Origin of the sequence: Tsukamurella sp. TY48, from assembly GCF_019656655.1 — a bacterium.
Lineage (GTDB): Bacteria > Actinomycetota > Actinomycetes > Mycobacteriales > Mycobacteriaceae > Tsukamurella > Tsukamurella strandjordii.
The window spans coordinates 792,281-1,701,087 of record NZ_BPMV01000001.1 but is presented as its reverse complement, the minus strand read 5'-3'; the positions used below and the strand labels follow the sequence as shown (position 1 = coordinate 1,701,087).

Below are 908,807 nucleotides of genomic sequence, written 5' to 3'. Positions count from 1 at the left end.
GCCGGGGCGGCTGCGGACGCGGCGGGCCCTGCCGGTTCCCGACGGGGCGCCGGGTCACCGACGGCTCGCCCTCGGGTACCTGGGACCAGGCGAGCGGCCGCTCGTCGCCCCGGGATCGTTCGTCGTTCACGCATTCCGACTGTACGGGCAGTATCTGAGAGATCGGGTGACCCGAATGTCGGGTTTCGCGAGCGTACGAGCCGAATCCTGCCTCGTGAGGGCATGGAACCGGGCGTGCGCCGCGGGTGATCGCTAGCTGAGGAAACCGAGGTGTGATCTGAGCAGCGCGTAGCCGAGGTAGGCCACCACGTCGATCACGAAATGGGCGATCACCAGCGGCCACAGCGTGCGCCACCGGTCGTAGACCGCACCGAAGATCACACCCATCACCACGTTCCCCAGACCGGCACCGAACCCCTGGTACAGGTGGTAGCTGCCGCGCAGGAGGGCGGAGGCGGCGATCGTGCCGCCGCGCCCCACCCCGAGCTGCCGCAGCCGGGTCATGAAGTAGCCCACCACCACGACCTCCTCGGCGACGGCGTTACCGGCGGCGATGAGCACGTAGGTCACCATCCGCCAGCCGGGGTCGCCGCCCGCCGCGGGCAGCACGTTCGCGGTGACGCCCAGCGCACGTCCCGCCACGTAGAGGGCCAATCCGGGGAGGCCGATCAACGCCGCGAGCCCCGTCCCGAGCCCGATGTTCTTGAGCAGCTCGCGCCGGGAGCCGCGCAGCGCGAAGCCCAGATCGGCCACGCCGATGCCCGAGCGCCACAGCAGATAGAGGGCGAGGGAGGCCCAGGCGAACAGCTGCACCGCCGTGAGCGTCTGGAGCAGGAAATCGATGGGGATGTGCGGGCTGCGCGAGGGGTTGAGGCTCACCGTCGTGCCGCCCACACCGGGGCCGAGTTGATAGCCGATCAGCCGGATCAGCGAATACATCCCCGACCAGCCGAAAGTCACCAGCAGGACGATGGCGATCTCGGCGCGCAGCGGACCCTTCTCGCTCGCGGGCACGGCTTCGGGGGCGCTCACCGGCCCACTGTATCGGCGTGTCATACGATTGCGCGGTCCCGCTCACGATCGCCGAGGTGAACGCCGTGTCTGCACCTGTCGAACCCCGCCTGGGGCCTGTCGACCGCTACTTCCAGATCAGCGAGCGCGGCTCGACGATCTCGCGCGAGCTGCGCGGTGGCCTCGTCACCTTCTTCACGATGGCCTACATCGTGGTGCTCAACCCGATCATCATCGGCGGCATCGTGGGCAACAACAAGAACACCGACGTGCTCGGCAACGTGCTGCCCACCGCGCAGGTCGCCGCCGTCACCGCGCTCGCCGCGGGCCTGATGTGCATCGTCTTCGGTGCGATCGTCAACTACCCCTTCGGTATCGCCGCCGGCCTCGGCGTGAACAGCCTGCTCGCGGTGAGCGTCGCGCCGCAGGTCACCTGGCCCGAGGCCATGGGCCTGGTGGTGATCGACGGCATCATCATCGTGATCCTCGGCGTCACCGGTTTCCGCACCGCGGTCTTCCGCGCGATCCCCGCCGAGCTCAAGGCCGCGATCGCGGCAGGTATCGGCTGCTTCATCGCGTTCATCGGCTTCGTGGACTCCGGGTTCGTGCGGCGCGTCCCGGACGCCGCGGGCACGACGGTGCCGGTGACCCTGGGGATCGGCAACTCCGTGGCGTCGTGGCCGACGGCGGTGTTCGTCTTCGGCGTGCTGCTGATGGGCATCCTGGTGGTGCGCAAGGTGCCCGGCGCGATCCTGCTGGGCGTGGTGATCACCACGATCGTCGCCCTCGTCGTGCAGAAGCTGACGGGTCTCGGACCGTCGATCAAGGATCCGCACGGCTGGAGCCTGAACATCCCGGAGCTGCCCAGCTCGCTCGGCGGGCTGCCGGATCTGTCGCTGGTGGGCGAGGTGGACATCTTCGGCGCCTTCACCCGGATCGGCGTGCTCGCCGCGTCGGTCCTGGTGTTCGCGCTGGTGCTGTCGAACTTCTTCGACGCCATGGGCACCATCACCGGCATGACCAAGGAGGCCGGCCTGATGAAGGAGGACGGCAGCGTCCCCAACATCGGCAAGGCGCTGGCCGTCGAGGGCGCGGGCGCCATCGTGGGCGGCGGCGCCTCGGCGTCGTCGAACACCGTCTTCGTGGAGTCCGCCGCCGGCATCGCCGAGGGTGCCCGCACGGGCCTGGCGAACATCGTGACCGGCGTGCTGTTCCTGCTGGCGATGTTCTTCACCCCGCTGTACGAGGTGGTGCCGTCCGAGGCCGCCTCGCCTGCGCTGGTGATCGTGGGCGCCATGATGATCGGTCAGCTCAGGGACATCGACTGGACCCAGTTCGGCATCGCACTGCCCTCCTTCCTCACGGTGGTCACGATGCCCTTCACGTACTCCATCGCCAACGGCATCGGCATCGGGTTCATCACCTGGGTGGTGCTCGCCGTGGCGCAGGGCAAGGCGAAGACGGTGCACCCGCTGCTGTGGGTGGTGGCCGGCCTGTTCCTGGTGTACTTCGCCAAGTCGCCGATCGAGAGCCTGTTCGGGATCTGAGGCCTGAGCGGCGTGGAGTCCGCCGAGCGGGGCGATCGTGCGCGGTGAGTAGATGAGTGCCGACGCGATTTCTGTGACCGTGGCCCTCGTGATGGCCGTTGCCGTGTACGCCATCTGGGGCGAACCGGAAACGACGAATCCGCCACGAAGGACCTTCGCCTCGGTGGTGGCGGTCGGCGGATTGGCAGGCTTCGCGGGTCTCGGCGCGGGTGTGCTCCCCGCGGCGGGATTCCTCGTTGCGGCGGCGGTGCTGAAGCTGCGATTCGCGAGCCGGACCGAGATTCGCCAGCTGTTGACCGGCGATAGCAGGCGTGTTCAGCCGGCCGATTCGATCCCGCAGGCGGACGACGACGATCCCGGCCTTCCCGGCTGACGACATCGCTTCACGACATCGGTCGAGGCCAGGAGTGATCGCGGCGGAGCGAAAGCCGGGGTGGGTAGTCCTCGCGGACGCGGCTAGCTACTCGCGCCGCTGCCCGGTTGCGCGGGCTGATCGTCGTCGAGGCTGGACGCGGCGGGGGCGTGCCCGCTCTTGAGCGCCTTCTCGGCCGCCTTGGCGTCCTTCTCCGCCTGCTTGGCGGCTGCCTTGGCCTCCTTCTCGGCGGCCTTGATCTGCTTCTTCTTCGCGCGCTTCTTGCGCTGCACGGCGAGGAAGATCGCCAGAGCCACGGCGAAGAGAGCACCGACGATCACGCCGATCAGGGTGGCCCCGCGGAAACCGGGGGAGTCGACGTTCATCGTCTGGCGACCGGCGTTGGCGCCGCTGCCCACGCCGATCACCACCGACAGGGTCATCAGGTTCGGCACCGACGCGGCCACCGCGAGGACGCCCGCGATGGTGGCGATCGCGGGATGGCTCTTCACCCGCCGCGCGGCGAACACCAGGATGAGAAGTGGTACGGCCGTGCTGGCGAAGCCGATGCCCAGGCCGAAGAGGGTGCCGCTGGTCATGCTCGAATCCACCCAGCGGCCGACCTGTTGGGCCCACCAGCGCGGAATGAAGGCGGACAGGCCGAAGTACACCGCGATCAGTACGCCCACGAGCACGAAGGCCGCGATGGCCTTGCGCAGCCAGGACTTCGCCGTCTCGCTCACAGTCTCCTTGACGGAGTGCTTCGTCGAACCCTCTGTGGTGTTCATCGCACCAATCTAACCGGTTCGGGCTGCAAAAGAACACCGCGCGGGTGAAGAATCGACAACACCGCGCCTTGATGTACAGTTGTACATGTACAGACGTACATTAGGAGAATGAGTATGACCGACACACCGCGCCGCCGTGACCCCGAGCGTCGCCGCCGCGAGATCGTGGACGCCGCCGCGGCGCTCGTGCTGGAGGCCGGACCCGATGCGCTGACGCACCGCAAGGTGGCCACGCGTGCCGGCGTCCCGCTGGGATCGACCACGCAGTACTTCGCCACCCTCGACGATCTGCGCGCCGCGGCGCTGCAGAGTCTCATGGCCGAAGCGGAACAGTGGCTCGCCGAACTGGAGGCCGAGTTCGTCCGGGAGGGCGCCTCGTCGACGGCCTACACCGCCGCCCTGCACCGCTACCTCGAGGACCCGCAGCTCGTGCGCGGCGATTTCGCCGTCACCTGCGCCTCGCTGCTGAGCCCCGAATTGGAGGAGCTCGCCCGGCACTGGACCGCGCGACACATCGAGACCCTGTCGCGGTACATCCCGCCCGAGAACGCCCGCGCCGTGGCGATGCTCACCGACGGCGCGACCATGGACGCCGTCATCGCCGAGAAGCCCATGGACCGCGACCTGCTCGACAGCGCCATCGCGGCGCTCTGGACCGCGCCGCTCGGCGCGACGAAGGGAACCCAGTCATGACTCAACTCACGACCGATGGCCCCGCCACCATGTCGTTCGCGCGACGGTGGGCGGCGGCGGCCGTTCTCTCGGTGAGCCTGCTGGTGATCACCGTGGATCTGACGATCCTCAACATCGCCATCCCGGATCTCTCCGCGGATCTGCGCCCCACTGCGGCGCAACAACTCTGGATCATCGACGCCTACTCGCTGGTCTTGGCCGGGTTGCTGGTGTCGACCGCCTCGCTCGGAGACCGGTTCGGCCGCAAGCGGATGCTGCTGCTGGGCTACGGCGTCTTCGGCGTGGCATCGCTGCTGGTGCTGTGGGCGGAGACGCCCGGCCAGGTGATCGCGCTGCGTGCCCTGCTGGGTGTGGGCGGCGCGATGATCATGCCGACCACGCTGTCGCTGCTGCGGGTGATCTTCACCGACCCCGCCGAGCGCGCGAAGGCGCTGGGCCTGTGGGCGGCCGTGTCCGGCATCGGTGCCGCAGTCGGACCGATCGCGGGCGGCGTTCTGCTGGAGAACTTCTCGTGGCGCGCCGCGTTCCTGGTGAACGTGCCGTTCATGGCCGTGGTGCTCATCGCGGGCCTGCTCATCCTGCCCGAATCGACGGTGCCGAGCCCCGGCCGCTGGGACTACGTGGGCGCCCTCCTGTCGATCACCGGCATGGTGGCCCTGGTGTGGTCGATCAAGCGGTTCGCCAAGGACCACACCTTCGCCTCGGCGCCCGCGCTGCTGGCGCTGCTGCTCGCGGTGATCGCGCTGTCGCTGTTCGTGTACCGCTCACTGCATCGGCCGGACCCGCTGCTCGACGTGCGGCTGTTCGAGCGCCGCCAGTTCACCGCGGCCATCCTCGCCGCCCTCGGCGTGATGTTCGCGATGGCCGCCGCCCTGCTGCTGCTCGCGCAGTGGATGCAGCTGGTGGAGAACTACACGCCGATCGAGACGGGGGTGCGGCTGCTGCCGGTGGCCGCGGCCGCGACCATCGCGTCCATCGCCGCGCCGTGGATCACCCGACTGCTCACCGCGCGGACCGTCTTGGCGGGCGGTCTGGCCCTGGCGGGTATCGGCATGGTGCTGATCGACGCCTCGGGCGAGCTCACCTACGCGACGCTGATCGCCCCGCTGGTCCTGGTGGGCATGGGCATGGGGTCGATGACCGTTGCCTCGGCGATGATCATGTCCGGCACACCGGAGGACAAGGCGGGCAACGCCGCCGCGCTGGAGGAGACCTCCTACGACCTGGGCAACGTGCTCGGTGTGGCCGTCCTCGGCAGTGTGGCAGCGATGCTCTACACGGCCGATGCGGACTTCGCGGCGATCCCGGGAGTGGATGCCGCCACGGCGGATGCGGCGGGTGAATCCCTCGGCGCCGCAATGGCGATCGCTCGGGAAGCGCAGATCCCGGCGCTGGCGGAGCACGCGGCCACCGGGTTCACGGCCTCACTGCAGACCACCGGTCTGGTGGGTGGCGTGATCCTGCTGGCGGTGGCGGCGGGCGTGTACCTGCTCACCCCGAAGGGCACTGATATCACCGTGCAGGCGCACTAGCGCTTCAGGAATTCGGGTTCTGCGGGCGGACGAGGCCGAATCCGGCCGAGTGCCAACGCAGAACCCGAATTCGTGAGCGGATCTAGCTGGCGGCGCGCAGGCCGTTGAGGAACGGGCAGCCCAGCAGGATGCGGATGCCCCGCTGCAGGGCGGCCATATCGGTGGCGGGTTGCGCGAAGTTCAGGCGCACATCCACATCCGAGAGCTCGTGGTGCTCGGCACGCAGCCGGATACCGAAGCGATCGATGCCCAGCAGCCGGATGCGGTGGTTGCGCAGCTTGCCCGGAATGCGCCGGGACAGTTGGCCGACCATCTCCGGATGGTCGTTCTCCACGTGTGCCAGCCACGCGGATTCGTAGCCCGCGAACGGATCCGGCTCAGCCGCCGCGAGTTCATCGCCCGTCACCGACGAGGCGCCGGCGGTGTCGGCCAGCACGGCGGTCTCCACCGGCAGGGTCAGCAGGCGCGAGCCGTTGCCCACATCGAGCAGCGATTCCAGCGGATTCTCGATCGCCACCCGGGCGGCGAGGGCGGCACCGTCGGCCACCTCCGAGAGGGTGCCGGACAGCCACACCAGCGACCGGGTGCGTTCGCGCAGCGCGAGCGGCGAGATGTCGTTGATCTCCACCATGGCGCGCACGCCGTCGAGCCAGGGGACGTCGTCGGCGATGGCGATCACCAACCGGTCGCCGAGCACGTGGTGGAGCAGGACGGTGATCGGTTCCTGGCCGTCGGCCACCAGGACGGCCGCGTGCGGCACGACGGCGACGGTGCGGACGCGCTCTGCCGGGGTCGGCTCGGCGATCGTGGGGGCGCTCATGACGACTCCTCTCACTCGGTGGGTATGCCGTAGAAGGTAACCCTAACCTAATTGGGTCGGCAACCCGGGACAAGAGTTATCGTCATGGTGATGGCGATCGAACTGGAGCTGCTGGCACCCCCGCGCGAGCCGATGTCCCTGGTCGACGGCCTGGCGATCGCCGGACCGTCCGACCTCACGACCCATGGATTCGATCCGGACAAACCGCGCGAGCTCGTCGACTTCCTGATCTGGGGCGTCCACGAGACCGGTCCCGGATTCGCCATCGCGGTCGCCGGACCGGATCAGGCCGTGGCCGTGCTGTGCGGCACCGTCGCCGCGCTCACCGGCGACGACATCGAGGGCGCGCTCGCCGCACCCGACGAGACGCGATTGGCCGCGCTCAACCCCATGGCGCAGGACGCCGTGCGCGAGCGCCTGCGCCACCTGCTCACCCCGCAGCCGCAGGCCATCACCGACCGCCTGCACGCCCTCGGATTGCGGTAGGGCTCAGGACACCTCGTCCACGGGAACGGTCCACACCGCGCGGCACACCTCGGGCGTGGGGGACTGGCTGCCACGGTCGAACCAGCCGCGCGCGGTGGCCGCCGACACCGGACGATTGTCCGAACCCACCAGCGACCAGGTGCCCGCCTGCTCCGACGCCCGTGCCAGATCGCCCGCGGCCACCCCGCGACCCACCAGCCGGCCGACCGTGGTGCCCGCAAGGCACAGGCCCTGCATGTGCTCCCGCTTGGCGTAGTCGAAACCCTGCGGACCGGTGTCCCCGCCCGCGGAGCGGATCAGCGCCCGGGCATCGGCGCTCACCCCGCTGCGCACCTCCGCCTGGCCGGCCGCGGCGAGGCCGAGCCACTGCAGCGCACCGCCCGCCTGGCTTCCGATGCTGGACACCATGCGGTCGGCGTTGACGTACAGGACGTCGTTGCGGGCGCCGCACACGCCGAACGAGGTGATCTTCCAGTCCGCCGGACAGTCCGAGCCCGGCACCGCCCCGTCGGGGGAGGAGAAGAGCTCGACCCGCATCGTCGGGAGTGCCCACACCGATTCCAGGCAGGCGAGCGCGACCTCCGAGAACCGCTGCATCGCCGCACGTTCGGTGGACCACGGCGGCAGCGCGCACGACGCCGGTGTGACGAGCGCGGTGGTGAACACCGCGTTCGCGGCGATCTGGTCGACCGACGGCGGCACGGGCGCCGCCGCGGTGCCCGTGGGGGCGACCGCCGTGGGCCCGGTGGTGGCCGCGCCCTCCTTCGTGACCGCCGCCCATCCGACGGCGCCCGCGAGCAGCGCCACCGCGGCGATGAGGGCGAGCCACCCGGCGCGGCCCAGCCGGCGCCGGCGATGCACATCCCCGGTGCCGTAGAGACCGTTCGAGTAGGGACTGCCCGTGGGCAGCCGGTTCGCCCGCCACGGGCTCGGCCCCTGCGGCGCCGGTCCCGAACTGATCCGGTCCAGCGGGTTGTCGTCAGCCATGCGTGCCCCCATGCTCCAGCCCCACAATATCGAGATCACTATACTGAACAGTGCGGGTCGCGGGTTGTGTGTCCCTCGTCGCAGGGGTCGGCTCCGATAGGCTTTCGGGGTGACGCGCATCGCCTATTTCGGCCCCGAGGGGACCTTCACCGAGATGGCGCTGCTGCAGTGCCTGGACCTCGCCGCCCGGGGTGCGATGGAGGTGCCCGGGGTGAACCTGGTGGGCGCGGAACGGGTGAGCGCGCCCTCGCAGATCGCCGCCCTCGAGCTCGTGGCCGACGGTGCCGTCGACCTCGCGTGCGTGCCCATCGAATCGTCGGTCGAGGGCCCGGTCACGCCCACCGTCGACACCCTCGGATTCGGGCCCCCGCTGCAGATCTACGCCGAAACCGATCTCGCCGTCGCCTTCTCGATCGCCGGACACGTCCCCCTGGCGCAGGCGCGCACCGTCGGCGCGTATCCGGTCGCCTCCGCACAGGTGCGCGGGTGGCTGGCCGCGAACGCACCGCAGGCCGAACTCGTGCCCGCCGCCTCGAACGCCGCGGCCGCTGTGGACGCGGCGGAAGGGCGGATCGACCTCGCCGTCACCACCGCGCTCGCCGCGCAGATGCACGGCGTCCCCGAACAGGCCACCGGCGTCGCCGATGTCGCCGACGCCCGCACCCGGTTCGTGCTGTGCGGGCGGCCCGGTCCGGCGCCCGCGCGCACCGGTCAGGACTGCACCTCCGTGGTGCTCGATGTGCCCAGCAGGCCGGGTTCGCTCGCTCTCGCGATGGCCGAATTCGCGCTCCGTGGAGTCGATCTCACTCGCATCGAGTCCCGGCCCAAGCGCACTGTGCTGGGGCGTTACGTGTTCCACTTCGACTGCGTGGGCCACATCGACGATCCGGCCATCGGGGAGGCGCTGCGCGCGCTGCACCGCGTGTGCGACGACGTCCGCTTCCTCGGCTCCTGGCCGCGGCCCGGCGGCCCCGGGATCGCGCCCACCGATCCCGGCGACTCCGCCGACTGGTTCCAACGATTGCGCAGGGGAGAACGATGACGGGGCTGTTGCATCTGGTCCGGCACGGCCAGACCACCGCCAACGTGGCCAAGACCCTGGACACCCGTCCGCCCGGGGCGCCGCTCACCCCGGAGGGCTCGGACCAGGCCCGACGGTTCGCCGCCGACCGTCCCGGGGTGGTTCCGGCCGCGCTGCTGTGTTCGGTCGCGCGGCGCGCGCAGCAGACCGCGGAGCTGATCGGCGCCGGCTGGGAGGCACCCGTCACCGTGATCGACGGCGTGCACGAGGTGCAGGCGGGCGACCTGGAGGGCCGCAACGACGAGGCCTCCGTGAAGCAGTTCCAGGAGGTGGTGCGGCGCTGGCACTCCGGCGACCGCGCCGCGGCGCTGCCCGGCGGCGAATCGGCCGACGACCTGCTGGCCCGCTACCTGCCCGCAGTCGAGGCGGCGCGCGCGCAGTACCTCGACGGGGACGATCAGGGCGACGTGTACCTCGTGAGCCACGGCGCCGCGATCCGGCTGGTGGCCGCGCACCTGGGCCGGGTGGACGGCGAGTACGCGCACAAGCACCACCTGCCGAACACCGGGGAGATCGTGCTGCGCCCCGTGTCCGGCGGCTGGGAAGTGGTCAGCTGGGCCGACGCACCGTCGCCCGTCGATCCGATGGGCTGAGGCCGTCGGCCCGATGGGCTGAAGCTCAGGCCCAGCCCAACTCGTGGAGTCGGTGGTCGTCGATGCCGAAATGGTGGCCGATCTCGTGCAGCACCGTCACCCGGATCTCCTTGCGGAGTTGCTCCTCGGTATCGCACATCTCCATGAGCGGCTCGCGGTAGATGAAGATCCGGTCGGGCAGGGTGCCGAAGTAGGTGCTGGTGTCCCGCTCGGTGAGCGCGATGCCCTCGTACAGGCCGAGGATGGTGGGGTCCTCGTCGTTGCGGTCCCGCACCAGCACGACCACGTTGGTCATCGCCTCCGCGAGCTGCGGCGGCACATCGTCGAGCGCATCGGACACCCAGTCCTGGAAGGCGCGGCGCGAGACGTGCACGGGCTATCCGCCCGGCTTCGGCGCGGGCGCGCCGGGGAACGTGGGCATCACCGGTTTCTTCCCGTCGATCAGCAGGTTGGGCGATTTCGCCGAGCCGGTGATCGGGGTGAAGGTCTTGCCGTCCGAGGAGGCCACGAAGCACACCGCGGTGCGCGCTCCGGCGGTCCACGAGGGCTGCGAGATGGTGTTCCACTGCAACTGCAGGCCCGATTTTCGGAGGCCGTCCTGCGCGCCGAACCACGCCGTGGTCCGGTCGGGGCACACCCCGCCCAGGTAGTCCTCCTGCTGCGCCGCCGTGGGCCACGAGGCGTCGGGGAACTTCTGCCGCAGGTCGACGGTGGCGGTCACCTCGAAGGCGTGCGGGGCGCTGCAGTCCACCGGCACGGTGGGCTGGCGCCGGTCGTTGATCCCGATGCAGGTGCCTACGGGCCAGGACGTGGCCTTGTCCTGGTTGGCCACCTTGCCGGTGGTCTCGATCACGGTGCCGGTGCCGTCCACGGTCTGGATGCCGCAGCGCATGGTGCGGTCACCGCCCTCCCAGGCCTTCTCCCCGGCGGTCAGCAGCCCCAGCTGGTAGCGGCTCTTCGGGTCGAGGCGCTGGCCCAGGTATTCGGCCACCACGGGTGTGCACACCTGCTCGCGCAGCGCGGCCAGCTGCTGTTCCGACGGGTACTTCGCGTCCGCGGGGAGGGTGTTCGCGGGCTCGCCCGCCACCTCGAACTTGTGCGGTGCCGAGCAGTCCACGGGGGCCAGCGCGCCGGACTTGTCCCAGGTGATGCACGCGCCGGGCTTCGATCGGGCCAGCGTGGAGCCGTTCGCGGCCAGGCGCGGACCGCCGTTCTCCTCGGCGACCGGGTCGAAGTACCCGGCGGCGAAGAGTGTGGCGCCCAGCGCGACCGCGCCCACGATCACCGCGATCAACACGGCGCGCACGTTCGCGGCGCTCACGCGGCCGGCGGCCACGTCGGTCACATCCGTCTCGGCCGCGCCGGCGCGCGGGTCGGTTCGCGCCTGCTCATCGTGATCGGAAGCCGGACGGTCCGACCCGTCCGGGGGGAGGACGGGCTCGGGCTGGGTATCGGTGTCGTCGGCCATCGGATCCATCATGCCTGGCCCCGCGGGCGAATACCGTGTGGGGCACGGTACCGGCGGCGTAATAGGCTGGTCGGGTGATCGACGTCAAGCTGCTCCGCGAGAATCCGGATCGCGTGCGCGCCTCGCAGCGCGCCCGAGGGGAAGACCCTGCGCTGGTGGACGCACTGCTGTCCGCCGACGCGGACCGTCGGGCGGCCGTGCTGGCGGCCGACAACCTGCGAGCCGAGCACAAGGCCTCGTCGAAGTCGATCGGCAAGGCCTCGCCCGACGAGCGCCCGGCGCTCGTGGCCGCGGCCGGTGAACTGGCCGCGCGGGTCAAGGAGGCCGAGGCCGCGCAGGCCCGCGCCGACGAGGCCTTCGACGAGACCGCGCGCAAGATCGGCAACGTGATCGTCGACGGCGTGCCGGCCGGCGGCGAGGACGACTTCGAGGTGCTCGAACACGTGGGCACGATTCCCGAGATCGCCGAGCCCAAGGACCACCTGGAGCTGGCCGAGGGCCTGGGCCTGCTGGACATGGAGCGCGGCGCCAAGGTGTCGGGTTCGCGGTTCTACTTCATGACCGGCTACGGCGCGCTGTTCCAGATGGCGCTGCTGCAGCTGGCGGTGCAGAAGGCCGTGGCGAACGGCTTCACGCTGATGATCCCGCCCGTGCTGGTGAAGCCGGAAGTGATGGCCGGCACCGGATTCCTCGGCGCGCACGCCGACGAGATCTACCGCCTCGAGGCCGACGACCTGTACCTGGTGGGCACCTCCGAGGTGCCGCTGGCCGGATACCACATGGGCGAGATCGTGGACCTGGCCGACGGCCCGATCCGCTATGCGGCGCAGTCGAGTTGCTTCCGCCGGGAGGCCGGCTCGTACGGCAAGGACACGCGCGGCATCATCCGCGTGCACCAGTTCGACAAGATCGAGATGTTCGTCTACTGCAAGCCGGAGGACGCCGATGCCGAGCATCAGCGGCTGCTGGACTTCGAGAAGGAGATGCTGGCCGCCGTCGAGGTGCCCTACCGCGTGATCGACGTGGCCGCGGGCGATCTCGGCAGCTCGGCCGCGCGCAAGTTCGACTGCGAGGCGTGGGTGCCCTCGCAGGGCCGCTACCGCGAGCTCACCTCCACCTCGAACTGCACCACCTTCCAGGCGCGTCGCCTCGGCGTGCGGTACCGCGACGAGGACGGCCGCCCGCAGGTGGCCGCCACGCTCAACGGCACGCTGGCCACCACCCGCTGGCTCGTCGCGATCTGGGAGAACCACCAGCAGCCCGACGGTTCCGTCCGGGTCCCCGCCGCCCTGCAGCCCTTCATCGGCACCGACGTCCTGCGTCCGTAGCTACCGAAACCGGCGGTTTCCTGCGCTATCCGGAGCCATTGTGGGTATCACCGCGGATATCGCCGGTTTCCGTCATGCGCGGATGATGATCTCGCCGGTGTCGTCGACGAACGCGACGTACGGGGTGCCCAATGCCGGTGCCCGGCGGTGCCGCCGCCAGCCGTAGTAGCGGGAGGTGAACTCCCGCGCCGCCCCCGTCACCGGGTCGGCGCCCGACATCGTGGCGACGACGACCTTGTGGGTCTTGCCTTCGACATCGGTCGATTCGTCGTCGCGGAGATCCGTGACCGACAGCGGTATCCGGGTGCCGTTGATCGCGGTCAGCTCCCGCTGGCTCTGCTTGCGGCGCATCCAGCGTTGAACGGCACCGAAGAGGGCCGTCCAGAGCACTCCGAAGCCGATCGCCAAGGGGCCGATCCACTTCCGCAGGAAGGCATCGATCATCGCGTCCTGCGGATCGTCGGGGTTGTAGTACACGGTGACGGGATCGCCGATCGCCGGCTCGGAGGACGATGCGCCGGACTCGCGCTTGCGGTACTCGACACCGTCCACCGTGTACCCGACGATCCGCTGATAGCTGTAGCTGATCCGGCCGTCGTCCTCGCGGCTCTCGCTCTCCTCGTAGTCCACGACCCGCCCCTGGGCGGTGACGCTCGACGCCAGGAAAACCGTATCGACCACCGTGAAGTAGCAGCCCACGACCACGGTGATGATGCCGACGGCGATGAAGATCCGGGTCATCAGCGAGGACTCCCGCACCGAGCGCACGGCCGCCCGGCGCTGCGGATCGAGCGCGGAGTAGTCGGTCACGATCGGCCTTTCAGTCGAAGATCTCGTTGACGAGCCACCACTGACCGTCGAAGTGCTCGACGGTGTTGTACGTCGGTCGGCCCTGCGCGTGCACGGGACGATTCTCGGGCGAGTGGACGAGATAGGTGGAGTTGAGGAATCCGGCGTCGGTGATCCGGAACCAGACATTGCCGTCCTGGCGGTCGTGGAAGCTCAGCGCGTAGCTGCCGATGCGCAGATCCTCGGACTGAGCCACCTTCATGGCGCCGCTGCGGATCGCGGCCGAGGCCGATTCCATGCGCGGTTTCGCGTAGGCCCAGCGGGCCTCGCGCGGGAGGTCGAAGGCGGCGGCCGCCAGCCCCGTCAGGCAGATCACCGGGATCACCAGGTACCGCGCGTCCCACCGCGGACGGTGCGGGGTGGCCAGCGCGACACCCACGCGGATGACCCACACCAGCGCGAAGATCGCCGTCGGCCAGAAGGCCACCAGCAACAGCATGACGTTGCCGCCGGGCAGCGACACCGCCCAGGCGAGAACGAGGACCAGCGCGATGGCGGTGAAGGTCATCGGCCGCCCCGGGGGCCGCTGCCACCACTGGCGGTCCGGCGCATCGATGCTTTGCATGCGAAGTACGGTACGTCAAACTACGGATCGTCAGTACATATCGACTACGCGCCACCACGGCCCGTCGATATGCGTGACCTTGTCGCCCGCCGACGGTGGGCCGTAGGTGTGCGGCACGCCGTTCGCGGCGTACACGATGTAATGGGTATCGCCGATCGACCCGCGCCCGAAGCGGAAGCGCACCGTCCCGTCGATCACGGTCTGATCGACCTCGAAGGTCCCCAGCCGCATGTGCTGACGGATCGGGTGTCCCGTTCTCAGTGCGCTGTGCGCGGCATGCTCGAATGCGGGTTGCGCGTGTGCCCAGCGGGCCTTGAAAGGGGCGTCGACGTAGACCAGGCCGAAGGTGGTCAGGCCGATCAGGGGCACTGCCAGGTACCGCGCGCTCCAGCGCGGCCGGCCGGCGACCGCGATCATGGTGCGCCCGATCCAGGCGAGCGTGACCAGGCCGATCCCGCCGATGATCGCCACCCCGACCGTCGGGCTGCCGTCCTGCGGTGTGCTGGCCTCGAGGATCCAGGCTCCGCAGACGACGAGGCTCGCGATGGCGAGTGGCCATCCCGGCGGACGGTGCCACCACGCCGGCTTCTTCGGCGAGACGGACATGGTTGTGGTCATCAGGTCGATCGTACTGATTCCGAGAGAGATTCAGTCCGCATCGAAGGTCCACCATCGCGGTGCCCACGGCCGGTAGTAGCCCTGCGGATCGTCGGGCGACGGATCGGGCAGGCCCTCCGGGACGTACATCAGGCCCGTCCAGCTGTTGCCGAAGCGGAACTTCACCGCACCGTCGTCGCGCGTGAACACCCGCGCCCAGTAGGTGCCGATCCGCATGTCCCTGCCCTCGCCGCGCGGCGGCGGGTTCAACGCGATGGCCTGGAAGTCGTTCTTGGCCAGCGCGTACCGGGCGTCGGTGAGTGCGCTCGTCGCGGTGAGTCCGATGGTGATCGCCACGATCAGGGGCACCGCGACCGTCAGTCCGACCGGGACCCGGCGCCAGGTCGCGGCGGTCCGTATCACCCAGATCAGCAGCAGGAACGGAGCCACCAGGACGAAGACCAGCGGCCACCCGCCCGGTTCGGCGGGGCTGATCGACCACGCCAGAGTGCCGCAGACCGTGACCACGGCGACCATCAACCCGAGGTCGTAGGTGACCAGCGGCGCCGGCTTTCCGTGCGCGCCCCGCCGCCGTGCGAACCAGGAGCCGAGCGCACCGAACCCGGCCACCGCGAGGAGCTCCCACGGGTTCGCGAAGATGGTCGCGAACAGCACCACCGCGGCCGTCCCCGCGACGGCGGCGACCGCACCGAGGACGGCGCCGAGCCGCGTCCACTGCCGATCTGTCATCCCTCAATGGTAAATCGTCGATTCACCATCGGCGACGATCAGACCTCGATCTGCTCTTCCAGCTTGGTGAGGCGGAACCGGGCCATCGCCAGGTTCGCGCGCGAACGGTCGAGCACCAGGTACAGGAACAGTCCCTCGGCGCCCTGCTTGATGGGGCGCACGATCTGGTACTGCGAGCCCAGCGTGATCAGGATGTCCTCGATGTGATCGTCGAGGTCCAGGTCGCCCAGCGTGCGGCTCATCGCCTGCACCAGCGCCGAGTTGCCCGCGGCGGCCACCTCGAGGTTGAACTCCGTCGGGTCGCCCGCGGTGGCCAGCGCCATGCCGCTCTGCGAATCCACCAGGGCCACGCCGAGTGCGCCCTCGATGCTCATCGCTTCCTTCAGCGACTCGTTGAAGTCGGTCATGTCACCGGGCTCCTTCGGTTCGGGCAGGACCGCCGGGTCCACGTAGGACTCGTCGATCTGGGTGTACGGGAACGCGTCGATCGCCAGCGTCTCACGGACGGGCGGGGGTTCGTGGTCGACTTCGACGACGTCGACCACCTCCACATCGATGTAGCCGTCGGGGTGATCCGCGGGCGCCGGGGTGGGCTCGTCGGTCACCGTCGGATCGGGCGACGGTGCCTGCGCGCCGGCCGACTCCGACCACGCGCTCTCGGCGCGCGGTTCGAACCGCGGCGGCGCGAACTGGTCGTACCCGGCGTCGAATGTCGGTGTCTCCGCGGCGGGTTCGCTCTGCGGCGGCTGCGGTGCCCCGCCGTATCGGAACGCGCCGGTGACCGCGGCCTCGAAGGTGTCGGACTCCGGCTGCACACCGAGGAAGGTCTCCGAGGTCAGCGGATCGTTGAGCGGGTCGGGCTTGCTGCGCGGCTCGGGGGCCGGCGGCCGGGGCTCGACGCGGGGCGGGGCAGGCGGAGCCTGCGGCGGTGGCCCCTGCTGCGGAGGTCCCTGGGGTGCGGCGCCCGGCGGCGGTCCCTGGACCGGTCCGGCCGGCGGGACCTGGCGCTGCGGAGCCTGCTGCGGGCCCGGTGGCACCTGCGCGGGAGACGGTGCCGCGGGCCGCTGCGGCGGGGCCTGCGTAGCCATGCCGGTGTCGTGGACGCCGTAGTAGTCGTCCACTCGCTTGCGGTTGTTCCGCGGGAACCTCGGTGTGCTCACGTCAACCTCTTCGCACGCAGTTCGTGCCCGCTCGACGTGAGGCAGCGACCCGATTCCAGGTCCCACTGCCAGCCGTGCAGGTTGCAGGTGAGCTTGCCACCCTCGACCACGCCGAACTTCGACAGGTCGGCCTTGAGGTGCGGGCAGCGGCGCTGCACCTCCCAGCCCTCCAGATCGATCGACGCGGAATCGTCGTGCGCTTCGGAGAACCAGCCGTCCGCATAGGCGATCCGCTCGGGCGTGAGGCACTTGAAGAAGGTGTAGAGGAACTCGTTGTAGCCGCCGATCCGCCACGTGGTGAACCGGGTCGACAGGAAGATCGTGTTCACCCAGTCGGGCTCGTCGTCGCGCAGCACCGTGCGCACCAGCTCCGGCGCGATGCGGAAGCCGTACCGGTACTTGCCCTCGCCCTCCACGGGCTCGCGCACGGTGCGGTTCGGGAAGTCGAGAACCACCGTCTCGTCGCCCATCTCCAGGCCCACGGCGTACCCGATACCGTCGCTGATCAGGGCCGAAGCCTGCATGATCGGCTCGAATTTGGCCTTGAGCGCGCCCAGCAGCGGCACCCCGTCGTCCTGCGCCCAGGTGGCCTTCTCCGCGGCCAGCACCGGGGCCTGACGCTCGGCGAAGGCGTCGAGGTACGCCGTCTTGTTCTCGAAGATGTCCATCACCTCGGCCTCGGAGACCGGGTGCGACAGCGAGACCAGCTCCTTACCGCGGAAATCGCCGACGGTACCGGGGATGAACAGCAGGCCGCCGTCGTTGCCGTTGGTGCGCATCTCCTCCAGGAAGGTGATCTGGTCCGGGAAGATGTTCGACGGGTCGCCGAGCACCGTCTCCTCGCCCGTGCGGCCCTCGTCGTTGAGGTAGCGCAGCTCGGGATCGAGGAAGGCGGGCGGTCCGGCCGACGGGACCACCCAGGTGCCCGCCACCTGGTCGACGTAGCTGCGCGCGCGGTCCATGCCACGCTGACGCTTCTGCTCCGCGAAGCGGCGCTTGGAGCCCTTCGGCATGTCGTAGACCATCGGGTACCAGATGGCGCCCGAGTACTGCAGCAGGTGCACGTCGATGTCGCCGAAGTTGTCGCCGAGCACGTCCATGTCCACCGGGCGGGCGTCGTTCATGTTGAACAGCACCGTCTCGCCGTCGGAGACCACGATGCCGGAGTCGCCGATGGGGCCGTCGGCGGGCGCGCGCAGCGCGATGATCATGATGTCGAGATCGCCCTTGGGGCCGCTGACCTTGTGCTTGACCGAATCCTCGGTCTCGAAGAACTTGGTGAAGCCCAGCTTCTCCAGCTCGCGCCGCAGGTCCGGCACCGGGTAGTCCGGCAGCAGGACGGTGGCGTCCTTGCTCACGTTCTCGGCCAGGTTCTTGGCGTCGAAATGATCGCGGTGCAGGTGGGAGACGTACAGGTAGTCCACGTCGCCGAGGGTCTTCCAGTCCAGCTGGGTGTTATCGGGGAACGGGAACCAGGAGCCGAAATAGGCGGGGTTCACCCACGGATCGCACAGGATGGTGCCTGCATCGGTGGTGATGTGGAAACCCGCGTGCCCGACGCTGGTGACCTGCACGGTGGAGCCTTTCGCTGACATCAGTTACTGCTACAGGGTAATGGGCAACGCCCATGGACGACCTTGCACGGCTAGTCTTGCGGGCGTGGAACCCGTCTACGGCACGATCATCAAGGTGGCCCGCGGCATGTGGGCCTACCAAGGCATCAAGTTCACCGAGGTGGACTTCCAGAAGTTCCCCCGTGAGGGCGGCGCCGTCGTGGCGATCAACCACACCGGATACCTCGACTTCCCGTTCGCCGGTAAGCCCGCGGACGACGCCGGCCACCGCAAGGTCCGGTTCATGGCGAAGAAGGAGGTCTTCGACAATTCGAAGACCGGCCCGCTGATGCGCGGCTGCAAGCACATCCCCGTCGACCGCGAGGCCGGCGCCGACGCCTACCGCGCCGCCGTCGACGCCCTCAAGGCGGGCGAGCTGGTGGGCGTGTACCCCGAGGCCACGCACAGCCGCAGCTTCGAGCTCAAGGACTTCAAGTCCGGCGCCGCGCGGATGGCGATCGAGGCGAACGTGCCGATCGTTCCGGTCGTGGTGTGGGGCGCCCAGCAGATCTGGACCAAGGGGCTGCCCAAGCAGCTCGGCCGCAACAAGTTCCGCGTCATGATCGGCGTGTGCGATCCGCTCGATCCGGTGGGTCCGCCCGACGAGCTCACCGCGCGGCTCAAGACCGAGATGAACACCATGCTGCACCAGCTGCAGGACCTCTACGGTCCGCATCCGCAGGGCGAGGCCTGGGTGCCGCGCCGGCTGGGCGGATCGGCGCCCACGCTGGAGGAGGCCGATGCGATGGACGCCGCCGATATCGAGGAGCGGCGGCGTCTGCGGGAGGAGCGGCACGGCTCGGGTGAGAATGCCTGACGCTGCGCTGGGGGAGCGGCCCGTTCTGGTCGCGAGCGATGTCGACGGGACCTTGGTCGACGATGCCGAGCAGATCAGTGCGCGCACCCACGCCGCACTCAACGCCGTCCGTGATGCCGGCAGCCATTTCGTGCTGGCCACCGGTCGCCCGCCCCGCGCCGTGGACCCGATCGCCGCGCAGCTCGACTTCGCGCCGCTGGCCGTGTGCGCCAACGGTGCCGTGCTGTACGACACCGGCACCTCGAAGGTGGTCTCCGCCGCTCTGATGTCGCCGGAGCTGCTGGCGCACGTGGCCGAGCTGGTCTACCGCTACCTGCCGGGCGCCGGTTTCGCCGCCGAGCGGGTGGCGCAAGGCGAGCACGACGCCGCCACCCCGCGGTTCGCGGCGTCCACGGGCTACCAGCACGCCTGGCTGGAACCCGAGACGGTCTCTGCCGAGGATGCCGTGGTGCTCAGCCATCCCGCGGTGAAGCTGCTGGTCCGGCAGCCGGGGATGACCTCGGACGAGATGCACTCCCGCATCGCGCCGCACCTGGACGGCATCGCCGACGTCACCTACGCCACCAACAACGGGCTGATCGAGTTCCACGTACCCGGCGTCACCAAGGCGACGGGGATCCAGGCAGCTATGCGGCACCTCGGGCTCGACGCCGCCGCGCGCACCGCGGCCTTCGGTGACATGCCCAATGATGCGGAGATGCTGCGCTGGGCAGGTGTCGGCGTGGCCATGTCGAACGCGCATCCCGTGGCACTCGACGCCGCGAACCTGGTGACCGCCACCAACCTCGACGACGGCGTCGCACAGATCCTGGAGCGCTGGTTCTAGCCTTCGCCGATCACGCCGGTACTCGACACGGTGTACTGGGGCAGGTTCCGCAGGTGCCAGTTCGGTGGAACGGTGTCGTGCTCGTAGTAGAACTGGAAAATGGCGACAGCGTCCTTTGCGGTCAGGACTTCAGAGGGTAAGACGGATACCTGGTGATCGCCGAATTGAATGATCTCAGAAGTCTCTGATTCGGATTCCGCTGTTGGGCGTCCGAGTACGTACTGGCGATAAGATCCGTCGGCTTCAAGTCGCTTGTACTCAACAGTGAGGCGCTCGGCTGTTCCGGCGGTCTGGAGCCATGTGGAGGGGTCCAGTGTGTCTTCCTGCTTCGCGCCTTCTGGTATCGGGTAAATGCGGACGATCGTGTTGATGTCGTCTGGGCCCTGTTCGAACCCGAGTTTTCGGATCACCCGGTCGATCATGGGCCGATTCTCTTCGGGAAAATCGCTCATCCATGAGGCGAATGTGTGCTGGGTCGATATCCGGACCATCTCGTGCGTCCGCTTGCCTTTGCTCACTTTGCTGGCCCTTCGCTCGGTACTTTTCGTACGCGGAGGCGAATGTCTTCCGTATTGGCGCGCGCTCTTGTTGAGAGTAACGCTCGCGCCGCTCGGTGTACGACTTCGCGGCATAACCACACCACCTACCGCCGAAGAGTTGCTCAGCTGAATCGGCGAGTGTGCGCCGTTCTTCCGTGATGGCCGTGTGCGCGCTCGAGATCTTTCGAGCCTCCGACCGAATGGCTGCGAGGTCCGCGTGCATTGACCGGCGAAGTGCCGGCGCCCGGAGATATGGCCAACGCACGCGGGGCTGGCGTATCGGACGGGTCTCGGCGCAGTCGTCCGCAGGATGAAAGCGGCGCGGCCCTTGCGGTGCGGTCGGCGGCCGGCCATGCGTGGGACGCATGGCCGAATCGTGATTTAGTGCTCTGACCTGGGCGAATGCAGGTATGCGCGGGACGCATGACTGCTGCGAACAGACCCGTCGCCGACGCCTCGACGGTCGCCCCCGCTCGGCCCCCACCCCCCGAACATGTGACAGATGTGACGAAAGTTGCTCACGTGACGAATGTTGCAAATGGTGTTAGTCTCAACCTCACGTTGAGCCCTCGGATGAAACCGATGGTGCTCACACGCGTCGAGGTGAAGGAGAAACCATGCCCGTGTGGATCGACGGCGGTCCCCGTCGCCGCCGCGTGCGGCGCACGCTCGCGATCGCGATGCTCCCGGCGATCGCCGTGGGCGGAGCGGCCGCAGTGCTCAGTGGTGCCACCAGCATCAACGACCCCGCCCTCACGGTGGGGAACAGCGTCAGCTTCACCGGCCAGGGCAACGGCCACGGCCGCGGCATGGGCCAGTGGGGTGCCTTCGGCTACGCCAAGGGCGGCTGGAAGGCCGAGCAGATCGTGGCGCACTACTACGGCGGCAGCGTGCTCTCCCGCGCCGACGTGAACCTCCCCGTCAAGGTGCAGCTCACGCAGCAGAAGAACGTGAACGTGTACGCCCCCGCCGGCGCGAAGGTCGGCGATCAGCAGGTGGCCCCCGGCCAGGCCGTGCGCATCGAGGGCGGCAACGCCGTGATCACGCAGGGCTGCGGCGGCTCCGTGGTCAAGACCGTCCCCTCGGACGGCACCGTCAGCCCCGTCAACGACGCCGCGGGCCGCCCGGAGAACGAGATCCTCCGCTTCTGCGGCAGCAACGCCACCTACCGCGGCGCGCTCGTCGCGAAGGACGGCAAGGTCTTCAACACCGTCAACATCGAGGACTACCTCCGCAGCGTGGTCCCGGTCGAGAGCAAGGCCGAATGGGCCGACCAGGGCGGCGCCGAAGCGCTGCGCGCCCAGGCCATCGCCGCCCGCTCGTACGCGCTCGCCGAGAGCGCCAAGCGCGGCGACCGCTACAACGACACCCAGGACTCGCAGGTCTACGGCGGTTTCGCCAAGGAGGACAAGCGCACCGACGCGACCGTCAGCTCCACCGCCGGCCTGGTGATGTCCAAGGACGGCTTCGCCGTGCCCACCGAGTTCTCCAGCTCCACCGGCGGGTACACCGCCGGCGGTGATTTCACCGCGGTCAAGGACGACGGCGATGTCGTCTCCCCGTTCCGGAACTGGAATCAGTCGGTCCCGGCCTCGAAGATCGCCTCGGAGTTCGGCGTCGGCGAGTTCAAGTCGATCCGCGTGACCCAGGTGCAGTCGGCCGCCGCCCCGCGCGTGGCGAAGGTCGAGATCGTGGGCAGCAACCGCACCGTCACCGCCACGGGCGCCGACGTGCGCAAGAAGCTCGGCCTGCGTTCGGACTGGTTCGTCATCGACGGCCAGGGCCCCGTTGCGGGCGCGGCACCCACGTCGGGCGCCCCGGGCGTCGCGGGCGCAGCGAGTGCCCCGGCGCAGACCCCGGCGCCGGTCGCCGGTCGGGTCGTGGACCGCCAGATCGTCGCGGCCCCCGTCGACCCGTTCAACCCCGTTCCCACCGCGCCGAACGCGGCGCAGGTCGCGCCTCCCGGCGCCACCACGCCCACGGTCAACCCGTCGGCCCCGGCAGCACCCGCCGCGCCCGCGGTGCCGGCCGCGCCCGCGGTGCCGGCCGCTCCCGCGGCCCCGGCCGTCCCGACCGCGCCCGCCGCGGTCCCGGGCGCTCCCGCCGCCCCGGCCGTCCCGACGGTGCCCGCCGCCCCCCGGTGGCGCCGCCGTCCCCGCTGCACCGGCGGCACCCGCCGCCCCTGCGGTGCCGACCATCCCGGGCATCCCCGCGCCGCCGGCCGCCGGAACCGGCGTCGTCGGAGCCGCGGCGCAGGCCATCACCGGCAAGGCCGCCGTCGAGGCCGCCTACCGCGCCTCGGGCGGCGAGAACGGCACGCTCGGCAAGGTGGTCGCGAACCCGATCACCTTCCCCGACGGCTCGATGTTCCAGTCGTACGCGAACGGCACGATCTACTACACGCCGGCCAACGGTGTGCAGGTGGTGCCGTCGGGCGTCGCCGCCCCGGCCACCCTGATGAACTGGGTCACCGCGTTCGCCGCCGGCGGCGCACCGACCCTGCCGCCGCTGCCGCTGCTGAACCTGATCCCGGGCTGGGGCGATCTGCTGGGTATCAACCCCACGCCGGGATCCACACCGCCGGGCGTGCCCGCGGTCCCGGTCGTCCCCGGCGCCTCCGGGGCACCGTCGGCCCCCGCGGCTCCGGCCGCTCCGGCGGTCCCGTCCGCGCCCGCCGCCGCACCCGCGGTGCCGGCCGCACCGTCGGCCCCCCGCAGCGGTCCCGACCGCGCCCGCAGCACCTGCGGCCCCGGCCGCACCGGCGGCGGTCGCACCCACCCCGCTGGCCGTCCCGACGGTGCCCGGCGCCCCGCGCTGACCGGGCAATGGTCACACCCCAAGGCCGGGTGGCGCCGTGAGGGCCACCCGGTCGGTACTCTGAGTGCCCGTGGCGAACACTTCCTCCCAGCCCTATGACCTCCTCGTGGTCGGATCCGGCTTCTTCGGCCTGACGATCGCCGAGCGCGCAGCCAATGAGCTGGGCAAGCGGGTCCTCGTCGTGGAGCGCCGGTCGCACCTCGGCGGCAACGCGTACTCCGAGCCCGAGCCCGAGACGGGCATTGAGGTGCACAAGTACGGCGCCCACCTGTTCCACACCTCGAACGAGCGGGTCTGGGAGTACGTCACCCGGTTCACCGAGTTCACGGGCTACCAGCACCGCGTCTTCGCGATGCACAAGGGGCAGGCCTACCAGTTCCCGCTGGGCCTGGGCCTGGTGAGCCAGTTCTTCGGCCGCTACTTCACCCCCGACGAGGCGAAGGCGCTGATCCAGGAGCAGGCCGCGGAGTTCGACTCCAAGGACGCGCAGAACTTCGAGGAGAAGGCGATCTCGCTGATCGGCCGCCCGCTCTACGAGGCCTTCATCAAGCACTACACGGCCAAGCAGTGGGAGACCGACCCGAAGAACCTGCCCGCCGGCAACATCACCCGCCTGCCGGTGCGCTACAACTTCGACAACCGCTACTTCAACGACACCTACGAGGGCCTGCCCGTCGACGGCTACACGAAGTGGCTCGAGAACATGGCCGCCTCCGACCTGATCGACGTCCGCCTCGACACCGACTGGTTCGACGTGCGCGAGCAGATCATCGCCGAAAGCCCCGACGCGCCGATCGTCTACACCGGCCCGCTGGACCGCTACTTCGACTACTCGGCCGGACGCCTCGGCTGGCGCACCCTCGACTTCGAGACCGAGGTGCTGCCCACCGGCGATTTCCAGGGCACCCCGGTGATGAACTACAACGACGCCGACGTGAAGTACACCCGCATCCACGAGTTCCGGCACTTCCACCCGGAGCGCAAGGACTACCCGACCGATAAGACGGTCATCATGCGCGAGTACGGCCGCTTCGCCAACGACGACGACGAGCCCTACTACCCGATCAACACCCCGTCGGACCGCGAGATGCTCACCGCCTACCGCGAGCTGGCCAAGGCCGAGACCGCGAACGCGAAGGTGCTGTTCGGTGGGCGTCTGGGCACCTACCAGTACCTCGACATGCACATGGCCATCGCCAGCGCCCTGTCGATGTTCGACAACACCCTGCGGCCGCACCTGGAGACCGGTGCGGCACTGACCGAAGAGGCGAACCAGTGAGCACAGCGAAGACCCTGCTGCAGCGTGTGATCCTGCCGCGCCCGGGCGAGCCGCTCGACGTGCGCTCGCTGTACATCGAGGAGGCCGAGACCAACTCGCGCCGCTCGCACGCGCCCACGCGCACCTCGCTCAACGTGGCGGGCGAGTCCGAGGTCAGCTTCGCCACCTACTTCAACGCCTTCCCGGCGTCGTACTGGCGACGCTGGACCACCCTCACGGACGTGGTGCTGCGGATCGAGCTCAAGGGCACGGCCCGGGTGGACCTGTACCGCTCCAAGGTCGACGGTGCGCGGATCGCCCTGGGCGGCAGCCTGGTCGAGACCGACGCCACCGGCTACGGCGTCGCGGAGTTCGCCACCGACCTCGGCCCGTTCGAGGACGGCGGCTGGATCTGGTTCGACGTGACCGCCGATTCCGACACCGAGATCATCTCCGCCGGCTGGTACGCCACCGTCGGCGAGGAGGGCCTGCCCGATAAGCGGATCACCGTGGGCATCCCCACCTTCAACCGGCCCGACGATGCGGTGGCGGCGATCAAGGCCCTCACCAGCGATCCGCTGGTCGACGAGGTGATCGACGCCGTGCTCATGCCCGACCAGGGCAACAAGCGCGTGATCGACCATCCGGATTACGCCGACGCCATCGCGCCGCTGGGCGAGCGCTACCACCGCTTCGAGCAGGGCAACCTGGGCGGATCGGGCGGCTACGGCCGGATCATGTACGAGGCGCTGCGCCTCACCGACAGCCCGTACGTGCTGTACATGGACGACGACATCGCCATCGAGCCCGATTCGGTGCTGCGCGCGCTGCAGTTCGCCCGGTTCGCCAAGACCCCCATGCTGGTGGGCGGCCAGATGCTGAACCTGCAGGACCGCAGCCACCTGCACTGCATGGGCGAGGTGATCGACCGCAACAAGTTCATGTGGACCGCGGCGCCCTTCGTCGAGTACGACCACGACTTCGCGCAGTACCCGCTCTCCGACAAGGAGAACAGCAAGAACCTGCACCGGCGCATCGACGTCGACGGCAACGGCTGGTGGATGTGCCTGATCCCGCGCGTGGCCGCCGAGGAGATCGGTCTGCCGATGCCGCTGTTCATCAAGTGGGACGACTGGGATTACGGCCTGCGCGCCGCCGAGCACGGTTACCCCACGGCGACGGTGCCGGGCATCGCGATCTGGCACATGGCCTGGTCGGACAAGGACGACGCCATCGACTGGCAGGCGTACTTCCACCTGCGCAACCGCCTGGTGGTCGCGGCGCTGCACCACGAGGGCAGTACCCGCGGCATCATGTCCAGCTCGATCAAGGCGCTGATGAAGCACCTGCTGTGCCTGGAGTACTCGACCGTCGCGATCCAGATCGAGGCCATGCGCGACTTCCTGCGCGGCCCCGACGCGCTCTACGAGCTGCTGCCCACCGCGCTGCCCAAGGTGGCCGCGATGCGCAAGGAGTACCCGGACGCCGTGGTGCTGCCCAGCGCCACCGAGCTGCCGCGCACCACCGGCGCCGCCACCGCACTCGGCACCAAGATCCCGCTGAACCCGCTCACCAAGGCGAAGACCCTCGCGGCGGCGGTGCGCAACAACCTGCGTCCTGCTGATCCCCGGAGTCACGAGGTCCCGCAGGCCAACTACCCGCCGCTCGAGGCGCGCTGGTTCAGCCTGGGCCGGGTCGACGGGGTCACCGTCACCACCGCCGACGGCCGCGGTGTGGTCTACCGCCAGCGCGACCGCGAGAAGATGTTCGCCCTGATGCGCGAGAGCCTGGCGGTGCACCGCGAGGTCGATCGCCGCTTCGAGGAGATGAAGCAGCGCTACCGGGCCGCGTACGGCGACCTGACCAGCCGCGAGGCGTGGTCGAAGATCTTCGAGCCGGAGAACGCGGAGAACGCGGGGGAGCAGAAGTGAGCGACCGGGATCCGGGCCGGGCGGCCACCTTCGAGCTGAACCCGGAGGAGGCCGCGCTGGTCGCCGTGCAGGCGAAGCTGGCCGACCGCCCGGGCGTGCTGCCCGCGGCGCGGGGGCTGAGCCATTTCGGCGAGCACTCCCTCGGGTGGATGGGGCTGGCCGCGCTCGGCGCCCTGCTGAGCAAGGACCGCCGCCGGCAGTACGTCACCGCGGGGGTCGGCGCGTTCGTCGCGCACGCCGCGTCGGTGGTGATCAAGCGCATCGTGCGCCGGCGCCGCCCCGATCACCCGGCGATCGCCGTGGGCGTGGGCACCCCCAGCAAGCTGAGCTTCCCGTCGTCGCACGCCACCTCGTCGACGGCCGGGGCGATCCTGCTCGGTCGCGCCTCGGGTGTGCCGGGCGGCGCGGTGCTGCTGCCCGCCGCCGTGGTGCCGCCGATGCTCACCTCGCGCATGGTGCTGGGCGTGCACTACCCGACCGACGTCGCCGCGGGCGCCGCCATCGGTGCGGCGAGCGCACTGGCCGCGATCGAGGGTGAGAGACTGTGGACGCGCCGCGAGGCGCGCAGGGCTGTGAAGAACCGTACGACGAAGCACACGAAGGGGTCGGACAACTGATGAGCGAGGAGCCGATCGAGCACGGCGAGCCGAAGGTGCCGTCGAACCTCGCCACCGGACTGATCAAGGCGATGCGGCCCCGGCAGTGGGTCAAGAACGTCCTGGTGGTCGTGGCCCCGCTGGCGGCGGGCCGGGATCAGCTCGAGTACGTCAACTTCCCGAACGTGGGCCTGGCCTTCATCGCCTTCTGCCTGGCCGCCTCGTCGATCTACCTGATCAACGACGCCCTCGATGTGGACGCCGACCGTGCGCACCCCACCAAGCGCTACCGCCCGATCGCCGCGGGTGTGGTGCCGGTGAACGTGGCCTACGCCGTCGCGTTCATCCTGGCCGCCGCCGCGATCGGCATCTCGCTGCTGGCCAACAAGGAACTGGCGATCGTGATCGGCGCCTACCTGGTGATCCAGCTCGGCTACTGCCTGGGGCTGAAGCACCAGCCGGTGATCGACATCTGCATCGTGAGCTCCGGCTTCCTGCTGCGCGCCGTGGCCGGTGGGGTCGCCGCCGAGCTGCCCAAGGGTCTGTCGCAGTGGTTCCTGCTGGTGATGGCTTTCGGTTCGCTGTTCATGGCGGCCGGTAAGCGGTACGCCGAGTTGCAGCTCGCCGAGCGCACCGGCGCCAAGATCCGCAAGTCGCTGGAGTACTACACCACCACCTACCTGCGGTTCGTGTGGACTTTGGCGGCCACCTCGGTGGTGCTCTGCTACGGCCTCTGGGCGTTCGACAAGACGACCCACCCGGACAACATCTGGTACACGCTCTCGATGGTGCCGTTCACCGTGGCCATCCTCCGGTACGCCGTCGATGTCGACGGTGGCGAGGCGGGCGAGCCCGAGGAGATCGCGCTGGGCGACCGCGTGCTGCAGGTCCTGGCGGTCATGTGGATAGGAACTGTCGTTGCCGCGGTCTACTTCGCCTGATGCTCCCGCGGCCGGTCGGGCCGCCGCGAGCTCTTTCCCGCTGCCCCGAGTCACCCTGTGGCTCGGGGTCGCGGCGTGTGCGGTGCTGTTCGGTTACGGCGCCTGGCAGCGGCGGTGGATCGCCGACGACGGCCTGATCGTGCTGCGCACCGTGCGCAACCTCCTGGCCGGGAACGGCCCCGTCTTCAACATCGGTGAGCGCGTCGAGGTGAACACCTCCACCGCGTGGACCTACCTGATCTGGTTCTTCTCCTGGATCAGCGGTGTGCAGACCGAGTACGTGGTGCTCACGGTGGCGCTGGTGCTGTCGGTGGCGGCGATTCCGCTGGCCATGCTCGGCACGGCGCGCCTGTACAAGGGTGGCGGCGGCTGGAAGCGGCTGCGCGGCTCGGGCCTGATGCTGCTGCCCGCCGGTGGCCTCGTCTACATGGCGCTGCCGCCCGCGCGGGACTTCGCGACCTCCGGCCTCGAGGTCTCGCTGACCATCTTCTGGGCGGCACTGCTGTGGTGGCTGGCGATCGCCTGGTCGCAGCTCGACCGCGACGCCTCCGCCCGCGAGGACGTGATCAGGAACTGGGTGCTCACGCTTTCGGCCGCCTTCGTGGCCGGGCTGTCCTGGCTGGTGCGGCCGGAGATGGCGCTGGTCGGCGGCATGGTGCTCGTGGTGATGGTGCTCGCCCCGATCGGTCTGAAGCAGCGGCTGGCCGTGGTCGTCGCCGCCGGCCTCCTGCCCGTGGGGTACCAGATCTTCCGGATGGGCTACTACGGCCTGCCCGTGCCCAACACCGCGATCGCCAAGGATGCGAGCGGTTCGAAGTGGGATCAGGGCTTCACCTATCTCGCGAATCTCGTGGAGCCCTATTCGCTGTGGCTGCCGCTGCTGGCGCTGGCCATCGCGGTGCCGCTGCTGCTGGTGCCGGCCAAGGGTGCCCGTGCGCCGCTCACCGGCCGGTTCCGGCTGCCCCGCGGCGGCGTCACCGGTCTGCGTGATCAGCTGCAGCGCCCGGCCGTGATCGTGGCCGTGATGTTCCTCGGCGGTGTCGCCGAGACGCTGTACTGGCTGCGCCAGGGCGGCGACTTCATGGCCGGACGCGTGCTGCTGCCGCCGCTGTTCCTGCTGCTACTGCCGGTGATGGTGATCCCGCTGCGCATCCCGTCGCGGCAGGAGGGCGATTCCCGCCTGCGCGGTGCCGCCCGCCTGCTGGGTGGGTCGGCCGGTGCGGCCGTCGCCGCGGTGTTGTGGGTGCTGGTGATCGGGTGGGCGCTGCACGCCTCCACCTTCCGCGGGATGCCCGACGGTACCGCGATCGGCAAGACCGGCATCGTGGACGAGCGCGCCTTCTACTCGCTGCAGACGGGCAAGTCGCACCCGATCACCGCGGACGACTACCTGGACTATCCGCGGATGCAGTCGCTGCAGGAGATCCTGCGGCAGACCCCGCGGGGCGGCGTGTACCTGCCGTCCTTCGACTACGACTGGTGGTTCATCGATCCGCTGCCCTACCCGCGTCCCCCGGACGTGCCGCTCACGCAGACGGTGTTCTTCACCAACCTCGGTATGACGTCGATGAATCTGCCTCTGGACGTGCGGGTCTGGGATCAGGTCGGGCTGGCGTGGCCGGTGGCCACGCACACCGCTCGGCTCGAGGACGGCCGGATCGGGCACGATAAGGAGATGTTCCCGGATTGGGCGGTCGCCGAGGCGAAGGCCTATCCGAAGCGTCCGGCCCTGCCGCCGCACATCGACCCGAACTGGGTGAACCAGGCCACGCTCGCGCTGACCTGTCCGCAGATCCAGCAGTTGCGTGATTCCTATTCCGCGCCACTGACCTTCGATCTGTTCAAGCGGAACTTCAAGCTCTCGCTGGCCACGATGGGTATGCGGATCGACCGGGTGCCCGAGTACACGCTGCGCATGTGCCGGATGGATGTGCCGCCGCCGCTCACCCCCGAGCAGTACACGATGCCCAAGAACTGACCGCTGGGCCGGCCCGGACCGTTGACTATGTACGAAAACCTGGGCCGGCCCAACAGTTAGACACAGTGGTGATCGAAAGGCCCGCTGATCGGGCACCACGCCCACATCCTTCATAACCTGCTTACGACACCGAACGAACGGTGCCGCCGATCCGGCGGGCGAAGCAGGGGAGAATCGATGGCACGCACGTTGTGGCCGTTCATCATCGGGAGCGTCGCACTGGGCCTGGACGCCTACGTGATCGCGGGGCTGCTGCCCGCGATCGCGAGCGATCTGCACACCACGCAGTCCCTGGTGGGGCTGGGCGTCACGGCCTTCACCGGCGCCTACGCGATCTCCGGGCCGCTGCTCGCGGGGCACGCCGGCCGCAACTCCGGGCGCAACCTCACCATCGCGCTCGCGGTCTTCGCGGTGGGCAATCTGCTCACGCTGCTGGCGCCCACCATCGCGGTGTTCATCGCCGCCCGGATCATCGCGGGCGCGGCGGCCGGGGTCTACTCGCCGCTCTCGTCCGCGGTCGCCGCCCATCTCGTGGCACCCGAACGCCGCGGCCGCGCACTGAGTCTGGTGCTGGCGGGCATGGCCACCGGCAGCGTCTTCGGTGTGCCTCTGGGGCTGCTGGTGGCGAACCGGTTCGATTGGCGCGCCACGATCGGCATCGTCACCGCTCTGGGCGTGGCGGCACTGATCGGCGTGCGGTTCCGCGGCGGCGATGCGTTGCCCAGCATCGAGGCCCCCGGCCTCACGGCGCGGCTGCGCTCCCTGACCCGCACTCCGACGCTGCTCACCGTGCTGGTCACCCTGTTCACCGGCATCGGCTCGCTCGGCCTCTACACCTACATCAGCCCGCTGCTGTCCACCTCCAGCCTGTCCTCGCACCTCACGCTGTCCATCTGGATCTGGGGGATCGGTGGCGCGGTCGGCGTGTTCGCGATCGGCCGGATCGTGGACGCGCTGAAGAACACGCTCGCGATCACCGCGGTGATCACCGCCGTGCTGGCGCTCGTGCTGGTGGTGATCGGCCTGGAACCGGCGGCGGTGATCCTGGCTGTCGGCCTGTTCCTGTGGGGCGCGCTGGGCTGGTCGTCGCTCGCTCCGCAGCAGCACACCTTGCTCGCGGCGGCACCGAACGACGGGGCCACCGCCGTGGCCGCGAACTCCTCGGCCAACTACCTCGGCTCCGCCGTGGGATCGGCGATCGGTGCCCTGGTGATCGCGGGCGGCACGGTGGGCGGCTCGCTGGCCCTGCTGGCGGCGCTGCCCTTGGCCCTCGCCTTCGCGATCCAACTGGTGCGGATCCGCCTCGCCCGCACGGCCGTCGCGGAATCCGCGACCGTCTCCTGATCGATCCGAACAGCCTCCCCAGCCCTCAGCACTCAGCCCTCAGCACTCCCACGAAAGTGAGTACCGGCGTGACCGAAATCCTGCTCGACACCGTCGATCGCTACGAGACCGTCGCCCGCGGCAAGCTGGACGATCTCCGCGAGAGCGGCAACTACCGGACCTTCGCGAACATCAACCGCCGCGCGGGGGCCTTCCCGGCCGCGGCGATCGGATCGCCTGCCGCCGAGGCCGAGCCCGATGCCGATGTGGTGGTGTGGTGCAGCAACGACTACCTCGCGATGGCGCAGCATCCCGAGGTGATCGCCGCGGCCGAACAGGCGCTGCGCCGGTACGGCGTGGGCGCCGGCGGCTCCCGCAACATCGGCGGCACCAATCACGAGATCATCGCCCTGGAGGGCGTTCTGGGCGAGTGGTTCGGTAAGGAGCGGGCGCTCGTCTTCCCCACCGGCTACGGATCGAACGATGCGGCCCTCGAGGCGCTCAGCCTGGTGTACCCGGATCTGGAGATCTTCAGCGATGAGCTGAACCACGCCTCGATCATCGCCGGTGTCCGCCGCAATCGCAACGGCCGCCACGTCTTCCGGCACAACGATGTCGACGATCTGCGGGCGCAGCTCGCGGCCGCGGATCCGGCCGTGCCGAAGCTGGTGGTCTTCGAATCGGTGTACTCGATGGACGGCGATATCGCGCCGATCGCCGAGCTGCTCGCGGTGGCGAAGGAGCACGGCGCACTGGTCTTCCTGGACGAGGTGCACGCCATCGGCATGTACGGGCCGCAGGGCCGGGGCATCGCGGCCTCACTCGGCCTGCTCGACGAGATCGACATCGTGCAGGGAACACTCGCCAAATCGATCGGCGTGATCGGCGGGTTCATCGCCGGCCGGGACTGGCTGATCGACGCCATCCGCTCGTTCGCGCCCGGCTTCATCTTCACCACGGCGCTCCCGCCCGCCACCTGCGCCGCCGCCCGGCGCAGCGTCGAGATCGTGCGCGGCGCCGAGGATCTGCGCGCCGATCTGCAGGCGAAGACCGAACTGTTGCGGCAGCGGCTGCGCGCGCACGGCATCACGGTGATGGAGGATTCGGTCACGCACATCCTGCCGGTGCGCATCGGCGACCCGCACCGGTGCACCCTCGCTGCGCGCCGGCTGTTCGACGAGTACCGGATCTACGTGCAGCCGATCAACCCGCCGACCGTTCCGGAGGGCACCAGCCGATTCCGGATCAACGTGACCCCGGCGCACACCTACGACCACATCGAACACCTGGCCACCGCGCTGGGCGCGGTGTTCCGGGAGCTGGGCGTCTGATGGCCGCGGTCCTGCAGATCCGCAGTGCCGCGCCGGGAGACGAGGACGATCTCGTCCGGCTGCGAGAGGGACTGCTCACCTCGGATCCGCAGGCGCACTGGGCCTCCGGACCCGATGCTCCCGACTGGATCCCGCACTACCGGGCCCAGCTCGCGGCCGAATTCGCCGACCCGGCCGCCGTGCGCACCTTCCTCGCCACCGACGGCGATGCGGCGGTCGGCACGCTCACCGCGATCGTCGATCACCGTCTCGCGGGCCCGTCGAACCCCACCGGCAGGGCGGGATGGGTGCAGGGCGTGTACGTGGCGCCGCAAGCCCGCGGCCGGGGGATCGCCGCCCGGCTGACCGCCGCCGCCGAGGAGTGGTTCGCCGAGCGGGGCGCCGGCGCGGTGGTGCTGGCCTCGACGCCGGCGGCCGAGCCGGTGTACCGCGGCCTCGGCTACCTCGCGGATTCGGAGACCCACTTCCGGAAGGACCTGCGGTGACCCGCGTCGAGCTGTTCGGCACCGGGTACGAGGGCACCCGCCTGCGTGAGGCCTTGGTGGCGGCCGTCCGGCTCGCCGGCACGGGGGAGGCCGTCGAGTTCCGGGAGTACGGGCGCGCCGATTCCGCGCGGATCGCCGCCTCGGCGCCGGCCGACCGGACTGCGCGGTTCGCCGGCTCGGAGTACTTGATCAACGCCACCAACGATGATCAGCACGACGCCGTCCTCGACCTGCTGCATCACGCCGACGGCTTCGTGGTCAGCGAGAAGCCGCTGGTGGCCCCCGATCAGACGGTGGCCGAGGGCTGGTCGTCCGCGTGGTCGGGACGGGATCGCTTCGCCCTCAACACCATAGAGCGGTACTCCGCGGCCGTCTCGTACGTCCGTGATCGGGTGGCGGCGGCCGAGCTGCGGGTAGCGCGGGTGAACTTCGTATGGGCCAAGAACAGGTTCGACGATCCGCGGCCCACCGTCGGCGTGGTCTCCGAGGTGATCCACCCGCTCGATCTCGCGGTGCATCTCGTGGGCGGCGATCTGGCGCAGGTCCGGCTGAGCTCCGCCACGGTGATCGAATCCGATTACGCGGCCGCGGGAACGGTGCTGCCGGAGTCCGCGCAGATCGCCTTCGAGGTGGGCGGCGCGGTGGTCACCGGCTACTCCAGCTTCGGCCATCCGAGCCGCTCCCGGGTCGTGGAGATCACCGCCGAGGGCGCACGCGGTGAGCGCGAGTACTTCGAGCTGCGGTTCGACGATCCGGCCTGGGACTACGACCGGCTGCGGCACTGGTCGACGGCGGGGACGGTGCCGCCGGTGGAGCTGGATTTCACGCCGCCGGCCGACGGTTCGCCGGTGGGCGCCGCGAAGCTGGTGCGGTTCTGGCTGGATGTCCTGGACGGCAGGTTCGGCCGCCGGTACGCCGGATTCGACGATGCGGTGCAGCTGCAGCGGCTACTGGGCGAGATCTCGCGGAGCGTGCGAGCGGAGGCGGTATACGGTGGGGGGCAGGCTCGGTCGACCCTCGACCGTCTCGACTCCGAACGGCTGGGATAGGTGACATTCGCTGGACCGTGCATCGGCTTCCGCGGCTACGGCGGGCCCGAGGTGCTCACCGAGTTCGACGATGAGAAGTCGGCGTCCGGTCCCGGGCGGGCGGTACTGCGCAGCGCCTTCTCCGGGGTCAACCCCGTGGATGTGAGCTTTCGGACCGGGCGGATGGACGCCTTCGTCGGTGACACGGCGAGCGGTTTCGTGCCGGGTATGGAGTGTGTGGGCGAGGTGGTGTCCTCCACCGCACCCGGTCTCCCGGTGGGCGCCGTGGTGAACGCGCTCACGCTGCCCGGCGTCACCGCGCATGCGGGGAGCTACGCGGCGTACGTGGAGGTCGATGCCGAGCGCGCCGCCGTCGTGCCCGCGGGCCTGCCCGCCGAGGCCGCGGCGAGCATCCCGCTCAACGGCGTCACCGCCTCGTCGATCCTGCAGGCCCTCGGCCCGGGGTCGCGCACGGTGGTGGTGACCGGTGCCGCCGGTGCGCTGGGACGGTTCCTCGTGGTCGCCTCCGCCGCCGCAGGACACCGGACGGTCGCGCTGGCGCGGGAGGGCGACGATGCCCTGCTGCGTGGTCTCGGCGCCCACCAGCTGCTCACGGACGGTACCGCCGGTGGTGTCGACGAGCCCGATGTGATCATCGACGCCGCGAACCTCGGTGCCGCACTGTCGGAGCGGTTCCGGTCCGCCGAGACCGTGGTCCGCGTGCGCGCCGACACCGAGTACCCGCTGCCGCATCGCCGCCTGGTCACCGCGAACGTCCGCGAGGCGGCCGGTGCCGCGGCGCACATCGCCTGGTGGAACGCGCGCATCATCGACCAGCCGGAGGTGATCGGTCCGATCGAGTGCTTCGGCCCGGGTGAGGCCGGACGGGCACAGGAGCGGCTGTCGGCCTCGCGCCGGCGGGGCCGCATCGTGCTGCGCTGGTGACCGTCAGAAGCTGATCCGCCGCAGCACGCCGAGCGAGGTGAGCACGTACACCGCGACCCCCACCGCGGTGAGGGCGAGGAACGCCGAACCCACGAGGCGGGGGTCCACCACGATGTCGCTCAGTCCCGAGCTCGCGAGGTAGCGGCCCACGCCGATCCCGGTCACGATGCCCGCCGCCAGGCCGGCGATCACGCTGAGCACCGCGATCGCGGTGGCCTCCACGGCGATGGTCGCCACGATCCGGCCGCGCCGCAGCCCGAGGCGGGCCAGGGCCCGCCACTCACCGCTGCGGCCCGCGTTGAGCACCCCGAGCACCACCGCGAGCGCCAGCAGCAGACCGAGGCTGGAGATCGCCGAGAGCTGTTGCAGCGCAGCGAGGATCTGCCGGGACTCGCGGGCCTGCTGGATCTGGTAGTCGCCGATGGAGCGCACGGTGCCGGTGGGCACCGCGGGGCTCAGCGCTCCCTGGAGATCGGATTGCGGTGGCGCCGTCATCAGCACGTAGGCGTACCGCGATCCGGGGTTCGCGGCGATCACGAAGTCGCCGAGGGTCGGCGCGTCGGCGTACACGCCGCCCACCCGGTACTCGGTCCCGGCGATCTCCGCGGTGCCGCCGGTGCGCGCGCCGATCCGCTTCGCCGTCGATTCCGACAGCAGGGCTCCGCCGGGAGTGAGACTCTGTGTTCCCTCGCGCAGGGTCACCAGCAGTGCCCCGGCGTCCAGTGATCCGTCGATCGCGATGCCGCTGAGGGGCCCGCCCGATCCGGTCACCTGCTGCGGGCTCACCGCCAGCACCGTGCCGGGACCCGGCACCGCCCGCAGCGCGGTGACATCGGCCTGATCGATCTCGAAGCCCGCCTTGGGTTCCGCCACGAACTGCGCGCCCACGTTGGCGTCGATCTGCCGCGAGATCGATGCGTTCGTCGACGAGGCGAACACCGAGACCACCGCCACCAGACTGGAGACGAAGACGAGGAAGGCCACCACCACTCGGGCCTGGGTCCGGGCGCGCGCGATGCCGCCGAAGCCGAACCAGGGCAACAGCACCCCGCGGAAGGTGCCCACGCTGCGCAGCCTGCTCACCAGGGTCAGTAGGGGTGCGCACAGTGCGAAGGCGCCCAGCACCAACAGGCAGTGCCCCACCACGATCCAGGTGAACGCCCCACCGGGCGGATGCAGCACGAGGTAGCCGCCGCCGGCCACCAGCGCCACACCGGCGGCGGGCACCAGCGGCACGCCCCGCAGCCGGGAACGTGCGCTCGCCGAGTCCTGCTGCTCCAGCTTCATGCCGAAGGCGAAGGCGCCCGCCAGGACCACCGCGACGAGCAGGGTGGAGCCGAGGAGAGTCGCGGGGGTGGCGCGCATCGCGTCCACGGTGAAGGTGCCCAGCGCGGTCCAGCCCGGGGGAACCACCGCGGCGATCACAGCGAAGACGATGATCGTCCCCACCGCCGCGGCCAGCACGAGCGCGGCGACCTGCAGGGCGAGGATCGCGGCACGCGTGCGCGCGGGAACCCCGAGCCGCCACAGGATCTGCAGTTGTGGGCGCTGATTCATCGCGAGCAGGGTCGCCGCGAAGGCGAGCGCCGCCAGCAGACAGGCCGAGACGATCACCGCGAAGAACTCGGCGATGATCTTGACGAAGCTCGTGGTGGCCACCTGTGCGGCGGCGAGCTGGTCGATGTAGGCCTGGCGCGGAGCGGTGCGGACCTCGGGTGCACCGATCCGCGCGGAATCGGCACCCGGGCCGGACAGCGCCACCGTGGAGAAATCCGCGTCGGTGCCCAGCAGCGTGCGGGCGAGCGCCGGATCGTCGACGGCGAACCGGGTGGTGGCCGCCGAGACCGGCGGCTGCGCCGTGACCCGCACGCGGGTGCGGTCCGGACCCATCACCTCGAAGGAGCCCGCGCCCTCGCCGGGGGTCAGCCGGGATACCCCGTCGGCGAGTCCGGCTCCGGCGCACGGACCCCGAGCCGCGCGGTGATACGCGGGCACCGAGGGGGCGTCCGGAGCGCCCGGTTCGGCGATCACCTGACCGGTGACTTCGCCCACGGCGCACACCCCGGCCGGCACCCCGGCGAGGGCGGCGGCGGGGATCGGCGCCGGGGCGGTGGCGATGACATCACCCTCGGGCACCGTCGCGGCGACGGATGCGCCCACGGCGACGCGCTGCTCCTGCCACAACGTGAGCGGCAGCACCACCGCGACCTGCAGGGCGAGCGCCAGGACCGCCACGAGCACGGCCTGTCTCCCGCTCTGGCGCAGCAGCTTCCACGCCGTCGGGAGGGCGACGCCGGAAGCGGAGGTCACGGCGCGACGCTCCGCTCCGAGAGCTCGATCACCGAACTCACCGTGGGCTTGTCCAGGCTGTGCTCGATGCGGCCGTCACGGATCAACAGCACCCGGTCGGCGAATTCCACGAACTGCGGATCGTGGGTCACGGTGAGCACCGTGATGCCGTGCTCGTCGACGAACCTGCGCAGGATCTCCCGCACCCGACGGGAATTCACGGTGTCCAGCGCACCGGTGGGCTCATCGGCGAACAGCAGGCTCGGCTCGCCCAGCAGGGCCCGGGCGCACGCCACCCGCTGCTGCGTCCCACCCGACAGCTCCTCCGGTACGCGGTCGGCGTACTGCGAGATCTCCAGCGACTCGCACACCGCCTCGAACCGGGCCGGATCCACCTCCCGGCCGGCGGCGCGCATCGGCAGCGTGATGTTGTCGCGCACGCTGAGCGCCGTGAGCAGGCCGTAGTCCTGGAAGATGTAGCCGAAGTGCCGCAACCGGTAGTCGGCCAGTGCCGATGCGGAGAGGGCGTACAGGTCCTGCCCCCCGGCCTCGACGGTGCCGGCGGTCGGCGCGTGCAGGCCGCCCAGCGAGGTCATCAGTGTGGTCTTGCCGGAGCCCGACGGGCCCATGATCACCGTGAGAGTGGATTCCGCGATCTCCACGTCCACATCGTTCACGGCGAGGAACCGCTCGCCCGCGTTCTCGAACGCGACCTGCAGGCCGCGTCCGCTCACCGCTGCTGTCATCGGAGCTCCCTACTGCTGGGCGGACTCGACGAGAAGCCTCCGGGTCAGGGGATTGGTGCCCAGGCCACTCGCCCGCCACGGTACGTCGACGGTGCCGGACGTGCGTCCCCCATCCGGGGGATGCACGCTCCAGGCGAGGGAGTAGTCCAGGCAGTGACCGCCGGCGCCGTGCTGGGATGTGGCCCTGACATCGACGACGGTGCCCGGCGCCACCTCGACCGGCGCGGGCAGGGGAACGATCACCGGGAACCAGCTGGTCTCCTCGGTGAGACTGTCCACCACCGCCTCTCCCACCAGGACGCGCACGCTGAGCAGCAGTGAGTCGAGCGTGCCGGGCGCCGTCACGTGCAGCCGCGCGGTGGTGGTGACGTGATCGGCGCGGGTGCCCCGGTAGCTGCCGACCTCGATCACCCCGCCGTCGGTGAGCAGCCCGTCGGTCACGTAGGGCCCCACCGCGCACAGGCGCGGGTCGAGATCGGCCCCGGCCAGATCGCGCAGTTGTTCCAGGTAGGGGATGGCCGTGGGTGGGAAGGCCGGCGGCTGACCGGCGGCGGTGCGGGCGAAGCTGAATCCGCGGACCTCGGTCTCCCAGCCGCCGGGCAGGACGATCAGATCGGGATTGTCGATCCGGGCGACCTCGGAACCGATGGTCTCCGCGGCGCCCTCGCTGCCACCGATGGTGCCGATCACCTCGGCGACCAGCACGTCGACGCGGCCGGTGAAGGCCCGGTACTCGTCCGGCGAGAGGACCGAGACCGATTGCGAGCGGCCCTCGTCGGCGATCAGACGGCGCGCCCGGTCGCGGACCTCGGGCAGGTACTCGACCGCCAGCACTCGGCCCGCGCCGAGGTCGTCGGCGAGCCGCGCCCACGGGGCCAGGGCGCCGCAGCCCAGCTCGACCACGGTGTCGCCGGGGCGGACGGCGGCGCGCATTCCGTGCGTGAAGGCGTCCACACGGAAGCGGTCGGCCATCATCACCTCGTAGGCGGTGGCGTCGTAGATCGGGTACTCGCCCACCGAGGGGAAGACCAGGCCGCGGCCCTCGCGCTCCTCGGGATCCACCACGCGCCAGGGAAGGTTCACGCTCGCGGTCATCGTCGCCCTTCGTCGGGAGTTGCAGGACAGTCGGAGTCTGCCCCCGGAAAGTGATCCACGCCACGTGCTCGTCGTTTGGACTCCTACTTTTGGTGGATAACTAGCCGCGCGAACGAGAGGCTCGTCGAGGGCGGCTCGGCGCGGCCGCCGAGCCGGTCCCGCCTGCCCCGTGCGGGCCGCGGGCTGCGGGAACGCCGCTTTTTCATACGTCGTAGAAAACCGGCGCTGTCGAGCCCGCCTCAGGTGAACGAAAAATGAACGCCCGGTGACGATTCGGCTGAGAGGGGAGGTCACGGGCGTACCGGGGAAGGGGCGGCGGCCGCGGTGCCGGACCGGGGAATCGGTGATTGTGGGCGCGGGCACGGCCTGGTTAGCGTCGCGTCGGCGGGCAAGCCGCCCGCCGCCTCGAGAAACATCCGAAAGGAATCGCGATGATCGACGTCACCGACATCACCACCCTGCAGGCGTTCGAGTCGGACTCGGCCACCTCCGAGCTGCTCGCCTCGATCTCGAGCAACGGCTGCTGATTCAGCCACACCCGGCGACGGGCGCTCGGCCCGCTGTTCACGCCACCGAGCGCCCGTCACCAAACATCCGCGCAGAAGGGAGTCGGCCGTGCATCTGGTCCTGTTCGGAACCGGTGCGCTCAACGCCTGCCACCTCCCCCTCGGCGTGAGCTGGTTCCGCGCCAACCGATCCGACGACACCCTCCGCGTGGTGCTCAGCCGTCACGCCACCCGCTTCGTCTCCCCGCTCGCCTTGTCGGCCCTGTCGGGATCCACCGTCGCGATCGACGAATGGGACGACCCGGGCTTCGCCGAGGAGGGGATCGCCCCGCACACCGGTGTGCTCGCCGACGCCGATGCGGTGGTGATCTACCCCGCCACGCTCCACACCATCGGCCGGCTCGCCGGGCTCGACGCCGCCACCCCGATGCTCAACGCCCTGCACTGCACCGATGCCCTCATCGCCGTTGCCCCGAACCTGCCGCCCGGAGCCGAACGCAACCCCGCCGTGCAGCAGGCGCTCGCCGGACTCACCACCCGAGACAACGTGCTCCTGATCGACCCGGTGGTGCGTCCCAGCCTCTCCACCGGCGCCGACTCCCATGTGGCGCCGCCCTTCTGGGAGGTCGTGCCCGCCATCGAGGCGGCCCTCGCCGGAACGCCGGACGTGAGGGCGAGCGCCTGATGCGTGACTACCTCGCGACCCTCGCCGATCCGGCCTTCTACGGTCCCCTCGGGCAGTGGCGGCTGCGCCGGCCCGAGCTCTTCTCACCCGAGTTGCCCCGCGGTGACGTCCCGCTCGACGCCGTACCCGCCACGTGGACCCGCACCGTCAAGGGGCCGTGGACGGTGCTCGCACCCGCCGGACATCGACTCGAACCGCAGGGCTGGAAGATCCACCTCGCGCCCGCCGTTCCCGAGGCGGCGACCGCGATCGCGCGGACCGTCGAACACTGCGTTCGCCGCGGCGTCGCCTTCAAGGTGCTCTCCCGGCTCGAATTCGTCTGGGCCGTCAACGGCAAGTACGCGCCACGGCCGAGCAGCGGGAAGGCAGTGGTGATCTACCCCGACGCCGATCCCAGCGCACTCGCCGCCGAGCTGGTCGAGCTGCACCGCGACGTGCCCGGGCCGCGGGTACTGGGCAGCCACCGCATCGGCGAGAGCATCGTGCACCTGCGCTACGGCGGTTACACCGCCCGGTACACGCCGGGTCCCGACCGCGAACCGGTGCTCGCGATCCGCAGCACCGCAGGCGATCTCGTCCCGGACGTGCGGGATGTGGTGCCCCGCACCGTTCCCGGCGTGCCGCTGCCCCGGATCCTGCGCGATGCGCCGCCGCCCCGCCCCGCCGAACGGACCGGTGAGCGCCGCTACCGGATCACCGGCGCCCTGCACTACTCCAACACCGGCGGCGTCTACCGCGCGGTCGAGGAGACCTCGGGAACCGAGGTGGTGCTCAAGGAGGCGCGCCACTACACCGGCTACGACGCGGCGATGGACGATGCGCCGCAGCGCCTCGCCCGGCAGGCGCGGACCATGACCGCGCTCGCCGACGTGGCCGCGGTTCCCACCGTGATCGAGACCTTCACCCAGGGCGGAAGCGACTTCCTGGCATACGAATTCATCCCCGGGTCCACTCTCCAGGAGTGGGCCGCGGCGCGGCATCCGGCGCTGCTGCTGCGCGCCCCCGGGGCCGCCGTCGCACCGGCGGACGCCGCCGCGTACACCGACACCGTCGACGATGCCGTGCGCCGCCTGCGCGCCGTCGTCGACGAGATCGCCGCCGCCGGTCACGTGGTGGGTGATCTGCATCCGGGCAACGTGATCGTGGGGCCCGACGGCGAGCTCGGACTGATCGATCTGGAAGCGGCCCACCGCATCGATGCCGCGGAGGGCGCCGGACGGTTCGTGGGCGCCACCGGCTTCTACGACGACGCCCGCCGCGGCACCGCGCTCGACGACTACGGCCTCGCCGCCACCGAGCTGTACCTGCACAACCCCGTCGTGGCGACCGCCGGCTACCTGCCGGGCGCACTGGGCCGGTCGGTGCACCACGCCCGCCGCGTCCTGAGCCGCGACCAGGTCTGGGCCACCGAGCTGTGCGCGCGGCTCGGCGCCGACCCCGCCGCACCGATCGACCCCGGAGCCGCCGTCACCGGGCTGCTCGACGGCCTCGCGGAGACCTGGGAGACCGACGACGGACCCTTCCACGGCGCACCGGAATCCGATCAGCCCTTCCACGACGTCTCCCTCGGCTCCGGCGCACCCGGCTCCGCGTACGCCCTCCTCGCGACCGGCCGCGCACCGTCGGGCCTCACCGAGCGCTACGCCGCCTGGCTCGACCGCCGCGCCGACGATTTCGGCGCGCTCGGCGCGGGCCTGCTCGACGGCTGGTCGGGCAACATCCTGGTGGCCGAGGCGGCCGGGCTCACCGACCGCGCCGACCACCTGTACGCCCACCTGCTCCGGGTGCTGGACCCGGAGACCGCGCCGCTGCGGCTGCGTTCCGGTCTGGCCGGCGCCTTGGCGCTGAGCCTCGGACGCCGCATCGGCTCGGGTGGCGACGAGGTGGAGCGGTACGCCGATGTGCTCGCCCGCCGCGCGGTCGACGAGCTGCTCGACACCGGTGCACCTGCGGGCGGTCTGCTCGACGGCCGGGCCGGGATGGCCCTGGTCCTCGGCCGCGCCGCCCGGCTGCTCGACAAGCCCGATCTGCTCGACGTATCCCGCCGGCTGCTGCACCAGGAACTGGATTCCTATGTGCCGCACCGGTCCGGCGCGTTGTTCCACTACGACGGCAAGCACCGCATCCTCGGCTACCTCGACCGGGGCAACGCCGGAACCGTCCTGGCCGCGGCCGAACTCCGGGACCAGCTCGACGTCTCCGACGAGCAGTTGCGCCGCATCCTGCAGGGTGCCGGTGCCGCCGTCGGCGTCTCGCCCGGGCTGTACCGCGGCCTGTCCGGCGGGCTCGCCGCCGCCGCCCAATTGGGCCGCGCCCCGGGACCGCTCGCCGCGGAGGCGTCCGCGGCGGCCGCCCGTCAGGCCGAGGCGGTGACCTCGTTCCTCGGCCGCACCGCCGACGGCCGGCTGCGCGCACCGAGCGAGCTCGCGCTGCGCGCCTCGTCCGACTACGCCACCGGCGCCGCCGGGATCGCGCTCGCCCTCGCCGCCGCCGCGGATCCGGCCGTGCACTGGCTGCCGGGGGTGTTCTGATGGGCACGGTGGTGGTGACCGGCGGGTCGCGCGGAATCGGTGCCGCCACTGTGGCCCTGCTCGCCGCCCGCGGCCACGACGTGCTGTTCTGCTACCGCGAGAAGGAGCGCCGCGCCGAGACGGTGCGCGCCCGCGCCCGGACCGCCGCACCCGGCGCCCGGATCGAGGCGGTGCGCGCCGACATCACCACCGAGGACGGGCTGCGCACCCTCACCCGCGCCGCCGAGGGCCCGCTGACCGGCCTGGTGCTCAACGCCGCCGGGGGCATGGAACAGCCCGATCCCGGGTACGCCGAGCTGCTCAACGCCGACGCCCAGGTCGCCGTGCTCGATGCTCTGGTGGGCGGGCTCCGGCCGGCCGGCCGGGTGGTGTTCCCCACCAGCCTGCAGTCGCACCGGTACGGCCTGATCCCCGAGTTCGACTCCTACCGGCGCGTGGCGCGATCCAAGCACCGCGGCGAGCAGCTGGTGCGGAACCGCTGCGCCGAGTACGGGATCCGCTGCACGGTGGTGGTCAGCGACATGGTCGAGGGCTCGCCCGCCGCGCTGCTGATGGACCTGCGGGAACCCGCGGCCGCACAGGAGCGCCGCGAGGCCGCGCTCCGCTCCGGGGTGCCCCTGCCCACCGTCGCCGATGTGGCCGAGGCGCTCACCGCCGCCGCCACCGGCAGCGCGCCCGACACCGTCCACGTCCCCTACGCACCGTCGCACCACGCCGTCCCCGATCGAGAGGAAGTGTCATGACGACATCGCCGTTCGACGTACTCGAGGCCCGCGCCGCCGCGGCCGCCGTCGCCGGTGGCGCGATCGCGGACGTCATCGAGGCGCGTGCCGAGCAGGTGATCGAGGCCCTGCGGCCGATCGCCGGCGATGCCAGCATCCGGGCCGAACTCGACGATGCCGTGGCCCTGCTGCGCACCGCGGACGTCGAGGCCGACCGCTACGCCTTCGCGAACCCCGCGACCCCGCTGCGGGTGTACCTCCCCGCCAACAACACCCTCTACAGCCTCGCGCTGTTCGTCCTGCTGCCCGCGCTCTACCTCGACGACGTGATGGCGCGGCCGTCCACCCGCAGCAAGGCGCAGTACTTCGCGCTCCGCGACATCCTGGGGGAGGCCTTCCCCGCCACCGCCCGCCTCGTGGACTACTCCCAGCGCGAGTTCGCCGACCTGTCGGCCGGTGCCGCCGTGGTCTTCAACGGGCGCCCGGAGAACGGCATGCGGCTGGTCGATGTGATCCGGCCGTCGGTCTTCCTCGGCTTCGGTGCCGGCCCGAACCCCGCCCTGATCGGCGCCGATGCGAGCGCCGAACAGCTCGACCTGGCCGTGCACGCGGTGGTGGAATCCCGCCTGTACAACAACGGCGAGGACTGCCTGTGCCCCGATCTGGTGCTGGTGCACCGCGCCGTGCGCACCGCCTTCGTCGACCGGCTGATCGCGCGGCTCGAACAGATCCCCGCGACCGGCGACCGCACCGCCCCCGGCCTGGTGAACGGGTTGCTGTCCGGTACGGATTCGGTGACCGGCCTCACCGAGCAGCTGCAGCAGTACCCGCGCCCCGAACTGTGGCGCGGCCGGTCGATCGACGCACCCGAGCACCACCCCGTGGTGGTGCGCGAGGCCTCCCTCGCCGATCTCGGCGAGGAGATCCCCGAATACTTCGGGCCGGTCTTCGATCTCGTGACCTACGACGGCTTCCCCGATGTCGAGGCGGCGCTGTCGACTCCCGCCCGGCGCGCGGACGGTATGTACGCGTGGGGATTCGGCGAGACCGGGCTCGACGGCCGGGAACGCCTGGGCACCGCCCGCGTGATCGGCGCACGCACCCCGTTCGAGGCCGAATCGGGGCACGAGCCCTTCGGCGGCTGGGGACACCGGGCGTCCTGGGCGTCCGTCGCGGGCGCGGCGCCCGTGGGGCGGCCCCTCCTCCTCGCTGACGAGATGGCGGCCCGCTGATGCCCCTCGCCACGAAGAAGGCCGAGCCCAAACCGCCGCTGCCGGTGGGGGAGCCGCTCGCCGCGACCGTCCCCGGCGTCACGCTGCTGAACTGGCCCGGCGCCATCGGCAAGGTGCTCGCCGAGGCGCTCGACCGGCTCGACGCGGACACGGACAAACTGCACGCCGTGCTGGTGCTCGCCGCACCCGACCTGATCGACTGGGCCGCCGCCGAATACGCGGAGGCCGAGCGCGCCGATCGGCCCACGCTGCCCACCGAGGTGCTCAACGCGGACGGCTGCCGCGTCTTCGGCCGGGCCACCCGGCTCGGCTGGTCGGGGCCCGCCCTCGCGCTCTCGTGCACCGCCGATGCCGCGGACGACATCGCCGGGGCGCTCGCCACCACCAGCGGCGCCCGCTACAGCCTCATCGCCGACGCCCGGCTCACCGGCCCGGACCCGGTGGAGGGCAGCATCTTCGAGGTCACCGTGATGAGTACCGACCATGGCCGCTGACCTCGCCTTCCTCGCCCCGCCCGAGCCGCACGCCCTGCTGCGGGCGCACCGCGCCGCCCGCGCAGCGGACCTGCCGCTGATCCTCGGCTCGCCGGCGCAGCAGCGGGTCACCTTCGGCGCACCGTCGAGCGCGGACACGCCCACGGTGCGCCTGACGCAACCGATCCCGGACGTCCTGGTGCTCGCCGCCACCTCCGGCACCAGCGGGCGCACCACCTTCGTCCCCTGGACCGAGTCCGTGCTCGACTATCAGGCCCGGGCCACCGTCGAGCGGATGGGCACGGGGCCGGACACCCGCTACGGCCTCGCGGTGAGCCCCGCCAGCGCCTACGGCTTCTCCGTGGTCAACCTGACCGCGCGCTGCGGCGGCACCCTCGAATTCTTCGCGGCCACCGACCACGCCGCCATCACCCGCGCGCTGCTCGACCGGCGCATCGACACCCTCGACACCATCCCCGGCGTCTGGCGCTACCTCGCCACCGCCGCGGAGACCGACCCCAAGCTGGCCCGTGCGCTCCGCCGGCTCACCGTGCGCGGTGTGGGCGGAGAGGTGGTCCCGCACAGCCTGCTCGACCGGTACGAGCGGCTCGACGCGCCCCTGCACAACGGCTACGGACTCACCGAGGCCGGACCGAACGTGAGCATCTCCTGCGGCGACGGATACGGCCGGCGCACCGCGGGACTCCCGCTCACCGGCACCGCGGTACGGATCGGCCACGACGGTGCCGTGCAGGTGCGCGGCCCCGGCGTGACCGGATCGGTGTACCTGCCCGACCGGGGGCTGCGCGCCGACCCCGCGGTCGCCGCCGACGGCTGGCTCGACACCGGCGACATCGGCACCGTGGACGCCGCCGGGAGGCTCACCCTGCTCGGGCGGGCCGACGGCCTGTTCGCCGGGCACGGACGCAAGCTGCACGCCAGCGTCATCGAGGACACCGTGCGCGATGCGGTGCCCGCTGACACCGAGGTGATCGCCCTGCAACTGGACCCGCTCGGCTCCGGCGCACCGCGGGTGGTGATCGCGCTCGTCGATCCGGACGATGCCGTCCCCGGCGGCGTCGTCGATCTCACGGCGCGGCAGCGCGCCCTGCCCATCGAGTTCCGGGTCCGCGATGTCGTGCGGGTGCCGCGATCGGCGACGGTGCGCACCGGATCGGGCAAGCTCGACCGGAACCACCTGGCCGCGTTGGCCTCCGGGATCATCCGCGCCCGAGAGGAGCAGCCGTGCGCACGCGTGTCCTAGCGTGGGAGGGGCGCTATCCGCGCACCGGCCCACTGCGCAGCACCGCCGAACCCTTCCGCGGCTCGCCCCGGGTGACGCCCGTCGACGCCGATACTTCCCGCGCCGATCAGCTCCGCGACTGCGTGGACGCCGTGCTGCGGACGGCGGGTGGCGCCGTACCCACCGTGGTGCTCACCGCCTCGCAGGCCGCCGGACACCGTCGCCCCGACAACCTCGACGAGTACGGCACCCCCGCCGGGCGGCTCAGCCCCGCGCTCGCCGGCCTCCCCGAGACCCTGGTGAGCCACGCCTGCGCCTCCGGCGGCATCGCCCTCGCCCTGGGCGCCGCCCTCGTGGACTCCGGCCGCGCCGACCGCGTCCTGGTGCTCGGCGCGATGCGGCCGCGGTTCATCGAATCCGCCGCCTTCCGCAGTGCCGGGGCGCTCGCACCCGGCCCGTCGTGCCGGCCCTTCGACGCCGCCGCCGACGGCACCGCGCTCGGCGGCTTCACCGGCGCGGCGCTCCTGGGCACGGGCGATCACGGTCCGGCCCTGGCAGGGGCGGGGATCCGGACCCTCGGCAGCGGAGCGCAATCCGACCGCGGCAGCCAGGCCGAGTGCATGCGCGCGGCGATCGACGGTACGGGCCTGCGCCCCGATTTCGTGGCCGCCCACGCCACCGGGACCGTGCACGGCGACCGCGTGGAACTCGACGCGGTCTCCGATGTCGCGACCGACCTCGGCGATACGCTGCCCGTGACCTCCTGCAAAGGCGCACTGGGCCATTCGGTGCACGCCGCCGGACTCGCCTCGGCGATGTTCGCGCTGGAGGCCCTCGCGAGCGGCATCGTGCCCGGCACCGCGCGGTGCGCCGATCCGCTCACCGCGGGGCACGCCACCGTGCTCACCGAGAACGACGAACTCACCGCCCCCGCCGCCACCACCGCGCTGGTGAACGCCTTCGGCTTCGGCGGCAGCTCCTGTTCGCTGCTGCTCCATTGGGATCGCTCGACCGAGTGACCCCCGACCAGAGATCGAAAGGAATCACCATGTCCGACACGCACACCACCACCCTCGGCGCCGACTCCGACGCCGCCGACTTCCACCGGCTGGTGGCCGGCGAGGTCGCCCGGATCAACGATCTCGACGCCGAGGACGTGACCGTCGAGGCGGCCGACTCGCTGGTCGACGACCTCGGTCTCGACTCCCTCGGCATTCTCGAACTGGTGCTCCAGGTGCAGGCCCGCTACGGCGTGGACCTCGCCGAGGACCAGGTCCGCGAGGCCGAGACGGTGGCCCAGTTCTGGGCCCTCGTGCAGCGCTCCGCGGCGGCGTGAGCGTGGGCGTCGTCAGCCCGGTGCTGGACGCCGAGTCGGCGACCGCCGCGGCGGCGGTCCTGGTGGGCAACCCCGGATCGCTGGTCGCCACGCGCGGTCCGCAGTGGGTGCAGGAGGACACCGCCCGCCGCCTCGTCGCCGATGCGGCGATCACCTTCCTGGTGGACGGTGGAGCGGCCGTCGTCCTCGCCGACCGCATGCAGACCCCCGGACACCTCCGGCTCGCCGTGGCCCCCGCGGCCGACGAGGCACTCACCCCGCAGCTCCTGGACACGGCGTTGCGCGAGGTGATCGTCTTCCTCGCCGCCTCCGTGGATCTGGTGCGGATCGACCTCGCCTTCGGCGTGTACAACGAGCTGTTCGTGGAGTGGGCGCTGGCGGCCGAGCCGGTCCGGTTCGAGGGAGTGCTCACCGATGCCTACTTCGCGGGCGGCCGCTACTGGGACGGCGTGATCGTGGCCGTCACCGGCCTCGCCCTGGAGGGCTTCCGCGAGCACGAGGCGTCCACCCTCGAACTCCGCATCGCCGACCGGCTGCGCCGCCGGATCCGCGCCGACCTGCAGACCGACCCCGTGGAGGCTCCCGCGTGATCCGCGGCATGTGGACCGAGATGACCGTGGGCACGGGGACATCCGTGCACCGGCTGAGCGGCACCGAGGACTTCGCCCGCTCCGTCCACGACGCGGACGCGCGCCGGCTGTTCGCCGGATCGGGCATCGACCTGTTCGCCTGGAGCGAGGAGCAGGTCGAGGGTCACGTGCACGGCGCCGTGCTCCGCAAGGACGATCCCGATCGTCGGGTGATCGGGATCTACGACCTCGCCTGGGCGGGCGCCGGCCGGTTCGGTCTGGGCGTGGTCCTCGCCGACCCCGCGGATTGGGGTGGGGGACTGGGCATGGACGCGATGACCGCGCTCATGCGGCACGCCTTCCACAACGAGGGCGCACGCACCTTCGCCATGGCCGCGGGCGTGCACAACGCCAACACCGCCCTGATCCTGGCATCCGGCAAGATCCGACCCGAGGCCCTCTGCGATGCCTCGATCGTGGACCGGGGACGGCTCACCCGCCTCGCGCTCGGGGCGATGACCCGCACCGAGTTCGACGAGGCCGGCTACGCCCCGCCGCCGCTGTCCGACCGCCGGTGGCGCGCCGCGAACGTCACGGTGGGCGCCCGATGACCGCCTCCGTCACCGTGACCCAGCCGATGATCGACGCCTTCGCGGAGATCACCGGCGACCGGCAGTGGATCCATACCGACCCCGCCCGCGCGGCCCGCACCGCCGCCGGCGGCACCGTGGCCCACGGCATGCTGGTCGCCGCGCTGATCCCGCCGCTGGTCGCCGAGGCGATCGACGACTTCGACGAGGTCCGCGCGTTCGAATCGGCCCACGCCGAATCCGCGACGACCGAGGTGATCAACCTGGGCCTCGAACGCCTCGCCTTCGCGCACCCGGTGCCGCCCGGCGGCGTGCTCACCGCCGATGCGCGGCGCCGCCGGGTCGCCGACCGCGGCGCGGAGCTCGACGTGGACGCCGACGTGACCGTGTGGCTGGCGGGCGAACGCCGGCGGATCGCCGCCGCCGGGGTGCTGCGCCTGCGCTACCGGACGGTGACCGCGTGAGCACCGTCTTCGAGCGCGCCGTCGAACTGCTGGGCAGCACCCGGCTCGTGATCGGGGTCGCGGGCGACGAACCCGGCCTCCTCGACGCCGCCGCGGCCGCGGGCGGTCCCTGCGCCGGCTGCCGCGATCAGCGCACCGCCGCCTTCGCCGCCGCCGGCGCCTCCCTGACCAGCGGCGCACCGTCGGTGCTGTGCACGCACGAGGGCCCCGATCTGCTCAACGCGCTGGTCGGCATCTCCGAGGCGCACAGCGCCCGGATTCCGCTCCTGGTGGTCACCCAGACCACGGGATCGCCCGAGGCCGGACGCGGTGCCTTCCAAGGCTTTCCGGTGCACACCTTCGGGCCCGGCCTGTTCCGCTGGACGCACCGCGTGCGCGACGAGGCCGATCTGTACTGGGCGCTGCGCCACGGCGAGACGATCGCCCGGACCGCGGGCGGCCCCGTGCACGTGATGGTCGACGCCGCCATCGGCGCCGCGACCGCCGCTGCATCCGTACCCGCCGCCTCGGTTCCGGCCGCGCCCGCCCGCGCATCGGAGGCCGCGATCGGCGCCGCCGCCCGCCGGCTGCTGGACGCTCGGCGGCCCGTCCTGATCCTGGGCGGCGGCGCCCGCGGCACCGATCCCGCCGCCGTCACGGCGGTCGCCGAGGCCACCGGCGCCGTGGTCCTGGTGACCGCCGCCGGCCGCGGAACCTTCCCCGAGGACCACCCGCACTTCGGCGGCCTCGCCGGGCTCTACCTCGCCCCCGAGGCCGCTGCCGCGCTCGCCGCCGCCGACGAACTGCTCGTGATCGGCAGCGCCCTGGAGGAGACCGCCCGGATGGAGTGGTCCCCGCACCCCGACGCCCGGATCACCCAGGTCGATACCGATCCCACGGTGATCGGGCGCGCCCTCGCCGCGACCGCCGTCCACGGCGACGCTCCCGCCTTCGTGGCCGCGCTCGCGGCGGCACTGGCGGGCAGGGCACCGTCGGCTCCGCAGTCCTGGAGCGGTCTCGCCGCCCTACCGGACGACGGATCGCTCACCGCGCCCGCCGTCTTCCGCGCGCTGAGTGCTGCCCTCCCGGGGTCCGGCATCGAGGTCCTCGCCCAGGAGAACGGGATGGCCGACCTGTGGGGCTACTACGCGCCCGCCCTCCGGCTGCCCACCGGAATCCGCACCCTGGTCCCGGGGGAGCAGACCGCGCTCGGCTTCGGCCTCGGCGCCGGTCTGGGGGCCGCGCTGACCGGCAGCAGGGTGCTCGCGATCGGCGGCGACGGCGCCTTCGGAATGAATGTTCCGACTCTGTCGACAGCCCTGGAGAACCGTGCGACAATCGCGTTCGTCGAGCTGATCGACGGCGGCTTCGGCTGGCCGTCGAGCACCCGTGCCACCGGTGACCCACTGGTGAATTTCCAGGTCCCGAGCGGTGCAGCCGCGCTGGCGGCGGCCACCGGGACGCCCAGCCTGCACGTGACGAACGCAGAGGAGTTGCCCGAAGCCTTCGAGACGATCCTTGCGGAGCGCGGACCCGCGCTGCTGAGTGTTCATCTGGCGCAGCGCCGTCCGTTCCCTCCGCCGAGCGCGTCGCCGGACCCCTGATCGGCTGGCCGGCGACGCTCGCACCCGAGGAGTTCGATGAGTGTCGTTCGGCCGAGATCGGCGTTGCTGCGCAGCGATCTGTCGCAGTCGGCGCTGGCCGCGCTCCTGGCCGCGTTCGGCTCCGTGGCCCTGGCCGCGGTACAGCAGGCCATGGGCGTCGACATGCCCTTCCAGCGGTCGCCCGCGCTCGTCCTGGGTGCGCTCGCGGTGCTCCTCGCGATGGTCGCGGTCTCGACGGTCCGCATCCGCTATCCCGAGGAATCCTTCCTCGGATCCACCCTCCTCATGGCGGTTCTCGCCTTCGGCACCGATGTCGCCGAGTTCGCCGCGACGCCCATCTGGTGGTTCGCCATCGTCACCCTGGCGACCCGGGTACGCGGCCGCCGCCTCGCGCTGCTCGCCACCGTCGGGATCGCCGCCACGATCACCGTGGGCGCCCTGGTGCCCGCCACGGACGGCAGCACCGGACTGACGGTCAGCGTGGTCGCCAACGCGCTGGTGATGTTCGGTGTCTTCCTCATGATCGGCAGCGTGATCGCGCGCGGGCGCGACCGCGCGGACTCCAGCGTGCGGGCCCTGCGCACGGCGCAGGACGAGTACGAGGCGCGGCTCGCCCGTTCCATCGAGGACGAACGCCGCGAGATGGCGCGCGAACTGCACGATGTGGCCGCCTTCCATCTCACCGGCATGCTGGTGCAGGCCCGGGCCGCCGACGCCGTCTACGACCGCGACCGCGAGCGCGCCCGGGAACTGCTGGCCGAGGCCATCGTCCAGGGCCAGCGCTCGCTCGACGGACTGCGGCAGATCGTCGAGGTGCTGCGCTACGCGGAAGACCCGCTGCCGCAACCCACGGTGTGCCAGATCGCGACCCTGGTCGACCAGGCGGCACCGTCGTTCCCCTCGATCGATCTCGACATCGATGTGGACGAGGCCGACCTCGCGGAGGTGGACAGCGGAACGCACCTCACCGCGTACCGGATCGTGCAGGAGTCGCTGGCGAACGCGCTGCGGCACGCGCCGGGGTGCGCCGTCGGAGTGCGGGTGTGGATCGACGATCAGGTGCAGATCCGGGTGCGCAACTCGATACCAAAGCGGAAAGGTTTGGAGCGCAAGGGCTTCGGACTCGCGGGTATGCGCGAACGGGCGAGCCTGGTGGGCGGCACGGTGAGCGCGGGCATCGACCACCGCGGCGACTGGCTGGTACGTGCCTCGCTGCCCCGATGCGGACGCCCGCCGGTGACGATCGCCGCCGACGGAACGGAGAACGTGGCATGAGCGAGCAGTGCCGGATCCGGGTGCTCATCGCCGACGATCAGCCGGTGGTGCGCCAGGGCTTCGAGCTGTTCCTCTCCGCCGACCCCGGGATCACCGTGGTCGGCCACGCCCACAACGGCGTCGTCGCCGTCGAGGCCGCCGCCAAGCTGCAACCCGATGTGGTGCTGATGGACGTCCGGATGCCCCTGCGCAGCGGCCTGTGGGCCGCACGGACCATCCTCGCCGAGCCCGATCCGCCCAAGGTCCTCATCGTGACCACCTTCGCCCTCGACGAGTACCTGTTCGAGGCGCTCGACGCCGGCGCCTCCGGCTTCCTGCTCAAGGACAGCGAGCCGAAGGAGCTCGTCGCCGCCGTCCGCAACGTGGCCCGCGGCGGCGTCTCCGTGGCACCCCGGATCGCGCCCCGGCTGGTGGCCGAATTCGTCCGCCGCAAGCCGGGACGGCCCGCGGCGCCGGAGGTGCCCGAGACCGGGCTGTCGGGACGCGAGCTCGAGGTGGTCGCGCTCCTGGCCCGCGGCAAGTCCAACGACGAGATCGCCCGCACCCTGCACCTCGAGGCGAGCACCGTGAAGAGCCACATCGGCAACATCTGCCGGAAGGTCGGCGTGAAGAACCGGGTCCAGGTGGTGGTCTGGGCCTATCAGACCGGCATCGCGCAGAACCTCGGCGTCGCGGGCCGCGAGGAGGCCTCGGCGGAGGTGCGCCGCTGACCGGTGTGACGCTCCCGACCGGCCACCGGTAGTTTGTTTCTGCAAACTTCAGGATCGTCGAGAGGGAGCGATGCCCGTTCTTCTGCATCCGCGTGAGCATGATCGCGTGGCGGCCGTGCGCGCGCTGCGCATCGTGGGCGCGGATCCCGTCCCCGACCTGGACCGGATCGCCGAGCTCTCCGCGGCGCTGTGCGACGCCCCGTTCGGTTCGGTCAACGTGATCGACTTCGACCGGCACTACACCGTGGCCTCGTACGGTGCGCCGCGCGTCCACGCCTCCCGCGCCGACTCGCTGTGCGCGCTCGCGGTGCTCGACAACCGGGTCGTCTACGCCGTCGACGCCGCCCGGGACGAGCGGTTCCGCGGCAACCGGTACCTCGAGATCGCCGACCCGCCGATCCGGCTCTTCGCCGCGGCACCCATCTGCACGGCCGACGGCCTGCCCGTGGGCACCGTCCGGATCTACGACTCCGAACCGCGGGAGCTCAGCGCGCGTCAGCTGCGCGGCCTGGAGAACCTCGCGGACCTCGCGATGAGCGTGCTCGAACTGCGCAATGCGGCCCGGATGTTGCACAGCACCGCGACCACCGATGCCCTCACCAAGCTGCCGAACCGGCACGCGATGGACTTCATGGTGGCCGAGCGCACCGCCGCCGCGATCCGGATCGTGGCCTACGCCGACTTGGACCGGTTCAAGTCGATCAACGACGGCCACGGGCACCAGACGGGCGACGCCGTGCTCCAGGGCGTGGCGCGCCGGATCGCCTCGGCGATCGGTCCCGACGACGCGGTCTACCGGGTGGGCGGCGACGAGTTCGTCATCACAGCCGTCGACGGCGAGGCCTCTCCCGACGACGTGGCCGACCGGTTGCGGGCCGCCGTCGGTGATTCGCCGATCGTGGTGGACGGAACGCGGATCGCGGTGAGCGCCACCGTCGGTGCCGTGCGCGTGCCCGCCGGTGGCGACGTGCTGTCGGCCATCGACGCCGCCGACGCCGCGATGTACCGGGCCAAGGGGCGCCGCCTGGTCTGACCGGGGACCCGCGTGGGACCGCAGCACCGAATCACATGCATGTAAGACTGGTTCGGTAGGACGATCCACGAAGGAGAATCGATGCACCGCGCGGGCCGAATCGGAACGCTGCTCGTCGCAGGGGCGCTGGCAGCGGGCACCGTCGTCGCTCCCGGCCCCGCCGGGATCGCCGCACCGTCGTACGCCGACCCCGCCCCCGCGCAGTCCCGGATCGTGGGCGCCGCCTGGCAGGGCGATCACCGGGTGGACCTCACCGTCTTCTCCGCGGCGATGGGCGGCAACGTCACCGTGCAGCTGCTGCTGGCGAAGGACTGGCACGCCGACCCCAAGGCGAAGTTCCCCACCCTGTACCTGCTCGACGGCATGCGCGCCCGGGACGATCAGAACGGGTGGCTGCTGGAGACCAATGTCGCGGACTTCTACCGCGACAAGAACGTGACCGTGGTGCTGCCGGTGGGCGGCCAGTCCAGCTGGTACACCGACTGGCGCCGCCCCGACAACGGCAAGAACTACAAGTGGGAGACCTTCCTCGCCAAGGAGCTGCCGCCGCTGCTGCAGCAGCAGTGGCGGGCCACCGAGTCCCGCGCGGCCGCCGGCGTCTCCATGGGCGGCACCGCCGCGTTCACCCTGGCCGCCCGCAACAAGGGGCTCTACCGGTTCGCCGGCTCGTACTCCGGCATCCTGTCGATGAGCTCGCCCGGCACCCCCGAATCGGTGGGCCTGGCCATGCGCGACGCCGGTAACTTCAACTCCGACGCGATGTACGGAGCGCCCGCCGATCCCGCATGGGCACAGCATGATCCGCTCAAGCTCGCCGATCAGCTGCGCGGCGTGAGCCTGTACTTCAGTTCCGGCAACGGCTCGGCACCCGCCACCGGACAGCCCGCCGATCTGCAGGCCATGGCGCTCGAGGTGCTCGCGCGCTCGTCGAACCAGGCCTTCGCCGTGGAGCTCAACCGCAAGGGCATCCCGGCCAACGCGATCTACCGGCCGTCCGGCAATCACAGCTGGCCCTACTGGCAGTTCGAGAACAGCCAGGCCTGGCCGCAGGCGCAGGCCGCGCTCGGCGTGCCGGATGCCCGCCCCTGTGCGGCGGCCGGTGCGATCGGCGAACTGGCGCCCAAGGTTCCGGCGCTGGGCACCTGCGTCACCGTCGAGTACCCGGTGCCCGGCGGCCGCGCCCAGGACTTCCGCGGCGGCCAGATCTACTGGACCGCCGACACCGGCGCCCAGGTGGTGGGCGGCGCGATCGGGGGTGCCTACCTCGGCGCCGGCGGCCCGGGCGGCGCGCTCGGCTACCCGACCGGCGGCGAACAGCCGCTGCCCGATAAGAAGGGCCGCTTCCAGCGGTTCCAGGGCGGCGTCGTGTACTGGTCGCCGCAGACCGGGGCGCGCGCGGTGCGCGGCGCCATCGGCGAGCGGTACGCCGCCGCCGGCTTCGAGCGCTCCCCGCTGGGACTGCCCGTCTCCGACGAGCAGCGGCTGCGGACCGGCAACGGCGCCTTCCAGCGGTTCCAGGGCGGCGTCGTCTACTGGTCCCCGAAGACCCCCGCCACGGTGGTGCCGAACGGCCCGATCTTCGCCGAATGGGGCCGTCAGGGCTACGAGGCCGGACGCCTCGGCTACCCCGTGGCCGACGCGACGCCCGCACCCGGCGGGCTCGAGCAGCGGTTCGAGCGCGGCGTGATCGCGCTGGTGAACGGGGCGACGGAAGTGCGTTGACCGCCTATCCGAGGGTTGCCGGATCGATCGCCGGTAGCCTGGCAGCGTCGTAGCGGGCAGGCCCAGACGAGCAGGCCCGAGGTACTTATCAGGGATTGGGTGAGTTCACATGGCAGGACTGCGCGGAGCCCTCGCGGTAGCAGTGATGACGGGCGGCGTGCTCCTCGGCGCGGTCGCGTGCGGAGGCAGCTCGACGGTGTCGGCGCCCGACACGGCGGTCGACGGCGGCCCCACCTCGCTGCCCGCCACGGCCCCCGCCTCCTCGGCGAGCGTGCCCTCGGGCTACCCCGGCCCGCCCTCGGTGGCCAGCTCCCCGAAGGACAAGGAATTCGTCACCAAGATGCGGTCGGAGGGCCTCGTCGCCTCCGACGAGACCATCATCGGCGCGGCCCAGTACACCTGTGACGCGCTCTCGCAGAACCCGAATCCGCGGTACGTGGAGACCCTGGTCAAGGGCATGCTGGGCCCGTCGCGCACCGGCGAGGGCGTCTCGGCGCAGCAGGCCGACAAGCTCGCCACCGACGACGCCACCAAGCTGATCGCCGAGGCCAAGTCCTCGTACTGCAAGAAGTAGCGGCCCGTGACGCAGCAGCAGCCCGGCCCGCCGCCCGCAGACAAGCGGGGGATCTCCCCCCTGACGATCGGCGTCGGCATCGCCGTGCTGATCGCCGTGATCCTGGTGATCATCCTGCTGATCAACCTGCTCAAGCCGGGTCCGACGCCGCCGGTGATCGACGGACCCGGGACCTCCTCGTCCGGCGCACCGTCGAGTGCGGTGCGCCCCAAGAACCAGCCGGCCGATTGCCCCGACGTGCAGGTGATCTCGGTGCCCGGCACCTGGGAGTCGAAGAGCAACGACGACCCCTACCGGCCCACCGCGAACCCGAACTCGCTGATGCTCAAGGTGACCGGCCCGCTCGCGGCCGCCTTCCCGGGCTCGCGTGCCGACGTGTGGACCACGCCCTACGTGGCGCAGCTGTCCAACCCCGTCGCCATCCCGCCGGACGGCCAGGCCTCCTACGAGAAGTCGCGCACCGAGGGCTACGACAAGTCGGTCGCCCAGATCACGAAGGTCTACAACAAGTGCAAGCTCACCGGCTTCGTGCTCATGGGCTTCTCGCAGGGCGCCGTGATCGCCGGCGACATCGCCGGTGAGATCGCCGCGGGCAAGGGCCCGATCCCCGCGGAGAACGTGCTCGGTGTGGGCCTGATCTCCGATCCCCGGCGCGAGCCGGGCGATGCCCGCACCACCGGCCCCAACCCGCCCGGTGTGGGCGTCGAGGTGGCCTACGGCGGCTTCAGCTTCGGCAGCCTCGCGCTGCGCGGCAAGCGGGAGGGCGGCTTCGGCGTCCTCCAGGACCGCACCTACTCGCTGTGCGGGATGAAGGACCCGATCTGCAACCAGCCCAAGGACATCTTCCAGGCGGGCCAGCTGGCCACCACGCTGCCCGAGCTGCAGAAGGTGCTCACCGGGAACTCGCACGCGCTGTACGCCACCACCACCGACTGGTCGGTGAACGGCCAGACCGCCACCCAGTGGTTGCAGGGCTGGGCGCGCGGCGTGATCGACAGGGCGCCTAAGCCTCCCCACAGCTAGCCCTGGTATTCACGACACATGGCAGGCAACGGCAAACGCGCCCTGAACACGATGGGCATCGCGATCGCCATCGCGGCGATCATCGCGATCATCGTGGTGATCGCGCTGATCATCTCGATGCTGAACAAGCCCGGGCCCACCCCGCCCGGACCCCCGCCCGAGACGCAGGCGGCGGATTGCCCCGACGTGCAGGTGCTCTCCATCCCGGGTACCTGGGAGTCCTCGGCCACCGACGATCCGGTGAACCCGCGGTTCAACCCGCGCTCGCTGATGCTGCAGGTCACCGGCCCGTTGCAGAACCGGTACAAGCCGCTGCGGGCATCGGTGTTCACCGTCCCGTACGTGGCGCAGTTCCACAATCCGGTGGCGGTGCCGCCGGACGGCCAGATGACCTACCAGGCCTCCCGCCAGCAGGGCACCGACCGGGCGATCGCGCAGATCAACAAGGTCAAGGAGCGCTGCGGCCGCACCGGATTCGTGCTCATGGGCTTCTCCCAGGGCGCCACCATCGCCGGCAACATCGCCGCGCAGATCGGCGCCGGGCAGGGACCGATCGTCGCCGAGCGGCTGCTCGGTGTGGGCCTGATCTCCGACAGCCGCCGGGTGCAGGGCGAAGGCCGGGCCGTCGGCCCCGACCCCGCGGGTGAGGGCGTGGAGGTCACCTTCTCCGGGTTCAGCGCCTTCGGTGTGGATCTGGAGGGCAAGCGCAAGGGCGGCTTCGGCGCCGTCGACGACAAGGTGGTCACCATCTGCGGATCGAACGACCCGATCTGCAATCAGCCCAAGGGCGGGCTGTTGGGACTGGCCACCGGTCTGCCGCAGGTGATCTCGACGGTGACCCAGAACTCGCACGCCGCGTACGGCACCACCGCGAACTGGAGCCTGGACGGTAAGACCGCCACCCAGTGGCTCACCGGCTGGGCAACCGGCGTGATCGACAGGGCGCCGAAGACCAAGTAGCGCTACCGAACCGGCTGCTGCTGGGTGGCGCAGTGGATACCGCCGCCGCCACCGGCGATGGCGTCGATGTCCAGCTGCACCACCTCGCGGCCCGGGAACAGTCGTTGCAGCGTGGCGCGGCATTCGCCGTCGGCCGCGGCGTCGCCGAACTGCGGTGCGATCACCGCGCCGTTGCACAGGTAGAAGTTGATGTACCCGGCGGCGAAGTCGTCGTCCTGCTGGTACTTCTCACGCACCATCGAGGGCGTGCGCAGCACCTCGACCGTGAGCCGGCGACCCTTGGCGTCGGTGGCGCCCTTGAGGATGTCGAGGTGCCGGCGGGTCACGTCGTAGTCGAAGGACTCGGGATCCTCGTCGAGACCGGCGACCACCGTGCCGGGGGAGGCGAACCGGGCGTAGAAGTCGGTGTGGCCGTCGGTGATGTCCTTGCCCTTGATGCCGGGCAGCCAGATCACCGTGTCGATGCCCAGAAGATCGCTCAGTTCCGCCTCGACCTGCTGCTTGGTCCAGCCGGGGTTGCGGTTGTCGTTGAGCACGCAGCTCTCGGTGATGATCGCCGTGCCCTCGCCGTCCACCTCGATGCCGCCGCTCTCCAGCACCAGATCGGTGTGGATCACCTCGGCGCGGGCCTGCGCGGTCACCAGTCCGGCGACCGTGGCGTCGGACTTGTGCCGCTGCTTATCGCCCCAGCCGTTGAAGTTGAAATCGACCCCCGCGAGGCCTTGGTCGCCCTTGACGAAGACGGGTCCGGTGTCGCGGATCCACAGATCGTCGAGGTCGCCGGCCACCAGGGTGATCCCGGGGACGTTGCCCACCAGTTCCCGGGCGCGGCCCAACTGATCGGCGCTCACCAGCATCGACACCGGTTCGAACCGGGCGATCGTGGTCGCGATCAGCGCCAGCGCGCGCTGCACGTCCGGTGCGCGGTCCTTGCCCCAGATGTCGGTCCGAGCGGAGAAGGCCATCCAGGTGCGCTCGTGCGGGTCGCCCTCGTCGGGCATCCGCCAGCGCCGGCCCTTGCGGTCGATGGGGGAGCGCTCGGCCGGTGGGTTCGACGGTGCGCCGCAGGCGGCCGCGACCAGTCCCATCAGCGCGGCACCCGCCTGCATGAATCGGCGACGGTTCATCATCCCCTCGTCCCGGCGAGCGCTTCTCACCTGCTGAGAAACCTAGCAGGACGTCGCGAAACCGCCTCCCTGAGCGCGACCGCGTGCACTACGTCCACGGCCGGCCCCTGCGCGACAGTTTCGCGGCGCGGTCCGGGCCGAATCCGATCGATGTGCACTTCTACAAGACGACCCGGCCGCGTCGCGTTGCCGCGCGCTGCCGCCGCTGCGGCCTTCTGCGACGTGGACCGCCGAAAACGGCGCGGCGTTCGCGAAAAGTCCAGGTCCGGCGAGTTGTCCGCACCGGACAAATTCCGAGGGCCCGATGCCGCTGCGGGATGCTCGGCGTGGCTGGAACACCGGCGGCCAGCGGTTAGGCTGTGCCCAACGCCCACAGCCGTCGACCAGGAGTACCCCCACGTGACCGAAGAGCCCCGCAAGTTCCGTTTCGCAGCGGGTGGTGCAGGCAACGCCGACGAGGGCGGGGCCCGCAAGTTCGTCAAGCTCGCCCAGGAGGCCGAGGAACTGGGCTTCGACACCTTCGCCATCCCGGACCGGCTGGACGCCCAGGTGGGACCGCTGGCCGCGCTCGGTGCGCTGGCCGTGAGCACCTCCACGATCCGGCTGGCCACCTCGATGCTGGCGATGCCCTTCCGGCACCCGGCGGTGCTGGCCAAGGAGCTCACCACGATCGACGTGCTGTCCAAAGGACGCCTGGAGATCGGTCTGGGCCTCGGTGCCTTCAAGGACGATTTCGACCAGGCCGGCATCGAGTTCGAATCCCCGGCCGGCCGGCTGCGCCGGCTCGACGAGGGCCTGACCGTGCTCGACACCCTGCTCCGCGGCCAGGAGGCCGAGTTCGAGGGCGAGGTCTTCCAGGTCAAGCAGCTCAAGGGCTACCCGCGCCCGCGGCAGGGACCGCGCCCGCCGATCGCCATCGGCGCCGGTGCCCGCCGCACGCTGGAGCTGGCCGCGCGCCGCGCCGACGTGGTCTCGATCAATCCGCGCAGCTCCGCCGAGGGCAAGTTGCGGATCTCGGACATGTCGATGGACGCCGTGAAGAACAAGGTGGAGATCGTCAAGGCCGCGGCGGGCGATCGCTTCGCCGATATCGAGCTGTCCTGGTCGATCGCCACCATCGTGGTCACCGACGACCGGGAGCAGGTCGCAGACTTCGCGCTCAAGGCCATCGAGCGCGGCCTGTCCGCGAGCATCGAGATCGATAAGGAGGTCACGATCGACGACGTGCTCGGCTCGCCCTACCTGGCGATCGGCACGTTCGACGAGATCGCCGATCAGGTGCGCGCCACCCGCGCCGCCACCGGCATGTCCTACGTGGGCGTGGTGCCCACGCAGATGGAGGCCTTCGCGCCCGTCCTCGAGCAGCTCAAGGGCGAGTGACCCGGTGCCGGGCGCGGAGCGAGCGGGCCGGATGGGTTCCGCACACTCGCGGTTTTCGTCCGTGCCGACGGTGCGCGGTACGATAGCCGGGTTTGCGGATTTTCGCGGCGTGTCCAGCACCGAAACCGGTCGGACGGGTTGCGGATATCAAGCACTATGAGGTGGCCCACAGCCCCGCAACGGGGCGTGACCGCCAGGCGATGAACTACCTATGACCGTAGCCACCCCGGGACGGTCTTTCGAGGAGCGATGCATGAACAACGAGTTTGACCAGTTTCTGGACGAAGACGGCAACATCTTCTTCCGCCCCGGAACCACGCTGGTCGACTTCGTGGAGCGCAATGCACGTGAGCGTGCCGACACGCTGGCGTACCGCTTCATCGACTACAGCCGCGAGCGCGACGGTGAGGTCCACGAGCTGACCTGGGCGCAGTTCGGTGCCCGCCTGCGCGCCATCGGCGCCCGCCTGCAGCACATCACCAAGCGTGAGGACCGCGTCGCCATCCTGGCCCCGCAGGGCCTGGACTACGTGACCGCCTTCTTCGGCGCGCTGTACGCCGGCAACATCGCCGTGCCGCTCTTCAGCCCCGACGAGCCCGGCCACACCGATCGCCTGCGCATCGTCCTCGAGGACTGCAAGCCCACCGCGATCCTCACCTCCTCGGGATCCGCCGAGGCCTGCCGCAACTTCTTCCGGCACCTCCCGGCCAAGGAGCGCCCGCGGATCATCGCCGTGGACGCCATCCCGGACTCGGTGGGCTCCACGCTCAAGCCCTTCCCGATCTACCGCGACACCATCGCGTACCTGCAGTACACGTCGGGTTCCACGCGGAACCCGGCCGGTGTGCAGATCACCTACGAGGCCGTCGGCACGAACGTGATCCAGATGATCCACGCGCTGGACCTCAACGAGAACTCCCGCGGCGTCACCTGGCTGCCGATGTTCCACGACATGGGCCTGCTCACCGTGATCCTGCCCGCGCTCGGCGGCAAGTTCATCACGATCATGAGCCCGTCGGCCTTCGTGCGCCGCCCCGGCCGCTGGATCAACGAGCTCGCGGCCGTCGAGGACGGTGCCGAGACCTTCGCCGCGGCCCCGAACTTCGCCTACGAGCACGCCGCCGCCCGCGGCCTGCCCAAGGAGGGCGAGACCCTCGACCTGTCGAACGTCAAGGGCCTGATCAACGGCTCCGAGCCGGTCACCGTCTCGTCGATGAAGAAGTTCAACGACGCCTTCGCGCCGTACGGCCTGTCGCCGAAGGCGATCAAGCCCTGCTACGGCATGGCCGAGGCCACCCTGTTCGTCAGCTCGACCCCCGTCGAGAACGAGGCCCGCGTGGTCTACGTGGACCGCGACAGCCTGGCCGCCGGCACCTTCGTGGTGGCCGACGAGAACGCCGAGGGCGCGGTCCCGCAGGTCTCCTGTGGCGATGTCGCGCTGAGCCAGTGGGCGTGCATCGTCGACCCGGAGACCGGCAAGGAACTGCCCGACGATTCGGTCGGCGAGATCTGGCTGCACGGCATGAACATCGGCTCCGGCTACTGGGAGCGCGCCGAGGAATCGCGCGAGACCTTCCAGAACTACGTGACGCCGCTGTCCGAGGGGACCCACTCCGCGGGCGTGAAGAACCTGGAGAAGGCCCGCTGGCTGCGCACCGGCGACTTCGGCGTGTACCACGACAACGAGCTGTACATCACCGGCCGCGTCAAGGACCTGGTGATCGTGGACGGCCGCAACCACTACCCGCAGGACATCGAGTTCACGGCGCAGGAGTCGGACACCAAGTACATCCGCACGGGCTACCTCGCGGCGTTCTCGGTGCCGGCGAACGAGCTGCCGCAGGCGGTCTTCGAGAACGCGCACTCGGGCCTGACCTACGACCCGAACGACCAGTCCGAGCAGCTGGTGATCGTCGCCGAGCTCGGTGCGGGCGGGGCGAAGCAGGACCAGCAGGCGCTGGCCGACGGCATCCGTTCCGCCGTGGGCGCCGCGCACGGCGTACTGGCCCGCGACATCCTGCTGGTGCCCGGCGGTTCGCTGCCCCGCACCAGCTCGGGCAAGATCGCCCGGCGCGCGGGCCGCGCCGCCTACATCGACGGCACGCTGCGCGGCGGCTACACGCAGCAGGCGTTCCCCGACGCCGACGCCAACAACGTCAACTAGAACGTTCGCTCCCACCGGAGCGATGACCACAACTGAACCAGACGCGCTCCCGCGACCAACGGGTCCCGACTGCGAAGGGTGATTGAAGAAACCATGGCTGACAACGACAACTCCCTCCCCACCGGTCAGGACGGCCCCACCGGCAAGGCCCGCGAGGACCTCACCGTCGAGGAGCTGCGCGCCTGGATGCGGCAGTGGATCGCGGATGCCACGAAGCAGCCGCTGGAGAACATCACCGACGACAAGTCGCTCGACGAGTTCGGCCTGGGCTCGCGCGACGCCGTCTCGATGGCCTCGGACATCGAGGACTTCACCGGTGTGCAGATCACGGCCACCGTGGCCTTCCAGCACCCGACGATCGCGCTGCTGTCCCAGCGCATCATCGACGGCGACCCGGTGGTCTCCGACGACGATCTGGCCGCCGAGGCCGCGCGGTACGACCGCGGCGAGGAGTTCGAGGCGAACCGGGGCACGCACGACGTGGCTGTGGTGGGCCTCGCGACCCGTTTCCCCAAGGCCGGTGAGACCCCGGAGAGCACCTGGGAGTTCCTGATCGGCAACGGTGACGCCACCACCGATCTGCCCGAGGACCGCTGGACCGAGTTCAAGCAGGACCCGCGCCTGAAGAAGGTGCTCGACGACGCCAATGTCTTCGGCGGCTACCTCGACGATGTGAAGAGCTTCGACGCCGAGTTCTTCCAGATGACCCCGCGCGAGGTCGAGATGGTCGATCCGCAGCAGCGGCTCGCGCTCGAACTCACCTGGGAGGCGCTGGAGCAGGCCAACATTCCGGCCAGTTCGGTCAAGGGCACCCGCACCGGGGTGTGGATGGGCAGCTCCGCCAACGATTACCAGATGCTGGCCGTGGCCGATCCGACCAAGGCCAACCCGTACGCGCTGACCGGCACCTCGACCTCGATCGTGGCGAACCGCGTCTCCTACTTCTACGACTTCCACGGGCCGTCGGTCACCGTGGACACCGCGTGCTCCTCTTCGCTGGTCGCGATCCACCAGGCCATCCGCAGCCTGCGCGAGGGCGAGACCGATATGGCCGTCGCTGGCGGCGTGAACATGCTGATCGTCCCGGCCGCGACCCTGGGCTTCGACAGCATCGGCGCGCAGGCGCCCGACGGCAAGATCAAGGCCTTCAGCTCCGATGCCAACGGCATGATCCGCGCCGAGGGCGGCGGCGTGGTGCTGCTCAAGCGCCTCGCCGACGCCGAGCGCGACGGCGACACCATCCTCGGCGTGCTCGCCGGCTCGGCCGTCACCTCCGACGGCAAGTCCAACGGCATCTTCGCGCCGAACCCCGAGGCGCAGGTGATCAACCTGCGCGACGCCTACATCGACGCCGGCATCGACCCGCGCTCCGTGGACTACCTGGAGGCGCACGGCACCGGCACCATCCTGGGTGATCCGCTCGAGGCCGACGCCATCGGCCGCGTGCTCGGCCGCGGACGCGACGCCGACAAGCCGCTGCTGCTGGGCTCGGCCAAGACCAACTTCGGCCACATGGAAGCCGCCGCCGGCATCGCCGGTGTGGCCAAGGTGCTGCTCGGCATGCAGCACGGCCAGATCCCGGCCTCGCTGCACTACGCCGGCCCCAACCCGTACATCCAGTTCGAGGCCAACCGGATGCTGGTCGCGGCCCGGAACACGGAGTGGCCCAAGTACTCCGGCGCCCGGCTCGCCGGCGTCACCGGTAACGGCTTCGGCGGCACCAACGCCCACGTGGTGGTCAAGGAGTACGTGGCCCCGGAGCCCGCCGAGGCCCCCGAGTCCGACGAGGCCACCACTTCGGTCCCCGACTTCTACGCCGCCACGGTCGAGGGAGCGGCTGTGCCGCTGGTGCTCTCGGGCTACGTCCCGTCGCGCCGCCGGGCCGCCGCCAAGGAGCTGGCCGACTGGCTGGAGACCGACGAGGCCAAGGAGTTCACGCTCGCCGAGATCGGCCGCAGCCTGGCGCACCGCAACCACGGCCGCGTCCGCTCGGTGGTGATGGCCAAGGATCTCGACGAGGCGATCAAGGGCTTCCGCGCCATCGCGGACGGCAAGAACGCCCCGAACGTGCTGTCGGCCAACCAGCCCGACCCCACCGGCCCGGCGTTCATCTTCTCCGGTTTCGGCAGCCATCACCGCAAGATGGCCAAGCAGCTCTACCTCGAGAACCCGGTGTTCAAGCACTACTTCGACGAGGTCAACGAGCTGATCATCGACGAGTCGGGCGACGACTACGCCGATATGATCACCGACGACACCCAGACCTTCCACATCGAGACCGGCCAGGTGGGCATCTTCGCCATCCAGGTCGCGCTGGTGGGACTGTTCCGCCATCACGGCATCGAACCCGGTGTGGTGCTGCCGCACTCGATGGGTGAGGCCACCGCGGCCTGGCTCACCGGCGGCCTCTCGCTGGAGGACGCCGTGCGCGTCATCTGCAACCGCTCGCGCCTCATGGGCGAGGGCGAGGCGATGCTCCCCGAGGAGATGGAACGCTTCATGGCGCTGGTCGAGTACAGCGCCGACGACATCGACACCGTGCTCGGCGAGTACGAGGGCCTGGAGATCTGCGTCTACGCCGCGCCCACGCACACCGTGATCGGTGGCCCCGGCAAGGTGATCGACAAGATCGTCGAGGAGACCGAGGCCAAGGGCCTGATGGCTCGCAAGCTCGTGACCCGCGGCGCATCCCACACCTCGCAGATGGACCCGCTGCTGGGCGAGCTGCAGGCCGAGCTCATGGGCATCGAGCCGCACCCGCTGCAGTACCCGATGTACTCCACCGTGAACAAGGAGGAGTTCTACAAGGCGGGCCACGCCCCCGTGCACGATGTGGACTACTGGATCAAGGGCCTGCGCCACAGCGTCTGGTTCACCCAGGCCGTGGAGAAGGCCGTCGAGGCCGGTTACCGCACCTTCATCGAGTTCTCCCCGAACCCGATCACCCTGATCTCCGTGGCCGCCGTGACCTTCGGCTCCGGCATCCAGGACGCCGCGCTCATCCAGACGCTCAAGCGCAAGGAGGACGAGCCCGGCACCATCATGACCGCGCTGGCGAACGTCTTCGTGCGTGGTCACGATGTGAACGTCGCCTCGCTCTTCGGACCGGGCCGCTACGCCCCGATCCCGCGGACCAAGTTCCAGCGCAAGGAGATCTGGATCCAGACCTCGCTGCCCGACGGCGGCTCGGGCGTGGTGCCCGGCGGCCACGTGGCGCTGCCCGACGGCCGGCACGTGTGGCAGCTCGACGGTGGCGCCCTCACCCTGGGCGACGGCACCGAGATCGGCCTGGTCGAGCTCGCGCGCATGGCGGCCGCCCAGGTGCTCGACGGTGCCGCGGTCACCGCGGCGGTCGAGCACGGTGCGCCCAACGCCGCGTCGACGCTCACCACCACGCTCACCCCGCACCCGGGTGGCGCTTCGATCCAGGTGCACCGCAACGATTCCGGGAGGTTCACCCTCCTGCTCGACGCCGTCGTGGTGGGCGGCGAGGCCTCCGGCACCGCGGCCGCGCCGCTGATCACCAAGGCCGCGCCCGCCGCGGTGGAGGCCGACGACGCGCTCGACGCCGAGCCCGAGATCGCCGTCTCCGAGGAGACCGAGGCGCCCGCCCCCGAGGGCAGCGCCGAGGTGTGGAGCCCGGAGTCCGGCGAGACGGTGGAGCACCGGCTCGGCGTGATCATCGCCGAGACCATGGGATTCGAGATCGAGGACCTGCCCAAGGAGATCCCGCTGATCGACCTGGGCATGGACTCGCTCATCGCGATGCGCATCAAGAACCGCGCCGAGTACGAGTTCGACATCCCGCCGATCCAGATCCAGGCGGTGCGCGACGCCTCCTTCAACGATGTCGTGCAGTTCGTCGAGTACGCCGTCGAGCACCGCGACCAGGTGGACGCGCTGGCCGAACACCAGTCCGGCACCGGCGAACTCGCCGACGCCGCGAAGCTCGCCGAGATGATGCAGGCCGCCAAGGACGAGGCCGCCGCTAAGGCGGCAGCGCCCGCCGAGGCCGCACCCGCCGCGGAGCCGGCCGCACCGTCGGAGCCCGCCCCGGCGGCCGCGGAGCCGAGGTCCGATGCTCCCGACCTGCTCGACGGTGCCGCCGTCGCGGAGGCCGTGGGCGACGGTGTGCCCCCGCGCGATGCCGCGGAGCGCCTGACCTTCGCGACCTACGCGATCGTGGTCGGCAAGTCGCCCGGTGGCGTCTTCAACGAGCTCGACGTGCTCAGCGAGGACGTCGCGGAGAAGCTCACCGCGCGCCTGTCCGAGCGGGCCGGCGGCGAGGTCGACATCGAGGACGTGATCGACTCGAAGAACATCGAGGAGATGGCCACCTACGTGGGCGCCGTGATGAACGACGCCACCCCGGTGGACGGCTTCGTCCGCACGCTCCGCGCCGCGGAGGGCTCGACCCGCAAGCCGCTGTTCCTGTTCCACCCCGCCGGCGGCAACACCACCGCCTACGAGGCGCTGCTGCGCAAGCTGCCGCAGGACCTGCCGGTGTACGGCCTCGAACGCGTCGAGGGCGAGATCGAGGAGCGGGTGCGCGAGTACCTGCCCAAGATCAAGGAGATCCAGCCCGAGGGCCCGTACCGGGTGTCCGGGTGGAGCCTCGGCGGCGCCTTCGCCTACGGCGTGGCCCGCGGCCTGGAGGACGACGGCGCGAAGGTCGAGTACATCGGCTTGCTCGACGTGGTGGCCCCCACCGTTCCGCTCACCGATGAGCCGGACGAGAAGAAGGCCCGCCTGGAGCGCTGGGAGAAGTTCGCGCGCAAGAACTACGACATCGGCGACGAGATCGAGCTGCCGATGGACCGGCTGGTCGCGGCGGACGACGAGGGCCAGTTCCGGATCATCATGGAGCTGGTGCAGCTGTCCGATAAGAAGGTGCCCACCTCGATGATCGAGCACCAGCGCACGTCCTTCATCGACAACCGCGCGCTGCTCAAGGTGAACCCGGCCGATTACGGCCGGTTCGACGGCAAGGTCACGCTGTACCGCGCCGACCGCATGCACGACGGCGCCGTCGAGCTGGAGCCGAACTTCGCCGACATCGCGCCGGACGGCGGCTGGGCACCCGTGGTCGAGGACCTGGAGATCGTGCAGATCGGCGGCGATCACCTGCAGATCATCGACGAGCCGTACATCGGCAAGGTCGCATCGCACATGGCGGGTGAGCTCGATCGAGCCGACGCCGAGCGGTCCTGACGAAGGGATAGGGTGGCAGACGTGACGGACGTTTCGGAGAAGGTCGATACCCCCGACCTGCACACCACCGCGGGCAAGCTCGCGGACCTGCATCGCCGCCTGGAGGCCGCCAAGGACCCGGGCAGCGAGCGGGCCCGGGCCCGCCGCGACGCCAAGGGCCTTCCCAGCGCCCGCCAGCGCATGCACATGCTGTTCGACGAGGGCACCTTCGTCGAGCTGGATCAGCTCGCGAAATCGCCCGGCGACGACAAGATCAAGGACGGCGTCGTCATCGGTTACGGCCTGGTCAACGGCCGCAAGGTCGCTGCCTTCAGCCACGATCAGACGGTGGGCGCCGGCACCGTCGGCGAGATGTTCGGCCGCAAGATGGTCAAGCTCTACGACTTCGCCGCCACCGCCGGCCTGCCCGTGGTGGGCATCAACGATTCGGGCGGCGCCCGGATCCAGGACGCCGCCACGTCCATCGCCTGGTACGCCGAGCTCGGCCGGCACCAGGACGGCCTGTGCGGCCAGGTGCCCCAGATCTCGATGATCCTCGGCACCTGCGTGGGCGGCGCGGTGTACGCGCCCGCCAACACCGATGTGCTGGTGGGCGTCGAGGACAACACCTACATGTTCGTCACCGGCCCCGAGGTGATCCGCCCGACCACGGGCGAGACCACCTCCGCGGAGGACCTCGGTGGCGCCGTCAAGCAGGCCACCTGGGGCAACCTGCACCACGTGGCCAAGGACGAGCAGGCCGCGTTCGATTGGGTCAAGCGCTATCTCGGCTTCATGCCCGATTCGGTGCACCAGCGCCCGCCGCTGGTGAACCCGGGCATCGAGCCGGAGCTCACCGACAGCGATCTCTCGCTGGAGACGATCATCCCGGACGCCGACAACGCGGGCTACGACATCCACGAGGTGATCCTGCGCGTCTTCGACGACGGCGACTTCCTGGAGTACGCCGAGCTGTGGGCCCCGAACATCGTGTGCGGTTTCGCGCGGTCCGACGGCCAGTCCGTGGGCGTGGTTGCGAACCAGCCCATGCACATGGCCGGCACCCTGGACACCCAGGCCTCGGAGAAGGCCGCCCGCTTCGTGCGGCTGTGCAACTCCTTCAACATCCCGCTGGTCTTCCTGGTCGACGTGCCGGGCATCCTGCCGGGCGTCGAGGAGGAGAAGATCGGCACCATCCGCCGGTCGGGCAAGTTCATCTTCAGCTACGTCGAGGCGGCCGTCCCGAAGGTCACCATCATCCTGCGCAAGTCCTACGGCGGCGCGTGGGCCGTGATGGGCTCCAAGCAGCTGGGTGCCGACTTCGTCTTCGCCTGGCCCACGGCGCGCCTGGCCGTGATGGGTGCCGAGGGCGCCGCCGCGATCATCAAGCGGCGTGAGATCGAGGAGGCCGGCGAGAACGGTCCCGCGATCCGTCAGGCCTTCATCGACTTCTACAACCAGTTCATGGCCACGCCGTGGCTGGCGGCCGAGCGCGGCTACATCGACGGCGTGATCGAGCCCAAGGACACCCGCCTGCTGATCCGCAAGTGCCTGCGCCAGCTGCAGGACAAGGAGCTGCAGCGCGTGCCGCGGCGCACCTACCTCATGCCCATGTGACCATGCCCGCGCTGGACTCCTTTCCGCAGATCACCGGGTCGGTGCTCACCGATCCGGATGTCACCGCGGCGTACGCCACCGACCACTGCTCGCCGGTGTTCGGGGCCGTACCGCTGGCCGTGGTGCTCGCGGAGACCACCGAGGACGTGGCCGCTGTGGCCGCGTGGTGCTACGCGCACGACGTGGTGATGGTGCCGCGCGGCGCGGGCAGCGGCCTGGCCGGCGGGGCCAGCGCCATCGAGGGCTGCGTGATCATCTCGCTCGCGAAGATGGACGCGATCCTGGAGATCAACGTCGCCGATCAGTACGCCCGCGCCGAGGCCGGCGTGATCAACGCCCACCTCGACGCCGCGGCGCGCGAGGTGGGGCTGATGTACCCGCCCGACCCGTCGTCGTACGAGATCTGCTCGATCGGCGGCAACGTGGCCACCAACGCCGGTGGCCTGCGGTGCGTGAAGTACGGCGTCACCCGCGAGTACGTCCTCGGGCTCACCGTGGTGCTGCCCGACGGCCGGATCATCAAAACCGGGCGGCGCACCGTCAAGGGCGTCACCGGCTACGACCTGACCCAATTGCTGTGCGGCAGTGAGGGAACCCTCGGGATCGTCACCGAGGTCACCGTGAAGCTGCGGCCCGCGCCGCTGATCGCGCCGACCACGGTCGCGGCCTCGTTCCCGGACGTGGTGAGCGCGGCCTCGGCGGTCGCCGCCGTGGTGGGTACCGGTGTGGTGCCTGCGCTCATGGAGCTGATGGACCGCGGCACCCTCGAATGCGTGGAGGCCATGCGGCCCTTCGGGCTGGAGGACGAGACCCGGGCGATGCTCATCGGGCAGGGGAGCACCCCCGAGGACGCCGCCGTCCTGGCCCGCGAATTCGACGCCGCCGGAGCGCATTACGTGGTGGTCTCCGACGATCCGGCCGAGGCCGCCGAATTGCTGTCGGTGCGCCGCGCCGCGTTCCCGGCCTACGAGCACGCGGGCAACATGTTCTCCGAGGACGTGGGCGTGCCCCGGTCCAAGCTGCCGGAGATGTTCGCCCGGATCGAGGAGATCGCCGCCAAGTACGACGTGGCGATCCCCACCTGCGCGCATGCCGGCGACGGCAACCTGCACCCCACGCTGATCTACCCGCGCGAGCTCACCGAGGTGCCGCAGGCGATCTGGGACGCGGCCGACGAGGTCTTCCAGGCCGCGCTCGATCTGGGCGGCACCCTGACCGGCGAGCACGGAGTGGGCGTCCTCAAGGCCCGCTGGGTGGGCGACGAGCTCTCCGACGACGTGCTGGAGCTGCATCGCGGCATCAAGGCGGTCTGGGACCCGAAGAACCTGCTCAATCCCGGCCGCGGCTTCTAGCGCGCGTCCCTATAGGGAGTCGACGAAGACCGCGGCGATGGCCTCCAGGCCGCGCTGATCGTCGTCGGTGAAGCGGGCGGTCTTCTCGCTGTCGAGGTCGAAGACGCCGATCAGCTCGCCGTCCGCCGAGACCAGTGGCACGACGAGTTCGGAGTTGGTCGCACCGTCGCAGGCGATGTGATCGGCCACGGCGTGCACATCGTCGACCCGCTGCGTCCGCCGCGTGCGGGCCGCGGCGCCGCAGACGCCCCGGTCGAGCGGGATCCGGATACAGGCGGGCAGCCCCTGGAACGGTCCCACCACCAGCTCGGTCCCGTCGTGGAAGTAGAAGCCCACCCAGTTGAGGTCCGGCACCGTCGCCTTGACGAGCGCGGAGAGGTTCGCGGCGTTGGCGATGCGATCGTGCTCGCCGTCGACGAGGGCGCGGGCGAACTGCGCGAGGTCGGCGTAGCGCTCCGCGGGGGAGCCGGACAGTTCGGGTACGGAGAACGACACGCCCTCACGGTACGGGCCTCCGGCGGTGTGGAGCACCCCTGTACCGAGCCTGATTCTGGGCGCAGGCTGAGAGAGTGACGCACTCTGATTCGTGAAGATTCAGGGTCAAAAACAGCCCCTGTCCAGCCCTGACCGGCGACAATCGAGGAACTTGGAGCGCATGTGTAACGACCCGGTCTCGGAGGCCGACTAAGAGTTTGTCAGGAACTGAGATCTGTCATACAGTGCCTGACGAGTACTGCTCCGGCGGGTCGCGTGCGTCACCGGCACGAGTCGTGATAGCGCACCGAGGTCGAGATCGACCGGCCTCCTCGACGGGGAAGACCGCCCACCGGGCGAACGATGAGGAAGAGAGTCTCGAATGCGTATGCGCAACGGCTGGGCCAAGCGGGCCACTGCCGCCGCGATCACCGTGGCTGCCATTCCGGCCCTGGCGGGCGGTATCGGTACCACCGGCGCCGCGAACGCCTGGGGTCCGGGCAACGACAAGAACCCGCCGAAGGGCTTCAAGCAGGCCTTCGTCAACGGTGCCGGCATGCCCAACGTCAAGGTTCGTACCTGGGCGTCGACCACCACCGACCCCAAGAAGGCCCCCACCGTCGTGCTGCTCGACGGTCTGCGCGCCACCTGGGACGTCTCGGGCTGGGAGCGCGACTCCAACGTGGCCTTCCTGTCGCAGAAGGGCATCAATGTCGTCATGCCCGTCGGCGGCACCTCCAGCTGGTACACCGACTGGCAGGCCCCGTCGTCGACGAACCGTCAGCCGTACCGCTACACCTGGGCCTCGTTCCTCAAGACCAGCCTGCCGCAGTACATCCGCAGCCTCGGCTTCAGCGATAACGTCTCGCTGGTCGGCCTGTCGATGTCGGGCAGCGCCGCGCTGATCAACACCATCGAGTCGAACGGTTACTACAAGCGTGCCGCGTCGCTCTCGGGCCTGGTGAACATCTCGGCGCCCGGCATCCCGATCGCCGTGGGCATCGCCTCGCTCGATTCGAGCGGCTACAACGCAGGCCTCGACATGTGGGGCGGTCCGCTGGACTCGCGCTGGGCCAAGAACGACCCGACCGTTCAGGTGGGCCGGTTCAAGAACGTGCCGCTGTGGATCTCCGCGGGCAACGGCGTCTTCGGCAAGTACACGCCGAACCCGGGCCCGGCCGACGTGATCCAGGGTGTGCCGCTGGAGTGGCTGGCGCTGTCGCAGGCCCGCTCCTTCGAGGGCGCCACCAAGCGTGCCGGCCTCACCAAGACTCACTTCGATTTCCCGCCTGCCGGAACCCACACGTGGGGCTACTGGCAGGATCAGGTGTGGCAGATGCAGCGCACCGGCTGGTTCTCGAAGTAAAACCTCTGTCGGAGGCGATGATCATCGAGTACACACCGCGGCCCGGCTCCACGAGCAGGGCCGCGGTGTCGTATTGTGATGTAGACGACCTTTCCTGAGAAAACAGGGAGGGTGCGTAACACCAGGTCCTGTGAAGACGATGAGATTCAGGGACGGTGTCACCCGTGTGACTCATGTGAAACATGTGACATGTGTGACGATTGATGTTAGAGTGAAAGCTGTGACGAGTCTTGGTCGCTTGCGACCGCCGTCCGGTCCACAAGCGAACAGTGCGCGGACGCGCGAGAACGAGAAACGAGAGAGGTCAGCTATGCGAGCAGCCTGGGGTAAGCGAGCAGGTGCGGCGGCCATCACGGTCGCAATGGTGCCGGCCCTCGCCGGTATGGGCGCAGGTGTTGCCGGGGCTTGGGGCCCGGGTAGCGCCAAGAACCCGCCGAAGGGCTTCAAGTCCGAGCGTGTGAACGGCGCGGGAATGCCGGACGTCCTCGTCCGCTCCTGGGCGTCGACCACCACGGATCCGGCCAAGGCGCCCACCGTGGTCCTCCTGGACGGCCTGCGCGCCACTCAGGATGTCTCCGGCTGGGAGCGCGACTCCAACGTCGCCTTCCTGTCGACCAAGGGCGTCAACGTCGTCATGCCCGTGGGCGGTACCGCCAGCTTCTACACGAACTGGGCGAACGTCTCGAAGCAGGGCAACGGCACCTACCGGCCGACCTGGGGCACGTTCCTGGCCACCAGCCTGCCGTCGTACATCAAGTCGCGTGGCTTCTCCAGCAACCTGTCGATCATCGGTCTCTCGATGGGCGGCGGCGCTGCGCTGATCACCGCGGCGAACAACCCCGGCGTGTACAAGCGCGCCGCGGCTCTGTCGGGCTTCCTGAACACCTCGGCCCCGGGCATGCCCGTCGCCGTGGGTGTCGCCATGCTCGACGCCGGTGGCTACAACGTCCTCGACATGTGGGGCGGCCCGTTCGACGCGAACTGGGACAAGAACGATCCCACCAAGCAGGCCGCGCGCCTGAAGGGCATCCCCGTGTGGGTCACCGCCTCGACCGGTGAGCCGGGCAAGTACACCCCGAACCCGAGCCCCGCGGACATCGTCCAGGGCGTGCCGCTGGAGATCCTGGCCAAGTCGCAGTCGGAGGCCTTCAAGGCCGCGGCCGACAAGGCCGGCGTGCAGGGCCACTACGACTTCTCGGCAGTGGGCACCCACACGTGGGGCTACTGGCAGGACCAGGTGTGGCAGATGCAGCGGACCGGCTGGTTCGGCTGATCACCACGCTGAAATAGCACTCGCAACGAAGGCCCCGGGCACCCGCCCGGGGCCTTCGGGCGTATCGGTACTGTGTCTGACGAGCCCACACGAGAAACCCGAGGTGCAGAAACATGGCCCCGCCGACCCCCACGCCCGAGGGCGACGAGCCGATCGGATTCCGCATCGACCCCGTCCTCGCCCGCAGCTGGCTGCTCGTCAACGCGGCGCAGCCCGAGCGGTTCGACGCGGCAGCGCGCTCGCGCACCGACATCGTGGTCCTCGACATCGAGGACGCAGTGGCGCCGAAGGACAAGGTGGCGGCCCGCAACAACGTGGTCGAGTGGTTGAACACCGAGCACGACGGTGCGCCCAACAACGGCTGGGTGCGGGTGAACGGCTTCGGCACGCAGTGGTGGGCCGACGATCTCGAGGCGCTGCGCGGCGCCAAGCACCTCGGCGGCATCATGCTGGCCATGGTCGAGTCGATGGACCACGTGACGGAGACCGCCAAGCGGCTCCCCGACACCCTCATCGTGGCGCTGGTGGAGACCGCCCGCGGCCTGGAGCGGATCAGCGAGATCGCCTCGGCGAAGGGCACCTTCCGGCTGGCCTTCGGCATCGGCGACTTCCGCCGCGACACCGGCTTCGGTGGCGACCCGACGACACTGGCCTACGCGCGGTCGCGGTTCACCATCGCCGCCAAGGCGGCGCACCTGCCGGGCGCGATCGACGGCCCGACCGTCGGCTCGAAGGGGCTGCTGCTCAGCGAGGCCACGGCGGTTTCCGCCGAGTTCGGCATGACCGGCAAGATCTGCCTCACCCCGGACCAGTGCCACCCCGTGAACGAGGGACTGAGCCCGTCGCAGGAGGACATCCGCTGGTCCCGCGAGTTCTTCGCCGAGTTCGATCGCGACGGCGGCGAGATCCGCAACGGCTCCGATCTACCGCGCATCGCCCGGGCCACGAAGATCCTCGACCTGGCCCGCGCCTACGGCATCGAGGCGGCCGAGGGACTCGACGGCGAACACGCGCCGGCCCCGTCGGACACCTTCCACTACTGATCGCGCGTCACGAGGCGGTGTGGCACACCGCCTCCACGTTGTTCCCGTCCGGATCGCGGACGAAGGCGCCGTAGTAGCCCGGGTGGTATTCGGGCCACATCCGCGGCGCGTGCAGCGATTCGGCGCCGAGCTCGAGCGCGGCGCGGTAGAAGGCGTCCACCGTGGCCGCATCGGCCGCGCTGAAGGCCACGTGCATCTCGCGGTTCGGGCCGGAGGCGACCTCGCCGCCGGAGATCCAGAAGTCGGGCTGCTCGGTGCCGTAGCCCACGGCCACGTCGAAGTCCATCAGCCGGCGCGCGCCGAGGGTGGCGAGCACCCCGTCGTAGAAGCGCTTCGCGGCGTCCAGATCTGCGCAGTTGATGCCGAAGTGGTCGATCATGGTCGATCCCGTCGTCGTCGGGGCGCCCGCTGCGGCCCCGTCGTCAACGGTCTACCACCGGGCCCCGACAACCGGCGCCGAATCAGCCGAGTGCGCGGCGCACCGCCTCGCGGGCGCCCTGCGGATCGGCGGCGGCGACCGCCGCCTCGGCGGCCCACCGGCACTGCTGCAGGGTGACGGCGCCGACCCGCGCGCCGACCGCGGCGGCGGCGCCCGCGGCGCAGGACAGCGAGCTCACACCGAGGCCCACCAGCACGCAGGCCAGCAGCGGATCGGCCGCGGCCTCACCGCACACCCCCACGGGCTTCCCGGCCGCGGCCCCGGCCTCGGCGGTGATCTTGATCAGTCGCAGCACGGCGGGCTGCCACGGGTCGGTGAGCGCCGCGAGTTCCGAGCTCATCCGGTCGGCGGCCATGGCGTACTGGGTGAGGTCGTTGGTGCCGATCGAGACGAAATCCACTTCGGCCACAACGCTGTCCGCGCACAGGGCCGCCGCGGGCACCTCGATCATCACGCCCGGCGTCAGGGAGCGCGCGCGGCACTGCGCGGCGAAGGAGCGGGCCTCCGCCGCGGTCGCGATCATCGGCGCCATCACCCAGGGCGAGGCCTCGGCGCCGTCGGCCGCGGCGGCGATGGCGTCGAGCTGGCGTTCCAACAGCCCCGGATCGCCCTCGGCGATGCGGATTCCGCGCACGCCGAGGGCCGGATTGTCTTCGTGCGCATGGTCGACGAACTTGAGCGGCTTATCGGAGCCCGCGTCCAGGGTGCGGATCACCACCTTGCCGCCGGGGAAGGCGTCGATCACCTCGCGGTAGAGGGCCGCCTGCTCCGCGACGGCGGGCTCATCGGCCCGGTTCAGGAAGGCCAGCTCGGTGCGGAACAGTCCCACGCCCTCCACCTGCCGCTCGGCGGCGGTCCGCGCGCTCGCACCGTCCTGCACGTTCGCCAGGATCGCCACCGGCGCACCGTCGGACGTGCGACCGGGCCCGCGCCACCGCGCGACCTCGGTGGCGATCCGCTGCGCCTCGGCCACCCGGGACTCGGCCTCCGCGGCCGGGGGTTCGACGGTGACCGTGCCCTCTCCGCCGTCGAGCAGCACCGGGGTCCCGGCGTCCACGGTGCCGGCCTGCGTGAGCCCGACGATGCACGGAATCCCCAACTGCCGCGCGATGATCGCGGTGTGGCTGGTGGGCCCGCCGAGCCGGGTGCCGATGCCCACGATGAGAGCGGGATCGAGCCCGGCGGTGTCGGCCGGGGCGAGGTCGTCGGCCAGCAGGATCGACGGTGCCGTGGGCACGGGGACGCCCGGCTCCGGGCGGCCGAGCAGCTCGGCGAGCACCCGATCGCGGACGTCGCGCAGATCCGTCACGCGCTCGGCCATGAGTCCACCGAGCTTGGTGAACATGTCGGCGAACTGCTCCGTGGCCGCCGCCACGGCACCCTCCGCGGGGGAGCCGGACCGGATGAGCTTCTCCGCGGTGCCGATCCACGCCTTGTCCGAGGCCAGGCCGGCGGTCGCCGCGAGTACCTCGGACGCCGCGCCGGTGGCCTGCGAGGCGCGCTCGCGCAGCCGCCCCGCCACCGCGAGCGCCGCCGTGGAGAACCGGGCGGCCTCCGCCTCGCGCTCGGCTTCGGGCAGGTCAGGACCCGTGGCCGGGAGCTCCGGGCGTTCCCCGGGCCACATCACGGGCGCGTACGCCACACCGGGCACGACAGGGGTGCCGGTGAGCACGGTGGCGACGATCGACTGCTGCGAACTCATGTGACCCAGATTACGAAATCTGCTTGACTTGTCAACACAAACAGGCGTAAAAACAGAAAAATCAAATCAAAACCAACACGGTCAAACGAACTCGGAGGCGGGATGTACGCGGAGGAACGGCAGCGCGCGATCGGCGATCTGGTCGCCGCCCGCGGGCGGGCGTCGGTCGCCGAGCTGGCCGAACGCTACGACGTGACCCCCGAGACGGTCCGCCGCGATCTGGACGTGCTGGAGCGGCTCGGCGGTGTCCGGCGCGTGCACGGCGGCGTGGTCGCCGCCGGGGTGCTGGCCGGTGCGGAATCCGGCGTCGGCGAGCGGGAGGCCCTCGGCGCGGATGCCAAGCGCGCGATCGGGGAGGCCGCGCAGCGGTACCTACCGCCGGCGGGCGGATCCGTGCTCTTCGACGCGGGCACCACCACCATCGCCGCCGCCCGCGAGGTACCCGTTGGACAGCGGCTCACGGCGATCACCAATTCGCTCCCCGTGGCCTCCGCTCTGGCGGGGCGCGACGGCGTCGCGCTGCACATGCTCGGCGGCCGGATCCGCGGGCTCACCCAGGCGGCGGTGGGATCGGGGACGGTGGCCGAGATCGGCCTGCTGCACGCCGATGTCGCCTTCCTCGGGACCAACGGCATCGGTGCCCACCGCGGCCTGTCGACCCCCGATGCCGACGAGGCCGCGGTGAAGACCGCGCTGATCCGCGCCGCCGACTTCGTGGTGCTGCTCGCCGATTCCTCCAAGTTCGACCACGAGAGCCTGGTCGCCTTCGGTGGTCTCGGCGAGATCGACGTCCTGATCGCCGATGCGGCGCCCACCGGCGCGCTCGCGACGGCGCTGGCGGATCACGGTGTGGACGTGGTGGTGGCGCAGTGATCGTCACCGTGACCGCCAACCCCAGCCTGGACCGGCTCGTGGCGCTCGGCGCACCCCTGGAGCGCGGCGCCGTACAGCGCGCGCGATCGTCCTCGGTGGACCCGGGCGGCAAGGGCGTCAACGTCTCCCGCGTGCTGCACGCGGCCGACGCACAGACCCTGGCGGTGCTCCCGGCGGACGCCGGCGACCCGCTGCTGACCGCCCTCGACCGGATCGGCGTGCCCGCCCGCGCGGTCCCCGCCGGACACGAGGTGCGCAGCAACGTGACCGTGGCGGAGCCGGACGGCACCACCACCAAACTCAACGCACCCGGCGCGGCGCTCGACCCCGGCCTGGTCGCCGGGCTCGAAGACGCGGTCGTCGCCGCGGCCACGGGTGCCTCCTGGCTCGCGCTCTGCGGTTCGCTGCCGCCCGGACTGCCCGACGACTGGTACGCCCGGATCGCCCGCCGCATCGCGAGCGGTCCGCGGATCGCGGTCGACACCTCCGGCGCCGCCCTCGCCGCGGCCGTGGGTGCGGGAGTGCACCTGCTCAAGCCCAACGCCGAGGAGCTCGGTGAGCTGGTGGGAGCCGACGGCGCCGAACTCGAGAAATTCGCCGCAGCAGGTGATCTCGGGCCGGTGCGGGCCGCCGCCGAGCGCCTCCACCGCACGTCCGGCGCGGCGGTCCTCGCCACGCTGGGTGGTGCCGGCGCACTTCTTATCGACGACGGTGCCTGGCACGCCATCCCGCCGCGGACCGTGGTGCGCAGCACCGTCGGCGCCGGCGACAGTTCGCTCGCCGGGTACCTGCTCGCGGACGAGCGCGGCGCTTCCGCGCCGGACCGGCTCCGGCTCGCCGTGGCCTACGGCTCCGCCGCCGCCGCACTGCCGGGCACCCAGGCGCCCCGACCGGATCAGCTCGCCACCGCCGATGTGCACGTGCGCGCCCTGTAGACCTCCCCGCACCACCCCGTCGTAGAACCGGAGTTCCCCATGACCCAGCCGACCGAGCAGATCATCACGCCCGCCCTCGTGGCGCTCGATGTCGCGGCCGGACCCGAGAAGACCGATGTGATCGGCTATCTCGCGCACCGCATCGCCGACGCCGGCCGCGCCGACGACGCCGCAGGGCTGATCGAGGCGGCACTCGCCCGCGAAGAGCAGTCCGCCACCGGGCTGCCCGGCGGGATCGCCATCCCGCACTGCCGCAGCGCGTCCGTGACCGCGGCGAGCCTCGCCTTCGCCCGGCTCGACCCCCGCGTCGACTTCGGTGCGCCGGACGCCCCGGCCGATCTCGTCTTCCTCATCGCCGCCCCGGAATCCGGCGGCGCCCAGCACATGAAGCTGCTCAGCGCGCTCGCTCGGTCCCTCGTGCGGCCCGACTTCGTGGCCGCGCTCCGGGCCGCCCGCACGCCCGACGAGGTGGTCGCCCTCGTCCAGGAGGCGATCACGCCGAAGACGAAGGCGGAGACCGCGGCAGGACCGAAGACGGAGACCGCGCCGGAGCCGAAGGCGGCCGCAGCGGCGCAGGACCCGGGCGCGGCCGCACCGGCGGCTCCGGCCACCCCCGCGCCCGCCACCCCCGCCGCCGGTATCGCGGAGAAGCCCTCGATCGTGGCGATCACCGCCTGCCCCACCGGGATCGCCCACACCTACATGGCCGCCGACGCGCTCCAGCTGGCCGCCGACCGGGCCGGAGTGCAGCTCACCGTCGAGACGCAGGGGTCGTCCGGGTCGACGCCGCTGCCCGCGGACACGATCGCCCGGGCCGGGGCCGTCATCTTCGCCACCGATGTGGGCGTCAAGGGCCGCGACCGATTCGCGGGCAAGCCCGTGATCTCCTCGGGCGTCAAGCGCGGGATCAACGAGCCCGACGCGATGATCGCCGAGGCGGTGGCCGCCGCCTCCGATCCGCACGCCGCCACCGTCGACGGCGATCCCGCGGCGGCGCAGGCGGAAGCGGCGCCGGGCGTCGGCATCGGCGGTCGGCTCAAGCAGGCCCTGCTCACCGGCGTGAGCTACATGATCCCGTTCGTCGCCGCGGGCGGCCTGCTGATCGCGCTCGGCTTCCTCATCTCCGGTGGCTACGAGATCGGTCTCAGCACGAAATCGGAGGGCATGTCGGACGGCGCCTTCTACGCGCTCAACAACTCGCTGTGGAACCTCCCGGACGGCGGGCTCCGGCAGTACCTCGGGGCGGTGAGCTTCGCGATCGGTCAGGCCGCGATGGGGCTGATGGTGCCGGTGCTCGCCGGGTACATCGCCTACGCCATCGCCGATCGTCCCGGGCTGGCCCCCGGTTTCGTCTCCGGCGTGCTCGCGGGCACGGTGGGCGCGGGTTTCATCGGCGGCGTGGTCGGCGGCCTCCTCGCCGGCGTCGTCGCGCTGTGGCTCTCGCGGATCCCGCTGCCGCAGTGGGCCCGCGGACTGCAACCGGTGGTGATCATCCCGCTGCTCGGCACGCTCATCACCGGTGGGCTGATGTACATGATCCTGGCCGGACCGCTGCGCTGGGTGAACGAGGAGATGACCAGCGCCCTGAACGGGATGAGCGGCAGCTCGAAGATCGCCCTCGGTGCCGTGATCGGCCTCATGATGTGCTTCGACCTGGGCGGCCCGGTGAACAAGGCCGCGTACGCCTTCGGTGTGGCCGGCCTGGGCAGTGCCGGCGCAGGCCTCGCGCAGTGGGAGATCATGGCCGCGGTGATGGCGGCCGGCATGGTGCCGCCGCTCGCGCTCGCCGCCGCCACCTTCCTGCGCCCCGGCCTGTTCACGGCTCCCGAACGGGAGAACGGCAAGGCGGCGATCCCGCTGGGCCTGTGCTTCATCTCCGAGGGCGCCATTCCGTTCGCCGCCGCCGATCCGCTGCGGGTGATCCCGTCCATGATGCTCGGTGGTGCCGTGACCGGTGGACTGTCGATGGCGCTCAGCGCCCAGCTGCGTGCGCCCCACGGCGGTGTCTTCGTGATGTTCGCGACCAACGGCACCTGGTGGAAGTTCCTGATCGCGCTCGCGGCCGGCGTGGTGGTCAGCGCCGTCGCGGTGGTGGCCGCCAAAACCCTGTGGCGCCGCGCCGCTCCGGCCGATTCGCCGCAGCCCTCCCTCGCCGCCGCGTAATACTTGTTCCGACTCCGGAGGCGACCCGCCGCCGGCCGTACCCACCCACGAGGAGAGTTCCATGCCCAGCACCACCGTCACCGTCGGATCGGCCGTCGGCCTGCACGCGCGCCCGGCCGCCGTGATCGCGAACGCGGTCAATGAATCCGGACACGACGTGACCCTGTCCGTGGCCGGGGGCGACCCGGTGGACGCCGGATCGGCGCTGATGATCATGACGCTCGGTGCGGAGCAGGGCGTCGAGGTCACCGTCGAGTCGGACGATCAGGCCACGGTCGATGCGATCTCCGCGCTCATCGTGCAGGATCTCGACGCGTAGTCCGTACGGACTCGCGCGGACGAGCGAAGGGGCGGCCGGTGTTCCGGCCGCCCCTTCGTCGTCTCGTTCAGGACGCGGGCGTGATGCAGTAGCTCACGCGCTGCGGCGCCGGGTAGTTCAGGGCGGCGGACCCGCGGCAGTTCAGCGGGCCGCCGGAGGCGCGCTCGGTCACCCGGACCACGTTCGCCGCGCCGCCACCGAGGGCCGTCGGGCACGCGATGGGCCGGATGTCGGTGGTGGCGGCCTGATCGGGCCGCACCTGGTAGCAGTTCCCCAGTGTGAGGTTGGGGACCACGCACAGGGTGGCGCCGTCGGACTCGACCCGGGCGTAGCTGGGCAGCGAGCAGGCGGTCTTCGCGGCCACCTTCTCGGCCACGGAGAAGGTCATCCCGCCGCCCTCGCACCCGGCCCGGTTCGCCGTGCCGTCCGCCACCGAGACGCAATCGCCCACCTCGACGGCGTTGACGTTCGTGACCTCGGGATTCGAGGGCTTCACGCCGAGCAGCAGGACGGCCGCCCCGACGATCACGACGGCGATCACGCCCGAGTAGACGACGGAGGTCAGTACGCGCCAGCCGGTGGTGGGCCGGGCCGCGTCGATGCTGGTGCGCAGCCGGCCCGCCGTCGCGTCGTAGCGACGGCGGAGCGCCGCGAGGCGGGGCTGCGCGTGCTCGAGGATCTGGGTGGCCATAGTCTCAATCTTAACTTGAGACTCACTGGATAACACAAGCCCCATCTTTCACAGCGTTTCGCCGGGGTCGGGAGCGGCGCGGACCGCCGCTGTCTAGGCTTTGCTCATGCCACAGGACGGACCCGTCATCGCTGTAGGCCCGAACCCCGATCCGGAGTTCGACGCCGCCATCACCCGGGGAGGCGGCGTGCCCGGCCCGCTGCGGAACGCGGAGGGGCTGGTGTGGATCGACTCCACCTCGGTCCCCACCGACATCCCCGCCTCGATCCGGTGGGTGCAGCTGCCCTTCGCCGGCATCGAGAACTTCGTGGATTCGGGCCTGTTGCAGAAGTATCCCGACATCACCTTCACCTCCGCGGCGGGCGCCTACAGCACCACCGTCGCCGAGCACGCGCTCACCCTGCTGCTCGCGGGCGTCCGCGGGCTCTGGCACCGCGAGACCACGTGGGACCCGAAGAACGCCGCGCCCCGCGTGGGGCTGCTGGGCGGGTCGACGGTGGCCATCGTGGGCGCCGGCGGCATCGGCCGGGATCTCGCGCCGCAGCTGCGGGCCCTGGGTGTGAACGTGATCGCCGTCAACCGGTCCGGCACCGATGTGACCGGCGCCGTCGTGGTCACCGCGGACCGGCTCGACGAGGTCTGGTCGCAGGTGGACCACGTGGTGCTCGCCGCGCCCGCGACCGCCGAGACCAAGTCGCTCGTGAATGCGGACGTGCTGGCGCAGCTCAAACCGCACTCCTGGGTGATCAACGTGGCGCGTGGCGCGCTGATCGACACCGATGCCCTGGTCGCGGCCCTGAAGAAGGGCGCCATCGGCGGCGTCGGCCTGGACGTGACCGATCCGGAACCGCTGCCCGCGGACCACCCCCTGTGGTCGATCCCGAACGCGATCATCACGCCGCACGTCGCGAACCCGCCGCAGCACCTGCGTCCCGCGCTGCTCGAGCGGGTGGAGGTCAACGTGCGGCGGTTCGCGAACGATATGGAACCGCTCGCCGTGATCGACCGCTCGAAGGGCTACTGATGCCGGAGGGCGAGGTCGGCGGAGGCGACTCCCGCTCGCCCGACGACATCGACCTCATCATCCGAGGCATGGTCGGCTTCGCCAAGCGCATTCGCAGCGAGGCCCGGTTCCTGCACTCGGAGGTCTCGTACGTCGATTTCACGCTGCTCTTCGTGCTGAACGAGACGCCGGGCCTGCGCGCGGTCGATCTCGCCGAGGCCGTCTCGATCGACAAGTCGACGGCCAGCCGCCAGCTCGCGAGTCTGGAACGACGGGGCCTGATCCGCCGCGATGCGGACCCGGCCAGCCCCCGGTCCCGGTCGCTGCGGCTCACCGACCGCGCCCAGGAGGTGCTCGCCGATACCGACCGCGAGTGGCGGCGGCGGATCGCGGAACGGACGGCCGACTGGCCCGTCGAGGACGTACGCGCCTTCGCGACCCTCATCGATCGGTACATGGCCACCGAACTGCCCGGAGACGCACCGGATCCCGGCTCCGCCGGCCCGGAGTGACGCAGGTCACCAACCTACTGGTGGGTAAGTTCCCCCGTGCTATGGTCAGCCCACTGTTCTGAGCAATGGGCGGCCCACGTAGCCACCGCGATGTCCGGCGAACCCGGGCGCCACGCGGACCCACCCCCGTTCACACCGTCGCGGGGGCTGGCGCACGCGTGAGGTCGTGCGAGCCGGAACTCCGGACCGCGGCCGTGTGGTCCGGTAGGGACGACCAAGGAACGAACATGAATGTCGGTGTGGTGATGAGCGCATGATCATCGGAGTGTTGAAAGAGGCGCAGCCGGGGGAGACCCGGGCCGCCGCGACCCCGACGACCGTCGCCCAGCTGATCAAGCTGGGATACGACGTGGTCGTCGATCCGGGTGCGGGCGAGGCGTCTTCGTTCTCGGACGACGCCTACGTCGAATCCGGGGCCACCATCGGGGACGCGCGTGCGGCCGACGTCGTGCTCGGCGTCAACGCCCCGTCGTCCACCCAGCTCGACGGTGTGCGGCCCGGCGCGAGCCTGATCGCGATCCTGGCCCCCGGCCTGAACCCCGACCTCCTCGAGGACGTCAAGGGCCGCGGCATCACCGCGATGGCCATGGACGCGGTGCCGCGCATCTCGCGCGCGCAGTCGATGGACGTGCTCTCGTCGATGGCGAACATCGCCGGCTATCGCGCTGTGGTCGAGGCCGCGAACGTCTTCGGCCGGTTCTTCACCGGCCAGGTGACCGCCGCGGGCAAGGTCCCGCCGGCCAAGGTGCTCGTGGTGGGCGCCGGCGTCGCCGGCCTCGCGGCGATCGGCGCCGCCGGCTCGCTCGGCGCCATCGTCCGCGCCACCGACCCGCGTCCCGAGGTGGCCGACCAGGTCGCGTCGCTGGGCGGCGAGTACCTGTCCGTCGCCGATGAGCAGGCCGAGGTCTCCGCGACCGGCTACGCCAAGGAGATGGACGACGACTACAAGGCCCGCGAGGCGCAGCTCTACGCCGAGCAGTGCAAGGACGTCGACATCATCATCACCACGGCGCTGATCCCGGGCCGGCCGGCCCCGCGGATCATCACCGAGGAGATGGTGGCCTCGATGAAGGCAGGCAGCGTCATCGTCGATATGGCGGCCGCCAACGGCGGCAACGTCGCCGGCACCGTCAAGGACCAGGCGATCGTCACGCCGAACGGTGTCACCATCCTCGGCTACACCGATCTGGCCGGACGGCTCGCCGCCCAGGCCTCGCAGTTGTACGGCACCAACGTGGTGAACCTGCTCAAGCTGCTCACCCCGGAGAAGGACGGTGAGCTCGTCCTCGACTTCGAGGACCCGGTGCAGCGCTCCATCACCGTGACCCGCGACAACGAGATCCTGTGGCCCCCGCCGGCCGTGAAGGTCTCGGCCGCGCCCCAGGCCGCACCCGCCGCCGAGGCGGAGACGAAGCCCGAGAAGCAGCCGATGTCGGCCGCCACCAAGGTGGGCCTGACGCTGTTCGGCATCGCGGTGCTGTTCGTGGTCAACGCCTTCGCGCCCGATCCGATCCCGCGGCACTTCACCGTGCTCGTGCTGGCCATCGTGATCGGCTACTACGTGATCGGCAAGGTGCACCACGCCCTGCACACCCCGCTGATGAGCGTCACCAACGCCATCTCCGGTGTGATCGTGGTGGGCGCCATCATCCAGGTGGGACTGAACAATCCCGCGATCCAGGCCCTCGCCGGGGTCGCGATCCTGCTCGCCTCCATCAACGTCTTCGGCGGCTTCGCGGTGACGCGGCGCATGCTGACCATGTTCTCGAAGGGGGCGTGACGACATGACGGTCGAATCCATCGCGACCGCCGCGTATCTCGTCGCGGCACTGCTGTTCATCCTGAGCCTCGCGGGCCTGTCCAAGCACGAGAGCGCGCGCACCGGCTGGCTGTACGGCGTGATCGGCATGACGATCGCCATCGCCGCCACCGTGGCGCTGGCGCTCAACAAGAGCGAGGTGGCGGGCACCGCCACCGTGATCCTGCTCGTCACCGCTCTGATCGGCGCCGCGATCGGCCTGTACAAGGCCAAGGTCGTGCAGATGACGGGCATGCCCGAGCTGATCGCCCTGCTGCACAGCTTCGTCGGCCTCGCCGCCGTGCTGGTCGGTTGGGCCTCGTACCTCGAGGTCGAGCGCGGCTGGATCCCCGGAGAGGCCGCGCATTACACCGGTGCCCTGCTCAAGATCCACCACGCCGAGGTCTTCATCGGTGTGTTCATCGGCGCCGTCACCTTCACCGGTTCGATCGTCGCGTACCTCAAGCTGTCCGCGAAGATGAAGTCGGCACCGCTGGTGCTGCCGGGCAAGAACTACATCAACATCGGCGCCCTGGTGCTGTTCGCGGTGTTCACCGTGTGGTTCGTGGTGGACCAGCAGCTGTGGCTGCTGATCGCCGTCACGGTGATCGCACTGCTGCTGGGATGGCACCTCGTGGCCTCCATCGGCGGCGGCGACATGCCGGTCGTGGTGTCCATGCTCAACAGCTACTCGGGCTGGGCCGCCGCCGCGGCGGGCTTCCTGCTCAGCAACGATCTGCTGATCGTGACCGGCGCGCTCGTCGGCTCGTCCGGTGCGTACCTCTCGTACATCATGTGCAAGGCGATGAACCGCTCGTTCATCTCCGTGATCGCAGGCGGTTTCGGCATCGAGGCCGCGCCCACCGAGGATCAGGATTACGGCGAGCACACCGAGACCAACGCCGACAGCGTGGCCGAACTGCTCAAGAACGCCAAGACCGTGGTGATCACGCCCGGCTACGGCATGGCCGTGGCGCAGGCCCAGTACGGCGTTGCCGAGCTGACCCGCGAGCTGCGCAAGCGCGGCGTGAACGTGCGCTTCGGCATCCACCCCGTGGCCGGCCGCCTGCCCGGGCACATGAACGTGCTGCTGGCCGAGGCGAAGGTGCCGTACGACATCGTCCTCGAGATGGACGAGATCAACGACGATTTCGCCGATACCGACGTGGTGCTGGTGATCGGCGCCAACGACACCGTGAACCCGGCCGCGGCCGAGGATCCGACCAGCCCGATCGCGGGCATGCCGGTGCTCACGGTGTGGGAGGCCGAGAACGTGATCGTCTTCAAGCGGTCGATGGCCTCCGGCTACGCCGGCGTGCAGAACCCGCTGTTCTTCCGCACCAACTCGGCGATGCTGTTCGGCGACGCCAAGGACCGCGTGCAGGACATCCTGGCCGCGATCAACTGATCACGCCGACAAGGGCCCGGACCGTCGCACGACGGTGCCGGGCCCTTCGTCGTGGTGGCCTACCGCCAGGCTTCGTCGATCGTCACGGTGCCGTCCGTGAACGGCAGGTCCCGGCCGACGGTGTCCGGACGGTCCAGGGCGTCCGCCGCCACCAGGGCGACGTTCGCGCGGGAGGTGCCGGGATTGTCGGCCGAGCGCACCGCGGCCGGATCGACCCGCCCCGAGGCCTCGTCCGCGGTGAGCCGGCCGGGCATCAGCACCGTCCAGTCCAGATCGGAGGCGCGCACCGCGACATCGGCGGCGGCCTTGGCCTCGGCGTAGTGGAAGAACGGGTCCGATTCGGGGACACCGTGATCCGGGGCCGCCCCGAGGTAGGAGACCATGATGTAGCGGCGCACCCCGGCCTGTTCGGCGGCCTGCACCGAGCGGATCGCGGCATCCCGGTCCACGGCGTAGGTGCGATCGGGATTCCCGCCGCCGGCCCCGGCGGAGAAGACCACCGCGTCGTTGCCCTGCAGTGCCGTCGCGATCTCGTCGCGGGAGGCGTTCTCGACGTCGAGCACCAGTGGCGTCGCGCCGGTGGCGGTCACATCGGCCGCGTGCTGAGGGTTGCGGATCCACGAGGTCACCTCGTCTCCGCGTGAACTCAGCACTTCCGCAAGGAGAAGTGCCACTTTGCCGTGTCCGCCGATGATCGCGATCCGTGCCATGGCCACCACGGTACGTCCGGCGGGGCGTCGCCGCAGTCGGGGCCGGTCAGCCGCCGAGCGGCATCGTCGCCAGCCGCAGTGCGAGCACCAGGAGGAGGATGCCGATGCCCAGGTTCAGTGCGCGCCAGACTGCGGGCCGACCGAGTGTGCCGGACAGGCGCTGCGCACCGAAGCCGAGCAGGCAGAACCAGCCGATGCTGGCGACCACGGCACCGGCGGCGAACCACCAGCGATCCGGGCCGTAGCGCGTGGACGCCGATCCCAAGAGCAGCACGGTGTCCAGGTATACGTGCGGGTTGAGCCAGGTCAGTGCCAGCGCGGCGGTCACCGCCGCGGCCACCGAGGCCGCGCTCCGCCCGCCCGCGGTGAGCCCGGCGGTGTGCCGCGCGGACCAGAGCGAGCGAAGGCCGTAGCCGATCAGCACCACCACGCCCGCCCACGTGACCACGGTCAGCAGGGTGGGGCGGCCCGATACTGCGGCGCCCAGGCCGGCGACCCCGGCGCAGATCAGCAGGACATCGGAGGCGATGCAGACGGCCACCACCGCCGCGGTGCCCCGTCCGCGCGCCGCCACCTGGAGGATGTACGCGTTCTGTGCGCCGATCGCCACGATCAGCGACAGGCCGAGGCCGAGGCCGGCGAGGAGTGCGGAGGTCATGGCACCGACGCTAGGCCCGGCGCCGGGATAAGTTCCAATGCTTGATACTGCTGACCCATTAGAATCACTTCATGCTGAACGGGCAGCACCTGGCGACGCTCGTCGCCGTGGTCGAGGAACAGAGCTTCGGCGCCGCCGCGTCCCGGCTGCGGATCACGCAATCCGCGGTCAGCCAGCGCATCCGCGCGCTGGAACAGCAGGTGGGGCACGTGGTCGTCACGCGGGAGGGGCCGTGCCTGCCCACCGATCAGGGCAGCATCCTGCTCGGGTTGGCACGCGGCGTCGCCACCCTGGAGGCCGACGCGCTCGGCCGGCTCGCCGGCGGCAGTGGAGCCGCCCGGCTGGACGTGGGTGTCAACGCCGATTCGCTGGCCACCTGGTTCGGCGAGGTGATCGCGGCGGTCGCCGGCTGGGACGACGGCACGCAGCTGCGCCTGCAGGTCGACGACGAGCACCACACCGCCGATCTGCTCCGGGCCGGAACGGTGCTCGGTGCCGTCACCACCGATCCCGAGCCGGTCCAGGGCTGTGCGGTGGAGTATCTCGGCTTCATGCGTTACCTGCCGGTGTGCACACCCGAGTTCGCGGTGCGATGGCAACGTGGGGGCCGATGGCGCTGGCGCGAGATGCCGGTGGTGCAGTTCGACCTGCGCAAGGATGATCTGCAGAACCGGGTACTCCGTTGGCACGGGGTGACCGCCGAACCGGGAGCCACGGACTACCCACCCGCGCAGCGGATCCCGTCGTCGGAGGGATTCGCCCACGCCGTGCGGGTCGGCCTCGGCTGGGGCAGCCTCCCCGAGGCGCAGCTCGGCGACGCCCTCGACCGGGGCGATCTCGTGCGCGTGGGTGACCGTCCCGTGGACGTGAAGTTGTACTGGCAGTCCTGGCGATTGCACACCCGCGCCACCGGGCGGCTGGCCGATGCGATTCACGCCGCGGCCGCGGTGCATCTGCGGTGACCGGGGGCGGCCGGTCCGGCCGCGGGAGTAGCGTCGAGCCATGGTGGAACGGGCGCCCCGCACACTGCGTCGCGGGCTGAGCGAGCTCGACGGGAGACTCTTCGACGCCGTCGCCGATTCGCCGAGTCCGCTGCTCGACCTCACCATGCGGCCTCTGTCCGCAGCGGCCGATCACTCGGTGCTGTGGATGGCCGTCGCGGCGGGCATGAGTACGGGCGGGCTGTCGCTGCGGCGGGGCGCCGTGCGCGGTCTGCTGACGCTCGGCGTCACCAGCCTGGTGGTCAATCAGGGGCTCAAGCGGATCTATCCCCGCGCCCGGCCCGCCTTCGACGGTGTGCCGGTCAAGCGGGCGCGGCGGCAGCCGACGTCCAACTCCTTCCCGTCCGGGCACGCGGCGAGCGCCGCGGCCTTCGCCGTGGGCGTCGGGCTGGAACACCACCGCGCCGGGTACCTTCTCGGCGGCCTCGCCGCCGCGGTGGGACTGTCCCGGGTGGCCACCGGCGCACACTATCCCGCAGATGTGCTCGCGGGATTCGCCGTCGGTGCGGGTATCGCCGTGGCCGGGGCGCGGCTCGTGCCGCCGGTCGACGACGGGTGCGCGGTGACGGCGGACGCCGCGGTGGAACAGGTCCGGCGGAATCCCGACGGCGCGGGGCTGGTGGTCGTCCTCAACCCCGCGTCGGGAGACGGCACGGGCACGCGTGTCGCGCAGGAGTTGCGCGCCGCGCTCCCGTCGGCCGAGATCGTGGAGCTGGACGCGGGCGCGGATGTGGATGCCGTGGCCGCCGACGCCGCCTCCCGTGCGGAGTTCCTCGGTGTGGCGGGAGGAGACGGGACCGTGGCCACCGTGGCCGCGCACGCCATCGCCGCAGACACGCCGCTCGCCGTCTTCCCCGCCGGCACGTTCAATCATTTCGCCAAGGACATCGGTGCCGATACCGTCTCCGCGGCCGTCGATTTCATCCGCCGGGGGCGGGTCACCCGGGTCGACGCGGTGTGGCTGAACGACGAGAAGCTGCTGCTCAACACCGCGAGCATCGGCGCCTACCCGGAGTTCGTACGCACCCGCTCCCGGTTGCAGCGCCGCCGCATCGGTCGTCCCTCGGCCACCCTGCGCGCGATCCTGCGGGTGCTGCGGCGCAGCGCGCCGGTCCGGGTGCGGATCGAGGGCCGTCCGACCACCGTCTCCTTCTTCTTCCTCGGCAACTCGATGTACGGCGCACCGGGTTTCGTGCCCGGCCGCAGGAGCCGGCTCGACGACGGGCTGCTCGACGTCCGGTACCTGGAGGACGGCCACCGCAGGGGCGGTACTCGCCTGCTGTTGTCCTGGCTGAGCGGCCGCATCCGGACGTCCAAGATCTATCGGGAGATGCAGACCCCCACGGTCACCATCGAATCCGACGAGCCCTTCCGGGTGGCGCACGACGGCGAATCCGGAGAACTGCACAGGCGCGCCCACTTCCGCGTGGCCCACCGCGAGCTCCGGGTCTTCGGCACGAGCCAGGTGGGCTAGGTCGTTCCCATCAGCGTCATCCGATTGACCACGATGTCATCGGCGATGAGAGTGGCGGTGCCCGCACCGGTCCCGGTGCCATCGGCCCGGGTGTGCACACTGTTGACCACGCCGACCGCGGTGAACGTCCCGTCGGGCCAGCGGGCGTACACGGGACCGCCCGAATCGCCCTCCACCGCGGGGATCCCGGCCCACCTGACCTTCGTGCCCACCACATCGTCGAGCACCCCGCAGCTGCGCCCGGTGCGCGCCCCGACGATGCAGATCTCCGGGCGCCCGGACCGCAGATCGGCCGCGGTGCTGTAGCCGGTGACGGGGCCGATGGCGTCCGCCACGGCGCGGACATCGCTGCCCTGCACCTGGATGATGGCGATGTCCTGCCGCCGGTTCCGGGTGGCCTTGATGTACTCGCCGAAGGGAACGCTGCTGCCGGCCGAGGTGAGGTAGCGCGCGACCGGCGCGCTACCGGGCCGGGCCTGGCGGGCGAGCTCCGCGCAGTGCCCGGCGGTGAAGGCGACGATCTGGCCGTTGGGGTAGCGCGCGAAGAAGCCCAGTGTGCAGACACTGGAGTACATCCCGAAGGAGTCCACGAAGGTGGCGATGCCGGCACCGGTGGTCGGGACCGATGCCACCGCCGGGGCACGGCCCGGGGCGTCGACCGGATAGGGTGCCACGCTCGGCGTGGTCACCACGGCCGTCGAGACGGGCGGTGGCGGTTCGAGGGTGGCGCGTTCCGGTGCGATGCCGGCACATCCGGCGGCTCCGGCGGCGAGGGCCAGGGCGCACGCCGCGATCCGCGCGCGGCGGCGGAGGGTGTGCACGGTCCGCCCGTCCTCAGGCGCGCGAGCGGATCGCCTCGGTGACGGCGCCGATGGCGAGCGCCCGCACCAGGTCGACCTTCGCCTCGACCTGTCCGGTGGCGGCCGAGATGAAGGCGTCGCCGTCGTACCGGGTGTGCGGCGGGTCGATCGCCCGGGACAGTCCGTCGTGCGCGCCCTGCGCCACGATGAGGCACTCGACCTTGGTGAGGCGGGCGTTCGTGATCACCACGCCGATGGTGGTGTTCTCCCGGTCGCCCGGGGTCGAGAACGGCTCGTAGTCGCCGAATCCCGCGTCGGTCTCCGTCCCGGTGAGGATGTCGCCGAAGGCGTTGACGGCGCACAGCGCCCCGACGATCACCGCGCCCGACCGCGCCTCGGCGTAGGCCAGGCCGGCGTCGCGGATGACGTCGATTCCGCGGGCCTTGCCCACGGTGGCCCCGGTCCCGGCGCCGATCAGGCCGTTCACCTCGGCATCGTGCGCCGCGGATGCCGCTGCGGCGTAGCCGTTCTCCGCCGTCGGCCGGACGGTGGGATCGCCCACCATCAGGTCGAACAGGCCGAGGGTGGGCACGATCGGCACCCGGCCGGCCACCGTCGCGATGCCCCTGCCCTCCTCTTCCAGGCGGCGCATCACCCCGTCGGCGCTGGCGAGGCCGAAGGCGGACCCGCCCGTGAGCACCGCGCCGTGGATCTCCTCCACCGACCGTTCGGGGGAGAGCAGGTCGAACTCGCGGGAGGCGGGTGCGCCGCCGCGCACCTCGCCGGACCCGACGGTGCCGTCGGGGAAGGTGACCACCGTGCAGCCGGTGCGGGCCGCCTCGTCGGTGTAGTGGCCGACGCGGATGCCGGGAATGGTCACGACGGAGGTGGCGGGCATGCCCAGAAGATTACGCGCGCTCCGCCGCGTGCGCGGTCTCGTAGGCGAGCCTGGTGGCGGCGCGGCGTTCGACCGTCTCCGGGTTCTCCAGAGCAGGGTCCAGGCCGTTCTTCTCCAGCCGCCGGGCGCGGTTGGGGCGCATGTAGGCGGCGTTGTAGAAGGCGTTGAGCAGGACGCCCAGCAGCACCGTCGCGCCGCGCAGGCCGAGCGGCCCGGGGAGCAGCAGGAGCAGGCCGTACACGGGGAGCATGGCGAGTTGGCCGCGCACCAGGTGGCGGGCCACCCAGGTGCGGCAGGTGAGCGTGTGCCGCACCCAGGCGCGGTTCCTCTCGGGCAGGGTTCCGGTGTACACCCAGGCCAGGTAGTGCAGCGGATCGGGACGGTGTGCGGTGCTCATGTCAGGACTCTCTTTCCAGGGCGCCCGCGGCCAGTGCCCGGGCATTGACGGTGGTGAGCACGCGGTGCAGGTCCTCGAGCTCGGACAGGCTGGCGCCGAGCCGCTCGATCACGGCCGGCGGCACGTCCAGCGCCCGCGTGCGGAGCTCCCGGCCCGCGTCGGTGAGATCGACGTCGATCTGCCGTTCGTCGTGGGCGGATCGCGTGCGGGTGATCAGTCCCTGCGTCTCCAGACGCTTCAGCAACGGGCTGAGGGTGGGTGAATCGAGTTGCAGCGCTTCGCCGATCTCCTTGACGGACATCGGTGCCGCGCCCCACAGGGCGAGCATCACCAGGTACTGCGGGTGCGTGAGGCCCATCGGCGCGAGGATCGGCCGGTACACGGACAGCACCGCGCGATTGGCCACCGCGAGCGCGAAGCACACCTGGCGCTCCAGGGCGAGCGGATCGGCGTCGGCGGCGGGGGTATCGGGATCGGCCATGTCCCCACGGTAGCAGATAAGTAGTGCACTAACTAGTCGTGCACGAAGTTATTCGTCGGGGCCCTCCCACGGGATGTCCGACTCGCCGGGGAGATCGCCGGGCAGCAGATCCTCGCGGAATCCGCGCCAACTGGGTTGGCGCAGGTGACCGCCCCGCCGCAGGGAGGAGTAGCGCACATCGCCCACCACCTGCGGCAGCACCCACACGGCGTCGCGGGCGTCCGGATCGTCGATGGGCGCGGTGAACGGGGACCGCTTCATCCGCAGCGGTTCCAGGCGTTCGGCCAGGGCGTCCAGGTCGCGGTCGCTGAATCCGGACCCGACCGACCCGAGGTACACCAGTCCGGTCTCGGCGGGCAGTCCCACGAGGACCGAGCCGATCCGGTTCGCCCGCGAACCCTTCCCCGGCTTCCAGCCGCCGATCGCCACCTGCAGATCGCGCCAGTTCTTGTGCTTGAGCCAGGCGCGCACCCGCTGGCCCGGCAGGTAGGGGGAGTCGCGGCGCTTGGCCACGATGCCCTCCCAACCGAGTTCGGCGCTCACCGCGGCCGCGACGGCGCCCGACGACGCCTCCACCAGCGGTGGCACGGCGATCGCATCATCGGAATCGAGCAGTGGTGCAAGACCTTCCAGGACCTCGCGCCGGACGGTCCAGGGCCGCCGGGTGAGATCGACCCCGTTCAGTTCGAGGACGTCGAACAGGTACAGCTGCACGGCGCCGGCGCGGGTGTCGCCGCCCGCCATCAGGTGGAACGACGGTACGCCGTTCGGGTCGAGCACCACCGCCTCACCGTCGAGCACCACGTCCATACCGTCGAGATCGTGGGCCAGCGACTCGAATTCGGGGAACTCGCCGGTCACCACCCGACCCGAGCGGGTGCGCAGGCTCAGCGCGCCACCGCGCACCGTGGCGATGATCCGGTAGCCGTCCCACTTGCCCTCGAAGGCCCATTCCTCGACCGAGAGCCGGTCGATCGGGGATTCGGTGGGCAGCATCGGATCCGGCGCCGCCGCTGAGGCTTTCGTGACGGGTGCGGAGGTGTCTTTGGTGAGATGTGCCAGCCAGTTCTTCTCGCCGGTGCGGATGAGCGCGTAGCGCAGTCCGCGCAGGCGTTCGCCGTGCAGCGTCACGATCACCTCGTCCTTGCGCCACTTCTCCAACTCGTAGGTGCCGTGGTCCCAGATGGTCACATCGCCGCCGCCGTACTCACCCTTCGGGATGCTGCCCTCGAAGGCGGCGTAGTCCATGGGGTGGTCCTCGGTGCGCACGGCGAGGTGATTCACGGCCGGATCGTCCGGGAGGTTCTTCGGCACCGCCCAGGAGGCCAGCACGCCGTCGTGCTCCAGGCGGAAGTCGTAGTGCAACCGACGCGCGTGGTGCTCCTGGATCACGAAAATCGGATCGCCCGCGCTCGCCGCGCCGCCGAAGGGCTCGGGGGTCTTGTGGGCATCGCGCTTGGCCCGGTACTCGTCGAGGTTCACCGGCCGCGGCGGGGGCGACGGTGCCGCGAGCAGGGGCGTGAGCAGGTCCCCGTCGGTGCGCGCGCGGTGCAGCACCTCATGGAACTCCAACTGCCGCAGTCCCGGACGGGTGAGCTCGTCCCAGTCGCGGGGCGCTGCGACCCACGGGTGGTCCCGGCCGCGCAGGGAGTAGGGCGAGACGGTGGTCTTGGAGCCGCTGTTCTGCGACCAGTCCACGAAGATCCGGCCCCCGCGCTGATCCTTCGACATCGACGCCGTCACCAGGTCGGGCGACTCGGTCTCGAGCTGGGACGCGATGGCGTGCGCCACCTTGCGCGCCCCCGGCGACGAGAGCCCGTCCGGCAAGGTCGAGTAGATGTGCATGCCCTTCGAGCCACTGGTCACCGGATGCCCGTCGAGTCCCATCGCGGCGAGCAGGTCACGGATGCGCAGCGCCAGCGCCGCACAGTCGTCGAGGGTGATGCCGGGGCCCGGGTCGAGGTCGAGGACCAGGCGGTCCGGCGGGCCGGGCACCTCGGTCTCGCCGTCGATCACGAACGTCCACTGCGGGACGTGCAGTTCCAGCGCGGCCTGCTGCCCGAGCCACACCATATCGGCCGTGTTCTCGACCACGGGGTACAGCGATTCGCCGTCGGAGTGGTGCTGGGCGCCGCGGCGGATCCACGCCGGTGCGTGGCTCGGCAGCCGCTTCTCGAAGAAGGCCGTCTTGTCGACGCCGTTGGGCCAGCGTTTGCGGGTGAGCGGACGGTCGCGCAGATGGGGCACCGCGAAGGGTGCGATCGCCTGGTAGTAGTCGATGACCTCGGACTTCGTGGTGCCCGTGGCCGGGTACAGCACCTTGTCCAGGTTGGTGAGCTGCACGTTGACGCCGTCCACCTCGCGGTTCTCCCGTGTCTGCGCCACCCACCCATTATCGCCGCCTTCCCTCCCGCCGCTCCCCGACTTAACAGCGTTAGGTGTAGGTGTTTCCCCAGGACGGGGTGTGGGCTAACGCTGTTAAGTCAGGGAGGGGTGGGTGCGAGGGGGTGGGTGCGGGATTCGGCTCTCGCCATATCGGCTCACACCAGTCACAATGGTCACATGCGCGCGATATGGACGGGTGAGCTGTCGTTCGGGCTGGTGAACGTGCCGGTGAAGGTGTACTCGGCGATCGAGAGCCACGACGCGAAGTCGCACCAGGTGGATGCGAAGGACGGGGTCCGCATCCGGTACAAGCGCGTCCGCGAGGGCACCGACGACGAGGTGGAGTTCGCGGACATCGCCAACGCGTACGAGGCGGACAGCGGCGACACGGTGATCCTCAGCAAGGAGGACATCAAGTCGATGCCCGTCGAGCGGCATCGCGAGATCTCCGTGACCGAGTTCGTGCCGCGCGAGGACGTGGACCCGATCATGTTCGACAAGCCCTACTACCTCGAGCCCTCGTCGAAGTCGCCGAAGGCCTACGTGCTGCTGCGGCAGGCACTGCAGGAGACGGACCGGCTCGCGATCTGCACCTTCACCCTGCGCAATCGCACCCGGCTCTGCGCGCTGCGGGTGGTGGGCAACGTGATGGTGCTGCAGACCCTGCTCTGGCCCGACGAGATCCGCACCCCCGAGTTCCCCTCGCTCACCGAGGACGTGAAGATCCGGCCGCAGGAGCTCGCGATGGCCGCCTCGCTCATCGACTCGATGGCCACCGATTTCGACCCCGAGCAGTACGAGGACGACTACCAGGTGCAGCTGCAGCAGCTGATCGAGGCGAAGTCGACCGGCGAGACGGCCTTCCCCGACGCGCCCGACGAGGCCGGCGACGAGGACGACGAGGTGGCCGACCTGCTGGCCGCGCTGCGCGCATCGGTCAAGAGCCGCGAGTCCGGCAAGCCCGCGAAGACCGCCGAGAAGAAGCCGGCGCGCAAGCGCGAGGCCAGCTGATCTAGAGCTCCCGCTTGAGCCCCACGTGCTCGGAGCGGTAGCCGAGCCGCCCGTAGAAGGCGCGCGCCCGCTCGCGCGTCATATCGGTGGTGAGCTGCGCCAGGGTGGCCCGGTGCGTCCGGCCGTGGTGATGCGCCCACTCGATCATCGCGGTGCCCAGGCCGCGCGAGCGTTCGGTGGCCGCCACCCGCACGCCCTCGATCTGCAGCCGGGTCGTCCCCGAACGCGACAGACCGGGGATCACCGTCAGATGCATGGTCCCCACCACGCGATCGGACTCGTCGCGGACCACCGCGAGGTAGTGCGAACGATCGCGGGCCACCACGTCGAAGGCGGCGTCGTATCCGGCGGTCTCGGGCGATTCCCGGGTCCGGCCGATCTCGTCGTCGGAGAGCAGGGCGACGATGGCGGGGACATCGTCCCGGGTGGCCCGCTGCACCCGGTAGGTCCGGTCGCCCACGCGCAGCGTGCCGCCCACCGATTCGCGTGCGGCCGCCCGCATCCGGCCCACGAGCAGGTCGAGCCAGGCGCCCACGTTCTCCCGCGCCTCGACGGTGTCGGGGTAGCGGCACCGTAGGTGCAGACCCTCCTGGTCGAGGATGAACCACAGCATCACGCCGTCGGTGCGGATGCTGGCGCCCACGTACTGCGCAGCGAGTCCCGCGGAATCGACCCGCACGGGCAGCCTGCGCAGATCCAGCCACGAGATCGCGAACATGCCCGGCACCTCGGGCATCCCGCCCCAGGGCTCGAGAATGTCCTCCAGCGGCCAGGACCCGAGCTGCACGGCCTCACGTACCGCCGCCGCGGCCGCCTTCGGCTCCGGCGATCGGCTCTCGATCACCGAGTTGGTGATGAACCAGCCCACCGAGTCGTGCCAGGTGTCATCCGCAACGGTCCCCGGTCGGCCTCCGGCCTCCTGCCCACCGTGCCGACTGTGCACCGGGAAGACCGCACGCAGCGGCTCATTCGCCAGCTCCAGCGTGACGGCGGTCATCGTGGCGACGGTGGCCGCAAGGGTCGAGACTCCGTCGTCGCGGGCCTGCGCGGCGAACGCCGCACTGTCGTCCACATCGAAGACGTCACGCACCTCGACGCGCTCCAGATGCGGTTCCGGCGTCCCCAGCGACAGTGGGAAGCGCGGCATCACATCGCCGCTGGCCGAGAGGATCTCCGCCCATCGGCGGCGCACCTCGTCCGGGGCGGCGGGCCGATCCTGCAGCGCCCGGGTGTGTTCCACGAACGCCGGCACCGGATCGGTGGACGGCGGCCGTCCCGCCCGCACATCGGCGAGCGCCGCGAGGAAGTCGCGCACGATCACCAGCATCGACCACATGTCCACGTGCGAGTGGTCCGCGGCGATCACCACCGTCGGACCGTCCGCCGTCTCCAAGACGCAGAGCCGGTGCGCCGGACGCCGATACGGAGAGCACGCACCGTCGAGCACATCGCGGAGCGCATCGTTGACGGCCTGCCCCGGCGCGATGGGATGCTCCACCCACGCACCCGGCCCGACCTCGATCTCGTGCAGCGCCGGCGCACCGTCGGAACCGGGGACGAAGGCCGTGCGCAGCGTGCCGTGCCGCGCGATCACCGCGAGCCACGCGGCGGCGAGGTCCGCGCGGGGAACCGGTGCCGGCAGATGGAAGGACAGCGCCATCCAGGAGCCCGGCCGGTCGCCGCCCGCGACGTGCCGCCCCTGGTCGAAGGACACGGGCAGGGGGCGGCCGAACGGCGAGGCGGTCACGTCGTACCCCACCAGCCGGCCGAACGGCAGTCGCAGGTGCGCGACATTGGTCAGGCGCATGGGCGGTACCCTAGCCCTCTCCACAATCACCTGCGCGCTGTGAGAAGGCCAGATGCCCACATTCGACGTTCCCGGTGCCGTGCTCGACACCGAACTCAGTGACGAGGGCGGACATCCCGTCGTCCAGCTCCACGGGCTCACGTCGAGCCGGGCCCGCGACCGGGTGCTCGACCTCGACCTCGGCCGCGGATTGAGCGGAACCCGCCTCCTGCGCTACGACGCCCGCGGTCACGGCCGGTCGACGGGCCGGACGGTGCCCGAGGACTACCGCTGGTCGAACCTCGCCGACGATCTGCTGCGCCTGCTCGACGAGCGTTTCCCCGGGGAGCGCGTGCACGGCGTGGGGCCGTCGATGGGCACCGGGACGCTGCTGCACGCCGCCGTCCGCGATCCGCAACGGTTCAGCGGGCTCACCCTGATGGTGCCGCCGACCGCGTGGGAGACGCGGGCGGCCAAAGCCGCCGACTACCGGCTCGCCGCCGAGGCGGTCGAAGCCCACGGACTCGCCGGATTCCTCGCCACCGCAGAGGAATCCGCGCCACCGCCCGCGTCGAACGGAGCGCCTCCGACCCTCCCCGAGGTGTCGGAGGAGCTGCTCCCGTCCGTCTTCCGCGGCGCCGCCCTGAGCGATCTACCGGAACGCCAGGCGATCGCCGGACTCACGATCCCCGTGACGCTGCTGGCCTGGATCGACGACCCCGCCCACCCGGTCTCCACCGCCGAGGCCCTCGCCGAGCTCCTCCCGAAGGCCACGCTCACCGTGGCCCGCACTCCCGGCGATGTCGCCCTGTGGCCCACTGTTCTCCGCGACGACGTCGCCCGGCGTCACTGACCGTCGCAGCCGGGCGACGGCCACTCCGACCAGGCAGAGCAGGCCGCCGAGCAGGCCCCACGCGGTGGGCGTTTCCGCGAGGAAGGCCCAGCTCAACCCGATCGACAGTGCCGGCACCGCGTACGACGACGAGGCCGTGACGCCGGCCGGTGTGTGTGCCAGCGCGTACGCCCAGAGCAGGAACGCGAGCGCAGTGGGCACCAGGCCCAGGTACAGCACGCCCACGGTGGCGTCGATCGGGGCGGCGGCCAGCTCGCGGAACAGATCGGGTGCCCACGGCAGGAGTACCGCGGCACCGACGATCGCGCCGAGTGCGGTGGCGGTGAGCGGATCGGTCGAGCGCAGCACGAGCTTCTGCGCCACCACGCTGATCCCGTAGAGCAGCGCGGCCGCGACGGCCAGCGCGACCCCGGCGCCGTCGCGCCGCCCGTCGCCCGAGAAGGCGATGACCGCCGCACCGGCGAAGCTGATCACGATGCCCACGGCGAGCAGCGGCGGGAAGCCCTCGTGCAGAAAGGCCCCGGCCAGAACCGCGACGATGATCGGCGCGATGTTCACCAGGAGCGCGGTGGTACCCGCGTCGAGATGCTGTTCCGCCGCATTGACCAGCACCGTGTACAGGGCGAACCACAGTGCGCCGTAGCCCACGGTGAGGGCGAGGGCGGTGCCGCGCGGCGCGCGGACCTCGCCGGTGTACATCGCGTGCAGCACCCAGATGACGCCGAGCACCGATGCGCCGACCAGGAGGCGTCCCTCGGCCATCGGGATCGGGGAGACGTGCGATCCGATTCCACGGATCACGACGAAGGCCGAGGCCCACGCGAGCATCACGATCACCAGGGCCAGAGCGGGGAGTTGCTTCTTCATGTGGTCCACTGTGCGACCGGCAGGAAGTTAGCACAAGCGAATGTTTCTGCATTATCATTTAGTGGGACTGAATGGAGAGTGTCATGCTCGACGCACACCGGCTCATGATCTTCCGCTCCGTGGCGGCCACCGGATCGGTCGCCGCCGCGGCCACGAGCCTCGGCTACACGCCGTCGGCCGTCTCGCAGCACGTGGCCGCCCTCCAGCGGGAGACCGGCCTGCAACTGCTGGAACGGGTCGGACGGGGCGTGGAACTCACCCCCGCGGGCCGGATCCTGGCCACCGAGGCCGACGGGGTGCTCGAACGCCTCAACGCGCTCGGCGCCACCGTGGACGACCTCCGGGCGGGCAAGGCGAACCGGATCACCATGAACGTCTTCGCCACCGCCGGCACGCACTGGATGCCGGCCGTGGTGCAGACCCTCGCCGAGGAGTTCCCCGACACCCGCCTGCGGCTGCGCATCGAGGACGAGGTCACCGAGATCGCCGCCCGCCGGCCCGATCTCGCGGTGGCCGTGCGGCAGGAGCACTCCCAGACCACCGCGGTGGCGGGCTTCTCCCACGAGGACCTGCTGGTGGAGTCGTACGTCGCCGTGGTCCCTGAGGATCACGAGTTCGCCGACCGCGATCTGATCGATATGGCCGAGCTCGAGGGCGCGCGCTGGATCGACAACGACGTGCGTCGCGGTGCCTGCCGGCAGGCGGTGCTCGATGCCTGCGCCGGAGCGGGTTTCACTCCCCGGTTCGTGGTCGAGACCACCGACTATCCCTCGGCGCTCCGGTTCGTGGCGCGCGGGGTCGGCGTCACCGTACTGCCCCGGCTCGGCGCCACCGAGCTGCCGCCCGGCACCGTGGCCGTGGACGTGTGCAATCCGGCGCCCCGGCGGACCATCGTGGCCTATGTCAAGGATTCGGAGTGCCGGAACCCTGTGGTGCGCCGTGCGATGCACCTGCTGCGGGAGTCCGCCGCCGCGGCATTTCGGCCGTGAGCCGCGATGCGACCGCGACCGTCGCCAGGCCGGAGGCCAGCGGCACCAACAACGTGACCGCGAATCCCGTGTGTCCCCACGGCAGGACCTGAGCGAAGACGGCACCGGCACAGGCGATCGCGAGTGCGGTGCCCACGGCGTCGGACAGCTTCAGTGCACTGGAATTGGCGCCCTGCTCATCGTCGGCACTGCGACTGAGCATGAGGATCGACAGCGTGGGATAGGTCAGGCCCATGCCGAAGCCGCCCACCGCCCAGGTCGCGAAGATCACCGGCCACGGGGCGTCCAGCGCGAAGGCCGACGCCACCGCGGTGAGCGCGAACACCAGCAGGCCCGACCCGATCAGCGGAAGCCGTTCGCGCAGCGCACCGTCGGCCGGAATGCGTGCCTGGAGCTGGGAGGCCAGCGCCCACAGCAGTGCGGCACCGGTCATCACCGACCCCGCGGCGAAGGGCGAGAGCCGGTCGATGTGCACCAGGTACAGCGGGAGGTAGATCTCGGCGGCGAAGAAGGCCCCGGCCATCAGCAGGCTCAGCAGCATCAGCCGCGGAATACCGGGACGGCCCGTCAGCGAACCCGCGGGCAGCATCCGTGCCGTAGCGACCACCGCGACCACCAGGCCCGCCGCCGCCACCGCCAGGAAGACCGCTCCGCCCCGCGGCGCCGCGAACTGCGCCACCGCGGTCGCCACCCCCGCCGTGAGGGCCGCGATCAACAACCCGCGGTTGGGCGGATCGTCGTTGCGGTAGTCGGATTCGTCGAGACCGGCGGTGGCCCGCAGCGTGGCGACCAGGGCCAGCAGCGAGGGCCCGGCGAGCCCCAGGAACACCCAGCGCCAGCCCACGGTGTCCGCCGCCAGACCCGCGATGGCGGGACCGATCAGCGACGGCACCACCCAGGCGGTCGAATACGCGGCGAACACCCGCGGGCGTCCCTCCGGTGGAACCAGCCGGCCCACCATCGCGTACAGCACCACACTGATCAAGCCGCTGCCCAGTCCCTGCACGCCGCGGCCCACGGCCAGCACGGTCATGTCCGGCGCCGAACCCACCACCACCAGGCCCGTCGCGAACAGCAGCGCGCCCGCGATCAGCGGTGGCCGGACGCCGCTGCGGTCGACCCACGGTCCCACCCACGCGATCGCCACGATCATCGCCGCGAACGCGGCGCCGAAGGCCACCGAGTACTCCGCGGTGGCCCCGAACTGCTCCGCGGCCCGGGGCAGCACCGTGCCCACGGCGAGGGATTCGAAGGCGGAGAAGGAGATCAGCGCGACCGAGCCGATCAGGAACCAGCGGAGCCGGCCCTGATCGGGCGGTGCCGGGATGCGCGCGTCGATGGTCATTGGCAGCACGCTAATACGTCGACCTTGGTTGAGGTCAACCGAGAAAATCAGTTGTCCCCGGCGCGGACCGCAGGCATCGTGGAAAGGTGCATATCGACATCAGCGCCGGACAGCGTGTGCCCCGCATGCTGCGGCCGCTGTTGCGCCGCGACTACCGCCTGCTGTTCATCACCCTGTTGTGCGCGCTGACCACCGACGGCATGTGGCTGGTCTCGGTGGTCTGGCAGGTGATCGACATGGGCGGCTCGGCGACCAGTGTCTCGATGGTCTCGGGCGCCGCATCCGTGGGTCTGCTGGTGTCCACCCTGGCCGGCGGCGTGCTCGCGGACCGGGTGTCGCAGCAGCGCATCCTGTTCGTGCTGGAACTGCTCAAGGTGGTGGTGATCGGCGGCGTCGGTGCGCTCGCGGTGACCGGTGTGATCACCGTCCCGATGCTCATGGTCGGCTCGCTCGCCCTCGGCCTGGTGTCCGGCTTCTACTTCCCCGCGTACTCGGCGCTGGTGCCGCGGCTGGTGCCGCCCTCGGAGCTGCTCGCGGTGAACGGCTACGAGTCCGCGGTGCGCCCGGCCGCCGCGATGGCCGTCGGACCGGCGGTCGCGGCCTGGATCATCGCCGTCGCCTCCCCCGGTGCCGCGCTCATCGTCGCGGGCGGGATCTGCCTGTTCGCCGCTGTCTGGGTGGTGCGCATCCGCGTGCCGCAGGCGGAGGCGGCCGAGGGTGCGGATGAGCCCGGTTCGCCGCTGCGCGAGCTGTGGGAGGGCATCCAGTACGTGCGCCGCACGCCGTGGCTGCTCGCCACACTGCTCTTCGCGAGTCTGATGGTGCTGGTGACCGTGGGGCCGATCGACGTGCTGCTGCCCTTCGCGATCAAGGATCAGGCGCAGGGCGCGGCCGGTGAACACTCGATGATCCTGGCCGCCTACGGCTTCGGCGGCGTCGCGGGCGCACTGTTCATGGCGGCGCGGAGAATGCCCCGCCGCTACCTCACGGTGATGATGGTGCTGTGGGGTCTGGCCTCGCTGCCGATGGTGGTGTTCGGCATCGCCGACAGCGTGTGGCCCATGGTGATCGCGGGCTTCGTGCTGGGTGTGCTGTTCGAGGCACCGGTGGTGATCTGGGGCACGCTGCTGCAGCGACGGGTGCCGCGCCGCCTGTTGGGGCGGGTGTCCAGCCTGGACTTCTTCGTCTCGCTGGTGTTCATGCCGCTGTCCTTCGCGCTCGCCGGTCCGGTGAGCCAGGCGATCGGCCTGACCGCCACCTTCGTGCTGGCGGGACTGATTCCGGTGCCGCTCGCGGTGATCGCGATCCTCGCCGCGCGGATGCCGCAGGACGAGCTCGAACACCCGCTGGTGGACGAGGACGAGGATCCCGACGAGGCGCCCGAGGAGGAGCCCGGCGACGCGCCGGTTACGCCCACCGTGAACGCTCCCGCACCCGACGGCACCGTCGGATAGGCTTTCTCCTATGACGAGCGGGGTTGCGAGCATCGACACGCACGAGCCGATGGAGGCCGAGCGTCCCCCGCTGCTGCGCGAGGTCTACGGCCGCGTCCTCCGGCAGGAGCGCACGCGGCAGGGCCGCACGCTCGCCGAGGTGGCCCGCGAGGCCGGCGTGTCCACGCAGTACCTCTCCGAGGTCGAGCGCGGCCGCAAGGAGGCCTCGTCCGAGGTGCTCGGCAGCGTGTGCGATGCGCTGGGCGGTTCGCTCACCGAGTTCGTCGGCGGCGTGCACCGTGAGCTGGTCGGGAGCCGTCCGCGTCCCGTCGCCCTCGCCGCAGCCTGACGGATCAGTCCTCGCCCGCGTCCGGCTGGCCGGACTCGCTCTCCTTGGGCTGCTTGGCCCACCGCAGCAGATGCGGATGCACCGCGCTGAAGCCGCGCGCCCGGTAGGCGCGCAGGCTCCGGGTGTCGAGATCGGGGACCTCGTTGATCGCCTCCGCGAGCTGACCGTCCACCAGGACCGTGCCCGGCCGCGCCGCGCTGGTGAGCCGCGCGGCGAGATTCACCACGCTGCCGAACAGATCGCCGTACCGCTGCAGCACCTCGCCGTACGCCATGCCCACGCGTAGTTGCGGGAACTCCAGGTCGATCGCGTCCAGCTCGGGGTACTCGTGCGGGGTCTGCAGCTCCAGCGCGATCCGTGAGGCCGCGGCGGGCTCGTCGGCCGCGAACATCACTTCGTCGCCGACGCCCTTGATGATCCATCCGCCGCCGCCGTAGATCACCGTGCGCATCCGGGTCTCGAAGGTGCTCAGCAGCGTGCTCAGTTCCGAGACCGCGAGGCCGCGGCTGAGCCGCGTGTAGCCCACCATGTCCGCGAAACCCACCGCCATGGTGGCGGTGAGCGCGCCCTCCTCATCGGCGGCGGGCGTCATGAGCCGCTGCGTGGCGGCGGCCAGGTGCCGCCGCCAGATGTGCGCCTGCAGGTTGTCCATCCGGTCGATCACCAGCGCCGCGCCGCGTGCCGGATCGGGATCGCCGGCGGCCTCCGCGTTCTCCAGGTAGTGCCGGATCATCGGGGCCTGCCATTCCGCGAGCCGGTACATCGCCTGGCCCAGTGCCTGCGATCCGGGGACCACCGCCTCGGCGTCCACCACCCCGTCGGCGAACAGCACCGCGAGATCGCGCACGATCTCGACGTCGTCGCGGGTGAAGGCCTTCGTATCGTCGTCCCGCAGATCGGCGAAGCCGGCCGAGGTCCACCAGGCACGGAGATCTTCGATGTCCATGCCGCCCTGCTCCGCCAGTTCGCGGAAGGTGTACTCGCGCGTACCCGGCAGTAGCAGCTCGTCGATGTCGAGTTCGCCTGCGTCGCCCATGCGACCACTCTATGGGGCCTAGGCTGGAAGGGTGACTATCAGCGTGTTCGAGCTGTTCTCGGTGGGTATCGGCCCGTCGAGTTCGCACACCGTGGGACCGATGCGGGCAGGCGCCGACTTCGCCGATGAGGTGGCGGCTTCCGGTCCCGAGGCGATGCGGTCGGTGCGGGCGGTGCACGTGGATCTGTACGGCTCGCTCGCGGCCACCGGGCGGGGGCACGGCACCTTCGCCGCCGTCCTGCTGGGGCTCGAGGGGCAGCGGCCCGAATCGGTCGATCCGGACTACGTCGCCTCTCGCAGCGCGGAGATCGACGCGACCGGGATCACCCGGTTCGGCGGGGTCGCCGACGTGCCGCTCAGTACGCAGCAGATCGTGCTGCACCCCTTGACGGTGCTGCCGCGGCACACCAACGGGATCCGCTTCCGGGCCGAGTTCGCCGACGGTGCCGTGCACGAGGCCGTGTACTACTCGGTGGGCGGCGGATTCGTGGAACGGGAGTCCGGTGCCGACACGGTGAACCCGCTGGCCGGGACCACCGCGGTGCCGCACGACTTCGACACCGCGGCAAGCCTGCTCGATCTCACCCGGCGCACGGGGCGCACCATCCCGCAACTGATGATGGATAACGAGATCGTGCTCCGCGGCGGCCCGCCGGAGAAGGCCGAGCGCGATGTGCGCGACGGGCTGCTGCACATCTGGACGGTGATGTGCGCGTGCATCGAGCGCGGCTTCCGTTCGGAGGGAACGCTGCCCGGCGGCCTCGATGTGAAGCGGCGCGCCCCGGGCCTGCACCGCAGGCTGGTCGAGACCGGCGAATCCGACGCCATGGACTGGCTCAACGTGGCCGCCATGGCGGTGAACGAGGAGAACGCCTGCGGCGGCCGGATCGTGACCGCGCCCACCAACGGCGCGGCGGGCATCGTTCCCTCGGTGTTGTACTACGCCTTGAAGTTCCGCCCCGGATTGGCCGAACGCGCCGAAGACGTGGTGTGCGATTACCTGCTGACCGCCGCCGCGATCGCCGTGCTCTACAAGCGGCGCGCCTCCATCTCCGGCGCCGAGGTGGGCTGCCAGGGCGAGGTGGGCTCAGCGTGCTCGATGGCGGCCGCGGCGCTGGCACAGGTCGCGGGCGCCACGCCGGCGCAGGTGGAGAACGCCGCCGAGATCGGCATCGAGCACAACCTGGGCCTCACCTGCGATCCGATCGGCGGCCTGGTGCAGATCCCGTGCATCGAGCGCAACGCCATCGCCTCGGTCAAGGCCGTGAACGCCGCGCGCATCGCCCTGCACGGCGACGGTACGCATCGGGTCTCGCTGGATCAGGCCATCGAGACCATGCGCCAGACCGGTGCCGACATGCTCTCCAAGTACAAGGAGACCTCGCTCGGCGGCCTCGCCGTCAACGTGCCGGAGTGCTGAGCGGAACCTGTCGGACCTCGTCGTTAGGCTTGGCCGTATGAACGTGCTGACGGTGGCGGCGGTGTGTTTCCGTGATGATGAGGGTCGGGTGCTCACGGTGCGCAAACGCGGGACCGACGCCTTCATGTTGCCCGGCGGCAAGCTGGAACCGGGGGAGTCGCCGATCGACTGCGCGGTCCGCGAGATCGACGAGGAACTGGGCGTGCGGCTCACCGTCGCCGATCTGACGCACCTGGTGTCCTGGCGCGGTCCCGCCGCGAACGAGGCGGACACCGATATCGAGTCCACCGTGTTCACCACCGATCTGCGGGTGCAGCCGCAGGCGGCCGCCGAGATCGCCGAGGCGCGCTGGCTGGACCCGGCGGCCTACGACGGGGTGACCATCGCGCCCATGCTGCAGCAGTACCTGTTCCCGCGGCTGACCAGCGCATGAGGATCAGCCAGCCGCAGGCCCGCCGCATCGCGCTCGCGGCGCAGGGCTTCGAGCCCGGATTCGCCGGCACCTCGACTCCGACGATGCGGCAGGTCCAGAAGACCATCGACCGGCTGCGGCTGATCCAGATCGACAGCGTCAACGTGGTCGCGCGCAGTCAGTACCTGCCGGTGTTCGCCCGCCTCGGCGCCTACGACACCGGCCTCCTCGATCGCGCGCGGGATGCGGCGCCCCGCCGGCTCGTCGAGTCGTGGGCGCACGAGGCCTCCCTGGTGCCGCCCGCCACCTGGCCGCTGCTGCGGCACCGTCGTACCTCCGCGCGGGCGGCGGCGCGGTTCGCGAGCTACGACCAGCGGCATCCCGGCCAACTGGACCGGCTGCGCGGCGCCCTCGCCGAGCTGCCACCGCTCACCGCCCGCGCGCTGGAGGCGCATCTCGAACACGAGCAGGTGGTGGAGAAGACCCACTGGGGCTGGAACTGGTCGTCGGTGAAGGAGGGCCTCGAGGTCCTGTTCCACACCGGGGAGGTCACCAGCGCCGGCCGCACCAGCCAGTTCGAGCGGCTGTACGCGCCGTCGTCGGCCGTGCTGGGCGAGCTCGCCGAGGTCGTGATCCCTGACGACGAGGCCTACCTGGAACTGGTCCGGCAGTCGGCGCAGGCGCTGGGCATCGGTACCGCGCGCTGCCTGCGCGACTACTTCCGGCTGTCCACCGCCCAGGCCATGCCTGCGATCGAGAAGCTGCTGGCCACGGGGGAACTCATCGAAGTGGACGCACCGTGGTGGCCCGGAACCGTCTACCTGCACGCCGAGGCCAAGCGCCCGCGCGCGATTCACGCCCGCGCTCTGCTCTCGCCCTTCGATCCCGTGGTCTGGCAGCGCGAGCGTGCCGAGGCGCTGTTCGACTTCTTCTACCGCATCGAGATCTACACGCCGAAGGAGAAGCGGGTGCACGGTTACTACGTGCTGCCCTTCGTCTTCGGCGATCGGATCGTGGCGCGCTGCGATGTGAAGGCGGATCGGAAGGCCTCGGAACTGCTGGTGCACTCCACGAGTTGGGAGCCGGGTGGCCGCGACGCCGCGTCGGAGACCGCGTTGGAGCAGACGGTCGCGGGGATGGCTGGCTGGCTGGGGCTGGAGAGCTACCAGCTCTAAACCCCCACGTGCAGTGGGCCGGTGATCGCGGTGAACACCGCGAACAGCGGATGCGCATCCGGCCGGTAGTGGCCGAAGTCGGGAGCCGACCGGCGGGACGCGGTATCCCACTGCTTCTTGGTGACCGCCGAATAGTCGAGCCGGTACCCGGCCTTCGCCGCGAGCACCTGCAGCAGCGTCTTCGACGATCTCCCGTTGCCCTCCCGGAACGGGTGCGCGCAGTTGAGGTAGGCGTACGCCTCGGCCGCCTGCCGCGCGTAGTGCTGCCGGTCCCGCTTCTCGCCCAGTAGCTCGATCGGCTGATGCGGGAGGCGGTGGTTGAGCATCTTCGCCGCGTCGCCGAGGTAGCGGCCTATCCAGTTCGAGTGGAACGTGGTGTGGCCCAGTGCCATATCGTACTTCCGGAAGACTCCGGCCCAGGGATACAGCACGCCGAACAGGGTGCGGTGGATCAGCGACAGATGGCCTCCGTCGAAGGTCTCGGGAAGCGTGGTCAGGCCCGTCTCGATGCCGAACTCCTGCGCGGTTCCCACCTCGAACTCCAGCTGTCGCAAGGCCTCCGGGTCGCGAATGCCGAAGCGGTTCCGCAGCACCCGGGTATCGGGGTACACGGTGTCGGGGAAGCCCGCCGGGTGGTCCACGCAATCCGGTGTGCCCAGTTCTGTGGCGGCCGCCAGTGCCCGCTCCACGGCCTCGTCCACGTACCGCCCCAGCGGCACCGCACCGTCGGCCATCGCGGCGAGCCGCTCGACGTCCACGACCGTGGGCGCCCACCCCTCCAGGATGCTGTTCGCGATGGCGCCGTGCAACGACGCGGCCCGCCCCGCGGGCAGACCGCGGAGCGGGCCGGCGAAGTCCCGGAGCGGTCGCGCGGCTGACATTCCCGCAGCTTATCGCGACACGACGGCCTCGCGCGTGAGGTCCAGGAGGTCGAGGAAGCCGCGGTCGTGCGAGACCACGACCAGGGCGCCGGCCCAATCCTTGAGTGCTTCGACCAGCAACTCGACGGAGGGGATGTCGAGGTTGTTGGTCGGTTCGTCGAGGACCAGGAGCGACGGTGCCGGATCGCCCAGCAGGGCGATCGCGAGCGCGAGCCGCAGTCGCTCACCTCCGCTGAGGGTACCCACGATCCGCTCGGATTGCTTCCCGCGGAACAACATCCGGGCCAGCGCGGCGTAGGCCTGCTGCGCGTCCAGGTCGGGGTGCGCGGCCCGCACCGCATCGATGAGCGTGCCCTCCTCAGCGCCGTCGAAGCGCACGTCCTGCGGCACGTACCCGATCACGGTGGGCGTGCTCGCCTCCCGCGCCGCCGCGATCGCTCGGCGCAGCACCGTCGTCTTCCCGGCACCGTTCGGGCCCACGAGCGCCACCCGCTCGGGTCCTGTGACCTGCAGTTGCGGATCGTCGAGCTGGGTGCGGTGCACCCCGGGGCCCGGCTCGGGCATCGCGATCCGGACGGACCGATCGTCGCGGACGGCCTCCTGTGCCTGGTCGAGCGCGTCGCGCGCGGAATCCACCCGGCCCTCGTGCAGGACGCGGTGCTTGCCCGCGGAGACCTCGGCCTTCTGTTTGAGCAGCCCCGCCAGGATCGGCGGCACGCGCTTCTGCGCCTCCGCCTTGTCGGCGTACCGCTTCCGTTTGGCGAGCTTGGTCTGCGCCTCGGCGAGGTCGCGTTTCTGCGCCTTGAGATCGACCGAGGCCGTGGTCACGGCCTGCTCGGCCGCGGCCTGCTCGGCGTCGAGCACCTCGCGGTAGTGCGAGTACGGCCCGCCGAACACCCGCACGGCGCCGCGGTACAGCTCGACGGTGGTCGCCATCCGCTCCAGCAGCGCGAGATCGTGGCTGACCACGACGACTGTTCCGGAGAACCGGTCCAGTGCGTCGTTGAGCAGATCGCGGGCGCGGCTGTCGAGGTTGTTGGTGGGCTCGTCGAGCAGGAGGGTGTCGGGTCGGCGCAGCAGCTGGCCGGCGATGGCGAGCAGTGTGGCCTCGCCGCCGGACAGTGTCCCGACGGTGCGGTCCAGCGCCCCGAGCCGCAGGCCGAGCCCGTCGAGGGTGGCGATCGCGCGCTCCTCGATGTCCCAGTCGTCCCCGACGGCGTCGAAATCGGACGGGTCGGCGGACCCGTCCTCGATCCGGCGCAGGGCGGCCACGGCGTTGCCGATCCCGAGGGCGTCGGCGAGGGTGTCGCCGGATTGGGCCTGGGGGTGCTGCGGGACGTACCCCACCACACCGGCCCCGCTCACCGATCCTGAGCTGGGAGTTATCTGACCTGCGAGGATCCGGAGCATCGTGCTCTTACCGGCGCCGTTCGCCCCGACCAGCGAGGCGCGGCCCGCCGGAATGGTGAAGCTGAGGTCGTCGAAGACGGGAGTGCCGTCCGGCCAGCGCAGGGAGAGGGCGGAAACAGCAAGAGGGGTAGCCATGAATGCTCCTTGAGGTCCGAGGGGGCCGCGCGGCACGAAAGGTGCGGGGCGACGAGGTCAGGGACGTCTCAAGACAGCATGGCGAGCAGTTTAAACACGCTTGCTGCGGGTTCGCACGTGATTTTCCGAGGGCGGGAGTGTGATGTACGTCCCATACCGGCGTGCGGTGCTTGTGCGGTGGTCGGTGCGCGGTGCTACCTTTTGAACCATGTCCGGGAGTCTTGAAGGCCATCTGCGCGTCGGTTATGAGACCGTCGCGCTGGGCTGCCGTCTCCCCATGGTTCGCGTGCACTGTCGAATGTGTTGCGGCTGAGCGCTTTCCGCTCGCATTCTCGCCGGCTTCGTAGCCGATTCATTCGATACCTCCATATCTCCGCCACGTTCCGGGTCGATCCGTACCCAGTGGCGCACGCACCCCTCGAGGAACCATGACCGTCGTTGATCTTCCTGCCACTTCCGCCGCGTCGAACCGTGCCGCGCAGGCCCGCGCCGGACGTGCGCACAACCCCCTGACCAGGGCCGCCGACCGGGCGCCGCGCACCGCCGCACCGGCCCGGGTGTTCCCCCCGCAGCTGCGGGTGTCCGAGAAGCCGGCTGCCGCCGTGCTCCGCGTGATCCGTCGCGGCGGACTCGTTCTGCGCGACGAGATCGTCCGTGAGACCCAGCTGTCGGCAGCCACCGTTAACCGACAGGTCACGGCCCTGATCGAGGCGGGCCTGGTGCGGGAGCGCGCCGATCGCGCCGCGAGCGGTGTCGTCGGTCGTCCGCGTCTGCCGCTCGAGGTCGATCCCACCGGCCCGCTGGCGCTGGGAATCCACATCGGCTTCCGGGTGAGCACCGTGACCATGCACGACGTGTCCGGCAAGATCGTGGGCGCCATCCAGATCCCCACGCCGGAGAGTGGCGAGCCCGGCGAGGTCCTGTCGGTGATCGCCACCAGTGCCCGACGGTTCCTGGCCCGCTGGGACGGCCGCACCATCCTCGGAGCCGGCATCGCGATCGGTGGCCGCGTCGACGACCGTGGTGTGGTGGCCGACCATCCGCGCCTGGGGTGGAAGGACGTGACCCTGGGGGAGCGTCTCTCGGGCGCGATCGGTCTGCCCGTGACGGTGGCACCGCACGTCGAGGCCATGGCCGCCGCCGAGCTGCACTTGTCCGAGGCGCTGGAGTCGCAGGGTTCGACCCTGTACTTCTACGGTCGCGAGACCGTGGGCGTGGCGCTCGCGCTGCACGGCGCGGTGCACTCTCCGAAGTCCGGTCCGCACACGATCGGGCACCTGCCCACGCGCAACATCGAGCTGCTCGATCCGCGCGGCACGGGCCGGCTCGAGGACGCGGTGACGGATACCGCGGTGGTCGAGGCGGCGCAGGCGCAGAAGCTGGCCGTGCGCACCGTCGCCGATCTGCACAAGCTGGCCGAGACCGGCAACGAGACCGCCAAGGCGATCATCGCCGAGCGTGGCCGGGTGCTGGGCGAGGCCGCCGCGCTCGTGGCCGACATCTTCAACCCCGACCGCCTGATCCTGGGCGGCCAGGCCTTCACCGACTACCCGGCGATCCTGCCACACGTCTCCGCGGCCCTGAAGGCCACGTCGGCCGAGCCCGGTCGCTCCGTGCGGGTCAGCGGTGCGGGCGGCCGCGTACAGCAGCAGGCGGCCGGTGCCGCCGCGCTCGACGGTGTGTACACCGATCCGCTGGGAGCCATCGCGCGCGCCACCGCGTAACACCGTCGTCGCTCGAACCCGGGCCCCGCCGCACTCCTGTGCGGCGGGGCCCGTTCGTCGGTGCTGGACGACCGCGAACGGCTCCGGAGAATGGCATCAGGGCGGATGTAATTCGCGACGGAAATCGGGCGTCGTCAATGATTCAGGAATTCTTCATACTTTGTTTCGCAACGCATCAAAATGGAACGTGTTCGTGTGGGTGAACTGCGAAAACTGCGAACCCTCCCCGGTTGGAGTGGAGTCGGGCGCGGCGCCGCAACAGTTGGCGGTGGCTAACACTTAACCTGCGTCTCAGTTGCGATCTCAAATGGCAAAATTCAAAACAACAAATCAGCACTCAAGGTGGTACATTATTTTGCGACAATGAAGCCAGCCGGTACATGAGTGCCGGGTATGCGTCGTGAACGGGAGGGTGGCATGGGTACCGAGACGGTCAACTCCGTGGCGCCGGGGCAGAGTATCGGTGCGCGCGCGATCGAAGCGCGGGCGGCTGTTGCGACGGCGCATTTGCGTTCCACCGTGACATCGATCAGTTCCGCGGTGGACCCCACCAGCGCACACGGCGCGCGAATCACCTCCGCGATCGATGGCCTGGTCGCCGGTGTCATGCCGGAGCTCGAGGCTGCCGAATCGATGCTTCGTGGCGATAACGGCTCCCAACACGATGGTCGGTCCGCACTGGGCGGCTATCAGTCACTGCGATCCGTCGCGCGGGCGTCTGCGCACCGCGGCGCCGGCATCTATTCGTGACGGCGGGGAGCGAACTGCGTGAACACGTGCATTCATCCTGACCGGGAGGTGGCGCGGTGATCGACCGTCCCGACACTCCCCACGCCGATGTCCTGCTCGACGGCATCTGGGAAGAAGAGATCACTCCCGACGATCTGGCCTCGCGGTCGCTCTCGGCGGCCCAGGCATCGTCGTACGCCTTCCGTGTGGCCAGCGAGGGCACTGCCGCCACGGCCCAGCTCGAGGGCGAGGTGCACGAGTTCCTCGAATCCGAGACCGGGACCTGGGCGAAGAGCTTCATCGGCATCGTCCGGGTCGGCGAGTCCCTGGTGCACGTCTCCCGCGCGCTCGGTGAGATGGCGCGGAACCTGCAGCAGGTCAATCTCGAGCAGTCGGAGATCGTGCAGCAGGTCGAGGCGGAGATCGAAGCGCTGGAGCGTGCCCTCGAACTCCAGGGCGAGGATCCCACGCCGCAGATCGAGGCGTTGATCGCGGACGGGCGGGCGAAGGCCACCGAAGCCGCGGCGCGGATGGCCGTCAGTGAAGTGGAGCTGTCGCAGCCCAACGATCTCGACGAGAGCTTCATGGCCTTCGGGCGCGTGCCCGGAGCCAGCGCCACGTTCCAGGCCGCCGTGAAGGCCAGCGGTAACGTCAAGCCGCCCCCGAGTCGCGCTGCAGCGGCACAGGACGCTTTCGCGGATTCGATGGACGACACCGAGGCGCCCCGTCTCAACGGCTTCGCCTTCGGCCGAGCGCCTTCGATCAATGGTGTGAAGGGGGTGAACGGCACCGGGGTCGTCAACGGCGTGAACGGGACGGCTCACACCAACGGGACGGTTCACACCAACGGGACGGCGCGTCCGAATGGCGAGGCCGTCAACGGTGACGCGACCGTGCCGGCCGTCAACGGATTCTCGTTCGGCCGGATTCCGACGGTGAACGGCACGCACGCGCCGTCGACCCCCGTGGAGAACGACCTCCCCGCCTCCGGTGAGAAGGCCGTGCCCCCAGCCGCTCCCGTGGAACCGACTGATCCGCCCACCGGCACCGCCGTCGGGAGGGTTCCGTCGGGCAACGGAACGAATGGATTCTCACGTACCTGGGCCAGCCCCGACGACACCCCTGCCCGCGGCGAGGGGTCGACCCCGGTGGTTCCGCCCACGCCTCCGGTTACCAACGGCAACAACGGGTCCGGTCCGATCACCTTCATGTCCTTCGGTCGCGTGCCGTCGGCCGACGGTGCCCCCTGGTCTCCGCCGACCGGCCCGACGACCGGGCCCGTGCCCGTGGTACCCGCCGGTGCCGCGGCGATGCCCCTGTTCGGAGCCGGGGCGGGTGCCGACGACGAGGCTTCGACCGGCGAGACCGACGAGACCGTGGATGGGCCGGTTGCCGAATCGTTCCCGACGGGCCCCGTCGCCGCCTCGGCCGAGTCGGCCTCCGCGCAAGCGCCCGCTCCTGACCGTGACGTGGAGCCGGAACCGCTCACCGAGGGAACGGCAGAGGAGTACGACGCCGCTGCCGCGCTGGTCTCCGGATTCCTGTCCTTCGGCCGCGTGCCGGGTGGGACGAACCCGCCCTCCGGTGAGCCGCAGGTCGAGGCCGTGGATCGGGTGGAGGCAAACGCCTCCGAGGTTGTCGCCCCCGAGGTCGTCGCCCCTGCGGCGTCTGTCGCTGAGACCGTCGCGGAGACAGTCGCAGACGAGACCGATCAGGATTCGTCGGTCGACGCTTCGTCGACCGACGTCGAGAACGACGCCGAACCCGACATCGACGAGGGCACAGTCGAATCCGATGCCCCGGATGTCGATGAGGTCGAACTCGTCGATGTGGATTCCAGTGCCCTGATCAACGGCTTCATGTCGTTCGGCCGCGTCCCGGGCGCTGCCCCGTGGGATCGCGACACCGAGCCGCCCCAGTCGGGACTCTCGGAATCCGTTGCGGTGGAACCGGATACCGAGTCGGCCGATCACGGTACGGAATCCGACGATGCCGTCGACGCCACTGAGATCGCAGACGTCGCGCCGGCCGAGCTCGACGAGCCGTCGAGTGAAGTCGACGAGGTTCGGGACGCGGTGCTGGTCGAGGCCGATCAGCCTGTGCGCCTTGCCGAGAACGACGAGCGCCTCGTGCATCCGACGGAGATCGATGAGATCGCCGAGCCGGAGGTTGACACGGAATCCAGCGCGGACGACGCATTGACCGTCGAGTCGATGGATGTCGAAGCGGTCCCGGATGCGGTTGATCTCGCGATCGAAAACAGTTCCGAGGCTGTCGATTCCGTTGTCGATGATGTCGAGGAAGACGATCGACCGGACTCTGAAAACCTCGCCGATGCCTCCGCCGACGAGGCCGGGAGTCACGACGGTCTGGTGGAGACGGAGTCCGCGCCGTCCGTGGCCGACGTTGACGAGGACGCGGTCGATCCGACCGCCGATGTCGAGGCGGAATCCCCGGTAGCGCTCGCCGAGACCGATGCGCCGGATCCCGACGATCACGAGGTGAGTGAGGGGGATCCGGAGAACGACGAGGAGCCCGCTCCCAGTCCGCTCGCCGGCATCGCGATCGTGCCGGTCGGGTCGCTCGTGACCGCGCCCGCCGAGGACGTAGCTGTCGACGACGACGCCGACGTGCTCATTGCTGACGGCACTGCGAGCCCGGACACCGATTCCGCAGAACGTTCCGAGTTCGTCGACGATCCGGAGCCGGTCGGAGACCATCCTCTGGAAGCGGAAGCGGAAGCGGAAGCGCAAGCGGAAGCGGAAGCGGAAGCGGAAGCGGAAGCGGAAGCGGAAGCGGAAGCGGAGCTCGAAGCTGTTCTGGATGCTGACGCAGCGGCTGATGTCGATGTGGAAGCTGATCCAGAGGCGGATGCCGAAGTCGAGTCGGAGCAGGAAGCGGGTCTTGCCGCCGATGACGAGCTCGACGCCGCGGTAGTCAGCGACCCTCTCGCAGAGGCAGAGGCAGAGGCAGAGGCAGAGGCAGAGCCGGAGGTCGAGGCCGAGCTGGAAGCTGACGCGACGGCCGAAGCCGAAGCCGAGGTTGAGCCGGAAGCGGATCGTGCCGATGACGTCGAGGTCGCTGCGGCGCTAGTCAGCGAGGATCGCGTTGACGCCGAAACAATCGCGGAGACCGAGACCGAGTCGGACGTCGAGGCAGAGGCAGAGACAGAAGTCGAAGCCGCGCTGGAAGCTGAAGCAGCGGTTGATACCGATGTAGACGCCGAGCCGGAGGCGGAAGCCGAAGCCGAGCTGGACGCGGATACGGAAGCGGACCCCGAGGCCGAAGCCGAAGCCGAACCGGACGCGGATCGTGCCGACGATGCCGACATCGATCCGGCGGTAGTCAGCCATGGTCTCGCGGAAACCGAGGCGGAAGCCGACGCGGAGGCAGAGGCCGAGGTAGAGCCGCACGCCGAGGCCGAAGCCGTTGCGGAGGCCGGTACCGACGCAGAGCCGGAACCAGCGGTCGAGGCCGCCGCCCCGGCGGACGATGCGCCGGAGCGGATCGCGCGCCCCCGTGTGGTCGCGACGGGCCCGATGATCTTGGGGCGTTCCCGCCCCGAGGTCATGCCGCTCTCCCCGGCCCTGCAGCGAGTGCGCGACGTGGTCGCATCGATCGCAGGCACCCTGGCCGGCGGACCGCACAGCACGGAATCCGGATTGCACTGGGCTGCTGGGCTGCTCGTGAGCCCCACCGAGGAGATCGTGGTGGTCACCTCGTCCGACGCCGGCTGGCTTCCTCCCCGCGTACTGATCCCCGCGGATGTCCGCGTGCTCTGGAACGTTCCGGGATCGCACCGCTGGGCAGCCGTCGACGATCCGGTTCGCGGTCTGCTGGAATACGCGCAGGACCGCGGTTACCTGGTCGAAGCCGTCGCCACCACCCACCCGAGCCGGGCGTACAGCCCCGTCGTCGCAGGGAACCTCGTGGGCGTCACGCGCGTGGGCCCGGTCATCCCCGGCGGACTCAATCGGTTCGAGGCCGTGGTCTCGCCGGTCCGGCGTGACCACATCCGGTCGCTGTCGCCGGTCGAGGCCGCCCGTCAGACTCGAGCACTGCTCCGGGACCTGGAGCAGATGCCGATCGCCGCGGAGAACGCGATCGGCTTCGAACTCGCGCGGACGGACGCACGCCGATTCCTCGACAGCCACACCGAGATCCCGCTGCCCCTCCTGGAGCAGCTCCACATCGACGACGAGGCGCTCACGGACGCGCTGTGCCTGGGCCGGATTCCGGCCCGCGCCGACGACCTGGGACAGGAGCCCCCGGAAGCCGAACAGTTGCGGGATCGACTGCTGGAGCGGGCGGTTCTCGCCGCCACGATGGCGGCCTGCTACTTCGACGTCGAATCCGCGGTGTACGCATGGACATTCGCCAAGTTCCTCGCGAGCCAGCGACCAGGAACGCCCGGGACGACCTAGGGACAATGACACAGACGATTCCGACAGCGCAGCGGTACTTCTCGCTGGGGCTGCGTTCCCTGACCACGCGCGGCGACACAGCCGAGTCCGCGACCGCCTTCCGGCTCGCGGTCGACGCCGACCCCTCCATGTGCGACGCCTGGATCGGCCTCATGGCCGTCGACAAGTCGCAGGCCGGCGATCCGGAGGCGGCCCGCGGAGTGCTCACATCGGCCCGCAACTTCGGAGCCGAACTCCGGCGGAACGGGCTCACCGTCGACCCCGCCGACGGAGCCCTCGGCCTGAAGTCACCGGTGCACATGGGCGTCGTCGAACTCGGTATGCCCGTGACCGACGCGATCTATGCGCGCGCCGGCGCCGCCGTCGTCCTGGCGCAGGCGGGTTTCCTCGCGGAGGCCGCCGAGGAGTTGGCCAAGCTGCAGCGCGAGGTGGGCCCCGAGTCGCCCGCGCAGCGGAACTACATCCGCTACCTGTGGATCTGCCTCCTCGGCCTCGCGCATCGCTGGCCCGAGGTGCTGGCCACCGTCGCGGACAGTCGCGAGCCCATGTGGATCTCACCCGAGACCGACGGTGCCGTGCGCTTCTGGCAGCTCGGCGTCACCGCGCTGACGGCGCGGGCGCTGGTGGGCACCGGCGACGCGCACCAGGCGCTGTCCGCCACCAAGAACGCCCTCGGTAGCGAGGAGTTCAAACTCGTCCAGGCCAGCTTGATCGTCACCCAGGCGTACGCGCTGCGCGCCACCGGTGAGGAGGAAGCTGCCACCAAGCTGTTGCGTGACGCCCGCGCCTGGATCGCCTCGCGGCCCGATCTCGATCACGCGGCCGCGGGCGGGGTGCTCGAGGTGGTGACCGCCGAATCGATGAACACCCGCACCGATCCCTGGGACCCCACCTCCGGCACCACCGCCGAACAGATCGAGCAACAGAGCCTCGATCGTCGCCGCGACGACGTGCTCGCAGAGGCATGGCGCGAACTCGACGGGCTGGTGGGCAGCCCGGACGTGAAGGCGCAGATCCGGCGTCTCGCGTCGAAGGTCGAAATGGACCGGGAGCGCCAGGAACTCAGCGAGGAAGCCGGCGAGGAGTACAGCGAGGAGGAGATGCGGCTGTCCGCGATCATCTCCGGCCCGCCCGGCACCGGTAAGACCACCGGCGTGCGGATCCTCGCCAAGCTGTACTACGGCCTCGGTGTGATCGCGCGTCCCGAGGTCTACGAACACCAGCCCAGCGACATGATGACGGGCTACGTGGGGCAGGCCGGCATCCGCACCAACAAGCTCATCGATGAATCGCGCGGTGGGCTGTTCTTCCTCGACGAGGCGTACGGCCTCGTGGCGGGCGACGGCGAGGATCAGTCGTCCCGGTTCGGACGCGAGGCCCTCGAAGTCCTGCTGGCGCGCATCGAGAACGAGGGCGATAAGCCGCTGCGCGACAAAGTGGTCGTGGTTCTGGCCGGGTACGACGACGACATGAACCGCCTACTCCAGGTGAACCCCGGTCTGCCGCTGCGCTTCCCGACGCGCATCGCGTTCGCCGCCTTCACCCCCGAGGAACTGGTGGAGATCGCCGAATCGGTGGCGGTGCGGTCCCGGGAGGAACTCGGAGCCGGAGTGCGGGAATTCCTCCGCGACAGCAACCGTCGTCTCGCACAGGTCAGCGCACTCGACCTCAAGGGACGGCTGTGCAACGGCATCGACCTGATGTCGAACGCGCGATTCATGCGCACCGTGATCTCCACGGCGCGCGGATTCCGCGACTTCAGAGTCAGCGCGATCGACCGTTCGGCACTCAGTTCCGATGAGCGCCGCGCCCTCCTGCGCACCCTGGAACTCGACGATGTCCGGCTCGCCTACGAGGAGACGCTGCGGGTGTCGCCGAACTTCCCCTGGTCCGAATGGCACCTGCTCGAAGACTGGGAGAGCTGACCATGGCGGACATCAACCCCGATCCGAACAACCCCAAATCCGGCCTGCAGGAACGGGTTCGCGGCTTTCGACTCACCTCCAAGTACCAGAAGTCGGGCGAATCGTATCTGCAACGCCGCAACGAGGAAGCACTGGTACGCAGGGACACCCGCTGGATCGACGACGTCAAGAAATACCAGGGATCGCCCCTCTACGTGGCCCTCGCCGCCGGTCTCGTGGTCGCGCTCGGCTGCATCATCGCCGCCGTCATCTTCCCCGCGGGCAAGGTGGGCGACGGTGACCTCATCCAGGACAGCCAGACCGGCGCCCTGTACGTCAAGGTCGGCGATGCGCTCAGCCCCGTGCCGAACGTGACCTCCGGCCAGCTCATCGTCGGTTCGCCCGCCAAGCCCGTCCAAGCCAAGTCCGCCGAGATCGAGAAGATGCCGCGCGGACCGATGGTCGGTATCCCGTACGCACCGAACGTGATCCGCAACTCCGATAGCCAGGATTCGAAGTGGGCGGTGTGCGACACCACCGCCACGGGTGCCGCGGTGCCGCTCGACCCGAACACCGGCCTTCCCACGACCGCGACATCCGCGGTCAAGGTGACGCTCATCGGTGGCGATCTCTCGCCCGCCGAGGGCACCGACGACATCGCCGGCAACGCGGCCCGGGTGGTCTCCTTCGACGGCCAGACCTGGCTGCTGTACCAGGATCGAGGAGTGGTCGCCCGAGCACGTCTCGACCTGCGCAACTCGGCGATCCGGGAAGCTCTCGGCATCCGCATCGACGAGAAGGTCATCCCCATGTCGGCGGGGCTGTTCAACGCCCTCGCCTCCCGCGAACCGATCGACGTCCCGCCCATCGTGGACGCCGGTAAGCCCGCGCGGTTCCCCAACACGGAGCGGATCCTCGTGGGAACGACGGTGCGCGTGCCGACCGTCGACGGTGGCTGGACCTACTACGTGGTCGCCGCGGACGGCATCCAGCAGGTCTCGCAGACCGCGGCATCGATCCTGCAGACGGCTTCACCGGTGCGCAGCGGGGTCGTCGAGATCGACAGTGCCAAGGCGAATCAGTGGCCGAAGGTGGGCGGCCGGATCGCGGTGGACCACTTCCCGTCGGGCACCGTCCGGATCGTCGACGCCGCGGCCGACCCCGTCACCTGTTACTCCTGGGCGCGCAGCGGCGATCAGCCCACCGCCACCCAGCGGGTGATGGTGGCGCGCACCCTGCCGCTCACCCAGCAGCAGAACGCCGCTCGCATCCGGCTGATCGGCGCGCCGGCCTCGCAGGGGACCATCGCGGACGATGTGTACATGCCCGCGACCACCGGCCGCTACGTCTACGTGACGGGCTCCGCGGCGGACACTCGCGAGCAGGGCGGGCAGTTCTGGGTGGCCGATACCGGGATCCGTTACGGCATCGACGATCAGGGCAGCAACCAGCAGGGCAGCTCGGCCAAGGCGCTCGGACTGGCGAATCCGGTTCCGGCTCCGTGGACCATCGTGAGCCTGTTCGCGCAGGGCCCGACCCTCTCCAAGGCCAGTGCCTCGATCAAGCACGACGGTGGCCCCGATGATCCGGTCGTCGCGACCATCGACCCGAAGGGGGCGAAATGAGTAGGCAGGTCTTCGAACCGCCGCTCCATCCCAAGAAGGAGCCCCGGGTCATCAAGAAGGAGGTCGAGGTCCGCACGCCGGACACGATCGACGAGGTGGACCCACCCGGTAAGTGGCGCACGGTGATGATGCCGGTGGTCATGGTGGTGGCCGTGCTCGGCATGCTATTCATGATGATCCGCATGAACCGGGGCTTCAACCCGGTGATGCTGCTCATGCCGATGATGCTCCTGTTCGGCATGTTCGCGTACATGGGCGGCGGCCCCGGCGGCAGCGGCGGCAAGTCCCGCGCGCAGCTGCTCCACGACCGCAAGCAGGCGAGCCGCTCCATCGGCGCCTCCCGGGAGAAGGCCCTCGCTCGCGGCCGGAACTATCACGAGGCGCTCCAGCACGCGTATCCCGATCCGGCCGTGGTGACCTCGCTCATCGGCGGGGAACGTATGTGGGAGGTCAACGGAGGCGACGAGGAGCGCAAGAGCCGGTTCACCGCCGCACGGTACGGCCGCGGCCGCATCGTGCCCAAGGCCAAGCTCCGCACCCCGGAGGCGCCCGACGGCGAGTTCCTCGATCCGGTGCAGTGGACGGAGACCGTCAAATTCCTGCACACCCACTCGACGGTCGCGGACATGCCCCTCGCGCTGACGCTCCGCAACTTCCCCCTGCTCGGGGTCGGTGGCGATCGCGAGCGTGCAACGGGAATGGTGCGGGCGATGATCGAGCACCTCACCATCACGCACGGTCCGGATCGCCTGCGTCTCGCGGTGGTCACGGACCAGCCCGACGGGGGCCCGTGGGAGTACACCAAGTGGCTGCCGCACGCGCAGCATCCCACGCTGGTGGACGCCCTCGGATCGCGGCGGATGGTGTACGGCAACTGGACCGACTTCCTCGACGAGCTCGCGGGCGGCGATGATGCACCGTCCGGCGACGGGAGCCGGGTGGTCGACTACTCGCGCCCCTTCACCACGGAATCCGAGGTCTCGGGCAGGACCCGGCACACCGTCGTGATCGTGGACTCGGCCGAGCGCGCACGACTCACCGACCAGGCCATCGCCTCGCTCGCCGATGTCACGTGGATCCTGCTGAACCCGCCGGACGGCGTGGTCGACGGATTCCCGCACGCGGTGCAGCTCACCGTGGACCCCGCCGGGATCGTGACGCGCTGGGACTCGGATCTGCCGCTGGAGTCGCCCAAGGAGATCGCACGTGCGGACTACGTCGATGCCGTCGACGCCCACACCGCGGCGCGGAAGCTGGCCCGGTGGGAGCTCGAGACCACGGCATCTCTGCAGTCGAAGGAGCGGCAGGACACCGGCCGTGACTGGGCCAGCCTCGTCGGCGTGGAGGATCCCGGTGCGATCGACGTGGTGCAGTTCTGGCAGCGGATCAAGCGCTTCGACGATCCGCGCCGCCTGAACTTCCCCATCGGCTTCGCGCCGGACGGCAGCCGCATCCACCTCAACATCCGCGAGGCCAGCCAGGGCGGTACCGGCCCCCACGGCGAGATGATCGGTACGTCCGGCTCCGGCAAGTCGGAGTTCCTGCGCTGCCTCGTTCTCGATGCGTGCCTGTTCCATTCGCCGACGATGCTCAACCTCCTGCTCGTCGACTTCAAGGGCGGTGCGACCTACCAGGGGATGGAGGACATTCCGCACGTTGCCGCGGTGGTCACCAACCTCGAGAAGTCCGAGAGCATGGTCGACCGCATGATGGAGGTGATCACGGGCGAGCTCAAGCGGCGTCAGCAGATCTTCGACGATGCCGCGGCGAAGTACCCGTCGTTCAACATCATCGGACTCACCGAATACGAGAAGGCGCGGGAGTCCGGGCACTGTCCGGACCTGGAGCCGATGCCCGCACTCGTCGTCCTGATCGACGAGTACACCGAGTTGCTCGAGGCCAAACCGGAATTCGTGAACATCTTCTCGCAGATCGGCCGCGTCGGCCGCTCCGTGGGCGTGCACCTGCTGCTCGCGTCCCAGAACGCGGAGATGGCCCGGTCCCGCGGACTCGAGTCGAACATCCACTACCACATCGCACTTCGCACCGGCACCGCCGGCGATTCCCGTGCGGTGATCGGTGTGCCGGATGCGAAGAACCTGCCCGGCAAGCCGGGCAACGGCCTGATGAAGACCCTGCACGAGGACGATCTCATTCGCTTCTACGCGGGCTTCACAGGCAAGCCGTACTTCGCGCCCACCGTGATCGAAGCGCCGGTGGTCAAGGAAGCCCCGGTCGTATCGACCACGGCTCTCGCCTCCCGCGGATTCACCGCGGGCAGTGTCGACATCCCCGACCTCGACGTGTCGATCCTGGAAGAGGAAGAGGTGGTACGCACCGAGGAGGAGATCCGCGCCGCGCCGACCGTCTTCACCGTCGTCAAGGAACTGCTGACCAACGCACCCGCGCGACCGGCGTACAAGCCCTGGCTCCCCGAGCTGACGACCACGACTCTTGATGCGGTGGAACCGTCTCTCGCAGAGGATGAGTGGCAGGCTCCCACACCCACCACGCCGGCGTCGCTCAAGATCCCGTTCGGTGTCTTCGACGATCCCGCCCGGCACCAGCAGCCGGTCTGGCATCTTGATCTTTCGGGCGGCCAGGGCAACGTGCTCATCTACTCCGGGCCGCAGAAGGGTAAGACGACCGCCGCGATGACCCTGGTCACGTCGCTGGCGCTGACCCATTCGCCGGAGCAGGTGCAGTTCTTCGTCGTCGACTACACCGGCGGCGGATGGATGCGCCTGGAGGATCTCCCGCACATCTCCAAGATCGCGACGCGGTCCGAGGAGGACGCGATCAACCGGATCATCACGCAGATGTCCGATCTGATCAACCATCGCGTGAAGCTCTTCCGCAAGTACCGGGTCAACTCGATGGCGGAGTATCGGCGCCTGCGTGCGGATCAGTCCTCGCCGGTGCTGGAGGAGGACGCCTTCGGTGACGTTTTCATCGTGATCGACGGTTTCGATGCGACCGTGACCGAGGGGGGCGTCTTCGAGAACAAGGTGCCGGTGCTGGAGGCGTTGGCCTCCGGCGCGCTCAACTACGGCGTGCACTTCGTGGTCACCACAGCCCGCAACACTGTTCTCCGCGGGTTGTCGAGCCACATGCACACGATCATCGAGGGACGCATCTCGACTGCGAGCTACGACATGTCGGTGGTCAACTCGCAGCGCAACAAGCTCGTTCCTGACAGGCCTGGACACGTCATCACCACCGATCGGGACCTGCTCGCGCTGGTGGCGCTGCCGCGAGCCGACGGCGATCCGACCGCCGGAACGCTGAGTGACGGCATCGCCGAGATCGTCGGCCGCATCCGCCGGGGTAATGCGACCGGTGCGGTGGCTCCTCAGTTGCTGGCGCTGCCCGAGGTGATTCTTGAGCGGGACCTGTTCGCACACCTCCCCGTCGCGACCACTGACCGTGAGCGGGTTCGTCTGCCCTTCGGGATCCGGGAGTCCGACGGTGGCATGGCGATAGCGGACTTCGGCCGCGAAGCGCACATGTTCGCGGTGGGAGACAGCGGCTCGGGCCGTTCCGGTCTCGTGCACACCCTCATCGAGGCGATCAGTGAGCGTTATCCGACCATCGACGACGGTGCTATCGCTCTCCTGGACCCGAAGCGAGTGCATCGCGGGGCGTTCGCCCCGAACCCCAAGAACATCGGAGTACACGGATCCGAGCTGGGCGACTTCCTGCAGAAGTGGCAGGACAAGCTCGTCGAATGGATGGGTGAGGGCGAAACGGACCCCATGAAGGTCACGTACCGCCGGATTCCGGACGACATCGACAGCGCGGCGTTGGCGCGCCGCGACTGGTGGACCGGCCCGGAGATCTTCTTGATCATCGATGACTACGACACCGTCGTCGGCCGTGGAGACCGAACGAATCCGATCACGCAAACAGTGAAGTTGATGAACGATGGTGTGATTCGCGGATTCCACGTGGTGCTGATTCTCAACGACGCAGAGTTCCTCTACAAGTCGAGCTCCGATCCCATGGTCCAGTTCATGGCGACACAGAGCTCCATGGCACTCGCGATGTCCGCGGACAAGTTCACCGTCGATATCGGCGGTGAGCGCGGGCAGCGTTTCGGGGTGCCCGGACGTGGGCGTTTCCATCCGGGACGTGGCGCGACGTCCGGTCTGGTGCAGGTCGCGTGGAACGGCCTGCGTCGCGGCGAAGCCGATGCGGGGGAGGACCTGTGGGGCTAACGAACTTTCATCGGTGGAATTCTCGAATGGGATTGACTGAAGTGAAGGATTCTGACATTGTTGCAACTTGAAAATGTACGTGTGAGGGGTAGGGCATGGTGGGCTTGAACGTGGCGCCTCTTCAGCTTTTGTCCGGTACTAACGAGGTGATTGGGAACGTCGCCAGCACCTCGGGGCTCGTGGGTGGTGCTGCCGGAACACTCGGCGCGGTCGTGCCCGCCGGTGCCGACGACGTCTCGCTGCTGGTGTCGGCCGGATCCGCTGCGCATGCGGCCAATTATCTGGCGGTCACCGTGGTGGATCACGCCGAGGTCGCGCAGTACGCGGTGAGCCTCTCCGCGGTGGCTGCCACGTACATCGCCGCCGATAACGCGGTTCAGTTCTAGCGGGTGCGGAGATGACCTTTCCAGCGCTCCCGCCCGAGGTGAACGTCGGGCGGCTGATGTCCGGGGCGGGGCCCGCGCCTGCCACCGCTGCCGCGGCCGCGTGGTCGGTCGTCGCGTCGGCGGCCAGCGCCCGGTCGGCGTTCCTGACCTCATTGCTCCCGCGGCTGGCCGCATCCTGGCAGGCCCCGGAGACGGCATTGATGACCCGGAATGTGGCGATGTACCTGGCGTACAACGAGGCGTTGCGGGTGCAGGCGCTTCTTGCCGCAACGAGGCACACCAAGCAGGCTGCTGACTACTCTGCGGCGCTCGCAGGAATGGCGCAGCTACCCGAGATCGTCCAGAACCAGGTGACGCACGGGGTGCTGCAGGCGACCAACTTCCTCGGCGTGAACACGGGTGCGATCGCTGCCAATGAGGCTCAGTACGCGGGGATGTGGGCGCAGAACGCGGCCATGATGTTCGGCTACCTGGCGAACTCCATGGCCAATATGACCTTCGAGCCCTTCATTCCCCCCAAGCCGATCGCGAGCCCCGTCACCGCTCCGATCGCACCCGCCGCGGCCGGTGCCGCCTCGGTCGGTGACGCCGTGGTCACGAAGCTGGCTCTGGCGGCACAAGGCGCGGCCGCGGTCGCGTCGAGCCTTGCGATGCGCGCCAGTGGCACCGTGGTCATCGGCACGAAGATGGTGCAGTCGCTCGCTGCATCGGGGATGCGCGCGGAGGCGGCGGCCAGCGCGGCGAATCGTGCGGAGGCGAGTGAGAATCAAACCGCCCCCACCGGGACCCAGTTGGGTGCGCAACTGGTGCAGCAGCTCGGGACCGCCGGGTTCGCGGGGATCGGTGCCGCGGCATCGGGACTCGTGGGTTTGTCTCAGCAGGTCGGCAGTCAAGCGGTGTCTGTGGGGTCGTCGGTAGCGGTGTCTCAGCCGCTGAGTCAGCTGGTGTCGTCGATCGACACGGAGAATCGCACGGCTTCGGTCGGGTACTTCGGGACGCGCCCGGGATCGCCGGCATTGGAGACGATCGCTCGAGGAACCGGTGTCAGTGGGGCCGCGAGTGCCGTACGCGGCCAGACGAATTCACCGGTGGTTGCGCCGGCCACCTGGCAGACGGGTGGGCTGACGATCGCACCTCCGCCGCCGCCCCCGCCGAGGATCTTCGCGGAGCCCCTCCGCGTTGCTCAGCCGGTGAGCAGCACAGCGCCGGTCGCTCGATCGAAAGGGCGCCAACGAGAGCGAGTCGTGGTCCCACCCACTGCCGCCGTTCCCGTCCCCGTCTACCAGGACGCGCCGCCCGAGTACGAGACGGTTCCTGTTGATGTGCCATCGACCGGCGAGGGGGGCTGAACCGCGGATCATCCACGCGGCACGCGGCCACTATCGCGTAGCTGACCACCGAGCCAGACAACCTTGGAGAAACGATGCCCTCACCGATTTATCAGATGAATACGGCGGCCCATGCGGTCGGTACCAAAACGACGGACGCCATCGCCCAGGCCACTTTGGCCAACATTGCTGCCGTGCGGTCACAGGTCGAGGCCTACCAGGCAGCGAACGCCGGCAAGACAGCGCTGAGCGCGGTCGCTCATATGAACGAGATCATTGAAGTCTGCAATCGAGAGCAGCAGCGGCTGGAGCACGTTGGTATCTCACTGCAGAAGAACAATGTCCTGATCGTCAATACGGACGACGACGGTGGGGGCATCTTCCAGGGGTACGGGGTCGCGTGAGCGCTGAGCCCGCCCCTTTCGGAACAACGAAGTAAGGATCAACATGTCAGATCTGATCAGGGTCGACTACACCAGCTACGACACGATGTCGGGCGCACTGGCGGCAGGAGCGCTCAGGGCCAGTGAGCACATCGCCGAGCTGAAGGCGAACAACGTGGCGAACCTCAACGCAGGAAACTGGGAAGGCGACGATCAGGGGAGCTACCAAGAACTCCACAGTCGCTGCCTCATGGCTAACCAGAACCTTGTGGATGTGATCGCCAAGGCCGGTGTGAAGATCCAGACCGCTGCGGGCTTCCATCAGGCGGGCCAGGCGCAGGCGGCCACGCTCTACTTCTAGATAGCAACGAGAACGAAGCTCGGTCACCTTTCGGAGGCTGAGTTGTACAACGACGGGTAAGAGAACGAGGTAGCGGTGCCGGACAACGATTCCGGCGGAAGTCTGTCCGCCTTCGGCGCCTCCGTCGACGAGCTGAATCTCCTGATGCGGCTCGCCGACGTCACTGAGCTGGCTCCGGTGGTGCTCGCGGTGCACCCGAACGTCTACCGCCCCGACGATCTCGCCACTGTGGACCTCGCGGTGCTCCCGGGCCTGATCGAGGCCGGCCTCGTCGACGCGGAAGGTGCCGTCGAGCCCGAGGTGGCTGCGTGGCTGCGTGCGCTCCAGGCGCCCGACGCGGAGATCGCGGTGCGCGTCTTCGAGGGCGAGAGTGCGCTCCGTGGCGCCGTCGTGCGCCGCGATGAGCTGGTGGTCTGCGTCTTCCGCCACGACGACCTGCTGACCGTGCAGGGCTACGGCACCGACGGCGAGGATTTCGACTCGACGGTGGTCGAACCGGTGTGGCGCGTGCTGGGTACCTGCGACCCCGCCGACTTCGATTCGCTCACACTGGACGCCGCGGAACTGGGCGAAATCGTGGCGATGTTCAACCCGGCTTCCGCTGACCCCCGCGGTGAGCGCGAGTTCCGCGGTCGGCTGCGTGAGCACGAGCTGACGCCGTACACCGTGGACATCCTGGTGGACGCTGCCCGATACAGCGGCCGACGCGCGGAGATCGTGTATCACCGCGTGGACTTCAATGGCGTTCGAACCCAAGCACAATGGGCGCTCGGTGTGATGGACACCGGGCAGGGCCGGGTGCTATCGACCACCTCCCGCGGACGGCACGGGCACAACGACGTGACCATCAGCCCGGGTACCAGGCGACGGTTCGCCGAGGGACTGACTGAGCTCGTGGCCCGAGGCGGCTGCGTCGGCTGGTTCGATATAGCAAATTGACAACGCGTGACCAACTCCCCTTCAGCAGTCATTGTGCGTTAGAGTGCAAGCGATTTGACCTGGATGAAAGGTTCATCTGATGAGCGACGGTGCAACGAACGTTCACCTGCCTTTTGCAGAGCAGAACAAGACCGAGGGCGCTCCCGCGTCCCCGACCCCGCAGCCCGTCGCCGGCGCGCTGGCGACCAACGCAATGTCGCGCCCCGTGGTGAACCCCGGAGCGACGAACGCCGAGCCGGCCTCGGCGGACTCCGCACCGGCCACCGGTGAGTGGGAAGAGCCCGACCTCCCCGGCGTCGAGGACGCCGACGAGGCGGGCCCGGTGCCGACCGCGGCTCCGGCGGATCCCACTGCAGCCGTCGCCGCGTCGGTCGCCACCGACGATGAGCGACCCACCATCGAGCAGCCGGTCATCGTCGACGAGCCCGCGACGGACACGGCGGACAAGCCGGAAGCGGCGCCGGAGAAGCCCGTCGACGAGCCCGTGGCGGAGGCGCCGACGCCCACTCCGCAGCCGCAGGCCGCGCAGCCGGTCCAGCAGGCCTCGCCGCAGGCCGCGCAGACGGTGCCCGTCCCGGCGCAGCAGCCCCAGCAGCAGTGGCAGCAGGCGCAGCCCGGACAGCAGCACTTCGGGCAGCCGCACACCGGTCAGTTCCAGCAGCCGCAGTTCGGCGGCCAGCCGCCGACGGGTCAGTTCCAGGCGCCCGTGCAGGGCCGGCCGCCGTCACCGCTGCCGTTCGGCCAGGCCGCCCCCGGACAGGGCGCGCAGCCGCAGCAGCAGCACGCGGGGATGCCGATGCGCCCCATGGGGGAATCGGTGTCCGCGCCGATGTCGACCGCCTCCTCGTCGTTCCAGCAGCACATCCGCATGTCGGAGTCCGCCGTCCGGGTCACCGGGTGGCGCGCCTGGCTCAAGCGCATGGGCATCGACGTGGGCCCCAGCACTTCCGAGCAGGAGCACGCGGAGCTGGTGCACCGGATCCGTGTACCGAAGAACAAGTTCCACGTGACCAGTGTTTTCGCGGATTCCGCGGGTGGCACCCTGCTGGTGGGCGTGCTCGGCCAGATCCTCGAGCGCACCCGCGCCGATAACGTGGTCGCGCTCGACCTCGACCCCGACGGTGGCGATCTGGACCAGGTGACCGCGTGGCACCAGGGCGGCTCGACGGCGCGCACGCTCATTCAGCAGAGCGACCTCTCGGACCGCAACCAGGTGGACAAGCACCTGGCGGTGACCCCGACGAACCTGCACGTGCTGCCCACTCCGTGGCGCTTCAACGGCCGCGACGTCACCGACTACGACGACGTGCTGGACCTGTACTCGATCTTCCGGCCGCACTACAGCCTCGCCCTGGTCGACGCCGGCCGCGGCCTGCAGACCGTCACCGGCACCGGCGTTCTCGAGATCTCGTCGGCGCTGATCCTGCCCGCCTCCGCCACCACCCGTGGTGTGCGCAAGGTGGCCGCAACGATCGACTGGCTGCGGCACCACGGCTGGCACGGCTTGCTGGCCAACACGATCGTGGTCATCAACCACACCAAGAAGCGCGGCAGCGTCACCGTCGAGCAGTTCGACGAGCTCTTCCGCGCCGGCCAGAAGCTGCGGGTCCACGAGATCCCGTACGACCCGCACCTCGACGCCGACATGCCGATCGATCTCGACCTGCTCAAGCCGCGCACCGTGCGGGCCTTCGAGCTGCTCGCGGCTGATCTGGCCGACACCTTCAACTCCGGGTACGAGCCGCCCGCCGCCACCAAGCTGGCCGAACTCCAGGTGCGCTCGCACGAGGGACGCTGACCCGATGGCGTTTCCGATCACCCCCGGCGCGCCCGGGGGCGCACCGTCGCCGGATCCTTCCGGCACGCCCACGGGCAAACCGGCAGTGCCGGAGCAGGTGCGGGTCCTCGTCGAGGTAGGGGAGAACTCCGTCGAGCGGAGCCTCCTGGCCCGCCGCCGCCTTTCCGTGGTGATGGACTCCGTGATTCCCGGGCTGGAGCAGATCTTCCCCGATCACGACTTCAGCACCACCGGTGCCTGGACCTTCGCCCGCGAGGGTGGAACGCCGCTGTCGCGGGACAAGTCGCTGGCCGACGCGGGCGTGCTCGACGGTGATCGCCTGATCCTCGCGGAGACCTTCTCCAACCAGACCTTCCGTCCGCTCATCGAGAGCACCGCGGACGCGATCCAGGAGTTCTGCCGGCAGCGATTCCGCCGGTTCAGCGCGGGGACTGCGCGCACCCTGGGACTGATCGCGCTGGTACTCGGTGCCCTGGTCTTCGCGACACTCGTCCTGGTCGCGTGGAACGCCGATTCCAGTGTGCTGTGGTGGTTCCCGGTGGCCGCGCTGGCATCGATCGGTGTCGTGTCCGCCGCTGTCTCGGCCGACCGGCAGTACCACTCGCAGCAGGTGGCCTACGCGCTGCAATTGGCTGCGGCACCGGTCCTGTTCTCCGCGGGGTTCGTGCTGATCCCGCCGGACGGCGGTGTCGACGGCGCGTTCACCGCGGCCAATGTGCTCACCGGCGCCATTCTCACCCTGATCGGCGTCCTGGTCCTGGGCCGCAGCAGCGGTCTCGGAGCGGCGGTTCTCGCCGGTATCGGACTGGCCGCTGCGGCCACCATCGTGGCGAGCGCGCTGTTCGCGTACACGCCCTTGGGGCGCCCCGCGATCCCCGCGATCGGCGTGGTCAGCGGTTTGCTGCTAGCCAACTGGGTACAGGGTTGGGCGCTGATGCTCGCCCGCGTGCGGCCGGACGCCCTGCCGCCGCCCGGTGAGGACATCGACCGTTCCGAACTCGACGTGGCCTACCACGTGGACACCTTCGACGACGAGAGCACCACCGAGCTCGCGCGCGGCGACGAGAACACCGCACTGGAGCGGAGGTCGCGGACCGCGGCCAAGCTGCTCACCGGCTTCTACGTGGCGGTCGCCGGAATCCTCGTGGTCTCCGCGCTCACCATCCTGGTTCCGGATACGCGCTACTTCTGGGGCGAGGTGGTGATCGCGGTGCTGGTCTCGGCGATCTGCGTGCTGCGTGGCCGCACCCTGCACGACCGCATTCACGCGACGGTCTTCTTCGTCGCCGGATTCCTCATCGCCGCCGGGCTTTCCATCATGCTGGTGGCAGCGGTCCCGTCGAACATCGGTCGGCTGGCCGTGATCGTGGTGAGCACCGTGGTTCTGCTGGCCTTCGGGGCGGGTGGCCTGCTCCTGGCCGATCGTGTCTCCGCGGAGGAGGGTGCGCTCGCCAAGCCCCTGTCGGCGCGCCTCATGGGCCGCATCGAGCTCGGCGAGAAGACGGCGATCTTCGCCGTGGTCCTGTTGGCGCTGTGGACCACCCGGCTGTTCGCCTTCATGCGTGAACTCGACCTGTCCTTCCTGAAGTAGATGGGCACCACTGCCGTGCCGATCGTGAGGAGGGTGAGCGCCGTGGTGGCGGTCACCGCGGTGGTCTCGCTCATCGGAGGATGGGTGCCCGCCGCATCGTTCGCGGTGGTCCCGCCCGTCGCTGATCTCGGCGGCGCGCCCCCGGACACCGACGGTCCCGAACGTCCGCTGCGGTACAACAATCCGCGATGCGTGGATCCGGGCATTCTGCCGAACTCGAACCTCGCCGCGGCCCCGGCACCGTCGACCACCCTGCGGATCGACGAGGCGCAGAAGTTCTCCACCGGAGCCGGAGTGACCGTCGCGGTGCTGAGCACCGGGGTGCGCCCGCAGGCGCGGCTGCGCGCCCTCGACGGTGCCGGCGACAACATGAACCCCGCGGACCGCGGGCTGATCGACTGCGACTCCACCGGAACGCTGGTAGCGGGCATCGTGGGCGCCCAGCCCGCGGCCGGTGACGGATTCGTCGGTGTTGCACCGGATTCCCGCGTGCTCTCGATCCGGGTGGACTCCACCGCCTTCTCGCTGCAGAACTCCCCGGCGGACAACGAGGACCCGAACGCTTCGCGTGCCGCCGTGACGGCGCGCAGCATCGCCCGCGCCGTGGTGCGCGCCGCCAACCGCGGCGCCCGGGTGATCGTGATCCCCGAGCCCGTGTGCATGGCCGCCGATGCCCAGTTCCGGCAGCGTGAGATCGGTGGCGCGGTGGCCTACGCCACCCAGGTCAAGGACGCGCTCGTGATCGCGGGGGCCGGCGCCACCGACCGCAAGGGCAGCAACGGGGGCGGGAACGACTGCAAGGCCAATCCCGACCCGGACCCGGGCTCGCCCGACGATCCGCGCGGCTGGCGCCGGGTGAGGTCGGTGGCCACACCGAACTGGTTCGACGGCCTGGTGCTGTCGGTGGGAGCGACCACGGCCGAGGGCGCTCCGCTGCCGGGTTCGCTGAACGGGCCCTGGCTCGATGTGGCCGCCCCCGGTGCGGGACTGGTGTCGCTCAACTCGCGGGTCGGGGACGGTGTGGTCAACGGCCTGCCCTCCGAACGCACCCTGGTGCCCTTCGCGGGCCCCGAGTTCGCCGCCGCCTACGTCGCGGGGACCGCGGCGCTCGTGCGGGCCCGATATCCGCAGATGCGGGCCAAGGACGTGGCCGCTCGGATCGTGGCCACCGCCCACGCACCGGGGCGGGGCACCGATAACAAGGTGGGGCGCGGTCTGATCGATCCGGTGGCCGCGCTGACCGCGAAGGTGCCGGAGCAGGGCGTGGACATCGACGTGGAGTCGGTGGAGAAGCTGCTTCTGCCGCCGCCCGCGCCGTCGCCGGACACGCGGCCCCGGCAAACGGCGGCGATCGTGGCCGGCGTGGGACTGGCGATCGTGATCGTGCTCGCCGCGGTGGTGGCCCTGGTGCGACCGCGGCGCACCGGCAAGCGGAGGACGTCGTGACGACCGAGATGCAGCAGGCGGCACCGACGGATCCGGTGCCGCCCCATCCCGAGGTGATCCGGCTGCGGCGCTCGGTGGGGATCAGTGTGACCCTGCGCCGCGCGCTCGTCTGGGCGATCCTGTCGGGAGTCTTCGTGGCGATCACCGCCGGACGATGGCCCACCTGGGCGGTCGCCACGGTCGTGGTGATCGGCGCGCTCGTGGCCTTCGTCTCGGTGCACGGCTCGGTGCTCAGCGAGCGGATCGCGGCGCGCTACCGGTACATCCGCCGTCGCCGTGACGGCTACGACGGCCTGCCCGGCCGGGTCGTGGACGTCGACGGTTGCGGCGTGCGGTGCGGCGACGGCTACGAACTGGTGTCCGCGATCGAACTCACCGCGGATCTCGCGGAGACCCGGCTGCGGGACGGGCGCGCCTACGCCGCCGACACCGTGCCGCTGGACCTGCTCGCCTCGATGATGACGCAGTACGGGCTCGACGTGGACATCGATGTCTCCTCGGCCGGCCGACGCGTGCCGCCCGGCCCCGCCTACCGCGCGTCGTACGCGCAGGGCGTGCGTTTCTACTCGGCGATCGCGCAGCGCTCCACCTGGCTGGTCCTGCGGGTGAACACCCGCCGCAACCTCGCCGGGATCGTGCGCCGCGGACCGTCGCGCACTGCGGGACCCCAGGCGTTGATGGCCGCCACCCGCCGCCTCGAACAGCGACTGCAGGAGCGGCAGATCCGCGCCCGCGTGCTCCCGGCCGCCGAGCTGGCGAGCCTGGATTCGCTGCTCTCCTTCGGTGCCGACGCGCGCCGCGGTGAGGAGGAGTGGGATCACATCTCCTACGGAAATGCTTTCGCCACGACGTATTTCGTGGATCCCGGGCGGATGTCCACCGAGAAGCTGGACCGCTGGTGGGGCCTGGACACCGATGGCACCGCGGTGGTTCTGCGGCTGCGCAAGGCCTCGGCGCAGGCGCCCGTGGAGATCAGCGGCCTGGTCCGGTACGACACCGCGACTGCGCAGATCGACAACCACGACGACACGCTCATCCTGCTGCCGGGGCGGCAGCGGGAGTTGGCCCTGGCGACACTGCCCGGGGGCGAGACCAGTGTGGTGGACCTTCCCTCGGCGCCGCTCGACGAGCTCGCCGCCGTGGAGATCCCGGTCGGGCCGGCCGGACCGGTGTGGGGAATCGCCGACGGTGCCGCGATCGCGCTCCCGCTCTACGACGCCTCCCCGGTTCCCGAGACCCTGCAGGTGGAGTTCGCGACCGATCTCACCGCGGTACAACTCATCCTGCTCCGCTCGGTGGGCGCGGGCGCCTCCGTCGCCGTACACACCGCCCGCCCCGAGCGCTGGCTGATGCTCGCGAACACGTTGGCCGATCCGTCGCGGTTCCGGATCGTCGAGGCAGGTGATCGGCGGCCCGCCGACCTCACCGTGTTCGACGGTGTCGAGGTGGACGCGGTGCCGGAGCGCACATTGCTCACGGTGCGGGCACCGGGTGAGCAGACCAGCGAGAAGGCCGACGTCGCCGTCGAGCAGCTGACACCGTCCACCGTCCGGGTGCGGATCGGGCGCCGGGCTCCGATCGACATGGTGCTCAACGCCACCGACGAGGAGCTGCGGTACTGCGACGTGGTGGTCCCGCCGCAGGCGTCGAGCACGAGCGAGCTCCCCGTGCAGCAACGCGTACCGCGTGCTGCGCCGACGCCGCCCCGGCACGTCCCCACGGCGCCGCCCGCGCCGTGGTCCCGAGCGATTCCCCCGCGTGCTCCGGCTGCGCCCACACCACCTGCACCCGCCACGCCACCTGCACCCGCGGCACCCGCACCTGCGGCACCGCCCGCGGCATGGCGACCCGCGGCCCAGGCCGCGCGGCCCGCGCCCGCGGCACAGGTCCCGCAGCCCGCGCCCGCGGCGCCACCGGCCGCTCCGCCGATGCCGCCGCCTGCGGCACCACCCGCGGTGCCGGCCGCATCGTCGCCGGTACCGCCCCCCGGCCGAACCGCCGGTGGGCGCCCGAACCCGGCGCCGCGGCCACGGCCGCGCCGGCCCGTGCGCCCGGCCCCGCCGCCGCCCTTCGAGCGCGGGACCGGCGCCCAGCGCAAGACCGACGCGGGTCGCTGGGTGCGCCGCGACCACGACGACGAGCCCGGCGGGCCCGCCCGCCGTCCCCGCCGCGAGCCCGGTGCTCCCCGATGGACGCAGCCCAAGGACGAACCCCCGGGTCCGCCTCCAACCTCGCCTTAAGCACCCGGCAACCTGCGGCGCGGTAGATTCGTCTCGCTGCGAACGTGCAGGGGAATGGAGGTGTCGGCGAGGTGGCCGAACCGGGTGAGGTGATCGCGGGGTACGTGGTCGAGTCGGTCCTGGGGACCGGCGGCATGGGCACGGTCTACCGCGTGCGGCACCGCACGCTGCCGCGATCGGTGGCGCTGAAGGTGCTGCAGAGCCAGTTCTCCGCCGATCCGTCGGTGCGCGCTCGCTTCGACCGCGAGGCCGATATCGTGGCCGGGCTCAAGCATCCGCACATCGTCGACGTCTACGACCGTGGCGAATCCGACGGACACCTGTGGATCGCGATGGAGCTGGTCGAGGGCGGCAACGTCGCCCAGATCGTGCAGCGTGAGGGGCCGTTCAGCCTGGACCGCGCCGTCTCCGTGATCGAGCAGGTGGCGGACGCACTCGACGAGGCCCACGGCCACGGCATCCTCCACCGCGACGTCAAACCGGCCAACTTCCTGGTGGACCGCGGCCGCCGCGGCGAGCAGGTCAAGCTCGCCGACTTCGGCATCGGCGCCGCGCAGACCGAGGTCGGCCAGCACACCCAGACCGGCACGGTGGTCGGCACGTTGGCGTACACCGCCCCGGAGGCGCTGCTCGGCAACCCGATCGACCAGCGCGCCGACATCTACTCCCTGGCGTGCGCGGCCGTGGTACTGCTCACGGGCGCCCCGCCGTTCAGCACCACGATCTCCGGGCAGCTCATGCTCGCCCACATCAGCCAGAACCCGCCGAGCGTGCGGATCAAGCGGCCCGACCTCTCGCCCGAGATCGACTACGTGCTCGGTCGAGCGATGGCCAAGAATCCCGCCGAACGGTACAACTCCGCGGGTGAGTTCGCGGATGCGCTATCGGCGGCGGCACGCCGGATGTCGGGCGCCGCGGGAATGGCGCCCCCGCCGCCGCCGAGCGGCACGAATTGGCAGGGCACCCCGTCGAATCCGGCGCTGCCCACGGGCTTCAACCCAGCTCAGGGGACGCCGGGTTACGCGGGGCCCCCGCCCGGTGGCGGTGCGCCCGCGCAGTTCTACGGCGGGCCGAGCAGTCCGAGCAATCCGAGCATGGCGCCGCCGCAGCAATCGACCGCGAAGAGTCGTCGCCCGCTGATCATCGGGGCGTCCGCCGCAGTGGTGGTCCTGATCGCGATCGCCGTCGGGCTGTTCGCCTTCAAGGGTGGCGGATCGTCGTCCGACCTGCCGGCCCTCGACTCCTGGAGCGCCCGCACGGTGACGGACATCAACGGCGACACCAAGATCGACAAACGACCCGGCCGCATCGTGGCCCTGGGGCCGGGGGACGCGGAGATCGTCTCCGCCCTCGGATTCGACGTCGTCGCGGGAGGAAACGGACCGAAATCGGAACTGCCGTCCTGGGTTCCGGCGCTGAAGAGCGTCCCGACCGCGGGCACGTCGGCCAACCCGGACCGGTCGGTGATCGAGAAGGCCAAACCCGATCTGATCATCGACACCGATCCGGCGGCGGCCGATAAGGCCAAGGACCTGAAGACGGTGGCGAACAGCATCGCGGTGTCCCAGGCGGGTAGCAAGGGCTGGACCTGGCAGGAGCAGATGGCCTTCATCGCCGAAGCCCTGGGCGCCAAGGATCGCGCCGCCGAACTGCGCAAGCGGTACGAGCAGCGGATCACCGAACTGCGCGCGGCGCACCCGGACTTCACCGGCAAGAAGGTGGACCTCGTGCACTACGACGGCCAGTCCACCCGGTTGGCGACGACCTCCGCGAGCCCCTTCCAGATGCTGGGGCAGCTGGGCTTCGCGATGCAGGTCCCGTCGAAGGGCAGCGGTTCGTCGTGGCTCACGCTGGGATCGTCCGACCTGTACACGGCGGTGAGCACCAGCTCCGTGGACCGGACCATCGTGGCGCGCACCGACCCCGGCGCCGGCAACGGCGGCTACGACGGCCTTCCGTCGTCCCTGACCTACGGTGCGCCCATCGTGATCATCGACAGCAGCAGCAGTGTCGACGCCCTGCTGTACGGCGGCCCGCTCGCTCTCGATACCGTTGCCAATGACGTGATCCCGGTGATCGCGAAGGGAGTCAAGTAGTGGCGGAGCAGACGCTCACGGCGGCGGATCTGGAGCGGTACGCCGCTGCGCTGGCGGACGGTAAACGGCCCACGGTGTACCTGATCGAGGCGGTGCCCAGCCTGGGGCTGTCCGCGGGCGCCTCCGCGAAGGTGCTGGAGGTGTCGGGGACCACCGTCACCGTCCGGCCCGCGGGGGTCGACGATCAGTTGCCCTACGACGCGCGGGAGTTGCGCGCCACCAAAGCGCCGAAGCCGGTCAAGCCGGTGAAATCGGCGGCCAGGCCCGCCGCGGCGAAGCCGGCGCCGGGCACGGCGAAGTCGGTGGCGATCACGGTGTACGTGGGTGCCGACAACGCCGCCGTGATGAAGGTGACCCGGAACGCGCAGAAGCCGGCCGGTGCGCGCGACGTGCCTCTCGCCCCGGTGCAGAAGGCCCTCGTCGCCCTCGGTGACAAGGAGGCCCAGGCCGCGGTCGACGATGTGCTCTCGGCCGCGCGTGAGGCCGCCGCGGACCGCGTCGCCGAATTGCAGGCCGAACTGGCCGCGGCGAAGAAGTCCCTGGCCTCGCTGGAACGGGCCAAGCGGGGGAATGCCGGCGCCCCTCGAGGTCGTTGAGGTAGGTCATGACCGAGTCGATTCCCCACCTGAACCTGAGTGCCGACGAAGTACTCACCTCCACCCGGTCGGTGCGCAAGCGCCTCGACCTCGAGCGGCCCGTCCCGCTGGAGGTGATCACGGACGCGCTCGAGGTGGCGCTGCAGGCCCCGTCCGGCAGCAATGCGCAGGGCTGGCACTGGATCGTGCTGACCGACCCGGAGAAGAAGCGGATCGTGGCCGAGTACTACGCCCGGTCGTTCGCCGCCTACGCCGCGGCCGGTGCCGAGGCCCGTGCCAAGAACCCGCCGAAGGACCTGCAGACCGCCGAGAAGGTGGCCTCCAGCGCCCAGTACCTCGCGGACGTCATGCATGAGGTGCCCGCGCTCGTGATCGGCGCGATCCACGTGCCGGGCGGCGAACTGCCCGAGGGCAACCAGGCCGGCGTGTGGGGATCCCTGCTGCCCGCGGCGTGGAGCCTGTCCCTGGCGCTTCGTGAGCGCGGCCTCGGTTCCGCATGGACCACGCTGCACCTGGTCTACGAGCGCGAGGTCGCCGAGGCCCTCGGCCTGCCGGAGAACATCCGCCAGGGCGTGCTGCTGCCCGTGGCCTACACCAAGGGCACCGATTTCAAGCCCGCCAAGCGTGCCCCGCTCGACACGGTCCTGCACGTCAACGGCTGGTGAGGCGCACCGAGCCCCGGTGACCGGATCGTTCCGGTCACCGGCTCGATCGAGCCTGTCCGAGGCGGCCCTCACCGGCCACGATGGATGCCATGAACGCACTGCTGGTGATCGATGTCCAGGACTCCTTCCGATACCGGGAGAACTGGGCGGACGTGTCGAATCCGGACATCGTCGACGATGTGAACCGTCTCGTCGACGCCGCTCGTGAACGGAACGATCTGGTGGTGTGGATTCTCCACAGCGAGCCGGGCACCGGCGACGTCTTCGATCCGGATTCGGGTCACGTCGCCCTGCAGCCGGGATTGGTACCGCGGGCGGAGGAGCCGGTCCTGACGAAGACGACTCGCAATGCCTTCACGAGCACCGAGCTCGGACGGATCCTGCAGCAGCAGGGCGTACGCAGCCTGACGATCGCCGGCATCCAGACCGAACAGTGCTGCGAGACGACGACGCGGCTGGCGGCCGACCTGGGCTTCGACGTCGACTTCGTCACCGAGGCGACCGCGACCTTCCCGATCATCCGTCCCGACACCGGCGAAGTCCTCGGAACCGACGCGATCATCGAGCGGACCGAATTCGCCCTCGCAGGGAGGTTCGCGACGATCCGCACGCTCGACGAGGCCGCCGCCCCCGCGGCATGATGCCGGTGTGAGTCCCACGACGGTCGCAGTCCTCCTGCTCCCCGGGGTGCACCTGCTCGACGTCGCCGGGCCGGCCCAGGCCTTCGGCGCGGCAACGGACCTGGGACACGAATACCGCCCGCGGTACGTGGGCGAGTCGTCACAGGTCGCGAGCCATCAGGGACTACCGCTCGTCGCGGAGACCACCTTCCCCATGCTGCGCACGTCGGACATCATCGTGGTTCCCGGATGGCGAACCGACACGGGCCGAGTGCCGGCGTCGACGGAGACACTGCGTTGGCTCACCGACCACCACGACGCCGGCGGAACCGTGATGGCGGTGTGCGCGGGCGCGTTCGCACTCGGAGCGGCGGGCCTGTTGGACGGGCGCCGCTGCACGACGCACCACGAGCTGTGCGATCGGCTGGCGGTGCGCAACCCAGCGGCCACCGTGGTCCGCGACGTACTGCACGTGACGGACGGGACCGTCCGCACGTCGGCGGGTATCGCGAGCGGCATCGACGCCACGCTGGCGCTGCTCGCAGACCGCCACGGACCGGCCGCCGCCGCAGCGGTGTCCCGCGCGATGGTGGTCTACGCGCGCAGGAACGGTCACGCATCACAGCATTCCGTGATGCTGCGGCACCGCGCGCATGTCAACGACGCCGTGCACCGTGCCCTCGACCTGATCGACAGCCGGTTCTCGCAGACCGTTCCGCTCGGCGAACTCGCGTCCGCGGTCGGAGTCAGCGCGCGGACCCTGTCGCGGGCCTTCGAATCCGAACTGGGGACCACCCCGCTCCGGTATCAGCAAGCGGTGCGAGTGGAGCATGCGTCCCTGCTCATCGATCAGGGCGCGACCGTGGAATCCGCCGCGCACGCGGTCGGGTTCACCGATGCCCGGATGCTCCGGAGGTTGCGATCGCGCGCGCGCTGATCAGATGCCGAGGGCGGCGTCCATGAGGGCGACGAGTTCGTCGTAGAACCGCGGGCGCCGGCGGAGGCGGCGGGTGCGGGCGAAGTCGTTGGCGATGGTCATGGCAGCGCCGACGGCGATGCGGGCGCCGGCACCGTCGACCTCGCCACCGGCCTCCAGCAGCGCGACCCACCGTGCGAGATAGGCCTTCTGCGCCGCGAGCAGTGCCTCGCCACCGGATTCGATGACCACCTCGCGGCCCACCGTGAAGGCCACCGCGAGATCGGTGGAGGCCACCAGATTCGCGGCGTAGGAACGCACCAGGGCGCGCAGCTCGGCCACGGGGTCACCGTCGGCCTGGGCGGCCGCACCCAGCACCCCGATCTCCAGCGCCGCGCGGGCCCGGCCCACGACGCCCACCAGGATCGACGCCTTCGACGGGAAGTGCCCGTACACGCTCGGCCCCGAAATGCCCACGGCGGCACCGATGTCGTCCATCCCCACCGTGCTGTAGCCGCGGGAGAAGAACAGCTCCGATGCGGCGTCGAGGATCTCGTCGCTGCGGACCACGGGGGCACGACGAGCCGGGGGAGCGGGCAACTCCGGCGCGATCGACGGTGCGGCGCGCAGCACGCGCTCGCTGATCCGCTCGAGATCCCCGCGGTACCGGCGGGTCCCGATCCGGCCGCGGCTCGGGGGCACCGAACCACCGACGGCCAGGACCGCCCAGGCGAGGACCCGGGCGTCGTCGTCGGTGACCTCGGGGTGATCGCGGCGCAGCACCTCGGTCCAGCGGCCGAGCACGCCCTCGCTGGCCGCGATCATCTCGCGAGCCTGCTCGGCGGTCAGGTGTCGCCGGTTCCAACGCCACAGCGCGAGCGGGCCGGGGTTGTCGACCGCCATCGCGAAGACGGCGGCGGCGAGATCGTCGAAGCTGGCACCGGGCCGCGCGAGTGCCGCGTCGGTGGCGGCGGACATCTCGTCGACCGCCGAGCGCATCGCGGCGGCGAGGATCGCCTCCTTGTCCGGGAAGTGCCGGTACACGCTGGGGCCGCTGATGCCGGCGGCCCGTGCGATGTCCGCCACCGCGACGTTCCCGTAGCCGCGCTCGAGGAAGAGGCCGGTGGCCACGTCGACCAGCTGTCGACGCCGCTCGGCGGGGCGCAGGCGTGTGTTCGGAGTTGCCATGATTAACGTCACGATAGCCCATGAAACCGGTTATATGTGTCGATCTACGTGCAGATCTTTCCAAATAAGCTACACACGGTTAGCCTGTAGTCGGACGGGCTCTGCGCTGGACCAGGGGAGTCCGAACACCTTCTTCGAAAGGACGGGAAGACCAAGTGTCTGACGCATTCATCTACGAGGCGATCCGTACGCCGCGTGGCAAGCTCAAGGGCGGCTCGCTGACCGCCATCAAGCCCACCGACCTCGTGGTGGGGCTCATCGACGAGATCAAGGACCGGAATCCGAACCTGGATCCGGCCGCCGTCGACGACATCGTGCTGGGCGTGGTCTCGCCGGTCGGCGAGCAGGGTGCCGACATCGCGCGCACCGCGTCGATCGTGGCCGGTCTGCCCGACACCGTCGCCGGTGTGCAGATCAACCGGTTCTGCGCCTCGGGCCTCGAGGCCACCAACATGGCCGCGCAGAAGGTCGGCTCCGGCCTGGGCGACGACCTGGTGCTCGCCGGTGGCGTCGAGTCCATGTCGCGCGTGCCCATGGGCTCCGACTTCGGCGCCCTGTTCTACGACCCGCAGTACAGCTACGACAACTACATCGCGCCCCAGGGCATCGGTGCCGACCTGATCGCCACCATCGAGGGCTTCTCCCGCGATGACGTCGACCAGTACTCCGCCGAGTCGCAGGACCTCGCCGCCAAGGCGTGGGACGAGGGTCGCTTCGCGAAGTCGGTCGTGCCGGTCAAGGACCAGAACGGCCTCGTCGTTCTCGACAACGACGAGCACCGTCGCCCCGGCACCACCGCCGCCGACCTCGGCAAGCTGCGCCCCGCGTTCACCGTGATCGGTGAGATGGGCGGCTTCGACGCCGTGGCGCTGCAGAAGTACACCACCGTCGAGAAGATCGACCACGTGCACACGGGCGGCAACAGCTCGGGCATCGTCGACGGTGCCGCCCTGGTGCTCGTCGGCAACGAGGCCGGCGGCAAGAAGGCCGGCCTCACGCCCCGCGGCCGCATCGTGGCCACCGCCTCGACCGGTGCCGACCCCACCATCATGCTGACCGGCCCCACCCCGGCCACCGAGAAGGTGCTGGCCAAGGCCGGCCTGACCAAGGACGACATCGACGTCTGGGAGCTGAACGAGGCCTTCGCCTCGGTCGTCCTGAAGTGGATGAAGGACTTCAAGCTCGACCGTGAGCAGGTCAACGTCAACGGCGGCGCCATCGCGCTGGGCCACCCGCTCGGCGCCACCGGCGCGATGCTGGTGGGCACCGTGCTCGACGAGCTGGAGCGCACGGGCGGCCGCTACGGCCTGATCACCCTGTGCATCGCCGGCGGCATGGGCTCGGCCACCATCATCGAGCGCATCTGACGCCCGACGGAACTACAGGAGACTAGAAATACATGTCTGACAACATGATCCGCTGGGAGCAGGACGCCGACGGCATCGTCACGCTGACGATGGACGATCCGAACAGCTCCGCGAACACCATGAACGAGCTGTACGGCACCTCGATGCGGGCCACCGTGGACCGCCTCGAGGCCGAGGTGGACTCCATCACCGGCGTCGTGCTGACCTCGGCGAAGAAGACCTTCTTCGCCGGCGGTAACCTCACCGAGATCCGCAAGGCCACCAAGGCCGATGCGCAGAAGGTGTTCGACGAGGTCCAGGAGATCAAGAAGGATCTCCGTCGCCTCGAGAAGCTCCCCAAGCCCGTGGTGGCGGCCATCAACGGCGCCGCACTGGGCGGCGGCCTCGAGATCGCCCTCGCTGCGAACCACCGCATCGCGGCGGACGTCAAGGGCAGCAAGATCGGCCTTCCCGAGGTCAGCCTCGGCCTGCTGCCCGGTGGCGGCGGCGTGACCCGCACCGTGCGCATGCTCGGCCTGCAGGGCGCGCTCATGGGCGTGCTGCTTCAGGGCCAGCAGATGGCTCCGGGTAAGGCTCAGAAGACCGGCCTCGTGAACGATCTCGTGGGCACCGTCGAGGAGCTCGTCCCCGCCGCCAAGGCGTGGATCAAGGCCAACCCCGAGGCCGCGGCGCAGCCGTGGGACGTCAAGGGACACCGCATTCCCGGTGGCTCGCCGATCGATAAGACGCTGGCCCCCAACGCCCCGGCCTTCCCGGCCAACCTGCGCAAGCAGCTCAAGGGCGCGCCGATGCCGGCACCGGAGGCCATCATGGCCGCCGCCTTCGAGGGCACCTACGTGGACTTCGACACCGCGCTCGAGATCGAGTCGCGCTACTTCACCAAGCTGGCCACCGGCCAGGTGTCGAAGAACATGATCAAGGCCTTCTTCTTCGATCTGCAGCACATCAACGGCGGCGGCTCGCGGCCCGAGGGCTACGAGAAGTACCAGGCCAAGAAGGTCGGCGTGATCGGCGCCGGCATGATGGGTGCGGCCATCGCGTACGTCTCGGCCAAGGCCGGAATCGACGTGGTGCTCAAGGACATCGACCAGGCCGCCGCCGAGCGTGGCAAGGACTACTCGGTCAAGCTGGAGGAGAAGGCGCTCGCCAAGGGCCGCACCACCCAGGAGAAGTCCGACGCCCTGCTCGCCCGGATCCACCCGACCGTCGACCCGCAGGACTTCAAGGGTGTCGATCTGGTGATCGAGGCCGCGTTCGAGTCGGTCGAGGTGAAGAACAAGGTCTTCCAGGAGATCGAGGACATCGTCGAGCCCGACGCCATCCTGGGCTCGAACACCTCTACGCTGCCGATCACCATCCTCGCCGAGGGCGTCAAGCGCTCCGAGGACTTCATCGGCATCCACTTCTTCAGCCCCGTGGACAAGATGCCGCTGGTCGAGATCATCAAGGGCGAGAAGACCTCCGACGCCGTGCTGGCGAAGGTGATCGACTACACCCTGCAGATCAAGAAGACCCCGATCGTGGTCCACGACAGCCGTGGCTTCTTCACCTCGCGCGTGATCGGCACGTTCATCAACGAGGCCCTCGCGGCCATCGGCGAGGGTGTCGACCCGGTGTATCTGGAGCAGGCGGGTCAGCAGGCCGGCTACCCGGCGGCGCCGCTGCAGCTGACGGACGAGCTCACGCTCACCCTGATGCAGAAGATCCGCAAGGCCACCGAGGACGCTCTCACCGCCGAGGGCAAGCCGGTGCCGCAGCACGGCGCCTTCGACGTGGTCGACTGGATGGTGGCGAACGGCCGCACGTCCAAGAAGGACGGCGCGGGCTTCTACGACTACGCCGACGGCAAGCGCACCGGACTGTGGAAGGGCTTCCAGGAGCACTTCAAGTCGGGCAGCGTGAAGCCGGACTTCGCGGAGCTCCAGGAGCGCATGCTGTTCATCGAGTCGATCGAGACGGTGCGCTGCTTCGACGAGGGCGTGCTCGAATCGGTGGCCGACGCCAACATCGGCTCCATCTTCGGCATCGGCTTCCCCGCGTGGACCGGTGGCGTGATGCAGTACATCAACGGCTACGAGGGCCGCCCGGGCACGCCCGCCGAGGGTCTCACCGGGCCCAAGGCCTTCGTCGCCCAGGCGAAGAACCTGGCCGGTAAGTACGGCGAGCAGTTCACCCCGCCGGCGTCGCTGGTGGCCAAGGCCGAGGCCGGCGAGACCTACGAGTAGGTCGAGCGCTTCGAGCTAGCAGGCGAACGAAACGCCCCGGACCTCAGTGAGGTCCGGGGCGTTTCGCTTACCCGCAGTGCGGTGATCAGACCTGGGGGATGGCCTTGTTGGCCGACGACCGGATCTGGAACGCGTGCACGACCTCGACGAGACCGATGATGATCAGCGCGATGCCGGTGCCGTAGGTCAGCGGGGCGATGGCGTCGTACGGGTAGATCACGACGATCACACCGGCGATCGTGAACAGGATCGAGGCGAAGATGCCCAGGACGCGGTGCGGGGTGCCGTTCGGCAGGTCCAGGCCGACGGCGAAGCCGACGATGCCCTGGATGAGCCAGCCGACACCGATCCAGATGGCCAGCATGACCAGCGAATCGCCCTCGCTACGGAAGGCGAGCACCGAGAGCACGATCGACAGCGCGCCCGACACGAAGGTCAGGAAGCGCCACCAGTTGCTCTCCGACTTGATCGGACCGAACACGGTGTAGAGCTGCAGGATGCCGATCAGCAGCAGGTAGATCGCGAACAGCACACCGACCACGCGGAGCGTGGGCGAGGGCCAGGCGAGGATGACGGCGCCGAGGATGATCGCGACGATGCCGATACCCAGTACGGACTGCCAGACCTTGGTGACGACGTCCGAGGCGTACCCACGGACCTCGTCGACGAGCGAGTGGCGCGGCTGCGGATCCTGCGGAGCCGAAGACGACGACGTGGTGTCAGTAGTCACTACTTCCTACTTTCCTGGTTGGGCCCGCTTCTTGGGCCCGGATTTGGTGATGTGAATCCACCGACGGTGTCGGCGGATGAGATCTTACGATCCGCTGGAGATGTTGAGTTTGTCCTTGAGCTTGTTCACTCGTGCGTGCCGATCCGCCGAGCGGTCGGCCTTCTTCTCCTCGCGGACCTTCTTGCGGGCCGCGGCGGCGGCCTCATCGGCCGCCTCTTCGGCCGCGTCGACCTCATCGAGGACCTCGTCGGTCGGCTTGCGCACCAGACGTGCGCCGGACCGCGCGGCGAGGCCGTCGACGGCGTCGTGGGAGCCCTCGACGACGTCGGCGATGAGGGCATTGGAGCCCGGCGGGATCGAGCTGGACAGGGCGGCGATCACCGAGTCCGAATCGTCGGCGCGGGACAGGTCCCAGGCGCCGCCGATCAGTGCTCCGCTGGCCCAGCCGAGCAGTGCTCCCACGGGGCCGCCGAGTACTCCGACCAGCACTCCGAGGGTGCTCCCTCCGAGGGTGGCGAGCCCGACGGTGCCGGAGTCACCCTGCGGCACGGTGAGGGTTCCGTCGGCCCCGCGCTCCACCACGGCGGACTCCCGAACCTCGACCGCACCCGAGTTGCCGAGCTCAGTCAGCTGACTCTGTGCCTCGTACGCCGAGGCCGTGGTGGGCCACGTCAGCAGGATGACGTTCTCTTCTGATGCCACAGTGAATCTCCTCCCGTTGAAGCTGTCGTGTGTCGTATGTTTCGTCAGAGTGTCGAACCAGGCGACACACCGCAGACAAGTGGAGCACGGCGGCCCGCTCGCCGCAGCATGAGATCGCAAATCGCTACCGGTTTGCGACACGTTTGCTGCGCGATCGATACGATCTCAGTGATCGCAATCGCGAATCAGATTTCATTGCTCTTCGGTGTCGCCGTTGGAACGGGTCGGCCTCTGCGATGCCCGGCGTCGGCGTGCGAGTGGCCGCGGCGCAGTGCGCTCCGAAATCAATTCCTCGAATCCGCGAATAGTACGCTTCCAACAACAACTGTTGTCATACGTCCGTAATGCGTGATTGCAAATAACAATTAGTTGGGCAATAGCTCATGCATAGCCAGCCGCACGAACAACTTTTTCAACCGTTCTACCTGCGACGATGCCTCTCGATTTCGAGACAATTCTGTAGTTAAGAATGGTACGCATTCGTGCGCAGTATTGATTGTCGCTGTTGTGTAGCGGAAAAACTCAAGTACCCGCTACTGTGCCGTTTGCATCTGCACCAGCGACATACGCCACAACCCGCGGCGGGACGACGGTGACTCGAGATCCGAGGGATGCGCACAGAGATGGAGAAGACCAGATGAACATGGGGCGAAAGAGGATCGGCACATCGATCATCGCCGCAACCTTCGTGGTGATGGGGCTCGGGCTCAGTGCCGGGCCGGCCGCCGCGGAGACGAGCACGACGACGGTCGCACCCGTCGCCGCACCGGCGCCCGCTGCACCGGCACCCGCGGCCGCAGCTCAGACCGATCCGGTGGCATTGGAGTGCAAGTGTGATCCGAGTGCTCCGGGTTCGGCGCAGGCGGTCAAGGACGCGCTCGCCAAGCTGGAGGCGCTGAAGCAGGCGACGAAGACTGATCCGGTGGCGTTGGAGTGCAAGTGTGATCCGAGTGCTCCCGGCGCTGCGCAGGCGGTCAAGGACGCGCTCGCCAAGCTGGAGGCGCTGAAACCGGTCACCAAGCCGGAGCCCACCACACCGTCGCTGGCGTGCGATTGCGGTGACGTCAACCCGGGTGCCACTGACTCGATCAAGAACACGATCTCCAAGCTCGAAGCCATCAAGCCGGCCGCGAAGCCCGAACCGAAGCCCCAGCCGGAGACCCCCGTGTCGTGCAATTGCGCCATCAACGAGGGAGCGGTGGGAACGATCAAGTCCACGATCGACCGCCTCAACTCCATCCCGACGAAGACCGAGGCGGAGCAGTCGGCCGGCGCCGCTGCATCCGGTGCGTCCGACGACTGAGTGGTGACCGGGAGCCGGTGATGCGCACGACCTGCGCATCACCGGCTTTCGCCGTATCGGCACGGATCCGGCGTCTCCTCAGCCCCAGGCTTCGAGGAGCTCGACGTTCCGTGTGGCGCGCGGCCCGAACACATGGAGATCACGCTCGTCGCGATACGGCATCCAGTGCGATGCCGGAGAACCGTCGCGGCAAAATGCCACCCACGCGCCGTGCATGGCATCGCGCAGATCCGTGGGCGGCGCGGTGCCCGCGTGCAGCCGGAACGCGGGATCGTTGAGATTCCCGAGCGCGAAGCCGAGGTCGAGCGCGTGGAAGGCCGTGCGGCTCAGCAGCGGCGAAGGCCAGCTGAACAGATAGGCGTAGCAGTTCTCGCCCTGTCCTCGCTGTGCCCGCAGGCTGGGCGCCGCGAACAGCCCGTCGGAGACGAGGTCCACGAAGGGCTGACCGGAGCTTCCGCGATAGGCGTCGACGATTTCCGTTGTGGCGCCGAGGATGCCGAGTTCTTCCGCGATTCCGGCAGCGGTCGCCTCCTCTGATTGGTCCGGCGGGAAGACCCCCGGTGTGCACCATAGATCGGCCTCGGCGGCGTTGTGGCCGATGATCATCGGTATCGCTGCGCGATCCCGGGCCAGGACGCGGTCCGGCCGCTCGGGGAGGAGGTCGCCGAGCGCGGGAACGAACAGCGTGGCCTGACGATGCGGTGGCATCCCGGCGACCACCGCCGCGACCGCGGCGGCCACCTCGCGGGGATCGATCCGCCGCAGGTCCGCGGCGGTGGGCGAGCAGCCGAGCCGCTCGGCGGCGATCAGGGCAGGTCGTGCGGCGACGTCCGCGGGATACGCCGGTGCGATGCCGGATTGGCAGATCGCCCGGGCGAACAGGGAACCGGCGTGGGGTGTGACGGCGAGCGCCGAGGCGCTCATGGCCCCGGCCGATTCACCGGCGAGGGTGACCCGCGCCGGATCTCCGCCGAACGCGGCGATATTGCGCTGCACCCATTCCAGGGCGCAGATCTGATCGCGCAGGCCCCGGTTGTCGGGAGCATCCGGCAGGTGCGCGAAGCCCTCGACGCCGATCCGGTGGTTCACCGAGACGAAGACCACGCCGTCCCGGGCGAAGGAGGTCCCGTCGAAGATCGTCTGGGCCGTGCTGCCCATGGCGAAGGATCCGCCGTGGATCCAGACCAGGACGGGCAGGCCGGTCCCGGGTGTGGCGGGCGCCCAGATGTTGAGGGTCAGCCAGTCGTCGCCGGGGATCTCGGGATAGGTGAACGGCTCCGGTAGCACCATCGCGGCGGGCGAGGTGGGGCCGAACGCGTCCGCCGCCACCTCCGCCGCCGGGGCGGGCTCGGGCAGCCCGAATCGACGGGCCCCCACCGGGGGGAGCGCGTAGGGGATGCCGAGGAACCTGCGGACACCCGCCGACGCGGTTCCGGTGATCCGGCCGGCGTCGCACTCGACGACGGCCGGACCGGCGGTATCAGGCCTCGACGGCATCGGGTTCCCGCGCACCGCGCGGCACCAGGTACCAGACCACGGCTGCCACCGAGATGTACAGTCCGGCAAGCACCCACGCCACCGCGGTGTATCCGAAGGGCTCGGCGAAGATCGCCACGATCAGCGGGCCGACCAGGGTGGACAGTCCGGCACCGAAGTTCATCACGGAGATCGCCGCGCCCTTGTTGTTCTCCACGAAGTTCGCCACGATCGCGTCCAGTGGGATGTAGCCGGCCACGCAGGCGCCCAGACACAGGCCCGCGATCATCAGCGCTGCGAAGTTGTGGCCGAAGACCTGCGGGGCGTAGAAGAAGGCGAGCGTCGACAGGGCGCAACCCACACCGCCGACGTAGGAGATGACCCGCTTCCAGCCGAGCTGATCGCCGAGATAGCCGAACACCAGGTTGAAGGCGATGTTGGCGAGCCAGGTGGTGCCCCACACCGCGAGCCATTCGGCGGTGGTGAAGCCGTAGTCCTCCAGATACAGGGGCATGAACACCGGCATCGCGAACAAGGGCAGGGTGTTGACGATGCGGATGCCGATCACGAGCCACAGCCGGGGCTCATCGCGCAGGATGGTGACCAGCGAGAACAGCTCGCGCCAACGTTCAGCCGCGGGGGCGTCGCCGGGCTTGATGTCGTCGCGGTTGAGAAAGACGATCGCGGCCGTGCCGAGGGCGGCGAACAGCACCGTCGACCAGAGCACCGGTACCGGCCCCACGGCGTCGATCAGCAGGCCCGAGCCGTAGGCGCCCACCACGCTCATACCGCCGGAGAAGGCGACCCAGAACCAGCCGTAGGCGGTGCTCAACCGGTGGGGCACTGCGCGATAGGCGATCCACACCAGGAAGGAGTAGGAGAAGAGCGGGTAGCTGAAACCCTTGATCGCGTAGCCCGCGAACAGCGCCCACACGGCGTTCTGGCCGATGCCCACGCCCACGAAGAGCGCGGTTCCTGCGGCGAAGAGGACGAAGGCGAGCAGCATGGTGCGCTTGGCGCCGACGATCTCGAAGACCACTCCCGAGACCCACGACGAGATCGACACGCTCACGCCGTACACGGAGAAGATCGACGCGACCACGCTCACGCCGATGCCCTGGTCCGTGAGATACGGACTGAGCCAGCTGATCTCAAGACCCACGCCGATCATGAACAGGAAGACGCCGGCGAATCCCCACGCGATGCTCGGCGGGATGCCGATACGGGCGAGCAGGCCGGCGGGTCCGGAGCTCTCCAGGGTTGGTGGTGGGGTCATGATGCCTCCGAGGGATCGTTCTAGTGATGTTAAATCACACCAGACGGTAGGTGAATGTGACCTGGATCGCAATACCTTTGTGAGATCGCTGGGAAATTTCTCGTGACGTCGGTCACCACGATGTGATAAAGTCACACAAGTTCCACACCGGATCCCCGAGGAGGTAGCCGTGGCAACCGACGTCACCGAGCGACGACGCCTGATGCGCGACCTCGTCCAGGATGTGGGCGAGGTCGACTTCGCCTCGCTCGCCGCGCGCTTCCAGATCTCCGAGATGACGGCCCGGCGCGATGTCGACGTGCTCGAAGCCGAGGGGCTCGTCCGCAAGGTGATGGGTGGGGCGATCGCCACCGGCAAGTTCGTCGAGCCCTCGTTCGAGACCCGCATGGGCGCTTCGTCGTCCGGCAAGCAGGCCATCGGCGATGCGGTGGCGGCGTTGCTGCACACCCGCGAGACCGTGATCCTCGACAGCGGGAGCACTGCGCTCGCCGTGGCCCGCGCCGTTCGCGGCCGGCGGCTGGAGCTCACCGTGGTCACGCCCAGCGTGCAGGTGGCGGTCGAACTCTCCGACGAGCCCGGCACCACCGTCATCCTCACGGGCGGCACCATCCGTCCCGGCGAGCTCAGCCTGATCGGTGACGACGCGGTCTCGGCGCTGCGCCGGTACAACTGCGATACCTACGTGATGGGCGTCTCCGGCGTGCATCCCACCCGCGGGTACAGCGACTACCACCGCGAGGAGACCGCGGTGAAGCGCGCCGCCATCGAGGCGGCCGACCGCCTCATCGTGGTGGCCGACCGCACCAAGCTCGGTCGAGCCCACCTCGCTCAGGTGGCACCGCTCGACGCGGCGGATCTGCTCGTCACCGATGCCGATCCCGAATCCGATGTGGTCCGGACCGTTCGCGCGGCCGGAGTGCGCACCGTGTGCGCGGACCACGAAAACCTCTGATCCCCAAGGCGTACCGACTGTGTGCGCAGAATAGGAGACGGTCATCATGACCACCACCACCTGGCTCGACGATGTCTTCAGCACGAAGAAGCCGGTCATCGCCATGCTTCACCTCTCGGCCCTTCCGGGCGATCCGGGCTACGACACCGCCGCCGGGATCGGCGCGATCGTCGACCGCGCCAAGGCCGAGCTGGACGCCCTGCAGACAGGCGGGGTGGACGGTGTGATGATCTCCAACGAGTTCAGCCTCCCGTACCTCACCAAGACCGAGCCGATCACCGCCATCACCATGGCGCGGATCATCGCCGAGCTGCTCCCGCAGATGTCCGTGCCCTACGGCGTCAACGTGCTCTGGGACGGCCGCGCCTCGATCGACCTCGCCGTGGCCACCGGGGCGAAGTGGGTTCGCGAGATCTTCACCGGCGTCTACGCCAGCGACTTCGGACTGTGGAACACGAACGTGGGCGAGGTGGCCCGCTACCGGCACCGGATCGGCGGCCAGGACGTCAAGCTGCTGTTCAACATCGTGCCGGAGTCGGCGCAGTACCTCGCCGACCGCAGCCTCAAGTCCATCGCCGAGACCACCGTCTTCGCCACCAAGCCCGATGCGCTGTGCGTCTCCGGGCTCACGGCCGGTGCCCCCACCGATACCCAGTCGCTCCGGATCGTCAAGGACGCAGCCGGTTCCGTGCCGGTCTTCGTGAACACCGGGGTGCGCGCCTCGAACGCGGGCGAGCAGCTCGCGATCGCCGACGGTGCCGTGGTGGGCACCGCCTTCAAGGAGGGCGGGGTCTTCGAGAACCGCGCCGACCTGGCTCGCGTGCAGGAGCTCATGGGCGCCGTCCGCGACTTCCGCGCCACCCTCTGAGCCCCCGCGGAACGCTGAGCCCATGACAGTCGTGCTCGGTGTCGACATCGGCACCTACGAGACGAAGGGCGTGCTGCTGCGCGGCGACGGCACCGTCGCCGCGAAGGCCCGCCGGCCGCACCGCGTCACGGTGCCCCGGCCGGGCTACGTCGAGCACGATCCGGAAGCCGTGTGGTGGAACGGATTCGTGGAGGTCACCGCCCGGCTGCTCGCCGAGAGCGGTATCGCACCGGCGGAGATCGCGGCGGTGGCCTGCAGCGGCATCGGCCCCTGCGTGCTGCCCGTCGACGCCGCAGGAGATCCGTTGCGGCCGGCGATCCTCTACGGCGTGGACACCCGCGCCGGTAGCCAGATCGACGAGCAGACCCGGGCGCTCGGCGCCGACGAGATCATGGCGCGTTCCGGCACCGCGCTCACCTCTCAGTCCGCGGGACCGAAGGTCGCCTGGTTGCACGACAACGAGCCGGAGATCTTCTCCGCCGCCCACCTGTTCGTGACCTGCCAGACCTTCGTCACCGGGCGCCTGACCGGGCGCTGGGTCACCGACCGCGCCACCGCCGCCTACTTCCACCCGCTGTACGACCGGCGGACCGACGAGTGGAATCTCGACGGTGTTCCCGGCGCGCCGCGTCGCGAACAGCTACCCGACCTCGGGTGGTCGTCGGACGTGGTCGGTGCGATCACCGAGAGCGCCGCCGCCGCAACCGGCCTCTGCGCGGGCACGCCGGTCCTGGTCGGAGCGCCCGACGCCGCCGTGGAGGCGCTCAGCGCCGGGGTCCGCCGGCCCGGCGACATGATGCTGATGTACGGCTCCTCGCACTTCCTCATCGAGGTGCTCGACCGGCCGGTGTCCTCCGAGGTGTTGTGGCCCGCGCCGTATCTCTTCCGCGACACCTACATCGCCGCGGCGGGTACCGCGACGGCGGGCAGCTTCACCCGCTGGTACGCCGATCTCCTCGCACCCGAGGGCGGCGGCACCGACGAGGTCTTCGCCGAGATCGCCGATCTCGCAGCGCGATCCCGTCCCGGGGCGCGCGGCCTGCTCGCCCTGCCCCACCTCAGCGGCGAACGCACCCCGCTGTTCGACGCCGGCGCTCGCGGCGGCTTCCTGGGCCTCTCGCTGGAACACGACCGCGGCGATATGGCCCGCGCCGTACTCGAGGGCATCGCGCAGTCCGCCGTGGCCGCGATCCGCGCGTACGAGGCGGAATCGCTGGCACCCGAACGGATCCGGGCCGTGGGCGGCGGAACCAAGAACGCCGTGTGGTTGCAGGCCGTATCCGATATCAGCGGCCGGTCCCAGGAGGTGGTCGGCGGATCCGGTGCGGCCCAGGGTGATGCGATGCTCGCCGCGTGCGCCGCCGGATTCATCACGCCGGACCGTCTGGACGAGTGGGTCACCGTCGAGAAGCAGGTGCATCCGCGCACCGAGCTCGCCCCGCTCTACGCCCGGCAGAGCGCCGCGTACCGGGCCTTCTACCGCGCCACTCGCGACATCGTCGCCGAACTCGACCACGTGAGGAACCATGACCAGTAACGATCCGCGGTGGGCACGTCTCGCCGACCACATCGCGAGCCGCCTGGAGATCGCCCCGCAATCGCGGGTCAGCATCTTCGTCAACGACGTCAGCGCCGCGCCCGCCGCACACGCCCTGATCCGCGCTGCCACCCGCATCGGTGCCGCCGTCCAGACCGTGTACACCGCCGAGTTCGCCGATGCGGACGCGCTCGCATCGCGCACCGTCGACGAGCTCGCCGAACCGGCCCCGGTCGAGGTGGCCGCCATGGAGTGGTCCACCGTGCACGTCTCGCTGCGCGCCATGCTCTGGCCCGACTCCGATGCCGACGCCGATCCCGATCTGCCCGCGAAGCTGGCGGCACAGCGCACGGCCAAGGGTGTCGTCTCGTCGCTGCGCTGGCGCGGGACCCGCTGGGCCGTGGTCCGGGTCCCCACCGCGGAATGGGCGGCGCAGATCGATGTCCCGTTCTCCGCGCTGCTCGACGAGTTCTTCGCCGGCGCACTCGAGAACTGGGACACGCACCGTCGCACCTGGCAGCCGCTCGCCGACGCCGTGACCGCCGCGGACACCATCACCGTGACCTCGCCCGACACCCACCTCACGCTGCGCGTCGCCGGCCGCCTCGGCGTGCTCTTCGCCGGCGAGGCCAACCTGCCCGACGGCGAGGTGGCCACCGCGCCGCTCGACGACGGCGTGAACGGCCACATCACCTTCCCCGGCACCTTCGTCTTCGCGGGCCACGCCTTCGAGGACCTCCGGCTGGAATTCACCGACGGCCTGGTGACCGCGGTCGACGCCGTCCGAGGCGCGGACGTGGCACGCGCGCTCATCGCCACCGACGCGGGGTCGGCCCGGGTCGGCGAGCTGGGAATCGGCACCAGCTCCGTGGTCCAGACCTGGACCGGCGACCTGTTCCTCGACGAGAAGATCCTGGGCACCGTGCACATCGCCCTCGGCCGTGCCTACGCGGAATGCAAGGGCACCAACGATTCCTCGCTGCACTGGGACATCGTCAAGGACCTGCGCCCGGGTGCGCCCGGCGGAGCGGGAACGCTCGCCATCGACGGCCGGCCCGTGATCGTCGACGGCGAGCTCATCGGCTTCTAGTCCGGACCGGCCTCGATCACCTGCTCGGCCACCTCGGCCAGCCGGATGTTGCTGTCCTGGGACAGGCGCGCCAGCAGCCGGAAGGCACCGTCGGAGTCGAGCTTGTAGCGCTCCATGATCATGCCCTTGGCCTGCCCGATCACATCGCGCGTGGTGAGCGCGGCGCGGATCTGTTCCTTCTCCCGGACCGCCGAGAAGGCGACCGCGGCGTGCACCGCGAACAGGGATCCGATCGACTGCGATTCGGCGTCGAAGGCGTTCGCCTCGCGGGCCATCAGATCGAGCGTGCCGTAGGCGTCGTTCTGCACGTAGAGGCAGAACGAGAGGATCGAGCCCACACCCGCGGCCCGGGCGGCCTCCGCGAAACGCGGCCAGCGCGGTTCGTCGGCGGTGTCCTCGACGAGGATCGTGGTGGACTCGAAGGTGGCGCCCACACTGGGCCCCTCCTCCAGCTCGCGCTGCACATCGGCCACCCGCTGCGCGGCATCACCGATCACCACGGGATGGCTGATCCCGCCCTTCGGATCGACCAGCGTGATGCTCGCGAAGGAGGCACCAGGCACCTGATCGACCGCGAACTGCGTGACGGCGGTGAGCAGTGATTCCGAATCGGAGGATTGCTCGCGCAGGAGCCGGGCGATCTCGCCCATCCGCTCGCTGAGCGTCAGCTCCTCGAGCGGAACCTCCTCCGCCGCCGGCGCCTCGTGCACAGTGCCGAGGACGGAGGGGAGTTGTTCTGTGGACTGCTTATGTGCTGGCACGGCCACCCGTTCTCCGCACCTCGATCTGGGGTGCGGGACTACGTACGTGGTAAGTCCGCCGGCTGCTGGACGGCTGTTCTCTCAATCGGCAGTTTGCTACAGAATCGCTACCGATCAGTAATCACCATATCGAGACGCGGCGCTCAGGGGCCAGAAACAGGGCGTCCCCGTCCGTGACGCCGAAGGCGGCGTAGAACGCGTCCAGGTTGCTGGCGATGGCATTGCACCGGAACTCCGGAGGCGAATGCGGGTCGATGGCCAGCCGTCGGATCGCCTCCTCGGGGCGACTCTTGCCGCGCCAGATCTGGCCCCAGCTGTAGAACACCCGCTGCAACCCGGACAGGCCGTCGACCTCGGTGGACGCATCGTCGACGGTGCCGCCCTCCCGCTCCCGCGCGATCCCGTAGGCCACCAGGGCGATGCCGAGGCCGCCCAGGTCGCCGATGTTCTCGCCGACGGTGAAACCGCCGTTGACGTGGTGCTCGGAATCGGCGTCCAGCTCCCGCGGGGTGAGCGCGTCGTACTGCTCGATCAGGGCGCGGGTGCGCTCGCCGAACTCGGCGCGGTCGGTATCGGTCCACCAGTCCTCGAGGTTGCCGTCACCGTCGTACTTCGCGCCCTGATCATCGAAGCCGTGGCCGATCTCGTGGCCGATCACGGCCCCGATCCCGCCGAAGTTCACCGCATCGTCGGCCGTGGGCGCGAAGAAGGGCGGCTGCAGGATGGCCGCCGGGAAGAAGATCTCGTTCATGCCGGGGTTGTAGTAGGCGTTCACCGTCTGCGGGGTCATGAACCATTCATCGCGATCGACGGGGGCGCCGATCTTCGCGAACTCCCGGTCGTGTTCGGCGGCGTTGCCGCGGCGCACGTTGCCCAGCAGGTCGTCGCGGCGGATCTCCAGCGCCGAGTAGTCGCGCGCGGAATCGGGGTAGCCGATCTTCGGCGTGAACTTGCCCAGCTTCTCCAGCGCCCGCACCCGGGTGGCCGGCGTCATCCACTCCAGGTCGGTGATCCGCCGGCGGTAGGCCTCCACCAGATCGTCGACGAGGGCCTGCATGCGCGCCTTGGAATCGGCGGGGAAGTGCCGCGCGGTGTACAGCTCACCGACCGCGAAGCCGAGGTGCTCCTCGACGAGGCCGACGCCGCGCTTCCACCGCTCCCGGTTCTCCGTGGCACCCGTCAGCGTGGTGCCGTAGAACGCGAAGCTGGTCGCGACCACCTCGTCGGACAGGTACGGGCTGCGGGCCCGCAGCACCCGCCACGCGAGCCAGGTGCGCCACTGCGCCAGCGGCCGGTCGGTGAGCAGCGCGGCGGCGTGCGTCGCGAACGAGGGCTGCCGCACATTGACCTCGGCGAAGGCGTCCGCGGAGGTGAGCGCCGCGGTCCAGCCGGACAGGTGCAGGCCGGGCGCCTGGGCGTCGAGGTCGGCCAGGGTGCGCAGGTTGTACGACTTGTCCGCGTCGCGACGGTCCACCACGTTCCAGTGTCCGGCCGCGATGGCCGTCTCCAGATCGAGGACGGCGGCGGCAGCCGCATCCTCCTCGCCCGCGGGCACGATCCCCTCCAGCACGCCGGGGGACAGGCGCGTCGCGAGCCGGAAGGTGTCCGCCACGTGCGCGGTGAACTTCTCCCGGACCGGCGCGTACTGCTCCTCGCGGTAGTAGGCCTCGTCGGGCAGCGACAGCCCGCTCTGCGTGAGCTGCACCAGGTACCGGTCCGAGCGCTTGGCGTCGGTGTCCACGTAGTAGCCGAGCAGGCCGCCGACCCCGGTGCGCTGCAACCGGCCCAGCACCGTCACCAGATCGGCGGGGGAGTCGGCCCAGCGGATCTCGGCGATCTCGTCGGCCACCGGCGTGACGCCCGCGGCCTCGATCGCGGCGGTGTCCATGAAGCTGGCGTACAGGTCGCCGATCTTGGCGGCATCGCCCGAGGCCGCTGCATCGGACGCGGCCGCCTCGACGATCTCCTTCACGTGCAACTCCGCCGCATCGCGCAGTGCGTAGAAGGCGCCGTCGGTGGAGCGGTCCGCCGGGATCTCGTGGCTGTCCAGCCACTTTCCGTTGACGTGCCCGAACAGATCGTCCTGGACGCGGATGTCGGAGTCGACGAAACTGAGGTCGAGTGCGCTGTCGCTGGTCACTCGCCCATCCTGCCAGTTGTTCGGCGATCTCAGTGTGTGAGATGGAAAGCTAGCGAACATTCTCGTGTGACGGGAGTCTCGGTTACGGTGCTCATCGATACCGGAATCCGCAACGTGGGTTCGTGACGACCGGGGAGAACAGATGAGGCTGACCCGACTGAGCCGGGCCGCGACCGCCCTCCTGACCGCTGCGATCATCGTGATCGCAGGCGGCGCGATCCCGATCGCGGCGGCACCCGCCGCCGCCGAACCCTGGAAGCCCGGACCCGGCGTGGCCGGGATGATCAACCCCGAGTGGATCGCCTCGCACGACGGCCCCAGCCAGTACCCGCGGATGGCCACGGAATGGGACGTGCCGATCCGGATGTCCGACGGCACGGTGCTGCGGGCCAACATCTTCCGCCCCGCGGACGCCGCGGGGAAGCCGATCGACACCAAGACCCCGGCGATCGTGAACATGACGCCGTACACGAAGTTCGTCAGCACCGTCGCCACGGTGATGACCAACGTGCCGGTGCTCTACCCGGCGCTCGTCGGCGTGCTGAACATGCTCAACTTCTCGGGCACCCCCATCGGCGGCGTCGACGACCTGCGCAACGTGCTCAACGGCGGCATGCTCAACACCTTCACCGTGGACCAGAAGCTGGTGCAGAGCGGCTACACCCAGGTGGTGGTGGACGTGCGCGGCACCGGCAACTCGCAGGGGAAGTGGGACGTCTTCGGTAGTCGCGAGCAGAAGGACACCGTCGAGGTGCTCGACTGGGTGCGCAAGCAGAGCTGGACCAACGGCCGCATGGGCATGTCGGGCGTCTCGTACTCCGCGATCAACCAGTTGCAGGTGGCGTCGAAGAACCCGGAGGGCCTGCAGGCGCTGTTCCCCGTGGTGCCGGGTGCCGATATCGCCGCCGACATCGTGGCGCCCGGCGGCGGCCTCGGCGTGGGCTTCCTCGGCCCCTGGCTGGCCATCGTGAACGTGCTCAAGTTCATCCCCGATCTGCGGTCGCTACTCAACGGCACCTTCGACTGGAAGTGGCTGCAGGACCGGCTGCAGAATCCGGCCGTCTTCGTTCCCGAGCTGCTGTCCGGCGTCTTCTCGCCCACGGTGGAGGGACTGACCCCCACCACCAAGCAGCTGATCGACAAGAACTCGCCCCTGCGCGCCGCCTATCGCACGCCGCTCGACAAGGTGACCACCCCGACCTTCGCGCTGGGCGCCTGGAACGACCTGTTCACCAACACCGAATGGCGCCTGCCCAAGGATTTGAGCGCGCTGCCCACCAGCAAGAAGAAACTGATCATGGGCGATGCCGCGCACGTCACCGTGACCAACGACATGGGCGGGGTGAACCAGCCGACGCGCGCCGACGTGCTGCAGAAGGCGTGGTTCGACAAGTGGCTCAAGGACATCGACAACGGCATCGACAACTACTCGCCGGTCACCGTGCACCGGATGGGCGGCGGCTGGTGGCAGGGCGACACCTTCCCCGAGCCCGCGCAGAAGTACCAGCGCATGTACCTGTCCAGCCTGCCCTCGGGGTCGGCGCCGGGATCGCTCAGCGACAACAGCCTGCAGACCGCTCCGCCGAAGATCGCGGCGCGGCGCACCGTGGGCCCAGGCCTGTCGACGCTGTGCTCCAACGACACCGGGCAGGCCATGTTCGGCCTGCTGGTGCTCACCGGATGCACCAAGGACACCCGGGTCGCCGAGATGAACGCGCTCACCTTCTCGTCCAAACCGGTGGACAAACCCACTGTGATATCGGGGCCGATCAACCTGCGGCTCAACACCACCCAGGACGCACGTGACGCCTACTGGAGCGTGATCGTCACCGATGTCTCGCCCGACGGCCGATCGGAGAAGATCAGCTCGGGCCAGCTCACCACGTCGCTGCGGCAGATCGACGAATCGCGCAGCATCCGCACCGCGAACGGCGATCTCGCCTCGCCCTACTACCAGCTCAACATCGACGACCGCGAGCTGGTCAAGCCGGGACAGGTGGTGCCGCTCGACATCGGCACGCACGCGGTGAGCGCGGTGCTCAAGCCCGGCCACCGGCTGCGCGTGGACGTCTTCGCGCTCAACCTGATCAAGGCGATGACCGTGGGCCCCGTGACCGCGGAGACGCAGCTGCGGCCCCAGCACGTGCTGATCGACCCGAAGCAGCCGAGTTACCTGGTGGTCCCCTCGGACCGGCCGCTGCCCTAGCCGGGGACCGCCCCGGCCGGGAGGTCGATCAGCCGCCGAGGCGCGCGTGCATCTCCCAGTACAGGAGCTCCGCGCCCTCGGCCCCGGCGGTCACCCGCGCACCGTCGTCGACGGTGCGCAGCGAGTCACCGTCGGACAGCGGCCCCGTGCCGTCGGCGACGGCGGACCCCGCGGCGAGGTAGAGGTGCCCGAAGGGCGCGTCCGGGAGGTCGACGACGGCACCCGGACGCAGGCGGGCCGCGTGCAGCGTGGCTCCCCGGCTACCGATCCGGATCGCCGCATCGCGCGCCGGATCACCCGAGGCCACGGTCACCAGAGCGCCCGCCGCCAGCTCGTCGCCCACCTCGCGCTGCTCGTACGACGGTGCCGCGCCCGCCTCGTCGGGCAGCAGCCACATCTGGACGAACCGGACGTCCGCACCGGCGGGCTCCGGGCGGTCGTTGCGCTCGGAATGCAGGATCCCGGTGCCCGCGCTCATCCGCTGCGCGAGGCCGGGGTACACGATTCCCGCGTGGCCCTCGCTGTCCTGGTGGACCAGGGCGCCGCCGAGCACCCAGGTGACGATCTCCACCGCGCGGTGCGGATGCGTGTCGAATCCGCGGCCCGCCGAGACCTTCTCGGCGTTGCAGGCCAGCAGCACGCCGTGATGGGTGTTCGCGGGGTCGTAGTGGTCGCCGAACGAGAAGCAATGGTGCGATCGAACTCCGGGCATCTCGGACGCCGCCCGGTCCGCCGCGGGGACGAGCAGGTGCATATCCCAAGGATGCCACGTGTAAGTGGGTAAACTCCGGCGTCAGGAATGGCGACGGCCGTGGTGCGGCAGGTGGGAGACGATGTGAGACCGAGCGTGGCGCGAGGCACCGGTGCTGCCGCGCTGGTCACCCTGCTGCTGACCACGCTCATCGCCTGCGGCGACGACCAGACCGCCGATGTCCGGAAGGTCCTCGACGGCTACGCCGCGGCGATCGGTGAGCGCAACGCCGTGGCCGCCGCCGGCTTCACCTCCTCGCCCGACGCCGCCAGCGACGTGATCGGCCGCACCCTGCGGGACATGCGACCCGAGAAGGTCTCGGTGAAGGCGCAGAACGTGCAGCGCTACTCCGGCGGCAGCGCCACCTTCGATCTCAAGACCGAGTGGAATTTCGGCAAGGGCCGCGACTGGGAGTACACCACCAAGGGCAGTGCGTCGAACCTGTCGATCGGTTGGCGCATCTCCTGGGACCCCGCGGTGCTGGCCCCCGGTCTGGCTCCGGGCACGTCGATCCGGCAGATCCGCACCGACGCCAAGCCGCCGAAGGTCTCCGCGCGCGACAACTCCGAGCTCATGTTCGCGGGCACCGTGCACAAGCTCACCGTCGATCCGGCGCAGACCAAGAACCTCACCGACAGCCTCACCCGGGTCGCGAACATCGTCGCGCCCGTGGCCCCGCTCGTGACCCCGGAGAGCCTCGCCGCCAAGGCGAAGGCCGATCCGGGCAAGCCCGTGCCCGTCGTGGACCTGCGCGGCGACGACTACGCGGTGCTCGAAGACAAGCTGAAAGCCGTTCCCGGACTGCGCGACACACCGGCCCCCGATCTGCTGATCGCGAACCGGCAGCTGTTCTCGCCGCTCTTCGACGGGATCAAGGGCTCCTGGCAGGCGAACCGGGACGCCACCGCGGGGTGGGCGGTGCAACTGGTCACCGACGGCAAGCCGCCCACGCAGGTGGTCGGCTTCCAGGGCCCGCCCGGACCGGACCTGAAGGCGGCGATGGACCCCAAGGTCCAGCTCGCAGCCGAGAACGCCGTGGTCCAGCTCGGACAGCCCGCGGCGATGGTGGTGATCTCCATCGGCAGCGGCGCCGTGCTGGCGGCCGCGCAGAACAACCAGGCCAGCACCACCTCGCCGAGCTGGGCGCTCACGGGACTGTCCACCACCGGGCCGGTGCTCGCGCCGCTGTACTCCGAGGTGAACGCGGCTGCGGGCAACGACACCGGCAAACAGGCCAAGCTGCTCTCACCGCTCGGGCTGGGCACCGATTTCGCGATGCCCGGGGTCACGACGGTGACCGCCGAACTGCCCGGCACCGGGGGCCGGCAGGCCGCCGAACTGGGCGCCGACACCATGAAGGCCACGCCCTTCGGGCTGGCCGTGTTCGCCTCCGCGATCGCCAAGGGCAAGACCACCGCGCCCTTCGTGGTGCAGGGGCAGACCGCGGTCCCGAGCGCACCGATGGGTGATGTGGACGAGAAGATCCTCAAGGCGGTGCGCGCCAAGATGGACGCCACCGTGTCGCCGTCCGGCGACGGCAGCGATCTGGTCGCGACCAAGGCCAAGGGCCTGGTGGGCACCAACGGTCCCGAGGGCCCCGGCTGGTTCATCGGCTACCGCGGCGACCAGGCCTTCGCGGTGATGGTGACCGGCGAGCGCTCCGGCAGCGGTTCGCTGCAGATCGCGGGCTCGTACCTCAAGCAGTAGCGCGTCAGTCGCCGACCGCGGCGGAGCGACGCGACAGCACCACCTGGGCGATGGCGCGCCAGCCCAGCAGGAAGACGGCGAGCACGATCGCGGCCACGATCACGAAGCTGACCTGCACGCCGTCATTGGTGAGCAGGCCGCGGGCGGTCATGCCGACGGCTACGGTGGACACCCAGATGATCACGCCCTCGGGGAACACCCGGCCGGGGGCGAAGGTCTGTGCCTGCCCGGGCTCGTGGCCGCGGATCGCGGAGAGCACGTAGGCGAAGGCCCAGCCCACCGCGAGCGCCAACAGGAAGGGCCAGGCGGTCTCGCCGATGCCGGCGGGCGAGAGCGACTCGCCGTGGTTGAACCGTCCGATGGTCGCGAACAGCACCACGAGCACTGCGTCGACTGCGGCGATGACCGGAATTCGCATGATCTCCACCGTAGATCATTCCCGTACGGCGGTTCGCGGGCGAGGTCCCGCCGGTGCGCTCGACGATGCTCTCGGGCTCGTCTCGGAACGGCACTCGGCCGGGACGCGGTCCTCCCAGACGCGCCCCGGCCGGGCCTTCTCCCCCCGATTCCCCCCTCGTCCCTCCCCCCAGGGACGCGGTGTGAGCGTGCGGGTAACCCGCTCACGAGGAAGACGATGCCGGGCAGTACTTCTCGCCCGGTTGTGGACCGCTTAAGACGCAGGTGGCGGGGTCTGCGGTGGGGGAGCTGCGCCGGGCGGCTCGTCGTCGAGCGTGGCCGGGGCCTGCGCGGCGCCGGTGCTCTTCGACTCGTCGCCGCCCGCGGCGGGCTCCGCGACGGCATCGGGGTCGACGTCCATGGTGTCGCGGTAGCTGACGAAGAACACGATCCACCCGATGACCACCACCAGCAGGTAGCTGATGAGCCGGTACAGGATGGTCGCGGTGAGCGCCTGGCTCGCGGGCATCCCCGCCAGCACCAGAGCCGGGACCAGGGCCGCCTCGACGAGCCCGAGGCCGCCCGGGATCGGGCTGATGGTGTTGACCACCTTCGACGCCGCGTACGCGCCGGCCAGGGCGGCGAGGGCCGGGGCGTCGCCCACGGCGTAGCAGGCGAAGGCGAGGCAGGCCACATCGGCGACCCAGTTGAACAGCGACCAGCCGAAGGCCTCCACGCCGTACCGGCGGCTGAGCTTCACGGCCTGGAGCTGGTCGAGGATCTCCTTCCACCGCGCGAGCCCCGTGTCCTCGGGCTTGTTCCGCAGGTCGTTGACCCAGCGGATGAGCCGGGCGCCCACCACGTACAGGCCGTCGGGGTGCGAGGCCACGTACTGCATCATCACGAGGAAGACCACGAGCAGGGCCACCGAGAAGATCACGGAGTACGGGCTGGTCTTGGCGCCCGCGAGCAGGCCGCCCACCAGGCCCAGAACGGCGAGACCGGCCGACATGAGCAGGCCGCTCATCACGATCTGCCAGGCCGCGACCACCCGCGAGGCACCCCACATGCGGGTGCGCCGGTACACCAGGGTGGGCGCCAGCACCTGCCCGCCGGGGAGCGACTGCGAGACCGCGTTCGAGGCGAACTGCAGCCCCAGCACCTGCATCTGCTTGACCTTGACCCCCGCGGAGCGCAGCAGCACCCGGGTGACCTGTGCGTACGAGTCGAACGAGAACCACACCGCGATCACGCAGGCGATCACCCATTCCCACTGGATGTGGCGCAGTTCGCGCAGCGATTTGGAGACCGTGGGCCAGAAGTACACGGCCTCGAAGGCCAGGATCGCCGCGATCAGGACCAGGACGGCCCGGCGCACCCACTTCAGTCGTTCCCGGGTGATCACCGAGGTTTTCGCGTCGTCGCCGTCACTGGTCTCCGGGGTGGTGGCCCCGTCGTCTGCAGTCGCCTCGTCGGAGCTCTTCTGCGTCGGCTCGTCCGGGTCGGTCGAATCGCGGTCGCTCATCACCGTCCTGCCCGTTCGTGTGCGCGTGCGCGCCGTACTCCGCCCCGCGTTTTCCAGGACGATCGGCGCCAGCCTACTCACCGGATACCGTGGGCACATGGATGGCACCGTGTCCCGGCTGCGGCGCGTCGTGCCGGTGGGTCGGGCGCAGCAGCCCCGGCCGAGCGACGACGACCCGCGGGCCCCGCTGTGGCGCGGTGCGCAGTACTTCCGCGCCATCTCGGTGATCTACGCAGTGGGACGCCACATCGACGAGGCCGGCCGGTACGAGCGGATCGGCTGGAGCTGGGTGCTGATGGGGCTGGTGGTGGCCTCCAGCGTGCTGGCCGGTGTCGCCTACGTGCGGGGATTCGGGCGTACCCGATGGTTCGTGGGCGGGGAGTTCGTGGTCGCTGCGACGCTCACCCTGTGCACCTGGCTGGTGGCCTCGCCCGGATTCACCCAGTACAACCAGGCGCTGCCGACCACGCTGTGGCTGACCAACCCGGTGGTCTCGGCCGCGATCCTCGGCGGTCCCGTCGCGGGGTTGATCGGCGGCATCGCGATCGCCGCGGTCAACGCGATCTACCGCGGCGTCTTCCCCGAGGGCACGCTGCGGGACGCCAATTACCCGGTGCTGATGTCGGTGGGGCTGGGGCTCGGGGTGGCGGCGCGGGTGGCCACGCAGTCGCGGGAGCAGTTGCGGGCGGCGGAACGGGTGGCAGCGGAGGCGCGGGCCCGGGAGCGGCTGGCCCGCGAGGTGCACGACGGGGTGTTGCAGGCCCTCGCCTTCCTGGCCCGACGGTGCGCCGAGCTCGGCGGGCAGGCGACGGCGCTCGGTGAGCTCGCGGCGCAGCAGGAACGGGCCCTGCGCCGGCTGATCGCGGAGGGCCCGGACGGGGGCGGGCCCGACGAGGAGGTCGGCACCGTCGACCTGCGCGAGCTGCTGCGTCCGCTGGCCACGGCCGCGGAGAGCCCGGTGACCCTGGCCGAACCCGGTGGGCCCGTGACGCTGCCGGCCGGTGCGGCTGCGGAGGTCGCGGCCGCGGTGCGCAATGCGCTCGACAACACGGCCCGGCACGCGGGCCCGGGGGTGAAGGCCTACCTGCTGGTGGAGGACGTGGGGGAGGCGGTGCTGGTCACCGTGCGGGACGACGGTGCGGGAATCGCGCCCGGACGGCTCGACGAGGCCCGCGCGGAGGGCAGACTGGGCGTGTCGGAGTCGATCGTGGGGCGGATGCGCGAGTTGGGCGGCCGCGCCGAACTCACCACCGACATCGGAGAAGGGGTGGAGTGGGAACTGTGGATTCCTCGGAACTAGACGATGCGGCGATCCGCGTGCTGGTGGTCGACGATCACCCGATGTGGCGCGACGCCGTGGCCCGCGACCTGGAGGCGCGCGGCTTCACCGTGGCCGGCACGGCCGATTCGGTGGCGGCCGCGGGGCGGATCGCCGGTGCCGTGCAGCCCACCGTGGTGCTGATGGACATGTCGCTGCCCGACGGTGACGGCGCCGCGGGAACCGCGCTGGTGCTGCAGCACGCGCCGAGGGCCGCCGTCCTCATCCTCTCGGCGTCCGATGAGCGGGAGGACGTGGTGGAGGCCGTGAAGGCCGGTGCCTCCGGCTATCTCGTCAAAAGTGCCTCCGCCGAGGAGCTGGTGGCCGCGGTCCGGGCGACCGCGGCGCACCAGCCGGTGTTCACGCCCGGTCTCGCGGGCCTCGTGCTCGGCGAGTTCCGGCGGATGGCCGCCGAACCGGAACCGGCCGGTCCGCAGCTCACGCCGCGGGAGACGGAGGTGCTGCGACTGGTGGCGAAGGGGCTGTCGGCCAAGCAGATCGCCAGCCGCCTGCATCTGAGCCATCGCACCGTGGAGAATCACGTGCAGGCGACACTGCGCAAGCTCCAACTCGGGAACCGAGTGGAGCTCGCGCGGTACGCCCTGGAGAACGGCCTGGACTAGCTGCGCTGCAGCACCTTCCGGGTCACGGTCTCCGGCCGCAGGTCCAGCCGGCGCAGCAGCTGCGCGTTGAGCGCCACCACCACGGTGGACAGCGACATCAGGATCGCGCCCACCGACATCGGCAGGATGAACCCGATCGGGGCCAGCACGCCCGCGGCCAGCGGCACCGAGATCAGGTTGTATCCCGCAGCCCACCAGAGGTTCTGCTTCATCTTGCGGTACGAGGCCTTGGACAGTTCGATCACCGACAGCACCGACCGCGGATCGTCGCCGGCCAGGATCACCCCGGCGGAGGCGATCGCCACATCCGTGCCCGCGCCGATCGCCAGGCCCACGTTCGCCTGCGCCAGCGCGGGGGCGTCGTTCACGCCGTCGCCCACCATGGCGACGATGCGGGTCTCACCCTGCAGCTCGGCCACCCTCGCGGCCTTGTCCTCGGGCCGCACGCCCGCGTAGACCCGGTCGATGCCGAGATCGCGGGCCACCGCGTTCGCGACCGCCTCGGCGTCGCCGGTGATCATCACCACCTCAATGCCCAAGGCGTGCAGGGCGTCGACGGCCTCACGCGATTCGGGGCGCACCTCGTCGGCCAGGGCCAGGGCGCCGATCACGGCACCGTCGCGCAGCACGTGCAGGATGATCGCGCCCCGCTCGCGCCAGGTATCCGCCACGGCGAGCTCCTGCGCGCCCTCCTCCGCCAGCAGGTGCGGCCCGCCGACGCGGATCGTCGACCCGGCGACGGTCGCGGTGACGCCCACCGCGGGCGAACTGGTGAAGCCGGTGGCGGCGGGGACGGCGAGCCCGCGGTCCTGGGCGGCGCGCACGATCGCCTTGGCGAGCGGGTGCTCGCTATCGGCCTCCGCGGCCGCGGCCAGTGCGAGCACCTCGTCGCCGCCCTCGATCTCGGTCACCACGGGCTCGCCGCGGGTGAGGGTACCGGTCTTGTCGAAGAGCACCGTGTCCACGGTGCGCATGGTCTCGAGCGCCATCCGGTCCTTGATCAGCACACCGGCTTTCGCGGCCCGCTCGGTGGCGATCGACACCACGAGCGGGATCGCCAGGCCGAGCGCGTGGGGGCACGCGATCACCAGCACGGTGATGGTGCGGATCACCGCCTGATCGGGTTCGCCCAGGATGGTCCACACCGCCGCCGTGAGCGCGCCCGCGCCCAGCGCGTACCAGAACAGCCAGCCGGCGGCCCGGTCGGCGAGGGCCTGCGCCCGCGAGGTGGAGTTCTGCGCCTGCTCCACCAGCCGCCCGATGCCCGCGAGCGCGGTGTCGTCGCCGGTGGCGGTGACCCGTACGCGCAGCCCGGAGTCCGTGGCCACGGTGCCGGCCGTGACCGTATCGCCCACGGCGCGATCCACCGTCTGCGATTCGCCGGTGATCATCGACTCGTCCATCGCGGCGCGGCCCTCGACCACCTCGCCGTCGGCGGGCACACTGCCGCCGGGGCGCACCACCACCACGTCGCCCACCCGCAGCTCCGACGGTGCCACGGTGACGATCCCGCCGTCCTCGACGCGTTCGGCCTCGTCGGGCAGCAGGGCCGCCAGGGAGTCGAGGGCCGAGGTGGTCTGGGCCAGCGAGCGCATCTCGATCCAGTGGCCCAGCAGCATGATCACGATGAGCAGCGCCAGTTCCCACCAGAAGTCGAGCTGGTGGTGCAGCAGGCCCAGGCTGGCGCCCCACGAGGCCACGAAGGCCACGGTGATCGCCAGGCCGATCAGCAGCATCATCCCGGGCCGGCGGGCCTTGATCTCGGAGACCGCCCCGGTGAGGAAGGGCCGCCCGCCCCAGACGTACATCACGGTGCCGAGGATCGGCGAGACCCACTCGCGGCCCGGCACATCCGGCAGCGTGTAGCCGAGGATCATCGCGAACATGTCGGACAGTCCGACCACCGGCACGGCGAGTACCAGCATGATCCAGAACAGGCGCCGGAACTGCGCCACGTGATCGCCGTGCCCGCTGTGGCCGCCGTGCCCGCCTCCGTGCTCGCCGCCGTGGCCGCCCGGACCGTGATCCGCGCCGGCATGACCGGCGTGGTCGGTGGCGGCGTGATCCATCGCGGTGTGATCCGCGTGATTCCCGTGATCCATCGCCGCACGGTCCATCGTTCCGTGATTCATCCTGCTGTGGTCCATACGACCGAACATATACCCCCTAGGGGTATCTGACAAGGGTCAATCCCGAGCCTCGGGGGAGTGCGGCTGCAGCGCGTGCGGCGGATGGCCGGTGAGGTACTCGGGGCTCAGCAGCGATTCCAACGTCGCCTCGTCCAGTAGGCCGCGCTCGCGCACGATCTCGACCACGCCGCGCCCCTCCTCCAGCGCCTGCGCCGCCACCGAGGTGGCCGCCGCGTAGCCGATGCTGGGGCTCAGCGCTGTGACCACACCGATCGACTCCGCCACCGACTGCTCCAGCCGCGCGGTGTTCGCGGTGATCCCGGCCACGCAGCGCTCTCCGAGCACCCGCGCGCCGCGGGTGAGGTGACTGATCGACTCGACCAGCGAGCGGGCGATGATCGGCTCGAAGGCGTTGAGCTGCAACTGCCCTCCCTCCGCCGCCATCGTGATGGTCACGTCGTGCCCGATCACCTCGTAGGCGATCTGATTCACCACCTCCGGGATCACCGGGTTCACCTTGCCGGGCATGATCGACGATCCGGCCTGCACCGCGGGCAGGTGGATCTCGTTGAGCCCCGCGCGCGGCCCCGAGGACAGCAGCCGCAGATCGTTGCAGGTCTTCGACAGCTTCACGGCGATCCGCTTGAGCACCCCGGACAGTTGCACGAAGACGCCCACATCGGCGGTGGCCTCGATGAGATCCGTGGCCCCGATCAGCTCGTAGATGCCGGTGATCTCGCGCAGCCGCTCGATCACCTTGGCGCGGTAGCCGGGATGCGAATTGAGGGCGGTGCCGATCGCCGTGCCGCCGATGTTGAGCTCGTGCAGCAGCCGCGTGGCCTCCTGCAACCGCACGATGTCCTCACCGAGCGTGGTGGCGAAGGCGCCGAACTCCTGGCCCAGCGTCATCGGAACGGCGTCCTGCAACTGCGTGCGGCCCATCTTGACGATGCCCGCGAACTCCTCCGATTTCGCGGCGAACTCGGCCCGCAGCCCGGTCAGCGCCTCCTGCAGTTCGCGCAGCTGGGTGATCAGCGCGATCTTGATCGCGGTGGGATACACGTCGTTGGTGCTCTGCCCCAGATTCACGTGGTCGAGCGGATGCACCGTGGCGTAATCGCCGCGGGGCCGCCCGAGGTGTTCCAGCGCGGCGTTGGCGATCACCTCGTTGGCGTTCATGTTGGTCGAGGTGCCGGCGCCGCCGGCGATGGTGTCCACCACGAACCACTCGTGCAGCGCACCGCCGCGGATGCGCTCGCACGCCGCGGCGATCGCCTCGGTCCGCTCATCGGACAGCACGCCGAGCTGACGATTCGCCTCCGCCGCAGCCTGTTTCACACAGGCGAGGGCGTTCACCAGGTGCGTGTGCGTGGCGATCGGGATCCCCGTGATCGGGAAGTTCAGCAGGGCGCGCGCGGTGTGCGCGCCGTAGTAGGCGTCAGCGGGAACGTCGATGTCGCCGAGCAGATCGTGCTCGCTGCGAGTGGTTTCGGTCATGCCAGCGATTGTCCGGCACCGTCGGGCGGCGGCGGCGCGGATGCGGGAAGTCGCCGGGTGGCAGCCCGATTCGTCGCCGGGTCAGCTGGTCTTCAGCGGAACGCCCGAGGTGGCGAAGACGTCGACCACCTCGTTGTAGAGCTTCGGGCCGAGCGCGGCGCGCACATCGTCGACGTGCGTGATCCGGAAGCCGAAGGGCTCGTCCTCGGGCGTGCCGAAGCCTCCGCGCAGGCAGTCGACCAGGGCGTCGAGGTTGCCGCCGAAGTAGCCGCCCGGCCCGTTCACCGCCCGGCCGAGTTCGGAGTAGAAGCTGTCGCGGTCGGTGACGCGGCGCCCGTCCACGGTGTAGGTCGTGCTCACGTCAGACTCCCGTCACGATGCAGAAGGAGGAGTAGTGGTCGCCGGTGTAGTACCAGTTCGGGGGCGAGGTCAGCGGCGTTCCGCCGGTCACGATCCGGCGCGCGCCGCGCGTGGAGGAGCCCGGCGTGGGCACGGTGTACTCGTGGTAGTACCCCGAGGCCTTCGCCGGGAGGATCCCCTCGCGGTTCTGGAAGACGACCCCGTCGTTGCGCGGGTACGGGAACGGTCCGCCCTGGTGGATGAGGTCCACGGTGTCGGCGGCCTGGGAGGGCAGCGAGGACAGCGCGCAGGTGGGCAGGGCGGCGGAGGCGGAGGGGACGGTGCTCACGGCCGTGCCCAGGCCGAGGGCCACCAGGAGCACCCCCGCGGTGCGGGTTGCGGTACGCATGACTAGGAAGTTAGCGGACGCAGGTAATCGTCGCGTGGCGACCGGGTGAACTGCTACCGCTCGCGCGGCCGGTACGCGCCCAGCCCGAGCGCCACCACGGTGAGTTGGCGCCGTGTGCGGTCGATCAGCTCGTTCTCGTCGCGCGTGTTGCGCGGGTCGATGCGCACCAGCTCGGCGACGAAGCCCAGGATGATGGTCACGTAGAGGTCGGCGATCATGTCGAGGTCCTCGACGCTCCACTCGGCCAGCGCGGGGATCCGCGACAGGTCGTGGGTGAGGTCCTTGGCGAACAGGCGCAGCTCCACGTCGATGGCGCGCTGCAGCTCGGGCGAGCCGCCGTACCGCTCGCGCACCAGGAACTGGAACTCGGCGTCGTTGGTGCGGGCCTGACGGGCGACGATCCGCACCGCCTCCTCGCCGCTCGGGGCCACACCCTCGCGGCGTCCCTCGCGGAGCATGCGGCGCAGCACCCGCATCGCGTCCTCGACCAGGGTGACCCCGAGGTCGTCCATCGAGGCGAAATGCCGGTAGAAGGCGGTGGGCACCACGCCGGCGGCCTTGGCCACCTCGCGCAGCGAGAGGCTGGCGAACGCCCGTTCACCGGCGAGCGCCAATGCCTCGTCCAACAGGGCCTGACGGGTGCGCTCCTTGGCCTCGGCCCGCGTCGGACCCGGGGTGTGCCGTTCGACGGCACGGGTAGGCGGACGGGGCATGGGTTTCAGTGTATCCGTGTGCGCCGAAACCGCTGTGGCGGAGGTCACCGATCAACTCCTTGACGGGATGTGCCCGGGTTGGTGCACACTGTCAGTGTACAAGCGTGCACTGAACGGAGAAACACAGCCATGAGCCGCTTCACTCGAATTGCCGGAAACGTCATCGAGGCCGTGCTGACCCCGCACGCCGTGGATCGCTACCTCGAGCTCGTCGACCCGATGGTCACGTGGACCGAGATCCGCGGCCGGGTGACCGCCGTCAGCCGGCGCACCGACCGCTCGGTCACCTTCACCGTGACCCCCACGCGTCAGTTCACCGGCTTCCAGGCCGGACAGTTCATCCAGGTCAGCGTCGTTCTCGACGGTGTCCGCCAGACCCGATGCTTCTCGCCCGCGGGCTCGCAGCACGCCGGCGGCGACCTCGAGTTCACCGTGACCGCCGATGCCGACGGCACGGTGTCCAAGCACCTGCGCGAGAACCTCGCCGTCGGCGACGTCCTGGGACTCACCCCGGCGACCGGCACCTTCACGCTGCCCGGCGAACCGGGGGACCGCCCCGGCCGGATCCGCCTCATCAGTGGCGGCAGCGGCATTACACCCGTGCTCTCGATCTTGCGCACGCTCGTCGATGAGAACCACACCGGCACCGTCGACCTGCTGCACTTCTGCCGGGATGCCGCCGACAACCCCTATCGCGCCGAGCTGGACCTTCTCGCCCGTCGCCCCGGAGTGTCGGTGACCTACGTGTACACGCGTTCCGGCGGCCGCCACCTGGGCGCCGAACACCTCGCCGATTTCGGCGACGTGGGCTTCGCGTGCGGCCCCGCCGCGCTGCTGGAGACCGCCAAGGAGCTCTACGCCGATGCCGGCGTCGAGCTGCGGGTCGAGGAGTTCACCCCGCCAGCGGCCGCGGCACCGTCGGAGGACGCCACCGGCACCCTGCGGTTCAGCGAGTCGGGCACCGAGGTCGACAACGACGGCCGCACCATCCTCGATCAGGCCGAATCCTCGGGACTGTTCCCGGAGAGCGGCTGCCGCATGGGCATCTGCTTCTCCTGCACCGCCGTCCGCAAGTCCGGCTGCACCACCAACATCCTCACGGGCGAGGCCGATTCCGAGCCCGACCAGCACATCCAGCTCTGCATCAGCGCTCCCGTCGGCGACGTCGAGATCGCGCTCTAGAACCCACCACGAACGGAAGGGACACACCATGACCGAGCACATCACCCTCACCGCCGAGCAGGTCGAGGCCATCGGCGAGCGCTTCGATGCCATCCGCACCCGGATTCTCAACGACCTCGGCGAGAAGGACCGCGAGTACATCTATTCCATCGTCCGGGCCCAGCGCGGCTTCGAGATCGCCGGCCGCGCCATGATGTACCTGCCGCCGCTGTGGCCGCTGGCCGTCGGCTCGCTCGGTGTGTCGAAGATCCTGGACAACATGGAGATCGGCCACAACGTGATGCACGGCCAGTACGACTGGATGCGCGAACCGGGCCTGAACTCCCGCGAGTTCGAGTGGGACACCGTGTGCCCCGCCGATCAGTGGAAGCACAGCCACAACTACCTGCACCACACCTTCACCAACGTCCTCGATATGGACCGCGACATCGGCTACGGCATCCTGCGCATGGCCCCCGAGCAGAAGTGGCACCCCTACTACCTGGGCAACCTCGCCTACGCGAGCGCGCTCATGGTGTTCTTCCAGTGGGGCGTCATGCTGCACGACCTCGAGGCCGAGCGGATCGTCAAGGGCGAGCGCAAGTGGTCGGACATCAAGGACCTGGTGCGCGGCATGCGGCGCAAGGCCGGCCGCCAGGTGCTCAAGGATTACGTGCTGTTCCCGCTGCTCACCGGGCCGCTGTTCCCGCTCACCTTCGCGGGGAACGTCTCCGCCAACCTGATCCGCAACCTGTGGACCTACTCGATCATCTTCTGCGGGCACTTCCCCTCGGGCGTGCAGACCTTCACCAAGGAGGAGACCGCGAACGAGACCAAGGGCGAGTGGTACGTGCGGCAGATGCTCGGCTCCGCGAACATCGACGGCGGCAAGCTCTTCCACATCATGAGCGGTAACCTCAGCTTCCAGATCGAGCACCACCTGTTCCCCGATATCCCGGCCAACCGCTACCCGGAGATCGCCGCCGAGGTGCGCGCGGTGTGCGAGGAGCACGGCCTGCCCTACAACACGGGTTCGCTGCGCGCGCAGCTCGGCTCCACCTGGAAGAAGATCGCCAAGCTCTCGCTGCCCAACAGCTGGACCAAGCAGGAGCCCGAGCTGGCCGTCACCATCGAGCGGGCCAAGGCCGAGGACGCCGCGAAGAAGGCGCTCGCGCAGGCGGGCTGGCAGCGCGCCGCCGCCCGTGAGATGGTGACCGCCTAGTCGAAGGTCGACGGACGGGGTGGTGCATCGTGGGCAAGTTCGAGCGGCGTAAGGACCTGGCTCAGGAGGCCGTCGAATCGACGGCCATCCGGGTGGGCCGGATCGCCACGATCATCACCACCGCCGTCGCCGATGTGGCCCGCGAGATCGGCGATGCCGTGAGCGACGGCCTGGAGATGCGGCAGGCCGCCAAGCGCGCGGCGGCCGATGAGGGCCGCACGAGCCCCGACGAGGGTCGCACGGGCCTCGATACCAGCAAGGACGACGACGCCTGACCCGCGACCGTGGATGAAGCCACGGTGAAGACAAGGGTGGCAGCGCGCCGCCAACCGTGAGATGGTTGCTATCCAACATTCTTTCGGGAGAGGTGCCGTCGTGAGCACGTTCGAGCAGGGCAAGGTGCTGGTCAAGAAGATCGGTGAGTTGATCAACGGGGCCAAGCAGGCGCGGGGCGCGGCCGGCCGGGCCTCCGACGAGAAGACGCAGATCGTCGACGACGTCAGCAACGTCAAGTCCGCCGGTAAAGAGGTCACCGAGGGCGTGTCGAACCTCAAGTCGGCGGGCTCCAAGCTCGACGGTGATGTGAAGTCGACCGCGGCGAACGTGCAGGCCGATATCGCCGCCGTCAAGGGCGTCAAGGCGAAGCCCGCCGCCAAGACCGATGCGAAGCCGGCCGCCAAGCCGGACGCCGCGAAGACCGATGCCGCGAAGGCCGCGCCCAAGGCGGACGCCCCCAAGACGGAGGCCCCGAAGGCCGCCGCGCCCAAGGCGGAGGCTCCTAAGACGGAGGCACCGAAGCCGGCGGCCAAGCCCGCCGCCGCTGCCCCTAAGGCGGATCCCAAGCCGAAGGCCTGACCCACCGCGAAGACGACGGAGCCCCGCAGGAATTCTCCTGCGGGGCTCCGTTCTTCGCTATTCGTCCCGGTCGCGCTGCGCGTGCGGGTGGCTTCCCTCACCGGACGGTCCGGGGAACGGACGCGGACCCGGGCGTGGGCCGCCCGGTGCGCCGGGGCCCTGCGGCCGGGGCGGGTACGGCGGTCGCGGCCCGCCGGGGCCACCCGGTCCGCCCGGACGCTGCTGGCGCGGCATCGGTCCGCTCGGACGCGGTCCGCCGCCCTGTCCCGGTGCGCCGTACGGGCCCTGCGGGCCACGCGGACCCGGGCCCTGCGGCGGAGGACCGGGGCGACGCTGCTGGCCCGGAACCTGCTGCGGGTAACTGCGCGGATCCTGCGGCGGCCGCTGCATCGGGGCCGACGGACGCGGCGGCTGTCCCGTGGGCGGCTGACCGCCGGGCGGCGGTCCCTGACGACGGTGGCCGATCGGGGTCGGCGACGACGGGCGCTCGTTGTTCGACGGTGCGTTCGGGTCGGCCGCGCTGTCCGGGATCGGCCGCGAATCCGCGCTGCCGAGCGCTCCGGCGACGAGTGGCACTCCGGCCCCGACCTTCTGCGGAGCCGCGCGGCCGGGCACGGCCGTAGCGGGCCGCACCGATGCGAGCGGGCGACCGTCGCGGGTCTCCGCCGGCAGTGCCGTCTCGCCGAGACCGATCGCGTTCTGGATCTTGCGCATCCACTCGGGCGCCCACCAGCAGTCGTCGCCCAGCAGCTTCATCACCGCGGGCACCAGCACCATGCGGACCACGGTGGCGTCGATGAGCAGCGCGAACATCAGGCCGAACGAGACGTACTTCATCATCACCAGATCGGATGTGGCGAAGGCCGCGGCGACGCAGGCCAGCAGAATCGCAGCCGCGGTGATGATCCGGCCGGTGTTCGCGGTGCCGGCGCGGATGCTCTGCACCGTGGTGGCTCCCGCGGCTCTCTCCTCGATCATCCGGGAGATCACGAACACCTCGTAGTCGGTACTGAGACCGAAGACCACCGCGATCACCAGCACGAGCACCGGCGCCATCAGTGGGCCGCCGGAGAAGTTGAAGATCGAGCCGCCGTGCCCGTCCACGAACATCCAGGTGAGGAAGCCCAGGGTGGAACCCAGCGACAGGATCGACATCAGCACCGCCTTGATCGGCAGCACCAGCGATCCGAACGCCAGGAACATCATCAGCGTGGTCACCACGACCAACAGCCCCATGAGTAGCGGCAACTTCCCGAGCATCGAGTCGATCGAGTCGTTCTGCAGCGTCGGCATGCCGCCGACCATGAACCCGACGCCCTTGCTGGCGTCCGCACCGTCCATCGTGATGCCGCGGATCTGCTCCACGGCCTGACTGACAGCCTTGGTGTCGTTCGGATCCTGGAGGTTGCCGTTGGAGGTACGGACCTTGACCTCGGGCCCTTCGCCCCGGATCTGGAGCGGGGAGCCATCGGACTTGGCGGTCGCGACCGCTGCAGTCGGGGGGCTGAAGCGGCTTGAATTGCGATCGGCCGGATCGGTGTGGACGAATCCGGGAATCTTGTTCGCCTCGTCGAGCACCTGCTTGATCTGGGCGTCATCGGCATTGGTGAACACGATCTGAATCGACTGACCGGTATACGCCGGGAAGGTCTCGAAGAACTTGTCCTGCGCCTGCCGCGTCTCGTTGGTGGGCGGCAGGTAGGTCTGCGAGATACCGCCGAACTGCAGGCCGATTACCGGAATGGTGATCGCCAGCAGGAGGGTGACCACACCGACCGTGTAGGCGATGGGCTTGCGCATGACCGCATCGGTCACCTTGCCCCACATGCCGTTCTCGATATTGGCCTTGGTCTTCGGCTTACCGGTCTTCTCCGCGGCCCAGTGGATGATGCCGCCGATCAGTGGCAGCTTCCACTTGTCGAAGATGGTGAGGAACCAGTGGAAGCTCAGCGCGAACACGCGCGGGCCGAGCACGGCGAGCATCGCGGGCAGCAGCACCAGCGACAGGAGCGCCGCGATGAACACGCCCAGCAGCGCGCCGGTGGCCATCGAGGTGAGCAGGCCCAGCGGCGAGATGTACAGACACGCGAGCGCGCCCACGATCAGCAGGGAGGACATCACGATGGTGCGGCCCGCCGTCATCACCGTGCGTCTGACCGCGGTCGGTGTGTCGTACCCCTCGTCCAGTTCCTCTCTGAACCGGGACACCATGAACAAGCCGTAGTCGTGCGCGATGCCCAGGCCGATCAGCGAGATGATCGGTCCGACGAACAGGTTGACTTCCATGAATTGTGCGAGGACGGAGGCGATCGCCATCGATGCGCCGATCGTCATCACACCGATGATCATCGGCAGCACTGCCGCCACGATGCCGCCGTACACGAAGAACAACACGATTGCGACGAGCGGCAGGGCGATGAGCTCCGCCTTCTTCTGATCGCGCTGAACGCCCTCGGTGACCTCGGATGTCACCGGTACGAGGCCGGCGAATCTGGCTTCGAATTTCCCGTCGGCCTGGGTCTTCAGAATGTCCCGGATCGGCTCCCGGATATCCGCCCAATCAAGGCCGCGTTGCGTGTCGTCGTTCGATTTGAGCGGCAGCGTGAAGAAGCCCCACGACTCGCCGTTGGCCTCGTTGCGGACGAACGGATTGTCGGCCGCGGGGAGCGTCGTGTAGCTGGCCGGGCGCATCGAGGTGTTCTCTGCATCCGCGCCGTACAGCTTCGCGTCCGGTCCCTTGGCGAACTGATCGAGGATTTTGGTCCGTGCGCTTTCGACGGAGTCCTTCACCTCTGCGTCGGTGACCTTCTTGCCGTCGGCGGCCTTCACCAGCACCAGGATGTCGGACTGCGCGAACCGGCCATTGGCCTCGTCCGTCAGTTTCGACGCGGCGACCGAATCGCTCTTCTCGTCGTAGAGGCCGTTCATCTTGGTCTTCGAGCCGAGACCGAGGAAGCCCCAGACGCCGGTGGCGGCGATCGAGACGAACAGGACCGCGATGATCGTGTATCGGAACGCGTACGAGAAGCGCCCTATCGCTGCGAACAAGCGAAAATTCCTTTCCGGTGGCCGGGCCCGAACTCAGGCACGACTCGAAAGTAGCGAAGACAGGGGGCGGAACGGCTGCAGCCACGCACCCTCGTCGGGCAGCGAATCGAGGCTCACACGTGGCAGCGGCTCGCGGAACACCCCGGCGATGTCTTCGAGATCAACGAACTCCAGAGTAGGGGACTGCAGCGCCCAGGCGGCGTGCTCACGGAACCCGAGTACCTTTACCGGGACCCCGGTGGCGGCGATCTCCTCCAGCGGTTCGCGGAAGGCCTGGCCGTCGGCCGAGGCCACCAGCAGCCCGCCGAGACCCGGGCGGTAGCGCCGTACCTCGATGTGATCGAGCATGTCGGCGTCGACATCGCTGTCCTCGTCGACCTTGGGCTTGGCGAACACCGCGTAGCCCACGTTCCGCAGGGCCTCGACCCAGGGACGCACCACGTCGGCGGTGCCGGGCGCGATATTGGTGAAGACGGTGGCCTCGGGCTCGAGCCGGCTGTCGGTATCCGATTCCAGGGTGGTGGTGTACTCCAGGAGCCACCGGCCGAGCGCGTCGAAACGCGGACGGTGCGCGGCCGTCGGACGGCCGCCCAGGATCGAGCCGAGCCCCATGTCGAGGTTCGGCGCGTCCCAGACCAGCAGGACCCGTTTGGCGGGGTCAAGGGTCGATACGTCGGGAGAGGTCACTGCGTGTCTCCTTCCCCCACGACCCGTTCCCACACGAACTCGTGGATCTCGCGGCCCACCTGTGCGGCCTTGTCCTGGAACTTCGTGACCGGCCGGTCCACACTGATCGGCAGGTTCGCGTCGGCGAGCCGTGGAGGCAGTTCCAGGCGCCGCAGCAGCGGCTCACTCGGCGCGACCTCCGCGATCGCCTCCGCATAGTCTGCATGATCAGTGGCCACGTGGAGAATTCCTCCGACACGCAGCCGGTCCGCGATCAGCGAGAACATCCGCGGTTGCAGCAGCCGGCGCTTGTGGTGCCGGGCCTTCGGCCAGGGGTCCGGGAAGTACACCCGCACGCCCTCCAGCGAGCCGGGCTCGATCATGTCCTCGAGCACCGCGACGCCGTCGCCGCGCACCACCCGCACATTGGTCAGGCCCTGGCGCTGCACGCCGCCCACCAGCTGGGCGATGCCCGGCAGATAGACCTCGACGGCCAGCACATCGCGTTCCGGCTCGACCTCGGCCATCGCCACCGTCGAGGTCCCGGTGCCGCATCCGATCTCCACGATCAGCGGCGCGGTGCGCCCGAACCAGGCCGGGGCGTCCAGCGGATGGGACGGGGCGGGGAAGCCCGCGGCGTCGGGCGCACCGTCGACGGGACGTGCCGGAGGGATGTCCCGCCCGATCGTCGGCCACATCTCGTCCATCGCTCGTTGTTGTGACGGAGTCAACGCGCCCCGGCGGGAGCGGAAACTGGTCACACGCGGGTACAACCGGCGGTGTTCGGCGCGGGGGTCATGAGATTCGGGCACCTCTCCATCGTCCCAGTCGAGCGAATGTGACCTAGCATTGGCCGCATGATCGTGCGTAACAGTCGCCACACGGCGCTCCGTCTGGCCACGTTGACGGTGGCCTTCCTCGCCGTTCTCGGCCTCGCCACCGGGTGCTCCAAGGCCAGCGGCGAACCGAAGAACGACGCTCCGCTGCCCGATGCGAAGGTGCTCATCGACTCCTCGTCCGCCGCCGCGCGGGCCCTGCGCGATGTGTACCTCGACCTCGCGGTCGACGGCACCGTGCCGAAGCTGCCGGTCAAGAGCGTCTCGGCGTACCTCACCAACGATCCGAAGGTCGCCGGCCAGGGCGATGCCGATGTCACCTTCAACGGCACCCAGGTCAAGGCGAAGTTCGTGGTGGTCGATTCGCGGCTGTGGGCGCAGTTCGGCGCGGGCCAGGCGTACCAGGACATGGGGCTGGCCTCGGACATCTACGACGCCTCTGCCATCCTCGACCCGGACAAGGGCATCGCGAACCTCATCTCGTCGGTGCGTGATCCCAAGGCGGAGGGCCGCGAGCAGATCGGCGGCATCGAGACGGTCCGCCTCTCGGGCGTCATCCCGGGCAGCGCGCTCGCGGGCATCGTGCCCAAGGCCGATCTGGGCGATCGTCCGGTGACCTTCTGGGTCCAGGAGTCCGCGCCGAACAACCTCGTGCGTGCGAACGTCGGCTTCGATTCCGGCACGCTCACCGTCACGCTGTCCGAGTGGGGCAAGAAGCAGCAGCTGCTCGACCCCAAGACCGCCAAGTGACCCAGGCCCCGGCGGCCACGTCGCCCGGCACCGTGTCCGATCCCGGACCGGTGCGCGGGCGCGGGGTCGCGATCGGGGCGGCGGGCGTCGCCGTGCTCCTCGGCGCGCTGGACACCTACGTGGTGGTGTCGGTGCTCGAGGACATCATGCGCAGCCTCGAGATCCCGATCAACCGGATCCAGCAGGCCACCCCGATCATCACCTGCTACCTGCTCGGCTACATCGCTGCGATGCCGCTGCTCGGGCGGCTGTCCGACAAGTTCGGCCGGCGGCTGGTGCTGCAGGCGAGCCTGGCGCTGTTCATCGTGGGCTCGATCATCACCGCGATGGCCGAGACGGTGCCCGTGATCCTGGCCGGCCGGATCGTGCAGGGCGTCGCGAGCGGCGCGCTGCTGCCGGTCACCCTGGCGCTGGCCGCGGACCTGTGGGCCGCCCGGCGCCGCGCCGCGGTCCTCGGCTGGGTCGGTGCGGCGCAGGAACTCGGCAGCGTGCTCGGACCGGTCGCGGGTGTGGGCGTGGTGGCGCTGGTGCACGACAAGTTCACCTCCGTGCCCGCCGCGGACGCCTGGCGCGTGGTGTTCTGGGTGCAGGTGCCGCTCGCGTTGCTCGCGATGGTGCTGATCCAGCTGTCGGTTCCCAAGCGTTCGGCGCTCGAACCCCAGCGGGTCGACGTGGTGGGCGGACTGCTGCTCGCCGTGGCCCTGGGCCTGTCGGTGCTGGGCCTGTACAACCCGGAGCCCGACGGGAGCTCGGTGCTGCCGCCGAACGGCGTGTGGCTGCTGACCGGCGCGGCGATCGCCTTCGTGGCCTTCATCGTCTGGGAGAAATACGCCTCGACCAAGCTGATCGACACCGCGGGCATGCGGGTGGTGCCCTTCCTGGCATCGTGCGCCGCATCGATCTGCGCGGGCGCGGCCCTGATGGTCACGCTGGTCGACGTGGAGATCTACGCGCGGATGGTGCTCGAACGCGAGGGCATCGACGCGGTGCTCACGCTGGTGCGCTTCCTCATCGCGCTGCCCGTGGGTGCCCTCATCGGCGGTGTGCTCGCCACCCGGATCGGCGACCGTGTGGTCTCGGTGGTGGGCCTGCTGATCGCCGCGGGCGGCTACCTGCTGGTGGAGAACTGGCCGCGGGATGTCTTGTCGGCGCACTACTTCGGGACGCTGCCCGTGCTGGACACCTCGCTGGCCATCGCCGGCCTGGGCCTGGGCCTGGTGATCGGGCCGCTGTCCTCGGCGGCGCTGCGGGCGGTCTCGCTGTCGCAGGCGGGCATCGCCTCAGCGCTGCTCGTGGTGGCGCGCATGAGCGGCATGCTGATCGGCGTGGCCGCGCTCACCGTCTTCGGGCTGCACCGGCTCACCGCGATCCAGTCCACGATGCCCACGCCCTCGGCGCAGGGCGGGTTCGCCGAGCGGATCAAGGCCATCGCGGGCCAGATGCAGGACGCCTACGCGATCATGTTCGGTGAGGTCTTCGGGATCACCGCCGCGATCTGCGTGGTGGGTGCGGTCTTCGCGGCCTTCGTCGCGGGCGGCTCGCACGAATCGGAGGAAGTGCCCGCCGACGACGACGAGGAACTCGTACCCTCCTCCTAGGACCGGCGCGGGGGCGCCGGCGGAGCGGGGGCTCGCCATGGGGGATCTGACTGTTCGCACGGGGCCGCCGCGGGTACGGCTGCTGGGCCGTCCCGGGGTCGGGAAAACGGTGCTGGCCGCCGCGCTGCGGTCCCGCGGCCTGGACGCCGGGCTCGACGGTGCCGCCGATGCGCACCTGTACTGCGTCGCCGGCGGGCTGCGCGCCACCGACCGGGCGGCGATCGACACGCTCGCGGCGGACGCGACCCCGCTTCTGGTCGCGTGGACGAAGGCGGACGCCGCGGGGTCGTGGCGGGCGGCCGATGCCTACGCCGAACAGCTCGCCGCGACGCTGGGTCGGCCCGTGCTCGCCGTGATGGCACTGCTGGACGCGATCGAGCCGGCCGATGTGGAGGCTGCACGGCGGCTGGCGGATTCTGCTCTCGCGCTGCCGGAATCGGCCCTCGAGGCCGCCGCCGCGCTGGGGGACGACGCCCCGCTGCTGCACCGCATCGGCGGTTACGGGCTCGCCTGCGCGATGGGCGCGCTGCGCGAGAGGCCCACCCTGCCCGGCGATGAGCTGCTGCCGCGGCTGCGCGAGCTCAGCGGCGTCGATCTGCTGCTCCCGCCGCTGGCGGAGGCCTTCGCCGACTCCGCCGCGCGGCGCGAGGCCGAGTTCGACGAGACGCTGCGCGCGGCGGCCCGCACCGACTGCACCCGCCGGGACGCGGCCGAACAGCTCCTCCTCGATCGGCTGGCGAGGGCGTCATGACCGTGCTCGTGGCCGGACAGGATCCGGCGGGCGCCACAGCCGTCGCGGAGGCGCTGGGCGCGCGGGCGGCGGTGGTCGGCGCCGACGGTGCCCTCACCCCGCTCGGCGATCCGCCCGGGGAGGTGGAACGGGCGGTGTACGTGCTCGACGCCTGCGTGCCCGCCGATGCGGTCGATGTGGTGGCGCTGGGCCGGCTGCGGGCGCGGTACGGCACCGTGGTGGCCGCGACCGGCGCGGATGTCTACCCGGGCGCGGCCGCCACCTGCACCGATTCCGCGCGTCGTCTGGGCGTGGACGTGCTGCCGGTGGAGGCGGGGATGCCGGCGGTGCGCGCGGCACTGGAGGCCGCCCTACCCGAGCCGGTGGCCCCCGTCGCCGTGGAGCGGCCCGGCCCCGGCCTGGAACGCGCGGACCGATCGGCCTACCTGCGCTCCACGATCGCCCGGATGCGGGCGACCCTCCTGGCGGAATCCGCCGACCGGTTCCGGGGCAGCGACGACGACGCCGCACCCGAGCAGGTGCGGGCGCGGCTCGACCGCGCCTCCGCGGCCCTGGAACGGTCGCTGTACGAGCACCTGCGCGGCGCCTACCGGGGCACCTTCGCGGGCTGGCCGTCGCCGCCGGAGCCCGCGGTGCCGGTGCTGTCGCGCCCGGGCCCGCCGGAGCCGCCGGCGCACCGTCGGCGTCCCGAGGACGCGGCCGTCCTGGTGTTGGGCGCCTCGGCCGGGCTGGGCATCGGCCGGGCGGTGGCCGCGCCGCTGGAGGCGCTCGGCGCGCTGCGCTGGCTGGCGCTGCCGATCAGCCTGCTGGTGGGCGTGGCGGCGGCGCTGTGGCTGCTGCGGGTGCGCCGCCGAACGACCGCGCGCGCCACCCGTCGCAGCTGGTCGGACGGTGCCGCGGCGGCGCACCGGCAGCGGGTGGAGTACGAGCTGGCGGCGGCGCTGGTGGCCGCGGAGTCCGACGCCGCGCTGCGGCTCGCGCGCGGGCCGGGAACCGAACCGCGCCCTGATGCGTCCAATGGTTATGGACCCTGAGTTCGGGCTGTTCGGGGCGGACGATCTCGGGCCCGACCTGTTCGACGGTGCCGTTCCCGCCGCGGCTCCGTCGTCGGAGGGGCTCTGGGTGAGTGCCGAGGGCGGTTGGTACGACGTGCACGCCGTGGACACCGACGGTGACGGTCGCGTCGATACCGGCACGGTCACCGGTCCGGGCGGCACGGCGGTCTTCACCGATCTCGATGCCGACGGGGTGGCCGATGTCTACCACCGGGTCAAACCCGACGGCACGTTCGAGACCTGGCGGTTCTCGGGTGGCAGGTGGGGCCTGCTGGACCGGGGCGATGTGGTGTGAGCAGTCGCACGTCACCCTCGGAGCTGTGACTTTGCTCGATGTGTGACACTGGTTCAAGGAGTCGGCACGACATCTCGGGAGATGACACATGACCTCAGCCACCATTCCGGGCCTTGACGGGGATTCGATCCCCACGAAGCACGCGAAGCTCATCGAATGGGTGCGGGAGGTCGCCGAGCTCACACAGCCCGAGCGCGTGGTCTGGGCCGATGGTTCGGACGAGGAGTGGGATCGCGTGACCGCCGAGATGGTGGCGGCCGGCACGTTCACCAAGCTGAACGAGAACAAGAAGCCGAACTCGTTCCTGGCGCTCTCGGACCCGGCCGATGTGGCCCGCGTGGAGTCGCGCACCTACATCTGTTCGGAGACCAAGGAAGCCGCCGGTCCCACGAACAACTGGGTGCGCCCCGCTGAAATGCGCGCCACCATGACCGATCTGTACCGCGGTTGCATGCAGGGCCGCACCATGTACGTCATCCCGTTCTGCATGGGCCCCCTCGGCGCCGACGATCCGAAGCTGGGCGTGGAGATCTCCGACAGCCCGTACGTGGTGGTCTCGATGAAGATCATGACCCGCATGGGCTCGGCGGTGCTCGACAAGCTGGGCGAGGAGGGCTTCTTCGTCAAGGGCCTGCACTCGGTGGGCAAGCCGCTCGCGCCGGGCGAGGCCGATGTGCCGTGGCCGTGCAGCGAGACCAAGTACATCACCCATTTCCCGGAGACCCGCGAGATCTGGTCGTACGGTTCGGGTTACGGCGGCAACGCCCTGCTGGGCAAGAAGTGTTACGCGCTGCGGATCGCCTCGGCGATGGCGCACGACGAGGGCTGGCTGGCCGAGCACATGCTGATCCTCAAGCTGATCAGCCCGGAGGACAAGGTCTACTACGTGGCCGCCGCGTTCCCCAGCGCCTGCGGTAAGACCAACCTCGCGATGATCCAGCCCACCCTGGAGGGCTGGCGCGCCGAGACCGTGGGCGACGACATCGCCTGGATGCGGTTCGGCAAGGACGGCCGCCTGTACGCGGTGAACCCCGAGTTCGGCTTCTTCGGCGTGGCCCCGGGCACCTCGATGGACTCGAACCCGAACGCGATGAAGACCATCGACGCCGGTAACACCCTGTTCACCAACGTGGCCAAGACCGACGACGGCGATGTCTGGTGGGAGGGCATGTCGGCCGCCCCGCAGCACCTCACCGACTGGCGCGGCGACGACTGGGAGAGCTCCTCCGCCGAGAACGAGGACGGCCTGGTCACCGTTGCCGCGCACCCGAACTCGCGCTACACCACCCCGATGTCGCAGTGCCCGTCGATCGCCCCCGAGTGGGACGATCCGCAGGGCGTGCCGATCTCGGCCATCCTGTTCGGCGGCCGCCGCAAGACCACGGTCCCGCTGGTCACGCAGGCCCGCGACTGGAAGCACGGCGTGTTCATGGGCGCCACCGTCGGCTCGGAGCAGACCGCCGCCGCCGAGGGCAAGGTGGGCACCGTGCGCCGCGACCCGATGGCGATGCTGCCCTTCCTGGGCTACAACGTGGGCGACTACTTCGATCACTGGCTCGAGATCGGCAAGCAGGCCGACGAGTCGAAGCTGCCGAAGGTCTTCTACGTCAACTGGTTCCGTCGCGGCGAGGATAAGCGCTTCCTGTGGCCCGGATTCGGTGAGAACACCCGCGTGCTCAAGTGGATCATCGATCGCATCGAGGGCAACGCCGCGGGCAAGGAGACGCCGGTCGGCATCGTCGCGACGCCGGAGGAGCTGGACCTCACCGGTCTGGACACCCCGGTGCAGGACGTGGCCGAGGCGCTCGCGGTGAACGTCGACGAGTGGCGCGGCGAGATCCCGCTGATCGAGGAGTGGTTCGACTTCGTCGGCGACAAGCTGCCCACCGGCCTCAAGGACGAGCTCGACGCGCTGAAGCAGCGCCTGGGCTGAGACGCCGAAACACCGCACCCGCCTTCCGCTCCGTGAGGAGCAGGAGGCGGGTGCGGTGTTCTTCAGCCGGTCACGCCGCGAGGATGGCGGGCCGCTTCTTCAGCGCGGGGTTCTCGTCCTTGTCCGGGGCGGAGACGAGGTCGGGTGCCTGGGCCCCGGGGGCTTGTTCGGTGCGGTCGCCGGTGGCAGGGGCATCGGTGCGCGGGGAATCCGTGCGCGGGGTGTCCGTGCGCGGTGCGTCGTCGGGCGCCTTGTCGATCACACCGGCGCCGGTGAGGCGGTTGGCCACGGTGATCGCGGTGTTCACCACGAAGGTCAGCACGGTGCGGAAGGCCTGCACGCCGAAGCCCGCCACCGCGGCGAGCGGCGCGAGCACCGGGGTGCCCGAGGCGGCGGTCTGCGCGAGCTTGGCGCTCGCATCGTCGAGCACCCGGTTGACCATGGTGAGCCCCTCGGAGAGCCCCAGGCTCACCACCGAGCGCCCTTCGAGGCGGGCTCGGGTGAGCAGGTCCGGGTAGTCGTTCGAGGCCACCAGGGCGCGGATCGCGGCATCGCGATCAGCGGGGGTCACGGCGGAGGAGGAGAGCGTGCGCAGGTCCACCCCGTCCGCGTCCCGGATACCGGGCACGCCCAGGATTCCGAGCGCCGTCGGCGTGATGTCGTCGATCCCGAACCGCGGATTCACCTGTCCGGGAGCGAAATCGGGACCGCGGGCGATCACGAAGGTCGACGTCTCGGCGGGCGATTGGAAGCCGTGACCGCCGGTGGCGGTGTGCCCGTGGTCGGTGACCACCAGCACGGTCCAGCGTTCGCCGGTGGCGGCCTCGCGGGCCCGCACGGCCTCCATGATCAGGCCCACGTTGGCGTCGGTGCGTTGCAGCGCCGCGGTGTAGTTGGCGGAGCCGCCGCCGTAGTTGTGGCCGGCCTTGTCCACCTGATCGAGGTGGGTGAACAGCAGGTCGGGGCCGTCGTCGCGGATGGAGGCCACCACATCGGCGGTGGTCTTGGCGTCGAGGGCGATCTCCTGCTTGTCGCCGGGGATGTCGAGGGTGCGGGTCACGCGGTCGGCGCCGATACCCGCCTGGCCGATCTTCTCGACCACGTCCCAGTCGCCGATCGAGGCGGTCTTCAGCTCGGGCTTGGCCCGCTCGATCTGGGTGTACACGGAGGGGAAGCGGGAGAAGTCGTTGGTCACCAGGTTGTTCGTCACATCGTGCTTGGTGTCCCACACGCCCGACAGGATCGTCATCCACGATGCGCCGGAGATGGTGGTGTGCCCGGCGATGCTGGAGACGCCCGTGGTGCCCTCGCCCATCAGACCGCGCAGGTTCGGCGTGCTGGTGTCGAGGATCCGGTCGATGTTGGCGCCGTCGATGCCGATGATGAGCACCTTGTTCGGGGGCTGCTGGACCTGGGTGTCGGAGGCCGCCTCGCCGCGTTTACGGGCATTCGCCGGAGCGGTCGCGGCGGCACCCGCGGTGGTCACCGGCAGGGACGGCAGGGCCGGACTGAGCGGCGACGGTACGCGGCCCGGGTCGACGGGGGCCGCCGGTGCGACCGGAGCGGCGGCCACCGGCAGCGCCGACGCCGACGATGCTGACGACGTCGCGCGGTCCACGGCCACCGCGGCGGTCGTGGCACCGACCGGCGTCGTCTCCGGGGCCGTCACGGAGGCCGGTGCGGCACTGCGCGATTCGGTCGCCTCGGGGCTGCGGCCGGTGGAGACGGACTCCGGCAACGGAGCGGAGGCCGACGATTCGGGGAGTACCACCGGAGGGGCCGGCGTCGGCGCGGCCTGTTCGACAGCTGCTGCGGTCTTCTGAGCCGCCGGAGCGGTCTTCTCGGTGGCAGCCGAGGGTTTGGTGGCGGGCTCGGCCGAGGGGGCCGCGCTCGGTGCGGACGTGCCCCCGGCCGCGGGTGCGGTGTCCGGTCCGGTCGCCGTGCCCGCGCCGGTGGTCGTGCCCGCGCCGGTGGTCGAGGTCTTCTCGGTGGCGCCGGTGGCGCTCGTGCCGGTTCCGGAACCGGTCTCCGCCGAGGTCGCGGTCGAGTCCGAGGTCGCGTTCGAGGCGGGGGCCCGGTCGCCGGACGATTCCGGCGCGGTGGCGCTGGACGCATCATCGGGTGGTGCCGCGCCGGCGGCGCCCGCCCCCAAGAAGCAGCCTGCGGCGAAGAGGAGTGCACCGGCACTCGTCCGCAGTATCGATCCGTCGAGTTCAGCCATGCGACACCCCTGGGTTTGCGATCACATCGATTCGCTCGGAGAGTATCCGAGGTTCCGGCGGTTCGCCGGGTGTTCAGCCGCCCACGGCGAAGGGCAGCCAGCGCGCGGCGAAACCGGCGATCACGCCGCCGATGATCGGGCCGACGATCGGCACCCAGGAGTAGCTCCAGTCGCTGCCGCCCTTGCCGGGGATCGGGAGCACCAGGTGCGCGAGGCGGGGTCCGAGGTCGCGGGCGGGGTTGATGGCGTACCCGGTGGGGCCGCCCAGCGAAAGGCCGATGCCCACGACCAGGAGGGCCACGGCGAGCGGTCCCAGGCCCGACGGGGTGCCGCCGAAGTTGAGCACCACGTAGACCAGGACGAAGGTGGCCACGATCTCGGTGACGGCGTTCCAGCCGTAGTTGCGGATCGCCGGGGCCGTGGAGAAGACGGCGAGCTTGTCGGCGGCGTCCTGTTCGGTGTCGAACTGCGCCTTGAACGTGAGCCAGCAGATCACGGCACCGAGGAAGGCGCCGATCATCTGCGCCACGATGTAGATCGCGGTGGATGCGGCGCTCACGGTCACGCCGGGCGCGTATTCGGCAGCGCCGCGGGACAATTGGCCGAGGGTGATCGCGGGGTTGAGATGGGCGCCGGATTTCGCGGCCACGTACACGCCGGCGAACACGGCCAGGCCCCAGCCCCACGCGATCATCACCGTGGCTCCGGCGCCCTTGCCGCGGGTGAACAGCACGTTCGCCACCACGCCGCAGCCGAGCAGTGTGAGCATCGCGGTCCCTGCCACCTCGGAGCCGAAGACGACTCCGAGGGAAACGGTGTCGGACATGTTCCTCCCGGTCTTCATCGAATGCGTCCGCGGGGTGTGCGGACCCTTCGAGTGGATCATGCGGGGCGCTGCGATCGCACAGAACCGGGTGAGGCTGCGACAGATTTGATGCTTCTACAGTGCGGTGCGACGACCGTAGCTGCCGAACTCCAGCAGGAGCAGCGCCGCGGCCACGCGCGGGAGCTGGTGCCATCGCAGCAGTACGGCGCGCTCCTGGTCGAAGGAGTGGTACTTGCGCAGATAGCGGTAGAGGCGCTCCACGTGGATCAGCGGATCGAAGGCGTGCGCGGCCCGCTTGAGCACGGGGTGCGACGAGCCGCTGAACAGGTCGGGGAACGGGGCGAAGGCCAGGGAGACCCGCTTGTAGCCGTGGTCGCGGGCCCAGGCGAGCACCTCGTCGGTGAGGCGCTCGTCGACCCCGTTGGGGGCGCCGGGTGCGCGGAGCGGCTCGTCGAGCGAGAGATCCTCGGGTCCGGCGGGCAAGTAGCGGTGCGCGGCGCAGACGGTGCCCTCGGCGGTGCGGGCCAGGGCGATCACCGCGTCGGGGGCGGCGCCGTCGAGCATCCGGCCGAGGATCATCGAGAAGCCCCGGCCGGGGTCGTGGCCCGCGGCGCGTTCCATCCGCAGCACGGCCGCGGTATCGGACTCGGGGAGCTCACCCTCCCGCACGATCTCGACGGTGACGCCCGCGTTGCGGGTGCGTGCGATCGCCTGCCGCAGATTGCGGAACCGCCGGCCGGTGAGGTGGAAGGTGGTGGTCTCGATGACCACATCGCGGCCGATGGGCACGGCGTGCAGGCCGTGCGCCTCCCAGGTGCGACGGTGCGCCTCGCCCGCGCCGAGCACGGCGATCGGGCGGCGTCCGGCACGGCGGACGAAGGCGTCGATCGCGGCGTCGCGGGCCTCGGCGTCGGCGCCCACGGGGTCACCGCTCACGACCGCCACGCCGAGGCGGACGGCGTAGGCCACGACGGCGCGTCCGTCGGGGGAGGGGACGTAGAGCTTCTCGGGGCGCAGCGCGAAGGGCGCCAGCGGATCGCCGATGGAGTCCCGGACCAGCGCCTCGACACTTTCATGTTCGAAGGACATGGTCTGAGTATGCGCCTCGCCTCCCGCTCGCGGCGACTCGGTGGGCGTCCGATTGCGCGGCGCTCACCACGACGCATGAACTATCATGAACGTCTATAGGCGATAAACGTCATATTCGATCAGACGAGGTGGTCATGGCCGGCGACGATGTCGTGCTCCTCGCCGATGGGGTCCTGCATGCGGGGGCGCTGGAGCGGCCCGGACGGATCGTCGTTCGCGATGGCAGGGTGATCGCCATCGGCTCGCCGCCGACCGGGGACGGTGGCGACACCCGCGCCCGCCCCGAACGGGTCTCCGGGATCATCGCCGCGGGACTCGTGGACATGCATGCGCACGGCGGCGGTGGCGCGAACGTGGGAGACGTCGACCGGGATCCCGCGGCGCCACTGCGAGTCCGCAGCGCTCACCTCGCGCACGGCGTCACCACGCAGATGGCGAGTCTGGTCACCGATACTCCGGATCGGCTGCTGTCGCAGGTCTCGGCGCTGCGGGATCACGTCGCCGACGGCGCGTTCTGCGGAATCCACCTCGAGGGGCCGTGGCTCGCCGTCGGACGGTGCGGCGCACACGATCCGGGACTCCTGCGCGCGCCGACCCGGCGCGAGGTGTCCGCTCTCCTCGACGCTGCACGCGGAACGATTGCGATGGTCACCCTCGCGCCGGAGCTCGACGGTGCGCTCGACGCGATTGCGATGTTGGTGGACAACGGAATCCGCGTGGCCTTCGGGCACACCGACGCGACCGCCGAGCAGACGCGCGCCGCGATCGACGCGGGTGCGACGGTGGCGACGCACCTGTTCAACGGCATGCCGCCGATGCATCACCGCACGCCCGGTCCGGTGGCGGTGGCCCTCGCGGATTCCCGTGTCACGGTCGAACTGATCCTCGACGGCCACCACGTGGCGCGCGACGCCGCCGAGGTGAGCAGAGTCGTGGCGGGCGGCCGGCTGGCATTGATCTCGGACGCGATGTCGGCCGCGGCGGCCCGGGACGGGCGGTACCGGTTGGGACCGCACGAGGTGGATGTGCGCGATGGTGTCGCCCGAGTCGTCGGCGGCAACGGCTCACTGGCGGGAAGTACGCTGACCTTGGACGCCGCGCTCGCGCGATTCGCACGGGAGCACCCCGTCGATCTGGTTGCCGCGCATGCCTCCGCAAGCCTGATTCCGGCTCGCGCGCTGGGTCATCCCGAATGGGGTGAGGTGACCGTCGGGGGCGCGGCCGATCTCATCGTGATGAACGAACAGGCGCAGGTTCTGCGAGTGATGTCCAGGGGCGAGTGGTGCGATACCGCTCGCCTCGGGGAGTGAGCCCAGCGCACGCCCCGGCCCGGTCAGTGGGCCTGCGGTTCGCCGCTGCGGAGGGCCGCTCCCGGCTCGCGGGTGAGCAGGCCGGCACCCAGCAGGCCGGCGACGTACCCCAATCGGGCGGCGCGCACTTCGGGTTGCGGCAGATACGAGATGCGTTCGGACAGTGCTGAAGCGACGTCGGAGTGCAGATCCGCGGCCTCCGCGAGTCCCCCGCCGAAGATGATGACGGAGGGCGTCAGCAGTGCGGTGGCCTGCAGACACACCTGCGCCAGCGCCTCGACCGCGTCGGCCCAGATCTCCAGGGCGGCGGCATCTCCGGCATCGCGCGCCTGCACCACGTCGATCGAACCCTGAACGTCGAATCCGGTGCGCTCGCTGTACCGCCGCGCGATGGCGGCCGCGGAAGCGATGCGCTCCACGGGTTCCGGCGCTGCGCCGTCGCGCACCGTCACCGGCAGCATGCCGATCTCGCCCGCGTAGCCGCCGCCGGTCACCATGGCGCCGCCCAGCCGGAGCGCGGCCGAGATCCCGGTCCCGATCGTGATCATCAGGGCGTCGGTCTCCGGCGCGAGTAAGGAGAATTCGGACCGACCCGCAGCGCGGACGTCGTGCGAGACGCGCACGGGCAGGTCGTACCGCCGCCCGAGCATCGACGCGAAGTCGGCGTCGCGCCAGCCGAGGTTCGTGGAGTACACGCCGATGCCCCGGTCGTCGTCCACGATGCCGGGGATCACTGCGGACACGGCCTCGACGCGGATCCGGCGGTGGGTCCGGCGGAAGGCCTCGACCACCTCGTCGATGAGGAGGACGAGCTCGCCCGCGGCACCGTCTCCCGGCTCCGGGGCATCGCGAATGGTGGCGTCGATCATGCGCCCGCCGGTGTCGATCAGGCCGGCTTTCACCGTGGTGCCGCCCACATCGATCGCCACGGCCGCCGGGCCGTCGCCGAGGCTCCACGGCCGACAACGGGCGAGAATGCTCGTCGAGGTCGTCATCGAGACATCACCGCAGGCGGGCGGGGTGCGTCGAAGCTCCGAAGCGTCATGGTGATGAGCCTATACGAGCATATCGCCAATCCGTGATGCTTTTCTATGAGCAACTGATAGCCTGAACGTGCAGAAAACATCAATCGCGCGGGGCGCGAGAATGGAGTGGGATTCCCATGCCGCAGCCGGGATACGCGATGCAGGTGGAGCTCAGCAGTCAGCCGGAGATCTGGTCGACGGTGCTCGAACGCGACGCGCTGCGCGCCGGACTCCCGCGTGACGGCGAGCGTGTGGCCGTGATCGGCTGCGGTACCTCGTGGTTCATCGCCAAGGCGTACGCATCCATGCGAGAGAGCCTGGGCCGGGGCGAGACCGACGCCTTCACGGCGAGTGAGGCACCACTGCAGCGCACGTACGACCGCATCGTGGCGATCACCCGCTCGGGCACCACGAGCGAGGTGCTGACGGCGCTGGCCCAGGTGCCGCAGTCGATTCCCACGGTCGCGGTGATCGCCGACCCGCACACACCGATCGTCGATCTGGTGAACGAGGCGATCGTCCTGGACTTCGCCGATGAACAGAGCGTGGTGCAGACCCGGTTCGCGACGGCCGCGCTGATGCTGCTGCGATCCACCCTGCAGCCGCGCGCGGTACTCGACACCGCCGTCGCTCAGGCGGCGGACGTCCTGTCCGGTTTCGACTTCGACGGCGACCGCGTCCAGGAGTCGATGGTCGATCCTTCGCTCCTCGCCGCCGAGCAGATCTCCTTCATCGGAACCGGCTGGGCGTGGAACGTCGCCGAAGAGGCGGCACTGAAGCTGCGCGAGAGCGCGCAGGCCTGGACCGAGGCCTACTCCTCGATGGAGTACCGGCACGGGCCCATCGCGATCGCCGCCCCCGGACGCGCGACGTGGCAGTTCGGCCCGGCCCCGGACGGCCTGGCCGAGGACGTCGAAAACACCGGTGCTCGCTTCGAATTCGTCGATCGTGATCCGCTGGCCGAGCTCGTCCGGGTGCATGCCTTCGCGCTCCTGCGTTCGCGCCACGCGGGCCTCGACGCCGATCATCCGCGGTCTCTGACGAGGTCCGTCGTCCTGACCGACTGATGACCGAGGCCGCAGCTGTGCCCCAGCCGCCGAGGGTCCTGTGCGTCACCCCGAATCCAGCGCTCGACATCACGATTCCCGTGGCCGCGCTGGCCGTGGGTGCGACCAATGCCGTGGGCCGAGGCTCCGAGCGTCTCGGTGGGAAGGGGATCAACTGCGCCCGCGTGCTCTCCGCGAACGGCGTGCAGACCGTCGCGATGGGGCCCCTGCGAACCGCCGATGTACCTGCGGTCGCCGGTGATGAGGATCACCTGACCTGGTGGTTCACACCGAGTTCCGCACCCACGAGGCGCTCGATCGCGGTGGTCGAGGAATCGGGCCGCGTCACGGTGCTCAACGAGCGCGGGGGCGGGCACGGCGCCGACGTCTGGGACCGGATGCTGGCCGACGTCGCGGCACTGCTGAGCGCCGGGCCCGTGGACGTTCTCACGATCAACGGAAGCATTCCGCCCGATGCCCCGGCCGCTCTCCTGACCGACCTCATCGCGCTGGGGCGCGATCGGGGAAGCGTGGTCGTCGTCGACACCAGCGGCGAGTCACTCGTCGATGCCGCTCGCGCGGGTGCCGATTGGCTCAAGCCGAACGAGGACGAACTGATCGCCGTGGCGGCGGACGGTACGCCCGAAGGAGGTGTGCAGCGCCTCCTCGCGGAAGGCGCCCGCAACATCCTGGTCTCCCGCGGTCCGCGTGGGCTGGAGGTGATCGGGGCCGGTGGTCGAGCCACCGCATCTCCGCCGGCCGAACTGGTGGGCAATCCCACCGGCGCGGGCGATGCCGCGGTCGCCGGGCTCGCAGAGTCGCTGGTCCGCGGTGACGACCTCGCCGCGCTACTGCGTCGAGCGGTCGCGTACTCGGCAGCGGCCGTCCTCGTCGACCATGCCGGTGCCATCCATCCCGACTGGACGTCGATCTCCTCCGACGTCATCATTTCCACGGAAAGTGAGTCCTAGCAATGACGCTGGTCAACCTGACGGAGGCTCTTGCGCTGGCGGAGCCGGGACGGCGAGCCATCGGTGCGTTCAACGTGGTGCACCTGGAAACGGCCGAGGCGATCGTCGCCGCCGCCGAGTCCGCGGAATTGCCCGTGGTGCTCCAGATCTCGCAGAACTGCGCCGCGTATCACGGCGGCCTCGAGCCGATCGCCTTGGGCGCCAAGGCGCTCGCCCGCACCAGCACGCAGCCCGTGGTGCTGCACCTCGACCACGCCGAGGACATCGAGCTGATCGACGAGGCGCTGGGTCTGGGCTTCACCTCGGTGATGTACGACGGGTCGACCCTGCCCTACGGCGAGAATCTGGCGACCACGCGCGCCACCGTGACCAAGGCCCACGATCTGGGCGTATCGGTGGAAGCGGAGCTGGGGGAGGTGGGCGGCAAGGACGGCGCGCACGCTCCCGGGGTGCGCACGGATCCGGACGAGGCGCAGGCGTTCTGGGCGAACACCGGCGTGGACGCTTTGGCGGTCGCGGTGGGCAGCTCGCATGCGATGACCTCGCGAACCGCTGAGCTGGACGTCGATCTCATCGCCCGCCTCCGCGGCACGGTGCCGGTGCCGCTGGTACTACACGGATCATCGGGAGTGGCGGATCACGGTCTGCGGGCGGCGATCGAGGCCGGGATCGCCAAGGTCAACGTGTCGACCCATCTCAATGCTGTTTTCACCGGAGCGGTTCGCGATTTCCTCGCGGCGAACCCTGCGGTGGTCGACAGTCGCAAGTACGTCGGCGTCGGGCGGGACGCGTTGAGCGCCGAGGCCGCTCGGCTGCTCCTGCTGTTCGCCGGTTCGCCCCGGGAGTGACCTCTACTCCGGGTCCGACGCCGTTTGCACCTCGAACCCGGAGGCTTCGAGTTCGGCACGGTCGGCCTCGTCGAGGCCGTCGTCGGTGATCACCGTGGAGAAGACCTCGGGTCCACCGATCGACGCCATGGTGCGAGTCCCGTACTTCGACGAGCTCGCGGTGAGGATCCCGGTCTCGGCCCGCGAGGCCATGAGGCGGTTGATGAAGGCCTCCTCCTCGCTCCGGGTGGTCGCGCCGGACCGGTCGAAGGCGTCTGCGCCGATGAAGGCGAGGTCGAGCCACAGACCGGACAGCGACTGGTGCGCCATGGGACCGACCAGCTCGTAGGTCCCGGGATTGAGTACTCCGCCGACGACGAGAACGCGGATGTCCGAGTTCATGGCCAGCTGCGAGGCGATGTCCACGGCGTTGGTCACCACCGTGAGTTCCTTGGAGAAGGGGCTGTGCGCCAGCGTATCTGCGATCCGGGTCACCGTGGTGCCGCCCGAGAGCCCGACCACCTGCCCGGGCCGGATCAGCGACGCGGCGGCCGCGGCGATGGCGGCCTTCGCCTCTCCGCCGTTGGCGGAGCGGTAGCGCAGTGGGAGGTCGTACGCGATCGAATCGCGCTTGCGCGCTCCGCCGTGCGTTCGCGTGACCAATCCGCGTTCGGCGAGGAGGTCGAGATCACGCCGAACGGTGGCAGGCGAAGCTCCGAGGGCATCGACGAGACCGTTGACGTCCACTTGGGCATCCTCGCGCACCCGCTCGAGAATGGTGTCCAGCCGGTCTGCCTGTCGCACGCAAGGCCTCCTCATGAGTCAACGGCAGGATACATGAGCGGTCGAATGGGCGAAGACGATGTGCCGCAAGTCCGGTCGGCGCTTGCGGCGGTGTGTGGGCCTCGGTGTCGAGTGGCCCGGGTGAGACTCGCACGCGGGCCGACGCGGCGATCCGGCCCCACCCGTGGCGGCCTGACTCCGTGCCCGGAACGGCGGCGTAGGTATCGCGGAGCGCGAGCGGGACCGAGGACGAGGTCTCGGAGTGCGGCTGCGTAATCCGCGCCGCAGGGTCGGCGCAGGCCGCGAGCGGGAGAGCCGCGGGGACCGGGATTCGCCCACCGTCCGGCCTCGGTGTCGCGCGCGGACGCGGGGAGGCGGGATGCGCACCCGACCTGCGAGTTCGCCGAATTGTCGCAATTATGCGTGAATTGCGACAGAGAAATGATTGAACGCCCGTGAGAGCCGCGGCTATCTTGCAAGACGAAGTTCGATCGTGCGTCGCCTGAAACAACCGGGCCGTTCCACGGCTCGAAGTGTTGTTCAGACGAGAGGTCTCGCATGCCCGGTCGCCATCGCGCCCCGTCCACCGTTCGACGTTCCACCGTGCGCGCCGCGGCCGCCGGTGCCCTGCTCGGCGGTGCCGGGCTCGCGCTGACCGCGCCGACGGCTGGTGCCGCGACCGACGCGCAGTGGGATCGGGTGGCCGCGTGCGAGTCCAGTGGCAACTGGTCGTTGAACACCGGCAACGGCTACCACGGCGGCCTGCAGTTCAGCCCGTCCACCTGGAACGCTTACGGCGGTCAGCAGTACGCACCCCGCGCCTACATGGCCACCAAGGCGCAGCAGATCGCGATCGCCGAGAAGGTGCTCGCCGGCCAGGGCAAGGGCGCCTGGTCCTCCTGCGGCCGGGGCCTGGGCGCGCCCACCCCGCGCACCGTCCCCGCGACGAGCGAGACCCCGAAGGTCACGCAGCCCAAGGTGCAAGCTCCGAAGGCACAGACCCCGAAGGCGCAGACCCCGAAGGCGCAGACCCCGAAGGTGCAGGAGCCCACGCTCCAGGCGCCGAAGGCGCAGGCTCCCAAGGCGCAGGCGCCCGCTGCGAAGCCGCCGAAGTCGCCAGCCGCGAAGCCGGCTGTGCCCGGCGCGGCGGCCTCCAGTTTCGCGCAGCAGATCCTCCAGCAGGCGCAGGCGGGCGGCCAGCAGGTCGATCCGGCGGTCTCCTTGGCGCTGCAACAGGCCATCACCGCCGGCTACTGAGTCAGCGGCGAACCCCGGCGAGAAACCAACGCTGCCAGGGGGTCTCGACGGCGCGTGGATGGTATCCGGTACGCACGTAGTCCACGGCGTCGGTGGGTGTGAGGCCGTCCAGGATCGCGAGCGCGGCGAGACCCGTTCCGGTCCTGCCGATTCCGCCGCCGCACACCACCTCGACACGCTCCGTCGGCAGCAGCGCGTGCGCCTGGGCGAACCGGCGGCGCGCAGCCTCCGGGGCCAGCGGTACACCGAAGTCGGGAGTCCGCACCCACAGGATCCGGCCGGGCGCACTCTCGGGCGGCAGCCACGTCAACGCCAGTGTCACCGTGGCGGATTCGTCGGGTGCGCCTGCGCGCAGGCCGCGCCCACGCACCAGCAGACCCGACGGCAATCGGAGCAGCCCGGCAGTGCCCTCCGCCCACGGGGTCACTGCGGAGGAGACCACTGCTGGATGCGGCGCAGCGCGTAATCGATCACGCCGTCCGGAGCGAACCGCAGTGCGGTATCGCGCCCGAAGGCGACCGCCGGATTGGGCCACTGCCCGGCGGTTCCGAGCAGGTGGGCCTGCCGCGCGATGCGTTGCGTCCGCCGCCGGCGCTGCTTGTCGTAGTCGGTGAGCGCGACCGGGACTGCCCTCGGATCCGGATCCGAGGCCAGCGGCCGCAGCAGCGAGACCAGGACCGCCGCATCCTCCAGAGCGAGATTCGCGCCCTGCCCCAGGGTGGGCGGCATCGCGTGCGCGGCGTCGCCGACCAGCGTGGCCTGGCCGCGCGAGTAGGTGCGCAGCGGATGCGCGAGCCGTTCGATGGGCTGATAGCCGATCCGCTTCGGCTCCGTAGCCGCGATCAGCTCCGGGATCGGATCGTGCCACGCGCCGAACCGGTCGAGCAGCTCGCCGGGCTCGGGCTCGTCGTCCGCGGTGGAGGGGCGCACCGCGAACCAGTACACCCGCCCGTCCCGCAAGGGCACGTAGCCGAAGCGCTCGCCCCGACCGAAGGTCTCGCCCGCGTCCTCGAGCGCGACCGGCTCCGAGGTGATGCCCCGCCACGCCCCGTACCCGCAGTACGCCGCGCCCGGGTCTCCCGCGTAACTGCCGCGCACCCGGCTGCGGATGCCGTCGGCGCCCACGATCACGTGCGCGTACGAGAGCAGACCGCTCGGCCCGAGGTCGACGGTGTCCCGATTGACACCCTCGACGCGGATGCCGGGCCGCACGGTGTCGGGGATCAGTGCGGCCAGCAGGGTCTTGTGCAGCTCGGTGCGGTCGACCACCCGTAGTTCGGCCGCGGTCTCGGGGCGGAAGGTGGTGACCCGCGTACCGTCCACCGTCCGCGTGCCTACGGGGATCTGCGGCGGACCGTCGGCCGTCACGGCCCGCACCCGCTCCTCCAAGCCGAGTGACCGCAGCGCGGTGAAACCATTGCCGAACAGCGACAACCCCGAGCCGCGGGGCAGGAAACGGGCGGCCTGTTCGAGGACGATCACCTCAGCGCCGGCCCGCTGCAGACCGGCGGCGACGGCCAGGCCGCCGATGCCCGCGCCCACCACCGCGACGCGCAGTGAGTTCGTCCGCCACATGCCTCCGACGGTAATGCTGTTTCGTCCCGCTGTCACCGAACCGGACACCCCGCTGACAGTGTTCGCTGTCACGCGGATGGCCTGCGTTTGGGATCGCACGCGATATGCGGTTAACCTGTACCGTCCCTCGCGTATGTCCGCTGAGGGTGAAGTCCTGAGGAGTATGCCCGTGTCGATCGCCGACGAGTGGGAGATCTGGTTCCCCGACGCCTATGAGATCGGCTCCGAGTCGGTGCGCTCCTTCGCCCGCGCCACGCGCAACTGGCACGTGCCCTACGCCGCCAGCCGCGTGGTCCCCGCCGATAACGCGGTGCCCGCCACCATGCTGGGCGCTCCGCTGCTGCAGGCCGCGTCCGCGCTGGTCGGCAAGGCGATCCCGGGCTGCAACCTCTCGGCGATCCTGCATGCCGGGCAGACCTTCCACTACATCAAGCCGCTGCGCATCGGCGATGTGGTGAGCGTGGGCACCCGCCTCGGCTCGCACATCGTCAAGGCCGAGACAGACCTGATCACGGTGGACTGCATGGTCTACGTGGGCGGCGAGCCCTGCGTCTCGGCCGAGATCTTCATCGCGCACAGCCAGCGCGAGACCGGCGTCGATCTCGAGGCCGCGGATGCGCTGGCCGACGAGGTCATGATGACCGGCACCGGCCCGTCGAACAGCGACGAGTACGCGGCGAACGTCGCCAACTCGATCTAGTCGATCTAGACCGAGACGCCCACCAGCGCCTCCAGCGCGCGTGCCATATCGGCGCCCTCGATCCGCATGAGCTGCGCTTCGTCGAGTGCGGAGAGATCGGCGCCCGATTCCGCCAGGCGCAGTTCCCGCTCCTCCTCCGCGGCCTCGATCACGTTGCGCACGAACCGGCCGTTGCCGAGCTGATCGAGCCGGTCGGCGATGCCGCCGCAGCACGCCTCCAACACGGCCGCGGCCTCACCGGTGAGCACCGCGTCGCGCGAGCGCGCCAGCGCCTCGCCGATCTCCGCGAGTTCACCGGGGGAGTAGCTCGGGAACCGGATCCGGCGCGCGAACCGGGACGCCAGGCCCTCGTTCGATCCGAGGAATCGGTCGATGTCGCCGTCGTATCCGGCGATGATCACCACGAGCCGGTCGCGGTCGTTCTCCATCCGCGCCAGCAGCGTGTCCACCGCTTCCTGCCCGAAGGCGTCACCGCCCGAAAGCCCCTCCTGCACCAGGGTGTACGCCTCGTCGATGAACAACACGCCGTCGAGCGCGGAATCGATCACGGCGCTGGTCTTGATCGCGGTGGCACCCAGGTACTGGCCCACCAGATCGCGGCGCGAGCACTCCACCACGTTGTCGGTGCGCAGCAGGCCCAGCCCGCGGTACATCCGCGCCACGATGCGCGCCACCGTGGTCTTGCCGGTCCCGGGCGGGCCGGTGAAGACGAGGTGCAACGAACGGGCGCCGCTGGACAGGCCCTTATCGGCGCGCACCTGCGCCAGCTGCATCGTGGTGCGCAGCCGCGCCACCTGCTCCTTCACCTCGCGCAGGCCCACCTGCCGGTCCAGCTCGGCCGCCGCCTCGGCGAGCAGATCCGGGCCGGGCTCGGATTCGGCCTCGGGTTCCTCGTCGTCCGGCCCGGCGATCACCAGGCGGTGCTGCGGATCGCGCAGCGCGGCCTCCGCGGGCGGGTACGACGATGCCGCCCGTTCCAGCAGCTCCCGGGCACCGTCCTCGTCGCCCTGCTCGCGCAGCACCAGTCCGTGGCAGTACCGCGCCGCCGCGGCGGCACCCGGCACGGGTCCGGACGCGGCAGCGGAGCAGTGCCGCGCGGCCTCGGCGAAGCGGCCAAGTTGGGCCGCGGCCGCACCGGCGATCGCGTGACCCGCGGCCGTCAGGGCCTCGTCGTCCCAGGAGGCGAGGCCGTCCAGCGCGGTGAGTGCATCGGCCCAGCGGCGCCCGGAGGCGCACAGCACGGCCCGCTGATACCGCTCGATGGGGCACGATGCGGCGGCGTCGAGCGCGCGTTCCGCATCCTCGGGCGCACCGTCGGCCAGCAGCCGGGCGGCGTACGCCACGTGGGCGGTGGCGGCGTCGCGGAGTGGATAGTCCACGTACATGCCGGTGGCGAAGGTGGCGGCCAGCCGGCCCGGCGAGAGTCCCGAGCGCCGTGCGGCCGAGCCGATGGCGGCGGCGTGATGATGCAGCGCGGCGAGCACCTCGGCGGTGGCCTCGCCGGCCGCCGCGCGTCCGAGCCAGGCGTCCGCCATTCCCGGATCGGCGGTGGTGGCCGCCTCGAAGGCCCGGCGTGCGAGCGCCTTATCGGGCGGCGCGGCCTCGAACTCGCCGATCTGGATGCCGAGCGCAGCGACGCCCGCGCTGAACGCGGACAGCGCGGTGGCAGGTGCAGAAGCAGTCATTGGTCCCCCCAGACCCCGATTCTGCATCCGAGCCTAGCGGGCCTCAGCGGGCGAGGAGTGCGATCTCCCGGATCTCCTTGAGGTCGGGACCCACCTCGTCGGAGTGCCACAGCCGCAGCCGCCAGGTGTCGGCACCGTCTCCGGCGTGCCGCGCCGCGGCCTCCACCTCGTAGAACCCGCGCGCCATGGGGAATTCGACGATCTCGCCGACCGCGCCCTCGGCGGGGGAGAACAGCTCGACGGTGCCCGACGTGTCCACGCACAGCCTCGTGTGCAGCACCGTGTCCCACTCGCCCTCCGCGGGCGGCACGTCGTCCCAGTGCTCGATCTCCACCGGCATCGCGGCCTGCGTGCGCGAGGGTGAGGCGAATCCGGCGGTCGCCTTGTTGGTGGCGGTGCCGTGCACGGTGACGGCGGCGAGGAGGTCGTCGGGCACGCGGGTGCCGAAACAGCTGGCGAAGAACTTGCCCTCGCGCAGGTCCAGCAGGCCGGAGAGCTGCATGAGGACGCGGGGTTCGAGTTGCATGGATCAGTATTGTCCCCGATGCCGGAAGCTGTTGCATCTGGCAAGCTCGATGACATGTCCGAATCAACTTTCGCGGTGGCGGCCCGGGCCGCCGATCTCACCAAGGTCTACGGCGAGGGCGACAACGTGGTGCACGCGCTGGCCGGCGTCTCCGTGGACTTCCTCGCCGGTGAGTTCACCGCGATCATGGGGCCGTCGGGCTCCGGCAAGTCCACCCTGATGCACTGTCTGGCGGGCCTGGACGCGGCGAGCAGTGGATCGGTGCAGGTGGGCGACACCGAGCTCACCTCGCTCAGCGATAAGCAGATCACCGAGCTGCGGCGCGACCGGATCGGATTCGTCTTCCAGGCCTTCAACCTGGTGCCCACGCTCACGGCGCTGGAGAACATCACGCTGCCGCTGGACATCGCGGGCCGCAAGCCCGATCAGCAGTGGCTCGACACCGTGATCGACCGGCTCGGGCTGCGCCCGCGCCTGGATCACCGGCCCACCGAACTGTCGGGCGGGCAGCAGCAGCGCGTCGCCTGCGCCCGCGCCCTGGTGGGGCGGCCCGAGATCATCTTCGGCGACGAGCCCACCGGCAACCTGGACTCCCGCTCGGGCGCCGAGGTGCTGTCCATCCTGCGGGCCGCGGTGGACGACTACAAGCAGACCGTGGTGATCGTGACGCACGATCCGCGCGCCGCTTCCTACGCCGACCGCGTCGTCTTCCTCGCCGACGGCCGGATCGTCGACGAGATGCGCTCGCCCACAGCGGAGACCGTGATGGACAAGATGATCCATCTCGACGAGCTCGTGGCGGGCTGATGGCCTCGCCGATGAATCGGGTTGCGATACGCAACCTGATGGCGCACAAGGGGCGCCTGTTCCTGACGGTGCTCTCGGTGCTGCTGGGCACCTCCTTCATCGCCGGCTCGATGGTCTTCACCGGCACGCTGTCGAAGGCTTTCGACGGGATCTCCGACCGGATCGCGGTGGGAGTGGACGCGCGGGTGGCGCCCAAGGACGCGCGGGGGCAGGGTGGGTTCGGCCCGCAGGGCCCGGGAGTGCCGCTGTCCGTGGTGGATCGGGTGCGGGAGGTCCCGGGGGTGCGCGTGGCGCAGCCTGCGGTCACCGGACCCATCGCCCTGCGCGACGGCAAGGGCGACGTGGTCTCGCCGACCGGGGCCCCGCAGACCGGCGGCGCGTACCTGCCGCCCGGTGAGAACCTCGACTCCGAGGGGCTGAAGATCACCTCGGGCAGGGCGCCGTCGGGCCCGAACGAGATGGTGCTCAACGATTCCGCCGCCGACCGCCTCGATCTTCCCGTCGGCTCGAAGACCACCGTGGTCACGCCGCACTCGCCCGGACCGATCGACGTCACGGTGGTGGGCGCGTACACCGCCTCGGTGGATTCCGGTGGCTACATCGGTGCCCTGTTCGCGAAGGATGAGGCGCAGAAGCTCTTCGGAGACGGGGCCACCACGCCGAACATCGACGTGGCCGTGGCGCCCGGCACCACGCCGGAGCAGGTGCGCGAGCGGCTCGCGGCCGCGCTGCCCGATCTCGACGTCAAGACCGGCGACGAGGTGCGCAAGCAGTTCAGCGATCAGATCAACCAGGGCCTGAGCTTCCTCAACTACTTCCTGGTGGCGTTCGGCCTGATCGGCCTGCTGGTGGGCGTTTTCATCATCTACAACACCTTCTCGATGCTGGTCGCGCAGCGACTCAAGGAGCTCGCGCTGCTGCGCGCGATCGGTGCGAGCCGCTCGCAGGTGCGCAACTCGGTGGTGCTCGAAGCGCTGGTCGTGGGCGTCCTCGGCAGCGCCGCCGGACTCGCCACGGGCATCGGCCTGGCCTGGCTGCTGCAGGCCGCGGTGAAGGCCGCCGGTGCGGGTTTCCCGGACACCGGGATCGTGGTCGAACCCTCGGTCGTGGTCACGGTGATGGTGGTGGGCACCGTGGTCACGGTGATCTCGGCTCTGATTCCCGCGGTGCGCGCCTCCCGGGTGCCGCCGGTGGCCGCCATGCGCACGCAGGACGGCGGCTCGGCGACCTCGGTGATGGTGCGCGGCGCGATCGGCGGTGGACTGCTGCTGAGTTCGCTCGCGCTGCTGTTCGTCTCCACCACGGAGACCGGCTCCGGTGCGGCGATCATGGTGGGTATCGCGGGATTCGGTCTCGTGCTCGCCGTGGTGATCGGCGGTCCGGCGCTGGTGGGTCCCGTGCTCGGCGGCATCGGCACGATACTGGCCAAACCCTTCGGGCCGGCGGGCCAGTTGGGCCGCACCAACGTGATGCGCAATCCGCAGCGCACCACCGCCACGGCCTTCGCGCTCGTGATCGGGGTGGCCCTGGTCGGCGTGATCGGCACGCTCAGCGCCTCGATGCAGAAGTCGGTCGACGCCCAGGTCGATACCGGCATCCGCTCGGACCTCGTGCTGCAGGCGCCCCAGTTCGGGATGCCGCCGGCGGCGCTGGCCGCGATCAAAGACGTCCCGGGCATCGGCGCCAAGACCACCCTGTACGCGGTGCCCGCGCGGGTGGCGGGCGATCGGCAGAATCTGCTCGCCGTGGACGGTGACGTGAACGCCGTCTTCAACCTCACCCGGGTGTCCGGCTCGCTCGATCTGAAACCCGGTGGGCTGCTGGTCGACGAGGACAAGGCGCGCGCCGAGGGCTGGGAGGTGGGCTCGAAGGTCGGGCTCGGTTCCGCGACCGGGCGCGAGCAGGCGGAGGCCACGGTGGTCGGGATCTACGCGAAGGGCGGATCCCTGTCCGGGCCGGTGATCACGGTCGACGAAGTGAACAAGCTGTATCCGCCCGCGCAGGGCGCCACCAGCCCGATCGTCACGCCGCAGTCGGTGTTCCTCGGCGCCGCCGAGGGCACCTCGGTCGACGATCTCAAGGAGCGCCTGCGGGAGGCCGTCAAACCGCTGCTGGTGGTGAACGTCGACGACCAGCAGGACCTCAAGGATCAGGCGGGGCAGGCGATCACCGCGCTCACCGGCGTGCTGTACGCGCTGCTCGGGCTGGCCGTGATCATCGCGATCCTCGGCATCGTCAACACCCTCGCCCTGTCGGTGGTGGAGCGGCGCCGCGAGATCGGCATGCTGCGCGCGATCGGCATGATCCGCTCCCAGGTGCGCAAGTCGATCTACCTGGAATCGATGCTCATCGCGCTGTTCGGTGCGGTCCTCGGGCTGGCGCTGGGCGTACTCCTGGGCACCTCGCTGGTGTACTCGCTGCGCGATGAGGGCCTCGGGTCCGTGGTGGTGCCCTGGTCCACGGTGCTGGTGATGCTGGTCGCGTCGGCCTTCGTGGGCGTGGGCGCGGCCATCCTGCCCGCCGTCCGCGCGGCCCGCACGCCCCCGCTGGCGGCGATCGCGGAGGGGTAGCTGTCACAGAACCGCGTCGGCCGGTGTCTTGAGTGCGGAACACTGGAATCCGCCTGAAGGAGACAGAGATGAAGGTCGTCGTGATCGGTGCCGGGTACGCGGGGACGATCGCCGCGAATCGGCTGATGAAGAAGGCCGACGGCGTGGACGTCACGGTGGTGAACCCGCGCCCGGAGTTCGTGGAACGGGTGCGGCTGCACGAGCACATCGCCGGCACCGGCGCGGCCACCACGCCGCTCACCGAGATGCTGAACCCCGCCATCCGCCTCGTGGTGGGCGAGGCCGAGAAGATCGGCGACGGTTCCGTGGTGCTCGCCGACGGCACCGTGCTGCCCTTCGACCACCTGGTGTACGCCGCGGGCGGGGCGATCACGGCACCGTCGGGCACTCTCGCGGTGGGCGGGCTCGAATCGGCCACCCGGGCGCGGTCGGCCCTCGCCGCGCTGTCCGACGGTGCGCTGGTCACCGTGGTGGGCGGCGGCCTCACCGGGATCGAGACCGCCTCGGAGATCGCGGAGGCGCGCCCCGGCCTGCGGGTGCGGCTGCTGAGCGAGGGCGAGATCGGGGCCTCGCTGGGCGACGGTGCGCGCTCCCGCGTGCGGCGCGAATTGGAGCGGCTCGGGGTCGAGCTGCGGCGCGGCCGGTACGCCGGGCCCGACGGTGCCGATCTGGTGCTGTGGGCCATCGCCACGCAGGTGAGCGATCTGGGGGCGCGCAGCGGTCTGGCGGTCGACGGGTCCGGCCGGGTGGTGGTGGACGAGTTCCTGCGCAGCGTGAGCGATCCACGGATCGTTGCGGTGGGCGACGGTGCGGCCGTACCGCACGCGAGGCTCAGCTGCCAGACGGCGCTCCCGCAGGGCGCGCACGGCGCCGACAACCTCGCCCGCATCCTCGACGGTGCCGCCCCCCGGAAGTACTCGATGGGATACACCGGCCAGAACGTCTCGATCGGCCGCCGCACCGCGGTGATCCAGGCCGCGCGGCGCGATGACACCCCCACCCGGATCTGGTTCGGCGGCAAGCCCGCCGCCGTGGTCAAGGAGCAGGTCTGCCGGATGGCCCGCGGCGCCGCCCGGACCGCGAACTACGCTTGGCTGCCCGCGCCGAAATGACCACCGCCGCCGAGCTGTTCACGGAGTACCGGCCGCTGCTGTTCTCCATCGGTTACGAGATCCTGGGCAGCGTGGCCGACACCGAGGACGTGCTGCAGGAGAGCTACCTGCGGTGGAGTGAGGTGGATCCGGGATCGGTCGGCAATCCACGGGCGTACCTGGCGCGCATCGTGACCCGGCAGTCGCTCAACGCGCTGCGGGGCGCGGCCCGGCGTCGGGAGGAGTACGTGGGGCCGTGGCTGCCGGAGCCCCTGGAGGCACCGTCGGGCGACGTTCCGGCGGAGCACGTGCTCACCGGTGAGGCCGTGACCACCGCGATGCTGCTCGTGCTGGAATCCCTGACCCCCACGGAGCGAGCGGTTTTCGTGCTCCGTGAGGTGTTCGGGTTCGGCTACCCGGAGATCGCGGAAGCCGTGGGAAAGAGCGAGGCGACGGTGCGCCAGACGGCGCACCGCGCCCGCGGTCACGTGCAGGCGCGGCGGCCGCACACGGTGGTCGAACCCGCCGCGGCGCAGGGGGCGGCCGAGCGGTTCCTGCTGGCGGCCGCGACCGGAGACGTGCAGGCGCTCATGGACGTCCTGGCGCCGGACGTGGTCTTCCTCGGTGACGGCGGCGGCGTGGTCTCCGCCGCGCGCCGCCCGGTGCACGGCGCCGACAGGGTGGCGCGGCTGCTCATCGGGCTGTTCCGCAAGGGTTCGACGATGGGCGAGATGGGCCTGCGGTTCGCCGTCTACAACGGCATGCCGGCGATGGTCGTCTCCTTCGACGGGGTGGTCGACATGGTGACGTGCATCGAGGTGAGTGGGGATGCGATCACGGGGGTGTACTCCGTGCGGAATCCTGCGAAGCTGACCGCCATCCGGGTAGGTGAGTGAAAATGATCGAATAGCGAGCAAAGTAATCGCATGTTTGCAACAATCGGGGGGTGAAACTCCCCGGATCAGCACGAATGCCGGTCATCGCCGGCGCGCTCGCCCTGGTGGTAACGCTGGGGGCGACGAGTTGCGCGAGCCAGCTCGACGAGACGGATCGGGCCCTCGTCGAGGCCGGCTGCGCGCCGGTCGCAAATGCACCGAAGGTCACCGGCAAGGTGACGTACTGGTCGATGTGGACCTCGGGCGAACCCCAGATGCAGGTCCTGGACAGGGCGTTCCGCTGTTTCACCGAGGCGACCGGCGTTGAGGTCGACGTCCAGTGGATCGGCCGGAAGGTTCTCACCACCAGCGTGGCACCGGCGCTCAATACCGCGAGCGTGCCCGACCTCGTCGACCAGGACATCAGTCAGGTGAACGCGGCGATCGCGTCGTCCGGGGGTGTGCAGAGCGTGTCCGACGTCCTCGGCATGGACACCGGCGAGGGGAAGACCGTCGAAGCGGTGCTGCAGCGCACCAGCTGGGACTATCCGCAGAACAAGCTGCCGTCCGGCGGAATCAAACTGATCCCGTACGAGATGATCGGCAACGGATGGTGGATGGCTCCGGATCGCGTCCCGGGCTTCGTCGCTCCCAAGACCACGGAAGACCTCTTCACGCTCTTCCGGGAGGCACGCGAGCGCGGAGTCGCACCGGTGGCGCAGGACGGCGATATCGACTTCTACAACGCCTACTTCTACTCGCAGTGGGCTGAGAAGTACGTCGGCCCCGGTGGTTTCCTCGCCGCAGCGCGTGACCGCACGGGCGGAGTGTGGCGCTCCGATCCGTCCTTCCTCGCAGCGGCCCGGCACGTGGAGCGCATGGCGCGGGAGAAGGTCTTCATCCGGGGCTGGGACGCATCGAAGTTCCCCAATGTGCAGAACCAGTGGGCGGACGGCCAGGCCGCCTACCTGTTCGTCGGCTCCTGGATCACCTCGGAGGCGGGGCAGTACCGGATCAAGAGCGGCGCGGATCCGTTGGTGCTCCGCTCGTTCCAGATCCCGAAGCCCGACGATGCGAAGTTCGACACCGTTGAGCAGCTCCCGATCGGATTCGGCATCACGGCCAAGGCGCGCAATGCCGCCGCCGCCAAGGCGCTGATCGCCTACATCCTGCACAAGCAGAACCTGGAGCCGATCGCGACGAAGGCGCTCAATCTCACGCCACGGTCCGATATCGCGGCGCCTCCCGGACTCGAGGACATCGCCGCGAACTTCGCCGATCCGTCGAAGGTCAAGGTGGTGGCCATGGATGCGGTGGACGGCGAGGAGCCCGATTGGGCGACCGAGGTCTTCTATCCGTTGAACAAGCAGCTGATGCTGGGGCAGCTGGGTGCGGAGGCATTCGTCGAGGCCATGGCCACGAACACACAGCGCTACTGGGCGAGGAAGAACTGATATGACCGTGACGACACAGGCGCGGCCGGACCCCAAGCCGGCGGCGCACGAGACCGCCGGACGCAAGCTCTTCGGCCCGTTCATCACTCCTGCACTGCTGCTGTACACCGCGGTGCTCGTCGTGCCGACCGTGTACACGGGATACCTCAGCTTCACCGACTGGTCGGGCTCGGGAACTCCCGTGTGGGCCGGTCTGGAGAACTACGGCGGCCTGCTCTCGGAACTGGTCGACGGCGGCCCGTTCCGGACCGCGCTCCTGAACACCTTGCTCTACATCGTGGTGGGTGGAGTCGGAACCTTCGCGCTCGCCTTCCTGTTCGCGATGGTGCTCGCCGACATGAAGGGGAGCCGGGTGATCCGGGCCGTCCTGTTCTTCCCCAACATCGTTGCACCGCTGGCGATCGGCATGTTCTTCGGCATCATCTTCAACGCCCAGCCGCCCGGCATGGTGAACCAGGTGCTGGCCGACCTCGGCCTCTCCGAACCCTTCCCGTTCCTCAACGAGTCCAATGTCCGGTGGCTCACGCTGGCCGCCGTGATGTGGGCGAGCGCCGGATTCTTCATCACCATCCTCATGTCGGCGATCGACCGGATACCGCCCTACCTGTACGAGGACGCATCGATCGCAGGCGCCTCGTCCTGGCAGAAGTTCCGCAACATCACCTTTCCGATGATCAGTGACGTGGTCACCATCGCCGGTGTGCTGTGGACCATCTCGGCGATCAAGATCTTCGAGATGGTCTGGGTGATGGCGGGGCCGGGAACCTATGCGCCACCGGTGGGCTCGTGGACCCTGGGCCTGGAGGTCTACTACGACACCTTCGGCAGCCAGGGTGAGGGCAAGTTCGGCGTGGCCAGCGCCGTGGCCGTGGTGATGCTGCTGCTGGTGATCGTCTTCGTGACGCTGCTGCGACGGATGTCCCGTCGCGAGCAGCTGCAGTACTAGGGAGCTACGCCGTGAACACATCCGTGCAGTCCGATTCTCCTGCCGCAGCCGTCGTCACCAGCAGAACCTCCGACCGGACGGTGGGCCGGGGAACCCGCTCGCGTCCCGCTCCGGCCAATGAGGGCCGTTCGTTGGTCAAGTACGTGGGCCGAACGGTGGTCTGGGCCTTCACCGTGATCAACGTCTTCCTGCTGTTCTGGCTGGTCTCGGCGTCGTTCAAGACGCCTCGGGAGCTGAACGAGGGGCCACTGTCGTTGCCCCGCTTCCTGTTCGAGGAGGGGCGTCCGTTCCGCAACTGGGCCACCGCCTGGCAGGTGTCCGGATTCAAGTCCGCCTTCGGCAACACCGTGATCGTCGTCTTCGTCTCGTCATTGTTGATCCTCGCGATCGGTGCGCCGGCGGCCTATGCGCTCAGCCGCGCCAAGGTCCGGTGGGCGCGCCCCATGACCGGCTACTTCGTCTTGGGTATGGGTGTTCCGTTCCAGACTCTGGTGATCCCCCTGTCGGTGGCGATGTCGAAGGTCTCCTTCGCCGGTGGCACCCTGAACAATTCGCTCACCGGATTGATCATCGTGTACACGGCGCTCTCTCTGCCCTTCACGATCTATCTGCTCACCGGGTTCTTCGCATCGCTCCCCGACGAACTCGAGGAGGCCGCGGCGATGGACGGTGCCACCGGGCTGCGCACCTTCGTGGGTGTGATGTTGCCGCTGGCCCGCGGTGGCCTGCTCACCGCGTTCATCATCAACGCCATCGGCCTGTGGAACGAGACCCTGTTGGCCGTGGTCCTGGTCCGGGACGATTCGAAATACACGATGGCACGCGAGCTCTGGGCGTTCTACGGGACCATGCAGTACAACTCCGACTACGGAGCGCTGCTCGCCGGTGTCGCGCTGCTGGTGCTTCCCATGTTCATCCTGTACCTCGTTCTCGCCAGGTACATCATCGGCGGCCTCACACTCGGCTCCGGCAAGTAGAAGGAAAGTAGATCTCATGGCAACAGTGACCTTCGAGTCGACGTCGCGGTTCTACACCGGGGTGGAACGCCCCGCCGTCGACCGTCTTGATCTCGCGATCGAGGACGGCGAATTCATGGTCCTGGTCGGACCTTCCGGATGCGGCAAGACCACCACACTGCGGATGCTCGCCGGCCTGGAGGGCGTCGACGAAGGGCGCATCCTGATCGGTGACCGGGACGTGACCGATATCGCGCCCGCCAAGCGCGATATCTCGATGGTCTTCCAGAACTACGCGCTCTACCCGCACATGACGGTGGCGGAGAACATCGGCTTCCACCTGAAGATCGCGGGAATGGCGAAGTCGGAGATCTCCGACCGGGTCGCAGCCGCGGCGCGAACACTCGACCTGACCCAGTACCTCGATCGCAAGCCCGCCAAGCTCTCGGGCGGTCAGCGGCAGCGCGTTGCCATGGGCCGCGCGATCGTCCGGTCACCGCAGGTCTCGCTGATGGACGAGCCCTTGTCGAATCTCGATGCCAAGCTCCGTGTCCAGACGCGCGGCCAGATCGCCCGGCTGCAGGCGGAGCTCGGAATCACCACGCTGTACGTCACGCACGATCAGGTCGAGGCGATGACGATGGGCCACCGGGTCGCGGTTCTGAAGAACGGTGTACTCCAGCAGGTGGATACCCCGGCGGAACTGTTCGCCAAGCCTCGCAACATCTTCGTGGCGGGATTCATCGGGTCGCCCGCGATGAATCTCCTGCTCGGGACCAAGGCCGACGGCGGCGTGAACATCGGCGGTCTGATCGTGCCCGTAGCCCGCGACACGCTCGCGAGTATCGACGGCGACGCAGTGGTGCTGGGCGTTCGGCCCGAGGGCTTCGTGGTGGGCGCAGCGGGCGCGCCGGGGATCGCGGCCAAGGTCGACGTGGTGGAAGAACTGGGTTCCGACAGCTACGGATACGCCCGCGCCGAGGTGAGCACCGTCGACCCGGAGACCGGTGCGGCGAGTGATGTGCCCGTGGTGGTGCGCGGTGGTTCCGGGCTCGAACGCGGCGCGGAGGTCACGCTGACGGTGGTGCCCGACCACGTGCACGTCTTCGATCCGACCACCGGCGAGCGGTGCCGATGACGTCGATCGCCTACGGGACATCGACGATCCCCGCCGCGGCGGTCGGCGCACCGTCGCCCTATCCGCAGTTCGTCGGACGCCAGAACCTCGTCCCGCTCGATGCGATCGGCGATCTCCCCGTGGACATGCAGGAGCGGATCCGGTACGGCCGGATCACACACCCCCTGCCCTATGCGACCTACGACGAGTACACCCGCTCGCCCGAGCCGACGTCCGTCGCGACCATCACAATGGACAACGGCCTGCTCCGGGCGACCGTGTTACCGGACTTCGGTGGCCGCATCTGGAGCCTGCGTGATCTCCGCGCGGATCGCGAGCTGTTGTTCCAGCCCAGCGCGATCCAGCCCGCGAACTTCGGGCTCACAGGTGCCTGGTTCGCCGGCGGTATCGAGTACAACGTGGGCGCCACCGGTCACACCCCGTGGAGCATGCAGCCGGTCAACGCCGCCATCGTGGGCGACGATACGGTGCGGCTGTGGGAGTGGGAACGCATCCGGGGAATGATGGTGCGGATCGATCTCACCCTGCCGACCGACAGTCCTCATCTGTATGCGCGGGTGGAGATCGTCAATCCGGATCCGGAACCCAAGCCCCTGTACTGGTGGACCAATATCGCCGTGCCGCAGGATGATCTGTCGCGGGTGATAGCACCCTCGTCCTCGGCCTGGTACTCGGCGTACACGGGTGGGCTCCGGCGGTGCACCGTGCCACGGCCCACCGCGGACGAGCTCGCCGAGGGAGAGCGTGAGGGGCTCGACATCAGCTATCCGGCGCAGGCCCGCTTCGCGCGCGACTACTTCTTCGAGATCGCCTCCGAGGAACTCCCGTTCGAGGGGATCGTCGACGGTTTCGGCGCGGGGTTCGCGTTCAGTTCGACGCGGGAACTGCCCTCCCGCAAGCTCTTCCTGTGGGGTGAGGGCCCCGGCGGACAGCGCTGGCAACACTGGCTGAACGATTCGGCGGGGGGCGGCCCCCGGCGGTACGTGGAGATCCAGGCGGGACTCGTACCGACCCAGTCGGAGCACACCGTCCTCCCTGCCCGGAGCGCTGTTTCCTGGGTCGAGTCGTACGGCGCGGTCGCCATGGACGCCGCAGTGGCGCACGGTGACTGGAACGCCGCAGTCGGCGCTCTGCGGGAGCAGGTGGCCGGCCGGACAGAGATGTCGGCGGTGGCATCGTCTGCGGCCGCGCCCCGGGTGGTGCACAGAGGATCGGGATGGGCCGCCGCTGATCTCGCCGTGCGTGCGGAGACGTGGCCTCAGACACTCCCGGAGGAGTTCGACGGGCTACCGCTGCCACCGCTCGATCCCGGTGTGCTCGCCGCCGTCGCATCGCCGTGGGAGTCGCCGTCGGCGCCGTTCGTTCCTCCGACCGGCGCCCGCTGGACGCGCATGTGGGAGCGCGCCGTGGCCGACGCACCCAATTGGTGGACCTGGTTCGCCCTCGCGACCTCCCTGCACGCCGATGGCCGCATCGCCGAGGCAGCCGAAGGGTATCGGCGAAGTCTGGAATGCCGGGAGACCGCCGTCGCTTGGCGCGGCGCGGCTCTGGCCGAATCGGATTCTCGGAGCCGTGCCGCCGCCTTCGGTGCGGCCCTGCGGCTGGACCCGCAGTCGTATCCCCTCCGCGTGGAAGCGGCCACGGACGTGATCGGAACCGATCCCGAGGCCGCCCTGCGGATCCTCGACGATGCACCCGATACCTCGCCCGGGCGCATCACCGTGCTGCGAGCGCTGGCCCTCAGCGGTATCGGCGAGCAGCAGGCTGCACGAGACCTGCTCGCGACGCCGGTCGAGGTGCCGGATCTCCGCGAGGGTGAGACGCTCGTGGGCGATGCGTGGTGGGCGGCGTTCGGCACCGAGAACGAACTGCCGTCCTGGGCGGACTTCCGGATGACACCCGCACGCCCGGCGGACCCGGCACCGATCGACTGAAGTGCTTTTCGCGGAGATGTATAGCAGCCGTGAAGGATCCGTGACGGAACGATGAAGAAGACAACGACTCCGATCCCGCGGATGTGACGCGCGTCTCATACTCGATTCGCGACAATAAGTGAATGGGTGTTCTGACCCTGATCGCTGAACGTCGTCGGCCCGCGAGCGGCAGCGCCGCGCGGGTTGTTTCGTCAGCGACCCTCAGGAGAGAAGCTCATGCGTGAATCCACTCGTACGCTCGAACCGGCCCGGCCATGGGCGCGGTTCGATGTCGCCGCCAAGGCGATGACCTCGACCGTGGTGGTGGCCTCGGTCGCGGTGGCGACCCTACCGGCACTGCCTTCCTCGACGACGGCGCTGCCGACCCCGGCGCAGGTGCTCCAGGCGCCGGACGTCCTGCGGGCGGATGTGCAGGAGGTCAATTGGATCGCCAACATCGTGAGCGGCATGTCGGCGTCGTCGCTCGCCTCGATTCTGGAGGGGACGAGCACCGCGAAGTTGACCGAGGTCCTGGGCTTGGTCAAGCCGGCGAAGTTCGCGGAGATCTTCAACGGGATGCCCCCGGAGAAGCTCACCGAGATCATCGGCCAGATCCCCACGGACAAGCTCGCGGGGCTGGTCGGCAATCTGCCCAGTAGCACGCTCAATTCGGTGATCAACGCGGTGCCGGTCGAGAAGCTCGCCCCGCTGGTAGCAGGTCTGGACTCGGCGAAGCTGCAGAGTCTGGTGACGGCGATCCCGAGCGACAAACTGGGTCCGGTCGTAGCGAGCCTGCCGCCGGAAACGCTGTCGCAGATGATCTCCGGTCTGTCGGAGCAGGCACTCGCCCAGGTGGTCGGGAATGTTCCGATGGCCAAGCTCGCATCGGTGATTTCGGCGCTCCCGAACAACACGCTCGCGCAAATGGTCTCGGGCCTACCCGAGGACAAGTTGCGCTCCATCATCGGAGTCGTGCCGCTCGACAAGCTCGGCTCCGTGGTGTCCGGTCTACCGAACGACAAGCTGGCGGAGCTCATCAACGCGGTCCCGAAGCAGAAACTGGCCTCGGTGGTGTCGAGTCTCCCTGCGGCCACCCTGGCCGAGGTCGTCGGCACTGTGCCCGTGGACAAGCTGGCACCGGTGATCACCACCCTGCCCCCGGCGAAGCTCGCCGAACTCGTTCGCGGCGTCCCCACCGACAAGCTGGTGCCCGTGATCGCGGCGCTGCCGGCGAGCACGCTCAACTCACTGGTCACGGGCCTGCCCAACGATAAGCTGGCCTCGCTGATCGCCGGGCTCCCGCAGGCGACCCTCGCTCAGCTCATCACCTCGCTCCCGACCGCTACGCTCACGCAACTCGTCGGCTCAGTGCCGGACGCCACACTCAAGCAGGTCATCGGCGGCCTGCCCGGCTCCAAAGTCGCGGGCCTCCTCGACGGCGCGATGATCGCGAAGCTGCTTCCGGCCCTCATCGCCGAGTTCGCCACCCCGGCGGGCCTGGCGAAGCTTCCCTCGCTCATGTCCGGCGTGATCGGTGGTGGCTTGCAGGGTGTCGCGGAGGCGATTCCGACGCTCGTCCGGAACACCGTCGCGTCGATACCGTTCGTGGGGCCGCAACTGGCAGGGCCGGTCTCGCTGGGTATCGGCCTGTTCACGCCCCTGTTCAGCCTGGCTCGAGCGATCATCGAGCCCGTCATCACGTTGTTCTCCTCCGTTGCAGCGCTTCCCGTGAAGTTGCTCGGCCCGGTGTTGAACAACAACGGTGGTGGCCTCGCCGGTCTCCCGGCCATGGTGAACAACGTCCTCAGTGGGCTGACCGGTCAGATCGCTCCGGTCGCGGCTCCCGCAGTGTCCGGGCCGGCGACAGGTTCGGCGGCCTCCGCTGCACCGGTGGCCGGTGCGGCGACCTCGCCCGCGACCGCTGCGGCGGCGACCGCTCCCGTCGTTCCGACGAAGACGGCCGCCCTCGCTCCGGACGGTGCGGCGCGCGCGGGTACCGCGGCCACCGATGCTGCGAAGCCGGCGGTGAGCCCGACGTCCGGCGAACCGGTGGCCGCGAAGGCAGCGGACCCCGCGAAGGCTGCGGAGCCCGCGAAGACCGCGGACACCGCGAAGACACCCGCCACCGCGGAGACCGGTGCATCGGCCAAGAGTGCTGACTCGTCGGCATCGACGCCGGCATCGACACCGGCGGCGAGTGAGACGAAGGCCGCCGACTCCTCCGGTGCATCCGAGAAGAGCCCTGCGAGGGACTCCGGTTCGACGGGCTCGTCGTCCGGGGCGGCAAGCGGGTCGTCCGGCGGATCGAGTGCGGCGTCGACCGGCGGGTCGGGCGCGGCGTCGAGCGGTGGATCGAGCGCCTCGGCGGCGAGCTGAGTCAGACCACACTGCGGCGGTGCCGGTATCCCCTGGGATGCCGGCACCGCCGTTTGTCCGTCGGTGCGCGATATCGACGGGTAGCTACGCGGTGGAGAGATCACGTATGCGATTCACAACCGGAATCATGTGAGAGAAGATTCTCTATCGAAAAGGACATAGATCCGCTGTCTGGCCTGGACTTCTCGCTTGAAGTTGCAAGTTACATTCGCAAATTGTAGTTCAGCTAACGGGGTGGGACGTGCGAACCGCCGACGTCGTCCCAGGTCGGAGCGGGGACGGATGTGATTCGCGATCGTTGATTCCCACATCGAACTGTGAAGATTTCCAGATAACAAAAGGATATCGAATTAATCACGAATAGATATACCGGCGGTAGACATCGGAGGTGTGTCGTTAACTGTGTCGCGGACTGAAAATGAACCAGTACTTCTTTTGAATTGCGAATCGTTCAGTCTCCCGACCGTGCGCCGCGGGTAGTGCGCGCGGTCTCCTCGTTGAGCACACATTCAGGAGAAGTACATGCGCGTAGCAGTTCAGCACAGCGGTGCCAAGGGACAGTGGGGAAAGCTCGGCGTGGTGACGCAAGCCGCGGCGGCGACGGTGCTCGTCTCGTCGGTGGCACTGACCGCGCTTCCCGCCACCTCGATCACCGCGGTACCCACCCCGGCGCAGGTACTCGCCCAGCCCCCGTCGGCGCTCAACGCCGACGTGACGCCGGTGGGCATCCTGATCGACCTCATGCCGGATTCGGTTCTCGTCAGCGAGCTCTCGAGCACCGACCCGAAGCGGATCGCCCGCATCATGGGGCAGATCGCACCGTCCAAGGTCGCCGCGATCATGTCCGCGATGCCGACCTCGACCGTGGTCGCGATCATGAACGAGATGCCCACATCGGCACTGACCGGCATCGTGGGCGGTCTGCCGACCGCGAAGCTCTCCGAGGTGGTCGCGGGCCTGTCGAACGACAAGCTCTCCGCGCTGGTGGGCGGCATCCCGGTCGAGAAGCTCGGCCCCGTGGTAGCGAGTCTTCCCGCCGAGACCCTCTCCAAGCTGGTCGGTTCCATCCCGACGGACAAGCTGGCGCAGGTGGTCTCCAGCCTGCCCAGTGACACGCTGACCGAGGTCGTCGGTGGTATCCCGGTCGACAAGCTCGGCCCCGTGGTGGCGGGCCTGCCCACCGAGACCCTGTCGAAGCTGGTCGGCAGCATCCCCGTCGAGAAGCTCGGCCCGGTGGTCGCGAGCCTCCCGGCTTCGACTCTCACGCAACTGGTCTCGGGCCTCCCGGACGAGACCCTCAAGCAGATCGTGGGCGACATTCCCGTCGAGAAGCTGGGCCCCGTGGTGGCGAGCCTCCCGTCGGACAAGCTCACCGAGCTCGTCAGCCGGATCCCGGTGAGCAAGCTGACCGACGTGGTCTCGGGCCTGCCGGACAAGACGCTGGCGGAGCTCGTGGGCGGCATCCCCGTCGAGAAGCTGGCACCGGTGGTCGCCGGACTGCCCGCCGACAAGCTGAGTTCGCTCGTGGGCTCGATCCCGATCGATAAGCTCACCACCGTCGTTTCGACCCTGCCCGACGACACGCTCGGCAAGATCGTGGCCGGCATCCCGGTCGAGAAGCTCGGTCCCGTGGTGGCGGGCCTGCCCTCGGCGACGCTGGTCAAGCTCGTCGCGGCCATCCCGGACGACAAGCTCAAGGACATCGTCGGCAGCCTTCCCGACGACAAGCTGCTGGCGATCATGGACGGCAAGCTGATCGGCCGCGTGGTCACCTCCCTCGCCGGCAGCCTCGTGACGCCGGCGGGCGCGAAGAACCTGCCGCCGCTGCTCGTCGACGCCGCGTACTACTCCGCGACCGGCCTGGTTCCGCTCGCTGCTGATCTGGTCCGCGCGGTCCCCGTGGTCGGCCCGCTCGCCCAGGTTCCGCTGCAGGTGGCGGGCGGGATCCTCAACGCCGGCGCCTCCCTCGTCCACGGCATCGCCCGGCCCATCGCCGAGCTGATCGGCGCCATCATCTCGCTGCCGATGCAGGCGATGGGGCCCTTCCTCAACGGCGGTGGGCTCAACAACCTGTTCGCCGGCAACGGAATCGGTGCCGCGCTCACCGACACGGTGAACTCGGTGGTGACCGCCGTGAGTGGCGGCAAGCACGCCAAGGCGGACGACGGCACGGGCGCCGTCTCGGTGGCCGAGGTGGAGACCTTCGCCAGCGCCGGCCGGCACGCCAAGCAGGACGACGCCTCCGGCTCCGGGGACGCCCCGTCCACGGCGTCGGCGTCCGCGCCCACCACCGGCGCCTCCTCGTCCGCTCCCACGTCGTCCGCCTCCACGACGGGCGCGACGAAGCCCGCGACGGCCACCACTTCCGCGGGTTCCACCACTGAGGCGACGAAGGGCGCTGCGTCCGAGCAGGATTCGGGCTCGACGAGCGGCGCGACGAAGACCGACTCGGCGAAGGCCGAGCCGACGAAGACCGAGCCGACGACGACCGAGTCGGCGACGGCCGGAGCCGATGTGCCCACCAAGACCGCTGAGGCCCCCGAGGCGAAGGCGTCGGAGGAGACCCCGACGACGTCCACCGACAGCAGTGACGCCGGCACCTCCGGCTCCGACGCTGCCGGCGCGGAGAACTGATCCGCACCTCGGTCACTCAGTTCGGTGAATGCCCCTCCGCTGCGGCGGAGGGGCATTCGTCGTCAATGCTTGCGGAACACCAGAACCAGGTTCGAGGTGAACACTTCGCGCAGTCCCGGTACGCGCACGATCCACCATGCCCAGGACGGGTGGTAGCGCGGGAACGCCGCCAGCAGATCGGCACCGTCGACCGTGCCGGCCCAGTCCAGTCCGTCCTTCGCGCCCACCTTGAACAACGATGTGCCGTACAGGTTCTTCGGTGGATGCCCGTGCTTGTCGGTGTACATCCGGGCCGCGCGGTCGCCGCCCAGGTAGTGGGTGAGCCCCATCTCGTGGCCGCCGAACGGCCCGTACCAGCAGGTGTAGCTCAGGATCACCATCCCGCCGGGCCGGGTGACGCGCAACATCTCCTCGCCCATCGCCCGCCAGTCCCGCACGTGCTCGGCGACGTTCGACGAGAGACAGACGTCCACGGCACCGTCGGCGATCGGCAGCGCGAGGCCTGAGCCCCGCACGCCCCGCGAGGAGGTGATGCCCGCCGCGTGCGCCTCGGACGGATCCGGCTCGACGGGGATGTACACGGCGCCGCGCTCGGCGAAGGCGTCCTCGAAGTACCCGGGCCCACCGCCCACATCGAGCACGAGCGCACCGTCGAGCGGCTCGGGGAACAGATCGGCCGTCAACTCCACGGTGTCGCGCGCCAGCGCGCCGTAGAACCGGGCCGGCTCGGACTGCTCGAACCGGAAATCGGACAGCAGTCCCACCGACCTGCGCAGGGTCGCCCGGCGACGGAACCGCGAGGTCGCGTTCTTCGAGGTCAGAGAGTCCACGCCACCGGACGGTACCCTAGTACGCGTGCGTGAAGTCCTTCTGCTGTGTTGGCGAGACACCCGCCACCCGCAGGGCGGCGGCAGCGAGCTGTACCTCGAGCGCGTCGGCCAGGAGCTGGCCCGGCGCGGCGTGACGGTCACCCTGCGCACCGCGATGTACCCGGGCGCCGCCCGCGCCGAGACGGTGAACGGCGTGCGCATCTCCCGCGGTGGCGGCCGGTTCACGGTGTACCCGCTGGCGCTGCTCGCCATCGTCGCGGCCCGGTTCGGCCGCGGCCCGCTGCGCGGTATCCGCCCCGATGCGGTGATCGATACGCAGAACGGCATCCCCTTCTTCGCCCGCCTCGTGGCCGGCGTGCCCGTCACGGTGCTCGTGCACCACTGCCACCGCGAGCAGTGGCCGGTGGCCGGCCGGCTGGTGGCGCGCATCGGCTGGTTCATCGAATCGCGGCTCTCGCCGTGGGTGCACCGCGACTCGCAGTACCTCACCGTCTCTCTGCCCTCCGCCGAAGAACTCGGACTGCTCGGCGTGGGACCGGAGCGGGTGGCCGTGGTGCGCAACGGAATCGACGCGCTCGAACCCGGCATCGACGATGTGCGGTCCGCGACCCCCCGCATCGTGGTGCTGTCCCGGCTGGTACCGCACAAGCAGATCGAGGACGCATTGTTCGTGCTCGCCCGGCTGCGGCACCGCGTGCCCGATCTGCATCTCGACGTGATCGGCAGCGGCTGGTGGGACGAGGAGCTCTACCGCCACGCCCTGCGGCTCGGCGTGCTCGATCGCGTGACCTTCCACGGCCACGTCACCGAGCAGCGCAAGCATCGCCTGCTCTCCCGCGCGTGGGTGCACGTGATGCCCTCCCGCAAGGAGGGCTGGGGCATCACCGTGATCGAGGCGGCGCAGCACGGCGTGCCCACGGTGGGGTACGTCTCGTCGAAGGGTCTCACCGATTCCGTGGTCGACGGTGCCACGGGCCTCCTCGTGCGCGATCTGGCCGGGATCACCGAGGCGGTGGCCGGTCTGCTCGCCGATCAGCGGCTGCGCGCCGAGCTCGGGGAGAAGGCGCGGCAGCGGGCGGGGGAGTTCTCCTGGGAGGCCACCGCCGACGGGGTCGGCAAGGTCCTCGCGTCGTCGGTCGACGGTGCGCGCATCGGAGGACTCGTCTGATCACCCACTGTTCGTTATCGTGAATGAATGGTGAAGCAGCAGCGTGAGGTGACGCCGCGGGTGGCGTGGATGTACGTGGTGCTGGGGCTGGTGATCATCGGCTCGTCGCTGATCCGCGACTGGTCGCAGTGGCCCGACTTCCGCACCATCCTCGGTGCCGTGATGGCCGTCTTCGGCGTGATGATCCTGGGCACCGGCGTGTACGCGTTGTGGAAGGCGCCGTGGACGTCCGAGCCCGATGAGTAGCCCACGCCCAAGCTCGGTTCCCGCTCCCGTTTCCGATTCCCGCTCCGGAAACAACGGGAGCGGGAGTGGAAAACGGGAGCGGGAAGTCCCGACGGTGCGCGTGGTCCCCGCGACGGTGCTCAAGCTCCTGTCCGGCGGCCTGCTCGTGATCACGGTGATGGTCTTCGTCGCGACGATGCTGCGCGGAATGGGATACGAATCGTGGTCCGGCCGCCTGTCCTACGGGCTGGCGCTCGGATCGCTGCTGGCGATCGCGAACCTGGTGAGCCAGGTGTGGCGCGTCGCGATCGGGAGCTCAACGCCCTCGGTCCGCGACGCGCAGTACTACGCAGCCGGGATGGTCGCCGCGGGGATTCCAGTCGTGATCCTGTGGGGCAGCATCGGAAACACGACACCGCTGCAATCCATTCCTGCGATCGCCTCACTCCTCGTCGCCGGCGCGATCGCGATTCAGCACTACCGCACGCGGAAGCGGTACGCGGACCAGATCCAGGTGCCGATCGTGACACGGACCGTGGCGACGCAGCTGGGCGAGAGGGCGATCCGGATCGGGCAGCCGCAATCGGCGCAGGACCGATGGATCACGTGGTGGTCGGTGACCGGGCTACCGTCGGGCTACCTGCTGCAACCGGCGTACGGGCCCGACTCGATGACCTCGCTCGCGGCGGCGCTGACCGCGGCGGAGGCGGCCGCTACGACGACGCCGGACAGCGCACCGTCGTAGGCTGGAGGGGTGGCAGAACCCCAGAGTCGCCCCGCGATCCTCACCGTCGACGACGATCCCAGTGTTTCCCGATCCGTCGCGCGTGACCTGCGGCGACGCTACGGCGAGACGCACCGCATCGTCCGCGCCGAGAGCGGAGGGCAGGCGCTCGAGGCGCTCCGCGAACTGAAACTGCGCGGCGAGACCGTGGCCGTGCTGCTCGCCGACTACCGGATGCCGGAGATGAGCGGCCTCGAATTCCTCGAAGCCGCCATGGACCTGTTCCCCACCGCGCGGCGCCTGCTGCTCACCGCCTACGCCGATACCGGCGCCGCGATCGAGGCGATCAACGTGGTCGACCTCGACTACTACCTGCTCAAGCCCTGGGATCCGCCGGAGGAGAAGCTCTACCCGGTGATCGACGCGCAGATCGAGGCCTGGGCGTGCACCGATCACCGTCCGGTCCCCGAGGTGAAGGTCGTCGGCCACCGCTGGTCGGCCCGCTCTTCCGAGGTCCGCGAATTCCTCGCCCGCAACCAGGTTCCCTACCGCTGGTTCTCCTCGGAATCGCCGGAGGGACAACGACTCCTGACCGCGGCCGGGAGCGACGGCCTCGACCTGCCGCTCGTGGTCGCCGAGAACGGGGCGGCGCTGTGCGCACCGTCGGACCAGGAGCTGGCCAACCATGTGGGCATGACCACCGCACCGTCGGAGGACTTCTACGATCTGGTGGTGGTGGGCGGCGGCCCCGCCGGACTCGGCGCCGCCGTGTACGGCGCCTCGGAGGGCCTGCGCACCGTGCTCGTGGAGCGGCACTCCACCGGCGGACAGGCCGGACAGAGCTCGCGCATCGAGAACTACCTCGGCTTCCCCGACGGCGTCTCGGGTACCCAGCTCACCGACCGCGCCCGGCGGCAGGCCGGGAAGTTCGGCGCCGAGGTGATCACCACCTCGGACGTGGTGGAACTGGACGTCACCGGATCGTCGCGCACCGTGAAGTTCGCGGACGGCACGTCCGTGGGCGCGCACACCGTGATCCTCGCGACCGGCGTCGCCTACCGGCAGTTGCAGGCGCCCGGCGTCGAACGACTCACCGGTGCCGGCGTCTACTACGGTTCGGCGCTCACCGAGGCCCCGAACTGCAAGAACCTCGACGTGTACATCGTGGGCGGCGCCAACTCGGCCGGACAGGCCGCCGTCTACCTCGCCAAGGGCGCGAAATCGGTCACCCTGCTGGTGCGCGGCGAATCGCTCGAAGCGTCGATGTCGTACTACCTCATCCAGCAGCTCGCGGCGATCGAGAACATCCACGTGCGCACCTGCACCGAGGTGGTCGAGGCGCACGGCGAGGAGCACCTGGAGAAGCTCACGCTGCGCGACCGCACCACCGGCGAGACCGAGACCGTTCCCGCCGACTACCTGTTCGTGTTCATCGGGGCCGCCCCGCGCACGGAGTGGCTCGACGGGGTGGTGGTGCGCGACGAGCACGGCTTCGTGATCACCGGACCCGACATCGGCGGGCCGGATGCGTCACGCCGGGAATGGCCACTGGACCGTCCGCCGTTCCACTTGGAGTCGAGCGTGCCCGGAGTGTTCGTGGCCGGCGACGTCCGGTCCGAATCCGCGAAACGCGTGGCCTCGGCCGTGGGAGAAGGAGCGATGGCAGTGATGTTCGTGCACAGGTACCTGGCGGGACAGGACTGATGACGGAGCACCAGGGGACGCAGGAGTGTCTCAAGGACGAGTTGCGCACGCTCTTCCTGTTCGAGAAGCTGACCGACGAGCAGCTGGAGTGGCTGTGCGAACGCGGCCGGATCGAGGAATTCCCCGCCGGCCCCGTGTACCGCGAGGACGATCCCGCCGATTCGCTGTTCGTGCTGCTCGACGGCACCGTCTCGCTGTCGATGCGGGTGGGCGATTCCGATGTCGAGACCAACCGCACCGACCACCGCGGCGTGTACGCGGGCGCCTGGCGCAGCTTCCTCGGCGAGGGCATGGGGTCGACCTACAACTCGTCGATGCGCGCGGTCACCGACTGCCGGTTCTACATCCTGCCCTCGCAGGACTTCGGCCAGCTGATGCAGCAGTGGTTCCCGATGGCAGTGCACCTGCTGGAGGGCGTCTTCTACGGCAGCAAGCGCACCCAGCGCATGATCGGTGAGCGCGAACGGCTCCTGGCGCTCGGCTCACTGTCCGCGGGCCTGACGCACGAGCTGAACAACCCGGCGGGGGCGGCGGTACGCGCGGCGTCCACGCTGCGCACCCGGGTGAGCGGCATGCGGCACAAGCTGGCCGTGATCGCCAACGGCGCCTGGCACCACGATCTGCTGGTGCAGCTGGTCGACCTGCAGGAGCAGGCCGTGGCATCCGTGGCCGACGCGCCCGCCCTCGGTCCGCTCGAGGCCTCCGACCGGGAGGACGAGATCGCCGACTGGCTCGACGATCACGATGTGCAGAACGGCTACGACCTCGCCCCCGCCTACGTGGCCGCCGGGCTCGGCCTGGACTGGTTCGAGGCGGTCCTGGAACGCGTCGGTGCCGACATGCTGCCGAAGGCCGTGGCCTGGCTGTACTACACCGTGGAGACCGAGCTGCTGCTCAACGAGATCAGCGACTCCACCACCCGGATCTCCACGCTGGTCTCGGCCGCGAAGCAGTACTCCCAGATGGACCGCGCCCCGTTCCAGACCCTGGACGTGCACGAACTGCTGAACAGCACCCTGGTGATGCTCAGCCAGAAGTTCGGCGACGTGACCGTGGTCAAGGAGTACGACCCGGCCCTGCCCGAGATCCGCGGCTTCGGCGCGGAGCTCAACCAGGTGTGGACCAACCTCGTGGACAACGCCCTCGGCGCGATGAAGCAGGACGGGGCGGGCACGCTCACGCTGCGCACCTCGCACGACGACGAGCACGTGCTCGTCGAGGTGGGCGACACGGGCCCCGGCATCCCCGACGGTGTCGTCAACCGCATCTTCGAGCCCTTCTTCACCACCAAGCCGGTGGGCGAGGGCACGGGTCTGGGGCTGGACATCTCGTGGCGGATCGTGGTGAACAAGCACCACGGAGACCTGTCCGTGAAGTCGGAGCCCGGCTCCACCTGGTTCCGCGTGAAGCTGCCGATCGCAGGTCCGCCTCGCGAGCCCGACGAGGCCGAGAAGTTCGACACCGCCGTGTGATAAACCGGGTGGCATACGTTCGCCGTCGCTGAAGGGATCAGGCATGCCACAGGTCGTTCGAGGAGTCGTCGCACGCGCGAAGGGCGAGCCCGTGGAGGTGGTGCCCATCGTGATCCCCGATCCCGGGCCGGGTGAGGTGGTCGTGGCCGTGCAGGCCTGCGGCGTGTGCCACACCGATCTGCACTACCGCGAGGGCGGCATCAACGACGAGTTCCCGTTCCTGCTGGGGCATGAGGCCGCCGGGATCGTGGAGACGGTCGGCGAGGGTGTCGATCACGTGGCGCCCGGCGACTTCGTGGTGCTCAACTGGCGCGCCGTGTGCGGGCAGTGCCGCGCCTGCAAGCGGGGCAAGCCGCAGTACTGCTTCGACACCTTCAACGCCACGCAGAAGATGACGCTGGAGGACGGCACGGAACTCTCGCCCGCCCTCGGCATCGGCGCCTTCGCCGAGAAGACGCTCGTGCACCAGGGCCAGTGCACCCGGGTGGACGCCACCGCCGACCCCGCGGTGGTGGGCCTGCTCGGCTGCGGTGTGATGGCCGGTCTCGGGGCCGCCGTGAACACCGGCGGCGTCTCCCGCGGCGACACCGTGGCCGTGATCGGTTGCGGCGGTGTGGGAGACGCGGCGATCGCCGGCGCCCGGCTGGTGGGTGCCCGCACCATCATCGCCGTCGACCGTGACCCGAAGAAGCTCGACTGGGCCCGCGACCTCGGTGCCACCCACACGGTCAACGCCGCGGAAACCGATGCGGTGGAGGCGATCCAGGACCTCACCGGCGGATTCGGCGCCGATGTGGTGATCGACGCCGTCGGCCGCCCCGAGACCTGGAAGCAGGCCTTCTACGCCCGCGACCTCGCCGGCACCGTGGTGCTCGTGGGCGTGCCCACCCCGGATATGACGCTGGACATGCCGCTCATCGACTTCTTCTCGCGCGGCGGCTCCCTGAAGTCGTCTTGGTACGGCGATTGCCTGCCCGAGCGCGACTTCCCGCAACTCGTGGACCTGTACCAGCAGGGCCGGCTGCCCCTGGAGAAGTTCGTCACCGAGCGGATCGCGCTCGACGAGGTGGAGGCCGCGTTCGAGACCATGCACCGCGGCGAGGTGCTGCGCTCGGTGGTCGTGCTGTGAGCCTGCGCGTCGAGAAGGTGGTCACCAGTGGGCAGTTCAGCCTCGACGGTGGCACCTGGGACGTGGACAACAACGTCTGGTTGATCGGCGACGACTCCGAGGTGGTGGTGATCGACGCGGCGCACACCGCCGATCCGATCGTGGCCGCCGTGGCCGGGCGGAAGGTCCGGGGCATCGTGTGCACCCACGGCCACAACGACCACGTGACCGTGGCCCCCGAGCTGTCGGAGCGCCTCGACGCCCCGATCTACCTGCACCCCGGCGACGACGTCCTGTGGGACATGACCCACGCCGGCGTGGCGCACGAGGATCTCGCGGACGACACCCGGATACCCGTGGCGGGCACGGAGATCCAGGTGATCCACGCGCCGGGGCATTCGCCGGGATCGGTGTGCCTGTACCTGCCCGAATCCGGTGAGCTGTTCAGCGGCGACACGCTGTTCGCCGGTGGCCCCGGGGCCACCGGCCGCTCGTACAGTGACTTCTCGGTGATCATCGACTCGATCCGGGATCGGCTGTTCGCGCTCCCGCCGGAGACTCGCGTCCACACCGGGCACGGCGACGGCACCACGATCGGCACCGAATCGCCGCACCTCGAGGAGTGGATCCGCCGGGGTCACTGACCCAGCGGTCACCCGTCAGGACGCGCTGGCCACCAGACGGGGTCGGGCATCGTCGGCCACCTCGACGATGTGGTCGCGCAGCAACCGGAAGACGGTGTCCACCGCCCGCTCGGCCTGCACCGTGTCCGGGTGCATCGCGTTGAAATCGAGTCCCGACTCGTCGCGGTTGATCCACATGAACACCTCACGCGAGGGCGTGGCGTTCGCGAACACCGAGAAGTCGTGCTGCCGTGCCAGTTCCGCGCCGGGGACCCGGGTGACATCGATGTAGGAGAGCATCGGCGAGGTGAAGCCGTGCTCCACCGGGAACGCGGGATCGTCGGCCAGCATGTCGATCACGGGGAACACCGGGGTGCGGTCCAACTGCCGGGCGACGCCGAGCGCCTCCTGCGCGTTCCGCGTCGTCTGCTCGAACGAGCCGCTGGCATCGAACTGCACCGGCACGAGCGTCACGTACCAACCGACGGCCATCGCATCGCCCGTCGCGGAGCGATCCGCGCGGGGGATGAGCATGGTGAACAGCCGCTCGCCGGTCAGCGAGTGGTGCACCTGGCCCATCACGGCCAACAGGGCGCTACTCATGTTGCCGCCCGCACGCTTGGCCGCTGCACCGAACCGGGCCGCCTGCTCGACGTCGACGAACGAGCTGTGCACCGCGATCTTGCCGGGAGCCGCCTGGCCGGGGGCGAGCCCCAGCGGCAGCGGGAACTTCGGCATGCCGCCGGCCCGGGCGATCGTCTCGCGCCACTGCTGCACGTCGGGGTGGGTGGGCGTCAGCGTGCCCGCGAGCGCCCGCTGCTCCGCGCAGAACTGCGGGTACGGGCGCACGGGCACCGGGGTGTACGGAGTGCCCGCACGCGCGGCGGTGTACCGCGACAGGATCTCGAAGAAGCTGATCGCCTGCGAGACGCCATCGGTGAACATGTGGTCGGAGCCCACCACCACCTGGAAGTGCGGGTCCACCGCGTCCGGACCCGCGTTCTCGATGCCGTTCACGGCGAACGCGAACGCCGCCCACTCGTGCAGGGTGGGCACCGAGTCCATCAGGTGCTGCTTGACGGTGCTCCCCGGATGATCGACGGATCGCGCTGAAACAGCGAGCGAAATTTGCTCGGGGCGCAGCGTTCGACCCCGAGGACGAAGGTCGGTGCTGACCGGAAACGCCGTATGAAAAGCCTCATGTGCGCGCACGAATTCAGTGAATACATTCGCAATGATTTCTGCGTCGAAGTGATCGTGCACAGTGAATGAGGTGAATACCAGACGGCGTACGCACGATTCACCTTCGATGCCGCTACGAAGGTGATCGGCCTGAATGAACGATGTCTCAACCCCCAGGTCGGGGGCAGTTTCCATCGCCGCGCGGGTGGTCGAGTCCGGAGTCCAGACGACCCACTCCCCGGTGGGGCACTGCCAGTGTTCTGCGAATCCCGAAATCATGGAGAACATGATCCCCAAAACAGTAGCGCGGCAAAAGATGTAAACCGAGTGAGAAATTAGACAATTCTCGGGGTGGCGCTTTCAGGTTCGTCCGCTATTATGCACTTTAGGTAAGGAAAAGAGCGTGAACATGCGCTTGGGTTGCTATGAATTCGCAAAAGAAACGATCTGGTGCAGTGGTTCACCCCGTGTCGGAATTTTGCATGATTAGAATGAGGTCGTGAGCAGGCCTAAGCTGGGTGTCCCGTCCGGTCGTTGGTGGTACGCGTGGTTCGCCGTGGTGGCGGTCATGGTCGTCGCCAGCGTGCAGGATCGTCAGTGGGCCACCGTGCTCCTCTGGCTCGCGATCCTCTCCGCAGCGGCATCCGAGGTCGCGAGATCGCTGCGGCAACGGAACATCGCCTACGGTCTCGCCGGCGTTCTGGGGGCGGCGGCCGCGATCCTGGGCTACGTCGAACGGGACTGGCTGGCCGTCGCGCTGGGCGCGATGATCGCGCTGGTGCTGATCGCCTTCCTGCCGAAGATCCGCCGGGACGTGCCCACCTGCTGGATCCGCACCGAGGAACTCGTCGGGCGCACCGTCGCCGAGGCGACGCACCTGTTGGGCTTCGACGATCGCCGCCAGCCGAACGGCCTCGCGCGGCCCGAGCTGGTGCCCATGCCTCCGGGGGAGCAGGATCTCGGCGATCCGCTCCTCGTGGTCACCTCGGTCGCGGTCGTCGTCACCGCCGGGACCGAGACCGCCGTCGAGGCCGCGACGATCACCTTCGGCATCACCGACTCCGACGATCCCGCCATTCCGGCCGAGGGGAGCTCCACCAGCCTCGCGCTCACGAAGAGCGAGGTGCAGGACCGGCTCGTCGGCCTGGTCGGTGGCGGGCCCGCGGACATCCGGCCCAGTCGTTTTCCCAGCTCCGCCGCCTCGGAGAAGTCCTAGTTTGCAATCCGAGATTCGACTACGATCGCGCCCGTGACCATGTTCTCAGCGGCGCGGCTGCGGGACCGACGCGGCCCGCACGCGGGCGGGCCCCGTATCGGCATCGGCGGGCGCATCGGCGGATGCGTGCTGTTGCTGCTCGCGATCATCCAGATGGTGCGCGGTGACTGGCGCTCCGCGATGAACTTCTTCGGCAGCGCCCTGGTCTTCCTCGCCGATGACCTGCCGTCGCGGGGTCCTCGTCGGGGCCTCCGCTGTGTGGGTTTCGGATTGGTGGCGGTCGCGGTGACCGCCTACGCGCTGGATCATCAGTGGTTCAGCGTCGGCGTGATGCTGTGGGCCATCGCGGTCTTCTCGCCGTGGATCTTCGCCCAGCGCTCGTCCGATACGGGCGCCTTCCGGTTCGAGGACCTCGTGGGGCTCACGGTGGTGGAGGCGAAGCGGCGCATCGGATTCGGCGAATACCGTGGGCCGCACGGCGTCGATGCGCCGACGCTCGTCGCTGTCCCCGTCGCGGATCTGGACATGGTGTCGCCGTCGTTGATCGTGACCGGCGTCGTGGTCGACGACAGCGATATGTCGATGACCTTCGGTGTCGCCGAGCCGGATTCCCTGCCCGCGGAGTTCGACCGTGGCGAGTTGCAGCGGCAGCTCGCCGATCGGGTGGCCGCATCGTCGGGTGGCCCGCTCGGCTCCGCTCTGCCGGCATAGATTGTCTCTGAAAAGTCATAATTCACGGTCTAGAATTCTGGTGTGACCAGGATTCAGATGGGGCCGCCGCCGAACCGCCGCGGTGCGCTGGTGGCCGCCGCCTACGGCCCGGTCGGCGCTGCCTTCGAAGCCTCGATCGGGAACTGGGCCGTCGCCGCCTTCGTGCTGGCCGTATCGTCCGGCATCGCCGCGTACGGCGCGCCCTCGCGACGGGCCGAGACGGTGCTCACCGCGGTCATGGTGCTCGGCTTCGCGACGGTGGCCGTTCTCGGCCTGGCCGGCGGCCAGATCTTCGGCGTGATCATCGGCTCCGTGCTCGCCGTCGTGGTGGGAGCCACCTGCTGGCACCGGCGGTGGAACACCTCCGACTCCCGCGTGCGCACGGAGGAACTGGTGGGGCACACCGTGGAGCAGGCCACGCGGCTGCTCGGGTTCCGGGCGAATCGCCAACCCGGCGGGCTCCGGCCGCCGGTGCTCGTCGCCGTGCCCGCCGCGGACGTCGATCTCACCGGCGCCGGGTTGATCGTCACCGCGGTCACGGTGGACCCGAACGCGTCCACCATCACCTTCGGGGTGGCCGACGGTGCCGGCCTCACCCGAGGGCGCGCGGCCTACGCCCGCTACCACTGCGAACTCGTATCCCGGATCGGCGGCTTCCCCGCCGACCTCCGGCCCCTTCCCGCCCGACCGGCACCCGCCGGTCTTGCGGGCCTACGGGTCCCGTCGGTTCCCGCGGGTGAGCGCCGCACCTGACCACGCCTTCGCCCCAGGATTCGCCGTATAGAATCGTCGATGTGACGACCAGGATCGTGATGGGGCCCCGGGTGAGCCGGTGGTGGTACTTCTACGTCGTCCTCTTCGGGTTGAACGGCGTCAGCGCCTATCTCGACGGGAACGGGATGCGTTTCGCCTTCGTCGCGGGCGCGCTCGCGGCGGCGGGTACGCAGGCGGCCCGGTCGCTCCGGTTGTCGTGGATCAGCTGGCTACTCGCCGGCGGCGCCATGGCGGTCGCGGCCGACCTCGCCTATCAGCAGGGTTCGTGGTTCTGGACCGCTCTGGCCCTCGTCATGGTCGCTGTGGTGGTCCTCCTCACTCCCAAGGTGCGCCGCGAAGTCCCAGCGTGCCGGTTCCGGACCGAGGAACTCGTGGGACGCACCGTCGCCGAGGCCACCCGTCTCGTGGGATTCGATGCCGGGCGGCAGCCCGGTGGCCTGCTTCGGCCGGTGTGCGTACCGATCCCGCCGGCAGACATCGATCCGAACGATCCCTCACTGATCGTCACCGCGGTGACGATCGAGCCCACGGACCGTGTTATCACCTTCGGTGTGGCATCACGTGATTCGCTGCCCGGGCCCACGAGGCGTTACCGCGCCGAGTGGCAGCAGGCACTCGCGGATCGCGTCGGCGGATTCCCCGCCGACCTCCGCCCGCTCCATTCGCCGGCGACGGCCGAGTCGGCGAGCACGGCGCAGGAGGGTCGATAGCGATGGCGCGCGACAGAGTCGAACTCGGGTTGCCCAGCGGTCGAGGACTGAGCGTGATCGGCTTCCTCCTGCTGTTCATCGGCGCGATCCAAGCGATGAGGAGCGACTGGCCTTCCGCTGCGGCCTTCCTCGGCGGCGCACTGGTGATGATCTCCGGCGACCTGGACGCGGAGACCGCGCGTCGCACGGCTCGATGGCTGGGCGTGGGACTGCTGGCAGCGTCCGCAATCTCCTACGCCCTTATCCGTCAGTGGTACAGCGTCGGCATGATGGCGTGGTGCGTTGCCGTGCTGACGCCCACGATCATTGTGCAGCGTGGACTCCGCTCCAGCATTATCCCGTCGGAGAGCCTCGTCGGGCTCACGGTAGCGGAAGCATTGAGCCGCATCGGTTTCGACGACGATCGGGCGCCGCACGGCCTGGAGGAACCGACACTGGTCGCCGTCCCCGACGCGGATGTGGACCCGCTGTCACCGTCGTTGATCGTGACCGGCGTGGTGGTCGACGACCACGAGGGGGCCATGACCTTCGGCGTCGCCGAGCCGGACCGGATCCCTGCGGAGTTCGACCGCAACGATCTGCAGCGCCGACTCGTCGAGCAGGTGGGCGGAACGCCCGCCGATATCCTGCCGCTGCAGGTCCCCGATCGGCTGTCGAAGTACCGCCCCCGCCTCATGTGAGACGGCGCGTCCCCCGCGCCGCACCGATTCCCCTGGTGCACAGGTGGTCCCCCTCCCGGAGAACAACCTCCGATGGGGGACGAAACGCACTGTGCGGGAATCGGTGTGCGAGAGGGGAGCTGGCGCGGCGTGGGGGAGGGAGCGGTCAGGAAGTGAGGTCGCGGCCCCGTCGGACCGCGAGAACCGCTGCGCCACCGACCAGCAGGCCCAGCCACGCCAGATGCGCCGCCCAGGCGCCGCCCCGCTCCGGACCCGACGGTGCGTCCGCGGCGGCGATCGCCCCGGGCACCCGGTAGAGCCGCAACTGCGGTGTATCGACGGCCAGCGACAGTCCGGGGAGCGGCACCGTCGGGAAGGCGGGGGCACCGTCGATGATCACGGCCTCCACCAGCACCCAGCCCACTCCGAGCTCCGCGAGCCGACCCGCCAACGGCGGGCCGCCCGCGGCCAGAGCCTCCTCGGCATCGGAGGCGGCGCCGGGCACGCGGTCGATCGACTTCCCGCCGACCCGCAGCTCACCCGTCTGCAGCACCGGCGCCCGCAGCATCCGCGGCGCCGGATCGAGCACGGCGGCCGGGGGACCGAAGGCGAAGGTGCGGAACATGCCCGGCGGCAGCACTGCGACCGCTCCGTGATCGGCGGGCACCGCCGCGGCCACCTGCCGCCACGATCCGGGACAGGAGGTCGGGACCAGCGCGCCACCCACGCCCCACGCCAGCCCCGGCAGCACCGCGAGGGGCACCGCCATCGCCGCGACCGCGGCACCGGGCCGCGCCACCGCGGGTACCGCCGCCACCAGCGCGGCGGCGCAGGTCGCGTACAGCGGCACCGCGAGCGCCACCCACTTCTGCCCGTCGCGCAGCAGCCCGATCCCCGGGATCGCCTGCACCGCCTGCTCCAGGAGCGCCATCCCCGGACCCGTCGCCGCCACCGCGGGCAGCAGTACCGCGGCCAGCGCGAGCACCGCGAACCGGCCGAGCGGCGGCGTCGTCAGCACCGACCGCAGCACCACGAGACCACCCACCAGCAGCACCGCGAACAGCGCCGTCCAGAGCCAGGGCGCACCGTCGGGCACGGCCTGGCGGTTCCAGATCCCGCCCAGCCCCAGGAGCGAACCGACCGTGCCGAGCCCCGGCTCCGCGCGCGCGGCGAAGACCGCGACGCTCGCCGGATCGGCCCGCACCCCGCTGCCCGAGACCAGCGACGGGTACAGCCACGGCGCGGCCGCCGCCACGAACAGCACGAGCTGCACCGCCCACCGCCGCGGCGCCGCGACCAGCCCCGCGATCAGCGCGAACACCGCGCCCGTGGGAGTGAGACCACCCGCGGCAAGCGCGGCCGCGAAACCACCCACCTGCCGCCACCCCGTCAGCCGCAGACCGGCCACCACCATCCAGCCGATCGCCGCGTACCCGGCCAGCAGACTCCAATGCCCCTGCAGCAGCCGCTCCGCGACGAACGGATTCCACAACGCCACCGTGGCCGCCGCCAGACCGGATCCGGTGCCGGCGGGACGCCCCACCGCCGACAGCACCGCCAGCGCGCACCGTCCGAAACCCCAGCCCGCCGCGACCAGGGAGACGAAGAGCACCGCCGTCACCAGCAGGCCACCGTCCACCACCTGCGAGCCGAGGGCGATCAACCAGTCCTGGGGGGTGGCGCGCGCGGCGTTGCCGCCGAGGCCGAGCGCCGCATCGGTGACGTACGAGCGGGGCGTCGACACCGCATCGCGCAACAGCAGGTACCGCCCGGCCGTCGCCAGCGGTCCCAGGATCACGAAGGCCAGGACCGCGGACCAGGCGGCCAGTGCCGCATCGCGCGATGTCATCGTCGCCGAGCCTACTGACACAATGGGGCCGTGGGTTTGGCGTGGGTGACTCTGGGCTCGATGCTGGCGAACCTGTGCTCGTACCTGGTTCATCTGCCCGCCAGCCGCTGGCTGGGGCCGGCCTCCTACGGCGAGTTCGCCTCGCTGCTGCAACTGCTGTTGGTGCTCGCGGTGCCCGCGTTGGCCCTGCAGACCGTGGTCGCCCGCCAGATCGTCCGCGGTGCCGGTGCCGCGCAGATGCGCCGCCTGGGCTGGCGGATCGCGCTCGGCAGCGCCGTTCTCGCGGCCCTGGCCGTCCCGCTCGCGGCCGCTGGACTGCACACCGGGGTGGGAACCGCCGCGGCCGCGCTGGCCGCCGCACCGGCGCTCGTGCTGCTCGCCGTCGAGCAGGGCCTGCTCCAGGGCGAACGACGGTTCCGCCGCCTCGCGGTGCTGCTCGGCATCGCCGGCCTCGGGAAACTCGTCGTCACGGTGCCGGGCCTGCTCCTGGGCGTGGGCCCGGCGTTGCTCGGTACCACGATCGGCGCCCTGGTGGCGGCCGTCGTCGGACGCGCCCTGGCCGGAAGCCCGACGGGGCACGACGCCTCGGCCGACGCCGGAGTGCGCGCCGTGCTCGGCGCCAGCTCGGTGCAGCTGGTGCTGGCCGTCTTCGCCTCCCTCGACCTGCTGCTGTCGCGGCCCGTGCTCGGCGCCACGGCCGCCGGCACCTACGCCCTGGGCGCGGTGGCGGCGAAAGTCGCCTTCTGGCTGCCGCAGGCTGTGGGTGTGGTCTTCTTCCCGCAGCTCGCGACGCCGGAGCGCTCGCGCTCGGCGCTGCGCACCATGGTGCTGCTGCTGTCCGGGCTGGGCATCCTGTGCGTGGCGGGGGCGGCCGTCGCCGCGCCGCTCGCCACCCTCCTCGCGGGCGAGGAGTACCGGCCCGTGCAGGGCTGGCTGTGGCTGTTCGCCGCGCAGGGCGCGCTACTGGCGCTGCTGCAGGGCCTGCTGCTCTACAGCATCGCCACCGAGCGCACCCGCATGTCGGCACTGGCCTGGGTGATCCTCGCGGTCGAGGCGGCGGTGCTGCTGACGCTGCCGCACACCGTCGGAGAAATGATCACCGCCGCGGCGCTGTGTGCGGCCGCGGCGGTGATGGTGGTGGGATCGGTGATCGCGATCAGTTCTGGTCGCGGTTCCTCAGGTCGATCGCTTCGGTCTGCGACTCGTCGGGCTTCGGCTGGGCGTTGAAGGCCTCCGTCACCGGCTCATCGTCGACCGGTGCAGCGGCCGTCTGGGCATCGTCGTCGATCGGCAGGGTCTTGGCGTCGCCGCCCGAAGACCGCCGGCCGCCGCCCGAACCACTGCCGCCCGCGGTCGCGGTACGGCCCTGGAGCAGCGCGAAGACACCGAGAGCGAGGGCGATCACGCCGAGCACGCCGCCCGCGATCGGGACCACGGACTTGGCGATGGCGATCTTGTTCTGCTCGGTCTTCGCGTACTCGGCCTGCGAGCGCACCGTCTCGTCCACCCAGCGCTGCTGCGCGTCGAAGACGTCCAGCTTGAAATCGCGGACCGGCTTCGGGGTGTTCGGTGCCACCTGGCCGGGGAGCCGGAACTGCTGGTTGTAGTGCAGCGACTGATCGACGATGACGCCGGTCTTCGGGTCGACCCACAGCTCGACGTCGACCTTCGCCCAGCGGTTGAGCGTGATGTCGTCCTTGGCGTCCACGCCGCCGATGCCCCACCAGCCGGCGGGCATGGTGAGCACGGTGCCCAGCGTCGGATCGTTGCCGTCGCGGACCGTCGAGAGGTCGACCCAGTCCTGCTTGCCGCGCAGGTGCAGCGTGTTGGTCCCGCTGACCTCCTTCTCCTCGACGAAGTCGAGCGAGACGTTCTTGCGGGTGATCAGGTCGAAGAAGGCGTACTTGCCGTTCTCCGAGCTGGTGTCCGCGGGGAAGCGGTACTGCAGGCCCTTGCGGTCGGCCACCTTCACGGCCGGGGCGCTCTCACCGGGGCTGTAGACGGTCTCCGAGGTCTTGCCGGTGGGGGCGCCGGTCTCGCGGTCCAGCGAGACCCGGTCGACCCAGGCCTGCACCAGGCCGTCGTCGCAGGGGCGCTCGCCCTTCGCGGCGTCGGTCAGCGCGGGGTGCCGGGGCTCGCCCTTGGTCTTGACGGACGGGACCACCATCGAGCTGCCCGACTGGACCGTCATCGTGGACTTGTCCGAGGGCGAGGTCACCAGCGTGCGGGTCTGCGTGGTCACGGAGACCTCGTTGACCACGGCCCGCTGCTTGTTGATCGAGCACAGATCGAGCTGCTTGGCCGGGAACTCGGCGTCCGCCTGGGAATCCGCGGACTTGACCGACTTCGCGACGGTGGTGACGTCCAGGTCCAGCGGGATCGTCTTGAGCTTGCCCGCCACGTAGGTCGGCCCGGCGATCGCGGAAGTGATCAGCAGGGCGCCCAGGAAGATCAGGATCGGACCGATTACGCGTGCCAGCCGGCTGCGGCCTTCCGCCATCGAAATGTCTCCTCACGGTCTTGCGCGGGTGCAGGCTGGGTTGCATGCGCCCACGGCGGCACGAGGGTGACGTGCCCCTTCCAAGTACCCGAGCGTAACAGGGGCACCGGCGGTCACCGGCCCCTCACACGGCGGCCCCGGTAGATTGCGGAGGCGATGACCAGACCCGATACCAGCGACTTCACGATTGCAACGCCCGCCGGCGCTGCCGGATTCGTGCCTGCGCTCGAAGGTATGCGGGCCTGTGCGGCGGTGGCCGTGCTGCTCACGCACACCGCCTTCCAGACCGGCCAGGTGGACGGTTCCGTGATGGGGCGGGTGTGGGGCCGGTTCGATATGGCGGTGGCGGTGTTCTTCGCCCTCTCCGGTTTCCTGCTCTGGCGGGCGCATGCGCGTGCGGCATGGACGAGTGCACCGCGCCCCGACACCGGCCGCTACTACCGCTCCCGCCTCGTGCGGATCATGCCGGCGTACCTGCTGGTGGTGGTCGTCGCCCTCACGCTGTTGCCGCGAGGCGATGCCCCCGCCGCGGCCACCTGGCTGGCGAACCTCACCCTCACGCAGGTGTTCGTGCCCTACGCCTTGGTGAACGGTCTCACGCAGATGTGGAGCCTCTCGGTCGAGATGGCCTTCTACCTCGTGATGCCGCTGGCCGCCGTGCTCCTGATGCGGCTGCGCGGGCCGCGGGCGCGGTGGCGGATCCCGGTGGTACTCGCCGTGGCCGCGCTGTCGCTCAGCTGGGCGTGGGTGGGCGATCTGCTGGCCCTTCCGCGTGGTGTCAATCATCACAACTGGCTGCCCGCGTACATCCCGTGGTTCGCGGCCGGGATCGTGCTGGCCGAGGCGGCCTTCGCACCCACGGACCGCTACCGGACGCTGCGCCGCCTCGCCACCCGGCGGATCTGCTGGCCCGCCGCCGTCCTGGTCTTCGCCGTGGTGGCCACGCCGCTCGGGGGGCCGGTCGATCTGGCGACCAGCCCTACGAACTGGCAGTTCGCCACCCGGATGGCGCTCGGTGGACTGCTCGCGCTGCTGCTCCTGGCGCCCCTCGTGCTGGCGCCGCAGAGCACGCCGCCCGGGCGGCTGGGCTCCGGCCCGATGCTCGCACTCGGCCGCTGGTCGTACGGCATCTTCATCTGGCACCTCGTGGTGCTCAGCGCGATGTTCCCGCTGTTCAGCATGCTGCCCTTCAACGGCAAGATGCTCTGGGTCTCGGCGCTGACCATCGTCTTCTCCGCCGCAGTGGCAGCCCTCAGCTACGCCTGGATCGAGGAGCCCGCCCGGCGTGCACTGGCCCGCTACGAGGCCCGACGGTCCGCCCCCGCTCCGCGCGATGCGGTGATCGAGGAGGCCGAGGAGGAGGCCGCGCCCTAGTCGACGGACTCGGCGGGCGGCTCGCGCCGCCGCAGCGGGATCGCGGACCAGGCCATCAGCAGCACGCCGGTGAGCGCGAGACCCTGCGGCCACGGGCCGTGGCCCACGTAACCCGTCTCGGCGTGCCAGGGACCCGTTGCGAGCACCAGCATTCCGGCGGCGACGAATCCGGCGGCGGAGAACACCCGGATCGCTGCCCGCCGGTCGGCGCTCACGTGCAGGCCGGAGACGAGCGCGGCGGCCAGCCCGGTGACACCCCACAGGACCAGGCCCGGCCATCCGCTCAGGACGAACGCGGCCAGGCCGAGCCCGAGCCCCGCGACGATGCCCGGCTGCCAGGCCCGGACCGGTTCCGCGCGGCCCGCCGGCGCGCCGCGGGTGATCGCCAGCGAGGCCAGGATCAGCAGCAGCATCAGCCCGCCGAACAGGCCGATCCGGTACGGCGCGTTGAGTGAGAACCGCAGCGTCACATTGCCGTCCGTGCCCGCCGGCACCACCCAGCCCTGCTGCCAGCCGTTCACCGTGACCGCGCGCAGCGGCGTACCGTCGGGCGCGGTGGCCGACCATCCGGTGTTCCGGCTCTCCGGCACCACGAGCACGCGGTCCGCCTCGGAATGCGGGACGGCCAGGATGCGGCGGTCCGGCGTCCAGCTCTGAATCCGTGGCGACGAGGTGTCGGCGGGCCCGACGGCCGCCGCCGGGGTGTCCAGGGTGAGCGTCTCCACGCTGAACCCGGCACCCGGTGTCGCGATCACGTCCTGCCGTCCCGCAGGCAGGGGCAGTGGTTCCGGTTCGCACGCGACGGCGCGGATCGGCGCACCGTCGCGCAGGGCGCGTGCGGTGGCGTCGATGCGGAATCGCACTGTGCGGTCGCCGATCCGGACGGTGGGCCCGGTCTCACAGGGCACCGTCACCGCGCGGTCGAGGGCGGCGGGCCGCGAGCCGGGGACGGGCGCACCGTCGGGCCCGAGGGCCTGCACATCGGCCAGACCGGGCGCCATCTTCTCCGGGAACCCGAGCGCGTTGATGTTGATCCGCTCGTCCCAGTCGAGCAGCGAGATCGCGATCGAGTCGGTGACCGCGGCCTCCAGGGGGACGGTGACGGAATCGTCCTGGTCGGAGACCTCCCGCACCTGGCGGCCGGTGCCCAGATCGATGCCCACCCGGGTGGGCCGGGCCGGCGCCTCGCCGCGGGGCAGTTCGAGGCGGATGCCCGAGACCAATTGTGGGCTCGGAAGTCGCAGCCGCAGAATCGGTTTCGGTGCGGTCGGTGCGGTCGCGGACTGCGGCGCACTCCACACCGTGTTCGGGTCACCGTCCGAGGCCGCGGCGCCGCTGCCCCGGCCGTCCGTCACGGCGGCATCGGCGAAGGACGACGGTGCTCCCGGCTCGGCGAGCAGTCGGGTGAGCGCCTGTCCGGAGCGCACCCGCAGGGTCAGGGACGGGGTGACCGCCGGGGCGCCGGGCCCATCGACGGTGCGCCGCAACGCCCCCGGCTCCTCGGGGCCGATCCCGATATCGGCGCACTGCACGGGGCCGTCGGTGCCGTGGCGGCCGGGGGTCGGCACGCAGCCGGACCGCCCCATGCTCTCCTGCCCGAACATCCACCGGTTCGCCGCACCGGACGGGGGCAGCACCACATCGTGTCGGGCGGGGATGGTGGTGTCGGTCCGGGCATCGGCGAGCCGTGCCTCGGAGATCGCGAACTGGTTGCCCCAGGAGCGATTCGTCGTCTCGGCGGCGGTGATCCGGAGCCAGCGCGTGGGTTCCGAGGGTGCGACCAGTGTGATCGGTGTGCCCGCGGTGACGGGATCGGAGTACACGCTGCCCGCCTCGGTGGAGATTACCAGCCGGCTGACCGCGGGCCCGAGGGCACGGCCCACCGTCACCGTGACGGCGAGGTCGGATCGCGGTTCGGGGAGATCGAACTGGAACCACTGGCCGACAGCATGATCGAGGCCCGAGGAGACCCAGGAGGTGTCCTTGTCGCCGTCCACCGCGGCGGCGGGGCCGGCACCGGGGAGCACCGTTCCCAGCTGGGTGGCGTCACCGGCGGAACTGGACGTGCTCACCGAGGCGCCCGCCCATGTCCCGTCGACCAGGCCCGCGCCGTCCACGGGGTAGTCGGGCAGCCGGTTCAGGGTGCGGCGCGGGTCGCCCGCCGCCCGGATCGAGGAACTGTGATCGTCCACCTTGCCGTAGTCGGTCTCCCGGTTCTTCGGGCTGTCGGTCACGGTGAGCGGTCCCGGCGGCAGGCCCGCGGCGGCGGCATCGGAGGCGAGCAGCGCGGGCCCCAGCTCCCGCCGTCCCGCGGCGGCCTCGGTCTGCAGCGGCAGCAGCGATTCGGGGCCGCCGGCGATCCGGGGCATCGACCGCAGGTCCGCGAGGTACGGCCCGGCGCCGATGTCGAGGTCGTCCACCTTGTAGATCGTGATCGCCGGAAGTGGCGGCCGCAGACCGGAATCCACCGTGACCTTCTCGACGGTGGGCGGCGCGACATCGGGGCCGAACCGCGCGACCTCGGAGAGCCCCGGAGAACCCAGGATGGTGGCGCGCGCCAGCGCGGGGCGCGCCGAGCGGGAGGTGTCCGGGTCGAGATCGGCGCGCAGCACGAGGTAGCCGATGCCCTGGCGGCGCAGCGTGGCCGCCAGCCCGGCCGACGGTGTGCCGGCGCTGAACAGCCGCTGCACCGAATCGAGCGCGCGGATCGCGCCGGGTGGGTTGAGGGGGATCGCGTCGCGCACCGCCCACGGCGTCTCGGCGAGCGGCTGCAGCGGCTCGTCGCGGGTGAGGCCCCACAGCTGCGCGCCGAAGGGGGCGCCGGGCACCACCAGCGCCCGCTCGGCGCGGGCCTGCCCGGGGGCGGTACCCGAGGCGTGGTCGGAGAGCCAGCTCGCGGCCTGCCCCCAGTAGTCCGGGATCTTCTCGTAGGGCCCGCGCGGGGCCAGCTTCCCCACCCAGGCCATGCCGCCCGCGAGCGCGAGCACCACGACGACGGCGAGCGCGCCGGCGGCGAGCCGATCGTGTTCGGGGTGGGCCAGTGCGGCCCGCACGCGCCGCAGCCCGACGGTGCCGGGCAGCGGCGCCCGGGCCAGGAGGTGGGCGATGCCCATCACCAGCGGCAGCCGGAGGAAGGGCTCGAGCTTGTAGACGTTGCGCAGCGGCGCGCCCACGCTGTCCAGGAACACCCGCACCGGTTCGGCGACCGGCGACCCGAGTCCGCCGGCGTAGCCCGCGCCGATGCCCACCAGGCCCACCAGCAGCACCGTGATCCACACGCCTCGCTTCGGGGTGTGCCGCATCGTCAGGCCCGCGATACCGGCTGCGGCGAGCAGACCCGTGACCACGACCGCGGCGGGCGCGGTGGTAAGCATGGCGCCCGCGGCGCGTTCGTCGGAGATGAACGGGCTCCACGAGACGGTGCCGCGCAGCACCTCGGGCAGCGACGCCCACTGGGTGGTGGCCCGCGCGGACTCGATGAACTCCAGGAACGGCGGGCTCACCCGGCCCATGATGAGCAGCGGCACGATCCACCAGGTGGTGGCGAGCACGACGCACACCGTCCACCACGCGCTGAAGGTCCAGAACCGTCGGGTCCCGGCGCCGAAGCGCACGTGCAGCAGCCACCAGAGCGCGGCGACGGCGCAGGCCAGACCGGTGGCCACGGCGTTCACGGCGCCCATCAGCGCGACCGCGACGGCGGACCTGGCCGCGAGGTTCCGCAGCGGAGCGTCGTGGCCCTGGAGCATCTGGACGAGCGGCAGCAGCACCCAGGGGGCGAGCATCACGGGCGCGGTCTCGGAGCTGATCGCGCCGAGCGTGGTGAGCACCTGCGGGGCCAGCACGAAGGCGGCGGCGGCCACGATCCGGGAGCCGCGCGAGCCGGTGTTCAGGGCCTCCGCGAGCCGGACGATCCCCCAGAATCCCGCGAACAGCAGCAGCCCCCACCAGAGCCGCTGGGTGATCCACGGCGGAACGTGCAGCAATTGCCCGAGGGCGAAGAAGGTGCCGTGCGGGAAGAAGTAGCCGTAGGCCTGGTTCTGCACCTGGCCGAGCGGGGACTGGCTGGACCAGACGTTGGCGGCACGGGCGAGGAAGCCGATCGGGTTGGCCGTGAGATCGAGCTTGGTATCGGCGACGATCCTGCCCGGTGAGCTGAGGAAGCTCAGTGCCAGGAGGGCGACGAACGCCCACGCGCCTGCGCGGCGGGGGAGCGGTTCGGTGCGGAGCTGGGCGCTACTTGTTGGCACCCGAGTCGTCGCGCTCGCCGTAGTTCGACGAGCCCTGCAGGAAGCCCTTGTCGGGGTTCACGGCGCCGACATCGGTGGACGGGGTGGACTGGCCGACGGCCGCACCGCTCACCAGTGCGAGGGCGACGGCGACGACGATGCCGGCGAGCGCTGCGGTGGCGCTGGCGATGATCGAGGTGCGGTCCATGCAGGGGAGTCTACAGGTCCGGTGCTCCGGCCCCGGTCGCCGAAGGCGTGTGCGTGGTGCCGTGACCGATTTCATTGCGATTGCTAACGTCGATGCAGTGAGTCACGCCACAGCACTGCGGCCGGGACGCGCGTGGGAACGTCCCGTCGTCGTCGACCGGATCCGATGGAAGCGCCCGTTCGGCCTGCCGAGATGGGCCGTGGGGGTGCTCGGCGGCCTGCTCCTGGGCCAGGCGGCACTACGGGGGTTCCTGGCGCACCGCGGCTACTTCTACGGCGACGATTTCGATCTGCTGTTCAAGGCGCAGGTGGCGGGCCCGGTGATCGACGGGCTCCAGTACTCGGGCCACACCATGCCGCTGCCCCTGGCGGTGTCCGGATGGTTCGGGCGGACCTTCCACGCGAACTGGGAGGTCGCGGCCGTTCTACTGGTGCTGGGGCAGGTGGCGGCGTCGCTGGCGGTGATCCGGGCGCTCGTCGTACTCGCCGCCCCGTCCGCGGCCGCGGTCGTCGCGGGGGCGGCGGTGTACCTGGCGTCGCCGTTCACGGTGGCCTCGTCGACGTGGGTGTCCGCGGCCCTCAACAGCCTTCCGCTGCACGCGGCGCTGGCCACGGCGGTGGCGGAGTCCGTGGCCTTCGTGCGGACGCGTCGGCGCAGGCATGCCGTGGTGGCACTGGGTGCCCTCGCCTTCGGGCTGGCGTGCAGCGAGAAGGCGCTCATCATCGTGCCCGCGGCCGTGGGCGCCGCGCTCCTGTTCCTCACGGTGCGGGGTGGACGGGGCGCGGTGCGTCGCGCGGCCCGGTCGGGCCGGTTCCTGTGGGCGGGTTTCGCGGGCATGGCCGCGATCTGGGGAGCGGTCGTGATCGCCACCACCGACTACCCGGCCGAGTTCCCGCCGGGCCGGCGCTTCGGCCAGACGGTGGACGGGCTCGTGCACGCCTTCGCGCACACCGTCGTGCCCGGTGTCGCGGGTGGGCCGTGGCGCTGGGTGCGGATGGGAACGGCGGTGCCCTGGGTCGAGGTGACCCGGCCGCAGTTCCTCGCCGGTGCCGCGGTCGCGCTGATCGTGGGCGCGGTCACCGTGTGCCTGGTGCGGCGCGGCTGGCTGCTGTGGGCGGCCGCGCTGATCGTCTATCCGGTGCTGTCGCTGGCGCCGGTGTACTGGTCCCGGGCGGGCGAGACGACCACCGTGCTCTTCGCGCTGTCGAACCGCGCGCAGTCGGACATCGCGGTCGTGTGGGCATTGCTCGTCGCGATCGGCGTCGGGGCGTACGCGCGGGGGCGGCGGGGCCGGACCGGTCGCGCCCGGGTGCGGGACGGGGTGGCCGGATCGGCGGTCGTCCTGCTGGTCGCGGTGTCGATGGTCGGCGGCGCGGCGAGCACGGTGCAGTTCTCGCGGATCTGGGACCTCGATCCCACCGGCGATTACGCGGCGCGCCTGGAGGCGACGCTGGCGTCGGCCCGCGGGTCCGGCGGCGTGCTGTTGGACCAGCGCATCGATTCCGAGATGCTGCGCACCGCACCCGATCTGGAGACCGGATTGCGCGGGCTCTACGGCGACGGCGCGCCACGGGTCGCGCGCTCGACCGATTACGCGAACCTCGCGACCATCGGCACCGACGGTGCGCTGGTCCAGGCGGGTCTCGAGGTGGCGGCGCCCGCGTTCGTCACCTCGACCACGCTGGCGGGCACCACGACGATCGAATTGCCGCAGCCGCTCTTCGACTGGCAGTGGGTCGTGGTGCTCACCACTCACCTGACGCGACCCGCCGACATCACCGCGGAGCTGGAGTCCGGTACGCCCACGACCGTGTCCGTTCCCGCGGGTCGCAGCCAGTCGACGGCCTTCCTCATCGAGGGCGGTGGATCGGAACTGCGCCTGACGACAACGTCACCCGCTCCGATCGGGACCCTGATGTCCGCGATGGTCGGGAAGGTGCGCGACGGCCGCGGGTGAGCCTAGAGCTCGGGGACGCCCGACGGGACGATCATCACGGGGCGCTTGCAACCGCGGAGCACGTGCTCGGACACCGACGAGTGCCACAGCGCCTTGAGGCCGGTGGTGCCGCGGCTGCCGGTGACGATCACGTCCACGTTCTCGGCGTCGGAGGCGACGATGATCGCCGTCCACACCGTGGTCGCGACCTCGACCAGTTCTCCGCGGGCGGTGAACCCGGCGGCCTGCGCCAGCTCGACGCCCTCGGCGTTGGTCCGCTTGGCCTCGGTGTGCACCACATCGCTCTCGCGGGTGAGTGCGGTCTCGGCCGCTCCGGCGCCCGCGACACCGGACATGGCCGACAGTCGGGCGGCCTGATGGATGGTCGATTCCCAGGCGGTCACGACCACCGCTTCGGCGTCGCGCCCCTGGGCGAGGACCTTGCTGGCGTACTTCACGGCGCGCTGTGCGGACTCGGTGCCGTCGTATGCGATCAGAACCTTGACGGGTGCACTCATGGGGATCACCTCGATGTTCTCGGCTTCCTGGTACCTCCGAGCCTACGCCGGAACCCCGTTGTTGCACGGTGCAATTTGGGGCTTCGCGGTCCCACTTTCCGGCATGCCGGTACATTCGAATTTCACTATTCGATAGGGGGATGTGGGATGGAAACGTACGGACAGAGGCGGCGTACGAAGGTCGCGGCGGGGCTGGCCGCGATCGCGGTCCTGGCCGCGGGCTGCGGTGGATCGACGAAGGGGGAGGCCGAGCCGGCGAAGGAGTCCACGGCGCCGTCGAGCGCACCGTCGATCACCACGCCCGCCAAGGATCTGGTGCTCACGGCCGCGGAGCTCCCGGCCGGCATCACGGTGGTGCCGGTGTCGGACGCGCAGCTCAAGGAGGTCGTGGATCAGATGTCCGGTGCCGCCTCCACGGCGAAGTTCAGCCCGGCGGGATGCGCATCGGCCACCGCGCTCACCGACGCGACGAAGAAGCTGGACGTCAGCCAGGTGGGCCTGGTGACGGGGAGCACGGACACCGGCGCGGTCAGCGAGACCGTCGCCAGCGAGAAGCCCGACATCGCGAAGCTGCGCGAGAACTTCGCCGGCAAGTGCAATTCCATGCGCGCCGACATGTCGGTGCAGGGCCAGCAGGTGAGCTCGGAGATCACCACCACCCTGCGTGACGCCCCCAAGACCAGCGCCACCGATGCCGTGGTCCTGCACCAGGTGAACGTGTCCACCACCGCCGGACAGAACGTGACGCAGCGGATGCTGCTGGGCTTCGCGCAGGTGGGTGGCTATTCGGTGTCGGTCACCGCGATCGGCATGACCGGTGAGCCCGACGCCGCCCTGTTCGACCGGGTCTTCGTGGCTGCCGTCGCCAAGGTCGCCAAGGGTTGATCGATCGGGGACCTGTCAGACTGCTCCCCGTGCGACTGAACCGGATTCACCCCACCCGACTCGCTGCGGCGGCCGTCGTCCTGGCCGCCGCGGCGGGCCTCGCCGTCGCCCCGGTGGCCGCGGCGGCGCCCGCGACCGACTGCGGCGGTTGGCGGACCACCGTGCTGCGTGCGGGGATGGGCACGCTGGAGAATCTCGCCTTCGACGGTGCGGGGGCGGTGTACGTCTCGAAGCAGAACGCCGTCACCGGCCGCGGCGAGGTGCTGCGCGGCGCCTCGCCCGCGGCGCTGGAGCGGCTGGTGGACCTGCCCAATCCCGGCGGTCTGGTGATCCGGGACGGGCGGGTGTTCGTCACGACGGCGAACAGCGCACCGTCGGGCCTGCTCGGTAAGACGGACGGCACCATCGCCGAACTCGAACCCCGTACCGGGGCGCCGCGCACCTGGGCCGCGGGGCTGACGATGCCGAACGGTCTGGCCGAGCTCCCCGACGGAAGGTTCGTCACCAGTACGGTTCTCGGGCCGAAGCAGGGGATCGTCGCGTCCGCGCGCGGCGCCGCGCCCACCCCGTTCGCACTGCCCGGCGAATCGGTGAACGGTCTCTGGTTCGACGGTGCCTCGGGGCGCCTCTGGGCATCGACGGCGACGTCGGCCCGGACCGGCCTCTACGCGATCGACCCCGCGCGACCCGCGCAGCCGCGGCACTACGCCGTCGCGGGCCTTGGCCCGGCGAACTTCGCCGACGATCTCACGGTGGGACCCGACGGTGCCGTGTACGCCGCGCTCGACCTGCCCGGGAAGATCGTGCGCCTCGATCCGGAGACGGGAGCGCAGTGCGTCATCGACACCGGTCATCGCGGTGTCACCTCGGTGCGGTTCGGCCGCGGACCCGGCTGGGACGCGCGGTCGCTGTACGCCACCACGCTCACCGGAAAGCTGCTGCGGCTGACCCCGTAGCCGGGATCTGCGAGACTGACCACGATGCGACTGTTTCGAAACCTCACGATCATGGTGATCGCCGCGGCCGGACTCGCCGCGTGCGGCACGCCCTCCGGCCCGGACGGGTCTACGACCGCAGCGGCCCCACCGCCGAGCAGCACCACGGCGCCGTCGTCGGCCGCCGCGCGCCCGGTGAGCTGCGAGACGGACTTCCTTCGCACGTTGAGTGTGCGGGAGAAGATCGCGCAGTTGCTCATGGTGGGCGTGAAGGACGCCGCCGACGCGCGTCGCGCCGTGCAGCAGTTCGGCGTGGGCGGAGTCTTCGTGGGCAGTTGGACCGACAAGGCGATCTTCAGTGGCGGTGCGCTCAAACAGGTTTCGGCGCAGGGCAAGGTGCCGCTGATGGTCTCGGTCGACGAGGAGGGTGGGCGCGTCTCCCGTGTGCCCGGCGCGAACCTGGTGTCGGCGCGGCAGTTGGCGAAGACCAAGACGGTCGAGCAGGCGCGGGCCGAGGGCAAGCGCGTCGGCAAGCTGATGGCCTCGATGGGGATCACCGTCGATTTCGCGCCCGATGCGGATGTCTCTGCGCAACCCGATGATTCGGTGATCGGCGATCGTTCGTACTCCGACGATCCGGCGGTGGTGACGAAGTACTCCAAGGCCTTCGCGGCGGGCCTGCGCGACGGCGGCGTGTACCCGGTGTTCAAGCACTTCCCCGGACACGGCCGGTCGTCGGGCGATTCGCACCAGGGCGGTGTGAGTGTGCCGCCGCTCAGCGAGCTGCAGAAGCGCGACCTCGTGCCCTTCCGCGCCGCGGCGCAGGAGGACGCGGGGATGATGGTGGGGCACCTCACCGTTCCCGGGCTCACCGAGAAGGGGCTGCCCACCAGCCTCAGCGCGAACACCATGCGTCTGCTGCGCGACGGTGTCGGATACGGCGCCGCGCCCTTCGCCGGGCCGATCTTCACCGATGACCTGTCCGGGATGAAGGCCATCACGAACGACTTCACCGTGCCGCAGGCGGTGACGAAGGCCCTGGTGGCGGGCGCCGACGTCGCGCTGTGGATCTCCACCGACCAGCTGGGCGCCGCGGTGTCCGAGGTCGAGGCCGCGGTGAAGGCCGGCAAGCTCCCGTTGCAGCGACTGGACGCCTCCGTGCTCCGGGTGGCGCGGGCGAAGCACGCCGTGCGCTGCTGAAACAGGTGGATCTGCGCGGAACTTACTTCGCGGTAACCACGTGCCGTAGTATCTGACCGGAGAGTAAGGAGTGTGTCGGTGGCTGGTGGTACGAAGCGTTTGCCGCGCGCGGTGCGCGAGCAGCAGATGCTCGACGCCGCGATCAAGGTGTTCTCCCGCAACGGCTTCTACGAGACGTCGATGGATGCGGTCGCCCGCGAGGCGGAGATCAGCAAGCCGATGCTGTACCTGTACTACGGATCCAAGGACGAGCTGTTCGCCGCGTGCGTCACGCGCGAGGTGGGCCAGTTCATGCGGAGCATCGAGTTCGATGCGACCCCCTCGCTGCCGCCCTCGCAGCGCCTCCGTTCGGTGATCGAGGGCTTCCTCAAGTACGTCGACCAGAACCGCGACGCCTGGCGTGTGATGTACCGCGAGGCCAGTGGTCAGGCCTCCTTCGCCACGCTCGTCGAGGCCAACCGGGAGCGGGTGGTCGAGATGACCGCGGTGCTGCTGCGCGAGGCCGCGAAGTACGCGCCCGAGGACACCGATTTCGAGCTCTACGCCGTCGCCCTCGTCGGCTCCGGCGAGGCCATCGCCGATCGCCTCGCCACCGGGAAGGTCGAACTCGACCGCGCCGTGGAGATCATGACCTCCTTCCTCTGGGGCGGCATCCGCGGCGAACGCCCGGAGTAAGTAGGCCGGCGGTGCCGGCCCGGGCGGGAGGCTCGGCCGGTGGGTAGTCTCAGTGAGCAGCGATGCGTCTGGCGCATACCCTGGTAATTGCAGGTCGGGATCCATTCTCAAGTCATCGACTATGCGTGCGGCGCATCGCCTTCCGCGCTTGCCGGACTGTTCCAGCCGCCACTGGCCGTCGATGTGCGGACACTCGCCCGGGTCGCGTCGGTCGGTGTCTCTCCCTCGGGGTGCTCGCGCTCCATGCGGTCGACCCAATCGGCAAGCGCACCTTGCACCAGCTCGGGGCGGTCGATGTGCACATTGTGCCCAGCGCGATCGGCGACGACCAGCGCCATACGTCGGTAGTGCGGGAGCAGGCGCATCTGGTCCGTGTACCCCACGACGGCATCTTGGCGGGCGGTGACCAGCAGTGATGGCGAATCGATCGGTGCGGACAGAAGCGACTCCGGCTCGGTGTTCAGCGTGAAGTCCGCGTAGATGCGTGCCGCCACTGACCGGTCGTACGCCCGGATCCCCGGCAGGGCCGCTTCGCGATAGCGCTCCCAGTTGTCGCGGGTCAGGTCGACGGCCATCTCCTCGTACGCCGCGCGGTCGGCGTCCGGGAGTTCACTGAGGAGCGTGCGGTCCTCGTCGAATCGGATCGGCGCTGGGCGATCGCGCGTGGCGAGCGGCACGACCGAGGGCACGAGAAGGCAAACCCCGAGCATCCGATCCGGCATCGAGCAGGCCACGTGACGGGCGAGCGCCCCACCCAGGGAACTACCCACCACAGCAAAAGGCGCGTCGCCGAACTGGGCATCGACGTAATCTTCGACGGCCCGCGCCAGCGCGTCGGCACCGTCGATCTCGGGTCCGGCGGCACTGGCACCGAAGCCCGGCAGGTCGATGTAGTGCCGCCACCAGGATTCGGACGAGCGGGCGAAGGCTCCGTCGAGAGGCAGCAGGAGGCGGTGGTCCACGGTGAAGCCGTGGATCAGCAGGACGGGGGTGCCGCCGGGGTCGCCGAGGACGTGGTCGCGGATCTCAGTGAATCTCATGCCGCGATCGTCGAACCTTCCCGCTAGCGTCAAGGTCAAGACGAGAGGGGAATGCGAATGCGTATCGGCGAGTTCGCGGCGGTCACAGGTATCACCGAGCGGAGCCTGCGGCACTATGAGGAGGTAGGCCTCTTGGTGCCGGGTCGCGCCGCGAACGGGTACCGGGACTACGACGATTCGCTCACTGAAAGAGCCTGTGAGATAGGTGATCTGGTGAACTCGGGGATTCCAATGCGTCTGGTGGCCGATATCATTGATGCCGCGTCGGGGGCCGGCGGCGTGTCCGCGGAGCACCTCGACCCCGAGGCCCGGCGTGCGGTCGAGGACGAGTGGGAGCGCATGTGCCGCTGCGTCGAATGCATCGCGGTGCGCAGGGATGCGCTCCGCGCCTATCTGGATGGCGACGATCCCCGCCGCTGAGTCGTGGCGATGCGTGCGACGCATGGCTAGCTTCGCCGGAAGCGTCTGTGACCTGCGACGACAGGGGTATGCGCGGCATGCATGGCTTTCCTGGACGAATACCCCCGCCCGCCTCGCCTGGCCGTGCGCCAGGCCGCCGCACCGGAAACGACGATGCCCGCCGCGGCCGAAGCCGGGCGGGCACCGTCGAATAGCGGACTAGAGCGAAGTGACGGTGGCCGTCACGTGCGGGTAACCCTTCTTGAGATCCTTCGCGACGATTTCGGTGCTCTCGTCGGTGCGGGTCACGAACAGGCCGATCTTCGCGGGCAGCACCACGGGTCGGCCGAACCGCACGTGGTAGATCACCGCATCGGGCACGTGGCCCTCCACCATGCGCAGCACGGCCGCGGCGGTCCAGGCGCCGTGGGCGATCGACGACGGGAACCCGAAGGCCTTGCCGCCCAAGGGCGACATGTGGATCGGATTCCGATCGCCGCCCACGGAGGCGTACTGCCGGATCAGCGAACCGTCCACCGAGAGCAGCGCATCGGGGGCGCCGGGGCGGCCCTCCTTCGGCGCCGGGCCGGCCGGCTCGCCCGACAGGGACGTGCGCTGCTGGATCAGCATCGTCGACACCTCGGACGCCACCGAGGCGCCCTCGGCGTCGGTGAACTCCGTGGTGAAGTCGATCAGCATGCCCTTGCGGTGCTCCCGCAGGTTGCCCACCGTGGTGCGCAGCGTCAGCTTCTCGCCCGGCACCACCGCACGGCGCCGCGTGATGGTGTTCTCCACGTGCACGGAACCGACTGCCGCCGCGGGGAAATCGTCCGACAGGAACAGGTCCATGATCAGTGGGAAGGACAGCACGTACAGGTACATCACCGGCACCTCGCCGGTGTTCTGCAGTCCCACCACATCGCAGTACTCGGCCACCCGCGCGGGGTCGACGTCCACCGTGAGTTCCACGGCCCGGGTGGGCAGCGGCGTCTCCGGCGTGAGCTTCCCCTGCTTGCCGATCACCGGGAGGATGCCCTTGAGTCCGCGGGTGAGCACGGACAGGCTCGACGGCGGGGCCTGCAGCACGGTCACGTTCTTCGCCATGTCAGGCACCCAGCAGGCTCTGACCGCACACGCGAACCACGTTGCCGGTCACGGCCGCCGAGGCGGGGGCCGCGAAGTAGGAGATGGTCTCCGCGACGTCCACGGTCTGGCCGCCCTGCTGCAGCGAGTTCATCAGGCGACCGGCCTGGCGGGTGGCCAGCGGGATCGCGGCGGTCATGGCGGTCTCGATGAAACCGGGGGCCACGGCGTTGATCGTGATGTTCTTCTCCGCCAGCACGGGGGTGTAGGCGTCGACGATGCCGATCACGCCGGCCTTGGTGGCGCCGTAGTTGGTCTGGCCGCGGTTACCGGCGATGCCGGCGATCGAGGAGACGTCCACCACGGAGCCGCCCTCGTTCAGCGCACCGGCGGCGAGCAGGTCGTCGACCAGCTGCTTGGGGGCCTTGAGGTTCACGGCCATCACCGAGTTCCACTTGCCCTCATCCATGTTGGCGAGCAGCTTGTCGCGGGTGATGCCGGCGTTGTTCACGACGATGTCCAGGCCGCTGTGCCGCGACTTCACCAGCTCGGCGATCTTGGCCCCGGCGTCGGGGGCGGTCACGTCCAGCGGCAGCGCGGTACCGCCCACCTTGTTGGCCACCTCGGACAGGGCCTCGCCGGCGGCGGGGATGTCGGCGGCGATCACGTGCGCACCGTCGCGCGAGAGCACCTCGGCGATGGTGGCGCCGATGCCGCGGGCGGCGCCGGTCACGAGGGCGACCTTGCCGGCGAGCGGCTTGTCCCAATCGGCGGGCGCCTCGGCGTCCTTGTCGGTGATCCGGATGACCTGGGCGTCGACGTAGGCCGACTTGCCCGACAGCAGGAAGCGCAGCGTCGAGGCCAGGCCGGAGGCGCCGGTGGAGGCCTTCGGGTGCACGTACACCAGCTGGGCGGTGGCGCCGTCGCGCAGCTCCTTGGCCACCGAGCGGGTGAAGCCCTCCAGCGCGCGCTGGACGATGTGCTCGTCGAGGTCCTCGATCAGCTCGGGGGTGGTGCCCAGCACCACGATGCGGGCGCTGTTGCCCAGCGAGCGGATCTGCGGTCCGAAGAACTCGTACAGGCCCTTGAGATCGTCGATGTTGGTGATGCCGGTGGCGTCGAAGACCGCGCCGCCGAGCTTCTCGGCGCCGCGGGCGCCGCCGTTGTTGACCACGAGGTCGTAGTCCGAGAGCAGCTCGCGCACCGGCTCGACGAGGCGGCCGCTGCCGCCGAGCAGGACGGGGCCGGCCAGCGCGGGCTTGCCGGGCTGGTAGCGGCGCAGCGACGGGGGCTGCGGGAGGCCGAGACGGCTGGCCAGGAAGGAGCCGGGGCCCGACTTCACGAACGCCGCGTAGAAGTCTGTGCTGGGTGCATCAGGCATGTGAGGTTCCTCATCCGTGTGGGGTTCCGATAGGCTATCGACAAGCAACTTACTCCAGAGTAAGAATACTCGGTAGTAGCAACCCTCGATCACTGGGAGAAACCCGTGGCAAACTCCGAAATTCGTCCGGTCGCGATTCTCGGCGGCAACCGGATCCCGTTCGCCCGCTCCGACCGGGCGTACGCCAAGGCCAGCAATCAGGACATGTTCACCGCAGCGCTGAACGGCCTCGTGAGCCGCTTCAACCTGCAGGGTGAGCAGCTCGGTGCGGTGGTCGGCGGTGCCGTCCTCAAGCACAGCCGCGACTTCAACCTGATCCGCGAGTCGGTGCTGGGCAGCCCGCTGAGCCCGTACACCCCGGCGTTCGACGTGCAGCAGGCCTGCGCCACCGGCCTGCAGGCGATCAACCTCGTCGCCCAGAGCATCGCCATGGGCCGGTACGAGGCCGGCATCGGCGGCGGCACCGACACCACCTCCGACGCCCCCATCGGCGTCTCCGAGGGCCTGCGCAAGGTGCTCCTCGACCTCAACCGCGCCAAGGGCAACGTCGACCGCGTGAAGTTGGTCGGCAAGCTCCCGGGCAACCTGGGCATCGACATCCCCCGCAACGGCGAGCCCCGCACCGGCATGTCGATGGGTGAGCACGCCGCCATCACCGCCAAGGAGATAGGTGTCGCGCGCTCCGAGCAGGACGAGCTGGCCGCGCTGAGCCACAAGAACATGGCGGCCGCCTACGACCGCGGCTTCTTCGAGGACCTGATCACCCCGTACCTCGGCCTCACCCGCGACGACAACCTGCGCCCCGACTCCTCGGTCGAGAAGCTCTCGACCCTCAAGCCCGTCTTCGGCGTCTCGCTGGGCGATGCCACCATGACGGCCGGCAACTCGACCCCGCTGACCGACGGCGCCTCGACGGTGCTGCTGTCCAGTGACGAGTGGGCCAAGGAGAAGGGCCTGCCGGTGCTCGCCTACCTCAAGGACGTCGAGTACGCGGCCGTCGATTACGTGGGCGGCAAGGACGGCCTGCTCATGGCGCCCACCTACGCGGTGCCGAAGCTGCTGGAGCGCAACGGACTCACGCTGCAGGACTTCGACTTCTACGAGATCCACGAGGCCTTCGCCTCCGTGGTGCTGGCCACCCTGCAGGCCTGGGAGTCGCCCGAGTACTGCAAGGAGAAGCTGGGCCTGGACAAGCCGCTCGGCTCGATCGACCGCAGCAAGCTCAACGTCAACGGCTCCTCCTTGGCGGCCGGCCACCCGTTCGCCGCGACCGGCGGCCGCATCGTGGCCTCGACCGCGAAGCAGATCAAGGAGAACGGCGGCGGTCGCGCGCTGGTCTCGATCTGCGCCGCCGGTGGCCAGGGCATCACTGCCATCATCGAGGGCTGATTCCGCACGACCTTTCGGGCCGTTCGGGTGCTGTTGCAAGCATCTGGACGGCCCGAAGTCGTTGCGGCCGGGCCTACACTGAGGCAATGACCGCCACGGACGAGCTGATCGAGCGGATCCTGCGCGACTACGACACCATCACGGTGGTCGGGGCCAGCGCGGATCCCGAGAAGGCGGCGAACGAGGTTCCCGCCTACATGCAGCGCCGGGGGTGGCGAATCATCCCGGTCAACCCGCACGCCGACGAGATCGTCGGCGAGAAGGTGTACCGCTCGCTGGCCGAGATTCCGGAACAGGTGGGCCTGGTCGACGTTTTCCGGCCCTCCGAGCAGACCCCGGAGATCGCCCGGCAGGCCGTGGCCGCCGGTGCCACCGCGCTGTGGCTGCAGTTGGGGATCCGGTCGGCGGAGGCGCGCGAGATCGCGGAATCCGCAGGCCTGCTCTACATCGAAGACCGGTGCCTGATCATCGAGCAGCGCCGGTCGCACATCGTCAAACGAGGGAACGTGAGCTGATATGGGTGTGAGCACTCTCGGAATCGTGATCGTGGTGGTGGTCGCGGTCGTGGCCGTCGCCCTGCTGGTGGGGGTCGTCTGGTTCCTGCGCGACTCCAACAAACAGATCCAGACCTTCGTGCATTCCTCCGACCTGATCCCGGGCCGTCCCGGCCGCGCGCCCGCGGAGTGGTCCACCTCCAGCGCACCGGAAGCCCAACTGCACCAGCGGGTCCGCTACGCGATCGCCGATGTGCACGGCGGCGGGAACCCGGTCGCGGTGCCGCCGCCCCCGGACTCGGCGGTGAAGGGAACCCCGGGCGATCTGGACGATTTGGACGACGCCGTCTTCGAACTCGACGACCGGATCATCGCCGCCGCTCAGCTCCCCGAGGACGAGCGCACCAAGGCGCTCGCCGAACTGCAGCCCGCCGTCGCGGCGCTCGAGGGGCTCACCGGAAAGCTGTGGGACGCACCGTCGCACAAGCGGCACGAGCTGATCGACGCCGTCATCGCGCGATTGCGCGGGTAGCGCGCCGCAGCCGCTCCACCCCGGTGTGCAGCAGCCATGCCACGGGCACGGTCAGCACCGTGGTGACCGCGACGATCGGCCATGTCGACCCCTGGAACAGCGACCAGCCGAACAGGTCCAGCACCACCACGTCCATCACCATCACGTGGATCAGGAAGTACTCGTAGCTGATTCCGCCCAGCCACACGAGCGGGCGCGATGCCAGCACGCGCGATGGTCCGCTGGCCGCCCACGCCACCAGGAGCCCGCCGATCAGCGCCTCCAGCAGGTACTTCAGTACGCCCTGCCCGGGATTCGGCAGCGCCAGATCGATGGGGCCGGCGGCGGGTGTCAGCAGGACCGCGTAGCTCACGGCGGATACCGACAGGAGCGCCCACCGCCGCCGTCGCGTCCACCGCACGCGATCGACGTACAGCGCCACCGTGATTCCCGCGGCGAACGCGGCGGCGTAGCTCGGCGGCCAGGTGCGGGCCGTCTTGCCGAACAGCTCGGTGGCCGTCACCAGCGCCACCCATCCGGCGGACAGTAGCGTCATCGCCGCGGGCACCACCCAGGACCGCGGGGCACAGCGCGCCACCGCGATACCGAGCAACGGGAGCACCAGGTAGAAGGCCACTTCCACGCACATGCTCCACATCTGCGCGAGGCCCGTGTGCACGTGCCCCACCCCGTAGACCTGTACGAACAGCATGTTCCGCAGGTACCCGCCCCAGCCGTGACCGGAGGTCGACGGATCGGGACGCCACAGGTAGATCACGTAGACCGCCGTGACCACCGTCCAGTAGGCGGGCAGGATCCGCCACGCGCGATGCGTGAAGTACCTGCGCACATCGGCGGTCCCGGAAAGCCACGGCCGCACCAGCAGGAAACCGGAGAGCGCGAAGAACACCGGGACGGCGGTCTCCAGGCGGGCGTACGCGGCGCCCCACGCGTCCGGGGTGAAATCGCCGGCCCAGAACGCCGCGTGCGTCACGCACACCGCGAACGCCGCCAGCGCCCGCAGCCCCGTCAGAGCGGGGATGCGGTCGGTGGGCGCGGCGGGTGCGGAGATGGGTCAGATCTTGATCGGGGGCATCAGGCGGTCCAGGGTCCACAGCCGGTTCCGTCGCGCCGAGAGCGAGGAGATCGTCACCGAGGCGACCCATAGGAACACCAGCACGGCCACCGCCTGCCACAGCCGGTGATCGATGCCGCCGGACACCAGCTGCCGCAGTCCGTTCACGCCGTAGGTCATCGGGTCGTACTTGTGCAGTATCTGGAACGGTCTGGCCGTGGTCTCCACCGGATACATGCCGCCGGAGCTCACCAACTGCAGCATCAGCAGCGCCATGATCAGCACGCGGCCCACCGCGGGACCCACGAGGGCGTTCACCGCCTGAGTGAAGGCCACGAAGGCCAATGACACCCCCATCATGAAGAACAGCATCCCCACCGGGTGCGCCACCTGCAGGCCCAGCGCGAATCGCACCACGCAGTACAGGATCACGGCCTGGCACAGGGCGATCGCGGCGGCCGGCTGATAGCTGGCCATCACCACGCGGATCGCCAGTACCTCTGCGGCGATCGGACGGTTCTGCAAGGGCCGGAACACCATCCACAGCACCAGCGCGCCGAAGAACAAGGCCAGGGTGAGGAAGAAGGGCGCCATACCGGTGCCGAAGTTCGGAGCCCGGTTCTCGTGCGTCGCATCGAGCTGCACGGGCCCGCCGATGGTCGAGGCCACCTGGGAGGTCTGCTCCTGCGACCACTTCGGCACCGATTGCGCGCCCTCGTCGAGCTTCGTGGCCAGCTCGCGGCTGCCGTCACGCAACTGGACCGTGCCGGAGGAGAGCTGTCCGGCACCCGCCGAGAGCTGGGTGATGCCGCTGTCGAGCTGTGCGTTTCCCGCGGCGACCTGTGCGGCACCGTCGCGCAACTGGCTGAGCTTGGCGGTCAGGTCCTCGCCCGTGCCACCCACCTTCGCCAGGACCGTCTGCAACGGGCTGCCCGGTGTGCGCAACTGCTCGGTGAGGGCGATCGCCCCGTTCTGCGCGGCGATGATCTGCTGCTTGGTCTGCTCGGTCACCGAGGCCTGCGCGAGCTGACCTCGCACCGTGCGCAGCGTGTCCGCCGATTGCCGCGCTGCCGGATCGGGGCTCGCGGCCAGCTGACGGATCGCGGCATCGATCCCCGCCAGCACGGTGTCCTGGGACTTGACGAAAACCCCCGCCTTATCGGCCGCCTCCACCAGTGCGGTGGCGCTCTGCTGCAGCTCGGCGGTGTTACCGCCCAGGCCGGACAGTGCGCGGGTCACCGCGATGATCGGATCGGTGGCCTGATTGATGCCGTCGGAGAGCTGCTGCGATCCCGTTTTCAGCTGCGCCGAACCGGTTTTCGCGGTGGCCAGGCCGTCGGCGAGCTTGGCGGCACCGTCGTTCGCGGTCACCAGGCCGTCGGCCAGTTTCCCGGCACCGTCGGCGGCCTGCTCGATCCCCGATCCAGCGGTGATCATCATCGACAGCACCTGGTTCACCGCCTGGCCGGAGATGCGGGTGGAGACGGCGTTGAGCACCTGCGCCATCGCGGTCTGGCCGATGGTGGAGCTGATGTAGTTGTTGGCGTCGTTGTAGACGGCCTTGAGCTGCGCCTTCTCGGGCTTGCCCGACATCGGCGAGGCGATCGCCGAGGAGAAGTTCTCCGGCAGCTCCAGCATGAAGTAGTAGGTGCCGTCCTTGACGCCCTGCCGCGCCTGCTCGGGCGAGACGATGTTCCAGTCCAGGCTCTTGTCGTCCTTGAGCGACTTCTCGACCTCGGCGCCGGCGTTGATCTTCTGGTCCTTGACCGTGGTGCCCTTGTCGGCGTTGACCAGTGCGACGGGCATCTTGTTGACGTTGCCGAAGGGATCCCAGAACGCCCACAGGTACAGCGCGCCGTACACCAGCGGCAGCAGCATCAGCACCACGATCGCGGCACGCGTCATGCGGCTGCGGCCGAACCGCTTGATCTCCGAACCGAAAGCCAGTCCGGCCGCGATCGGGACGAGCGACTGCTTCGACGAGAGGTACTTCTTCTCCCCTTCGGGGGTGTCCGTATCGGGCTTCTCGTTCTCGGGCATCGTCAGTCCTTCCGGAGTGCGCGGCGGTCGTGATCGGTGTGCGCGGGCGCATCGCCGCCCAAGGGATTGGTGACGCCGACGATCACCGTGTAGCGGGCTGCGATCGCACCCAGGCGTTGCACGGCCTCGGCGCGACCGGGGTTGTCGCGCACCTGCTCCAGATCGCCCACGATCACGATGGGGCGGTCGCTCAGCAGGGCCAGCGTGATGCGCAGCAGGAGCTGCTGCAGATCGCTCAGCTCCACGATGAGGTCGGTGGGGGCGGGCCGGTCGACGGGGCCGAACACCTGGTCCATCTCGAGCCGGCCCGCGCTCAGCGGCACCATCGAGTACCAGGGCGCCAGCCACCGCCGCTGTTCGGCGAGCACGGTCTCCACGGTCACGGAGTCGTCCAGCTCGTCGATGCCCTCGAATCCGGCGATGGCGCAGTGCTTGCGGATCGCGGCCGGCGTGGTGTCACCCATCACCTCGACGGTGCCGGTGCTGGGCTTCAGCCGTCCGGCGAGCGTGAGCAGGAGCGCGTTCTGCTCCGGTCCGGCCGGCATCTGGATGGCGTGGAAACCCGGGGCGATCTCCAGGTCGATGCCCTGGAACAACGGCCCGTGTTCCCCGTCGACACCCAGATCGGTGGCTCTGATCTGGACGTCGTCCGGCTGTGCATCCGCCATGAGAGTCTCCGCTGTTCGAGGGCGCAGGTCAGGTGTCGATCCTACGGTGGAGGAACGAGGGCGCCCCGACCGCCACGTGTCGTGGTGGTCGGGGCGCCCGTCGAATCAGAGGCCGGAGGCGGCTATCAGAACGCGGCCTCGTCCAGCTCCATCGCCTGGTTGTCGACAGCGGCGACGATGTCCTTGACCGAGGTCAGCAGCGGCAGCATGTTCGCGGCGAAGAACTTCGCGACACCCACCTTGCCCTCGTAGAAGGACTTGTCGGCGCCGGTCGCGCCACCGTCGAGCTTGGCCTGCGCGATGACGGCCTGGTGCAGCAGGCGCCAGCCGATCATCAGGTCGCCGAAGGCCATCAGGAAGCGCACCGAGCCGAGGCCCACCTTGTACAGCTCCTTGGGCTCCTCCTGCGAGGCGAGCGCGAAACCGGTGAGCGTGGCGGCCATGGCCTGCACGTCCTCGGCGGCGGTCTTCAGCAGGGCGACGTCGGCGGCGAAGGGGCCGCCGGCGTTGGCCTCGATGAACTTGGTGATCTCGCCGGCCACGTGGCCCAGGGCGGCGCCGCGGTCCCGGAGGATCTTGCGGAAGAAGAAGTCCTGCGCCTGGATGGCGGTGGTGCCCTCGTACAGCGAGTCGATCTTCGAGTCGCGGACGTACTGCTCGATCGGGTAGTCCTGCAGGAAGCCCGAACCACCGAAGGTCTGCAGCGACTCGGTGCCGAGCAGCGTGAAGGCGCGCTCGGAGCCGACGCCCTTGACGATCGGGAGCAGCAGGTCGTTGACCTTGTAGGCCATCTCCTCGTCGGCACCCGAGACCGGGGTCGCGGTGCGGACGTCCTGGTGCGCGGCGGTGTACAGGTACACGGCGCGCAGGCCCTCGGCGTAGGCCTTCTGGGTGAGCAGCGAGCGGCGCACGTCCGGGTGGTGCGTGATGGTCACGCGCGGCGCGGTCTTATCGGCCATCTGGGTCAGGTCGGCGCCCTGCACACGCTGCTTGGCGTAGTCCAGCGCGTTGAGGTAACCGGTGGACAGGGTGCCGATGGCCTTGGTGCCCACCATCATGCGGGCGTGCTCGATGACCTTGAACATCTGCGCGATGCCCTTGATCTCCTCGCCCACGAGCCAGCCCTTGGCCGGGATGCCGTGGCCACCGAAGGTGAGCTCACAGGTCGTCGAGGACTTGATGCCCATCTTGTGCTCGACGTTGGTCACGAAGGCGCCGTTGTGCTCGCCCAGGTTGCCGTTCTCGTCGAAGTGGTACTTCGGCACGAAGTACAGGCCGAGGCCCTTGGTGCCGGGGGCGCCGCCCTCGGGGCGGGCCAGCACGAGGTGGAAGGTGGACTCGAACATGTCGTCCACGGTCGCCGAGGTGATGAAGCGCTTCACACCCTCGATGTGCCAGGAGCCGTCCTCCTGCTTGATGGCCTTGGTGCGGCCCGCACCCACGTCCGAGCCGGCGTCCGGCTCGGTGAGCACCATGGTGGCGTTCCAGTTGCGGTCGGCCGCGATCTTGGCCCACTTCTTCTGCTCGTCGGTGCCCTCGTCGAACAGGATCTGCGCGAAGCCGGGGCCGGCGGCGAACATGAAGATGGGCGGGTTGGCGCCGAGGAACAGCTCACCGATGCCCCAGTACAGCGAGCGGGGCACGTCGGTGCCGCCCAGCTCGTCGTTCAGGCCCAGGTAGGCCCAGCCGCCGTCGGCGAAGATCGCCTGCGACTTCTTGAAGGCCTCGTTGATCTTGGCCTCGTGGGTCTCGGGGTCGAAGACCGGCGGGTTCCGGTCGGCCTCGGCGAAGGACTCGGCGATGGGGCCCTCAGCCTGACGGGCCGCCTCGCGCAGCATCTCCTTGGCGGTGTCCGCGTCGAGGTCTCCGTACGCGCCGGACGCCAGCACCTCGCCGACACCGAGATCCTCGAAGAGGTTGAACTCGATGTCGCGCACGTTGCTCTTGTAATGGCCCATGGGGCTGTTCCACCTTCGTGATTCGAGCTGATGTGTTGCAAGCTGTCGTTACCAGCCAGTAAGTTACCAGTCGGTAATAACTGAATATTATCGCGCCCGCCTCGTGCGAACAAGTGCAAGCACTCCGGCGCGATTCAGGTCACTGCCAGCGACGGCGCGCACGTACCGCGAGGTCAACCCCCGTTCCGTGGTGCGGATCACTTTCTCGCCACTCGACGTGCTCGACCACCATGTCCTCCGGCAGGGCGGCGGACACCTCGGCGGCGCCGAAGGTGGGCAGCCCGTCGTGGCCCTCCAGGCGCTCATGCGCCAGCAACAGAAGCAGCCCGCCGGGAGCGAGTGCCCCGGCGACCTTGGCGATCGCCGCCGCACGCTGCTCGGGTTCGGGGTGCACGTAGGCCCACAGGGCGAGGTCGAAGGGCTGGTTCGGGATCTCGTCGACGGTCACGTCGAGCGGGGTCCAGTGCAGGCGGGCGCGGACGGTGCGCGGTTGCCGCGCGGCCACGGTGGCCGCCTTGTCGAGGCCCACCCGGGAGAAGTCGATCGCGGTCACGTCCCAGGCACGGGTGGCGAGCCACAGCGCGTGCCGGCCCTCGCCGGCGCCCACGTCGAGCGCCCGACCGGGAGGCAGGATCGTCACCTGCTCGACGATCCACGGGTCCGGCGGCGCCCCCCACACCAGGTCGGTGGAGCGGTAGCGCGCGTCCCAGGCGTCCGCGTCCCGGATCTGGTTCTCCTCGCGCGCGAGCGCCGCGGGCGCGAGCGGCCCGATGCCGCCCTCCTCACGTTCCTGATCGCTCCGGTCGATCCCGTCGGGGACGGCGACGGTGTCGGGAGCGGCGTGCTTCGGTGCGCCGCCGCCGTCGGGGGTGCTCACAGCAGGGCCTCCTTGAGGTAGGCGACGTCGTCGGCGAGGCCGTCGGCCGGGGTCTCCAGGATGACCGGTGCGCCCGCGGCGCGGGCCACATCGGCCAGCAGATCGGGATCGATGGTGCCGTCCTGCAGGTTCGCGTGCCGGTCCCGTGCGGAATCGAACTCGTCGCGGGAGTTGTTCAGGTGCACCAGGTCGATCCGGCCGGTGATCGCCAGGACCCGCTCGACGATGCCGAGCAGCTCCTCGCCGCCGGCCCACGCGTGGCAGGTGTCCAGGCAGAAGCCGGCGCCCTGATCGCCCACGGCGTCCCACAGCCGGGCGATGGTGTCGAGCTGCCGCGCGATCGCGCCGTCGCCGCCCGCGGTGTTCTCGATGAGGATCGGCACGCCGAAGCCGCCCTTGTCCTCCTGCCGGGTGAACAGCTTGCGCCAGTTGTCGATTCCGCCCTGCAGGTCTTCCCCCTCGCGCAGGTGCCCACCGTGCACCACGAGCCCGAAGGCGCCGAGCTCGGCCGCCGCGGCGGCCTGCTGTTCCACGGCCTTGCGGGAGGGCATCCGGAGCCGGTTGTTCAGGCTGGCCACGTTGATCACGTACGCCGAGTGCACCACGATCTCCAGCGGGGAGTCGCGCAGCGCCTGGGCCTGCGGATGCGGCTCCGGCTTCTTCCAGCTCTGCGGGTCCGCGACGAACATCTGGATCACGTCCACACCGAGGCTCTCCGCGGTCTCGACGGGATGGGTGTCGCTGCGGACGTGGGCACCGATACGCATGGCTCCAGCCTATTGCCCCGCGGCGGTCGCTGGCGAGGGAGCGCACAACTGCGACGGAGTGCCTGTGGAGGACCGCGGTCCTGTGGACGGAGCCGCGCCCGCGCCGTGTGGGACTGGGTCCGGCCGATGATCGCGGCCTAGCGTGGCGCCATGGCGGAGGACGTGGCGCTGCGGGCGCCGGAGACGTGGCGGGGTGCGGCGGCGCAGGCGTACGACCGCTGGTCGGGGTACGAGGCGCGGGCGGCGGCCGAACTCGATGCCGCGCTCCGGCGCGCGGAGGCGGAGATCGCGCGGGCGGGACCGGGACTCGCGGAGCGGCTCGCGGCCATCGAGCTACCCGCGGCGGTGGCACCGGGTGCACCGCCGGCACCCGCGCCTCGCGCACCCGCGCCTCGCGCACCCGCGCCGCGCACCCCGTCGGCTGTGGCCCGGGACCGCGACAACCGTGCCCGCCTGGCAGCGGATCTGCAGCGGCTGCGGTCCGGCGGCCGGCTCAGCGCGGCGCAGCGCCGGCTGCTGGCCACGGCCGAATCGGTGGCCGGCCGGTTGGCGGAGTTGGACCGCACCGTCGACCCGAGCACGGGCGCGCCCGTGCCCGTGCACCTGCTCACCTACGACCCGCACGCCTTCCGTGGCGACGGTGCGGTGGTGGTGGCGATCGGCGATCTGGCCGCCGCCGATCACGTGGGCGTCCTGGTACCCGGAATGGGGACCACCGCCGGCTCGCTGGGCGCGGTGGGCGGCGGGGCGGCGCAGCTGTACGCGGCGGCCCGCCGGGCGGACCCGGGAGCGGCGGTGGCGACGGTCGCGTGGATCGGGTACGACGCACCGTCGGGGCGCGGCGCCCTCGCGCAGGTGAGCACCACCCGCTCCGCGGAGCGGGGTGCGGCGCTACTGCGCGACGATCTGGCCGCGTTGGGTCGGCTGAGCCCCGCCGGTTCCCGCACCGTGGTCTTCGGGCACAGCTACGGATCGACCACGGCGGCGATCGCGGGAAGGGGCGGCGCACTGTCCGGCACCGTCGATGCGATGGTGCTCTTCGGTTCTCCCGGAACCGGACCCGTGCACCGCGCGGCGGAGCTCGGGCTGGCCGAGGGGGTCTACGTGGCGCGTGATCCCGACGATCCGGTCCCGCCGGGCACCTTCCTCGCGCGTGCCCTCGGCGTGGCGCTCGGTGCGGCGCCGGGGCTGACCGGATTCGGCGTCGGGAACGATCCGGCGGCGGAGTCCTTCGGGGCGAAGGCGATCACCGTCGAGGGTCCGACCGGGCCGCGGGGCGCGCACTCCGGCTACCTCGACCCGGATTCGCCCGCCCTCGCCGAATTCGGCAGGGTCCTGGCGGGACGGTCCGGCGATGCCGGGTGACGAGGTGCGGTTGAGCGATCTGGACTCTCTCGCACGCCGCTGGGAGGCCGCGGCCGCGGAGCGCGACGCCGCGGCGCGGGCCTGGTCCGCGGCTTCGGCTCCCGGGACGGCGGAATTCGCCGCCCGCGCCGCCGCAGCGCTCGCCGAGTACGCGGTGGTCGCGCGTGCTGCGGCGCAACGGATCCGGGACTACCGGGACTCGGTCGCCACGGTCGACGATGCCGGGGCGCGCAGCGTGTACCAGGCGATCGCGGCGGCGGCCAGCATGAGCACCGCGCCGATCGAGGAGGTGATCACCACGCCGGTCTCGAAGGCCTGATCCGCGGCACCGATCAGCGCCGACCCGATGTCCGCGGGGAGTTGCCCGGCCACGTGATGCGCGCCGGCCAGGGTCTCCGATGCGGCCGCCGCCTGCGCGGCGTCCATCCCGGCGGGCAGCGCGAGATTCGCGGTGTAGGCGCCGGCCAGGATCGACCCCAGCACGGCGGTGCCGAGCACCGTGCCCATCTCGTAGGCGGTCTCCGAGACCGCCGACGCCGCACCCGCCTTCTCGGCCGGCACCGACGAGACGATGAGGTCGTTCGAGATCGTCTCCGTGGCACCGACGCCCATGCCCAGCAGGGCGAAGGCGCCCAGGATCACCGTCACCGAATCGGGGGAGGCGAACAACGCGATGAGCACGTAGGCCACGGCCGCCAGCGTGAGGCCGCCGGCCACCACGACCGCGGGCGCGATGTGCCGCACCACGCGCACCACCACCAGGCCCGCGACCATCGTGGCGAGCATGCCGGGCAGCAGCGCGATCGCGGCCTGCATCGGGCTCTGTCCGATCACCAGCTGCAGGTGCTGGCTGATGAAGAACATGAAGCCGATCAGCGAGAACACCGCGAGCAGGTTCACCGCCACCGAACCGGAGAACTGCCGGTTGCGGAACAACCGCATGTCCAGCATCGGATTGGGCCGGCGCAACTGGCGCCGCACGAAGGCGACGGTGGCGATCACGCCGATCAGCGCCGGCACCAGGGTGTTCACCAGATCGCCGCCCTTGGCCAGGCTCTTGACCGCGTAGACGATCGGCGTGAGCGCGAGCAGCGAGAGCACGATGCTGACGGGGTCGATCCGGCCCGGCGCGGGATCGCGCGACTCCGGGATGAAGACGGGCGCCAGGGCCAGCAGCGGGATCAGCACCGGCACCGCGAGCAGGAACACCGAGCCCCACCAGAAGTACTCCAGCAGTAGGCCGCCCACGATGGGACCCAGCGCGGCACCGGCCGCGAAGCAGGACGCCCACACGGCGATCGCGAGCCGCCGCTGGTTCGCGTCCACGAAGATGTTGCGCAGCAGCGAGAGCGTGGACGGCATCAGCATGGCGCCGAAGAAGCCCAGGCCGGCGCGGGCCGCGATGAGCGCGCCCGCCGTGGGGGAGTACGCCGCCACCACGGACATGGCCGCGAAGCCGGTGGCGCCGATCAGGAGCAGACGACGGCGGCCGAACCGGTCGCCCAGGCTGCCCATCGACACCAGCAGGCCGGCGAGCACCAGCGGGTACACGTCGATGATCCACAGCTGCTGCGCGGCGGTGGGGCCGAGGGTGGCGGCGATCGAGGGGAGCGCGAAACCGAGCACCGTGCCGTCCACCGAGACGAGCAGGACCGGCAGCATCAACACCGCCAATGCGCACCAGTCGCGCATCGTGGCCCGCGGCGTCGCCGTCGAGGTCGGGGTGGTGAGGGTGGTCATGTCGCACGTCCGTCGGTAGTGGTGAGTGATTCGCATCGTTACTGTACCAACTGGACGGTATAGAAACCAGTGCGCGTGACCACGGTTACCATTCGTGCTGTGCCACCCCCACCCGCAGCCCGCGCCAAACTGCTCGACGCCTACGTGCGGATCCTCATCGAGCACGGCGAGCGCGCGGCCACCCTCGAAGCGGTCGCCGCGGAGGCGGGCGTGAGCAAGGGCGGACTCCTCTACCACTTCGGCTCCAAGGACGCCCTGGTGGAGGGCCTGATCGGGCGGCTGGACGAGCTGGTCGACGACGACGTCGAGCTGATGCGCGCGGCGCCCGAGGGGGCCGTGGACTACTACGTGCGCACCTCGAACTACGCCGATACCCCGCTCGATCGCACGATCGTCGCGGTGCTGCGGCTGAGCCAGGTGGCCAATGCTCGCGCGCAGGAGGCCATCCAGTCGATGCAGCAGCGCTGGCTGGCCACGCTCACCGAGCAGGTGTCCGACGAGGCCGCCGCCCGCGCGGTGATCCTCATGGGCGACGGGCTCTACTACAACGCCGCACTCAGCGGCGGCCGGCACGTGGCCACCGATGAGCAGATCGAGGAACTCCTCGCGTTGGTCCGGCACATGCTCGACGCGCCGCGCTGATCCCTTCGGCGTGCGCTGAGGAATTCGGTGGCCGCCGCGCACCGTCGGCGGCAGCATGGGCGGCATGACCTCCCGGCTGAGCGTGGACATCGGCGTCGCACTGTGGCAGCGCGAGGGCGCTGCGAACCACGTGGCCGAGCTTGCCGACGGCTCGATCCCGTTCCTGACCGGCCCGCGCACCATCGCGGACCGGGTGGTGCCGGGCCTGCTCGCCGGATCCGGTGGGGCACCGCGCCGGGTGGTGGCGGGAGTGGTCGCGATCGTGACCGACGATGCCGACGGCGTGCGCGAGATCGTCCGTCCCGCACTGGATTTCTACGCCACCATCCCCTCGTACCGGTCGGTGCTGGCGGCCGAGGGAGCCGCGCACCCGATCGGCCTCGCGCTCATCGGCGACGAGGACGAGGTGGCGGCCGGGCTGCGCAGGTACGTCGATGCCGGTGCCACCGAGCTGTGCGTCACCCAGACCGATCTCGGCGGTCGCCGCGCGCAGCAGCGCACCTGGGATCTCCTGGCGGGCCTGACCCGGACCGCACCTAATTGAGTGTTGTTCAGTAGGGCCTTTACCGTGCCCTGACCGGCAGGTAGGTTGGTGGCCATGCCATCGATCTTCATCTCCGGAGGCGCGTCCGGAATCGGCCGTGCCACCGCTCTGCGCTTCCTGTCCGAGGGCTGGACCGTCGGCGTGTACGACGTCAACCAGACCGCACTCGATGAACTCAAGGCGGAGCACCCGGAGATCGTGACCGGCACGCTGGACGTCCGCGACTTCCGGCAGTGGGAGCAGGCCCTCGCCGACTTCGCCACCCACACCGGCGGCACCCTCACCGTGCTCGACAACAACGCCGGCGTCCTGTTCAGCGGCGACCTCGACGAGATCACCCCCGAGCAGATCAAGCTGCAGATCGACATCGACGCGCTCGGCGTCACCTACGGTGCGAAAGCCGCCCTGCCCTACCTCACCGGGGTGAAGGGCGCCCACCTGGTGAACATCAGCTCGGCCTCGGCGATCTACGGCCAGCCGGGCATCGCTACCTACAGCGCCGCCAAGTTCTACGTCTCCGGTTTCACCGAGGCGCTCGAACTCGAGTGGGAGAAGCACGGGATCCGGGTGGTCGCGATCTGGCCGCTGTGGGCCAAGACCGCGCTCGCCGAGACCGACGCGAAGAGCACCCGCACCCTCGGAGTGAACATCACCCCCGAGGAGGTGGCCGATCAGGTGTGGAACTCGGTGCACCCCGGTGTGCAACTGCCGTACCTTCCGCGCGTGCACTATTCCGTCGGAACTCTCACCACGGTGCTGTCCAATTCGAGTAAATTCGCACCGCGCGCCATCGTGCGCCTGATCAACCGGATCACCAGCCAGTAACAGCCGGCCGGCCCGCACCAGATTTCGTCGAGATCTTCGTCAGAAGGAGTCCACCCCACCGTGATTGCGACCACGATGCAGGATGGTGAGCTGAGCATCGCTCGGCTCGTCGAGTACAGCCGCCGCGTTTTCCCCGAGGCCAAGATCACCACCTGGACCGGTACCGAGCTCCGCGACGCCTCGTTCGCCGAGATCGGCGACAAGGCGGCGCAGCTGGCGCACGCGCTCACCAAGCTGGGCGTGCAGCGCGGCGATCGCGTGGCCACCTTCATGTGGAACAACAACGAGCACCAGGTGGCCTACGCGGGCGTGCCCGCGATGGGTGCGGTGCTGCACACGCTGAACCTGCGACTCTCGCCCGAGCAGGCCGTCTTCATCATCAAGCAGGCCGACGACAAGGTGATCCTGGTGGACGCCTCGGTCGCGCCGCTGCTCTCGAAGTACATCGCCGCCACCCCGAACGTGCAGCACGTGATCGTGACGAACGGCCCGAAGGAGGCGCTGGAGGCGCCCGAGGGCATCACCGTGCACAGCCTCGACGAGCTGCTCGACGGTGAGCCGACGACCTTCGACTGGCCCGAGATCGACGAGCGCGACCCGGCGGTCATGTGTTACACCTCGGGCACCACGGGCGACCCCAAGGGCGTGGTCTACAGCCACCGCAGCATCTGGCTGCACTCGATGCAGGTCAACTCCAGCTCGGGAATGTCTCTGGGCAACGCGGATTCGGTGCTCGCCATCGTCCCGATGTTCCACGTGATGTCGTGGGGCCTGCCCTACGCCGCGATGATGGGCGGCATCACCCTGGTGATGCCCGACCGCTTCCTGCAGCCGGAGCCGCTGCTGCAGATCATGGCCGCCGCGAAGCCCACCTTCGCCGCCGCCGTGCCCACCATCTGGCAGGGCGTGGCCGCGCAGCTCGCCGCGACGCCGCAGGACATCTCGCACCTGCGTGAGGTGGTCGTCGGCGGTGCCGCCGTGCCCCCGTCGATGATCCGGGCCTTCGACAAGCTGGGCACCCGCATCGTGCACGCCTGGGGCATGACGGAGACCTCGCCGCTCGGTTCGGTCTCGCGGCCGCCCTTCGGCATCGAGGACGAGGACAAGGAATTCGCCTACCGCGTCACGCAGGGCCGCTTCCCGGCCTCGGTGCAGGCGCGGCTCATCGACGACGAGGGCAACGAGCAGCCCTGGGACGGCGAGTCCTCCGGCGAGCTCGAGGTGCGCGGCCCCTGGATCACCGGCGCCTACTACTCGCCCGAGGGGAACGTGGTGGACGAGTCCAAGTTCCACGACGGCTGGCTGCGCACCGGCGATGTCGCGAGCATCAGCCCCGACGGCTTCATGACCATCCGCGACCGCACCAAGGACATGATCAAGACCGGTGGCGAGTGGATCAGCTCCGTCGAGCTGGAGAACACCGTGATGAGCAACCCGACGATCGCCGAGGCCGCAGTGGTCGGCGTGCCCGACGACAAGTGGGACGAGCGCCCCTTCGTGCTGGCCGTGGTGAAGGACCCGGCCGATGCGGACGCCGAGAAGCAGCGCGCCTTCCTCGCGGATCTGTTGCCCAAGTGGCAGATTCCGGAGCGCTGGGCCTTCGTCGCCGAGGTGCCGAAGACCTCGGTGGGCAAGTTCGACAAGAAGCTGATCCGCGCCGAGTACGCCGACGACGCCTACCCGGTGGTCGATTCGCGCGCCTGATCGACGGATCGACGAAGCCCGCGACAGTCGCGCAGACTGTCGCGGGCTTCGTCGTCCTGGGGCCCGGGCGGCGCGGCCCCCCGTCTGATAGTCTGAAAATCCGGAATTACGGATGATTGGAGTCGGGATGTTCGCGCAGCTGTGGACCACCGCCTACCGCTGGCGCACCGTCCTGGTCCTCGCCGGTGCGCTGGTCTTCCTGGCATCGGCGATCCTCACCACCGATCCGCAGATCGCCGGCGTCGCCGCGGTCGCAGCCGCGATCGGGGTGGTGGCGGGCTTCTCCCGGCCGGTCGAGGCCGAGGACGATCCGTCCCGCACCGTCGCTTCGCCGGTCGGCGGGCGCTGGCTCGCGGTGAACAGCCCGTCGAGCAGGGTCCCGAGCCACGGGGTCCGGGCCTACGGGCAGGCCTATGCGATCGACCTCGCGCGATGGCCCGACGAGGGCGGCACGGACTGGGGCACCGGGTGGGCGCGGCCGGACACCATCGCAGGCTTCGGCGACCCCGTGCACGCGATGGTCGACGGCGAGGTGGTCCGGGCGTCCGGGTGGCGGCGCGACCACCGGTGCCGCACATCGAAACTCGCGACGGCCTACCTGATGCTCGAAGGCGTGATCCGCGAGCTCGGGGGTCCGGGATGGATCGTGGGCAACCACGTGATCGTGCGATCCGACGACGGTGCCTTCGCCATGGTGGCGCACCTGCGCCGGGGATCGCTGCGGGTGCGCGTGGGGGACCGGGTGCGCGCGGGCGAGGTGATCGCGGCGTGCGGCAACTCCGGTAACTCCTCGGTGCCGCACGTGCACGCGCAGCTCATGGACCGCACATCCGTGAGCATCGCGCTCGGGCTGCCGCTGCGACTGCGCGATGTCGCGGTCGAACCTGCGGACGCCGACCTGCCCGACGGTGTGACCGCGGCACCGCCGAGCGACCCGTACCCCGGGGTGCCGGCCGACGGTGAGCTGCTGGTCGCCCGCCCCGGGTAGGCGGACGCCCCATCAGCCCTCGTCGAGGTCGAAGGTCAGCTCCGGCGCCAGCACCCGGGCGAAGTCCGCGTCCGTGAGGAAGCGCAGATCGTCGATCCCGGCGATCGCGGCGAAGAGCGCGAAATACCGGTCCTCCGAGTGCTTCTCGCCCACCACCTCGGGAGCGGACTCCTGCGGCAGCGGTGTCCCCGACTGATCGGAGAAGCCGTCGTCCGTCTCACCCACGCGGCGCACCAGGGCACCGTCGCGGAAGACCTCGATGCCGTAGGCGCCGCCGGTGTTCCCGATCATCACGCTGGTGACCGGTACGCCGACCTGCGCGGCGAACCGTTGCACCGCATCCGGATCGAGCACGCCGCCGCTCACCACCGCGGTGCCGGCGCCGACGGTGCCCGCCCAGGCGTCGTCGTCGCCCGCCGGGTCCTGCCGCCGGTCGTCGCCGAGGATCAGGGCGCCTCCCGCGTCCGGTCCCGGTGCCGCGATGTGCAGAATCGATACGTTCCATCCCATGACGTTCCCCCTGGTCTCGGTGGCTAGCCGGGCAGCAGGCCCGACGGGTCGACGATGACCACGCGGGCCCCGTAGCCCACGTCGGCGACGAGCTGGTTGATCAGGTACGCCGAGACGACGCTGATCCGGGTGGCGTTGGTGAGGTCGAGGATCACCGTGTTGCCCTGCTGCACGCGGCCTGCGCGCAGCGCCTCGTGCACCACCTCCTCGACCGCCACGAAGTCCACCTCGCCACGCAGCTTCAGCGTGATGTGGCCCGTCGACGGATCGGTGGTGATGCTCTCCAGCGCGCTCACCGGTGTCATCGGGCGGTCCAGCAGGTGCAGGCCGAACTCACTGCTCATCTTCTGCAGCACCGCCACCCCGCGCGCCGAGTTCCCGGCCTCGTCGAGCGGCGGCGAGAAGACGCCCACGCCGTACTCGCCCGGGGCCGCCGCGACGATGCCGCCGCCGACGCCGGACTTGGCCGGGATGCCCACCGAGCACATCCACGCGCCGGACCGGTCGTACATGCCGCACCCCGTCATCACCGACAGGGTGTGCCGGGCCACCACGGTGTCCACCACGCGTTCGCCGGTGCACGGGTTCACCCCGCCGTTCGCCAGGGTGGCGCCCATGACGGCGATGTCGTGCGCATCGACCAGCAGCGAGCACTGCCGGAAGTACGGATCGAGCGCGTCCTCGACCGGGACCCGCAGGGCATTGGTCGATTTCGCGAGTGCGGCGAGCGCCAGATTGCGGAAGCCGGTCTCGGACTCGGACTTGTACACCGACTCGTCGAGTTCGAGATCGCGGCCGGCGAAGCGAGACAGGCCCGCCCGGATCTTCTCGTAGCGTTCGGGGCCGCTGTCCGCGGGGATGAGCGAAGTGGACACGATCGCGCCGGCGTTGATGAGCGGATTCTCCGGGCGGCCCGACGGGTCGAAGCTGATCGCGTTGAAGGCCTCGCCGCTGGGCTCGACACCGATCCGCTCGCACACCGCGGTGGTGCCCAGCTCCTGCAGCGCCAGGGCGTACACGAAGGGCTTGGACATCGACTGGATGGTGAACTGCACCCGGTAGTCGCCGGTGGCGTAGCTGTGCCCGCGCACCGATACGGCCGCGATGCCGAACTGGTCCGGGTCGACCTTCGCCAGCTGCGGGATGTAGTCGGCCACGTGGCCGGGGTGGTCCTCCCGGCGCACGTCGTCGAGCACGCGTGCCATGGCGGCGTTGACGGGGTTGTCGGTGCTGATGGAATCGCCGATCGTTTGCTCAGGCATACCTCGAAGCTAGCGAAGATGTCCGGTGGACGCTGGCCGGTCCGTAGCTCTGCGACAGAGGTGAGTATCGTGCTACGTACCGCGACGAAACCCAGGTGAGCAGCGCAGACCAGCCGATATCGCCGTCGAATTACATGGAGAAATTGATATGACTGAACTGCTACCCGACGGCAGGACCATCGACGAGGCGACCGCCGCCGGAGCGCGCGCCCACGAGCTGGACCGCGCGCACGTCTTCCACTCCTGGTCGGCCCAGGCCCAGATCAACCCGATGACGATCGTCGCCACCGAGGGCTCCTACGTGTGGGACGGGCAGGGCAACAAGCTGCTCGACTTCAGCTCACAGATGGTGAACACCAACATCGGGCACCAGCACCCGAAGGTCGTGGCCGCGATCGCCGAGCAGGCCGCGAAGATCTGCACCATCGCGCCGCAGCACGTCAACGAGGCCCGCAGCGAGGCCGCCCGCCTCATCGCCGAGCGCACCCCCGGCGATCTGGACAAGGTCTTCTTCACCAACGGCGGTGCGGACGCCAACGAGCACGCCATCCGGATGGCGCGCGTGCACACCGGCCGGCAGAAGGTGCTCAGCCGCTACCGCAGCTACCACGGCGGCACCGAGCTGTCGATCAACGTCACCGGCGACACCCGCCGGTTCGCCAACGACCACGGCGCCCAGGCGGTCGCGCACTTCGACGGGCCGTTCCTGTACCGCAGCTCCTTCTACGCCGAGACCGAGGAGCAGGAGAGCCAGCGGGCGCTCGAGCACCTGGAGCGCACCATCGTGCTCGAGGGCCCCGGCACCATCGCGGCGATCATCCTCGAGTCCATCCCCGGCACCCCCGGCATCATGGTGCCCCCGCCCGGCTACCTGGCGGGCGTGCGCGAGCTGTGCACCAAGTACGGCATCGTCATGATCGCCGACGAGGTGATGTCCGGCTTCGGCCGCACCGGCAAGTGGTTCGCCATCGAGCACGGCGCCACCGCCGCCGGCCCCGTGGTGCCCGATCTGCTGACCTTCGCCAAGGGCGTGAACAGCGGATACGTCCCGCTCGGCGGCGTCGCGATCGGCGCGGAGATCGCCGCCACCTTCGCCGACAAGCCCTACCCGGGCGGCCTCACCTACTCGGGCCACCCGCTCGCCACCGCCTCGGCGGTCGCGACCATCAACGCCATGACCGAGGAGCGCATGGTGGAGAACGCCGCGCAGATCGGCGACGAGGTGATCCGGCCGACCCTCGAGGAGTTCAAGGCCAAGCACCCGTCCGTGGGCGATGTGCGCGGCGAGGGCGTCTTCTTCGCGATCGAGCTGGTCCGCGATCGGGACACGCGTGAGCCGCTCGCGCCGTACGGTGGCAGCAGCCCCGCGATGAACGAGACCATCGCGGCCCTCAAGAAGGGTGGCCTGCTGCCCTTCGCCAACTACAACCGCATCCACGTGGTGCCGCCGTGCAACGTCTCCGTCGACGAGGCCCGTGAGGGCCTGGCGATCATCGACGACGCGCTGAACGTGGCCGACGCGCACACCGTCTGACCGAGCCAGGAGACGTCATGCCCGCTCTCAAACCCGTCCTGCCCGCCGATCTGACCCCGGGGAACCCCGGCGTCTACGAGTTCTCCGTGCGGTCGGCGCGCCCCGTCGAGTGGGTGTGGGGCGAGCTGACCTCCGATACCCCGCTGCACTGGTGCAACGGGATCCGCAAGATCGAGTGGACCAGCCCGCGGCCCTTCGCCGCGGGCTCCACCCGCACCGTGACGCTCGGTCCCGGTATCAGCGCCGACGAGATCTTCTACTCCTGGGAGGAGTCGGAGGACCTCTGCGAGAAGGCCTTCTACGTGCAGTCCGCGACCGCACCCGGCCTCTCCCGGCTCGCCGAGAAGTACCGGGTGGAGGCGCTGCCCGAGGGGGGATCGCTGTTCACCTGGACGCTGCTCATCGAGCCGGTCGGCGGCGCCAAGGTGATCGGGCTCAGCGGACTGCCCGTGGGGCTCGTGGTGAAGTGGCTGCAGCGCGACACCGAGAAGTACCTGGGATCGGCCTAAGCCCGTCCTGGTCCTGGTCCCGATCACGGCTTCGGTAGGGAGCACCCCACCTTGCCGAGGTCGAGTCGGGTGCCGGTGAGGCAGGAGACCAGGCCGCGCACCGGTGGCGCGTAGCCGGTTCCCCGGCTCACCGTGACGACGCCCTCCCGGCTCACCTCGCAGGGCTCGTTCCGGGTGCACTGCCCGCCGGAGGTGTTGTGCGAGTTGTTGATCCCGATGATCTGCGCCTTCTCGTCCAGTACCGGCGCACCCGAGGTGCCCGCCACCGTGTCGCACTCCGGGCTGTAGGCGAGCACATCGTTCGTCTGCAGACCCATCTCCATCACCGTGGGGACGGTGCGCGCCACCGTGCAGCGGTAGGGCTTGGTGGGAGTGGCGACGGTGATCCGCTCGCCCGTCTCGGGCCTGCGGTCGCTGAGGCGGAAGGGTTTGATGCCGCGATCCGCGAGATCGCCGTAGGTCCGCTGGAGTCGGAACAGCGCGACATCGGTGCCGGTCATGGTCCAGTAGAGGCGGCGGTCCACCTGGGCCGCGACCCCGGGGGTAGCGGAGCCGGTGGAGATCACCGCCGAAGCCTGCCCGGGTTGGTCGACATTGGCGCGCCCGTACACGGCGCGATCGGTATCGCAGTGCCCATTGGTGAGGAACAGGGCGGCGTCGGACGGCCGCGCACCGTCGACGGCCACGACCGAGCCGGCGCAGCCCCCGTCGAAAGAAGCCAGTCCGACGGTGCTCGTCGGATCCGTCGCCGTCTCGACCGAGGCGCTCTCGCCTGCCGTGCCGCACGCGCTGATCGCGAACAGGGCGACGCCGAACGCGGCCAGGGCCGTGCGGGTCCGGGTGATCATCACTGGAGTTTCCCTTCCTCGGTGAGACATTCGCCGTCACGGGCATCACCGCCGCGCAGGAACTGCGTGATGCGGTCGGCGCCGCACTGCGTGAAGATGGTGCCGCTGTGCCGCCCGTCGTTCACGGTGAGCAGGGATCCGCGCAGCACCTTTTTGGCGTTGGTGGCCCACGAGTACGGAGTGGAGCGTTCGTAGCGGTGCCCGCCGAGCATGAGGGGGCTGGAGCTGGTGATCGATCCCCAGTCGGGGCGGTCGGCGGGGTAGGGCCATCCGAGGCAGATCGTGCTGGGGTAGGTCGGTGCCGCTGCCAGGGAATCCTTCGGTACCTCGGACCGCAGTCGGGTGTACTGCGACCAGGTCTCGTCGGCATCGCGCCCGCCCGCGGTGAAGCCGCAGTAGATGGGCAGGTAGGTGTCTCCCTCGCCGGGCGCCACGTCGACGGTGGCGGGGGGTGCGGGAATCGGGGCGGGCGTGGCCGGGTCGCTCTTCCCCGATGTCAGCGCCGAGGGAAGGCCGCCGTCGCGGATCTGCAGGAGATCATTGGCCGCGTCGATGGCCCGGCCGGACATGATGGTGTCGATCACCGTGGTGCGATCGGCGCGGGGCCCGGCACCGGATGCGGCGTCGATCCGGCGCACCGCATCGTCGGCGAGCCGGAGAACGGTCCGTCGGACGTCGTCGGCGGTGGCTCCGAACCCGTACGCGGCGTTCTGCGCCGCCAGTTCATCGAGGAGTTTGTCGCGCAGCATCGCGTCGGTGTCGTAGTCGGAGCGTTTCGCGCCCGCGGCGGTCATCTCCGGGTCCACGGGGGAGTCGAGCCACATGCGGGATACGCGATCGTCGAAGAGGGCGCGGTAGGTCATCCCCACGACGGTGCCGTAGGAGACGCCGTAGAAGGCCACCTTGTCCACCTTCAGGCGATCGCGGATGCGGTCGATGTCGCGCGCGATCGTCGGTGTGGTCAGCGTGCGGGTGAAGTCGGGTTGGCACCGGGCCACAGCCTGATTCGCGGCGGCCTTCGCGGCGGCCTCGGCGCGGAACCGGGCCTCGGTCGGGTCGTCGGTGCCCTCGCTCGGCGGGGCCCCGCAGAGGTACGGATCGCTCTTGCCGAGGCCCCGGTAGTCCAGGCTCACGGTGTCGTATTCGCGGACCACCTCGCCGATCGGCCGGGACGCCAGCTCGATCGGATAGGTGAGCGACGGTCCGCCGGGGCCGCCGCTGTGGGTCATGAGGACCCCGCGGCTGCGGCCCGGATCGGAGGCCGGCAGACGGGAGAAGGCGACCTTGGTGGTGGGGCCGTCGGGCTTGGCGTAATCGACGGGCACATCGAGGAACCCGCACTCCAACTCGGCCGCGAGCTCGGGGGACAGCTGGTACTTCTTCACGTCGTCGCCGAAGCCCGGGACGACCTCCGAGCACGTGCGCAGGCCGGGGTCGGGCGGAGGCTCCGCGCTCAGTGGTGCGGCGGAGACCGTGAGTGGGGCCGCGGTGGTGGACAGCAGGACCGCGACGGCGGCGATCGCTCTGACACGGTATCGGCGGAGTTCCATGCTCGTGAGCGTTCCGCGCGCCGGCATCGGGAGTGTCGTATCCGAGTAACAGCAGGGTAATAGGTTGGTCGGAACCGTGATCGATTGTCATGCAATTGCATTCGACGCACGCCTTCGATCGTTCCGGTAGGGTCGGATGTATAACAGGTTGTGGGAACGGCCTAAGCCCGACCGGTCGATCGACGCACTGCTCAGCTCTCCGACAGCCCGGACCGCAGCGCTTCCTTCGGCTCATCGGCCGTCCCCGCTCATCAGTGGAGGAGAAGCCATGACGGATCATCGCAACTACACCACCACCGACTCCGGGGCCCCGGCGGGCAGTGACCAGCATTCGCTCACCGTCGGCGCCGGCGGACCGATCGTGCTGCACGACCACTATCTGATCGAGCAGATGGCGCAGTTCAATCGCGAGCGCATCCCCGAGCGGCAGCCGCACGCGAAGGGCAGCGGTGCTTTCGGCACTTTCGAAACCACCGCCGACGTATCGGATTACACGTGCGCCTCACTGTTCCAGCAGGGCGCCCGGACGGACATGGTGGCCCGGTTCTCCACCGTGGCCGGGGAGCGCGGTAGCGCGGACACCTGGCGCGACCCTCGGGGTTTCGCGCTGAAGTTCTACACCGACGAGGGCGTCTACGACCTGGTCGGCAACAACACGCCGGTCTTCTTCATCAAGGATCCGTTGAAGTTCCAGCACTTCATCCGGTCGCAGAAGCGCCGCGCCGACAACAACCTGCGCGACCACGACATGCAGTGGGACTTCTGGACCCTCTCGCCGGAGTCCTCCCACCAGGTCACCTGGCTCATGGGCGACCGCGGCATCCCGAAGAGCTGGCGGCACATGAACGGCTACGGCTCGCACACCTACCTGTGGGTGAACGGCACCGGCGTCAAGCACTGGGTGAAGTACCACTTCATCTCCGATCAGGGTGTCGAGCACCTGACACAGGACGAGGCGGACCGCCTGGCAGGCGCCGACGGCGATTTCCACGTGCGGGATCTGTTCGATGCGATCCGCGACGGAGACCACCCGAGCTGGACGCTCAAGGTGCAGATCATGCCCTTCGAGGACGCGAAGACCTACCGGTACAACCCGTTCGACCTGACCAAGGTGTGGCCGCACAGCGACTACCCGCTGCAGGAGGTCGGGAAGATGACGCTGCACACGAACCCGACCGACAATCACGCACAGATCGAGCAGGCGGCGTTCGAACCGAACAACCTCGTTCCGGGGATCGGGCTCAGCCCCGACCGGATGCTGCTGGGGCGTGTCTTCGCCTACGCCGATGCGCACCGCGCGCGGCTCGGAGCGAACTACAAGCAGATCCCGGTGAACGCGCCCCGCAACGAGGTGCGCAGCTACTCCAAGGACGGTGCCATGCGCATCGATCCGGTGCGGGACCCGGTGTACGCCCCGAATTCGAAGGGCGGCCCCAGCGCGGACTACCCCGGGCAGGCGGAGCCGCAGTGGGCCGCGGACGGGGAGATCGTGCGCACCGCCTACGTCGACCACCCCGAGGACGACGACTTCTCCCAGCCCCGCACGCTGATTCGCGATGTGATGGACGATGCCGCCCGCGAGCGCCTCGTCGACAACGTGGCCGGCCACCTCCTCGACGGGGTGAGCCAGCCCGTGCTCCAGCGCGCCTTCGAGTACTGGAAGAACATCGATCCCGAGACCGGAGCGCGGATCGAGCGCGCGGTCGAGGCCGGCGCGAGCTGACCGCGGGCGGCTATTCGAAGCGGCTGAGGACGCTGCGCACGGCCTGGACCACGGTGAGGCGGTCGAAGGTCTGGATGAAGTCGAAGGTGCGCTCGAGGTCCGGGCCGTTGTCGTGGAAGTCCTTGGCCGCGATGAGGGCACTGAAGTGCGGCCCGAGGATCGCGACGGTCCACTCGTCGACCAGCGGGTCGCCGGGATTCAGTGGTGCCCGGTGGATGTTGCCCTCCCGGATCGGCGTGATCTCCGCGCCGTAGATCCCGGCGAACCCGATCGCCTCCGAGAGTGCCTGCCAGCGTGCCGAGGTGCGCTCGGTGAAGTGCCGCCGGTGTTGGAACGTGCCCACGGCGATCATCGATGCACCGATCGCGCCGGCCTGCGCTTCAAGGGCCTTGCTCATCTCGACGAGCACCCGCTTGGTTCCACGGCGAGCCGAGTTGTCGCGGGTGGCCAGGGCGTAGGGCGTTGTCGGCCCGCTGTCCGGCGACGCCCACACCGGGTGCGGCGGGAGCGCGACGAGCTGTTCCGCGACGAGCTCCTCCGCGGGTTGCGGGGGATACAGTGCGCCGATGCCGTAGTCGGCCCCGATCGTCTCGGCCACGGCTCGAGTCGCCTCGTCGTCGACGCCCTCGGCGATGATGACGGCGTGCGAGCGCTCGGTGTGGGCCGCCAGCGCGTGCGCGGTACTGGCGGCTTCCGCGGCGAGCGGGGTGCGCAGCAGGTCCGGGGCGGTGAGCACCAGATCGGGCTCGATCAACGCCAGGAAGGCGAGGGCGTGCTCATCGTCGCCGCCGACCTCGAGGCAGATGGTGAAGCCCTTGTCGCGGGCCGACGAGATCGCCGCCATGGTCTCGTGCGGGGAGTCGATGAACAGGCGGGACGAGACGGAGACGACGACGCGCTGCCCGGCATCCACGGGATGCGCGGCGAGCACATCGTCCAGGGCGAAGGCGTCGAGCGCGACGATGAGCGGAACGGCCCGGGCCAGCGCCGTGGCGGACGGGTCTGCTGCCGACTGCGCCTTGGCCGTATCCAGTCGATCCTTCTGCTCCAGCAGTCGCATCGCTCTGCGCGCCTCATGCGCGGACTCCAAAGCGCTCCCGGCCGTCCCGTGGAGTTGCAGTTCCACGGCGGCCAGCGCACCGTCCGACAACCGGCGCACAGGGGCGAAAGTCATTTCCACCTCGATCCCGGCCACTTCGCGGACCGGCAGCGGAAAGGCTCGCTTCACCAGCTGAGTCAATCACAGTTCACAGCGCGATGCGCCTCGCATCCCGTCTGCATCGATCGTGCCCGCGCGCGGCTCGCGACGCCAGTCGATTCGGCGAGGGTTACGAAATCGGTACGTGATAACGAGGCGATAACGAATCGAACGACGGTCCGGTGGAGGGGTTTCTGAATTCGATTGGAATACAGCTGATTCAGCGCGCATGCCGGTCATCGCAAAATCGATCCAAGGTGGATTGATCATCGCCGTGACGGGGCCCTGGAGTGCGAAGGCGACTGGCGAAGGAGCGTTCGACGCGCTTAGCGTGGAAGTGCCGGGGCGGCCAGCGCTCACCGGAGCGAATCAAGTCACCGGAGGTGTCCGAGGTGGATACCGGGCAGTTGTTCGCCGAGTGGCTGTAGGGCCGGCGCCGGTGTGCGAAGAGTCACCCGCACGTTCGTGAAAGATTCACAACAGCAGGAGGATTGAACATGTCGATCTCTGATGACGCGCAGAACAAGGCCGAGGATCTCAAGGGCCGGGCGAAGGAGGCCGCGGGCGCGGTCACCGGCGACGAGGATCTCAAGACCGAGGGCAAGGCCGACCAGGTCGAGGCCCAGATCAAGGAGAAGGTCGCCGAGGTCGCCGACGCGGTCAAGGGCGGCGTCGATGCGGTGAAGGACAAGCTCAGCGGCAAGTAAGGCTCCGCCCTCGGCGTGCCGGACGCCCCGGTGGCGATTCCTCCCACCGGGGCGCCGGCACCTGCAGGACCTCCCCATCGTCCGTACGAGAACAGAAGGAAGTCCCCATGATTCGCCGCATCGCCCGGCCCCTGCTCGGGTCGTACTTCATCTACTCGGGTGTGAACACCCTGCTCCGCCCCGCCGAGAGAGCGGATTCCTCGGCCGGTGTGGTCCACAAGGCCCAGGAGGCCTTCCCCGACGCGCCGCTGCCCGCCAGCCCCACCACGTGGGCGCGCGCCCTCGGCGGCGCCCAGCTCGGCGGTGGCACCCTCCTCGCACTGGGCCGGCTGCCGCGGCTGAGCGCCCTGACGCTCGCCGGCACCCTCGCCGCCACCACCGCGACGGAGAACCGGTTCTGGGCCGAATCCGATCCGGCGGCCCGACAGGAGGCGACGGTCCACTTCCTCAAGAACCTCTCGCTCATCGGCGGGCTCATCATCGCCGGCTTCGATACCGAGGGGGAGCCGGGCGTCCTCTGGCGCACCAAGCGGGCCGGCCGGCATGCCGCCGATCGCGCCTCGGCCACCGTCGCCGCCCTCACGCCCGGCACCGACGAGGCCGGTCCCGACCTCGGCGATCGCGCCGCGGAGGTGCGGGAGAAGGCGCACGACGCCGTCGCCACCCTCGCCGACGCCGCGAGCACGCGGGCGGCACGGATCTCCGCGGCGGCGTCCGAGACGTTGACCGACCTGCGCGAGCACGCTCCCGAATACGCGGATCAGGTCAAGGACGGGGCGCAGCGCCTCGTCGCCAGCGCCCAGGAGCGTGCCCCGCGGTACGTCGACCAGGTTCGCGAGGCCGCGGAGGCGGCGCAGGACGAGATCGCATCGCGGCGCAGGCGCGGCTGAAACCTCGCCGAGCTCCGCTCACCCCGGGGACAGGGGCGTCGTCGACCGGCTACTGCAGCGATGAGAGATCGTGATCGCCTGCCGCGCACGTGCACTCGTCCCCGGGGGAGATCGCGGCGATCGTCTCGGTGAGGACCTCGGTGAGGCGCGGCAGGTTGGCGGCGAACTGCTGCAGTACATCGTCGGCGTGCACGCCTTCGCCCGCTTCGATGCCCGCGTCCAGATCGGTGACCAGGGCGATGGAGGCATAGCAGAGCTTCAGTTCGCGGGCCAGCGCCGCCTCCGGGAGTCCGGTCATGTTCACCAGCTCCCAGCCCTGTGCGGCGTACCAACGGCTCTCGGCGCGGGTGGAGAATCGCGGTCCCTCGATCACCACCATGGTGGCGCCGTCGCGATCGGCGCGCGGCGCCGCCGCGGCCCGGAGCGTCGGGCAGTACGGATCGGCGAAGCTCACGTGCACGCCGCCACCGTCGAAGTAGGTGGACGTGCGGCTCGTGGTCCGGTCCACCAACTGGTCCGGGACCACGATCGTGCCGGGGCCGAGCGCCGGATCCAGGCTGCCGACTGCGCACGGCGCCAAGACCTTCCGCACGCCCAGGCTGTGCAGAGCCCAGAGGTTCGCGCGGTAGGGCACGGTGTGCGGCGAGAATTCGTGGTGCAGCCCGTGCCGGGGAAGGAAGGCCACCTGCCGCCCGGCCACCTCGCCCAGCGTGATCGGCGCGCTGGTCGCTCCGTACGGTGTCTCGACGGTGCGCGTCTGCGTCGCGCCGTCCAGGAAGCGGTACAGGCCGGTGCCGCCGATCACGGCGATCGGCGCCGTCATGCCGCGGCCCCCGGGATCCGCTCGCGGATGGTGGCGGCCACATCGTCCGGGCGCGGGATGTCGAAGACCTGCTCGGAGGCGTCCCCCAGCGTCACGCAGAGGCGCTGGCGCCCGCGGCGCAGGAATCCGCCGGAGGTCTCGGTGACGCCGGCGCCGGCGAGGTGCCGCAGTTGGACGGCGAAGGGCGTGCCCTGCAGCTTCGCGGCCATCCCCGCGGGGCGGAACCGCAGGTGGGTATCGCTGAGTTCCAGGTGTCCACGGATCGCCGCACGGCCCAGGATCCGGGCGGCGGGCCAGCTCAGGTCACTCATGCTGCCAGGATAGGTGGAACGGAGCGGTACAGCCGAGGTAGCATCGGCTATCCGTTTGCGTGATCTTGGGGGTTGAGATGGTGTACCTGGGGCCCATCGTGCTGCTGCTGTGGGTGGCGGCGCTGATCGACGTGATCGTCGCGGACGAGTACCGCGTACGGCATCTGCCCAAGTTCGGCTGGCTCATCGTGGTCATCCTGATCCCACTCGCGGGCTCGCTCATCTGGTTCCTGCTCGGCCGCCCCGTCGGGGCCGTCACCGGTGCGCCCACCCGCGCCACCGGCTTCCCGGAGTACGAGCGCCGCGGTCGGCACATCGCGCAATATCCCGATGACGACGACGATTTCCTGCGGCAGTGCCGCGAGCGCGCGGAGGAGCAGCGCCGCAAGGCCAAGGGCCTCGACGCGCGCAACCTGGGCGACGAGCCCGAGTCGAAGGACTGATCTTGATGGGCGAATGCTTGTGCGATTCGGCATTCGCCCCCATCATGTCACTGTGACCGGCGACGAAGCGGAGGCCACGCGCCGCCGGGACGATGACGATGCTGCTGATGACGCGGCAGACGATGCAATGGAAGCCGCGGTGGAAGCGGTCATCGCACTGCTGCCACCGCTCATCCCCCTCGCACCGCTGCGGATCGTCGATCTCTTCCTGGGCGCGGCCCACGCGCTTCGCGCGAACCCCCGGGTGATGTTCGGGCTCACCGCGGTGATCGTCGCGGTGATGAGTGTGGTCTCGATCGCCACGCAGCTGCTGTTCGTGGCACGCGGCACCAGGATCGGCGATCCCCGTGCCGATGCCGACGTGGCGCAGGTGCTCTCGCTCACCGGTCTCGGTTCCGGCTGGTCCATGGCGAACTCCGCGTTCGGGACCGCCGGCACACTGCTCGTGACGGGCGTGGTGACCATCAGCGTGGCCCGCGCCGTGCTCGGCCGCAAGACCCACACGGTCACGGCCCTGCTGTCGGCGGGGCGGCGCATGCACACGCTGGTGGCGCTCGGTGTGCTCGACATCGTCCTGCTCCTGCTCCCGGTCGCGGCCGCTGTCGCCGTCGCGATCCTGGGCGCGATCGCCGTGGGGCCGGACCGCGCCGGACTCATCGCGGTGATCGCAGTGATCGGGGCGGTGCTCACGATCCTGGCGATGTGGCCCTTCATGGCCATAGCGACGTCGGTCGTGATGCTGGAGCGGCGCGGGTCGATCGGTGCGCTCAGCCGCGCGTTCGACCTGCAGCGGCCCGGATACCGCCGCATCCTGTCGCGCCTGGTCCTCAGCTATCTGATCGCGTACGCGATCGGGATCGCCGTGTGGTTGCCGTTCTGGTACTCGGCGCGCTGGCTGTCGCCCACCGCGCTGGGTGCCGGAGACGTGCTGCCGACGGCCCTGATCGTTCTGGGCTCGGCAGCGGGGCAGGTGATGACGCTGCCCTTCCTGGCCTCGGTGAACACGCTGTTGTACGTGGACCAGCGGATCCGGAACGAGGAACTCGGACCGGAGCTCGAGCGCGCCGCGGCGGACACCTCCAGCTCCGGCGCCGTTCAGGTGTGGATGGTGGCCGACGACGCCGAATACGGCACCCGGAATGCGTAGTAAATCTCAGTAACGCACAATGGCTCGGTGTCTACCGACCAGAACGTGAGCGCCGACCACGCACTCGGCGCCGAGGACGAGGGCTATCAGAAGTCCCTCACGCCTCGACAATTGCAGATGATCGCGATCGGCGGTGCCATCGGCACCGGCCTGTTCCTCGGCGCGGGCGGCCGACTCAACTCCGCCGGTCCGGGACTGTTCCTGGTGTACGGGATCTGCGGCGTCTTCGTCTTCTTCATCCTGCGTGCGATGGGCGAGCTGGTGCTGCACCGGCCCTCGTCGGGCTCGTTCGTCTCCTACGCGCGGGAGTTCTACGGCGAGAAGGCGGCGTACGTCGCCGGCTGGCTGTACTTCCTGAACTGGGCCATGACCTCCATCGTCGACTCCACCGCGATCGCGCTGTACCTGCACTTCTGGGGGCCGCTGCGGGTGATCCCGCAGTGGGCCTTCGCGCTCATGGCGCTGGCGGTGGTGCTCACCATGAATCTCATCTCGGTCAAGCTCTTCGGCGAGCTCGAGTTCTGGGCCGCCCTGGTGAAGGTCGTGGCGCTCACCGCCTTCCTGCTGGTCGGCACGATCTTCCTGAGCGGACGGTTCACCATCGAGGGCCAGCGCACCGGCCTGTCGGTGATCACGGACAACGGCGGCTGGTTCCCGCACGGGGTCCTGCCCTTGGCGGTGGTCACCTCCGGCGTGGTCTTCGCGTACGCGGCGGTCGAACTCGTGGGCACCGCGGCGGGGGAGACGGAGAACCCCCGCAAGGTGATGCCCAAGGCGATCAACACCGTGATCTTCCGGATCGCCATCTTCTACTGCGGCTCGCTGCTGCTGCTCGCCCTGCTGCTGCCGTGGTCGTCGTACAAGGACGGGGAGAGCCCGTTCGTCACGTTCTTCTCCAAGCTCGGATTCAGCGAGGCCGGTTCGATCATGAACCTCGTGGTGATCACCGCCGCGCTGTCCTCGCTCAACGCGGGCCTGTACTCCACCGGCCGCATCCTGCGCTCGATGTCGGTCAACGGCAGCGCGCCGAAGTTCACCTCCCGCATGTCCGGCAACGGCGTGCCCTACGGCGGCATCCTGCTCACCTGCGTGTTCACGCTGGGCGGCGTGCTGCTCAACGCCTTCAACCCCGGGCAGGCCTTCGAGATCGTGCTCAACATCTCGGCGCTGGGCATTCTCGGCGCCTGGGCCACGATCGTGCTGTGCCAGCTGAAGCTGTACCACGAATCGCAGGCGGGCCGGATCGAGCGGCCGGCGTACCGGCTGTTCGGCGCCCCGTACACCGGCTACATCACCCTGGCCTTCCTCGTGCTCGTCCTGGTGCTCATGGCCTTCGACACCCCGATCGGCACCTGGACCGTCGCCAGCCTGCTGGTGCTGATCCCGATGCTCGTCGGCGGCTGGTTCCTGGTGCGCGGCCGCGTCGCCGAGGCCGCCGCCGCGCGCGACGGATACACCGGCACCTTCCCGGTGGTCGCGGAGCGGCCCAGTCCCCGCGACAAGAGGCGGTAGGCAGGGCCCGTGAGGCCCCTTTCTGCACACTATGTTGTTGATCACACAATCGGTCGTTGCGGCATCGCCGCACTCGGGCAGGTTTGGGAGCTGACGAACCGGTTGATCAGCCTGGGCCACTGATGGTTTCGAACCAGATCTGAATGTGCGGCGCGACGATGCGTTGTGTGTGCGCCCTCGGTGCGGCGGGAGTGTTCATGAAGCCGGCGGTGACGGGTGTGGGAGAGCTCCCGCAAACTGGGGTTCATGCGCGCGGCGTCGTGCACGAAACCTGCTCGGGCAGTGGTTCGTCAGACGTTTCGGCGTGCCTTCCGGTGAGCGGTGCGATCACGAAATGGAGGCGTGGCAGCAATGGTCGATCAGCGGACACCGCGACTGGTCGAAGATCGCCGGCCTACGGAATGTCCGGGTGACGAGTTGTGGGCTCTGCTCCCGGCACTGCGCAGTGCGACCGAGTTCCGTGTTTCCGATGACGCTGAGGTGCCTCGGAGGCCCGTCCCTCGGCCGTGACCGGTCTCCGTGTGCGCCGGAGCCGATCGCGGGCTTCGCGTCCTCCGAGCGCACAGATTCGGCGGTGGAGCGTCACCGGACACCAATTGTTTACTTTCAGGCAGTATGAAAAGCAGGGTTCGGTTCAGCGGGGGCGCAGGCAATCGGTTCGAGGGGGCGTGATCTGTGATGTCAGTCGGGATCGTCGACAAGGAAGCCGCCGCGGCTACCACTCCGCGGCGGTGGACCACCGTCATGCTGCTCGTGGCGGTCACGGCGCCGCAACTCGGCCTCAGCCTGCTCAACCCGTCGATCCCGCAGATGGCCATCGATCTGCACACCACGGTCGCGGCCGTGCAGCTCACCCTGTCCGGGTACATGGCCGGATACGCGGTCTCGATGTTCGCCGCCGGCATCCTGGCCGACCGCTTCGACGCTCGCGCCCTCCAGGCGCTGGGGCTGCTGCTGTTCGCCGCAGGAGGCGTGGCGGCCGCTGTGGCACCGAACGTCGGCGTGCTCGCCGCCGCGCGGTTCGTCCAGGCGCTGGGCGGAACCTCCGCGACAGTGCTGTGTCGCTTGGTGATTCAGCGCAGGTACCCGGCCGACGCCAGGATGCAGCTGCTCACCTCGCTGTCGATCGTGATCGCCGCGACCCCGGCGCTCTCGCCCTTCCTCGGGTCCGCGCTGGTGCAGGTGCTGGCATGGCGCGCACTGTTCATGGGACTCGCGGCGCTCGGGGTGATTCTCGCCGCCGCCTTCCTGTTGCTCGTCCCCGCGTCCCCACCCGCGTCCCCGGTGTCGCCGACGCCGCGGGCGATCGGTCGTGGTATCGGCGAAGCGCTGGGCCGGAAAGGGTTCCACCGAAACGCCGTAGTGATCTCGCTGGCGTGGATGGGGTACTTCCTGTTCATTGAACAATCCGCGTTCGTACTCCAGGAACTGCACGGCGCCTCGGAATTGCAGTACGGACTCCTGCTGATCGTCCCCGCAGTCGGCTACATCGCCGGCAGCGTGTTGATCCGGCGTGCCTCGTCGACGGTGCGGGCCGTGCGCATCGGCGCGGTTGGGTCGGTACTCGGTGCCGCCGCCCTGGTGATCCTCGCGGCGATCGGCGTGCACAACCCCGCCGCCGTCGTCCTGCCACTCGCTGTCGGATTCCTCGGCGTCGGGGCTGCGATTCCGTTCTCCCAGGGCGGGCTGCTGGAACTGGACCTCAAGGCCCAAGGTGTGGGGGCTGGGTTGTTCTTCTTCGTGCAGATGGCCTCCGGTGCGGTGTACTCGGTGGTCGTCGAGGCGCTGCACCTGCGCAGTTCGCTCTCCGTGTCCGTCGCCATCGCACTCCCGCTGATCGTCTTGGCGATCACGGTGGCCGTGACCACGCGTCGCACGGTGGTGTGACGACGATCTCACTTCGCACGAGTTGCCGCTCCGGTCCCCCGGGTGTTCACTGAGGTGGGAGGGTTCACAATCATGAACGGAGTGGTGATGTCTGCATTGTCTTTTCCCACAGGGCATCAGGCCCGATACGAGGACTTCGAAATCAAGGCGATCTCGGACGAGACCATCCGGGAAGGCGGCGAACGCGCGCCGTTCGGCGCGGGTGACGACCGCAAACTTCGACTCATCGAGGCGATCACCGCGGCGGGGGTCACGGACATCGACGTGGGCTCCGGTCTAGAGGAGGCGAGATTCGTTCGGAGCGTTCTCGACTCGCAGCATCTGATGGGAAGGATCCCCGCGTCGGCGCAGTTCTCGTTCAATCTCACGCTCAAGACCTGGGAGCCGCTGATCGCGACGCTGGAGCGGGACCTGCCGCTGGAGTATCGCGATCGCATCTATGTCAGTCTCGGCATGATCGAGATCGACAGTCAGCAACATCTGTTCGAGCGGGTCGTGGATCGCCTCCGCGGCATCGGAATCCGCCGTTTCCGCTCGAGTCTGCTCAATGCGTTCTCGACCACTGTCGACGAGCATGAGTACCAGCATCTGATGGCGCAGATCGACCGGTGCCGAGCCCAGGGGATCGAGCTGATCCGGATCAATGACTCGGTAGGGACGCTCGTCCCGGACACCACGGCGATTCTCGCCGCCAACCTGGTACGCGACAACCCAGATATCACTTTCTATCTGCACGGGCACAACGACTTCGGCATCGGGACCGCCAATTCTCTGACGTCCGTCTTCCACGGCTTCCAGATGGTCGAGGGCGGGGTCGCCGGCGTGGGCAACCGGGCTGGGCTGCCGGAGATCGAGAGCATTGCCGCGATCTTCCAGCGGAACTCGATCACGGTCGCCGATGGCGAGCTCGATCTCGACGGACTCGCGCATGCTGCGAGACTCGCAGAGCACACGTATCTCGCCGCCCCTGACCCGTACCGCGCGGTCAGCGGATTCCTCGTACAGAACGAGAACGCCGGAATCGTGAATGTTCCTGACTATCTGGGAGTCTCGCGCGATGTCGACTACTTCCTCAACAAGATCGGTCTGTTTCCGACGTACATCAAGCAGATCCTCATCGAGAGCGGTATGAATGAGCTGACGGCGTCGGACCCGGGGCTCGTCGACGCCGTCTATCAGCGGCTCTCCGCCCGGATGGACGCCCTGTACGACCGGAAGCGCGACGAATACGACGAACTGGCCGCGAGGATTCGCGGTCTGTACGACGACATGATCCGCCTGGAGGACGTTCCGCTGGCGGCCCTGGACGTGCTGGCGACGCGAGGACAGCAGATCACGGGGGTCTCCGCCGCGGAGCGGGTACCGGCGTGAACATCGTTGTCGTCGGTGCGGGGGCGATGGGCCTCTATTGCGCCGGCGCCCTGGCCGGGGTGAGCTGCAATACGGTGTACCTGCTCGCTCGTGGCGAGGCGGTGTCCGGCTTCGCTGCGGGTGAGCCGATCACGATCGACTACGGCGACCGTCAGGTCCGGCGTCATGATGTGGCGGTGATCGACTCCTTCGACGATGTCGCGGTTCCGGTGGATGCGGTCATCGTGGCCGTGAAGTCGTGGCAAGTACAAGAGGTGGCAGGATCGCTCGCGCCGCTCATCGGACCGCAGACTCTCGTGCTCACCCTGCAGAACGGGGTGGACGCGCCGCTGGAGATCGCGGAGTCGCTGGGGGCGGAGCACGCCGTCGCCGCGACCTGCGTGGTGATCGCGCAACGAACCGAATCGCTCACGGTCCACTGTCTCGGCGCGGACGCGGTGATCGAGCTCGGTCCGGTCGATCGGGTCGACCGACCGACCCGAGAGTTGACTCGGCTCGCTACGACCTTGCAGCAGGCGGGGATGACCGTCACGGTCAATGTGGACATGCCGAGGGCGCTGTGGCGAAAGTTGATGCTGGTGGCCTCGTACGGAGGCGTCGGAGCACTGACGGGACGTTCGACGGGGGAAACGGCGGCGGACCCGGAAAGTCGCGGCCTCGTCGAATCGGCGATGCACGAGGTGGCGGCGGTCGCACGGGCGCAGGGAATCGAGATCACCGATGGCGATGTCGCCGCCTGTATGGCGGTCTACCTCGGCTTCGAGCCCGCGACCACGTCGTCGATGCAGCGAGACCTCCGCGCGGGCCGGAGATCGGAGCTGTTCGAGCAGAACGGCGCGGTGGTGGCGTACGCCGAGCGTCTCGGGGTCGATGTGCCGGTACATCACACCGTGCTATCCGCAATGGCTCCTGGCGAACGATCGGCCCGCGCGGGATGAGTGCGACCATTACGCAGGCGGCACGAGTCGGTGCGCCGCCTCTGGGATGGATCGGCGTGGTGGCGGTGAGCCTCGGCAACTTCATGGTGGCCTTCGACGCCTCCGGTGTGAACGTTGCGCTGCCGGAGATCGCGGCGGACCTGGGAGCAGGCACCGTGGCTCGCCAGTGGGTGCTCGACGGCTACACCGTGCCGCTCTGCGCCGTCCTGTTGATCGCCGGGGTGCTCGGCGACCGAATCGGGAGCACCCGGGTGTTCCGCCGGGCGACGCTCACCTTCGTCGTGTTCTCGGTGCTGTGCGCGGTCGCGCCGAGCATCGACGTTCTCATTGCGATGCGGATCGGACAGGGCGCCGCTGCCGGGTTCATGCTCCCCATGACATTGTCTGTCATCAGCCGTCGAATTCCGCAGCTGGACAGACGCACTCGATCAATCGGGGTGTGGGGGGTGGTCGGCGGGATCGCCATCGCCGCCTCGCCGATCCTCGCCGCGGTCCTCGTCTCTCAGCTCGGATGGTGGGCAGTGTTCCTCTGCAATGTGCCGCTGTCCGCGATGGCACTCGCGTTGCTGCCCTCCGTCCGGGACGGCGAGCCGGGCGGGCGCGACATCGACTGGCGCGGCCAGGCGCTCCTGGCGCTCGGCCTCTCGGCCGTAGCCGCCGGATTGATCGAACTCTGCCGTGGCGCGGTCGAGGTGGCCGTCTCATGTGCGGTCGCGCTCGTCGTGGTCGCCATCGCACTCGTCCGGCACCTCCGTGTCGCATCCGAGCCCTTGGTGCCGCCTGTGGTGTTCAACCGCGCATTCACTCCGGCCGTGTTCTCCGGCACCTGTTACCAATTCGCTGCCTACGGTTCGCTGGTCGTGCTTCCGGTGTACTTCCAGGTGGTCCGGCACGTCGATGTGGCGGACGCTGGGCTGTTGATGGTGCCGTGTTGCGTTGGATGGCTGGTCGGTAACGTGGTCGCGCTCGTCGCACCACGCGATCGGCATAGGATCTCGCTGCTGACCGCACCCGCGATCGGCGCCGGCGCCGCCCTTGCGATCGCCCTCCTCGTGGACTCCTCCCTGCCCGCTGCGCTCGCCGCAACCGCGGTTCTGGGCGTGGCGGCCGGGGTGTTGGCCTCCACGCTCAGTAGTGCTGCGATGACCCTCGCGACTCCGGGCACTTCGGGCATCAGTGCCGGGACGTTCAACGTCGGGCGGCAACTCGGCATGGTGATCGCGGTCGCCGTGCTGGGCTCGGCGACTGTCATCGCATCACCCGTGCTCGCGTTCTCAGTCATCGCGGTGGTGTTCGTCGTCATGGGGACCACGGTCCGGCTCGCGCTCAGGTCGCAAGGTGCCCGAACTACCCCGTAGCGTGGTGCAGGTGAATCCACCCGCACTGTGGCGCGAGCGTGTTTCGACGTCGATCGCGACCTTCGACGTCGCGTCCTACGGTGTCACCGGCCCGACGGTCTTCCTGATCCACGGATGGCCCGATCATCCGGGATCCTGGGCGTCGATCGCGGCCCGCCTGGCCGACGACGGGTACCGCGTCGTGGTGCCCGCCTGGCCGGGAGTGGACTCATCGGTGGCGACGGGTCTGTCCGACGAGGTGGTGGCGACCCTGCCCGCGCTGGTGACCGGACTCCGCGAATTGGTCGAGATCTTCGCCTCGGATCAACCCGTGCACCTTATCGGGCACGACTGGGGAGCCATGGCTGCTGGCAATCTCGCCGCGTCGTGGCGCGGGGGACGGATTTCCACAACCACGTTGCTCGGAGCGGGATGGTCGCCACGGTCCGATGCACCCCAGCTTCCGCCCCCGGATCACCTGCATCGATTCTGGTACCACTGGCTGCTGAACACGCCCATGGGAGCGCGCTACCTCGAGTCCGATCGGAGCGGCCTCGTCGAACTCCTCTGGCACCAGTGGTCGCCGAACTGGGCATTCACTTCCGACGATCTCGACGCCACCATCGGGTCCTTCGGTGCCTCCTGGGGGGCCGTCACAGCCGGCTACTACGGGCACCGCTGGTGGTGGGGCGGTGAGGACATTCCCGCCTCCTTGGATGCCGTGTCGGAAGCCATCGAGGGTTCCTCCCGGATCGATTGCCACACAATGGTAATCCACGGCGGAGCTGACGGGTGCGTCGCGCCGCAGGCCTCTGAGGGCACAGCTGATCACGTCGCTGGAGACTATCGCCGGGTCGTGCTCGACAACGTCGGCCACTTCCCGCATCGCGAGGCGCCGGATGCCGTCTTCTCGCTGCTGGCGAGCTGGCTGCGGGAGCACTCGGATGATCGGCCCCCGGTGCGATGAGCGCGTGGGCGCCGCAGTTGCGGTGGGGCCAGCGCCGCGCGGTCGAGCGGGCTGCGGCCGAACTCGTCGCGGGGCTCGACTTCACCGGGACCGGCCCGACACTCGGAGACATGATCGAACTGCTCACCGCCCGTACGGGCAGGCAGATCAGGCTGATGCCTGCGGACTTCGGTGCCAGCGCTGTCTTCGGCATGGTCGTCAGGCTCGGCCAGGGCGATGTGGTGATGTTCGATCGAGCCACACCGGGCACACATCAACTGTTCACCGTCTTCCACGAACTCGGCCATGTGATTCTGGATCACCGTCTCGCGGGCCCGGATGAGATCGCCGAAGGGGCGACCTGCACCGCGTCGACCGGTGATGAACGTGCCGCGGAGTACTTCGCCGCACGACTGTCACATCTCCTGCGGGTGCGCTCGGTCCGCACCACCGATCCGGGAACGGCAGCCGACCGCATCACCGATACCCTCGCCGGGGGCCGCGTGTGGAAGTGACTCGCGCGGAGTACCTCTGGGGCTACCAGCTCGCAGTGGTCGCCTTCGGAATCATCGCTCTGTCAGCGCTAGCGGGGATCCGCACCGAGCGTCGCCGCGGGGGCGTCCGGCTCCTGCTGCCCTTGGCGACGATCGCGGTGGGGATGCTCTTCTACCAGTTCACGGCCTCGATCTTCATGCCGCAACTCAAGTCCACCTTCGGTATCCAGCATCTGGTGGCGCTGCTGACCCATGTCTCCGGGGTGCTCTGGAACTGCCTCATGCTGCTGCTGGTGGTCTACTGGCTCTGGGGCCGGGTGCCGCGCCGGACAGTGCTGGCGGTTGCCGCGTTCGGCGCGCTCGCCATCGGAACGTTGGTGACATGCTTCGTGGTGCTGTATCCCGGTCCGTCGGAGGCCAATTACATCGTCGCCGTCGAGCCCACGGTGCCGGGCCGGATCTACATCGTCGCCTACGCCGGATCGATGCTGGCGACCAAGGTAGCGGTGCTGGCGGTCTGCGTCCCGCAGATCGGCCGAATCGACTCGCGCGGAGCGCGATCCGGCCTGATTCTGGTCTGCATGGGCTCCGCCATGATCGCCTTCTTCGCGATCTGCCGACTGGGATCGCCGTACTGGCATGCGTGGCTTCCGGCCGGCTCGCCCGTCGGGGGCGCCGTGGAAACTGTGGCCTTCTACGCCCACGTGATCGGTGCCCTGGTCTATGCAACGGGATTCGGGTTCGTCGAAGTGGGGTTGTTCGGCGACCGGATTACCCGGCATTATGCGGACGTGCGCGACTACCTGCGACTGCGCCCGCTGGTCGCCGCCGTGAGTGAGACGGAGACTGCCGTCAGCGGCGGCTTCGCCTCCCCTCGATGGACGGAATACCTCTCGCCCGCTGCGATGTCGGCGTATCTCACGGCCGCGGTCGTCGCGATCTTCGACGCGGCGGCGCCGCTGGGGCGCGGGCCCGGCGACGCCTCGATCGATCTGCACGACGATCCGTCGGTCATAGGGCTCGATACCCCGTTGCTGCACTTCCGAAAGCTCCGAACCGCCGATCTCGAGTCTGTCTTCCGATCAGCGGACGCATTCCGCGCTGCCGTCGCCCGTGGCGAGGGCTCGGCGAGCGCGTGTGCCCGGGTCCTTGGCGCACTGGCGGAGCAGGGTCAGCGTTCGGCCGTGGGGTAGTCGTCGTCGGCGGCGGCCAGCCCCTCCTGCTCGCGGAGATCGTCGATCAGCCGTGTCAACTCGCGCATCGACTGCTCTGACAGACCACCGGCGCGCAGTCCGATCTGCGCGCCGGCAGCTGTCAACGATCGTGTGAGTTCTGCATGTGCGGAATCGGTTTCGTCGCCGTCACCGAGAAAGTAGCTGGCGGGAACGTCGAAGTATCGAGCGAATGCGCGGATCAGCTCCAGGCGCGGGTCGGTCACGACGCCGCTGCGGAGTTCGGAGAGATACCCCTTGCTGATGCGGGTGCCGGTCACGCGCTCGAAATCGGAGAGGAACTCGCTCAGCGACTGACGGCGGCCGGTCGCCTCCTCGCGATTGTCGAAGAGCTCGTTCAGGGATTCGGTGAAGGTTCGTTTCATCTCTTGTGCCGTTGCGTCGGGTGTCACTTGCAGTCGCCAGTCCTTGCTTCCCCCCACGCGGTCCAGCTCGCTGGGGCCGATGCTACCCGCGTCGCGGGCAGCGCATCGGTCCCGAGGAAGCCGGGACATGGTGATCGTTCGCTGTTGTGAACGGTCATTGAACAGTAAACATCCTGGTGGCCCTGCGGTCAACCCGGGTGTGGGTGTGCTGAATCACAGTCGGTCGCGCTTGACGGGTCGCGCTGCGAGGGCGTCTACTCGGTCGTGTTCACAATTGTGGACACTGCCGGTTGGGGGGACGGCTCGGGCGCAGGTCCGGGACGCCCGACCGAGGAAGGGGTTTCGATCGTGTTCGCTGCCCGAATAAGCGGATTGGGTACCTATCGTCCCGAACGTATCGTCGACAACGAGTCGATCTGCACGTCCATCGACTCCGATCCGGACTGGATCACGAGCCGGACCGGCATCATCACTCGTCGCCGGGCCGAACCCGGCGAAGCGACCTCCGATGTCGCCCTTCGCGCGGCCGTCGGAGCGCTCGAATCCGCGGGGACCCGCGATGTCGACATGCTCATTCTCGCCACCGCGACACCGGACTTCATCTCCCCGCCGACGGCGCCCATCGTGGCCGAGGCGCTGGGCCTGGGGGTCATTCCGGCCTTCGACATCAGCGCCGCCTGTACGGGATTCCTTTACGGGCTCCAGGTTGCGGCGAGCATCGTCCGCTCGGGTGGTGCGCGTAGGGTTCTGCTGGTCTGCGCTGAGACCGCGAGTCGTTTCACCGATCCGACCGATCGGAATACGGCCGCTATCTTCGCCGATGGAGCGGGTGCCGTGGTGATCGAGTCCGCGGACGACCTCGAGAGTGACGGTGTTCTCGGTGATGTAGTGCTCGGCGCGGACGGCCTGCATCACGATCTCGTGATGATGCCCGGATACGGCGGCCGCGATCGGGCGTCCGAGTCTCTCGGGTCCACCACGCCGTTCATCACTATGGACGGCAAGCCGCTGTTCGTTCAGGCAGTGGAACGAATGTCCGAAGCCGTTCGGGAATCACTGGACCGCAACGGTCTCAGTGTCGACGACGTCGCGATCTTCGTTCCGCATCAGGCCAACGGGCGAATCATCGACGCTGTCGCCGACGAGTTGGAGCTCGGGCCCGACCGGGTGATCGTCGACATCGATCAGGCGGGCAACACCATTGCCGCATCCATCCCTCTCGCGCTCGGCCGTGCATTGGCTGACGGACGTCTGCATCGCGGTGATCGCGTCATGCTGGCGGCATTCGGTGCGGGAGCGTCTTGGGGCGCAACTACGTTCACCTGGCCCGCCCTCTCCACCACGGCCACATAGCGCAGTCCCGCCGTTCTCAGTCGCTAACCAGATCACGCATCCGGAAGGAACCGATCATGAGTTCAGATCTCGTCAACCAGTCGCCGGAGCGCACCGAAGTGGCCGCCTTCATCCGCGACTACCTGGTCCGCCGCCATGCCGCCGATGAAGATGCGGTCGAGGCGAGGACCTTCAACGAGTTGTACGTCGATTCCCTGGGCATCGTGCAGCTCGGGATGAAGGTGAAGAAGCGATTCGGCGTGGAGTTCGCCGCCAACGAGATCACCGGCGCAGACAGCGTCGGATCGGTCATCGACGCGGTGCACTCGCGTGCGCTGACCGGCGAGGTTCGGGCATGAGCGCCCCCGTACTCCACCGTTCGATCGACGACGCGCTCGGCCCTGGCGCAGATCGCTTCTTCGGAAGCCGCTACCGCGACGTCCATCAGTCCCTCAGGCTCCGCGAGGCGACCGTCGACGGCGAGAGCGTCCGGGTCTCGGGCTCGATGGCCATCGACTACCCCGCCGCCTGGTCTTCGAAGGGCGAGCGCAGCGTCACCCCGCACGTGTCCACCATCGACGGCGCGGTGACCGCCGCATTGCTCGGTGTCGAGTTGCTCCGGTGCGCGACCACCGCGGCCCCCGAGCAGATCACCGGTGCCTGGATCGATGATCTCGGATTGCGTGCGGGCGGATCGCCTCAGGAGGATGCGACGACGGTGCCGGTCAGGGCCGCGGTCCGGACGGACCCGGAGAGCGCCGGCTCCGGTTTGGTCGTCCGCGCTGAGTTGGGCTCCATGCGCATCGATTTCACACTTCGCGTGCCCGGTGGCATCCAGATCGAGCAGGTACCCAGGACGCTTACCGCCGCTCCGGTCGGCGGGACGGCGTACCACGGGAGCGAGGTCGCCCTGACTGACGTCGCGCTCGATCTAGGTCGCGATACAGCGAGCGCGACACTCACGGTGCCGGTACGGCGCGATGACTCCGCGTATCGCGAGCTCGCAGGCCGATACCCGGACAGCCTTGGCGACGTTCAACACGTGGTGGCCGTTGCGCAGGTTGCGCAGGCCTTGCTCTACGAGTTGGACGGGGTTCCGCGCTCCCGGAGCAACACGCTGTGGATGCGCTCCTACCGGGCCCTGCGGACCGCCGCGCCGACGCCACTGAGTGACGCCGAACAGGTGCGCGTCGCCGTCGAGGACCACAGCGTGGTCGAGATGGACGGGCACTGGTGGAGCCTGTCCGAATGGTCCGCGAGCTGCGCCGGCGTCGCATCGACCTTCGATGTCGCGCACAGGCTGCCCGAAGGCGGTGCACGGTGACCGAGCTGGTCCTGGTGCGCCACGCGCGTACCGCAGCCAATGAGGCCGACCTCCTGCAGGGGCGTCGATCGGATGGACCCGTGCTGGCCGGAGCCCTGACCGGACCCGACTGGGTCGGGCGCGGACTGCCCGTCCCGGACGCCTACTATTCGTCGCCGCAATTGCGGGCACAACAGACTGCGGTCCATTTGTTTCCGGGCCGTGTGTTCCACGTCGACGAGCGGCTGGCGGAACGAGATCTGGGCGACTTGGACGGCATGGCGGCCGAGGCGCTGCGGAGCGATCATCCGGACCTCGCCGCGCGACTGGCGGGCGATGCCCGGTTCGTCCCGCCCGCGGGGGAGTCCGCGCTGGAAGTGGCTGCCCGATTCCGCTCCTTCCTCCGCGATCTCCCTGCGGGAGTCGACACCGTCGGCTGCGTAACGCACGGCGCCCTGATCGCGATCGTGCTCCGCCTGCTAGCGGGAACCCGGGAAAGGTCTCGGATCCGGAATCTCGAGGCGGTGCGACTGCGGCTCGTCGCGCCCGACGCAGTTGTACCTGTGCAGTTGGTGACGGCGGACGAACAGGTGGTCCGCGCATGACCGCGCTCGTCATGTTCCCGGGTCAGGGATCGCAGCGCCCCGGTATGTGCGCGACGGCACTTCGCGATCGCCACGACCTGGTCGTACTGGCGTCCGAGATCGCGGGGTTCGATATCAGTGAGGCGAGCAGATCTGCTGATCTGCTGCGCAAAACGCAGTACGTACAGCCGACGGTGTTCGTCGCCGAGTACGTGGCGTATCTGCGGAATCCCGCCTGCGGCGAGGCCGTACTGGCAGGTCATTCGCTCGGCGAGCTCGCCGCGCTGTGTGCGGCGGGCGCCGTGGACTTCGAGTCCGGAGTCGGACTCGCGGCCGAACGCGGGCGATTGATGGCATCGGTGCCGGCGGGCGGAATGGTCGCCGTGATGGGAGTGTCGCCGTCCGCGGTCGAGACCATCCTGAGCGAGGAACTGACCGAACTCGATGTGGCCAACTACAACGGCGACCGGCAGGTGGTGATCTCCGGTCCCCACGCCGCCCTGGATGTGCTCTGCGAACGCGTCGATGAGCTCGGAGGCCTCGCGGTGGGGCTCAACGTCGACGGAGCCTTCCACAGTCGCAGCATGCGCGCGGCAGCCCGGGAGTTCACCGATGTCCTGGCCCGCCTACGACTCGCCGCACCGAGTATTCCGGTGTACTCCAACGTGACTGCAGAACTGTTCCCTGAAGACAGCGCCGCGATCGCGGATCTCATGGTGCGACAGCTCTTCTCGCCCGTTCGATGGACGGAGATTCTGGTACGGGCGATGGAGGCGGGGGTGGAGCGCTTCGTCGAGGTGGGTCCGGGAACGGTGTTGACCGGTATTGCCGAGCGCATGATCGCAGCGCGTGGCTGGTCGGCGGGAGTCGCAGTGGGAGAAGCCGATGCAGCGTGATCATCCGTGCGGACGCACCCGTGCCCAGTGGGTGCAGCTCGCCGCAGTAGCTAGTCCCCGGTATCGCTTGGTGCTGTTTCCGCATGCAGGCGGCGGCCCATCGGCCCTCCTCGATGTCGTTCGGTTGTGCCCCGATGAGACCGAGGTGTGGGCGCTGACCATGACCGGCCGTGACGCGCGCGCCCGCGATGAGGAGGACGATGCGGTGGATGACATCGTCGAGTCGGTGCGGTGGGCGCTCGCGGAACGGTCTCCCGTTGCCACGGTGTTCTTCGGGTGCAGCCTCGGCGCGTTGCTGGCGATCCGAGCGGCGCAGTGCCACCCGGAACTGTGCGACGGCGTGGTCGTGGCGAGCCAGACTCCCGGGGAGCGGGACCGTCTCGCGGAGGCGGCCGTCGACAGCACGGATCTGTCGGCCTTCCTGGTGGCAGCCGGAATGACGGCCCCGGAGGTACTCGAGGTCGAGGCGATACGGAACGAACTCCACGCCCGGCTCCATCACGACCTCGCGCTCGTCGACCAGTGCTCCACGGGATTCGGCCTGATCCGCGTGGTCCAGGACCTGTACGTGCTGGCGGGAATAAACGACGATATCGCTCCCGCCGCCGCCATGGGCGAATGGCAGCAGCATTCTTGCGGCACAAGCACTGTCGTGGCGGTACCGGGCGGCCACTTCGCGTTCCTCGAGGCGCGTAACCGCGAACCGGTCACGATGGTGCTCGGCGCCGCGTTCCGGGCGGCGGAGCGACGCCGAGCCGCCGGATCCGCACTCGAGAGGAAGGTCGGCTGATGAACCGCAACGTGATCGCGGAGAACCCCGAGGTGGCGGTGATCGGTGGAGGGCCCGTCGGCCTGATGCTCGGCTGTCTCCTCCGAAGCAACGGCGTCGACGCCCTCGTCGTCGATCGACCCGCGCCGGACAGCCGGCACAGCAAGGCGACCTTGATCTGGCCCCGCTCGCTGGAGGTCTTGGAGGGCGCGGGGGTCTCGGAGGCCGTCGTAGCTGCCGGACATCGGATCGACGCAGTCACATTCAGCACGGCCGCGATGCGGCTGCGGTCCATCGACCTCGGGGAGCTGCCCGATACTCGCTACCGGTTCGGCGTGAGCGTCCGCCAGTCCGTGGTGGAGGACATCCTGCGTCATCGATTCGTGGAGTTGGGCGGAACCCTCGTCTCCGCGGAATGCACGTCGGTTGCGGACGCCGGCGACCACGCGGACATCACGCTCACGACGAGCGTCGGCATCCGTGAGATCTCGCCGGCGTGGGTGGTCGGCGCGGACGGGGTCCGCAGCACGGTGAGGGCTGCGATCGGCGCCGAGTACCGCGGCTACGACGTGCCTGCGCGATTCGTCCTCGCCGACACCGCCCTCTCGGGCCGAGCGCCGCGCAACGAGGTCCGCTACTACTTCGGCCACGACGGCAGTCTCGCGGTGGGCCCGATAGGGGATGACCTCTACCGGATCGCTTGGAGCGTCCAGGAAACACCGGCGGTGCCTGTCGGAATCGACGACCTAACCGAGTTGATTCGCGTCCGATCGGACCTCGACGTCGCGGTCGAGCACGTCCACCACTCCGCCGGCTTCCGCGCGCAGGTGCGTCATGCCACGACCTTCAGGGCCGGCCGACTGATTCTCGCAGGCGATTCCGCCCACAGGATGACGCCCGCGTCGGGCCAGGGCATGAACACCGGATTCGGTGATGCCGCAGCACTGGGGTGGCGCCTCTCGGCGGTGCTGGCGGGACGGCTGGCCGAATCCTCTCTCGACGACTATGCCGTCGAGCGCGCCGCGGCGGCGCGCCAGATCGAGCAACGCACCTCGGCGCAGAGCTCCCGCGTCGACGACTGGACGGTGAGTGAGTCCGACCCGGGCCCGATACCGATCATGAGTACCGCGGAGCTCGCACAGTTCGACGTCGGGCAGCGGGTCGACGTCAATCATCGTGGGCTGGGCGTCGGACTCGGGATTCCCGTGGCACCGGCTGCTCCCACGGTGGTCTGCTGGCCGGGAAGTGAGTGGCGAGCCGCTCAATGGACGCGGTCACTCGCCGAGCTCGATCGGGAGGTGTCCGGCGGCGCACGGATAGTCGATGCCTCAAGGTTGGGGAATTCGCGCCCACCCGGCCTGCAGGGTGACCAGCCAGGCTGCATCGTGATCACCCCCGACGGCCTCGTCACCGATCACTGCGATGTCGGAGACGTGCCTCGCGTGCTGGCCGCAGCGGGCTGGCGATAGCAGATCGACGACATCGATGACTCACCAACGAATGGAGATGACGACAATGACTGATCTCGAGACGGGCGTCGGCGCAACCGGTGGCCCCGGAGCGACCGCGCCGCCGTCGGGCCGCATGCCCGTCGGCGTGTACGCGCTCGGCGCGAGTGTCTTCGCGCTGGGGACTTCGGAATTCGTGATCGCCGGGTTGGTCACGCAGATGTCCCGATCGCTCGGGGTGTCCGTTCCCCAGGTCGGGCAACTGATCACCTTCTTCGCGATCGGAATGCTGATCGGAGCACCCGTCATGGCGTTGCTCACGCTCAAGATGGACAAGAAGGTGACGCTGTTGGTCAGTGCGGGCGTCTTCGCTCTCGCGCACCTGCTGACGCCGCTGGCGCCGAACTTCGAGTCGATCGTGGTGCTACGCGTGGTCGCCGCGGTCGCCTGCGCCACCGAACTGACGGTGGCAGCGGTGATGGCGGTCTCGATCGCGGGCAGCGAGCGGACGGCTCGGGCGATCGCGGTGATCATCGGAGGAATGACGCTGGCGAACGTGATCGGCGTTCCGGTGGGAAGTTTCATCGGAGAGCAGTTCAACTGGGAGTCGGCCTTTCTCTTCATCGGCGTGCTGAGCGCGGTGAGCGCGGTCCTCGTTGCCGTGGTCGTGCATCGAATCCCCTCTGCCCATGCTCCCGACTCCTCACTGTTCTCGATAGCTGTGACGGAGCTGCGCTCGCTCAACCAGACGCGCGTGTACGCGGCGCTTGCGACGACGGTGCTCTTCGAGGCCGCCCTGTTCGCCGTCTACTCGTTCGTTCAGCCCGTCTTGATCGATGTCTCGCACATGAGCCCGGGCACCGTTCCGCTGGTGCTGTTCGCTTTCGGCGTAGGCACCTTCGTGGGTATCTCGATCGGCGGACGGCTCGCGGAACGCTCACCGCTGAAGAACATCATCGTGTCGCTGATGCTGCTGATCGTCGTCATGATCGTCTTCCGTGCGGTGGTGCACTCCGCGATTCCGTCGGCGATCGCGGTCACCCTGATGGGAGTATGCGGATTCTCCATGACCGCCGCGCTCAACGCACGGGTGATCGGATTCGCAGCCGCCGCGCCTACCCTTGCCGTCGCGGTCAGCCTGTCCGCGTTCAACGTGGGAAACGCTGTCGGTCCGGCGATCGGCGGCGCCGTGTACGGGCGTGCGGCGCTCGTCGAGGACGTGATCTGGGCCGGTGTGGCTCTGGCCTTCCTCGCGCTCATCGCCGCGGGCCTGTCGGTGGTGATCGAGAAGGGAGGAAGGTTATCGAATCGCTAGTGACCACGTGGATTCCGGTGTTCGAGGGCGGTCACGTGGCGCACGTTCGCGGCTCCCTGATCGGGGTCCCGCCTCGAACCGTCGACGCCCGCGCGGTCGGACATCAGCAGCTGCGCCTTCCCAGCGGAGAACTCGCCGTTGCTGCTCTCTTGTCGAGCCCGCAGGAGTGCGATGCGACGATGCCGATGCTGCTTCGAGCGCCCCGGGAACTCGAACTGCTCGCGGCGACGGATCGTGGCGCCGCCCTGTGGGCGGCGGCGCAATGGAAGCATCTGGCGATGCGAGCCACCTCGGCGACAGGCGATTTCACCCGTATCGACCCGTGCGTACTCGCGCTGGTCCACGCCCCTGAGGGAGTCGCGCTGCTGCACAGGCACGGTGCCGCCGGCGACCGCTGGGGTGCAGTGGCGGGCTACGTCGAGCCGGGGGAGTCAGCGGAGCAGGCGGTGGCGCGGGAGGTCGCCGAGGAGACCGGATTCACCGTGGTCTCGACTGTGTACGCGGGAAGCGAGAGCTGGCCGCCGAGCGGATCACTGATGCTGGGGTTCAGCGTGACCGTTGCGGAGCCTTTCGGCGCAGCTCTGGTCCTCGACGCGGCGGAGCACGACCGCGGAGCCTGGTTCCCGCGGCATCAGGTGGCCGCGGCCCGGCGGACCGGGACCGCAACCGTCGGCGGCCGGCCGCTGGCCTTGCCGGACACTCCGGGGCTGGCGCAGATCCTGGTCGATCGGTACATCGCGGATGCGGGGACACCGGGACCCCCGGCGTATGGCGCGGGTCACAGTCTCAGGGGTTGACACTTCGCGCGAAGCGCAGTTGTATCAATGTAGTTCACAAACGTGAACGCCCACAGTCGATGGGGCCTCTCAAATCCTCGATCGAATCGGACCAGTTTGGAGGGTGCTGTGTTCCTCGCTATTCAGATCGCTTGGCTCGTCCTGTTGGGCGCCGCGGAATTGTGCGCCGCGCGGTGGCACCGAGTGGCGCCGCGCGGGCCACGAACAGCTCGAAACCTGGCCTTCACGGTGATCAACCACACTGTGATCCCGCCGCTCACGGTCCTGTTGGTGGCCGGACTGCACGAGTTCCGTCCGCCGGTCGGCATCGCCGATCTTCCACTCGGTATCGGGATCGTGATCGCCGTGCTGGCATTCGATTTCGCCGGCTACTGGTTTCATCGCCTGAGCCATCGAAACCTCGTGCTGTGGCGACTCCATCAAGTGCACCATCTCGACGAGGACTTCGACTTCACCACCGGTGCCCGGGTGCACACCGCCGAGGAACTCCTGCACCAGGCGGTGCTCGTGGTGGTGGCGGTTCTGATCGGGGCGCCGCCCCTCTACCTCACAGTGTTCGGTACCGTCGCGTTCGCCGCCGCGATCTGGCACCACTCGAACCTCGCCGTCCCGCGAAAGGTCGAAGGCCTGCTCCGGCTCGTGGTGTTCACCCCGGAGACGCACGTGGCGCACCATCACGACCAGATCGAAGACACCGACACCAATTTCGGCTTCCTGTTCCCCTGGTGGGACCAGCTGTTCGGAACGTACAACGCGCGCAGACGCACTCCGCAGTGGCGGATCGGCCTCGACTACTCCCGCGACCTCGGAATGTTGGCATTGTTGTTCGTGCCCTTCCATCGTCGTCAGCTGAAGGAGCTGGCCCTGCGTCCGGTTGCTTCCTCTGCGCATGACTCGGAGCCGGTCCGATGATCGCGGTGCGCGCAATGTTGATGCGCGGAGGCACGTCGAAGGGAATGTACTTCCTGCGTTCCGATCTCGACGCGACCGGCCTGGATCTCGATCTGCTGCTCCCGACGTTGATGGGCTCGCCCGACCGTCGCCAGATCGATGGCGTGGGCGGGGGCAGCACGACCACCAGCAAGGTCGCGATCGTCGGTCCCTCATCGCGACCGGGATGCGACATCGACTACCTGTTCGGACAGGTCGACCTCGATTCGATGCGCGTCGACTGGACCCCCACATGCGGCAACCTGCTCGTCGGCGTGGGCCCGTACGCAGTGGAGCGGGGGCTGGTTCCGGCCGGCGATCCCCTCACCACCGTCCGGGTCAATCTCGTCAACACGGGTGCGAGGGTGGAACTGGTCGTGCGCACACCGGGCGGAGAGGTCACTTACCAGGGCGAGCAATCGATCGCGGGGGTTCCGCGGAGTTCGGCGCCGGTCGATGTGACGTTCACCGATTTCGCTGGCGGTACCACGGGCGCACTCCTCCCCACGGGGCGTGGAACTAACGAGGTCGGCGGTATCGAGTACACAGCGGTCGACGCGGCGGTGTGTGCGGTGATAGCCCGTGCTGACGCGTTCGGGCTGGTGGGTGACGAGTCACCCGCCGAACTGGACGCCGATCGGCACCTGTGTGACGCCATCGAGGCGATGCGGCTCCAGGCCGCGCTCCAGATGGGCATGGGGGACGTCCGGGGGCGCGTGCTTCCCAAGGTGATGCTGGTGTCTTCGTCGCAGAGCGCCGGGGTGCGGTCGCGGTACTTCGTGCCCACGACATGCCATCCCGCGCACGCGGTGTCGGGTGCCGTCGCATTGGCGACGGCAGCCCGCGTGGGCGGAACCGTTCTCGACTCGGTGCTTTCGGTCGCGACGGCCGGGCCGCTCACCATCGAGCACCCCGCGGGGATCATGGAGGTGGCGGTCGACCTGGGACCGGACGGCCAGCCGACGGCTGCCTCGCTGCGGCGGACGGCCCGGAAGCTGTTCGACGGTACTGTTTTCGCCGATCCCACGGCGATGGCGAGCTGATGAGCGGGGGCTTCATCGTGAATCCGCTTCATCGGCACTGGTGCCTGTGTGTCGCCGCCACCGTCGTCCTGGCTCTGGCGCTGAGCGGCCTGGCGATGCCGGGCGCGTGGCTCGTGGGGGCGACGGTGGCGGCCGGTCTGGTGGCGGTCCTCGGAGGCGGGGAGTTGAAGCCAGCCCGTGCGGTACTCCGGCCTGCCCAGTCGATCGTCGGCATCATGGCTGCGGCTCCACTAGCCGCGGTGGGATTCGATACTGCGAGAGGGTACTTCGCGGTGTCGGCGGTGGTGAGCGCCTCGACTCTCGCGCTCTGTCTCGGTTGTGCCGCCGTGGTGTTCTGGCGTGGCCGGGGCACGATCAGTCGCGCGACCGCAGTGCTGTCCACGCTCGCTGGCGGTGCCAGCGGCATCTCGACGATGGCGGCCGAGTTGGATGTCGACCATCGGTACGTCGCCTTCTCTCAGTACCTCCGGCTGGTGATCGTCACGATCACGCTGCCTTTCGTCCTGGTCGCGGTGGGACTGCACGCGGGGCCGACGCACAGCACCGGGCCGTCGATGTCGTGGCAGAGCGTGATCGCCGTCGTCGCCGTCATCGGCCTGGCAGGGCTGTGCGGCGAGCGGATGCGGATGCCGGCGCCCTACTTGCTGGCGCCCCTTGTGGCCACAGTGGGCCTGGAACTGCTCCTTCCGAGCCTCCGATTCGATCTGCCCTTCCCGATCACGGCTGCCGCGTACGCCGTCATCGGATGGCAGGCCGGTGGCTCGTTCACCCGATCGTCGATGCGACTGTTCCTGCGGCTGCTGCCGATCACCCTCGCCCTCATCGCGGTGATGATCGCGGCCTGTTTCGCGCTCGCCTTCGGTGTGGCGATGTGGCTGGACATTCCGCTCGGGGAGGCGTACCTGGCGACCTCCCCGGGAGGCATCTACGCCGTGATGGCGACCGCAGCCGACACCGGATCCGGGCCGGTGGTGAGCACCCTGCAGGTGATCCGCCTGTTGACTATGGTTCTCGCCGCGGCCATTGCCGCACGCGTGCTCGCTGCGCCTCCGGCGTCACCCACCCCCCGGTCGTCATCGCGGCCGGTCACCGAGAGAAAGCTGCAACATGGCTGAGTACAACGTCTTCGACTCCCACTTCCACATCATCGACCACACCTTTCCGGTGGTGGAGAACAACGGCTTCCTGCCCGATCACTTCGATGTCGCCGCCTATCAGGTGCACGCCGATCGGCTCAAGGTGGTCGGAGGCGCTGTCGTCTCGGGGTCCTTCCAGGAGTTCGACCAGACCTACCTCAGGGACGCGCTCACGCGCCTCGGCCCCGGATTCGTCGGTGTCACCCAACTGCCCGCCTCGGTGACCGACGCGGAGATCACGGACCTCGATCGAGCCGGCGTGCGCGCCGTGCGGTTCAACGTACGACGCGGCGGGTCGGAGTCCATCGGGAATCTCGAGACCTTTGCGCGGAGGGTCCATGAAGTGGCGGGATGGCACACCGAGTTGTACGTCGATGCCGCCGATCTCGCCGAGCTGGTGGACGTCATCAGCGGTCTCCCCGCTGTGAGCGTCGATCACCTCGGGCTGACGGACGCCGGGCTGCCGGTGCTGCTGGAACTGGTCGAACGCGGGGTCCGCGTGAAGGCAACCGGCTTCGGCCGGGTTGAGCTCGACGTGCGGGAGGCCGTCCGGCGGATCATGGACATCGACCCCACCGCGCTGATGTTCGGCTCGGATCTGCCGTCGACCCGCGCCCGACGGCCGTTCGAGGATGCGGACATCGATCTGCTGATCGAAGAGGTGGGAGACGACGCGGACGCGGTGCTCCGCACCAACGCCGAGCGGTTCTACCGAATCAGTGAACCGCGATGACCTGGAGCCGATGACGGGAATCGAACCCGCGCTACCTGCTTGGGAAGCGCACCTGTTTAGTCCGGACGAGTCTGCCCCGGTTCAACGCAGTCGACTGACCTGCGGATACGGGATAATCCAGTGCTGGATAATCCAGCATAGTCCCGGAGCGAGTTCCGGGAAGCCGCAGGTCAGATACCCCGCATCTGAAGCGGAGTATGGCTACAGGACCAGTCCCGCGCGGCGCAGGCCCCCGCGCAGGTTCTGCACGGCTTGCCCGGCGCTGGTGGTGCCGGGCGCGATGACAATCTGCGCGGCGGGGTCGGGCGGGGTGAAGCGGATGTGCCCGCTGCTGGTGCGGGTGACTTGCCAGCCTTGGGCTTCGGCGAGCGAGATGAAAGCACGGAGTTGGTGCGCGTAATCGGATCCCATCCGCGCAGGGTGCGGCGGCGGTGGCGGAGAACGGGTGGGCGGCGCGGTGGGGGAGACGGAAGCCGGAGCGACGTCCGACGGACAATGAGATTGTGACTGATTCGATGAAGTGGAAGTTTCGGATTCCGTCGACGACATCATCGTTGGAGATGAACGTGCCGACGGAGATTCGCCGGTGGGCCGGGTTGTTGCGTGAGCTTGTTGCTGTGAATCTCGCGCGGGGTGACGATGTCGTGGTAGCAGAGGTGCTCAGTCCGACCGGCTGGTCGATGCGCACCACCGACGGTGACAGTGATGGTTTCCTTACCTGGCTCGATGAAACCGCGATCGTCGCCACCGACCGTCTCGGCGACAATCGCGGCCCCAATCAGCGCACTGCCACCTTCGATATCTTCATCGGCGGCACCGAAGCCGGACGGATCGACTTCCATATCCCCGAAATCTTGGGGGTAGCCACAGTATCGACCGCTTGGGGTGAGCTCGATTCGGCAGTGCTGGGATTGACTGCTGAGGAGGAAGTCAATCTGCATGCCCGGGTTTTCGGCTACGCCCTCCAGGAATGGCACACCGACAGAGAGTACATCGAGCTCTACACTCTCCACCAAGCAGCTGTGCAAGAAGAGGATCAGGCCTACCGCACCTGGAACAGACTGAAGATAGCGGTTGCGATGGCGCAGGCGGCTTTGTTGTCACCGACGCTGACAATCCCCGGACCGCCGCTGTTTACTGTGGGGCGGTGGCTGTATGTACCGTGCACCGACGAACAGCTCGCGACCCTCGCCGACATCCCCGAGGTGACCGCCACCCGCACCGGCAGCCCCGACCCGAACTACGCGATCATCTCCGTCACCGACACCGCACCCACCGACACCTACTACGCCGTCATCCACACCCTCGGCTACTCCACCCTCCCCGATATTGAAGCCGAACTCACCCGCATCAAATCACTAGAAGCCGAGGAGATACTGACCGCCAGGTTAGATGAGCAGTGAAAAGTACTCAGAGAAATCTTCAGCTGACCTGATCTCGATCACTGCTCTACAGCGTGGTACTCATGCCCAGCGGGCACGCACTATTCTTACGGCAACCGCCTCTCTGGCGGTAAGCCTTGCTGGCCTGACTACGACTATTCCCTCCAAGAGGTAAGCTATCAGGGGTCGCGAACTGCAGAAGCACCGATTGCGGTATGTAGCAGTGGGTCGTCCGAGTGCAATCTCGAAGACACAGTCACGCTGACCACGACGCGAACCTGGGAACAGACGAACGAGATTGGTGCCGAAGTTGGTTTTCCGAAGGAAGCGATAAACGCCTCTGTCTCCGCGGAGGCGACAGCCAGCACAGGCCAGTAAGTCGCGAACGAAATCCAAGCGAAGACGGCAACAGCGTTCGATGTTAAGAAAATCCCCGCAGGCAAGACGGCGTACAGTTACTCCCAGTACAACTTGTACAAGGTACTCGTACTGGGTTTGCAGACCCGCATTCGTGCAGGTCATTCGTGGAGCCGATGACGGGAATCGAACCCGCGCTACCTGCTTGGGAAGCAGGAGTTCTGCCATTGAACTACATCGGCGGCGACGGCATCGCGCTGCGATGTCGTACGTACGGGCCAGACTAGCACGCGCACCGTCGGGCGCGGGGCGTGCCTAACGCTCCGAACCGGACCGCAGCGCGGCCTTCGGTGCCACCCACACGGCGTACGCCGCGGCGAGGAAAGCGAGCCACACGAACCCCACGATCAGCGCGATCCGGGTGTCCGACTGGAAGGCCATGAGCACCGTCACGAACAGCAGGAAACCGATCGCGACCAGCTGGCCGTAGGGCCACAGCGGCACCGGGAACTTCAGCGCCGCCTGCTCATCGGCGGGCATGCCCGTGCGCTGGCGGTACTGGGAGAACAGGATCATCAGCCACACGAAGACCGTGGCGAAGGTGGCGATCGAGGCGATCACCACGAAGACGTTCTCGGGGATCGCGGCGTTGAGCACCACACCCACCAGCAGCGCCGCGGCCATGATCACCACCGTCATCCACGGCACGCCGTTGCGGGAGATCTTCTGCATGATCTTCGGCGCCTGGCCGCGCTGGGCCATGCCGAACATCATCCGGCCGGCGCCGTAGATATCGCTGTTGATGGCCGAGATCGCGGCGGTGATCACCACGACGTTGAGCACGTGTGCAGCGGGCTCCACGCCGAGCGCCTGGAAGATCTGCACGAACGGGCTCGATTCGCTGCTGATCTGATTCCACGGGATCACCGCCATGATCACGGCCAGCGCCAGCACGTAGAACAGGCCGATCCGCACCGGCACCGTGTTGATCGCCTTCGGGATCGTGCGCTCGGGATCCTCGGCCTCGGCCGCGGTGAGCCCGATGATCTCCGACCCGCCGAAGGCGAACACCACCAGCACGAAACAGGACAGGAAGCCCAGGAATCCGGTGGCGAAGAAGCCACCGCCCGCCCACAGATTGCTCACGCCCTGGCTGGTGTCGTGCATGCCGAAACCGAAGATCAGCACTGCGATGCCGCCCGCGATCATGGCCACGATCGCGGTGATCTTCACCATCGTCAGCCAGAACTCGACCTCGCCGAAGACCTTGACCCGCATCATGTTCAGCGCGCCGATGAACAGAATCACGGCCAGCACCCAGATCCACTTCGGGACGTGCGGGAACCACAGCCCCATGTAGGTGCCGAAGGCGGTCACATCGGCGATGCACACGAAGACCATCTCGAAGACGTACATCCAGCCCGTCATGAATCCGGCCCGCGGTCCCAGGCTCGACGAGGCGTAGTCGCCGAACGAGCCCTGCGGGTTGCGCACCGCCATCTCGCCGAGCGCGCGTAGCACCAGGTAGATCACCAGGCCGCCGATCACGTACGCCAGCAGCACGGAAGGTCCGGCCGCCTGGATCGCCTTCGCCGAACCGTAGAACAGGCCGGTGCCGATGGCGGAGCCCAGCGCGATGAATCGGATGTGCCGGGCGGTCAGTCCGCGACGGAGGGGTGCGTCAGTCACGAATCAGCAGTATCCACCACGGTTCGCCAGTTCGAGAAACTCCGCACCGGCCCGAAGCGCCAGGTCGGGCCGCGCGCCCCGTCGCGCACGGCTCTGCCCTAGGCTGAACCCGTGCTGCTCTCCGACCGTGACATCCGTGCCCAGCTGGACTCCGGCCGCCTCGGCATCGAGCCCTTCGACCCGCAGCTGGTGCAACCGTCCAGCGTGGACGTGCGCCTGGACGGGCTGTTCCGGGTGTTCAACAACACCCGCTACACCCACATCGACCCCGCGAAGCGGCAGGACGAGCTCACCAGCCTCGTCGAACCCGATCCGGGCGAGCCCTTCGTGCTGCACCCCGGCGAGTTCGTGCTCGGCTCCACCCTCGAGGTGTGCAGCCTGCCCGACGATCTGGCCGGCCGCCTGGAGGGCAAGTCCTCCCTCGGCCGCCTCGGCCTGCTCACGCATTCGACCGCGGGCTTCATCGACCCCGGCTTCTCCGGCCACATCACGCTGGAACTGTCCAACGTCGCGAACCTGCCGATCACGCTGTGGCCGGGCATGAAGATCGGCCAGCTGTGCCTGTTCCGGCTGTCGAGCCCCGCCGAGAACCCCTACGGCAGCGCGGCGACGGGCTCGAAGTATCAGGGCCAGCGCGGCCCCACCCCGTCGAAGGCGTACCTGAACTTCCCGCAGGACTGACGGTCAGTCCGGGGCCGCATGCCGGCCGCGCCGGCGCGGCTCGGGCTCGGACGGCGGCTGCGTGGGCGGGACCGGCGGCGCGGCCGGGGGACGCGGCTGCGGGCGCGGGGGGCGCGGGAATCGGCTCCGACGGTCGCTGCGGCGCGGGCCGGACGGGGGCGCTGCACCGGCATCCGGCCGGTCACCGGCTTCTCCGCCGCTGCCGACGGTGCCTCACGAACCGGAGGGCGCGGCGCGGGCGGGGCGGACACGGACGGGGCGGACACGGACGGGGCCGGCGGTTGCGATGGTGCCTCCGGACGCGTCGCGGTCGCGACGGCGCCGGACTCGCGCTCCGCAACCGCCGAGGACTGCACCGACGACTCCGCTGCCGCCGCGCGCCGCTGCCGGACCTTGATCTCGGACGGATCGGCCTCGGGATGGATGTGCGTGTACCGCTCCGCCGCCTCGGGACTGACCGCCGCCCGCGTGGGCTTCGCCAGCAGCGTCGCGATCGCGGTGGTCAGCGGCACCGACAGCGCCAGCCCGATACCGCCGACGAAGGACCGCACCAGTTCCACCGACACCGAGTCCGAGGTGAGCACCTGCCCCAGCGGGCGGCCGGCGATCGAGAATAGCAACAGCAGCGGCAGTGCCGAGCCGACGTACGCGAAGACCAGCGTGTACACCGTGGAGGCGATGTGATCGCGGCCCACCCGCATGGACGACAGGAAGGTGCGGCGCCGCGACGCCTTCGGCGACAGCTTGGCCAGCTCGAAGGTGGCTGATGACTGCGTGATCGTCACATCGTTGAGCACACCGAGCGCGCCGATCACGAAGCCGGCGAGCAGCACACCCGAGATCGACAGCTGCGAGGCGTGCGCCTGAAGGTTGGTGGCATCGTCGCTGCTCAGGCCCGTGACGCGGGTGGTCACCGTGGCCGCCCAGGCCAGCGCCGCACACACCGCGAGCGCGCACAGCGTTCCCAACAGTGCCGCGGATGTGCGCAACGAGACACCGTGCGCCAAGTACAGGACCAGGTAGAGGATCACCGACGAGGCCACCAGCGCCACCCACACCGCCGAGTGACCGTCGAGGATCGAGGGCAGCGCGAACAGCACGATCACCACGCCGGACAGTGCGAGCCCCACCAGGGCCCGGAAGCCGCGCCAGTGTGCCACCGCCACGATCACGACGGCGAAGATCAGTCCCCACACCCACAGCGAGACACCGCGCGAGTAGTCGTAGAAGGAGTAGTTCGCCGGAGCCCCCGCCATCCCGCCGCCGTTCTGGGCGATCATGATCTTCGTTCCGGGCGTGAGATCGGGCTGGCCGGTGCCCGGGGTCGCGGGACGCGAGGTGTCGATGCCGCCGTTGCCCGACGGGGTGCCCTGGCCGGGCAGCGCGCTGGTGCTCACCCGCATCGTCCCGATCGAGAACTGCGTCCACTTATCGGTATCGGGGCCGCTCGAGATCTTCACCGAGCTGTTCAGGCAGCCGCCGTTGGGATTGGACACCGGATGCGGTTCGACATCGCTCACCTGGCCGTTGCCGCGGGGTGTGAAATCGCAGTCGCCCAGGACCTGCTCGCCGACGGTGCCCTTGTACAGCGTGGGCGATTCCGGGGCGTTCGGCACGCTCACCCGCAGCTGCGACGGCCACAGCACGATCACGCCGATCGCCACCGCCACACCGATCACCGCGAGCAGCCCGACGACCACGCGGGACGCCCACTTGCCGAGCGAGATACTGCTCAGCGAGTGGGTGTGGACGCCTCCGGCGTGGTCGTGGTCGGCGTGCTCATCGGTGTCGGTCACGCCCGCAACCCTACTTCTGCTTATACGAGCTCAGGAAGTTGCCGAATCGGTCGAGCGCCTCGGACAGGTCGCGGGCCCACGGGAGGGTGACCACCCGCAGGTGGTCCGGTGTGGGCCAGTTGAAGCCCGTGCCCTGGACCAGCAGGATCTTCTCCTGCGTGAGCAGATCGAGGGCCAACTGCTCGTCGTCGCGGATCTCGTGGACGTTCGGATCGAGCCGGGGGAACGCGTACAGCGCGCCCATCGGCTTGACGCAACTCACACCATCGATGGCGTTGAGCTTCTCGTGGGCCACATCGCGCTGCTCCAGCAGCCGGCCGCCGGGCAGGATCAGATCGTTGATCGACTGGTAGCCTCCGAGCGCCACCTGGATGGCGTGCTGCGCGGGCACGTTGGGGCACAGGCGCGTCGAGGACAGCAGTGTGAGGCCCTCGATGAATCCGGCGGCGTGCTCCTTGGGACCGGTGAGCACGGCCCAGCCGGCGCGGTAGCCGCACACCCGGTACGCCTTGGACAGGCCGTTGAAGGTCATCACCAGCAGATCGGGCGCGAGCTCGGCGATCGAGATGTGCTCGGCGTCGTCGTAGAGGATCCGGTCGTAGATCTCGTCGGCGAGCACCAGCAGCGAGTGCTTGCGCGCCACCTCGACGATCTGCTGCAGCGTCTCCCGCGAGTACACCGCGCCGGTGGGGTTGTTCGGGTTGATCACCACGATCGCCTTGGTGCGCGGCGTGATCTTCGCCTCGATGTCCTCGACCGACGGGTTCCAGCCGTTGTCCTCGTCGCACAGGTAGTGCACGGGCTTGCCGCCCGAGAGGCTCGTCATCGCGGTCCACAGCGGATAGTCCGGCGCGGGGATGAGCACCTCGTCGCCGTTGTCGAGCAGGGCCTGCATCGTCATGGTGATCAGCTCGGAGACGCCGTTACCGAGGTACACGTCGCCGATGTCGAAGTACGGGAAGTCGGGCACCTCCTCGTACCGGGTCACCACGGCCCGCCGGGCCGAGGCGATGCCCTGCGACTCGCTGTAGCCCTGGGAGGTGGGCAGGGCGTGGATCATGTCTCGGACGATGGAGTCCGGAGCCTCGAAACCGAAGGTGGCGGGGTTGCCGATGTTCAGCTTGAGGATGCGGTGCCCCTGCGCCTCCAGCCGTGCCGCCTGTGCCACCACGGGGCCCCGGATCTCGTACAGCACGTTCTGCAGCTTCGCGGACTGCTCGAGCGGCTTGAGTTCGGTGCGGATGTGGGGCACATGCGGTCGGCTCATGGGCTATATCGTCGCAGGCTGCGGCAAATCCTTTTCGTCGGGTTGGCTGCTCGACGGTGCCGCCGCGGTCGCGGCGCGGTGCTTGGCCGCACCGATCACCAGCAGACAGTAGCCCACCACGATCCAGGCGCCGAGCACTGCGAACGCGGCTCCCGCTCCGGCGCCGATCACGGCGTCCGGTGCGAAGAAGGCCGCGCCGCGCAGGGCGGTGCCGGTGGCGCCGATCGGCAGGCTCTGGCCGAGCACGCCCCACACGTGGGGCAGGAACTCCGGGGGTGCCGCGATCCCGGCGAGCGGCATGCCGATCAGCATGAAAAGCAAAGCCGCGGGGGCGATTCCGCGCGGGCCAGCCAATTGCACCAGGCCCGCCACCGTGGCCCCGATCGCCAGCATCCCGGCGCTCATGGCCAGCCACTGCGCCCCGAAACCGCCGGGCAGCACGCCGATCCACATCGCGGCGCCCACGGCCGCGGCGCCCACCACCGCGGCACCGATCGGCAGGGCCGCGGCCACCACCGTGGGGTGGCCGCCGATCATCACGGTGGCCAGGGCCAGCACCATGCCGCTGAGGAACACCGGCATCACCATCGAGCCGAAGCCGGCTCCGCGCGGATCGTCGGCCGACGGGGGCGCCACATCGGTCACCGCGACGGTGCGGCCCTGCGCGGCGGCGTTCGCGAGCTGGGTGATGATGGGCGCGACCACGGGGGAGGCGCCGGTGGCGGTGATCGCCCGGGGCTGGGCGCCGAGGACGACGCCGCCGTACACCTCGCGGTTCTGCGTGGCCGTGATCAGGTCGTCGGCGGTGGCGTAGGTCTTCACCTCGAAGCCGCCCGGCTGCTGGGCGTCGAGGCGTTCGGACACCTGGGTGACGGCGGCGGACGGTCCGACGACGCCGATCGGCAGGTCGTGCGGCTTGCCCTTCGCAGCGGGTGCGGTGAACAGCAGCACGATCAGGGGGATCGCGATCGCCAGTCCGGCGAAGACCGCGGCGAGCTTCGCGTGGTTCTTGCTCATGATGGGGCTCCCAAGTATTTCAACGTCTGTTGAACCCGAGGGTACGACCGACTCGCCAGATAAGTCAACAGGTGTTGAAATAGTGCGGTGCGACGGTAGGCTCGCGGTCATGACGACGGGCAGGCGCGCAGGTGTGAGCACCGCGAAGGCGGACATCCTGGAGGCGGCGCGCGAGCTGTTCGCCGAGGTCGGCTACGACCGCGCCACCATCCGCGCCATCGCCACCCGCGCCGGGGTCGACGTTGCCCTCGTCTCCTACTACTACGGCAACAAGAAGGGCCTGTTCCGGGCCGTGATGAGCATGCCCGTCGATCCGGAACAGATCTTCACCGCCGCGCTCGACGGTCCGCGGGACGGCATGGGCGAGCGCCTCCTACGTGCGGCGCTGGGCGTGTGGGAGGGCCCGGAGACCGGTGCGAGCTTCCTCGCCGTCCTGCGCGCGGCGGTCGACGTGGATGACAAGGCCGCCAACACCTTCGGTGAATTCATCGCCTCGGTGATGCTCCCGATTCTCACCCAGCACGCGGGGGTGAGCATCGAGACGGGGCGGGTGGTGGCCAGCACCATGTTCGGGCTGGCGTTCATGCGCTATCTGGTGCGGTCGCCGATCTTCACGGCGCCGTCGACCGAGGAGATCATCGCCACCTACGGGCCGGCCATCCAGCGCCTCGTCGACGCCGACGGCGCACCGTCGAACTGATCGCTAGGCCGAGTCGGCGTCGTCGTCGCCCAGATTGTGGAAGGCGCGGCCCAGCTCCTCGGAGACGTCGATGATGCGCGCCTTCTTCACCTCGGGCTTGTCGATCTCCTCGGCCACGTACTGCGCGATGAATCGTCGGATCTCGGAGTCCACGCTGGCCACCACGCGCACGATCGAGCCTCGGATGGAGTGCGATTCCACATCGACCCACACGTCCTTGGGCTTGGGCGGGTCCACCTCGATGCGCAGCTCCAGCGGCGCCGCGGCGCGGACGGTGAGCGGCAGCGTGATGAGGCCGGCCACGTCGTAGCGGATGCGGTCGACCTTGAGGTCGATCAGCAGGCCGATCCGCAGCGGGATCTTCACCGTGAAGGTGATGAGCTCGCCGACGTGGCGCGTGAGCTGGGGCTCGTCGATCTCGACCTTCGCCCACACCTTCGCGACCCCACCGGGGCCCGACGGGATCGGGCCCACGGTGAAGTCGCCACCGGCGATGTCGGCGAACGCGGAGCCCACACGCTCCTCGTTCACGGCGATCTCGAAGAATCGCCGGCCGAACTCCTCGTAGCTCACGTACTCAGGCACGCGTACATCCTGCCGTACGACCGATAGCGAATCGGGGACGTTCGATCACTTCCGCCCGCCGGGGCGCTTGGCGCCCGCAGCGATGCCGAAGCCCTTCGCCTTCGATTCACCCTCGGTGGCCAGGCTCCGGTCGTCGCTCGACGGTGCCTTCGGCGCCGCGACGGGAGCCTCGGGGGCCGCCTCGGATTCCGGTGCCGCAGGAGCCTCGGGCGCCTCGGCCGCTGCCGGAGCGTCCGACGCTGCCAGAGCGTCGGCCGGGGCGGGCTTGTGCTCGATGTGCTCGCGCACCTCGGCCCGCGCCTCCGCGGCCTTCTCCTTGATCTCGCTGCCCAGCTTCTTCAGCCCGGGACGCTTGGCGCCCGCGGCGATGCCGAAGCCGGCGGCCTTGGACTCGCCGGCGGTGGTCACCGTCCGGTCCTCAGCGGGTGCCGCGTCGGTCGCCGGAGCGGCCGCAGCAGCGGGAGCCTCGGCGGGTGCCTCGGCCGGGGCCGGAGCCTCCGCCGCGGGAGCCTCGGCGGCCGGGGCGGCCGGGGCGGCTGCGGGCTTGGGCGCGCCGGGCTTCTTCGGTCCGGGACGCTTGGCGCCCGCGGCGATGCCGAAGCCGGCGGCCTTGGACTCGCCCGCCGTGTTCAGCGTCCGGTCCTCAGCGGGTGCGGCGGGCGCTGCGGTCTCGGCAGCGGGTGCCTCCGCCGGTGCGGTCGCCTCCGCCGGAGCCGCGGGTGCGGCCGTCGGAGGCTTGGGGACACCGGGCTTCTTCGCACCCGGACGCTTGGCACCACCGGCGAGTCCCAGGCCCACGGCCGGCTTGGCCGGAGCCGCAGGCGCGGACTCAGCCGCGGGCGCTGCCGGAGCCTCGGCCGCGGGGGCCTCGGAGGCCGGGGCGGTGGGCTTGGCGCCACCGGGCTTGGGTGCGCCGGGACGCTTCGCGCCACCGGCGAGACCCAGTCCCACGGCGGGCTTGGCCGGAGCCGCAGGCGCGGACTCAGCCGCGGGCGCTGCCGGAGCCTCGGCTGCGGGCTTGGCGCCGCCCGGCTTGGGTGCGCCACCGGGCTTCGGAGCACCGGGGCGCTTACCGCCACCGGCCAGTCCGAGGCCCACGGTGGGCTTCGCGTCCTTCTTCTCGGCCGGAGCCGTGGCGGTGGCCGTCGCGGCGGCCGGAGCGGCCTCGACCTCGGCCGGAGCTTCGGTGGCGACCTCGGCGGGCGCACCGTCGGTCTTCCGGTTCGGGTTGCCGAGGACGATGCCCTCGGGCAGGCCGCGCTTGACCGATTCGAGCAGCATCTGCGCCACGTCCACCACCTCGGGCGCCGGAGCGTCCGAATCGGCGGTCTGTGCGGTCACGCCGTCGGACAGCATCACGCGGCAGAACGGGCAGCCGGTGGCGATCTTCTTGGGCGTGGCCTCGGGCGTCGAGGACAGCGTGTTGAGGGCCTCGTCGACGCGGTCGATGTTGATCCGCTTGCCGAGCTGCTCCTCCATCCACATGCGCGCGCCACCGGCGCCACAGCACATGGACCGCTCGAGGTGCCGCGGCATCTCCTTGAGGGTGGCGCCGGATGCGCCGATCAGCTCACGCGGGGCCTCGTAGACCTGGTTGTGACGGCCCAGGTAGCAGGGGTCGTGGTAGGTCACGTCCTCGCTCGGGGGCGCCACGGGCACCAGGCGCTTCTCGCGCACCAGCTTGTTCAGCAGCTGGGTGTGGTGGACCACCTCGTAGTCGCCACCCACCTGCGGGTACTCGTTGCCCAGGGCGTTGAAGCAGTGGGCGCAGGTGACCACGATCTTGCGCTGCGCGGCCGGCACACCGTCGAACACCTCGTTGAGTTGCTCGATGTTCTGCTGCGCCAGCATCTGGAACAGGAACTCGTTGCCCGCGCGGCGCGCGGAGTCGCCGGTGCAGGTCTCGCCCTGGCCGAGCACGAGGAAGTTCACGGCGGCCACGTCGAGCAGCTCGGCGACGGCCTTGGTGGTCTTCTTGGCGCGGTCCTCGTAGGCGCCGGCGCAGCCGACCCAGAACAGGTACTCGTAGCCGTCGAAGGAATCGGTGTGCTCACCGAAGACGGGGATCTCGATGTCCATCTCGTCGATCCACGCGGTGCGCTGGCTGGAGTTCTGGCCCCAGGGGTTGCCCTTGTTCTCGAGGTTCTTGAACAGGCCCGCCAGCTCGTGCGGGAACTCCGACTCGATGAGCACCTGGTAGCGGCGCATGTCCACGATGTGGTCCACGTGCTCGATGTCCACCGGGCACTGCTCGACGCAGGCGCCACAGGTGGTGCAGCTCCACAGGACCTCGGGGTCGATGACGCCGCCGAGGTCGTCGCCCTCGCCGGCCGGACCGACCAGCGGGCGGGCGGCCTCGGCGCGGGCCTCGGCGGGGATCTTCTCCAGCTTGTCGGTCTGGACCTCGCCGTCCTTGCCGACCAGGCCCACCTCGTCGCCGCCCATATCGGTGCTGCCACCGGCCAGCAGGTACGGCGCCTTGGCGTAGCCGTGGTCGCGCAGGCCCATGATCAGCAGCTTCGGGCTCAGCGGCTTGCCGGTGTTCCAGGCGGGGCACTGGCTCTGGCAGCGGCCGCACTCGGTGCAGGTGGTGAAGTCGAGCCAGCCCTTCCAGGAGAAGTCCTCGATCCGGCCCGCGCCGAAGGCGTCGTTATCGGGATCGGCGGTCTCCATCTCCAGGACCTTGCCGCCCGACATCATCGGCTTCGCGGCGCCGAGCGCGCGGCGGCTGCCCAGCTCGCGCTTGAAGTAGATGTTGAAGAAGGCCGAGAAGCGGTGCCACGCGACGCCCCAGGTGAGGTTGCTGCCCACGAGGAGCAGGAACATCACGCCGGACATCAGCTTGGCGAAGGCGAACACCGTGATCAGGTTCGGGCTCGCGGGCAGCAGCGTGGCCACGTGCCGGGTGAAGAAATCGGTGACCGGGTCGGCGTCGCCGTAGGTGGCGATCTTGCTCGACTTCACCAGGATCATGCCGAGGCCCTCGACGAAGACGATGGCCTCGATCGTGTACGCGGGCAGGAACTTGCTGCCGGCGAAGCGGGAGAACAGCTCGGGGTTACGCGGGTGCTTGACCTGCCGGACGATGATCAGCACCAGGATGCCGACCACGGTGCCGATGCCGAGCAGCTCGTCCATCAACCGGTAGATCGGCCACGAGCCGATGACGGGCCAGTGGAAGGCGGGGTCGAAGGTCTGCGGCAGCGCCTCGAACCAGAGGATGGCACCGGCGAGGAAGCCGATCATCACCATCCAGTGGGCGATGCCCACGGTGCGGTTCTTGATCATCTTGGTGTGGGCGAGGAACTCGACCACGACCTCGGCGGCGCGCGGGATGAACGGCGTCCAGCGATCGGGCGCGGGCTGCCCCTTGGCGATGATCCGCACCATGCGGAGCGCCCCGCGGAAGAAGATCGCCCAGCCGAGCGCGAAGGCGATCGCGCCGATCGTGCCCAGCGTGAGGGTGAGCGCGTTGGATTCAGCCGTTGCGGCGGCCAAAATGTCGGTGTCCACTGTCGTGCACCTTTCTGTCCTGCAGGTACTCGTCAGTACCGCCGGACCGAGCCAGCATCTGACTCAACGGTAGATTGCGGATAAACCGGCCCCTGCGTGAAGGTTCACCTAACTCGACCCTCGGTAGGGTGGGGATATGGCATACGTCACCCGGCTCCGTGACGCGGTGGCCGGGCTGACGGGCTCGGGCCCGCTCTTCTCGCCCGACGATGCGCCGCCCGCGCCGGTCGCCATCGCCTTCGGCGCCTCCGTCCTCGGCGGCCGCCCCGGCTCGTTCGTCGAGGGCCGCCTGGAGGCCGCTCTGCGGCTGTACCAGAGGGGTGCGGTGCAGCGAATCCTGGTCTCGGGGAATGCGAACGGAACCTCGGGCGACGAGATCGAGGTCATGACGGGGTGGTTGCGTGCCCGTGGCGTGCCCGACGATGCGCTGCTCACCGATGGTGAGGGGCTCGACACCTATCTCGCCTGCCGGCGTGCCCGCGATCTGTTCGGGGTGCATCGGGTGCTGCTCGTCTCGCAGTTCTTCCACGCCCGGCGGGCCGCCGCGCTCGCGCGTCACCTCGGTCTCGATGCCGATGCGGTGCGGGCCGAGTGCGGGTGCACCCGCCGCGCCTGGGTGCGCAACTTGTCGCGCGAGTACTTCCTGTCCCGCCCGAAAGCCGCCTTGGACATCACTCGAAACCGCTGATTCATTTCGATAAAGTCGTGTCGTGGCGGATGGTGGCGGGACGACGTGGCGCGGAACTGTGATCGAGTTCGGTCGCGCACTGATCGTGCTGGCAATCATTCTCGCCGGCGGTGCACTCGGTTACGGCTCGTGGGCGCTGTTGTTCGTCAAGGCCGATGAGACGTGCGGCATGGGAGTGGATGCGGGCGGTCGCTTCGCCCTCGGGCTCCTCGGCCTCGTCTGGATGGGCGTGTGCCTGATCGTGTCCGGTGTCGCGGCCGTCCTGCTCGTCTACGGATCGAAGCGGGCGCGGGTGATCGGCGTCGTCGTGGTGGTGGCCCTGCTTCTGGGTACCGGCCTGTTGCAGTGGCTCAACGTCGAGACCTTCGAATCCTCCTGCTGATCGCAATCGATGTGGCGACGAAGACGCTCGGCCTTGCGCGGCTAACAATGTTCGCCTACCGTGATGCTAACAACGTTAGCCGGAGGTCGCCGTGAAATGGACAGTGGGAATCGCAGCAACGATCGCGCTGATCGGCGCGTTGATGTACCGCGAGAAGGTGGACGAACGGTCGATCGAGATCGCGGCGCCGCCGGAGACGGTCTGGCGGGTACTGATGGACTTCGATGCGTATCCCGACTGGAACCCCATGGTCCGAAGGATCGACGGAACACCGGCGGTGGGGAACCGGCTGAACGAGGTGCAGGTGGTGAACAACGGCAGCGCGATGAGCTTCTCGCCGACGGTGCTCGCCGCTGAGCCGGCTCGCGAGTTCCGCTGGGTGGGGCGGGTGCTGATCCCCGGACTGATGGACGGCGAGCACTACTTCCGACTGGAGGCCACCGCGACGGGCACCTGGCTCACGCAGGGGGAGCGGTTCCGCGGTGTGCTGGTCCCGGTGGCCGGCGCCGCGATCGATGTCGGCGATGCATTCGCCGAGTCCAACGCTGCGCTCCGCGACCGGGTGCTGGTTACGATCGGCCGGTGACCCCCGACGACCTCGATCCGCTGCGTGCGCTCGGCCCACGCGCGCGGCAGATCGTGGCAGCGGCGCGGGGGCTATTGGAACGCGAGGGCTGGGACGCTGTCACGATGCGGGCACTCGCCGACGAGGTCGGGATCCGCGCACCGTCGCTGTACAAGCACTTCGCCAGCAAGGACGCCGTCAAGACGGCGCTGGTCGCGGTCGCACTCGCGGAATCCGGTGCTGCGCTACGCCCCACGACGGATGTCGCCGAGCTCTTGCGGCGTTATCGGGCGGTCGCTCGCGCCAATCCGAACCTCTATCGCCTGGCCACGGTGGGACCGCTCGACCGAAGGTCGCTCCCGGACGGCCTTGAGGAATGGTCCGGTGCACCCTTCTTCGAGGTGACCGGTGACGCGCACGCGGCTCAGGCGCTGTGGGCGTCGGCGCACGGCATGGCGATCCTGGAGATCGATGGCCGCTTTCCCACGGGGGCCGCTCCGGATGAGACCTGGCACCGGCTGGCGGCGCGGTTCGCGTAGAAGGTCGACGCCGTTGTGGGCTCTCGTGGACGCCGCCCGCGAAATCATGTCGAAGTTCGAAGGGCGTCGCGGGTAGAGTGGCCGGCGTGAACCGAGGAGGAGTGTCCGGCGCTGTGCGCCACGGCAGATGACCACGCCCCGCAGCCGATCCGCTGGACCGGCTGTGCCGCTCTGCCCACACACTCTTCACCCCGATCGTCGTGATCCGGGGTTCCAGAAAAGGTTCAACCATGCACGCACTCACTCAGCAGCAGATCCTCGATTCCTTCCGTGGCGCCACCAAGAGCGAGGTCAAGCGCGTCACCTTCCCGCAGGACTTCGACGACATCCGCTTCGACCGGCTCGAGTTCCTGGGGTGGAACGACAGGAAGATGCCGCGCCGCGCCTACGTCTCGGTTCCCATGCCGGAGGGCCAGGTGACGCTCCTGTTCACCCGCGCCGAGGGTAAGCCCAAGGCGAAGGTGATGTGCACCTGGTGCCGCGACGTCAACATCACCAGCCAGGCGGTCCTGTTCACCGTCCGGCGGGGCGGGCCGGCCGGCCGCAAGGGAGACACGATCGGCGTCATGGTGTGCGAGGACTTCAGCTGCGCCGCGAATGCCCGGAAGCTTCCGCCGGCCTTCCACAAGGGCACCGATCTCGACCTGATCCGTGAGGAGAACCTCGCCGAATTGCGCCGCCGCGTCACCGGTTTCGTCGCCGAGGTGCTCAGTACCGAGGACTGATCAGCGGTAGTTCGGATTGTTCGTGGTCGGGATGGTGATGTTCACCGGACGGAACTCGCCCAGGTAGGCGAGCTCCAGCGACTTCGCCAGCTCGTCCATCTGGTGATAGAGCTCCGGCGGCAACGCGTTCCGCTCCAAGGCTCCCTCGCGGATCCCCACGTAGAGCGGCCACGTCGCGGCCAGCAGGCCCTCCCAGAAGGGTTGCCGCGGCAGCTCCATCCAGTCGGTGAGCTTGTCGCCCAGGGAGTATCGAGTGAAGGCCTCGAGGACCGGGCGGGACAGGACGCGTCCGTCGATGTCGCGACCCAGGTCCACGAGCATGTTCGCGAGCTTCACGCCCTCGCGGGTCGGGCCCATGATCGGGTCGAGGTTCTGCTGCGCCAGGGCCTCGGCCTGATCCCAGGTCGCGGGGATGTAGGCGTCGCCGATGCCGAGCATGTGGCCGTGCAGCTGCCACGAGTGCAGCAGCCCGGACCGCTCGTCCTCCGGCAGGCGGATTCCCCAGTTCGACATCACCCGCATGCCCATGGTGGCCAGGCTGTGCCAGGTGACCATCATGTCGGCCTGGGAGATCGGCTTGGTCTCGGTGGCGACGCGGCGCCAATGCGGGGATTGCGGCAGCAGATGGCGCACCGCGCCGTGCGTCATGCGGGTCTTGACCGCGGTCACGATCATCCTCCCGTTGGGCCCGTAGGCACCCACGGCGATCGAGTCGTAGACCAGCTTGTAGGTCTTGGCGATCCGCACCTTCATGTTCGAGCCGCCCTTGGACCAATACACGGCGCGTGATTCCCGCGGGATCACCGACATCATCAGCCCGCCCGAGAAGCCGATGATCGTGGACAGATAGAAGCTGCGCTTCTGATAGAAACTGTCGGCCCCGCGCATCCGGTCGGGATCGAGCCAGTCGGGCAGTTTCCTTGCATGCTCGATGAATTCACGAACATCGGCGGGGAGCCCGGCGGGTATCGGCTGGCCGTTGGTGGTCCACTCGGCCAGGACGCGGTTGACCCGCTCGGCGTCTCCGCGTTCGAGCACGGCCGCCATCAGGGGATCGCCTTCGGCGTCCCAGAGGTGCCTCGGATCCGGTCCGATGCCACTGCCCAGCGCCGCCGACGACGGCGCCGTGTCCGGCGCAGCGAGCGCCGGCCCGGCACCCAGTGCGGCGGCGGCACCGGCGGTCCCGACGATGCCGACCGCCTTGATCACGTCACGTCGTTTGAGTTCGTTCACGCCCGTCCCGCCTCCCGAATCGATCCGCGTGGATTCGCTGACGCGTCAGCGGTGCGAAAACGATGCCCCGGACATTAGAGAGGGTTGGCCGACTGATGCAACTTCAAATGCTAAGGCTAGCTTAGGGAACTGCCCACAAGGCTGTGGACCATATCCGCCGGGAAGTTCGGGTGCATGCTCGTCGATGCGCAGGAGTTGATACCGCCGGCCGGGGTGGGTGTGGTGATCGCTGTGGCGTTGGAGGTGGAACGTCGCCAGGCCCGTGACCGGCAGCGTGCTGTTCCAGCTGTGCTGCGGCCCGGAGCGCCCGTAGCGGCCGTCGGGGCGGCGCTCCCGGAGGAGGCTGTAGTGCTCGATGTGGTTCACGGACTCGAGGGCGATCACGGTATGAATATCGACTCCGCGGATGCCGGCGAGCGGCGGGAGGAAGGCTATTTCTGCTGGGGCAGCTTCGCGCCCCTGGGTGACACGCGCCCGGCCGACGGTGGCGGCACCATCGGGCCGACGTCACCGTCGGGAGCGGTGTCCAGGTCCAGGATCACGGGTGCGTGGTCGCTGGGGCCCTTGCCCTTGCGTGCCTGTCGGTCGACCCACGCGGCGGCCGTGCGGTCGGCGACCGAGCCGCTCGCGAGGATCAGGTCGATCCGCATGCCGAGGTTCTTGTTGAACATGCCGGCCCGGTAGTCCCAGTACGAGAACACCTGCTCGGTGGGCCAGTGCTCGCGCACCACGTCACGGAGCCCGAGGGCCTCCAGGGACCGCAGCGCGTCCCGTTCGGGCGCGGTCACGTGCGTGTGCCCCACGAACGCGGCCGGATCGAAGACGTCCTCGTCGGTGGGTGCGATGTTCATATCGCCGCACACGAGCTGCGGCACCGAATCGGCCTCGACCTGATCCCGCAGCGCCGCCAGCCATTCCAGCTTGTACAGGTAGTGGTCGGAATCGATCTCGCGGCCGTTGGGCGTGTACAGCGAGTGCACTCGAATCCCGTTGCACACCGCCGAGATCGCCCGCCCCTCCACGATGCCGTCGAACGCGGGCGCCCCGGGGATGCCGACCACCACATCGTCGAGCCCCACCCGCGACAACACGGCCGAGCCGTTCCACTGCGGCTGGCCGGCGGTGGCGAACTCGTAGCCGCGCTCGGTGAGATCGGGCCCGATCAGCGTGCCGAAGACGTCGTCGGTCAGCTTGAGCTCCTGCAGGCACACCACATCGGGCTGCCGCGAGTCCAGCCATTCCAGCAGCCGGCCGTGCCGCTGCTTGACCGAGTTCACATTCCAGGTGGCGACGCGCATGCCTCCACCGTATCGGTCGGGTCCGACAGGCCATGGGTGGACGTCGGCGGCCGTCGGGGAGAATCGGGGACATGGATCCCACCGAGCGGTACACGGCGGCGGCCGTCGCGGCCTCCGCGGTCGTGATCCGCCAGTACTCGACCTCGTTCTCGATGGCCAGCAGGATGATGCCGCGTCGGGTGCGGCCGCACATCACCTCGATCTACGGCCTGGTGCGCGTGGCCGACGAAGTGGTCGACGGCGCCTGCGCCGTGGATCCGAGGGCCCATCTCGACGGCCTGGAGTTCGCCACCGAACGCGCGATGCAGACCGGATTCAGCACCGATCTCGTGGTGCACGCCTTCGCGAACACCGCCCGCACAACCGGATTCGGGACCGAGCTCACCCGGCCCTTCTTCGCCTCGATGCGTGCGGATCTCACGCCCGCGCCGCATACCGCGGAGTCCCTGGCCGAGTACATCCACGGCTCCGCCGAGGTGGTGGGGCTGATGTGCCTGCGCGCCTACCTGCACGGGGTGGCACCGTCGGACTACGAGGCGCTCGCTCCCGACGCCCGACGGCTCGGCGCGGGCTTCCAGAAGGTCAACTTCCTGCGCGATCTCACTGATGACGAGCTGCGCCTCGGCCGTGCCTACCTCCCCGAGCTCACAGCGCAGGCGTACGCCGAGGCCCTCGCCGACGCCCGCACCGATCTGGAGCAGGCCCGACGGGGCATCGACCGGCTCCCGCGAGACGTCCAGCGCGGTGTGCGCGCCGCCGCCGATCTCTATGTCGCTCTGCTGCGCCGCCTGGAGGCAGCCGGGCTCGACGGTGCCCGGGCCGGCCGCATCCGGGTCCCGGCTACTGCGAAGCTGCTCGCCGTAGCTCGGGGGTCGCGTTCCGGGCGAGGAACTCGGTGAGCAGCGCGTCGAACTCGGGCGCGCATTCGAGCTGCGGCATGTGACCGACGCCGGGGATCAGGTGTCCCTCGGAGTGCGGGATCAGGGCGCGGGCGGCGTCCAGGTGCGCGGGCGGCAGGATCTGGTCCCGGTCGCCCCACACGATCAGAGTGGGCCGCGGGGTCTTCGCGATCGCGGTCTGGAGGGCGTCGCGCCACTCCTGCTTCACGCCGCCCAACACGGAACCGAGAGTGTCGGCGGTGCGCCAGGTGGTGAGCCCGGCGTCGGTCTCCCGGGCGATGGCCATCGCGTGATCGATCCGCGCGCGAGTCGCGAAGGACTTGTCCGCGAAGATCAGTCGCTCCTGGATGATCGCGGACAGCCGGCTCGGAACGGTGGCCATGAGCTTGCCGATCACCGGCAGGCCGAGCAGACGCAGCAGCGGCGTCACCTCTTTACCGAAACCGGCGGAGTCGACCAGCGTCATCGTCGCGACCTGCTCCGGGCGTTGCGTGAGCAGCGTCATCGTGACCGCGCCGCCCAACGAATTGCCCACCACGTGAACAGGGCCGGTGACCCCCAGGGCGTCCAGGGTCTCGCCGACGCCGCGGGCCAGGGCCTCCAGTCCGGCACCCTCGGGATGCGGGGCGGACCAGCCGTAGCCGGGCAGATCCAGTGCGACGAGCCGGAACTCGCCGGACAGGGCCTCGAACTGCGGATCCCAGTCGTCCAGGCTGCGGGTGATGCCGTGCAGCAGCAGGACGGTGGGCTTGGACTCGTCGCCCTCGACGCGCACGCGCGCCCATCGGCCGTTGACGGAGATGGTCGAGATCATCGGTTGGCCTCGATCCACTCGGCGGTGACATCGGCCACGGGGGCGGGGTTCTGCGCCACCACCCAATGCCCGCCGGGCACCGAGACGTGCCGCGACTTCGGCGAGTGCTCCAGGCCGGCCAGCTGCAGCGGCGGCGTCACGAACAGATCGCCCTCGGGGGTGACCACCTGCACCGGCACGGTGGTGTCGGCCGCGGCCGGCTTGAGGAACGGGCCGGGCATGTTGGCGCGGTACAGGTTCAGGCCGTTGGTGAAGTCGCGGTCGGTGCGCGTGTAGCCCTCGGCGGTGCGGCCGCCGGTGCCGCGCTTCTCCAGGGTCTCGATCAGTTTCTGTCCCCAGCCGCGCCGGTACAGGGCATCCGCGAGACCGGGGGCGAGGAAGAACGGGATGTAGGTCGATCCGGCGGCCTGGCGCAGCCGGGCGGGCAGATCCGCGGGGCGGCGGGCGCCCTGCAGGTACTCGCCGGCGTGGTTGAGGTTCGGGCCGGAGATCGAGGTGTAGCTCGCGGTCTTGTCGGCCACCGCCGGGTCGACCACCGCGTGCCAGCCCTGGATCGAGCCCCAGTCGTGGCCCAGCAGGTGCACCTTGGAGCGATCGCCGGAATGCTCGCGCACCGCGTCGATCACCTTCGAGACATCGGAGATCAGCCGATCGAAGCGGTATCCGGCCTTGCCGGCGGGCGCCTCGGACTCGCCCGCGCCGCGCACGTCGTAGGTGTACACGTTCGCGCGACCGGACAGCGAGTCGGCGACACCGTCCCACACATGGTGGTTATCCGGGTAGCCGTGGATCGCGACCACTGTGGGCAACGCGGAATCATGTTCGCCGTAACGGAATCCGGCGAGGGTGAGACCGTCGGACGTGGGCACGTCGAAGCGGGTCTGTGCAGTCATGAATGCCTTCTAGAGGTTGATGGTGAGGTGATCGCCGGCGGCGCGGGAGACGCAGGTGAGCATCTGTCCCTGCTCCCGCTCGAAGGGCGTCAGGGTCTGATCGCGATGGTCGACGGTGCCCTCGGTCACCGTCACCCGGCAGGTGCCGCAGAAGCCCTGCTTGCAGGAGTACGGGGCGTCGGGGCGCACCTTGAGGATGGCGGCGAGGAGCGTCTCGTCGGCGGCCACGTCGATCGTCTCGTCGGTCTCGGCGAGCGTGGTGGAGAAGGGCTTTCCGTCGACCACCGGAGGCGCCGAGAAGCGCTCGTAGTGCAGCTCGACGTCGGTGCGGCCGATGAGGCCGACCCGCAGCGACTCCAGCATGGGGATGGGGCCGCAGGAGTACAGCGCCGTGGGGCCGGGGGTGTCGCCGATCAGGATGTCGGCGGTGGGGATTCCGTGCACGTCGTCGGTGCGGATCTCCACCTTGTCGCCGAACTTCTCGACTTCGGAGATGAACGGGATCGTGTCGGTCGAGCGGCCGGTGTAGAGCATCGACCAGTCGAGGCCGAGCCGCTCGGCGGCGATCATCATCGGCAGGATCGGCGTGATGCCGATGCCGCCGGCCACGAAGCGCAGATGCTGTGCGGGAGAACCGTGTCCGGGCACCGCCATCGGCATGCCGTTGCGGGGGCCCTTCACCGTCACGGTGGCACCGAGGTGCAGCGTCTCGTGCACCTCGACGGAGCCGCCACCGCCGTTGGGGATGCGGCGCACCGCGATGCGGTAGGAGTCCGGTTCGGCGGGGTCGCCGCACAGGGAGTACTCGCGCATCCTGCCCGACGGCAGCATGAGGTCGAGGTGTGCGCCGGGCGTCCAGCGGGGGAGCGGCGTACCGTCGGCCGATTCGAAGGTGAGGGCGACCACGTCCTTGTCGTGCGCCACGATCTCCCGGCCGATCACCCGAAGCTGCCGCGACGTGTCCGGTTCGGCGAGCTGCCGCGGCCGCATCAGGTGCGCGAAGGCGGGAATGGTGGTGCCGAAGAAGGCATTGGCGAAGCGCAGCAACGGATCACGCTTCCATCGCCCGTACAGGTGCGGCGGAACCTCGGTGACGGGCTCGCCCCACGGCCGGAAGACGGACGGCGACGTGCGCCCCTTCTTGGGGTCGGTCATCAGTTGGCCGCCCGGGCCGCCGGAGAGGTGGCGAGGTAGGCGACGGCCTGCGCGGTGGATCCGATCGACGCGGGGTCGAAGTGCGGCTTGAAGTAGATCAGCGTGAACTTCACGATGTCGCGCAGCTTGGGCAGGATGTTCTTGCGCGAGCCCTTGAGGTACTCCCACCACAGCCGCGGGTACGAGTAGCTGAAGTTCGGATCCTTGCGGAGCATGAAGCCGGAGGACCGGTGCAGCGCCAGCACCAGGAAGACGATGCCCACGATCATCGCGCGGCAACGGTGGAAGTAGCTGGGGTCGAAGTAGTTCGCCACATCGTGCGCCACGCTGCGGTGCTCGACCTCTTCCGCGCCGTGCCAGCGGCAGATGTCGGCCATCGTGGGGTCCACGTTGTAGTCGTCCCACGCGTTGTTCAGGGCGAAGACGCCGAGGATCGCGGTGTAGTGCTCGACGGCGGCGATCAGCCACAGGCGCTGCACCATGTCGTTGTACTGCGCGCGGTCCGAGCGGTAGGTGCGCGGCGCGAGGATCTTGCGGAAGACGTACTCGAACTGCCGGGCGACCGGCGTGGTGTCGATGCCGCAACGCGCGAGGTACTCGGACAGCGCGCGGTCGTGCGATTCGGCGTGCATGGCCTCCTGGCCGATGAAGCCGCGCATGGTGCGGGCGAGGTTCTCGTCCTTCACGTAGGGCAGCGCCTCGTTGTAGACCTCGCAGAACCAGCGCTCACCCTCGGGGAGTACGGAGTGCAGGATGCTGCTGATGATGTCGCTGGCCACGGGCTCGCCGGGGATCCACTCCAACGGAGTGTTCTCCCAGTCGAAGGTGACGTTGCGGGCGTGGATCTCGACCTCGGCGGGCTCGTGTTCACGGGCCGTTGCACGGGAGCTCATCGCTGCCTCTCCTTCCGTGGGTGTCTTGACATTCAACACCCAAGTGTCGAGCAAACGGTACCAGTTCAAGTGAGAGAGTCCAGCCCGGAATCTATCAATTCCGACATCTGAGGATGTTCGCTTGAACACATCCCTGCGCACGGCTAATCTACAACCTGATGGTTGTAGATGAATTGACGCCGGACGAGGTCGATCGCCTCTTCCACGCGCTTGCGGACCGCACGCGCCGCGACATCGTGGTGCGGGTGATCGGGGGCGAACGATCGGTCTCCGAGCTCGCTCGGGGATACGAGATGAGCTTCGCCGCCGTCCAGAAGCACGTGGCCGTCCTCGAGAGGGCGGGCCTGGTCACCAAGGTGCGACGGGGCCGCGAGGCCCTGGTGCGACCCGACATCACGGCCGTCCAGCGCGCGCAGCGGCTGCTGCGCGAGTACGAGGAACTCTGGCTCGGCCGGGTGGCGCGCATGGACGCGTTGCTCGACGAGCCTCGATGAAGGAGTGAGAGATGCCCGTTCTGTCCACCGCGAGCGACCGCGAGGCGCTGACCTTCGATCTGGTCGCCGAGTTCGCCACCTCCCCCGAGAAGGTCTGGCAGCTGTGGGAGGACCCCCGGCTGCTGGAGAAGTGGTGGGGTCCGCCCACCTGGCCGGCCACCTTCGTCCGCCATGAGCTCACCCCGGGCGGCCAGTCGCGGTACTACATGACCGGACCCGACGGTACGAAGGCCGGCGGATGGTTCGCGACGCAGTCCACCGACGCACCGTCGACCTTCACCTTCCGTGACGGTTTCGCCGGCGAGGACGGCGAGCCGGTCGACCCCGAGGACTACTCCACGACCACCGTGGTGATCACGCCGGCGGGAGAGGTCACCCGGATGAACGTGACCGCGACCCATCGATCGCTCGAACAGCTGGACCGGGTGCTGGAGATGGGTATGGCGGAGGGGATGACCGAGGCGATGAATCAGATCGACGCCCTCCTCGCGGAGTGAGTCCTCACGAATTCGGGTCCTGCGGGGCGACGCGGCAGAATTCTGCCGCGTGCGCCCGCCGGACCCGAATTCGTGAACGCGTCACCAGCCCCAGTGCGTGCGCTGCGCCGCCACCGCCCACGCGGTGATCCGCGGAACGTCGGCGCGCTCGGGCAGCGGGCAACCGTCGTCGAGCAGTGACCGCACCGCCCGCTCCAACCGATCGATCTCCGCGGACACCTCCGCCCGCGGCACCTCGCCGCGCTTGACGGCCAGCACGCGCTCGCGCTGCGTCGGCTCCAACGGCAGGGTGAGCGTCCCGGCCGAGGCGATCTCGTGGCCCTGGTACGCCAGGCGCAGCGCGTGACTGCCGTACTTGACGTCCCAGCCGTACCGTTCCACCAGCTCCGGCCGGTTCGGCACACCGCTGGCACGGCCCAGCATCCGCTGGTGCTGCGAGTGCATGTAGCCCAGGAACCGCTCCACCGACTGCCGGGACAGGAAGGCGCCGCGCAGTGCTCGCAGTGAACGGCCGAGGGCGGTCACCTTCACCAGCGACTCCTCGGGCGCGTACAGCGGCAGGAGCACCGTCGGGTTGCCCTTGACGGCCAGGCGCAGGTACTTCCGCAGGCTGTACATCACCAGGTCGGTATCGCCCGGACCGCTGCGCACGCCCTCGGGCTGGGTGCGCCAGATGTAATCGGCCCGCGGCTCCGGCACGCCCAACAGCGAAGCGGGCGGCTCCAGGTAGACCCCCAGCTCGTCGTGATCGTCGGTGCCCGCGATCGCGATGCCGTGCACGTCGGAACCCACGACGGAGCGCAGGATCTCGCCCTGCATCGCCACGTCGCGGTCCCCGTACTCGACATTCGCTCGATCTGACATGGGCGCGACGCTACCCGGGGGAGTGCGCTGCGCTCCAGCGATTTTCGCTGCTACCGAGCGATCGCGCCGGCGGCGAGCCGGCCCGAGATCAGCGCGGGAGGCACACCGACACCGGGATGGGTCAGCGAACCGGCGAGCACGGCGTTGGCGATACCGGGAACCCGCTGCGGGCGCCGCAGCGGACCGGTCTGGGTGATCGTGTGCGCCGCCGCGAACGGGGTTCCCGCCGAAAGTCCTTGGCGCGCCCAGTCGGCGGGGGTATCGATGCGCAGGAACTCGGCGGTGTCGATACCGCGGTAGCCCCGCGCGGCGAGAACGCCGAGGAAGTCCCGCACGTAGTCCCCGCCCACGGTGTCCCAATCCAGCGGGGCCGATTCGAGATTCGGGCACGGCGCCAGAACGGAGACCGGGCCGGGTTCGCCGACGGTGACCGACGGCCGGGTGATCAGGAACGAGGGATCGCTCATCAGCCGCCCCCGGCCGCGGGTGGCCGTGATCTCGGCGAAGGTGCGCTCCCACGCGGCGCCGAAGTCGAGCGTGTGATGCGCCTGGGTGGGCCAGTGCTCCTGCAGGTCCGGGTCGACGTCCAGGTGGACGACGACGGCCGACGGGGACAGCCGGACCTTCCGGCGCGGCGGTCGTCCACCCAGCGGCGCCAGCAGCCAGTCCGCGATCGGAGCGTCGGCGGTGACCACGACGGCGTCGAGGGCCAGCCGGACATCGCGGTCCGCGCGGGCGCGCAGCCCGCAGACCCGGCCTCGTCGGCCGTCCAAGCCGAGCACGTCGTGGCCGAGCAGTACCGTGCCGCCCGCGCGTTCCACCTGGCGTGCCATCACCTCGGCGACCCGCCCCATTCCGGCGCGCGGGTACCAGACGCCCAGGCCCACATCCATGTGCGAGATCACGGCGTACACCGCGCGCGCCGCCGCGGGACTGACGCCCGCGTACAGCGCCTGGAAGGTGAGCATGCGCCGGGCCCGCTCGTCGTCCACCCGCCGGTCCACCTGGCGCTGCATGGAACTGAGCGCGCCGAGCCGGACGATGCGGCCCAGGGCCGCCAGATCGCGCGGATTGGCGTAGGACCGCAGCGCCGCGTCGCCCGCGATGAAGCGCGGATAGGCGGCGTCGAACATCGCCTGTTGCCAGGCGAAGTGCTCGGGGGTGTCGAGGTCCTCGGGGACGTGCAGCACGCTCGGGCGGTCGTGGCCGGGGAGTGCGGGGAAGCGGCCGGCGTAGGCCGGACGCACGGGCAACAGGTCGAGCTCCGCTTCGGCGGCGGTGCGGTCCAATCCGCCCGCGGCGAGCGCGTCGAAGGCCAGCTCGGGCATCGTCAGCACGCTGGCACCGGGATCGACGAGATGCGCGCGGCCGTCGGCGCCGTGGAGGGTGGTGGTTCCCGCGCGGCCGCCGGGGGCGTCGGCGCGCTCGATCACGGTGACGCGATGTCCCGCGCCGATCAGATGCAGCGCCGCCGAGAGTCCCGCCAGTCCCGCTCCGATGATCCCGATGTGCACGGGCGGCAAGCCTACCGACCTCCGGAAACTTCGATCGAAGAAATATATTGCAATTCATGCATATGTCACCTACGCTGATCCCATGAGCGCAGAACACGACCACGACTCCGGCCATTCGGCGCGCTGGGAGATCGGCTTCGCCATCGCCTCGGGCGTCACCTATGTCAGCGGCATGATCGCCGAATACGCGCTGGACCAGCCGTCCATCGCCACCTTCTTCTTCCTCGCCACCTACTTCTTCGGCGGCTACTTCACCATCCGGTCCGCGATCCACTCGACCCTCAACGGCAAGTTCGAGGTCGACTTCCTGATGCTGGTCGCCGCGATCGGCGCCGCCTCCATCGGCCGCTTCGCCGAGGGCGCGGTCCTGCTGTTCCTGTTCAGCCTCGGCCACGCGCTGGAGGAGTACGCCCTGGCGCGCGCCTCCAAGTCGATCGAGGCATTGGCCGAGCTCGCGCCGCGCACCGCGCTGGTGCACACCGGCGGACCGTCGAACCTGTCCGGCGAGTTCGCCGAGAAGTCGGTCGACGACCTGGCGGTGGGCGATCTCGTGCTGGTCCGCCCCAACTCCCGGGTGAGCGCCGACGGCTTCGTGGTCGACGGCCGCTCGGCGATCGACCAGAGCGCCGTGACCGGCGAGTCGATGCCGGTCGAGAAGGAGCCCGTGGGCAGTCCCGCAGCCGCGGCGGCCCGGCCCACCACCGTGCCCTCCGAGCACCGCGTCTTCGCGGGCACCGTCAACGGCTCGGGCGCCCTCGTGGTGCAGGCCACCGCACTCGCCAAGGACTCCACGCTGAGCAAGGTGGTCGAGCTGGTGGCCTCCACCGATCAGGCCAAGTCGCCCACGCAGCGCTTCCTCGACAAGTTCCAGCGCATCTACGTCCCCGCGGTGATCGCCTTCGTGATCGGCGTTTTCCTGGTGGGCTACTTCGGATTCGGTAACCCGTTCACCGACGCCTTCTACCTGTCGATGGCCGTCCTGGTCGCCGCGAGCCCGTGCGCCCTGGCGCTGGCCACCCCATCGGCGGTGCTGGCCGGTGTGGCCCGCGCGGCCCGCGCCGGTGTGCTGATCAAGGGCGGTGCGCCGCTCGAGACGCTCGGCCGGGTCTCGTCCATCGCCTTCGACAAGACCGGCACCCTCACCTGGGGCGAGCCGCAGGTCACCGACACCGTCGCCGCCCCCGGCGTGGAGCTCGACGATCTGCTCGCCACCACCCTGGCCGTCGAGAAGCTCTCGGACCACCCGCTGGCCGCGGCCGTCTCCGACGGCATCGCCGACCGCACGAAGACGCAGCTCACCGCCACCGATCTCCAGTCCGTGACCGGGCGCGGCGTGCGCGCCAAGATCGACGGCGAGGAGGTGGAGATCGGCAACGCCCGGCTGTTCACCGACGCCGAGATCGCGCTCGATGACGTTGCGGCGGATATCGATCGGCTCCAGGCCGGCGGTCGCACCCTGATGATCGTGCGCCGCGGCGGCCGCTTCCTCGGCGTGATCGGCGTGATGGACACGCCGCGCCGCGAGGCGGGCGAGGTGCTCGACCGGCTGCGCGAGTCCGGCATGACCGACATCGTGATGATCTCGGGCGACCACCAGCAGGTGGCCGACGCCGTCGGCAAGGAGGTCGGTGTCGACCGGGCCCTGGGCGGCCTGCTGCCCGAGGACAAGGTCACGCAGATCAAGGGCATGTCGGGCAGCAAGGCCGAGCCCGCCGGTCCGGGTGCCCGACGGTGCGCCATGGTCGGCGACGGCGTCAACGACGCCCCCGCGATGGCGCAGGCCGATGTCGGGATCGCCATGGGCGCCGCCGGATCCGCCGTCGCGCTCGAGACCGCCGATGTCGCCCTGATGAGCGACGACCTCGGCCGGCTGCCCTTCGCGGTGCGGCTGAGCCGGCAGACCAGCCGGATCATCCGGCAGAACCTGATCGCCTCGCTGGGGATCGTGGTCTTCCTCATCATCGTCACCTTCATGGGCCTGCCGATGGGGCCGGTGGTGTTCATCCATGAGGGTTCGACGCTGATCGTCGTGGCCAATGCGCTGCGCCTGCTCCGCTTCGACATCGGCAAGGAGCACGCGGGTGTGGAGCACGAGTCGCGGCCCGAGAAGGTGCCCGCAGCGGCCTGATCGGTGAGGGAGCGTGTCCCCCGGTGCCTGTGGGCGCCGGGGGACACATCTGTCGGTGGTCAGGTGAGCTGCGCGTGCATGAACAACGCGGCCAGCGCGAGTACGACGCCGCAGAAGCCTCGGCACGGGCCGCGGCCGAACGCGGTCCCGACGGCGGCGGCTATCGGGACGGTGAATCCGGCGAGCATGGCGATCGACAGGAGGGTGTCGACGTCCGGGTACTCGCGGGTGCCGCCGGCGGTGTCGAACTCCGACTCGGGATCGACGGGCAGCGCGGAGACCATGAGTACCAGGACCGCGATCGCGGCGCCGGTGATCCCGGCGGCGATCTGGGCGATGCCGCGGCGGACGGCATCTCGATGAGTAGTGACAGCGGTAGTCACACACCGATTCCACCCCGGCGACCGCCCCATCGGATCAGTGGAACTACTCGAATCGGCATGTGGTTTCTACGGTCGTCCCCCACGCCACGCCGATCCGCGGGCGATCCGGTCGGTCCCCCACGGGAGATCGTTCCTGCGGTGGGGGAGGCGCCGGGCTGGGAGGGAATCGGTGCCGCGCGGGGGACGACGGTGCCGCCGGTCGCGCCCCGTCGGGGAACCCGGCTGCCTGCGGGAACAGGCCCACCGTCAGGGTTGCGCGAAGTGCGCTCAACTTTTTTCGGAAATCGGGAACAACATCTGCGGACCGCTCGTTGGAACTCACGTAGGACTTGAGTGGCCTGCGCTCAATGAGGTAGAACGGAAGCGTTCGCCCCTTGAGCCGGGGGCGCTGAAGTCTAACGAGCAGGCAAGTGAAACCCAACGGCCGCGAACCGGCCGGAACATAGGAGGAAAGTATGGGACGTGCAGTAGGCATCGACCTCGGCACCACCAACTCGTGCGTCGCAGTCCTCGAGGGCGGCGACCCGGTCGTGATCGCCAACGCCGAGGGCTCGCGGACCACCCCGTCGGTGGTCGCCTTCGCACGCAACGGCGAGGTCCTGGTGGGCCAGCCCGCCAAGAACCAGGCCGTCACCAACGTCGACCGCACCATCCGCTCGGTCAAGCGCCACATCGGCACCGACTGGACCGTGTCCATCGACGACAAGAACTACACCTCGCAGGAGATCAGCGCCCGCACGCTGATGAAGCTCAAGCGCGACGCCGAGGCCTACCTCGGTGAGGACGTCACCGACGCGGTCATCACCGTGCCCGCGTACTTCAACGACGCCCAGCGTCAGGCCACCAAGGAAGCCGGCCAGATCGCCGGCCTCAACGTGCTCCGCATCGTCAACGAGCCCACCGCCGCCGCTCTGGCGTACGGCCTGGACAAGGGCGAGAAGGAGCAGACCATCCTGGTCTTCGACCTCGGTGGTGGCACCTTCGACGTCTCGCTGCTGGAGATCGGCGACGGTGTCGTCGAGGTCCGCGCGACCTCGGGCGACAACAACCTCGGTGGTGACGACTGGGATCAGCGCATCGTCGACTGGCTGGTCGAGAAGTTCAAGGCGCAGCACGGCATCGACCTGACCAAGGACAAGATGGCCATGCAGCGTCTGCGCGAGGCCGCGGAGAAGGCGAAGATCGAGCTGAGCTCGGGCCAGAGCACCTCGATCAACCTGCCGTACATCACGGTGGACGCCGATAAGAACCCGCTGTTCCTCGACGAGAACCTCAGCCGCAGCGAGTTCCAGAAGATCACCAACGATCTGCTGGAGCGCACCCGCACCCCGTTCCAGGCCGTCATCAAGGACGCCGGCATCTCCGTGGGCGACATCGATCACGTGGTGCTCGTGGGTGGTTCCACCCGCATGCCCGCCGTGACCGAGCTGGTCAAGGAGCTCACCGGTGGCCAGGAGCCCAACAAGGGCGTCAACCCGGACGAGGTCGTCGCCGTGGGCGCCGCCCTGCAGGCCGGCGTGCTGCGCGGCGAGGTCAAGGACGTGCTGCTGCTCGACGTGACCCCGCTGAGCCTCGGCATCGAGACCAAGGGTGGCGTGATGACCAAGCTCATCGAGCGCAACACCACCATCCCCACCAAGCGCTCGGAGACCTTCACCACGGCCGACGACAACCAGCCGTCGGTGCAGATCCAGGTGTTCCAGGGCGAGCGTGAGATCGCTGCGCACAACAAGCTGCTCGGCAGCTTCGAGCTGACCGGCATCGCGCCGGCTCCGCGCGGCGTGCCGCAGATCGAGGTCACCTTCGACATCGACGCCAACGGCATCGTGCACGTGACCGCGAAGGACAAGGGCACGGGCAAGGAGAACACCATCAAGATCTCCGACGGCAGCGGACTGTCGCAGGAGGAGATCGACCGGATGATCAAGGACGCCGAGGCGCACGCCTCGGAGGACAAGGCTCGTCGCGAGGAGGCGGAGACCCGCAACCAGGCCGAGTCGCTGGTCAACCAGACCGAGAAGTTCCTGTCCGAGAACGCCGATAAGGTTCCGGCCGAGAACAAGGAGAAGGTCGAGGCCGCCATCAAGGAGGCGAACGAGGCCCTGCAGGGCACCGACATCGCCGCCGTGAAGGCCGCCGTCGAGAAGCTGTCGACCGAGTCGCAGGCTCTGGGCCAGGCGCTGTACGCGCAGGCCGGTGCCGAGGCTCAGGCTGAGGGCGCCGAGCAGTCCGCGCAGGCGGACGACGGTGTCGTGGACGCCGAGGTCGTCGACGAGGATCCGAAGGACGCGAAGTAATGACGACCCCCGAGAATCCGGTGGATCCGGAAGAGGTGAACACGGAGGCTGAGGGGGTCGAGGCAGGGACTGTCACGGCCGCGGCGGAGGAGTCCGCCGCGGCCGAGGCCGACAGCACCGACGCACCGTCGGACGAGGTCGCCGAGCTGACCGCCGATCTGCAGCGCGTGACCGCCGAGTACGCCAACTACCGCAAGCGCACCGCGCGCGATGTGGTCGACGCCCGCGCCGCGGGCAAGGCGTACGTGGTGGCCGAACTGCTGGTGGTCCTCGACGATCTCGACCGCGCACGCAGCCACGGCGACCTCGAAGCAGGCCCGCTCAAGTCCGTGTCCGACAAGCTCGACGGCGTGCTCGCCGGACTCGGTCTCGAGTCCTTCGGCGCCGAGGGCGACGAGTTCGATCCGTCCATCCACGAGGCCGTCCAGCACGAGGGCGACGGCGCCGATCCCGTCCTGGGAACGGTGCTGCGCCAGGGCTATCAGATCGACGGCAAGGTGATCCGCAACGCGATGGTGGCCGTGGTCGACCGTCCCGAGTCGGATGCGTCCGGCGCGGGCGCGACCGGCGCCGATCAGGAAGAGTCCTAGAAGGAGGTGATGCCCGGTGACCCAGAGGGAATGGGTTGAACAGGACTTCTACAAGGAACTGGGTGTCAGCTCCGATGCCAGCCAGGACGACATCAAGAAGGCCTACCGGAAACTGGCCGCCGAGCTGCACCCGGACCGCAATCCGGGGGACGCGAAGGCGGAGGAGCGGTTCAAGCGCGTTTCCGAGGCGAACTCGGTGCTGTCGGATCCGGCCAAGCGCAAGGAGTACGACGAGACCCGGCGCCTGTTCGGCGGCGGTCGATTCGGCTCCGGCGGTGGCGGCTTCGGTACCGGCGGCTTCGGCAACACCGGTGGCGGTTCGGGCGGCTTCTCGTTCTCCGACATCTTCGACGGCGCCACGAACGGCGGCGGCGGTGGATTCGGGGACATCTTCGAGGGGCTGTTCAACCGTGCCGGTGGCGCGGCTCCGGGCCCCGGTCCGCAGCCCTCGCGGCCGCGGCGGGGCAACGATCTGGAATCCGAGATCACCCTCGGCTTCCGGGACGCCACGCTCGGTGTCACCACACCGATCACGCTGACGTCACCGTCGCCTTGCACCACCTGCCACGGCTCTGGCGCCAAGCCGGGCACCAGCCCGCGGGTGTGCCAGTCCTGCAACGGTTCCGGGCTCGTGAGCCGGAACCAGGGAGCGTTCAGCTTCTCCGAGCCCTGCCCGGACTGCCGCGGCACCGGCTCGGTGATCGACGATCCCTGCACCGATTGCAACGGCACCGGCGTCACCGTGCGCACCCGCACGGTGAACGTGAAGATCCCGCCCGGCGTCAAGGACAGTCAGCGCATCCGCCTGGCCGGCCAGGGACAGGCCGGGATGCGCGGCGCACCGTCGGGCGATCTGTTCGTGACCGTGCACGTGAAGGCGGACGACGTCTTCACCCGCAACGGGGACGATCTGCTGGTGACCCTGCCCGTCAGCTTCTCGGAGCTGGCGCTGGGCGCCACGGTCACCGTGCCGACGCTGGCGCAGCCGGTGGGCGTGAAGATCCCCGCGGGCACCACCGACGGCCGCACCCTCCGGGTGCGCGGTCGCGGTGTGCCCAAGCGGTCGGGCGGCCACGGCGATCTGCTGGTCAAGGTGCAGGTGGCGGTGCCCTCGTCGCTGGACGATGCGGCACAGGATGCGCTGCGCGCGTACGCGGAAGCGGAACGGGCCTCCGGCTTCGATCCGCGGAGCGGATGGGCGGGTGCGTAATGAACCGACCTCCGGAGATTCCTGACGATCCGGACGCCCACGTCTTCATGATCTCGGTGGCCGCACAGCTGGCCGGGATGCATGCACAGACACTCCGCACGTACGACCGCCTCGGGCTCGTGAAGCCCGAGCGGTCGGCGGGCGGGGGCCGGCGGTACTCCACCCGCGATGTGGACCTGCTCCGCGAGGTGCAGCGACTCTCGCAGGACGAGGGCGTGAACCTCGCCGGCATCAAACGGATCATCGACCTGACCAACCAGGTGGACGCGCTGCAACGGCGCGTGCAGGAACTGACCACGCAGCTCGAGAACGTGCACCGCACCGGTGCCGAGCTCGTGCACGTGCCCAAGTCCAGCGCGCTCGTGGTGTGGCAACCGCGCACCCGGCGCCGCGACTGAATCGGTGGCAGCATCGCTCCCATGAGCGAGCGCATCGTCTTCCGTCGCAGCGACGGCGGCCGGACCACCGTGCGGCACCACCCCACCGACGACGGGGCCGGCTTCCGGCTGGCCATCGTCGACGGGGAGGTGCCGGACGAGGCGACCGTCGACCCGGCGGCGCTGTACTTCATCGACGACTACGACCCGCGTTCGCTCGTGAGCGACGCGGGTCTCGTCGTCTCCTGCGGCGAACCGCCGCACTTCGGGACGTGGGAGCGCCTGGACGCCTGGCCCGTGTGACGGCTCGGGTTGCGGGCTCCGTCCCCGGCCCTGATAGTTATCGTATGAAACGAATCGCGACGGTCCTGGCCACCGCCACCGCCCTGACGTTCGTCTCCATCGCCCCGGCCTCCGCCTGGGGCGTCGAGGGCCACGGCATCGTGGGCTCCGTGGCCGCCGCGCGGCTCAGCCCCGCGGCCACCGCGGAGGTCGCGAACCTGCTACAGGGCGAACCGAATCCGACGCTCGCCGGTGTCGCCTCCTGGGCCGATGACTACCGCTCCACCCCGGAGGGCGCAGCAACCGCGCCCTGGCACTTCGTGAACATCGCCGAGAACGGCTGCGTCTACGCACCCGAGATCAACGGCTCCGGCGGCGCCAACGTGATCGAGACGATCCGCAACCAGACCGCGATCCTCGCCGACAAGTCCAAGCCCGCCGACCAACGCCGCGACGCACTGAAGTTCCTGGTGCACTTCGTCGGCGACATCGAGCAGCCCATGCACACCGGCTACGCCAAGGACCGCGGCGGCAACAGCGTCAAGCTCACCTACAACGGCAGGTCCACGAACCTGCACGCGGTCTGGGACTCCGGCCTGCTCGACGGCGGCAGCGGCGCCCGCGTCACCGCGCTGCCCGCGCCGCAGACCGGATCGACCGACCCCGCACAGTGGGCGCAGGAGAGCTGCCGGATCGCGGTGGACGCGTACCCGTCGTCGTCGGTGATCGGCGCCGACTACACCGCGAAGTACCGCCCGATCGCCGAGGCGCAACTTCGGCTGGCGGGGGAGCGGCTGGGGCGCCTGCTCACCGACACCCTCGGCTGACCTCAGATCGGATCGTGCAGAACCTCATCGGGATCGGCGCCGGCGCGCAGCGCGGCGTCGCGGGCCGAGTGGACCAGGCCGGACGGTCCGGCGATGAGCACCCGCTGCTCGCGCAGATCCAGCCCCGCCATCGCCTCGACCACGGAGCCGTGCCGCAGCGGCAGGGCCCGCGCCGGCGTGGCCGGCGTCTTGAGCCACCACGGATCCCGCCGCGTATCGGTCACCTGGGTGATCCGCAGCCACGGGTTGGTGGCGGCCAGCATCGCGAGCGATTCCGCGTCGTACAGCAGTCCGGGCGAGCGAGCCCCCATCAGCAGGTGCACGTCGGGATTGTTCGCGCTGGCGGCCATCGCCAACAGGATCGACTTCATCGGCGCCAGCCCGGTGCCGCCCGCGATCATGGTGACCGGCCGCGTACCGTCGACCCGCATCAGCCCGTGTACCTGGCCGAACTGCCACTGATCCCCGGGCCGGGTCTCCGAGTGCACGGTGCTGGACAGATCGCCGCCGGGTACCGCGCGCACGTGGAACTCCATCTGGCCCTGCGTGTTCGGCGGCATCGCCAGGGAGAAGGGGCGCCACTGCCGGGGCACCTGCGGGATCTGCGTCTCCACGTACTGTCCGGGGCGGAACAGCAGGGGCTGCTCGGCCACCAGGCGCACGACGGTGAGCCCGGGGTGCGGCCGCAGCACGTCGACCACCTGGGCGCTGCGGCGCGCCGGCGTCGGATCGGAGTGGGCGCCGCCGCGCATCACGCCGGTCATCAACTGGATCGCCTGGTCGAGCACCGCGGTGTCGTCGGCGTCGAGTCCGCCGTGCGGCTGGTAGACGGCGTGCACCTCCGCCGAGAGCGCCGTGCCCATGGTGGCGTAATGCGCCTCGGTGAGCCCGTACTTGCGGTGGTCGCGGCCCAGCTGGGCGAGGAACTCGATCAGCTCCTCGTGGTCCTCGGCGCGCGGGATGGTGGTGAGCACGTGGTCGAGCACCCGGTAGAAGACATCGCGGTGCGAAGACATGCTGGCGGGGAACAGGTCGCGCAGCGACGGATCGAGTGCGAACAGCCGCGCGAAGAGGTGCTTGGTGAACTCGTCCGACAGCGGACGCAGGTCGTTCGCGATCTGCGTCAGACCGTGCCGCGAATGCGAACCCACGACTCTCACGCTCCTGCTGCTGGCATCAGTTTCCGACCGGGCCATCCTACCTGCGGATTCGGGGCACCACCCGGACCCTGTGACACGGTTGCGAAGTGTGTCGCATCTTGGTCACGGTCGCGGTGTCGGTATGGCTGCGCGGGCCCCTGGTCGAGTACATTTCAGGGCGTCGACCGCGAGGCGCAGGCCGGCGGAAGTGATCTGTCGCGAATCCCGCGGCGAGGTGTTCGCACATGATCGAGAGAAGGGCTATCCGCATGGCCGGACTGCGTGGTCGGAAGAACCTGCGGCGCTGGGGCTACGGCCTGGCGATCGGAGCGGGAATGGCCCTGGCGCCCTTCGCCGCCGCCCAGGCCTCCGCGGAACCGACGCCGCCGGCCGCCGAGGTCCCCGCCGTCGCGAAGGCTCCCGCCGCCAAGGTCTCGGTCGTGAAGGCTCCCGCCGCCACGACGCCCGCCATCCGCGCCGCGGTCGCGAAGGTCCCCGCCGCGACCGCCACCGTCGATAAGGCCGTCGTGCAGCGGGTGGCCGTCGAGCGCCCGGTCGCCCAGCGCGCGCCCGTCCAGCGTCCGGTGGCACAGCCCAAGTCGCAGCGATCAGCGGACCGTCGCTCCATCGTGGTGATCGGCGCGTCGATCTCCACCGGCTACGGCGTCTCGAAGACCTCCGCCTACCCGAGCCGGGTGAGTGCCGAGACCGGCCGCCCGGTGTACGTGAGCGCCAAGACCGGCGCCGGGTACGCGGACGGATCGATCGCCCGCCTCACCTCGGCCGCGAACCTGCCCGCCCGGAACCCGGGCCTGGTGGTGCTGCAGGCCGGGTCGAACGACGTCGGAGTCCCCGACGCCGTGGTGGCCGGACAGGTCCGGAAGGTGGTCCAGACGGTGCGCGCCCAGGCGCCGCGCGCGCAGGTCGCGGTGGTCACCGTGTTCCCGTCGGTGCGCAGCGGCGCGGCCGCCAACCGCACGGACGCGACGATCATCGACGCCGCCCGCTCGGTGGACCCGTCGGTGAAGGTCATCTCGCCGCTGGGTGAGGGCTGGCAGTACCCGGCGCAGGCCGATGGTCACCCGGCCGCCGGTGCACATGCCCAGATCGCGGAGCGCGTGGCCGCCCTCGCCTGATTCGGCGCACCCGTGCCGGGGTGCTGCGAAAAATTCTCTGCCTTGAGTGGAACAGACTCAACTCTTGGTGCGTTGTTCTCTACATAAGGGCATACTTGAGCCAGTAGGGCTCAGGTTGCACGACATGTTCGAGACGACCCAGGAGGGCACAGAAGAGTGGATTCGTTCAATCCCACCACCAAGACGCAGGCCGCGCTCACCTCGGCTCTGCAGGCGGCATCGGCCGCGGGCAACCCGGAGATCTCTCCGGCGCACCTGCTGGTCGCGCTGCTGGACCAGACCGACGGCATCGCCGCGCCGCTGCTCAAGGCGGTGGGCGTCGATCCCGTCACCGTGCGCAACCGTGCGCAGGAGCTCGTGGACCGCAAGCCCAAGGCCAGCGGTTCCACCACGCAGCCGCAGCTGAGCCGCGAGTCACTCGCGTCCATCACGGCTGCGCAGAAGCTCGCCACCGAGATGGGCGACCAGTACGTCTCCACCGAGCACGTGCTCTACGGCCTGTCCGAGGCCGGCGGCGAGACCGCCCAGATCCTGGTGAACGCCGGCGCCACCCCGCAGGCGATCCGGGAGGCCTTCACCGCCGTCCGCGGTAGCGCGAAGGTCACCTCGCAGGATCCCGAGGGCCAGTACCAGGCCCTGGAGAAGTACTCGACCGACCTCACCGCGCGGGCCCGCGAGGGCAAGCTCGACCCGGTCATCGGGCGCGACAACGAGATCCGTCGCGTGGTCCAGGTACTGTCCCGCCGCACCAAGAACAACCCGGTGCTCATCGGCGAGCCCGGCGTCGGCAAGACCGCCATCGTCGAGGGCCTGGCCCAGCGCGTGGTGACGGGCGACGTGCCCGAATCGCTGCGCGGTAAGACGGTGATCTCGCTCGACCTGGGCGCGATGGTCGCCGGCGCGAAGTACCGCGGCGAGTTCGAGGAGCGGCTCAAGGCCGTGCTGGACGAGATCAAGAATTCGGCCGGGCAGATCATCACCTTCATCGACGAGCTGCACACCATCGTGGGGGCCGGTGCCACCGGCGATTCCGCGATGGACGCGGGCAACATGATCAAGCCGATGCTGGCGCGCGGCGAGCTCCGGCTCGTGGGCGCCACCACGCTCGACGAGTACCGGCAGTACATCGAGAAGGACGCCGCGCTCGAGCGCCGCTTCCAGCAGGTGCTGGTGGGCGAGCCCTCGGTCGAGGACACGATCGGCATCCTGCGCGGGCTCAAGGAGCGGTACGAGGTGCACCACGGTGTGCGCATCACCGACTCCGCGCTCGTCTCGGCCGCATCGCTGTCGGACCGGTACATCACCTCGCGCTTCCTGCCCGACAAGGCGATCGACCTCGTCGATGAGGCCGCGTCGCGCCTGCGCATGGAGATCGACTCCCGCCCGGAGGAGATCGACGCGGAGGAGCGGCTGGTCCGTCGCCTCGAGATCGAGGAGATGGCGCTGTCGAAGGAGACCGACGCGGCCTCCGTCGACCGGCTGGAGAAGCTGCGCGGCGAACTCGCCGACCACAAGGAGAAGCTGGCGCAGCTGAATTCGCGCTGGCAGAACGAGAAGTCGGCGATCGACTCGGTGCGCACGCTCAAGGAGCAGCTCGAGAACCTCAAGGGTGAGTCCGAGCGCGCCGAGCGCGACGGCGATCTCGGCCGCGCGGCGGAGCTGCGCTACGGCCAGATCCCCGCGCTGGAGAAGGAGCTCGACGAGGCGGTGGCCCACTCGGGCGCCGCGTCCGACGGCGACGTCATGCTCAAGGAGGAGGTCGGCCCCGACGACGTGGCCGACGTGGTCTCCGCCTGGACCGGCATCCCCGCCGGCCGCATGCTCGAGGGCGAGACGGCGAAGCTGCTGCGCATGGAGTCGGAGATCGGCAAGCGCGTGATCGGCCAGGAGGCCGCCGTGGAGGCGGTCTCGGATGCGGTGCGCCGCACCCGTGCCGGCGTCTCCGATCCGAACCGTCCCACCGGCTCGTTCCTGTTCCTCGGCCCCACCGGCGTGGGCAAGACGGAGCTGGCCAAGGGGCTCGCGGAGTTCCTGTTCGACGACGAGCGCGCCATGGTGCGCATCGACATGTCCGAGTACGGCGAGAAGCACTCCGTCGCACGGCTCGTCGGCGCGCCTCCCGGGTACGTCGGCTACGAGGCCGGCGGCCAGCTGACCGAGGCCGTGCGGCGCCGCCCCTACACGGTGGTGCTGTTCGACGAGGTCGAGAAGGCGCACCCGGACGTCTTCGACGTGCTGCTGCAGGTGCTCGACGAGGGCCGTCTCACCGACGGCCAGGGTCGTACCGTGGACTTCCGCAACACGATCCTGATCCTCACCTCCAACCTCGGTGCGGGTGGCGATAAGGACCACGTGATGAACGCGGTGCGCGCGAAGTTCAAGCCGGAGTTCATCAACCGGCTCGACGATGTGCTCATCTTCGACTCGCTCGATTCCGGCCAGCTGACCGGCATCGTGGACATCCAGCTGGACCAGCTGCGCAAGCGGCTGTCCCAGCGCCGGCTCGACCTGCAGGTGTCCGACGAGGCGAAGTCCTGGCTCGCCGAGCGCGGTTTCGACCCGCTGTACGGTGCGCGGCCGCTGCGCCGCCTGGTGCAGCAGTCGATCGGCGACCAGCTCGCCAAGTCGCTGCTCGCGGGGGATGTCCGCGACGGCGATCCGGTGAAGGTCACCGTCAGCGACGACGGCGACCGGCTGATCATCAGCTGACCCGCACACGATGAGCGGGCGCGACCACACGGTCGCGCCCGCTTTCGTGTGTCCGGGGGCGCCGCGGACGGTTCGGTGACAGGCTGGAGCCATGACGATCACCCCGCACACGGTGCGCACGGAACGGCACACCACCGGCTACCTCGCGTCCGGGCCGGACGACGGTCCGCTGCTGATCCTCTGCCACGGCTGGCCCGAGCTCTCGCACTCCTGGCGACACCAGCTCCGTGCGCTCGGCGAGCTCGGATTCCGCTGTGTGGCACCGGACATGCGGGGCTACGGAACCTCCAGCGTGCCCGCCGAGAAGGCCGCGTACCGTCGGGAGGAGATCGTGGCCGACATGCTGGAACTGCTGGCCGCCCTCGGCCGCAGCACCGCGATCTGGATCGGCCACGACTGGGGCTCACCCGTCGTCTGGAACATCGCCACCCACCATCCCGAGGTGGTCGACGCCGTCGCCTCCCTCAACGTGCCGCACTTCCCCTCGGGCGGACCCGGGCCCGTCGATCTGATCGACCGCGCGAAGTACCCGGCCGACGAGTACCCGTACGGTCAGTGGGACTACCAGGTCCAGTACCTCAAGTCCTTCGACGCGATCACGGCCCAGTTCGAGAGCGACATACCGCATTTCATCGCCGCCCTGTTCCGTCCCGGTGATGCCTCGCACCTCGACGGCCCCGGTCCCACCGCGCTGATCAGCCGCAACGGCGGCTGGTTCGGCGGTGGACCCGTGCCGCAGCTGCCGATCGACCCCGCTGTGCTGACGCCGCAGGACCATGCGATCTACGTCGCCGCGTTCGAACGGAACGGCATGGCGGGCCCCAACTCCTGGTACGTCAACGGTCCCGCCGATGCCGAGTACGCCTCCCGGGAACTCGCCGGCGGGCGGATCGATGTGCCGGTGCTGTTCCTGCACGGCCGCTACGACGCCACCCTGGAGACGGTGCGCTCGCGGCTGGCCGATCCGATGCGCGCGGCGTGCTCCGATCTCACCGAGGTGATCGTCGACTCGGGGCACTGGATGGCGGAGGAACGTCCCGCCGATGTCAATGCGGCGCTCGTCCGCTGGATCGCCACCCGCGTGCCCGATCGGTGGCCCGGTCCGGCGGAGCTGCACTCCGCGGGCTGACCGCGTCTACGCTGATCCCATGAGTGCAGCCACCGTCGCCAGTGTCGCCGACGCCAAGTACGTCATGCTCACCACCTACCGCAAGGACGGCAGCGCGGTGGCCACCCCGCTCTGGGCCGTGCGCGACGGTGCCGATCTGGTGATGTGGACCGTGACCGACTCCTGGAAGGTCAAGCGGATCCGCAAGAATCCGGCCGTCCTGGTGCAGGCCTGCGACGCCCGCGGCAAGAAGACCGAGGGCCCGCAGGTCGCCGGTGTCGCGGAGATCGTCGACGGCGGTGACGCCGGCACCCAGATCCGCAGCAAGTACGGCATCCTCGGCTGGCTCACCGTGACCGGTTCCAAGATCCGACGGGGCGCGAACGGCACCGTCGGGATCCGGGTCCGCGACGCCGCCTGACCCTCACCGAGGCGATCTTCGGTGCCGAACTGCGGCGGAGACTCCAGATTCCTCGCAGTTGTGCACCGAAGATGTGTGGTTGGGGACCATCGGCGCTGCCGATGCGTCCAATGGATGTGGCGATTCGCACTCGGGACTTGAACGCGGTGGCATCACCGCACCTGGTTCGGAGTGCGTTTCGACAGGTGCTCCACGGCGTGCGCTCGCCGGTCGGCCGCGAGATCACACTGCGTGATCGCATCGACGCCGTCCTGCTCCTGTACCCGGATGCGGTCTTCTGCGGGTGGACCGCTGCGGCTCTGCATTCGGTGGCCTACTGCGCAGGGAAGCCGACGGAGGTGTGGCTGCCGGAGCATCGCCGCCGCCGAGGGCTCGTGATCCGCCGCTGCGTTCTCCCGGAGGAGGACGTGGTCGACGTCGACGGCGTCGCCTTCACGACCGGGGTGCGCACCGCGGTCGATCTGGCCCGTTACGTCCCGGGTGATGATGCGGTCGCGGCAGTCGATCAGTGCCTTCGCTTCGACGAGGCGGGCCGAGCGGCAACCACCGTCGAGGAGATGCGGCGGTACCTGGACCAGCACCGGAACCTGCATCGATCGCGCCGCGTCGCGGCCGTGCTGGGGGCGGCGGACGGGCGGGCGGAGTCGCCACCGGAGACGCACACCCGGCTCGCGCTGCACCGCGCGGGCCTGACCGTCTTCGAGCCGCAGGTGGCGATCGATCGCGGGCGGTTCCGGGTGGATCTCGGTGCGGAGGAGTACCGGGTGGCAGTCGAGTACGACGGCGCCCACCACCGTGATCCTGAGCAGCACCGACTCGACGTCGAGCGGTGGAACACCCTGCGCTACGACTACGGCTGGGACATCGTGCTCGCTACCGCGTCGTCACTCGGCGGCGGTCGCGATGCGCTGATCCGACGCGCGCGGGCCGCCCTGCGTGACCGTGGCTGGAGCGGCTGAGCATCTTCGGTGCCGAACTGCGGTGACAACACATCTCTGCGTCGCAATTCGGCACCGAAGATGTGAGGTCAGTGGGGGGCGATGTACTTCACCGGCTCGGGGAGACCGCGCTCGATGCGCACGCGACGGGAGATGGCCTCCACGGCCTTGAGGGCGTCGACGACCTGCGCGGGCGTCACCGGCGAGGGCAGGTTGTGGATGGTCTCCGCCGCGGCGGTCGCGGCCTCGGCGATGGCCTCCAGCTCGGTGGTGTTCTCGGGCGTGAGGCCGATCTCGGTGAGCGAGTTGGGAAGTCCCACCTGCGTGGTGAACTCGATGAAGTCCTCGATCTCCACCGACGGTGCCCCCTCCAGCACCAGCTGCGTGACCGAGCCGATGTTCACCTTCTGACCGTGAGTGAGGCCGTGCGTCTGCGGCGCGGCGGTGAGACCGTTGTGGATCGCGTGCGCGGCGGCGAGACCGCCGGACTCGAAGCCGAGGCCGGAGAGCAGCGTGTTCGCCTCCACCACCGATTCCAGCGCCGGGGTCACCACCTTGCTGCGGACGGCGTCGATCGCCAGGAGTGCGTTCTCCCACAGGATGTCCCACGACAGCTCGGCGAGCGCGGTGCCCGCGCGGGTGGGGCGACCGCCCGCCATCGTGGTGCCCCGTCCGCGGCGCGTGGCGCGGGCCTCGATCCAGGTGGCCAGCGCATCGCCGATGCCCGCCACCAGCAGGCTCACCGGGGCGTTCGCCACCAGCTGGGTGTCGATTAGCACCAGGTCCGGGTTCCGTGGGAAGAAGCGGTACTCCAGGAATTCGCCCGTCTCCGTGTAGATCACGGCGAGCGTCGAGGTGGGCGCGTCGGACGAGGCGGCGGTGGGAACGCTCACCCAGCGGATGCCGGCGAGGTGCCCGGCGGCCTTCGCGGCGTCGATCGCGGACCCGCCGCCCACGCCGAGGATCACGTCGTGGCCGCCGGAGCTGATCGTCGCCACCAGCTCGTCCACCGCGGCCGGCGTCGCGAACTGCTTGAAGGGCACCCGCGTCACGGCGAGCCCGGCGGCGTCGAAGCTGGCGCTCACCCCGTCCTGCACGATGCCCCACACGGTGTCGTCACTCACGATCAGGGGAGTGGACCCCAGCTTGGCGACGTGCTCGCCGAGGGAGTCGAGAGCGCCTCGGCCCTGCACGTAGCGGGACGGGCTGGCGAAGATCGCGGTGCTGACGGTGTCGGACATGCGTGGCTCCTCGTTTCGTTGGGGTCACTTTCCAACGTGGCACGAGTCGGCCGGAAACGCACGCCGTCAGATCAGCCCGAGTCCAGCGGCGGACGCCAGCACCACCACCGCGCCGGACAGGAGCAGGGCGCGTCCGGCCCCCGTCGGCGCCCGGCCGAGCCGCACCGCCAGTCCCAGCCCCACCACCGCGACGGCCGCACAGAGGATCGCCGCCCACGCCCGCCCACCGAGCGTCAGCCGTCCCACCAGCGCCGCCACCAGCACCAGCGCCATCACAGTGCGGACCCGGGCGAGCTGCGTGCGCTCCGTCGCAAGGGTCGACGGGGCGCTCATGTGAAGGCGATCGCGGCGGCCAGCACCAGGCCCGCTGCGGCGATCGCCGCAGCGAGCACCACCGTGGCGGGGGAGCCGCCGGGTGCTCGGCCGGTGCGGATGGCTCCCTCGACGCGCAGCCACCGTCGGAAGGCGTACCCGGCGAGTAGCGCGGCGAGGACCAGCAGCACCACCACCAGCGGGGTGCGCACCGCCTCGGGCACCACCTCCGGGGCGAAGGCCTCCAACCCGACCGCGGCGGCGATCAGGCCCAGTGACGTGCGGATCCAGGCCAGGAAGGTGCGTTCGTTGGCGAGGGTGAATCGTGCGTCCGGCGCCTCGCCCTCGGTGAGCTCGCGGGGCGGCCAGAACCTGCGGAAAGCGGCCACGCCGACAACGCTAGCGGGGGTCATAGTGATTCGCCCGCCCCATTCACAGGTGCATCTCAGACACGGGGCTTAGTTTCTGCAGGGGTGGCACGGGAGCACGTGCACCATGGAATGAGGAGGATCGACACGGTGCGAGGAGGTGGCGCATGACCGACGAACCGCGGTCCCGCGGCCCCTGGCTCGCCACGATCCTCAGCCTCATCGGTATCGGCGTGGTCGGTGCCGGCATCGCCTACAGCCTGCACATCTCCTCCGAACTCGGCAGCGTGCGCCGGGCTGCGCCCGCGGCCTCCTCGGCCGGTGTGCCGGTGAATCAGAAGGTCTCCGGTGTTGCGATTACGCCTGGTCGCGAGGTGATCGGAGCGATCCTCAGCATCGATTCGTCGGTGGTCAAGGTGCGCTCGGCGCCCGGCGGGAACACCGTCGAACTCCGGACCGGACCGGAGACGCAGGTGACCACCACGCACGGCGGCAAGCTCACCGATCTCAAGGTGGGCGACGTCGTGATGATCCAGGTGAGCGCCGACGGTTCCTCGGCGCTGGCCATCTATGCCGGTCAGATCTCCGTGGCCGGTACCCCATCGGTCGGGTGAAACCGCCGACCGACCGGCTACTGTAGGTGGCGATGTCGTACGTAGTGTTCCTGATCCTCGCGGTGGTCTGCGCGGCGCTCGCCGCTGCTCTCATCTGGTACGACCGCGGGCACACGCCGAATGTCCACTCCGAGCGCGCGGCCTGGGCCGAGAGCCGCGAGTTCGTCTACACCGCGAAGGACCCGTCGCTCAAGGACGAGTTCCACCGCGGTGGCATGGCGATGCCCGGCGATCCGCCGGTGGTCGACGTGGCGCACGGCACCTACTTCGGTGCCAACGCCTACGTCTTCGACCTGGCCGAGAGCGCCACCATCGCCGCCGTGCACCGCGGCGCCACGTCGGGCGCCCTGCTCGACCTGCGCCCCGAGAACGCGCACCCGCCGACCGAGCCCGGGATGGAGCCCCTGGGCGCCCTGGGACCGCGGATCCTGTACACCAACAACGCCGAGGTGGGCCGCCGGGTGGCCGACCGCCGCATGATCACCTTCGCCGAACAGGTGCCCGCCCACATCGAGTCACTGTGGAACGAGGGCGCCTGGACGCTGGGCCAGATGCCCGCCACCGACGATCCCGACGATCTCGACGAGGCCCTCGAGGCCGTGCGCCGCTTCGGCGACCTGCTCCGCGTGCTCCCGCCGGAGGGCCACGCCCGCGTGGTCACCTCGGGCGGCCCCCGCGATCCGGGCCAGCCCGTTCCGGTGCGCTCGGAGTCCCGACGGTGAGCGCTCTCGATCCGGCGGCCAAGAGCCGACTCGCCGAACTGGTGCGCGAGCTCGCGGTGGTGCACGGCAAGGTCACGCTCTCCAGCGGTCGCGAGGCCGACTACTACGTGGACCTGCGCCGCGCAACGCTGCATCACGAGGCCTCGCCGCTGATCGGCCGCCTGCTGCGCGAGCTCACCGCCGACTGGGACTTCGCCGCGGTCGGCGGACTCACCCTGGGGGCCGATCCGGTGGCCACCTCCGTGATGCACGCACCCGGCCGCCCGATCGACGCCTTCGTGGTCCGCAAGGCCGCCAAGGCGCACGGCATGCAGCGGCAGGTGGAGGGCCCCGACGTGGTCGGCAAGCGCGTCCTCGTGGTCGAGGACACCACCACCACCGGCAACTCGCCGCTCACGGCGGTGCGCGCGCTGCGTGAGATCGGCGCCGAGGTCGTGGGTGTGGCCACCGTGGTGGACCGCGAGACCGACGCCGCCACCGTGATCGCGGCGGAGGGCCTCGAGTACCGCTCGGTGCTCGGCCTCGCCGATCTCGGACTCTGACCGAGCCCGTGAGCGAGTCCGACCTCGGTCCCACCGAGTGGGTGACCGGCGTGCCCGGACCGCACACCGTCGGGCTCGGACCCTGGCGCGACGAGTACGGAACCGAACCACCGCAGGACCCGAAGTACGACCCCGAGCTGCTCGCCGACGGCGACCGCCGCAACGTGGTCGACGGCTACCGGTACTGGACGCGCGAGGCCATCGTCGCCGACCTGGACACCCGCCGGCATCCGTTCGAGGTGGCCATCGAGAACCTCGGCCACGACGCGAACATCGGCACCGTGGTGCGCACCGCCAACGCCTTCGGCGCGAAGGCCGTGCACATCATCGGCCGCAAGCGGTGGAATCGACGGGGTGCCATGGTGACCGACCGCTACCAGCACATCCGGCACCACCCCGACGCCGAGGCCTTCGCGGCCTGGTGCGCGGAGCGCGAGCTTCCCATCGTGGCCGTCGACAACCAGCCCGGATCGGTGCCGCTGGAGCGGGGCTCGCTGCCCCGACGGTGCGTGCTGCTGTTCGGGCAGGAGGGGCCCGGCGTGTCCGGCGACGCCCGGCAGATCGCCGGGACCACGGTGTCGATCGCCCAGTTCGGATCGACCCGGTCGATCAACGTGGGTGTGGCCGCCGGGATCGCCATGCACGCCTGGGTGCGCGAGCACGCCGACCTCGACGCCGCCTGGTAGAGCGAGCCGAGGCCGTCCGGGCCCGAACTGCGACAGAAATCTCGCCGTCCGCTCAGACTTCGGTCGGCTAACCATGGTCTGATGTGGGTATGACGACGGCGGTGGAATGGAACCAGCGCGCGGCGGCGGCGCAGTCCGCGGTGGTGGACCGGCACGTCCGCCCGGTGTGGGGGATTCCGGGAACCCGGCTCGGGATCCCGGCGTACCCGCCCACCCGGCGCGACGCGCTGCTGCTGAGCTGGAACTACTGGTGGCAGGCGCACCTGCTGGACGTGGCGGTCGACGCCTACATCCGCGACGGCGCGCCCAGCACCCGCAAGCTGGTGGTCGAGCTGGCGCGCGGGCACCGGCTCCGGAACCTGTTGCGCGTCACCAACTCCTACTACGACGATATGGCGTGGATGGGGCTCGCCCTGGAGCGGGCGCAGCGGTACGCGGGCGTGAACGCGGCCCGGCGGCTGCGCACCCTGACCGGCACCTTCCTCAAGGCGTGGGTGCCCGAGGCGGGCGGCGGTATTCCGTGGCGCACCACGGGACTGTTCCTCAACGCACCGGCGAACGGACCCGCCGGGATCTACCTGGCGCGGATGGGGGAGTTCGAGCGCGCGGAGGAGACCGCCGACTGGCTGTACCGGCGCCTACTGGACCCCGAGACCGGGCTCATCAACGACGGCGTCGACGGCAGCTACGACGATCCCGAGAACGGAAAGCTGTACCCGGAGAAGTACACCTACTGCCAGGGCGTCACCATCGGACTCGACACCGAGCTCTCCGCCGACGACGATCCGGAGCACGCCCAGCGGGTCGCGAAGCTGATCGCCGCGGTGTCCCGGCGGATGACGGAGAGGCACGTGATCGCCGGTGGCGACGGCGGCGACGGCGGCCTGTTCAACGGCATCCTGATCCGCTACCTGGCGCTCGCGGCGGTGCAGCTGCGCGGCGGCCCCGGCACCGACGACGTGCGCGACGCCGCCGCCGAGATCGTCTTCGCCTCCGCGGAGGCGGCATGGCGCGGCGCCCGCGAGGTGGACGGCAAGGTGCTCTTCAGCGCCGACTGGACCCGCGATGCTCGCATTCCGGGCTCTACCGGCCAGGCGGCCTACTTCACCGGTGGCACAGTGCGTTCCAGCGAAACGCCGGAGCGCGACCTCTCGGTGCAGATCGGCGGCTGGATGGCCATGGAGGCCGCCGCGGCGCTCGCCCGGGCCTAGTCCTCGCTGAGCCGCCCGGCGTCCATCCGCCAGCGGCGGGTGGCGCGCACGGTGTCGAGCATGCGGCGATCGTGGGTCACCAGGATCACGGTGCCGTCGAAGGATTCCACGGCCTGCTCCAATTGCTCGATCGCGGGTAGGTCGAGGTGGTTGGTGGGCTCGTCGAGCACCAGCAGATTCACGCCGCGGGCCTGCAGCAGTGCCAGCGCGGCGCGGGTGCGTTCGCCCGGTGACAGCGACGATGCGGGTCGCAGCACGTGGTGCCCGCGCAGTCCGAACTTCGCGAGCAGGGTGCGTACATCGGCGGGCGGGGTGTCGGGGACCTCGGCGCAGAACGCGTCCAGTAGCGCGTCGTCGCCGAGGAAACGCCCACGCGCCTGGTCGATCTCGCCGATCTCGACGCCGGAGCCGAGCGATGCCGATCCGGTATCGGGCGACCGGCGGCCCAGCAGCAGCGACAGCAGCGTCGATTTGCCGGCCCCGTTCGGCCCCGTCAGCAGGATGCGGTCGCCGAACTGGACCGACGCCGTGATCGGCCCGACGGTGAGCCGCGGGAACTCCGCGGTGGCGCCGGACAGGGTGGCCACGACGGTGCCGCTGCGCGGGGCGGCGGCGATCTCCATCCGCAGCTCCCACTCCTTGCGCGGTTCCTCGACCACGTCGAGCCGCTCGATGGCCCGCTCGGTCTGCCGGGCCTTCGACGCCTGCTTCTCCGTGGACTCCAACCGCGCCTTCCGGCCCGCCTTATCGGGGTCCCCGTTCTTCATCTTCCGGCGTGCGTTCCGCACGCCGTGTTCCATCCAGTTCCGCTGCATCTGGGCGCGGTCCTGGAGATCGGAGAGCTTGCCGGCGTACTGCTCGTACTCCTCGCGGGCATGCCGCCGGGCCACCTCACGTTCGGTCAGATAGGCCGCGTAGCCACCGCCGTACACGCCGATCTGCTGCTGTGCCAGATCCAGCTCAACCACAGTGGTCACGGTGCGCGCCAAGAACTCCCGGTCGTGCGAGACCACCACGATCGCGGTCGCGGCATCGGCCACGAACCGCTCCAGCAGCTCCAGGCCGGCCAGGTCGAGATCGTTGGTCGGCTCGTCGAGCAGCAGCACGTCGTACCGCGAGGCGAGCACTGCTGCCAGGCCCGCGCGGGCGGCCTGCCCACCGGACAGTCCCGTCATCTCCGCGTCCGGATCCGGCAGCCCGACGTCCGTGAGGATCGCGGCCAGCCGCTGGTCGAGGTCGGCGCCGCCGAGCGCGAGCCAGCGGTCGAGGGCGGGCGTGTAGTTGTCCTCGGACGGATCGTCGGCGAGCGCTTCCGCCGCGGCGTTCATCGTCTCCTCCGCGGCCGCGACGCCGGTGCGGCGCGCCACGAACCGGGTGACGGTCTCGCCCGGCCTCCGCTCGGGCTCCTGCGCGAGGTAGCCCACCTGCGCATCGACGGGGGACTTCTCGACGGTGCCCGTCACGTCCGGTCCGCCGGCGGCGTGCTGCCCGGCGAGGAGCTTGAGCAGCGTCGACTTCCCGGCCCCGTTGGCGCCGACCAGCCCGACCACCTCGCCGGGGGCGATCACCAGGTCGAGGCCGGAGAACAGGCTGCGATCGGCGTAGGCGACGGACAGGTCGCGCGCCTGGAGGACGGTCACTAGTCCTCGAGATCGACGGAGACGTTCGGCTTGGCCATCTCGCGCCGGTAGCCCACGATCCCGACGATCGTGCCCACGATCAGCATCACGATCATGCCGCGCAGCGCCCAGTCCAGGACCCACTTGTAGTCCTGCAGCGCCGACGACGCGTAGTAGCCCACCAGGAGCAGGAAGGGGGCCCAGATCAGCGAGCCGAGGATCGAGGCGATGGTGAACTTGCGCTTGTCCATGCCCACCGCGCCCGCGACCAGCGGGCACAGGGTGCGGACCCACGGGATCCACCGGGCGATGAGCACGGAGAAGAAGCCGTGCTTGTCCATCAGTTCCTTGACCCGGTGCAGGTTGTTCGCGTTGAGGTAGCGCCCGTCCTGCTTGGCGAGCACGTGATCGCCCATCTTCTCGCCGATCCCGTAGCCCACGTGGTTGCCCGCGATGGCGGCGAGGAAGGCGGCCAGCGCCAGACCCCACACCGAGGCCGCCGAGTGGCCGGTGGTGGCCATGGCCAGGCCGGCGGTGAGCAGCAGGGAATCACCGGGGAGGAACAGACCGATGATGAAGGCGCACTCGGCGAAGACGAACCCGGCCACGACGAGCCAGATCATCACCGGCCCGGCGTTCTGGACGAATTCGAGCACGGCGGCCTACGCGCTGGCGGAGGAGTTCGCGCGGCGGTCGGACAGGTACTTCTTCGCGACGCCCCAGACGATCGGGAGCACCGACACCAGCACGATGCCGATGAAGATCTTGTCGATGTTGTCGCGCACCCAGTCGATCTGGCCCAGCCAGACGCCGAGCAACAGGATGCCGTCGCCCCAGATGATGGCGCCGATGGCGTTCCAGATGACGAACTTGACGTAGTTCATGTGCGCGGCGCCGGCAGCCACGGGCGCGAAGGTGCGCACGAAGGGCACGAAGCGGGCCAGCACCAGGGTGGCGGGGCCGTACTTCTCGAAGAACTCGTGCGACTCGTCGAGGTACTTGGTCTTGAGGAAGCGGGCGTCGGGCTTGAACAGCTTCTCGCCGCCGAAGCGACCGATGAAGTAACCCACCTGCGAGCCGAGGATCGCGGCGATCGGGACGCCGATCAGCAGCACGGGCAGCGACATCGCCGAGCCCGTGTAGGTGGCCTCGCCGACCGCGGCGCCGGTGCCGGCGGCGGTCAGCAGCCCGGCGACGAACAGCAGCGAATCGCCCGGGAGCACGGGGAACAGCACGCCGGACTCGATGAACACGACCAGCAGCAGACCCACGAGCGCGATCGGCCCGAAGGCGTTGAGGACGGCCACCGGATCGGTGATGTCCGAGATCGAGAAGGCCTGAAGGGTGGTCGAAGAGGCCAGCGTCAGGTCATTGAAATACACCTGGCAAGGATACCGGGTCTATTTGAGTAGTTCGTCGATGTAACACCAGCGCCAGGACTCCCCGGGCTGGAAACTGCGGATCACGGGGTGGTTGGTGTGCTCGTGATGGGCCGTGGCGTGCTTGCCCTCGGAGCTATCGCAACAACCCACGTGTCCGCAGGTCAGGCACAGTCTCAGGGCCACGGGATTCTCGCCCGCCGCGACGCATTCGAGGCAGTTCTCGCTCAGCGGAATCGGATCGTTGAACGAATCGGACACACGGAGGTGATCGCACTCGTCGGACGTCCACGGCGGGGTCAGCAGTTCGGCCACGGCCACGCGCTCGCTGCGGTTCGCCGAGACGGTGAGCATGGCCTCCTCGACGTCGAGCATCGCCAGCACCTGCTCCAGCACCTCGTGGTCGCCCTGCCCGTTGTCGCGCAGCCGCAGCACCTCCGCGCGCTCGGCGTCGAGCATCTGCAAGCGCACCTCGCGGACCTGCGCCGCCGGGGTGTCGTGGGATTCCGGGCCGAGCCGCTCCCAGAAGGAGCGCTCGCGGCTGATGGCGCGCTCGCGGATCCCGTCGATCACCGGCGCGGGGACGGTGTTCTGCGGGCTCGCCTCGATCTGGTCGAGCCGCTCCAGGCCGGCGTTGATGGCCGAGCGCATCACCACGGCCTGCTGCAGGGCGTCGGTGCGGGCGTTGGGGCCGCGCACGTGCAGCACCCGGGCCAGCGCGGGCAGCGTCGAGCCCTGGATCAGCAGGCTGCCGGCCACCACCGTCATGGCGGCGAACAGCAGCACCTCCCGGTCGGGGAAGTCGAGCGGGAGGATGAACGCCGCCGCCAGGGTGACCACCCCGCGCATCCCCGCCCAGGACAGCACCGTCACCTCGCCCACGTTGAGTCGCTGGGCGGTCTCGTCCACCCGGACCGCGACGAGCGCGGCGGGCGCGCAGAAGACCATCCGCGCCAAGATCACGGTCACCATGACGGCGGCGCAGGTGGTGAGGATCAGCGGCCAGCCGATCGGCGAGGCGTCGGCGCCCTCGAAGATGGTGCGCATCTGCAGGCCGATCAAGAGGAAGACGGCGTTCTCCAACAGGAACTGCACCGTGCTCCAGTTGATCCGCGCCGACATCCGGCCCACCGCCGTCTGATCGGTGGGGGCCCAGAAGCCGACGATCAGCCCGGCCACCACCACCGACACCACGCCCGAGGCGTGGATGTGCTCGGCCGGCAGGTAGGCGATCCACGGGCTGATCAGCGTGATGCCCGTGGTGAGGATCGGATCGGTGACCCGGCGCAGCGCGTAGCGGATCAGCATCGCGGCCAGCACGCCCACCGCGACACCGCCCACAGCGCTGAGCGCGAACGAGCCGAGCACCTGCCAGAAGCCGATGGTCCCGGCCACCGCGGCGATCGCCGTGCGCAGCAGCACGATGGAGGTGGCGTCGTTGAACAGCGATTCACCCTCGAGCAGAGTGGTCACCTTGCGGGGCAGGCCGATGCGGCGGCCCACGGCGGTCGCGGCCACCGCATCGGGCGGCCCGACGATGGCGCCCAGCGCCAGTCCCGCGGCGAACGGGATGTCCAGCAGCCAGGACGTGACCACGCCCACGGCGGCCGCGGTGAACAGCACCAGGCCCACCGAGAGCATGCCGATCGGGCGGATGTTCTCCTTGAAATCCACCAGCGAGGCCCGCGACGCCGCGGCGTACAGCAACGGTGGAAGCAGGCCCAGCAGAACCACATCCGGGTGCAGCGGCACCTCGGGGATCTGCGGGATGAACGAGGCGGCGATACCGATCACGGTGAGCACCAGCGGCGCGGCCAGACCGAGTCTGTCGCAGAACGCACTGACCACCAGAACGGTCGCTACCAGGGCGACCAGCCCAACTGCGAGCTCCATGGCGATAGTCTGACACTGAAGTAACGCAGACCGCTCAGGAGGACATAGACATGCCCATCGCAACCCCCGAGGCCTACCGGGAGATGCTGGACCGCGCTCGGAAGGGCGGTTACGCCTTCCCCGCCATCAACTGCACGTCGAGCGAGACGATCAACGCGGCCATCAAGGGCTTCGCCGACGCCGGCAGCGACGGCATCATCCAGTTCTCGACCGGTGGCTCGGAGTTCGGCTCGGGCCTGGGCGTGAAGGACATGGTGACCGGTGCCGTGGCGCTGGCCGAGTTCGCGCACGTGGTGGCCGCGAAGTACGACGTCACGGTCGCGCTGCACACCGACCACTGCCCCAAGGACAAGCTGGACGGCCTGGTCCGCCCGCTCATCGAGATCTCGCAGGAGCGGGTGAACAACGGCCAGAACCCGCTGTTCCAGTCGCACATGTGGGACGGCTCGGCCGTGCCGCTCGACGAGAACCTGGAGATCGCCCAGGAGCTGCTGGCCAAGTGCAAGGCCGCCAACATCATCCTGGAGATCGAGATCGGCGTGGTCGGCGGCGAGGAGGACGGCGTCGAGAACGAGATCAACGACAAGCTGTTCACCAGCAACGAGGACTTCGGCAAGACCGTCGACGCCCTGGGGGCCGACGGCTACCTGCTGGCCGCCACCTTCGGCAACGTCCACGGCGTGTACAAGCCGGGCAACGTCAAGCTGCGTCCCGAGGTGCTCCGCGACGGCCAGGCCGTGGCCTCGGAGAAGCTGGGCCTGCCCGAGGGCAGCAAGCCCTTCTCCTTCGTCTTCCACGGTGGCTCGGGCTCGCTCAAGAGCGAGATCGAGGAGTCGCTGAGCTACGGCGTGGTGAAGATGAACGTCGACACCGACACCCAGTACGCCTTCACCCGCCCGGTGGCCGGCCACATGTTCAGCAACTACGACGGTGTGCTGAAGATCGACGGCGAGGTGGGCAACAAGAAGACCTACGACCCGCGCGCGTACCTGAAGAAGGCCGAGACCTCGATGGCCGAGCGTGTCGTCGAGGCCTGCAACGACCTGCACTCGGCCGGGAAGTCGATCAGCGCGAAGTAGTACCCGCTAGGCCAGGGCCACGCCCACGACCACGGCCAGCACCAGGAACACCATGACCGCGGCCGCCGCCCATTCCGGGCCGGTGAGCCGCGGTCGTGCGTGGGGGGCCGGGTGCGGTTGCGGCGCCGGTTCCGCCGGGGCGGCCGCCGCGGCGGGCGCGGGAGCCTGCGGTGCAGGAGCGGCGGGCCGTGCGGGCTCCGCAGCCTGCGGCGGCAGCGGCCGGCGCATGGTCTCGGCGTTCGGGGCGATCTGTCGCTGCGGCGCGGGCTGTCCGGGCCGGGCCGGGCTGCGCGGGGTGCGCGGCGGCGGCTTGATCCGGGACGAGCCGCGCGCGATCTGTTCGGTGTTCGACGGTGCCTGCGGCTGCGGCACTTCCGAGTAGGCCAGTTTCGGGGCCGACGGTGCCGGGCTCGGCTTGCGCATCGGGGCCGCCTGCGTGGACGGTGCCGGGGGTTGCTGCGGGCCCGGGCCGCTCGCCGGGGGCGCCGCGTCGGCCGGGCGTCCGGTGCGCCGCGTGGGGTGGTCCGAGGGCGAGGTCATGGGGCGCCCATCTGCGTGCACACCTTCCAGGCCCCGCCGCCGTCCTTGGACAGGTTCAGGGTGTTCTTCACCTTGGCGTCGGGCTGGCCGGAGTAGTGCACCTCGACCTGGACCTCGGCGCGATCGTCCTGGATGGCGACGGCCTGCAGGCTGTCGAGCTCGGGGAGCAGGCCGTCGGCCTTGGCGTTCGTGTGCACCCGCTGGAACTCGTCGGGTTCGATCCCGTCGTAGTACTGCTTCGCGGCGCCGCAGGTCTGCTCGCGCAGTGCAGTGAGATCGCCGCTGTTGACGGCGCCGACGAAGGAGGTGGTCGCGGCGGCCGCCTGCTGGCGCGGGTCCGACGGATCGGTCGTGCCGCCGCCACCGGTCAGCAGCAGCACCGCGGCGACGATCGCGGCGATCACCACCACTGCGGCCGCCACGATCCACTTGGTGCGACCGCCCGACTTCTCCGGCGGCGTGGTGCCCTGCGCGGTGGGCGCGTAGTACTCGGGGACCGACCGCTCGGCGGCGGGTGCGGGCGGCGCGTCCGGCGTCGCCGGCACCGGGGCCTGCTCGGTGGGTGCCGCCGCGGCAGCGGAGGCACCGGACAGCGGGATCATCTCGGTCGCGGGCGTCGCGTCCGGCAGCTCGTTCCGCTCGGTGTCGATGACCGCCTGGTCGGGCTGCGCAGTCGCGACGGGGATGGCCTCGGTGGCCGCCTCGTCAGTGGTGTCCTCAGACTCGGAGGCGTCCTCCTCCGGTGCGGGCGCCTCGGTAGCGGGCCGCTCGACGACGGGGATCGCCTCGGTCGCGGCTTCGGCGTCGTCCTCCGGTGCGGGCGCCTCGGCCTCGGCCTCGGCCTCGTCATCGGGGTCGGGGTCGGGGTCGGTCGCGTCGGCGTCGGCGGCCGTCGAAGGCACGGTCGCGGCGGGGCCGACGGTCCGCAGCGGTGACGGTGCGGCCGTGTCCGGCGCGGTGTCCTCCGCGTCGTCGGCTGCGGCCTCGGGCTCGTCGGCTGCGTCCTCGTCCTCGGCGACGTCATCCGGGGTGTCCGCGTCGTCGGCGGCCGCGTCCTCGGTCGCCACGACGGGTGCGGAGGCGACCGGTCCCACGGTGCGCAGCGGCGAGGGCGCCTCGGCCGTCTGCTTCGCTGCCTCCTCGTCGGCCTCGTCGGCCTCGTCGGCCTCGTCGGCCTCGTCGGCCTCGTCGGCGGTCTCCGGCTCCGAGTCGGCCTCGTCGGGAGTCGCGGTGTCGTCGTGCTCGACCTGATCGCGCTGCACCACCGGGATGGCCCGGGTCTCGGCTTCGCTCGGCGCGGCGGCCTCGTTCTCGGTCTCCGCGGATTCCGTCGATTCCTCGGTCTCGGCGGAGTCCTGAGCCTCGGGCTCCTCGTCCTTCGCGGCGCCGGCGCGCTGGGCCACGGGGATCACCCGGGTCTCGGCCTCGGAGGCGCTGACGGCCTGGGAGCGCGCCGGCTCCTCCTCGGCCTGAGCCTCGCCGGACTGAGCCGCGTCGGCCTCGTCGGGCTTCGCGGCCGCGGCGAACGCGGTGGTCTCGGCCTCGCTCGGCGCGGCGGGCGGCGCCGCGGACTCGACGAGCTCGGCGAGCGAATCGGAATGCGAGGGCGTCACCGCGTCGCCGGGGGCGCTGCCGAGCGCCTTCGCGGCATTCGTGGCGCGGGCGTCCGGACGAGCCGCCTCCCGCGTCTCGCGGAACGTGCGATAGGCGGAGTACGCGTTCTTGGCGCCTTCGGAGACCCGCGGTGCCACCTGATCCCGCACTCGCGAGAACGCCCGCCGGTATGAATCCCGCGCCATTGATCAGCCATCCCCTCAGTCACCGTCGAACGTCCTCCGCAGTCGGCACGCCGCGTGCGGAACACCTGACAGACTAGCCGCCCGCCCTCGTGCAAGACTGGGACCATGACGTCGTTCGGTGATCTCCTCGGCCCGCCCCCGGTGCTCCTCGACATCGACGAGGAACCCGAATTGCAGCTGACCAAGGGCCGCCCGGCGGTCGAGGTCGCGGCCGAGAACCCCACGTCCTCGCTGGCCTGGGCCACGCTCGCGGAGGCCGCCCTCGCCGATGGCCAGCCCGTCGCGGCGTACGCGTACGCCCGCACCGGCTACCACCGCGGCCTGGACCAGCTGCGGCGGCAGGGCTGGAAGGGCTTCGGCCCCGTCCCGTACAGCCACGAGAACAACCGCGGCTTCCTGCGGGCGGTCGCGGCGCTCGCACTCGCCGCCAAGACCATCGGTGAAGAGGACGAGTACCTCCGCTGCCTCGACCTGTTGAACGACAGTGACCCCGAAGCCGCCGGCCGGCTCGGCCTCGCCGACTAGTCGCCTCCGGCGGCGGCACAACGAGCTGCCGCAGGTCATCCAGAGCCGCACCCGGCGGCTGTGGAGTTCCAAGCTGCCGATCCTGCAGTGCGCGCTCGCCGCGGGCATCGCCTGGTACATCGCGAACGACCTGGTCGGGCACGTCTCGCCCTTCTTCGCGCCGATCGCCGCGGTCATCTCGCTGGGACTCTCGCTCACCCAGCGGCTGCGCAGGTCGCTCGAACTCGTCGGCGGCGTCACCGTGGGTATCGGCGTCGGAGACCTGCTGGTCAGCCAGATCGGCACCGGACCGTGGCAGCTGGCCCTCGTGGTGGCGATCGCGATGTCGGTCGCCGTGCTGGCCGATCGCGGGCCCCTGGTGCCGATGCAGGCCGCCTCGTCCGCGGTCCTCATCGCCACGCTGCTGCCGCCCGGCTCGGCGGCCAGCTGGAACCGCATGCTCGACGCCCTCATCGGCGGACTCGTGGGCGTGGTGATCGCCGCGCTGATCCCGAACAACCCCGCGCGCCGGCCCCGCAAGGACGCCGCGAAGGTGCTCGACACCATGCGCCGCGTGGTGGCCTCCATCGCGGCCGGACTGACCGACGGTGACCGTTCCTCGCTGGACTGGGCCCTGGAGACCGCCCGCTCCACCCAGCCCGATCTGGACCAGCTGACCGCCGATCTGGCGGGCGGCATCGAGATCGCCAAGGTCTCGCCGGTGTTCTGGAGCTCCCGCGGCCGGATGGACCGGTTGCAGGCGATCGCCGATCCGCTGGACAACGCGGTGCGCAACATCCGGGTGATGGCGCGGCGCGCGATCGCCTCGAACCAGGAGGGCGAGCGGATCGACCCGGCGCTGATCACCGAGGTCGGCAGGCTCGCCGAGTCGTTCAAGATCCTGCGGGACGTTGTGCTGGCGGAGCCGGGCGCGAAGCCCGATCAGGCGGACGCGGCCCGCGTGCTGCGGTCGGCGGCGCGGCGCGCGAACCAGCTGCACGTCGAGGACGGCGGCTCGCTCAACGAGATGGTGATCTACGCGCAGCTGCGCTCGACGATCGTCGACCTGCTGCAGGTCGCGGGCCTCAAGCGCACCTCGGCGATCGCGGTGCTGCGCGCGCGTCCCAAGCCCGAGCAGCCCACCTGAATCAGCTGATCAGCAGCCAGTCGTCGGTGTGCCGGTAGAAGGTCGAGCGGGTCACCACCGTCGGATCGGTGCGGCCGTCGCGGGTCACCACGAGCTCCAGGCCGCCGGTCTGTGCGGCGCGTCCGGTCACCCACTTGCGGCGCATGCCCTTGGCGAGCCGCGCCCGCACGCCGGCCCCCTCGCCGGTGGGCTCGACGATGATCGCCTTCGCCTGCCCGGTGAACAGTTTCTCCGAATCCACGAAGGTCTCGCCGGTCAGCGGCCCACCGTCGGGTCCGGTGATCCGGGCCTGGCCCACCAGCACGAAGCCGCGGTCGTCGCGGATCAGCGGCACCGAGCGCGGCGCGCCGGTCAGCGGATCGCCCGGCGGGTAGATCGCCGACGCCCGCGAGTTCTCGGACGGCGCGAAGGCCACCTCCACGTCGAGCCGCTCGGCCGCGAGCAGCCGCGCGATCACGGCCGCGAGCAGCTCGTCCGGGCCGGCCACGACGAGTCGCTTGGGGTACGGCATCTTCTTCTTGAGTTCGGCCTTGACCGAATCCAGGTCGACGGTGACGGTCTCGAGGTCGCGCAGACTTCCGGGGATACGGACGTCTGGCGCACGCAGCACGACGGTGCTCTGGGTCACGGAGCTCACCGCACCTACTGTAAGGTCGCAGTACGGCTCACAAGAATTCGAGGTGAATCCAGTGCTGGATTGTGAGCCGGAAGGAGATCGTTCATGCCCGCGATCGTGCTGATCGGCGCCCAGTGGGGCGACGAAGGTAAGGGAAAGGCCACCGACCTCCTGGGGGAGAAGCTCCAGTGGGTGGTGCGGTACCAGGGCGGCAACAACGCCGGCCATACCGTGGTCCTCCCGAACGGCGACAAGTTCGCACTCCACCTCATCCCGTCGGGCATTCTGACCCCGGGCGTGAAGAACGTCATCGGCAACGGCGTGGTGGTCGATCCGTCGGTCCTGCTGCAGGAGCTCGACGGACTGGAGGCCCGCGATGTGGATACCTCGAACCTGCTGATCTCGGCCGATGCGCATCTGCTGATGCCGTACCACGTGGCGATCGACAAGGTCACCGAGCGCTTCCTCGGCAACAAGAAGATCGGCACCACCGGTCGCGGCATCGGTCCCTGCTACCAGGACAAGATCGCCCGCGTGGGCGTGCGGGCGCAGGACGTGCTCGACGAGTCGATCCTCACGCAGAAGGTCGAAGCGGCACTGGAGTTCAAGAACCAGGTGCTCACCAAGATCTACAACCGTCGCGCGCTCGACCCGCGTCAGGTGGTCGACGAGACGCTGGAGCTCGCGGAGAGCTTCAAGCACCGCATCGCCGATACCCGGCTGGAACTGAACCTGGCGCTCGAGCGCGGGGAGACGGTGCTGCTGGAGGGCTCGCAGGGCACCCTGCTCGACGTCGACCACGGCACCTACCCGTTCGTCACCTCGTCGAACCCCACTTCCGGCGGCGCGTCGGTGGGCTCGGGTATCGGTCCCACCCGGATCACCACGGTGCTCGGCATCCTCAAGGCGTACACCACCCGCGTGGGCTCGGGTCCGTTCCCCACGGAGCTCTTCGACGAGTGGGGCGAGTACCTGGCCAAGCACGGCGGCGAGGTGGGCGTGACCACCGGCCGCGCGCGGCGCTGCGGCTGGTTCGACGCCGTGATCGCCCGGTACGCCACCCGCGTCAACGGCATCACCGACTACTTCCTCACCAAGCTCGACGTGCTCAGCTCGATCGAGAACGTGCCGATCTGCGTGGCCTACGAGATCGACGGCGTCCGCTACGACGAGATGCCCACCACCCAGTCGCAGGTGCACCACGCGAAGCCGATCTTCGAGACGATGCCCGGCTGGTGGGAGGACATCTCCGGCTGCCGCACGTTCGAGGAGCTGCCGCAGAACGCGCAGAACTACGTGCTGCGGCTCGAGGAGCTCTCGGGCGCGCACATCTCGTGCATCGGCGTGGGCCCGGGCCGCGACGAGACGATCGTGCGCCGCGCCATCGTCTAGGCCGCACGTCCGGGCGGACCGCCCGGTGGTGAGACGGTCCTCACAGCGTCCACGGGTAGCGGCCGCGGGGTTCCGGCCTTAGGGTTACCAACGTTGGCCGAACAGCAACCTTGGTTGTTGATATTGCACAGCGAAACGCGGTGCCGGCCTTCGGAACTCGGGTCTCCGGCGATGCCGTCGCGGAGGCTCATCTCCCGTGCCGGTCCTCTCATACCCTGGGGCGCTCATGCAGCTGAAGACGTGGAAGTCCATCCGTAGTGGCGCGCTGACATCGGTGCTCGCCGCCGCCACCGTGGTCGGGGTGGTGGGTGCCCAGCTCGTGGCCCCGCCGACCGCGGAGCGCGCGGCGCCGACCGTCGAATACGTCCTCACCGCGGGTGATCCGACCGACGGTGCCGGCGCCTCGTCCGGCGCGGATTCGTCCGGATCATCCTCCACCGCAGACGATTCCAAGGGGGCCGCCGCCGCGGGCTCCGGCGACACCGGTGCCGCGGCCGGGCCGGCCACGGCCGATGCGCCCACCGCCGACGAACCGAAAACCGACACCCCCAAGGCCGGGGCCTCGACGGCCGGATCGTCCGCGACCGAATCGACGGACGGTCCGAAGACCGAAACCCCCAAGACCGAAACCCCCAAGACCGAACCCCCCAAGACCGAGACGCCCAAGACCGAGACGCCCAAGACCGAGACGCCCAAGACCGAGACGCCCAAGACCGAGGCGCCCAAGACTGAGGCGCCGAAGACCGAGACGCCGAAGACCGAGACGGCCACGACCGAGGCGCCCAAGACCGAGGCGACCGCGTCGCCGGCGACCGGCGCCACCGCACCGTCCGACGGCGCGACGTCGGCGGATGCGTCGAAGCCGACGATCACACCGTCCGCGGGCTCGGGCACTGCCACGACCGTCCCGGCCCCGCAGAGCCCGTTCGTGCAGCTCGCACAGTCCCTCGGTGGCGCGGTGGGCGGCCTCCTCGGCACCGGTGCGGGCGGCGTGGTCGGCGTGGTCGGTGGCGCCGATTTCGCCACTCCCGCACGGACCTTGGGCTCCTCGCTCGGCTCCGCGATCGCGGCGGTGGCCGCCGGTACGGTCGAGGGTGCGGCGGGCGAGCTGATCGGCTGGAACCACGGACTGGACCTGATCGGCGGCGGCCTCGGCATCGCGGGTGCCACGGTCAAGGGGCTGACCACGGAGCTGGCCCGCAGCCTGCCGGGCGTCGGCGGCGCTGTCCTCACCTCCGCCGAGCAGGTGCTCGTGCCGCTGTCCAAGACCGTGGCCGGAGCCACCGGCACGGCGGTCGGCGGCGCGATCGGAACCTCGCTGGCCGCCGTCGCCTCCGCTGCCGCCTCGGTCACCGGCGTCGGCGTGGTCCTGGTGCCCTTCCTCGCCGCGGGCCTGCCCTACGCCGGCGCCCGCATCGGCGGATCGATCGGCGGTGTTGTGGGCGATGTGGTCGGCGACGCACTCACCGGCGGCTTCAAGGCCGCCGCCGCGGGCGGCGACATCGGTGGGATCATCGGCGGCGGTATCGATTCCGCGACCTCCGGCACCCCGCTGCTCGCCGCGCTGCGGGCCTCCGCCGACGCCGCGCTCAAGGGTGCCGGACAGGCCGGCCCCGCAGGCGCCGTGGTCGGCGCCGCGACGCAGTTCCCCACGCTGGGCGCAGCGGTCGGCGAGCTCATCGGCAAGGTCGGCGCATCCCCGTTCGACGTCCCGGGACTGCCCCGGATCGTCGGACCGACGGCCGAGCTCATCGGGCGCACGATCGGTGGCGGCATCGGCGGCGCCGCGAACCTCGCCGTCGGCACGATCGGCGGCCTCATCGGCGTCACGCTCGGCAAGGAGAAGTAGTGCGCCGCACGCTCTCCGCCGTGGTGGCGGTCGCGCTTCTCGCCGCCGGAGGATGCTCGGGGTCCGGCGACGAGGCGCCCACGAGCGCCTCCGCCGCGACCGATATGACCCTCGACGAGTACCTCAAATCGCACGGGGTCACCGTGGTCGCGCAGACCGCCGCCGACCTCAAGGGTGTGCGCATCGCTGTCCAGCAGCCACCGAACTGGTTCGTCGACAGTGCCTTCCAGCTCCCGAACACCTTCGCGGTGATCGCCAACACCCGCGCCACCAGCGACGGTTTCACACCGAACGCCACCGTGCTCGTGCACCGGCTCACCGGCGATGTCGATCCCGCCGAAGCGGTCCGCCGCGGCCCCGTTGACACCACGCGGTACCTCGGATTCCGGCAGGACGCCGTGCAGGTGGGCACCCGCGACGGCGACCCCTCGTCGACGATCAGCGGCAGCTACGACGACGGTAAGGGCCGCCGGCTCGCCGTCTCCTCGACCTACGTCATCCACAGCACCAAGGATCAGCGCCTGGCGGTCCAGCTCCTGGTGACCACCACCGACAAGCAGGCGAACGACCTGCGCGGCGATGTCCGGACCCTCACCGACGGCCTGAAGATCACCGACGCCTGACTGCGCCGATCCGCGGAAATCGATACGCCCGCGATAGGTGGCGGCTCGTAGCATGGGGTCATGCGTGTCCTGGTCGTCGAAGACGAGCTGTATCTGGCGGAGGCGGTGCGCGACGGCCTCCGCTTGGAGGCGATCGCCGCCGACATCGCCGGGGACGGCGATACCGCGCTGGAGTTGCTGGGCGTGAACTCCTACGACATCGCGGTGCTGGACCGGGACATCCCCGGACCGTCGGGCGACGAGATCGCGGCGAGCATCGTGGCGTCCGGCACGGGTATGCCGATCCTCATGCTCACCGCCGCCGACCGGCTCGACGATAAGGAGTCCGGCTTCGAGCTGGGTGCCGACGACTACCTGACCAAACCCTTCGAACTGCGGGAGCTGGTGCTGCGGCTGCGCGCCCTCGATCGCCGCCGGGCGCACAGCCGCCCGCCGGTGCGGGAACTGGCGGGGCTGCGGCTGGACCCGTTCCGCCGCGAGGTGTACCGCGACGGCAGGTACGTGGCCCTCACGCGCAAGCAGTTCGCGGTCCTCGAAGTGCTGGTCGCCGCGGAGGGCGGCGTGATCAGCGCAGAGGAACTGCTGGAGCGGGCCTGGGACGAGAACGCCGACCCGTTCACCAATGCCGTGCGGATCACGGTGTCGGCGTTGCGGAAACGCCTCGGGGAACCGGGCATCGTGGCCACGGTGCCGGGCGTGGGCTACCGCATCGACACCGGCGGGGTCGCCGATGCCTAGGCGGCCCGGGCTCAGCGTCCGCCTCAAGCTCACGCTCAGCTATGCGGCCTTCCTCATGGTGGCCGGCGGGCTGCTGCTGGCCGTGGTGTGGGTGTTCCTGCTGCGCTACGTGCCCGAGGTGATCGCGGTCCCGTATCCCGGGCCCCGGGAACCGGGCTCGGGCGCGGGCCCGCAGCTGATGGGGATCCCGAATCGCGCCGACCTGCAGACCGCGTTCGCGCCCAAGGCCTTCCTGATGCTGGGCTTCCTGCTGGTCTTCGGTCTGATCGGCGGGTGGCTCCTGGCCGGCCGCATGCTGGCGCCGCTCACCCGGATCACGCACGCCACGCGGCTCGCCGCGGACGGCTCGCTCGCGCACCGGATCCAGCTGGAGGGCCGCGACGACGAATTCCGGGAACTGGCGGACAGTTTCGATGCGATGCTCGCGCAACTGGAGGCGCACATGGCCGAGCAGCAGCGCTTCGCCGCCAACGCCTCGCACGAGCTGCGCACTCCGCTCGCCATCACGCAGACCCTGCTCGAGGTGGCCCGCAGCGATCCGAAGCGCGAGGACGACGAGCTGGTCGAGCGGCTCCACTTCGTGAACACCCGCGCCATCGACCTCACCGAGGCGCTGCTGATGCTCAGCCGCGCCGACCGCCGCTCCTTCGCCCGCGAACCGGTCGACCTGTCGCTCATCGCGGAGGAGGCCGTCGAGACCCTGCTCCCACTCGCGGAGAGCCGCGGCGTGGGCCTGGAAGCATCCGGCGACATCACCCCCACCGCCGGCTCCCCGGCGCTGATCCAGCAGGTGGCCACGAACCTCGTGCACAACGCGATCGTGCACAACCTCCCCGGGGGCGGCAGCGTGCGGGTCGACACCCGCACCGACTCCGGCAGCGCGATCCTCACGGTGGAGAACACCGGCCCGCCGCTCAGCCCGCAGGTGGTGGCCACCCTCACCGAGCCCTTCCAGCGCGGCACCGGCCGGATCAGCGGCGACCACGCCGGAGTCGGGCTCGGCCTCGCGATCGTGGACCGCATCGTCCGTGCGCACGACGGTGCGCTCGCCCTCACGCCCCGGCCCGACGGTGGCCTCCGGGTCGTGGTGCGCCTGCCCGCCGCGCCCTGACCGCGTCGAGCGCCCGCACCGCCAGGAGATCGCCCGCGTCCGCCGCACCGACGGAGGCGGCGCGGTCGGCCATCGCCGCGATGCGGTCCGGCGCGAGCAGGAGGGGGACGAGCGTCCGTTCGATCCATGCCGCATCGAGCGCGGCATCGTCGATCACCACCCCGCCACCGGCCGCGACGGCCGGTTCGGCGTTGCGCCACTGCTCGCCGCCGCGGAGCGGGAGCGGGACGTAGGCCGCGGGCAGGCCCACGGCGGCGAGCTCGGCGCAGGTCATCGCGCCGGCGCGGCAGATCGCGAGATCGGCTGCGGCGTAGGCGTATCGCATCGCGTCGACGTAGGGCACGGCGACGTATCCGGGACCGGACGGCGGCACGTCGCGGCCGGGGCCGGTGATGTGCAGGACCTGCACCCCCGCACGCAGGAGCGCCGGCGCCGCGGCGGAGGCGGCCGCGTTGATCGTCTCGGCGCCCTGGGAGCCGCCGGTCACCAGGAGGACGGGGCCGTCCGCGCGGAGCCCGAACCGCCCTCGTGCCGCCGCGCGCACCGCGCCGCGGTTCAGCGCTGCGATCTCCGGTCGCAATGGGATACCGAGCACGGTGGCGTGCGGCAGCCGCACGCCGGGGACCGCGGTGAAGACGCGGTCCGTCAGTCGGGCGCCGATCCGGTTCGCGATGCCGGGGAACGCATTCGCCTCGTGCACCAGGATCGGGATGCCACGGCGGCGGGCCGCGAGGTACGCCGGGAGGGCGACGTAGCCGCCGAAGCCCACCGCGACCTCTGCACCGGTGCGGTCGAGCACCGCACCGGCCGCGCGGACCGCCGCCGCGAGCCTGCCCGGGGTGCGGAGCAGCTCGACGCCGAGCGAGCGTGGAAGCGGTACCGGCGCAATCAGTGCGAGCGGATACCCGCGTGCCGGGATCAACGCGGTGTCGAGTCCCCGAACGGTGCCGAGGGCGGTGATCGCGGCCGCGGGTTCCCGCCGGCGGATCGCGTCGGCGAGGTTCATCGCGGGTTCGATGTGCCCGGCCGAGTGGCCGCCCGCCACCACGATCCGGGGTGGAGCCTCCGGGGTCATGCCGCGCGGTGTCCCACGGAGACCGTGATCGGGAAGTCGAAGTACGTGTTCGGGAAGGGCTCGTCGCGCAGCGTGTAGTGCCACCACTCGCTGGGGTACCGCAGGAATCCGGCGTCCTCCATGACCGCGCACAGGCGGCGGCGGTTGGCCGCCGCCTCCGGTGGGACGCCGGGGGCCTCGTGGTGCGAGAGCGCATCCATCAGATCGTGGCCGCCACCCATATCGGCGAGCTCGCCGGTGTCACGGTGGTACAGCGTGAGATCCACGGTGCTACCGCGGCTGTGCCCCGAACGCTCCGCCACGTAGCCCCCGTCGAACATGCCGCGCTTGTCGATGTTCGGGTAGTGCCGGGCCTTGGTGCGCCCGGTCTCGGGCTGCCGCGACCACCGCACGAAGTGGTCGACGGCCCGCTGGGGCCGGTACCCGTCCCACAGCAGCAGGCCGAAGCCGTGCTCCTGGGCGTGCTCCTGCGCGGTCCGCAGGGCCGCGCAGAGGGCGCGGGTGCCCACGATCCGGTTCGCCAGGTAGCCGTCCACCGGTGTGCCGGTGAAGTTGTCCCACGTGGCGTATTTGGCGTCCCAGCGGATTCCGGGGACGTACTCGTCGACGAAGACGAAATCGGTGTTCATCGTGCACCTCCTGTGCGGGCGAGGGAGACGAGCCGGTCGATGACATCGGAGAGGGGAATGCCGGCGGCCGCCATCATCCGCGGATAGCGGCTGTACGAGGTGAGTCCCGGCAGGGTGTTCACCTCGTTGAGGACCACCGCACCGTCGGGCCGCAGGAACAGGTCCACTCGTGCCAGGCCCCGGCAGCCCAGCGCGCGGTACACGGCGATCGCGGTCTGCTGCACCAGCGCCCGCGATTCGGCGGGGATGTCGGCGGGCACGATCGGGGTCGAGTTCTCGGATCCGGTCTCGGGGGAGTCCTCCTGGTGGATGCGGAAGAAGCCGTGCGAGAGGGCGATGTGGTCCACCTCGCCGACGGTGAGGCCGCGGTCATCGCCCAGTACGGCGCAGCCCACCTCGCTGCCGGTGACGGCGGCCTCGATGAGCACCTTCGGGTCGTACTCCCGGGCGGTGGCGATCGCCCCGGGCAGGTCGTCGGCGCTGGTCACCTTGGTGACGCCGAACGATGATCCCGATCGGGCGGGCTTGACGAACGCCGGGATGGGCAGTGATCGCGGTGTGGGCCGCTCGTCGGTCACCGTCCAGAACTCCGGCGTCGGGATCCCGGCGCTCGCGGCGACCACGTAGGCGAGCGACTTGTCCATGCAGACGGCGGAGCTCTGCACATCACATCCCACGTAGGGCACGCCGGACAGCTCGAACAGGCCCTGCACCGCACCGTCTTCGCCGTACCGTCCGTGCAGCACGGGCAGCAGCACATCGAGCCGGATGCTCCGGAAGCCGTCGCCGGCGCGCACGAGGAGTCCGTGATCGCCGCGGTCGGGGGACAGCAGTACCGGCACCGAATCCGCTCCGTCCCAGCCCTCGTCGGGTCCGGAACACAGCCGCCAGGCCCCGTCACGGGTGATCCCGATCCAGAAGGGCTCGTAGCGGGCCGGATCGAGATGCTGCGCCACCTCGCGCGCGGACTTCACCGAGACGGGGTGCTCCTCGGACATTCCGCCGAAGACGATGCCGATCCTGGTCCTGCTCATGCGATCTCCCGCTTCTCGAAGTTGACGCAGTTGATCAGGCTGTTCTCCACCGTGTCGCGGAGCGCGTGATCGGTGAAGTAGGCGGTGTGCGGGCTGATCACGGCGTTCGGCAGGTGCTGCAGACGCAGCAGCGCGGAGTTCTCGACGGGGTGCTCGCGGCGGTCGGAGTAGAAGATGCCGTGCTCACCCTCGATCACGTCCAGACCGGCGCCGCCGAGACGGCCGCTCTCCAACGCGTCGACGAGGGCATCGGTATCGATCAGTGCGCCGCGGCCGGTGTTGATCACGATGGCGCCCGGCTTCATCCGCCCGATGCGCTCGGCGTCCAACAGGTGGTGGGTCTCCAGGGTGAGCGGGGTGTGCAGCGTGACGATATCGCTCTGCGCGAGGAGATGATCGAGATCGACGTGGCCGTCGTGGGCCCGGATGTCGGAGGTCAGGGTCCGGCACCCGAAGCCGGTGAGCCGGTCGAGGACGGCGCCGCCGATGCGGCCCGCGCCCACCACGCCGACGGTCAGATCCCGCAGCTCCCGGCCGCGGCGTCCGCTGAGCCGGTAGTCGTGGGAATCGGTGCGCCGCACCATCGCCTTGGCATCGCGGATCGCCATGAGCATGAGCATCAGGGTGTAGTCGGCCACGCTGTCGGGCGAGTAGTCGACGTTGCCCACCGTGATCCCGATGCCGGCGGCGTAGTCCACATCGATGTGGTCGAAGCCGGCGCTGCGGGTGGAGACGTACCGCACGCCGATCCGGCTCAGCGCCAGCAGAACGGGATTCGGCACCGGGGTGCGGTGGCCCACGCTGATGGCGCGCCGCCCGAAGGCCAGGAGGACGTTCTCCTCCGACAGGGGCATCTCGGTGATGATGAGGGGCACTCCCCACCGGGGAGCGGCCGTGCGGAACAGGGCGGCCTCGTCGTCCACGCAGCCGTAGACGGTGATGCCGGTGGGGCGCGGTGCACGGACCGCGATCGGAGCGATCGTCGACTGGGTCATGCACCCAGTCAACGAGGCCGGGTGTTGCCGGGGCGTATGCGTTTTTCGATACGTCGGCGATATCCCGGCGTCAGCGCAGGGTGGGGTCCCCCGCGCGGACGACCTCGACCTCGTCCCGCGACGGTGCATGGGCGCCCGCTCGGCTCACCGTGAGCGCGGACGTGATCACCGCGCGGTGCAGCGCGGGCTGGACGTCGCTCCACTGCGCGGACCGCAGTCGCCGGGCGGCGTACCGCGATCCCAGGTAGCCGGCCTCCAGCAGGCCCGAGACGAGTCCGGCCATGAACGAGTCACCGGCACCCACGGTGTCCGCGACCTCGACGGTCAGCTGGTCCACGTGCAGCATGTCCCGGTTCCCGGCGAGCAGGGCGTAGGCGCCCCACGGCCCGCGGGTCACCACCACCAGTGCCGGACCGGCGGCGATCCAACGGCGCATCACGTCCTCGACCGGCTCACCGGGGTGCAGCCAGGCGATGTCCTCATCGCTGGCCTTCACCACGTCCGCGAGGCCGATCAGCTCGGTGATCCGCGGCAGCACCGCCTCGGGCGTTCCCATGAGCGCGGGCCGGATGTTCGGGTCGTAGGAGATCGTGGCGTGGTCGCGGATGCGGGCGGCGATGTCGCGCACACCGTCGGCCCCGGGCGCGAGCGTGGCCGCGAAGCTGCCCGTGTGCAGGTGCCCGTACCGCTCGAGCCCGCCCACCGGCGGCACCTGCCAGCCGAGGTCGAACTCGTAGGTGGCCCGGCCCTCGGCGTCGAGGTGCGCGTACGCGAGCGGGGTGGCCGGCGCACCGTCGGTGCCCGGAACGATCTCGACCCCCGCGCGGGTGGCGGCGTCGGTGATCCGCGCGCCGCGTTCGTCGCGGCCCCACCAGGACAGGATCGAGGCCGGGTCGCCCAGCGTCGACAGGCCGCAGGCCACGTTGAACAGGCTGCCGCCCACGTGCTCGGCGGGCTCGGTGCCCTCGCGCAGCACGACGTCGACGAGGGCCTCGCCGAGGCACAGGGTCCGGTCGGTCATATCAGTGTCCCTTCGCGGCCTGCGGAGCGTCGTCGTCGACGCCCACCGCGGCCTCCATCTCTTCGAGCGGGACGCCCGTGGTCTCCGGCATCACGCGGATCACCCAGACCAGCTGGAGGATCATCACCACGAAGGATATGGAGAAGGTCGTGCCGCCGCCCAGCGCGGGTGGCCGTTTCTCCGTGGAACAACGGGGCGAACGCGCGGCGACGGATCTGCGGCGTGCTTCCGGGCGGGTCGGTTTGCCATGATGGTCCCCATGACGAACCTCACCGAGACCGGCGGAAACCCCAGGATCGGCACCGCCCTGACGCCCGGAGCGACGAAGGTGCTGCTGCTCGGGTCCGGTGAGCTGGGCAAGGAGGTGGTGATCGCCTTCCAGCGCCTCGGGGTGGAGACGATCGCCGTCGACCGGTACGCGGACGCGCCCGCGATGCAAGTGGCGCACCGCAGCCACGTGATCGACATGACCGACGCCGCCGAGGTGCGCCGTGTGATCGACGAGGAGAAGCCGCGGTACGTGGTCCCCGAGATCGAGGCGCTCGCCACCGATGCGCTGATCGCGGTCGAAGAGGAGGGCGTCGCCGAGGTGATCCCCACCGCGCGGGCCGTCTCGCTGACGATGGACCGCGAGGGCATCCGCAAGCTGGCCGCGGAGGAGCAGGGCCTGCCCTGTTCGCCGTACGCCTTCGCGTCCACGGTCGAGGAACTGCGCGCCGGAGCGCGCGAGGTGGGCTTCCCGTGCGTGGTGAAGCCGGTGATGTCCAGCTCGGGCAAGGGGCAGACGGTGGTCCGCACGCCCGACGAGGTCGAGGCCGCCTGGGAGGCGGCGGTGACCGGCGGCCGGGTCCGCAACGAGCGGGTGATCGTGGAGGGATTCGTCGACTTCGACTACGAGATCACGCTTCTCACCGTGCGCGTCTTCGACGCCGAGCGCGGCAAGGTGATCACCCGGTTCTGCGAGCCGATCGGGCATCGCCAGCAGGGCGGCGACTACGTGGAGTCGTGGCAGCCGCAGCCGATGAGCCAGGCCGCCTACGACGCGGCGACCTCGGTGGCCGGGCGGATCACCACGGCGCTCGGCGACGGTGGCGCGGGCGGACGGGGCGTGTTCGGCGTCGAGCTGTTCGTCAAGGGTGACGACGTGTACTTCTCGGAGGTCTCGCCGCGACCGCACGACACCGGTCTGGTGACGCTGGGTTCGCAGCGGCTCTCCGAGTTCGAGCTGCACGCCCGCGCCGTGCTGGGCCTGCCCGTCGACTCCTCGCTGATGTCCCCGGCGGCCTCCGCGGTGATCTACGGCTCCAAGGACAGCTCGTCGGTGGCCTTCGACAACGTGGCCCGCGCACTGGATGTGCCGGAGACCGACATCCGGCTGTTCGGCAAGCCCGAGGGGTACGCCAAGCGCCGCCTCGGTGTGGTGGTCGCGACCGCCGACACCGTTGAGCTGGCGCGGGCGAACGCCCAGGAGGCCGCGAACCGCGTGAACGTGGTCGACAGCGCCGACCCGGTCGATCCGGGTGCGCCGGCCACGGTCGCCGTGCCCGTCCAGCGCCCGCAGGTGCAGGAGGACATGTCGACGCGCGCGATCCCGACGCAGCGTCCGGCGGCGCCCGCGTCGCCGCTCCCGGCAGCACCGCCCGCAGCACCGCCCGCAGCACCGCCCGCAGCACCGCCCGCTCCGCCGACGGCTGCGTCGCCGGTGGTGCCGCCTGCTCCGCCGACGGCTGCGTCGCCGGTGGTGCCGCCTGCTCCGCCGACGGCTGCGTCGCCGGTGGTGCCGCCTGCTCCGCCGACGGCTGCGTCGCCCGTGGTGCCGCCGGGCGCCGGCCGCGTGGCGCCGCCGGCCGGTGGAACGCCCGGTGACGCCCCCGGCCCGACGGCGATGCACCCCGTCGCGAACCGCCGTCCGGCACAGCCCCGGCCGATCCAGCCCGCGCGTCGCCAGCCGGTGACCCGGCCGTCCGCCGCCGAGGCGCCGAACACCGATCCCGGTACGGAGGAGTACGACCACAATCCGCCCACGTCGATGGGGCTCGCCCCGCAGCGACCGCAGGACGGCTAGGCCTCAGCCGAATCTCGTGAAGGCGTCGACCCATTGGTCGGCGTCGAGATCGCGGGGAAGCGGTGTGCCGCGGAACTTCTGGGCGGCCACCCAGCGCCGAGCCTCGGTACGACGGTGCCGAGCCACCCCGCCGAGTACGGCTGCGAGGCCGTGGCCCCGGCCGGTGAAGACGGCGTGCGCGAAACCGGCGTAGGCACTGCGATCCCGCCAGGGCAGCAGGGGCGAGGGTCGTCGCGTGATCGTGAGGAGGCCCGCGTCCACGCTGGGGCGGGGAGTGAACGACGATGCGGGAATCCTTCGGATCAACCGGAATTCGTACCACGGTGACCACTGCGCGGTCATCAGTGTGGTGCCACCGACTCCGGCGCGCCGGCGGGCGACCTCCCACTGGGTGATGAGTACGGCATCGGTCCAGTGCGGTGCGTGCAGCAGTGTGCGCAGGATCGCCGTGGTCAGGTGGAAGGGGAGGTTGCCGACCACCGCGAGGGGGTGATCGGGGATGCGGTATCGCAGGAAGTCACCGTGAACCACTGTGGCGTCGGGGACTTTTGGCTGGAGCGACCGCACGTGTCGCTCGTCGATCTCGACCGCGGTGAGCGGGCGGCCCAGCCGGGCCAGGGGGAGCGTCAGGGCGCCGGCGCCGGGGCCGATCTCGAGGATCGGTCCGTCGGTCCCGGCGACGAGGTCGACGACGCCCGCGATGGTGGGGCGATCGGTGAGGAAGTTCTGGCCGTGCTCGTGCCGGCCGCCACGATGGGTGGGCATGGAGAATCTCCGGGTTCGATGTGACCCGGGCAGCGCAGATCGCCGCCCAGCGGAAATGCTGAGGCGGTGAAGTGAATTCGGTGTGGACGCTTCACCGCGCTAGGCGCGGCCGCGATCCACAACTGCTGCTGAGGCTCCCATGCCCGTCAGGGTAACGACGGGGTGGGGTTCGGTGTCAACCGGTTTCGGTCAGCCCCGCTGCAACCAGTAGGCCTGAGACTTGATCCGCTCCTTGGGGAGGCCGAAGTCCTTCTTGGCGGCCCTGGTGATCTCCCGGGTCGCCTTGGTCTCCGCTGCGACGAACAGGAACGCGTCCGCAGCGATCGATGCCTTCGTGACGGTGGAGACGAGGGTGGCGCCGCGGCTCTCGCGTGGCACCCAGGTCACGTTCTCCGTGTGCACCGGCAGTTCGCGCTCGGCGTCGTGCTGGTATTCGAGGAACACCCGGCACGGCGCCTTCGCGGTGCTGAGCAGCGAGTTGATCGCCGGTATCGAGGCGGCGTCTCCCACCAGCACGAACTCCGACGGGGCCGGCGATTCCGGCACCGTCAGATCGGCCCCCATCATGGTGGCGGCGATCCGGTCGCCGGGCGCCGCGTCACCGGCCCAGCGCGGGGCGGGACCGTCGTGGATCGCGAACTCGATCGTGAACTCGCTGCCCTGCGGATCGATGATCGTGTAGCCGCGCTGTACGAGGGTGCCGTCGTCCTCGTCGGTGGTGGCCTCGCCGCTCTTCGGGATCCAAAGGCGCACCCACATGGTCGGGAACCACGGGTTCTCGGTCAGGAAGTCGCCGCCGTCGAAACGGATCCGCCGATAGTGCTCGTTGACCTTCTCGGTCGAGAGCACGGTGAACACGTAGTCGTCGGCCCGCATCGCTTTGAGGATCAGGCCGGTCACCCCTCTACCCATGCAGCTGAGCCTACCCTAACTCTTTCGGTCGGAGTAGTCGACCAGGTCTGCGCCGCCGAGGTATGTGGTGTGCCCCGACGGTGCGGTGCTCTCGACCGCGCCGGCGATGGCCGCCGCGAACTCGGTGACGGTGGGCAGTGGGCCGTGTGCCCGGCGTTCGTCGACGGCGGCGGGATTTCGGCGTTCCAGCAATCGCACGATGATCGTCCCGTCGATCATGTCGCCGGAGACCACGTGCAGCGCGATACCGGCTGCGTCGAACTCGGGGATCAGTGCGCGCAGGGCTCGCTCGCCCGCGAGTTTGCTCGCCGCGATCTCTTGGTACTCCTTTGGAGGGAGGTGTGATTCGGAGAAGTGCGCCTGATGGCTGGTCACGAAGACGATCCGTCCGCCGGGGCGCATGCGGGTGACAGCGGCGCGGGCGAGTGCCACCTGGGCATCGCGGTTCAGGCGCATTGCGTAGTCGTCCTGCGCACCTATCTCGAGGCCGCCCGAGGCGTTGAGGACCATCGCGTCCAGACGCCCGAACTCGGCGATCGTGGCGTCGACCAGCCGGGTGGGCCCGTCTGGTGCGGTGGCATCGGCACCCACCGCGAGTGCTCGCCCGCCGGCCTCGGCGACCAGCTCGCACACCTTCTCGGCGCGCTTGACCTTCTCGCGGTAGTTGACCATCACGTCGTAGCCGCGCGTGCCGAGGGCGACGGCCGTCTCAGCGCCTACGCCACGGGATGCTCCGGTCACCACGACCACCTTGGCTGCCATCGGATACCTCCATGCTTCTAAAAAAGAACTGTCGATAGCATGGCGCTTCGAATTCAGAAGCGCAAGTAGGCTCGGGAGGTGTCAGTTCGCGATGTGGTGCCGCAACGGCGGGAGGAATCCGATCCCGACGTGCTCGCTGCGATGGAGCTCTTGGGGCAGCGCTGGGTGCTGAGGATCGTCTGGGAGCTCGAACCCGGCGCGCTCGGATTCCTCGAATTGCGCAGGCGCATGGGCAATTGCAGTTCCAGTGTGCTGGCCGCACGCCTGGCCCTGCTGGTCGAGAAGGGGATCGCCCTCAAGCTCGCCGATAAGCAGTACGAGCTGAGCCCTCGCGGTGCCGCGCTCGGCCGGTCGCTGTGGCCGGTGTGGGATTGGGCTAGCGCGGACGCGCCGTGAGCGACTAACCGTTCACGCCGGTGAGCGAGGCCGAATGCTCATGCAAATAGTGACGGTAACGTCACAATGGCGCGTCGCGACTTGTCGCGGACGGAGGTCGCCACCTAGGTTTGTTGCTGGCAATTAACAATTTGGAGGATGGGGTCGGAATGGTTCGGGTTGGGCGCGTAATCGCCACGTCGGTGGCAGTGGCAGCGATGGTCGGCGGTGTTGCGGCACCGTCGGCGATGGCGGCACCCGCTCCCGGCCCGGTGCGGGTCGCGGCACCGGTGGTGGGGCCGGGATCGGAGATCGGCGTCGTGCAGGAGCGCAGCGCGGACGGCCGGGTACTCGCGTCGACGTGCACCCTGGGTTTCATCGCCGAGCGCCCGGACGGGCGCCGCGTGGGGTTGACCGCGGGGCACTGCGGTAAGCGGGGCCAGGCGGTCGGTGCGCCGGTTCCGGGCCGCCCCGATGCCCTGGTGCGAGTCGGCACCGTCGCGCAGTCGTCGAACCCGCCGGCACGGAAGAACCCCGAGGGATACGTCCTCCCCGAGGACCTCGGTGCTCCCGACTGGGCGGTCATCGACCTCGCTCCGCAGACCAAGAGCACCGCCAATCGCGGCCCGGTGCGGCCGACGCGCGTCGGCGATGCCTGCGTGGGTGATCGCGTGTGCCAGCAGGGCGTGACCTCGGGCTGGCGCTGCGGCGTGGTGAAGGGCGTGTCGCCCACGCAGATCCGCACCGATATCGACGGTGCGCCCGGCGACAGTGGCGGCCCGCTGGTGCGCCTGTCCGACGGTGCCGCGCTCGGGCTCGTCAGCGGCGGTACCGCGAAGGAAGCCCCGCGCGACGTTCCCCGGATGACCTTCTACTGGAGCCTTCGCGACGCCCTGGCCCAGGGCGGTGGCCTCCGTCTGGTGACCGCCGGAGCCCCCGCGCCTCAGCTCGTCTCCTCGCCGGAGGTGCGCGAGGTGATCACCGTCGACGCAACGGTGCCCGTCGGCGCCTTCTGACCAGGCTCCTCGACGCCGAACGACGACACCGGCGCGGACCGCGACATCGCGGCCCGCGCCGGTGTTCTTTCGTCGGTGGGAGACGGCCCCGGGGCCCGGCGACATCCCTTATTGTTGTGACATTCGAAACAAGGGGAGGGGACCCATGGCATCGCGAACTCTGCGCATGTCCGGACTGGTGGGAGCGGCGCTGGCCGCGCTGGCGATGAGCCCGGTCGCGGCCTCGGCCGATCCGGTGCGCAGCCCGTACGGCACCGATGAATGCCGCATGTTCGAGACCAAGCCCGGCTACGAGTGCCGATCCGGGCAGTGGAAGCCCGACTACTCGCCGCCGCGCGAGGGCAAGTCCTGCTCCTTCGGCGAGACCGCGCCGCGCCTGCGGTGCAGCGCCGCGGGCAAGTGGGAGCCGAGGGCGAGCGGTGTTCCCCGCGAGGGGCAGAAGTGCACCGTCGTGGGCGCGCAGAAGGTCGGAGTCGGCGGCCTCCTCACGTGCACGCACGGGCCCTTCGGTTTCACATGGCAGTGAGCCAGCGGGTCTGAATTAGAATCATCGTGAGCGAAAAGTGCCGCCGCCCCGAATGATCGGGACGGCGGCACCGTCGTCGTGAGGTCGGAGACTAGCTCGGCTGGACCTTGCTCGGCTCCGAAGCGGCGAGCATGTCGTCGCGCTCGACGACCTTCACGCGCTCGCGGCCCTCGGCCTCGCCCAGGCTGCGCTCGTGCTCATCGAGGCGGTACCAGCCGTCCCAGGTGGTGTACGGCGTCTCGTGCTCGTCGAGCCAGTCGGTGACGCCCTCCAGCGAGGGGTCGGCGGGCTGGTTCAGCTTGCCGGCGTGGAAGTCCTCCAGCAGGCAGGCGATGGTCTCGTTGGCGTCGCCCTTGGTGTGGCCGATCAGGCCCACGGGACCGCGCTTGATCCAGCCGGTGGTGTACACGCCGGGAATGTGCTGACCTGCGTCGATGACGCGGCCGGCCTCGTTCGGGATCACGCCGGCCTGATCGTCGAAGGGAATCTCCGGCAGGTCGTTCGAGAGGTAACCCACCGCGCGGTACACGGCGCCCAGCTCCCAGTCGGTGAACTTGCCGGTGCCCTTGACGTTGCCCGTGCCGTCCAGCTCGGTGCGCTCGGTGCGCAGGCCGGTGACCTTGCCGTCCTCGCCGAGGATCTCGACCGGCGACTCGAAGAGGTGGATGAACAGCTTGTGCGGGCGGTTGTTGGGCTCGCGGATCGCGTAGTTCTCGAGGATCACGGCCACCTGATCGGTGATCTTCGACTCGCGGCGGGCCTTCGCCGAGCCCTCGTCGTACTCGATGTCCTCGGGGCTCACGACCACCTCGATGGTCTGCGAGTGATCGAGCTCCTTGAGCTCGAGCGGGGTGAACTTCACCTGCGCCGGACCGCGGCGACCGAAGACGTGCACCTCCTTGGCCTTGTTGACCTTGAGGCCCTCGTAGACGTTCGGCGGGATCTCGGTCGGCAGCAGCTCGTCGGCCGTCTTGGCCAGCACGCGGGCCACGTCGAGGCCCACGTTGCCGACGCCGAGGACGGCGACCTTCTCGGCCTCCAGCGGCCACTCACGCGCGAAGTCCGGGTGGCCGTCGTACCAGGCCACGAACTCGGCGGCGCCGTAGCTGCCGTCCAGGTCGATGCCGGGGATGTCGAGGTTGCGGTCGGCCACGGCACCGGTGGAGAAGATCACCGCGTCGTAGTGCTTGCGCACCTCGGCGAGGGAGAAGTCCTTGCCGAAGTCGAGGTTGCCGAGCAGGCGCACCTGCGGCTTGTCGAGCACCTTGTGCAGGGCGGTGATGATGCCCTTGATGCGCGGGTGATCGGGGGCGACGCCGTAGCGGATCAGGCCGAACGGGGCGGGCATCTTCTCGAAGAGGTCGATGCTGACGCCGGGGTCCTTGGCCTCGTCGGACTTCATGAGTGCGTCGGCCGCGTAGATGCCGGCGGGGCCAGCACCCACGATCGCTACCCGCAGCGGGCGGTTCTGTTCGGTCATAGAGAGTCGGCTACCTTTGTCTGCAAACCAGTGGTCCTGTCCCCACTAGGTTAGTGCGGACTAATAGGCCGTTCCTAGTTCGGGTGGCACATCCCACCCCGGTCGGGCCACTGGAACGTGTTCTAGTAGCAGAGGGTAGAGGCTTCCGTGACCGCAGACAAGGACACCCCCGACCAGGCCGATGAGCGGGGCACCACCGCCAAACCCTTCCTGATCGCGCTGATCATCGCGGTGATCGCCATCGGTGGCATCCTGAGCTGGAACATCGTCCGCCCCTCCGAGCAGCGGGTCCCCGATTCCGGGCAGATCGCCCAGACCGTCGGGCAGTACTACGGCGCCCTCAACCACGGCCGCTACGCCGACCTCGTCGCCAATACCTGCGCCAAGGATCGAGCCGCGGCCGATTTCCCGCAGGAGGCCGGCTTCGCCGACGCCCGTAAGGCCGCCGTCGAGCGTGAGGGCGACGCCGTCCTGGACGAGAACGGGATCAAGAACGTGCAGGTCAACGGCGATAACGCCACGGCCGATCTGGTGATCAAGTACAGCAAGATTCCGGAGAAGACCGAGCAGGCGAAGTTCGTCCGCGAGGACGACAAGTGGAAGAAGTGCTCGTGAGCTACGCGGGAGACATCACGCCGGGCCAGGCCTGGAAACTGCTGCAGGACGACCCGAACGCCGTTCTCGTCGACTGCCGCACCGAGGCCGAGTGGAACTACGTCGGCATCCCCGATCTCACTGAGCTGCGGCGCGCCGTCGTGCTGGTCGAATGGCAGACCTACCCGGACGGGGCGCTCAACCCCACCTTCGTCGACGAGCTCCGTCGTAAAGGCGTGACCGACGATGCGCCGGTCGCCTTCCTGTGCCGGTCCGGCCACCGCTCCATCGGTGCCGCCGAGGCCGCCACTGCGGCCGGTGTGCACAACGCCTTCAACGTGCTCGACGGCTTCGAGGGCGGGCTGGACGCGCAGGGTCATCGCGGCGCCGTGGGCTGGCGGGCCGAGGGCCTTCCCTGGCGGCAGTTCTAGACTTCGGTCATGGAGTTCAACCACCTCCCCGACGGTGTCCGGTCCGAGACTCTCGGCGTGCGCGGCGGGTTGCTGCGCAGCAACTACGAGGAGACCTCCGAGGCGCTGTACCTGAACTCGGGCTACACGTACGAGAGCGCCGAGGCCGCGGAGGCCGCGTTCAACGGCGACATCGACCGGTTCGTGTACTCCCGCTACGGCAACCCGACGGTGGCGATGTTCCAGGAGCGGCTGCGCCTGCTCGAAGGCGCGGAGGCGTGCTTCGCCACCGCGTCCGGCATGTCGGCGGTGTTCACCGCACTCGGCGCGCTGCTGCAGGCGGGTGACCGGCTCGTGGCCGCCCGCTCGCTGTTCGGTTCCTGCTACGTGGTGTGCAACGAGATCCTGCCGCGCTGGGGGATCGAGACCGAGTTCGTGGACGGGGAGGACCTCGCGCAGTGGGAGGCCGCGCTCGCCAAGCCGGCGCAGGCGGTCTTCTTCGAGACCCCGGCGAACCCGATGCAGGGCCTGGTCGATGTGCGCGCCGTCTCCGACCTCGCGCACGCCGCGGGCGCCCAGGTGGTGCTCGACGCCGGATTCACCCCCGTCGGGTACCAGGACTGCTTCGGTCTGGGCGCGGACGTGATCGTGCACTCGTCCACCAAGTCGATGGACGGGCAGGGCCGCGTGATGGGCGGTGCGATCCTCGGCACCTTCGACTACATCGACGGTCCGGTCAAGCAGCTCATGCGGCACACCGGTCCGGCCATGGCGCCGTTCAACGCCTGGGTGCTGGTGAAGGCGTTGGAGACGCTGGACCTGCGGGCCGAGCGGATCAGCGGCAACGCGCAGAAGGTGGCCGAGTTCCTCGACGCCGATCCGCGCGTGTCGAAGGTGATCTACCCGTTCCTGCCCTCGCATCCGCAGTACGAATTGGCGAAGCGGCAGATGAAGGCCGGTGGCACGGTGATCACGCTGGAGCTCGCGGATGGCGATCTGGTGGGTAAGGACAGGGCCTTCCAGTTCCTCAACCGGTTGCAGGTGATCGACATCTCCAACAACTTCGGCGATGCGAAATCGCTGATCACTCACCCCGCCACCACAACCCATCGGGCCACGGGACCGGAGGGCCGGGCGAAGATCGGCCTCACCGATTCGATGCTGCGGCTGTCCGTGGGCCTGGAGAACGTGGACGATCTGATCGCGGATCTGGATCGCGCGCTGGGCTGAGTCTGATGGCGGGGAGTAGCTGCCGCGTCAGCCGTCGATCGCGTCCCGCCACAGTCGCACCGCTGTCGCCGACACGGGGGAGCCCCAGCCGTTCGGGCGTGCTCCGCTGCCGATGTGAAAGGCGTCGATGCCTGCCGCCTGCAGGCGCGGGAGATGATCGATCCGCAGGCCGCCGCCGGCCAGGATTCGTTGCGGTCCTTGCGCTTCCGCGACGAGCGTGGCGATCCCGTCATCGACGCCGGCGGTGGCACCCGCGGTGAGGAACCCGTCGAGTCCAGGCAGCTCAGCGACGGCTGCGCGGAGCGCCGCGCGGTCCGCGCAGTGATCGATGGCGCGGTGGAAGGTCCAGGGCGCACCGTGGAGCTCGTGCACGATCCGCTCGATCGCCGGAAGGTCCGGATCGCCATCGGGGGTGAGGAAGCCGAACACGAACTCCTCGGCCCCCGCGTCCCGCAGCGTGTCCGCGCGCCGCAGCAGTTCATCGACGTCGCCTGCTGCGAAGCCGTTGGTTCGCCGGATCATCACACGGATCGGGATATCGACGGCTCCGCGGACTTCGGAGACGGTGCGGGGTGTGGGGCTGAGCCCGTCGGCAGCCATGTCTGAGACCAGCTCCACCCGGTCGGCTCCACCCTCCTGCGTCGCCACGGCATCCGCGGCGTCGAGGGCGATCACTTCGAGGAGCTGGGTCACCTCGCCAGCGTATGCCCGAGGACCTACGCCGCGTTCGGTGGTGCGGTGGATCGGTGCAGATGCCCGGTCGGGGTGCGGGTTTCGACGGTGTGCCGCCCGGTCGGATCGGCGACGGTGCGGCTGGACCAACCGCCGGCTTCCTTGGCGTAGTTGCACGCCGCGCAGAGCCCCTGACCGTTGTCCAGGCTCGTGGCGCCGCCCTTGGCGTGCGGGACGATGTGGTCTGTATGTGCGATCGGAGCATCGCAGTACGGGGTGCGGCAGTATCGATCTCGTGCGGCGATCACCTCGGCGAGCCCGGCCGGGAACAGTCGGGACCGGGAATCCAACGCGACCACGGCACCCGACTCCGGCTGCACGTAGAGGCGTTTGACCCACGCGATCGAGTTCGCGGTTGCTGCGCCGATCAGGTGGCGTGCGATCTCCGCGGGGAGCGTGCCGCCGCCGGCGAGGTGTGCGGTGCCCTTCGCATCGCCGAAGAGCACGGTTGCGGGCATCGTGAGGTTGACGGTGACCGGCTGGCCCTCGGCGCTGTCGCGGCCGGTGATCCGGGCGAACGCGGTATCGGCCATGATCTGCGCCCGATTCCGCGGCTCCCCGGGGGCGCCGAACAGACTGTCTGCAGCGGTCTTCAGAGACGCGTACAGCCCGACGGCCTGCGCGACCGGAAGCAGGACCGATACCCGCGCCATGCAATCCGGTGCCGGCCGGATGGTGACGCGGCGATCTTTGGCAGCCAGCGCGACGCGGTCTACCGTGGCCCGCGCGTCGAGCTGATACGCAGTCTGCCGCACCGTGTCGTGTAGTCGCTTGAGCCCCAGACCGGATGCGGCGAAGCTCTCCCCGCACAGTTCGGCATCAGCCGCTGCTTTCAGCCGCGGCTCCAGATGGGAGACTCCGGCTACGATGACCTCGACCGCCTCCGGCGAGACGGCTCCATCTCGCAGCCGGCCGTAGGTCTCGCGCAGATCCTTCTCCAGTGCCTTCGCCCGCGACACCATAGTGGTGGCCCGATTCGGCGAGATGTGCAACGCCAGCGCTACTTCGGAGGCGATTCCCGCCTCCCAGCGTTCCTGGGGAACCCCGGCGGCGATCCGCTCACATACCCGCTGCCGCAGCAGCGCGGCGATCAATCGGTACTGATCGAATGCCACCCGCGCGCGCAACCGCTCCAACTCGCCGAGCTCGGCGATCACGTCGCTCGGTGTGCCAGAGGTGATGTCTTCCGCTTCCATACTCGAACTCTACGACCACCCACTGACAAGTTTTCGAGTTGAAACCTCAACTTATCCAAGTGATTTCACTGACACCTCGCGCGCCCCCGAGTGCGTTCGATCAATTCGGTGGCGTTGAGCGGCCGAACTGCCTACCGTGCGGGCCATGCAATCATCTGAGGCTCCGGACTCGCGACCGCGCGCGGAGCGCGTGCCGTCGAACCGTGATGTGGACTGGGTTCGGCGGCCGACGGTGGCAGAGCTCGCCGAGTTCGACGGTGCGTGGACGAGGAGGTTCGGTGGGACCCCTTTGCGGGCGATCGACCTGCGCTACGTGGACCGCAGCAAGTGGGTGCGGCTGCACAGTCTTCCGGAGAGCAAGCGCTATGCGGAATCGGAGGCCGAGTACATGGAGCTGCTGCGGCGCTACTTCGCCATCCTCGATGAGCTGCGTGGCAACGAACAGATCCTGACGGTGGTGACGTGCTCGTTCTCGTTCTCGAGGTCGCAGCGTCCCGTCCGGCGCAATTCTGTGCTCGCCGGGTTACTTCCACGTCCGCGCTATTGGCGCAGCGTGTCGGAAGGCGAGGACGAGCACGAAGAACAGGCTTGGGTACACCTGTACGTGCACCGTGTCCATCGCGAAGCACCTGCCTTACGGGAGCTGTTTCGCGCTGCTGCTGACGAGCGCGCCGTCGACGTCATAGTGACGGGCTCGGAGGTCACCTGGGTCCTCCACCCCTACGACGGCGGCTCGGATCTCATCCTGCCGACACCGGTGGAACGGGATCGGGTGTCCGAACTCTTCGTGGATTGGCGCTCGCCTTGGGACCACGGGCTTTAAGAAACATCTGCCGTCGCGCGAACTGGCTGCGGCCCTGGGATGCTCGTGACCGCCGAGATCAACCGAACGCGCGGTCGATGTGATACTCCGCGATGGCGATGGCCGCGTCGGCGGTGTGGTGGCCGATGAGGACGGCGGTGCTAAGACCGTTGCAGAGGGAGATGAGGGCGTCGGTTTCGTGTTCCGGGACCGCGTCCGGTGCGAGATCGGCGGCCCGGAAGGCCTCGAGCACGGCGGACCGCAGTCGCGCGATTCCACCCGCGAGCGGCTCTGCCGCGAGCTCGGGGTCGGTCGTCGCCATCTCGCCGAAGGCGGCACTCACCCGGTAGAAGTCGATGCTATCGGAATCGGTGGGCAGCGCCTCGGCGATGAAGGCGCGCAACCTTGCTCGCGGATCCGTTGCCCTCGCCAGCCGCGCCTGCCAGCGGGCGTTCGAGCGCTCCTCCAGCTGCCGCATCGCGCCGATCAACAGCTGCCGCTTGTTCTCAAAGTAGTACTGCACGAGCCGAAGTGACGTCCCTGCCTCTGCGGCGACCGCCCGCATCGAGACGGCGTGCAGGCCGTCTCGCGCCGCGACGCGGGCCAGAGCATCGGCCAATTGCGCGCGCCGCTCGTCGTGGTCGACGGTGCGTGGCATCGGCACCTCCTTGTTGATACGTTTGTATCACATTGTCTTGATACACGTGACTCAGGTAGGGGTGATGATGCGCGGCCAGGTCCTCGTCGCAGCCTGCCTCGCGCAGCTATCGATCACGCTGGACGTGTCCGTCGTCAACGTCGCCCTACCGACGGTGCGCGATGAACTCGGTCTGACCGCGGTGGGGCAGCAATGGGTGGTGACCGCATATCTGTTGCCGTACGCGGGGCTCCTGCTGGTGGGTGGCCGCCTGTCCGACGTTCTGGGCGTTCGGGCGGCATTCCTGGCGGGCAGTGGGGCGTTCGCGGCGGCGAGCCTCGTGGCGGGCGCCGCCCCTTCCGCCGAGATTCTGCTCGCCGGCCGTGCTCTCCAGGGATCGGCGGCGGCGGTGCTCGCTCCTGCAGCTCTAGCGACGATCACGTCCGTCTTCGTCGACGACGCGGAGCGGACGACCGCGATGGCCTGGTGGAGCGCGACGAGCGTCGCGGGCGGTACCGCGGGCAATGTCTGTGGCGGACTGCTCACCGAGCTCGCCGGTTGGCGCGCGACCCTGTTGGTCAACGTGCCGCTGGGCATCGTCGCCTTCCTTCTCGCGTCGCGGGCGCTGCCCACCAGAACGGCGCGCTCGCGCCCCAGGCTCGACGGTGCGCCCGCTGCCCTCGCGACCGGCGGCCTCCTCGCGACCGCCTACGCCGTGAGCGCGGCGGGTCAGCGGGACCTCGTGGCTGCCGGCGTCGCCGCGGGAGTGGGCGCGATGCTGCTCGGCGCGTTCCTTCTGTGTGATCGGCGATCGGCGCACCCGCTGCTCCCGCGCAGCGTCCTCGCGGCGCGCCAGTTTCGTTGGGGCAACGCCGGGGTGCTGCTCTCCGGCGCCGCGCTGGTACCGATGTGGCTATTTCTCAGCCTGCAGATGCAGGGTGTTCTCGGGTACACGGCGCTCCAGGCCGGCATGGGGTTCGTGCCGCACACGCTGATCCAACTCGCAGTCGGTCTCCGGGCGACGCCCGTGCTGATGCGGCACCTGCCCCCGCCCGTGCTGATCGCGGTCGGCGCCACCTCGGTGGCCTTCGGATTTCTTCTCCAGAGCCGCCTTGCGCCCGGAGACACCTACCTCGGCGCGGTCTTCGTTCCCGCGGTCTTCATCGCTGCCGGTGCGGGGCTGTTCACCTTGCCGCTGACGAAACTGGCGGTAGCGGGCGCTCCGGCCGGAACTGAGGGAGTCGCGTCCGGAATAATGAACTGCGCCAAACAAGTCGGCGGCGGACTGGGGCTGTCGGCCCTCGTCGCTGCCACGACGTCGATTCTCGACGATGCGGCCAGCTACCGCGTCGCCTTCATCCTGATGTCCGTGATCGCGGGTGTCGTAGCTTTCGGCGCGCTCGTCGCACACCGTGGGTCTCGGGCCGCCGATCGCGGCTGAGAAATCCTGTGGACTGGCATCATTCGGTTCGCTACTGTGCACAGTATGGTTATGCGTCATCTCCCCGAACTGCGTCAGTGCTACTGCCGCCGGTTCGGCGTGCCCGCATAACCTGCGGCAAACCCGGGCCGTCGCTCCACCGCCGGCCCGGTGCCATGCGTGAGACGCAGGGTCGCTCGGACCGGTGACCAACCACACCGAGACGAGAAAGACATGGAGAAGATCAACAAGTCCCTGGTCTCGTGGGCGTCCATCCTGGACGAGAAGACCCGCGAGCAGGCCATCACCACGGCGAGGCTGCCGTTCATCTACCCGCACGTCGCCTTGATGCCGGATGCCCACCTCGGTAAGGGGGCCACCGTCGGATCGGTGATCCCGAGCCTGGGCGCCGTGATCCCCGCGGCGGTCGGCGTCGACATCGGCTGCGGCATGATCGCGGTCCGCACCCAGTTCACGAAGACCGATCTGCCCCAGGATCGTTCAGTGATCCGTGAGGCGATCGAGCGGGCGATCCCGCTGTCGCCGGGGCGCTACAACAAGAAGGTCGTAGCCACCGCGGAGCCGCGCATCGCGGAGCTCACGGCGTTGGCCGAGCGCGCCGAGTTCGATCCCGCCACGTACGCGGGGAACTGGGCGCTGCAGCTCGGCACCCTGGGCGGAGGTAATCACTTCATCGAGATCAGCCTCGATGAGGACGACACCGTCTGGGCCTTCCTGCACTCGGGATCGCGTGGCGTGGGCAACAAGATCGCCCAGCACCACATCGCCGTGGCGACCCACCTCTGCAAGCAGTGGTGGATCGAGCTGCCCGACCCGGATCTGGCCTACCTCGTGGAGGGAACGCCGGAGTTCCGCAGGTACATCGCCGAACTGAAGTGGGCGCAGCACTTCGCGCTGCTCAACCGTGAGGAGATGATGGACCGGGTGATCCGGCAGCTCGGCGAGTGGGTGGGCACACCCGTGGTCGAGGCCGAGCGGATCAACTGCCACCACAACTTCACCAAGCGCGAGAAGCACTTCGGCAAGGAGGTGTGGGTATCGAGGAAGGGTGCCATCGAGGCCACCGAGGGCAAGCTCGGCCTCATCCCGGGCTCGATGGGCACCGCGTCGTACATCGTCGAGGGCAAGGGATACGCCCCGTCGTTGAACAGCTCGCCGCACGGCGCAGGCAGGGAGTACTCCCGGTCGGCCGCGCGTAAGGCGTTCACGCACGAGCAGTTGCGGGAGGCCATGGTGGGCATCGAGTTCCGCGACAGCGCCGACTTCATCGACGAGATCCCGCAGGCGTACAAGCCGATCGACCGGGTGATGGCCGATGCCACCGACCTGGTGACGGTGCGCGCGGTACTGCGGCAGATCGTCAACGTGAAGGGACAGTGACGTCGGTCAGGCCGGGAACGGGTTCTCCGTGCTCCCCACGAGATCCGCGACGGAATCGATGACGCGGGTGGCACGGTAGGGGAACAGCGGGACCGACTCGGGGGTGGAGATCCCGGTGAGCACGAGGATCGTGTGCAAGCCGGCCTCCAGGCCGCAGACGATGTCGGTGTCCATCCGGTCCCCGATCATCAGGGTGTCCTCGGAGTGCGCCCCGAGCGCCCGCAGCGCCGACCGCATCATCAGCGAGTTCGGCTTGCCCACGTAGTACGGCGACCGGCCGGTGGCCTCGCGGATCAGCGCGGCCACCGCGCCGGTGGCGGGCAGTGAGCCCTCCTTGGACGGCCCCGTCGGGTCGGGGTTCGTGGCGATGAACCGCGCCCCGCGCTCGATCAGCCGGATGGCGGTGGTGATCGCCTCGAAGGAGTAGTTGCGGGTCTCCCCGAGCACCACGTAGTCGGGATCGTTCTCGGTGAGCACGTAGCCCACCTCGTGCAGCGCGGTGGTCAGGCCCGATTCGCCCACCACGTAGGCGCTGCCGCCCGGCCGCTGTTCCTGCAGGAACTTGGCAGTGGCCAGCGCCGACGTCCAGATCCTGCGCTCCGGGATGTCCACTCCCGTCGCCAGCAGCCGGGCGCGCAGATCGCGCGGCGTGCGGATCGAGTTGTTGGTCAGCACCATGTACGGGGTGTCATTCGCGGTGAGCTCCGCGAGGAAGGCGTCCGCTCCGGGGATCAGATGATCCTCATGGATCAGCACGCCGTCCATGTCCATCAGGTAATGCCACTGCGTCATGTGCCGAATCTACGCCGTCAGGCCTGCTGGGCCTGCCACATCCAGTGCAGCTGCTCCAGACGCGCGGTGATGGAGATCAACAGGTCCTGGGTGACCGGATCGGCCGATTCGGTGGCCTCGATCCGTGCGCGCAGCGCGGTCACCACGGCGGCCAGGTTCTGCACGATCTTCGCGACCACGGTGCCGTCCTGCTGCCAGCCGCCCTCGAAACCGACGGTCGAGGCGGTCTTGGCCACGGTCTCCGCGCGGCCGTCGGGGCTCACGCCGATCGCTGCGGCACGCTCGGCCACCTCGTCGACGAAGGTCCGGGAATCGGTGACCAGCTCATCGAGCTGCAGATGCACGGACCGGAACTGCGAGCCGACCACGTTCCAGTGGGCCTGCTTGGCGATCAGGCCGAGGTCGATCAGGTCGACGAGGGAGCCCTGCAGGGCATCGCCTGCCACCTTCTGGGCCTCGGGGGACAGGGTGCTGGTGATGGGGTTCGACATCGTTACCTCCTTGGTGGGGAATGGATCTCGACGGGCTGTTCACCCGGTGGAACCGACCCTACGCGGTTAATTGGAATGATTCCAGAAAAGGTGAGATGCCTCACGCAGGTTTTCGCGCGCCGTGATTCCAGCCTTGACGAGGCCCGGGCGCGCAGTGCATTCTTGCGTCAGGTCATGAGTGCCAGCGCGAAGCCCCGGCTCGCTGGTCGGCAACCCTCCACCGCGGTGGGGTGCTCCGGGTGACGACCTGGCCGCGCCGAACGAGCGCGGCAAGCGCGGATTCGTCGTTTCCCGGCACGTGTCGGGCTCATCGGGCGACGAGTCCTTGACACGAAGGATGTTTCACGATGACCACGATCCTCGACCGGACCGCCTGCCTCGCCCCCACCCGCCGCCCCGCGCGCGCCGCCGATCCGCTCGCCTTCGGGCCGATCGCCCAGGTCACAGGGGCCGACGAGTTCGTCCCGCTCGCCGACGGCGCCACCGTGCGCTACGCCAACTTCGACTACGCCGCCAGTGCTCCGGCCCTGCTCCCGGTGCAGGAGGCGGTGCAGCGGGCGCTCGCCGAGTACGCCAGCGTGCACCGCGGCGCCGGCTACCTCTCGCAGCGCTCCACCGCCCGCTACGAGGCCGCCCGCGACATCGTGGCCGAGTTCATCGGCGCCCGCGCGGACGACCATGTGATCTTCACCGGCAACACCACCGACTCGCTCAACCTGCTGGCCGCCTGTGTTCCCGGCGAGGTGGTGGTGCTCGACTGCGAGCACCACGCGAACCTGCTGCCCTGGAAGCGGATCGGCGCCCGCGTGGTCTCCGCGCCGCTGTCGATCGAGGGCACGCTCGCGGCCGTCGAGGCCGAACTGTCCCGCCGCCCGGCCGCGCTGCTCAGCGTGACCGGTGCCTCCAACGTGACCGGTGAGGTGCTGCCCATCCGCCGCCTCGCCGCCCTCGCCCACCGGCACGGCGCCCGGATCGCCGTGGACGGCGCCCAGCTGGTGCCGCACCGTCGGATCTCGCTCCGGGACAGCGGCATCGACTACCTCGCCTTCTCCGGACACAAGCTGTACGCCCCCTTCGGCTCGGGCGTGCTCGTGGGCCGGGCCGACTGGTTCGACGAGGCCGAGCCCTACCGCTGCGGCGGCGGCGCCAGCTACGAGGTGATCGGCACTCCGGTCGCGAAGTCCGTCGAGGTGGCCTGGCACACCGGCCCCGCGCGGCACGAGGCCGGCTCGCCGAACGTGCTGGGCGCGGTCGCGATCGGCGCCGCCTGCGAGGCGATCGCCGAGCTCGGCGAGGCCGAGATCGCGCGACACGAGCACTACCTCACCGACCTGCTGCTGGGCTCGCTCAACCGGATCGACGGCGTGCGCCCGCTGCGGATCTGGGCCGATTCCACCGACCGCGTGGGCATCGTGGCCTTCACCGTGGACGGACGAACCCCGCGCGAGGTGGCCGAGTTCCTCTCGTCCCGCTACGGGATCGGCGTGCGCGACGGGAAGTTCTGCGCGCATCCCGTGGTTAACCGATTGGGATGCTACGACGGTGCCGTCCGCGCCAGCCTCGGCCTCGGCACCGGCGAGAACGATGTGCACCGCCTGGTGCGCGCTCTCGAAGACCTGACCGCACAACCGAAGTAACCCTGGAGAACCCGGAGGAACACGATGACCGCGACCGTCTCCCGCCCCGCCCTGGTGATCGCCGTCGACGGCGAGCCCGCCGCCACGGAGCTGACGCGCGTGCGCGCCGCCGATCTGCGGCTCGCCCAGAAGGAGCGGCACTACCTGCGCGCCGAGGCCGAGCGCGCCGGACGGGAGCCGGGCGCGGTCGCGCTCGAGGTGGACGTGGTGATCGACGAGCAGGCCGCCCAGGCCCGCGCCAGCTACGCCAGCCTCGGCGCCGCCACCGACGGCGTGACCTACGTGGGCACACCGTCGGGCCTGAAGTCGCTGATCGACGACGTCTACGCCGCCGAGGTGGCCGACGCCGTGGTGCTGCGCCCCGTGGGCGGCGCCCGCACGCAGCAGCTCATCGCCTCCCTCCTGGCGGCGTAACCGCAGGTCCGCGGCATACTGGTCGGCATGACCGAGGCCGACCCGACTCCCTTCAGTCGCCGCACCGAGACCGTGCGCACCGCGCTCGCCGCGGCCGGACACCCCGACACCGTGCGGTTCGTCCCCGGCGGCGCCGCCACCGCGGCCGAGGCGGCGGCCGCCCTCGGCTGCGAGGTGGGCGCCATCGCCAACAGCCTCGTCTTCCTGGCCGACGGTGCGCCCCTGCTGGTCCTGTCCAGCGGGCGGCACCGGGTGGACACCGCGGGCCTGGCCGGGCGGCTCGGCTACGGACGGATCGCGCGCGCCAAACCCGACGACGTGGCCGCCGCCACCGGTCAGGTGATCGGCGGAGTCTCGCCCGTGGGACACCCGGCGCCCCTGGTCACCGTGATCGACGAATCGCTGCGCCAGTACCCCGATCTGTACGCCGCCGCCGGGACGCACGACACCATCTTCCGCACCGATTTCGATGCGCTCGTGGCCCTGACCGGCGCCGGAATAGTGCGGACATCGGAGTGAACGGGCGCTTCGCCCGAATCGACGATCGCAGTACATAGTTGTAGGCTGCACGCAGTTTGATGCCGCGGTCGCACAGGTGCGCGGCCCGGGGTGGAAGCTGCGGAGGCGAGATGACCGACGATGAACGGGCGGACCGGATCGAGGATCTGGTCCGCGTGATCTCCGACCTGACCCGACTCAAGGAACGGCACTCCGCGATGACGCGGCACGCCGTGGCGCCCGACGGGGTCGAGCTCGCGGCATACTCGGCGCTGTTCGCTCTGGTCAACGGCGGACCCATGCGGTCCTCCGTGCTCGCCGAGCAGATCCACACCGACCCGTCGACGGCCAGCCGGTACGTGACCACCCTCACCAATCTCGGGTACGCCGAACGCAGCCCGGACCCGTCGGACCGCCGCGCCGCCCTCGTCGCCGCCACCGACACCGGGAAGGCGAAGGTCGCAGCCATCCGCGAATCCCGCAACGAGCGACTGCGGCCACTGCTGGACCAGTGGTCCGACGACGAGATCGACCAGTTCGTCAAGCTGGGCAACCGCGCCCTGCACCAGTTCGAACAAGCCCTCCGACTGATGCGGGAGCCCGGATGACAGCCACCACCGAACAGCCCGTGATCGACGACGCTGCGGCGCCGGGGCTGACGCACAAGCAGATCCTCTACATCCTGGCCGGACTGATGACCGGCATGTTCCTCGCCGCGCTCGACCAGACGATCGTCTCCACCGCGATCCGCACCATCGCCGACGACCTGAGCGGATATCAGCTGCAGGCCTGGGTGACCACCGCGTACCTCATCACGTCGACGATCGTGACCCCGCTGTACGGCAAGCTCTCGGACATCTACGGGCGCAAGCCCTTCTTCATGTTCGCGATCATCGTCTTCGTACTCGGATCGCTGCTGTGCAGCTTCTCGACCTCGATGTACGAGCTCGCCGCCTTCCGCGCCGTCCAGGGCCTGGGCGCCGGCGGCCTGATGTCGTTGGCGCTCACCATCGTGGGCGATATCGTGCCGCCCCGCGAACGCGCCCGCTACCAGGGCTACTTCCTGGCCGTCTTCGGCACCAGCTCAGTGCTCGGGCCCGTGCTGGGTGGCGTCTTCTCCGGCGCCGACTCCATCCTGGGCATCACCGGCTGGCGCTGGGTGTTCCTGGTGAACGTGCCGATCGGCATCATCGCGCTGCTCGTGGTCTCGCGCGTCCTGCACCTGCCGCACACCCGCCGCGAGGGCGTCCGGATCGACTGGGTGGGCGCCTTCACCCTCGCCCTGGGCATCGTCCCGCTGCTGATCGTCGCCGAACAGGGCCGCGAATGGGGCTGGGGCTCCACCAAGTCCATCACCTGCTACGCCGTGGGCGCGGGCGGTGTGCTCGCCTTCATCATCGTCGAGAAGATGATGGGCGAGGACGCGATCATCCCGCTGCGGATCTTCAAGAACCGGATCTTCGCGCAGGGCGTGCTGATCTCGGTGGTCGTGGGCGCCGCGATGTTCGGCGGAATCTCGCTGCTGCCGCAGTACTTCCAGGTGGTCCGCGGCGCCAGCCCCACCGTGGCCGGATTCATGATGCTGCCCATGGTGCTCGGACTCATGATGGGCTCGATCCTGGCGGGCCAGATGATCTCGCGCACCGGCCGCTACCGGATCTACCCGATCATCGGCGCCGTCCTGCTCACCGTGGGCATGTTCGCCCTGCACTACGTGACCGCCGATGTGAAGCTCGGCGCCGTGATGGCGGGCGCCGCGCTCATCGGCTTCGGCCTCGGCAACCTGATGCAGCCGCTCACGCTGGCGATGCAGAACATCCTGCCGCCCAGCGATATGGGCGTCTCGACCGCCGCCGCCACCTTCTTCCGGCAGATCGGCGGCACCCTCGGCGTGGCCGTCTTCCTCTCCGTCCTGTTCTCGGAGATGCCGAAGAACATGCAGTCCCGGCTCACCGACGCCGCATCCGATCCGGAGTACACGGCCGCGCTGCAGCGCGCCGCCGCCGGCCACGACGGTCCGGCCGCCCAGGACTTCGCCACCAAGCTCGCCAACCGCGATTCGAGCGCCGTCAGCGGCATCATGTCCGACACCTCGGCGCTGCAGAAGCTCCCGTCGACCCTGGTGCACCCCTTCAAGGCCGGGTTCGCCGACTCGATGGACACCGTCTTCCTGGCCGTGACCGTGCTCTCCGCGATCGGCCTGGTGCTGGTGCTGTTCTGGAAGTCGGTGCCGCTGCGCACCGGGCCGGCCATCGAGTCGGTGCAGGAGGAGGTCGCCACCGCGGTGCTCGCCGGCGGCCCCGTCGCCGAGGTCGAGACCCCCGCCGCCACCACTCCGGCCGCCGGCGCTCCGGCCGCGCTCACGGGGGAGACGCCGAAGGCTCCGCCGCGTACCGTCGATCCCGTGCAGCCCGACGAAGAACGCACCCGCCCCATCGCTGTCGATCCGGCCATGGCCGAGATCGCCGAGCTGCGCACCCAGAACGCGGAACTGGCGGCCGAGCTCGCCGAGCTGCGCACCGGCTACCGCGCCATCGCCGGGCACACCCGGCTGCGCGCCGTGGGCGCGTCCGACCCCGTCTCCTTCCGAGTGGAGGCCCAGGGACCCGGCGCCGCCCGGATCGGGCGCGTCAGCACCCCGCACGGCGAGATCGCCACGCCCGCCTACCTGCCCGTCGCCACGCGCGGCGCCGTGGCCGGCATCACCCCCGAGGTCCTGGCCGGACTCGGCGTGCAGGCGCTCACCGTGGACCTGCACGAGCTCTACCTGCAGCCCGGCACCGCCGTCATCGAGGGTGCCGGCGGCATCGGCAAGGCCATGGCCTGGACCGCGCCCACCCTGGGCGACACCGGCATCACCGCCGTCGCCGCGGCGAAGAAGACCCGGGTGACCGAGGAGGGCATCGCCTTCCGGAGCCGGCTCGACGGTGGCGCGCACCGCTGGGACCCCGAGGAGGCCGTCCGCGTGGCGCACCGCATCGGCGTCGACATCGCCTTCGCGCTGGCCGATCCGGTGCCCGCGACCGCGCCCCGCGCACAGCTGCAGGCCGGTGTCGACCGCTCCCAGCGGTGGGCCGCCCGCGCCCTCGTGGAGCACTCCTGGCAGACCGCCGACCGCGGCGACCGGCAATCGTTGTGGGCCGTGGTCACCGGCGGCGCCGACGCCGGTCTGCGCCGCGCCGCCGCACGCGGACTGCGCCGCCTCTCCGAACAGGACGTCCAGGCCGGTGGCCTCGGATTCGGTGGCTACCGCATCGACGGCATCGGCTCCGCGTCGGCGCAATCGCTCCAGCTGCGCGCCGCCGTCGAGGAACTCGACCGGGAACGCCCGCGGCACCTGCCCGCCATCGCCACCCCGGCCGACCTGTTCGCCGCCATCGAGGCGGGCATCGACGTGATCGACGGAACCGCCCCCGCGGAGGCCGCCGCCCAGGGGCGCGTGTACACCCGCGACGGCATCGTCGATGTCACGGATTCCGCGCTGCGCACGGACTTCCGGCCGCTCGACCCCGGTGCCGAGCGGCACGGGCCGGCCAACCCGGCCGACGATTTCACCCGCGCCTACGTGCACCACCTGTTCGCCGCGAACGAGGGCCTCGCCGTCACCCTGTGCACCCTGCACAACGAGCACTTCTTCGTGTCCCTCGCCGCCGAGGCCCGGCGCGCGCTCGCCGACGGCCGGTATCCGGCCTTCACCGAGTCCTTCCTGCGGCGCTTCGCTAAGGTCTAACGGATTTCGGTCGTTCCCCGCCCCAGAGGAGATTCCCTTGCGCCGCACCGGTCCGGTTCGTATCAGCTCCGTCGTCGCCGGAGTGGCCGCGGTAGGCCTCGCGCTCACCGCCTGCGGGGGCGGGGGCGAGAGCGCACCGTCGCCGTCCAGCGCCGACAGTGCCTCGCCCGCGGCCTCGAAGGCGCTGGTCCAGGCGGACCTGCCCGAGGGCTACACCGTGACGACGGTGCCCGCCGACAGCGCACTGATGAGCTCGCTGCAGGCGGTGCAGCAGATGAAGGACGTGGAGATCACCCCCGCCGCGTGCAAGGACAAGAACGTGGCCGCGCAGCAGGAGGTGGCCGACACCGTCAAGTACGGGACGCAGCAGAACGTCGCCAAGGGGCAGCAGGTGACCTACGGCGTGAACTTCCTCCCCGGTGAGGCCAAGGTGTCCGTCTTCGAGGCCGCCGGCACCGGCGAGTGCGCCCAGGTGCGCCTCGGGGCGGTCCAGCAGACCACCACCCGCAAGGACCTGCCGAAGGGCACCGGCGCCACCGGCTTCGTGCTGGAGTTCGAGCGGGCCGTGGGCGATCAGAAGGCGGCCTCCGCCAACGCCTACTTCGCCAAGGGCGGAGTGACCGCCATGGTCTTCGCCAACCCCGACGCCGAGGGCAAGGTGGACCGGGCCGGCTTCGAGGACATGATCAAGCGGGTCGCAGCCAAGCTGTAACCGACCCCGGAACGACGAACGCGGCGGCGAGGAGAACCTCGCCGCCGCGTTCGTCCGTCGGAGCAGATCAGCTGTCGATGCCCTCGGCCGCGGCCTCGGCGCGCGCGACCGACGCGGCGATCTCCTTCTCCGCCTCGGCCTTGCCGACCCAGGTCGAACCCTTCACGAACTTGCCGGGCTCGAGATCCTTGTAGTGCACGAAGAAGTGCTCGATCGCGTCGAGCTCGAACTTGTCGATGTGCTCCAGATCCTGAATGGCGTCCCAGCGGGGATCGCCGGCGGGCACCACGAGGACCTTGTCGTCGCCGCCCTTCTCGTCCTCCATCTTGAACATGCCGATGGCGCGGCAGTCCACGATCGAGCCGGGGATCACCGATTCCGGAAGCAGGACCAGCGCGTCGAGCGGATCGCCGTCCTCGCCGAGGGTGTCCTCGATGTAGCCGTAGTCGGTGGGGTAACCGAACGACGTGTAGAGGTAGCGGTCCAGCTTGAGACGGCCGGTCTTGTGATCCACCTCGTACTTGTTCCGCGAGCCCTTGGCGATCTCGACCGTGACCTCGAATTCCACGCTGCAGTTCCCTTCACTCCACGACAACCATGCACGCCGAGGATACCCGGGTCGGACCGGATCCGACCCGCTCGCTCCGCTTCCGGTGTCGTCGTGCCGTTAGGGTGGTACGGTGCCACGCTCGCGGATCCGACGAACCCTGGTGCGCCTGACGATCACCGTGATCGTGCTGGCGCTGGTCGTCGTCGGTGTGCTCGCCGCCGCCCTCGGCTACGCCGCCTACCGCGACGGCCGCGATCTCGACGCGCAGGTCCCGCCCCGCCCGGTGGAGACGGCGTACACCCCCGCGCTGCAGCCCGTGGCGGCCACCGCGGCCCCGACGCCCGCCGGGGTCCGCGCGCAGATCGCCGCCGCCCTCGACAACCCCGACCTCGGCGACTTCACCGGGGTGATCGTGGACGCCGCGAGCGGCACCACGCTCTGGGAGCGCGACGCCACTCGGCCCAGGACCCCGGCCTCCACCACCAAGGTGCTCACCGCGGCGGCGGCCCTGCTCACCCTCCCCGCCGACAAGCGGATCACCACCACCGTGGTCGCGGGCGCGCAGCCCGGCGACGTGGTCTTCGTCGGCGCCGGCGACCCGACCCTGCGCGCCGGCGCGGACTCGATGTTCACCGACGCCCCCAAGATCTCCGATCTCGCCGCCCAGCTGCGCCGCAGCGGCACCAAGGTCAGCCGCGTGATCGTGGACGCCTCGCTGTTCACCGGGAGCGACTTCGCCCGCGGCTGGGAGCGCGCGGACATCGCCGGCGGCGATGTGACGCCCATGCAGGCGCTCACCGCCGACGCCGGCCGCATCCGCCCCGGCGAGGACTACTCGCCCCGCGTCACCGATCCCGCGCTCTCCGCCGGCCGGGCCCTCGCGGCAGCGCTCGGCCTGCCCGCCACCGCCGTCACCACGGGCACCGCACCGTCGGGAGCGGCGCAGCTCGCCTCCGTGCGCAGCGCGCCCCTGGACGTGCGACTGCGCGACGCCATGATCCACTCCGACAACGTGCTCGCCGAGTCCATCGGCCGTGAGGTGGCCGCCGCCGCGGGACAACCCCTCTCCTTCGACGGCAGCGCCCGCGCGGTGACCGGCGCGCTGCGCACCGCCGGATTCGACCTCGCCGGGGTGGAGCTCTCCGATGTCGACGGACTGTCCACCCTCAACCGCATCCCCGCCCGCGTGCTCGACGAGATCCTCACCGCGGCAGCCGGAAACGCCAAGCCGCAGCTGCGTCCACTGCTGGACACGCTGCCCGTCGGCGGCTCCAGCGGCACCCTGTCCGACCGGTACGTGACCGTCAACCGGGCCGGCGCCGGCTACGTGCGCGCCAAGACCGGCAGCCTGTCCGGGGTGAGTACCCTCGCCGGCTACGTCGCCGGCCGCGACGGGTCGATCATCACCTTCACCCTCATGTCCGCCGGGACCCCCGTCGACGTCGCGCGACCTGCGATGGACGCCGTGACCGCCGCGCTCCGCGGCTGCGGCTGCCGCTGACCGCCATGGCCGCCCGTCGGATCCCGCGCGCGCAGGTCGACTGGGCGCTGGCCGCCGCCACCGCCCGCCGGATCACCGGCTCCGGCCCGGCCACCACCAGCTACACCCGCGACCGCGCCGCCGCCCAACTCGCCGAGTTCGCCGCCGCCGCCGAGCGGCACGTGCGCGATGTGACCGGCCTGGCGACCGGCGCCGAGATCCCCGCCGCCCGCACCGTGGACCGCCGCGAGTGGGTCGATGCCGCCGCCCGCTCGATGTCCGCACTGCTCGACGGCGACGCCCCCGGACGCCCCGGCGTCGCGGCCCGGATCTCCGGACTCCAGGCGGGTGGCATGCTCGGTTTCGTCTCCGGATCGATTCTGGGGCAGTACGACCCGTTCGGCACCCCCGACGGTGAGCTGCTGCTGGTCGTCCCCAACGTGCTCACCGTCGAACGCGCCCTCGGGCTCGATCCGGACGACTTTCGGATGTGGGTGTGCCTGCACGAGGTGACCCACCGGGTGCAGTTCGCCGCCAATCCGTGGCTCCGGGAACACATGCGGCACAACGTCGCCGCGCTCACCGGCGAGGGCGGGACCGGTTCCGTGGGCGACCTCATCGCCCGGGTCACCGCGGCGCTGCGCGGCGGCAAGCGCCACGACGGCGTGATCGGCCTGCTCCAGATCGCCGCGCCCGCAGAACAGTTCGCCGCCATCGAGAACCTCCTGATCCTGGGCACCCTGCTGGAGGGGCACGCCGATCACGTCATGGACGCCGCCGGACCCGCGGTGGTGCCCACCGTCGGCACCATCCGCGCCGCCTTCGACCGGCGCCGCGCGGCACCGTCGAACCCGCTGCAGCGGGTGCTGCGCGCCGTGCTCGGTGTGGACGCCAAGATCGCGCAGTACGTGCGCGGCAAGAAGTTCGTCGACGCAGTCGTGGCCGAGGTGGGCATGGACCGGTTCAACACGGTGTGGACCGGGCCCGAGACCCTGCCCCGCGACGAGGAGTTCGACGAACCCGCCCGCTGGATCGCACGCGTCCTCGGTGGACCGACACCGTGAACCGCCCCGGCCCCGCGGCCCTGGAGGTCCGCCGCGCCGTGCAGGACTGGGCCGCGCGGTACGGCGCACCGTCGACGGTGGCGGTGGCCCTGTCCGGCGGCGCCGATTCCCTGGCCCTGCTCGCCGGCACCGTCGCCGCGGGACTGGACCCCGTGGCCCTCGTGGTGGACCACGGGCTGCAGGAGGCCTCGGCCGCGGTGGCCGACCGCGCCGTGGAGCAGGCCCGCGAGATCGGGGCCCGCCGCGCCGAGCGGCTCACCGTCGAGGTCGGCGAGCGGGGCGGCGGTCCCGAGGCCGCCGCCCGCACCGCGCGGTACGCGGCCCTGGACGCCCACCGCGAGGGCCTGCCCGTGCTCCTCGGGCACACCCTCGACGACCAGGCCGAGACGGTGCTGCTCGGCCTCGGCCGCGGCTCCGGCGCCCGCTCGCTCGCCGGGATGGCGCCGTGGGCCGCGCCGTACGGCCGGCCCCTGCTCGGCGTCCGCCGGGACACCACCGCCGCCGCCTGCACCGAACTCGGACTCACCCCCTGGGACGACCCGCACAACACCGACCCCCGCTACACCCGGGTGCGACTGCGCCGGGACGTGCTGCCGCTCCTGGAGGACGTGCTCGGCGGGGGAGTGGCGCAGGCGCTCGCCCGGACCGCCGCATCCCTGCGCGCGGACAACGACGCGCTCGACGCGCTCGCGCCCGCACCCTCGGGACCCGAGCTCCCGGTGGCCGACATCGAGGCCCTCCCGCCCGCCCTGCGCCGAAGGGCGTTGCGGGCCTGGCTCGCCGACCGCGGCGCCCGCGCACTCACCGCCGCACACCTCGCCGCGGTGGACGCCCTGGTCAGCGAGTGGCACGGGCAGGGACCGACCGCGGTACCCGGCGGAAGTGCGGGGCGGCGGCTGCAGGTGTCCCGGGCAGGTGGCATCCTGAGGGCGTGGTGAACGGCACGGGTGAGTTGTACGCGGGAGACATCGCCTCGGTGGTGCTCTCCGAGGACCAGATCAAGGAGCGGACGGCCGAACTGGCCGCGCAGATCGCGGAGCGGTACGCCGACCGCGAGGGCGATTCCGATCTCCTGCTGATCACCGTGCTCAAGGGCGCGGTGATGTTCGTGACCGACCTGGCGCGCGCCCTGCCCGTGCCCACGCAGCTCGAGTTCATGGCCGTCTCCAGCTACGGCTCGTCGACCTCCAGCTCCGGCGTGGTCCGCATCCTCAAGGACCTCGACCGCGACATCGAGGGCCGCGACGTGCTGATCGTCGAGGACATCATCGATTCCGGCCTCACGCTCAGCTGGCTGCTGCGCAACCTCGCGAGCCGGCATCCGCGCTCGCTCGAGGTGGTCACCCTGCTGCGCAAGCCCGACGCGGTGCGCGTGGACGTGGATGTCAAGTGGGTCGGCTTCGACATCCCCAACGAATTCGTGGTGGGCTACGGCCTCGACTACGCCGAGCGCTACCGCGATATGCCGTACATCGGCATCCTGGAGCCCAAGGTCTACAGCGAATGACCCTGCTCACCGCTGCGGCCACCGCCGACGGCGTGCGCGAAGGCCGCCACACCGCGGTCGAGACCACGCGGCAGGCACTGGACCGCATCGGTGAGGACGAGGTCAACGGCTGGCGGGTGGTGCGCCCCGAGGAGGCGCTCGCCGAGGCCGCCGCCGTGGACGCACGCCCCGATCGCTACTCGCTGCCGCTGGCCGGTGTGCCCATCGCGATCAAGGACAACGTGGCCGTGTCCGGCTACCGGGTACTCGACGGGGTGTCCGCCGACTGCGGCGCCGGCCTTCCGGTCGAGCAGACCGACCATCCCGTGGTGAAGCGGCTGCGCGCCGCCGGCGCCGTGGTGGTCGGACTCACCCGGGTACCCGAGCTGTGCCTGTGGGCCATGACCGACGACGCCGAGGCCGTGGTTGCGAACCCGCACCGCCCCGGCCGCACCCCGGGCGGCAGCTCCGGCGGCAGCGCCGCCGTGGTGGCCGCCGGGCACGTCGCGCTGGCGCACGGCAACGACGGCCTGGGCTCGCTCCGCGGGCCCGCCGCGGCCGCCGGGATCGTGGCGATCAAGCCGGGACGCGGCGTGGTGCCGGCGGAGCTGGGCCCCACGAACTGGTTCGGCATGGCCGAGAACGGACCCATGACCCGCACCGTCGCCGACGCGGCGCTCGGGCTCTCCGTGATGGCCGGGCGGCCCGACCTCGCCGAGATCGGCGACGCCGCGGGCCTGCGGATCGGCCTCGGCCTGAACCGGCCCACCCCGGCCACGTTCACCTCGCAGACCATCGTGGACGCGGTCCGCGGAGCAACGACCACACTTGCCGCACAGGGGCATTCGGTGCGTGAGGTGCGCGTGCCCTACCCGGCCTCGCCGCTCCCGCTGCTCGCCCGCTGGGTGGCCGCCGCAGCGACCGATGCCGATGACCTCGTGGCGCGCGGTGCCGACGCCTCCCTGCTGCAAGCCCGCACCCGGCGGCACGCGGCCCTCGGGCGGCTCGTCGCGGACCGGGGTCTCGTGCGCCCCGCCGACGCCGCGGCCCTGGAATCGGTGCTGGAGCGGTTCTTCGCGAACGAGCGGATCGACGTTCTGGTGACGCCCACGCTGGCGCGTCGTCCGGCGCGGGCCCGCCGGTACAGCGCCCTGCCGTGGGCGGCCAGCGCCGCCGCGAGCCTCGGCTACGCGCCGCACCCCAGCCTCTGGAACCTGCTCGGCTGGCCCGCGATGACGGTGCCCGTCCGCGGCGAGGGCGTGCAGCTGATCGCCCGCCCGGGCGGCGAGGCGGAGCTCCTGGCCGTGGCCGCCGAGCTCGAGGTCTGACCCGCTACTTCCTGGCGCGCAGCAGCGGAACATCCTCGAACGGGTTCCAGCTGGTGCTGCCGTAGGCCACGTGCTGGTAGTACGCCCAGTTGGCGGTGGTCGAGTAGAGCACGCCGATCGCCGCGCCGAAGGCCCCCGCGGGGATCGAGATGCCGAAGGCCACCTCGATCATGCCGACCAGGATGCTGATCACGAAGGCGATGCCGAACAGGCTCAGGCCCTTGCGCCACGGGCCCTTGATCGCGAAGTAGATCGGGCCGAAGAAGAAGGCCGGACCGTTGCCCGAGAGCCGGAACCGCTCACCGAAGGACAACTGCTTGAACGCCGCCGTGCCCTGCGGCGAGGCCGACGGGTGCCCGTAGGTGTTGTAGAAGTCGAAACGGCTGCGCCAGGCGGGCGACGGTGCGGCCGCGGCGACCGGGCGCTGCGGGTACTGCGGGGCGCCGGGGTACTGCTGAGCTCCCGGGTACTGCGGGTACTGCGGGTACTGCGCGGGGTCCTGGGGATGCTGGGGATCGGTCACGCGCCGAACCCTATCGGCAGCGAAACGGACATGTTCGCCCAGGGCGCACGGCCGCGCCCGGCGTCCCGTGCACCGCGCACGGTAACCTGGGAAGTCGACCTGCGCGGCTACCCGCGCCCGCCGCTGGAAAAGGACAACGAGCCCGCGAGGCGAAGCGATATGAAACGCAAATCACTCATCCGGACGCTGGCGATCATCGCCGGCTTCGTGCTCCTGATCTGGGCGTTCACCATGGTCGGCGGCAGTAACCGCGACTACAAGCCGGTGGCCACCTCGGTGGTGGTCGAGCAGCTCCAGTCGAAGAACGTCACCGACGTGCAGATCGACGACCGCGAGCAGACGCTGCGCGTGACGCTGGCGAAGGCGGTCGACGGTGCCGACGGCACCAAGATCTACGCCAAGTACCCGGCCGGCACCGCGCGCGACATCCTGGCCGACGTCCAGGACGCCAAGACGCCCGACGGCAAGCCGGTGGCGTACACCACCAACGTGACCCAGGAATCGCCCTGGATCTCGATGCTGCTGTTCACGCTGCTGCCGATCCTGCTGCTGGTGGGCCTGTTCTTCTTCCTCATGAACCGCATGCAGGGCGGCGGCCGGGGCGGGGTCATGGGCTTCGGCAAGAGCAAGGCCAAGCAGCTCAGCAAGGACATGCCGAAGACCACCTTCTCCGATGTCGCGGGCGCCGACGAGGCGGTCGAGGAGCTCTACGAGATCAAGGACTTCCTGCAGAACCCGGCCCGCTACCAGGCCCTCGGCGCGAAGATCCCCAAGGGCGTGCTGCTCTACGGCCCGCCCGGCACCGGTAAGACGCTGCTCGCGCGCGCCGTCGCGGGCGAGGCGGGCGTGCCCTTCTTCACCATCTCCGGCTCGGACTTCGTCGAGATGTTCGTGGGCGTGGGCGCCTCCCGCGTGCGCGATCTCTTCGAGCAGGCCAAGGAGAACAGCCCCTGCATCATCTTCGTCGACGAGATCGACGCCGTCGGCCGCCAGCGCGGCGCCGGCATGGGCGGCGGCCACGACGAGCGCGAGCAGACCCTCAACCAGCTGCTCGTCGAGATGGACGGCTTCGGCGACCGCCAGGGCATCATCCTGATCGCGGCCACCAACCGTCCCGACATCCTGGACCCGGCGCTGCTGCGTCCGGGCCGGTTCGACCGCCAGATCCCCGTGTCCAACCCGGACATGGCCGGCCGCAAGGCGATCCTCGAGGTGCACGCCAAGGGCAAGCCGCTCGCCGACGACGTCGACCTGTCGGGTCTGGCCAAGCGCACGCCCGGCATGTCCGGTGCCGACCTGGCCAACGTGATCAACGAGGCCGCGCTGCTCACCGCCCGCGAGAACGGCACGCAGATCACCGCCCCGATCCTGGAGGAATCCGTGGATCGCGTGGTCGGCGGCCCGCGCCGCAAGAACCGCATCATCTCCGAGCACGAGAAGAAGGTCACCGCGTACCACGAGGGCGGCCACACCCTGGCCGCGTGGGCCACGGACGGCCTCGACCCGGTGTACAAGGTCACCGTGCTCGCCCGCGGCCGCACCGGCGGTCACGCGCTCGCCGTGCCCGAGAACGACAAGGGCATGTACACCCGCAACGAGATGATCGGACGCCTGATCTTCGCGATGGGTGGCCGCGCCGCGGAGGAGCTGGTCTTCGCCGAGCCCACCACGGGTGCATCGAGCGATATCGACCAGGCCACCAAGATCGCCCGCGCCATGGTCACCGAGTACGGCATGAGCGCGCGGCTCGGCGCCGTGCGCTACGGCCAGGAGGACGGCGACCCGTTCGTCGGCCGCGGCATCGGCAGTGGCGCGCAGTACTCCGAGGCCGTCGCCAGCCAGATCGACGAGGAGGTGCGCTCGCTGGTCGAGGCCGCGCACACCGAGGCCTGGGCCATCCTCACCGAGTACCGCGACGTGCTGGACGTGCTGGCCGGCGAGCTGCTGGAGAAGGAGACGCTGGTCCGCAAGGATCTCGAGCGGATCTTCGCGTCGGTGGAGAAGCGCCCGCGCATCACCCAGTTCGACGACTTCGGCCACCGCACGCCGTCCACCAAGCCGCCGATCAAGACGCCCAAGGAGATCGCCATCGAGAACGGCGAGCCCTGGCCGCCGGTCGACGAGGAGGCCGAGCGCAAGAAGGCGGAGCAGGCGGCCCTCGCGGGGGCGGCGGCACCGTCGGGCCAGAACGGTCAGGTCAACGGCCAGGGGCAGCCCTGGCCGGTGCCGGGCCAGCAGGCCGGACAGCCCGCCTACGGTCAGCCGGGCTACCAGTGGGGCGGCGGCCAGCCGTCCTACCCGGGACCTCAGTACCCGAACCAGCCGTACCCCGGCCAGCCCGGCGGCTACCCGCAGCCGAGCCCCTACCCGCAGCCCGGCCAGTACGGCCAGCCCCCCGTGGGCGGCAGCAGGCCGGACTACGGCGCCCCCGCCGGATGGTCCGCCCCCGGCTGGCCCCCGCAGGGGCAGCCGCCGCAGAACCAGCCCGGCCAGGCGCCGCAGGGACAGGAGCCGGGGCAGTCCGGTCCGGACCGACCGAGCGAGCGCTGACGTGGCGGCGGGCGACGGTGCGGCCATCGCACCGTTCGATCACGAACGTGCCGTGGCCGCCGTGCGGGAGCTGCTCATCGCCGTCGGCGAGGACCCCGAGCGGGAGGGCCTGAAGAAGACCCCCGAGCGGGTGGCCCGTGCCTTCGCCGAGGTCTTCGGTGGCCTGCACACCGATCCCGACCGGGTGCTGGACACCACGTTCGGTGAGGACCACGATGAGCTGGTGCTGGTCAAGGACATCCCGATGTACTCGACCTGCGAGCATCACCTGGTGTCCTTCCACGGCGTCGCCCACGTGGGCTACCTGCCCGGCCCCAGTGGCCGGGTCACGGGCCTGTCCAAGCTCGCGCGCGTCGTGGACCTGTACGCCAAGCGGCCGCAGGTGCAGGAGCGGCTCACCGCCCAGATCGCCGATGCCGTGGTGCGCAAGCTCGATCCGCGCGGGGTGATCGTGGTGATCGAGGCCGAGCACCTGTGCATGGCGATGCGCGGGATCCGCAAGCCGGGCGCCAGCACCACCACCTCCGCCGTGCGCGGCGCGTTCAAGGACAGCGCGACCTCGCGGGCCGAGGCACTCGATCTCATCCTCCGCCGGTGAACGTCACCCGAGGCCCCTCCGCGGCCACCTTGATCATGGGCGTGGTCAACGTGACCACGGATTCCTTCTCCGACGGCGGCCGCTACCTCGACCTCGACGCCGCGCTGGCCCATGCCCGCGAACTGGTGGCGAACGGGGCCGCGGTGGTGGATGTGGGCGGCGAATCGACGCGCCCCGGCGCGCACCGCGTGCCCGCGGACATCGAACGCGACCGGGTGGTCCCCGTGATCAGCGCGCTCGCCGCCGAGGGGATCGCGGTCTCCGTCGACACCATGCGCGCCTGCGTCGCCGCCGCCGCACTGGAGGCCGGTGCGGCCATCGTCAACGACGTCTCCGGCGGCCGCGCCGACCCCGCCATGGCGGCCGTGCTGGCCGGATCGACCGCGCCGTGGATCCTGATGCACTGGCGCCCGTCGCCCGGAGCCCCCGGCGCGGACACCTGGAGCGGCATCCACCACGGCGTCACCGACTACACCGATGTGGTCACCGAGGTGCGCGACGAACTGCTGCACCAGGCCGACGCCGCGATCGCCGCGGGCATCGAACCCGAGCGGATCGTGCTCGACCCCGGCCTCGGTTTCGCCAAGAACGGCGATCACAACTGGGCCCTGCTGCACAGCCTGGACGTGCTGCAGGACACCGGTTTCCGGGTCCTCGTGGGTGCCTCCCGCAAACGTTTCCTGGGTGAGCTGCTCGGTGGACGCGCCCCCGGGGGCCGCGAGGTGGCCACCGCGGTGATCTCCGCGCTCGCCGCGCGGGCCGGGGTGTGGGGCGTGCGCGTGCACGATGTCCGCGCCACCGCCGACGCGATCGCGGTGACCCGGGCGTGGCAGCGGGGCGGTGCCTGATGGCCGACCGGATCGAGCTCACCGGGCTGCGGGTCACCGGCAACCACGGCGTCTTCGACCACGAGCGCCGCGACGGCCAGGAGTTCATCGTCGACCTGGTGCTGTGGGTGGATTCGCGGCCCGCCGCCGCGTCCGACGACCTCGCCGACACCGTGGACTACGGGGCGCTCGCGCAGCTGGCCCACGACATCGTCGCGGGGGAGCCGCGCAACCTCATCGAGACCGTGGCCGCCGAGATCGCCGACGGTATCGCGGCCGATCCCCGGGTGTACGCCACCGAGGTCACCGTGCACAAGCCCTCCGCGCCGATCCCGCTGACCTTCGCCGATGTGGCCGTGGTGGCCCGTCGCTCGCGGGCCGGCGCGCGAGGAGTGCCGCAGTGACCCGCGCGGTGCTCTCCATCGGCGCGAACCTCGGTGACGCGGCCGCGTCCGTGCGGTCCGCGATCGACGCGCTCGGACCGGCCCTCGTCGCCGCCTCGCCGCTCTACCGCACGCCGCCCTGGGGCGGGGTGGAGCAGGAGGACTTCGTCAACGCGACGGTGCTGGCCGACGATCCCGCCCGGGACGCCGCCGGCTGGCTCGCCTTCGCCCGCGAGCAGGAGGCCGCCGCCGACCGCGTGCGCGAGGTCCGCTGGGGCCCGCGCACGCTGGACGTCGACGTGATCGCCGTGTGGGACGGCGCGAGCGCCGTGCATTCCGACGATCCGGAGCTCACCGTCCCGCATCCCCGCGCGCACCAGCGCGCCTTCGTGCTCGTCCCGTGGCTGGCCGCCGACCCCGCGGCGGAGCTGCCCGGGCACGGCGCCGTGGCGGGCCTGATCGCCGCGTTGCCCGCCGACGAGGTCGCGGAGGTGACTGCGCTGTGAGTGCACCGTCCGATCCGCGGAAGAAGCCCGACGAACCGCAGGGCTCCGGCGTCCGCTCCACCGGCTGGGTCGAGCTGGCGGCGATCGTGCTGGGCGTGGGCCTGGCCACCTATCTGCTGGTCAAGGAGCTGGTTCCGCCGATCCCCGTGTGGGCCGGCGCGATGCTCTACGGCGTGGCCGCCGCCGATCTGTGGATCGCGCAGCTCATCCGGTCCCGGCTCGCCAAGGGTGAGGTGGGGATGGGGCCCGGTCGCCTGCACCCGATCGCCGTCGCCCGAGCGGTGGCCCTGGCCAAGGCCTCGGCGTACCTGGGCGCGGTGTCGCTCGGCTTCTTCGGCGGCGCGCTGGCCTTCCTGCTGACCGCCGGGAACCAGTTGACCGCCACGCACGCCGACCGGCCGGGTGCCTGGATCGGACTCGTGGGCTCGGTGCTGCTGCTCGCCTCGGCGCTGTGGCTGGAGCGGTGCTGTCGCACGCCCGACGATCCGGACGAGCAGCCCGCCGACACCTCGCCCGCCTGATCCGCCGCACGTCGCGTGTGAAAGCTGGGACAAAAGACGGCGTATGCGACATTCCGAGGTCCATGTGCCGGATCGTGGCCGGTAAACGGTAATGTCACGATCATGACGGATCCCGCCAATCGGAAACGAGTCGCGCGTCGATCGAGCGCCGGTGCCGGGCAGTGGATGCTCGGCGCGGTGATCGTGCTGGCCGTGGCCGGGACCGGGATGTGGGTCTTCTCCGACGACAAGCGCTGGGGCCTGGTGTCCTTGATCCTGCTGATCTGGGGTCTGGTGATCGCCGCCTTCCTGGTGGCCCGCAACCAGCGGGACTTGCGATCGGTGGAGTCGAAGGAGGGCGGTCTGAAGGCCGTCTACGCGCTCCAGCTGGAACGCGAGATCGCCGCGCGCCGCGAATACGAGCTGCAACTCGAACACGATCTGCGCGCCGAACTGCGCGACGAATCCAACGAGGAGCTCACCGCGCTCAAGGCCGAGGTGCTCGCGCTGCGCGCCAACCTCGAGGAACTGCTGGGCCGCGACCTGGGCCCCTCGTACACCGAGCTGTACGCCGCCGCCGAACAGCGGGCCCTGGCCGCGCAGCAGGCCAAGTCCGTCTTCGAGGACGACGACCGGTTCCGCGCGCAGCAGGACTTCGCCGGTGTGCCGCCGCAGGTCCCCGATGTCGACAGCTACTACGGCGCCGCCTCCTCCGTGTCCGAGGTGCCGGGCTTCCCCGCGGCCGAGCAGCCGCCGGTGGACGTGCCGCCCGTCGACGTCCCGCCGGTGGACGTGCCGCCGGCCGCCCCGCAGCGGACCGACGACGATGCGCCCACCGCGGTCTTCCAGGCCGTCGTGACCCCCGAGCCGGCGGCCGACGCCGAACCGGTCGACGTGGAGCACGTGGAGCACATCGACCCGGACACCGACGAGCCCTTCGTGCCGCTCGCCCCGCAGTCCGGCTACCGCCCGCCCTTCCCGCCGCGCCGATTCACACCGGACGCCGCGCAGCAGCAGGCACCGCCCCAGTTCGCGCAGTACGCGCCTCCGGAGCGCGCGCCGCAGCAGCCCTCGCCGGCGGAGCACGTGCAGCAGATCCCCACGGTGCCCCCGTTCCCGACCTCCGCTCCCGCCCCCTCCTCCGCCGCCCACGCGCGGCCGCAGGAGGAGCAGGCGCCGCGGCCCACCGAGGCCGAGGGTGCGGCCGTCCAGCCCGAGGGCGACGGTGCCGATCCCACCCGCGGCCAGCACTCCTCGGGCAGCACCGTGGCCGAGCTGATCGCGCGGATGAACGCCGACACCGAGCGCACCGGCGGCCGCCGCCGCAAGCCGGAGTGATGAGCTAGCTCACACCCGATTGCCCGCGTCGCGCTGCGGGCATAGCCTTTCGGTGACCGTCTGGTACCCGCGCTGCGGGACTGGAACGACCCCTTGGAGGCAGAACTCCCATGCCCGAGTTCCCGGACTCGCCAGATCTGTTGGCGGGCATCCCGAATCCACCCGCGCCCGCGCGGCTCTCCGTGGGCGTGATCTCCGCCGGCCGCGTCGGCTCCGCCCTCGGTGCCGCCCTCGAACGCGCCGGTCACATCGTGACGGCGGCATCCGCACCGTCGGACCGCTCCCGAGCACGCGCCGCACAGCTCCTGCCCGAGGCCCGGATCGCCGCAGCCTCGGCCGTCGCCGAGAAGGCGGAACTGCTGATCCTCGCCGTCCCGGACACGGCGCTCCCGGACCTGGTCGCCGAACTGGCAGCCACCGTGAACCCCTCGGCGATCGTGCTGCACACCTCAGGTGCCCTCGGCGTGGGCGTGCTCGCCCCACTCGCCGAACTGGGCTGCACCACGATCGCCTTCCACCCCGCGATGACCTTCGTGGACGACGCCGAGGACACCGCCCGGCTCGCCTCCTGTTGCATCGGCATCACCGCCTCCGACGAGGTGGGGCACGCCGTGGGCCAGGCCCTCGCGCTCGAACTCGGCGCTGAGCCGGTCCGGGTCCCCGAATCGGCCCGCGCGCTCTACCACGCCGCACTCGCGCACGGCGCGAACCATCTGGTCGCACTGGTCGACGATGCCGTGCTCGCCCTGCGCGCCGCGCTCGCCGCGGGGGTGGGGCTCGACACCGTCGGCGGACCGGCGGACGGGCTGGCGGAACGGGTACTCGCTCCGCTGGCCGGCGCCGCGCTCGACAATGCGCTGCGCAGCGGTGCCGCCGCCCTGACCGGTCCGGCCGCCCGCGGCGACGCCGCCGCCGTCGCCCGGCACCTCACGGCCCTCGACACCGTCGACCCGGCCATCACAGACGCCTACCGCGCCCAATCCCGGCGCGCGGCTGCCCAATCCGGCACCTCCGCAGTCATCGAACCCGTTCTTCAGTCGCACCAGGAGCTTTCATGAGCGCACCCACCCGCCCGTACACCCCCGGTCAGCTCACCGTGCACCACGATCCGGCGCAGCTGACCAAGGTGACCGGCGCCCTCCGCTCCACCGGTCGGCAGATCGCGTTCGTGCCCACCATGGGCGCTCTGCACAACGGCCACCTCGAACTCGTGCACGCCGCCAAGCTGACCGGTGCCATCGTGGTGGTCTCGATCTTCGTGAACCCCTTGCAGTTCGGTGCCGGTGAAGACCTCGACGCCTACCCGCGCACCCTCGACGCCGATGTCGCGAAGCTGCGGGCGGCCGGGGCCGAGCTGGTGTTCGCACCGTCGGTGGCCGACATGTACCCGAACGGCCCTCGCACCACCATCCACCCCGGACCGGCCGGGCTCGGCCTGGAGGCCGACAGCCGGCCCACGCACTTCGCGGGCATGCTCACCGTGGTCGCCAAGCTGCTCAACATCGTTCGGCCCAACACCGCGTACTTCGGGGAGAAGGACTACCAGCAGCTGGTGCTGGTGCGGCAGATGGTCACCGACCTCAACATGGACGTCAAGATCGTCGGCGTCCCCACGGTCCGCGAGCCCGACGGCCTGGCGATGAGCTCGCGCAACGTGTACCTCGACGAGGAGCAGCGCGACGCCGCCACCGCACTGTCCGCCGCCCTGCTGGCCGGTGCCTACGCCGCCCAGGGTGGGGAGCCCGCGATCCTGGCTGCCGCCAATGCGGTGCTGGCCGCGCGCCCCGAGGTGCAGGTCGAGTACCTGGAACTGCGCGCCCCCGACCTCGGCCCCGCGCCGGACAAGGGCGACGGCCGCCTGCTGGTCGCGGCCCGGCTCGGCAACACCCGCCTGCTCGACAACGTGGGCATCGCCATCGGCACCGGATTCCTCGAGGAGGCCGAGTAGCCATGCTGCGCACCATGATGACGTCCAAGATCCACCGGGCCACCGTCACCGAGGCGAACCTGCACTACGTGGGCTCGGTCACCGTGGATGCCGACCTGCTGGACGCCGCGAATCTGCTGGAGGGCGAGCAGGTGGCCATCGTCGACGTCACCAACGGCGCCCGCCTGGAGACCTACACCATCGCCGGTGAACGCGGCAGCGGAGTGATCGGGATCAACGGTGCCGCAGCGCATCTGGTGAGCCCGGGCGATATCGTCATCCTGATCGCCTACGGCCAGCTCGACGAGGCGGAACTGAAGACCTACGCGCCCAGCGTCGTCTTCGTCGACGCCGACAACAAGCCCGTCGAGCTCACCGCCGACGCTGCGCACGTGCCGGACGGCTTCGGCCTGGTGACGGGCAGGCTCTGATGCTCCTGGCGATCGACGCCGGGAACACCTCGGTCACCGTGGGCCTGTTCGCGGCGGAAGACGGTGCGCGCGAGGGCGAGCTGCTGGGTACCTGGCGGCTGCGCAGCGACCCCCGGATGACCTCCGACGAATTGGCGCTGGTGATCCGCGGCTTCCTCACCGGCCACGGACACGATCCGGCGGCGGTGACCGGCGTGACCGCGCTGTCCACCGTGCCCGAGCTGCTCCGGTCGCTGCGCGCCGTGGCGCCGCGGTACTACCCGCACGCGCAGCACGTGATCCTGGAACCGGGCGTGAAGACCGGAGTGCCGCTGCACGTGGACAATCCGCGCGAGGTGGGCACCGACCGGGTGGCCAACGCCGCCGGTGCCTTCGAGGTGTGCGGCCGCGCCGCGGCGGCGCCCTGCATCGTGGTGGACTTCGGCACGTCGACCCGGGTGGACGTGGTGAGCGCCAAGGGGGAGTTCCTCGGCGGCGCCATCGCCCCCGGTGTCGGCAGCGCCCTCGACGCGCTGGCCGACCGCACCGTCGCCCTGCGCCGGGTCGAGCTCGTCCCGCCGCGGTCGGTGGTCGGCAAGAACACCGTCGAGGCGCTGCAGGCGGGCATCATCTACGGTTTCGCCGGCATGGTCGACGCCCTGGTGGGGCGCGCCCTGGAGACGGTGCCGGGCGCCGTGGTGATCGCCACCGGCGGCTACGACGACGGGGTGGCCACCGAGTGCCGGAGCATCACGCACCGTCGGGCCGATCTCACCCTGCAGGGCCTGCGGGCCGTGTACCTGCGGGAAGTGGCCAACCGGGCCACCCGCGCCGAGCGCAAGGCGCACCCGCGGGATTCGGCGCAGCGATGATTGCAATTGTTGCCACGCCGCCGGTCGGGTGCTAATTTCGCTGCCATGAGCCAGGTGCGCAGCTGCATGGAGTGTTGTCGGGTCCGCTAGGAACCCGGCCCCCTTCCGCTGCCCCGAACGCCCCACGCGTTCGCCTCCCGCCTGGAGAATCCCGATGCACCCCGTGCACTTCACCCCCGCTGATGGATCGATCCTCGTCGACCTGCGCGATCAGTCCGAACGCACCCGCGACGGCATCCTGACCGGCGCCGTCGCCCTCGACGCCGCGGCCGTGATCGCCCGCCTCGTGCCCGGCTTGAGCACCAGCCTCGCCGCCGCCGGCCCGGACGCCCGCTGGACCCTGGTGAGCGGCAACGGCGCCACCGCCGCCGCGATCGCCACCCGGCTCCGCGACCGCGGTGTCCAGGCCTCGTCGGTCGACGGCGGCTTCCGCGCCCTCACACTGCGCGCCGCGGGCGGCACCGGAGCGGGATCCGAGTCCTACCGGCGCGCCGTCGCGCAGTTCGCCGCCCACGAGGCGTGAGCCGCCGGTCCTTTCGGCGGTGGTATCGGCGGTAGTATCACGGTCCGTGACCGTAGCCCTGAATGCGCCCCTGGACGACTGGGTGACCCGCCTCGCCGATGAGGCGGTCGCCTTCGCCGAGCAGAACGACACCCCGGTGAAGGTGGCGTCGGGCATCTCGCCGTCCGGCCCGATCCACCTCGGCAACCTCCGCGAGGTGATGGTGCCGCATCTGGTGGCCGACGAGCTGCGCCGCCGCGGCATCGCGGTCGAGCACATCATCTCGTGGGACGACTTCGACCGGTTCCGCAAGGTGCCCAAGATCGACGGTGTCGACGAGTCCTGGGAGCAGCACATCGGCAAGCCGCTGACCCGGGTTCCGGCACCGCACGGCTCCGACGCCGCGAACTGGGCCGAGCACTTCCGGCGCGAGCTGGAGGCCGCCCTCATCGAACTGGGTGTCACCTACCGCGGCATCAGCCAGACGCAGATGTACACCTCGGGCGCCTACACCGACCGCGTGCTGCACGCGATGTCCGAGCGCCGCCGGATCGACACGATCCTCGAGCGCTACCGCACCCTCGACAAGGCGAAGAAGGGCGGCGCCACCGATGCGGACGCAGCAGCGGCCGCCGCGGAGGCCGCCGATGCCGCGTCCGGCTCGGCCGAGGAGGCCGACGGGTCCGGCGATTCCGGTTACTACCCGTATAAGCCCTATTGCTCGGTGTGCGGCACGGATTTCACCACCGTCATCGCATACGACGACGAGTCGACGGCATTGGAATATCAGTGTCGCTGCGGTCACACCGAGACGGTGCTGTTGCGCGAGCACACCGACGGCAAGCTGGTGTGGAAGGTCGATTGGCCCATGCGCTGGGCTTTCGAGAAGATCACATTCGAGCCCTCCGGTGTGGATCATCAATCTCCCGGTTCTTCGTTCGCGGTAGGTAAGGATGTGGCGCCGATCTTCGGATGGCGGCGACCGCTGGGGCCGATGTACGCATTCGTCGGTATCCGCGGAATGGCGAAGATGTCGTCGTCGAAGGGCGGAGTTCCGACGGCCGCGATTGCGCTCCGATACCTGGAGCCGCCCCTGCTGCGCTGGCTGTACGGCCGCAAGAAGCCCAATCAGTCCTTCGATGTGGCGCTCGACGGCGAGCTGCCGCGCACGTACGACGAATGGGATGCGCTGACCCGCAAGGTGAGCGGCGACAAGGCGCAGCCCGGCGATATCGCGGCCTACGCGCGCGCCGCCTCGGTCGCCGATCCGGCCGCCGGCGCGGTCCGGGAGCTGCCGCTCACGCCGCGCCCGATGCCCTATCGCACGCTGGCCTCGGTGGTCGATATCACCACCGGCGACGACGAGCAGACGCTCCGTATCCTCAGCGCCCTCGAGCCCGATGAGCCCCTGACCGGCCTCGATGTACTTCGCCCGCGGTTGGACCGCGCCACCGCGTGGGTCGCCGAGCAGATGCCGGCCGAGGAACGCACCGTGGTCCGGGCGGAGCGGGACGCCGCCGCGCTGGCCGCCCTGGGCGACGAGGAGCGAGCGGCGCTGCGGCTGCTGCTCGACGGTTCCGGGACCCCCGCGCCGGCCGGCCTGGGCCGGCTGGAGGACGACTGGACCCTGGCCGGGATCACCCACCAGGTGTACGGCGTGGCGAAGGTGCAGCGCGGCCTCGGCGCCGATCAGATCGTCAAGGGCGATAAGGAACTCGGTGCAGCGCAACGCGCATTCTTCGTGCTTCTCTATCGCCTGCTGGTGGGCGGGGACACCGGCCCGCGACTGCCCACGTTGTTGCTCGCGATCGGCGCGGAACGTGTACGGGAACTGGTCGGAGAAGACCGGATTCAACCGAATTAGTGCGCCAATGAAATGTGAATCGTTACGGAATCGCTACAAAAAATGACCGACGGAATCGCGGTATTGGCGATTTCGTGTATAGACTCGTGTTTCGGTACGTAATCCGACATTGACACGAGACTAGAAGAGGGCAAAACATGGCGCGCAAGGTCACCGTTACTCTTGTCGACGACGTTGACGACACGCAGACCGCCGACGAGACCGTGGAATTCGGTCTGGACGGTGTCACGTACGAGATCGATCTCTCGGCGAAGAATGCGGCGCAGTTGCGCGAGTCGCTCGACACCTGGATCGCGAGTGCGCGCCGCAGCGGTGGCCGTAAGCGTGGAGCCCGCGCCGCGGCGGCGCCCCGGGGTCGCACCCCGATCGATCGCTCGCAGAGCGCCGCGATCCGCGACTGGGCGCGCGGCGCCGGTCTCAAGGTCAACGACCGCGGCCGGATCAGCCAGGACGTGATCGACGCCTACAACGAGGCGAACTAGAACGAAGCCACGTGGCCCCGGTGCGCACCGCGCACCGGGGCGACGTGTGTTCCGGGCCGGTTCCCGTCCGTTTTCGCTCACGGCGGAACGGGGATCAAAACCCGCCGGGAGTGCGTTTGACCTGGTGTATCCAGAGCTGACGGCGAAGGGGAGCGGACGGCAATGCCGCTCACGGGGCACGCGCCCCAACCCGGCCGACCAGTGAAGAACTACAGTGATAAGACGTCAATTGCAGACGGCTAGCAACGGGACAGGCCGCCAGCCGGTCCCCGTCGTAACCGGGATGTGAGGAAAATGGCCATGTTCGAGAGGTTCACCGACCGCGCTCGTCGCGTCGTCGTCCTGGCGCAAGAAGAAGCCAGGATGCTCAATCACAACTACATCGGCACCGAGCACATCCTGCTGGGCCTCATCCACGAGGGTGAGGGCGTGGCCGCGAAGGCTCTCGAGTCGCTGGGCATCTCCCTGGAGGGTGTGCGCAGCCAGGTCGAGGAGATCATCGGTCAGGGCCAGCAGGCCCCGTCCGGCCACATCCCCTTCACGCCGCGTGCCAAGAAGGTCCTCGAGCTGTCGCTGCGCGAGGCGCTGCAGCTCGGCCACAACTACATCGGCACCGAGCACATCCTGCTCGGCCTCATCCGCGAGGGTGAGGGCGTCGCGGCCCAGGTGCTGGTGAAGCTCGGCGCAGACCTCAACCGGGTGCGCCAGCAGGTCATCCAGCTGCTGTCGGGCTACCAGGGCAAGGAGGGCGGCGAGCCCGCCGGTGCCGGTGCCCGCGCCGCAGGTGGCGGCGAGGCCGGCACACCGTCGACCTCCCTGGTCCTGGACCAGTTCGGCCGGAACCTGACCGCGGCCGCCGCGCAGGGCAAGCTGGACCCGGTCATCGGCCGGTCCAAGGAGATCGAGCGCATCATGCAGGTGCTCTCGCGGCGCACCAAGAACAACCCGGTGCTGATCGGCGAGCCCGGCGTGGGCAAGACCGCCGTGGTCGAGGGCCTGGCTCAGGCCATCGTCAACGGCAACGTCCCGGAGACGCTCAAGGACAAGCAGCTCTACACCCTGGACCTCGGGTCCCTGGTGGCCGGCTCGCGCTACCGCGGTGACTTCGAGGAGCGCCTGCGCAAGGTGCTCAAGGAGATCGACACCCGCGGCGACATCATCCTGTTCATCGACGAGCTGCACACGCTCGTCGGCGCAGGTGCCGCCGAGGGTGCCATCGATGCCGCGTCCATCCTGAAGCCGAAGCTGGCCCGTGGCGAGCTGCAGACCATCGGCGCCACCACGCTCGACGAGTACCGCAAGTACATCGAGAAGGACGCCGCCCTGGAGCGCCGCTTCCAGCCCGTCCAGGTGGGCGAGCCGAGCGTCGAGCACGCGATCGAGATCCTCAAGGGTCTGCGTGACCGGTACGAGGCGCACCACCGCATCTCCATCACCGACAGCGCCCTGGTGGCCGCCGCCACCCTGGCGGACCGGTACATCAACGACCGGTTCCTGCCGGACAAGGCGATCGACCTCATCGACGAGGCGGGCGCGCGGATGCGCATCCGTCGCATGACGGCTCCGCCGGACCTGCGTCAGTTCGACGACAAGATCGCCGACGCTCGCCGCGAGAAGGAATCGGCGATCGACGAGCAGGACTTCGAGAAGGCCGCTTCGCTCCGCGACAAGGAGAAGCAGCTGATCGGGGAGCGTGCCGAGCGTGAGAAGCAGTGGCGCGCGGGCGACCTGGACGTCGTGGCCGAGGTCGACGAGGAGCAGATCGCCGAGGTCCTGGGCAACTGGACCGGCATCCCGGTGTTCAAGCTCACCGAGGAGGAGACCACCCGTCTGCTCCGCATGGAGGACGAGCTGCACAAGCGGATCATCGGCCAGGAGGACGCCGTCAAGGCGGTCTCGAAGGCGATCCGTCGTACGCGTGCGGGCCTGAAGGATCCGAAGCGCCCCTCGGGCTCGTTCATCTTCGCCGGCCCGTCCGGTGTGGGTAAGACGGAGCTGTCGAAGGCGCTCGCGAACTTCCTGTTCGGCGAGGACGACGCGCTCATCCAGATCGACATGGGCGAGTTCCACGACCGCTTCACCGCCTCGCGCCTGTTCGGTGCCCCTCCCGGGTACGTGGGCTACGAGGAGGGCGGCCAGCTCACCGAGAAGGTGCGCCGCAAGCCCTTCTCCGTGGTGCTCTTCGACGAGATCGAGAAGGCGCACAGCGAGATCTACAACACACTGCTGCAGGTGCTGGAGGACGGTCGCCTGACCGACGGCCAGGGCCGCACCGTGGACTTCAAGAACACGGTCCTGATCTTCACGTCGAACCTCGGTACGGGCGACATCTCGAAGGCCGTCGGCCTGGGCTTCACCCAGGGCGACTCCGACGGGGCGAACTACGACCGGATGAAGCAGAAGGTCAACGACGAGCTGAAGAAGCACTTCCGCCCGGAGTTCCTCAACCGCATCGACGACATCGTCGTCTTCCACCAGCTGACGCAGTCGCAGATCATCGAGATGGTCGACCTGATGCTCAGCCGCGTGGCCGTGGCCCTGAAGAACAAGGACATGGAGATCGAGGTCACCGATCAGGCCAAGTCGCTGCTCGCCAAGCGCGGCTTCGACCCGGTGCTCGGTGCCCGTCCGCTGCGTCGCACCATCCAGCGGGAGATCGAGGACAACCTGTCCGAGAAGATCCTGTTCGGCGAGCTCGGCCCCGGCCAGGTCGTCGTGGTCGACGTCGACGGCTGGGACGGCGAGGGCAAGGGCGAGGACGCCAAGTTCGTCTTCTCCGGCAAGCCCAAGCCGGCGCCGGTCGAGTCGGAGTCCTCCGACGACGCGGTGCCCGCACTGGCCGGCGAGTCGTCGCCGAGCGAGTCGGCGTAACCGCCGCGCAGATCGAACGAGAAGGGGCCGCCATCCACATCGGATGGCGGCCCCTTTCTTCGTGTCCCGGTTCTGTCCGGGATTGTCGCGATCGGCGGAGCAGCCCTATTCATCGTGCGCGATTGCAAACACGGGCGTAGCCTCGAAGCATCACATCCGCTGGTCCGAGGTGGAGGTAGACGCCTTGAGTAACCGTACTTTTCGGCAATCCGCGCTGTACTACTTGCGCATATTCGTCTCCCTCTGCGCGGTCACCGTGCCGGGGATGACCGTCGGGCTCGTCCTCGCGGACTGATCCGCGGTCGCGGGAAAAATCGGTCGCGCAGATGTGGGCGTCGATGACACAGTCGGGTGTGAATCCGACTGAGGGGAACCACGTGCTCACCGAGCAGCAGGTCGAGGCCTTCGTCCGCGACGGCTTCGTCCGGCTCGACGCCGCGTTCTCGCCCGAGACCGCGGCCGCCGGGCGCGAGATCCTGTGGGACGACCTCGCGGTCACTGCCGGGTGCCGCCCGGACGCGCCGTCCACCTGGGAACAGCCGGTGGTGCGCCTCGGCGAGCACGGCGAGGAACCCTTCCGGACCGCCGCCACCGCGCCCGCGATCCGCGCCGCCGCCGATCAGCTCGTGGGGGCCGGGCGGTGGCTGCCGCGGATCTCGCTGGGCACCTTCCCGGTGCGGTTCCCGTCCGACGAGGATCCGGTCGACACGGGCTGGCACGTGGACGCGGGCTTCCCGGGCGACGATCCGACCAACTTCCTGCGCTGGCGCGTGAACCGGCGCAGCGACGGGCGCGCGCTGCTCATGCTGTTCCTGTTCTCCGACGTCGGGCCCGACGATGCGCCCACCCGCATCCGCGTCGGCTCGCACCGGCGGATCGCCGACGAGTTGCAGCGCTACGGCGACACCGGCGTCGAGGTCTTCGCGATGAGCGACGAGTACCGGTCCACCGAGGACTGCCCCGAGGTGCGGGCGACGGGTTCGGCGGGCGATGTCTACCTCTGCCATCCCTTCCTGGTGCACGCGGCGCAGCCGCTCCGTCCCGGCGCCGGACGCCTGCCGCGGTTCCTCGCGCAGCCCCCGCTCCTGCCGCGGTACCGCACCGACCTGGCGCGGTCCGACGACGATCACACCCCCGTGGAGCGCGCCATCCTGCTCGGCGCCTGAGCGGCCGGTGGCGAACATCACGATTCCGCGTGCGGGCGAGAATCGGTGCCGGAGTAGGTTCGACATATGACTGCACCGGGGCCGGACGAGCCGAATTTCGATGCACGCACCTTCCGCCACGTCATGGGACAGTTCTGTACCGGGGTCACGATCATCGGCACCACCTCGGCCGAGGGTAAGCCCGTCGGCTTCGCCTGCCAGTCGTTCGCGGCCCTGTCGCTGGACCCGCCGCTGGTGCTGTTCTGCCCGATGAAGACCTCGCGGACGTGGAAGCACATCGAGACCTCCGGAACCTTCTCGGTGTCCGTGCTGGGGCACGCGCAGGAGTCGGTGAGCGCCGCCTTCGGCAGGTCTGTGGACGACAAGTACGAGGGGCTCGACTGGAGTCCTTCGCCGCTCGGCAACCCCACGATCAACGGCTCGCTGACGTGGATGGACTGCACCCTGGAGAACGTGCTCGACGGCGGCGATCATCACATCGCGATCGGCCGCGTGCACTCGCTCGGCACGGTCAGCGAGGAGAAGCCGCTGCTGTTCTACCGCGGCGCCTACCTGTCCACCGAGCATCCCCGCCTGCACCCCGCGGCGAGCCTGGAGTCCTTCCTCACCTGGGACGCCGGCGCCTGGCTCTGAACCACTGCGGCGGCCCTCACGCCGGCGGCCCCCACGACCGTGAGGTCGAGGGGGCCGCTGACGTTTCGGGGGGGACTACTGACCGTCGGTCTTGTCCCCGTCGGTCTGGGCACCATCGGTGGTGCGGTGCTGCTGGACGCGATCGCTGATGCCGTCGAGACGCTGCGTCACAGCGCCTTCGACCCGGCCGACGGTGGCGTCGATCTTGCCGGTGACATCGTCGACCTTCTGGGCGACCTCCTTCGCCGCGCTGCGCAGGCGGAAGGCTCCCACGATCTCCACCAGGCCGATCGCGATGGCGAAGATGCCGGTCACCAGCATCAGGACCATCATGCTGTCCCACGGGCTGGCGATGAGGACGAAGCCGCCGATCAGCGTGAGAACGCCCGCGATGATGGTCCAGGTGCGATGCGGGAGGTGCTGGCCCGCAACGCCGGCGGTCACGCCCCAGACGCCGCCGAAGATCCAGCTGATGCCGATGAAGACGCCGAGCACCGCGACGGAGTTGGCGATGTCGTCACGGAAGCAGAACGCGCCGAGCACGAGCGCCAGCGCGCCGCTGACGATCGACAGCAGGCGGTTGTCTGAATCGCCCATGATGCCTTCGACGATCTGTACCAGACCGCCGACGATGAGGAAGATCCCGAACATGATTCCGGCGACGAGGGTCGTGGGGCCGGGCCACACCAGGATGACGACGCCGAAGAGGATCGACAGGATTCCGAGCGCGAGCAGCGACCACCAGGCCTGTTTGGTCTTGGTCTCGATGTCCTGACGGAGAGCAGCAGTTCTTGTAGCCATGCCCGCACCATATGCGATCACACCTACCCGAACAATCATGGTTGGAGAATGTGTTCGACAGTCGGTGGGGTCGGAGAACCGCCGGACCTGCCCGGACCTGGTATTTTCGTATCAACGGTAAGTAACAAATGGCGGGTGACCGGAGGGCTCGAGAGCCATGGCGCAGCATCGCGATGACGCACTGACCAGTCCGCTGCGCACCCTTGGCGAGCTCGCCGAGAAGGCGGGCCTCGCCGCGACCGATATCGCGGTGTTGTCGGGAGTCTCCCGCTCGTCGGTCTCGCGGCTGTGGTCCGATCCGCGGTGGCTCGACAAGGCATCGGGATCCATCGCGCAGGCCCTGTCGGCGGTGGTGCCGGGCATTCGTGACTACGCCACGCTCGTCGCGGACACCGTCGCCACCCGGCGCGCCGGTGAGGCCTGCGAGGCCGCGGGCCTCGAACTCGACTGGAGTCTCCTGGCCGACCTCGTGGACGAAGATGGTGCCGTCGGCGTGGTGCCCGCGCTGTTCGGGGCCGCGGCCCTGGCGGGGAACGCCGAGACCGCCGCGCACGCACTCTCGCGGTGCTGGGGTGCGGCGGCGGACCGGGCCTGCGACGCGATCTTCCGCCCGCCGTCTTCGGGTGGAGTCGTCGCCGACCCCGGTGCCGTCGTGGACGGGGCGCGCCGCATCGTCGCCGGTGCGCCGGCCGACGGGGCGCGCGAGGTCATCGGCCGGGGAATGGCGCTGCACCGACTGACCCGCAACTGCGGTCACGACCGCCGCGAACCGGAGCAGAGCAGCAGCGGGTTCCCCCTGTCGGAGGCCTTCCGCTACCGCGGTGCCGCGACCGGCCGGATGATCGCCGGGGACAGCGATGTGCTGCGGCGGTACCGAGCCGTGCTCGTGCGCGAGGCCGCATTGCAGTGGGCGGAGGTGTGGTCGCTGGCGACCTACTCCAGGGATCTGGCGCCGAGGATCTCGGGCCCGATGAAACTGAAGCCGGGCCGCCTCCGCGGCACCGCGGAGCAGGTGCTCGCGGACCTCGATGCGACCACACCCGCCTATCAGGAGTACCTGCTCACCTGCGCCATTCCGCTCCTGGTTCAGGCGGATCCACGGTTCGGGAACCAGGATCAGCAGCTCGTGGCCGTGCTGTCGGACCGAGTGGACTCAGTTCCGGCGGCCCGCACCGCAATGGCTGCGCTCCGCCGGTACGCGCATCGTCCACCGGCCCGCGAACGCTAGCCGTGATCGCGGCCCGAGCGCGCGGGCTACTGCGCGGGCTTGGCCGAGACGTTCAGTACGACTTCGAACTCGAGCAGATCGGCGCCGGTGGCGACGGGCTTGCGGCCCTCGCCGCCGTTCGGATCACGCTCACCCGCATGGGCCTGCCGCGCCGGGCCGTCGCGCCAGGCAGCGAAGGCTTCCTCCGACTCCCACTCGGTGACCACGAAGTAGCGGTCGTCGCCCTTCACGGGGCGCAGCAGCTGGAAGCCGAGGAAACCGGGCGAGTTCTCCACGGCGTGGGCGCGGTTCGCGAACCGCTTCTCGAGCTCGGGTCCCGCGGCCTCGGGGACATGGATGGCGTTGATCTTCACTACCGACATGCGTCCAACATAGCCCGGTAAGTTGGTCTCTGTGGATGAGTGTGTGGGGCTGCGGGATTGGGGTGGCCGTGAAGACGGCCGGCCGATCGTGCTGCTGCACGGCCTGATGGGCCGCGGCCGCACCTGGCGGCGGCAGATCCCCTGGTTGCGGCGTTACGGCCGGGTGTTCACCTTCGACGCCGAATTCCACCGCGGAGCGGGCTTCCCGCTGCCCGCCGGCGACATCTCCACCGAGCGCTTCGTGGCCGATGTCGCCGAGATCCTCACGCTGCTCGATCAGGGGCCGGCGGTGCTCATCGGTCATTCGATGGGCGGCCTGCACGCCTGGTGCACCGCCGCCGAGTATCCCGAACTCGTCGATGCGCTGGTGGTCGAGGACATGTCGCCCGAGTTCACCGGCCAGTCCACCGACACCTGGGCGCCGTGGTTCGCCAGTTGGCCCTCGCGGTTCGCCTCCCAGGAGCAGTGCGAGGCGATGTTCGGCCCCGTGGCCGGGCGCTACTTCTACGAGGCCTTCGACGACGGTGTGCTGCACGGCGATCTGGACACCTTCCGTTCGATCGCGGATCACTGGGGCCCGCGCGATCACTGGGATCAGTGGCGCGCCGTGGCCGCTCCCACCCTGCTGATCGAGGCCGAGTTCTCCGTCGTCCCACCCGGTGTCGGCGCGCGCATGGTGCGTGAGTACACGGGGCCCGACCTGCGGTACGCCGTCTTCGACGGTGCCGGACACCTCGCCCACGACGACGCCCCGGAGCGCTACCGCGGCGCCGTCGAGGCTTTCCTCGCCGGCCTGGACTAGCGATGCCCGAGGGCGACACCCTGCACAACCTGGCCGCCCGGCTGCGGCCGGTCCTCGTGGGGCGGGAGCTCGCCGGCTGTGATCTGCGCGTGCCGCGGTACGCCACCGTCGACCTCACGGGCCGCACCGTGGACGCCGTGACCGCCCGCGGCAAGCACCTGCTGATCGTGCTCGGCGACCGTACGCTGCACAGCCACCTGAGGATGGAGGGCCAGTGGCACCTGTACCGGCCCGGCGAGCGCTGGCGGAAGCCCGGGCACACCGCCCGCGCGGTGCTCACCGTCGAGGGTGCGCAGGTGGTGGGCTTCTCACTCGGCCTTCTCGAGGTGCTCGCCACCGAGGCGGTCGACGGTGCGCTCGCCCACCTCGGGCCCGATCCGCTCGGCCCGGACTGGGACGCCGAGCGCGCCGCCGCGAACCTCGGCGCCGATCCTGCGCGCCCCATCGGCCTCGCGCTGCTGGACCAGCGCGCCCTCGCCGGTGTGGGGAACGTCTATCGCAACGAGCTGTGCTTCGTGCGCGGTACGCACCCGGCGACTCCCGTCGCCGACTGCGGTGATCTGCGGGGCTGGGCCGACGAGGCCGCGCGCCTGCTGCGCGCGAACCTGGGGCGCAGCAGGCGGGTGACCACGGGCGTCGATCGAAACGGGTTGCGCGCCTTCGTCTACGACCGTGCGCGGCGATCTTGTCTGCGGTGCGGCACGGCGATCGTCGCGGGCTCGCTCGGCGCCGTGGGGGAGGCGGAGCGAACCATCTGGTGGTGTCCGCGCTGCCAACCCGACAAGAAATAACTAACTGGTTGGTTGACAAGTGTGGCTCCCGGATCTAATCTTTCAACTAACCAGTTAGTTGAATCGAAGGAGAACGAGATGTACCAGGTCAGCGACCAGTCGGGCACGACCTTCGTGGTCACCGGATCGAACAGCGGAACCGGCAAAGAGGCGACGAAACGGCTCGCCGCCGCGGGCGCGACGGTGATCATGGCGGTGCGCACCCCGGAGAAGGGCGAGAGCGCCCGCGCGGAGATCCTCGCTCAGGTGCCCGGCGCCGATATCGCGGTACGCCGCCTCGACCTCGCGGACCTGTCCTCGGTGCGGGCCTTCGCGGACGGCATCATCGCCGACGGCGTCGCGGTGGACGTGCTCGTCAACAACGCGGGCGTGATGACCCCGCCCGAGCGGTTCGAGACCGCCGACGGATTCGAGTTGCAATTCGGCTCGAACTTCCTCGGCCCCTTCGCCCTGACGAATCTGCTGCTGCCCGTGCTGCTGAAGTCGGCGGCACCGCGGGTGACCACGATGAGCTCCGGAATGGCGAACTTCGGCCGCATCGACTTCGCCGATCCGCAATCGGTGCAGCGCTATTCGCCGTCGCGCGCCTACGCGCAGTCGAAGCTGGCCGATCTGCTGATGGCCAATCACCTGGCCGCCGAGAGCGATCGGCGCGGCTGGGGCCTGCTCAGCGATGCCGCGCACCCGGGCTACACCCAGACCAATCTCCAGACCGCCGGTGCCAGCCTCGGCGCGAGCGATGTCCGGGAATCCATCATCACCCGCTTCGGCGGCAGGCTCCTGCCCTCGCAGCAGCCCGAGCAGGGCGCCGAGCCGCTCCTGTACGCGGCGAGCGATCCGGCCGCGCGCAACGGCGAGTACTACGGTCCGCAGGGACGATTCGGCCTCGTCGGTCCCGCCGGGGTGACGAAGAAGAACGCCCGGATGCGGGACGCCGACGTCGCCGCGCGGCTGTGGAAGTACGCTGCGGAGGTGACCGGAACCGACTTGCCGCGCGATGCCGCCCGCGGCTAAGCAGCAGCGCGACGCTGCCGCCACCAAGGCGCGCCTGCTGGACGCCGCGACCACCGAGTTCGCCGAGTACGGGCTCGCCGGCGCGCGGGTGGACCGGATCGCCGCCGCGGCCGAGGCCAACAAGCAGCTGATCTACGCCTACTTCGGCAACAAGCGCCAGCTCTTCGACGCCGTCATCGAGTTCCGGGTGGCCGATCTGCTCGAGACCGTGCCCTTCACCGCCGACGATCTCCCCGGCTACGCCGTGCGCCTGCGCGGGTTCAACCGGTCGCACCCCGAACTGATGCGACTCGTCCTGTGGCACGCGCTCGAATGCCCGGGCGAGCTCGTGCAACTGGAGTCCACGGCCGGATCGAACGTGAAGAAGATCGAGGCGCTGCAGGCCGCGCAGAAGGCGGGGAAGGTCACGGCAGCCGTCCCGGCACCCACGCTCCTGATCGAGATCCTGGCCCTGATCCACGGCGATATCCTGACCGGCGGCAGCGACGCCGCCGCAGTGGCGATCGACGATGCCGCGCTGGCCGCGGCCGTCGAGAAGCTCGCCGCGCCCTGAATCAGTCGCGGGCGGGCAGCTCGCAGCCGTCGGGACCGCAGGCGGCGGCATCGTCGTCACCGATCACGGTGAGCGGCTCGGGGCGGTCCGCCCACGCGCGATCGAGCGCCTGCGTGAACACCGAGGGCAGCTGTGCACCCGAGACGGCGTACTTGCCGTCGAAGACGAAGAAGGGCACGCCGTTGATACCGATCTTCGAGGCCGTGGCCTCATCGGCGCGGACGGCATCGGCGTAGGCGGTCTCGTCGTCGAGCACGGCGCGGGCGGCGGCACCGTCGAACCCGGCGGACTCGGCGATCGCCACCAGGCGCTCGCGATCGCCGAAGGCCGGGTCGGCCGAGGCGAAGTTCGCCGCGTAGAGGGCGTCCAGGAGAGCCTCCTGGCGTCCGAGCTCCAGCGCCCAGTGCAGCAGCCGGTGCATGTCGAAGCTGTTGCCCGCGTCGCGACCGGATACCTGGTACTGCAGTCCCAGTTCCTGCGCCTGCGCGCCGAGGCCGCGTTCGTTCGCCGCGGCCTCGGCCTCGCTGATGCCGTACTTCTTCGCGATCATCGGGACCACCGGCTCCGATGAGCCCGGCGTCGCCGAGGGGTCGAGCTCGAACGATCGGTGGATCACCTGGACATCACCCGAGTGCTCGAAGCCCTCCAGGGCCTTCTCGAATCGGGCCTTGCCGATGTAGCAGAAGGGGCAGTTGATATCGGTCCAGACGTCCACGCGCATATCGGGTCCAACGCCCGACGGTGCGCCCCCATTCCGCGGGAGGCTCACACCGGGTAGGTGAAGCCCGTCAGTCGCTCGGAGACGTCCCACAGTTCGGCCCACTTCGCGGTGTCCTTCGACTCCGCGGTGGTGGAGCACTTACCCACCCGGCCGCGGGTCTGGAACAGCTGGCTCGGACCCCACCACGGATGCGGATCGAGATCGCGATCGGTGGCGGCCAGCACCAGCGCCTCGGCGGCCTGCTCCGGCGGATTCGACAGCAGCGAGACCGCTTGCCGGGCCACCCGGTCGAGTGGGGTCTCGGTGCGGGTGAACAGGCCCGTGGGCGAGACACCGGGATGCACGTAGTAGGCGCGCTTGTCCGAACCCGCCGCCTCGAACCGGCGCTGCAGCTCGCGCGCGAACATCATGTTCGCCAGCTTGCTCTGGCCGTAGGCCTCGCTGCGCAGGTACTTGCGGTGCTCGTAGTTCGGATCGTCCATCCGCCAGCGGTAGTTCTGCCGGTGCGCCACCGAGGAGACGGCCACCACGCGATCGGTGAGCCGGTCGAGCAGCAGCCCGGTCAGCAGGAAGTGCCCGAGGTGGTTCACGCCGAACTGCATCTCGAAGCCCTGCTTGGTCCGCTTGAGCGGGATGTTCATCAGGCCGGCGTTGTTCACCAGCACGTCGACCTCGCCGACGGTGTCGGCGAAGGCGCGCACGGAATCGAGATCGCCCAGATCGAGCTTGCCGACGGTGACGTCACCGTCGATCCCGTCGGCGATGCGCTGCGCACCGTCGACGTCCCGGCAGGCCATCACGACGCGGCCGCCGGTGGCGGCGAGGCGGCGCGTGACGACCTGGCCGAGGCCGCCGTTCGCGCCGGTCACAACATAGGTAGGAGTGGTCATGGAAACCACACTACGAGGCGCTCGCGCGGCTGTACCGCTCCCGGGCCTGCGCCGGGGTCACGGTGCCGCTGCTGGGCTCGCGCTCCTGGGCGAAATGCCGGCGCAGGATGTCGCCCGTCATCGGGGCCACGAGCGCCCCGAGCCGGACGGTGCCCGCGGCGTGCTGGGCCGATGCGGCACGCACCGCCAGGCGCACGGCCTGCGGGTATGCGGCGTCGACGAGCCGCGGCTGGTCGAAACCGCCCACCTCCCGCATCCACCGCGGCAGGGTGGCGATCGTGGCCGGGGCGATCAGCGATCCACCGACCCGCAACCGAACGCCGCGCTCACGCGGGCGCAGCAGGTAGTGCATGCCGCGGCGGGCGCGCTCGGTGAGGGCGAGGCTCGGCCGCACGCGGTCGAAGTACGCGCGCACCTCCTCCCGCGACGACGGCACATCGGCGGGATCGCAGGTCTGCAGCTCGGCGGCCGTCACGCAGTCGCGCCAGTACTGCGCCTCGTCCTCCGCGCTGAGCGGACCGGGCCCGTACATCTCGTAGCACTTGAGCACCGAGTGCCAGCCGGTCACATGGATCCACAGCTGCGAGGCGGGATTGTTGGCGCTGTACCGCTTTCCGGTGACCGGCTCGATGCCGGTGGCCTTGCGGTGCACGTCCATCAGGTGCTCGGACGCCGCGATCGCCGTGCGTGAATCGGCCGTCGCGACCACCAGGAAGTAGGCGAGCGTGCGATCGAGCCGGCCGAACGGATCGGTGTAGATGCCGGCCGAATCGGCGACCGCGGCGGTGAGGTTCGGATCGAAGTGCTCCAGCACCACGGAACGCTGGAAGCCGATCAGGGCGGTGGGCGCGGCCCACACCCTCCAGGTGGGGGACTCGGGGCCGAAGAATCCCTGGTCGGTGACGCGCAGGGGGCCATCTGAGAGCTTCATGGTGCGAATCTATCACCAATTCCTACATGAGTGTAGAAAAAGTTTCAGGACTCCCCGGCCAGCGCGAACCGGCCGTCGCGGGTCTGCTCGATCAGTCCGTCCACCAGCAACGAATCCAGCGCGCGGTCGCGCTGCGCGGGATCGCGCTCCCACGCCACATCGAGCGCGGCACGGGGAACCGCACCGTCGGCGGCGCGCAGCACGTCTAGCAGGCGACCCCGGGCCTGCCGGTCGGTGCCCTCGTACTTCTGCACCTTCCGCGGCGCGACGGTGCCCTCCGGTGCGCCCGCCGCGAGCCACGCGCATCCGTCAGCGATCGGACAGGCCTCGCATCGCGGCGAGCGCGCCGTGCACACCAGCGCGCCCAACTCCATCAGCGCGGCGGACAGTCTCGGGCGACGCGGCACCGGAACGGTTTCCAGCACCGCCGTCGCGGCGGCGAGATCGCGCTTGGCCGACGGCGCCGCAGCATCCGATTCGCCCGCCTCCGCGCGGGCCAGCACGCGCCGCACGTTGATGTCGACCACCGGGACGTCCTGCCCGAATGCGAAACAGGCCACCGCGCGGGCGGTGTAGTCCCCGATCCCGGGCAGATCCAGCAGATCCTCGACGGAGTCCGGCACCACCCCGTCGAACCGGTCGACGATCGCCTGCGCGCAGGCGTGCAACCGCATCGCGCGGCGCGGGTAGCCGAGTTTGCCCCACGCGCGCACCGCATCGGCACCGGTCGCGGCCGCGAGGTCGGCGGGGGTGGGCCACCGCCGCACCCACTCGCGCCACACCGGCTCGACGCGCACCACCGGGGTCTGCTGCAGCATCACCTCACTCATCAGGATCTGCCACGGCGTCACCCCCTCGGCGCGCCACGGGAGATCGCGCTCGGCTACGTCGAACCAGTGAAGAACCGATGTGAAATCCGATGCGATCTTCGGGCCTGAGTCGTGGTGGCGGTGCACACCAGGCAGTATGAACCCATGCCTACTTCGACACCTCCGGGCGCCTGGCGCGCCCTCCGTGACGGTAACCGGCGATTCGTGGAGGGCGCGTCCATCCACCCGAACCAGGGAGCCTCCCGCGTCGCCGAACTCACCGCAGGCCAGGCCCCCACCGCCGTCCTGTTCGGCTGCGGCGACTCCCGCGTGGCCGCCGAAGTGATCTTCGACCAGGGGCTCGGCGACATGTTCGTCGTCCGCACCGCCGGCCACATCATCGACTCCGCCGTGCTCGGCTCCATCGAGTACGCGATCGAGGTGCTCGGCGTCCCGCTGATCGCCATCCTCGGCCACGACAGCTGCGGCGCCGTCGCCGCCACCGTGAACTCGCTCGACACCGGGACCATGCCCCCGGGGTACATCCGCGACATCGTCGAGCGGCTCGCCCCGTCGATCCTGGCCGGCCGCCGCGAGGGCCTCACCGAGGTCAACGAGTTCACCGCGCAGCACGTGGAGGAGACCGCGCTGCTGCTCCGGGAGCGCTCGCGGATCATCGACGACCACGTGGCGGACGGCCGCGTGGCCATCGTCGGCCTCACCTACGAGCTGGCCGAGGGCAAGGTGCACCTGCGCAGCGTGGTCGGCGACATCGGCGAGGCGCCGACGACGCCCTTCCAGGCCGTCGATCCGGCTTGACTTCTCGACACGCCGCCGCAGGTCAGCGGCCCTAGGTCGCGGAAACGCTACCGTTGAACCGTGCTTGAACCCAACGGACCCCTGCCGCCCGAGATCTACTGGCGCCGCCGCGTGCTGGCCGCTGCTCTCGCGGCGCTGGCGGTGCTCGTGGTGGTCCTGCTGATCGTCTTCGTCGGCGGCGGCAAGGATTCGTCGGACCCCGCCGCGGCGAGCTCCTCGGCGGCCACCACCACCGACCTGCCCACCGGGCAGCCGCCCTCGAGCGGTGAATCGGCGGCGCCCGGAGGCGGTTCGGCGGGCGGGCAGAGCGGTGCGCCCCAGTCCGGCGCGGCCCAGTCGGGTGCCCCGCAGTCCGGCGCCGCCTCGGGCGCCCCGCAATCCGGCCAGCCCGGCGCCGGTGTGCCCACTCCGGGCGCAGTCGTCGCCGGCGGGCCCTGCCCGGACACCAACATCTCGGTGGTCGTCGCGGCCGATAAGCCCTCCTACGCCGTCGGCGAGCAGCCGACCTTCGAGGCCACCGTGACCAACGCCGGCTCGGTGCCGTGCGGGCGCGACATCGGCACCGGCCAGCAGCAGCTGATGGTGCTCACCCTCGACGGCTCGAAGCAGCTGTGGTCGAACTTCGACTGCACCTTCCAGCCGGAGATCAAGAACGAGGTGCTGCAGCCGGGCCAGCAGATCCGGTACAAGCTGCAGTGGGCCGGCACCACCTCGGCGCCCGGCTGCCAGGCGCAGCGCGTTCCGGTGGCTCCCGGCGCCTACCAGGTGGTGGCCCAGTTCGGCGCCAAGCGCAGTGCGCCCGTCACTTTCAACGTGACCAAGCCCGCGCCGGAGCCCGCTCCCGCCCCGGCCCCCGGCGGCTAGTAGCGCTCCACCGAGAGCTCGGACAATCGCGAGAGTCCCTCACGCACCTGACGCGCCCACACGGCGCCCACCCCGGGCACCGCCTGCAGATCCGCGGCCGATGCGGCGAGCAGGGTCTGCAGGGAGCCGAAAGCCGCCACCAGCGCATCGATCTGGTGCCGCTGCAGCCGGGGCACCGAACCGAGCAGCCGGTAGCCGCGCGGCGAGACAGGCTCGTCCTGCGCCTCCACGGTGCCCGAGAACCCCAGGGCCGCAGCCACCGTGGTCGCGGTCAGCAGATCGGCATCGGTGAGTGCATCGATCCGGGCCACCACCTCGCTCACATCCGCATCGCCGGGGAGGTAGTCCCGCAGCACCGGTTCGCGTAGTGAGACGGACTCGCCCAGAAGGTCTTCCAGTTGCAGCGCGATCTGCCGCCCCGAGGTGCCCAGCTCCAGCACCGACTGCTCGATCTCGATCGCCAGGCGCCGCACCAACTCCAGGCGCTGCACCACGTGCGTCACCTCGCGCACCGCCACCACGTCCTCGATCTCGGCGCGCGACAGCTCGCCCAACACCTCGTCGAGCCGGTGCCGATACCGCTCCAGCGTGGCGATCGCGAGGTTGGCCCGCGACAGGATCGGCGCCGCGTCCTCGACCACGTGCCGCACCCCGCCCACGTAGGCGTGCACGATCGACATCGACGCGCTCACCGAGATCACCGGGAACCCCGTCTGCACCGCCGCGCGCTCCGCGGAACGGTGCCGGGTGCCGGACTCCTGGGTGGGGATCGCCGGATCGGGTACCAGCTGCACGTTCGCCCGCACGATCCGCGCCCCGTCGGTGGACAGCACCACCGCACCGTCCATCTTGGACAGCTCGCGCAGCCGCGTCGGGGCGAACTCGACGTCCAGGTGGAAGCCGCCGTCGCAGATCCGCTCCACGGCCTCGTCGTAGCCCAGCACGATGAGGGCACCGGTGCGGCCGCGCAGGATCCGCTCGATGCCGTCGCGCAGTCCGGTGCCGGGCGCCAGCCGGATCACCGTGTCCCGCAGCGCGGTGTTGCCCGCGAAGGCGTCGTCCGCGACGTCGAGGTCCATGCGGCTCAGGTTAACCCTTGCGCAGCCCCGACAGGCGGACGGCGTCCGCCACGGTCGAGGCCTCGGCGATCCGCATATCGCCCACCCGGAGCTTCTCCTGGGAGGGCGGCACGATCGCGTGGGTGAAGCCGAGCCGGTGCGCCTCGGCCAGGCGGCGCTCGAGTCCGGTGACCCGTCGCACCTCGCCGGCCAGGCCCACCTCGCCCAGCACCACGGTGTGCGGGCGCAGCGCCTTATCGGCGTTGCCGGACGCGATGGCCAGGGCCAGCGCCAGATCCGCGGCGGGCTCGGTGATCTTCATGCCGCCCACGGTGGCGGTGTACACGTCCTTCTGCGGCAGGTTCTCGACGCCGCCGTAGCGGGAGAGCACCGCGAGGATCATCGCCACCCGAGCCCCGTCGAGGCCCGAGACCGCGCGTCGCGGCTGGGGGAGCGGGGTGGGCGTCACGAGGGCCTGCAGCTCGCCCAGCATGGGCCGCTTACCGTCGAGCCCGACGGTGACCGCGGTGCCGGGGACGGCCTCGTCGCGATGGTGCAGGAACAGGCCCGACGGGTCGGTGACCTCGACGATGCCGGACTCGCGCTGCTCGAAGCAGCCCACCTCGTCGGAGGCGCCGAAGCGGTTCTTGATGCCGCGCACCATGCGCAGCGTGGAGTGCTTGTCGCCCTCGAAGCTGAGCACCACGTCCACCAGATGCTCCAGCGATCGGGGCCCGGCCACCGCGCCGTCCTTGGTCACGTGCCCCACGAGGATGACGGCGATGCCCGTCGCCTTGGCGAGAGACGTGAGCGTCGCGGTGATCGCACGGACCTGCGTGACGCCGCCGTGGACACCGTCGACGCCCGAGGCGGAGAGGGTCTGCACGGAGTCGACCACCATGAGGGTAGGGGAGATCTGCTCGACGTGGCCGAGGACGGTGCCGAGATCGGATTCCGCTGCGAGGTACAGCTTGTCGTTGAGTGCGCCGGTGCGTTCGGCGCGCAGCCGCACCTGGCCGGCGGATTCCTCGCCCGTCACGTACAGCGACTTTCCGCGGCCGGTGGACGCCCAGCGGTGCACCACCTCCAGCAGGAGGGTGGATTTGCCGACGCCGGGCTCGCCGGCCAGCAGGATCACCGAACCGGGCACGATGCCGCCGCCCAGCACGCGGTCGAGTTCGCCGATGCCCACCGGCAGCGCGCGGGTGGAGTTCGGATCGATCTTCGTGATCGGGACCGCCGGCGTCGTGGGCAACGTGAGCCCCACGTTGGCGGCGGGACCCGAGGCGCCGCCCGCGCGGACCGGGGTGCCCTCCTCCATCGTGGACCAGGCGCCGCACGACGGGCACCGGCCGACCCACTTGGCCACGGTGTGGCCGCATTCGGAGCAGGTGTACTGCACCTTCGGCTTGGCGATGGTGATCTACCTCGGGGTTCTCCGGCCGGTCGCCCGGCCTAGGAGGGCGCGGCTCAGTGGCCGCCGCCCTTGCCGCCGACCTCGGTGTCGCCGGTCACGGTGATGCCCGCGGCCGAGGCGGGAAGGGCACCGGCGTCGAGCGGCACGGCGATCTTCAGCGCGCCCGCCTTCTGCAGGTGGAAGGTGAGCTCGTTGGTGAGGCCGGGACGCCACGAGCCGTCCACCGGCAGGGTCACCTTGAGGCGGGTGACGTCGGAGCTCTCGTCGCTGTTCAGGGGCGCCGAACCGTACAGCGAGGTACCGGCGGGCAGCGAGGTGTCGCCGCTGATGGTGGCGTTGCGGCCGTTCTGATCGGTGATCGCGACGAGGCGGTCGCCGCCGTTCTTGGCGTCGGGGTCGATGTTGCTCAGCACGAAGGCGAGCTTGCCCTGGCCGTTGGTCACCGGGTACAGCACGTGCACGTCGCTCAGGACCTTCTTCTGGTCGACGTAGTTGTGGTTGGCGCCGTTGACGGCGGCCACCTGGTTCGCGGTCTGCGAGATCTGCCCCGCACCGCAGGCGGACACCGACAGCAGGGCGCCGGTGGCGAGCAGGGCACCCGCGGCGGCGGTGAGGGTGCGTCGGGTCGAGACGGTGCGTGCGGACACGATTCCTCCAGTGTTCCCTCCGCGCGGCGGCACCCGCGTGCGGACGAGCTGAGTATGTCACCACGCAGCGTAGTAGAAGGCCGCTTGCGCCGCGCCGCCGGGCACCGGCGGCGGGTTCGCCGGGAGTCCGTCGGCCCCGGAAGGGGCGGGTTTCGGCGTTCGATGATTGCAGTGGAGAACATCCCGGACTGCGTTTGTCAAGCCCTGGATGACTCCTGACCTGCGGTGTTGCCGCGCAGCCCGATATCGCCCCGTGTTATCCTGGTCATATCGAAAGGGGCAAGGATCAGATGATTTTCAAGGTCGGAGACACCGTTGTCTACCCCCATCACGGTGCCGCACTGATCGAAGCTATCGAGATCAAGACCATCGGCGGTCGTGAGCGCGAGTACCTCGTGCTCAAGGTCGCACAGGGTGATCTGACGGTCAAGGTTCCCGCGGAGAACGCCGAGGTCGTCGGCGTTCGTGACGTGGTCGGCCAGGAGGGCCTGGACAAGGTGTTCGAGGTGCTTCGCGCGCCGCACACCGAGGAGCCCACCAACTGGTCGCGCCGGTACAAGGCCAATCTCGAGAAGCTCGCTTCGGGCGATGTGAACAAGGTGGCCGAGGTCGTTCGCGACCTCTGGCGTCGTGAGCAGGACCGCGGCCTGTCGGCGGGTGAGAAGCGCATGCTGACCAAGGCCCGTCAGATCCTCGTGGGCGAGCTCGCCCTCGCCGAGGCCACGGACGACGGCAACGCCGAGTCCCGGCTCGACGAGGCGCTGGCGGCGGCCTCCTGACGGTCGTCGCTCTCGTCCCGGCTGCGGGACAGGGGACTCGCCTCGGCCTGAATCGGCCGAAGGCGTTCGTGGAGTTGCGCGGTCGTGCGCTCCTGTCCTGGGCCGTGGACGGGCTCTTCGAGTCCGGCGCGGTCGATGAGGTGGTCGTCATGGTGCCCACCGACATGCTCTCCGATGCGCGGGCGCTCGTACCGAGCGCCCGCGTCGTCGTCGGTGGGGCCGAACGCACCGATTCGGTGCGCGCGGGTCTCGCCGTGGCCGGCGCCCACGACCTCGTGCTCGTGCACGACGCCGCGCGTCCGCTCACACCGCCCGCGATGATCGGGCGGGTGGTTCAGGCGCTGCGTGCGGGCGCCTCCGCGGTGATCCCGGTGCTGCCGGTGGCGGACACCGTCAAACAGGTCGACGCCGACGGTGCGGTGGTCGCCACCGTCGATCGCGCCCGGCTGCGCGCCGTACAGACACCGCAGGGATTCACCACCGAGGCCCTGCGCGCCGCCTATGAGGCCGCCCCGAACGAGTTGGCCACCGACGATGCGGGTCTGGTCGAGCGGGCCGGTGGCACCGTGCTCACGGTGCCGGGCGATCCGCTCGCCATGAAGATCACCACCGCCTTCGACCTGCGGGTCGCGCAGGCCCTGGCTCAGGAGCAGTCATGATCATTCCCCGCGTCGGCATCGGCACCGATGTACACCCGATCGAGCCGGGCCGCCCGTGCTGGATGCTCGGGCTGCTGTTCGACGGTGACGGCTGCTCCGGCCACTCCGACGGCGATGTGGCCGTGCACGCCCTGTGCGATGCCCTGCTCTCCGCGGGTGGCCTCGGCGACCTCGGTTCCGTCTTCGGTGTGGGCCGCAGCGACAACGTGGGCATCACCGGCGCGCAGATGCTCACCGAGGTCCGGGGGCTCCTCACCGAGGCGGGTTTCGCCGTCGGCAATGCCGCCGTGCAGTTCATCGGCAACCGGCCCAAGGTCGGGCCGCGCCGGGCCGAGGCGGAGCAGGTGCTCGGCGATCTGCTCGGAGCCCCGGTCTCGGTGTCCGCCACCACCACCGACGGTCTCGGGCTCACCGGTCGCGGCGAGGGCGTGGCGGCCGTGGCCACCGCGCTGGTCTACGCCGCGGGCTGATCACTGCCGGCCCAGACGCCGCTGCGGGCTGGAGCGGGTGGGACCGGCCAGGGGCATGTATCGATCTCACGAGCCATGCGCCCCGCGCATACCCAGTAAAATACCAGGTCACGGCAGCTTTCCGCGCACTCGGCCATGCGTGCCGCGCATCGCTCGCGGAGCGCTACCTCGCGGGCTGGCCGGATCGCGCGCGGCGCAACGTCCGCACGGTGTCGACCGTGAGCAGGATCAGCGCGATCCAGACGATCCCGAAACCGATCCAGCGTTCGGGGGAGAGGTGCTCGCCCAGGAAAAGCACCGCGCACAGCAGCTGCATGATGGGCGTCGCGAACTGGATCAATCCCACGGTCACGAGCGGGATCCGGCGCGCTGCGGCCGCGAAGAGCAGCAGCGGCACCGCGGTCGCGACACCCGCGAAGACCAGCAGCGCAGCGTGTCCGGCGCCGTGGCGCGCGAAGTCGAGACCGCCGCCCCACACGGCGATGCCCACGAGCACGGCGGCGGCGATCGGCGCGAGGATCGCCGTCTCCAGCGTCAGGCCCTGCAACGCGTTCAGGTGCACTCCCACCTTGTTCTTCACCAGCCCGTACAAGCCGAACGAGAAGGCCAGGGCCAACGCCGTCACAGGGAAGGTTCCGGCCACCACCGCCAGGTAGACGAAGGCGAGCACGCCGATGCCGACCGCCACCCATTGCAGCGGCCGCAATCGCTCGCGCAGCACCACGACGCCGAGGGCCACCGTGACCAGTGGGTTGAGGAAGTAGCCGAGCGCAGCGTCCGACGTGTGGCCGGACGTGACCGCCACGATGTACACGATCCAGTTGGTGGAGATCAGCAGCGCGGCGATCGTCACCCCGGCCAGCAGTCGCGGCTGCCGCAGGACCGGGCGGATCCAGCCGAGGTCGCGGAGAATCACCAGCGCGGCGACGCAGAGCACCAGCGTCCACAGGATGCGGTGGGCCAGGATCTCCCACGCCCCGGTGGGTTTGAGCGCGTCGAAGTAGAGGGGGAACAGACCCCACAGCAGGTAGGCGCCGATGCCCATGGCGGTGCCCCGGGTCACCTCGGAGACGTCGCGTTCGGCCACCGAATGAACCTACCCATGAGCCGCCGTGGCCGAGAAACAGCTCGTGTGCCGGTCGAGTATGCACGGCACCGTAGAATCAATCGTCGTGACGCTGCGCCTTTACGACTCCCTGACCCGCGAGGTCCGTGACTTCGTGCCCCTCATCGAGGGCAAGGCCGGCATCTACCTGTGTGGCGCAACGGTTCAGGGCGTCCCGCACATCGGCCACATTCGCAGCGGTGTCGCCTTCGACGTGCTGCGCCGCTGGTTGATCGCGAAGGGCCTCGACGTGGCCTTCGTTCGCAATGTCACCGACATCGACGACAAGATCCTGCGCAAGTCCGCCGAGGCCGGCCGCCCCTGGTGGGAGTGGGCCGCCACGCACGAGCGCGAGTTCACCCGCGCCTACGACGCGCTGGGTGTGTTGCCGCCGTCGGCCGAACCGCGTGCCACCGGCTTCATCACCCAGATGGTCACCTACATGGAGCGCATGATCGAGCGTGGGCACGCCTACGCCTCCGGCGGCGACGTCTACTTCTCGGTCCGCTCGCTGCGCGAGTACGGCGCGCTGAGCAGGCAGAAGGTCGACGATGTGCACCAGGGCGAGTCGGTGGCCACCGACAAGCGCGATCCACTCGACTTCACGCTGTGGAAGGCGGCCAAGCCCGGCGAGCCGAGCTGGCCCTCGCCCTGGGGCGACGGCCGCCCCGGCTGGCACCTCGAGTGCTCCGCGATGGCCACCAGCTACCTCGGTGCGCAGTTCGACATCCACTGCGGCGGCATCGACCTGATCTTCCCGCACCACGAGAACGAGATCGCCCAGGCGCACGGCGCGGGCGATCCGTTCGCCAACTACTGGTTGCACAACGGCTGGGTCACCATGTCGGGCGAGAAGATGAGCAAGAGCCTCGGCAACGTGGTCTCGATCCCGGTGCTGCTGGAGCGGTTCCGCCCCGTCGAGCTGCGCTACTACCTGGGATCGGCGCACTACCGGTCCATGCAGGAGTACTCGGAGGGCGCCCTCGGCGAGGCCGTCACGGCGTACGGGCGGATCGAGTCGTTCGTGCAGCGCACCGTCGAGCGGGCGGGCGAGGTCCCGGTTGGTGAGTGGACCGACGGTTTCGCGACCGCCCTCGACGACGATCTCGGCGTACCGTCGGCATTGGCCGAGGTGCACCAGACGGTCCGCGCCGGGAACGCCGCGCTGGAGGCGGGCGATCTCGACGAGGCGCGGCGGCTGGCGGGTTCGGTGCGGGCGATGACGGCGATCCTCGGCGTCGACCCGCTCGATCCGCACTGGGTGGCCGAGTCCGAGGGCGACGGTGCCGCCCTCGACGCGCTGGGCGTGCTGGTGCAGGCCGAGCTGGAACGCCGGGCGAGCGCCCGCGCGGAGAAGAACTGGGCGGAGGCCGACGCCGCGCGCGACCGGCTGCACGCCGCGGGGATCGATGTGACCGACGGTGCCGACGGGTCCAGCTGGACCCTGGCCAAGAAGACCCAGTAGATCCAGGAGACGAGCATGGCGGGCAACTCCCAGCGCCGCGGCGCGGTGCGCAAGGCCGGTACCAAGAAGGGCCAGGTCACCGGTTCGGGCGGTGTGCGACGGCGCGGCCTCGAGGGCCGGGGCGCGACGCCGGCCGCGAAGGACCGGCCGTACCACCCGGCGCACAAGAAGGCCCGGGCCGCGGCGAAGGCCGCCTCGGGTCCGCAGCGGCGGCCGCAGAAGGTGGCCGGACGCGCCGCCGAGGACGGTCCCGAGTACGTCCTCGGACGCAACCCGGTGGTCGAGTGCCTGCGCGCCGAGGTCCCGGCGACGGCGCTGTACGTGGCGCTGGGCGCGCAGAACGACGAGCGCCTCACCGAGTCTGTGCGGATGGCCGCCGATCGCGGTATCTCGATCCTCGAGGTGCAGCGCGCCGAGCTGGACCGGATGAGCGATAACGGTCTGCACCAGGGCATCGCGCTGCAGATCCCGCCGTACAGCTACGCGCATCCCGAGGACCTGCTGCGCCGGGCCGCCGATCGCGGCGAGGCGCCGCTCATCGTGGCCCTGGACAACATCACCGATCCGCGCAACCTGGGCGCGGTGATCCGCTCGGCCGCCGCCTTCGGTGGACACGGCGTGGTGATCCCGTCCCGACGGTCCGCGGCCATCACCGCCGTCACCTGGCGCACGTCCGCGGGTGCGGCGGCGCGGCTGCCCGTGGCGCAGGCACCCAATCTCAACCGCACGCTCGCCGATTACGCGGCGGCCGGCCTGCAGATCGTGGGCCTGGATGCGGGTGGCGATGTGACCCTCGACGACTACCGCGCCGACACCGGTGTGGTGGTGGTCGTGGGCTCCGAGGGCAAGGGCCTGTCGCGGTTGGTCCGCGAGAACTGCGACTCCATCCTGTCCATACCCATCGCTTCCTCGGTCGAGTCGCTGAACGCGTCGGTGGCCGCGGGTGTGGTGCTGGCTGATTTCGCACGACAGCGGCGTACGCGAAGCTGATCCGAAGCTTTCCGACTCGGGGTCTCCACGCGGTGAGCTGCGTTACGCTGACACAATGGATTCGCTCGAGCAACGACAGCATGCTCGTCGTCGCACGATGCTGGACACCGGGGTAGCGCTCCTCGGCGGTCCGGACGGCGGAGCCGTGAGTGTCCGGGCGGTGTGCCGGACCACGGGCATCACCGAGCGCTACTTCTACGAGGCCTTCGGCAACCGCGACGAGTTCGTCCGGGCGGTGTACGACGATGTGAGTGCCCGCGCCCAGGAGGTCCTGGTCGACGCGGTCCGGGGCACCCCCGAGACCAAGGAGGTGGCCGCCGCGGCGGTCGCCGCCTTCGTCGATCTCGTGGTCGACCGGCCCGATCTGGGCCGGGTGCTCCTGCTCGCGCCCTATCGCGAGAGTGCTCTGGCCGAGTACGGCCTCGGCCACATGCCGGGCTTCTTCGCGGTGGTGGGGGCGGCGCTCCCGCCGGAGGTGGACGAGCAGTCCCGCAGGCTGGCGTCGGTGGGCATGGTCGGCGCGATGACCGCGCTGTTCACCGAGTACCTCTCCGGGCGTCTCGAGATCGAACGCGATGATCTGGTGCGGTTCTGCGCCACCATGCTCAGCAGCTATCTGATGCCGCCGATCGACCGGCCGTAGTCACGCGAAGGGCGTGATCGCGGCGCCCGCGCCTTCGAGCACCTGCCGCAACCGGCTCGCCACCTGGACGGCCTCGGGGTTGTCGCCGTGCACGCAGACGGACTCGGCCCGCAGCTCCACCTCGGTGCCGTCGATCGCCTCGACGGTGCCGTCGAAGACCATGCGCACCACCCGGGCCGCGATCTCGTCCGGGTCGTGCAGCACCGATCCGGGCAGCGTCCGGGGCACGAGGGTGCCCTCGGCGGTGTAGGCGCGGTCGGCGAAGGCCTCCGCCACCGCGCGTAGGCCGGACCCGGCCGCGAGCCGCAGGAACGCCGACCCGGCGAGCCCGAGCACGGGCAGCTCCGGTGCGCATGCGAGCACACCGTCGATCACGGCACGCGCCTGCGTCTCGTTCCCCACGATCGTGTTGTACAGCGCCCCATGGGGTTTCACGTAGGAGACGGTGCCGCCCACGCTGCGCGCGATCGCCTGCAGCGCGCCGATCTGGTAGATCACATCGGCGGTCAGATCGGCGGCCGGGACGTCGATGAACCGGCGGCCGAAGCCGCGCAGGTCGGCGTAGCCCACCTGGGCGCCGATCCGCACGCCCTGGTCCACGGCACGTGCGCAGGTGGCGCGCAGCGTGGTCGGATCGCCGGCGTGAAATCCACAGGCCACGTTCGCGGAGGAGACCACGCGCAGGAGGGCGTCGTCGTCGCCGAGGCGCCAGGCGCCGTAGGACTCGCCGCAGTCGGCGTTGAGGTCGATGCGCTGGCTCACGCGGTCCAGGCTAGTGCGCGTGCCGGTGGTCGTGGACGACCTCGGCCGCTTCGGTGCCCCGCCTGCCCCGCTGCCCGACGATCCTGCAGATCACGTAGATCAGGAAGGAGATCGAGGTGACGAAGACCGAGACGGGCAGCGCCGGGGCGAGCGAGAGCACGATGCCGCCGACCGCGGCGGTCATCGCGAACGCCAGCGACAGCAGCGTGGCCTTGCCCGGCGAGCTCGTGACCCGGGCGGCGGCTGCGGCGGGCGTGATGAGCAGGCTCATCACCAGGAGCGCGCCCACGATCTGCACCCCCTGGGCGGCGGCGGCACCGACGAGCATCGCGAAGACCACCGACAGCGTCTTCGTGGGGACGCCGCGGGCCGCGGCCACATCGGGGTCCGTGGAGAGGAACAGCAGCGGGCGGTAGATCACGGCGAGGATCGCCAGGACGACCACCGTGGTGATCGCCATGAGCTTCACGCCGGACATGCCGACGGCCACGATCTGGCCGGTGAGCAGCGCGAAAGCGGTGCCCTGGCGGCCCGGGTACAGCGCCAGGAACAGCACCGACAGGCCGAGGCCGAAGGACATGATCACGCCGATCACGGAGTCCCGTTCGCGGGCGTACACGCCGAGCAGGCCGAACAGCAGGCCGGCGATGAGCGCGCCGGCCAGCGCACCCGAGCCGACGCTCCATCCCATGAGCAGGGCGAAGGACGCGCCCGTCAGCGACAGCTCGGAGGTCCCGTGCACGCTGAAGGCCATCTGCCGGGACACGATGAGCGGGCCCATGATTCCGGCGAGAACCGCGAGCAGTGCGGCGGCGAGCAGGGCCTGCTGCACGAAGGGCTGGGCCAGCAGATCGGCCGTGACGGCGAAGTCGAAGAAGTGGCGCAGGCGGTCCATCATTCGCCCCCCACCACGACGAGGCGGTCGCGCACGTGCAGCACGTCCACCGGGGCCTGGTACAGCCGGCTCAGCGTCTCGGTGGTCATCACGTCGGCGGTGGCGCCGATCTCGAACCGCCCGTCCACCAGGTACAGCACCCGGTCGCAGTGCGGCAGGACGGGGTTGATCTCGTGGGTCACGAAGAGCACGGCGGTGTCGTGTTCGCGGCGGCGGCGCTCGATGAGCGCGACGGCGAGCTGTTGGTGGCCGGGGTCGAGGGAGAGCAGCGGCTCGTCGCACAGCAGGACGGCGGGGTCGGAGGCCAGGGCCTGGGCCACCCGGAGTCGTTGCTGCTCACCGCCGCTCAGTGAGCCGACGGGGGCGTCGGCGAAGGGCTGGGCGTCCACCTGGGCGAGGGCGGCGTCCACGGCGGACCGTCGCTGCGCCCGGCGGCGCAGGCCGATGCCCCAGGAGGCACCGTCGTAGCCGAGGCCCACCAGGTCCCGGCCGCGCAGGGGCACCGCGGCGTCGAGGGCGCGCTGCTGCGGGATGTAGCCGAGGCGGCCCCGCACGTCGACGGTGCCGGCCGACAGCGGGGTCTGGCCGAGCAGCACCCGGAGCAGGGAGGTCTTGCCGGCGCCGTTGGGGCCGAGCACCGCGACGAACTCGCCGGGGGCGATGTCGAGGTCGAGGCCGTCCCACAGGGTGCGGTCCTGGTAGGCCAGCGCGGCGCCGCGCAGGCTGACGACGGGCTGCGTCACGGGCGCGGCTTGAGGGCGTCGGCGAGTGTGGTCACGTTCGCGGCCTGCCAGTCGGCGTAGTCGTCGACGCCCTCGGGCAGCGACTCGGTGATCCGCACGACGGGCACCCCGGCGCTCTGCGCGGAGTTCGCGAAGGCGGTGGTCACGGGGCTCTCGGTCTGGGCGTTGAGCACCACGGCGCGCACCTGCTTGCCGGTCACCAGGGCGGTGGCGGCGGCGATGTCGGCGGGGGCCGGGTCGGTGCCCGATTCGATGGCGGCGGTGTACCGGGGCGGGGTGGCGTCGGTGAGGCCGGCCAGGGCCAGCAGGTAGCCGGCGACGGGCTCGGTGGCGGCCACCTTGGCGCCGGGGTTGGCGCGGCCGATCTCGCGGGCCCGGTCGATCACGCCGTCGAGCCGTCCGTTGAACGCGGCGGCCTTGCTCTCGTAGTCGGCCTTGTTGGCGGAGTCCTTCTCGGACAGCGCCTTCGCCACCGCGGTGGCCACCTTCTGCATGGTGGGCAGGTCGTAGAAGACGTGCTCGTTCTCGCCCTTGGGGTCCTGCTGCGAGACGGCGTCCACCTTGGTGCCCGAGGCGCCGTCGGCGGCCTTCTCGATGTAGGCGTCGTAGTGGCCGCCGTTGTAGACGATCACCGCGGCGCGCTTGACCGCGAGCGTGTCCTGCGCGGAGGGCTCGAACTCGTGGGGGTCGCCGGTGGGGTTGGAGAACAGTGAGGTGACGGTGGCGTGGTCGCCCGCGACGGCCTTGGCGATGGCGCCGTAGACGTCGGTGGAGGCCACGACCGACGGCTTACCGTCGCCGGGCTCCGACGATGCCGACCCGCACGCCGTGAGGGTCAGGGTCGCGACGGCGGTGGCGGCGACGGCCTGGGCCAGGCGGTTGCGGATGCGCACGGGTGCTCCTCTTGACAGCAATGGAAATCGTTGTCAATAGTAGTCGCGCCGGGCGCATCCGCCAAACCGGCCGGGTCAGCTCCGCGTCGCGGCGCCCTGCTGTGCGGCTTCCGCCTGCGCCGCGGCGGTGGCCTCGGCGGCGATCTGCTCGAACTGCGCGGCCATCGCGGCGGAGAGGGCCTGCGCGGCCGAGAGCGGCCGCACCATCACCACGAAGTCGTCGATCTTGCCCTCGTCGTTGAGGTGCAGGAAGTCGCAGCCGTTCACTTCTTTGCCGTCGAGCGTGGTCCGGAAGACGAGCGCGTGGTCGCGACCGTCGGGGCTGGTGATCTCGCGCTCGTAGCGGAAGTCGTCGCCGCCCATCACGCGCAGCACGCCGCGCAGGATCGCGGCGGTGATGTGCCGCCCCTCGTAGGGCTTGAAGGCCACGGGGCTGGTGAATCGCACATCGTCGGCCAGCGTGCGCTCCATCGCCTCGGGATCCTTCGCGAGCACGGCGTCGCGGAACTCCTGCATGACTCCTCCTAGTAAATTTGTTGACTAGGTCGAGTATGCGATGCGCGGCCTGCGGTGTCCAGGCTCGGATAGGCAACTCGGTGAATAAGGTGAACTGCATGGCACTGCGGCACGCGATCCTCGCGACCCTCCTCGTGGTCGAGGAGGCCTCGGGGTACGACCTGACCAAGGAGTTCGACGGTGCCCGCGCCAATTTCTGGACCGCCACACCGCAGCAGCTGTACCGCGAGCTGGACCGGATGGAATCCGACGGTGCGATCGTGGCGCGCACCGTCGAACAGGAGAAGCGGCCGAACAAGCGCGTCTTCCGGGTGACCGCCGAGGGGCGCGCCGAGCTCGCGGCCTTCAGTGAGCGGTCGCCGAAACCGATGGCGATCCGCGACGACTTCCTGGTGATGGTGCAGGGTGTCGAGGCCGGTGATGTGGCGGCCGTCTGTGCGAACCTGCGCGCGCGACGCGCGGCCGCGGCCGCGAAGCTGGCGCACTACGAACGGGTGCGGGCGCGCTGGCTGGACGGCCGCACGGAGCCGGAGCTGCTGGCGGACCAGCGGCTGGGTGGGCCCTATCTGACGCTGGTGCGGGGCCTGCGGTTCGAGCGGGAGAACCTCGACTGGTTCGATCTGGCGCTGCCGGTGCTCGAAGCGCGCCTACCCTGAGGGGGTGCCCTCGCCGCTCCTCGCCGCCGCCGGTTTCGGGCTCGCGGTGCTGCCGATCTGTCTGACGCCGGGGGTGAGCTTCGCGCTGGTCACCGACCGGGCGCTCACCTCGGGGCCGCGGGCCGCCGGCGGTGTGATCCTCGGGACGGTGCTGGGGCTGCTCACCCACGCGGCGCTCGCGGCGGCGGGACTGTCGGCGGTCGTGATGCACTCCGCCGAGGCCTTTCTCGTGGTGAAGCTGATCGGTGCCGCCTACCTGGTGGGGCTGGGACTGTGGATGATCCGGGCCGCGCTGCGGGATGCGCCGGCGGCGCCCGCGCCCACCCGGTTGCCCTGGCGCCGGGGCGGCGATGTCGTGCAGGGCTACCTGGGGAACGTGCTCAATCCGAAGGCGGCCGCGGTGTATCTCACGCTGGCGCCGCAGTTCCTCGATCCGGGGTCGCCGGTCGCTCCGCAGTTGCTGTGGCTGTGGCTGGCCCATGCCGTGGTGGCCTCGGCGTGGCTGGTGCTGTGGGGCGGCGTGGTCACCGCGATGCGCCGCCGGGTCGACGTGCAGCGGTTCCGGCGCCGGATCACCGGCCTCGGCGGTGTGGTCATGGTCGCGCTGGGGGTGCGCTCGGCCGTCACTCGCTGACTGTGTTCGTAGAATGAACATTGATTCGATATGCGAACACGCGCTATGATTGCGGTCACACGACGACGGCAGGAGTGAGCGTGGGCGATGACCAGCAGGCCATCAGTGCGGAGATCGCGCAGCTGAGCGCGGCGTATCTCGCCGGTTCGGCGCCGGAGGGCACCGCGCGGCGCGACTATCCGCCCTACCGCAGCTCGCTGCTGCGGCATCCCACCAAGCGGCTGCAGCCCGCGGACCCCGAGGGCGTGGAGATGCTGTCCCCGGTGTTCGGGCAGCAGGATGTGCATCCGCTCGAGTCCGATCTCACCGTGCAGCACGGCGGCGAGCCGCTGGGCGAACGGATCACGGTGTCCGGCCGCGTGCTCGACGGTGCGGGCCGCCCGGTCGCGGGCCAACTCGTCGAGATCTGGCAGGCCAATGCCTCGGGCCGTTACGTGCACAAGCGGGACCAGCACCCCGCTCCGATCGATCCGAACTTCACCGGGGTCGGCCGCTGCCTCACCGGTCCGGACGGCTCGTACCGGTTCACCACCATCAAACCGGGCGCCTATCCCTGGCGGAATCACCGCAACGCGTGGCGGCCGGCGCACATCCACTTCAGCCTGTTCGGTACCGATTTCACGCAGCGGCTGATCACCCAGATGTACTTCCCGGGAGACCCACTGATCGCCTACGACCCCATCTGCCAGTCCATCGTCGACCCGGCCGCCCGCGACCGGCTGGTCGCGGACTACCACCACGAGTCGAGCGCGCCCGAGTGGTCGCTCGGATACCGCTGGGACATCGTGCTCGCAGGCTCCGCCCGGACCTGGACCGAAAACGAGGCCTTCGGGGGTGCGGACCGGTGACCCCGCAGTCGCGCACTCCCGACCAGACCATCGGCCCCTTCTTCGGCTACGGGCTCTCGCTCCCCGGTGCCGAACATCTCATCGCGCCCGGCCATCGCCGGGCGATCCGGCTGTGCGGCACCGTTTTCGACGGTGCCGGCGATCCCGTCCCGGACTGTCTGCTGGAGATCTGGCAGCCCGACGAGGAGGGCCGCCCCGCGCGGCCGGCGGCGCTCATCCCGCGTGACGATCACTCACTGCAGGGCTGGACCCGCGATCCACACGACTTCGCGGGGTGGGGTCGCACCGCCACCGGGCACACGGGCCGGTACTCCTTCACCACGGTGGAGCCGGGTCCGGCGCGTTCCGGTGCCGCGCCGTTCATCTCGGTCGCGGTGTTCGCCCGGGGCCTGCTCGCCGGGTTGTTCACCCGGGTCTATCCGCCGGAGGCCGCCACCGCTCTCGCGGCCGATCCGCTGCTGGCCTCGCTGCCCGCCGATCGGCGGGACACACTGATCGCCCAGCGCGACGACGACGGCTCCCTCCGCTGGGACATCCGGTTGCAGGGCGATGGGGAAACGGTCTTCCTCGACTTCGACGGCGCGGGGGGTGCGCGATGACGGGCGACTTCGGTCTGCTGGAAACCGTTGCGGCGGGCCGTGCCTGCGCGGCCACCGATGACACCGCCGTAGTCGGGGCGCTGCTGGAGGCGGAGCTCGCGTGGATCGGCGTGCTCGACGGTGTGGAATCGGAACGGGCGGCCGCGCTGGCCGTCGCGGACCGGCGGGCGGCGGGGGCCTTCGATCCCGCGCGCCTGGCGAGCGCGGCCCGCTCCGGCGGCAACCCGGTGATCCCCCTGGTCGCCGAGCTCCGGCAGCACCTCGGAACGGCGATGCCGGTGCACCGCGGGCTCACCAGCCAGGACGTCCTGGACACGGCGCTGATGATGCTCGCGCGCCGCGTGGCCGGCGAGATCGCCGAGGAGCTCGATGGGGCTGCCGCGGCGCTGGCGCGGTTGGCGGAGCAGTACGCGCAGACACCCCAGGTGGGACGTACGTTGGGCCAGTACGCCGTGCCGATCACCTTCGGGGCGAAGGCCGCCGGCTGGCGGCAGGGGATCGACGGTGCGGCGCGCCGGCTGGCCTCCGCTGCGACCCCCGTGCAATTCGGCGGGGCCGCCGGGACGAACGCCGCGGTCCTGGCGATCGGCGTGGATCCCGTCCAGGCCGGCGCGGAGTGGGCGCGGCAGCTGGGGCTGTCGACGTCCGAGCCCTGGCACACCTCGCGCGGACCCGTGGTGGAAGTGGGCGATGCGTTCGCGGCGGTGTGCGCCGCCGCCGGGCGGATCGCGAACGATGTGATCTTCGCGAGCCGTCCCGAGGTGGGCGAGTTGGCGGAGTCCGCTCTCGCCCGCGGCGGCTCATCCACGATGCCGCACAAGCGCAATCCTGTTCTCTCGGTGGTGATCCGATCCGCGGCGATCTCAGCGCCCGGCCATGCGGGAGTGCTTCAACTGGCGGCGGGCCTGGCCGAGGACGAGCGCTCCACCGGGGCCTGGCACGCCGAGTGGCCGGCCCTGCGGAGCCTGTTGCGGCTCGCCCTCGGCGCCGCGGTGAGCTTGCGCGAACTGTGTGAGCACCTGCGGGTGTTCCCGGAACGGATGGCCGAGCGTGTGAGCGGTGCGGCCCCGCTGCTGGTGTCCGAGCGGCTGATGATCACGCTGGCCGGCCGGGCGATGGGCGGTCGCGCCGCCGTCCAGGAGGCGATCGACGCCGCGGTGGCGGCGCCCGCGGGCAGTCGTGCCGCAGTGCTGCGTGACCGGATCGCCGTCGCCGTCCCCGATCTCACCGTCGGGGAGCTCGACGATCTGCTCGCCGTGGACGGCTACCTGGGCACCGCGCCGCAGCGGGCGCACGCCGCCGGGCAGCGGCCCGAGACGAACGGGGAGGGGCGATGATCCCGCAGCTGGTGGCCACGTCCTTCACGAGCCGGCCGCCGGGCCGCCGCGAGATGCTGGTGCTCGGCCCCTCGCTGGGAACGAGCGCGGTGATCTGGGAGGCGGTCGCCGAGCTGCTCGGTGACCGGTACGACGTTCTGGCCTGGGACCTTCCGGGCCACGGCGGATCACCCTCCCCCCGCGGCGGATTCGACCTGGGGGAGTTGGCCGATGCGGTGGTGGCGCTCGTCGACGCCCACGACCCCGGTGCGGCCTTCCACTACGCGGGCGATTCGGTGGGCGGCGCCGTGGGCGCCGAGCTCGCCTTGCGCGCCGCCGACCGCGTGCGGTCGCTGGCCATGGTGTGCAGCGCGGCCCGGTTCGGCGACCCCGGCCCATGGCGCGACCGGGCGGCGACGGTGCGCGCACAGGGCACGGCGGCGATGGTCCCCGGGGCGAGGCAGCGCTGGCTCGCCAGCGATTTCCTCGACCGCTCACCCGGCGTCGCCGAGGATCTGTTCGCGGGATTGGCCCGCGTGAGCGGCGACGGATACGCGGCGGTCTGCGAGGCGTTGGCCGGCTACGACGTCCGGGATCGGCTGCCCTCGTTGACGGTTCCGTTCCTCGCCGTCGGCGGTGATCTCGATGTGGTGTGTCCTCCGCAGGATGTGCGGGCCCTGGCCGAGGCGGTCCCGGAGGGGCGCCACGAGGTGCTCCCCGGTGTCGCGCATCTCGCACCCGTCGAGGCGCCGCGACGGCTGGCCGATGTGCTGGCGGATCACTGCGCGGCGGCGACCGCCCGCGCGGTGCGGACGGCCACGGTCACCTCCCGGCAGCGGTACGACGCAGGTATGGCGGTGCGCCGGCAGGTGCTCGGCGACGCCCACGTGGACCGCGCCACGGTGACGGGATTCGGCTCCGGTTTCCAGGAATTCATCACCCGGACCGCCTGGGGCGATGTGTGGACCGGCACCGAGCTGACCCGGCGCGAGCGCTCCATCGCGGTGCTCACCGCGCTGCTGGCGCTGGGGCACTGGAACGAATTCGCCATGCACGTGCGCGCCGCGCTCCGCAACGGCTTGGGCCGCGACGAGATCGAGGCGGTGCTCATGCAGAGCGCGATCTACTGCGGGGTGCCCGCGGCCAATGCAGCCTTCGGCGTGGCCCGCCGGGTGTTCGCCGCGATCGACGCCGAGGAAGGGGAGAACGCCGATGGCTGAGGCCTTCGTCTACGACGCGGTGCGGACACCGTTCGGGCGGTACGGCGGCGGCCTGTCCGGCGTGCGGCCCGATGATCTCGCGGCACACGTGGTGCGGCGCATCGTCGATCGCGCACCCGGTCTCGCGGCCGGCGACGGAGCCGCGATCGACGAGGTGGTCCTCGGGAACGCCAACGGCGCCGGGGAGGAGAACCGCAACGTCGCGCGCATGGCCGCACTGCTCGCCGGCCTCCCGGTCACGGTGCCCGGCAGCACCGTCAACCGGCTGTGCGGCTCCTCGCTGGACGCCGTGATCACCGGATCGCGGCAGATCGAGGTGGCGGACGCCGAGATCGTGCTCGCGGGCGGTGTCGAGTCCATGAGTCGCGCACCGTGGGTGCTGCCGAAACCGGACCGTGCCTTCCCCTCGGGCGATCAGGCGCTGGCGTCCACCACGCTCGGCTGGCGGTTGGTCAATCCCCGCATGCCCGGGGAGTGGACGGTCTCGCTCGGGGAGGCCACCGAGCAACTGCGGCAGACGCACGGGATCACCCGGGAGCGGCAGGACGAGTTCGCGGCGCGCTCGCATCGGGCCGCCCTGCGTGCCTGGGAGGCCGGGTTCTACTCGGACCTGGTCGATCCGGTGCCCGGAACGGATCTCGTTCGCGACGAGTCGATCCGGCCCGGTACCTCCGTGGAGACGCTGTCCGCGCTGCGGCCGTCCTTCCGCCCGGCCGCGCCGGGACCGGAGGGCGGAACCGTGACCGCGGGAAATGCGTCGCCACTGTCCGACGGTGCGGCGGCGGTCCTGCTCGGATCGGCCGCCGCGGCGGAGACGATCGGCGCGGCCCCGACGGCGCGCATCGCCGGACGGGGCGCATCGGCGGGGGCACCGCAGTCCTTCGGCGCAGCGCCCATCGAGGCGGCCGACCGGGCGCTCCGCCGCGCCGGGATCGAGTGGCCGGATGTGGGGGCCGTCGAGCTCAACGAGGCCTTCGCCGCGCAGTCGCTGGTGTGCCTGGACGCCTGGGGTATCGATCCGGAGATCGTCAACCGGTTCGGAGGCGCGATCGCGCTCGGACATCCGCTGGGGGCCTCGGGCGCCCGGCTGATCGGGACGCTGGCACACACCCTGCGGGTGACCCGGCAACGCTGGGGCGTCGCGGCGCTGTGCATCGGCGTGGGCCAGGGGCTGGCCGTGGTGCTCGAAAACATCGACGCGACAGGTGATCTGTGATGATGGTGGAATTCGCTCCGAGCCCGCTGGATGCGGTGGAAGGGGTGCGCGACGGCGCAACGGTGATGGTGGGCGGCTTCGGCGACGCCGGGCAGCCCTTCGAACTGATCGACGCCCTGCTGGAGACCGGCGCCGGCGATCTGACCATCGTGAACAACAACGCCGGCCAGGGGGATCGGGGGCTGGCGCTGCTGATCCAGAAGGGCCGGGTCCGCAAGGTGATCTGCTCCTTCCCCCGGCAGAGCGATTCCTGGCACTTCGACGAGGCCTATCGCGCCGGCCGGATCGAACTGGAACTGGTGCCGCAGGGCAACCTCGCCGAACGGATCCGCGCCGCCGGCGCGGGGATCGGCGGCTTCTTCACCCCCACCGGCTACGGAACGGTGTTGGCCGAGGGGAAGGAGACGCGGATCATCGACGGCCGCGGGTACGTCTTCGAGACCCCGCTGCACGCCGATATCGCGCTGATCAAGGCGCTCAGGGCCGACCGGGTGGGGAACCTGGTGTACCGGAAGACCGCCCGCAACTTCGGCCCGATCATGGCGGCCGCCGCGCAGCACACGGTGGCCCAGGTGTCCGAGGTGGTGCCCACCGGCGGCATCGATCCGGAGGTCGTGGTGACGCCCGGCATCTACGTGAACACGATCGTGGAGGTGCAGTGATGGAGCAGACGGCGACCACCGGGACCGTGCGCGCGGCGCCCCTCACCCGCCCGGAGATGGCCGCGATGGTCGCGGGGGACATCCAGCGGGGCGCGTTCGTGAATCTGGGGATCGGCCTTCCCACCACGATCGCCGATCATCTACGGCCCGAACAGCGGGTCACCCTGCACACCGAGAACGGGATGTTGGGCATGGGCCCGGCCGCCGTGGGCGATCGGATCGACCCGGACCTGATCAACGCCGGCAAGGCGCCGGTCACGGAGCTGCCGGGGGCCTCGTACTTCCACCACGCCGATTCGTTCGCGATCATGCGTGGGGGACACCTCGACGTGTGCGTGCTGGGTGCCTTCCAGGTCTCCGCCGCGGGCGACCTCGCCAACTGGCACACGGGCGCGCAGGACGCGATTCCGGCCGTGGGCGGTGCGATGGACCTCGCGACCGGGGCCCGCGAGGTGTGGGTGATGATGACCCTGCAGGACAAGACGGGTGCCCCGAAACTGGTGCCGCAGTGCAGCTACCCCGTGACGGGGCTGTCCTGCGTGACCCGGGTCTACACCGAGCGGGCCGTGTTCCTCCTGTCCCCGGAGGGGGTGCGGGTGCGCGAGAGCTTCGGCTGCACCGTCGAGGACCTGCGCGGTGTCGTCGAAGTCGACCTGCTGGACGATTAGGCTGATCGCGGGCCTCGAACCGGGGCCCGTCGCCCCCGAATGCGAGGAGACCGCGTGAGCCCGGACCGGAGCGAGGACGTGCGGCCGCAGGCGGGCGATCAGTACGTGCAGTCGTTGGCTCGCGGCCTCGAGGTGATCCGCGCCTTCGACGCGGAGCATCAGGCGATGACACTGTCCGAGGTCGCATCCCGGACCGGCCTGACCCGGGCCACGGCGAGGCGGTTCCTGCTGACCCTGGTGGAACTGGGCTATGTGCGCTCGGACGGTCGCGATTTCGGTCTCACGCCGCTGGTGCTGCAACTGGGGTACGCCTACCTCGCCGGTCAGCCGCTGCCGGAGTTGGCGCAGCCGATCCTCGAACGCCTATCGCATCGCGAGCAGGAGTCCACCTCGCTCGCGGTGCTCGACGGCACGGACATCGTGTACCTGACGCGCGTGCACACGCGGCGCATCATGACGGTGGGTATCAGCCCGGGGACCCGGTTCCCCGCGTACGCCACGTCGATGGGGCGCGTCCTGTTGGCGGCGGCCGACGAGGACGAGCTCGAGGCGTACTTCGCGAACGCCACGCTGGCCCCGCTGACCCCGCGCACCATCACCTCCCGCGCGGCGCTGGAGGCCGAACTCGCGAAGATCCGCACGCAGGGATACGCGATGGTCGACCAGGAGCTCGAGGTGGGCCTGCGGTCGCTCGCGGTGCCCGTCGCCGGGCGGGACGGCCGTCCCCGGGCGGCGATCAACATGGCGCTGTCCGCGCGTCTCGACGGTGCCGACGAGCCGACCGTCGAGCACCGGGTCGCCGCGTTGCGTGACACCGCCGCCGATATCGCCGAGGCGGCCCGGGCCGCCGGCATCGACTGACGCGGCCTCCGAAACCGCAGTTCATCGCGCCTTTCTCAGACTCCTCCGGTAGTCGCTCACCACTCCATCGTGTTCGCATAACGAACACTTGTGCAATCAGCGAACGCGTGGTTAGTATGACGATGCGCCTATGGCGCAGGTCACATTCGATCGTCGATGGAGATCCGATGGCTTCCACACCACTGACCCCGCCCGCGGCGGACGCCGCACTGCGCTCGGTCGGTTCGCCGAGGACCTGGGGCGCACTGCTGTGCTGGATGGTCGTCGTCTTCGAGGGGTACGACCTCGTCTCGCTCGGCGCCGCCATTCCCGCGCTGCTCGACACCGGGCACCTGGGGATGACCGCATCGGATCTGCGCACCGTTGCCACGGTCTCGCTGGTCGGCGTGGGCATCGGTGCGGCGGTCACCGGTGCGATCTCGGACCGCTACGGCCGCCGCGGCCCGCTCGTGGTGTGCGTCCTGCTGTTCTCGGTGTTCACCCTGCTGGTCCCCGTCATGCCCACGGTGTGGGCGTTGGCCGGCGCCCGATTCATCGCCGGCCTCGGCATGGGCGGCTGCATGCCGGTGGCGCTCACCGCGATGCAGGAGGCCGCGCCCGAGCGGAAGTCGAACGCCAGCGCCGTCACCATGACCGGCTACCACGTGGGTGCGGTCCTGGCCTCGCTGATCGCGCTGCTGGCCGGGAACTCCTGGCAGTGGCTGTTCTACGGCGGCGGCATCCTCGGCCTGCTGCTGGTACCCGTGATCGCCCTGCGGATGCCGGAGACCGCCGCCGTGACCGGCGCCGCCGAACCGGTTGCGGCGCAGCGCGCCGCCCGCGCATCGGTGCTGCAGGCGCCGTACCTGCGGACCACGCTCATGCTGTTCGTCGCGGCCTTCCTGGGGCTGCTGGTGGTGTACGGGCTCAACACCTGGCTGCCGCAGCTGATGCGCGGCGCGGGCTACCCGGTGTCCACCGCGCTGGTGATGCTGCTCGTGCTGAACGTGGGCGCCGTGGCCGGCCTGATGATCGGCGGCCGGGTCGCGGACCGCCGTGGTGCGCAACGGGTCACGGTGCTGTGGTTCGCCATGGCCAGCGTGATGCTGGCGCTGCTGAGCATCAAGGTGGCCAATCAGGTGGTGCTCGATGTGGTGATCTTCGTGACCGGCTTCTTCGTGTTCACGGCCCAGGTTCTGCTGTACGGCCTGATCGGCTACCTCTATCCCCGCACGAAGGTCGGCACCGCGATGGGCCTGGTCTCCGCGGTCGGGCGGCTCGGTGCCATCGCCGGGCCCTGGGTCACGGGCAGCCTCGTGGTGGCCGGCGTCGGATACCCCTGGGGCTTCTACTTCTTCGCCGTCGCCGCCGGACTCGGTGCGATCGCGGTGCTGGCGGTGCCGCGGCCCGGCGCGGAGCAGTCGGCGCCGGTCGCCGAGGATGCGGCGCAGCCCGAGGCGGCATGATCCGCACCGTCAAGGACGCCGCGCACCAGCTGTTCGCCCAGCACGGCCTCACCACGGTGTTCGGCAACCCCGGTTCGAACGAATTGCCTTTCCTGGCGGGCCTTCCCGGTGGCTTCCGCTACATCCTGGGGCTTTCTTGCTGAGGCGTACACCCGGCTGGGCCTGATCGGACCCAGCCGGTACCGGCTAGCGAGCGACGTGCGGCATCAGGGCGCCGGGCGGGATGTGGCCGAACTTGCCGGCGTTGTAGTCCTCCATCGCCTGGATGAGCTCGGCCTTGGTGTTCATCACGAACGGGCCGTACTGCACCACGGGTTCCCGGATGGGCCGGCCGCCCAGGATCAGGACCTCCATGGTGGGCCGATTCGAGTCCTGGGACTCGTCGGCGCGCACCGTGATCCGGTCCCCGGGGCCGAGCTGCGCGAGCTGGCCCTCGTGGATCGGATGCCCCACGGGTCCCACGGTGCCGCGGCCGCTGAGCACGTAGACCAGCGCGTTGAAATCGCGGTTCCACGGCAGCGAGGCCTCGGCTCCGGGGGCGATCGTGGCGTGCACGAAGTTGATCGGTGTGCGGGTCGATCCCGGCCCCTGGTGCCCGTCCACCTCGCCCGCGACGATGCGGATCAGGGAGCCGCCGTCGGGTGTGGTGACGAGCGTGGTCTGGCCGCCCTCGAGGTTCTGATAGGCGGGCGTGGTGAACTTCTCCGACTTCGGCAGGTTCACCCACAGCTGGATGCCGTGGAAGGTGCCGCCGGACTCGACCAGCTCGGCGGGCGGGGTCTCGATGTGCAGGATCCCGGAGCCGGCCGTCATCCACTGGGTGGCGCCGTCGGAGATCAATCCGCCGCCGCCGTGGCTGTCCTGGTGCTGGAACAGGCCGTCGATCATGTAGGTCACGGTCTCGAAGCCGCGGTGCGGGTGCCAGCTGGTGCCCTTGGGCTCGCCGGGCTCGTACTCGACCTCGCCCATCTGGTCCATGTGCACGAACGGGTCGAGATCGCGCGGGTGCACGCCTGCGAAGGCGCGCACCACGGGGAAGCCCTCGCCCTCGTAGCCGCGGGGGCCGGTGGTGATCTTCCGGACGGGGCGGTCCGTCTCGCCGGGTGCGGCGGCGGCGATGCGGGGGAGGGTGAGCGTATCGGCGGTCACGGCGGGCATGGTGTCCTCCTGGAAGTGGGCTGCTGAAGCTGACACTACCATCAACCGGACCACGGTCCGATTAATTCCCGCGAGGTCGCGCGGTCACCGGCCACGGCGTTCTCCGAGGGTCGGGATACCGAGAACAGGACGCTCTCCGAATCTGTCCGCCGTGGACACGGTGTCCGCCGCGGACGGAATCCGAGAGGTGTTCGGCGGCGGGTTCCGTGGTCTCCCGGCGCACGCCGAGGAATTCTGGATACCGTAGACGCGATCGCGGATTGCGCAGACGGGAGTGGAATGGGTACGGAGACGATGGTCGAGGAGTTGCAGGAGCTCATCGCGGACCTGGCGCGCGAGCGGGTGCGAGCGGGGGAGGAGGACGGGGACGGTCTCGAGATCCGCCTCGACCTCGATCCGCACGGCCCGGTGATCGCCACCGCCGCACCGGCACCACCCGCGACCGAGGCCGAGATCGCGCAGGCCGAGGCCGCCCTCGGGCGGCCCTATCCACCGGAGCTGCGCGCACTCCTCGGCGTCGCCAACGGATTCCCCGGCTACTTCTACGGCGACACGCTGCTCGGTACGTCCGGGGTGGGCACCGCCGGGGTGGCGGGATACCCCGCGCAGTTCCCGGCATCGATCTGGGGAATCGCGCGGGAGTACATCGACGAGTGGTACGCCGCGGAGGGTGGGCGTCTCGAGTTCAGTCCCGAGGACCCGCTCGACTGCATTCCGCTGGCATCGGACCCCGACGCCTCAGGGGCGGCGTTCGTGGTGGCCGGCAGCGGACCAGGATGGGACGCGGGCACCGTCGTCGAGCTCGAGGGCGGAATTCACCGGTACGAGAACGTGCGCGAGTACCTCCGCGCCCGACTGGCGCTGGTCCGCGAGGCCTGACGGCTAGGGTCGGGGTGTGACTCGCGCATGTGGATTCGCCGTCGGGCCCGACGGCACGGAGATCTTCTACATCGACTACAGCACCGCGTACGCGGGCACCGTCGACCCGACGAAGCCTGCGTACCTGCTGATCCACGGGTGGTCGGCCAGTGGCGACTCGTGGGGCCTGCCGCTGATCGACGAGCTGACCGCCGCGGGACACCGCGTGGTCGCCGTGGACAACCGCGGCCACGGCCGCAGCTCGGTGCCCGCGTCGTTCACCACGCAGGAATTCGCCGACGACGTCAAGGCCGTGCGCGACCGGCTCGGCCTGGACGAGGTGTACCTGGTCGGCTGGTCGTACGGCGGCCTGATCATCGCCGACCACCTCTCCGTGCACGGCACCGACGGTGTGCTCGGCGTGGGCCTGATCGGGGCGATCACCTCGATCGGCGGCGGCAAGCAGGGGCAGTTCCCCGGCGGCGTCACCGGCCCCGCCATGAACGGTGCCCTCCCGGCGGCGTTGTCGGCGAAACCGAGCACCGCCATCCCCGCACTCGCGAGCATCCGGATGCTGCCGAAGGGCTTCGACCAGGAGACGCTCGGCCCCGTGGCCCAGCGTGTTTTCGGCCACTCGCTGTCCACGCCTCCCGCGGTGCGCGGTGGGCTGTTCCGGCGCACCGTCGACCACGACGCCGACCTGGCCGCCTGGACCTTCCCCGTCCTCATCCAGCACGGACGCGACGACGAGGTGGTGGCCCCGGTGACCGCCGAGCATCACGCCGCGGTGCTGCCGCACTCCACGCTGTCCTGGTGGGACGGCGGGGGCCACGCGCCCTTCGTGGTGGACCCCGCGCGCTGCGCCCGCGAACTCCTCGATCTGCGGGGTTAAGCTGGACGGCGTGCCTACTGGTAAGTCAGCGGCCCGCACCACGCCGCGCCGGATCGCGGTGCTGTCGGTGCACACCTCGCCGCTGGCGCAGCCCGGTACCGGCGATGCGGGCGGCATGAACGTCTACATCTGGCAGACCTCCCTCGAACTCGCCGCGCGCGGCATCGAGGTGGAGATCTTCACCCGCGCCACCAGCTCGTCGGACGCGCCGATCGTGGAGGCCGCGCCGGGGATTCGCGTCCGCAACATCGTCGCGGGCCCCTTCGAGGGGCTGGACAAGACCGATCTGCCCGCGCAGCTGTGCGCCTTCGCGGCCGGGGTGCAGCGGGCCGAGGCCCGCGAGGAACCCGGCTACTTCGACCTGATCCACTCGCACTACTGGCTCTCGGGACAGGTCGGCTGGCTGGCCCGCGACCGCTGGGGCGTGCCGCTGGTGCACACCGCGCACACCCTGGCCGCGGTGAAGAACCGCGCGCTCGCCGAGGGTGACACCGCCGAGCCGCAGGCGCGGATCATCGGTGAACAGCAGGTCTCCGACGAGGCGGACCGGCTGATCGTGAACACCGAGGTCGAGGCGAACCAGCTCGCCGAACTGCACAGGGTGCCGCTCGACCGGATCGACGTGGTGTACCCGGGGGCCGATCTGGCCACCTACTCGCCGGGCGACGGCGCCGCCGCACGCGCCGAACTCGGTATCGCCCCCGAGGAATTGGTGCTCACCTTCGTCGGCCGGATTCAGCCGCACAAGGCTCCCGATCTGCTGCTGCGCGCGGCGGCCCCGCTCATCCACGCGCACCCCGAGCGTCGCATCCGGCTGCTGGTGGTGGGCGGACCGTCGGGCACGGGACTGGAGCGGCCGGATGCGCTGATCGCGCTGGCCCGCGAGCTCGGCATCGAGCAGGCCGTGACCTTCGGGCCCCCGCGGCCCCCGGCCGGGCTCGCCGAGGTGTATCGCGCCTCGGATCTGGTGGTGGTGCCCAGCTATTCGGAGTCCTTCGGCCTGGTCGCCGTGGAGGCGCAGGCCTGCGGCACCCCGGTGGTGGCCGCGAACGTGGGCGGTCTCTCGGTGGCGGTGGCCGACGGTGTCTCGGGCCGCCTGGTCTCGGGGCACGACCCGCAGGCATGGACCGCGGCACTCGACGAGCTCACCGCGGATAAGCGACTGCGTGCGGAACTGGCAAGCGGCGCAACCGAACACGCACAGCAGTTCTCCTGGTCCCGCACCGCGGACGGCCTGTTGGAGAGCTATTCGAAGGCGATCGAGGCGCGGCAGGAGGCGACGCAGACGGTGCGCCGCCGCCGGCGCCGGGCAGGGGCGCGGGCATGAGCGAATCGATGACACCGGACCAACTGGAAGCGGCCCTGACCGAGCGCGAGCTGGAGTTCACGCGCAAGGAGGAGACCGGCAAGGACGTGGCCCACTTCATCGTGGAGCTGCCGGGCGAGAAGAAGCTCAAGACCACCACGATGATCACCCTGGGCGCGCACGGCGCGCGGGTGGAGGCCTTCGTGTGCCGGCATCCCGACGAGAACTTCGAGGGTGTCTACCGGTACCTGTTGCGGCGCAACCGCCGTCTGTACGGCGTGGCCTACACGATCGACCGCACCGGCGACATCTACCTCACCGGCCGGTTCGCCGAGTTCACCGAGGACGAGCTGGATCGCGTTCTGGGACAGGTGCTCGAAGCCGCGGACGGCGATTTCAACACCCTGCTCGAACTGGGCTTCTCGACAGCGATCCGCCGCGAGTTCGACTGGAGAGTCGCTCGCGGCGAACCGCTGTGGAACCTCAAGCCCTTCGAGCACCTGCTTCCAGAGTTTCCCGAACCTCCGGAGCAGCCGTAGCCTCGTCGTCCGACGTCTGGGCGCGCGGGATGGCCAGTGCCACCACGGCGGCGACGGCGGCCACGATGCCAGCGATCACGAATCCGGAGGTGAAGGCGTCCTCGGCCGGCAGCGTGATCTCGCGCGGCGTTCCGGCCAGCAGCGTGACCGTGGAGCGGGTGAGGATCGTGGCCATCACCGCGGAGCTGACCGCGGTACCGACCGATCGCATCAGTGAGTTCAGGCCGTTCGCGGCGGCCGATTCGGTATCCGGGACGTTCGCCATGATCAGCGCCGGCATCGCCGAATAGGCCACGCCCACACCGCCGAAGACGATCATCGAACCCAGCGACATCTTCCAGGTGGCATCGGTGAGGCCGAGCAGGGCGAAGTAGCCGATGGCCGACATGGTGGCACCGATCGCCAGGGTCAGGCGCGCGCCGATCCGCTTGGTGAGCAGGGCGGAGACCGGGGACAGGGCCATCATCACCAGGCCGCCGGGCACCATCCACAGACCCGCGTTGAGCATGCTCTGGCCCAGGCCGTAGCCGGTGGCCTCCGGGATCTGCAGCAGCTGCGGCATGGTGAGCATCAGCGAGAACATGGCGAAGCCCACCATGATCGACGCGAGGTTGGTGAGCAGGATCGGGCGGCGCGAGGAGATGCGCAGATCGACGAGGGAGTCGCGGGTGCGGATCTCCCAGAAGCCCCAGGCGATGAGCACCAGGACACCGCCCACGGCGCAACCGATCGTGGCGGCGGAGGTCCAGCCCCAGCTCTGCCCCTTGGTGATCGAGAGCAGCACGCTCACCAGGCCCACGGTGAGGCCGACGGTGCCCACCACGTCGAACTTGCCGGGATGGCGGTTCGGCGATTCCGGGACCACCACGTACACCAGGCCCAGGGTGATCACGCCGAGCGCGAGCGAAAACCAGAACAGCGTGTGGTAGTCGAAGTGCTCGGAGATGTAGGCGCCGAACGGGATTCCGATCGCGCCGCCCACGCCCAGCATCGCGGACATCAGCGCGACGGCGCCGGGGATCTTGCGGGCGTGCAGCTCGTCGCGCATCAGCGAGATGCCCACGGGCACCAGGCCCATGGCGAAGCCCTGGAAGGAGCGGCCCACCACGGTGAGCAGCAGGGTGTGCGAGAGGGCGCAGATCAGCGAGCCGGCGATCAGGCTGAGCAGGCTGGTGAGCAGCACCAGCCGCTTGCCGTACATATCGCCGAGACGGCCGGCGATCGGCATCGCGACCGAGGAGGCGAGCAGCGTGGCGGTGATCACCCACGAAGCGTTGTCGGCGCTGGTGTTCAGCAGGTGTGGCAGTTGCCCGACGATCGGCACCACCAGCGATTGCATGAGCGAAGCGAGGAGGCCGCCGAGGCAGAGGACGGCGATCAGGACGCCGTCCGCGGGACGGCTCCTGCGGAGGTTGTCTGTCATGCCGCTCGACGGTAGTTGTATGTTACAACTTCGGCAACCGATTGCGGGCAGCGTCACGTTCGCAAAGCTGCACTACGGTGAAGGTCATGGAATCCCCAAATCCCTCATCCGCGAAGCCCCGGCCAGGCGCGACGGGGATCTGGGTCGGCGCGGCGATGATGCTGCTCGCCGTGATCGTGCCGGTCGTCGCGACCGTCACCGTCGTCCTCCCGCAGTTCCGGCTCGACATGCAGACCGTGCCCGCCGACGGTGCGCCGCACAGCGTCGCCGTGCCCGCGGACCGGACCTACGCCGTCTTCGCGGAGACCCGGACCACGGTGGGCGCACCGTCGTGCACCCTGACCACGGCCGGCGGCGCGCCGATCGAGCAGCGCGTCACGGGTGGGAACGTGACCGTGTCCAACCGCATGGTGCTCAGCGTCTTCGAGACCGGCGCGGGCGACGTGGTCGCGACCTGTTCGCCCGGGATGCCGGAGGCGGGCGGGGCCGAGGTGGCACTCGGCCGCTATCCGGACATGGGGCTGCTGCTGGGCGGGATCTTCGGGTCCCTGGGCTTCGCGCTCGTGGTGGGCGGCCTGGGCCTGACGGTGTTGATCGTGAGCCTGGTGCGCCGCCGAAAATAGGTTATGACCAGTTCTGCTGATCTGCGGGTATTCGCGCTTCGAGGCGGTATCATGGGCCCATGGAAATCGTGATCCGCCCGACCGCTGCCGACGTTGCGACCACTGCCGCCGACATCGTGGCCGACCACGTGCGCCGTGGTCCCGCCGTGCTCGGGCTGGCCACCGGATCCACGCCGCTCGCCACGTACTCCGAGCTCATCCGCCGCCATCGCGAGGAGGGGCTCAGCTTCGCCGACTGCGTCTCCTTCAACCTGGACGAGTACGTCGGCCTGCCGAAGGGGCACCCGGAGAGCTACCGCGAGGTGATCCGCAAGGAGTTCACCTCGCACGTGGACATCCCGGACGCCAAGGTCGAGGGTCCGGACGGTACCGCCGCCGATATCGCCGCGGAGGCGAAGCGCTACGAGGACGCGATCAAGGCCGCGGGTGGTGTGGACGTACAGCTGCTGGGCATCGGCACCGACGGGCACATCGGGTTCAACGAGCCCGTCTCATCGCTGGCCTCGCGTACCCGGATCAAGACGCTCACCACGCAGACCCGTGAGGACAACGCCCGCTTCTTCTCCTCGATCGACGAGGTGCCGATCCACGTGCTGACGCAGGGGCTGGGCACCATCTCCGAGGCGGATCACCTCGTGCTGCTCGCCACCGGCGAGGGCAAGTCAGAGGCGATCGCCGCCACCGTCGAAGGCCCGGTGGCCGCGATCAATCCCGCATCCGTGCTCCAGTTCCATCCGCACGTGACCGTGGTGATCGACGAGGCGGCGGCGTCCCGGCTGCGGCTGCGCGACTACTACCGGCACGTGCTGGAGAACAAGCCCGCCGATCAGCCCTTCTGATCCGGACCGAACAGGCCCACCATCAGGCCCCGCAGGCTCGCCTCGAAATCGTCACGGCTCGAAGGGGGTACGCGCGCCTGCACCGCGGCGCGCATATCCGGTGCCGAGTTCGCCGGCAGCGTGTCGAGGAGATCGATCATCCACGCCGTGGCCTCGTCGTTCGATTCCGCCACCGCGCGCAGGTGCGTGAGCACCGTCCCGAGCGTGAGGCTCCAGCACGCGCGGTAGGCGCGTAGCGCCGACTCCCGGTCTCCCGTGATCCGGTACGCCGCACCGATCGCCGCATCGCTGATGTGTAGCGCGCCGCGGCCGGACCGCTGCGGGCCGATGAGGGCCTCGGGTACCCAGGGGTGCGCGATCAGCGAGTCGTACACCGTGGTGAGCGCGGCGACGATCCGCTCGCGCGGCTCCTCGGGAAAGGTCATGGCGGCGAAGGGTTCCGCGATCGCGTCGAGGGCCAGCGCCAGCAGCGTCTCCTTATCGTCCACGTGCCGGTACAGGGCCATCGGGCTCACCCCGATCTCGGCCGCGAGCAGCTTCATCGTGACGCCGTGCACGCCGTGCTCGTCGAGCAGGCGCACAGCCTGTTCGACGATCTCCTCGCGCGAGGTGCTCGGGGGTCGCCCGCGTCGCGGTGTGGTCTGGCGCATGCCCCCATTGTTATCCACCCCTCTTGTGTCGGAGTCATGCTAAGGCTAGCCTCAGCCATTATGTTACTCGATACACAAAAAAAGAGCCTGGGTGCGGCGATGTTCCTGGGCGGCCTCGCCCAGTTCCTCGTCGCCTTCGATGCATCGGTCACCAACGTGGCGCTGCGAGCCATCCGCGACGATGTGCACTTCACCCCGCAGGGCCTGTCCTGGGTGGTCAACGCCTATGCGATCGCCTTCGGGGGTCTGCTGCTGGTGGGCGGACGGATGTCCGACCGGTTCGGTCCGCGCGCCGTGCTGCGATTCGGCTTCGCGCTGTTCACGGTGGCCTCGCTCGGCGCCTACGCCTGCACCGAGCCCTGGCAGGTGATCCTGGTGCGGGTGCTGCAGGGCGTAGCCGCCGCCGCCATCGCTCCCGCTGCGCTCACCGCGGTGGCGATCACCTTCACCGAGCCGGCGATGCGCGCGAAGGCCTTCGGGGCCGTCGCCATCGGCGCCTCCGCCGGCGGAGCCGTGGGCGTGGTGCTCTCGGGCCTGATCACCGACGCGCTCGGGTGGCGCACCGTGATCGCCTGCGGCGCAATGGTGTCCGCGCTTGGCATGGCCCTCACGTATGCGGCGCCGGGTCCCGCGCCGGACGCGGACCGTCGCACCGACTGGCTGGGCGGCGTCCTCGCGACCGCGGGCCTGTCGGTGCTCACCTACGGGATCGTCGCGGCCACGGACAACGGCTGGGGGAGCGGCCGGACCCTCGGCTGGTTCGCGCTCGCCGTGCTGCTCCTCGCCGCTTTCGTCGTGGTCGAGACGCGGATGCCCGTGCCGCTGGTCGACTTCCGGGTGATGGCGAAGGGGTCGGTGCTGGTGCCCTGCCTGGTGCTGGCCTTCGTGGTGGCCGGACAGTTCGGCGCCTTCTACTTCGTCTCGCTGTACATGCAGATGGGGCTGGGCTACTCGGCGACCAAGACCGGGATGATGTTCCTGCCCTTCTGCTTCGGCATCGTGGTCGCGATCGCGGTGGCCACGAAGCTGATGCCGAGGATCGGTGCGCGTGCCGTGGTGGTGCTCGGCGCCGCGATCGCCACCGTGGGATTCCTGCTGTTCGCGCCGCTGCCCGCCGACGGCGATTTCCTTCGTGCCGTGTTGATCCCGTCGCTCGTCACCTCGTTCGGCATCGGCATGACCTTCCTGCCGCTTCCCAACGTCGCGACCGCCGCGGTCGCCCCGAGCTCGGCGGGCATGGTCTCCGGTCTGGTGAACACCGCCCGCCAGCTCGGCGGGGCGCTCGGGCTCGCGGTCCTGGTGACCGTGGCCGCCGGTACGGGCGACGGCGGCGCACCGGCCGCTGTGCTCCCCGGCTATCGCGCGGCCCTCCTGGTCAGCGCCGGGCTGGTGGGCCTCGCGGTGCTGATCGCCCTGTTCCTGCCCGGCCGCGCCGAGGAACCGGCGGCGGTGAGCCCCGTCGAGACCGACGGGGCCAGTCGTTAGAATGGCGTAGTGAATACGCGGCGAATCGGATTCGGAGCACTCGCCGGACTCGCGGCGGCCATGGGACTGGGGCGGTTCGTCTACACCCCGATCCTCCCGCTCATGCAGGAGCAGACCGGCGTCTCATCGAGCTCGACCGCCGTGGTGGCCACGGCCAACTATCTGGGCTACTTCCTCGGTGCCGTGGCGCCGGCGATCTGGCCGAGGATCTCGCGCAGCGCGCTGCTCTTCCGGATCAGCCTGGTGGTCCTGGTGGCCAGCGAGATCGCGATGATCGCCGCGGTGGACGTGCCCTGGTGGTCGGCCGTGCGACTGGTGGCCGGCATCGCCAGCGCCATCGTCTTCGTGTACTGCGCCGGGGCGGTGGCCGGAACCGCCGCCGCGGGAACCGCATTCGCCGGTGTGGGCGTGGGGATCGCGGTCTCCGGGCTCCTCGTGGTGGGGCTGGGCGAGGTGGTCGGATGGCGATCGCTGTGGGTGATCTCCGCCCTCGCGACCGCCGCCTTCGGGCTCGCCGCGTGGCGGGTACCGCCGGGCGGCGCACCCGCCACAGCGTCGCCCGACGGTGCTCGGCCCGGCCTCGCGGGCTGGTCGCTCGGCATCAGCTACTTCCTGGAGGGGCTCGGCTACATCGTGCTCGGCACCTTCCTCGTGGTCGCCGTCGCCGTGGGCGGACAGTCCTGGGAGGGGCCCGCCGCGTGGGTGATCGTCGGCCTCGCCGCGGCCGCCTCGCCCATGCTGTGGGCGCGGCTGCGCCGCTACCGATCGGCCGAGTACCTCCTGGTGGTCGCGCTGCTCCTGCAGGTGGTGTCCGCGGTGCTGCCCGCGCTCGTCGGTGGCCCCGTCGCGGCCGGGATCTCGGCCGTGCTGTTCGGTGGCACCTTCATCGGCGCCGTGATGCTCACGATGGAGGCCGGCGCGGACATCGGCATTCCGCGCTCGGCCGCCGTCCTCACCGCCGCGTACGGCATCGGGCAGATCGTGGGTCCGCTGGTGGTCGCGCCGATGCTCGGCGACGGGTACCGGGCCGCCTTCCTCACCGCCGGCGCCGTCCTGCTCGCCTCCGCCGCGCTCGCCGCCGTGGCCGGGCGAGCGCGGCTCGCGGCTGCGGGGGCGTCGGCCCGGCGCCGCGGCTAGCTGCGCTGCCGCAGCGTGCGCTCCGGCAATCGGCTGCCCGCCGCCGAGAGGGCGGTCAGGGCGGCGAGCTGGTCCGCCGAGAGCGCGACGTCCACCGCGCCGAGGTTGTCGGCCAGGTTCTTCCGCTTCGTGGTGCCGGGGATCGGCACCACATCGTGACCCTGCGCCAGCACCCAGGCGAGCGCGACCTGCGCCGCGGTCACCGTGCGGCCCTCGGTCGAGAGATCGGCCGCGATCGCGTCGATCCGGTCGACCAACCGCAGATTCGCCTCCAGGTTCTCGCCCTGCCAGCGGGGGATGGTGGTGCGGAAGTCGTTGCTCTGCAGGGCCGCGACGGTCGCGGCGCGGCCGCCGGTCAGCATGCCGCGCCCCAGCGGGCTGAACGGCACGAGCGAGGCGCCCACCTCGCGGGCCGCCTGCAGCGGGCCGTCCTCCACATCGCGGGTGAAGATCGAGTACTCCGACTGCAGCGCCGAGATCCGGTGCACGGCGGCGGCTTTGCGGATGTCCTCGGCGGAGGCCTCGGAGAGCCCCAGGGCACGCACCTTGCCCGCGGCCACCTGCTCGGCCATCGCGCCCACCGTCTCCTCGACGGGCACCTGCGGATCGACACGGTGCAGGTAGTACAGGTCGATCACGTCGATGCCGAGGCGGCGCAGCGAAGCATCCACGCAGCCCGCGACGCGCTCCGGGCGGCCGTCGAGCCCGATCGGTCGTTGGTTCTCATCGTTGATGAAGCCGAACTTGGTGGCCAGCACCACCTCGTCGCGCCGCGCGGACAGGAAGCCCGCGAGGAACTCCTCGTTGGCGCCGTTGCCGTACATGTCGGCGGTGTCGAGGAGGGTGACGCCGGCATCGACGGCGGCGTTGAGGGTGGCGAGCGATTCGGCGTTGTCGGGGGTGCCGTAGGCGTGGCTCATGCCCATGCAGCCGAGGCCGAGCGCCGAGACGGTGAGGTCGCCGAGGGTGCGGGTGGGGAGCATGTCAATCCTCCTGGGAGTCGGTGGTGGCGGCGCAGTCGCCGAGGGCGCCGCCGTAGGTGGCGATCTTGTAGTCGATCACCGCGAGCGAGTACTTCAGGTCTTCGATCTGCGCGGCGGTCCGGGCCCGGTGCGCCGTGAGTAGCGCGAGCCTGGCCGGCACCGTCTCCTCGCCGGCCTCGACCAGCCGGATGTACTCGGTGATGTCGGCGATCGGCATGCCGGACAGGCGGAGCCGGGTGAGGAAGATGACCCGCGAGATGGCGCGCGGCCCGTACCGGCGGTGCCCGGCACCGTCGCGATCGACGGTGACCAGGCCGATCCGCTCGTAGTACCGCAGGGTGTGCCCGGTGACACCGGTCAGCTCGGCCATCTCGGCGACGGTGAGCGGACCGTCGTTCACCGGACCCGCGAGCAGGTCACTCAGGTCGGGCAACGGCGCGCGGGAGCCGAGTAGGGCGGTGAGTTCTTCGGTGATTGCGACCACGTGAGCAACGCTAGGCCTTCGAGCGCACTCGAAGTCAACAGCTGTGCGCCACTCCGTCGTCGGCTACTCCGAGGGTGGGGTCCAGGGCTGGACGAAGCCCAGGTCACCCATGCCCTCGGCCCCGGCCACCAGTTCGTACATCGTGGCGCCGTCGATCTGCTCGCGGATGATGTCGCCGTGCCCGGCGTGCCGGCCCACCTCCTCGATGATGTGCAGCAGCACCCAGCGCACCGTCCAGCCCTCGAGATCGGGCGGGAACCACGGCGCCTTCGGGGTGGGCACGATCAGGTCGAGGTCGGCGGTGTCGGCCGCGGCGAGGGCGCGGGCCGCCACGGCGTCGTACGCGGCCAGGATCGAGGCGAGGGTGTCGTCGGCGGTCACCACGAAATCGCTGCCGTAGGCGGCCTGCGCGGCCTCCACATCGAGCGGGGGCTCGCCCGGCGCGGCCTCGATCTTCTCGACCCAGCCGCCGACCGAATCGGTGACGTGCTTGAGCAGGCCGCCGATCGTCAGCTCGCTGCGGGCGGGGGAGAGGCGGATCTGCTCCTCGGTCAATCCGTACGAGGTGTGCCGCAGACCGTCGAGCTGCTGGGCGATGAAACCGCGCAGGCCTGCGCGTTCGGTATCGGCGGCGGGGGCGAGGAAGGGCATGGCGTGCTCCTGGGCGTGCGGGGGCCGGTGGTGGTGGTCCCAGTCAACCGCGAACCACCGGCACTGTCCCGCATGCCGAGAAAATTCCCCCGCGGGGCATCCGGAAGCCCCGGTCCTGCGTGCTGCGGACCGTCAGCGTGAGATCGCGGTCCACCGCCCGTGCTGGCGGTCGATCGTGATCGGGTGATCGAAGGCGGCGCTGATCCGCTCGGTGGTCAGTACATCGGCCACCGGACCGGCCGCGGTGAGCACGCCGTCGCGGATGAGCACGGCGTGCGTGGTGGTCACCGGGATCTCCTCCAGGTGGTGCGTCACCAGGATGGACGCCAGCTCGGGATGCGCGCGGCGGGTGCCGTCGACGGAGGTCAACAGTCGCTCGCGGGCGGCGAGGTCGAGGCCGGTGGCCGGCTCGTCCAGCAGCAGTAGATCCGGCTCGCCCATCAGCGCGCGGGCGATGAGGGCGCGGCCGCGTTCACCCTGGGACAGGGTGGGCCACACCGAATCCGCATGCCGCGTCATCCCCAGCGATTCGATCAGCTCGTCGGCGCGCGCCCGCTGCGCCGGCGTGGGGGCCCAGCGCGGCGGGAACTCCGGCGTGTTCGTGACGCCGGTGATCACCACATCGCGCACCGTGAGCGGCACGTCCAGGCGGTGCCGCGGGTTCACGTGCCCGATGTGCGTGCGCAGCTCGCGCATGTCGACCCTGCCGAGCCGCTTGCCCAGCACGTCGACGGTGCCGCGGGTGGGGTGGGTGACCGCACCGCACAGACCGAGCAGCGTCGACTTGCCGGCGCCGTTCGCGCCCAGCAACACCCAGTGCTCGCCGCGGCGAACCGTGAGCGAGACGTCGTCGAGGAGCTTGCGCCCGTTGCGGACCAGATCCACGTGGTCGATGCTCAGAACATGCGGGCTGTCGGTCGAGATGCTCACGCAGTGCACCTTACAACTAAATGATTGGATGATTCTATGACTAATCACCGGTGGGATCCGTCGCAGTACCTCAAGTTCGGTGACGAGCGGACGCGTCCCTTCGTGGACCTGATCGCGCGCATTCCGGGCGATGCGCGCACCGTGGTCGACCTCGGCTGCGGCGCCGGGAACGACGTTGCGCCCCTGCGGGCCCGCTTCCCCGGGGCGGCGATCCACGGAGTCGACTCCAGCGCGGAGATGATCGACCGCGCCCGGTCCGACATCCAGGATCCGAACGTCACCTTCGAGGTGGCCGACGCCGCCGCCTGGCGCCCCGACGGTGCGCGCCCCGACGTGATCGTCTCCAACGCCATGTTCCAGTGGATCGACCGGCACATCGAGCTGTTGCCCGGCATCGCCGACGCGGCCGCGCAGGCCTTCGCCTTCCAGGTTCCGGGCAACCAGGACGCGCCCTCGCACGCCCTGCTGGCGGAGGTCGCCGCGGAGTTCGGCATCACCGGCTACCGCACGGTGGACGTGCGCGACCCCGCGGAATACCTGGCCGCACTGCACCGTCCGGGCTGGACCGTGGACGTCTGGGAGACCACCTACCTGCACGTGCTGCAGGGCGCGGACGCGGTCTTCGAGTGGATCTCCGGCACCGGCGCGCGGCCAGTGCTCGCCCGGCTCGACGGTGCGGTCAAGGACGACTTCGTCGCCCGCTACAAGGCCGAACTGAACCGGGCCTACCCGCCGCAGGAGTACGGCACGGTGCTGCCCTTCCGGCGGATCTTCGCCGTGGCCGCTAGGAACTGATCGCCTCGTCGGACTGGGCGATCGCGTAATCGCGGAAGGACCGCACGGCCCGCGAGAGCGCCACGTCCGGCCGCCAGATGATGCCCACCTCGCGGGTGGGCGCCGGCCCCGACATCGGCACCAGCGACAGCCCCGCAGGCAGCAGGGGGTTGCGGTCCATCGGCAGCAGCGCCACCCCGAGCCCCGCCGCCACCAGTCCGGCGACGGTGAACGACTCCGACGATTCGAAGGTGATCCGCGGACGGAATCCGGCAGCGGCGCAGCGCTCTTCGAGGATGCGGCGCATACCGAACTCCGGGTGCATGGTGATGAAATCGGCGTCGGACGCTTCGGACAGGTGCACCGAACTGCGCCCCGCCAACGGATGGTCGGCGGGTACCGCGAGCGCCAGCCGCTGGACCGTGAGCAGGCTCCACGCGACGGCGCCCGTGGTGGGGCGCGGCGAGACGATCGCGAGATCGGCCTCGTCGGCCAGCACCAGATCGGTGATGGTGCCCGCGGCGAACTGGGAGAGCTCGAAGGTGACCCGCGGCTCGCGCGCCCGGAAGCCGGAGACCAGCTGCGGGACCATCGCGACGCCGAAGGAATGCAGGAAGGCCAGCCGGATGGTGCCCTGCGACGGGCTGCGCAGGTCGGCGATCTGCGCCCGCGCCGCCTCCAGTTCGGCGTGCGCGCGCCGCGCGTGATCGAGGTAGATCTCGCCGCTGGCATTGAGCACGAGGCGGCCGTGCCGCCGGTCGAACAGCGGGGTGCCGAGATCGGCTTCGAGCCGCGCGAGGGTCCTCGACAGGGTCGGTTGGGTGATCCGCAGCAGGGCGGCGGCGTCGGTCATGTGCGCCGTCTCGGCCAGGGTGATGAACCTCACCAGGTCGTCCGCGGTGTTCGCCGCGGATCGCTCACCTGCAACCATGCGTCTTGTCTATCAGAGTCGTCAAAGACATGCATTTCACACATCGACGGGCCGGGGGGCAATGTCGGGCCCGTGACCGCCACCGTCGACCCCGCCACCGCCGCACCGCTGCGCGCCGGGACGCCCGCGTACCGTCGCACCACCCTGGCGCTGTTCGTGGCCGGGCTCACCACCTTCGGATCGATGTACTCGACCCAGGCCGTGTTGCCCGAGCTGACGCGCGTCTTCGGCTCCGCGCCCGCGACCTCCGCCCTCGCCGTCTCGGTGACCACCGGGCTGCTCGCGCTCACCATCATCCCGGTGAGCGCGCTCTCCGAACGGTTCGGCCGCACCCGGGTGATGACGGCCTCCGCCGTACTCGCCGTGCTTCTGGGGCTGGCGATTCCGCTCTCGCCCTCGCTGCCGGTGCTGCTCGGGCTGCGCGCCCTGCAGGGAGTCGCCCTGGCCGGAGTGCCCGCGGTGGCGATGGCCTACCTCGCGGAGGAGGTGGACGGCCGCGATCTCGGTGGCGCCATGGGCCGCTACGTGGCGGGCACCACGATCGGCGGGCTGCTGGGCCGCGTCGTCACCGCAGTCGGCCTCGACGTGCTGCCCTGGCGCGGCGCCATGGAGGTCTTCGCGGTGCTCGCCGCGGTGCTCACCGTGGTGATGATCCGCTCGCTCCCCGCATCCCGGTTCCACACGCCCGCACCGATTTCGGTCTCGACGACGGTGCGCGGCATGGCCGGGCACGTGCGGCGGCCCGCGCTCGCCGTGCTGTTCGTGCTGGCCTTCCTGCTGATGGGCGGCTTCGTCAGCGTGTACAACTTCCTGGGCTTCCGGCTGCTGGCCGCACCGTTCGGATTCTCCGCGGGCGTGGTGGGCCTGGTCTTCCTCATCTACCTCGCCGGAACCTGGTCGTCCGGCGCGGCCGGACGGCTCGCCGACCGGATCGGCCGGCGGCGGGTACTGCTGGCCGCGATCGCCGCCATGGGGATCGGTCTGTTGATCACGCTCCCCGACACCGTCCCGACGGTGCTGCTCGGCGCGGTGGTGCTGACCGCCGGGTTCTTCGCCGCGCACAGCGTGGCCAGCGGCTGGGTGGGCGCGCTCGCCACCGAACACCGCGCGGAGGCCTCGTCGGGCTACCTGTTCTGCTACTACGCGGGCTCGTCGGTGCTCGGCGCCGCCGCCGGCATCGCCTTCAGTGCCGCCGGGTGGACCGGCATCGTGATCGCCGTGGGGGCCGCGCTGGTGCTGGCCGGGGCCCTCGCGGCGGCCGTGCTGCCCGGTTCGACCGGCGAACCGGCGCGGGACTGAGTAGCGTCGAAACCATGCGCATCGGAGTCCAACTTCAGCCCCAGCACTTCACCGAATACCAGCAGCTCCGCGACGCCGTCGCCAAGCTCGAGGAGCTCGGCGTGGACGTGGTCTACAACTGGGACCACTTCTTCCCACTGTCCGGCGATCCCGACGGCACGCACCTCGAATGCTGGACCATGCTCGCCGCATGGGCCGAGCAGACCTCGCGCGTGGAGATCGGCGCGCTGGTCACCTGCAACAGCTACCGCAACCCCGACCTGCTCGCCGATATGGCGCGCACCGTGGACCACATCTCGAAGGGCCGCCTGATCCTGGGCATCGGCTCGGGCTGGTTCCAGCGCGACTACGACGAGTACGGCTACGAATTCGGCACCGCCGGTTCCCGACTCGACGACCTGGCGACTGCCTTGCCGCGGATCAAGGCCCGCTGGGCCGAGCTCAACCCCGCGCCCACCCGCGACATCCCGATCCTGATCGGCGGCGGTGGGGAGAAGAAGACGCTGCCCCTGGTGGCCGAGTACGCCTCGGTGTGGCACTACTTCGTGGACCTGGAGACCTACCGGCACAAGTCCCGGGTGCTCGCGGACGCCTGCGGGGCCATCGGCCGCGATCCGAAGTCCATCGCGCACAACGTGGCCATCCCGCGCGGCTCCAGCGCGGACGAGGCCATCGCCTTCGCCGATCTGCTCGTGGCCGAGGGCGCCACCGAGTTCACCGCTGAGCTCGCCGCCCCCGATTTCGATTACACCGTGATCGAGGCCCTGCTGCGCTGGCGCGACACGCAGTAGATCGCACGGCCCCGCGGGCGGGACGCTGGCAACGTTCGTAGTCGGTTGTAGCCCGCAACGGCGGGGCCGTGTACGCGGAATGGTGAACTGGCCATGATGAATTCGGCCGCCATTCACTTTACGCGGTTAACGATCGCGTTTGTCGCAGGTTGGGTTCAGGTGCCCGCGAGTGCCGACGACGGGCGCCCCGCCTGGAGTCTGCTGGGGACATGCCCAACGAACGAGTGACCCCGAACCTGACCGCCGCCCCCGACGTCCGCACCGACTTCGCCGCCCTGCTCGCCGGCGTGGGGCTCGACGCACGCGATACCGGCGGGGAGGTGAATTTCACTGGGGCCGACCCGATCCTGCCCAGCCGCCACCGACTGGGCGCGATCATGGCGATGGGCATGATGGCGCCCGCCGTGGCCACCCAGATCCTGTACCGGATGCGGGGAGGTCCGGCCCAGGACCTCTCCGTGGACCTGAGACAGGCAGTCTCCCATATCAATCCGATGTACAACTTCACAACCACGGCCGGCGGATACCCCTACTACTCGCCCGTCGCCACCATCGGCAAGGCCCTCGGCTTCGGGATCTACCCCACCAAGGACGACCGGTGGTACCTGCCCACCGCCGTCTATCCGCACATGTACCGCGACTGGGTCGGGTTGCTGCAGACCGGAATCGACCAGGAATCGGTCGCGAAGGCGATTGCGACCTGGAACGCGCAGGAGCTGGAGGACGCCGCCGCGGAGCGCGGCATGGTGGGCACCATGATCCGGTCGCGCGAGGAATGGCTCGCCCACCCGCAGGGCGCCTACCTCGCACAGACGCCGATGATCGAGATCATCAAGATCGGCGACAGCGAGCCCGAACTCCCGCCGCTCGCCGATCCCGCGCGCCCGCTGTCCGGCTTCACGGTGGCCACCATGACGCACGTGATCGCCGGCCCCGTCGCTGCGCGCACCCTCGCGGAGCAGGGCGCGCAGGTGTTGGATCTGGCCCGCCCCGATCCCGAGATCGACCTGATCCTGCTCGACACCCACCTCGGATTCCGCTCCACCTACAGCGACCTGCAACAGCAGTCGTACGTCGACCAGGCCCGCGACCTCATCTCCGGCGCCGATGTGGTGATCGAGAACTACCGCGGACGCAAGATCAGCGACTTCGGACTGTCGGCCGAAGCGGTCGCCGACCTGCGGCCGGGGATCGTGTACGCCTCCGTACGCGGATTCGGCTGGGACGGGCCGTGGTCCGACCGTGGCGGCTTCGACATGGACGCCAACTGCTGCACCGGATACGCCACCTACGAGGGCGGCGACGGCGCACCCAAACTCCCGCCGACGATCATCCTCAACGACTACCTCGCCGGGTACCTCACCTCCCTCGGTGTGCTCGCCGCCCTGAAGCTGAGGGCGGAGCAGGGCGGCAGCTACCACGTGCGTACCTCGCTGTCGCGGTTCTCCATGTGGTACTCGGAACTGGGCCTGTTCGACCAGGCGTACGTGGACGAGACGATCGCGCACCCCGACCACCAGCCGATCGCCCCGGAGGCCTACGACTTCGTGAGCGGCTACGGCAAGCAGCACCGTCTGGCCCCCGGGGTCGCGTACTCGGCGACGCCGGGCCGCTGGGCGATCCCGTCGAACCCCACGCTGGTGCCGCTCGGCGCCTCCGACCCCGCGTGGCTCCCGCCGTACTGAGTGACAGCGCGCGTGCTAACTCCCGAGCTCCGCAGGACACAGGGTCACCACGGCGCTGAAGGGGGCATCGCCGGGGTCCCGGGGATCGGGCTGCGGTCCCGCGGCCAGACGGTGCGCCTGCGGCGTTTCGAACCGGCCGAGGGCCACGGCGGCGGGGAAGATCGGTTCGATCCGCTCTGCCGCCCACCCGCGCTCCTCGAAATGCGCCACCCCGTCCGCGGGCAGGAAGCGCCACGGGGCGGACCTGAGGAGGCCCCGATTGCGCTCGGCCATCAGTGATCCCACGCCCGCGGTGCTGAGGTCGAAGGACCAGCGATCGACTCCGGCTGCCAGCAGGTCCGCCGTCAGCGCGTCCGCCTCGGCGGGGGAGAGGTACATGATCAGCCCCTCCGCGAGGACCAGCGTGCGGGCCGGCCCGACCTCGTCGAGCACGGATCTGAGACCGCCGTCCGCCAGGTCGAGCAGCACGCGCCGCAACCGGCAGCGCGGCACCTCGTCCCGGAGCGCCGCCTCCTTCTCGGCGATCAGCGCGGGCAGATCGACCTCGATCCACTCCAGATCGGCGGGCAGGTCGAGCCGGTACGGGCGGGCGTCGAGCCCCGCGCCCAGATTGACCACCGCCTCGAATCCCTCGGCGACCGCGGCGAGGACCGCGCGATCGAGCAGCACCGTGCGCGCCACGAGGTACCAGCCGTCGCCGCCCGCGGCGGCCGGTGCCGCGGCGGCCCGCTCCGCGATCTCGCGACCGCGACGGCCCGCGAGCCCCGCCGCGAGGTGATCGTGGAACAGCGCGTCCGGCCGGGCGGATTCCACCGCACGCTGATGGGCCACCCAGCGGGCCGTGTCGTCGACGGCGCGCACTTCGATGTCGGTCATGGCACTCCAATCCTCTATGAACGTAGAGTCTCTATAGTTATAGAGGAAGTGCAGTGGCGGCGGAAGGGGTGGGCATGGACGAACGGCGGACGGCGATCTGCGAGGCGGTGCTCGACCTCGCGGCGGACGGCGGCAATCGAGCGGCCACGCACGGCGCGGTCGACCGCGGGCTCGACCTGCCCAAGGGGTCCACGTCGTACTACTACCGGACCCGCTCCGACCTGCTGAGAGCCTCCATCGAGCACCTGGCGACCCGCTCCCGTACCGCCTTCGACCGGGCCGTGCCGAGCACCGTCGACCTCGAGACCGCCGCCGACGTGATGGCCGCCCAGCTCGACCAGCTGCTCGCCGAACGTCGACGCGACGCCCTCGCCCGCTACGCGCTCGCGCCGGACGCCGTCGCGGAGGGGCTCGCCGAGCCGCTCGCCACGTGCCTGTTCTCGACGCCGCTCGCCACCGGACTGCTCGCCGAACTCGGCGCACCGCAGCCCGGCGTCGCCGCCCGCGACCTGATCAGCCTGCTGGAGGGACTGCTGTTCGACCGGCTGTACGGCACCCGATCGATCGGCGGACCCGCGGCGGGAACCCCGGACAGCCGCGCCGACCTCCGCGGGCCGGTGCACCGGCATCTGCTCGCCGCGTGCGGTGATCGCACCGTCGACCCGGCCGGCCGACACCGTCCCCACTAAGCTGACCGCCATGACCTACGGCACCTTGATCCTGCTCCGTCACGGCGAGAGCGAGTGGAACGCGTCCAACCAGTTCACCGGCTGGGTCGATGTGGCGCTGACGGAGAAGGGTCGCGGCGAGGCCGCCCGCGGCGGCGAGCTGCTCAAGGCGAAGGGCCTGCTCCCGGACATCGTCTACACCTCGCTGCTGCGCCGCGCCATCACCACCGCGAACCTCGCGCTGGACGCCGCCGACCGGCACTGGATCCCCGTGGTCCGCGACTGGCGCCTCAACGAGCGCCACTACGGCAAGCTGCAGGGCCTGAACAAGGCGCAGACCAAGGAGCAGTTCGGCGACGAGCAGTTCATGCTGTGGCGCCGCAGCTACGACACCCCGCCGCCCGCGATCGACCCCAACAACGAGTACAGCCAGACCGACGACGCGCGCTACGCCAAGCTGCCCAGCGTGCCGCTCACCGAGTGCCTGCTCGACGTGGTGAACCGCTTCATCCCCTACTACCAGGCCGTGATCGAGCCGCAGGTGGCCGAGGGGAAGACGGTACTCGTGGCCGCCCACGGCAACTCGCTGCGCGCGCTGGTCAAGTACCTCGACGGCATCTCCGACGCCGATATCGCCGGCCTGAACATCCCCACCGGCATCCCGCTGGCCTACGAGTTCAACGCCGACGGCACCGTCGCCAACCCGGGCGGCACCTACCTCGACCCCGAGGCCGCCGCAGCCGGCGCCGCCGCCGTGGCGAACCAGGGCGGCAAGTAACACCAGCGGACCACCGAGGGGCGGTACCGAATTTCGGTACCGCCCCTCAGTATTTACACAGCCATCACCGCCGCCGAGGCGCTAGCGTTGATACATGGCTGACGTGACTGTGACCCACTCCCCCCAGGAGGAGCGCTACGTGCTCACCGTCGACGGCGAGCAGGCGGGCTACCTCGACTACCTCGACGAGGTGGACGTGCGCCTGCTGACCCACACCGTGGTCGATGAGGCGTACGGCGGAAACGGCTATGCGGCACTCCTCACCAAGGCTGCTCTCGACGACGTCCGCGACTCCGACAAGCGCGCCCGCGCGGTGTGCTCGTACGTCGCGAGCTACGTGGAGAAGCACCCCGAGTACGCCACCGTTGTCGAGGTGGCCGCCGACCGGTAACCCCCGGTTCACTCGCCGTTCTCGCGAAATGCAAAGGCGGCGAACCTGGGTACACTATTCGCGTGACTTTGGCCCTCTGTGCGGTGTCCGCCCTGGCGGGCGCCCTGATCGGGTGGCTGGCGCATCGGGTCCGTGAGCGGGTGACCGCGCCGCCGGCCGCATCCCCGAGCCGGATGACGGTGGCCGAGCTCCAACGCGAGGTGCTCCAGGAGTCGCCCACCGGCCTCGTCGTGGTCGATCGCTTCCGCGACGTGATCCTGTTCAACCACCGCGCCGCCGAATTCTCATTGGTCCGCGACCAACTCCTCGACGACCGCGTCTGGGACACCGCCTGCCGGGTTCTCGACACCGGGGCGCCCGGCACCGTCGAGCTCACGGTGACCCGGCGCGCCGACCGGGCCGGCATCGCCGTCCGCTGCCGGGTGGAGCTGATCACCGGCAGCGAGCCCGACGAGCGCTACGCCGTGGTCTACGCCGACGACGACACCGAGAACAAGCGCATGGAGGCCACGCGCCGCGACTTCGTGGCCAACGTCTCGCACGAACTCAAGACCCCCGTGGGCGCGATCGGCCTGCTCGCCGAGGCGCTCCTCGAATCCGACGACGATCCGGAAGCCGTGCGGCACTTCGGCTCCCGCGTGCTCGCCGAATCCACCCGGATGGGCAACATGGTCAACGAGCTGATCGCGCTCTCCCGCCTGCAGGGCGCCGAGAAGCTGCCCGACCTCGGCACCGTCGAGGTCGACGACGTGGTCGGCGAGGCCGTGGCGCGCGCCCAGGTGGCCGCCGAGGCGAACAACATCACGCTCATCGTCGACGAGCCCTCCGGCCTTGAGATCCGCGGCGACGACACCCTGCTGCTCACCGCGCTCGCGAACCTGATCTCCAATGCCATCGCGTACTCGCCGCAGGGCACGCAGGTCTCGATCAGCCGCCGCGGCCGCGTGATCGACGGCGCCGCCTCGGTGGAGATCGCGGTGACCGATCGCGGGATCGGCATCGCCCCCGAAGACCAGGAGCGCGTCTTCGAGCGCTTCTTCCGCGTCGACAAGGCGCGCTCCCGGATGACGGGCGGTACCGGACTCGGACTCGCCATCGTCAAGCACGTCGCTGCCAACCACGGCGGCACCATTAAGCTCTGGAGCAAACCGGGAATGGGATCGACGTTCACGCTGGTGTTGCCGGCGTTGACGGAGTCCGGCCCGGAGAGCTCGGAGCAGGAAGACCACAGCGAGGAAGTACTGCGGTGACACACGTACTGATTGTCGAAGACGAGGAGTCGCTGGCCGACCCTCTGGCGTTCCTGCTCCGCAAGGAGGGATTCGAGACCACCGTCGTCACGGACGGTGCCGAAGCGCTCCGTCATTTCGACTCCGCCGGCGCCGATATCGTGCTGCTCGACCTCATGCTCCCCGGCATGAGCGGCACCGATGTCTGCAAACAACTGCGCGCCCGCTCGTCGGTGCCGGTCATCATGGTGACCGCCCGCGACAGCGAGATCGACAAGGTGGTCGGCCTGGAACTGGGCGCCGACGACTACGTCACCAAGCCCTACTCGGCGCGCGAGCTGATCGCCCGCATCCGCGCGGTGCTGCGGCGCGGCGCCGACACCGCGGGCGCGGACGGTCTGGACGACGGGGTGCTCGAGGGCGGCCCCGTGCGGATGGACGTCGAGCGGCACGTGGTCACCGTCGGGGGAGACGCCGTGACCCTGCCGCTCAAGGAGTTCGACCTGCTCGAGTACCTGCTGCGCAACAGCGGGCGCGTGCTCACCCGCGGGCAGCTCATCGACCGGGTCTGGGGCGCCGACTACGTGGGCGACACCAAGACCCTGGACGTGCACGTCAAGCGCCTGCGCAGCAAGATCGAGGCCGATCCGGCCAACCCGAAGCACCTGGTCACCGTCCGGGGGCTCGGCTACAAACTTGAGCCCTGAGCCCTGAGCCCGGCGGTCGCCCCACCCGGGGCACCGCCATTTCTCCACCCCCGCTGACTTAACAGCGTTATCCGTAGACGAAAGCCCAGGACGCGGTGTGGGCTAACGCTGTTAAGTCAGGTGTGGGGCTCGGGAGTGGGGGTCAGAGCTCGACGTACTTCATGTCGAAGTTCTGGCGCTCGGTGGCGGCGACGGTGGCGGGGTGCACCGCGAGCAGACGGTCGGCGCGGGCCTCGCACTCGCGGGCCAGCACCTCGTAGGCGGCCTCGCCCAACAGCTCGGTGAGCTCCGGGCCGTAGCTCTGCCACACCTGCTGCGCGCCGATGTGCGCCTCCGGCGAGCCGCTGCAGTACCACTGCAGATCCAGACCGCCGGCGCCCCAGCCGCGCCGGTCGTACTCCGTGATCACCGTCTTGAGCACCTGCTCACCGTCCGGCCGCTCCACCCACTCCTGGGTGCGGCGCACCGGAAGTTGCCAGCACACATCGGGTTTCACTGTGAGCGGTTCCACGCCGGTGCGCAGCGCCATGGCGTGCAGCGAGCAGCCCTCACCGCCCGGGAAACCCGGACGGTTGAGGAAGATGCAGGCACCGTCGACCCGGCGGGTGCGGATCGCGGGCTCATCGTCGAGCTCGTCCTCCTCGAGGTAGCCCTTCTTGCCCAGCCCCTTCTTCCGGTACTGCCAATCCGCATCGGTGAGCTTGCCGACCGCCTTCTTCAGGCGCTTGCGGTCGTCCGAATCGGAGAGGAAAGCGCCGTGGCTGCAACAGCCGTCGGTCTCGCGGCCCGGCTCGATGCCGTGGCACGCGGGCGTGCCGAAGACGCACGTCCAGTGCGAGAGCAGCCAGGTCAGGTCGGCCACGATCAGGTGCTCGGGATTCGACGGGTCCGTGAACTCGAGCCATTCACGCGGAAAGTCCAGGGGGACTTCCGGGACAGGAGTCCGCACACCCGGCATGGGAAGGTCGGTCACGGGGTCCACGGTAGTCGGGTCTAGATTGGCAGCGTGAGACTGGGAGTCCTCGATATCGGTTCGAATACCGTGCACCTGCTGGTGGTGGACGCCCATTGGGGCGCGCATCCCACCCCGATGAGTTCGACGAAGGCCACGCTGCGGCTGGCCGAGAAGATCGAACCCAGCGGCAGGCTCAGCCAGCTCGGGGAGGACTCACTGGTCTCGGCCGTGCAGGAGTTCACCACCATCGCGCGCAGCTCCGGCTGCTCCGAGGTGATGGCCTTCGCCACCTCCGCCGTCCGCGACGCCAGCAACACCGATTCGGTGCTCGCGCACGTCAAGGCCGCCAGCGGGGTCGACGTGGAGGTGCTCTCCGGCACCGACGAGTCCCGCCTCACCGCGCTCGCCGTGCGCCGCTGGTACGGCTGGAGCGTGGGCCGCGTGCTCAACATCGACATCGGCGGCGGCTCGCTGGAGATGAGCAACGGCGTCGACGAGGAGCCCGATGTCGCGCTCTCGCTGCCGCTCGGCGCCGGCCGCCTCACCCGCGAATGGCTCACCGAGGACCCGCCCGGCCGCCGCCGGGTGAACATGCTGCGCGACTGGCTCGACGCCGAGATCGCCCCGTCCGCCGCGCGCCTCGAAGCCGCCGGCACCCCCGACCTGGTGGCGGGAACGTCGAAGACGATGCGCACCCTCGCCCGCCTGACGGGTGCGGCACCGTCGTCCGCCGGACCGCGCGTCAAGCGCACCCTCACCGCCCGGGGCCTGAGCCAGCTCATCGCCTTCATCAGCCGGATGACGGTGGCCGACCGCAAGGAGCTCGACGGGCTCAGCTCCGACCGCGCGGGCCAGATCGTGGCCGGTGCGCTGGTCGCCGAGGCCGCCATGCGCGCGATGAAGGTGGAGCAGCTGGACATCTGCCCGTGGGCCCTGCGGGAGGGCGTGATCCTGCGCTACCTGGACACTCAGGCCGGTTTCACGCCCGAGAACGGCACCAAGTCGCACTGAAGCCGCGGCGACGGATCGTTGATCGCTGCGCGCGCCGCCGAAGGCCCGCGTGCACGAACACGTAGAATCTTCGGCAGACCCAGACAGGCGTGGGTGCGGATGGACAATCATCCGCGACCGCGTCGAGGTCCCCACCGGGACCCGGAACAGAGTCGAGGACGGTGACTTCAATGAGTGACGAGCAGAGCATCTCGGTTGCAGAACTGCTCGCCCGCAACGGCGGGTCCGCTGCTCCGGCCGGGGGCCGGCGGCGTCGGCACCGCGGTGGCGAGAACTCCATCACCGTCGCCGAGCTCACCGGCGAGATCCCCGTGGTGCGCGACGGTGCCCCGTCGGCCGAGGCCCCTTCGGCTGAGGCCCCGTCGGCCGAGGTCCCCTCGGCGCCCGCCGCTGCGGCCCCCGCGGCCGCGGCACCGTCCGCCCCCGTCGAGCAGCCTGCGCCCCAGGCCCCGGAGCCCCAGGCCCCGGCCGCCGAGCCGGTGCAGGCCCAGCCGCAGTGGCAGGCGCCGCGCGCGCCGCTGGCACCGGCGGCATCGGGTGAGGCCACCGACACCTTCGAGGCCGTCCACGACGAGCCCGAGGAGGAGCCCGCCAGCTCCGCCTCCCTCGCGCAGGCCGTCGCCGACACCGGCCGCTTCGAGGCGATCGACCCCGGCAACGTGGACGAGTACCCGATCGCGGCTCCCTCCGAGCCCGCTCCGGCAGCGCCGGCCGCCCCCGTCGAGGAGGTGCAGGACGAGGTCGTCGAGACCGTGCACACCACCGAGGGACACGCCGAGGTGAACCACGCCTGGTCGCAGTGGAGCGACGGCACCGCCCCCGGGATGGCCACCGCCGACTTCAACACCGCCCAGGTCCGCGAGCGCCAGGCGCGCCTGCAGGCCGAGGCCGCCGAGGCCCCGGCCGTCGAGACCCCCGAGGTGCCGACCGTCGCGCAGGCCGCCGCGGTGCCGGTGCCCGACACCGCCTCGCTGAGCGTGCAGCAGATCGGCGACGCCAAGGACGACACCCCCGACTTCCTCGCCGACGAGCCCGCACAGGACGTCGCCGAGAAGGACGGCGCCGATGTCGACGACGACGCCCCGCGCACGGGCCGCAGCTGGGCCCTGCTCATCGCCGAGGTGCTCGGCGGCGTGATCGCCGGCGCGGCCCTGTTCTACGGCTTCTACCAGCTGTGGAACTGGGGCGGCGGCACGTGGACGATCGGGCTCACGGTGGTGCTGGCCTTCGTGGTGATCATCGCGATCGTCACCTTCACGCACTACCTGCGCAAGACCACCGACTACGTGACCCTCGGCCTATCCCTGTTCGTGGGCCTGGTGATCACCTTCGGCCCGCTGCTGATGAGCCTGTCCCAGAGCTGACGCGTACCGTCGACGCTGTGAGCGGCATCGAGGTCGGCCTGTCGACGGCCTCGGTGTACCCCGAGAAGCTCGAAGCCGCGTTCCGGTACGCCGCCGAGACCGGGTACGACGGTGTCGAGCTCATGGTCTGGCACGAATCGGCCAGCCAGGACATCGCCCACGTCGCCGGGCTGTCCATGCGCTACGACGTGCCCGTGCTGTCGGTGCACGCCCCCTGCCTGCTGATCAGCCAGCGGGTGTGGGGGAGCGACCCGATGGCCAAGCTCGGCCGCGCGGTGACCGCCGCCGAGGACCTGGGCGCGCGCACCGTGGTGGTGCATCCCCCGTTCCGCTGGCAGCGTCGCTACGCCGAGCACTTCACCGATCTGGTGAACGAGCTCGAATCCGACAGTCACATCGAGATCGCCGTGGAGAACATGTTCCCGCTGCGGTTCGACGCCTTCTTCGCCAGCCGCGGCGAGACCGCCGAGCGACTGATGCGCCGCGCCAAGCCGGTGTCGGCGTTCGCGCCGTCGATCGACCCCACCGATGTCGGCTTCGCGCACTACACGCTCGACCTCTCGCACACCGCGACCGCGGGCGTCGACGCGCTGGAGATGCTGGACCGGATGGGCGGCGGCCTGAGCCACCTGCACCTCGCCGACGGCCTCGGCGCCCCCACCGACGAGCACCTGCTTCCCGGGCGGGGGAGCCAGCCCTGCGCCGAGGTGTGCCGTCGGCTGGCGGCCTCCGGGTTCGACGGGCACGTGATCCTGGAGATCGCGACGGGTTCGGCGAAGACCCCCGACGAGCGTCGTGCGATGCTCACGGAGGCGCTGGAGTTCGCGCGGGAGCACCTGCGCGTCGACTCCGCCGCCTGACGTCCAGTCGCATCGCCGAAGGAGCTTGACAATGGCATTGTTCGCCGACCTCGTCGCGGTGGAGCCCGCGCCCGGCGGATTCACCGCGGACATCGACCGCACCTGGTCGGTGGGGCGCAAGGTGCACGGCGGCGCACTGCTCGCGGTCCTCGCCTCCGCGGGACGGGCCGCCTACCTCGCCGACGGTGGCGAGGCCGGCGTGGAGCCGGTGGTGATCTCGGCCGAGTACCTCGGCGCACCCGACCCCGGCACCGTCGACCTGCGGACCGAGGTGATCAAGCGCGGGCGCACCACCTCGGTCGTGAACGTCCGCGCGGTGCAGGGCGACCGGACCTACGTGCAGGCCGCGGTGACGCTGGCCCGCCGGGACACGGGTGATGAGCGGTACGCCGAGCCCACGCCGCTCGACGGCATGCCGGCGACGCCGCCGTCGGACGCGCTGGCCTGGGACCCCGAGCACCCGGCGGCGAAGGTCTTCAAGGTGGGCCGGGTCGCCGAGGTGCGCTACGACCCCGCGACGCTGCCCGTGCTGCACGGCAAGACCGGCGCCGCCGAGACCCGCGGCTGGGTGCGGCTGCGCGAGGAGCCCGTCTCGGCGCTGTTCGCGCTGCTGGCGACCGATATCTCGCTCCCGGTGGTGGCGAACATCGGCCCCATCGGCTGGGCGCCCACGCTGACGCTCACCGCCGCGGTCCGCCGCGAACCCGTCCCGGGCTGGCTGCGGTTCCGCGCGTCCGCGCCGGTGGTGGGGCAGCAGTGGTTCGAGGAGGACCATCTCCTCGTGGACGAAGCGGGGCGCGTGGTGGCCTCGTCGCGCCAGCTGGCGATGGTGCCCGCGGCCGATCCCGGCCCGACGGCGTAAGGAGAAGGACATGACGGAGAACGTGACGATCGCGCTGATCGGCGGCGGCCGGATCGGCGAGGCCCTGCTCGGCGGCCTGGTGGCCGCGGGCCACGAGCCCGGCCGACTGGTGGTGGCGGAACCGCACGCCGGGCGCGGCGCCGAACTGACCGAGCGCTACGGGGTGCGGACGGTGACCGGGATCGCCGACGCGGTCGACGGTGCCGGCCTCGTGGTGATCGCCGTGAAGCCCGACGTGGTGGCGGCGGTCCTGCCCGAGGTGAAGGGTGCGCTGGCTCCCGGCGCGGTGGTGGCGTCGGTGGCGGCCGGGGTGCCGACCGCCGCCTACGAGGCGGCGCTGCCCCCGGGGACGCCGGTGGTGCGGGTGATGCCGAACACGGCGATGCTCGTCGGACGGTCGATGAGCGGGATCTCCGGCGGACGGGACGCCACGGAGGCCGACGTGGCCCTCGTGCGCGGCGTCATGGAGGCCGTGGGCCAGACCCTCGTGCTGCCCGAATCGAAGCTGGACGCGCTCACCGCACTGTCCGGGTCCGGGCCCGCGTACGTCTTCCTCGTGGCCGAGGCGATGATCGACGCGGGGGTGGATCTGGGCCTCACCCGCGACCAGGCCACCATCCTCGCGACACAGACGATCGCGGGCGCAGGTGCACTAATGGTTGAGACTTCTACGTCGCCGGTCGAGCTTCGGGCGGCAGTGACCTCTCCGGGGGGTACAACGGCCGCCGCGATCCGGACTCTGGAGAAAAACGGCCTCCGACCTGCGTTTTACGATGCGACGAGGGCCTGTGCGGAGCGTTCGGCGGAGCTCGGGAAGCTCTCCTAGAAGCTTCGGTTAGCTCACTCCCGTCGCATTATTCCCATTGGTACCGCTAAGCTGCTCGAAGCACGTGCGTGTCAGGTCCGCCGGAGGGGAAGCCGGCGGCGCGACATGTGCCGGAGGTTAGGGATTACATGGCGTCTGCAAACAAGAACAGCAAGCCCGCCGAGATCGGCGCAACGGCTCAGCCCGCTGCTGCCGGTTCCTCGTTCCTGACGGTGGCCGAAGTGGCCACCTTGATGCGGGTCTCGAAGATGACGGTGTACCGCCTGGTGCACAACGGTGAGCTCCCGGCGGTCCGCGTCGGCCGCTCGTTCCGCGTGCACGAGAAGGCCGTGCACGATTACCTTCAGACCTCGTTCTTCGACGCCGGATAGCCCGTCGCGGGCCCTGAGCCCGTGCGGTGGCCTCGCGGGCGGATCGACGCCCGAGTCCCGGGTGGATTTCGCGTGCGTCGAGGCTACGGGTAGAGTGGAAGCCTGTTGCGTGTAACGCGGGCGTGTCCGTCCGCCCGCCGCGCCGAAGAAAACTTCAGTCACATCGATAGAGAGACGTGAGGAACCCATGGGTTCAGTGATCAAGAAGCGCCGCAAGCGCATGTCGAAGAAGAAGCACCGCAAGCTGCTCCGCCGCACCCGCGTGCAGCGTAGGAAACTCGGCAAATAAGCGCCACGGCGGCTTGGGATCGACTGTTCCACGGCCTCCGCGTCACAATCTCGAAAGAACCCGCCCGGTACCGGACGGGTTCTTTCGTGTTCCGGTTACCCTTCAGTAATGAGTGATTCGGCCACCGCAGGACCCACGGGGCCGCGTGTCGTCATGGTGACGGGCGCGTCCACCTTCCTCGGTGGGTATTTGGTGCGCCGGCTCGCCCAGCGTCCGGACATCGAGCGCGTGATCGGTGTGGACGCCGTGCCGCCCACCAAGGCGATGCACCGCCGGATGGAACCCGCCGAGTTCATCCGCGTCGACTACCGCAGCCACATCTTCGGCAAGATCATGGCCACCAACGAGGTGGACACGGTGGTGCACGGCGCCACCTCGGTGATCGACAACCACTTCCCGTCGGCCTCCACCAAGGACGCGATCGTCTTCGGGTCGATGCGGGTGTTCGCCGCCTGCCAGAAGTCCGAGACCGTCAAGCGCGTGGTCATGCGGTCGTCCACGCAGGTCTACGGCTCGCGGCCGCGCAACGCCGCGCTGCTCACCGAGGACCTGGTGAGCGGGATGGCCGCCAACGGGCACCCGCGCGATCTGCTGGACGCCGAGGCCTACGCCCGCAGCATGGCCCGCCGCCGTTCCGATCTGGACCTCACGATCCTGCGCATGGCGCCCATCCTGGGGCCGAACATCGAGACGCTGCTGCGCTCGCTGTTCGAGCGGCCCATGGTGCCCTCGATCCTGGGCCGCGACGCCCGGCTGCAGCTGCTGCACCAGGACGACGCCCTCGGCGCCCTGGAGCACGCCGTGGTGGCCGGCCGTCCCGGCACGTTCAACATCGCCGGCGACGGTGCCATTTCGATGTCGCAGGCCATCCGGCTGGCCGGGCGAGTGCCGATCCCGGTGCTGCGATCGACCTTCGGGCCCACCGTCTCCGCCATCCGCGGCCGCGGCGGCGCCAACGACAACCGGGTGCAGTTGGACTTCCTGACCTACGGGAACGCCTTCGACACCGCGCGGATGCGCGACGAACTCGGCTTCACTCCGCGCTTCACCACCCGGCAGGCAATGGAAGACATCACGCGCCACGGGCCGATAGAACCTACAATCGGGGTGGACTCGATCCTGGCGGTGGAACAGCGGGTGGCCTCACTGGCCCGGCGGTTCGCCGGGATCGATGCACGAGTACGGCACGGCTAGGCGGTAGGGAAGCAGATGACGAACGCTTCAGGCTCACAGCACGCGAAGGTGCTGCAGTTGCCCGTGTCCATCGACACCCAGCGCGCCGGCCGCGAGCGGGCGCAGCAGCGGCACCCGTCGTCGCTCACCGGCGGACCGGCCACCGAAGCACGGTCCGGCAGCGCCACCGTGCACGCCCTCAACCCCGAGTTCATGCCCGAGCCGCCGCAGCCCGCCGAGCCCGGGGCCGGGTGGCGCGAGCGTGCCGCCGAGTCCGTGATCGACGGTGCCGCCTTCGTTCGCGAGCGGCTCACCGGCGACTACGACATCGATCGCTTCGGCTTCGACCCGCACCTCACGGATGCGGTCTTCCTGCCGGCGCTGCGTCCCGTGTACGACAAGTGGTTCCGGGTGGACACCTCCGGTGCCGAGAACCTGCCCCGCGAGGGTGGCGCGCTGCTGGTGGCCAACCACTCCGGCGTGATCCCGCTGGACGGCCTGATGACCTCGGTGGCCGTGCACGACAACCATCCCGACGACCGGCACCTGCGGCTGCTGGCCGCCGATCTGGCCTTCGAGTACCCGGTGATCGGTGAGGTGGCGCGCAAGCTGGGCGCCACCGTCGCCTGCAACGCCGACGCCGAATCCCTGCTCACCCAGGGCGAACTGGTGGCTGTGTGGCCCGAGGGTTTCAAGGGCATCGGCAAGCTGTACCGGGATCGGTACAAGCTGCAGCGGTTCGGACGCGGCGGCTTCGTGACCGCCGCGATCAAGGCGCAGGTCCCGATCATCCCGGTGTCCATCGTGGGCGCCGAGGAGACCTACCCGATGCTGGCCGATGTGAAGCCGATCGCCCGGCTGCTGGGCCTGCCCTACGCGCCGATCACGCCGCTGTTCCCGTGGCTCGGCCCGCTGGGCATGGTGCCGCTGCCGTCCAAGTGGCACATCGAGTTCGGCGAGCCCATCCCCACGGACACCTACGCCGAGGCGGATGCCGACGATCCGATGGTGGTCTTCGAGCTCACCGACAACGTGCGCGAGACCATCCAGCAGTCGCTGTACCGCATCCTCGCCCGCCGGAAGAACATCTTCCAGGACTTCTGATCCCGCGGCTGCTCCCGGAGAGGAGCAGATTCAACGGCAGGTGCACCGTCGAGACTGCGGAAATATCCGCGACAGCGGCCCTCGGCGTACCGAATCGCAGTTTCGACGGCGGGACCGGGCGGGTATGCAGAACCTGCATAACGCGCGAGAACGGCCACACCCCTCGGCGGGGCGGAATCAGTTGTCGCTGAAGTGCTTGATCAGCGCGGCGGCGCCGCCGACGGCCACGCCCACGCCCAACGCGGTGGGGACGCCGATCTTCGCGGCCTTGCGGCCGGTGCGGTAGTCGCGGATCTCCCAGCCCCGCACCCGCGCCACCTCACGCAGATCCGAATCGGGGTTGATGGCCACGGCCGTGCCGCACAGCGAGAGCATCGGCACGTCGTTGTGGGAATCGCTGTAGGCGGTGCAGCGCTTGAGGTTCAGGCCCTCCCGGATCGCCAGCGACCGGACGGCGTGCGCCTTGCCCAGGCCGTGCAGGATGTCGCCCACGAGCTTGCCGGTGAACACCCCGTCCTGCGATTCGGCGACGGTGCCGAGCGCGCCGGTGAGCCCCAGCCGGTCGGCGATGGTCTGCGCCAGCTCCACCGGGGTGGCGGTCACCAGCCACACCTGCTGGCCGGCATCGAGGTGCATCTGCGCCAGCGCGCGGGTGCCGGGCCAGATCTTGTCGGCGATGATCTCGTCGTAGATCTCCTCGCCGACGGCCTTGAGCTCCTCGGTGGACCGGCCGGCGATGAAGGACAGCGCCTTCTCGCGGCCGGCGGCCACGTCGTCGCTGTTCTCCTTGCCGGTGAGCCGGAACTTGGCCTGCGCCCAGATCGCCGACGCCAGATCGGAGTAGCTGAAGTAGTTGCGTGCCGCGAGGCCGCGAGCGAAGTGCACGATGGACGCGCCCTGGACCATGGTGTTGTCCACGTCGAAGAACGCCGCCGCGGTGAGATCGGGTGGAACCGCCCCCTCTTCGCGGCCCTCCTTCTCGAGCAGCAGGGAATGGGCGGCGTCGGCACTCGCCTCGCCCGCCTCGCTCTGCCGAATCTCTTCGGCGCTGGCCTGGTCTGACACTGGCCACCTCCCACTCGCGACTGATGTCTCTCAACCTTAGCGGCGCGCGCCGAGCGCCGGGTGGGACACTCGACACATGGCAGCGTTTCCCACCGTCACCCTGCTCACCCGCGAGGGCTGCGGCATGTGCGCCCGCGCCCACGAGGAGCTCACCGAGCTCCTCGCGGAGCTCGCGCGCGATCAGCGCACCGTCGAATACCTGCAGGTGGACGTCGACGCCCCCGGCAACAACGAGCTGCGCGCCGAATACGGCGACATGCTGCCGGTGGTGCTGCTCGACGGTGAGCAGCACAGCTACTGGGAGGTCGACGCGGCGCGGCTGCGCGCCGATCTCGCGGCGTGAACGCCCGTTAACACCGGGCGTGGGGGATAGGTAAGCCTGCGCGCGTTTTCCCTCAGCGGCCGATCGGGGGTACCGTGCAGGTAACGGGACAAACTACGTTCTGTAGTTCCCGCGTGAGTTCTGCGAAGGAGCAGTCAGGGTGTCGGTTCTGCTGTTCGGCGCGTCGCACCGCAGCGCGCCGGTGTCGGTCCTTGAGCGATTGGCTATCACCGAGACCGATCGCCCCAAGGTGCTGGCGCAGCTCATGGAGTCGCCCCACATCGACGAGGTCATGGTGGTCACCACCTGCAACCGCGTGGAGATCTACGCCGTCGTCGAGGCCTTCCACCCCGCGCTCGAGGCCGTCTCCGACGTCCTCTCGCAGCGCTCCGGGCTCACCATCAACGATCTGAGCAAGCACGCCTTCGTCCGGTACTCCGAGGCGGCCGTGCAGCACCTGTTCTCGGTGGCCAGCGGCCTCGACTCGATGGTCGTGGGGGAGCAGCAGATCCTCGGCCAGATCCGCGGCGCCTACGCCGCCTCCGACGAGCATCAGGTGGCCGGCCGCGTCATCCATGACCTGGCGCAGCGCGCCCTGCACGTGGGCAAGCGGGTGCACACCGACACCGGCATCGACAAGGCCGGCGCCTCGGTGGTCTCCGTGGCCCTGGACCGCGCTCGCGCCGTGCTCGCCCCGCAGGGCGCCGACATCGGCCGCGCCCTCGTCGTGGGCGCCGGGGCGATGGGCGGCCTCGCCGTGGCGCACCTGGCCCGCGCGGGAGCCGCCGACGTCACCGTCGCCAACCGCACGCAGGACAAGGCCGACCGCCTCGCCCAGGCCGCCCTCGACGGTGGCGTCGCCGCCGCCCGCGGCGTGGCCATGGACGACCTCGTGGTGGCCCTCGCCGACGCCGATGTGCTGATCGCGTGCACCGGCGCCGTCGGCAGCGTCGTGAGCCTCGCGGACGTGCACTCCGCGCTGGCGCAGCGCACCGTCGACACCGATCTCGTGGTGTGCGATCTGGGCCTGCCCCGCGATGTGGATCCCGCCGTGGCCGGGCTGCCCGGCGTCACCGTGATCGACATCGACGCGCTCTCCCGCGAGCCCGATACCCAGGCCGCCGAGGAGGACGCCGAGAAGGCGCGCCGGATCGTCCTCGACGAGCTGGCCGAGTACCTCTCGGCGCAACGCTCGGCCGAGGTGACCCCCACCGTCACGGCGCTGCGTCGCCGCGCGGCCGAGGTGGTGGAAGCCGAACTGCTGCGCCTGGATTCGCGTCTGCCGGGCCTCGAGGGAACCGACCGTGACGAGGTGGCGCAGACGGTGCGCCGCGTCGTCGACAAGCTCCTGCACGCCCCCACGGTGCGCGTGAAGCAGCTCGCCGCCACCCCGGGCGGCGACTCGTACGCCGAGGCGCTGCGCGAGCTGTTCGAACTCAAGCCGGGCGCCACGGGCGCCGTCTCCGCAACCGAAGGATCCGACGAGCGAAGTGTCTGACTCCGACACCCTGCCGAACCCGCTCCGCATCGGTACGCGTGGCTCGCTGCTGGCCACCACGCAGGCCGGTACCGTGCGCGACGCCCTGATCGCCGCCGGGCACCCCGCCGAGCTGGTCATCGTGACCACGCCGGGTGACCTCAGCTCCGACCCTGTGGAGAAGATCGGCGTCGGCGTCTTCACCTCCGCGCTGCGCGATGCGCTGGCGAACGACGAGGTCGACGTGGCCGTGCACTCCTACAAGGACCTGCCGACGGCCCCCGACGATCGGCTCGTGCTGGCCGCCGTGCCGCCCCGTGAGGACTCCCGCGACGCCCTCGTGGCCCGCGACGGCATGGTGCTCGGTGAGCTGCCCGCGGGCGCCGTGATCGGCACCTCCAGCCCGCGCCGGGCGACGCAGCTTACAGCACTGGGTCTGGGTTTGGAAATCCGCCCCCTACGAGGCAATCTTGATTCTCGGTTACGCAAAGTCGCGGATGGCGAACTCGACGCGATCGTGGTCGCACTCGCCGGACTCAAGCGAATCGGTCGCCATAACGAGGTGACGGAGGCGCTCGACCCGGTGCAGATGCTTCCGGCGCCCGCCCAGGGCGCGCTCGCCGTGGAGTGCCGCCGAGGCGATGCGAAGCTGCAGTCCGTGCTCTCGGAGCTCGACGATCACTGGACTCGCGCGGCGGTCACCGCCGAACGAGCCCTGCTCGCCGAACTGGAAGCCGGCTGCACCGCGCCCGTCGGTGCGATCGCGGAAGTCGTCGAGTCCCTCGACGACGACGGTCGGATCTTCGAGGAGCTGTCACTGCGCGGCATCGCGCTCGCGGCAGACGGCTCCGATTCGGTCCGAGCCTCCGCTGTCGGTCCGGTGGGCGACGCCGGCGCGCTGGGCATCGCGCTGGCACGGGAGCTGCTCGACCTGGGCGCACGCGAACTGCTCGCGTAGCACCTCGAACGAGCGCCCTGCCCGCAGCGCGCACGCGGTCTTAGGTCACGGCCGCGCGCACGCACCGCTAACAGGACTACTGGGAGCCGATACATGAGCCGCACTGCACAGTCCGCGAAGGCAGCCGACGCCGACACGGTGTCCAGCCGCCCCGCCGCCGCGAAGGTGAGCAAGCCCGCGCGGGGTAAGGCCGCCGCGCCGGGACGCATCACCTTCGTGGGTTCCGGCCCGGGCGACCCCGGACTGCTCACCCTGCGTGCACAGCAGACTATCGCGCAGGCGCGCACCGTCTACACGGACCCCGACGTTCCGGCCGCCGTGCTGGAACTGGTGGGCGTGGAGCTGCCGGCCGAGCCCGTCGAGGCCGACGGTGACGCCGCCGACGCCGATACCGCGAAGGGCCGCAAGGCCGAGCCCGCCTTCCGCAACCCCGCCACCGTCGCGCCCGCGCTGGGCGAGCCGGCCGAGGTCGCCAAGACCCTGCTCACGCAGGCCCGGCACGGCCAGGACGTGGTGCGGCTGGTGGCCGGCGATCCGATGTCCTCGGACGCCGTGCTCGCCGAGATCCACGCCGTGGCCCGCACCCAGATCGCCTTCGAGGTGATCCCGGGCCTGTCGACCGCCACCGCCGTGCCCGCCTACGCCGGAATGGCGCTGGGGTCGGCGCACACCGTCGCCGATGTGCGCGGTGAGGTGGACTGGGCGGCGCTCGCCGCGGCCCCGTCGCCCCTGGTGCTGGGCGCGACCGCCGAGCACCTCGCCGACGCCGCCTCCGCGCTGGTGGAGAACGGCCTGGCCCCGCAGACCCCGGTCGCGGTCACCACCCAGGGCTCGACCTGCAAGCAGAAGACCCTGGACGCCACCCTGGCCACGCTCAACGAGGTCGCCGCCGGCCTGCCGGGCGCGCTGGTGGTCACCGTGGGCAAGGTCGTGGGAACCCGCAACAAACTCTCCTGGTGGGAGTCGCGCGCCCTGTACGGCTGGACCGTGCTGGTGCCCCGCACCAAGGATCAGGCCGCCGACATGTCGAACCGCCTGCGCGGTCACGGCGCCATCCCGATGGAGGTCCCGACCATCGCGGTCGAGCCCCCGCGCAGCCCCGCCCAGATGGAGCGGGCCGTGAAGGGCCTCGTCGACGGCCGCTACCAGTGGGTGGTCTTCACCTCCACGAACGCCGTGCGCGCCGTGTGGGAGAAGTTCATCGAGTTCGGCCTGGACGCCCGCGCCTTCTCCGGTGTGAAGATCGCCTGCGTGGGCGAGCAGACCGCCGCCAAGGTGCGCGCCTTCGGCATCGAGCCCGAGCTGCTGCCCACGGGCGAGCAGTCGAGCCTCGGCATGCTCGAGGTCTTCCCGCCCTTCGACGACGTCTTCGATCCGGTCAACCGGGTGCTGTTGCCGCGCGCCGATATCGCCACCGAGACCCTCGCCGAGGGCCTGCGCGACCGCGGCTGGGAGATCGACGATGTGACGGCGTACCGCACGGTGCGCGCCGCGCCGCCCCCGGCCTCGACCCGCGAGATGATCAAGACCGGCGATTTCGACGCGGTCTGCTTCACCTCGAGCTCCACGGTGCGCAACCTGGTGGGCATCGCGGGCAAGCCGCACTCGCGCACCATCGTGGCGTGCATCGGCCCGAAGACGGCCGAGACCGCGATCGAGTTCGGCCTGCGCGTGGACGTGCAGCCGGAGACCGCGTCGGTGGAGGACCTCGTCGAGGCCCTGGCCGCGCACGCCTCCCGGCTCCGCGCCGAGGGCACGCTGCCCCCGCCGCGCAAGAAGCCGCGCCGCTCGCGGTCCTAGCTGCGGCCCGCGCACTCCGCTTCCCGCGCCGAACGTAGGCTGGTGGCATGAGTTTCCCGCAGGTGCGGCCGCGACGGCTGCGCACCACGCCCGCCGTCCGCAGGTTGGTCGCCGAGGTCTCGCTGGAGCCCCGGCAGCTGGTGTTGCCGATGTTCGTCCGGGACGGGATCGACGCCGCGGTGCCGATCTCGTCGATGCCGGGCGTGCTCCAGCACACCACGGATTCGCTGCGTGCCGCGGCCGAGGAGGCCGTCCGCGCCGGTGTGGGCGGGCTGATGCTGTTCGGTGTGCCCGACGATGCCGATAAGGACGCCGAGGGCAGCGCCTCCTGGGATCCCGACGGTGTGCTCAACCGGGCGCTGCGGGTGCTCCGCGAGGACCTGGGCGATGCGACGGTGCTGATGGCCGACACCTGCCTGGACGAGTTCACCGATCACGGTCACTGCGGCGTGCTCGATGAGCGGGGCCGGGTGGACAACGACGCCACGCTGGAGCGGTACGCCCTGATGGGGGTCGCGCAGGCCGAGGCGGGCGCCCACATGCTCGGACCGTCGGGGATGATGGACGGCCAGATCGGCGTGCTCCGCGAATCGCTCGACGCCGCCGGGCACGAGGACGTCTCGCTGTTCGCGTACACCGCGAAGTACGCCTCCGCGTTCTACGGCCCGTTCCGCGAGGCCGTCGGCTCGTCGCTGGAGGGCGATCGCCGCACCTATCAGCAGGACGCCGCGAACCGCCGGGAATCGCTGCGCGAGTTGGAACTCGACCTGGCGGAGGGCGCCGACCTGGTGATGGTCAAGCCCGCCATGAGCTACCTGGACGTGCTCTCCGATGTGGCCGCCGTCTCGCCCGTTCCCGTTGCCGCCTACCAGATCTCGGGCGAGTACGCGATGATCACCGCGGCCGCGCAGAACGGCTGGATCGACCGTGACGCCGCGGTCCGCGAGTCGCTGCTGTCGATCCGCCGCGCCGGCGCCGACATCGTGCTCAGCTACTGGGCCGTCGAGGCGGCCCAGCGGATCGCGCGGGGTCAGTGGTGACGGGGCCGCAGCAGGGTCCGCAGCAGGGCGGCTGGCCCGGCCCGGTGTGGCCCGGTCCAGGCCCGCAGCCGCCGAGCTGGCCCGGTCCGCCGCCCGCGCCGAAGCCCGAGCGCGGCCCGCGGCCCGACGATGTGACGCTGTCGGTGCAGCTGTGGATCTTCGTGATCATCGCCTCCGTGGTGGCCCGCGTCGCCGAGGCCTTCTCCGTGCGCGGCTCCACCGAACTGCGCCGGGCCTACGACGAGGCCCGCAAGACCGAGGGCTTCAACCTGGACAAGTCGCCGGGGCTGGAGACCTTCGAGAAGTTCGACACCACGCTGTTCGTCATGGCGCTGGTGATCACCGCGCTGGTCGCGATCGGCGTGGCGGTCCTGGTGTACCTGAATTGGCTCGGCCAGTCCTGGACGCGGGTGGCGCTGCAGCTGGTCGCGGGATTCGTGGTGATGCTGGGGATCTGGGCCTTCCAGACCGATCAGGCGACGGTGGCGGTGCCGTCGATCCTGGCCGCCGTCGCCGTGGTGGGCGCGGTGATCGCAGGTAACTCCCGGGAGGCGCTGGCCTACTTCAAGCCCGGGACCGCCGCGTGAGCGAGCTGTACTCCGAGCGCGGACTGTCCCGCGTGTGGCTCTTCATCGCGCCCGTCTTCACCGTCGCGATGATCGTGACGCAGGGCGTGCTCATCGGCCGCTGGGGTGACTGGTGGATGTGGCTGCTGCTGGGCGCGCTGGCCCAGCTGTTCGTCTGGCTGCAGGTGACGGCGGGGCGCACCCACATCAGCGTCGCTCTGACCGCGGAGGAACTGCGCTGCGGCGACGAGACGATCCCGGTCGCGGAGATCGCCGAGATCCTCCCCGGGAAGACGCCCGATCACCCCAAGAAGGCCACGCCGGAGGACTTCCCGGCGTGGAGCTCCGCCCGCACCATGGGCAAACTGGCGGCGGTCCCGCGGCGCCGCTACGGCGTGGGCCTGAAGCTGACCGACGGATCCACCGTGCAGGCGTGGGCGCGCAACGATTACGCCCTGCGGGCGGCGCTCGAACCGCTGCTCACGCGGTAGCGTTCCGGCGCTTCACGAATTCGGCTTCAACTCGATGACGCGGCCGAATACGGGGGTGTGACCTCGTAGAACACGACATCGTGAGCGGTGCCCGTCCACAGCGATGGGTATGAAACCGCCTTTTCTCCACAGCGGAGTTCCAGGGACGAGGTGCGCGGAGGAGCGGGCGGCACGATCGGGAAATGGACACTCTCGATCTGATCGCCCGGCACGCGGATGGCGGCGTCATCTCCCGCCGGCGGCTGCTCGGACTCGGCGCCGATCCGGTCGAGATCAGCAGGCTGCGCCATGCCGGGGCTTTCACCGTGATCCGTCCCGGGTGGTACGCGACATCGACAGCTCGCCCGCAGGTGGTCGCCGCTGTTCGTGCGTTCGCGACGGTGACATGTGTCTCGGCGCTGGCCTTCACGCCGGTGTGGGTGCCACCCGATCGGCGTGTGCATCTGCGGTGGCCGGCGCATCGGGTCGCTCGCGGGGCGCCGTGCCGCGCGCACCGTCCGCTCGCCACTCCCGTTCGGGCGGTCGACCCGTTGCCCCTTGCGCTGCAGTGCGCCGCGAACTGTCTTGCGCCGGACTACCTGGTCGCCGTCCTCGACTCCACGCTCAGGATGCCCCGGCCCTACTCGATCGGTGATCTGCGGCAGTGTTTCGACGGTGCCCCACGCCGGGTGTCCGCGCTTCTGGATGCGCTCGATCCGATGGCGGGATCCGGCACCGAGTCCATCGTGCGGTTCCGGCTGCGACGCGCGCACATGGGCGTGCGGACTCAGGTGCAGATCGCTCACGTGGGGCGGGTCGACCTGCTGGTCGGCGACAAGCTGATCATCGAGTGCGACAGCCGAGCCCACCACAACGACGAGCAGCGCCGGGCGGACAATCGCCGGGACCGGGCAGCGACCCTGGGCGACTACCGCGTGCTGCGGATCGACTACGCCGATGTGATGTTCGATTGGGACGCGGTGTTCGCGGAGATCACCGCGATCGTGCGCACGGGGAGGCACCGGGGCCGGACTCGCTTCACGAATTCGGGCTGAGCGGGGCCACGGCGGCAGATGTGTCTGCGTGCGCCTTCAGAACCCGAATTCGTGAGGTCAGGGCTGCCAGGTGGGGTGGGTGTCGCCGCGCAGGGCGGAGAGGCCGCGGCGGATGCGCTCGGTCTGCCGGACGGACATCGGTGGCAGCGCCTCGGGGGAGAACCAGGCGATCTCCAGCGACTCGTCGTCGGCGACGTGCGCCTCGCCGGAGCGGTAGCGGCACAGGTACAGCAGCGTGAGGTACTGCGCCACATCGCCGTTGGGATAGGTGACCGGCTCGTCGGTGCGTACCGACAGCAGGTCGAGGACCTCGGCCTCCACCCCGGCCTCCTCGCGGATCTCCCGCACGATGGCCTCGGCGGGCTGCTCGCCGGGTTCGAGGATGCCGGCGATCGACGCCCACTCGCCGGTATCGGCGCGGCGGCCCAGCAGGACTTCGCCGGCCTCGTTGACCACCACGGCCGCGACGCCGGGGAGCCAGAGCAGGTCGGTGCCGATCTTGGTGCGGATGCTGCGGACGTACTCGGGGATGGGCATGGCCCCAGCGTAGTTGCTAGATACCCCTAGGGGGTATACCTTCGAGGGTGGAGCGCGCGACGATGGAGGTTCGCGGCCGACGAAGGAGACAACCATGGCAGTCGAGACCACCTACACCGTGACCGGCATGACCTGCGGGCACTGCGCGTCCTCGGTGCGCGAGGAGATCTCGGAGATCGGCGGCGTCACGGGCGTCGACGTGAACGTCGAGACCGGCGCCGTCACCGTCGCCAGCGAGGGGGAGCTGACCCGCGACCAGGTGGAGGCGGCCGTCAAGGAGGCCGGCTACACGCTGGTCTGAGCGGTGCACGGAAACCGCCGCCGCACCCTTTACGGTTGAGACATGTCTGAGCAGGGTTTCGGGGACTTCGAGTTCGAGCGCAAGTTCTTCGTGTCCGAGGTCCCCGAGGCCGCTGCGCTGGACCCCTCTCCCACGCTGATCGTGCAGGCCTACCTCTTCGCCGCCGACGGCTACGCCGTGCGCGTGCGAGTGCAGGGACCCGCGCCGGCGGAACTGACCGACGATCCGGGCGCGCTGGTCGACGCGCTGGGCACGGTGACCACCGGGACGATGGCCGCGAAGGGGCCCGCCGTGGCCGGCACCCGGTACGAGGCCGAGCGCGAGCTGGATCCGATGGTGGCCGGTCAGATCGTGCGCCGCGCCGAGCACGTGGTCGCCAAGGTCCGCTATTCCATGTGGCTCGGCGAGGACGGTTGGATCGTCGACGATTTCCTCGGCGCCAATGCGCCGCTGGTGATGGCCGAGGTGGAGCGCGGCGGCCCCGTGACCGATCTCGCCATCCCGGACTTCTGCGTGACCGAGGTGTCGGAGGACGACCGGTTCCGCAACGAGTACCTCGCCCACGTTCCGTTCGGCGACTGGGCGGAGCCCTACCGCCGCGAACTCGCGCTGCTGGGGCCCCGATTCATGCACTCGCTCGGCGAGAACCGGCTCGGCGGGGTCTGAGGGCGTCGTACCCGGTGAACCGCTCACCCCATTCCAGCAAGCGGGTCACCGGGCTCCTTCCGCGCACCGCGCGGGGTGCGAGGAGTTTGCCCGGTTGAACCATCGCATATCAACCGCGGCTCCTGTAGATGGGAAGCCGAGTTGTGATGAAACAGTGACCGTGCTAGCCCGCCCGGTGTGAACTGCCTCTCATTCCCGGTGCCGGGCGGTTGACGGCCCAGACTTATCGACGTTAACTTAACGGCGATAACACAACTGGTTCGTCGAAGGAGCCGACCCATGATCGACGCCGTCACGCGGTTCGTCGCCCGCCGGGCCCGCCTCGTGCTCGTCCTGGCCATCGTCATCCTCGCGGGCCTCGGACTCGCGGGCGCGGGCGTGGCCGATCGGCTGCAGGCCGGCGGCTACGTCGACCCGCAGGCCGAGGCCATGCGGACCTACGACCGGATGAGCGGCGACTTCCATCGCGGCGGACTGCCCCTGGTGCTCGCCGTCGCCGTCCCCGAGGGCCAGACCCTCACCGACGGTGCCGCCGCCGGGCCCGCCACCGCGCACGCCCGTGCGGTGATCGACACGCTCCGGGGCGACGACCGGGTGGAGAGCGTGGTCGACGGATTCTCCACACCCACCCCCATGCTGCTCAGCGAGGACAAGCGCACCGCCCTGATCGTGGCCTCCATCGCCGGCGGTGAATCGAAGGCGCCGAAGAACTCGAAGGAGATCGTCGATTCGCTTCCCGCCCCGCCGGATTCGGTGACCGTCACCGCGGGCGGCCAGGGCTACAGCTACAACCAGATCAACGAGCAGTCCTCGCGCGACCTGCTGATCGCGGAGGCCGTCGCCATCCCGATCACCTTCCTCGTGCTGGTCTGGGTGTTCGGCGGCCTCATCGCCGCCGCGATCCCGGTGCTGATCGGCATCGCCGCGATCATCGCGACCACCGGAATCCTGCGCGCCTTCACTGATTTCACCGATGTCTCGATCTTCGCGCTGAACCTCACCACCGCCATGGGTCTCGCGTTGGCCATCGACTACACGCTGCTCGTGCTCAGCCGCTACCGCGAGGAGGTGATCGCCGGACGGCTGAGCGGCGACGATCCGGACACCCTGCGCGCGCAAGCCCTGCGCCGCACCATGAACACCGCGGGACGCACCGTGATCTTCTCCGCCGTGATCGTGGGTCTCTCGCTGGCCGCGATGGCGATCTTCCCGATGTACTTCCTGCGGTCCTTCGCCTACGCCGGTGTGGCGGTGGTGCTCTTCGCGGCACTGGCGACGCTGATCCTCACGCCCGCGATCCTCACCGTGCTCGGCGACCGCGTGGACGCCCTGCGGATCGGCCGCACCCGCACCGAACCGGATCCGCAGGCCAGCCTCTTCTACCGGATCACCCGCCTCGTGCTGAGCCGGGCCATCCCCGTCGGCGTGGCCCTCACCGCACTCCTCGTCCTCCTCGGAACCCCCTTTCTCAGCATCCATTTCGGATTCCCCGACGATCGGGTGCTGCCGACATCGGCGTCCTCGCACCAGGTGGGCGACACCATCCGCTCGGACTTCGCCGAGGACGCGGCCGGCCAGGTCACGGTGGTGCTCACCACCCCGGTGGACGACGGTGCCGTCTCCGACTACGCCACCCGGCTCTCGCGGGTCGAGGCCACCGGCGCCGTCGTCGCGCCGACCGGCACGTACCTGCGCGGCGATCGCGTGGCCGAGGGCGACCCCACCGCCCGCGCCGCGAACGGCACCACCCTGTTCACGGTGTCGTCCACGCTGGACCCGCTGTCCGCGGACGCATCCGACCAGCTCGACCGGCTGCACGAGGTCCCGGCGCCCACCGAAGCCTCGTTCGGCGGCTCCGCCCAGCTCAACCGCGACTCGGTGCAGTCCATCCTGGACACGCTGCCCACGGTGCTGTTGGTGATCGCCGCGACCACGTTCATCCTGCTGTTCCTGCTCACCGGCAGCGTGATCCTGCCGCTCAAGGCGCTGGTGATGAACGTGATCTCGCTGGCCGCCGTGTTCGGCGCGCTCGTGGCGATCTTCCAGTGGGGCTGGATCGGTGGTCTCGGCACCACCGTGACCGGGGCGATCATCGCCAACATGCCGGTGCTCATGTTCTGCATCGCCTTCGGCCTGTCCATGGACTACGAGGTCTTCCTGCTCTCGCGGATCAAGGAGTTCTGGGACCACTCGCCGGTCCAGGACCGGGACGCCAACGACGAGGCCGTCGCCATGGGGATCGCGCGCACGGGGCGGGTGGTGACCGCCGCGGCGCTGCTCATGGCGATCGTCTTCGCGGCCATCGGCTTCGCCGGTGTCTCCTTCATGAAGATGTTCGGCGTGGGCATGATGATCGCGGTACTGTTGGACGCCACCATCATCCGCATGCTTCTGGTACCCGCGTTCATGAGAGTGGCGGGAACGTGGAACTGGTGGGCACCGGCGCCGCTGCGGCGCCTGCACGATCGAATCGGCTTGCGGGAGTCCTAGATGACGGCGGAGAAGCGACGGCGTTCCAAGCGCGGTGACGGTGAGCGTCTGGGCACCGATATCCTCGACGCCGCAACGGATCTGCTGATCGAGACGGGCAACGCCGAGGCGGTGTCGATCCGCGCCGTCGCGAACCGCGTGGGCGTCACGCCACCGTCGATCTACCTGCACTACGCCGATAAAGAGGCGCTGCTCACCGCCGTGGTCGCCCGGTACCTCGGGCAACTCGACGAGGAGATGACCGCCGCCGAGGCGGATGCCGCGACGCCGCTCGACGCCGCCCGCGCCCAGGGCCTCGCCTTCGTGCGGTTCGCGCTCGCCACGCCCGAGCTGTACCGGCTCGCGGCGATGACACCCTCGGACTCCGCCTCCGATGTGGACACCGTGCTCAACGCCGCCGCGTTCAGCCATCTCGAGGACACCGTGCGCCGGCTGCAGGACGAGGGCTACTACCCGCCCGGCGATCCGCGACCCATCGCACTGCAGATGCTCACGATCGTGCACGGCGTGGCCTCGCTCCTCGTGGCCAAACCCTTCCTGCCCTGGGGCGACCCGATCGAGTACGCCGACCGGCTGATCGGCGGCGCCTGCCTCGGCATCGCGCTCACCACAGGCCTGGACGAGCTGCCCGCCGGCGCCGATGCGCTCGCGACCGTGCGCGCCCTGCGCGCCCACATCGACGAGCGATAGCGCCACCCGGATCGCTACCCTGAGTCCATGACCGAGCGTCCCGCGGTGAGCCTGTGGCCGAGCACCGACAAACGCGCCGAGTACCGCTGGACCGGCGAACCGATCGCCGACGACCGGCTGCGTGCACTCGCCCTCGGCGCCTACGTCGACCGCGATGCGCACTACGTCGACAGCATCCGCCGCGACTGCCTGCACCACCCGAGCGACCCCACCGGATGCGCCGCGGCGGCGCTGTCGGACTCCTGGGGGATCACCAGCGCGGTCGACCTGCGGCGCACCGTCGCCCGGCTGCTGGACGGGATGCACACCGCCGAGTACGAGGAGGTCTACCCGCTCGCCGAGAAGGCCGGCGCCGCCGTGCGCGACGGGCGACAGCTCCCGGCGCCGCACTCCCGCGACGACCACCGCCGCTTCCTCGCGGTGCGCGAGACGGTCCTCGGGCGCACCCCCGGATCGCTGCTCACCGCCTACGAGGCCGTGTACCGGCTGTTCGCGATGAACCTGGTCACGCACCTCACCGCCGATAAGTACCTGCCGCGGCACATCCGGTCCTGGGACCTGGCCCGCGTGCCGATCGTGGTCCGCTCGGCCGTCACCGTGGGGATGATCGCCGAGGACGAGGGCTGGGAGCTGCTGTCCGCCGCGCTGCGCCGGGCGCAGGACGAGTACCACGACTGGGAGATGTTCTCTGACGGGATCCTGGCCGGCCGCGCCTACTGGCTGGCGCTCGGCGATATCGCCGAGGTCGAACCGGAGGAGAAGCGGCTCTCCCGGGTGATCCACGACCTGTTCGAGGCACCGTCGAGCCCGTGGCGCAGGGTGTCGCTACATCCCTGACCAGCCGGGCTCCGCCGGCGGATCGGCGGCGGCCACACCGAAGACGGCGGCCATCCGCGCAGCCATCTCGGACTCCGGCACCGTGCCCGCGTCGATCTGCGCGCGCAGCGCGGTGTAGGCCTCGAACTGTCCCTCGATCTCGCTGCCGCGCACCGGTTCCGGCGACGGGGCAGGGGAGAGCGGCAGCCTGCTGCGTGCCCACCAGAGCATGTCCAGGAAGCGGTAGTACCAGACGTCCGAGCGCACCCATACCGAGTAGTGGCCGGTGCGATCGACGATCTTCACCCGCACCAGATCGTCCTTGGTCTCCTGCTTCGAGACCCCGATCACCGTGCCCAGCGGCATCTCGTACACCGCGGGCTCCGGCTTGCCGACGGCGCGCAGCAGCCGCCGGTCGGTGACGATCAGCGTGTGCCAGCCCGCATCGGCCTCCAGCCAGATGTCGAACGCGCCGAGCACCAGCTCGTCCTCGCCGATCACCGCGAGCAGCCGACGGTCACCGTCGGGCAGTTCCGGCATCTGCCGGAACCAGTGGAAGGCCGCCTTGATGTCCGGACGGTCCCGCGTGGCCGGGCCGTAGCTCGGCCGCGCGGGCACCTCGGGCTCGGTCATACCGACAGGATAGTGCCGGTCAGGGCGCGGCGACGCTGTTGGCCGGGTTGAGCATCGGCACGTCCAGCGCCACGGCGGGGATGCCGAAGGCGTCCACGAGCGACTCCGCGATCGGACGCGCCTTGCCGCACAGCTCGTTGACGCCGCGGCGGATGGCCTTGGCCCGCTCCACCGAGACCTGGCGGTGCATCAGGTACCAGCCCAGATCGCGCTCCAGCAGCGAGTACACGTACAGGTTGCGCATCAGCTTGAGCGCATCGCGGGTCTCGCGGTCGGTCACATCGGTGATCACGTCCACGAAGGTCTCCAGCACTATGCGCTCGATGTGCGCCTCGCCCACCTTGATCAGGTGGTCCTGGGTCTCGGTGAACACCTCGAGCGGGTCCTCGTCGGGGTCCTTCGCGCGGCGCATCCGGTCGGCGGCGGTGCGCAGCAGGTGGTTCTCCCGGTTGCGCAGCAGGCGCAACTGGGTGCCCGGGTGCGTGAGGTCGCTCTCCTCGGTGTCCTCGTTCGAATCGTCGAGGAGCGTTTGCACCACCTGGCGCGCGGCGGTCTTCTCCAGCACCACATCGCGGGCCATCTCGGCGACGAAACGCACCCAGCCCACGGCGTCGAGGCCCTGGACGTCGGCGGCGTACGCGGTGAGCTGCTCCTTGGCCACCAGCTGGGTGAGCACCAGGTTGTCGCCCTCGAAGGTGGTGAAGACGTCGATATCGCCGCGCAGCAGGGGAAGCCGGTTCTCCGACATGTAGCCGGCGCCGCCGCAGGCCTCGCGGGCCGCGCTGATGGCGTCCGAGGCCAGGCGCGTGTGCCCGGCCTTGATCCCGGCGGCCTTGCCCTCGATCTCGCGGCTGTAATCCGGGTCGATCGTCGCGGGATCGGCGGTCTGCAACTCGTGCAGCTCGGCGGTCAGCTCGTTCTGCGCCAAAGCGAAGGCGTAGGCCCGCGCCACCAGCGGCAGCAGGCGGCGCTGATGGGTGCGGTAGTCGAGCAGCAGCAACTCGCCCTCGCCGCCCGGCGCGTCGAACTGGCGCCGCACCAGCGCGTACTTGGTGGCCAGCGTGATGCCCAGGCGGCCGGCGGCACCCGCCGCCGCACCCACCGTGACCCGGCCGCGGATCAGCGTGCCGAGCATCGTGAAGAACCGGCGGTTATCGGATTCGATGGGGCTGGAATAGGTTCCGTCCTCAGCGACGTCCGCGTAGCGGTTCAGCAGATCGGCGCGCGGGATCCGGACGCGATCGAAGACGATGCGGCCGTTGTCCACGCCCGGCAGGCCGCCCTTGTAGCCGCAGTCGGAGGTGGTGACGCCGGGCAGGTCCTCGCCGTTCTCGTCGCGGATCGGCACCACGAAGCAGTGCACGCCGCGGCCCACCGGCTCCTCGCCCGGACCGCCCGTGATCAGCTGTGCGAACACGGAGGCGTACCGGGCGTGCTTGCCCGCGCCGCCGATGTAGTCCTTGCGGGCGCTGGAAGTGGGGGAGTGGATCTCGAACTCGCCGGTCTCGGGCAGGTAGGTGGCGGTGGTCTCCAGCTCCTGCACGTTCGAGCCGTGCCCCGTCTCCGTCATGGCGAAACAGCCGAGGACGTCCAGGTCGATCAGCCCGCGCACGTACTTGTCGTGGTGGTACTGGGTGCCCAGGTTCTCCACGGCGCCGCCGAACAGGCCCCACTGCACGCCCGCCTTGACCATGAGCGACAGGTCGCCGTAGCCCAGCGTCTCGATCGCGGTGACCGCGGCGCCCACATCGCCGGTACCGCCGTGTTCGGGGCGGAAACCGTCGGCCGGGAAGCCCAGCGGCACCATTTCTTTCATCTGTCCGAGCACCAGTTCGCGGTACTCGTCCAGGCTCAGGCCCGCGCGGGGGACCACGCCCTGGTCCTGGATCTGTCGCCGGACCACGTCCCTCGTCTCGGCCCACCGGCCGTCGAGGATCGCGCGCAGCGCTGCGGTCAGTTCGGGAGACGGTGCCGGATTCGTCATGTTTCCGACACTACCGGCCGGTAACCGGCCTGGCGAGGTCGTCGTCGGGCGAGACCGGTCACTCCGCGGGATCGAGGCGGTCCTGCGCGGGCACCGTGGTGCCGCGCAGCCCCGAGGCCTCCCAGGCGCGGCGCCGCGCACCGTCGGGGTCGTCCTCGATCCGGGACGTCGGGGCGAAGACCATCGTGCGGCGGGCGGCGGCGTCGTACGCGGGCCAGGCCGCGCCCGGGCGGCCCGATCGCGCGAAACTCAGCCAGTGGTCCTGTACCTGCGTCTCGATCCGGCGGGCGGTGGCTCGATCGCCCACGGCGAGCACTCCGGCCCGGCCGCTGTAGGCGCCGAACACCGCCAGCAGCTCGGTCGCGTGGGTGGCGCCCAGGCGGGCCAAGCGCATCGCGGTGGGCACGTAGTCGTAGCGGTACATGAAGGTGGGCGCGAACCGGCTGTGCGCCTGCGCGATCGGCACCGACGGTGCCCAGAAGATCTGATCGCCGAACAGTCGCCGCCAGGCGGCGCGGCCGGGGAAACCCGCGTAGGCGGCGCCCACGGCCCGCAGTTGTTCGACCGTCGACTCGATGGCCCGCGCCATCGTCTCCTCGTCCGGCTTCGCGAGATCCCCACTGCGCGTGAACATCGTGCCCTCGTCGCGGTTCGTGCCGATGATGAGCGGCACGCGGGCGCCGCGACCCGCCGCGATCGCGGCGAGCGGATCCTCGGGGAGGTAGTCACCGTCGATCACCGGCCCGAAGGGCACCACACCGGGCTGCTGCCGTTCCGACTCACGCACCAGCCGATGTGCGGTGCGCGAGAGGGTGGTCGCATCCGTGCCGAGCCGGGACGGGCCGCCCAGCAGGTCGACGAAGGCGCGGCCCCGCGACCGCGCGAGCTCGCGGTCCACGGTGAGCAGCGGCGCGGAACTCTGCGCGATCGCGCGGTGGAACAGTCCGTGCGCGGCGGGTGTCGCGAGCAGCGTGGTGACGGCGTTGGCGCCCGCGCTCTCGCCGAAGACGGTGACATTGCCGGGGTCGCCGCCGAAGGCCGCGATGGTGCGCTGCACCCACTGCAGTGCCGCCACCTGATCGCGCAGCGCCAGGTTGCCGTCGATCGGCCGCTCGGCGGTGGAGAACTCGGTGAGGTCCAGGCAGCCGAGCGCGGCCAGCCGGTAGTTGATCGACACGAAGACGGTATCGCCGCGTTCGGCGAGTGAATTCCCCAGATACAGAGGAGTTCCCGAGCTTCCCATGAGGTACGCGCCGCCATGGATGAAGACCATCACCGGGCGCGGTGCGGCCGCCGGAGCCGCCGGGGTCACCACGTTCAGCGTCAGGCAGTCCTCGTCCACCGGTTGGAACTCGCGCAGGCCCACCGGCGTCTGCTTCGGATGTTGGATGGCCGCATTGCGGAAGTCGTCGGCCTCGCGCACCCCGGACCACGACGGTGCGGGGCGCGGCGCCCGCCAGCGCAGGGCACCCACCGGCGGCGCCGCGAAGGGGATGCCCCGCCACGACAGCACCCCGCCGCGCAGCACACCGCGAACGGCACCCGACTCGGTCTCCACCACGGTGTTCACGCCGCCGATTATGCCCGCGATCGGCTCGGCCCGGTTCTACGCGTGGAACTTCTCCCACGCCCGCCGCACCTCCGGAGCCGGGTCGTATTCGACCCGGCTGCGGTCGTCGATCACCAGCGTGGCGCGCGAGGTGCCGTTGTACGTGGGCCACTCGCCGGCCGGACGGCCGGTGCGCGCGAAGGTGATCCAGTCCCGCTGCATCCCGTCGGAGACCCGCATCGCCACCCGCCGGTCGCCCAGCGCACCCATCACCCAGCCGGTGATCCCGTGGTACACGCCGAACACCGCCATCAGCTCCGTGGCGTGAGTGGCGCCGTAGCCCAACAGGTCCAGCATCTTCGGGGCGAAGTCGTACCGGTAGAAGTAGGTGGGCTGATGCTTCGAATGGGCCTGGCCGATCCGTACCGACGGTGCCCAGAACATGTAATCGCCGATCATCCGGTTCAGCGCGTTCACGCCCGGGTAGCCGGGATAGGACTTCGCCAGCTCGTCCGCCGTGGCCTGGTCCACGCCGAGCGTGTGCGCCACCCGGTCCGCGGACGGCTTGCCCATCCCCGGCATCTTCGTGAACAGCGTGGCCTCGGTGCGATTGGTGCCGATGATGAGCGGGACCTGCGCGCCCCGTCCGGCCGCGATCGCCGCCTCCGGATCCTCCGGGAGGTAGTCACCGTCGACCGTGGGACCGAAGGGCACCACGCCGAGCTGTTCCTGGTTCAACGCGGCCATCAGCCGATTGCCGGCCCGGCCCAGCTCCTCCGTCGACGCGGAGTCGAGATTCGACGCGCCGCCCAGCAATTCGACGAACTGCTGACCGCGGCCACGGGCGAGGGCCGCGTCCACCGTGAGCCCCGGCGCGGAACTCTGCGCGATCGCCCGGTGGAACAGCCCGTGCGCGGCGGGCGTCGCGAGCAGCGTGGTGACGGCGTTGCCGCCCGCGCTCTCGCCGAAAACGGTCACGTTGTCCGGATCGCCGCCGAACTCGGAGATGTTGCGGCGCACCCATTCCAGCGCGGCCACCTGATCGCGCAGGCCCAGATTCCCGTCGATCGGACGCTCATCGGTGGAGAAGTCGGTGAGGTCCAGGTAGCCCAGCGAGCCCAGCCGGTAGTTGATCGAGACGAAGACCACGTCGCCCCGCGTGACCAGGGAGTTGCCGTAGTACAGCGGCGTCGCCGAACTGCCCATCAGGTACGCGCCGCCGTGGATGAAGACCATCACCGGGCGAGGCGTGGTGGTGGGCCGCGCGGGCGTGACCACGTTGAGAGTCAGGCAGTCCTCGTCGGTCGGCTGGTACTCGCGGAAACCGATCAGCGTGTACTTCTTGTTCTGCGGCGCCGCCGCGGAGAACTCGGTGGCCGCGCGCACGCCGTCCCAGGGCTGCACCGGCTGCGGGGCGCGGTAGCGCAGCGGACCCACCGGCGGCTGCGCGTAGGGGATGCCGCGGTAGGTGTGCACGGCGCCCAGATCGAGGCCGCGCAGGGCGCCCGCGTCGATGCGGACCTGCGGGCCGTCGGCCTCGGCGCGGGTGGGATCGTCGGTGGCGGCGCTGGTCATGCGGAGTCTCCGTCGGTCGGGGACGCGGAACCGCCGGCGGCCGCCACGAGCGCCGCGATGTCCTCCTCGAAGGCGCGCACGATCGGCCACGGGTCGGGCACCTGCTTCTTGCAGGCGATCACGCCCACGTTCAGTGTGCCCTCCTGCGAGAAGACGGTGATGTTCAGGCCCGCCCCGTGGAAGACGGGGCCCAGCGGGTACATCGCCTGGATCCGCGCACCCAGGAAGTACAGCGGGAAATCGGGGCCCGGCACATTGGAGATCACCAGGTTGTAGATCGCCGGGTGCAGATCGGGCAGGTTGTTCTCGCCGTACAGCTTCGCGCCCACCCGCATGATCGTCGGCGGGGCGAACTGGGCCCACGAACGCAGCAGGTTGTCGTCGAGTTCGCCGTGATGCTCCTTCGACGTGGCCACCCGGTCGCGGATCGCCTGCAGCCGCCCGACCGGATCGTCGACATCGGTGGTGAGCCGGGTGAACATGCCCGTCACCTTGTTGGTGCCCTCGGTGAGGGTGGCGCCGATCTCCGCCTCGTGCACGGACACCGGGATCATCGCCACCAGCGGCTGCTCCGGCAGCTCGCCCCGGTCGTGCAGGAACCGCCGCAGGGCGCCCGAACAGGCCGAGAGCACCACGTCGTTGACCTTGGTGCCGAAGTGCTCCTTGATCCGCTTCACATCGTCGAGCGGGACCTGGGTGAAGGCGATCGACCGGTGCCCGGTGATCGCGCTGTTGAGCGAGGTGCGGGGCGCGCTGAACGGCGCCGGCATCGCCTCGCCGCGGCGGGCCCGGGTGAACCACTTCACCGGCACCGGCAGCGTGCGGGGGAGCAGCGAGACCAGCGACAGCGGCCGCATCAGCACGTTCTTCGCGCCGGAGGCGGCGAGTTCGAGCAGCGGGGCGCCGCCGGTGGAGCGGCCCACCATCTCCGGGTCCAGCGGGGGCGGCTCGGGGGTCAGCGAGCACAGCTGCGCCATCAGGCCCGCGCCCGTGACCCCGTCGACGCCCGCATGGTGCATGCGCAACATGATGGCGATCCGGCCGCCGGACGCCGGGAGCGGAGCGAGCGGGTCCGATTCAGTGCCGGCCAGGCCCTCCATCACCCACATCTCCCACAGCGGCTTGCTGCGGTCCAGGGGGAGGCCGGCGATGTGCGCACACAGCTCCGCCAGTTCCTCGCGGCCACCCGGCGCCGGCACGGCCACGCGGTGCACGTGCGCCTCGATGTCGAAGTTCTCGTCCTCGATCCACACCGGGTGATCGACGTTCATCATCGAATCGTGCAGCCGCCGACGGAAGGCGGGCATCGCGGTGATCCGCCGGGCCAGCTCCGAACGCAGGTCCTCGAACCGGTACCCGCCGTCCACCGTGCTCGGGTCGAGCTCGAGGATCCCCGAGACGTGCATGAGCTGTGACCTGGACTCCAGGTACAGGAAGGACGCGTCCAACCCGCTCAGGCGCTCCATCGAGACTCCCCTCACTCGCAGGTTCCCCCGATGGAACCTGTTCCAGCATAGTGGCGGCTCCGGCGGTGCCGAACCGATTGCGGTTCCCCGTCCGGATGGCGCAGGTCGGTCGCAATCGGGCGTTCTCCTACACCCTGTAGTTGACGACTTGCTTCGGTTTGGGACACTGGAGGTCGTGAGTTCTCCCCATACCCCCGAAGCGGTCCCGGCCAGCGCCGCGCTCTTCGCGCGCGCCGCACGTTCGATCCCCGGGGGCGTGAACTCTCCGGTCCGCGCGTTCTCCGCGGTCGGCGGCACCCCGCGGTTCATCGCCTCCGCGTCCGGATCGACCCTCGTCGACGCCGACGGCAACCGCTACGTGGACCTCGTCGCCAGCTGGGGACCGATGATCCTGGGCCACGCCCACCCCGCCGTCGTCGAGGCCGTGCAGCGCGCGGCCACGTCCGGCCTGAGCTTCGGCGCCCCCACCGAGGCCGAGGTCGCGCTGGCCGAGGAGCTCATCGCCCGGGTGGCCCCCGTCGAGCGCGTGCGCCTGGTGAACTCCGGCACCGAGGCCACCATGAGCGCGGTGCGCCTGGCCCGCGGCGTCACCGGCCGCAGCAAGATCATCAAGTTCTCCGGCTGCTACCACGGCCACGTGGACGCCCTGCTCGCCGACGCCGGCTCCGGCGTCGCCACGCTGGGACTGCCGACGAGCCCCGGCGTGACCGGCGCGCAGGCCGCCGACACCCTGGTGCTGCCCTACAACGACCTCGACGCCGTGCGCGAGGCCTTCGCGAAGTACCCCGGCGAGATCGCCGCCGTGATCACCGAGGCCGCCGCCGGCAACATGGGCGCCGTGCCGCCGGTGCCCGGCTTCAACATCGGCCTGCGCGAGATCACCCGCGCCGACGGTGCGCTGCTCATCCTCGACGAGGTCATGACGGGCTTCCGCGTGAGCCGCGCGGGCTGGTACGGCCTCGACCCCGTGGACGCCGACCTGTTCACCTTCGGCAAGGTCATGTCCGGCGGTCTGCCCGCCGCGGCCTTCGGCGGCAGCGAGCACGTGATGAACCACCTCGCGCCGCTCGGCCCCGTCTACCAGGCCGGAACCCTCTCCGGGAACCCCGTCGCCGTGGCCGCCGGACTCGCCACCCTCCGTCACGCCACCGACGACGTGTACGCCACGCTCGACGCCAACTCGCAGCGCCTGGGCGGCCTGCTCGGCGACGCGCTCACCGCCGAGGGCGTGCGCCACCACGTGCAGTACGCGGGCAACCTGGTCTCGGTGTTCTTCGCCGACGGCCCCGTCACGAACTACGACCAGGCCAAGGCCGCGGAGACCTTCCGCTTCGCGCCCTTCTTCCACTCCCTGCTGGCGCAGGGCGTGTACCCGCCGCCCAGCGCCTTCGAGGCCTGGTTCGTCTCCGCGGCCCTGACCGACACCGATTTCGAGACCATCGCGGCGGCCCTGCCCGCCGCCGCCCGCGCGGCCGCCGCCGCCCAGCCGCAGAGGTAGAGGCCCCCATGACTGCGCAGCCCCAGACGAACCAGACGATCGTGCACGTGATGCGGCACGGCGAGGTGTACAACCCGGAGGGCATCCTCTACGGCCGCCTCCCCGGCTTCCACCTCTCCGAACGCGGCCGCGAGCAGGCCCAGACCGTGGCCGACGCCCTCGCCGACCACGACATCACGCAGGTCTTCGCCTCCCCGCTGCAGCGCGCGCAGGAGACCGCCACCCCGATCGCCGAGAGCCACGGCCTCACGATCATCACCGACGACGAGCTGATCGAGGCCGGGAACCAGTTCGAGGGCCTCAAGGTGTCCGTCGGCGACGGTGCCCTGCGCCAGCCCAAGCACTGGGCCAAGCTGCGCGACCCGTTCACCCCGTCGTGGGGCGAGCCCTACCTGCAGATCGCGCACCGCATGCTGGGCGTGGTCGACATCGCCCGTGAACGCGCCGAGGGCCACGAGGCCGTGATCGTGAGCCACCAGCTGCCCGTGGTCACGCTGCGCCGCTACCTCGAGGGCAAGCGGCTGTGGCACGACCCGCGCAAGCGGCAGTGCTCGCTCGCCTCGCTCACCAGCCTGATCTACGAGGGCGAGGCGCTGGTCGACCTCGTCTACTCCGAGCCGGCCGGCGCGTCCGACCCGAAGGTGACCGGAGCGTGACGCCCGGCCGCCGAGCGGGCCGGCGGGTAGCGGCCGCCCTGCTGGTGGGGATGCTCGCGCTGTCCGGGTGCACGCAGTACAGCGACCGGTCCGCCGAGGGCGGCGTGATCGCGCCCGGCGGCAAGCTCGAACAGTTCTACGAGCCCGCCAAGCGCAGCACCGTCGGCGATCTGTCCGGCCGCAGCGTGACCGATCCGAACACCACACTGTCGCTCAAGGACTACGAGGGCAAGGTCGTGGTCATCAACGTGTGGGGATCGTGGTGTGCGCCCTGCCGGATCGAGGCGCCCGAGCTGGAGAAGGTGTACGTGGCCTCCAAGCCGCGCGGCGTGGAGTTCCTCGGCATCAACGTGCGCGAGACCGCCGGCGACGACGCGGCCCGCGATTTCATCGACTCGTTCAAGCTCACCTATCCCTCGATCTACGATCCGCCGGGCAAGACGCTGCTCGCGATCGGCGAGCAGTACCCCACCACCGTGGTGCCGATGACCTTCGTCCTCGACAAGCAGCACAGGGTGGCCGCGGTGTACCTCACCACCGTCGGTGAGAAGGAACTCACCGGCACCCTCGACAAAGTCCTCGGGGAGCAGTGATGGGGCAGGCCTTCGCGGACGCGGCCGTCTCCGGCCCGCTGCTCATCGCGCTCGCGGCGTGCGCGCTGGCCGGGCTGGTCTCCTTCGCGTCCCCGTGCATCGTGCCGCTGGTGCCCGGCTACCTGTCCTATCTCGCCGGGCTGGTCGGCGCCGAGGCGCCCGCCGCCACCATTGACGAGGCGAAGGCGGGTGCCCGCGCCGGACGGTGGCGGGTGATGGGCGCCGCGATGCTGTTCGTGGGCGGATTCACCGCCGTCTTCCTGTTGATGACGATGTCGGTGTTCGGGCTCGCCACGTCGATCCGGCTCAACGCCGACGTGCTGATGCGGATCGGCGGCGTGGTCACGATCATCATGGGCCTCGCCTTCATCGGCCTGGTCCCGATGCTCGAACGCGATGTGCGGTTCGCGCCGAAGCAGTGGACCACCCTCGCGGGCGCGCCGCTGCTCGGCGGCGTCTTCGCGCTCGGCTGGACCCCGTGCATCGGCCCCACGCTCGCCGGTGTGATGTCGGTGGTGGTGGGCACCGACGCCGAGCCCCTGCGCGGCGCCGTGCTGATCATCGCCTACTGCGCCGGGCTCGGCCTGCCCTTCGTGATCCTCGCCCTCGGGTCCACGGTGGCCGTGCGCGCCGTCGGCTGGCTGCGCCGTAACTCCCGGCGGATCCAGGTCTTCGGCGGCGTGCTCATGATCGCGGTGGGCGTCCTGCTCGTCACGGGCTACTGGGCCGACCTCGTCGACCTGGTACGCCGCCTGTTCGTCTCCAACACGGTGATGCCGATCTGATGACCACACCCACGAAGCAATCCCTGCCCGGACGGATCGTCGCGACGGTCCGCAACACCTGGCGCTCGCTCACGTCGATGAAGACGGCGCTCGTGCTGCTGTTCCTGCTGGCGCTCGCCGCGATCCCCGGCGCGCTGCTGCCGCAGCGCGACATCAGCCAGTTCAACACCAACGAGTACATCAAGCGGCACGGCTCGCTGGGCCAGCTGATGGACAAGCTGCAGCTGTTCGACGTCTTCAAATCGGTGTGGTTCACGTCGATCTACGTGCTGCTGTTCGTGTCCCTCGTCGGGTGCATCCTGCCCCGCATCCTGGAGCACTTCCGGGCCCTGCGCACCGCGCCGGTGGCCACGCCGCGCAACCTCGGACGGCTGCCGCGGCACACCGTCCGCGAGACCGATCAGGATCCGGAGCAGGCCGCGCAGACGGTGCTCACGAACCTCCGCGGGTGGCGCAAGATCAGCCGCCCCGGCGGGGCGAGCGATCCCGACGGCACCGTGACCGTGTCCGCCGAGAAGGGCTACCTCCGCGAGGCCGGCAACCTGGTCTTCCACGCCAGCCTGCTGGGCGTGCTGCTGGCCATCGCCATCGGACACCAGTTCGGCTACGAGGGCTCGCGCATCGTGATCCAGGGCGACGGCGGTTTCTGCAACAGCCCGTCGAACTACGACACCTTCCGCGCCGGGCCCCTCGTGGACGGCACCGGCCTGACCCCGTTCTGCCTGCAGGCCGATCAGGTCGAGGCCACCTTCCTGCCGAACGCGCAGCCCGACATGTTCCGCACCAAGGCCTCGTACCTCGATAAGGCGAGCATCGACACCAACGCCTGGAAGCAGTACGAGATCGAGGTGAACAAGCCGCTGCGGATGGACGGTGTGCGGGTCTACATGACCGGCCACGGCTACGCCGGCACCTTCACCGTGACCTACCCGAACGGCCAGACCCGCACGCAGACCATGCAGTTCGCGCCGCAGGACAAGATCTACTTCCTCTCGTCCGGCGCGCTGCGGTTCGATCCGCCCGGTGGGATGTACGGCACCGAGGACGAGCGCCGCACCAAGCAGATCGGGATCGAGGGCCTGCTGGCGCCCACCAAGCAGCTCGACGGGACGCTGCTCACCTCGCGGTTCCCCGCCGCGAACGATCCGGCCGTGGCCATCGACATCTACCAGGGTGACACCGGTCTCGATACCGGTAAGCCGCAGAACATCTTCTCGCTCAGCCGCGATCAGATCGACTCGGGTCGCCTGGTGAAGAAGGCGCGCGTGAACCTGGACGCGGGCCAATCGACCACGCTGGAGGACGGCACGCAGGTGCGGTTCGACGGGGTGAAGAACTTCGCGGCCCTGCAGGTGAGCCGCGATCCGGCGCAGATGTGGATCCTGTTCTTCGCGATCGGGATGCTCGGCGGGCTGATCGTCTCGCTCACGGTGAAGCGGCGGCGGGTGTTCGCCCGGCTGACCCCGCGCGACGGCGGCGGTACCGTGGTGGAGATCGCCGGGCTCGCCCGCACCGATCTGGCCGGGTGGAATGAGGACTTCGATGCCCTGGCCGACCGGGTCGTGGGCAGCACGGCGAGGCCGGTCCCCGCGCGGGAGCCGGACGTGGAAAGGGCGAAGTAAATGGGACCCGTTATCGACGAGACCATGGCCGGATACTCCGACGTCATGTTCACCAGCGCCGCCGCGATCTACGCGTTCGCGATGGTGCTGCTGGTGATCGAGCTGGCGACCTCACGGGTGGACAGCAGCGCCGCGCGTGATCGCAGCCGGGAACTGGTGGCCGCGGGCGGCGCACCGATCGCCACCGCCTCGACCCCGGGCGTGGTGGTCGACGACGGTGCGCGGCGCAGCAAGTCCGAGCGGTTCGGCCGGATGGGCTACGCGGTGGCCGCGGTGGGGCTCGTGCTGCAGCTGGCGTCGATCGTCACGCGCGGTATGGCCACGGGCCGCTTGCCCTGGGGCAACATGTACGAGTTCGTCTCGATCACGTGCGCCGGTGCGGTCCTGGTGGGCCTGGTGATGCTGCGGAGCAAGGAGACCCGGCCGATCCTGGTGTTCGTCCTGTTCCCCGTGCTCATCCTGATGTTCGTGGCCGAGGGCGCGCTGTACACGGACGCCGGGCCCGTGGTGCCCGCCCTGAAGTCGTACTGGCTCGCGATCCACGTCACGATCGTCTCGATCGGCTCCGGGATCTTCCTCGTGTCCGGCGTGGCGAGCCTGCTGTATCTGATGCGCCGCCGGTACGAGCGGCCCGACGGTTCGCTGGACGCCCCGGACAACGCCTACGGCCGGCTGCTAGCTGCGCTGCCGTCCTCGCAGGTGCTCGACCGCGTGGCCTACGGCACCGTGATCGTGGCCTTCCCGCTGTTCAGTGCCGGCGTGATCTGCGGCGCCATCTGGGCCGAGGCGGCCTGGGGCCGGGCCTGGGGCTGGGACCCCAAGGAGACCGTCTCGTTCGTCTCCTGGGTGGTGTACGCCGCGTATCTGCACGCCCGCGCGACGTCGGTGTGGCGCAAGGCTGCGCCGTACATCAACATCTTCGGTTTCATCACCATGATGTTCAACCTGTTCTTCATCAACTACGTCGTCTCGGGCCTGCACTCGTACGCCTGACGCCGCCCGGCCGAGAAACCGGAAAGGGCGCCGCCTCCCCGTGGGGGAGCGGCGCCCTTTTCCGTAGCTGTACGACTACTGGGTTGTGTTTTGATTCAGAAGAGCAAAGACCTCGGAGGCGCGGAAGCGACGGTGCCCGCCGGGGGTTCGGACGGAGCCGAGCAGGCCCGCGCCGGCCCATCGGGTGACCGTTTTGGGGTTCACGTTGAACAGCGCGGCCACCTGGCCAGGCGTCATGAGTCGTTCGGCCTGACGCGGCGCAGCAGCACGGGGATCGCCGGGGCGCTGGACGGTGTTCGGGTGTGCGATGGTCATGGTGCCCAGTATGCAGCGATTTGCCCGAGTACTCGAACCTCTATGCAAGTGTCAAGAATTGGTAAAGTCGTATTTCGGACCTGGCGTATCCTGAGGGACGTGACTGACACCCCTGACGCCGCCGGCGCACCGTCGAAGGCGACGACCGACGCCGATGTGCGCAACGCCAAGCGCGCCCTCGCCCGCGACATGGTTCTGTACACGCTGTTCCGGCTCGGCCTGGTGGCGGTGATCGCGGCGGTCTTCTACGGGATCGGCACCCTGGTCACCGACGAGGTGCCTCTGATCCCGGTGTTCCTGTTCGCGCTCGTGGTGGCGATGCCGCTGTCGATGGTGGTGGGCAAGGGCCTGCGCAACCGTGTGGCGCAGAGCGCCGCGGTGATCGACGACCGGCGCCGCGAGCGGCGCGACGACTTCCGGCGGCGACTGCAGGGCGTCGACGAGTGAGCACCGCGGTCTGCGACCGGAGTGAGGACCGCACCTGGGTGCACAACGCGATCCGGCTGATCGAGGCCGATGCGCGGCGCAGCGCCGATACCCATCTGCTCCGATTCCCGTTGGGGGAGTGGGCGCGTGGCGTGCAGCTGTACCTCAAGGACGAGACCACGCACATCACCGGGAGCCTCAAGCACCGGCTGGCGCGGTCGCTGTTCCTGTACGCGCTGTGCAACGGCTGCCTGCGCGAGGGCACCACGGTGATCGAGGCCTCGTCGGGATCGACGGCCGTCTCCGAGGCCTACTTCGCCAAGCTGCTCGGGTTGCCCTTCGTGGCGGTGATGACGCGGTCCACGAGCGCGGCGAAGGTGGCGCTGATCGAGCGCGAGGGCGGCACCTGCCATTTCGTGGATCGTGCCGATCAGGTGTACCTGGAGGCCGCCCGGCTCGCCACGGAGACCGGCGGGCACTACTTGGACCAGTTCACGCACGCGGAGGCCGCCACCGATTGGCGCGGCAACAACAACATCGCCGAGTCGATCTTCTCCCAGTTGGCACTGGAGGATCACCCCGAGCCCGCGTGGATCGTGGTGGGCGCGGGCACCGGCGGCACCTCGGCCACGATCGGCCGCTACATCCGGTACCGCCGGCACGCGACGCGGCTGTGCGTGGTGGACCCGGAGAACTCCAGCTTCTTCCCGGCCTACGACAGCGGTGATTTCTCGGTGGAGACGGGGAAGTCCTCGCGCATCGAGGGCATCGGCCGCCCGCGGGTGGAGCCCTCGTTCATCCCGGCGATCGTGGACCGCATGGTGGCGGTGCCGGACGCCGGTTCGATCGCCGCCGCGCGCGTGGGGTCCGCGATGCTGGGCCGGCACCTCGGCGGGTCGACGGGCACGAATCTGTGGGGTGCGTTCGGTGTGATCGCCGAGATGGTGGCCGCGGGCGTTTCCGGCAGCGTGGTCACCTTGCTGGCCGACGACGGCGACCGCTACCTGGACACCTACTTCGACGATGCGTGGGTCGCGTCGAGCGGTTTCGATCTGATCCCGCCCACTCTCACCATCGAGCGCTTCCTCGCGGACGGCACCTGGCGCGAGTAGCGTCCGTCAGTGCCCGGCGAGGGGCTTGGCGTACCAGCGGTCCGAGTACGGCGAATCGGAGAACGCCGGGACGCGTTGGTAGCCGCTGCGCTCGTAGAGGCGGCATGCCTCGACGAGGTCGGACCGGGTGTCGAGGCGGGCGATCGTGCGACCCCGTACGGCGGCGACGCTCTCCAGGTGATCGACGATCGCAGTGCCGAGGCCGCGCCCGCGGGCACTCGGCTCCGTGTAGATCTTCGTGAGCTCGGCGGTCTCAGCGTCGAAGAACCGGATTCCGCCGATTCCCAACGCCACCCCGTCCAGCTCGATCACCGCGAGGTATCCACCCGGACCGGTGAGATCATCGGCCGGTTCGTCCGCGAGGGCCTGCGCGATCTCCTCGCGCGTGGCGGGGCGGGAGTACCAGCGCGAGGCGACGTCGGTCATGTAGGCGTGCAACTGCGCGGCGGCATCGGGATGCTCGGGCCGCCGCGTCACGATGACGGTGTCCACCCGCAGATTCTCGCAGTGCCAATCGGATCCGAGCACGGATGGTGTGGATTCCTGCCCACTTGGAGCAGGGGTGATGGTGCTGTTCAGAGGTCATGCGTGGCGCGCATGGCTGAGATGTCGCAGGTCAGAAGCTGTTTCGAGCATTGATGTCATGCGTGGGACGCATGGGCGGTATCGAGCGAGCAGTGATGCTCGTCGGGTGGGCTCACGCCACCCATGCGTCGCACGCATGGGTATAGGGCTAAAAATGGCCGCTGAGCTGGTGTTTTACTTCCATGCGTCGGGCGCATGACCTGTGGGTGGAACAGGTCCTTGGAGGAGCGATCGAAACTCGTCGGTGGGCGGCGGTACCGTCTCGCCATGTCCGATATCGAACGTTTGCGGGTGGTGGCGACGGTGGCAGGCACCCACAGCATCATCGAGGCCGCGCGGGTGCACGGCATCGCCCAATCGACGGTGTCCCGGTCGGTGGCGGCGGCGGAGCGGCTCGTGGGCTTTCCCCTGTTCCGGCGGGACGCGGTCGGCGTGCAGCTCGCCGCGGGCGCGCGCCCGGCGATCGTTCTCATCGAACGGATCGTCGCGGAGTTCGATGCGCTGCGCGGTATGAACGAGACGCGGGCGGCGGCGATCAGGATCGCGCACCGGGAGGAGATCACGCTACCGGGCGTGCTCGACTCCGCGGTCGTGCGATGGAACAGGGAGAGCAGCATTCTCGCTCTCCCGGTGGTGCACACCGATCCGATCGCGGCGCTCCGTGCCGGCGATGCGGAGTTCGCCGCGGTGTGGAACTCGGCCGGACTGGTCCAGGGCGTTGCCACCGACGTCCTCACGCTCACGCGCGCAGGGAGGCTCGAGCTCCTCAGCCCGATGGACCCCTCGCCGGAGGGACGCGCATTCCTGCGGTTCGTGCGATGACCGGCTCCGCGAGCCGGGCCTAGCGGTTCCGGGCGCCGGATCTAAGCGCCGGATCTAAGCGCCGAGGAACAGCCCCACCGCATCGCCGATCGACCACACCAGCATCGCCAGGCCGGTCTGCGCGAGGGCGGGGATCAGGGCGGGACCCTGGCCGCCGCGCAGCACCGGCAGCGCTGCGCGCACGGCGAGGGGGAGCGAGAGCAGGCTGAGCAGCGCCCACGGGGTGGCGACGGCGGCGATCGCGAGCCCCAGCGCCGTGGGCACCGCGACCAGGATCCCGAACAGCACACGGGTCTTCGAGTCGCCGAGACGCACGGCGAGCGTGATCTTGCCCGATTCGGTGTCGGTGGGGATATCGCGCAGGTTGTTCGCGACCAGCACGGCGGAGCTGTACGAGCCGATCGCGCATGCCGACAGCACGCCGGTCACGTCGATCCTGCCGGCCTGCACGAACTCGGTGCCGAGCACCGCGACCAGGCCGAAGAAGACGAACACGGCGACCTCGCCGAACCCCTGGTAGCCGTAGGGATTCTTACCGCCGGTGTAGAACCAGGCGCCGGCCACGCAGGCCAGGCCCACCAGAATGAGCCACCACGCCGAGGTGAGGCTGAGGATCAGGCCCGCCACTCCCGCGACGCCGAAGCACGCGAACGCGGCCCGCTTCACCGCCTCTGGCGAGGCCAGCCCCGAACCGACCAGCCGCAGCGGGCCCACCCGGTCATCGTCGGTCCCGCGGATGCCGTCGGAGTAGTCGTTGGCGAAGTTCACGCCCAGGATCAGCGACAACGAGACCACCAGCGCCAGCAGCGCCTTCCACCAGACGGCCTCGCCGAGGTACCCCGCCGCTCCCGTGCCCGCGATCACCGGGGCGATCGCGTTGGGGAGCGTGCGGGGTCGTGCGCCTTCGAGCCACTGCGCCGGGGTTGCCATGCTTGCAACCCTATAGCGGGGCGGTGCCCCGTCGGCCTCGGGGCGGGGCCGGTCCGAGGACCCCGGTCAGAGGACCTCGGTGTCCAAGTCCAGCGTGGTGCGGTCCAGCTTCGCGAGCAGGTCGAACTCGGTGAGCGCCTTGGGCAGCTCATACGCGAAGAAGTACTGCGCCGCGGTCCGCTTGCCACGGTAGAAGGCATCGTCCTTCGCGGTGCCGTCCTCGTCGATCGTGGCCAGCGCCTGGTCCAGCCACAGCCACGCCACCACAACGTGGCCGAGCCCGTCGAGATAGGACGTGGCGTTCGCCAGCGACAGCGCGGGATCGCCGGCGCCGCCCACGGTCATCGTGACCTCCAGTGCCCGGCCCGACGCGGCCCGCAGCTGCGTGGCGAGATCGGCCAGCTCCGGCACCGCGGCGGCGCGGGCGGCGGTGGCCTCGATCCGGCCCAGCAGCGCGCCGAAGGAGGCGCCGCCGTGCTGCGCGACCTTGCGGCCGAGCAGGTCGAGGCCGTGAATCGCCTTGGCGCCCTCATGGATCGCGTTGAGCCGGTTGTCCCGGTACAGCTGCTCCACGTTGTAATCGCGGGTGTAGCCGTAGCCGCCGTGGATCTGGATGGCGTACTCGTTGGCCTTGAGGCCGAACTCCGACGGCCAGCTCTTGATGATGGGCGTGAGGAAGTCCAGGAGTCGTTCGGCGGCCTCGCGGCTGGCATCGTCGGGGGCGGTGTTGGCCTCGTCGATCAGGCGCGCGGCGTACAGCGTGAGGGCGAGCCCGCCCTCGGCGAAGCTCTTCTGCGCCAGCAGCATCCGCCGCACGTCGGGGTGATCGATGATCGGCACCTGCGGACCGTCGAAGGCGGTCACGGGACGCCCCTGCACGCGCGACTTGGCATACTCGAGCGACTGCAGGTACGCGGTGTACGCGATCGAGGAAGCGGTGTAGCCCACCGCGATCCGCGCCTCGTTCATCATCTGGAACATCTGGATCAGGCCGCGGTTCTCCGCGCCCACCAGGTAGCCGGTGGCGCCGCCGCCCGGCTGCGGATGGGTGCCGTCACCGAAGGCGAGCAGGCAGTTGGTGGTTCCCTTGTTGCCCATCTTGTGGTTCAGGCCCACCAGGGTCACGTCGTTGCGCTCGCCCACGGAACCGTCGTCGTTCACCAGGTACTTGGGCACGATGAACAGGGAGATGCCCTTCACCCCGTCGGGCGAGCCCGGGACCTTGGCCAGCACGAGATGCACGATGTTCTCGGTCATCTCGTGATCGCCGCCGGTGATCCACATCTTGGTGCCGGTGATGCCGTAGGTGCCGTCCTCGCGGCGCTCGGCGCGCGCGGTGATATCGGCGAGAGCCGAACCGGCCTCGGGCTCGGACAGGCACATGGTGCCGGTGAACCGGCCCTCCATCATCGGCTCCACGTACAGCCGCTTCTGCTCATCGGTGCCGAACGAGCGGATCACGTTCGCATTGCCCATGGTGAGGCCGGTGTACACGGCGGTGGGCAGGTTGGCGGCGTTGAGCCAGGCGAAGGTGGCCTTCGCGACCACCGAGGGCAGGCCGATGCCGCCCTCCTCGGCGGGGATCTCGCCGGTCAGCAGGCCCGAGTCGAAGATGGCCTTGATGCCCTCGGCGGTCTCGGGCAGCGTCACGACCTTGCCGTCGGGTCCCACGGTGGGCTCGTGGGCGTCGGCCTCGCGGTAGTGGTTGGAGAGCTTCTTCACGGAGACCTCGGCGGCGAGGTCCAGGGCGGCGTCGAAGGTCTCGCGGGAGTGCTCCGCGTACCGCTCGTGCTTGGTGAGTTCTTCGGCGCCGAGCCACTCGTAGACCAGGAAGTCGATGTCACGGGGGTTGAGCAGCGGGGTCTGCGCTGCGATGTTCTGCTTCAACTCGGGGCTCCTGTGGGTGAGTGGACGCCAGCAATTCTACACATTTGTAGATTCCTGTTCCGCCCAGCCGGAGCGCGTGATCTGCTACCGCCGGAGCCAGGCCTGCGACTGCTGCTTCGCGAGCGACACCAGCCGGTCGAGCCCGAAGTTCATGTCGAGCAGGTGGGTGCCGAACAACGGCAGCTCGTTGATCGACTGCGGCACCGTCATGGTGATCCGATACATGCTGTGCCGGTTCACGTATTCGCACGCGCCGGTCCCGCGGCCGCGGCTCACCGTCCAGGTGCTCGCCGAGGTGGGTGTGCCGTCGGGGAAGGTGGTGTAGCCCATGAGGGCCGAGATGATCCCGAAGGCGTAGGGCTCGCTGGGGACCGTGACCCCCACGGGCCCCGTCTCCCCGGACAGTGGCCCGGGGTCGGTGCACGCCACCCGGTACCCCGGACCGCGCGGCAGGTCCATGGTCTGCGAGAGCAGATCGATGTCGGTGTTGCCGAACAGTGAGATCACCGGTGGCACCAGGTCCGTGGAATAGCCCACCACGCAGCCGAACTGGCCGCGGCGCGTGCACAGGGGCAGGTTCTGGAAGTCGCCGCCGGTGGTCGATCCCTCGGCGGTGGTCACGTTCCCGCCGATCAGGAATGCGCCCACCACGCGATCCCGCACGGCGGGCGTGCGATCGACCTCCTCGCGCAACAGTTTGCGCAGCATCATCGTGCCCTGTGAGTGCCCGAGGAAGACCACGCCGCGGCCCTTGTTGTCGCGCGCCAGGTACTCGCGCCAGGCATCGCGCACCGCGGTGTACGCGGTCTGCACGGGCTGCTTGAGCTGCAGCAGCATGGCGGGCGAGAGGCCCGTGATCGTCATCTGCGGATAGATCGGGGCGAACACGCGGCACATGCTCGAGAAGCGCGCCGCCTGGAAGCGCGCGATCGAGTCGACCTCGGGCATGCGCACCGGATTCGCGTTGGGGGCCACCTGATTCGTGACCGTGGGATACACGTAGAAGCAGTCCACCTGCTGGTCCGCGGCGCTCGGCTTCGGCGGCGCGGTCACCCTGCCGGTGCCGAGGTCGGTGGTGTCCGTGGGGAGGGTGCACGGGTTCGCGGTGCCCGGGCGGCACATCCACACGGTCGACGGTGCGCCCTCCGCGACTCCGGCGGCGAGGCTCGTCGCCAGCGCGCAGGTGAGTAGTGCCGCCGCGATTCGCCGTCCGATGCGTGTGAGGGACATGGGTTGATCGTATTCCGGCAGTATCCCGATTCTCTCAGTCTTCGGAGAATCGCGCCGCGAGCGCCCGGCGGTCGACCTTCCCCGGCCCGCGCCGGGGGAGCTCGTCCACGAGGTACACGGCCCGCGGAGCCGCCGTGCGGTCCAGCTCGGCCTCGACCGCCGCGCGCAGCAGTTCGACGGTAAGCGTCGCGCCGGGCGCCCCGGGTGCGGCGACCACGGCCGCGGCCACGCGCTGGCCCAGCCGCGGATCGGGTTGCGCGAAGACGGCGACCTCGGCCACGCCCGGCACCCGGGCGAGGACCGCCTCGACCACCTGGGGGAGCACCGTCAGGCCGCCGGTCGAGATGGCCTCGTCGAGCCGTCCGGTCACGGAAAGCACACCGTCGGAAAGGGTTCCGACGTCATCGGTGCGGAACCAGCCCGGCTCGGCGAACGCGGGGTGCTCGGGTGCGTTGCGGTAGCCGAGGGCCACCGTGGGGCCGCCGAGGACGATGCGTCCCTCGGGGCCGTCGAGCCGCACCCGCACGCCGGGGAGGGGCGCACCGTCGTACACGCAGCCGCCGGCGGTCTCGCTCATCCCGTACGTGCGCACCATCCGCACGCCCGCGGCAAGGGCGGCCTCCCGCACCGGCGGCGGGCAGGCGGCGCCGCCGATCAGGACGCCGTCGAACCGGGCCAGGGCCTGCGTCGCGGCGGGGTCGGCGAGGGTCTTGACCAGCTGTGTGGGAACCAGCGAGACGTACCGGCGGGGCGCGGTCATCGCCGCGTATCCACCGGCGAGATCCGACGGTGCGAAGCCCTGGGACACATCGAGTCCCACCGGCGTCCAGCCGGCGGCGAGCGAGCGGAGCATCACCTGGACCCCGGCCACGTGGTGCGGCGGCATCGCCAGCAACCACTGTCCGGGCCCGCCGAGCCGCTCGGCGGTGCCGGCGGCGCTGGCGGCCAGGTTCTCGCGGGTCAGCATGGCGCCCTTGGGGGTTCCCGTGCTGCCCGATGTGGCCACCACCAGCGCGGCGCGCTCGTCGATGGCGCCGCCCGCGTCGAGCGCCGTGGTCAGCCGTTCGGCCTCGCGCGGATCGCGTGCGGGCACGGGCAGCCATGCCGGGGCGGTGCCGTCGAGGAGGGCCGTCAGGTGCGGCACCGCGGATTCGACGGTGTCGATGGGCAGGGCCCGGAGGCGGTTCACTCCTGGGGCGGCGCGTCGGTCCGCAGCGGATCGTCGTCGAAGGGCCAGCCCTTGCGCTCTAGGCGCTCGCGCACGCGCGCGATGTCCTTCTCCAGCGGCAGCTCGTGGGTGTGCCCGCTGATCGCGACGCCGGCGTCGATCCGGGTGATGGGTTCGACGCCCTCGGGGGTCAACTGCACCTCGTCGATGAGCTCGCGGGTGACCTCCTTGACCTCCTCCTTGGTGAGCTGTCGATCGAGCAGCGCGAGCAGGGGCTGATAGTCGGTGCTGGGCACCCCGTCGGGGTAACCGGCGCGCAGCCAATCGACGATCTTCGCGATGAAGCCCTGACCGGAACTCATCTGCGGATCACCTCCGAAGTCGTACGGCACCATCGGGCGGCCCGGTACGGAAAGGGCCCCCTATCCTGCGACCAGGATAGGGGGCGCCTCGCCGACGATGGTGAACAGAAGGAAAGCGGTCTGTTTCAGTTGCTGGTGAAACCCGTCAGCGGCCAGCCGCCGGCGGCGAGCTTCGAGGCCACCTGGTTGAGGTCCTCGTCGCTGGGCTGAGACTGGGTGACCTTGGCGATGGCCGCCTCGATCTCGTCCTTGTGCACCTCGTCGGGACGGGCCGCCAGCAGGCGCCCCAGCACCGCGTTGACCTCGTCCTCGGACAGCGACCGCTGCAACAGCGCGAGCAGCGGGAAGTAGTCCTTCGGCGGCACGCCCTCGGGGTACCCGGCGCGCAGCCAGTCGAGCACCTGCGTGAGGACGCCGTCCTGGGTGTTCTCGGTGGTCATCGCGCTACTCCTACTTCTTGGTGAACGTGGGGTAGATGTTCTCGAAGCTCATCTTGTAGCCGTAGCCGGACGAGACGACCATGGCCACGGCGAGCACGATCGCGACGATCACGATGAGGAAGGCGATGGCGGCGATCACGTTGCCGAGGGGGTTCGGCTTGTGGACGGTGCCGTCCTCCTGCTCGTGGCCGTTGCCGATGGCGAGGCCGCGGACGCCCACGGCGAACAGGGCGGGCAGGCCGGCGCCGAGGATGAGGCCCACGAGGAGGACCTTCCACACCGCATTGAGGGCGAGGGAGATGGTTTCCATGTCTTAGACCTTCGCAATCTTCTCGTCGGCGGGGACGACCGAGTTGCTGTCGTCGTCCCACTCGGCGTTGACGTTGTTGGAGTCGACCTTCTGCTGCTGTGCGCGCCAGTACATGTAGCCGGACAGGGCGCAGAGGATGAGGAAGGCGACCACCGGGCCGGCCAGGCCGGGGATCTTCGCGGCGACGACCCACATGATCGCGCCGACGAGGGCGGCGGCGGGGAGGGTGATGAACCAGGCGGCCACCATCCGGACGGCCACGTTCCAGCGCACCTTGGCGCCGGGCTTGCCCACGCCGGAGCCGAGGATCGAGCCGGTGGCCACGTGGGTGGTGGAGAGCGCGAAGCCCAGGTGGCTGGACACCAGGATGACGGTGGCCGAGGAGGCCTCGGCGGCCATGCCCTGCGGCGCGCTGATCTCGATGAGGCCCTTGCCCAGGGTGCGGATGATGCGCCAGCCGCCGAGGAAGGTGCCGAGCGCGATGGCGGCGGCGGCCGAGACCTTCACCCACAGCGGGACGCCGTGCGTGTTGTCCCAGAACAGCAGGCCGCCGCGGGCCTCGGGGGTGCCGGCGCTGTAGCCGATGAGGGCCAGGGTGATCACGCCCATGGTCTTCTGCGCGTCGTTGGTGCCGTGCGCCAGCGAGACCAGCGAGGCGGTGCCGATCTGGCCCCAGCGGAAGCCCTCCTCGGTGAACCGCTCGGCCACACCGGCGACGATCTTGAAGATCAGGTAGGTGCCGACCGCGGCCACGAGGCCCGCGACCACGGGGGCGAACAGCGCGGGGAGCACGACCTTGCCGATGACACCGTCGAGCTTGCCCTGGCCGATCCACACCACACCACCGGTGCCGAGGGCGGCCATCGCGGCGCCGATCATGCCGCCGAACAGCGCGTGCGAGCTGGAGCTGGGCAGGCCCAGCAGCCAGGTCAGCAGGTTCCAGACGATGCCGCCGATGAGGCCGGCGAGCACGATGATGAGCAGCGCGCGGCCGTGGTTGGCGGTGAACTCCGCCTTCGGCGAGCCGTCCTTGTTCTGGATCTTGATCACGGCGTTGGTGACGGTGAGCGCCACCTCGACCGACAGGAAGGCGCCGACCAGGTTCAGGATCGCCGAGAGCGAGACGGCGGTCTTGGGCTTGAGGGCGCCGGTGGCGATGGAGGTGGCCATCGCGTTGCCGGTGTCGTGGAAGCCATTGGTGAAGTCGAAGGCGAGGGCCGTCACGATCACCAACAGCAAGATGATCAGTTCGCTGTTCATGGTGAGAATCTTGCGGTCCGAGTGCCGATTCCACCAAACGGGTGAGACGGGGCTGACATCCTCCTGACCTGCAGTTTTCGTACGCCGTGTCCACAGTTCATCGAATGTTCATTCAGGCGGCTCTCAGAATAGGCTCAGCATGTCCGATCTGTCCGATTCACGTGCGTGTCGGTGAACCGGAAGTGGCACCGGATTAGGATTCCCCGCATGGCGTCGTTGGATATCCGAGTGCTGGGCCAGGTCTCGCTGTCGGTGGACGGCGCCGCGAACGAGGTGTCGGGCGTCAAGCCGCGGTCGGTGCTCGCGCTGCTGGTGATGAACCGCGGCCGCGCGGTCACGGTGGACTCGCTCAGCGAGCAGGTGTGGGACGGCAATCCGCCGGCGTCGGCACGCGCGAGCCTGCAGGTGTTCGTGAGCGGCCTGCGCAAGGCGCTGCGCGGGCCCGGCGCCGGTTCCGGTTTGGACGCGCTGCTGGTGACCTCGGGGTCGACCTACCGGCTCGATCTCGAGCCCGAACAATCCGATGTGGGGCGCTTCGACGCGGCCCGCCGCCGCGGCGCGGAACTGGCCGCCGCGGGCCGCTACGACCAGGCCTCGTTGATGTTCGCCTCCGCGCTCGCCGAGTTCCGTGGCGACGCCGTCGCCGATCTGCGCGGCCTGCAGTTCGCCGACAACTTCGCGATCGGGATGGCGGAGGAGCGCGCCGCGGTGCAGTCCGCGATGTACGACGCGGAGATCGCCGCGGGGCGTGCGGGTTCGGTGATCGGCGACCTGCGGCGCCTCGTCTCGGAGCATCCGCTCCAGGAGCCGCTGTGGGGCCAGCTGATCACGGCGTTGTACGTGACCGGCCGCCAGGCCGACGCCCTGGAGGCCGCGCGCGATCTGCGGCGCACACTGGCCGACGAGCTCGGCGCGGATCCCACGCCCGCGCTGGTGGAGTTGGAGGGCAAGGTGCTGCGGCAGGAGCAGCTCGCCTTCGCCCAGGCACGTCCCGCGCAGCCCGGGGGCGGCCGCGCCTTCGAGAAGACCGAGACCGATGCCGTGGTGGAGCCCGGCGGGCCCAAGGGGCTGCTCATCGCGCCCGACGGCACCGAGTACCCGGTGCACGGCGAGGTGCGCCTGGGGCGCCTGCCCGACAACGACATCAGCCTCGACGACACCAAGGTCTCGCGCGAGCACGCCGTGATCACGGGGGCCGTCAGCGGTTTCGCCGTGCGTGACCTGATGTCCTCGAACGGCACTTATGTCGGGGAGCGTCGGGTGGCCGGGCAACTGCCGCTGTCCGACGGTGACGAGCTCACGCTGGGCCGCACGACCTTCACCTTCCGTGTGATCGACGACGAGTAGCCGGCGCGGGAATTCTCCGGCGCGAGGAGTCTCCGGGGGTGGGGTAGTCGGTCTCGGGAGTCATGCGCCGCGCGCATACCCATCCGTTCGGACCGGAGGATCATCCGTTCGGCCGGTCCGGCCGCCGCGGCCCGCTCCGTACGCTGGTCCCATGATTGCGATGGTGAACTTCGGATGGTGATCGTGGCCTGGACCGCCGTGGTGATCACGGCCCTCGTCGTGGCGGAGTCGCTGCGCAGAGTCGTCACGGACCGCCGCCGGGTGACGAACGGGTTGTGGCTGATCGCGGCCACGATGTGCCTGTGGATCACGTGCGCAGTGTTGTTGTACGTGACGGGCCACCCGACGGGCGCCACCGTGCTCGTGCTCGGACCCATCGCGCTCGGTGTGTTCGGGTTGGTGGTGATCGGTGTGGCCCTGCTCGTCAACAGCCTGGTGGTGATTCGGCGCGAGGGGCTCAGCCTGGCCACCCTGGTGCCGGCGGCGATGGGGGCGGCGCTGCTCACCGAGGTGGTCATCGGCGGCTACGTGCTGGTGACCGTGACCTCCGTCGATCCCGGAAGCCCGGTCCGTCTCGTGCTGCTCGTCGCGCTCCTCATTCCCGGGGGCATGGTGGTCTTCCAACTGGCCGCCTACACCGGCTACACCGTGGTGCACCGCCGGCTGCCCGGCACCCGCGACGGCGATGTGGTGGTGGTGCTCGGGTCCGGCCTGAACGGCGATCAGCTGACGCCGCTGTTGCGGTCGCGAATGGACCTGGGGATCACGGAGTTCCGGCGTCTGGTGGCCGAGGGCGGCGATCCGGTGCTGGTGTGCTCCGGAGGCAAGGGGGAGGACGAGCAGATCGCCGAGGGCGAGGCGATGGCGCGGTACGCCGAGGCGCAGGGGGTGCCTCCGGCGCGGCTGTTGCGGGAGGTCCGGTCGACGACCACCGAGGAGAACCTGCGCTTCACCGTCGATCTGCTCGATGAGCGGGGTATCGAGTGGACCCGGATGCTGGTGACCACCAGCAGCTTCCACGCGCTGCGTGCCGGATCGCTGACCCGCAAGCTGGGCCTGCCCGCGACCGCCCTCGGGTCACCGACCGCTCTGTACTTCCGTCCGGCGGCTTTCCTCCGCGAGTTCGTGGCCGTGGTGGTGCACTACCGGCGCGCGAACCTCGTCGTGTGCGGCATGCTCGTCGGGCTGTGGCTGTTGACGGTGGTCGCCGTCCTGATCGCCTCGTATCAGGTGGAACCGGAGTTCAGGGATCTGCTGATACCGGACTAGGCGGTGATGCCCCGGCGCAGCAGCTCAGCGGCATCGTCGGAGGAGCGGGGCTTGCGCCGCACGATCCTCCCGAGGATCGCTCCGCGATCGCCTGCATAGCGCGGAATCATGTGCAGGTGAACGTGATCGACGGTCTGGAACGCGGCGCGCCCGTCGTTGAGGACGAGGTTCGCACCGTCGGCGGCGAGGGCTCCCTCGCGGGCCGCCCGGGCCAGACGGTGCCCCAGCCCGAACATGCGCTCGCCGAGCGGACCGTCGAGATCGCGGAGGCCGGCGGCGTGCCGCCTGGGTACCACGAGGGTGTGGCCGCGGCTCATCGGCCGCGCGTCGAGGAAGGCGATCAGTTCGTCCGTCTCGCAGACCACCGCCGCCGGTGCCTCGCCCGCGATGATGGCGCAGAAGATACATCGCTCCATGGCGTCAGAGTAGACCGCGGAGAAAGAGTGACGATCCCCACTTCCGCATGCGGTTCCGTACTGAAGGTGCGACAAACACAATAGATAGTGCGATAAAGCGCACACGGAGCGGGAGAACAGATGTGACGAAGGACAGCGGGATCGCGGGTCGGCGGGCCGTCGGGGGCGCCGTGGGCGCACTGTCGATGCTGGTAGCGGGGTTGGTGATGGCGGCGCCGGCCGCCGCGGCGCCCTCGTCCGTGCTCGGCGCCGACGAGCTGCCCGGGGGCTACGCGGGGTATCAGAGTCGCGAACAATCGGGGGAGATCGCGATGGTCCCGTCGGGGGATCTGTCGACCGCGTGCCTGAACGCGACCGCGGCCGCCGCGACCGCCACCCGCGGCGCTCGCAGCCAGGAGGCGTTCGCCTCGCGCGGGAGGTACACGCTCACCGTCGCCGTGCTGTCCAAGCCCGCCGCGGTCCAGCTCGGGAATCTGCTGGAGCGGTGTGCGCCAGGGGATTCGGAGCAGGCCTTCGCTGCGGTCGGCGTGCCCGCAGACCTCGTACGCTTCGCTCCTCGTCTGTACTGGAACGCGTCCGGTGAGCAGCGCGTGGCCTACGTGAACGTGCGGCAGGTGACCGTGGTGGTGCGCACCGTCGGGCCGGCGGAGCCGTTCTGGGAGACCCTGCGCAAGCAGGTTGCCAAAGCTGATCGCTGACCTCCGCCCGCGGGCCGCGGTTGTGACAGTTTCGTGAAGGTATCTAGTGATCGGCGGTGGTGGTTGTTACCGTCACCTGAGACGTCGCGAGCGTGGAGAACGCACACCCACATCTGATCAGTAAATCTAATATTTGCAGTGCACACAATAGTTCGCTACTTGCAAAGTTGTACGCATTCACTTAACCTCCTCTTAGGTAAAGCAAGTTTCAACGCGACATCGTCGGGGTCGATCCCGGGGTGGTTACGCGGGGGAGCTCGCATACCCCGCCGGGTTCTCACGGGAGGTGAGGCCCGGTGTCGGCAGCCCCGCCGGTCATCGGCCTGCGGAAGACGGACCGCGCTCGCAGCGCTTGCACGTCGGGCTTCGTTCCACGGGGGGACGCGCCAGTGCAGCGGGCCGAGCCCGTGGGTTGCCGCGTCCGACAACCTGGAGGAAGCAGCACATGCCGTCTCGCACAACACATGCCCTGATCGGTGCGGCCGCGGCCGTCGCCGCGGCGCTCACCATGGCGCCGATCGCGACCGCGGCTCCCAACCCGGCGCCGAAGCCGGCCGCCGATACCAAGCCCAAGCCCGACGACGAGTTCGCCGACAGCTCGCGCACGGTGGTGACCCGCGACGGCTGGAAGATGGTGGTCACGAAGACCTCCGAGGCGTTGCGCTCGGTGCCGCCGCTGAACCGTTCCCCGCAGTCTTTCGAGGCCTTCTCGACCATCGGCGGCGAGGCCACGGTGTCCGTAGCCGATCCCAAGAAGCCGCCGAAGTCCAAGGTGAAGTCCGCGGTTCTCACCACGGGGCTCCAGGTGGGCTGCGCCGTGACCGCGGACAGCCTCACGGTGGGCGGCAGCATCTCGAACGCCACCAACGTGGGCGTGACGCCGTCGGTGACCGCGAACCTCACGGGCACCGCGACGGGGCAGGGCGGCACCACCGGTGGCAGTGGCGGCGGCAGCGTGTCCGCCGGTGTGACGCCGGGGATCTCGGCCACCGTGGGCAATACGCTCACCGAGACCGGGTCGATCTCGGGCGTGATCAAGCCGGGCACCAGCAAGGACATCCCGTACGCCAAGAAGAACCTCGAGGGTCCCGATGCCGCGACGTACACCCGCGAGGTGCGCGTGGCCGTCGACAACTGCATCGGCGGCGTTCAGGTGCGCTCGTACGCGACCATCGCGCTGCAGACCGACCGTACGGACGACTCGATCACCACGTACGGCAAGCCGATCTTCATCACCCGCCCGTAACGCGTGCCATGACGACGATCAACATCTGTGGAGGGGTGGACCGCAATGACTGACATCAATACGGCAGATACACAACAGATTCCGGTGCAGCGGAGCCAGGGCACAGTGGGGGCGCAGGCCGATCCGCAGCCGGCGCAGCAACCGGGCAACGACGAAGCCGAGGCGATGCGGACCCTGGCGCTCAAGGCCCTCGGTTTCGTGATCGGGCTCGCCATGCTGGTGGGCTGCGGATTCGCGGTCGAGCACCTGAACGAATGGGGCGAGCGCTGGACGATGCCGGCCGTCTTCGTCGTGTTCGTCCTGGTGATGCTGGTTGCGAGCCAGCTCGTGGTCGGGGGATTCTCGGCCATCTGGGCAGCGGTTCGCGGCGGCCGCACCTAGTCCAGCCGGTCATGGTGGGCAAGCGCGACCGCAGCGCGGACGAGGAGGTCTTCGCGGCATCGCTGCGGCAGTTGTTCGTGGCGGCGGGCTCCCCGACGGTCGCGCAGGTCGCGCGTCAGGTGGGCGTCAGTGCGGGAACGATCTCGCACTGGCGCACAGGAAGACATTTCCCCAGCGAGTTCGCGACGATCGAGCCGCTGCTCGTGCAGCTGACCGACCGCGCGCACCAACGCATCCGGACCGGTGCGAGCACCGCGCACGAAGCCGGTGTGCTGACGGTGCGCCAGTGGCAGGGCCTGTTCGATGCCGCCGCCGGCGAGGAGGTCAAGGCGCCCGCGCTCGAACAGATCGCCGCGTCCGGCGAGCGCTGGGCGCAGGCCTCTGATGCCGGGGCGGTCGAGGCGGCGAGGACCGTGCTCGTCGGTTGCCTGGAGACCTCCGTCGATGGGGCCGTGGTGCCCCGGGCGTGGGCGCCCGCGCACTCCGGAACCGGCGGCGTGGGTGACGTCGTGGCGGAGCTGATCGACCTGGGCGTCCTCGTGGAGCCCGTTGTTCGTTCGGTCGAGGACGAGGCCCGATCGGGGCACGTCGCTGTGGTGGACTCCGGCCTGATCGAGGCGTGGCCGCGATTGTCCCGGTGGGTTGCGGACGCGTATCCGGCCCTGATCGCGCGGACCGGCCTGGAGCACGATGCGCAGCGCTGGAGTGCGGCCGATCGTCCGCGCGCGTGGCTGTACGACCACACGCGTCTCGAACTGACTGCGGATGCGCTCACAACCTTGGCTGGTGCCGATTCCGGTGATGCGGGCTTCCGATTCGGTGTGGCGACCGGCTCGCAGATCCCGGCGTCGGCGATCGAGTTCTGGGAGGCGTCGCAGTCCGCCGCGGTGTCGGAACTGCGGGTGCATCAGATCGTGATGGCCGTGATCGTGGTGCTGTCGGTGATGGTGCTCGGGCTCGGGGTTGCGCTGGGGGTGGTGGCGTGAGGTCCGGGCGGGTTCAGCAGCGTCGCGGCCAGTGGTCTTGCCCGCGACCTGGGAATGTTGGGATTGATGTAGGAAAGGGAGGGCTCGAATGTGGCTCGTTTCTTTTGATGCAAAATGCTCGGGGCGGATTCTACGACGTTCTGTTGCGGCCTCTGTGGTAACCGCGCTTGCAGGGTGCTCGTTCTCGGTTGGAGACACCCGGTCTGTCGGGCCGTCAGTGGGCGTAACCGTGGGGGCTTCGACTTCGGAAATTTCAAAGGAAGAACTGGAAAGTCGATCTTCTGAAATTCTCGCCAAAGAGGTCGGGGTTACACCAGATTCTGTTGTCTGCGACGGCCCATTGAAGGCCGAGATCGGCAGGTCGCAGAGGTGTGTTATCAACAAAGGTGGAGGTAGTATCGGCATGACTGCAACCATCACAAACGTCCAAGGCGATGAAGCGAAATGGGATGTAAAGGTCGACGATATTCCTGCCGGCAAGTAGTTCGACGATCATCAAGCCGTGCAAGACGACGAGAACCCTATTGGCCGACTCCGAATCGAAAAAGCCTTCTTTATCCGATGAGGTGAAGCTGAGTGTACGAAGACATCGCTAGCTCAAGAGTTGATGACTTAGGGAAGCTCCTGGATGAACCTGTCGACTTTCGGATAAGCGAGCAATTCCCTGGATGGTTGACGGCAGCTGTTGATTCGGGCAGTCGGATCTATGTGCGATGGGGAAGTTCATTTCCGGCTGAAGATCATTGGTCGCTGTGGCTCGGTGACGAATGGTTTGACTTCAACGAGGTTCCACAGAATTGGAGTATCTCCATGGGTGACTCGATATATCCATGGGGAGGAGTTCCTTTGGGCTTCAGGTTTCCTGACAAAGAGGAAGCTACCGAAATCTTGCTCAAAGGAGATGGCTAGTTTCGCGATTGATCAGCCTGTGTTCGGTGAATCGCAAACGTGAGTCACTTCGCGGCTTTCAGTCGGAGCGGGGTCCGAAAGCGTTGGAAGAGATGCTTCGGTCCCGGGAGAGTTGAGGTCGTGATGTTGATTGTGGTCCTGATCGCGGTGTTGGTGTGTGGGGCGATAGTCTTCGCGCTGGGATTCCCCTGGCCGAGGCCTGGGGTGCTCTTGCTGTCGGTCGTCGTGCTTCTCCTGGGGGCGTACCTCACCTACTTCGGTGTGGAGAAGGTGGAGCCGGGCAATGGTCGTGCAACCGCATTTTCTTATGTCGGGTTCGTTTTGGTGGCGGTCTTCAGGTACAAGGTCGGTGTCGAGGAGCCGTCCGCGCGGTTCGAGGAGTGGAGGGACGAGCGCAGACGGCGCCGGGAAGACCGGGCCTCTGAGTCGGGGAATTCTGATCGTGATCGCTGATTCCTGGCGGAGATGATCGATCGGTAGTACTGAGGGGATGGCGACTAGTCGGGGCGCGCTTCTCCTGGCAGGAATCCCGGTCTCGGCTGGGTGCTCTGGTGCCCGCGATTCTTTCTGACATACAAGACGGAAACAGTGACAGCGAGGCAATCGTGTGCGAAACAGTCGCTACGGCAGTTGGAATCGGATCCAGTGTCGCTGATCACTGTGATCGGTGCGGTTGGAGGGGCTATCGTCGGGATGGAGGAACGTCTTGGATTACGGCGAAGGGGATGGACTGGCTTTGGCAGAAGGAAACGAGTCACATTTCGTGTGGACCAACTATTCGAATCAGTGGAAGCCTCTCGCGGGACCGCTTTTAGGTGCGGCGCTCGGAACTCTTGGGCTGATCATCGGCATAGCTGGATCGATGCCGGGAGTGGTGATCTGTAGTATTGGAATGATTCTACTGTTTGTTGGTATGCTTTCTCCCCAGGTTGGATCACGCAACAGCACAATTTGTGTTCATGGGAGCGGTGTTCGAATAGGCCATGCACCGTGGTGGAGAAACTCCGCTACCTATCTTGTCGCAAGCATTGCTGTGCTCGCAGTAGGACTGAGTGTCGGCGCAACTGACGGCACTCAAAGATCTGGGATGGTGCTGCCTGTGGCGCTACTCGGAACTGTAGTTGCGACGGTGATCGCATACATAATTTTTCGGAATCGAGGGGCATTCGTAATCGAGTCGCAGCACGTGATCACCGCGCGCGGTGTAACGATCCCATTCGAGAAACTCAATTACGGACTATTTGAGCCTCCACGAGGCGCCCCATCAGTTCGATTCTCGAGCGAAGATATTGGGAGTGCTTCTGAGTACATGACGGCGTTTGGATATCTCATCGATACCAACAATGTTCTCTCAACCCTAGATGCACTCACTTCCCTACCTGAAGCAGCTTCTCCGCAGCGGATATATTCAATGTTGACCGTGCGTCCGCCCGAAGATATCCCAATTGGATCGAGTGTATCCGTGACGATCTATTCGTGCGCTTGAAGGAAGTTGAGGGATTGAAAGTGGTCGCTGATTCCTGGCGGAGATGATCGATCGGTAGTACCAGGGGGATGGCGGCCAGTCGGGGCGCGCTTCTCCAGGCAGAAGCCCCGGCTTCGGCTGGGTGCTGCGGCCGCGGTGCGCTGGCGCCAAGTGGGGGATCGAGTTCTGGACGAGGCCGGGGCGTCTGGCTGCCGAGTAGCGCGACATGGCGTGTTGTCAGCGATGACCTGGGCATATAGGGGACCGCTATATGCCGTTGAACGGGCTGATGCCGTTCAACCGGGGCGCTATATGAATTGCTCGGATATGTCCCGTGAGCAGCGAATATGCGCGGATCGGAGCGCCAATGCCGGTTGACCCGGTTGTGGATCGGTGGCGAACTGGGTCTATCAGTGCCCGCGTCGGGCGCAATCCCTCTTTCCGGCCTCATGGTCGATGGGGCTGGTGTTCGTGAAGATGGAAGGTGAGTGAGGTCTGTGGCAGCGCATGCTCGGGGGAAGCCCGTTGGTGCCGCGAACGGCGGCACCCGCGACGGTAATGACGGCTCGGTGGCGCAGCAGCGCTTGCAGGGTGCGTTCCTGACGGTGATCGGGTTGGCGGGGATGGTCGGTGGGGTGATGTTCTCCATCGAGGCGCCGCGGTTCACGCCGGTGCCGGTGGTGTTTCTGACGTTCTGGTTGATCATGGTGATCGTCGGGCGGATCTTCTTCACCGGTCTGAGCAAGCTCCGCTCGGCGGGGGTGGGAGCGCCCGCGCCGGAGCAGGTGCGTGCCGCGGCTGCGGTGGCTGGGATCGTGGTGGCGGTCGGGATGATGGGCTTCGCCGCGACCGGTCCGGGTGCGGGGGTTGCTTCGGCGGCGCCGTGTCCGGGTGGTGGTCCGGCGACCTGTGGTCCGGGGCCGGGTCCGGATTTAACGATCACTCCGCCGGCGCAGCAGACGACCGCGCCGGGTGGTCAGCAGGGCAATCAGGGCAGCGGTCAGGACAACAATGGGATCGCGACCTCGCCTGCGGGCAGCGGCGGCAATAGCGGTGACGGTATTCAGGCGCAGACTCCGCAGTTCGGTACGCCGGGTCAGCAGGCGCCGAACATTCCGGGGAACCCGACCGGTCAGGGCCAGCAACCCGGCCAGGGACAGGGGAATCAGCAGCAGAGTCCGGTGCGCACCACCGCGCCCGGTCAGCCCACGCAGTCGGGGCAGCCCACGCAGTCCGGTCAGCAGACGTCGGGTCAGCCGACGGTGACGGTGACCCAGACCCAGTCGCAGTGCCCGGCTCCCGGCGCCGCGGGTAGCGGAGCTGCCCCGGGGAGCGGCGGTTCGGGCTCCGACCATGGCGGTACCGGCCCCGGCGGCGGAGACAGCAAAGGCGGTGCCCCGTCGTGGGCCTACCTAGTTGGTGAGGCGGCCGCCATCGCTGCCGGCCGCCGCAAGCCGGGTGCGGCACCGGGAGTCAACGGAACAGGCGGAGAAGCCGGTCGGGCTGAGCCTGGTGATCACGGTGGTGTTGCTGTCGGGCGACAAGCGACTCCGGCATCTCAGCGAGACGTCGATGGAGTGCCGAGGGCGCAGACATCGCAGCGCGGTGCAGAAGGGGGACAAGATTCGTATGACGATGCGCCTTCTGACGGAATCAATCGTCAGGACGTCTCACTTATGTCAGACACCAGTATGTTTGCGTCCGGCAACAAGGTGACCGACAAGGGGAAAGAAGCCGTGGAAAATGCGGTCAACTTCGCAGTTGACTCAGCTAAGAACATCGGAGCGGATGGCAATCCTATGTCCATTGCCAATTCTGCCCTCACTGCTGCTGCGCCGGCAGCTAAGAAGCTGACCCCGCAAGTGATTGCGGCAGAGCGCGCGGCGAGCCAGAAGGCAACGATGGCGGCGGAAAGGGCTGCACAGAAACCGTGGTACAACCCGACCAAGATCGCCGATCGAGCGTCATCGGCTGTCAACGGCGTTAAGGCCAATGCGCTAGGCAAGGCAGGAAATCTGCTCTCCTCTGCATCTAAGCGTCTGCCTGGAATTGGTGCGGCGACGACCATGTATCAGTCGTATCAAGAGGCCAAAAGCGGCGCGCCGGCAGACAAGGCGTTCGCAAAGGGGCTGGGAAGTCTAGGCGGAGCGGCCGCGGGTGCGGCGATCGGGACGATGCTATTTCCAGGGGTAGGGACTTTGGCCGGCGCGGGAATTGGCGCGGTAGGCGCCGTTATCGGATCTGGCGTTGGTACGGAAATTGTCAATAGAGGGTATGATGGGACGAAGAAGGCTGTCCTGTCGGCAGCGAGTGGAATTGGAAAAGCTGCGTCGAAACTGAAATTCTGGTGAGCCATGATCTCAAGGTCTGAAGCGATTGATTCGAGCTGGCCCGTTGAGTGGCCGGTTTGGAAGATTCGATTGTGTTGGTTCGTTGCAGCAGTTCTGGCGACATTTCTATTGCTAGGTGTTGTGGGATTGACCGTCGAAATCGTCGGGCCAAATGGGTCGCTCGACGACCTAAATGATTGGTTTGCGCTCTCACTCATGGTGACAGGTTTCACGATCGCATTGGCTGGCGTGTGCAATATTCGGGTGCGACGTAACGCGCCCCCGCTAGTTGATTGGACTGCAGCATCTCCGGACCGAGGTCCGGAGATTGCGATACGATCGGCGATCTCGGTTACAAAACTCTTTCCTATGGCAGTCGCAACACTAGTTATCTTAGACGGTTTTCTCGGGGTTGCCACACTCGGAGGCGTAGAAAGCCTAGGAAGCATATTCCTTACGCTATTCTGGTTTTCGTGGATTGTTGGTGGAATGTTGGGTCTATGGAATACTAGCAGAATAACAGACCCTGAATTTATGTTCACAAAGCAGAACCTGTGGGTGCGTAATACAATGGTTCGATGGAGTGAAATAGAAGATATCAGACCCATCCTCCGAGGCGCATATCCGATAGTCGAACTGTTGGTTGATCGAGAGTCTGGCTCAAATTGCGGCACGCAAATCAGGGTTGAAGTGCATCCTGTTCGCTATCACGTAGACAGTGAAGCGATGCTGGTCGCAATTGAGAATTTGTGCGATGACGAAGATACGCGAATTGCCGCGCTTAGTTCACCCGTTGTGGCAACGGAGCTTTTCGCAAGATTCGGAAGGTTTACCTTTGGAGAAAATGAGAACGGGAGTGACAGATGATTTACCAGGAGGCGGGTTTATGAGTGAATCGATCGGTGATGTGCAACCTGCGGCGGATGCGAATGGAGAGACCTCCGGGCCTGTATTGGCAGTCCTCATGATCGTCTCGGGCGCACTCACGCTGACTATGGTTACTATGGCGTACGTAAACTTTGGGAGCATCCCTCAGCGATGGCAATTTGGGTTCGTTGCCCCGGTTTCATTTTTTGCGATTTACTACGGAGTTGTGTGGGTTGTGCGAGGTGTGAAGATGGCGCGATCGCAGCTCATGTGATCGATCTGCACTAGCTTTAACTCTGCACTAGCGTCGGCTAGTAGTAGTAGGGGAACGGTGACCAGTCGGGGGCGCGCTTCTCTAGGAAGGAATCCCGGCCCTCCACAGCCTCGTCGGTCATGTAGGCCAGGCGGGTCGCCTCACCGGCGAAGAGCTGCTGCCCGACAAGTCCGTCGTCGGGAAGATTGAAGGCGTACTTCAGCATTCGCTGCGCCTGCGGGCTCTTGCCGAGGATCTTCGCGGTCCACTCCAGTGCCACGTTCTCCAGCTCGTCGTGATCGACGACTCGGTTCACGGCGCCCATGCGGTGCATGTCCTCGGCGCTGTACACATCGCCCAGGAAGAAGATCTCGCGCGCGAACTTGTTGCCCACCTGCTTCGCGAGATAGGCGCTGCCGTAGCCGGCGTCGAAGCTGCCCACATCGGCATCGGTCTGCTTGAACTTCGCGTGCTCCCGCGAGGCCAGCGTCAGATCGCACGTCACGTGCAGCGAATGCCCGCCGCCGGCGGCCCAGCCGTTCACCAGCGCGATCACCACCTTCGGCATGAACCGGATCAGCCGCTGCACCTCCAGGATGTGCAGCCGGCCGCCCTCGGCCTTCACCCGGGCCTCGTCGACGCCGTCCGCGGTCGCCGCCTCGACATCGGAGTCGTGGCTCGTCGCGTACTGGTACCCGCTGCGCCCACGAATCCGCTGATCGCCACCGGAGCAGAACGCCCACACCCCGTCTTTCGGTGCCGGACCGTTACCGGTCAGCAGCACCGCACCCACATCGGCCGACCGCCGCGCGTGGTCCATCACCGAGTACAGCTCATCCACGGTGTGCGGCCGGAAGGCGTTGCGCACCTCCGGGCGGTCGAACGCGACGCGCACCGTGCCCTGGCTGATGTGCCGGTGGTAGGTGATGTCCGTCAGGTCCTCGAAGCCCGGGACGGGCTTCCACAGCTCGGGATTGAAAGTCACCCGTCCGACTCTACTGTCGGCCGCCACCGGGTGGCGTGAACCGGGGCCGTCCACCCGGAGTACGATTACTTAAGTGATCGAATCAACTTCGATGATCGGCAGCCCGGCCACCGCGACCCGCGGTGCAGCCCGCGCCTGACCTCCCTCACCCATCAGGAGTAGCCATGAACTACGCGTACACCTTCGACGCGATCAAGAACCGCCCCGTCGCCGTGATCGGCGCCGGAACACTGGGCCGACGCATCGCCCTCATGTTCTGCAGCCGCGGTGGCGAGGCCCGCGTCTACGACCCCGACGCCACGCAGGCGCAGGCCGCCGTCGACTATGTGGCGCAGACCCTTCCGGGCATCATCACCGAGCGCGGAACCGGCGCCGTGGGGCGCGCCGTGGCCCACGACGATCTGGCCGCCGCCGTCCGGGACGCCTGGCTGATCATCGAGGCGGTCCCCGAGCGGCTCGACATCAAGATCCCGTTGTGGGGCCAGATCGACGAGGCCGCACCCGCCGACGCGATCTTCGCCACCAACTCCAGCTCCTACGCCTCGCGGCTCATGGACGAGCGGATCACCGACAAGACCCGCTTCCTCAACATGCACTTCTACATGCCGCCCACCGCGAACGCGGTCGACCTCATGTCCGACGGCGACACCTCCCGTGAGCTGATCGACTCGCTCCTGCAGATCCTCCCCGAATTCGGCGTGATCCCGTTCGAGGCCAAGAAGGAGAGCACCGGCTTCATCTTCAACCGGGTGTGGGCCGCCATCAAGCGCGAATCCCTCGCCGTGGTGGCCGAGGGCGTCGCCACCCCGGAAGACGTGGACGGCATGTTCAAGGTCAACTGGCACATGCCCGTCGGCCCCTTCCAGATGATGGACAACGTGGGCCTCGATGTGGTGCTCGACATCGAGAACCACTACGCCGCCGAGAATCCGAACCTGCCCGAGGGCCCGCGCCGCCTGCTGCACGAGTACGTCGATTCCGGCCGGCTCGGTCGCAAGACGGGCGCAGGCTTCTACGACTACAGCGCCTAGCACTCGCGCCCCCTACCCTGGGGGCATGGTCGACGTCGACGAACTCCTCGCCTCCGCTCGCGTGGTCCGGCTGCCGATGCGGGTCCGCTTCCGCGGCATCACCGCTCGCGAAGCCGTCGTCTTCCGCGGCCCCGCCGGCTGGGGCGAATTCGCCCCGTTCGCGGAGTACGACGACGCCGAATCTTCCAACTGGCTGCGGGCCGGCATCGAGGCGGCGTACGAGGGCTTCCCGGACCCGGTGCGCACCGTCGTGCCCATCAACGCGACCGTGCCCGCCGTGACCGCCGCGCAGGTCCCCGAGGTGCTGTCCCGGTTCCCCGGCTGCCGGGTGGCCAAGGTGAAGGTGGCCGAGAAGGGGCAGAGCGCCGAGGACGACGTGGCCCGCGTGGCCGCCGTGCGCGCCGCCCTCGGGCCGGACGGTGCCGTCCGCATCGACGCCAACGGCGGCTGGACGGTGCCCGAGGCGTACGCCGTGATCAGCCAGATCCTGGAGCAGGGGCCGCTGGACTACGCCGAACAGCCCTGCCGCACCGTCGAGGAACTCGCCGAACTGCGCGCCCTCCTCGCCGGCGCCTGTGATGTGGCCGCCGACGAATCCATCCGCCGCGCAGACGATCCCATGCGCGTCGCCGAGCTGGGTGCCGCCGACGTCGCGGTGGTCAAGGTGCCGCCGTTGGGCGGGGTCCGGGCGGTGCTCGACGTGGCGGCCAAGCTCCGCGCCGCCGCCGGCGTACGCGTGACCGTCTCCTCCGCGCTCGACACCGCCGTCGGCCTCACCGCCGGTATCGCCGCGGCCGCAGCGATTCCCGAGGGGAACGCGGCGGGGCTGGGCACCGGCGGCTTCTTCACGGCCGACCTCGGCACGCACCCCGTGGTCGACGGTGCGCTGCGCGTGGCCGCGGTCGACCCCGACGAGGCCACCATCGCCGCCGTCGAGGAGACGGGTGAGCGCCGCGACTGGTGGCTCGACCGCCTGCGACGCTGCGCCGCACTACTTCCAGGGAGCGTGGGCCCAGCCCAGTAGCCGGTGCGGCCGCGGATTCGGCGCATCGATGATCTGGATCTGACTGCCGTCCCCGAGCCCGCGGGCCAGGCCCTGCACGGCGCCGCTGAGGTAGGTGCCGTCGCCGAGCGAGATATCGACGTGGAAGCCGTAATCGCTCTCGGTGAAGACCAGCGCGCCGCGCGGTGCCGGAAGCTCGGGATGCCCCAGCCCCTTGGTGGCGAGCGCCTCGTAGAACGACCGCGCATGATCGCGGGGGATGCCGTTGGCGGTGGTGCGGCCGTAGGCGAAATCGACGAAGTCCTCACAGCCGTACTCGCCGAAGGTATCGGTACCCACCAGTGTCATCCCGCGCGCGATCGCGGCCTCGACGTCCGCGGCGTGCGCGGCCGGGACGGCCCCGACGGACAGGGTGAGCAGCACGAGGAGGGCCGATGCCAGAATTCGTCTCACCTCCCCTTTGTAGCGGTGCCGGTGCCCCGCCACACCCGGAACGGCCGACGAATCCGCCCGCGCTGAGATTGTCGGTGGCGTGGTCTAGGGTCCGGAGCGTGGAGAACCTGATGACCGAACTGAACGCCGCCCTCACCGCGGAGCCGGATTCCCGGAAGCCGAAGCTGGACGCGCTCTGGGCGGAGATCGACCCCGCCGATCACGCCTCCCGCTGCATCGCCGCGCACTTCATCGCCGATCTGCAGGAGGACCTCGACGATGAGGTGGCGTGGGACGAGGTCTCGCTGAGGGAATCGGTGAACGTCTCCGACGCCGATCTCCAGGCCATCCACCCCACCCTCACGGTCGCCGGGTTCATGCCCTCGCTGCATCTGAACCTGGCCGACGGTTACCGCAGGCAGGGCCGCTTCGCCGAGGCCGCCGACCGGCTGGGAACCAGCCGCGAGTTCGACTTCGCGCTCACCGACGGCACCGCCGACGAGAAGCTCTACGCCGATGGAATCCGCGAGGCGCAGGAACGGGTGCAGCGGCTGATCGCCGCCGAGGACCGCACCAAGCTGGCGCCGCCCACGCCCACCGACGACCGCGGCTAGCGGAACCAGGGGAGCCTGCGGCGCGTGGCGGCCGGCTCCTCGGCCGCGTGACCGGCGCACCAGTCCTGCGGCGCGACCATCGCCCGCACCGCGTCGACGTGCGAGCCGCACCCGGCCCAGGTGGTCTTGCCGCACGTACGGCAGGGGACGGCGTGGCACATGGTCTCTCCTCTGGCTCCGGGGCGCCGGCGAACTCGCGGAACACCTCGAAAGCGCGCGCTAGTGAATGGTATCCGCCGCCGCGGCCGGATCACCCGCGTCGTGCGCGAAGCTGATGTCCGGGAGCACCCGCGCCAGGGGAGCGGGGCAGGCCCACGCACGGCGCCCGGTGAGGCGCAGCAGCACCGGCAGCAGGATCAGCCGCACCAGGAAGGTGTCGAGCAGCACCGCGACGCCGAGGATCACGCCCATCTCCTTCGGCGGCAGCGGCCCCGACAGCGCGAAGGTGAAGAACACCGCCACCATCACGCCGCCCGCGGCGAAGATCACCCGACCCGATTGCGCGACCGCGCCCACCATCGCCTGCTCGGGATCGCCCGTGCGTTCCCAATGCTCCTTCGCCGACGACAACAGGAACACCGTGTAATCCATGGCGATGGCGAAGATCATCGCGAAGAAGAAGACCGGTGCCCACGCGTCCAGGAATCCCTGCGATTCGAAACCCAGGAACGATGAACCGAATCCGTCCTGGAAGATCAGCCGGGCCACACCGAAGGCCGCCGCCGTGGACAGCAGGCTCACCCCGGTACCGAGCAGCGCGATGAGCGGCGCCCGCAGCGCCACCACCAGCAGTACGAATCCCAGGATCAGGATGATGCCGATCACCAGCGGTGTCGACCTGTCGAGCTGCTTCTTCAGATCGATGTTCTCGACCGCGGCGCCGCCGACCAGCGCACCGTCGGGCAGGGTGGCGCGCAGCCGGTCGACGGTACCCGCGAGCGCCGGATCGGACGGGTCGACGCCCGGCACCGCGGCGATCAGGCTCAACCCACTGCCGTCGGCCGCGGGCATCGCGGGCATCGCGCCGGCGATCCCGGGATCGGTGCCGAGCACCTGCGCGGCGGCGGGAGCCTCGGCGGTGGGCACCACGATCTGCAGGGTGCCCGGAGCGCCCGGCCCGAAGGCGCGTTGCACCTCGTTGTAACCGACTCGCGCATCGGCGCTCTCGGGAAGCACCGTGATCGAGGGCATCGCTGTGCGGAGTCCGATCACGGGCACGGCCAGCGCGATCAGGACGGCCAGTGCCCCGCCGCCCCACGCCAGCGGATTGCGCCACAACCGCGCGCCCCAGCGCTCGAATCGCGGCGACCGGTGGGTGGCGGCCTGCGCCCACGGAATCGGCAGGTTGTTGATCCGCATGTCGAGGACGAACAGCACCACCGGCAGCAGCGTGAGCGTGGCGGCCAGGATGAACACCACCGACACCATGATTCCGCCCGCCATCGAGCGGAACGACGGGGAGGGCACCAGCATCACTGCCGACAGCGAGACGAGCACCGTGATGCCGGACAGGAGTACCGCCTTGCCCGCGGTATCCATCATCTGTGCGATCGAATCCCGCCGGGACAGGCCCTGTTCCATTCGCGCGGCGCGGTAACGCACCACCAGGAACAGGGCGTAGTCGATGCCCAGGGCCAGGGAGAACATCATCGCGAAGTTCATGGCCCAGATCGACACCGGGACGATCTCGTTGATCAGCACCAGCGAACCGGCCGACGCGACCAGGCCCGCCAGGGTCAGCGCGAGTGGCAGGCCCGCCGCCACCAGCGTGCCGAAGGCGAGCACCAGGATCGCGAGTGTCACCGGCCAGGAGAGCATCTCGGACGTGAGCATGGCGGAGAGGTTGGCGGCGTTGAAATCCGACCACAGCATCGACGAGCCGGTCGGGTTCACGGAGATGTCCGCCGTGGACGCCGCACCCAGCGAATCCTTGAGATCCGTGGCGGCACGCACCATCTCGTTGGTGTCGGCCCCGGCGCCGCCGAGCACGACGGCGGTGCGGCCGTCGGCGCTCAGTCCGGCACCGGGCTGCGGCGCCACGACCTCGGCGATCCGCGCATCGGCGCGCAGGATCTCGGTGACCCGTGCGAGCACCCGCGGACCGTCGCCCTGGTCGAGGGGGGCGCCCGCGCTGCTGACCACCACCTGGATCGCATGACTGGCGTTGCCCCCGAAGTGCGCCTGCGCCAGCTCCCTGGCCTGCACCGATTCCGATCCGTTCGCCTGCCAGCCGGCGCCGGACAGGTTCTTCTCCACGAACGGCGCGAACAGCCCCAGCGCGATGATCGCGAGCAGCCAGGTGACGGCGACCGAACGACGATGGTCGATCACCCAGCCGCCGAGGCACCCGAGCGGGCCCGGGCGCGGCGTTCGCGGGGTGGTGGACGGTGCGGCCCCGTCGGCGGTGTGCGACACGGAAGACTCCTCTCGTATCCCCCCGGGGGGATACGAGGAACGTAGCATCCCCCTAGGGGGTTGTACAATGGAACCGATCTCCGGCCGACCGGCGGCGGGAAGAGGGGAACGGCATGGCGCAGCACGCCCGCACGGTCGCGAACATCAAGATCCTCACCGCGGCGGTGACGCGATGAGGATCCCCGACGAGGGTGCGAAACCCATTGTGACCCGGCTCAAGCGGGCCCACGGACACCTCGCCACCGTGATCCGGATGCTCGAGGAGGGCGAGGAGTGCGAGGACGTACTCACCCAGCTCGCCGCCGTCAACAAGGCGCTCGGCCGTAGCGGCTACGCCCTCGTGGCCACCGGCCTGCAGCACTGCATCGCCACCGAGGGCCCCGAGAACGTGGACCAGCAGAAGCTCGAGAAGCTCTTCCTGGCCCTGGCCTGAGCTACGACAGCTCGTCGACCTTCACGGTGAAGCCCTGCGCGCGAAGGCGATCCGCCAGCGCATCGCCCAACGCGACCGCGGGAGTGAGCACGCCGCCGCGGTCCGGCAGCTTCGCCCCGCCGCGGGCCGCGTCACCGTCGAGGGCGAGCGCGAGGCTGGACTCGCCCAGCATCACGGCCGTGCCGCTGTAGCCGGGGTCCAGATCGGCGCCGATCGTCGACCGGTAGCGCCGCCCACCCGTGGTGCGCGAGTAGACATCGGCGATGAAATTGCCCTTCGCCTGCGACTTCTCGCTGGGTCCCTGGCCCGGCTGCGGCAGGATGCGGTCGAGCACGGGGCGCAGCGGCTTGATCGCCAACGCGCCCATCCCCACCGCGAGCGCACCCTGCACCAGATGCGAACCGACCTTCGAGACCACCGAGGGGCCCGGCACCGCCATCGTCTCGCGGTAACTGAAATCGGGGCCGTACGCGAAGTCCAGCAAACCGTTCGAACGCCGCACCACACGAGTGTTGTAGCTGGCCATGAAGAACGGCGCCAGCGTGCCCGACAGTGACGGATCGACCGAGGCGGCGTTCACCACCGACAGGTCGCCCGGCTGCTGCGGCGCCTCGCGCGTGGGATCCACGCTGAGCGAATGCGGCCGGCCCGCCACCCGCCGCGCCTCGCGGTCCGCGGTCACCTCGTCCGCCAGGCCGATCGCCGAGGCGATGGTGCCGCCGCTCGCACCGCCGCGGATCGAGCGGATCACCAGCGTGGTGGGGCCGAGCGTGCCGGCACCGTCGGACTTGGCGCGCTCGTACACCAGGTACGTGCCCAGATCCGAAGGGATCGAGTCGAATCCGCAGGAATGCACGATCTTCGTTCCGTTCGCGGCGGCCTGCTCATGGAACTTGTCGATGGAGCGGCGCGCGAACAGCACCTCGCCCGTGAGATCGGTGTAATGGGTTCCCGCGTTCACGCACGCGCCCACCACGATCTCGCCGTACTTCGCGTACGGGCCCACCGTGGTGCACAGCACCGTGGTGCGCGCGACCATCGCATCCACCGTGGACGGGGCATCGACATCGGCGGTCACGATGCCCCAGCCGGCGGCGTCGCCACCCAGGCGATCGCGCAGCCTCTCCAGCTTCTCCTGCGAACGCCCGGCCAGGGCCACCTTCACCCCCGCGGGTGCGTGCCAGGCCAGATGCCGGGCCGTGAGCTCGCCGACGAAGCCGGTGGCGCCGAAAACGATGATGTCGAATTCCCTGGTACCCGCAGTCATGGCGCCATGTTAGCAGTGTTCGCGCGGCGCTGCGGGGGCGTTCGCGGTGCACCGCCACCGCTGGTCGGTCGTAAGGTGGTCGCCATGCACAACGCCGCACCCAACCCGTCCACGCTGCAGGCGCGCGTGATCGTGGACGAGCTGGTGCGCGGCGGCGTCACCGACATCGTGCTGTGCCCCGGCTCCCGCAATGCACCGCTCGCCTTCGCCGTGCACGCCGCCGACGTCCGCGGCGACCTGCGGCTGCACGTGCGCATCGACGAACGCACCGCTGGCTTCCTCGCCGTCGGCATCGCCTCCGCCACCCGCCGCCCGGTGGCCGTGATCATGACCTCCGGCACCGCCGTCGCCAACCTCAGCCCCGCCGTCTACGAAGCCAACTACGCCCGCGTCCCGCTCCTGGTGATCAGCGCCAACCGCCCGTACGAGCTGCTCGGCTCCGGCGCCAACCAGACCGTGGAACAGTTCGGCATCTTCGGCACCCAGGTGCGCGCCAGCCTCTCCCTCGGCCTCGCCGAACCCGGCCTCGACCGGAACTCCCAGTGGCGCAGCGCCGTCTGCCGCGCGCTCGCCGCCGCCCGCGGCGCCCGCACCGGCAACGCCGGCCCCGTCCAATTCGACATCCCGCTGCGCGAACCCCTCGTGCCCGACGACCCGTCGCCCGCCCTCGCCCAGGGCCGCCCCGACGGCGGCCCCTGGACCGTGGCCCCCGTCGCCACCCTCGACGTACCGCTGCCCATCGACCTGAGCCCCGACACCGTGGTCATCTCCGGACACGGCGCCGGCGAGAACCCCGCGCTGCGCCACCTGCCCACCGTCGCCGAACCCACCGCGCCCCGCGCCGAGAACCCGCTGCACCCCTGGGCGCTCCCGCTGCTGCGCCCCCGGCAGGCCATCATCTGCGGGCGGCCCACCCTGCACCGCGAGGTGAGCGCACTGCTCGCCGACCCCGACGTCACCGTCTACGCCGTCACCACCGGCCCCCGCTGGCCCGACGTCTCCGGCAACGTCGCCGCCACCGGCACCCGCGTGGTCCCCGTCGGCGACCCCGACGAGGCCTGGCTCGCCCGCTGCGCCGAGGCGGACCGTCTGGCCCGGGCGGCCGTCGCCGACGGACTCGACGCCGAACCCGTCACCGGACTGCACGTGGCCCGCGCCGTGTGCGCAGCCCTGCACCCCGGCGACCAACTCGTGGTGGGCGCCTCCAACCCCGTGCGCGATGTGGCCCTCGCCGGCGACCTCCCCGCCGGCGTCACGGTGCTCTCCAACCGCGGCGTCGCCGGCATCGACGGCACCGTGAGCACCGCGGTCGGCGCCGCCCTCGCCCTGCCCGACCGCCGCACCGTGGCCCTCATGGGCGACCTCACCTTCGTGCACGACGCCTCCGGCCTGCTCATCGGCCCCGACGAGCCGCGGCCCCGCGACCTCACCATCGTGGTCGCCAACGACAACGGCGGCGGCATCTTCAACCTGCTCGAACAAGGGGAGGAGCGGTACTCCGGCGCCGAATACGACGGTGCCGCCGCCCGCGTCTTCGGTACCCCGCACGGCACCGACCTCGCCGCCCTCTGCACCGCCTACGGCATCGAATACCGGCTCGCCGAGATCGACGAACTGGCCGCCATCGCCGCCGAACCCGGCCTGCGGGTGGTGGAGGTGCGCACCCAACGCACCGGCCTGCGCGCCCTGCACGCCGGGATGCGCGCCCGCATCACGGGGGAGGGCCGGTGAGCCGTACCGCCCTGCGGCGCGTGCAGCTCGTGCTGCTGTGGACCGCCATCCTCATCACCGGCCTGTGCGTGGTGCTCGTGCTCGCCGCCTGGCGCGACGACCGCACCATCGAGAAGAACCTCGGCGCCGCCACCGCGGAGGTGCTCTCCGCCGGACCCCGCCGCTCGACCATCAGCTTCTACACACCCGACGGCGTCAACCACAATCCGCCGCTCGGCGTGCTCTACCCCAGCGGACTCACCGTCGGCGACCGGATCCAGGTCGAATACAGCCGCGACGACCCCGAACTCGTGCGCGTCGCCGGACGCGACGCCCACGTCGCGATCCTCCCCGCCGCGTCCGTCGCCGGCGTCACCTGGCTCGTGGTCGGATCGATCATGACGCTCATCGCCGTGACCTACCGGCGCACCGCCGACGCGGAACCGGCCGCCCCGGTGACCGACAGTTCACCCGACGTTCCGACGACCGACAACCGATAGGCCACGTCGCGGCACCGGGTCCGGCCACACTGACCTCGTGCGTATCGCCATCGTCGCGGAATCCTTCCTCCCGAACGTCAACGGAGTGACCAACTCGGTGCTGCGGGTGCTCGAACACTGCCGGCGCACCGGCACCGAGGCCATCGTGATCGCGCCCGACTCCGTCGCCGGCTCGGACCCCGCCCCGCTGGAGCACCTCGGCTTCCCCGTGTACCGGGTGCCCGCGCGGATGCTGCCCGGCATCTCATCGCTGCCCATCGGACAGCCCGGAATGCTCATGGTGGACGTGCTGCGCGACTTCCGCCCCGACGTGGTGCACCTCGCCTCGCCCTACTTCCTCGGCGCCGGCGGCCTCGCCGCCGCCAAGCGACTCGGCATCCCCACCGTCGCGATCTTCCAGACCGACGTCGCGGGATTCGCCGGCTCCTACGGGTTCGGCCCGCTCCAGCGCGCCGCCTGGTGGTGGACCCGGCAACTGCACAAGCAGTGCGACCTCACCCTGGCACCGTCGTCCGCATCGATCCGCGACCTGCGCGACCACCGCATCCCCCGCGTGAAGACCTGGGCCCGCGGCGTGGACGCCGAACGCTTCGCACCGTCGCACCGCAGCGCCGAGCTGCGCGCCCGATGGCTCGGCGATCACCCCGATCGGATGATCGTCGGCTTCGTCGGCCGCCTCGCCGCCGAGAAGCACGTCGAACGCCTCGCCGGACTGTCCGGCCGGGACGACGTGCAGCTCGTCATCGTCGGCGACGGCCCCGAACGCGCGCGCCTCGGCGAACTCCTCCCCGACGCCGTCTTCACCGGACAGCTCGGCGGGGCCGACCTCGGCGCCGCCTACGCCTCCCTCGACGTCTTCGTGCACCCCGGCGAGCACGAGACCTTCTGCCAGGCCGTGCAGGAGGCCCTCGCCTCCGGCGTCCCGTCCATCGCGCCGGACCAGGGCGGACCCCGCGACCTGGTCGCGCACTGCCGCAACGGCTACCTGCTGCCCACCGCCGAATTCGCCGATCTGCTGCCCGGCGTGATCGACACCCTCGCCGATCCCGCCCTGCGCGCCCGGTTCGGCGAGGCCGCCCGCCGATCGGTGCTCGCCCGCACCTGGCCGGCGCTGTGCGATCAGCTGTTCGCGCACTACGAGAGCGTGATCACCGGAGCCCCCGATGTCGCCGTCGGGCGGGCCGTCTGACTTCGTGTAGCTTTCGGGGCATGGGACGAGCATCGCTGGAAAAGCAGGCCGGCGAGGTGGCGTCGATGTTCGACGGTGTCGCCCGTCGATACGACCGCACCAACACCTTGATGACCGGCGGCCTGGACCGCTACTGGCGCCGCCGCACCCGGCAGACGCTCGAGCTCAAGGCGGGGGAGAAGGTGCTCGACCTCGCCGCCGGCACCGGCGTCTCCACCGTCGAACTCGCCCGGTCCGGCGCCTGGGCCGCGGCCTGCGACTTCTCCACCGGCATGCTGCACGCCGGCTCCTTCCGGCCCGTGCCGATGGTGGCCGGCGACGCGATGGCACTGCCCTTCGCCGACGACTCCTTCGACGCCGCCACCATCTCCTTCGGCCTGCGCAATGTGCAGGACACCGCCGCCGGCCTGCGGGAAATGGCCCGCGTGGTGCGGCCCGGCGGCCGGCTCGTGGTGTGCGAGTTCTCCACCCCCACCAACGGCGCCTTCCGCGCCCTTTACGAAAACGTCGCACTCCAGGCCATCCAGCTGGTCGCCCGCGGCTCGTCCAACCCCGAGGCCTACACCTACCTGGCCGAATCCATCAAGAGCTGGCCCGACCAAGCCGCCCTCGCCGACATCATCCGGGAGTCGGGATGGGGCGACGTGCGCTGGACGAACCTCACCGGCGGCATCGTCGCGCTGCACAGCGCCGTGCGCCCGCTAGGCTGAACTCGTGGAGAAGACGGTGACCGGAGTCGACCTCGGGTCCGAGGAGTTCGCGGCGGGGGTCCGTGCCGATCTGGCCCGGGTCGAGCAAGTGATCGCCGACGGCATCGCCGAGGCGAACGGATGCGTGATCGAGGAGGCACTGCACCTCTTCGAGGCCGGCGGCAAGCGGTTCCGGCCCATGTTCACCCTGCTGTCCGGGCGCATCGCGGGCAGCCCGTCCGACCAGGTGATCACCGCCGCAGCGGCGATGGAACTCACCCACCTCGCCACCCTGTACCACGACGACGTGATGGACGAGGCCGACGCGCGCCGCGGCGCACCGTCGGCCAACGCCCGGTGGGGCAACTCGATCGCGATCCTCGCCGGCGACTTCCTGTTCGCCAAGGCCTCCGGATTCGGCGCCGACCTCGGCCCCCGCGCCGTCGGCGTGATCGCCAAGTGCTTCGGCGAACTCGTCACCGGCCAGATGCTCGAACTCAAGGGCGCTGGTGATTCCGACCCGGTGCAGCACTACCTCGACACCATCTGGGGCAAGACTGCCAGCCTCATCGCCACCTGCGGCCTGCTCGGCGCGCTGCACGGCGGCGCGTCCGAGGAGCTGGCGCAGCGCATGTACCGCATCGGCGACGCCATCGGCATGGCCTTCCAGATCAGCGACGACATCATCGACATCAGCTCGGTGGCGCAGCAGTCCGGCAAGACTCCGGGCACCGACCTGCGCGAGGGCGTCTGGACACTGCCGGTGCTGCACGCCCTGCGCGACCCGGGCCCCGACGGTGACCGGCTCCGCGAGATCCTCGTGGGCCCCGTCACCGACGATGCGCTCGTCGCCGAGGCCATCGAACTCCTCGGCCGGTCCGAGGGCATGAAGCAGGCCCGCGTCACGCTGGAGGGCTACGCCGACACCGCGCGCTCCGAGCTCGCGCAGCTGCCCGAATCGGAGGCGCGTCGCGCGCTCGAGTCGCTGGTCACCTTCACGGTCGCCCGCCTGGGCTGACCCGGCACCACCCCCAGTGCACGCCCACGCCAACCAGATCCGCACCGCGCTGCTCATGGCGCTGGTCGCCGGGTTCGTGCTGGCCACCGGCGCCGTTTTCGGGCAGGAGGGGTTCATCGTCGCGATCGTCGGCGCGGCGGGCCTGTGCACCTACCTCTACACGTCGGGACCGTCGCTGCCGCTGCGCGCGATGCACGCCCGCCGCGTCTCCGAACTGGAACACCCGCTGCTGTTCCGGCTGGTCCGCGAACTGTCCACCGCGGCCCGGCAGCCGATGCCCGCGATCTACGTCTCGCCGACCGACGCCCCCAACTCCTTCGCCACCGGCCACAACCCCGCGCACGCCGCGGTCTGCTGCACGCAGGGGCTGCTCGACCGGCTCGACGAACGCGAGCTGCGCGCCGTGCTCGGCCACGAACTCGCGCACATCCACTCCCGCGACACCCTCGTCTCCTCGGTGGCCGGCGCCGTCGGCGCGGTGATCGTGGGGCTCGCCGGGTTCGGCTACCTCCTCGGCTTCGGCGACGGCGGGTCGCGCCGCAGCCGGGTGGTCGACGCCATGCTCTCCGTGCTCGCCCCCATCGCCGGCGGCATCATCCGGCTGGGCGTCTCGCGGACCGCCGAGTACCGCGCCGACCACGACGGTGCCCTGCTCACCGGCGACCCACCGTCGCTCATCCGGGCGCTCCGCAAAACCGCCGCCGGTGTGGTCACCGCGCCCCTGCCCCCCGATCCCGACATCGCCGTCCACGCCCACGCCATGGTGGTCAGCCCCTTCCGCGAGGGCGAGCGCTACGCCCGCGCCTTCCGCATCCATCCGCCGTTGGAGGAGCGGGTCCGGCGGTTGGAGAGTCTCACGGACTAGGCACCCGGCCGCGGTCGTCCCCCGCGCGGCACCGTCGGGCGTGCTCAAGGTGTGGTCCCCCACCTGACGACGTTCCTGCAGTGGGGGACGAAGCCGGATGCGCGCGGATCGGCGCGGCGAGGGGGACGAACAGGGCTGTGGAAACAGCTCCGGCCTGTGGATAACCCCGCAGTCGCGGGACGGCCGCCCAGTTCCGCCGGGGTTGAATTCACGCATGGGGGAGATTCTGTCGAGGGCGTACCTGCTGGCCACCGGGTGGAACAGCGCGGAGATCAGCCGCGCGGTGACGCGCGGCGAACTGCTCAGGCTGGCGACCGGGGCCTACGCCCGCGCGGGGGACTACCCGCCGTGGGCGCTGTACCGCATGCGGGTGCTCGCGGCCGCGCGGTCGTGCAGCGGTGTCATCAGCCACGAGAGCGCCGCGGCGTTGCACGACATCCCGGTCCTGCAGCCGGCCCGCAAGGACGTTCACTTCACGGTCGACCGGCGACACGGCGGCGGCCGCAGGCCGGGTATCCACGTGCACCCGCGGCCGCTGGCGGAGACCGAGATCACGCTGGTCGACGGTGCGCGGGTCACCACGCGCGCCCGCACGGCGCTCGATGTGGCCATGTCGGGCGACCTGGTGCGCGCGGTCGCGGCGCTCGACAGTGTGCGATTGGTCCGCCGATTCCCGACCGCCACGGACCCGGTGCCCGTGAGCATCGGCGAGCTGAGGGCCACGCTCGACGGACTCGGCCGGCGGCGCGGCTCCGCAGTGGCGAGACGCGCGCTGCACCTGTCCGTCGACTGCAGCGAGTCAGCAGGTGAGTCCTGGTCCCGGATGCTGATGCACGCCTGGCGGATGCCGGTACCCCGGCTGCAGACCGGGTACGAATTCGGCGGCCGCACGCACTACGCGGACTTCGAGTGGGGAGCGCTGGTCGGAGAGTTCGACGGCCGGGGGAAGTACGGCGAGTCGGCCGATCGCCGCGCGGCCACACTCGAGGCGGAGAAGGAGCGGCACGCAGCCTTCACCGCGCACGGGATCGAGATCGTCCGATGGGGGTGGCAGGACTTGATCGATGACACCTTGCTCCGCCGCAAGCTCGTCGCGGCGTTCGCCCGCCACGGTCTCGCCGCCGCGTGACGTCCCCCACGCGGCACCGTCGGGCGACTCAAACGTTTCGTCCCCCACCGGACGATGTTCCTGCGGCGGGGGACGAAACGTAGAGCTCGCGGGCTGGCGCAGCGTGGGGGACGAACCCCGCAGCTAGCGGTAGTTGACGAACTGGACGGCGATGTCGAGGTCGGCGTTCTTCAGCAGCGACTGGACGGCCTGCAGGTCGTCGCGGGACTTGCTGGAGACGCGGAGCTCGTCGCCCTGGATCTGCGGCTTGACGGACTTGGGGCCCTCATCGCGGATCAGCTTGCTGATCTTCTTGGCGTTCTCGCTGGTGATGCCCTCCACCAGGGTGCCGGTGATCTTGTAGGTCTTGCCCGAGGCGACCGGATCGCCGGCGTCGAAGGCCTTGAGCGAGATGCCGCGCTTGATCAGCTTCTCCTGGAACACCTCGAGGCCCGCCTTGGCGCGCTCCTCGGCGTCGGAGGTGATCACGATCTTGTCCTCGCCGGAGCTCTCGACCGTGGTGTTGGTGCCGCGGAAGTCGTACCGCTGGCTCAGTTCCTTCGACGCCTGATTGAGGGCGTTGGCGACCTCCTGGCGGTCGATCTTGCTCACCACGTCGAACGACGAATCGGCCATGGGGCTGAAGCTCCTTATCAATTGACCTGCGGGTTTGATCGCCCCAGTGGGGGCGTTGTAGTGTATCGTCCGCTGCCCTTCGGGGAAGCGAAAGGCACGTTGCCCGAGCGGCCAATGGGAGCGGACTGTAAATCCGTCGGCTTATGCCTACGTAGGTTCGAATCCTACACGTGCCACCTGCTCCGGCCCTCGACGATCGGCTCGTCGAGGGCCGGAGCGATAACGGGAGTGACCAGCGGATTTGTTCAAACTCTTCCGCGGTGTGTAGTCTCGTTGAGGCTCTGGAACGCTGTCACGGCGAGCCGGAACCCGCCCCCTTAGCTCAGTCGGTAGAGCGTTTCCATGGTAAGGAAAAGGTCGACGGTTCGATTCCGTCAGGGGGCTCGCTAGACCAGTGCGAAGTGCTGATAGCTCAGGGCGGTGTAGCTCAGCTGGTTAGAGCGCACGACTCATAATCGTGAGGTCGGGGGATCGAGCCCCCCCACCGCTACAACTGATATCGATCGTGAAAGAGGAACCGACGTGGCTTCATCGACAGATGTTCGCCCCAAGATCACCTTGGCGTGCGAGGTGTGCAAGCACCGCAACTACATCACCAAGAAGAACCGTCGCAACGATCCCGATCGTCTCGAGCTGAAGAAGTTCTGCCCGAACTGCGGCTCGCACCAGGCGCACCGCGAATCGCGCTAAGACCAACGACGAAGGGGAGGGCGTCCGCGAGGATGCCCTCCCCTTTGGCATACTGCCTTCAGCCCCAGTACGTTAGGTAGGTTCGACACGTGAGCCATGAGATCGATGTTCCGGGTGGTCCGGTCACCGAGCAGCTCAGCCCGGAGGAAGTGGCGGCCCGTACCGCCGCCGCCGTCGGCTACAACTACGAGTACAAGGACAAGTACTTCGTCAGCCGCGAGAAGGTCCGCGAGTTCGCACAGGCCAGCCAGGCGCACGACCCCATCCACCACGATGTGGAGGCGGCCCGCGCCGCCGGGTACGCCGATCTGGTCGCGCCGCCCATCATGTTCTCGCTGATCGGCATCATCGCGCACCGCCCCCTGTTCGAGGAGGCGATCGTCGGGTACGGCCGCCGGCCCGTGGTGCAGTCCGAGCAGAAGGCGCACTTCCACGCCCCGGTCGTGGCCGGTATGACCCTCACGACGCACGTCCACTTCGACGCTTTCCGGCAGGCCGCCGGCGTCGATCTCATCGTGACGCGCAACGTGATCACGGATCAGGACGGCAACCTGCTGGTCACGTCCTGGACCACCCTGGCCGGACGCTCCGGCGAGGGCGAAGACCCGGCGTTCATGGATGCCATGGAAAAGGTGATGATGTATGGCACTTCGTAACTTCGCAGACGTGACCGTGGGCGAGGAGCTCCCCGAGCGGACCTTCGAGCTGACCCGCGGCGATCTCGTCAACTACGCCGGTGTCACGGGCGACCCGAACCCCATCCACTGGTCGGATCACATCGTGAAGATCGCCGGCATGGACGACGTGGTCGCGCAGGGCATGCTCACCATGAGCCTCGGTTCGAACTACGTCACCGAGTGGCTGGGCGATCCGGGCGCGCTCAAGGAGTACAGCGTGCGCTTCACCGCGCCGGTGTACGTCCCCGCCGACCAGAAGGCCGAGCTGCAGTACGCGGGCAAGATCAAGTCGCTCGATCCGGAGACCAAGACCGGCGTCGTGCTGCTCACCGTGAAGCAGGGCGACCGCAAGATCTTCGGCAAGCCGATCGCCACGGTCCAGTTCGCCTGACCGCCCGTTTTGAGGTGCGGCGCGTCTGTGCCGTACACTGAACTGTCCGCAACTTTGACGGGTGCTTGAACGCGCCCCGAGATAGTCGCGGGTGCAGAACCTCCTGGTTCTGCAAAGGGGTGTAGCTCAATTGGCAGAGCAGCGGTCTCCAAAACCGCAGGTTGCAGGTTCAAGTCCTGTCACCCCTGCAGAGGCGGGCTCCTCGGTTCGCCGGACGACCAGTGGAGGGATTTGCGTGAGCGACGAGCACGACGACGCGACCACCGGCACCGCCGGCGACAGCGCCGCCGAGGACGGCGCCAAGCAGGCCCGCCCCACGGGCAAGCGCGGCGGTCGTCGCGGTGGCACCGCGCTGGCCGAGCAGGTCAGCAAGGACGTCACGCAGTACACGTCCCGCAACGAGCCGGAGAAGCCGCCGCGGCGGAACCCCTTCGCCGCCATCTGGCTGTTCCTGCGGCAGGTGGTCGCCGAGCTGCGCAAGGTCATCTGGCCGACCCGTAGCCAGATGATCAACTACACGATCATCGTGCTCATCTTCGTGGTGGTCCTCACCGCGTTCGTGAGCCTGCTGGACCTCGGCTTCGCCAAGCTGATGCTCTGGGCGTTCGGCTGATATTCCAGGCACGAGAAGACGAGACGGAAGGAACTTCGGCGCTGTGAGCACCCCGGAGCACAACGAGGCAGACCAGAACTCCCCTGAGGACGTGCTGGTCGATGACGCCGCCGCGGCCACCGAGGTCGAGCAGGCCGAGGACGCCGTCGATCAGGCCGACGAGGCCCTGATCGAGGTCGAGGAGAGCGTCTTCGGCACCCCCGAGGAGGACGCGGCCGCCGGTGACGGCGCCGAACTCGTCGAGGAGGAGGCCGAGGCCGAGGAGGTCGACCCCGTCGAGGAGCTGAAGGCGCAGCTGCGCACCGCCCCCGGCGACTGGTACGTGATCCACACCTACGCGGGCTACGAGAACAAGGTCAAGGCCAACCTCGAGACCCGTGTGCAGAACCTCGACGTCGGCGACTACATCTTCCAGGTGGAGGTCCCCACCGAGGAGGTCACCGAGATCAAGAACGGCCAGCAGAAGCGGGTCAACCGCAAGGTGCTGCCGGGCTACATCCTGGTGCGCATGGACCTCAACGACGAGTCCTGGGGCGCCGTGCGCAACACCCCCGGTGTCACCGGCTTCGTCGGCCTGACCAGCAAGCCCTCGCCGCTCACGATGAACGAGGTCGTGAAGTTCCTGCTCCCCGAGAGCGCGCGTCGCAAGCCCGCCAAGGACAAGGCCGGTGCCGAGGGTGCCGCCGCCACGTCGGGCGGTGCGGTCTCGCAGGGTCCCGCGGTCGAGGTCGACTTCGAGGTCGGCGAGTCGGTCACCGTCATGGACGGCCCGTTCGCGACCCTGCCCGCGTCGATCAGCGAGATCAACGCCGAGCAGCGCAAGCTCAAGGTGCTCGTCTCGATCTTCGGTCGTGAGACGCCGGTTGAACTCGCGTTCAACCAGGTCGAGAAGATCATCTAGCGAGAAACAGACTTCCCGCGCCGGTGCAACGGCGTGGGGTGATGAAAAAAGGAAACTGAGGATGCCCCCGAAGAAGAAGAAGGTCGCCGGGCTCATCAAGCTGCAGATCCAGGCCGGGCAGGCCAACCCTGCTCCGCCCGTGGGTCCCGCGCTTGGTCAGCACGGCGTCAACATCATGGAGTTCTGCAAGGCGTACAACGCCGCGACCGAGTCGCAGCGTGGCAACGTCATCCCGGTCGAGATCACGGTCTACGAGGACCGTTCTTTCGACTTCAAGCTGAAGACTCCTCCGGCCGCCAAGCTGCTGCTCAAGGCAGCGGGTGTGCAGAAGGGCTCGGGCGAGCCGCACAAGACCAAGGTCGCCAAGGTGACCTGGGATCAGGTGCGCGAGATCGCCGAGACCAAGAAGGAAGACCTGAACGCGAACGACATCGATCAGGCCGCGAAGATCATCGCCGGCACTGCTCGCTCGATGGGTATCACCGTCGAGTAAGTCGCCGGGACGCCCTGGTGCGTCCCGTGGGAGGGCCGGCTCGGCCCGCAGAACCACTCACTGCCCACTAGCCGGGCAAGAAACGAAAGAGTTTTCATGAGCAAGAACAGCAAGGCCTACAAGGCCGCTGCCGAGAAGGTCGACAAGGACAAGCTGTACAGCCCGCTCGAGGCTGTCACGCTGGCCAAGGAGACCTCCTCCACCAAGCAGGACGCCACCGTCGAGGTCGCCATGCGACTCGGCGTCGACCCGCGCAAGGCCGATCAGATGGTGCGCGGCACCGTCAACCTGCCGAACGGCACCGGTAAGACGGCCCGCGTGATCGTCTTCGCCGTCGGCGACAAGGCCGAAGAGGCCAAGGCCGCGGGTGCCGACGAGGTGGGCGCCGAGGACCTGATCGAGAAGATCCAGGGCGGCTGGCTCGAGTTCGACGCCGCGATCGCCACCCCGGATCAGATGGCCAAGGTCGGTCGCATCGCTCGCGTGCTGGGCCCCCGTGGCCTGATGCCGAACCCGAAGACCGGCACCGTGACGCCCGACGTCACCAAGGCCGTCGGCGACATCAAGGGCGGCAAGATCAACTTCCGCGTCGACAAGGCGTCGAACCTGCACTTCGTGATCGGCAAGGCTTCGTTCACGGAGAAGCAGCTGGTGGAGAACTACGGCGCCGCGCTGGACGAGATCCTGCGCGCGAAGCCGTCGGCGGCCAAGGGCCGGTACCTGAAGAAGGTCACCGTCTCGACGACCACCGGACCGGGCATCCAGGTGGATCCGTCGCGAGTGAGCAACCTCGCGGAGGAGGAGGCCTAGCCTCCGTCCCCATTCAGGGCCTGTAACCACGACAGCCCCCGACCTCACCGGTCGGGGGCTGTCGCGTTTTCCGGACCGGGTCGACGGTGCGCCTCAGGCCACCAGCAGCAGCACCAGGAAGCCGAGGTAGACGAGCGGCAGCAGGGTGCCGACACCGCCGATGATCGCGCCGACCAGGGCTATGGTGTTGCGGTAGCCGCGCCGCTTGGAGTTGTTGAGCGCGATCAGCGAGACGATCAGCCCCGGCAGCCCGCAGAACAGTGCGAGCACCAGGCCGACGATGCCCAGCGTGGACTCGGGATCGTCGAACCGCTCACCGTTCGGCCCGGTGCCGGGCGTGCTCGGACCCGCCGGATAGCGGGGGATCGGGTACGGGGAGACCGCCGGGTCGAGGTCGTAGACCGGTGGGTACGGGCCGTGCGGTGTCGACATGTTTCCCCTCTCCGGCGGTGGATCCGCGATTGCCGCCCAGGCTACGAGCGGCGGCCTGCCGGGCACTTTTCGTTCGCTTGGCCCCGCGGCCTGCCGCCTCGTGTCGGTGCGGGTGGGTAATCTCGCGTCCATGGACGACGACAAGCTGCTCGCCCGGATCGGCGCGCTGCTGCGGCAGGCGGAGGGCACCGACAACGAGCACGAGGCGGCCACCTTCACCGAGGCGGCGCAGCGGCTGGCGACGTCGGCCTCGATCGATCTCGCGCTGGCGCGTGCGCATCAGCGCGGCCGGGAGCGGGCCCGCGCCACGCCGGAGCAGCGCACCGTCCGGATCGGGGAGGCGGGGCGGCGCGGGCTGCGCACCTTCGTCGAGCTGTTCGTGGCCATCGCAGGGTCGAACGATGTGCGCTGCGATATCGCGTCCAACTCCACGTTCGTCTTCGCCTACGGCTTCGCCGAGGACATCGATGCGTGCGAGGCGCTGTACGCCTCGCTGGTGATCCAGATGGTGCGCGCCTCGGACGCGTACATCCGGTCGGGCGCCTACAAGTCGGAGACGGTGCAGCAGCTCTACGAGGATCGGCGCACCCGGCGCCGGTGGGTCGAGACCAAGCCCGTCGCGGGGGTCACGGCGCGGATCAACTTCCAGTCGGCGTTCGCGGCGCGGATCGGCGTGCGCCTCGCGGAGGCGCGGGCGGAGGAGACCAAGGAGCACACCCGGCGCGACGAGCCGGGAACCACGATCGCGTTGCGCGACAAGGAACTCGAGCTGGTGTCCTTCTACGAGGCCGAGTCCACGGCGCGGGGGAGTTGGCGGGGCGCGGCCGCCTCGGCGGGCTACTCCGACGGTGCGCGGCGCGCCGGCGACCGGGCCGGTCGGTCGGCGCGGTTGGGTGCGCACCAGGAACTGCCGGGGGCGCGGGGCGCGCTCCGTCCGGGGGCCGGCCGATGACGGGGCCGTACCCGGGGCCGACGGGGCCGCAGTACCCCGGCCCGCAGAATCAGGGCCCGCAGAATCAGGGCCCGCAGTATCACGGCGCGCAACCGCCGAATCCCTACGCGCAGTACAGCGCGCCCGCCGCCGGTCCTCCGCCGCAGAAGCCGAACCGCACCGTGTGGTGGGTGGCGGGCGCGGCGGTCGTGCTGGTGCTGGTGGTCGCCGTGGCCGCGGTGGCCGTGGTGCTCACGCGGGACACGAAGGGCGGGACCGACGCGGCACCGTCGACCATCACGACGGAGGCGTCCTGCGGCCTGCCCGGGGAGAGCCCCACCGTGCCGATCACCGACCGCGTGGTGGCCGGCCCGCTGTCCTTCCCCGTGTCGGCCGCGCCCACCTGGATCCCGCAGGACTACACCGCCTATGCGCAGAGCGCCCTGGCCCAGGGGCTGCGGGATTCGATCCCCGGGCAGTCCTGGCAGGCGCACGCCGAGATCGGGCTCACCACCTTCACCTCGAAGATCACCAGCGCGGAAGCCGCGCGGCGCATGGTGCCGTGCATCGCCGCCGGCGCGGGCTACGCCCGGTATTCGCCGCGGGTGGAGGGCCTCACCGAACCGCAGGCGGTCACCGTGGACGGGGTGGCGGCGTCCCGCGTCACCGCACGGGTGCTGGTGCAGAAAGAGGGCCTGAATTTCCCGGGCGACATCGTGACTGTGGTGGTCATCGACTCGGCTCCGCAGGCATACTTCATGTCGGATACACCGATCGGCGACGAGGCGCGCGCAGCGGTGGCCCAGCAGATCTTCGACCAGCTGAAGGTGGCGCGAGACGTATGAGCAACCCGCAGGATCCGTACGGGCAGAACCCGTCTCAGGACGGCTACCAGCAGTACCCGCAGCAGCAACCGTACGGCGGCCAGCAGCCCTACCAGCCCTACGGACAGCAACCCGGTTACGGCCAGCAGCCGGGATACTCGCAGCAACCCGGCTACGGTCAGCCCGCGTACGGCTACCAGCAGTACCCGGGGCAGCCCCCGCAGAAGCCGAACCGCACCCCGCTGTACATCGCGATCGGCGTCGCGGTGGTGCTGGTGATCGCGGTGGTCGTGGCGGCGGTCGTGCTCCTCACCGGACCGTCGGGCTCGTCGGATTCGTCTGCGAACCCGAGCGCCGGTGCCGCCACGTCCGCGCCGTCGGGGGAGATCGACTGCGGCCTGCCCGGCACGGGTAAGGCGTCCGACGTGAGCGACCGGGTGGTCTCCGGTCCCCTGTCCTTCCCGATCTCGGCGGCGCCCGGCTGGGTCAAGGAGACGTACACGGTCTACGCGCAGAGCAAGGCCGCCGCGGGACTGCAGCAGGCGATCCCCGGCCAGAACTGGCAGGCGGGCGCCGAGGTGGGGCAGACCAACTTCAGCTCCAAGCTCGACCCGAAGGACGCGGCATCGCGGATGATGCCGTGCATCGCCGCCGGCGCCGGCTACAACTCGACGAACCCGCGGATCACCGATCTGTCGCAGCCCGAGGCGGTCACGGTCGACGGGGTGCCGGCCGCGAAGGTCTCGGCGAAGATCCTCGTCTCCACGCAGGGCGTCACCACCCCGGGCGACATCGTGACCGTGATCGTGGTGGCGTCGGCGCCGCAGACCTACGCCCTGCTGGTGGAGCCGATCGGCTTCCCCGACATCTCGGCCGTCCTCAAGTCGGTCACCGAGCAGCTCAAGGTCGCGAAGGACGTGTGACGGAGCGGGACTCGCAGCGGGCCGCGGTCTACGCGGCCGAGGAACTGATCCGCGGTCTGTTCGAGCACGCGGCCGGCGGGCGCACCGTCGACGTTCTCGGCGTGCCGCTCACGCTGCCGCCCGAGGCGCGGTTCGGCTCGACCGCCTCGGTGCAGGCCTACGTCGACCGGGTGGTGCCGCAGGGTCAGGTGCGGGTGCGCTCCCGGGCGGGCGCCGCCGGGGCGCATTACGAGCGGGGCGCGGGGCGGGTGCCCACCATCGCCGTCCCGGACGGGCGCGACGGTGCCTGGGCCCTGCGTGAGCTGGTGATCCTGCACGAGCTCGCGCATCACCTGGTGGCCGAGAGCGACGGTGACGCCGCGGCGCACGGTGGCGTCTTCACCGCCGCGTTCGTGGACCTGGCCGCGCGGGTGATGGGGCCGGAGGCGGGCCTGGCACTGCGGATCGTCTACACCGAGTCCGGGGTGGCCGTGGGGTAGGTTCCGCCTCGATTTTGTGGCGTGCCACTTTCCGAGTACTCTGGACTCTCGGAATCCGGTGCCAACCGGATCGTTCCACCACAGACCGTCGGTCATCGGGCGCGAGCCCGATCGAAGGTCCGGCCCCGAGCCGGCGACCCACGCAGGAGGACGAGGCTTCCGCCACATGCCCCGGCATGTGTCATACGAACCCCGTGCGCCCTGCGCCGGGGTTCTCGTCGTTTCGGGCCCGAACCTTCTCCGTCGGAAGACACGTAGAGAGGAGGCGAAGTATGGCAAACGCCGAAAAGGTCGCAGCAGTCGCTGAGATCGCCGAGCAGTTCTCCAAGTCCACGGCCACCGTGGTCACCGAGTACCGCGGGCTGTCGGTCGGTTCCATCACTGAGCTGCGTCGTTCGCTCGGGGCGGGGACCACCTACTCCGTCGCCAAGAACACCCTGGTCAAGCGCGCCGCGGCTGACGCCGGCGTCGTGGGCCTGGACGAGCTGTTCGAGGGCCCGACCGCGATCGCCTTCATCGAGGGTGAGCCGGTCGACGCCGCTAAGGCGATCAAGAAGTTCGCCAAGGACAACAAGGCCCTGGTCATCAAGGGCGGCTACATGGACGGCAAGGCGCTGTCCGTGGCCGAGGTCGAGCGCATCGCCGATCTCGAGTCGCGTGAGGTGCTCCTGGCCAAGCTCGCCGGTGCCATGAAGGGCAACTTGGCGAAGGCCGCAGGCCTGTTCAACGCTCCCGCCTCGCAGGTGGCCCGTCTGGCCGCCGCGCTGCAGGAAAAGAAGGCCGCCGAAGAGGCTGCCCAGTAATACCGCTGATCCAGCGAACCCCCGGACGCTCCGCGCCCGGGACCACATCCCTTGCCTCGCGGATCAGCGAGCAAGACTTAACGGAAGGACGCCACCATGGCGAAGCTCACCACCGACGAGCTGCTTGACCAGTTCAAGGAGCTCACCCTGCTCGAGCTCTCCGAGTTCGTGAAGGCTTTCGAGGAGACCTTCGAGGTCACCGCTGCTGCTCCGGTCGCCGTCGCGGCTGCCGGTGCTGCCCCGGCTGCCGGCGGCGACGCCGGTGCCGCTGCCGACCAGGACGAGTTCGACGTCATCCTGGACAGCGCTGGCGACAAGAAGATCCAGGTCATCAAGGTCGTCCGCGAGCTGGTTTCGGGCCTCGGCCTGAAGGAGGCCAAGGACCTCGTCGAGGGCGCGCCCAAGGCGATCCTGGAGAAGGTCGACAAGGAGCAGGCCGACGCTGCGAAGGCCAAGCTCGAAGAGGCCGGCGCCACCGTCTCGGTCAAGTAAGACCGTACGCGTACGCCTGAACGGCCCCGTCGCCTCGTGCGACGGGGCCGTTCTGCGTTTCTGCAGGAGAACGCCCGCGAACCTTTGCGGTAGCGAAACGCAGGTCAGATACCACGGCGCTGTACCACTGAGGTACTGTCGTCGAGAATGTCCGTGTGGCGCGAGCCACACCTTCGGTGCGACGGCGTGGACCGTCGACGGGGTGCGTGAAGAAAGGGCTCGACAGTGGGTGTCGAAGTTACAACCAGGAACCTGACCAAGTCGTTCGGCTCCCAGAACATCTGGACCGATGTCTCGCTCACCCTGCCCGCCGGCGAGGTCTCCGTGCTCCTGGGACCGTCGGGTACCGGTAAGTCGGTGTTCCTGAAGTCCCTGATCGGTCTGCTGCGCCCCGAGGAGGGCGAGATCATCATCGACGGGACCGACATCCTCACGTGCTCCAGCTCCGAGCTGTACGAGATCCGGAAGATGTTCGGCGTGCTGTTCCAGGACGGCGCCCTCTTCGGCTCGATGAACCTCTACGACAACACCGCCTTCCCGCTTCGTGAGCACACGAAGAAGAAGGAGAGCGAGATCCGTCAGATCACGATGGAGAAGCTCGAGATGGTCGGTCTGATCGGCGCCGAGGACAAGCTCCCGGGTGAGATCTCCGGTGGTATGCGCAAGCGCGCCGGTCTGGCCCGCGCCCTCGTGCTGGACCCGAAGATCATGCTGGTCGACGAGCCGGACTCCGGTCTGGACCCGGTGCGTACCACCTACACCAGCCAGCTGCTCATGGACATCAACGCGCAGATCGACTGCACCACGCTGATCGTGACGCACAACATCAACATCGCCCGCACGGTGCCCGACAACATGGGCATGCTCTTCCTCAAGCGGCTCGTCATGTTCGGCCCGCGCGAGGTGCTGCTGACCTCGGAGGAGCCCGTGGTCAAGCAGTTCCTCACCGGCTCGATGATCGGTCCGATCGGCATGTCGGAGGAGAAGGACCAGGCGCAGATGGAGGCCGAGGCCGAGCGCGTCGCGGCCGGCCATTCGCACGGTGGTGTGGAGCTGATCGAGGAGATCGCCCCGCAGATGCAGCCGACGCCGGGTATGCCGGTGCGGCAGGGCGTGGCGCGGCGCAAGGCCCGCGTGCGCGAGATGCTGCCGTCGCTGCCCCCGAAGGCGCAGGCGGCCATCCTCAAGGACCTCGGCGACGAGGACGTGCAGGACGCGCAGAACACGGTGCAGGCGCACATCGTCGCGGCGGGACAGGGCGCGGGCGATACCGCCACCGTCCCGATCCAGACGCAGCAGGCGCAGGTCGCGGAGTACCCCGCGGGTACCGAGTCCACGGGCTACGAGGTGATCGTCCCGCTCGATTCGGATGAGAACCCCACCGATCACCTGCCGAAGGTCGATCCCCAGAACTGACGCCCGTTCCGAACGCCGAGCGCACCCGATGCGGGTGCGCTCGGCGTTCGACTGTCCGGCGCCGTCGAACACGGGTCCGCTCTCACGTGATTTTCGAAGAGAACGGCGGTTTCGCTTGACGTTCGCCAGAATCCGGGTCACAGTTATCGGCAGGACGTGCACCGCGACGTCGGATCTCCATGGCGGCCAGCCCGGAGATCCGATGCATCGGATGTTCGATGGAATCTCGCGCACGGTCCTTGCGTCAGGCCCCATCGGGGCCTAGTGTGGACTGCCCCTTGCAGCCCCAGTCTCTCTCTGCTAATGTTGGACGTTGCGCTGGCTGCCTCCTGCCCATCTGAATATCTGTTCCTCTACGAGGGCGTTTTCTCTGCGGGTTGCCGTCAGCCTTGTTGGCAACGTAACTAGGCACAGCAGAGGACGCATCTTGGCAGTCTCCGTCTCCAGCCAGACTCAGAACGATCAGAACGCCGTGGTCCCGGGGGCCCCGAAGCGCGTCTCGTTCGCGAAGCTCTCCGAGCCCCTCCCGGTTCCCGGCCTGCTCGACGTGCAGACCGATTCCTTCGAGTGGCTCGTGGGCTCCCCGGAATGGCGTGAGAAGGCCGCGTCGCGTGGCGAGGCCAACCCGACCGGCGGTCTCGAGGACATCCTCGCGGAGCTCTCCCCGATCGAGGACTTCTCCGGCTCGATGTCGCTCTCCTTCTCCGACCCGCGCTTCGACGAGGTCAAGGCCTCCATCGAGGAGTGCAAGGACAAGGACATGACGTACGCGGCGCCGCTGTTCGTCACCGCTGAGTTCATCAACAACAACACCGGCGAGATCAAGTCGCAGACCGTCTTCATGGGTGATTTCCCGATGATGACGGACAAGGGCACGTTCATCATCAACGGCACCGAGCGCGTGGTCGTCTCGCAGCTGGTCCGTTCGCCCGGTGTGTACTTCGACGAGACGATCGACAAGTCCACCGAGAAGCCGCTGCACAGCGTCAAGGTGATCCCGGCCCGCGGTGCGTGGCTGGAGTTCGACGTCGACAAGCGCGACACCGTGGGTGTGCGCATCGACCGCAAGCGTCGTCAGCCGGTCACCGTGCTGCTCAAGGCGCTCGGTTGGACCAGCGAGCAGATCCTCGAGCGCTTCGGCTTCTCGGAGATCATGCGCTCCACCCTGGAGAAGGACGCCACCGCCGGTACCGACGAGGCGCTCCTGGACATCTACCGCAAGCTGCGTCCGGGCGAGCCGCCCACCAAGGAGTCGGCGCAGACCCTGCTGGAGAACCTGTTCTTCAAGGAGAAGCGCTACGACCTGGCCCGCGTGGGTCGGTACAAGCTGAACAAGAAGCTGGGCCTGCCCGCGAACCCGGACGGCACCCAGTCCTACGTGCTCAACGAGGACGACATCGTCGCCATCGTCGAGTACCTGGTGCGTCTGCACGACGCTCCGGCGGAGCAGCTGACCTACATGACGGTGCCGGGCGGCGTCGAGGTGCCGGTCGAGGTCGACGACATCGACCACTTCGGCAACCGTCGTATCCGCACCGTGGGCGAGCTGATCCAGAACCAGCTCCGCGTGGGCCTGTCCCGCATGGAGCGCGTGGTGCGCGAGCGCATGACCACGCAGGACGTCGAGGCGATCACCCCGCAGACCCTGATCAACATCCGCCCGGTTTCGGCGGCGATCAAGGAGTTCTTCGGCACCTCGCAGCTCTCGCAGTTCATGGATCAGAACAACCCGCTCTCGGGCCTGACCCACAAGCGTCGTCTCAACGCGCTTGGCCCCGGTGGCCTCTCGCGTGAGCGCGCCGGCCTCGAGGTGCGCGACGTGCACCCCAGCCACTACGGCCGCATGTGCCCGATCGAGACCCCTGAGGGCCCGAACATCGGCCTGATCGGTTCGCTGTCGGTGTACGCGCGGGTCAACCCGTTCGGCTTCATCGAGACCCCGTACCGCAAGGTCACCGACGGTGTCGCCACCGACGAGATCACCTACATGACCGCCGATGAGGAGGACCGTTTCTTCATCGCGCAGGCCAACGCCGCGACCGACGACAAGGGTCGTCTCACCGACGAGAAGGTGCTCGTGCGTAAGCGCGGCTCCGAGGTGGAGTTCGTCCCGGTCTCCGCGGTGGAGTACATGGACATCTCGCCGCGTCAGATGGTCTCCGTCGCGACCGCGATGATCCCGTTCCTCGAGCACGACGATGCCAACCGTGCCCTCATGGGTGCGAACATGCAGCGTCAGGCCGTGCCGCTGGTCCGTTCCGAGTCGCCGCTGGTCGGCACCGGTATGGAGCTGCGTGCCGCGGTCGATGCCGGCGACGTGATCATCACCGAGAAGGCGGGCGCGGTCGAGGAGGTGTCGGCCGACTTCATCACCGTGATGGCGGACGACGGCACCCGCAAGACGCACCGTCTGCGCAAGTTCGCGCGCTCGAACCAGGGCACCTGCGCGAACCAGCGTCCGATCGTCTCCGCGGGTCAGCGGGTCGAGATCGGCCAGGTCCTGGCCGACGGCCCCTGCACCGACAACGGTGAGATGGCGCTGGGCAAGAACCTGCTCGTGGCGATCATGCCGTGGGAGGGCCACAACTACGAGGACGCGATCATCCTCTCGCAGCGCCTGGTGGAGGAGGACGTGCTCACGTCCATCCACATCGAGGAGCACGAGATCGATGCCCGCGACACGAAGCTGGGCGCCGAGGAGATCACCCGGGACATCCCGAACGTCTCCGATGAGGTGCTGGCCGATCTCGACGAGCGCGGCATCATCCGCATCGGCGCCGAGGTCCGCGACGGCGACATCCTGGTCGGCAAGGTCACCCCGAAGGGCGAGACCGAGCTGACCCCGGAGGAGCGCCTGCTCCGCGCGATCTTCGGTGAGAAGGCGCGCGAGGTGCGCGACACCTCGCTGAAGGTGCCCCACGGCGAGACCGGCAAGGTCATCGGCGTCCGCGTGTTCTCGCGCGAGGACGACGACGAGCTGGCCCCCGGCGTGAACGAGCTGGTCCGCGTGTACGTGGCCCAGAAGCGCAAGGTGCAGGACGGCGACAAGCTGGCCGGCCGCCACGGCAACAAGGGTGTCATCGGCAAGATCCTGCCCGCCGAGGACATGCCCTTCCTGCCCGACGGCACCCCGGTCGACATCATCCTCAACACCCACGGTGTGCCCCGTCGTATGAACATCGGCCAGATCCTGGAGACGCACCTCGGGTGGGTCGCCAAGACCGGCTGGGACGTGCGCGACGAGAAGGGGAACATCCCGGACTGGGCTTCGGCGCTGCCGGAGGAGATGTACAGCCAGCCCAAGGACACCAACACCGCCACCCCGGTGTTCGACGGTGCCCGCGACGAGGAGCTGGCCGGCCTGCTCGGCTCGACGCTGCCCAACCGTGACGGCGACGTCATGGTCGGCGCCGACGGCAAGGCGACCCTGTTCGACGGTCGCTCGGGCGAGCCCTTCCCGTACCCGGTCGCGATCGGCTACATGTACATCCTCAAGCTGCACCACCTGGTCGACGAGAAGATCCACGCTCGTTCCACCGGCCCGTACTCGATGATCACGCAGCAGCCGCTGGGTGGTAAGGCGCAGTTCGGTGGTCAGCGCTTCGGTGAGATGGAGTGCTGGGCGATGCAGGCGTACGGCGCCGCCTACACCCTGCAGGAGCTGCTCACCATCAAGTCGGACGACGTGGTCGGCCGCGTGAAGGTGTACGAGGCGATCGTCAAGGGCGAGAACATCCCCGAGCCGGGTATCCCGGAGTCGTTCAAGGTGCTTCTCAAGGAGCTGCAGTCGCTCTGCCTGAACGTCGAGGTGCTGTCGAGCGACGGTGCCGCGATCGAGATGGCCGACAGCGACGACGAGGATCTCGAGCGCGCTGCTGCCAACCTCGGCATCAACCTCTCGCGCAACGAGAATGCCTCCGCTGAAGACCTCGCGAACTAGCCCACGCCAACCGAACGAATAAGGAGAGAAGTGCTCGACGTTAACTTCTTCGACGAACTGAAGATCGGTCTGGCGACCGCCGATGACATCCGTAACTGGAGCTACGGCGAGGTCAAGAAGCCCGAGACCATCAACTACCGCACGCTCAAGCCCGAGAAGGACGGCCTGTTCTGCGAGAAGATCTTCGGACCTACTCGCGACTGGGAGTGCTACTGCGGCAAGTACAAGCGTGTCCGCTTCAAGGGCATCATCTGCGAGCGCTGCGGCGTCGAGGTCACTCGCGCCAAGGTGCGTCGTGAGCGGATGGGCCACATCGAGCTCGCGGCTCCGGTCACCCACATCTGGTACTTCAAGGGCGTTCCCTCGCGCTTGGGCTACCTGCTGGACCTGGCGCCCAAGGATCTCGAGAAGATCATCTACTTCGCCGCCTACGTGATCACGGAGGTCGACGAGGAGCAGCGGCACAACGAGCAGTCCACGCTCGAGGCCGAGATCGAGTCCGAGAAGAAGGTCCTCGCGGACCAGCGGGACGTCGATCTGGAGAACCGCGCCAAGAAGCTGGAGGACGACCTGGCCGTCCTCGAGGCCGAGGGTGCCAAGGCCGACCAGCGCCGCAAGGTCAAGGACGGCGGCGAGCGGGAGATGCGGCAGATCCGCGACCGCGCGCAGCGTGCCATCGACGAGCTCGACGAGATCTGGACGACCTTCGTCAAGCTCGCGCCGAAGGACATGATCGTCGACGAGAAGCTCTACCGTGAGCTGCAGGACCGCTACGGCGAGTACTTCAAGGGCGCCATGGGTGCCGAGGCGATCAAGAAGCTCATCGAGAACTTCGACATCGACGCCGAGGCCGAGATCCTGCGCGAGGTCATCCGCAGCGGCAAGGGCCAGAAGAAGCTGCGCGCGCTCAAGCGACTCAAGGTCGTGGCGGCGTTCCAGCAGTCGGGCAACTCGCCGCTGGGCATGGTCCTGGACGCGGTGCCGGTGATCCCGCCGGAGCTGCGCCCGATGGTCCAGCTCGACGGTGGCCGGTTCGCCACGTCCGACCTGAACGACCTGTACCGCCGCGTGATCAACCGCAACAACCGCCTCAAGCGACTGATCGATCTGGGTGCGCCCGAGATCATCGTCAACAACGAGAAGCGGATGCTGCAGGAGTCGGTCGACGCGCTGTTCGACAACGGCCGCCGCGGCCGTCCGGTCACCGGACCGGGCAACCGCCCGCTCAAGTCGCTGTCCGATCTGCTCAAGGGCAAGCAGGGCCGGTTCCGTCAGAACCTGCTCGGTAAGCGCGTGGACTACTCGGGCCGTTCGGTGATCGTCGTGGGTCCGCAGCTCAAGCTGCACCAGTGCGGTCTGCCGAAGCTGATGGCGCTCGAGCTGTTCAAGCCCTTCGTGATGAAGCGTCTGGTGGATCTGAACCACGCGCAGAACATCAAGTCGGCCAAGCGCATGGTCGAGCGGCAGCGTCCGCAGGTGTGGGACGTCCTCGAAGAGGTCATCGCCGAGCACCCGGTGCTGCTCAACCGTGCTCCCACGCTGCACCGTCTGGGTATCCAGGCGTTCGAGCCGCAGCTCGTGGAGGGCAAGGCCATCCAGCTGCACCCGCTCGTCTGTGAGGCCTTCAACGCCGACTTCGACGGTGACCAGATGGCCGTGCACCTCCCGCTGTCCGCGGAGGCGCAGGCCGAGGCCCGCATCCTGATGCTGTCCTCGAACAACATCCTGTCGCCGGCGTCGGGTCGTCCGCTCGCCATGCCCCGTCTGGACATGGTGACCGGTCTGTACCACCTGACCACCGAGAAGGCCGATGCGAAGGGCGCCTACACGGCGGCCAAGAAGGATCAGCCGGAGACGGGTGTCTACTCGAGCCCGGCCGAGGCGATCATGGCGGTCGATCTGGGCGAGCTGTCGATCCAGGCGCCGATCAAGGTGCGGCTCACGCAGCAGCGTCCGCCGGCCGAGATCGAGGCCGAGCAGTTCGACGGTGCCTGGGAGCGCGGTCAGGCCTGGACGGCCGAGACCACGCTGGGCCGGGTGCTCTTCAACGAGCTGCTGCCGATCGACTACCCGTTCGTCGACGAGCAGATGCCGAAGAAGCGTCAGGCCGTGATCATCAACGATCTGGCCGAGCGGTACCCGATGATCGTGGTGGCGCAGACCGTCGACAAGCTCAAGGACGCCGGCTTCTACTGGGCCACGCGTTCGGGTGTCACGGTGTCGATGTCCGACGTGCTCGTTCCGCCGAGCAAGAAGGAGATCCTCGACCGCTACGAGGAGCGTGCCGACGGTATCGAGCGCAAGTACGCCCGCGGTGCCCTCACCTCCGGTGAGCGTCGCGACGCACTGGTCGAGATCTGGAAGCAGGCCACCGACGAGGTCGGTAAGGCGATCGACGATTACTACCCCGAAGACAACCCGATCACGATGATCCCGAAGTCGGGTGCCACGGGCAACATGACCCAGGTGCGGAACCTGGCCGGCATGAAGGGCCTGGTGACGAACCCGAAGGGTGAGTTCATCCCGCGTCCGATCAAGTCGTCCTTCCGTGAGGGCCTGACGGTGTTGGAGTACTTCATCAACACCCACGGTGCTCGTAAGGGTCTGGCCGATACCGCGCTCCGTACCGCCGACTCGGGTTACCTGACCCGTCGTCTGGTGGACGTCTCGCAGGACGTCATCGTCCGCGAGACCGACTGCAACACCACCCGCGGCATCATCGTGCCGCTGGCGGAGGTGCAGGCCGACGGTTCGCTGATCCGCGATGCGCACGTCGAGACCTCGGCGTACGCCCGCACCCTGGCCGAGGACGCCAAGGACGCCAAGGGCAATGTCATCGTCGAGCGTGGCCACGATCTGGGTGACCCGCAGATCGAGGCGCTGCTCGAGGCCGGCGTCGCCGAGGTGAAGGTGCGCTCCGTGCTCACCTGCACCACCGGTACCGGCGTCTGCGCCACCTGCTACGGCCGCTCGATGGCCACCGGCAAGCTCGTCGACATCGGCGAGGCCGTCGGTATCGTCGCCGCGCAGTCGATCGGTGAGCCCGGCACGCAGCTGACCATGCGTACCTTCCACCAGGGTGGCGTCGGTGACGACATCACCGGCGGTCTGCCGCGAGTCACCGAGCTGTTCGAGGCCCGTGTCCCCAAGGGCAAGGCCCCGATCGCCGAGGTCTCCGGCCGCATCCGCCTGGAGGACGACGATCGGTTCTACACGATCACCATCACGCCGGACGACGGCAGTGAAGAGGTCGTGTACGACAAGATCAGCAAGCGTCAGCGCCTGCGCGTCTTCAAGCACGACGACGGCACCGAGCGGCTCCTGGCCGACGGTGACCACGTGCAGGTCGGTCAGCAGCTCCTCGAGGGCGCTGCCGATCCGCACGAGGTGCTCCGCGTCATGGGTCCGCGTCAGGTGCAGGTGCACCTGGTCAACGAGGTCCAGGAGGTGTACCGGTCGCAGGGTGTGTCCATCCACGACAAGCACATCGAGACCATCGTGCGCCAGATGCTGCGTCGAGTGACGATCATCGATTCGGGTTCCACGGAGTTCCTGCCCGGTTCGCTCACCGAGCGTGCCGAGTTCGAGGCCGCGAACCGTCGGGTCGTGGCCGAGGGCGGCGAGCCCGCGGCCGGCCGTCCGGTGCTCATGGGCATCACGAAGGCGTCGCTCGCGACGGATTCGTGGCTGTCGGCGGCCTCCTTCCAGGAGACCACCCGCGTGCTCACCGACGCCGCGATCAACACCCGCTCCGACAAGCTGGTGGGCCTCAAGGAGAACGTCATCATCGGTAAGCTCATCCCGGCCGGTACGGGCATCGCCAAGTACCGGAACATCCAGGTGCAGCCGACCGAGGAGGCCCGTGCGGCCGCGTACTCGGTGCCGACCTTCGACGATCAGTACTACGGTCCGGAGGGTGCTTTCGGCGCCCCGTCCGGTGCCGCGGTGCCGCTCGACGATTACGGCTTCTCCGACGGTTACCGGTGAAGTAGCTAGCTGAATGCGGCCCCCGACCATTGCGGTCGGGGGCCGCTTTCATGTCCGACGGTGCGGGGGCTCGGGCTGGTCTGGGGCGTCGCCGTTCACTGGGCTTCGCCCACTTCGCTAGCGCTTCGGGGCTGCAGAATCGTTCGCGGCGACGCCCCAGCCCTTGTCCCCGCTGCCGGTAGTGCTGTCCGCGGCCGGTAGCCGGCAGCGGATGAGGCTGGCGGAGGGGAGTGGCCGCGGGTGAGGTGCGGCGACATCGTGCAGCTTTCTGCGGCAGGGGGACCGGCTGCGGCCGCAGCAAGCTGCAAAGATCTGGGCCGGACGACGGTTCGCGGGGTACCCGCTGCCGCCAGTGCCATCCGCGGCCGGTTACCGGCGGCGGATGAGGCCGGCGGAGGGGAGAACCTTGCTGCTGTCCCGGTTAGGGGACGCCTCGCCATTCGTAGTCCATCTGCTTAGCCACCCGTGCTGGCAGATCAGGGGCGATCAAGCCGACGAGGTGGAGCGCGAGGTCCAATCCGGCAGAAATCCCGGCGGACGTGTAGATGTTCTGTGCTCGCACCCAGCGTGGGCCGTCCACCACGGTGAGCCGGGGATAGCGAGCGGCTAGGCCTGCTTGGTCTTCCCAGTGGGTCGTCACTGTCTGATCGATGAGGATTTCGGCCGCCGCCAGGAGGAAGGCGCCAGTGCACACGGACGCGATGACCGGCGTCGAGGCGCGTTCAGATATCCAGGCGATCGTGGCGGGATCGTTCTCGACGGCGGTCGTCACGCCGCCGGGAACGATCAGCACATCGAATTCAGGAGCGTCGGCGATGGTCGCGTCGGCGGTGAAGCGCAGGCCCCCGCGCGCCACGACCTGTGAGCGGTCCGGGTAGGCGGACACCAGGCAGATCGCGATCGGCTCGCCTTCGACTCGGTGCGCATGGAGACGTTTGGCGACCGAGAGAACTTCGAACGGTCCGAACGCGTCCAGAACTTCGACCTCGTCGAATACCAGGATGCCGAATCTCATCCGGCCACACTATTGCCCTCCCGCGACGTTGTGCAGATCGCTGCGGTGCCTCGGCTGCTCCTGCCGCTCTGGCTGCGGAAGGTCGGCTCCGTGCGGAGGGGGCTTGTTCTCGACGACGATCATGTCTACGGTGTGAACATGCAGATGTTCACACCGTGAACACGCGAGGTGAGGAGCCGACGATGGCAACCGGGACCGCTACTGACACCACCGCCGCCAAGCCCTGGGAGGGGCGCTCGAAGTCCTGGATCGCGGGCATGGTGCTCACGGTCCTGATCTGGGCGTTCCTGGTCTTCGACGTGATCGGCAAGCTCACCAAGCCGCAGGCGGTGATCGACGGGACGCTGAAGCTGGGATTCCAGGAGAAGCACATCGTGGTGATCGGCCTGGTGCTGCTGGTGGGCGTGATCCTGTGGACCATCCCGCGCACTGCGGTGATCGGCGCCATCTACCTCACCGGCTACCTGGGCGGCGCGGTGGCGATCAACCTGCGCGCCGAGCAGCCGATCGCCGGTTACGTGCTCTCCGGCGTCTACGTGGGCGTGCTCATCTGGATCGCGATGTTCCTGCGCCGGCCGGACCTGCGCACGGCGGTCCTCGGCTCCTAGACCTGGCCGCCCACGGGGCGGCTTCCTCGCTCTCCCCTTCGTCGCGCGTCCCCCCACCCGCGGCGGAGGGGAGAGCCCGTTCTACAGGCGGTAGACGCGCCCCGCGGTGCCGCCCAGCACCGCGTCCCGTTCGGCGTCGGACGCACCGTCGAGCAGGTCGACGGTGAGCTCCCGCACCTGCTGGTACGACGCCTCCAGGAGGCACACCGGCCAGTCGGAGCCGAACAGCACCCGGTCGGCGCCGAAGGATTCCAGCACGTGCCGGGCGTAGGGTGCGATCAGCTCGCGGCTCCACGGCCGCGGCGGACATTCGGTCACCAGCCCGGACAGCTTGCAGGTCACATTGGGTAGCGCCGCGAGGTCGAGAATCCATGCGGCCCACGAGTCCCATTCGCCCGCACCGATATCCGGCTTACCCGCGTGATCGACCACGAACGAGGTTCCCGGCAGGGCGCGCGCCAGGTCCAGCGCCGCGGCGCGCTGCGGTCCGCGTACCAGCAGATCGTAGGCGAGGCCGCGGTCGGTGGCGGCGGACAGTCCGCGGGCGACGTCGGCGCGCGTCAGCCAGCGCGGATCGGGCTCGCCCTGCGCGAGATGCCGCAGCCCGCGCAGCTTCTCGCCTCCCGGGGCGGCGGCAAGGGCGTCAAGGGCGTCGCCGCATGCCTCCGACGTCAGGTCCGCCCACCCGACCACGGCGGCCACCGGGCCACCCGCGGCGAGGAGTTCGCGGGTCTCGGCGGCGGAGTTCAGGGCCTGCACGGCGACCGTCGTCGCAGTGGTCTCCGCGGCGAGGTCGGCCGGCGTGAAGTCGCGCCGGATCGCCTCGAGGCCCGGTGAATCGAGCCAGCCGTGATCGTGCCGGCTCCGGTCCCAGAGGTGGTGGTGCGCGTCGACGATCATCGATCCAGGGGGAGCGCCCACACCAGCGGGATGCCGCGGTCGTCGCCGGAGTAGTCGTCCTCCACCTCGAGCAGTTCGGCCATCCGGGCCTGCCAGGGCACGTTGGCGGGGTGCTCGGCGAGGTGCAGCCGCATGGCGCGGTAGTCGTCGACCTCCACGTGATGGAAAAGGTCGCGGCCGTCGCGCCAGATCCGCCACGAGCGCACGCCGGCTTCGCGCAGCGCACCGTCGAGCTCGGTGGGGATCACCGCGTGCACCCGGTCGTACTCCGCCTCGGCACCGGGCTTGAGCCGGGTGTGCAGGGCGATGGTCTCGGTCACGATCGCACCGCCTGTCCGGGGCGGGGGAGCGGCTGCACGCGCGTGAGCTGGGTGACGTGCTCGGGGCCGAGCTCGTCGAGCGAGTTGGCGCCCAGCAGGCGCATGGTGCGGCGCACCTCGTCGCCGAGGATGGTGATGGCGCGGTCCACGCCGGCCTCGCCGCCCGCCATGAGGCCGTAGAGGTAGGCCCGCCCGACCAGCGTGCTGCGGGCGCCGAGCGCGACGGCGGCCACGATGTCGGCGCCCGACATGATGCCGGTATCCAGCAGGATCTCCGTCGAATCGCCGAGTTCGGCCGCGACGGCGGGCAGCAGGTGGAACGGGACGGGGGCGCGATCGAGCTGGCGGCCACCGTGATTGGACAGGATGATGCCGTCCACGCCGAGTTCGGCGCAGCGTCGGGCATCGTCGAGGGTCTGCACGCCCTTGACCACCACCTTGCCGGGCCACTGCTCCTTGATCCACGCCAGATCGGTGTAATCGACGGTCGGGTCGAACATCGAGTCCAGGAGCTCGCCGACGGTGCCCGACCAGCGGTCGAGCGAGGCGAAGGACAGCGGCTCGGTGGTGAGGAAGTCGATCCACCAGTGCGGTCGCGGTACGGCGTCGAGGATGGTGCGCAGGGTGAGCGCGGGCGGGATGGTCATGCCGTTGCGCTTGTCCCGCAGGCGCGCCCCGGCCACCGGCACGTCGACGGTCACGAGCAGTGTGTCGTATCCCGCCTTCGCGGCGCGGTCCACGAGGGCCATCGACCGGTCGCGGTCGCGCCACATGTACAGCTGGAACCACTGCCGGCCGCGCGCTCCGCCGGGTTGCGCGGCCGCCGCCGAGGCGTCCGCGACTTCCTCGATCGATGCGGTGCCCATGGTGGACAAGGAGAACGGGATGCCGGCGCGGGTCGCGGCGCGGACGCCGGCGAGTTCGCCCTCGGTCTGCATCATGCGGGTGAAGCCGGTGGGGGCGATCGCGAAGGGCAGGGCCGACGGTCCGCCGAGCACGGTGCGTGCGGTGTCCACCTCGGCCACATCGCGCAGGATCTGCGGATGGAACTCGATGTCGGCGAAGGCCTGCCGCGCGCGGGCGAGCGAGAGTTCGGCCTCGGCGGCGCCGTCGGTGTAGTCGAAGGCGGCGCGCGGGGTGCGGCGTTGCGCGATGCGGCGCAGGTCTGCGATGGTCTGGGCGTCGTCCAATCGGGCCGATCGACGATCCAGCCGGGGTGCCTTGACGCGCATGAGGGGCGCGAGGTCCCGCACCTTGGGTACCTGACGGCGCATGATTCCTCCGATCACTGTGAATGCTTGTTCCCGACTGTACGGCCACCACGCCGAGTCGCGCAGCCGGTTGACCAACAGACCTCCGATGTTTAAGGTCTTGGTTTGTGACTCAAGCCACAACACCGCCGATTCCGAAGGCGGTCTATGCGATCGCCGTGCTGGGCGGCATGTCGGGCATCCTGTACGGCTACGATTCCGGCTCGATGTCGGGTGCGCTCCCGCTGATCACCGAGCAGTTCGGGCTCGATGCCGACGGCCAGGGCATGTTGACCAGTATGTTGTTGTTCGGCGCGCTGCCCGCCATCGTGGCCGCGACGCTGGCCGCCCGTCGCTACGACCGCCGGCACCTCCTCATCCTGTGCGGGGCGCTGTTCATCGTCGGTTCGGTCGGATGCGCCTTCGCGCCCGATCTGACCACGCTCACGGTGTCTCGATTCATCCTAGGATTCGCGTGCGGCATCGCCAATCAATTCGGCCTGATCTACCTCAGTGAGCTGGCACCGAAACGGGTGCGCGGCATGCTCACCGCGCTGTACCAGCTGTCGGTCAACATCGGCATCCTCACCGCCTACGTCGTGGGCAGCGCGTTCACCGCGTCCGGGCAGTGGCGGTGGATCCTGGGGCTCGGCGCGGTGCCGGCGCTGATCTTCATGGTGGGCATGGTGATCGCGCCGTCCAGCCCGCGCTGGCTGATCATGCGCGGCGAGACCGAGCGCGCCGAGCGGATCCTCGAACGTCTGCGCGGCGGCCCCGGTGAGGCGGGCCGGGAGGCGCGGGAGATCGGCGACAGCCTGCGCGAGCAGTCGGCGGGGTTCCGCGAACTGTTCAGCGGCACCTATCGTCCCGCGCTGGTGATCGCACTCACGCTCACCTTCTTCCAGGTGTTCACGGGCATCAACTCGGTGGTCTACTACGCGCCGATCATCTTCGAGCACACCGGCAACGGCTCGGCCGGAACGGTGGCCAACTACATGGTGGGCATCGCACTGGTGGTGTCGACGGCGCTGTCGCTGCCCCTGGTCGAGCGGATGGGGCGCAAACCGCTGCTCATCATCAGTCTGCTCGGGCAGGTGCTTCCCACGGTGGGCATCGCCCTCTTCCCGGACGCGCAGGCCTTCGCGATCGCGTGCGTCTTCCTCTACACCTTCGCCTTCGGATTCGGTCTGGGGCCGGTGTTCTGGCTGATCTGCCCGGAGCTCCTCCCGCTGCGCGCGCGGGCGCTCGGCATGGGCATCATCACCTTCAGCCAGTATCTGCTCAACGCCGTCTCCTCCCGGTGGTTCCCCAACTTCCTGGAGGCGGCCGGCACCAAGTCCTTCCTCTTGTTCGCGGCGCTCTCCCTCCTCGGCGCCGCCTATGTCTGGCGCTGTGTGCCGGAGACCCGGGGTAAGTCCCTCGAGGAGATCGAAGATTACTGGCGCGAGAAGGAATCGGCGACCGCCGGTTCGGGCGTCATCAGCACGAAAGGACGTCGATGAGACTGCGACGAGTCGGTGAGGCGGGGCACGAACGCCCGATCGTCTCCACCGGAGATGGACGATGGTTCGACGCCTCGGGCGTGGTCCGCGATTACGATCCGAGCACGATCGCGACGGCGCGAACCCTCCTGCAGGAGGCGCTGTCCGGTGGTCGGCTCCCGGAGGTCGACCCGACGGGGCTGCGCGTCGGCGCACCGGTGTCGCGGCCCGGCAAGGTGGTCTGCATCGGTGTCAACTACCTGGCGCACGCGCAGGAGACGGCGCACGAGACGCCGGCCGAGCCGGTGATGTTCCTCAAGACCTCGGGCACGATCGTGGGGCCCGAGGACGAGGTGCTGATCCCGCGCGGCTCGGTGGCCACCGACTACGAGGTGGAGCTGGCCGCCGTGATCGGCAGCACGGCACGGTATCTCGACGATGCCGCACAGGGCCTGGCCTGCGTGGCCGGGTACACGGTGTCCGACGACGTCTCCGAGCGCGATTTCCAGATGAACCGCGGCGGCACCTGGGACAAGGGCAAGAACTGCGAGACCTTCAACCCGCTCGGTCCGGAGCTGGTGACCGCCGACGAGATCCCGGATCCGCAGGTGCTCGACATCCGGCTCACGGTGAACGGCGAGGTGCGCCAGGAGGCGAACACCGCGCAGATGATCTTCGGTGTGGGTGAGATCATCCGGTACCTGAGCCAGTTCATGGTCCTGGAGCCGGGTGATGTGGTGAACACGGGCACCCCTGCCGGCGTCGCCTTCGGCTACCCGGACCCCAAGCCCTACCTGCGCCGCGGCGATGTGATCGAGACGCACATCGACGGCCTGGGTGGTCACCGTTCCGTTCTCGGAGAGGCCTGAGATGTCCGCGGTGTTCACCGATTTCCGCACGCTGGACGTGCGTTTCCCCACCTCCGTCGATCTCGACGGTTCGGACGCGATGAACCTCGATCCGGACTACTCGGCGGCGTACCTGATCCTGGGCACCGACGCCGGTGACGGCCACGAGGGCCACGGCTTCGTCTTCACCATCGGCCGCGGCAACGACGTGCAGCGTGCCGCGATCGAGGCGCTGGCGCCGTACGTGCTGGGCCGCGATGTGGAGGCGACCCTCGCCGATCTGGGCGGCATGTGGCGCGATCTCGTGTACGACGCCCAGCTCCGCTGGCTGGGGCCCGAGAAGGGCGTCATGCACATGGCGATCGGCGCGGTGATCAATGCGCTGTGGGACCTGCGGGCCAAGCGCGAGGGCCTGCCGCTGTGGCAGCTGCTGGGCGAACTGAGCCCGGAGGCGATCGTCGACCTGGTCGACTTCCGCTATCTCACCGATGCGCTCACCCGCGACGAGGCCCTGGCCATGCTGCGGGACGCGGAGCCGGGACGGGCCGAGCGCATGGCCGCGCTGCGGGCGAAGGGCTATCCCGCGTACACCACCTCGCCGGGGTGGCTCGGCTATTCGGACGAGAAGCTCGAGCGCCTCGCGAAGGAGGCGGTGGCCGAGGGCTTCACGCAGATCAAGCTCAAGGTGGGCGCCGACATCGACGACGATGTGCGCCGCTTCGCGCTGGCCCGTTCGGTGGTGGGCGACGACATCCGGATCGCGGTCGACGCCAACCAGCGGTGGGACGTCTACGAGGCGGTCGCCGCGATCGAGCGGCTCGCACCCTTCAATCCGTGGTGGGTCGAGGAGCCCACGGCGCCCGACGATGTGCTCGCGCACGCCGCGATCCGGCAGCGGGTGTCGCCGGTGCGAATCGCCACCGGCGAGCACGCGCACAGCCGCGTGCTGGTCAAGCAGCTGCTGCAGGCGAAGGCGATCGACGTCCTGCAGCTCGATTCCACGCGCGTCGCCGGAGTCAACGAGAACATCGCGATCCTGCTGCTGGCGGCCAAGTTCGGCATCCCGGTGTGCCCGCACGCCGGCGGTGTGGGACTGTGCGAGCTGGTGCAGCACCTCGCCATGTTCGACTTCATCGCGGTCTCGGCCACCATGGCCGACCGCAACATCGAGTACGTCGACCACCTGCACGAGCACTTCCTCGATCCGGTGCGCATCGTCGACGGTGCGTACGCGGCGCCCGTGAAACCCGGTTTTTCGGCGCAGATCTTCCCGGAGACACTCGAGCGGTACGGCTTTCCCGACGGACAAGCGTGGAAGGAAGCACAATGAGCGGCGGAGGCGAATTCGCGGGGTTCCGGGCGATCGTGACCGGCGGTGCCTCGGGTATCGGTCGGCGGACGGCGGAGGAACTCATGGCGCGCGGAGCGGCGGTGGCGATCCTGGACCTGCAGCCCGACGGTGCGCCGTCCGGATCGCAGGGCTTCGCCTGCGATGTGGCCGATGACGGTTCGGTGGCGGCGGCGGTGGCCGCCGCGGCGGAGGCGTTGGGCGGGCTGGACGGCCTGGTGAACAACGCCGGTATCGGTGCGCAGGGCTCGGTCGAAGCCGGCACGCTCGATGATTGGCGGCGGGTGCTGGACGTGAACGTGCTCGGCACGGTGCGGGTCACCCGCGCGGCGCTCGCGCACCTGCGGGGGTCGGCGAATCCGGCCGTGGTGAACACCTGCTCGATCGCCGCCACCGCGGGGCTGCCCGGCCGCGCCCTGTACAGCGCGTCGAAGGGCGCCGTGGAGGCGATGACGCGGGCCATGGCCGCCGATCATGTGCGCGAGGGGATCCGGTTCAACTGCGTGAACCCCGGCACCGTCGACACGCCGTGGGTGCGGCGCCTGTTGGACGCGGCGGCCGATCCGGAGGCCGAGGCACAGGCCCTGCAGCAGCGGCAGCCCACCGGCCGTCTGGTCACGGATGCCGAAGTGGCGGGGGCGATCTGCTACCTACTGAGCCCCGCTTCGAGCGCCACTACGGGCACCTCGCTCGCCGTGGACGGCGGCATGAGCGGCCTTCGACTCCCGGCTCCGCGGTGACGGCGCCCGGCGGCGCCGTGCTCGCGGCGGATCGCGCCTTCGGGCGCGGCGGGCTCCGCGTGGCGCCGCTGGCCTTCGGGGCGGCGGCGATCGGGAACCTGTACGCGGAGGTCGACGATGCCGCGGCGGCGGAGGCGGTGCAGACGGCCGCCGACGCCGGGGTCCGCTACTTCGACACCGCACCCCACTACGGTCTGGGGCTCTCCGAGCGCAGACTCGGTGCGGCACTCGGCGATCGGGCCGATGTGGTGATCTCCACGAAGGTGGGCCGCGTGCTGCGTCCGGCGGTGTCCGGCGGTTCCGCTGATTCGGAGGGCTTCGCGGTGTCCGCCGATGTCGAGCGGGTGTGGGACTTCAGCCGCGACGGTGTGCTGCGCTCGATCGAGGCGAGCCTGGAGCGGCTGGGCCGGGATCGGATCGACGTGGTGTACGTGCACGATCCCGATGATCACTTCGCGGAGGCGATGGATGGTGCCTTCCCCGCCCTGGACGAGCTGCGCCGCCAGGGCGTGATCACCTCCTACGGCGCGGGGATGAACCAGTCGGAGATGCTCACCCGGTTCGTCCGGGAGACGGATCTGGACGCCGTGCTCGTCGCGGGCCGGTACACCGTGCTCGATCGCAGCGCCGAGGAGGATCTGCTGCCGGCGTGCCTCGAGCGCGAGGTCTCGGTGGCGGCGGGTGGCGTCTTCAACTCCGGGATCAGCGCCTCGGCCGATCCGCGACCGGGGGCGATGTACGACTACGCCCCGGCCACGCTGGGCGTGCTCGATCGGGCCCGCCGGATCGCGGGGATCTGCCGCGATCACGGCACCACGTTGCCGCACGCGGCGGTGCACTTCCCGCTGCGGCACCCGGCGGTGCGCACGGTGCTGCTCGGCATGCGTTCGGCGCAGGAGGTGCGCGACGATCTCGATCTGCTCCGCAATCCTCCGCCCGAGGCGCTGTGGGCCGATCTGGAAGCCGCGTCGTGAGTCCGCGCAGGCGGCCACGCCGGTACCATTGACCGATGTCGACCAACGAGGGTGCCGGGCGGATCTCGCGGACGGACGACGCGATCCTCAAGCTCAAGGCGATGATCACGGACGGCGAGCTGCCCGCCGGGAGTCGCCTGCCGCGTGAGGCGGATCTGGCCGCTCGCCTGGGGTTGTCGCGGAACTCGCTGCGCGAGGCGATCCGCGCGCTCGCCATGCTCCGCATCCTGGACGTGCGCCAGGGCGACGGCACCTACGTCACCAGCCTGGAACCCACGCTGCTGCTGGACACGATGGGCTTCGTGGTCGATTTCCAGCAGGAGGATTCGGTCCTGCACTTCTTCGAGGTGCGGCGCATTCTGGAGCCGGCGGCCACGGCCCTGGCCACGCACAAGATCACCGACGAGAAGCTGGCCGTCCTGGAGGAGACCCTGTCTCTCGGTGGCCCGGACGCCTCGGTGGAAACTCTGGTGCAGCAGGACATCCTGTTCCACCAGACGATCGCCGACGCATCCGGAAATCCGGTGCTGCGGGCCCTGATCTCGGGGCTCTCGGCCCCAACGCTGCGGGCCCGGATCTGGCGCGGCTACGACGAATCGGATGCGCGGGCGCGCACCATCGCCGAGCACCGTCAGATCTTCGACGCCCTGGTGGCGCGGCAGGCGGATGTGGCGTGCGCCTGTGCGACGGTGCACATCTCGGGGGTGGAGAACTTCGTGCGCAAGGCCATGGAGGACGAGGCCGCGAACCGCTAGACCGGCACGATCTCCGAGCCGAGCGGCAGCAGCGACAGCCGGATCATCTTGAAGTTGGCCACTGCCATCGGGATTCCGATGATGGTCAGACACAGGGCGATCCCCGTCACGATGTGCCCGATCGCCAGCCAGATCCCCGCCACCAGCAGCCAGATCACGTTGCCCAGCACCGAGGCCGCGCCCGCGCCCGGGCGGTCGACCACCTTCCGGCCGAAGGGCCACAGGGCGTAGTTGGCGATGCGGAACGAGGCGAGGCCGAACGGGATGGTCACGATCAGCAGGCAGCAGATGATGCCGGCCACGGCGTAGCCCACGGCCATCCAGAAGCCGCAGAAGACCAGCCAGATGATGTTCAGGATCACCTTCATGGGTCCAGTATGCCCAGTGCGATGAAAATTCCTTCGGTACCTGCGTCGCCGCTGCGTAGCCTGGGTGCATGAACCTCTTCCAGCGCACCGCCAAGGTCTTCAACACCGCCTTCACGCCGCTGCTGTCGCTGCCGGTGATCGGCCCTGCCCTGGGCAAGAGCATGGTCACCGTGAGCTACACCGGCCGGAAGTCCGGCAAGCAGTTCTCGCTGCCCGTCGCCTACCAGCGGCGGGGCGACGACCAGGTGGTGATCGGTGTGGCGATGCCCGATCAGAAGCAGTGGTGGCGCAATTTCGTCGGCGAGGGCGCCGATCTCACGCTGCGCTTTCCCGACGGTGACCGCACCGGTCACGCCGTCGCCACCCGCGCCGACGACGGCTCCGTCGCGCTGAAGGTCGCGCTCCGCTGACCCCGTAGAATCCGTGTTCGTGAAGCGCGGGTTCATAGGGGTGATCTTGGTGGTGGCCGGCGTGGTCGTGCTGGTGCTCTGGGCACGCGCGGCGATCGACTCGGGAATCCCCGAGGAGTGGCCGCCGTCGCTGGTGTCGGGGCAACTGCTCGCGATCGGGGCGTGGCTCGCGCTCATCGGCGTGGGCTCGTCGGTGCTGTACTCCGCGGTGAGGTACACGAAGCTCTTCCGGACCGGTGACCGGCTGCACGCTCGGGCGTCGGTGTTTCCCGTCGCCGGATACTCCGCTGCCGCGATCGGCATGACCGCGGTCGCGTGGTCGGCCGTCTTCGACCTCTTCTGGGGCGACGGTGACCGGGCCCTGGTGCCCGCACTCGCTGCGCCGGTGCTCATCGCGATCTGGGTACTCGTCTCGATCAGCGCACTCGCTGGGCGCATCTGGTGGCCCGCGATCGAGGCGGACGCCGAGCGGGTCGTCGTATCGACGGTCTTCGAGCGCACCACCTTCCGTCGAGGGCTGGCGCAGTTCGATACTGACCGCGGCACCACCGTCGTCCACGGACCGCCTCGGCGGCGGGACCGGTCTCCGCTCTCGGTGTTGTTGCGGTATCGCGGAAATTCCGTCCACGTGCCCACCATCCGCCTGCGCCCCGAGGCGCTCGCTGCACTCAACGAGGGCTCCGCGCCCGACGAGTCGCGGCGGTGGGATCCAGGGATCGCAGTCCCTCCCCGCTGACCGTCAGGCGTGGAGAGCGTGTGCCGCGTCGGTCACCCGAGCGCGTAGGGCGTCGACGATCTCGGGAGGGCCGAGCACGGCGACACCGGGGAGCGCCGCCCACAGCACAGCCGCCGCTTGATCGAGGTCCCGGAAGGCGATGGTGCCGGCACCGTCGGGCCCGGATTCGATGTGAGAGGTGAACTGCCGGAATCGCTCCCAGATCTCGTCGGTCGCCCGGATGGTGACGACGAACTCGGCGTGCGCACCCCGGAACGACGCGCGGGAGGCTTCGAACTCGGCCGCGAGATCGACGTCCACGGGGCGTTGTGCGTGCTCGGGCAGTACGGTCACGGCGGAGAATCGGGACGTGCGGTAGGTGCGGCGTTCGCCGTCGCGGAGCGCCAGCAGGTACCAGGTGCGGCCGGCGTGCACCAGGCCGATCGGGTCGAGCACGCGTTCCGACGGTGTCCCGCCGCGCGGTTGGTACACGGCCCGGATGCGCAGTCCGTCGATCACGGCGTGCTGGAGATCGCCGAGGAAGGGATCGGGTTCCGGTGCGCGGACGAAACCGTCGGGGCGCACGTGGATTCGCTGCGCGGCGGCCGCCGCCTCCCGACGGTGCGCCTCCGGCAGCGCCGCGGCCACCTTGCGCATCGCGCTGGCGAAGGCGGGGGACACGGGTGCGCCCGAGAGGAGTGTCTTCGCCTCGTCGAGGGTCAGTCCGGTGAGGTCCGTGCGGTAGCCGGGGAGCAGGCTGATGCCGCCGCCGCGGCCCCGGTCGGTGTACACGGGGATGCCGGCGGTGGACAGGGCCTCGACATCACGGAGCACCGTGCGGGTGGACACCTCCAACTCGTCGGCGATCTGCGCGGCCGTCATCGTGCCGCGGTGGCGCAGCAACATGAGGAGCGAGAGCAGGCGGTCGGCGCGCATGGAACGAACTCTCTCAAACAAACATGACAGAAGGTGTCATGTTCAGCCTGTTGACTGCATTCCATGACCAACACAGCCACAGACCCGCGCCCCTCCTACGCCGCCGTATCCGCCTGGATGCAGTCCCTGCTCGCCGGTATCGCGGACGAGCAACTCGCCCTGCCCACGCCCTGCGACGAGTTCGACGTCCGCACCCTCGCGCAGCACATCAACGCCGTCGGGCTCCGCGCCGTCGCCCTCGCCGAGACCGCCACCGTCGAGGGACAGCCCTTCCTCGCCGCCGATGCCAGTGCCGACGCCTATGCCGCCACCCGCGAGCGCGCTCTCGCCGCGTGGGACGCCGCCCCGCTCGACCGCGAGGTCACCGTGCCGTGGGGCGTGGTCCCCGGCTTCGCCGCGCTCGGCATGTACGTCAACGAGACCCTGGTGCACGGCTGGGACCTGGCGGTCGCCACCGGCCAGTCGGCGGAGTTCCCGGACTCTGCGCTGCCCGAGGGGGTGCTCGCGGTGGTGAAGCAGGTGCTGCCCGCCGATTTCCGAGGCGGCGAGGTGCCCTTCGGCCCCGTCGTCGAACCCCGGGAGGGCGCCGGCGCCACCGAGCGCCTGGCGAACTGGAACGGCCGCAGCTCCACCAACTGGATCGCCTAGCCCGACCGTCGGCGGCCGACGGTAATCAGGACGGAAACTGTCACTAGTGCCGGGTTGACTCATCGCCATGACCAACGCCGCCACCGATCCCCGTTCTCACTACGCCGCCGCCGCCCACTGGGTGCACGCCCTCCTCGGGCACGTCACCGCCGATCAGCTCGATCGCCCCACCCCGTGCGGCGACCTGGACGTGGGCACCCTCGCGCGGCACCTCGTCGCCCTCGGTCTCCAATCCGTCGCGCTGGCCGAGGCGGCCACCGCGGAGGGGCAGCCGGTACAGGCGGACGAGGGTACCGCGGAAGCCTTCGCCGCGGCCCACGAGCGCGCCGTCGCCGCGTGGGCCGCGGCGTCGCTCGATCGGGAGGTCATCGCGCCGTGGGGTCCGGCGACCGGCGCCATCGCGCTCGGGATGTACGCCAACGAGTTGCTGGTGCACGGCTGGGATCTGGCGGTCGCCACCGGTCAACCCGCCGAGGTGCCCGACGGTGCGGTCGCCGCAGCGACCGAGACCGTCGCCCGGGTGGCGCTGCCCGCGGAGCTCCGCGCTATCCCGGGGTTCCCGTTCGGCCCCGTCGTCGAGCCGCGCGACGGTGCCGGCCCCACCGAACGCCTCGCGAACTGGAACGGCCGTGATGCAGCCGCCTGGGTTCGAACCGCGAACCGTTGACATGAAGGGATGTTGAGGTCCTAGCGTCGAGGCATGAGCATCGAACTGAACCACACCATCGTCGCCGCCACCGACAACCTCGAGACCGCGCGGTTCCTCACCGAAATGCTCGGTCTCGAGGGTCCGGTCGATGTGGGCGGTGGCCACTTCCAGCAGGTGCGCCTCGCGAACAGCGTGGTGCTCGACGTGATGACCAGGCCCGCGCCGATCCACCCGCAGCACTACGCCTTCCTGGTCTCGGAGACCGAGTTCGACGAGATCCTCGCGCGGATAAAGCAGCGCGGCCTCGCCTTCCACGCCGAGCCCGACGGTTCCGGTGCGGGCGAGATCAACCACCGCTTCGGTGGCCGCGGCGTCTACTTCCCCTCGCCCGACGGACACGCCCTGGAAGCTCTCACCGCAGCCTGACGAGACCGGGGCATGCGCCGCACGCATGGGCGACGACGCAGAAAAGCCGCTGACCTGGTCGTTCGGGGATATGCGTCGCACGCATGACCATTCGCAACGACCATCCGCCGACCGGCCCGGGGCTCGGCCCGCCCTCAGTTCTCGAACAGCGCGCGAATGTCCGAGGCCGCGAGCCGGGCATCGAAACCGCCCTCGCCGCCGACGACCGACTCGAAGAGCGCGGCCTTGCGCTCCTTGAGCTCCATCACCTTGTCCTCGATCGTGCCCGCGGAGACGAGGCGGTACACCATCACGCTGCGGGTCTGCCCGATCCGGTGCGCGCGGTCGATGGCCTGCGCCTCGGCCGCGGGGTTCCACCACGGATCCAGCAGGAAGCAGTAGTCCGCCTGCACCAGGTTCAGGCCGAATCCGCCCGCCTTCAAGGAGATCAGGAAGACCTGCACCTCGCCGGAGGTGAACTTCTCGATCGCCGCGGCCCGGTCGGTGGTGGACCCATCGAGGTAGGCGTACTCCACGCCCTCCTCGTCGAGCCGCTCGGCCGCCTTGCGCAGGAACCCGGTGAACTGGCTGAACACCAGCACCGCGTGCTTCTCCTCCAGCAGCTCGTCCAGCTTCTCCGCCAGGTAGTCGAGCTTCGCCACGTCTTCGACGGCGAGCTCCTCGTCCACCAGCGACGGATCGAGCGCAAGGCGCCGCAGCATCGTCAGCGACCGCAGGATCTCGAACCGGTTGCCGTCGAAATCATCCAGCAGCCCCAGCAGCTTGGCTCGCTGATCGGCCAGGATCCGGTCGTAGGTGTGTCGGTGCTCGTCGCTGAGCTGTACCTGCACCACCGATTCGGTCTTCGCCGGCAGGTCCTTGGCCACCAGATCCTTGGTGCGCCGCAACATGAACGGCCGCACGCGCCGACGCAGCCGGGACAGGCGATCGTCGTCGCCGCCGCGCTCGATGGGGCGGCGGTACTCCTCCGCGAACCACGTGCGGCCGGGGAACAGGCCGGGCACCGTGAGCGCCGTGAGCGCCCACAGCTCCTCGAGGTGATTCTCCATCGGGGTGCCGGTCACCGCGAGTGTGAACTTGCGGTCCAGCACCGAGACGGCGGCGAAGGCCTTGGAGCGCGGGTTCTTCACGAACTGCGCCTCATCGAGGATCACCCCGGCCCACGAGACGGCCGCGTACTCCTCGGCGTCCAACCGCAGCAGCGTGTAGGAGGTGAGCACCACATCGGCACCGGCCACCACGGACCGGATCGACGCACCGGACTTGCGTGAGGTCTCGGTCACCGTGGCCACCGTCAGATGCGGTGCGAACCGGCGGCACTCGGCCGCCCAGTTGCCCACCACCGAGGTGGGGGCCACCACTAGGAACGGACCCGGTGAACCCAGTAGATCGGGCTCGGCGTTCTCGTGCGCGCGACAGATCAGCGCCAGCGTCTGCACCGTCTTGCCCAGACCCATGTCGTCGGCCAAGATGCCGCCGAAATCGTTGTCCCACAGGAAGGAGAGCCAGTCCAGGCCGTCCCGCTGATACGGGCGCAGCTCGGCCCGCAGCGTCGACGGTGTCTCCTGCCGCACCAGATCGCCCGCCGTCAGCGCGCCCACCCGGCGGCTCCAGTCACCGTCGAAATCGGTGGCGTCGGCAAGATCCGCCAAATCGTCCACCAGGCCCGCCTGGAATCGGCTGATGCGCAACCCGTCCCGGTCGCCCGCGGTGCCACGCGGGGTGCGGCGACCGCCACGGCTGGGCAGATCGCGCGCCTCGCCGATCAGCTCGCGCAGCCGGTCGAACCGCTCACCGTCGATCCGGGCCAGCACGCCGCCCGGCGTCACGATGGTGTCGAGACCACCTGCGACGGCGGTGAAGACGTCCCGGAAGGGAACCTCCTCGCCGTCCACCTCCACGGCCACCTCGAGGTCGAACCAGTCCATCGACGGGGAGTCGGAATCCTCGCCGCGCACCCGGACCGACACCGTGGCCGCCGATTCGGCCCAGCGGAAACCGGGATCGTCGGTGACCTCGACGATCAGCCCGGGCACGGTCCGCAGTACGGGTGCGGCCTCGGCGAGCCACACCGCGGCTTCCGTGCCGCGGTAGAAGCCCTGCGAATGGTCCACGCCCACCTGCGCCTCACGCAGCGCGCCCGCCATGGACCGGGTGATCCGCTGCTGGCCCACCGTGTCGGCGATCCCGGCGGGCTCCGTGCCCACGGCGTAATCGCGGGCCTCGCCGCCCACGCTGTAGCGCCACTTCCAATCGACCTCGAGCTCGCCGGCCTCGGGGTAATACCGTGCGGTGCACACGAGTTCGGGTCCCAGGACCTCGATCTCACCCACCAGCTGCTCGGGATCGCGCACCGGGGCCACCGCCGCCAGGTACGGAAGGTACTTCTCCCGCAGCTGCGGGACCGCCTCCTCGGGCACCCGCACCGGGGTGAACCGGCGCAGCGCGGCCGTGTGTGCGGTGGACAGCGGGGGATCGAGCGGGGCGATCCGCAGTTCGTCGCCGTCCTGCTGGAAGAGGCCCAGCGCGCGGTGCGCGCCGAGCAGCCCGCCGGTGAAGCGCCGCGGACCGTCGCCGAAGTCCACCTCCCGGTCCAGCTCCACCCCGCCGGATTCGGGCCGGGCCACGAGACCCAGCCGCGTGGGGGCGGCCAGGATGACGGTGCCGCGGGGCCGCTTGGTGAGCAGCGGGACACCGGCGTCGCGCACGGCGCGCAGCTGGTCCCACAGCAGCGGGGTGTCGATCATCCCGAGGTCGGCCCACGCGTCCACGCCGTACAGGTTCCACAGCACGAGCTGCGCCAGGGGAGTGAGCGCCTCGCGCTGCGCCGGGGAGACCCGCGGGGCCGAGGCGATGGTGCGCCACCGCACATCGCCCGCCACCCAGGTGCCGTCGCGCATGCCGGGCGTGGCCAGCCGCACCTGCAGTCGCTGGCCGGAGGTCACGCCGCGCTCGTCGACGTCGAACTGCAGGGCCACCGGCAGGGTGGCCACGGTGCGCGGAGTCTCGGGCAGCAGCGCCTCGAGTTGCCGCTCCCACGGATCGGGCTGTTCGACGGAGGCCTCTTCGACGTCCTCCGCGGTGAGTTCGAGCAGCAGCGCCGCGCCGTGTTTGCAGTTCAACGCCACGGGGCAGCTGCACAGGCTGCGCACGGGGCGCCAGCCGCCGCCGACGGGCTCGATCCACACCCGCGCGTCGTACTCGCGGGTGCCCGCCACCACGCCGGTCACCAGGCGCTTCTCGTCGTCCCACTCCAGGTCGCCGATCAGGCCGGTGCCCACGTACTCGCCGGCACGCCGCACCGTCGGTGCGCCGAAGAATCCGGTCAGGTCCTCGGGCGTGAACGAGGGACCGCCGTTGGTAGTCGATGCGCTCATGGTCAAGCGGACAGTCTACCGCCAAACGGAATGGGCCGGCAGCCGCGAAGGCTGCCGGCCCGGCCGTCGGGTGCGGGTCACAGGTTGAGGGGGACCGGCGACCCACCCCTCCGCGGTTGCGCACCGCCCAGCCTCAGCGCAGACCCAGTAGTTCGCCCCGCATCGCATCCACGCGCTCGCGCAGCGCCCCGGCCACGGCGGCCACCTCACGCCGCCGAGCGGCCTCGGGGCGCACCACCATCCAGTACTCCAGGTCCACCGCCACCTCCTCGGGGAGCACCCGGACGAGGTCCGGGTGGGTATCGGCCAGGAAGCACGGGAGCAGGCCCAGTCCGGTGCCGGCGCGGGTCGCCTCCACGTGCACCAGCACGTTGGTCGAACTGAGCCGGTCGGCCATCTCGGGGACCACCACCCGCGCCTGGTCGAGATCGTCCACGGTGAGCATCGACTCGATGAAGTAGACCAGCGGCCGGCCGCCGAGATCGGCGCGGGTCCGGGGTATGCCGGTCGCGGCCAGGAAGTCCTCGGATCCGTAGAGCCCCAACCGATACGGCGCCAGCAGGGTGGGCTCCACCCGGTAGGTCCCGGGCCGTCCGACCACCACCTCGATGTCGACCCCGGATCGGGTCGACGGTGCCCGGCGGGTCACCGTCAGCAGGTCCACCGACAGCCGCGGGTGGGCGCGGCCCAGCCGCGCGATGGCCGGCGCCACCACCCGGGCGCTGAAGCCGTCGGTGGCGGCGATGCGGACCTTGCCGTGCAGATCGTCGTCGGTGTCGGCGTGCAGCCCGAGGAGCGTGGCCTCGATCCGCTCGGCCGCCCCCACCGCGGTGCGGCCGAGGTCGGTGAGTTCCCAGCCGCCGGCCCCGCGGGCCAGCAGCGGCCCGCCGAGCGCGTGCTCCAGGGCGGCCACCCGACGTGATGCGGTGGTGTGGTTGATGCCCAGCAGATCGGCGGCGGCGGTGTAGCGGCCGGTGCGGGCCACGGCGAGCAGTGTGAGCAGGCCGTCGGCGCTGGCCTCAGGACTGTGCACCTCAGGACTGTGCATCGATGCAGATCGGATGGGCGTGAGTGGTCATTGTGTCTGCAATTCTATGCATCCATACTTCCTTCGGTCATGACCTGCATCACATCAGGTGCTCGATCGTGACTTGAGACACGAGGAGTGGGTATGGCGGAGTCCGACCTGGAGAAGCCCAGCGGCTTGCGGAAGATCGTCGCGGCGTCGATGGCCGGCACGGTGGTCGAGTGGTACGAGTTCTTCCTCTACGGCATCGCCGCCACGGTGGTCTTCAACAAGATCTTCTTCAAGGCCGGCGCCAGCGAGTACGACGCGATCATCGCGGCCTTCGTCACCTACGCCGTGGGCTTCGCGGCCCGCCCGGTCGGCGGCATCGTCTTCGGCCACCTGGGCGACAAGCTCGGCCGCAAGAAGCTCCTCCAGGTCTCGATCCTCATGGTCGGCGTCGCCACATTCCTCATGGGCTGCCTGCCCACCTTCGATCAGATCGGCTACTGGGCGCCCTTCCTGCTGGTGGTGCTGCGCTTCATCCAGGGCTTCGCCGTGGGCGGGGAGTGGGGCGGCGCGGTGCTGCTCGTGGCCGAGCACAGCCCGAACAAGACCCGCGGCTTCTGGGCGTCATGGCCGCAGGCCGGCGTGCCGGGCGGCAACCTGGCCGCCACCGTCGTGCTGCTGATCCTCACCAACGCGCTGTCCGAGGCGGACTTCCTCGCGTGGGGCTGGCGCATCGCCTTCTGGCTCTCGGCCGTGATCGTGCTGGTGGGCTACTACATCCGCACCCAGGTCGACGAGTCGCCGATCTTCAAGGAGGCCCAGCAGCAGATCGCGGAGGAGAAGGCCGTCTCCTACGGCGTCGTCGAGGTCGTCAAGCGCTACCCCCGCGGCGTGCTCTCGGCGATGGGTCTGCGGTTCGGCGAGAACATCTTCTACTACCTCGTCGTGACCTTCTCGATCACGTACCTCAAGACGGTCGTGAAGATGGACACCTCGGACATCCTGATGTGGCTGCTCATCGCGCACGCGGTGCACTTCGCGGTCATGCCGCTGGCGGGCGCGCTCACCGACCGTGTCGGCCGCCGCCCGGTGTACTGGGTCGGGGCCGCCCTCGCCGCGACCTGGGGCTTCTTCGCCTTCCCGATGTTCGACACCGGCCACGGCGTGGTGGTGGTCGCGGCGGTCACGATCGGCCTGATGTTCCACGCGCTGATGTACGCGCCGCAGCCCGCGATCATGGCCGAATCCTTCCCGACCCGGATGCGCTACTCGGGCGTCTCGGTCGCCGCGCAGGTCACCTCGGTCGTCGCCGGTTCGCTGGCGCCGATCATCGCGACCAAGCTGCTCAAGGACTTCGGTTCGTCGGTGCCGGTCGCGGTGTACCTCGCGATGGCGTGCGGCATCACCTTCCTCGCGGTCTTCTTCGTCCGCGAGACCAAGGGGATCGACCTCGCCACGATCGACGAGGAGGACCGGGCGGCTCTGCAGGCCGAGCAGGCCGCCGGGGCCCGCGCGTGAGGGCGATGGTGACCGGCGGCGCGGCGGGGATCGGGGCGGCCGTCGCGCGCCGCCTCGCCGCCGACGGTGCCGCCGTCACCGTCGTCGATCGCGACGGTGCCGCCGCGCGCACCCTGGCCGAGGAGATCGACGGGCGGGCGCTGGAACTCGACCTCACCGATACGGCCGCCCTGGCCGGTCTGGCGCTCGATGTGGACATCCTGGTCAACAACGCCGGGGTCCAGCACGTGGCGCCCATCGAGGACTTCGATCCCGCATGGTTCCGGCGGATCACCACGCTCATGCTGGAGGCGCCCTTCCTGCTCACCCGCGCGGCGCTGCCCGCGATGTACGAGCGCGGCTTCGGCCGGATCGTGCACGTCTCCTCGGTGCACGGGCTGCGGGCGTCGAAGTACAAGGCCGCCTACGTGGCCGCCAAGCACGGCGTGGAGGGGCTGTCGAAGGTGACGGCGCTGGAGGGCGGCGAGCACGGCGTCACCAGCAACTGCGTCAACCCGGGCTACGTGCGCACCGCGCTGGTGGCGAAACAGATCGCCGAGCAGGCGGCCGCGCACGGCATCACCGAACAGCAGGTGACCGACGAGGTCTTCCTCGCGCGCCCCGCGATCAAGCGGCTCATCGAGCCCGACGAGGTCGCGGGCCTGGTGTCCTGGTTGTGCAGCCCGGCGGCCGCGATGGTCACGGGCTCGTCGTACACGATGGACGGCGGCTGGACCGCGAACTGACCCGCATCGTGTCGATCGGCGGGAGGCACGCGCGCCGAGTTGGACCCTTGCAGACCCACCGGTTACGGTACCTAGGACCTGTGACCAGGTATTAACTGGCTGTATGAGGGATTCAACTCAGTGAGCGTGGACCGAACCATGAGCGATGGCGTCGAACCGGAGACGGAGGCGCAGAAGCCGCGACGCAAGCGTGGTTACGTCCCCAGCAAGACCAAGGGCGGGCACCTCTACCAGCTCGACATCGTGCGCATCGTCACCTTCGCGGGCGTGATCTTCGACCACTGCGTCTCGGGCACCACGTTCCCGTTCAGCGTCGCGTCGAACGCCGTGCAGACGGTGTTCCACTACACCCGCAACGCCTTCTTCGCGCTCACCGGTTTCGTGCTGGTGTACCAGTACAAGGATCGGCAGCTCAAGCCGTTCGAGTTCTGGCGCAAGCGCTACAAGGCGGTCGGACTGCCCTTCGTGGTGTGGACCGTCTTCTACTGGCTGTACCACATGTACATCATGTGGCCGCCCTCGTTCTCCAACGTCTGGCGCACGTTCGAGACCTGGGAATCGACGAAGACCGCGTTCAAGGTGCTCGGGTACGACCTGCTCACCGGCGACGCCTGGTACCACCTCTACTTCGTCTTCGTGACGCTGCAGGTGTACCTGCTGTTCCCGTTCCTGCTGAAGTTCCTCCGCTGGACCTGGGGCTATCACAAGTACCTGCTCGCGGTGAGCCTGGCCTTCCACCTCGTGCTGCTCCAGTACATGACCGAGGTGCGCCCCGAGATCTTCAACTACGGGCTGCTGGCGAAGCTGTGGAACCACCTGCCCGCCACGTTCATCCCGTACCAGTTCTTCACGCTGCTCGGCTGTGTGGCGGCCATGCACCTGGACGGCGTCAAGAAGTTCATGTCGCGGTTCCGCGGCTGGGTGATCGTGCTCGCCGGCATCAGCATCGCCGTCTCGATCATGTACTACCTGGGCCTGGTGGACGACGGCATGTTCCCGGTGACCGCCGCGAACGTCTTCCGCCCCTTCTACGCCGCGATGTTCGTCCTGATCATCATGGCCCTGTACGCCGCGGGCACCATCTGGTCCGAGCGCCGCACCCCCGGTTCGTTCTGGGACCGGTTCCTCAAGACCGCCTCCGATCGCTCCTTCGGCATCTTCCTGGTGCACGGCTTCGCCCTGCAGGAGTTGGCGCCCACCATCCAGCGGTTCCGGTTCGAGGTGTACGCGCCGATCGTCACCGCGATCACCTTCGTCGTGACCTGCTTCCTCACCGTGGGCATCGCGGAGGTGCTGCGCCGCACCCCGGCCAGCCTGTACACGACGGGGCGCGCGATGATCCCGATGGCGCAGCAGAGTGGGCGCAATTCGCTGCTGATCGGCGGCGCCATGGTCGTGGTGGGTGCGATCGCCTTCTGGCCGCTGGACGTTCCGGCGGGCGCCTCGTCGATGATCTTCGGCGCGATCCTGCTGATCTGGCAGCCGCTGGGCCGCACCGTCTTCGCCGGGCCCGCCGGTGCCCGTCCCGCTGCGGCGGCCGAGCCGAGCAGCCCCGAGGCGAAGTAGCCCGAGACCGCAGAGCCCGAGACGACGGAACCGGGGCCGGCATCGCGCCGGCCCCGGTTCTCGTTTCCGCGTCTAGATCCGTTCGATGACGGTGGCGTTGGCCATGCCGTTGCCCTCGCACATCGTCTGCAGTCCGTACCGCCCGCCGGTGGCCTCCAGGTGGTTGACCAGGGTGGTGAGCAGCCGGGTTCCCGAGGCGCCCAGCGGGTGCCCGAGCGCGATGGCGCCGCCCCGTGGGTTGAGCTTCGCGGGGTCGACGTCGAATTCGGCCGACCACGCCAGCGGGACCGAGGCGAAGGCCTCGTTGACCTCGAAGGCGTCGATGTCCGCGATGCTCAGGCCCGCGCGCTGCAAAACCTTGTGGGTGGCGGGGATCGGGCCACTCAGCATGATCTCGGGATCGGAGCCGACCACCGCGAAGCTGTGGAACCGCGCACGGGGCGTCAGGCCCAGGGCCGCCGCCTTCTCGGCGCTCATGATGAGCGCGGCCGAGGCGCCGTCGGTGAGCGGCGAGGAGTTGCCCGGCGTGATCGACCACGAGGTGATCTCCGGGTAGCGCTCCGCCCACTTCTGCTCCTCGAAGGCGGGACGCAGGCCGGCGAGCCCCTCGGCGGTGGTGCTCGCGCGGACGGTCTCGTCGACGGTGTGCGTCGCGCCGTCCGGCAGAGTGACGGGCACGATCTCGGCATCGAAGCCGCCGGATTCGCGGGTGGCCACGGCGCGGGCGTGCGAATCCGCCGCGTACCGGTCCAGGCTCTCGCGGTCGAGCTTCCAGCGGGCGGCCATCAGCTCGGCGCCGATGCCCTGATGCGGCAGGCTGGGGAAGCGGGTCTCGAGCGTGGCCATCGGGGCACCGCCCACCGAGGTCGAGCCCATGGGCACGCGGCTCATCGATTCGACGCCGCCCGCGATCACGATGTCGTAGGCGCCCGCGATCACGCCCTGCGCCGCGAAGTGCGCGGCCTGCTGCGACGATCCGCACTGCCGGTCGATCGTGGTGCCGGGCACCTCCACCGGCAGGCCCGCGGTGAGCGCCGCGATCCGCGCGATGTTGAGGGCCTGGTCGCCCACCTGGTGCACGCAGCCCGCGATCACGTCGTCGACCAGCGCGGGGTCGAGGTCGTTGCGCTCGACGAGCGAGCGGATCACGCCCGCCAGCAGGTCGGCCGGGTGCACTCCGTGCAGGGCGCCGCCGGGCTTGCCCTTGCCGGATGCGGTCCGGACGATGTCGACGATCACTGCTTCGGTCATGGACTTTCCTCTCGACGGGCTCGGTGCGGCCGATGCCCTGACAGAGGTGTCGGCCGCCGGGCGTCGTCACCCGTGGTGACGACGCCCCTCAACCGACTATAAGTTAGTGACCGTTCTTGGTGGGGGGAACCCCGGAACTGCCGTTACAGGTGCTGCGCGGCCGCCTCGAACAGCCAGGACATCACCAGTGCGCCGGGATCGGGAACGCCCTTGACGGTGTCACCGAGGTAGGAGGCGCGCCCCCGCGAGGCCGCGCTGTCTGCCGTGGCCGCCACGCCCTGCGCCGCAGCCTCTGCGGCCTCGGTGAGGGAACCGCCGCCGTCGAGCACATCGGCGGCGGGGGAGAGGGCGTCCACCACGGTCTTATCGCCCACCTGTGCGCCGCCCAGCTCTTGCACCGCATCGAGTCCCGCGCGCACGCCGGTCACGAATCCGGGCTTGCCGGGCGCGGCCTCCAGGGCTCGGCCGAGCTCGGTGAAGAAGGTGCCGAAGACGGCACCCGAGGTGCCGCCGGCGCGCACCAGGTACGAGGTGGCGACCGCTTCGAGGACGTCACCGTCGGTGCCGCGCAAGGGGATCGGGTAATGGCCGAGCGCGGCCTCCATGTTGGTGCCGAAGTCGCCGTCGCCGGCCTTGCGGTCCAGTTCGGTCAGCTCGTCGACGGCGCCCTGCACCCGCTCCACGAAGGCCGAGATCCAGGCGTTCGGCGCACCGTCGTCGGCGGAGTCGTCGGGCCGCGCGGTGGTGAGCTCGGGCACGGCCGACGGTGCGGTGGCCGCGTGCGGCCAGCCGGGGGCGGCGGTCGGCGCGTCCCACAGGCGGATCCGCTCGTCGTCGAGCGGCACCACGGTGATCGAGGCGCCCGCCATGTCGAGGGCGGTCACGAACCGCCCGACCAGCGAGCGGGCCACCTCGATGCCGCGGTCGGCGAGCTGCTGCACGGCCTCGCCGAACAGCACGCCCAGTTCGAGATCGGTGACGCCGCCGAGGTTGTTCACCACCACCAGGGCCCGGCCGCCGGACTGCAGGCCGGTGCCCGGCAGGATCCGGTCGAGCAGGTGCGCCACCAGCTCCTTCGCCGGCACCGCGTCGCGCTCGTCGCGGGCGCGCTCGCCGTGGATGCCCACACCCACCGCCATCTGGCCGGGGGCCAGCTCGAACGACGGCTCGGTGGCGCCGGGCACCGTGCAGGCGGAGAAGGACACGGCCATCGACCGCGCGGTCTCGGCCACACCGCGTCCCAGATCGGCGACCTCCGTCAGGGAATGTCCTTCATCCGCTGCTGCGCCGCAGAGCTTTTCGACCACGATGGTGGCGCCGGTGCCGCGGCGGCCCGGCCCCTTGGTGTCTTCGGTGGCCACATCGTCGGCCACCAGCACCACATCGGTCCGCACCGCGGGACGACCCTCGTCCTCGGCGCCCACCAGGCGTCGGGCCACGGCGAAGTTCATCACGTCGCCGGTGTAGTTCTTCACGATGTGCAGCACGCCCGCGCCGGTGTCCACCGCGCGCGTGGCCGCCGCGATCTGCACCGCGTTGGGGGAGGTGAACACCAGCCCGGGGCACGCCGCGTCGAGCATGCCCGCGCCCACGAAACCGGCGTGCATCGGCTCGTGCCCCGAGCCGCCGCCGGAGACGAGCGCCACCCCGCCGGTGCGCGGCGTGCGCCGCGCGACGAATCCCTCGGGGTGCCACGCGGCGTCGGGATGGGCGGCGAGGAGGCCCCGCAGCCCGTCGGTGAAGAGTGTCTGCGATGAATTCTCGAACTGCGCGCGTACGGTCACGGCTCCCAGAGTAGGCGTCGCAATCGGTGCGCTACTCGAAACGTGTCTTCGCGACGTCACAGACCTTCCACGTGTCGTCTTCCTTCGTGAGGTACAAGGTCCCTCTACTGACCGGTTCCGACCGAGAGAATTCGACGGCGGCAACGTCGTTGAGGACTTGGACAGACTGGACTTGGAACGGACGAGGGATGAGGCCGACTTCGGCCGACGAGTTGTCGGGGTCGTAATCGTCGTCACTTGTTACTTGGTCTGCTTCCTCGCGGCAGAGCAGCTTGAGCATCGTCGTTTGATCTCGGGTGTCGACAGCGTGAGCGAAACTGCGAGCGGTCGATGCGATCTGAGCTTCCGCGCTCGGACCGAGAAGGCTGCCCCCACGCCAGATGGCCACCGCCATGAGCGACACGGTCACGAGCGTGATGACGGCGATCCCACACAGCAGAAGGCGCCAGCGGCGGCGATTCTGCTCCGGTGTGAGGCTTGGTGGGGTCATTAGGCCTCCCACGCTTGGATCATGAGTCGGTCGAGATGAGGAAGGTACGGAGCGGCAGTATCGAAGTTTCCCTCAGATTCTAGGATTCCTTCCCCGGTTGCGGGTGCCAAGCACAGGAAGAGTGCACCGGAATACTTCGCCGTAACGAGTAGGTCTCCGGTGTTCATCGTTCGGCCGTCGTCGAGGACGACATCGTCGTCGTCTGGAATCCGTGATTCAAATCTGAGTTCGTCGTACTGCTCAGGCGGAAGTATCCCGTTCGACATCCAATCTTCGGCTGTGAACTCGGAGTGGGTGCTCTCAAAGAAGGCTCGTAGTGGTTCGAGCGCCTCAGGTAGATCCTGCTCGCCGGTCGTCGGAATTCTTCCGATCCACACAATAGGGAAGTTCGAGCTAGTTCGACCACAGATGTAGATGAGCGCAGAAATGTTTTCGTTGTCCAGAGTGAGTGTGAAAAGTCGAACGTCGTCGAGGCGGGTTTCAAGATTGTCGAAGTACTGTGGAATTGCTTGCCGGATGGCGGGCCCCCACAGATCCAGAGCGAGTTCGGTTCTGCGTCGGGGATCGTGACTCTCGTGAATCAAGACCCATTGGTCAGGCATGTTGCTATGGAGGACTTCTGAGTCGGTAGCGACTCGGGCGGTTACTGCCTCTGTCGAAAGTGCGTCTTCGATCTCTTCGATACGGTAGGGCATTCCGTCATCCATTCGCTATCACCAGCTTGTCGATTGCATCCTGCAATGCAGCTCGAACGCGATCTTCGAGTGCGACTTGAGCGCGTATCCACCCCGGATCTGGTGGCGGGTTGACGGAAGCGGCACTTCCGGATTGTTTTGATTGGTTGGGCCCAGTGGGTAGCCATTGAAAGTTGATGGGAGTGGTGGAAAGTAGATACATCTGATCAGGGGTGAGCCTCCAGAAATTGTTGAGTTGGACCAGTTCGGCTAGTGAAACGATGTGGTCGGGAGACACGGCGGGAAGACCTGATCTATTGCGACCAATAGTCTGCCCTGGGTAGGCGGGGTTCGGGTCGCCGATCTTGGGCTTCGGTTCGTTTTGGAGAATGACATTTCCGAATTCCTTCGGCTTCTTAGGTGAGGCGCCGCGAAGGGAGTCATAGATCGATCTGAGTGGCGATGTCTTCGGAACCTCGGGTTTTCCTGAGGGCTTCCGACTGATCGGTGGGGTCTGCCAGTTCGGCGGTATTGCTCTCTTACCCGCGTCAAGTTTGTCGCGGATGGCATCTGGTGCCCGTGTCTCCACCGGTGCGCCGCCGGGAACCGTCTTCGCGACCGAGGCTGTAGCTTCTGTGCATGCGATCACCCTCGATTTGAGGGCTGCTTGCTCGGTGTCGAGCTGGGCCTTCTCTGCGTTGTACGCGTTGTACTGCGCCATCTGATCGGGGAGAAGGAACTGGTGTGGCGCCGCATTGTGTGCGGCGATCCTATCGCCCAGCGACCGCATCGCCGCTTCTACGCCTGGGCAGACATCGCCCGGGCCTGCATTGGCAACCGTTGTTGGAAAGACGCTCAGCAGAACCAGGCAGAGCATTCCTGCCACCGCTGCCAGCACACGTTTCACTCGATACACGACATCCCCCAATGTCTTGACCGATGATTCTGCGGCACACTATATGCGAACGATTGCTCGGGCGCGCGGGGTCGGGTGTGTGCCCGGAGCTGCCTGGTCAGCGAGGGATGTGAAGTTCCGCGTGACCATCCTCGACAACCGCGAAGGCGGATGTGGGGAACTTGGTCAGAGTGAAGGTGGGATCGAGCAGCTGCGCCGCATCGGCGACGCCCGGCTCGTGCCCCACCACCAGCACGGTCTCCGCCTCGCCGCGCTCGGCGTCGACGATCGCGAGGATCTCCTCGCCCGACGCGCCGTACAACTCGCCCAGGTACCGCACCGGCGCGTCGACCTCGGTCTGCGCCAGCGTGGCGCGGGCGCGTTCGGCGGTCGAGCACAGCACCAGATCCACGGTGTGCCCGTAGCGGCGGATCGCCGTGCCCGCGAGCTTGGCCTGGCGCAGCCCGCGCGGCGCGAGCGGCCGGTCGTGATCCTTCACCTTGTCGGGGTAGGCGGACTTTCCGTGCCGCAGCAGGATCAGGGAGGCCATATCGGGCATCCTACGGGGTGAAGGCGTCGCGCAACCGGCCCGAACCGGGCGTCACGGGACCGTCGTCCAGGTCGAGTAGCACCACGGTGCCCGGCGCGAACCCGGGCAGCTCGGCACCCGGGTCCAGCAGCGCCGCGGCCTCGGGGAGCCCGGGGAAGTGGCCCACCACGAGCAGCACGGGCACATCGCCCGGCACGCCGTTGATCTCGTCGAGCACGGTCTGCCCGCGGCACTCGTACAGCGCCTCGGTCGCGGTCATCGGACAGTCCAGTTCCGTGGCCCGGAAGGTCTCGACGGTGCGCCGCGCGGCCGAGACGAGCGCCTGCGCCGGGACCAGCCCCTGATCGCGCAGCCAATTCGCCGAGCGGAGGGCCTGCTCGTGGCCGGTCGCGGTGATCGGGCGGGCCTCGTCGGGCACCGACATCCCGGCCTCGCCGTGTCGCATCAGCGCCAGCACCGTCATGCCCCCATCCTGCCCGATATGTGCCGGTACATTGGTGTCATGGCAGGAAAACAGCTGGACCCGGCGCGCAAGCAGGCCGCACTGGAGGTCGTGAAGCAGCACCCCGGCATGGTGGCCGCGATCGCGGCGCCGGCGGCGATCATCGTGGTGATTGGATTCGTCGTCAACCCCGCGATCGGCCTGCTGCTGCTCGTCGCGTTCGGCGTGCTCGGAGCGGTCGGCGTCTCGCGGCTGCTGCGTAAGCGCTAGGCCCGTGCGCGTCGACGCCTGGCTGTGGGCGGTGCGGCTGACCAAAACGCGGTCGGCCGCCGCCACCGCGTGCCGGGGCGGCCACGTGCGGGTCAACGGCGCCACGGCGAAACCCGCCCAACACATCGTGGTGGGAGACGAGGTGCGGCTGCGGCTCGGCGGCCGCGAACGGATCGTGGAGGTGGCCACCCTCATTCCCAAGCGGGTGGGCGCCCCCGTGGCCGCCACCTGCTACCTCGACCGCAGCCCGCCCCCGCCGCCGCGGGAGATCGTGTTGTCGATGCCGCAGCGCGAGCGCGGCGCGGGCAGGCCCACGAAGCGCGAACGCCGCGAGACCGACCGCCTGCTCGGCCGATAGGCCCGATTTCTCCACCGACGTCCGAATCTGGTAGAGCTGAGAAGATCTACTGATACGGAATGTGGTGGCGCGGATGACCGAACTGGCGAGCTGGACCGAGGCGGGCCCGCACGAGGTGGCCCCCGGTCTGTACCGGATTCCGCTGCCGCTGCCCATCACGGGGCTGGTCGCCGTGAACGCCTATCTCGCCGCCGGACCCGACGGTGTGGTGCTCGTCGACCCCGGGTGGGCCACCGACGAGAACGAGCGCGCGCTGACGCAGGCGCTCGGCGAGCTCGGCTTCGGGCTCGACGACATCGCGCTCACCGTGGCCACCCACCACCACGGCGATCACTACTCGCAGGGATGCCTGTGGAGCGACACCCGCGGCACCCCGGTGCTGATCGGGCGGGGTGAGGCGCCGAGCATCCTCGACTACTCGCGGGATGCGCCGGTGCGCTTCCCCGTTCAAGTCGGGCAGCTGCGGGAGGAGGGCGCGCACGAGCTCGCCGACCGGATCGCGGGCAGCGGCGTGCCGAACGTCGAATCCAACGCCCGGATGGCCGCCCCCGACGGCTGGCTCGACCACGGTGACCGCATCGACCTCGCCGACGGCACCCTCGACGTGATCGCCACACCGGGACACACCCGCGGCCACGTGATCCTGCGGCACACCGCATCCGGCGCCCTCATCACGGGCGATCACGTGCTGCCGCGGATCACCCCGTCGATCGGTTTCGAGTGGTCGCCCGAGGAGTCCCCGCTGAGCTCGTTCCTGGCCTCGCTCGACGCCACGCTGGGCCTGGCCGACGGCGTCATGCTCCCTGCGCACGGTCCGGTGCTGCCGGGCACGCACGAGCGGGTGCGGGAGCTGATCCTGCATCACGAGGAACGGCTGGCCGAGGTGCTGGACCAGCTGGGCGACGGCCGGGACACCGCGTTCGCGATCGCCGGGGCGATGCACTGGACCCGTCGCAAGCTCGCCCTCGACGAGCTGCCGGTGGAACACCGGATGATCGCGGTCGGCGAGATCCGCGCCCACCTGGAGGTGTTGCGCGAACGCGGCGATGTCGCCGTGGTCACCGACGACGGCGTGCGCCGGTACGTGGTGGCTCGTCGATAGGCTCCATCGCGTCGCGGGTCCGCGACGCTCGCCGTACAGGAGGAACGCCCATGTCGCCGACGGTCCGCACCGCGACCCCCGCGGACGCCGCCGCGGTCGCATCGCTCGCCGCGCGCACCTTCCCGCTGGCCTGCCCGCCCGAGCTGGAGCGCGAGCACATCGACGCGTTCATCGCCGCACACCTGGGCCCGGATCGATTCGCCGAGCACCTCGCGAACGCGGATCACCGGGTGCTCGTGATCGACGGTGCGCGGGGCCCGCTCGGCTACGCCCTGGTGCTGCACGGCACGCACCCGGAGGGGCCGGAGCAGTGGCGCGAGCGGCCCTCGTCGTACCTGTCCAAGCTGTACGTCGACCCGGAGCAGCACGGCGGCGGCGCCGCGCGGGCGCTCCTCGACGCGGTCCGTGCCGATGCCGAGGCGATGAGAACGGCGGGCGTCTGGTTGAACGTGAACCGGGACAACCTGCGCGCCAAGCGGTTCTACGCCAAATCCGGATTCGTGCGCGCGGGGGAGAAGCCCTTCACCGTGGGATCGACCACCTTCGTCGACGACATGCTGGTGCTCGCGCCGGGAGCGTAGAGCCGGGTGGGCACCTCGCGCCCGCGGAGCGTGACCGCGTCGGTGAAGGCCCAGTGCTGCGATTCGGATTCGCGGGCCGCGGTGATCGCGGCCTCCGCCGCCACCGGCAGTGTGGTGTCGCGCTTGGCCACCTCGGACAGCCGGGCGGATTCGTTGACCGGATCGCCGATCACCGTGTACTCGTAGCGTTCGATCGCGCCCACGTTGCCCGCGACCACCGTCCCGAAGGAGACGCCGATGCCCGCCGTCAGGTCGGGGACCGCGGAGGGCAGCCGGGCGGCGATACCGCGCGCCGCACGCAGCGCTCCGCCGGCCGGATCGGGATGGGGGAGTGGGGCGCCGAAGACGGCGAGCACGGCATCGCCCTCGAACTTGTTGACCAGCCCGTCGTTCGCTTCCACCTCGGTGACGATCACCTCGAAGAAGCGGTTGAGCAGTTCGACCACCTCGGTGGCGGGCTTCTGCCGGGCCAGGGTGGTGGACCCGACCACGTCCACGAAGATCACGGCCACCACCTGCTCGGAACCGCCGAGCTGGACGCCCAGGCCGAGTGCCGCATCGGCCACATCGCGCCCCACGTGCCGGCCGAACAGGTCCCGGAGTCGTTCGCGCTCGGCCAGTCCCGCGGTCATGGCGTTGAAGCCGGCCTGCAGTTCGCCCATGTCGGAGCCGTCGAAGATGCGTACGGAGACGTCGGTGTGGCCGTCGCGCACCTGCCGGATGGCGTTGCCCAGCACGCGCAGTGGCGCCACCAGTGTGTCGGTGTTGAGCAACGTGAGCAGCGGTCCGGTGAGCAGTGCCACGCCGCCGAGGGCGGCGACGGCGATGAAGATGTCGAGCTTGGAGGTGTCGTCGCGGAAGGTGCCGAAGGCGGCAACCAACACGATGCCCAGGATGGGGACGCCCGAGCCGATGGCCCACGCCGTGGCCGCGCGCATGCGCAGCCGGCCGCGGCGCGGTGCACGGAACCCCGCCTCGAGCGCCTGGGCGGCCGCGGGGCGCAGCGCGAATTCGGTGATCTGATAGGAGATCGCGCAGACGACCACACCGCTGAGTCCGGTCACCAGCGCGATCTTGGGGATGAGCTCGGGGTCGATGGAGCCGTACCCGACGGTCATGACCACGGTGCCAACGGCCCACAGCGCGGCCTGCAGCGCGGTGAGCCGCCAGGGCGCGGTGAGTGCGGCCTTGGCCTGGGCGGCGGTGGGCTCTTCGCGCCGGATGGACCAACGCAGCGATTGCACGATCTTGACGGTGCCGATCGTGGCGCCGAGCACGAAGGCGATACCGATGTAGAGCGGCACCACCAGGAAGTTCATCCACCACGCGTCCCACGGGATGGGCGGCTGGGGGATGCCGACCACGGACAGCGTGATCGCCAGGCCCACCCCGATGAGGTTGGCCACGATCACGCCGACCGTGATCACCAGTTGCACGCGCAACCGCGTCAGACGCGAGCTCTCCTCGGTGGAGCCCAGGAGGATCGACCCGTAGTCGGCGCGCAGCCGCGGCAACTTCATAGACCAGAAACTACAGGTCTCCGGCCTCGAGGAGGTCGTCCAACTTGGCGTAGCCGTCGACGATGCCCACCTCCATGCCGCTGGCGAGCATGCCGTCGCGGCTCTCGAAGCTGTCGAGCAGCGAGGTGGAGCGCAGCCGGGTGCGGCCGTCGCCCAGGTCCTCGAAGGTCATGGTCTCCAGGGAGACCGACTCGGGCATCCCGTCGTAGGTGAAGGTCTGCACGATCCGGTCGGGCGTCACGTCGTGGAAGCTGCCGTGGAAGCAGAACTCCTCGCCGTCCTTCTGACCGTGGCGCACGCTGCGGTACGCGTAGCTGCCGCCGGTGCGCGCGTCCCAGTGCACGATCTCGGTATCGATGTCGGACGGGCCGACCCACTTGGTGTAGACGTCCGGATCGGTGTGTGCGCGATGCAGCTGCGCCGGGGTGGCGCGGAAGTCGCGGGTGATGGTGATCGACGGGACGGTGGTCGAGGCCTCGATGCCGGTCTCGGCGTTGGTGGTGGTCATGATGCTGCTCCTCGTTGTTCGGTAGTGGTGGTGGGGTTCTCTTCGTCGTTCATGTCGGCCAGCACGGCGTCGAGGCGCTGGTAGCGCTCCTCGGCGCGGCGCCGGTACCGCTCGATCCACCCGTTCATCAGGTCGAAGACCTCCGCTTCCAGGTGGGCGGGGCGCGCCTGTGCGCGCCGGGTCCTGCTGATCAACCGGGCGTTCTCCAGCACGGTGAGGTGCTTGGACACGGCCTGGATGCTCACGTCGTAGTGTTCGGCGATCTCCGTCAGGGTGGCGTCGCCGTCGGCGAGCCGGGCCACGATGTCGCGCCGGGTGGGGTCCGCCAGGGCGGCGAACGCCTTGGACAGGTCGTCGATGTCGTCGTTCGTGGTCCCGCCTCCTTCGTATTCAACCAATCTGTTGAATACGACGGTACGCCCGCCTCGCGCCTAATTCAACCCCTTGGTTGAAAAAGGTTCGTTGTCCGGGACGGACCCCGCGGTGCTAAGAACAACGCATGCGTGTCACCGCTTACACCGACGATGCCCTCACCGGATTCGACGCCCTCGGGGCCGCGGAGGCGGTGCGCAGCGGGGCGGTGGACCCGCGCGAACTCACCGCCGCGGCGATCGCCCGGGCCCGCGCGGTGGAGGAGCTCGGCGCGGTGGCGTACGCCGCCTACGACGATGCCGAGCAGGCGACGCCCCGCGGCGGGCTCTTCGGCGGCGTTCCCACCTTCGTCAAGGACAACGTGGACGTCGCGGGCATGCCCACCTGCTTCGGGTCGGCGGCCTTCACCCCGAAACCGGTGAAGCGCTCCTCGCCGCCCGCGAAACAGTTCCTGGCACAGGGATTCACGGCCCTCGGCAAATCCCAGATGCCCGAGTTCGGGCTCACCGCCAGCACCGAGTTCGCCGGCGGGCGGCCGCCCGCGCGCAACCCCTGGGACACCGACCGGTCCGTCGGCGGATCGTCCGGCGGCACCGCCGCGCTGGTCGCCGCGGGCGTGGTTCCGATCGGGCACGGCAACGACGGTGGCGGCAGCATCCGCATCCCGGCCGCCTGTGCCGGGCTGGTGGGGCTCAAGCCCTCCCGCGGCCGGATGGAGGATCAGCCCGGTGTGCGCCAGCTGCCCGTGAACCTGGTGACCGAGGGCGTGCTGACCCGGACGGTGCGCGATACCGCGCACTACCTCGCCGCCGCGGAGGCCTACGCCCCCGCGGCGGGCCTGCCCCCGATCGGGCTGGTGCGCGGACCGTCGGACCGGCGGCTGCGGATCGGCGTGATCACCCGCGACATCCGCGGGCGGGAGGTGCATCCCGAGGTCCTCGACGTGGTGCTCTCCGCGGCACGGGTGCTCAGCGACGCCGGGCACACCGTGGAACCGCACGCGCTGTCCATCGACGAGCGGTTCATCGACGATTTCACGCTGTACTGGTCCGCCATGGCCGGCGCCGAGGTGGGGATCTCCAAGGCCGCCAACGGCCGCGGCTTCCGGCCCGCCGAACTCGACCCGATGACCACGGGCCTGCTGGCGATGCTCAAATCGTCGGCGCTGCGGCTCGGTCCCGCGATCGCCCGGCTGCGCCGCACCTCCGAGCTGTACGCCCGCCAGCTCGACACCTACGATCTGTTGCTCAGTCCGGTGCTGGCGACCCCGGCCCCGCTGCTCGGCGAGATGTCGCCCGATCAGCCCTTCGAGGAGCTGATGGCGAAACTGGTGGACTACGTGGGCTTCACCCCGGTGAACAACATCGCCGGCGCGCCGGCGATCGCCGTCCCGCACACCCTGATGCCCTGCGGACTGCCCGGATCGGTGCAAGTGTGGGGCGCGGGCCCCGGCGACGAGGCCACCCTGCTCGACGTGGCCTATCAACTGGAGGGCCTCTCGCCCTTCCCGACTCTCGATCCGAGGACCTGACGATGCCGATGCTCCGGCGCGTGCTCGCCGCGCTGTTCGCCCTGCTGGTGGTGGCCGGCCCGCTGCCCGCGAACGCCGAACCGGCGCTTCCCGATCCGGGTGTGCTGCGGGTGGGCACCGAGGGTGTGTACCAGGTGTACAGCTACCACGATCAGGACGACAAGCTCACCGGCTACGACGTGGAGATGATCACCGCCATCGCCCAGAAGATCGGGTGGCGGGTGGAATTCGTCGAGACCCCGTGGGATTCGATGATGGCCGCGCTGGAGGCGAACCGCTTCGATCTGGTGGCCAACCAGGTGACCTACAGCGACGAACGCGCGGCCAAATACGCCCTCTCCGATCCGTACCTGCAGACCGGCGGCTCGATCCTGGTCCGCAAGGACGACACCTCCATCACCTCGCTCGCCGATCTCAAGGGCAAGACCACCGCCCAGAGCGTCACCAGCAGCTGGTCCGGCGTGGCCGAGAAGGCCGGCGCGAAGATCGAGGCGGTCAACAGTTTCACCGACGCCGTCAACGTGCTGGCCCAGGGCCGGGTGGACGCGGTGGTCAACGACACCGGCGTGGTGCGCAACTACCTCGCCGTGAACCCCGGTGCCCCGGTGAAGATCGCCGCCGAGACCCCCGACAAGTCGCAATCGGTGTTCGCCGCCCGCAAGGGGTCGGCGATCATGACCGAGGTCAACCGCGGGCTCGCGGAGATCCGCGCCGACGGCACCGCCGAGCGGATCTCGCAGAAGTACTTCGGTGCGCAGGCCGAGAGCCGCGCCGCCGCGGGCGGATCGTCGAGCACCTGGGACATGGTGCGCCGCAACCTGGTCCCGCTGGCCGAGGCCACCGTCACCAAGACCATTCCGCTCACCGCGATCAGCTTCGTGATCGGGCTCGCGATCGCCCTCGGGGTGGCGCTGGCGCGGATGTCCAAGCGCCGCGCGGTGAGCGGTCTCGCCCGCGCCTACATCTCGATCATCCGCGGTACCCCGCTGCTGGTGCAACTGGTGATCATCTTCTTCGGCCTGCCCCTCGCGGGGATCTCGATCGATCCGTTCCTCGCCGCGGTGGTGGCCTTCTCGCTCAACGTGGGCGGCTACGCCGCCGAGATCATCCGTGCCGCGATCGGCGCGGTGCCGCGCGGCCAGTGGGAGGCGGCCACCACCATCGGCATGGATTACCGCACCTCACTGCGGCGCATCATCTTGCCGCAGGCCTCCCGGGTCGCGACGCCGCCGTTGGCGAACACGCTGATCTCCCTGGTCAAGGACACCTCGCTGGCCTCGACCATCCTGGTCACCGAACTGTTCCGCACCGCGCAGATCGCCGCCGCGCCCACCTACGACTTCTTCGTCATGTACGTGGTGGCGGCCTGTTACTACTGGGTGATCTGCCAGGTGCTCAGCTTCGTCCAGTCCTCGCTGGAGACCCGATTCGAAAGGTACGTGGCGCGATGACCGACCTGATCTCGGTATCCGGCCTCACCAAGTCCTTCGGCGATGCGCAGGTGCTGCGCGGGGTCGACTTCACCGTGCCCGAGGGCACCGTGACGGTGATCATCGGACCGTCCGGTTCCGGCAAGACCACGGTGCTCCGGTCGCTCAACGCGCTCGAGATGCCCGACGGGGGCACCGTCACCGTCGGGTCCGAGACCGTGGACTTCGACGCCGGCGCACCCGATAAGGCGTCCCTCGCCCGGTACCGCGCGCAGAGCGCCATGGTCTTCCAGTCGCACAACCTGTTCCCGCACAAGACCGCGCTGCAGAACGTCACCGAGGGCCCCGTCGTGGTGCAGAAGCGTCCGGCCGGTGAGGCGGACGCCGAGGCCCGCGAGCTGCTCGCCCGGGTGGGCCTGGCAGACCACGCCGACAAGTACCCGCACCAGCTCTCCGGCGGGCAGCAGCAGCGCGTGGGCATCGCCCGGGCTCTGGCGCTGCGGCCGAAGGTCGTGCTGTTCGACGAGCCGACGTCCGCGCTCGACCCCGAGCTCGTGGGCGATGTGCTGTCCGTGATGCGCGATCTCGCCACCGAGGGCCGCACCATGGTGGTGGTGACCCACGAGATGGCCTTCGCGCGCGATGTGGCCGACCAGGTGCTGTTCGTCGACCGCGGCGTGGTGCTGGAATCCGGACGGCCCGCGGACGTGATCGGGGCGCCCACCCAGGAGCGCACCCGCGAATTCCTCGACCGCATCCTCAACCCGCTCTGAAAGGCGTTTCCGTCGCGGGGGCCGCGCCGCCTATCGTGGACGCATGGAGCACGTCCGTAGGCAGGTGACCACGGAGGTCGAGCTGCGCGAGCTGATCCCGCAGCCGATCGACCGGGTGCGCGACAAGGTCCGCACGGAGCTCACCGATGTGCATCGCGCCTTCCTCGCCGCATCGCGGCTGTACTTCGTGGGCACCTGCGACGCCGGCGGCAACCTCGACGTCTCACCCAAGGGCGATCCGGCGGGGTCGGTGTTGGTGCTCGACGAGCGCACCGTCGCGCTGCCGGACCGGCCGGGGAACCGGCGCGTGGACGGCCTGAAGAATCTGCTGCAGGACCCGCACATCGCGGTGGAATTCGTGGTGCCCGGGCGCGGCGACACGCTGCGGATCAACGGCACCGCGGTGGTGCTCGCGGACGCCGAGTACGCCCCGCTGATGGCGGTGCAGGGCAAGCTGCCGCTGATGATCACCGAGGTGGCGATCGACGAGGTCTTCTTCCACTGCAGCAAGGCCTTCCTGCGCTCGGAGGCCTGGGACCCGTCGAGCTGGCCCACCGAGGACGACGATCACGGGGTGCCCCGCCGCGCCGTGATCGCCAAGAAGCTGGAGCGTCCGGAGGAGCCGATGGAGGAACTCGACCGCTACTACGGGGCCGGGTACGGACGGGACCTGTACTGACATGCACCGCTTCCGACAGGTCGACGTCTTCTCCGCCGAGCCGCTGCTCGGCAACCCCGTGGCGGTGGTGCACGACGCCGACGATCTCACCGACGCGCAGATGGCGGCCTTCGCGCGCTGGACCAACCTGAGCGAGACCACCTTCCTGTTGCGCCCCACCGATTCCGGTGCCGACTACCGGTTGCGGATCTTCACCCCCGGCGGCGAGCTCCCCTTCGCCGGGCATCCCACGCTCGGCAGCGCGCACGCCTGGCTGGAGGCCGGGGGACACCCGGCCGGGGCCGGCACCGTCGTACAGGAATGTGCGGCCGGGCTCGTCCGGCTGCGCCTCGGGGACACCCTGGCCTTCGCGGCACCGCCCCTGCGGCGCAGCGGATCCGTCGATGCCGCGACGGTGGCGCGGATCGCCGCCGGCCTGCGGGTGCGGCCCGACGAGGTGCGCGCCGCCCAGTGGGTGGACAACGGCCCCGGCTGGGTGGCGGTGTTGTTGCCCGATGCCGATGCGGTGCTGGCCCTGGACCCGGACTTCGCTGCGATGGGTGAGCTGCAGATCGGCGCCGTGGGCCGGTACCCGGGCGGAGGGGAGTGCGCCGTGGAGGTGCGCGCCTTCTGCCCCGACCTCGCCGTCCCCGAGGACCCGGTGACCGGCTCCCTCAACGCGGGCCTGGCGCAGTGGCTGATCGGTGCCGGCGCGCTGCCGGAGCGCTACATCGCCTCGCAGGGAACCGTTCTCGGACGCCGCGGGCGGGTGCACGTGGAGCGGATCGACGGCGACATCTGGATCGGCGGCGCCACCCGCACCACGATCACCGGCGACCTCGACCTCGCCTGAGTGCAGCCGACCCTCCACAGGGGTGGCGTGTCCCTAGGGAGGCGTCAGACGATCTCGATGCCGGCGCGCAGCACGCGGCGCAGCGCGAGATCGGAGCCGAGCTCCAGCACGTCCGCGCGCAGGCCCGGGGCCAGCTCGCCGCGATCGGTGAGGCCCAGCAGCCGGGCCGGCGTGGTGGCACCGGCGCGCGCCGCATCGGCGAGGGGGACACCGGAATCGCGGACCGCGCGCACGGCGACGTCGAGCACGGAGGCGGTGCCGCCCGCGATGGCGCCGGGCGTGCCGTCGGTGGTGGTCAGGCGCGCGACCCCGCCGCCGACGGTCACATCGAGCGGACCGAGCGTGTACTGCCCGTCGGGCATCCCGGCCGCCTGCATGGCGTCGGAGATCAGGGCGATGTGGTCGGCACCCACGGTCGCGAAGACCATGGCCACCGTGCCCGCCGCCAGGTGCACGCCGTCGCCGATCACCTCGGCCACGGCCCGGCCCTCGCCCGCCACGGCGAGCGCGGCGCCCACCGCGCCCGGATGCCGGTGATGCATCGGGTGCATGCCGTTGAACAGGTGGGTGATGCTCACCGGACCCTGCGGCGCGGTGAGCGCGGCGGCCACGGTGTCGTAGTCGCCGGCGGTGTGCCCCACCGAGACCACGGCGCCGCGCTCGGACAGCAGCCGAGCCAGTTCCGCGAAGTGCGGGGTCTCGGCGGCCACGGTCATCGAGGCGATCCGGCCGTCGGCCGCGTCCAGCAGGCGGCGCAGCAGGTCCGGGTCGCCGTCGATGATGTACCGCGGATCCTGTGCGCCGCACACCTCCTGCGCGAGGAAGGGGCCCTCCAGGTGCAGGCCGGCCACGGTGCCCTCGTCCACGAGCGGCGCCAGCACGGCGATCCGCTCCAGCAGCTTCTCGGGCGCGGCCGAGACGAGCGAGGCGAGCAGCGTGGTGGTCCCGCGCAGCAGGTGGTGCCGCGCGGCCGACCGCGCGCCGTCGGCATCGGAGTCCGGGAAGCCGAAGCCTCCGCCGCCGTGGCAGTGCACGTCGATCATCCCGGGCAGGTACACCAGATCCGACGGTGCGGGGAGGTCGGCGGCGGGGAAGGCCGAGGCCGGTCCGACCTCGGTGATCGTCGGGCCGGTCAGGGCCACGACACCGTCGTCGATGGTCCCGGACGGGGTCACGACGGTGCCGCGCAGCAGCTCGGTCAAGCGGTCACCTCGGCCTCGTCGTCGTCCTCGCGGCCGGGGGTCTTCAGATTCCGCCGCTTGATGATGAAACTGAACGAGAAGTAGTAGATCACGGCGTAGATCAGGCCCATCGGGATGATCCACAGCGGGTTGGTCGCCTTGCCGAAATTCAGGACGTAGTCGATGAATCCGGCCGAGAAGGTGAAACCGTGATGGATGTCGAGCCAGTTCGCGATCAGCAGGGAGCTGCCGGTGAGCAGCGCGTGGATCAGCAGCAGCGGCCAGGCGACGAAGATGAAGGAGAACTCCAGCGGCTCGGTGATGCCGGTGAGGAAGCTGGTGAGCGCGACGGAGACCATGATGCCGCCCACCGTCTTGCGGTTCTCCGGCTTGGCGCAGCGGTAGATGGCGAACGCCGCGGCGGGCAGGCCGAACATCATGATCGGGAAGAACCCGGTCATGAACGTGCCGGCGGTGGGATCGCCCTGGAGGAACCGCGAGATGTCGCCGTGCACCACTTCACCGGTCGACGTCGTGTAGTCGCCCAGCACGAACCAGACCACGGAGTTGATGATGTGGTGCAGGCCGAGCGGGAGCAGCAGCCGGTTCACCGCGCCGAAGACGCCGCCGCCCACCACCGAGTTCTCGGCCACCCAGGTGCCCAGGCCGGTGAGCGCCCAGTTGAACACCGGGTAGGCGAAGGACATGATCACGCCCACCACGATGGCGCCGGACGCGGTGAGGATCGGCACCAGGCGGCGGCCCGAGAAGAAGCCGATGTAATCGGGCAGCTTGGTGCGGTAGTACCGCTGCCACAGCACCGCCGACATGATGCCGATGACGATGCCGCCGAGCACTCCGTAGTCGACCACGGCGGGATCGCCGGCCTTGTCGACCTTGCCGGCGAGCACCACCGGCGACATGGCCTTCTCGACCGCCTGGAAGGAGAGGTACCCGACCAGCGCGGCGAGTGCGGTGGAACCGTCGGCCTTCTTGGCCCAGCCGATCGCGATGCCCACCGCGAACAGGATCGGCAGGTTCGAGATGAGGGCGTTGCCCGCGCCGCCGATCACCGCCGCGACGGTCTTCATCGAATCGAAGCGGCCCAGCATGTCGTCCTGGCCGAGGCGCAGGAGCAGTCCGGCCGCGGGGAGGACCGCGATCGGCAGCATCAGGCTGCGGCCGAGTTTCTGCAGACCGCTCAGATCGAGCCGCCGTGCTGATATACCGGATCCGGATGAGGAACTCATTTTTCGCTCCTGTCGCGTGCAGGCCCACTAGGATGACGACAGGTTATAACCAGTTGGGGCTGCGCGAGTCGCTTTCCCCACAACTCTCGATCAGGAGGCGGCGATCATGGCCACTGCGCAGGACATCGTGGACGGGCTCGGCGGTGCGGACAACATCGAAGAGGTGGAGGGCTGCATCACCCGCCTGCGGTGCGAGGTGAAGGACACCTCCAAGGTCGACCAGGCCGCCCTGAAGAAGCTCTCGCACGGCGTGATGGTGGCGGGGTCCGCGGTCCAGGTGGTGGTGGGACCGACCGCCGATGCACTCGCCGAGGACATCCAGGACCTGCTGTGACGGACGTGCTCGCCCCGGTGACCGGGCGGCTCGTCCCCCTCTCGGCCGTGCCCGATCAGGTGTTCGCGGGCCAGATGGTGGGTTCCGGCGTCGCGATCGAGCCGGCGGACGGTGCCGACGGTGCCGACGTGGTGGTGGTCTCGCCGATCGCCGGAACCGTGCTCAAGCTGCATCCGCACGCGGCCATCGTGCTCGGCGCCGGTGCCGGAATCCTGGTGCACGTGGGGATCGACACCGTGAATCTGCAGGGCGAGGGATTCACTCTGCTCGCCGCCGAGAAGGCGACCGTGGCCGCCGGGGATCCGCTGATCTCGTTCTCGCCCGCACTGATCCGCGAACGCGGACTCAGTGCGATCTGCCCCGTGGTGCTCATGGATTCGAAGCCGGACACGATCGCCGCTCCGGCGGAGCGCGATGTGGCCGCCGGAGATGTGATCTTCTCGGTCTGAACCCGAAAATGCCTGCCGGGGAATCGATCCCCACGTCGACAGCGTCGAATCCGGCGATGCGTGATCGACAGACGGTCCAAACCTCTCACTTCATTGAGTACAGTTGCCCGCGAAGTGTGGTGATTGGCGGTCGGGAATGATTCGTGGGACGGATTGTTTCGCGGTCCGGCGGCGGTACGGAGGATATGTGGTGAGCGGGGCGAAGGCGGTCTACGGACCGATCGGGTGCGCGTGGTGAATTGGCACCTGATCGAGCAGTTGATCACCATTCCGCTGTTCACCGGCATCATCGGTTACATCACCAACTGGACCGGCATTCTCATGCTGTTCGAGCCGAAACGTTTTTACGGCGTCAAGGTTCCCGGGGTGGCCACCCTCTATCCGTTCCTGCCCCGCCGGGTGCAGGTGATCCCGGCCATCCGGGCCGACGGCAGGGTGGGCTGGCAGGGCATCGTCCCCTCCCGCGCCGAGAAGATGGCGAGCATCGCCGTGGACAAGTCGTTGTCCAAGGTCGGAAGCATTGCGCAGTTCTACGAGGTGATGGATCCGGAGTACATCTCCGAGCAACTCACCCGCGCCGCGCTGCCCGAGATCCCGTCCATCGTCGAGGGGATCATGCGGCGCGAGAATCCGCGGCTGTGGTACTCGCTCCCCGAGGACGTCCGCCTTCTCGTGTACCGCCGGGTGGCGGCCTCGTTGCCCACCGACGTCCGAAAGATCACCTCCACCATCGGCGAGAACATCGACGATTACATCGACGCGAAACTGATGGTGATCCGCTACCTCTCGGCGAATCCGAAGGTGCTCAAGGACATCTTCTACAACGTCGGCCGCAAAGAATTGTTGTTCATGCAGAACTTCGGATTCTATTTCGGATATCCGATGGGTTTCGTTCTGGTTGGTCTACTCCATTTCTTTCCCTACTGGTGGCTGCTGCCGGTGGGCGGGATCGTGATCGGCTACGTGGTGAACTACGTGGGCCTGACGATGATCTTCGAACCGCTGCATTCGAACCGCTGGGTGCCGTGGCGCCAGGGACTGTTCCTCAAGCGTCGCCAGGAGATCGCCGAGCAGTACGCCACCGTGATGGCCGATCAGGTGGTCACCGTGGAGAACATCTGCGACGAGTTGCTCCACGGCCCGCGGTCGGACCGCACCCGCGCCACCGTCGAATCCGTGCTCCGCGATTCGGTCGACAAGGCCTCGGGCTGGGCGCGCGGCGTGGTCAAGCTGTCGGTGGGTTACGACACCTACGAGCGGGTGCCGCAGCTGGCCGGAGCGGAGGCCATCAAGGTGGCCGAGCAGACGGTGAGCGATCCGGAGTTCGCCGCCCAGCAGCAGACCAAGGTCCGCGAGTTCGTGGTCGCACGGATGAGCATCCTGCGGCCCGAGGACCTCAGTGAGCTGCTGCGCTCGGCCATCAAACAGGACGAGTGGCTGTTGTTCCTGCACGGCGCGGTGCTGGGCTCGGCGGCCGGGTTCCTCCATCTAGCGATTTTCGGAGTGTGACAGACGTGAGCGAGAAGTCCCGGTCGACCACGACCCCCGCGGCCGACGCCGAGGGGCGCGAACTGGTGGCGCGCGATGCGCAGGTCCCCGAGACCGCGGACCGGCAGGAGGAATCCGGCGGGCTGCTCGGCCTCGTGGGCCGGGCGTCGAACTCGGCGTTCAGCTTCGGCCGCGAGGTGGGCGGCTCGGCGCAGCGCCTCACCCGGCACTTCGTCTCCGAGGCCGAGCATCTGGTGGACGTGGCGCGCACCGTCGAGCAGGTGCCGCACGTGGTGGTGCACGGCGAGGTGGTCGACGACGACGATCCCGACGACGAGCCCACCGGCCCGAGCCGGGACGAGCTGCGGCGCGCCGGCGACCGACTGCTCGCGCGCTCGGCGGCGAAGGCGTGCACCGAGGGGCCGCACCCGGCCTACGCCCACATCCTCGAGCAGATCGCGCCCGACGAGGCCCGCATCCTGCGACTGCTGCACCGCGAGGGCCCGCAGCCCGCCGTGGACGTGCGCACCAACCGGCCCTTCGGGGTGGGCTCGGAGACCGTGGCCGCGGGCCTGTCGATGATCGCCGAGGTGGCGGGCTGCCGGCACCAGGACCACATCGCGGTGTACCTCGGCAACCTGCACCGGCTGGGCCTGATCTGGTTCTCCAAGGAGCAGGTGCAGGTGCAGCGCTACGAGCTGCTGCAGGTGCAGCCGATGGTGGTGGAGGCGATCGGCAACGCCGGACGGTACGCCAAGACGGTGCGGCGGCGGATCGAGATCACCCCGCTGGGAACCGATTTCTGCGCGACCTGCTTCAGTTTCGCCTAGCCGCTACTGGGCCGGATCGGTCACCGTCATCTGCACCCGGTACCGGTCGGATCGGTACCAGGAGTACGAATGCTCCACTCGCGCCGCGCCGGAGAACGAGACGCGGTCGAAGGCCAGTAGGGGAGCGCCGGCGGGCACGTCGAGCAGGCGCGCCAGCTCGCCCTTCGCCGCGATCGCGCCGATCGACTGCTCGGCGTGGTCGATCGGCCGGCCGTACTCGATCCGCAGCAGTTCGTAGATCGACTGCGTCAGTTCGTGTTCCGTCAGGTCCGGCGCCACGAACTCGGGGTACCAGGCGTCGTCCACGGACATCGGCACCCCGTCGGCGATCCGCAGCCGCTTGACGTGGAAGGCGCGGTCGGCCGCGCGCAGCCCGAGGGCCGAGGTGGTCGACGGTGGCGGCACCCGCAGCTCGGTCTGCAGCACCGTGGTGGTGGGGACGCGGCCGAGCCGGCGCATGTCCTCGTGGAAGGATGCGAGGTGCAGGTGCGAGCGCGCGGGGTGATCGGCCACGAAGGTGCCCTTGCCGCGGATCCGCACCAAGGTGCCCTCCGCGACGAGCTGGCGCAGCGCCTCCCGCACCGTGATCCGCGAGACCCCGTACTCCTCGCACAGTTGCCGCTCACTGGGGAGCGCGGACCCCGGAGCCAGCTCCGCGGCGCAGCGCTTCTCGATGAGCGCGCGCAACTGCTCGTGTTTGGGGACCGGGCCGTCCGAGATCGCGACCGTCCGGGCATCGTTCGCGGACATAACCACATCTTGGCACACGAGGTAATGACCAGTATGCGATTGGTGGGGTTGCCCGTCAGCGCACCCCGGCCACCCGGAACTGCACGCTGATCCGGGGCCCCGCATCGGGCACCTTCGGGACGGCGTGCTCCCACGTGCGCTGCGCCGAACCGCCCATCGCGAGCAGATCGCCGTGCCCCACCGTGAGCCGCGTGCTGGCCCCGCCGCCCCGCGGGCGCATCAGGAACGGGCGGGTGGAGCCGAGGGAGACGATCGCGACCACGGTGTCGTGCGTGGCGCCGCGACCGATGGTGTCGCCGTGCCAGGCCACCGAATCGGACCCGTCCCGGTACAGGCACAGGCCCACGGAGGTGAAGGGCTCGCGCAGATCGTCCCAGTACATCTCGGTGAGCCGGTCCCGCGCCGCGCCGAGCGCGGGATGCGGCAGCTCCGCCCCGGTGTCGTAGTAGCGCAGCAGCCGCGGCACAGGAAGCGTGCGGTCGTACATGCGGCGGCGTTCCTCGACCCACGGCACATCGCGGGCGAGCGCGGCGAACAACTCGTCCGGCTCCGGCTGCCAGCCGGTGCGCACGTCCAGCCACGCCCCGTCTTTCAGTTCCCGGCGCTGCGCAGCCACCTCGAACAGACCGTCCTGCATGCCGCCGACGGTACGCCGACCCACTGACAGGTCCGAGCGACATCCGTAGGGTGGACCCGTGCGCTTCGGACTCTTCATCCCGCAAGGCTGGCGACTCGATCTCGTCGGCATCGACCCCGCAGACCAGTGGTCCACCATGAACGGCCTCGCGCAGCACGCCGACGCCGGCCCGTGGGACTCCGTCTGGGTCTACGACCACTTCCACACCGTGCCGGTGCCCACCCGCGAGGCCACCCACGAGGCGTGGAGCCTGATGGCCGCGTTCGCGGCGACCACGAACCGGGTGAAGCTCGGCCAGATGTGCACCGCCATGAGCTACCGCAACCCGGCCTACCTCGCCAAGGTGGCCGCCACCGTGGACCTGATCTCCGGCGGCCGCACCCAGATGGGCATCGGCGGCGGCTGGTACGAGCACGAGTGGCGGGCCTACGGCTACGGTTTCCCCTCCGCGGGCGAGCGGCTCGGCCGGCTCGACGAGGGCGTGCAGATCATGCGCCAGGCCTGGACCGAGGGGTCGGCCACGCTGGACGGCAAGTACTACCAGGTGGACGGTGCGATCTGCGAGCCCCGCCCGCTGCAGGACGGCGGCATCCCGCTGTGGATCGCCGGCGGCGGCGAGAAGAAGACGCTGCGGATCGCCGCGCAGTACGCGCAGTACACCAACTTCGACGGCACCTACGAGGGCTTCGCCCACAAGTCCGAGATCCTGCGGCAGCACTGCGCCGAGGTGGGCACCGATTTCGATGCGATCACCCGCTCGGCGAACTACAACATCGCGATCGCCGAGAACGCCACCGATGTGCAGGCCCGGCTCGACGAGGTGCGCCGCCGCTACTCCGAGTACGCGCCCATCGAGGCCGCCGACGCCTCGATGGGGGCCTTCGCCGGTATGCCCGGCGTGGGTACCCCCGCTGAGATCGTGGACAACCTGCGCAAGCTCGAGGCGCAGGGGATGACCTATGCGATCTGCTACTTCCCCGAGATCGCCTACGACCGTTCGGGTCTGGAGCTCTTCGAACGCGAGGTGATCCCCGCGCTCAGCTGATCCGGTGGGGGAGCGTCGCCAGCCGGCGCACCCCCTCGGCCAGCACATCGGCCTGCTTGCTGAAGGCGAACCGGATCAGGTGCCCCCAGCGGTCGTGGTCGTCGGCGAGCGCACTCACCGGTACCGCGGCCACGCCGATCTGTTCGGGCATCGCGCGGCACAGGTCGCCGGCATCGTCGTAGCCCAGGCTGCGCGCGTCGGCGCACACGAAGTACGTGCCCTCGGCCGGGTGCACGGTGAATCCGTTGTCGCGCAGGGCCGTGGTGAGCAGGTCCCGCTTGGCCTGCAGATCCGGTGCGAGCTGCGCCAGCCAGGCGCCCTCGGTGTCGAGGGCGTACGCCACCGCGTGCTGCAGCGGGGCGGCACCGGTGAAGGTGAGCCACTGCTTCGCGGCCCGGCAGGCGTCCGCCAGCTCCCGCGGCGCCGTGATCCAGCCGACCTTCCAGCCGGTCACGTTGAAGGACTTGGCCGCTCCCGAGATCCGGACGGTGCGCTCGCGCATGCCCTCGAAGGCCGCCAGCGGGCGGTGCACGCGGCCGTCGAACAACAGGTGCTCGTACACCTCATCGGTGAAGCACAGCAGATCGCGCTCCACGCAGAGCGCGGCGACGGCGGCCAGATCCTCGTCGGAGAGCACGGTGCCGGAGGGGTTGTGCGGGGAGTTGACGATGATCGCGGCGGTCTTGTCGGTGACCGCGGCCCGCAGCAGATCGGGGTCGAGGCGGTACCGGTCGCCGTCCTCGATCAGCGGCACCACCACGCGGTGCGCACCGGCCAGCGCCACCGTGGCGGCGTAGGAGTCGTAGAAGGGCTCGATGAGGATCACCTCGCGGCCGGGCTCCACGAGGCCGAGGACGGCCGCGGCGATCCCCTCCGAGGCGCCCACGGTCACCAGCACCTCGCCGTTCGGGTCGTAACTCAGCCCGTAATCCCGCTCCACCTGCGCGGCGACGGCGCGGCGCAGCTCCGGCAGGCCGTCGCCCGGCGGGTACTGGTTGAGGCCACCGTCGATCGCGTCCTTCGCGGCGCGCAGCATGCCCGCGGGACCGTCGGTGTCCGGGAAGCCCTGCCCCAGGTTCACCGCATCGTGCTCGGTGGCGAGTGTCGAGATCTCGGCGAAGATCGTGGACATGAAGGGCTGGAGCCGGTGCACGGTGCGCATGCCCTCACGGTATCGCCGCGCTGGATAGTGTGGAGGCATGACCTCCGCCGTCGTCGTCGGATCCGGACCCAACGGGCTCACCGCGGCCGCCGTCCTGGCCCGCGAGGGCCTGGACGTGACGGTGCTGGAGGCCGCGACCACCCTCGGCGGCGCCTGCCGTTCCGACACGCTGCACGGCACCGTGATCGATCGCTTCTCCACCGGCCACCCGCTCGCCTACGCCTCGCCCGCGCTGCGCGACGTGGGGCTGGACATTCAGTGGGCGACCGCCCCGATCGACGTGGCGCACCCGCTGGCCGATGCGGTGGGCACCCTGGCCGATGTCCCCGACTGCGGCCCCGAGGTGATGCCGGCGTTCTTCGGCCCGCTCCCCGAGGTGCCGCAGCACCCCGCGGCGGCGCTGCGCTGGGGCCCGCGGTTCGCGCTGCCCGCATCGGTCACGGCGCGCGCCCTCGGCCGGGTCGGCGGCGCCGTCTTCGCCGGGGTGGCGGCGCATTCGATCACCCCGCAGCACCTCCCGATGACCAGCTCGATCGGCTACCTGCTGTCCGGGGTGCGCCCCTGGCCGGTGCCGGTCGGCGGATCGCAGATGATCTCGGACGGTCTGGCCCGGATCGTGGAGGGGCACGGCGGCACCATCCGTACCGGCGAGCGCGTGGACCGGTTGCCGGACGCCGATCTCGTGGTGCTCGACACGGGGCTGCCCGCCGCGCGGGAGCTGCTGGGCTCGCACGCGCCCGGGTGGCTGCGCCGCCGCGCCCGACGGTGGCGGTTCGGCCCCGCCGCGTTCAAGGTGGACCTGGTGCTGGATGGCGGGATCCCCTGGGCACAGGAGGAATTGCACGCCGCGGCCTTCGTGCATCTGGGCGGGACCGCGGCCGAGATCGCGCACAAGGAGCTCATGGTCAACCGCGGGCGGATGCCCGAGCGGCCCGTGATGATCCTGTCCCAGCAGTACCTCGCCGATCCGTCGCGGTGCTCGGGGGCACTGGTACCGGTGTCGATGTACGTGCACTGTCCCAACGGTTTCCCCGGCGATCTCACCGAGTCGATCATCGCCGAGGTGGAGCGGCACGCGCCCGGGGTGCGGGAGCGGATCATCGAGGTCCGGTCCGTGGGTCCGGCGCAGCTGCAGGCCTCGAACGCCAACCTGGTGGGCGGGGATATCGCCGCCGGCGCAGCGATACCCACGCAGCTGGTGCGGCGGCCGAGGCTCTTCGATCCCTACCGGCTCACCGACCGGGTGTACCTGTGTTCCTCCGCCGCCGGTGCACCCGGCGTGCACGGCATGGTGGGCTGGCACGCGGCCCGCGCCGCCCTCCGCGCACTGGGGTAGCGGACTACCGCCGGAGCTGGTCGATCACGGCCTTGCTGAACTCGTCGGTGCCCGCGGTTCCGCCGAGGTCGCGGGTGCGGGTACCCGATGCGAGAACCGCTTCCACGCCCGTCATCAGCGCGGTCGAGGCGGCGTTCTCCCCGAAGTGGTCGAGCATCATCGCCGCTGCCCACATCTGGCCGACGGGGTTGGCCAGGTTGCGGCCCGCGATGTCGGGTGCGGACCCGTGCACGGGCTCGAACATCGACGGGTACCGCCGTGCGGGGTTGAGATTGCCGCTGGGGGCGATGCCGATCGAGCCGGCGATGGCGGCCACGAGGTCGGACAGGATGTCGCCGAAGAGATTCGATGCGACGATCACGTCCACGCTGTGCGGCTTGAGCACCAGGCGGGCGGCGAGCGCATCGATGAGCACCTTCTCGACGCTCACCCCGGGAGTGGCGGCGACGACCTCGGCCACCACCTCGTCCCAGAAGGGCATGGTGTGGATGATCCCGTTGGACTTCGTCGCCGAGACCAGCTTCCCGCTGCGTGCGAGGGCTTGTGCCGCGGCGTATTCCGCGACCCGAGTGATGCCGGCGCGGGTGAACACCGCCTCCTGTATCGCGGTCTCCTCGGGACGGCCCCGGTGGAACCGGCCGCCGATCTCCGAGTACTCGCCCTCCACGTTCTCGCGGACCACCACGATGTCGAGTTCCTCGACACCGGCGAGCGGCGAATCGACGCCCGGCAGGATCCGGATCGGTCGCAGATTGATGTACTGGTCGAATTCGCGTCGGATCGGGATGAGCAGGCCCCACAGCGTGACATCGTCCGGGATGTCCTCGGCCCCCACGGCTCCCAGCAGCGTGGCATCGCCGCTGGCGAGCTGGTCGATCCCGTCGACGGGCATCATGCGTCCGTGGGCGCGGTAGTAGTCCGAGCCCCACTCGCGGTGTCGCCAGGTGACCTGGAAGTCGAACCGGGACGCGAGGGTGTCCACACAGTCGATGGCCGCGGGCATGACCTCCAGGCCGATGCCGTCGCCGGCGATGACATCGACGGTGTACGAAGTGGGTGCGGTGCTCATGGACTGGTCTCCTGATCGATTCGGTGAGGGACGGTGCGCCGGCTGCATCCGGCGGCCGGAGGATCTGCTGGGCTCAGACGGTGCCGCGCCGCGCGGCATCGGGATCGCTACTGCGGCGGACCACGAGTTCGGGTTCCATCAAGACCGATTCGGGGGTGCCGCCCGACAGCACCTCGGTGAGCAATCGCATCGCTTGGCGGCCCATCTCGTGCATGGGCGAGCGCACGGTGGTCAGAGCGACGGCGCCGCCGTCCGCGAGCGGGGTGTCGTTGTAGCCCACGAGCGCGACATCGTCGGGAACGCGGATGCCGCGATCGCGGAGCGCGCCGAAGGAGCCCAGGGCGGCGAAGTCGTTGGTCGCGAAGACCGCATCCGGAACCGGGCCGGTCGCCAGGATGCGCTCCATCCCCGCGCGGCCGCCGGCGGGATCGAAACTCGAGTACACGACGCGATCGTCGGGAACGTGGATTCCGTGTTCGGACAGTGCCTGCCGTGCTCCCGAGGTCCGGTCCTGTGCGGTGGACGCGAATTCGAGTCCGGCGAGGATCGCGATATCGCGACGGCCGGTCGAGGCCAGGTGCTCGCCCACGAGGCGTCCGCCCTTGACGTCATCGACGGTGGCCGCCGGGTAGTCCCCGGAGTGCCGGGATGTGAGGACGAAGGGGAGCCCGTGCCGGTGCACCTCGTCGAGGAAGGCGTGGTCCAGATGCGCGTCGCCGAAGATCATCCCGTCGACCCGTCGGTCGATCATCATCTGCGTCCGGGCGCGCTGGTTGTCGATGAGATCGAGCGAGTTGGTGACGAAGGTCGACTGCCCGGATTCGCTGGCGGCCTCTTCGATGCCCTCGTAGATGGTGGCGAGCACGTAGTCCTGCAGGCGGGGAACGAGCACGCCGATGAGCCCGGAGCGGCGGGTGCGCAGGCTGGAGGCCTGCGGATTGGGGGAGTAGCCCTGCTCCTGTGCGAGGGCGCGGATGCGGGCCACGGTATCGGTCGATGCCCAGCGCAGCGCATCGTCGCCGTCGGCGTTCAGCACCCGGGACACCGTCGACGGGCTCACACCGAGCTCGTCGGCGAGCATCCGGAGGGTCAGCGTGCCTCGCCGTGCTGCTTTCACGGGTGCTCCTCCCTGGTCATGGACGCCAACACTACAGACGCACCGCTGGGCGCGAGGCGTTACACAAACGTTTGAGCAAATTTACACAAACGATTGCCGCAATCGTTTGTGACGTGGTTCACTCGTCGTCATGCAAGCACGAGTAGCGGTCATTGCGACCGGCGGGACGATCGCGTCGACGGCCACCGAGGGCGGTGTGGTCGCCAATCGAACCGGCGCGACCCTCCTGGCCGACGCCGGTGTCCGGGACGTCCGCACCGACACCATCGACCTGATGACGGTGGGCTCCTACCGGCTCACTCTCGGGCACATGCGCGAGATCAGTGATGCCGTCGCCGAGGTCTTGGCCCGGGGCGGGGAGGACCGCGTGGACGGCGTCGTGATCACGCACGGCACCGACACCCTGGAGGAGACCGCGATCCTGCTCGACCTGGTGCACGACGATCCGCGGCCGGTGGTGCTGACCGGCGCACAGCGACCGCAGGATGCCGCCGACGGCGACGGCCGGCGCAACCTCGCGGACGCGGTGCGCGTCGCGGCGTCCCCGGACGCTCGTGACCTGGGGGTCCTGATCGTCTTCGCGGGTCGCGTCCTGCCGGCCCGCGGAACTCGCAAGATCCACACCACGGCCCTCGCGGCCTTCGATTCGGTGCTCGGCGCGGGAGTCGGCGAGATCCGCGGCGACACCGTGGTCATCGCCTCGGCGCCGCGCCGGCCCAAACCCCTGCCGCGCCCCACCAGCGACTTCGATCGCACCCGGGTCGACCTCGTCGAGATGTATCCGGGCGCGGACGACGCACTGCTGCGCGCCGCCGTGGCCGTGGGCGCCACCGGTGTGGTGATCGCCGGCACCGGCATCGGCAACGCGAACCCCGATGTGGTCTCCGCGGCCACCGACCTCCTGGCGGCGGGCACCGCGCTGGTGCTGTCCACCCGGGTGCCCGAGGGGCCGGTGGCGGGCGTCTACGGCAACGGCGGCGGGGCCGATCTCGTGGCCGCCGGCATACCCGCCGCATCCGGACTGCCGGCCACCCAGGTCCGGATACTGCTGGCGCTCTTGCTCTCCCATCACATGCTCCGGGCGGACAACGCCACTTCCCTGATCGACGTCTACGCGAACAACCAGGAGGACTGATTCATGACCAAGGAGATCTTCGTCGCCTTCGGCATCGATGTCGATGCCGTCGGTGGATGGCTCGGCTCGTACGGTGGAGAGAACTCGCCGGGCGACATCTCGCGCGGCATCTTCGCCGGCGAAGTCGGTGTGCCCCGGCTCAACTCGCTGCTCGCCAAATACGAGCTCCCCGCCACCTGGTTCTGGCCGGGCCACTCGATCGAGACCTTCCCCGAGCAGTTCGACGCGGTGGTGGCCGCCGGCCACGAGATCGGGCTGCACGGATACAGCCACGAGAACCCCATCGCGATGACCCGCGAGCAGGAATCCGAGATCCTCGACCACTGCATCGATCTCATCCAGACCCGCACCGGCAAGCGGCCCACCGGGTACGTCGCGCCGTGGTGGGAATTCAGCAAGGTGACCAACGAACTGCTCATCGAGCGCGGCATCGCCTACGACCACTCCCTCATGCACCGCGACTTCGAGCCGTACTACGTGCGCGTCGGCGACACGTGGACCCCGATCGACTACGACAAGCCCGCCGCCGCCTGGATGAAACCCCTCGTCCGCGGCGAGGAGACCGATCTGATCGAGATCCCGGCGAGCTGGTACCTCGACGATCTGCCGCCCATGATGTTCATCAAGGGCAGCCCGAACAGCCACGGCTTCGTGAACCCGCGCGATATCGAGCAGATGTGGCGGGACCAGTTCGACTGGGTCTACCGCGAGAGTGACTACGCCGTCTTCACCTTCACCATCCACCCGGATGTGGCGGGCCGCCCGCAGGTGCTCCTCATGCTGGAGCGCCTGATCGAACACATCAGCTCCCACGAGGGCGTCCGTTGGTCCACCTTCGACGCCATCGCCCAGGACTTCCGTACCCGCCGACCCCGCGTCTGAGCGAGCACCCCGTGCCGGCATCCGGCGCACCCCCCTCCCACCTCATCAGAGAGCACGACTATGTCTGAATCAGCCAACCCCCCGGTTCCGGGCCTGCGTCGGGTGACCGGTGCGGAGACCCGGCGTGCGTCGGGAATCGCCTTCTTCGCGTGGACCATCGCGGTGTACGACTTCATCCTCTTCGGCACGCTGCTGCCGCGGATCGAGGCGTCCTTCGGGTGGAGTACCAGCTACGCCCTGCTCATCTCCACCTTCGTCAGCATCGGCACCGCCATCGTCGTGCTGCTCGTCGGCCCGATGGTCGACAAGCTGGGCCGGCGCAAGGGAATGATCATCTCGGTCGGCGGTACCGCGGCATCGTCGCTGGCCACGGCGGCGGCGTTCAACGCGGCCTCCCTGGTCGGCGTGCGGTCCGTGAGCGGGCTCGGTCTCGCCGAACAGTCCGTCAACGCCACCTATCTCAACGAGCTCTACGAGGTGACCGAGGACGAGCAGATCAAGAAGCGCCGGGGCTTCGTGTACTCGATGGTCCAGACCGGCTGGCCCGCGGGCGCCTTGCTGGCGGCGGGATTCGTCGCCCTCGTGACCGCGGTCTTCGGCGTGGACTCCTGGCGGATCGCCTTCCTGCTCGCCACGATTCCCGCCGTGATCGTGGCCCTGGTGTGCCGGACCCTCAAGGAGAGCCCGCAGTTCGAGGCGCAGCAGAACGTCCGGCAGCTGCGGAAGGCCGGCAAGAACGACGAGGCCGACGCGCTCGCCGCGGCCACCGGCACCGTCGAGCAGACCGCCGCACCGCTCAAGCGGATCTTCACCGGTAAGCACCTGCGGAACACCGTGGTGCTCTCGCTCGCGTGGATGCTGAACTGGTTCGCCATCCAGACCTTCTCGGTCCTGGGAACCACGGTGCTCGAGAAGGGCAAGGGCATCGACGCCTCGAGCACACTGCTGCTGGTCGTGCTGTCGAACGTGGTGGCCGTGGCGGGGTACCTCGCCCACGGCTGGGCGGGCGATCGGTTCGGGCGCCGCAACACGATCGCCGTCGGCTGGTCGCTCGCCGGCCTGTTCTTCGCCGCGATGATGCTCGGTCCATCCGACCAGGCCTTCGTACTCGTGACCTACATGATGGGCCTGTTCTTCCTGCTCGGGCCGTATGCGGCGATCATGTTCTTCCAGGCGGAGTGCTTCGATACCGATTGCCGCGCAACGGGGAGTTCGTTCATCGGAGCCATGTCGCAGCCCGGCGCGATCATCGCCGGCATCCTGCTGACCGCTCTCACGGCCGCCTCGGTCGACTACTCCACGGCGGCACTGTGGGTGGGCGCGGCCGGAGCCCTCGCATCGGCGCTGATGGTTCTCGGTGCACGCAAGGTGACAGATCCGCCGGCTCCGGGCGGGACGCGCACGCAGGGCCCTTCCGACGGCGTCGAGGTGGCGGCATGACCGAGCGGCCCGTCGCGATGATCACCGGTGCGGCGTCCGGAATCGGTGCCGCGACCGCGGTGTGCCTCGCCGAACAGGGTGTCCGCGTGGGAATCGGCACGTTCAGTGGTGATCCGCACGATCCCGAGATCACCCTGCGCGCTGTCCGGGAGGCCGGGGGAGAGGGCCTGATCGTCGAGGTCGACGTGTCCTCGACCGAGTCGGTGGACCGATTCGCCCGGACCCTGATGTCGGAGTGGGGCCGGATCGACCACGCGGTCGCGAACGCGGGAATCCTCCGCGAAGCGGCATTCGACTCGCTGACCGACGAGCAGTGGCACGCGATGATGGATGTGGACCTGCACGGGGTGATGCGCACGGCACGAGCAGGACTGCGGCACATGGGGAGTGGTGGCTCGGTCACCGCCATCTCATCGATCGCCGGTGGCGTGTACGGCTGGCAGGAACACGCCCACTACGCGACGGCCAAGGCCGGCGTGATCGGGCTGATCCGCAGCCTGGCCGTCGAATACGGCCCGCGCGGCATCCGCGCCAACGCGGTGATCCCGGGTCTGATCCGCACGCCGCAGTCGAGCGATGCCGTCAATTCTCTGGGGCCCGAGGGGCTCGACCGCGCCGGCGGCTACATCCCGTGGGGACGCGTGGGCCATCCTCGCGAGGTCGGCGAGGTCATCGCCTTCCTGTCCAGTGCCCGGGCGTCGTACGTGAGCGGTCAGGCGATCGTGGTCGACGGCGCACTCACCACCGCCATGCGGGATTGACGAGGAGAACGAGATGACCGATGTCTTGCAGGGGCGTAGTGCCATCGTCACCGGTGCCGCGTCGGGGATCGGCCGCGCCATCGCGGAGGCCTTCGTCGCCGCCGGGGCGGCCGTCACCGTGGTCGATCGCGACGAACGGGTGGTCGCGGTGCGCGACGAGGTCGGTGCGCTGCGGAGCGAGGTGCTCGACGCCACGTCCGAGGCCGATGTGGAGCGGGCGGTGTCCACCGTTGCGACCGCCGACGGCGGCCTCGACATCCTGGTGTGCGCGCACGGCATCCTCACCCAATCGCCGGCGTCCGAGATGACGGCGGCACAGTGGCGCGAGACCCTCGACGTCGATCTGACCAGTGTCTTCCTGTTGAATCGGTCGGCGCTGCGCCCGATGCTCGCGCAGCGACGCGGCCGGATCATCAACATCGCCTCGCAGCTCGCGATCAAGGGAGGGGCCTCGCTCGCGCACTACGCGGCGGCCAAGGCGGGGGTCATCGCGATGACGAAGTCGATCGCGCTGGAGGCGGCACCGCACGGCGTCCTGGTCAACGCGATCGCGCCCGGCCCCATCGACACCCCCATGGTGGCCGGCATCGACGACGACTGGAAGCGCGCCAAACGCGCCGAACTCCCGCTCGGCAGGTTCGGAACGCCCGCGGAGGTCGCGCCGACCGCCGTACTGCTGGCATCCGATCCGGGAGGCAATCTCTACGTCGGACAGGTGCTCGGCCCCAACTCCGGCGACGTGATGCCCTGATGTGCGGCGGCTGCGGTGGAGCACCGCCGGAGTGGGCCGCCGATCGGGTGACCGGACCGCGCAACCGGGCCGCCGTGGCCCGCAGGCTCTCGGGTGTCCTGCACCGGGACGTGGTCCGGCCCATCACGATGGGCTGGGTGGTCAGCGGTCCCACGGGCGTGACCAGCGTGTGCCGCACCTTCGATTCTCTGGTCCACGAGGTGAGCTTCCGCTCGGGGCTGCCGACGGCCGACATCGTGAACGCCGGACTCGCCGAATCGGATTGAGCCGCTCGGCGAGTGGCGCCCGCGACGCTAGTACAGGTCGCGGCGGCGATCGGTCAGATACGGATTGGCCGCCTGCGCCGCGTTGACCGCCTCGGTATCGACGGTGGCGGTGATCAGCCGGGTTCCGCGCCCGGCCGAGGCGAGCACCTCGCCGTCGGGCCCGACGATGCTGCTGCGCCCCACGTAGGTCAGGTCCTGGTCGTGGCCCTCGTGGTTGACGTACGCCAGGTACACCTGGTTCTCCCACGCCCGGGTGCGGACGACCACGTCGGCGACGATGGCGAAGGGCTCCATCTGTGCGGTGGGGACCGCCACCAGGTGTGCGCCGGCATCCGCGGCGAGCCGCACGTTCTCGGGGAACTCCACGTCGTAGCAGATGAACATGGCGATGCGAACCCCGTGGAAGTCAACGGGGTTCACCGCCGTCTCGCCGGGCGCGAACATCGACCGGTCGAGGTCGCCGAACAGGTGCGTCTTGCGGTGCCTCGCCAGGATCTCGCCCTCGGGTGAGAACAGGAAGGCCGTGTTGTAGACGGCGTCGCCATCCGCCTCGGGGAGCACCGCGATCACCCCGATCCCCACGCCGCCGGCGATCCCCGCGACGCGGTCCGCGAGACCGGCGTGGGCGAAACCGCGCATCGGCTCGGGACCCAGAACGTAGCCCGTGGTGAACAACTCGGGAGTGATCAGCAGCTCGCAGCCCGCTTCCCGGGCCTGCTCGGCGGCCCGGGCGATCACGGCGAGGTTCTCCTCCGGGCTTCCGGGAACCGATTCCGCCTGCAATGCGGCGATCTTCACGCTGCTCATTCGATCATCCTGTCAGTTCTCGCCCGCGGAGTCGACGGCCAGGCGGCGCGACGACCGCGTCGCGAATCCGATCACGAAGGCCACCACCGGCACCGCGGCGAGCACCGCGCTCAGCCCCGCGGACTGGCCGGTGACGAGGGTGAAGTTGTCGAGCACGATCACCAGACAGGCGAGCAGTGCCACCACCGCGATCACCGGAAGGACGTAGGTCTGCAGGACCCGGCCCGCTCGATCGTGCGGATGCCGGAAGAAGTAGGCGGGCACGGCGATCGAGGTGATCAGGAGCAAGAGGATCATCCCGACGGTCGACACGCCCGCCATCGGTCCGAAGACCCCCACCAGGGGGCTCACCCCGGACACCGCGAAGGCGGCGACGCAGGCCGCTGCGGTCACCGTCTGGACTCCCGACGACAGGTGCGGCGAACCGTGCCGCCTGTGTACCCGGGCGAGCGGGGCGGGAAAGACGGTCTTCCCGGCGAGGACGAACTGGTAGCGGGCGATGATGTTGTGGAAGGACAGTGCACACGCGAACAGGCTCGTGACCAGGAGCACCTGCGTCACATCGTGCAGGATCGGCCCGAGATAGTCGCGCACCGTGGTGAGCAGCATGCTGTCCCCGCTCGCCAGCGAGGCGTTGGCGACGTCGCGCACCTTCGACGGCCCCCACGCCTCGACGACGGCCCACGCCGAGATCGCGTAGAAGACACCGATGATGGTGACCGCCGCGTAGGTGGCCCGGGGAATGGTGCGCGCGGGATCGCGCGCCTCGTCGCGGAACACGGCCGTCGCCTCGAAGCCGATGAAACCGGTGAGGGCGAACAGGACCGCGATTCCCAGCGGGCCCGAGGTGATCGCGGACGGCGAGAAGGAGCTCGCGCTGATGCCCTCGGCGCCGCCGCGCGCGACGACCACCACGTCGAGCACCACGACCACCGCGATCTCCAGCACCAGCGCGACCCCGAGGACCTTCGCGCTGAGATCGATCTGGCGGTAGCCGAGCGCTCCGACCACGAGGATCAGCCCGGCGGCCCACAGCCACCAGGGCAGTTCCGGCCCGCCGTAGTACCGCATGAGATTGTCGGCCGCCCAGCCGAAGTAGCCGTAGATCCCCACCTGGATGGCGGTGTAGGCGACGAGCGCGGTGTAGGCGGAGCCCAGCCCGGGACGCGGGCCGAGGCCCGCGGTGACGTACGAGAAGAATGCGCCGGCCTCGGCGACGAACGGGGTCATCGCGACGAAACCCACCGAGAAGACCAGCAGCACCGCGGCGGCGATGAGGAAGCCGACCGGCGCACCCGCGCCCGGGCCGAGGCCGATCGCGATCGGGACGTTGCCGGCGATCACGGTGAGCGGCGCCGCGGCCGCGATCACCATGAAGACGATCCCCGTCACCCCCAAGGTGCCGTTGAGGCGAGCACTCGGGCGGGTGGAGTCCGTGGTGTCTGGTGATGGCATCGGTGCAGCCCTCCGGTACGGACCGGTCGTGGATTCCGGTGCGCGGTGGCGCTCATTGTGCCCGACGATGCCCTGCTCCGCTTGCCGATTCATCCTCAGAACGGCGGCGCCCGCGGAGGCTCCGGCGGTGGAATCCCGAGCCGCTGGGCCATGCGCTGTGCCGCTTCGTGGCTCGCCTCCTCGCGCTGGGCCGCGCGCTCGCTCCGGCGGGCGTGGCGGAGGCGACGATGCAGCGCGCGGAGGCGACGGCGCTGCGCGGCCCGGCGGCGGGCGTGGTTCTCGAAACCGTTCGGCGCGGACGATGCTCGCCCGGTGGTGCGGGCAGGCGTGTCCCAGACCAGGGAGCCTAGCCCCGGGATCAGATCCGTCGCGGAGCCCGGCGGCACCACCCACACGGCGCCCGTGGGATGGCGCCACTCGACGCCACCGCCGGGCAGCACATCGGAGATCCACCCGCCCTCCGTCTTGATCCTGTGGTGGAAACCGCAGAGCGGCACCAGGTTCCCGATCTCCGTCTGCCCGCCCACGGCCGGCGCGCGGTGGTCGTACTCGGTGACGTGGTCGATCTGGCAGGCCGACGACGGCACCGAACACCCCGGGAAGACGCAGGTGGGGTAGGTGAGACGCAGCACGAGGAGCTGGTACTGCGTGGGCCGGTACCCGGTGGCGCCGGTGGCGTGGATCTTCCCGGTGGTGGGATCGCGGCGGCCGAGCACCCGCACCGAGGTATCGCAGGTACCGATCAACGCCCGCGCGTGATCGGCGGTGACGGGGCCGGAGAGACCGGGATCGTCGGTGACGACGACGGCGCCTCCGGGCGCGGCCGGGGCAGCCGGTGTCGGCTGCCCGCCGGGCGTGATCGCGGCGGACTCGTTCAGCACGATGACGGCGAGAGCCTTGACGTTCTGCGCGACCGCGCCGGTGCGGGGGCGCGCCTCGCGGTGGGTGCACTCCTCGTTCCCGCATCGGCAGCCCAGCGTCTCGTAGCCCTCGGCGAGCGCGACCAGCGCGTCGACCTGTCGCTCGGCGAGGGTCCGGCCGTCCCGACGGCACACCGTTCGGGCGACGTCGTTGATCGGCTTCGACAGCCGGATCGCTTGCGCCCTGTCCAGCACCACCTCCAGGTCGACCGCTCCGTCGCTCCGGGCATGGAAGTCCAGCCGGGCCGACGGGGCGGTGGGTGGCCGCTCGGGAACCGCATCTCGATCGAGCTCGACCAGGATCCGCGTGGCGGCCTGTTCCACCGCCGGGCCCGTCACCGTGGTGCCCTCGCGCGCGAGGAGCCAGGCGGCGAGCCGCGTGTCGAGTGCCGCGGCCACCTCGTCTTCCAGCACCGCGACCGCCGCGCGGAGCGCCGCCCGCACCTGCACCATGCCGATCGCGCCGCGCGCGAACAGTGCGAACACCCGCGGGAACCGTTCACGCAGGTCCAGGCTGCGATGGAGGGCGGCGGAGGCCGCACCGCGACCGGTTCCCAGGGCGGCACCCGCCTCGGCGACCAACTCGTCCCAATCGTCGACGAACCGACGATCGGACTCCACCCGCACGGCGCGGGCCTCCTCCCGCAGGGCGTAGAGCTGAGAGAGCACCGCGTGCCGTTCGGCCTCCAGACGATTGACCTCGGCGGTGATCCGGCGGAGGCGGGCCAGCGCCGAGGACGGAGTGTGATCCGATGCGCCGGCGATCTCGGCGGGCACGGGGCGTGTGACCCGCCGTCCGAGATCGAAAGCGTCGTCGTAGCTCATATGTTCGATATTACTCCCGATGAGCCTGCATTGCAATGGCATTCGCGAAGCTCTCTCGCTGGTCGCGGCGCCCGCGGCGATTGTTAAGCGAACACACCGAATGGCGGTAGAAATACTCGATGGACCTATCGATTCGAATGTCCGAAGATCGATTCGCATCAGGCGGTGCGCATCGGAAAGGGGCGAGTGTCATGGGATTCCAGGACTGGATCACGAGCGCGGGCGAACTGCTGCGCGCCGCGGCACGCAGCTTCGGCGAGTACCGGCGCACGCACGTCGAGATGCTCGAACGGCATCACATCCTGATGGAGCCCTGGACGCACGACGTCCTGCACTGGGGCGCCGACGGCACTCTGCACGGCACCGTGCTCGCCGACCGTGCGCGCACGCCCGTCACCCGCGGCGGCTGGTGCCCGTGCCGGCCCTTCGACGCTGCGGTGCACCCCGTCCGGATCGATCCGGAGAACCCCGACCTCGCCGATCGCGGGCTCTAGCGCGGAGCCGCCGATCCGCCTGGTCAGTCGGCGGTCTCGCCGATCGCGGGGCCGAGCAGATCGTCGGCGTCCACGATGCGGTAGGCGTAGCCCTGCTCGGCCAGGAAGCGCTGACGGTGCGCGGCGTACTCGGCGTCCAGGGTGTCGCGCGAGACCACCGAGTAGAAGTGGGCGGTGCCACCGTCGTGCTTGGGTCGCAGCAGCCGGCCGAGGCGCTGCGCCTCCTCCTGGCGGGAACCGAACGTGCCCGAGACCTGCACGGCCACCGACGCCTCCGGCAGATCGATCGAGAAGTTCGCCACCTTGCTCACCACCAGCGTGGAGATCTCGCCGCGCCGGAAGGCGTCGAAGAGCGCCTCGCGCTCGCGGGTCTTCGTGGAACCCTGGATCACCGGCGCGTCCAGTGCGGCGCCCAGCTCCTCCAGCTGATCGATGTACGCGCCGATCACCAGCGTCTGAGCGCCCTTGTGGCGCTCCAGGATCGACTTCACCACGGCCGATTTGGCGGGCGCCGTCGAGGCCAGCTTGTACCGCTCCTCGGGCTCGGCGGTGGCGTACTGCATGCGCTGGTTCTCGGTGAGCGTCACGCGCACCTCCACGCAATCGGCCGGGGCGATCCAGCCCTGCGCCTCGATGTCCTTCCACGGCGCGTCGTAACGCTTCGGCCCGATCAGGGAGAAGACATCGCCCTCGCGGCCGTCCTCGCGCACCAGCGTGGCGGTCAGTCCCAGTCGGCGCCGGGACTGCAGATCCGCCGTCATCCGGAAGACCGGTGCGGGCAGCAGATGCACCTCGTCGTAGATCATCAGGCCCCAGTCCCGGGAATCGAACAGGTCGAGGTTCTTGTACTCGCCCTTCGACTTCCGGGTGAGCACCTGATAGGTGGCGATGGTGACGGGGCGGATCTCCTTCTTCTCGCCCGAGTACTCGCCGATCTCCTCCTCGGTGAGGGACGTGCGCGCCAGGAGCTCGCGCTTCCACTGCCGCCCGGCCACGGTGTTGGTCACCAGGATCAGCGTGGTGGCCTGCGCACGGGCCATCGCGGCGGCGCCCACCATCGTCTTGCCCGCACCGCAGGGCAGCACCACGACACCGGAACCGCCCAGCCAGAACGAATCCGCGGCGATCTTCTGGTAATCGCGCAGCTCCCACGGGTCGGTCTCCGTGTCCAGCGCGATCGGATGCGATTCGCCGTCCACGTAACCCGCCAGATCCTCCGCCGGCCAGCCCACCTTGAGCAGCAACTGCTTGAGGTGGCCACGCTCCGACGGGTGCACCACCACGGTGTCGTCGTCGATCCGGGCGCCCACCATGGGCGCGATCTTCTTGTGCCGCAGCACCTCCTCCAGCACCGCGCGGTCCAGCGAGACCAGGGTGAGCCCGTGCACCGGGCTCTTCACCAGCTGCAGCCGCCCGTACCGGCTCATGGTGTCGACCACGTCCACCAGCAGCGGCTGCGGCACCGGATACCGCGAGAAGGTGACCAGGGCGTCCACCACCTGCTCGGCGTCGTGCCCCGCCGCCCGCGCGTTCCACAGCGCCAGCGGCGTCACCCGGTAGGTGTGCACGTGCTCCGGAGCGCGCTCCAACTCGGCGAAGGGCGCGATCGCGGCCCGCGCCGCATCGGCCTGCTCGTGATCCACCTCCAGCAGGAGGGTCTTATCGGACTGGACGATGAGGGGTCCGTCGGTCATCTATCCATTGTGCCGCGCGAGACGGAACTCCTGCTCATCGCCGCGGTCGCGCACCACCACGCCCCGCTCGCCGAGCCGCAGCCGCAGGTCGCGGGCGGTGGGTCCGCGCTTCTCCGCGCGGGCCACCGCCCGCTCGCGCAGCAATTCCTCGACCGCGGGCTCCGCATCGCCGCGGCCCTGCACGAAGCGCACGTACTCGGATTCGTACGGGTCGGCGTCGCCGCGCCACGGATAGCCCGCCTCGGTGAGGGCCTGCGCGATCCGGGCCCTCGGCACCCCGTCGGTGCTCGCCGCCGCGAGCAGGCCGCCCCCTCGGTCCAGGATCGTGAGCTCGCCGCCCCGGCCGAGGAAGGCCTCGTTCTGCCACATGCCGACCAGCCCGCGCACCACCAGGCCGAGGGCGGCTCCGGCCGCGGTGGTGGCGACGATGACCGATTGATCAGTCAATGAATTCGGCGGTGGTCACGCGATGCAGGGCGAACCGGCGCGGCGCGTCACCGTCGAGCGCGGCGAGCTGCCCGTGCCGCACCGACTCGGGCACCACCACGTGCCGGGTGTACACCCCGTTCGCATCCACGTACCCCAGCCGCACCGGCCGGCCCTCGCCCGCGGCGGACTGCAACAACGCCATCAACTCGGGCCCCGTGGTCCGCGGCTCACCCGCGGGGGAGTCCTGCCGACGGATCTGCTCCGCCGCCTCCGCCAACTGCTCCAGCGTGGCCTGCGCCGCCGGGGGCCGCGGCCGCGGCATCGGCAACCGGATCGCGCTCGGCCGCAGGTCCACCACCACGCCCCGCGAATCCTCCGCCGCCGCAGCGAAACCCGCCGCCGACAGGCCCGCCACCAACTCCGCCAGCGGGGCCTGGCACACCAGCACCGTCGGGGCCACCGACCGCAGCGCCAGGGCCTGCGCCGCCGGCGAGGCCAGCACGGCCGCGATCAGCGCCGGATCGTCCGAGCGCAGGAACGACGCCGCCATCCCCGCCCGCAGCGCACCGTGCCGCCGCGCCACATCGTCGACCAGATAGGTCAGGCCCTGCGGCACCGGCGTCACCGAATGCGCCACGAAGAAGGCGTGCACCTCCGCCGCCGTCCGCCCCGCATCGAGCGCCCGCCGCACCGAGGCATCCGTCACCCGGTACACCGCCGCCCCGCCCGCCGACTCCAGATCCGCCACCAGCGCCACCGACTCCGCGAACCCGTGCGTCGTGGGCCCCGGGATGGTGAGTGTCAGATCGGCCTGCAACAGGAACTCCTCGACCGGTGCCGGAAGCGCCGCCGCCATCGCCGACTCCAGCTCCGATTCCGCGAGCGCCGCCCGGCCCGCCGCCGTCAGCGCACCACCCGCCACCAGGCCCACCGTCTGTGCCTGCTCGACGATCCCCGCGATCGCCTCCAGCGTGAGCCGCCGGTACCAGGACGGATGCGCGTACCGCGCCGCCGCGTGCAGCTCCGGCAGGGGAGGGGCCACGCCCGCGGGCGCGGTCGCCAACGCCTCCAACACCGCTCGGCGGTCTTGCGGGGCCACCGAACTGCGCGCCGCCCGGTGCAGCGGCCCCACGATCCCGTCCTCGCCCCGCGAGCCGATCAGGGCGGGCTGCCGCCGCAGCTCCAGCCAGGTGCGCGCCAACACCGCCCAGCGGTCCGCCGGCTCCGCCCGCGACCACTCGTCCACGGTCACCGTGGGCGCGAACACCGAATCCTCACTGTCCGCCAGCTCGCCCTCCGCGATCAGTCCCGCGGCCGCCAGCACCTCCAACAGCAACGCCGCCCGCTCCTCGGGCAGATCGGCGGCCTTCGCCACCCGCCGCAACTCCCGGATCCCGATGCCGCCCGCCTTCACCCGCGCCGCCGGGGCCTGTCCCAACACCGCCAAGAGATCGTCGGCGTGCCGCAGCAGCTCCAGCGCCGCGACCGCCCCGGCACCGTCGAGCCCGGGGACCGGCGCACCGTCCGGCACGGGCGGCTTGAGCGAATCACCCAGCGGCAGCTCGCCCCGCAACCGCGCCCGCACCTCCCAGGGCAGCTCGACCGTCTGATGATCGACCCGCGTGAGCAGACCCGCGGCCAACAATCGCTGCACGGGATGCTCGGGCGAGGTGCCGGGCGCCGCCGCCGCGGTCCGGCCCAGCGGCGACCCCTCGGCCAGTCGATCGAGCAGCCCGCGCTCCTCGCTCCCGGGCTCGGGGAGCTCCGCCCGGTCCGGCGCGTCGACGGTGAGCTGCGGCATCCGCCAGGGCATCGCCTCGCGCACCGCGGGAACCGTGCGCAGGTCGGACTCGCCCCAGACCAGCGCGAGGTCGATGAGTGTGGCGACCGACGCACTGACCTGCTTCTTCAGGGCCCGGCCGCGCAGCGCCCGCGCCAGCGAATCGACGGTGCCGCCGTCCGCGAGCACCAGCTCCAACACGGCCAGATCGAGCAGGGTCAGCCGCTCGGCCACCCGGCCGAGCGAGGCGGGACTGAGGAGGCGGGTGGCCAGCACCCCGAAACCCGCCGGAATCGGCGTCGCGACATCGCGCCGCGCATCCAGAAGTGCCGCGATCCACGCATCGTCGCGGCTGCGCAGCCACTCCGCGAGGACGGCCGCCGGGGCCGCCCCGGACGCTTTACTGCTCACCGATACAGCCTAGAGGCCGGGGCATGTCAGAATAGCGACGTGTCTGAGACCACGAACGACAAGAAGAAGGCCGGCTACGTCGACAACGGCTGGCCCGCCGCAGAAGGCGACCACGCGGTGTCCGAGTTCGCCGCCCCGCTGGTCGGCGCGCTCTCGCCCTTCGGTGATGTGCAGTTCCCCGAGGCGCACATCCCCTACGTGCACCCGAACACCCGCATCAATCGCTGACGTGGACCTGACGCACGTCGATCACACGGGCGCCGCCCGGATGGTCGATGTGACCGGCAAGGACGTCACCGCGCGCACCGCGGTGGCGGCCGGCGTCTTCCGCACCACCGCCGAGGTGATCGAGAAGATCGCCGCGAACGCGGTGGCCAAGGGCGATGTGCTCGCCACCGCTCGCATCGCGGGCATCATGGGCGTCAAGCGCACCCCCGACCTGGTGCCGCTGTGCCATCCGCTGCCCGTCTCCGGAGTGCAGGTGGACCTTGAACCCGGCGACGCCGAGATCGCCATCACCGCCACCGTCCGGTGCACCGGACGCACCGGCGTCGAGATGGAGGCGCTGACGGCCGTCGCCGTCGCCGGACTCACCCTGCACGACATGGTCAAGGCGATCGACCCCGCCGCCGTCCTCACCGACATCCGCGTCCTCACCAAGGAGGGCGGCAAGACCGGCCCGTGGTCGCGCGATGACTGACCGCGCCGCGACCGTGGTGGTGGCCTCCACCCGCTCGGCCGCCGGCGAGCGCGAGGACCGCACCGGACCGCTCATCGCCGCCTGGCTCACCGACCGCGGCTTCACCGTGACCGGCCCCGTCGTGGTGCCCGACGGCCGCGAGGTGGGCTCCGCGATCCGCTCCGCCATCCGGCGCCGCGACGCCGTGATCCTCACCACCGGCGGCACCGGGCTCACCCCCACCGACCGCACCCCCGAGCAGACCCGCCCCGAACTGGACCGTGAGATCCCCGGCCTCGCCGATGCGATCCGCAGCGCCGGGCTCCCGGACGTTCCCACCGCGGTGCTCAGCCGCGGCCTCGCGGGCATCGCCGGGGCCTCGCTCGTGGTGAACCTGCCCGGGTCCACCGGCGGCGTCCGCGACGGGCTCGGCGTGCTCGACGGTGTGCTCGACCACGCGCTCGACCAGATCCGCGGCGGCGACCATGGCTGATGTGGTGCTCGCGCAGGTCACCGAGGAACCGATCGACCTGGCCGCGCACGAGGCCGCCGTGATCCGCGCCGAAGCCGGCGCGGTCGTCGGCTTCATCGGCGCCGTCCGCGATCACGACGGCGGGCGCGGCGTCACCCGGCTCGAATACTCCGCGCACCCCACCGCCGCCCGCGTCCTCGCCGAGGTCGTGGCCCGCGAGGCCGCCGCCGCACAGGGAGTGCGCGCCGTCGCCGTTTCGCACCGCGTGGGCCCGCTGGCCATCGGCGACGCCGCCCTCGTGGTGGCCGTTTCCGCCGATCACCGCGGCGCGGCCTTCGCCACTTGCGCGCGCCTGGTGGACGCGGTCAAGGAGGCGCTGCCCGTGTGGAAGCACCAGATCTTCGCCGACGGCACCGACGAATGGGTGGGCAGCGCCTGACGGACCCGGCCGACCGATCTCACCTATAGTTAGCAATGTGAAGATATTGGTCACGGGAATCGCCGGATACTCCCACCTCGTCCCGTTCGTCCTCCCCGCGGCCGCCGCGCTGCGCGCCGCCGGACACGAGGTGACGGTGGCCGTCCCCGCCGACGGCGCCGACCTCGTCACCGGCTACGGCCTCGACGTCCTCCCGCTCGACGGCGTCCCGACGATGGCGCAGATCGCCACCGATCCCGCGCTGCGGGCCGAGGAGTTCTCGGTGGCGGACTACCGGCCCCCGGCCACCCCGTACCCGTTCCAGGGCTTCAGTGCCGCGCCGCAGGGCGCCGCGCGCGCCTTCGTCGGGGTCCTGGGGCACCGTCTGGCCACCGTCCTCCTGGAGGAACTCGACGGTGCCGTCCCCGACCTCATCGTGCGCGACAACACCGAGTTCGGCGGCTACCTCGTGGCGGAGCGACTCGGATGCCCCCGCCTGGACCTGGACGTGGCACCGATGTTCGAGTCCGACGCGCCCGAGGTGATGGCGGTCGTGAACGAGGTGCGCGGGCTGCACGGTCTGCCGCCCGTCGAGTCCGTGACGGACGGGAACCGGATCGCCCAGACCCCGCTCGACTTCTACCCGCCGAGCCACCGCGTGCCCGGACTGCACTGCTTCCGGCCGGGCCCCCGGAGCCACGCCCCGCTCGACCCGCGGATCGCCGACCTCCCCGCGGATCGTCCGCTGGTGCTGGCGAGCCTCGGCTCGGTCGCGCCCGCGCTCGGGGTGAACGGCGGCCTGCTCGGCAGCATCGTCGCCGCGCTGGGCACGCTGGACGTCTCCGCGATCGTCGCCACCGGCGGCGCCGAGATCCCGGCCCCGCCCGCGAACGTGATCCTCACCGATTTCGTCGACCAGCAGACCGTCCTGCCCACCTGCGACGTCTTCGTGACCCACGGCGGCTTCAACAGCGTGCGGGAATCGCTGCAGGCGGGCGTGCCGATGGTGCTGCTGCCGCTGTTCGGCGATCACCCGCCCAACAGCGCGCAGGCCGAAGCGCTGGGCGCGGGCATCACCCTCGACCCGCAGACGGTGACCGCGGGCGAGGTGGCCGCCGCCGTCGAGAAGGTGCTCGCCGACCCGGGGTACGGCCGCAACGCCCGCCGGTTCGCCCGCCGCAGCCGGGCGCTACCCGACCTCACGACCTTCCCCGCGCAGCTCCCGCAGATCCTCGGCCGGAGCGACTAGCGGCGGGTGTCCGCGGGCTTGGTGTCCGGGCACGTGGTCACGCGCGCCGGATCGCACGGCCGCGGCGTGAACAGGGGCACCCCGAGGTGTCCGGGGACCACCGGAATGCCGAGCGCACCGTCCGGCACGGTGGGGCCGGGGTTCGACGGGCGGGCCGGCACGTTCGCCTGCGGGTTCTCCACGCGCGGGTTCGACGGTGCCGGGGTGCCCGCGCCGGGGACGCCCGCGATGCCGGGCACGCCCACGCCGGGGAGGCCGGCGGCGCCGATGCCGAGCCCACCGGGCACGGCGACCGCGCCGAGGCCGGGGACCTCGACGGTGCCGCCCGGTGCGGCCGGCCGGGCCGGTGCCCCGGGGGCCGCCGGACGGGCCGGTGCCGCACCGGGGGCGGCGGGACGGTTCGCCGACGGCGGGTTCACGCCGGGGGCGAGCTTCTTGATGTCGTTCTCATCGATGCCGGGGACGCCCGGGACCGGGGCCGGCTTCGCGGGTGTGGTGGGCACCGGCGAGGTGGAGGGCGAGGCCGACGCGGCGGGCGCGACGAGGGCCATGCCGAGGCCCCCGAGGAGGGCGCCGAGCGCGGCGAGTCCGGTGGCGGAGCGAGCGATCATCGGGAGGTCTCTTCTCGTGCAGGTCGAACGGCCGCGAGTGCGGCCGTTGGCACGGTAGCAGACCGTGTGGGATCGCAAAGGATGTACCGGTATGTCCGGCTCGGGTCGAGGCGGATCGTCGCGGCCCCGAAACGCCGAACGGGCCGACGGCCGAAGCCGTCGACCCGTTCGGATCGTGAAGTGCGTGGGGGTCAGTAACCCTTGGCCGCAGCCTGCTGCAGCATCGCCAGCACGGCGGGATCGACCTGCTGGCCACCGCTCTGCGCCTGCGAGATGACCTGCTGGATGTACTGCGAGTTCACCGACTGGCCGGGCTTGACGGCCGGCTTCTGGGCGGCGGGAGCCTGTGCGGCGGGCTTCTGCGCGGCCGGCTTCTGCTCGACGGGCTGCGCCGGCTTCTGCGCGGGCTTGCCAAGGGCGGGCTTCGCGACGGCGGGCTTCTGCGCGGCGGGCTTGGTGGGCACCTCGGTGGGGACGGTGCGCGGCGTCGAGGCGCCGAGGCCACGGCCGCAGGACGGCCAAGCGCCCTTGCCCTGGCCCGCGAGGACCTTCTCGGCGATCGCGATCTGCTGAGCCTTGCTGGCCTGGTTCGCGGTGGGCGCGTACTGCTGGCCGCCGTAGGAGTTCCAGGTGGAGGGGCTGAACTGCAGGCCGCCGTGGTAGCCGTTGCCGGTGTTGATCGACCAGTTGCCGCCCGACTCGCACTTGGCGACCTGATCCCACTGGGAATCGGGCGCGGCGTTCGCCGCGGGCGCCGAGAAGGCGAGGGTGGCACCGCCCAGGAGGGCGCCGGTGGCGGCGACCTTGGCTGCGGTACGGCCGGTGGTGGACTGCTTACGGTGGCGACCGGACATGCTGAGGGGTTTTCCCATCTCTCGTGCCTGCAAAGGATCTGTTCGGTACGAACGCGGGATGAAACCGTGGAGCTTCATCCGGTCCGAGCTGCTGCTATGACCGTCCGCGACGCTAGCAGAATCCTGCCCGTTGCCCAACCGTTACCGCTTCGTGATTTATGAGTGTGATCGAAGTCACTCGGGCTGTCAGCCGCCCGCGAACGGGGGGAGCACGTCGAGCATCACGCCGTTCGCCAGCGCATTCACATCCCGTACCGCGATCTCGTCGAGCAGGAAGCTGCACCGGGTGAGCACCGCCGCCAGATCCGGATGCCGGTTGCCCAACAGAGCGGCCACCTCGGCCACCGACGCCCCCTCGGGAACGTCCACGATCTCCTCGTCGAGGCCCGTCGCCGCGCGGGCGGCGGCGAAGTACCGGATCTGCACGCTCTAGCCCCCGATCGCGCTCATCGGACGCGGGGGTTGCAGGAAGGTCGGATCATCGATGCCGTGCCCGGCCTGCTTGCCCAGCATCGCCGTGCGCCACGCGTCGGCGATCTCGGCGTCCGAGCCGCCCCCGCGCAGCAGCGGCCGCAGATCGGTCTCCTCCGTCGCGAACAGGCAGGTGCGGATCTGCCCGTCGGCCGTGAGCCGCACCCGGTCGCAATCGCCGCAGAAGGGCCGCGTGACCGAGGCGATGATCCCGACGGTGGCCGGACCGCCGTTCACCAGGTACCGCTCCGCGGGCGCGCTGCCGCGGGGCGCACCGTCGGGCGTCAGCGTGAACTCGCGGCCGAGCTCGCCCAGCAGGTCCTCCGCCGTGATCATCGACGAGCGTTCCCAGGTGTGCCCGGCGTCGAGCGGCATCTGCTCGATGATCCGCAGCTCGTACCCGGCGTCCAGGCACAGCCGCAGCAGCGGCACCGCATCGCCGATGCGGCCGGGACCGAGCACCGCGTTCACCTTCACCGGGGTGAGTCCGGCGTCGGCCGCGGCGCGCAGTCCGGCGAGCGCATCGTCGAGGCGGTCGCGACGGGTCACCTGGGCGTAGGTATCGCGGTCGACGGTGTCGAGCGAGACGTTCACCCGGTCCAGACCGGCCTCGGCGAGCCGCTGCGCGTGCCGCGCCAGGGAGAGCCCGTTGGTGGTGATCGACAGTTCCGGACGCGGCACCAGGGCCGCGGCGTGCGCGACGATCGCCGGGAGGTCGGCGCGCAGCAGCGGCTCACCGCCGGTGAACCGGATCTCGGTGATGCCCAGATCGCGCACGGCGATGCCGATGAGGCGCTGGATCTCCTCGGTGCTCAGCACGTGCGCGGAGGCGAGCCAGTCCAGGCCCTCGGCCGGCATGCAGTAGGTGCAGCGCAGATTGCACCGGTCGGTGAGCGAGACCCGCAGGTCCCGCGCGACGCGGCCGTACCGGTCGACGAGGTCGCCGGCCCGCGGGGAGGTGGATGCCGTCATCGCGACCTCAGTCCTTCCCGATGTTGCCGAGGACCACGCCGACGATCCCGATGATGAAGCCGATCGGCGCCAGCGGAGTGAGCGCGTACACCCATGTCGGGGCCGTCACACCGCCGTCGATCATCGGTGTGAGGAACAGGGCGGCCAGCGCGATCAGGCCGACCGCGAAGAGGATCGCCGCCACCGTCACCACAACCGATTCCCACTTGCCCACACAGCTAGACTAGAACAGTTGCGCCTCGCCCTCGCGGGGCGCGTTTGTTGTTCAGTACGCAGGAGCAGGTGACAAAGTGCCTACCGGCAAGGTCAAGTGGTACGACGCGGAGAAGGGTTTCGGCTTCCTGTCGCAGGAGGGCGGCGAGGACGTGTACGTCCGTTCGTCCGCGCTGCCCGACGGGACCGGGGAACTCAAGCAGGGTCAGCGCGTCGAGTTCAGCATGGCCGCGGGTCGTCGCGGGCCGCAGGCGCTGACCGTCACGGTGCTCGAACCCGCCCCGAGCGTCGCCCGCGGCGCGGCGCAGCGCACCCGTCGCCCGGCGGCGAACCGCCGCCCGGCCGACGAGCTGCACGGCATGATCGAGGACATGATCCAGCTGCTGGACGGCAGCGTGCAGCAGGAGCTGCGCAAGGGCCGCTACCCGGACCGCAAGGCCTCGGAGCAGATCGCCAAGGTGCTGCGCGAGATCGCGCGGGAGCTCGACTCCTAGAGCTCGTCGATCCGCCGCACGTTCGCCCGGTCGGGTGAGGGCGGCGGCGGGTCGTTGAACTGCCGGGCCGGGTTGTTCGGGTCCTGGAAGGGCTGGACGCCACCGCGCCACAGGCCCTTCTTCTTCCGGTAGACCACTACGGCCACGGCGATGATCGGGAGCAGGAAGAGCATCGCGGCAACCGCGACGGTGACCCACTCGGCCTCGTCCACGGCTACACGTTCTGCTTGCTGACGAGCCCGTCGGGCAGGGTGTCGATGCCCCACACGGCCTGCGCCACGAGGTTGCCGAAGGCGTCCTGCACCGTGGACGGAACCCGGATCTCGACGGCGCCGAGGATCAGCTGATCGGTCGACTTGAGCACCAGCGTGGCCTCGGTCGGCCGCACGTGCGTGCGGGTCTCCAGACTGGCCTTGCCGGTGGTGGTGTCGAAGCGCTGGATCGTCACGTCCCAGGGACGGTCGGTGATGTAGTCGGGCAACGAGATCACGAGGGCCTTGCCGGGCTCGACGGCGATCCGGGTGGGCCGGGCCGGGGCGTCGCACTTGGGCTGCGCCACCTCCTCGCAGTACTGCAGCGGGGCCACCTTGATCAGCGCGGTGCCCGAGGCCGCCGAGAGCGCGGGGCGCGGCTTGGGTTCCTGGTTCTTCTTCACGGCCGCGTTGATCGTGAAGGCGAACAGCACCGCCACCGCCACGAGGAAGACGGCGCCGCCGATCACCAGGTTCCGGCTGGGCTTGATCATCTAGTCCCCGTTCGTCGTGGGTGGGATGTGCTCCGGACGCTTGCCGCCGAAGCCCGGGATCAGGGATCCGCCCCGGTAGGTCAGCACCGTCTGCGCCGTGCCGACGGCCATGATCGCCGCTACGGTTGCAAACCCGATCCACAGCGTAGGCGGTAGCAGCACGCCGAGCGCGGCACCGCCCACCCAACCGAGCTGCAGCGCGGTCTCGGACCGGCCGAAGGCAGAGGCCCGCGACTCGTCGGGCAGATCGTCCTGGATCGACGCATCGAGCGAGACCTTGCCGATCGCGGAGGCGCCGGAGGCGATGAACGTGATGACGGTGACCACCACGAGGTTGGACAGGACGGCCGCGACGACGGCGCCGATGGTGGCGGCGATCGTGGCCTGCACCACCACCCGGGCGGGCTTCGGCAGCTGCATGCGGGCGCCGATGCCGTTGCCGATGAAGTTGCCCACACCGGCGGCGGCGCCCACGGCACCGACCATCGCCAGCGCGGTGAAGGCCTGCGCACCGGCGGCCTGCTCGGCCTTGGAGTAGAAGGCGATGAACAGCGTGAGGAAGCCGGTGAGCACGCGGATCGTGGTGTTGCCCCAGATCCCGGTGACCACGTTGCGGCCCAGCGGCACGCGCAGGTTCTTGAAGGCCGCGCCCAGGCTGGCCCGGCGGCCGGCGTCGTCGCGGCGCATGGCATCGGTGTACGACAGCGTGGTGGGCACCTCGCCCGCGGTGCTCTCGACCCACTTGGGGATGCGCATGCACATCACCGCGCCGCCGACCGCGAAGATCATCAGCACCACGATCGCGCCGGGGATGTGCAGCGAGCGGCCCAGCCCGAACTCGGCGGCCGCGGCGATGGCGCCGCCCACGCCGGAGCCCACGACCAGGCCGAACAGCGTGAGCCGGGAGTTCACCCGGGCCAGGTCGATCTGCGGTGGCAGCACGCGGGGGGTGACCGCGGATTTGAGCACCGAGAACGATTTACTCATCACCATCATCCCGAGCGCGGCGGGGTAGAGCACCCACGGATCGAAGTTCACCGTGTTCGCGACCGAGTCGTAGGTGCAGTTGGTGATCAGCAGCACCGCCAGGCCCACGCGGATGCCGAAGGAGGTGGCCAGCGCCACCCGGCGGCCGTGCTGGATGCGGTCGATGAGCGGGCCCATGAAGGGCGCGATGATCGCGAAGGGCGCGATGTTCACCAGCAGGTACAGCGCCACCTTGGACTTGGACTCGGCCTGCGCCGCCGCGAAGAACAGGGTGTTCGCCAGCGCCACCATGAGCGCCGCGTCGACCGCGTTGTTGAGGATCACGGGGTAGGTGAGTGCGGTGAGGCCGGACTTGTCGGCGCCGTCGGCCTTGGTGGCGCGGTGCCACTTGGCGATGCCGGCCTCGGTGATCTCGCGGCTGCGCATGGCCGCGACCCTGGTCACGGTGATCTTGCGCGGCATCTTGCGCCGCTCCTCGTCGGCGGCGCGCCGCTCACCGGGGCTCGGCGTCTCGTCGAGGGGCGGCAGGTGATGGTTGGCGCGGTACTGCGGGCGCGACGGTCCGCGCTCGCCGCCGGTACCGGTCCGGCCCTCGTCGGTGTCCGACGGTCCGCCGCCCACGTGGGCGTGCGGAACCGGCCCCGGGCGTCGCCGGGGCTCGTCGGGGGGATAGTGCTGCTGCCCCGGATGACCGCTCACTCCACCCATTGTTCCGTATGCCGCCGACAGGTGTCGGCACCACCGCCCGCCCCCGGTGCCGATCGGGTGCATCGATACGGCACACTTGAGGTGTGACTTCCGCATTGCAGTCCGGCGCCGCGATCGATCTCGCACGCGCCGCGCTGGAGGCCGACGAGGGCGCCGCCGTGGGCGCGCACGTGGCGACCGTCGTCGAGGACGAGTTCGCCGTCGCCCATTACTTCGAGGCCGATCTGCCCGCGTACCGCGGCTGGCAGTGGTGCGCAGTGCTGGCCGGAACCCCCGGCGGCGAGCTCACGGTCTCCGAGACGGCGCTGCTGCCCGGCCCCGGTTCATTGACCGCTCCCGAGTGGGTGCCGTGGGATCAGCGGGTCCGCGCGGGCGATCTGAGCCCCGGCGATGTGCTGCCCCCGCGGGAGAACGATCCGCGCATCGAGCCCGGCTACCTGCTCTCCGGTGATCCGGAGGCCGATGCGGTGGCGGGCGAGATCGGCGTGAACCTCGAGCGCGTGATGACGCGCGTCGGCCGCCTGGACGCCGCCGAGCGCTGGACCCTCGGCCCGTACGGCCCCGATTCCGAGATGGCGCGCTCCACCCGGTTCCACTGCGGCGACTGCGCCTTCTACCTGCCGCTGGCCGGGGCGCTGCGCGCCTCCTTCGGCGTGTGCGGCAACGAGTACTCGGCCGACGGGCACGTGGTGCACGCGCACTACGGCTGCGGCGCGCATTCGAGCGTGCCGGCACCGTCGGGCCAGGGCAGCCCCGCCTACGAGCCGTACGACGACGGCGCGGTCGAGAAGGTGCCCGCCGAGCGGGCCTAGCGTGCCCCTCGTCGCCGACCCCTTCGGCACCGCCGCGCTGCGGGACGCCGTGCTCGCCGCGTGGCGGGACTCACCCACGCGCGCCGCCGAGGATCTCGCGGTCGAACGCGATCTGGTGACCGTCGGCTACCGGGACCGGGTGCCGGTGGAGCTGGCGCAGAACGCCGCCGATGCCGCCGCCGCTGCCGGAGTCCCCGGCGAGCTGGCGGTGTGGCTGGATGCGGACGGCGTGCACGTGGCGAACACGGGTGCCCCGCTCACGGTGGACGGTGTGCGGTCGTTGTCCGCGCTGCGCGTCTCGCCCAAGTCCGACGGTGCCGCTGTAGGACGGTTCGGGGTGGGTTTCGCCGCGGTCCTGACGGTGACCGACCACGTGCAGATCCGCTCCACCGCGGGCGGCATCGAGTTCTCCGCGGACCGTTCGCGCGCCGATGCCGGTGCGCCCGCGGTCGCGACGATGCGGCTGCCGTACCCGTGCGCGGTGCCGCCGCGGGAGGGTTTCGCCACCGAGGTGGTGCTGTTCGGCGCCGGAACGGAACTGGTGGCCGAGTTCGCCGCGGAGGCCGGGGATCTGCTGCTGGACCTGCCCGCGCTCACCGGGATCACGGTGGCGGGGGAGCGGATCACCGCGCCGGATCTGCCCACGGGCACCGGGCCGCACGCGCGCTGGGTCCGCGGCGCCGATGCGCGGTTCCTGCACTCGCCCACCCGCACCGATGAACCGCTCACCCTCCCGGTGCGGGTGATCGCCGACCTGCCCACCACCCCGGACCGCCGGCACCTGCACCCCGATGCCGAGATCGCCCGGGCCGCGCAGGGGTACGCCGAATTCGTGGCCGCTCAAGCCGATCCGATGGACCTGCTGCCGCCGCGCCGCCCGCCCGCCGGTGCGGTGGACGGTGCGCTCCGCGCGGCGATCGAGGAGCAGCTGCGGTCGTACCCGTGGCTGCCCGGCGGGTTGCGGCCCGATCGCGCCGCGGTGCTGCCGGGGCTCACGGACGAGCTGTACCGGCTGCTGTGCGAGTCGCTGCCGATGGTCCCGCCGGAGTTGTCGGCCGCGCCGGACGCCGCGCGGTTGGAGGCCCTGGGCGCCCGCGGGCTGACCGCCGCCGATCTCGCCGATGCCGTGCCCCGGGATCGCGAACCCGCCTGGTACGCGGAGCTGTACGCGGCGCTCGACGCGGCCCGGCTGCCCGCCGACGAGCTGGGCGCGCTGCCCGTACCCCTCGCCGACGGCCGGGTGGTGACGGGGGCCCGCGGCGCCACCGTGGTGGCCGATCGCGCCGATCCCGCGACGCTGGCGCGGATCGGCTGGGCCCGGGTGGTGCATCCCGAGGCCGCGCATCCGCTACTCGATCGCGTGGGGGCGCGCCGCGCCACCACCGCCGATCTGCTCGCCGATCCGGCGCTGCGTGCCGAGGTGGACCGGATCGACTGGGAATCCGGCGCCACCGACGACGATCTCGCGCTGACCGAGGCGGTGTTGGCGTGCGCGGGGGAGACGGGCGCAGTGGGGCCGGCGTGGCTGGGTGCACTGCCGGTGCCCGACACCGCCGGTGAGCTCGTGCCCGCCGACGAACTGCTGACCGCCGATGCGCCGCTGCGGGCGGTCCTCGGCGACGATCATCCCTACGGCACCGTCGATCCGGAGTTCGCGGCGCGGTATCCGGCGGCGGCGCTGCGCGCGATCGGCGTCGGCTGGACCTTCGGCGTGCTGCGCGAGGAGTACCCGGAGGGGCCCGATTCCACGCTCGACGGCGCCGAGGACTGGTGGGCGGCGCTGGGGTCCGAGCCGGACGAGCTGATCGCGGTGCGCGATCTCGACCTGGTGGAGCACTGGGAGCCCGCGCTGTCGCTGATCGCGGATCTGCCGGGGGTGCTCGACGATCCGGACGGGTACACCGCGTGGTGGCTGCGCACCCGCACCCCGCTGGGGCGGCTGCGCTCGCTCGACGATCCGACCTTCGCGGGTCTGCTGGATCCCTGCGAGCACCCCGACGCCGGACGTCTGCGCTCCGCCCTGTTCGCCGGGGTGCGAAGCGATTCCGACGCCCAGACGATGGCCGACGCCCTCGCCGATCCGCAGCGCACCCCCGCGCCCGGCGTGATCGCCGCGGCCTATCGCGCGCTCGCCGGACGGCACATCGAGGACCTGCCCGCGCGGGTCCGCACGGCCGACGGCGAGCTGGTCCCCGCCGAGGCGGTGACGGTGCTCGACCGGCCGCATCTGCGATTCCTGGGCACTCCCATCGTCTTCGGCGGCATCGAGGAGGCCGCGGCGCTCGCGGCCACCCTCGACCTGCCGCGCACCGGCGAGGTGCACACGGCGGCCGTGATGGGCCGCGGGGCACGGTTCGCGCGCGGCGCGCATCCGGGTGTGACACTCGCGCAGCTGCTCGGCGCGCTGCCCGAGGCGCCCGAAACCGAAGTGCACGAACGACTGACCGTCCGGACGGATTTGGGCGAGCATGCCGTGCCGCACTGGGTCGACGACGCAGGCGTGCTGCACGTCGACGCCGCGGAGGCAGGGGAACGATGACCGATCAGTGGCCCAATCCGGTGGACTCCGGCGTCCTCGACGCCGTGGTGTCGATCCGCTCGGACGCGCTCACGGCGGTGGTCCGTGCGATCACCACGGTGGGAAACACGGTCTCACTGATCGCGATCGCAACGATCGCGGTCCTGGTGTTGCTCCGGCTTCGCCACCGCGTCTGGGCGGCCTACTGTGCGGCGACCTCACTGCTCTCCTGGGGAGTGATGTTCGTCACCAAGATCGCTTTCGGTCGGGAGCGGCCGAGCATCCCGCCCCGGTTGGTGGAGATCGACTCGCTGAGTTTCCCGTCGGGGCACGCGCTCAACTCCGCGGTGGTGCTCGGGTGCATCGCGGTGTCCGCGTGGGCGATCACCGGTCGGCGGTGGCCGCTCGTGGTCGCCGTGATCGCCAGCGCGCTCATCGGACTGAGCCGGGTGTACCTCGCGGCGCATTGGCTCACCGACGTGCTGGCCGGCTGGTCGATCGGTGCGGCGATGGTGGCTCTGGGGCTGCTGGCCACGCGAAAGGCGGTCGCCGCGAAGGGTGCGGGACCGGTCAGGACAGACCGCGCTGCGCTCCGCGATCGCCCCGGCGGGCCGCCCGCCGCTGGGCGGTGAGCACGGCCGCGCCGAGCAGTCCCACACCCACCCCGCAGGCGCAGGTGATCCAGGCGTCGCCGAAGGTCTCGCGGGCGGCGAGGGTCACGATGAGGGAAATGGCGAAGAGCACCGTGCCGATGATCACCACGGGCCGCGGTTCGGTCAGAGAGTGCGGGAGTTCCGGCGGGGTGACCGCTTCTTCGGCGGGTCCCGGCGAAACAGTCATGACATTCTCCTCGGGGTTCATGCGCGCAAAACATTCTCTCGGATGTACTCTAGCGCCGTGACTGACAATGACGACCGTCTCGCCGGTGACCTCTCTCTCGCCACCGTGCGATTCGCGCGCCATCTCCGCGGCCGGCGGCGCGACTCACTGGTCTCGCTGACCCAACTGTCCGCGCTCAACGCCCTCGCGAACGACGGGCCGCTGACGCCCGGCCAGCTCGCGGCGCGTGAACGGGTGCAACCGCCGTCGATGACGCGCGTGATCGCCTCGCTGGCGGACCTCGGCCTCGTCCGGCGTGCACCGCACCCCACGGACGGGCGCCAGGTGATCGTCAGTCTCTCCGAAGAGGGTGAACAGGTGATCACTGGAGAAGCGCGCGCCCGTGAGGCGTGGCTGCGGGGCAAGCTGGACGAGCTCACCCCCGCGGAGCGCCAGACCCTCGACGGTGCCGTGAACATCCTCAACCGGCTCATCGCCGGCGAAGAGTCGCAGTCCTGATTTCCTTCAGTGTGAATATTTGCGCACACCGTGTGAATTCATAGGACGAAAGAGAAAATAGCATCGGACCGAAAAGGCGGTACGCCGGTTACTGATGCGTACCCAATTCGGTGCTGATTGCCATTCCGGGTCAGAAAGCCGTGCCGAGTTCCGGCTGCCGCTCGGTGCGGAACACCGATAGCGCGCGGAAGTCCCCGTCGATCCGGCCGGCCCGCGCCATCGTGCTCGGCGAGGTCGCGCCCAGATACAGGCCCGCCAGCGTGGCCCCTGAGAGCGCCACCACGGGTTCGGCGTCCACCGGGGTGCACCTGGCCGCCCCCGCGGTGATCTGCAGCCGGTACGGCGCACCGTCGACCGCGAGCACCAGATCCGCGTCCCGCTCGTAGGTCCGCGCCTCCAGTGCCGCGGGAACGTCGATGAACTTGAGCCACAGGCGATCCTTGTGCCCGGTCACCGTGACCGACCGGGAATCCACGAGCATCTCGCGAAGCGGGTGGTCGGTGGGCAGGTCTGCGGTGACCGCGTCGAAGATGTCCAGTCCCAGAACGGTCTGCCACAGGTCGGCCGCCGCCTCGTCGGTGAGTGCCTTGACGTCGTCGAGCTGGGCGCGGTCCTTCTCGTCCACCCGGTAGGTCACGTAGCCGTCCGGATGCAGCAGGTAGCGGCGGGCCGAGCCGCCCCACCGGCACCATTGCGGGTCGGCGTGGAAGAGCTCCCACTGCCACTGCGCCGACGCCGAACCCGGGGTGGCGGCGTGCCAGCGTTCGTACAGCTCCTCGATCCGCTGCTTCGCGGCCTCGGCCTCCACGGCGCGTGTCCGGGTGGGGCCGGGCATCGGGGCCCGCAGCCGCGCGGTTCGGCGGTTGATCGTCACCTCGTCGATGAACGTGGCTGTGCCGTAACCGAACCGCTCGTAGATCGTGCCCTCGCTCGCGGTGAGGATCGCCACTGCCGCGCCCTCGGCGGCGTACCGGGAGTGCAGCTCGTCGAGCATCATCCGCAGCACGCCGAGCCGGCGGTGGCTGGGCGCCACCGACACCCAGGTGACGCCCGGAGCGGCGAGCTGCGCGCCGCCCGGCACCGTCAGGGTGAGCGCGAAGGAGCCGGCCACGCCGGCGAGCGTGCCGTCCTCGGTGTCGCGGGCCACCACGAACCGGTCGAGGTCGAGGGTGCGGCGGATGAGGTCGGCGGCCTCCGCCTCGAAGGGGGAGCCGAAGGCGCGGACGTCGTGGGCGAACATCTCGGGCCAGTCGGCCTCGGTGGCGGTACGGATCTCGATCACGTGGATCGATACTAGGCTGGACCCGTGGCGGCGCAACCGAATTATCCCATTCACGATCCGGATGATCAGCGGCTCAATGATTTCCGTGATCTCTCGACGGCCGACAAGCGCCCCGACCTGGCGCGCGGTGTGGTGCTGGCCGAGGGGGTGCCGGTGGTGGAGCGGATGCTCGCTTCGCGGTTCCCACCGCACGCGATCATGGGGACCGCGGGGAAACTGGAACGCCTCGCGGACCGGTCGCCGCAGGTGCCGCGGTACGAGGTGACCGCCGATCTGATGGCCGAGGTGGTGGGCTTCCACCTCAACCGCGGGGTGCTCGCGGCCGCCGAACGCCCCGCTCCGCTCGACCCCGGCCGCCTCCTCGACGAGGCGCGCACCGTGGTCGTGCTGGAGGGGGTCAACGATCATGAGAACCTGGGCTCGATCTTCCGCAACTGCGCCGCCCTCAACGCCGATGCGGTGCTGTTCGGGCCGCGCTGTTCGGATCCGCTGTACCGGCGGGCCGTGCGGGTCTCGATGGGGCACGTGCTGCTGGTGCCCTTCGCGCACCTGCCGGCGCAGAACTGGCCCGAGGCGGGGCTCGGACTGCTGGCCGAGCGGGGCTTCCGGACCGTGGCGCTCACTCCGTCGGGGGAGGCGAGGGTGGCGGGCGCGCTCGCCGGCGCACCCGAGCGGGTGGCGCTGATGGTGGGTGCGGAGGGCCCGGGGCTGAGCCCGGAGGCGCTCGCCGCCGCCGATGTCCGGGCCGTCATCCCGATGTCGCGCGGCACCGACTCGCTCAACGTCGCGACCGCCACGGCCGTCGCCCTGTACGAGCGCATGTCACAGTGAACGGGTGCGATACACACCGGCCTTCACGGGCACCGCGGTGGCGGTGCTGGTCGCGATGCTCGGTGGCACGGTGCTTTCGCTGCTGTTCGTGACGGTCATGCTGGTGAACATGTGGCTGGGGCTCGGGCTCCTGGCCCTCGGCACCGGCGGCGCGGCACCGGTGCTGTACGTCTATCGCCACCGGCCGGTCACGCGCTGGTTCTGCGCCGGCGGTGCCGTCGCGCTCCTGCTCACCTGGCTCTGCGCGCTGGCGGCCATCGGGAACGGCGTGGTCGGATAGGCGGGCGGGGCTTCAGAGTTCGCGCAGCGCGTAGAACTCGTCCCGTTTGAACGGGGCGGCGGCCGTCGCCACGGCCCGTCCGACGTCGGTGAACTCGGCGTCGAGCGGTGCGATCGTGACCCGGACGTGGTCGGTCTCGGGCGTTCCCACGACGAACGGGGTGCCGGGCGCCACCCGGATGCCCTCCGCTGCCAGGTGGATCAGGGCCCTTCGCTCGTCGTCCACGGGGATCCAGAGGTTGAGGCCCTCGGCGGTGGCCGCGGCGGCGTCGATTCCCTCGATCGCGGGGACGAGGGCGTCGCGGCGGCGCGCGTACTCCTCGCGGGCCCGGGCCACGGTGCGTTCCGCCGTTGGATCGGAGAGCAGGTCGTAGAGCAGGCGCTGCAGGATGCGCGGCGTCCAGCCGGGGCCGAGCGCGCGCCGGGTCACCACCCGGTTGATCACCTCGGCCGGGCCGGACATGGCCGCGATCCGCAGGTCGGGGCCGTGCGATTTGGAGAAGCTGCGGATGTGCAGCACCCGTTCGGGGATCCATCGGCCCAGGCTCAGATCCGGTGCGGCCACTACGGAACCGGAGTGATCGTCCTCGATCACCATGCACTGCGCGTTCCCGCGCAGCAGGCGCACTAGTTCCTTCGCGCGGCCCGGTGACATCGAGCGGCCGGTGGGATTGTGCGCGCGGGGCTGGATGATCGCGGCCGACGGTCCCTGCGCGAGTGCCCGCGCGAAATCGTCGGGGCGGATCCCCTCGTCGTCGAGGCCCACGGGGAGCGCGTGCAGGCCGTTGATCTCCAGGAGATCCAGGAACTGGGGGAAGGTGGGGTTCTCCACGATCACCCGGTCGCCGTAGCGGGTGGTGGCGTCGAGCGCGCGGACGACCGCGTCGAGGGCGCCGTCGACGATGGTCAGGGCCTCCGAGGAGGTGGGCCAGGTGCTGCTCAGGAGCGCCCCGAGCTCGGGGACCACGGGGTGCTCGTGATAGTTCGTGGTCTCGCCCCGGCGGGCCACCGCCGCAAGGGATTGCGCGATCTCCGGCAGCAGCCGCGGATCGGGAGCGCCGAGCGAGAGATCCCATCGGACGTCGCCGTGCTGGCTAGCCATGGCGCCCGTCCGCGACGACGAGGCGGGGCGACGGACCGCACCGTCGGCGACGAAAGTTCCACTGCGCCCACGCGATACGACCAGGCCCGAGCGGGCCAGGGCCTGCCATCCGTGGCTGATCGTGGCGGGGGAGACGCTCAACTGCTGGGAGAGGGCGCGCACGGTGGGCAGCCGGTCGCCCGGCAGGAGCTCGCCGGTGTTGATCATGCGTGCGATCGCACCCGCGATCCCGGCCGGTGTGGGGTCGTCGATGTGCAGCGCCGGCGTCGGACGAATCGGGTCGGCCGGAGATTTATCCATCTCGCCTCCTCGGGGGCCGCGGTGCGGCACACTCCGTAACATACTCTCGCGCAACTGAAATATTCGGGAAATGTTTACCCAGGAGAGTATCAGAAGTAGTCGAGACGGATCGGAGGACACGATGACGGTGATCAGGGCGGCCATCACGCAGGCCACATGGACCGGTGACGAGGCGTCGATGGTGGACAAGCACGAGGCGCTGGCACGGCAGGCCGCGGCGGACGGCGCGCAGATCGTCTGCTTCCAGGAGCTGTTCCACGGCCCCTACTTCGGCATCGTCGAGGACGCCAAGTACTACGAGTACGCCCAGCAGGTGCCGGGCCCGCTCACCGAGCGGTTCGGCGCGCTCGCCAAGGAGCTCGGCGTGGTGATCGTGCTCCCCGTATACGAGGAGGAGATGCCCGGCCTGTACTACAACACCGCCGCTGTCCTCGACGCCGACGGCAGCTACCTGGGCAAGTACCGCAAGCATCACATCCCGAACCTCGACCGGTTCTGGGAGAAGTTCTACTTCCGCCCCGGCAATCTCGGCTACCCGGTCTTCGACACCGCCGTCGGCAAGGTGGGCGTGTACATCTGCTACGACCGGCACTTCCCGGAGGGCTGGCGCGAGCTGGGCCTGGGCGGCGCCGAACTGGTCTTCAACCCGTCCGCCACCAAGCCGGGGCTGTCGAACCGGCTGTGGGAGCTGGAGCAGCCCGCCGCGGCCGCGGCCAACCAGTACTTCGTGGCGGCCAACAACCGGATCGGCACGGAGACCGACGAATTCGGCGACCTCGCGGTCACCTTTTACGGCACCTCCTACTTCGTGGACCCGCGCGGCAACCTGGTCGGCGAGGCGGGCTCGACCGATACCGAGGAGATCGTGATCCGCGACCTCGACCTCGGTCTGGTCCGCGAGGTCCGCAACGACTGGCAGTTCTATCGGGACCGTCGCCCGGATTCCTACACCGCGATCCCCGCGCGCTAGGGCGGCCGCCATGACGACGACCTTCATCAAGGGCGGCACCGTGGTCTCGGCCACCGGACGCGGCGCGGCGGACGTCCTGGTCGACGGGGAGCGGATCGTGGCGCTGCTCGAACCGGGCACCACGGTGCTGGGCAGCGACCTCGCGGCCACCGCCGACACCGTGATCGATGCGACCGGTAAGTACGTGATCCCGGGCGGCATCGACGCGCACACGCACATGTCGATGCCCTTCGGCGGCACCAACGCCTCGGACACCTTCGAGACCGGGACGCGCGCCGCCGCCTGGGGCGGCACCACCACCATCATCGACTTCGCGGTGCAGAAGTTCGGTGAGCGTCTGGAGGATTCACTCGCCACCTGGCACGAGATGGCCGGCGGGGAATGCGCCGTGGACTACGGCTTCCACCAGATCGTCGGCGATGTGAACGCGGCCTCACTGTCCGCCATCCGCGGTCTGCAGGATGAGGGCATCACCAGCTTCAAACTGTTCATGGCCTACCCGGGCGTCTTCTACAGCGACGATGCGCAGATCCTGCGCGCGATGCAGGTCTCCGCCGATACCGGGCTGCTGACCATGATGCACGCGGAGAACGGCCCGGCGATCGACGTGCTGGTGGAACAGCTGCTGGCGCAGGGCAAGACCGACCCGTACTACCACGGCATCGCCCGCGCCTGGCAGCTCGAGGAGGAGGCCACGCACCGCGCGATCATGCTCGCCCAGCTCACCGGGGCGCCGCTGTACGTGGTGCACGTCTCCGCGAAGCAGGCGGTCGCGCAGCTCGCTGCGGCGCGGGACCAGGGGCAGAACGTGTACGGGGAGACCTGCCCGCAGTACCTCTACCTCTCGCTCGAGGATCAGCTCGGCGCACCGGGATTCGAGGGCGCGAAGTGGGTGTGCTCCACGCCCCTGCGCTCGAAGCACGAGCACCACCAGGACGAGGTGTGGCAGGCGCTGCGCACCAACGATCTGCAGATGGTCTCCACCGATCACTGCCCCTTCTGCATGAAGGGCCAGAAGGACATGGGCATCGGGGATTTCTCCAAGATCCCCAACGGCATCGGCTCGGTCGAGCACCGGATGGATCTGATGTACCAGGGCGTGGTCTCGGGGAAGATCACCCTGGAACGCTGGGTGGAGATCACCTCGACCACCCCGGCGCGGATGTTCGGAATGTACGGCCGCAAGGGCGTTCTCGCGCCCGGTGCCGATGCCGACATCGTGATCTACGACCCGAACGGGCACACCTCGATCGGGCTCGAGAAGACGCACCACATGAACCTCGACTACTCCGCCTGGGAGGGCTTCGAGATCGACGGCCACGTCGATACCGTGCTCTCCCGCGGCAAGGTGATCGTGGACGACGACCAGTACCTCGGCCGCAAGGGCGACGGCAAGTTCGTCCGCCGCGCGCTGAGCCAGTACCTCATCTAGGAGCTGACCATGGATTTCGGTGTCGTCCTGCAGTGCCATCCACCCGCCGCACGCACCATAGCGCTCACCAAACTGGCGGAGTCGCACGGTTTCAACCACGTGTGGACCTTCGATTCGCACCTGCTGTGGCAGGAGCCCTACGTGCTGTACGCGCAGATGCTCGCCGAGACCCGGCGAGTCACGGTGGGCCCCATGGTCACCAATCCCGCCACCCGGGACTGGACGGTGACGGCGTCGCTGTACGCCACGCTCAACGAGATGTTCGGCAACCGGACCGTGTGCGGTATCGGCCGCGGCGACTCCGCCGTGCGCGTGACGAACGGCAAGCCCACCACGCTGGCCACCCTGCGCGAATCGATCCACGTGATCCGCGAACTCGCCAACTCCCGGCCGGTGGAGTATCGCGGCTCGACGCTCCAGTTCCCGTGGAGCACCGGCTCCGAGCTGGAGATGTGGGTCGCGGCCTACGGGCCGAAGGCGCTGGCGCTGACCGGAGAGGTGGCCGACGGATTCATCCTGCAGCTGGCCGATCTGGACATCGCGGCGTGGATGATCGACGCGGTGAAATCGGCCGCGTCCGATGCCGGCCGCGATCCCGAGGCGGTGAAGATCTGCGTCGCCGCGCCGATGTACATCGGCGACGATCTGGCGCATCAGCGCGATCAGTGCCGGTGGTTCGGCGGCATGGTGGGCAATCACGTGGCCGACATCGTGGCCCGGTACGGCGCCGGCGGCGCGGTACCCGCCGCCCTCACCGACTACATCGCCCAGCGCAGCGGCTACGACTACAACCAGCACGGACAGGCGGGGAACACCCACGCCGACTTCGTCTCCGACGAGGTGATCGACCGGTTCTGCCTGCTGGGCAACGTCTCCGACCATCTCACCAAGATCGAAGCACTGCAGAAACTCGGCGTGCACCAGTTCGCCGGCTACCTGCAGCACGACAACAAGGAGGAGACGATGCGCCAGTACGGCGAGCACATCATCCCCACCGTGAACCGCACCATCACGGCGAAGAAGGACGCCTGAGATGGCCGCCGTGGACACCGCGGACCCGGACCGCCTGGCCTACGAACTGGACCGTGAGTACGTCTTCCACTCCTGGTCGGCGCAGGCGGCACTCGACCCGATGGTGGTCACCCGCGCACTGGGAACCCGGGTGTGGGACGGCGCCGGGCGCAGCTATCTCGACTTCTCCAGCCAGCTGGTCAACGTCAACATCGGGCACCAGCACCCGGCCATGGTGCGCGCGATCGCCGACCAGGCCGCGCGCCTGTGCACCATCGGCCCCTCCACCGCCAACCTGGCGCGCGGCGAGGCGGCGCGCCGCATCGTCGAGCTCGCGCCCGACGGCCTGACGAAGGTCTTCTTCACCAACGGCGGCGCGGACGCGGTCGAGAACGCGATCCGGATGGCGCGCCTGCACACCGGACGCAGCAAGGTACTCAGCGCCTACCGCTCGTACCACGGCAACACCGGGTCGGCCGTCACCGCGACGGGGGACTGGCGGCGGCTGCCGAACGAGTACGCCCAGGGACACGCGCACTTCCACGGCCCGTACCTGTACCGCTCCGAATTCTGGTCGCAGACACCGGAGCAGGAGTGCGAGCGGGCGCTCGCGCACCTGGAGCGCACCGTCACCGTCGAGGGCCCGGACCGCATCGCGGCGATCCTGCTGGAGTCCGTCCCCGGCACCGCCGGGGTGCTGGTGCCGCCACCCGGATACCTGGCCGGCGTGCGCGAGATCGCCGACAAGCACGGCATTCTGCTGATCCTCGACGAGGTCATGGCGGGCTTCGGCCGCACCGGCGCGTGGTTCGCGCACACCCGGCACGGCGTGCGACCCGACCTCATCACCTTCGCCAAGGGCGTCAACTCCGGGTACGTGCCGGTGGGTGGCGTCGTGATCGGCGAGGCCATCGCGAAGACCTTCGACGACCGCGTCTTCCCGGGCGGCCTCACCTACAGCGGCCACCCGCTGGCGTGCGCCTCGATCGTCGCGGCGCTCGACACGATGGCCGAGGAGGGCATCGTCGACAACGCCGCCCGGATCGGGCGCGATGTGCTCGGCCCGGCGCTGCGCGCGCTGGCCGAGGACTGCCCACTGATCGGCGAGGTGCGCGGCGAGGGCGTCTTCTGGGCACTCGAACTCGTCGAGGACCGCGCCACCCGCGCACCGCTGCGCGCCGACCGGATGGGCCGGATCAAGACCGCCCTGATCGCGGGCGGCCTGCTGCCGTTCGTGGCGGACAACCGGATCCACGTGGTCCCCCCGTGCACCGTCACCGATGCCGAGGTCGCCGAGGCGATCTCTATCTACCGCTCCGTTCTGATGTCAGGAGAGATCTGATGACCGTCCCCACCCTCGATCACCTCGTCGCCGGCCGCCCGTGGGCCGGCACCTCCACCCGCACCTCGCCGGTGTACGACCCCGCCGTGGGCACCGTGAGCACGCAGGTGCGGCTGGCCTCGGCCGCCGATGTCGACGCCGTGGTGGCGCAGGCGAAGGCGGCGCAGGTCGAGTGGGGCGAGGCGTCGATCGCCCGCCGGATGGACGTGCTGTTCCGGTTCCGCGAGCTGCTCACCAGCCGCCGCGACGAGCTGGCGCAGATCCTCACCGCCGAGCACGGCAAGGTGCTCGCCGATGCCGCCGGCGAGATCGCCCGGGGGATCGAGGTGGTCGATTTCGCGCTCAGCATGCCGCACCTGAACAAGGGCGAGTTCACCCAGAACGCCTCCACCGGCGTGGACGTGTACTCGGTCCGCGAGCCGCTTGGCGTGGTCGGCATCATCAGCCCGTTCAACTTCCCGGCGATGGTGCCGCTGTGGTTCTTCCCGCTGGCCATCGCAGCCGGGAACGCGGTGGTGCTCAAGCCGAGTGAGAAGGATCCGTCGGCCTCGAACTGGTTGGCCGCCCTGCTCGACGAGGCGGGACTTCCGGCCGGCGTGATGAACGTGGTGCACGGCGACAAGGAGGCCGTCGACGCGCTGCTAGTGCACCCGGGCATCGCGGCGATCTCCTTCGTCGGCTCCACCCCGATCGCGCAGTACGTCTACCAGCAGGCGACCGCGGCAGGCAAGCGCGTGCAGGCCCTCGGCGGCGCCAAGAACCACATGCTGGTGCTCCCGGACGCCGATCTGGACCTCGCCGCCGATGCCGCCGTGAACGCCGGATTCGGCAGCGCCGGTGAGCGTTGCATGGCCGTCTCCGCGCTCCTGGTGGTCGACTCCGTGGCGGACGACCTGATCGAGCGCATCCGCACCCGGATGGCGTCCCTGCGCACCGGCGACGGCCGCCGCGGCTGCGATATGGGCCCGCTGATCACGGCCGCGCACCGCGACAAGGTCTCGGGCTACATCGACATCGCCGCCACCGACGGCGCCACCGTGGTGGTCGACGGCCGGGGCGACGAATTCGACGGTGCCGCCGACGGATTCTGGCTCGGCCCCACCCTGCTGGACCGGGTGCCGCTCGACTCCGCCGCCTACCGCGACGAGATCTTCGGCCCGGTGCTCTCGGTGATCCGGGTGTCCGGGTTCGCCGAGGCGATCGAGATCATCAACGCCTCGCCCTACGGCAACGGCACCGCGATCTTCACCAACGACGGCGGCGCCGCCCGCCGGTTCCAGCGGCAGGTCCAGGTGGGCATGATCGGGATCAACGTGCCGATCCCGGTTCCCGTGGCCTACTACAGCTTCGGCGGCTGGAAGGCGTCCATGTTCGGCGACGCGAAGGCCTACGGCGCCGCCGGCTACGCCTTCTTCACCCGCGAGAAGGCCGTCACCTCGCGCTGGCTGGACCCCAGCCACGGCGGCATCAATCTCGGTTTCCCACAGAACGACTGATCGAACGACAGGGGCTCCGCCATGTCCGAACCGGTAACCGCGCCCAGTGATTCGGCGCTGCTGAACGCAGATCTGGCCCCCACGACCAAGGAGAACGCCACCTGGAAGTCGTGGGACCTGTTCTGCCTGTGGATGACCTCCGCGCACAGCCTGGGCAGCTACGGCTTCGCCGTGGGCATGCTCGCCCTGGGCCTGAGCGGCTGGCAGACGGTGGCGGCGCTGTTCGTCGGCGTCCTGATGCTGTGGGCCGGGTCCAACCTGATCGGCGTGGCCGGACAGAAGGTGGGCGTGCCCTTCCCGGTGTTCGCCCGCGCCACCTTCGGGATCTTCGGCGCCAACATCCCCGCGCTGCTGCGCGGCCTGGTCGCCGTGTTCTGGTACGGCATCCAGACCTACCTCGCGGCGCTGGCGGTGATCGCCCTCATCGTGCGGATCTGGCCGTCCACCGAGGCGTGGACGCACGGCGGCTTCCTGGGGCAGAGCCCGCTCGGATGGGTCGTCTTCATGAGCCTGTGGGTGGTGCAGCTGCTGATCCTGTCCTACGGCATGGACATCGTGCGCCGGGTCTCGGACTTCGCCGGACCCGTGGTGTGGATCGGGATGTTCGCGCTGGCGCTGTGGATGCTGAACAAGGCCGACTGGAGCATCGACTGGAACGCCCGCACCGGTTCGCCGCTGTCCGGGCCGAGCACCGTGGCCGCGTTCGTGGCCGTCGCCTTCCTCATGGTGGCGTTCATGGCCGGCCCGCTGGTGAACTACGCCGACTTCGCCCGGCTCTCACCGTCGACCCGCGCCATCAAGCGGGGTAACGCCCTCGGGATCCCGCTCAACGAGACGGCCTTCGTGCTGATCTCCCTGGTGATCTCGCTGTGCTCGCTGAAGGTCTTCGGGGACAGCTCGAAGGACCCGGTGGCCTTGGTCTCGGAGATCGACTCGGACGTGATCGTGGTGATCGCGGCACTGCTGTTCGCGATCGCCACCGTCGGCATTAACGTGGTGCTCAACTTCGTCTCGCCCTCCTACGACATCAGCAACGTGGCGCCGAAGTACATCTCCTTCCGCACCGGCGGCATCATCACCGCCGTGCTGTCGATCGTGGTGCTGCCGTGGAAGGTGTGGGGCAGCGAGACGGCGGTGGTGTACTTCCTGGGCGGCGTCGGGGCGCTGATGGGGCCGGTGTTCGGCATCCTCGTCGTCGACTACTACCTGATCCGCAAGCAGGGCACGCGGATCGCCGACCTGTACTCCACCCGCCCCGACGGTTCGTACTACTTCGTCCGCGGCGTCAACCCCGCGGCCGTCGCGGCGCTGGCGATCTCCGGGGCCGTGGCCGTGGTGATCGCGCTGGTGCCCACCTCGCAGTACGTCACGGCGCTGAGCTGGCCGATCGGTGCGGCTCTCGGGGCGGTCCTGGTGCTGGTCCTGACCCCGGTGCTCGGCGGTGGCTCGCGGGTCCCGAGTCCGGAGGCGGTCGCCACCGAGAGCTGACGGGGCGGCCCGAAACTTAGGACTACTATTAGAAGTATGCCGAGTGTTTTCGTGTCCCTGCGGACACGGAACTATCGGCTCTGGGCCGGCGGCCAGTCCGTGAGCCTGGTGGGCACCTGGATGCAGCGCGTCGCCGAGGACTGGCTGGTGCTGGACCTGGCGCACGGCCGCGCCTGGGTGCTGGGCGCGGTGATGGCCCTCCAGTTCGGCCCCACGTTGCTGCTGTCCGCGTGGGCGGGACTGCTCGCCGACCGCTACGACAAGCGGCGGGCGCTGATGTTCACGCAGTCCGCGGCCGCGCTGTGCGCCGCCGCGCTCGCGGTGCTCACGCTCACCGGGGCCGTGCAGCTGTGGCACGTCTTCGTGATCGCCTTCGTCTTCGGGTGCACCGCAGCGATCGCGGGCCCGTTCCGGCAGGCCTTCACCATCGAGATGGTGGGACCGGAGCTGCTGCCCAACGCGATCGGGCTCAACTCCATGGTTTTCAACGCCGCGCGGATCGTGGGCCCGGCCATCGCCGGGCTGCTCATCGCGGGCGTGGGCACAGGCTGGGTGTTCGCGGTCAACGCCGTCTTCACCGGCGCCATCGTGGCCGCCCTGGTGGCGATGCGGGTGGGGGAGCTGCACCCGTCGCCGCCGGTGGAGCGGGCGAAAGGCCAGCTGCGGGAGGGCTTCCGGTACGTGCGCCGACGACCCGAACTGCTGCTGGTGATCGTCGCGGTCTTCTTCGTCTCCACCTTCGGCATCAACTTCCCACTGGCCCTGTCCATCCTGGCCCGCAAGGGCTTCGGGCTCGGTGCCGACGCCTACGGCCTGCTGTCCACGATGCTCGCCGTGGGCACCCTCTCCGGCGCGCTGATCGCCGCCAAACGCACCGGCCGGGCGCAGCTGCGCACCTGCCTGCTCGGCGGCACCGCCTTCGGCGTGGCGCAGGTGTTCACCGGTTTCGCGCCCTGGTTCTGGCTGGCGGCGGTGCTGCTCATCGCGGTGGGATTCCTGCAGATGGCCTTCACCACCTCGGCGATGAGCATCATGCAGCTATCAGTGGATCCCGAGTTCCGCGGCAGAGTCATGGGCATCTACATGCTGGCCTTCCTCGGCGGCACCCCACTGGGCGCCCCGCTGCTCGGCGTCATCGCGGATGCCACCACGCCCGCCGCACCACTGATCGTGGGCGGTGTGGTCTCCGCGGTCACCTGCGCGGTGTGCGGGATGTACGCGCTGCGTGCGTCGCGAAACAGCGTCTGAGCGGCCGGCCGAGGACACTATGGCCGCAGGTGCGCGCTGAGCGACAGTTTCGCGATGCGGCCCCGCCGCGGATCAGAAGCCGAAGAAGCTGCGGACCTTGCCGCGGTCCTCATGATTCGGCTCGGGCTCCTCGACCGGTGGCTGCGGCGCACCGTCGGGGACCTGCGGGGGCGCCTGCTGGACCGGCGGCTCGGCGACCGCCGCGGCGGGCACGAAGTCGATCACCTGGATCCGCGCCGGATCGAGATCCGTCGGCTCCAGCGGGTGCGTGAACCGGAAGCCCAACAGTTCCCGGTTGGCCTGCTCGGCGAACTCCATCGGATGGAAGGGGAGCGCGCGCGGATCGGGTTGCACGCCCTCCGCGTAGGTCAACGGATGCTCACCCGCCCAGAACGGGCCCTCGAACCGCTCCGGCAGGCCCTCGTCCTCCAGGATGTCGAGCGGATGCGCCGCGAAAGCGCGCCGCACGGCATCGCCGGTGTGGATGGCGAAACCGCCCACCGCGCGATCCGGATCGGCGATCAGCAGGAAGCTGCGCGCGGCGGGCACCAATTCCCACCACGACGAGGCCAGCTCACTGGGACGGGTCACCCGCAGGCCCTCGTGTGCCACCACCGTCAGCCCGCCGTAGGAGCCTACGTACACGTGCCCCGGCAGCGGATCCGCCGCGCGGGCCAGGGATTCCGGACGCCCCGCCACGGGGCCGCCCAGGATGCGCTCGGCCACCGCACGGGATGCGGCCTCGTCGGGCCGCCCGGCGATGGCCAGGATGCCCTTCGGCTCGGCAACGTCGATGAACCAGATAGTCGCGGCTCTCGCGCCCACGGATCGTCCCCTCCTGTCGAGAAGTGCAGTGCGGCGGTCGGTCCGTCAGCCGTTCTTACCGCCGCGGACGCCCAGGAGCACGTCCTCCCACGACGGCATCTCGGGATGCCGCCGGTCGTGATCGCGGGGCGCCTCGGGGGCCTGCCGCGGTGCCTCCGGTGCCCGGTGGGGCGGCTCGCCGCCCACCGCGCGCAGCGGCTCGTCGACCTCGAAATCGTCGACGGGGGCGGTGCGCTCGATGCTGCGCAGGGCGCGCCGGGCATCGGGATCGAGCAGCTCGCGGGCCGTGTCGTCGATCGGGGTCGCGGTGCCGCCGTGGGCGCCCGGCGCGAACTTGTAGTGCGCCTCGTTGCGGGACTTGCCCACCGTCCACGCGATCCGCACCACCCAGCGGTTCTCGGGGCCCTTCCAGGCGTCCCACTCGGTGGTGTCGGTGTGACCGCGCTCGACCAGCGCGCCGCGGATCACGTCCGCGAGCGCCGTGTGCATCGGGCCGTCGCCCCGCACGGGATGCGCGAGCTGCGCCAGCTCCGCCGCCCGGGCACGCTCCAGCAGCACGGGGCTCGCGAACCGCTTGATCCGGTGCACGGGGGCGCCCGCGAGCGCGGCGACCTCCTCCACGGAGGCGCCGGCGCGGATGCGGGCCTGGATATCGCGGGGCGAGAGCTCCGAACCCAGTTCGAGCTCGGTCTGCACGCCGCGCGTCAGCTCACCGGCCACGGCAGCACGCAAGGTGTCGTCGATCGGCAGCCGGAAACGTCCCGCGGAGCCCTCGCAGACCAGCGACGTCCCGTCGTCGTCCAGCGCTACAACCCGCAGTTCCTGCATGGTGCAAGGGTAGTTGTTCGAACCGCTACGCGTCGGCAGACACGCGCTCGACCACGAAATCGATGCACCGGGTGAGGGCGGTCACGTCCTCCGGATCGATGGCCGGGAACATGCCGATGCGGAGCTGGTTGCGGCCCAGCTTGCGGTACGGCTCGGTATCGACGATGCCGTTCTCGCGCAGGGTCTTGGCCACGGCGGCGGCGTCGATCTTCTCGTCGAAGTCGATGGTGCCGACCACCTGGCTGCGCAGCGCCGGATCGGTGACGAAGGGCGTGGCGAACTCGCTGGCCTCGGCCCACTCGTACAGGCGGTCGCTCGAATCCTTGGTGCGGCCCACGGCCCAGTCCAGGCCGCCGTTGCCGTTGATCCACTCGATCTGGTTCGCGAACAGCAGCAGCGTCGCCAGCGCGGGGGTGTTGTAGGTCTGGTTCTTGCTCGAGTTGTCCACCGCGATGGGCAGCGAGAGGAACTCGGGGGTGTAGCGGCCCGAAGCCTTGATCTCCTCGACGCGCGCCAGGGCGGCGGGGCTCATGAGCGCGACCCAGAGGCCACCGTCGGCGGCGAAGCACTTCTGCGGCGCGAAGTAGTAGACGTCGGTGTCGGCGACGTTCACCGGCAGGCCGCCGGCACCCGAGGTGGCGTCGATCGCGATCAGCGCGTTCTCGCTGCCCGCGAGGCGGCTGATCGGCACCGCGACGCCGGTCGAGGTCTCGTTGTGCGCCCAGCCGATGAGGTCGACCGACGGATCGGCGACCAGCTCCGGCGCGCTACCCGGATCCGACGACACCACGATCGGGTCGCCGATGAACGGGTTGCCCTTGGCCACGGAGGCGAACTTGTTGGAGAACTCGCCGTAGGTGAAGTGCTGGCTGCGCTCGCGGATCAGGCCGAACGCGGCGGCGTCCCAGAAGGCGGTGGTGCCGCCGTTGCCGAGCACCACCTCGTAGCCCTCGGGGAGGCTGAACAGATCCTTGAGGCCGTCGCGCACGCGGCCCACCACGTCCTTGACCGGCTTCTGCCGGTGGCTGGTGCCGAACACCGAGGCGCCCGTATCGACGAGCGACTGCAGCTGCTCGGGACGGACCTTGGACGGGCCGCAGCCGAAGCGGCCGTCGACGGGCTTGAGCGCGGCGGGGATCTCGATCGTCATGCCCTAAATCCTAATGGTGTCCCACCCGGGTACCTCATCCGGCCGCCGGGCCGCGGGGCCGGTGTACTGGGCGGACGGTCGGATCAGCTTGTTGGACCGCTTCTGCTCCAGCACATGGGCGCACCAGCCGGCGGTCCGCGCGCAGGTGAACATCGCCGGCATCATCCGCACCGGGACGTTCGCGTAATCCAGGATCACCGCCGCCCAGAACTCCACGTTGGTCGAGATCGCCCGGTCGGGCCGGCGCTCGGCGAAGACCTGGTTGGCCTCGCGCTCCAGGGCGGCGGCGGCCTCGTAGCGGGGCGCGTCCAGATCGCGCGCCACCTCGCGGAGCACCGCGGCGCGCGGGTCCTCGGCGCGGTACACCCGGTGCCCGAAACCCATGATCTTCTCGCCCCGGTCCAGGCGCGCGGTGACCACCGACCGCGGATCGTCGGTGCGCTCCACCTCGTCGAGCATCGGGAGCACGCGCGACGGTGCGCCGCCGTGCAGCGGGCCGGACAGTGCGCCCACCGCACCCGACAGTGCCGTCGAGGCGTCGGCCCCCGTCGATGCGATGACCCGCGCCGTCAGCGTCGACGTGTTGAGGCCGTGCTCGGCCGCGGCCACCCAGTAGGCGTCGATCGCCCGCACGTGGTCGGGATCGGGTTCGCCGTGCCAGCGGGTCATGAATCGGTGCGTCACGGTGGGGGACCGGTCGATGATGTGCTGCGGCACCGCGGGCCGCTCCAGGCCGCGGGCCGATTGCGCGACGAAGCTCAGCGTCATCACCGAGGCGCGGGCCAGGTTCTCGCGGGCCGTGGCATCGTCGATGTCGAGCAGCGGTTCGAAGCCCCACAGCGGGCCGAGCATCGCGAGCCCGGCCTGCGCGTCCACGCGGACGTCGCCGCTGTGGATCGGCAGCGGAAAGGGCTCGGCCGCGGGCAGCGGGTTGCCCCACTCGCCGTCCACCAGCAGGCCCCACACCTCGGAGTAGGTGACGTGGTTGCGCACCAGATCGGCCACGTCCACGCCGCGGTAACGCAGCACCCCGCCGTCGCGGTCGGGTTCCGCGATCTCGGTGGTGAAGGCCACCACGCCCTCGAGGCCGCCGGGAATGTCACTCGCCATGACGTCGACTCTAGTGAGTAGGTTGGCTCCGTGGACCTGAGTGCGATGCGTGAGAAGTACGACGGCGACGAAACCGACCTGGGGCCCGAGAGCCTCGAGGGCGGATGGGTGCCCGTGTTCCGGGCCTGGTTCGACGAGGCGGTGGCCGCCGGTGCGCCGGAGCCCAACGCGATGGTGCTCGCCACCGTCGACGAGACGGGGCTGCCCGCCACCCGCACCGTGCTGTGCAAGGGCCTCGACGAGCGCGGCGTGGTCTTCTACACCAACTACGGCTCCGACAAGGCGATCGCGATCGCGGTGAACCCGGTTGCCTCGGTGACCTTCCCGTGGATCGCCATCCACCGGCAGGTGCACGTGCGCGGCCGGGTGACGCGGGTGACGGCGGAGGAGACCGCGGAGTACTGGGCGCAGCGTCCCCGGGGCTCGCAGCTCGGGGCCTGGAGCTCCGATCAGTCCCGCCCGGTATCCGATCGTGCCGAGATGGCCCGCCGCTTCGCCGAGGTCGAGGCCCGCTTCGAGGGGCAGGACGTGCCGGTGCCCCCGGATTGGGGCGGCTATCGGATCACCCCGCAGGTGGTCGAGTTCTGGCAGGGCCGCGAGAACCGCGTGCACAACCGCGTCCGCCTCGTGGCCCCCGATTTCACCCCCGTCCGCCTCCAACCCTGACCCCTCCCTGACTTAACAGCGTTAGCCCACACCGTCTCCTGGGGATTCGCCTACACGTAACGCAGTTAAGTCACGGAAGGCGGCGCGGAAGGCGGCGCGGGGTGGGGCACCGAGGGTGCCGGGGTACGTCACAGCGGGAGCCGGGACGGCGGGGACGGTGGTGAGGACGCCGTACGATTTCCTGGTGCCGAGACTCCTCGCGGATACGCGACCGCTGCAGAACCCGGACTACCGGCGACTGTGGTGGACGGGCATCGTCACCGTGATCGGCGCGCAGCTGACCGCCGTCGCGGTCCCCGCGCAGATCTACGCGATCACGGGCTCGTCGGCCTACGTGGGCCTGACCGGCGTCTTCGGCCTGGTCCCGCTGGTGATCTTCGGCCTGTGGGGCGGCGCGATCGCCGACGCCCTGGACCGCCGGCTGGTGATCATCGGCACCACCCTCGGCCTCGCGGGCACCGCGCTGATGCTCGCCCTGCTGCCCGACAACGTGTGGCTGATCCTCGGCGCCTTCGCGTTGCAACAGGCCTTCTTCGGCGTCAATCAGCCGACGCGCTCCGCGATCTACGCCAGGCTCGTCCCGCCCGAGCAGCTGCCGGCGGCGAATTCGCTCAACATGACCGTGATGCAGTTCGGCGCCATCGCCGGACCGATGCTGGGTGCGCCGCTGATCCCGGTGATCGGCGTGCACTGGCTGTACACGCTCGACGCCGCGAGCCTCATGGTCACGCTCTGGGCGGTGTGGAAGCTGCCGTCGATCAAGGCGGAGGACAAGGGGCAGTCGCTGGGGCTGAGCTCCGTGATCGACGGTTTCCGGTACCTCGCGGGCCACAAGGTGCTGCTCATGAGCTTCGTCGTGGACATCATCGCGATGGTCTTCGGCATGCCGCGCGCCCTGTTCCCGCAGATCGCGCACGAGAACTTCGGCGATCCCATCGAGGGCGGCTGGGTGTTCGGTGCGCTGTTCGCGGCGATGTCGGTGGGCGCGGTACTCGGCGGCGTGCTCTCGGGCTGGACCTCGCGGGTCGCCCGGCAGGGGCTGGCGGTGATCGTGATGATCGTGCTGTGGGGCGCCGCGATGGCGGGTTTCGGTGTGGCGGCGCACTTCAGCTGGCTGTGGGCGGCGCTGGTCCTGCTCGCGCTGGGCGGCGCGGCCGACATGTTCTCCGCGGCCTTCCGCACGACGATGCTGCAGGAGGCCGCGACCGACGATGTCCGCGGGCGCCTGCAGGGCGTCTTCACCGTGGTCGTGGCCGGTGGCCCGCGCATCGGTGATGCCTTGCACGGCGCCGCGGCCGCCTCGGCGGGTGCCGCGATGGCCGCGGCGGGCGGTGGCGTGCTGGTGATCGTGTTCACCGTGATCGCGGCGCTCGCCGTCCCGGCCTTCGTGCGGTACCGCGTGACCCGCTGACCTACGCTGTGGTCATGAAGGCGAACCGCGGAATCACTCTGGTACTGATGACTGTCGTCGCGCTGCTCGCGCTCAGCGGCTGCTCCCGATCCATCACCGGGACCGCGGTCGCCGCGCCGTCCACCCCCGGACAGTCCGTCTCCGACGGGGCCGTGAAGGTGGGCTCCGGCGGCCGCGAGATCACCATGTACGTCGACTTCCTGTGCCCCGCCTGCGCCAACCTGGAGAAGCGCGACGGCGCCGCCATCACCTCCGCGATCACGGCGGGAACGCTCACGGTGGCCTACCGGCCGATGGCCTTCCTCGACCGCCAGTCCGCGAGCGGCACCTACTCCTCGCGCGCGATCAAGGCCTTCGCGGCCACGGCGAAGGACTCCTCGCCCGCCATTACCCAGCGCTTCGTGACCGCACTGTTCGCCGCGCAGCCGACCGAGGGCGGACCGTCGGACCTGACCGACCCGCAGATCGCCGACGTCGCCGCGAAGGCCGGGGTGCCCGCCGCGACCGTGGCCAAGATCCGCGACGGGAAGACCGGCGTCGACGCCGCGGCCATCGCCGCCGCGAACCTGAACTCCCTCAAGAGCATCGGCGGCACCGGCACGCCCACCGTGGTGAACAAGGGCACGAGGGTCGACCTCACCGACACCGGCTGGCTGCAGAAGGTGCTCGCCGGCTGACCTCAGATCGGGAAGCTCACCCCGGTGAGCTCCTCGGACACCTGCCACAGCCGCCGCTGCGCCGCGGCGTCGTAGGAGTACTGCGAGGACACGGTGACCTTCGGGTTGCCGCGCCGCTCGCCGCGCCCGTCGGGACCGAAGTACTGGCCGCCGAGCGCGCCCGGATCGGTCGCGGCCCGCAGCTGCGGCAGCGCGCCGCTCGCCGCGTCCTGGTACATCGGCGTGGAGGCCATGATGATGCGCTGCAGGATGGGCGGCAGGTGCCGCCCCGCCTCGGTGTTGGCGACACCCGGATGCGCCGCGAGGGCCACGGTGCCGCGCTCACCCCGCGCCCGCGCCTCCAGGCGGCGCTGCAAGGCGTAGTGGAACAACAGATTCGCGAGCTTGGCCTGTGTGTACGCCGCGACCTTCGGGTAGGAGCGCTCCCACTGCAGATCGTCGAAATCGATCGCGCGGCGGTAGCGGTGCGAATCGCTCGCCACCGTGATCACCCGCGAGCCGGGCACGTCGAGCACCAGGTCGAGTACCTGCGCGGTCCAGGCGAAGTGCCCCAGATGCATGGTGCCGAACTGCAATTCGAAGCCGTCGGCGGTGGTCTGCCGCTCCGGCGGGATCACGCCGGCGTTGTTGATCAGCAGGTCGATCCGGGGCGTGCTCGCGTGCAACTGCTGCGCCGAGGCGCGGATCGCGTCCAGCGAGCCCAGGTCCAGGCTGTGCAGCCGCACCGTGGCATTCGGTGCCGCGGCGGTGATCCGGCGCAGCGCATCCTCACCGCGCGCGGTGTCGCGGACCGCGAGCACCACCTCGGCGCCGTGCTGCGCGAGGACGCGCGCCGTCTCGAATCCGAGGCCGGTGTTGGCGCCGGTCACCACCGCTACCCGGCCGGTCTGGTCGGGTACGTCCCGTTCGGTCCACTTCGTCATGCCGCCTCCTGATCGTGTGCGACTGCAAGACTAGGGCGTGGCGGCGCAGATCACACCGGGAACGTGACGCCGGTCAGTTCCTCCGACACCGACCACAGGCGGCGCTGCAGGTCGAGGTCGTAGGACTGGGCCGACGAGGCGACCACCTTCGGCGCCCCGCGCCGTTCGGCCAGGCCGTCGGGGCCGTAGTACTGACCGCCCAGCGCGCCCGGATCGGTGGCGGCCCGCAACTGGGACAGGGCGCCGTTGGCCGCGTCGTGCGAGAACAGGGGAGCGGCCGCCTGCAGTCCCTGCAGTGCCTTCGGCAGGTTGCGCACCAGCTCGGTATCGGCGATACCCGGATGCGCCGCGATCGCGACGGTGCCGCGCTCACCCCGGGCCCGCTCCTGCAGGCGGCGCTGCAACTCGTAGTGGAACAGCAGGTTCGCGAGCTTGCTCTGGCCGTACGCGGCGACCCGCTCGTAGGAGCGCTCCCACTGCAGATCCTCGAAATGGATCGCGGCGCGGATCCGGTGGGCCAGCGAGGCGACCGTGACCACCCGCGATCCGGGAACGTCCAGCAGCAGGTCGAGAACCTGTGCGGTCCAGGCGAAATGGCCCAGGTGATTGGTGCCGAACTGCAGCTCGAAACCGTCGGAGGTGGTCTGCTTCGGCGGGTACATCACGCCGGCGTTGTTGATCAGCAGGTCGATCCGGGGCGTGCTCTCGCGCAGCTCCGCCGCCGCGGTGCGCACCGAGTCCAGCGCGCCGAGGTCGAGGCGCTGCAGGCGCACCGTCGCGCCGGGGACCGCGGCCAGGATCCGCTGCCGTGCGGCCTCGCCCTTGCCGGTGTCGCGGACCGCGAGCACCACCTCGGCGCCGTGCTGCGCGAGAACGCGCGCCGTCTCGAATCCGAGGCCGGTGTTGGCACCGCTCACGACGGCGACGCGGCCCTCCTGGCTCGGCACGTCCCGCTCGGTCCAGTTGTTCGCCACGATGTCTCCTTCGGTTCCCGGCGATCGGCCGCCGGACTGCCCTCGACGGTAGGCCAGTGGGGCCGGGCGCGGGTTGCACGCGGTTGCGCCCGGGGCGCGAACGGCGCAACGCCCGTACTATTGCGCCCATGTCGGTGCAACCCGGGTTCACCATCGTCGGCGGCGGGTACACCGCCGAGATCGCGCGCACCGGCGGGGCCCTGCGCGGCCTACGGCGCGACGGTGTCGCGCTCACCGAGGAGTGGCCGCTCGGCACGAAGCCGCCCGTCTCGGCGGGCGTCGTGCTCGCGCCGTGGCCGGGCCGCACCGAGGACGGCGTCTACGCCTTCGGCGGCGAGGTGCACCGGCTCACCGTGACCCACGAGGACACCGGCACCGCGAACCACGGGCTGGTCCGCGCCGTCGACTGGGACGACGTCGAGATCGCGACCGACGCCGTGACGCTGGCCGTCGACGTGGGGCGGCACCCGGGCTGGCCCTACGACCTGCACCTGCGCATCCGGTACTCCGTCGGTGCGGACGGCCTCGCCTGTGCCTTCGAGGCGCACAACACGGGCACCGTCGACCTGCCCTTCGTGGTGGGCTTCCACACCTACCTGCGCGTCGGTGAGACCCCGATCGACGAGTGCACCCTGGAACTGGGCGCGCGGCGCTGGCAGCCGCTCGACGAACGGCTGCTGCCCACCGGACCCACCCGCGCCACCGAGGGCACGATCTACGACTACACCGGGCCCGCACCGCTGGCCGGCGTGCAACTGGACACCCCGTTCACCGCCACCGACAACCGGTACACGCTGCGGGCGCCCGACGGACAGGTCGAGCTGTGGACCGATTCCCGTCTGCCCTGGGTGCAGGTGTTCACCGCCTCGGTCGAGGCCGCGCAGGGCTTCCTCGGGCACCCGCCGCAGCGGGCGCTGGCGGTCGAGCCGATGTCCGGTCCGGGCAACGCGCTGCACACCGGGACCGACGTGGCGACCATCTCTCCGGGCGGCTCCTGGGCCTGCTCGTGGGGCATCCGGTAGTGCGCGGAGTGGACGATCTGGCGACCCTGATTACGCGCCTGGCAGCGCGACCGCTAGGTTTCTACCCGGGTAGCCTTTTTATCAGCCGACTACAGCGAGGGGATACGAACATTGTCCACCGATGACAACACCGCGCCGGCGCAAGCTACGGTCACCTACCCCGGTGGCCAGATCGAACTGCCGATCGTGAAGGCGACCGAGGGCAGCGACGGCATCGCCCTCGGCAAGCTCCTCGCAGACACCGGTTACACGACCTTCGACGGTGGTTTCGTGAACACCGCATCGTGCAAGTCGGCCATCACGTACATCGACGGCAACGAGGGCATCCTGCGCTACCGCGGATACCCCATCGAGCAGCTGGCCGAGAAGTCCACCTTCATCGAGGTCAGCTACCTGCTGATCCACGGTGAGCTGCCGAGCCCGGAGCAGCTGGCCGAGTTCACCGCGAAGATCCAGCGGCACACCCTGCTGCACGAGGATCTCAAGCTCTTCTTCAACGGCTTCCCGCGCAACGCGCACCCGATGCCCGTCGTCTCCTCGGCGGTCAACGCGCTGTCGGCGTACTACCCGGACTCGCTGGATCACAACGATCCCGCCCAGGTGGAGCTCTCCACCATCCGCCTGCTGGCGAAGTTCCCCACCATCTGCGCCTACGCGTACAAGAAGTCGGTGGGACAGCCCTTCCTGTACCCGGACAACTCGCTGAGCCTGGTCGAGAACTTCCTGCGCATGACCTTCGGTTTCCCGGCCGAGCCCTACGAGGTCGACCCGGAGATCGTCAAGGCCCTCGACATGCTCCTCATCCTGCACGCCGATCACGAGCAGAACTGCTCGACGTCGACGGTGCGCCTGGTGGGCTCGTCGAACGCCAACCTGTTCACGTCGATCTCGGGCGGCATCAACGCCCTGTGGGGCCCGCTGCACGGCGGCGCCAACCAGGCCGTGCTGGAGATGCTCGACGACATCAAGGCCTCCGGTGGCGACACCAAGGACTTCATGAACAAGGTCAAGAACAAGCAGGACGGCGTGAAGCTCATGGGCTTCGGTCACCGGGTCTACAAGAACTACGACCCGCGTGCGGCCATCGTGAAGCAGACCGCGGACCGCATCTTCGAGCTGCTCGGCGTATCCGACGAGCTGCTCGACATCGCCAAGGGGCTCGAAGACGTCGCCCTGCACGACGACTACTTCATCGAGCGCAAGCTGTACCCGAACGTGGACTTCTACACCGGTCTGATCTACCGCGCGATGGGCTTCCCGACGCGCATGTTCACGGTGCTCTTCGCCCTCGGCCGCCTGCCCGGCTGGATCGCCCACTGGCGCGAGATGCACGAGGATCCGTCGACCAAGATCGGTCGGCCTCGGCAGATCTACACGGGCTACACCGCCCGTGACTACCCCGGTGCATGATGCCTCCGATTCGTCGGGACAACCTGCATCGCCTGATCAAGGGAGATGAATTGAGCAAGCCGGAGATCGAGTTCCCCGAGGGCCCCGCGCCCACCGAGCTCGTCATCAAGGACATCGTGGTCGGCGACGGCGCCGAGGCGCAGCCCGACAGCGTCGTGGACGTGCACTACCTGGGCGTGGAGTACGACTCGGGCGAGGAGTTCGATTCCTCGTGGAGCCGCGGCGAGTCGATCAACTTCCCGCTGCGCAGCCTCATCGCGGGCTGGCAGGAGGGCATCCCGGGCATGAAGGTCGGCGGCCGCCGCCAGCTGATCTGCCCGCCGTCGCTCGCCTACGGTCCCGCCGGTGGCGGTCACCGTCTGTCCGGCAAGACGCTCGTCTTCGTGATCGACCTGCTGGGCGTCAAGTAGGACGACGTCCGCCCGGCACGAGCCCCGCACCGTTCGACGGTGCGGGGCTCTTGCGTATCAGCCCTCGGCCGCGGCGCGGGCCAGGGCGACGGTGGCCTGCCGCAGGTCCGCGGCGGCGTCGATCGGGGCGAGATAGCCCACCCGCGTCACCGACCAACCGCGCGGCGTGTCCACGCGGATGTCGAGGCCGTACCGGTCGGCCCGCTCGCAGCGCGCCGATGTGGCGTCCGGGTAGCCGCCGAACCGTCGGGACATGTTGAGCAGGGCATCGGCGTGGTCGTCGTTGAGGTGGCGCACTGCGCCCGCCGCGTGCGGCGTCACCGGATCCGGTTCGGCGGCGGCGTAGTCCGCGCGCGACGCCGAGTCCATGCGGCCGTAGCCACCCACCCAGCGCACCCGCTCCACGTCGAGCAGCCACAGCGTGAAGTCGCTGTAGTCGATGTAGTACTTCGCCGCGGGCACCGCGTTCAGGTGCGCCTCCCGGGCAGCGGCGAGTTCGTCGCCCTCCGGACGGCGGACGGTGCCGGCCAGGGTGATCCGCGCGTTCGCGAGCGGGTCCGACGGTGCGTCGGGCGCCACGATCGACAGGCTCGCGCGGGGGTCCCGGGCCAGGTTGCGGCCGTGCTCGGCCATGTGCGAGACGCACAGCACCGGGGCGCCGCCCAGCAGCCCGTAGGTCACCAGCGAGGCCCACGGCCCACCGTCCTCGGACAGGCTGCCGAGGGTGGCGGTGTTGGTTGCCGCGGCCACCGTGCGCGCCTCCTCGGCGGCGGAGGGGCGCCGCGGCTGCGTGACGTCCGTGAGGGGCGGGGCGATGGTGGGGGCGTCGCCCGGGTCGCCGTGGTCGCGTGTGGTCATGGCAGCAGCCTAGGGGCGGACGGCGCACCACCCTTCCGCCTAGCAGATTTCGGTTGACCGAAACTCTGTATTTGGATAGCCTTCGAGCGTGCTGACGGACGTGGATGTGCAAAAGGCCTCGCGGGCGCGGAAGGCGATGCTGTTGGGTCCGGCGTTCGTCGCCGCGATCGCCTACGTGGACCCGGGCAACGTGGCCGCGAACATCACGGCCGGCGCGCGGTACGGCTACCTGCTGGTGTGGGTGCTGGTGGTGGCCAACGTGATGGCGGTGATGATCCAGTACCAGTCGGCCAAGCTGGGCGTGGTCACCGGGCGCTCGCTCCCGCAGATGCTGGGGGAGCGGCTGCCCCGTCGCGCCCGCCTCGCCTTCTGGGGGCAGGCGGAGATCGTGGCCGCGGCCACCGATGTGGCTGAGATCATCGGCGGCGCGCTCGCGCTCAACCTTCTGTTTGGGGTGCCGTTGGTGTGGGGCGGGCTCATCGTCGGCGTGATCTCGACGGTGCTGCTCACCCTCGCCGACGGCCGCCGTCAGTACCGGTTCGAGCTGGTCATCATCGCTCTGCTCGCGGTGATCGTGGTGGGATTCCTCGCGGGCCTGGTGGTGGCACCGCCGGACGCGGGCTCCCTCCTCGGCGGCCTCGTGCCGCGGCTGCAGGGCACGGAGACGGTCCTGTTGGCCGCCTCGATGCTCGGCGCCACCGTGATGCCGCACGCGATCTACCTGCATTCGGCCCTCGTCATCGACCGGCACGGCAAGCCCGGCGGTGCCGCCCGCGCGCGCCGTCTCATCCGGATCACCCGCATCGACGTGGTGATCGCGCTGGTCGTCGCCGGCGCCGTCAACATCGCCCTGCTCGTGCTGGCCGCCAGTGCCCTCTACGGACGCGAGGGCACCGACTCCATCGAGGGCGCGCACGCCGCGGTGCGCGACGCGCTCGGCCCGGCCGTCGCGGGCCTGTTCGCAGTGGGCCTGCTGGCCTCGGGCCTGGCGTCCACCTCGGTGGGGAGCTATGCCGGCGGCACCATCATGGCGGGGCTGCTGCACCGCCGGATCCCGGTGCTGGTGCGCCGCATGGTCACCATGGTCCCCGCGATCGGCGTACTCGCGATCGGCGTCTCACCGACCCAGGCGTTGGTCATCTCCCAGGTGGTGCTGAGCTTCGGCATCCCGTTCGCGCTGTTGCCGCTGCGCCGGTACACGGGCGACCGCCGGATCATGGGCGAATTCACCGATGGTGCATTGCTGCGCTGGGCCTCCGCGGCGGCTGCCGCGCTGATCGTGGCGCTCAACGTGGCGTTGATCTACCTCACGGTGTCCGGCAAGGGATAGCGCCTGGATCTCCTTCGGTTTCCGTGGTTTAATCATCGCAAATCATGGAAGCAGTAATGCGGAGTTGATCCGCTGAGGTGGTCGGACGATGGCAGCACGCGGATTGGTGATGGCGCTGGTGGGCGTCACCGGTGCGCTCGCCGTCACCTGGACCCTGTTCGCCCCCACCGGGATCGACGAGGGGCGGGTCGAAGCCGGGACGCTCTCCGAGGTGGGCGCGGACCCCAGCGACCACCTCGACTGCGACGGCGGCCTCAAGGCCGAGGTCGGCTCCGCCCAGCACTGCACCCTCACCAGTGAGGGCGAGAAGTTCTCCGTCCGGCTGCGCGTCACCGGCGTCGACGGCGACAACGTGCGCTGGGACTCGGTGGTCGACGGTGACCCGCAGGCCGGGCGCCGCGTCACCACGGCCCAACTGGAGCGGCACACGAAGTACGTTCTGGCACAGCGTGGCCCGGTCGACACGGTGCGGTGCGACGGTGCGCTGCCCGCCACCGTCGGCGCCGTGCAGAACTGCGCCATGACCGACCGCGGCGTCAGTCGGCCCGTGCGGGCCACCGTCACCTCGGTGGAACCGCAGCGCGTGCAGTGGAGCGTCGTCGTCGGCTGATCAGCGGCGCGTGCCCAGGAACCGGTAGCGGTCCAGGCGCCGGCTGATCCGGATCGAATCGGGGATCAGCGCGAGCTCGGCGAGCGATTCGCGCACCGCCAGCCCCACCCGCCGGGAGAACTCGGTCGGCTCATCGGCCGCGTCCGGGCGCTCGGGGATGATCCGGTCGATCACGCCGTCGGCGAGCAGATCGGCCGACCGGATCCGCTGCTTCGCCGCCATCTCCGGTGCGTGCTCGGTGTCGTGGTACATCACCGCGCTCGCCCCCTCCGGCGGCAGCGGGGCGAGCCAGGCGTGTTGCGCGCACAGCACGCGGTCGGCGGGCAGCATCGCCAGCGCCCCGCCGCCCGTGCCCTGCCCGAGCAGCACCGACACCGTCGGAACGCGAAGGGTCACCAGATCGGACAGGCTCCGTGCCACCTCGCCCGCGAGGCCGCCCTCCTCCGCTTCGGGCGACAGGGCGGCGCCCCAGGTGTCGATCACCAGCACCAGCGGCAGGCCGAGTTCGGCGGCCAGGCGCATGCCGCGCCTGGCAGCGCGCAGCGCCGCCGGACCGAGCAGGGGAGGAGTACCGGCCGAGTCCTCCTGACCGGCCCGGTGAACCGCGTTGTCCTGCCCGACGACGATGCACGGGAAGCCCTGCACCCGGGCGAGCGAGAGCAGCAGCGAGTGATCGGTCTCGCCCTCGCCGGTCCCGGACAGCGGCACCCGGTCGGTCGCGGCGTGCCGCAGGAAGGCGCGCACCCCGGGCCGCCCGGCCTCCCGGCTGATCCGCACCGAATCCCAGGCGGGGGTCCCGTCGCTCGCGGGCACCAGCGCTTTGCTCTCGCCCAGGTCGGGAGCGAGCGGATCGGCATCGGCGGTGCTCGACATCACCCGCAGCGCCCGATGCGCGAGCAGGCGCACGAACCGCAGCGGCACCACGCCGTCGATCAGCCCGTGCGCGAACAGGTTCTCCGCGGTCTGCACGCCCGCGGGGAAGGGTTCGCCGCGCACGGCCTCGTACACGCGCGGGCCGAGGAAACCGATGCGGGCGCCGGGCTCGGCGATGGTGATGTGCCCCAACGATCCCCACGACGCGAAGACGCCGCCCATCGTGGGATCGCGCAGGTACACCAGGTAGGGCAGACCGGACTGCTTGTGCAGGGTGACGGCGGCGGAGATCTTCACCATCTGCAGGAAGGCGACGGTGCCCTCCTGCATCCGGGTGCCGCCCGACGTGGGGGTCGCGAGGAGCGGCAGCCGCAGCGCCGTGGCGCGCTCGACCGCCGAGACGATCCGCTCGGCCGCCGCGACGCCGATCGAGCCGCCGAGAAAGGCGAAATCGCAGGCGATCAGGGCCACCCGCTGGCCGCGGATGCGGCCCTCGCCGGTGACCACGGCCTCGTCGTGGTGCGATTTCTCCCGCGCGCGCTGCAGCGCCGCCGCGTAGTCGGCGTCCGGATGCACGTCCACCAGCGGCCCGTCCCAGGAGGTGAACGTGCCGCGGTCGAGGACCGCGTCGATGAGGTCCTGCGCCGTGATCGCCATACCGACAGGTTAGCCACCGGGACCGTCGCGTTCGGATCGCAGAAGATTCTTTTCCTCGGAGTCGGAACAATCCCGGCGGCCGGTGTCGTTGGATCGAGGTATGACGGTTCCCGACATCACCCTCAATTCCGGCAAGACCATCCCCCAGCTCGGCTTCGGCGTGTGGCAGGTGTCCGACGACGGCGCCGAGGCCGCCGTCGCGGAGGCCCTGCGCGTGGGCTATCGCAGTATCGACACCGCGAAGGTGTACGAGAACGAGGCCGGCACCGGCCGCGCCATCGCCGCCTCCGGCCTGGACCGCGGCGATGTGTACCTCACCACCAAGCTGTGGAACTCGGACCAGGGCTTCGACGAGACGCTGCGCGCCTTCGACGCCTCGCTGGAGCGGCTCGGCACCGACTACGTCGATCTGTACCTGATCCACTGGCCCGTGCCCGAGTACGGCCGCGCCGTGGACACCTTCAAGGCCTTCCAGAAGATCCGCGACGAGGGCCGCGCGAAGTCGATCGGCGTGAGCAACTTCCGCGTCGAAGACCTGCAGCGCGTGATCGACGAGACCGGCGAGGCGCCGGCCGTCAACCAGATCGAGCTGCACCCCGGCCTGCCGCAGGACGAGCTGCGCGCCTTCCACGCCGAGCACGGCATCGCCACCGAGGCCTGGTCGCCGCTCGGCCAGGGCGAGTCGCTCGAAGACCCCACGATCGTGGAGATCGCGGCGGCGCACGGCGTGACCCCGGCGCAGGCGATCCTGCGCTGGCACCTGCAGCTGGGCAACGTGGTGATCCCGAAGTCGGTGACCCCGGCCCGCATCGCCGAGAACTTCGAGGTCTTCGGGTTCGAGCTGACGGCCGATGAGGTCGCGAGGATCACCGCGCTGCCGGGCCGCCGCATCGGTCCCGATCCGGCCGAGTTCAACCTCCGCTGATCTAGTCCCGGCGAGTGCGCCGGGACAGGCAGAAGGCGGCCGCCGCGACGGCGAGCAGGCCCGCACCGGCGAGTGCCGTGGTACGCGGCCGGTCGTCGCGCGGTGGCGGCGCCGGCAGGTCGAGGCTCCCGGCCCTGGTGGCCCCGTCGGGCAGGTCCGCGGTGAGTGCCGCGACCGGGTCGACGATGCCCGCGCCCAGCGCCCCGGCAGGCAATGCGGCGGCGTCGCGGGCGGTGGACAGGATCCGGGCCCGCACCTGGGCCGCGGTGAGCTGCGGGAAGCGGGCGCGCACCAGCGCGGCGACGCCGGCCACGTAGGGCGCGGCGAAGCTGGTCCCCGCGAGCGGGGTGATGCCCTCGCGGGTGGTCTGGCCGTTCACCAGCCCGCCGCCGCGCGGTTCGAGCGTGGTCACATCGGTGCCCGGTGCGGCGACGGCCACCCACGGTCCGGCGAGGGAGAACGAGGCCGCGCGGCCGTCCGGTTCGGTGGCCGCCACGGTGATCACGTGTTCGGAGAACCGGGCCGGGGAGGCGACGGTGACCGGTGATCCGGGTGTCTCGTTCTGCGCCGAGCACGCGCCGTCGCGTCCCACGTTGCCCGCGGAGGCCACCACGACCACGTTGCGGTCGAAGGCGAAACGCACGGCGCGGCTGAGCGCATCGTCGCCCAGGTTCGTTCCCGCGCCGCCGCAGGCCACCTCGGAGATGTTGATGACGGTGGCGCCCAGATCGACCGCGCGGGTCACGGCGTAGGCCATCGTGGTCACGTTCCCGTGGCTGTTGGCGCCGCGGTCCTTGGGCTCGAAGGCCTGGCTGGCCTGCCGGATCGCGATGATCGACGCACCGGGAGCGACGCCGACGAAGGCATCGCCCGGCGCCGGCCGCGCCGCGATGATGCCCGCCACCGCGGTGCCGTGCGCATCGCAATCGTCGCGGCCGTCGCCCGAGGAGACGTAATCGCCGCCGGGGATCACCTCGCCCAGCCGCGGGTGCGGTGTGACCCCGGTGTCGATCACCGCCACCTTCTGGCCCTCGCCGCGGGTGAACTTCCACGCCTGGTCGTAGCGCAGCGAGCGGAGCGCGTGATCGGCACGGGTGTAATCGGTCCCGGGCACGGTCTTGAGGGTGTGGCACTGCGTCTTCTGCACGGTCGGAGCGAGCGGGGCGATGGGGCCCCGCGGCGCACCGTCGGGCGGTGGATCGGAGGCGGGCGGCGCGGCGCCGGCCGGGGCTCCGACGGCCACCAGCAATCCCGCGGTCGCGATCCCGACGAGCGCGCGCCGCATCACAGGTTCCGGACGGTGGCGTACACGTCCCACACCCACCCGAGCAGCGGTCCCGCAGCCGCGATGGTCAGGTACTCACCGAGTTCCGCGAACCGTCGCTGGATGGGACTGAAGGTGATGCGAGGCGCGCCCACGCCGCAGGCCACGGCCAGTCCGGCGATCGCGGCGAGCGTCACCAGGCCCAGCACCGGCCACACGCCGTAGCCCCACGCCAGGCTGGTCGCGGTGCCGATCGCCACCGCGCTGCCGCCGAGGATCACCGAACCGGCCTGAACCGGATCGCCGTGCGTGCGACCGCGGAGGCAGTACGCGATCGCGATCACGGCGGCGAAAGCGATGTGGTGCAAGGGGAGTTCGCGTGCCACCGCTCCCACGAGGAGCGCGGCGATCGACCCGGCCGCCGCGGCGCCCACGGTGATCCCGGAGCACACCTGCTGTGCGTACCCGGTGCGCGGCGGCGCCCCGGCCTCCTCGCTCAGGCCGACAGCGACGGCGCCGACCCCCGCGACGGTGGGCGGCGGCTCGTCGTCGATCGGATCGATCCGTTCGCCCGCGGCGGGCACCTTCGGCAGCGGCAGTCGCGCGACCGATGCGCCGATCCGGGCGGCGAAGGTGATCACGATGTACGCGGCCACGGCCACGGTCGCGGCGATCGCAGCGCGGCGACCGGGCAGCCACAGCGCCGCGAACAGGGCGGGCGCCACCACCGCGGCGGCGGTGATGACGGCGATGTGCACCACCGTTCCGCGGCCGGTGATGCGCAGCGCGACAACGGCGGTCACCGCGGCGGCGACCACCCCGAGCAGGGCGTGCGGGGCGCCGTAGCGGCCGTCCACCCCGAGCGGGACGGCGAGCACACCGGCGGTGGCGGCGAGCACCGTGGCGCAGCTCGCCAGGGCGGTGGGCACGGGCCCCGAGCCGGTGAGGCGTCGCACCGAGGTACCGGCACCGACCAAGAGCAGGAGCGCGGCGCCCGCAGTCCACAGCAGCGCGAAAACACCGTCCACCGCGGGGCGGGCACCGGATTCCCCGCGCGGCCCGAGCCCGAGGCGCAGGCTCACCGCGGCGGTGGCCAGCGTGGCGCCGGCCAGCACGATCAGGCCCACGATCATCGCGGCGCGCTCGTTCCACCGGGTACCGGTCGCGAGATCGCCCGCCGCGGTGTCGAAGACGTCGTCGAACACGGCGGGCGGCGGCGCGGCCTCCGCGACGAACAGCACCAGCAGGTCGCCCTCGGTGATGCCCGCATCCGCGGGCGTCTGCGGCCCGGGCAGCGGTTCGCCGCCCACCGGTGCCAGCCGCCACGGCCGGGCCCATGCGGCTTCCGCGGTACCCGAGATGCGATCGCCGAAGAGCCGGATCAGCTCCGGGATCAACACCTCGGTCGGTGTCTGCAAGGGCAGTGAGACATCGACCTGCGCGCCCCCGCACAGCACCGACACGCGGCTCAGCCGCGCAACCTCCGTCTCCGTGCCCTCCACCAGATCGGTCATAGCGTCCCCCTCGCATGCCGTTCTCCAGGCCCGCGACCGGGCCCGATGTCAATTAGACGCACGAGCGGGCCGATCGGTTCCACTTCCGACGAAGTTCGTCGAAGGGCTCGACGGCGGCGGCCCGGCAGTGCACAGTGGTGGCACGACGGCGCGTGGGGGCGCGCCGCAGGTGTGTGGGGGAGGCCGTTCGTGGCTGACGTGGTGTTCGAGCCGGTCACCGAGGGATTCGCGCGCAAGCAGCGCCTGGCGCCGCCGCGTGCCCCGGGGGGCGAGGTGGCGCTGCAGGCACCGCCCGAGGTGCCGCGCGCCGTGCCGGGCGGCCTGCTGGGCAAGCTGCTGCCGGTGGTGATGGTGGTGGCCGTCATCGGCATGGTGGCGCTGATGTTCACCTCGGGCAGCACCATGATGCAGAGCCCGTTCATGATGATGTTCCCGCTGATGATGCTGATGTCGATGGCCGGCATGTACGGCATGAACGGCAATCGCAACGGGCCCAACGCCGCCGAGCTCAACGAGGATCGCAAGGACTATCTGCGGTACCTGGGGCAGGTGCGCGGTCAGGTGGAACGCACCCGCGGTGAGCAGCGCGCCGCGCTCGAGTGGATCCATCCCGATCCCGCCGCGCTCGCGGGGTGCGTCGGCACCCGCCGGATGTGGGAGCGCCGGCCCAGCGACCCCGATTTCCTGCACGTACGTGTCGGCATCGGGAGCCAGCGGCTGGCCACCCGGCTGGTGCCGCCGGAGACCGGCCCGCTCGAAGACCTCGAACCGGTGTCGACGGTGGCGCTGCGCCGGTTCGTGCGCCGCAACGCGGCGGTGCCGGGGCTCCCGGTGGCGGTGGCCCTGCGCGGTTTCCCCGCGGTCGGGGTCGACGGTCCGCGCGCCGCGGCTTACGACGCGGTGCGCGCCGTGTTGCTGAGCCTGGTGACGCTGCACGGTCCCGATCACGTGCGGATCGCGGTCGCCACCGACGATGCGGAATCCGCCGAGTGGTCCTGGCTCAAGTGGCTGCCGCACGCGGCGCACCCCACGGCATCCGACGCGCTGGGGCCGATCCGGTTGATCTTCGGCTCCGCGGCCGAGCTGGAGGACTCCATCGGGCCCGACCTCGCGGATCGCGGTGCCTTCGCCCGCGCCACCCCGGTGGACCCCACCCGGGTGCACCACGTGATCGTGCTCGACCGCGGCATCGTGGTCACCCCCGGTGGCCCGCTCGACGCCGCCGTCGGGATCGACGGCGTCACCCTCATCGACCTGAGCCCCGAACCCGGGGCGCTCGCCACCCGCAGTGGCCTGCAACTGGTGGTCGACGAGAGCGACCGGCTCGGCGCCCGTAGCGCCGCGGGGGTCGAGTTCTTCGCCCGCCCGGACTCGGTGACAGCGGGCGGCGCACAGGTGACCGCGCGCCGGATCGGCCGCTACCGGCCGGCATCGGTGGCGCAGCTCGTCGACTTCGACGCCGACGCGGGTCCCGGCGATCCGGGGCTTCCCGCGCTGATCGGGCTGTCCGACGCCGCGGCCGTGAGCCCCGAGACCGCGTGGCGCCCGCGCACAGCGCGGGAGCGGCTGCGTGTGCCGATCGGTGTGGGGCCGCGCGGCGAGCCGGTGGAACTGGACCTGAAGGAGGCGGCCGAGAACGGGATGGGCCCGCACGGGCTGTGCATCGGCGCCACGGGTTCCGGCAAGAGTGAATTCCTGCGGACGCTGGTGCTGTCGATGGTGGCCACGCACCCGCCGGAGGCGCTCAACCTGGTGCTGGTCGACTTCAAGGGCGGCGCCACCTTCCTCGGGCTCGAATCGCTCAACCACGTGGCGGCGGTGATCACCAACCTCGAAGAGGAGATCGCCATGGTCGACCGCATGCGCGATGCGCTGTCGGGCGAGATGAACCGTCGCCAGGAGCTGCTGCGCCGGGCGGGCAACTTCGCGAACGTCGGCGAGTACGAGAAGGCCCGCCGGGCGGGAGCCCCGCTGGACCCGATGCCCGCGCTCGTGGTGATCGTCGACGAGTTCTCCGAACTGCTCTCGCAGAAACCGGATTTCGCCGAGCTGTTCGTGGCCATCGGCCGCCTCGGCCGGTCGCTGCACATCCACCTGCTGCTCGCCTCGCAGCGGCTCGAGGAGGGCAAGCTGCGCGGCTTGGACTCGCACCTGTCCTACCGGATCGGCCTGAAGACCTTCTCGGCCAGCGAATCCCGCGCGGTGCTGGGCGTTCCCGATGCCTACCAGTTGCCGTCCACGCCGGGCGCGGGATACCTCAAGTTCGACGCCGATCCGCCCCGCCGGTTCCATGCCAGCTACGTCTCCGGCGAGTACGTACCGCCGCAGGTGGCGGTGGCCGGTACCGCACGCTTCGGTTCCAGCGCCGCCGCGGGGCCGGTGCGGCTGTTCGGGATCGAGCCGGTCCCGGTGGAGCAGCCGCAGCGCACGGGCCTGCCCGACGGCCTCATGCGCATCCCGGCGCAGCCCGGCGATCCGGCGCCGAAGCGCGAGCCCGTCGGTTCGGGGATGTCCGTGCTGCAGACCATGGTCGGCAAGCTCTCCGGTCACGGCCTCCCGGCGCACGAGGTGTGGCTGCCGCCGCTCGACGAGTCGTCGGCCGTCGGCGAGCTGGCGGAGCACCTGCGCCGCGTCGACCAGACGCCCCTGCGGGTGGCCGTCGGCATCGTCGACCGGCCGTACGATCAGCGCCGTGACCTGCTGGTGGTGGACCTGTTCGGCGCCCAGGGCAACGTGGCGGTGGTGGGCGGCCCGCAGTCGGGTAAGTCGACCGCGCTGCGCACACTGATCCTGTCGTCGTCGCTCACGCACACCCCGCGGCAGGTGCAGTTCTACGTGCTCGACTTCGGTGGCGGTTCGCTCGCGGGCCTGTCCGGCCTGCCGCACGTGGGCTCCGTCGCCGGACGGCTCGATCCGGACCGGGTCCGGCGCACCGTCGCCGAGGTCACCTCCGTGATCCGGCGGCGGGAGGCGGCCTTCCGTGAGCACGGCGTGGAGTCGATGGCGCAGTACCGCGACCATCCTGCGGCGCAGCGCGATCCGTTCGGTGACGTCTTCCTCGTGATCGACGGATGGCAGGTGCTGCGCACCGAGTTCGAGGCCCTGGAGCCGCAGGTGAACGCGATCGCCGCGCAGGGACTCTCGTACGGCGTGCACCTGGTGATCGCCGCGTCGCGGTGGGGCGAGGTGCGCCCGGCGGTCAAGGACCAGCTGGGTACGCGGATCGAGCTGCGGCTCGGCGACCCGATGGACTCGGAGATGGGACGCCGCGTGGCCTCGCTCGTCCCGGTCGGGCGTCCCGGTCGCGGCCTCACGTCCGAGCAGTTGCACATGCTGGTCGCGCTGCCCTGCGGCGCACCGTCCGAGGACGTGCCGGTGGCGCAGGCCGCCGCGGTGGCCGAGATCGCCGCGCAGTACGAGGAGCGCGCGCCCGAGGTGCGGATGCTGCCGGAACGGGTGCAGCTGGACCGGATTCCGGCGCGGCGCGGCGCACCGTCGACGCACGCCGTCCTCGGTATCGGCGAGTCCGAGCTGGCCGCGGCCACCCTGCAGTTCGAGTCGCAGCCCTTCTTCCTCATGCTCGGCGAGACTGAGTGCGGTAAGACGGAGGCCCTGCGCACCCTGATGACCTCGCTGATCGCGGCCGGCACGCCGAAGCAGACGAAGATCCTGCTGGTGGACTACCGCCGCACGCTGCTCGGCGCGGTGGAGGGCGAGCATCTCGCCGGTTACGCCTCGACCGCGGAGACGTTGACCACCTTGGTGAACCAGCTCGCCGAGGTGCTCAAGGGACGCTGCCCGGGGCCGGACGTCACCCCGCAGCAGCTCAAGGAGCGGTCGTGGTGGACCGGTCCCGATGTCTACCTGGTGATCGACGACTACGACCTGGTCGCGGGCCCGGCGGGCAACCCGCTCAGCCCGCTGATGGACCTGCTGCCGCAGGCCCGCGATGTGGGCTTGAAGGTGGTGATCGCCCGGCGCAGTGGTGGTCTCGCGCGCGGTATGTTCGAGCCCTTCCTCGCCCGGGTCCGCGACCTCGGTGCCGATGGCCTGGTGATGAGCGGTTCCCGCGACGAGGGCACGGTGCTCGGCTCGGTGCGGATGAGCCAGATGCCGCCCGGTCGCGGCACCTGGGTCTCCCGCGCCCGGGGCACCGAGCTCATTCAGGTGGCCATGGTGCACCCGGACGAGGAGGCCTAGTTGCCCTGTTCGGCGCTGGGCGCGCCCCATTCGTCGTCGGGCTGGATCAGCCGGATCCGGGAGCGGTCGCGCTCCATGAACCGGCGCTCGTAAACACCTTCGACACGCTTGCCGTCGACGGTGGCCGAGACGTACAGCCGTTCGCCGTCCAGCCGGGTGGTCAGGGGCAGCGGCGCATCGCCCTTGTTCTTGCGGAGTTCGAGCACGTCGCCCTTCTGCTCGGTGAGCCAGGCGGTGGTGTAGCCGGACACCTCCTGGGTGACCACGCTGTCGTAGCCGGTGCTGAACATCTTCAGGGTGGCGTTGTCGGCGTTGCCGCGCAGGGTGATCGCGAGATTCGGCCACGGGGCGGGCCCGCGGTCGGTGAGCGCCGCGGGCCGCCCGTCGATGGTGAACGACGTGGCCCGCCAGGTTCCGTCCAGGTCCGAGCGGGGCGTGTGGATCACGTAGTACAGCACGCCGCCCTGCACGATGCCGGTGATCAGGACGAACGCGGTCATGATCGATTTCAGCGAATAGCCGGTGACGCGCACCCACTTCCGCTGCGCTCCGGCGACGGGCAGCGCGGGCACCGGGTGTGCGCCGTCGCGGTTGAAGGCCACCAGCAGCAGCGGCCGCCAGTACCGGGCGGTGAGGGCGACGGCGATCACCAGCAGCTCCCAGGCCACCAGTTTCACCGGCACGTCGTAGAACAGGTCGAGGATCGCGACCTGCGTGGTCGCGACGATCGCCACGATCGATCCGACCAGGGCGGTCCGGCGGAACAGCAGCAGCAAGCCCGCGGCGAGCTCGATCAGCCCGGTCACGATCGAGTAGCCGTCCGAGGCGCCCATGAATCCCCACAGCGTGTTGAACAGGCTGGTGTCGCCGGTGAGCTGGAGCTGATGAGCCGGCAGCTGCATGAAGCCCATCTGGGTGGGGATCGCTTTGGCGAAGCCGTAGTAGAGCATCGAGATCGCCAGGCCGTACCGCGCGAAGATCTCCAGGAGCCCGCCCAGCGATCGGTAGTTCGGGCGATCGCTCTTCCGGGCGAGCGCCGTCCAGACCGCGACGATCACCAGGCTCACCAGGATCCAGCCGAGGTGCATGCACCACATCCACATCTGATCGCCGCCCGAGGCGAGCACCACGTCCACGCCCTCACCGCGGGCGGCGTAGCTGCCGATCTGGGCCAGGGCCCACCAGATTCCGGTGACGTACCAGAGGGATCCGAGTCCGATGTTGCCGTACACCGACAGCAGCAGGAGTCCGCCGCCGGTCACGAACAGCAGCCGGAAGGCGACCTTCTGGCCGTCCGTCCAGCGGGGCTCCGGCGTGGCCGCGTCGGTGTCGGCGACGGGCGGCGCGGGATTCTCGGGTGCGGTCATATCTGAAGGGTAGGGATCGTTCACCACATCTCCTAGTGACAGTTGTCATCGATCGCGACGGTCACGGGAACACCTCGATCGGTCGCTGCGGATCGGGTTCGGGGTGGGTGAACTTCACCTTCTCGGAGTCCCGAAGCATCGCTCGCCGTTCGTAACTCGCCGCGATCCGCTTGCCGTCGACGGTGCCCACCAGGGTCAGGTGATCGGCGTCGGGCTGGCGGTACTCCAGGCGCACGGGTTGATCGTCCTTGCGGCGCTTGATGTCCAGTGTCGTCTCATCGACGGTGAGGAACCAGGGGGTCACCCGGGCGGCGGTGTCCTGGGTGACCAGGTTGTTGTAGCCATCGCCCTCCGACGCGATCAGCCCGGGGCCGCGGTAGGTGATCGCGATATTGGCCCAGGGCAGTCCGTCCTCGTCGGCGCCGAGGGTCGCCTGGCGACCGTCGATGTGGAAGGAGGTGGTGTGCCAGGTCCCGTCGAGGGTGGTGCGCGGGGACTTGATCACGCTCAGCGACAGCACCCCGATCGTCGCGGGCAGCACCAGCATGACCACGGTGACCAGCCCGGCCAGTCCCGTGCCGGTCCGGCGCAGCCAGGTGCGGTCGGCACCGGCGGCCGGCCAGATCGTGGGAGCGGGCCCGGAGGTCTTGCCGAGCACGGCCCGCAGCATGTTCGGCCAGTACGGCGCGAGGATGGCGACGGCGATCACCAGGAATTCGAAGGCCAGGAACTTGACCGGCACGTTGTAGAAGGTGTCGAGCAGGACCACCTGCCCCATGGACACGATGGCGCCGAGCGCGCCCACCGCCCAGGTCCGCCGGGACAGCAGGAGCAGCCCGGAGATCAGCTCGACCAGGCCGGTGACGATGGAGTAGCCGTCGGAGGCGCCCATGAATCCCCACAGCACGTTCATCCGGCTCACATCGCCCGACGGGGTGAGGGCGTAGCTGGGCAGGGCCATCGCGCCCATCTGGGTGGGGATCACCTTCGCCATGCCGTAGAAGATCATGCCGATGGCCAGCGCGAACCGGGCCACCCGCCACAGCAGGCCGCCCAGTGAGCGGTAGTCGGTGCGATTGCGGTCCAGCAGCGACCAGATCGCGGTGATCACGAGCCCGACCACCAGCCAGCCCAGGTGGTACTGCCAGATCGCGAGTGTGTCGCCGGTGCCGGTGATCTGCGGCGGGTTGTAGTCGGTGCCGCTCACGGCGGCCCAGAGCCGGGCGAACACCGCCTGGACCGGCGGCATGATCGGCGCGAGGAACAGGCTGCCGAAGACGGCCAGGATCAGCAGTCCTCCACCGAGGGTGAAGAGCAGCCGGAAGGCCACCTTCTGTGCGGTGGTCCAGGGCTGCGGGGCCGACGGTGCGGCATCGTCGGGGGAGTCGGACGGTAGGTCGGCGGACGGCGTCACCGGTGTGGTCGGAGTGGACATGAGGGAAAGGTAGGACGAGTGATGGCACCGTCACATCGGGGAAGGCCCCGGTTCGTCCCCTGATTCGTCCCCGGGGTGCGTCCTCGCGTTTTGACCTGCACCCCAGGTCCCGCGTACTCTGGTGCGCTGGTGTGTGGCGCCGCGCTGCCCTGATGGGGTGGTGCGGAGTCGAGTCCCGGGTCTCCGTTGGTCGCCGGGAGTGCTCTCGCTGCGCACGGGACCGGCACCGAACCATCGAGCAGAGGACCTCCTGTGCCTACTTACACCCCGAAGGCGGGTGACGTGACCCGCCAGTGGCACGTCATCGACGCTTCTGACGTGGTGCTCGGCCGCCTCGCCGTCGCAGCTGCCAACCTGCTGCGCGGCAAGCACAAGCCGACCTACGCCCCCAACGTGGACGGCGGCGACTACGTCATCATCATCAACGCTGAGAAGGTCGCCCTCTCGGGCGCCAAGCTCACCGACAAGCGGCACTACCGCCACTCGGGCTTCCCGGGCGGCCTGCGGTCCCGCACGATCAGTGAGGTGCTCGGCTCCACGAACCCGGAGCGCGTGGTGCAGAAGGCTGTTCTGGGCATGATCCCCAAGAACAAGCTGGGCAGCGCCATCGGCGGCAAGCTGAAGGTCTACGCCGGCCCGAACCACCCCCACGCCGCGCAGCAGCCGGTTCCCTACGAGATCAAGCAGGTGGCTCAGTGAGCGACGCGATCGAGACCAACGAGACCGACGCCGAGGTCGTTCCCAACGAGTACACCTCGGAGACCCCTGAGGCTTCGGCCGAGACCCGCGCCCCCCGTGGCCCGGTCGTCGTCGAGCGCCCCATCCAGACCGTCGGTCGCCGCAAGGAGGCCGTCGTGCGCGTGCGCCTGACCGCCGGCACCGGCAACTTCGTGCTGAACGGCCGCACCATCGAGGATTACTTCCCCAACAAGCTGCACCAGCAGCTGGTGAAGGACCCGCTGGTCACCGTTGAGCGCCTGGAGTCCTTCGACATCGCCGCCAACCTCTCCGGTGGCGGCCCCTCGGGTCAGGCCGGCGCCCTGCGCCTGGCCATCGCCCGCGCGCTGATCGAGGTCTCGCCCGAGGATCGCCCCGCGCTCAAGCGCGCCGGCTTCCTCACGCGTGACCCGCGTGCCGTCGAGCGCAAGAAGTACGGCCTGAAGAAGGCCCGTAAGGCTTCGCAGTACAGCAAGCGCTGATTGCAGGCTCTTCGCACAGGGCAGGCACTCGCATTCGTGCGAGTGCCTGCCCTGCCGCGTTTCTCCACCACTTCTCTGCAGTGAGGAATTCTTCATGGGGCGTCTGTTCGGGACCGACGGTGTGCGCGGCCTGGCGAATAAGGACCTGACCGCCGATCTCGCACTGCGGCTGTCCGCCGCCGCGGCGGCGGTGCTCGGTGCGCACGATCCGGACGGCACCGACCGTCCCTTCGCCGTGGTCGGCTGGGACCCCCGCGCCTCCAGTGAGATGCTCTCCGCCGCAGTCTCGGCGGGCCTCACCAGTGCCGGTGTCGACGTGCTGCTCGTCGGCGTGATGCCCACGCCCGCCGTCGCGCACCTCACCGCGGAGTACGACGCCGCACTCGGCGTGATGATCTCCGCCTCGCACAATCCCATGCCGGACAACGGCATCAAGTTCTTCGCCCGCGGCGGGCACAAGCTGGAGGACGCCCAGGAGGACGCGATCGAAGCGGCCCTGGACGATCCGGCTCCGCCGCGTCCCACCGGCGCCGGGATCGGGCGCGTCAAGCGCGCCTTCGACGCCGTCGATCGCTATGTGGCGCATCTGGAGTCGGCCGTGCACCGGTCCCTCGCCGGACTCACCGTGGTGGTCGACGCCGCCAACGGCGCCGCCGCGACGGTGGCCGCCAAGGCCTACCGCGATGCCGGTGCCACGGTGATCGCGATCCACGACGTGCCCGACGGCCTGAACATCAACCGCGACTGCGGTTCCACGCATCTGGAGAGCCTGCAGGCCGCGGTGCTCGCGCACGAGGCCGACCTCGGACTCGGGCACGACGGTGACGCCGACCGCTGCCTCGCGGTCGACGCGTCCGGACGGATCATCGACGGCGACGCGATCATGGCGATCCTCGCGATCGCGATGGACGAGGCCGGCGAGCTCACCGACCACACGCTGGTCGCCACCGTGATGAGCAACCTCGGCCTGCATCTGGCGATGCGCGCGGCGGGAATCACCTTGCGCACCACCGCCGTCGGTGATCGCTATGTGCTGGAGGAGCTGCGTTCCGGTGGCTACGCGCTGGGTGGCGAGCAGTCGGGGCACGTGGTGCTCCCGGGCTTCGGTACCACCGGCGACGGTGTGCTCACCGGGCTCAAGCTGATGGAGCGGATGGCGCAGACGGGACGCTCGCTGGCCGAGCTCGCCGCGGTCCTCACGGTGCTGCCGCAGGTACTGGTGAACGTGCGCGTGATCGACAAGGCCGCCGCGATGGCGGCGCCGGCGCTCACCGCCGCGCTCGCCGCGGAGGAGGCCGCCCTCGGCGAGGAGGGGCGCATCCTGCTGCGTCCGTCGGGGACGGAGCCCCTGGTGCGCGTGATGGTCGAGGCCCCCACGGAGGAGGCCGCCCGCAGCACCGCCGAGCGGCTCGCCGGCCTGATCGGCTGACCCACTGGTCGAAACGTTTCGATTGGCGGTAGCATCGGGCCCATGACCAGTTACCGCGGCGTGCTCTTCGACTTCTCCGGGACCCTCTTCCGGCTCGAACCCGACCCGCAGTGGTTCGCGGGTCTCGCCGGTCCGGACGGTCATCCGCTCGACGACGCCGCGCAGAGCGAGCTGCTGTACCGGATGACGGTGCCCGTCGGCGTGCCCGTCCCGATGGACGACGATGCCCTGCGCACCTGGCACGCCCGCGACCTCAGCTCCGAGGACCACCGCAACGCCTACCTGCACGTCATGGCGTCCTCCGGGGTCACCGACGCGGACGAACGCAGCCGGCTCTACGGCGAGTTCTCCGATCCGCTGAACTGGACGATCTATCCCGATACGGCGGCCGTGCTGCGGGCGGTGCGCGATGCCGGTCTGAAGGTGGGGGTGCTGTCCAACATCGGTTACGACATCCGGCCCGCGTTCGAGCGCGAGGGGATCGACGGGCTGGTCGACGAGTTCGTCCTCTCCTTCGAGGTGGGCCACGTGAAGCCCGACGCCGAGATCTTCCGGGTCGCGTCCGCCGCGCTGGGCCTGCCGCCCGAGGAGGTCCTGATGGTCGGCGACAGCGCCGAGGCCGACGGTGCCTCGCGCACCATCGGCTGCGGCTTCGCGCAGGTCGACCCGGTCCCCGTGGCACAACGTCCGGACGGACTCCTCGTCGCTGTCCGGGGTGCCGGCGCCATCGCCTGAGGTCGGGCGGAACCGATCCGCCCGCTGATGCGTCCAATGGGTGTAGGGGACCTACGGGCGATGGGGGATCGCATGGCCGGAACCGAGATCGATACAGCCGTAGTGGCCGGGGCGGGTGGCAAGTACTCGACGGTGGCGGACAACCTCGGGACCTCTGCCACTGCCTTGCGTGCGGGCTCACTGTCGTCGGACAAGTTCGGACGCGAGTACGCGGACGAGGGCGAGAAGTGGAATGCGGCGATCACGGCTCTTGCCGCCCGTACGGACGCCTGGCGGGATGCGGCGCGGGCGATGGGAGTGGGACTGAACGCGTCGGCCGCCGCGCACAAGACCACGGATACCACCGGTGCGGCCGATGTGAAGGGCGCTGGGCGTGGCTGATCGCACGATCGATTCGATGCTCGACCTCGGCGCCGCGCCCTTGCAGTACTTCCGGATCGTGTTGAACGTGGCCTCGATGATTTCCGCGAAGCAGTGGCCGGACTGGCGTGATCACTTCTGTCGGGCCTACGACAACGAGCGAGGTACTGACCTCGAAGCCTTGCGCTCCGATGCGGCGAAGCTGCGCAAGGCGGCGTCGGTTGCGCGGCAGGCGGCCACGGACCAGTCCGCCGCACGGGGTGACGTCGACCGCGGATGGCCGGATTCGGCCGGGCGTTCCGCGTTGGTCACACTCGACGCCCACCAGAAGCTGAGTACCCCCATCGCGGATTCGCTGGAGGCTTCCGCCACCGCGGCGGATGCAGCCGATGGCGCGGTCGTTGCGGCGGTCGCGCAGAAGGTCGCCAAGCTGAATGCCGAGTTCACCGCGGCCGAAACGGAGACGCTCTCCCAGCAATTCGAGACCATGCCTCGCGGGATGCTGCTCGACGCGGAGTTCGTCGCCAATTTCGAAGCGCGGCTTAGCCAAGACGTGGAACTGTTCGATTCGATCATCGCGGAGGCGCGGACAGCGATCGAGAAGGCGTACGCAGCGGTACCCGCCGCAGCGAAGGTGGATACCTCCGCTTTCCCCGCCCCACAGTTCGATACGTCACCGGGCGGTGGCTCGACGAATGGCGGCACGACGAACCCCGGCGGCACCTCACCCGGTGGCGGCGGCACCACATCGCCGGGCGGTGGCGGGACCACCTCGCCCGGTGGCGGGTCCACGGGAGGCGCCGGCACCGACGGCTCGACCGGAGGATCGACAGGCGGGAAGACCGGCACCACGTCACCGTCGGGCCTCACCACCGGCACCCCGACGGCGACGACGCCCACAACCGGGATCACGCCGGCCAGTACGACGCCCGCATCGGCGACACCGTCGTCGACCAACCCGCTGTCCGGGCTGAGCGGATCGTCGGGGAGCGGCGGCATGCCCTCGTGGCTGTCGCAGCTGGTACCGAAGATCGCCGAGCAGCTCGGCCTCGGGAAGACCGACGACAAGACCGATGCCAAGGACGGCAAGGACGGCAAGGACGAGGCCAAGGGCAAGGACGACAAGAACGGCACGTCCGGGACGAAGGACGCGCAGGGCAACACCGTGACCGCGAAGCTCAGTCCCGACGGCAAGACCGTCGACGTCACCGTCACGAAGCCGGACGGCACCCAGGAGAAGGCCACGCTCAAGGTGGGCGAAGACGGCAAGCTCACCCTCGACGATGCGAAGGACAAGCCCGCGGGCACCGTCCCCGCGGGAGCGACGCCGAGCGATAAGCCCTCCGCCGGCACCGCAGGTGCTGGAACCCCCGGGGGCGCTGGAACCACTGGCGCCGGAACCACTGGCGCTGGAAACCCGGGCGCCGGAACCACAGGCGGCGCGGCGAACACCGGTACTCCCGGAGCATCCGTCGGCGGAGCGTCCCAGGGCGCCACGCCGTCGGCGTCCACGGGCCCCGATCCGGCCGCTGTCTCCCCGGCGCCGGGACCGAAGTCCGGCGCACCGCAGCAGGGGGATCAGACCCCGAGTGCACCCGCCGAGGAGCCGTGCCCGCCCGAACAGCAGGGCAGCGGCGCCGAACTCGCCGTCACCGTCCCCTAGGAGGCCCGATGCTGCCCGACGAGACGCCCGAGGAGGCGCACGCCCGCGCGATCCGCGCCGCGGAACGCCAGGACATGTTCGACCACCTCATCGAGGCCTTCGGTATCGAGGTTCCGGCCGAGCCGATCACCCGGCCCATCCCGGTGATCCGCGCCGACGACGAACACGATTCCTGGCTCAGCGCCGGCTGACCGCCGCGGGGCGCGGTCGTCAGGCGGCGCTGCCGAGGGCGAACACGAGGCAGGCGAAACCGAAGCCCACCACCGAGATCAAGGTCTTCGTCACGCTCCACGTCTTGAACGTGGTGGGCACGTCCATGTTCAGGATCCGGCCGATCATCCAGAAGCTGGCATCGTTGACGTGCGGGAAGATCGACGATCCGGCGGCCAGGGCGAGGATCACCGCGGTGGTCTGCACCGGGTTCAGGGCCGCCGCGGTCACCGAGGCACCCAGCAGCCCGGCCGATGTCGTGATCGCCACCGTCGCGGTGCCCAGCGCGATGCGCAGGATCGCGGCCACGATGAACACCGAGACGATCAGCGGCAGACCGATACTGCCGAGCACCGACGACAGTGCGCCACCGATCCCGCTGGCCAGGAAGATGCCGCCGAACATGCCGCCCGCACCGGTGATCAGGATGACCGGCGCCACCGGCCGCAGCGCCTGATCGAGGAGGTCCTCGATCACCGACGCCGATTTCCCGCGCCGCACACCCAACACGGCGATGGCCACCAGGAGCGTGATCAACAGCGCGATCGGCGTGGAGCCGAAGACCGATGCCAGCGCCGGGTAGGTGTTGTCCTTCGCGAGCGTGCCGGTCTTCACCAGCGTCGCGAGCGCCGTGTTGGTGAGGATCAGGACCAGTGGCAGGAACAGCAGCGCCAGGATGATCCCGGGCCGCGGCGGATTCTCGACCCGCTCGGTCTCCTTTCCGCCGCTGAGGAAGTCGGGGACGGGGATGAAGATCTTCTTGCCGATGAAGATGCCGTACAGGTAGCCCGCGATGAACCAGGTGAGCACCACCACGGGCAGGCCGATCACGATCACCAGGCCGATGTCGCCGCCGAGCAGCACGGTCGAGGCCACCGCGCCGGGGTGCGGCGGGAGGAAGACGTGCATCGCGGACAGCGCTGCCGCCGAGGGGATGGCGTAGGTCAGGACGCTGCCGCCGAGCTTGCGGGCCACGGCGAAGATGATGGGCAGCATCACCATCAGGCCGGCGTCGAAGAAGATCGGGAAGCCGAACAGCAGCGATGCGACCCCGAGGGCGAGCGGCGCTCGCTTCTCACCGAAGACGCGGATCATGGTGTCCGAGAGGGATTGCGCCGCGCCACTGCTCTCGGCGAGGCGGCCGAACATCGCGCCGAAGCTGATCAGGAGGGCCACCTCGCCGAGGGTCTTCGCGAGCCCGCCCTCGAGTACCTTCATGATCGCGCTCACCGGGATCCCGGTGGCGAAGGCGGTCGCGATCGAGGTCACGCTCAGGGCCAGCAGCGGGTGCAGCTTGAACCGGAGGATCAGCACGAGCAACCCTACGATCGCCACCAGCGCAATGCTCAGCAGCATCGCCGTGGGCATGGTCTGTTTCCAACCGTCGATCATCGGGTTCCTCCGGGTTGTCGGTGTGTGGATGCGTCATCGGGCGCTCGCGGGCATGCGAGAGCGCCGGGCGGCGAGATGAGTGGAAAGAAGGGGATTCGGAGGGCAGGGATCTCAGGTCCGGCCGAGATCGCGGAGGGCCTTCGCCACGCGCTCCTCCTGCTGGGCGAGGAACTTCTCGAAATCGGTGCCGGTCGAGAATTCGTCGGTCCAACCGTTGCGGCGCAGCGCTTCCTGCCACTGCGGCGAGGACCGCATGCGGGCCAGCATGTCGACCAGGGCCCGGCGCCGGCCGGGTGTGATGCCCGGCGGCGCGAGCACGCCGCGCCAGTTGTTGAAGGTTAGGTCCACTCCGGCCTCCCGCAGTGTGGGGGCGTCGATTCCGGGAACCCGTTCCCGGCCCGATACGGCGAGCACGCGGAGACCGCCGCCGGCGATCTGGCTGCGGTACTCCCCGGTTCCGGAGACGGCGGCGTCCACCCGCCGGCCGAGGAGCGCGGTGAGCAGATCACCGCCGCCGGAGTACTGGGAGAAGTCCACGCGGGCGGGGGCGATGCCGAGTGTCCGGGCGAGCTCCATCGGGAACAGGTGGTCCGGGCCTCCGGTGAACGATCCGCCGCCGATCCGCACGGCGCCGGGGTCCTGCCGCCATGCGGACAGGAAATCGTCGACGGTGCGGAACCGCGACTGCGCCGGCACGACGATCCCCTCCTGATCGTCGATGAGCCTCGCGAGCGGTGTCGCATCGGTGGCGCGGTAGGTACTTCGGACTGCGGAGCACGCGCCGATCACGCCGAGCCCCATCATCATGATGAGCGAGCCGTTGCCGCGCTCGTTCATCAACCGCGCCATCGCGACCGTGCCGCCCGAGCCGATCACGTTGAAGGCGTCGCACCGGGCCACGGCCTTCGTGTCCTCCAGGGTGCGTGCCGCCGTCCGTGCCGTGAGGTCGTAGCCGCCGCCGGGGCTGTGGGGCACCATGAACCGCAGATCGCGCGGCGCCCCGTCGGCCGCCCGCCCGCATGCCGACGATGCCCCGGCCAGCGCCAGGCCGGCTCCGACCACGAAGGCGCGGCGGCCGATCGGCCGCGCCGTCGCGTTGCGGATTGCGAGAGTCATCGTCACACCGGTAATACTGGACTACGACGTGATCTGCATCACGTATGTGAAAGAAACGGAAGTATTGAACGTTGTGGTCATGGGCGTCCGGCGCGGTCGGGGCGGCGGCACGCCGGTCCCGGAGCATGGCTGCGCAGTTCCTCGTGCTCCAGCTCGCGGTGATCGCCGCCGTCCTCCTGGTGGTGTCCGTCGCCTCGGTCCACCAGTCGACCAATGAGTTCCGCGCGATCCGCGGGCAACGGCTCTCCGCCGCGGCGGAGAATCTCGTCGCCACGCCCGTGGTGCGGGACGGGATCGACGACCCCGCGCGATCCTGGGTGCTCGCGCCCGAGGTCGATCGCGCGGCCGCCCTGTCGGGGGCGCGGACCGCGGAGATCATCGCCCCGGACGGCACCGTGATCGCCTCGACCGACCCGCGCCGCGTGGGTACCGTCACCGGATTCGGTCCGAGCGATGTTCTCGCGGGACGCGGCTGGTCGGGCGACCTCGACGTGAGCGGGCAGCGATCGATCGCCGCGCACGTCCCGGTCCTGCGCCCCACGGGGGAGGTGGTGGCCGTCGCCGCGGTCAGCGAGGCCTATCCCAGCCGGTTGTCGCTCCTGCGGGGCGCGAGCGGACTGCTCGTGCTGTACCTCGGGCTGGGGGCGGCCTTCGGACTCGTCGGGTCCTGGCTGCTCGCCCGCAGGATCAAGCGGCACACGCGCGGCCTGGAGGTCGACGAGATCGCCTCCCTCGCCGACCATCGCGAGGCACTGCTGCACAGCATCCGCGAGGGCGTGGTCGCCGTGACCGACGACGGGGTGATCACCCTCGCGAACGACGGGGCGCGGCATCTGCTCGCGCTCACCTCGGATGCGCTGGGGCGCACCGTCGACGAGGTCCCGCTGGAGCCCGCCGTGCGGGAGTTCCTGCGCGCCGGACCGATGGAGACGGACGTCGTCCTGGTGACCGCCGAGCGCGTCCTCGTGCTCAACCGGCGACCGGCATCGAGCCAGGGGAAGAGCATCGGCTCCGTGACCACCATGCGCGACAGCACCGAGGTGGCCGATCTGCAGAACCGCCTCAGCTCGCACAAGGGCGTGACCGACACGCTGCGGGCGCAGACGCACGAGTTCGCGAACCAGCTGCACACGATCTCGGGGCTCGCCGAACTCGAGGAGTACGCGGCGGTGAAGGATTTCGTGGCGGTCCTCACCCGGCGGCGCGCGGCGATCAGCGACGCCGTCACCTCCCGCATCGACGATCCCGCAGTCGCCGCGCTGCTCATCGCCAAGGTCTCGCTCGCGGCGGAATCGCTGGTGACACTCGAACTGACGGAGGATTCCGCACTGCCGCAACTGGATCCGGCACTGTCCGCCGATGTGATCACGGTGCTCGGCAACCTGGTGGACAACGCTCTCGACGCCTGCGTCGGCGGGCCCGACGCCCGGGTACTGGTGCACATCGAGGACGACGAGGAGGAGGGGATCGTGATCGAGGTGCAGGACACGGGGCCGGGGGTTCCGGAGGAGCTGCGGTCCCGATTGTTCACGCGCGGAGTCACATCGAAGGCCGCCGATCTCAGTGGCCGCGGCATCGGACTGGCGCTGGTCCGCATCGTCGCGCACCGGCACGGCGGTACCGCCGAGGTGGTGGACCGGAGCTCCGGCGGTGCACGGTTCCGGGTGCGCCTGCCCGGGCACGGTCCGGATCGCGCCCCAGCGGTGCGGAGCCGAACATGACCGAGGCCGTCCCGGACCTCCGGGTACTGGTGGTGGACGACGATTTCATGGTGGCCGAGATCCATCGCCGTTTCGTCGATGGGACACCGGGATTCCGGTCGGTCGGGATCGCCAGTACCGCCGAGCAGTGCTGGGAGCGGATCGCCGAGCTGGAGCCCGATCTGGTGCTGCTCGACGTGTACCTCCCCGACGGATCGGGACTGGATGTGCTGCGCCGGATCCGGGCCGAGGGCCGCGATGTGGGCGTCATCATGATCACCGCCGCGCGGGAGGTGGATGCGGTCTCGGCGGCGCTGCACGGCGGCGCCAACGACTACCTCGTCAAGCCCTTCGACACCGCCCAGCTGCGTCGCAAACTCGAAGGATTCCGTTCCCGGAAGCGGATTCTGGAGGCGACGGAACACACGGATCAGGGCACCATCGACGCGCTGTTCGGCGGCACGCGGTCCGCCTCATCGCCCATGCCCAAGGGGCTCAGCACCGAGACGGGCGCACTGGTGCTCGAGGTGGTGCGCGCGCGGGGCGAGGTCTCCGCAGCCGAATGCGCGGACGGTGCCGGACTGTCCCGCGTGAGCGCGCGCCGCTACCTCGAGCACTTCCTCGTCACGGGCGCCGTCGACATCCGGTTGCAGTACGGCCGGGCGGGCCGTCCGCAACGGCTGTACCGCGCCGTCTGACCGGAGTCCTCAGACCAGGCTGCGGAGCCGCTCGCGCATGCTCGGCTGCTCGGGCTCGGCGTTCGGATCCCACACCACCGCGAGATCTCCGAGATCCGCGTCGCGCTCGGCGAACACCTTGTACTCGTCGTCGCCGCCCACGGTGGCCAACAGGAAGCCGGTGAGCAGGGCGCGCACCGACTTCTGCGTGTTCTTGTCCGATCCACCGGCCCCGAGTGCACCGCGCACCGAGATGCCCTCGGCCAGGCCACCGGCCTCCGCATCGGGAACGATGCGCAGCTCCGTCGGACCCGTGTACCGCAGCGACAGCGCCGCGGCGTTCGAGGTCATCGACTGCTCGTCACCCGGCGCCGCCACGATCAGCGCGGGCGCGGTGGTGCCGGTCGCGGCCTGCTCGGCCTGCGGCGACGTGGGCGAGGGGAACAGCGCCGCCACCGCCTCCACCCGGCGGTCGGCCGCGGCGGCGATCAGTGCGGCGCCCACACCGAAACCGTCGCCCACCACCGAGCGGCGGGCCTTGTTCACCGTGATGTCGCCGTCGCCGAGCCGCACCTCGGTGATCACATCGAGTGCGGTTCCCAGGTCGATCGCCAGCCGGGAATCGGAGGGCATCACACCGCGCTCGGTGTCGGGCGCCGCCACCACCAGGCCCCACGAGGCCAGGTGCTCGAGCGTCTTGCGGTACCGCTTCACGGGCGTCAGCCAGTCGTGCGCGAAGGCCACCGCGGGCAGGTTCACGCCCGCCTCGGGGGTGTAGATCAGGCCCGGCACGCCGGCCACGCCCAGATCCCCCTTGAGCACGCGGTGCGGTCCGCGACGCTTCAACTGCTTCACCAGCTTGTTCGCATCGGTCACGCCGCTCACGTTAGTCGATCTGACGTACCGTGGCCCTCGTGCGGCACTACCACCTCCCCGACACGGTCCGCGACGCCGAGGCGCCCCTGCTCAGAACGCTGCCCGACGGTGCGCTCATGCGGCGCGCCGCGTACGGCCTGGCGCGGGTCTGCGCCGACGAACTCACCGACCGCACCGGTGGCGTCTCCGGCCGCCGGATCACGCTGCTGGTGGGCTCCGGCGACAACGGCGGCGACGCCCTCTTCGCCGGTGCGTACCTGCGCCGCCGCGGTGTCGCGGTCGAGGCGATCCTGCTCGATCCCGGGCGCGTCCACGACGCGGGAATGGCCGCCTTCCGGCGCGCCGGGGGCCGCGTGGTCACCGCACCGGGCCGCCCCGATCTGGTGATCGACGGCATCGTCGGGATCAGGGGCCGCGGTGCGCTGCGGCCCGAGGCGGCGCGCCTGGTCGAGGAGATCGATGCACCGGTCGTCGCGGCCGACACTCCGTCGGGCGTCGGCGTGGCCACCGGCGTGGTGCACGGCCCGGCCGTGACCGCCGCCGTGACCGTCGCCTTCGGGGCGCTCAAGCCCGTGCACGCCCTCGCGGCCGCACAGTGCGGACGGGTCGAGCTGATCGACATCGGCCTGCGGCCCGGCCCCGGTGAGCTGGTCTCCTTCGAGGACGCCGATGTCGCGGCCCGCTGGCCCGTCCCCGGCGCCCGGGACGACAAGTACACCCTGGGCGTGGTCGGCGTGCTCGCGGGCAGCGCCACCTACCCGGGGGCGGCGGTCCTCGCCACGGGCGCGGCGGTCCGCGCCACGTCCGGCATGGTCCGGTACGCCGGCACCGGCCGCGAGGCGGTGCTCGCCGCCTGGCCCGAGGTGGTCGCGACCGATGAGCCGTCGGATGCGGGCCGGGTACAGGCCTGGGCGGCCGGGCCCGGCATGGGCACCGACGGTGCCGCCGCGGACCGTCTGGCCGCCGTGCTCGGCCGGGACCTGCCGACGGTGCTCGACGCGGACGCGCTCACCCTGCTCGCCGAGCATCCCGGTCTGCTGGCCGATCGCACGGCACCCACGGTGCTCACCCCGCACGCGGGGGAGTTCGGCAGGCTGGCCGGGCCGGTGGGGAACGACCGGGTGGCCGCGGCCCGCGAGCTGGCGGCCTCCTTCGGGGTGACGGTGCTGCTCAAGGGGCATCGCACCGTGATCGCCGCTGCCGACGGCGCCGCGGTCGTCGACACCGCCGGATCGAGCTGGGCCGCCACCCCCGGGTCCGGGGACGTACTCACCGGCATCGTCGGCGCCCTGCTCGCCTCGGGGCTCGACCCGCTGGACGCCGCCGCGTGCGCAGCCCGGGTGCACAGCCTCGCCGCGGACCGCGCCGCCGACGGTGCGCCCACTCACGCCGCGGCGATCAGCGCCGCCCTCCCGCACGTCCTCGCGGCGATCCTGCGGGACTAGGCTGATGCCCGTCATGACCGAGATCCCCGGTCGGCTGGACCGACCCACCGCGCACATCGACCTGGGCGCCGTGACCCACAACGTGCAGGTCGTGGCGCAGCACGCGCCGACCGCCGAGGTGATGGCGGTGCTGAAAGCCGATGCCTACGGTCACGGCGCGCTGCCGGTGGCGCGGGCGGCGCTCGCCGGCGGTGCCACCGAACTCGGCGTCACCACGGTCGACGAGGCGCTCGCCCTGCGCGACGCCGGGATCACCGTCCCCATCCTGAGCTGGCTCAGCACTTCCGGCTACGAACGCGCGATCGCCGCGGATGTCCGGCTCGGGGTCAGTTCGCCGCGGCAGCTCGCCGAGGTCGTCGCGGCGGCGCGCAGCGTGGGCAGGCCCGCGGTGGTGCACGTCAAGGTCGACACCGGACTCAACCGCAACGGCGTCGCCCCGCACGAATGGGCCGCCACCCGCGACGCCCTGGTCGAGGCCGAGCGCGCGGGCACCGTCGAGCTGCAGGGCGTGTTCACCCACCTCGCGCACGGCGACGAGCCCGGGCATCCGTTCCTCGACGTGCAGCGCGACGCCCTGGCCGCGGCGGCCGCCGACGCCCGCGCGCACGGCCTGCGACCCACCCGGGTGCACGCCGCCAACTCGGCCGCGGCCCTGACCCGGCCCGATCTGCACTTCGACCTGGTGCGCCCGGGAATCGCGATCTACGGCGGAATCCCGGTGCCCGGCAGGGACTTCGGGCTACGTCAGGTGATGACCTTCGCTGCGCCGGTGATCCTGGTGAAGCCGCTCGCCGCGGGCGACGGTGTGAGCTACGGGCACACCTGGATCGCGCCGCGGGACACCGTTGTGGGGCTGATCCCGGCCGGGTACGCCGATGGCGTGTGGCGCCCGCTGAGCGGCCGGTTCGAGGTGGCGATCGGCGGCCGGCGGTTCCCCCAGGTGGGCCGGGTGTGCATGGACCAGTTCGTGATCGACCTCGGTCCCGACGGTGGCGGGGTGACCGAGGGCGATACCGCGGTGCTGTTCGGGGACGCACCCGGCGCCGCCCGCGCGTCCGACTGGGGCGAGCTGCTCGGCACCATCGACTACGAGGTGCTCACCGCCGTGCGCGGCCGGGTGGCCCGCGAGTACACGGGGGAGCGGTGAAGGCGTCCGGCGCCGGACGGCATCGCCCCGGCCCCGCGGTCCTCGCCGGTCTCGGCACGTCGGTCGCTGTCGCCACGCTGACGGGACTCGCCGCCGCCCGCCGCGCGCTCGGCGTGCGGGTCGACGACGACCCGATCAGCGCCGACGACCTCACCTTCCGGTCCGACCGGGAGACGATCGTCATGAGCTCCGACGGTGTGCCGCTGCACGTCCGCGAGGTCGGCCCGCGCGATGCCCCGATCACGGTGCTGTTCATCCACGGGTTCACGCTCCGGTCCGCGAGCTGGGTGCTGGTGCGCAACGCCCTGCAGAGGCGCTGGGGCGACGGGGTCCGGATGGTCTTCCCGGACTGCCGCGGGCACGGCGACTCGGGCTCGTGCACGCCCGAGCAGAGCACCGTCGCACTGCTGGGCGACGACATCGCCACCGTGATGGACGCCCTGGTGCCGACCGGCCCGGTGGTCCTGGTGGGGCACTCGATGGGCGGCATGGCGATCTGCGCGCTCGCCACCGGGCACCCGGACCTGATCGGTTCCCGGGTGGTGGGAGCGGCACTCCTGGGAACCGCCTCGCATGCGCTCACCGACTCCGGTCTGGCTGCCGCGCTGCGTAATCCGGTGCTCGACATGTTCCGCGCCGCGGTGCGGTTCCTGCCCTCGGTGGTGGGCCGCGGACGCGACGCGGTCAAACCGCTGGCCGAACCCTTCGTCACCGCCGGCGCCTACGGTCGCGGCGACCGCAGCGCCACCATGACCCACTTCTCGTCGACGATGAGCCTGTCGGCCCCGCTCGACACCACGGCTGGATTCATGGCCGCCCTGGAGAGCTACGACGAACAGGACGCGCTGCCCATCCTGCGCGACATCGCGACATCGGTGGTGTGCGGCGATCACGACTGGATGACCCCGCTGCGCAAGTCGAAGGCGATGGCCGAGGAGCTGGACACCGAGCTGATCGTGCTCGCGAACACCGGGCACATGCTGATCCTCGAGGCCGCCGACCGGGTGGCGCTCGCGGTGGCGGCGCTCGTCGACCGGGCGGTGCCGCGATGACCGGCGAAGAGCGGACGCTGCCCGAGGTGGAGGACACCGAGGCGCTGGGCCGGGAACTGGCGGCCGGCCTCGCCGCGGGCGATCTGGTGATCCTCGACGGTCCGCTCGGCGCCGGTAAGACGGCGCTGACCAGGGGGATCGCCGCCGGACTCGGCGTACAGGGCAGGGTCTCGAGCCCCACCTTCATCATCGCTCGCGAGCACCGTCCGGGTGCGCCGGGCAGGCCCGGTCTGGTGCACGTCGACGCCTACCGCCTGGGCGGGCTCGACGATCTGGACGCACTCGACCTCGATACCGACCTCGAGGACTGCGTCGTCGTCGTCGAGTGGGGCGAGGGTGTGGCCGAGCGCCTCACCGATCGGCACCTGATGGTGCGGCTGCGTCGTGCCGAGGGCACCGATGTGCGCACCGCGCAGTGGCGGTGGGTCGAGGCCTGAACCGCCTCGGTACCCGCGCCGAGGCAACCGTACGGCCAACGACGTATGACCTCTGAATGTCGCGTCGGGACAGTTTTGTCGCAGTTCACGTTTCCTGCGGTGATATGTCCTATTCGGGGCTGCAAAAATCGGAAGTATGGGTAAAGTCTATCTTCAAGTCTGTGTAGTAAAGGTTGCAGAAGATGACTAAGTCGCGGGCAGTAGTCGCAGGTGTCGCCGTCGTGGGTCTGATCACCGCAAGTGCGTGTGGGACCAACGGCGGGAATCAGAGCACGGCGGACGGTGATACGCGAAACGCGCCACCGACCGCGGCCACCGACCAGGCCGGCCCGGCGGCCGGTTCGGCGGCGACCGGTGCGGGCCAGGGCGGGAGTCCGGCCACGGCCGGCGCCACCGGGGTCGCGAACGGCGGGAACGGTGCGGGACCGCGCACCCCGGCCCCCGGCGGCAACGGCATCACCGAGGTGGTCCCGGGCTGCTACGTCAAGCGTCCCGTACAGCCCGGCATCAGCCCGATCCTCAGCCCGATGGAGATCGACTGCACCAGCCCCAAGGGCGACTACGACGGTGCGCTGGGCCCACGCGTCATCGGCATCGGTGCGATCAGTGCCGTGATCGACGGCCGCCCGGTGGATCCCGTCGGTCCCCGGATCGCGGACTACACCCTGATCGCGCGGGCGAACGCCATCGCAGCTCGCATCGCGGCCAACAGCGCCGCCGCCGACGCCGAGCGCGCCCGCGCTGCCGCGGATGCGGCCAACAAGAGCTCGGACGCCGCAGCGCAGAAGGCAGCCGACGCCGCCCGCCGTTTCCTCGATGCGGACAAGGCTGCGAAGGACGCGGAGGCCGCCGCCGAGAAGGCCGCTGCCGATCAGGCCGCTGCCGAGAAGAACGCGGCCGAGAAGGACGCCGCCGCGAAGAGCGCGGCGGACGATCTCGCCGCGGCCAAGGATGCCGCCGAGAAGGCCTCCGCCGCTGCCGAGAAGGCGGCCTCGGACAAGGCAGCGGCCGATAAGGAAGCAGCCGACAAGTCGGCGGCCGCGAAGGAGGCGGCGGACCGGCTTTCCGAGGCGCAGGCGGAATCCGAGAAGGCCTCCGCCGCAGCGGAGAAGGCTGCCGCCGACAAGGCCGCGGCACAGAAGGAAGCCGCCGATCGCGCCGCAGCGAAGGATGCCGCGGACCAGAAGGCCGCGGCCGATAAGGCCGCTGCGGACAAGTCCGCAGCGGATAAGGCGGCGGCGGATAAGGCCGCGGCCGATGCCGCCGCGGACCGCCAGCGCGCGGACGATGCCGAGAAGGCCGCCGCGGATAAGGCGGCCTCCGATAAGGCGGCGGCGGACAAGTCCGCGGCCGCGGCCGAGGAGGCGGCGAAGGCCGCCGAAGCGGCGCAGAACGATCCGAAGCACGAGGAGGCCGAGAAGGCCGCCGAGGCAGCCTCCGAGAAGGCAGCGGCGGATAAAGCCGCCGCAGATAAGTCCGCCGCCGAGCAGGCGGATGCGCAGAAGGCTGCGGATGCGGCCGAGAAGGCTGCCGCGGATAAGGCGGCCGACCAGAAGGCCGCCGACGATAAGGCCGCCGCCGACAAGGCCGTGGCGGATAAATCCGCGGCGGAGCAGGCGGATGCGCAGAAGGCTGCGGATGCGGCCGAGAAGGCTGCCGCGGATAAGGCGGCCGACCAGAAGACCGCCGACGATGCGGCAGCCGCGTCGAAGGACGCCGCCGACAAGGCCGCGGCGAACAGCGATGCCGCGACCAAGGCGCGCGAAGACGCGGACAAGGCGGCCGCGGACAAGGCCGCGGCCAGCACCGACGCCGCGGCGAAGGCCGATGCTGCGGAGGCTGCTGCACAGAAGTCCGCCGACGATGCGTCGGCGGCGCAGAAGGCGGCGTCGGACGCGGCGCAGGCGAGCGATCAGGCGGAGTCCGCCGCGAAGGCCGCCTCGGACAAGGCGGCCGCCGATAAGGCGGCGGCGGACCAGGCACAGGCGGATAAGTCCGCCGCCGACAATGCGAAGGCGCAGGCCGATAAGGACGCGGCCGAGAAGAACGCTGCCGCAGCAGATGCCGCGAGCAACTCGGCCGCTGCGGCGGTCACGGCGGACGCGACCGCGAAGGCGGCGGAGGAAGCCGCGGCGAGTAGTGCGGCGGCGGCGGATGCCGCGGCGCAGAAGGACGCCGCCGCGAAGGACGCGGCCGACAAGGCCTCCGATGCCTCCGCCGCGGCCGATAAGGCTCGGGCGGCGCAGGAGGCGTCGGAGAAGTCGGCTGCGGAGGCGGCGAAGGCCAGGTCCGATGCGGATGCGGCGGCGAAGGCGGCGTCGGATAAGGCTGCGGCGGATCGTGCGACGGCGGACGGCTCTGCGGCGGCGAAGGATTCGGCTGCCAAGGCGGCGGCGGATGCGGCGTCGGTGGCCTCGGATAAGGACGCCGCTTCGAAGGCCGCGGCGGATGCCGCCGCGGCGGCGAAGGACACGGCGGACAAGTCTGCCGCCGATCAGGCGGCCGCGGAGAAGGCGGCCGCTGACGCCGCGAAGATCGCGCAGGACCGCGATGCGGCGGCGAAGTCCGCCGCCGATGAGGCGGACCGCAAGCAGGCGGCCTCGGATAAGGCAGCCGCCGATCAAGCAGCTGCCGAGAAGGCCGCCGCGGACGCCGCCGGCAATCAGTCCCAGGCGGATGCCGCGGCGCAGGCGGCCTCGGACACGGCGAAGGCGGCCGCTGATAAGGCGGATCAGTCGGCCCAGGCGAAGACTGATGCGGATGCGGCCAAGGCCGCGGCCGACGATGCCGCCGCCGCCAAGACTGCGGCGGATGAGGCCGCGGCGCAGGCGGCCTCGGATGCCAAGGCGGCCGCAGACCAGGCGAACGCCGAGAAGGCGCAAGCGCAACAGGCCAAGGACGCCGCGGATAAGGCCGCTGCTGAGAAGGCCGCGGCCAGTTCGGACGCCGCGGACAAGGCGAGCGCAGCGGACGCCGCAGCGCAGAAGTCTGCGGCCGATGAGGCGGCGGCCCAGAAGTCCGCCGCCGATGCGGTGACGATTCGGGACCAGTCGGAGGCCTCGGCGAAGGCCGCCGCCGATAAGGCGACTGCTGATCAGGCAGCGGCGGAGAAGTCGCAGGCGGACAAGGCTTCCGCCGATGCCGCGAAGGCGGCTGCCGACAAGAACGCGGCGGAGACGGCGGCTGCGGCGGCAGCGGCGGCGAGCAACTCGGCCGCCGCGGCGGCGTCCGCGGAGTCTGCCGCGAAGGCCGCCGAACAGGCATCGGCGAGTAGTGCGGCGGCGGCGGATGCCGCGGCGCAGAAGGATGCCGCCGCCAAGGTGGCCGCGGACCGGGCGAGCGAGGCGGCAGCAGCCGCCGATAAGGCTCGGGCGGCGCAGGAGGCGTCGGAGAAGTCGGCTGCGGAGGCGGCGAAGGCCCGGTCCGATGCGGATGCGGCGGCGAAGGCGGCGTCGGATAAGGCTGCGGCGGATCGTGCGACGGCGGACGGCTCTGCGGCGGCGAAGGATTCGGCTGCCAAGGCGGCGGCGGATGCGGCACAGGCCGCGTCGGATAAAGCTGCTGCAGCACAGGCGGCCGCGGACCGGGCCGCGGCGGCGAAGGATGCCTCGGACAAGTCCGCTGCGGATGCCGAGAAGGCTCGGCAGGACGCCGCCGATGCGGCGCAGGCGGCCAAGGACCGCGAGGCCGCTGCTCAGGCCGCTGCGGATAACGCCGCGCGGCAACAGTCCGAGGCGGATGCCGCCGCCGCATCGCAAGCCGCGGCGGAGAAGACCGCGGCCGATGCGAAGCAGGCGGCCGATGACAAGGCCGCCGCCGCTCAGGCCGCGGGCGACAAGGAGAAGGCCGCCTCCGACAAGGCGGGCCAATCGGATCAGGCGAAGTCCGACGCGGATGCGGCGAAGGCCGCGGCGGACGAGGCCACTGCTGCGAAGACCGCCGCAGACCAGGCGGCGGCGCAGGCCGCTGCGGATGCCAAGGCCGCAGCGGACACGGCGAGCGCCGAGAAGGCCCAGGCGGAGCAGGCGAAGGCGGCGGCGGATAAGGCCGCTGCGGATAAGGCCGCGGCGAGCTCGGACGCCGCGGGCAAGGCGAGCGCAGCCGAGGCCGCAGCCCAGAAGTCGGCCTCCGATGCGGCAGCGCAGAAGTCGGCGGCAGACGGGGCAGCGGATCAGCGCGCGGCGGCGGATGCAGCGGCGAAGACCGCCGCCGACAACGCGGCATCGAGCCGCGCGGCCGCCGACAAATCGGCCGCCGACGAGGAGAACGCCAAGCGCGCGGCGGATCAGGCCGCGCAGACCAAGAGCGAGACCGAGGCAGCGGCGAAGACGGCCGCCGATAAGGCTGCAGCCGATAAGGCGACGGCCGATCAAGCGGCCGCAGACAGTGCGACCGCGCAGGCGACCTCCATCGCGGCCAACAAGGCGCTGGACGATGCGCAGACGGCAGCGAAGGCGGCATCCGATAAGGCCAGCGCGGATCAGGCCGCATCGGACGCGGCGAAGGCGCAGCAGGAGGCTCAGGCGCAGGTCGCGGCCATCGAGCAGGCGAAGGCCGCCGCCGCGGAGGCGGATGCGAAGGCCGCGGACGCGGCTAACGCCAGCAAGAAGGCCGACAGCGACGCCAAGGCGGCCCAGGATCTGGTGGACCAGCGCCAGAAGGAACTGGACGACGCCGAGAAGGGCCTCATCTACAACGCGCTCGACAAGATCCTGCTGCAGCGGATCAAGAAGGCGCAGTCCAACCTCGATGCGGCCAAGAAGGCGCAGGACCAGGCCGACGCCAATGCCGACGCCGCGAAGGCGGCCTCCGATAAGGCCGCGGCCAACCAGGCCGCGGCGGACAAGGACCGGCAGGCCGCGATCGCCGCGGAAGCCGGCGCGCGCGACGCCCTCGACAAGGCGAACAAGGCGAAGGATCAGGCTGATAAGGCCGCCGCCGATGCGGCCGACAAGTCCGCCGCCGCGGATAAGGCGGCGGACGCCTCCGCTGCGGCCGTGGGCAATGTCGACTACGACGACACCGCGGTGAAGGCGGCCAAGGACAAGGCCGCTGCGGCTAAGGACAAGGCGGACAAGTCCGCCGCCGATGCCGCGAAGAACCCGAACGACCCCGATGCGGCCGCCCGGGCCGCGGCGGACAAGGCAGCCGCGGATCAGGCCGCCGCCGATGCGACGAAGGCGGAGCGCGAGGCCATCGCCGAAGCCGCTGCTGCGGCGGATAAGGCTGCTGCGGATGCGGCGGCGAAGGCGAAGTCGGAGTCGGATGAGGCTGCGGCGGCGAAGGATGCGGCGGATAAGGCTGCTGCGGATGCTGCTGCGGCGCAGGAGCAGGCGGATGCTGCTGCGAAGGCGGCGTCGGAGAAGGCTGCTGCTGATAAGGCGGCGGCGGATGAGGCTGCGGCTGCGAAGGATGCTGCGGATAAGGCTGCGGCGGATGCTAAGGCGGCGCAGGAGCAGGCGGACGCTGCTGCGAAGGCGGCTGCGGATAAGGCTGCGGCGGATAAGTCGGCTGCGGATGAGGCGCGGGCTGCGGCGGATAAGGCTGCGGCGGAGGCGGATCAGGCGCAGCGGGCGGCGGATGCTGCGGCGGCTGATGTGGCCGGTAAGACGGATGTGGATGCTGCGGCGGCGCAGAAGGCGGCGGATACGAAGGCTGCGGCGGAGAAGGCTGCTGCGGAGCGTGATGCTGCGGAGAAGGATGCTGCGGCGAAGGCGGATGCGGCGTCGAAGGCTGCGGATCAGGCGGCGTCGGATCGGGCTGCGGCGGATAAGGCTGCGGCGGATAAGTCGGCGGCGGATCAGGCGGCTGCGGATGCGGCGAAGGCCAGTTCGGATGCGGATGCGGCGTCGAAGGCGGCGGCGGATCGGGCGGCGGATGCGAAGGCTGCTGCTGATAAGGCGGCGGCGGATAAGTCGGCTGCGGATAAGTCGGCGTCGGATGCGGCGCAGGCTGCGTCGGATGCTGCGGCTGCGCGGGATGCTGCGGAGAAGAAGGCTGCGGACGATAAGGCGGCGTCGGATCGGGCTGCGGCGGATAAGGCGTCGGCGGATAAGGATGCGGCGGATGCGGCGAGGGCTGCGGCGGATGCTGCTGCGGCGTCGGATGCGGCGTCGAAGAAGGCTGCCGACGATAAGGCTGCTGCGGATAAGTCGGCTGCGGATAAGGAAGCTGCGGATAAGGCGGCGGCGGATAAGGCCGCGGCTGATAAGTCGGCGGCGGATAAGGCGGCTGCGGACAAGGCGGCGGCGGATAAGGCCGCTGCGGATGCGGCGAGTACGAGCGATGAGGCTGCGAAGGCGCGTGATGCTGCTGCGGCTGCCGATAAGGAGGCGGCGGAGAAGGCGGCGGCGGATAAGGCTGCGGCGGATGCGGCGGCGAAGGCGAAGTCGGAGTCGGATGCGGCTGCGGCGGCGAAGGATGCGGCGGATAAGGCTGCTGCGGATGCTGCTGCGGCGCAGGAGCAGGCGGATGCTGCTGCGAAGGCGGCGTCGGAGAAGGCTGCTGCTGATAAGGCGGCGGCGGATGAGGCTGCGGCTGCGAAGGATGCTGCGGATAAGGCTGCGGCGGATGCTAAGGCGGCGCAGGAGCAGGCGGACGCTGCTGCGAAGGCGGCTGCGGATAAGGCTGCGGCGGATAAGTCGGCTGCGGATGAGGCGCGGGCTGCGGCGGATAAGGCTGCGGCGGAGGCGGATCAGGCGCAGCGGGCGGCGGATGCTGCGGCGGCTGATGTGGCCGGTAAGACGGATGTGGATGCTGCGGCGGCGCAGAAGGCGGCGGATACGAAGGCTGCGGCGGAGAAGGCTGCTGCGGAGCGTGATGCTGCGGAGAAGGATGCTGCGGCGAAGGCGGATGCGGCGTCGAAGGCTGCGGATCAGGCGGCGTCGGATCGGGCTGCGGCGGATAAGGCTGCGGCGGATAAGTCGGCGGCGGATCAGGCGGCTGCGGATGCGGCGAAGGCCAGTTCGGATGCGGATGCGGCGTCGAAGGCGGCGGCGGATCGGGCGGCGGATGCGAAGGCTGCTGCTGATAAGGCGGCGGCGGATAAGTCGGCTGCGGATAAGTCGGCGTCGGATGCGGCGCAGGCTGCGTCGGATGCTGCGGCTGCGCGGGATGCTGCGGAGAAGAAGGCTGCGGACGATAAGGCGGCGTCGGATCGGGCTGCGGCGGATAAGTCGGCTGCGGATAAGGATGCGGCGGATGCGGCGAGGGCTGCGGCGGATGCTGCTGCGGCGTCGGATGCGGCGTCGAAGAAGGCTGCCGACGATAAGGCTGCTGCGGATAAGTCGGCGGCGGATAAGGAAGCTGCGGATAAGGCGGCGGCGGATAAGGCCGCGGCTGATAAGTCGGCGGCGGATAAGGCGGCTGCGGACAAGGCGGCGGCGGATAAGGCCGCTGCGGATGCGGCGAGTACGAGCGATGAGGCTGCGAAGGCGCGTGATGCTGCTGCGGCTGCCGATAAGGAGGCGTCGGAGAAGGCTGCGGCGGATAAGGCTGCTGCGGATGCGGCGGCGAAGGCGAAGTCGGAGTCGGATGAGGCTGCGGCGGCGAAGGATGCGGCGGATAAGGCTGCGGCGGATGCTGCTGCGGCGCAGGAGCGGGCCGATGCCGCACGTAAGGACGCCGCCGATAAGGCCGACGCGGCCAAGGCTGCCTCGGATCAATCCGCCGCAGAGAAGGCCGCAGCCGATAAGGCGGCCTCGGACGCGGCGAAGGCCAGCTCCGATGCGGACGCGGCCTCGAAGGCCGCCGCGGACAAGGCGGCCGCTGATCAGGCTGCCGCCGACCGGGCCGCCGCCGATAAGTCGTCCGCTGATCAGGCCGCCGCCGATGCGGCGAAGGACGCCTCCGATAAGGCCGCAGCCGAGAAGGCTGCCGCGGACGCGTCCAAGGCGGCGTCCGATAAGGCGGCGGCGGACAAGGCCACTGCCGATAAGGCTGCGGAGGACCGCGCGGCGGCGGATAAGGCGGCCGCGGAGAAGGCCGACTCGGCCAAGAACGCCTCCGATAAGGCTGCCGCGGATAAGGCCGCAGCAGACCAAGCGGCATCGGACGCGAGCAAGATCGCCGACGAACGTAAGGCCGCCGATAAGGCCGCTGCGGACGCCGCCGATGAGGCCAAGGCCGCATCCGAGAAGGCCGCCGCCGATAAGGCGAAGGCCGACGAGTCCGAGCAGGCCCGCGACGCCGCTGAGAAGTCGGCCGCGGACAGCACTGCGGCACAGGATAAGGCCGCCGAGAAGGCGAAGGAAGCGCAGGACAAGGCGGCTGCCGACCAGGCGGCGGCGGACAAGTCGGCCGAGGCGCAGAAGGCGGCGGAGAAGTCGTCCGCCGATGCCGCTGAGGCGCAGAAGCAGGCGGACGCGGCCGCAGCGGACGCCACGCAGAAGGCGGCTGCCGACAAGGAAGCGGCGGACCGGTCCGCCGCAGCAGCCGACGAGGCGCGGGCCGCCAAGGACAAGGCGGACCAGGCGCTGGCCGACAGCTCGGCCGCCGCGGATCGCGCCGCGGAAGCGAAGGACGCCGCGGCTGCGAAGGAGGCCGCAGCGGCACAGCAGGCAGCGGCGGCGAAGGAGTCCGCGGATAAGGCGAACGCAGACAAGGCTGCGGCGGATAAGGCGGCTGCGGATTCGTCGGCGGCGGCGAAGGAAGCCGCTGATAAGGCGGCAGCGGCGGAGGCCGCGGTCGAGAAGGCGAACACGGATAAGGCTGCGGCGGATAAGGCGGCTGCGGATTCCTCAGCGGCGGCGAAGGAGGCTGCGGATAAGGCTGCGGCCGAGCGCGCCAATGCCGATAAGGAAGCCGCCGAGCACGCTGCCGCCGATAAGGCCGCCTCCGATGCCGCGCGGGACGCCGCTCAGGCCGATGCGGAGGCCAAGGCCGCCGCGGCCGATGCGGCCAAGGCCAAGGATGCCGCGGACAAGGCGGCCCAGGAGGCGTCGAAACCCCCGGTGGACCGCGACGGTGCGGAGCGCTCCGCTGCCGACCGTGCGGCCGCGGAGAAGGCCGCGGCCGATGCTGCCGACCGGGCCGCGGCTGCGGAGAAGGCGGCGAACGATGCGGCTCGGGCCGGCGGGGCGGACAAGCCCACGACACCCGCGGACAGCACGCAGCGAGAGGCGCCGACCAAGTCCGACACCGGCGGCAGCACCGACAAGGCTCACGACGCCACGACGGCCGACCCGAGTGTCGCCGATCCGCCCAAGTCGCCCACCGGCAGTTCGGGCGGAGTCACCCCGGGTGGAAGCAGCCCCGGCAAGGGCAGTGCCGATTCGAGCACCTCGGGCAGTGGTTCCACGAAGGCCGTCCCCAAGGACGACACCCCGGACGCCGATCCCTTCGACCACAAGGAGGAGCCGGCGCAACGGGACGATCTGCGGACCGCGGTCGTGGATACGACCGAGTGAGCAGGGCCCCGGTCAGTCCCGCCCGGTCACGGTGCAGATGCAGGCGTGATTGCCGTCGGGGTCCGCGAGCACCCAGAACGACGGTGCGTAGGCGTCGGTGACCAGGCGCCCGCCGGCCGCCAGCGCGGCGGCGATCCGCGGCTGCGCCTCGCGTGGATCGACCCACACGTCCAGGTGGAACCGCTGCCGCGGTGGGTCGTGCGGTTCGGTGCCCTGGAACCACAGCACGGCGTCGGCGTCATGCGCGCGGATCTCGAACTCCTCGTACTTCCCCTGCTTCGCCTCGAGCCGCAGTACGGCCGCCCAGAACGGCGCGATCACCGCTTGGTCCGCCGTGTCGAGGCCGAGCTCGACGACGGTGAGGGCCAGCGGCTCGGCGGGGACGGAGCGGGCGCGCGCCAGCTCTGAGTACCGCGCCGCGAGGGTGCGGTCCCGATCGGTGACCCGGCCCGCATCGTGGCTGTAGAGCAATACGTCCACGTGGCCGTAGGTGAGCGTGAGATCGGGATGGTGGTTCGCCTCCTCCGCCGCGGCGGCGAACTCGGTGACCAGGGCGAGGCCGGTGGCGAAATCGCCGGTGCGGAAGCGGGTGCGCAGGCCCCGCACGAGCGGAGCCCAATCGTCGAGGGATTCGTTGCTCATGTCCCCATCGTGCGCCCCTCCACTGACAGTGTCAGCCGGTCCAGCGAGACGAAGGTGGGCGCACCGTCGACCCGAACGAACCGGATGCCGCCCAGCTCACGGATTCGGGGCGGGCGGCCCCGAGGCGGTAACCTGCACCTATGTTCGTGCTCGCCCTCGATACCGCCACACCGGCGCTCACGGTGGGCATCGTCGACCTCGAATCCGGCCGGGTACTCGCTGAGCGCGGACAGACGCACTCCCGCGGTCACGCCGAGGTGCTCACCCCGTTCATCCTCGAATGCCTCGCCGAATCCGGGCTGCAGCGCTCCGATCTCGGCGCCGTGATCGTGGGCTGCGGCCCGGGACCGTTCACCGGACTCCGCGTCGGTATGGCCACCGGCGCCGCCTTCGGCGATGCGCTCGGCATCGAGGTGCACGGTGTGTGCAGCCTGGACGCGATCGCGCACGGGCATCCCGGCGATGTCCTCGTCGTGACCGACGCCCGCCGCAAGGAGGTCTACTGGGCCCGCTACCGCGACGGCGAACGCACGGAGGGGCCGGGCGTGATCAAGCCCGCCGAACTGGACGCTGCGGGTGCCACCGTGGTCGAGGGCTCGCCCACACCGCAGACCCTGGTGGCCGTGGGGCGCCACCTGATCGGCACCCCGCCGCAGCCCCTGGTGCCGCTGTACCTGCGCCGGCCCGACGCCGTGGAGATGGCCTCGCGTGGCTGACATCGTGATCGATGCGCTCCGCGCCGACGATGCCGAGCGCTGCGCCGACCTGGAGAAGATCCTGTTCCCCGGCGACAATCCCTGGCCCGCTTCGGCGTTCCGCTCCGAGGCGGATCACAAGGACGTCCGGTTCTACGCCGCTCGTGACGGCGGGGAACTGATCGGCTACGCCGGACTCGGCCTGCTGGGCAACACCTTCTTCCCCGAGTCCGAGGTGCACACCATCGGGGTCGATCCGCGGTACCAGGGCCGGGGCATCGGCTACGCCCTGCTGCGGCGACTGCTCGACGATGCCGACAAGCACGGCGGCGCCGTCTTCCTGGAGGTGCGCACTGACAACGACACCGCCCGAAACTTGTACGAGCGCAACGGATTCGTCACCGTCGGCACGCGGAAGAATTACTACCGGCCGTCCGGTGCCGATGCGTACACCATGAAGAGGGAGCCGATCCGATGATCGTGATGGGGATCGAGAGCTCGTGCGACGAGACCGGCGTGGGCATCGTCGATTGGGACGCCGGAACCCGCACCGCCACCCTGCTGGCCGACGAGGTGGCATCGTCGCAGGACGAGCACGCCCGATTCGGGGGAGTGGTGCCCGAGGTGGCCTCGCGCGCGCACCTGGAGGCCATCGTCCCGACGATGCGCCGCGCCCTCGCGACCGCCGGCGTCGAGCGCCCGGACGCGCTGGCCGTGACCATCGGCCCAGGGCTGGCCGGTGCGCTGCTGGTGGGTGTCGCCGCCGCGAAGGCCTACGCCGCGGCCTGGGACGTGCCCTTCTACGGCCTCAACCACCTGGGCGGACACGTCGCCGTCGACACCCTCGAACACGGGCCGATGCCGCCCTGCGTCGCGCTGCTCGTCTCCGGCGGGCACACGCATCTGCTGCACGTCACCGATCTGGGGGCCCCGATCACCGAGCTCGGCACCACCGTCGACGATGCCGCGGGGGAGGCCTTCGACAAGGTCGCGCGGCTGCTCGGCCTCGGCTACCCGGGCGGACCCGTGATCGACGAGCTGGCGCAGCGCGGTGACCCGAACGCGATTCGCTTCCCGCGCGCCATGACCCGGCAGCAGGATGCCCGCCACGACTTCTCGTTCAGCGGTCTCAAGACGGCGGTGGCCCGGCACGTGGAGGCCGAGAAGGCCGCGGGGCGCGCCCTGCAGGTCGAGGACATCGCCGCCTCTTTCCAGGAGGCCGTCGCGGACGTCCTCACCTTCAAGGCGATCCGTGCGGCGCAGGACACGGGCGTCGAGACGCTTGTGCTCGGCGGCGGCGCCACTGCGAACTCGCGTATCCGTTCGCTCGCTCAGGAGCGCTGCGACGCTGCGGGTTTCGAGCTGCGCGTGCCGAAACCGCGCCTGTGCACCGACAACGGCGTGATGATCGCGACCCTGGGTGCGCACGTGATCGATGCCGATCCCAGGCCGACGGACCTGCGCGCGGCCACCGATCCCGGCCTGTCGGTGCGCCGCAGCAAGGTGTAGCGGATCAGCCCCGCCCGCTCCGGGATTCGAGCGCCGCGTTGAGGGCGACCAGGCTGGAGATCAGGGATTCCCGATGCTCGGGGTCGAGGTCACCCAGGATGCTCGCGATACCCCGCAGCTTCACCTCGCGGTCGCGCTGGAAGGCCTCGTCGCCCGCCGGTGTGGCGCGGATCAGCCGGGGCCCCGCCTCGGCGGTCACCGATTCCAGCAGGCCGCGATCGATCGCGCGGTTCACCTGCCGGTTCACGGTGGACTGCTCCAACTCCATCGCCGTCGCGATCTCCTTGAGCGTCTGCGGGCCGTTGCAGTCGAGCAGGAGCAGCACGAGGTAGGCCGAGCGATCCAGGCGCAATTCCATCGACTTCGGCCGCGCACGCAGATGCTGCCCGAGTGTGTTGATCTCGCGCTCCAGGCGCCGCGCCGCGTCGTCCATATCAGCTCCGATTCTGCCCGCAGTCCGGATCGTCCGTGTTGCACGCCGCCCGTTCCGGGGCATATGGTTGCAGGCAACAACAATATGTATGTTACACACATGCATGTGGAATCGTCCGAAGGACTGCCCTGTGACCAGCAATGTTTCCGCCGCGGCCCAGTCCGCTGCGCCTGATTCCGGCGCTTCCCGCCGCAATCACCCCCTCGTGACCGTGATCATCCTGTGCTTCGGCGGCATGGTGGCCGCGCTCATGCAGTCGCTCGTGATCCCCATCCAGCCCGAACTGCCTCAGTTGCTGAACACCTCGTCGGCGAACGCCTCCTGGGTGATCACGGCGACCCTCCTCGCGGCCGCCGTCGCCATGCCCGTGGGCGGCCGGCTCGCCGACATGATCGGCAAACGCCCCGTCCTGATCCTCACCGCTGTGCTCCTGGTGGCTGGCTCGCTGGCGGCGGCACTGTCGGACGGTCTGCTCATGATGCTCGTCGGCCGCGTACTGCAGGGCCTGGCGATGGCCTTCATCCCGGTGGGCATCAGCATGATGCGCGAGGTGACCCCGCCGTCGATGACCGCCACCGCCGTGGCCGCGATGAGCGCCACCCTCGGCGTGGGCGGCGCCATCGGCCTGCCGCTCTCCGCCTGGATCGCGCAGACCTACGACTGGCACATGCTGTTCTGGGTCTCCACCGGCCTGGCGCTGCTCATCCTCGCGGCGGTGGTCTTCGTGCTGCCCAACGGCGCCCCCGGCGTGGGTGGCCGGATCGACGTGATCGGCACCCTCGGTCTGGCCGTGGGACTGGTCGGCACGCTCGTCGCCATCAGCAAGGGCAACGACTGGGGCTGGACCTCGGTCGGCACCCTCACCCTGGGGATCGGCGGCGTCCTGGTGCTGTTCGCCTGGGGCGCCTACGAACTGCGCCACGACGATCCGCTCGTCGACCTGCGCACCTCCGCCCGTCCGCGGGTGCTCATCACCAACATCGCGACCATCACCATCGGCTTCGGCATGATGGCGATGATGCTGGCGGTACCGCAGATCATGGAGTACCCCACCGCCACCGGATTCGGACTCGGTAAGTCGCTGCTCGAGGCCGGCCTGTGGATGATGCCGGGCGGCATCATGATGATGATCTTCGCGCCCGTCTCCAGCATCCTCATCCGCAAGATCGGGCCCACCTACACCCTGGCGATCGGCGCCCTGGTGGTCTCCTTCGGCTACGTGCTGGCGTACCTGATGATGGACGCCGCGTGGAAGCTGTCGTTGGCCAGCGTCGTCGGCACCGTGGGTGTCGCCATCGCCTACGCCGCGATGCCCACGATCATCATGTCGGCCGTGCCTCCGAACGAGACCGGTGCGGCGATCGGCCTCAACGCCCTGATGCGCTCGCTGGGCACCACCATCTGCTCCGCCGTCGCCGCGGCCATCATCTCGGCGAAGTCGGTCACCATGGCGGGCCATGTGATCCCCACCGCCGGCGCCTTCCAGACCATCTTCGTGGTGGCCGCCGTCGCCGCGCTGGTGGCCGCCGTCATCGCCGTCTTCATCCCGCGTGGCGATGCCGCCGACCAGGCGCAGGAGAAGGAGTTGGCGGGAAGTACCCCGCGCGACTGAGTAGTCGTACGCATCCGGCGGCGGGCCGGGTCCGGGATCGTTGAGGCATGACCGCAACCGACTCCCGGATCGCCCGGCTCGCCACCGAGCTCGATATCACCGTGCGCCGCCTGCAATGGATGCAGGTGGAGCTCGGCGAGATCGCCCGCGACCCGCGCGGCACCGTCGCCCCTGTTCCCGCACAGGTCCCGGCCCGGCCGCTCCCGGCGCCGCTGCCCGCTCCCCGGCCCGTGCCGCCCGCCCGGCCCATCATCGGTGTGTCCGGCCCCGTCTGGACGCCGGGCCCCGGTTCCGCGCCCGCGCCCGCGGCGACGCCGAGCGCGGCCTCGCCCTTCACCGTGGGGCGAGTGCTCGCCGGCGCCGGGGTCCTGGTGACGCTGGTGGGCGTCGCGCTCCTGCTCGTGCTCGCCGCCCAGGCCGGGCTGCTCGGCCCGGCCGTGCGCGTGGGCCTCGGCACCGCACTGGCCGCGGGACTGCTCGGCACCGCGCTCTGGCTGCACCGCCGCCCGGGCGGGACCGTGGGGGCCAGCGCCCTCGCCGCCACGGGTGTGGCCGCCGCCTACCTCGACACCGTGGCGATCACCGGTATCTACCACTGGGTGAATCCGGCCGTCGGCCTGGCGCTCTCGGGGCTCATCGCGCTCGGCGGGCTCTGGCTCGCGTCGCGGTGGAACTCGCAGTGGCTCGGTATAGCCGTCTTCGCACCGATCTATCCGCTGGCGCCGCCGCTCGCGGACTCCGGGTACCTCCTCGGCGGATTCACGGTGATCCTGGCGATCGCCTCGATCGGGGTGCGTCGCCCCGCGGATTGGCAATGGCTGCACCTGGTCCGCTCGGTGGGAACCTCCGGCACGCTCGCGGTGCTCGCCCTGGCCGCCGATTCGGCCGAGGCGCTCCCCGCCCTGGGTGCGGCCGTACTGGGCGCGACCGTGGGCCTGCTCGCCGCCGCCGATCCGCGTGCCCGTGACGGTCGCGCCCTGCCGCTCGTCGCCGGCGGCATGATCGCTGCTCTGCCCGTGCTCGTCGCGCTCCCCGGGGCGCCCGCGTGGGCCGCGGCCGGCGGGGTGGCCGCCCTCATCGCCGGCGCGGTGGCGATGGGTCTGCTGCCCGGCACCGTGATCGGGGTCCGCGCCGCGTGGTTCGGCACCGCCACGGTCGCCGCGCTGGCGGGGATCGCGGTCCTCGTGCCGACGGTGTGGATTCCCGCCGCGCTCCTGGGTGCGGGCACCGTGGCGCTCTCGGCCGGCGCGCGCGACCGGGTGGCCATGACGTGCGGATGCATTCTCGGTGGCATCGGAATCCTGCTCGGTGTAGGGACTTTCGGCGCCACCGTGCTCGCCACATCGTCCGAGACCGTGCGCTACGCGGGATCCGCCGGCGTCCTGGTCGCGTCCGCACTGGGTATCGCCTTCGGCGCCGTCCTGGTGTGGCGCGGATCGGGCGCGGTGCCCGCCGAACGGCGCACCGCCATCCTCATCGCCGGTGGCGCGATCATCCTCGGCTCCACCACCGTGCTGCTGGTCAACGCGGGCTGGGCCGTTGCCGGCCCGGCCGGCATGCGCTGGGGCCACGGCCTCGCCACCGTCACCTGGATGGCCGTCGGCGCCGCAGCCGTGCTCGTGCGCCGTCCGGGCACGGGCCCGGCGACCACCGTCGCCGGACTGGTGATGATCGGCGCGGCAGTCGCAAAGCTCTTCCTGTTCGACCTGGCCTCGCTCGACGGTGTGGTCCGGGTGATCGCCTTCCTCGTGGTGGGCGTGGCACTGCTGGCAGTGGGTGCGGTCTACGCCGCGCGCCCGGACCGGGCGGACGACGCGCCGCGCTAGCCGTCCACCCCTGTGCGCCAGCGACGCGGCGACGCGCCGTACCGCCGTGAGAAGGCCCGGCTGAAGCCCGCTTCCGACCCGTAGCCCACAGCGCGCCCGACCTCTCCGACCGGCAGATCGGATTCCCGCAGCAGCTCGGCCGCACGGTCCAGCCGCCGGTCGGTCACGTACGCCGCCGGTGCCACGCCGAGCAGCCGGGTGAACCTCGCCGCGAAGGCCGATCGGGACAGCATCGCGACCTCGGCGAGCTCCGCCACCGTCCACGGCCGGTCCGGATGCGCGTGCACAGCCGTCAGGGCCGGTCCGATGCTCGGATCCATCGCAGCGGTGAGCCAGCCCGGATTCGATTCGGAACCGGTTGCGGCCCAATGGCGGAGGGCGTGGATGAACAAGAGTTCCAGGATCCGGGACGACATCACATCCCCGCCGGGACGCGGGTTCTTCGCCTCATCGAGCAGCAGGTACAGGCTCAGCGGAAGCCATTGCGCGCCGGGGTCGTCGGCGGCGCAGCGGATCAGCGGGGGAAGGACGGACAGCACCGGGTCGGCCACGGCGGAGTCGACGTCGAATTCGCCTCGCACCCACTCGGTGGCTCCCGTGCCGTGGAGCAAGTGTTCGTCACCGCGGGCGAGCAGCACCATATCCGCCGGCGCGAGGGGGACATCGGCATCGCCCACCCGAACGGTGAGCCCGGCGGAGACGGCGAGATAGACCAACCGCCGGTCTGCGACGTGCTCGCTGAAGGGTCCCTCGGACACGTATCGTGCCGCGCGAACGCCGTACAGCCGCACCGATCGGAGGAGTTCCGACAGGGCATCAGGGCGGGAGACGTCTGGACGATCTGCAAAGAAATACGTCGATTCAGGCATGTTGTTTGACTGAACATCCTTCTACTCTGGGTCGTGCACAGCATAGTTCGCATCACCGGAAGGGCACACGCAATGACTGACAAGCCGACCATCGTCCTCGTTCACGGCTTCTGGGGCGGCGCCGCCCACTGGGCCGGAGTGATCGTCGAACTCCGCAAGCGCGGCTACCCCGAGCTGCGCGCCGTGGAGAACCCGCTCACCTCGCTGGCGGACGATGCGGAGCGCACCCGCAAGATGGTGGCGCAGGTCGACGGGCCCGTGATCCTGGTGGGCCACTCCTACGGCGGCGCCGTGATCACCGAGGCGGGTAACCTGCCCAATGTCGTCGGACTGGTGTACGTCGCGGCCTTCGCCCCCGATGCGGGGGAGAGCCCCGGCGGCATCACTCAGGAGAACCCGCCGGCCGGTGCGGCGGCACTGGCCCCTGATTCGGACGGCTACCTGTGGATCAAGCAGGACGAGTTCCACGCCAACTTCGCCCAGGACCTCTCCGCCGACGAGGCGCTGGTCATGGCGGTCACGCAGAAGGCGCCGCTGGCATCCACTTTCGGTGATGCGATCACCGAGCCCGCGTGGCGGCACAAGCCCAGCTGGTACCAGGTGTCCACCGAGGATCGGATGATCCACCCGGACAACGAGCGTCGGATGGCGGAGCGGATCGCACCCCGCGGCGTGATCGAGCTCGAGGCCAGCCACGCGTCGCTCGCCTCGCACCCCGCGGAGATCGCTGATCTGATCGACGCCGCCGTGGCCGGGACTGCGAGCTAGTTCGCGGAATTCTCCTCGCCGCACAGGTATTCGCCCACCCGGCAGGTGGCGACCTCCGCGCGGAGCACGGACCGCTGAGTGGGGCGGGCGTCGGCGTAGCGGCGCCCGCCCTCCTCGGTGATGGTGGTGAAAACCGAGCGGCGATCGCTCGAGCACATCGAGCGGGCGGCGAGGCCGTCCCGTTCCAGTCGCGCGACGAGTCGTGAGAGTGCCGACTGCGACAGGTGCACGCGCTCGGCGAGATCCGCCATGCGCAGGCCGTCGGTGCCGGCCCGGGCGAGCTGCTCCAGGACCTCGAACTCCGACGAGGTGAGGTCGTGGGCGCTCAGAGCCCGGTCGAGCGCACACGACATGCGCGCGTAGTCGCGCATCAGCTGGTGCCACTGCGCGGCCAGCGCCTCGTCGGCCTCGGACTCGGGGCCCGCCTCCGCCGCCGGCGCGATGTCGCCTTTGACCGTCATGGCCACATGCTACACCGGGCGCGCGCAAAATATTCCTAAGAAATAAATGTAGACACATTGAATGCATGCGCATAGAGTTCTCGCTCGTGACCACCACACACGAGAACCCGACAGCGCCCACCGGGTCCGACGCACCGTCGCTCCACGTGACCTCGCCGACCGGATGGACCTCCCGCACCTGGCTCCTGTTGCTCGTCCTCTGCGGCGCGCTCTTCCTGGACGCCCTCGACATCTCGATGGTGGGCGTGGCACTGCCCTCCATCAAGGCCGCCCTCGGCATGGAACCCGCGGCCCTGCAATGGATCGTCTCGGGCTACGTGCTCGGCTACGGCGGTCTGCTCCTGCTCGGTGGCCGCGCCGCCGACCTGCTGGGCCGCCGCCCCGTCTTCCTCGGCGCCGTGCTCGTCTTCGGTATCGCCTCCGTCGCCACCGCCTTCATCGACGTGCCCGCCGTGCTGATCGCGCTGCGCTTCATCAAGGGCGTGGCCGCGGCCTTCACCGTGCCCGCCGGACTGTCGATCATCACCACGACCTTCGCCGAGGGGCCCGCCCGCAACAAGGCCTTCTCCATCTACACCGTGTGCGGTGCCTCCGGCTTCTCTCTCGGCCTCGTCTTCGGCGGCCTGCTCACCGAGGTCTCCTACCGGCTCACCCTGCTCTTCCCCGGCCCGATCGCTCTCGCGCTCGTGGTGCTCGGCTGGAAGGTGATCCCGAAGGCCGCACCGTCGGAGAAGTTCGCCCTCAAGCGATTCGATGTGGCGGGCGCGCTCACTTCCACGGGTGCCCTGCTCCTGCTGGTGTACACCGTGGTCCAGGCGCCCGGCCTGGGCTGGACCTCCGCCACCGTGCTCACCCTGTTCACCGTGGCCGCACTCCTGGCCGTGGCCTTCGTGGTGATCGAGCTCAAGCACCCGCACCCGCTGGTGCGCCTGTCGATCCTGAAGTCGGTGCGGCTGGTGCACGCGAACCTCGCCGGATTCGTGATGTTCGGCGGCTACGCGGCCTTCCAGTTCCTGGTGACGCTGTACGTGCAGGATTCGCTCGGCTGGAGCCCGGTGGCGATGTCGCTCGCCTTCCTACCTGCAGGCCTGCTCGTGGTGGCCTCGGCCACCAAGATCGACGCCGTGCTCGACCGGGTGAACAGCACCGTGCTCGTCGCGGTGGGCCTGCTCGCCTTCCTCGGCGCGTACGCCTGGTTCCTGCGCGCCGAGCCCGGCGCCAGCTACTGGGTGTTCCTGTTCCCCACCATTCTGCTGCTGGGCGTGGGCTTCGCACTCACCTTCCCGGCGGTGAACTCGCAGGCCACCGCAGGTGTCGACGACGATGAGCAGGGTCTGGCCTCGGGCCTTCTCAACACCTTCATCCAGGTGGGCGGCGCGGTGATGATGGCCGTGGTCACCGCGATCACCACCAGTGGGCACGTCGCCGCCGAGCCCGGGCAGCTGTTGCCCGGCATGACCACCGCCATCACGGTGATCGTGGGCCTGACCGTGGTCGGGATCGCCGGCACCGCCGTCGTCCTCGGGCTCTCCCGGCCGCAGGCCCAGGCCACTCCGGCTCCACAGCTGGTCGACTGACGCCCGATAACGCTGCGCGCCCCCGGCTTTCGAAGCCGGGGGCGCGCGTCGTCGAGCTAGCGGGGAGGCTCGCCGTCGGCGGTGACCCACTGCACCAGCTGATAGACGACGCCGTTGGGGTCGGCGGTCTGGAAGTACCGCTCGCCCCAGGGCTCGGTCTCGATGGCCGTCACCACCGGCGCCCCGGCAGCCCGCAGCCGCTGGTACTGCGTGTCGATGTCGTCCACGGTGAACACCACGAGTAGGCCGGTCGCTGAACCGGCCTGACTCTCGGGCTTGAACGTGGACAGGCCCGTGCGTAGATACACGATCGACGGTCCGCCGTCCGGTGCCGCCACCGATTCCACACCGTCGAAGCTCATCTGCGGGGTGTAACCGAAGTGGCGGCGGACGAACTCCGCGGAGGCGATCGGGTCGGCGACGTTGAGCGAAAGGGTGTGTGAGGTGATGTTCATGGGCTCTCCGATGCATAATTAGCGGACAATGACATGAGTTTAACGCGTGGGGTGGCAGGATTGTTCCCGTGACCGAATCCGACGCCGCGCGCTTCGTCCGGCTGCTGTGGCGCGTGCCCGAGCCGTCGCGCCGCGGGCCCAAGTCCCGGCTCGACGTGGACACCGTGGTCGCGGCCGCGATCCGGATCGCCGATGCCGAGGGCCTCGCGGCCGCCACCATCCGCCGGATCGCCGAGGAGGTCGGCGCCTCACGGATGGCCGTGTACACCTACGCCGACGGGAAAGAGCGCCTCCTCGACCTCATGACCGATGCCGTCAACGCCGAGGTGCACGCGGCCGGACCCATCGATCAGCCCTGGCCGCAATCGGTGCGCGAACTCGCCGACCGCAACCTGGCCGCCCACCGCGCGCACCCCTGGCTCACCGACGCGCCGCTTGAGAGTCCCGTCCTGGGGCCCGGCACCGTCGGGAAGTACGAGACCGAACTCGCCGTCTTCGACGGGCTCGGGCTCGACGACGTGCCCATGGACCTGTGCCTGAACCAGGTACTCGGTTTCGTCCGCGGGACAGCGCGCGACGAGGCCGCGCGCCGACCGGATCCCGCGACCCCGGCGCAGTGGTGGGCCGACTACGGCGCAGCCCTCGCGGCGGTCATCGACCCCGCCGACTATCCGCTCGCCTCCCGCGTCGGCACCGCCGCGGGCGAGGCGATGGGTGCCGCCCACGACGGTGACGCCGCCTACGTCTTCGGGCTCGACCGGCTCGTCGACGGCCTCGTTCGGTACGTCGACCAGGTGCGATCCGAGTCCTCCTAACCGGCCCCGGGGGCTGCGCCGCGTGCGTACTGTGTCGCCATGCAGTCCTGGGCAGCGATCACCGCCGACCTGCAACGGAATTGGCCGATCTACGCGTCGATGCCGATCATCGCCGCGCTCATCGGCTGGGGCACCAAGATCGTTGCGATCCGAATGATGTTCCGGCCGCAGCAGTTCAGGGGCATCGGCAAGCTCGGCTGGCAGGGCATCATCCCCAAGCGCGCCCCGCAGATGGTCGAGGTGCTGTGCGACACCCTCACTGACCGCCTGGTCTCCGCCTCCGAGATCCTGGAGAAGGTCGATCCCGAGGAACTCGGCGACCGGATGGAGCGCGCCCTGCGCCGCGAAGTCGCCCGCATCGTGCCCGTGGTAGCCGCCGAGTACCAGCCCGCGCTGTGGAACCTGCTGCCCGGCACCGGCCGTGACCTCGTGGTGCAGCGCGCACAGGTGATCGCCCGGTCGCTCGTGCCGCAGCTCGTGGCCGCCATCCGCGACAACCTCGACGAGGTCTTCGATCTCAAGGAGATGGTGACGCGGGAGGTGCTCGCCGATCCGGACCTGCTGGAGAAGATGTTCCTCGACGTCGGCCGGCGCGAGTTCGCCTTCATCCGGCGCAGCGGCCTGGTCTTCGGCTTCCTCATCGGCATCCTGCAGGCCGCCGCCTGGGCGGTGTTCCGCAACCCCTGGGTGATGCCGCTGTTCGGCCTCTTCACCGGCTGGTTCACCGACTGGGCCGCGCTGCGCCTGATCTTCAACCCCAAGGAACCGAAGCGCTACCTCGGCCTCGTCGAATGGCAGGGCCTGTTCCTCAAGCACCGCATCGCGGTCTCCGAGGAGTACGGCAGCCTCATCGCCGCCCGCGTGCTCACCTCCGACCGGCTGGTCCGCTCGCTGTTCACCGGTCCGCACCGCGACCAACTGGTCACCGTGGTGGCCGGCGTGCTGCGCGAGGCGATCGAGGAGGAGATGCCGAACATCGAGAAGGCGCTGCGCCGCAGCACCGGGCTCGACGGCATCGGCGTCGGCCCCGTCACCGTCGGCGCGCTGGTCGGGGTGGTCGCCGACGCGGTGGGCGCCGTGGGCAGCGCGGTCGGCGGCCCCGTGGGGAAGGTCGCGGGCGGGCTCGACATGACGCAGATCGGCCCCATGTCGCGGGCGGGTGCCGACGACTTCGTCACCGCCCTGCCCGTGATCCTCGGCGAGGCCACCGACTACCTCGACGCCAAGCTCGACATTCGCGCCACGATGATCGAGAAGATGGCCGCGATGACACCCGAGGAGTTCGAGGGCGTCCTGCGCCCCGCGTTCCAGGCCGATGAGAAGACCCTGATCATGGTGGGTGCGATCCTCGGTTTCCTGGTCGGTGAGCTGCAGGTGCTGATGGTCGAGAACCTCACCCACTGACATCTCGCAGGCCGGGCCTTGAAGCGCTAGCACTCCCATGGGTAGAGTGCTAAGTGGTTCGTGTGTCGAGGCGACTCGGCACACAAGGTGACGCCGGCACCCGCGACGACGGCTGTGACTTTCGGGCCAGACAAATGACACCGATATCCACACATGGAGGCGAACTGTGGCAAGCGTGAACATCAAGCCGCTTGACGACAAGATCCTGGTCAAGGCCACCGAGGCTGAGACCACCACTGCTTCGGGTCTGGTTATTCCGGACACCGCCAAGGAGAAGCCGCAGACCGGCACCGTCGTCGCCGTGGGCGAGGGCCGCGTGACGGAGGCGGGCAACCGCGTCCCCACCGGCATCAGCGAGGGCGACACCGTGCTGTTCAGCAAGTACGGCGGCACCGAGTTCGTGTACGGCGGCGAGGAGTACCTCGTGCTCAGCTCGCGCGACGTGCTCGCCGTCATCGGCAAGTAACAGACCAAGCCGTGCGAATTCCGGACCGCCCCGCCCCGGCGGGGCGGTCCGGAGTCGTTTCATCCGAGCCCAGGAGCTTTACATATGGCTAAGCAGATCGCATTCGACGAGAGCGCACGCCGCAGCCTCGAGGCCGGCGTCGACGCGCTCGCCGACGCGGTGAAGGTGACCCTCGGACCCCGCGGCCGGCACGTGGTGCTGGCTAAGGCCTTCGGCGGACCCACCGTGACCAACGACGGCGTGACCATCGCCAAGGAGATCGAGCTCGACGATCCGGTCGAGAACCTCGGTGCCCAGCTGGTGAAGTCCGTCGCCACCAAGACCAACGACATCGCGGGCGATGGCACCACCACCGCCACCGTGCTCGCCCAGGCCATCGTCAAGGAGGGCCTGCGCAACGTCGCCGCCGGCGCCAACCCGATCGAATTCGGCAAGGGCATCGGCGCGGCCGCCGACAAGGCCTCCGAGATCCTCATCGCGCAGGCCACCCCGGTGAACGGCGAGAAGGCGATCGCCCAGGTCGCGACCGTCAGCTCGCGCGACAGCGAGCTCGGCGACATGATCGGCGCCGCGATGACCAAGGTCGGCGCCGACGGCGTCGTCACCATCGAGGAGAGCTCCGGCGTCGAGACCGACGTGGTGGTCACCGAGGGCGTGCAGTTCGACAAGGGCTACATCTCCCCGAACTTCGTGACCGACCTCGAAGCACGCAAGGTCGTCTTCGACGACGCGCTCGTGCTGCTCTACCGCGACAAGATCACCTCGCTCCCGGATTTCCTGCCGCTGCTGGAGAAGATCCTGGAGACCGGCAAGCCGGTACTGATCGTGGCCGAGGACGTCGAGGGCGAGCCGCTCTCGACGCTGGTCCTCAACACCCTGCGCAAGACCATCAAGGCCGTCGCCGTGAAGGCGCCGTTCTTCGGTGATCGCCGCAAGGCCTTCCTCGAGGATCTTGCCATCGTGACCGGTGGCACCGTGATCAACACCGATCTGGGCCTGAGCCTGGCCACGGCCGGCATCGACCTGCTGGGCAGCGCCCGCCGCGTCGAGGTCACCAAGGACTCCACCACCATCGTCGACGGTGGCGGTTCCAAGGAGGACGTGCAGCAGCGCAGCGCGCAGATCAAGGCCGAGATCGAGAACAGCGACTCCGACTGGGATCGCGAGAAGCTCTCCGAGCGCCTCGCGAAGCTGGCCGGTGGCGTCGCCGTGATCCGCGTGGGGGCCAACACCGAGACCGAGCTCAAGGAGCGCAAGTACCGCGTCGAGGACGCGGTCTCCGCTGCCCGCGCCGCGGTCGAGGAGGGCATCGTCTCCGGCGGCGGCACCGCGCTGGTCAAGGTCAGCGCGCAGCTGGCCGACCTGGAGGACTCCTCCGAGGGCGACTTCAAGCTGGGCGTGCGCGCCTTCCGTCGCGCCCTCACCGCACCGCTGTTCTGGATCGCCAGCAACGCGGGCGAGGACGGCGCCGTCATCGTCAACCAGGTGACCGAGACCGGCAAGGGCTTCAACGCCGCCACGTTGGCCTTCGGCGATCTCATCGCCGATGGCGTCATCGACCCCGTCAAGGTGACCCGCAGCGCCGTCGTGAACGCCGCCTCGGTGGCGCGCATGATCCTCACGACCGAGGCCACCGTGGTGGACAAGCCGGTCGACGAGGCCGACGACGCGCACGCCGGCCACGGCCACGCGCACTAGGCACCACCCGCACCGCTTCGGCGCCCCCGGCCCTTCCGGCCGGGGGCGCCGTCGTATCCGCTGCACGTGTCGGTGGACGGGGCTACGGTCGGGACATGCGGTACGGGATCGTGGTGACGGACCGGGACCCCCGGCGGTTCGCCGACGCGGCACGGGCCGCGGAGGAGGCCGGGTGGGACGCCGTCTTCTCCTGGGAGTCGGTTGCGGGGCTCGACGCCTGGGTCGCGCTCACGGCGGCCGCCGTCGCCACGGAACGGATCCGCCTCGGCACGATGCTCACCCCGCTGTCGCGCTGGCGGCCGTGGGATCTGGCCCGCGTCACCACCAGCCTCGACCTGCTCTCCGGAGGCAGGGTGATCCTGCCGGTCGGGCTCGGCGCGGTGTTGGAGGAGTGGACGGCCTTCGAACCCGATCAGGGGCGCAGGACGCGCGCCGAGCTGTTGGACGAGAACCTCGACGTGCTGTTCGGGCTGTGGTCGGGAGAACCGTTCTCGTACGACGGGCGCCATCACACCGTGAAGGCACTCGATCCGGGTCCTCTCGCCGCGCCGCCCTCTGTCCAGCGGCCGCGCATCCCCGTGTGGTGCGTCGGCCTGGCCGGGGCGCGGAAGTCGATGGCCCGCGCCGCGCGGTGCGACGGGCTGCTGCCCAACTTCCGACCGCCCGCCGGGGTGGCACCGGAGACCTACGACGCCACCGTCGACGAATACGCGGCCATCGCGCGCGAGGTCCTCCAGCTCCGGACGGAGGCGGGATTCACCTCTCCGTACGACCTGGTGGGGGAGGCGGGCTATCCGATCGCCGAGCGCTCCCGTTCCGTGGAACGGGCCGCACAGCTCGCGGACGTCGGCTACACGTGGTTCGTCGATTCGTACTGGGACGATCTCGGCGCCCCCGACGAGGCCGCGCGCACTCGGGCGCGGATCGATCAGGGGCCGCCGGTGGCGTAGGCGAGAGGGTCAGCCGGCGATCGGCCGCCGGGCGTCCCGCTTCATGAGGGTGGCGCGTTCGGACTCGGACAGTCCGCCCCAGATCCCGTACGGCTCCGCGACCGCGAGCGCGTGGCTGCGGCACTGGACCAGCACGGGGCAGGTGTGGCACAGCTCCTTGGCGCGCCGTTCGCGCTGGGCGCGGGCCCGGCCCCGTTCACCGTCCGGATGGAAGAACACCGAGCTGTCGACGCCACGACACACACCCCGCATCTGCCAATCCCAGAAATCGGCATTGGGCCCCGGGAGCTCATTAGGCTGAGGCATCGCATTCTCCAAACGCTCGGCGTCGTCTTCGCTGGCATCGAAACGTCGTTGTTCCGCTGCGCTCACCGTATGCAGTTAGCGAGAGGAAGGTCAACCTCGTGAGGGTATTCCGACCGGACCACGAATCACGTCGAGATTTAACATTGCGTTCATTGTCGGCACCCCTCACGTGCCAATTTTGCGACAGCAAAATGCTACCGAGAGAACCGCTGGAGTGCTGGCCAACGGTGTAAGAAAGACTATTTCCACGGCGTGGATTGAGTGTGAATCTGCGACATTGTCGCGGTGTCCGACTTTACCGTCAGGTAACATTCGCGTGAGAATCGGCAGCCTTGGGGTCGCGGTGAGCGCGCAAAATTCGAGAGGTTAAATCTTTGGAAACGGGGATCCCGGGGTCGCGGGCGACGCCGGAGCTGGACGGTGCGCTCGTGGCGGCCTTCGGGCTGGGCGCGGGGGCCGGGGCGGCGGCCGGAGACCCCGAGGGTCGCGCCTGGCTCCGCGCGGTCGCGCTGGCCGGCCGGGGACGATTCGCCGCGGCGCGGGCGCTCTCCGCCACCATCCGTACCGGGGCCTTCGGGTCGGCGGCGCGGTGCCTGGAGGCGTCGATGCTGCGCCAGTCCGGCGGGCACCGTCGGGCGTCGGGAAGCGACGGTGCCGCGTGGTCCCTCGCGGCGGGACTGCCCGGCGACGATGCGGGGCTCGCGGTGGCGGTGCGGGTCGACGCCCTCGTCGGGCTCGCGGCCGACGCGCTCGGCGTCGGTCGATTCGCCCTGGCCGCGGCGATGCTGGCCCGTGCCGACACGGAACTGGAAGCGGCGGACGCCGGCGTCGAGTCGCCCTGGTGGACGGTGTCGCGGGCGGCCCTGCGACGGGACTGGGTGGCGGCCGAGCTGGCGATCTACTCGGGCGATACCGCCGGAGCCGGCCGCTCGCTGACCGCTCTGATCGACGGCGATCCGGGGCCGGCGCACCCCCGTCATCATGCGAAGACGCAGCTCATCGCCGCTTCCGCGGCGGCCGCGTCGGGCGATGTGGGACGCGCGACCGAGCTGGCCCGTACGGCGTATGCGATCGCCACCGAGGGTGGGTTCGATCCTCTACAGTGGGCCGGTGCGAAACTGATGACCGCGTTGTCAGATGAGGTGCGGGGGCAGCGTTTCGCGCGGGAGGCCGCGACCATCGAGGCGAAGTGGATTCGCGATGGCGCGGAAATGGGAAGACTGTAACGGCAGGATGCAGGCTGGCGATGATTCTGACAGGTGAGGAGCTCGACCGGGCCGTGCGTGAAGCCGCACGCGGCGACAGGTCGGCGCTCGCGGACGTTCTCGATTCCATCCGGCCTCTGGTCGTGCGGTACTGCCGTGCGCGGGTCGGTGGTGGTGAGCGTCACTCGCTGTCAGCGGAAGACATCGCGCAGGAGGTGTGTATGGCGGTCATGATGGCCCTGCCCAGGTACGAAGACCAGGGTCGCCCGTTCATGGCATTCGTCTACGGCATCGCCGCGCACAAGGTCGCCGACGGCTTCCGCGCCGCCACGCGTAACAAATCCGATCCCGTGAGCGAGATGCCAGAGAGAGCGTCGCTGGAAGGCGGCCCCGAGGTCACCGCACTCGAGTCGGAGGCGAACCAACGGATGGCCCGCCTGCTCGGCACGCTCCCGGAGAAACAGCGCGAGATCCTGATCCTCCGCGTCGTCGTCGGCCTCTCGGCCGAGGAGACCGCGGAGGCGGTGGGCGGTACCGCAGGTGCCGTCCGCGTCGCTCAGCATCGCGCGCTGGCGAAGTTGAAGAACCAGATCGAGAAAGAAGGTGAGATGTAATGGCCGGCAACGATCCGCGGAATCCCCGCGATGGGGCGACGGGGGATCCTCGTGATCCCGAACGCACGGCCGCTCACCGTCTGGGCCCGCCGATGCGACCGATGCGTCCCGGTGGCACGCCCGACAATCGCAACGCCGACACCGGCTTCATCGACCGGGTCACCGACGACGGTGCGCCGGTCGACGTCGCCGCGGTTCGCCGCGACGACGAACTGATCGAGGCGCTCGCCGCCGGCGGTGCCGTCAGCACGTCCGATCACACCGAGTTCGCACTCGCCTCGTTGCTCGCCGACTGGCGCGACGAGATCGTCACCACGCCCGTCGCCGCGGGACCGTCCGTCGACGAGTTGATGGCCGAGGCCGAGCGGCGCAAGGCCGGTGGCGACGGTGCCGGTGTCACCTCGCTGGCCGACGCCCGCAATGCCCGCCGCAGCCGCAAGCTGGGGCTGGCCATGGGCTCCGCCGCAGCCGCGGTCGCGATCCTGGGCGGTGGCGGTGTGCTGGTGAACGCCGCGAGCCCGGGCGACGGTGCGCTGTGGAGCGTCAAGGAGGTCGTCTTCTCGGACGCCGCCTCGCAGACGCTGGCGACCTCGGAGGCGAAGGCGCAGATCGAGAGCGCCGATCGCGATGCCTCGTCGGGTGATCAGGCCGCGGCGCAGTCCGCCCTGGTCAGTGCGCGGCAGCAGGCCGCGAAGGTGAAGAACGACAAGCAGCGTGCGGCCCTGGAGGAGCAGATCCGTCAGGCCGAGGCGCGGGCCGGGCTGCCCGTCGGGTCCACCGATCTCGGTGCCACGACCTCGGCTTCCGCCTCGGCGACGGCGCCGGTCACGGTGCGTCCGCCGGATCCGCGGTCGTCCACGTCGGTCCCGACCACGATCCTGCCGACGCCGCTGCCCACGACCACGGTGCCGTACCCCACTACGACGACGCCGCATCCGACGACGACCACCCCGCCGACGACGAGCACGACGACGGAGCCGACCACCACGGACCCGGCCACCGCGACGACGACCACGGGGTCGCCGGTGACCACCACGACGACGGTCCCGCCGACCGCCACCCGGCCGCCGGTGACCACCACGACGACGGTGGCCTCGAGCCCCACGTTCACGGTGGAGCGCCCGGGTCAGCTCCCCGGCTGACGGTTCGATCCCACGAGAAAGCCCCCACCGATCAGGTGGGGGCTTTCCTCGTCGAGGGGCTTACTCCTCGCCGGCGAGGTTCATCGCCGCATCGGCGTAGCCGCGGCAGTAGTCCCAGGTGACGTAGGCGTCGGGCGCCGGATCGTAGGCCGGCTCGTGCGGCCGGACGGTGCCGTCCACCAGGAGCTGCAGCAGGTTCGCGCGCAGCATGTCCCAGTCGTGGTAGTGGTCTTCCTGGCAGTCGTCGCAGCAGATCACCAGGCCGCGGATGCCGCGGTGACCGAGCAGTGCCTCGTACACGGAGAGATCGGCGAGGTCTTCCTCGACCGCGAGCCGCTCCGCGGGATCGAGCGGCTGTCCGGGATCGAGCGAGTCGAGAGCGGCCGTGGGGTCGCTCGGATCGTCGGCGAACGGGTCCGGGGGAAGCCCGGGAGGAAGATTGTTGCGCACACCCCCACGGTACGCAGCGGCCCGCCGTTCGGCCAGCCACACGCCCGTCGCGAGCACAAACCTTCCCCGCGTACCATGGATACATGACGCGTACCGGCACTTCCGCGCCCGATTCCACCGGCTCTGTTCGTATCGGGGGTGACGATCCGTTCAAGGTCGCCATGCTCGGCTTGACCTTCGACGATGTCCTGCTCGTTCCCGCCGCCTCCGACGTGGTTCCGTCGGGCGTCGATACGTCCACCAAGCTCACCCGCGAGATCACGCTCAAGGTCCCGCTCATCAGCTCGGCGATGGACACGGTCACCGAGGCGCGGATGGCCATCGCGATGGCCCGCAACGGCGGCATGGGCGTGCTGCACCGCAACCTGTCGATCGAGGGTCAGGCGCAGCAGGTGGAGACCGTGAAGCGGTCCGAGGCCGGCATGGTCACCGACCCGGTCACCTGCAGCCCGTCGAACACGCTGCGCGAGGTCGACGAGATGTGCGCCCGGTTCCGGATCTCCGGCCTGCCGGTCACCGACGAGAAGGGCACCCTGGTCGGCATCATCACCAACCGGGACATGCGCTTCGAGGTCGATCTCGATCGGCCCGTGGCCGAGGTGATGACCAAGGCGCCGCTGATCACCGCGCAGGAGGGCGTGACCGCCGAGGCCGCGCTGGGCCTGCTGCGTCGCCACAAGATCGAGAAGCTCCCGATCGTGGACGGCAGCGGCAAGCTCACCGGCCTGATCACGGTCAAGGACTTCGTCAAGACCGAGCAGCACCCCAACGCCACCAAGGATTCCGACGGTCGGCTGCTGGTGGGCGCCGCGGTCGGCGCGGGCGATGAGGCGTGGGCGCGCGCGATGGCGCTGCGCGACGCCGGTGTCGACGTGCTGGTGGTCGATTCGGCGCACGGTCACTCGAGCGGCGTGCTGAACATGATCGAGAAGCTCAAGCTGGAGCTGGGCGACGATGTGCAGATCATCGGCGGCAATGTCGCCACCCGCGGCGGCGCCGCGGCGCTGATCGAGGCCGGCGTGGACGGCGTGAAGGTGGGGGTGGGCCCCGGCTCCATCTGCACCACGCGCGTGGTCGCCGGTGTCGGCGCCCCGCAGATCACCGCGATCCTGGAGGCGAACGCCGCGTGCGCCGCCGCCGGTGTCCCCGTGATCGCCGACGGTGGCCTGCAGTTCTCGGGTGACGTGGCCAAGGCCCTCGCGGCCGGCGCCTCGACGGCGATGCTGGGTTCGCTGCTGGCGGGCACGGCGGAGTCGCCGGGTGAGCTGATCCTGGTGGGCGGCAAGCAGTTCAAGAGCTACCGCGGCATGGGCAGCCTCGGCGCCATGCAGGGCCGCGGCCAGGCCAAGTCGTACTCCAAGGACCGCTACTTCCAGGACGATGTGCTCTCCGAGGACAAGCTGGTCCCGGAGGGCATCGAGGGCCGGGTGCCCTTCCGTGGCCCGCTCAGCTCGGTGATCCATCAGCTGACCGGTGGCCTGCGCGCCGCGATGGGCTACACCGGCAGTCAGACCATCGCCGACCTGCAGCGGGCGCAGTTCGTGCAGATCACCGCGGCGGGTCTGAAAGAATCGCATCCGCACGACATCACGATGACGGTCGAAGCGCCGAACTACGCGAGCCGCTAGAGCTCCGCGGGGCTCGCCCGTCGAGGGAGAGTCCCTACCCCGTCCCGGAAGGACCGAGCGCGTTGCGCGACATGGTTGAGATCGGCATGGGCCGCACGGCCCGACGCACCTACGAGCTGCAGGACGTCAACATCGTCCCGTCGCGGCGCACCCGCTCCTCGAAGGAGGTGTCCACCGCCTGGCAGCTCGACGCGTACCGCTTCGACACCCCGATCCTGTCGCATCCGACCGACGCGATCGGTTCGCCGGAGTTCGCGATCGAGCTGGGCAAGCTGGGTGGGCTCGGCGTGCTCAACGCCGAGGGGTTGTTCTCGCGGCATCGTGACGCCGAGGCGAAGATCCGCGAGGTCGTCGAGCTCGCGGCGTCGGACATCACCGGTGTGGCCGCGATCCGCAAGCTGCAGTTGCTGCACGCCGCGCCGGTCGACCCGGAGCTGCTGGCGGCGGCCGTCACCCGGGTGCGCGACGCCGGGGTCACGGTGGCGGTGCGGGTCTCCCCGCAGCGCGCGCGGGAGCTGACCCCCACGCTGCTGCAGGCGGGCATCGACCTGCTGGTGATCCACGGCACGATCATCTCGGCCGAGCACGTCTCGGCGGAGGAGCCGTCGGGGGAGCCGCTGAACCTGAAGACCTTCATCGGTGATCTGGACGTGCCCGTGGTCGCGGGCGGCGTGAGCGATCACCGCACCGCGCTGCACCTGATGCGCACCGGTGCGGCGGGCGTCATCGTGGGCTACGGCTCGGCCGAGGGCGCCACCACCACCCGCGAGGTGCTCGGCATCGGCGTGCCGATGGCCACCGCGATCGCGGACGCCGCGGCGGCCCGTCGGGACTACCTCGACGAGACCGGCGGCCGCTACGTGCACGTGATCGCCGACGGCGACATCTACAGCTCGGGCGATGTGGCCCGCGCGATCGCCTGCGGCGCCGACGCCACCATGCTGGGTGCGCCGCTGGCCGTGGCGGCCGAGGCGCCGGGCAAGGGCTGGTACTGGCCCTCGGTGGCCGCGCACCCGTCGATGCCGCGCGGCGCCGTGGCACCGGCGCAGCTGAGCGGGCTCGACGCCCGCGACGGTGCGGCCCCGTCGCTGCAGACCATCCTCACCGGTCCGTCGGTGGAGCCGAACGGCCAGTTGAACCTGGTCGGCGGCCTGCGTCGGTCGATGGCCAAGTCGGGCTACAGCGAGCTCAAGGAGTTCCAGAAGGTGGGCCTGAACGTCGCGAACTGAGGTTCGCGAATCCGCTCGGGTCGGACCGTGGAAGCCGCCGAAGCACTGTTATTGAGTGGTGTTTAGTAGTACCGTTACCCGTCAGTAGGGCCGTTTCAGCCGCGGCCCGGTGACACATGTCCGCGCAGGACGGGTGATAGGGGAACTGCAATGGTCAAGCAGAAGACGGGCGACCACTTCGACGTCCTGGTGATCGGCTCCGGGTTCGGCGGCAGCGTCACGGCGCTGCGGCTCACCGAGAAGGGCTACCGCGTGGGCGTCCTCGAGGCCGGACAGCGCTTCAACGACGAGGACTTCGCCGAGACCACCTGGAACCTCAAGAAGTTCCTCTGGGCGCCGAAGCTCGGCTGCTTCGGCATCCAGCGCATCCACCTGCTCAACGACGCCGTGGTGCTCGCGGGCGCCGGCGTGGGCGGCGGCTCGCTGAACTACGCCAACACGCTGTACAAGCCGCCGGCGCCGTTCTTCAACGACCCGCAGTGGAAGGACATCACCGACTGGGACGATGAGCTCAGCCCGTTCTACGACCAGGCCCGGCGCATGCTCGGCGTGGTGAAGAACCCGCACGAGACCCCGTCCGACCGCGTGATCAAGCAGATCGCCGACGAGATGGGCGTGGGCGATACCTATGTCGCCACCCCCGTGGGCGTGTACTTCAACCAGCCCGGCCGCACCGACGCCGATCCCTTCTTCGGCGGCGCGGGCCCTGCTCGCACCGGCTGCACCGAATGCGGACAGTGCATGTCGGGCTGCCGGGTGGGCGCGAAGAACACCCTGATGAAGAACTACATCCACCTCGCCGAGAAGGGCGGGGCCCGGTTCATCCCGATGACCACGGTGACCGGCGTCCGCGAGGGTCGCAAGGGCGTGTGGGAGATCGACACCGAGCGCACCGGCGCGATCGCGCGGAAGAACCGCACCGTGTACACCGCGGACAACGTGGTCTTCGCCGCGGGCACCTGGGGCACGCAGACGCTGCTGCACCACCTCAAGGACACCGGCGCCCTGCCCGAGCTGTCCGATCGGCTCGGCGTGCTCACCCGCACCAACTCGGAGTCGATCCTGGGCTCCGCGCGCACCGTCGCCGATCCGAACGAGGACCTGTCCAAGGGCGTGGCGATCACCAGCTCCTTCTACCCGCGCCCCGACACCCACATCGAGCCGGTCCGCTACGGCCCCGGCCGCAACGCCATGGGCCTGCTGCAGACCCTTCTCGTGGACGGTGACGAGAAGCGCACCCGCCTCGGCGGCTTCGTCAAGGGCCTGGCGCGCAAGCCCTCCGATCTGAAACTGCTGCTCACCCAGAAGAACTGGGGTCAGCGCGTGCTGATCCTGCTGGTGATGCAGAGCCTCGACAACTCGATCACCACGTACACCAAGAAGATTCCCGGCTCGAAGAAGCGGCGCATGGTCTCCAAGCAGGGCCACGGCGCGCCGAACCCCACCTGGATCCCGGCGGGCAACGAAGCCGCGCGGATCGGCGCCGAGAAGCTGAACGGCGTGGCCGGTGGCACCTGGGGCGATATCTTCAACGTCCCGATGACGGCGCACTTCCTCGGCGGCGCAGCCATTTCCGAGACGCCGGAGCAGGGCGTGATCGATCCGTACCACCGGGTGCACAACTACCCGTCGCTGTTCGTGGTCGACGGTGCCGCCATCTCGGCCAACCTCGGTGTGAACCCGTCGCTGTCGATCGCCGCGCAGGCCGAGCGCGCCGCCTCGCTGTGGCCGAACAAGGGGGAGAAGGACGCCCGCCCCGCGCAGGGCTCCGGCTACCAGCGGATCGTGCCCACGGCGCCGGTCTCGCCCGCCGTGCCGGAGGGGGCGCCCGGACAGCTGCTGCTGCCGCTGCCCAAGGTGCGCCCGGCGCAGGACGCACAGCCCCAGGTCTGATCCGGCTTCACGAATTCGGGTTCTGCGACGGTACTCGGCAGAATCTTCCCGTCTGTGCCCGCAGAACCCGGATTCGTGAGCGCTACCCTCGGGACATGACCGTCGACGAGGCGCTGGCCGAGCTCGCCGCGCTGGAGGACCCGAAGGCGCGCGCCGTGAACGAACGGCACGGCGACCCGCACGGCGTGAACCTGACGAAGCTGCGCGCACTGGCGAAGTCGATCGGCACCGATCAGGAGCTGGCGCGCGAGCTGTGGGCCTCCGGCGATGTCGCGGGGCAGTTGCTGGCGTTGCTCATCGCCAAGCCGAAGCCCTACTCGGCCGACGAGCTCGACACCATGCTCCGCTCCACCCGCAGCGACAAGGCGCACGACTGGCTGCTCAACTACATGGTCGCGAAGTCGCCGCACGCCGACGCGCTGCGGACGCGATGGTTCGACGATGCCGACCCGCGGGTGCGCGCCGCGGGGTGGGCGCTCACCACGCGCGCGGTGACGAAGACCGACCTCGACCGGGACGCCCTGCTGGACCAGATCGAGTCCCAGATGAAGGACGCCGCGCCGAAGCTGCAGTGGGCGATGAACGAGACGCTGGCCACCATCGGCATCGAGGACACCTCCCGCCGCGCCCGCGCGATCGGCATCGGGGAAGACCTGCAGGTCCTGGCCGACTACCCGGTGTCGAAGGGCTGCACATCGCCCTTCGCCCCGGCGTGGATCACGGAGATGGTCCGCCGTCGCGAGGCCTGACCGGCGACCACTAGACTGTCCCGGGTGACGGATTCCTCGCCCAGCAGCGTTTCGCCCGCCCAGCCCGCCCCGGTTCTGGTCGTCGACTTCGGCGCGCAGTACGCGCAGCTGATCGCCCGCCGCGTCCGCGAGGCGCGGATCTACTCCGAGGTGGTGCCGCACACCATCACCGCCGACGAGGTGAAGGCCAAGAATCCCGCGGCCATCGTGCTCTCCGGTGGACCGGCGTCGGTGTACGCCGAGGACGCGCCGAGCCTCGACCCCGCCGTCTTCGACCTGGGTGTTCCCGTTTTCGGCATCTGCTACGGCTTCCAGATGATGGCCCGGGCGCTCGGCGGCACCGTCGCCAACACCGGTGGGCGCGAGTTCGGCCGCACCACGCTGACCCCCGAGGGCGACGGTGTGCTGCACACCGGACTGCCCGCCGAGCAGCCGGTGTGGATGAGTCACAACGACGCTGTGCAGATCGCGCCCGAGGGCTTCGCCACCGTCGCATCCACTCCGGGCGCGCCGGTCGCCGCGTTCGAGAACGTCGACAAGCGGATGGCCGGCGTCCAGTACCACCCGGAGGTGCTGCACAGCCCGCACGGCCAGGAGGTGCTCACCCGCTTCCTGTACGAGATCGCCGGCTTGCAGCCCACCTGGACCGCTGCCAATATCGCCGAGCAGCTGATCGAGGACGTGCGCGCGCAGGTGGGCGACGGCCTGGCGCTGTGCGCACTGTCCGGCGGCGTCGACTCCGCGGTGGCCGCGGCGCTCGTGCAGAAGGCCATCGGTGACCGTCTGACCTGTGTCTTCGTCGATCACGGCCTGCTGCGGCAGGGCGAGCGCGAGCAGGTGCAGACCGACTTCGTCGCCTCCACCGGTGCCCGCCTGATCACCGCCGACGCCGAGGACACCTTCCTCGGGCACCTCAAGGGCGTCTCCGACCCGGAGGAGAAGCGCAAGATCATCGGTCGCGAGTTCATCCGTGCGCTCGAGGCTGCCACTTCAGAGGCGCTGGGCGAGCGTGCGGCTGAGGGCCACACGATCGATTTTCTGGTGCAGGGCACCCTGTACCCGGACGTCGTCGAGTCCGGCGGCGGCGCCGGCACCGCGAACATCAAGAGCCACCACAACGTGGGCGGCCTTCCGGAGGATCTCGAGTTCACCCTGGTCGAGCCGCTGCGCCTGCTGTTCAAGGACGAGGTGCGCGCCGTGGGCCGCGAGCTGGGCCTGCCCGAGGAGATCGTCGGCCGCCAGCCCTTCCCCGGACCGGGCCTGGCGATCCGCATCGTCGGCGAGGTCACCAAGGATCGGCTGGAGCTGCTGCGCAAGGCCGATGCGATCGCGCGTGAGGAGCTCACCGCCGCGGGTCTGGACGGCACCATCTGGCAGTGCCCCGTGGTGCTGCTCGCGGACGTGCGCAGCGTGGGCGTGCAGGGCGACGGCCGCACCTACGGTCACCCGATCGTGCTCCGGCCGGTCAGCTCCGAGGACGCGATGACGGCGGACTGGACCCGCGTGCCCTACGAGACGCTGGAGATCATCTCCACCCGCATCACCAACGAGGTGGAAGAGGTCAACCGCGTGGTGCTCGACGTGACGAGCAAGCCGCCGGGGACCATCGAGTGGGAATAACGGTCACCTTCTGACCGGTGCCGTCGGTACCGTCGTGTCCATGACGATTCTGGTGACGGGTGCGACGGGCAACATCGGACGGAAAGTGGTCGACGAGCTGGTGGCCAGGGGAGCGACGGACATCCGCGCGCTCACCACGAACCCCGCCAAGGCGGATCTGCCCGCGGGCGTGGAGGCCTTCAACGGTTTCATCGGCAAACCCGAGACGCTCGACGGTGCCTTCGAGGGCGTCACAAGCATGTACCTCGCCCCGTACGAGCCCACCGCGGCCGAGGTGCTGCAGCGGGCGAAAGACGGTGGCGTCCAGTACGTGGTGGCCACCTCCGGCAGCGCGCACTGGCAGGCGCTCACCGACACCATCCTCGCGAGCGGGCTCGATGTGACGGTCCTCGGACCCGGGGAGTTCATGGAGAACTTCGCGGGCTGGGCGGGCCAGGTGGCCGAGGGCGTGGTCCGCGAGCCGTACCCCGATGCGGGGAGCGCCCCGATCTCGATGGGCGACATCGCCGCCGTCGCCGCGGCGCTGCTGACGGCCGCGGATCGTGCGCCGCACGTGGGCGAGGTCTACGAGCTCACCGGACCGGCGTACCTGAACCGGGTGGCGATGGCAGAGGCGATCGGCGAGGGGATCGGTCGGCCGGTGCGGTTCGAGCAGATCACCCGCGAGGAAGCCGAGGAGCAGCTGCGCCCCACGATGGGTGATATGGCCTCCTGGTATCTCGATCTGCAGAAGTCGTCGATCGAGTGGAAGCAGCAGCCGAACGAGCTGGTGCAGCAGCTCTCGGGGCGCCCGGCCACCAGCCTGGCGCAGTGGGCGGCGGCGAATCGGGAGTTGTTCTCCGCCTGACCTTTCCCGGAACAGGGAAAAGCCCGGGGCGCGCGGGTGAGGGAGCGCGCCCCGGGCTGGTCGGGTCGCCGGTTACGGCGAGTCGGTGTGAGTGCCCTTGGTGGGCTTGATGATCAGCATCAGTCCGGCCACCGCGATGGCACCGATCACCACGACCGCCAGGAGTGTCTCGGCGCTGATCAGGTTCGGGCCTCCGGCCGCTCCCCACAGTGCCACGGTGAGCGCGATCAGCCCGGCGACGAGCAGAGCGGGGGAGAACCGGCGGCTCTGCGGGGGTTCGGTCGTCGTTGTGCTCGTGGTGTTCTCATCAGCGGACACGGTTCACCTCCACGCTGCCGACGTTGCCGCTGGCATCGATCTTCAGGGTCGGGGCGTCGGGCTTGGCGCCGACACCGACGAGTGTTCCTTGGGGGCACCGGGTGTCGCCCACGTTCACGGAGCAGGTCACCTCGACGTTCATCGACTCGGGCACCGTGATCCGGGTTTCCCCCGCGGCCACCCGGGTCTTGAGCTTGCGGTCCTCGTCCAGGGTCATGCCGCGCAGATCGAGGGTGAGCGTGCCGGCCTGGAGCTTGAACTCCTCCGGCATCGTCGTCGGGTCGGTGAGGACGTACGAGCGGTCACCGCGCGGCGCGTCGACGTAACCGCTCATCACGTTCTGCGCGGTCGCGGCGATCACCACGAATCCGGCGAGCGGGATCGCCGCCACCAGGAGTCCGTAGCCGGCTTTCTGGAACGCCCCGAAGAGCAGCCCTCCGGCGATCACGCCGAGTACGAGCGATCCGGCCAGCACGGGCGAGATGGACGCCAGCCCGGTCACATTCACGGCGGCGATCGCCGCGGCGGTGAGCAGCGCGATTCCCAGCGTGACCGGGGTGATCCGCGATCGTCGGCGGGGAATCGGTGCGGGTGCCTGGGCCTGTGCCGGCTCCGGGAGATCCCACGCGAAGGGGGCGGCGCCCAGCGGATCCCAGCGCGGCGGGCGGATCTCCTCGGTCACCTGATCCCGGCGCTGCGGCTGCTGTGACGCCTGCGCCTGCGGATGAGCCTGTACCGCAGGGGCACTCGGCGCGTCCGCGCCGGGCTTGCGGTCCTGCGTCGTGCCCGTGGCGTGCGCCTCGGCCTCGGGGCGCGCGCCGGGGTGCGGTTCCGCCGGCGCGGCGAAGGTGCTCGGATCGGTGCCGGCGGGCGGCTGCCACGCGGGCTGCCAGCGGAACGGGGCCGCGGGCGGCTGCCAGGCGCCCACCGGTGCGGGACCCGCGTCCACGAACTGCGAGGAGATCGCCGTGCCGGGAGGCGCGACCGGGGTGCGCTGGTGCAGCGCGTACCAGCCGACCAGCAGCAGTGCCGCGCTGATCAGCCCGGAGCCGGGCCACGAGGAGCTCATTCCGCTGCCCATGGTCACCGCGATCCCCGCCGCGATGATCAGCACGAAGGGCGGCGGGCCGCTGCGCTCGGGCCGGTACTCGCGGTAGGGCTCCTTGGGCATGACGAAGATGGCAACGATGTAGGCGAGCAGCCCGGCGCCGCCCAGCAGGGCCGCACCGAGGAAGGCGGCGCGCACCAGCGCGACGTCCACCTGGTAGCGGCGTGCGAAGCCGGTGCACACGCCGGCGATGGGCGCCCGCCGGGCCCGCAGGGGCCGGGTGTCCCACATCTGCCGGATCTGGCTGGAGAGGGTTGCTGTGTCCATGCCATCGATACTGCTGGCCCGTGCGGCCCGCGACCATCGGGATCTACCCTGAATTCCCGGACGTCCCGCCTCGGGGTAACCGCATCGATCCGGGTGCGAGTGGGGGAGTTCCCCGATGCGCGGTGGCGCACCGTCGTGCCACCATCGAGAAACGATGGCACGACGATCACAACGCGCTCGGCGCGCACGCAACTCCTGGGCGCAGTACCAGGCCTGGGCCCCGGTGTACCCCCGGTACCCGGGCGCTGCGTCGTATCCCCAGCACAGCACGCCGGTCGCGCAGACGCCCGGCCCGCCGACCCCCGGTCCGCAGGTCGCACCCGCGGAGGTGGGGCCCGGCTACCCGCGGATGTACCGCCGCAACGGCGGCGCGGTGATCGGCGGCGTGTGCGGCGGAATCGCCGACCACCTCGATCTCGACGTCACCCGGGTGCGCATCGCCTTCACCCTGCTCGCGCTGCTCGGTGCCGGCGTCGTCATGTACGCCCTGCTGTGGTTCTTCTGCCGGCCCGGCACCGATACCGAGAAGCCCGATCCGGCCGAGCGGCGCCGCGGCCTCGCCCTGGCGGTCCTCGGCGTCGTAGGGGCGGCCACGCTCGCCGCGGTCGCGAGCAACTCGAACACCGGATTCATCGTCCCCGTGATCGTGATCGGTGTGGGTGCCGCCCTGGTGTGGCGCGAGGCCGATTTCGCGGCCCGCGCACCGCATACCGCCGGGCCCGGCGGCTCGCGCCTGCTCACCTGGCTGCGCATGCTGGGCGGTGTCACCCTGGTGATCGTCGGCCTCGCCGTGGTCTTCCTCGGCCGTGTCGACGTCTCCGCCCTGCCCACCGCGCTCGCCGCGGTCGTGCTCACGCTCGTGGGCGTCGCGCTGCTCACGGTCCCCGTCTGGGTGCGCATGTGGCGCGACCTCGGCGAGGAGCGCGCGGCCCGCGTGCGCACCATCGAGCGCGAGGAGATCGCCTCGCACCTGCACGATTCGGTGCTGCAGACCCTGGCCCTCATCCAGAAGCAGTCGTCCGACGGTGCCGCCGTCAAACGGCTGGCCCGCAGTCAGGAGCGCGAGCTGCGCGAGTGGCTGTTCGGCGGCACCGAGGCTCCCGCGAGTTCGCTGGCCGCGGCGCTCAAGGCGGCCGCCGCCGATGTGGAAGACGGGCACGGGGTGGCCGTCAACGTGATCACCGTGGGCGATGTGGAGGGCGACGAGCTGGGTGTCGACGATCGCTTCACCGCGCTGATGGGCGCGGTCAAAGAGGCGATGGTGAACGCCGCCAAGCACTCCGGTTGCGAGACCGTGGACACCTACGCCGAGGTCGACGCCGAACAGGCGGCCGTCTTCGTGCGCGACCGCGGCATCGGATTCGACCCGGACGCGGTACCGTCGGATCGGCAGGGGTTGGCGAAGTCGATCCGGTCCCGCGTGGAGCGTCGGGGCGGCACCGTGGAGGTGCGCTCGGCGCCCGGGCGCGGTACCGAGGTCCGGCTGTCGGTGCCCCGGCCGGGTTCCGACGCAGCCGCGGCGGAGCCGGCGGACTCGATCGCGGAGGAGAGTGCGTGAGCAACCGGGTGTTCCTGGTCGACGATCACGGGGTGTTCCGTTCGGGCGTGCGCGCAGAGCTCGCCCGTGAGGCCAGCATCGAGGTGGTGGGCGAGGCGGGCACCGTCGCCGAGGCGGTGTCCGGAATCCTCTCCGCCGCACCTGATGTGGTTCTGCTGGACGTGCACATGCCCGACGGTGGCGGAGTGGCCGTGCTGCGCGGCGTGACCGACGGTGCGCCGCGCGCCCGTCTGGACAAGACGCCGGTCTTCCTGGCGCTCAGCGTGTCCGATGCCGCGGAGGACGTGATCGCCACGATCCGCGCCGGTGCGCGCGGCTACGTCACCAAGACCATTTCCGGTCCCGAGCTGGCGGATGCGGTGCGCCGGGTGGCCGACGGTGACGCCGTCTTCTCGCCCCGGCTGGCCGGTTTCGTGCTCGACTCCTTCACCGGGCGTTCGCCGGTGCCCGAGCCCGCGCTCGATCCCGAGCTGGACTCGCTGACCCCGCGCGAGCTCGAGGTGCTGCGCCTACTGGCCCGCGGTTACACCTACCGGGAGATCGCCGAGGATCTGTTCATCTCGGTGAAGACGGTGGAGACGCACGCCTCGAACGTTCTGCGGAAGACGCAGCAGAGCAACCGGAACGCGCTCACCCGGTGGGCGCACACCCGGCACCTCGCCGACTGATCGCCCGCCGGTGCGCGGCTATCCGAGCAGCAGGATGACGCCCGCGACCACCGCGGCGAGCACGACGAAACCCAGGATGATCCAGGCCGCGAGCACGGTGTTCGACATCCCGGACGGCGGGGCCACCGGCGGCGGCGTGTAGTTCGTCGCGGGCCGCGGCGCGGCCGGCCGGGGAGTGCTGCCCGACGGCGTCGTCCGCGTGGCACGGGGCTCGCGGGGCGAACGCTCCCCGGCGGTGCGCCGCATCCACACCGCCGTGCCGCCCTCGCCCGGCTGCAGCGGCGAGGCGAGCACCGCGGCGGTGTTGCCGCCGGCCGCGGCCACCTCGGCCAGCCGATCGCGCGCCGCCTCCAGGGAGGGGCGCTTGGTGGGGCTCGGCTGCAGCATGTCCAGGATCACCGCGGTGAGCGGGCCGGTGTGCTTCGGCGGATCGATCTTGCCGCGGGCCACCTTGTGCAGCAGCGACATCGAGTCCTCGTCCACGCCGAAGGGCGGCGTGCCCTCGAGCGCGGTGTACAGGGTGGCACCGAGCGAGTACAGGTCGGAGGCCTCCGAGGGTTCGCCGCCGCGGGCCACCTCGGGCGCGAAGTAGGCGGGAGTCCCGGTGATCACACCCGACTGGCTGGCGGGGCTCTCGTCCTTGATCCGGGCGATGCCGAAGTCGGAGAGCTTGACCGTGCCGGAGGCGCGGCCGCGGTTGGCGATCAGGATGTTGCCGGGCTTGATGTCGCGGTGGGTGATCCCGGCCTCGTGTGCCTCGATGAGGGCGTCGGCCACCTGCGCGCCGATCTGGGCCACCTGCCGGTCGGGCATGCTGCCCGTCATGTGCAGGACCTGCGCCAGCGAGCGCGAGGGGAGGTACTCCATCACCAGCCAGGGCTCGCCGCGGTCGATGGCCACGTCGTACATCGAGATGGCGTTGCGGTGCTGCAGGCGGGCGGCGATCCGGCCCTCGTGCAGGGCGCGCCGGCGCAGCTCGTCGGCCTGCTCGTCGGTGAGTCCCTCGGTGGAGATCACCTGCTTGGCGGCCACATCGCGGTCGAGGCGTTCGTCGCGGGCCAGCCACACGGCGCCCATGCCGCCGCCGCCGATCTTCGACGTCAAGCGGTAGCGTCCGGCCACCAGGTAGTCGGGCCCGGGAACGCCCCGCGTCGTCCCACCGGTTCCCGTCGATTCCGTCACGGGTCGATACTAGAGCTCAGGCCCGACGCGCGCGGTACGCGGCTACATTCAGCCGGTTGTTGCAGCCGTCGTCGCAGTACCTGCGCGAGGAATTGCGCGTGAAGTCCACGAGCACCCCCGCGCAGTCCGGTGCCGAGCACACCCGGAGCCGGTCCAGAGCGTCTGCGCGCACCATGTCCACCAGGCCCATCGCGGGTTCGGCGAGGAAGCGTTCGGCGATCGGCGTCTCGTCCGACCATCCGTGCAGGTGGTAGGGCCAGTCGTCGTGGCGGGCCAACTGCGGCAGCACCTGGGCCTCGCGGAGCATCCGGTTGATCAGGGGTACCGCGCGCGATTCCTCGCCGGCGGCGTCCCACAGTTCGCGCAGCAGGGCGCGCACCGCGTACACCCGCTCCAGCTCGTCGTCGCGGATCGGGATCGGCCCGGTCCAGCCCCATCGCGCCACGAACTCGCGCAGCGCGGCCTCGTCGGGCAATCGCTCGACGCGACCGGTGTCCGCATCGGGCGCGGTGTTCACCAGGTCGGCAGCGCTCGCGAGCGCGGATTTGGTGTCGTACGAGAACATGTTGGACGAATGGTAGTCGCCCGTAACAAAGGGTCGCTACTCTCATCGGGTGTCCAGCCCGCTTGGAATCACCCCCGACCCTGCGCTTCGCAAGGGACTGCAAACGCGCCACATCAGCATGATCGCGCTGGGCGGTGCCATCGGCACCGGCCTGTTCGTGGCATCCGGCGCCACCATCAACGCCGCCGGCCCCGGTGGTGCGCTCCTGGCGTACGCGCTCATGGGCGTGATGGTCTTCTTCCTGATGCAGAGCCTCGGCGAGATGTCGGCGTACATGCCGTGCAGCAACCCGTTCGAGGAGTACGGCACCAGGTTCGTCAGTCCGTCGTTCGGCTTCGCCGCCGGATGGAACTACTGGTTCAACTGGTCGATCACGCTGGCCGCGGAGGTGGTGGCGGGCGGGTTGATCATGCGGTTCTGGCTGCCCGACGTGCCCTCGTGGGTGTGGTCGCTGATCTTCCTGGGTGGCTTGCTCGCGCTGAACCTGTTCGCGGTCAAGGCCTTCGGTGAGGCCGAGTTCTGGTTCGCCTCGATCAAGGTGATCGCCGTGGTGGTCTTCCTCATCGTGGGTGTGCTCATGGTCCTCGGTGTGATCAATGGGCCGTCGCCGGGCTTCTCGAACTGGACCATCGGTGATGCGCCCTTCGTGGACTGGCCGCTCGGCATGCTCTCGGTCTTCCTCATCGCCGGTTTCGCCTTCCAGGGCACGGAGATGATCGCCGTGGCCGCGGGCGAGGCGTTGGAGCCGCGCAGCGCCATCCCGAAGGCCGTGCGCACGGTGTTCTTCCGGATCCTGCTGTTCTACATCGGCACGCTCACGATCATCGGCTTCCTCATCCCGTACACCAATCCGGAGCTGTTGGACGCGTCGGACCAGAATGTGGCGGTGGCCCCGTTCACCTTGGTCTTCAAGCTGGCGGGCATCGATGCTGCGGCGTCGATCATGAACGCGGTCATCCTGATCGCCATCCTGTCGGCGGGCAACGCCAGCCTCTACGCCGCCACCCGCGCGCTGTACGGCCTCGGCGTCCAGGGCAGCGCCCCGAAGATCTTCGGCAAGGTCAGCAAGTCGGGCATCCCCGCGGCGGCCGTCGCGGCCACGGCGGCGATCGGCGCGCTGTGCTTCGTGGCGAGCAAGGTGGGCGACGGCAAGGCGTACACGGTGCTGGTGACGGCGTCATCGGTGGCCGGGTTCGTCACCTGGATCGGTATCGCGTGGGCGCACTACCGATTCCGCCGGGCCTGGAACCTGCAGGGTCGCTCGCTCGACGAGCTGCCGTACAAGGCGTGGCTGTACCCGGCGGGTCCGGTGGTGGCCCTGCTCATGTGCGTCGGCGTCATCGCGGGCCAGTACTACGTCTCGGTCCGCAGCGGTTCGGAGGGCGGCCTGGAACTGGTGCTCACCTCGTACGCCGCGCTGATCCTGTTCCTCGGGCTGTGGGCCGGGCACAAGCTGGTCAAGCGCGATCCCACCGTGGATCTGCGCACGGCCGACCTGACGCCGATCGCCGCGGCCTCGGCCCACCGCGACCCCGATCCCGTGGCGTGACCCACCCGGCCTGATCAGGCCCGTGATCTCCGGCCCCGCGGCATGCGCCGCGGGGCCGTTCGCGCTCTCGGCCCGGGGCCCGGCCGGTTACGTTCACGTTTCACCTCCGCATTCCGTTCGGTTCCGCGGGTTTTTGCCGCTAAGATCGCGTTAAGAGTTGTAAGAGGTAAACGATGGGAACGACTATGTCTGATGTCACCGTCTTCCCCCGCGTGCAGGTCGAACAGGCCCGAAGCAGCGCGTGGGCCACGACGATCGAGCGCGCCCGCGAGATGCTCCCGGTGAACCCGGAGGATGCCAGCCTCGCCGTCGCGGTGGACGCACTGCGCCGCCGCGGCATGACCGTCACGGATGCGACGGCACCGCAGGTCACGGTGGACGCGCTGCGCGCCGCCGATGTCTACGTGATCCCCCATCTGGCGCGCGCCGGCGTCGAGCGCGTCACCGGTGACCTGCCCCCGGTGTACGCGGATGCCGAGCTCGACGCGATCGAGCAGTACGTGCGCGGCGGCGGCGGCCTCGTGGTGCTCGCCGAGTGCGATACCGCCACCTCCGGAAGCAACCTCGCCGACCTGCTCGCACGCTTCGGCGTCACGGTGGAGTCGCTGGTGGTGCAGGAGGCCACGGGCGATCGCCGGTTCGGCGGCAACGCCACCTGGATCCGCTCCGTGATCGCCCCCGAGCTGCGCGGACAGGGCCTGGTCGCCGGTGTCGACGAGGCCTGTTTCTACCGCACCGGCGTGCTCGACGTGGGCCCTCCCGGCACCCCGGGCGTCAGCGTCCTGGCCCGCACCAGCGAGAGCGCGTCGCCCGCCGGACGGCCCCTCGCAGTAGCCCTGCAGGTCGGCCTCGGACGCGTCGTGGTCTTCGCGGACTCCGATCTCTTCGGCGACGATTCGATCGATGATTTCGATCAGCGCACGCTGTGGACCAACGTGGTCACCTGGGCCTCGGGCGCACACGGCGACCGCGGCGCGCGGTCCGTCTCGGCCGCCGCGCAGAGCGCCGACTGGGGCGCCCTGAAGGCCGCCGTCAACGAGCTGCGCGCCCTTCAGGAGGCCGACGGCTCCATCGCCGACGCCGCGGATCACGCCCGGGCCGGAGCGCTCGTGGACACGATCGTGGCCCGGATCGCGGCGCTCGCACCGCTGTTCGCGCACGACGCCGAGTACCTCGCCGCGCTGCCGCGCGACTTCCAGCGCTGGGTCGACGGCGGCTTCGGCAAGCCCCTGTTCGACGAGTCGCTGGCCGCCTTCCGTCCCGACCTCGACCGGGTGGACGGCGCGGAGCACCTCGTGGTCTTCCCGATGTACACGCAGAACGGCAACGCGGGCAAGGTCTTCGAGGCCGTCTTGCTCTCCGTGGTCTGGCCCACCTGGCTGGCCGATGTCGAGCAGCGCTTCGACAACGGCAAGTTCCTCGCGGTGGCCTTCGAGGACTTCACGCCCGGCTACGACACCGATTCCGCGGTGCTCTTCCCCGAGACGGTCACCGTGGAGAAGACCCCCGAGTTCCACTGGGGCGCCATCTTCTGCGACCGTGAGGCGGCCCGCTTCCGCCGGGTGACCGGCGCGGCCTCGGAGGTGCTTTCGCTGCAGCTCCCGCCCGACGGTGAGCGGCTGGTGGCCTCGCAGGCCCTGGCGCAGTCCACGTTCGCGATGTGGGATCTGATCCACGATCGCACCCACAGCCGCGGTGATCTGCCCTTCGATCCGTTCATGATCAAGCAGCGGATGCCCTTCTGGCTGTACGCGCTCGAGGAGCTGCGCTGCGATCTCACCACCTTCCGCGAGGCCTACGGCCTGCAGCAGGAGGGGCATCCGTACGGTCTGCCGGTGCAGCTGGCCATCCTGTGCGATCGGCTCTTCCGCTTCCCGATCACCGGCAACCGCGTGCGCAACTACGACGGCCTCGGCGGTCAGCTGCTGTTCGCCTACCTGCACCGTCACGGCGCGCTGCGCTGGCGCGACAACCGGCTCTCCTTCGACTGGAAGGAGCTGCCGCTCCAGGTGATCCGGCTCGCCGAGGAGATCGAGGAGCTCTACCGCACCGGCATCGACCGGTCGAAGGTGGGCCAGTGGCTGGCCACCTACGAGTTCGTCTCCTCGTACGTGGTGCCCGCTCCCGGGTCCACCTGGGCGAAGGGCGCGCAGGCGTTGCCGCTCGACGGTGAGCCGCGCGGTCTGGTGGATCTCGTCCTGCCGGACGAGTTCCCGCTGAACGTCTTCTTCGAGGCTCTGCGCCGCAAGATGGGTGCCGTCGTCGATTCCACCCGCGGCATCACCGCCGACGCCGAGCAGGTCGGGGCCGGGGCGTGACCGGGGTCGCCGGGCGCACCGTCGTGGTGACGGGCGCGAACGGCGCCCTCGGACAGGCGGTCACCGCGCTGCTCGTCGAGCGCGGGGCACGGGTGGCCGTGATCAGCCGGGGCGAGGCGGATTCCGCTCTCACCGCGCTCGACGGCGTGCGGGCCTACCGGGCCGATCTCAGCGACGATGCGGCGACCGCCGAGGCGGCGCGGAGCATCGTCACCGATCACGGCGGTATCGACGGTGTGCTGCACCTGGTGGGCGGCTGGCGCGGCGGTGTCGCGATCGAGGAGTCCGATCCGGCCGATTGGGATTTCCTGGACCAGGGCCTGATCCGCAGCCTGCAGTGCGTGACCCGGGCGTTCTACGCGCCGCTGGCGGCGAGCTCCGATGCCCGGTTGGCGATCATCTCCTCGACCGCGGTCGCGAAGCCGACCGCCAAGAACGCGATGTACGCCTCGGCGAAAGCCGCCTCGGAGGCCTGGATCCTCGCGCTCGCCGATGCCTTCGGCGACGGGGCCGCTGCGGCCACCGCGCTGCGGGTGATGGCGCTGCTCACCCCGCAGATGCGGGAGGCCTCGCCGGAGCGGAAGTTCCCGCGGTACACGCCGATCGAGACGGTGGCGCAGCGGCTCGTCGGGCTGTGGGACGTTCCCGCGGCCGAGCTGAACGGCACCGTGCACACCCTGATCCCCGGTGAGGAGAACACCACCGCATGACACAGCTGCACGATCCCGCCAAGCGGGGTTTCGCGAGCGACAACTACTCCGGTGTGCTGCCGGAGGTGCTGGCCGCGATCGGCGAGGCCAACCTGGGGCACCAGGTGGCCTACGGCGGAGACCAGTACACCGCCGCACTGGGGGAGCGGGTGCGCGAGCTGTTCGGTGAACGCGCGCAGGCCTTCCCGGTGTTCAACGGCACCGGCGCGAACGTGGTGGCGCTGCAGGCCGTGAGCGACCGCTGGTCGGCCGTGGTGTGCGCGGATTCCGGGCACATCCACGTCGACGAGGGCGGCGCGCCCGAGAAGGTGGCCGGCCTCAAGCTCTTCGTGGTGCCCGAGGTGGGCGGCAAGCTCACCCCCGAGGCGATCTCGGCGGCGGTCCCGGACCGGGCCGGCGATGAGCACTGGGCGCAGCCGCGGGTGCTGTCGGTGGCGCAGTCCACCGAGCTCGGCACGGTGTACACCGTGGATGAGCTTCGTGCACTTGCCGATTACGCGCACGAGCGCGGCTGGCTGCTGCACATCGACGGTTCCCGGCTGGGTAACGCCGCGGCGAGCCTCGGTGTGGAACCGCGGGCGATCACCACCGACATCGGCGCCGACATCGTGAGTGTGGGCGGCACCAAGAGCGGTCTGCTGGGCGGCGAGCTGGTGCTGGTGCTCAATCCCGAGGCCACCAAGGGGATCGAGTACGTGCGCAAGCTGTCGATGCAGCTCGCCTCGAAGCAACGGTTCATCGCCGCGCAGTTCCTCGCGCTGTTCTCCGACGGCCTGCACCTGCGGGTCGCGGGGCACGCGAACGCGATGGCCACGCTGCTGGCGGAGCTGGTGGGCGAGATCCCCGGCGTCGAGCTCACCCAGCCGGTGCAGTCCAACGCCGTCTTCGCCGTGCTCCCGCACGCCGCCTCCGAGGCGCTGATGCAGCGGGTCCCGTTCTACTTCTGGGACGAGGCCCGCGGTGAGGTGCGCTGGATGTGCTCCTGGGACACCACCGAACAGGACGTTCGCGATTTCGCCGAGCTGGTGCGGAGCGAGCTGGCCTCGTAGGTCCGCTCTGGCGGTACCGGAGGCCCCGCTCGGTGCGGCGGGTTCCGGCCGCCCGCCGACGGTCGTCATTCCCGCTCCCGTTTCCGCTTCCCGCTCCCTTCGTATCAGGAGCGGGACGCGGAAACGGGAGCGGGAACAGCTCTCTTGACGCCGATCGGCACCCGGTCGTACTCTTGAATCAATCGAAAACAGTTTCGAGTCGCGTCTTCCCCGCGGCTCCGCCGAGGGTGGTGAACCTCCGGCGGAAGAGAACCTAGGGGAGGGGTGCGACAGGTGATCAACAGGCTTTCCGCGGTGGATTCCGGCAGTCGCGAGGAGAAGCTGGCGGAGCTGCGCAAGCGGCTCGCGGCGCTTCCGGAACGACATCAGCCGGCCGGTTCCCGCAGGCTCGCCGCGGCATCTCAGGAGCCGGAAGCGGGCTCATCGCACCAGTTCACTCAGGGTGTGCTCCCGGTGCATCCGGAACTGGCCCGGCTGCTTCCGGGTGGTGGGCTGCCACGCGGCAGCGTGGCCACCGTCGAGGGCGCGGCCTCGCTCGGCGTCTCCCTGGTGGCCACCGTCACCGCGGCGGGGGCGCGCGTCGCGCTGTGCGGGGTCACCGGCTTCGGCATGGCCGCGGCACTCGAACAGGGGGCCGATATCGAGCGCATCGCGCTCATCGAAGGCCCGCTGGCCGATCCGGTCTCCGTGGCCTCCGTGCTGCTCGACGGTGCCGATGTGGTGCTCTGCGGGCTCGGCGGTATCGCCGTCCCGCCCAGCCGCGGCCGGGCGATCACGGCGCGGGCCCGCTCCAAGGGTGCGGTCCTGCTCGTGACGGGCGGCCGCTGGGAGGGCGCCGCCCTGCACCTCGGTGCCCGCGTACAGGGCTACGCCGGGCCGGGCGGCCAACCGGGCCGGGGACGCATCCGCGGCATCGACCTCGCCTTCTCGGCGCGCGGCCGCGGCTGCCTGAACCCGTACCGCGGCCTGTCGGAACCGCGTGCGGCGGTGGCGCGATGAGCGAACGCGAACAGCGGATACTGGCGTTGTGGTGCCCGGACTGGCCGGCCGCGGCCGCCGCGGCCGATGTCGATCTACCGCCCGATCACCCCGTGGCGGTCCTGCACGGTAACCGGGTGATCGCGTGCAACGCCGCCGCCCGTGCGGACGGGGTGCGGCGCGGTATGAAACGCCGGGACTCGCAGGCGCGCTGCCCGGACCTGCACGTGACGGCGGCGGACCCGGGGCGCGATGCGCGGCTCTTCGAACCGGTGGCGGGTGCGGTGGCCGCGCTGATTCCGCTCATCGAGGTGCTGCGTCCCGGGTTGATCGTGATCCCGGCCCGCGGCGCCGCCCGCTTCTTCGGCGGTGAGGAGCAGGCGGCGGAGAAGCTGGTGGACGCCGCCTCCTCGGTGGGCGCCGAGTCCCTCGCCGGGGTCGCCGATGAGGTCTTCACCGCGGCGCTGGCCGCCCGCACCGGGGTGATCGTCCCGCCCGGAGGCTCGGCGGAGTTCTTGTCCCCGTTGGCCATCGCCCAGCTCGGTGCCGAGCCCGCGCTGTCCGCGGAGGACCGCACCGAGCTGATCGACCTGCTGCGCCGGTTGGGTGTGCGTACCCTCGGCGCCTTCGCCGCGCTCTCCACCTCGGACGTGGCCACCCGCTTCGGTGTGGACGCGATCGCCGCGCACCGTCAGGCCCGGGCGGTCGCCGATCGGCCGCCGTCCACCGCGCCCCTGCCGCCGGGCCTCGAGGCGGAACTGCAGCCCGATCCGCCGATCGACCGGGTCGACGCCGCGGCCTTCGCCGGCCGCGCGCTGGCGGCCGAACTGCACCGGAAGCTGTCCGCAGCCGGGGTGGCCTGCCTGCGGCTGGAGGTCTCGGCCGTCGCCGAGAACGGGGAGCGGCACACCCGCATCTGGCGCTGCGCGCAGCCGCTGACTCCCGACGGCACGGCCGACCGGGTGCGCTGGCAGATCGACGGCTGGCTCACCGGTGGCCGCGGCCGCTCGGGCGGCCCGGGCGCACCGATCACGCTGCTGCGGCTGGAACCGGTCGAGGTGGTCGATGCCGGGGCGCTGCAGGCCGGCATGTGGGGCGACGAGGGCGACGGTGCCGCCCGCTTCCGCCGGGCACTGGTGCGGGTGCAGGGACTCCTCGGCGGGGAGGCCGTGCGGGTGGGGACGCGCAGCGGCGGCCGCGGTCCCGCCGAACAGGTCACCTGGACTCCGCTGGGCGACGAGGCGGTGCCCGCCCGAGACCCTGCGGCACCCTGGCCGGGCCGCATGCCGGAGCCGGCACCCGCGGTGCTGCTGTCCGGGGCCGCGGTCGCGGTGACCGATGCGGCGGGCTCCCCGGTGCGAGTCACCGAGCGGGGCGCCTTCACCGCCGAACCCACCCATCTGACCTGGGGTAGCCGCGGGTGGACACTGCGCTGGTGGGCCGGGCCGTGGCTGGTGGACGAGCGGTGGTGGGAGCCCGGCGCCGGAACCCTGCGCGCCCGCGCCCAGGTGCTGCTGGAGCCGACCCCGAACAGGGACGACGGCCGCGCCCTACTGCTGCGCTACGCCGACGGTTGGGAGGTGGAAGGAGTGTACGAGTAGAGCTAGCTCGAACTGCCGGAGATCGATACCGACAGCCACGGATTGGTATCGGTGGAACGGTCGATCGCGAAACGTCGCCGGCCGGACTTGCTGCGCTTCCCCGGCTGGTCCGTCGCCTCGGCCTGGGTCTCGTTATCGGAGTGCGACTGTGCCGCAACGCCTGCCAATGTCGCATCAGCCGGCGGTGCCACGCGCCGCGAACCGGTCGGCTGCTCGTCGGCCTGCGCCTGATCGATCGTGAAGATGTCGCCCGATGTGGTCGCCGCCGCGAGTGCGGGGAGGGGGAGGCCGCGGGGCGTGGTGTCGGGTGCGGTCTCGGCACCGCCCGGATCGGCCGCCTCCGGTTCTCCGGCGGCAACGTCGTTGAGAGCGCCGTCGTTGAGAGCGCCGTCGTTGAGAGCGCCGTCGATGAGAGCGCCGTCAGTGGGTGCCGCGTCGGTCAGGGTCTCGTCGGCTGCGGCGCGGCGGGCCAGACGGTGCGACAGGGCGAGCGAGAGCAGGTAGGTCAGGATGCCGGCGATGCCACCGACGATGAGCGCCCACGCCAGGGGCCGGGCGGTGCCCGGGTCCGGAGCGGGGGCGGGAGCGTCGGTCACCGACCGCAGGCGGGTCTGGGTGAGGGCGAGCTGCCCGTCGATCGCGCCGAGCGCGGTCTTGAGCTGGCCGACGCCCGTGGTGAGGTTCGCGACCGACTCGTTGACGTCCTTGCGGGCGCTCGCCAGTTTCCCGAGACCGTCGCGTAGCTGCCGTGCCGCGCTGCGCGCTGAGGCCAGCGACGAGTCCGCGTTGGCGGACGCACTCGACAGGCTGGCCGACATCGAGGAGAGCGTGCCGCGCAGCCCGGCCACATCGTTGAGGGCGCCCACGCCCTGGGAACTGCTCAGCGCGCGGTCGAGCTGCGCCACTGCCCCGGCCGAGCCGGGCGACGGGTTCTCCACCAGCCGCTGCCGCAGCACCACCAGCGTGCCCCGGGTGCCGGCCGCCACCTGCTGCAGGCCCTGCGTGCGATCGAGAGCGCCGCCCAGCGCCACGGACGCGCGGCTCACCTGGTTCAGGGCCACCGACAGTGACGATGCCTCGTCGAGCCCCGTCACCAGCTGGTCGGCGCCCTGCTTCGCGGTGTCGATGCTGTCGAAGATCTGCGGTACCGCGCCCGCCGAGGTGTTCAGTCCCGCGCTCGCGGAGGTGAGGCCGTTGGACACGAGGCCGAACAGGGCCCGTGACTCGTCGGCCGCCTTGAGTGCCACCCGCGTGTTCTCGGCGTTGACCCGTTCCTGCTCCGGCGCGGGAGGCTTGGTGCCCGCGGCCACGAGGAAGGCGGTGCCGCCGGCGACGAGCGCCACCATGACGGCGAGGAGCGCGGTGCCGGTGAGGGCCCAGGCCGAACGAGCCGCAGCGCGAAGCGCGCGGGTCCAGGTCGAGGTCATGACCTCAACCTTAACCTGAAGTGGAGGGTTTAGCGAAAGATTAATCCGGGTAGACTTTTTGGAGACCGAATCTGCGCTCGCCGAAGGAACTCAGGACCCGGGGCGGTTCACCGTGCCCATGAGGAGGGAGAGCCCGGTGGCCGTGTCCACCACCGCGTAGGCGAACGCACGATCCGCGACGAAGGGCGCGGGACCGGGCGGCGGATCGAGTGCGGCGGATGCCGTAGCCGAGTCCGACGCCGTTCCCTTCTCGCCCACGGTCAGCACCGCGGCCGCGCGGGCATCGGTGAGTGTGGGCGCACCGTCGGCGATCCCCGTCAGTCCGTGTCCGCCCGGGAGTACGCCGGTCACGCCCAGCGCGCGCAGCGGCTCGGCCAGGCCCGTCCACGACGTGCTGCGCCACTTGGGGAGCGAGACCTCATGCGCCGCCACAGGCGCCGCGGCCAGCGCCAGGCGCGCCGCGGTGAACCGCGATTCGGCGGTGATATCGGCGAGCGGGACGCCGGGGTTGGGCAGCAGGATCTGCAACGCCAGCGTGCCCACGCCGTAATCGAGTTGCAGTGCGGTGAAGCCGTCGCCACCCGCGACCCGGGCGGGAACGGTCCCCCGCATGGTGGGCAGTTCGACCACACCGCCGTCGACCGCGGTGAAGGGGCGCGGCCGGGTGTTCGCCGCATCGAACGGATACCGCCACGCTACCGCGAGATAGGCGGTGGTGGCCGCAGCGAGCCGGGTGTCGTGATCGGTGCGCAGCGGCGACGAGGTCAGCGTGCTGCCCGTGTTCACCGCCACCCACTCGCCCAGGGGCGCCCCCACTCCACGGTCGAAGTCGACGGGGTACACACCCGTCCCGTAGTTCGTGGCGAGGGCCTCCAGGTACGACTCGCGCACTGCGGGTTCCTTCGCCGCCAGCAGTGCCACCTGCGATTGGAACAGGGGTGCGGCCGGCGGCGATCCCGCCGGCACGGTTCCCGGGTCGCCCGCCCACTGCGCGGTCTGCCCCGTGAGGGCCGCCATCGCGCGGGGCAGATCCCGTGCCGCACCCAGGCCCGCCGCATCGAGCTGGGCCGCCGTCGCACCGTCGGCTCCGGCGCGGAGCATCCCCAGCAGGGACAGCGCCCCCCACGGGGAGACCGCGGTGGCGCTAGCGCGGGGATCGGGTTCCGCGAGCCGGGCGCCGATCCGGGTGGCCGCGTCCACCAGCGCGGCCACGTCGGTACGGGCGTCGTCGATGCCCACCTGGTTGAAGGCCGCCGTCGAGCGATCCAGGGCGAGCGGACCGGGCTCCGGCTGCGCGCCGCTGCACGCCGTGAGGGTGCCCGCCGCGAGCAGCGCGATCGCGGCCCGTCGGATGTGCATGCGCCCATCGTATCGACGGAGCTCCGCCGGGCCCCGGCCGCGGCACCGCGTGGTGCTCACCCGTCGTGCCCGAGCAGTCTCCGCCCGTTGTGCCACAGCACCTTGCGCATCCACTCGTCGCCGAGGTCGAGGCGCGCGAGACCGAACAGCTGATGCGCGTACTGATAGGGGATGTTCGGGAAGTCGCTGCCCAGCACCACGCGATCGGCGAGCCCGGCGAGCCGCTCCCGGTAGCCCGGCGGCATCGGCGCGAGTTCCTCCGTGAAGTCCGTCGCCGCCATCGTGGTGTCGAGGTGGACGTTCGGGAAGCGTTCGGCGAGATCGGCGAACTGGTCGTACTCCGGCATGCCGAGATGGGCGATCACCAGCGTCAGCTCCGGATGCCGGCGCAGTGTCTCGGCGACGTGAGCCGGCCCGGTGTACGGACCCTCCATCGGACCGGACCCGGCGTGGATCACCACGGGCACCCCGGCGTCCGCGAGGGCATCCCAGGCCGGATCGAGCAGCGGATCGTCGGGGGCGAAGACCCCCACCTGGACGTGCATCTTGAACAGTCGGGCACCGTCGGCCAGCGCGGCGGCCACGTAATCGCCCACTCCCGGTTCGGGATACAGGGTGGCGCAGTGGATCCCATCGGGAACCCGGCGGGCGAAATCGGCGCACCAGGCGTTGAGCCACTGCGCCATCCCGGGCTTGTGCGGGTAGCACAGCGCGGGGATCTCACGCACTCCCATGCCGCGGATCAGGTCGAGCCGGGTGTCCTCGTCGAACCGGTACGTGACCGGCCACTCCCGGCCGTATTCGACATCGGCGCGGTCGAAGAAGTCCCAGACCTTCGCCAGCATCGGCTCGGGGAGGAAATGCACATGGATATCGGCGAGGCCGGGGAGGCCGAGCGCCTCCAGGTACGCCGGGATCTCGGCGTCGGTCCGGGGTCCGGGGGTGGTCTGAGAGCCGCTCACCGATGCCAACTTACCGACCGGTCCGAACCGCTGTCCGGCGAATCCGCTCGCGGCGATCGGGCGATCAGCGACGTCGAATCGATGCTCGTTTCCGGCTCGCGGCGGCGTATACAGTGGGGTCACGCGTCATTCGAGAAGCGCGGTGACGCCGATCATTCATGGGGGTGAATCATCGTGGGCCCGACCGACGACGTGCGATGGCTGTCCGACGCCGAGATGTCGGCGTGGCTTCCGCTGATCAACATCGCGATGCAGTTGCCGGCGAAGTTGGACACCCAGCTGCGGACCGACTCCGGTCTCACGCACTACGAGTTCATGGTGATGGCGCAGCTCTCCCAGGCGCCGGGGCGGCGGATGGGCCTGTCCGCGCTGGCCGAGGCCGCCAACTCCTCGCCGTCGCGGCTGTCGCACGTCCTGCGCAAGCTCGGGGAGTCGGGCTGGCTGGTGCGGCACGCGGCCGGCCGGTCGGCCTCCGCGGAACTGACCGACGCCGGTTTCGCGGTCCTCGACTCCGCGGCCCGCACGCACGTCGCGGAGGTGCGGCGCCGCGTCTTCGACGACCTCGACCCGGGTGATGTGGATGCCCTCGCCCGGATTCTGCCCAAGGTCAGCGCTGCCCTGGTCGATCGGCCGGAGAGCTCAGGCGACAGCGGCGATCCCGCGCAACAGTAGATCGCGCGGCGCACGCAATCTGCTGGTCAGCGCGGTGTAGCGCATCGCCCGTGACAGCAGCATCGTCCGTTGGCCGGCGAGCCTGCGGGCGCGTTCGTAGCCGGCCAGGGCCGCCGACGCGTCGCCGGAGAAGGTGTCGGCCGCACCGAGCGCATCGGCGAGGGCGGCGGCGTCGAGCAGCGTCTCGCACGCGCCGCGGCCGAGGTTCGGCGCCATCGCGTGGGCGGCGTCGCCGATCAGCGCCACGTTGTCACGGACGATCCGGGGCAGCCGGGGCAGATCGCGGGAGCGGTAGTGCAGCGCCGACTCGACCTCGATGCCCTCGATCGTCTCGATCACGCGGGGGTCCCAGCCGCGGTACGCCGCACGGAGGAAGCCGCGCGGGTCGGCGTCGGGATCGGGACATGCCGCCGGTATCGCCGCCGGATCGAACTCGGCGTACCAGTTGATGAAGCCGCCGTCGCGCGGTGTGACACCGAACAGTCTTCCGGGGCCCCAGTATTCGGTGAAGACATCGGTGCTGCCGGGGCATCTGCCGATGAGCACGTCCACGCCCAGCGGGCGCGGCTCCACCACGTGTCCGAGCACGTGCGTGCGGGTGATGCTGTTGATCCCGTCGGCGCCCACGATCACGTCGTGATCGAGCCCGTCGAGATCGGTGCGGCGCTCGCCGAACCGGACGGCGGGGGCGGCCGCGGCGAGGGATTCCAGCAGCCGCGGACGGGAGATGATCACGGTGGCGCCCTTCGCTTCGACCCGGGAACCGAGGCGGTGCCCCTCCGCGCTGCGGATCTCGGCGAACCGCTGATCGATGCCGATCTCCCGCACGCGCTCCCCGGCGCCCGCCCGGTCCAGGACGGCGAGCGCCTCGGGCCACATCCCCAGTGCGGTCCCGGTACCGGGCAGTGACGGTGCCCGCTCGAAGACCTCCACCTCCCAGCCCTGCTCGGTCAGGAGTGCCGCGGTGGCGAGTCCGCCGATGCCGCCGCCGATGATCGCTGCTGTTGCCATGGATCCAACGTACTACAAATGTAGTGACGGTACTGTCGGACCGCATGGGACGACGGGAAGAGGTGCTCGACGCGGCGATCGAGGTGGTGGGCACCCGCGGGTTGCGCGGCCTCACGCATCGCGCCGTCGACGGTGCCGCCGGTGTGCCGGCGGGCACCACGTCGAACCATTTCCGGTCGCGAGCTGCGCTGGTACGCGGGATCGTCGACCGGATGGTCGAGCAGGACCTGGCCTTCTGGGAGGGCTTCGACGGAGGCGTCGATCTCCCGGTCGACGAGGTGACCGAGCGCCTCGTCGACTACGTGCGGTGGTCGGTCGGGCCCGGCCGGGTGCGCGGCGTCGCGCGCCTGAACCTGTTCGCGGCGGCGGCCGTCGACCCGGAACTGCAGGAGCCGCTCCGCCGCGGGCGCGCCGCCGTCGAGGCGGTGGGGATGGCGATCGGCGCGAGCCTGGGGCTCGACGGTGCCGCCTCGGCGCTGGTGATGGATGCGACCGACGCGGTGGTCATCCGGCAACTGGCGCTGCCGGCGGAGGATTTCGATCCGCAGCCGCCGCTGGCCCGGCTCATCGCCTCCCTGCGCGCATAGCGGGCCGGTCCCGGTTGCTGGGGATCTCGTAGATCAACTCCAGCCCGTCTTCCTCGTCGATCTGCGAGCCCACCTGGGCGAACCCGTACTGGGCGATCAGTGCCGACGATGCCGTGTTGTCCGGTGCCACGGTGGCGCGCACCGTCCGGACCGACGGTTCCCGGGCCGCCCGGTCGAGAAGGAATTCGAGGGCGCCGCGGGCGTATCCGCGGCGGCGGTACTCCTCGTCGACGGCGTATCCGATCTCCACGGTGCCCGCGGCGTTCGGCGGCGCGTGGTAGCCGGCGCGCCCCACCACGAGACCCAGATCGCCGTCCACGATCGCCCCGGTGATCCAGTCCGCGCTGGCCGGGTCGTCACTGATCTGTCGGTCGCGTAACCGCCACAGGCGCACCGACTCCGGTGTGATGAACGAGGCCGGAAGGTGGTGCTCGCTGAACCGGTTCGCGCGCCGCAGATCACCCGCGGCGAGCGCCGATACCGTGCGGGGGTCGAGTTGTTCGACCAGGACGGCCGCGAGCGGTTCAGCGCGGCGCATACATGATCACCGCCACGCCGACGAGCGCGATCAGGGCGCCCGTCACGTCCCAGCGGTCGGGGCGGAAGCCGTCCACCGCCATCGCCCACAGGAGTGAACCGGCGATGAAGACGCCGCCGTAGGCCGCCAGGATCCGGCCGAAGTCCGCGTCCGGCTGCTGCGCCGCGACCACCCCGTACAGGCCGAGCGCGATCACGCCCGCGCCGATCCACAGCCACCCGCGGTGTTCCCGGATGCCCTGCCACACCAGCCATGCGCCGCCGATCTCGAACAGCGCGGCCACTCCGAACAGCAGGATCGACTTGGTCACCGTCACGGTGTCCACTCTAGGTGGGGAGCCCCTCGCGAGCGACGTTCGATACGAAGTGTGAAATCGAACATGTGAGCGTATGCTGAAGGGGTGGGTTGGAGTAACGGGCCCAGCTGGGCGGAGATGGAGCGGGTGCTCTCGGGGCGCGCGCCGGCGCGGCGGGAGGAGCCCCCGGGCGACGGTGGTGATTCGCCGGCCTGGTCGCGCAAGCGTGAGCCCTACGTGCCGGGCGAGCGGGGGCCCGGCGTCTCCCGGGTGCCCTACGCCGAGCTGCACGCCCACACCGCGTTCAGCTTCCTCGACGGCGCCGCGCAGCCCGAGGAGATGGTGGAGCAGGCGCACGCCCTGGGGCTGAAGGCCCTCGCCGTCACCGATCACAACGGCTTCTACGGGGTGGTCCGGTTCGCCGAGGCGGCGCTCGGCCTGGGCGTGCCCACGGTCTTCGGGGCGGAACTCTCGCTCCAGCACGATGCGGAGCGCACCGGCGCGGAAGACCCGGACGGCGAACACCTGCTGGTCCTCGCGCGCGGGCAGGAGGGCTACCGCCGCCTGTCCCGCGCCATGGCGCAGGCGCACATGGAGGCGGGGGAGAAGGGGCTGCTGCGCTTCCATCCGGACCGCCTGGCCGAGTGGTCCGGCGGGCACTGGCACATCCTCACCGGCTGCCGCAAGGGTGCGGTCCGGCGCGGGCTCGACGCCGCGGGGCCCGACGGTGCGGCGGCCGCCCTGGCGCAGCTCCTCGACCGGTTCGGTCCCGACCGGGTCAGCATGGAACTCACGGTGCACGGCGTCCCCGAGGACGATGAGCGCAACCACCTCCTCGCCGGGGTCGCCGCCAGGATGGGGGTGGGCACCGTCGCCACCACGGGCGCGCACTTCGCCCGTCCGGACCAGCGCCGCCTCGCGGCCACCCTGGCCGCGATCCGCGCCCGGCGCAGCCTCGATGAGCTCGACGGCTGGCTGCCCGCGGCCGGGGGTGCGCATCTGCGTTCGGGCGACGAGATGGCGCTGCTGCTGCCGGAGCATCCGGGCGCGATCGCGGGCGCCGTGGAACTGGCGGCCGAATGCGCCTTCAACCTCAGGCTGATCGCGCCGAACCTGCCGCCCTTCGACGTTCCCTCCGGCCACACCGAGGCCACCTGGCTGCGCGAGCTCACCCGCCGCGGAGCGCTCGGCCGATACGGTCCGCCGGAGTCGAATCCACAGGCGTACCGGCAGATCGAGCACGAGCTGAACGTGATCGAGGCCCTCACCTTCCCGGGCTACTTCCTCATCGTGCACGACATCGTGAGCTTCTGCCGCGATGCCGACATCCTGTGCCAGGGCCGTGGCAGCGCCGCCAACTCCGCCGTGTGCTTCGCGCTCGGGATCACCGCGGTCGATCCGGTCCGTAACGAGCTGCTGTTCGAGCGTTTCCTCGCCCCGGAACGCGACGGTCCACCCGATATCGATATCGACATCGAGTCCGACCGTCGGGAGGAGGCGATCCAGTTCGTCTACCGCAAGTACGGCCGCGCGTACGCCGCGCAGGTGGCCAACGTGATCACCTACCGCGGACGGTCCGCGGTGCGCGACACCGCCCGTGCCCTCGGCTATTCCCAAGGGCAGCAGGACGCCTGGAGTAAACAGGTCTCCAGCTACGGCTGGCGCAACGACCCGGTGCCCGACGGGGTGCCCGGCCGCGTGATCGATCTGGCCACGCAGATCGCCGATCTGCCGCGGCACCTCGGAATCCACTCCGGCGGCATGGTTATCTGCGACCGCCCCATCGCCGATGTCTGCCCCACCGAATGGGCCCGCATGGAGAACCGCAGCGTGCTGCAGTGGGACAAGGACGACTGCGCCGCCGCGGGGCTGGTGAAGTTCGACCTGCTCGGTCTCGGCATGCTCAGCGCCCTGCACTACGCGCAGGATCTGCTCAAGCAGCACAAGGGGATCGCCGTCGATTTCGCCGAGCTCGACCTCACCGACGACACGGTCTACGCGATGCTGCGCCGCGCCGATTCCGTGGGTGTCTTCCAGGTGGAGTCCCGGGCCCAGATGGCCACCCTCCCGCGGCTCAAACCGGAGAACTTCTACGACCTGGTGGTGGAGGTCGCGTTGATCCGGCCCGGCCCCATCCAGGGCGGTTCGGTGCACCCGTACATCCGCCGCCGTAACGGGAAGGAGGAGCCGCACGTGGAGCATCCGTCGATGTGGAAGACGCTCAGGCGCACGCTGGGTGTGCCGCTGTTCCAGGAGCAGCTCATGCAGCTCGCGGTGGACGTCGCCGATTTCACCCCGGCCGAGGCGGATCAGCTGCGCCGCGCCATGGGGTCGAAGCGGTCCACGGAGAAGATGGAACAACTGCGCGACCGGTTCTACGCGGGGGCGAAGCGGCTGCACGGCATCGAGGGGGAACTGGCCGACCGCATCTTCGAGAAGCTCGCGGCCTTCGCGAACTTCGGTTTCCCCGAGAGTCATTCGCAATCGTTCGCCTCGCTGGTCTTCTACTCCTCGTGGTTCAAGTGCTATCACCCGGCGGCCTTCTGCGCCGCCCTGCTGCGGGCGCAGCCCATGGGCTTCTACTCCCCGCAGTCCCTGGTGGCCGATGCGCGGCGGCACGGGGTCACCGTGCACGGTCCGGACGTGAACATCAGCCTGCCCTGGGCGAACCTGGAGAACGCCGGACTGGAGGTGCGGCTGGGTCTGGCCGCGATCCGCACCATCGGCGACGAACTGGCCGAGCGGATCGTCGCCGAACGGGACGCGCACGGTGCCTACACGCGGCTCACCGATCTCACCTCCCGGGTGGAACTCACCGTGGCACAGGCGGAGGCGCTCGCCACCTCGGGGGCGCTCGACTGCTTCGGCCGCGACCGCAGGCAGGCGCTGTGGGAGGCCGGGGCGGCGGCGCGTGAGCGACCGGACCGTCTGCCGGGCACCGCGACCGCGGGCGCCCCGCCCACCCTGCCCGGCATGAGCGAGACCGAACTCGCCGCCGCAGACGTCTGGGCCACCTCGGTCACCGTCGGGAAGTACCCCACGGAGTTCCTGCGCCCGAAGCTCGACGAGCTCGGGGTGATCACGGCCGATCGCCTGCTCTCCCTGCCCGACGGTGACCGGGTCCTGGTGGGTGGCGCCGTGACGCACCGGCAGCGCCCCGCCACCGCGGGCGGCGTCACGTTCATCAATCTGGAGGACGAGACGGGCATGGTGAACGTGGTGTGCAGTCAGGGCCTGTGGGCGCGCTACCGGCGGCTGGCGCAATCCGCGCCCGCGCTGCTGATCCGCGGCAAGCTGCAGAACGCCGAGGGCGCGGTCACCGTGGTCGCGGATCGGCTGCAACGCATGGACCTGACGGTGCCCTCGCGTTCGCGCGACTGGCAGTAGGCGTCACAAGGTCCGCTTGTGGGTATCTCGACACCGCGAGTACATAGGTATGGCGAACCTGAGTACGGTGGGAGGCACCCGACGATTGGAGTGAACATGTCAGACGTCACCGTCCCCGAACCTGTCGCGACGTTCATCGCCGCCGTCAACGCCGGCGACGAGCAGGGCTTCTTGAACGCCTTCACCGACACCGGATTCGTCGACGACTGGGGTCGGGTCTTCCCCGACCGGGCCGCGATCAAGAAGTGGAGCGACGGGGAGTTCCTCGGCGCCAAGGGCGTCCTGACACCCGAAAAGGTGACCGTGGACGGATCCACCGTCGTGGTGATCGGCGACTGGCGCAGCACCCACGCGAACGGTCTCAGCGAGTTCACCTTCGCCGTGGACGGCGACAAGATCGCCTCCATGACGATCCGCGAGGGGTGACCGCGCTCGACCCGCGGGACATCGAGCGCGAACCGGATCGCACCACGGCGCGCGAACTGCGCGAGGTCCTCGAGGACCTGCGCCGTCGCGAGCCGATCTTCCACCGCCCGGAGTGGGGAACCACCCGGGAGGATTTCCTCGCCCTCACCGCCCCCGACTTCTGGGAGGTGGGCGCGTCCGGGAAGCGGTACAGCAGGGACTACGTGTGGTCGGTGCTCGAACAGCGATACGCAGATCCGGCGCTCGACGACTGGGAGACCAGCGACTTCCAGGTGCGCGCCACCGGTGCCTCGACCTACCTGCTCACCTACACCCTGATCCAGGGCGACCGGGTCACCCGCCGCCTCACCGTGTGGAAGCGCCGCGAGAACCGGTGGTCGGTGCTGTTCCACCAGGGCACACCCGTCGCCGCCGACTGAAATCAACCGCGATAGCGGCGGAGGGCGTTCTCACGGTCGATCATCCGAGCCGATTCGCGGTGTGCCGGTCCTGCGGCGGAGAGCACGTCCATCGCCGCAGCCCGGCCGAGCTCGACCGCGCGCGAGATGACCGCACCGTCGCGGGACAGGCGCCCCACCTCCGGGCCGTCAGCGGGTGACCAGATCTGCAGCACGGCGTGCTCGGCGATCCGGGCCGCCGGAGCATCGAAACCACTGGGTGCCGCGCGGAAGCGGCGCCGCGCGGCGAAATAGGCGTCCAGGATCAGTGTCTCGCCCCGCGAGGCGCGGGGCGGTGCGGACTCGGGAACCGTCCGCAGCATCACCAGATGCGTGGCGCCCTGCGCGAGCGGCGTCGCGAACGGCACTTTCTCGGCCAGGCCACCGTCGAACCACTCCCGCCCACCGAGCCGCACCGGCGGACCGGCGAGCAACGGCAGCGCAGTGGTCGCCCGCAGAGCGGACCGCAACGACGCGTGGTCGGTGATCAGCGGGGCGAGATCGGCCGCCTGTCGGGTGGCGGCATCCACGGCGAGTGGGTGCAGGGTGATCGGATTCGCCAGGATTGCATCGAAGTTCATCGGCGTCACCGCCGAGTACACCCGCTCCACCAGGTGCCGGGTGTCCACCACGACGCCACCGCGCAGCACGCGGCGCGGGTGCACCACCCGCTCGGCCAGCACATCGTCCCACCCCCACGAAGGCAACCAGGCCGAGCCTTCGCCGGACAGCAACCACGCCGCATTGAGCCCGCCGCCGGACGTGCCGTACACCGCATCGAAGGCGGGGAGCAGACCCAGCTCCTCCACGGCCATCGCCATTCCCGCCGAGTACGCCGAGCGCGAGCCGCCACCCTCGATCGACAGCGCGATCCGCTGCCCGTCGGACCGTTCTCCGGGCCGGCTGCCCTCCGCGATGCGCCTGCTCAACGCGGTGATGACTGAGCTCACCGAACCGGGATCCCATAGCCCACGACACCGGCCGTGTCGGCGTGATCGAAGGTCAGCGCCGTGATCCCGCCCGGCTGGTTACCGCCGACGGTGGTGACCACGCCATCGGCCACCGCCACCACGAAGTTGGTGTGCTGGCCGAACCGATGCTCCGGTGCGTAGAGGACGACGTCGCCGACCGCGGGCACGTAGCCCGCGGGACGGAATCTCCCCTCGCGCTGGAAGTACTCCGTCAGCGTGTACACGCCGGGGATCCTCCACGTGCCCGAATTCGGGTTGCGCACCGCGAGACCGGAATCGCGCAGCACCGTCGAGACGAAATCGGCGCACCACGGCTCGACCACGCCCTCGGAGAAATCGGTGCCCGGCCGGTTCTGCGCGAACTCGCGGCGGAGGTTGTCGACGATCCGCACCCGTTCGGGCGCCAGCCCGTCCGTCTGCACCACGGGGAACACCCGCGGCCGCAGCTCGGCGGGCAGGTGGCGGGTGAGCGGGGTCTCGCGCACCGTCGACAGCCAGAGCACACCGCACGCCAGCAGCACGAGGGCCAACGCCGCCGAAGCGGCGCCGATACCGATTCTCCGCATCCCCATGCGACCACGGTACCGACATCGGGACCTGAGACGATGTGCGCATGAGCCCGCGCATCGTCACGTGCACGATCAAACCCGGGAGCCGTCGTGGCCCCGCGGTCGAGATCGCCGACGACGGTGCGCTCACCCTCATCGTCCGAGAGCCCGCCACCGAGAACCGCGCCAATCAGGCCGCCGTCCGGCTGCTCGCCGATCACCTCGGGGTGCCGAAATCGCGGATCCGGCTGGTGGCCGGACACACCAGCCGTACCAAGCGCTTCGCCGTGGACGACTGAACCACGACGCGGTCAGCCCTCGATCACGGCCACCAGATCGCCGCCGTCCACCTGGGTGGGTCCGGCGAGCGCGACCCGGGAGACGGTGCCGGTCACCGGCGCGGTGATCGCCGCCTCCATCTTCATCGCCTCGATGGTGGCGATCTGATCGCCCACCGCCACCGTCGATCCGGCGTGCACCGTGGGTGTCACCACCCCGGCGAACGGGGCGGCCACGTGGCCGGGGTTCGCCTTGTCGGCGCGCTCCGCGGCGGGCACATCGGCCTGGACCGCACGGTCGCGCACGGCGACGGTGCGCAGCTGTCCGTTGAGCGTGCACACCAGCGTGCGATTGCCGTGCTCATCGGGTTCGCCCACGCCGTCGAGCTTGATCAGCAGTTCCTTGCCGGTCGCGAGCTGCACCCGGTGCTCCTCGCCCTGCCGCAGCCCGTACAGGAACTGGTTGGTGGAGAGCTTGGAGACGTCGCCGAATTCCGCCAGATGTTCGGTGAATTCGCGCATCGGCCCGGGGAACAGCAGGCGGCTCAGTGCCGCTCGCCGCTGCTCGGACGAAGCGGCGAGCTCGGTCGCCTCGGCCTCGGGTACTTCCGTGACGGGCGTCGCCTCCGCGCGCCCTTGCAGGGCGCGGCTGCGCAGCGGCTCCGGCCACCCGCCGGGCGGCGTGCCGAGCTCACCGCGCAGGAACCCGATCACGGAGTCGGGGATGTCGTAGCGCGCCGGATCGGCGGCGAACTCCTCGGCGGAGACGCCCGTGCCCACCAGGGCCAGGGCGAGGTCGCCCACCACCTTCGACGACGGTGTGACCTTCACCAGGCGGCCCAGCATGCGGTCGGCGTCGGCGTAGGCGTTCTCGATGTCCTCGAAGCGTTCCGCGAGTCCCAGGGCTCCCGCCTGCTGCCGCAGGTTCGACAGCTGACCGCCGGGGATCTCGTGGTGGTAGACGCGACCCGTCGGGGCCTTGAGTCCCGATTCGAAGGGTGCGTAGGCGCCGCGGACGGCCTCCCAGTAGGGCTCGAGCGCGCAGACCGCGGCGAGATCGATGCCGGTGTCGCGCTCGGTGTGCGCGGTGGCGGCCACGATCGACGACAGCGAGGGTTGACTCGTGGTGCCCGACAACGGCGCCGCGGCACCGTCGACGGCATCGGCCCCCGCGTTCCACGCCGCCAGGTAGGTGGCGAGCTGTCCGCCCGGGGTGTCGTGCGTGTGCACGTGCACCGGCAGGTCGAACTCGCTGCGCAACGCGCGCACCAGCCTGTCGGCCGCGGCGGGGCGCAACAGCCCGGCCATGTCCTTGATCGCGAGGACGTGGGCGCCGGCCCGGACGATCTTCTCCGCGACGCCCAGGTAGTAGTCCAGCGTGTACAGGGTCTCGGCGGGATCGGCGAGGTCGCCGGTGTAGGAGAGCGCCCCTCGGCGACGGCGGTGCCCGTGGCGAGCACGGCCTCGATGGCGGGCCGCATCTGCTCGACGTCGTTGAGGGCGTCGAAGATCCGGAAGATGTCCACGCCGGTCGCCGCGGCTTCGGCCACGAAGGAATCGGTCACCTGCTGTGGATACGGCGTGTAGCCCACCGTGTTCCGGCCGCGGAGCAGCATCTGCAGGCAGATGTTCGGCATCGCCTCGCGGAGGGTGGCGAGCCGCTCCCACGGATCCTCGTGCAGGAAGCGCAGCGCCACATCGTAAGTCGCGCCGCCCCAGGCCTCCACCGACAGCAGCTGTGGTGTGAGGCGCGCCTCGTAGGGCGCGATCGTGGCGAGGGCGGAGGTGCGCACGCGGGTCGCGAGGAGCGACTGGTGGGCGTCGCGGAAGGTGGTGTCGGTGACTGCGAGTGCCGTCTGTGCGCGCAAGTCGGCGGCGAATCCCGCCGGGCCGAGGGCGGTGAGGCGCTGTTTGGAGCCGTCCGGTGCGGGCGCCGACAGATCCACGGGCGGGAGCTTGTCGGTGGCGTACACCTTCGTCGGGCGCACGCCGTGCGGCTTGTTGACGGTGACATCGGCCAGATAGCGCAGGATCTTGCTCGCGGTATCGGAGGAACCGCGGGCGGTGAGCAGTTCGGGGCGCTGCTCGATGAAGGACGTGGTCACCTTCCCGGCCACGAAGTCGGGATCGGCGAGCACGGCCTGCAGATAGGGGATGTTGGTGGCCACGCCGCGGATCCGGAACTCCGCGAGTGCGCGGCGGGCGCGCACGATCGCCGTCTGCCGGTCGCGACCGCGCGTGGTGAGCTTGACCAGCATCGAATCGAAGTGCGGGCTGATCTCCGCGCCCACCGAGGTGCCGCCGTCGAGCCGGATACCGGCGCCGCCCGGGGTGCGGTACGCGGTGACGCGGCCGGTGTCCGGACGGAATCCGTCGGTGGGGTCCTCGGTGGTGATGCGGCACTGCAACGCGGTGCCGTTGAGCCGGATCGCGTCCTGGGTGAGTCCGAGCTCCGGGAGCGTGGCTCCCGCGGCGATGCGCAGCTGCGCGGCCACGAGGTCGACGTCGGTGACCTCCTCGGTCACGGTGTGTTCCACCTGGATCCGCGGGTTCATCTCCATGAAGACGTGGCGGCCCTGCGGATCGACGAGGAATTCGACGGTGCCCGCGCAGCTGTAGCCGATGGACGTCGCGAAATTGACCGCATCCGTGCAGAGCCGCTCGCGCAGCTCGTCCGAGATGTTCGGCGCCGGCGCCATCTCGATCACCTTCTGGTGCCGGCGCTGCAAGGAACAGTCCCGCTCGAACAGGTGGATCACGTTGCCCGCGGTATCGGCCAGGATCTGCACCTCGATGTGGCGCGGATCGATCACCGCCTCCTCCAGGAAGACGGTGGGATCGCCGAAGGCGGATTCCGCTTCCCGCGAGGCGATCTCGATCGCGTCACGCAGATCGTCGAGCTCGGCCACCCGGCGCATGCCGCGGCCGCCACCGCCGGCGACCGCCTTGACGAAGACGGGGAAGTGCATGTCCTGCGCGGCAGTGAGCAACTCGTCCACATCCGCCGACGGCGCGGACGAGGTGAGTACCGGCAGGCCGGCCGCCCGCGCCGCGGCGATCGCGCGGGCCTTGTTGCCGGTGAGTTCGAGGACCTCCTTCGGCGGGCCCACGAAGGTGATCCCCGCCTCGGCGCAGGCGCCGGCCAGCTCCGGGTTCTCGGAGAGGAATCCGTAGCCCGGATACACGGCGTCGGCGCCGGCGTGCTTGGCGATCCGGATGATCTCGTCGACGCTCAGGTAGGCGCGGACCGGATGGCCCTCCGTACCGATCTGGTACGCCTCGTCGGCCTTCTGCCGGTGCGGGGAGTTGCGATCCTCGTACGGGTACACCGCCACGGTCTTGGCGCCGCTCTCGACGGCGGCGCGGAATCCGCGGATCGCGATCTCGCCGCGGTTGGCCACCAGGACCTTGTCGAACATCGTCACGGCCGGGCCATCGGTGGCTGTCACTGGGGTGCTCCCGTCGTTGTGCGGTGGGGTCGATGCCGGTGCCACGGAGTTCGCTGCGCCGCCATGCCGAGTCTCACGCGTAGTGGGCGAGAGACCCGATCAATGTTATCCCGCCGATCGTGGATTGCTGGGCCGATCCCGCATTTGCTGGTCGCAAAGAATGCCCTGGCTAGCTAAACATCCGATGAATAATGATGGCGACCGGTTGCTTCGGATCCGCGATCGGGCGCGTGACCAGCGTAGGGGCCGGGATCAGTTAGGCCACCACCGGGCGCTGCGGGACGCCGACGTACTCGGAGAGCGGACGAATCAGCGCATTGGCCGCGGTCTGCTCGATGATGTGGGCGGTCCACCCGGTGATCCGCGCCATCACGAAGATGGGCGTGAAGACCTCGGTCTCGAAGCCGAGCAGGTGATAGGCCGGACCGGTGGGGAAGTCGAGGTTGGGCTTGATCCCGGTGGCCTCGTCCATGGTGTGCTCCAGGACGTCGTACATCCGCACCCAGACCGCGCCGTCGGTGTGCTCGGCGATCTGATGGAGCGCCGCCTTCATGGTGGGGACCCGCGAGTCGCCGTTCTTGTAGACGCGGTGCCCGAAGCCCATCACCTTCTCCTTGCGGGCGAGCTTGCCCCGCAGCCAGGCCTCGGCACGGGCGGGATCGCCGATCTCCGTCATATCGTGCATGACCGCCTCGTTGGCGCCGCCGTGGAGCTTGCCCTTGAGAGCACCGATCGCCGCGGTGACGGCGCTGTAGATGTCCGAGGTCGTGGAGGTGACCACGCGGGCCGCGAAGGTCGAGGCGTTGAAGCTGTGCTCCGCGTACAGGATCAGCGAGACCTCGAAGGCCCGCACCAGCTCGGGTGCCGGAACCTCGCCGAAGCTCATCCGCAGGAAGTTCGCGGCGAAGCCGAGCGACGGGTCCGGTGCGATCGGCGGCAGCCCGCGCCGGCGCCGCAGATCCGCGGCCACGATCGTGGGCAGCACCGCCATCATCCGCAGTGCCTTGTCGTGGTTGGCCTCGGGTCGGGTGTCGTCCTCGAAGGGATCTTCGGCGCCGAGGTAGCTGACCGCGGTGCGCACCACGTCCATCGGATGGCAAGTGACGGGATGCCCGGCGATCAGTTCGAGCAGCGAGCGATCCGCCACCCGCGCTGCGCGCTCGGCGGACTCGAACCGGGCGAGCGTCTCCGCGTCCGGGAGCTCGCCGTTCCACAGCAGGAAGGCCACTTCCTCGAAGCTGCACTTGGCCGCGAGGTCCTGGACGGCATAGCCCCGGTAGGTCAGGGAGTTGGTCTCGGGCACCACCTTCGAAACGGCGGTGGTGTCCACCACCACACCGGCGAGGCCCTTGAAGATCGTGGCGCGATCGGTCATCACTGACTCCTGGAGAGGGTGAAATTGAAGATGCCGGAATCGAAATCGTTGTAGCGCTCGTACTGCAGCAACTCGTAGAGCCGGCTGCGGTGCTGCATCCGGTCCAGCAGGTCCTTCTGGGTGCCGGTGGTGGCGATGGCCCGCAGGCCCTCCTCGGCGGCGAACATCGCGAGCCGCAGCGTGGTCACGGGATAGATCACCGCGTTGTAGCCGATCGATTCCAGGGTCTGTGCGTCGATGAGCTCCGACTTGCCGAACTCAGTCATGTTCGCCAGCAGCGGGGCATCCACCGCGGCGCGGAAGCGCTCGAAATCCGATGGGGTGTACAGGGCTTCGGTGAAGATGAGGTCCGCCCCGGCATCGGCGTAGGCCCGAGCCCGCCCGATCGCCGCGTCGATTCCCTCGATGCCCGCGGCATCGGTCCGTGCGCAGATCACGAGGTCCGGATCGCGCCGGGCGGCCACGGCGGCCCGGATCCGGCGCACCGCCTCCTCGGTTGGCACCACGGCCTTGCCGTCGAGATGTCCGCAGCGCTTCGGGTTCACCTGGTCCTCCAGATGGAGCCCGGCCAATCCCGCATCCTCCAGCACGGTCACGGTGCGCGCCGCACTCATCGGTTCGCCGAAGCCGGTGTCGGCGTCGACGAGGGTGGGCAGGTCCGTGACCCGCGCGATCTGCTGCGCCCGGGTGGCCACCTCGGTCAGAGTGGTCAGCCCGATATCCGGCAGCGCGAGATCGGCGGCCACCACCGCGCCGGAGACGTACACGCCCTCGAACCCGATCTCCTGGATGAGCTTGGCGGTGAGCGGATTGAAGGCGCCCGGTATGCGGACGATCCGATCCGAGGCCAGTCCGGCGCGCAGTGCCCTGCGCTTGTCGTTCGCCGACGGAGCCGCCGCCAACAGGCCCGAGATGTCCGTGCTCACCGGAACAGCCCACCGGGAAGCTGCGGAGCGCGGGCGAGCACCTCGTCGGTCACGGTGAACGTGAGCAGATCCAGTTCTCCGGCCCCGAGGCTCGCGGTGGCCTGCGCCGCCTCCAGGAAGCGGTCCTGTTCGTCCTTCTCGATCACCCCGTCGGCGAGGATCCGGAACTTCTGGATGTACTGCTCGCGGGCGAAGGGCCTGGCGCCCAACGGGTGCGCATCGGCTACGGCCAGCTCGTCCACGATGACCTCGCCGGACGTGAGGGTGACCTCCGCGCGAGCGCCGAAGGCCTTCTCGGCCGGGTCCGTCGAGTGGTATCGCCGCGTCCATTCGGGATCCTCGGCCGTGGAGATCCGGCGCCACAGCTCCACCGTGTCGGGCCGCTGGGCCCGCTCCGGCGCGTACGACCGCTCGTGGTGCCAGCCGCCGTCCTGCAAGGCGACCGCGAAGATGTACATCACCGAGTGGTCGAGGGTTTCGCGGGAAGCGCGTGGATCGAACTTCTGTGGATCGTTCGAGCCGGTGCCGATCACGTAGTGCGTGTGATGGCTGGTGTGCAGCACGATCTTCTCGATCTGCGTGAGATCGCCGATCCGCTCGCGCATCCGGCGTGCGAGGTCGATCGGCGCCTGGCTCTGGTACTCGGCCGAATGCTCCTTGGTGTACGAGTCGAGGATCGCCCGCTTCGCCTCGCCGGGAGCGGGGAGCGGCACCTCGTACTGCGCCTCCGGACCGCCCAGCAGCCAGGCGATCACGCCGTCCTCGCCCTCCCAGATCGGCGACGGTGCGCCCTCGCCCCGCATCGCACGATCGACGGCCTCGACCGCCATCTTCCCGGCGAAGGCCGGCGCGTAGGCCTTCCACGAGGAGATCTCACCCTTGCGGGACTGGCGTGTGGCCGTGGTGGTGTGCAGCGCCTGCCCGATCGCCTGATAGATCGTCTCGGCGGGCAGGTGCAGCAGGGCGCCGATCCCGGCCGCGGCGGACGGGCCGAGGTGCGCCACGTGGTCGATCTTGTGTTCGTGCAGGCAGATCGCACGCACCAGATCGATCTGGATCTCGTAGCCGGTGGCGAGACCGCGGATCAAATCGGCGCCGTTCGCTCCGGTGTGCTGCGCGACCGCGAGGATCGGCGGAATGTTGTCCCCGGGGTGGCTGTACTCCGCGGCCAGGAAGGTGTCGTGGAAGTCGAGCTCGCGCACCGCGGTGCCGTTCGCCCACGCCGCCCACTCCGGCGAGAACCGGCCGGGCACACCGAACACCGTCGAACCCGGCGCGTACGGGTGCGCCACCGCCTGGGCCCGCGCGTTCGCGACGGGCCTGCGCGCCAGCGAGGCCGCCGCGACCGCGGCGTTGTCGATGATCCGATTGATCACCATCGCCGCGGTGTCCTCCGGCACGGCCACCGGATCGGCGGCCACCTGCGCAACCTTCCAGGCGAGGTGCTCCTCGCGGGGGAAGTTCTCGGCCGAGCGGTGGGTGCGCACGGAGTGGGTCTGCACAGTTGGCTCCTCTTCACGGACGGGACGGTTCCTTCACACGCTATGCACGACGCCCAGCGCGCGAAAGATGTTGCAGATGTGTATCTGTGCGAACCGCACCGACGAAGATTGCGAAAGTTGCGAAAGCCGGTGGTGCTAGATTCCGACCATGCAGAGGCTGTACGTGGGTCCGCGCCTCAAGCGCCTGCGGGACGAGCGGGGCCTCACCCAGACGGCCCTCGCGAAGGCGCTGGGGCTGTCGGTCAGCTACATCAACCAGCTGGAGAACGATCAGCGGCCGCTGTCGGTCCCCGTGTTGATGCGGCTCAACACCACCTTCGACCTCGATATGGCCTTCTTCGCCGCCGAATCGGACGCCCGGTTGGTCGCCGACCTGCAGGATGCGCTCGTCGAGAACGGCGAGGCGGGAGACGTGGGGCCCGCCGAGCTCGACGATCTGGTGGCCCGGTCCCCGGCGGTGGCGCGTGCGATGGTCGCGATGCACCGGCAGCTCCGGGGCGCGACCGAGCAGGTGGAGCGGCTCTCGACGGGCGTCTCCGCGGGAGGTGCCGGGGGAGCGGTGTCGACGCCCTACGAGGACGTGCGCGACTTCTTCTACGACCACCGCAACCACATCCCGGTGTTGGACATCGCCGCCGAGGAGCTCTTCGACAGCCGCGGGCTCACCGTGGGCGGCCTGGACCTGCAACTGGCGCGGCTCCTGCGCGACGAGCACGGCGTCACCGTCCGGATCGGGGAGGGCGAGCCCGACCGGCCCGGCCCGCGTCGCAGTTTCGACGCGGAATCCGGCGTGCTGACCCTCGCGCGCCGGCTCGATCACGGGCAGCGCGCCTTCCAGATCGCCACGCAACTCGCCTTCCTCACGCAGGCGGACGCGATGGAGGGCGTGATCGGCGAGGCCGGGTCCCTGCCGACGCACTCGCGGGCGCTGGCGCGGGTGGGACTCGCGAACTACTTCGCCGGGGCGCTGGTCCTGCCCTACGAGCGGTTCCTGCGCGCCGCCGAGGAGCTCCGCTACGACGTGGACCTGCTGGGCGCCCGATTCGAGGTGGGATTCGAGACGGTGTGCCACCGGCTCTCCACCCTGCAGCGTCCCGGCCGCCGCGGTGTCCCGTTCTTCCTCGTGCGCACCGACCGGGCCGGCAACATCTCGAAGCGGCAGTCGGCCACCGCTTTCCACTTCTCCCGCGTGGGCGGGAGCTGCCCGCTGTGGGTGGTGCACGACGCCTTCGCCACGCCCGGGCGGATCCGCACGCAGGTCGCCCAGATGCCCGACGGCCGCAGCTACCTCTGGGTGGCGCGCACCACCTCGGACGCCGGGGCCGGTTACCTCGGTCAGGGGCGCGACTTCGCGGTGGGACTCGGCTGCGATCTCGCGCACGCCCACCGCCTGGTGTACTCCCGCGGGCTCGCGCTCGACGACCCGGAATCGTTCACGCCGATCGGTGCGGGCTGCAAGGTGTGCGACCGTCCGCGCTGTGCGCAGCGCGCCTTTCCTCAGCTGGGCAGACCGATCGCGGTGGACCCGAATCGGGCGGAACCGATCCCGTACACCTTTGCAGGCGCAGCGGCCGAGGACGGGGCATGATTAGCTAGCTCCGATACGGGACAGTGAACCAGGAGGTCGCATGAGCAAGGTCGACGAGTCGCCCGACGAGCCGAGCGGGTCCCGCTCGGCAGAGCAGGCCGCAGCCGACGCTCCGAAGGTGGTCGCAGCACCCCAGGTCGGCAAGCACGAGGCCGCGGAGGCGACACCCGCCGATACCGCGCCCGCGACCGCCGACGACGCGACTCCCGCGACCACCGACGACGCGACTCCCGGGGCCTCCGACGATGCGGCGCCCGCGGCCTCCGACGATGCGGCGCCCGCGCCGGCGACCGCGGTCGCCGCGAAGGAGGGGAACCTCCTCACCCGCTTCGGTGCCTGGTGGAGAGGCCGCTACACCTTCACGGGAACCGCGGTCGGCCTCGTCTTCATCTGGTTCTCCCTGACCCCGTCGCTGCTGCCCCGCGGCCCCCTCTTCCAGAGCCTGGTGAGCGGCGGTTCCGGCGCGATCGGTTACGGCCTCGGCGTCTTCGCGGTGTGGCTGGTGCGATTCATGCGGTCGCAGGACAGCAGCCCCAAGCCTCCCGCCCGCTACTGGCCCGTGCTGATCGGCGTGGGCGTGGTCGGCACCATCGGCATGGTGATCTGGTTCGACCGCTGGCAGGACGAACTGCGCGACATGATGGCCACCGAGCACCTGGTGCCGATCGACTACGTCGAGATCGCCGTGCTGTCGGTGGTGATGCTGTACATCCTGGTCGAATTCGGCAAGGCCATCCGGTGGGTCGTCCGGTGGCTCATCCGTCAGCTCGAGAAGGTCTCGCCGCCGCGGGTCTCCGCCGTGGTCGCCGTCGCCCTGGTCCTGCTGCTCTCGGTGGGCATCATCAACGGCGTGGTCGTGCGCGGCGCGATGGACGCGATGAACACCACCTTCTCGAAGGTCAACCGGGAGGGCGGCAACGACCGGCCCGAGCCGACCAGCCCGCTGCGCTCCGGCGGACCGGGATCGCTCGTCAGCTGGGCCTCGCTGGGCAAGCAGGGCCGGATCTTCGTCTCCAACGCCCAGACGGTGGAGCACCTCACCGCGTTCAACGGGACCCCGGCGATGGAGCCGATCCGCACCTACTCGGGTCTCGGTTCCATCGATGCCTCGGACCCGAACCGGTACAAGGTGATCGCCGAGAAGGCCGCCGCCGAACTCGAGCGCACGGGCGGCCTGCAGCGCAAGATCGTCGCCGTCGCCACGACCACCGGCACCGGCTGGGTCAACGAGGCCGAGGCCGGCGCACTGGAGTACATGTACAACGGCGACTCGGCCATCGTGAGCATGCAGTACTCGTTCCTGCCGAGCTGGCTGTCGTTCCTGGTCGACAAGCAGAACGCGCTCCAGGCCGGACAGGCCCTGTTCGAGGCCGTCGATAAGAAGGTCAAGTCGCTGCCCGAAGGTCAGCGGCCGAAGCTCGTGATCTTCGGTGAGAGCCTGGGCTCGTTCGGTGGCGAGGCTCCCTTCCTCTCGCCCAACAACATCCTGGCGCGGACCGACGGTGCGCTGTTCTCGGGTCCCACGTTCAACAACGAGATGTGGGTGCAGATGACCCGGCAGCGCGACGCCGGCTCGCCCGAGTGGCTCCCGGTGTACCAGCAGGGCGCGAACATCCGCTTCGCCGCCAACGCCGAGGACCTCACCAAGCCCGAGCAGCCGTGGAGCTACCCGCGCGTGGTGTACCTGCAGCACGCGTCCGACCCGATCGGACGGTGGAAGCCCGAACTCGCCTTCAGCAAGCCGGACTGGCTCCGGGAGAAGCGCGGCAACGACGTGCTCTCGTCGGTGTCGTGGGTGCCGATCGTGACCTTCCTCCAGGTCTCGGCCGATATGGCGGTGGCGGTGAACGTGCCCGACGGCCACGGCCACAGCTACGTCAAGGCGGCCGCGGACGCCTGGGCGGCGATCCTGGAACCGCCCGGCTGGAACGCCGAGAAGACGGCGCGGCTGCGCCCGATCCTCAACAGCCAGACCGGCTACAACGAGCCGAAGGAGTAGTCAGACGCCGCCGTCGAATCCCTGCTGGCGCCAAGCCTCGTAGGCGACCACGGCGGCGGCGTTCGACAGGTTCAGCGAACGCCGCGAGGGCAGCATCGGGATCCGCACCGACTCGGTGACGTGCGGATCGCCGAGCACCTCGGGCGGCAGGCCCGTGGGCTCGGGCCCGAACAGCAGGACATCGCCCGGTGCGTACTCGATCTGGTGATGGAATCGCTGCGCGTGGGCGGTGAAGGCGAAGACGCGCTCGGGACGCAGGGCGGTCCATGCGGCGGCGAGATCGGCGTGCACCCGCACGTGCGCGAGGTCGTGGTAGTCGAGTCCCGCGCGCCGGAGCTTGGGCTCGGAGAGGTCGAAGCCCAGCGGCTCGACGAGATGCAGTTCGCACCCGGTCACCGCCGCGAGCCGGATCGCGTTGCCGGTGTTGGGCGCGATCCGGGGTTCGAAGAACAGAATGCGGAACACGGGTGACGATCCTGTCACCCGTGTTCCGCATTCACCACTGCTGGGGGTGGTCAGCTCACGAAGTCCGAGACCTTCTTCTCGAACTTGCCGGCCGCGCTGCGCAGCTGGAAGGCCGCGACCACCTCGACGATGCCGATCGCGATCGCCCAGATGCCGGAGATGAGCACGAGGATCTGCACCTCGTACGGGTAGGAGACGAGCACGAAGCCGCCGATCGCGGTGAGGATGCCCAGGATGATCACCCAGACCCGGTTCGGCAGCGACTTGTTGGCGAAGCCGATGGTGATCGAGGTGATGCCGAAGAAGATCCAGCTGATGCCGATCCAGATGCCGAGCACGGTGATCGAGTTGTAGACGTCGTCGCGGAAGCAGAAGACGCCCAGGATGAGCGACAGTGCGCCGCTGATCACGGCGAGCACCCGGTGCTGCGATTCACCGACCAGGCCCGAGATCACCTGGAAGATGCCGGTCAGGATCAGGAAGACGCCGAACAGCACGCCGACGACCAACGTGGTGGGGCCGGGCCACGCCGCGATGATCGCGCCCATGACGATCGACACGATGCCCAGGAACAGCGTCGTCTGCCACGTGCTCTTGATGCCCTGCTGCAGGGGATTGTTGGTAGTCATGCTTTCAGTATCGAACGAAGTGAGGCCGAGCGCTCATCGAATCGGCTGAATGTGTTGTGCGCAGCTCGAATGGATAGACTGCTGGTCGTGACCGCACGTGTTCTGGATGGCAAAGCGACCCGCGACGAGCTCTTCGAGCAGTTCCGAGGGCGCGTGGACGCGCTGCGCGCCCGCGGTGTGGCGCCCGGGCTGGGCACCGTGCTGGTGGGCGACGACCCGGGTTCGCACTCCTACGTCAAGGGCAAGCACGCGGACTGCGCCAAGGTGGGCATCGAGTCGATCCGCCGCGATCTGCCGGCCGACATCTCGCAGGCCGAGCTGGAGGCCGTGATCGATGATCTCAACGCCGATCCGGCGTGCACCGGATACATCGTGCAGCTGCCCCTGCCCAAGCACCTCGACGAGAACGCGATCCTGGAGCGGATCGACCCCGCCAAGGACGCGGACGGCCTGCACCCGACCAATCTCGGCAAGCTGGTGCTCGGCGCCGAGGGACCGCTGCCCTGCACCCCGCACGGCATCGTCTACCTGCTGCGGCGGTACGGCGTGGAGATCAACGGCGCGCACGTGGTGGTGATCGGTCGCGGGGTCACCGTGGGCCGGCCGATCGGCCTCCTCCTGACCCGTCGCACCGAGAACGCCACGGTCACGTTGTGCCACACGGGCACTCGTGACCTGGCGGCCGAGGTCCGGCGCGCCGACATCGTGATCGCCGCCGCCGGTGTGCCGGGGCTGATCACCGCCGACATGGTCAAGCCCGGTGCGGCCGTCCTCGACGTGGGCGTGAGCCGCACCGCCGACGGGCTTCGGGGCGATGTCGCCCCCGAGGTGGCCGAGGTCGCCGGGTACCTCTCGCCCAACCCCGGTGGGGTCGGCCCCCTGACCCGGGCCTTCCTTCTGTGCAACGTGATCGACGCCGCCGAACGCGATCTGGCGCGTGCGGACGGGGCCTGAGTGACCGAGTCCGAGGTCGTCCGGTACCGCCGCGCCCGAGTGGTGCGGTCGGTGGTGGCGAACGCCGGATACGCCTCGGTGATCGGCGTGCTGACGGTGGGCATGGTCCTCGTGGGGCTCGAGTACTGGCGGCGAGGCCTCGTCGTCTTCGGTGCCGGTACCGGACTCGCTGCCGTACTGCGGGCCACCCTGCCCGATCGCCGGCAGGGCCTGTTGCGCGTCCGCAGCCGCTGGTTCGACACCACCGTACTGGCGCTCGCCGCGATTGCGATCCTGGTCGTGACCTGGAAGATCAGCCCGCTCGGAACGAAGTAGACGCCGCGCGGCACACGTCGTCTGCGGTCATCGCATTTCATCCTTCAGGATGACGTATGTAACGATTTCGTATCGGGTACGATGTGACCAGATAACGGACTAATGCGACGTGATCGGAGGTGCCCATGACCACCACGTCATTCGGCGCTTCCATCGGTCGCGGCCCGGTCCACTGCGTGTTGCTCGAATGGGAGGACGGCGAGGTCGTCGGTCAGCAGACCCGCACCATCGACCCCGGCCCCTACCGTCTGGGCCGCCGCAGCGACCTGCTGGCCTCGGGCTTCGACCTGCTCGCCGCCCGCGCCGAACGCCCCGTCGATGCCTCCGCCGTCGCCGTGCGCACCCGCCGCGATCTGCTGGCGGCGCGGTTCGGCATCCGCGGCGAACTCCGCGCCGCCGAGGTCGTGCGCGAGACCGATGCGGTGCTCCGCGCGCTCGACGACAGTGGAGCCATCGCCCGCTATTCCGTGACGCTGATCGCCGATATCGGGGCCGGTGGGATGCGGGTGCACACCGTGACCGACGGTGCCGTGACCGCGACCGCCCGCACCACCGCGGTCGCCGTTTCCGGCACCGAACCCGGATTCGATACACCGCGCGCCGCAGCGGAATTCGTCCGCGGAGTGGTCGACGGGGCCGGTACCCCGCCCGAGGCGCTGGTCCTGATCGGCGGTGGCGCCCAGCACGCCGCGATCCGCGAGGCGATCTCCGGTGTGGCCCGTACCTCTCACATCGAGACGGTGGACGTCGACGAGCCGGAAGCGGTCGCGGCCACGGGCGCGGCGCTCCTGGCCGCCGATCGGACCGCCGGCGCCGCCCCTGCGGGCACGGCCCGCCTCGGCTCCGGCTTCGGCGCCTTCGGTGGGCACAGCGTGCGGCTCACTGCGACCATCCTCCCGGTACTGGTGGTGGCGGCGCTCGCCTTCGCCGTCCTCATCACGACCTACGCGACCGGCCTCATCGGCCCCACTGGGGACAGCACCGACCGGTTGCCCCTGGTGACCGATGCCACGACGTCGGATGCGGTGCAGGGCAGCACGACTCGTGAGGAGTTCACCTCGACGACCACCACCTTGGCCGGCGGCGAGCTGGTGGTGCCGACCAACGTGCCCCGCGATCATCCCCGCGACGAGGTCACGGTGCCGCCCGTGATGACGACCTTCGCTCCGCCGCCCACTGCGCCGCGGACGCGAACCCCCGGCCGCACCGTCGGGCCGCTGCCGACGACGCCCACCGTCCCATCCACGCCGGGTACCGGTTGGCCCACGATCCTGTTGCCGACTCCGCCCACCGGCAGCCCGACGACGGGCACCCCGAGTCCGACCAGTCCCGGCGTGCCCACGACGGGTGGCACCGGAACGCCGACCGCGCCGTCGCCCACGTCCGAGCATCCGCCGCTGCCGATCGTGGGCGGTGGGGCACACCTTCCCGAGGGTGCCTCCGGGCCGGACGTACCGCCCGCGCCCGTGCAGCCATCGGCGGGGGAGCAGGCGCCCGAGTCGCCGACCGTGACCACGCCCGCGGCGTAGCGCTTGCGGCTCAGCGTGGTCGGCGGGCCAGTTCCATCGTCGCGGTGAGTAATTCGGCTACCGCATCCCTCTCCGTGAGGAAGCCGTCGTGGCCGTCGCGGGAGTGCACGACGCGCAGCCCCTCGCAGCCGGGGAGCAGATCGGCGATCTCCTGCTGCAGGCGCAGCGGGTAGAGGCGGTCGGAATCGATGCCGCCCACCACGGTGGGCACGGGGCAGCCGCGCAGGGCGGCCTCGACGCCGCCGCGGCCCCGGCCGACGTCATGGTGATTGAGTACCTCCGACAGCACCACGTAGCTGCCGGCGTCGAAGCGCTGCACCAGCTTCGACGCCTGGTGATCGAGGTAGGAGGTCACGGCGTACCGTCCTCCGTTCAGTGGATCCTCTTCGCCCTGAGGGTGATTGGCGAAGCGCGAGTCGAGTTCGATCTCGGTGCGATAGGTCAGGTGCGCGATCCGGCGGGCGATGCCCAGGCCGGCCTCGGGCGCGGGGCCGGAATCGTGGTAATCGCCGCCGCGCCAGTTCGCATCGGAGGTGATCGCCTGGATCTGCGTTGTCTGGGTGCCGATCTGATCCGCCGTGGCCCGGGCGCCGACGGCGAGCACCAGTGCGGCGCGCACCGAATCGGGATGGCTCACGGCCCACTCCAGGGCCCGGGCGCCGCCCATCGAGCCGCCGGCGACCGCGGCGATCTCCCGGACGCCGAGAGCTCGCAGCAGCTCGCGTTCGGCCTCCACCTGGTCGCGCACGGTGATCGTCGGGAATCGCGAGCCGTACCTGCGGCCGTCGGCGGCCACCGACGACGGGCCGGTGGACCCCGAGCATCCGCCCAGGACATTGGCCGAGACCACGCACCACTCGTCGGTGTCCACCGGTGCACCGGAACCGATCAGTCCGTTCCACCATCCCGCCTGGCCGTGCTCGCCGTCGGCGGGGCCGGCCGCGTGCGAATCGCCGGTCAGTGCGTGCAGCACCAGCACGATGTTGTCGGCGGCCTCATTGGGCGCCCCCCAGCGCTGGAAGGCGATCGTCACATCGTCGAGGACCTCGCCCGATTCCAGCCGGAAGGCGCCGATCCCGACCGATTGCATCGCACCGTCGGGAACCCGCGCCCAGTCACCTGCGTGACTGCGATCGGTCCTGCCTGCGGGAATGCTGATGGTCACCGAACCTCTTCTCGCGTTTGCCGCCCGGCGCGGCTGTCCGCCGGGAAACCTGGTCATCACCCGGGGCACCCCACCGCGGCGGAGGGTTGCCGGTCAGCGAGCCGGGGCTTGACGCTGACACTCATGACCTGGCCTGCATCATAACCGACCGGATTCGGGCGGCAGGGGTAGCGGGGAAGGCCCCGCCCTGTGAAGGAGTTCACAGGCGCGATGGGGAACCAATCGCGCCCGCGCGGTGTTGCACCGGCGTGTGAACCCATCCACGCGCATCAGTCTTGCCGTCGGCGCGATGGCCCTCGGAGGCTTCGGGATCGGCACCACCGAATTCGCGGCGATGGGTCTGCTCCCCGACATCGCGGCTGATCTCGGCGTATCGGAACCGGTCGCCGGCCATGTGATCGCCGCCTACGCCCTCGGCGTAGTGGTGGGCGCTCCGCTCATCGCCGCGGCCTTCGCCCGCGAGCAGCGCCGCACCCTGCTCGTCGCGCTGATGGTGGCCTTCACCCTCGGCAACACGCTCTCGGTGATCGCGCCCAACTACGAGACCCTGATGGCCGCGCGCTTCATCGCGGGCCTGCCGCACGGCGCCTTCTTCGGGGTGGCCGCGCTCGTCGCCGCGCACCTCGCCGGACCGGCGGGCCGCGGGCGCGCCGTCGGCCAGGTCCTCATGGGCCTGTCCGTGGCCAACGTGATCGGAGTCCCCCTCACCACCTGGCTCGGCGACGCCTTCGGCTGGCGGTACGCGCTGTCGGTGGTCGTGGTGATCGGCGCCGCCACGGTGATCGCGCTCCTGGTGTGGCTGCCCGCCGTCGACATCCCCGTCACCAACCCGCTCACCGAGCTCGGCGCCCTGCGCCGCCCGCAGGTGTGGTTCGCGCTGCTCACCGGTGTGGTCGGGTTCGGCGGCATGTTCGCGGTCTACACCTACATCAGCACCACTCTGACCAGTGTGTCCGGGCTGGAGAAGTCCGCGGTGCCGTTCGTGCTCGCGGTGTACGGCGTGGGCATGGTGATCGGCAACGTGGTGGGCGGTCGTGCCGCCGACTTCTCGGTGAACCGGTCGATCGTCGCCACGCTCGCCGGTCTCGTGGTGCTGCAGGCGCTGTTCTCGGCGTTCGCGCCGGAGCCGGTCGCCGCGATCTCGCTGTTCTTCCTCATCGGCCTCACCGGGTCGGCACTCGTCCCCGCGCTGCAGACGCGCCTGATGGACGTCGCGGGGGAGGCGCAGACCCTGGCCGCCACCCTCAACCATTCGGCGCTCAACATCGCCAACGCTCTCGGTGCCTTCCTCGGCGGTGCCGTGATCGCCGCAGGCTACGGCTACACGGCACCGGCGCTGGTCGGCAGCGGCCTGGCCGTCGCGGGCCTGGGCGTCTTCGGCATCGGCCTGCTGGCGGCGCGCCGCGCCCCGGAACCTGTCGGTGCCCGCCGGTAGGGTCGGGCCCATGCGAAGGATCCTCGCGCTGTGCGCGATCACCCTGCTCGCGGTGTTCGGTCTCACGGCCTGCGGTAAGTCGAGCCAACCGGCGGCGGAATCCGCGGGCGCCACGTCGGCGGCCGCCAAGGCCCCGTCGGGCGCCTCGCGCTCGGTCACCGCCAAACCCGGTGCCCCGTCCCGCTCCGCGGCCAACACGGCCGTACCCCAACGGGTCTCCGACACGCTCGCCAAGATCGACGCCGGCACCTGGCCGCCGAAGGACGGCTCCGGAACGCAGGGCGGCCGCAACTTCGGCAACTTCGAGAAGCGGCTGCCGGCCACCGGTGCGGACGGCAAGAAGGTGCGCTACACCGAGTGGGACGTCAACATCAAGAAACCGAACCGCGGCCGGGATGCCGAACGCATCATCACCGGCTCGGACGGCAGCGCCTGGTACACCCTCGACCACTACGAGACCTTCACGAGGATCCGATGAGCACTCTTCCGCAGTTCCTGGCCTCCGGCTCCGGGGCGGCGCTCACCAGCGCCGATCTCGACAGCCTCAAGCAGCGCGAGCGGCCCCGCGTGCTCGTCGCCCGCGGCAGCCGCATGCGCGCCAAGGCGGCGCTACTCGACGAGTTGTCCGCCGTCCTGCAGTTCCCGCTCGACTTCGGTGCGAACTGGGACGCCCTCGCGGATTGTCTGGGAGACCTGGGCTGGCTGGGCGGCCCGGCCCTGGTGGTGGTCGCGATCGCCGAGGCCGAGCAGGTTCTCGCGGATGAGGCGGATTCGTTCGACGTCTTCGTCTCGGTGCTCGCCGACCGGGGCGTCCAGGTGCTGCTGAGCACCGGCCCCGATGCCGACGATGCTGCTGTCCGCGCAGCCTGGTCCGATGCCGGTCTCACCGTGGCGGCGCTCGCATGATCATCACGTCGATCAACGTCAACGGCATCCGCGCCGCGGTCAAGCAGCGGTCCGAGGAGAACCTCGGGATGCTGCCTTGGCTGCATGCGACGAAGGCCGACGTCGTCGCCCTGCAGGAGGTGCGTGCCACGCACAAGCAGACGCTGACCGCGCTCGCGCCCGCTCTCGACGAGGGGTGGCACGTCACCGCGGCGGAATCGTCGACCGCGGGCCGCAACGGCGTCGCGATCCTCTCGCGCCGCGAGCCCGATGCGGTGCGCATCGGCTTCGGCAGTGCCGAATTCGACGAGGCGGGCCGATACCTGGAGGCGGACTTCGGCACGCTCACCGTCGGCTCGCTCTACCTGCCCTCGGGCGATGTGGGCACCGAACGCCAGGACGAGAAGGACCGCTTCCGCAAGGAGTTCGGCGAGTACCTCACCAAGCTCGGACGCCGCCGGCGCGACGTGGTGGTGTGCGGTGACTGGAACATCGGCCACACCGAACTGGACATCAAGAACTGGAAGGGCAACGTCAAGAACTCGGGCTTCCTCCCCGAGGAGCGGGAGTGGATGAGCACCTACATCGGTGCCGGCCGTCCCTTCACCGACGTCGTTCGCGAGCTGCATCCCGATACGCCGGGCCCGTACGCCTGGTGGTCGTGGCGCGGCAAGGCCTTCGACAACGACTCCGGCTGGCGGATCGACCTGCAGATCGCGAACAACGCCCTCGCCGCCCGCGCGACAGCAGCGCGGGTGGAACGCGCGGACACCTACGCCCTGCGCTGGTCGGACCACGCGCCGGTCACCGTCGAGTACCGCGACTAGCGGCGACGAGCGGGCTGCCGCACGGGGAGGCGGATCGCGTGTCCCGCCGGCGGCAGCCACTCGGGTACGCGGCGGCGGCAACGGTGGCGAAATGCCGGCGACCGGGCCGGGCGGTGCCGCCCCTGCTCCCGTCGGTGCACCGGCCGACCCGATACCGACCGGATACTGAAGAGACGTGGCGAGCGGCGGTCGATAGACTCAACGATCGTGACTGAGACCGCCCCCACCCCCGCGAAGCGGCAGCGTGCGCTGTCGGGAATCCAGCCGACGTCGGACTCGTTCCACCTCGGCAACTACCTCGGCGCGGTACGGCAGTGGGTGGCCCTGCAGGACGAGTTCGAGACCTTCTACTTCATCCCGAACATGCACGGCATCACCACGCCGCACGATCCGAAGGCGCTGCGCGAGCGCACCGTCTTCGCCGTGGCGCAGCTGCTCGCGCTCGGGGTGGACCCCGAGCGGTCCACCATCTTCGTCCAGTCGCAGATCCCGGAGCACGCGGAGCTCACCTGGGTCCTCAGCTGCATCACCGGTTTCGGCGAGGCCAGCCGGATGACGCAGTTCAAGGACAAGTCGGCCAAGAACGGCACCGACAGCTCGTCGGTGGGACTGTTCACCTACCCGATCCTCATGGCCGCCGACATCCTGCTCTACCGCCCGCAGGTGGTGCCGGTCGGCGAGGACCAGCGCCAGCACCTCGAGCTGACCCGGAACCTGGCTCAGCGCTTCAACACCCGGTTCAAGAAGACCTTCGTGGTGCCCGAGCCGTACATCGTCTCCGGCACCGCCAAGATCTACGACCTGCAGAACCCGACCGCGAAGATGAGCAAGTCCGCGGAATCGGATGCGGGCCTGATCAGCCTGCTCGACGATCCCAAGGTGATCGCCAAGCGGGTCAAGTCCGCCGTCACCGACACCGAGCGCGAGATCCGGTTCGACCGGGAGAACAAGCCCGGCGTCTCCAACCTGCTCACCATCGAATCCGCCTTCACCGGCGCCACCATGGAGCAGCTCGAGACCAAGTACGAGGGGAAGGGCTACGGCGAGCTCAAGACCGATGTCGCCGATATCCTCGTCGACTTCACCACGCCGCTGCGCGGGCGGGTGGACGAGTACCTCGAGGACCGCACGGAGCTCGGCCGGATCATCGCCCAGGGCCGCGAACACGCGCGGGAGATCGCATCCCGCACCCTCGCGGATGTCTACGACAGGGTAGGGTTCCTGGCGCCCTAAGCGGTTGCAAAGCAGGAGGTCGTCCGGGGATGCTCGACAAGTATCGGCAGCGCTGGCCATGGTTCGATCACCTCATGGCCGCCGCCGAGCGGTACCAGGACAAGAAGGGCGACTACTTCGGCGCGGGTATCACCTACTTCAGCGTCTTCGCGCTGTTCCCGCTGGCCATGGTCGCCTTCTCGGTCGGTGGTTACGTCCTGATCAACGACGCGGACCTGCTCGCCGAGCTCAAGCTCACGATCAATTCGGCGATCAGCGACGAGAGCCTGCGCAAATCGGTCAACGACCTCATCGATCAGGCGATCGGCTCGCGCGGCACCGTCGGCATCGTGGGCCTCGCGGGTGGACTCTGGGCCGGTCTCGGGTGGATGTCGAACGTCCGCGCCGCGCTGACCGCGATGTGGGACAGCGAGGTCCCCGAGCAGAACTTCGTCAAGACCAAGCTGCAGGACCTCGGAGCCCTCATCGGCCTGTTCGTGGTGATCGTGGCCTGCATCGCCCTCATGGCGGTCGGCAACAGTCCGCTCACCTCGAAGATCCTCGACGCGCTCGGCCTCGGTGACGTTCCGGGCCTGCAGGGGCTGGTCACCACCGCCACGATCATCGTCACCATCCTGGCCGGCTGGGCCCTGTGGACCTTCGTGATCGCCAAGCTTCCGCGGGTGCAGTTCCCGTGGCGCAACGCCCTGCGCGCCGGGCTCCTGACGTCGATCGTCTTCTACGCCTTCATGCAGGTGGCCGCCCTTCTCATCGGCAACACCATGAAGGGGCCCGCCGGGGCGACCTTCGGGCCGATCCTCGGCATCATGCTGTTCATCTACTTCACGGCGCGGATCGTGCTGTTCGCGACGGCGTGGGCGGCGACCGACCCGCGCAATCAGCAGTACGTGATCCCCGCGGTACCCGACCCGGTGGTGATCTCGCCGGTGATCCGGCAGGAGTCCGATCCCGGCCGCAGCGTGGCGGCGGGTGCGGCGGGCCTGGTCGCGGGGATCGGCCTCGGCGCGCTGGTGCGCCGCCGCCGCTGATCCGCCGCCGTTGAGTCGTGGTTGTTGACCCGTGGTTGTTGACCCGTGGCAGTTGGCCGGTGGCCGAGGTCACCGCGGGCGTGAAGGATTCATGAAAATCCGTTGCGGGGAGCGGGTTACGGGTTCCGCGCCGCCGCTGACCGGACTACGGTCCAGATAGTGACCGGAAGAAGGGACCAGATGACAGTGAGTAGACGAGCCGTGATCGCCGGCGCAGGGGTATCTGCCGCCGCGGCGGCAGCGGCGGTGGCCGGTGGTGCGTCCGCGGCGCCGAATGACCAGGGCCAGACGGGCATCGAGGAGCACGGCAGTGCGCCGGCGCCGTTCGAGGCGGGCCGCGCCGTGGTGGTGTCCATCCTGCTGTACGACGGCATGACGGCCCTCGACGCGGTGGGACCCTACGAGCTCCTCAATTACGTTCCGGGCGTCACGATGCAGTTCGTCAGTGAAGACGGTGCGCCGGTGCGGATGGACTCGGGTCTGCTGCGGCTGCCGGCCACGCACTCCTTCGCCACGGCGAAGCCCGCCGATGTGCTGCTGGTGCCCGGCGGACCGTCGGCCGATGACACGGGGCGGCGGACAGTGCTGCGGGACTGGGTGTCCCGCACCAGCGGCCGGGCGACCTGGACGGTCTCGGTGTGCACCGGCGCGCTGATCCTGGCGCACGCGGGCCTGCTGGCGGGACGTCCCGCCACCACCCACTGGATCGCGATGGACCTCCTCGGATCACTGGGGGCGAAGCCCCGGCCCGAGGCCCGGATCGTGCGATCGGACCAGTTCGTCAGCGCCGCCGGGGTATCCTCCGGGCTCGACTGCACGCTGTGGCTGATCTCGCGGATCCGAGACCGCGCGACGGCCGAGGCGGCGCAGCTGAGCATCGAGTACGACCCGCAGCCGCCCTTCCGCAGCGGCCACTACAGCACTGCCTCCGAGACCACCCGCAAGACTGCGCGCACACTGCTCAAGGGTGCCCTCAAGCGCTGATTCCTCAGCGCTCCGCAGCGTCCCGCGGGAGGGTCACGCCGCGGAAGAAGGCAGGCCGGTGGACGGCGCACGCGATCATCAGCGGGATCCCCAGCACCAGCATGCCCACGCCCAGTACGAAGACGCCGCCGATCCCGCCGATGGTGGTGGCACCGTAGTCGGGCGCGATCATGTCCACGGCGCTCTGTCCGAAGGCCCACACCATAGTGAGCCCACCCAGGAGCGGGAACAGCAACCGCAGCACGAAGTTCCGGGCCGACCGCAACAGTGTGCGGCGGAAGTACCAGACGCACGCGAAGGCCGTGATCGCGTAGTAGAAGGCGACCGCCAGGCCCAGCGACTTGATCGAGTCCTCGAGCGCATTGCGGCTGACCACGGACAGCGTCAGGTAGAACAGCAGGGCGGAGGCGCCCATCACGACCGTGCCGAAGGACGGTGTCAGGTACTTCGGATCGACCCGCGCGAATCGGTCGGGCACCGCCTTGTACACCGCCATCGCGAGCGTGCCGCGGGCCGTGGGCAACACCGTCGACTGCGTCGAGGACAGTGCCGAGATCGCGACGGTCAGCAGCAGTAGTCCGGCGAGCACGGCGCCACCCACGGGTGCGCCGAGCACGGTGAGTACGTCGTCGCGGTTCTCGGGATTGTTCAGGCCGATCCCGGTGGTGCCGAAGCCGGCGTAGGCCTGCACGGCCACGGCGACGAGCACGTAGGTGCCGAGGAGGACGACGGTCGAGAGCACCGCCGCCCGTCCGGGTGTGGTGGCCGAGCCCTTCGTCTCCTCGCCCACTGCGAGGCAGGCGTCCCAGCCCCAGTACAGGAAGATGCACAGGATCACCGCCGCGGCGATCTGCGAGGCGCTGAGTCCGGCCGGATTGAGCCAGGACCAGCTGGGGCGCACCGCCTGTGCTCCGGCCCGGCCGGAGTACACGAGTACCAGGGCCGCCACCGCGGCGAACACCAGGACGGCGAACTGGATGGCCATCAGCACGTTCTGCAGGCGTTCGGAGACCACGATGCCGCGGTAGCTCACCCAGGTCATCGCCACGATCAGGGCGCACCCCAACCCGGTCACCAGCCAGCGCGAATCCGCCAGCTCGGGCATGCCGAGGAAGCGGAACAGGTACACGCCCGAGATCTCGGCGACGTTGGCCAGCACGATGATCGCCGAGACCGCGAGGCCCCAGCCGCCCATCCAGCCCACCCACGGGCCGAAGGCCTTGCTGCCCCAGGTGAAGGTGGTGCCGCAGTCGGGCACCGCGTCGGCCAGCTCCCGGTAGGCCACCGCCACCATGAGCATCGGGATGAACGCCAGGGCGAACATGGCGGGCGATTTGTCGTGCACCGTGGCCACGACGTAACCGAGGGTGGCGGCCAGGCTGTAGGCGGGCGCCGTGGACGACAGGCCGATCGCCATGTTGCCCAGCAGACCCAGGGAGTCCGAGCGCAGTCCCTTGTCGGGCACGGGTTCCAGGATCGAGGAGGTCATCTCAGCGCCCCCGGCTGGTGCGCATCGCGGCGCCGACGAGCGCACCGATCACCACCAGACCGCCGAGGCCGATCGCGATCCGGGTACCCGTGCCCATACCGCCGGAAGCCTCGGATGCGGTGGTCTCCGGCACCGCGGGCCGCTCGCGGGTGGCGCCGGCGGCGGGGGAGACCAGCGTGCCCACCGAACTGCCGCGCAGCCCGACGCCGTAGTCGAGGAGGCGCCGGAACTGATCCCAGTAGGTGTTGCCCGTGTACGCCAGGCCGAACAACTGCACCACCACGTACCGGCGGCCGTCCCGATCGACGGCGCCCACGTAGGTCTTCTTCGCATCGTCGGTGAAGCCGTTCTTCCCCGCCACCGCACCGGGGACATCGGTGAGCATCCGGTTCTCGTTGACGATCGGATACGGCGCGACGGAGGTCGGTGCCGGGGGCGGCGTTGCGCCGGGCGGCAGCGGTGTGGGCGGCGCGGTGGTGGGCACCGGCGGATGGCCGGGGAAGGTGATCTGGCGGGTGGAGGCGATCTCGGTGAACCGCTTGTCGCGCAGTGCGTTCTGCAGGATCAGCGCCATATCGTAGGGGCTGGTGGTCTGGCCCGGTCCGTCCAGGCCGGACGGTGTGGCGGCGCGGGTGTCGCGCGCCCCCAAGGACTTCGCCAGGTCGTTCATCTTCGTGACCGCGGCGTCGACCCCGCCCAGCTGGCGGGCGAGAGCGTGCGCGGTGTCGTTGCCCGAGATGAGCATCAGCCCCTCGATGAGCTGCCGTACCGTGTACCGGCCTCCGGGGGCGACGCCCGCCGAATCACCCTCCTGCGCGGCGTCTTCGGCGGTCCCGTCGACCACGGTGTCGAGATCGAGGTCACGCAGCGCCACTTGGGCGAGAAGGAGCTTGATGGTGCTGGCCGGCCGGTACCGCCCGTGCGGATCCTTGGCGGCCAGCACGGTGCCGTCGGTGAGGTCGGCCACCAACCAGCCGGCCGAGTCGATGCCCTGCGGTGCGGGCGGCGCACCGTCGGGCGCGACGACGCCGCAGCCCGACAGGCGTTCGCCACCCACCGGCGGCTTCGGGACCGGCAGCGGTTTCGGGGCGGGCTTCCCAGGGGCGGGCACCTCGGAGGCGTCGACGGCGGGCGGCGCCACCTGCTTGTGCGGACAGGAGTCCGTGTTCAGCGTGGTGACCGCGGGGACGGTGGTAACGCCGGGCGTGGGCGGAGGAGGTGGGACGGCGGCAGCGAGGCCGGGGGCGGCGAGGCCCCCGACCAGGCAGGCGGCGAGCGCACACCGGAGAAGTCGAGCTGTCATCGGCTCGAATCGTATCCGGCGGGCTCCGTCATTCCTGCAAGCGGCGAAGCATGTCGGCGAGGGCGCCCAACTCCGTGGGCGTGAACTCGCGCAACGGCGCGGGAGCGGGATCGGGCGTATCGGCGACGAGGGCCACGACGGCGCGGCCCGCATCGGTGAGCGTCACCAGCTTCGCGCGGCGGTCCGCGGGATCGGTGTCCCGCACCACGAGGCCGCGCTCCTCCAGGTCGTTGACGGTGACGGTGGTCGCCGGCGGGTCCATCGTGGCGGCGTGCGCGAGCTGCTTGAGCGTCATGGGCCCGGATCTGGCGAGCCGCGTGAGCGCGCGGATCCGGCTGAACGGCAATCCGGTCCGCTCCACGACGGCCCGGCGCCAGCCGTCGCGGCCGTCGAAGGCCACGCGGACCAGGGAGCCCCAGACCTCGTCGGGATCGGGCCGGGTGACGGGTTCAGCGGGCATCGGCGCCCTCGCGATCCTCCAGCAGGGGCGCGATGCGCTCGATCGAGCGTGCGGCGGCCGGACCGGTGGAGACCACGCCGAGTGCGAGCACGCAGCTCGTGGTGCCGGCCACGATCCACCAGAGCTGAGCGCCGGCGGACAGGCCCGCCAGGGCCACGCCGATGCTGACGCCCACCTGGCGGCTGGTGGAGGCGAGCGCCGCCGCGGCGCCGGCCCGGTCCAGCGGCATGCCGTTCACGGCCGAGTTGGTGATCGGTGCGTTCACCAGGCCGAAGCCGGTCCCGAAGATCGCGAAGATCACCGCGATCAGGGGCAGCGGGGTGTCCGGATGGATCGCGGTGAGGAGCACGGCGCCCGTGGTCATCAGCAGCCCGGCACCGAGCAGCGAGGGTCGCGCGCCGTAGCTCGCCACCAGCCGGCCCGAGATCGGCGAGCAGATGAGCACGGCGAGCGCCATCGGCAGGAACATCAGGCCCGCGTGGACGGCCGAGAGGTGCCGCGTCTCCTGCAGGTACATCGACATGGTGAACAGGAAGGCGCCGAAGGCGGCGAAGGCGCACACCGCGGTGAGTGTGGCCGCCGAGAACGGGATGCTGCGGAAGAAGCGCAGGTCCAGGAACGGGGACGGGTGCCGGCGCTCGTGCAGGACGAAGGCGGCGAGCGCGGCCGCGGTGCCGAGGAACACCAGGGGTTGCTCCTCGATCAGGCCGAAGACCAGGGTGAACACCACCGCCACGGCGAGCACGAGGCCCCACGGATCGACGGGCCGGATCCGGGCCGCCTTCGACTCGGGGACCACGAGGAAGGTGAGGACCACCGCGAGCGCACAGATCGGCAGGTTGATCCAGAACACCGAGCGCCATCCCAGCGATTCGATGAGGATGCCGCCGACGAGTGGGCCCAGCGCAGTGGAGATGCCCACGACGGCGCCCCACACGCCGATCGCCCGCGCGCGCTCGGCCCGGCCGGTGAAGGTGGCGGTGATGATCGACATGGCCACCGGATTGAGCATGGAGCCGCCGACGGCCTGGGTGAACCGGGCGGCGATGAGGACCCCGACGGTGGGCGCGACGCTGCACAGCAGGGAGCCGACCGCGAAGGCGATCAGGCCGATCCGGAACACGCGGCGCCGCCCGAAACGATCGGCGGCGGCGCCCGCCAGTACCAGCAGGCCGGCGAGGGTGAGGGTGTAGACGTCCACCACCCACTGCAACTGCTGGACCGAGGCCGCCATATCGGTGCGGATCGACGGGAGCGCGACGTTGACGATCGTGGCGTCCATCGAGACGATCAGCAGGCTGAGGCTGCACGTGAGCAGGACCAGCTGCTTGCGCCGGGCCCTCGGCTCCGAGATCGTTGTAGACACACAATGATTGTAAACATACAATTGATTCATGCACCAGACTCCTCGCTGCTCGGACTTCGTCGACGAACCGCTGCCCGGTACGGCGACGCAGGAACCGGGCTGGCTGTGCATCGAGAACAATGCGGGCTGGGGGCGGGACCCGTTCTCGGGCGAGACCTTCGCGCCGGAGATCGGTGCCGCCATCGAGCGATTCGCGGAGGAGCGCGGCCTGCGCGTCCTGCTGATCCGCCGTCCCGGCCGCGCCGACGGGCCCCGCGGCCCGCGCCGGGTGTTCGTGGCCCGGAGCGAGGCGGGACGGACCTCCTTGCGCGCCTTCGTGATCGACGACGACGCGCAGATCCCCGCGCTGGCAGTGGACGATCCCGCCGCCGGCGCGCCGGCGGAGCCGATCGCATTGGTGTGCACGAACGGCAAGCGGGACGTGTGCTGCGCGGTGCGCGGCCGCCCCCTGGCGGCCGAACTCGCCGCGCACTATCCCGATCCCGTGGTGTGGGAGTGCTCGCACACCGGCGGTCACCGCTTCGCCCCGGTGCTGATCGTGCTGCCCACCGGCTACACCTACGGGCGGTTGTCCGCCGGCGAGGCGCAGGAGGTCTTCGATGCCGCGCGCGCCGGCACCGTCTCGACGGTGGGGCTGCGCGGCCGCTCCTCGACCCCGTCCGTCGGTCAGGTCGCCGAGGTCGCGGTGCGGGAGTCGATCCCGCCGTGCGATCCGGACGCGCTCCGGGTCACCGTCGAGACCGGGCCCGTGCCGAAGCACGGTGCGGCGAGCGGTATCGCGACGGTGCACCACACCGACGGACGCGCGTGGCGGGTCGCCGTGGCGGCCACCGAACTCGAGCCGCGGACGGCGTCCTGCGGGAAGTCGCCGTCGCCCGCCCGGGCCTGGCGGGTCACCGACATCGCGCAGATCTAGGCGTTCCCGCGCGGAGCGGTCAAGAACCGCGATCAGCACACACCTCGACCATCCCGCGAGGGTGGTTTCGGCCGGTATGGGCGGTAATTCCACTCCAAATATTCCACTTGGAGTAATCGTGGCGTAGCGTTGCCGGCGGTCGCGGATGGGAGGTGGAAGATGGCGCGGAATCGGCCCCTGACGCCCCTGGCAGTGGCGGCTCTGGCCCTGCTCACCGAGCGGGATATGCATCCCTACGAGATGTTCACCACGATGGTGCAGCGGCACGAGGACCTGGTGGTCAAGCTCCGGGCCGGATCGCTGTACCACACCGTGAACCGCCTCGCGGACGACGGACTGGTGTCCGCCCAGGGCGTCGATCGCGAGGGCAACCGTCCCGAGCGCACCACCTACACGATCTCGCCCGAGGGCCGGGACCGCTTGCAGGCCACCGTGGTCGACCTACTGGCCCGGCCGGCCGAGGAGTACCCGCAGTTCCCGCTCGCCCTCGCCGAGGCGCACCGCCTGGACCGCGACCTCGTGGTGGACCTGCTCGGCGCGCGCCTGCATCAGACCGAGAGCCGGGCCGCCGCACTGCGGTCCGGCCACGCCCGCGCCACGACCCATGTGGCGCAGGCGCACCTGCTCGACATCGACTACCTCGCCGCGATGGCGGAGGCCGAGGCGGCCTGGCTGCGCGGCCTGCTCGACCGGCTGAACAACGGAACCCTGGAATGGAAGGTCTCCTGTGACGACGACTGACGACCGCCCCGCCGGCGGCGGACTCCCCGCGAACTACCGTCCGTGGCCCGCGCTGTGGGCCATGGTCATCGGCTTCTTCATGATCCTGGTGGACTCCACCATCGTCTCGGTGGCCACCGACTCGATCATGGTGGGGCTCGGAACCGATCTCAACAGCGTGGTCTGGGTGACCAGCGCCTACCTCCTGGCCTACGTGGTGCCGCTGCTGCTGGCCGGACGGCTCGGCGACATGTACGGGCCCAAGAACCTCTACCTGATCGGCCTGGTGATCTTCACCGCCGCCTCGGCGTGGTGCGGCCTGTCCGGCACCGCCGGAATGCTGATCGCGGCCCGCGTGGTGCAGGGCTTCGGCGCCGCCCTGATGACGCCGCAGACGATGGCCGTGATCACCCGCACCTTCCCGGCGGACAAGCGCGGCAGCGCGATGGCGCTGTGGGGCTCGGTGGCGGGCGTCGCGATCCTCGTCGGGCCGCTGGCCGGCGGCGTCCTGGTGGACCGCCTCGGCTGGGAGTGGGTGTTCTTCGTCAACGTGCCCGTGGGCGTGATCGCCTTCGTACTGGCGATGCGGCTCGTGCCCTCGCTGCCCACGCACAAGCACCGGCTCGACATCCCCGGCATCGTGCTGAGCGCCGCGGGCCTGTTCCTGCTCACCTTCGGCCTCCAGGAGGGACAGAAGTACGACTGGGGCACCATCTGGCACCTCGGCCCGGTGCCGATCGGCGTGTGGACCCTGATCATCTCGGGTGTGGTGCTGTTGGTGGTGTTCGTGTGGTGGCAGACCAAGGCGCCCGAGCCGCTGATGTCGCTCACGCTGTTCAAGGACCGCAACTTCTCGCTCGCCAACGTCGCGATCGCCACCATGGGATTCTCGGTGACGGGCATGTCGATCCCGCTCATGCTGTTCGCGCAGAAGTCGATGGGACTCACTCCCACCCGCTCGGCGCTGCTGCTGATCCCGCTCGCCGTGATCTCCGGCGGCCTGGCGCCCTTGTCCGGCAAGCTGATCGACCAGGTGCACCCCCGCTACCTCGCGGGCTTCGGCTTCGCCTCGAACTCGATCGCCCTGTTCTGGCTCGGTGCGGTGGCCTCGCCGACCACGCCGGTGGTGGGGATTCTGGCGCCCATCGCCCTCATGGGCGTGGGCAATGCCTTCATCTGGGGGCCGCTCGCCACCACCGCGAACCGCAACCTGCCGCTGCCGCTCGCCGGTGCCGGATCGGGTGTGTACAACATGACCCGCCAGGTGGGTGCCGTGCTGGGCAGCGCCGCCGTGGGCGTGCTCATGCAGAACCAGTTGCAGGCCAAGCTGACCCCGGCGTTCCCGCCGGGTCAGGCGCCGTCACAGGACGCGCTGAGCACCTCGGTGGGACCGCTGCCGGACTTCCTCAAGGGGCCGTTCGCGGATGCGATGGGCAACAGCATCTACCTGCCCGCCACGGCGCTGATCTTCGGTTTCATCGCCGTGATGTGCTTCGCGACGCCCGTGCACCTGCGCAAGGATCAGGACGCCGTCAGCAGCTAGCCGAGGAACGCAGACCGCTGCGCCGCGTGCGGAGGGCACGCGGCGTAGCGGATCACGGGATCAGCTGATCTTGCGGCGGTACACGATCATCGCCACGGCGTAGGCCACCACCAGGATGCCGGTGCACCAGGCGAGGGCCGAGACCAGATCGGATGCCACCACGGGCCGCTCGGCGAGCAGCGCGGAGATGGTGTTGACGATCGAGGTGACGGGCTGGTTCTCGGCGAAGGCGCGCACCGGGCCCGGCATGGTGTCGGTGGGCACGAACGCGGAACTGATGAAGGGCAGGAAGATCAGCGGATAGGAGAAGCCGCTGGCACCGTCGACCGTCTTGGCCGAGAGCCCCGCGATCACCGCGATCCACGTGAGCGCCAACGTGAACAGCGCCAGGATGCCGAAGACGCCCAGCCAGGCGAGGGGGCCGGCCGAGGACCGGAAGCCCATCAGCAGCGCCACGCCGATGATGATCAGTACGGTGATCGCGTTCGAGACCATCGACGTGAGAACGTGCGCCCACAGCACCGACGAGCGCGCGATCGGCATCGACTGGAAGCGCTCGAAGATGCCGCCGTGCATATCGTTGAACATCCGCAGCGCGGTGTACGCGATACCCGACGCGATCGCCATGAGCAGGATGCCCGGCAACAGGTAGTTGACGTAGTTCTCCGACCCCGTGCTGGTCTTGATCGCGCCGCCGAAGACGTACACGAACAACAGCATCATGGCGATCGGCGTGAGCGCGGTGGTGATGATGGTGTCGGCGCTGCGGGTGATGTGTTTGAGCGAACGCCCCAGCAGGGCATTGGTATCGGAGACGGCGTGCGTGGTCATGATCGGCCTCGGTTCTCGGGACGGGCTTCGGTGGGGGTGCCGGTGAGCGCGAGGAAGATCTCCTCGAGCGTGGGCTGCTTCTCGACGTACTCGACCTTCGCGGGCGGCAGCAGCTGCTTGAGTTCGGCGAGTGTGCCGTTGGCGATGATGCGGCCGTCGCGCAGGATGGCGATGCGGTCGGCGAGCTGCTCCGCCTCCTCCAGGTACTGGGTGGTGAGCAGCACCGTGGTGCCGCGCGCCGCGAGATCCTTGACCACCTCCCAGACGTCGATGCGTGCTTCGGGGTCGAGGCCGGTGGTGGGCTCGTCGAGGAAGATCACCGCGGGGTCGCCGATCAGGCTCATGGCGATGTCCAGCCGGCGGCGCATGCCCCCGGAGTAGGTGCCCACCTTGCGGCCGCCGGCATCGGTGAGCCGGAACCGGTCGAGCAGGTCGTCGGCCACCGCCTCCGGGTCGGCCTCGTGGCGCAGCCGGGCGATGAGGATCAGGTTCTCCCGGCCCGTGAGGACCTCGTCGACCGCGGCGAACTGCCCGGTGAGGCTGATGGATTCGCGGACCTGCTGCGGATCCTCGCGGACGTCGTAGCCGTGCACGATCGCCGTGCCCGCATCCGGGCGCAGCAGCGTGGACAGGATCCGGACCAGGGTGGTCTTGCCGGCGCCGTTGGAGCCGAGCAGGGCGAAGATGCTCCCGGTGGAGACGTCGAACTCGACGCCCCGCAACACCTGTAGATCCTTGTAGGCCTTCTCGATCCCGCGCACCGCGATCGCGGTGTCGGTGGTGGTGATGGTCATGGGGTGTCTCCTTCTTCGGGGCGGCGCGCTCAGCGGGCGCGTCGGATGGCGATGTCGCCGTACTTGGTCCGGGCCATGACGGACACGGAGTTCTCGAGGTCGGACGGGGACTCGTCACCGTCGAGCTCGTTGCGGACGCGCCCCTCCTTGGAACTGAGGTCGAGCCAGGCGGGGGTGCCCGCGCTCACGCCGACGGTGACCTGGCCGTAGCCGCTCTCCACCTCGACCGAACCGGAGACCACCTCCTGCAGCGTGATCGAGCCGTAGGCGGTCTTCGCCGTCACCGATCCGAGGGACCGGGTGATGTCGAGGTCGCCGTACGAGAGGTTCGCCTCGACGGCGCCGCCCGTCTCCTCCGCGCGGACGCTGCCGTGCGAGGCCTTGAGCCGGGCGTCGCCGGCGATCCGCCCGACTCGGATCTGGCCGTGGTCGGCGGTCACCTCGGCGGAGCCGTCGACATCGCCGATCGTGGCGTTGCCGTGGCCGGCCCGCACCCACAGGGCGCCGGTGTCACCGAGCTCGACGAGACCTCCGGGGTTCTTGATCCGGGTGGCGCCGAGGCGGCCCGTGCTGCGGGTCCCGCCGTACGCGACCTCGGCCGTGAGCCGGGAGCCGGCGGGGAGCTCGACCCGCACATCGACGGACTCGGACGGGCCGAACAGGCTGAACTTGGGCTTGGGGGCCACCACGGTGACCCGTGCGCCGTCGAACTCGACGCGGGTGCTCTCGGCCGCGCGCCGGTCGGCCTCCTTGGAGGGGGAGGTCGGGGTGACCGTGACGACGGTGTCGGCGCGGTCACCGGCGACGACCTCGAGGTCGCCGACCTGCAGGTTGACGGCGAGGTCGATGGGGGAGGGGGTATCGAAGGTGGGCATGAGTTTCCTTTCGGGAGACCGTTTTCGGGTGTGGTCGGCCCGCCCCGCGGGGTTCGCGGGGCTGAGCAGGTGATCGAAGGGGGCGGGGGAGGCGGGTTACCTCGCCCAGCCGGCGAAGTCGTCGCTGGTGCGCAGGGGGCGTGGTGAGGACCGTCGCTGCTTGGGGGCGACGGCCGCGGCGACCGCGCGGACCAGCCAGGTGTTCACCGACAGCCCGTCGGCCGCGGCGGCCTCGTCGACGCGGGCCTTGAGCGCGTCCGGGAGGCGCAGCGTGGTTCGGGTGGACCCGGTGTCGTCCAACGGGATTCCGGGCGCCGCGGCGACCGCCTCGGTCGCACCGCCGTCGACATCGCCCTGCGGCTGCGTGACGACGAAGTCCACCTCGCGGCCGCGGAGCCGAAGGTCGACCGAGCCGGGCGCCAGGTCGCGGGTGATGGACGCGGTCGCTGCGGACAGCGCGTCGAGCAGGACGAGCCGCGTGGCGGCGTCCAGGCTCGCGGCGAGCCGCTCGGCGGCCTCGCGCGGATCGTCGACACCGTTGTCGGCGGCGTCGGACAGTTCGCGCTCGGCCGGGCCGGCCAGCTGTCGCTGGAGTTCGTTGACGAAGGGCGTGAGGTCCATGACATTAGAGTGACACCACTGTGGTGTCATGTCAAGGGATTGGTGTCAGAAATGGAAGAAATGCCAGCTCACACGTGATGCATGGATGGTGTCACTGAGCGAAAACGCCGCCCGCTCCGAAGACCGTCGCGCCGAACCGGGTACCGATCAGCCGGTGTGTGGCACCGTCGGGATGCAGTGCATCGGGCAGCGGCAGGCGATCGTGGTCCTGTGTGCCGTACAGGGCTCGGCCGTCGAGCAGGTGCAGGTTCGCATCGTCGGCCGCGCGGTTCGCCACGATCCGCGCGAGCTCGTCCCGGATCACCGTGAGCGTGAGCCGTCCGAATCGCACCTGCTCCGGATCGCCCGTCGCCTCGAACCGCAGGCCGTCGCCCGTGGGGACGGGCATCACGGGCCCGGGGGTGTGCTCCTGGATCGGGCACAGGATGGGGGAGACGAGCAGTAGGGGGGTGGTGGGGTGACCGTCGCGGATCGTGTCCAGGAAGCCGTCCACGGCCGCGGTGAAGGCGCGCAGGCGCATCACGTCGCCGTTGGTGATGTTGATGCCGATCTTGAGACTGATCAGATCGGCCGGGGTGTCCCGGATCGCGCGGGCGACGAACGGATCGAGCAGCGCGCTACCGCTGAATCCGAGGTTGATCAGGTCGACACCCGCTGCGGCCGCCGCGATCGCCGGCCAGCTCCCCGTGGGGTGAGTGGCGTTGGAGCCGTGGCTGATCGAGCTGCCGTGATGCAGCCAGACCCGGGGGCGATCACCGTCCGGCGCGATCGGTGCGTCCGAGCGCAGCGCGACCAACACGGTGGCCTCGTTGTGCGGCAACCAGATCTCCACGCGCTTGTCACCCGCCGGAAGGTCGGTGAATCGTGCTGTGCCGGAAGGACCCTCGGTGTGCTCGGTCTCCTGCGTCGCCATATCGACCACGGTGTCCACATCGCCGCCGGGAACCGTCGCCTGCGCCACCGGGTGACCGTCGACGACGAGGTCGTAGACACCGTCGGGTCGCGGCGGGAAACCGGCGTACACGCGCTTGGTGGGGATCGTCTCGAGCTCGACGACGGTGGCCGCCGTGCGGAAAACCAGCCGCACGCCCGCGGGTTGCGCCTCCGCGGAGGCGAGCCGCTCGTCGGGGATCCGGCGGCGCGCGGCGGGCGGAAGCCGATGCGGCAGAAGACCCCGTGCCGTGTGCTCCAGGTCGAGGTGGCCGCGCAGCAGGCCGCCGTCGATCGGGGTGGTGATCAGTGCGTCATCGGCGGTCACGGCGATCCTCTCGGCGGATACGAGAACGCCCCGGACCTCGTGCGAGATCCGGGGCGCCTCGGGCTGCAGTAATGGCTAGCGGCTGAACAGGAGGGCGCGCTTGACCTCCTGGATGGCCTTCGTCACCTGGATGCCACGGGGGCACGCGTCGGTGCAGTTGAAGGTGGTGCGGCAGCGCCACACGCCGTCGACGTCGTTGAGGATGTCGAGACGCTCGGCGGCGCCCTCGTCGCGGCTGTCGAAGATGAACCGGTGAGCGTTCACGATGGCCGCGGGGCCGAAGTACGAGCCGTCCATCCAGTACACGGGGCAGCTGGTGGTGCAGCACGCGCACAGGATGCACTTGGTGGTGTCGTCGAAGCGCTCGCGATCGGTGGGCGACTGGATGCGCTCGCGGGTGGGCTCATTACCCGAGGTGATCAGGTAGGGCTTCACGGCGCGGAAGGCGTCGAAGAAGGGCTCCATATCGACCACGAGGTCCTTCTCCACGGGCAGGCCGCGGATCGGCTCGACGGTGACGGTGATCTCCTTGCCCTCCTGCAGGAAGTCCTTCATCAGCATCTTGCAGGCGAGCCGGTTCACGCCGTTGATGCGCATGGCGTCCGAGCCGCACACACCGTGGGCGCAGGACCGGCGGAAGGTGAGGGTGCCGTCCAGGTAGCCCTTGATGTACAGGAGCAGGTTCAGGAAGCGGTCCGAGGGGAGCGCGGGGACCTTGTAGCTCTGCCAGCCGGCCGCGTCGGGATCCTCCGGGTTGAACCGGTAGACCTTGATCGTGACCATGGTCGACCCGGGCGGGACCGGCGGATTGACGGTCGATGACGGGAATTCAGCGGTGGCGGTCATCAGTACTTACGCTCCATCGGCTCGTAGCGGGTCTGCACGACGGGCTTGGTGTCGAGACGGATCCCGGACTCCAGGCCCTCGCCCTCCTTGTACGCCATGGTGTGCACCATGAAGTTCTCGTCATCGCGGTTCGGGTAGTCCTCGCGGGCGTGGCCGCCGCGGGTCTCCTTGCGGTTGATGGCGCCGACCACGGTGACCTCGGCCAGCTCCAGCAGGAAGCCCAGCTCGATGGCCTCGAGCAGGTCGCTGTTGAAGCGCTTGCCCTTGTCGGTGACCGTGACGTGCTCGTACCGGGCCTTGAGGGCGCGCACGTCCTCGAGGGCCTGGGTGAGGGTCTTCTCGGTGCGGAAGACGGCGGCGTTGTTGTCCATCGTCTGCTGCAGCTCGGTGCGGATGGCCATCACGTTCTCGTTGCCGTGATCGCTGAGCATGTTCGCGACCCAGTTCTCGACCATCTCGGCCGGGTTCTCCGGGAGCGGGACGAAGTCGTGGGTGTTGGCGTACTCGGCGGCGGCGATGCCGGAGCGGCGGCCGAAGACGTTGATGTCGAGCAGCGAGTTGGTGCCCAGGCGGTTGGCGCCGTGCACGGAGACGCAGGCGCACTCGCCGGCGGCGTACAGGCCGGGGACCACGTGCTCGTTGTCGCGCAGCACCTCACCGTGGATGTTGGTGGGAATGCCGCCCATCACGTAGTGGCAGGTGGGGTACACGGGCACCAGCTCGGTGACCGGGTCGACACCGAGGTAGGTGCGCGAGAACTCCATGATGTCCGGCAGCTTGGCCATCAGGGTCTCCTCCGGGATGTGCGTGACATCCAGGAGCACGTAGTCCTTGTTCGGTCCGGCGCCGCGGCCCTCGAGCACCTCGAGCACCATCGACCGCGCGACGATGTCGCGGGGCGCGAGGTCCTTGATGGTGGGGGCGTAGCGCTCCATGAACCGCTCACCGTCGACGTTGCGGAGGATGCCGCCCTCGCCGCGGACGCCCTCGGTGATGAGGATGCCCAGGCCCGCGAGGCCCGTCGGATGGAACTGGTGGAACTCCATGTCCTCCAGGGGCAGGCCCTTGCGGAAGACGATGCCCATGCCGTCACCGGTGAGGGTGTGGGCGTTGGAGGTGGTCTTGTACATGCGGCCCGAGCCGCCGGTGGCGAAGATGATCGCCTTGGCGTGGAAGACGTGCAGCTCGCCGGTGGCCAGCTCGTAGGCCACGGCGCCGGTGGCGACGGGACCGTCCTCGGTCTCGGTGAGCGCGATGTCGAGCACGTAGAACTCGTTGAAGAACTCCACGTCGTGCTTGACGCAGTTCTGGTACAGCGTCTGCAGGATCATGTGGCCGGTGCGGTCCGCGGCGTAACAGGCGCGGCGCACGGGCGCCTTGCCGTGATCGCGGGTGTGACCGCCGAAGCGGCGCTGGTCGATCTTGCCCTCGGGGGTGCGGTTGAAGGGCAGGCCCATCTTCTCCAGATCGAGCACCGCGTCGATGGCCTCCTTGGCCATGATCTCCGCGGCGTCCTGGTCGACGATGTAGTCGCCGCCCTTGACCGTGTCGAAGGTGTGCCACTCCCAGTTGTCCTCCTCGACGTTCGCCAGGGAGGCGCACATGCCGCCCTGGGCGGCACCGGTGTGGGAGCGAGTGGGGTAGAGCTTGGTGAGCACCGCAGTGCGGGCGCGAGGGCCGGCCTCGATGGCCGCGCGCATACCGGCGCCGCCGGCGCCGATGATCACCACGTCGTAACGATGTTCCTGCATGATGCGGGTGAGTCCTTCCTGGCGCTACTGCGCGGTGGGCACGGAGGCCGGTTCGAACGTGAGCAGCGCGTACGAGCCGAGGCCGACCACGAGGATCATCGACAGGACGAGCAGTGCCTTGAGCCAGAACCGAGTGCGGTCCTTGCGGGCGTAGTCATCGATGATCACGCGCAGGCCGTTGCCGCCGTGCAGCTGCGCGAGCCACAGCATGGTGATGTCCCAGATCTGCCAGAACGGGCTGGCCCAGCGCTGGGCGACGAAGGCGGCGTTGATGCGGTGCACGCCCTCGCTGTCGAGCGCCAGCATGATGAAGACGTGGCCGAACACCAGCACCAGCAGCGCGATGCCCGAGAAGCGCATGAACAGCCACGCGTACTTCTCGAAGTTGCCGCCGGTGGGACGGTGCGGGGAGCGGGGGTTGTCGAGCGAAGCCGGGCGGTCGTACTGCTTGAGCAGCGTCTTCGCGAGCTTGGGCTCGTTCGCGGTGGTCATGTATCGGCCCCCTAGTTCGTGAACATGATGTAGAGGAGACGGGCCGCCATGCCGGCGCCGGTGATCAGGAAGACCACCCACACCGCGATCGACATGGCCTTCTGGTACTGCACGCCCTTGCTCCAGAAGTCCACCAGGATCACGCGGACGCCGTTGAGGGCGTGGAACAGGATGGCCATGACGAGGCCGATCTCGAGCAGACCGATGAGCGGCGTCTTGTACGTCTTGATGACGGCGTCGTAGGCCTCGGGATCGATGCGGATGACCGCCGTGTCGAGGACGTGGACGAACAGGAAGAAGAAGATGGTGACGCCGCTGATGCGGTGCAGCACCCAGTTCAACATTCCCGGGTCGCCCTTGTAGAGGGAGACGCGGCGCGGCTCCTTCGCCGCCACCACCTCAGTAGTACTGCTCATCGAGCCCTGCCTTCGACATCATCGTTGATGGACGCGGCGGGAATCGGCACCTCGGGCAGCTCGTCAGCCCGGACGGCGCCTCAATCCCGACGTGTACCTGAACCCACGCCTTGACCTTAAACCCACGGGAATGTGGAATCGAAACCACGGTCCCGATCCGTTGGGGCCGAATAGAATTAGTTAGGTTTGCCTGACATAAATTGATTCATCGTCAACAGTGTTTCGGAAGGGTGTGGTCCACGGTGCCGGAGATCGACTGGGAGACGTTGCGGCGCACCGCCGTCGAAGCCATGGGACGGGCCTACGCACCCTATTCCCGCTATCCCGTGGGGGCCGCGGCTATCACCACCGACGGCCGGCTGGTGTCGGGTTGCAATGTGGAGAATGTCTCATACGGGCTCGGACTCTGCGCGGAGTGCGGACTCGTGAGTGCGCTTCACAATTCCGGCGGCGGCCGACTGCTCGCCTTCAGCTGTACCAACGCCAACGGCGACATCCTCATGCCGTGCGGCCGGTGCCGGCAACTTCTCTACGAACACGGCGGGGGAGAGCTCCTCGTCGATCACCGCTCCGGCCCCGTGCCGCTGAGCCGCCTGCTGCCCGATGCCTTCGGGCCCGACGATCTGGAAGAGGTCAACCGATGAGTTCCGATTCGACCGAGGTGTTCGACGCGGTATCCGTGATCGCCGCGAAGCGCGACGGGAAGGCCCTCACGGACGGCCAGATCGACTGGATCATCGATCGGTTCACCACCGGCGAGGTGGCGGACTACCAGATGTCGGCGCTCGCGATGGCGATCTTCCTCAACGGCATGGACCGCCGCGAGATCGCGCGCTGGACCGCGGCCATGATCGCCAGCGGTGAGCGCATGGACTTCTCCGGCCTGCGCCGCGACGGCGCGCCGCTGGCCACCACCGACAAGCACTCCACCGGCGGCGTGGGCGACAAGATCACCCTCCCGCTCACCCCGCTCGTCGCCTCCTACGGCGTCGCCGTTCCCCAGCTCTCCGGCCGCGGGCTCGGCCACACCGGCGGCACCCTCGACAAGCTGGAGGCCATCCCCGGCTGGCGCGCCGACCTCACCAACGAGCAGATGTTCGACCAGTTGGAGAAGGTGGGCGGCGTGATCTGCGCGGCCGGCTCCGGACTCGCGCCCGCCGATAAGAAGCTCTACGCACTGCGCGATGTGACCTCCACCGTGGAAGCCATCCCGCTGATCGCCAGCTCGATCATGAGCAAGAAGATCGCCGAGGGCACCGCGTCGCTGGTGCTCGATGTGAAGGTGGGCAAGGGCGCCTTCATGAAGACCCACGAGCAGGCGCGCGAGCTCGCCGAGACCATGGTCGCGCTCGGCCACGACTCCGGCGTGGACACCGTCGCGCTGCTCACCGACATGTCCACCCCGCTCGGCCGCAGCGCCGGCAACGGCCTCGAGGTGGCCGAGTCGCTCGAGGTGCTGGCCGGGGGCGGACCGTCGGACGTGGTGGAGCTGACGCTGGCGCTCGCGAAGGAGATGCTCGCCCTCGCGGGCGTCGACGCCGACCCCGCCGAGCACCTCGCCAACGGGAAGGCCATGGACAGCTGGCGGGCGATGATCGCCGCGCAGGGCGGTGATCCCGATGCGCCGCTGCCCGTCGCGAAGCACACCCGCACCGTGGCCGCGCCGGCCTCCGGCGTGCTCACCGAGCTCGACGCGATGGGCGTCGGCATCGCGGCCTGGCGGCTCGGCGCCGGCCGGGAGCGGCAGGGCGAGCCCGTGCAGGCCGGGGCCGGCGTCACCTGGCATGCGAGCGTCGGCGACACCGTCACCGAGGGCGAGCCCCTGTTCACCCTGCACACCGACACCCCGGAGAAGTTCGACGGTGCGGTCGCCGCGCTCGACGGGGCCGCCGTCATCGGCGGGACCGCGAGCCCGCGGGGTTCGCTCGTGCTCGACCGGGTGACCGTCTAGGGATTCATGACGCGGACGGGCGTGCCCGCCAGGAAGGCGCGCACGTCCTCCGCGGCATCGCCGTAGAAGACCCGGTACTGCTGCTCGGTGACGTAGCCGATGTGCCCGGTGAGCACCGAATTCGGCAGCTCGCGCAGCGGATCGCCGGCGGGCAGGGGCTCGGCGTCGAAGACGTCCAGTGCGAGCCGGATGTCGCCGCGGCGGGCCGCTGCCGCCGCGGCGGCCGTGTCGAGCACGCCCGCCCGGGAGGTGTTGACCAGCAGCGCTCCCGGCCGCATCCGCGCGATGTCCTCGGCACCGACGATGCCGCGCGATCGCTCGGAGAGCACGTAGTGGATCGAGAGCACGTCGGCGCGCGCGAACAGCTCCTCCTTGCTCACCGCGGTCGCACCGGCCTCCGCGGCGCGCGCCGGGTCCAAGTTCGACGACCAGGCCAGCACCTCCATGCCGAAGGCCGCGCCCACCCGGGCCACACGCCGCCCGAGGTTGCCCAGCCCGACCAGGCCGAGCACCGCACCGTCGAGCTCGGTGCCGACGGTGCTCTGCCACCGTCCGGCCCGGATGTTGCCGTCCTCCTCCGGTACGTGCCGCAGCGCGGCGAGGATCAGCGCCCAGGTGTGCTCGGCCGCGGCGGCGGGACGGTACCTGGTGTGGCACACGGTGATCCCCGCCTCGGAGGCCGCTGCGAGATCGATCGCGGCGTTGCGCCGCCCGGTGGAGACCAGGAGCCTCAGATCGGGCAGCGCGCGCAGCACCTCCGCCGGGAACCGGGTGCGCTCGCGCATCGCCACCACCGCGCCGAACCCGGCGAGCTGTGCCGGAACATCGGTGAGCGGTTCGGTGAAGACGGTGACGTCGAGCCCGGAGAAATCGCCGTACTGCAGGGCCACGCCCTGGAAGTCGTCGAGGATCGCGATGCGCATGTCCGTCACGCTAGCCGCCCGAGGGTAGTGCTGGCACCACCCCGGATCGGGGCCCGCGCTCCCGTGTGCGGGGCTCGACGCCGCCCTAACGTCTCGGGCATGATCGAAACCGCCATGACCCCCACCGGCCCGTACCCGCCCGAAACACCCCGGCGTTCCGCGCTGTTCGCGCCGCTGCGGACCCCGAGTGAACTGCTGGGCTCGTCGGCCTCGTGGCGCGGGCTGGCGTACCTGATCTGCTCGCTGGCCATCGGCTGGGTGCTCTTCCTCCTGTACGTGGTGATCGTGCTGCTGCCGCTCGCACCGGTGTGGTCGTACTACACCGCGAAGCTGGAGCGATGGCGCGTGACACTGATGCAGGCGGCGCCGATCGCCGACCCGCACCCGCCGCTCGACGGTTCGGTCACCGCGCGCGCCGGGCACCGGCTCGGCGAGGCCGCGACCTGGCGCGAGGTGGTCTACGGGCTCATCCTGGCCGCCTTCGGACCGCTGATCTCGCTCGGCGTGATGGTCTACGGCGCCCTCGTCGGCGGACTGATCCTGGCGCCCTGGCTCGCGGAGACCGAGCAGTACAACGTCTTCGGCTGGACCATCGACAACCAGCTCAGCGCCCTCGCCCTGTGCGCGGTGGGGATCGCGCTCGGCGCCGTCGGTGTGTACGTCGCCTACGCGGTATCGGCCGTGAACGTGGCCCTCGCGCAGGCACTGTTGAGCCCGCGCGAGGAGGAGCTGCGGCGGCTCGTCGCGCGGCTGCAGGCCTCACGGGGCGTACTGGTGAACTCCTTCGAGGGGGAGCGGCGCCGCATCGAGCGCGACCTGCACGACGGCCCCCAGCAGGACCTCGTGAGCCTGTCGATGCAGCTGGGGATGCTGCAGCAGTCCGTGGAGGACGAGGCCGTGCGCGGCGAGGTGGCCCAGGCCCAGGCCCGCCTGGAACGCGCGATGGCCGGCCTGCGCGACACCGTCCGGGGCGTGCACCCGCAGGTGCTCGACGATGCCGGGGTCGAGGCCGCCTGCGCCGAACTGGGTGGCCCGCTGCGCGTGGAGGTCATCGCCGGTGAGGGCTGGCCGCACGGCCGGCGCCTGCCCACCGAGGTCGAGCGCGCCATGTACTACACGGCCAGTGAGGCCGTCACGAACGCGATCAAGCACGGCGGTGCGACCGCGGTGCGCATCGTTTTCACCGGCGAACCGCCCGCGATGACGGTGACCGACGACGGCTCCGGCGGCGCGGATGTGGCCGCGGGCACCGGGCTCGCCGGCCTGGTGGAGCGAGCCGAGTCGATGGGTGCCACCCTCACCGTCCTGAGCCCCGTGGGCGGCCCCACCACGCTGCACTGGTCCCTGCCCTGATCCGCTGCCGCTAGCCTGCAGGGCATGCGCATCGTGGTGGCCGAGGATTCCGTGCTGCTGGCCGAGGGGCTGCAACGCATCATCGAGCGGGCCGGTCACGAGGTGATCGGCCTGCTCGGCGACGCCGATGCGCTCCGGGCGGTGGACACCGGCACCGTCGACCTGGTGGTGACGGACGTGCGGATGCCGCCCGGCCACGGCGACGACGGCCTGCGCGCCGCACTGGAGCTGCGCTCCGCCCGCACCGAGCTTCCGGTGCTGGTGCTCTCGCAGTACGTGGCCGCCGCGTACGCCCGCCGCCTGCTGGACACCGGCGGCGCCGTGGGGTACCTGCTCAAGGAGCGAGTGGGCCGGGTCGGCGACTTCGTGCGCGCGCTGGACACCGTGGCCGCGGGTGGCGTGGTGGTCGATCCCGAGGTGGTGCAGAAGATGTTCACCACCACCGTGCTCGACCGCCTCACCCCGCGCGAGGGCGAGGTGCTCGGCCTGATGGCCGAGGGGCGCAGCAACGCCGAGATCGGCGCCGCCCTCGTGGTGTCCGATGCTGCGGTGGCCAAACACGTGGCGAACATCTTCGCCAAGCTCGACCTGCCCCCGGAGGAGGGGAACCGGCGGGTCCGGGCCATCCTCACCTACCTCGCGGAGCGCTAGCCGGGTAGCGTTGCGGCATGGCTAATCCGGTCGGACCCACCCCCATCGATCTGTCCTCCCTGCGCCGCGCGCCCAAGGTGCTGCTGCACGACCACCTGGACGGCGGGCTGCGGCCGCGCACCGTCCTGGAGCTGGCCGAGGAGACGGGCTACCAGAACCTCCCGGCGAGCACCGAACCCGAGCTGGCCACCTGGTTCCGTGAGGCGGCCGACTCCGGCTCGCTGGTGAAGTACCTCGAGACCTTCGAGCACACCGTCGGCGTGATGCAGACGCCGGAGGCGCTCGCCCGCGTGGCCCGCGAATGCGCGGAGGACCTCGCCGAGGACGGTGTGGTCTACGCCGAGGTGCGGTTCGCGCCCGAACAGCACACCGAGCGCGGCCTCTCCCTCGACGAGGTGATGGAGGCGGTGCTGTCCGGCTTCGCGCAGGGCGAGGCCGCCGCTCGCGAGGCCGGCCGGCCCATCGTGGTGCGCTGCCTGGTGACCGCGATGCGGCACGCCGCCCGGTCCCGGGAGATCGCCGAGCTCACCGTGCGCTGGCGAGACCGCGGCGCCGTGGGCTTCGACATCGCCGGTGCCGAGGCGGGCTTCCCGCCCAGCCGGCACCTCGACGCCTTCGAGTACATGCGGGATCACTCGGCGCCGTTCACCATTCACGCCGGTGAGGCCTTCGGTCTGCCGTCGATCCACGAGGCGTTGGCCTTCTGCGGCTGCGACCGGCTGGGACACGGCGTGCGGATCGTGGACGACATCACGCTCCCCGCGGGCGTCGGCCCCGATTCCAAGGACTTCTCCGGCGCCGAACTGGGCCTGGTGGCCGCGCGGGTGCGCGACGCCCGCATCCCGCTGGAGCTGTGCCCCAGCTCCAACGTGCAGACGGCGGCCGTCGCCTCGCTCGAACAGCATCCGTTCAACCTGCTGGCGCAGTTGCGATTCCGGGTGACCGTGAACACCGACAACCGGCTGATGAGCGACACCTCGATGAGCCGCGAGATGCTCAAGCTGGTGCAGACCTTCGGCTACGGCTGGTCGGACCTGCAGCGGTTCACCATCAACGCGATGAAGTCGGCCTTCCTGCCCTTCGACGAGCGGTTGGCCATCATCGACGATGTGATCAAGCCCGGCTACGCCGTGCTGATCGGCTAGCCGCTACTTCTTGGTGAGGCGGTCCTCGAGATCGTGCTCGAGGGCCCGCCACGCCTCCGCCTCGTTGTCGAACGGGCCCGACGGGGCCAGGCGCCGCGGCTGCGGATCCAGCGCGTAGGAGACGAAGAATCCGAGCGGGGTGGTGGGGCGCAGCGCGTCCCGCACCGAATCGTCGTCCGCGAAGTCGGCGGAATCGAGCAGCAGCTCGACCGCGAGGTCCAGCTGGTCGCGGTCGATGCGCCGCGGACCGTCGGCGATGTCCTCGCCGATGCCGGGCAGCACGTAGACGTTCTCGTCGAGCACGTCCACCTCCAGCGAACCGTCGGTGGCGGCCACCTGCACCTCGTCGAAGGTCGACACGGCCGACAGGTCGCTGTCCGCATCGTCCGCGAGGTAGCGGGCGAGCGCACCGGGGGAGTCGAAGACGTAGATCTTGCCCTTGCGGCCCAAGAAGATCGGGCTGTCGTCGAGGTAGCAGCGCAGCGTGTAGTACTCGCCGTCCGAGGTGATGATCTTGATCGGGTCGATCCCCACCTGGCCCCAGAACGAGTCGTCCTCCTCGAACTCCTCGTCGTCCTCGTCCTCGCCGTCGGCTTCGGCCTCGTCGGCCTCCGTCTCGTCGTCGAGATCGGTGTCCAGCTCGTCGTCGAGGGTGTCGAGGTCGTCGTCCTCGAGCTCGGCGTTGTCGGCGGCGAGGGCGGCGGCCTTCTCGGCGGCCACGGCCAGCTCCTGCTCCGCGGTATCGGTGGCCGAGGCGGCGACCTTCGGGGCGCTCACCACGGTCTCGATGGCATCGACCACGTCGTCCCACTTGCGGCTGATGATCTGGCCCACCTTGTGCCACATCTCAGCGCCCTCGCGGCCCTCGAAGTTGCGGGTGCCGATCCGGACGGTGCCCAGCACGGGGTTGCCGTTGAAGAACTTGGTGACATCGATCAGCTCGCACACCTCGCCGATGAGGCCCACGATCTCCAGGGTGTCCTCGAGCTCCGCGATCACCTCGGGAGTCGGCTCCTCGGCGGCCAGCTCGGGCACCGAGATCAGGTCGAAGCTGCGGTCCTCGCGGGGGAGGAAGGCCTCCGCGGGCAGCGTGGTGAGGGCCTCCCACGCCGGGTGATCATCGAGGTCGTTGGCCGCGCCGCTGCGGGCGAAGGCCACCAGCTCGGCCACGGAGGAGAAGCCGTACAGATCCTCGTCGAGACCGAGGAAGGCCTCCCATTCGTCCTCGCCGTCCCGCCAGCGGGGAGCCCACAGGGTGTACACCGGGCCGTCGGTGAGGCCGAGTTCGATCGGGACGATGTCAGACGCCATGGCGCCCACACTAGTGCACCGCACCGTCAGCCGGTGGGCCGCCAGAAGCCATGGAATCCCTGGCCGATGTTGTCGGTGCGGATCGAGGAGAGCTGCACGGGGTCTCCCGCCTCCACCATCATGCCGTTGCCCACCACCATGGCGACGTGGCCGTCCCACACCGCCAGATCTCCCGGCTGCAGATTCGATGCGCTGACCTGGGAGCCCACCACCTGGTCCACCGCGATCCGCGGCAGTTCGAGGCCCGCCTGCCGGTAGGCCCACTGGGTGAGGCCGCTGCAGTCCAATCCGACGCCCGGCGCGGTCCCGCCCCACGCATACGGGACTCCGATCTGCGTGAGCGCCGCCTGGACCGCCGCGGCGGCCTTCGCGTTCGGTGCCTTCACCACCGAGCCGTCGGGCAGCCGGATCGACACCCCGCCCTTCGCGTCGGTGGTGGTGGCGCTCCCCTTCGTGCTCTTCGCGCTCGTCGCCTGCGCCTTCGACCCGCCCGTGCCCCGGCCGGAGCCGCCCGACGATCCCGTGAGCGCGGCCGGCAGCGTGCTCAACCCACCGCCCCCGGACGAACCCCCACCGCCGGTGCTCGCGCCGCTACCGGGCGAGGCGGTGGCGGCCGGGGCGGTCCCGGTGGCCGAGGCCGGCGTGGTGGCCGCACCACCGCCGTCGACGGTGCCGGGTGCGGTGGGCGTGCTGGACGCGAGTTCGTTGACCTTGCCGGTCTCGCCGTCGAGCTCGCCGCGCACCCGCTTGAGCACGTCGAGCGCCTGCTGCAGATGATCGGCGGCCAGCGTGAGCACGGCGATGAGCCCGGTGGGATTCGCCAGCGACGGGTTCGCCGCCTCGGCCTGCTGGACGAAGGAGTCGAGGATCCGCTGGAGATCGGCCTGGCCGGTGCGCACCTTCTCGGCGGCCACCGTGACCGACTCCTTGAGGGCCCCGGTGTGCTGCGACAGGTCACCGGCCGAGATGCCCCCGGTGCCGATGGTGCGCTGCGCCGCGCCGGCGTCCACGCCCGTCCACGCCTGTCCCACCGAGACGTTCGTGGTGCGGGTCTGCGCGCTGATGCGGTCCAGCTCCGTCTGGATCGCCGTGATCGCCGCATCGACCCCGGCGGTGGTCAGATCACCCGTGCCGAAGGCGTCGAGGAGGGAACGCAGGGGCGCCGCGAGCGCCTGCACGATCCCGTTCACACCGCGCCGCCGATCACGCCGAGCAGCGATGCGGTCCCGCCGGCCTCCGTGGCCGCCGCCGAGGCCACCGTCTGCGCCGCACCCGCCGCGGCGGAGGCGTAGAACGCGGCCAACCGCGCCAACTCGGTATCGGTGGCCGCGACCGCGCCCAGCAGGCCGGCCAGGTAATCGCCGCCCACCACGCCGAACACCGGGGTGAGTGCGGCCCCCGTCGCCGCGCCCGCGCCGGTCACCGCGGTCACCGCCGTGGCGAGCGAGCCCAGCGCGCCGCCGGCGCTCACCACCGACGGCAGATCCATCTGGAATTCCTCCATGCCCGTACCCCCTCATCAATTGGACGGTCCAGATGCCCGCGGGGTTCCCGATACGCTTGCCCCATGCAGATCACCGTGGTCGACCACCCCCTGGCCGCCGTCCGGCTCACCGCCCTCCGCGCGGTCTCCACCGACAACGCGTCGTTCCGGGCCGCCCTCAAGGAACTCACGCAGATGCTGGTCTACGAGGCCATGCGCGATGCGGCCGTGGTCGCCGAGCCCGTGACCACCCCGCTGGAGGTGACCGACGGTGCGCGGCTCGCCGCACCCCCGCTGCTGGTACCGGTGCTGCGCGCCGGGCTCGGCATGGTGGACCAGGCGCACGCGATGCTGCCGGAATCGCAGGTGGGCTTCGTCGGGATGGGGCGCAACGAGGAGACGCACGTCCCCGAGCCCTACTTCCAGTCGCTGCCCGCCGACCTGGCCGGGCGCCCGGTGTTCGTGCTCGACCCGATGCTCGCCACCGGCGGCTCGATGGTGGAGACGCTGGGACTGCTCGCGCAGCGCGGCGCCACCGATGTGACCGCGGTGTGCGTGGTCGCGGCGCCCGAGGGCGTGCAGGCGCTCGCCGATTGCGGCCACCCGGTGCGGCTGGTGACGGCCGCCGTGGACCGCGGGCTCAACGAGAACGCGTACATCGTGCCGGGCCTCGGCGATGCGGGCGATCGCCAGTTCGGCCCCCGCTGGACCTGATGCCTCAGCCGGCCCAGAATCCGGTGGCCGGTTCGGTGAATTCGCCCGTGGCGGTGGAGATCACCAGCCCTTGCGGGGTGATGTTGATGGTGGCGTCCGGTGCGCGTGCCACCCAGCCGGGCCCGGCGGGCAGCACACCGTCGATGCGGGTGCCCACGCCGGTGTCCGAGCGCCAGCCCGCGTAGTACAGCGCATCGCCGCGGGCGCACACCACCGCCTGCGAGGTGGCGGTGAGCACGATCATCCGGGCGGGATCGGCATCCGCGCACCGGGCCGGTGTGCCGATGAATCCCTGCCGGTCGGTGCCCGGGACCGTGGGCGCGGGCGGCTCGGGGGTCGGCACGGCCGGGCTCGTCGACGCGGTCGACGGTGCCGCCTGCACGGCGGAGGACGACGACGGTGCCGCGGTCGGCGCGCTGTCCTCCCGGCCGTTGACGAAGGCCGTCGCACCCGCGGCGGCGGCCACCACGATCAGCACGCCGACCACCACGGCCACCGCGATCACCCGGGTGCGGCCGGAATCGGAACCGCGCGGCCCGCTCACGCGAGCTCCGCCCAGCCGCGCACCGTCTCCGTGACGGCGGACAGCCGCGCCCGCGCACCGTCGACCGCGGCATCGACCCGGTCGTCCGACACCGGCTCGACCACTTCCAGGTAGAACTTCGCCTTCGGCTCGGTTCCCGAGGGCCGCACGGTGACTCGCACCCCGTCGCCGCGGAAGACCAGGGCGTCGGTGGCCGGACGGGCCTGCTGCAGATCCTCGCAGGCGACCGGGGTTCCGGCCACCTCGGTGGGGGGATCGGCGCGCAGCCGGGCCATGATCGCGGCGATCCGCGAGACGTCCTCCACGCGCAGCGAGTACTGGCTGGTGAGGTATACGCCGTGCCGGCGGTACAGATCGTGCAGGGCGTCGAGCAGGCCGCGGCCGGCCGCCTTGAGCGACGCCGCGTAGGAGGCGGCGACCACGGCCGCCGAGATGCCGTCCTTATCGCGCACCGCGGCCGGGTCCACGCACAGGCCCAACGCTTCCTCGTACGCGAAGACCAGACCGGACCCGGCGCGAACCAGGTTCTTGAAGCCCGTCAGGGTGCGGGCGTACCGCGCTCCGTGGCTCTCCGCGATCGCGCCGAGCAGTTCGGAACTCACGATGGTCGTGGCCACCAGCGCATCCGACGGTGCGCCGGGCAGCGGCGAGGCGAGCAGGTGATCGCCGAGCAGCGAACCGGATTCATCGCCGGTGAGCATCCGCCAGCCGTCGGGGCCGCGCACGCCGAGGGCGCACCGGTCGGCGTCCGGGTCGAGCGCGACCGCGAGGTCGGCCTCCACCCGTTCCGCCAGCGCCAGCAGCAGGTCGGCCGCGCCCGGCTCCTCGGGATTGGGGAAGGTGACCGTGGGGAACTCGCCGTCCGGGACGAACTGCTCCTCGACCACGTGCACATCGTCGAAACCGCTGCGCCGCAGCGCCTCCACCGCGACCGCGCCGCCCACCCCGTGCATCGGCGTGAGTGCGATCCGCAGCGGCGCCGCCGGTGCGCCGGTGAGCGAGGCGACCCGGTCCAGGTACGCGGCGATCACCTCGGTGGCGCGCGGATCCTGCGGCACCGCAGCGCGTTCGATCGAGGATGCGCCGGGCGCACCGTCGATCAGCTTCTCGATCTCCGCATCCGCGGGTGCCACCAGCTGGGCGCCGCCGTCGAGGTACACCTTGTAGCCGTTGTCGGCGGGCGGATTGTGCGAGGCCGTGATCTGCACGCCCGCGACGGCGCCGAGCGCCTTGGTGGCGAACGAGACCCACGGCGTGGGACCGGGTTCGGGCAGCGCGACCACGGCGAAGCCCTGCGCCGCGAGCACCTCGGTGGCCGCCGCGAAGAAGGCCTCACTGCCGCGCCGGGCGTCCCGGCCCACCACCACGGTGCCGCCGCCCAGGCACTTGCCCTTGAGCCATTCGCCGAGTGCCCAGGTGGTCCGGGTGACCACCGCGACGTTCATCCCCGATGGTCCGCCGCGCACCGGCCCGCGCAGCCCGGCGGTGCCGAAGGTGAGCGGCGCGGCGAAGCGCTCCGCGAGCTCCTCGGCGCCGAGCGCCTCCAGCTCGGCACGGGTCTGCGGATCGGGGTCGGCGGCGATCCAGGCCAGTGCCTGCGGCGTGCTCACTACATCGCCTCGATCACGTCGGCGAGCAGGCCACCCATGCGTGCCGCCGCCTCGCGGCCCGCCTCCAGTACTTCCTCGTGGTTGAGCGGTTCGCCCGTGATCCCCGCCGCCAGGTTGGTCACCAGCGAGATGCCCAGCACAGCCGCATCGGCCGCGCGGGCGGCGATCGTCTCGTGCACCGTGGACATCCCCACCAGATCGGCGCCCAGCGTGCGCAGCATCCGGATCTCGGCGGGCGTCTCGTAGTGCGGGCCGGGCAGACCCGCGTACACGCCCTCCTTCAACGTCGGATCGACCGTGCGCGCCAACGCCCGCAGCGCGGGGGAGTAGGCGTCCACCAGGTTCACGAACTCCGCGCCGACGAGCGGCGAACGGGCGGTGAGGTTCAGGTGGTCCTCGATGAGCACGGGCTCGCCGACGAACATGCCCTCGCGCAGACCGCCCGCTGCGTTGGTGAGGATCACCGTGGTCGCTCCGGCCGCGCAGGCCGTGCGCACGGGGTGCACCACGCGGGACAGGTCGTGGCCCTCGTAGGCGTGGGTGCGGCCCAGCAGCACCAGCACTCGCTTACCGCCCACGGCCAGCGCGATCGCGGTGCCCTTGTGACCGGCGGCGCTGGGCGGTGCGAAGTGGGGGAGATCCGCCATCGGGACGGACCCGATCGCGGTGCCGCGCGCCGTCAACGCCTCCGCCGCGGGCGCCCAGCCGGAGCCGAGCACCACCGCCACATCGAAGGGTTCACCGCCCGTGGCGGCGGTGAGCGCCGCGGCCGCTTCGCGGGCCGCAGCGGAGGGATCGTCGATGCCGGAGTCGCGTGCCGAGTGCAGTTGCGCCATGGCCCCAGATGCTAGCGGCTATCGTGATGTCCATGCCTTACGTCACGCGGACCGACGACGTCTTCACTCTGTTCCTGGGCGATGAGGGCGTCGAGCTCTCGGAGACCAACCCGGAGAACCGCTTCTCCCCGGACTGGGTCGATGCGGTGCACGCCCGCCTCGATGAGATCGAGGCGCAGGCGGCCGGGTCGCCCGCCGCGCTGGTCGTCACCGCCACCGGCAAGTTCTTCTCCAACGGTCTCGACGTGATGTACATCCTGGCCAACGTGGGTGAGCTCCCCGCCTACCTGGACCGGGTGCACACCGTGTTCAGCCGACTGCTCACCTTCCCGATGACCACCGTGGCCGCGGTGAACGGCCACGCCTTCGGTGCGGGCGCGATGCTCGCCCTCTCCTGCGATTTCACCGTGATGCGCGAGGATCGCGGATTCTTCTGTCTCCCCGAGGTGAGTCTCCAGATGGGCTTCACGGTGGGCATGGCCACGCTGCTCCGTTCGCGACTGCCGTACCAGACCGCCGTCGAGGCGATGACCACCGGACGGCGCTACGGCGGCGGCGACGCGGTGGCCGCGGGCATCGCCCAGGCGACCGCCTCGGAGGCCGAACTGCTGCCTTCCGCGACGGCGCGCGCCGCCGCGAACGCCGCGGCCGACGGCCCCACGCTGAACAAGATCAAGAACGATCTGCACGCGCCGCTGATCGCCGATCTCGCGGTGCCCACGACCGAAGTCAAGTTCGGCTGACGGTGCCGGTGCCCGTCACCTCCACCCTCGCCCGCCTGACCGAGACGGTCGACGCCGCAGCGCCCGAACTGGTGGCGCTCAGCCATGCCGTCCACGCGCGGCCCGAGCTGGCCTTCGAGGAGCACTACGCCTCGGGGCTGGTCGCGGATGCGCTCGCCGGGCACGGCTTCGCGGTGACCCGCGGCATCGCCGATCTCGAGACCGCCTTCGTCGCGCGCAGCGGCTCGGGGCCGCTCCGGGTGGCGGTGTTCGCCGAGTACGACGCCCTCCCCGGCATCGGGCATGCGTGCGGGCACAACATCATCGCCGCCGCGGGCGTCGGCGCGGGCCTCGCGCTCGCCTCCGTCGCCGACGAGCTCGGGCTCACCGTGGAGGTGTACGGGACTCCGGCGGAGGAGTCCGGCGCAGGCAAGGTGCTCATGCTGCGGCGCGGCGCCTTCGACGGTGTCGCCTGCGCCGGGATGGTGCATCCCGCCCCCTTCGACGTGGTGCGCACGCGCACCCTGGCGCTCGCCGACCTCGCGATCGCCTTCACCGGACGCGAGGCGCACGCCTCCGCGGCCCCCTGGGCGGGGCGCAATGCGGGCGACGCCGCGACTGTGGCCCAGGTGGCGCTGGGGCTCCTGCGCCAGCACCTGGAACCGGGCCAGCAACTGCACGGCTTCGTCAGCGAAGGCGGCACCGCGCCGAACGTGGTACCCGCCGCGACCGAACTCCTGTACTACCTGCGCGCGGAGACCGCGGAATCCCTGGAGCGGCTGGCCGCGCGGGCGGACGACTGCTTCGCGGCGGGGGCGCTGGCCACCGGCTGCACCCACGAAGTCCGCGAGGTCTCGCCGAGCTACTCCGAGCTCCGCAGCGACGACGCCCTGGCCGACGCGTACCGGGCCGCGGCCATCGCGATCGGTCGCGATCCGGTGGCGCCCGAGTACGAGCGGGCGGTGCCCCTGGGGAGTACCGACATGGGCAATGTGAGCCACGCTGTACCGTCGATCCATCCGCTGATCGGCCTGGAGACCGACGGTGCCGTGACCCACCAGCCCGAATTCACGGCCGCCGCCGCGAGTCCCTCGGCCGACCGGGCCGTGCGCGACGGTGCGCTCGCCCTGGCCGCCGCCTTCGCCGCGGTCGCGGAGGACGAGACGGAGCGCGCACGGCTACAGGACGGGGCCGAGCGCCGGGGAAGGAACGGCGGACAGTGAGCGGCACGACGGGCGCATCGGCCCGGGTCGACGAGTGGTTGCAGCGCAAGAGCGACTGGCTGCGGGACTTCCGCCGCGATCTGCACGCGCACCCCGAGCTGTCCTGGCGCGAGCAGCGCACCACGAAGGTCGTCTTCGAAGCACTCACGGCCGCGGGCCTGCACCCGCGCAAGCTCTCCACCACCGGGCTGGTGTGCGACCTCGGTCCCAGCACCGGTGAGCGGGTGGCGCTGCGCGCTGATATGGACGCGCTGCCCATCCACGAGGCCACCGGCCTGGACTTCCAGTCGGGCAATCCCGGTGTCTCGCATGCGTGCGGACACGATGCGCACACCACGATCCTGCTGGGTACCGCGCTCGCGCTGGCCGAGGCCGATGCCGCCGGCGAGCTGCCGGTGGGGGTGCGGCTGATCTTCCAGCCCGCCGAGGAGGTCATGCCCGGCGGTGCGCTGTCCGCCGTCCGCGACGGCGTGATGGACGGTGTCTCCCGGATCTACGCGCTGCACTGCGACCCGCGGATCGAGGTGGGGAGGATCGGCGTGCGGTCGGGTGCCATCACCTCCGCCGCCGATCACGTCGAGGTGATCCTGCACTCACCGGGCGGTCACACGTCCCGTCCGCACCTGACCTCGGACCTCATCTACGGGATGGGCACCGTGATCACCGGGCTGCCGGGCGTGCTCTCGCGCCGGGTGGACCCGCGATCGGGAACGATCATGGTGTGGGGAGCGGCGAACGGTGGCTCCGCGCCCAACGCGATCCCGCAGATCGGTGCCCTGCACGGCACCGTGCGCACCGGGGAGCATCACATCTGGGCCACGCTGGAGCCGCTGGTCCGCGACATCATCGACGGGCTGCTCTCGCCGCTGCGGATCAAGTACGAGGTCAACTACACCCGCGGCGTGCCGCCGGTGATCAACGAGGAACGGGCCACCGCGATCCTGTCGGCGGCGGCGCTCGCCGTCTCGCCCGACGGCGTGACCGACACCCCGCAGTCCGGCGGCGGCGAGGACTTCTCCTGGTACCTGGAGGAGTCTCCCGGCGCCATGGCCCGGCTGGGCGTGTGGTCGGGCGAGGGACGCCAATACGACCTGCACCAGCCGGATTTCGTGCTCGACGAGCGCGCGCTGGAGATGGGTGTGAAGGTGCTCACCAACGTGGTCTTCGGCTCGGCGGAATAGTCTTCCGCGGAGTTCCGGGCGCGGCTTCGGAGCTCTAGGGGTGAGGGGCGTTCGTCCCCCGCGCCGCGCCGATCCGCGGTGAATTCACTCCGACCCCCATCGGAAGCACATCGTGCGGTGGGGGAGGCGAGGTTGCGTGGGGGAGGCCGTCGTCCCCCACGCGGCGATCATCGGCGGGTGACGAGGGCGTCCCCGATCGCGGTGCGCCGGTACAGGACCCGGCGGCCGTAGCGAGCACTGTCCACGATCCCGTTGGCGCTGAGCACCTTCAGGCTCTGCGAGATCGCCGACGGTGACACCCCCAGAACGCGAGCCAACTCACTGACCGCCGATGGTTCCTCCAGTGCCACCAGCAGGTCCGCCTTCGCCGCACCGATCAGCTTGCGCAGCGCGTCGGCGGCGACGGGCGGTGCGGATTCGGTGAGCGTGGCGGAACCTCTTGCCGGGTAGGCGATATGAGGTGCGGCGCAGTTCGGGTCGTGGGCGGCACCCACGCCGCCGATGAAGATGCTGGGAACGAGCGACAGGCCCCGGCCGTCGGAGGCGAATTCGCCGCTCGCCGATGCGCAGGACACATCGATCCGAAGTTCTCCCGTGCGGTTCCACGCCACCCGGGGCGTCAACGATCGGAACAGCTGTGCCGGACCTCCCGCTGCCAGCTCGCGTCCCCGATAGGTGATATCCGACTCGAGGATGCGTTCGATGGCCGGCCAATGGGGGTGAATCGCCGCGCGGTGGTAGTCCGCGAGTACATCGGCGATGTGCCCGGCCGGGTCGGGGTCGCTGAGCAGCGTCTCCAGGACGGGGCTCACGGGAGCGCCCTCGCCGAGCTGCACGAGCTGCTGCCGCACTGCGTCGGCATCCGCGCTCGCGACGAGGCGCACGTGCTCGTCGAAACTCGGGCGCGCGTTCCCCGCTGGCGGCGGAGTCAGGAAGTCGGGTATCTGCGCGCCGGAAGGGGAGACCAAGGCCGTGATGGTTGCGTGGTCGAAATGGTCTCGACGGGCGAGGGCGTCGTGGCGCCAGCGCGCCAGGTGCGGACCGAACGAGAGATCGGAGCGGAGGTGGAACAGGCTGAGCGCGGTCTCGTTCAAGGGGGACAGCACGAATCGGGCGTCGGCCAGATCGCCGACGTCCAGCACGTAGGTCAACATGTAGGCGCCACCTAAATCGTTGGAACCTTCGCCGCGGTTCGCGTGTACTCGGGATATGAGCGGATATCGAGAACACTGGAACCTGACATCGGATCCACCGGTAGCAGCAGTCTATGCCCGGCTGGCGGATCTGCACGACGAAGCGACGACACGGCACCGCGAGGATCGTCCGCGGCCCGGGCTGCGGCTCACCGTCGCCGGTGCGCTGCGGCGCCTGGCGGCGGCCATCGAGCCGGCCCCGTCGGCGAAGGCCTGCGGCCCCGAGGCCGCCTGACCTCGGTCGTACGCGCGATCACAAGCGTCCGGCAATCGTGCCTTAGGCGCGCCCGCATAGCTTTCGGGCATGACAGCAGCACCCTCCGCCATCAGGATCGAGCTCGACCGAGTGCTGGGCGCCGTGCCGATGGTGGTGGTCGACGGCATGATGCAAACCGCGAACCTGAACTGGCTGGTGGTTCCCGTCACGCCCGGGGTGCATCGCGTGGCCGTGACCGAGACCTATCCCACCACGCAGGGCTGGGTGAATCTGGACGTGCCAGTGGCACCCGGGCAGATGGCCACGGTCTACTACACGAGCCCGCACATGGGCATGGGGTACGGGCGGATCGGCCTGGTGCCGCAGTCGCGTCCCGGCGCGGGCACCGCCACGGTGGTCTGGAGCCTGGCCGCGATCCCAGCTGTGATGCTCCTCGCGGTCATCGCCATCGCGCTGTGGATCGTCCTGGCCTGACTCGTCGGCGGGCGGCCCCCACCGACCTCCGGAGCTGACTGACGTCAGGCCTCCGGCGCACCGTCGGCGGCGGCGCCGGGACCGGGGCCCACGTTGCGGGACTCGCGGGTGCGGATGTCGAGGACGTACTCCTGCGGCGCGCCGGCGATGTACGCGGCGTCGGCCATCACACCGAGGTAGCGGGCTGAGGGCAAGCCGCCCTCGAAGGCGTCCACCACGTACAACCAGGCGAGCACGGAACCCCCGTCGGTGAGCTCCACCCGCACCTTGAGTTTGACGTGAATACCCAGCTCGGAGCCCTCCCAGCGGTCGAGGGAGACCTCGTCGTCGGTGGTCACGTCGTAGAGCACCACGAAGACCTTGGCGTCCGGATCGGACGGGTCCTCGGTGACGGTGGCGAGCGCGCCCTCCCAGCCGATGTCCTCGCCGGAGAAGGTCAGGCGCCAGCCGTGGATCCACCCCGTGCCGTACATCGGCGAGTGCGGGGCGCGCTCGGCCATCTGGTCGGGGTGCATGTTGGAGCCGTAGGCGGCGTAGATCGGCACAGGTCAGACTTTAGCGCGCCGGCCCGGGTGGGCGGTCGGGTGCGATGGTGCCCGCACGCGTCGCGGCGGCGGACGATAGCGTTGGACCCATGACGAACATCGTGATCATCGGCGGCGGTCCGGCCGGGTACGAGGCGGCGCTCGTGGCGGTGGCGCACGGCGGCGACGTGACCGTGATCGAGGCCGACGGCATCGGCGGCGCGTGCGTGCTCTACGACTGCGTGCCGTCGAAGACGTTCATCGCCTCGACGGGCATCCGCACCGAGACCCGGCGCGCGGTGGACTTGGGCATCGAGCTGCACTTCGAGCGCGTCGAGATCGACGTCGAGCGGATCAACAGCCGCGTCAAGGACCTGGCCGCCGCGCAGTCGGCCGACATCCGCGCCCGGCTCGCGGGGGAGGGCGTGCGGATGATCCGCGGCCGCGCCTCGTTCGCGCCCAGCAGCCCGGGCATGGCGCAGCACGTGGTGAACGTGGTGACCCCGTCCGGCGGGGAGCAGACGCTGGAGGCCGATGTGGTGCTCGTCGCCACCGGCGCGTCGCCCCGCGTGCTGGAGTCCGCACAGCCCGACGGTGAGCGCATCGTCACCTGGCGTCAGCTCTACGACCTGGAGGAGCTGCCCAGCCACCTGGTGGTGGTGGGCTCCGGTGTGACCGGTGCCGAATTCGTGCACGCCTACACCGAGCTGGGCATCAAGGTGACCCTGGTGAGTTCGCGCGACCGCGTGCTGCCGCACGAGGACGAGGACGCGGCGCTGGTGCTGGAGGACGCGCTGGTCGATCGCGGTGTCTCGCTGGTCAAGCGCGCCTACGCCGACAAGGTGGAGCGCACGGAGGACGGCGTGATCGTGCGGCTCACCGACGGGCGCACCGTGGAGGGCTCGCACTGCCTGATGACCGTGGGATCGATCCCGAACACCGAGGGCATCGGCCTCGAGGACGTGGGCATCGAGCTGAACAAGGGCGGCTACATCCCCGTGGACCGCGTCTCGCGCACCAAGGTGCCGGGCATCTACGCCGCCGGCGACTGCACCGGCGTGCTGCCGCTGGCCTCGGTGGCCGCGATGCAGGGCCGCGTCGCGATGTACCACGCGCTCGGCGAGGGCGTCTCGCCCGTCAAGCTCAAGACCGTGAGCTCGGCCATCTTCACCCGCCCCGAGATCGCGACGGTGGGCGTCTCGCAGGCCGCCATCGACGAGGGCACGTACCAGGCCCGCACCGTGATGCTGCCGCTCGCGACCAACCCGCGCGCGAAGATGTCCGGCCTCAAGCGCGGTTTCGTGAAGGTCTTCTGCCGTCCCAACACCGGCATGGTGATCGGTGGCGTGGTGGTGGCGCCGAACGCCTCCGAGCTGATCCTGCCGCTCACGCTGGCGGTGCAGAACGGACTCTCGGTCGACGATGTGGCGCAGACCTTCTCGGTGTATCCGTCGCTCGCGGGTTCGGTCACCGAGGCCGCGCGTCAGTTGATGCGTCAGGACGATCTGGCGTAGCCGCCCGTGCCGGACACCGCGCTCGACGCGTTCACCCGCGCCCGCCCGCGGCTGTTCGGCATCGCCTACCGCATCCTCGGCTCCGCACCGGATGCCGAAGACGTGGTGCAGGACGCGTGGCTGCGCTGGGCGGGCGGTGACCGCACCGACGTCCGCGATCCCGAGGCCTTCCTCGTGGTGACGGCGACGCGGCTCGCGCTCAATCTCGCCCAGTCGGCGCATGCGCGGCGCGAGGCCTATGTGGGTCCCTGGTTCCCCACCCCTGTGGACACGGAGTCCGATCCGCAGCTCGGGGCCGAGCGCCGCGCTGCGCTGGAGCTGGCGGTGCTGCACGTGCTGCAGCGGCTCGGTCCGGCGGAGCGCGCGGCGTACGTGCTGCGGGAGGCCTTCGACTACCCGTACGACCGGATCGCCGAGATCCTGCAGATGCGCGAGCCCGCGGTGCGGCAGGTGGTGAGCCGCGCGCGCAAGCGGGTCGACGGTGAGCGGCGCACCACCGCCTCGCGCGACCGGCTGCGCACGCTGCTGGACGCCTTCCTGGCCGCCGCGCACGCGGGCGATGTCGCCGGCCTCGAAGCGGTACTGGCCGCGGACGTGGTGAGCGAGACCGACGGCGGCGGTGTGCGCCGGGCCGCGCGCCGCACGGTGGTGGGCGGCAACGACGTGGCCCGGTTCGTCGCGGGATTCTCCACCCGGTTCTGGCCGGACGCACAGGTGCGGATCGTGGAGGCCAACGGCCAGCCCGCGGCGCTGTTCCTGCACGACGGGCGGCCCTCCGCGCTGCTCTGCGTGAGTGCCGACGACAGCGGGATCTCGCAGCTCATGTGGGTCATGAACCCGGAGAAGCTCACTGATTTCGGCTGAGCTGTCACAGACCGCGGCGCTGTCCGGTCCTTGATGCAGAGCCCGCGGACGTCGGGCCGGCACAGAAGGAGAAGCGAGATGGCGAAGTTCGTGGTGATCGGCGGTACCGGACTCATCGGTTCCCAGGTGGTGAGCGTGCTGCGGGGCGACGGACACGAGGTGATCGTGGGGGCGCCGAGCACGGGGATCAACGCCGTGACGGGGGAGGGGCTCGCGGGCGCGCTCGACGGTGCCGATGTGGTGATCGACGTGGCCAATTCCCCGTCGTTCGAGGACGACGCCGTGCTGGAGTTCTTCACCGCATCCACCGGCAACCTGTTGGCCGCGGAGAAGGCGGCGGGAGTACGGCACCACGTCGCGCTCTCGGTGGTGGGCACCGATCGGCTCGCGGAGAGCGGGTACTTCCGCGGAAAGATCAAGCAGGAGGAGTTGATCCGTGACGGTGGTGTGCCCTACTCGATCGTGCGGGCCACCCAGTTCTTCGAGTTCGTACCGGGCATCGCCGCCGCGTCGACCGTCGACGGTGTGATCCGCCTGCCGGGCGCGGGCATCGCGCCGATCGCCTCCGCGGATGTGGCGGCCGCGGTGGCCTCCGCCGCCACGGCCGCGCCGCTGGGCCGCTTCGCCGAGGTGGCCGGGCCCGACACCTTCGCCCTCGACGAGCTGGTGCGGCGCGCTCTTGCGGCGAACGGCGATGAGCGCGAAGTGGTCCGCGATCCGCAGGCCACCTACTTCGGCGCGCACCTGGACGAGGACACCCTGCTCCCCGGTCCCGACGCGGCCCTCGCGGGCACCAGGTTCTTCGGCTAGGGGCTTTCTGGCGGCGACAGGGCGGCGCAGAGTCGGGCGAGCCGCTCGTCGGGCCGGCCCGTGACCTCGACGACCCGGGTGCTCCCCATGAGGTCGGGATCGTCGACGAGGTCGAGGAGCGCGGCATCGGTCGCGGCTCGAAGCTCCCGGTCTTCGTCCGCCGAGACCGTGATCGGGTCGCGGTGCTGCAGCGGGAGCAGGACGAGGAGGTCCACCGAGGTCATCGCCTGCGCCGTGGTTACGGCGCCGCGCTCGATGTATCCGGCGGACCGGCTCGGCCTTCCCAGATCGCGAAGGGCGTGGAGGTAAGCGAGGAAGTCGATGGGGCCGCGTTCGGCGATCACCCGGTCGCCTCGCCGCCGTCCGCGCAGCCGGTCGGCGGCGATCACGAGCTGGGAGTAGAACAACCCGGCGTCTACCTCGAGTGCCTGGTCCGCGAGAGCGTCGAACGGGTCGGGCAACACCTCGTACTCGGGGTTCACTCGGACGAAATCGTCGATCAGCGAACTCTTTCCGCTGGCATGGGTACCGGAGACGACGATGCGCATGACTCGGACACTAGCCCGACGGAGGGCGATACACCTCCAACGATCTCATTGAATGAGATATGAATCTCGCATTGTGAACCGCGCTGTGTCAGAGTCTTCGCATGACGACACACGGAGAACTGGGGTCGGCGGCCGTGCGCAATGTGCGCGGGTCGGCGATCCGTGACCTACTCGCGATCACCGACCGGCCGGGGGTGATCTCGCTCGCAGGTGGCCTGCCCGCACCCGAATTGCTTCCCACGGAGCGGATCGCCGCGGCCGCGGCGCGGGCGCTGGCGGCACCGTCGAGCCTGCAGTACGGATTGACGACGGGCGCACCCGCGCTCCGCGAGGTGGTGCACGCCCGCGAATCGGCGGCGATCGGGCGCGATGCCGGCTCGGTGGTGATCACGCACGGCTCGCAGCAGGCGCTCTCGCTGTTGGCGCAGGTGCTGCTCGATCCCGGCGACACGGTGGTCGTGGAGGACCCGGGGTACACCGGGGCGTTGCAGGTGTTCGCCACCGTGCGAGCGAACATCGAGGCGGTGCCGATGGACGGCGACGGCATGTGCGTCGACGCGCTGCGGCCCATCCTCGAACGCGGCGGTGTGCGGGTGGTGCACACGGTCTCGAACTTCCACAATCCCGGTGGTGCCACGCTCTCGGCCGAGCGACGCGCGGAACTGGCAAGGCTCGCGGACGAATTCGGGTTCTGGATCATCGAGGACGATCCGTACGGCCGTCTGCGGTTCCGGGGTGACGAGGTGGCGCCCGTTGCCGCGCACACCGACCGGGTGATCCGGCTCTCGAGCGCATCGAAGATCATCGCGCCGGCGTTGCGCGTGGGGTGGATGCACGGCGATCCGGCGGTCCTGGCACTCGTCGAACGGATCAAACAGGGTGCGGACCTGTGCGGCTCGAGCCTGACGCACGCGATCGCCGCCGATGTCCTCGCGGACGAGCCGTGGCTCGACGCCCACGTCGCGCGGATCCGCTCCGTCTACGGCGAGCGCGCGCAGGCCCTGCACGCAGCGCTGACCGAGCGGTTCGGTGACCGGCTCACGCTGACCGAACCCGCTGGGGGCATGTTCCTCTGGGGCGAGTTCGGCGACGGCACCGACACCGCTGCGGCGCTCCCCGCCGCGGCCGACGCCGGAGTCGCGTACGTCCCGGGTGCCGCGTTCGCCGTGGTGGGAGGGCATTCGACGGCGCTGCGGTTCTGCTTCACCACGGCCGAGCCGGAGGTGCTGTTCGAGGCCGTGAAGCGTCTTGCGACCGTTCTCTGACACTTCTGCCGCACAAATTCAAACAATCTTCATCGTTCCAGTGTTTGAGCCTGTTAGATTCCGTGGACTCATTGCTGCGACTGAAGGGGACTATCGGCCATGAACCTGGCGATGGACGCTCCGCTCCGACTGAACGTCGGATTCCTCGATTACTGGTTGATCGCGATCTACTTCGTGTTCGTGCTGGGAATCGGCTACCTGGCCCGGCGGCAGGTGGCATCGAGTCTCGACTTCTTCCTGTCCGGGCGGCGGCTCCCCGCATGGGTCACCGGCATCGCCTTCGTGTCCGCGAACCTCGGCGCCGTCGAGATCATGGGCATGTCGGCGACCGGCGCCCAGATCGGCATGTCGACCTTCCACTACTACTGGATCGGCGCCGTGCCGGCCATGGTCTTCCTCGGCCTGGTGATGATGCCGTTCTACTACGGCTCGAAGGTCCGCAGCGTCCCCGAGTTCATGCGTAAGCGGTTCGGAACAGGTGCGCACCTGGTGAACTCGATCAGCTTCGCCGTGGCACAGGTGCTCATCGCCGGCGTCAACCTCTTCCTGCTCGGCACCGTGATCAATGTGGTCCTCGGCTGGCCGCAGTGGGTTTCGCTGCTCGTCGCGGCCGCGGTGGTGCTCACGTACACCGTGCTCGGCGGTCTCTCGGCCGCGATCTACAACGAGGTGCTGCAGTTCTTCGTGATCCTCGCCGCGCTCGTCCCGCTCACGGTGATCGGCCTGATCAAGGTGGGTGGCTGGAGCGGCCTGCGCGAGAAGGTGATCGAGACCCGCACCGACAAGGGCGTCACCGCCACCGTCTCCGAACAGTTGCACACCTGGCCGGGCCAGGCGCTCAGTGGATTCGAATCCCCGGTGTGGTCCGTGGTCGGCATCGTCTTCGGTCTCGGCTTCGTGCTCTCCTTCGGCTACTGGACCACCAACTTCGTCGAGGTCCAGCGGGCCATGGCATCCGATTCGATGTCGGCCGCCCGCCGCACTCCGATCATCGGCGCCATCCCGAAGATGTTCATCCCCTTCGTCGTGGTGGTTCCGGGCATGATCTGCGCCGCCGCGATCGGCGACATGATGAATCTCAAGAACAACGGTGCGGCCGAAGGAGTCACGTACAACGACGCGATGTTGCTCATGATGCGCGACATCCTGCCCAACGGCCTGCTCGGCGTCGCGGTCGCCGGCCTCATCGCCTCGTTCATGGCGGGCATGGCGGCCAACGTCTCCGCCTTCAATACCGTCTTCAGCTTCGACCTGTGGCAGCAGTACGTGGTCAAGGACCGGGAGGATTCGTACTACATCAAGGTGGGACAGGTCGCCACGGTGATCGCCGTGTTGCTCGCCGTCGGCACCGCGACCATCGCCGCCGGGTACTCCAACCTCATGGACTACCTCCAGACCCTGTTCGGCTTCTTCAACGCCCCGCTGTTCGCGACCTTCCTGCTCGGCATGTTCTGGAAGCGGATGACCCCCACCGCGGGCTGGGTGGGCCTGGTGGCCGGCACGTTGGCGGCCATCACGGTGTTCATCCTGCAGAAGACCGGGGTGATCGACCTCCCAGGCCAGGGCATGGCCTTCGTCGCCGCCTCCGCGGCGTTCGTGGTGGACATCCTGATCTCGGTGGTGGTCTCGTACTTCACCATGCCCAAGCCCGAGGCCGAGCTCAACGGCTACGTGTACTCGCTCACCGATAAGGCGATCCTGCGCGGTGCCGAGGAGTCCGATGCGGTCGCTCCGTGGTACGCGCGTGCCGTTCCGCTCGGCATCGCCGTCCTCGCCACCACCCTGGTGCTGGGCATCATCTTCCGCTGATGAGCCACAATGACTTCGACGACAGGAGCACATCGATGACCGATTCCTCCGGTACTCCCAAACAGGGACTGCTGACCCGACTGTTCGACATCCGCAACGTGATCGCAGCCCTCCTCGGCCTCTACGGGATCGGCCTGCTGATCGCGGGACTGCTTCCGAGCGTCGCAGAGGCGGGCGCCGGCCAGGCACAGCGCGGCCAGAATCCCATCGACATGGCCGCCGGTAGCTCGGCGAACCTGTGGGTGGGGGCGGGGATGCTGTTCTTCGCCGCGGTGTTCGCGACCTGGGCGGCGCTCAAGCCCCCGCGCGACGACTCCGCGCAGGGCTAGCCGCGAGTGCTCGCAGCGGAGCGACGACGACACATCCTCGCCGCGGCGATCGCGCACGGCGCCGTGCGGGTGAACGACCTCGCCGAGGATCTGGGCGTGTCCGAGATGACCATTCGCCGCGACCTCGACCGGTTGGAAGAGGGCGGCGAGCTCACGAAGGTGCACGGCGGAGCGGTCCGCACCGCCGGCGCCCCGTCCGGACGGGGCTTGGAGCCGACGTCCGCGCTCAAGGCCGAACGCGCCACCGTCGAGAAGCGGGCCATCGCGAATGCCGCCTCGGCACTGATCGAGGACGGGATGACGGTGGCCCTCGGTGCGGGAACCACCACGCTGGAGCTCGCCCGGCTGCTCCGCGGGCGGGCCATCGCCGTGGTCACCAACTCGATCTCGCACTTCCACGTGCTCACCGATCCCGCCCCGGACCTCGTTGCCGGGGGCGCCGTGCAACTCACCGGCGGCCAACGCACACCGTCGGATGCCCTGGTGGGCCCGGTGGCCAACGCCATGCTCGAACGCGTGCGCTGCGATATCGGCTTCCTCGGTTGCCACGGCATCGACCCGACCGCCGGATTCACCACCCCGAACATCGGCGAGGCGGAGACCGACCGGCGCCTGATCGGGGCATCACGGAACACCGTGATGCTGGCCGACCACACCAAATTCGGTGAGATCGGCGCGCACCTGTTCGCGGAGTTCTCCGCGGTCGACCAACTCATCACCGACGGCGGTCTCGGACCAGCCGCGCGCGAGGCGCTGTCCGGCGTCGTCGCACTCACCGTCGCCGAAGGAGGCGTGTCATGACCCGATCGCTGCCGGACCCGACCGTGGGGCATCTGGCGGACGGCCGGGAGATCCTGCTGTTCGAGTTGCCCGACGGTCCGCGGCCGGTGCTCGGAACCGATCGGCGGGCCCTCGCGCCGCGGCCGGACGGCCCCGTCACCACCGTGCGCCGTGATCCGCAGACCGGCGATCGCGTGATCGTGGCGCCGGCCCGCCAGGACCGCACGTACAAGCCGCCCAAGAAGATGTGCCCGCTGTGCCCGGACCCCGAGGGCCGCTCCAGTGAGCTCCCGGTCCAGGACTACCGCGTCGCCTCGTTCGAGAATCGATTCCCCTCACTGTCCGGCGCGGTCGCGACCGCCGTCGATCACCCGGGCGGGAGCCTGCGCGTGGAGGATCCGGGCGTCGGGCGCTGCGAGGTGGTGTGTTTCACCAGCGCGCACGACGGCGCGTTCGCCCGGCTCACCGAAGAGCACGCCCGCCTGGTGGTGGACGTGTGGGCCCACCGGACCACGCAGCTGCTGGAGCGCGACGACGTGGCGGAGGTGTTCTGCTTCGAGAACCGCGGCGAGGAGATCGGTGTCACCCTGCCGCATCCGCACGGTCAGATCTACGCCTTCCCGTACCGCACGCCGCGCACCGAGGCCATGCTGCGCGAGGCGGCAGCGCACCGTTCCCGCTCCGGCACAGATCTGTTCGAGGACATCCTGGCCGCCGAGATCGCCGACGACGAGCGGATCCTGGTGCGCACCGAACACGCCACCGCCTTCGTGCCCTTCGCGGCGCGCTGGCCGGTGGAGGTGCACGTGTACCCGAATCGCCACGTGCACAACCTCGCCGAGCTGACGGCCGCGGAGGCCGACGATCTGGCCCGGGTGTACCTCACGGTTCTCCGCGCCTTCGACTCGCTGTACGGTTTGCCGTTGCCCTACATCGCCGGGTGGCACCAGTTCCGGTCCGGCTCCGACGAGGGCTACCTGCACGCCGAACTCTTCTCGATCCGGCGCAGCGCCGACAAACTGAAGTACCTCGCCGGTGCGGAGTCGGGACGGGACGCCTTCGTGACCGATAAGACTCCGGAGACGATCGCGCAGGAGCTGCGGCAGGTGATCGAATGACGGTGCGCGCGTACGCCCCCGGCCGCATCAACCTGATCGGCGAACACACCGACTACAACGACGGCTACGCGATGCCGATCTCGCTGCAGGTGGGAACCTCCGCGGTGTTCGAACCGGACGGTGGAACCCGGCTCACGGTGAGCTCCGACGGTGAGAGCGGCACGGTCGTCATCCCCCTCGACACCGCGCCGGGCGATGTCGAGGGCTGGGCCGCGTACGTCGCGGGATGCATCTGGGCGCTGAGGGATCACGGCATCACGCCGCCGGGCGGACGGATTCACCTGACCTCGCAGGTCCCGGTGGGCGCCGGCCTGTCCTCCTCTGCGGCGCTGGAATGCGCGGTGCTCGGTGCCCTGATCGAGGCCGGTGGCACGCCCGCTCCCGACCGGACCACCGTCGCCCGCATCGCGCAGCGCGCGGAGAACCACTACGTGGGTGCCCCCACAGGACTACTCGACCAGATGAGCAGCCTGTACGGCCGCGAGAACGAGGCGATGCTGCTCGACTTCCGATCGCTCGAAGTCGGCCGCATCCCGCTGGAGTTGGAGCACGACGTGCTGCTGGCGATCGATTCCCGTGCGCCGCATCAGCACGCGGGCGGTGAGTACGGCAAGCGCCGCGCGGCGTGCGAGCGCGCCGCCGCCGAACTCGGCGTCGCCTCGCTGCGCGATGCCGCCGACGATGCGTGGGAGCGGCTCTCCGACGACGAGACCCGGCGCCGTGCGCGCCACATCCTCACCGAGAACCGCCGGGTGCTCGACGGCGCCGCCGCGCTACGGAACCGGGATCACGCCGCCTTCGGTGTGCTCATGACCGCCTCGCACGCCTCGATGCGCGACGACTTCGAGATCACCGTTCCCGCGATCGATCTCATCGCAGCGACGGCCGAGGAACTCGGAGCGTACGGCGCCCGGATGACCGGTGGCGGCTTCGGCGGCACGGTGATCGCGCTCGCCCCGCGCACCGCCGCCGACCGGATCGCGGCTGAACTGCCCGGGTCCGTCGAGGCCGCCGGGCACCCGCGCCCGGAGGTCACCGTCATCCGCCCGGGCGAGGGCGCGCAGGCGCGCACCGTCTGAGCGCTACGCCCAGTTGAGGGTGCGCTCCACCGCGCGGTTCCAGTCCGAGTACAGGCGGGCGCGTTCGTCCTCGGGCATCTGGGGGAGCCAGCGGGCGTCCTCGGCCCAGTTGGTGCGGATCTCCTCCAGCGTCCACACGCCGGTGGCGTACCCCGCGGCGTAGGCGGCACCGAGCGCGGTGGTCTCGATGATCCGGGGGCGGATCACCGGGACCCCGAGCACGTCGGCCTGGAACTGCATCAGGGTGTCGTTGACCACCATGCCGCCGTCCACCCGCAGCTCGGTGAGGGGGATGCCGCTGTCGGCGTTCATCGCCTCGATCACCTCGCGCGACTGATAGGCGGTGGCCTCCAAGGCCGCCCGTGCGATGTGCCGCTTATCCGAGAACCGGGTCAGACCCACGATCACGCCGCGCGCGTCGGGGCGCCAGCGCGGTGCGAACAGGCCCGAGAACGCGGGCACCACGTACACGCCGCCGTTGTCGGGGACGCCGGTGGCGAGGTCCTCGATCTCGGGCGCCGTCTTGATGATGCCGAGATTGTCGCGAAGCCATTGCACCAGTGAGCCGCTCACCGCGACGGAACCCTCGAGGGCGTACACGGTGGCCTCGTCGCCCAGCTTGTAGCAGACCGTGGTGAGCAGCCCGTGCTCGCTGAAGACGGGCCGTTCGCCGGTGTTGATCAGCAGGAAGTTGCCGGTGCCGTAGGTGTTCTTGGCGGCGCCCTCGTCCAGCGCAGCCTGTCCGAACATCGCGGCCTGCTGATCGCCGAGGATGCCGGCGATGGGGACTCCGCCGAAGACGCCCCGCTCGCGCACCTCGCCGTAGACCTCGGCGCTGGAACGGATCTCGGGCAGCATCGACATCGGGATGCCCATCGCCGCACAGGTCGCCGGGTCCCACGCGCCCTCCGCGAGGTTCATCAGCATGGTGCGCGAGGCGTTGGTGATGTCCGTGATGTGCATCGGGCGGCCGGGGCCCGAGCTGGCGGCGTCGTCGGTGGTCAGGTTCCACACCAGCCACGAGTCGATGGTGCCGGCGCAGAGTTCGCCGCGCTCGGCACGTTCGCGGGCGCCCGGCACGTTGTCGAGGATCCAGGCGATCTTCGGGCCCGAGAAGTACGAGGCGAGCGGCAGGCCGCAGGAGGGCTTGAACCGGTCGCGGTCGGGCGTCTCCAACCCGACGGAGGCCAGTTCCTCGCACATCGCCTCGGTGCGGGTGTCCTGCCAGACGATCGCGTTGTGGATCGGTTCGCCGGTGGCGCGATCCCACACCACGACCGTCTCACGTTGGTTGGTGATGCCGACCGCCGCGATATCGGCGGCGGTGAGGTCGGCGGTCGCGAGCGCCTGCGCGCACACCTGGCGCGTATTCACCCATATCTGCGTGGCGTCGTGTTCCACCCAGCCGTTACGTGGGAAGATCTGATCGTGCTCCCGTTGCTCGGCGGCCACGATGGTGCCACCACGATCGAAGATGATGCACCTGGTGGAACTGGTGCCCTGATCGATCGCGGCGACGAATTGCGGGTCACGATGTGAAACTGCCACGAACGAATACTGACATGGTGATGCCCGATGAATGCTGCCAACCCTGAAACCGTCACAACTCCGGGTGCTCTCGGAGGGCTGTCCTCGGCCGCGACGCTGCTGTCGCCGGCCTACCGGGCACAGGCCTGGGAGAAGCTGGGGACCGACGAGTTCGACGTGGTGGTGATCGGCGGCGGCATCGTCGGAGTCGGTGCGGCCCTCGACGCCGCCACCCGCGGCCTCAAGGTGGCCCTGGTGGAGGCCCGCGACTTCGCGTCGGGCACCAGCTCGCGCAGCTCCAAGATGTTCCACGGCGGCCTGCGCTACCTGGAGCAGCTGGAATTCGGCCTGGTCCGCGAGGCCCTGCACGAGCGCGAGCTCTCGCTCTCGACACTGGCGCCGCACCTGGTCAAGCCGCTGCCCTTCCTGTTCCCGCTCACCAAGCGCGTCTACGAGCGGCCGTACATGGCCGCGGGCATGTTCCTCTACGACACGATGGGCGGCGCGAAGTCGGTGCCCGCGCAGAAGCACCTCACCCGGTCCGGCGCGCTGCGCCTGTCCCCGGGGCTCAAGCGGGACGCCCTCGTGGGCGGCATCCGGTACTACGACACCGTGGTCGACGACGCCCGGCACACCATGACGGTGGCCCGCACCGCTGCGAACTACGGCGCCGTGGTGCGCACGTCCACCCAGGTGGTGGACTTCCTGCGCGAGGCGGACCGGGTCTCGGGCGTAGTGGTCCGCGACAGCGAGACCGGCGAGACCACCGAGGTCCGCTCCACCGTGGTGATCAACGCGACCGGCGTGTGGACCGACGAACTGCAGGCGCTCTCGCACCAGAAGGGACGCTTCCGGGTGCGCGCATCGAAGGGCGTGCACATCCTGGTGCCGCGCGACCGGATCGTCAGCGATGTGGCGCTCATCCTGCGCACCGAGAAGAGCGTGCTGTTCGTGATCCCGTGGGGCATCCACTGGATCATCGGCACCACCGACACCGACTGGAACCTCGATCTCGCGCACCCCGCCGCGACGGCGACCGATATCGACTACATCCTCGATCACGTCAACAAGGTGCTCATCACCGAGCTGACCCGGGACGACATCACCGGCGTGTACGCCGGGCTCCGGCCACTGCTGGCGGGGGAGTCCGACGAGACCAGCAAGCTGTCCCGCGAGCACGCCGTGGCCGCGATCGCGCCCGGACTGGTGACCATCGCGGGCGGCAAGTACACCACCTACCGGGTGATGGCCGCCGATGCCGTGGACGCGGCCGAGGCCTACCTGCCGCACAAGGTGGCACCGTCGTGCACCGAGAAGGTGCCGCTCGCCGGGGCCGACGGCTACTTCGCGCTGAGCAACCAGACCACCTCGATCGCGGCGGAACACGATGTGCACCCGCACCGGGTGACGCACCTGCTCAACCGGTACGGCTCGCTCATCGGCGATGTGCTCGCGCTGGCGGACAGCGATCCGGGCCTGCTGGAGCCCCTCGCCGGTGCGCCGCAGTACCTGCGCGTGGAGGCCGTGTACGCCGCGCTGGCCGAGGGCGCGCTGCACCTGGAGGACGTGCTGGCCCGCCGCACCCGGATCTCGATCGAGTACCCGGATCGCGGGCTCGAAGCGATGTCCGAGGTGGCCGAGCTGATCGCGCCCGTGCTGGGGTGGTCGGACGCCGACGTGGCGCGCGAGCTCGACACCTACCGCGCCCGCGTGGACGCCGAGGTGCGCTCGCAGGAGATGCCGGACGACGGCAGCGCCGACGCACTGCGTGCCGCGGCCCCCGAGGCCCGCGCGGAGATCCTGGAGCCGGTTCCCGTACCGGGACAGGACGCCAAGGCGATCTCGTAGTCTCCGGGCCTCGGTAGCCTGCTGGCATGTCTGCTCCGCCGCCGTTCAGCCCCACGATCATGCTGCTCACCCTGGGGCGCACGTGGGACGCGGAGTACGCGGAGGCGCTCAAGCCCTTGGGGCTCACGACCCGGAAGTACGGTCTGCTGGGGCACATCCGGGCGGTGCCCGACATCTCCTTCAGTGAGCTGGCGCGGCGCTCGCGGATCACGGTGCAGAGCGTGCACACCGCGGTCGCGGGATTCGTGGCGGCCGGTCTGGTGGGGGACGGCACGGCGCAGGCGGGGTCGGCCTCCACCCTGCGGATCACCGCCGCCGGCGACGATCTGCTCAACCGCGCCGCGACCGAGGTCGCGCGCCTCGACGCCGATTTCGCCGATCGGTACCCCGAACTGACCGCGGCCTTCCGGGCCGAGATGGCCCGGGCGTGGGAAGCCGCCCGCTAACCTTCAGTTAAACTGAAGGTATGGAATCGCTGCTGTTGTCCGTCCACATCGTGGCCGGGATCCTCTTCGTCGGCCCCGTCGCGGTCGCGGCGAGCCTGTTCCCCCGCTTCGCCCCGGTCCCGGCGGCGGCCGGCGCACCGTCGCCCGACGGTGACGAGCGCACCGCCCGGCTGCTGCACCGGATCACCCGCGGCTACGGCCTCGCCGCGCTCGTGGTGCCGGTACTCGGCCTGGTGCTGGCCGTGGTGCAAGGCCGCGCCACCGACGTCTGGGTGATCGTGGCGATGGCGCTCACCGCGGTCGCCGGGGCGCTGCTCGCCCTGCAGATCGCGCCCTTGCAGGCGGAGGTGCTCGAGTCCGGCGCCGATCACCTGCGGCGCCTGGGGATGCTCACCGGGCTGTTCAACGTGCTCTGGGTGATCGTGGTCGTGCTCATGGTGGTGCGTCCCGGAGCCGTCGCGTGAGCGCCCCGATCCGCGCGCTCGGCGCCCTCTCCGCGTTCGAGACCGTCAGCGTGGCGATCCTTCTGGTCAATCTCGTCACCGTCCACGATCCGGGCATCACGCGGGTGCTCGGTCCCACACACGGCGCCCTGTACCTCGCCGTCGCGGTGACCGCCGCGTTCGCCCGCGGCCTCAGTCCCGTCACCCGGATGTGTGCCTTCCTGCCGGTGCTGAGCGGACCGCTCACCGTCGTCAACCTGCGCCGAGAGCGCGCCCGCGCCCGCTGAGCCCCCTCATCCGTTCGGCCGAGGCGGACGGGAAGGGACCGGCCGTTCGCGGGATTCGGCGGGCGGCGATCCCGGTCATCGTGGAGGCATGAGATATCGCTTCCTCGACAGCCTGCGCGGCTTCGCCCTGCTAGGCATCCTCCTGGTGAACATCGTCGACCTGGTCGGCACCGCACAGGATGCGGCGGGACGGTCGGCGCTGGACCTACTGGTCCAATCGCGGTTCGTCCCGATCTTCACCCTGCTGTTCGGCGCATCGCTCTACCTGATCGCCGACGGTGCGCGGCGCCGTGGCACGGCGGGCTGGGTTCCGCTGGTGTGGCGGATGGCGGGGCTCGGGGTGATCGGCGTCCTGCACTCCCTGGTCTACGACGGCGACATCCTGCGCATCTACGCAGCGATCGGACTCTTCGTGATTCCGCTGGTGGTGTGGCTGTCGCCGCGCTGGGTGCTGCTGATCGGCGTGGCGCTCACCATCGCCTCCTTCACGCTGGGAGCGGGAGCGACCGACTCCACGCCGGGGCTGATGCTGGTGGGCGCCGGCGCCGCCGGCATCGGCGTGCCCGCCCGGCTGGAGCGCTCGCCGAGGGCGGGGCTGTGGCTGGCCGGAGTGGGAATCCTCGCCGCCGTGCCGCTGCTGCTGGCCTACTCGTCGATCGGCGGCGACCCGCGGTACTCCGTGGAAGGGACGCGTGCGGGAGTCGCGGCGGCGATCGTCTACATCGGCGTCCTCGCGATCGCCTGGCACTGGCGACCGGCCCGGGCGGCACTGCGCGCCGTCTTCGAACCCCTCGGCCGGATGTCGTTGACCAACTACGTGACCGCCTCGGTCATCGTGGTCGTGCTGAAGGCCGTGGGCGTGCTGGGGCCGCAGACCCCACTGGCGACGGTGCTGGCGGTCGCGGTCGCGATCATCGCGGCGCAGTCTGTGGGGAGCCGGGTGTGGCTGTCCGGGCTGCGCTACGGTCCACTGGAATGGGTGCTGCGCGCGGTCACCTGGCGGTCGGTGCCGCCACTGCGTCGCGAACGGCCCGCTGGGCGCGACTTCGACAGGGGTGGAAGCCGGATGACGACGTGGTCATGACGCGAGCGAACCAGATCGTGGTGATCGGGCTGCTCATCCTGGGATGGGCCGTCGGCACGCTGCTCTCGATCGCCTCGACGTCGTCGGACCTGGGACTGCTCGTGAACGGCGTGGGGTCGGTGGGTGCCCTCATCACGGTGATGGCTCTCCTGCGCCGGGCGCCCGCCGCCGCGGCCTGGAGCGGGATCGTGATCGCGGCGGCCGCGTTCGTCGCGGGCGCGGTGGTGGCGCCGGACCCGATCTGGCCGGCGGGGGTGTGCTGGGCGTTCGTGATCGCCGCAGGGCTCGCCGCGGCGCAGGCCGACACCGCGGCCGACGGTGCGCTCGAGGCCGTCGCGGCCCTGCTCGCCGTGCTCCCCGTGGTGCCGGTCGCGCTGCAGGACACGGGCATGTGGCTGATCGCCGTCCTCGCCGCCGGTGCGGTGTACGTGTCGATCATGTTCGGGCACAAGCACAGAACAGCGGAGCGACGACTCGAGCAGACCCGATCGGAGGTTCAGATGACGGAGCGAACGGCGATGGCGCGCGAACTGCACGACGTGATCGCCCACGAGGTGACGGGCATCGTGGTGCTCGCCCAGGCCGGGATCGCCGCGGGCGCGGACGCCGACGGCACGCTGGCCCGCATCGAGCGCAGCGGTTCGCGCGCCCTGGCCGACATCCGAGCCATGGTCGGCACCCTGCGCGAACCGGGCGAGGCGCCGCCGCCGCTGGCCCCGTCCGCCTCCGGATCGGAGCTCTCGGCCTCGCTCGGCGATCTGGCCCAAACCGGCGTGGACGTCACCGTCGATCCGGCGGTGGACACCGACGACGTGCCCGACCTGCTGCGTCTGGTGGCGCACCGGGTGGTCGCGGAGGGACTCACCAACGCCCGCAGGCACGCACCCGGCAGCACCGTGCGGGTCACCGTCGGGCGGGTCGACGGTGACCTGCGGGTGGACGTGGTCGACGACGGTGCCTCCGCCGACGCTCCGCCCGGCCCCGGACCGGGCGGTGGCACCGGACTGATCGGCCTGGCCGAGCGGGCGGCCACCGTCGGGGGCACGGTGACCTCCGGCCCCGATGGACCCGAGGGCGCCGGCTGGCGCCTCACCGCACACCTGCCGATCGATGGAGGTTCCTGATATGCCGATCACGGTGGTGCTCGCCGACGATCAGGAGATGGTGCGGATGGGGTTCGCGATGATCCTGGGGGCCGCTCCCGACATCGAGGTGGTCGGTCAGGCCGCCGACGGTGCCGAGGCGATCTCGGTGATCGCGCAGACCCGGCCGGACGTGGCCCTGCTCGACATCCGGATGCCCCGGCTGGACGGTATCGAGGTGTGCCGCCGGGTGACCGAGGCCGGCACCCGGGCGGTGATGGTGACGACCTTCGGCGAGCCGGACTACGTCGACGATGCGCTGGCCGCGGGGGCGTCGGGCTTCCTGCTCAAGGACGCGGGGCCGGAACTACTGGTGGCAGCCGTCCGCGCCGCCGCCGAGGGCGATGCCTTGATCAGCCCCGAACTCACCGTGGATCTCCTGGCCCGGAACCGAGGAGCGGGCTCCCGGGGCGCGGCCGCGGACGCGATCGCCGGACTCACCCCGCGCGAACGCGAGGTGGCCTCCTGCGTGGCCCGCGGACGCACCAACGCCGAGATCGCCGACGAACTGGTGATCAGCCTGGGCACGGTGAAGACCCACCTCAGTGCCATCGGGCAGCGGCTCGGCGCCCGCAATCGGGTGGAGATCGCCGCGGCCATGTGGGCCGCGGGCGCGATGGACTGAGCTAGCGCGCCGCGGCGGTGGTGGTGGTCGCCGGTGCCGCCGAGCTGGTGGCCGTCGGGGCCGCGCTGGTGGCGGGCAGGGTGCTCACCGACGGAGCGGCACTCGCCGACGGGGCCGTCGAGGCGCCGGAACCGGTGAGCACGAAGGTCCAGGTGCGGTTGTTCGCCGCATCGGTCAGCACCAGCTCGGAGCCGGAGCGCGACCACTGCCGCAGGCCGGTGAGCGCCTCGCGGATGGCGGTCTGAGTGCCCTTGGGATCGGGGCAGTACTTCTGGGTGCTCGCGACGCCGGCGCCGAAGTCCACCTTGTCGGCGGCGTTGGTCAGCGCGGTCGCGGTGCCCGAGAAGGCGTTGCAGGAGTCGTTGCCCGAGATGTTCGAGCCCTGCACGCGGAACCATGCGACGGGGTCGCTCTTGAAGCGCCACTGCGAGCCGACGATCGAGCCGGGCTTGGCGGGGGCCTTCGCGGTGGTGGGGGCGGCCGAGCCCGACTTCGACGGTGTCGCGGGGTCGGCTCCGGCGTAGCCGGCGCACCCGGCGGTCAGCAGTGCGGCGCCCGCGACGAGCGGGGCGATGAGGGAGGCGGTCTTGCGCGTCATGCGCCCAAGTATGCCGCCTCCCTCGTCACAATGGAAACTTCAGTAACACCTCAGTTGGTCTTTTCGCCCGCCGGTTCCATGTCGAGCGTGGTGCGCAGCGGCCGGTTCGGCAGCAGCGCCACCGCGATCAGGGTGACCACCGCACAGGCGGCGGCGACCAGGAAGATGCGGCCCGTCGCATCGCCGTACGAGGCGCGGATGATCTCCTGGATCGGGCCGGGGAGCGCCGTCAGGTCGAGCTGCGCGCCGCTGCCCGAGCCGCCCGCCGGAGCGTGGATGCCCAGCTTGGCCAGGCCGCTCTGGGTGAGATCGGAGACCCGCGAGGCCAGCACGGCGCCCAGGGCGGAGACGCCGATCGCGCCGCCGAAGGTGCGGAAGAAGGCCACCGAGCTCGACGCCGAGCCGATGTTCTGCACGCTCACCGTGTTCTGCACGGCCAGCACCAGGTTCTGCATGAGCGAGCCGACACCGAGGCCGACGATCGCGATGTACAGCATCACGGTGCTCAGCGGGGTCTCGTGGTCGATGGTGCCCAGCAGGGTGAAGCCGATGACCATGATCACCGCGCCGCCCACGACGAAGGGCTTCCACTTGCCGGTGCGGGTGATGAGCTGGCCCGAGGCCACCGACGAGACCAGCATGCCCAGCACCATCGGGATGGTGAGCACGCCCGCCATCGTGGGGGTGTAGCCGCGCGAGGTCTGGAAGTACAGGCCCAGGAAGGACGTGGCGCCGAACATGCCGACACCCACGGCGATCGAGGCGATGATCGCGAGCGCGGTGGTGCGCTCGGTGATGATGTGCAGCGGAATGATCGGATCCTTGGCCCGCGACTCGACGTACACGGTGAGGCCCAGCAGTAGGAAGCCCGCGATCAGGTAGGCGGCCGAGGTGCTGGAGATCCAGTCGTAGTTCTTGCCGGCGAACGAGACCCAGATCAGCAGAACCGAGACGCCCGCGGTGAGCAGGGTGGCGCCGAGCCAGTCGATCGAGACGTCGTTCTTGCGCTGGGTGGGCAGGTGCAGGGTGCGCTGGATGAGGATCAGTGCGCCGACGGCCAGCGGGACGCTCACGTAGAAGCACCAGCGCCAGCCGATGTGGTCGGTGATGACGCCGCCCAGGATGGGTCCGCCCGACATCGAGACGGCCATGACGGCGCCCATGTAGCCGGAGTACCGGCCGCGCTCACGCGGCGGGATGATGCTGCCGATGATGGCCACGACCAGGGCGGTGAGGCCGCCCATGCCGATGCCCTGGATCACGCGGGCGCCGAGGAGCACCTCGACGTTGGGCGAGGCGCCGGCGATCACCGAGCCCGCCACGAAGATGACGATCGCGGCCTGGACCAGGACTTTCTTGTTGAACAGGTCGGCCAGCTTGCCCCAGATCGGGGTGGACGCGGCGTTGGCCAGCAGCGCGGTGGTGATGACCCAGGAGAACGCGGTCTGCGAGGCGTGCAGGTCGGCGATGATCCGCGGGAGTGCCGTGGACACGATGGTGGTGCTCAGCAGCGCGGTGAACAGTGCGGCGAGCAGCCCGGCCATGACCTCGAGGATCTCCCGGTGGGTCATGGGGGCGGACGATGACTGATGTGGGGGTGCCTCCACGGTGTCCGACATCGCTACCTTCTTCCTTCAAGTTTCTAAGCAATAACGTGCAGGGTGCAACTGTAACGTTCGCGAAGATATTCCTCAAAGGAAACGACTGTGACTCGGGTCGCAGTAGTGAAACGTGTTCTAGATTGGTGCGCATGGCCTTCGTCATCGACCACACCCGCGAGATCGCCGCCCCCGCCGCCCTGGTGTGGCAGGCGCTCACCGACTTCGACAGCTACGGCGAATGGAACCCCTTCGCCGTCTCGGCCCGCTGCGATCTGCGGCCCGGCGGCGTGATCTCGATGCGGGTCGCCCTGTTCCCCGGCCGGGTGATGACGCAGAACGAGATCGTGGTCTCCGTCCAGGAGGGCCGCGGCTTCTCGTACCGGATGAAACCGGCCCCCGCGGGGCTGCTGCGCAGCATCCGGGACCAGCGCATCGACGATCTCGGGGACGGCCGCTCGCGGTACACGTCCCACTTCCAGCTCGACGGTCCGCTCTCGCCCGTGGTGGGAGCGCTGCTCGGGCCGAGCCTGCGGCGCGGCTTCGACGGCAACGTCGACGGGCTCGTGGGCCGGGCGGAGCAGCTCGCCCGCTGATCCGGACCGCTACTTCGCGCGCGCCCGCCGGTTGAAGCGCGCGGTGGCGCGGGCCACGATCTCACCCGCGGGATCGGTCACGCGGACCACGAAGATGTCCTCCTTCGGCAGCCGCTCGGCCACCGATGCATCGGCGTGCAGCGTGTCGCCCAGGCGCGTGGGGCGCAGGTAGTCGATGTGGATGGAGCTGGCCACACCGGTGTGCTCGTCGTCGTTCGCCGCCGCGGCCACCGCGGTGCCCACCACGGCGAAGACGAAGGCTCCGTGCGTGGTCTCGTGCGGATTGAGGTGATCCTCCGTGACGGTGACGGTGGCCTCCGCGCGGCCGCCGCCGTGGCCGGTCACCTCGATCCCGAGATGCTGGGCGTACCGGTCGACGGGAGGCTGCGCGCTGCTCATGCCTCCATCCTCCCCGACGCGGATCAGCGCACGCGCAGCCCCTTCGGCGTCTTCGCGAATCCGGCGGCCGCCAGCGCGGCGGCCAGGGGCGAGGTGAGGGCCGGCGCACCGTCGACCTTCTCGATGGTGAGCCCGCCCAGCCGCGGCACCGCCTCCGCGAGCGCAGCGAAGGCCGCCTCGGGAGCGTCGGTGAAGGTGAGCAGCGTGCGCCCGCCCCGCTCGACGAAGGCGGCCAGCGCACCGTCGGCCAGCACCACGACGGCTCCGGGCTTACGGCCGGGCCGCGCCCCCGGGCCCTCGCCGGACGACGGGCGTTCGGGCCACGGCAGGGCGGCGCCGAACGGATTGGCCGGATCGGTGGCCGCGAGTACCAGCGGCGGCGCGGGCTCGCCGCGATCCTCCGCCTGCTGCAGCGCTGCCGCCGCCTCGCGCAGCGCGTCGACGGTGCCGTTGCGCGCGAACTGGGCCGCCCCGAGCCGCTCGATGAAGTAGCCGCGCCGCGCCTTCCCGGATTCCTCGAACGCGGCCAGGGTGCGGTACACCCGGGCGAAGCCGCCCTCCACGTGCTCGGCCATCACGGACCCCCGGGTGACCACGCCGTACCGCTCCAGGAGCTGCTCGGCGATGGTGTGCGAGCGGACCGTCGGATCGTCGGCCTCCGGCGGTGCGGGCGGCAGCGACCACCGGCCCGCGACCATCGGCGGCGACTGCTCCACCGGCATCCGGAACCGCGCCCGCGGCGGACGGCGGGGGGAGCGGTGCGCGGTGGCGCGACGGCCGCCCGCGAGCCGGGCCCGCACCGGCGCGAAGGTGTCGCCGGAGAGGCGGCCCGCCCACACCAGGTCCCACAGCGCGTCCGGGGTGGCGCCGGTGAGCTGCCGGTACAGGTAGGCGCCGCCGCCGCGCACCGCGTCCTCGATCGCCTCGTGCGCGGCGGTGAGGTCGAGCTCGTCCGGCGGCGGGACGGTGAGCGGTGCGAGATCGGCGGGATGCAAGGCGATCCAGCCGTCCTGGGCGCCGATCGCGCCGTGGCCGGTCCACACCACCTCGCCGGAGGTGGTCAGCTCGTCGAGCATCGCGGGCGAGTAATCCCGCACCCGCTGCGGCAGGATCAGCGATTCCCACGCCGACGCCGGGATCGGAACGCCCGCGAGTTGATCGATCACGGTGGCCACGCCGTCGATCCCGCGCAGGGGCGACCGGAGGTGGTGCCAGCCGGCCAGGAACTCGCTGTAGGCGCGCTCCGGCACCGGCTCCACATCGTGCCGCAGCCGCGCCAGGCTGCGCTGCCGGATGCGCCGGAGCACCTCGGCATCGCAGAACTGCGGCGCATCAGCGGCATCCGGATCGTCGATCGTGATGAAACGACCCTCCACCACGCGGCGCGCCCGCACGAGATCGGTGAGGGTGCGGTGCACCACCGCGACACCGAGCCCGTACCGCTGGGCCACCTGCGCCGCCGTGAACGGACCGTGGCGGCGGGCGTACCGCGCGATGAGATCGCCGATCGGATCGGGAACCGCCTCGGTGAAGACCTGCGCGATACCGGGCTGCAGCGGTACGCCGAGGCCGTCGCGCAGACGGGCCGCATCCTCCACGGCGGCCACCCACTCGTCGCCGTACGCGAATGCCCTTCCCGCGTCGATGAGTTCGTCGACGGCGTGCCGGGCGTCGACACCCTCGGACCGGTCGGCGATCTCGGTGCGCGTGAGCGGCCCGAGCTCGCGGATCAGATCGGCCACCTGCTCCAGGGTGCGAGCGCGGTACCCGGATGCGGTGCGCTGCAACTGCGACGCCACCTCGGCCAGGATGTCGGCGTCCAGCAGCTCGGTCAGCTCGACCCGGCCCAGCAACTGGGACAGCACCGCCGGATCGAGGCTCAACACCGCCGCCCGACGCTCGGCGAGCGGCGCATCGCCCTCGTACATGAACGCACCCACGTAGCTGAACAGCAGCGATGCGGCGAAGGGAGAGGGGGAGGCGGTCTCCACCTCGGCGATCCGCAGCGATCGTGATTCGAGCGAGCGGTGCACTGCGATGAGCTCGGGCACGTCGTACACGTCCTGCAGGCACTCGCGCACGGCCTCCAGCACGATGGGGAACTGCGGGTAGCCGCGCGCCACCTCCAGCAATTGGCTGGCCCGCTGCCGCTGCTGCCACAGCGGCGAACGCTTGCCCGGATCGCGGCGCGGCAACAGCAGGGCGCGGGCGGCGCACTCGCGGAACCGGGAGGCGAACAGCGCGCTGGACCCCACGGCCTCGGTGACCAGGCCATCGATCTCGTCGGGGTCGAACCGGAAGAGTTCGGCGCCGGGCGGCGCATCGTCGGTATCGGGCAGCCGCACCACGATCCCGTCGTCCGTGGCGGTGACGGCGCCGCTGAGCCCGAGCCGCTCGTTCAGCCGGGCGCCGACCGCCAGTGCCCACGGCGCGTGCACCCGCATGCCGAGCGGGGAGTGCAGCGCCACCCGCCAGTCGCCGAGCTCGTCGCGGAAACGTTCGACCACCAGCGTGCGATCAGTGGGGAGCACCCCGGTGGCGTCCTGCTGCTCGTCGAGCAGTGCCACCAGGTTGTCGGTGGCCCACTCGCCGAGGCCCACGGCACCCGCCCGCGCCGCCCGTTCCGGCCCGGAGAGCGCGGTGAACTCGCGCGTGAATCTGCCGATGGCGCGGCCGAGTTCGGCCGGACGGCCCACGGTGTCGCCCACCCAGAAGGGCAGCCTGCCGGGCTGGCCGAAGGCGGGGGAGACCAGCACGCGGTCGTGGGTGATCTCCTCGATCCGCCAGCTCGTGGCGCCCAGCGCGAAGACATCGCCCACCCGGGACTCGTACACCATCTCCTCGTCGAGTTCGCCCACGCGGGAAGCGCGTTCGCCCACCATGAAGACGCCGAACAGGCCGCGATCGGGGATGGCGCCGCCGGAGGTGACGGCGAGCCGACCGGCGCCGGGGCGGCCGGTGAGCGTTCCGGCGTCCCGGTCCCACACCAGCCGCGGGCGCAGCTCACCGAAGTCCTCCGACGGGTACCGCCCGGAGAGCAGATCGAGCACCGCCTCGTACGCCGAATCCGGCAGCGCGGCATAGGGATGGGCGCCCCGCACCAGGGCCAGCCACTCGTGCACGTCGAGCACGTCCATCGCGGCCGCCGCCACCGTCTGCTGGGCCAGCACGTCGAGCGGATTGCGCGGCACGGTGAGCTTCTCGATGGCGCCCTCGCGCATGCGCTGCACGGTGACGGTGCTGTGCAGCAGGTCGGTGCGGTGTTTGGGGAAGAAGACGCCGCGGCTGGGCTCGCCCACCTGGTGGCCGGCGCGGCCCACCCGCTGCAGGCCGGCGGCCACCGAGGGCGGCGCCTCCACCTGGATCACCAGATCGACCGCGCCCATGTCGATCCCGAGTTCCAGGCTGGACGTGGCCACCACGCAGCGCAGCCGCCCCGATTTCAGATCGTCCTCGATGATCGCGCGCTGTTCCTTGCTCACCGAACCGTGGTGGGCCCGCGCCAGCACCGCCTCGGCCCCGTGGGTCTGCCCGCTCGCGAGGACCTGGGCGGGGGCTCCGCCGGCGACGGCGGGATTGGGGCCACCGGCGCTCACCCCCGCGGCCAGTTCGTTGATCCGCGCCGTGAGCCGCTCCGCGAGCCGCCGCGAGTTGGCGAAGACGATGGTGGAGCGGTGCCGATCGATGAGGTCGACGATCGCCGATTCCACGTGCGGCCACAGCGACCCCTGCTGCACGGGCTCTTCACCGTCGCCCGCGATCACGTCCAGCTCCGTCATGTCCGGGACCGGCACGGTGACGGTGAGCTCGAACTCCTTCTCCGACGGCGGACGCACCACGGTGGCCGGGCGCGGACCACCGAGGAAGGCCGCCACCTCCTGGGCCGGTTCCACCGTGGCGGACAGGCCGATGCGCTGCGCGGGCCGCTCCAGCAGGGCGTCGAGCCGCTCCAGGGAGAGCGCGAGGTGCGTACCGCGTTTGGTGCCCGCGACGGCGTGCACCTCGTCGACGATCACGGTGTGCACGCCCGCGAGGGTCTCCCGGGCCTGCGAGGTGAGCATGAGGAACAGTGACTCCGGCGTGGTGATCAGCACGTCCGGGGGAGTGCGCACCAGCTGCCGCCGCTGCTGGGCGGGGGTATCGCCGGAGCGGACGCCCACCGTGATCCCGGGCGCCGGCTCGCCCCGCCGCTCGCGGACCCGGGCGATCCCGGTGAGCGGTGCGCGCAGGTTGCGCTCGACATCGACGGCGAGGGCCTTGAGCGGGGAGATGTACAGCACGGACGTGCCGGCCGGGCGGTCCGACGGTGCCGTATCGGCCAGCCGGTCCAGCGCCCAGAGGAAGGCGGAGAGCGTTTTGCCCGATCCGGTGGGCGCGACGACGAGGGTGTTGCGGCCCTTCGCGATGGACGCCCAGGCCTTGGCCTGCGCCGCGGTGGGGGCGGCGAAGGATTCGGTGAACCACTCGGCGGTGGCGGGCGTGAACGCCCGGAGGACGTCCGGCATGGATCCATCATGGCGCAGACGTCCGACAGATGAAGTTGTCCCCGTTTGTCCCGGATCGGCACTGGTTCGGCCGCAAGCCACGATGCTGTGCCGCAACTGGTGATTGAATCGCAAACGACAGAGTCCGAACGGGTCGACCCGTACTACGGGCGGCCCTCGTGAAGGTGGTGGAGATGGGCGAGCCCAAGGTCGAGTGTCCGGCCGGCGAGATCAGCGGTGCAGTGGTGGGAGGTGTCGCGCGGTACCTCGGGATCCCGTACGCGAAGCCTCCGGTGGGTGAGCGCCGGTTCGCCCTGCCCGAGCCCGTGGATCGGCTGCCGGGCGTCTTCGAGGCCACCGCGTTCGGGCCGACGCCGCCCGCGTCGATGGAGCTGCCCGCGCCGTACACCTATCCGGTGATCGAGGGTGACGACTGGCTCACGCTCAACGTGTGGACCCCGCCGGACGCGCAGCCCGGCGCGAACCTTCCCGTGTACGTGTGGTTCTACGGCGGCTCGTTCGCGATGGGCAGCACGGCGCAGTCCCTGTTCGACGGCACCACCTTCGCGCGGGACGGCGTGGTGTACGTCTCGGCCAACTACCGCGTGGGCCTGGAGGGCTTCACCCATCTGCCCGACGCACCGGACAATCGCGGCCTGCACGATCAGATCGCGGCACTGCAGTGGGTGCAGGCCAACATCGAGTCCTTCGGCGGCGATCCCAAGCACGTCACGATCGGTGGCGAGTCCGCGGGCTCGATGAGCGTGTCCACCCTGGCCACCACGAAGTACGCGGGAAGCCTGTTCCATCAGGTGATCTGCGAATCGGGTATCGGTGTGGCGGCGCCCGTGGAAACCGCCAAGCAGGCGGCGGAGCCGCTCAAGCCGGCCCTGGGCCTGCACCTGACCGCGGCGGCGCTGCGCGATAAGGACCCGCGTGAGCAGGCGGCGGCGGTGGCGAAGGTGATGCGCAAGCTGAGCCCGCACAACGTCCTGACCCTGTTCCCGCCGGTGGTCGACAACGATCTGGTGCCGGTCAATCCCGTGAGCCGGCTCAACCGCGGGCCGGTGCCGGTGCGCATGCTGATCGGCAACAACCAGAAGGAGTCCGACTTCTGGCGCGTCTTCGGCGAGTTCGTCCCGGGGGAGCACACCCTCAAGACGCTCGATGTGCTGCTGCGGCCGCTCGGGGTCACCGAGCCCGTGGTCACCGCCTACAAGAAGGTGTACGGGGGCACGCTCACGGCGGGCGAGATCTTCCTCGAGCTGCTGTCCGACGGTGCCTTCGGCGGACCCACGTACGCGGCGCAGACCGGCCAGGCCGAGAACTGCTACGCCTACTACTTCACCTGGCCGTCGAGCATCCACACCAAGACGCCGATGCACACGCTCGACCTGGGCTTCGCCTTCGACAACATTGCCGATCCCGGTTTCACGATGTACGCGGGCGATGCTGCGCCGCAGGCGTTGGCCGACGACATCCACGGCCGGTGGCTGCAGTTCATCAAGACCGGTGTCCCCGGTGACGACTGGAAGCCCTTCGGGTCGGAGGACGATGTGCACGTCTTCGGCCCGCCGGCGGCCCGCAACACCGAGGCGCTCAAGGCGTGGTCGTACTGATCGCCTGAGCGTCACCCGGATCGAACCGGCCCGAGGGCGTGTCGGTGGTGCGCGTCACCGCCGACACGCCCTCTCTTATTGTTGCCTGTGTGACTCATGTGATTCATGATGAATGTGAGGTTGAAACTAAGGAGTAGGCATGACTACGCACGCCACGCATCTCAGCCAGCGCCGCACCGCCCTGCGGGTCGCCGTCGCTGCCGCCGCCCTCGCCGTGGGGATCAGCGGCACCGTGACCGCCGTCGCCAAGGCGGATCAGCAGGTGGGCCGCTTCCTGGTGAAGGGCCAGATCGAGGTCTCCTACTTCGCGACCGGCGGCTGGGCCCGCTGGGGTGTGCCCCTGATCGCCGAGTCGAACGCCGCCCGCGGCGGCAAGTTCCAGACCTTCAAGGAGAACACCTCCTTCTACTGGCACCCGAGCGTCGACGGCGGCAATGCTCACCAGATCGGCGGCGCCATCCGCGCCAAGTGGGGCGAGAACCGCTGGGAGAACGGCCCGCTCGGCTACCCGATCACCGACGAGATCCAGGCACGCGGCCCGTTCAACAGCGTGAGCGGCGCCATGAACGCCTTCCAGGGCGGCGTCATCTACTGGTCGCCGACGAGCGGCACCTGGCCGGTGTGGGGCGAGATCCTGGTGAAGTGGAGCGCCGACAAGCGCGAGTCCGGCAAGTACGGCTACCCCACGGGGCCGGAGATCCGCACGGGCAACAGCTTCTCGCAGACCTTCCAGCGCGGTGTGATCACCTGGCCGTGACGCCGTCCGGCTCCACCCGGCGGGCGTGCCAGCCCGCGGCGGCCACGAAACCGATGAGCAGGGCGAGCATGATGCCCGCCGCCAGCACGAGCGGGACCTTCGTGAGCACCACGACCACGGCGAGCACCGCGGTGATGCTCAGGCCCACGTAGACGATCACGCGCTCGGTGCCGTCGATGCCGCCGGTGAGGTACACGAACAGCGTGAGACCGACGAGGTAGAGCAGCGGGCCACCCACGATCGCCGTCCCGGTGGCGAGCCGGGTGGCCTCACCGGGGTGCGCCATCATCAGTTCGGTGCCCACCGCCGTCACCAGGATCGCGCCCACGATCAGCGCGTGCGAGTAGGCGTAGCCGTGCAGGCCCATCCGGGTCATCTCGGACGAGCCGCGCATCCGGTCCAGCGCCTGCGCGGAGTGCCGGGCGAAGTACAGCCACCACAGCGCGCCGCAGGTCACGAAGCCGATCACGAGGGTGCCGAGCGTGCCCCATCCGGGCTCCAGATCGGCGTAGGTGCGTCCGGCGGAGAGCACCGCCTCGCCCAGCGCGACGATCACGATCAGCCGGCACCGTTCGGCCAGGTGCCCCGGTGCCACGGGCCAGGATTCGAGCGGTACCGCGCCGCGGCCGGGAAGCCGGAACCGGAAGATCGGCCCCGCCAGTTCGATCGCGATCGCGCCGCCCCACAGGGCCAGGCGGGCACCGTCGTGCTGGAAGGCCCCCGCGATCCACAGCGCTCCGGCGACGATCGACCAGACCGCCAGGCTGTGGAAGTACCTGCCCTCGGGCCGGTTCCGCAGCGCCACCACCATGTAGGCGGGCCGCAGCACCTGCATCGCCGTGATGGCGATGGCGAACTCCAGCCCGCGGGATTCGAAGGCCTCGGGGATCGCCGACGCCATGATCAGCGTGAGCAGCATGAGCGTGAGGAACAGGCCGCGTACCGGGAGCGCCCGCGGATTGAGCCAGACCGCGGTCCAGGTGGTGTAGTTCCACGCCCACCAGGCGGCGGCGAACATCACCGTGGCCTGCAGCGCGCCGATCCCGGTGAGGTTCTCCACCAGGAACTTGGCGAGCTGGATGGCGACGAAGACGTACACCAGGTCGTAGAACAGCTCCGTGGAGCTGACCTCGGGATCGTCCTTCTCGCGCCGCAGTGATCCCGTCACCGCCGCCAGGTGTTTGCTGCCCACTCAGCCGATCTTAGGGGTGACACGGTCGATCAGCGTGCCGATGTCCAGGCCCCGCGGCAGGGTGCCGAAGACGCCGCCCCAGTCCGCGGCGAGGCGGGTCGCGCAGAAGGCGTCGGCGGCGGCCTGTTCGCCGCGGGTCACCAGCAGGGCGCCCTGGATCGCCAGCGCCGCGGCCTCCACCACGCGTCGTGCGCGGAATTCGAGCTGATCGACGTCGGAGAGTTCCGCCTTGAGCCGGGCCACCGCCGCGTCGAGCCGCTCGTCCGCGCCCGCCGCACCGTCGAGGAAGCCGAACAGCGCGGCCACGCTGGCGGGCTGGCGCGCAGCGGCCCGCAGCACGTCGAGCGCGGCCACGTTGCCCGAGCCCTCCCAGATCGAGAGCAGCGGCGCCTCGCGGTAGAGCCGCGGCATGCCCGACTCCTCCACGTAGCCGTTGCCGCCGAAGCACTCGATGGCCTCGGCCGCGTGGATCGGCCCGCGCTTGCACACGTGGAACTTGCTGACGGCCAGGGCGATCCGCCGCAGATCGGCGGCCGACGAGCCGTCGGGCATGGTGGCACCCGCCTGGGCGAGGTCGGTGAGCTCGGCCAGCCACATCGAGACGGTGGTGGCGGCCTCGGCCTCGGTGGCCAAGTCGGCCAGCACGTTCCGCATGAGCGGCTGGTCGATCAGTGCCGCCCCGAAGGCCTGACGGTGCGCGGCGTGGTGCGCCGCCTGCTGGGTGCCGATCCGCATGAGGGCTGCCGATCCGATGGTGCAGTCGAGGCGGGTCATGTTCACCATCTCCACGATGGTGCGCACGCCCGCGCCCTCCTCGCCCACGAGATGGCCCACGGCACCGTCGTATTCGATCTCCGAGCTGGCGTTGCTGTGATTGCCCAGCTTGTCCTTGAGGCGCTGCAGGTGGAACTGGTTGCGCGTGCCGTCGGGCAGGATGCGGGGAACGAGAACGCAACTCAGGCCGCCCGGCGCCTGTGCGAGGGTGAGGAACATGTCCGACATCGGGGCGGAGGTGAACCACTTGTGGCCGGTCAGCAGGTACGTGCCGTCGGGCTGCGGGACCGCCCGGGTGGTGCCCGAGCGCACATCCGAGCCGCCCTGCTTCTCGGTCATCGACATGCCGGCGGTGAGGCCGGGCTTGGTGGAGGGCACGCGCAGCACCGGATCGTAGACGCGGGTGCTGAGCAGCGGCTCGTACTGCGCGGCGAGCTCGGGGGCGTGCCGGAGGGCGGGAACGGCGGCGTAGGTCATCGAGATCGGGCAGGTGTGTCCCGCGTCCACCGCGGTCCACACGGAGAACTTCGCGGCACGCGTGAGATGGGCGTGCGGCGAGTCGGACGCCCACGGCGCGGCGTGCAGGCCCTGATCGATCGCGGCACTCATCAGCTGGTGATAGGCGGGATCGTACGTCACCTCGTCGACCCGGTTGCCGAACCGATCGTGCGTCTTCAGCACGGGCGGATGGGCATTGGCCAGCTCGCCCCACTCGATCGCCTCGGCGCTGCCCGCGCGCCGCCCGGTCGCGTGGATCTCCTCCAGCGAATCAGTGGCTCCGGCGGACCGCACCGCGTCCAGCAGCGGCGGGTACTGCGCGGCGTCGTAATCGACGAGCGGGGTGGCCTGATTGAAGACGTCGTGGGTGGCGGGCATGGGAATCATCTCCTGGAGCGGTTATTCGGGGGTGGCGCCGACGGCGCGAAGACAGAAGGCGATCGCCTCGTCGATGGTGTTCTCGGGCGGCTCCGCGGCGGCGCCGGGGGACAGGGGGCGCACCAGGGTCTCGGCGATGGCGCCGACGATCGCGGCGCCGGTGACGCGCGCGTCCTGGGCGGGGAAGTGGCCGGAGGCGACCCCGGCCGAGATCCGCTCGGCGGCCAGCGCGGCGTGCCCGTCCCGGTAGCTGCGGCGCAGCTCCTCGATGACGGTGCCGGCCGGTTCCAGCAGCAGGGCCCAGGCCAGGACGGGGGCGCGCAGCGCGCGCGTCCCGAAGCCGTGGACCTGGGCGATCACGGCCTCGCGCGGATCGTTGGGCTCTCGCAGATCAGCTGCGGTGCGCTGCAATTCGCGTTCGGCGAAGACGGCGAAGACCTCGGCGTGCACACCGTCGATGCCGTCGAAGTGGCTGTACACCGAGCCCACGCCCACGCCGGCGGCCTGTGCGATGGCGCCCACCTTGGCATGGCCGAAGCCGCCCTCGGCCACCAGGCGGCAGGCCGCATCCACGATGTCGGCGCGGCGCTGCGCGAGCCGCGAGGCCACGCGCTCCGTCTGCCGGTAGGCCATCGATCCTCCAAGTTTCGAATTCGGATTCAGAGTATCGCGTGGCGCGGGTCACACACAAGAGTCCGGTGGCGAGTTGAGACCGATCCGTGACCGAGTAGGGGCGGTTGCTTCCTACCGTCGGCGACATGTGGATGGACAGGACGAAGAAGGCGGGGCTCGCTGCGGCGGGTCTCATCACGGTCATCGCCGCGACGGCGGGATGTTCGGGGGCTCGATCGGATACGCCGGAACCGGGCGCTCGATCCGCGGGCGACCCCCTGGTCTCCTACCTCGGCAACGGTGGATACGACGTGGCCTCCTACGAGGTCGGCTATGACTTCCGGCCGGGCGAGACGACGATGGCATCGTCGGTCACGATCAAGGCCACCTCGCTCCAGGCGCTCTCGGAGTTCTCGCTCGACTCCGCAGGCCAGAAGATCACGCGAGTGACGGTCGACGGGGTGCAGGCCGGACACCGTAGCGAGTCCGAGAAGCTGATCATCAGCCCCGCCGCGCCGGTCGCCAAGGGGACCGAATTCCGCGTCGCGATCGATTTCGTCGCCGATCGACAGGCGAGGCCGCAGAGCCCGGCGGGCGACACCGTGTCGAACCTGAAACAGTGGATCAACTTCCCCGACGGCTTCGCACTGTTCGGCCAGCCCGACCGGGCGCATCTGTTCTTCCCGATGAACGACACCCTGCAGGACAAGGCGCGGATGACCTTCAAGATCAGCGCTCCCGCCGATCTGCAGGTGGCCGCCAATGGTCGCCGCACGGAGCGCGTGGAGAAGGACGGCCGGGCCACGTCGACCTTCACCACGCGTGATGAGATCTCGACGCAATTCGTCCAAGCCACCGTCGGCCGGTACGACGAGTTCACCGGGAGCACCGCCACCGGGATGCCGCTACGAAGCCTGATCGACACGAAGGTCGGCGCCCGCGCTCGGCCGTCGGTCGACCTGGCGGGCGACCAGGTGGCGTGGATGGAGAAGGAGACCGGTACCGCGTACCCGTTCGAAGTCTTCGGACTGCTGGGGGTGGACGCCGCCAGCGCGAACGGGGCGGCGCTGGAAACGGCGACGATCCCGATCTACAGCGCCGAAGGCCTCACCGACCCGAGTCGAACCCCGTTGGTGCACGAACTGGCGCACCAGTGGTTCGGCGCAGCCGTGACGCCGAAGACCTGGTTCGACAACTGGATCAGCGAGGCGAACGCATCCTTCTACCAGTACAAGTACTTCGATGCGGTGGGCACGAAGAAGTTCCAGGACAGCATCGCCAACGCCTATGCGCAGGACGCCGAACTCCGTTCCGACGGCGGCCCGGCGGCCAAGCCGAAGGACGTCTTCGCCGCGATAGGGCAGTCCTACGGCGGTGGGATCATCATGCTGTACGGGCTCGAGAAGAAGGTCGGCGCGGAGAAGTTCAAGCAGATCCAGAAGACCTTCTTCGAGAAGTACCGGTACAAGTCGGCATCCACCCGCGACTACATCGATACCGCGAACGCGGTCTCGGGCGAGGACCTCACCGGGTACATCGAGTCGTGGTTGTACTCGCCGACCGCGCCGCCGATGCCCTAGACGCGGGCCGGTGGACGTGGGTCGGCGCGCGGGACCGGTGGGTGGATTACCGCGCGCCGGCCCGGAGGTAGTGACCGGTCTGCTGGTCACGACCGTAGCCCGGGACGAACTCGCCGAGCCGGAACACCACGCGGCCACCGATCGCGGTGGCGACCACCGTCGCGTCGTTGCGGTTGACCATGCGCGAGAGACCGTCGAAGAACGGAGCGGCCGCCTCGTTGTAGGCGTCCACGGCATCGTCGAGCTTCGCCGGATCGATGATCACGAAATCGGCTCGGTCTCCCTCGCGCAGGTGGCCGGCATCGAGGCCGAACCAGCCGGCGAGCTCGCCGGTGAGGCGGTGCACGGCGCGCCCCAGCGGCAGTACCGTGGCACCCCGCTGTTCCGCATCGCGCATCCGCTTGAGGAAGCGCAGCGGGAAGTTGTAGAAGGCCATGTTGCGCAGGTGCGCACCGGCATCGGAGAAGCCGAGCTGGAAGTTCGGGTCCTTCGCCATCTCGTCGAGCACCGCGGGGCGGTGATTGCCCACGGTGGTGGTCCACCGGACGTTCTTCTCGCCGTTCTCCACGAGCACGTCCAGGAAGGCGTCCAACGGGGCGATGCCGCGCTCGTCGGCGATCTGTGCGAAGTTCTTGCCGATCAGTGACGCATCCGGACAGTCCACGATGACCGCATCGCGGAAGTCCTTGTGCCACAAGCCGGGCTTGTGCTTCTTGAGCGCGAACTCGCGGCGGAACCGGCGCCGGTACTCGGTATCGGCCATCAGCTCGTTGCGGTCGAGTTGATCGCGGATGTGCAACGCCGCGGTGCCCGCGCCGAACTCCTCGAAGACCGGCAGATCGATGCCGTCGGAGTACAGGGTGAAGGGGAGCGGCAGATGCTGGAACTTGATCTTCGAGCGGAAGATCCGGTTGCCGAGCGCCGCGCCCAGGCTGAGCACGCGGTGGGCGCCCTTGGCGGACTTGGAATCCGCCGCGACCAGCAGGCTGACCGGCACGGTGCGGCGGCGGGAGAACAGCCGGTTACCGGAGGCCAGGAAGAACATCACCACGGTGAGCGGGTTGTTGATGTTCGGTGCGCTCTGCAGGATGCGGCCGCGCTCGCGCAGCACGTTGATCAGGCGCCAGCGCTCGTGCCACCAGGCATAGGTCGAGGGCAGGGCGCGGGAGCGGTAGCGGTCACCGTCGAGCTTGTCGATCGGCGCGTCCATCCCGGACATGCCGAGCATCCCGGCGTCGAGCGCCCGGTCGAGCATCTGCGCCATCCGGTCCAGTTCGGCGCGGCTGGGCAGCGACCTGTTCTCGGTGGCGCGACCCAGGCCCATGACGGCGGTCCTCAGGTCCGAATGTCCCACGAAGGAGGCGATGTTCGGGCCCAGGGGCAGGGAATCGAGGCGCTTGATGTAGCCCTCGGGATCGGTCCAATCTCGGAAGTCCTCGAGCGCGGCGATCACGTGCTTGCGGGGCACGGCCTCCACGCGGCTGAACAGATCGGCGGCGTCCTCGGAGGTGGCGTACACCGTGGACATCGAGCAACAGCCGAGCACCACGGTGGTCACGCCGTGCCGGACCGATTCGTCGAGGCCGGGGTTGAGCAGCACCTCGGCGTCGTAGTGGGTGTGGATGTCCACGAAGCCGGGCATCACCCACCTGCCGGCGGCGTCGATCACCTCGGGGCACCCGGCCTCGTCGAGCGGTTCGGCGGAGACCGAGGCCACCCGGCCGTCGCGGATGCCGAGGTGCGCGCGCCGGGGCTCGGCGCCCGTGCCGTCGAACCAGAGCCCGTCACGGACGATGAGATCGAAGCTCATGAGGCCCCCTTGTCGCCGATACGATTAGCAGTGTAATCGATCGGCGGGGTGCGCGTCGGGCCTCGGGATCGGCGCCGAGGCCCGACGACGCTGCTAACCCAGGTTGCGCGCGGTGGCGGCGGTCAGCTCGTCGAGCACGCCCTGCAGCTCGGCCTGGCGGCGATCCAGCGGTGCGAAGTTGCCCTCGCCGTCGAAATCGGTGAACAGGCCCAGGCTCACCTGCGAGCGGGCATCGACCATGGAGAAGTTGGCGGTGATCTGGCGCCAGTGCTCCACCGCACGCACGCCGCCGTCGGCGCCGTAGGCCACGAAGGCCACGGTCTTGCCGGCCCACTCGGGTCCGATGGAGTCGAAGGCGTTCTTGAAGGCGCCGGGCACCGAGTGGTTGTACTCGGGGGTGACGAAGATGAATCCGTCCTGCGCGTCGACGGCCTGGCCCCAGGCGGTCACGGCCGCGTTGTCGTACTGACGGTTCGCGGCACCCGGCACGGTGGCGGAGGTGAGCAGCGGGACGTCGTACTCCTTGAGGTCGAGGACGGTGACCTCGACGCCCTCGCGTGCGCCGGCTGCGGCGGCGACCCACTGCCCGATCTGCTCGGCCTTGCGTCCGTCGCGGATGGAGCCCTCGATGACACCGATCTTCATGGGAAGTCCTTTCGTGTGCTCAGCCCGGCCGGTCCGGGCGACTCCACCACGGTAGCGTAACGGACCGCGGTCCGCTAGGCGAGGTTCCGGCAAACCCGATTGCCGAGTCGGCACAATGGAGATATGACCGAAGCGACCGATCCGGTACTGGCCCAGGTGGGTCCGCGATTGCGCGCCATCCGCCAGGAGCGCGATATCACCCTCACCGCCGTCGCCGAGGCCACCGGGATCTCGGTGAGCACCCTGTCCCGGCTGGAGGGCGGCTCCCGCAAGCCCACCCTGGAACTGTTGCTCCCGCTCGCGCGGACCTACGGACTGCCGCTCGACGAGCTCGTCGACGCCCCCGAGACCGGCGATCCGCGCGTGCGGCTCAAGCCCGTCCGGCACGGTGACCGCACGATCGTCCCGCTCACCCGCCGGGCCGGCGGACTGCGCACGTTCAAAGAGGTGATCCGGCCGCAGCCGGGCACGCGGACCCACACCCAGGTATCGCATCCGGGCTATCACTGGGTGTACGTGCTCGACGGGAACCTGCGCCTGATCCTCGGCGAGAAGGACATGATCATCAAGCCCGGCGAGGTGATCGAATTCGACACCCGGCTACCGCACTGGTTCGGCAGCGCCGACGACAAACCCGTTGAGTACCTGGGTATCTACGGGCCGCAGGGCGAGCGCGCCCATCACGTCTGGGGGGAATGACGGCGCGCTTGCAGCCGTTCGTCCGAGATAACCGTGTCTCGGTCGCAGTTTCGTCTCAGCACTGCCGAGCCGGTCATGTTCGGGCACAATCAGATCAAGGAGCCCGCGACTGCATCGTCGCAGCGCGTCCAACCGGTTCAGCCGACCGGGCGGAGCGGGTGACTGGCCGTGCGCCCAGCGCTGTGCGCGACGGAATCACTACCGATGTCGATGTTCTCGGGACCACGGAAGTGCGCATCAGCGATCGCGCTCCCCGCGCTCGAGTGTTCGTGCTCGCGCGTTCGTGCCCGCGCGAGGGACTTCGTCCCGGAACCACCTGCAAGGAGGCCCCATGACGCTTTCGCGACGCAGCCTGTTCCCCGCCGCCCTCACGGTCACCGTCGCCTCGGCATTCGCAGCGACCAACCCCGGCGCCGTCTTCGCGGCTCCCTCGTCACCGCGGGTTCGCGACGCATCGGCACTGTCGGGTGCAGATCGTGCGTACCACGAAGGTTTCATGCGCCAGGCGGTCGCCGAAGGCCGGAAGAACGCCAGCTATCCCTTCGGCGCGGTCATCGTCGATCGACGCACCGATGCGGTGGTGGCGCGCGGGGCCAACTCGTCGAAGACGAACCCGATCCTGCACGGCGAAATAGTTGCGATCAACGACTACGCCGATCGAGGGCTGAGCGGGTGGGCCGACACGACCCTGTACACCACGGGAGAGCCCTGCTCCATGTGTATGAGCGCCATGGCGTGGTGCGGCATTCGGACCATCGTGTGGGCCACCTCGATCGCAGGCATCCGAGCGGCAGGCATCTCGCAGATCGACCTGGACGCGGTCGATGTCGCGAGTCGATCCGCCGAACTCAATCCGCGTGGTTTCGATCTCATCTCGGGAGTCCTCCGAGAGGAGACGGATGTCATGTTCCTCCAACGGAAACGGTGAATCGAGCACCGACGCCGCCCCGAACGGGCCGCGAGTCGCTCAGTCGTTGCTGAGGCCGGTGGCCTTGCGGAGGTGACTGACGCCGGGGAGCTTGTTGACGCCCTTCTGGACGTCGGTGAGCTTGTTCGTGACCTCGACCAGGGGCGGGAGCACCGCGTCGAGGGTGTTCAGCGCGGGATCGGCCACCGCGGTCATCCGCTCGACCCGGTCGATCACGTTGTTCGCGCGCTCGATCATGTCGGCCATCGCGAGCATCATCTTCGGCAGCTCGGAGATCAGCTCGATGGTGTCGGGCGGGACGGTGCTGAGCTTGCCCACGCTGTTGACCGTGCGGCCGGTGTTGTCCATCGCGCGGGTGGCCGCGGAGCGCACCGAATCCACCAGACCGGTCATCGAGTCCGAGATGGACGGGGGAACCTTCTCGGGTTCCTTCTTCTTCGCCATGCACAGATCATCGCTCGGCGCGGGGCCGGGCGGGGCGATTTCGCTAGAGCGAGGCGCCGAATCGCGTCACCGCATCGCGCGCGGTGCGCAGGCCCTCGGAATCGGGGCCGTCGACGGTGACCTCGCCCGACGGGTGCAGCGTGACCTCGCCGATCGAATCACCGGTGGTGTTCACGCGGACGGCCCAGGCGTAGGCCTCATCGGCCAGCCAGGCGTCGGGGCGCAGTTCCGTGAGGTACCACGCCCCGACGTTGAGGCCTATCGGATCCACGATCCGGTTCTTCCAGCTACTCCGCGGACTTCAGCTCGAGGAGCACGGTGCCCTGCGTGACGGCGGTGCCCGGCTCGACCGACAGGCCGGTCACGACACCGTCCTTGTGCGCGGCCACCGGGTTCTCCATCTTCATGGCCTCCAGGACCACGACCAGCTCGCCGGCCTTGACCTCCTGGCCCTCCTCGACGGCCACCTTGACGACCGTGCCCTGCATCGGAGCGGTCACCGAGTCACCGGTCGCGGCCACGCCGGCGCTCCGGTCACGGGTGCGCGGCTTCGGCTTGCGGCGGATCACACCGGCGCCACCGGCGTTGCCGCCGCCGCCCAGCGACAGCTCGCCCGGGAGCGAGACCTCGACGCGGCGGCCGTCGACCACCACGACCACGTTCTGGCGGGGGAGCGAGTCGTCCTCCTCGATGGCCTGGCCACCGGCGTAGGGCTCGATCGGGTTCTCCCAATCGGTCTCGATCCACTTGGTGTAGATGTCGAACTTCTCGCCGTCTCCGATGAAGGCGGGGTTGGAGACGATGTGGCGGTGGAACGGGATGACCGTCGCGAGGCCATCGACCTCGAACTCGGCCAGCGCGCGCCGCGAGCGCTCCAGCGCCTCCTGGCGGGTCGCGCCGGTCACGATGAGCTTGGCCAGCATCGAGTCGAACTGGCCGCCGATCACATCGCCCTGATCCACGCCGGAGTCGACGCGCACGCCGGGGCCGGTGGGCTCGCGGTACACGGTGATGGGGCCGGGGGCGGGCAGGAAGCCGCGACCGGCGTCCTCGCCGTTGATCCGGAACTCGAAGCTGTGACCGCGCGGAGTGGGATCCTCCGTGATAGTCAGCTCCTTGCCCTCGGCGATGCGGAACTGCTGGCGCACCAGGTCGATACCCGCGGTCTCCTCGGTGACCGGGTGCTCCACCTGCAGGCGCGTGTTCACCTCGAGGAAGCTGACCAGGCCATCGGCGGCCACGAGGAACTCCACGGTGCCGGCACCGTAGTAGCCCGCCTCGCGGCAGATGTCCTTGGCGGACTGGTGGATGCGGGCGCGCTGCTCGTCGGTGAGGAAGGGTGCGGGCGCCTCCTCGACCAGCTTCTGGAAGCGGCGCTGCAGCGAGCAGTCGCGGGTGCCCGCGACCACCACGTTGCCGTGCTGATCGGCGATGACCTGCGCCTCGACGTGGCGGGCCTTGTCCAGGTAGCGCTCCACGAAGCACTCGCCGCGACCGAAGGCCGCCACGGCCTCACGGGTGGCCGACTCGAACAGCTCGGGGATCTCCTCGATGGTGTACGCGACCTTCATGCCGCGGCCACCGCCGCCGAACGCCGCCTTGATGGCGACGGGCACGCCGTACTCCTTGGCGAAGGCGACGACCTCGTCGGCGTCCTTGACCGGGTCCTTGGTACCGGGGGCCATCGGCGCGTTGGCGCGCTCGGCGATGTGCCGCGCGGTCACCTTGTCGCCCAGGTCACGGATCGACGACGGCGACGGGCCGATCCAGGTGAGGCCCGCGTCGATCACGGCCTGCGCGAAGTCGGCGTTCTCCGACAGGAAGCCGTAGCCGGGGTGGATCGCATCGGCACCGGACTTCGCGGCGGCGTCCAGGATCTTGTCGAAGACCAGGTACGACTCGGCGGAGGTCTGGCCGCCCAGCGCGAAGGCCTCGTCGGCCAGGCGCACGAACTTGGCGTCGGCGTCGGGCTCGGCGTAGACGGCGACGCTGGTCAGGCCGGCATCTCGCGCGGCCCGGATCACGCGAACCGCGATCTCGCCGCGGTTGGCGATGAGCACCTTCTCGATCTTCTTATCGGCGTGCGCTGCCACTCAATCTCCTCGTTCCAGGCTGCGCGAGGGTGCGCGCGCAGCCGTCTGTGTACACCCGTTGTCGGGCCAGGCTCCAGACGGAGTCTATGCCTCACCCGCTGTGGCGCACGCGACAGTCCCCCGCGAATGGGTTACCCGCGAGTAACCGTTGCGTCGCCGATCTCGGTCAACATCGACCGTAGCGCGCCGAGGTACAGCGTCATGCTGCGGCGCGCGGTGTCGAAGCCCGGGAACCGCGCCGCCACGTGCAGTCCGGTGGGCGTGCGCAGCATCCACAGATAGACGTCCTCCAGCGAGTAATCGCGCGAGCGGAGCGCACCCGCGCCACCCGCGTCGTTGACCGCCGAACCGGGCGCCGAGCGGGTGTCCATGAACGAGACCACGAACCTCGGCGGGGGCGCGGAGCCCAGCACCTCGCCAATCCGCAGGTAGGGCAGGGTGCTGCCGACCTTCGAGTGCCGCCACTGCTCCTGCGAGCGCTGCGCCAGCTCGCCGAAAGTACGGGTCCCCGTGGTGTCCAGCCGGAAGGGGGCGATGCCCACGAACCAGCCGAGCGCCGCGATCCACTGCTCCGCGTCGCGGGTGTGCCGGGTGACCGCGCACCGGAACACCGGGCCGAAGCCCAGATCGGTGTTGATCTTCGCCATGCACGCGAGCACGCCGGTCACCAGCGTGGCGCCCGCCTCGGAACACACGCGGGTGAAGTTGTTGGCCCGCTCGTCGTCGAGCAGATGGAAGTTCAGGGCGTTCTGCGGCATCCGCGGCACCCCGTCGGGGTCGAGGCTGAGCGCGGCGAGCGTCTCGTCCGCCAGCACCTTGGCGCTCGGCGGCAGCAGCGGCATGGGGAACGGCTCGGGCTGGAAGGAGGTCTCGGTGAGGTACTCCTCCCACATCACCGCCGCCGGATGATCGGCGGTGGCACGGTCGGCGGACTGCCGGTCGGTATCGGAGTAGTTCACGTAGCTGCCGGCGGGGATCAGCCGCGGCTCGTCGCCGTGCACCGCCTCGCGGTACAGCTCGCGCAGCTCGTACGGGCTCAGGATCAGCGAGTAGCCGTCCAGCAGCGAATGATCGGCGGCGAAGAACAGCGTGAACGAGTCCTCCCGCGCCACCGTCGAGAACATGTACGCGGGCCAGGTGAGCGGCGCCGTGGCCCTATCGAACTCACCCAGCAACTGCTCGGCCAGGGGCTCGGTGCTGCTGTAGGTGCCCACCGTCTGGACCTTGAGATCCACGGTGTCCGGCAGCGCGCTGCGCCGCCGCGGAACGCCGTCCTCCAGGAAGACGTGGGTGCGCAGCACCTCGTGCCGGTCGATCCAGGCCCGCAGCGCGGTGCGCAGGCCGGGGATGGACAGCGGCTCGTCGAACTCTATCCCCAGGCCCAGCCAGGACTCGCGACCGCCGTCGATGTGCCGGCGCTGCAGGATCGACAGCGCGCCGCGCAGGTGCGCCTCGTGCACGTGCGAGGTGGCGCGCGGGTCGTCGCGCCACCGGGAGGCCGGGCCGGTGGTGGGGATCCAGTTGCGCAATTCGCCGGGGCGAAGCGGATACGTGGCCAGCTCGGTGAACTGCATGGCGGCTCGCTACGCCGCGAGGCGACGCTTGATCCGGGACAGCATGGCAGACATACCGCGCAGCCGTAGCGGACTGACCACGGAGTCCAACCCCAGCGCGTGGTGGAAATCGTCGGGGACGGCGGCGATGGCCGCCGCCGACTGGCCGTCCAGACCCTGCGCCAGGATCGACGCGAAACCGCGGGTGGTGGGCGCCTCCGGCGGCGCGCTGAAGTACAGCCGCACCGCGCCCGGATCGGACGCGTCGACGTCCAGGAACAGCGGCGATTGGCACTCGGGCACCGGCTCCATGGCCGCCGCGGTCAGGTGCTCCGGCAGGTCGGGCAGCTCGCGGGAGAACTCGAGCAGCAGTTCTAGCCGGTCCTGCTCGCCCAGACCGGCGAAGTCGTCGACGATCTCCGCGAGCGGCGCGGGCAGGCTGCTCACGCGCTCGGGACGGGGCCCGGCTCTTCGCCGCGCGCGATCGGCGCACGCACGGTGTTGCCCCACTCCGTCCAGGAGCCGTCGTAGTTCTTCACATCCGCGAAGCCCAGCAGATGCGTGAGGACGAACCAGGTGTGGCTCGACCGCTCGCCGATCCGGCAGTAGGCCGTGACGGGCGCCTGCGGATCGAGATCCGCGTAGACCTCGGTCAGTTCGGCGTGCGGCAGGAACCGGCCGTCCGACCGCGCGGCCTTGGCCCACGGGATCGACACCGCGGTCGGGATGTGCCCGCCGCGCAGGGCGCCCTCCTCCGGGTAATCGGGCATGTGGGTGCGCTCGCCGGTGTACTCCTGCGGCGAGCGCACATCGACCAGGGCGCGGGTACCGAGATCGGCGCGCACCTCGTCGGCGAAGGCGCGGATCGCGGCGTCGTCGCGCTCGACCACGGGGTAGTCGCTGCGCGGATAGTCCGGGCGGTCCAGCGAGACATCGCGGCCGTCGCTGATCCACAGATCACGGCCACCGTCGAGCAAGCGCACGTCCGGATGGCCGAACAGGGTGAACACCCACAGCGCGTAGGCGGCCCACCAGTTCGACTTGTCGCCGTAGATCACCACGGTGTCGTCGCGGCTGATGCCCTTGGCGCGCATCAGTTCCGCGAACGCCGCGCCGTCGATGTAGTCGCGCGTGACGGCGTCGTTGAGGTGCAGGTGCCAGTCCACCTTCTGCGCGGTCGGGATGTGCCCGATGTCGTAGAGCAGCACGTCCTCATCGGACTCGATCACCTTCAGGCCCGGCACACCGAGGTGCCCGCTCAGCCAATCGGCGGTGACGAGGCGTTCGGGGTGCGCGTAGTCCTGCAGCTCGGGGCTGGGATCGGTCTCGATGGCCACGCGGCAAGCCTAGCGGTCGCGCGGGACCGGTGTCGGCTCAGACGGGGGAGCGGTGCACCAATTTCGCCACCGCATCGTCGACGACCCCGGGCAGATCCTCCGCCGTCGCCAGGTTGGTCGCGGCGAACACGGACATCTCGTCGTCGGTTCCGGTCCAGCCCACGTACAAGTACGGCGGACGCGGTCCCGTCTCCCGCCCCGGCAGATCGGACCAGGCCAGGCGGAACCAGGCGCGGTCCGCGGGCGTGCCGTCCGGCGAGCGCACGGGGGCGGGCAGCGCCCCCACCCCGGCGCACGTGGTCACCGGGCGCGCGGGGTCCGGTGGCGCGTCGATCAGTGCGGCGAGCGTGCGGCGCGGCAGCAGCGTGATCAGCGGGCCGAAGACGTCGAACCGGCCTCCGTCCCCGAGCCCGGCCAGCAACCGCTTCACGGTGCCGCGCAGCGCGGCGATGCCCTCGGGGCCCGCGGCGGGGTCCACGGTGAGCTCGGCGTCGACGATCGCGTTGCCCCGCAGGTCCCCGTCGGTGCGCCGGTTCACGGACAGGCCGAGGACGGCGGCGCCGTCGGCGGGTTGTACCCAGCCGAGCGTCGAGGCGATCGCCGCGGTGACCCCGAACAGCAGGGTGGTCTCGGTGCCGCCCAGCGCCTCGGCCCGCTCGGTGAGCAGGGCGCGGTCCAGGTGGGCGACCGTCCACCGATCGGGCCCGACGGGGTGCGGTTTCGCGGTGCCCGTGGGCGCCAGCCGTCCCTTCGCCAGCCGGGACGCGGCCGCGGCGGCCCGGATCGCGGCCGGGATCTGCCGGGCGGTCAGGGCGGCATCGCGGGGGATGGACCGCCACAGCGGCGGAGCCTCCCGCGGGTAGGGGAGCTCGCGGGCGGCGCCCAGTGCGGCCTCGGCGGCGGCGGTGGCGGCGCCGACACCGTCGGCGAGGACGTGCGAGACCACCAGCGTCACAGCGGATCCGCCGTCGGTCAGCGGGAGGACTCCGAGGTGCCAGCCGGGGCCGGACCACGGGTCGATGGGTACCGCGGCGCGCCGGTCCACCCAGGCGTCGATCTCCTCCCGCGGACGGGGCTGCGCGGCCACGGAGATCTGCGCCGCCGCGGTGCTGGCAACCCAGCGGTCCCGCCCGAAGGGCAGGGGCGATGCCGTCACCCGGCGGCCCAGCAGGCCGCGGGTGAGGGACCGGCGGAACTCCTCCAGGCCTTCGAGGTTCACGCCGTGGTCGTACACCCAGACGATCTGGATCAGGGAATTGCGGCCGGTGGCGCGGGTTCCCGCTGCAGCGCCCTGATCGACGAAGGCGAGCAGATCGGCGGAATCGTCGGTCATGCGGCGGCTCCGACGGGTGCGGTGAGTGCGGCCTCGATGCGGGTGCGGATGCGCTGCACCGCCTCCGGGCTCAGGGTGCCCGGGGCGTAGCGCAGCTCGATCGAGAGGCGGCCACCGAAGGTGAGGGCGTGGTAGTGCAATCCGACGAGCGGGGCGAGCGCCTCGGGCGGTGCGCTGTGTACGAGCGCACGCACCCGGTCGATATCGACCTCGGAGCTGGTGTGGAAGTCGAGCACCGTGACCTCCTCGGGTGCGGCGGGCGCGGGGATCGCGCCGATGTTGCTCAGCCGCACGGGCGCCCCGCCCGTCACCTGCACGCCGGCCGCGCCGGTGAGGGCGGCGACCACGGTGCCGTCGGCGAGATCGGACTTGAGCCGGTCCAGCACGATCCGGCCGATCTCCTCCGGGGCGGCATCTCCGCGCACCGCGACCGGTGCGGTCGAGGAGCCGGCGAAGTTGGTGACCGCGGCGGCCTCGACGGGCGGATCGCAGCGCCCGCGCAGGTCCACCGGGCTGAAGACGGCCATGCTCACGGCCTCGTCGGTGGGACGGTCGAGTTCGGCGCGTTCGGCGGTCACGATGAGTCCGGCGAGCAGGCCGTGCACGCTGACCCCGGCCGCCTTGGCGCGCTGCCGCACCGCGGCGGTGGCGGCCTCGTCGATCCGGATCCGCTCGAACCCGAATATCCCGTCGTCCACCGCCGCGGGGGTGGGCACGACGCCGGCCGACTCGACGGCCACAGCGGTGAACTGCCCGGGTGCGCCCGAGGTGCCCAACCGGTCCGCGAGATCGAGGGGGCCGGCCGGAAGATCAGTCACCGGGCCCGCGTACGCGGCGGGATCGGTGTACAGCTGCCACAGGCGCAGATTCAGGAACAGCGCGTGCGCACCGTCGGCCACGGCGTGGTTCACCCCGAGGGTCACCCGGTGCAGGTCGCCGTCGGAGACCAGTTGCACGGCGGCGAGCGCCTCGTCGGGCTGCACGCCGAGCGCCACATCACCCGCGGCGAACGGGCGCTGTTCGACGATCACCGGGGCGCTCGCCTCGTCGAGCGGTACATCGGGTGTCACGAGGTCGAAACCGAAGGCCGTGGCCTCGATCCGGCCGGTCAGCTCGGGGTACTCGCGGCGCAGGGCCGCGTACGCCGCGGCCAGCCGATCGGCGTCGATCGGCCCGCGGGCGATGAAGCTGCCGCTGGAGGTGGTGTTGGTGACGACGTACGGCACCTCCAGCGGAGTCAGTGCACGACGGGACATCTCACACCTCCATGGCTTCCAGCGGCAGCGCCGCCGGGGCGGCGAAATCGACGGTGGCGGGGGCGGAGATGGTGTCCACCAGCCGGCCCGTCACATCGACCCCGTCGTCCTCGGCGATGGACTCGATGATCAGCGCGGCCCGGCGGGCGGGGATGTCGCCCAGGTCGATCAGCGACGAGGTGCGCTGCGCGCGCCGCCGGGTCGCGGGATCGAGCAGCTTGTCGAAGGCCGCGTGCAGGCGCTCCGGGGTCATGCTGCGCATCGGCAGGCACGCGCCCACGCCCAGATCGGTGACCCGCGCGCCCCAGAAGGGCTGATCGGCGAGCACCGGGCAGATCAGCGTGGGCAGTCCCGCGCGCAGCGATGCCGCGGTGGTGCCGGCGCCGCCGTGATGCACGGCGGCGGCGCAGTGCGGCAACACCTCCGAGTGAACGACCTCGTCGACCACGCGGATGTGATCGCCGAGATCGGCGCCCTGGAGATCGCTCCACCCGGCCACGATGAGTCCGCGGCGGCCGCGTTCCTTGCACACCTGCGCGAAGATGCGGGCCTTCTCATCGGGGTCGGCGATGCGCATGCTGCCGAAGCCCCAGTAGATCGGTGCGTCGCCCTCCTTGATCCAGCGCATCAGGTCGGCGTCGGTGCGGGTCTGCTTGCCCTCGCGCAACCACGCGTCCGACGGGACCTCCAGGAAGCCGAGCATCGGCCGGGTGCGGCTGAACTCGGGCACCAGATCGGGCGTGAGGGCGGGATCGTAGAGCTGCAGGTCCACGATCTCGTTCGCGTCCCGGTTCTTCGCGCGACGCGACCGGTACGGCGCCTCGCCGATCGACATGCGGTGGAAGTTCACCGCGTGCCGCACGTGCGTCCAGGTGAAGGAATCGCCCAGGGCCCAGGTGGCGCGCTTGACCATCCGCGGCGACCGCGAGAGCACATCGCTGGTGAGACCGGCGGGCGTGTACTGGGTCATCGGGTACACGCTGTTGGTGGTGCCCGGGAAGAACCGGTAGCTGATGATCGAGGCGCCGGTGCGGCGGGTGACGGGCAGCGCGAAATCCACGGCGTCCGAGTGGGTGAGCACCACATCGGCGTCTCGGCACACGGTCTCGATCTCGTGCGAGATGGTGGCGATGTTGCGCACCAGGAAGCGGCCGTAGGCACGCATCCGCTCCACCGGCCGGTGGATCACCTCGCGGTAGTCGTCGTCGTAGTCGGGCACGATCTCGTTGAGCCGGTGCCCTTCCAGGCCCGCGGAGCGGATCAGCTTCACCAGCGGATCGCCCATGGCGGCGATCGTCACATCGTGTCCGCGATTCTTCAGGGCAAGCCCGATCGCGATCGTCGGCTGGACATCGCCTCGGCTGCCCATGGCGAGGATGCACACCTTCATGATCGGTTCGTCCTTTCGACGTTCTTCGGTGACGGGGTCAGGGGACGGTCGGGGGTTGCCAGCGCAGCCCGGACGGGGCGGAGCAGCAACAGGGTGATCGGCGCGATCGGCACGGCCACCAGCAGGGGGATCAGCTGACAGGCGACCACCGCGTAGTCGATCGGCAGGGCCAGCGCCGCGGTGACCGAGGCGCCGGTGCTGACGGCCACGGCCACCAGCCACAGCGGATCGATGGCGGAGACGGCCCGGACAGTGGTGGGGGACACCCGCACCCGGCGGTTCCAGGCCTGGGCGCGCTCGGCGTCGCCGCGGACGGTGAGCCGCATGATCAGGGTGGCCACCGCGCGGCGGCGCAGCACCAGCCCGGCGACGATCGCCACGAACATCAGCCCGCCGATGCTGGTCTCCACCAGCAGGATCACCCGCGGGCTGCCGGAGACGGCGGCGGCGATGATCGAGCAGGTGAGCAGCGAGAGGGTGAAGATCTCCAGCGGATCGGTGGCGCGACGGCGGAAGGTGCGCACCAGGATCCGGGTGGCGACCAGCGCGGTGCCGGTGACGAGGGCCACCAGCTGGCCCGCGCCCACCAGGTAGCGGAGCGTGAAGTACACACCGAGCTGGATGGCGACATCCACCAGCAGCGCCACCGGCGGGGCCGGCGGCGATTCGGTGTCGGCGAGGGGCACGCTCATGCGGCCGTCCCGAGTTCCAGTAGCGCGTGCGCGCCGGCCTCGATGCGGCGCAGGATCCGGGTCCGGGCCTCGTCGCCGAGAGTGCCGGGCAGCACCCGCATCTCGATCGAGAGCCGGTCGCCGAAGGTGGAGATCAGGTACGACGAGCCGATCGGGACCGGCGCGGCACCGTCGCCCTGCCAGGTGGCGGCGTGCTCGCGGATGCCTGCCGCGCTGCGCACGATCTGCGAGTGGAAGTCGAGCACCTCCAGGGCGGCGGGCACGGGGAGGGCGGGGAATTCGCCGAGGTTGCTGATCAGCACCGGCGGGCCGTGGCGGCGGGTGGCCAGGTCGGGCATCGGGCTCACGGCGGTGCGCAGCACGGTGCCGTCACGGACGTCCGAGCGGATGGTGTCCGCCACGATGCGGGCGATCGCCTCCACCGCATCGTCGCGCACGGCCACGTAGGAGAACCCGCACAGGGCGGTCACCGAGCGCAGCGGGATGGGCGGCTCGATGCGGCCGCGGAAATCGACCGGCGTGAGCAGGGCCAGGGCCGAATCGTCCTCGGATTCGGCCAGTTCCGCACGGGCGATGAGACCGCTCACCAGGGCGTGGATGGAGAAGCCGTGGGCCCGCGCGGCGGCGGCGAGGGCGGCGGTGGCGGCGGCGTCGAACCGCACGCGGTGCGCATCGTCGGCGTCCGGAGCGTCGGGAGCCTCGTCCGCCGGGGCCGGGACCGCGCCGTGCCAGCGGGTGCCCGCGAGACGCTCCTCGTAGTCGAGCTCGCCGGGCATGTGACCGCGCGCCGCCATCACCAGATGCGGCTCGGCCGGGAAATCGCGGGCGGGCCGCACGATCGGCGTCGCCCCGCTGGCGAACGCCGTGTACAGCTCGAACAGCCGCACCGAGATCGCGACGATGCCGGAACCGTCGGTGGCGGCGTGGCTGGCCCACAGGGTGAGCCGGTACCGCTCGCCGAGGCCGGTCAGGGTGAGCGCCGACAGCTGCTCACTGCCGACGAACCACGGCGGCGTCTGGTCGTAGCCGGACCACGGGGCGGAGACGTCCTGGAACCCGATGGCGGCGGCCACGGCCGCATCGCCCGGCGCGAAATGCGGCTTGCCGCCGAGGGTCACGATCCGCGCCGACAGCACGGGGTACTCCTCCAGAAGCGCGCCGTACGCGGCGCGCAGCGCGGTGGTGTCCACGGCGCCCCGCAGCTCGAACGAGGTGCCGATCACCTCGCGGGAGGTGGGCCGCACGAAGGAGGCCTCCGAGAAGGTGAGTGCGCGGTAGGTCTGCATGACGTCTCCTGGTTCGATCCGGTCAGGCCGCGGGGGCGAGGCGGGCGGCGGCGTGGACGAGGGCGGCGATCCGGTCGGCGACCGCGGACCGCGCGGCGGGGGAGGCGGTGCCGCCCAGCGTGATCGCCTCGATGCCCAGGCGGCCCTGGAAGGTGGAGGCCTGGAAGATCGTGGCCGAGGGCGATGGTCGCCGTTGCCCGGCGGGGCCGTGCAGTCCGGCGGAATCCATCGACATGAGCGGGCGCAGGTGCTCGGCCTCCACGGTGTCGGGAAGGTCCAGGGCGAGGGCGCCGAGGTTGCTGAGCACCACGGGCGGCTCCGCGGGGCCGGGGGGAGCGGGTGCGGCGAGCACGGCCAGGCTGCGTCCCGCGGCGACATCGGCGCGCACGGTGTCGGCGATCGCGGCGCCCACGGCGATCGGATCGGCGAGGGCGGTCAGCTCGGGCGCGGCGAAGGACGCCCCGACGAAGTTGGTGACCGCGGTGGCCGCTAGCGCCGGCTGGATCCGGCGTCGCATATCGGCCAGGGTCATCGCGCCGATCCGGATCGACTCCGCCGGATCGGCGTCGAGGAATCCGACCCGCTCGGCACACAGCAGCACACCGGAGAGCAGTGCGTTCATGCCCACGCCGCTGGCCGCGGCCGCGAAACCGGCGGTCACGTCCTCGGAGAAGCGGAGCGAGGCCACCTCGGGCAGGCGCGGCGCGGCCGGCGCACCGTCGGCGTCCAGCGTGGGAGCCGCGCCGTACCAGCGGATGCCGTCGAGCCGCTCGCGTCCGGTATCGGCGACGGTGGCGACCTCACGCAGGATCTCCTGCGCCGAGGACGGGAACTCCTGCGGGCGGGCCGCATCGAGGCCGCCGGTGCGGACCAGGGCGGTGTAGTGCGCGAACAGTTGCGAGAACAGGGTGAACAGGTAGGTGCCGTCGCCCAGCGCGTGGTTGATCGCGAGCGAGACCCGGTGCCGGTCGCCCGCGGTCACCACGTGCAGCCGGCCCAGGGCCACCCCCGGGTCGACCAGCGGCGGCACCGCGATCTCCGGGAGGGTGTCCACCCGGTCCACCGTGAGCGCCGCACCGGTCGCCTCCGCGGGCACGACGAAGGCGAAGTCCGCGCCGTCGGCGACCACGGCGGCGTCGAGGGCGGGGTGAGTGCCGCGCAGCGCGGTGAGCGCATCGCTGAGGGCGGCCAGATCCAGATCGCCGCGCAGCGTGAGCTCGAAGGCGACCGTGGTCGGGTACGGGCCCACGAAACCGCGCTCGGAGAGTGCGAGCGGGCGAAGCGTTGCGTTCATGCGCGGTTCCTACCTGTGGGCGGTTACCTGGTTCGCCATGAACGCTAAAGGCCTGTCCATTCCCTTCGCGAGCCGAAGGAGTGGTGTCGATCGTCACTGTGTTGCACCCTTGACCGGGGTTGCGTTAACCGGCGCGCGTGCTGGGTTCGGTGAAACTTCGCTGACTGAACGGTGTTTTGTTACTCGCGAGTTGCCATGGGTTCCGAGCTGGGGAAACGTTCCGCTTCCGTGGAGTTAACGCAATGCTTACGCGCAGAACACGCCGAGAATGTGACGTCGGACACCCGCAGCTCAGGTTGTGCGCGGCGATCCCGCCCACAGCGAGACCACATCGCCGCCGAGATCGCAGAGCAGGCTTCGCATCAATGGCAATGAAATGCCGATCACCGAACTCGGGTCGCCGTCGATCCCGTCGATGAACCAGCCGCCGAGGCCGTCCAGAGTGAAGGCGCCCGCCACCTCCAGGGGCTCGCCGGTCGCGACGTAGGCGTCGATCTCGGCGTCCGACGGTGCGCCGAAGCGCAGCACCGTATCGCCCGTCCCGACGGCCTCGTGGGCGAGCGCACCGTCGACCAGGAGCAGCGCGCAGTGCCCGGTGAGCAACCGCCCGGAGCGGCCCCGCATCGCGTGCCAGCGCTCCCGCGCGACCGCGGGCGTGTGCGGCTTACCGACCAGGGCGCCGTCGATGGAGAGCATCGAGTCGCAGCCGATCACCACCGAGGTGCGCCCGCGCTGCGAGGGCTCGCCGACGAGACGGGCGGCCACGTCGTGCGCCTTGGCGCGGGCCAGCGCGGTGACCGCATCCTCGTGCGGCACAGTGCTTCCGAGGTCGGCGAGGATCGCGTCCTCGTCGACCTGCGAGACGATCACCGTGGGCTCGACCCCGGCGGCGCGGAGCACACCGAGCCGCGCCGGCGACGCCGACGCGAGGACCAGCCCGACCGGGCCGGTTACGAGCCCTTGGTCCAAAAGACGGGGGTCTGGCTGGTGAAGGCGTTGGGCCCGTTGAAGTACTGCGGGCGCATCCGTTCCTTGTTGTTGCCCCACAGGGAGTTCAGCGGAGCGCCGGCCTGCGGCGCAGAGCTCGACGCGGCGGCGAGCACCGTGACGATCGCGGCGACATCGGCGGCCGAGGGGTTGCCCTTCTCGAACCGGATCGCGGCGCGCAGCTTCTCCGCCTCGGCCTCGGGAACCTTGGTGGCCTCCACCGGCTTCTCGGCGGCGCTCACAGCGGGATGTTCCCGTGCTTCTTGGGCAGCGTGATGGCCACCTTGCGCTCGAGCATGTTGAGCGCCGTGACGATCTGGCCGCGCGTCTGCGAGGGCGGGATCACCGCGTCCACGTAGCCGCGCTCGGCGGCGACGTACGGGTTCACCAGGGTGTCCTCGTACTCCTCCTGGAGCTTCAGACGCAGGGCCTCGACGTCCTCACCCTTCTCGGCCGCCTCCGCGAGCTCCTTGCGGTACACGAAGCCGACGGCGCCCGAGGCGCCCATCACGGCGAACTGGGCGGTGGGCCACGCCAGGTTGATATCGGCGCCCATGTCCTTGCTGCCCATCACGCAGTACGCGCCGCCGTAGGCCTTGCGGGTGACCACGGTGATCTTCGGGACGGTGGCCTCGCCGTAGGCGTACAGCAGCTTCGCGCCGCGGCGGATGATGCCGTCGTACTCCTGGCCGGTGCCGGGCAGGAAGCCGGGCACGTCGACCAGGGTGATGATGGGGATGTTGAAGGCGTCGCAGAAGCGCACGAAGCGCGCGGCCTTCTCCGAGGCGTCGATGTCCAGGCAGCCGGCCAGTTGGGTGGGCTGGTTGGCCACGATGCCCACGCTGCGGCCGTCGATGCGGCCGAAGCCGTTGATGATGTTCATCGCGCGCTGCGGCTGGATCTCGAGGAACTCGTCGTCGTCGAGCAGGCGACGGATCACCTCGTGCATGTCGTAGGGCTGGTTCGGCGAGTCCGGGATCAGCGAATCCAGTTCGCGGTCTTCGTCGTTCACCGACTCCTCGATCGACCCGGTGAGCGGATCGGTGGGCACGAAGCGCGGCGCCTCGGTGCGGTTGTTCGACGGCAGGTAGGTCATCAGCTCGCGGACGTAATCGAGCGCGTCCTGCTCGCCGGACGCCACGTAGTGCGCGGTGCCCGACTTGCTCATGTGGGTCTGGGCGCCGCCCAGCTCCTCCTTGGTGACCTCCTCGCCGGTCACGGACTTGATCACGTCCGGGCCGGTGATGAACATCTGGCTCTCGTGGTCGACCATGACCACGAAGTCGGTGAGCGCGGGGGAGTACACGTGGCCGCCGGCGGCCGCGCCCATGATCACCGAGATCTGCGGGATGACGCCCGAGGCCTGGGTGTTGCGGAAGAAGATCTTCGAGTACAGCGCGAGGGAGACCACGCCCTCCTGGATGCGGGCACCGGCACCGTCGATGATGCCGACCAGCGGGCGGCCGGTCTTGGTGGCCAGGTCCATGACCTTGACGATCTTGTCGCCGTAGACCTCGCCGAGCGAGCCGCCGAAGACGGTGGAATCCTGGCTGAAGACGCACACCTCGCGGCCGTCGATGGTGCCGTAGCCGGCCACCACGCCGTCGCCGACCGGACGCTTGGCGCCCATGCCGAAGTTGGTGGAGCGGTGCTGCGCCAGCTTGTCGAGCTCGACGAAGGAGCCCTCGTCGAGCAGCGCCAGGACGCGCTCGCGGGCCGTGAGCCGGCCCTTCTCGTGCACGCGGTCGATCGCGGCCTGACCCATGGGGGCCAGGGCCTGCGCATCGCGCTTACGGAAGTCGGCCAGCTTGCCAGCGGTGGTGTGGATGCTGGGCTCGGCGCCAGCGGCGTCGCTGCCGCCGGCTGCGCCGTCGGTGGTGGAGGCACTCGTCATACCCCCGACTCTAACCAATAGAGTCGGTGTCGAACTGCAGGGTCGCCCCAGTGGCCGACACACGTGATCCTGCCCGGGTGAAGGAGAGGGCCCCGATGCTCCCCGATCAGGCGGCGATCGCCGCGGCCGTGCGCGGCACGCGCTGGTACGACGTGGCCGTGGTGGCCAGCACCGGTTCGACCAACGCCGACCTGGCCGACGGGGTGCGCGCGGGCGACGAGCCCGGGCGCGTGCTCATCGCCGACGTCCAGACCGCCGGCCGCGGCCGGCACCTGCGCCCGTGGTCGGCACCCGCCGGCACCCAGCTCTCCATCTCCGTCACGGTGGCCGTGCCCGCCGCGGCCGCCCCGCGCGCAGGCTGGCTGTCGCTGGTGACCGGGGTCGCCGCCGTCCGCGCGGTGCGCGAGGTGACGGGGCTGCAGGCCGGGCTGAAGTGGCCGAACGACGTGCTGCTGACCCCCGAACCGGGCAGGCGCGGCGGGAAGACCGCCGGCATCCTCTCCGAGCTCGCGACCGATCCGCACGGCGGGCTCGTCGCCGTGATCGGCACCGGACTCAACACCACGCTCGCCGCCGCCGATGTGCCGGTCGAGACCGCCACGTCGCTCGAACTGGCCGGTGCGGTCGACCCGGACCGCACCGCGCTCGCCGTCGCCTACCTGCGCCACCTGGACGCGGGACTGACCACGTGGGCCGGCGATCCCGCCGCCGCGCGCACCGACTACCTGGACGTGTGCGTCACCGTCGGGCAGCGGGTGACCGTCTCGCTCCCGGGTGACGAGGTGCTCACCGGCACCGCCGTCGACGTGGACGTGGAGGGCCGGATCGTGGTGGCCGACGACGCCGGGCAGCGGCACGTGCTCTCGGCCGGCGATGTGACGCATCTGCGGCCCGCCCGGACCGACACCTAGGCTGCGCGCATGGGCTTCCCGGACAAGGTGCTCGTCGACGACGAGCAGGTGCTGCTGCACACCCGTCCGCACGCCAAGCGGATGATCACGCCGGTGCTGGTGCTGTTCCTGGCCTCCGCGCTCGCCGGCGTCGCGGGCGGCCTGGTGACCCGGTCGAACGTCTCCGGCCAGACCGCGGGCTGGCTGACGCTGGCCATCGTGGCGGTGTGGGCGGCCGTCGTGGGGTGGTGGACGGTGCGCCCCTGGGCCGTGCGCCGGGCCACCCACCTGGTGGTGACGGACCTGCGGATCATGTTCCGCGCGGGCCTCCTGCGCCGTCGCGGCATCGACATCCCGTTGCGGCGCATCAATTCCGTGCAGTACCACCAGCGGCTGGTCGACCGGATGCTGCGCTCGGGCGTGCTCACCGTGGAGTCCGCGGGCGACGATCCGCTCGACTTCCCCGACGTTCCGCGGATCGCCGCGGTGCACGCGCTGCTGGTGGACGCGCTCGACGATGCCGCCGATCAGGGCTCCGCCGAGTACGACCGCCGCGGCGAACGGTGGCGGGCGGAGTAACCTGGGCGGTCATGACCACACGGGTTCTGCTGGCCGAGGACGATGAGGCGATCGCGTCGCCGCTGGCGCGCGCGCTCACCCGCGAGGGATACGACGTGACTGTGGCCGCGACCGGCACCGATGCCTTGCGCCGCGCCCTCGACGAGGAGTTCGCACTCCTCATCCTCGACCTCGGGCTGCCCGAGGTCGATGGGTTGGAGGTGTGCCGCGAGGTGCGCGCCGCGCGCCCCGAGGTGGCGGTGCTCATGCTGACCGCCCGCACCGACGAGATGGATTTCGTGGTGGGTCTGGATGCCGGCGCCGACGATTACGTGGGCAAGCCCTTCCGGATGTTCGAGCTGATGGCCCGCACCCGCGCCCTGCTGCGGCGCAGCGCCCCCGTCGCCGATGCGGTCGATGTGCTCGACGCCGGGGGTATCCGGCTCGACGCCAAGGCCCGGCGGGTCACCGTCGACGGGGCCGACGTGTCCCTGGCCAACAAGGAGTTCGAGCTGCTGCGGTTCCTCATGGAGCACGCGGGCGAGCTGCTCTCCCGGGAGGCGATCCTCGCCGATGTGTGGGGCGATTCCGACCTGCGCGGGTCGAAGACCCTGGACATGCACATCTCCTGGTTGCGCCGGAAGATCGGCGACGACACCGGGCCGCACGGTCCGCGGCGCATCGTCACCGTGCGCGGTGTGGGTTTCCGCTTCGACGCGGAGTAGTGCGACCGGAGTAGTTCAGCAGCTCAGCGGGGTTCCGGTTCCCGCGGGGGAGCGGCGGGCGGCTCGTCGGGATCGACGGTGGGCAGGAAGATCGCGAAGGTGGTGGGGCGGCGGCTCTGCAGTTGCAGGCGGCCACCGTCGCCCTCGATGAAGGCGCGGGCCAGTGCCAGGCCCACCCCGGTCCCGTCGCCGCCCGAGACGCCGCGACGGAAGATCCGTTGCGCGTCGGCGTCCGCGATGGCCGAGCCCTCGTCGGCCACCGTCACCAGCACCGTGTGCGCCCCGGCCGTGCCGAGGGTGACCGTGGCCGTGCCGGTGCCGTGTTCGAGCGCGTTGTCGATGAGCACCGCCGCGGCCTCGCGCAGCCGGGCCGCCGTGGCCCACGCGATCAGCGGACCGTCGGCGCGGTCGGCCAGCTCCAGCCGGCGCCCGGCGAGCGCGAAGGACGGTGCCAGATCCGCGACGAGCGGTTCCAGCTCGCCGCGGACGTCGACCTCGGTGCGCGGATGCGAGACCGAACGCGAGGCCTCGACCATCTCGGTGACGGAGGCGGTGAGCCGATCGACCTGATCGAGCGCGGCCTGGGCCTCGGTGACCACATCGGGGTCGGCGTGCAGGGTCAGCTCGTCGAGCCGGATGTGCACCGCGGTGAGCCGGCTGCGCAGTTGGTGCGAGACCTCGCCCACGATCTGCCGCTCGCGTTGCAGCCGGTCGGCGATCTCCACGGTGGCGGCGTCCAGCACGTCGAGCACCCGGTCGAGTTCCTCGACGCCGTGCCTGCGCGGATCGGGCCGGAAATCGCCCCGGGCGAGGCGCTGGGCGCGGTCGGCGACCTCCTGGACCGGGTCGGCGATGCGGCTGGCGGTGATCGCGGCCACCACGAAGCCGGCCGTGAGGGCGAGCGCGATCACGACCGCCTCGATGGTGAGTGCCTGGTACTGCTGGGACCGGACCTGCGACATGGGCTTCTCGATGCGGAGCGTGCCGGCCTCGCCGAGGTTCAGGCTTTCGACCATGGGGTCCGCGACCCGATCGCCGATCGCGAATTCGAGGGGTTCGCCGTCGGCGTCGCTGTAGCTGAGCACGAGCCGGCCGCCCTCGGGAACCAGCAGCCGGAGTCGGTCTGCGGGTGGCGCTCCGACGCGACCGGACTGTTCCTGCGCGAGCACGTCCGAGGAAGCGCGCTGGACGCGGTGCTGGAGGTCGGTGCGGGCGGAGTCACCCAGCCACAGCCAGGTGGAGACCATGAGCGGCACGCCCAGGAACAGGACCGTGACTGCCACCACGGCGATGGTGGAGCGGAGGATGCGCAGGCGCACGGGGATTCCAGCCGGCGGGGCCGGCTGCTACCGCTCTGCGGCGGCGTCCCGCTCGGCGTCCTGCGGGTCCGCCGGGATGGACTCCTGCTCGGGGGCGTTGCTCATGTCCTCGGGGAAGGCCCAGCGGCGCAGGGCCCAGAACCGGAAGGCCATCTGCAGCAGGTTGCCCACGATGTAGTTGAGCACGAAGTCGAGCACGATCAACGTGGTCTTGGAATCGGTGGCGCGCAGGTTGAAGACGTTGTTCGCGATGAAGATGGGGGCGGCCATGATGAGCACGCCGATGCCCGAGATCACGAAGAACAGCAGCGCCTCGTGGTGCCGCTCGCGGCCGCCACGGTTCTTGAAGCTCCACTCGCGATTGAGGATGTAGGAGAGGATCACGGCGCAGACGCCGGAGAAGATCTTCGCGACGGTGGGCTTCTCGTCCAGCACGGTGAAGACGAGGGCGTAGTAGATCGCGAGGTCGAAAACGCACGTGGTGGCACCGACGATCGCGAACTTGATCAGCTCGTGATGCTGCATGACAAGTCCGCGCAGGGGTGCCGGGGTGCGATCCATGATCGACTCGATGAAAGCCACGACGGCCAGTCTAGCGGAACTACTGAGCATACCTTTGGGAGTGTGACCAGGTCGTGAAGGGGGCGGTCCAGCGCGGCGCGCGCCCGGCGGCCTGCGATTATGGACCCATGGTTGGTGCACGCAGGCCCGTGGTGGCGATGGTGGGCGGCGGACAGCTCGCCCGGATGACGCATCAGGCGGCCGTGGCGCTGGGCCAGAGCCTGCGGGTTCTCGCCGCTTCGCCCGACGAGCCCGCGCCCCAGGTGGCCCCCGATGTGGTGCTCGGCGATCACGATGTGCTCGACGACCTGCGCCGCGTCGCCACCGGCGCGCACGTGCTCACCTTCGATCACGAGGGCGTGCCCACCGAGCATCTGCTGGCGCTACAGGCCGAGGGCGTCACCGTGAACCCGCCGCCGCAGGCGCTGCTGTACGCGCAGGACAAGCTGGCCATGCGCCGCCGTCTCGCCGAGCTGGGTGCCCCGGTGCCGGGCTACGCGGAGATCGAGTCGGTCGACGATGTGCGCGACTTCTGGGAGCGGTTCCCCGGCGCCGTGGTGCTCAAGGCCGTGCGCGGCGGGTACGACGGGCGGGGCGTGTGGCTGCCGGACACGCTCGACGAGGCGCTCGCCGTGGCTGCCGCGCAGTTGGAGGCCGGGGTCTCGCTGCTGGCGGAGCAGCGGGTGGAGTTGGCGCGGGAGCTGTCGGCGATGGTCGCGCGGTCGCCCTTCGGGCAGGGCGCGGCCTGGCCCGTGGTGGAGACGGTGCAGCGGAACGGGCAGTGCGCCGTGGTGCTGGCCCCGGCGCCGAACCTGTCCGACGAAGACGCCGCCTTCGCCGAATCGCTCGCGCTGCGGTTGGCGAACGAGCTGGGCGTGGTGGGTGTGATGGCCGTGGAGCTGTTCCAGACACCGTCGGGCGAGCTGTTGGTGAACGAGCTGGCGATGCGGCCGCACAACTCCGGCCACTGGTCGATGAACGGCTGCGTCACCAGCCAGTTCGAGCAGCACCTGCGGGCCGTGCTCGATTACCCGCTGGGCGGCACCGCCGCGACCGCGCCGCTCACGGTGATGGCGAACGTGCTGGGGGCCTCGGTGAATCCCGAGATGAGTGTGGACGAGCGGCTGCATCACCTCATGGCGCGGATGCCCGAGGCGCACGTGCACATGTACGGCAAGGAATTCCGGCCCGACCGCAAGGTGGGGCACATCAACATCGTCGGCGGGTTCGACGGTGACCGGAACGATCCCGATTACGTGGCGGAGCTGCGGGAGCGGGCGGAACGCGCGGCGCACTGGATGGCGACCGCGGAGTGGACCGATGGATGGAGTGTGCATGGCTGAGACTGCTGGCGCCCGATCGGCCGGCCCCAGGGTCGGGCTGATCATGGGCAGTGATTCGGACTGGCCCGTGATGGAGGCCGCCGCCGAGGCGCTGGCCGAGTTCGGGGTGCGGTTCGAGGTGGGCGTGGTCTCGGCGCATCGCACGCCGCAGCGGATGCTCGATTACGCGTCGTCGGCTGCGGGTCGGGGCATCGAGGTGATCATCGCCGGTGCCGGCGGTGCCGCACACCTGCCCGGCATGGTCGCCTCCGCGACGCCCTTGCCGGTGATCGGCGTGCCCGTGCCGCTGAAGTACCTCGACGGCATGGACTCGCTGCTGTCGATCGTCCAGATGCCCGCCGGGATTCCGGTCGCGACGGTGTCCGTCGGTGGCGCCCGCAACGCGGGGCTGTTGGCAGTGCGGATCCTCGGTTCCGCCGATCCCTCGTTGCAGCAGCGGATGGTCGCCTTCCAGGACGGCCTGGAGAAGATGGTGCTGGAGAAGGACGCCGCCCTGCGGAAGAAGCTCCTGGAGGACTGAACGCGACTAGCCTGAGTCCGTGACCGGACAGGTGCGCGTACACAACTTCTCGATCTCGCTCGACGGCTTCGGCGCGGGCGAAGGCCAGACCCAGGAGGCTCCGTTCGGCCACGCCGGCGGATCGTTGCTGAACTGGTTCTTCGGCACCCGGATGGGCGCCGCGATCCACGGCCTCGAACCCGCCGCCCTCGGTGTGGACGATGCCTTCGCCTCCGCCTGGGGCGATGGAATCGGCGCCGAGATCATGGGCCGCAACAAGTTCGGCCCCCAGCGCGGACCGTGGGAGGACGAGTCGTGGCGCGGCTGGTGGGGCGAGGAGACGCCCTTCAAGACGCCCGTCTTCGTGCTCACCCATCATCCGCGGCCGTCCATCGAGATGGGCGACGGCACCGTCTTCCGCTTCCTCGACGCCACGCCCGCCGAGGCGTTGGCGCAGGCCCGCGAGGCCGCCGACGGTTTGGATGTGCGGATCGGCGGAGGAGTGGCGACGGTGCGCGAGTTCCTCGCCGCCGACCTCATCGATCACATGCACCTGGTGGAGGTGCCGATCGTGCTGGGCCGGGGCGAGCGGCTGTGGGACGGACTCGAGGGCGTGCAGGAGCGGTTCACCGTGGAGTCGGTGGCGAGCCCGATGAGCGGTGTGGTGCACCGCAGCTTCAGTCGGCTACCGCGCTGACCTGCGGCCGATCGTTCTCGAGCGTCACGCGGAAGGGTGCCTGCTCGGTGAAGTGCGCGGGCAGGAGGAGCAGGTCTTCCGTTGCGCACCGGCGGAGCAGGGCATCGCGGGTGGTCCGCGCCGCGTGCGGGTCCGCATCGCCGCCCTGAACGAGGTCGGGGTGGAGCAGCTGGATGGGGTGATGGATCGCATCGCCGGAGATGATGGCGCCGCCCTGTGGGCTGGTGATCTCGACGGCGAGGTGTCCGTGGGTGTGGCCGGGCATCGCGAGCACGACCACCTCGGTGCCGTCGTATGCGGCGATCGCCTCACCGTCGGTCACGGCGCGCCAGTGGCCCTCGCGGAGCACCGGACCGACGCTGTCGAGATAGGTGCGGGCGAGATCGGCCTCCACACCGTCGAGGTCGCTGGTGTCGGCGAGCTCGGCGAGGGCGTCGAGGTCCGACTGCGCGAACAGGTAGGTGGCGTACGGGAATGTCGGCACCCACTGCCCGTCCTGCAGGCGCGTGTTCCAGCCGCAGTGATCGGGGTGCAGGTGGGTGCTGATCACGATGTCGACCTCATCCGGGGTGACGCCCACTGCGGCGAGACGATCGAGGAAGTCGGTATCGAACATGTGGTGCGGCAGCAGATTCGGCCGCTGCTTGTGGTTCCCGTTGCCGGTATCGGCGATGATCACCGTGTCGCCGAGGCGGATGACGTAGGTGTGGATCGCGAGCAGCAGATCGCCGTTGTCCGGATCGATGGAACCGTCGCCGAACTCACCCTGCGCCTGCGCCGCCACCCCGTCCGGGATCGCCGGGAACAGGCCGGCCGGTGGAAACGCCCACCGCTCCAGCTCCGTCACCTGATCCACCCGCGCACTACCGACCGAGATCGTGAACGTCATGCACGCATTGTCGACCGCACACCTGCTGGGCGCAGCGCAACTCCCCGTCAGGCCGCGGGGCGGAGGCCGTCGGGCGCCGGCGATCGCCACGCATCCTCGGCATCGTGTTCGGCGAGAAGCGCTTCGAGCAGGGGCGGACCGTGCGGACCGTCGAGCAGGGCGTCGATATCGGCGTAGGCCGACCCGATGCGGTCCTGGTACTGGACCCGCAGATCCTCCGCGCGCCAGGTCCGCCGCATCTCTTCCCGGCGGCGCTGCCAGCGCTCCAGCGCCTCCCGATACAGCTCCGCGGCGTGGTGGGAGTGATTGACGCGGTGGCCACCCGAGGCGTCCGCCCGGCGGCGCCAGCCGATGCGGCCAGCGAACTCGCCGGTGGGCACCACGATGGTCTCCATCCCGGTCGGCGTCGGAGTGACCTTGCTGTGGTGGGCATCGCAGGCCAGGGTCAGCCCGGTGATGTCGGTACGCCCGCCGCCCGCCCACTCCGTCACGTGATGCACCTGGGTGCGGGTAGCGGGCGCATCACACCCGGGGGCGGAGCAGCCCTCCTCACTGCCGTACAACGCGATCCGCTGATCTGTACTGGCGAGCCGCTTCTCCCGGCCGAGGAACAGCGGCCGCTCCGCGAGATCCAACAGCAGGAAGTAGCGCGGGTTCGTACCGGCCATGCGCACCGCGTCGGCGATCGGGAGCCGGCCGCCGGTCGCGGTGGTGGCGATCCCGGTCTCCGACTCCAACTGATCGATCCCCATCGTGATGATCGGGACGCACAGCACGCCACGGTGCTGCCCGAGTGCTCCCGACCCGACGGCGATCCGCAGCGCCGCCACGAGCGCGTCGTGATTGCGCTGGGCCGCGGACCGTCGATCCCGTTCCGCTGCATCGGCGAGCGCCTCGGCCGAGGCACCCTCACCCGGGCACTCCGGATCGTCGGGATTGTTCACGCCCGGCCGGGCGAGCTTGTCGAGCACCGCATCGAGCAGAGCCCGCCCCTCGGCCGACAGGCTGCCGCCGAACTCGGACATCAGATTCGCGTCCTGCCGGCCGATCTCCAGTCCGCGCGAGCGGCGCGCCTTCTCCGGATTAGGCTCGGCGCCATCGGGATCGAGCAGTTCGACGGCCCGCCTCCCGATCTTCGCGACCTCCTCCGGCGTGACCTCCCGCGCCGCGGTGACGAGGATGTCCTCCAAGACCTCCGGCTCGGAAAGACTCGGCGGGCAGTGGCGGAAGACCTGCTCGACGGCCAGGGCGTGCCGTTCGCTGATCGCGCCCTCACGCTGCGCGGCCGCCGCCACCGCGAATCGCGGCGCAGCCACCCCGGACGGGAGGTGCTCGACCGCCCGGTTCCTCGCGCCGTGAACACGGTCTCGCGCTTCGGTTCCGGCGAGCCGCAGCTGATCGGTCAGCAATTCCTTCATCCCGGTGTAGCCGAGGCTGCCGGGCAGGCCCTGCTCGTGCGCGACCTGCGTGAGCGCGTGCTGTGCGGCCGGTACCTTCCGGGCGGCGGCCTCCAACCGGCGCAGCCCGCCGAGCACCTCGGGTGACGACAGCAGAACCGGATCGGCATCGGCCAGGGCATCGGCGGCGTGTTCGAAAGCGGCGAGCGCGGCGAGGTATCCCTCCGACGTGCGGATTATCGCGTTCATCGCCGCCTCCCTTCTCCTTCGATTGTACCGAAAGATTCGAGAAAGCAACACTATTCGAACACTGTTTCTACAGTGCCGGATGGGGCGTATGGAGGCCGACGGTGCGGCCGTGACGACGGCCTAGTCGCGCCGGCAGAGACGCGCGACCGCGGCGAACCGTTCGCCCCATTCCGGCAAACGGGCCGCCGCGGCCGCGGACGTCGATGCAGCGGACGAACCCCGGCCCCGCAGGGGTGCGGCAGGGCCGACCCATGTCTTTCGAGTGGGTAACGTCCGTCCGGTCAGCACGCTACAGCAAGTTGCGAGAGAGATCTACCGAGGTCCCCGGCGTGGGCTCCACGATCGACAACACCGGCACTCTGTAGACTCGCTACACGCATCCGGTGAGAAGCCACGAGGGGAGGGCCGGCATGAGCGAGACACCGTCGTCATCGAGGCCGCTCTCGGAGCGGCTGAGGTTCCTCTTCGAATACGTCTACCCGCGCGGCCGCGAACCCTTCACCCCCACCGAGGTGGTGGACGCGATCCGTCGCGAGGGCGGCTCCATGACCACCGGTCATCTCAGCCAGCTGATGTCCGGCAAGCGATCGAACCCCGGGCTCGGCGTGCTCCTGGAGCTCGCCGGATTCTTCCACGTTCCCCTGGACTACTTCGCGGACGACGAACTCAGCGAAGAGATCCGGTCCGACATCATCGCCGGTGCCGCGGTGCGCGATTCCGGGAACCCCGGCATCGCCGCCCGCCGCTACGACCCGTACCGCCGCTACGCGGAGTGGACCACCGGCTCCTAGCGCATCACAGGATCGGCAGTGCCGCCGCGGCCGAGACCAGACCGCAGACGAAGCCGACCAGCACCTGCATCGGCGTGTGGGCGCCCAGCTTCACCCGCGACCAGCCGATCAGCACCACCCACGCGAACAGCAGGAGCCACAGCCAGGACCCGTCGGCGAGCGCCAGGAAGGCGACGATACTGGTCGCGACCGCCACGTGCAGGCTCACCTTCCACTTCAGCGCCGCCGTGATCACGCCGGTCACCACCAGCGTGACCACGCCGACCACGGTGAACGCGACCACCACCGTGGGCGCCCCGACCGCGACCTCCACGACCACGCCGACGATCTGAATCAGCAGGATCAGCAACAGGATCAGTGGGCGCTGCGACCGATCGGAGACGTGGTGATCGCCACCGCCGCGCACCTTCATCGCCGCGAAGATCAGTGCCATCGGCAGGATCGCCGTGAGCAGCACCAGCACGACGCCCCAGACGACCGACCGAGCGAGTACGCCGACGGCGATGCTGCCCAGGATGTTCGACACCCACGGCGCACCGATCTCCGTGATCGCCTTCGCGAACCGCACCGATGAATCCGGCTGCGCCACCGTACCGTCCGTCACTGCACACTCCATTCGTCGGCGATGCTCTCCACCCAGTCCAGCGCGTCGGTCCCCTCCGGTGCCGCGAGCGCGTCGATCGACATCGCCTCGGAGCCGGAGGCCGCCAGCCACGCGGCCACCTCACCCGGGGTGCGGCGCGGGCCGGCCGCCGGGATCCCGCGCGAGCGCCCCTCCATGTACAGCGCGTCCAGCACCTCCACCGAGCGGTCCTCGACCTGCTCGATCCGGGTGGCGCGCTTCCACGAATCCCGCTGCACACCCGGCCACAGCGCCACGAGGTAGTCGTGCAGCCCGCCGATCCGCCGCCGCGCGCCGGTGGCCCGGATCCAGTCGTACACCGTCGAATAGATCACGCCACTCAGCAGCCCCAGCGCACCCACGTAGGCCAGGATCGGGGTGATGTCGTAGACCACCTGGGCGTCGCCGTGCAGGTACGGCGCCGCCAGCGCGTAGCCGCCGCGCAGGGCCGCGTACACGGTGCTCACCCCGGCGCCGACGCAGAGGAGGATCACGCCGTAGTCGCGCGGCGAGCGCACCATTTTGAGCAGCGGCACGAACACCAGGAAGATCGCGAAAGCCGCGAGGAACGGATAGATCTCGGACACCGCGTACGACAGGCCGTACGGGCCACCCTGCCGCACCGCGACCCGCTCGAAGATCGCGTCGTCGAGCACCGGAAGCCGCGGCCGCGCGGCGAAGAAGAGCGCCGTCGCTCCGAGGAATCCGGCGGTGGCGAGGCCGACATGGATCGCGATCCACCGCCGCGACTGCCCGACGAACGCCGGAACCGCCGCCGAGGCCACGATCGCGGCACCCATCGCGGCGGCACCGTCGGAGGCGAACTTCATCGGCACCGTGCCGTTGCCGATCACCCCGTGCAGGGCCGCCTCGACCGCGGGGATGTTCAGGGTCACGTGTGCGGCGAATCCCCAGTACAGGATCGCCTGGCCCAGCACGACCGGGGAGTACCGCCCCGTGGACAGTCGCCAGAACCGTTGCGCCCCCACCGCCCACAGGACGGTGGCGAAAACCATCGAGAACATGACCTACCTCAGGAAATCGCTCAGCAGAATGGCGGACCGCGGGTCGGCGACGCGCTGCGTCCGCCGCAGCCTGCTCAGCAGGCGCCGGGCGAACATCTCCGCCGCCGCCTCCTCGGCCACCGCACCCTGGTCGGACTCCCGGCACAGCATGAAGTTCACGACCTCGGCCGAGGGCCGGTCGCTCCCGAGCAACTCGGTCAGGTCCGACCCGCCGCGGTGGCCGAGCAGCACATGGCCCAGCTCGTGCGCGATCGTGTGCGCCTGCGAGGGCAGCCCCGGCGGGACCACGATCACGTCGTCGTCCGCCTTCGCCAGCCACCAGCCGAAGACCCCGGCGGGGAGGTCCTCGTCGAACTCGATGGAGAGCGGGCGCTCCCGCATCCGGGCCGCGGCTGCGACCAGCCCGGGCAGGGTGCGCGCCTCATCGGCGCTGCTCACCGCGAGCAGCCCGTTGAGAGCGGCGTCGACGTCGCTGGGGGAGCAGCCCTGTGCTCCGCGTCGCCCTCGGCTTCCGGCCATCACCAGCCCTTCCGTGAATGTCAGATAGCGATCGTAGCTAACGAATAGCGGAATCGCGTCCGCACCATCGCGACGAATCGGGCATCGGACCGCACGTTGTTCCCGGGAACAACGGAAAGGCGCTTCTCTAGTTACGGGCGACTAACTGACCCCCGCACCGGCCCGGATAGAATGATCAGCGGAAACGACCCGTACTTGCTGATGGAGGCCGTCAATGGCAGGCAATCCCGACTTCGATCTGTTCCAGCTCCCCGAAGAGCACGAGGAGCTGCGCACGGCGATCCGGGCGCTGGCGGAGCGCGATATCGCGCCGCACGCCAAGGACGTCGACGAGAAGGAGCGCTTCCCGCAGGAGGCCCTCGACGCCCTCGTCGCCAGCGGTTTCAACGCCATCCACGTGCCCGAGGAGTACGGCGGCCAGGGCGCCGATTCCGTGGCCACCTGCATCGTGATCGAAGAGGTCGCCCGCGTCTGCGGCAGCTCCTCGCTGATCCCCGCCGTGAACAAGCTGGGCACCATGGGCCTGATCCTCAACGGCTCCGAGGAGCTCAAGCAGCAGGTGCTGCCCTCGCTCGCCAACGGTGAGGCCATGGCCTCCTACGCCCTCTCCGAGCGCGAGGCCGGCTCCGACGCCGCGTCGATGCGCACCCGCGCCCGCAAGGACGGCGAGGACTGGGTCCTCAACGGCTCCAAGTGCTGGATCACCAACGGTGGCAAGTCCACCTGGTACACCGTGATGGCCGTGACCGACCCCGAGAAGGGCGCCAACGGCATCAGCTCCTTCATCGTCAACAAGGACGACCCCGGCTTCTCCGTGACCGGCTACGAGCACAAGCTGGGCATCAAGGGCAGCCCCACCGCCGAGCTGGCCTTCGAGGAGTGCCGCATCCCCGGCGACCGGATCATCGGTGCCGAGGGCACCGGCTTCAAGACCGCGCTGCAGACCCTCGACCACACCCGCCCCACCATCGGCGCGCAGGCCGTGGGCATCGCGCAGGGCGCGCTCGACGTGGCGATCGACTACATCAAGGATCGCAAGCAGTTCGGCAAGTCGATCTCCGAGTTCCAGGGCATCCAGTTCATGGTGGCCGATATGGCGATGCGCCTCGAGGCCGCCCGCCTCATGGTGTACACCGCCGCCGCCCGCGCCGAGCGCGGCGAGAAGAACCTGGGCTTCATCAGCTCCGCGTCGAAGTGCTTCGCCTCCGATGTCGCGATGGACGTGACCACCGACGCCGTGCAGCTGCTCGGCGGCGCCGGCTACACCCGTGACTTCCCGGTGGAGCGCATGATGCGCGACGCGAAGATCACCCAGATCTACGAGGGCACCAACCAGGTGCAGCGCCTCGTGATGAGCCGCCAGCTGCTCCGCTGAAAGATCAGGAAATCTCATCACATAAATACATTGCAATTACATAACGAGTCGTGCCGGGGGTCCGGCGCGTCCGTAATGTCGCATGTATGACGTTTAGCAAATCCACTCTTGGTGATCTCAAGACCGCGGCCGCGGTGACGGCCACGGTGCTGGCGCTCGGCGGCACGCTGGTCGCCTGCGGCAACGAGACGAAGAAGGAAGCGGCACCGTCGACGTCCAGCGCCGCCGCCAGTCCGGCGGCGGCGGGCGTGACCGGTGCTCCGGTGACGGCGACGGTGACCGCGGCACCCCAGGCCCCGGCGGCCGGCGGCGCGCCCGCCGGCGGTGCCGCCCCGGCCTCGGGTCCGACGATGCTCTCGGACCTGCGGACCGGCCGCAGCGACGATGCCGATCGTCTCGTCCTGCAGTTCACCACGGCGGTGCCCAAGTACACCGTGGTCCGGCAGTCCGGTCCCATCCAGGACTGCGGATCCGGGGCCGCCGTGGGCGATGCCGGCGAGTACCTCGTGGTGAAGGTCGAGCCGATCGCGCTGTTCGACGACAACGGCAATCCGGCCTACAAGGGCCCGAACAGCATCCCGGGACCCGGCGGCGGCGCGATCGACCGCGCGACGATCTCGTGCGCCTTCGAGGGGCAGCTGCAAGTCGCCGTGAAGCTCGCGGACGGCAAGGGCGCCAAGCCCTCCAAGGACTTCACGCTCACCGGTCCGAGCCGGATCGTGCTGGACGTCAAGGGCTAGCGGCCTGGCGCCTCACGTGCCGCCGCAGGGCGGCCGCGCACCGCTCACGCGAGCCGCGCGGTCGCCTTCTCCACGGAGAACTTCTCCATCAGCTTGTCCGCGTCCGGATTCGACACGTGGATCACCGACGCGGGCGCCGCGAACGGGGCCAGCAGGCCCGCGTAGACATCGTCGACGGTGCGCCACTCCCGCGTCGAGAGCACCCGGTCGCCCTTCGCGTACCCGGCCGAGGCGGCGAGCGCGGTGGACCGGGCCACGACGATCTCCACCGGATCGCCGTCGAAGACAGCGATGTCCGATCCCGCCGGCCCCGGAATGAAAGCGTCGCCGTGCCCCCGGACCTCGGTGGTGTAATCGTCGATACCGGGCGGCAATTCGCGCACCGGCTGGCCGAAAGCGTCCAGTCCCACGGCGAGGATCTCGTCGCCGTCGGCGTCGTCGATCAGGTCGGGGGAGACGAAGGTGACCGACCCGGACTCGCCGAACCGCACCTCGCACCCGGCCCACCACGCGCCGAACAGGATGCCCGCGGTCTGCCAGTGCGCGGGCAGCAGCACGCCCACCGGATCGCCAGGACCCAGGCCGTACTGATCGCGCAACAGGTTGCCGCACTTGGCCGCCCAATTGCCCAGCGTGATCGCCGACAGGCCCATCCGGGCGCCGGAGGCATCGTCGTACCAGGTGAACCGCGGCGTCGACGGATCGGCCTGAACGATCGGCACCAGCAGCTGATCGGTCACCGTCAGTCCACGCACGGCACGCCCCCGTCCTGCGATGCGGTGTACCCCGGCCGGTTCAGCAGCGAACTCACCCGCGCCGCCTCGCTCGGGTCCATCGCCTCCGTCATCCCCGGCGGGATCGACGTGGTGGTCGAGGCGCCCTCGTTATCGCTCGACGAACCGGGGCCCTTGTAGCCGTCCTTGAGCAACACCTTCACGTGCCCGGACTGCACCGACGAGTTCGCCACCACCGGCAGGCCGCCGAGCAGGGCCGCGACGGCCTTCGCCGACTGGTCGTTCGCGGACGAGGCCAGCACCGCGCTCTTGCTACTGGCCGAGGAATCCGACGAGCTCGCGTTACCCGTGGTGCCCTGCTGGAACTTCTCGCCCGTGAGGAAGGTCGAGACGCTGCTGGCCAGGCCGGGCGTCGAGCCGGCGTTCACCACATCGACGGTGGTGGCCGAGCGGTTCACCGACGGCACCGCGGGCGCGCTGCTGCTGGGCTTGGCGGGGGTCGAGGAACCGGGCTTATCGCCGAGCAGCGAGCGCACGTACGCCTGCACCTGCTTGGGATCGACCACCACCACGGACTGCTGGCCGTCGTCGCTCCAGCCGTCGTCGCGCACCACGGGCACGGTCGCGAACTTCACGCTGCCCGCCGAGAGGTTCGCGAGCTCCTTGGCGAAGTTCATCACGTCCCAGTTCGCATCGAGCGTGACCGAGGTGGTCACCGCGCTCTGCAGCTGGTTCACCTTGCTCGGGTTGGTGAGCGTGCCCGCCGAGAGGATCTTGTTCGCCAGCGAGGCCATGAACACCTGCTGCCGGGTGATCCGGTCCAGATCGCCGCGCGGCAGGCCGTGTCGCTGCCGCACGAAGCTCAGCGCCTGCGGGCCCTTGAGGGTCTGCTTCCCGGCACGGAACCGGGCACCGGAGAAGGAATCGTTCACCGGCCGCTTGAGGCACACCTCCACGCCGCCCACCGCATCGGTGAGCCGGGAGAAGCCGACCAGGCCGATCTCGGCGTAGTTGTCCACCGAGACGCCGGTGAGGTTCGCGACCGTCTCCTGGAGCGCCTTGCGGCCCTCCTCGTTGCCGGCCTGCACCGCCTCCTTCTCGGGCTTCCCCTCCGCGATCAGCTTGTCGCGGGTCACGTTCGCGGCGCCGGCGAAGGCCGAGTTGATCTTGCCCTTGCCCTGATCCGGAATCGCGACGTAGGCGTCGCGGGGGATCGAGATGGCCGTGGCCGACTTCCCGTTGTTCGGGATGCGGATCAGGATGATGGTGTCGGTGTTGAGCGTGCCGTCGTCGACGCCCGCGTTCAGCCGCGCCAGCTCCTGCTGGGTGAGCGGATTGCCCTTGGCGTCGGTGCGGGAATCGGTGCCCACGAGCAGGATGTCGGTCGCGCCGTCGGGCTGCTTGTTCGACAGTCCGCCGGTCCGCGCGATATCGCCGCCGAGCTGGTAAAACTGCGTCCACGCGACACCGGTCGTGACCAGCACGACAGCGGCCAGCAACGCGATCGTCGTCTTACCGGTCCGCGTGATCCGGGCACGCGTCTGATCCGACAGATCGGCCGCACCGGGCACCCGTGACCGGGTGCCGGACTCGCCGGTCGAGGCCGCGCCCTCGTTCTCCGCGCGCACGCTGCGCCGGGGCGGCTTACCGCTGCCACGGGAATGCCGGGCTCCGCGGGGACCAGGGCTGTCGCTCACCAACTCTCCTTCTCGCACACGACGGTCGACACACCAGTATCGCAGGGCTCGGCCCCGCCACACCGTGGGTCACATTCCCATAACGGTACCGACCCGCCGCGCGATCCTGCCGCAGCGCGCCGTCGCGTAGCCTTGTGCGACGTGAACGTGGTGATCACCGGAGCCGCCGGTCAACTCGGATCCGCCCTGGTGGCGGCCGCTGCCGCCCGCGGCATCACCGTGCGCGCGCTGACCCGCACCCAACTCGATGTGACCTCGTCACATCAGGTCGGCGCCCTCGACCTCGACGCCGACACCGTGCTGATCAACTGCGTGGCCCACACCGCCGTCGACGCCGCCGAATCCGAACCCGAGGCCGCGGCGGCCCTCAACACCGACGTCCCCGCCCGCCTGGCCCGACGGTGCGCGGAGACCGGCGCCCGGCTCGTCCACGTCTCCACCGACTACGTCTTCGGACCCGCACCGACCCCGCCGCGCCCGTGGGAGCCCACCGACCCGACCGGTCCCGTCGGCGTCTACGGCCGCACCAAACTGGCCGGCGAGCAGGCCGCCCGCGAAGCCGACCCGCGCACCGTGGTGGTGCGCACCGCCTGGGTGTACACCGGCCGCACCCCGGACGGGGCCTGGGCCCGCGACTTCGTCGGCACCATGGGCCGCCTCGCCGACGACGGCGTGGACCCGAAGGTGGTCGCCGACCAGACCGGCTCGCCCACCTACGCCCCCGACCTCGCCGCGGGACTGCTCGACCTCGCCGCCCTACTCGCCGCCGGACCCGGCCGGCCCGGCACCGTCCTGCACGCCGCCGGGGGCGGGGCCGCCACCTGGTTCGACGTGGCCCGGGGCGTCTTCGCCCGCACCGGTGCCGACCCCGACCGGGTGACGCCCTGCACCACCGACGAGTTCCCGCGCCCCGCGCCCCGCCCCGCGTACTCGGTGCTCTCGCCCGCCTCCTGGACCGCTGCGGGCCTGGCGCCCCTGCCCGACTGGCGCGACGCGCTGGACCGGGCGCTCGGGGCGGTCGCAAACCCCGACCCGGTAGCCTGACCGCGTGCCCGGTACCGACGACTCGACCCCCGCGCGTGACATCACCCTCGCCGTGGTCACCGTGACCTACTCGCCGGGCGAGCATCTCGAAAACTTCCTGAACAGCATCGACGGCGCCTTCTCGGGGGCCACGCCCCGCGTGATCATGGCCGACAACGGCTCGACCGACGGCTCCCCGGAGGCCGCCGCACAGGCCCACGACGAGGCGGAGCTGCTGCGCACCGGCGCCAACCTCGGCTACGGCGGCGCCATCAACTACGCCGTCGCCCGGGTCCAGGACGACCCCGACTTCCTGCTCATCAGCAACCCCGACGTGGTCTTCGGGCCCGGCTCGATCGACGAACTGATCGCCGCGGCCGGACGACACCCCGACGCGGGCTCCCTCGGGCCGCTGATCCACGACCCCGACGGCACCGTGTACCCGTCCGCCCGCAGCGTGCCGAACATGGTCTCCGGCATCGGCCACGCCCTGCTCGGCACCGTGTGGAAGTCGAACCCGTGGACCCGCGCCTACCAGCAGGCGCAGGCCGAGATCACCGAGCGCGAGGCCGGCTGGCTGTCCGGTTCCTGCCTGCTGGTGCGTCCCGCCGCCTTCGAGTCCATCGGCGGCTTCGACGATCGCTACTTCATGTACATGGAGGACGTGGACTTCGGCGATCGTCTCGCGCGGGCCGGGTGGCGCAACGTGTACGTCCCGTCGGCGGAGATCGTGCACGCCAAGGGACACGCGGCAGGGAAGGTGCCCGAGCTGATGCTCCCGGCGCACCACGAATCCGCCTACCGGTTCTTCGCCGACCGCCACCCCGGTCGGGCGGCCGCACCGCTGCGTGCGGCGATGAAGGTGGGCCTCGCCGTGCGCTCGAAGATCAGCGTGCTCGCGGCGGTCCGCGCGCGTGGAACGGACAAGGGGGAGTAGATGACCGAACCGGTGCAAGACCTCAGCGACGTCGAGGCGGTGATCCTGGTCGGCGGCAAGGGAACCCGGCTCCGGCCGCTCACCCTGTCGGCGCCCAAGCCGATGCTGCCCACCGCGGGCAAGCCCTTCCTGACCCACCTGCTCTCCCGGATCCGCGACGCCGGCATCCGGCGCGTGGTGCTGGGCACCTCCTTCAAGGCGGAGGTCTTCGAGGAGTACTTCGGCGACGGATCCGAACTGGGACTGGAACTGTCGTACGTGGTGGAGACCGAACCGCTGGGCACCGGCGGCGGCATCCGCAACGTGCTGCCCGCGCTGCGCGCCGACAACGTTCTCGTGTTCAACGGTGATGTGCTGGGCGGCAGCGATATCCGCGCCGTGGTGCAGACCCACCGGGACAAGAACGCCGACGTCACCATGCACCTGGTGCGGGTGCCCGACCCCCGCGCCTTCGGCTGCGTGCCCACCGACGCCGATGGTCGCGTGACCGCCTTCCTGGAGAAGACGCAGGATCCGCCCACCGATCAGATCAACGCCGGCTGCTACGTCTTCAAGCGCTCGGTGATCGAGGAGATCCCCACGGGCCGACCGGTCTCCGTGGAACGCGAGGTCTTCCCCGCCCTGCTCAACGAAGGCCGCAAGCTGTACGGCCACGTGGACTACGGGTACTGGCGCGATATGGGCACGCCCGAGGACTTCGTGGCCGGCAGCTCCGATCTGGTGCGCGGCATCGCCCCGTCGGCCGCCCTCGACGGCGCCCGCGGCGAATCGCTCGTGCACCCCGGCGCCTCGGTGGCGCCCGGCGCCCTGCTGATCGGCGGCACCGTGGTGGGCCGCGGCGCCGAGATCGGCGCGGGAGCCCGGCTCGACGGTGCCGTCATCTTCGACGGTGTGCGGGTGGAAGCCGGTGCCATCGTGGAACGCTCGATCGTCGGCTTCGGCGCCCACATCGGCCCGCGGGCCCGCGTCCGCGACGCGGTGATCGGCGACGGCGCATCCATCGGGGCACGCTGCGAGCTGCTCGACGGGGTGCGGATCTGGCCCGGTGTCGAGCTGCCCGACGGCGGAGTGCGATTCTCGACCGATGTCTGAGCACCAGCGGGCCGATGTCTGAGTACCAGCGGTACGTCGCGATCGGTGACTCCTTCACCGAGGGAGTCGGCGATCCCGATCCGACGGGCACCCACGAGTACCGCGGCTGGTCGGACCGTGTCGCCGAGGTAATGGCCGCGCGCGACCCCGGATTCGGCTACGCCAACCTCGCGATCCGCGGCAAGAAGATGGACCAGATCGTCGACGAGCAGCTCGACGCCGCGCTCGCGCTGCAGCCCGATCTCGTGACCGTCTACGCCGGTGCGAACGACCTGATCCGCCCCTCCGTGGACGTCGACGCCGTCGTGCAGACCTACGACGCCCTGATCGCGCGCCTGATCGACGCCGGTGCCACCGTGCTGATGTGGACCGCCGCCGACAGCCACGGCAGCGGCATCTTCGGCGCGCTCCGCGGCCGCTTCGCCGTCTACAACGAGCTGGTGCGCGAGATCGCCGACCGCCGGGGCGCGCTGCTGCTCGACTACTGGCGCATGAAGGAGTACCGCGACCTGCGGATGTGGGAGTTCGACCGCATCCACATGTCCGAACCCGGCCACCTGCGGATGGCGATCGAGGTGCTCGACGTGCTCGGCGTGCCGCACACCCTCCAGGTGCCCGACCTCGGTCCGGCCCCCGAGATCAGCGCCGCCGAGGACCGCGAGATCAAGCGCAAGTGGCGCCGCGAATTCGCCTACCCGTGGGTGGTCCGCCGCGTGCGCGGCATCTCCACCGGCGACGGCCTGCCCCCGAAGTACCCCACGCTCATGCGGCCCGTCGGTGTGGAGCAGGAACGCTCCGCGCCGTAAGTTCTACGCCTCGTCGGGGACGAAGGCCTTGGCAGCGGCCACCAGGCCGCCGGCCAGGGGGAGCACCACCGGTAGCAGCGACTCGTCGGCCGCGATGAGCTGCGTGGCCTCGCGGGCGGCGATCGCCTCGTCGTCGACCGCGTTCGGATCCGGCACGCGGTAGCCCGCATCGCCCAGGTTCACCACGAGCACCCCGCCGGGACGCAGCAGACGCACCGCGTCGGCCACGTAGCGCGGATGATCGACGGGCTCACCGTCGATGAAGATGAGGTCGTAGGCGGCGTCCGCGAGCCGCGGCAGCACGTCCAGCGCGTGACCGTTGATGAGCCGGGTGCGATTCGGCGCCACCCCGGCCTGCTGGAAGCCGATCTTCGCGGCGGCCTGGAACTCCGGCTCGGTCTCGATGGTGGTGAGCACCGAATCGGGGCGCATGCCCGACAGCAGCCACAGGCCGCTGATCCCTGCGCCCGTCCCCACCTCGACCACGGACTTCGCTCCGCCAGCCGCGGCCAGCACCGACAGCAGGGCCCCCACCGAGGGCGCCACGGCGTCGACCCCCAGGTCGGCGGCCCGCTCGCGGGCGGATGCCATCGCCTCGTCCTCCACGATGGCATTCTCGGCGTAGGTCACCAGGGCGGATGTGGCGGCGGCGTTCGAGTCGTTGGACACGGGAAAAGCCTAACCGGTCGCCCGCCGGTAACCGGGCCGTGACTCGATCGTTAGCGACCGCGAAGGATGCACAGGCAACACTCAGGGAGGAATCAGCACTCCCACACTCCGCCAGGGAAAGGTATCGGTCAGTGAAGAACACCCGTCGCCGGGTTCGAGAAGGAACAAAACGGGCGGGCGGTCGGTTCTTCTGTAGGACCCCAGCCGAGCGGCCGGGGCACGAGGAGGAGAGCAATGGCCCTGGCCCGAAAGGCCGGACCCCAGCAAGAGCCTGAGCAGACGGCTCGGTACGCGACGTTCGACGATGAGCGCGCGGCCGATACGACGGGCACCGCCGCCTTCGACGCGACGGGTGACCGCTCGGTCATGCCGTCGTGGGACGAACTGGTCCGGGAGCACGCCGACCGTGTGTACCGGCTTGCCTACCGCCTCTCCGGCAACGCGCAGGACGCCGAGGACCTCACGCAGGAAACCTTCATCCGCGTCTTCCGCAGCCTCCAGAGCTACGAGCCCGGCACCTTCGAGGGCTGGCTGCACCGCATCACCACGAACCTGTTCCTCGACATGGTCCGCCGCCGCAACCGCATCCGCATGGAAGCGCTGCCCGAGGACTACGAGCGGGTTCCGTCCGACGATCCGGACCCCGGCCAGATCTACGCCGACGCCAACCTGAACCCGCAGCTGCAGACCGCGCTCGACGCGCTCTCGCCCGAGTTCCGTGCCGCGGTCGTGCTCGCCGACATCGAGGGCCTGTCCTACGAAGAGGTCGCGGCCACGCTCGGCGTCAAGCTGGGCACCGTGCGCTCGCGCATCCACCGCGGCCGCAAGTCGATCCGCGAGGCCCTCGAGAATCAGGGCCTGACCAGCAGCGCCTCGCTGTCGTACTGACGCGCGCCGAGCACGTCACACCAGGGAACCGTGGCTCCGGTCCGTTCGTTGTCCGTACAGTGGCAGGTACCCTGAGAACAGGGTCACGATTCCAGCGATACGGATAGAGGGGAGGCGCGATGGAGCACCTCAGCGGCAGCTTCAAACGGGCCTTCGCCCGTCGCCCCGGCGAGTTCTCGTCCACCGAGCACCTCGCCTTCGAGGCCGTGGTGGCCTTCGTCGACGGTGAGCTGCGGATGAACGCTCACCTGCGCGCCGGCACCCACATCGCCCAGTGCCCCATGTGCGCGGCCGAGGTGGACGCGCAGCGCCAGGTGCGTAACACGCTCCGCGAGTCCGGCGAGATCAGCGTGCCGAACCGGTTGCTCGGCCAGCTCGCGCAGATCCCCACCGAATGCTGCGGAGACCAGGCCGGTCCCGCCCCGTTCGAGGGATTTCCCACGTTCAACCCCGAGTCCTCGCGACGCGACGAGCGCAACAAGCGCGGTCGGCGGCGGAACGCTCGGTAGATTCGAGCCGTGACGTCCGACCCGAGCGACCAGTCTCAGCCCGCGAGCGATGCGGCGCGCCCGCGGCTCGAGCCGCGCCCCACGCACCGTCCCTCCGTCTCCGAGGGCGAACAGGTGGTCTTCGGCCGGCCCGACGGGCTGTCCGGCTCGTTCGAGCCCCGGTCCGCCCGGAACGGCGACGGTGCGCGGCCCCAGCCCCGCGCGGCGGCCCCGGACCCCGTGCTGACCGAGGCCTTCTCCCGGCCCCCGGGCAGCGTCGACACCCTGCAGCGCGATCCCTACGCGGCCTCGCTCGACCCGGAGAAGCCGGAGCAGCCCGCAGACCCCTGGCGCGATACCGACAGCCCCGCCGCCCTGGGTGATCCGGGACTCGACGCGCCGCCCAAGCCCGAACCGAAGCCCGATCCGGGCAAACTCGGCGTGAGCGATGTGCTGTTCGGCCGCCGGATCGACAACCGCGCGCTCATCGTCCTCGGATCGATCGCCCTCGTCATCGGCCTCGTCGGCGGACTGCTGGGCGGCGTCATCGGCCGGGTCACCGGCACCACCGTGCAGCAGCTGACCGATAAGCGCGTCGCGCTGCCCGTCGACGATGCGAAGGTGCCCGACGACGGGGCCTACGCCGCCCTCGCCGGCTCGGTCGCCGCCAGCGTGGTGACCCTCGAGATCTTCACCAAGACCGACGGATCGCAGGGCTCGGGTTCGGTGATCGACGCCGGCGGCGGCTACATCATGACCAACAACCACGTGATCGACCTGGCGCAGCAGAACAAGGACGCGAAGATCGAGGTGGTCTTCTCCAGCGGTCAGCGGGTGCCGGCGAAGCTGGTCGGCGCCGACCCCGCGACCGATATCGCCGTGGTCAAGGTGGCCGTCGACGGCCTGAAGCAGATCACCATCGGCGACTCCGACAAGCTGGTCCCCGGGCAGCCCGTGATGGCCGTCGGCTCGCCGCGCGGCCTGCGGCAGTCGGTGACCACCGGCGTCGTCTCCGCCATCCACCGTCCCGTGCTGGCACCGCCGCTCGGTCCGAACCCGCCCGCCGTCTTCGACAGCGTGCAGACCGATGCGTCGATCAACCCCGGTAACTCCGGTGGCCCGCTCATCGACCTGCAGGGCCGGCAGATCGGCATGAACACCATCATCCGGTCGGCGTCCGGCGGGTCGGAGGGCCTCGGTTTCGCCATCGCCTCCAACGTCTTCCAGCCCATCGCGCAGGCACTGATCCGCGGCGACAAGATCGTGCACGCGGAGATCGGCATCAACGGCCGAGAGGTACGCAACGAGACCGCGCAGGGCGTCCAGGTGGAGAACGTGAAGAAGGGCGCCGCCGCCGAGAAGGCGGGCATCCGCGAGGGCGACGTGATCACCAAGGTCGGCGACAAGGAGATCGACGATTCCGCCGCGCTCGCCGTGGAGATCCGCGCCGTGGGTGTGGGCAAGGAGACCACGGTGACGGTGGTGCGCGACGGCCGCCAGGTGCCGATCAAGGTGACGCCGACCGCGGCCTGACACCGGACCCGGCTACCATGGCAGGGTGTTCTCGAATCTCGGTATGGGGGAGATCCTCATGCTGGTCGTGGTGGGCCTGGTGATCCTGGGTCCCGAGCGACTGCCGGGTGCCGTGAACTGGTTCTTCACCGCGCTGCGCCAGGTGCGCGAGTACGCGACCGGCGCCACGCAGCAGCTCAAAGACGATATGGGTTCCGATTTCGATTCCCTGCGCGAGCCGCTGCAGCAGATCCAGAACCTGCGCGGGATGACGCCCACCGCCATCGTCACCAAGCACCTGCTGGACGGCGACGACACCGTGATCCGGCAGATGGGGGATCAGGTGCGGTCCACCGCCGATTCGCTCAACGTCTCCAAGATCATCAACGGCACGGAGCAGGTACCCGCCGCCGCGGTCGACGCCGCGCCCCTCGAGGTGCCGCCCGGTCCGATGCCGACGATGCCCCGCATCCACGAGCCCCTCACCCCCGGCGAACGCCCACCCTTCGATCCGGACGCCACATAGCCCTGCTGCCGCGGCCGGCAGTCCCATCCGCTGCCGGTGGTGCGATCCGCGGCCGGTAATCGGCAGCGGTTGCAGCTCCCGGAGGGGGCTGTCCCTGTGGATAACGCCGATCCTGTGGATGGACGGCCGCCGAGCACCCTGTCCGGAGCACGGCATCGAGTTCACTGGGTGCATGGGGCGGATCTGGACGCGGCAGCAACTCAAGCTGATGGGGTGGAGCGACGCCCGGATCGCTCGCGAGACCGGCGCGGGCATCCGGCGCCTGGCGCACGGCGTCTACGGACCGAACACCGACGCCCCGGCATGGGAGCTGTACCGCGAGCGCATCCTGGCCGCCGCCACAACCTGCGGCGCCGTCGTCAGTCATCAGAGCGCCGCCGCCCTCCACGGCATCCCGGTGCTGCATCCGGACCGCAGCCTCGTCCACTTCACGGTCGACCGCATGAGCGGTGGCGGGAGACGACGCGGTCTGCACATCCACCCCCGGCCGTTGCCCGCGGATCAGGTGACCGTGGTCGACGGTGTCCGCGTGACCACGCGATGCCGGACGGCGATCGACGTCGCCATGTCGGGCGATGTGGACCGCGGTGTGTGCGCGATCGACGCCGTGCGGTTGATCCGGCGCTATCCGAGCCCGATCGACCCACCGCCCGTCGAGCTCGCGGATCTGACGCAGTGCCTCGCCCTGCTCAGCGGGCGGACCGGGGCGTTCGTGGCGCGCAGGGCAGTGGAACTCTCCGTCGACCGCAGTGAATCGGCGGGCGAATCGTGGTCCAGGATGCAGATCCTGGCCGCGGGTCTGCCGATGCCGCGACTTCAGGTGCCGCGCACGATCGAGGGTGAAACCTACGTCGCGGACTTCGATCGGGGACCGATGACCGGCGAATTCGACGGCCGCGGCAAATACGGGGCCGATCCGGCCGAAGTCGACAGCGCGCTCGCCGACGAGAAGCGGCGCCATGCCGCATTCGCTGCCTCGGGCGTTGAGGTGGTGCGCTGGCAGTGGCGGGAACTCGCGGCGCCGAACCGGCTGCGGGACATCCTCACCCCCGCACTGGTGCGGAACGGCCTCCTCGCCGTCGCCTGAACTATCCCCTCCGGTAGTGCGATCCGCTGCCCGCTACCGGCCGCGGATCGGACTATCGGGCGCGGATCGGACTACCGGCCGCGGATCGGACAACCGGAAGGCTAGACGGGAAGCCGCATGCCGAGGCTGTGCGGTGCCGTCTCGACGAAGCCGAGCTTGCGGTACAGCGGGCGACCGGGACCGTCGGCCATCAGCGTGATGTACGGATCCGCGGGCGCGTGGGTGCGGATCTCAGCGATCAGCCACTCCAGGATGGCCCGCCCGATCCCGCGGCCCTGATACGTGGGCAGCGTGGCCATATCGGCGATGTGGAAGTACCAGCCGCCGTCGCCCAGCACCCGGCCCATGCCGACCACCGCACCGTCGGACAGCACGTGGCACCAGCGCCAACTGTTCGCGAGCGCACCCGCGGCCTGCTCCTCCGATTTCGGCGACAGCCCCGAATCCGCCCGCAGCCGAACGTAGTCGGCGAGCGGCGGCGGACCGACGACGAGCTCGAAGCTCACAGGTGACGCGTGGTGTCGATCCCCAGGCTCATGCCCGCGAGCCCGCGCTTGCGCACGGCCAGCTTGTCGGCGATGGCGCGCAGCGCCGTGCCGGTGGGGGATTCGGGATCGGACAGCACCACCGGGGTACCCGCGTCGCCCGCCTCGCGCAGCTGCGGATCGAGCGGGATCTGGCCCAGCAGTGGCACATCGGCGCCCACGGCGCGGGTGAGCCGGGCGGCCACCTGCTCGCCGCCGCCGGAACCGAAGACGTCCAGCACCGTCCCGTCGGGCAGGGTGAGACCGGCCATGTTCTCGATCACGCCGGCCACCCGCTGACGGGTCTGCAGCGCGATGGCACCGGCCCGCTCGGCCACCTCGGCCGCCGCCGTCTGCGGCGTGGTGACCACCAGGATCTCCGCGCCCGGGATCAGCTGCGCGATCGAGATCGCCACATCACCGGTGCCGGGCGGCAGGTCGAGCAGAAGCACATCGAGATCACCCCAGAAGACATCGGCCAGGAACTGCTGCAACGCGCGGTGCAGCATCGGGCCGCGCCACACCACGGGGGTGTTCCCGCTGGTGAACATGGCCACCGAGATCACCTTCACGCCGTGCGCCTGCGGCGGCATGATCATCGAATCCACCTGGGTGGGCCGCGCCTCGGTGCCCATCATCCGCGGCACCGAGTGGCCGTAGATATCGGCGTCCAGCACACCCACCGAGAGCCCGCGCGCGGCCAGCGCCGCGGCCAGGTTCACGGTCACCGAGCTCTTGCCCACGCCGCCCTTGCCCGACGCCACCGCGTACACGCGGGTCAGCGACCCGGGCTGGGCGAAGGGGATCACCGGCTCGGCCTTATCGCCGCGCACCGTCTTGCGCAGCTCCGCGCGCTGCTCGTCGTTCATCACGTCCAGCTCGACGCGCACCTCACCCGCGCCGGGGACGTCCGCGACGGCGGTCCGCACGCGGTCCACGATCTGGCTGCGCATGGGGCACGCCGACGTGGTCAGGTACACCTCGACATCGACCGACGAGTCGGGTTGCACCGCGACCGACTTCACCATCCCCAGATCGGTGATCGGCTTCCCGATCTCGGGGTCGTTCACGGTGGCCAGGGCCGACCGGATCGCGTCTTCCGTTACCGCAGTCATAGCCCCTCCATCGTATCCGGGCAGGGAAATCGGCCGAGCGCGGCCGCACCGGGACCGGGGGCCGGCCGGCTCGACGCGGCCGGCCGGCTGCTCGACGGTGGGCCGCAGGGCACGCTGCGCCTGCAGTGACTTCTTAGGAAGGGTCCGCGATCGCGTCGGCCAGCAGCTCCGGGGCATCGTCGACCCCGTGCACCCGCCACGGCGACACCCACCCCGCCGCGGCCAGCCCGGAGTACACCGCGCCCGTGCGGACCTGCAGGTCGGCGTCCCGCTCGTAGGCGTCGCGGGTGCGCGAGGCGTCGGCCGCCTCCCGGGAGCGGGCCCGCTCGGCGGCCACCGCCACCGGCACGTCCAGGTACACCTGCAGATCGGGCACCGGCAGGCCGAACCGCTCGAACTCCAACTCGCGCACCCAGGCCGCGGCGGCACCGTCGGCCGACTCGCCCAGGCGGGCCGCGCTGTACGCCGCCGACGATGCGGCGTACCGGTCCAGCAGCACCACGTCGTGCGCGCCGAGCAGGCCGCGGATCTCATCCGCCGCGTCGCGCCGGTCCAGCGCGAACAGCAGGCCCATGCCGTACACCGACGCCGTGGCGTCGCCGTGCCCGCCGCGCAGCGCCTCGGCCGCGAGATCGGCGTGGATCGAGCGCCCGTACCGCGGGAAGGCCAGCGC

At 70.2% G+C, this 908,807-nt stretch carries 869 protein-coding genes, 5 tRNA genes, 4 pseudogenes and 2 riboswitches (1 of these 880 cut by a window edge); of the genes and pseudogenes, 552 read left to right on the top strand and 326 right to left on the bottom strand.

All coding sequences use genetic code 11. From position 1 onward, the window contains the following. Window positions 1-252: 252 nt before the first annotated feature. A complete protein-coding gene (locus TTY48_RS08240; protein WP_220657035.1) occupies window positions 253-1,032 on the bottom strand; it encodes a CPBP family intramembrane glutamic endopeptidase in 780 nt (259 codons plus the stop codon). 65 nt (window positions 1,033-1,097) lie between these two features. Between TTY48_RS08240 and TTY48_RS08235 the strand changes: the two genes are divergently transcribed. Next, on the top strand, window positions 1,098-2,558 hold the full coding sequence (locus TTY48_RS08235) for an NCS2 family permease (RefSeq protein ID WP_220658508.1): 1,461 nt from the start codon (window positions 1,098-1,100) through the stop codon (window positions 2,556-2,558). A gap of 52 nt (window positions 2,559-2,610) precedes the next feature. Further along, on the top strand, window positions 2,611-2,931 hold the full coding sequence (locus TTY48_RS08230) for a hypothetical protein (RefSeq protein WP_220657034.1): 321 nt from the start codon (window positions 2,611-2,613) through the stop codon (window positions 2,929-2,931). Window positions 2,932-3,014: 83 nt separating this feature from the next. On the opposite strand, the gene TTY48_RS08225 is transcribed toward TTY48_RS08230, so the two are convergent. After that, window positions 3,015-3,698, bottom strand: a complete 684-nt coding sequence (locus TTY48_RS08225) for a hypothetical protein (RefSeq protein WP_220657033.1) — start codon at window positions 3,696-3,698, stop codon at window positions 3,015-3,017. A gap of 114 nt (window positions 3,699-3,812) precedes the next feature. Here TTY48_RS08225 and TTY48_RS08220 point away from each other — a divergent pair, with 114 nt between their 5' ends. Together TTY48_RS08220 and TTY48_RS08215 are read left to right on the top strand one after the other, a co-directional pair. Continuing rightward, on the top strand, window positions 3,813-4,391 hold the full coding sequence (locus TTY48_RS08220) for a TetR/AcrR family transcriptional regulator (RefSeq protein ID WP_220657032.1): 579 nt from the start codon (window positions 3,813-3,815) through the stop codon (window positions 4,389-4,391). Next, window positions 4,388-5,923: an MFS transporter gene (locus TTY48_RS08215; protein WP_220657031.1), complete on the top strand. Its 1,536-nt coding sequence runs from the start codon at window positions 4,388-4,390 to the stop codon at window positions 5,921-5,923. Before TTY48_RS08220 ends, TTY48_RS08215 begins: the two co-directional genes overlap by 4 nt. Before the next feature lie 82 nt (window positions 5,924-6,005). Here TTY48_RS08215 and TTY48_RS08210 read toward each other — a convergent pair whose 3' ends face one another. Beyond that, the gene (locus tag TTY48_RS08210; RefSeq protein ID WP_220657030.1) at window positions 6,006-6,743 is read right to left on the bottom strand and encodes a DUF2470 domain-containing protein; all 738 of its coding nucleotides are present in this window, start codon (window positions 6,741-6,743) and stop codon (window positions 6,006-6,008) included. A gap of 90 nt (window positions 6,744-6,833) precedes the next feature. Here TTY48_RS08210 and TTY48_RS08205 point away from each other — a divergent pair, with 90 nt between their 5' ends. Then, a complete protein-coding gene (locus TTY48_RS08205) occupies window positions 6,834-7,229 on the top strand; it encodes a hypothetical protein (protein WP_220657029.1) in 396 nt (131 codons plus the stop codon). A gap of 3 nt (window positions 7,230-7,232) precedes the next feature. Here TTY48_RS08205 and TTY48_RS08200 read toward each other — a convergent pair whose 3' ends face one another. Then, window positions 7,233-8,216, bottom strand: coding sequence for a hypothetical protein (locus TTY48_RS08200; protein ID WP_220657028.1), 984 nt, complete (start codon window positions 8,214-8,216; stop codon window positions 7,233-7,235). Between the two features lie 109 nt (window positions 8,217-8,325). Here TTY48_RS08200 and pheA point away from each other — a divergent pair, with 109 nt between their 5' ends. Both pheA and TTY48_RS08190 read left to right on the top strand, forming a co-directional pair. Continuing rightward, window positions 8,326-9,258 carry a prephenate dehydratase gene (gene pheA / locus TTY48_RS08195; protein ID WP_220657027.1) on the top strand — a complete coding sequence of 311 codons (933 nt, stop codon included), beginning with the start codon at window positions 8,326-8,328 and terminating at the stop codon, window positions 9,256-9,258. Then, on the top strand, window positions 9,255-9,890 hold the full coding sequence (locus TTY48_RS08190) for a histidine phosphatase family protein (RefSeq protein WP_220657026.1): 636 nt from the start codon (window positions 9,255-9,257) through the stop codon (window positions 9,888-9,890). Before pheA ends, TTY48_RS08190 begins: the two co-directional genes overlap by 4 nt. A gap of 25 nt (window positions 9,891-9,915) precedes the next feature. Here the strand turns inward: TTY48_RS08190 and TTY48_RS08185 are convergent, their stop codons facing one another. Both TTY48_RS08185 and TTY48_RS08180 read right to left on the bottom strand, forming a co-directional pair. Beyond that, window positions 9,916-10,263 (bottom strand): metallopeptidase family protein, encoded by a 348-nt coding sequence (locus TTY48_RS08185; RefSeq protein ID WP_220657025.1) that lies wholly within the window; start codon window positions 10,261-10,263, stop codon window positions 9,916-9,918. A gap of 3 nt (window positions 10,264-10,266) precedes the next feature. Beyond that, window positions 10,267-11,358 carry a septum formation family protein gene (locus TTY48_RS08180; protein WP_220657024.1) on the bottom strand — a complete coding sequence of 364 codons (1,092 nt, stop codon included), beginning with the start codon at window positions 11,356-11,358 and terminating at the stop codon, window positions 10,267-10,269. Between the two features lie 74 nt (window positions 11,359-11,432). Here TTY48_RS08180 and serS point away from each other — a divergent pair, with 74 nt between their 5' ends. Then, window positions 11,433-12,686, top strand: coding sequence for a serine--tRNA ligase (gene serS / locus TTY48_RS08175; protein ID WP_220657023.1), 1,254 nt, complete (start codon window positions 11,433-11,435; stop codon window positions 12,684-12,686). A gap of 72 nt (window positions 12,687-12,758) precedes the next feature. Here the strand turns inward: serS and TTY48_RS08170 are convergent, their stop codons facing one another. From TTY48_RS08170 to TTY48_RS08145, 6 genes are read right to left on the bottom strand one after another with little or no spacing between them, the layout of a single operon-like run. Then, window positions 12,759-13,496 carry a DUF3592 domain-containing protein gene (locus TTY48_RS08170; protein WP_220657022.1) on the bottom strand — a complete coding sequence of 246 codons (738 nt, stop codon included), beginning with the start codon at window positions 13,494-13,496 and terminating at the stop codon, window positions 12,759-12,761. A gap of 10 nt (window positions 13,497-13,506) precedes the next feature. Further along, window positions 13,507-14,100 (bottom strand): hypothetical protein, encoded by a 594-nt coding sequence (locus tag TTY48_RS08165; RefSeq protein ID WP_220657021.1) that lies wholly within the window; start codon window positions 14,098-14,100, stop codon window positions 13,507-13,509. Between the two features lie 30 nt (window positions 14,101-14,130). Continuing rightward, window positions 14,131-14,718, bottom strand: coding sequence for a hypothetical protein (locus TTY48_RS08160; RefSeq protein ID WP_220657020.1), 588 nt, complete (start codon window positions 14,716-14,718; stop codon window positions 14,131-14,133). 30 nt (window positions 14,719-14,748) lie between these two features. Further along, the gene (locus TTY48_RS08155) at window positions 14,749-15,447 is read right to left on the bottom strand and encodes a hypothetical protein (RefSeq protein WP_220657019.1); all 699 of its coding nucleotides are present in this window, start codon (window positions 15,445-15,447) and stop codon (window positions 14,749-14,751) included. A gap of 38 nt (window positions 15,448-15,485) precedes the next feature. Further along, window positions 15,486-16,607, bottom strand: coding sequence for a hypothetical protein (locus TTY48_RS21275; RefSeq protein ID WP_255585583.1), 1,122 nt, complete (start codon window positions 16,605-16,607; stop codon window positions 15,486-15,488). After that, window positions 16,604-18,181, bottom strand: coding sequence for a Rieske 2Fe-2S domain-containing protein (locus TTY48_RS08145; RefSeq protein ID WP_220658506.1), 1,578 nt, complete (start codon window positions 18,179-18,181; stop codon window positions 16,604-16,606). The genes TTY48_RS21275 and TTY48_RS08145 overlap by 4 nt, the downstream gene beginning before the upstream one ends. A gap of 85 nt (window positions 18,182-18,266) precedes the next feature. Here TTY48_RS08145 and TTY48_RS08140 point away from each other — a divergent pair, with 85 nt between their 5' ends. Continuing rightward, window positions 18,267-19,037: a 1-acyl-sn-glycerol-3-phosphate acyltransferase gene (locus tag TTY48_RS08140; RefSeq protein ID WP_220657018.1), complete on the top strand. Its 771-nt coding sequence runs from the start codon at window positions 18,267-18,269 to the stop codon at window positions 19,035-19,037. Then, complete coding sequence (locus TTY48_RS08135; RefSeq protein ID WP_220657017.1) at window positions 19,030-19,863, top strand: HAD family hydrolase; 834 nt, start codon at window positions 19,030-19,032, stop codon at window positions 19,861-19,863. Before TTY48_RS08140 ends, TTY48_RS08135 begins: the two co-directional genes overlap by 8 nt. On the opposite strand, the gene TTY48_RS08130 is transcribed toward TTY48_RS08135, so the two are convergent. Then, the gene (locus TTY48_RS08130; protein ID WP_220657016.1) at window positions 19,860-20,381 is read right to left on the bottom strand and encodes a hypothetical protein; all 522 of its coding nucleotides are present in this window, start codon (window positions 20,379-20,381) and stop codon (window positions 19,860-19,862) included. The genes TTY48_RS08135 and TTY48_RS08130 overlap by 4 nt on opposite strands. 638 nt (window positions 20,382-21,019) lie before the next feature. On the opposite strand from TTY48_RS08130, the gene TTY48_RS21455 reads away from it, so the two are divergent. From TTY48_RS21455 to TTY48_RS08075, 11 genes are all read left to right on the top strand, one after another. Further along, window positions 21,020-23,260 carry a SpoIID/LytB domain-containing protein gene (locus TTY48_RS21455; RefSeq protein ID WP_220657015.1) on the top strand — a complete coding sequence of 747 codons (2,241 nt, stop codon included), beginning with the start codon at window positions 21,020-21,022 and terminating at the stop codon, window positions 23,258-23,260. 29 nt (window positions 23,261-23,289) lie between these two features. After that, window positions 23,290-24,498 carry a UDP-galactopyranose mutase gene (gene glf, locus TTY48_RS08120; RefSeq protein ID WP_220657014.1) on the top strand — a complete coding sequence of 403 codons (1,209 nt, stop codon included), beginning with the start codon at window positions 23,290-23,292 and terminating at the stop codon, window positions 24,496-24,498. Further along, window positions 24,495-26,408, top strand: a complete 1,914-nt coding sequence (locus TTY48_RS08115) for a glycosyltransferase (RefSeq protein WP_220657013.1) — start codon at window positions 24,495-24,497, stop codon at window positions 26,406-26,408. The genes glf and TTY48_RS08115 overlap by 4 nt, the downstream gene beginning before the upstream one ends. After that, entirely contained in the window at window positions 26,405-27,025 is a 621-nt protein-coding gene (locus TTY48_RS08110; RefSeq protein ID WP_220657012.1) for a phosphatase PAP2 family protein, read from the top strand. Before TTY48_RS08115 ends, TTY48_RS08110 begins: the two co-directional genes overlap by 4 nt. After that, a complete protein-coding gene (locus TTY48_RS08105) occupies window positions 27,025-27,945 on the top strand; it encodes a decaprenyl-phosphate phosphoribosyltransferase (RefSeq protein WP_220657011.1) in 921 nt (306 codons plus the stop codon). The genes TTY48_RS08110 and TTY48_RS08105 overlap by 1 nt, the downstream gene beginning before the upstream one ends. Continuing rightward, window positions 27,923-29,923: a flagellar motor control protein ZomB gene (gene zomB / locus TTY48_RS08100; protein ID WP_304941244.1), complete on the top strand. Its 2,001-nt coding sequence runs from the start codon at window positions 27,923-27,925 to the stop codon at window positions 29,921-29,923. The genes TTY48_RS08105 and zomB overlap by 23 nt, the downstream gene beginning before the upstream one ends. A 177-nt stretch (window positions 29,924-30,100) precedes the next feature. Continuing rightward, window positions 30,101-31,267, top strand: coding sequence for an MFS transporter (locus tag TTY48_RS08095; protein ID WP_220657010.1), 1,167 nt, complete (start codon window positions 30,101-30,103; stop codon window positions 31,265-31,267). A gap of 68 nt (window positions 31,268-31,335) precedes the next feature. Continuing rightward, window positions 31,336-32,577 (top strand): 5-aminolevulinate synthase, encoded by a 1,242-nt coding sequence (gene hemA / locus TTY48_RS08090; protein ID WP_255585581.1) that lies wholly within the window; start codon window positions 31,336-31,338, stop codon window positions 32,575-32,577. Next, window positions 32,577-33,062, top strand: coding sequence for a GNAT family N-acetyltransferase (locus tag TTY48_RS08085; RefSeq protein ID WP_220657009.1), 486 nt, complete (start codon window positions 32,577-32,579; stop codon window positions 33,060-33,062). The genes hemA and TTY48_RS08085 overlap by 1 nt, the downstream gene beginning before the upstream one ends. Next, on the top strand, window positions 33,059-34,111 hold the full coding sequence (locus TTY48_RS08080) for a hypothetical protein (RefSeq protein ID WP_220657008.1): 1,053 nt from the start codon (window positions 33,059-33,061) through the stop codon (window positions 34,109-34,111). Before TTY48_RS08085 ends, TTY48_RS08080 begins: the two co-directional genes overlap by 4 nt. Next, a complete protein-coding gene (locus TTY48_RS08075; protein ID WP_220657007.1) occupies window positions 34,112-35,035 on the top strand; it encodes an alcohol dehydrogenase catalytic domain-containing protein in 924 nt (307 codons plus the stop codon). 3 nt (window positions 35,036-35,038) lie between these two features. On the opposite strand, the gene TTY48_RS08070 is transcribed toward TTY48_RS08075, so the two are convergent. From TTY48_RS08070 to TTY48_RS08060, 3 genes are read right to left on the bottom strand one after another with little or no spacing between them, the layout of a single operon-like run. Then, window positions 35,039-37,345: a hypothetical protein gene (locus TTY48_RS08070; protein ID WP_220657006.1), complete on the bottom strand. Its 2,307-nt coding sequence runs from the start codon at window positions 37,343-37,345 to the stop codon at window positions 35,039-35,041. Further along, a complete protein-coding gene (locus TTY48_RS08065) occupies window positions 37,342-38,070 on the bottom strand; it encodes an ABC transporter ATP-binding protein (RefSeq protein WP_220657005.1) in 729 nt (242 codons plus the stop codon). Before TTY48_RS08065 ends, TTY48_RS08070 begins: the two co-directional genes overlap by 4 nt. Before the next feature lie 9 nt (window positions 38,071-38,079). Then, window positions 38,080-39,165 carry a hypothetical protein gene (locus tag TTY48_RS08060; protein WP_220657004.1) on the bottom strand — a complete coding sequence of 362 codons (1,086 nt, stop codon included), beginning with the start codon at window positions 39,163-39,165 and terminating at the stop codon, window positions 38,080-38,082. A 615-nt stretch (window positions 39,166-39,780) separates the two neighbouring features. Here TTY48_RS08060 and TTY48_RS08055 point away from each other — a divergent pair. From TTY48_RS08055 to TTY48_RS07965, 19 genes are all read left to right on the top strand, one after another. Further along, on the top strand, window positions 39,781-40,356 hold the full coding sequence (locus TTY48_RS08055) for a flavoprotein (protein WP_220657003.1): 576 nt from the start codon (window positions 39,781-39,783) through the stop codon (window positions 40,354-40,356). After that, the gene (locus tag TTY48_RS08050; RefSeq protein ID WP_220657002.1) at window positions 40,356-42,887 is read left to right on the top strand and encodes a hypothetical protein; all 2,532 of its coding nucleotides are present in this window, start codon (window positions 40,356-40,358) and stop codon (window positions 42,885-42,887) included. Before TTY48_RS08055 ends, TTY48_RS08050 begins: the two co-directional genes overlap by 1 nt. Then, window positions 42,887-43,630, top strand: a complete 744-nt coding sequence (locus TTY48_RS08045; protein WP_220657001.1) for an SDR family oxidoreductase — start codon at window positions 42,887-42,889, stop codon at window positions 43,628-43,630. The genes TTY48_RS08050 and TTY48_RS08045 overlap by 1 nt, the downstream gene beginning before the upstream one ends. Beyond that, window positions 43,627-44,841, top strand: a complete 1,215-nt coding sequence (locus tag TTY48_RS08040) for an aldehyde dehydrogenase family protein (RefSeq protein WP_220657000.1) — start codon at window positions 43,627-43,629, stop codon at window positions 44,839-44,841. Before TTY48_RS08045 ends, TTY48_RS08040 begins: the two co-directional genes overlap by 4 nt. Continuing rightward, on the top strand, window positions 44,841-45,335 hold the full coding sequence (locus TTY48_RS08035) for a hypothetical protein (RefSeq protein WP_220656999.1): 495 nt from the start codon (window positions 44,841-44,843) through the stop codon (window positions 45,333-45,335). The genes TTY48_RS08040 and TTY48_RS08035 overlap by 1 nt, the downstream gene beginning before the upstream one ends. Continuing rightward, window positions 45,325-46,578 carry an AMP-binding protein gene (locus TTY48_RS08030; RefSeq protein ID WP_220656998.1) on the top strand — a complete coding sequence of 418 codons (1,254 nt, stop codon included), beginning with the start codon at window positions 45,325-45,327 and terminating at the stop codon, window positions 46,576-46,578. Before TTY48_RS08035 ends, TTY48_RS08030 begins: the two co-directional genes overlap by 11 nt. Further along, window positions 46,560-47,576 carry a beta-ketoacyl synthase N-terminal-like domain-containing protein gene (locus tag TTY48_RS08025; RefSeq protein WP_220656997.1) on the top strand — a complete coding sequence of 339 codons (1,017 nt, stop codon included), beginning with the start codon at window positions 46,560-46,562 and terminating at the stop codon, window positions 47,574-47,576. Before TTY48_RS08030 ends, TTY48_RS08025 begins: the two co-directional genes overlap by 19 nt. Before the next feature lie 29 nt (window positions 47,577-47,605). Then, window positions 47,606-47,893 (top strand): acyl carrier protein, encoded by a 288-nt coding sequence (locus TTY48_RS08020; RefSeq protein ID WP_220656996.1) that lies wholly within the window; start codon window positions 47,606-47,608, stop codon window positions 47,891-47,893. After that, on the top strand, window positions 47,890-48,483 hold the full coding sequence (locus TTY48_RS08015) for a hypothetical protein (protein ID WP_220656995.1): 594 nt from the start codon (window positions 47,890-47,892) through the stop codon (window positions 48,481-48,483). Before TTY48_RS08020 ends, TTY48_RS08015 begins: the two co-directional genes overlap by 4 nt. Beyond that, window positions 48,480-49,073 (top strand): GNAT family N-acetyltransferase, encoded by a 594-nt coding sequence (locus TTY48_RS08010; RefSeq protein ID WP_220656994.1) that lies wholly within the window; start codon window positions 48,480-48,482, stop codon window positions 49,071-49,073. The genes TTY48_RS08015 and TTY48_RS08010 overlap by 4 nt, the downstream gene beginning before the upstream one ends. Continuing rightward, a complete protein-coding gene (locus tag TTY48_RS08005) occupies window positions 49,070-49,516 on the top strand; it encodes a MaoC/PaaZ C-terminal domain-containing protein (protein WP_220656993.1) in 447 nt (148 codons plus the stop codon). Before TTY48_RS08010 ends, TTY48_RS08005 begins: the two co-directional genes overlap by 4 nt. Further along, window positions 49,513-51,099 carry a thiamine pyrophosphate-binding protein gene (locus TTY48_RS08000; RefSeq protein ID WP_220656992.1) on the top strand — a complete coding sequence of 529 codons (1,587 nt, stop codon included), beginning with the start codon at window positions 49,513-49,515 and terminating at the stop codon, window positions 51,097-51,099. The genes TTY48_RS08005 and TTY48_RS08000 overlap by 4 nt, the downstream gene beginning before the upstream one ends. 36 nt (window positions 51,100-51,135) lie before the next feature. Next, window positions 51,136-52,374 (top strand): sensor histidine kinase, encoded by a 1,239-nt coding sequence (locus TTY48_RS07995; protein ID WP_220656991.1) that lies wholly within the window; start codon window positions 51,136-51,138, stop codon window positions 52,372-52,374. After that, window positions 52,371-53,084, top strand: a complete 714-nt coding sequence (locus TTY48_RS07990; protein ID WP_220656990.1) for a response regulator transcription factor — start codon at window positions 52,371-52,373, stop codon at window positions 53,082-53,084. Before TTY48_RS07995 ends, TTY48_RS07990 begins: the two co-directional genes overlap by 4 nt. Window positions 53,085-53,190: 106 nt before the next feature. Then, window positions 53,191-54,117, top strand: coding sequence for a sensor domain-containing diguanylate cyclase (locus TTY48_RS07985; RefSeq protein ID WP_220656989.1), 927 nt, complete (start codon window positions 53,191-53,193; stop codon window positions 54,115-54,117). 81 nt (window positions 54,118-54,198) lie between these two features. After that, complete coding sequence (locus TTY48_RS07980) at window positions 54,199-55,839, top strand: alpha/beta hydrolase-fold protein (RefSeq protein WP_220656988.1); 1,641 nt, start codon at window positions 54,199-54,201, stop codon at window positions 55,837-55,839. Between the two features lie 109 nt (window positions 55,840-55,948). Continuing rightward, on the top strand, window positions 55,949-56,413 hold the full coding sequence (locus TTY48_RS07975) for a DUF732 domain-containing protein (RefSeq protein ID WP_220656987.1): 465 nt from the start codon (window positions 55,949-55,951) through the stop codon (window positions 56,411-56,413). Window positions 56,414-56,419: 6 nt separating this feature from the next. Beyond that, on the top strand, window positions 56,420-57,436 hold the full coding sequence (locus TTY48_RS07970) for a cutinase family protein (RefSeq protein WP_220656986.1): 1,017 nt from the start codon (window positions 56,420-56,422) through the stop codon (window positions 57,434-57,436). A gap of 18 nt (window positions 57,437-57,454) precedes the next feature. Further along, a complete protein-coding gene (locus TTY48_RS07965; RefSeq protein ID WP_220656985.1) occupies window positions 57,455-58,396 on the top strand; it encodes a cutinase family protein in 942 nt (313 codons plus the stop codon). 2 nt (window positions 58,397-58,398) lie between these two features. Here the strand turns inward: TTY48_RS07965 and TTY48_RS07960 are convergent, their stop codons facing one another. Then, window positions 58,399-59,523, bottom strand: a complete 1,125-nt coding sequence (locus TTY48_RS07960; protein ID WP_220656984.1) for an agmatine/peptidylarginine deiminase — start codon at window positions 59,521-59,523, stop codon at window positions 58,399-58,401. A gap of 399 nt (window positions 59,524-59,922) precedes the next feature. On the opposite strand from TTY48_RS07960, the gene TTY48_RS07955 reads away from it, so the two are divergent. The 5 genes from TTY48_RS07955 to TTY48_RS07935 all read left to right on the top strand — a co-directional run bounded on the left by TTY48_RS07955 (window position 59,923) and on the right by TTY48_RS07935 (window position 71,226). Continuing rightward, a complete protein-coding gene (locus tag TTY48_RS07955) occupies window positions 59,923-60,903 on the top strand; it encodes a TIGR03621 family F420-dependent LLM class oxidoreductase (RefSeq protein WP_220656983.1) in 981 nt (326 codons plus the stop codon). A gap of 253 nt (window positions 60,904-61,156) precedes the next feature. Continuing rightward, the gene (fadD32, locus tag TTY48_RS07950; protein WP_220656982.1) at window positions 61,157-63,067 is read left to right on the top strand and encodes a long-chain-fatty-acid--AMP ligase FadD32; all 1,911 of its coding nucleotides are present in this window, start codon (window positions 61,157-61,159) and stop codon (window positions 63,065-63,067) included. Between the two features lie 93 nt (window positions 63,068-63,160). Next, complete coding sequence (gene pks13, locus TTY48_RS07945; RefSeq protein ID WP_220656981.1) at window positions 63,161-68,278, top strand: polyketide synthase Pks13; 5,118 nt, start codon at window positions 63,161-63,163, stop codon at window positions 68,276-68,278. 12 nt (window positions 68,279-68,290) lie between these two features. Beyond that, entirely contained in the window at window positions 68,291-69,874 is a 1,584-nt protein-coding gene (locus TTY48_RS07940) for an acyl-CoA carboxylase subunit beta (protein WP_255585579.1), read from the top strand. A gap of 2 nt (window positions 69,875-69,876) precedes the next feature. After that, window positions 69,877-71,226 (top strand): FAD-binding oxidoreductase, encoded by a 1,350-nt coding sequence (locus TTY48_RS07935; protein ID WP_220658502.1) that lies wholly within the window; start codon window positions 69,877-69,879, stop codon window positions 71,224-71,226. A gap of 9 nt (window positions 71,227-71,235) precedes the next feature. On the opposite strand, the gene TTY48_RS07930 is transcribed toward TTY48_RS07935, so the two are convergent. Then, window positions 71,236-71,721, bottom strand: coding sequence for a GAF domain-containing protein (locus TTY48_RS07930; RefSeq protein WP_220656980.1), 486 nt, complete (start codon window positions 71,719-71,721; stop codon window positions 71,236-71,238). A gap of 361 nt (window positions 71,722-72,082) precedes the next feature. Between TTY48_RS07930 and TTY48_RS07925 the strand changes: the two genes are divergently transcribed. The 3 genes from TTY48_RS07925 (at window position 72,083) to TTY48_RS07915 (ending at window position 75,382) form a co-directional block, all read left to right on the top strand. Continuing rightward, on the top strand, window positions 72,083-73,066 hold the full coding sequence (locus TTY48_RS07925) for an alpha/beta hydrolase family protein (RefSeq protein ID WP_220656979.1): 984 nt from the start codon (window positions 72,083-72,085) through the stop codon (window positions 73,064-73,066). Between the two features lie 310 nt (window positions 73,067-73,376). Then, complete coding sequence (locus TTY48_RS07920) at window positions 73,377-74,339, top strand: alpha/beta hydrolase family protein (RefSeq protein WP_220656978.1); 963 nt, start codon at window positions 73,377-73,379, stop codon at window positions 74,337-74,339. A gap of 113 nt (window positions 74,340-74,452) precedes the next feature. Continuing rightward, a complete protein-coding gene (locus tag TTY48_RS07915) occupies window positions 74,453-75,382 on the top strand; it encodes a CoA ester lyase (protein WP_220656977.1) in 930 nt (309 codons plus the stop codon). Between the two features lie 7 nt (window positions 75,383-75,389). Here TTY48_RS07915 and TTY48_RS07910 read toward each other — a convergent pair whose 3' ends face one another. Next, the gene (locus tag TTY48_RS07910; protein ID WP_220656976.1) at window positions 75,390-75,761 is read right to left on the bottom strand and encodes a VOC family protein; all 372 of its coding nucleotides are present in this window, start codon (window positions 75,759-75,761) and stop codon (window positions 75,390-75,392) included. Window positions 75,762-75,843: 82 nt separating this feature from the next. Then, window positions 75,844-77,523, bottom strand: a complete 1,680-nt coding sequence (ptsP, locus tag TTY48_RS07905; RefSeq protein WP_220656975.1) for a phosphoenolpyruvate--protein phosphotransferase — start codon at window positions 77,521-77,523, stop codon at window positions 75,844-75,846. 102 nt (window positions 77,524-77,625) lie between these two features. Between ptsP and TTY48_RS07900 the strand changes: the two genes are divergently transcribed. The 4 genes from TTY48_RS07900 to TTY48_RS07885 all read left to right on the top strand — a co-directional run bounded on the left by TTY48_RS07900 (window position 77,626) and on the right by TTY48_RS07885 (window position 81,813). After that, a complete protein-coding gene (locus TTY48_RS07900; protein WP_220656974.1) occupies window positions 77,626-78,396 on the top strand; it encodes a DeoR/GlpR family DNA-binding transcription regulator in 771 nt (256 codons plus the stop codon). Continuing rightward, window positions 78,393-79,331 carry a 1-phosphofructokinase family hexose kinase gene (locus tag TTY48_RS07895; protein WP_220656973.1) on the top strand — a complete coding sequence of 313 codons (939 nt, stop codon included), beginning with the start codon at window positions 78,393-78,395 and terminating at the stop codon, window positions 79,329-79,331. The genes TTY48_RS07900 and TTY48_RS07895 overlap by 4 nt, the downstream gene beginning before the upstream one ends. Window positions 79,332-79,370: 39 nt before the next feature. Then, window positions 79,371-81,494: a fructose-specific PTS transporter subunit EIIC gene (locus TTY48_RS07890; protein WP_220656972.1), complete on the top strand. Its 2,124-nt coding sequence runs from the start codon at window positions 79,371-79,373 to the stop codon at window positions 81,492-81,494. Between the two features lie 61 nt (window positions 81,495-81,555). Continuing rightward, complete coding sequence (locus TTY48_RS07885; RefSeq protein ID WP_220656971.1) at window positions 81,556-81,813, top strand: HPr family phosphocarrier protein; 258 nt, start codon at window positions 81,556-81,558, stop codon at window positions 81,811-81,813. Between the two features lie 67 nt (window positions 81,814-81,880). Here the strand turns inward: TTY48_RS07885 and TTY48_RS07880 are convergent, their stop codons facing one another. Beyond that, window positions 81,881-82,504 (bottom strand): hypothetical protein, encoded by a 624-nt coding sequence (locus tag TTY48_RS07880; protein WP_220656970.1) that lies wholly within the window; start codon window positions 82,502-82,504, stop codon window positions 81,881-81,883. A gap of 106 nt (window positions 82,505-82,610) precedes the next feature. Here TTY48_RS07880 and TTY48_RS07875 point away from each other — a divergent pair, with 106 nt between their 5' ends. The 4 genes from TTY48_RS07875 (at window position 82,611) to pntB (ending at window position 87,225) form a co-directional block, all read left to right on the top strand. Next, on the top strand, window positions 82,611-83,528 hold the full coding sequence (locus TTY48_RS07875; protein ID WP_220656969.1) for a D-isomer specific 2-hydroxyacid dehydrogenase family protein: 918 nt from the start codon (window positions 82,611-82,613) through the stop codon (window positions 83,526-83,528). Next, the gene (locus TTY48_RS07870; protein WP_220656968.1) at window positions 83,528-84,019 is read left to right on the top strand and encodes a MarR family winged helix-turn-helix transcriptional regulator; all 492 of its coding nucleotides are present in this window, start codon (window positions 83,528-83,530) and stop codon (window positions 84,017-84,019) included. The genes TTY48_RS07875 and TTY48_RS07870 overlap by 1 nt, the downstream gene beginning before the upstream one ends. 253 nt (window positions 84,020-84,272) lie before the next feature. Next, complete coding sequence (locus TTY48_RS07865) at window positions 84,273-85,799, top strand: Re/Si-specific NAD(P)(+) transhydrogenase subunit alpha (RefSeq protein ID WP_220656967.1); 1,527 nt, start codon at window positions 84,273-84,275, stop codon at window positions 85,797-85,799. A gap of 4 nt (window positions 85,800-85,803) precedes the next feature. After that, window positions 85,804-87,225: a Re/Si-specific NAD(P)(+) transhydrogenase subunit beta gene (gene pntB / locus TTY48_RS07860; protein ID WP_220656966.1), complete on the top strand. Its 1,422-nt coding sequence runs from the start codon at window positions 85,804-85,806 to the stop codon at window positions 87,223-87,225. A 59-nt stretch (window positions 87,226-87,284) separates the two neighbouring features. On the opposite strand, the gene TTY48_RS07855 is transcribed toward pntB, so the two are convergent. Together TTY48_RS07855 and TTY48_RS07850 are read right to left on the bottom strand one after the other, a co-directional pair. Next, window positions 87,285-87,935: an NAD(P)H-binding protein gene (locus tag TTY48_RS07855; RefSeq protein WP_220656965.1), complete on the bottom strand. Its 651-nt coding sequence runs from the start codon at window positions 87,933-87,935 to the stop codon at window positions 87,285-87,287. A gap of 46 nt (window positions 87,936-87,981) precedes the next feature. Continuing rightward, a complete protein-coding gene (locus tag TTY48_RS07850) occupies window positions 87,982-88,593 on the bottom strand; it encodes a LysE/ArgO family amino acid transporter (RefSeq protein ID WP_220656964.1) in 612 nt (203 codons plus the stop codon). Between the two features lie 71 nt (window positions 88,594-88,664). Between TTY48_RS07850 and TTY48_RS07845 the strand changes: the two genes are divergently transcribed. Next, on the top strand, window positions 88,665-89,555 hold the full coding sequence (locus TTY48_RS07845) for a LysR family transcriptional regulator ArgP (protein ID WP_220656963.1): 891 nt from the start codon (window positions 88,665-88,667) through the stop codon (window positions 89,553-89,555). 40 nt (window positions 89,556-89,595) lie between these two features. After that, window positions 89,596-91,068: a bifunctional phosphatase PAP2/diacylglycerol kinase family protein gene (locus tag TTY48_RS07840; RefSeq protein WP_220656962.1), complete on the top strand. Its 1,473-nt coding sequence runs from the start codon at window positions 89,596-89,598 to the stop codon at window positions 91,066-91,068. Here TTY48_RS07840 and TTY48_RS07835 read toward each other — a convergent pair. The 5 genes from TTY48_RS07835 to TTY48_RS07815 are packed head-to-tail and all read right to left on the bottom strand — an operon-like array spanning window position 91,065 to window position 96,029. Next, entirely contained in the window at window positions 91,065-91,889 is an 825-nt protein-coding gene (locus TTY48_RS07835) for a S1 family peptidase (protein ID WP_220656961.1), read from the bottom strand. The two genes, TTY48_RS07840 and TTY48_RS07835, sit on opposite strands and share 4 nt — an antisense overlap. 13 nt (window positions 91,890-91,902) lie before the next feature. Beyond that, window positions 91,903-92,766, bottom strand: a complete 864-nt coding sequence (locus TTY48_RS07830) for a P1 family peptidase (protein ID WP_220656960.1) — start codon at window positions 92,764-92,766, stop codon at window positions 91,903-91,905. Between the two features lie 10 nt (window positions 92,767-92,776). After that, window positions 92,777-93,163: a DUF5313 family protein gene (locus TTY48_RS07825; RefSeq protein WP_220656959.1), complete on the bottom strand. Its 387-nt coding sequence runs from the start codon at window positions 93,161-93,163 to the stop codon at window positions 92,777-92,779. A 1-nt stretch (window position 93,164) separates the two neighbouring features. Further along, a complete protein-coding gene (locus TTY48_RS07820) occupies window positions 93,165-93,644 on the bottom strand; it encodes a MarR family winged helix-turn-helix transcriptional regulator (RefSeq protein WP_220656958.1) in 480 nt (159 codons plus the stop codon). A gap of 48 nt (window positions 93,645-93,692) precedes the next feature. Further along, on the bottom strand, window positions 93,693-96,029 hold the full coding sequence (locus tag TTY48_RS07815; RefSeq protein WP_220656957.1) for an ATP-dependent DNA ligase: 2,337 nt from the start codon (window positions 96,027-96,029) through the stop codon (window positions 93,693-93,695). A gap of 177 nt (window positions 96,030-96,206) precedes the next feature. Here TTY48_RS07815 and TTY48_RS07810 point away from each other — a divergent pair, with 177 nt between their 5' ends. Further along, entirely contained in the window at window positions 96,207-97,040 is an 834-nt protein-coding gene (locus TTY48_RS07810; protein ID WP_220656956.1) for a Ku protein, read from the top strand. 1 nt (window position 97,041) lies between these two features. On the opposite strand, the gene TTY48_RS07805 is transcribed toward TTY48_RS07810, so the two are convergent. After that, window positions 97,042-98,847 carry a GNAT family N-acetyltransferase gene (locus tag TTY48_RS07805; RefSeq protein WP_220656955.1) on the bottom strand — a complete coding sequence of 602 codons (1,806 nt, stop codon included), beginning with the start codon at window positions 98,845-98,847 and terminating at the stop codon, window positions 97,042-97,044. A gap of 52 nt (window positions 98,848-98,899) precedes the next feature. Between TTY48_RS07805 and TTY48_RS07800 the strand changes: the two genes are divergently transcribed. Continuing rightward, window positions 98,900-99,679 carry an alpha/beta fold hydrolase gene (locus TTY48_RS07800; RefSeq protein WP_220656954.1) on the top strand — a complete coding sequence of 260 codons (780 nt, stop codon included), beginning with the start codon at window positions 98,900-98,902 and terminating at the stop codon, window positions 99,677-99,679. A 24-nt stretch (window positions 99,680-99,703) separates the two neighbouring features. Here TTY48_RS07800 and TTY48_RS07795 read toward each other — a convergent pair. Next, window positions 99,704-100,546: pseudogene (locus tag TTY48_RS07795) on the bottom strand (DMT family transporter); the annotation flags it as partial. 83 nt (window positions 100,547-100,629) lie between these two features. On the opposite strand from TTY48_RS07795, the gene TTY48_RS07790 reads away from it, so the two are divergent. Next, window positions 100,630-101,535 carry a LysR substrate-binding domain-containing protein gene (locus tag TTY48_RS07790; RefSeq protein WP_220656953.1) on the top strand — a complete coding sequence of 302 codons (906 nt, stop codon included), beginning with the start codon at window positions 100,630-100,632 and terminating at the stop codon, window positions 101,533-101,535. Here the strand turns inward: TTY48_RS07790 and TTY48_RS07785 are convergent. Beyond that, window positions 101,450-102,880 carry an MFS transporter gene (locus TTY48_RS07785; protein ID WP_220656952.1) on the bottom strand — a complete coding sequence of 477 codons (1,431 nt, stop codon included), beginning with the start codon at window positions 102,878-102,880 and terminating at the stop codon, window positions 101,450-101,452. The two genes, TTY48_RS07790 and TTY48_RS07785, sit on opposite strands and share 86 nt — an antisense overlap. 86 nt (window positions 102,881-102,966) lie before the next feature. Between TTY48_RS07785 and TTY48_RS07780 the strand changes: the two genes are divergently transcribed. Together TTY48_RS07780 and TTY48_RS07775 are read left to right on the top strand one after the other, a co-directional pair. Next, window positions 102,967-104,334 carry an MFS transporter gene (locus TTY48_RS07780; protein WP_308443057.1) on the top strand — a complete coding sequence of 456 codons (1,368 nt, stop codon included), beginning with the start codon at window positions 102,967-102,969 and terminating at the stop codon, window positions 104,332-104,334. A 10-nt stretch (window positions 104,335-104,344) separates the two neighbouring features. Further along, entirely contained in the window at window positions 104,345-104,662 is a 318-nt protein-coding gene (locus TTY48_RS07775; RefSeq protein WP_220656951.1) for a helix-turn-helix domain-containing protein, read from the top strand. A 4-nt stretch (window positions 104,663-104,666) separates the two neighbouring features. Here TTY48_RS07775 and TTY48_RS07770 read toward each other — a convergent pair whose 3' ends face one another. Then, window positions 104,667-105,698, bottom strand: a complete 1,032-nt coding sequence (locus tag TTY48_RS07770) for an adenylate/guanylate cyclase domain-containing protein (RefSeq protein ID WP_220656950.1) — start codon at window positions 105,696-105,698, stop codon at window positions 104,667-104,669. A gap of 31 nt (window positions 105,699-105,729) precedes the next feature. On the opposite strand from TTY48_RS07770, the gene TTY48_RS07765 reads away from it, so the two are divergent. From TTY48_RS07765 to TTY48_RS07755, 3 genes are read left to right on the top strand one after another with little or no spacing between them, the layout of a single operon-like run. After that, a complete protein-coding gene (locus tag TTY48_RS07765) occupies window positions 105,730-107,118 on the top strand; it encodes an L-serine ammonia-lyase (protein ID WP_220656949.1) in 1,389 nt (462 codons plus the stop codon). A gap of 37 nt (window positions 107,119-107,155) precedes the next feature. Next, the gene (locus TTY48_RS07760) at window positions 107,156-107,551 is read left to right on the top strand and encodes an NUDIX domain-containing protein (protein ID WP_220656948.1); all 396 of its coding nucleotides are present in this window, start codon (window positions 107,156-107,158) and stop codon (window positions 107,549-107,551) included. Further along, complete coding sequence (locus TTY48_RS07755; RefSeq protein ID WP_220656947.1) at window positions 107,548-108,705, top strand: winged helix-turn-helix domain-containing protein; 1,158 nt, start codon at window positions 107,548-107,550, stop codon at window positions 108,703-108,705. The genes TTY48_RS07760 and TTY48_RS07755 overlap by 4 nt, the downstream gene beginning before the upstream one ends. On the opposite strand, the gene TTY48_RS07750 is transcribed toward TTY48_RS07755, so the two are convergent. Both TTY48_RS07750 and TTY48_RS07745 read right to left on the bottom strand, forming a co-directional pair. Beyond that, window positions 108,702-109,586, bottom strand: coding sequence for a Fic family protein (locus TTY48_RS07750; RefSeq protein WP_220656946.1), 885 nt, complete (start codon window positions 109,584-109,586; stop codon window positions 108,702-108,704). The genes TTY48_RS07755 and TTY48_RS07750 overlap by 4 nt on opposite strands. 9 nt (window positions 109,587-109,595) lie before the next feature. Continuing rightward, complete coding sequence (locus TTY48_RS07745; RefSeq protein ID WP_220656945.1) at window positions 109,596-111,131, bottom strand: ABC-F family ATP-binding cassette domain-containing protein; 1,536 nt, start codon at window positions 111,129-111,131, stop codon at window positions 109,596-109,598. A gap of 428 nt (window positions 111,132-111,559) precedes the next feature. On the opposite strand from TTY48_RS07745, the gene TTY48_RS07740 reads away from it, so the two are divergent. From TTY48_RS07740 to TTY48_RS07645, 20 genes are all read left to right on the top strand, one after another. Further along, entirely contained in the window at window positions 111,560-112,855 is a 1,296-nt protein-coding gene (locus tag TTY48_RS07740) for an ROK family transcriptional regulator (RefSeq protein WP_220656944.1), read from the top strand. 417 nt (window positions 112,856-113,272) lie between these two features. Further along, on the top strand, window positions 113,273-113,605 hold the full coding sequence (locus TTY48_RS07735) for a hypothetical protein (protein WP_220656943.1): 333 nt from the start codon (window positions 113,273-113,275) through the stop codon (window positions 113,603-113,605). 56 nt (window positions 113,606-113,661) lie between these two features. Beyond that, entirely contained in the window at window positions 113,662-118,008 is a 4,347-nt protein-coding gene (locus tag TTY48_RS07730; protein WP_220656942.1) for a hypothetical protein, read from the top strand. A 5-nt stretch (window positions 118,009-118,013) separates the two neighbouring features. Beyond that, entirely contained in the window at window positions 118,014-119,933 is a 1,920-nt protein-coding gene (locus tag TTY48_RS07725; protein ID WP_220656941.1) for an AAA family ATPase, read from the top strand. Between the two features lie 2 nt (window positions 119,934-119,935). After that, window positions 119,936-121,537 carry a type VII secretion protein EccB gene (gene eccB / locus TTY48_RS07720; RefSeq protein ID WP_220656940.1) on the top strand — a complete coding sequence of 534 codons (1,602 nt, stop codon included), beginning with the start codon at window positions 119,936-119,938 and terminating at the stop codon, window positions 121,535-121,537. After that, on the top strand, window positions 121,534-125,754 hold the full coding sequence (gene eccCa, locus TTY48_RS07715) for a type VII secretion protein EccCa (RefSeq protein WP_220656939.1): 4,221 nt from the start codon (window positions 121,534-121,536) through the stop codon (window positions 125,752-125,754). The genes eccB and eccCa (TTY48_RS07715) overlap by 4 nt, the downstream gene beginning before the upstream one ends. A 95-nt stretch (window positions 125,755-125,849) precedes the next feature. After that, window positions 125,850-126,140 (top strand): PE family protein, encoded by a 291-nt coding sequence (locus tag TTY48_RS07710; protein ID WP_220656938.1) that lies wholly within the window; start codon window positions 125,850-125,852, stop codon window positions 126,138-126,140. A gap of 11 nt (window positions 126,141-126,151) precedes the next feature. Next, complete coding sequence (locus tag TTY48_RS07705) at window positions 126,152-127,489, top strand: PPE family protein (protein WP_220656937.1); 1,338 nt, start codon at window positions 126,152-126,154, stop codon at window positions 127,487-127,489. A gap of 74 nt (window positions 127,490-127,563) precedes the next feature. Beyond that, the gene (locus TTY48_RS07700; RefSeq protein ID WP_220656936.1) at window positions 127,564-127,872 is read left to right on the top strand and encodes a hypothetical protein; all 309 of its coding nucleotides are present in this window, start codon (window positions 127,564-127,566) and stop codon (window positions 127,870-127,872) included. Window positions 127,873-127,915: 43 nt separating this feature from the next. Further along, entirely contained in the window at window positions 127,916-128,212 is a 297-nt protein-coding gene (locus tag TTY48_RS07695; protein WP_220656935.1) for a hypothetical protein, read from the top strand. A gap of 75 nt (window positions 128,213-128,287) precedes the next feature. Beyond that, window positions 128,288-129,151 carry an ESX secretion-associated protein EspG gene (locus tag TTY48_RS07690; RefSeq protein ID WP_220656934.1) on the top strand — a complete coding sequence of 288 codons (864 nt, stop codon included), beginning with the start codon at window positions 128,288-128,290 and terminating at the stop codon, window positions 129,149-129,151. Between the two features lie 79 nt (window positions 129,152-129,230). Then, on the top strand, window positions 129,231-130,949 hold the full coding sequence (locus TTY48_RS07685; protein ID WP_220656933.1) for a hypothetical protein: 1,719 nt from the start codon (window positions 129,231-129,233) through the stop codon (window positions 130,947-130,949). 4 nt (window positions 130,950-130,953) lie between these two features. Further along, window positions 130,954-132,540 (top strand): type VII secretion integral membrane protein EccD, encoded by a 1,587-nt coding sequence (gene eccD / locus TTY48_RS07680; protein WP_220656932.1) that lies wholly within the window; start codon window positions 130,954-130,956, stop codon window positions 132,538-132,540. A 33-nt stretch (window positions 132,541-132,573) separates the two neighbouring features. After that, a complete protein-coding gene (gene mycP, locus TTY48_RS07675) occupies window positions 132,574-133,986 on the top strand; it encodes a type VII secretion-associated serine protease mycosin (protein WP_255585577.1) in 1,413 nt (470 codons plus the stop codon). Beyond that, the gene (eccE, locus tag TTY48_RS07670) at window positions 133,983-136,226 is read left to right on the top strand and encodes a type VII secretion protein EccE (RefSeq protein ID WP_220656930.1); all 2,244 of its coding nucleotides are present in this window, start codon (window positions 133,983-133,985) and stop codon (window positions 136,224-136,226) included. The genes mycP (TTY48_RS07675) and eccE overlap by 4 nt, the downstream gene beginning before the upstream one ends. Before the next feature lie 71 nt (window positions 136,227-136,297). Next, window positions 136,298-138,322: a serine/threonine-protein kinase gene (locus TTY48_RS07665; protein ID WP_220656929.1), complete on the top strand. Its 2,025-nt coding sequence runs from the start codon at window positions 136,298-136,300 to the stop codon at window positions 138,320-138,322. Continuing rightward, window positions 138,322-138,918, top strand: a complete 597-nt coding sequence (locus tag TTY48_RS07660) for a hypothetical protein (RefSeq protein WP_220656928.1) — start codon at window positions 138,322-138,324, stop codon at window positions 138,916-138,918. Before TTY48_RS07665 ends, TTY48_RS07660 begins: the two co-directional genes overlap by 1 nt. Before the next feature lie 8 nt (window positions 138,919-138,926). After that, a complete protein-coding gene (locus TTY48_RS07655; protein ID WP_220656927.1) occupies window positions 138,927-139,583 on the top strand; it encodes a nitroreductase family protein in 657 nt (218 codons plus the stop codon). A gap of 89 nt (window positions 139,584-139,672) precedes the next feature. Further along, the gene (locus tag TTY48_RS07650; RefSeq protein ID WP_220656926.1) at window positions 139,673-140,224 is read left to right on the top strand and encodes a cysteine hydrolase family protein; all 552 of its coding nucleotides are present in this window, start codon (window positions 139,673-139,675) and stop codon (window positions 140,222-140,224) included. Window positions 140,225-140,231: 7 nt separating this feature from the next. Then, window positions 140,232-141,140 (top strand): GlxA family transcriptional regulator, encoded by a 909-nt coding sequence (locus TTY48_RS07645; RefSeq protein ID WP_220656925.1) that lies wholly within the window; start codon window positions 140,232-140,234, stop codon window positions 141,138-141,140. Here the strand turns inward: TTY48_RS07645 and TTY48_RS07640 are convergent, their stop codons facing one another. Further along, complete coding sequence (locus TTY48_RS07640; RefSeq protein WP_220656924.1) at window positions 141,141-142,307, bottom strand: TetR/AcrR family transcriptional regulator; 1,167 nt, start codon at window positions 142,305-142,307, stop codon at window positions 141,141-141,143. Window positions 142,308-142,462: 155 nt separating this feature from the next. Here TTY48_RS07640 and TTY48_RS07635 point away from each other — a divergent pair, with 155 nt between their 5' ends. Together TTY48_RS07635 and TTY48_RS07630 are read left to right on the top strand one after the other, a co-directional pair. After that, window positions 142,463-143,674, top strand: coding sequence for an acetyl-CoA C-acetyltransferase (locus TTY48_RS07635; RefSeq protein ID WP_220656923.1), 1,212 nt, complete (start codon window positions 142,463-142,465; stop codon window positions 143,672-143,674). Between the two features lie 32 nt (window positions 143,675-143,706). Further along, a complete protein-coding gene (locus TTY48_RS07630) occupies window positions 143,707-145,899 on the top strand; it encodes a 3-hydroxyacyl-CoA dehydrogenase NAD-binding domain-containing protein (protein ID WP_220656922.1) in 2,193 nt (730 codons plus the stop codon). Between the two features lie 85 nt (window positions 145,900-145,984). Here TTY48_RS07630 and TTY48_RS07625 read toward each other — a convergent pair whose 3' ends face one another. Further along, entirely contained in the window at window positions 145,985-146,629 is a 645-nt protein-coding gene (locus TTY48_RS07625; protein ID WP_220656921.1) for an HdeD family acid-resistance protein, read from the bottom strand. An 84-nt stretch (window positions 146,630-146,713) separates the two neighbouring features. After that, window positions 146,714-147,331, bottom strand: a complete 618-nt coding sequence (locus TTY48_RS07620; RefSeq protein WP_220656920.1) for a DUF1269 domain-containing protein — start codon at window positions 147,329-147,331, stop codon at window positions 146,714-146,716. Between the two features lie 643 nt (window positions 147,332-147,974). Here TTY48_RS07620 and TTY48_RS07615 point away from each other — a divergent pair. Further along, window positions 147,975-148,634: a hypothetical protein gene (locus TTY48_RS07615; protein ID WP_220656919.1), complete on the top strand. Its 660-nt coding sequence runs from the start codon at window positions 147,975-147,977 to the stop codon at window positions 148,632-148,634. Between the two features lie 78 nt (window positions 148,635-148,712). On the opposite strand, the gene TTY48_RS07610 is transcribed toward TTY48_RS07615, so the two are convergent. Continuing rightward, a complete protein-coding gene (locus TTY48_RS07610) occupies window positions 148,713-150,131 on the bottom strand; it encodes a carboxylesterase/lipase family protein (protein ID WP_220656918.1) in 1,419 nt (472 codons plus the stop codon). Next, a complete protein-coding gene (locus TTY48_RS07605) occupies window positions 150,115-151,386 on the bottom strand; it encodes an MFS transporter (protein ID WP_220656917.1) in 1,272 nt (423 codons plus the stop codon). The genes TTY48_RS07610 and TTY48_RS07605 overlap by 17 nt, the downstream gene beginning before the upstream one ends. Before the next feature lie 202 nt (window positions 151,387-151,588). On the opposite strand from TTY48_RS07605, the gene TTY48_RS07600 reads away from it, so the two are divergent. The 4 genes from TTY48_RS07600 to TTY48_RS07585 are packed head-to-tail and all read left to right on the top strand — an operon-like array spanning window position 151,589 to window position 155,833. Next, window positions 151,589-152,338, top strand: coding sequence for a DeoR/GlpR family DNA-binding transcription regulator (locus tag TTY48_RS07600; RefSeq protein ID WP_220658500.1), 750 nt, complete (start codon window positions 151,589-151,591; stop codon window positions 152,336-152,338). A 46-nt stretch (window positions 152,339-152,384) separates the two neighbouring features. After that, window positions 152,385-153,206, top strand: a complete 822-nt coding sequence (locus TTY48_RS07595; protein WP_220656916.1) for a BtpA/SgcQ family protein — start codon at window positions 152,385-152,387, stop codon at window positions 153,204-153,206. A 22-nt stretch (window positions 153,207-153,228) separates the two neighbouring features. Further along, a complete protein-coding gene (locus tag TTY48_RS07590) occupies window positions 153,229-154,743 on the top strand; it encodes an FGGY-family carbohydrate kinase (protein ID WP_220656915.1) in 1,515 nt (504 codons plus the stop codon). Next, window positions 154,733-155,833 carry an aminopeptidase gene (locus TTY48_RS07585; protein ID WP_220656914.1) on the top strand — a complete coding sequence of 367 codons (1,101 nt, stop codon included), beginning with the start codon at window positions 154,733-154,735 and terminating at the stop codon, window positions 155,831-155,833. The genes TTY48_RS07590 and TTY48_RS07585 overlap by 11 nt, the downstream gene beginning before the upstream one ends. Here the strand turns inward: TTY48_RS07585 and TTY48_RS07580 are convergent. Both TTY48_RS07580 and TTY48_RS07575 read right to left on the bottom strand, forming a co-directional pair. Then, window positions 155,830-156,594: a GAF and ANTAR domain-containing protein gene (locus TTY48_RS07580; RefSeq protein WP_308443056.1), complete on the bottom strand. Its 765-nt coding sequence runs from the start codon at window positions 156,592-156,594 to the stop codon at window positions 155,830-155,832. The genes TTY48_RS07585 and TTY48_RS07580 overlap by 4 nt on opposite strands. Window positions 156,595-156,715: 121 nt before the next feature. Continuing rightward, window positions 156,716-158,734, bottom strand: coding sequence for a M13 family metallopeptidase (locus TTY48_RS07575; protein ID WP_220656912.1), 2,019 nt, complete (start codon window positions 158,732-158,734; stop codon window positions 156,716-156,718). A gap of 142 nt (window positions 158,735-158,876) precedes the next feature. Between TTY48_RS07575 and TTY48_RS07570 the strand changes: the two genes are divergently transcribed. Next, on the top strand, window positions 158,877-160,940 hold the full coding sequence (locus TTY48_RS07570) for a CocE/NonD family hydrolase (RefSeq protein WP_220656911.1): 2,064 nt from the start codon (window positions 158,877-158,879) through the stop codon (window positions 160,938-160,940). Between the two features lie 28 nt (window positions 160,941-160,968). On the opposite strand, the gene TTY48_RS07565 is transcribed toward TTY48_RS07570, so the two are convergent. Next, window positions 160,969-161,694 (bottom strand): pirin family protein, encoded by a 726-nt coding sequence (locus TTY48_RS07565; RefSeq protein ID WP_220656910.1) that lies wholly within the window; start codon window positions 161,692-161,694, stop codon window positions 160,969-160,971. Window positions 161,695-161,787: 93 nt separating this feature from the next. Here TTY48_RS07565 and TTY48_RS07560 point away from each other — a divergent pair, with 93 nt between their 5' ends. Beyond that, on the top strand, window positions 161,788-163,398 hold the full coding sequence (locus tag TTY48_RS07560) for an NTF2-like N-terminal transpeptidase domain-containing protein (RefSeq protein WP_220656909.1): 1,611 nt from the start codon (window positions 161,788-161,790) through the stop codon (window positions 163,396-163,398). Window positions 163,399-163,402: 4 nt separating this feature from the next. On the opposite strand, the gene TTY48_RS07555 is transcribed toward TTY48_RS07560, so the two are convergent. Beyond that, complete coding sequence (locus TTY48_RS07555) at window positions 163,403-163,816, bottom strand: DUF3054 domain-containing protein (protein WP_220656908.1); 414 nt, start codon at window positions 163,814-163,816, stop codon at window positions 163,403-163,405. Between the two features lie 252 nt (window positions 163,817-164,068). After that, on the bottom strand, window positions 164,069-165,319 hold the full coding sequence (locus TTY48_RS07550; protein WP_255585572.1) for a YbhN family protein: 1,251 nt from the start codon (window positions 165,317-165,319) through the stop codon (window positions 164,069-164,071). Between the two features lie 97 nt (window positions 165,320-165,416). Here TTY48_RS07550 and macS point away from each other — a divergent pair, with 97 nt between their 5' ends. Both macS and TTY48_RS07540 read left to right on the top strand, forming a co-directional pair. Further along, the gene (gene macS / locus TTY48_RS07545; protein ID WP_220656907.1) at window positions 165,417-166,619 is read left to right on the top strand and encodes a MacS family sensor histidine kinase; all 1,203 of its coding nucleotides are present in this window, start codon (window positions 165,417-165,419) and stop codon (window positions 166,617-166,619) included. Next, window positions 166,592-167,260 carry a response regulator transcription factor gene (locus tag TTY48_RS07540; RefSeq protein WP_255585571.1) on the top strand — a complete coding sequence of 223 codons (669 nt, stop codon included), beginning with the start codon at window positions 166,592-166,594 and terminating at the stop codon, window positions 167,258-167,260. The genes macS and TTY48_RS07540 overlap by 28 nt, the downstream gene beginning before the upstream one ends. Here TTY48_RS07540 and TTY48_RS07535 read toward each other — a convergent pair. The 5 genes from TTY48_RS07535 to TTY48_RS07515 all read right to left on the bottom strand — a co-directional run bounded on the left by TTY48_RS07535 (window position 167,257) and on the right by TTY48_RS07515 (window position 172,347). Further along, window positions 167,257-169,362 carry a copper-translocating P-type ATPase gene (locus TTY48_RS07535; protein ID WP_220656906.1) on the bottom strand — a complete coding sequence of 702 codons (2,106 nt, stop codon included), beginning with the start codon at window positions 169,360-169,362 and terminating at the stop codon, window positions 167,257-167,259. The two genes, TTY48_RS07540 and TTY48_RS07535, sit on opposite strands and share 4 nt — an antisense overlap. 84 nt (window positions 169,363-169,446) lie before the next feature. After that, on the bottom strand, window positions 169,447-170,886 hold the full coding sequence (locus tag TTY48_RS07530; RefSeq protein ID WP_220656905.1) for an aspartate ammonia-lyase: 1,440 nt from the start codon (window positions 170,884-170,886) through the stop codon (window positions 169,447-169,449). Window positions 170,887-170,967: 81 nt separating this feature from the next. After that, window positions 170,968-171,246, bottom strand: a complete 279-nt coding sequence (locus tag TTY48_RS07525) for a barstar family protein (protein WP_220656904.1) — start codon at window positions 171,244-171,246, stop codon at window positions 170,968-170,970. A gap of 1 nt (window position 171,247) precedes the next feature. Then, window positions 171,248-171,634: a ribonuclease domain-containing protein gene (locus tag TTY48_RS07520; RefSeq protein WP_220656903.1), complete on the bottom strand. Its 387-nt coding sequence runs from the start codon at window positions 171,632-171,634 to the stop codon at window positions 171,248-171,250. A 53-nt stretch (window positions 171,635-171,687) separates the two neighbouring features. Then, on the bottom strand, window positions 171,688-172,347 hold the full coding sequence (locus TTY48_RS07515) for a TetR family transcriptional regulator (RefSeq protein ID WP_255585570.1): 660 nt from the start codon (window positions 172,345-172,347) through the stop codon (window positions 171,688-171,690). 129 nt (window positions 172,348-172,476) lie between these two features. Between TTY48_RS07515 and TTY48_RS07510 the strand changes: the two genes are divergently transcribed. The 4 genes from TTY48_RS07510 (at window position 172,477) to TTY48_RS07495 (ending at window position 175,585) form a co-directional block, all read left to right on the top strand. Beyond that, a complete protein-coding gene (locus TTY48_RS07510) occupies window positions 172,477-173,529 on the top strand; it encodes a flavin reductase family protein (protein ID WP_220656901.1) in 1,053 nt (350 codons plus the stop codon). Between the two features lie 28 nt (window positions 173,530-173,557). Beyond that, window positions 173,558-174,730 carry an acyl-CoA desaturase gene (locus TTY48_RS07505; protein ID WP_220656900.1) on the top strand — a complete coding sequence of 391 codons (1,173 nt, stop codon included), beginning with the start codon at window positions 173,558-173,560 and terminating at the stop codon, window positions 174,728-174,730. 29 nt (window positions 174,731-174,759) lie between these two features. Then, on the top strand, window positions 174,760-175,005 hold the full coding sequence (locus TTY48_RS07500) for a hypothetical protein (RefSeq protein ID WP_255585568.1): 246 nt from the start codon (window positions 174,760-174,762) through the stop codon (window positions 175,003-175,005). A gap of 100 nt (window positions 175,006-175,105) precedes the next feature. Further along, window positions 175,106-175,585, top strand: coding sequence for a hypothetical protein (locus TTY48_RS07495; RefSeq protein WP_220656899.1), 480 nt, complete (start codon window positions 175,106-175,108; stop codon window positions 175,583-175,585). A gap of 57 nt (window positions 175,586-175,642) precedes the next feature. Here TTY48_RS07495 and TTY48_RS07490 read toward each other — a convergent pair whose 3' ends face one another. From TTY48_RS07490 to trmB, 3 genes are read right to left on the bottom strand one after another with little or no spacing between them, the layout of a single operon-like run. Beyond that, window positions 175,643-178,633 (bottom strand): MMPL family transporter, encoded by a 2,991-nt coding sequence (locus TTY48_RS07490; protein WP_220656898.1) that lies wholly within the window; start codon window positions 178,631-178,633, stop codon window positions 175,643-175,645. 33 nt (window positions 178,634-178,666) lie between these two features. Then, window positions 178,667-179,320: an NYN domain-containing protein gene (locus tag TTY48_RS07485; RefSeq protein ID WP_255585567.1), complete on the bottom strand. Its 654-nt coding sequence runs from the start codon at window positions 179,318-179,320 to the stop codon at window positions 178,667-178,669. Beyond that, window positions 179,317-180,111: a tRNA (guanosine(46)-N7)-methyltransferase TrmB gene (gene trmB, locus TTY48_RS07480; RefSeq protein WP_220656896.1), complete on the bottom strand. Its 795-nt coding sequence runs from the start codon at window positions 180,109-180,111 to the stop codon at window positions 179,317-179,319. Before trmB ends, TTY48_RS07485 begins: the two co-directional genes overlap by 4 nt. Before the next feature lie 45 nt (window positions 180,112-180,156). On the opposite strand from trmB, the gene TTY48_RS07475 reads away from it, so the two are divergent. The 6 genes from TTY48_RS07475 to TTY48_RS07450 all read left to right on the top strand — a co-directional run bounded on the left by TTY48_RS07475 (window position 180,157) and on the right by TTY48_RS07450 (window position 186,517). Further along, window positions 180,157-180,885 (top strand): LppX_LprAFG lipoprotein, encoded by a 729-nt coding sequence (locus TTY48_RS07475; protein ID WP_220656895.1) that lies wholly within the window; start codon window positions 180,157-180,159, stop codon window positions 180,883-180,885. After that, window positions 180,882-182,483 carry an MFS transporter gene (locus tag TTY48_RS07470; RefSeq protein WP_304941243.1) on the top strand — a complete coding sequence of 534 codons (1,602 nt, stop codon included), beginning with the start codon at window positions 180,882-180,884 and terminating at the stop codon, window positions 182,481-182,483. Before TTY48_RS07475 ends, TTY48_RS07470 begins: the two co-directional genes overlap by 4 nt. 37 nt (window positions 182,484-182,520) lie before the next feature. Then, on the top strand, window positions 182,521-183,234 hold the full coding sequence (locus TTY48_RS07465; protein WP_220656894.1) for a hypothetical protein: 714 nt from the start codon (window positions 182,521-182,523) through the stop codon (window positions 183,232-183,234). Next, on the top strand, window positions 183,231-184,268 hold the full coding sequence (locus TTY48_RS07460; protein WP_220656893.1) for a hypothetical protein: 1,038 nt from the start codon (window positions 183,231-183,233) through the stop codon (window positions 184,266-184,268). The genes TTY48_RS07465 and TTY48_RS07460 overlap by 4 nt, the downstream gene beginning before the upstream one ends. Beyond that, complete coding sequence (locus tag TTY48_RS07455) at window positions 184,258-184,584, top strand: DUF6802 family protein (RefSeq protein WP_220656892.1); 327 nt, start codon at window positions 184,258-184,260, stop codon at window positions 184,582-184,584. The genes TTY48_RS07460 and TTY48_RS07455 overlap by 11 nt, the downstream gene beginning before the upstream one ends. Window positions 184,585-184,672: 88 nt before the next feature. Beyond that, window positions 184,673-186,517, top strand: coding sequence for a phosphoenolpyruvate carboxykinase (GTP) (locus TTY48_RS07450; protein ID WP_220656891.1), 1,845 nt, complete (start codon window positions 184,673-184,675; stop codon window positions 186,515-186,517). 70 nt (window positions 186,518-186,587) lie between these two features. Here TTY48_RS07450 and TTY48_RS07445 read toward each other — a convergent pair whose 3' ends face one another. From TTY48_RS07445 to TTY48_RS07435, 3 genes are all read right to left on the bottom strand, one after another. Next, the gene (locus TTY48_RS07445; protein WP_220656890.1) at window positions 186,588-188,738 is read right to left on the bottom strand and encodes an alkaline phosphatase family protein; all 2,151 of its coding nucleotides are present in this window, start codon (window positions 188,736-188,738) and stop codon (window positions 186,588-186,590) included. 73 nt (window positions 188,739-188,811) lie between these two features. Continuing rightward, the gene (locus TTY48_RS07440; RefSeq protein WP_220656889.1) at window positions 188,812-189,564 is read right to left on the bottom strand and encodes an MIP/aquaporin family protein; all 753 of its coding nucleotides are present in this window, start codon (window positions 189,562-189,564) and stop codon (window positions 188,812-188,814) included. A 114-nt stretch (window positions 189,565-189,678) separates the two neighbouring features. Continuing rightward, on the bottom strand, window positions 189,679-190,653 hold the full coding sequence (locus TTY48_RS07435; protein WP_220656888.1) for a phosphatidylglycerol lysyltransferase domain-containing protein: 975 nt from the start codon (window positions 190,651-190,653) through the stop codon (window positions 189,679-189,681). Between the two features lie 134 nt (window positions 190,654-190,787). On the opposite strand from TTY48_RS07435, the gene TTY48_RS07430 reads away from it, so the two are divergent. Next, window positions 190,788-191,963 carry an N-acetylglucosamine-6-phosphate deacetylase gene (locus TTY48_RS07430; protein ID WP_220656887.1) on the top strand — a complete coding sequence of 392 codons (1,176 nt, stop codon included), beginning with the start codon at window positions 190,788-190,790 and terminating at the stop codon, window positions 191,961-191,963. Window positions 191,964-191,986: 23 nt separating this feature from the next. On the opposite strand, the gene TTY48_RS07425 is transcribed toward TTY48_RS07430, so the two are convergent. Beyond that, window positions 191,987-192,958, bottom strand: coding sequence for an ROK family protein (locus TTY48_RS07425; protein WP_220656886.1), 972 nt, complete (start codon window positions 192,956-192,958; stop codon window positions 191,987-191,989). A gap of 167 nt (window positions 192,959-193,125) precedes the next feature. Here TTY48_RS07425 and TTY48_RS07420 point away from each other — a divergent pair, with 167 nt between their 5' ends. Genes TTY48_RS07420 through TTY48_RS07410 form a run of 3 tightly spaced genes read left to right on the top strand, consistent with a single transcriptional unit; the run spans window position 193,126 to window position 195,853 of the window. Next, window positions 193,126-194,055 (top strand): SIS domain-containing protein, encoded by a 930-nt coding sequence (locus TTY48_RS07420; protein ID WP_220656885.1) that lies wholly within the window; start codon window positions 193,126-193,128, stop codon window positions 194,053-194,055. Further along, window positions 194,055-195,005, top strand: a complete 951-nt coding sequence (locus tag TTY48_RS07415; RefSeq protein WP_220656884.1) for a 1-phosphofructokinase family hexose kinase — start codon at window positions 194,055-194,057, stop codon at window positions 195,003-195,005. Before TTY48_RS07420 ends, TTY48_RS07415 begins: the two co-directional genes overlap by 1 nt. Window positions 195,006-195,007: 2 nt before the next feature. Then, window positions 195,008-195,853: a class II fructose-bisphosphate aldolase gene (locus tag TTY48_RS07410; RefSeq protein WP_220656883.1), complete on the top strand. Its 846-nt coding sequence runs from the start codon at window positions 195,008-195,010 to the stop codon at window positions 195,851-195,853. A 3-nt stretch (window positions 195,854-195,856) separates the two neighbouring features. Here the strand turns inward: TTY48_RS07410 and TTY48_RS07405 are convergent, their stop codons facing one another. Beyond that, window positions 195,857-196,636, bottom strand: coding sequence for a DeoR/GlpR family DNA-binding transcription regulator (locus TTY48_RS07405; RefSeq protein ID WP_220656882.1), 780 nt, complete (start codon window positions 196,634-196,636; stop codon window positions 195,857-195,859). Between the two features lie 537 nt (window positions 196,637-197,173). Here TTY48_RS07405 and TTY48_RS21510 point away from each other — a divergent pair. Next, entirely contained in the window at window positions 197,174-197,872 is a 699-nt protein-coding gene (locus TTY48_RS21510) for a transglycosylase family protein (RefSeq protein WP_220656881.1), read from the top strand. A gap of 1 nt (window position 197,873) precedes the next feature. On the opposite strand, the gene TTY48_RS07395 is transcribed toward TTY48_RS21510, so the two are convergent. Both TTY48_RS07395 and TTY48_RS07390 read right to left on the bottom strand, forming a co-directional pair. Further along, window positions 197,874-198,314 carry a protein phosphatase gene (locus TTY48_RS07395; RefSeq protein ID WP_255585565.1) on the bottom strand — a complete coding sequence of 147 codons (441 nt, stop codon included), beginning with the start codon at window positions 198,312-198,314 and terminating at the stop codon, window positions 197,874-197,876. Further along, entirely contained in the window at window positions 198,296-199,447 is a 1,152-nt protein-coding gene (locus TTY48_RS07390; protein ID WP_255585563.1) for an FAD-dependent monooxygenase, read from the bottom strand. Before TTY48_RS07390 ends, TTY48_RS07395 begins: the two co-directional genes overlap by 19 nt. Window positions 199,448-199,616: 169 nt before the next feature. Between TTY48_RS07390 and TTY48_RS07385 the strand changes: the two genes are divergently transcribed. Beyond that, window positions 199,617-200,147 (top strand): MaoC family dehydratase N-terminal domain-containing protein, encoded by a 531-nt coding sequence (locus TTY48_RS07385; protein ID WP_220656880.1) that lies wholly within the window; start codon window positions 199,617-199,619, stop codon window positions 200,145-200,147. A 5-nt stretch (window positions 200,148-200,152) separates the two neighbouring features. On the opposite strand, the gene eccA is transcribed toward TTY48_RS07385, so the two are convergent. Beyond that, on the bottom strand, window positions 200,153-201,832 hold the full coding sequence (gene eccA / locus TTY48_RS07380; RefSeq protein WP_220656879.1) for a type VII secretion AAA-ATPase EccA: 1,680 nt from the start codon (window positions 201,830-201,832) through the stop codon (window positions 200,153-200,155). Between the two features lie 43 nt (window positions 201,833-201,875). Next, on the bottom strand, window positions 201,876-202,358 hold the full coding sequence (locus tag TTY48_RS07375) for a hypothetical protein (RefSeq protein ID WP_220656878.1): 483 nt from the start codon (window positions 202,356-202,358) through the stop codon (window positions 201,876-201,878). Between the two features lie 54 nt (window positions 202,359-202,412). Here TTY48_RS07375 and TTY48_RS07370 point away from each other — a divergent pair, with 54 nt between their 5' ends. The 11 genes from TTY48_RS07370 to TTY48_RS07320 all read left to right on the top strand — a co-directional run bounded on the left by TTY48_RS07370 (window position 202,413) and on the right by TTY48_RS07320 (window position 219,118). After that, a complete protein-coding gene (locus tag TTY48_RS07370) occupies window positions 202,413-203,165 on the top strand; it encodes an ABC transporter ATP-binding protein (RefSeq protein WP_220656877.1) in 753 nt (250 codons plus the stop codon). Between the two features lie 38 nt (window positions 203,166-203,203). Next, window positions 203,204-205,735 carry an ABC transporter permease gene (locus TTY48_RS07365; RefSeq protein ID WP_220656876.1) on the top strand — a complete coding sequence of 844 codons (2,532 nt, stop codon included), beginning with the start codon at window positions 203,204-203,206 and terminating at the stop codon, window positions 205,733-205,735. Window positions 205,736-205,803: 68 nt separating this feature from the next. Continuing rightward, complete coding sequence (locus TTY48_RS07360) at window positions 205,804-206,847, top strand: NAD(P)/FAD-dependent oxidoreductase (protein ID WP_220656875.1); 1,044 nt, start codon at window positions 205,804-205,806, stop codon at window positions 206,845-206,847. Then, the gene (locus TTY48_RS07355) at window positions 206,844-207,722 is read left to right on the top strand and encodes an RNA polymerase sigma-70 factor (RefSeq protein ID WP_220656874.1); all 879 of its coding nucleotides are present in this window, start codon (window positions 206,844-206,846) and stop codon (window positions 207,720-207,722) included. Before TTY48_RS07360 ends, TTY48_RS07355 begins: the two co-directional genes overlap by 4 nt. 74 nt (window positions 207,723-207,796) lie before the next feature. Continuing rightward, entirely contained in the window at window positions 207,797-209,155 is a 1,359-nt protein-coding gene (locus tag TTY48_RS07350; RefSeq protein WP_220656873.1) for an ABC transporter substrate-binding protein, read from the top strand. 1 nt (window position 209,156) lies between these two features. Further along, a complete protein-coding gene (locus TTY48_RS07345; RefSeq protein WP_220656872.1) occupies window positions 209,157-210,101 on the top strand; it encodes a carbohydrate ABC transporter permease in 945 nt (314 codons plus the stop codon). 11 nt (window positions 210,102-210,112) lie between these two features. Further along, complete coding sequence (locus TTY48_RS07340) at window positions 210,113-211,078, top strand: carbohydrate ABC transporter permease (RefSeq protein ID WP_220656871.1); 966 nt, start codon at window positions 210,113-210,115, stop codon at window positions 211,076-211,078. 16 nt (window positions 211,079-211,094) lie between these two features. Continuing rightward, window positions 211,095-212,195, top strand: a complete 1,101-nt coding sequence (locus TTY48_RS07335) for an ABC transporter ATP-binding protein (RefSeq protein WP_220656870.1) — start codon at window positions 211,095-211,097, stop codon at window positions 212,193-212,195. After that, a complete protein-coding gene (locus TTY48_RS07330) occupies window positions 212,192-214,129 on the top strand; it encodes a DUF5107 domain-containing protein (protein WP_220656869.1) in 1,938 nt (645 codons plus the stop codon). Before TTY48_RS07335 ends, TTY48_RS07330 begins: the two co-directional genes overlap by 4 nt. A gap of 216 nt (window positions 214,130-214,345) precedes the next feature. After that, window positions 214,346-216,484, top strand: a complete 2,139-nt coding sequence (locus tag TTY48_RS07325) for a magnesium transporter MgtE N-terminal domain-containing protein (protein WP_220656868.1) — start codon at window positions 214,346-214,348, stop codon at window positions 216,482-216,484. A gap of 522 nt (window positions 216,485-217,006) precedes the next feature. Further along, the gene (locus tag TTY48_RS07320) at window positions 217,007-219,118 is read left to right on the top strand and encodes a magnesium transporter MgtE N-terminal domain-containing protein (RefSeq protein ID WP_220656867.1); all 2,112 of its coding nucleotides are present in this window, start codon (window positions 217,007-217,009) and stop codon (window positions 219,116-219,118) included. A 62-nt stretch (window positions 219,119-219,180) separates the two neighbouring features. Here the strand turns inward: TTY48_RS07320 and TTY48_RS07315 are convergent, their stop codons facing one another. Beyond that, a complete protein-coding gene (locus tag TTY48_RS07315) occupies window positions 219,181-219,948 on the bottom strand; it encodes a class I SAM-dependent methyltransferase (protein WP_374758684.1) in 768 nt (255 codons plus the stop codon). A gap of 25 nt (window positions 219,949-219,973) precedes the next feature. Between TTY48_RS07315 and TTY48_RS07310 the strand changes: the two genes are divergently transcribed. The 7 genes from TTY48_RS07310 (at window position 219,974) to TTY48_RS07280 (ending at window position 226,993) form a co-directional block, all read left to right on the top strand. Further along, entirely contained in the window at window positions 219,974-221,116 is a 1,143-nt protein-coding gene (locus tag TTY48_RS07310; RefSeq protein ID WP_220656866.1) for a glycosyltransferase family 4 protein, read from the top strand. Between the two features lie 27 nt (window positions 221,117-221,143). Next, window positions 221,144-221,362: a hypothetical protein gene (locus TTY48_RS07305; protein ID WP_220656865.1), complete on the top strand. Its 219-nt coding sequence runs from the start codon at window positions 221,144-221,146 to the stop codon at window positions 221,360-221,362. 94 nt (window positions 221,363-221,456) lie between these two features. Next, complete coding sequence (locus TTY48_RS07300; RefSeq protein ID WP_220656864.1) at window positions 221,457-222,086, top strand: hypothetical protein; 630 nt, start codon at window positions 221,457-221,459, stop codon at window positions 222,084-222,086. Window positions 222,087-222,095: 9 nt separating this feature from the next. Next, window positions 222,096-223,769, top strand: coding sequence for an FAD-dependent oxidoreductase (locus TTY48_RS07295; protein ID WP_220656863.1), 1,674 nt, complete (start codon window positions 222,096-222,098; stop codon window positions 223,767-223,769). After that, window positions 223,769-225,241 (top strand): ATP-binding protein, encoded by a 1,473-nt coding sequence (locus tag TTY48_RS07290; protein ID WP_220656862.1) that lies wholly within the window; start codon window positions 223,769-223,771, stop codon window positions 225,239-225,241. The genes TTY48_RS07295 and TTY48_RS07290 overlap by 1 nt, the downstream gene beginning before the upstream one ends. 43 nt (window positions 225,242-225,284) lie before the next feature. Next, complete coding sequence (locus TTY48_RS07285; RefSeq protein ID WP_220656861.1) at window positions 225,285-226,370, top strand: S-(hydroxymethyl)mycothiol dehydrogenase; 1,086 nt, start codon at window positions 225,285-225,287, stop codon at window positions 226,368-226,370. Further along, window positions 226,367-226,993 carry an MBL fold metallo-hydrolase gene (locus TTY48_RS07280; protein ID WP_220656860.1) on the top strand — a complete coding sequence of 209 codons (627 nt, stop codon included), beginning with the start codon at window positions 226,367-226,369 and terminating at the stop codon, window positions 226,991-226,993. The genes TTY48_RS07285 and TTY48_RS07280 overlap by 4 nt, the downstream gene beginning before the upstream one ends. A gap of 15 nt (window positions 226,994-227,008) precedes the next feature. On the opposite strand, the gene TTY48_RS07275 is transcribed toward TTY48_RS07280, so the two are convergent. After that, entirely contained in the window at window positions 227,009-228,349 is a 1,341-nt protein-coding gene (locus TTY48_RS07275; protein WP_255585730.1) for a condensation domain-containing protein, read from the bottom strand. Window positions 228,350-228,653: 304 nt separating this feature from the next. Between TTY48_RS07275 and TTY48_RS07270 the strand changes: the two genes are divergently transcribed. From TTY48_RS07270 to TTY48_RS07250, 5 genes are read left to right on the top strand one after another with little or no spacing between them, the layout of a single operon-like run. Then, window positions 228,654-229,370 carry a hypothetical protein gene (locus TTY48_RS07270; protein WP_220656858.1) on the top strand — a complete coding sequence of 239 codons (717 nt, stop codon included), beginning with the start codon at window positions 228,654-228,656 and terminating at the stop codon, window positions 229,368-229,370. 33 nt (window positions 229,371-229,403) lie between these two features. Further along, the gene (locus TTY48_RS07265; RefSeq protein ID WP_220656857.1) at window positions 229,404-230,081 is read left to right on the top strand and encodes a hypothetical protein; all 678 of its coding nucleotides are present in this window, start codon (window positions 229,404-229,406) and stop codon (window positions 230,079-230,081) included. 42 nt (window positions 230,082-230,123) lie between these two features. After that, window positions 230,124-230,834 carry a hypothetical protein gene (locus TTY48_RS07260; protein WP_220656856.1) on the top strand — a complete coding sequence of 237 codons (711 nt, stop codon included), beginning with the start codon at window positions 230,124-230,126 and terminating at the stop codon, window positions 230,832-230,834. 41 nt (window positions 230,835-230,875) lie between these two features. Further along, the gene (locus tag TTY48_RS07255; RefSeq protein ID WP_220656855.1) at window positions 230,876-231,565 is read left to right on the top strand and encodes a hypothetical protein; all 690 of its coding nucleotides are present in this window, start codon (window positions 230,876-230,878) and stop codon (window positions 231,563-231,565) included. A gap of 2 nt (window positions 231,566-231,567) precedes the next feature. Beyond that, a complete protein-coding gene (locus tag TTY48_RS07250) occupies window positions 231,568-232,245 on the top strand; it encodes a hypothetical protein (protein WP_220656854.1) in 678 nt (225 codons plus the stop codon). Window positions 232,246-232,390: 145 nt separating this feature from the next. Here the strand turns inward: TTY48_RS07250 and TTY48_RS07245 are convergent, their stop codons facing one another. Further along, complete coding sequence (locus TTY48_RS07245) at window positions 232,391-234,073, bottom strand: hypothetical protein (RefSeq protein WP_220656853.1); 1,683 nt, start codon at window positions 234,071-234,073, stop codon at window positions 232,391-232,393. Window positions 234,074-234,133: 60 nt separating this feature from the next. Here TTY48_RS07245 and TTY48_RS07240 point away from each other — a divergent pair, with 60 nt between their 5' ends. Continuing rightward, on the top strand, window positions 234,134-235,300 hold the full coding sequence (locus TTY48_RS07240; protein WP_220658493.1) for a polysaccharide biosynthesis protein: 1,167 nt from the start codon (window positions 234,134-234,136) through the stop codon (window positions 235,298-235,300). On the opposite strand, the gene TTY48_RS07235 is transcribed toward TTY48_RS07240, so the two are convergent. Continuing rightward, window positions 235,230-236,573, bottom strand: coding sequence for a DUF3068 domain-containing protein (locus tag TTY48_RS07235; protein ID WP_220656852.1), 1,344 nt, complete (start codon window positions 236,571-236,573; stop codon window positions 235,230-235,232). The two genes, TTY48_RS07240 and TTY48_RS07235, sit on opposite strands and share 71 nt — an antisense overlap. Window positions 236,574-236,729: 156 nt before the next feature. Between TTY48_RS07235 and TTY48_RS07230 the strand changes: the two genes are divergently transcribed. Continuing rightward, window positions 236,730-237,947, top strand: coding sequence for an acyltransferase (locus tag TTY48_RS07230; protein ID WP_220656851.1), 1,218 nt, complete (start codon window positions 236,730-236,732; stop codon window positions 237,945-237,947). Here TTY48_RS07230 and TTY48_RS07225 read toward each other — a convergent pair. After that, complete coding sequence (locus TTY48_RS07225; RefSeq protein ID WP_220656850.1) at window positions 237,944-242,197, bottom strand: alpha-(1->3)-arabinofuranosyltransferase; 4,254 nt, start codon at window positions 242,195-242,197, stop codon at window positions 237,944-237,946. The genes TTY48_RS07230 and TTY48_RS07225 overlap by 4 nt on opposite strands. After that, window positions 242,184-242,384, bottom strand: coding sequence for a DUF2613 family protein (locus TTY48_RS07220; protein WP_220656849.1), 201 nt, complete (start codon window positions 242,382-242,384; stop codon window positions 242,184-242,186). The genes TTY48_RS07225 and TTY48_RS07220 overlap by 14 nt, the downstream gene beginning before the upstream one ends. A 97-nt stretch (window positions 242,385-242,481) precedes the next feature. Here TTY48_RS07220 and TTY48_RS07215 point away from each other — a divergent pair, with 97 nt between their 5' ends. Further along, window positions 242,482-244,341, top strand: a complete 1,860-nt coding sequence (locus TTY48_RS07215; protein WP_220656848.1) for a hypothetical protein — start codon at window positions 242,482-242,484, stop codon at window positions 244,339-244,341. A 2-nt stretch (window positions 244,342-244,343) separates the two neighbouring features. Here the strand turns inward: TTY48_RS07215 and TTY48_RS07210 are convergent, their stop codons facing one another. After that, window positions 244,344-244,838: a universal stress protein gene (locus TTY48_RS07210; protein ID WP_220656847.1), complete on the bottom strand. Its 495-nt coding sequence runs from the start codon at window positions 244,836-244,838 to the stop codon at window positions 244,344-244,346. 147 nt (window positions 244,839-244,985) lie between these two features. Between TTY48_RS07210 and TTY48_RS07205 the strand changes: the two genes are divergently transcribed. The 4 genes from TTY48_RS07205 to TTY48_RS07190 all read left to right on the top strand — a co-directional run bounded on the left by TTY48_RS07205 (window position 244,986) and on the right by TTY48_RS07190 (window position 248,533). Then, on the top strand, window positions 244,986-245,723 hold the full coding sequence (locus TTY48_RS07205) for a hypothetical protein (RefSeq protein ID WP_220656846.1): 738 nt from the start codon (window positions 244,986-244,988) through the stop codon (window positions 245,721-245,723). 29 nt (window positions 245,724-245,752) lie between these two features. Continuing rightward, complete coding sequence (locus tag TTY48_RS07200) at window positions 245,753-246,679, top strand: SMP-30/gluconolactonase/LRE family protein (RefSeq protein WP_220656845.1); 927 nt, start codon at window positions 245,753-245,755, stop codon at window positions 246,677-246,679. A 24-nt stretch (window positions 246,680-246,703) separates the two neighbouring features. Further along, window positions 246,704-247,858, top strand: a complete 1,155-nt coding sequence (locus TTY48_RS07195) for a glycoside hydrolase family 3 N-terminal domain-containing protein (RefSeq protein ID WP_220656844.1) — start codon at window positions 246,704-246,706, stop codon at window positions 247,856-247,858. Between the two features lie 78 nt (window positions 247,859-247,936). After that, window positions 247,937-248,533, top strand: coding sequence for a TetR/AcrR family transcriptional regulator (locus TTY48_RS07190; protein WP_220656843.1), 597 nt, complete (start codon window positions 247,937-247,939; stop codon window positions 248,531-248,533). Between the two features lie 119 nt (window positions 248,534-248,652). Here the strand turns inward: TTY48_RS07190 and TTY48_RS07185 are convergent, their stop codons facing one another. Further along, window positions 248,653-249,606, bottom strand: coding sequence for an alpha/beta fold hydrolase (locus TTY48_RS07185; protein WP_220656842.1), 954 nt, complete (start codon window positions 249,604-249,606; stop codon window positions 248,653-248,655). A 24-nt stretch (window positions 249,607-249,630) separates the two neighbouring features. On the opposite strand from TTY48_RS07185, the gene TTY48_RS07180 reads away from it, so the two are divergent. Next, window positions 249,631-249,993, top strand: coding sequence for a MerR family transcriptional regulator (locus tag TTY48_RS07180; RefSeq protein ID WP_220656841.1), 363 nt, complete (start codon window positions 249,631-249,633; stop codon window positions 249,991-249,993). 198 nt (window positions 249,994-250,191) lie between these two features. Here the strand turns inward: TTY48_RS07180 and TTY48_RS07175 are convergent, their stop codons facing one another. Both TTY48_RS07175 and TTY48_RS07170 read right to left on the bottom strand, forming a co-directional pair. Beyond that, window positions 250,192-251,076, bottom strand: coding sequence for a MaoC/PaaZ C-terminal domain-containing protein (locus tag TTY48_RS07175; RefSeq protein WP_220656840.1), 885 nt, complete (start codon window positions 251,074-251,076; stop codon window positions 250,192-250,194). 1 nt (window position 251,077) lies between these two features. Then, on the bottom strand, window positions 251,078-252,436 hold the full coding sequence (locus tag TTY48_RS07170) for a 3-oxoacyl-ACP reductase (RefSeq protein ID WP_220656839.1): 1,359 nt from the start codon (window positions 252,434-252,436) through the stop codon (window positions 251,078-251,080). A 105-nt stretch (window positions 252,437-252,541) separates the two neighbouring features. Between TTY48_RS07170 and TTY48_RS07165 the strand changes: the two genes are divergently transcribed. The 3 genes from TTY48_RS07165 to TTY48_RS07155 all read left to right on the top strand — a co-directional run bounded on the left by TTY48_RS07165 (window position 252,542) and on the right by TTY48_RS07155 (window position 254,851). Further along, window positions 252,542-253,825, top strand: a complete 1,284-nt coding sequence (locus tag TTY48_RS07165) for an acetyl-CoA C-acetyltransferase (protein WP_220656838.1) — start codon at window positions 252,542-252,544, stop codon at window positions 253,823-253,825. 86 nt (window positions 253,826-253,911) lie between these two features. After that, the gene (locus TTY48_RS07160; protein WP_220656837.1) at window positions 253,912-254,340 is read left to right on the top strand and encodes a CoA-binding protein; all 429 of its coding nucleotides are present in this window, start codon (window positions 253,912-253,914) and stop codon (window positions 254,338-254,340) included. Window positions 254,341-254,347: 7 nt separating this feature from the next. Then, entirely contained in the window at window positions 254,348-254,851 is a 504-nt protein-coding gene (locus TTY48_RS07155; protein ID WP_255585554.1) for a hypothetical protein, read from the top strand. Here TTY48_RS07155 and TTY48_RS07150 read toward each other — a convergent pair. The 6 genes from TTY48_RS07150 to TTY48_RS07125 form a co-directional block, all read right to left on the bottom strand. Then, entirely contained in the window at window positions 254,829-255,863 is a 1,035-nt protein-coding gene (locus tag TTY48_RS07150) for an acyltransferase (protein ID WP_255585729.1), read from the bottom strand. The genes TTY48_RS07155 and TTY48_RS07150 overlap by 23 nt on opposite strands. 42 nt (window positions 255,864-255,905) lie before the next feature. Continuing rightward, on the bottom strand, window positions 255,906-257,864 hold the full coding sequence (locus TTY48_RS07145; protein WP_220658491.1) for a YhgE/Pip domain-containing protein: 1,959 nt from the start codon (window positions 257,862-257,864) through the stop codon (window positions 255,906-255,908). A gap of 83 nt (window positions 257,865-257,947) precedes the next feature. Next, window positions 257,948-258,613, bottom strand: a complete 666-nt coding sequence (locus tag TTY48_RS07140; protein WP_220656835.1) for a hypothetical protein — start codon at window positions 258,611-258,613, stop codon at window positions 257,948-257,950. A gap of 125 nt (window positions 258,614-258,738) precedes the next feature. Beyond that, window positions 258,739-260,571 carry an acyl-CoA dehydrogenase gene (locus TTY48_RS07135; protein WP_220656834.1) on the bottom strand — a complete coding sequence of 611 codons (1,833 nt, stop codon included), beginning with the start codon at window positions 260,569-260,571 and terminating at the stop codon, window positions 258,739-258,741. 139 nt (window positions 260,572-260,710) lie between these two features. After that, window positions 260,711-261,448, bottom strand: coding sequence for a bifunctional 2-polyprenyl-6-hydroxyphenol methylase/3-demethylubiquinol 3-O-methyltransferase UbiG (locus TTY48_RS07130; RefSeq protein WP_220656833.1), 738 nt, complete (start codon window positions 261,446-261,448; stop codon window positions 260,711-260,713). Next, window positions 261,445-262,215, bottom strand: a complete 771-nt coding sequence (locus TTY48_RS07125) for a deoxyribonuclease IV (RefSeq protein WP_220656832.1) — start codon at window positions 262,213-262,215, stop codon at window positions 261,445-261,447. Before TTY48_RS07125 ends, TTY48_RS07130 begins: the two co-directional genes overlap by 4 nt. Window positions 262,216-262,365: 150 nt before the next feature. On the opposite strand from TTY48_RS07125, the gene TTY48_RS07120 reads away from it, so the two are divergent. Further along, a complete protein-coding gene (locus tag TTY48_RS07120; RefSeq protein WP_220656831.1) occupies window positions 262,366-263,580 on the top strand; it encodes an alpha/beta hydrolase in 1,215 nt (404 codons plus the stop codon). A 189-nt stretch (window positions 263,581-263,769) separates the two neighbouring features. On the opposite strand, the gene TTY48_RS07115 is transcribed toward TTY48_RS07120, so the two are convergent. Then, window positions 263,770-265,320 (bottom strand): MFS transporter, encoded by a 1,551-nt coding sequence (locus TTY48_RS07115; RefSeq protein WP_220656830.1) that lies wholly within the window; start codon window positions 265,318-265,320, stop codon window positions 263,770-263,772. 99 nt (window positions 265,321-265,419) lie between these two features. Here TTY48_RS07115 and TTY48_RS07110 point away from each other — a divergent pair, with 99 nt between their 5' ends. From TTY48_RS07110 to TTY48_RS07090, 5 genes are all read left to right on the top strand, one after another. Then, window positions 265,420-265,962: a TetR/AcrR family transcriptional regulator gene (locus TTY48_RS07110; RefSeq protein WP_220656829.1), complete on the top strand. Its 543-nt coding sequence runs from the start codon at window positions 265,420-265,422 to the stop codon at window positions 265,960-265,962. Between the two features lie 64 nt (window positions 265,963-266,026). Beyond that, the gene (locus TTY48_RS07105) at window positions 266,027-266,506 is read left to right on the top strand and encodes a hypothetical protein (RefSeq protein ID WP_220656828.1); all 480 of its coding nucleotides are present in this window, start codon (window positions 266,027-266,029) and stop codon (window positions 266,504-266,506) included. A gap of 54 nt (window positions 266,507-266,560) precedes the next feature. Continuing rightward, window positions 266,561-267,331 (top strand): SDR family oxidoreductase, encoded by a 771-nt coding sequence (locus TTY48_RS07100; protein ID WP_220656827.1) that lies wholly within the window; start codon window positions 266,561-266,563, stop codon window positions 267,329-267,331. A 60-nt stretch (window positions 267,332-267,391) separates the two neighbouring features. Next, window positions 267,392-269,035: a long-chain fatty acid--CoA ligase gene (locus tag TTY48_RS07095; protein ID WP_255585553.1), complete on the top strand. Its 1,644-nt coding sequence runs from the start codon at window positions 267,392-267,394 to the stop codon at window positions 269,033-269,035. A 127-nt stretch (window positions 269,036-269,162) separates the two neighbouring features. Next, complete coding sequence (locus TTY48_RS07090; protein ID WP_220656826.1) at window positions 269,163-270,023, top strand: M23 family metallopeptidase; 861 nt, start codon at window positions 269,163-269,165, stop codon at window positions 270,021-270,023. 12 nt (window positions 270,024-270,035) lie between these two features. Here the strand turns inward: TTY48_RS07090 and TTY48_RS07085 are convergent, their stop codons facing one another. Then, window positions 270,036-270,533 carry a hypothetical protein gene (locus TTY48_RS07085; RefSeq protein WP_220656825.1) on the bottom strand — a complete coding sequence of 166 codons (498 nt, stop codon included), beginning with the start codon at window positions 270,531-270,533 and terminating at the stop codon, window positions 270,036-270,038. A gap of 23 nt (window positions 270,534-270,556) precedes the next feature. Continuing rightward, the gene (gene glsA, locus TTY48_RS07080; protein WP_220656824.1) at window positions 270,557-271,795 is read right to left on the bottom strand and encodes a glutaminase A; all 1,239 of its coding nucleotides are present in this window, start codon (window positions 271,793-271,795) and stop codon (window positions 270,557-270,559) included. A 148-nt stretch (window positions 271,796-271,943) separates the two neighbouring features. Here glsA and TTY48_RS07075 point away from each other — a divergent pair, with 148 nt between their 5' ends. Beyond that, complete coding sequence (locus TTY48_RS07075) at window positions 271,944-273,329, top strand: aspartate aminotransferase family protein (protein ID WP_220656823.1); 1,386 nt, start codon at window positions 271,944-271,946, stop codon at window positions 273,327-273,329. A 17-nt stretch (window positions 273,330-273,346) separates the two neighbouring features. Beyond that, entirely contained in the window at window positions 273,347-273,838 is a 492-nt protein-coding gene (locus TTY48_RS07070) for an SRPBCC family protein (protein ID WP_220656822.1), read from the top strand. A 23-nt stretch (window positions 273,839-273,861) separates the two neighbouring features. Here TTY48_RS07070 and TTY48_RS07065 read toward each other — a convergent pair whose 3' ends face one another. Together TTY48_RS07065 and TTY48_RS07060 are read right to left on the bottom strand one after the other, a co-directional pair. After that, entirely contained in the window at window positions 273,862-274,686 is an 825-nt protein-coding gene (locus TTY48_RS07065) for a trypsin-like peptidase domain-containing protein (RefSeq protein ID WP_220656821.1), read from the bottom strand. Continuing rightward, entirely contained in the window at window positions 274,686-276,236 is a 1,551-nt protein-coding gene (locus TTY48_RS07060; protein WP_220656820.1) for an alpha/beta fold hydrolase, read from the bottom strand. Before TTY48_RS07060 ends, TTY48_RS07065 begins: the two co-directional genes overlap by 1 nt. A gap of 268 nt (window positions 276,237-276,504) precedes the next feature. Between TTY48_RS07060 and TTY48_RS07055 the strand changes: the two genes are divergently transcribed. Next, the gene (locus tag TTY48_RS07055) at window positions 276,505-277,959 is read left to right on the top strand and encodes a catalase (protein WP_220656819.1); all 1,455 of its coding nucleotides are present in this window, start codon (window positions 276,505-276,507) and stop codon (window positions 277,957-277,959) included. 10 nt (window positions 277,960-277,969) lie between these two features. Here TTY48_RS07055 and TTY48_RS07050 read toward each other — a convergent pair whose 3' ends face one another. Then, window positions 277,970-279,133, bottom strand: coding sequence for a DICT sensory domain-containing protein (locus TTY48_RS07050; RefSeq protein ID WP_220656818.1), 1,164 nt, complete (start codon window positions 279,131-279,133; stop codon window positions 277,970-277,972). Window positions 279,134-279,654: 521 nt separating this feature from the next. Between TTY48_RS07050 and TTY48_RS07045 the strand changes: the two genes are divergently transcribed. Both TTY48_RS07045 and TTY48_RS21450 read left to right on the top strand, forming a co-directional pair. Continuing rightward, window positions 279,655-279,864: a CsbD family protein gene (locus TTY48_RS07045; protein WP_220656817.1), complete on the top strand. Its 210-nt coding sequence runs from the start codon at window positions 279,655-279,657 to the stop codon at window positions 279,862-279,864. A gap of 107 nt (window positions 279,865-279,971) precedes the next feature. Beyond that, window positions 279,972-280,754: a DoxX family membrane protein gene (locus tag TTY48_RS21450; protein WP_220656816.1), complete on the top strand. Its 783-nt coding sequence runs from the start codon at window positions 279,972-279,974 to the stop codon at window positions 280,752-280,754. A gap of 49 nt (window positions 280,755-280,803) precedes the next feature. Here TTY48_RS21450 and TTY48_RS07035 read toward each other — a convergent pair whose 3' ends face one another. Both TTY48_RS07035 and TTY48_RS07030 read right to left on the bottom strand, forming a co-directional pair. Beyond that, on the bottom strand, window positions 280,804-281,577 hold the full coding sequence (locus TTY48_RS07035) for an S-methyl-5'-thioadenosine phosphorylase (RefSeq protein WP_220656815.1): 774 nt from the start codon (window positions 281,575-281,577) through the stop codon (window positions 280,804-280,806). Further along, complete coding sequence (locus tag TTY48_RS07030; RefSeq protein ID WP_220656814.1) at window positions 281,574-281,888, bottom strand: hypothetical protein; 315 nt, start codon at window positions 281,886-281,888, stop codon at window positions 281,574-281,576. Before TTY48_RS07030 ends, TTY48_RS07035 begins: the two co-directional genes overlap by 4 nt. 77 nt (window positions 281,889-281,965) lie before the next feature. On the opposite strand from TTY48_RS07030, the gene TTY48_RS07025 reads away from it, so the two are divergent. The 10 genes from TTY48_RS07025 (at window position 281,966) to TTY48_RS06980 (ending at window position 293,156) form a co-directional block, all read left to right on the top strand. Beyond that, window positions 281,966-282,331 carry a PLD nuclease N-terminal domain-containing protein gene (locus TTY48_RS07025; protein ID WP_220658489.1) on the top strand — a complete coding sequence of 122 codons (366 nt, stop codon included), beginning with the start codon at window positions 281,966-281,968 and terminating at the stop codon, window positions 282,329-282,331. Between the two features lie 52 nt (window positions 282,332-282,383). After that, window positions 282,384-283,478 (top strand): hypothetical protein, encoded by a 1,095-nt coding sequence (locus TTY48_RS07020; protein ID WP_220656813.1) that lies wholly within the window; start codon window positions 282,384-282,386, stop codon window positions 283,476-283,478. A gap of 27 nt (window positions 283,479-283,505) precedes the next feature. Further along, a complete protein-coding gene (locus TTY48_RS07015) occupies window positions 283,506-284,990 on the top strand; it encodes an amino acid permease (RefSeq protein WP_220656812.1) in 1,485 nt (494 codons plus the stop codon). Between the two features lie 678 nt (window positions 284,991-285,668). Continuing rightward, window positions 285,669-286,877 (top strand): MFS transporter, encoded by a 1,209-nt coding sequence (locus TTY48_RS07010; RefSeq protein ID WP_220656811.1) that lies wholly within the window; start codon window positions 285,669-285,671, stop codon window positions 286,875-286,877. A gap of 72 nt (window positions 286,878-286,949) precedes the next feature. Next, complete coding sequence (locus TTY48_RS07005; RefSeq protein ID WP_255585552.1) at window positions 286,950-288,248, top strand: 2-isopropylmalate synthase; 1,299 nt, start codon at window positions 286,950-286,952, stop codon at window positions 288,246-288,248. Then, window positions 288,245-289,186, top strand: coding sequence for a ketopantoate reductase family protein (locus tag TTY48_RS07000; protein ID WP_220656810.1), 942 nt, complete (start codon window positions 288,245-288,247; stop codon window positions 289,184-289,186). Before TTY48_RS07005 ends, TTY48_RS07000 begins: the two co-directional genes overlap by 4 nt. Window positions 289,187-289,245: 59 nt before the next feature. Next, the gene (locus TTY48_RS06995) at window positions 289,246-290,544 is read left to right on the top strand and encodes an MFS transporter (RefSeq protein WP_220656809.1); all 1,299 of its coding nucleotides are present in this window, start codon (window positions 289,246-289,248) and stop codon (window positions 290,542-290,544) included. A 10-nt stretch (window positions 290,545-290,554) separates the two neighbouring features. After that, the gene (locus TTY48_RS06990) at window positions 290,555-291,490 is read left to right on the top strand and encodes an alpha/beta fold hydrolase (RefSeq protein ID WP_220656808.1); all 936 of its coding nucleotides are present in this window, start codon (window positions 290,555-290,557) and stop codon (window positions 291,488-291,490) included. Further along, window positions 291,487-291,984 (top strand): ImmA/IrrE family metallo-endopeptidase, encoded by a 498-nt coding sequence (locus tag TTY48_RS06985; protein ID WP_220656807.1) that lies wholly within the window; start codon window positions 291,487-291,489, stop codon window positions 291,982-291,984. Before TTY48_RS06990 ends, TTY48_RS06985 begins: the two co-directional genes overlap by 4 nt. Beyond that, the gene (locus TTY48_RS06980; protein WP_220656806.1) at window positions 291,981-293,156 is read left to right on the top strand and encodes a hypothetical protein; all 1,176 of its coding nucleotides are present in this window, start codon (window positions 291,981-291,983) and stop codon (window positions 293,154-293,156) included. The genes TTY48_RS06985 and TTY48_RS06980 overlap by 4 nt, the downstream gene beginning before the upstream one ends. Here TTY48_RS06980 and TTY48_RS06975 read toward each other — a convergent pair. After that, a complete protein-coding gene (locus tag TTY48_RS06975; protein WP_255585551.1) occupies window positions 293,135-293,617 on the bottom strand; it encodes a transcriptional regulator in 483 nt (160 codons plus the stop codon). The genes TTY48_RS06980 and TTY48_RS06975 overlap by 22 nt on opposite strands. A gap of 291 nt (window positions 293,618-293,908) precedes the next feature. Here TTY48_RS06975 and TTY48_RS06970 point away from each other — a divergent pair, with 291 nt between their 5' ends. From TTY48_RS06970 to TTY48_RS06910, 13 genes are read left to right on the top strand one after another with little or no spacing between them, the layout of a single operon-like run. Beyond that, window positions 293,909-294,913, top strand: coding sequence for a beta-ketoacyl-ACP synthase III (locus TTY48_RS06970; RefSeq protein ID WP_220656805.1), 1,005 nt, complete (start codon window positions 293,909-293,911; stop codon window positions 294,911-294,913). 56 nt (window positions 294,914-294,969) lie between these two features. Further along, window positions 294,970-295,251, top strand: a complete 282-nt coding sequence (locus tag TTY48_RS06965; protein WP_220656804.1) for an acyl carrier protein — start codon at window positions 294,970-294,972, stop codon at window positions 295,249-295,251. Beyond that, window positions 295,248-296,216, top strand: a complete 969-nt coding sequence (locus TTY48_RS06960; RefSeq protein ID WP_220656803.1) for an AvrD family protein — start codon at window positions 295,248-295,250, stop codon at window positions 296,214-296,216. The genes TTY48_RS06965 and TTY48_RS06960 overlap by 4 nt, the downstream gene beginning before the upstream one ends. Next, window positions 296,213-296,800: a histidine phosphatase family protein gene (locus TTY48_RS06955; protein WP_220656802.1), complete on the top strand. Its 588-nt coding sequence runs from the start codon at window positions 296,213-296,215 to the stop codon at window positions 296,798-296,800. Before TTY48_RS06960 ends, TTY48_RS06955 begins: the two co-directional genes overlap by 4 nt. Beyond that, on the top strand, window positions 296,797-297,675 hold the full coding sequence (locus tag TTY48_RS06950) for an ACP S-malonyltransferase (protein ID WP_220656801.1): 879 nt from the start codon (window positions 296,797-296,799) through the stop codon (window positions 297,673-297,675). The genes TTY48_RS06955 and TTY48_RS06950 overlap by 4 nt, the downstream gene beginning before the upstream one ends. Then, window positions 297,665-298,465, top strand: a complete 801-nt coding sequence (locus TTY48_RS06945) for a thioesterase II family protein (protein ID WP_255585728.1) — start codon at window positions 297,665-297,667, stop codon at window positions 298,463-298,465. Before TTY48_RS06950 ends, TTY48_RS06945 begins: the two co-directional genes overlap by 11 nt. Then, window positions 298,465-299,913: an NAD(P)/FAD-dependent oxidoreductase gene (locus tag TTY48_RS06940; RefSeq protein WP_220656799.1), complete on the top strand. Its 1,449-nt coding sequence runs from the start codon at window positions 298,465-298,467 to the stop codon at window positions 299,911-299,913. The genes TTY48_RS06945 and TTY48_RS06940 overlap by 1 nt, the downstream gene beginning before the upstream one ends. A 46-nt stretch (window positions 299,914-299,959) precedes the next feature. Further along, window positions 299,960-301,207 (top strand): MFS transporter, encoded by a 1,248-nt coding sequence (locus tag TTY48_RS06935; RefSeq protein ID WP_220656798.1) that lies wholly within the window; start codon window positions 299,960-299,962, stop codon window positions 301,205-301,207. Then, window positions 301,207-302,004 carry an NAD(+) diphosphatase gene (locus TTY48_RS06930; RefSeq protein WP_220656797.1) on the top strand — a complete coding sequence of 266 codons (798 nt, stop codon included), beginning with the start codon at window positions 301,207-301,209 and terminating at the stop codon, window positions 302,002-302,004. The genes TTY48_RS06935 and TTY48_RS06930 overlap by 1 nt, the downstream gene beginning before the upstream one ends. A gap of 42 nt (window positions 302,005-302,046) precedes the next feature. Then, window positions 302,047-302,916, top strand: a complete 870-nt coding sequence (locus TTY48_RS06925; RefSeq protein ID WP_220656796.1) for a sterol desaturase family protein — start codon at window positions 302,047-302,049, stop codon at window positions 302,914-302,916. Window positions 302,917-302,930: 14 nt separating this feature from the next. After that, window positions 302,931-303,977, top strand: coding sequence for a PrpF domain-containing protein (locus tag TTY48_RS06920; RefSeq protein ID WP_255585549.1), 1,047 nt, complete (start codon window positions 302,931-302,933; stop codon window positions 303,975-303,977). Beyond that, window positions 303,977-305,092, top strand: coding sequence for an AbrB family transcriptional regulator (locus TTY48_RS06915; protein ID WP_220656794.1), 1,116 nt, complete (start codon window positions 303,977-303,979; stop codon window positions 305,090-305,092). Before TTY48_RS06920 ends, TTY48_RS06915 begins: the two co-directional genes overlap by 1 nt. Further along, the gene (locus TTY48_RS06910; RefSeq protein ID WP_220656793.1) at window positions 305,085-305,846 is read left to right on the top strand and encodes an amidohydrolase; all 762 of its coding nucleotides are present in this window, start codon (window positions 305,085-305,087) and stop codon (window positions 305,844-305,846) included. The genes TTY48_RS06915 and TTY48_RS06910 overlap by 8 nt, the downstream gene beginning before the upstream one ends. Window positions 305,847-306,047: 201 nt before the next feature. On the opposite strand, the gene TTY48_RS06905 is transcribed toward TTY48_RS06910, so the two are convergent. Further along, entirely contained in the window at window positions 306,048-306,257 is a 210-nt protein-coding gene (locus tag TTY48_RS06905; protein ID WP_220656792.1) for a type II toxin-antitoxin system HicA family toxin, read from the bottom strand. 92 nt (window positions 306,258-306,349) lie between these two features. Between TTY48_RS06905 and TTY48_RS06900 the strand changes: the two genes are divergently transcribed. Further along, window positions 306,350-307,249, top strand: a complete 900-nt coding sequence (locus TTY48_RS06900) for a hypothetical protein (protein WP_220656791.1) — start codon at window positions 306,350-306,352, stop codon at window positions 307,247-307,249. A 504-nt stretch (window positions 307,250-307,753) separates the two neighbouring features. Here the strand turns inward: TTY48_RS06900 and TTY48_RS06895 are convergent. After that, window positions 307,754-307,827, bottom strand: a tRNA-Gly gene (locus tag TTY48_RS06895). A 73-nt stretch (window positions 307,828-307,900) separates the two neighbouring features. Then, a complete protein-coding gene (locus TTY48_RS06890) occupies window positions 307,901-309,274 on the bottom strand; it encodes an amino acid permease (protein ID WP_220656790.1) in 1,374 nt (457 codons plus the stop codon). A gap of 111 nt (window positions 309,275-309,385) precedes the next feature. Here TTY48_RS06890 and dcd point away from each other — a divergent pair, with 111 nt between their 5' ends. Then, window positions 309,386-309,955 (top strand): dCTP deaminase, encoded by a 570-nt coding sequence (gene dcd / locus TTY48_RS06885; RefSeq protein ID WP_220656789.1) that lies wholly within the window; start codon window positions 309,386-309,388, stop codon window positions 309,953-309,955. Here dcd and TTY48_RS06880 read toward each other — a convergent pair. Genes TTY48_RS06880 through TTY48_RS06870 form a run of 3 tightly spaced genes read right to left on the bottom strand, consistent with a single transcriptional unit; the run spans window position 309,898 to window position 314,035 of the window. Beyond that, on the bottom strand, window positions 309,898-311,751 hold the full coding sequence (locus TTY48_RS06880) for a YibE/F family protein (RefSeq protein WP_220656788.1): 1,854 nt from the start codon (window positions 311,749-311,751) through the stop codon (window positions 309,898-309,900). The genes dcd and TTY48_RS06880 overlap by 58 nt on opposite strands. Before the next feature lie 10 nt (window positions 311,752-311,761). Continuing rightward, window positions 311,762-313,018, bottom strand: a complete 1,257-nt coding sequence (locus tag TTY48_RS06875) for a pyridoxal phosphate-dependent aminotransferase (protein ID WP_220656787.1) — start codon at window positions 313,016-313,018, stop codon at window positions 311,762-311,764. Window positions 313,019-313,021: 3 nt separating this feature from the next. Next, the gene (locus TTY48_RS06870; RefSeq protein WP_220656786.1) at window positions 313,022-314,035 is read right to left on the bottom strand and encodes an ABC transporter permease; all 1,014 of its coding nucleotides are present in this window, start codon (window positions 314,033-314,035) and stop codon (window positions 313,022-313,024) included. A gap of 109 nt (window positions 314,036-314,144) precedes the next feature. Here TTY48_RS06870 and TTY48_RS06865 point away from each other — a divergent pair, with 109 nt between their 5' ends. Further along, window positions 314,145-314,735, top strand: coding sequence for a TetR family transcriptional regulator (locus TTY48_RS06865; RefSeq protein ID WP_220656785.1), 591 nt, complete (start codon window positions 314,145-314,147; stop codon window positions 314,733-314,735). 3 nt (window positions 314,736-314,738) lie between these two features. On the opposite strand, the gene TTY48_RS06860 is transcribed toward TTY48_RS06865, so the two are convergent. Together TTY48_RS06860 and TTY48_RS06855 are read right to left on the bottom strand one after the other, a co-directional pair. Next, entirely contained in the window at window positions 314,739-315,320 is a 582-nt protein-coding gene (locus tag TTY48_RS06860) for a hypothetical protein (RefSeq protein ID WP_220656784.1), read from the bottom strand. A 45-nt stretch (window positions 315,321-315,365) separates the two neighbouring features. After that, the gene (locus tag TTY48_RS06855; protein WP_255585548.1) at window positions 315,366-318,833 is read right to left on the bottom strand and encodes a (Fe-S)-binding protein; all 3,468 of its coding nucleotides are present in this window, start codon (window positions 318,831-318,833) and stop codon (window positions 315,366-315,368) included. A gap of 136 nt (window positions 318,834-318,969) precedes the next feature. Here TTY48_RS06855 and TTY48_RS06850 point away from each other — a divergent pair, with 136 nt between their 5' ends. The 5 genes from TTY48_RS06850 (at window position 318,970) to TTY48_RS06830 (ending at window position 321,732) form a co-directional block, all read left to right on the top strand. Then, the gene (locus TTY48_RS06850; protein ID WP_220656783.1) at window positions 318,970-319,521 is read left to right on the top strand and encodes a vancomycin high temperature exclusion protein; all 552 of its coding nucleotides are present in this window, start codon (window positions 318,970-318,972) and stop codon (window positions 319,519-319,521) included. Between the two features lie 22 nt (window positions 319,522-319,543). Then, window positions 319,544-319,903 (top strand): hypothetical protein, encoded by a 360-nt coding sequence (locus TTY48_RS06845; protein WP_220656782.1) that lies wholly within the window; start codon window positions 319,544-319,546, stop codon window positions 319,901-319,903. Window positions 319,904-320,006: 103 nt separating this feature from the next. Continuing rightward, window positions 320,007-320,489, top strand: a complete 483-nt coding sequence (locus TTY48_RS06840) for an SRPBCC domain-containing protein (RefSeq protein WP_255585547.1) — start codon at window positions 320,007-320,009, stop codon at window positions 320,487-320,489. After that, a complete protein-coding gene (locus TTY48_RS06835) occupies window positions 320,486-321,007 on the top strand; it encodes a TetR/AcrR family transcriptional regulator (protein WP_255585546.1) in 522 nt (173 codons plus the stop codon). Before TTY48_RS06840 ends, TTY48_RS06835 begins: the two co-directional genes overlap by 4 nt. Before the next feature lie 230 nt (window positions 321,008-321,237). Continuing rightward, window positions 321,238-321,732, top strand: a complete 495-nt coding sequence (locus TTY48_RS06830; protein ID WP_220656781.1) for an FBP domain-containing protein — start codon at window positions 321,238-321,240, stop codon at window positions 321,730-321,732. Here the strand turns inward: TTY48_RS06830 and TTY48_RS06825 are convergent, their stop codons facing one another. From TTY48_RS06825 to TTY48_RS06820, 3 genes and pseudogenes are all read right to left on the bottom strand, one after another. Further along, complete coding sequence (locus tag TTY48_RS06825) at window positions 321,733-322,965, bottom strand: oxygenase MpaB family protein (protein WP_220656780.1); 1,233 nt, start codon at window positions 322,963-322,965, stop codon at window positions 321,733-321,735. 150 nt (window positions 322,966-323,115) lie between these two features. Then, window positions 323,116-323,340: pseudogene (locus TTY48_RS21255) on the bottom strand (alkane 1-monooxygenase); the annotation flags it as partial. Between the two features lie 56 nt (window positions 323,341-323,396). After that, window positions 323,397-324,263, bottom strand: coding sequence for an exodeoxyribonuclease III (locus TTY48_RS06820; RefSeq protein WP_220656779.1), 867 nt, complete (start codon window positions 324,261-324,263; stop codon window positions 323,397-323,399). 71 nt (window positions 324,264-324,334) lie between these two features. Between TTY48_RS06820 and TTY48_RS06815 the strand changes: the two genes are divergently transcribed. Next, window positions 324,335-325,162, top strand: coding sequence for a squalene/phytoene synthase family protein (locus TTY48_RS06815; protein WP_220656778.1), 828 nt, complete (start codon window positions 324,335-324,337; stop codon window positions 325,160-325,162). Here the strand turns inward: TTY48_RS06815 and TTY48_RS06810 are convergent. From TTY48_RS06810 to TTY48_RS06795, 4 genes are read right to left on the bottom strand one after another with little or no spacing between them, the layout of a single operon-like run. Beyond that, entirely contained in the window at window positions 325,104-325,976 is an 873-nt protein-coding gene (locus TTY48_RS06810) for an alpha/beta fold hydrolase (protein WP_220656777.1), read from the bottom strand. The two genes, TTY48_RS06815 and TTY48_RS06810, sit on opposite strands and share 59 nt — an antisense overlap. Beyond that, on the bottom strand, window positions 325,973-326,869 hold the full coding sequence (locus TTY48_RS06805; protein ID WP_220656776.1) for an alpha/beta fold hydrolase: 897 nt from the start codon (window positions 326,867-326,869) through the stop codon (window positions 325,973-325,975). The genes TTY48_RS06810 and TTY48_RS06805 overlap by 4 nt, the downstream gene beginning before the upstream one ends. 9 nt (window positions 326,870-326,878) lie before the next feature. Beyond that, entirely contained in the window at window positions 326,879-328,024 is a 1,146-nt protein-coding gene (locus TTY48_RS06800) for a PDR/VanB family oxidoreductase (RefSeq protein ID WP_220656775.1), read from the bottom strand. Continuing rightward, window positions 328,024-328,917 carry a metal-dependent hydrolase gene (locus TTY48_RS06795; RefSeq protein WP_220656774.1) on the bottom strand — a complete coding sequence of 298 codons (894 nt, stop codon included), beginning with the start codon at window positions 328,915-328,917 and terminating at the stop codon, window positions 328,024-328,026. Before TTY48_RS06795 ends, TTY48_RS06800 begins: the two co-directional genes overlap by 1 nt. A 158-nt stretch (window positions 328,918-329,075) precedes the next feature. Here TTY48_RS06795 and TTY48_RS06790 point away from each other — a divergent pair, with 158 nt between their 5' ends. Next, window positions 329,076-329,411 (top strand): helix-turn-helix transcriptional regulator, encoded by a 336-nt coding sequence (locus tag TTY48_RS06790; protein WP_220656773.1) that lies wholly within the window; start codon window positions 329,076-329,078, stop codon window positions 329,409-329,411. A gap of 11 nt (window positions 329,412-329,422) precedes the next feature. Next, the gene (locus tag TTY48_RS06785; protein WP_220656772.1) at window positions 329,423-329,908 is read left to right on the top strand and encodes an SRPBCC domain-containing protein; all 486 of its coding nucleotides are present in this window, start codon (window positions 329,423-329,425) and stop codon (window positions 329,906-329,908) included. A gap of 81 nt (window positions 329,909-329,989) precedes the next feature. On the opposite strand, the gene TTY48_RS06780 is transcribed toward TTY48_RS06785, so the two are convergent. Next, on the bottom strand, window positions 329,990-330,772 hold the full coding sequence (locus TTY48_RS06780; protein ID WP_220656771.1) for a DNA polymerase beta superfamily protein: 783 nt from the start codon (window positions 330,770-330,772) through the stop codon (window positions 329,990-329,992). A 50-nt stretch (window positions 330,773-330,822) separates the two neighbouring features. Beyond that, window positions 330,823-332,286, bottom strand: coding sequence for a phytoene desaturase family protein (gene crtI / locus TTY48_RS06775; protein WP_255585545.1), 1,464 nt, complete (start codon window positions 332,284-332,286; stop codon window positions 330,823-330,825). Between the two features lie 82 nt (window positions 332,287-332,368). On the opposite strand from crtI, the gene TTY48_RS06770 reads away from it, so the two are divergent. Next, a complete protein-coding gene (locus tag TTY48_RS06770) occupies window positions 332,369-334,414 on the top strand; it encodes a heavy metal translocating P-type ATPase (protein WP_220656769.1) in 2,046 nt (681 codons plus the stop codon). Between the two features lie 59 nt (window positions 334,415-334,473). Here TTY48_RS06770 and TTY48_RS06765 read toward each other — a convergent pair whose 3' ends face one another. Beyond that, window positions 334,474-334,797 carry a hypothetical protein gene (locus tag TTY48_RS06765; protein WP_220656768.1) on the bottom strand — a complete coding sequence of 108 codons (324 nt, stop codon included), beginning with the start codon at window positions 334,795-334,797 and terminating at the stop codon, window positions 334,474-334,476. Between the two features lie 455 nt (window positions 334,798-335,252). On the opposite strand from TTY48_RS06765, the gene dnaK reads away from it, so the two are divergent. From dnaK to TTY48_RS06735, 6 genes are read left to right on the top strand one after another with little or no spacing between them, the layout of a single operon-like run. Continuing rightward, window positions 335,253-337,094, top strand: coding sequence for a molecular chaperone DnaK (gene dnaK, locus TTY48_RS06760; protein WP_220656767.1), 1,842 nt, complete (start codon window positions 335,253-335,255; stop codon window positions 337,092-337,094). Then, window positions 337,094-337,684, top strand: coding sequence for a nucleotide exchange factor GrpE (gene grpE, locus TTY48_RS06755; protein WP_220656766.1), 591 nt, complete (start codon window positions 337,094-337,096; stop codon window positions 337,682-337,684). The genes dnaK and grpE overlap by 1 nt, the downstream gene beginning before the upstream one ends. Window positions 337,685-337,700: 16 nt before the next feature. Continuing rightward, a complete protein-coding gene (gene dnaJ, locus TTY48_RS06750; RefSeq protein ID WP_220656765.1) occupies window positions 337,701-338,894 on the top strand; it encodes a molecular chaperone DnaJ in 1,194 nt (397 codons plus the stop codon). Continuing rightward, window positions 338,894-339,292 carry a heat shock protein transcriptional repressor HspR gene (locus tag TTY48_RS06745; protein ID WP_220656764.1) on the top strand — a complete coding sequence of 133 codons (399 nt, stop codon included), beginning with the start codon at window positions 338,894-338,896 and terminating at the stop codon, window positions 339,290-339,292. The genes dnaJ and TTY48_RS06745 overlap by 1 nt, the downstream gene beginning before the upstream one ends. A 21-nt stretch (window positions 339,293-339,313) precedes the next feature. Next, entirely contained in the window at window positions 339,314-339,574 is a 261-nt protein-coding gene (locus TTY48_RS06740) for a hypothetical protein (RefSeq protein WP_220656763.1), read from the top strand. 44 nt (window positions 339,575-339,618) lie between these two features. Then, window positions 339,619-340,380 carry a S1/P1 nuclease gene (locus TTY48_RS06735; RefSeq protein WP_220656762.1) on the top strand — a complete coding sequence of 254 codons (762 nt, stop codon included), beginning with the start codon at window positions 339,619-339,621 and terminating at the stop codon, window positions 340,378-340,380. Between the two features lie 2 nt (window positions 340,381-340,382). Here the strand turns inward: TTY48_RS06735 and TTY48_RS06730 are convergent, their stop codons facing one another. Beyond that, window positions 340,383-341,531: an FAD-binding oxidoreductase gene (locus TTY48_RS06730; protein WP_220656761.1), complete on the bottom strand. Its 1,149-nt coding sequence runs from the start codon at window positions 341,529-341,531 to the stop codon at window positions 340,383-340,385. A 233-nt stretch (window positions 341,532-341,764) separates the two neighbouring features. Between TTY48_RS06730 and TTY48_RS06725 the strand changes: the two genes are divergently transcribed. From TTY48_RS06725 to TTY48_RS06705, 5 genes are all read left to right on the top strand, one after another. After that, entirely contained in the window at window positions 341,765-342,655 is an 891-nt protein-coding gene (locus TTY48_RS06725; RefSeq protein WP_220656760.1) for an SGNH/GDSL hydrolase family protein, read from the top strand. A gap of 156 nt (window positions 342,656-342,811) precedes the next feature. After that, window positions 342,812-345,364 (top strand): ATP-dependent chaperone ClpB, encoded by a 2,553-nt coding sequence (gene clpB / locus TTY48_RS06720; protein WP_220656759.1) that lies wholly within the window; start codon window positions 342,812-342,814, stop codon window positions 345,362-345,364. Window positions 345,365-345,455: 91 nt separating this feature from the next. Then, window positions 345,456-346,493: an alpha/beta hydrolase gene (locus TTY48_RS06715; protein WP_220656758.1), complete on the top strand. Its 1,038-nt coding sequence runs from the start codon at window positions 345,456-345,458 to the stop codon at window positions 346,491-346,493. A 19-nt stretch (window positions 346,494-346,512) separates the two neighbouring features. Next, the gene (locus tag TTY48_RS06710) at window positions 346,513-346,893 is read left to right on the top strand and encodes a PPOX class F420-dependent oxidoreductase (protein ID WP_220656757.1); all 381 of its coding nucleotides are present in this window, start codon (window positions 346,513-346,515) and stop codon (window positions 346,891-346,893) included. Window positions 346,894-347,090: 197 nt separating this feature from the next. Next, window positions 347,091-347,852 carry an endonuclease domain-containing protein gene (locus tag TTY48_RS06705; protein ID WP_220656756.1) on the top strand — a complete coding sequence of 254 codons (762 nt, stop codon included), beginning with the start codon at window positions 347,091-347,093 and terminating at the stop codon, window positions 347,850-347,852. A 68-nt stretch (window positions 347,853-347,920) separates the two neighbouring features. On the opposite strand, the gene TTY48_RS06700 is transcribed toward TTY48_RS06705, so the two are convergent. The 3 genes from TTY48_RS06700 to TTY48_RS06690 all read right to left on the bottom strand — a co-directional run bounded on the left by TTY48_RS06700 (window position 347,921) and on the right by TTY48_RS06690 (window position 349,797). Then, window positions 347,921-349,072 (bottom strand): glycerol dehydrogenase, encoded by a 1,152-nt coding sequence (locus tag TTY48_RS06700; RefSeq protein WP_220656755.1) that lies wholly within the window; start codon window positions 349,070-349,072, stop codon window positions 347,921-347,923. A 66-nt stretch (window positions 349,073-349,138) separates the two neighbouring features. Next, window positions 349,139-349,405: a DUF202 domain-containing protein gene (locus tag TTY48_RS06695; protein WP_220656754.1), complete on the bottom strand. Its 267-nt coding sequence runs from the start codon at window positions 349,403-349,405 to the stop codon at window positions 349,139-349,141. Beyond that, on the bottom strand, window positions 349,402-349,797 hold the full coding sequence (locus TTY48_RS06690) for a YidH family protein (protein WP_220656753.1): 396 nt from the start codon (window positions 349,795-349,797) through the stop codon (window positions 349,402-349,404). Before TTY48_RS06690 ends, TTY48_RS06695 begins: the two co-directional genes overlap by 4 nt. 122 nt (window positions 349,798-349,919) lie before the next feature. Between TTY48_RS06690 and TTY48_RS06685 the strand changes: the two genes are divergently transcribed. From TTY48_RS06685 to TTY48_RS06665, 5 genes are all read left to right on the top strand, one after another. Then, window positions 349,920-350,366 (top strand): hypothetical protein, encoded by a 447-nt coding sequence (locus TTY48_RS06685; protein ID WP_220656752.1) that lies wholly within the window; start codon window positions 349,920-349,922, stop codon window positions 350,364-350,366. A 32-nt stretch (window positions 350,367-350,398) separates the two neighbouring features. Continuing rightward, a complete protein-coding gene (locus TTY48_RS06680; protein WP_220656751.1) occupies window positions 350,399-351,088 on the top strand; it encodes a hypothetical protein in 690 nt (229 codons plus the stop codon). Next, window positions 351,085-351,630: an orotate phosphoribosyltransferase gene (gene pyrE / locus TTY48_RS06675; RefSeq protein ID WP_220656750.1), complete on the top strand. Its 546-nt coding sequence runs from the start codon at window positions 351,085-351,087 to the stop codon at window positions 351,628-351,630. The genes TTY48_RS06680 and pyrE overlap by 4 nt, the downstream gene beginning before the upstream one ends. Window positions 351,631-351,638: 8 nt before the next feature. Further along, a complete protein-coding gene (locus TTY48_RS06670) occupies window positions 351,639-352,316 on the top strand; it encodes an RNA methyltransferase (protein ID WP_220656749.1) in 678 nt (225 codons plus the stop codon). An 89-nt stretch (window positions 352,317-352,405) separates the two neighbouring features. After that, complete coding sequence (locus TTY48_RS06665; protein ID WP_220656748.1) at window positions 352,406-353,527, top strand: glycoside hydrolase family 76 protein; 1,122 nt, start codon at window positions 352,406-352,408, stop codon at window positions 353,525-353,527. Here the strand turns inward: TTY48_RS06665 and TTY48_RS06660 are convergent. Genes TTY48_RS06660 through TTY48_RS06645 form a run of 4 tightly spaced genes read right to left on the bottom strand, consistent with a single transcriptional unit; the run spans window position 353,524 to window position 358,418 of the window. Further along, a complete protein-coding gene (locus TTY48_RS06660; protein ID WP_220656747.1) occupies window positions 353,524-355,167 on the bottom strand; it encodes an ABC-F family ATP-binding cassette domain-containing protein in 1,644 nt (547 codons plus the stop codon). The genes TTY48_RS06665 and TTY48_RS06660 overlap by 4 nt on opposite strands. Beyond that, on the bottom strand, window positions 355,167-355,802 hold the full coding sequence (locus tag TTY48_RS06655) for a DedA family protein (RefSeq protein WP_220656746.1): 636 nt from the start codon (window positions 355,800-355,802) through the stop codon (window positions 355,167-355,169). The genes TTY48_RS06660 and TTY48_RS06655 overlap by 1 nt, the downstream gene beginning before the upstream one ends. A gap of 6 nt (window positions 355,803-355,808) precedes the next feature. Then, on the bottom strand, window positions 355,809-356,528 hold the full coding sequence (locus TTY48_RS06650) for a DedA family protein (protein WP_220656745.1): 720 nt from the start codon (window positions 356,526-356,528) through the stop codon (window positions 355,809-355,811). A gap of 18 nt (window positions 356,529-356,546) precedes the next feature. Beyond that, complete coding sequence (locus TTY48_RS06645; RefSeq protein ID WP_220656744.1) at window positions 356,547-358,418, bottom strand: Na+/H+ antiporter; 1,872 nt, start codon at window positions 358,416-358,418, stop codon at window positions 356,547-356,549. A gap of 50 nt (window positions 358,419-358,468) precedes the next feature. Between TTY48_RS06645 and fbaA the strand changes: the two genes are divergently transcribed. Continuing rightward, window positions 358,469-359,497, top strand: coding sequence for a class II fructose-bisphosphate aldolase (gene fbaA / locus TTY48_RS06640; protein ID WP_220656743.1), 1,029 nt, complete (start codon window positions 358,469-358,471; stop codon window positions 359,495-359,497). Window positions 359,498-359,503: 6 nt separating this feature from the next. Here fbaA and TTY48_RS06635 read toward each other — a convergent pair whose 3' ends face one another. After that, window positions 359,504-360,037, bottom strand: a complete 534-nt coding sequence (locus tag TTY48_RS06635) for a hypothetical protein (protein ID WP_220656742.1) — start codon at window positions 360,035-360,037, stop codon at window positions 359,504-359,506. After that, entirely contained in the window at window positions 360,034-361,836 is a 1,803-nt protein-coding gene (locus TTY48_RS06630) for a hypothetical protein (protein WP_220656741.1), read from the bottom strand. The genes TTY48_RS06635 and TTY48_RS06630 overlap by 4 nt, the downstream gene beginning before the upstream one ends. A 105-nt stretch (window positions 361,837-361,941) precedes the next feature. Between TTY48_RS06630 and TTY48_RS06625 the strand changes: the two genes are divergently transcribed. Both TTY48_RS06625 and TTY48_RS06620 read left to right on the top strand, forming a co-directional pair. Beyond that, on the top strand, window positions 361,942-362,361 hold the full coding sequence (locus tag TTY48_RS06625) for a DUF3151 domain-containing protein (protein WP_220656740.1): 420 nt from the start codon (window positions 361,942-361,944) through the stop codon (window positions 362,359-362,361). Further along, window positions 362,321-363,487 carry an aromatic acid exporter family protein gene (locus TTY48_RS06620; protein ID WP_220656739.1) on the top strand — a complete coding sequence of 389 codons (1,167 nt, stop codon included), beginning with the start codon at window positions 362,321-362,323 and terminating at the stop codon, window positions 363,485-363,487. Before TTY48_RS06625 ends, TTY48_RS06620 begins: the two co-directional genes overlap by 41 nt. A 1-nt stretch (window position 363,488) precedes the next feature. Here the strand turns inward: TTY48_RS06620 and TTY48_RS06615 are convergent, their stop codons facing one another. Next, window positions 363,489-364,124: a hypothetical protein gene (locus tag TTY48_RS06615; RefSeq protein WP_220656738.1), complete on the bottom strand. Its 636-nt coding sequence runs from the start codon at window positions 364,122-364,124 to the stop codon at window positions 363,489-363,491. 84 nt (window positions 364,125-364,208) lie between these two features. Between TTY48_RS06615 and TTY48_RS06610 the strand changes: the two genes are divergently transcribed. The 5 genes from TTY48_RS06610 (at window position 364,209) to TTY48_RS06590 (ending at window position 369,816) form a co-directional block, all read left to right on the top strand. Further along, a complete protein-coding gene (locus TTY48_RS06610; RefSeq protein ID WP_220656737.1) occupies window positions 364,209-365,495 on the top strand; it encodes an adenylosuccinate synthase in 1,287 nt (428 codons plus the stop codon). Window positions 365,496-365,721: 226 nt separating this feature from the next. Continuing rightward, window positions 365,722-367,344, top strand: coding sequence for a hypothetical protein (locus TTY48_RS06605; RefSeq protein ID WP_220656736.1), 1,623 nt, complete (start codon window positions 365,722-365,724; stop codon window positions 367,342-367,344). Continuing rightward, window positions 367,344-367,967, top strand: coding sequence for an LpqN/LpqT family lipoprotein (locus TTY48_RS06600; protein WP_220656735.1), 624 nt, complete (start codon window positions 367,344-367,346; stop codon window positions 367,965-367,967). Before TTY48_RS06605 ends, TTY48_RS06600 begins: the two co-directional genes overlap by 1 nt. A gap of 60 nt (window positions 367,968-368,027) precedes the next feature. Further along, window positions 368,028-368,705 carry a response regulator transcription factor gene (locus tag TTY48_RS06595; protein WP_220656734.1) on the top strand — a complete coding sequence of 226 codons (678 nt, stop codon included), beginning with the start codon at window positions 368,028-368,030 and terminating at the stop codon, window positions 368,703-368,705. Next, entirely contained in the window at window positions 368,698-369,816 is a 1,119-nt protein-coding gene (locus tag TTY48_RS06590) for a HAMP domain-containing sensor histidine kinase (protein ID WP_220656733.1), read from the top strand. Before TTY48_RS06595 ends, TTY48_RS06590 begins: the two co-directional genes overlap by 8 nt. Here TTY48_RS06590 and TTY48_RS06585 read toward each other — a convergent pair. The 6 genes from TTY48_RS06585 to TTY48_RS21250 all read right to left on the bottom strand — a co-directional run bounded on the left by TTY48_RS06585 (window position 369,758) and on the right by TTY48_RS21250 (window position 374,694). Further along, on the bottom strand, window positions 369,758-370,891 hold the full coding sequence (locus TTY48_RS06585) for a glycosyltransferase (protein ID WP_220656732.1): 1,134 nt from the start codon (window positions 370,889-370,891) through the stop codon (window positions 369,758-369,760). The two genes, TTY48_RS06590 and TTY48_RS06585, sit on opposite strands and share 59 nt — an antisense overlap. Then, entirely contained in the window at window positions 370,888-371,520 is a 633-nt protein-coding gene (gene vanX / locus TTY48_RS06580; protein ID WP_220656731.1) for a D-Ala-D-Ala dipeptidase VanX, read from the bottom strand. The genes TTY48_RS06585 and vanX overlap by 4 nt, the downstream gene beginning before the upstream one ends. Then, a complete protein-coding gene (gene vanA / locus TTY48_RS06575; protein ID WP_220656730.1) occupies window positions 371,517-372,554 on the bottom strand; it encodes a D-alanine--(R)-lactate ligase in 1,038 nt (345 codons plus the stop codon). The genes vanX and vanA overlap by 4 nt, the downstream gene beginning before the upstream one ends. Then, window positions 372,551-373,549 (bottom strand): D-isomer specific 2-hydroxyacid dehydrogenase family protein, encoded by a 999-nt coding sequence (locus TTY48_RS06570; RefSeq protein WP_220656729.1) that lies wholly within the window; start codon window positions 373,547-373,549, stop codon window positions 372,551-372,553. Before TTY48_RS06570 ends, vanA begins: the two co-directional genes overlap by 4 nt. A gap of 70 nt (window positions 373,550-373,619) precedes the next feature. Beyond that, the gene (locus TTY48_RS06565; RefSeq protein WP_220656728.1) at window positions 373,620-374,570 is read right to left on the bottom strand and encodes a PfkB family carbohydrate kinase; all 951 of its coding nucleotides are present in this window, start codon (window positions 374,568-374,570) and stop codon (window positions 373,620-373,622) included. Between the two features lies 1 nt (window position 374,571). After that, window positions 374,572-374,694: a hypothetical protein gene (locus TTY48_RS21250; RefSeq protein WP_255585543.1), complete on the bottom strand. Its 123-nt coding sequence runs from the start codon at window positions 374,692-374,694 to the stop codon at window positions 374,572-374,574. A gap of 135 nt (window positions 374,695-374,829) precedes the next feature. Here TTY48_RS21250 and purT point away from each other — a divergent pair, with 135 nt between their 5' ends. Beyond that, window positions 374,830-376,635 carry a formate-dependent phosphoribosylglycinamide formyltransferase gene (purT, locus tag TTY48_RS06560; protein ID WP_255585542.1) on the top strand — a complete coding sequence of 602 codons (1,806 nt, stop codon included), beginning with the start codon at window positions 374,830-374,832 and terminating at the stop codon, window positions 376,633-376,635. 3 nt (window positions 376,636-376,638) lie between these two features. Here purT and erm read toward each other — a convergent pair whose 3' ends face one another. The 3 genes from erm to TTY48_RS06545 form a co-directional block, all read right to left on the bottom strand. Next, window positions 376,639-377,400, bottom strand: coding sequence for a 23S ribosomal RNA methyltransferase Erm (gene erm, locus TTY48_RS06555; RefSeq protein WP_220656726.1), 762 nt, complete (start codon window positions 377,398-377,400; stop codon window positions 376,639-376,641). Between the two features lie 189 nt (window positions 377,401-377,589). Further along, entirely contained in the window at window positions 377,590-378,312 is a 723-nt protein-coding gene (locus tag TTY48_RS06550) for a siderophore-interacting protein (RefSeq protein ID WP_220656725.1), read from the bottom strand. A gap of 15 nt (window positions 378,313-378,327) precedes the next feature. Next, window positions 378,328-379,074 (bottom strand): SDR family oxidoreductase, encoded by a 747-nt coding sequence (locus TTY48_RS06545; protein WP_220656724.1) that lies wholly within the window; start codon window positions 379,072-379,074, stop codon window positions 378,328-378,330. A gap of 78 nt (window positions 379,075-379,152) precedes the next feature. On the opposite strand from TTY48_RS06545, the gene TTY48_RS06540 reads away from it, so the two are divergent. The 3 genes from TTY48_RS06540 to TTY48_RS06530 all read left to right on the top strand — a co-directional run bounded on the left by TTY48_RS06540 (window position 379,153) and on the right by TTY48_RS06530 (window position 380,991). Then, window positions 379,153-379,470: a helix-turn-helix domain-containing protein gene (locus TTY48_RS06540; protein WP_308443055.1), complete on the top strand. Its 318-nt coding sequence runs from the start codon at window positions 379,153-379,155 to the stop codon at window positions 379,468-379,470. Window positions 379,471-379,652: 182 nt separating this feature from the next. Then, on the top strand, window positions 379,653-380,465 hold the full coding sequence (locus TTY48_RS06535; RefSeq protein WP_255585541.1) for a S1 family peptidase: 813 nt from the start codon (window positions 379,653-379,655) through the stop codon (window positions 380,463-380,465). 145 nt (window positions 380,466-380,610) lie between these two features. Next, window positions 380,611-380,991, top strand: coding sequence for a hypothetical protein (locus TTY48_RS06530; RefSeq protein WP_220656723.1), 381 nt, complete (start codon window positions 380,611-380,613; stop codon window positions 380,989-380,991). A gap of 91 nt (window positions 380,992-381,082) precedes the next feature. On the opposite strand, the gene TTY48_RS06525 is transcribed toward TTY48_RS06530, so the two are convergent. After that, on the bottom strand, window positions 381,083-382,471 hold the full coding sequence (locus TTY48_RS06525; RefSeq protein WP_220656722.1) for an FAD-dependent oxidoreductase: 1,389 nt from the start codon (window positions 382,469-382,471) through the stop codon (window positions 381,083-381,085). Between the two features lie 147 nt (window positions 382,472-382,618). Between TTY48_RS06525 and TTY48_RS06520 the strand changes: the two genes are divergently transcribed. From TTY48_RS06520 to TTY48_RS06510, 3 genes are read left to right on the top strand one after another with little or no spacing between them, the layout of a single operon-like run. Beyond that, window positions 382,619-383,086 carry a hypothetical protein gene (locus tag TTY48_RS06520; protein ID WP_220656721.1) on the top strand — a complete coding sequence of 156 codons (468 nt, stop codon included), beginning with the start codon at window positions 382,619-382,621 and terminating at the stop codon, window positions 383,084-383,086. After that, a complete protein-coding gene (locus TTY48_RS06515; RefSeq protein ID WP_220656720.1) occupies window positions 383,083-383,496 on the top strand; it encodes a rhodanese-like domain-containing protein in 414 nt (137 codons plus the stop codon). The genes TTY48_RS06520 and TTY48_RS06515 overlap by 4 nt, the downstream gene beginning before the upstream one ends. Window positions 383,497-383,505: 9 nt before the next feature. Next, on the top strand, window positions 383,506-384,705 hold the full coding sequence (locus TTY48_RS06510) for an O-succinylhomoserine sulfhydrylase (RefSeq protein ID WP_220656719.1): 1,200 nt from the start codon (window positions 383,506-383,508) through the stop codon (window positions 384,703-384,705). A gap of 27 nt (window positions 384,706-384,732) precedes the next feature. On the opposite strand, the gene TTY48_RS06505 is transcribed toward TTY48_RS06510, so the two are convergent. After that, window positions 384,733-385,398 (bottom strand): copper homeostasis protein CutC, encoded by a 666-nt coding sequence (locus tag TTY48_RS06505; protein WP_255585540.1) that lies wholly within the window; start codon window positions 385,396-385,398, stop codon window positions 384,733-384,735. Window positions 385,399-385,421: 23 nt separating this feature from the next. Then, entirely contained in the window at window positions 385,422-386,633 is a 1,212-nt protein-coding gene (locus tag TTY48_RS06500; RefSeq protein WP_220656718.1) for an HNH endonuclease signature motif containing protein, read from the bottom strand. Window positions 386,634-386,778: 145 nt separating this feature from the next. Here TTY48_RS06500 and TTY48_RS06495 point away from each other — a divergent pair, with 145 nt between their 5' ends. Next, entirely contained in the window at window positions 386,779-387,456 is a 678-nt protein-coding gene (locus tag TTY48_RS06495) for a hypothetical protein (protein ID WP_220656717.1), read from the top strand. A gap of 58 nt (window positions 387,457-387,514) precedes the next feature. Here TTY48_RS06495 and TTY48_RS06490 read toward each other — a convergent pair whose 3' ends face one another. Continuing rightward, window positions 387,515-388,093 (bottom strand): TetR/AcrR family transcriptional regulator, encoded by a 579-nt coding sequence (locus TTY48_RS06490; RefSeq protein WP_220656716.1) that lies wholly within the window; start codon window positions 388,091-388,093, stop codon window positions 387,515-387,517. A gap of 67 nt (window positions 388,094-388,160) precedes the next feature. Here TTY48_RS06490 and TTY48_RS06485 point away from each other — a divergent pair, with 67 nt between their 5' ends. Together TTY48_RS06485 and TTY48_RS06480 are read left to right on the top strand one after the other, a co-directional pair. Further along, on the top strand, window positions 388,161-389,513 hold the full coding sequence (locus TTY48_RS06485) for an MFS transporter (RefSeq protein ID WP_220656715.1): 1,353 nt from the start codon (window positions 388,161-388,163) through the stop codon (window positions 389,511-389,513). 213 nt (window positions 389,514-389,726) lie between these two features. After that, on the top strand, window positions 389,727-390,893 hold the full coding sequence (locus TTY48_RS06480) for an RtcB family protein (RefSeq protein WP_220656714.1): 1,167 nt from the start codon (window positions 389,727-389,729) through the stop codon (window positions 390,891-390,893). 6 nt (window positions 390,894-390,899) lie between these two features. On the opposite strand, the gene TTY48_RS06475 is transcribed toward TTY48_RS06480, so the two are convergent. After that, complete coding sequence (locus tag TTY48_RS06475; RefSeq protein ID WP_220656713.1) at window positions 390,900-391,685, bottom strand: HAD-IIA family hydrolase; 786 nt, start codon at window positions 391,683-391,685, stop codon at window positions 390,900-390,902. 17 nt (window positions 391,686-391,702) lie between these two features. Next, complete coding sequence (locus TTY48_RS06470; RefSeq protein ID WP_220656712.1) at window positions 391,703-392,176, bottom strand: Dps family protein; 474 nt, start codon at window positions 392,174-392,176, stop codon at window positions 391,703-391,705. A 170-nt stretch (window positions 392,177-392,346) separates the two neighbouring features. After that, window positions 392,347-392,458, top strand: a riboswitch (SAM riboswitch). Between the two features lie 65 nt (window positions 392,459-392,523). Between TTY48_RS06470 and TTY48_RS06465 the strand changes: the two genes are divergently transcribed. The 7 genes and pseudogenes from TTY48_RS06465 to TTY48_RS06440 all read left to right on the top strand — a co-directional run bounded on the left by TTY48_RS06465 (window position 392,524) and on the right by TTY48_RS06440 (window position 399,167). Continuing rightward, complete coding sequence (locus TTY48_RS06465; RefSeq protein WP_220656711.1) at window positions 392,524-393,813, top strand: aminotransferase class V-fold PLP-dependent enzyme; 1,290 nt, start codon at window positions 392,524-392,526, stop codon at window positions 393,811-393,813. Between the two features lie 24 nt (window positions 393,814-393,837). After that, entirely contained in the window at window positions 393,838-394,227 is a 390-nt protein-coding gene (locus TTY48_RS06460; RefSeq protein WP_220656710.1) for a hypothetical protein, read from the top strand. A 27-nt stretch (window positions 394,228-394,254) separates the two neighbouring features. After that, entirely contained in the window at window positions 394,255-394,746 is a 492-nt protein-coding gene (locus TTY48_RS06455; protein WP_220656709.1) for a YbaK/EbsC family protein, read from the top strand. Between the two features lie 110 nt (window positions 394,747-394,856). After that, entirely contained in the window at window positions 394,857-395,333 is a 477-nt protein-coding gene (locus TTY48_RS06450; protein ID WP_220656708.1) for a MarR family winged helix-turn-helix transcriptional regulator, read from the top strand. Next, a pseudogene (locus TTY48_RS21245) lies at window positions 395,330-397,006 on the top strand (MDR family MFS transporter); the annotation flags it as partial. The gene TTY48_RS06450 and the pseudogene TTY48_RS21245, both read left to right, overlap by 4 nt. Window positions 397,007-397,177: 171 nt before the next feature. Beyond that, window positions 397,178-398,455 carry a tRNA guanosine(34) transglycosylase Tgt gene (locus TTY48_RS21240; protein WP_255585726.1) on the top strand — a complete coding sequence of 426 codons (1,278 nt, stop codon included), beginning with the start codon at window positions 397,178-397,180 and terminating at the stop codon, window positions 398,453-398,455. A 37-nt stretch (window positions 398,456-398,492) separates the two neighbouring features. Next, window positions 398,493-399,167, top strand: coding sequence for a hypothetical protein (locus tag TTY48_RS06440; RefSeq protein ID WP_220656706.1), 675 nt, complete (start codon window positions 398,493-398,495; stop codon window positions 399,165-399,167). Window positions 399,168-399,234: 67 nt separating this feature from the next. On the opposite strand, the gene TTY48_RS06435 is transcribed toward TTY48_RS06440, so the two are convergent. Continuing rightward, window positions 399,235-399,735 carry an inorganic diphosphatase gene (locus TTY48_RS06435; RefSeq protein WP_220656705.1) on the bottom strand — a complete coding sequence of 167 codons (501 nt, stop codon included), beginning with the start codon at window positions 399,733-399,735 and terminating at the stop codon, window positions 399,235-399,237. 112 nt (window positions 399,736-399,847) lie between these two features. Between TTY48_RS06435 and dacB the strand changes: the two genes are divergently transcribed. The 5 genes from dacB to TTY48_RS06410 are packed head-to-tail and all read left to right on the top strand — an operon-like array spanning window position 399,848 to window position 405,075. After that, on the top strand, window positions 399,848-401,218 hold the full coding sequence (gene dacB, locus TTY48_RS06430) for a D-alanyl-D-alanine carboxypeptidase/D-alanyl-D-alanine-endopeptidase (RefSeq protein ID WP_220656704.1): 1,371 nt from the start codon (window positions 399,848-399,850) through the stop codon (window positions 401,216-401,218). A gap of 5 nt (window positions 401,219-401,223) precedes the next feature. Beyond that, window positions 401,224-402,261, top strand: coding sequence for a zinc-dependent metalloprotease (locus tag TTY48_RS06425; RefSeq protein ID WP_220656703.1), 1,038 nt, complete (start codon window positions 401,224-401,226; stop codon window positions 402,259-402,261). Further along, a complete protein-coding gene (gene tilS, locus TTY48_RS06420; RefSeq protein ID WP_220656702.1) occupies window positions 402,258-403,199 on the top strand; it encodes a tRNA lysidine(34) synthetase TilS in 942 nt (313 codons plus the stop codon). The genes TTY48_RS06425 and tilS overlap by 4 nt, the downstream gene beginning before the upstream one ends. After that, a complete protein-coding gene (gene hpt, locus TTY48_RS06415) occupies window positions 403,196-403,768 on the top strand; it encodes a hypoxanthine phosphoribosyltransferase (protein ID WP_344186963.1) in 573 nt (190 codons plus the stop codon). Before tilS ends, hpt begins: the two co-directional genes overlap by 4 nt. Continuing rightward, window positions 403,765-405,075: an amidase gene (locus tag TTY48_RS06410; RefSeq protein WP_220656700.1), complete on the top strand. Its 1,311-nt coding sequence runs from the start codon at window positions 403,765-403,767 to the stop codon at window positions 405,073-405,075. Before hpt ends, TTY48_RS06410 begins: the two co-directional genes overlap by 4 nt. 4 nt (window positions 405,076-405,079) lie before the next feature. Here TTY48_RS06410 and TTY48_RS06405 read toward each other — a convergent pair whose 3' ends face one another. After that, a complete protein-coding gene (locus TTY48_RS06405; protein ID WP_220656699.1) occupies window positions 405,080-405,598 on the bottom strand; it encodes a DUF2628 domain-containing protein in 519 nt (172 codons plus the stop codon). Between the two features lie 159 nt (window positions 405,599-405,757). Between TTY48_RS06405 and ftsH the strand changes: the two genes are divergently transcribed. The 17 genes from ftsH (at window position 405,758) to hsaB (ending at window position 423,027) form a co-directional block, all read left to right on the top strand. Beyond that, on the top strand, window positions 405,758-408,148 hold the full coding sequence (gene ftsH, locus TTY48_RS06400; RefSeq protein WP_220656698.1) for an ATP-dependent zinc metalloprotease FtsH: 2,391 nt from the start codon (window positions 405,758-405,760) through the stop codon (window positions 408,146-408,148). Between the two features lies 1 nt (window position 408,149). Beyond that, window positions 408,150-408,746: a GTP cyclohydrolase I FolE gene (gene folE, locus TTY48_RS06395; RefSeq protein ID WP_220656697.1), complete on the top strand. Its 597-nt coding sequence runs from the start codon at window positions 408,150-408,152 to the stop codon at window positions 408,744-408,746. Between the two features lie 35 nt (window positions 408,747-408,781). Then, a complete protein-coding gene (gene folP, locus TTY48_RS06390; protein WP_220658481.1) occupies window positions 408,782-409,594 on the top strand; it encodes a dihydropteroate synthase in 813 nt (270 codons plus the stop codon). Then, window positions 409,594-409,977 carry a dihydroneopterin aldolase gene (gene folB / locus TTY48_RS06385; protein ID WP_220656696.1) on the top strand — a complete coding sequence of 128 codons (384 nt, stop codon included), beginning with the start codon at window positions 409,594-409,596 and terminating at the stop codon, window positions 409,975-409,977. Before folP ends, folB begins: the two co-directional genes overlap by 1 nt. Beyond that, entirely contained in the window at window positions 409,974-410,462 is a 489-nt protein-coding gene (folK, locus tag TTY48_RS06380; protein ID WP_220656695.1) for a 2-amino-4-hydroxy-6-hydroxymethyldihydropteridine diphosphokinase, read from the top strand. The genes folB and folK overlap by 4 nt, the downstream gene beginning before the upstream one ends. Further along, window positions 410,459-410,983 carry a DUF3180 domain-containing protein gene (locus TTY48_RS06375; RefSeq protein ID WP_220656694.1) on the top strand — a complete coding sequence of 175 codons (525 nt, stop codon included), beginning with the start codon at window positions 410,459-410,461 and terminating at the stop codon, window positions 410,981-410,983. Before folK ends, TTY48_RS06375 begins: the two co-directional genes overlap by 4 nt. Before the next feature lie 102 nt (window positions 410,984-411,085). Beyond that, on the top strand, window positions 411,086-412,300 hold the full coding sequence (locus TTY48_RS06370) for a DUF6779 domain-containing protein (protein ID WP_220656693.1): 1,215 nt from the start codon (window positions 411,086-411,088) through the stop codon (window positions 412,298-412,300). Between the two features lie 110 nt (window positions 412,301-412,410). Continuing rightward, a complete protein-coding gene (locus TTY48_RS06365) occupies window positions 412,411-413,358 on the top strand; it encodes a Rossmann-like and DUF2520 domain-containing protein (RefSeq protein ID WP_220656692.1) in 948 nt (315 codons plus the stop codon). Next, a complete protein-coding gene (gene panC, locus TTY48_RS06360; protein ID WP_220656691.1) occupies window positions 413,355-414,248 on the top strand; it encodes a pantoate--beta-alanine ligase in 894 nt (297 codons plus the stop codon). Before TTY48_RS06365 ends, panC begins: the two co-directional genes overlap by 4 nt. Window positions 414,249-414,250: 2 nt before the next feature. Next, window positions 414,251-414,658 carry an aspartate 1-decarboxylase gene (panD, locus tag TTY48_RS06355; RefSeq protein WP_220656690.1) on the top strand — a complete coding sequence of 136 codons (408 nt, stop codon included), beginning with the start codon at window positions 414,251-414,253 and terminating at the stop codon, window positions 414,656-414,658. Then, window positions 414,658-415,509, top strand: coding sequence for a type III pantothenate kinase (locus TTY48_RS06350; RefSeq protein ID WP_220656689.1), 852 nt, complete (start codon window positions 414,658-414,660; stop codon window positions 415,507-415,509). The genes panD and TTY48_RS06350 overlap by 1 nt, the downstream gene beginning before the upstream one ends. Before the next feature lie 154 nt (window positions 415,510-415,663). Next, on the top strand, window positions 415,664-416,032 hold the full coding sequence (locus TTY48_RS06345; RefSeq protein WP_220656688.1) for a rhodanese-like domain-containing protein: 369 nt from the start codon (window positions 415,664-415,666) through the stop codon (window positions 416,030-416,032). A 46-nt stretch (window positions 416,033-416,078) separates the two neighbouring features. Continuing rightward, window positions 416,079-417,875: a lysine--tRNA ligase gene (gene lysS, locus TTY48_RS06340; RefSeq protein ID WP_220656687.1), complete on the top strand. Its 1,797-nt coding sequence runs from the start codon at window positions 416,079-416,081 to the stop codon at window positions 417,873-417,875. Window positions 417,876-418,012: 137 nt separating this feature from the next. Continuing rightward, entirely contained in the window at window positions 418,013-418,357 is a 345-nt protein-coding gene (locus TTY48_RS06335) for an Lsr2 family protein (protein WP_220656686.1), read from the top strand. 300 nt (window positions 418,358-418,657) lie between these two features. Continuing rightward, a complete protein-coding gene (locus tag TTY48_RS06330) occupies window positions 418,658-421,228 on the top strand; it encodes an ATP-dependent Clp protease ATP-binding subunit (RefSeq protein ID WP_220656685.1) in 2,571 nt (856 codons plus the stop codon). A 353-nt stretch (window positions 421,229-421,581) separates the two neighbouring features. Beyond that, window positions 421,582-422,394, top strand: coding sequence for a phytanoyl-CoA dioxygenase family protein (locus TTY48_RS06325; protein ID WP_255585538.1), 813 nt, complete (start codon window positions 421,582-421,584; stop codon window positions 422,392-422,394). Between the two features lie 66 nt (window positions 422,395-422,460). Continuing rightward, window positions 422,461-423,027: a 3-hydroxy-9,10-secoandrosta-1,3,5(10)-triene-9,17-dione monooxygenase reductase subunit gene (hsaB, locus tag TTY48_RS06320; protein ID WP_220656684.1), complete on the top strand. Its 567-nt coding sequence runs from the start codon at window positions 422,461-422,463 to the stop codon at window positions 423,025-423,027. Window positions 423,028-423,102: 75 nt separating this feature from the next. Here the strand turns inward: hsaB and TTY48_RS06315 are convergent, their stop codons facing one another. Then, window positions 423,103-423,828 carry an HdeD family acid-resistance protein gene (locus tag TTY48_RS06315; protein WP_220656683.1) on the bottom strand — a complete coding sequence of 242 codons (726 nt, stop codon included), beginning with the start codon at window positions 423,826-423,828 and terminating at the stop codon, window positions 423,103-423,105. 157 nt (window positions 423,829-423,985) lie between these two features. On the opposite strand from TTY48_RS06315, the gene TTY48_RS06310 reads away from it, so the two are divergent. Then, window positions 423,986-425,056: a hypothetical protein gene (locus TTY48_RS06310; RefSeq protein WP_220656682.1), complete on the top strand. Its 1,071-nt coding sequence runs from the start codon at window positions 423,986-423,988 to the stop codon at window positions 425,054-425,056. Between the two features lie 26 nt (window positions 425,057-425,082). Here the strand turns inward: TTY48_RS06310 and TTY48_RS06305 are convergent, their stop codons facing one another. Further along, on the bottom strand, window positions 425,083-425,418 hold the full coding sequence (locus TTY48_RS06305) for an antibiotic biosynthesis monooxygenase (protein ID WP_220656681.1): 336 nt from the start codon (window positions 425,416-425,418) through the stop codon (window positions 425,083-425,085). A 43-nt stretch (window positions 425,419-425,461) separates the two neighbouring features. Between TTY48_RS06305 and TTY48_RS06300 the strand changes: the two genes are divergently transcribed. The 4 genes from TTY48_RS06300 (at window position 425,462) to TTY48_RS06285 (ending at window position 428,578) form a co-directional block, all read left to right on the top strand. Further along, window positions 425,462-426,220: an alpha/beta fold hydrolase gene (locus TTY48_RS06300; protein WP_308443054.1), complete on the top strand. Its 759-nt coding sequence runs from the start codon at window positions 425,462-425,464 to the stop codon at window positions 426,218-426,220. A 2-nt stretch (window positions 426,221-426,222) separates the two neighbouring features. After that, window positions 426,223-427,011 carry an Fpg/Nei family DNA glycosylase gene (locus TTY48_RS06295; RefSeq protein ID WP_220656679.1) on the top strand — a complete coding sequence of 263 codons (789 nt, stop codon included), beginning with the start codon at window positions 426,223-426,225 and terminating at the stop codon, window positions 427,009-427,011. A 78-nt stretch (window positions 427,012-427,089) separates the two neighbouring features. Then, entirely contained in the window at window positions 427,090-428,025 is a 936-nt protein-coding gene (locus TTY48_RS06290) for an SDR family oxidoreductase (RefSeq protein ID WP_220656678.1), read from the top strand. Next, complete coding sequence (locus TTY48_RS06285; protein ID WP_220656677.1) at window positions 428,009-428,578, top strand: TetR/AcrR family transcriptional regulator; 570 nt, start codon at window positions 428,009-428,011, stop codon at window positions 428,576-428,578. Before TTY48_RS06290 ends, TTY48_RS06285 begins: the two co-directional genes overlap by 17 nt. A 1-nt stretch (window position 428,579) precedes the next feature. Here the strand turns inward: TTY48_RS06285 and TTY48_RS06280 are convergent, their stop codons facing one another. From TTY48_RS06280 to TTY48_RS06265, 4 genes are read right to left on the bottom strand one after another with little or no spacing between them, the layout of a single operon-like run. Further along, entirely contained in the window at window positions 428,580-429,299 is a 720-nt protein-coding gene (locus TTY48_RS06280) for a DsbA family oxidoreductase (RefSeq protein WP_220658479.1), read from the bottom strand. Window positions 429,300-429,343: 44 nt separating this feature from the next. Beyond that, window positions 429,344-430,189, bottom strand: coding sequence for an SDR family NAD(P)-dependent oxidoreductase (locus tag TTY48_RS06275; RefSeq protein WP_220656676.1), 846 nt, complete (start codon window positions 430,187-430,189; stop codon window positions 429,344-429,346). 10 nt (window positions 430,190-430,199) lie between these two features. Beyond that, a complete protein-coding gene (locus TTY48_RS06270) occupies window positions 430,200-431,120 on the bottom strand; it encodes an oxygenase MpaB family protein (RefSeq protein WP_220656675.1) in 921 nt (306 codons plus the stop codon). A gap of 44 nt (window positions 431,121-431,164) precedes the next feature. Beyond that, window positions 431,165-431,950, bottom strand: coding sequence for an A/G-specific adenine glycosylase (locus TTY48_RS06265; protein ID WP_374758683.1), 786 nt, complete (start codon window positions 431,948-431,950; stop codon window positions 431,165-431,167). A gap of 144 nt (window positions 431,951-432,094) precedes the next feature. Between TTY48_RS06265 and TTY48_RS06260 the strand changes: the two genes are divergently transcribed. Together TTY48_RS06260 and TTY48_RS06255 are read left to right on the top strand one after the other, a co-directional pair. Next, entirely contained in the window at window positions 432,095-432,748 is a 654-nt protein-coding gene (locus TTY48_RS06260; RefSeq protein WP_220656674.1) for a carbonic anhydrase, read from the top strand. A 60-nt stretch (window positions 432,749-432,808) separates the two neighbouring features. Beyond that, window positions 432,809-433,612 carry a BsuPI-related putative proteinase inhibitor gene (locus tag TTY48_RS06255; RefSeq protein WP_220656673.1) on the top strand — a complete coding sequence of 268 codons (804 nt, stop codon included), beginning with the start codon at window positions 432,809-432,811 and terminating at the stop codon, window positions 433,610-433,612. On the opposite strand, the gene disA is transcribed toward TTY48_RS06255, so the two are convergent. From disA to TTY48_RS06240, 3 genes are read right to left on the bottom strand one after another with little or no spacing between them, the layout of a single operon-like run. Next, a complete protein-coding gene (disA, locus tag TTY48_RS06250; RefSeq protein ID WP_220656672.1) occupies window positions 433,609-434,691 on the bottom strand; it encodes a DNA integrity scanning diadenylate cyclase DisA in 1,083 nt (360 codons plus the stop codon). The two genes, TTY48_RS06255 and disA, sit on opposite strands and share 4 nt — an antisense overlap. Window positions 434,692-434,701: 10 nt before the next feature. Continuing rightward, window positions 434,702-436,087 (bottom strand): DNA repair protein RadA, encoded by a 1,386-nt coding sequence (gene radA / locus TTY48_RS06245; protein ID WP_220658477.1) that lies wholly within the window; start codon window positions 436,085-436,087, stop codon window positions 434,702-434,704. A gap of 53 nt (window positions 436,088-436,140) precedes the next feature. After that, on the bottom strand, window positions 436,141-436,734 hold the full coding sequence (locus TTY48_RS06240) for a hypothetical protein (protein ID WP_220656671.1): 594 nt from the start codon (window positions 436,732-436,734) through the stop codon (window positions 436,141-436,143). A gap of 290 nt (window positions 436,735-437,024) precedes the next feature. On the opposite strand from TTY48_RS06240, the gene TTY48_RS06235 reads away from it, so the two are divergent. Genes TTY48_RS06235 through ispF form a run of 3 tightly spaced genes read left to right on the top strand, consistent with a single transcriptional unit; the run spans window position 437,025 to window position 438,642 of the window. After that, window positions 437,025-437,513 (top strand): CarD family transcriptional regulator, encoded by a 489-nt coding sequence (locus TTY48_RS06235; protein WP_220656670.1) that lies wholly within the window; start codon window positions 437,025-437,027, stop codon window positions 437,511-437,513. After that, on the top strand, window positions 437,510-438,172 hold the full coding sequence (gene ispD / locus TTY48_RS06230) for a 2-C-methyl-D-erythritol 4-phosphate cytidylyltransferase (RefSeq protein ID WP_220658476.1): 663 nt from the start codon (window positions 437,510-437,512) through the stop codon (window positions 438,170-438,172). The genes TTY48_RS06235 and ispD overlap by 4 nt, the downstream gene beginning before the upstream one ends. Further along, the gene (gene ispF / locus TTY48_RS06225; protein ID WP_220656669.1) at window positions 438,169-438,642 is read left to right on the top strand and encodes a 2-C-methyl-D-erythritol 2,4-cyclodiphosphate synthase; all 474 of its coding nucleotides are present in this window, start codon (window positions 438,169-438,171) and stop codon (window positions 438,640-438,642) included. The genes ispD and ispF overlap by 4 nt, the downstream gene beginning before the upstream one ends. 163 nt (window positions 438,643-438,805) lie before the next feature. On the opposite strand, the gene rarD is transcribed toward ispF, so the two are convergent. Further along, on the bottom strand, window positions 438,806-439,729 hold the full coding sequence (gene rarD, locus TTY48_RS06220) for an EamA family transporter RarD (RefSeq protein ID WP_255585535.1): 924 nt from the start codon (window positions 439,727-439,729) through the stop codon (window positions 438,806-438,808). 85 nt (window positions 439,730-439,814) lie between these two features. On the opposite strand from rarD, the gene cysS reads away from it, so the two are divergent. The 3 genes from cysS to TTY48_RS06205 are packed head-to-tail and all read left to right on the top strand — an operon-like array spanning window position 439,815 to window position 442,845. Continuing rightward, the gene (gene cysS / locus TTY48_RS06215) at window positions 439,815-441,212 is read left to right on the top strand and encodes a cysteine--tRNA ligase (RefSeq protein ID WP_220656668.1); all 1,398 of its coding nucleotides are present in this window, start codon (window positions 439,815-439,817) and stop codon (window positions 441,210-441,212) included. Window positions 441,213-441,227: 15 nt separating this feature from the next. After that, on the top strand, window positions 441,228-442,202 hold the full coding sequence (gene rlmB, locus TTY48_RS06210) for a 23S rRNA (guanosine(2251)-2'-O)-methyltransferase RlmB (RefSeq protein WP_220656667.1): 975 nt from the start codon (window positions 441,228-441,230) through the stop codon (window positions 442,200-442,202). Between the two features lie 55 nt (window positions 442,203-442,257). Further along, window positions 442,258-442,845: a TetR/AcrR family transcriptional regulator gene (locus TTY48_RS06205; RefSeq protein ID WP_220656666.1), complete on the top strand. Its 588-nt coding sequence runs from the start codon at window positions 442,258-442,260 to the stop codon at window positions 442,843-442,845. On the opposite strand, the gene TTY48_RS06200 is transcribed toward TTY48_RS06205, so the two are convergent. The 5 genes from TTY48_RS06200 to TTY48_RS06180 all read right to left on the bottom strand — a co-directional run bounded on the left by TTY48_RS06200 (window position 442,846) and on the right by TTY48_RS06180 (window position 446,654). Further along, the gene (locus tag TTY48_RS06200) at window positions 442,846-443,607 is read right to left on the bottom strand and encodes a LamB/YcsF family protein (RefSeq protein WP_220656665.1); all 762 of its coding nucleotides are present in this window, start codon (window positions 443,605-443,607) and stop codon (window positions 442,846-442,848) included. It lies immediately after the preceding gene. Between the two features lie 10 nt (window positions 443,608-443,617). Further along, window positions 443,618-444,502, bottom strand: a complete 885-nt coding sequence (locus TTY48_RS06195; protein ID WP_220658473.1) for a metal ABC transporter permease — start codon at window positions 444,500-444,502, stop codon at window positions 443,618-443,620. Continuing rightward, window positions 444,502-445,245, bottom strand: coding sequence for a metal ABC transporter ATP-binding protein (locus TTY48_RS06190; protein WP_220656664.1), 744 nt, complete (start codon window positions 445,243-445,245; stop codon window positions 444,502-444,504). Before TTY48_RS06190 ends, TTY48_RS06195 begins: the two co-directional genes overlap by 1 nt. Further along, window positions 445,242-446,138 carry a metal ABC transporter solute-binding protein, Zn/Mn family gene (locus TTY48_RS06185; RefSeq protein ID WP_255585534.1) on the bottom strand — a complete coding sequence of 299 codons (897 nt, stop codon included), beginning with the start codon at window positions 446,136-446,138 and terminating at the stop codon, window positions 445,242-445,244. The genes TTY48_RS06190 and TTY48_RS06185 overlap by 4 nt, the downstream gene beginning before the upstream one ends. 75 nt (window positions 446,139-446,213) lie before the next feature. Then, entirely contained in the window at window positions 446,214-446,654 is a 441-nt protein-coding gene (locus tag TTY48_RS06180; RefSeq protein WP_220656663.1) for a nuclear transport factor 2 family protein, read from the bottom strand. Window positions 446,655-446,752: 98 nt separating this feature from the next. Here TTY48_RS06180 and TTY48_RS06175 point away from each other — a divergent pair, with 98 nt between their 5' ends. From TTY48_RS06175 to TTY48_RS06120, 12 genes are all read left to right on the top strand, one after another. Next, window positions 446,753-447,310 carry a PadR family transcriptional regulator gene (locus TTY48_RS06175; RefSeq protein ID WP_220656662.1) on the top strand — a complete coding sequence of 186 codons (558 nt, stop codon included), beginning with the start codon at window positions 446,753-446,755 and terminating at the stop codon, window positions 447,308-447,310. Between the two features lie 4 nt (window positions 447,311-447,314). Further along, complete coding sequence (locus TTY48_RS06170) at window positions 447,315-447,944, top strand: LysE family translocator (protein ID WP_220656661.1); 630 nt, start codon at window positions 447,315-447,317, stop codon at window positions 447,942-447,944. An 80-nt stretch (window positions 447,945-448,024) separates the two neighbouring features. Beyond that, window positions 448,025-448,792: a protocatechuate 3,4-dioxygenase subunit beta gene (gene pcaH, locus TTY48_RS06165; protein WP_220656660.1), complete on the top strand. Its 768-nt coding sequence runs from the start codon at window positions 448,025-448,027 to the stop codon at window positions 448,790-448,792. Beyond that, complete coding sequence (gene pcaG, locus TTY48_RS06160) at window positions 448,789-449,391, top strand: protocatechuate 3,4-dioxygenase subunit alpha (protein WP_220656659.1); 603 nt, start codon at window positions 448,789-448,791, stop codon at window positions 449,389-449,391. Before pcaH ends, pcaG begins: the two co-directional genes overlap by 4 nt. After that, the gene (locus TTY48_RS06155; protein ID WP_220656658.1) at window positions 449,388-450,728 is read left to right on the top strand and encodes a lyase family protein; all 1,341 of its coding nucleotides are present in this window, start codon (window positions 449,388-449,390) and stop codon (window positions 450,726-450,728) included. The genes pcaG and TTY48_RS06155 overlap by 4 nt, the downstream gene beginning before the upstream one ends. Then, complete coding sequence (locus TTY48_RS06150) at window positions 450,725-451,927, top strand: alpha/beta fold hydrolase (RefSeq protein ID WP_220656657.1); 1,203 nt, start codon at window positions 450,725-450,727, stop codon at window positions 451,925-451,927. The genes TTY48_RS06155 and TTY48_RS06150 overlap by 4 nt, the downstream gene beginning before the upstream one ends. Then, a complete protein-coding gene (locus TTY48_RS06145; RefSeq protein ID WP_220656656.1) occupies window positions 451,920-453,143 on the top strand; it encodes a thiolase family protein in 1,224 nt (407 codons plus the stop codon). The genes TTY48_RS06150 and TTY48_RS06145 overlap by 8 nt, the downstream gene beginning before the upstream one ends. Next, window positions 453,143-453,805, top strand: a complete 663-nt coding sequence (locus TTY48_RS06140; RefSeq protein WP_220656655.1) for a 3-oxoacid CoA-transferase subunit A — start codon at window positions 453,143-453,145, stop codon at window positions 453,803-453,805. The genes TTY48_RS06145 and TTY48_RS06140 overlap by 1 nt, the downstream gene beginning before the upstream one ends. Beyond that, a complete protein-coding gene (locus tag TTY48_RS06135; protein ID WP_220656654.1) occupies window positions 453,805-454,473 on the top strand; it encodes a 3-oxoacid CoA-transferase subunit B in 669 nt (222 codons plus the stop codon). Before TTY48_RS06140 ends, TTY48_RS06135 begins: the two co-directional genes overlap by 1 nt. A 54-nt stretch (window positions 454,474-454,527) precedes the next feature. Beyond that, window positions 454,528-455,334 carry an IclR family transcriptional regulator C-terminal domain-containing protein gene (locus TTY48_RS06130; RefSeq protein ID WP_220656653.1) on the top strand — a complete coding sequence of 269 codons (807 nt, stop codon included), beginning with the start codon at window positions 454,528-454,530 and terminating at the stop codon, window positions 455,332-455,334. A 167-nt stretch (window positions 455,335-455,501) separates the two neighbouring features. Beyond that, window positions 455,502-456,779 carry an aromatic acid/H+ symport family MFS transporter gene (locus tag TTY48_RS06125; RefSeq protein ID WP_220656652.1) on the top strand — a complete coding sequence of 426 codons (1,278 nt, stop codon included), beginning with the start codon at window positions 455,502-455,504 and terminating at the stop codon, window positions 456,777-456,779. Continuing rightward, window positions 456,776-456,922, top strand: a complete 147-nt coding sequence (locus TTY48_RS06120) for a hypothetical protein (protein ID WP_220658614.1) — start codon at window positions 456,776-456,778, stop codon at window positions 456,920-456,922. The genes TTY48_RS06125 and TTY48_RS06120 overlap by 4 nt, the downstream gene beginning before the upstream one ends. 43 nt (window positions 456,923-456,965) lie before the next feature. Here the strand turns inward: TTY48_RS06120 and TTY48_RS06115 are convergent, their stop codons facing one another. Continuing rightward, on the bottom strand, window positions 456,966-457,937 hold the full coding sequence (locus tag TTY48_RS06115; protein ID WP_220656651.1) for a pirin family protein: 972 nt from the start codon (window positions 457,935-457,937) through the stop codon (window positions 456,966-456,968). A gap of 279 nt (window positions 457,938-458,216) precedes the next feature. On the opposite strand from TTY48_RS06115, the gene TTY48_RS06110 reads away from it, so the two are divergent. From TTY48_RS06110 to TTY48_RS06095, 4 genes are read left to right on the top strand one after another with little or no spacing between them, the layout of a single operon-like run. Then, complete coding sequence (locus TTY48_RS06110; protein ID WP_220656650.1) at window positions 458,217-458,816, top strand: SMI1/KNR4 family protein; 600 nt, start codon at window positions 458,217-458,219, stop codon at window positions 458,814-458,816. Window positions 458,817-458,832: 16 nt separating this feature from the next. Then, the gene (locus TTY48_RS06105; protein WP_220656649.1) at window positions 458,833-459,687 is read left to right on the top strand and encodes an alpha/beta fold hydrolase; all 855 of its coding nucleotides are present in this window, start codon (window positions 458,833-458,835) and stop codon (window positions 459,685-459,687) included. A 10-nt stretch (window positions 459,688-459,697) separates the two neighbouring features. Then, entirely contained in the window at window positions 459,698-461,014 is a 1,317-nt protein-coding gene (gene mshA, locus TTY48_RS06100) for a D-inositol-3-phosphate glycosyltransferase (RefSeq protein ID WP_220656648.1), read from the top strand. After that, window positions 461,011-461,532: a YbjN domain-containing protein gene (locus tag TTY48_RS06095; RefSeq protein WP_220656647.1), complete on the top strand. Its 522-nt coding sequence runs from the start codon at window positions 461,011-461,013 to the stop codon at window positions 461,530-461,532. The genes mshA and TTY48_RS06095 overlap by 4 nt, the downstream gene beginning before the upstream one ends. Here the strand turns inward: TTY48_RS06095 and TTY48_RS06090 are convergent. Beyond that, window positions 461,477-462,955, bottom strand: a complete 1,479-nt coding sequence (locus TTY48_RS06090; protein ID WP_255585533.1) for an MFS transporter — start codon at window positions 462,953-462,955, stop codon at window positions 461,477-461,479. The two genes, TTY48_RS06095 and TTY48_RS06090, sit on opposite strands and share 56 nt — an antisense overlap. 86 nt (window positions 462,956-463,041) lie before the next feature. On the opposite strand from TTY48_RS06090, the gene TTY48_RS06085 reads away from it, so the two are divergent. Then, on the top strand, window positions 463,042-463,578 hold the full coding sequence (locus TTY48_RS06085; protein WP_220656646.1) for a hypothetical protein: 537 nt from the start codon (window positions 463,042-463,044) through the stop codon (window positions 463,576-463,578). 59 nt (window positions 463,579-463,637) lie between these two features. Then, window positions 463,638-464,417, top strand: coding sequence for a glucosamine-6-phosphate deaminase (gene nagB / locus TTY48_RS06080; protein ID WP_220656645.1), 780 nt, complete (start codon window positions 463,638-463,640; stop codon window positions 464,415-464,417). Here nagB and TTY48_RS06075 read toward each other — a convergent pair. After that, a complete protein-coding gene (locus tag TTY48_RS06075; RefSeq protein ID WP_255585532.1) occupies window positions 464,405-465,067 on the bottom strand; it encodes a TetR/AcrR family transcriptional regulator in 663 nt (220 codons plus the stop codon). The genes nagB and TTY48_RS06075 overlap by 13 nt on opposite strands. A 60-nt stretch (window positions 465,068-465,127) precedes the next feature. Between TTY48_RS06075 and TTY48_RS06070 the strand changes: the two genes are divergently transcribed. Together TTY48_RS06070 and TTY48_RS06065 are read left to right on the top strand one after the other, a co-directional pair. Next, window positions 465,128-466,552: an MFS transporter gene (locus tag TTY48_RS06070; RefSeq protein WP_220656643.1), complete on the top strand. Its 1,425-nt coding sequence runs from the start codon at window positions 465,128-465,130 to the stop codon at window positions 466,550-466,552. Window positions 466,553-466,561: 9 nt separating this feature from the next. Continuing rightward, the gene (locus tag TTY48_RS06065) at window positions 466,562-467,689 is read left to right on the top strand and encodes a YbfB/YjiJ family MFS transporter (protein ID WP_220656642.1); all 1,128 of its coding nucleotides are present in this window, start codon (window positions 466,562-466,564) and stop codon (window positions 467,687-467,689) included. Here TTY48_RS06065 and TTY48_RS06060 read toward each other — a convergent pair. The 4 genes from TTY48_RS06060 to TTY48_RS06045 all read right to left on the bottom strand — a co-directional run bounded on the left by TTY48_RS06060 (window position 467,686) and on the right by TTY48_RS06045 (window position 470,731). Beyond that, window positions 467,686-468,672, bottom strand: coding sequence for an aldo/keto reductase (locus TTY48_RS06060; RefSeq protein WP_220656641.1), 987 nt, complete (start codon window positions 468,670-468,672; stop codon window positions 467,686-467,688). The two genes, TTY48_RS06065 and TTY48_RS06060, sit on opposite strands and share 4 nt — an antisense overlap. 1 nt (window position 468,673) lies before the next feature. Next, entirely contained in the window at window positions 468,674-469,156 is a 483-nt protein-coding gene (locus tag TTY48_RS06055; protein WP_220656640.1) for a MerR family transcriptional regulator, read from the bottom strand. Between the two features lie 63 nt (window positions 469,157-469,219). After that, window positions 469,220-469,807, bottom strand: a complete 588-nt coding sequence (locus tag TTY48_RS06050) for a DUF664 domain-containing protein (protein ID WP_220656639.1) — start codon at window positions 469,805-469,807, stop codon at window positions 469,220-469,222. A gap of 132 nt (window positions 469,808-469,939) precedes the next feature. After that, window positions 469,940-470,731 (bottom strand): ABC transporter ATP-binding protein, encoded by a 792-nt coding sequence (locus TTY48_RS06045; protein WP_220658471.1) that lies wholly within the window; start codon window positions 470,729-470,731, stop codon window positions 469,940-469,942. A gap of 42 nt (window positions 470,732-470,773) precedes the next feature. Here TTY48_RS06045 and TTY48_RS06040 point away from each other — a divergent pair, with 42 nt between their 5' ends. Further along, window positions 470,774-471,532, top strand: coding sequence for a methyltransferase domain-containing protein (locus tag TTY48_RS06040; RefSeq protein ID WP_220656638.1), 759 nt, complete (start codon window positions 470,774-470,776; stop codon window positions 471,530-471,532). On the opposite strand, the gene TTY48_RS06035 is transcribed toward TTY48_RS06040, so the two are convergent. Then, complete coding sequence (locus tag TTY48_RS06035) at window positions 471,522-472,442, bottom strand: LysR family transcriptional regulator (protein ID WP_220656637.1); 921 nt, start codon at window positions 472,440-472,442, stop codon at window positions 471,522-471,524. The two genes, TTY48_RS06040 and TTY48_RS06035, sit on opposite strands and share 11 nt — an antisense overlap. Before the next feature lie 72 nt (window positions 472,443-472,514). On the opposite strand from TTY48_RS06035, the gene TTY48_RS06030 reads away from it, so the two are divergent. The 3 genes from TTY48_RS06030 (at window position 472,515) to TTY48_RS06020 (ending at window position 476,217) form a co-directional block, all read left to right on the top strand. Beyond that, complete coding sequence (locus TTY48_RS06030; protein WP_255585530.1) at window positions 472,515-473,741, top strand: MFS transporter; 1,227 nt, start codon at window positions 472,515-472,517, stop codon at window positions 473,739-473,741. A gap of 14 nt (window positions 473,742-473,755) precedes the next feature. Then, a complete protein-coding gene (locus TTY48_RS06025; protein ID WP_220656636.1) occupies window positions 473,756-474,532 on the top strand; it encodes an LLM class F420-dependent oxidoreductase in 777 nt (258 codons plus the stop codon). A gap of 209 nt (window positions 474,533-474,741) precedes the next feature. Beyond that, window positions 474,742-476,217 carry a CoA transferase gene (locus TTY48_RS06020; RefSeq protein WP_255585529.1) on the top strand — a complete coding sequence of 492 codons (1,476 nt, stop codon included), beginning with the start codon at window positions 474,742-474,744 and terminating at the stop codon, window positions 476,215-476,217. A gap of 15 nt (window positions 476,218-476,232) precedes the next feature. Here TTY48_RS06020 and TTY48_RS06015 read toward each other — a convergent pair whose 3' ends face one another. After that, window positions 476,233-477,093, bottom strand: a complete 861-nt coding sequence (locus TTY48_RS06015) for an SAM-dependent methyltransferase (RefSeq protein WP_220656635.1) — start codon at window positions 477,091-477,093, stop codon at window positions 476,233-476,235. Window positions 477,094-477,167: 74 nt separating this feature from the next. On the opposite strand from TTY48_RS06015, the gene TTY48_RS06010 reads away from it, so the two are divergent. The 5 genes from TTY48_RS06010 to TTY48_RS05990 all read left to right on the top strand — a co-directional run bounded on the left by TTY48_RS06010 (window position 477,168) and on the right by TTY48_RS05990 (window position 480,866). Further along, a complete protein-coding gene (locus TTY48_RS06010) occupies window positions 477,168-477,782 on the top strand; it encodes a TetR/AcrR family transcriptional regulator (RefSeq protein ID WP_255585528.1) in 615 nt (204 codons plus the stop codon). Window positions 477,783-477,792: 10 nt separating this feature from the next. After that, entirely contained in the window at window positions 477,793-478,539 is a 747-nt protein-coding gene (locus tag TTY48_RS06005) for a phosphoglyceromutase (RefSeq protein WP_220656634.1), read from the top strand. Window positions 478,540-478,633: 94 nt separating this feature from the next. Continuing rightward, a complete protein-coding gene (locus TTY48_RS06000; RefSeq protein ID WP_220656633.1) occupies window positions 478,634-478,930 on the top strand; it encodes a GNAT family N-acetyltransferase in 297 nt (98 codons plus the stop codon). 62 nt (window positions 478,931-478,992) lie between these two features. Then, entirely contained in the window at window positions 478,993-480,180 is a 1,188-nt protein-coding gene (locus TTY48_RS05995; protein WP_344186860.1) for a cell wall metabolism sensor histidine kinase WalK, read from the top strand. After that, on the top strand, window positions 480,177-480,866 hold the full coding sequence (locus TTY48_RS05990; RefSeq protein ID WP_220656632.1) for a response regulator transcription factor: 690 nt from the start codon (window positions 480,177-480,179) through the stop codon (window positions 480,864-480,866). The genes TTY48_RS05995 and TTY48_RS05990 overlap by 4 nt, the downstream gene beginning before the upstream one ends. Window positions 480,867-481,008: 142 nt before the next feature. On the opposite strand, the gene TTY48_RS05985 is transcribed toward TTY48_RS05990, so the two are convergent. Further along, entirely contained in the window at window positions 481,009-481,824 is an 816-nt protein-coding gene (locus tag TTY48_RS05985; RefSeq protein ID WP_220658467.1) for a hypothetical protein, read from the bottom strand. A 48-nt stretch (window positions 481,825-481,872) separates the two neighbouring features. Here TTY48_RS05985 and TTY48_RS05980 point away from each other — a divergent pair, with 48 nt between their 5' ends. From TTY48_RS05980 to TTY48_RS05940, 9 genes are all read left to right on the top strand, one after another. Then, entirely contained in the window at window positions 481,873-482,832 is a 960-nt protein-coding gene (locus TTY48_RS05980) for a Ppx/GppA phosphatase family protein (RefSeq protein WP_220656631.1), read from the top strand. Window positions 482,833-483,002: 170 nt separating this feature from the next. Next, window positions 483,003-484,196, top strand: coding sequence for a hypothetical protein (locus TTY48_RS05975; protein ID WP_220656630.1), 1,194 nt, complete (start codon window positions 483,003-483,005; stop codon window positions 484,194-484,196). A gap of 17 nt (window positions 484,197-484,213) precedes the next feature. Continuing rightward, window positions 484,214-485,056: a sugar phosphate isomerase/epimerase gene (locus TTY48_RS05970; RefSeq protein WP_220656629.1), complete on the top strand. Its 843-nt coding sequence runs from the start codon at window positions 484,214-484,216 to the stop codon at window positions 485,054-485,056. Window positions 485,057-485,087: 31 nt separating this feature from the next. Then, complete coding sequence (locus tag TTY48_RS05965; protein WP_220656628.1) at window positions 485,088-485,918, top strand: thioesterase family protein; 831 nt, start codon at window positions 485,088-485,090, stop codon at window positions 485,916-485,918. 10 nt (window positions 485,919-485,928) lie between these two features. Continuing rightward, complete coding sequence (gene proC / locus TTY48_RS05960) at window positions 485,929-486,744, top strand: pyrroline-5-carboxylate reductase (protein WP_220656627.1); 816 nt, start codon at window positions 485,929-485,931, stop codon at window positions 486,742-486,744. 128 nt (window positions 486,745-486,872) lie between these two features. Further along, window positions 486,873-487,115 carry a helix-turn-helix domain-containing protein gene (locus TTY48_RS05955; RefSeq protein WP_220656626.1) on the top strand — a complete coding sequence of 81 codons (243 nt, stop codon included), beginning with the start codon at window positions 486,873-486,875 and terminating at the stop codon, window positions 487,113-487,115. Window positions 487,116-487,302: 187 nt separating this feature from the next. Next, window positions 487,303-487,404, top strand: coding sequence for a 30S ribosomal protein bS22 (locus TTY48_RS05950; RefSeq protein ID WP_003402602.1), 102 nt, complete (start codon window positions 487,303-487,305; stop codon window positions 487,402-487,404). Between the two features lie 108 nt (window positions 487,405-487,512). Next, a complete protein-coding gene (locus tag TTY48_RS05945) occupies window positions 487,513-488,598 on the top strand; it encodes an NAD-dependent epimerase/dehydratase family protein (protein WP_220656625.1) in 1,086 nt (361 codons plus the stop codon). A 15-nt stretch (window positions 488,599-488,613) separates the two neighbouring features. After that, on the top strand, window positions 488,614-489,681 hold the full coding sequence (locus TTY48_RS05940) for a lysophospholipid acyltransferase family protein (protein ID WP_220656624.1): 1,068 nt from the start codon (window positions 488,614-488,616) through the stop codon (window positions 489,679-489,681). A gap of 177 nt (window positions 489,682-489,858) precedes the next feature. Here the strand turns inward: TTY48_RS05940 and TTY48_RS05935 are convergent, their stop codons facing one another. Continuing rightward, window positions 489,859-490,746 carry an HAD family phosphatase gene (locus tag TTY48_RS05935; protein ID WP_220656623.1) on the bottom strand — a complete coding sequence of 296 codons (888 nt, stop codon included), beginning with the start codon at window positions 490,744-490,746 and terminating at the stop codon, window positions 489,859-489,861. A gap of 76 nt (window positions 490,747-490,822) precedes the next feature. Between TTY48_RS05935 and TTY48_RS05930 the strand changes: the two genes are divergently transcribed. From TTY48_RS05930 to TTY48_RS05895, 8 genes are all read left to right on the top strand, one after another. Next, a complete protein-coding gene (locus TTY48_RS05930) occupies window positions 490,823-491,089 on the top strand; it encodes a glutaredoxin family protein (protein WP_220656622.1) in 267 nt (88 codons plus the stop codon). A 139-nt stretch (window positions 491,090-491,228) separates the two neighbouring features. After that, on the top strand, window positions 491,229-492,566 hold the full coding sequence (locus TTY48_RS05925) for a glutamyl-tRNA reductase (protein ID WP_220656621.1): 1,338 nt from the start codon (window positions 491,229-491,231) through the stop codon (window positions 492,564-492,566). After that, on the top strand, window positions 492,559-493,503 hold the full coding sequence (gene hemC / locus TTY48_RS05920) for a hydroxymethylbilane synthase (protein WP_255585523.1): 945 nt from the start codon (window positions 492,559-492,561) through the stop codon (window positions 493,501-493,503). The genes TTY48_RS05925 and hemC overlap by 8 nt, the downstream gene beginning before the upstream one ends. 93 nt (window positions 493,504-493,596) lie before the next feature. After that, on the top strand, window positions 493,597-495,303 hold the full coding sequence (locus TTY48_RS05915) for a bifunctional uroporphyrinogen-III C-methyltransferase/uroporphyrinogen-III synthase (protein ID WP_255585521.1): 1,707 nt from the start codon (window positions 493,597-493,599) through the stop codon (window positions 495,301-495,303). A gap of 47 nt (window positions 495,304-495,350) precedes the next feature. Further along, on the top strand, window positions 495,351-496,343 hold the full coding sequence (hemB, locus tag TTY48_RS05910) for a porphobilinogen synthase (RefSeq protein ID WP_220656620.1): 993 nt from the start codon (window positions 495,351-495,353) through the stop codon (window positions 496,341-496,343). Further along, window positions 496,340-496,930 (top strand): hypothetical protein, encoded by a 591-nt coding sequence (locus TTY48_RS05905; RefSeq protein ID WP_220656619.1) that lies wholly within the window; start codon window positions 496,340-496,342, stop codon window positions 496,928-496,930. Before hemB ends, TTY48_RS05905 begins: the two co-directional genes overlap by 4 nt. After that, a complete protein-coding gene (locus TTY48_RS05900; RefSeq protein ID WP_220656618.1) occupies window positions 496,927-497,400 on the top strand; it encodes a DUF3093 family protein in 474 nt (157 codons plus the stop codon). The genes TTY48_RS05905 and TTY48_RS05900 overlap by 4 nt, the downstream gene beginning before the upstream one ends. A gap of 182 nt (window positions 497,401-497,582) precedes the next feature. Continuing rightward, complete coding sequence (locus tag TTY48_RS05895; protein WP_220656617.1) at window positions 497,583-498,434, top strand: endonuclease domain-containing protein; 852 nt, start codon at window positions 497,583-497,585, stop codon at window positions 498,432-498,434. A gap of 57 nt (window positions 498,435-498,491) precedes the next feature. Here the strand turns inward: TTY48_RS05895 and TTY48_RS05890 are convergent, their stop codons facing one another. Beyond that, window positions 498,492-498,971 (bottom strand): NUDIX domain-containing protein, encoded by a 480-nt coding sequence (locus TTY48_RS05890; RefSeq protein WP_220656616.1) that lies wholly within the window; start codon window positions 498,969-498,971, stop codon window positions 498,492-498,494. A gap of 94 nt (window positions 498,972-499,065) precedes the next feature. Between TTY48_RS05890 and TTY48_RS05885 the strand changes: the two genes are divergently transcribed. From TTY48_RS05885 to TTY48_RS05865, 5 genes are all read left to right on the top strand, one after another. Beyond that, on the top strand, window positions 499,066-499,272 hold the full coding sequence (locus TTY48_RS05885; RefSeq protein ID WP_220656615.1) for a heavy-metal-associated domain-containing protein: 207 nt from the start codon (window positions 499,066-499,068) through the stop codon (window positions 499,270-499,272). Window positions 499,273-499,314: 42 nt separating this feature from the next. Next, complete coding sequence (locus TTY48_RS05880) at window positions 499,315-499,938, top strand: hypothetical protein (protein ID WP_220656614.1); 624 nt, start codon at window positions 499,315-499,317, stop codon at window positions 499,936-499,938. Window positions 499,939-500,217: 279 nt separating this feature from the next. Then, the gene (locus tag TTY48_RS05875) at window positions 500,218-502,428 is read left to right on the top strand and encodes an MMPL family transporter (protein WP_220656613.1); all 2,211 of its coding nucleotides are present in this window, start codon (window positions 500,218-500,220) and stop codon (window positions 502,426-502,428) included. Next, a complete protein-coding gene (locus TTY48_RS05870; RefSeq protein ID WP_220656612.1) occupies window positions 502,429-503,118 on the top strand; it encodes a TetR/AcrR family transcriptional regulator in 690 nt (229 codons plus the stop codon). A gap of 27 nt (window positions 503,119-503,145) precedes the next feature. Next, a complete protein-coding gene (locus TTY48_RS05865; protein ID WP_220656611.1) occupies window positions 503,146-503,955 on the top strand; it encodes a DUF1266 domain-containing protein in 810 nt (269 codons plus the stop codon). Here TTY48_RS05865 and TTY48_RS05860 read toward each other — a convergent pair. Genes TTY48_RS05860 through TTY48_RS05840 form a run of 5 tightly spaced genes read right to left on the bottom strand, consistent with a single transcriptional unit; the run spans window position 503,944 to window position 511,141 of the window. Beyond that, the gene (locus tag TTY48_RS05860) at window positions 503,944-504,567 is read right to left on the bottom strand and encodes a hypothetical protein (RefSeq protein WP_220656610.1); all 624 of its coding nucleotides are present in this window, start codon (window positions 504,565-504,567) and stop codon (window positions 503,944-503,946) included. The genes TTY48_RS05865 and TTY48_RS05860 overlap by 12 nt on opposite strands. A gap of 19 nt (window positions 504,568-504,586) precedes the next feature. Continuing rightward, window positions 504,587-506,551 carry an acyl-CoA dehydrogenase gene (locus TTY48_RS05855; RefSeq protein WP_220656609.1) on the bottom strand — a complete coding sequence of 655 codons (1,965 nt, stop codon included), beginning with the start codon at window positions 506,549-506,551 and terminating at the stop codon, window positions 504,587-504,589. 58 nt (window positions 506,552-506,609) lie between these two features. Next, entirely contained in the window at window positions 506,610-508,121 is a 1,512-nt protein-coding gene (locus TTY48_RS05850; RefSeq protein ID WP_220656608.1) for a carboxylesterase/lipase family protein, read from the bottom strand. Between the two features lie 36 nt (window positions 508,122-508,157). Next, on the bottom strand, window positions 508,158-509,675 hold the full coding sequence (locus tag TTY48_RS05845; RefSeq protein ID WP_220656607.1) for a carboxylesterase/lipase family protein: 1,518 nt from the start codon (window positions 509,673-509,675) through the stop codon (window positions 508,158-508,160). Beyond that, window positions 509,672-511,141: a wax ester/triacylglycerol synthase family O-acyltransferase gene (locus TTY48_RS05840; protein ID WP_220656606.1), complete on the bottom strand. Its 1,470-nt coding sequence runs from the start codon at window positions 511,139-511,141 to the stop codon at window positions 509,672-509,674. The genes TTY48_RS05845 and TTY48_RS05840 overlap by 4 nt, the downstream gene beginning before the upstream one ends. A gap of 175 nt (window positions 511,142-511,316) precedes the next feature. Here TTY48_RS05840 and hemL point away from each other — a divergent pair, with 175 nt between their 5' ends. The 6 genes from hemL to ccsB are packed head-to-tail and all read left to right on the top strand — an operon-like array spanning window position 511,317 to window position 517,288. Next, window positions 511,317-512,639, top strand: a complete 1,323-nt coding sequence (hemL, locus tag TTY48_RS05835; protein ID WP_220656605.1) for a glutamate-1-semialdehyde 2,1-aminomutase — start codon at window positions 511,317-511,319, stop codon at window positions 512,637-512,639. Between the two features lie 8 nt (window positions 512,640-512,647). After that, window positions 512,648-513,295 carry a histidine phosphatase family protein gene (locus tag TTY48_RS05830; RefSeq protein WP_220656604.1) on the top strand — a complete coding sequence of 216 codons (648 nt, stop codon included), beginning with the start codon at window positions 512,648-512,650 and terminating at the stop codon, window positions 513,293-513,295. Then, a complete protein-coding gene (locus TTY48_RS05825) occupies window positions 513,292-513,888 on the top strand; it encodes a TlpA disulfide reductase family protein (protein WP_255585520.1) in 597 nt (198 codons plus the stop codon). Before TTY48_RS05830 ends, TTY48_RS05825 begins: the two co-directional genes overlap by 4 nt. Continuing rightward, the gene (locus TTY48_RS05820; protein ID WP_220656603.1) at window positions 513,888-514,673 is read left to right on the top strand and encodes a cytochrome c biogenesis CcdA family protein; all 786 of its coding nucleotides are present in this window, start codon (window positions 513,888-513,890) and stop codon (window positions 514,671-514,673) included. Before TTY48_RS05825 ends, TTY48_RS05820 begins: the two co-directional genes overlap by 1 nt. Next, window positions 514,673-516,295: a cytochrome c biogenesis protein ResB gene (locus TTY48_RS05815; RefSeq protein ID WP_220656602.1), complete on the top strand. Its 1,623-nt coding sequence runs from the start codon at window positions 514,673-514,675 to the stop codon at window positions 516,293-516,295. Before TTY48_RS05820 ends, TTY48_RS05815 begins: the two co-directional genes overlap by 1 nt. After that, window positions 516,296-517,288, top strand: a complete 993-nt coding sequence (gene ccsB, locus TTY48_RS05810) for a c-type cytochrome biogenesis protein CcsB (protein WP_220656601.1) — start codon at window positions 516,296-516,298, stop codon at window positions 517,286-517,288. Between the two features lie 75 nt (window positions 517,289-517,363). Here ccsB and TTY48_RS05805 read toward each other — a convergent pair whose 3' ends face one another. After that, window positions 517,364-517,525 carry a BldC family transcriptional regulator gene (locus TTY48_RS05805; RefSeq protein WP_019200932.1) on the bottom strand — a complete coding sequence of 54 codons (162 nt, stop codon included), beginning with the start codon at window positions 517,523-517,525 and terminating at the stop codon, window positions 517,364-517,366. A 177-nt stretch (window positions 517,526-517,702) separates the two neighbouring features. On the opposite strand from TTY48_RS05805, the gene TTY48_RS05800 reads away from it, so the two are divergent. Together TTY48_RS05800 and TTY48_RS05795 are read left to right on the top strand one after the other, a co-directional pair. Continuing rightward, window positions 517,703-518,050 carry a DUF4229 domain-containing protein gene (locus TTY48_RS05800; RefSeq protein WP_255585519.1) on the top strand — a complete coding sequence of 116 codons (348 nt, stop codon included), beginning with the start codon at window positions 517,703-517,705 and terminating at the stop codon, window positions 518,048-518,050. Then, a complete protein-coding gene (locus tag TTY48_RS05795) occupies window positions 518,047-519,141 on the top strand; it encodes a PLP-dependent cysteine synthase family protein (protein WP_220656599.1) in 1,095 nt (364 codons plus the stop codon). The genes TTY48_RS05800 and TTY48_RS05795 overlap by 4 nt, the downstream gene beginning before the upstream one ends. Before the next feature lie 6 nt (window positions 519,142-519,147). On the opposite strand, the gene TTY48_RS05790 is transcribed toward TTY48_RS05795, so the two are convergent. Continuing rightward, window positions 519,148-519,633 (bottom strand): GNAT family N-acetyltransferase, encoded by a 486-nt coding sequence (locus TTY48_RS05790; RefSeq protein ID WP_220656598.1) that lies wholly within the window; start codon window positions 519,631-519,633, stop codon window positions 519,148-519,150. Between the two features lie 360 nt (window positions 519,634-519,993). Between TTY48_RS05790 and TTY48_RS05785 the strand changes: the two genes are divergently transcribed. After that, complete coding sequence (locus TTY48_RS05785; protein WP_220656597.1) at window positions 519,994-520,548, top strand: LysR family transcriptional regulator; 555 nt, start codon at window positions 519,994-519,996, stop codon at window positions 520,546-520,548. Between the two features lie 54 nt (window positions 520,549-520,602). Here the strand turns inward: TTY48_RS05785 and TTY48_RS05780 are convergent, their stop codons facing one another. The 8 genes from TTY48_RS05780 to TTY48_RS05745 all read right to left on the bottom strand — a co-directional run bounded on the left by TTY48_RS05780 (window position 520,603) and on the right by TTY48_RS05745 (window position 528,135). Beyond that, on the bottom strand, window positions 520,603-521,478 hold the full coding sequence (locus tag TTY48_RS05780; RefSeq protein WP_220656596.1) for a 1,4-dihydroxy-2-naphthoate polyprenyltransferase: 876 nt from the start codon (window positions 521,476-521,478) through the stop codon (window positions 520,603-520,605). A 66-nt stretch (window positions 521,479-521,544) separates the two neighbouring features. After that, window positions 521,545-523,365 (bottom strand): acyl-CoA dehydrogenase, encoded by a 1,821-nt coding sequence (locus TTY48_RS05775; protein WP_220656595.1) that lies wholly within the window; start codon window positions 523,363-523,365, stop codon window positions 521,545-521,547. An 84-nt stretch (window positions 523,366-523,449) separates the two neighbouring features. Next, window positions 523,450-524,595 carry a DUF3089 domain-containing protein gene (locus TTY48_RS05770; protein ID WP_220656594.1) on the bottom strand — a complete coding sequence of 382 codons (1,146 nt, stop codon included), beginning with the start codon at window positions 524,593-524,595 and terminating at the stop codon, window positions 523,450-523,452. A gap of 34 nt (window positions 524,596-524,629) precedes the next feature. Continuing rightward, window positions 524,630-525,784: an o-succinylbenzoate--CoA ligase gene (gene menE, locus TTY48_RS05765; RefSeq protein WP_220656593.1), complete on the bottom strand. Its 1,155-nt coding sequence runs from the start codon at window positions 525,782-525,784 to the stop codon at window positions 524,630-524,632. Beyond that, window positions 525,781-526,125, bottom strand: coding sequence for a DUF3349 domain-containing protein (locus TTY48_RS05760; RefSeq protein ID WP_220656592.1), 345 nt, complete (start codon window positions 526,123-526,125; stop codon window positions 525,781-525,783). Before TTY48_RS05760 ends, menE begins: the two co-directional genes overlap by 4 nt. Window positions 526,126-526,250: 125 nt before the next feature. Then, window positions 526,251-526,565 (bottom strand): DUF3349 domain-containing protein, encoded by a 315-nt coding sequence (locus tag TTY48_RS05755; protein WP_220656591.1) that lies wholly within the window; start codon window positions 526,563-526,565, stop codon window positions 526,251-526,253. 10 nt (window positions 526,566-526,575) lie between these two features. After that, entirely contained in the window at window positions 526,576-526,875 is a 300-nt protein-coding gene (locus TTY48_RS05750) for a hypothetical protein (protein ID WP_220656590.1), read from the bottom strand. A 3-nt stretch (window positions 526,876-526,878) separates the two neighbouring features. After that, complete coding sequence (locus tag TTY48_RS05745) at window positions 526,879-528,135, bottom strand: inorganic phosphate transporter (protein WP_220656589.1); 1,257 nt, start codon at window positions 528,133-528,135, stop codon at window positions 526,879-526,881. A gap of 207 nt (window positions 528,136-528,342) precedes the next feature. Here TTY48_RS05745 and TTY48_RS05740 point away from each other — a divergent pair, with 207 nt between their 5' ends. Then, window positions 528,343-529,482, top strand: a complete 1,140-nt coding sequence (locus TTY48_RS05740; protein ID WP_220656588.1) for a BTAD domain-containing putative transcriptional regulator — start codon at window positions 528,343-528,345, stop codon at window positions 529,480-529,482. 183 nt (window positions 529,483-529,665) lie between these two features. Continuing rightward, window positions 529,666-530,751 carry a YdcF family protein gene (locus TTY48_RS05735; protein WP_220656587.1) on the top strand — a complete coding sequence of 362 codons (1,086 nt, stop codon included), beginning with the start codon at window positions 529,666-529,668 and terminating at the stop codon, window positions 530,749-530,751. Here the strand turns inward: TTY48_RS05735 and TTY48_RS05730 are convergent. After that, the gene (locus TTY48_RS05730; protein WP_220656586.1) at window positions 530,748-531,167 is read right to left on the bottom strand and encodes an HIT family protein; all 420 of its coding nucleotides are present in this window, start codon (window positions 531,165-531,167) and stop codon (window positions 530,748-530,750) included. The two genes, TTY48_RS05735 and TTY48_RS05730, sit on opposite strands and share 4 nt — an antisense overlap. 122 nt (window positions 531,168-531,289) lie before the next feature. Between TTY48_RS05730 and TTY48_RS05725 the strand changes: the two genes are divergently transcribed. The 9 genes from TTY48_RS05725 to TTY48_RS05685 all read left to right on the top strand — a co-directional run bounded on the left by TTY48_RS05725 (window position 531,290) and on the right by TTY48_RS05685 (window position 540,323). After that, the gene (locus TTY48_RS05725; protein ID WP_220656585.1) at window positions 531,290-531,865 is read left to right on the top strand and encodes a hypothetical protein; all 576 of its coding nucleotides are present in this window, start codon (window positions 531,290-531,292) and stop codon (window positions 531,863-531,865) included. A gap of 445 nt (window positions 531,866-532,310) precedes the next feature. Further along, complete coding sequence (locus TTY48_RS05720) at window positions 532,311-533,111, top strand: MspA family porin (RefSeq protein WP_220656584.1); 801 nt, start codon at window positions 532,311-532,313, stop codon at window positions 533,109-533,111. 45 nt (window positions 533,112-533,156) lie between these two features. Further along, complete coding sequence (locus TTY48_RS05715) at window positions 533,157-533,492, top strand: hypothetical protein (RefSeq protein ID WP_220656583.1); 336 nt, start codon at window positions 533,157-533,159, stop codon at window positions 533,490-533,492. Window positions 533,493-533,503: 11 nt separating this feature from the next. Then, window positions 533,504-534,478: a hypothetical protein gene (locus TTY48_RS05710; RefSeq protein ID WP_220656582.1), complete on the top strand. Its 975-nt coding sequence runs from the start codon at window positions 533,504-533,506 to the stop codon at window positions 534,476-534,478. 229 nt (window positions 534,479-534,707) lie between these two features. After that, a complete protein-coding gene (locus tag TTY48_RS05705; protein ID WP_220656581.1) occupies window positions 534,708-534,962 on the top strand; it encodes a DUF4333 domain-containing protein in 255 nt (84 codons plus the stop codon). Between the two features lie 92 nt (window positions 534,963-535,054). Further along, window positions 535,055-535,387 (top strand): hypothetical protein, encoded by a 333-nt coding sequence (locus TTY48_RS05700; protein WP_220656580.1) that lies wholly within the window; start codon window positions 535,055-535,057, stop codon window positions 535,385-535,387. Between the two features lie 120 nt (window positions 535,388-535,507). Continuing rightward, complete coding sequence (locus TTY48_RS05695) at window positions 535,508-535,840, top strand: hypothetical protein (protein ID WP_220656579.1); 333 nt, start codon at window positions 535,508-535,510, stop codon at window positions 535,838-535,840. A gap of 1,581 nt (window positions 535,841-537,421) precedes the next feature. Further along, window positions 537,422-539,203, top strand: coding sequence for a hypothetical protein (locus TTY48_RS05690; RefSeq protein WP_220656578.1), 1,782 nt, complete (start codon window positions 537,422-537,424; stop codon window positions 539,201-539,203). Window positions 539,204-539,936: 733 nt separating this feature from the next. Then, window positions 539,937-540,323: a hypothetical protein gene (locus TTY48_RS05685; RefSeq protein ID WP_220656577.1), complete on the top strand. Its 387-nt coding sequence runs from the start codon at window positions 539,937-539,939 to the stop codon at window positions 540,321-540,323. A gap of 37 nt (window positions 540,324-540,360) precedes the next feature. On the opposite strand, the gene TTY48_RS05680 is transcribed toward TTY48_RS05685, so the two are convergent. Further along, a complete protein-coding gene (locus tag TTY48_RS05680) occupies window positions 540,361-541,287 on the bottom strand; it encodes a 1,4-dihydroxy-2-naphthoyl-CoA synthase (protein WP_220656576.1) in 927 nt (308 codons plus the stop codon). Window positions 541,288-541,451: 164 nt separating this feature from the next. Here TTY48_RS05680 and TTY48_RS05675 point away from each other — a divergent pair, with 164 nt between their 5' ends. Continuing rightward, window positions 541,452-542,318, top strand: coding sequence for a 3-hydroxyacyl-CoA dehydrogenase family protein (locus TTY48_RS05675; protein ID WP_220656575.1), 867 nt, complete (start codon window positions 541,452-541,454; stop codon window positions 542,316-542,318). Between the two features lie 25 nt (window positions 542,319-542,343). Beyond that, window positions 542,344-543,342: an o-succinylbenzoate synthase gene (locus TTY48_RS05670; RefSeq protein ID WP_220656574.1), complete on the top strand. Its 999-nt coding sequence runs from the start codon at window positions 542,344-542,346 to the stop codon at window positions 543,340-543,342. On the opposite strand, the gene TTY48_RS05665 is transcribed toward TTY48_RS05670, so the two are convergent. Then, window positions 543,310-543,774, bottom strand: coding sequence for a hypothetical protein (locus TTY48_RS05665; protein WP_255585517.1), 465 nt, complete (start codon window positions 543,772-543,774; stop codon window positions 543,310-543,312). The two genes, TTY48_RS05670 and TTY48_RS05665, sit on opposite strands and share 33 nt — an antisense overlap. Window positions 543,775-543,884: 110 nt before the next feature. On the opposite strand from TTY48_RS05665, the gene TTY48_RS05660 reads away from it, so the two are divergent. After that, entirely contained in the window at window positions 543,885-544,367 is a 483-nt protein-coding gene (locus tag TTY48_RS05660) for a hypothetical protein (protein WP_220656573.1), read from the top strand. Here the strand turns inward: TTY48_RS05660 and TTY48_RS05655 are convergent. Then, a complete protein-coding gene (locus TTY48_RS05655; RefSeq protein WP_220656572.1) occupies window positions 544,364-544,528 on the bottom strand; it encodes a hypothetical protein in 165 nt (54 codons plus the stop codon). The two genes, TTY48_RS05660 and TTY48_RS05655, sit on opposite strands and share 4 nt — an antisense overlap. A gap of 58 nt (window positions 544,529-544,586) precedes the next feature. Continuing rightward, window positions 544,587-546,830, bottom strand: coding sequence for an MMPL family transporter (locus TTY48_RS05650; RefSeq protein WP_220656571.1), 2,244 nt, complete (start codon window positions 546,828-546,830; stop codon window positions 544,587-544,589). A 124-nt stretch (window positions 546,831-546,954) separates the two neighbouring features. Here TTY48_RS05650 and TTY48_RS05645 point away from each other — a divergent pair, with 124 nt between their 5' ends. Then, window positions 546,955-547,215: a metal-sensitive transcriptional regulator gene (locus TTY48_RS05645; RefSeq protein WP_220656570.1), complete on the top strand. Its 261-nt coding sequence runs from the start codon at window positions 546,955-546,957 to the stop codon at window positions 547,213-547,215. Between the two features lies 1 nt (window position 547,216). Here TTY48_RS05645 and TTY48_RS05640 read toward each other — a convergent pair whose 3' ends face one another. Next, window positions 547,217-548,482 carry a trans-acting enoyl reductase family protein gene (locus tag TTY48_RS05640; RefSeq protein WP_220656569.1) on the bottom strand — a complete coding sequence of 422 codons (1,266 nt, stop codon included), beginning with the start codon at window positions 548,480-548,482 and terminating at the stop codon, window positions 547,217-547,219. An 84-nt stretch (window positions 548,483-548,566) separates the two neighbouring features. On the opposite strand from TTY48_RS05640, the gene menD reads away from it, so the two are divergent. From menD to TTY48_RS05605, 7 genes are all read left to right on the top strand, one after another. Further along, complete coding sequence (gene menD, locus TTY48_RS05635; protein WP_220656568.1) at window positions 548,567-550,213, top strand: 2-succinyl-5-enolpyruvyl-6-hydroxy-3-cyclohexene-1-carboxylic-acid synthase; 1,647 nt, start codon at window positions 548,567-548,569, stop codon at window positions 550,211-550,213. Then, a complete protein-coding gene (locus TTY48_RS05630; protein ID WP_220656567.1) occupies window positions 550,210-550,692 on the top strand; it encodes a DUF3592 domain-containing protein in 483 nt (160 codons plus the stop codon). The genes menD and TTY48_RS05630 overlap by 4 nt, the downstream gene beginning before the upstream one ends. 37 nt (window positions 550,693-550,729) lie before the next feature. After that, window positions 550,730-551,881: a glycosyltransferase family 1 protein gene (locus tag TTY48_RS05625; RefSeq protein ID WP_220656566.1), complete on the top strand. Its 1,152-nt coding sequence runs from the start codon at window positions 550,730-550,732 to the stop codon at window positions 551,879-551,881. Between the two features lie 20 nt (window positions 551,882-551,901). After that, window positions 551,902-552,591 carry a demethylmenaquinone methyltransferase gene (locus TTY48_RS05620; RefSeq protein ID WP_220656565.1) on the top strand — a complete coding sequence of 230 codons (690 nt, stop codon included), beginning with the start codon at window positions 551,902-551,904 and terminating at the stop codon, window positions 552,589-552,591. Between the two features lie 4 nt (window positions 552,592-552,595). Continuing rightward, the gene (locus TTY48_RS05615) at window positions 552,596-553,588 is read left to right on the top strand and encodes a polyprenyl synthetase family protein (RefSeq protein WP_220656564.1); all 993 of its coding nucleotides are present in this window, start codon (window positions 552,596-552,598) and stop codon (window positions 553,586-553,588) included. 55 nt (window positions 553,589-553,643) lie between these two features. Then, complete coding sequence (locus TTY48_RS05610) at window positions 553,644-554,453, top strand: M48 family metalloprotease (RefSeq protein WP_255585722.1); 810 nt, start codon at window positions 553,644-553,646, stop codon at window positions 554,451-554,453. Window positions 554,454-554,667: 214 nt separating this feature from the next. Further along, window positions 554,668-555,582, top strand: a complete 915-nt coding sequence (locus TTY48_RS05605) for a hypothetical protein (protein WP_220656562.1) — start codon at window positions 554,668-554,670, stop codon at window positions 555,580-555,582. Between the two features lie 123 nt (window positions 555,583-555,705). On the opposite strand, the gene TTY48_RS05600 is transcribed toward TTY48_RS05605, so the two are convergent. Next, the gene (locus tag TTY48_RS05600; protein ID WP_220656561.1) at window positions 555,706-556,197 is read right to left on the bottom strand and encodes a YajQ family cyclic di-GMP-binding protein; all 492 of its coding nucleotides are present in this window, start codon (window positions 556,195-556,197) and stop codon (window positions 555,706-555,708) included. A gap of 93 nt (window positions 556,198-556,290) precedes the next feature. On the opposite strand from TTY48_RS05600, the gene TTY48_RS05595 reads away from it, so the two are divergent. The 11 genes from TTY48_RS05595 (at window position 556,291) to rplA (ending at window position 560,772) form a co-directional block, all read left to right on the top strand. Next, window positions 556,291-556,373: transfer RNA gene (locus tag TTY48_RS05595), tRNA-Tyr, on the top strand. A 135-nt stretch (window positions 556,374-556,508) separates the two neighbouring features. After that, window positions 556,509-556,581, top strand: a tRNA-Thr gene (locus TTY48_RS05590). Window positions 556,582-556,613: 32 nt separating this feature from the next. Next, window positions 556,614-556,687 (top strand) — tRNA-Met (locus TTY48_RS05585). A gap of 32 nt (window positions 556,688-556,719) precedes the next feature. After that, window positions 556,720-556,887: a 50S ribosomal protein L33 gene (gene rpmG, locus TTY48_RS05580; RefSeq protein ID WP_013125415.1), complete on the top strand. Its 168-nt coding sequence runs from the start codon at window positions 556,720-556,722 to the stop codon at window positions 556,885-556,887. A gap of 89 nt (window positions 556,888-556,976) precedes the next feature. Then, a complete protein-coding gene (gene hadA / locus TTY48_RS05575) occupies window positions 556,977-557,543 on the top strand; it encodes a (3R)-hydroxyacyl-ACP dehydratase subunit HadA (RefSeq protein WP_220656560.1) in 567 nt (188 codons plus the stop codon). After that, window positions 557,530-557,955: a (3R)-hydroxyacyl-ACP dehydratase subunit HadB gene (hadB, locus tag TTY48_RS05570; protein WP_220656559.1), complete on the top strand. Its 426-nt coding sequence runs from the start codon at window positions 557,530-557,532 to the stop codon at window positions 557,953-557,955. The genes hadA and hadB overlap by 14 nt, the downstream gene beginning before the upstream one ends. A gap of 115 nt (window positions 557,956-558,070) precedes the next feature. Further along, window positions 558,071-558,143 (top strand) — tRNA-Trp (locus TTY48_RS05565). 47 nt (window positions 558,144-558,190) lie between these two features. Continuing rightward, window positions 558,191-558,568, top strand: coding sequence for a preprotein translocase subunit SecE (secE, locus tag TTY48_RS05560; RefSeq protein ID WP_220656558.1), 378 nt, complete (start codon window positions 558,191-558,193; stop codon window positions 558,566-558,568). Between the two features lie 43 nt (window positions 558,569-558,611). Beyond that, window positions 558,612-559,469 (top strand): transcription termination/antitermination protein NusG, encoded by an 858-nt coding sequence (nusG, locus tag TTY48_RS05555; RefSeq protein ID WP_220656557.1) that lies wholly within the window; start codon window positions 558,612-558,614, stop codon window positions 559,467-559,469. A 61-nt stretch (window positions 559,470-559,530) separates the two neighbouring features. Further along, window positions 559,531-559,962 carry a 50S ribosomal protein L11 gene (rplK, locus tag TTY48_RS05550; protein ID WP_068523954.1) on the top strand — a complete coding sequence of 144 codons (432 nt, stop codon included), beginning with the start codon at window positions 559,531-559,533 and terminating at the stop codon, window positions 559,960-559,962. Window positions 559,963-560,058: 96 nt separating this feature from the next. Beyond that, the gene (rplA, locus tag TTY48_RS05545; RefSeq protein ID WP_220656556.1) at window positions 560,059-560,772 is read left to right on the top strand and encodes a 50S ribosomal protein L1; all 714 of its coding nucleotides are present in this window, start codon (window positions 560,059-560,061) and stop codon (window positions 560,770-560,772) included. A gap of 93 nt (window positions 560,773-560,865) precedes the next feature. Here the strand turns inward: rplA and TTY48_RS05540 are convergent, their stop codons facing one another. Then, window positions 560,866-561,204, bottom strand: a complete 339-nt coding sequence (locus TTY48_RS05540; RefSeq protein WP_220656555.1) for a DUF4190 domain-containing protein — start codon at window positions 561,202-561,204, stop codon at window positions 560,866-560,868. Between the two features lie 130 nt (window positions 561,205-561,334). On the opposite strand from TTY48_RS05540, the gene TTY48_RS05535 reads away from it, so the two are divergent. The 9 genes from TTY48_RS05535 (at window position 561,335) to TTY48_RS05495 (ending at window position 574,999) form a co-directional block, all read left to right on the top strand. Further along, window positions 561,335-562,156, top strand: coding sequence for a DUF2786 domain-containing protein (locus tag TTY48_RS05535; RefSeq protein ID WP_220656554.1), 822 nt, complete (start codon window positions 561,335-561,337; stop codon window positions 562,154-562,156). Further along, window positions 562,153-562,980 carry a hypothetical protein gene (locus TTY48_RS05530; protein ID WP_220656553.1) on the top strand — a complete coding sequence of 276 codons (828 nt, stop codon included), beginning with the start codon at window positions 562,153-562,155 and terminating at the stop codon, window positions 562,978-562,980. Before TTY48_RS05535 ends, TTY48_RS05530 begins: the two co-directional genes overlap by 4 nt. Continuing rightward, entirely contained in the window at window positions 562,977-563,882 is a 906-nt protein-coding gene (locus tag TTY48_RS05525; protein ID WP_220656552.1) for a hypothetical protein, read from the top strand. The genes TTY48_RS05530 and TTY48_RS05525 overlap by 4 nt, the downstream gene beginning before the upstream one ends. After that, window positions 563,879-564,361, top strand: coding sequence for a TIGR04338 family metallohydrolase (locus tag TTY48_RS05520; RefSeq protein WP_220656551.1), 483 nt, complete (start codon window positions 563,879-563,881; stop codon window positions 564,359-564,361). The genes TTY48_RS05525 and TTY48_RS05520 overlap by 4 nt, the downstream gene beginning before the upstream one ends. Window positions 564,362-564,633: 272 nt before the next feature. Further along, window positions 564,634-565,164: a 50S ribosomal protein L10 gene (gene rplJ / locus TTY48_RS05515; protein WP_220656550.1), complete on the top strand. Its 531-nt coding sequence runs from the start codon at window positions 564,634-564,636 to the stop codon at window positions 565,162-565,164. A gap of 96 nt (window positions 565,165-565,260) precedes the next feature. Beyond that, window positions 565,261-565,656, top strand: coding sequence for a 50S ribosomal protein L7/L12 (gene rplL, locus TTY48_RS05510; protein WP_220656549.1), 396 nt, complete (start codon window positions 565,261-565,263; stop codon window positions 565,654-565,656). A gap of 225 nt (window positions 565,657-565,881) precedes the next feature. Further along, the gene (locus tag TTY48_RS05505; RefSeq protein WP_220656548.1) at window positions 565,882-567,072 is read left to right on the top strand and encodes an ABC transporter ATP-binding protein; all 1,191 of its coding nucleotides are present in this window, start codon (window positions 565,882-565,884) and stop codon (window positions 567,070-567,072) included. 427 nt (window positions 567,073-567,499) lie between these two features. Then, complete coding sequence (locus tag TTY48_RS05500; RefSeq protein WP_220656547.1) at window positions 567,500-571,012, top strand: DNA-directed RNA polymerase subunit beta; 3,513 nt, start codon at window positions 567,500-567,502, stop codon at window positions 571,010-571,012. A gap of 30 nt (window positions 571,013-571,042) precedes the next feature. Next, a complete protein-coding gene (locus TTY48_RS05495) occupies window positions 571,043-574,999 on the top strand; it encodes a DNA-directed RNA polymerase subunit beta' (protein ID WP_220656546.1) in 3,957 nt (1,318 codons plus the stop codon). Between the two features lie 421 nt (window positions 575,000-575,420). On the opposite strand, the gene TTY48_RS05490 is transcribed toward TTY48_RS05495, so the two are convergent. Then, complete coding sequence (locus TTY48_RS05490) at window positions 575,421-576,014, bottom strand: DJ-1/PfpI family protein (protein WP_220656545.1); 594 nt, start codon at window positions 576,012-576,014, stop codon at window positions 575,421-575,423. Between the two features lie 182 nt (window positions 576,015-576,196). Between TTY48_RS05490 and TTY48_RS05485 the strand changes: the two genes are divergently transcribed. Continuing rightward, window positions 576,197-576,622 carry a DoxX family protein gene (locus tag TTY48_RS05485; protein ID WP_220656544.1) on the top strand — a complete coding sequence of 142 codons (426 nt, stop codon included), beginning with the start codon at window positions 576,197-576,199 and terminating at the stop codon, window positions 576,620-576,622. An 81-nt stretch (window positions 576,623-576,703) separates the two neighbouring features. Here TTY48_RS05485 and TTY48_RS05480 read toward each other — a convergent pair whose 3' ends face one another. The 3 genes from TTY48_RS05480 to TTY48_RS05470 are packed head-to-tail and all read right to left on the bottom strand — an operon-like array spanning window position 576,704 to window position 579,116. Next, window positions 576,704-577,522 carry an amidohydrolase gene (locus TTY48_RS05480; protein WP_220656543.1) on the bottom strand — a complete coding sequence of 273 codons (819 nt, stop codon included), beginning with the start codon at window positions 577,520-577,522 and terminating at the stop codon, window positions 576,704-576,706. After that, window positions 577,519-577,842 carry an L-rhamnose mutarotase gene (locus TTY48_RS05475; RefSeq protein ID WP_220656542.1) on the bottom strand — a complete coding sequence of 108 codons (324 nt, stop codon included), beginning with the start codon at window positions 577,840-577,842 and terminating at the stop codon, window positions 577,519-577,521. The genes TTY48_RS05480 and TTY48_RS05475 overlap by 4 nt, the downstream gene beginning before the upstream one ends. After that, window positions 577,839-579,116, bottom strand: a complete 1,278-nt coding sequence (locus TTY48_RS05470; RefSeq protein WP_220656541.1) for an alpha-hydroxy acid oxidase — start codon at window positions 579,114-579,116, stop codon at window positions 577,839-577,841. The genes TTY48_RS05475 and TTY48_RS05470 overlap by 4 nt, the downstream gene beginning before the upstream one ends. 104 nt (window positions 579,117-579,220) lie before the next feature. On the opposite strand from TTY48_RS05470, the gene TTY48_RS05465 reads away from it, so the two are divergent. From TTY48_RS05465 to TTY48_RS05440, 6 genes are read left to right on the top strand one after another with little or no spacing between them, the layout of a single operon-like run. Beyond that, the gene (locus tag TTY48_RS05465) at window positions 579,221-580,594 is read left to right on the top strand and encodes a sugar porter family MFS transporter (RefSeq protein ID WP_220656540.1); all 1,374 of its coding nucleotides are present in this window, start codon (window positions 579,221-579,223) and stop codon (window positions 580,592-580,594) included. Next, on the top strand, window positions 580,591-581,442 hold the full coding sequence (locus tag TTY48_RS05460; protein WP_220656539.1) for a fumarylacetoacetate hydrolase family protein: 852 nt from the start codon (window positions 580,591-580,593) through the stop codon (window positions 581,440-581,442). Before TTY48_RS05465 ends, TTY48_RS05460 begins: the two co-directional genes overlap by 4 nt. 1 nt (window position 581,443) lies before the next feature. Further along, window positions 581,444-582,751 carry an enolase C-terminal domain-like protein gene (locus tag TTY48_RS05455; RefSeq protein WP_220656538.1) on the top strand — a complete coding sequence of 436 codons (1,308 nt, stop codon included), beginning with the start codon at window positions 581,444-581,446 and terminating at the stop codon, window positions 582,749-582,751. Next, window positions 582,748-583,509 carry an SDR family NAD(P)-dependent oxidoreductase gene (locus TTY48_RS05450; protein WP_220656537.1) on the top strand — a complete coding sequence of 254 codons (762 nt, stop codon included), beginning with the start codon at window positions 582,748-582,750 and terminating at the stop codon, window positions 583,507-583,509. The genes TTY48_RS05455 and TTY48_RS05450 overlap by 4 nt, the downstream gene beginning before the upstream one ends. Continuing rightward, window positions 583,506-584,483, top strand: coding sequence for an aldo/keto reductase (locus TTY48_RS05445; protein WP_220656536.1), 978 nt, complete (start codon window positions 583,506-583,508; stop codon window positions 584,481-584,483). The genes TTY48_RS05450 and TTY48_RS05445 overlap by 4 nt, the downstream gene beginning before the upstream one ends. Before the next feature lie 35 nt (window positions 584,484-584,518). Continuing rightward, a complete protein-coding gene (locus TTY48_RS05440) occupies window positions 584,519-585,238 on the top strand; it encodes a FadR/GntR family transcriptional regulator (RefSeq protein WP_220656535.1) in 720 nt (239 codons plus the stop codon). Here the strand turns inward: TTY48_RS05440 and TTY48_RS05435 are convergent. Beyond that, window positions 585,235-585,606 (bottom strand): YccF domain-containing protein, encoded by a 372-nt coding sequence (locus tag TTY48_RS05435; RefSeq protein ID WP_220656534.1) that lies wholly within the window; start codon window positions 585,604-585,606, stop codon window positions 585,235-585,237. The genes TTY48_RS05440 and TTY48_RS05435 overlap by 4 nt on opposite strands. Window positions 585,607-585,674: 68 nt before the next feature. On the opposite strand from TTY48_RS05435, the gene TTY48_RS05430 reads away from it, so the two are divergent. Next, entirely contained in the window at window positions 585,675-586,016 is a 342-nt protein-coding gene (locus TTY48_RS05430) for a hypothetical protein (RefSeq protein WP_220656533.1), read from the top strand. 19 nt (window positions 586,017-586,035) lie between these two features. After that, complete coding sequence (locus TTY48_RS05425) at window positions 586,036-586,752, top strand: hypothetical protein (RefSeq protein ID WP_220656532.1); 717 nt, start codon at window positions 586,036-586,038, stop codon at window positions 586,750-586,752. A 3-nt stretch (window positions 586,753-586,755) separates the two neighbouring features. Here the strand turns inward: TTY48_RS05425 and TTY48_RS05420 are convergent, their stop codons facing one another. Beyond that, window positions 586,756-587,667: a YafY family protein gene (locus TTY48_RS05420; RefSeq protein ID WP_220656531.1), complete on the bottom strand. Its 912-nt coding sequence runs from the start codon at window positions 587,665-587,667 to the stop codon at window positions 586,756-586,758. Window positions 587,668-587,730: 63 nt separating this feature from the next. Here TTY48_RS05420 and TTY48_RS05415 point away from each other — a divergent pair, with 63 nt between their 5' ends. The 3 genes from TTY48_RS05415 to TTY48_RS05405 all read left to right on the top strand — a co-directional run bounded on the left by TTY48_RS05415 (window position 587,731) and on the right by TTY48_RS05405 (window position 589,390). After that, complete coding sequence (locus tag TTY48_RS05415) at window positions 587,731-588,315, top strand: TIGR03086 family metal-binding protein (protein WP_220656530.1); 585 nt, start codon at window positions 587,731-587,733, stop codon at window positions 588,313-588,315. Window positions 588,316-588,382: 67 nt separating this feature from the next. After that, entirely contained in the window at window positions 588,383-588,982 is a 600-nt protein-coding gene (locus TTY48_RS05410; protein ID WP_220656529.1) for a TIGR03086 family metal-binding protein, read from the top strand. Window positions 588,983-589,015: 33 nt separating this feature from the next. Continuing rightward, window positions 589,016-589,390 (top strand): VOC family protein, encoded by a 375-nt coding sequence (locus tag TTY48_RS05405; protein ID WP_220656528.1) that lies wholly within the window; start codon window positions 589,016-589,018, stop codon window positions 589,388-589,390. Window positions 589,391-589,524: 134 nt separating this feature from the next. Here TTY48_RS05405 and TTY48_RS05400 read toward each other — a convergent pair whose 3' ends face one another. Further along, complete coding sequence (locus TTY48_RS05400; RefSeq protein ID WP_220656527.1) at window positions 589,525-592,767, bottom strand: DEAD/DEAH box helicase; 3,243 nt, start codon at window positions 592,765-592,767, stop codon at window positions 589,525-589,527. 133 nt (window positions 592,768-592,900) lie between these two features. Continuing rightward, window positions 592,901-593,800 (bottom strand): LysR family transcriptional regulator, encoded by a 900-nt coding sequence (locus TTY48_RS05395; protein ID WP_255585510.1) that lies wholly within the window; start codon window positions 593,798-593,800, stop codon window positions 592,901-592,903. A gap of 138 nt (window positions 593,801-593,938) precedes the next feature. Here TTY48_RS05395 and TTY48_RS05390 point away from each other — a divergent pair, with 138 nt between their 5' ends. From TTY48_RS05390 to TTY48_RS05380, 3 genes are all read left to right on the top strand, one after another. Continuing rightward, window positions 593,939-595,300 (top strand): MFS transporter, encoded by a 1,362-nt coding sequence (locus TTY48_RS05390; RefSeq protein ID WP_220656525.1) that lies wholly within the window; start codon window positions 593,939-593,941, stop codon window positions 595,298-595,300. A 5-nt stretch (window positions 595,301-595,305) separates the two neighbouring features. Beyond that, window positions 595,306-596,025 (top strand): 3-hydroxybutyrate dehydrogenase, encoded by a 720-nt coding sequence (locus TTY48_RS05385; RefSeq protein WP_220658462.1) that lies wholly within the window; start codon window positions 595,306-595,308, stop codon window positions 596,023-596,025. Between the two features lie 138 nt (window positions 596,026-596,163). Continuing rightward, window positions 596,164-597,591 carry an acyltransferase gene (locus TTY48_RS05380; RefSeq protein WP_220656524.1) on the top strand — a complete coding sequence of 476 codons (1,428 nt, stop codon included), beginning with the start codon at window positions 596,164-596,166 and terminating at the stop codon, window positions 597,589-597,591. Window positions 597,592-597,663: 72 nt separating this feature from the next. Here the strand turns inward: TTY48_RS05380 and TTY48_RS05375 are convergent, their stop codons facing one another. From TTY48_RS05375 to TTY48_RS05345, 7 genes are all read right to left on the bottom strand, one after another. Continuing rightward, window positions 597,664-598,842, bottom strand: coding sequence for a thiolase family protein (locus tag TTY48_RS05375; RefSeq protein WP_220656523.1), 1,179 nt, complete (start codon window positions 598,840-598,842; stop codon window positions 597,664-597,666). Window positions 598,843-598,985: 143 nt separating this feature from the next. Further along, window positions 598,986-600,626 carry a dihydroxyacetone kinase family protein gene (locus TTY48_RS05370; RefSeq protein ID WP_220656522.1) on the bottom strand — a complete coding sequence of 547 codons (1,641 nt, stop codon included), beginning with the start codon at window positions 600,624-600,626 and terminating at the stop codon, window positions 598,986-598,988. A 31-nt stretch (window positions 600,627-600,657) separates the two neighbouring features. Next, a complete protein-coding gene (locus tag TTY48_RS05365; RefSeq protein ID WP_220656521.1) occupies window positions 600,658-601,116 on the bottom strand; it encodes a hypothetical protein in 459 nt (152 codons plus the stop codon). Beyond that, on the bottom strand, window positions 601,116-601,811 hold the full coding sequence (locus TTY48_RS05360) for a hypothetical protein (protein WP_220656520.1): 696 nt from the start codon (window positions 601,809-601,811) through the stop codon (window positions 601,116-601,118). Before TTY48_RS05360 ends, TTY48_RS05365 begins: the two co-directional genes overlap by 1 nt. A gap of 4 nt (window positions 601,812-601,815) precedes the next feature. Continuing rightward, window positions 601,816-602,697 (bottom strand): hypothetical protein, encoded by an 882-nt coding sequence (locus tag TTY48_RS05355; RefSeq protein ID WP_220656519.1) that lies wholly within the window; start codon window positions 602,695-602,697, stop codon window positions 601,816-601,818. A 106-nt stretch (window positions 602,698-602,803) separates the two neighbouring features. Continuing rightward, window positions 602,804-603,235: a histidine phosphatase family protein gene (locus tag TTY48_RS05350; protein WP_220656518.1), complete on the bottom strand. Its 432-nt coding sequence runs from the start codon at window positions 603,233-603,235 to the stop codon at window positions 602,804-602,806. A gap of 10 nt (window positions 603,236-603,245) precedes the next feature. Continuing rightward, entirely contained in the window at window positions 603,246-603,698 is a 453-nt protein-coding gene (locus TTY48_RS05345) for a histidine phosphatase family protein (protein ID WP_220656517.1), read from the bottom strand. A gap of 39 nt (window positions 603,699-603,737) precedes the next feature. Between TTY48_RS05345 and TTY48_RS05340 the strand changes: the two genes are divergently transcribed. From TTY48_RS05340 to TTY48_RS05325, 4 genes are all read left to right on the top strand, one after another. Further along, window positions 603,738-603,947, top strand: a complete 210-nt coding sequence (locus TTY48_RS05340; protein WP_220656516.1) for a hypothetical protein — start codon at window positions 603,738-603,740, stop codon at window positions 603,945-603,947. 4 nt (window positions 603,948-603,951) lie between these two features. Beyond that, window positions 603,952-604,305: an RNA-binding S4 domain-containing protein gene (locus tag TTY48_RS05335; protein ID WP_220656515.1), complete on the top strand. Its 354-nt coding sequence runs from the start codon at window positions 603,952-603,954 to the stop codon at window positions 604,303-604,305. 73 nt (window positions 604,306-604,378) lie between these two features. Then, window positions 604,379-605,407 (top strand): MBL fold metallo-hydrolase, encoded by a 1,029-nt coding sequence (locus tag TTY48_RS05330; RefSeq protein WP_220656514.1) that lies wholly within the window; start codon window positions 604,379-604,381, stop codon window positions 605,405-605,407. Between the two features lie 50 nt (window positions 605,408-605,457). Beyond that, window positions 605,458-605,988, top strand: coding sequence for an N-acetyltransferase (locus TTY48_RS05325; protein ID WP_220656513.1), 531 nt, complete (start codon window positions 605,458-605,460; stop codon window positions 605,986-605,988). On the opposite strand, the gene TTY48_RS05320 is transcribed toward TTY48_RS05325, so the two are convergent. Genes TTY48_RS05320 through TTY48_RS05310 form a run of 3 tightly spaced genes read right to left on the bottom strand, consistent with a single transcriptional unit; the run spans window position 605,889 to window position 608,414 of the window. Next, complete coding sequence (locus tag TTY48_RS05320; protein ID WP_220656512.1) at window positions 605,889-607,508, bottom strand: adenylate/guanylate cyclase domain-containing protein; 1,620 nt, start codon at window positions 607,506-607,508, stop codon at window positions 605,889-605,891. The genes TTY48_RS05325 and TTY48_RS05320 overlap by 100 nt on opposite strands. Window positions 607,509-607,518: 10 nt before the next feature. Beyond that, window positions 607,519-608,016, bottom strand: coding sequence for an SRPBCC family protein (locus TTY48_RS05315; protein ID WP_220656511.1), 498 nt, complete (start codon window positions 608,014-608,016; stop codon window positions 607,519-607,521). After that, window positions 608,013-608,414: a helix-turn-helix transcriptional regulator gene (locus TTY48_RS05310; protein ID WP_255585509.1), complete on the bottom strand. Its 402-nt coding sequence runs from the start codon at window positions 608,412-608,414 to the stop codon at window positions 608,013-608,015. Before TTY48_RS05310 ends, TTY48_RS05315 begins: the two co-directional genes overlap by 4 nt. Window positions 608,415-608,515: 101 nt before the next feature. Here TTY48_RS05310 and TTY48_RS05305 point away from each other — a divergent pair, with 101 nt between their 5' ends. Genes TTY48_RS05305 through TTY48_RS05285 form a run of 5 tightly spaced genes read left to right on the top strand, consistent with a single transcriptional unit; the run spans window position 608,516 to window position 613,633 of the window. After that, window positions 608,516-609,919, top strand: coding sequence for an amidase (locus TTY48_RS05305; protein ID WP_220656510.1), 1,404 nt, complete (start codon window positions 608,516-608,518; stop codon window positions 609,917-609,919). A gap of 2 nt (window positions 609,920-609,921) precedes the next feature. Then, window positions 609,922-611,370, top strand: a complete 1,449-nt coding sequence (locus TTY48_RS05300) for an ABC transporter substrate-binding protein/permease (RefSeq protein ID WP_220656509.1) — start codon at window positions 609,922-609,924, stop codon at window positions 611,368-611,370. Beyond that, window positions 611,367-612,122, top strand: a complete 756-nt coding sequence (locus tag TTY48_RS05295) for an amino acid ABC transporter ATP-binding protein (RefSeq protein WP_220656508.1) — start codon at window positions 611,367-611,369, stop codon at window positions 612,120-612,122. Before TTY48_RS05300 ends, TTY48_RS05295 begins: the two co-directional genes overlap by 4 nt. 43 nt (window positions 612,123-612,165) lie before the next feature. Next, the gene (locus TTY48_RS05290; RefSeq protein WP_220656507.1) at window positions 612,166-612,801 is read left to right on the top strand and encodes an MSMEG_1061 family FMN-dependent PPOX-type flavoprotein; all 636 of its coding nucleotides are present in this window, start codon (window positions 612,166-612,168) and stop codon (window positions 612,799-612,801) included. Between the two features lies 1 nt (window position 612,802). Then, window positions 612,803-613,633, top strand: coding sequence for a PhzF family phenazine biosynthesis protein (locus TTY48_RS05285; protein WP_220656506.1), 831 nt, complete (start codon window positions 612,803-612,805; stop codon window positions 613,631-613,633). A 44-nt stretch (window positions 613,634-613,677) separates the two neighbouring features. Here TTY48_RS05285 and TTY48_RS05280 read toward each other — a convergent pair whose 3' ends face one another. Then, window positions 613,678-614,826: an amidohydrolase family protein gene (locus tag TTY48_RS05280; protein WP_220658460.1), complete on the bottom strand. Its 1,149-nt coding sequence runs from the start codon at window positions 614,824-614,826 to the stop codon at window positions 613,678-613,680. Between the two features lie 5 nt (window positions 614,827-614,831). After that, window positions 614,832-616,064: a PTS transporter subunit EIIC gene (locus tag TTY48_RS05275; RefSeq protein WP_220656505.1), complete on the bottom strand. Its 1,233-nt coding sequence runs from the start codon at window positions 616,062-616,064 to the stop codon at window positions 614,832-614,834. Between the two features lie 106 nt (window positions 616,065-616,170). On the opposite strand from TTY48_RS05275, the gene TTY48_RS05270 reads away from it, so the two are divergent. The 4 genes from TTY48_RS05270 (at window position 616,171) to TTY48_RS05255 (ending at window position 619,165) form a co-directional block, all read left to right on the top strand. Continuing rightward, window positions 616,171-616,398 carry a PTS glucose/sucrose transporter subunit IIB gene (locus TTY48_RS05270; RefSeq protein ID WP_304941241.1) on the top strand — a complete coding sequence of 76 codons (228 nt, stop codon included), beginning with the start codon at window positions 616,171-616,173 and terminating at the stop codon, window positions 616,396-616,398. After that, window positions 616,395-616,847, top strand: coding sequence for a PTS glucose transporter subunit IIA (locus TTY48_RS05265; RefSeq protein WP_220656504.1), 453 nt, complete (start codon window positions 616,395-616,397; stop codon window positions 616,845-616,847). The genes TTY48_RS05270 and TTY48_RS05265 overlap by 4 nt, the downstream gene beginning before the upstream one ends. 234 nt (window positions 616,848-617,081) lie before the next feature. Continuing rightward, window positions 617,082-618,356, top strand: a complete 1,275-nt coding sequence (locus TTY48_RS05260; protein ID WP_220656503.1) for a DUF445 domain-containing protein — start codon at window positions 617,082-617,084, stop codon at window positions 618,354-618,356. A gap of 5 nt (window positions 618,357-618,361) precedes the next feature. Beyond that, entirely contained in the window at window positions 618,362-619,165 is an 804-nt protein-coding gene (locus TTY48_RS05255) for an Abi-alpha family protein (RefSeq protein WP_220656502.1), read from the top strand. A 3-nt stretch (window positions 619,166-619,168) separates the two neighbouring features. On the opposite strand, the gene TTY48_RS05250 is transcribed toward TTY48_RS05255, so the two are convergent. Together TTY48_RS05250 and TTY48_RS05245 are read right to left on the bottom strand one after the other, a co-directional pair. Then, window positions 619,169-619,915, bottom strand: coding sequence for a GntR family transcriptional regulator (locus TTY48_RS05250; protein ID WP_220656501.1), 747 nt, complete (start codon window positions 619,913-619,915; stop codon window positions 619,169-619,171). 55 nt (window positions 619,916-619,970) lie between these two features. Then, window positions 619,971-620,552 (bottom strand): alpha-ketoglutarate-dependent dioxygenase AlkB, encoded by a 582-nt coding sequence (locus tag TTY48_RS05245; RefSeq protein ID WP_220656500.1) that lies wholly within the window; start codon window positions 620,550-620,552, stop codon window positions 619,971-619,973. A gap of 58 nt (window positions 620,553-620,610) precedes the next feature. Between TTY48_RS05245 and TTY48_RS05240 the strand changes: the two genes are divergently transcribed. Further along, window positions 620,611-621,597 (top strand): LLM class F420-dependent oxidoreductase, encoded by a 987-nt coding sequence (locus TTY48_RS05240; RefSeq protein WP_220656499.1) that lies wholly within the window; start codon window positions 620,611-620,613, stop codon window positions 621,595-621,597. On the opposite strand, the gene TTY48_RS05235 is transcribed toward TTY48_RS05240, so the two are convergent. Further along, a complete protein-coding gene (locus TTY48_RS05235; RefSeq protein ID WP_220656498.1) occupies window positions 621,590-622,759 on the bottom strand; it encodes a pyridoxal phosphate-dependent aminotransferase in 1,170 nt (389 codons plus the stop codon). The two genes, TTY48_RS05240 and TTY48_RS05235, sit on opposite strands and share 8 nt — an antisense overlap. Before the next feature lie 37 nt (window positions 622,760-622,796). On the opposite strand from TTY48_RS05235, the gene TTY48_RS05230 reads away from it, so the two are divergent. Continuing rightward, window positions 622,797-624,095 carry an NAD(P)/FAD-dependent oxidoreductase gene (locus TTY48_RS05230; RefSeq protein ID WP_220656497.1) on the top strand — a complete coding sequence of 433 codons (1,299 nt, stop codon included), beginning with the start codon at window positions 622,797-622,799 and terminating at the stop codon, window positions 624,093-624,095. 4 nt (window positions 624,096-624,099) lie between these two features. Here TTY48_RS05230 and TTY48_RS05225 read toward each other — a convergent pair whose 3' ends face one another. Continuing rightward, on the bottom strand, window positions 624,100-625,164 hold the full coding sequence (locus TTY48_RS05225) for a tartrate dehydrogenase (RefSeq protein ID WP_220656496.1): 1,065 nt from the start codon (window positions 625,162-625,164) through the stop codon (window positions 624,100-624,102). Between the two features lie 73 nt (window positions 625,165-625,237). Then, entirely contained in the window at window positions 625,238-626,245 is a 1,008-nt protein-coding gene (locus tag TTY48_RS05220) for a LacI family DNA-binding transcriptional regulator (protein ID WP_220658458.1), read from the bottom strand. Between the two features lie 166 nt (window positions 626,246-626,411). On the opposite strand from TTY48_RS05220, the gene TTY48_RS05215 reads away from it, so the two are divergent. The 6 genes from TTY48_RS05215 to TTY48_RS05190 are packed head-to-tail and all read left to right on the top strand — an operon-like array spanning window position 626,412 to window position 631,516. Continuing rightward, window positions 626,412-627,416, top strand: coding sequence for an asparaginase (locus TTY48_RS05215; protein ID WP_220656495.1), 1,005 nt, complete (start codon window positions 626,412-626,414; stop codon window positions 627,414-627,416). A 3-nt stretch (window positions 627,417-627,419) separates the two neighbouring features. Continuing rightward, complete coding sequence (locus TTY48_RS05210) at window positions 627,420-628,298, top strand: polysaccharide deacetylase (RefSeq protein ID WP_220656494.1); 879 nt, start codon at window positions 627,420-627,422, stop codon at window positions 628,296-628,298. A gap of 60 nt (window positions 628,299-628,358) precedes the next feature. Next, a complete protein-coding gene (locus TTY48_RS05205) occupies window positions 628,359-629,738 on the top strand; it encodes an MFS transporter (RefSeq protein ID WP_220656493.1) in 1,380 nt (459 codons plus the stop codon). Continuing rightward, window positions 629,735-630,499 carry an SDR family NAD(P)-dependent oxidoreductase gene (locus TTY48_RS05200; protein ID WP_220656492.1) on the top strand — a complete coding sequence of 255 codons (765 nt, stop codon included), beginning with the start codon at window positions 629,735-629,737 and terminating at the stop codon, window positions 630,497-630,499. The genes TTY48_RS05205 and TTY48_RS05200 overlap by 4 nt, the downstream gene beginning before the upstream one ends. Before the next feature lie 13 nt (window positions 630,500-630,512). Beyond that, the gene (locus tag TTY48_RS05195) at window positions 630,513-631,250 is read left to right on the top strand and encodes an SDR family NAD(P)-dependent oxidoreductase (RefSeq protein ID WP_220656491.1); all 738 of its coding nucleotides are present in this window, start codon (window positions 630,513-630,515) and stop codon (window positions 631,248-631,250) included. Beyond that, window positions 631,250-631,516 carry a hypothetical protein gene (locus TTY48_RS05190; protein ID WP_220658613.1) on the top strand — a complete coding sequence of 89 codons (267 nt, stop codon included), beginning with the start codon at window positions 631,250-631,252 and terminating at the stop codon, window positions 631,514-631,516. The genes TTY48_RS05195 and TTY48_RS05190 overlap by 1 nt, the downstream gene beginning before the upstream one ends. A gap of 27 nt (window positions 631,517-631,543) precedes the next feature. Here TTY48_RS05190 and TTY48_RS05185 read toward each other — a convergent pair whose 3' ends face one another. The 3 genes from TTY48_RS05185 to TTY48_RS05175 all read right to left on the bottom strand — a co-directional run bounded on the left by TTY48_RS05185 (window position 631,544) and on the right by TTY48_RS05175 (window position 635,523). Then, entirely contained in the window at window positions 631,544-632,323 is a 780-nt protein-coding gene (locus tag TTY48_RS05185) for a carbon-nitrogen hydrolase family protein (protein ID WP_220656490.1), read from the bottom strand. A 12-nt stretch (window positions 632,324-632,335) separates the two neighbouring features. Next, entirely contained in the window at window positions 632,336-633,778 is a 1,443-nt protein-coding gene (locus TTY48_RS05180; RefSeq protein ID WP_255585507.1) for an APC family permease, read from the bottom strand. A 95-nt stretch (window positions 633,779-633,873) separates the two neighbouring features. Next, window positions 633,874-635,523, bottom strand: coding sequence for an HNH endonuclease signature motif containing protein (locus tag TTY48_RS05175; protein WP_220656489.1), 1,650 nt, complete (start codon window positions 635,521-635,523; stop codon window positions 633,874-633,876). Window positions 635,524-635,714: 191 nt separating this feature from the next. On the opposite strand from TTY48_RS05175, the gene TTY48_RS05170 reads away from it, so the two are divergent. Further along, window positions 635,715-636,017 carry a hypothetical protein gene (locus TTY48_RS05170; RefSeq protein WP_220656488.1) on the top strand — a complete coding sequence of 101 codons (303 nt, stop codon included), beginning with the start codon at window positions 635,715-635,717 and terminating at the stop codon, window positions 636,015-636,017. A 23-nt stretch (window positions 636,018-636,040) separates the two neighbouring features. Here TTY48_RS05170 and TTY48_RS05165 read toward each other — a convergent pair whose 3' ends face one another. The 3 genes from TTY48_RS05165 to TTY48_RS21445 are packed head-to-tail and all read right to left on the bottom strand — an operon-like array spanning window position 636,041 to window position 640,331. Beyond that, window positions 636,041-637,711, bottom strand: coding sequence for a DNA repair helicase XPB (locus TTY48_RS05165; protein WP_220656487.1), 1,671 nt, complete (start codon window positions 637,709-637,711; stop codon window positions 636,041-636,043). Then, window positions 637,712-638,158, bottom strand: coding sequence for a hypothetical protein (locus TTY48_RS05160; RefSeq protein WP_220656486.1), 447 nt, complete (start codon window positions 638,156-638,158; stop codon window positions 637,712-637,714). After that, window positions 638,151-640,331 (bottom strand): helicase-associated domain-containing protein, encoded by a 2,181-nt coding sequence (locus TTY48_RS21445; protein WP_220656485.1) that lies wholly within the window; start codon window positions 640,329-640,331, stop codon window positions 638,151-638,153. Before TTY48_RS21445 ends, TTY48_RS05160 begins: the two co-directional genes overlap by 8 nt. 39 nt (window positions 640,332-640,370) lie before the next feature. Between TTY48_RS21445 and TTY48_RS05150 the strand changes: the two genes are divergently transcribed. The 5 genes from TTY48_RS05150 to TTY48_RS05130 are packed head-to-tail and all read left to right on the top strand — an operon-like array spanning window position 640,371 to window position 643,149. Continuing rightward, a complete protein-coding gene (locus TTY48_RS05150; protein ID WP_220656484.1) occupies window positions 640,371-640,559 on the top strand; it encodes a hypothetical protein in 189 nt (62 codons plus the stop codon). A gap of 1 nt (window position 640,560) precedes the next feature. Next, window positions 640,561-641,031, top strand: coding sequence for a cyclic pyranopterin monophosphate synthase MoaC (gene moaC, locus TTY48_RS05145; RefSeq protein WP_220656483.1), 471 nt, complete (start codon window positions 640,561-640,563; stop codon window positions 641,029-641,031). Next, a complete protein-coding gene (locus tag TTY48_RS05140; protein ID WP_220656482.1) occupies window positions 641,024-641,503 on the top strand; it encodes a molybdenum cofactor biosynthesis protein B in 480 nt (159 codons plus the stop codon). The genes moaC and TTY48_RS05140 overlap by 8 nt, the downstream gene beginning before the upstream one ends. Further along, the gene (locus TTY48_RS05135; RefSeq protein WP_220656481.1) at window positions 641,496-641,921 is read left to right on the top strand and encodes a molybdenum cofactor biosynthesis protein MoaE; all 426 of its coding nucleotides are present in this window, start codon (window positions 641,496-641,498) and stop codon (window positions 641,919-641,921) included. The genes TTY48_RS05140 and TTY48_RS05135 overlap by 8 nt, the downstream gene beginning before the upstream one ends. A gap of 37 nt (window positions 641,922-641,958) precedes the next feature. Then, a complete protein-coding gene (locus TTY48_RS05130; RefSeq protein ID WP_220656480.1) occupies window positions 641,959-643,149 on the top strand; it encodes a glycosyltransferase in 1,191 nt (396 codons plus the stop codon). On the opposite strand, the gene TTY48_RS05125 is transcribed toward TTY48_RS05130, so the two are convergent. The 5 genes from TTY48_RS05125 to TTY48_RS05105 form a co-directional block, all read right to left on the bottom strand. Beyond that, on the bottom strand, window positions 643,146-643,760 hold the full coding sequence (locus TTY48_RS05125; protein WP_220656479.1) for a hypothetical protein: 615 nt from the start codon (window positions 643,758-643,760) through the stop codon (window positions 643,146-643,148). The genes TTY48_RS05130 and TTY48_RS05125 overlap by 4 nt on opposite strands. 191 nt (window positions 643,761-643,951) lie before the next feature. Next, window positions 643,952-644,614, bottom strand: coding sequence for a transglycosylase family protein (locus tag TTY48_RS05120; RefSeq protein WP_220658456.1), 663 nt, complete (start codon window positions 644,612-644,614; stop codon window positions 643,952-643,954). 186 nt (window positions 644,615-644,800) lie between these two features. Continuing rightward, window positions 644,801-645,040, bottom strand: a complete 240-nt coding sequence (locus TTY48_RS05115) for a MoaD/ThiS family protein (protein ID WP_220656478.1) — start codon at window positions 645,038-645,040, stop codon at window positions 644,801-644,803. 3 nt (window positions 645,041-645,043) lie between these two features. Next, window positions 645,044-646,057: a GTP 3',8-cyclase MoaA gene (gene moaA, locus TTY48_RS05110; RefSeq protein ID WP_220656477.1), complete on the bottom strand. Its 1,014-nt coding sequence runs from the start codon at window positions 646,055-646,057 to the stop codon at window positions 645,044-645,046. Window positions 646,058-646,064: 7 nt separating this feature from the next. Beyond that, window positions 646,065-646,271 carry a hypothetical protein gene (locus tag TTY48_RS05105; protein WP_220656476.1) on the bottom strand — a complete coding sequence of 69 codons (207 nt, stop codon included), beginning with the start codon at window positions 646,269-646,271 and terminating at the stop codon, window positions 646,065-646,067. 76 nt (window positions 646,272-646,347) lie between these two features. Here TTY48_RS05105 and TTY48_RS21440 point away from each other — a divergent pair, with 76 nt between their 5' ends. Further along, window positions 646,348-646,764: a cold-shock protein gene (locus TTY48_RS21440; protein WP_220656475.1), complete on the top strand. Its 417-nt coding sequence runs from the start codon at window positions 646,348-646,350 to the stop codon at window positions 646,762-646,764. Here the strand turns inward: TTY48_RS21440 and TTY48_RS05095 are convergent. From TTY48_RS05095 to TTY48_RS05085, 3 genes are read right to left on the bottom strand one after another with little or no spacing between them, the layout of a single operon-like run. After that, complete coding sequence (locus TTY48_RS05095) at window positions 646,761-646,976, bottom strand: hypothetical protein (protein ID WP_220656474.1); 216 nt, start codon at window positions 646,974-646,976, stop codon at window positions 646,761-646,763. The genes TTY48_RS21440 and TTY48_RS05095 overlap by 4 nt on opposite strands. A gap of 2 nt (window positions 646,977-646,978) precedes the next feature. Then, complete coding sequence (locus TTY48_RS05090; RefSeq protein WP_220656473.1) at window positions 646,979-647,509, bottom strand: DUF2771 family protein; 531 nt, start codon at window positions 647,507-647,509, stop codon at window positions 646,979-646,981. After that, window positions 647,510-649,204, bottom strand: a complete 1,695-nt coding sequence (locus TTY48_RS05085) for an MFS transporter (protein WP_220656472.1) — start codon at window positions 649,202-649,204, stop codon at window positions 647,510-647,512. A gap of 83 nt (window positions 649,205-649,287) precedes the next feature. Here TTY48_RS05085 and TTY48_RS05080 point away from each other — a divergent pair, with 83 nt between their 5' ends. The 3 genes from TTY48_RS05080 to TTY48_RS05070 are packed head-to-tail and all read left to right on the top strand — an operon-like array spanning window position 649,288 to window position 653,166. After that, window positions 649,288-650,016, top strand: coding sequence for a DUF3027 domain-containing protein (locus tag TTY48_RS05080; protein ID WP_220656471.1), 729 nt, complete (start codon window positions 649,288-649,290; stop codon window positions 650,014-650,016). A gap of 1 nt (window position 650,017) precedes the next feature. Continuing rightward, window positions 650,018-652,555 carry a sacsin N-terminal ATP-binding-like domain-containing protein gene (locus TTY48_RS05075; protein WP_220656470.1) on the top strand — a complete coding sequence of 846 codons (2,538 nt, stop codon included), beginning with the start codon at window positions 650,018-650,020 and terminating at the stop codon, window positions 652,553-652,555. Next, window positions 652,552-653,166, top strand: coding sequence for a phosphatase PAP2 family protein (locus TTY48_RS05070; protein ID WP_220656469.1), 615 nt, complete (start codon window positions 652,552-652,554; stop codon window positions 653,164-653,166). The genes TTY48_RS05075 and TTY48_RS05070 overlap by 4 nt, the downstream gene beginning before the upstream one ends. On the opposite strand, the gene TTY48_RS05065 is transcribed toward TTY48_RS05070, so the two are convergent. Beyond that, window positions 653,105-653,374: a DUF2530 domain-containing protein gene (locus TTY48_RS05065; RefSeq protein WP_220656468.1), complete on the bottom strand. Its 270-nt coding sequence runs from the start codon at window positions 653,372-653,374 to the stop codon at window positions 653,105-653,107. The genes TTY48_RS05070 and TTY48_RS05065 overlap by 62 nt on opposite strands. A gap of 42 nt (window positions 653,375-653,416) precedes the next feature. On the opposite strand from TTY48_RS05065, the gene TTY48_RS05060 reads away from it, so the two are divergent. After that, window positions 653,417-653,872 (top strand): MarR family winged helix-turn-helix transcriptional regulator, encoded by a 456-nt coding sequence (locus TTY48_RS05060; protein ID WP_220656467.1) that lies wholly within the window; start codon window positions 653,417-653,419, stop codon window positions 653,870-653,872. Between the two features lie 130 nt (window positions 653,873-654,002). On the opposite strand, the gene TTY48_RS05055 is transcribed toward TTY48_RS05060, so the two are convergent. Then, the gene (locus tag TTY48_RS05055; protein WP_220656466.1) at window positions 654,003-655,154 is read right to left on the bottom strand and encodes a GNAT family N-acetyltransferase; all 1,152 of its coding nucleotides are present in this window, start codon (window positions 655,152-655,154) and stop codon (window positions 654,003-654,005) included. A 24-nt stretch (window positions 655,155-655,178) separates the two neighbouring features. Here TTY48_RS05055 and TTY48_RS05050 point away from each other — a divergent pair, with 24 nt between their 5' ends. Together TTY48_RS05050 and TTY48_RS05045 are read left to right on the top strand one after the other, a co-directional pair. Further along, a complete protein-coding gene (locus tag TTY48_RS05050; RefSeq protein ID WP_220656465.1) occupies window positions 655,179-655,985 on the top strand; it encodes an RNA methyltransferase in 807 nt (268 codons plus the stop codon). A gap of 4 nt (window positions 655,986-655,989) precedes the next feature. Continuing rightward, the gene (locus tag TTY48_RS05045; RefSeq protein ID WP_220656464.1) at window positions 655,990-656,265 is read left to right on the top strand and encodes a DUF2537 domain-containing protein; all 276 of its coding nucleotides are present in this window, start codon (window positions 655,990-655,992) and stop codon (window positions 656,263-656,265) included. Window positions 656,266-656,277: 12 nt separating this feature from the next. Here the strand turns inward: TTY48_RS05045 and TTY48_RS05040 are convergent, their stop codons facing one another. Beyond that, window positions 656,278-657,666 carry a PLP-dependent aminotransferase family protein gene (locus tag TTY48_RS05040; RefSeq protein ID WP_220656463.1) on the bottom strand — a complete coding sequence of 463 codons (1,389 nt, stop codon included), beginning with the start codon at window positions 657,664-657,666 and terminating at the stop codon, window positions 656,278-656,280. 121 nt (window positions 657,667-657,787) lie between these two features. Here TTY48_RS05040 and TTY48_RS05035 point away from each other — a divergent pair, with 121 nt between their 5' ends. From TTY48_RS05035 to TTY48_RS05005, 7 genes are read left to right on the top strand one after another with little or no spacing between them, the layout of a single operon-like run. Next, on the top strand, window positions 657,788-658,636 hold the full coding sequence (locus TTY48_RS05035) for a nitrilase-related carbon-nitrogen hydrolase (protein ID WP_220656462.1): 849 nt from the start codon (window positions 657,788-657,790) through the stop codon (window positions 658,634-658,636). Between the two features lie 10 nt (window positions 658,637-658,646). Continuing rightward, window positions 658,647-660,068, top strand: a complete 1,422-nt coding sequence (gene hydA, locus TTY48_RS05030) for a dihydropyrimidinase (protein ID WP_220656461.1) — start codon at window positions 658,647-658,649, stop codon at window positions 660,066-660,068. Window positions 660,069-660,077: 9 nt separating this feature from the next. Next, window positions 660,078-661,100 (top strand): TIGR03842 family LLM class F420-dependent oxidoreductase, encoded by a 1,023-nt coding sequence (locus TTY48_RS05025; RefSeq protein ID WP_220656460.1) that lies wholly within the window; start codon window positions 660,078-660,080, stop codon window positions 661,098-661,100. A 1-nt stretch (window position 661,101) separates the two neighbouring features. Further along, window positions 661,102-662,421, top strand: coding sequence for an aspartate aminotransferase family protein (locus TTY48_RS05020; RefSeq protein WP_220656459.1), 1,320 nt, complete (start codon window positions 661,102-661,104; stop codon window positions 662,419-662,421). Next, window positions 662,421-663,917, top strand: coding sequence for a CoA-acylating methylmalonate-semialdehyde dehydrogenase (locus tag TTY48_RS05015; RefSeq protein ID WP_220656458.1), 1,497 nt, complete (start codon window positions 662,421-662,423; stop codon window positions 663,915-663,917). Before TTY48_RS05020 ends, TTY48_RS05015 begins: the two co-directional genes overlap by 1 nt. Before the next feature lie 21 nt (window positions 663,918-663,938). Further along, entirely contained in the window at window positions 663,939-665,405 is a 1,467-nt protein-coding gene (locus TTY48_RS05010; protein WP_220656457.1) for an NCS1 family nucleobase:cation symporter-1, read from the top strand. 36 nt (window positions 665,406-665,441) lie between these two features. Further along, window positions 665,442-666,653, top strand: coding sequence for an MFS transporter (locus TTY48_RS05005; protein ID WP_220656456.1), 1,212 nt, complete (start codon window positions 665,442-665,444; stop codon window positions 666,651-666,653). A 72-nt stretch (window positions 666,654-666,725) separates the two neighbouring features. Here TTY48_RS05005 and TTY48_RS05000 read toward each other — a convergent pair whose 3' ends face one another. Genes TTY48_RS05000 through TTY48_RS04985 form a run of 4 tightly spaced genes read right to left on the bottom strand, consistent with a single transcriptional unit; the run spans window position 666,726 to window position 670,566 of the window. After that, window positions 666,726-667,478 (bottom strand): DUF6928 family protein, encoded by a 753-nt coding sequence (locus TTY48_RS05000; RefSeq protein WP_220656455.1) that lies wholly within the window; start codon window positions 667,476-667,478, stop codon window positions 666,726-666,728. Between the two features lie 45 nt (window positions 667,479-667,523). Then, window positions 667,524-668,306: a septation protein SepH gene (gene sepH, locus TTY48_RS04995; RefSeq protein WP_220656454.1), complete on the bottom strand. Its 783-nt coding sequence runs from the start codon at window positions 668,304-668,306 to the stop codon at window positions 667,524-667,526. 25 nt (window positions 668,307-668,331) lie between these two features. After that, window positions 668,332-669,456, bottom strand: coding sequence for a phosphoserine transaminase (gene serC / locus TTY48_RS04990; protein WP_220656453.1), 1,125 nt, complete (start codon window positions 669,454-669,456; stop codon window positions 668,332-668,334). Window positions 669,457-669,459: 3 nt separating this feature from the next. Further along, complete coding sequence (locus tag TTY48_RS04985) at window positions 669,460-670,566, bottom strand: citrate synthase 2 (RefSeq protein WP_220656452.1); 1,107 nt, start codon at window positions 670,564-670,566, stop codon at window positions 669,460-669,462. Between the two features lie 45 nt (window positions 670,567-670,611). Between TTY48_RS04985 and pdxH the strand changes: the two genes are divergently transcribed. The 3 genes from pdxH to TTY48_RS04970 all read left to right on the top strand — a co-directional run bounded on the left by pdxH (window position 670,612) and on the right by TTY48_RS04970 (window position 673,320). Then, window positions 670,612-671,232 carry a pyridoxamine 5'-phosphate oxidase gene (gene pdxH, locus TTY48_RS04980; protein WP_220658455.1) on the top strand — a complete coding sequence of 207 codons (621 nt, stop codon included), beginning with the start codon at window positions 670,612-670,614 and terminating at the stop codon, window positions 671,230-671,232. Window positions 671,233-671,416: 184 nt separating this feature from the next. After that, entirely contained in the window at window positions 671,417-672,643 is a 1,227-nt protein-coding gene (locus tag TTY48_RS04975) for an MFS transporter (RefSeq protein ID WP_220656451.1), read from the top strand. Between the two features lie 47 nt (window positions 672,644-672,690). Beyond that, the gene (locus tag TTY48_RS04970; protein ID WP_220656450.1) at window positions 672,691-673,320 is read left to right on the top strand and encodes a thioredoxin domain-containing protein; all 630 of its coding nucleotides are present in this window, start codon (window positions 672,691-672,693) and stop codon (window positions 673,318-673,320) included. A 2-nt stretch (window positions 673,321-673,322) separates the two neighbouring features. Here TTY48_RS04970 and TTY48_RS04965 read toward each other — a convergent pair whose 3' ends face one another. Together TTY48_RS04965 and TTY48_RS04960 are read right to left on the bottom strand one after the other, a co-directional pair. Further along, window positions 673,323-674,243: an SDR family NAD(P)-dependent oxidoreductase gene (locus TTY48_RS04965; RefSeq protein ID WP_220656449.1), complete on the bottom strand. Its 921-nt coding sequence runs from the start codon at window positions 674,241-674,243 to the stop codon at window positions 673,323-673,325. A 50-nt stretch (window positions 674,244-674,293) separates the two neighbouring features. Continuing rightward, the gene (locus tag TTY48_RS04960) at window positions 674,294-675,217 is read right to left on the bottom strand and encodes an SDR family NAD(P)-dependent oxidoreductase (RefSeq protein WP_220656448.1); all 924 of its coding nucleotides are present in this window, start codon (window positions 675,215-675,217) and stop codon (window positions 674,294-674,296) included. A gap of 128 nt (window positions 675,218-675,345) precedes the next feature. Between TTY48_RS04960 and TTY48_RS04955 the strand changes: the two genes are divergently transcribed. The 3 genes from TTY48_RS04955 (at window position 675,346) to TTY48_RS04945 (ending at window position 678,059) form a co-directional block, all read left to right on the top strand. Beyond that, a complete protein-coding gene (locus tag TTY48_RS04955) occupies window positions 675,346-676,239 on the top strand; it encodes an aldose 1-epimerase family protein (RefSeq protein ID WP_220656447.1) in 894 nt (297 codons plus the stop codon). 111 nt (window positions 676,240-676,350) lie between these two features. Then, complete coding sequence (locus tag TTY48_RS04950) at window positions 676,351-677,649, top strand: citrate synthase (protein ID WP_220656446.1); 1,299 nt, start codon at window positions 676,351-676,353, stop codon at window positions 677,647-677,649. Window positions 677,650-677,699: 50 nt separating this feature from the next. Further along, window positions 677,700-678,059, top strand: coding sequence for an FKBP-type peptidyl-prolyl cis-trans isomerase (locus TTY48_RS04945; RefSeq protein WP_220656445.1), 360 nt, complete (start codon window positions 677,700-677,702; stop codon window positions 678,057-678,059). Window positions 678,060-678,116: 57 nt separating this feature from the next. On the opposite strand, the gene TTY48_RS04940 is transcribed toward TTY48_RS04945, so the two are convergent. Next, window positions 678,117-678,917 carry a HugZ family protein gene (locus TTY48_RS04940; protein WP_220656444.1) on the bottom strand — a complete coding sequence of 267 codons (801 nt, stop codon included), beginning with the start codon at window positions 678,915-678,917 and terminating at the stop codon, window positions 678,117-678,119. An 88-nt stretch (window positions 678,918-679,005) separates the two neighbouring features. On the opposite strand from TTY48_RS04940, the gene TTY48_RS04935 reads away from it, so the two are divergent. Then, window positions 679,006-680,247, top strand: a complete 1,242-nt coding sequence (locus tag TTY48_RS04935; RefSeq protein WP_220656443.1) for an Nramp family divalent metal transporter — start codon at window positions 679,006-679,008, stop codon at window positions 680,245-680,247. A gap of 88 nt (window positions 680,248-680,335) precedes the next feature. Then, window positions 680,336-680,857: a DUF4333 domain-containing protein gene (locus TTY48_RS04930; RefSeq protein WP_220656442.1), complete on the top strand. Its 522-nt coding sequence runs from the start codon at window positions 680,336-680,338 to the stop codon at window positions 680,855-680,857. Here TTY48_RS04930 and TTY48_RS04925 read toward each other — a convergent pair whose 3' ends face one another. After that, window positions 680,858-682,387 (bottom strand): carboxyl transferase domain-containing protein, encoded by a 1,530-nt coding sequence (locus TTY48_RS04925; RefSeq protein ID WP_220656441.1) that lies wholly within the window; start codon window positions 682,385-682,387, stop codon window positions 680,858-680,860. It lies immediately after the preceding gene. 115 nt (window positions 682,388-682,502) lie between these two features. Here TTY48_RS04925 and TTY48_RS04920 point away from each other — a divergent pair, with 115 nt between their 5' ends. Continuing rightward, window positions 682,503-683,312, top strand: a complete 810-nt coding sequence (locus tag TTY48_RS04920) for an aldo/keto reductase (RefSeq protein WP_220658454.1) — start codon at window positions 682,503-682,505, stop codon at window positions 683,310-683,312. 1 nt (window position 683,313) lies between these two features. Here TTY48_RS04920 and mycP (TTY48_RS04915) read toward each other — a convergent pair whose 3' ends face one another. Together mycP (TTY48_RS04915) and eccD (TTY48_RS04910) are read right to left on the bottom strand one after the other, a co-directional pair. Continuing rightward, a complete protein-coding gene (mycP, locus tag TTY48_RS04915) occupies window positions 683,314-684,597 on the bottom strand; it encodes a type VII secretion-associated serine protease mycosin (RefSeq protein ID WP_220656440.1) in 1,284 nt (427 codons plus the stop codon). Continuing rightward, window positions 684,597-686,090, bottom strand: coding sequence for a type VII secretion integral membrane protein EccD (gene eccD / locus TTY48_RS04910; RefSeq protein WP_220656439.1), 1,494 nt, complete (start codon window positions 686,088-686,090; stop codon window positions 684,597-684,599). Before eccD (TTY48_RS04910) ends, mycP (TTY48_RS04915) begins: the two co-directional genes overlap by 1 nt. A gap of 189 nt (window positions 686,091-686,279) precedes the next feature. On the opposite strand from eccD (TTY48_RS04910), the gene eccCa (TTY48_RS04905) reads away from it, so the two are divergent. Next, entirely contained in the window at window positions 686,280-690,290 is a 4,011-nt protein-coding gene (gene eccCa / locus TTY48_RS04905; protein WP_220656438.1) for a type VII secretion protein EccCa, read from the top strand. On the opposite strand, the gene TTY48_RS04900 is transcribed toward eccCa (TTY48_RS04905), so the two are convergent. Both TTY48_RS04900 and TTY48_RS04895 read right to left on the bottom strand, forming a co-directional pair. Then, window positions 690,287-691,657, bottom strand: coding sequence for a hypothetical protein (locus tag TTY48_RS04900; protein ID WP_220656437.1), 1,371 nt, complete (start codon window positions 691,655-691,657; stop codon window positions 690,287-690,289). The genes eccCa (TTY48_RS04905) and TTY48_RS04900 overlap by 4 nt on opposite strands. Before the next feature lie 61 nt (window positions 691,658-691,718). Then, the gene (locus TTY48_RS04895) at window positions 691,719-693,092 is read right to left on the bottom strand and encodes a hypothetical protein (RefSeq protein ID WP_220656436.1); all 1,374 of its coding nucleotides are present in this window, start codon (window positions 693,090-693,092) and stop codon (window positions 691,719-691,721) included. Between the two features lie 252 nt (window positions 693,093-693,344). Here TTY48_RS04895 and rplM point away from each other — a divergent pair, with 252 nt between their 5' ends. From rplM to TTY48_RS04860, 7 genes are all read left to right on the top strand, one after another. Then, window positions 693,345-693,791: a 50S ribosomal protein L13 gene (rplM, locus tag TTY48_RS04890; RefSeq protein ID WP_220656435.1), complete on the top strand. Its 447-nt coding sequence runs from the start codon at window positions 693,345-693,347 to the stop codon at window positions 693,789-693,791. Beyond that, window positions 693,788-694,291: a 30S ribosomal protein S9 gene (gene rpsI, locus TTY48_RS04885; protein ID WP_255585505.1), complete on the top strand. Its 504-nt coding sequence runs from the start codon at window positions 693,788-693,790 to the stop codon at window positions 694,289-694,291. Before rplM ends, rpsI begins: the two co-directional genes overlap by 4 nt. A 94-nt stretch (window positions 694,292-694,385) precedes the next feature. Further along, entirely contained in the window at window positions 694,386-695,720 is a 1,335-nt protein-coding gene (glmM, locus tag TTY48_RS04880; RefSeq protein ID WP_220656434.1) for a phosphoglucosamine mutase, read from the top strand. 42 nt (window positions 695,721-695,762) lie between these two features. Continuing rightward, window positions 695,763-696,455 (top strand): HAD family hydrolase, encoded by a 693-nt coding sequence (locus TTY48_RS04875; RefSeq protein WP_220656433.1) that lies wholly within the window; start codon window positions 695,763-695,765, stop codon window positions 696,453-696,455. 72 nt (window positions 696,456-696,527) lie between these two features. Continuing rightward, on the top strand, window positions 696,528-696,836 hold the full coding sequence (locus TTY48_RS04870) for a hypothetical protein (RefSeq protein ID WP_220656432.1): 309 nt from the start codon (window positions 696,528-696,530) through the stop codon (window positions 696,834-696,836). Beyond that, window positions 696,829-698,478 (top strand): hypothetical protein, encoded by a 1,650-nt coding sequence (locus TTY48_RS04865; protein ID WP_220656431.1) that lies wholly within the window; start codon window positions 696,829-696,831, stop codon window positions 698,476-698,478. Before TTY48_RS04870 ends, TTY48_RS04865 begins: the two co-directional genes overlap by 8 nt. 8 nt (window positions 698,479-698,486) lie before the next feature. Then, a complete protein-coding gene (locus tag TTY48_RS04860; RefSeq protein WP_220656430.1) occupies window positions 698,487-698,669 on the top strand; it encodes a hypothetical protein in 183 nt (60 codons plus the stop codon). A 19-nt stretch (window positions 698,670-698,688) separates the two neighbouring features. On the opposite strand, the gene TTY48_RS04855 is transcribed toward TTY48_RS04860, so the two are convergent. Both TTY48_RS04855 and TTY48_RS04850 read right to left on the bottom strand, forming a co-directional pair. Beyond that, a complete protein-coding gene (locus tag TTY48_RS04855) occupies window positions 698,689-700,077 on the bottom strand; it encodes a GntP family permease (protein WP_220658452.1) in 1,389 nt (462 codons plus the stop codon). Window positions 700,078-700,191: 114 nt separating this feature from the next. Beyond that, window positions 700,192-701,196 carry a tripartite tricarboxylate transporter substrate binding protein gene (locus TTY48_RS04850; RefSeq protein WP_220656429.1) on the bottom strand — a complete coding sequence of 335 codons (1,005 nt, stop codon included), beginning with the start codon at window positions 701,194-701,196 and terminating at the stop codon, window positions 700,192-700,194. A gap of 125 nt (window positions 701,197-701,321) precedes the next feature. On the opposite strand from TTY48_RS04850, the gene TTY48_RS04845 reads away from it, so the two are divergent. Together TTY48_RS04845 and TTY48_RS04840 are read left to right on the top strand one after the other, a co-directional pair. Then, window positions 701,322-702,917 carry an ATP-binding protein gene (locus tag TTY48_RS04845; protein ID WP_220656428.1) on the top strand — a complete coding sequence of 532 codons (1,596 nt, stop codon included), beginning with the start codon at window positions 701,322-701,324 and terminating at the stop codon, window positions 702,915-702,917. After that, window positions 702,914-703,594 carry a response regulator gene (locus TTY48_RS04840; RefSeq protein ID WP_220656427.1) on the top strand — a complete coding sequence of 227 codons (681 nt, stop codon included), beginning with the start codon at window positions 702,914-702,916 and terminating at the stop codon, window positions 703,592-703,594. Before TTY48_RS04845 ends, TTY48_RS04840 begins: the two co-directional genes overlap by 4 nt. A gap of 9 nt (window positions 703,595-703,603) precedes the next feature. Here the strand turns inward: TTY48_RS04840 and TTY48_RS04835 are convergent, their stop codons facing one another. Next, window positions 703,604-704,449, bottom strand: a complete 846-nt coding sequence (locus tag TTY48_RS04835) for a dienelactone hydrolase family protein (RefSeq protein WP_374758682.1) — start codon at window positions 704,447-704,449, stop codon at window positions 703,604-703,606. Between the two features lie 38 nt (window positions 704,450-704,487). Between TTY48_RS04835 and TTY48_RS04830 the strand changes: the two genes are divergently transcribed. The 5 genes from TTY48_RS04830 (at window position 704,488) to TTY48_RS04810 (ending at window position 717,937) form a co-directional block, all read left to right on the top strand. Next, window positions 704,488-705,894: an NAD(P)H-hydrate dehydratase gene (locus TTY48_RS04830; protein ID WP_220656425.1), complete on the top strand. Its 1,407-nt coding sequence runs from the start codon at window positions 704,488-704,490 to the stop codon at window positions 705,892-705,894. A gap of 4 nt (window positions 705,895-705,898) precedes the next feature. Further along, window positions 705,899-707,041, top strand: a complete 1,143-nt coding sequence (alr, locus tag TTY48_RS04825) for an alanine racemase (RefSeq protein WP_220656424.1) — start codon at window positions 705,899-705,901, stop codon at window positions 707,039-707,041. Then, window positions 707,038-708,093 (top strand): alpha/beta fold hydrolase, encoded by a 1,056-nt coding sequence (locus tag TTY48_RS04820; protein WP_220656423.1) that lies wholly within the window; start codon window positions 707,038-707,040, stop codon window positions 708,091-708,093. The genes alr and TTY48_RS04820 overlap by 4 nt, the downstream gene beginning before the upstream one ends. Next, entirely contained in the window at window positions 708,090-708,530 is a 441-nt protein-coding gene (gene tsaE / locus TTY48_RS04815; protein WP_220656422.1) for a tRNA (adenosine(37)-N6)-threonylcarbamoyltransferase complex ATPase subunit type 1 TsaE, read from the top strand. The genes TTY48_RS04820 and tsaE overlap by 4 nt, the downstream gene beginning before the upstream one ends. A 182-nt stretch (window positions 708,531-708,712) precedes the next feature. Continuing rightward, entirely contained in the window at window positions 708,713-717,937 is a 9,225-nt protein-coding gene (locus tag TTY48_RS04810) for a hypothetical protein (protein WP_220656421.1), read from the top strand. Between the two features lie 12 nt (window positions 717,938-717,949). Here the strand turns inward: TTY48_RS04810 and TTY48_RS04805 are convergent, their stop codons facing one another. After that, on the bottom strand, window positions 717,950-718,579 hold the full coding sequence (locus TTY48_RS04805) for a 4a-hydroxytetrahydrobiopterin dehydratase (RefSeq protein ID WP_220656420.1): 630 nt from the start codon (window positions 718,577-718,579) through the stop codon (window positions 717,950-717,952). 140 nt (window positions 718,580-718,719) lie between these two features. Here TTY48_RS04805 and tsaB point away from each other — a divergent pair, with 140 nt between their 5' ends. From tsaB to tsaD, 3 genes are read left to right on the top strand one after another with little or no spacing between them, the layout of a single operon-like run. Further along, a complete protein-coding gene (gene tsaB, locus TTY48_RS04800) occupies window positions 718,720-719,295 on the top strand; it encodes a tRNA (adenosine(37)-N6)-threonylcarbamoyltransferase complex dimerization subunit type 1 TsaB (protein WP_220656419.1) in 576 nt (191 codons plus the stop codon). After that, window positions 719,288-719,752, top strand: coding sequence for a ribosomal protein S18-alanine N-acetyltransferase (rimI, locus tag TTY48_RS04795; protein ID WP_220656418.1), 465 nt, complete (start codon window positions 719,288-719,290; stop codon window positions 719,750-719,752). The genes tsaB and rimI overlap by 8 nt, the downstream gene beginning before the upstream one ends. Continuing rightward, entirely contained in the window at window positions 719,749-720,783 is a 1,035-nt protein-coding gene (tsaD, locus tag TTY48_RS04790; protein WP_220656417.1) for a tRNA (adenosine(37)-N6)-threonylcarbamoyltransferase complex transferase subunit TsaD, read from the top strand. Before rimI ends, tsaD begins: the two co-directional genes overlap by 4 nt. Window positions 720,784-720,787: 4 nt before the next feature. On the opposite strand, the gene TTY48_RS04785 is transcribed toward tsaD, so the two are convergent. Beyond that, the gene (locus tag TTY48_RS04785) at window positions 720,788-721,216 is read right to left on the bottom strand and encodes a MarR family winged helix-turn-helix transcriptional regulator (RefSeq protein WP_220656416.1); all 429 of its coding nucleotides are present in this window, start codon (window positions 721,214-721,216) and stop codon (window positions 720,788-720,790) included. Between the two features lie 103 nt (window positions 721,217-721,319). Between TTY48_RS04785 and TTY48_RS04780 the strand changes: the two genes are divergently transcribed. Further along, the gene (locus TTY48_RS04780) at window positions 721,320-722,828 is read left to right on the top strand and encodes an MFS transporter (RefSeq protein ID WP_374758681.1); all 1,509 of its coding nucleotides are present in this window, start codon (window positions 721,320-721,322) and stop codon (window positions 722,826-722,828) included. Window positions 722,829-722,875: 47 nt separating this feature from the next. Next, on the top strand, window positions 722,876-724,654 hold the full coding sequence (locus tag TTY48_RS04775) for a DUF2339 domain-containing protein (protein WP_220656414.1): 1,779 nt from the start codon (window positions 722,876-722,878) through the stop codon (window positions 724,652-724,654). Here TTY48_RS04775 and TTY48_RS04770 read toward each other — a convergent pair. Beyond that, on the bottom strand, window positions 724,651-725,523 hold the full coding sequence (locus TTY48_RS04770) for an AraC family transcriptional regulator (RefSeq protein ID WP_220656413.1): 873 nt from the start codon (window positions 725,521-725,523) through the stop codon (window positions 724,651-724,653). The two genes, TTY48_RS04775 and TTY48_RS04770, sit on opposite strands and share 4 nt — an antisense overlap. Before the next feature lie 72 nt (window positions 725,524-725,595). On the opposite strand from TTY48_RS04770, the gene TTY48_RS04765 reads away from it, so the two are divergent. Continuing rightward, window positions 725,596-726,291: an alpha/beta hydrolase gene (locus TTY48_RS04765; protein WP_220656412.1), complete on the top strand. Its 696-nt coding sequence runs from the start codon at window positions 725,596-725,598 to the stop codon at window positions 726,289-726,291. On the opposite strand, the gene TTY48_RS04760 is transcribed toward TTY48_RS04765, so the two are convergent. Further along, window positions 726,288-726,752 carry a MarR family winged helix-turn-helix transcriptional regulator gene (locus TTY48_RS04760; protein ID WP_220656411.1) on the bottom strand — a complete coding sequence of 155 codons (465 nt, stop codon included), beginning with the start codon at window positions 726,750-726,752 and terminating at the stop codon, window positions 726,288-726,290. The two genes, TTY48_RS04765 and TTY48_RS04760, sit on opposite strands and share 4 nt — an antisense overlap. A gap of 65 nt (window positions 726,753-726,817) precedes the next feature. Between TTY48_RS04760 and TTY48_RS04755 the strand changes: the two genes are divergently transcribed. Then, window positions 726,818-728,329, top strand: a complete 1,512-nt coding sequence (locus TTY48_RS04755; RefSeq protein ID WP_220656410.1) for an MFS transporter — start codon at window positions 726,818-726,820, stop codon at window positions 728,327-728,329. Window positions 728,330-728,385: 56 nt separating this feature from the next. Here the strand turns inward: TTY48_RS04755 and TTY48_RS04750 are convergent, their stop codons facing one another. After that, window positions 728,386-728,784, bottom strand: coding sequence for a VOC family protein (locus TTY48_RS04750; RefSeq protein WP_220656409.1), 399 nt, complete (start codon window positions 728,782-728,784; stop codon window positions 728,386-728,388). Between the two features lie 68 nt (window positions 728,785-728,852). Here TTY48_RS04750 and TTY48_RS04745 point away from each other — a divergent pair, with 68 nt between their 5' ends. The 5 genes from TTY48_RS04745 (at window position 728,853) to TTY48_RS04725 (ending at window position 734,117) form a co-directional block, all read left to right on the top strand. Then, window positions 728,853-729,599: a TetR/AcrR family transcriptional regulator gene (locus TTY48_RS04745; RefSeq protein ID WP_220656408.1), complete on the top strand. Its 747-nt coding sequence runs from the start codon at window positions 728,853-728,855 to the stop codon at window positions 729,597-729,599. A gap of 39 nt (window positions 729,600-729,638) precedes the next feature. After that, a complete protein-coding gene (locus TTY48_RS04740; protein ID WP_220656407.1) occupies window positions 729,639-731,003 on the top strand; it encodes a DUF445 domain-containing protein in 1,365 nt (454 codons plus the stop codon). A 166-nt stretch (window positions 731,004-731,169) separates the two neighbouring features. Beyond that, window positions 731,170-731,469 carry a co-chaperone GroES gene (gene groES / locus TTY48_RS04735; protein ID WP_220656406.1) on the top strand — a complete coding sequence of 100 codons (300 nt, stop codon included), beginning with the start codon at window positions 731,170-731,172 and terminating at the stop codon, window positions 731,467-731,469. Between the two features lie 84 nt (window positions 731,470-731,553). Beyond that, complete coding sequence (groL, locus tag TTY48_RS04730) at window positions 731,554-733,167, top strand: chaperonin GroEL (RefSeq protein ID WP_220656405.1); 1,614 nt, start codon at window positions 731,554-731,556, stop codon at window positions 733,165-733,167. Window positions 733,168-733,262: 95 nt separating this feature from the next. Next, window positions 733,263-734,117, top strand: a complete 855-nt coding sequence (locus tag TTY48_RS04725; RefSeq protein ID WP_220656404.1) for an LLM class flavin-dependent oxidoreductase — start codon at window positions 733,263-733,265, stop codon at window positions 734,115-734,117. A gap of 9 nt (window positions 734,118-734,126) precedes the next feature. Here TTY48_RS04725 and TTY48_RS04720 read toward each other — a convergent pair whose 3' ends face one another. Then, complete coding sequence (locus TTY48_RS04720) at window positions 734,127-734,423, bottom strand: WhiB family transcriptional regulator (protein ID WP_220656403.1); 297 nt, start codon at window positions 734,421-734,423, stop codon at window positions 734,127-734,129. A gap of 374 nt (window positions 734,424-734,797) precedes the next feature. On the opposite strand from TTY48_RS04720, the gene TTY48_RS04715 reads away from it, so the two are divergent. The 3 genes from TTY48_RS04715 (at window position 734,798) to TTY48_RS04705 (ending at window position 737,384) form a co-directional block, all read left to right on the top strand. Further along, a complete protein-coding gene (locus tag TTY48_RS04715; protein WP_220656402.1) occupies window positions 734,798-735,649 on the top strand; it encodes a hypothetical protein in 852 nt (283 codons plus the stop codon). 20 nt (window positions 735,650-735,669) lie between these two features. After that, on the top strand, window positions 735,670-736,242 hold the full coding sequence (locus TTY48_RS04710; protein ID WP_220656401.1) for a sigma-70 family RNA polymerase sigma factor: 573 nt from the start codon (window positions 735,670-735,672) through the stop codon (window positions 736,240-736,242). Window positions 736,243-736,343: 101 nt separating this feature from the next. Beyond that, window positions 736,344-737,384 (top strand): anti-sigma-D factor RsdA, encoded by a 1,041-nt coding sequence (locus TTY48_RS04705; RefSeq protein ID WP_220656400.1) that lies wholly within the window; start codon window positions 736,344-736,346, stop codon window positions 737,382-737,384. Window positions 737,385-737,444: 60 nt separating this feature from the next. Here TTY48_RS04705 and TTY48_RS04700 read toward each other — a convergent pair whose 3' ends face one another. After that, the gene (locus TTY48_RS04700; RefSeq protein ID WP_220656399.1) at window positions 737,445-737,834 is read right to left on the bottom strand and encodes a DUF5319 domain-containing protein; all 390 of its coding nucleotides are present in this window, start codon (window positions 737,832-737,834) and stop codon (window positions 737,445-737,447) included. An 83-nt stretch (window positions 737,835-737,917) separates the two neighbouring features. On the opposite strand from TTY48_RS04700, the gene guaB reads away from it, so the two are divergent. The 6 genes from guaB (at window position 737,918) to TTY48_RS04670 (ending at window position 745,800) form a co-directional block, all read left to right on the top strand. Next, window positions 737,918-739,462, top strand: a complete 1,545-nt coding sequence (gene guaB, locus TTY48_RS04695; RefSeq protein WP_304941239.1) for an IMP dehydrogenase — start codon at window positions 737,918-737,920, stop codon at window positions 739,460-739,462. Between the two features lie 62 nt (window positions 739,463-739,524). Beyond that, the gene (locus TTY48_RS04690) at window positions 739,525-740,691 is read left to right on the top strand and encodes a GuaB3 family IMP dehydrogenase-related protein (RefSeq protein WP_220656398.1); all 1,167 of its coding nucleotides are present in this window, start codon (window positions 739,525-739,527) and stop codon (window positions 740,689-740,691) included. A gap of 150 nt (window positions 740,692-740,841) precedes the next feature. Beyond that, complete coding sequence (locus TTY48_RS04685; protein ID WP_220656397.1) at window positions 740,842-742,584, top strand: GMC family oxidoreductase N-terminal domain-containing protein; 1,743 nt, start codon at window positions 740,842-740,844, stop codon at window positions 742,582-742,584. Between the two features lie 95 nt (window positions 742,585-742,679). Next, window positions 742,680-743,333: a DNA alkylation repair protein gene (locus TTY48_RS04680; protein WP_220656396.1), complete on the top strand. Its 654-nt coding sequence runs from the start codon at window positions 742,680-742,682 to the stop codon at window positions 743,331-743,333. Between the two features lie 24 nt (window positions 743,334-743,357). Further along, on the top strand, window positions 743,358-744,953 hold the full coding sequence (guaA, locus tag TTY48_RS04675) for a glutamine-hydrolyzing GMP synthase (RefSeq protein ID WP_220656395.1): 1,596 nt from the start codon (window positions 743,358-743,360) through the stop codon (window positions 744,951-744,953). A gap of 40 nt (window positions 744,954-744,993) precedes the next feature. Beyond that, window positions 744,994-745,800, top strand: a complete 807-nt coding sequence (locus TTY48_RS04670) for an NAD(P)H-binding protein (protein WP_220656394.1) — start codon at window positions 744,994-744,996, stop codon at window positions 745,798-745,800. Window positions 745,801-745,872: 72 nt separating this feature from the next. Here the strand turns inward: TTY48_RS04670 and TTY48_RS04665 are convergent, their stop codons facing one another. Both TTY48_RS04665 and TTY48_RS04660 read right to left on the bottom strand, forming a co-directional pair. Beyond that, on the bottom strand, window positions 745,873-746,118 hold the full coding sequence (locus tag TTY48_RS04665) for a hypothetical protein (protein WP_220656393.1): 246 nt from the start codon (window positions 746,116-746,118) through the stop codon (window positions 745,873-745,875). Further along, entirely contained in the window at window positions 746,108-747,493 is a 1,386-nt protein-coding gene (locus TTY48_RS04660) for a PspC domain-containing protein (RefSeq protein ID WP_220656392.1), read from the bottom strand. Before TTY48_RS04660 ends, TTY48_RS04665 begins: the two co-directional genes overlap by 11 nt. Window positions 747,494-747,647: 154 nt before the next feature. On the opposite strand from TTY48_RS04660, the gene TTY48_RS04655 reads away from it, so the two are divergent. Together TTY48_RS04655 and TTY48_RS04650 are read left to right on the top strand one after the other, a co-directional pair. After that, window positions 747,648-749,051, top strand: coding sequence for an ATP-binding protein (locus TTY48_RS04655; protein WP_220656391.1), 1,404 nt, complete (start codon window positions 747,648-747,650; stop codon window positions 749,049-749,051). Continuing rightward, on the top strand, window positions 749,048-749,719 hold the full coding sequence (locus tag TTY48_RS04650) for a response regulator transcription factor (RefSeq protein ID WP_220656390.1): 672 nt from the start codon (window positions 749,048-749,050) through the stop codon (window positions 749,717-749,719). Before TTY48_RS04655 ends, TTY48_RS04650 begins: the two co-directional genes overlap by 4 nt. Window positions 749,720-749,737: 18 nt before the next feature. Here TTY48_RS04650 and TTY48_RS04645 read toward each other — a convergent pair whose 3' ends face one another. Together TTY48_RS04645 and TTY48_RS04640 are read right to left on the bottom strand one after the other, a co-directional pair. Then, on the bottom strand, window positions 749,738-750,901 hold the full coding sequence (locus TTY48_RS04645) for a serine/threonine-protein kinase (RefSeq protein ID WP_220656389.1): 1,164 nt from the start codon (window positions 750,899-750,901) through the stop codon (window positions 749,738-749,740). Window positions 750,902-750,917: 16 nt separating this feature from the next. Then, window positions 750,918-751,466 carry an ABATE domain-containing protein gene (locus tag TTY48_RS04640; RefSeq protein ID WP_220656388.1) on the bottom strand — a complete coding sequence of 183 codons (549 nt, stop codon included), beginning with the start codon at window positions 751,464-751,466 and terminating at the stop codon, window positions 750,918-750,920. 49 nt (window positions 751,467-751,515) lie between these two features. Here TTY48_RS04640 and TTY48_RS04635 point away from each other — a divergent pair, with 49 nt between their 5' ends. The 6 genes from TTY48_RS04635 (at window position 751,516) to TTY48_RS04610 (ending at window position 759,671) form a co-directional block, all read left to right on the top strand. Next, entirely contained in the window at window positions 751,516-753,015 is a 1,500-nt protein-coding gene (locus tag TTY48_RS04635) for an amino acid permease (protein WP_220656387.1), read from the top strand. A 185-nt stretch (window positions 753,016-753,200) separates the two neighbouring features. Next, window positions 753,201-755,333 (top strand): DUF6421 family protein, encoded by a 2,133-nt coding sequence (locus TTY48_RS04630; RefSeq protein ID WP_255585503.1) that lies wholly within the window; start codon window positions 753,201-753,203, stop codon window positions 755,331-755,333. After that, on the top strand, window positions 755,330-756,043 hold the full coding sequence (locus TTY48_RS04625; protein ID WP_220656385.1) for an SDR family oxidoreductase: 714 nt from the start codon (window positions 755,330-755,332) through the stop codon (window positions 756,041-756,043). The genes TTY48_RS04630 and TTY48_RS04625 overlap by 4 nt, the downstream gene beginning before the upstream one ends. Further along, window positions 756,040-757,092 (top strand): low specificity L-threonine aldolase, encoded by a 1,053-nt coding sequence (locus TTY48_RS04620; protein WP_220656384.1) that lies wholly within the window; start codon window positions 756,040-756,042, stop codon window positions 757,090-757,092. The genes TTY48_RS04625 and TTY48_RS04620 overlap by 4 nt, the downstream gene beginning before the upstream one ends. A gap of 294 nt (window positions 757,093-757,386) precedes the next feature. After that, window positions 757,387-758,091, top strand: coding sequence for a hypothetical protein (locus TTY48_RS04615; RefSeq protein WP_220656383.1), 705 nt, complete (start codon window positions 757,387-757,389; stop codon window positions 758,089-758,091). Beyond that, on the top strand, window positions 758,088-759,671 hold the full coding sequence (locus TTY48_RS04610) for a DNA polymerase Y family protein (RefSeq protein WP_220656382.1): 1,584 nt from the start codon (window positions 758,088-758,090) through the stop codon (window positions 759,669-759,671). Before TTY48_RS04615 ends, TTY48_RS04610 begins: the two co-directional genes overlap by 4 nt. A 2-nt stretch (window positions 759,672-759,673) precedes the next feature. Here TTY48_RS04610 and TTY48_RS04605 read toward each other — a convergent pair whose 3' ends face one another. From TTY48_RS04605 to TTY48_RS04595, 3 genes are all read right to left on the bottom strand, one after another. Further along, complete coding sequence (locus TTY48_RS04605) at window positions 759,674-761,098, bottom strand: hypothetical protein (protein WP_220656381.1); 1,425 nt, start codon at window positions 761,096-761,098, stop codon at window positions 759,674-759,676. A gap of 90 nt (window positions 761,099-761,188) precedes the next feature. Continuing rightward, on the bottom strand, window positions 761,189-762,457 hold the full coding sequence (locus tag TTY48_RS04600; protein ID WP_220656380.1) for a serpin family protein: 1,269 nt from the start codon (window positions 762,455-762,457) through the stop codon (window positions 761,189-761,191). Window positions 762,458-762,513: 56 nt separating this feature from the next. Further along, window positions 762,514-763,419, bottom strand: a complete 906-nt coding sequence (locus TTY48_RS04595; protein WP_308443053.1) for an amidohydrolase family protein — start codon at window positions 763,417-763,419, stop codon at window positions 762,514-762,516. A 174-nt stretch (window positions 763,420-763,593) separates the two neighbouring features. Between TTY48_RS04595 and TTY48_RS04590 the strand changes: the two genes are divergently transcribed. Then, complete coding sequence (locus TTY48_RS04590; RefSeq protein ID WP_220656379.1) at window positions 763,594-764,091, top strand: MarR family winged helix-turn-helix transcriptional regulator; 498 nt, start codon at window positions 763,594-763,596, stop codon at window positions 764,089-764,091. Here the strand turns inward: TTY48_RS04590 and TTY48_RS04585 are convergent. Beyond that, on the bottom strand, window positions 764,059-765,102 hold the full coding sequence (locus TTY48_RS04585; RefSeq protein ID WP_220656378.1) for an NAD(P)/FAD-dependent oxidoreductase: 1,044 nt from the start codon (window positions 765,100-765,102) through the stop codon (window positions 764,059-764,061). The genes TTY48_RS04590 and TTY48_RS04585 overlap by 33 nt on opposite strands. 44 nt (window positions 765,103-765,146) lie before the next feature. Between TTY48_RS04585 and TTY48_RS04580 the strand changes: the two genes are divergently transcribed. Continuing rightward, entirely contained in the window at window positions 765,147-765,689 is a 543-nt protein-coding gene (locus tag TTY48_RS04580; protein WP_220656377.1) for a TetR/AcrR family transcriptional regulator, read from the top strand. On the opposite strand, the gene TTY48_RS04575 is transcribed toward TTY48_RS04580, so the two are convergent. Together TTY48_RS04575 and TTY48_RS04570 are read right to left on the bottom strand one after the other, a co-directional pair. Continuing rightward, window positions 765,667-766,227: a GNAT family N-acetyltransferase gene (locus tag TTY48_RS04575; RefSeq protein ID WP_220656376.1), complete on the bottom strand. Its 561-nt coding sequence runs from the start codon at window positions 766,225-766,227 to the stop codon at window positions 765,667-765,669. The genes TTY48_RS04580 and TTY48_RS04575 overlap by 23 nt on opposite strands. Beyond that, window positions 766,214-766,543, bottom strand: a complete 330-nt coding sequence (locus tag TTY48_RS04570) for a YnfA family protein (RefSeq protein ID WP_220656375.1) — start codon at window positions 766,541-766,543, stop codon at window positions 766,214-766,216. Before TTY48_RS04570 ends, TTY48_RS04575 begins: the two co-directional genes overlap by 14 nt. 84 nt (window positions 766,544-766,627) lie before the next feature. On the opposite strand from TTY48_RS04570, the gene TTY48_RS04565 reads away from it, so the two are divergent. From TTY48_RS04565 to TTY48_RS04555, 3 genes are all read left to right on the top strand, one after another. Beyond that, the gene (locus tag TTY48_RS04565) at window positions 766,628-769,909 is read left to right on the top strand and encodes an error-prone DNA polymerase (protein WP_220656374.1); all 3,282 of its coding nucleotides are present in this window, start codon (window positions 766,628-766,630) and stop codon (window positions 769,907-769,909) included. 96 nt (window positions 769,910-770,005) lie between these two features. Next, entirely contained in the window at window positions 770,006-770,335 is a 330-nt protein-coding gene (locus TTY48_RS04560; RefSeq protein ID WP_220656373.1) for a nuclear transport factor 2 family protein, read from the top strand. Beyond that, window positions 770,332-770,754 (top strand): DUF4440 domain-containing protein, encoded by a 423-nt coding sequence (locus tag TTY48_RS04555; RefSeq protein WP_220656372.1) that lies wholly within the window; start codon window positions 770,332-770,334, stop codon window positions 770,752-770,754. The genes TTY48_RS04560 and TTY48_RS04555 overlap by 4 nt, the downstream gene beginning before the upstream one ends. 2 nt (window positions 770,755-770,756) lie before the next feature. Here the strand turns inward: TTY48_RS04555 and TTY48_RS04550 are convergent, their stop codons facing one another. Both TTY48_RS04550 and TTY48_RS04545 read right to left on the bottom strand, forming a co-directional pair. Further along, window positions 770,757-771,722 carry a patatin-like phospholipase family protein gene (locus TTY48_RS04550; protein WP_220656371.1) on the bottom strand — a complete coding sequence of 322 codons (966 nt, stop codon included), beginning with the start codon at window positions 771,720-771,722 and terminating at the stop codon, window positions 770,757-770,759. Next, the gene (locus tag TTY48_RS04545; protein WP_220656370.1) at window positions 771,719-772,315 is read right to left on the bottom strand and encodes a CHAP domain-containing protein; all 597 of its coding nucleotides are present in this window, start codon (window positions 772,313-772,315) and stop codon (window positions 771,719-771,721) included. The genes TTY48_RS04550 and TTY48_RS04545 overlap by 4 nt, the downstream gene beginning before the upstream one ends. Window positions 772,316-772,356: 41 nt before the next feature. Between TTY48_RS04545 and TTY48_RS04540 the strand changes: the two genes are divergently transcribed. Beyond that, complete coding sequence (locus TTY48_RS04540) at window positions 772,357-772,590, top strand: DUF167 domain-containing protein (RefSeq protein WP_220656369.1); 234 nt, start codon at window positions 772,357-772,359, stop codon at window positions 772,588-772,590. Between the two features lie 12 nt (window positions 772,591-772,602). Here TTY48_RS04540 and TTY48_RS04535 read toward each other — a convergent pair. The 4 genes and pseudogenes from TTY48_RS04535 to prpD all read right to left on the bottom strand — a co-directional run bounded on the left by TTY48_RS04535 (window position 772,603) and on the right by prpD (window position 779,821). Further along, window positions 772,603-775,988: pseudogene (locus TTY48_RS04535) on the bottom strand (pyruvate carboxylase). A 286-nt stretch (window positions 775,989-776,274) separates the two neighbouring features. Continuing rightward, window positions 776,275-777,396, bottom strand: a complete 1,122-nt coding sequence (locus tag TTY48_RS04530; RefSeq protein WP_374758680.1) for a bifunctional 2-methylcitrate synthase/citrate synthase — start codon at window positions 777,394-777,396, stop codon at window positions 776,275-776,277. Next, window positions 777,393-778,307, bottom strand: coding sequence for a methylisocitrate lyase (gene prpB / locus TTY48_RS04525; RefSeq protein WP_220658449.1), 915 nt, complete (start codon window positions 778,305-778,307; stop codon window positions 777,393-777,395). The genes TTY48_RS04530 and prpB overlap by 4 nt, the downstream gene beginning before the upstream one ends. An 8-nt stretch (window positions 778,308-778,315) precedes the next feature. Then, window positions 778,316-779,821 (bottom strand): 2-methylcitrate dehydratase PrpD, encoded by a 1,506-nt coding sequence (prpD, locus tag TTY48_RS04520; protein ID WP_220656367.1) that lies wholly within the window; start codon window positions 779,819-779,821, stop codon window positions 778,316-778,318. A gap of 148 nt (window positions 779,822-779,969) precedes the next feature. On the opposite strand from prpD, the gene TTY48_RS04515 reads away from it, so the two are divergent. Continuing rightward, window positions 779,970-781,409, top strand: a complete 1,440-nt coding sequence (locus tag TTY48_RS04515; RefSeq protein ID WP_220656366.1) for a short-chain fatty acyl-CoA regulator family protein — start codon at window positions 779,970-779,972, stop codon at window positions 781,407-781,409. A gap of 40 nt (window positions 781,410-781,449) precedes the next feature. Beyond that, window positions 781,450-783,408: an alpha/beta-hydrolase family protein gene (locus TTY48_RS04510; protein WP_255585502.1), complete on the top strand. Its 1,959-nt coding sequence runs from the start codon at window positions 781,450-781,452 to the stop codon at window positions 783,406-783,408. Here the strand turns inward: TTY48_RS04510 and TTY48_RS04505 are convergent, their stop codons facing one another. Continuing rightward, window positions 783,409-783,873, bottom strand: a complete 465-nt coding sequence (locus TTY48_RS04505; RefSeq protein WP_220656365.1) for a tRNA (cytidine(34)-2'-O)-methyltransferase — start codon at window positions 783,871-783,873, stop codon at window positions 783,409-783,411. A gap of 50 nt (window positions 783,874-783,923) precedes the next feature. Continuing rightward, complete coding sequence (locus TTY48_RS04500; RefSeq protein ID WP_220656364.1) at window positions 783,924-784,502, bottom strand: HdeD family acid-resistance protein; 579 nt, start codon at window positions 784,500-784,502, stop codon at window positions 783,924-783,926. 87 nt (window positions 784,503-784,589) lie between these two features. On the opposite strand from TTY48_RS04500, the gene TTY48_RS04495 reads away from it, so the two are divergent. The 3 genes from TTY48_RS04495 to TTY48_RS04485 all read left to right on the top strand — a co-directional run bounded on the left by TTY48_RS04495 (window position 784,590) and on the right by TTY48_RS04485 (window position 787,300). Beyond that, window positions 784,590-785,456, top strand: a complete 867-nt coding sequence (locus TTY48_RS04495; protein ID WP_220656363.1) for a bifunctional methylenetetrahydrofolate dehydrogenase/methenyltetrahydrofolate cyclohydrolase — start codon at window positions 784,590-784,592, stop codon at window positions 785,454-785,456. After that, complete coding sequence (locus TTY48_RS04490) at window positions 785,457-785,771, top strand: DUF3017 domain-containing protein (protein WP_255585501.1); 315 nt, start codon at window positions 785,457-785,459, stop codon at window positions 785,769-785,771. It begins immediately after the preceding gene. Window positions 785,772-785,896: 125 nt separating this feature from the next. After that, window positions 785,897-787,300: a hypothetical protein gene (locus TTY48_RS04485; RefSeq protein WP_220656362.1), complete on the top strand. Its 1,404-nt coding sequence runs from the start codon at window positions 785,897-785,899 to the stop codon at window positions 787,298-787,300. 10 nt (window positions 787,301-787,310) lie between these two features. Here TTY48_RS04485 and TTY48_RS04480 read toward each other — a convergent pair whose 3' ends face one another. After that, the gene (locus TTY48_RS04480; RefSeq protein WP_220656361.1) at window positions 787,311-788,465 is read right to left on the bottom strand and encodes a homoserine O-acetyltransferase; all 1,155 of its coding nucleotides are present in this window, start codon (window positions 788,463-788,465) and stop codon (window positions 787,311-787,313) included. Window positions 788,466-788,473: 8 nt separating this feature from the next. Further along, a riboswitch (SAM riboswitch) is annotated at window positions 788,474-788,594 on the bottom strand. Between the two features lie 160 nt (window positions 788,595-788,754). Here TTY48_RS04480 and TTY48_RS04475 point away from each other — a divergent pair. The 7 genes from TTY48_RS04475 to TTY48_RS04445 all read left to right on the top strand — a co-directional run bounded on the left by TTY48_RS04475 (window position 788,755) and on the right by TTY48_RS04445 (window position 794,857). Then, window positions 788,755-789,900 carry an MFS transporter gene (locus TTY48_RS04475; protein WP_374758679.1) on the top strand — a complete coding sequence of 382 codons (1,146 nt, stop codon included), beginning with the start codon at window positions 788,755-788,757 and terminating at the stop codon, window positions 789,898-789,900. Window positions 789,901-789,910: 10 nt separating this feature from the next. Further along, window positions 789,911-790,378, top strand: a complete 468-nt coding sequence (locus TTY48_RS04470) for a ribonuclease domain-containing protein (protein WP_220656359.1) — start codon at window positions 789,911-789,913, stop codon at window positions 790,376-790,378. Continuing rightward, window positions 790,375-790,806 carry a barstar family protein gene (locus TTY48_RS04465; protein ID WP_220656358.1) on the top strand — a complete coding sequence of 144 codons (432 nt, stop codon included), beginning with the start codon at window positions 790,375-790,377 and terminating at the stop codon, window positions 790,804-790,806. Before TTY48_RS04470 ends, TTY48_RS04465 begins: the two co-directional genes overlap by 4 nt. After that, window positions 790,803-791,612 (top strand): exodeoxyribonuclease III, encoded by an 810-nt coding sequence (locus TTY48_RS04460; protein ID WP_220656357.1) that lies wholly within the window; start codon window positions 790,803-790,805, stop codon window positions 791,610-791,612. Before TTY48_RS04465 ends, TTY48_RS04460 begins: the two co-directional genes overlap by 4 nt. A 207-nt stretch (window positions 791,613-791,819) precedes the next feature. Then, complete coding sequence (gene trpS, locus TTY48_RS04455) at window positions 791,820-792,845, top strand: tryptophan--tRNA ligase (RefSeq protein ID WP_220656356.1); 1,026 nt, start codon at window positions 791,820-791,822, stop codon at window positions 792,843-792,845. A 29-nt stretch (window positions 792,846-792,874) separates the two neighbouring features. Beyond that, window positions 792,875-793,873, top strand: coding sequence for an inner membrane protein YhjD (gene yhjD, locus TTY48_RS04450; protein ID WP_220656355.1), 999 nt, complete (start codon window positions 792,875-792,877; stop codon window positions 793,871-793,873). 180 nt (window positions 793,874-794,053) lie between these two features. Next, window positions 794,054-794,857, top strand: a complete 804-nt coding sequence (locus TTY48_RS04445) for a DJ-1/PfpI family protein (protein WP_255585500.1) — start codon at window positions 794,054-794,056, stop codon at window positions 794,855-794,857. A 4-nt stretch (window positions 794,858-794,861) separates the two neighbouring features. Here the strand turns inward: TTY48_RS04445 and TTY48_RS04440 are convergent, their stop codons facing one another. The 4 genes from TTY48_RS04440 to TTY48_RS04425 are packed head-to-tail and all read right to left on the bottom strand — an operon-like array spanning window position 794,862 to window position 799,475. Beyond that, window positions 794,862-796,346, bottom strand: a complete 1,485-nt coding sequence (locus tag TTY48_RS04440) for an APC family permease (protein WP_220656354.1) — start codon at window positions 796,344-796,346, stop codon at window positions 794,862-794,864. Between the two features lies 1 nt (window position 796,347). Further along, window positions 796,348-797,649: a D-alanyl-D-alanine carboxypeptidase family protein gene (locus tag TTY48_RS04435; protein ID WP_220656353.1), complete on the bottom strand. Its 1,302-nt coding sequence runs from the start codon at window positions 797,647-797,649 to the stop codon at window positions 796,348-796,350. 28 nt (window positions 797,650-797,677) lie between these two features. Beyond that, window positions 797,678-798,109: a MarR family winged helix-turn-helix transcriptional regulator gene (locus TTY48_RS04430; protein WP_220656352.1), complete on the bottom strand. Its 432-nt coding sequence runs from the start codon at window positions 798,107-798,109 to the stop codon at window positions 797,678-797,680. Beyond that, window positions 798,099-799,475 carry an MFS transporter gene (locus TTY48_RS04425; RefSeq protein WP_374758678.1) on the bottom strand — a complete coding sequence of 459 codons (1,377 nt, stop codon included), beginning with the start codon at window positions 799,473-799,475 and terminating at the stop codon, window positions 798,099-798,101. Before TTY48_RS04425 ends, TTY48_RS04430 begins: the two co-directional genes overlap by 11 nt. Before the next feature lie 28 nt (window positions 799,476-799,503). Here TTY48_RS04425 and TTY48_RS04420 point away from each other — a divergent pair, with 28 nt between their 5' ends. The 3 genes from TTY48_RS04420 to TTY48_RS04410 all read left to right on the top strand — a co-directional run bounded on the left by TTY48_RS04420 (window position 799,504) and on the right by TTY48_RS04410 (window position 802,654). Continuing rightward, window positions 799,504-800,391 carry a sucrase ferredoxin gene (locus TTY48_RS04420; protein WP_220656350.1) on the top strand — a complete coding sequence of 296 codons (888 nt, stop codon included), beginning with the start codon at window positions 799,504-799,506 and terminating at the stop codon, window positions 800,389-800,391. A 159-nt stretch (window positions 800,392-800,550) separates the two neighbouring features. Continuing rightward, window positions 800,551-801,132, top strand: a complete 582-nt coding sequence (locus tag TTY48_RS04415) for a PadR family transcriptional regulator (protein WP_220656349.1) — start codon at window positions 800,551-800,553, stop codon at window positions 801,130-801,132. 61 nt (window positions 801,133-801,193) lie between these two features. After that, a complete protein-coding gene (locus tag TTY48_RS04410; RefSeq protein ID WP_255585716.1) occupies window positions 801,194-802,654 on the top strand; it encodes a DHA2 family efflux MFS transporter permease subunit in 1,461 nt (486 codons plus the stop codon). A gap of 60 nt (window positions 802,655-802,714) precedes the next feature. Here TTY48_RS04410 and TTY48_RS04405 read toward each other — a convergent pair whose 3' ends face one another. From TTY48_RS04405 to sdhC, 9 genes are all read right to left on the bottom strand, one after another. After that, complete coding sequence (locus tag TTY48_RS04405) at window positions 802,715-803,485, bottom strand: ABC transporter permease (RefSeq protein WP_220656347.1); 771 nt, start codon at window positions 803,483-803,485, stop codon at window positions 802,715-802,717. Continuing rightward, a complete protein-coding gene (locus TTY48_RS04400) occupies window positions 803,482-804,279 on the bottom strand; it encodes an ABC transporter ATP-binding protein (protein WP_220656346.1) in 798 nt (265 codons plus the stop codon). The genes TTY48_RS04405 and TTY48_RS04400 overlap by 4 nt, the downstream gene beginning before the upstream one ends. 29 nt (window positions 804,280-804,308) lie before the next feature. Next, window positions 804,309-805,154, bottom strand: a complete 846-nt coding sequence (locus TTY48_RS04395) for a DUF4097 family beta strand repeat-containing protein (protein WP_220656345.1) — start codon at window positions 805,152-805,154, stop codon at window positions 804,309-804,311. A gap of 96 nt (window positions 805,155-805,250) precedes the next feature. Continuing rightward, the gene (locus tag TTY48_RS04390) at window positions 805,251-805,775 is read right to left on the bottom strand and encodes a toxin-antitoxin system HicB family antitoxin (RefSeq protein WP_220656344.1); all 525 of its coding nucleotides are present in this window, start codon (window positions 805,773-805,775) and stop codon (window positions 805,251-805,253) included. A gap of 91 nt (window positions 805,776-805,866) precedes the next feature. Continuing rightward, window positions 805,867-807,033, bottom strand: a complete 1,167-nt coding sequence (locus TTY48_RS04385) for an SGNH/GDSL hydrolase family protein (RefSeq protein ID WP_255585499.1) — start codon at window positions 807,031-807,033, stop codon at window positions 805,867-805,869. A 75-nt stretch (window positions 807,034-807,108) separates the two neighbouring features. Further along, window positions 807,109-807,879 (bottom strand): succinate dehydrogenase iron-sulfur subunit, encoded by a 771-nt coding sequence (locus tag TTY48_RS04380; protein ID WP_220656343.1) that lies wholly within the window; start codon window positions 807,877-807,879, stop codon window positions 807,109-807,111. Then, a complete protein-coding gene (gene sdhA, locus TTY48_RS04375) occupies window positions 807,879-809,630 on the bottom strand; it encodes a succinate dehydrogenase flavoprotein subunit (protein WP_220656342.1) in 1,752 nt (583 codons plus the stop codon). The genes TTY48_RS04380 and sdhA overlap by 1 nt, the downstream gene beginning before the upstream one ends. A 24-nt stretch (window positions 809,631-809,654) precedes the next feature. Continuing rightward, the gene (locus TTY48_RS04370) at window positions 809,655-810,122 is read right to left on the bottom strand and encodes a succinate dehydrogenase hydrophobic membrane anchor subunit (protein WP_220656341.1); all 468 of its coding nucleotides are present in this window, start codon (window positions 810,120-810,122) and stop codon (window positions 809,655-809,657) included. Window positions 810,123-810,133: 11 nt separating this feature from the next. Next, window positions 810,134-810,538 carry a succinate dehydrogenase, cytochrome b556 subunit gene (sdhC, locus tag TTY48_RS04365; protein WP_220656340.1) on the bottom strand — a complete coding sequence of 135 codons (405 nt, stop codon included), beginning with the start codon at window positions 810,536-810,538 and terminating at the stop codon, window positions 810,134-810,136. A gap of 242 nt (window positions 810,539-810,780) precedes the next feature. Between sdhC and TTY48_RS04360 the strand changes: the two genes are divergently transcribed. Both TTY48_RS04360 and TTY48_RS04355 read left to right on the top strand, forming a co-directional pair. Continuing rightward, window positions 810,781-811,182, top strand: a complete 402-nt coding sequence (locus TTY48_RS04360) for a cytidine deaminase (RefSeq protein ID WP_220656339.1) — start codon at window positions 810,781-810,783, stop codon at window positions 811,180-811,182. After that, complete coding sequence (locus TTY48_RS04355) at window positions 811,179-812,489, top strand: thymidine phosphorylase (protein WP_220656338.1); 1,311 nt, start codon at window positions 811,179-811,181, stop codon at window positions 812,487-812,489. The genes TTY48_RS04360 and TTY48_RS04355 overlap by 4 nt, the downstream gene beginning before the upstream one ends. Here TTY48_RS04355 and TTY48_RS04350 read toward each other — a convergent pair. Next, window positions 812,486-813,412 carry a D-2-hydroxyacid dehydrogenase family protein gene (locus tag TTY48_RS04350; protein ID WP_220656337.1) on the bottom strand — a complete coding sequence of 309 codons (927 nt, stop codon included), beginning with the start codon at window positions 813,410-813,412 and terminating at the stop codon, window positions 812,486-812,488. The two genes, TTY48_RS04355 and TTY48_RS04350, sit on opposite strands and share 4 nt — an antisense overlap. Window positions 813,413-813,511: 99 nt before the next feature. Between TTY48_RS04350 and TTY48_RS04345 the strand changes: the two genes are divergently transcribed. Genes TTY48_RS04345 through TTY48_RS04335 form a run of 3 tightly spaced genes read left to right on the top strand, consistent with a single transcriptional unit; the run spans window position 813,512 to window position 816,561 of the window. Further along, window positions 813,512-814,765 carry a sensor histidine kinase gene (locus tag TTY48_RS04345; protein WP_220656336.1) on the top strand — a complete coding sequence of 418 codons (1,254 nt, stop codon included), beginning with the start codon at window positions 813,512-813,514 and terminating at the stop codon, window positions 814,763-814,765. A gap of 24 nt (window positions 814,766-814,789) precedes the next feature. Then, window positions 814,790-815,416 (top strand): response regulator transcription factor, encoded by a 627-nt coding sequence (locus TTY48_RS04340; RefSeq protein ID WP_220656335.1) that lies wholly within the window; start codon window positions 814,790-814,792, stop codon window positions 815,414-815,416. Between the two features lie 17 nt (window positions 815,417-815,433). Next, on the top strand, window positions 815,434-816,561 hold the full coding sequence (locus TTY48_RS04335) for an adenosine deaminase (protein ID WP_220656334.1): 1,128 nt from the start codon (window positions 815,434-815,436) through the stop codon (window positions 816,559-816,561). Window positions 816,562-816,564: 3 nt separating this feature from the next. Here the strand turns inward: TTY48_RS04335 and TTY48_RS04330 are convergent, their stop codons facing one another. From TTY48_RS04330 to TTY48_RS04320, 3 genes are read right to left on the bottom strand one after another with little or no spacing between them, the layout of a single operon-like run. Beyond that, complete coding sequence (locus tag TTY48_RS04330; protein ID WP_220656333.1) at window positions 816,565-817,872, bottom strand: primosomal protein; 1,308 nt, start codon at window positions 817,870-817,872, stop codon at window positions 816,565-816,567. A gap of 26 nt (window positions 817,873-817,898) precedes the next feature. Continuing rightward, entirely contained in the window at window positions 817,899-819,062 is a 1,164-nt protein-coding gene (locus tag TTY48_RS04325) for a C40 family peptidase (protein WP_220656332.1), read from the bottom strand. Next, on the bottom strand, window positions 819,059-819,376 hold the full coding sequence (locus tag TTY48_RS04320) for a hypothetical protein (RefSeq protein ID WP_220656331.1): 318 nt from the start codon (window positions 819,374-819,376) through the stop codon (window positions 819,059-819,061). Before TTY48_RS04320 ends, TTY48_RS04325 begins: the two co-directional genes overlap by 4 nt. 63 nt (window positions 819,377-819,439) lie before the next feature. Between TTY48_RS04320 and upp the strand changes: the two genes are divergently transcribed. After that, window positions 819,440-820,069 (top strand): uracil phosphoribosyltransferase, encoded by a 630-nt coding sequence (upp, locus tag TTY48_RS04315; RefSeq protein ID WP_220656330.1) that lies wholly within the window; start codon window positions 819,440-819,442, stop codon window positions 820,067-820,069. Between the two features lie 4 nt (window positions 820,070-820,073). On the opposite strand, the gene TTY48_RS04310 is transcribed toward upp, so the two are convergent. From TTY48_RS04310 to TTY48_RS04300, 3 genes are read right to left on the bottom strand one after another with little or no spacing between them, the layout of a single operon-like run. After that, window positions 820,074-820,613 carry a hypothetical protein gene (locus TTY48_RS04310; protein WP_220656329.1) on the bottom strand — a complete coding sequence of 180 codons (540 nt, stop codon included), beginning with the start codon at window positions 820,611-820,613 and terminating at the stop codon, window positions 820,074-820,076. Next, complete coding sequence (locus TTY48_RS04305; protein ID WP_220656328.1) at window positions 820,610-822,223, bottom strand: phospho-sugar mutase; 1,614 nt, start codon at window positions 822,221-822,223, stop codon at window positions 820,610-820,612. The genes TTY48_RS04310 and TTY48_RS04305 overlap by 4 nt, the downstream gene beginning before the upstream one ends. Continuing rightward, the gene (locus TTY48_RS04300; protein ID WP_255585497.1) at window positions 822,223-823,059 is read right to left on the bottom strand and encodes a purine-nucleoside phosphorylase; all 837 of its coding nucleotides are present in this window, start codon (window positions 823,057-823,059) and stop codon (window positions 822,223-822,225) included. Before TTY48_RS04300 ends, TTY48_RS04305 begins: the two co-directional genes overlap by 1 nt. Before the next feature lie 32 nt (window positions 823,060-823,091). Between TTY48_RS04300 and TTY48_RS04295 the strand changes: the two genes are divergently transcribed. The 3 genes from TTY48_RS04295 to TTY48_RS04285 are packed head-to-tail and all read left to right on the top strand — an operon-like array spanning window position 823,092 to window position 826,185. Next, window positions 823,092-823,802 (top strand): enoyl-CoA hydratase/isomerase family protein, encoded by a 711-nt coding sequence (locus tag TTY48_RS04295; RefSeq protein ID WP_220656327.1) that lies wholly within the window; start codon window positions 823,092-823,094, stop codon window positions 823,800-823,802. Window positions 823,803-823,804: 2 nt separating this feature from the next. Then, on the top strand, window positions 823,805-825,004 hold the full coding sequence (locus TTY48_RS04290; RefSeq protein WP_374758677.1) for an amidohydrolase: 1,200 nt from the start codon (window positions 823,805-823,807) through the stop codon (window positions 825,002-825,004). Next, window positions 825,001-826,185 carry an amidohydrolase gene (locus TTY48_RS04285; RefSeq protein ID WP_220656326.1) on the top strand — a complete coding sequence of 395 codons (1,185 nt, stop codon included), beginning with the start codon at window positions 825,001-825,003 and terminating at the stop codon, window positions 826,183-826,185. The genes TTY48_RS04290 and TTY48_RS04285 overlap by 4 nt, the downstream gene beginning before the upstream one ends. Before the next feature lie 167 nt (window positions 826,186-826,352). Here TTY48_RS04285 and TTY48_RS04280 read toward each other — a convergent pair whose 3' ends face one another. Next, window positions 826,353-827,339, bottom strand: a complete 987-nt coding sequence (locus TTY48_RS04280) for a helix-turn-helix domain-containing protein (RefSeq protein ID WP_220656325.1) — start codon at window positions 827,337-827,339, stop codon at window positions 826,353-826,355. Between the two features lie 55 nt (window positions 827,340-827,394). On the opposite strand from TTY48_RS04280, the gene TTY48_RS04275 reads away from it, so the two are divergent. Both TTY48_RS04275 and TTY48_RS04270 read left to right on the top strand, forming a co-directional pair. Then, window positions 827,395-827,613, top strand: a complete 219-nt coding sequence (locus tag TTY48_RS04275; RefSeq protein ID WP_220656324.1) for a hypothetical protein — start codon at window positions 827,395-827,397, stop codon at window positions 827,611-827,613. A 69-nt stretch (window positions 827,614-827,682) separates the two neighbouring features. Beyond that, complete coding sequence (locus TTY48_RS04270) at window positions 827,683-828,069, top strand: hypothetical protein (RefSeq protein ID WP_220656323.1); 387 nt, start codon at window positions 827,683-827,685, stop codon at window positions 828,067-828,069. Between the two features lie 44 nt (window positions 828,070-828,113). Here TTY48_RS04270 and TTY48_RS04265 read toward each other — a convergent pair whose 3' ends face one another. Then, window positions 828,114-828,614, bottom strand: a complete 501-nt coding sequence (locus TTY48_RS04265; RefSeq protein ID WP_220656322.1) for a gamma-glutamylcyclotransferase — start codon at window positions 828,612-828,614, stop codon at window positions 828,114-828,116. A gap of 89 nt (window positions 828,615-828,703) precedes the next feature. Here TTY48_RS04265 and TTY48_RS04260 point away from each other — a divergent pair, with 89 nt between their 5' ends. The 3 genes from TTY48_RS04260 (at window position 828,704) to TTY48_RS04250 (ending at window position 831,781) form a co-directional block, all read left to right on the top strand. Then, complete coding sequence (locus TTY48_RS04260; protein ID WP_220656321.1) at window positions 828,704-830,107, top strand: NAD(P)H-quinone dehydrogenase; 1,404 nt, start codon at window positions 828,704-828,706, stop codon at window positions 830,105-830,107. A 6-nt stretch (window positions 830,108-830,113) separates the two neighbouring features. Then, window positions 830,114-830,971, top strand: a complete 858-nt coding sequence (locus TTY48_RS04255; RefSeq protein ID WP_220656320.1) for an RNA polymerase sigma-70 factor — start codon at window positions 830,114-830,116, stop codon at window positions 830,969-830,971. Window positions 830,972-831,049: 78 nt separating this feature from the next. After that, the gene (locus TTY48_RS04250) at window positions 831,050-831,781 is read left to right on the top strand and encodes an SDR family oxidoreductase (protein ID WP_220656319.1); all 732 of its coding nucleotides are present in this window, start codon (window positions 831,050-831,052) and stop codon (window positions 831,779-831,781) included. Here TTY48_RS04250 and TTY48_RS04245 read toward each other — a convergent pair. Further along, on the bottom strand, window positions 831,778-832,329 hold the full coding sequence (locus TTY48_RS04245; protein ID WP_220656318.1) for an AAA family ATPase: 552 nt from the start codon (window positions 832,327-832,329) through the stop codon (window positions 831,778-831,780). The two genes, TTY48_RS04250 and TTY48_RS04245, sit on opposite strands and share 4 nt — an antisense overlap. Before the next feature lie 101 nt (window positions 832,330-832,430). Here TTY48_RS04245 and TTY48_RS04240 point away from each other — a divergent pair, with 101 nt between their 5' ends. The 6 genes from TTY48_RS04240 (at window position 832,431) to TTY48_RS04215 (ending at window position 838,709) form a co-directional block, all read left to right on the top strand. After that, window positions 832,431-833,594 carry a PLP-dependent aminotransferase family protein gene (locus tag TTY48_RS04240; protein ID WP_220656317.1) on the top strand — a complete coding sequence of 388 codons (1,164 nt, stop codon included), beginning with the start codon at window positions 832,431-832,433 and terminating at the stop codon, window positions 833,592-833,594. 99 nt (window positions 833,595-833,693) lie between these two features. Beyond that, entirely contained in the window at window positions 833,694-835,403 is a 1,710-nt protein-coding gene (locus TTY48_RS04235) for a sodium:solute symporter family protein (protein WP_220656316.1), read from the top strand. 35 nt (window positions 835,404-835,438) lie between these two features. After that, the gene (locus tag TTY48_RS04230; protein ID WP_220656315.1) at window positions 835,439-835,732 is read left to right on the top strand and encodes a hypothetical protein; all 294 of its coding nucleotides are present in this window, start codon (window positions 835,439-835,441) and stop codon (window positions 835,730-835,732) included. 6 nt (window positions 835,733-835,738) lie between these two features. Continuing rightward, window positions 835,739-836,533: a DeoR/GlpR family DNA-binding transcription regulator gene (locus TTY48_RS04225; RefSeq protein WP_220656314.1), complete on the top strand. Its 795-nt coding sequence runs from the start codon at window positions 835,739-835,741 to the stop codon at window positions 836,531-836,533. Beyond that, a complete protein-coding gene (gene galT, locus TTY48_RS04220) occupies window positions 836,530-837,630 on the top strand; it encodes a galactose-1-phosphate uridylyltransferase (protein WP_220656313.1) in 1,101 nt (366 codons plus the stop codon). The genes TTY48_RS04225 and galT overlap by 4 nt, the downstream gene beginning before the upstream one ends. Further along, window positions 837,627-838,709, top strand: a complete 1,083-nt coding sequence (locus tag TTY48_RS04215) for a galactokinase (RefSeq protein ID WP_220656312.1) — start codon at window positions 837,627-837,629, stop codon at window positions 838,707-838,709. The genes galT and TTY48_RS04215 overlap by 4 nt, the downstream gene beginning before the upstream one ends. A 3-nt stretch (window positions 838,710-838,712) precedes the next feature. Here TTY48_RS04215 and glpK read toward each other — a convergent pair whose 3' ends face one another. Continuing rightward, complete coding sequence (gene glpK / locus TTY48_RS04210; RefSeq protein WP_220656311.1) at window positions 838,713-840,257, bottom strand: glycerol kinase GlpK; 1,545 nt, start codon at window positions 840,255-840,257, stop codon at window positions 838,713-838,715. Between the two features lie 27 nt (window positions 840,258-840,284). On the opposite strand from glpK, the gene TTY48_RS04205 reads away from it, so the two are divergent. The 7 genes from TTY48_RS04205 (at window position 840,285) to TTY48_RS04175 (ending at window position 846,111) form a co-directional block, all read left to right on the top strand. After that, window positions 840,285-842,084 (top strand): glycerol-3-phosphate dehydrogenase/oxidase, encoded by a 1,800-nt coding sequence (locus TTY48_RS04205; protein WP_255585494.1) that lies wholly within the window; start codon window positions 840,285-840,287, stop codon window positions 842,082-842,084. A gap of 26 nt (window positions 842,085-842,110) precedes the next feature. Next, a complete protein-coding gene (locus TTY48_RS04200; protein ID WP_220656310.1) occupies window positions 842,111-842,530 on the top strand; it encodes a MarR family winged helix-turn-helix transcriptional regulator in 420 nt (139 codons plus the stop codon). A gap of 20 nt (window positions 842,531-842,550) precedes the next feature. Then, window positions 842,551-842,994 (top strand): hypothetical protein, encoded by a 444-nt coding sequence (locus TTY48_RS04195; RefSeq protein ID WP_220656309.1) that lies wholly within the window; start codon window positions 842,551-842,553, stop codon window positions 842,992-842,994. Beyond that, window positions 842,991-843,260: a hypothetical protein gene (locus TTY48_RS04190; protein WP_220656308.1), complete on the top strand. Its 270-nt coding sequence runs from the start codon at window positions 842,991-842,993 to the stop codon at window positions 843,258-843,260. Before TTY48_RS04195 ends, TTY48_RS04190 begins: the two co-directional genes overlap by 4 nt. Window positions 843,261-843,348: 88 nt before the next feature. After that, window positions 843,349-844,344, top strand: coding sequence for a DUF418 domain-containing protein (locus TTY48_RS04185; protein ID WP_220656307.1), 996 nt, complete (start codon window positions 843,349-843,351; stop codon window positions 844,342-844,344). After that, window positions 844,341-845,468, top strand: a complete 1,128-nt coding sequence (locus tag TTY48_RS04180) for a sensor histidine kinase (RefSeq protein ID WP_220656306.1) — start codon at window positions 844,341-844,343, stop codon at window positions 845,466-845,468. The genes TTY48_RS04185 and TTY48_RS04180 overlap by 4 nt, the downstream gene beginning before the upstream one ends. A gap of 1 nt (window position 845,469) precedes the next feature. Then, window positions 845,470-846,111, top strand: coding sequence for a response regulator transcription factor (locus TTY48_RS04175; RefSeq protein WP_220656305.1), 642 nt, complete (start codon window positions 845,470-845,472; stop codon window positions 846,109-846,111). A gap of 1 nt (window position 846,112) precedes the next feature. Here TTY48_RS04175 and TTY48_RS04170 read toward each other — a convergent pair whose 3' ends face one another. Then, window positions 846,113-846,709 (bottom strand): META domain-containing protein, encoded by a 597-nt coding sequence (locus TTY48_RS04170; protein WP_220656304.1) that lies wholly within the window; start codon window positions 846,707-846,709, stop codon window positions 846,113-846,115. Window positions 846,710-846,759: 50 nt separating this feature from the next. Further along, window positions 846,760-848,328, bottom strand: coding sequence for an MDR family MFS transporter (locus TTY48_RS04165; protein WP_220656303.1), 1,569 nt, complete (start codon window positions 848,326-848,328; stop codon window positions 846,760-846,762). 131 nt (window positions 848,329-848,459) lie between these two features. Between TTY48_RS04165 and TTY48_RS04160 the strand changes: the two genes are divergently transcribed. Further along, window positions 848,460-848,903: an SRPBCC domain-containing protein gene (locus TTY48_RS04160; RefSeq protein ID WP_220656302.1), complete on the top strand. Its 444-nt coding sequence runs from the start codon at window positions 848,460-848,462 to the stop codon at window positions 848,901-848,903. A 9-nt stretch (window positions 848,904-848,912) separates the two neighbouring features. Here TTY48_RS04160 and TTY48_RS04155 read toward each other — a convergent pair whose 3' ends face one another. Both TTY48_RS04155 and TTY48_RS04150 read right to left on the bottom strand, forming a co-directional pair. Beyond that, on the bottom strand, window positions 848,913-849,302 hold the full coding sequence (locus TTY48_RS04155; protein ID WP_220656301.1) for a hotdog fold thioesterase: 390 nt from the start codon (window positions 849,300-849,302) through the stop codon (window positions 848,913-848,915). Window positions 849,303-849,325: 23 nt separating this feature from the next. Then, on the bottom strand, window positions 849,326-853,807 hold the full coding sequence (locus TTY48_RS04150; RefSeq protein WP_220656300.1) for an ATP-dependent helicase: 4,482 nt from the start codon (window positions 853,805-853,807) through the stop codon (window positions 849,326-849,328). Window positions 853,808-853,980: 173 nt separating this feature from the next. Here TTY48_RS04150 and TTY48_RS04145 point away from each other — a divergent pair, with 173 nt between their 5' ends. Both TTY48_RS04145 and TTY48_RS04140 read left to right on the top strand, forming a co-directional pair. Further along, the gene (locus tag TTY48_RS04145) at window positions 853,981-855,405 is read left to right on the top strand and encodes a carboxylesterase/lipase family protein (RefSeq protein ID WP_220656299.1); all 1,425 of its coding nucleotides are present in this window, start codon (window positions 853,981-853,983) and stop codon (window positions 855,403-855,405) included. 139 nt (window positions 855,406-855,544) lie between these two features. Then, window positions 855,545-856,162 (top strand): LGFP repeat-containing protein, encoded by a 618-nt coding sequence (locus tag TTY48_RS04140; RefSeq protein ID WP_220656298.1) that lies wholly within the window; start codon window positions 855,545-855,547, stop codon window positions 856,160-856,162. Here the strand turns inward: TTY48_RS04140 and TTY48_RS04135 are convergent. From TTY48_RS04135 to TTY48_RS04125, 3 genes are read right to left on the bottom strand one after another with little or no spacing between them, the layout of a single operon-like run. Continuing rightward, entirely contained in the window at window positions 856,149-857,354 is a 1,206-nt protein-coding gene (locus TTY48_RS04135; protein ID WP_255585493.1) for a low temperature requirement protein A, read from the bottom strand. The two genes, TTY48_RS04140 and TTY48_RS04135, sit on opposite strands and share 14 nt — an antisense overlap. After that, the gene (locus TTY48_RS04130; RefSeq protein WP_220656297.1) at window positions 857,355-859,004 is read right to left on the bottom strand and encodes an acyl-CoA dehydrogenase family protein; all 1,650 of its coding nucleotides are present in this window, start codon (window positions 859,002-859,004) and stop codon (window positions 857,355-857,357) included. A 21-nt stretch (window positions 859,005-859,025) separates the two neighbouring features. After that, window positions 859,026-859,637 carry a TetR/AcrR family transcriptional regulator gene (locus TTY48_RS04125; RefSeq protein WP_220656296.1) on the bottom strand — a complete coding sequence of 204 codons (612 nt, stop codon included), beginning with the start codon at window positions 859,635-859,637 and terminating at the stop codon, window positions 859,026-859,028. Window positions 859,638-859,762: 125 nt separating this feature from the next. Between TTY48_RS04125 and TTY48_RS04120 the strand changes: the two genes are divergently transcribed. Next, window positions 859,763-861,196: a M1 family metallopeptidase gene (locus TTY48_RS04120; RefSeq protein WP_220656295.1), complete on the top strand. Its 1,434-nt coding sequence runs from the start codon at window positions 859,763-859,765 to the stop codon at window positions 861,194-861,196. A 46-nt stretch (window positions 861,197-861,242) separates the two neighbouring features. Here TTY48_RS04120 and TTY48_RS04115 read toward each other — a convergent pair whose 3' ends face one another. Together TTY48_RS04115 and TTY48_RS04110 are read right to left on the bottom strand one after the other, a co-directional pair. After that, window positions 861,243-863,006 carry an amidohydrolase family protein gene (locus tag TTY48_RS04115; protein WP_220656294.1) on the bottom strand — a complete coding sequence of 588 codons (1,764 nt, stop codon included), beginning with the start codon at window positions 863,004-863,006 and terminating at the stop codon, window positions 861,243-861,245. A gap of 93 nt (window positions 863,007-863,099) precedes the next feature. Next, complete coding sequence (locus tag TTY48_RS04110; RefSeq protein WP_220656293.1) at window positions 863,100-863,651, bottom strand: NADPH-dependent FMN reductase; 552 nt, start codon at window positions 863,649-863,651, stop codon at window positions 863,100-863,102. 123 nt (window positions 863,652-863,774) lie between these two features. Here TTY48_RS04110 and TTY48_RS04105 point away from each other — a divergent pair, with 123 nt between their 5' ends. Continuing rightward, window positions 863,775-864,350: a helix-turn-helix transcriptional regulator gene (locus TTY48_RS04105; protein ID WP_220656292.1), complete on the top strand. Its 576-nt coding sequence runs from the start codon at window positions 863,775-863,777 to the stop codon at window positions 864,348-864,350. 331 nt (window positions 864,351-864,681) lie between these two features. Then, entirely contained in the window at window positions 864,682-865,278 is a 597-nt protein-coding gene (locus TTY48_RS04100) for a nucleoside deaminase (RefSeq protein WP_220656291.1), read from the top strand. Window positions 865,279-865,317: 39 nt separating this feature from the next. Here TTY48_RS04100 and TTY48_RS04095 read toward each other — a convergent pair whose 3' ends face one another. The 15 genes from TTY48_RS04095 to TTY48_RS04025 all read right to left on the bottom strand — a co-directional run bounded on the left by TTY48_RS04095 (window position 865,318) and on the right by TTY48_RS04025 (window position 880,837). Beyond that, window positions 865,318-865,722, bottom strand: coding sequence for a hypothetical protein (locus TTY48_RS04095; protein ID WP_220656290.1), 405 nt, complete (start codon window positions 865,720-865,722; stop codon window positions 865,318-865,320). Between the two features lie 43 nt (window positions 865,723-865,765). Continuing rightward, on the bottom strand, window positions 865,766-865,993 hold the full coding sequence (locus TTY48_RS04090) for a hypothetical protein (RefSeq protein WP_220656289.1): 228 nt from the start codon (window positions 865,991-865,993) through the stop codon (window positions 865,766-865,768). Between the two features lie 16 nt (window positions 865,994-866,009). After that, window positions 866,010-867,815, bottom strand: a complete 1,806-nt coding sequence (locus tag TTY48_RS04085; RefSeq protein ID WP_220656288.1) for an acetyl/propionyl/methylcrotonyl-CoA carboxylase subunit alpha — start codon at window positions 867,813-867,815, stop codon at window positions 866,010-866,012. A 131-nt stretch (window positions 867,816-867,946) separates the two neighbouring features. Next, a complete protein-coding gene (locus TTY48_RS04080) occupies window positions 867,947-869,389 on the bottom strand; it encodes a condensation domain-containing protein (protein WP_220656287.1) in 1,443 nt (480 codons plus the stop codon). Between the two features lie 9 nt (window positions 869,390-869,398). After that, the gene (locus tag TTY48_RS04075; RefSeq protein ID WP_220656286.1) at window positions 869,399-869,815 is read right to left on the bottom strand and encodes a SufE family protein; all 417 of its coding nucleotides are present in this window, start codon (window positions 869,813-869,815) and stop codon (window positions 869,399-869,401) included. Further along, on the bottom strand, window positions 869,812-870,705 hold the full coding sequence (locus TTY48_RS04070; protein ID WP_220656285.1) for a sulfurtransferase: 894 nt from the start codon (window positions 870,703-870,705) through the stop codon (window positions 869,812-869,814). Before TTY48_RS04070 ends, TTY48_RS04075 begins: the two co-directional genes overlap by 4 nt. Before the next feature lie 37 nt (window positions 870,706-870,742). Next, the gene (locus TTY48_RS04065) at window positions 870,743-872,038 is read right to left on the bottom strand and encodes a hypothetical protein (protein WP_220656284.1); all 1,296 of its coding nucleotides are present in this window, start codon (window positions 872,036-872,038) and stop codon (window positions 870,743-870,745) included. Further along, a complete protein-coding gene (locus tag TTY48_RS04060; protein WP_220656283.1) occupies window positions 872,035-873,294 on the bottom strand; it encodes an acyltransferase in 1,260 nt (419 codons plus the stop codon). The genes TTY48_RS04065 and TTY48_RS04060 overlap by 4 nt, the downstream gene beginning before the upstream one ends. 1 nt (window position 873,295) lies before the next feature. Then, complete coding sequence (locus TTY48_RS04055) at window positions 873,296-874,684, bottom strand: glycosyltransferase (protein ID WP_220656282.1); 1,389 nt, start codon at window positions 874,682-874,684, stop codon at window positions 873,296-873,298. Then, window positions 874,681-875,376, bottom strand: coding sequence for a VC0807 family protein (locus TTY48_RS04050; protein WP_220656281.1), 696 nt, complete (start codon window positions 875,374-875,376; stop codon window positions 874,681-874,683). The genes TTY48_RS04055 and TTY48_RS04050 overlap by 4 nt, the downstream gene beginning before the upstream one ends. After that, window positions 875,373-876,662, bottom strand: a complete 1,290-nt coding sequence (locus TTY48_RS04045) for an acyltransferase (protein ID WP_220656280.1) — start codon at window positions 876,660-876,662, stop codon at window positions 875,373-875,375. Before TTY48_RS04045 ends, TTY48_RS04050 begins: the two co-directional genes overlap by 4 nt. A 22-nt stretch (window positions 876,663-876,684) precedes the next feature. Then, entirely contained in the window at window positions 876,685-877,956 is a 1,272-nt protein-coding gene (locus TTY48_RS04040; RefSeq protein WP_220656279.1) for a hypothetical protein, read from the bottom strand. A gap of 291 nt (window positions 877,957-878,247) precedes the next feature. Beyond that, window positions 878,248-878,892: a nucleoside triphosphate pyrophosphatase gene (locus tag TTY48_RS04035; protein ID WP_220658440.1), complete on the bottom strand. Its 645-nt coding sequence runs from the start codon at window positions 878,890-878,892 to the stop codon at window positions 878,248-878,250. A 14-nt stretch (window positions 878,893-878,906) separates the two neighbouring features. Continuing rightward, on the bottom strand, window positions 878,907-879,185 hold the full coding sequence (locus tag TTY48_RS04030) for an acyl-CoA carboxylase subunit epsilon (protein WP_220656278.1): 279 nt from the start codon (window positions 879,183-879,185) through the stop codon (window positions 878,907-878,909). After that, window positions 879,182-880,837, bottom strand: coding sequence for an acyl-CoA carboxylase subunit beta (locus TTY48_RS04025; RefSeq protein ID WP_220656277.1), 1,656 nt, complete (start codon window positions 880,835-880,837; stop codon window positions 879,182-879,184). The genes TTY48_RS04030 and TTY48_RS04025 overlap by 4 nt, the downstream gene beginning before the upstream one ends. Window positions 880,838-880,914: 77 nt before the next feature. On the opposite strand from TTY48_RS04025, the gene TTY48_RS04020 reads away from it, so the two are divergent. From TTY48_RS04020 to TTY48_RS04010, 3 genes are read left to right on the top strand one after another with little or no spacing between them, the layout of a single operon-like run. Beyond that, complete coding sequence (locus TTY48_RS04020; RefSeq protein WP_308443052.1) at window positions 880,915-881,748, top strand: biotin--[acetyl-CoA-carboxylase] ligase; 834 nt, start codon at window positions 880,915-880,917, stop codon at window positions 881,746-881,748. Window positions 881,749-881,757: 9 nt separating this feature from the next. Continuing rightward, window positions 881,758-882,306 carry a PH domain-containing protein gene (locus TTY48_RS04015; protein WP_220656276.1) on the top strand — a complete coding sequence of 183 codons (549 nt, stop codon included), beginning with the start codon at window positions 881,758-881,760 and terminating at the stop codon, window positions 882,304-882,306. A gap of 11 nt (window positions 882,307-882,317) precedes the next feature. After that, window positions 882,318-883,010 (top strand): response regulator transcription factor, encoded by a 693-nt coding sequence (locus tag TTY48_RS04010; protein WP_220656275.1) that lies wholly within the window; start codon window positions 882,318-882,320, stop codon window positions 883,008-883,010. A 23-nt stretch (window positions 883,011-883,033) separates the two neighbouring features. Here TTY48_RS04010 and TTY48_RS04005 read toward each other — a convergent pair whose 3' ends face one another. Together TTY48_RS04005 and TTY48_RS04000 are read right to left on the bottom strand one after the other, a co-directional pair. After that, window positions 883,034-884,329 carry a HAMP domain-containing sensor histidine kinase gene (locus TTY48_RS04005; RefSeq protein ID WP_220656274.1) on the bottom strand — a complete coding sequence of 432 codons (1,296 nt, stop codon included), beginning with the start codon at window positions 884,327-884,329 and terminating at the stop codon, window positions 883,034-883,036. A 27-nt stretch (window positions 884,330-884,356) separates the two neighbouring features. Then, window positions 884,357-884,911 carry a GtrA family protein gene (locus TTY48_RS04000; protein WP_220656273.1) on the bottom strand — a complete coding sequence of 185 codons (555 nt, stop codon included), beginning with the start codon at window positions 884,909-884,911 and terminating at the stop codon, window positions 884,357-884,359. A 107-nt stretch (window positions 884,912-885,018) separates the two neighbouring features. Here TTY48_RS04000 and TTY48_RS03995 point away from each other — a divergent pair, with 107 nt between their 5' ends. The 3 genes from TTY48_RS03995 to TTY48_RS03985 are packed head-to-tail and all read left to right on the top strand — an operon-like array spanning window position 885,019 to window position 887,429. After that, window positions 885,019-886,233 (top strand): 5-(carboxyamino)imidazole ribonucleotide synthase, encoded by a 1,215-nt coding sequence (locus tag TTY48_RS03995; RefSeq protein ID WP_220656272.1) that lies wholly within the window; start codon window positions 885,019-885,021, stop codon window positions 886,231-886,233. Further along, window positions 886,226-886,753, top strand: coding sequence for a 5-(carboxyamino)imidazole ribonucleotide mutase (gene purE, locus TTY48_RS03990; protein WP_220656271.1), 528 nt, complete (start codon window positions 886,226-886,228; stop codon window positions 886,751-886,753). The genes TTY48_RS03995 and purE overlap by 8 nt, the downstream gene beginning before the upstream one ends. Before the next feature lie 19 nt (window positions 886,754-886,772). Further along, window positions 886,773-887,429, top strand: a complete 657-nt coding sequence (locus tag TTY48_RS03985; protein WP_220656270.1) for a dihydrofolate reductase family protein — start codon at window positions 886,773-886,775, stop codon at window positions 887,427-887,429. Here TTY48_RS03985 and TTY48_RS03980 read toward each other — a convergent pair. Continuing rightward, window positions 887,410-888,318 carry an MBL fold metallo-hydrolase gene (locus TTY48_RS03980; RefSeq protein WP_220656269.1) on the bottom strand — a complete coding sequence of 303 codons (909 nt, stop codon included), beginning with the start codon at window positions 888,316-888,318 and terminating at the stop codon, window positions 887,410-887,412. The two genes, TTY48_RS03985 and TTY48_RS03980, sit on opposite strands and share 20 nt — an antisense overlap. A gap of 47 nt (window positions 888,319-888,365) precedes the next feature. Further along, window positions 888,366-889,964: an HNH endonuclease signature motif containing protein gene (locus tag TTY48_RS03975; RefSeq protein WP_220656268.1), complete on the bottom strand. Its 1,599-nt coding sequence runs from the start codon at window positions 889,962-889,964 to the stop codon at window positions 888,366-888,368. 410 nt (window positions 889,965-890,374) lie between these two features. On the opposite strand from TTY48_RS03975, the gene TTY48_RS03970 reads away from it, so the two are divergent. Further along, the gene (locus TTY48_RS03970) at window positions 890,375-890,755 is read left to right on the top strand and encodes a helix-turn-helix domain-containing protein (RefSeq protein ID WP_220656267.1); all 381 of its coding nucleotides are present in this window, start codon (window positions 890,375-890,377) and stop codon (window positions 890,753-890,755) included. Between the two features lie 4 nt (window positions 890,756-890,759). Here TTY48_RS03970 and TTY48_RS03965 read toward each other — a convergent pair whose 3' ends face one another. The 3 genes from TTY48_RS03965 to TTY48_RS03955 are packed head-to-tail and all read right to left on the bottom strand — an operon-like array spanning window position 890,760 to window position 892,921. Further along, complete coding sequence (locus TTY48_RS03965; RefSeq protein ID WP_220656266.1) at window positions 890,760-891,359, bottom strand: phosphatase PAP2 family protein; 600 nt, start codon at window positions 891,357-891,359, stop codon at window positions 890,760-890,762. Next, window positions 891,356-892,402, bottom strand: coding sequence for a hypothetical protein (locus TTY48_RS03960; RefSeq protein ID WP_220656265.1), 1,047 nt, complete (start codon window positions 892,400-892,402; stop codon window positions 891,356-891,358). Before TTY48_RS03960 ends, TTY48_RS03965 begins: the two co-directional genes overlap by 4 nt. A 3-nt stretch (window positions 892,403-892,405) precedes the next feature. Next, a complete protein-coding gene (locus TTY48_RS03955) occupies window positions 892,406-892,921 on the bottom strand; it encodes a hypothetical protein (RefSeq protein WP_220656264.1) in 516 nt (171 codons plus the stop codon). A 214-nt stretch (window positions 892,922-893,135) separates the two neighbouring features. Here TTY48_RS03955 and TTY48_RS03950 point away from each other — a divergent pair, with 214 nt between their 5' ends. Both TTY48_RS03950 and TTY48_RS03945 read left to right on the top strand, forming a co-directional pair. Further along, window positions 893,136-894,296, top strand: a complete 1,161-nt coding sequence (locus tag TTY48_RS03950; RefSeq protein WP_220656263.1) for an acyl-CoA dehydrogenase — start codon at window positions 893,136-893,138, stop codon at window positions 894,294-894,296. 86 nt (window positions 894,297-894,382) lie between these two features. Then, window positions 894,383-895,036, top strand: a complete 654-nt coding sequence (locus TTY48_RS03945; RefSeq protein ID WP_220656262.1) for a hypothetical protein — start codon at window positions 894,383-894,385, stop codon at window positions 895,034-895,036. 44 nt (window positions 895,037-895,080) lie between these two features. Here TTY48_RS03945 and TTY48_RS03940 read toward each other — a convergent pair whose 3' ends face one another. Together TTY48_RS03940 and TTY48_RS03935 are read right to left on the bottom strand one after the other, a co-directional pair. Next, window positions 895,081-895,791, bottom strand: a complete 711-nt coding sequence (locus TTY48_RS03940; RefSeq protein WP_255585491.1) for a TIGR03089 family protein — start codon at window positions 895,789-895,791, stop codon at window positions 895,081-895,083. Beyond that, complete coding sequence (locus TTY48_RS03935; RefSeq protein WP_220656261.1) at window positions 895,779-897,467, bottom strand: LCP family protein; 1,689 nt, start codon at window positions 897,465-897,467, stop codon at window positions 895,779-895,781. The genes TTY48_RS03940 and TTY48_RS03935 overlap by 13 nt, the downstream gene beginning before the upstream one ends. A gap of 132 nt (window positions 897,468-897,599) precedes the next feature. On the opposite strand from TTY48_RS03935, the gene rfbD reads away from it, so the two are divergent. From rfbD to TTY48_RS03915, 4 genes are read left to right on the top strand one after another with little or no spacing between them, the layout of a single operon-like run. Further along, window positions 897,600-898,511: a dTDP-4-dehydrorhamnose reductase gene (gene rfbD / locus TTY48_RS03930; protein WP_220656260.1), complete on the top strand. Its 912-nt coding sequence runs from the start codon at window positions 897,600-897,602 to the stop codon at window positions 898,509-898,511. Window positions 898,512-898,515: 4 nt separating this feature from the next. Continuing rightward, entirely contained in the window at window positions 898,516-899,427 is a 912-nt protein-coding gene (locus TTY48_RS03925) for a glycosyltransferase family 2 protein (RefSeq protein WP_220656259.1), read from the top strand. Next, the gene (locus TTY48_RS03920; RefSeq protein WP_220656258.1) at window positions 899,428-900,519 is read left to right on the top strand and encodes a sugar phosphate nucleotidyltransferase; all 1,092 of its coding nucleotides are present in this window, start codon (window positions 899,428-899,430) and stop codon (window positions 900,517-900,519) included. A 14-nt stretch (window positions 900,520-900,533) separates the two neighbouring features. Further along, window positions 900,534-901,325 carry an SGNH/GDSL hydrolase family protein gene (locus tag TTY48_RS03915; protein ID WP_220656257.1) on the top strand — a complete coding sequence of 264 codons (792 nt, stop codon included), beginning with the start codon at window positions 900,534-900,536 and terminating at the stop codon, window positions 901,323-901,325. Window positions 901,326-901,328: 3 nt separating this feature from the next. Here TTY48_RS03915 and TTY48_RS03910 read toward each other — a convergent pair whose 3' ends face one another. Next, a complete protein-coding gene (locus TTY48_RS03910; RefSeq protein ID WP_220656256.1) occupies window positions 901,329-901,994 on the bottom strand; it encodes an O-methyltransferase in 666 nt (221 codons plus the stop codon). A 234-nt stretch (window positions 901,995-902,228) separates the two neighbouring features. On the opposite strand from TTY48_RS03910, the gene sigE reads away from it, so the two are divergent. The 5 genes from sigE to TTY48_RS03885 all read left to right on the top strand — a co-directional run bounded on the left by sigE (window position 902,229) and on the right by TTY48_RS03885 (window position 906,495). Then, window positions 902,229-902,882 (top strand): RNA polymerase sigma factor SigE, encoded by a 654-nt coding sequence (gene sigE / locus TTY48_RS03905; RefSeq protein WP_220656255.1) that lies wholly within the window; start codon window positions 902,229-902,231, stop codon window positions 902,880-902,882. A gap of 119 nt (window positions 902,883-903,001) precedes the next feature. Then, the gene (locus tag TTY48_RS21435) at window positions 903,002-903,391 is read left to right on the top strand and encodes an RNA polymerase subunit sigma-70 (RefSeq protein WP_304941237.1); all 390 of its coding nucleotides are present in this window, start codon (window positions 903,002-903,004) and stop codon (window positions 903,389-903,391) included. A gap of 9 nt (window positions 903,392-903,400) precedes the next feature. Continuing rightward, on the top strand, window positions 903,401-904,903 hold the full coding sequence (locus TTY48_RS03895) for a S1C family serine protease (protein WP_220656254.1): 1,503 nt from the start codon (window positions 903,401-903,403) through the stop codon (window positions 904,901-904,903). Window positions 904,904-904,928: 25 nt separating this feature from the next. Continuing rightward, on the top strand, window positions 904,929-905,408 hold the full coding sequence (gene tatB, locus TTY48_RS03890; RefSeq protein WP_220656253.1) for a Sec-independent protein translocase protein TatB: 480 nt from the start codon (window positions 904,929-904,931) through the stop codon (window positions 905,406-905,408). A 172-nt stretch (window positions 905,409-905,580) separates the two neighbouring features. Next, on the top strand, window positions 905,581-906,495 hold the full coding sequence (locus tag TTY48_RS03885; RefSeq protein WP_220656252.1) for a hypothetical protein: 915 nt from the start codon (window positions 905,581-905,583) through the stop codon (window positions 906,493-906,495). Between the two features lie 101 nt (window positions 906,496-906,596). On the opposite strand, the gene TTY48_RS03880 is transcribed toward TTY48_RS03885, so the two are convergent. The 3 genes from TTY48_RS03880 to TTY48_RS03870 form a co-directional block, all read right to left on the bottom strand. Beyond that, entirely contained in the window at window positions 906,597-907,001 is a 405-nt protein-coding gene (locus tag TTY48_RS03880) for a GNAT family N-acetyltransferase (RefSeq protein WP_220656251.1), read from the bottom strand. After that, window positions 906,998-908,134, bottom strand: coding sequence for an Mrp/NBP35 family ATP-binding protein (locus tag TTY48_RS03875; protein ID WP_220656250.1), 1,137 nt, complete (start codon window positions 908,132-908,134; stop codon window positions 906,998-907,000). Before TTY48_RS03875 ends, TTY48_RS03880 begins: the two co-directional genes overlap by 4 nt. A 133-nt stretch (window positions 908,135-908,267) precedes the next feature. Next, a protein-coding gene (locus tag TTY48_RS03870) for a dTMP kinase (protein WP_220656249.1) crosses the window boundary here: on the bottom strand, window positions 908,268-908,807 show its 3' portion. It continues 102 nt past the right edge of the window; the window shows 540 of its 642 coding nt (coding positions 103-642); the start codon falls outside the window, past its right edge; its stop codon occupies window positions 908,268-908,270.

Coding starts and splice junctions, on each gene's coding strand:
- TTY48_RS08230 (WP_220657034.1), top strand. CDS start 2,611: ATGAGTGCCGACGCGATTTCTGTGACCGTGGCCCTCGTGATGGCCGTT.
- TTY48_RS08225 (WP_220657033.1), bottom strand. CDS start 3,698: ATGAACACCACAGAGGGTTCGACGAAGCACTCCGTCAAGGAGACTGTG.
- TTY48_RS08220 (WP_220657032.1), top strand. CDS start 3,813: ATGACCGACACACCGCGCCGCCGTGACCCCGAGCGTCGCCGCCGCGAG.
- TTY48_RS08215 (WP_220657031.1), top strand. CDS start 4,388: ATGACTCAACTCACGACCGATGGCCCCGCCACCATGTCGTTCGCGCGA.
- TTY48_RS08210 (WP_220657030.1), bottom strand. CDS start 6,743: ATGAGCGCCCCCACGATCGCCGAGCCGACCCCGGCAGAGCGCGTCCGC.
- TTY48_RS08205 (WP_220657029.1), top strand. CDS start 6,834: ATGGCGATCGAACTGGAGCTGCTGGCACCCCCGCGCGAGCCGATGTCC.
- TTY48_RS08200 (WP_220657028.1), bottom strand. CDS start 8,216: ATGGCTGACGACAACCCGCTGGACCGGATCAGTTCGGGACCGGCGCCG.
- TTY48_RS08190 (WP_220657026.1), top strand. CDS start 9,255: ATGACGGGGCTGTTGCATCTGGTCCGGCACGGCCAGACCACCGCCAAC.
- TTY48_RS08180 (WP_220657024.1), bottom strand. CDS start 11,358: ATGGCCGACGACACCGATACCCAGCCCGAGCCCGTCCTCCCCCCGGAC.
- TTY48_RS08165 (WP_220657021.1), bottom strand. CDS start 14,100: ATGCAAAGCATCGATGCGCCGGACCGCCAGTGGTGGCAGCGGCCCCCG.
- TTY48_RS08160 (WP_220657020.1), bottom strand. CDS start 14,718: ATGACCACAACCATGTCCGTCTCGCCGAAGAAGCCGGCGTGGTGGCAC.
- TTY48_RS08155 (WP_220657019.1), bottom strand. CDS start 15,447: ATGACAGATCGGCAGTGGACGCGGCTCGGCGCCGTCCTCGGTGCGGTC.
- TTY48_RS08135 (WP_220657017.1), top strand. CDS start 19,030: ATGCCTGACGCTGCGCTGGGGGAGCGGCCCGTTCTGGTCGCGAGCGAT.
- TTY48_RS21455 (WP_220657015.1), top strand. CDS start 21,020: ATGCCCGTGTGGATCGACGGCGGTCCCCGTCGCCGCCGCGTGCGGCGC.
- TTY48_RS08105 (WP_220657011.1), top strand. CDS start 27,025: ATGAGCGAGGAGCCGATCGAGCACGGCGAGCCGAAGGTGCCGTCGAAC.
- TTY48_RS08095 (WP_220657010.1), top strand. CDS start 30,101: ATGGCACGCACGTTGTGGCCGTTCATCATCGGGAGCGTCGCACTGGGC.
- TTY48_RS08085 (WP_220657009.1), top strand. CDS start 32,577: ATGGCCGCGGTCCTGCAGATCCGCAGTGCCGCGCCGGGAGACGAGGAC.
- TTY48_RS08065 (WP_220657005.1), bottom strand. CDS start 38,070: ATGACAGCAGCGGTGAGCGGACGCGGCCTGCAGGTCGCGTTCGAGAAC.
- TTY48_RS08060 (WP_220657004.1), bottom strand. CDS start 39,165: ATGACCGCGAGCGTGAACCTTCCCTGGCGCGTGGTGGATCCCGAGGAG.
- TTY48_RS08050 (WP_220657002.1), top strand. CDS start 40,356: ATGCGTGACTACCTCGCGACCCTCGCCGATCCGGCCTTCTACGGTCCC.
- TTY48_RS08045 (WP_220657001.1), top strand. CDS start 42,887: ATGGGCACGGTGGTGGTGACCGGCGGGTCGCGCGGAATCGGTGCCGCC.
- TTY48_RS08040 (WP_220657000.1), top strand. CDS start 43,627: ATGACGACATCGCCGTTCGACGTACTCGAGGCCCGCGCCGCCGCGGCC.
- TTY48_RS08035 (WP_220656999.1), top strand. CDS start 44,841: ATGCCCCTCGCCACGAAGAAGGCCGAGCCCAAACCGCCGCTGCCGGTG.
- TTY48_RS08030 (WP_220656998.1), top strand. CDS start 45,325: ATGGCCGCTGACCTCGCCTTCCTCGCCCCGCCCGAGCCGCACGCCCTG.
- TTY48_RS08020 (WP_220656996.1), top strand. CDS start 47,606: ATGTCCGACACGCACACCACCACCCTCGGCGCCGACTCCGACGCCGCC.
- TTY48_RS08005 (WP_220656993.1), top strand. CDS start 49,070: ATGACCGCCTCCGTCACCGTGACCCAGCCGATGATCGACGCCTTCGCG.
- TTY48_RS07995 (WP_220656991.1), top strand. CDS start 51,136: ATGAGTGTCGTTCGGCCGAGATCGGCGTTGCTGCGCAGCGATCTGTCG.
- TTY48_RS07990 (WP_220656990.1), top strand. CDS start 52,371: ATGAGCGAGCAGTGCCGGATCCGGGTGCTCATCGCCGACGATCAGCCG.
- TTY48_RS07980 (WP_220656988.1), top strand. CDS start 54,199: ATGCACCGCGCGGGCCGAATCGGAACGCTGCTCGTCGCAGGGGCGCTG.
- TTY48_RS07975 (WP_220656987.1), top strand. CDS start 55,949: ATGGCAGGACTGCGCGGAGCCCTCGCGGTAGCAGTGATGACGGGCGGC.
- TTY48_RS07965 (WP_220656985.1), top strand. CDS start 57,455: ATGGCAGGCAACGGCAAACGCGCCCTGAACACGATGGGCATCGCGATC.
- TTY48_RS07960 (WP_220656984.1), bottom strand. CDS start 59,523: ATGAACCGTCGCCGATTCATGCAGGCGGGTGCCGCGCTGATGGGACTG.
- fadD32 (WP_220656982.1), top strand. CDS start 61,157: ATGAACAACGAGTTTGACCAGTTTCTGGACGAAGACGGCAACATCTTC.
- pks13 (WP_220656981.1), top strand. CDS start 63,161: ATGGCTGACAACGACAACTCCCTCCCCACCGGTCAGGACGGCCCCACC.
- TTY48_RS07935 (WP_220658502.1), top strand. CDS start 69,877: ATGCCCGCGCTGGACTCCTTTCCGCAGATCACCGGGTCGGTGCTCACC.
- TTY48_RS07925 (WP_220656979.1), top strand. CDS start 72,083: ATGCGTATGCGCAACGGCTGGGCCAAGCGGGCCACTGCCGCCGCGATC.
- TTY48_RS07920 (WP_220656978.1), top strand. CDS start 73,377: ATGCGAGCAGCCTGGGGTAAGCGAGCAGGTGCGGCGGCCATCACGGTC.
- TTY48_RS07915 (WP_220656977.1), top strand. CDS start 74,453: ATGGCCCCGCCGACCCCCACGCCCGAGGGCGACGAGCCGATCGGATTC.
- TTY48_RS07910 (WP_220656976.1), bottom strand. CDS start 75,761: ATGATCGACCACTTCGGCATCAACTGCGCAGATCTGGACGCCGCGAAG.
- ptsP (WP_220656975.1), bottom strand. CDS start 77,523: ATGAGTTCGCAGCAGTCGATCGTCGCCACCGTGCTCACCGGCACCCCT.
- TTY48_RS07900 (WP_220656974.1), top strand. CDS start 77,626: ATGTACGCGGAGGAACGGCAGCGCGCGATCGGCGATCTGGTCGCCGCC.
- TTY48_RS07890 (WP_220656972.1), top strand. CDS start 79,371: ATGACCCAGCCGACCGAGCAGATCATCACGCCCGCCCTCGTGGCGCTC.
- TTY48_RS07885 (WP_220656971.1), top strand. CDS start 81,556: ATGCCCAGCACCACCGTCACCGTCGGATCGGCCGTCGGCCTGCACGCG.
- TTY48_RS07880 (WP_220656970.1), bottom strand. CDS start 82,504: ATGGCCACCCAGATCCTCGAGCACGCGCAGCCCCGCCTCGCGGCGCTC.
- TTY48_RS07875 (WP_220656969.1), top strand. CDS start 82,611: ATGCCACAGGACGGACCCGTCATCGCTGTAGGCCCGAACCCCGATCCG.
- TTY48_RS07870 (WP_220656968.1), top strand. CDS start 83,528: ATGCCGGAGGGCGAGGTCGGCGGAGGCGACTCCCGCTCGCCCGACGAC.
- TTY48_RS07865 (WP_220656967.1), top strand. CDS start 84,273: ATGATCATCGGAGTGTTGAAAGAGGCGCAGCCGGGGGAGACCCGGGCC.
- pntB (WP_220656966.1), top strand. CDS start 85,804: ATGACGGTCGAATCCATCGCGACCGCCGCGTATCTCGTCGCGGCACTG.
- TTY48_RS07855 (WP_220656965.1), bottom strand. CDS start 87,935: ATGGCACGGATCGCGATCATCGGCGGACACGGCAAAGTGGCACTTCTC.
- TTY48_RS07850 (WP_220656964.1), bottom strand. CDS start 88,593: ATGACCTCCGCACTCCTCGCCGGCCTCGGCCTCGGCCTGTCGCTGATC.
- TTY48_RS07845 (WP_220656963.1), top strand. CDS start 88,665: ATGCTGAACGGGCAGCACCTGGCGACGCTCGTCGCCGTGGTCGAGGAA.
- TTY48_RS07840 (WP_220656962.1), top strand. CDS start 89,596: ATGGTGGAACGGGCGCCCCGCACACTGCGTCGCGGGCTGAGCGAGCTC.
- TTY48_RS07830 (WP_220656960.1), bottom strand. CDS start 92,766: ATGCCCGCCACCTCCGTCGTGACCATTCCCGGCATCCGCGTCGGCCAC.
- TTY48_RS07825 (WP_220656959.1), bottom strand. CDS start 93,163: ATGAGCACCGCACACCGTCCCGATCCGCTGCACTACCTGGCCTGGGTG.
- TTY48_RS07820 (WP_220656958.1), bottom strand. CDS start 93,644: ATGGCCGATCCCGATACCCCCGCCGCCGACGCCGATCCGCTCGCCCTG.
- TTY48_RS07810 (WP_220656956.1), top strand. CDS start 96,207: ATGCGCGCGATATGGACGGGTGAGCTGTCGTTCGGGCTGGTGAACGTG.
- TTY48_RS07805 (WP_220656955.1), bottom strand. CDS start 98,847: ATGCGCCTGACCAATGTCGCGCACCTGCGACTGCCGTTCGGCCGGCTG.
- TTY48_RS07800 (WP_220656954.1), top strand. CDS start 98,900: ATGCCCACATTCGACGTTCCCGGTGCCGTGCTCGACACCGAACTCAGT.
- TTY48_RS07790 (WP_220656953.1), top strand. CDS start 100,630: ATGCTCGACGCACACCGGCTCATGATCTTCCGCTCCGTGGCGGCCACC.
- TTY48_RS07785 (WP_220656952.1), bottom strand. CDS start 102,880: ATGACCATCGACGCGCGCATCCCGGCACCGCCCGATCAGGGCCGGCTC.
- TTY48_RS07775 (WP_220656951.1), top strand. CDS start 104,345: ATGACGAGCGGGGTTGCGAGCATCGACACGCACGAGCCGATGGAGGCC.
- TTY48_RS07770 (WP_220656950.1), bottom strand. CDS start 105,698: ATGGGCGACGCAGGCGAACTCGACATCGACGAGCTGCTACTGCCGGGT.
- TTY48_RS07760 (WP_220656948.1), top strand. CDS start 107,156: ATGAACGTGCTGACGGTGGCGGCGGTGTGTTTCCGTGATGATGAGGGT.
- TTY48_RS07755 (WP_220656947.1), top strand. CDS start 107,548: ATGAGGATCAGCCAGCCGCAGGCCCGCCGCATCGCGCTCGCGGCGCAG.
- TTY48_RS07750 (WP_220656946.1), bottom strand. CDS start 109,586: ATGTCAGCCGCGCGACCGCTCCGGGACTTCGCCGGCCCGCTCCGCGGT.
- TTY48_RS07745 (WP_220656945.1), bottom strand. CDS start 111,131: ATGGCTACCCCTCTTGCTGTTTCCGCCCTCTCCCTGCGCTGGCCGGAC.
- TTY48_RS07740 (WP_220656944.1), top strand. CDS start 111,560: ATGACCGTCGTTGATCTTCCTGCCACTTCCGCCGCGTCGAACCGTGCC.
- TTY48_RS07735 (WP_220656943.1), top strand. CDS start 113,273: ATGGGTACCGAGACGGTCAACTCCGTGGCGCCGGGGCAGAGTATCGGT.
- TTY48_RS07725 (WP_220656941.1), top strand. CDS start 118,014: ATGACACAGACGATTCCGACAGCGCAGCGGTACTTCTCGCTGGGGCTG.
- eccB (WP_220656940.1), top strand. CDS start 119,936: ATGGCGGACATCAACCCCGATCCGAACAACCCCAAATCCGGCCTGCAG.
- eccCa (WP_220656939.1), top strand. CDS start 121,534: ATGAGTAGGCAGGTCTTCGAACCGCCGCTCCATCCCAAGAAGGAGCCC.
- TTY48_RS07710 (WP_220656938.1), top strand. CDS start 125,850: ATGGTGGGCTTGAACGTGGCGCCTCTTCAGCTTTTGTCCGGTACTAAC.
- TTY48_RS07705 (WP_220656937.1), top strand. CDS start 126,152: ATGACCTTTCCAGCGCTCCCGCCCGAGGTGAACGTCGGGCGGCTGATG.
- TTY48_RS07700 (WP_220656936.1), top strand. CDS start 127,564: ATGCCCTCACCGATTTATCAGATGAATACGGCGGCCCATGCGGTCGGT.
- TTY48_RS07695 (WP_220656935.1), top strand. CDS start 127,916: ATGTCAGATCTGATCAGGGTCGACTACACCAGCTACGACACGATGTCG.
- TTY48_RS07685 (WP_220656933.1), top strand. CDS start 129,231: ATGAGCGACGGTGCAACGAACGTTCACCTGCCTTTTGCAGAGCAGAAC.
- eccD (WP_220656932.1), top strand. CDS start 130,954: ATGGCGTTTCCGATCACCCCCGGCGCGCCCGGGGGCGCACCGTCGCCG.
- TTY48_RS07655 (WP_220656927.1), top strand. CDS start 138,927: ATGACCGAGTCGATTCCCCACCTGAACCTGAGTGCCGACGAAGTACTC.
- TTY48_RS07650 (WP_220656926.1), top strand. CDS start 139,673: ATGAACGCACTGCTGGTGATCGATGTCCAGGACTCCTTCCGATACCGG.
- TTY48_RS07640 (WP_220656924.1), bottom strand. CDS start 142,307: ATGGCAACTCCGAACACACGCCTGCGCCCCGCCGAGCGGCGTCGACAG.
- TTY48_RS07630 (WP_220656922.1), top strand. CDS start 143,707: ATGTCTGACAACATGATCCGCTGGGAGCAGGACGCCGACGGCATCGTC.
- TTY48_RS07615 (WP_220656919.1), top strand. CDS start 147,975: ATGGGGCGAAAGAGGATCGGCACATCGATCATCGCCGCAACCTTCGTG.
- TTY48_RS07610 (WP_220656918.1), bottom strand. CDS start 150,131: ATGCCGTCGAGGCCTGATACCGCCGGTCCGGCCGTCGTCGAGTGCGAC.
- TTY48_RS07605 (WP_220656917.1), bottom strand. CDS start 151,386: ATGACCCCACCACCAACCCTGGAGAGCTCCGGACCCGCCGGCCTGCTC.
- TTY48_RS07600 (WP_220658500.1), top strand. CDS start 151,589: ATGCGCGACCTCGTCCAGGATGTGGGCGAGGTCGACTTCGCCTCGCTC.
- TTY48_RS07595 (WP_220656916.1), top strand. CDS start 152,385: ATGACCACCACCACCTGGCTCGACGATGTCTTCAGCACGAAGAAGCCG.
- TTY48_RS07590 (WP_220656915.1), top strand. CDS start 153,229: ATGACAGTCGTGCTCGGTGTCGACATCGGCACCTACGAGACGAAGGGC.
- TTY48_RS07585 (WP_220656914.1), top strand. CDS start 154,733: ATGACCAGTAACGATCCGCGGTGGGCACGTCTCGCCGACCACATCGCG.
- TTY48_RS07570 (WP_220656911.1), top strand. CDS start 158,877: ATGAGGCTGACCCGACTGAGCCGGGCCGCGACCGCCCTCCTGACCGCT.
- TTY48_RS07565 (WP_220656910.1), bottom strand. CDS start 161,694: ATGCACCTGCTCGTCCCCGCGGCGGACCGGGCGGCGTCCGAGATGCCC.
- TTY48_RS07555 (WP_220656908.1), bottom strand. CDS start 163,816: ATGCGAATTCCGGTCATCGCCGCAGTCGACGCAGTGCTCGTGGTGCTG.
- TTY48_RS07550 (WP_255585572.1), bottom strand. CDS start 165,319: ATGAGCGACCGCGATTCGACCGACCCGGACGAGCCGACGCAGAAGAGC.
- macS (WP_220656907.1), top strand. CDS start 165,417: ATGGATGGCACCGTGTCCCGGCTGCGGCGCGTCGTGCCGGTGGGTCGG.
- TTY48_RS07535 (WP_220656906.1), bottom strand. CDS start 169,362: ATGGATCACGGGAATCACGCGGATCACACCGCGATGGATCACGCCGCC.
- TTY48_RS07530 (WP_220656905.1), bottom strand. CDS start 170,886: ATGACCGAAACCACTCGCAGCGAGCACGATCTGCTCGGCGACATCGAC.
- TTY48_RS07520 (WP_220656903.1), bottom strand. CDS start 171,634: ATGCGTACCGCAACCCGCACCGCGGGGGTGCTCCTGGTGGCCCTCGGC.
- TTY48_RS07515 (WP_255585570.1), bottom strand. CDS start 172,347: ATGCCCCGTCCGCCTACCCGTGCCGTCGAACGGCACACCCCGGGTCCG.
- TTY48_RS07510 (WP_220656901.1), top strand. CDS start 172,477: ATGAGCCGCTTCACTCGAATTGCCGGAAACGTCATCGAGGCCGTGCTG.
- TTY48_RS07505 (WP_220656900.1), top strand. CDS start 173,558: ATGACCGAGCACATCACCCTCACCGCCGAGCAGGTCGAGGCCATCGGC.
- TTY48_RS07475 (WP_220656895.1), top strand. CDS start 180,157: ATGATCGTGCGTAACAGTCGCCACACGGCGCTCCGTCTGGCCACGTTG.
- TTY48_RS07465 (WP_220656894.1), top strand. CDS start 182,521: ATGGGGGATCTGACTGTTCGCACGGGGCCGCCGCGGGTACGGCTGCTG.
- TTY48_RS07460 (WP_220656893.1), top strand. CDS start 183,231: ATGACCGTGCTCGTGGCCGGACAGGATCCGGCGGGCGCCACAGCCGTC.
- TTY48_RS07455 (WP_220656892.1), top strand. CDS start 184,258: ATGGACCCTGAGTTCGGGCTGTTCGGGGCGGACGATCTCGGGCCCGAC.
- TTY48_RS07450 (WP_220656891.1), top strand. CDS start 184,673: ATGACCTCAGCCACCATTCCGGGCCTTGACGGGGATTCGATCCCCACG.
- TTY48_RS07445 (WP_220656890.1), bottom strand. CDS start 188,738: ATGGCTGAACTCGACGGATCGATACTGCGGACGAGTGCCGGTGCACTC.
- TTY48_RS07440 (WP_220656889.1), bottom strand. CDS start 189,564: ATGTCCGACACCGTTTCCCTCGGAGTCGTCTTCGGCTCCGAGGTGGCA.
- TTY48_RS07435 (WP_220656888.1), bottom strand. CDS start 190,653: ATGTCCTTCGAACATGAAAGTGTCGAGGCGCTGGTCCGGGACTCCATC.
- TTY48_RS07430 (WP_220656887.1), top strand. CDS start 190,788: ATGGCCGGCGACGATGTCGTGCTCCTCGCCGATGGGGTCCTGCATGCG.
- TTY48_RS07425 (WP_220656886.1), bottom strand. CDS start 192,958: ATGACGACCTCGACGAGCATTCTCGCCCGTTGTCGGCCGTGGAGCCTC.
- TTY48_RS07420 (WP_220656885.1), top strand. CDS start 193,126: ATGCCGCAGCCGGGATACGCGATGCAGGTGGAGCTCAGCAGTCAGCCG.
- TTY48_RS07415 (WP_220656884.1), top strand. CDS start 194,055: ATGACCGAGGCCGCAGCTGTGCCCCAGCCGCCGAGGGTCCTGTGCGTC.
- TTY48_RS07410 (WP_220656883.1), top strand. CDS start 195,008: ATGACGCTGGTCAACCTGACGGAGGCTCTTGCGCTGGCGGAGCCGGGA.
- TTY48_RS21510 (WP_220656881.1), top strand. CDS start 197,174: ATGCCCGGTCGCCATCGCGCCCCGTCCACCGTTCGACGTTCCACCGTG.
- TTY48_RS07390 (WP_255585563.1), bottom strand. CDS start 199,447: ATGTGGCGGACGAACTCACTGCGCGTCGCGGTGGTGGGCGCGGGCATC.
- eccA (WP_220656879.1), bottom strand. CDS start 201,832: ATGACTGCTTCTGCACCTGCCACCGCGCTGTCCGCGTTCAGCGCGGGC.
- TTY48_RS07375 (WP_220656878.1), bottom strand. CDS start 202,358: ATGCAACTCGAACCCCGCGTCCTCATGCAGCTCTCCGGCCTGCTGGAC.
- TTY48_RS07370 (WP_220656877.1), top strand. CDS start 202,413: ATGTCCGAATCAACTTTCGCGGTGGCGGCCCGGGCCGCCGATCTCACC.
- TTY48_RS07365 (WP_220656876.1), top strand. CDS start 203,204: ATGGCGCACAAGGGGCGCCTGTTCCTGACGGTGCTCTCGGTGCTGCTG.
- TTY48_RS07360 (WP_220656875.1), top strand. CDS start 205,804: ATGAAGGTCGTCGTGATCGGTGCCGGGTACGCGGGGACGATCGCCGCG.
- TTY48_RS07355 (WP_220656874.1), top strand. CDS start 206,844: ATGACCACCGCCGCCGAGCTGTTCACGGAGTACCGGCCGCTGCTGTTC.
- TTY48_RS07350 (WP_220656873.1), top strand. CDS start 207,797: ATGCCGGTCATCGCCGGCGCGCTCGCCCTGGTGGTAACGCTGGGGGCG.
- TTY48_RS07345 (WP_220656872.1), top strand. CDS start 209,157: ATGACCGTGACGACACAGGCGCGGCCGGACCCCAAGCCGGCGGCGCAC.
- TTY48_RS07335 (WP_220656870.1), top strand. CDS start 211,095: ATGGCAACAGTGACCTTCGAGTCGACGTCGCGGTTCTACACCGGGGTG.
- TTY48_RS07330 (WP_220656869.1), top strand. CDS start 212,192: ATGACGTCGATCGCCTACGGGACATCGACGATCCCCGCCGCGGCGGTC.
- TTY48_RS07325 (WP_220656868.1), top strand. CDS start 214,346: ATGCGTGAATCCACTCGTACGCTCGAACCGGCCCGGCCATGGGCGCGG.
- TTY48_RS07320 (WP_220656867.1), top strand. CDS start 217,007: ATGCGCGTAGCAGTTCAGCACAGCGGTGCCAAGGGACAGTGGGGAAAG.
- TTY48_RS07305 (WP_220656865.1), top strand. CDS start 221,144: ATGGTGAAGCAGCAGCGTGAGGTGACGCCGCGGGTGGCGTGGATGTAC.
- TTY48_RS07290 (WP_220656862.1), top strand. CDS start 223,769: ATGACGGAGCACCAGGGGACGCAGGAGTGTCTCAAGGACGAGTTGCGC.
- TTY48_RS07285 (WP_220656861.1), top strand. CDS start 225,285: ATGCCACAGGTCGTTCGAGGAGTCGTCGCACGCGCGAAGGGCGAGCCC.
- TTY48_RS07275 (WP_255585730.1), bottom strand. CDS start 228,349: ATGGAAACTGCCCCCGACCTGGGGGTTGAGACATCGTTCATTCAGGCC.
- TTY48_RS07250 (WP_220656854.1), top strand. CDS start 231,568: ATGGCGCGCGACAGAGTCGAACTCGGGTTGCCCAGCGGTCGAGGACTG.
- TTY48_RS07245 (WP_220656853.1), bottom strand. CDS start 234,073: ATGACATCGCGCGATGCGGCACTGGCCGCCTGGTCCGCGGTCCTGGCC.
- TTY48_RS07240 (WP_220658493.1), top strand. CDS start 234,134: ATGCTGGCGAACCTGTGCTCGTACCTGGTTCATCTGCCCGCCAGCCGC.
- TTY48_RS07235 (WP_220656852.1), bottom strand. CDS start 236,573: ATGGCGGAAGGCCGCAGCCGGCTGGCACGCGTAATCGGTCCGATCCTG.
- TTY48_RS07230 (WP_220656851.1), top strand. CDS start 236,730: ATGACCAGACCCGATACCAGCGACTTCACGATTGCAACGCCCGCCGGC.
- TTY48_RS07220 (WP_220656849.1), bottom strand. CDS start 242,384: ATGGACCGCACCTCGATCATCGCCAGCGCCACCGCAGCGCTCGCCGGC.
- TTY48_RS07210 (WP_220656847.1), bottom strand. CDS start 244,838: ATGAGTGCACCCGTCAAGGTTCTGATCGCATACGACGGCACCGAGTCC.
- TTY48_RS07205 (WP_220656846.1), top strand. CDS start 244,986: ATGGAAACGTACGGACAGAGGCGGCGTACGAAGGTCGCGGCGGGGCTG.
- TTY48_RS07195 (WP_220656844.1), top strand. CDS start 246,704: ATGCGACTGTTTCGAAACCTCACGATCATGGTGATCGCCGCGGCCGGA.
- TTY48_RS07180 (WP_220656841.1), top strand. CDS start 249,631: ATGCGTATCGGCGAGTTCGCGGCGGTCACAGGTATCACCGAGCGGAGC.
- TTY48_RS07175 (WP_220656840.1), bottom strand. CDS start 251,076: ATGGCGAAGAACGTGACCGTGCTGCAGGCCCCGCCGTCGAGCCTGTCC.
- TTY48_RS07170 (WP_220656839.1), bottom strand. CDS start 252,436: ATGCCTGATGCACCCAGCACAGACTTCTACGCGGCGTTCGTGAAGTCG.
- TTY48_RS07160 (WP_220656837.1), top strand. CDS start 253,912: ATGACCGCCACGGACGAGCTGATCGAGCGGATCCTGCGCGACTACGAC.
- TTY48_RS07140 (WP_220656835.1), bottom strand. CDS start 258,613: ATGGCGGATGCACAGCCGGACGACGTCCAGATCAGAGCCACCGATCTG.
- TTY48_RS07135 (WP_220656834.1), bottom strand. CDS start 260,571: ATGGGCCATTACAAGAGCAACGTGCGCGACATCGAGTTCAACCTCTTC.
- TTY48_RS07125 (WP_220656832.1), bottom strand. CDS start 262,215: ATGCGTATCGGTGCCCACGTCCGCAGCGACACCCATCCCGTCGAGACC.
- TTY48_RS07120 (WP_220656831.1), top strand. CDS start 262,366: ATGGCGGAGGACGTGGCGCTGCGGGCGCCGGAGACGTGGCGGGGTGCG.
- TTY48_RS07115 (WP_220656830.1), bottom strand. CDS start 265,320: ATGACCACCCTCACCACCCCGACCTCGACGGCGACGCCGCGGGCCACG.
- TTY48_RS07105 (WP_220656828.1), top strand. CDS start 266,027: ATGACCTCCCGGCTGAGCGTGGACATCGGCGTCGCACTGTGGCAGCGC.
- TTY48_RS07100 (WP_220656827.1), top strand. CDS start 266,561: ATGCCATCGATCTTCATCTCCGGAGGCGCGTCCGGAATCGGCCGTGCC.
- TTY48_RS07090 (WP_220656826.1), top strand. CDS start 269,163: ATGTTCGCGCAGCTGTGGACCACCGCCTACCGCTGGCGCACCGTCCTG.
- TTY48_RS07085 (WP_220656825.1), bottom strand. CDS start 270,533: ATGGGATGGAACGTATCGATTCTGCACATCGCGGCACCGGGACCGGAC.
- glsA (WP_220656824.1), bottom strand. CDS start 271,795: ATGCCTGAGCAAACGATCGGCGATTCCATCAGCACCGACAACCCCGTC.
- TTY48_RS07075 (WP_220656823.1), top strand. CDS start 271,944: ATGACTGAACTGCTACCCGACGGCAGGACCATCGACGAGGCGACCGCC.
- TTY48_RS07070 (WP_220656822.1), top strand. CDS start 273,347: ATGCCCGCTCTCAAACCCGTCCTGCCCGCCGATCTGACCCCGGGGAAC.
- TTY48_RS07065 (WP_220656821.1), bottom strand. CDS start 274,686: ATGATCACCCGGACCCGCACGGCCCTGGCCGCGTTCGGCGTCGCCCTG.
- TTY48_RS07060 (WP_220656820.1), bottom strand. CDS start 276,236: ATGGAACTCCGCCGATACCGTGTCAGAGCGATCGCCGCCGTCGCGGTC.
- TTY48_RS07055 (WP_220656819.1), top strand. CDS start 276,505: ATGACGGATCATCGCAACTACACCACCACCGACTCCGGGGCCCCGGCG.
- TTY48_RS07050 (WP_220656818.1), bottom strand. CDS start 279,133: ATGACTTTCGCCCCTGTGCGCCGGTTGTCGGACGGTGCGCTGGCCGCC.
- TTY48_RS07045 (WP_220656817.1), top strand. CDS start 279,655: ATGTCGATCTCTGATGACGCGCAGAACAAGGCCGAGGATCTCAAGGGC.
- TTY48_RS21450 (WP_220656816.1), top strand. CDS start 279,972: ATGATTCGCCGCATCGCCCGGCCCCTGCTCGGGTCGTACTTCATCTAC.
- TTY48_RS07035 (WP_220656815.1), bottom strand. CDS start 281,577: ATGACGGCGCCGATCGCCGTGATCGGCGGCACCGGCCTGTACCGCTTC.
- TTY48_RS07030 (WP_220656814.1), bottom strand. CDS start 281,888: ATGAGTGACCTGAGCTGGCCCGCCGCCCGGATCCTGGGCCGTGCGGCG.
- TTY48_RS07025 (WP_220658489.1), top strand. CDS start 281,966: ATGGTGTACCTGGGGCCCATCGTGCTGCTGCTGTGGGTGGCGGCGCTG.
- TTY48_RS07010 (WP_220656811.1), top strand. CDS start 285,669: ATGTCAGTCGGGATCGTCGACAAGGAAGCCGCCGCGGCTACCACTCCG.
- TTY48_RS07005 (WP_255585552.1), top strand. CDS start 286,950: ATGAACGGAGTGGTGATGTCTGCATTGTCTTTTCCCACAGGGCATCAG.
- TTY48_RS06985 (WP_220656807.1), top strand. CDS start 291,487: ATGAGCGCGTGGGCGCCGCAGTTGCGGTGGGGCCAGCGCCGCGCGGTC.
- TTY48_RS06965 (WP_220656804.1), top strand. CDS start 294,970: ATGAGTTCAGATCTCGTCAACCAGTCGCCGGAGCGCACCGAAGTGGCC.
- TTY48_RS06960 (WP_220656803.1), top strand. CDS start 295,248: ATGAGCGCCCCCGTACTCCACCGTTCGATCGACGACGCGCTCGGCCCT.
- TTY48_RS06950 (WP_220656801.1), top strand. CDS start 296,797: ATGACCGCGCTCGTCATGTTCCCGGGTCAGGGATCGCAGCGCCCCGGT.
- TTY48_RS06945 (WP_255585728.1), top strand. CDS start 297,665: ATGCAGCGTGATCATCCGTGCGGACGCACCCGTGCCCAGTGGGTGCAG.
- TTY48_RS06940 (WP_220656799.1), top strand. CDS start 298,465: ATGAACCGCAACGTGATCGCGGAGAACCCCGAGGTGGCGGTGATCGGT.
- TTY48_RS06935 (WP_220656798.1), top strand. CDS start 299,960: ATGACTGATCTCGAGACGGGCGTCGGCGCAACCGGTGGCCCCGGAGCG.
- TTY48_RS06920 (WP_255585549.1), top strand. CDS start 302,931: ATGTTGATGCGCGGAGGCACGTCGAAGGGAATGTACTTCCTGCGTTCC.
- TTY48_RS06915 (WP_220656794.1), top strand. CDS start 303,977: ATGAGCGGGGGCTTCATCGTGAATCCGCTTCATCGGCACTGGTGCCTG.
- TTY48_RS06910 (WP_220656793.1), top strand. CDS start 305,085: ATGGCTGAGTACAACGTCTTCGACTCCCACTTCCACATCATCGACCAC.
- TTY48_RS06905 (WP_220656792.1), bottom strand. CDS start 306,257: ATGGGATCCGATTACGCGCACCAACTCCGTGCTTTCATCTCGCTCGCC.
- TTY48_RS06875 (WP_220656787.1), bottom strand. CDS start 313,018: ATGAGCCGACCGCATGTGCCCCACATCCGCACCGAACTCAAGCCGCTC.
- TTY48_RS06870 (WP_220656786.1), bottom strand. CDS start 314,035: ATGAGCAAGAACCACGCGAAGCTCGCCGCGGTCTTCGCCGGACTGGCG.
- TTY48_RS06865 (WP_220656785.1), top strand. CDS start 314,145: ATGACGACGGGCAGGCGCGCAGGTGTGAGCACCGCGAAGGCGGACATC.
- TTY48_RS06850 (WP_220656783.1), top strand. CDS start 318,970: ATGGCATACGTCACCCGGCTCCGTGACGCGGTGGCCGGGCTGACGGGC.
- TTY48_RS06830 (WP_220656781.1), top strand. CDS start 321,238: ATGCACGCACTCACTCAGCAGCAGATCCTCGATTCCTTCCGTGGCGCC.
- TTY48_RS06820 (WP_220656779.1), bottom strand. CDS start 324,263: ATGCGCGTCGCCACCTGGAATGTGAACTCGGTCAAGCAGCGGCACGGC.
- TTY48_RS06815 (WP_220656778.1), top strand. CDS start 324,335: ATGGATCCCACCGAGCGGTACACGGCGGCGGCCGTCGCGGCCTCCGCG.
- TTY48_RS06810 (WP_220656777.1), bottom strand. CDS start 325,976: ATGATCTCGACCATCTCCGTCAACGGCCGATGGGCGCGCGTGCGCGTC.
- TTY48_RS06805 (WP_220656776.1), bottom strand. CDS start 326,869: ATGACTGCACAGACCCGCTTCGACGTGCCCACGTCCGACGGTCTCACC.
- TTY48_RS06800 (WP_220656775.1), bottom strand. CDS start 328,024: ATGACCGACCCCAAGAAGGGGCGCACGTCGCCGTCCGTCTTCCGGCCG.
- TTY48_RS06795 (WP_220656774.1), bottom strand. CDS start 328,917: ATGAGCTCCCGTGCAACGGCCCGTGAACACGAGCCCGCCGAGGTCGAG.
- TTY48_RS06790 (WP_220656773.1), top strand. CDS start 329,076: ATGGTTGTAGATGAATTGACGCCGGACGAGGTCGATCGCCTCTTCCAC.
- TTY48_RS06785 (WP_220656772.1), top strand. CDS start 329,423: ATGCCCGTTCTGTCCACCGCGAGCGACCGCGAGGCGCTGACCTTCGAT.
- TTY48_RS06780 (WP_220656771.1), bottom strand. CDS start 330,772: ATGTCAGATCGAGCGAATGTCGAGTACGGGGACCGCGACGTGGCGATG.
- TTY48_RS06770 (WP_220656769.1), top strand. CDS start 332,369: ATGAGCGCAGAACACGACCACGACTCCGGCCATTCGGCGCGCTGGGAG.
- dnaK (WP_220656767.1), top strand. CDS start 335,253: ATGGGACGTGCAGTAGGCATCGACCTCGGCACCACCAACTCGTGCGTC.
- grpE (WP_220656766.1), top strand. CDS start 337,094: ATGACGACCCCCGAGAATCCGGTGGATCCGGAAGAGGTGAACACGGAG.
- TTY48_RS06745 (WP_220656764.1), top strand. CDS start 338,894: ATGAACCGACCTCCGGAGATTCCTGACGATCCGGACGCCCACGTCTTC.
- TTY48_RS06740 (WP_220656763.1), top strand. CDS start 339,314: ATGAGCGAGCGCATCGTCTTCCGTCGCAGCGACGGCGGCCGGACCACC.
- TTY48_RS06735 (WP_220656762.1), top strand. CDS start 339,619: ATGAAACGAATCGCGACGGTCCTGGCCACCGCCACCGCCCTGACGTTC.
- TTY48_RS06725 (WP_220656760.1), top strand. CDS start 341,765: ATGATCGAGAGAAGGGCTATCCGCATGGCCGGACTGCGTGGTCGGAAG.
- TTY48_RS06715 (WP_220656758.1), top strand. CDS start 345,456: ATGACGATCACCCCGCACACGGTGCGCACGGAACGGCACACCACCGGC.
- TTY48_RS06710 (WP_220656757.1), top strand. CDS start 346,513: ATGAGTGCAGCCACCGTCGCCAGTGTCGCCGACGCCAAGTACGTCATG.
- TTY48_RS06700 (WP_220656755.1), bottom strand. CDS start 349,072: ATGTCCGACACCGTCAGCACCGCGATCTTCGCCAGCCCGTCCCGCTAC.
- TTY48_RS06695 (WP_220656754.1), bottom strand. CDS start 349,405: ATGAGCGCCCCGTCGACCCTTGCGACGGAGCGCACGCAGCTCGCCCGG.
- TTY48_RS06690 (WP_220656753.1), bottom strand. CDS start 349,797: ATGACCCCCGCTAGCGTTGTCGGCGTGGCCGCTTTCCGCAGGTTCTGG.
- TTY48_RS06685 (WP_220656752.1), top strand. CDS start 349,920: ATGACCGACGAACCGCGGTCCCGCGGCCCCTGGCTCGCCACGATCCTC.
- TTY48_RS06680 (WP_220656751.1), top strand. CDS start 350,399: ATGTCGTACGTAGTGTTCCTGATCCTCGCGGTGGTCTGCGCGGCGCTC.
- TTY48_RS06665 (WP_220656748.1), top strand. CDS start 352,406: ATGACGACGGCGGTGGAATGGAACCAGCGCGCGGCGGCGGCGCAGTCC.
- TTY48_RS06645 (WP_220656744.1), bottom strand. CDS start 358,418: ATGGAGCTCGCAGTTGGGCTGGTCGCCCTGGTAGCGACCGTTCTGGTG.
- fbaA (WP_220656743.1), top strand. CDS start 358,469: ATGCCCATCGCAACCCCCGAGGCCTACCGGGAGATGCTGGACCGCGCT.
- TTY48_RS06635 (WP_220656742.1), bottom strand. CDS start 360,037: ATGACCTCGCCCTCGGACCACCCCACGCGGCGCACCGGACGCCCGGCC.
- TTY48_RS06630 (WP_220656741.1), bottom strand. CDS start 361,836: ATGGCGCGGGATTCATACCGGCGGGCGTTCTCGCGAGTGCGGGATCAG.
- TTY48_RS06625 (WP_220656740.1), top strand. CDS start 361,942: ATGACGTCGTTCGGTGATCTCCTCGGCCCGCCCCCGGTGCTCCTCGAC.
- TTY48_RS06610 (WP_220656737.1), top strand. CDS start 364,209: ATGCCCGCGATCGTGCTGATCGGCGCCCAGTGGGGCGACGAAGGTAAG.
- TTY48_RS06605 (WP_220656736.1), top strand. CDS start 365,722: ATGCAGCTGAAGACGTGGAAGTCCATCCGTAGTGGCGCGCTGACATCG.
- TTY48_RS06595 (WP_220656734.1), top strand. CDS start 368,028: ATGCGTGTCCTGGTCGTCGAAGACGAGCTGTATCTGGCGGAGGCGGTG.
- TTY48_RS06590 (WP_220656733.1), top strand. CDS start 368,698: ATGCCTAGGCGGCCCGGGCTCAGCGTCCGCCTCAAGCTCACGCTCAGC.
- TTY48_RS06585 (WP_220656732.1), bottom strand. CDS start 370,891: ATGACCCCGGAGGCTCCACCCCGGATCGTGGTGGCGGGCGGCCACTCG.
- vanX (WP_220656731.1), bottom strand. CDS start 371,520: ATGAACACCGATTTCGTCTTCGTCGACGAGTACGTCCCCGGAATCCGC.
- vanA (WP_220656730.1), bottom strand. CDS start 372,554: ATGAGCAGGACCAGGATCGGCATCGTCTTCGGCGGAATGTCCGAGGAG.
- TTY48_RS06570 (WP_220656729.1), bottom strand. CDS start 373,549: ATGACCCAGTCGACGATCGCTCCGATCGCGGTCCGTGCACCGCGCCCC.
- TTY48_RS06565 (WP_220656728.1), bottom strand. CDS start 374,570: ATGACCGACCGGACCCTGTGCCTCGGCGAGGCCCTCGTCGACGTCGTG.
- TTY48_RS21250 (WP_255585543.1), bottom strand. CDS start 374,694: ATGATCCTCCAGCTGGTCTGGGTGATCCGCGTGATGCCGGAGACCACG.
- purT (WP_255585542.1), top strand. CDS start 374,830: ATGACGAACCTCACCGAGACCGGCGGAAACCCCAGGATCGGCACCGCC.
- erm (WP_220656726.1), bottom strand. CDS start 377,400: ATGCCCACCCATCGTGGCGGCCGGCACGAGCACGGCCAGAACTTCCTC.
- TTY48_RS06550 (WP_220656725.1), bottom strand. CDS start 378,312: ATGGGTAGAGGGGTGACCGGCCTGATCCTCAAAGCGATGCGGGCCGAC.
- TTY48_RS06545 (WP_220656724.1), bottom strand. CDS start 379,074: ATGGCAGCCAAGGTGGTCGTGGTGACCGGAGCATCCCGTGGCGTAGGC.
- TTY48_RS06530 (WP_220656723.1), top strand. CDS start 380,611: ATGGCATCGCGAACTCTGCGCATGTCCGGACTGGTGGGAGCGGCGCTG.
- TTY48_RS06525 (WP_220656722.1), bottom strand. CDS start 382,471: ATGACCGAACAGAACCGCCCGCTGCGGGTAGCGATCGTGGGTGCTGGC.
- TTY48_RS06510 (WP_220656719.1), top strand. CDS start 383,506: ATGGAGTTCAACCACCTCCCCGACGGTGTCCGGTCCGAGACTCTCGGC.
- TTY48_RS06500 (WP_220656718.1), bottom strand. CDS start 386,633: ATGGAAGCGGAAGACATCACCTCTGGCACACCGAGCGACGTGATCGCC.
- TTY48_RS06495 (WP_220656717.1), top strand. CDS start 386,779: ATGCAATCATCTGAGGCTCCGGACTCGCGACCGCGCGCGGAGCGCGTG.
- TTY48_RS06490 (WP_220656716.1), bottom strand. CDS start 388,093: ATGCCACGCACCGTCGACCACGACGAGCGGCGCGCGCAATTGGCCGAT.
- TTY48_RS06485 (WP_220656715.1), top strand. CDS start 388,161: ATGCGCGGCCAGGTCCTCGTCGCAGCCTGCCTCGCGCAGCTATCGATC.
- TTY48_RS06480 (WP_220656714.1), top strand. CDS start 389,727: ATGGAGAAGATCAACAAGTCCCTGGTCTCGTGGGCGTCCATCCTGGAC.
- TTY48_RS06475 (WP_220656713.1), bottom strand. CDS start 391,685: ATGACGCAGTGGCATTACCTGATGGACATGGACGGCGTGCTGATCCAT.
- TTY48_RS06470 (WP_220656712.1), bottom strand. CDS start 392,176: ATGTCGAACCCCATCACCAGCACCCTGTCCCCCGAGGCCCAGAAGGTG.
- TTY48_RS06465 (WP_220656711.1), top strand. CDS start 392,524: ATGACCACGATCCTCGACCGGACCGCCTGCCTCGCCCCCACCCGCCGC.
- TTY48_RS06460 (WP_220656710.1), top strand. CDS start 393,838: ATGACCGCGACCGTCTCCCGCCCCGCCCTGGTGATCGCCGTCGACGGC.
- TTY48_RS06455 (WP_220656709.1), top strand. CDS start 394,255: ATGACCGAGGCCGACCCGACTCCCTTCAGTCGCCGCACCGAGACCGTG.
- TTY48_RS06450 (WP_220656708.1), top strand. CDS start 394,857: ATGACCGACGATGAACGGGCGGACCGGATCGAGGATCTGGTCCGCGTG.
- TTY48_RS21240 (WP_255585726.1), top strand. CDS start 397,178: ATGGCCGAGATCGCCGAGCTGCGCACCCAGAACGCGGAACTGGCGGCC.
- TTY48_RS06425 (WP_220656703.1), top strand. CDS start 401,224: ATGGCCGCCCGTCGGATCCCGCGCGCGCAGGTCGACTGGGCGCTGGCC.
- TTY48_RS06410 (WP_220656700.1), top strand. CDS start 403,765: ATGACCCTGCTCACCGCTGCGGCCACCGCCGACGGCGTGCGCGAAGGC.
- ftsH (WP_220656698.1), top strand. CDS start 405,758: ATGAAACGCAAATCACTCATCCGGACGCTGGCGATCATCGCCGGCTTC.
- folP (WP_220658481.1), top strand. CDS start 408,782: ATGGGCGTGGTCAACGTGACCACGGATTCCTTCTCCGACGGCGGCCGC.
- folB (WP_220656696.1), top strand. CDS start 409,594: ATGGCCGACCGGATCGAGCTCACCGGGCTGCGGGTCACCGGCAACCAC.
- TTY48_RS06370 (WP_220656693.1), top strand. CDS start 411,086: ATGACGGATCCCGCCAATCGGAAACGAGTCGCGCGTCGATCGAGCGCC.
- TTY48_RS06365 (WP_220656692.1), top strand. CDS start 412,411: ATGCCCGAGTTCCCGGACTCGCCAGATCTGTTGGCGGGCATCCCGAAT.
- panC (WP_220656691.1), top strand. CDS start 413,355: ATGAGCGCACCCACCCGCCCGTACACCCCCGGTCAGCTCACCGTGCAC.
- panD (WP_220656690.1), top strand. CDS start 414,251: ATGCTGCGCACCATGATGACGTCCAAGATCCACCGGGCCACCGTCACC.
- TTY48_RS06350 (WP_220656689.1), top strand. CDS start 414,658: ATGCTCCTGGCGATCGACGCCGGGAACACCTCGGTCACCGTGGGCCTG.
- TTY48_RS06345 (WP_220656688.1), top strand. CDS start 415,664: ATGCACCCCGTGCACTTCACCCCCGCTGATGGATCGATCCTCGTCGAC.
- TTY48_RS06335 (WP_220656686.1), top strand. CDS start 418,013: ATGGCGCGCAAGGTCACCGTTACTCTTGTCGACGACGTTGACGACACG.
- TTY48_RS06330 (WP_220656685.1), top strand. CDS start 418,658: ATGTTCGAGAGGTTCACCGACCGCGCTCGTCGCGTCGTCGTCCTGGCG.
- hsaB (WP_220656684.1), top strand. CDS start 422,461: ATGACTGCACCGGGGCCGGACGAGCCGAATTTCGATGCACGCACCTTC.
- TTY48_RS06315 (WP_220656683.1), bottom strand. CDS start 423,828: ATGGCTACAAGAACTGCTGCTCTCCGTCAGGACATCGAGACCAAGACC.
- TTY48_RS06310 (WP_220656682.1), top strand. CDS start 423,986: ATGGCGCAGCATCGCGATGACGCACTGACCAGTCCGCTGCGCACCCTT.
- TTY48_RS06305 (WP_220656681.1), bottom strand. CDS start 425,418: ATGTCGGTAGTGAAGATCAACGCCATCCATGTCCCCGAGGCCGCGGGA.
- TTY48_RS06295 (WP_220656679.1), top strand. CDS start 426,223: ATGCCCGAGGGCGACACCCTGCACAACCTGGCCGCCCGGCTGCGGCCG.
- TTY48_RS06290 (WP_220656678.1), top strand. CDS start 427,090: ATGTACCAGGTCAGCGACCAGTCGGGCACGACCTTCGTGGTCACCGGA.
- TTY48_RS06285 (WP_220656677.1), top strand. CDS start 428,009: ATGCCGCCCGCGGCTAAGCAGCAGCGCGACGCTGCCGCCACCAAGGCG.
- TTY48_RS06280 (WP_220658479.1), bottom strand. CDS start 429,299: ATGCGCGTGGACGTCTGGACCGATATCAACTGCCCCTTCTGCTACATC.
- TTY48_RS06275 (WP_220656676.1), bottom strand. CDS start 430,189: ATGACCACTCCTACCTATGTTGTGACCGGCGCGAACGGCGGCCTCGGC.
- TTY48_RS06270 (WP_220656675.1), bottom strand. CDS start 431,120: ATGAAGCTCTCAGATGGCCCCCTGCGCGTCACCGACCAGGGATTCTTC.
- TTY48_RS06265 (WP_374758683.1), bottom strand. CDS start 431,950: ATGAGTGAGGTGATGCTGCAGCAGACCCCGGTGGTGCGCGTCGAGCCG.
- TTY48_RS06260 (WP_220656674.1), top strand. CDS start 432,095: ATGCCTACTTCGACACCTCCGGGCGCCTGGCGCGCCCTCCGTGACGGT.
- disA (WP_220656672.1), bottom strand. CDS start 434,691: ATGGACCTCGACGTCGCGGACGACGCCTTCGCGGGCAACACCGCGCTG.
- TTY48_RS06235 (WP_220656670.1), top strand. CDS start 437,025: ATGATTTTCAAGGTCGGAGACACCGTTGTCTACCCCCATCACGGTGCC.
- ispF (WP_220656669.1), top strand. CDS start 438,169: ATGATCATTCCCCGCGTCGGCATCGGCACCGATGTACACCCGATCGAG.
- rlmB (WP_220656667.1), top strand. CDS start 441,228: ATGGCGGGCAACTCCCAGCGCCGCGGCGCGGTGCGCAAGGCCGGTACC.
- TTY48_RS06205 (WP_220656666.1), top strand. CDS start 442,258: ATGGATTCGCTCGAGCAACGACAGCATGCTCGTCGTCGCACGATGCTG.
- TTY48_RS06195 (WP_220658473.1), bottom strand. CDS start 444,502: ATGGACCGCCTGCGCCACTTCTTCGACTTCGCCGTCACGGCCGATCTG.
- TTY48_RS06180 (WP_220656663.1), bottom strand. CDS start 446,654: ATGCAGGAGTTCCGCGACGCCGTGCTCGCGAAGGATCCCGAGGCGATG.
- TTY48_RS06175 (WP_220656662.1), top strand. CDS start 446,753: ATGGCACTGCGGCACGCGATCCTCGCGACCCTCCTCGTGGTCGAGGAG.
- TTY48_RS06155 (WP_220656658.1), top strand. CDS start 449,388: ATGACGGGCGACTTCGGTCTGCTGGAAACCGTTGCGGCGGGCCGTGCC.
- TTY48_RS06150 (WP_220656657.1), top strand. CDS start 450,725: ATGATCCCGCAGCTGGTGGCCACGTCCTTCACGAGCCGGCCGCCGGGC.
- TTY48_RS06145 (WP_220656656.1), top strand. CDS start 451,920: ATGGCTGAGGCCTTCGTCTACGACGCGGTGCGGACACCGTTCGGGCGG.
- TTY48_RS06140 (WP_220656655.1), top strand. CDS start 453,143: ATGATGGTGGAATTCGCTCCGAGCCCGCTGGATGCGGTGGAAGGGGTG.
- TTY48_RS06135 (WP_220656654.1), top strand. CDS start 453,805: ATGGAGCAGACGGCGACCACCGGGACCGTGCGCGCGGCGCCCCTCACC.
- TTY48_RS06125 (WP_220656652.1), top strand. CDS start 455,502: ATGGCTTCCACACCACTGACCCCGCCCGCGGCGGACGCCGCACTGCGC.
- TTY48_RS06120 (WP_220658614.1), top strand. CDS start 456,776: ATGATCCGCACCGTCAAGGACGCCGCGCACCAGCTGTTCGCCCAGCAC.
- TTY48_RS06115 (WP_220656651.1), bottom strand. CDS start 457,937: ATGCCCGCCGTGACCGCCGATACGCTCACCCTCCCCCGCATCGCCGCC.
- TTY48_RS06110 (WP_220656650.1), top strand. CDS start 458,217: ATGGGTACGGAGACGATGGTCGAGGAGTTGCAGGAGCTCATCGCGGAC.
- TTY48_RS06095 (WP_220656647.1), top strand. CDS start 461,011: ATGAGCGAATCGATGACACCGGACCAACTGGAAGCGGCCCTGACCGAG.
- TTY48_RS06090 (WP_255585533.1), bottom strand. CDS start 462,955: ATGACAGACAACCTCCGCAGGAGCCGTCCCGCGGACGGCGTCCTGATC.
- TTY48_RS06085 (WP_220656646.1), top strand. CDS start 463,042: ATGGAATCCCCAAATCCCTCATCCGCGAAGCCCCGGCCAGGCGCGACG.
- nagB (WP_220656645.1), top strand. CDS start 463,638: ATGGAAATCGTGATCCGCCCGACCGCTGCCGACGTTGCGACCACTGCC.
- TTY48_RS06075 (WP_255585532.1), bottom strand. CDS start 465,067: ATGCGCCAGACCACACCGCGACGCGGGCGACCCCCGAGCACCTCGCGC.
- TTY48_RS06070 (WP_220656643.1), top strand. CDS start 465,128: ATGTTACTCGATACACAAAAAAAGAGCCTGGGTGCGGCGATGTTCCTG.
- TTY48_RS06060 (WP_220656641.1), bottom strand. CDS start 468,672: ATGCTCCCCACCCGCACCCTCGGCGACCTCACCGTCTCGGCGCTCGGC.
- TTY48_RS06050 (WP_220656639.1), bottom strand. CDS start 469,807: ATGCCCTTCCTCGCCCCCGCCGCCGATACCGAACGCGCAGGCCTGCGC.
- TTY48_RS06040 (WP_220656638.1), top strand. CDS start 470,774: ATGACTAATCACCGGTGGGATCCGTCGCAGTACCTCAAGTTCGGTGAC.
- TTY48_RS06035 (WP_220656637.1), bottom strand. CDS start 472,442: ATGGTTGCAGGTGAGCGATCCGCGGCGAACACCGCGGACGACCTGGTG.
- TTY48_RS06025 (WP_220656636.1), top strand. CDS start 473,756: ATGCGCATCGGAGTCCAACTTCAGCCCCAGCACTTCACCGAATACCAG.
- TTY48_RS06020 (WP_255585529.1), top strand. CDS start 474,742: ATGCCCAACGAACGAGTGACCCCGAACCTGACCGCCGCCCCCGACGTC.
- TTY48_RS06015 (WP_220656635.1), bottom strand. CDS start 477,093: ATGACCGACATCGAAGTGCGCGCCGTCGACGACACGGCCCGCTGGGTG.
- TTY48_RS06010 (WP_255585528.1), top strand. CDS start 477,168: ATGGACGAACGGCGGACGGCGATCTGCGAGGCGGTGCTCGACCTCGCG.
- TTY48_RS06005 (WP_220656634.1), top strand. CDS start 477,793: ATGACCTACGGCACCTTGATCCTGCTCCGTCACGGCGAGAGCGAGTGG.
- TTY48_RS06000 (WP_220656633.1), top strand. CDS start 478,634: ATGGCTGACGTGACTGTGACCCACTCCCCCCAGGAGGAGCGCTACGTG.
- TTY48_RS05985 (WP_220658467.1), bottom strand. CDS start 481,824: ATGCCGGGTGTGCGGACTCCTGTCCCGGAAGTCCCCCTGGACTTTCCG.
- TTY48_RS05975 (WP_220656630.1), top strand. CDS start 483,003: ATGAGTGACGAGCAGAGCATCTCGGTTGCAGAACTGCTCGCCCGCAAC.
- TTY48_RS05965 (WP_220656628.1), top strand. CDS start 485,088: ATGGCATTGTTCGCCGACCTCGTCGCGGTGGAGCCCGCGCCCGGCGGA.
- proC (WP_220656627.1), top strand. CDS start 485,929: ATGACGGAGAACGTGACGATCGCGCTGATCGGCGGCGGCCGGATCGGC.
- TTY48_RS05955 (WP_220656626.1), top strand. CDS start 486,873: ATGGCGTCTGCAAACAAGAACAGCAAGCCCGCCGAGATCGGCGCAACG.
- TTY48_RS05950 (WP_003402602.1), top strand. CDS start 487,303: ATGGGTTCAGTGATCAAGAAGCGCCGCAAGCGCATGTCGAAGAAGAAG.
- TTY48_RS05945 (WP_220656625.1), top strand. CDS start 487,513: ATGAGTGATTCGGCCACCGCAGGACCCACGGGGCCGCGTGTCGTCATG.
- TTY48_RS05940 (WP_220656624.1), top strand. CDS start 488,614: ATGACGAACGCTTCAGGCTCACAGCACGCGAAGGTGCTGCAGTTGCCC.
- TTY48_RS05930 (WP_220656622.1), top strand. CDS start 490,823: ATGGCAGCGTTTCCCACCGTCACCCTGCTCACCCGCGAGGGCTGCGGC.
- TTY48_RS05915 (WP_255585521.1), top strand. CDS start 493,597: ATGAGCCGCACTGCACAGTCCGCGAAGGCAGCCGACGCCGACACGGTG.
- hemB (WP_220656620.1), top strand. CDS start 495,351: ATGAGTTTCCCGCAGGTGCGGCCGCGACGGCTGCGCACCACGCCCGCC.
- TTY48_RS05895 (WP_220656617.1), top strand. CDS start 497,583: ATGGACACTCTCGATCTGATCGCCCGGCACGCGGATGGCGGCGTCATC.
- TTY48_RS05890 (WP_220656616.1), bottom strand. CDS start 498,971: ATGCCCATCCCCGAGTACGTCCGCAGCATCCGCACCAAGATCGGCACC.
- TTY48_RS05885 (WP_220656615.1), top strand. CDS start 499,066: ATGGCAGTCGAGACCACCTACACCGTGACCGGCATGACCTGCGGGCAC.
- TTY48_RS05880 (WP_220656614.1), top strand. CDS start 499,315: ATGTCTGAGCAGGGTTTCGGGGACTTCGAGTTCGAGCGCAAGTTCTTC.
- TTY48_RS05875 (WP_220656613.1), top strand. CDS start 500,218: ATGATCGACGCCGTCACGCGGTTCGTCGCCCGCCGGGCCCGCCTCGTG.
- TTY48_RS05870 (WP_220656612.1), top strand. CDS start 502,429: ATGACGGCGGAGAAGCGACGGCGTTCCAAGCGCGGTGACGGTGAGCGT.
- TTY48_RS05865 (WP_220656611.1), top strand. CDS start 503,146: ATGACCGAGCGTCCCGCGGTGAGCCTGTGGCCGAGCACCGACAAACGC.
- TTY48_RS05860 (WP_220656610.1), bottom strand. CDS start 504,567: ATGACCGAGCCCGAGGTGCCCGCGCGGCCGAGCTACGGCCCGGCCACG.
- TTY48_RS05855 (WP_220656609.1), bottom strand. CDS start 506,551: ATGACGAATCCGGCACCGTCTCCCGAACTGACCGCAGCGCTGCGCGCG.
- TTY48_RS05845 (WP_220656607.1), bottom strand. CDS start 509,675: ATGACCAGCGCCGCCACCGACGATCCCACCCGCGCCGAGGCCGACGGC.
- TTY48_RS05840 (WP_220656606.1), bottom strand. CDS start 511,141: ATGGAGCGCCTGAGCGGGTTGGACGCGTCCTTCCTGTACCTGGAGTCC.
- TTY48_RS05830 (WP_220656604.1), top strand. CDS start 512,648: ATGACTGCGCAGCCCCAGACGAACCAGACGATCGTGCACGTGATGCGG.
- TTY48_RS05820 (WP_220656603.1), top strand. CDS start 513,888: ATGGGGCAGGCCTTCGCGGACGCGGCCGTCTCCGGCCCGCTGCTCATC.
- TTY48_RS05815 (WP_220656602.1), top strand. CDS start 514,673: ATGACCACACCCACGAAGCAATCCCTGCCCGGACGGATCGTCGCGACG.
- ccsB (WP_220656601.1), top strand. CDS start 516,296: ATGGGACCCGTTATCGACGAGACCATGGCCGGATACTCCGACGTCATG.
- TTY48_RS05805 (WP_019200932.1), bottom strand. CDS start 517,525: ATGACGCCTGGCCAGGTGGCCGCGCTGTTCAACGTGAACCCCAAAACG.
- TTY48_RS05785 (WP_220656597.1), top strand. CDS start 519,994: ATGTCCGATATCGAACGTTTGCGGGTGGTGGCGACGGTGGCAGGCACC.
- TTY48_RS05780 (WP_220656596.1), bottom strand. CDS start 521,478: ATGGCAACCCCGGCGCAGTGGCTCGAAGGCGCACGACCCCGCACGCTC.
- TTY48_RS05770 (WP_220656594.1), bottom strand. CDS start 524,595: ATGTCCCTCACACGCATCGGACGGCGAATCGCGGCGGCACTACTCACC.
- TTY48_RS05760 (WP_220656592.1), bottom strand. CDS start 526,125: ATGAGTTCCGGTCAGGGCTTCATCGCGAAGATCGTCGATTGGCTGCGC.
- TTY48_RS05755 (WP_220656591.1), bottom strand. CDS start 526,565: ATGACCACCGAGAACACCCAGGACGGCGTCCTCACGCAGGTGCTCGAC.
- TTY48_RS05750 (WP_220656590.1), bottom strand. CDS start 526,875: ATGGAAACCATCTCCCTCGCCCTCAATGCGGTGTGGAAGGTCCTCCTC.
- TTY48_RS05745 (WP_220656589.1), bottom strand. CDS start 528,135: ATGAACAGCGAACTGATCATCTTGCTGTTGGTGATCGTGACGGCCCTC.
- TTY48_RS05740 (WP_220656588.1), top strand. CDS start 528,343: ATGGCGTCGTTGGATATCCGAGTGCTGGGCCAGGTCTCGCTGTCGGTG.
- TTY48_RS05730 (WP_220656586.1), bottom strand. CDS start 531,167: ATGGAGCGATGTATCTTCTGCGCCATCATCGCGGGCGAGGCACCGGCG.
- TTY48_RS05720 (WP_220656584.1), top strand. CDS start 532,311: ATGCCGTCTCGCACAACACATGCCCTGATCGGTGCGGCCGCGGCCGTC.
- TTY48_RS05715 (WP_220656583.1), top strand. CDS start 533,157: ATGACTGACATCAATACGGCAGATACACAACAGATTCCGGTGCAGCGG.
- TTY48_RS05710 (WP_220656582.1), top strand. CDS start 533,504: ATGGTGGGCAAGCGCGACCGCAGCGCGGACGAGGAGGTCTTCGCGGCA.
- TTY48_RS05685 (WP_220656577.1), top strand. CDS start 539,937: ATGACGAAGATACGCGAATTGCCGCGCTTAGTTCACCCGTTGTGGCAA.
- TTY48_RS05675 (WP_220656575.1), top strand. CDS start 541,452: ATGAACTACGCGTACACCTTCGACGCGATCAAGAACCGCCCCGTCGCC.
- TTY48_RS05670 (WP_220656574.1), top strand. CDS start 542,344: ATGGTCGACGTCGACGAACTCCTCGCCTCCGCTCGCGTGGTCCGGCTG.
- TTY48_RS05660 (WP_220656573.1), top strand. CDS start 543,885: ATGACCGAACTGAACGCCGCCCTCACCGCGGAGCCGGATTCCCGGAAG.
- TTY48_RS05655 (WP_220656572.1), bottom strand. CDS start 544,528: ATGTGCCACGCCGTCCCCTGCCGTACGTGCGGCAAGACCACCTGGGCC.
- TTY48_RS05650 (WP_220656571.1), bottom strand. CDS start 546,830: ATGCTACGTTCCTCGTATCCCCCCGGGGGGATACGAGAGGAGTCTTCC.
- TTY48_RS05645 (WP_220656570.1), top strand. CDS start 546,955: ATGAGGATCCCCGACGAGGGTGCGAAACCCATTGTGACCCGGCTCAAG.
- TTY48_RS05640 (WP_220656569.1), bottom strand. CDS start 548,482: ATGACTGCGGGTACCAGGGAATTCGACATCATCGTTTTCGGCGCCACC.
- menD (WP_220656568.1), top strand. CDS start 548,567: ATGCACAACGCCGCACCCAACCCGTCCACGCTGCAGGCGCGCGTGATC.
- TTY48_RS05620 (WP_220656565.1), top strand. CDS start 551,902: ATGGGACGAGCATCGCTGGAAAAGCAGGCCGGCGAGGTGGCGTCGATG.
- TTY48_RS05610 (WP_255585722.1), top strand. CDS start 553,644: ATGGCGCTGGTCGCCGGGTTCGTGCTGGCCACCGGCGCCGTTTTCGGG.
- TTY48_RS05605 (WP_220656562.1), top strand. CDS start 554,668: ATGGGGGAGATTCTGTCGAGGGCGTACCTGCTGGCCACCGGGTGGAAC.
- TTY48_RS05600 (WP_220656561.1), bottom strand. CDS start 556,197: ATGGCCGATTCGTCGTTCGACGTGGTGAGCAAGATCGACCGCCAGGAG.
- hadB (WP_220656559.1), top strand. CDS start 557,530: ATGGCACTTCGTAACTTCGCAGACGTGACCGTGGGCGAGGAGCTCCCC.
- rplK (WP_068523954.1), top strand. CDS start 559,531: ATGCCCCCGAAGAAGAAGAAGGTCGCCGGGCTCATCAAGCTGCAGATC.
- rplA (WP_220656556.1), top strand. CDS start 560,059: ATGAGCAAGAACAGCAAGGCCTACAAGGCCGCTGCCGAGAAGGTCGAC.
- TTY48_RS05540 (WP_220656555.1), bottom strand. CDS start 561,204: ATGTCGACACCGCACGGCCCGTACCCACCGGTCTACGACCTCGACCCG.
- TTY48_RS05535 (WP_220656554.1), top strand. CDS start 561,335: ATGGACGACGACAAGCTGCTCGCCCGGATCGGCGCGCTGCTGCGGCAG.
- TTY48_RS05530 (WP_220656553.1), top strand. CDS start 562,153: ATGACGGGGCCGTACCCGGGGCCGACGGGGCCGCAGTACCCCGGCCCG.
- TTY48_RS05525 (WP_220656552.1), top strand. CDS start 562,977: ATGAGCAACCCGCAGGATCCGTACGGGCAGAACCCGTCTCAGGACGGC.
- rplJ (WP_220656550.1), top strand. CDS start 564,634: ATGGCAAACGCCGAAAAGGTCGCAGCAGTCGCTGAGATCGCCGAGCAG.
- rplL (WP_220656549.1), top strand. CDS start 565,261: ATGGCGAAGCTCACCACCGACGAGCTGCTTGACCAGTTCAAGGAGCTC.
- TTY48_RS05490 (WP_220656545.1), bottom strand. CDS start 576,014: ATGAGATTCGGCATCCTGGTATTCGACGAGGTCGAAGTTCTGGACGCG.
- TTY48_RS05485 (WP_220656544.1), top strand. CDS start 576,197: ATGGCAACCGGGACCGCTACTGACACCACCGCCGCCAAGCCCTGGGAG.
- TTY48_RS05480 (WP_220656543.1), bottom strand. CDS start 577,522: ATGATCGTCGACGCGCACCACCACCTCTGGGACCGGAGCCGGCACGAT.
- TTY48_RS05470 (WP_220656541.1), bottom strand. CDS start 579,116: ATGCGCCGTCAGGTACCCAAGGTGCGGGACCTCGCGCCCCTCATGCGC.
- TTY48_RS05460 (WP_220656539.1), top strand. CDS start 580,591: ATGAGACTGCGACGAGTCGGTGAGGCGGGGCACGAACGCCCGATCGTC.
- TTY48_RS05455 (WP_220656538.1), top strand. CDS start 581,444: ATGTCCGCGGTGTTCACCGATTTCCGCACGCTGGACGTGCGTTTCCCC.
- TTY48_RS05450 (WP_220656537.1), top strand. CDS start 582,748: ATGAGCGGCGGAGGCGAATTCGCGGGGTTCCGGGCGATCGTGACCGGC.
- TTY48_RS05440 (WP_220656535.1), top strand. CDS start 584,519: ATGTCGACCAACGAGGGTGCCGGGCGGATCTCGCGGACGGACGACGCG.
- TTY48_RS05435 (WP_220656534.1), bottom strand. CDS start 585,606: ATGAAGGTGATCCTGAACATCATCTGGCTGGTCTTCTGCGGCTTCTGG.
- TTY48_RS05430 (WP_220656533.1), top strand. CDS start 585,675: ATGAACCTCTTCCAGCGCACCGCCAAGGTCTTCAACACCGCCTTCACG.
- TTY48_RS05420 (WP_220656531.1), bottom strand. CDS start 587,667: ATGCGCGCCGACCGCCTGCTCTCGCTCCTCATGTTGCTGCGCCACCGC.
- TTY48_RS05415 (WP_220656530.1), top strand. CDS start 587,731: ATGACCAACACAGCCACAGACCCGCGCCCCTCCTACGCCGCCGTATCC.
- TTY48_RS05410 (WP_220656529.1), top strand. CDS start 588,383: ATGACCAACGCCGCCACCGATCCCCGTTCTCACTACGCCGCCGCCGCC.
- TTY48_RS05405 (WP_220656528.1), top strand. CDS start 589,016: ATGAGCATCGAACTGAACCACACCATCGTCGCCGCCACCGACAACCTC.
- TTY48_RS05400 (WP_220656527.1), bottom strand. CDS start 592,767: ATGAGCGCATCGACTACCAACGGCGGTCCCTCGTTCACGCCCGAGGAC.
- TTY48_RS05390 (WP_220656525.1), top strand. CDS start 593,939: ATGGCGGAGTCCGACCTGGAGAAGCCCAGCGGCTTGCGGAAGATCGTC.
- TTY48_RS05385 (WP_220658462.1), top strand. CDS start 595,306: ATGGTGACCGGCGGCGCGGCGGGGATCGGGGCGGCCGTCGCGCGCCGC.
- TTY48_RS05380 (WP_220656524.1), top strand. CDS start 596,164: ATGAGCGATGGCGTCGAACCGGAGACGGAGGCGCAGAAGCCGCGACGC.
- TTY48_RS05375 (WP_220656523.1), bottom strand. CDS start 598,842: ATGACCGAAGCAGTGATCGTCGACATCGTCCGGACCGCATCCGGCAAG.
- TTY48_RS05365 (WP_220656521.1), bottom strand. CDS start 601,116: ATGACCCCACCAAGCCTCACACCGGAGCAGAATCGCCGCCGCTGGCGC.
- TTY48_RS05360 (WP_220656520.1), bottom strand. CDS start 601,811: ATGCCCTACCGTATCGAAGAGATCGAAGACGCACTTTCGACAGAGGCA.
- TTY48_RS05350 (WP_220656518.1), bottom strand. CDS start 603,235: ATGGCCTCCCTGATCCTGCTGCGGCACGGAAAGTCCGCCTACCCCGAC.
- TTY48_RS05345 (WP_220656517.1), bottom strand. CDS start 603,698: ATGACGGTGCTGGCGCTGATGCGACACGGCGAGGCCGGGATGTCGGTG.
- TTY48_RS05340 (WP_220656516.1), top strand. CDS start 603,738: ATGGCAGGAAAACAGCTGGACCCGGCGCGCAAGCAGGCCGCACTGGAG.
- TTY48_RS05330 (WP_220656514.1), top strand. CDS start 604,379: ATGACCGAACTGGCGAGCTGGACCGAGGCGGGCCCGCACGAGGTGGCC.
- TTY48_RS05325 (WP_220656513.1), top strand. CDS start 605,458: ATGTCGCCGACGGTCCGCACCGCGACCCCCGCGGACGCCGCCGCGGTC.
- TTY48_RS05320 (WP_220656512.1), bottom strand. CDS start 607,508: ATGAAGTTGCCGCGGCTGCGCGCCGACTACGGGTCGATCCTCCTGGGC.
- TTY48_RS05315 (WP_220656511.1), bottom strand. CDS start 608,016: ATGACCACCACCAACGCCGAGACCGGCATCGAGGCCTCGACCACCGTC.
- TTY48_RS05305 (WP_220656510.1), top strand. CDS start 608,516: ATGCGTGTCACCGCTTACACCGACGATGCCCTCACCGGATTCGACGCC.
- TTY48_RS05300 (WP_220656509.1), top strand. CDS start 609,922: ATGCCGATGCTCCGGCGCGTGCTCGCCGCGCTGTTCGCCCTGCTGGTG.
- TTY48_RS05295 (WP_220656508.1), top strand. CDS start 611,367: ATGACCGACCTGATCTCGGTATCCGGCCTCACCAAGTCCTTCGGCGAT.
- TTY48_RS05290 (WP_220656507.1), top strand. CDS start 612,166: ATGGAGCACGTCCGTAGGCAGGTGACCACGGAGGTCGAGCTGCGCGAG.
- TTY48_RS05285 (WP_220656506.1), top strand. CDS start 612,803: ATGCACCGCTTCCGACAGGTCGACGTCTTCTCCGCCGAGCCGCTGCTC.
- TTY48_RS05275 (WP_220656505.1), bottom strand. CDS start 616,064: ATGAGTTCCTCATCCGGATCCGGTATATCAGCACGGCGGCTCGATCTG.
- TTY48_RS05270 (WP_304941241.1), top strand. CDS start 616,171: ATGGCCACTGCGCAGGACATCGTGGACGGGCTCGGCGGTGCGGACAAC.
- TTY48_RS05250 (WP_220656501.1), bottom strand. CDS start 619,915: ATGTCCGCGAACGATGCCCGGACGGTCGCGATCTCGGACGGCCCGGTC.
- TTY48_RS05245 (WP_220656500.1), bottom strand. CDS start 620,552: ATGCAGGACGGTCTGTTCGAGGTGGCTGCGCAGCGCCGGGAACTGAAA.
- TTY48_RS05235 (WP_220656498.1), bottom strand. CDS start 622,759: ATGCGCACCGTGCACCGGCTCCAGCCCTTCATGTCCACGATCTTCGCC.
- TTY48_RS05230 (WP_220656497.1), top strand. CDS start 622,797: ATGACCTCCGCCGTCGTCGTCGGATCCGGACCCAACGGGCTCACCGCG.
- TTY48_RS05225 (WP_220656496.1), bottom strand. CDS start 625,164: ATGAGCACCGCACCCACTTCGTACACCGTCGATGTCATCGCCGGCGAC.
- TTY48_RS05220 (WP_220658458.1), bottom strand. CDS start 626,245: ATGCTCGCCGACGAGCTCGGTGTGAGCCCGTCGACGGTGTCCCGGGTG.
- TTY48_RS05215 (WP_220656495.1), top strand. CDS start 626,412: ATGCAAGCACGAGTAGCGGTCATTGCGACCGGCGGGACGATCGCGTCG.
- TTY48_RS05210 (WP_220656494.1), top strand. CDS start 627,420: ATGACCAAGGAGATCTTCGTCGCCTTCGGCATCGATGTCGATGCCGTC.
- TTY48_RS05205 (WP_220656493.1), top strand. CDS start 628,359: ATGTCTGAATCAGCCAACCCCCCGGTTCCGGGCCTGCGTCGGGTGACC.
- TTY48_RS05200 (WP_220656492.1), top strand. CDS start 629,735: ATGACCGAGCGGCCCGTCGCGATGATCACCGGTGCGGCGTCCGGAATC.
- TTY48_RS05195 (WP_220656491.1), top strand. CDS start 630,513: ATGACCGATGTCTTGCAGGGGCGTAGTGCCATCGTCACCGGTGCCGCG.
- TTY48_RS05190 (WP_220658613.1), top strand. CDS start 631,250: ATGTGCGGCGGCTGCGGTGGAGCACCGCCGGAGTGGGCCGCCGATCGG.
- TTY48_RS05185 (WP_220656490.1), bottom strand. CDS start 632,323: ATGAGCAGCGTGAAGATCGCCGCATTGCAGGCGGAATCGGTTCCCGGA.
- TTY48_RS05180 (WP_255585507.1), bottom strand. CDS start 633,778: ATGCCATCACCAGACACCACGGACTCCACCCGCCCGAGTGCTCGCCTC.
- TTY48_RS05175 (WP_220656489.1), bottom strand. CDS start 635,523: ATGAGCTACGACGACGCTTTCGATCTCGGACGGCGGGTCACACGCCCC.
- TTY48_RS05170 (WP_220656488.1), top strand. CDS start 635,715: ATGGGATTCCAGGACTGGATCACGAGCGCGGGCGAACTGCTGCGCGCC.
- TTY48_RS05165 (WP_220656487.1), bottom strand. CDS start 637,711: ATGACCGACGGACCCCTCATCGTCCAGTCCGATAAGACCCTCCTGCTG.
- TTY48_RS05140 (WP_220656482.1), top strand. CDS start 641,024: ATGACTGACCGCGCCGCGACCGTGGTGGTGGCCTCCACCCGCTCGGCC.
- TTY48_RS05135 (WP_220656481.1), top strand. CDS start 641,496: ATGGCTGATGTGGTGCTCGCGCAGGTCACCGAGGAACCGATCGACCTG.
- TTY48_RS05125 (WP_220656479.1), bottom strand. CDS start 643,760: ATGATCGCTCGCTCCGCCACCGGACTCGCCGCGCTCGGCGCCCTCCTC.
- TTY48_RS05120 (WP_220658456.1), bottom strand. CDS start 644,614: ATGTCCGGTCGCCACCGTAAGCAGTCCACCACCGGCCGTACCGCAGCC.
- moaA (WP_220656477.1), bottom strand. CDS start 646,057: ATGACGGCATCCACCTCCCCGCGGGCCGGCGACCTCGTCGACCGGTAC.
- TTY48_RS05090 (WP_220656473.1), bottom strand. CDS start 647,509: ATGATCAAGCCCAGCCGGAACCTGGTGATCGGCGGCGCCGTCTTCCTC.
- TTY48_RS05085 (WP_220656472.1), bottom strand. CDS start 649,204: ATGGGTGGAGTGAGCGGTCATCCGGGGCAGCAGCACTATCCCCCCGAC.
- TTY48_RS05070 (WP_220656469.1), top strand. CDS start 652,552: ATGACCGATCAGTGGCCCAATCCGGTGGACTCCGGCGTCCTCGACGCC.
- TTY48_RS05065 (WP_220656468.1), bottom strand. CDS start 653,374: ATGACTGTTTCGCCGGGACCCGCCGAAGAAGCGGTCACCCCGCCGGAA.
- TTY48_RS05060 (WP_220656467.1), top strand. CDS start 653,417: ATGTACTCTAGCGCCGTGACTGACAATGACGACCGTCTCGCCGGTGAC.
- TTY48_RS05040 (WP_220656463.1), bottom strand. CDS start 657,666: ATGGATAAATCTCCGGCCGACCCGATTCGTCCGACGCCGGCGCTGCAC.
- TTY48_RS05035 (WP_220656462.1), top strand. CDS start 657,788: ATGACGGTGATCAGGGCGGCCATCACGCAGGCCACATGGACCGGTGAC.
- hydA (WP_220656461.1), top strand. CDS start 658,647: ATGACGACGACCTTCATCAAGGGCGGCACCGTGGTCTCGGCCACCGGA.
- TTY48_RS05025 (WP_220656460.1), top strand. CDS start 660,078: ATGGATTTCGGTGTCGTCCTGCAGTGCCATCCACCCGCCGCACGCACC.
- TTY48_RS05020 (WP_220656459.1), top strand. CDS start 661,102: ATGGCCGCCGTGGACACCGCGGACCCGGACCGCCTGGCCTACGAACTG.
- TTY48_RS05015 (WP_220656458.1), top strand. CDS start 662,421: ATGACCGTCCCCACCCTCGATCACCTCGTCGCCGGCCGCCCGTGGGCC.
- TTY48_RS05010 (WP_220656457.1), top strand. CDS start 663,939: ATGTCCGAACCGGTAACCGCGCCCAGTGATTCGGCGCTGCTGAACGCA.
- TTY48_RS05005 (WP_220656456.1), top strand. CDS start 665,442: ATGCCGAGTGTTTTCGTGTCCCTGCGGACACGGAACTATCGGCTCTGG.
- sepH (WP_220656454.1), bottom strand. CDS start 668,306: ATGCAGGAACTGCGGGTTGTAGCGCTGGACGACGACGGGACGTCGCTG.
- serC (WP_220656453.1), bottom strand. CDS start 669,456: ATGACGATCGAGATCCCCGCCGCGCTCAAGCCCGTCGACGGCCGCTTC.
- TTY48_RS04985 (WP_220656452.1), bottom strand. CDS start 670,566: ATGGCGAGTGACATTCCCGGCGGCCTCGAGGGCGTGGTGGCCTTCACC.
- pdxH (WP_220658455.1), top strand. CDS start 670,612: ATGCGTGAGAAGTACGACGGCGACGAAACCGACCTGGGGCCCGAGAGC.
- TTY48_RS04970 (WP_220656450.1), top strand. CDS start 672,691: ATGACTGTCGTCGCGCTGCTCGCGCTCAGCGGCTGCTCCCGATCCATC.
- TTY48_RS04965 (WP_220656449.1), bottom strand. CDS start 674,243: ATGACGAAGTGGACCGAACGGGACGTACCCGACCAGACCGGCCGGGTA.
- TTY48_RS04955 (WP_220656447.1), top strand. CDS start 675,346: ATGTCGGTGCAACCCGGGTTCACCATCGTCGGCGGCGGGTACACCGCC.
- TTY48_RS04940 (WP_220656444.1), bottom strand. CDS start 678,917: ATGACCACACGCGACCACGGCGACCCGGGCGACGCCCCCACCATCGCC.
- TTY48_RS04930 (WP_220656442.1), top strand. CDS start 680,336: ATGGCAGCACGCGGATTGGTGATGGCGCTGGTGGGCGTCACCGGTGCG.
- TTY48_RS04925 (WP_220656441.1), bottom strand. CDS start 682,387: ATGGCGATCACGGCGCAGGACCTCATCGACGCGGTCCTCGACCGCGGC.
- mycP (WP_220656440.1), bottom strand. CDS start 684,597: ATGCGGCGCGCGCTCGTCGGGATCGCGACCGCGGGATTGCTGGTGGCC.
- eccD (WP_220656439.1), bottom strand. CDS start 686,090: ATGACCGATCTGGTGGAGGGCACGGAGACGGAGGTTGCGCGGCTGAGC.
- TTY48_RS04900 (WP_220656437.1), bottom strand. CDS start 691,657: ATGACCGCACCCGAGAATCCCGCGCCGCCCGTCGCCGACACCGACGCG.
- TTY48_RS04895 (WP_220656436.1), bottom strand. CDS start 693,092: ATGTCCACTCCGACCACACCGGTGACGCCGTCCGCCGACCTACCGTCC.
- glmM (WP_220656434.1), top strand. CDS start 694,386: ATGGGGCGTCTGTTCGGGACCGACGGTGTGCGCGGCCTGGCGAATAAG.
- TTY48_RS04875 (WP_220656433.1), top strand. CDS start 695,763: ATGACCAGTTACCGCGGCGTGCTCTTCGACTTCTCCGGGACCCTCTTC.
- TTY48_RS04870 (WP_220656432.1), top strand. CDS start 696,528: ATGGCCGGAACCGAGATCGATACAGCCGTAGTGGCCGGGGCGGGTGGC.
- TTY48_RS04860 (WP_220656430.1), top strand. CDS start 698,487: ATGCTGCCCGACGAGACGCCCGAGGAGGCGCACGCCCGCGCGATCCGC.
- TTY48_RS04850 (WP_220656429.1), bottom strand. CDS start 701,196: ATGACTCTCGCAATCCGCAACGCGACGGCGCGGCCGATCGGCCGCCGC.
- TTY48_RS04845 (WP_220656428.1), top strand. CDS start 701,322: ATGGCTGCGCAGTTCCTCGTGCTCCAGCTCGCGGTGATCGCCGCCGTC.
- TTY48_RS04840 (WP_220656427.1), top strand. CDS start 702,914: ATGACCGAGGCCGTCCCGGACCTCCGGGTACTGGTGGTGGACGACGAT.
- alr (WP_220656424.1), top strand. CDS start 705,899: ATGCCCGTCATGACCGAGATCCCCGGTCGGCTGGACCGACCCACCGCG.
- tsaE (WP_220656422.1), top strand. CDS start 708,090: ATGACCGGCGAAGAGCGGACGCTGCCCGAGGTGGAGGACACCGAGGCG.
- TTY48_RS04810 (WP_220656421.1), top strand. CDS start 708,713: ATGACTAAGTCGCGGGCAGTAGTCGCAGGTGTCGCCGTCGTGGGTCTG.
- TTY48_RS04805 (WP_220656420.1), bottom strand. CDS start 718,579: ATGAGCAACGAATCCCTCGACGATTGGGCTCCGCTCGTGCGGGGCCTG.
- tsaB (WP_220656419.1), top strand. CDS start 718,720: ATGTTCGTGCTCGCCCTCGATACCGCCACACCGGCGCTCACGGTGGGC.
- tsaD (WP_220656417.1), top strand. CDS start 719,749: ATGATCGTGATGGGGATCGAGAGCTCGTGCGACGAGACCGGCGTGGGC.
- TTY48_RS04785 (WP_220656416.1), bottom strand. CDS start 721,216: ATGGACGACGCGGCGCGGCGCCTGGAGCGCGAGATCAACACACTCGGG.
- TTY48_RS04780 (WP_374758681.1), top strand. CDS start 721,320: ATGTGGAATCGTCCGAAGGACTGCCCTGTGACCAGCAATGTTTCCGCC.
- TTY48_RS04775 (WP_220656414.1), top strand. CDS start 722,876: ATGACCGCAACCGACTCCCGGATCGCCCGGCTCGCCACCGAGCTCGAT.
- TTY48_RS04770 (WP_220656413.1), bottom strand. CDS start 725,523: ATGCCTGAATCGACGTATTTCTTTGCAGATCGTCCAGACGTCTCCCGC.
- TTY48_RS04765 (WP_220656412.1), top strand. CDS start 725,596: ATGACTGACAAGCCGACCATCGTCCTCGTTCACGGCTTCTGGGGCGGC.
- TTY48_RS04760 (WP_220656411.1), bottom strand. CDS start 726,752: ATGACGGTCAAAGGCGACATCGCGCCGGCGGCGGAGGCGGGCCCCGAG.
- TTY48_RS04755 (WP_220656410.1), top strand. CDS start 726,818: ATGCGCATAGAGTTCTCGCTCGTGACCACCACACACGAGAACCCGACA.
- TTY48_RS04750 (WP_220656409.1), bottom strand. CDS start 728,784: ATGAACATCACCTCACACACCCTTTCGCTCAACGTCGCCGACCCGATC.
- TTY48_RS04740 (WP_220656407.1), top strand. CDS start 729,639: ATGCAGTCCTGGGCAGCGATCACCGCCGACCTGCAACGGAATTGGCCG.
- groL (WP_220656405.1), top strand. CDS start 731,554: ATGGCTAAGCAGATCGCATTCGACGAGAGCGCACGCCGCAGCCTCGAG.
- TTY48_RS04725 (WP_220656404.1), top strand. CDS start 733,263: ATGCGGTACGGGATCGTGGTGACGGACCGGGACCCCCGGCGGTTCGCC.
- TTY48_RS04720 (WP_220656403.1), bottom strand. CDS start 734,423: ATGCCTCAGCCTAATGAGCTCCCGGGGCCCAATGCCGATTTCTGGGAT.
- TTY48_RS04710 (WP_220656401.1), top strand. CDS start 735,670: ATGATTCTGACAGGTGAGGAGCTCGACCGGGCCGTGCGTGAAGCCGCA.
- TTY48_RS04705 (WP_220656400.1), top strand. CDS start 736,344: ATGCGTCCCGGTGGCACGCCCGACAATCGCAACGCCGACACCGGCTTC.
- guaB (WP_304941239.1), top strand. CDS start 737,918: ATGACGCGTACCGGCACTTCCGCGCCCGATTCCACCGGCTCTGTTCGT.
- TTY48_RS04685 (WP_220656397.1), top strand. CDS start 740,842: ATGGTCAAGCAGAAGACGGGCGACCACTTCGACGTCCTGGTGATCGGC.
- TTY48_RS04680 (WP_220656396.1), top strand. CDS start 742,680: ATGACCGTCGACGAGGCGCTGGCCGAGCTCGCCGCGCTGGAGGACCCG.
- TTY48_RS04670 (WP_220656394.1), top strand. CDS start 744,994: ATGACGATTCTGGTGACGGGTGCGACGGGCAACATCGGACGGAAAGTG.
- TTY48_RS04660 (WP_220656392.1), bottom strand. CDS start 747,493: ATGGACACAGCAACCCTCTCCAGCCAGATCCGGCAGATGTGGGACACC.
- TTY48_RS04655 (WP_220656391.1), top strand. CDS start 747,648: ATGGCACGACGATCACAACGCGCTCGGCGCGCACGCAACTCCTGGGCG.
- TTY48_RS04640 (WP_220656388.1), bottom strand. CDS start 751,466: ATGTTCTCGTACGACACCAAATCCGCGCTCGCGAGCGCTGCCGACCTG.
- TTY48_RS04630 (WP_255585503.1), top strand. CDS start 753,201: ATGTCTGATGTCACCGTCTTCCCCCGCGTGCAGGTCGAACAGGCCCGA.
- TTY48_RS04620 (WP_220656384.1), top strand. CDS start 756,040: ATGACACAGCTGCACGATCCCGCCAAGCGGGGTTTCGCGAGCGACAAC.
- TTY48_RS04610 (WP_220656382.1), top strand. CDS start 758,088: ATGAGCGAACGCGAACAGCGGATACTGGCGTTGTGGTGCCCGGACTGG.
- TTY48_RS04605 (WP_220656381.1), bottom strand. CDS start 761,098: ATGACCTCGACCTGGACCCGCGCGCTTCGCGCTGCGGCTCGTTCGGCC.
- TTY48_RS04600 (WP_220656380.1), bottom strand. CDS start 762,457: ATGCACATCCGACGGGCCGCGATCGCGCTGCTCGCGGCGGGCACCCTC.
- TTY48_RS04585 (WP_220656378.1), bottom strand. CDS start 765,102: ATGGCAACAGCAGCGATCATCGGCGGCGGCATCGGCGGACTCGCCACC.
- TTY48_RS04580 (WP_220656377.1), top strand. CDS start 765,147: ATGGGACGACGGGAAGAGGTGCTCGACGCGGCGATCGAGGTGGTGGGC.
- TTY48_RS04575 (WP_220656376.1), bottom strand. CDS start 766,227: ATGCGCCGCGCTGAACCGCTCGCGGCCGTCCTGGTCGAACAACTCGAC.
- TTY48_RS04560 (WP_220656373.1), top strand. CDS start 770,006: ATGTCAGACGTCACCGTCCCCGAACCTGTCGCGACGTTCATCGCCGCC.
- TTY48_RS04545 (WP_220656370.1), bottom strand. CDS start 772,315: ATGGGGATGCGGAGAATCGGTATCGGCGCCGCTTCGGCGGCGTTGGCC.
- TTY48_RS04540 (WP_220656369.1), top strand. CDS start 772,357: ATGAGCCCGCGCATCGTCACGTGCACGATCAAACCCGGGAGCCGTCGT.
- TTY48_RS04515 (WP_220656366.1), top strand. CDS start 779,970: ATGCAGAGGCTGTACGTGGGTCCGCGCCTCAAGCGCCTGCGGGACGAG.
- TTY48_RS04510 (WP_255585502.1), top strand. CDS start 781,450: ATGAGCAAGGTCGACGAGTCGCCCGACGAGCCGAGCGGGTCCCGCTCG.
- TTY48_RS04500 (WP_220656364.1), bottom strand. CDS start 784,502: ATGACTACCAACAATCCCCTGCAGCAGGGCATCAAGAGCACGTGGCAG.
- TTY48_RS04485 (WP_220656362.1), top strand. CDS start 785,897: ATGACCACCACGTCATTCGGCGCTTCCATCGGTCGCGGCCCGGTCCAC.
- TTY48_RS04475 (WP_374758679.1), top strand. CDS start 788,755: ATGGCCCTCGGAGGCTTCGGGATCGGCACCACCGAATTCGCGGCGATG.
- TTY48_RS04470 (WP_220656359.1), top strand. CDS start 789,911: ATGCGAAGGATCCTCGCGCTGTGCGCGATCACCCTGCTCGCGGTGTTC.
- TTY48_RS04465 (WP_220656358.1), top strand. CDS start 790,375: ATGAGCACTCTTCCGCAGTTCCTGGCCTCCGGCTCCGGGGCGGCGCTC.
- TTY48_RS04460 (WP_220656357.1), top strand. CDS start 790,803: ATGATCATCACGTCGATCAACGTCAACGGCATCCGCGCCGCGGTCAAG.
- yhjD (WP_220656355.1), top strand. CDS start 792,875: ATGCTCGACAAGTATCGGCAGCGCTGGCCATGGTTCGATCACCTCATG.
- TTY48_RS04445 (WP_255585500.1), top strand. CDS start 794,054: ATGACAGTGAGTAGACGAGCCGTGATCGCCGGCGCAGGGGTATCTGCC.
- TTY48_RS04440 (WP_220656354.1), bottom strand. CDS start 796,346: ATGACCTCCTCGATCCTGGAACCCGTGCCCGACAAGGGACTGCGCTCG.
- TTY48_RS04435 (WP_220656353.1), bottom strand. CDS start 797,649: ATGACAGCTCGACTTCTCCGGTGTGCGCTCGCCGCCTGCCTGGTCGGG.
- TTY48_RS04430 (WP_220656352.1), bottom strand. CDS start 798,109: ATGCCCGCTGAACCCGTCACCCGGCCCGATCCCGACGAGGTCTGGGGC.
- TTY48_RS04420 (WP_220656350.1), top strand. CDS start 799,504: ATGCACCAGACTCCTCGCTGCTCGGACTTCGTCGACGAACCGCTGCCC.
- TTY48_RS04415 (WP_220656349.1), top strand. CDS start 800,551: ATGGCGCGGAATCGGCCCCTGACGCCCCTGGCAGTGGCGGCTCTGGCC.
- TTY48_RS04410 (WP_255585716.1), top strand. CDS start 801,194: ATGGTCATCGGCTTCTTCATGATCCTGGTGGACTCCACCATCGTCTCG.
- TTY48_RS04405 (WP_220656347.1), bottom strand. CDS start 803,485: ATGACCACGCACGCCGTCTCCGATACCAATGCCCTGCTGGGGCGTTCG.
- TTY48_RS04400 (WP_220656346.1), bottom strand. CDS start 804,279: ATGACCATCACCACCACCGACACCGCGATCGCGGTGCGCGGGATCGAG.
- TTY48_RS04395 (WP_220656345.1), bottom strand. CDS start 805,154: ATGCCCACCTTCGATACCCCCTCCCCCATCGACCTCGCCGTCAACCTG.
- TTY48_RS04390 (WP_220656344.1), bottom strand. CDS start 805,775: ATGGACCTCACGCCCTTCGTCAACGAACTCCAGCGACAGCTGGCCGGC.
- TTY48_RS04380 (WP_220656343.1), bottom strand. CDS start 807,879: ATGACCGCCACCGCTGAATTCCCGTCATCGACCGTCAATCCGCCGGTC.
- sdhA (WP_220656342.1), bottom strand. CDS start 809,630: ATGCAGGAACATCGTTACGACGTGGTGATCATCGGCGCCGGCGGCGCC.
- TTY48_RS04370 (WP_220656341.1), bottom strand. CDS start 810,122: ATGACCACCGCGAACGAGCCCAAGCTCGCGAAGACGCTGCTCAAGCAG.
- sdhC (WP_220656340.1), bottom strand. CDS start 810,538: ATGAGCAGTACTACTGAGGTGGTGGCGGCGAAGGAGCCGCGCCGCGTC.
- TTY48_RS04355 (WP_220656338.1), top strand. CDS start 811,179: ATGAGTTCCGATTCGACCGAGGTGTTCGACGCGGTATCCGTGATCGCC.
- TTY48_RS04350 (WP_220656337.1), bottom strand. CDS start 813,412: ATGCGCATCGCGATCCTCGACGACTTCCAGGGCGTGGCCCTGCAGTAC.
- TTY48_RS04345 (WP_220656336.1), top strand. CDS start 813,512: ATGATCGAAACCGCCATGACCCCCACCGGCCCGTACCCGCCCGAAACA.
- TTY48_RS04340 (WP_220656335.1), top strand. CDS start 814,790: ATGCGCATCGTGGTGGCCGAGGATTCCGTGCTGCTGGCCGAGGGGCTG.
- TTY48_RS04335 (WP_220656334.1), top strand. CDS start 815,434: ATGGCTAATCCGGTCGGACCCACCCCCATCGATCTGTCCTCCCTGCGC.
- TTY48_RS04330 (WP_220656333.1), bottom strand. CDS start 817,872: ATGGCGTCTGACATCGTCCCGATCGAACTCGGCCTCACCGACGGCCCG.
- TTY48_RS04320 (WP_220656331.1), bottom strand. CDS start 819,376: ATGGAGGAATTCCAGATGGATCTGCCGTCGGTGGTGAGCGCCGGCGGC.
- upp (WP_220656330.1), top strand. CDS start 819,440: ATGCAGATCACCGTGGTCGACCACCCCCTGGCCGCCGTCCGGCTCACC.
- TTY48_RS04300 (WP_255585497.1), bottom strand. CDS start 823,059: ATGGCGCAACTGCACTCGGCACGCGACTCCGGCATCGACGATCCCTCC.
- TTY48_RS04295 (WP_220656327.1), top strand. CDS start 823,092: ATGCCTTACGTCACGCGGACCGACGACGTCTTCACTCTGTTCCTGGGC.
- TTY48_RS04280 (WP_220656325.1), bottom strand. CDS start 827,339: ATGTTGACCTACGTGCTGGACGTCGGCGATCTGGCCGACGCCCGATTC.
- TTY48_RS04275 (WP_220656324.1), top strand. CDS start 827,395: ATGAGCGGATATCGAGAACACTGGAACCTGACATCGGATCCACCGGTA.
- TTY48_RS04270 (WP_220656323.1), top strand. CDS start 827,683: ATGACAGCAGCACCCTCCGCCATCAGGATCGAGCTCGACCGAGTGCTG.
- TTY48_RS04260 (WP_220656321.1), top strand. CDS start 828,704: ATGACGAACATCGTGATCATCGGCGGCGGTCCGGCCGGGTACGAGGCG.
- TTY48_RS04250 (WP_220656319.1), top strand. CDS start 831,050: ATGGCGAAGTTCGTGGTGATCGGCGGTACCGGACTCATCGGTTCCCAG.
- TTY48_RS04245 (WP_220656318.1), bottom strand. CDS start 832,329: ATGCGCATCGTCGTCTCCGGTACCCATGCCAGCGGAAAGAGTTCGCTG.
- TTY48_RS04240 (WP_220656317.1), top strand. CDS start 832,431: ATGACGACACACGGAGAACTGGGGTCGGCGGCCGTGCGCAATGTGCGC.
- TTY48_RS04235 (WP_220656316.1), top strand. CDS start 833,694: ATGAACCTGGCGATGGACGCTCCGCTCCGACTGAACGTCGGATTCCTC.
- TTY48_RS04230 (WP_220656315.1), top strand. CDS start 835,439: ATGACCGATTCCTCCGGTACTCCCAAACAGGGACTGCTGACCCGACTG.
- galT (WP_220656313.1), top strand. CDS start 836,530: ATGACCCGATCGCTGCCGGACCCGACCGTGGGGCATCTGGCGGACGGC.
- TTY48_RS04215 (WP_220656312.1), top strand. CDS start 837,627: ATGACGGTGCGCGCGTACGCCCCCGGCCGCATCAACCTGATCGGCGAA.
- TTY48_RS04205 (WP_255585494.1), top strand. CDS start 840,285: ATGAATGCTGCCAACCCTGAAACCGTCACAACTCCGGGTGCTCTCGGA.
- TTY48_RS04200 (WP_220656310.1), top strand. CDS start 842,111: ATGTCTGCTCCGCCGCCGTTCAGCCCCACGATCATGCTGCTCACCCTG.
- TTY48_RS04195 (WP_220656309.1), top strand. CDS start 842,551: ATGGAATCGCTGCTGTTGTCCGTCCACATCGTGGCCGGGATCCTCTTC.
- TTY48_RS04185 (WP_220656307.1), top strand. CDS start 843,349: ATGAGATATCGCTTCCTCGACAGCCTGCGCGGCTTCGCCCTGCTAGGC.
- TTY48_RS04180 (WP_220656306.1), top strand. CDS start 844,341: ATGACGCGAGCGAACCAGATCGTGGTGATCGGGCTGCTCATCCTGGGA.
- TTY48_RS04175 (WP_220656305.1), top strand. CDS start 845,470: ATGCCGATCACGGTGGTGCTCGCCGACGATCAGGAGATGGTGCGGATG.
- TTY48_RS04170 (WP_220656304.1), bottom strand. CDS start 846,709: ATGACGCGCAAGACCGCCTCCCTCATCGCCCCGCTCGTCGCGGGCGCC.
- TTY48_RS04165 (WP_220656303.1), bottom strand. CDS start 848,328: ATGTCGGACACCGTGGAGGCACCCCCACATCAGTCATCGTCCGCCCCC.
- TTY48_RS04160 (WP_220656302.1), top strand. CDS start 848,460: ATGGCCTTCGTCATCGACCACACCCGCGAGATCGCCGCCCCCGCCGCC.
- TTY48_RS04155 (WP_220656301.1), bottom strand. CDS start 849,302: ATGAGCAGCGCGCAGCCTCCCGTCGACCGGTACGCCCAGCATCTCGGG.
- TTY48_RS04150 (WP_220656300.1), bottom strand. CDS start 853,807: ATGCCGGACGTCCTCCGGGCGTTCACGCCCGCCACCGCCGAGTGGTTC.
- TTY48_RS04145 (WP_220656299.1), top strand. CDS start 853,981: ATGGGCGAGCCCAAGGTCGAGTGTCCGGCCGGCGAGATCAGCGGTGCA.
- TTY48_RS04140 (WP_220656298.1), top strand. CDS start 855,545: ATGACTACGCACGCCACGCATCTCAGCCAGCGCCGCACCGCCCTGCGG.
- TTY48_RS04130 (WP_220656297.1), bottom strand. CDS start 859,004: ATGCCCGCCACCCACGACGTCTTCAATCAGGCCACCCCGCTCGTCGAT.
- TTY48_RS04125 (WP_220656296.1), bottom strand. CDS start 859,637: ATGGCCTACCGGCAGACGGAGCGCGTGGCCTCGCGGCTCGCGCAGCGC.
- TTY48_RS04120 (WP_220656295.1), top strand. CDS start 859,763: ATGTGGATGGACAGGACGAAGAAGGCGGGGCTCGCTGCGGCGGGTCTC.
- TTY48_RS04115 (WP_220656294.1), bottom strand. CDS start 863,006: ATGAGCTTCGATCTCATCGTCCGTGACGGGCTCTGGTTCGACGGCACG.
- TTY48_RS04110 (WP_220656293.1), bottom strand. CDS start 863,651: ATGAAGATCGGTGTCATCGAGGGCTCCATCCGCGACGGACGCAAGGCC.
- TTY48_RS04105 (WP_220656292.1), top strand. CDS start 863,775: ATGACCGAAGCGACCGATCCGGTACTGGCCCAGGTGGGTCCGCGATTG.
- TTY48_RS04100 (WP_220656291.1), top strand. CDS start 864,682: ATGACGCTTTCGCGACGCAGCCTGTTCCCCGCCGCCCTCACGGTCACC.
- TTY48_RS04095 (WP_220656290.1), bottom strand. CDS start 865,722: ATGGCGAAGAAGAAGGAACCCGAGAAGGTTCCCCCGTCCATCTCGGAC.
- TTY48_RS04080 (WP_220656287.1), bottom strand. CDS start 869,389: ATGCAGTTCACCGAGCTGGCCACGTATCCGCTTCGCCCCGGCGAATTG.
- TTY48_RS04065 (WP_220656284.1), bottom strand. CDS start 872,038: ATGACCGACGATTCCGCCGATCTGCTCGCCTTCGTCGATCAGGGCGCT.
- TTY48_RS04060 (WP_220656283.1), bottom strand. CDS start 873,294: ATGTCCCGTCGTGCACTGACTCCGCTGGAGGTGCCGTACGTCGTCACC.
- TTY48_RS04055 (WP_220656282.1), bottom strand. CDS start 874,684: ATGAAGGTGTGCATCCTCGCCATGGGCAGCCGAGGCGATGTCCAGCCG.
- TTY48_RS04050 (WP_220656281.1), bottom strand. CDS start 875,376: ATGAGCGTGCCCCTCGCCGACACCGAATCGCCGCCGGCCCCGCCGGTG.
- TTY48_RS04045 (WP_220656280.1), bottom strand. CDS start 876,662: ATGCAGACCTACCGCGCACTCACCTTCTCGGAGGCCTCCTTCGTGCGG.
- TTY48_RS04040 (WP_220656279.1), bottom strand. CDS start 877,956: ATGAACGCAACGCTTCGCCCGCTCGCACTCTCCGAGCGCGGTTTCGTG.
- TTY48_RS04025 (WP_220656277.1), bottom strand. CDS start 880,837: ATGACGAGTGCCTCCACCACCGACGGCGCAGCCGGCGGCAGCGACGCC.
- TTY48_RS04015 (WP_220656276.1), top strand. CDS start 881,758: ATGGGCTTCCCGGACAAGGTGCTCGTCGACGACGAGCAGGTGCTGCTG.
- TTY48_RS04010 (WP_220656275.1), top strand. CDS start 882,318: ATGACCACACGGGTTCTGCTGGCCGAGGACGATGAGGCGATCGCGTCG.
- TTY48_RS03995 (WP_220656272.1), top strand. CDS start 885,019: ATGGTTGGTGCACGCAGGCCCGTGGTGGCGATGGTGGGCGGCGGACAG.
- purE (WP_220656271.1), top strand. CDS start 886,226: ATGGCTGAGACTGCTGGCGCCCGATCGGCCGGCCCCAGGGTCGGGCTG.
- TTY48_RS03980 (WP_220656269.1), bottom strand. CDS start 888,318: ATGACGTTCACGATCTCGGTCGGTAGTGCGCGGGTGGATCAGGTGACG.
- TTY48_RS03975 (WP_220656268.1), bottom strand. CDS start 889,964: ATGAACGCGATAATCCGCACGTCGGAGGGATACCTCGCCGCGCTCGCC.
- TTY48_RS03970 (WP_220656267.1), top strand. CDS start 890,375: ATGAGCGAGACACCGTCGTCATCGAGGCCGCTCTCGGAGCGGCTGAGG.
- TTY48_RS03960 (WP_220656265.1), bottom strand. CDS start 892,402: ATGTTCTCGATGGTTTTCGCCACCGTCCTGTGGGCGGTGGGGGCGCAA.
- TTY48_RS03955 (WP_220656264.1), bottom strand. CDS start 892,921: ATGGCCGGAAGCCGAGGGCGACGCGGAGCACAGGGCTGCTCCCCCAGC.
- TTY48_RS03950 (WP_220656263.1), top strand. CDS start 893,136: ATGGCAGGCAATCCCGACTTCGATCTGTTCCAGCTCCCCGAAGAGCAC.
- TTY48_RS03945 (WP_220656262.1), top strand. CDS start 894,383: ATGACGTTTAGCAAATCCACTCTTGGTGATCTCAAGACCGCGGCCGCG.
- TTY48_RS03920 (WP_220656258.1), top strand. CDS start 899,428: ATGACCGAACCGGTGCAAGACCTCAGCGACGTCGAGGCGGTGATCCTG.
- TTY48_RS03915 (WP_220656257.1), top strand. CDS start 900,534: ATGTCTGAGTACCAGCGGTACGTCGCGATCGGTGACTCCTTCACCGAG.
- sigE (WP_220656255.1), top strand. CDS start 902,229: ATGGCCCTGGCCCGAAAGGCCGGACCCCAGCAAGAGCCTGAGCAGACG.
- TTY48_RS21435 (WP_304941237.1), top strand. CDS start 903,002: ATGGAGCACCTCAGCGGCAGCTTCAAACGGGCCTTCGCCCGTCGCCCC.
- TTY48_RS03885 (WP_220656252.1), top strand. CDS start 905,581: ATGGGGCGGATCTGGACGCGGCAGCAACTCAAGCTGATGGGGTGGAGC.
- TTY48_RS03875 (WP_220656250.1), bottom strand. CDS start 908,134: ATGACTGCGGTAACGGAAGACGCGATCCGGTCGGCCCTGGCCACCGTG.